This is a genomic window from Ignatzschineria rhizosphaerae (genome assembly GCF_022655595.1).
Classification (GTDB): Bacteria; Pseudomonadota; Gammaproteobacteria; order Cardiobacteriales; family Wohlfahrtiimonadaceae; genus Ignatzschineria; species Ignatzschineria rhizosphaerae.
Genome location: NZ_CP093379.1, coordinates 1,011,543 through 1,934,288, shown reverse-complemented (window position 1 = coordinate 1,934,288; position 922,746 = coordinate 1,011,543). Strand labels below are relative to the sequence as shown.

Annotated in this window: 800 protein-coding genes, 10 tRNA genes, 4 pseudogenes and 4 riboswitches; of the genes and pseudogenes, 480 read left to right on the top strand and 334 right to left on the bottom strand. The window is 38.3% G+C overall.

Going from position 1 to position 922,746, the window contains the following annotated elements; genetic code table 11:
* Nucleotides 1-12 precede the first annotated feature (12 nt).
* From hflC to MMG00_RS08430, 3 genes are all read left to right on the top strand, one after another.
* Nucleotides 13-1,068 carry a protease modulator HflC gene (hflC, locus tag MMG00_RS08440; RefSeq protein WP_242147326.1) on the top strand — a complete coding sequence of 352 codons (1,056 nt, stop codon included), beginning with the start codon at nt 13-15 and terminating at the stop codon, nt 1,066-1,068.
* Nucleotides 1,069-1,135: 67 nt separating this feature from the next.
* A complete protein-coding gene (locus MMG00_RS08435) occupies nt 1,136-2,428 on the top strand; it encodes an adenylosuccinate synthase (protein ID WP_242147324.1) in 1,293 nt (430 codons plus the stop codon).
* 14 nt (nt 2,429-2,442) lie between these two features.
* Entirely contained in the window at nt 2,443-3,819 is a 1,377-nt protein-coding gene (locus MMG00_RS08430; protein WP_242147322.1) for a phosphomannomutase/phosphoglucomutase, read from the top strand.
* 213 nt (nt 3,820-4,032) lie between these two features.
* Here MMG00_RS08430 and MMG00_RS08425 read toward each other — a convergent pair whose 3' ends face one another.
* From MMG00_RS08425 to tgt, 4 genes are all read right to left on the bottom strand, one after another.
* A complete protein-coding gene (locus MMG00_RS08425) occupies nt 4,033-5,703 on the bottom strand; it encodes a DUF7057 domain-containing protein (RefSeq protein ID WP_242147320.1) in 1,671 nt (556 codons plus the stop codon).
* Nucleotides 5,704-5,822: 119 nt separating this feature from the next.
* Entirely contained in the window at nt 5,823-6,860 is a 1,038-nt protein-coding gene (gene lptG, locus MMG00_RS08420; protein ID WP_242147317.1) for an LPS export ABC transporter permease LptG, read from the bottom strand.
* Nucleotides 6,861-6,884: 24 nt separating this feature from the next.
* Nucleotides 6,885-7,994, bottom strand: a complete 1,110-nt coding sequence (gene lptF, locus MMG00_RS08415) for an LPS export ABC transporter permease LptF (RefSeq protein ID WP_242147315.1) — start codon at nt 7,992-7,994, stop codon at nt 6,885-6,887.
* 23 nt (nt 7,995-8,017) lie between these two features.
* Nucleotides 8,018-9,139, bottom strand: a complete 1,122-nt coding sequence (tgt, locus tag MMG00_RS08410) for a tRNA guanosine(34) transglycosylase Tgt (RefSeq protein WP_242147313.1) — start codon at nt 9,137-9,139, stop codon at nt 8,018-8,020.
* A 163-nt stretch (nt 9,140-9,302) separates the two neighbouring features.
* Between tgt and MMG00_RS08405 the strand changes: the two genes are divergently transcribed.
* Nucleotides 9,303-9,740 carry a DNA polymerase III subunit chi gene (locus MMG00_RS08405; RefSeq protein WP_242147311.1) on the top strand — a complete coding sequence of 146 codons (438 nt, stop codon included), beginning with the start codon at nt 9,303-9,305 and terminating at the stop codon, nt 9,738-9,740.
* A gap of 254 nt (nt 9,741-9,994) precedes the next feature.
* On the opposite strand, the gene recN is transcribed toward MMG00_RS08405, so the two are convergent.
* The 3 genes from recN to MMG00_RS08390 form a co-directional block, all read right to left on the bottom strand.
* On the bottom strand, nt 9,995-11,665 hold the full coding sequence (gene recN / locus MMG00_RS08400) for a DNA repair protein RecN (protein ID WP_242147309.1): 1,671 nt from the start codon (nt 11,663-11,665) through the stop codon (nt 9,995-9,997).
* A 144-nt stretch (nt 11,666-11,809) separates the two neighbouring features.
* Nucleotides 11,810-12,046 (bottom strand): glutaredoxin family protein, encoded by a 237-nt coding sequence (locus MMG00_RS08395; protein ID WP_242147307.1) that lies wholly within the window; start codon nt 12,044-12,046, stop codon nt 11,810-11,812.
* Nucleotides 12,047-12,200: 154 nt separating this feature from the next.
* The gene (locus tag MMG00_RS08390; protein ID WP_242147305.1) at nt 12,201-13,145 is read right to left on the bottom strand and encodes an arsenic resistance protein; all 945 of its coding nucleotides are present in this window, start codon (nt 13,143-13,145) and stop codon (nt 12,201-12,203) included.
* 259 nt (nt 13,146-13,404) lie between these two features.
* Between MMG00_RS08390 and MMG00_RS08385 the strand changes: the two genes are divergently transcribed.
* From MMG00_RS08385 to der, 17 genes are all read left to right on the top strand, one after another.
* Nucleotides 13,405-14,208 (top strand): integrase core domain-containing protein, encoded by an 804-nt coding sequence (locus MMG00_RS08385; RefSeq protein ID WP_242153261.1) that lies wholly within the window; start codon nt 13,405-13,407, stop codon nt 14,206-14,208.
* A gap of 764 nt (nt 14,209-14,972) precedes the next feature.
* The gene (locus MMG00_RS08380) at nt 14,973-15,956 is read left to right on the top strand and encodes a KpsF/GutQ family sugar-phosphate isomerase (protein ID WP_432805921.1); all 984 of its coding nucleotides are present in this window, start codon (nt 14,973-14,975) and stop codon (nt 15,954-15,956) included.
* 222 nt (nt 15,957-16,178) lie between these two features.
* Entirely contained in the window at nt 16,179-18,155 is a 1,977-nt protein-coding gene (locus MMG00_RS08375; protein WP_242147300.1) for a UvrD-helicase domain-containing protein, read from the top strand.
* Between the two features lie 149 nt (nt 18,156-18,304).
* A complete protein-coding gene (locus MMG00_RS08370) occupies nt 18,305-19,036 on the top strand; it encodes a hypothetical protein (RefSeq protein ID WP_242147298.1) in 732 nt (243 codons plus the stop codon).
* 3 nt (nt 19,037-19,039) lie between these two features.
* Nucleotides 19,040-19,855, top strand: coding sequence for an energy transducer TonB (locus tag MMG00_RS08365; RefSeq protein ID WP_242147296.1), 816 nt, complete (start codon nt 19,040-19,042; stop codon nt 19,853-19,855).
* A 368-nt stretch (nt 19,856-20,223) separates the two neighbouring features.
* Nucleotides 20,224-20,991: an ABC transporter ATP-binding protein gene (locus MMG00_RS08360; protein WP_242147294.1), complete on the top strand. Its 768-nt coding sequence runs from the start codon at nt 20,224-20,226 to the stop codon at nt 20,989-20,991.
* An 8-nt stretch (nt 20,992-20,999) separates the two neighbouring features.
* Nucleotides 21,000-22,058, top strand: a complete 1,059-nt coding sequence (locus MMG00_RS08355) for a FecCD family ABC transporter permease (protein WP_242147292.1) — start codon at nt 21,000-21,002, stop codon at nt 22,056-22,058.
* Nucleotides 22,059-22,109: 51 nt separating this feature from the next.
* A riboswitch (cobalamin riboswitch) is annotated at nt 22,110-22,248 on the top strand.
* A gap of 12 nt (nt 22,249-22,260) precedes the next feature.
* Complete coding sequence (locus MMG00_RS08350; protein ID WP_242147289.1) at nt 22,261-24,183, top strand: TonB-dependent receptor plug domain-containing protein; 1,923 nt, start codon at nt 22,261-22,263, stop codon at nt 24,181-24,183.
* Nucleotides 24,184-24,492: 309 nt separating this feature from the next.
* On the top strand, nt 24,493-25,344 hold the full coding sequence (locus MMG00_RS08345; RefSeq protein ID WP_242147287.1) for an ABC transporter substrate-binding protein: 852 nt from the start codon (nt 24,493-24,495) through the stop codon (nt 25,342-25,344).
* 545 nt (nt 25,345-25,889) lie between these two features.
* A complete protein-coding gene (ndk, locus tag MMG00_RS08340) occupies nt 25,890-26,327 on the top strand; it encodes a nucleoside-diphosphate kinase (protein ID WP_242147286.1) in 438 nt (145 codons plus the stop codon).
* 40 nt (nt 26,328-26,367) lie between these two features.
* Nucleotides 26,368-27,492: a dual-specificity RNA methyltransferase RlmN gene (gene rlmN / locus MMG00_RS08335; protein ID WP_242147284.1), complete on the top strand. Its 1,125-nt coding sequence runs from the start codon at nt 26,368-26,370 to the stop codon at nt 27,490-27,492.
* 285 nt (nt 27,493-27,777) lie between these two features.
* Nucleotides 27,778-28,551, top strand: a complete 774-nt coding sequence (locus MMG00_RS08330; RefSeq protein WP_242147282.1) for a tetratricopeptide repeat protein — start codon at nt 27,778-27,780, stop codon at nt 28,549-28,551.
* A gap of 14 nt (nt 28,552-28,565) precedes the next feature.
* Nucleotides 28,566-30,053: a helix-turn-helix domain-containing protein gene (locus tag MMG00_RS08325; protein WP_242147279.1), complete on the top strand. Its 1,488-nt coding sequence runs from the start codon at nt 28,566-28,568 to the stop codon at nt 30,051-30,053.
* 14 nt (nt 30,054-30,067) lie between these two features.
* Nucleotides 30,068-31,342 (top strand): histidine--tRNA ligase, encoded by a 1,275-nt coding sequence (gene hisS / locus MMG00_RS08320; protein WP_242147277.1) that lies wholly within the window; start codon nt 30,068-30,070, stop codon nt 31,340-31,342.
* A 21-nt stretch (nt 31,343-31,363) separates the two neighbouring features.
* Complete coding sequence (locus MMG00_RS08315; protein WP_242147276.1) at nt 31,364-31,981, top strand: YfgM family protein; 618 nt, start codon at nt 31,364-31,366, stop codon at nt 31,979-31,981.
* Between the two features lie 28 nt (nt 31,982-32,009).
* On the top strand, nt 32,010-33,155 hold the full coding sequence (locus MMG00_RS08310; RefSeq protein WP_242147274.1) for an outer membrane protein assembly factor BamB family protein: 1,146 nt from the start codon (nt 32,010-32,012) through the stop codon (nt 33,153-33,155).
* Nucleotides 33,156-33,163: 8 nt separating this feature from the next.
* A complete protein-coding gene (gene der / locus MMG00_RS08305; RefSeq protein ID WP_242147271.1) occupies nt 33,164-34,567 on the top strand; it encodes a ribosome biogenesis GTPase Der in 1,404 nt (467 codons plus the stop codon).
* A 460-nt stretch (nt 34,568-35,027) separates the two neighbouring features.
* On the opposite strand, the gene MMG00_RS08300 is transcribed toward der, so the two are convergent.
* A complete protein-coding gene (locus MMG00_RS08300; RefSeq protein ID WP_242147269.1) occupies nt 35,028-35,432 on the bottom strand; it encodes a hypothetical protein in 405 nt (134 codons plus the stop codon).
* 247 nt (nt 35,433-35,679) lie between these two features.
* Nucleotides 35,680-37,977, bottom strand: a complete 2,298-nt coding sequence (locus MMG00_RS08295) for a Tex family protein (RefSeq protein ID WP_242147267.1) — start codon at nt 37,975-37,977, stop codon at nt 35,680-35,682.
* Nucleotides 37,978-38,308: 331 nt separating this feature from the next.
* Between MMG00_RS08295 and MMG00_RS08290 the strand changes: the two genes are divergently transcribed.
* The 4 genes from MMG00_RS08290 (at nt 38,309) to MMG00_RS08275 (ending at nt 42,393) form a co-directional block, all read left to right on the top strand.
* Nucleotides 38,309-38,863: an ATP-dependent zinc protease family protein gene (locus MMG00_RS08290; protein WP_242147265.1), complete on the top strand. Its 555-nt coding sequence runs from the start codon at nt 38,309-38,311 to the stop codon at nt 38,861-38,863.
* Nucleotides 38,864-38,922: 59 nt separating this feature from the next.
* Nucleotides 38,923-40,506 (top strand): UUP1 family membrane protein, encoded by a 1,584-nt coding sequence (locus tag MMG00_RS08285; RefSeq protein ID WP_242147263.1) that lies wholly within the window; start codon nt 38,923-38,925, stop codon nt 40,504-40,506.
* 2 nt (nt 40,507-40,508) lie between these two features.
* Nucleotides 40,509-41,507, top strand: a complete 999-nt coding sequence (locus MMG00_RS08280; RefSeq protein WP_242147260.1) for an alpha-L-glutamate ligase-like protein — start codon at nt 40,509-40,511, stop codon at nt 41,505-41,507.
* Nucleotides 41,508-41,760: 253 nt separating this feature from the next.
* On the top strand, nt 41,761-42,393 hold the full coding sequence (locus tag MMG00_RS08275) for a methylated-DNA--[protein]-cysteine S-methyltransferase (protein WP_242147258.1): 633 nt from the start codon (nt 41,761-41,763) through the stop codon (nt 42,391-42,393).
* Here MMG00_RS08275 and MMG00_RS08270 read toward each other — a convergent pair.
* The 8 genes from MMG00_RS08270 to proC form a co-directional block, all read right to left on the bottom strand.
* Nucleotides 42,332-43,378, bottom strand: coding sequence for a YeiH family protein (locus tag MMG00_RS08270; protein ID WP_242147257.1), 1,047 nt, complete (start codon nt 43,376-43,378; stop codon nt 42,332-42,334). The two genes, MMG00_RS08275 and MMG00_RS08270, sit on opposite strands and share 62 nt — an antisense overlap.
* A 340-nt stretch (nt 43,379-43,718) precedes the next feature.
* Complete coding sequence (locus MMG00_RS08265) at nt 43,719-44,024, bottom strand: hypothetical protein (RefSeq protein ID WP_242147254.1); 306 nt, start codon at nt 44,022-44,024, stop codon at nt 43,719-43,721.
* A 210-nt stretch (nt 44,025-44,234) separates the two neighbouring features.
* Entirely contained in the window at nt 44,235-45,206 is a 972-nt protein-coding gene (locus MMG00_RS08260) for an NAD(P)H-quinone oxidoreductase (RefSeq protein WP_242147253.1), read from the bottom strand.
* 348 nt (nt 45,207-45,554) lie between these two features.
* Entirely contained in the window at nt 45,555-48,488 is a 2,934-nt protein-coding gene (locus MMG00_RS08255) for an FAD-binding and (Fe-S)-binding domain-containing protein (protein WP_242147251.1), read from the bottom strand.
* On the bottom strand, nt 48,485-49,615 hold the full coding sequence (gene zapE / locus MMG00_RS08250; RefSeq protein WP_242147249.1) for a cell division protein ZapE: 1,131 nt from the start codon (nt 49,613-49,615) through the stop codon (nt 48,485-48,487). The genes MMG00_RS08255 and zapE overlap by 4 nt, the downstream gene beginning before the upstream one ends.
* 8 nt (nt 49,616-49,623) lie before the next feature.
* Nucleotides 49,624-50,151, bottom strand: a complete 528-nt coding sequence (gene tadA, locus MMG00_RS08245; RefSeq protein WP_242147247.1) for a tRNA adenosine(34) deaminase TadA — start codon at nt 50,149-50,151, stop codon at nt 49,624-49,626.
* A gap of 193 nt (nt 50,152-50,344) precedes the next feature.
* Nucleotides 50,345-50,908 carry a YggT family protein gene (locus MMG00_RS08240; protein WP_242147245.1) on the bottom strand — a complete coding sequence of 188 codons (564 nt, stop codon included), beginning with the start codon at nt 50,906-50,908 and terminating at the stop codon, nt 50,345-50,347.
* A 196-nt stretch (nt 50,909-51,104) separates the two neighbouring features.
* Complete coding sequence (gene proC / locus MMG00_RS08235; RefSeq protein WP_242147244.1) at nt 51,105-51,968, bottom strand: pyrroline-5-carboxylate reductase; 864 nt, start codon at nt 51,966-51,968, stop codon at nt 51,105-51,107.
* A 243-nt stretch (nt 51,969-52,211) separates the two neighbouring features.
* Between proC and MMG00_RS08230 the strand changes: the two genes are divergently transcribed.
* Nucleotides 52,212-52,700 (top strand): YajQ family cyclic di-GMP-binding protein, encoded by a 489-nt coding sequence (locus MMG00_RS08230; RefSeq protein WP_242147242.1) that lies wholly within the window; start codon nt 52,212-52,214, stop codon nt 52,698-52,700.
* 435 nt (nt 52,701-53,135) lie between these two features.
* On the opposite strand, the gene uvrB is transcribed toward MMG00_RS08230, so the two are convergent.
* Nucleotides 53,136-55,175 (bottom strand): excinuclease ABC subunit UvrB, encoded by a 2,040-nt coding sequence (uvrB, locus tag MMG00_RS08225; RefSeq protein ID WP_242147240.1) that lies wholly within the window; start codon nt 55,173-55,175, stop codon nt 53,136-53,138.
* A 138-nt stretch (nt 55,176-55,313) separates the two neighbouring features.
* Between uvrB and lon the strand changes: the two genes are divergently transcribed.
* The 5 genes from lon (at nt 55,314) to MMG00_RS08200 (ending at nt 61,104) form a co-directional block, all read left to right on the top strand.
* Nucleotides 55,314-57,764 carry an endopeptidase La gene (gene lon / locus MMG00_RS08220; RefSeq protein WP_242147238.1) on the top strand — a complete coding sequence of 817 codons (2,451 nt, stop codon included), beginning with the start codon at nt 55,314-55,316 and terminating at the stop codon, nt 57,762-57,764.
* Between the two features lie 128 nt (nt 57,765-57,892).
* Nucleotides 57,893-58,171 carry an HU family DNA-binding protein gene (locus tag MMG00_RS08215; RefSeq protein ID WP_242147236.1) on the top strand — a complete coding sequence of 93 codons (279 nt, stop codon included), beginning with the start codon at nt 57,893-57,895 and terminating at the stop codon, nt 58,169-58,171.
* Nucleotides 58,172-58,406: 235 nt separating this feature from the next.
* Nucleotides 58,407-58,955, top strand: coding sequence for a YecA/YgfB family protein (locus tag MMG00_RS08210; protein ID WP_242147234.1), 549 nt, complete (start codon nt 58,407-58,409; stop codon nt 58,953-58,955).
* Between the two features lie 329 nt (nt 58,956-59,284).
* The gene (locus tag MMG00_RS08205; RefSeq protein WP_242147233.1) at nt 59,285-60,052 is read left to right on the top strand and encodes a TatD family hydrolase; all 768 of its coding nucleotides are present in this window, start codon (nt 59,285-59,287) and stop codon (nt 60,050-60,052) included.
* The gene (locus MMG00_RS08200) at nt 60,049-61,104 is read left to right on the top strand and encodes an NAD(P)H-dependent flavin oxidoreductase (RefSeq protein ID WP_242147231.1); all 1,056 of its coding nucleotides are present in this window, start codon (nt 60,049-60,051) and stop codon (nt 61,102-61,104) included. Before MMG00_RS08205 ends, MMG00_RS08200 begins: the two co-directional genes overlap by 4 nt.
* A 553-nt stretch (nt 61,105-61,657) precedes the next feature.
* Here the strand turns inward: MMG00_RS08200 and MMG00_RS08195 are convergent.
* The 4 genes from MMG00_RS08195 to MMG00_RS08180 form a co-directional block, all read right to left on the bottom strand.
* Nucleotides 61,658-61,870 (bottom strand): hypothetical protein, encoded by a 213-nt coding sequence (locus MMG00_RS08195; RefSeq protein ID WP_242147228.1) that lies wholly within the window; start codon nt 61,868-61,870, stop codon nt 61,658-61,660.
* A 72-nt stretch (nt 61,871-61,942) separates the two neighbouring features.
* Nucleotides 61,943-62,788 (bottom strand): PhzF family phenazine biosynthesis protein, encoded by an 846-nt coding sequence (locus MMG00_RS08190; protein ID WP_242147226.1) that lies wholly within the window; start codon nt 62,786-62,788, stop codon nt 61,943-61,945.
* A gap of 157 nt (nt 62,789-62,945) precedes the next feature.
* Nucleotides 62,946-63,581, bottom strand: coding sequence for an endonuclease III (nth, locus tag MMG00_RS08185; RefSeq protein WP_242153417.1), 636 nt, complete (start codon nt 63,579-63,581; stop codon nt 62,946-62,948).
* Nucleotides 63,582-63,683: 102 nt separating this feature from the next.
* On the bottom strand, nt 63,684-64,364 hold the full coding sequence (locus MMG00_RS08180; RefSeq protein ID WP_255837831.1) for an RnfABCDGE type electron transport complex subunit B: 681 nt from the start codon (nt 64,362-64,364) through the stop codon (nt 63,684-63,686).
* 210 nt (nt 64,365-64,574) lie between these two features.
* Between MMG00_RS08180 and MMG00_RS08175 the strand changes: the two genes are divergently transcribed.
* From MMG00_RS08175 to MMG00_RS08160, 4 genes are all read left to right on the top strand, one after another.
* Nucleotides 64,575-65,657, top strand: coding sequence for an AI-2E family transporter (locus MMG00_RS08175; protein ID WP_242147222.1), 1,083 nt, complete (start codon nt 64,575-64,577; stop codon nt 65,655-65,657).
* A 295-nt stretch (nt 65,658-65,952) separates the two neighbouring features.
* Nucleotides 65,953-66,594, top strand: coding sequence for a hypothetical protein (locus MMG00_RS08170; RefSeq protein WP_242147220.1), 642 nt, complete (start codon nt 65,953-65,955; stop codon nt 66,592-66,594).
* The gene (locus MMG00_RS08165; protein WP_242147218.1) at nt 66,572-66,742 is read left to right on the top strand and encodes a hypothetical protein; all 171 of its coding nucleotides are present in this window, start codon (nt 66,572-66,574) and stop codon (nt 66,740-66,742) included. Before MMG00_RS08170 ends, MMG00_RS08165 begins: the two co-directional genes overlap by 23 nt.
* Nucleotides 66,743-66,990: 248 nt before the next feature.
* Nucleotides 66,991-68,049 carry a YkvI family membrane protein gene (locus MMG00_RS08160; RefSeq protein WP_242147216.1) on the top strand — a complete coding sequence of 353 codons (1,059 nt, stop codon included), beginning with the start codon at nt 66,991-66,993 and terminating at the stop codon, nt 68,047-68,049.
* Nucleotides 68,050-68,086: 37 nt separating this feature from the next.
* Here the strand turns inward: MMG00_RS08160 and MMG00_RS08155 are convergent, their stop codons facing one another.
* From MMG00_RS08155 to MMG00_RS08100, 12 genes are all read right to left on the bottom strand, one after another.
* On the bottom strand, nt 68,087-68,623 hold the full coding sequence (locus tag MMG00_RS08155; RefSeq protein ID WP_242147215.1) for a hypothetical protein: 537 nt from the start codon (nt 68,621-68,623) through the stop codon (nt 68,087-68,089).
* Between the two features lie 95 nt (nt 68,624-68,718).
* A complete protein-coding gene (locus MMG00_RS08150) occupies nt 68,719-69,048 on the bottom strand; it encodes a ComEA family DNA-binding protein (protein ID WP_242147213.1) in 330 nt (109 codons plus the stop codon).
* 284 nt (nt 69,049-69,332) lie between these two features.
* Entirely contained in the window at nt 69,333-70,130 is a 798-nt protein-coding gene (locus tag MMG00_RS08145) for a segregation and condensation protein A (protein WP_242147210.1), read from the bottom strand.
* Between the two features lie 153 nt (nt 70,131-70,283).
* The gene (trpS, locus tag MMG00_RS08140; protein ID WP_242147208.1) at nt 70,284-71,291 is read right to left on the bottom strand and encodes a tryptophan--tRNA ligase; all 1,008 of its coding nucleotides are present in this window, start codon (nt 71,289-71,291) and stop codon (nt 70,284-70,286) included.
* 65 nt (nt 71,292-71,356) lie between these two features.
* Nucleotides 71,357-72,193, bottom strand: coding sequence for a tRNA pseudouridine(38-40) synthase TruA (gene truA, locus MMG00_RS08135; protein ID WP_242147206.1), 837 nt, complete (start codon nt 72,191-72,193; stop codon nt 71,357-71,359).
* An 80-nt stretch (nt 72,194-72,273) separates the two neighbouring features.
* Complete coding sequence (locus MMG00_RS08130; protein ID WP_242147204.1) at nt 72,274-73,107, bottom strand: MurR/RpiR family transcriptional regulator; 834 nt, start codon at nt 73,105-73,107, stop codon at nt 72,274-72,276.
* Between the two features lie 13 nt (nt 73,108-73,120).
* A complete protein-coding gene (locus MMG00_RS08125) occupies nt 73,121-74,107 on the bottom strand; it encodes a glucokinase (protein WP_242147202.1) in 987 nt (328 codons plus the stop codon).
* Nucleotides 74,097-74,717 (bottom strand): ribosome biogenesis GTP-binding protein YihA/YsxC, encoded by a 621-nt coding sequence (gene yihA / locus MMG00_RS08120; RefSeq protein ID WP_242147201.1) that lies wholly within the window; start codon nt 74,715-74,717, stop codon nt 74,097-74,099. Before yihA ends, MMG00_RS08125 begins: the two co-directional genes overlap by 11 nt.
* Before the next feature lie 358 nt (nt 74,718-75,075).
* Nucleotides 75,076-75,891, bottom strand: a complete 816-nt coding sequence (locus MMG00_RS08115; protein WP_242147200.1) for a symmetrical bis(5'-nucleosyl)-tetraphosphatase — start codon at nt 75,889-75,891, stop codon at nt 75,076-75,078.
* 40 nt (nt 75,892-75,931) lie between these two features.
* Nucleotides 75,932-77,773 (bottom strand): tetratricopeptide repeat protein, encoded by a 1,842-nt coding sequence (locus MMG00_RS08110; protein ID WP_242147199.1) that lies wholly within the window; start codon nt 77,771-77,773, stop codon nt 75,932-75,934.
* Nucleotides 77,774-77,977: 204 nt separating this feature from the next.
* The gene (gene mutY, locus MMG00_RS08105; protein ID WP_242147198.1) at nt 77,978-79,159 is read right to left on the bottom strand and encodes an A/G-specific adenine glycosylase; all 1,182 of its coding nucleotides are present in this window, start codon (nt 79,157-79,159) and stop codon (nt 77,978-77,980) included.
* Between the two features lie 221 nt (nt 79,160-79,380).
* A complete protein-coding gene (locus MMG00_RS08100; RefSeq protein ID WP_242147197.1) occupies nt 79,381-80,619 on the bottom strand; it encodes a uracil-xanthine permease family protein in 1,239 nt (412 codons plus the stop codon).
* A gap of 371 nt (nt 80,620-80,990) precedes the next feature.
* Here MMG00_RS08100 and purU point away from each other — a divergent pair, with 371 nt between their 5' ends.
* Both purU and MMG00_RS08090 read left to right on the top strand, forming a co-directional pair.
* Nucleotides 80,991-81,839 (top strand): formyltetrahydrofolate deformylase, encoded by an 849-nt coding sequence (purU, locus tag MMG00_RS08095; protein WP_242147196.1) that lies wholly within the window; start codon nt 80,991-80,993, stop codon nt 81,837-81,839.
* Nucleotides 81,840-81,999: 160 nt separating this feature from the next.
* Complete coding sequence (locus MMG00_RS08090; protein WP_242147195.1) at nt 82,000-82,503, top strand: hypothetical protein; 504 nt, start codon at nt 82,000-82,002, stop codon at nt 82,501-82,503.
* A 59-nt stretch (nt 82,504-82,562) separates the two neighbouring features.
* Here MMG00_RS08090 and MMG00_RS08085 read toward each other — a convergent pair whose 3' ends face one another.
* The 8 genes from MMG00_RS08085 to lepA all read right to left on the bottom strand — a co-directional run bounded on the left by MMG00_RS08085 (nt 82,563) and on the right by lepA (nt 90,466).
* Complete coding sequence (locus tag MMG00_RS08085) at nt 82,563-83,333, bottom strand: hypothetical protein (protein WP_242147194.1); 771 nt, start codon at nt 83,331-83,333, stop codon at nt 82,563-82,565.
* A gap of 97 nt (nt 83,334-83,430) precedes the next feature.
* Nucleotides 83,431-84,054 carry an aminotransferase class IV gene (locus MMG00_RS08080; protein ID WP_242147193.1) on the bottom strand — a complete coding sequence of 208 codons (624 nt, stop codon included), beginning with the start codon at nt 84,052-84,054 and terminating at the stop codon, nt 83,431-83,433.
* Nucleotides 84,014-85,111, bottom strand: a complete 1,098-nt coding sequence (locus tag MMG00_RS08075; RefSeq protein WP_242147192.1) for an aminodeoxychorismate synthase component I — start codon at nt 85,109-85,111, stop codon at nt 84,014-84,016. Before MMG00_RS08075 ends, MMG00_RS08080 begins: the two co-directional genes overlap by 41 nt.
* 40 nt (nt 85,112-85,151) lie before the next feature.
* Complete coding sequence (locus MMG00_RS08070) at nt 85,152-86,084, bottom strand: DMT family transporter (protein WP_242147191.1); 933 nt, start codon at nt 86,082-86,084, stop codon at nt 85,152-85,154.
* A gap of 191 nt (nt 86,085-86,275) precedes the next feature.
* Nucleotides 86,276-87,166 (bottom strand): GTPase Era, encoded by an 891-nt coding sequence (gene era, locus MMG00_RS08065; protein WP_242147190.1) that lies wholly within the window; start codon nt 87,164-87,166, stop codon nt 86,276-86,278.
* 1 nt (nt 87,167) lies between these two features.
* On the bottom strand, nt 87,168-87,836 hold the full coding sequence (rnc, locus tag MMG00_RS08060; RefSeq protein WP_242147189.1) for a ribonuclease III: 669 nt from the start codon (nt 87,834-87,836) through the stop codon (nt 87,168-87,170).
* Nucleotide 87,837: 1 nt separating this feature from the next.
* Nucleotides 87,838-88,665 carry a signal peptidase I gene (gene lepB, locus MMG00_RS08055; RefSeq protein ID WP_242147187.1) on the bottom strand — a complete coding sequence of 276 codons (828 nt, stop codon included), beginning with the start codon at nt 88,663-88,665 and terminating at the stop codon, nt 87,838-87,840.
* A 7-nt stretch (nt 88,666-88,672) separates the two neighbouring features.
* Nucleotides 88,673-90,466, bottom strand: coding sequence for a translation elongation factor 4 (lepA, locus tag MMG00_RS08050; RefSeq protein ID WP_242147185.1), 1,794 nt, complete (start codon nt 90,464-90,466; stop codon nt 88,673-88,675).
* A gap of 721 nt (nt 90,467-91,187) precedes the next feature.
* Between lepA and MMG00_RS08045 the strand changes: the two genes are divergently transcribed.
* The 3 genes from MMG00_RS08045 (at nt 91,188) to MMG00_RS08035 (ending at nt 95,772) form a co-directional block, all read left to right on the top strand.
* Nucleotides 91,188-94,076 carry an insulinase family protein gene (locus tag MMG00_RS08045; protein ID WP_242147183.1) on the top strand — a complete coding sequence of 963 codons (2,889 nt, stop codon included), beginning with the start codon at nt 91,188-91,190 and terminating at the stop codon, nt 94,074-94,076.
* 499 nt (nt 94,077-94,575) lie between these two features.
* Nucleotides 94,576-95,106, top strand: coding sequence for a DedA family protein (locus MMG00_RS08040; RefSeq protein ID WP_242147181.1), 531 nt, complete (start codon nt 94,576-94,578; stop codon nt 95,104-95,106).
* Nucleotides 95,107-95,235: 129 nt separating this feature from the next.
* Complete coding sequence (locus MMG00_RS08035) at nt 95,236-95,772, top strand: acyloxyacyl hydrolase (protein ID WP_242147179.1); 537 nt, start codon at nt 95,236-95,238, stop codon at nt 95,770-95,772.
* Between the two features lie 235 nt (nt 95,773-96,007).
* Here the strand turns inward: MMG00_RS08035 and cysE are convergent, their stop codons facing one another.
* On the bottom strand, nt 96,008-96,820 hold the full coding sequence (gene cysE, locus MMG00_RS08030) for a serine O-acetyltransferase (protein ID WP_242147177.1): 813 nt from the start codon (nt 96,818-96,820) through the stop codon (nt 96,008-96,010).
* 16 nt (nt 96,821-96,836) lie between these two features.
* Nucleotides 96,837-97,595 carry an RNA methyltransferase gene (locus MMG00_RS08025; RefSeq protein ID WP_242147175.1) on the bottom strand — a complete coding sequence of 253 codons (759 nt, stop codon included), beginning with the start codon at nt 97,593-97,595 and terminating at the stop codon, nt 96,837-96,839.
* 189 nt (nt 97,596-97,784) lie between these two features.
* On the opposite strand from MMG00_RS08025, the gene MMG00_RS08020 reads away from it, so the two are divergent.
* From MMG00_RS08020 to recO, 17 genes are all read left to right on the top strand, one after another.
* Nucleotides 97,785-98,039: an accessory factor UbiK family protein gene (locus MMG00_RS08020; RefSeq protein WP_242147173.1), complete on the top strand. Its 255-nt coding sequence runs from the start codon at nt 97,785-97,787 to the stop codon at nt 98,037-98,039.
* A gap of 193 nt (nt 98,040-98,232) precedes the next feature.
* Nucleotides 98,233-98,964: a UMP kinase gene (pyrH, locus tag MMG00_RS08015; protein WP_242147170.1), complete on the top strand. Its 732-nt coding sequence runs from the start codon at nt 98,233-98,235 to the stop codon at nt 98,962-98,964.
* Nucleotides 98,965-99,117: 153 nt separating this feature from the next.
* Entirely contained in the window at nt 99,118-99,675 is a 558-nt protein-coding gene (gene frr / locus MMG00_RS08010; protein WP_242147168.1) for a ribosome recycling factor, read from the top strand.
* A 9-nt stretch (nt 99,676-99,684) separates the two neighbouring features.
* Nucleotides 99,685-100,398, top strand: coding sequence for a polyprenyl diphosphate synthase (gene uppS / locus MMG00_RS08005; protein ID WP_432805920.1), 714 nt, complete (start codon nt 99,685-99,687; stop codon nt 100,396-100,398).
* 6 nt (nt 100,399-100,404) lie between these two features.
* Complete coding sequence (locus MMG00_RS08000; RefSeq protein WP_242147166.1) at nt 100,405-101,289, top strand: phosphatidate cytidylyltransferase; 885 nt, start codon at nt 100,405-100,407, stop codon at nt 101,287-101,289.
* Nucleotides 101,289-102,458 (top strand): 1-deoxy-D-xylulose-5-phosphate reductoisomerase, encoded by a 1,170-nt coding sequence (gene dxr, locus MMG00_RS07995; RefSeq protein ID WP_242147163.1) that lies wholly within the window; start codon nt 101,289-101,291, stop codon nt 102,456-102,458. The genes MMG00_RS08000 and dxr overlap by 1 nt, the downstream gene beginning before the upstream one ends.
* Before the next feature lie 166 nt (nt 102,459-102,624).
* The gene (rseP, locus tag MMG00_RS07990) at nt 102,625-104,007 is read left to right on the top strand and encodes an RIP metalloprotease RseP (RefSeq protein WP_242147161.1); all 1,383 of its coding nucleotides are present in this window, start codon (nt 102,625-102,627) and stop codon (nt 104,005-104,007) included.
* Between the two features lie 90 nt (nt 104,008-104,097).
* Nucleotides 104,098-106,635 (top strand): outer membrane protein assembly factor BamA, encoded by a 2,538-nt coding sequence (bamA, locus tag MMG00_RS07985; RefSeq protein WP_242147159.1) that lies wholly within the window; start codon nt 104,098-104,100, stop codon nt 106,633-106,635.
* An 18-nt stretch (nt 106,636-106,653) separates the two neighbouring features.
* Nucleotides 106,654-107,178, top strand: a complete 525-nt coding sequence (locus tag MMG00_RS07980) for an OmpH/Skp family outer membrane protein (protein WP_242147158.1) — start codon at nt 106,654-106,656, stop codon at nt 107,176-107,178.
* A complete protein-coding gene (lpxD, locus tag MMG00_RS07975) occupies nt 107,179-108,219 on the top strand; it encodes a UDP-3-O-(3-hydroxymyristoyl)glucosamine N-acyltransferase (RefSeq protein WP_242147156.1) in 1,041 nt (346 codons plus the stop codon).
* Nucleotides 108,220-108,300: 81 nt separating this feature from the next.
* Entirely contained in the window at nt 108,301-108,762 is a 462-nt protein-coding gene (gene fabZ, locus MMG00_RS07970) for a 3-hydroxyacyl-ACP dehydratase FabZ (protein WP_242147153.1), read from the top strand.
* Nucleotides 108,762-109,550: an acyl-ACP--UDP-N-acetylglucosamine O-acyltransferase gene (lpxA, locus tag MMG00_RS07965; protein ID WP_242147152.1), complete on the top strand. Its 789-nt coding sequence runs from the start codon at nt 108,762-108,764 to the stop codon at nt 109,548-109,550. Before fabZ ends, lpxA begins: the two co-directional genes overlap by 1 nt.
* A 393-nt stretch (nt 109,551-109,943) precedes the next feature.
* A complete protein-coding gene (locus tag MMG00_RS07960) occupies nt 109,944-110,291 on the top strand; it encodes a VOC family protein (protein ID WP_242153411.1) in 348 nt (115 codons plus the stop codon).
* Between the two features lie 69 nt (nt 110,292-110,360).
* On the top strand, nt 110,361-111,539 hold the full coding sequence (gene lpxB / locus MMG00_RS07955; RefSeq protein ID WP_242147150.1) for a lipid-A-disaccharide synthase: 1,179 nt from the start codon (nt 110,361-110,363) through the stop codon (nt 111,537-111,539).
* Nucleotides 111,540-112,145: a ribonuclease HII gene (gene rnhB / locus MMG00_RS07950; RefSeq protein ID WP_242147147.1), complete on the top strand. Its 606-nt coding sequence runs from the start codon at nt 111,540-111,542 to the stop codon at nt 112,143-112,145.
* 135 nt (nt 112,146-112,280) lie between these two features.
* The gene (gene mlaD / locus MMG00_RS07945) at nt 112,281-112,814 is read left to right on the top strand and encodes an outer membrane lipid asymmetry maintenance protein MlaD (protein WP_242147145.1); all 534 of its coding nucleotides are present in this window, start codon (nt 112,281-112,283) and stop codon (nt 112,812-112,814) included.
* A gap of 61 nt (nt 112,815-112,875) precedes the next feature.
* Nucleotides 112,876-113,592 (top strand): DNA repair protein RecO, encoded by a 717-nt coding sequence (gene recO, locus MMG00_RS07940; RefSeq protein ID WP_242147143.1) that lies wholly within the window; start codon nt 112,876-112,878, stop codon nt 113,590-113,592.
* Between the two features lie 727 nt (nt 113,593-114,319).
* Here recO and MMG00_RS07935 read toward each other — a convergent pair.
* The 4 genes from MMG00_RS07935 to nfsB all read right to left on the bottom strand — a co-directional run bounded on the left by MMG00_RS07935 (nt 114,320) and on the right by nfsB (nt 118,266).
* Nucleotides 114,320-115,144, bottom strand: a complete 825-nt coding sequence (locus tag MMG00_RS07935) for an ABC transporter permease (protein ID WP_242153409.1) — start codon at nt 115,142-115,144, stop codon at nt 114,320-114,322.
* A gap of 10 nt (nt 115,145-115,154) precedes the next feature.
* Nucleotides 115,155-116,174: an ABC transporter permease subunit gene (locus tag MMG00_RS07930; RefSeq protein ID WP_242147141.1), complete on the bottom strand. Its 1,020-nt coding sequence runs from the start codon at nt 116,172-116,174 to the stop codon at nt 115,155-115,157.
* Between the two features lie 23 nt (nt 116,175-116,197).
* Nucleotides 116,198-117,340: an ABC transporter ATP-binding protein gene (locus MMG00_RS07925; protein WP_242147139.1), complete on the bottom strand. Its 1,143-nt coding sequence runs from the start codon at nt 117,338-117,340 to the stop codon at nt 116,198-116,200.
* Nucleotides 117,341-117,618: 278 nt separating this feature from the next.
* A complete protein-coding gene (gene nfsB, locus MMG00_RS07920) occupies nt 117,619-118,266 on the bottom strand; it encodes an oxygen-insensitive NAD(P)H nitroreductase (protein WP_242147137.1) in 648 nt (215 codons plus the stop codon).
* A gap of 443 nt (nt 118,267-118,709) precedes the next feature.
* On the opposite strand from nfsB, the gene MMG00_RS07915 reads away from it, so the two are divergent.
* Entirely contained in the window at nt 118,710-120,275 is a 1,566-nt protein-coding gene (locus MMG00_RS07915) for a phospholipase D family protein (protein ID WP_242147134.1), read from the top strand.
* A gap of 147 nt (nt 120,276-120,422) precedes the next feature.
* On the opposite strand, the gene rimO is transcribed toward MMG00_RS07915, so the two are convergent.
* From rimO to MMG00_RS07880, 7 genes are all read right to left on the bottom strand, one after another.
* Entirely contained in the window at nt 120,423-121,748 is a 1,326-nt protein-coding gene (gene rimO / locus MMG00_RS07910) for a 30S ribosomal protein S12 methylthiotransferase RimO (RefSeq protein WP_242153406.1), read from the bottom strand.
* 249 nt (nt 121,749-121,997) lie between these two features.
* Nucleotides 121,998-122,681, bottom strand: a complete 684-nt coding sequence (gene dnaQ / locus MMG00_RS07905) for a DNA polymerase III subunit epsilon (protein ID WP_242147132.1) — start codon at nt 122,679-122,681, stop codon at nt 121,998-122,000.
* A gap of 22 nt (nt 122,682-122,703) precedes the next feature.
* The gene (gene rnhA, locus MMG00_RS07900; RefSeq protein ID WP_242147130.1) at nt 122,704-123,168 is read right to left on the bottom strand and encodes a ribonuclease HI; all 465 of its coding nucleotides are present in this window, start codon (nt 123,166-123,168) and stop codon (nt 122,704-122,706) included.
* A 2-nt stretch (nt 123,169-123,170) separates the two neighbouring features.
* Nucleotides 123,171-123,965: a thymidylate synthase gene (thyA, locus tag MMG00_RS07895; protein ID WP_242147128.1), complete on the bottom strand. Its 795-nt coding sequence runs from the start codon at nt 123,963-123,965 to the stop codon at nt 123,171-123,173.
* The gene (gene lgt, locus MMG00_RS07890) at nt 123,962-124,780 is read right to left on the bottom strand and encodes a prolipoprotein diacylglyceryl transferase (RefSeq protein WP_242147126.1); all 819 of its coding nucleotides are present in this window, start codon (nt 124,778-124,780) and stop codon (nt 123,962-123,964) included. The genes thyA and lgt overlap by 4 nt, the downstream gene beginning before the upstream one ends.
* A 92-nt stretch (nt 124,781-124,872) precedes the next feature.
* Nucleotides 124,873-125,565, bottom strand: a complete 693-nt coding sequence (locus tag MMG00_RS07885; RefSeq protein WP_242147124.1) for a thiol:disulfide interchange protein DsbA/DsbL — start codon at nt 125,563-125,565, stop codon at nt 124,873-124,875.
* A 94-nt stretch (nt 125,566-125,659) separates the two neighbouring features.
* Nucleotides 125,660-126,304: a c-type cytochrome gene (locus tag MMG00_RS07880; protein ID WP_242147122.1), complete on the bottom strand. Its 645-nt coding sequence runs from the start codon at nt 126,302-126,304 to the stop codon at nt 125,660-125,662.
* Between the two features lie 318 nt (nt 126,305-126,622).
* On the opposite strand from MMG00_RS07880, the gene thrS reads away from it, so the two are divergent.
* The 8 genes from thrS to murJ all read left to right on the top strand — a co-directional run bounded on the left by thrS (nt 126,623) and on the right by murJ (nt 135,499).
* Entirely contained in the window at nt 126,623-128,542 is a 1,920-nt protein-coding gene (gene thrS / locus MMG00_RS07875) for a threonine--tRNA ligase (protein WP_242147120.1), read from the top strand.
* 223 nt (nt 128,543-128,765) lie between these two features.
* Complete coding sequence (infC, locus tag MMG00_RS07870; RefSeq protein WP_242153404.1) at nt 128,766-129,302, top strand: translation initiation factor IF-3; 537 nt, start codon at nt 128,766-128,768, stop codon at nt 129,300-129,302.
* Between the two features lie 41 nt (nt 129,303-129,343).
* Entirely contained in the window at nt 129,344-129,541 is a 198-nt protein-coding gene (rpmI, locus tag MMG00_RS07865; RefSeq protein WP_242147118.1) for a 50S ribosomal protein L35, read from the top strand.
* 23 nt (nt 129,542-129,564) lie between these two features.
* Nucleotides 129,565-129,921 (top strand): 50S ribosomal protein L20, encoded by a 357-nt coding sequence (gene rplT, locus MMG00_RS07860; protein WP_242147116.1) that lies wholly within the window; start codon nt 129,565-129,567, stop codon nt 129,919-129,921.
* 133 nt (nt 129,922-130,054) lie between these two features.
* Nucleotides 130,055-131,068 carry a phenylalanine--tRNA ligase subunit alpha gene (pheS, locus tag MMG00_RS07855; protein WP_242147114.1) on the top strand — a complete coding sequence of 338 codons (1,014 nt, stop codon included), beginning with the start codon at nt 130,055-130,057 and terminating at the stop codon, nt 131,066-131,068.
* Nucleotides 131,069-131,094: 26 nt separating this feature from the next.
* Nucleotides 131,095-133,479, top strand: a complete 2,385-nt coding sequence (gene pheT / locus MMG00_RS07850) for a phenylalanine--tRNA ligase subunit beta (protein WP_242147112.1) — start codon at nt 131,095-131,097, stop codon at nt 133,477-133,479.
* A 3-nt stretch (nt 133,480-133,482) separates the two neighbouring features.
* Nucleotides 133,483-133,824 (top strand): integration host factor subunit alpha, encoded by a 342-nt coding sequence (locus MMG00_RS07845; RefSeq protein WP_255837827.1) that lies wholly within the window; start codon nt 133,483-133,485, stop codon nt 133,822-133,824.
* 124 nt (nt 133,825-133,948) lie between these two features.
* The gene (gene murJ, locus MMG00_RS07840; RefSeq protein WP_242147108.1) at nt 133,949-135,499 is read left to right on the top strand and encodes a murein biosynthesis integral membrane protein MurJ; all 1,551 of its coding nucleotides are present in this window, start codon (nt 133,949-133,951) and stop codon (nt 135,497-135,499) included.
* 67 nt (nt 135,500-135,566) lie between these two features.
* On the opposite strand, the gene rarD is transcribed toward murJ, so the two are convergent.
* A complete protein-coding gene (gene rarD / locus MMG00_RS07835) occupies nt 135,567-136,505 on the bottom strand; it encodes an EamA family transporter RarD (RefSeq protein WP_242147106.1) in 939 nt (312 codons plus the stop codon).
* A gap of 266 nt (nt 136,506-136,771) precedes the next feature.
* On the opposite strand from rarD, the gene kdsA reads away from it, so the two are divergent.
* A complete protein-coding gene (gene kdsA / locus MMG00_RS07830) occupies nt 136,772-137,611 on the top strand; it encodes a 3-deoxy-8-phosphooctulonate synthase (protein WP_242153401.1) in 840 nt (279 codons plus the stop codon).
* Between the two features lie 174 nt (nt 137,612-137,785).
* A complete protein-coding gene (locus tag MMG00_RS07825; RefSeq protein WP_242147104.1) occupies nt 137,786-138,220 on the top strand; it encodes a hypothetical protein in 435 nt (144 codons plus the stop codon).
* A 91-nt stretch (nt 138,221-138,311) separates the two neighbouring features.
* Here the strand turns inward: MMG00_RS07825 and MMG00_RS07820 are convergent, their stop codons facing one another.
* Both MMG00_RS07820 and MMG00_RS07815 read right to left on the bottom strand, forming a co-directional pair.
* The gene (locus MMG00_RS07820; RefSeq protein WP_242147102.1) at nt 138,312-138,605 is read right to left on the bottom strand and encodes a hypothetical protein; all 294 of its coding nucleotides are present in this window, start codon (nt 138,603-138,605) and stop codon (nt 138,312-138,314) included.
* A 390-nt stretch (nt 138,606-138,995) separates the two neighbouring features.
* The gene (locus MMG00_RS07815) at nt 138,996-140,816 is read right to left on the bottom strand and encodes an aminopeptidase P family protein (RefSeq protein ID WP_242147100.1); all 1,821 of its coding nucleotides are present in this window, start codon (nt 140,814-140,816) and stop codon (nt 138,996-138,998) included.
* Nucleotides 140,817-140,994: 178 nt separating this feature from the next.
* Here MMG00_RS07815 and MMG00_RS07810 point away from each other — a divergent pair, with 178 nt between their 5' ends.
* The 5 genes from MMG00_RS07810 (at nt 140,995) to MMG00_RS07790 (ending at nt 146,143) form a co-directional block, all read left to right on the top strand.
* Entirely contained in the window at nt 140,995-141,594 is a 600-nt protein-coding gene (locus tag MMG00_RS07810) for a hypothetical protein (RefSeq protein WP_242147098.1), read from the top strand.
* 123 nt (nt 141,595-141,717) lie between these two features.
* Nucleotides 141,718-142,062, top strand: coding sequence for a tetratricopeptide repeat protein (locus MMG00_RS07805; RefSeq protein ID WP_242147096.1), 345 nt, complete (start codon nt 141,718-141,720; stop codon nt 142,060-142,062).
* 106 nt (nt 142,063-142,168) lie between these two features.
* Nucleotides 142,169-143,572: a threonine synthase gene (gene thrC / locus MMG00_RS07800; protein ID WP_242147094.1), complete on the top strand. Its 1,404-nt coding sequence runs from the start codon at nt 142,169-142,171 to the stop codon at nt 143,570-143,572.
* Nucleotides 143,573-143,587: 15 nt separating this feature from the next.
* A complete protein-coding gene (serA, locus tag MMG00_RS07795; RefSeq protein ID WP_242147092.1) occupies nt 143,588-144,823 on the top strand; it encodes a phosphoglycerate dehydrogenase in 1,236 nt (411 codons plus the stop codon).
* Nucleotides 144,824-145,543: 720 nt separating this feature from the next.
* On the top strand, nt 145,544-146,143 hold the full coding sequence (locus MMG00_RS07790) for a DUF2058 family protein (RefSeq protein ID WP_242147090.1): 600 nt from the start codon (nt 145,544-145,546) through the stop codon (nt 146,141-146,143).
* A gap of 323 nt (nt 146,144-146,466) precedes the next feature.
* Here MMG00_RS07790 and MMG00_RS07785 read toward each other — a convergent pair whose 3' ends face one another.
* The 3 genes from MMG00_RS07785 to MMG00_RS07775 all read right to left on the bottom strand — a co-directional run bounded on the left by MMG00_RS07785 (nt 146,467) and on the right by MMG00_RS07775 (nt 147,858).
* Nucleotides 146,467-146,616 carry a DUF3149 domain-containing protein gene (locus MMG00_RS07785; RefSeq protein WP_242147089.1) on the bottom strand — a complete coding sequence of 50 codons (150 nt, stop codon included), beginning with the start codon at nt 146,614-146,616 and terminating at the stop codon, nt 146,467-146,469.
* Nucleotides 146,617-147,403: 787 nt separating this feature from the next.
* Nucleotides 147,404-147,479: transfer RNA gene (locus tag MMG00_RS07780), tRNA-Phe, on the bottom strand.
* A gap of 303 nt (nt 147,480-147,782) precedes the next feature.
* Nucleotides 147,783-147,858: transfer RNA gene (locus MMG00_RS07775), tRNA-Phe, on the bottom strand.
* Between the two features lie 143 nt (nt 147,859-148,001).
* On the opposite strand from MMG00_RS07775, the gene MMG00_RS07770 reads away from it, so the two are divergent.
* Nucleotides 148,002-149,195, top strand: coding sequence for a serine hydrolase (locus tag MMG00_RS07770; protein WP_242147087.1), 1,194 nt, complete (start codon nt 148,002-148,004; stop codon nt 149,193-149,195).
* A gap of 6 nt (nt 149,196-149,201) precedes the next feature.
* The gene (lnt, locus tag MMG00_RS07765; RefSeq protein ID WP_242147085.1) at nt 149,202-150,758 is read left to right on the top strand and encodes an apolipoprotein N-acyltransferase; all 1,557 of its coding nucleotides are present in this window, start codon (nt 149,202-149,204) and stop codon (nt 150,756-150,758) included.
* Nucleotides 150,759-151,052: 294 nt separating this feature from the next.
* Here lnt and MMG00_RS07760 read toward each other — a convergent pair whose 3' ends face one another.
* Nucleotides 151,053-151,421 (bottom strand): DUF2069 domain-containing protein, encoded by a 369-nt coding sequence (locus MMG00_RS07760; RefSeq protein ID WP_242147082.1) that lies wholly within the window; start codon nt 151,419-151,421, stop codon nt 151,053-151,055.
* Nucleotides 151,422-151,498: 77 nt separating this feature from the next.
* Between MMG00_RS07760 and mutM the strand changes: the two genes are divergently transcribed.
* The 15 genes from mutM to csrA all read left to right on the top strand — a co-directional run bounded on the left by mutM (nt 151,499) and on the right by csrA (nt 165,440).
* On the top strand, nt 151,499-152,308 hold the full coding sequence (gene mutM / locus MMG00_RS07755; protein WP_242147080.1) for a bifunctional DNA-formamidopyrimidine glycosylase/DNA-(apurinic or apyrimidinic site) lyase: 810 nt from the start codon (nt 151,499-151,501) through the stop codon (nt 152,306-152,308).
* A 234-nt stretch (nt 152,309-152,542) separates the two neighbouring features.
* A complete protein-coding gene (gene hpf, locus MMG00_RS07750) occupies nt 152,543-152,887 on the top strand; it encodes a ribosome hibernation-promoting factor, HPF/YfiA family (RefSeq protein ID WP_242147078.1) in 345 nt (114 codons plus the stop codon).
* A gap of 212 nt (nt 152,888-153,099) precedes the next feature.
* Complete coding sequence (gene murD, locus MMG00_RS07745) at nt 153,100-154,461, top strand: UDP-N-acetylmuramoyl-L-alanine--D-glutamate ligase (RefSeq protein WP_242147076.1); 1,362 nt, start codon at nt 153,100-153,102, stop codon at nt 154,459-154,461.
* 89 nt (nt 154,462-154,550) lie between these two features.
* Nucleotides 154,551-155,753 (top strand): putative lipid II flippase FtsW, encoded by a 1,203-nt coding sequence (gene ftsW, locus MMG00_RS07740; protein ID WP_242147074.1) that lies wholly within the window; start codon nt 154,551-154,553, stop codon nt 155,751-155,753.
* Between the two features lies 1 nt (nt 155,754).
* Entirely contained in the window at nt 155,755-156,822 is a 1,068-nt protein-coding gene (gene murG / locus MMG00_RS07735; protein WP_242147072.1) for an undecaprenyldiphospho-muramoylpentapeptide beta-N-acetylglucosaminyltransferase, read from the top strand.
* Complete coding sequence (gene murC / locus MMG00_RS07730) at nt 156,819-158,237, top strand: UDP-N-acetylmuramate--L-alanine ligase (RefSeq protein ID WP_242147070.1); 1,419 nt, start codon at nt 156,819-156,821, stop codon at nt 158,235-158,237. Before murG ends, murC begins: the two co-directional genes overlap by 4 nt.
* Nucleotides 158,237-159,178, top strand: coding sequence for a D-alanine--D-alanine ligase (locus MMG00_RS07725; RefSeq protein WP_242147068.1), 942 nt, complete (start codon nt 158,237-158,239; stop codon nt 159,176-159,178). The genes murC and MMG00_RS07725 overlap by 1 nt, the downstream gene beginning before the upstream one ends.
* 49 nt (nt 159,179-159,227) lie before the next feature.
* Entirely contained in the window at nt 159,228-160,043 is an 816-nt protein-coding gene (locus MMG00_RS07720) for a cell division protein FtsQ/DivIB (RefSeq protein ID WP_242147065.1), read from the top strand.
* Between the two features lie 34 nt (nt 160,044-160,077).
* Nucleotides 160,078-161,322, top strand: a complete 1,245-nt coding sequence (gene ftsA, locus MMG00_RS07715) for a cell division protein FtsA (protein WP_242147063.1) — start codon at nt 160,078-160,080, stop codon at nt 161,320-161,322.
* 40 nt (nt 161,323-161,362) lie between these two features.
* Nucleotides 161,363-162,490 carry a cell division protein FtsZ gene (gene ftsZ, locus MMG00_RS07710; protein ID WP_242153398.1) on the top strand — a complete coding sequence of 376 codons (1,128 nt, stop codon included), beginning with the start codon at nt 161,363-161,365 and terminating at the stop codon, nt 162,488-162,490.
* A gap of 27 nt (nt 162,491-162,517) precedes the next feature.
* A complete protein-coding gene (lpxC, locus tag MMG00_RS07705) occupies nt 162,518-163,432 on the top strand; it encodes a UDP-3-O-acyl-N-acetylglucosamine deacetylase (protein ID WP_242147061.1) in 915 nt (304 codons plus the stop codon).
* Nucleotides 163,433-163,565: 133 nt separating this feature from the next.
* Entirely contained in the window at nt 163,566-163,829 is a 264-nt protein-coding gene (rpsP, locus tag MMG00_RS07700) for a 30S ribosomal protein S16 (protein ID WP_242147059.1), read from the top strand.
* A gap of 72 nt (nt 163,830-163,901) precedes the next feature.
* Nucleotides 163,902-164,405 (top strand): ribosome maturation factor RimM, encoded by a 504-nt coding sequence (gene rimM / locus MMG00_RS07695; RefSeq protein ID WP_242147058.1) that lies wholly within the window; start codon nt 163,902-163,904, stop codon nt 164,403-164,405.
* A complete protein-coding gene (gene trmD, locus MMG00_RS07690) occupies nt 164,395-165,081 on the top strand; it encodes a tRNA (guanosine(37)-N1)-methyltransferase TrmD (RefSeq protein ID WP_242147056.1) in 687 nt (228 codons plus the stop codon). Before rimM ends, trmD begins: the two co-directional genes overlap by 11 nt.
* A 179-nt stretch (nt 165,082-165,260) precedes the next feature.
* Complete coding sequence (csrA, locus tag MMG00_RS07685) at nt 165,261-165,440, top strand: carbon storage regulator CsrA (protein WP_242147053.1); 180 nt, start codon at nt 165,261-165,263, stop codon at nt 165,438-165,440.
* Between the two features lie 86 nt (nt 165,441-165,526).
* Here the strand turns inward: csrA and glnA are convergent, their stop codons facing one another.
* On the bottom strand, nt 165,527-166,924 hold the full coding sequence (gene glnA, locus MMG00_RS07680) for a type I glutamate--ammonia ligase (protein WP_242153395.1): 1,398 nt from the start codon (nt 166,922-166,924) through the stop codon (nt 165,527-165,529).
* 209 nt (nt 166,925-167,133) lie between these two features.
* Here glnA and xth point away from each other — a divergent pair, with 209 nt between their 5' ends.
* The 24 genes from xth (at nt 167,134) to guaA (ending at nt 192,993) form a co-directional block, all read left to right on the top strand.
* Nucleotides 167,134-167,898 (top strand): exodeoxyribonuclease III, encoded by a 765-nt coding sequence (gene xth, locus MMG00_RS07675; protein ID WP_242147051.1) that lies wholly within the window; start codon nt 167,134-167,136, stop codon nt 167,896-167,898.
* A 52-nt stretch (nt 167,899-167,950) separates the two neighbouring features.
* Nucleotides 167,951-168,823, top strand: coding sequence for a 4-hydroxy-tetrahydrodipicolinate synthase (dapA, locus tag MMG00_RS07670; protein ID WP_242147049.1), 873 nt, complete (start codon nt 167,951-167,953; stop codon nt 168,821-168,823).
* Nucleotides 168,824-168,963: 140 nt separating this feature from the next.
* Entirely contained in the window at nt 168,964-169,995 is a 1,032-nt protein-coding gene (locus tag MMG00_RS07665; RefSeq protein ID WP_242147047.1) for an NlpB/DapX family lipoprotein, read from the top strand.
* Nucleotides 169,996-170,078: 83 nt separating this feature from the next.
* The gene (mutL, locus tag MMG00_RS07660) at nt 170,079-171,995 is read left to right on the top strand and encodes a DNA mismatch repair endonuclease MutL (RefSeq protein ID WP_242147045.1); all 1,917 of its coding nucleotides are present in this window, start codon (nt 170,079-170,081) and stop codon (nt 171,993-171,995) included.
* A 2-nt stretch (nt 171,996-171,997) separates the two neighbouring features.
* Nucleotides 171,998-172,822, top strand: a complete 825-nt coding sequence (gene aroE, locus MMG00_RS07655; RefSeq protein ID WP_242147043.1) for a shikimate dehydrogenase — start codon at nt 171,998-172,000, stop codon at nt 172,820-172,822.
* 116 nt (nt 172,823-172,938) lie between these two features.
* Nucleotides 172,939-173,685, top strand: a complete 747-nt coding sequence (gene ubiE / locus MMG00_RS07650; RefSeq protein WP_432805919.1) for a bifunctional demethylmenaquinone methyltransferase/2-methoxy-6-polyprenyl-1,4-benzoquinol methylase UbiE — start codon at nt 172,939-172,941, stop codon at nt 173,683-173,685.
* Nucleotides 173,686-173,788: 103 nt separating this feature from the next.
* A complete protein-coding gene (gene ubiB, locus MMG00_RS07645) occupies nt 173,789-175,429 on the top strand; it encodes a ubiquinone biosynthesis regulatory protein kinase UbiB (RefSeq protein ID WP_242147041.1) in 1,641 nt (546 codons plus the stop codon).
* A 175-nt stretch (nt 175,430-175,604) separates the two neighbouring features.
* Nucleotides 175,605-176,039, top strand: coding sequence for a c-type cytochrome (locus MMG00_RS07640; RefSeq protein WP_242147039.1), 435 nt, complete (start codon nt 175,605-175,607; stop codon nt 176,037-176,039).
* Nucleotides 176,040-176,195: 156 nt separating this feature from the next.
* Complete coding sequence (locus MMG00_RS07635) at nt 176,196-177,284, top strand: polyamine ABC transporter substrate-binding protein (protein WP_242147037.1); 1,089 nt, start codon at nt 176,196-176,198, stop codon at nt 177,282-177,284.
* Nucleotides 177,285-177,588: 304 nt separating this feature from the next.
* The gene (gene trxB / locus MMG00_RS07630; RefSeq protein ID WP_242147036.1) at nt 177,589-178,539 is read left to right on the top strand and encodes a thioredoxin-disulfide reductase; all 951 of its coding nucleotides are present in this window, start codon (nt 177,589-177,591) and stop codon (nt 178,537-178,539) included.
* A 131-nt stretch (nt 178,540-178,670) separates the two neighbouring features.
* Complete coding sequence (locus tag MMG00_RS07625; protein WP_242147034.1) at nt 178,671-179,846, top strand: phosphoglycerate kinase; 1,176 nt, start codon at nt 178,671-178,673, stop codon at nt 179,844-179,846.
* Between the two features lie 2 nt (nt 179,847-179,848).
* Complete coding sequence (rng, locus tag MMG00_RS07620; RefSeq protein WP_242147032.1) at nt 179,849-181,372, top strand: ribonuclease G; 1,524 nt, start codon at nt 179,849-179,851, stop codon at nt 181,370-181,372.
* A 272-nt stretch (nt 181,373-181,644) separates the two neighbouring features.
* Complete coding sequence (locus MMG00_RS07615) at nt 181,645-183,240, top strand: flavin monoamine oxidase family protein (protein WP_242147030.1); 1,596 nt, start codon at nt 181,645-181,647, stop codon at nt 183,238-183,240.
* Between the two features lie 199 nt (nt 183,241-183,439).
* Nucleotides 183,440-184,663: a bifunctional phosphopantothenoylcysteine decarboxylase/phosphopantothenate--cysteine ligase CoaBC gene (gene coaBC / locus MMG00_RS07610; RefSeq protein WP_242147027.1), complete on the top strand. Its 1,224-nt coding sequence runs from the start codon at nt 183,440-183,442 to the stop codon at nt 184,661-184,663.
* Between the two features lie 43 nt (nt 184,664-184,706).
* Nucleotides 184,707-185,117, top strand: a complete 411-nt coding sequence (locus tag MMG00_RS07605) for a rhodanese-like domain-containing protein (RefSeq protein ID WP_242147026.1) — start codon at nt 184,707-184,709, stop codon at nt 185,115-185,117.
* Between the two features lie 228 nt (nt 185,118-185,345).
* Entirely contained in the window at nt 185,346-185,705 is a 360-nt protein-coding gene (locus MMG00_RS07600) for an MmcQ/YjbR family DNA-binding protein (protein ID WP_242147024.1), read from the top strand.
* Between the two features lie 240 nt (nt 185,706-185,945).
* Entirely contained in the window at nt 185,946-186,377 is a 432-nt protein-coding gene (locus MMG00_RS07595; RefSeq protein ID WP_242147022.1) for a YqaA family protein, read from the top strand.
* 299 nt (nt 186,378-186,676) lie between these two features.
* Entirely contained in the window at nt 186,677-187,603 is a 927-nt protein-coding gene (locus MMG00_RS07590; protein ID WP_242153389.1) for an AEC family transporter, read from the top strand.
* 58 nt (nt 187,604-187,661) lie between these two features.
* On the top strand, nt 187,662-188,531 hold the full coding sequence (locus tag MMG00_RS07585; protein WP_242153386.1) for a DMT family transporter: 870 nt from the start codon (nt 187,662-187,664) through the stop codon (nt 188,529-188,531).
* Nucleotides 188,532-188,645: 114 nt separating this feature from the next.
* Complete coding sequence (locus tag MMG00_RS07580) at nt 188,646-189,341, top strand: hypothetical protein (RefSeq protein ID WP_242147021.1); 696 nt, start codon at nt 188,646-188,648, stop codon at nt 189,339-189,341.
* 14 nt (nt 189,342-189,355) lie between these two features.
* Nucleotides 189,356-190,159: an integrase core domain-containing protein gene (locus MMG00_RS07575; RefSeq protein ID WP_242153261.1), complete on the top strand. Its 804-nt coding sequence runs from the start codon at nt 189,356-189,358 to the stop codon at nt 190,157-190,159.
* Nucleotides 190,160-190,303: 144 nt separating this feature from the next.
* Nucleotides 190,304-190,666 carry a GNAT family N-acetyltransferase gene (locus MMG00_RS07570; protein WP_242147018.1) on the top strand — a complete coding sequence of 121 codons (363 nt, stop codon included), beginning with the start codon at nt 190,304-190,306 and terminating at the stop codon, nt 190,664-190,666.
* Nucleotides 190,667-190,718: 52 nt separating this feature from the next.
* A complete protein-coding gene (locus MMG00_RS07565) occupies nt 190,719-191,339 on the top strand; it encodes a DUF805 domain-containing protein (protein ID WP_242147016.1) in 621 nt (206 codons plus the stop codon).
* A 124-nt stretch (nt 191,340-191,463) separates the two neighbouring features.
* Nucleotides 191,464-192,993 carry a glutamine-hydrolyzing GMP synthase gene (gene guaA, locus MMG00_RS07560; RefSeq protein WP_242147014.1) on the top strand — a complete coding sequence of 510 codons (1,530 nt, stop codon included), beginning with the start codon at nt 191,464-191,466 and terminating at the stop codon, nt 192,991-192,993.
* 307 nt (nt 192,994-193,300) lie between these two features.
* Here guaA and MMG00_RS07555 read toward each other — a convergent pair whose 3' ends face one another.
* The 11 genes from MMG00_RS07555 to hemL all read right to left on the bottom strand — a co-directional run bounded on the left by MMG00_RS07555 (nt 193,301) and on the right by hemL (nt 204,578).
* On the bottom strand, nt 193,301-193,711 hold the full coding sequence (locus MMG00_RS07555; RefSeq protein ID WP_242147012.1) for a hypothetical protein: 411 nt from the start codon (nt 193,709-193,711) through the stop codon (nt 193,301-193,303).
* Nucleotides 193,712-193,747: 36 nt separating this feature from the next.
* Nucleotides 193,748-194,236 (bottom strand): hypothetical protein, encoded by a 489-nt coding sequence (locus tag MMG00_RS07550; protein WP_242147009.1) that lies wholly within the window; start codon nt 194,234-194,236, stop codon nt 193,748-193,750.
* 166 nt (nt 194,237-194,402) lie between these two features.
* Nucleotides 194,403-194,858 carry a hypothetical protein gene (locus MMG00_RS07545; RefSeq protein WP_242147006.1) on the bottom strand — a complete coding sequence of 152 codons (456 nt, stop codon included), beginning with the start codon at nt 194,856-194,858 and terminating at the stop codon, nt 194,403-194,405.
* Nucleotides 194,859-195,008: 150 nt separating this feature from the next.
* Nucleotides 195,009-196,400, bottom strand: coding sequence for an alanine/glycine:cation symporter family protein (locus MMG00_RS07540; protein WP_242147003.1), 1,392 nt, complete (start codon nt 196,398-196,400; stop codon nt 195,009-195,011).
* A 297-nt stretch (nt 196,401-196,697) separates the two neighbouring features.
* A complete protein-coding gene (locus MMG00_RS07535) occupies nt 196,698-199,454 on the bottom strand; it encodes a valine--tRNA ligase (protein WP_242147001.1) in 2,757 nt (918 codons plus the stop codon).
* 157 nt (nt 199,455-199,611) lie between these two features.
* A complete protein-coding gene (gene rpmG / locus MMG00_RS07530; protein ID WP_242146999.1) occupies nt 199,612-199,767 on the bottom strand; it encodes a 50S ribosomal protein L33 in 156 nt (51 codons plus the stop codon).
* 10 nt (nt 199,768-199,777) lie between these two features.
* Nucleotides 199,778-200,014 (bottom strand): 50S ribosomal protein L28, encoded by a 237-nt coding sequence (gene rpmB, locus MMG00_RS07525; RefSeq protein WP_242146997.1) that lies wholly within the window; start codon nt 200,012-200,014, stop codon nt 199,778-199,780.
* A gap of 124 nt (nt 200,015-200,138) precedes the next feature.
* Nucleotides 200,139-201,188 (bottom strand): type IV pilus twitching motility protein PilT, encoded by a 1,050-nt coding sequence (locus MMG00_RS07520; protein WP_242146995.1) that lies wholly within the window; start codon nt 201,186-201,188, stop codon nt 200,139-200,141.
* 77 nt (nt 201,189-201,265) lie between these two features.
* Nucleotides 201,266-202,069, bottom strand: coding sequence for a class I SAM-dependent methyltransferase (locus tag MMG00_RS07515; protein ID WP_242146993.1), 804 nt, complete (start codon nt 202,067-202,069; stop codon nt 201,266-201,268).
* 439 nt (nt 202,070-202,508) lie between these two features.
* Entirely contained in the window at nt 202,509-203,189 is a 681-nt protein-coding gene (rpe, locus tag MMG00_RS07510; RefSeq protein ID WP_242146991.1) for a ribulose-phosphate 3-epimerase, read from the bottom strand.
* 108 nt (nt 203,190-203,297) lie between these two features.
* Complete coding sequence (hemL, locus tag MMG00_RS07505; RefSeq protein WP_242146989.1) at nt 203,298-204,578, bottom strand: glutamate-1-semialdehyde 2,1-aminomutase; 1,281 nt, start codon at nt 204,576-204,578, stop codon at nt 203,298-203,300.
* A 132-nt stretch (nt 204,579-204,710) separates the two neighbouring features.
* Between hemL and rsfS the strand changes: the two genes are divergently transcribed.
* From rsfS to MMG00_RS07485, 4 genes are all read left to right on the top strand, one after another.
* Nucleotides 204,711-205,037: a ribosome silencing factor gene (rsfS, locus tag MMG00_RS07500; protein ID WP_242146987.1), complete on the top strand. Its 327-nt coding sequence runs from the start codon at nt 204,711-204,713 to the stop codon at nt 205,035-205,037.
* A gap of 128 nt (nt 205,038-205,165) precedes the next feature.
* Nucleotides 205,166-205,636, top strand: coding sequence for a 23S rRNA (pseudouridine(1915)-N(3))-methyltransferase RlmH (gene rlmH, locus MMG00_RS07495; RefSeq protein WP_242146984.1), 471 nt, complete (start codon nt 205,166-205,168; stop codon nt 205,634-205,636).
* A 282-nt stretch (nt 205,637-205,918) separates the two neighbouring features.
* Nucleotides 205,919-206,554: a c-type cytochrome gene (locus MMG00_RS07490; protein ID WP_242146982.1), complete on the top strand. Its 636-nt coding sequence runs from the start codon at nt 205,919-205,921 to the stop codon at nt 206,552-206,554.
* Between the two features lie 12 nt (nt 206,555-206,566).
* Nucleotides 206,567-207,493 carry a c-type cytochrome gene (locus tag MMG00_RS07485; protein WP_242146980.1) on the top strand — a complete coding sequence of 309 codons (927 nt, stop codon included), beginning with the start codon at nt 206,567-206,569 and terminating at the stop codon, nt 207,491-207,493.
* 99 nt (nt 207,494-207,592) lie between these two features.
* On the opposite strand, the gene MMG00_RS07480 is transcribed toward MMG00_RS07485, so the two are convergent.
* Nucleotides 207,593-207,994, bottom strand: coding sequence for a hypothetical protein (locus MMG00_RS07480; protein WP_242146978.1), 402 nt, complete (start codon nt 207,992-207,994; stop codon nt 207,593-207,595).
* Nucleotides 207,995-208,568: 574 nt separating this feature from the next.
* Between MMG00_RS07480 and glpK the strand changes: the two genes are divergently transcribed.
* Complete coding sequence (gene glpK / locus MMG00_RS07475) at nt 208,569-210,086, top strand: glycerol kinase GlpK (protein ID WP_242146975.1); 1,518 nt, start codon at nt 208,569-208,571, stop codon at nt 210,084-210,086.
* 249 nt (nt 210,087-210,335) lie between these two features.
* Here glpK and MMG00_RS07470 read toward each other — a convergent pair whose 3' ends face one another.
* From MMG00_RS07470 to lpxL, 4 genes are all read right to left on the bottom strand, one after another.
* On the bottom strand, nt 210,336-211,139 hold the full coding sequence (locus MMG00_RS07470; protein ID WP_432805942.1) for an integrase core domain-containing protein: 804 nt from the start codon (nt 211,137-211,139) through the stop codon (nt 210,336-210,338).
* Nucleotides 211,140-211,272: 133 nt separating this feature from the next.
* Nucleotides 211,273-212,493 carry a beta-ketoacyl-ACP synthase I gene (fabB, locus tag MMG00_RS07465; protein ID WP_242146972.1) on the bottom strand — a complete coding sequence of 407 codons (1,221 nt, stop codon included), beginning with the start codon at nt 212,491-212,493 and terminating at the stop codon, nt 211,273-211,275.
* A 21-nt stretch (nt 212,494-212,514) separates the two neighbouring features.
* The gene (fabA, locus tag MMG00_RS07460) at nt 212,515-213,030 is read right to left on the bottom strand and encodes a 3-hydroxyacyl-[acyl-carrier-protein] dehydratase FabA (protein WP_242153383.1); all 516 of its coding nucleotides are present in this window, start codon (nt 213,028-213,030) and stop codon (nt 212,515-212,517) included.
* A gap of 287 nt (nt 213,031-213,317) precedes the next feature.
* Complete coding sequence (gene lpxL, locus MMG00_RS07455; protein ID WP_242146970.1) at nt 213,318-214,229, bottom strand: LpxL/LpxP family Kdo(2)-lipid IV(A) lauroyl/palmitoleoyl acyltransferase; 912 nt, start codon at nt 214,227-214,229, stop codon at nt 213,318-213,320.
* 372 nt (nt 214,230-214,601) lie between these two features.
* On the opposite strand from lpxL, the gene MMG00_RS07450 reads away from it, so the two are divergent.
* The 6 genes from MMG00_RS07450 to nagZ all read left to right on the top strand — a co-directional run bounded on the left by MMG00_RS07450 (nt 214,602) and on the right by nagZ (nt 220,133).
* Nucleotides 214,602-215,117, top strand: a complete 516-nt coding sequence (locus MMG00_RS07450; RefSeq protein ID WP_242146967.1) for an LPS-assembly lipoprotein LptE — start codon at nt 214,602-214,604, stop codon at nt 215,115-215,117.
* A 9-nt stretch (nt 215,118-215,126) separates the two neighbouring features.
* Nucleotides 215,127-215,942 carry a GTP cyclohydrolase FolE2 gene (gene folE2 / locus MMG00_RS07445; protein WP_242146965.1) on the top strand — a complete coding sequence of 272 codons (816 nt, stop codon included), beginning with the start codon at nt 215,127-215,129 and terminating at the stop codon, nt 215,940-215,942.
* A 308-nt stretch (nt 215,943-216,250) separates the two neighbouring features.
* The gene (gene ruvB, locus MMG00_RS07440; RefSeq protein ID WP_242146963.1) at nt 216,251-217,273 is read left to right on the top strand and encodes a Holliday junction branch migration DNA helicase RuvB; all 1,023 of its coding nucleotides are present in this window, start codon (nt 216,251-216,253) and stop codon (nt 217,271-217,273) included.
* 469 nt (nt 217,274-217,742) lie between these two features.
* Nucleotides 217,743-218,552 carry a ferritin-like domain-containing protein gene (locus MMG00_RS07435; protein ID WP_242146961.1) on the top strand — a complete coding sequence of 270 codons (810 nt, stop codon included), beginning with the start codon at nt 217,743-217,745 and terminating at the stop codon, nt 218,550-218,552.
* Between the two features lie 53 nt (nt 218,553-218,605).
* The gene (locus tag MMG00_RS07430) at nt 218,606-219,160 is read left to right on the top strand and encodes a hypothetical protein (RefSeq protein ID WP_242146960.1); all 555 of its coding nucleotides are present in this window, start codon (nt 218,606-218,608) and stop codon (nt 219,158-219,160) included.
* Nucleotides 219,161-219,197: 37 nt separating this feature from the next.
* The gene (nagZ, locus tag MMG00_RS07425; protein WP_242146958.1) at nt 219,198-220,133 is read left to right on the top strand and encodes a beta-N-acetylhexosaminidase; all 936 of its coding nucleotides are present in this window, start codon (nt 219,198-219,200) and stop codon (nt 220,131-220,133) included.
* 81 nt (nt 220,134-220,214) lie between these two features.
* Here the strand turns inward: nagZ and MMG00_RS07420 are convergent, their stop codons facing one another.
* The gene (locus MMG00_RS07420) at nt 220,215-220,781 is read right to left on the bottom strand and encodes a hypothetical protein (protein ID WP_242146957.1); all 567 of its coding nucleotides are present in this window, start codon (nt 220,779-220,781) and stop codon (nt 220,215-220,217) included.
* A 519-nt stretch (nt 220,782-221,300) separates the two neighbouring features.
* Complete coding sequence (gene typA / locus MMG00_RS07415; protein ID WP_242146955.1) at nt 221,301-223,124, bottom strand: translational GTPase TypA; 1,824 nt, start codon at nt 223,122-223,124, stop codon at nt 221,301-221,303.
* A 720-nt stretch (nt 223,125-223,844) separates the two neighbouring features.
* Here typA and MMG00_RS07410 point away from each other — a divergent pair.
* From MMG00_RS07410 to loiP, 3 genes are all read left to right on the top strand, one after another.
* Complete coding sequence (locus MMG00_RS07410) at nt 223,845-225,050, top strand: aminotransferase class I/II-fold pyridoxal phosphate-dependent enzyme (RefSeq protein ID WP_242146953.1); 1,206 nt, start codon at nt 223,845-223,847, stop codon at nt 225,048-225,050.
* A 361-nt stretch (nt 225,051-225,411) separates the two neighbouring features.
* Nucleotides 225,412-226,497, top strand: coding sequence for a class II fructose-bisphosphate aldolase (gene fbaA / locus MMG00_RS07405; protein ID WP_242146950.1), 1,086 nt, complete (start codon nt 225,412-225,414; stop codon nt 226,495-226,497).
* A gap of 349 nt (nt 226,498-226,846) precedes the next feature.
* Nucleotides 226,847-227,596 (top strand): metalloprotease LoiP, encoded by a 750-nt coding sequence (gene loiP / locus MMG00_RS07400; RefSeq protein WP_242146948.1) that lies wholly within the window; start codon nt 226,847-226,849, stop codon nt 227,594-227,596.
* 163 nt (nt 227,597-227,759) lie between these two features.
* On the opposite strand, the gene MMG00_RS07395 is transcribed toward loiP, so the two are convergent.
* Together MMG00_RS07395 and MMG00_RS07390 are read right to left on the bottom strand one after the other, a co-directional pair.
* A complete protein-coding gene (locus MMG00_RS07395) occupies nt 227,760-228,770 on the bottom strand; it encodes a cytochrome d ubiquinol oxidase subunit II (RefSeq protein ID WP_242146946.1) in 1,011 nt (336 codons plus the stop codon).
* Between the two features lie 2 nt (nt 228,771-228,772).
* Nucleotides 228,773-230,101, bottom strand: coding sequence for a cytochrome ubiquinol oxidase subunit I (locus tag MMG00_RS07390; protein WP_242146945.1), 1,329 nt, complete (start codon nt 230,099-230,101; stop codon nt 228,773-228,775).
* Between the two features lie 265 nt (nt 230,102-230,366).
* On the opposite strand from MMG00_RS07390, the gene rlmB reads away from it, so the two are divergent.
* Both rlmB and MMG00_RS07380 read left to right on the top strand, forming a co-directional pair.
* Nucleotides 230,367-231,104, top strand: coding sequence for a 23S rRNA (guanosine(2251)-2'-O)-methyltransferase RlmB (rlmB, locus tag MMG00_RS07385; RefSeq protein ID WP_242146942.1), 738 nt, complete (start codon nt 230,367-230,369; stop codon nt 231,102-231,104).
* A gap of 313 nt (nt 231,105-231,417) precedes the next feature.
* Complete coding sequence (locus MMG00_RS07380; protein ID WP_242146940.1) at nt 231,418-231,945, top strand: AAA family ATPase; 528 nt, start codon at nt 231,418-231,420, stop codon at nt 231,943-231,945.
* A 115-nt stretch (nt 231,946-232,060) separates the two neighbouring features.
* Here MMG00_RS07380 and MMG00_RS07375 read toward each other — a convergent pair whose 3' ends face one another.
* From MMG00_RS07375 to mscL, 3 genes are all read right to left on the bottom strand, one after another.
* On the bottom strand, nt 232,061-232,318 hold the full coding sequence (locus MMG00_RS07375; RefSeq protein WP_242146938.1) for a hypothetical protein: 258 nt from the start codon (nt 232,316-232,318) through the stop codon (nt 232,061-232,063).
* A gap of 124 nt (nt 232,319-232,442) precedes the next feature.
* Entirely contained in the window at nt 232,443-233,378 is a 936-nt protein-coding gene (locus MMG00_RS07370; protein WP_242146935.1) for a 2-hydroxyacid dehydrogenase, read from the bottom strand.
* An 87-nt stretch (nt 233,379-233,465) separates the two neighbouring features.
* Nucleotides 233,466-233,894, bottom strand: a complete 429-nt coding sequence (mscL, locus tag MMG00_RS07365) for a large-conductance mechanosensitive channel protein MscL (protein WP_242146933.1) — start codon at nt 233,892-233,894, stop codon at nt 233,466-233,468.
* A gap of 372 nt (nt 233,895-234,266) precedes the next feature.
* Between mscL and arcC the strand changes: the two genes are divergently transcribed.
* From arcC to MMG00_RS07320, 9 genes are all read left to right on the top strand, one after another.
* Entirely contained in the window at nt 234,267-235,193 is a 927-nt protein-coding gene (gene arcC / locus MMG00_RS07360) for a carbamate kinase (protein ID WP_270049274.1), read from the top strand.
* Nucleotides 235,194-235,230: 37 nt separating this feature from the next.
* Nucleotides 235,231-235,830 (top strand): tellurite resistance methyltransferase TehB, encoded by a 600-nt coding sequence (gene tehB, locus MMG00_RS07355; RefSeq protein ID WP_242146930.1) that lies wholly within the window; start codon nt 235,231-235,233, stop codon nt 235,828-235,830.
* A gap of 154 nt (nt 235,831-235,984) precedes the next feature.
* A complete protein-coding gene (locus MMG00_RS07350) occupies nt 235,985-236,533 on the top strand; it encodes a Smr/MutS family protein (protein ID WP_242146928.1) in 549 nt (182 codons plus the stop codon).
* A gap of 155 nt (nt 236,534-236,688) precedes the next feature.
* A complete protein-coding gene (locus MMG00_RS07345) occupies nt 236,689-237,249 on the top strand; it encodes a VUT family protein (protein ID WP_242146926.1) in 561 nt (186 codons plus the stop codon).
* Entirely contained in the window at nt 237,236-237,637 is a 402-nt protein-coding gene (locus MMG00_RS07340; protein ID WP_242146924.1) for a hypothetical protein, read from the top strand. Before MMG00_RS07345 ends, MMG00_RS07340 begins: the two co-directional genes overlap by 14 nt.
* A gap of 113 nt (nt 237,638-237,750) precedes the next feature.
* Nucleotides 237,751-241,434, top strand: a complete 3,684-nt coding sequence (gene recB / locus MMG00_RS07335) for an exodeoxyribonuclease V subunit beta (protein WP_242146922.1) — start codon at nt 237,751-237,753, stop codon at nt 241,432-241,434.
* Nucleotides 241,435-243,789 carry an exodeoxyribonuclease V subunit alpha gene (recD, locus tag MMG00_RS07330; RefSeq protein ID WP_242146920.1) on the top strand — a complete coding sequence of 785 codons (2,355 nt, stop codon included), beginning with the start codon at nt 241,435-241,437 and terminating at the stop codon, nt 243,787-243,789.
* A 171-nt stretch (nt 243,790-243,960) separates the two neighbouring features.
* Nucleotides 243,961-245,352, top strand: coding sequence for an MATE family efflux transporter (locus MMG00_RS07325; protein ID WP_242146918.1), 1,392 nt, complete (start codon nt 243,961-243,963; stop codon nt 245,350-245,352).
* A gap of 38 nt (nt 245,353-245,390) precedes the next feature.
* Nucleotides 245,391-245,750 carry a hypothetical protein gene (locus MMG00_RS07320; RefSeq protein ID WP_242146916.1) on the top strand — a complete coding sequence of 120 codons (360 nt, stop codon included), beginning with the start codon at nt 245,391-245,393 and terminating at the stop codon, nt 245,748-245,750.
* Between the two features lie 380 nt (nt 245,751-246,130).
* Here MMG00_RS07320 and MMG00_RS07315 read toward each other — a convergent pair whose 3' ends face one another.
* The 5 genes from MMG00_RS07315 to modA form a co-directional block, all read right to left on the bottom strand.
* A complete protein-coding gene (locus MMG00_RS07315) occupies nt 246,131-247,147 on the bottom strand; it encodes a branched-chain amino acid aminotransferase (protein ID WP_242146914.1) in 1,017 nt (338 codons plus the stop codon).
* A 122-nt stretch (nt 247,148-247,269) separates the two neighbouring features.
* Entirely contained in the window at nt 247,270-247,743 is a 474-nt protein-coding gene (locus tag MMG00_RS07310; RefSeq protein WP_242146912.1) for a hypothetical protein, read from the bottom strand.
* 331 nt (nt 247,744-248,074) lie between these two features.
* Entirely contained in the window at nt 248,075-248,737 is a 663-nt protein-coding gene (locus MMG00_RS07305) for a molybdenum ABC transporter ATP-binding protein (protein ID WP_349775525.1), read from the bottom strand.
* Nucleotides 248,738-248,754: 17 nt separating this feature from the next.
* A complete protein-coding gene (modB, locus tag MMG00_RS07300; protein WP_242146908.1) occupies nt 248,755-249,447 on the bottom strand; it encodes a molybdate ABC transporter permease subunit in 693 nt (230 codons plus the stop codon).
* A 186-nt stretch (nt 249,448-249,633) separates the two neighbouring features.
* Entirely contained in the window at nt 249,634-250,407 is a 774-nt protein-coding gene (modA, locus tag MMG00_RS07295; protein WP_242146906.1) for a molybdate ABC transporter substrate-binding protein, read from the bottom strand.
* A 370-nt stretch (nt 250,408-250,777) separates the two neighbouring features.
* On the opposite strand from modA, the gene MMG00_RS07290 reads away from it, so the two are divergent.
* From MMG00_RS07290 to dnaG, 9 genes and pseudogenes are all read left to right on the top strand, one after another.
* Nucleotides 250,778-252,217, top strand: coding sequence for an aminoacyl-histidine dipeptidase (locus MMG00_RS07290; protein ID WP_242146904.1), 1,440 nt, complete (start codon nt 250,778-250,780; stop codon nt 252,215-252,217).
* 152 nt (nt 252,218-252,369) lie between these two features.
* Entirely contained in the window at nt 252,370-253,551 is a 1,182-nt protein-coding gene (locus MMG00_RS07285) for a MalY/PatB family protein (protein ID WP_242146902.1), read from the top strand.
* 84 nt (nt 253,552-253,635) lie between these two features.
* A pseudogene (locus MMG00_RS07280) lies at nt 253,636-254,996 on the top strand (IS3 family transposase).
* Between the two features lie 466 nt (nt 254,997-255,462).
* On the top strand, nt 255,463-256,461 hold the full coding sequence (locus tag MMG00_RS07275; protein WP_242146900.1) for a sigma-70 family RNA polymerase sigma factor: 999 nt from the start codon (nt 255,463-255,465) through the stop codon (nt 256,459-256,461).
* A 297-nt stretch (nt 256,462-256,758) separates the two neighbouring features.
* Nucleotides 256,759-258,579 carry an RNA polymerase sigma factor RpoD gene (rpoD, locus tag MMG00_RS07270; protein WP_242146898.1) on the top strand — a complete coding sequence of 607 codons (1,821 nt, stop codon included), beginning with the start codon at nt 256,759-256,761 and terminating at the stop codon, nt 258,577-258,579.
* Nucleotides 258,580-258,707: 128 nt separating this feature from the next.
* Nucleotides 258,708-259,673: a tRNA dihydrouridine(20/20a) synthase DusA gene (gene dusA / locus MMG00_RS07265; protein WP_242146896.1), complete on the top strand. Its 966-nt coding sequence runs from the start codon at nt 258,708-258,710 to the stop codon at nt 259,671-259,673.
* A 101-nt stretch (nt 259,674-259,774) separates the two neighbouring features.
* Nucleotides 259,775-261,259: a YdgA family protein gene (locus MMG00_RS07260; RefSeq protein ID WP_242146894.1), complete on the top strand. Its 1,485-nt coding sequence runs from the start codon at nt 259,775-259,777 to the stop codon at nt 261,257-261,259.
* Between the two features lie 160 nt (nt 261,260-261,419).
* Nucleotides 261,420-261,860, top strand: a complete 441-nt coding sequence (locus tag MMG00_RS07255; protein ID WP_242146893.1) for a GatB/YqeY domain-containing protein — start codon at nt 261,420-261,422, stop codon at nt 261,858-261,860.
* A gap of 19 nt (nt 261,861-261,879) precedes the next feature.
* The gene (dnaG, locus tag MMG00_RS07250) at nt 261,880-263,616 is read left to right on the top strand and encodes a DNA primase (protein ID WP_242146891.1); all 1,737 of its coding nucleotides are present in this window, start codon (nt 261,880-261,882) and stop codon (nt 263,614-263,616) included.
* A gap of 385 nt (nt 263,617-264,001) precedes the next feature.
* Here the strand turns inward: dnaG and MMG00_RS07245 are convergent, their stop codons facing one another.
* The 4 genes from MMG00_RS07245 to MMG00_RS07230 all read right to left on the bottom strand — a co-directional run bounded on the left by MMG00_RS07245 (nt 264,002) and on the right by MMG00_RS07230 (nt 268,211).
* Complete coding sequence (locus MMG00_RS07245) at nt 264,002-264,724, bottom strand: ABC transporter permease (protein WP_242146888.1); 723 nt, start codon at nt 264,722-264,724, stop codon at nt 264,002-264,004.
* The gene (locus MMG00_RS07240; protein WP_270049273.1) at nt 264,721-265,416 is read right to left on the bottom strand and encodes an ABC transporter permease; all 696 of its coding nucleotides are present in this window, start codon (nt 265,414-265,416) and stop codon (nt 264,721-264,723) included. Before MMG00_RS07240 ends, MMG00_RS07245 begins: the two co-directional genes overlap by 4 nt.
* Before the next feature lie 3 nt (nt 265,417-265,419).
* Nucleotides 265,420-267,066, bottom strand: coding sequence for a glutamine--tRNA ligase/YqeY domain fusion protein (locus MMG00_RS07235; RefSeq protein ID WP_242146886.1), 1,647 nt, complete (start codon nt 267,064-267,066; stop codon nt 265,420-265,422).
* A gap of 89 nt (nt 267,067-267,155) precedes the next feature.
* A complete protein-coding gene (locus MMG00_RS07230) occupies nt 267,156-268,211 on the bottom strand; it encodes a metal ABC transporter substrate-binding protein (RefSeq protein WP_242153377.1) in 1,056 nt (351 codons plus the stop codon).
* Here MMG00_RS07230 and MMG00_RS07225 point away from each other — a divergent pair.
* Both MMG00_RS07225 and MMG00_RS07220 read left to right on the top strand, forming a co-directional pair.
* Nucleotides 268,189-268,329, top strand: a complete 141-nt coding sequence (locus tag MMG00_RS07225; protein WP_242153520.1) for a hypothetical protein — start codon at nt 268,189-268,191, stop codon at nt 268,327-268,329. The two genes, MMG00_RS07230 and MMG00_RS07225, sit on opposite strands and share 23 nt — an antisense overlap.
* A 251-nt stretch (nt 268,330-268,580) precedes the next feature.
* Nucleotides 268,581-269,396 carry a MetQ/NlpA family ABC transporter substrate-binding protein gene (locus tag MMG00_RS07220; protein ID WP_242146883.1) on the top strand — a complete coding sequence of 272 codons (816 nt, stop codon included), beginning with the start codon at nt 268,581-268,583 and terminating at the stop codon, nt 269,394-269,396.
* Between the two features lie 94 nt (nt 269,397-269,490).
* Here MMG00_RS07220 and tilS read toward each other — a convergent pair whose 3' ends face one another.
* The 4 genes from tilS to MMG00_RS07200 all read right to left on the bottom strand — a co-directional run bounded on the left by tilS (nt 269,491) and on the right by MMG00_RS07200 (nt 275,631).
* Complete coding sequence (gene tilS / locus MMG00_RS07215; RefSeq protein WP_242146881.1) at nt 269,491-270,828, bottom strand: tRNA lysidine(34) synthetase TilS; 1,338 nt, start codon at nt 270,826-270,828, stop codon at nt 269,491-269,493.
* A 141-nt stretch (nt 270,829-270,969) separates the two neighbouring features.
* Nucleotides 270,970-272,754: an autotransporter assembly complex protein TamA gene (locus MMG00_RS07210; RefSeq protein ID WP_242146878.1), complete on the bottom strand. Its 1,785-nt coding sequence runs from the start codon at nt 272,752-272,754 to the stop codon at nt 270,970-270,972.
* Between the two features lie 98 nt (nt 272,755-272,852).
* The gene (locus MMG00_RS07205) at nt 272,853-274,073 is read right to left on the bottom strand and encodes an aspartate kinase (RefSeq protein WP_242146876.1); all 1,221 of its coding nucleotides are present in this window, start codon (nt 274,071-274,073) and stop codon (nt 272,853-272,855) included.
* A 136-nt stretch (nt 274,074-274,209) separates the two neighbouring features.
* Nucleotides 274,210-275,631, bottom strand: a complete 1,422-nt coding sequence (locus MMG00_RS07200; protein ID WP_432805918.1) for a sodium:proton antiporter — start codon at nt 275,629-275,631, stop codon at nt 274,210-274,212.
* Nucleotides 275,632-276,018: 387 nt separating this feature from the next.
* Here MMG00_RS07200 and MMG00_RS07195 point away from each other — a divergent pair, with 387 nt between their 5' ends.
* The 5 genes and pseudogenes from MMG00_RS07195 to MMG00_RS07175 all read left to right on the top strand — a co-directional run.
* A complete protein-coding gene (locus MMG00_RS07195; protein WP_242146873.1) occupies nt 276,019-276,891 on the top strand; it encodes an NAD(+)/NADH kinase in 873 nt (290 codons plus the stop codon).
* Between the two features lie 375 nt (nt 276,892-277,266).
* Nucleotides 277,267-278,304, top strand: coding sequence for an amidohydrolase family protein (locus tag MMG00_RS07190; protein ID WP_242146870.1), 1,038 nt, complete (start codon nt 277,267-277,269; stop codon nt 278,302-278,304).
* A gap of 295 nt (nt 278,305-278,599) precedes the next feature.
* Nucleotides 278,600-279,340, top strand: coding sequence for a M15 family metallopeptidase (locus MMG00_RS07185; RefSeq protein WP_242146868.1), 741 nt, complete (start codon nt 278,600-278,602; stop codon nt 279,338-279,340).
* A 69-nt stretch (nt 279,341-279,409) separates the two neighbouring features.
* Entirely contained in the window at nt 279,410-280,624 is a 1,215-nt protein-coding gene (locus MMG00_RS07180) for a DUF819 family protein (RefSeq protein ID WP_242146866.1), read from the top strand.
* Nucleotides 280,625-280,816: 192 nt separating this feature from the next.
* Nucleotides 280,817-282,624 (top strand): annotated as a pseudogene (locus MMG00_RS07175) (BCCT family transporter); the annotation flags it as partial.
* Between the two features lie 270 nt (nt 282,625-282,894).
* On the opposite strand, the gene MMG00_RS07170 reads toward MMG00_RS07175, so the two are convergent.
* The 5 genes from MMG00_RS07170 to recC all read right to left on the bottom strand — a co-directional run bounded on the left by MMG00_RS07170 (nt 282,895) and on the right by recC (nt 290,509).
* Entirely contained in the window at nt 282,895-283,650 is a 756-nt protein-coding gene (locus tag MMG00_RS07170; RefSeq protein ID WP_242146864.1) for an alpha/beta hydrolase, read from the bottom strand.
* A 682-nt stretch (nt 283,651-284,332) separates the two neighbouring features.
* Complete coding sequence (gene folD / locus MMG00_RS07165; protein WP_242146862.1) at nt 284,333-285,217, bottom strand: bifunctional methylenetetrahydrofolate dehydrogenase/methenyltetrahydrofolate cyclohydrolase FolD; 885 nt, start codon at nt 285,215-285,217, stop codon at nt 284,333-284,335.
* A 57-nt stretch (nt 285,218-285,274) separates the two neighbouring features.
* A complete protein-coding gene (gene rapZ / locus MMG00_RS07160; protein WP_242146860.1) occupies nt 285,275-286,135 on the bottom strand; it encodes an RNase adapter RapZ in 861 nt (286 codons plus the stop codon).
* Nucleotides 286,136-286,191: 56 nt separating this feature from the next.
* The gene (locus MMG00_RS07155; RefSeq protein ID WP_242146858.1) at nt 286,192-286,893 is read right to left on the bottom strand and encodes a G-protein coupled receptor; all 702 of its coding nucleotides are present in this window, start codon (nt 286,891-286,893) and stop codon (nt 286,192-286,194) included.
* Nucleotides 286,883-290,509, bottom strand: coding sequence for an exodeoxyribonuclease V subunit gamma (gene recC, locus MMG00_RS07150; protein ID WP_242146856.1), 3,627 nt, complete (start codon nt 290,507-290,509; stop codon nt 286,883-286,885). The genes MMG00_RS07155 and recC overlap by 11 nt, the downstream gene beginning before the upstream one ends.
* A 367-nt stretch (nt 290,510-290,876) precedes the next feature.
* Between recC and MMG00_RS07145 the strand changes: the two genes are divergently transcribed.
* Nucleotides 290,877-292,079: an aminotransferase-like domain-containing protein gene (locus MMG00_RS07145; protein ID WP_242146853.1), complete on the top strand. Its 1,203-nt coding sequence runs from the start codon at nt 290,877-290,879 to the stop codon at nt 292,077-292,079.
* Between the two features lie 441 nt (nt 292,080-292,520).
* Here the strand turns inward: MMG00_RS07145 and MMG00_RS07140 are convergent, their stop codons facing one another.
* Together MMG00_RS07140 and ubiU are read right to left on the bottom strand one after the other, a co-directional pair.
* A complete protein-coding gene (locus MMG00_RS07140; RefSeq protein ID WP_242146851.1) occupies nt 292,521-293,408 on the bottom strand; it encodes a U32 family peptidase in 888 nt (295 codons plus the stop codon).
* Between the two features lie 44 nt (nt 293,409-293,452).
* The gene (gene ubiU / locus MMG00_RS07135; protein ID WP_242146849.1) at nt 293,453-294,451 is read right to left on the bottom strand and encodes a ubiquinone anaerobic biosynthesis protein UbiU; all 999 of its coding nucleotides are present in this window, start codon (nt 294,449-294,451) and stop codon (nt 293,453-293,455) included.
* 65 nt (nt 294,452-294,516) lie between these two features.
* On the opposite strand from ubiU, the gene ubiT reads away from it, so the two are divergent.
* Nucleotides 294,517-295,023 carry a ubiquinone anaerobic biosynthesis accessory factor UbiT gene (gene ubiT, locus MMG00_RS07130; RefSeq protein WP_242146846.1) on the top strand — a complete coding sequence of 169 codons (507 nt, stop codon included), beginning with the start codon at nt 294,517-294,519 and terminating at the stop codon, nt 295,021-295,023.
* A 201-nt stretch (nt 295,024-295,224) separates the two neighbouring features.
* Nucleotides 295,225-295,836, top strand: a complete 612-nt coding sequence (locus tag MMG00_RS07125) for an IMPACT family protein (protein WP_242146844.1) — start codon at nt 295,225-295,227, stop codon at nt 295,834-295,836.
* Nucleotides 295,837-296,295: 459 nt separating this feature from the next.
* Here the strand turns inward: MMG00_RS07125 and MMG00_RS07120 are convergent, their stop codons facing one another.
* A complete protein-coding gene (locus tag MMG00_RS07120; protein WP_242146842.1) occupies nt 296,296-297,066 on the bottom strand; it encodes an endonuclease/exonuclease/phosphatase family protein in 771 nt (256 codons plus the stop codon).
* Nucleotides 297,067-297,276: 210 nt separating this feature from the next.
* On the opposite strand from MMG00_RS07120, the gene MMG00_RS07115 reads away from it, so the two are divergent.
* Together MMG00_RS07115 and MMG00_RS07110 are read left to right on the top strand one after the other, a co-directional pair.
* Nucleotides 297,277-297,693 (top strand): hypothetical protein, encoded by a 417-nt coding sequence (locus tag MMG00_RS07115; protein ID WP_242146840.1) that lies wholly within the window; start codon nt 297,277-297,279, stop codon nt 297,691-297,693.
* Nucleotides 297,694-297,695: 2 nt separating this feature from the next.
* Nucleotides 297,696-298,577 carry a DUF2145 domain-containing protein gene (locus MMG00_RS07110; RefSeq protein ID WP_242146838.1) on the top strand — a complete coding sequence of 294 codons (882 nt, stop codon included), beginning with the start codon at nt 297,696-297,698 and terminating at the stop codon, nt 298,575-298,577.
* A 64-nt stretch (nt 298,578-298,641) separates the two neighbouring features.
* Here MMG00_RS07110 and MMG00_RS07105 read toward each other — a convergent pair whose 3' ends face one another.
* The 3 genes from MMG00_RS07105 to MMG00_RS07095 all read right to left on the bottom strand — a co-directional run bounded on the left by MMG00_RS07105 (nt 298,642) and on the right by MMG00_RS07095 (nt 301,039).
* Nucleotides 298,642-299,316, bottom strand: a complete 675-nt coding sequence (locus MMG00_RS07105) for a lysophospholipid acyltransferase family protein (RefSeq protein WP_242146836.1) — start codon at nt 299,314-299,316, stop codon at nt 298,642-298,644.
* A gap of 2 nt (nt 299,317-299,318) precedes the next feature.
* Nucleotides 299,319-300,254: a phosphatidate cytidylyltransferase gene (locus MMG00_RS07100; RefSeq protein WP_242146834.1), complete on the bottom strand. Its 936-nt coding sequence runs from the start codon at nt 300,252-300,254 to the stop codon at nt 299,319-299,321.
* Between the two features lie 98 nt (nt 300,255-300,352).
* Nucleotides 300,353-301,039: a CDP-alcohol phosphatidyltransferase family protein gene (locus tag MMG00_RS07095; protein ID WP_242146832.1), complete on the bottom strand. Its 687-nt coding sequence runs from the start codon at nt 301,037-301,039 to the stop codon at nt 300,353-300,355.
* A gap of 288 nt (nt 301,040-301,327) precedes the next feature.
* Between MMG00_RS07095 and MMG00_RS07090 the strand changes: the two genes are divergently transcribed.
* Both MMG00_RS07090 and MMG00_RS07085 read left to right on the top strand, forming a co-directional pair.
* Nucleotides 301,328-302,230 carry a hypothetical protein gene (locus tag MMG00_RS07090; RefSeq protein WP_242146830.1) on the top strand — a complete coding sequence of 301 codons (903 nt, stop codon included), beginning with the start codon at nt 301,328-301,330 and terminating at the stop codon, nt 302,228-302,230.
* Nucleotides 302,231-302,304: 74 nt separating this feature from the next.
* Nucleotides 302,305-303,372, top strand: coding sequence for a S66 family peptidase (locus MMG00_RS07085; protein ID WP_242146828.1), 1,068 nt, complete (start codon nt 302,305-302,307; stop codon nt 303,370-303,372).
* Nucleotides 303,373-303,397: 25 nt separating this feature from the next.
* On the opposite strand, the gene MMG00_RS07080 is transcribed toward MMG00_RS07085, so the two are convergent.
* Complete coding sequence (locus tag MMG00_RS07080) at nt 303,398-304,387, bottom strand: hypothetical protein (RefSeq protein WP_242146826.1); 990 nt, start codon at nt 304,385-304,387, stop codon at nt 303,398-303,400.
* 208 nt (nt 304,388-304,595) lie between these two features.
* Nucleotides 304,596-305,144 carry a hypothetical protein gene (locus MMG00_RS07075; RefSeq protein ID WP_242146823.1) on the bottom strand — a complete coding sequence of 183 codons (549 nt, stop codon included), beginning with the start codon at nt 305,142-305,144 and terminating at the stop codon, nt 304,596-304,598.
* Between the two features lie 307 nt (nt 305,145-305,451).
* Between MMG00_RS07075 and rluF the strand changes: the two genes are divergently transcribed.
* Together rluF and MMG00_RS07065 are read left to right on the top strand one after the other, a co-directional pair.
* Complete coding sequence (rluF, locus tag MMG00_RS07070; protein ID WP_242153374.1) at nt 305,452-306,165, top strand: 23S rRNA pseudouridine(2604) synthase RluF; 714 nt, start codon at nt 305,452-305,454, stop codon at nt 306,163-306,165.
* Nucleotides 306,166-306,480: 315 nt separating this feature from the next.
* Entirely contained in the window at nt 306,481-307,170 is a 690-nt protein-coding gene (locus MMG00_RS07065; protein ID WP_242146821.1) for an aspartate/glutamate racemase family protein, read from the top strand.
* 121 nt (nt 307,171-307,291) lie between these two features.
* On the opposite strand, the gene MMG00_RS07060 is transcribed toward MMG00_RS07065, so the two are convergent.
* Both MMG00_RS07060 and MMG00_RS07055 read right to left on the bottom strand, forming a co-directional pair.
* A complete protein-coding gene (locus MMG00_RS07060) occupies nt 307,292-308,977 on the bottom strand; it encodes a thiamine pyrophosphate-binding protein (protein ID WP_242146819.1) in 1,686 nt (561 codons plus the stop codon).
* Between the two features lie 92 nt (nt 308,978-309,069).
* Nucleotides 309,070-309,765 carry a FadR/GntR family transcriptional regulator gene (locus tag MMG00_RS07055; RefSeq protein WP_242146817.1) on the bottom strand — a complete coding sequence of 232 codons (696 nt, stop codon included), beginning with the start codon at nt 309,763-309,765 and terminating at the stop codon, nt 309,070-309,072.
* A 308-nt stretch (nt 309,766-310,073) separates the two neighbouring features.
* Between MMG00_RS07055 and MMG00_RS07050 the strand changes: the two genes are divergently transcribed.
* The 4 genes from MMG00_RS07050 (at nt 310,074) to MMG00_RS07035 (ending at nt 316,913) form a co-directional block, all read left to right on the top strand.
* On the top strand, nt 310,074-310,298 hold the full coding sequence (locus MMG00_RS07050) for a DUF3311 domain-containing protein (RefSeq protein ID WP_242146815.1): 225 nt from the start codon (nt 310,074-310,076) through the stop codon (nt 310,296-310,298).
* Nucleotide 310,299: 1 nt separating this feature from the next.
* Nucleotides 310,300-311,718: a sodium:solute symporter family protein gene (locus MMG00_RS07045; RefSeq protein ID WP_242146813.1), complete on the top strand. Its 1,419-nt coding sequence runs from the start codon at nt 310,300-310,302 to the stop codon at nt 311,716-311,718.
* 594 nt (nt 311,719-312,312) lie between these two features.
* Nucleotides 312,313-315,777, top strand: coding sequence for a pyruvate carboxylase (locus tag MMG00_RS07040; RefSeq protein WP_242146811.1), 3,465 nt, complete (start codon nt 312,313-312,315; stop codon nt 315,775-315,777).
* Nucleotides 315,778-316,109: 332 nt separating this feature from the next.
* The gene (locus tag MMG00_RS07035; RefSeq protein WP_242153261.1) at nt 316,110-316,913 is read left to right on the top strand and encodes an integrase core domain-containing protein; all 804 of its coding nucleotides are present in this window, start codon (nt 316,110-316,112) and stop codon (nt 316,911-316,913) included.
* Nucleotides 316,914-316,936: 23 nt separating this feature from the next.
* Here MMG00_RS07035 and MMG00_RS07030 read toward each other — a convergent pair whose 3' ends face one another.
* The gene (locus MMG00_RS07030) at nt 316,937-318,139 is read right to left on the bottom strand and encodes an MFS transporter (RefSeq protein ID WP_242146809.1); all 1,203 of its coding nucleotides are present in this window, start codon (nt 318,137-318,139) and stop codon (nt 316,937-316,939) included.
* 131 nt (nt 318,140-318,270) lie between these two features.
* Here MMG00_RS07030 and MMG00_RS07025 point away from each other — a divergent pair, with 131 nt between their 5' ends.
* The 3 genes from MMG00_RS07025 to MMG00_RS07015 all read left to right on the top strand — a co-directional run bounded on the left by MMG00_RS07025 (nt 318,271) and on the right by MMG00_RS07015 (nt 321,041).
* Complete coding sequence (locus tag MMG00_RS07025; protein ID WP_242146807.1) at nt 318,271-318,861, top strand: TetR/AcrR family transcriptional regulator; 591 nt, start codon at nt 318,271-318,273, stop codon at nt 318,859-318,861.
* Nucleotides 318,862-319,184: 323 nt separating this feature from the next.
* Nucleotides 319,185-319,595: a hypothetical protein gene (locus MMG00_RS07020; RefSeq protein ID WP_242146806.1), complete on the top strand. Its 411-nt coding sequence runs from the start codon at nt 319,185-319,187 to the stop codon at nt 319,593-319,595.
* A gap of 129 nt (nt 319,596-319,724) precedes the next feature.
* Entirely contained in the window at nt 319,725-321,041 is a 1,317-nt protein-coding gene (locus MMG00_RS07015; protein WP_242153371.1) for an esterase-like activity of phytase family protein, read from the top strand.
* A 316-nt stretch (nt 321,042-321,357) separates the two neighbouring features.
* Here MMG00_RS07015 and MMG00_RS07010 read toward each other — a convergent pair whose 3' ends face one another.
* Nucleotides 321,358-321,912 (bottom strand): HdeD family acid-resistance protein, encoded by a 555-nt coding sequence (locus tag MMG00_RS07010; protein ID WP_242146803.1) that lies wholly within the window; start codon nt 321,910-321,912, stop codon nt 321,358-321,360.
* A 160-nt stretch (nt 321,913-322,072) separates the two neighbouring features.
* Here MMG00_RS07010 and MMG00_RS07005 point away from each other — a divergent pair, with 160 nt between their 5' ends.
* Entirely contained in the window at nt 322,073-322,987 is a 915-nt protein-coding gene (locus MMG00_RS07005; protein ID WP_349775524.1) for a LysR family transcriptional regulator, read from the top strand.
* 72 nt (nt 322,988-323,059) lie between these two features.
* On the opposite strand, the gene MMG00_RS07000 is transcribed toward MMG00_RS07005, so the two are convergent.
* Both MMG00_RS07000 and MMG00_RS06995 read right to left on the bottom strand, forming a co-directional pair.
* Nucleotides 323,060-323,566, bottom strand: a complete 507-nt coding sequence (locus MMG00_RS07000; protein WP_242146799.1) for a hypothetical protein — start codon at nt 323,564-323,566, stop codon at nt 323,060-323,062.
* A gap of 79 nt (nt 323,567-323,645) precedes the next feature.
* Nucleotides 323,646-324,578 carry a LysR family transcriptional regulator gene (locus tag MMG00_RS06995; protein ID WP_242146796.1) on the bottom strand — a complete coding sequence of 311 codons (933 nt, stop codon included), beginning with the start codon at nt 324,576-324,578 and terminating at the stop codon, nt 323,646-323,648.
* Nucleotides 324,579-324,746: 168 nt separating this feature from the next.
* Here MMG00_RS06995 and MMG00_RS06990 point away from each other — a divergent pair, with 168 nt between their 5' ends.
* From MMG00_RS06990 to MMG00_RS06980, 3 genes are all read left to right on the top strand, one after another.
* Nucleotides 324,747-326,042 (top strand): MFS transporter, encoded by a 1,296-nt coding sequence (locus MMG00_RS06990; protein WP_242146795.1) that lies wholly within the window; start codon nt 324,747-324,749, stop codon nt 326,040-326,042.
* Between the two features lie 201 nt (nt 326,043-326,243).
* Entirely contained in the window at nt 326,244-327,269 is a 1,026-nt protein-coding gene (locus MMG00_RS06985) for a histone deacetylase family protein (RefSeq protein ID WP_242146792.1), read from the top strand.
* A gap of 7 nt (nt 327,270-327,276) precedes the next feature.
* Nucleotides 327,277-328,497 carry a Zn-dependent hydrolase gene (locus tag MMG00_RS06980; protein WP_242146790.1) on the top strand — a complete coding sequence of 407 codons (1,221 nt, stop codon included), beginning with the start codon at nt 327,277-327,279 and terminating at the stop codon, nt 328,495-328,497.
* Between the two features lie 351 nt (nt 328,498-328,848).
* Here MMG00_RS06980 and MMG00_RS06975 read toward each other — a convergent pair whose 3' ends face one another.
* The 7 genes from MMG00_RS06975 to MMG00_RS06945 all read right to left on the bottom strand — a co-directional run bounded on the left by MMG00_RS06975 (nt 328,849) and on the right by MMG00_RS06945 (nt 333,105).
* Nucleotides 328,849-330,474: an ABC transporter substrate-binding protein gene (locus MMG00_RS06975; RefSeq protein WP_242146788.1), complete on the bottom strand. Its 1,626-nt coding sequence runs from the start codon at nt 330,472-330,474 to the stop codon at nt 328,849-328,851.
* Between the two features lie 240 nt (nt 330,475-330,714).
* Nucleotides 330,715-331,518, bottom strand: coding sequence for an integrase core domain-containing protein (locus MMG00_RS06970; RefSeq protein WP_242153261.1), 804 nt, complete (start codon nt 331,516-331,518; stop codon nt 330,715-330,717).
* A gap of 49 nt (nt 331,519-331,567) precedes the next feature.
* Nucleotides 331,568-332,344 carry a penicillin-insensitive murein endopeptidase gene (mepA, locus tag MMG00_RS06965; RefSeq protein WP_242146778.1) on the bottom strand — a complete coding sequence of 259 codons (777 nt, stop codon included), beginning with the start codon at nt 332,342-332,344 and terminating at the stop codon, nt 331,568-331,570.
* A 243-nt stretch (nt 332,345-332,587) separates the two neighbouring features.
* Nucleotides 332,588-332,664 (bottom strand) — tRNA-Asp (locus MMG00_RS06960).
* Nucleotides 332,665-332,733: 69 nt separating this feature from the next.
* A tRNA-Asp gene (locus tag MMG00_RS06955) sits at nt 332,734-332,810 on the bottom strand.
* A gap of 69 nt (nt 332,811-332,879) precedes the next feature.
* Nucleotides 332,880-332,959, bottom strand: a tRNA-Asp gene (locus MMG00_RS06950).
* A gap of 69 nt (nt 332,960-333,028) precedes the next feature.
* Nucleotides 333,029-333,105 (bottom strand) — tRNA-Asp (locus MMG00_RS06945).
* A 223-nt stretch (nt 333,106-333,328) separates the two neighbouring features.
* Here MMG00_RS06945 and MMG00_RS06940 point away from each other — a divergent pair.
* On the top strand, nt 333,329-334,009 hold the full coding sequence (locus MMG00_RS06940) for a DUF4377 domain-containing protein (protein WP_242146776.1): 681 nt from the start codon (nt 333,329-333,331) through the stop codon (nt 334,007-334,009).
* Nucleotides 334,010-334,199: 190 nt separating this feature from the next.
* Here MMG00_RS06940 and corA read toward each other — a convergent pair whose 3' ends face one another.
* Nucleotides 334,200-335,222: a magnesium/cobalt transporter CorA gene (gene corA, locus MMG00_RS06935; protein WP_242146774.1), complete on the bottom strand. Its 1,023-nt coding sequence runs from the start codon at nt 335,220-335,222 to the stop codon at nt 334,200-334,202.
* A 294-nt stretch (nt 335,223-335,516) separates the two neighbouring features.
* Between corA and MMG00_RS06930 the strand changes: the two genes are divergently transcribed.
* The 10 genes from MMG00_RS06930 (at nt 335,517) to MMG00_RS06885 (ending at nt 346,649) form a co-directional block, all read left to right on the top strand.
* On the top strand, nt 335,517-335,738 hold the full coding sequence (locus MMG00_RS06930; protein ID WP_242146771.1) for a PA3496 family putative envelope integrity protein: 222 nt from the start codon (nt 335,517-335,519) through the stop codon (nt 335,736-335,738).
* Between the two features lie 111 nt (nt 335,739-335,849).
* Nucleotides 335,850-336,398 (top strand): nucleotide exchange factor GrpE, encoded by a 549-nt coding sequence (gene grpE, locus MMG00_RS06925; protein WP_242146769.1) that lies wholly within the window; start codon nt 335,850-335,852, stop codon nt 336,396-336,398.
* Nucleotides 336,399-336,512: 114 nt separating this feature from the next.
* A complete protein-coding gene (locus MMG00_RS06920; protein WP_242146768.1) occupies nt 336,513-337,133 on the top strand; it encodes a c-type cytochrome in 621 nt (206 codons plus the stop codon).
* Between the two features lie 121 nt (nt 337,134-337,254).
* Complete coding sequence (locus MMG00_RS06915) at nt 337,255-337,674, top strand: VOC family protein (RefSeq protein WP_242146766.1); 420 nt, start codon at nt 337,255-337,257, stop codon at nt 337,672-337,674.
* A gap of 91 nt (nt 337,675-337,765) precedes the next feature.
* Nucleotides 337,766-338,242, top strand: a complete 477-nt coding sequence (gene greA, locus MMG00_RS06910; protein WP_242146764.1) for a transcription elongation factor GreA — start codon at nt 337,766-337,768, stop codon at nt 338,240-338,242.
* A 36-nt stretch (nt 338,243-338,278) separates the two neighbouring features.
* Nucleotides 338,279-339,355 carry an AI-2E family transporter gene (locus MMG00_RS06905; RefSeq protein WP_242146761.1) on the top strand — a complete coding sequence of 359 codons (1,077 nt, stop codon included), beginning with the start codon at nt 338,279-338,281 and terminating at the stop codon, nt 339,353-339,355.
* Between the two features lie 316 nt (nt 339,356-339,671).
* On the top strand, nt 339,672-340,781 hold the full coding sequence (locus MMG00_RS06900) for an efflux RND transporter periplasmic adaptor subunit (protein ID WP_242146760.1): 1,110 nt from the start codon (nt 339,672-339,674) through the stop codon (nt 340,779-340,781).
* Nucleotides 340,781-343,891 carry an efflux RND transporter permease subunit gene (locus MMG00_RS06895; RefSeq protein WP_242146758.1) on the top strand — a complete coding sequence of 1,037 codons (3,111 nt, stop codon included), beginning with the start codon at nt 340,781-340,783 and terminating at the stop codon, nt 343,889-343,891. The genes MMG00_RS06900 and MMG00_RS06895 overlap by 1 nt, the downstream gene beginning before the upstream one ends.
* 859 nt (nt 343,892-344,750) lie before the next feature.
* On the top strand, nt 344,751-345,371 hold the full coding sequence (gene lipB / locus MMG00_RS06890) for a lipoyl(octanoyl) transferase LipB (protein ID WP_242146756.1): 621 nt from the start codon (nt 344,751-344,753) through the stop codon (nt 345,369-345,371).
* 363 nt (nt 345,372-345,734) lie between these two features.
* Nucleotides 345,735-346,649 (top strand): oxamate carbamoyltransferase subunit AllH family protein, encoded by a 915-nt coding sequence (locus tag MMG00_RS06885; RefSeq protein WP_490713075.1) that lies wholly within the window; start codon nt 345,735-345,737, stop codon nt 346,647-346,649.
* A gap of 393 nt (nt 346,650-347,042) precedes the next feature.
* On the opposite strand, the gene MMG00_RS06880 is transcribed toward MMG00_RS06885, so the two are convergent.
* The 3 genes from MMG00_RS06880 to fdrA form a co-directional block, all read right to left on the bottom strand.
* Nucleotides 347,043-347,543, bottom strand: a complete 501-nt coding sequence (locus MMG00_RS06880) for a DUF1097 domain-containing protein (protein ID WP_242146753.1) — start codon at nt 347,541-347,543, stop codon at nt 347,043-347,045.
* A gap of 104 nt (nt 347,544-347,647) precedes the next feature.
* Nucleotides 347,648-349,069 carry a YlbE family protein gene (locus MMG00_RS06875; protein WP_242146750.1) on the bottom strand — a complete coding sequence of 474 codons (1,422 nt, stop codon included), beginning with the start codon at nt 349,067-349,069 and terminating at the stop codon, nt 347,648-347,650.
* Nucleotides 349,070-349,091: 22 nt separating this feature from the next.
* On the bottom strand, nt 349,092-350,621 hold the full coding sequence (gene fdrA / locus MMG00_RS06870) for an acyl-CoA synthetase FdrA (RefSeq protein WP_242146748.1): 1,530 nt from the start codon (nt 350,619-350,621) through the stop codon (nt 349,092-349,094).
* A 218-nt stretch (nt 350,622-350,839) separates the two neighbouring features.
* Here fdrA and MMG00_RS06865 point away from each other — a divergent pair, with 218 nt between their 5' ends.
* On the top strand, nt 350,840-351,817 hold the full coding sequence (locus tag MMG00_RS06865; protein WP_242146746.1) for a carbamate kinase: 978 nt from the start codon (nt 350,840-350,842) through the stop codon (nt 351,815-351,817).
* Nucleotides 351,818-351,826: 9 nt separating this feature from the next.
* On the opposite strand, the gene waaC is transcribed toward MMG00_RS06865, so the two are convergent.
* Nucleotides 351,827-352,813 carry a lipopolysaccharide heptosyltransferase I gene (gene waaC / locus MMG00_RS06860; RefSeq protein WP_242146744.1) on the bottom strand — a complete coding sequence of 329 codons (987 nt, stop codon included), beginning with the start codon at nt 352,811-352,813 and terminating at the stop codon, nt 351,827-351,829.
* A gap of 408 nt (nt 352,814-353,221) precedes the next feature.
* On the opposite strand from waaC, the gene argC reads away from it, so the two are divergent.
* From argC to MMG00_RS06840, 4 genes are all read left to right on the top strand, one after another.
* Nucleotides 353,222-354,262, top strand: coding sequence for an N-acetyl-gamma-glutamyl-phosphate reductase (argC, locus tag MMG00_RS06855; RefSeq protein ID WP_242146742.1), 1,041 nt, complete (start codon nt 353,222-353,224; stop codon nt 354,260-354,262).
* A gap of 187 nt (nt 354,263-354,449) precedes the next feature.
* Entirely contained in the window at nt 354,450-355,670 is a 1,221-nt protein-coding gene (argJ, locus tag MMG00_RS06850; protein WP_242146739.1) for a bifunctional glutamate N-acetyltransferase/amino-acid acetyltransferase ArgJ, read from the top strand.
* A gap of 14 nt (nt 355,671-355,684) precedes the next feature.
* On the top strand, nt 355,685-356,563 hold the full coding sequence (gene argB / locus MMG00_RS06845; RefSeq protein ID WP_242146737.1) for an acetylglutamate kinase: 879 nt from the start codon (nt 355,685-355,687) through the stop codon (nt 356,561-356,563).
* Between the two features lie 97 nt (nt 356,564-356,660).
* Nucleotides 356,661-357,824 carry an aspartate aminotransferase family protein gene (locus tag MMG00_RS06840; protein ID WP_242146735.1) on the top strand — a complete coding sequence of 388 codons (1,164 nt, stop codon included), beginning with the start codon at nt 356,661-356,663 and terminating at the stop codon, nt 357,822-357,824.
* A 76-nt stretch (nt 357,825-357,900) separates the two neighbouring features.
* Here the strand turns inward: MMG00_RS06840 and MMG00_RS06835 are convergent, their stop codons facing one another.
* On the bottom strand, nt 357,901-358,656 hold the full coding sequence (locus MMG00_RS06835) for a DeoR/GlpR family DNA-binding transcription regulator (protein WP_242146733.1): 756 nt from the start codon (nt 358,654-358,656) through the stop codon (nt 357,901-357,903).
* Between the two features lie 185 nt (nt 358,657-358,841).
* Here MMG00_RS06835 and denD point away from each other — a divergent pair, with 185 nt between their 5' ends.
* From denD to MMG00_RS06800, 7 genes are all read left to right on the top strand, one after another.
* Nucleotides 358,842-359,801 carry a D-erythronate dehydrogenase gene (denD, locus tag MMG00_RS06830; RefSeq protein ID WP_242146731.1) on the top strand — a complete coding sequence of 320 codons (960 nt, stop codon included), beginning with the start codon at nt 358,842-358,844 and terminating at the stop codon, nt 359,799-359,801.
* Nucleotides 359,802-359,932: 131 nt separating this feature from the next.
* Complete coding sequence (locus MMG00_RS06825) at nt 359,933-361,318, top strand: GntP family permease (protein WP_242146729.1); 1,386 nt, start codon at nt 359,933-359,935, stop codon at nt 361,316-361,318.
* A 34-nt stretch (nt 361,319-361,352) separates the two neighbouring features.
* Entirely contained in the window at nt 361,353-362,624 is a 1,272-nt protein-coding gene (gene otnK / locus MMG00_RS06820) for a 3-oxo-tetronate kinase (protein ID WP_242146727.1), read from the top strand.
* On the top strand, nt 362,621-363,280 hold the full coding sequence (gene otnC / locus MMG00_RS06815) for a 3-oxo-tetronate 4-phosphate decarboxylase (protein ID WP_242146725.1): 660 nt from the start codon (nt 362,621-362,623) through the stop codon (nt 363,278-363,280). The genes otnK and otnC overlap by 4 nt, the downstream gene beginning before the upstream one ends.
* A gap of 3 nt (nt 363,281-363,283) precedes the next feature.
* On the top strand, nt 363,284-364,105 hold the full coding sequence (gene otnI / locus MMG00_RS06810) for a 2-oxo-tetronate isomerase (RefSeq protein WP_242146723.1): 822 nt from the start codon (nt 363,284-363,286) through the stop codon (nt 364,103-364,105).
* 179 nt (nt 364,106-364,284) lie between these two features.
* Nucleotides 364,285-365,712 carry an alkaline phosphatase gene (gene phoA, locus MMG00_RS06805; protein ID WP_242146722.1) on the top strand — a complete coding sequence of 476 codons (1,428 nt, stop codon included), beginning with the start codon at nt 364,285-364,287 and terminating at the stop codon, nt 365,710-365,712.
* A gap of 86 nt (nt 365,713-365,798) precedes the next feature.
* A complete protein-coding gene (locus tag MMG00_RS06800; RefSeq protein ID WP_242146720.1) occupies nt 365,799-365,942 on the top strand; it encodes a hypothetical protein in 144 nt (47 codons plus the stop codon).
* A gap of 63 nt (nt 365,943-366,005) precedes the next feature.
* Here the strand turns inward: MMG00_RS06800 and MMG00_RS06795 are convergent, their stop codons facing one another.
* Complete coding sequence (locus tag MMG00_RS06795; protein ID WP_242146718.1) at nt 366,006-367,334, bottom strand: MFS transporter; 1,329 nt, start codon at nt 367,332-367,334, stop codon at nt 366,006-366,008.
* Between the two features lie 675 nt (nt 367,335-368,009).
* Here MMG00_RS06795 and MMG00_RS06790 point away from each other — a divergent pair.
* From MMG00_RS06790 to phnP, 20 genes are all read left to right on the top strand, one after another.
* Nucleotides 368,010-369,206: an MFS transporter gene (locus MMG00_RS06790; RefSeq protein ID WP_242146716.1), complete on the top strand. Its 1,197-nt coding sequence runs from the start codon at nt 368,010-368,012 to the stop codon at nt 369,204-369,206.
* Between the two features lie 243 nt (nt 369,207-369,449).
* The gene (uriH, locus tag MMG00_RS06785) at nt 369,450-370,409 is read left to right on the top strand and encodes a uridine-preferring nucleoside hydrolase UriH (RefSeq protein ID WP_242146714.1); all 960 of its coding nucleotides are present in this window, start codon (nt 369,450-369,452) and stop codon (nt 370,407-370,409) included.
* Nucleotides 370,393-371,826: a uridine transporter UriT gene (gene uriT, locus MMG00_RS06780; protein WP_270049268.1), complete on the top strand. Its 1,434-nt coding sequence runs from the start codon at nt 370,393-370,395 to the stop codon at nt 371,824-371,826. Before uriH ends, uriT begins: the two co-directional genes overlap by 17 nt.
* Before the next feature lie 141 nt (nt 371,827-371,967).
* Nucleotides 371,968-372,972 (top strand): porphobilinogen synthase, encoded by a 1,005-nt coding sequence (gene hemB / locus MMG00_RS06775; protein ID WP_242146712.1) that lies wholly within the window; start codon nt 371,968-371,970, stop codon nt 372,970-372,972.
* 222 nt (nt 372,973-373,194) lie between these two features.
* The gene (locus tag MMG00_RS06770) at nt 373,195-373,677 is read left to right on the top strand and encodes an L-2-amino-thiazoline-4-carboxylic acid hydrolase (protein WP_242146710.1); all 483 of its coding nucleotides are present in this window, start codon (nt 373,195-373,197) and stop codon (nt 373,675-373,677) included.
* Nucleotides 373,678-373,789: 112 nt separating this feature from the next.
* The gene (locus tag MMG00_RS06765; RefSeq protein ID WP_242146707.1) at nt 373,790-374,872 is read left to right on the top strand and encodes a hypothetical protein; all 1,083 of its coding nucleotides are present in this window, start codon (nt 373,790-373,792) and stop codon (nt 374,870-374,872) included.
* 131 nt (nt 374,873-375,003) lie between these two features.
* Nucleotides 375,004-375,771: a hypothetical protein gene (locus MMG00_RS06760; protein ID WP_242146705.1), complete on the top strand. Its 768-nt coding sequence runs from the start codon at nt 375,004-375,006 to the stop codon at nt 375,769-375,771.
* A gap of 561 nt (nt 375,772-376,332) precedes the next feature.
* Nucleotides 376,333-377,139: a phosphonate ABC transporter ATP-binding protein gene (gene phnC / locus MMG00_RS06755; RefSeq protein WP_242146703.1), complete on the top strand. Its 807-nt coding sequence runs from the start codon at nt 376,333-376,335 to the stop codon at nt 377,137-377,139.
* A 26-nt stretch (nt 377,140-377,165) separates the two neighbouring features.
* Nucleotides 377,166-378,062, top strand: coding sequence for a phosphonate ABC transporter substrate-binding protein (gene phnD, locus MMG00_RS06750; RefSeq protein WP_255836327.1), 897 nt, complete (start codon nt 377,166-377,168; stop codon nt 378,060-378,062).
* A gap of 13 nt (nt 378,063-378,075) precedes the next feature.
* A complete protein-coding gene (phnE, locus tag MMG00_RS06745; RefSeq protein WP_270049267.1) occupies nt 378,076-378,870 on the top strand; it encodes a phosphonate ABC transporter, permease protein PhnE in 795 nt (264 codons plus the stop codon).
* A 135-nt stretch (nt 378,871-379,005) separates the two neighbouring features.
* Nucleotides 379,006-379,902, top strand: a complete 897-nt coding sequence (phnD, locus tag MMG00_RS06740; protein WP_242146701.1) for a phosphonate ABC transporter substrate-binding protein — start codon at nt 379,006-379,008, stop codon at nt 379,900-379,902.
* Nucleotides 379,903-380,155: 253 nt separating this feature from the next.
* Nucleotides 380,156-380,626, top strand: a complete 471-nt coding sequence (phnG, locus tag MMG00_RS06735; protein ID WP_242146700.1) for a phosphonate C-P lyase system protein PhnG — start codon at nt 380,156-380,158, stop codon at nt 380,624-380,626.
* Entirely contained in the window at nt 380,626-381,210 is a 585-nt protein-coding gene (gene phnH, locus MMG00_RS06730; RefSeq protein ID WP_242146698.1) for a phosphonate C-P lyase system protein PhnH, read from the top strand. Before phnG ends, phnH begins: the two co-directional genes overlap by 1 nt.
* Before the next feature lie 10 nt (nt 381,211-381,220).
* Nucleotides 381,221-382,330: a carbon-phosphorus lyase complex subunit gene (locus MMG00_RS06725; RefSeq protein WP_242146697.1), complete on the top strand. Its 1,110-nt coding sequence runs from the start codon at nt 381,221-381,223 to the stop codon at nt 382,328-382,330.
* A 3-nt stretch (nt 382,331-382,333) separates the two neighbouring features.
* Nucleotides 382,334-383,206 carry an alpha-D-ribose 1-methylphosphonate 5-phosphate C-P-lyase PhnJ gene (locus MMG00_RS06720; protein ID WP_270049266.1) on the top strand — a complete coding sequence of 291 codons (873 nt, stop codon included), beginning with the start codon at nt 382,334-382,336 and terminating at the stop codon, nt 383,204-383,206.
* Nucleotides 383,203-383,991: a phosphonate C-P lyase system protein PhnK gene (gene phnK, locus MMG00_RS06715; RefSeq protein WP_242146695.1), complete on the top strand. Its 789-nt coding sequence runs from the start codon at nt 383,203-383,205 to the stop codon at nt 383,989-383,991. The genes MMG00_RS06720 and phnK overlap by 4 nt, the downstream gene beginning before the upstream one ends.
* A 23-nt stretch (nt 383,992-384,014) precedes the next feature.
* Entirely contained in the window at nt 384,015-384,713 is a 699-nt protein-coding gene (phnL, locus tag MMG00_RS06710) for a phosphonate C-P lyase system protein PhnL (RefSeq protein ID WP_242153356.1), read from the top strand.
* Nucleotides 384,703-385,848: an alpha-D-ribose 1-methylphosphonate 5-triphosphate diphosphatase gene (locus MMG00_RS06705; RefSeq protein ID WP_242146693.1), complete on the top strand. Its 1,146-nt coding sequence runs from the start codon at nt 384,703-384,705 to the stop codon at nt 385,846-385,848. The genes phnL and MMG00_RS06705 overlap by 11 nt, the downstream gene beginning before the upstream one ends.
* 155 nt (nt 385,849-386,003) lie before the next feature.
* Complete coding sequence (locus MMG00_RS06700; RefSeq protein WP_242146691.1) at nt 386,004-386,570, top strand: ribose 1,5-bisphosphate phosphokinase PhnN; 567 nt, start codon at nt 386,004-386,006, stop codon at nt 386,568-386,570.
* A 61-nt stretch (nt 386,571-386,631) separates the two neighbouring features.
* Nucleotides 386,632-387,402: a phosphonate metabolism protein PhnP gene (phnP, locus tag MMG00_RS06695; RefSeq protein ID WP_242146689.1), complete on the top strand. Its 771-nt coding sequence runs from the start codon at nt 386,632-386,634 to the stop codon at nt 387,400-387,402.
* 85 nt (nt 387,403-387,487) lie between these two features.
* On the opposite strand, the gene MMG00_RS06690 is transcribed toward phnP, so the two are convergent.
* A complete protein-coding gene (locus MMG00_RS06690) occupies nt 387,488-388,390 on the bottom strand; it encodes a LysO family transporter (protein WP_242146688.1) in 903 nt (300 codons plus the stop codon).
* 318 nt (nt 388,391-388,708) lie between these two features.
* Between MMG00_RS06690 and MMG00_RS06685 the strand changes: the two genes are divergently transcribed.
* The 3 genes from MMG00_RS06685 to ruvA are packed head-to-tail and all read left to right on the top strand — an operon-like array spanning nt 388,709 to nt 390,545.
* Entirely contained in the window at nt 388,709-389,461 is a 753-nt protein-coding gene (locus tag MMG00_RS06685; protein ID WP_242146686.1) for a YebC/PmpR family DNA-binding transcriptional regulator, read from the top strand.
* Complete coding sequence (ruvC, locus tag MMG00_RS06680; protein ID WP_242146684.1) at nt 389,458-389,940, top strand: crossover junction endodeoxyribonuclease RuvC; 483 nt, start codon at nt 389,458-389,460, stop codon at nt 389,938-389,940. Before MMG00_RS06685 ends, ruvC begins: the two co-directional genes overlap by 4 nt.
* Entirely contained in the window at nt 389,937-390,545 is a 609-nt protein-coding gene (ruvA, locus tag MMG00_RS06675) for a Holliday junction branch migration protein RuvA (RefSeq protein WP_242146682.1), read from the top strand. The genes ruvC and ruvA overlap by 4 nt, the downstream gene beginning before the upstream one ends.
* Before the next feature lie 71 nt (nt 390,546-390,616).
* Here ruvA and MMG00_RS06670 read toward each other — a convergent pair whose 3' ends face one another.
* The 3 genes from MMG00_RS06670 to MMG00_RS06660 form a co-directional block, all read right to left on the bottom strand.
* Nucleotides 390,617-391,330 carry a hypothetical protein gene (locus MMG00_RS06670; protein WP_242146680.1) on the bottom strand — a complete coding sequence of 238 codons (714 nt, stop codon included), beginning with the start codon at nt 391,328-391,330 and terminating at the stop codon, nt 390,617-390,619.
* Nucleotides 391,331-391,401: 71 nt separating this feature from the next.
* Nucleotides 391,402-391,809 carry an 8-oxo-dGTP diphosphatase MutT gene (gene mutT, locus MMG00_RS06665; protein ID WP_242146678.1) on the bottom strand — a complete coding sequence of 136 codons (408 nt, stop codon included), beginning with the start codon at nt 391,807-391,809 and terminating at the stop codon, nt 391,402-391,404.
* Nucleotides 391,810-392,053: 244 nt separating this feature from the next.
* Entirely contained in the window at nt 392,054-393,271 is a 1,218-nt protein-coding gene (locus MMG00_RS06660) for a CinA family nicotinamide mononucleotide deamidase-related protein (RefSeq protein ID WP_242146676.1), read from the bottom strand.
* A 410-nt stretch (nt 393,272-393,681) separates the two neighbouring features.
* On the opposite strand from MMG00_RS06660, the gene MMG00_RS06655 reads away from it, so the two are divergent.
* Nucleotides 393,682-394,851: a saccharopine dehydrogenase family protein gene (locus MMG00_RS06655; protein ID WP_349775513.1), complete on the top strand. Its 1,170-nt coding sequence runs from the start codon at nt 393,682-393,684 to the stop codon at nt 394,849-394,851.
* A 149-nt stretch (nt 394,852-395,000) separates the two neighbouring features.
* Here the strand turns inward: MMG00_RS06655 and MMG00_RS06650 are convergent, their stop codons facing one another.
* The 7 genes from MMG00_RS06650 to MMG00_RS06620 all read right to left on the bottom strand — a co-directional run bounded on the left by MMG00_RS06650 (nt 395,001) and on the right by MMG00_RS06620 (nt 401,926).
* The gene (locus MMG00_RS06650) at nt 395,001-395,279 is read right to left on the bottom strand and encodes a GIY-YIG nuclease family protein (RefSeq protein WP_242146672.1); all 279 of its coding nucleotides are present in this window, start codon (nt 395,277-395,279) and stop codon (nt 395,001-395,003) included.
* 11 nt (nt 395,280-395,290) lie between these two features.
* The gene (locus tag MMG00_RS06645; protein ID WP_242146670.1) at nt 395,291-395,767 is read right to left on the bottom strand and encodes a DUF2726 domain-containing protein; all 477 of its coding nucleotides are present in this window, start codon (nt 395,765-395,767) and stop codon (nt 395,291-395,293) included.
* A gap of 231 nt (nt 395,768-395,998) precedes the next feature.
* The gene (locus MMG00_RS06640; RefSeq protein WP_242153166.1) at nt 395,999-397,930 is read right to left on the bottom strand and encodes a lytic transglycosylase domain-containing protein; all 1,932 of its coding nucleotides are present in this window, start codon (nt 397,928-397,930) and stop codon (nt 395,999-396,001) included.
* A 368-nt stretch (nt 397,931-398,298) separates the two neighbouring features.
* A complete protein-coding gene (gene upp, locus MMG00_RS06635) occupies nt 398,299-398,934 on the bottom strand; it encodes a uracil phosphoribosyltransferase (RefSeq protein ID WP_242153163.1) in 636 nt (211 codons plus the stop codon).
* A 79-nt stretch (nt 398,935-399,013) separates the two neighbouring features.
* Nucleotides 399,014-399,346 carry a Grx4 family monothiol glutaredoxin gene (gene grxD, locus MMG00_RS06630; protein WP_242153160.1) on the bottom strand — a complete coding sequence of 111 codons (333 nt, stop codon included), beginning with the start codon at nt 399,344-399,346 and terminating at the stop codon, nt 399,014-399,016.
* A 153-nt stretch (nt 399,347-399,499) separates the two neighbouring features.
* On the bottom strand, nt 399,500-400,762 hold the full coding sequence (locus MMG00_RS06625) for a glutamate-5-semialdehyde dehydrogenase (RefSeq protein WP_242153157.1): 1,263 nt from the start codon (nt 400,760-400,762) through the stop codon (nt 399,500-399,502).
* Between the two features lie 639 nt (nt 400,763-401,401).
* Nucleotides 401,402-401,926 carry a carboxymuconolactone decarboxylase family protein gene (locus MMG00_RS06620; protein ID WP_242153155.1) on the bottom strand — a complete coding sequence of 175 codons (525 nt, stop codon included), beginning with the start codon at nt 401,924-401,926 and terminating at the stop codon, nt 401,402-401,404.
* A gap of 461 nt (nt 401,927-402,387) precedes the next feature.
* Here MMG00_RS06620 and MMG00_RS06615 point away from each other — a divergent pair, with 461 nt between their 5' ends.
* From MMG00_RS06615 to MMG00_RS06560, 12 genes are all read left to right on the top strand, one after another.
* On the top strand, nt 402,388-402,873 hold the full coding sequence (locus tag MMG00_RS06615) for a YiiD C-terminal domain-containing protein (protein ID WP_242153150.1): 486 nt from the start codon (nt 402,388-402,390) through the stop codon (nt 402,871-402,873).
* A 175-nt stretch (nt 402,874-403,048) separates the two neighbouring features.
* Nucleotides 403,049-404,773, top strand: coding sequence for a glycerol-3-phosphate dehydrogenase/oxidase (locus MMG00_RS06610; protein WP_242153147.1), 1,725 nt, complete (start codon nt 403,049-403,051; stop codon nt 404,771-404,773).
* Nucleotides 404,774-404,937: 164 nt separating this feature from the next.
* Nucleotides 404,938-405,273, top strand: a complete 336-nt coding sequence (locus MMG00_RS06605) for a YerC/YecD family TrpR-related protein (protein ID WP_242153144.1) — start codon at nt 404,938-404,940, stop codon at nt 405,271-405,273.
* A gap of 249 nt (nt 405,274-405,522) precedes the next feature.
* Nucleotides 405,523-405,759, top strand: a complete 237-nt coding sequence (locus MMG00_RS06600) for a hypothetical protein (protein WP_242153141.1) — start codon at nt 405,523-405,525, stop codon at nt 405,757-405,759.
* 30 nt (nt 405,760-405,789) lie between these two features.
* Nucleotides 405,790-406,020, top strand: coding sequence for a YccJ family protein (locus MMG00_RS06595; protein WP_242153138.1), 231 nt, complete (start codon nt 405,790-405,792; stop codon nt 406,018-406,020).
* 589 nt (nt 406,021-406,609) lie between these two features.
* Nucleotides 406,610-407,602, top strand: a complete 993-nt coding sequence (locus MMG00_RS06590) for an ABC transporter substrate-binding protein (RefSeq protein WP_242153136.1) — start codon at nt 406,610-406,612, stop codon at nt 407,600-407,602.
* Between the two features lie 8 nt (nt 407,603-407,610).
* Nucleotides 407,611-408,456 (top strand): ABC transporter permease, encoded by an 846-nt coding sequence (locus MMG00_RS06585; protein ID WP_242153133.1) that lies wholly within the window; start codon nt 407,611-407,613, stop codon nt 408,454-408,456.
* Nucleotides 408,450-409,217 carry an ABC transporter ATP-binding protein gene (locus MMG00_RS06580; protein ID WP_242153130.1) on the top strand — a complete coding sequence of 256 codons (768 nt, stop codon included), beginning with the start codon at nt 408,450-408,452 and terminating at the stop codon, nt 409,215-409,217. The genes MMG00_RS06585 and MMG00_RS06580 overlap by 7 nt, the downstream gene beginning before the upstream one ends.
* Nucleotides 409,218-409,237: 20 nt before the next feature.
* Nucleotides 409,238-410,107: a SprT family zinc-dependent metalloprotease gene (locus MMG00_RS06575; protein WP_242153127.1), complete on the top strand. Its 870-nt coding sequence runs from the start codon at nt 409,238-409,240 to the stop codon at nt 410,105-410,107.
* A 222-nt stretch (nt 410,108-410,329) separates the two neighbouring features.
* Complete coding sequence (locus MMG00_RS06570) at nt 410,330-411,619, top strand: MFS transporter (protein WP_242153124.1); 1,290 nt, start codon at nt 410,330-410,332, stop codon at nt 411,617-411,619.
* Between the two features lie 490 nt (nt 411,620-412,109).
* On the top strand, nt 412,110-412,967 hold the full coding sequence (ttcA, locus tag MMG00_RS06565) for a tRNA 2-thiocytidine(32) synthetase TtcA (protein ID WP_242153121.1): 858 nt from the start codon (nt 412,110-412,112) through the stop codon (nt 412,965-412,967).
* Between the two features lie 81 nt (nt 412,968-413,048).
* Nucleotides 413,049-413,906, top strand: a complete 858-nt coding sequence (locus MMG00_RS06560) for a DUF3592 domain-containing protein (protein WP_242153118.1) — start codon at nt 413,049-413,051, stop codon at nt 413,904-413,906.
* Nucleotides 413,907-414,211: 305 nt separating this feature from the next.
* On the opposite strand, the gene MMG00_RS06555 is transcribed toward MMG00_RS06560, so the two are convergent.
* The 5 genes from MMG00_RS06555 to MMG00_RS06535 all read right to left on the bottom strand — a co-directional run bounded on the left by MMG00_RS06555 (nt 414,212) and on the right by MMG00_RS06535 (nt 419,792).
* Nucleotides 414,212-414,988: a hypothetical protein gene (locus MMG00_RS06555; RefSeq protein WP_242153115.1), complete on the bottom strand. Its 777-nt coding sequence runs from the start codon at nt 414,986-414,988 to the stop codon at nt 414,212-414,214.
* Nucleotides 414,989-416,227 (bottom strand): DKNYY domain-containing protein, encoded by a 1,239-nt coding sequence (locus tag MMG00_RS06550; protein ID WP_242153113.1) that lies wholly within the window; start codon nt 416,225-416,227, stop codon nt 414,989-414,991.
* A gap of 10 nt (nt 416,228-416,237) precedes the next feature.
* Nucleotides 416,238-417,116: a DKNYY domain-containing protein gene (locus MMG00_RS06545; protein WP_242153110.1), complete on the bottom strand. Its 879-nt coding sequence runs from the start codon at nt 417,114-417,116 to the stop codon at nt 416,238-416,240.
* A 233-nt stretch (nt 417,117-417,349) separates the two neighbouring features.
* Nucleotides 417,350-418,525, bottom strand: coding sequence for a 5-bromo-4-chloroindolyl phosphate hydrolysis family protein (locus tag MMG00_RS06540; RefSeq protein WP_242153107.1), 1,176 nt, complete (start codon nt 418,523-418,525; stop codon nt 417,350-417,352).
* A gap of 148 nt (nt 418,526-418,673) precedes the next feature.
* Complete coding sequence (locus tag MMG00_RS06535; protein ID WP_242153105.1) at nt 418,674-419,792, bottom strand: toxic anion resistance protein; 1,119 nt, start codon at nt 419,790-419,792, stop codon at nt 418,674-418,676.
* Nucleotides 419,793-420,023: 231 nt separating this feature from the next.
* Between MMG00_RS06535 and creB the strand changes: the two genes are divergently transcribed.
* The 3 genes from creB (at nt 420,024) to MMG00_RS06520 (ending at nt 422,621) form a co-directional block, all read left to right on the top strand.
* Nucleotides 420,024-420,722 (top strand): two-component system response regulator CreB, encoded by a 699-nt coding sequence (gene creB, locus MMG00_RS06530; protein WP_242153101.1) that lies wholly within the window; start codon nt 420,024-420,026, stop codon nt 420,720-420,722.
* A gap of 4 nt (nt 420,723-420,726) precedes the next feature.
* Nucleotides 420,727-422,181, top strand: a complete 1,455-nt coding sequence (creC, locus tag MMG00_RS06525; protein ID WP_242153098.1) for a two-component system sensor histidine kinase CreC — start codon at nt 420,727-420,729, stop codon at nt 422,179-422,181.
* A 299-nt stretch (nt 422,182-422,480) separates the two neighbouring features.
* The gene (locus MMG00_RS06520; RefSeq protein ID WP_242153095.1) at nt 422,481-422,621 is read left to right on the top strand and encodes a hypothetical protein; all 141 of its coding nucleotides are present in this window, start codon (nt 422,481-422,483) and stop codon (nt 422,619-422,621) included.
* Nucleotides 422,622-422,744: 123 nt separating this feature from the next.
* On the opposite strand, the gene MMG00_RS06515 is transcribed toward MMG00_RS06520, so the two are convergent.
* From MMG00_RS06515 to MMG00_RS06495, 5 genes are all read right to left on the bottom strand, one after another.
* Entirely contained in the window at nt 422,745-423,092 is a 348-nt protein-coding gene (locus tag MMG00_RS06515; RefSeq protein WP_242153091.1) for a RidA family protein, read from the bottom strand.
* A 91-nt stretch (nt 423,093-423,183) separates the two neighbouring features.
* A complete protein-coding gene (locus MMG00_RS06510) occupies nt 423,184-424,428 on the bottom strand; it encodes an NAD(P)/FAD-dependent oxidoreductase (RefSeq protein ID WP_242153088.1) in 1,245 nt (414 codons plus the stop codon).
* A 74-nt stretch (nt 424,429-424,502) separates the two neighbouring features.
* Nucleotides 424,503-425,624, bottom strand: coding sequence for a YkvI family membrane protein (locus MMG00_RS06505; RefSeq protein ID WP_242153085.1), 1,122 nt, complete (start codon nt 425,622-425,624; stop codon nt 424,503-424,505).
* Between the two features lie 728 nt (nt 425,625-426,352).
* A complete protein-coding gene (locus MMG00_RS06500; RefSeq protein WP_242153082.1) occupies nt 426,353-427,057 on the bottom strand; it encodes an HAD family hydrolase in 705 nt (234 codons plus the stop codon).
* Nucleotides 427,041-427,835, bottom strand: a complete 795-nt coding sequence (locus MMG00_RS06495) for an alkaline phosphatase family protein (protein WP_242153079.1) — start codon at nt 427,833-427,835, stop codon at nt 427,041-427,043. Before MMG00_RS06495 ends, MMG00_RS06500 begins: the two co-directional genes overlap by 17 nt.
* A 633-nt stretch (nt 427,836-428,468) precedes the next feature.
* On the opposite strand from MMG00_RS06495, the gene MMG00_RS06490 reads away from it, so the two are divergent.
* The gene (locus MMG00_RS06490) at nt 428,469-429,335 is read left to right on the top strand and encodes a glycerophosphodiester phosphodiesterase family protein (protein ID WP_242153076.1); all 867 of its coding nucleotides are present in this window, start codon (nt 428,469-428,471) and stop codon (nt 429,333-429,335) included.
* A 242-nt stretch (nt 429,336-429,577) separates the two neighbouring features.
* Here MMG00_RS06490 and lipA read toward each other — a convergent pair whose 3' ends face one another.
* On the bottom strand, nt 429,578-430,522 hold the full coding sequence (lipA, locus tag MMG00_RS06485; protein ID WP_242153073.1) for a lipoyl synthase: 945 nt from the start codon (nt 430,520-430,522) through the stop codon (nt 429,578-429,580).
* Between the two features lie 463 nt (nt 430,523-430,985).
* Between lipA and MMG00_RS06480 the strand changes: the two genes are divergently transcribed.
* Nucleotides 430,986-431,192, top strand: coding sequence for a DUF3079 domain-containing protein (locus tag MMG00_RS06480; protein ID WP_242153071.1), 207 nt, complete (start codon nt 430,986-430,988; stop codon nt 431,190-431,192).
* Between the two features lie 28 nt (nt 431,193-431,220).
* Here the strand turns inward: MMG00_RS06480 and MMG00_RS06475 are convergent, their stop codons facing one another.
* Nucleotides 431,221-432,138 carry a PfkB family carbohydrate kinase gene (locus MMG00_RS06475; protein WP_242153068.1) on the bottom strand — a complete coding sequence of 306 codons (918 nt, stop codon included), beginning with the start codon at nt 432,136-432,138 and terminating at the stop codon, nt 431,221-431,223.
* Between the two features lie 255 nt (nt 432,139-432,393).
* Here MMG00_RS06475 and MMG00_RS06470 point away from each other — a divergent pair, with 255 nt between their 5' ends.
* The 3 genes from MMG00_RS06470 (at nt 432,394) to MMG00_RS06460 (ending at nt 434,850) form a co-directional block, all read left to right on the top strand.
* The gene (locus MMG00_RS06470) at nt 432,394-432,912 is read left to right on the top strand and encodes an adenine phosphoribosyltransferase (RefSeq protein ID WP_242153066.1); all 519 of its coding nucleotides are present in this window, start codon (nt 432,394-432,396) and stop codon (nt 432,910-432,912) included.
* A gap of 380 nt (nt 432,913-433,292) precedes the next feature.
* Complete coding sequence (locus MMG00_RS06465) at nt 433,293-434,342, top strand: YeeE/YedE family protein (RefSeq protein ID WP_242153064.1); 1,050 nt, start codon at nt 433,293-433,295, stop codon at nt 434,340-434,342.
* Between the two features lie 280 nt (nt 434,343-434,622).
* Complete coding sequence (locus tag MMG00_RS06460; RefSeq protein ID WP_242153061.1) at nt 434,623-434,850, top strand: sulfurtransferase TusA family protein; 228 nt, start codon at nt 434,623-434,625, stop codon at nt 434,848-434,850.
* A 356-nt stretch (nt 434,851-435,206) separates the two neighbouring features.
* Here the strand turns inward: MMG00_RS06460 and sfsA are convergent, their stop codons facing one another.
* Nucleotides 435,207-435,926 carry a DNA/RNA nuclease SfsA gene (gene sfsA, locus MMG00_RS06455; protein WP_242153059.1) on the bottom strand — a complete coding sequence of 240 codons (720 nt, stop codon included), beginning with the start codon at nt 435,924-435,926 and terminating at the stop codon, nt 435,207-435,209.
* A gap of 65 nt (nt 435,927-435,991) precedes the next feature.
* Entirely contained in the window at nt 435,992-439,480 is a 3,489-nt protein-coding gene (gene dnaE / locus MMG00_RS06450) for a DNA polymerase III subunit alpha (RefSeq protein ID WP_242153056.1), read from the bottom strand.
* A 456-nt stretch (nt 439,481-439,936) separates the two neighbouring features.
* Between dnaE and MMG00_RS06445 the strand changes: the two genes are divergently transcribed.
* The 16 genes from MMG00_RS06445 to glaH all read left to right on the top strand — a co-directional run bounded on the left by MMG00_RS06445 (nt 439,937) and on the right by glaH (nt 459,094).
* The gene (locus MMG00_RS06445) at nt 439,937-441,175 is read left to right on the top strand and encodes a capsule polysaccharide biogenesis protein (protein WP_242153054.1); all 1,239 of its coding nucleotides are present in this window, start codon (nt 439,937-439,939) and stop codon (nt 441,173-441,175) included.
* A gap of 300 nt (nt 441,176-441,475) precedes the next feature.
* Nucleotides 441,476-442,549: a KpsE/RkpR family capsule polysaccharide export protein gene (locus tag MMG00_RS06440; RefSeq protein ID WP_242153050.1), complete on the top strand. Its 1,074-nt coding sequence runs from the start codon at nt 441,476-441,478 to the stop codon at nt 442,547-442,549.
* A gap of 27 nt (nt 442,550-442,576) precedes the next feature.
* Nucleotides 442,577-443,728 carry a polysaccharide biosynthesis/export family protein gene (locus MMG00_RS06435; protein WP_242153047.1) on the top strand — a complete coding sequence of 384 codons (1,152 nt, stop codon included), beginning with the start codon at nt 442,577-442,579 and terminating at the stop codon, nt 443,726-443,728.
* A 168-nt stretch (nt 443,729-443,896) separates the two neighbouring features.
* On the top strand, nt 443,897-444,691 hold the full coding sequence (locus tag MMG00_RS06430) for an ABC transporter permease (RefSeq protein WP_242153044.1): 795 nt from the start codon (nt 443,897-443,899) through the stop codon (nt 444,689-444,691).
* Nucleotides 444,688-445,347, top strand: coding sequence for an ABC transporter ATP-binding protein (locus tag MMG00_RS06425; protein WP_242153041.1), 660 nt, complete (start codon nt 444,688-444,690; stop codon nt 445,345-445,347). The genes MMG00_RS06430 and MMG00_RS06425 overlap by 4 nt, the downstream gene beginning before the upstream one ends.
* Nucleotides 445,348-445,408: 61 nt before the next feature.
* A complete protein-coding gene (gene wecB, locus MMG00_RS06420) occupies nt 445,409-446,530 on the top strand; it encodes a non-hydrolyzing UDP-N-acetylglucosamine 2-epimerase (RefSeq protein ID WP_270049373.1) in 1,122 nt (373 codons plus the stop codon).
* A 159-nt stretch (nt 446,531-446,689) separates the two neighbouring features.
* Entirely contained in the window at nt 446,690-447,922 is a 1,233-nt protein-coding gene (gene wecC, locus MMG00_RS06415) for a UDP-N-acetyl-D-mannosamine dehydrogenase (protein ID WP_242153039.1), read from the top strand.
* Nucleotides 447,923-447,927: 5 nt separating this feature from the next.
* Complete coding sequence (locus MMG00_RS06410) at nt 447,928-449,841, top strand: CgeB family protein (RefSeq protein ID WP_242153036.1); 1,914 nt, start codon at nt 447,928-447,930, stop codon at nt 449,839-449,841.
* 1 nt (nt 449,842) lies between these two features.
* The gene (locus MMG00_RS06405) at nt 449,843-450,922 is read left to right on the top strand and encodes a CgeB family protein (RefSeq protein WP_242153033.1); all 1,080 of its coding nucleotides are present in this window, start codon (nt 449,843-449,845) and stop codon (nt 450,920-450,922) included.
* Nucleotides 450,923-450,946: 24 nt separating this feature from the next.
* Nucleotides 450,947-452,389, top strand: coding sequence for a hypothetical protein (locus tag MMG00_RS06400; RefSeq protein WP_242153030.1), 1,443 nt, complete (start codon nt 450,947-450,949; stop codon nt 452,387-452,389).
* Between the two features lie 8 nt (nt 452,390-452,397).
* On the top strand, nt 452,398-453,129 hold the full coding sequence (locus MMG00_RS06395) for a DUF6270 domain-containing protein (protein WP_242153028.1): 732 nt from the start codon (nt 452,398-452,400) through the stop codon (nt 453,127-453,129).
* A 44-nt stretch (nt 453,130-453,173) separates the two neighbouring features.
* Complete coding sequence (locus MMG00_RS06390) at nt 453,174-454,088, top strand: CgeB family protein (RefSeq protein ID WP_242153351.1); 915 nt, start codon at nt 453,174-453,176, stop codon at nt 454,086-454,088.
* Nucleotides 454,089-454,110: 22 nt separating this feature from the next.
* Nucleotides 454,111-456,216, top strand: a complete 2,106-nt coding sequence (locus tag MMG00_RS06385; RefSeq protein ID WP_242153025.1) for a capsule polysaccharide biogenesis protein — start codon at nt 454,111-454,113, stop codon at nt 456,214-456,216.
* 192 nt (nt 456,217-456,408) lie between these two features.
* Nucleotides 456,409-457,191: a hypothetical protein gene (locus MMG00_RS06380; protein WP_242153022.1), complete on the top strand. Its 783-nt coding sequence runs from the start codon at nt 456,409-456,411 to the stop codon at nt 457,189-457,191.
* A gap of 167 nt (nt 457,192-457,358) precedes the next feature.
* Nucleotides 457,359-457,676: a DUF3870 domain-containing protein gene (locus tag MMG00_RS06375; RefSeq protein WP_255837739.1), complete on the top strand. Its 318-nt coding sequence runs from the start codon at nt 457,359-457,361 to the stop codon at nt 457,674-457,676.
* Between the two features lie 500 nt (nt 457,677-458,176).
* Nucleotides 458,177-459,094: a glutarate dioxygenase GlaH gene (gene glaH, locus MMG00_RS06370; protein ID WP_242153019.1), complete on the top strand. Its 918-nt coding sequence runs from the start codon at nt 458,177-458,179 to the stop codon at nt 459,092-459,094.
* A gap of 176 nt (nt 459,095-459,270) precedes the next feature.
* On the opposite strand, the gene MMG00_RS06365 is transcribed toward glaH, so the two are convergent.
* A complete protein-coding gene (locus tag MMG00_RS06365) occupies nt 459,271-460,773 on the bottom strand; it encodes an aldehyde dehydrogenase family protein (protein ID WP_242153016.1) in 1,503 nt (500 codons plus the stop codon).
* Between the two features lie 597 nt (nt 460,774-461,370).
* On the opposite strand from MMG00_RS06365, the gene MMG00_RS06360 reads away from it, so the two are divergent.
* Together MMG00_RS06360 and MMG00_RS06355 are read left to right on the top strand one after the other, a co-directional pair.
* Nucleotides 461,371-462,708, top strand: a complete 1,338-nt coding sequence (locus tag MMG00_RS06360) for a cytochrome c (RefSeq protein ID WP_242153013.1) — start codon at nt 461,371-461,373, stop codon at nt 462,706-462,708.
* A gap of 110 nt (nt 462,709-462,818) precedes the next feature.
* The gene (locus MMG00_RS06355; protein WP_242153344.1) at nt 462,819-463,673 is read left to right on the top strand and encodes a c-type cytochrome; all 855 of its coding nucleotides are present in this window, start codon (nt 462,819-462,821) and stop codon (nt 463,671-463,673) included.
* 295 nt (nt 463,674-463,968) lie between these two features.
* Here MMG00_RS06355 and MMG00_RS06350 read toward each other — a convergent pair whose 3' ends face one another.
* Both MMG00_RS06350 and MMG00_RS06345 read right to left on the bottom strand, forming a co-directional pair.
* Nucleotides 463,969-465,666 (bottom strand): Na+/H+ antiporter, encoded by a 1,698-nt coding sequence (locus MMG00_RS06350; protein WP_242153011.1) that lies wholly within the window; start codon nt 465,664-465,666, stop codon nt 463,969-463,971.
* A gap of 82 nt (nt 465,667-465,748) precedes the next feature.
* Nucleotides 465,749-466,012 carry a rhodanese-like domain-containing protein gene (locus tag MMG00_RS06345; RefSeq protein ID WP_242153009.1) on the bottom strand — a complete coding sequence of 88 codons (264 nt, stop codon included), beginning with the start codon at nt 466,010-466,012 and terminating at the stop codon, nt 465,749-465,751.
* 433 nt (nt 466,013-466,445) lie between these two features.
* Between MMG00_RS06345 and msrB the strand changes: the two genes are divergently transcribed.
* The 8 genes from msrB to MMG00_RS06305 all read left to right on the top strand — a co-directional run bounded on the left by msrB (nt 466,446) and on the right by MMG00_RS06305 (nt 471,607).
* Nucleotides 466,446-466,880: a peptide-methionine (R)-S-oxide reductase MsrB gene (msrB, locus tag MMG00_RS06340; RefSeq protein WP_242153006.1), complete on the top strand. Its 435-nt coding sequence runs from the start codon at nt 466,446-466,448 to the stop codon at nt 466,878-466,880.
* A gap of 375 nt (nt 466,881-467,255) precedes the next feature.
* Complete coding sequence (locus tag MMG00_RS06335; RefSeq protein WP_242153003.1) at nt 467,256-467,570, top strand: ArsR/SmtB family transcription factor; 315 nt, start codon at nt 467,256-467,258, stop codon at nt 467,568-467,570.
* Nucleotides 467,567-467,986 carry a YeeE/YedE family protein gene (locus tag MMG00_RS06330; protein ID WP_242153000.1) on the top strand — a complete coding sequence of 140 codons (420 nt, stop codon included), beginning with the start codon at nt 467,567-467,569 and terminating at the stop codon, nt 467,984-467,986. The genes MMG00_RS06335 and MMG00_RS06330 overlap by 4 nt, the downstream gene beginning before the upstream one ends.
* 1 nt (nt 467,987) lies before the next feature.
* Entirely contained in the window at nt 467,988-468,395 is a 408-nt protein-coding gene (locus tag MMG00_RS06325) for a DUF6691 family protein (RefSeq protein WP_242152997.1), read from the top strand.
* Between the two features lie 523 nt (nt 468,396-468,918).
* Nucleotides 468,919-469,458, top strand: a complete 540-nt coding sequence (locus tag MMG00_RS06320; RefSeq protein WP_242152995.1) for a fimbrial protein — start codon at nt 468,919-468,921, stop codon at nt 469,456-469,458.
* Nucleotides 469,459-469,533: 75 nt separating this feature from the next.
* The gene (locus MMG00_RS06315) at nt 469,534-470,337 is read left to right on the top strand and encodes an integrase core domain-containing protein (protein ID WP_242153261.1); all 804 of its coding nucleotides are present in this window, start codon (nt 469,534-469,536) and stop codon (nt 470,335-470,337) included.
* Between the two features lie 30 nt (nt 470,338-470,367).
* Complete coding sequence (locus MMG00_RS06310) at nt 470,368-471,126, top strand: fimbria/pilus outer membrane usher protein (protein ID WP_242152992.1); 759 nt, start codon at nt 470,368-470,370, stop codon at nt 471,124-471,126.
* A gap of 10 nt (nt 471,127-471,136) precedes the next feature.
* Entirely contained in the window at nt 471,137-471,607 is a 471-nt protein-coding gene (locus MMG00_RS06305; RefSeq protein WP_242152989.1) for a fimbrial biogenesis chaperone, read from the top strand.
* Here MMG00_RS06305 and MMG00_RS06300 read toward each other — a convergent pair.
* Entirely contained in the window at nt 471,591-472,394 is an 804-nt protein-coding gene (locus MMG00_RS06300; protein WP_242153261.1) for an integrase core domain-containing protein, read from the bottom strand. The genes MMG00_RS06305 and MMG00_RS06300 overlap by 17 nt on opposite strands.
* Nucleotides 472,395-472,471: 77 nt before the next feature.
* Between MMG00_RS06300 and MMG00_RS06295 the strand changes: the two genes are divergently transcribed.
* Both MMG00_RS06295 and MMG00_RS06290 read left to right on the top strand, forming a co-directional pair.
* Nucleotides 472,472-472,729 (top strand): fimbrial biogenesis chaperone, encoded by a 258-nt coding sequence (locus tag MMG00_RS06295; RefSeq protein ID WP_242152986.1) that lies wholly within the window; start codon nt 472,472-472,474, stop codon nt 472,727-472,729.
* Nucleotides 472,730-472,853: 124 nt separating this feature from the next.
* The gene (locus MMG00_RS06290; RefSeq protein ID WP_242152983.1) at nt 472,854-473,786 is read left to right on the top strand and encodes a hypothetical protein; all 933 of its coding nucleotides are present in this window, start codon (nt 472,854-472,856) and stop codon (nt 473,784-473,786) included.
* Between the two features lie 210 nt (nt 473,787-473,996).
* Here MMG00_RS06290 and ppa read toward each other — a convergent pair whose 3' ends face one another.
* Nucleotides 473,997-474,542, bottom strand: coding sequence for an inorganic diphosphatase (gene ppa, locus MMG00_RS06285; RefSeq protein WP_242152981.1), 546 nt, complete (start codon nt 474,540-474,542; stop codon nt 473,997-473,999).
* 215 nt (nt 474,543-474,757) lie between these two features.
* On the opposite strand from ppa, the gene MMG00_RS06280 reads away from it, so the two are divergent.
* The 7 genes from MMG00_RS06280 (at nt 474,758) to MMG00_RS14140 (ending at nt 481,368) form a co-directional block, all read left to right on the top strand.
* Complete coding sequence (locus tag MMG00_RS06280; protein WP_242152978.1) at nt 474,758-476,329, top strand: GNAT family N-acetyltransferase; 1,572 nt, start codon at nt 474,758-474,760, stop codon at nt 476,327-476,329.
* 56 nt (nt 476,330-476,385) lie between these two features.
* On the top strand, nt 476,386-477,063 hold the full coding sequence (locus MMG00_RS06275) for a thiamine diphosphokinase (protein WP_242152975.1): 678 nt from the start codon (nt 476,386-476,388) through the stop codon (nt 477,061-477,063).
* A 663-nt stretch (nt 477,064-477,726) separates the two neighbouring features.
* On the top strand, nt 477,727-478,089 hold the full coding sequence (locus tag MMG00_RS06270; RefSeq protein WP_242152972.1) for an ArsC/Spx/MgsR family protein: 363 nt from the start codon (nt 477,727-477,729) through the stop codon (nt 478,087-478,089).
* Between the two features lie 151 nt (nt 478,090-478,240).
* Entirely contained in the window at nt 478,241-478,657 is a 417-nt protein-coding gene (locus MMG00_RS06265; RefSeq protein ID WP_242152969.1) for a DUF423 domain-containing protein, read from the top strand.
* A 13-nt stretch (nt 478,658-478,670) separates the two neighbouring features.
* Nucleotides 478,671-480,041 carry an adenylosuccinate lyase gene (purB, locus tag MMG00_RS06260; protein WP_242152966.1) on the top strand — a complete coding sequence of 457 codons (1,371 nt, stop codon included), beginning with the start codon at nt 478,671-478,673 and terminating at the stop codon, nt 480,039-480,041.
* Nucleotides 480,042-480,556: 515 nt separating this feature from the next.
* Nucleotides 480,557-481,180: a LysE/ArgO family amino acid transporter gene (locus MMG00_RS06255; protein ID WP_242152963.1), complete on the top strand. Its 624-nt coding sequence runs from the start codon at nt 480,557-480,559 to the stop codon at nt 481,178-481,180.
* 53 nt (nt 481,181-481,233) lie between these two features.
* Nucleotides 481,234-481,368: a hypothetical protein gene (locus MMG00_RS14140; protein WP_255837728.1), complete on the top strand. Its 135-nt coding sequence runs from the start codon at nt 481,234-481,236 to the stop codon at nt 481,366-481,368.
* A 151-nt stretch (nt 481,369-481,519) separates the two neighbouring features.
* On the opposite strand, the gene MMG00_RS06250 is transcribed toward MMG00_RS14140, so the two are convergent.
* The 4 genes from MMG00_RS06250 to MMG00_RS06235 form a co-directional block, all read right to left on the bottom strand.
* Nucleotides 481,520-481,858, bottom strand: a complete 339-nt coding sequence (locus tag MMG00_RS06250; RefSeq protein ID WP_270049370.1) for a DMT family transporter — start codon at nt 481,856-481,858, stop codon at nt 481,520-481,522.
* On the bottom strand, nt 481,858-482,196 hold the full coding sequence (locus tag MMG00_RS06245; RefSeq protein ID WP_242152961.1) for a DMT family transporter: 339 nt from the start codon (nt 482,194-482,196) through the stop codon (nt 481,858-481,860). Before MMG00_RS06245 ends, MMG00_RS06250 begins: the two co-directional genes overlap by 1 nt.
* 656 nt (nt 482,197-482,852) lie before the next feature.
* Nucleotides 482,853-483,728 carry a threonine/homoserine exporter RhtA gene (gene rhtA, locus MMG00_RS06240; protein WP_242152959.1) on the bottom strand — a complete coding sequence of 292 codons (876 nt, stop codon included), beginning with the start codon at nt 483,726-483,728 and terminating at the stop codon, nt 482,853-482,855.
* A gap of 253 nt (nt 483,729-483,981) precedes the next feature.
* The gene (locus MMG00_RS06235) at nt 483,982-484,899 is read right to left on the bottom strand and encodes a DMT family transporter (protein WP_242152955.1); all 918 of its coding nucleotides are present in this window, start codon (nt 484,897-484,899) and stop codon (nt 483,982-483,984) included.
* A 229-nt stretch (nt 484,900-485,128) separates the two neighbouring features.
* Between MMG00_RS06235 and MMG00_RS06230 the strand changes: the two genes are divergently transcribed.
* From MMG00_RS06230 to MMG00_RS06215, 4 genes are all read left to right on the top strand, one after another.
* Nucleotides 485,129-485,677, top strand: coding sequence for an elongation factor P hydroxylase (locus tag MMG00_RS06230; RefSeq protein ID WP_242152951.1), 549 nt, complete (start codon nt 485,129-485,131; stop codon nt 485,675-485,677).
* Nucleotides 485,678-485,720: 43 nt separating this feature from the next.
* Complete coding sequence (locus tag MMG00_RS06225) at nt 485,721-486,266, top strand: metallophosphoesterase family protein (RefSeq protein ID WP_242152948.1); 546 nt, start codon at nt 485,721-485,723, stop codon at nt 486,264-486,266.
* A 553-nt stretch (nt 486,267-486,819) separates the two neighbouring features.
* Complete coding sequence (locus MMG00_RS06220; protein WP_242152945.1) at nt 486,820-489,063, top strand: ribonucleoside-diphosphate reductase subunit alpha; 2,244 nt, start codon at nt 486,820-486,822, stop codon at nt 489,061-489,063.
* Between the two features lie 52 nt (nt 489,064-489,115).
* Nucleotides 489,116-490,213, top strand: a complete 1,098-nt coding sequence (locus MMG00_RS06215; protein WP_242152942.1) for a ribonucleotide-diphosphate reductase subunit beta — start codon at nt 489,116-489,118, stop codon at nt 490,211-490,213.
* Nucleotides 490,214-490,943: 730 nt separating this feature from the next.
* Here the strand turns inward: MMG00_RS06215 and MMG00_RS06210 are convergent.
* Entirely contained in the window at nt 490,944-491,231 is a 288-nt protein-coding gene (locus tag MMG00_RS06210; RefSeq protein ID WP_242152939.1) for a hypothetical protein, read from the bottom strand.
* A 949-nt stretch (nt 491,232-492,180) separates the two neighbouring features.
* On the opposite strand from MMG00_RS06210, the gene bioB reads away from it, so the two are divergent.
* Complete coding sequence (bioB, locus tag MMG00_RS06205) at nt 492,181-493,215, top strand: biotin synthase BioB (protein WP_242152936.1); 1,035 nt, start codon at nt 492,181-492,183, stop codon at nt 493,213-493,215.
* 515 nt (nt 493,216-493,730) lie between these two features.
* On the opposite strand, the gene MMG00_RS06200 is transcribed toward bioB, so the two are convergent.
* From MMG00_RS06200 to aroC, 3 genes are all read right to left on the bottom strand, one after another.
* Entirely contained in the window at nt 493,731-495,125 is a 1,395-nt protein-coding gene (locus tag MMG00_RS06200) for a trimethylamine monooxygenase (RefSeq protein WP_242152933.1), read from the bottom strand.
* Between the two features lie 757 nt (nt 495,126-495,882).
* Nucleotides 495,883-497,565 (bottom strand): hypothetical protein, encoded by a 1,683-nt coding sequence (locus MMG00_RS06195; RefSeq protein ID WP_242152930.1) that lies wholly within the window; start codon nt 497,563-497,565, stop codon nt 495,883-495,885.
* Nucleotides 497,566-497,744: 179 nt separating this feature from the next.
* Entirely contained in the window at nt 497,745-498,812 is a 1,068-nt protein-coding gene (aroC, locus tag MMG00_RS06190) for a chorismate synthase (protein WP_242152927.1), read from the bottom strand.
* A gap of 308 nt (nt 498,813-499,120) precedes the next feature.
* Between aroC and MMG00_RS06185 the strand changes: the two genes are divergently transcribed.
* The 4 genes from MMG00_RS06185 (at nt 499,121) to MMG00_RS06170 (ending at nt 503,675) form a co-directional block, all read left to right on the top strand.
* Nucleotides 499,121-501,358 carry a TonB-dependent hemoglobin/transferrin/lactoferrin family receptor gene (locus MMG00_RS06185; RefSeq protein ID WP_242152924.1) on the top strand — a complete coding sequence of 746 codons (2,238 nt, stop codon included), beginning with the start codon at nt 499,121-499,123 and terminating at the stop codon, nt 501,356-501,358.
* A 269-nt stretch (nt 501,359-501,627) separates the two neighbouring features.
* Nucleotides 501,628-502,176, top strand: coding sequence for an NADPH-dependent FMN reductase (locus tag MMG00_RS06180; RefSeq protein WP_242152921.1), 549 nt, complete (start codon nt 501,628-501,630; stop codon nt 502,174-502,176).
* A 33-nt stretch (nt 502,177-502,209) separates the two neighbouring features.
* Nucleotides 502,210-503,199: a TraB/GumN family protein gene (locus MMG00_RS06175; protein ID WP_242152918.1), complete on the top strand. Its 990-nt coding sequence runs from the start codon at nt 502,210-502,212 to the stop codon at nt 503,197-503,199.
* Complete coding sequence (locus tag MMG00_RS06170; protein ID WP_242152916.1) at nt 503,199-503,675, top strand: GNAT family N-acetyltransferase; 477 nt, start codon at nt 503,199-503,201, stop codon at nt 503,673-503,675. Before MMG00_RS06175 ends, MMG00_RS06170 begins: the two co-directional genes overlap by 1 nt.
* Before the next feature lie 173 nt (nt 503,676-503,848).
* Here MMG00_RS06170 and MMG00_RS06165 read toward each other — a convergent pair whose 3' ends face one another.
* Nucleotides 503,849-504,124: an HP0495 family protein gene (locus MMG00_RS06165; protein ID WP_242152913.1), complete on the bottom strand. Its 276-nt coding sequence runs from the start codon at nt 504,122-504,124 to the stop codon at nt 503,849-503,851.
* The gene (cysS, locus tag MMG00_RS06160; RefSeq protein ID WP_242152910.1) at nt 504,121-505,485 is read right to left on the bottom strand and encodes a cysteine--tRNA ligase; all 1,365 of its coding nucleotides are present in this window, start codon (nt 505,483-505,485) and stop codon (nt 504,121-504,123) included. Before cysS ends, MMG00_RS06165 begins: the two co-directional genes overlap by 4 nt.
* 234 nt (nt 505,486-505,719) lie before the next feature.
* On the opposite strand from cysS, the gene MMG00_RS06155 reads away from it, so the two are divergent.
* On the top strand, nt 505,720-506,928 hold the full coding sequence (locus tag MMG00_RS06155; protein ID WP_242152907.1) for a multidrug effflux MFS transporter: 1,209 nt from the start codon (nt 505,720-505,722) through the stop codon (nt 506,926-506,928).
* A gap of 427 nt (nt 506,929-507,355) precedes the next feature.
* Entirely contained in the window at nt 507,356-508,102 is a 747-nt protein-coding gene (locus MMG00_RS06150) for a tetratricopeptide repeat protein (protein ID WP_242152903.1), read from the top strand.
* A gap of 283 nt (nt 508,103-508,385) precedes the next feature.
* Here the strand turns inward: MMG00_RS06150 and gap are convergent, their stop codons facing one another.
* From gap to MMG00_RS06125, 5 genes are all read right to left on the bottom strand, one after another.
* Nucleotides 508,386-509,381, bottom strand: coding sequence for a type I glyceraldehyde-3-phosphate dehydrogenase (gene gap, locus MMG00_RS06145; protein WP_242152900.1), 996 nt, complete (start codon nt 509,379-509,381; stop codon nt 508,386-508,388).
* A gap of 142 nt (nt 509,382-509,523) precedes the next feature.
* Entirely contained in the window at nt 509,524-511,023 is a 1,500-nt protein-coding gene (locus tag MMG00_RS06140; RefSeq protein ID WP_242152897.1) for a leucyl aminopeptidase, read from the bottom strand.
* Nucleotides 511,024-511,189: 166 nt separating this feature from the next.
* Complete coding sequence (gene miaB, locus MMG00_RS06135) at nt 511,190-512,533, bottom strand: tRNA (N6-isopentenyl adenosine(37)-C2)-methylthiotransferase MiaB (protein ID WP_242153338.1); 1,344 nt, start codon at nt 512,531-512,533, stop codon at nt 511,190-511,192.
* Between the two features lie 270 nt (nt 512,534-512,803).
* Complete coding sequence (gene pgeF / locus MMG00_RS06130) at nt 512,804-513,610, bottom strand: peptidoglycan editing factor PgeF (protein ID WP_242152894.1); 807 nt, start codon at nt 513,608-513,610, stop codon at nt 512,804-512,806.
* Nucleotides 513,594-514,586: an RluA family pseudouridine synthase gene (locus MMG00_RS06125; RefSeq protein ID WP_242152891.1), complete on the bottom strand. Its 993-nt coding sequence runs from the start codon at nt 514,584-514,586 to the stop codon at nt 513,594-513,596. Before MMG00_RS06125 ends, pgeF begins: the two co-directional genes overlap by 17 nt.
* A 58-nt stretch (nt 514,587-514,644) precedes the next feature.
* Between MMG00_RS06125 and MMG00_RS06120 the strand changes: the two genes are divergently transcribed.
* The 14 genes from MMG00_RS06120 to MMG00_RS06055 all read left to right on the top strand — a co-directional run bounded on the left by MMG00_RS06120 (nt 514,645) and on the right by MMG00_RS06055 (nt 546,133).
* Nucleotides 514,645-515,466, top strand: a complete 822-nt coding sequence (locus tag MMG00_RS06120) for an outer membrane protein assembly factor BamD (RefSeq protein ID WP_242152888.1) — start codon at nt 514,645-514,647, stop codon at nt 515,464-515,466.
* Nucleotides 515,467-515,648: 182 nt separating this feature from the next.
* The gene (locus MMG00_RS06115) at nt 515,649-516,929 is read left to right on the top strand and encodes a 3-deoxy-D-manno-octulosonic acid transferase (RefSeq protein ID WP_242152885.1); all 1,281 of its coding nucleotides are present in this window, start codon (nt 515,649-515,651) and stop codon (nt 516,927-516,929) included.
* A 406-nt stretch (nt 516,930-517,335) separates the two neighbouring features.
* Nucleotides 517,336-519,549 (top strand): NADP-dependent isocitrate dehydrogenase, encoded by a 2,214-nt coding sequence (locus tag MMG00_RS06110; RefSeq protein WP_242152881.1) that lies wholly within the window; start codon nt 517,336-517,338, stop codon nt 519,547-519,549.
* A gap of 271 nt (nt 519,550-519,820) precedes the next feature.
* Nucleotides 519,821-522,739: a TonB-dependent receptor domain-containing protein gene (locus MMG00_RS06105; RefSeq protein ID WP_242152878.1), complete on the top strand. Its 2,919-nt coding sequence runs from the start codon at nt 519,821-519,823 to the stop codon at nt 522,737-522,739.
* A 279-nt stretch (nt 522,740-523,018) separates the two neighbouring features.
* Complete coding sequence (locus tag MMG00_RS06100) at nt 523,019-525,961, top strand: TonB-dependent receptor domain-containing protein (protein WP_242152876.1); 2,943 nt, start codon at nt 523,019-523,021, stop codon at nt 525,959-525,961.
* Between the two features lie 563 nt (nt 525,962-526,524).
* The gene (locus MMG00_RS06095; RefSeq protein ID WP_242152873.1) at nt 526,525-527,994 is read left to right on the top strand and encodes a flavin-containing monooxygenase; all 1,470 of its coding nucleotides are present in this window, start codon (nt 526,525-526,527) and stop codon (nt 527,992-527,994) included.
* 10 nt (nt 527,995-528,004) lie between these two features.
* A complete protein-coding gene (locus MMG00_RS06090) occupies nt 528,005-528,943 on the top strand; it encodes an alpha/beta hydrolase (RefSeq protein WP_242152870.1) in 939 nt (312 codons plus the stop codon).
* A gap of 430 nt (nt 528,944-529,373) precedes the next feature.
* Complete coding sequence (locus MMG00_RS06085) at nt 529,374-532,262, top strand: TonB-dependent receptor domain-containing protein (RefSeq protein ID WP_242152867.1); 2,889 nt, start codon at nt 529,374-529,376, stop codon at nt 532,260-532,262.
* Between the two features lie 145 nt (nt 532,263-532,407).
* Nucleotides 532,408-535,395, top strand: a complete 2,988-nt coding sequence (locus MMG00_RS06080; protein ID WP_242152864.1) for a TonB-dependent receptor domain-containing protein — start codon at nt 532,408-532,410, stop codon at nt 535,393-535,395.
* A 182-nt stretch (nt 535,396-535,577) separates the two neighbouring features.
* On the top strand, nt 535,578-538,622 hold the full coding sequence (locus MMG00_RS06075) for a TonB-dependent receptor domain-containing protein (RefSeq protein ID WP_242152861.1): 3,045 nt from the start codon (nt 535,578-535,580) through the stop codon (nt 538,620-538,622).
* 334 nt (nt 538,623-538,956) lie between these two features.
* Entirely contained in the window at nt 538,957-541,977 is a 3,021-nt protein-coding gene (locus MMG00_RS06070; protein ID WP_242152859.1) for a TonB-dependent receptor domain-containing protein, read from the top strand.
* 519 nt (nt 541,978-542,496) lie between these two features.
* Nucleotides 542,497-544,812: a TonB-dependent hemoglobin/transferrin/lactoferrin family receptor gene (locus tag MMG00_RS06065; protein ID WP_242152858.1), complete on the top strand. Its 2,316-nt coding sequence runs from the start codon at nt 542,497-542,499 to the stop codon at nt 544,810-544,812.
* Nucleotides 544,813-545,119: 307 nt separating this feature from the next.
* Entirely contained in the window at nt 545,120-545,725 is a 606-nt protein-coding gene (locus MMG00_RS06060; protein WP_242152855.1) for a biliverdin-producing heme oxygenase, read from the top strand.
* A gap of 3 nt (nt 545,726-545,728) precedes the next feature.
* On the top strand, nt 545,729-546,133 hold the full coding sequence (locus tag MMG00_RS06055) for a YbaN family protein (RefSeq protein ID WP_270049368.1): 405 nt from the start codon (nt 545,729-545,731) through the stop codon (nt 546,131-546,133).
* Nucleotides 546,134-546,239: 106 nt separating this feature from the next.
* On the opposite strand, the gene MMG00_RS06050 is transcribed toward MMG00_RS06055, so the two are convergent.
* Both MMG00_RS06050 and leuS read right to left on the bottom strand, forming a co-directional pair.
* On the bottom strand, nt 546,240-546,785 hold the full coding sequence (locus MMG00_RS06050) for a hypothetical protein (protein WP_242152852.1): 546 nt from the start codon (nt 546,783-546,785) through the stop codon (nt 546,240-546,242).
* 253 nt (nt 546,786-547,038) lie between these two features.
* The gene (gene leuS, locus MMG00_RS06045; RefSeq protein WP_242152849.1) at nt 547,039-549,624 is read right to left on the bottom strand and encodes a leucine--tRNA ligase; all 2,586 of its coding nucleotides are present in this window, start codon (nt 549,622-549,624) and stop codon (nt 547,039-547,041) included.
* Nucleotides 549,625-549,914: 290 nt separating this feature from the next.
* Here leuS and MMG00_RS06040 point away from each other — a divergent pair, with 290 nt between their 5' ends.
* The 3 genes from MMG00_RS06040 to MMG00_RS06030 all read left to right on the top strand — a co-directional run bounded on the left by MMG00_RS06040 (nt 549,915) and on the right by MMG00_RS06030 (nt 553,107).
* Nucleotides 549,915-550,685, top strand: a complete 771-nt coding sequence (locus MMG00_RS06040; RefSeq protein ID WP_242152847.1) for an ABC transporter ATP-binding protein — start codon at nt 549,915-549,917, stop codon at nt 550,683-550,685.
* Between the two features lie 66 nt (nt 550,686-550,751).
* Nucleotides 550,752-551,234: a MepB family protein gene (locus tag MMG00_RS06035; protein ID WP_242152846.1), complete on the top strand. Its 483-nt coding sequence runs from the start codon at nt 550,752-550,754 to the stop codon at nt 551,232-551,234.
* 211 nt (nt 551,235-551,445) lie between these two features.
* Nucleotides 551,446-553,107, top strand: coding sequence for a cysteine desulfurase family protein (locus MMG00_RS06030; protein ID WP_242152843.1), 1,662 nt, complete (start codon nt 551,446-551,448; stop codon nt 553,105-553,107).
* 150 nt (nt 553,108-553,257) lie between these two features.
* Here the strand turns inward: MMG00_RS06030 and MMG00_RS06025 are convergent, their stop codons facing one another.
* From MMG00_RS06025 to pgsA, 11 genes are all read right to left on the bottom strand, one after another.
* Nucleotides 553,258-553,791, bottom strand: a complete 534-nt coding sequence (locus MMG00_RS06025) for a GNAT family N-acetyltransferase (RefSeq protein WP_242152840.1) — start codon at nt 553,789-553,791, stop codon at nt 553,258-553,260.
* A gap of 95 nt (nt 553,792-553,886) precedes the next feature.
* Complete coding sequence (locus MMG00_RS06020; protein ID WP_242152837.1) at nt 553,887-554,888, bottom strand: MsnO8 family LLM class oxidoreductase; 1,002 nt, start codon at nt 554,886-554,888, stop codon at nt 553,887-553,889.
* Between the two features lie 73 nt (nt 554,889-554,961).
* Nucleotides 554,962-555,465 carry a GNAT family N-acetyltransferase gene (locus MMG00_RS06015; RefSeq protein WP_242152834.1) on the bottom strand — a complete coding sequence of 168 codons (504 nt, stop codon included), beginning with the start codon at nt 555,463-555,465 and terminating at the stop codon, nt 554,962-554,964.
* Between the two features lie 3 nt (nt 555,466-555,468).
* The gene (locus tag MMG00_RS06010) at nt 555,469-556,659 is read right to left on the bottom strand and encodes a M20 aminoacylase family protein (RefSeq protein ID WP_242152831.1); all 1,191 of its coding nucleotides are present in this window, start codon (nt 556,657-556,659) and stop codon (nt 555,469-555,471) included.
* On the bottom strand, nt 556,656-557,288 hold the full coding sequence (locus MMG00_RS06005; RefSeq protein ID WP_432805940.1) for an NAD(P)H-dependent oxidoreductase: 633 nt from the start codon (nt 557,286-557,288) through the stop codon (nt 556,656-556,658). The genes MMG00_RS06010 and MMG00_RS06005 overlap by 4 nt, the downstream gene beginning before the upstream one ends.
* Nucleotides 557,285-558,601, bottom strand: coding sequence for an LLM class flavin-dependent oxidoreductase (locus MMG00_RS06000; RefSeq protein WP_242152825.1), 1,317 nt, complete (start codon nt 558,599-558,601; stop codon nt 557,285-557,287). Before MMG00_RS06000 ends, MMG00_RS06005 begins: the two co-directional genes overlap by 4 nt.
* Before the next feature lie 93 nt (nt 558,602-558,694).
* Nucleotides 558,695-559,573: an ABC transporter substrate-binding protein gene (locus MMG00_RS05995; RefSeq protein ID WP_242152822.1), complete on the bottom strand. Its 879-nt coding sequence runs from the start codon at nt 559,571-559,573 to the stop codon at nt 558,695-558,697.
* Nucleotides 559,574-559,676: 103 nt separating this feature from the next.
* Complete coding sequence (locus MMG00_RS05990) at nt 559,677-560,594, bottom strand: ABC transporter substrate-binding protein (RefSeq protein ID WP_242153332.1); 918 nt, start codon at nt 560,592-560,594, stop codon at nt 559,677-559,679.
* A gap of 37 nt (nt 560,595-560,631) precedes the next feature.
* Entirely contained in the window at nt 560,632-562,431 is a 1,800-nt protein-coding gene (locus MMG00_RS14240; RefSeq protein WP_270049366.1) for an amino acid ABC transporter permease/ATP-binding protein, read from the bottom strand.
* A 387-nt stretch (nt 562,432-562,818) separates the two neighbouring features.
* Entirely contained in the window at nt 562,819-563,577 is a 759-nt protein-coding gene (locus tag MMG00_RS05975) for a class I SAM-dependent methyltransferase (protein WP_242152819.1), read from the bottom strand.
* 209 nt (nt 563,578-563,786) lie between these two features.
* Nucleotides 563,787-564,341 carry a CDP-diacylglycerol--glycerol-3-phosphate 3-phosphatidyltransferase gene (gene pgsA / locus MMG00_RS05970; RefSeq protein WP_242152816.1) on the bottom strand — a complete coding sequence of 185 codons (555 nt, stop codon included), beginning with the start codon at nt 564,339-564,341 and terminating at the stop codon, nt 563,787-563,789.
* A 158-nt stretch (nt 564,342-564,499) separates the two neighbouring features.
* Here pgsA and guaB point away from each other — a divergent pair, with 158 nt between their 5' ends.
* The 3 genes from guaB to lysS all read left to right on the top strand — a co-directional run bounded on the left by guaB (nt 564,500) and on the right by lysS (nt 568,167).
* Entirely contained in the window at nt 564,500-565,960 is a 1,461-nt protein-coding gene (guaB, locus tag MMG00_RS05965) for an IMP dehydrogenase (protein ID WP_242152814.1), read from the top strand.
* Nucleotides 565,961-566,021: 61 nt separating this feature from the next.
* Nucleotides 566,022-566,342: a low molecular weight protein tyrosine phosphatase family protein gene (locus MMG00_RS05960; RefSeq protein WP_242152811.1), complete on the top strand. Its 321-nt coding sequence runs from the start codon at nt 566,022-566,024 to the stop codon at nt 566,340-566,342.
* A 304-nt stretch (nt 566,343-566,646) separates the two neighbouring features.
* Nucleotides 566,647-568,167: a lysine--tRNA ligase gene (gene lysS, locus MMG00_RS05955; protein WP_242152808.1), complete on the top strand. Its 1,521-nt coding sequence runs from the start codon at nt 566,647-566,649 to the stop codon at nt 568,165-568,167.
* A 435-nt stretch (nt 568,168-568,602) separates the two neighbouring features.
* Here lysS and MMG00_RS05950 read toward each other — a convergent pair whose 3' ends face one another.
* Nucleotides 568,603-569,205, bottom strand: coding sequence for a hypothetical protein (locus MMG00_RS05950; protein ID WP_242152805.1), 603 nt, complete (start codon nt 569,203-569,205; stop codon nt 568,603-568,605).
* 192 nt (nt 569,206-569,397) lie between these two features.
* Nucleotides 569,398-569,910: a peptide-methionine (S)-S-oxide reductase MsrA gene (msrA, locus tag MMG00_RS05945; protein WP_270049365.1), complete on the bottom strand. Its 513-nt coding sequence runs from the start codon at nt 569,908-569,910 to the stop codon at nt 569,398-569,400.
* A 203-nt stretch (nt 569,911-570,113) separates the two neighbouring features.
* On the opposite strand from msrA, the gene MMG00_RS05940 reads away from it, so the two are divergent.
* Both MMG00_RS05940 and MMG00_RS05935 read left to right on the top strand, forming a co-directional pair.
* Nucleotides 570,114-570,899: a DUF817 family protein gene (locus tag MMG00_RS05940; protein WP_242152802.1), complete on the top strand. Its 786-nt coding sequence runs from the start codon at nt 570,114-570,116 to the stop codon at nt 570,897-570,899.
* Between the two features lie 144 nt (nt 570,900-571,043).
* Nucleotides 571,044-571,187 (top strand): hypothetical protein, encoded by a 144-nt coding sequence (locus tag MMG00_RS05935; RefSeq protein WP_242152799.1) that lies wholly within the window; start codon nt 571,044-571,046, stop codon nt 571,185-571,187.
* A 75-nt stretch (nt 571,188-571,262) separates the two neighbouring features.
* Here the strand turns inward: MMG00_RS05935 and MMG00_RS05930 are convergent, their stop codons facing one another.
* Nucleotides 571,263-571,985 (bottom strand): pirin family protein, encoded by a 723-nt coding sequence (locus tag MMG00_RS05930; RefSeq protein WP_242152796.1) that lies wholly within the window; start codon nt 571,983-571,985, stop codon nt 571,263-571,265.
* Nucleotides 571,986-572,181: 196 nt separating this feature from the next.
* Here MMG00_RS05930 and MMG00_RS05925 point away from each other — a divergent pair, with 196 nt between their 5' ends.
* On the top strand, nt 572,182-573,066 hold the full coding sequence (locus MMG00_RS05925) for a LysR family transcriptional regulator (protein ID WP_242152793.1): 885 nt from the start codon (nt 572,182-572,184) through the stop codon (nt 573,064-573,066).
* Between the two features lie 214 nt (nt 573,067-573,280).
* Here the strand turns inward: MMG00_RS05925 and dinB are convergent, their stop codons facing one another.
* From dinB to lpxK, 4 genes are all read right to left on the bottom strand, one after another.
* Nucleotides 573,281-574,378, bottom strand: coding sequence for a DNA polymerase IV (gene dinB, locus MMG00_RS05920; RefSeq protein WP_242152791.1), 1,098 nt, complete (start codon nt 574,376-574,378; stop codon nt 573,281-573,283).
* 108 nt (nt 574,379-574,486) lie between these two features.
* Nucleotides 574,487-576,856: a ribonuclease R gene (gene rnr, locus MMG00_RS05915; protein ID WP_242152788.1), complete on the bottom strand. Its 2,370-nt coding sequence runs from the start codon at nt 576,854-576,856 to the stop codon at nt 574,487-574,489.
* 13 nt (nt 576,857-576,869) lie between these two features.
* Nucleotides 576,870-577,175 carry a DUF2218 domain-containing protein gene (locus tag MMG00_RS05910; RefSeq protein ID WP_242152785.1) on the bottom strand — a complete coding sequence of 102 codons (306 nt, stop codon included), beginning with the start codon at nt 577,173-577,175 and terminating at the stop codon, nt 576,870-576,872.
* A 121-nt stretch (nt 577,176-577,296) separates the two neighbouring features.
* On the bottom strand, nt 577,297-578,325 hold the full coding sequence (gene lpxK / locus MMG00_RS05905) for a tetraacyldisaccharide 4'-kinase (RefSeq protein ID WP_242152782.1): 1,029 nt from the start codon (nt 578,323-578,325) through the stop codon (nt 577,297-577,299).
* Between lpxK and MMG00_RS05900 the strand changes: the two genes are divergently transcribed.
* Nucleotides 578,324-578,557 carry a hypothetical protein gene (locus MMG00_RS05900; protein WP_242152779.1) on the top strand — a complete coding sequence of 78 codons (234 nt, stop codon included), beginning with the start codon at nt 578,324-578,326 and terminating at the stop codon, nt 578,555-578,557. The two genes, lpxK and MMG00_RS05900, sit on opposite strands and share 2 nt — an antisense overlap.
* A 148-nt stretch (nt 578,558-578,705) precedes the next feature.
* On the opposite strand, the gene MMG00_RS05895 is transcribed toward MMG00_RS05900, so the two are convergent.
* The 3 genes from MMG00_RS05895 to MMG00_RS05885 form a co-directional block, all read right to left on the bottom strand.
* Nucleotides 578,706-578,993, bottom strand: a complete 288-nt coding sequence (locus tag MMG00_RS05895; RefSeq protein WP_242152777.1) for a DUF2695 domain-containing protein — start codon at nt 578,991-578,993, stop codon at nt 578,706-578,708.
* A gap of 10 nt (nt 578,994-579,003) precedes the next feature.
* Complete coding sequence (locus MMG00_RS05890) at nt 579,004-579,816, bottom strand: type III pantothenate kinase (RefSeq protein ID WP_242152774.1); 813 nt, start codon at nt 579,814-579,816, stop codon at nt 579,004-579,006.
* 67 nt (nt 579,817-579,883) lie between these two features.
* A complete protein-coding gene (locus MMG00_RS05885) occupies nt 579,884-580,489 on the bottom strand; it encodes an HAD family hydrolase (protein WP_242152770.1) in 606 nt (201 codons plus the stop codon).
* 137 nt (nt 580,490-580,626) lie between these two features.
* Between MMG00_RS05885 and dtd the strand changes: the two genes are divergently transcribed.
* Both dtd and MMG00_RS05875 read left to right on the top strand, forming a co-directional pair.
* The gene (gene dtd, locus MMG00_RS05880; protein ID WP_242152767.1) at nt 580,627-581,067 is read left to right on the top strand and encodes a D-aminoacyl-tRNA deacylase; all 441 of its coding nucleotides are present in this window, start codon (nt 580,627-580,629) and stop codon (nt 581,065-581,067) included.
* Between the two features lie 72 nt (nt 581,068-581,139).
* A complete protein-coding gene (locus MMG00_RS05875; RefSeq protein WP_242152764.1) occupies nt 581,140-582,018 on the top strand; it encodes an aminoglycoside phosphotransferase family protein in 879 nt (292 codons plus the stop codon).
* A 337-nt stretch (nt 582,019-582,355) separates the two neighbouring features.
* Here MMG00_RS05875 and MMG00_RS05870 read toward each other — a convergent pair whose 3' ends face one another.
* The 5 genes from MMG00_RS05870 to MMG00_RS05850 form a co-directional block, all read right to left on the bottom strand.
* The gene (locus MMG00_RS05870) at nt 582,356-583,336 is read right to left on the bottom strand and encodes an LLM class flavin-dependent oxidoreductase (protein ID WP_242152759.1); all 981 of its coding nucleotides are present in this window, start codon (nt 583,334-583,336) and stop codon (nt 582,356-582,358) included.
* A gap of 142 nt (nt 583,337-583,478) precedes the next feature.
* Nucleotides 583,479-583,820: a hypothetical protein gene (locus tag MMG00_RS05865; RefSeq protein WP_242152756.1), complete on the bottom strand. Its 342-nt coding sequence runs from the start codon at nt 583,818-583,820 to the stop codon at nt 583,479-583,481.
* A 477-nt stretch (nt 583,821-584,297) separates the two neighbouring features.
* On the bottom strand, nt 584,298-585,740 hold the full coding sequence (locus MMG00_RS05860; protein ID WP_255837679.1) for an APC family permease: 1,443 nt from the start codon (nt 585,738-585,740) through the stop codon (nt 584,298-584,300).
* 318 nt (nt 585,741-586,058) lie between these two features.
* The gene (locus tag MMG00_RS05855) at nt 586,059-586,724 is read right to left on the bottom strand and encodes a histidine phosphatase family protein (protein WP_242152753.1); all 666 of its coding nucleotides are present in this window, start codon (nt 586,722-586,724) and stop codon (nt 586,059-586,061) included.
* Nucleotides 586,725-587,247: 523 nt separating this feature from the next.
* Nucleotides 587,248-589,560 (bottom strand): LPS-assembly protein LptD, encoded by a 2,313-nt coding sequence (locus MMG00_RS05850; RefSeq protein WP_242152750.1) that lies wholly within the window; start codon nt 589,558-589,560, stop codon nt 587,248-587,250.
* A 194-nt stretch (nt 589,561-589,754) separates the two neighbouring features.
* On the opposite strand from MMG00_RS05850, the gene MMG00_RS05845 reads away from it, so the two are divergent.
* Both MMG00_RS05845 and MMG00_RS05840 read left to right on the top strand, forming a co-directional pair.
* Entirely contained in the window at nt 589,755-590,444 is a 690-nt protein-coding gene (locus tag MMG00_RS05845; RefSeq protein WP_242152748.1) for a Bax inhibitor-1 family protein, read from the top strand.
* 155 nt (nt 590,445-590,599) lie between these two features.
* Nucleotides 590,600-591,286, top strand: coding sequence for a hypothetical protein (locus tag MMG00_RS05840; protein ID WP_242152744.1), 687 nt, complete (start codon nt 590,600-590,602; stop codon nt 591,284-591,286).
* Nucleotides 591,287-591,330: 44 nt separating this feature from the next.
* On the opposite strand, the gene dprA is transcribed toward MMG00_RS05840, so the two are convergent.
* The gene (gene dprA, locus MMG00_RS05835; RefSeq protein WP_242152741.1) at nt 591,331-592,527 is read right to left on the bottom strand and encodes a DNA-processing protein DprA; all 1,197 of its coding nucleotides are present in this window, start codon (nt 592,525-592,527) and stop codon (nt 591,331-591,333) included.
* A 138-nt stretch (nt 592,528-592,665) separates the two neighbouring features.
* On the opposite strand from dprA, the gene MMG00_RS05830 reads away from it, so the two are divergent.
* Entirely contained in the window at nt 592,666-593,124 is a 459-nt protein-coding gene (locus MMG00_RS05830; RefSeq protein ID WP_242152738.1) for a peroxiredoxin, read from the top strand.
* A gap of 107 nt (nt 593,125-593,231) precedes the next feature.
* On the opposite strand, the gene hemJ is transcribed toward MMG00_RS05830, so the two are convergent.
* Entirely contained in the window at nt 593,232-593,669 is a 438-nt protein-coding gene (gene hemJ, locus MMG00_RS05825) for a protoporphyrinogen oxidase HemJ (protein WP_242152735.1), read from the bottom strand.
* A gap of 136 nt (nt 593,670-593,805) precedes the next feature.
* Between hemJ and ispG the strand changes: the two genes are divergently transcribed.
* The 4 genes from ispG (at nt 593,806) to MMG00_RS05805 (ending at nt 597,827) form a co-directional block, all read left to right on the top strand.
* Nucleotides 593,806-595,032, top strand: a complete 1,227-nt coding sequence (gene ispG / locus MMG00_RS05820; RefSeq protein WP_242152732.1) for a flavodoxin-dependent (E)-4-hydroxy-3-methylbut-2-enyl-diphosphate synthase — start codon at nt 593,806-593,808, stop codon at nt 595,030-595,032.
* Nucleotides 595,007-595,705 carry a tRNA (guanosine(46)-N7)-methyltransferase TrmB gene (gene trmB, locus MMG00_RS05815; RefSeq protein WP_242152729.1) on the top strand — a complete coding sequence of 233 codons (699 nt, stop codon included), beginning with the start codon at nt 595,007-595,009 and terminating at the stop codon, nt 595,703-595,705. The genes ispG and trmB overlap by 26 nt, the downstream gene beginning before the upstream one ends.
* A 452-nt stretch (nt 595,706-596,157) precedes the next feature.
* Nucleotides 596,158-596,520, top strand: a complete 363-nt coding sequence (locus MMG00_RS05810) for an ArsR/SmtB family transcription factor (RefSeq protein WP_242152726.1) — start codon at nt 596,158-596,160, stop codon at nt 596,518-596,520.
* A gap of 11 nt (nt 596,521-596,531) precedes the next feature.
* Nucleotides 596,532-597,827, top strand: coding sequence for an arsenic transporter (locus tag MMG00_RS05805; protein WP_242152723.1), 1,296 nt, complete (start codon nt 596,532-596,534; stop codon nt 597,825-597,827).
* Between the two features lie 104 nt (nt 597,828-597,931).
* Here MMG00_RS05805 and greB read toward each other — a convergent pair whose 3' ends face one another.
* Nucleotides 597,932-598,447 carry a transcription elongation factor GreB gene (gene greB, locus MMG00_RS05800; RefSeq protein WP_242152720.1) on the bottom strand — a complete coding sequence of 172 codons (516 nt, stop codon included), beginning with the start codon at nt 598,445-598,447 and terminating at the stop codon, nt 597,932-597,934.
* 68 nt (nt 598,448-598,515) lie between these two features.
* Complete coding sequence (locus MMG00_RS05795; protein ID WP_242152717.1) at nt 598,516-600,381, bottom strand: hypothetical protein; 1,866 nt, start codon at nt 600,379-600,381, stop codon at nt 598,516-598,518.
* 439 nt (nt 600,382-600,820) lie between these two features.
* Between MMG00_RS05795 and MMG00_RS05790 the strand changes: the two genes are divergently transcribed.
* The 5 genes from MMG00_RS05790 (at nt 600,821) to MMG00_RS05770 (ending at nt 605,214) form a co-directional block, all read left to right on the top strand.
* Nucleotides 600,821-601,120 carry a lipopolysaccharide assembly protein LapA domain-containing protein gene (locus MMG00_RS05790; protein ID WP_242152713.1) on the top strand — a complete coding sequence of 100 codons (300 nt, stop codon included), beginning with the start codon at nt 600,821-600,823 and terminating at the stop codon, nt 601,118-601,120.
* Between the two features lie 100 nt (nt 601,121-601,220).
* A complete protein-coding gene (locus MMG00_RS05785; protein ID WP_242152711.1) occupies nt 601,221-602,372 on the top strand; it encodes a hypothetical protein in 1,152 nt (383 codons plus the stop codon).
* 240 nt (nt 602,373-602,612) lie between these two features.
* Complete coding sequence (locus tag MMG00_RS05780) at nt 602,613-603,947, top strand: nucleobase:cation symporter-2 family protein (protein ID WP_242152708.1); 1,335 nt, start codon at nt 602,613-602,615, stop codon at nt 603,945-603,947.
* Between the two features lie 172 nt (nt 603,948-604,119).
* Nucleotides 604,120-604,626 carry a P-loop NTPase family protein gene (locus MMG00_RS05775; protein WP_242152706.1) on the top strand — a complete coding sequence of 169 codons (507 nt, stop codon included), beginning with the start codon at nt 604,120-604,122 and terminating at the stop codon, nt 604,624-604,626.
* 69 nt (nt 604,627-604,695) lie between these two features.
* Nucleotides 604,696-605,214 (top strand): hypothetical protein, encoded by a 519-nt coding sequence (locus tag MMG00_RS05770; RefSeq protein WP_242152703.1) that lies wholly within the window; start codon nt 604,696-604,698, stop codon nt 605,212-605,214.
* A 120-nt stretch (nt 605,215-605,334) separates the two neighbouring features.
* Here the strand turns inward: MMG00_RS05770 and MMG00_RS05765 are convergent, their stop codons facing one another.
* Together MMG00_RS05765 and soxR are read right to left on the bottom strand one after the other, a co-directional pair.
* Entirely contained in the window at nt 605,335-606,006 is a 672-nt protein-coding gene (locus MMG00_RS05765; protein ID WP_242152701.1) for an epoxyqueuosine reductase QueH, read from the bottom strand.
* A 121-nt stretch (nt 606,007-606,127) separates the two neighbouring features.
* A complete protein-coding gene (soxR, locus tag MMG00_RS05760; protein WP_242152699.1) occupies nt 606,128-606,646 on the bottom strand; it encodes a redox-sensitive transcriptional activator SoxR in 519 nt (172 codons plus the stop codon).
* 172 nt (nt 606,647-606,818) lie between these two features.
* On the opposite strand from soxR, the gene MMG00_RS05755 reads away from it, so the two are divergent.
* The 7 genes from MMG00_RS05755 (at nt 606,819) to MMG00_RS05725 (ending at nt 615,665) form a co-directional block, all read left to right on the top strand.
* A complete protein-coding gene (locus MMG00_RS05755; protein ID WP_242152696.1) occupies nt 606,819-608,018 on the top strand; it encodes an efflux RND transporter periplasmic adaptor subunit in 1,200 nt (399 codons plus the stop codon).
* 42 nt (nt 608,019-608,060) lie between these two features.
* Entirely contained in the window at nt 608,061-611,138 is a 3,078-nt protein-coding gene (locus MMG00_RS05750) for an efflux RND transporter permease subunit (protein ID WP_242152693.1), read from the top strand.
* A gap of 205 nt (nt 611,139-611,343) precedes the next feature.
* Nucleotides 611,344-611,829: a MarR family winged helix-turn-helix transcriptional regulator gene (locus tag MMG00_RS05745; protein WP_242152690.1), complete on the top strand. Its 486-nt coding sequence runs from the start codon at nt 611,344-611,346 to the stop codon at nt 611,827-611,829.
* Nucleotides 611,830-611,847: 18 nt separating this feature from the next.
* Nucleotides 611,848-612,489 (top strand): peroxiredoxin-like family protein, encoded by a 642-nt coding sequence (locus tag MMG00_RS05740; protein WP_242152687.1) that lies wholly within the window; start codon nt 611,848-611,850, stop codon nt 612,487-612,489.
* Nucleotides 612,490-612,666: 177 nt separating this feature from the next.
* Entirely contained in the window at nt 612,667-613,752 is a 1,086-nt protein-coding gene (locus MMG00_RS05735; protein WP_242152684.1) for an amidohydrolase family protein, read from the top strand.
* A 134-nt stretch (nt 613,753-613,886) separates the two neighbouring features.
* Entirely contained in the window at nt 613,887-614,999 is a 1,113-nt protein-coding gene (locus tag MMG00_RS05730) for a RelA/SpoT-related domain-containing protein (protein ID WP_242152681.1), read from the top strand.
* 114 nt (nt 615,000-615,113) lie between these two features.
* Nucleotides 615,114-615,665 (top strand): hypothetical protein, encoded by a 552-nt coding sequence (locus MMG00_RS05725; RefSeq protein WP_242152677.1) that lies wholly within the window; start codon nt 615,114-615,116, stop codon nt 615,663-615,665.
* 179 nt (nt 615,666-615,844) lie between these two features.
* Here MMG00_RS05725 and glmS read toward each other — a convergent pair whose 3' ends face one another.
* Nucleotides 615,845-617,686 (bottom strand): glutamine--fructose-6-phosphate transaminase (isomerizing), encoded by a 1,842-nt coding sequence (gene glmS, locus MMG00_RS05720; RefSeq protein WP_242152674.1) that lies wholly within the window; start codon nt 617,684-617,686, stop codon nt 615,845-615,847.
* Nucleotides 617,687-617,926: 240 nt separating this feature from the next.
* Between glmS and MMG00_RS05715 the strand changes: the two genes are divergently transcribed.
* Both MMG00_RS05715 and MMG00_RS05710 read left to right on the top strand, forming a co-directional pair.
* Complete coding sequence (locus MMG00_RS05715) at nt 617,927-618,508, top strand: HutD/Ves family protein (RefSeq protein WP_242152670.1); 582 nt, start codon at nt 617,927-617,929, stop codon at nt 618,506-618,508.
* Between the two features lie 436 nt (nt 618,509-618,944).
* Entirely contained in the window at nt 618,945-620,099 is a 1,155-nt protein-coding gene (locus MMG00_RS05710; protein ID WP_242153321.1) for an NADH-dependent flavin oxidoreductase, read from the top strand.
* 335 nt (nt 620,100-620,434) lie between these two features.
* On the opposite strand, the gene MMG00_RS05705 is transcribed toward MMG00_RS05710, so the two are convergent.
* From MMG00_RS05705 to MMG00_RS05695, 3 genes are read right to left on the bottom strand one after another with little or no spacing between them, the layout of a single operon-like run.
* Nucleotides 620,435-621,289 (bottom strand): restriction endonuclease, encoded by an 855-nt coding sequence (locus MMG00_RS05705; RefSeq protein ID WP_242152667.1) that lies wholly within the window; start codon nt 621,287-621,289, stop codon nt 620,435-620,437.
* A gap of 51 nt (nt 621,290-621,340) precedes the next feature.
* Nucleotides 621,341-622,105: a TSUP family transporter gene (locus MMG00_RS05700; protein WP_242152664.1), complete on the bottom strand. Its 765-nt coding sequence runs from the start codon at nt 622,103-622,105 to the stop codon at nt 621,341-621,343.
* A 32-nt stretch (nt 622,106-622,137) separates the two neighbouring features.
* The gene (locus tag MMG00_RS05695; RefSeq protein ID WP_242152662.1) at nt 622,138-622,902 is read right to left on the bottom strand and encodes a sulfite exporter TauE/SafE family protein; all 765 of its coding nucleotides are present in this window, start codon (nt 622,900-622,902) and stop codon (nt 622,138-622,140) included.
* Nucleotides 622,903-623,219: 317 nt separating this feature from the next.
* Between MMG00_RS05695 and MMG00_RS05690 the strand changes: the two genes are divergently transcribed.
* The 12 genes from MMG00_RS05690 to MMG00_RS05635 all read left to right on the top strand — a co-directional run bounded on the left by MMG00_RS05690 (nt 623,220) and on the right by MMG00_RS05635 (nt 631,927).
* The gene (locus MMG00_RS05690) at nt 623,220-624,779 is read left to right on the top strand and encodes an aminotransferase-like domain-containing protein (protein ID WP_242152659.1); all 1,560 of its coding nucleotides are present in this window, start codon (nt 623,220-623,222) and stop codon (nt 624,777-624,779) included.
* A gap of 427 nt (nt 624,780-625,206) precedes the next feature.
* Entirely contained in the window at nt 625,207-626,574 is a 1,368-nt protein-coding gene (locus tag MMG00_RS05685) for a cytochrome ubiquinol oxidase subunit I (protein WP_242152657.1), read from the top strand.
* A 1-nt stretch (nt 626,575) separates the two neighbouring features.
* Complete coding sequence (gene cydB, locus MMG00_RS05680) at nt 626,576-627,583, top strand: cytochrome d ubiquinol oxidase subunit II (protein ID WP_242152654.1); 1,008 nt, start codon at nt 626,576-626,578, stop codon at nt 627,581-627,583.
* An 85-nt stretch (nt 627,584-627,668) separates the two neighbouring features.
* Nucleotides 627,669-627,803, top strand: coding sequence for a DUF2474 domain-containing protein (locus MMG00_RS05675; protein ID WP_242152652.1), 135 nt, complete (start codon nt 627,669-627,671; stop codon nt 627,801-627,803).
* A gap of 136 nt (nt 627,804-627,939) precedes the next feature.
* Nucleotides 627,940-628,016: transfer RNA gene (locus MMG00_RS05670), tRNA-Met, on the top strand.
* A gap of 33 nt (nt 628,017-628,049) precedes the next feature.
* A tRNA-Met gene (locus MMG00_RS05665) sits at nt 628,050-628,126 on the top strand.
* Between the two features lie 33 nt (nt 628,127-628,159).
* Nucleotides 628,160-628,236 (top strand) — tRNA-Met (locus MMG00_RS05660).
* A gap of 514 nt (nt 628,237-628,750) precedes the next feature.
* Nucleotides 628,751-629,218 carry a hypothetical protein gene (locus MMG00_RS05655; protein ID WP_242152649.1) on the top strand — a complete coding sequence of 156 codons (468 nt, stop codon included), beginning with the start codon at nt 628,751-628,753 and terminating at the stop codon, nt 629,216-629,218.
* A gap of 53 nt (nt 629,219-629,271) precedes the next feature.
* Nucleotides 629,272-629,763 carry a hypothetical protein gene (locus MMG00_RS05650; RefSeq protein ID WP_242152646.1) on the top strand — a complete coding sequence of 164 codons (492 nt, stop codon included), beginning with the start codon at nt 629,272-629,274 and terminating at the stop codon, nt 629,761-629,763.
* A 100-nt stretch (nt 629,764-629,863) separates the two neighbouring features.
* Nucleotides 629,864-630,652: a tetratricopeptide repeat protein gene (locus MMG00_RS05645; protein ID WP_242152644.1), complete on the top strand. Its 789-nt coding sequence runs from the start codon at nt 629,864-629,866 to the stop codon at nt 630,650-630,652.
* 7 nt (nt 630,653-630,659) lie between these two features.
* On the top strand, nt 630,660-631,157 hold the full coding sequence (locus tag MMG00_RS05640) for a hypothetical protein (protein WP_242152640.1): 498 nt from the start codon (nt 630,660-630,662) through the stop codon (nt 631,155-631,157).
* Nucleotides 631,158-631,447: 290 nt separating this feature from the next.
* A complete protein-coding gene (locus tag MMG00_RS05635) occupies nt 631,448-631,927 on the top strand; it encodes a hypothetical protein (protein ID WP_242152634.1) in 480 nt (159 codons plus the stop codon).
* A 122-nt stretch (nt 631,928-632,049) separates the two neighbouring features.
* Here MMG00_RS05635 and MMG00_RS05630 read toward each other — a convergent pair whose 3' ends face one another.
* From MMG00_RS05630 to MMG00_RS05620, 3 genes are all read right to left on the bottom strand, one after another.
* Complete coding sequence (locus MMG00_RS05630) at nt 632,050-632,370, bottom strand: hypothetical protein (RefSeq protein ID WP_242152632.1); 321 nt, start codon at nt 632,368-632,370, stop codon at nt 632,050-632,052.
* 194 nt (nt 632,371-632,564) lie between these two features.
* On the bottom strand, nt 632,565-632,774 hold the full coding sequence (locus MMG00_RS05625) for a hypothetical protein (RefSeq protein WP_242152629.1): 210 nt from the start codon (nt 632,772-632,774) through the stop codon (nt 632,565-632,567).
* A 112-nt stretch (nt 632,775-632,886) separates the two neighbouring features.
* Entirely contained in the window at nt 632,887-633,099 is a 213-nt protein-coding gene (locus MMG00_RS05620; RefSeq protein WP_242152626.1) for a hypothetical protein, read from the bottom strand.
* Nucleotides 633,100-633,788: 689 nt separating this feature from the next.
* Here MMG00_RS05620 and MMG00_RS05615 point away from each other — a divergent pair.
* The 4 genes from MMG00_RS05615 to MMG00_RS05600 all read left to right on the top strand — a co-directional run bounded on the left by MMG00_RS05615 (nt 633,789) and on the right by MMG00_RS05600 (nt 636,420).
* Nucleotides 633,789-634,412 (top strand): hypothetical protein, encoded by a 624-nt coding sequence (locus MMG00_RS05615; protein WP_242152623.1) that lies wholly within the window; start codon nt 633,789-633,791, stop codon nt 634,410-634,412.
* 191 nt (nt 634,413-634,603) lie between these two features.
* Nucleotides 634,604-635,059, top strand: coding sequence for a MarR family transcriptional regulator (locus MMG00_RS05610; RefSeq protein WP_242152621.1), 456 nt, complete (start codon nt 634,604-634,606; stop codon nt 635,057-635,059).
* Nucleotides 635,060-635,071: 12 nt separating this feature from the next.
* Entirely contained in the window at nt 635,072-635,464 is a 393-nt protein-coding gene (locus MMG00_RS05605; RefSeq protein WP_242152618.1) for a nuclear transport factor 2 family protein, read from the top strand.
* 101 nt (nt 635,465-635,565) lie between these two features.
* A complete protein-coding gene (locus MMG00_RS05600) occupies nt 635,566-636,420 on the top strand; it encodes a 5'-nucleotidase C-terminal domain-containing protein (protein WP_242152615.1) in 855 nt (284 codons plus the stop codon).
* A 129-nt stretch (nt 636,421-636,549) separates the two neighbouring features.
* On the opposite strand, the gene mscS is transcribed toward MMG00_RS05600, so the two are convergent.
* The 6 genes from mscS to MMG00_RS05570 all read right to left on the bottom strand — a co-directional run bounded on the left by mscS (nt 636,550) and on the right by MMG00_RS05570 (nt 641,676).
* Nucleotides 636,550-637,410 (bottom strand): small-conductance mechanosensitive channel MscS, encoded by an 861-nt coding sequence (gene mscS / locus MMG00_RS05595; RefSeq protein WP_242152612.1) that lies wholly within the window; start codon nt 637,408-637,410, stop codon nt 636,550-636,552.
* A 127-nt stretch (nt 637,411-637,537) separates the two neighbouring features.
* Complete coding sequence (locus MMG00_RS05590) at nt 637,538-638,083, bottom strand: hypothetical protein (protein WP_242152610.1); 546 nt, start codon at nt 638,081-638,083, stop codon at nt 637,538-637,540.
* 504 nt (nt 638,084-638,587) lie between these two features.
* Entirely contained in the window at nt 638,588-639,427 is an 840-nt protein-coding gene (locus tag MMG00_RS05585; RefSeq protein ID WP_242152607.1) for a cysteine ABC transporter substrate-binding protein, read from the bottom strand.
* A gap of 115 nt (nt 639,428-639,542) precedes the next feature.
* Nucleotides 639,543-640,277, bottom strand: a complete 735-nt coding sequence (locus MMG00_RS05580; RefSeq protein WP_242152604.1) for an amino acid ABC transporter ATP-binding protein — start codon at nt 640,275-640,277, stop codon at nt 639,543-639,545.
* Nucleotides 640,278-640,367: 90 nt separating this feature from the next.
* Complete coding sequence (locus MMG00_RS05575; RefSeq protein ID WP_242152600.1) at nt 640,368-641,039, bottom strand: amino acid ABC transporter permease; 672 nt, start codon at nt 641,037-641,039, stop codon at nt 640,368-640,370.
* Complete coding sequence (locus MMG00_RS05570; RefSeq protein ID WP_242152597.1) at nt 641,020-641,676, bottom strand: amino acid ABC transporter permease; 657 nt, start codon at nt 641,674-641,676, stop codon at nt 641,020-641,022. The genes MMG00_RS05575 and MMG00_RS05570 overlap by 20 nt, the downstream gene beginning before the upstream one ends.
* Nucleotides 641,677-641,816: 140 nt before the next feature.
* Between MMG00_RS05570 and lplA the strand changes: the two genes are divergently transcribed.
* Nucleotides 641,817-642,833, top strand: coding sequence for a lipoate--protein ligase (gene lplA / locus MMG00_RS05565; RefSeq protein ID WP_242152594.1), 1,017 nt, complete (start codon nt 641,817-641,819; stop codon nt 642,831-642,833).
* A 239-nt stretch (nt 642,834-643,072) separates the two neighbouring features.
* Here lplA and MMG00_RS05560 read toward each other — a convergent pair whose 3' ends face one another.
* Nucleotides 643,073-643,636, bottom strand: a complete 564-nt coding sequence (locus MMG00_RS05560) for a YceI family protein (RefSeq protein WP_242152592.1) — start codon at nt 643,634-643,636, stop codon at nt 643,073-643,075.
* A 192-nt stretch (nt 643,637-643,828) separates the two neighbouring features.
* Here MMG00_RS05560 and MMG00_RS05555 point away from each other — a divergent pair, with 192 nt between their 5' ends.
* Both MMG00_RS05555 and htpG read left to right on the top strand, forming a co-directional pair.
* Nucleotides 643,829-644,695, top strand: coding sequence for a pirin family protein (locus MMG00_RS05555; protein ID WP_242152588.1), 867 nt, complete (start codon nt 643,829-643,831; stop codon nt 644,693-644,695).
* Between the two features lie 513 nt (nt 644,696-645,208).
* Nucleotides 645,209-647,110 (top strand): molecular chaperone HtpG, encoded by a 1,902-nt coding sequence (gene htpG, locus MMG00_RS05550; RefSeq protein WP_242152586.1) that lies wholly within the window; start codon nt 645,209-645,211, stop codon nt 647,108-647,110.
* Between the two features lie 412 nt (nt 647,111-647,522).
* Here the strand turns inward: htpG and MMG00_RS05545 are convergent, their stop codons facing one another.
* A complete protein-coding gene (locus MMG00_RS05545) occupies nt 647,523-648,242 on the bottom strand; it encodes an SDR family NAD(P)-dependent oxidoreductase (RefSeq protein WP_242152582.1) in 720 nt (239 codons plus the stop codon).
* A gap of 576 nt (nt 648,243-648,818) precedes the next feature.
* On the opposite strand from MMG00_RS05545, the gene MMG00_RS05540 reads away from it, so the two are divergent.
* The 10 genes and pseudogenes from MMG00_RS05540 to hisIE all read left to right on the top strand — a co-directional run bounded on the left by MMG00_RS05540 (nt 648,819) and on the right by hisIE (nt 659,223).
* Entirely contained in the window at nt 648,819-649,523 is a 705-nt protein-coding gene (locus MMG00_RS05540; RefSeq protein WP_242152580.1) for a TIGR04211 family SH3 domain-containing protein, read from the top strand.
* A gap of 283 nt (nt 649,524-649,806) precedes the next feature.
* Complete coding sequence (locus MMG00_RS05535) at nt 649,807-650,664, top strand: MetQ/NlpA family ABC transporter substrate-binding protein (protein ID WP_242152578.1); 858 nt, start codon at nt 649,807-649,809, stop codon at nt 650,662-650,664.
* A gap of 251 nt (nt 650,665-650,915) precedes the next feature.
* A complete protein-coding gene (locus tag MMG00_RS05530) occupies nt 650,916-651,758 on the top strand; it encodes a MetQ/NlpA family ABC transporter substrate-binding protein (protein WP_242152575.1) in 843 nt (280 codons plus the stop codon).
* 591 nt (nt 651,759-652,349) lie between these two features.
* Nucleotides 652,350-653,246 carry an ATP phosphoribosyltransferase gene (hisG, locus tag MMG00_RS05525; protein WP_432805939.1) on the top strand — a complete coding sequence of 299 codons (897 nt, stop codon included), beginning with the start codon at nt 652,350-652,352 and terminating at the stop codon, nt 653,244-653,246.
* 21 nt (nt 653,247-653,267) lie between these two features.
* On the top strand, nt 653,268-654,563 hold the full coding sequence (gene hisD / locus MMG00_RS05520) for a histidinol dehydrogenase (protein WP_242152568.1): 1,296 nt from the start codon (nt 653,268-653,270) through the stop codon (nt 654,561-654,563).
* A gap of 66 nt (nt 654,564-654,629) precedes the next feature.
* The gene (gene hisC, locus MMG00_RS05515; RefSeq protein WP_242152566.1) at nt 654,630-655,694 is read left to right on the top strand and encodes a histidinol-phosphate transaminase; all 1,065 of its coding nucleotides are present in this window, start codon (nt 654,630-654,632) and stop codon (nt 655,692-655,694) included.
* Nucleotides 655,695-655,883: 189 nt separating this feature from the next.
* Nucleotides 655,884-656,987 (top strand): bifunctional histidinol-phosphatase/imidazoleglycerol-phosphate dehydratase HisB, encoded by a 1,104-nt coding sequence (gene hisB / locus MMG00_RS05510; RefSeq protein ID WP_242152563.1) that lies wholly within the window; start codon nt 655,884-655,886, stop codon nt 656,985-656,987.
* A gap of 98 nt (nt 656,988-657,085) precedes the next feature.
* Nucleotides 657,086-657,817 (top strand): 1-(5-phosphoribosyl)-5-[(5-phosphoribosylamino)methylideneamino]imidazole-4-carboxamide isomerase, encoded by a 732-nt coding sequence (gene hisA / locus MMG00_RS05505; RefSeq protein WP_242152561.1) that lies wholly within the window; start codon nt 657,086-657,088, stop codon nt 657,815-657,817.
* Nucleotides 657,802-658,569: pseudogene (gene hisF, locus MMG00_RS14305) on the top strand (imidazole glycerol phosphate synthase subunit HisF); the annotation flags it as partial. The gene hisA and the pseudogene hisF, both read left to right, overlap by 16 nt.
* Nucleotides 658,567-659,223 carry a bifunctional phosphoribosyl-AMP cyclohydrolase/phosphoribosyl-ATP diphosphatase HisIE gene (gene hisIE, locus MMG00_RS14300; protein WP_255837812.1) on the top strand — a complete coding sequence of 219 codons (657 nt, stop codon included), beginning with the start codon at nt 658,567-658,569 and terminating at the stop codon, nt 659,221-659,223. The pseudogene hisF and the gene hisIE, both read left to right, overlap by 3 nt.
* Nucleotides 659,224-659,583: 360 nt before the next feature.
* On the opposite strand, the gene MMG00_RS05490 is transcribed toward hisIE, so the two are convergent.
* Nucleotides 659,584-660,132: an aldehyde dehydrogenase family protein gene (locus MMG00_RS05490; RefSeq protein WP_255837810.1), complete on the bottom strand. Its 549-nt coding sequence runs from the start codon at nt 660,130-660,132 to the stop codon at nt 659,584-659,586.
* 56 nt (nt 660,133-660,188) lie between these two features.
* On the opposite strand from MMG00_RS05490, the gene MMG00_RS05485 reads away from it, so the two are divergent.
* Nucleotides 660,189-660,992 (top strand): integrase core domain-containing protein, encoded by an 804-nt coding sequence (locus tag MMG00_RS05485; protein WP_242153261.1) that lies wholly within the window; start codon nt 660,189-660,191, stop codon nt 660,990-660,992.
* On the opposite strand, the gene MMG00_RS05480 is transcribed toward MMG00_RS05485, so the two are convergent.
* From MMG00_RS05480 to MMG00_RS05470, 3 genes are all read right to left on the bottom strand, one after another.
* Nucleotides 660,976-661,953 carry an aldehyde dehydrogenase family protein gene (locus MMG00_RS05480; protein WP_270049362.1) on the bottom strand — a complete coding sequence of 326 codons (978 nt, stop codon included), beginning with the start codon at nt 661,951-661,953 and terminating at the stop codon, nt 660,976-660,978. The two genes, MMG00_RS05485 and MMG00_RS05480, sit on opposite strands and share 17 nt — an antisense overlap.
* Nucleotides 661,954-662,048: 95 nt before the next feature.
* Nucleotides 662,049-662,411, bottom strand: a complete 363-nt coding sequence (locus MMG00_RS05475; protein ID WP_242152558.1) for a cupin domain-containing protein — start codon at nt 662,409-662,411, stop codon at nt 662,049-662,051.
* 16 nt (nt 662,412-662,427) lie between these two features.
* Nucleotides 662,428-663,729 carry an NAD(P)/FAD-dependent oxidoreductase gene (locus MMG00_RS05470; protein WP_242152555.1) on the bottom strand — a complete coding sequence of 434 codons (1,302 nt, stop codon included), beginning with the start codon at nt 663,727-663,729 and terminating at the stop codon, nt 662,428-662,430.
* A gap of 303 nt (nt 663,730-664,032) precedes the next feature.
* Between MMG00_RS05470 and MMG00_RS05465 the strand changes: the two genes are divergently transcribed.
* From MMG00_RS05465 to MMG00_RS05415, 11 genes are all read left to right on the top strand, one after another.
* The gene (locus MMG00_RS05465) at nt 664,033-664,869 is read left to right on the top strand and encodes a helix-turn-helix domain-containing protein (RefSeq protein ID WP_242152552.1); all 837 of its coding nucleotides are present in this window, start codon (nt 664,033-664,035) and stop codon (nt 664,867-664,869) included.
* Nucleotides 664,870-665,006: 137 nt separating this feature from the next.
* Nucleotides 665,007-666,437 (top strand): APC family permease, encoded by a 1,431-nt coding sequence (locus MMG00_RS05460; RefSeq protein WP_242152549.1) that lies wholly within the window; start codon nt 665,007-665,009, stop codon nt 666,435-666,437.
* Nucleotides 666,438-666,465: 28 nt separating this feature from the next.
* Nucleotides 666,466-667,578 carry a class II histone deacetylase gene (locus tag MMG00_RS05455; protein ID WP_242152545.1) on the top strand — a complete coding sequence of 371 codons (1,113 nt, stop codon included), beginning with the start codon at nt 666,466-666,468 and terminating at the stop codon, nt 667,576-667,578.
* 10 nt (nt 667,579-667,588) lie between these two features.
* Nucleotides 667,589-667,747 (top strand): GMC family oxidoreductase N-terminal domain-containing protein, encoded by a 159-nt coding sequence (locus tag MMG00_RS05450; protein WP_242152542.1) that lies wholly within the window; start codon nt 667,589-667,591, stop codon nt 667,745-667,747.
* 163 nt (nt 667,748-667,910) lie between these two features.
* A complete protein-coding gene (locus tag MMG00_RS05445; RefSeq protein WP_255837808.1) occupies nt 667,911-668,453 on the top strand; it encodes a GMC family oxidoreductase in 543 nt (180 codons plus the stop codon).
* Between the two features lie 337 nt (nt 668,454-668,790).
* The gene (locus tag MMG00_RS05440) at nt 668,791-669,231 is read left to right on the top strand and encodes a hypothetical protein (RefSeq protein WP_242152536.1); all 441 of its coding nucleotides are present in this window, start codon (nt 668,791-668,793) and stop codon (nt 669,229-669,231) included.
* 11 nt (nt 669,232-669,242) lie between these two features.
* A complete protein-coding gene (locus MMG00_RS05435) occupies nt 669,243-669,683 on the top strand; it encodes a hypothetical protein (RefSeq protein WP_242152533.1) in 441 nt (146 codons plus the stop codon).
* A 19-nt stretch (nt 669,684-669,702) separates the two neighbouring features.
* Nucleotides 669,703-670,191 carry a DUF3592 domain-containing protein gene (locus MMG00_RS05430; RefSeq protein ID WP_242152530.1) on the top strand — a complete coding sequence of 163 codons (489 nt, stop codon included), beginning with the start codon at nt 669,703-669,705 and terminating at the stop codon, nt 670,189-670,191.
* Between the two features lie 8 nt (nt 670,192-670,199).
* Entirely contained in the window at nt 670,200-670,682 is a 483-nt protein-coding gene (locus MMG00_RS05425; protein ID WP_242152527.1) for a hypothetical protein, read from the top strand.
* A gap of 1 nt (nt 670,683) precedes the next feature.
* Complete coding sequence (locus MMG00_RS05420) at nt 670,684-671,163, top strand: hypothetical protein (protein WP_242152524.1); 480 nt, start codon at nt 670,684-670,686, stop codon at nt 671,161-671,163.
* Between the two features lie 40 nt (nt 671,164-671,203).
* Nucleotides 671,204-671,704 (top strand): hypothetical protein, encoded by a 501-nt coding sequence (locus MMG00_RS05415; protein ID WP_242152521.1) that lies wholly within the window; start codon nt 671,204-671,206, stop codon nt 671,702-671,704.
* Nucleotides 671,705-671,818: 114 nt separating this feature from the next.
* Here MMG00_RS05415 and MMG00_RS05410 read toward each other — a convergent pair whose 3' ends face one another.
* Entirely contained in the window at nt 671,819-672,691 is an 873-nt protein-coding gene (locus MMG00_RS05410) for a sulfurtransferase (protein ID WP_242152519.1), read from the bottom strand.
* A gap of 429 nt (nt 672,692-673,120) precedes the next feature.
* Between MMG00_RS05410 and MMG00_RS05405 the strand changes: the two genes are divergently transcribed.
* Together MMG00_RS05405 and MMG00_RS05400 are read left to right on the top strand one after the other, a co-directional pair.
* A complete protein-coding gene (locus MMG00_RS05405; RefSeq protein ID WP_242152516.1) occupies nt 673,121-674,326 on the top strand; it encodes an amidohydrolase in 1,206 nt (401 codons plus the stop codon).
* A 35-nt stretch (nt 674,327-674,361) separates the two neighbouring features.
* Complete coding sequence (locus MMG00_RS05400) at nt 674,362-674,706, top strand: Spx/MgsR family RNA polymerase-binding regulatory protein (RefSeq protein ID WP_242152512.1); 345 nt, start codon at nt 674,362-674,364, stop codon at nt 674,704-674,706.
* A gap of 129 nt (nt 674,707-674,835) precedes the next feature.
* Here the strand turns inward: MMG00_RS05400 and MMG00_RS05395 are convergent, their stop codons facing one another.
* From MMG00_RS05395 to MMG00_RS05385, 3 genes are all read right to left on the bottom strand, one after another.
* Entirely contained in the window at nt 674,836-676,227 is a 1,392-nt protein-coding gene (locus MMG00_RS05395; RefSeq protein WP_242152509.1) for an NAD-dependent succinate-semialdehyde dehydrogenase, read from the bottom strand.
* 295 nt (nt 676,228-676,522) lie between these two features.
* Entirely contained in the window at nt 676,523-676,756 is a 234-nt protein-coding gene (locus MMG00_RS05390) for a hypothetical protein (protein WP_242152506.1), read from the bottom strand.
* A gap of 99 nt (nt 676,757-676,855) precedes the next feature.
* Nucleotides 676,856-677,548, bottom strand: coding sequence for a 5'-methylthioadenosine/adenosylhomocysteine nucleosidase (locus MMG00_RS05385; protein WP_270049361.1), 693 nt, complete (start codon nt 677,546-677,548; stop codon nt 676,856-676,858).
* A gap of 247 nt (nt 677,549-677,795) precedes the next feature.
* Here MMG00_RS05385 and MMG00_RS05380 point away from each other — a divergent pair, with 247 nt between their 5' ends.
* Nucleotides 677,796-679,172 carry an amino acid permease gene (locus MMG00_RS05380; RefSeq protein ID WP_242152504.1) on the top strand — a complete coding sequence of 459 codons (1,377 nt, stop codon included), beginning with the start codon at nt 677,796-677,798 and terminating at the stop codon, nt 679,170-679,172.
* 339 nt (nt 679,173-679,511) lie between these two features.
* On the opposite strand, the gene MMG00_RS05375 is transcribed toward MMG00_RS05380, so the two are convergent.
* From MMG00_RS05375 to MMG00_RS05365, 3 genes are all read right to left on the bottom strand, one after another.
* Nucleotides 679,512-680,138: a DUF805 domain-containing protein gene (locus MMG00_RS05375; protein ID WP_242152501.1), complete on the bottom strand. Its 627-nt coding sequence runs from the start codon at nt 680,136-680,138 to the stop codon at nt 679,512-679,514.
* 212 nt (nt 680,139-680,350) lie between these two features.
* Nucleotides 680,351-680,680: a hypothetical protein gene (locus tag MMG00_RS05370; RefSeq protein WP_242152468.1), complete on the bottom strand. Its 330-nt coding sequence runs from the start codon at nt 680,678-680,680 to the stop codon at nt 680,351-680,353.
* Nucleotides 680,681-680,708: 28 nt separating this feature from the next.
* Complete coding sequence (locus MMG00_RS05365; RefSeq protein WP_242152465.1) at nt 680,709-681,374, bottom strand: DsbA family oxidoreductase; 666 nt, start codon at nt 681,372-681,374, stop codon at nt 680,709-680,711.
* A 166-nt stretch (nt 681,375-681,540) separates the two neighbouring features.
* Here MMG00_RS05365 and MMG00_RS05360 point away from each other — a divergent pair, with 166 nt between their 5' ends.
* Nucleotides 681,541-681,963: a PaaI family thioesterase gene (locus MMG00_RS05360; RefSeq protein WP_242152462.1), complete on the top strand. Its 423-nt coding sequence runs from the start codon at nt 681,541-681,543 to the stop codon at nt 681,961-681,963.
* 54 nt (nt 681,964-682,017) lie between these two features.
* Here the strand turns inward: MMG00_RS05360 and MMG00_RS05355 are convergent, their stop codons facing one another.
* The 4 genes from MMG00_RS05355 to MMG00_RS05340 form a co-directional block, all read right to left on the bottom strand.
* A complete protein-coding gene (locus tag MMG00_RS05355) occupies nt 682,018-682,161 on the bottom strand; it encodes a hypothetical protein (protein ID WP_242152459.1) in 144 nt (47 codons plus the stop codon).
* 318 nt (nt 682,162-682,479) lie between these two features.
* Nucleotides 682,480-682,695: a 30S ribosomal protein S21 gene (gene rpsU / locus MMG00_RS05350; protein ID WP_242152456.1), complete on the bottom strand. Its 216-nt coding sequence runs from the start codon at nt 682,693-682,695 to the stop codon at nt 682,480-682,482.
* 143 nt (nt 682,696-682,838) lie between these two features.
* Nucleotides 682,839-684,140: a trigger factor gene (tig, locus tag MMG00_RS05345; protein ID WP_242152453.1), complete on the bottom strand. Its 1,302-nt coding sequence runs from the start codon at nt 684,138-684,140 to the stop codon at nt 682,839-682,841.
* Between the two features lie 109 nt (nt 684,141-684,249).
* Nucleotides 684,250-684,333, bottom strand: a tRNA-Leu gene (locus tag MMG00_RS05340).
* Between the two features lie 153 nt (nt 684,334-684,486).
* On the opposite strand from MMG00_RS05340, the gene MMG00_RS05335 reads away from it, so the two are divergent.
* On the top strand, nt 684,487-685,434 hold the full coding sequence (locus MMG00_RS05335; RefSeq protein WP_242152450.1) for a pirin family protein: 948 nt from the start codon (nt 684,487-684,489) through the stop codon (nt 685,432-685,434).
* A 76-nt stretch (nt 685,435-685,510) separates the two neighbouring features.
* On the opposite strand, the gene MMG00_RS05330 is transcribed toward MMG00_RS05335, so the two are convergent.
* Nucleotides 685,511-686,146 (bottom strand): LysE family translocator, encoded by a 636-nt coding sequence (locus MMG00_RS05330; RefSeq protein WP_242152447.1) that lies wholly within the window; start codon nt 686,144-686,146, stop codon nt 685,511-685,513.
* A 300-nt stretch (nt 686,147-686,446) separates the two neighbouring features.
* Here MMG00_RS05330 and MMG00_RS05325 point away from each other — a divergent pair, with 300 nt between their 5' ends.
* The 3 genes from MMG00_RS05325 to MMG00_RS05315 all read left to right on the top strand — a co-directional run bounded on the left by MMG00_RS05325 (nt 686,447) and on the right by MMG00_RS05315 (nt 689,485).
* A complete protein-coding gene (locus tag MMG00_RS05325; RefSeq protein ID WP_242152443.1) occupies nt 686,447-686,854 on the top strand; it encodes a DUF4878 domain-containing protein in 408 nt (135 codons plus the stop codon).
* Nucleotides 686,855-687,091: 237 nt separating this feature from the next.
* Entirely contained in the window at nt 687,092-687,718 is a 627-nt protein-coding gene (locus MMG00_RS05320) for a C40 family peptidase (protein WP_349775518.1), read from the top strand.
* Nucleotides 687,719-687,871: 153 nt separating this feature from the next.
* On the top strand, nt 687,872-689,485 hold the full coding sequence (locus tag MMG00_RS05315; RefSeq protein ID WP_242152441.1) for an ATP-binding cassette domain-containing protein: 1,614 nt from the start codon (nt 687,872-687,874) through the stop codon (nt 689,483-689,485).
* Nucleotides 689,486-689,789: 304 nt separating this feature from the next.
* Here the strand turns inward: MMG00_RS05315 and MMG00_RS05310 are convergent, their stop codons facing one another.
* Nucleotides 689,790-690,683, bottom strand: coding sequence for a ribonuclease D (locus MMG00_RS05310; RefSeq protein ID WP_242152438.1), 894 nt, complete (start codon nt 690,681-690,683; stop codon nt 689,790-689,792).
* Between the two features lie 182 nt (nt 690,684-690,865).
* Between MMG00_RS05310 and thiM the strand changes: the two genes are divergently transcribed.
* From thiM to MMG00_RS05290, 4 genes are all read left to right on the top strand, one after another.
* Nucleotides 690,866-691,702 carry a hydroxyethylthiazole kinase gene (thiM, locus tag MMG00_RS05305; RefSeq protein ID WP_242152435.1) on the top strand — a complete coding sequence of 279 codons (837 nt, stop codon included), beginning with the start codon at nt 690,866-690,868 and terminating at the stop codon, nt 691,700-691,702.
* Between the two features lie 264 nt (nt 691,703-691,966).
* Nucleotides 691,967-692,641, top strand: coding sequence for a thiamine phosphate synthase (gene thiE / locus MMG00_RS05300; RefSeq protein WP_242152432.1), 675 nt, complete (start codon nt 691,967-691,969; stop codon nt 692,639-692,641).
* Nucleotides 692,634-693,428 carry a bifunctional hydroxymethylpyrimidine kinase/phosphomethylpyrimidine kinase gene (thiD, locus tag MMG00_RS05295; protein ID WP_242152428.1) on the top strand — a complete coding sequence of 265 codons (795 nt, stop codon included), beginning with the start codon at nt 692,634-692,636 and terminating at the stop codon, nt 693,426-693,428. The genes thiE and thiD overlap by 8 nt, the downstream gene beginning before the upstream one ends.
* Before the next feature lie 164 nt (nt 693,429-693,592).
* On the top strand, nt 693,593-694,198 hold the full coding sequence (locus MMG00_RS05290; protein ID WP_242152425.1) for a flavin reductase family protein: 606 nt from the start codon (nt 693,593-693,595) through the stop codon (nt 694,196-694,198).
* A gap of 175 nt (nt 694,199-694,373) precedes the next feature.
* Here the strand turns inward: MMG00_RS05290 and MMG00_RS05285 are convergent, their stop codons facing one another.
* Entirely contained in the window at nt 694,374-694,688 is a 315-nt protein-coding gene (locus MMG00_RS05285) for a TFIIB-type zinc ribbon-containing protein (protein WP_242152423.1), read from the bottom strand.
* A gap of 232 nt (nt 694,689-694,920) precedes the next feature.
* Here MMG00_RS05285 and MMG00_RS05280 point away from each other — a divergent pair, with 232 nt between their 5' ends.
* Complete coding sequence (locus MMG00_RS05280) at nt 694,921-696,225, top strand: MFS transporter (RefSeq protein ID WP_242152420.1); 1,305 nt, start codon at nt 694,921-694,923, stop codon at nt 696,223-696,225.
* 251 nt (nt 696,226-696,476) lie between these two features.
* The gene (locus MMG00_RS05275) at nt 696,477-697,580 is read left to right on the top strand and encodes a lysozyme inhibitor LprI family protein (protein ID WP_242152417.1); all 1,104 of its coding nucleotides are present in this window, start codon (nt 696,477-696,479) and stop codon (nt 697,578-697,580) included.
* A gap of 443 nt (nt 697,581-698,023) precedes the next feature.
* Here MMG00_RS05275 and rsgA read toward each other — a convergent pair whose 3' ends face one another.
* From rsgA to serS, 6 genes are all read right to left on the bottom strand, one after another.
* Nucleotides 698,024-699,016, bottom strand: a complete 993-nt coding sequence (gene rsgA, locus MMG00_RS05270; RefSeq protein ID WP_242152414.1) for a ribosome small subunit-dependent GTPase A — start codon at nt 699,014-699,016, stop codon at nt 698,024-698,026.
* An 8-nt stretch (nt 699,017-699,024) separates the two neighbouring features.
* Nucleotides 699,025-699,348 (bottom strand): ferredoxin FdxA, encoded by a 324-nt coding sequence (gene fdxA / locus MMG00_RS05265; protein ID WP_242152412.1) that lies wholly within the window; start codon nt 699,346-699,348, stop codon nt 699,025-699,027.
* A gap of 50 nt (nt 699,349-699,398) precedes the next feature.
* The gene (gene tyrS, locus MMG00_RS05260) at nt 699,399-700,601 is read right to left on the bottom strand and encodes a tyrosine--tRNA ligase (RefSeq protein ID WP_242152410.1); all 1,203 of its coding nucleotides are present in this window, start codon (nt 700,599-700,601) and stop codon (nt 699,399-699,401) included.
* Between the two features lie 221 nt (nt 700,602-700,822).
* Nucleotides 700,823-702,169, bottom strand: coding sequence for a L,D-transpeptidase family protein (locus tag MMG00_RS05255; RefSeq protein ID WP_242152408.1), 1,347 nt, complete (start codon nt 702,167-702,169; stop codon nt 700,823-700,825).
* A 63-nt stretch (nt 702,170-702,232) separates the two neighbouring features.
* The gene (locus tag MMG00_RS05250; RefSeq protein WP_242152407.1) at nt 702,233-702,484 is read right to left on the bottom strand and encodes a YfhL family 4Fe-4S dicluster ferredoxin; all 252 of its coding nucleotides are present in this window, start codon (nt 702,482-702,484) and stop codon (nt 702,233-702,235) included.
* A 174-nt stretch (nt 702,485-702,658) separates the two neighbouring features.
* Nucleotides 702,659-703,927, bottom strand: coding sequence for a serine--tRNA ligase (serS, locus tag MMG00_RS05245; RefSeq protein ID WP_242152405.1), 1,269 nt, complete (start codon nt 703,925-703,927; stop codon nt 702,659-702,661).
* Between the two features lie 137 nt (nt 703,928-704,064).
* Here serS and MMG00_RS05240 point away from each other — a divergent pair, with 137 nt between their 5' ends.
* Nucleotides 704,065-704,547, top strand: coding sequence for a hypothetical protein (locus MMG00_RS05240; RefSeq protein ID WP_242152403.1), 483 nt, complete (start codon nt 704,065-704,067; stop codon nt 704,545-704,547).
* A 51-nt stretch (nt 704,548-704,598) separates the two neighbouring features.
* Nucleotides 704,599-705,546: a hypothetical protein gene (locus tag MMG00_RS05235; protein WP_242152401.1), complete on the top strand. Its 948-nt coding sequence runs from the start codon at nt 704,599-704,601 to the stop codon at nt 705,544-705,546.
* A gap of 49 nt (nt 705,547-705,595) precedes the next feature.
* On the opposite strand, the gene MMG00_RS05230 is transcribed toward MMG00_RS05235, so the two are convergent.
* Together MMG00_RS05230 and MMG00_RS05225 are read right to left on the bottom strand one after the other, a co-directional pair.
* Complete coding sequence (locus tag MMG00_RS05230) at nt 705,596-706,333, bottom strand: hypothetical protein (protein ID WP_242152400.1); 738 nt, start codon at nt 706,331-706,333, stop codon at nt 705,596-705,598.
* A 366-nt stretch (nt 706,334-706,699) separates the two neighbouring features.
* Nucleotides 706,700-708,133: a cation:dicarboxylate symporter family transporter gene (locus MMG00_RS05225; RefSeq protein ID WP_242152398.1), complete on the bottom strand. Its 1,434-nt coding sequence runs from the start codon at nt 708,131-708,133 to the stop codon at nt 706,700-706,702.
* 634 nt (nt 708,134-708,767) lie between these two features.
* On the opposite strand from MMG00_RS05225, the gene MMG00_RS05220 reads away from it, so the two are divergent.
* Nucleotides 708,768-712,220, top strand: coding sequence for an AAA family ATPase (locus tag MMG00_RS05220; RefSeq protein WP_242152397.1), 3,453 nt, complete (start codon nt 708,768-708,770; stop codon nt 712,218-712,220).
* A 557-nt stretch (nt 712,221-712,777) separates the two neighbouring features.
* The gene (locus MMG00_RS05215; RefSeq protein ID WP_242152395.1) at nt 712,778-713,632 is read left to right on the top strand and encodes a TrmH family RNA methyltransferase; all 855 of its coding nucleotides are present in this window, start codon (nt 712,778-712,780) and stop codon (nt 713,630-713,632) included.
* Nucleotides 713,633-713,654: 22 nt separating this feature from the next.
* On the opposite strand, the gene MMG00_RS05210 is transcribed toward MMG00_RS05215, so the two are convergent.
* Nucleotides 713,655-714,140: an Lrp/AsnC family transcriptional regulator gene (locus MMG00_RS05210; RefSeq protein WP_242152393.1), complete on the bottom strand. Its 486-nt coding sequence runs from the start codon at nt 714,138-714,140 to the stop codon at nt 713,655-713,657.
* Between the two features lie 171 nt (nt 714,141-714,311).
* Between MMG00_RS05210 and MMG00_RS05205 the strand changes: the two genes are divergently transcribed.
* The 5 genes from MMG00_RS05205 to MMG00_RS05185 all read left to right on the top strand — a co-directional run bounded on the left by MMG00_RS05205 (nt 714,312) and on the right by MMG00_RS05185 (nt 723,039).
* A complete protein-coding gene (locus MMG00_RS05205; RefSeq protein WP_242152391.1) occupies nt 714,312-716,003 on the top strand; it encodes an alpha-keto acid decarboxylase family protein in 1,692 nt (563 codons plus the stop codon).
* A 217-nt stretch (nt 716,004-716,220) separates the two neighbouring features.
* Nucleotides 716,221-717,366, top strand: coding sequence for a hypothetical protein (locus MMG00_RS05200; RefSeq protein ID WP_242152389.1), 1,146 nt, complete (start codon nt 716,221-716,223; stop codon nt 717,364-717,366).
* 138 nt (nt 717,367-717,504) lie between these two features.
* Nucleotides 717,505-718,644 (top strand): hypothetical protein, encoded by a 1,140-nt coding sequence (locus tag MMG00_RS05195; RefSeq protein ID WP_242152387.1) that lies wholly within the window; start codon nt 717,505-717,507, stop codon nt 718,642-718,644.
* A gap of 42 nt (nt 718,645-718,686) precedes the next feature.
* Nucleotides 718,687-719,490, top strand: a complete 804-nt coding sequence (locus MMG00_RS05190) for an integrase core domain-containing protein (RefSeq protein ID WP_242153261.1) — start codon at nt 718,687-718,689, stop codon at nt 719,488-719,490.
* Nucleotides 719,491-719,523: 33 nt separating this feature from the next.
* Nucleotides 719,524-723,039, top strand: a complete 3,516-nt coding sequence (locus MMG00_RS05185) for a hypothetical protein (protein WP_242152384.1) — start codon at nt 719,524-719,526, stop codon at nt 723,037-723,039.
* A gap of 17 nt (nt 723,040-723,056) precedes the next feature.
* On the opposite strand, the gene MMG00_RS05180 is transcribed toward MMG00_RS05185, so the two are convergent.
* The 9 genes and pseudogenes from MMG00_RS05180 to MMG00_RS05140 form a co-directional block, all read right to left on the bottom strand.
* Entirely contained in the window at nt 723,057-723,374 is a 318-nt protein-coding gene (locus tag MMG00_RS05180) for an MGMT family protein (protein ID WP_242152381.1), read from the bottom strand.
* A gap of 15 nt (nt 723,375-723,389) precedes the next feature.
* The gene (locus tag MMG00_RS05175; protein WP_242152379.1) at nt 723,390-723,689 is read right to left on the bottom strand and encodes a hypothetical protein; all 300 of its coding nucleotides are present in this window, start codon (nt 723,687-723,689) and stop codon (nt 723,390-723,392) included.
* A gap of 158 nt (nt 723,690-723,847) precedes the next feature.
* Complete coding sequence (locus tag MMG00_RS05170; RefSeq protein ID WP_242152376.1) at nt 723,848-725,317, bottom strand: SulP family inorganic anion transporter; 1,470 nt, start codon at nt 725,315-725,317, stop codon at nt 723,848-723,850.
* 20 nt (nt 725,318-725,337) lie between these two features.
* The gene (locus MMG00_RS05165; protein ID WP_255837806.1) at nt 725,338-725,871 is read right to left on the bottom strand and encodes a PfkB family carbohydrate kinase; all 534 of its coding nucleotides are present in this window, start codon (nt 725,869-725,871) and stop codon (nt 725,338-725,340) included.
* Nucleotides 725,872-725,903: 32 nt separating this feature from the next.
* Nucleotides 725,904-727,264: pseudogene (locus MMG00_RS05160) on the bottom strand (IS3 family transposase).
* Complete coding sequence (locus MMG00_RS05155) at nt 727,257-727,622, bottom strand: carbohydrate kinase family protein (RefSeq protein WP_242152371.1); 366 nt, start codon at nt 727,620-727,622, stop codon at nt 727,257-727,259. The pseudogene MMG00_RS05160 and the gene MMG00_RS05155 overlap by 8 nt, the downstream one beginning before the upstream one ends.
* An 83-nt stretch (nt 727,623-727,705) precedes the next feature.
* On the bottom strand, nt 727,706-729,658 hold the full coding sequence (locus MMG00_RS05150) for a pentapeptide repeat-containing protein (RefSeq protein ID WP_242152368.1): 1,953 nt from the start codon (nt 729,656-729,658) through the stop codon (nt 727,706-727,708).
* Between the two features lie 100 nt (nt 729,659-729,758).
* Entirely contained in the window at nt 729,759-730,967 is a 1,209-nt protein-coding gene (locus MMG00_RS05145; RefSeq protein ID WP_242152365.1) for an MFS transporter, read from the bottom strand.
* 589 nt (nt 730,968-731,556) lie between these two features.
* Nucleotides 731,557-732,180 carry an arylesterase gene (locus MMG00_RS05140; RefSeq protein WP_242152363.1) on the bottom strand — a complete coding sequence of 208 codons (624 nt, stop codon included), beginning with the start codon at nt 732,178-732,180 and terminating at the stop codon, nt 731,557-731,559.
* 154 nt (nt 732,181-732,334) lie between these two features.
* On the opposite strand from MMG00_RS05140, the gene MMG00_RS05135 reads away from it, so the two are divergent.
* The 3 genes from MMG00_RS05135 to MMG00_RS05125 all read left to right on the top strand — a co-directional run bounded on the left by MMG00_RS05135 (nt 732,335) and on the right by MMG00_RS05125 (nt 737,180).
* Nucleotides 732,335-733,021, top strand: coding sequence for an ABC transporter ATP-binding protein (locus MMG00_RS05135; RefSeq protein WP_242152360.1), 687 nt, complete (start codon nt 732,335-732,337; stop codon nt 733,019-733,021).
* On the top strand, nt 733,014-735,512 hold the full coding sequence (locus MMG00_RS05130; protein WP_242152358.1) for an ABC transporter permease: 2,499 nt from the start codon (nt 733,014-733,016) through the stop codon (nt 735,510-735,512). Before MMG00_RS05135 ends, MMG00_RS05130 begins: the two co-directional genes overlap by 8 nt.
* 144 nt (nt 735,513-735,656) lie before the next feature.
* The gene (locus MMG00_RS05125; protein WP_242152355.1) at nt 735,657-737,180 is read left to right on the top strand and encodes a M20 metallopeptidase family protein; all 1,524 of its coding nucleotides are present in this window, start codon (nt 735,657-735,659) and stop codon (nt 737,178-737,180) included.
* A gap of 105 nt (nt 737,181-737,285) precedes the next feature.
* Here MMG00_RS05125 and MMG00_RS05120 read toward each other — a convergent pair whose 3' ends face one another.
* The 6 genes from MMG00_RS05120 to fumC form a co-directional block, all read right to left on the bottom strand.
* A complete protein-coding gene (locus tag MMG00_RS05120) occupies nt 737,286-738,473 on the bottom strand; it encodes an amidohydrolase (protein ID WP_242152353.1) in 1,188 nt (395 codons plus the stop codon).
* Between the two features lie 33 nt (nt 738,474-738,506).
* On the bottom strand, nt 738,507-740,039 hold the full coding sequence (locus MMG00_RS05115; RefSeq protein WP_242152351.1) for an AbgT family transporter: 1,533 nt from the start codon (nt 740,037-740,039) through the stop codon (nt 738,507-738,509).
* A gap of 180 nt (nt 740,040-740,219) precedes the next feature.
* Nucleotides 740,220-740,531 (bottom strand): cupin, encoded by a 312-nt coding sequence (locus tag MMG00_RS05110; RefSeq protein WP_242152348.1) that lies wholly within the window; start codon nt 740,529-740,531, stop codon nt 740,220-740,222.
* 105 nt (nt 740,532-740,636) lie between these two features.
* A complete protein-coding gene (putP, locus tag MMG00_RS05105) occupies nt 740,637-742,232 on the bottom strand; it encodes a sodium/proline symporter PutP (protein ID WP_242152345.1) in 1,596 nt (531 codons plus the stop codon).
* Nucleotides 742,233-742,290: 58 nt separating this feature from the next.
* Nucleotides 742,291-745,455 carry a bifunctional proline dehydrogenase/L-glutamate gamma-semialdehyde dehydrogenase PutA gene (gene putA / locus MMG00_RS05100; protein ID WP_242152342.1) on the bottom strand — a complete coding sequence of 1,055 codons (3,165 nt, stop codon included), beginning with the start codon at nt 745,453-745,455 and terminating at the stop codon, nt 742,291-742,293.
* Between the two features lie 1,052 nt (nt 745,456-746,507).
* Nucleotides 746,508-747,905 carry a class II fumarate hydratase gene (fumC, locus tag MMG00_RS05095; protein ID WP_242152339.1) on the bottom strand — a complete coding sequence of 466 codons (1,398 nt, stop codon included), beginning with the start codon at nt 747,903-747,905 and terminating at the stop codon, nt 746,508-746,510.
* 348 nt (nt 747,906-748,253) lie between these two features.
* Between fumC and MMG00_RS05090 the strand changes: the two genes are divergently transcribed.
* A complete protein-coding gene (locus MMG00_RS05090; RefSeq protein WP_242152336.1) occupies nt 748,254-748,814 on the top strand; it encodes a class I SAM-dependent methyltransferase in 561 nt (186 codons plus the stop codon).
* 487 nt (nt 748,815-749,301) lie between these two features.
* Here MMG00_RS05090 and MMG00_RS05085 read toward each other — a convergent pair whose 3' ends face one another.
* From MMG00_RS05085 to alaS, 5 genes are all read right to left on the bottom strand, one after another.
* Nucleotides 749,302-750,432, bottom strand: a complete 1,131-nt coding sequence (locus tag MMG00_RS05085) for an ABC-2 transporter permease (protein ID WP_242152333.1) — start codon at nt 750,430-750,432, stop codon at nt 749,302-749,304.
* Between the two features lies 1 nt (nt 750,433).
* On the bottom strand, nt 750,434-753,205 hold the full coding sequence (gene rbbA, locus MMG00_RS05080; RefSeq protein ID WP_242152330.1) for a ribosome-associated ATPase/putative transporter RbbA: 2,772 nt from the start codon (nt 753,203-753,205) through the stop codon (nt 750,434-750,436).
* Nucleotides 753,206-753,295: 90 nt separating this feature from the next.
* Nucleotides 753,296-754,387: an HlyD family secretion protein gene (locus MMG00_RS05075; RefSeq protein ID WP_242152327.1), complete on the bottom strand. Its 1,092-nt coding sequence runs from the start codon at nt 754,385-754,387 to the stop codon at nt 753,296-753,298.
* 705 nt (nt 754,388-755,092) lie between these two features.
* The gene (locus tag MMG00_RS05070) at nt 755,093-756,280 is read right to left on the bottom strand and encodes an amidohydrolase (protein WP_242152324.1); all 1,188 of its coding nucleotides are present in this window, start codon (nt 756,278-756,280) and stop codon (nt 755,093-755,095) included.
* Between the two features lie 396 nt (nt 756,281-756,676).
* The gene (gene alaS, locus MMG00_RS05065; protein ID WP_242152321.1) at nt 756,677-759,283 is read right to left on the bottom strand and encodes an alanine--tRNA ligase; all 2,607 of its coding nucleotides are present in this window, start codon (nt 759,281-759,283) and stop codon (nt 756,677-756,679) included.
* Between the two features lie 397 nt (nt 759,284-759,680).
* On the opposite strand from alaS, the gene MMG00_RS05060 reads away from it, so the two are divergent.
* Together MMG00_RS05060 and MMG00_RS05055 are read left to right on the top strand one after the other, a co-directional pair.
* Nucleotides 759,681-760,316 (top strand): DUF5710 domain-containing protein, encoded by a 636-nt coding sequence (locus MMG00_RS05060; protein WP_242152319.1) that lies wholly within the window; start codon nt 759,681-759,683, stop codon nt 760,314-760,316.
* A gap of 194 nt (nt 760,317-760,510) precedes the next feature.
* Nucleotides 760,511-761,152, top strand: coding sequence for a carbonic anhydrase family protein (locus MMG00_RS05055; RefSeq protein WP_242152316.1), 642 nt, complete (start codon nt 760,511-760,513; stop codon nt 761,150-761,152).
* Nucleotides 761,153-761,283: 131 nt separating this feature from the next.
* On the opposite strand, the gene leuD is transcribed toward MMG00_RS05055, so the two are convergent.
* Both leuD and leuC read right to left on the bottom strand, forming a co-directional pair.
* Entirely contained in the window at nt 761,284-761,940 is a 657-nt protein-coding gene (gene leuD / locus MMG00_RS05050; protein ID WP_242152313.1) for a 3-isopropylmalate dehydratase small subunit, read from the bottom strand.
* 15 nt (nt 761,941-761,955) lie between these two features.
* A complete protein-coding gene (gene leuC / locus MMG00_RS05045) occupies nt 761,956-763,362 on the bottom strand; it encodes a 3-isopropylmalate dehydratase large subunit (protein WP_242152310.1) in 1,407 nt (468 codons plus the stop codon).
* Between the two features lie 451 nt (nt 763,363-763,813).
* On the opposite strand from leuC, the gene proB reads away from it, so the two are divergent.
* Complete coding sequence (gene proB, locus MMG00_RS05040; protein WP_242152307.1) at nt 763,814-764,944, top strand: glutamate 5-kinase; 1,131 nt, start codon at nt 763,814-763,816, stop codon at nt 764,942-764,944.
* A gap of 144 nt (nt 764,945-765,088) precedes the next feature.
* Nucleotides 765,089-767,890 (top strand): preprotein translocase subunit SecA, encoded by a 2,802-nt coding sequence (gene secA / locus MMG00_RS05035; protein ID WP_242152304.1) that lies wholly within the window; start codon nt 765,089-765,091, stop codon nt 767,888-767,890.
* Between the two features lie 619 nt (nt 767,891-768,509).
* Here secA and MMG00_RS05030 read toward each other — a convergent pair.
* Nucleotides 768,510-769,412 (bottom strand): hypothetical protein, encoded by a 903-nt coding sequence (locus MMG00_RS05030; protein WP_242152300.1) that lies wholly within the window; start codon nt 769,410-769,412, stop codon nt 768,510-768,512.
* Between the two features lie 344 nt (nt 769,413-769,756).
* Between MMG00_RS05030 and MMG00_RS05025 the strand changes: the two genes are divergently transcribed.
* The 10 genes from MMG00_RS05025 to MMG00_RS04980 all read left to right on the top strand — a co-directional run bounded on the left by MMG00_RS05025 (nt 769,757) and on the right by MMG00_RS04980 (nt 779,201).
* Nucleotides 769,757-770,959, top strand: coding sequence for an efflux RND transporter periplasmic adaptor subunit (locus MMG00_RS05025; RefSeq protein WP_242152297.1), 1,203 nt, complete (start codon nt 769,757-769,759; stop codon nt 770,957-770,959).
* The gene (locus MMG00_RS05020; RefSeq protein WP_242152294.1) at nt 770,959-772,932 is read left to right on the top strand and encodes a MacB family efflux pump subunit; all 1,974 of its coding nucleotides are present in this window, start codon (nt 770,959-770,961) and stop codon (nt 772,930-772,932) included. The genes MMG00_RS05025 and MMG00_RS05020 overlap by 1 nt, the downstream gene beginning before the upstream one ends.
* Before the next feature lie 135 nt (nt 772,933-773,067).
* On the top strand, nt 773,068-773,457 hold the full coding sequence (gene sdhC / locus MMG00_RS05015; RefSeq protein ID WP_242152291.1) for a succinate dehydrogenase, cytochrome b556 subunit: 390 nt from the start codon (nt 773,068-773,070) through the stop codon (nt 773,455-773,457).
* A gap of 9 nt (nt 773,458-773,466) precedes the next feature.
* Nucleotides 773,467-773,868 (top strand): succinate dehydrogenase, hydrophobic membrane anchor protein, encoded by a 402-nt coding sequence (sdhD, locus tag MMG00_RS05010; RefSeq protein WP_242152287.1) that lies wholly within the window; start codon nt 773,467-773,469, stop codon nt 773,866-773,868.
* Between the two features lie 43 nt (nt 773,869-773,911).
* A complete protein-coding gene (gene sdhA / locus MMG00_RS05005; RefSeq protein ID WP_242152284.1) occupies nt 773,912-775,714 on the top strand; it encodes a succinate dehydrogenase flavoprotein subunit in 1,803 nt (600 codons plus the stop codon).
* Nucleotides 775,715-775,765: 51 nt separating this feature from the next.
* Nucleotides 775,766-776,542 (top strand): succinate dehydrogenase iron-sulfur subunit, encoded by a 777-nt coding sequence (locus tag MMG00_RS05000; protein ID WP_242152280.1) that lies wholly within the window; start codon nt 775,766-775,768, stop codon nt 776,540-776,542.
* Between the two features lie 262 nt (nt 776,543-776,804).
* On the top strand, nt 776,805-777,014 hold the full coding sequence (locus tag MMG00_RS04995; RefSeq protein ID WP_242152277.1) for a DUF333 domain-containing protein: 210 nt from the start codon (nt 776,805-776,807) through the stop codon (nt 777,012-777,014).
* Nucleotides 777,015-777,217: 203 nt separating this feature from the next.
* The gene (locus tag MMG00_RS04990; RefSeq protein ID WP_242152274.1) at nt 777,218-777,898 is read left to right on the top strand and encodes a LysE family transporter; all 681 of its coding nucleotides are present in this window, start codon (nt 777,218-777,220) and stop codon (nt 777,896-777,898) included.
* Nucleotides 777,899-778,002: 104 nt separating this feature from the next.
* Entirely contained in the window at nt 778,003-778,749 is a 747-nt protein-coding gene (locus MMG00_RS04985) for an SDR family NAD(P)-dependent oxidoreductase (protein ID WP_242152272.1), read from the top strand.
* Nucleotides 778,750-778,868: 119 nt separating this feature from the next.
* Nucleotides 778,869-779,201, top strand: coding sequence for a hypothetical protein (locus tag MMG00_RS04980; protein ID WP_242152270.1), 333 nt, complete (start codon nt 778,869-778,871; stop codon nt 779,199-779,201).
* Between the two features lie 15 nt (nt 779,202-779,216).
* Here MMG00_RS04980 and MMG00_RS04975 read toward each other — a convergent pair whose 3' ends face one another.
* Both MMG00_RS04975 and MMG00_RS04970 read right to left on the bottom strand, forming a co-directional pair.
* Complete coding sequence (locus tag MMG00_RS04975; protein WP_242152266.1) at nt 779,217-779,825, bottom strand: class I SAM-dependent methyltransferase; 609 nt, start codon at nt 779,823-779,825, stop codon at nt 779,217-779,219.
* Nucleotides 779,826-779,897: 72 nt separating this feature from the next.
* Nucleotides 779,898-780,953 carry a DMT family transporter gene (locus MMG00_RS04970; protein WP_242152262.1) on the bottom strand — a complete coding sequence of 352 codons (1,056 nt, stop codon included), beginning with the start codon at nt 780,951-780,953 and terminating at the stop codon, nt 779,898-779,900.
* Between the two features lie 284 nt (nt 780,954-781,237).
* Here MMG00_RS04970 and MMG00_RS04965 point away from each other — a divergent pair, with 284 nt between their 5' ends.
* On the top strand, nt 781,238-782,125 hold the full coding sequence (locus MMG00_RS04965) for a LysR family transcriptional regulator (RefSeq protein WP_242152258.1): 888 nt from the start codon (nt 781,238-781,240) through the stop codon (nt 782,123-782,125).
* A 141-nt stretch (nt 782,126-782,266) separates the two neighbouring features.
* Here the strand turns inward: MMG00_RS04965 and MMG00_RS04960 are convergent, their stop codons facing one another.
* The gene (locus tag MMG00_RS04960) at nt 782,267-782,542 is read right to left on the bottom strand and encodes a hypothetical protein (RefSeq protein ID WP_242152255.1); all 276 of its coding nucleotides are present in this window, start codon (nt 782,540-782,542) and stop codon (nt 782,267-782,269) included.
* Nucleotides 782,543-782,924: 382 nt separating this feature from the next.
* On the opposite strand from MMG00_RS04960, the gene MMG00_RS04955 reads away from it, so the two are divergent.
* The gene (locus MMG00_RS04955) at nt 782,925-783,458 is read left to right on the top strand and encodes a hypothetical protein (protein ID WP_242152252.1); all 534 of its coding nucleotides are present in this window, start codon (nt 782,925-782,927) and stop codon (nt 783,456-783,458) included.
* A gap of 98 nt (nt 783,459-783,556) precedes the next feature.
* Here MMG00_RS04955 and MMG00_RS04950 read toward each other — a convergent pair whose 3' ends face one another.
* Nucleotides 783,557-784,405, bottom strand: a complete 849-nt coding sequence (locus tag MMG00_RS04950) for an arylamine N-acetyltransferase family protein (protein ID WP_242152249.1) — start codon at nt 784,403-784,405, stop codon at nt 783,557-783,559.
* A 277-nt stretch (nt 784,406-784,682) separates the two neighbouring features.
* Here MMG00_RS04950 and MMG00_RS04945 point away from each other — a divergent pair, with 277 nt between their 5' ends.
* Nucleotides 784,683-784,892, top strand: coding sequence for a hypothetical protein (locus tag MMG00_RS04945; protein ID WP_242152246.1), 210 nt, complete (start codon nt 784,683-784,685; stop codon nt 784,890-784,892).
* Nucleotides 784,893-785,016: 124 nt separating this feature from the next.
* Here MMG00_RS04945 and MMG00_RS04940 read toward each other — a convergent pair whose 3' ends face one another.
* The 4 genes from MMG00_RS04940 to bioA form a co-directional block, all read right to left on the bottom strand.
* The gene (locus tag MMG00_RS04940; RefSeq protein ID WP_432805938.1) at nt 785,017-786,426 is read right to left on the bottom strand and encodes an APC family permease; all 1,410 of its coding nucleotides are present in this window, start codon (nt 786,424-786,426) and stop codon (nt 785,017-785,019) included.
* Nucleotides 786,427-786,871: 445 nt separating this feature from the next.
* On the bottom strand, nt 786,872-788,581 hold the full coding sequence (locus MMG00_RS04935) for an amidohydrolase (protein WP_242152241.1): 1,710 nt from the start codon (nt 788,579-788,581) through the stop codon (nt 786,872-786,874).
* Between the two features lie 133 nt (nt 788,582-788,714).
* Nucleotides 788,715-789,644 carry an alpha/beta fold hydrolase gene (locus MMG00_RS04930; protein WP_242152238.1) on the bottom strand — a complete coding sequence of 310 codons (930 nt, stop codon included), beginning with the start codon at nt 789,642-789,644 and terminating at the stop codon, nt 788,715-788,717.
* A 21-nt stretch (nt 789,645-789,665) separates the two neighbouring features.
* Entirely contained in the window at nt 789,666-790,964 is a 1,299-nt protein-coding gene (gene bioA, locus MMG00_RS04925) for an adenosylmethionine--8-amino-7-oxononanoate transaminase (protein ID WP_242152235.1), read from the bottom strand.
* A gap of 307 nt (nt 790,965-791,271) precedes the next feature.
* Between bioA and MMG00_RS04920 the strand changes: the two genes are divergently transcribed.
* The 3 genes from MMG00_RS04920 (at nt 791,272) to bioD (ending at nt 794,342) form a co-directional block, all read left to right on the top strand.
* Nucleotides 791,272-792,489 (top strand): aminotransferase class I/II-fold pyridoxal phosphate-dependent enzyme, encoded by a 1,218-nt coding sequence (locus MMG00_RS04920; RefSeq protein WP_242152232.1) that lies wholly within the window; start codon nt 791,272-791,274, stop codon nt 792,487-792,489.
* 6 nt (nt 792,490-792,495) lie between these two features.
* A complete protein-coding gene (locus tag MMG00_RS04915) occupies nt 792,496-793,434 on the top strand; it encodes a methyltransferase domain-containing protein (RefSeq protein ID WP_242152228.1) in 939 nt (312 codons plus the stop codon).
* 224 nt (nt 793,435-793,658) lie between these two features.
* Nucleotides 793,659-794,342 (top strand): dethiobiotin synthase, encoded by a 684-nt coding sequence (bioD, locus tag MMG00_RS04910; RefSeq protein WP_242152225.1) that lies wholly within the window; start codon nt 793,659-793,661, stop codon nt 794,340-794,342.
* Nucleotides 794,343-794,732: 390 nt separating this feature from the next.
* Here bioD and MMG00_RS04905 read toward each other — a convergent pair whose 3' ends face one another.
* Nucleotides 794,733-796,544 (bottom strand): hypothetical protein, encoded by a 1,812-nt coding sequence (locus MMG00_RS04905; protein ID WP_242152222.1) that lies wholly within the window; start codon nt 796,542-796,544, stop codon nt 794,733-794,735.
* 229 nt (nt 796,545-796,773) lie between these two features.
* Nucleotides 796,774-796,909: riboswitch (SAM riboswitch) on the top strand.
* Between the two features lie 173 nt (nt 796,910-797,082).
* On the opposite strand from MMG00_RS04905, the gene MMG00_RS04900 reads away from it, so the two are divergent.
* Complete coding sequence (locus tag MMG00_RS04900) at nt 797,083-798,345, top strand: PLP-dependent transferase (protein WP_242152219.1); 1,263 nt, start codon at nt 797,083-797,085, stop codon at nt 798,343-798,345.
* A 464-nt stretch (nt 798,346-798,809) separates the two neighbouring features.
* Here the strand turns inward: MMG00_RS04900 and MMG00_RS04895 are convergent, their stop codons facing one another.
* Nucleotides 798,810-799,418 (bottom strand): response regulator transcription factor, encoded by a 609-nt coding sequence (locus MMG00_RS04895; RefSeq protein WP_242152216.1) that lies wholly within the window; start codon nt 799,416-799,418, stop codon nt 798,810-798,812.
* 293 nt (nt 799,419-799,711) lie between these two features.
* Between MMG00_RS04895 and MMG00_RS04890 the strand changes: the two genes are divergently transcribed.
* The 3 genes from MMG00_RS04890 (at nt 799,712) to MMG00_RS04880 (ending at nt 801,504) form a co-directional block, all read left to right on the top strand.
* A complete protein-coding gene (locus MMG00_RS04890; RefSeq protein WP_242152212.1) occupies nt 799,712-800,143 on the top strand; it encodes a TOBE domain-containing protein in 432 nt (143 codons plus the stop codon).
* Between the two features lie 145 nt (nt 800,144-800,288).
* Nucleotides 800,289-800,747, top strand: coding sequence for an META domain-containing protein (locus tag MMG00_RS04885; protein ID WP_242152209.1), 459 nt, complete (start codon nt 800,289-800,291; stop codon nt 800,745-800,747).
* Between the two features lie 142 nt (nt 800,748-800,889).
* Nucleotides 800,890-801,504 (top strand): class I SAM-dependent methyltransferase, encoded by a 615-nt coding sequence (locus MMG00_RS04880; RefSeq protein WP_242152206.1) that lies wholly within the window; start codon nt 800,890-800,892, stop codon nt 801,502-801,504.
* A 172-nt stretch (nt 801,505-801,676) separates the two neighbouring features.
* Here MMG00_RS04880 and MMG00_RS04875 read toward each other — a convergent pair whose 3' ends face one another.
* From MMG00_RS04875 to MMG00_RS04865, 3 genes are all read right to left on the bottom strand, one after another.
* Entirely contained in the window at nt 801,677-802,177 is a 501-nt protein-coding gene (locus MMG00_RS04875) for an integrase core domain-containing protein (RefSeq protein ID WP_242152204.1), read from the bottom strand.
* Nucleotides 802,134-802,514: an HTH domain-containing protein gene (locus tag MMG00_RS04870; protein WP_242152201.1), complete on the bottom strand. Its 381-nt coding sequence runs from the start codon at nt 802,512-802,514 to the stop codon at nt 802,134-802,136. The genes MMG00_RS04875 and MMG00_RS04870 overlap by 44 nt, the downstream gene beginning before the upstream one ends.
* A gap of 80 nt (nt 802,515-802,594) precedes the next feature.
* Complete coding sequence (locus MMG00_RS04865) at nt 802,595-803,977, bottom strand: SLC13 family permease (RefSeq protein ID WP_432805937.1); 1,383 nt, start codon at nt 803,975-803,977, stop codon at nt 802,595-802,597.
* Between the two features lie 300 nt (nt 803,978-804,277).
* Here MMG00_RS04865 and MMG00_RS04860 point away from each other — a divergent pair, with 300 nt between their 5' ends.
* The 7 genes from MMG00_RS04860 to MMG00_RS04830 all read left to right on the top strand — a co-directional run bounded on the left by MMG00_RS04860 (nt 804,278) and on the right by MMG00_RS04830 (nt 812,687).
* Complete coding sequence (locus MMG00_RS04860) at nt 804,278-804,817, top strand: HdeD family acid-resistance protein (protein ID WP_242152198.1); 540 nt, start codon at nt 804,278-804,280, stop codon at nt 804,815-804,817.
* Nucleotides 804,818-805,005: 188 nt separating this feature from the next.
* Nucleotides 805,006-805,133, top strand: a riboswitch (FMN riboswitch).
* Between the two features lie 395 nt (nt 805,134-805,528).
* Complete coding sequence (ribD, locus tag MMG00_RS04855) at nt 805,529-806,668, top strand: bifunctional diaminohydroxyphosphoribosylaminopyrimidine deaminase/5-amino-6-(5-phosphoribosylamino)uracil reductase RibD (protein ID WP_242152195.1); 1,140 nt, start codon at nt 805,529-805,531, stop codon at nt 806,666-806,668.
* A 1-nt stretch (nt 806,669) separates the two neighbouring features.
* Nucleotides 806,670-807,299, top strand: coding sequence for a riboflavin synthase (locus MMG00_RS04850; protein WP_242152192.1), 630 nt, complete (start codon nt 806,670-806,672; stop codon nt 807,297-807,299).
* Between the two features lie 83 nt (nt 807,300-807,382).
* A complete protein-coding gene (gene ribB, locus MMG00_RS04845) occupies nt 807,383-808,600 on the top strand; it encodes a 3,4-dihydroxy-2-butanone-4-phosphate synthase (protein WP_242152188.1) in 1,218 nt (405 codons plus the stop codon).
* Between the two features lie 184 nt (nt 808,601-808,784).
* Nucleotides 808,785-809,249 (top strand): 6,7-dimethyl-8-ribityllumazine synthase, encoded by a 465-nt coding sequence (gene ribH / locus MMG00_RS04840; protein WP_242152184.1) that lies wholly within the window; start codon nt 808,785-808,787, stop codon nt 809,247-809,249.
* Between the two features lie 169 nt (nt 809,250-809,418).
* Nucleotides 809,419-812,094: an aconitate hydratase AcnA gene (acnA, locus tag MMG00_RS04835; RefSeq protein WP_242152182.1), complete on the top strand. Its 2,676-nt coding sequence runs from the start codon at nt 809,419-809,421 to the stop codon at nt 812,092-812,094.
* 371 nt (nt 812,095-812,465) lie between these two features.
* A complete protein-coding gene (locus MMG00_RS04830) occupies nt 812,466-812,687 on the top strand; it encodes a YMGG-like glycine zipper-containing protein (protein WP_242152179.1) in 222 nt (73 codons plus the stop codon).
* A gap of 208 nt (nt 812,688-812,895) precedes the next feature.
* Here MMG00_RS04830 and MMG00_RS04825 read toward each other — a convergent pair whose 3' ends face one another.
* Nucleotides 812,896-814,083 (bottom strand): benzoate/H(+) symporter BenE family transporter, encoded by a 1,188-nt coding sequence (locus tag MMG00_RS04825; RefSeq protein WP_242152176.1) that lies wholly within the window; start codon nt 814,081-814,083, stop codon nt 812,896-812,898.
* 94 nt (nt 814,084-814,177) lie between these two features.
* On the opposite strand from MMG00_RS04825, the gene MMG00_RS04820 reads away from it, so the two are divergent.
* The gene (locus MMG00_RS04820; RefSeq protein WP_242152173.1) at nt 814,178-814,741 is read left to right on the top strand and encodes a helix-turn-helix domain-containing protein; all 564 of its coding nucleotides are present in this window, start codon (nt 814,178-814,180) and stop codon (nt 814,739-814,741) included.
* Between the two features lie 174 nt (nt 814,742-814,915).
* On the opposite strand, the gene MMG00_RS04815 is transcribed toward MMG00_RS04820, so the two are convergent.
* From MMG00_RS04815 to nhaA, 3 genes are all read right to left on the bottom strand, one after another.
* The gene (locus tag MMG00_RS04815) at nt 814,916-815,503 is read right to left on the bottom strand and encodes a hypothetical protein (RefSeq protein WP_242152170.1); all 588 of its coding nucleotides are present in this window, start codon (nt 815,501-815,503) and stop codon (nt 814,916-814,918) included.
* A 181-nt stretch (nt 815,504-815,684) separates the two neighbouring features.
* A complete protein-coding gene (locus tag MMG00_RS04810; protein ID WP_242152166.1) occupies nt 815,685-816,698 on the bottom strand; it encodes a CNNM domain-containing protein in 1,014 nt (337 codons plus the stop codon).
* 153 nt (nt 816,699-816,851) lie between these two features.
* Complete coding sequence (gene nhaA, locus MMG00_RS04805) at nt 816,852-818,000, bottom strand: Na+/H+ antiporter NhaA (protein WP_242152162.1); 1,149 nt, start codon at nt 817,998-818,000, stop codon at nt 816,852-816,854.
* A gap of 370 nt (nt 818,001-818,370) precedes the next feature.
* On the opposite strand from nhaA, the gene MMG00_RS04800 reads away from it, so the two are divergent.
* Nucleotides 818,371-819,711 (top strand): YjiH family protein, encoded by a 1,341-nt coding sequence (locus MMG00_RS04800; RefSeq protein WP_242152161.1) that lies wholly within the window; start codon nt 818,371-818,373, stop codon nt 819,709-819,711.
* Between the two features lie 179 nt (nt 819,712-819,890).
* Here MMG00_RS04800 and MMG00_RS04795 read toward each other — a convergent pair whose 3' ends face one another.
* The 3 genes from MMG00_RS04795 to MMG00_RS04785 are packed head-to-tail and all read right to left on the bottom strand — an operon-like array spanning nt 819,891 to nt 821,855.
* Nucleotides 819,891-820,448: a hypothetical protein gene (locus MMG00_RS04795; RefSeq protein ID WP_242152158.1), complete on the bottom strand. Its 558-nt coding sequence runs from the start codon at nt 820,446-820,448 to the stop codon at nt 819,891-819,893.
* Between the two features lie 25 nt (nt 820,449-820,473).
* Complete coding sequence (gene cobB, locus MMG00_RS04790; RefSeq protein ID WP_242152155.1) at nt 820,474-821,196, bottom strand: Sir2 family NAD+-dependent deacetylase; 723 nt, start codon at nt 821,194-821,196, stop codon at nt 820,474-820,476.
* A gap of 29 nt (nt 821,197-821,225) precedes the next feature.
* Nucleotides 821,226-821,855 carry a TetR/AcrR family transcriptional regulator C-terminal domain-containing protein gene (locus MMG00_RS04785; protein WP_242152152.1) on the bottom strand — a complete coding sequence of 210 codons (630 nt, stop codon included), beginning with the start codon at nt 821,853-821,855 and terminating at the stop codon, nt 821,226-821,228.
* A 98-nt stretch (nt 821,856-821,953) separates the two neighbouring features.
* On the opposite strand from MMG00_RS04785, the gene MMG00_RS04780 reads away from it, so the two are divergent.
* Both MMG00_RS04780 and MMG00_RS04775 read left to right on the top strand, forming a co-directional pair.
* Nucleotides 821,954-822,988 (top strand): HlyD family secretion protein, encoded by a 1,035-nt coding sequence (locus MMG00_RS04780; RefSeq protein WP_242152150.1) that lies wholly within the window; start codon nt 821,954-821,956, stop codon nt 822,986-822,988.
* 21 nt (nt 822,989-823,009) lie between these two features.
* A complete protein-coding gene (locus MMG00_RS04775; protein WP_242152147.1) occupies nt 823,010-824,545 on the top strand; it encodes an MFS transporter in 1,536 nt (511 codons plus the stop codon).
* 20 nt (nt 824,546-824,565) lie between these two features.
* Here the strand turns inward: MMG00_RS04775 and MMG00_RS04770 are convergent, their stop codons facing one another.
* Nucleotides 824,566-825,405, bottom strand: coding sequence for a DMT family transporter (locus tag MMG00_RS04770; protein WP_242152144.1), 840 nt, complete (start codon nt 825,403-825,405; stop codon nt 824,566-824,568).
* 391 nt (nt 825,406-825,796) lie between these two features.
* Here MMG00_RS04770 and MMG00_RS04765 point away from each other — a divergent pair, with 391 nt between their 5' ends.
* From MMG00_RS04765 to MMG00_RS04755, 3 genes are all read left to right on the top strand, one after another.
* A complete protein-coding gene (locus MMG00_RS04765; protein WP_242152141.1) occupies nt 825,797-826,564 on the top strand; it encodes a transferase in 768 nt (255 codons plus the stop codon).
* A 20-nt stretch (nt 826,565-826,584) separates the two neighbouring features.
* The gene (locus MMG00_RS04760; protein WP_242152138.1) at nt 826,585-827,367 is read left to right on the top strand and encodes an aminoglycoside adenylyltransferase domain-containing protein; all 783 of its coding nucleotides are present in this window, start codon (nt 826,585-826,587) and stop codon (nt 827,365-827,367) included.
* Nucleotides 827,368-827,443: 76 nt separating this feature from the next.
* Nucleotides 827,444-827,653 (top strand): putative hemolysin, encoded by a 210-nt coding sequence (locus MMG00_RS04755; RefSeq protein ID WP_242152134.1) that lies wholly within the window; start codon nt 827,444-827,446, stop codon nt 827,651-827,653.
* A gap of 331 nt (nt 827,654-827,984) precedes the next feature.
* On the opposite strand, the gene MMG00_RS04750 is transcribed toward MMG00_RS04755, so the two are convergent.
* A complete protein-coding gene (locus MMG00_RS04750; protein WP_242152131.1) occupies nt 827,985-829,085 on the bottom strand; it encodes an NAD(P)/FAD-dependent oxidoreductase in 1,101 nt (366 codons plus the stop codon).
* 184 nt (nt 829,086-829,269) lie between these two features.
* Between MMG00_RS04750 and MMG00_RS04745 the strand changes: the two genes are divergently transcribed.
* From MMG00_RS04745 to MMG00_RS04720, 6 genes are all read left to right on the top strand, one after another.
* Nucleotides 829,270-829,737 (top strand): hypothetical protein, encoded by a 468-nt coding sequence (locus MMG00_RS04745; protein WP_242152128.1) that lies wholly within the window; start codon nt 829,270-829,272, stop codon nt 829,735-829,737.
* Between the two features lie 247 nt (nt 829,738-829,984).
* The gene (locus MMG00_RS04740) at nt 829,985-830,392 is read left to right on the top strand and encodes a RidA family protein (protein WP_242152125.1); all 408 of its coding nucleotides are present in this window, start codon (nt 829,985-829,987) and stop codon (nt 830,390-830,392) included.
* Nucleotides 830,393-830,537: 145 nt separating this feature from the next.
* Nucleotides 830,538-831,068 (top strand): chloramphenicol acetyltransferase, encoded by a 531-nt coding sequence (locus tag MMG00_RS04735; protein WP_242152123.1) that lies wholly within the window; start codon nt 830,538-830,540, stop codon nt 831,066-831,068.
* Nucleotides 831,069-831,088: 20 nt separating this feature from the next.
* Nucleotides 831,089-831,880 carry an HAD-IIA family hydrolase gene (locus MMG00_RS04730; RefSeq protein ID WP_242152120.1) on the top strand — a complete coding sequence of 264 codons (792 nt, stop codon included), beginning with the start codon at nt 831,089-831,091 and terminating at the stop codon, nt 831,878-831,880.
* 22 nt (nt 831,881-831,902) lie between these two features.
* Nucleotides 831,903-832,301 (top strand): fosfomycin resistance glutathione transferase, encoded by a 399-nt coding sequence (gene fos, locus MMG00_RS04725; protein WP_242152117.1) that lies wholly within the window; start codon nt 831,903-831,905, stop codon nt 832,299-832,301.
* A gap of 131 nt (nt 832,302-832,432) precedes the next feature.
* Entirely contained in the window at nt 832,433-833,188 is a 756-nt protein-coding gene (locus MMG00_RS04720; RefSeq protein WP_242152116.1) for a PI-PLC domain-containing protein, read from the top strand.
* 209 nt (nt 833,189-833,397) lie between these two features.
* On the opposite strand, the gene MMG00_RS04715 is transcribed toward MMG00_RS04720, so the two are convergent.
* Nucleotides 833,398-834,201 (bottom strand): integrase core domain-containing protein, encoded by an 804-nt coding sequence (locus tag MMG00_RS04715; RefSeq protein WP_242153261.1) that lies wholly within the window; start codon nt 834,199-834,201, stop codon nt 833,398-833,400.
* A 61-nt stretch (nt 834,202-834,262) separates the two neighbouring features.
* On the opposite strand from MMG00_RS04715, the gene MMG00_RS04710 reads away from it, so the two are divergent.
* A complete protein-coding gene (locus MMG00_RS04710; protein WP_242152113.1) occupies nt 834,263-835,168 on the top strand; it encodes a methylated-DNA--[protein]-cysteine S-methyltransferase in 906 nt (301 codons plus the stop codon).
* On the top strand, nt 835,168-835,776 hold the full coding sequence (locus tag MMG00_RS04705) for an alpha-ketoglutarate-dependent dioxygenase AlkB family protein (protein WP_242152111.1): 609 nt from the start codon (nt 835,168-835,170) through the stop codon (nt 835,774-835,776). The genes MMG00_RS04710 and MMG00_RS04705 overlap by 1 nt, the downstream gene beginning before the upstream one ends.
* Before the next feature lie 42 nt (nt 835,777-835,818).
* Here MMG00_RS04705 and MMG00_RS04700 read toward each other — a convergent pair whose 3' ends face one another.
* Entirely contained in the window at nt 835,819-836,139 is a 321-nt protein-coding gene (locus MMG00_RS04700) for a winged helix-turn-helix transcriptional regulator (protein WP_242152107.1), read from the bottom strand.
* Between the two features lie 180 nt (nt 836,140-836,319).
* Between MMG00_RS04700 and MMG00_RS04695 the strand changes: the two genes are divergently transcribed.
* Both MMG00_RS04695 and MMG00_RS04690 read left to right on the top strand, forming a co-directional pair.
* Entirely contained in the window at nt 836,320-836,958 is a 639-nt protein-coding gene (locus MMG00_RS04695; protein WP_242152103.1) for an NAD(P)-dependent oxidoreductase, read from the top strand.
* Between the two features lie 304 nt (nt 836,959-837,262).
* Nucleotides 837,263-838,984 carry a DKNYY domain-containing protein gene (locus MMG00_RS04690; RefSeq protein ID WP_242152100.1) on the top strand — a complete coding sequence of 574 codons (1,722 nt, stop codon included), beginning with the start codon at nt 837,263-837,265 and terminating at the stop codon, nt 838,982-838,984.
* Between the two features lie 117 nt (nt 838,985-839,101).
* On the opposite strand, the gene MMG00_RS04685 is transcribed toward MMG00_RS04690, so the two are convergent.
* Nucleotides 839,102-840,523, bottom strand: a complete 1,422-nt coding sequence (locus MMG00_RS04685; protein ID WP_242152098.1) for an amidase — start codon at nt 840,521-840,523, stop codon at nt 839,102-839,104.
* Between the two features lie 20 nt (nt 840,524-840,543).
* Nucleotides 840,544-841,821 carry an MFS transporter gene (locus tag MMG00_RS04680; protein ID WP_270049358.1) on the bottom strand — a complete coding sequence of 426 codons (1,278 nt, stop codon included), beginning with the start codon at nt 841,819-841,821 and terminating at the stop codon, nt 840,544-840,546.
* 91 nt (nt 841,822-841,912) lie between these two features.
* On the opposite strand from MMG00_RS04680, the gene MMG00_RS04675 reads away from it, so the two are divergent.
* Both MMG00_RS04675 and MMG00_RS04670 read left to right on the top strand, forming a co-directional pair.
* Nucleotides 841,913-842,815 carry an Lrp/AsnC family transcriptional regulator gene (locus tag MMG00_RS04675; RefSeq protein ID WP_242152092.1) on the top strand — a complete coding sequence of 301 codons (903 nt, stop codon included), beginning with the start codon at nt 841,913-841,915 and terminating at the stop codon, nt 842,813-842,815.
* A gap of 374 nt (nt 842,816-843,189) precedes the next feature.
* A complete protein-coding gene (locus MMG00_RS04670) occupies nt 843,190-843,564 on the top strand; it encodes a hemerythrin HHE cation-binding protein (RefSeq protein WP_242152088.1) in 375 nt (124 codons plus the stop codon).
* A 174-nt stretch (nt 843,565-843,738) separates the two neighbouring features.
* On the opposite strand, the gene MMG00_RS04665 is transcribed toward MMG00_RS04670, so the two are convergent.
* The 4 genes from MMG00_RS04665 to MMG00_RS04650 form a co-directional block, all read right to left on the bottom strand.
* Nucleotides 843,739-844,413: a response regulator gene (locus tag MMG00_RS04665; RefSeq protein WP_242152086.1), complete on the bottom strand. Its 675-nt coding sequence runs from the start codon at nt 844,411-844,413 to the stop codon at nt 843,739-843,741.
* Nucleotides 844,414-846,339 (bottom strand): histidine kinase, encoded by a 1,926-nt coding sequence (locus MMG00_RS04660; RefSeq protein WP_242152083.1) that lies wholly within the window; start codon nt 846,337-846,339, stop codon nt 844,414-844,416.
* A gap of 217 nt (nt 846,340-846,556) precedes the next feature.
* The gene (locus MMG00_RS04655; protein ID WP_242152080.1) at nt 846,557-847,105 is read right to left on the bottom strand and encodes a P-loop NTPase family protein; all 549 of its coding nucleotides are present in this window, start codon (nt 847,103-847,105) and stop codon (nt 846,557-846,559) included.
* 6 nt (nt 847,106-847,111) lie between these two features.
* Nucleotides 847,112-847,621, bottom strand: coding sequence for a BlaI/MecI/CopY family transcriptional regulator (locus MMG00_RS04650; protein ID WP_242152077.1), 510 nt, complete (start codon nt 847,619-847,621; stop codon nt 847,112-847,114).
* 98 nt (nt 847,622-847,719) lie between these two features.
* Between MMG00_RS04650 and MMG00_RS04645 the strand changes: the two genes are divergently transcribed.
* On the top strand, nt 847,720-848,460 hold the full coding sequence (locus tag MMG00_RS04645; protein ID WP_242152074.1) for a GntR family transcriptional regulator: 741 nt from the start codon (nt 847,720-847,722) through the stop codon (nt 848,458-848,460).
* 112 nt (nt 848,461-848,572) lie between these two features.
* On the opposite strand, the gene MMG00_RS04640 is transcribed toward MMG00_RS04645, so the two are convergent.
* A complete protein-coding gene (locus MMG00_RS04640; protein WP_242152069.1) occupies nt 848,573-848,938 on the bottom strand; it encodes a hypothetical protein in 366 nt (121 codons plus the stop codon).
* Between the two features lie 242 nt (nt 848,939-849,180).
* On the opposite strand from MMG00_RS04640, the gene MMG00_RS04635 reads away from it, so the two are divergent.
* Nucleotides 849,181-850,311 (top strand): NnrS family protein, encoded by a 1,131-nt coding sequence (locus tag MMG00_RS04635; protein ID WP_242152067.1) that lies wholly within the window; start codon nt 849,181-849,183, stop codon nt 850,309-850,311.
* Between the two features lie 91 nt (nt 850,312-850,402).
* The gene (gene ric, locus MMG00_RS04630) at nt 850,403-851,116 is read left to right on the top strand and encodes an iron-sulfur cluster repair di-iron protein (RefSeq protein WP_242152064.1); all 714 of its coding nucleotides are present in this window, start codon (nt 850,403-850,405) and stop codon (nt 851,114-851,116) included.
* 308 nt (nt 851,117-851,424) lie between these two features.
* On the opposite strand, the gene MMG00_RS04625 is transcribed toward ric, so the two are convergent.
* From MMG00_RS04625 to MMG00_RS04595, 7 genes are all read right to left on the bottom strand, one after another.
* The gene (locus tag MMG00_RS04625; RefSeq protein WP_242153304.1) at nt 851,425-852,093 is read right to left on the bottom strand and encodes a response regulator; all 669 of its coding nucleotides are present in this window, start codon (nt 852,091-852,093) and stop codon (nt 851,425-851,427) included.
* A complete protein-coding gene (locus MMG00_RS04620; RefSeq protein ID WP_242152061.1) occupies nt 852,077-854,017 on the bottom strand; it encodes a histidine kinase in 1,941 nt (646 codons plus the stop codon). Before MMG00_RS04620 ends, MMG00_RS04625 begins: the two co-directional genes overlap by 17 nt.
* Before the next feature lie 136 nt (nt 854,018-854,153).
* Nucleotides 854,154-854,837: a respiratory nitrate reductase subunit gamma gene (gene narI / locus MMG00_RS04615; protein WP_242152058.1), complete on the bottom strand. Its 684-nt coding sequence runs from the start codon at nt 854,835-854,837 to the stop codon at nt 854,154-854,156.
* Nucleotides 854,838-854,841: 4 nt separating this feature from the next.
* A complete protein-coding gene (gene narJ, locus MMG00_RS04610; protein WP_242152057.1) occupies nt 854,842-855,525 on the bottom strand; it encodes a nitrate reductase molybdenum cofactor assembly chaperone in 684 nt (227 codons plus the stop codon).
* A 3-nt stretch (nt 855,526-855,528) separates the two neighbouring features.
* On the bottom strand, nt 855,529-857,100 hold the full coding sequence (narH, locus tag MMG00_RS04605) for a nitrate reductase subunit beta (RefSeq protein WP_242152054.1): 1,572 nt from the start codon (nt 857,098-857,100) through the stop codon (nt 855,529-855,531).
* A 15-nt stretch (nt 857,101-857,115) separates the two neighbouring features.
* Nucleotides 857,116-860,826 carry a nitrate reductase subunit alpha gene (locus MMG00_RS04600; protein ID WP_242152052.1) on the bottom strand — a complete coding sequence of 1,237 codons (3,711 nt, stop codon included), beginning with the start codon at nt 860,824-860,826 and terminating at the stop codon, nt 857,116-857,118.
* A 259-nt stretch (nt 860,827-861,085) separates the two neighbouring features.
* Nucleotides 861,086-862,450, bottom strand: coding sequence for an MFS transporter (locus tag MMG00_RS04595; protein WP_242152049.1), 1,365 nt, complete (start codon nt 862,448-862,450; stop codon nt 861,086-861,088).
* Nucleotides 862,451-862,907: 457 nt separating this feature from the next.
* Here MMG00_RS04595 and MMG00_RS04590 point away from each other — a divergent pair, with 457 nt between their 5' ends.
* From MMG00_RS04590 to MMG00_RS04570, 5 genes are all read left to right on the top strand, one after another.
* A complete protein-coding gene (locus tag MMG00_RS04590; RefSeq protein WP_242152046.1) occupies nt 862,908-864,488 on the top strand; it encodes a flavin monoamine oxidase family protein in 1,581 nt (526 codons plus the stop codon).
* 12 nt (nt 864,489-864,500) lie between these two features.
* Complete coding sequence (locus MMG00_RS04585; protein ID WP_242152043.1) at nt 864,501-864,911, top strand: c-type cytochrome; 411 nt, start codon at nt 864,501-864,503, stop codon at nt 864,909-864,911.
* A gap of 249 nt (nt 864,912-865,160) precedes the next feature.
* A complete protein-coding gene (locus MMG00_RS04580) occupies nt 865,161-866,093 on the top strand; it encodes an AEC family transporter (RefSeq protein WP_242152041.1) in 933 nt (310 codons plus the stop codon).
* A gap of 597 nt (nt 866,094-866,690) precedes the next feature.
* Nucleotides 866,691-867,569 carry a sulfite exporter TauE/SafE family protein gene (locus tag MMG00_RS04575; RefSeq protein WP_242152038.1) on the top strand — a complete coding sequence of 293 codons (879 nt, stop codon included), beginning with the start codon at nt 866,691-866,693 and terminating at the stop codon, nt 867,567-867,569.
* Nucleotides 867,570-868,036: 467 nt separating this feature from the next.
* Nucleotides 868,037-870,034: a hypothetical protein gene (locus MMG00_RS04570; RefSeq protein WP_242152036.1), complete on the top strand. Its 1,998-nt coding sequence runs from the start codon at nt 868,037-868,039 to the stop codon at nt 870,032-870,034.
* Between the two features lie 98 nt (nt 870,035-870,132).
* On the opposite strand, the gene MMG00_RS04565 is transcribed toward MMG00_RS04570, so the two are convergent.
* Nucleotides 870,133-871,032, bottom strand: coding sequence for a 3-hydroxyacyl-CoA dehydrogenase (locus MMG00_RS04565; protein ID WP_242152034.1), 900 nt, complete (start codon nt 871,030-871,032; stop codon nt 870,133-870,135).
* A gap of 770 nt (nt 871,033-871,802) precedes the next feature.
* On the opposite strand from MMG00_RS04565, the gene MMG00_RS04560 reads away from it, so the two are divergent.
* From MMG00_RS04560 to MMG00_RS04550, 3 genes are all read left to right on the top strand, one after another.
* A complete protein-coding gene (locus MMG00_RS04560; RefSeq protein WP_432805936.1) occupies nt 871,803-872,330 on the top strand; it encodes a disulfide bond formation protein B in 528 nt (175 codons plus the stop codon).
* Between the two features lie 366 nt (nt 872,331-872,696).
* Nucleotides 872,697-873,098 carry a VapD gene (locus tag MMG00_RS04555; protein WP_242152030.1) on the top strand — a complete coding sequence of 134 codons (402 nt, stop codon included), beginning with the start codon at nt 872,697-872,699 and terminating at the stop codon, nt 873,096-873,098.
* 285 nt (nt 873,099-873,383) lie between these two features.
* A complete protein-coding gene (locus tag MMG00_RS04550) occupies nt 873,384-875,519 on the top strand; it encodes a CHAT domain-containing protein (protein ID WP_242152027.1) in 2,136 nt (711 codons plus the stop codon).
* Between the two features lie 865 nt (nt 875,520-876,384).
* On the opposite strand, the gene drt3b is transcribed toward MMG00_RS04550, so the two are convergent.
* From drt3b to MMG00_RS04520, 6 genes are all read right to left on the bottom strand, one after another.
* A complete protein-coding gene (drt3b, locus tag MMG00_RS04545) occupies nt 876,385-878,418 on the bottom strand; it encodes an antiviral reverse transcriptase Drt3b (RefSeq protein ID WP_242152025.1) in 2,034 nt (677 codons plus the stop codon).
* Nucleotides 878,419-879,696, bottom strand: coding sequence for an antiviral reverse transcriptase Drt3a (gene drt3a, locus MMG00_RS04540; RefSeq protein WP_242152023.1), 1,278 nt, complete (start codon nt 879,694-879,696; stop codon nt 878,419-878,421).
* Nucleotide 879,697: 1 nt separating this feature from the next.
* Entirely contained in the window at nt 879,698-880,345 is a 648-nt protein-coding gene (locus MMG00_RS04535) for an SLATT domain-containing protein (protein WP_242152021.1), read from the bottom strand.
* 94 nt (nt 880,346-880,439) lie between these two features.
* A complete protein-coding gene (locus MMG00_RS04530; protein WP_242152019.1) occupies nt 880,440-881,723 on the bottom strand; it encodes a GIY-YIG nuclease family protein in 1,284 nt (427 codons plus the stop codon).
* Complete coding sequence (locus MMG00_RS04525) at nt 881,720-883,771, bottom strand: DEAD/DEAH box helicase (RefSeq protein ID WP_242152016.1); 2,052 nt, start codon at nt 883,769-883,771, stop codon at nt 881,720-881,722. The genes MMG00_RS04530 and MMG00_RS04525 overlap by 4 nt, the downstream gene beginning before the upstream one ends.
* A 12-nt stretch (nt 883,772-883,783) precedes the next feature.
* A complete protein-coding gene (locus MMG00_RS04520; protein ID WP_242152012.1) occupies nt 883,784-886,507 on the bottom strand; it encodes a class I SAM-dependent DNA methyltransferase in 2,724 nt (907 codons plus the stop codon).
* Between the two features lie 186 nt (nt 886,508-886,693).
* On the opposite strand from MMG00_RS04520, the gene MMG00_RS04515 reads away from it, so the two are divergent.
* Entirely contained in the window at nt 886,694-888,010 is a 1,317-nt protein-coding gene (locus tag MMG00_RS04515) for a hypothetical protein (protein WP_242152008.1), read from the top strand.
* Here the strand turns inward: MMG00_RS04515 and MMG00_RS04510 are convergent.
* The 6 genes from MMG00_RS04510 to MMG00_RS04485 all read right to left on the bottom strand — a co-directional run bounded on the left by MMG00_RS04510 (nt 888,007) and on the right by MMG00_RS04485 (nt 895,198).
* A complete protein-coding gene (locus tag MMG00_RS04510; protein ID WP_242152006.1) occupies nt 888,007-888,528 on the bottom strand; it encodes a hypothetical protein in 522 nt (173 codons plus the stop codon). The two genes, MMG00_RS04515 and MMG00_RS04510, sit on opposite strands and share 4 nt — an antisense overlap.
* A gap of 4 nt (nt 888,529-888,532) precedes the next feature.
* On the bottom strand, nt 888,533-890,977 hold the full coding sequence (locus tag MMG00_RS04505) for a hypothetical protein (protein WP_242152003.1): 2,445 nt from the start codon (nt 890,975-890,977) through the stop codon (nt 888,533-888,535).
* Nucleotides 890,950-892,470: a site-specific integrase gene (locus tag MMG00_RS04500; protein WP_242152000.1), complete on the bottom strand. Its 1,521-nt coding sequence runs from the start codon at nt 892,468-892,470 to the stop codon at nt 890,950-890,952. Before MMG00_RS04500 ends, MMG00_RS04505 begins: the two co-directional genes overlap by 28 nt.
* 85 nt (nt 892,471-892,555) lie before the next feature.
* A complete protein-coding gene (locus MMG00_RS04495) occupies nt 892,556-893,698 on the bottom strand; it encodes a site-specific integrase (protein WP_242151997.1) in 1,143 nt (380 codons plus the stop codon).
* A gap of 210 nt (nt 893,699-893,908) precedes the next feature.
* Entirely contained in the window at nt 893,909-894,286 is a 378-nt protein-coding gene (locus MMG00_RS04490; protein WP_242151994.1) for a nuclear transport factor 2 family protein, read from the bottom strand.
* A 201-nt stretch (nt 894,287-894,487) separates the two neighbouring features.
* Nucleotides 894,488-895,198 carry a GntR family transcriptional regulator gene (locus MMG00_RS04485; protein ID WP_242151991.1) on the bottom strand — a complete coding sequence of 237 codons (711 nt, stop codon included), beginning with the start codon at nt 895,196-895,198 and terminating at the stop codon, nt 894,488-894,490.
* 29 nt (nt 895,199-895,227) lie between these two features.
* Between MMG00_RS04485 and lhgO the strand changes: the two genes are divergently transcribed.
* Entirely contained in the window at nt 895,228-896,448 is a 1,221-nt protein-coding gene (gene lhgO / locus MMG00_RS04480) for an L-2-hydroxyglutarate oxidase (RefSeq protein WP_242151990.1), read from the top strand.
* A gap of 301 nt (nt 896,449-896,749) precedes the next feature.
* On the opposite strand, the gene MMG00_RS04475 is transcribed toward lhgO, so the two are convergent.
* From MMG00_RS04475 to serC, 7 genes are all read right to left on the bottom strand, one after another.
* The gene (locus MMG00_RS04475; protein ID WP_242151987.1) at nt 896,750-897,700 is read right to left on the bottom strand and encodes a magnesium transporter CorA family protein; all 951 of its coding nucleotides are present in this window, start codon (nt 897,698-897,700) and stop codon (nt 896,750-896,752) included.
* A gap of 50 nt (nt 897,701-897,750) precedes the next feature.
* Entirely contained in the window at nt 897,751-898,701 is a 951-nt protein-coding gene (locus tag MMG00_RS04470) for a magnesium transporter CorA family protein (RefSeq protein WP_242151984.1), read from the bottom strand.
* Between the two features lie 27 nt (nt 898,702-898,728).
* On the bottom strand, nt 898,729-899,661 hold the full coding sequence (locus tag MMG00_RS04465; RefSeq protein ID WP_242151981.1) for a magnesium transporter CorA family protein: 933 nt from the start codon (nt 899,659-899,661) through the stop codon (nt 898,729-898,731).
* Between the two features lie 176 nt (nt 899,662-899,837).
* Nucleotides 899,838-900,013: riboswitch (M-box (ykoK) riboswitch) on the bottom strand.
* Between the two features lie 266 nt (nt 900,014-900,279).
* Entirely contained in the window at nt 900,280-902,112 is a 1,833-nt protein-coding gene (locus MMG00_RS04460) for an ABC transporter ATP-binding protein (RefSeq protein ID WP_242151978.1), read from the bottom strand.
* A gap of 432 nt (nt 902,113-902,544) precedes the next feature.
* Nucleotides 902,545-903,642, bottom strand: a complete 1,098-nt coding sequence (gene mnmA, locus MMG00_RS04455) for a tRNA 2-thiouridine(34) synthase MnmA (RefSeq protein WP_242151974.1) — start codon at nt 903,640-903,642, stop codon at nt 902,545-902,547.
* A gap of 205 nt (nt 903,643-903,847) precedes the next feature.
* Nucleotides 903,848-905,992, bottom strand: coding sequence for a carboxy terminal-processing peptidase (locus MMG00_RS04450; RefSeq protein WP_242151972.1), 2,145 nt, complete (start codon nt 905,990-905,992; stop codon nt 903,848-903,850).
* A gap of 296 nt (nt 905,993-906,288) precedes the next feature.
* Nucleotides 906,289-907,389 carry a 3-phosphoserine/phosphohydroxythreonine transaminase gene (serC, locus tag MMG00_RS04445; RefSeq protein ID WP_242151969.1) on the bottom strand — a complete coding sequence of 367 codons (1,101 nt, stop codon included), beginning with the start codon at nt 907,387-907,389 and terminating at the stop codon, nt 906,289-906,291.
* Nucleotides 907,390-907,592: 203 nt separating this feature from the next.
* Between serC and clpP the strand changes: the two genes are divergently transcribed.
* From clpP to ruvX, 14 genes are all read left to right on the top strand, one after another.
* A complete protein-coding gene (gene clpP / locus MMG00_RS04440) occupies nt 907,593-908,201 on the top strand; it encodes an ATP-dependent Clp endopeptidase proteolytic subunit ClpP (RefSeq protein WP_270049356.1) in 609 nt (202 codons plus the stop codon).
* Between the two features lie 161 nt (nt 908,202-908,362).
* Nucleotides 908,363-909,634: an ATP-dependent Clp protease ATP-binding subunit ClpX gene (gene clpX, locus MMG00_RS04435; protein ID WP_242151965.1), complete on the top strand. Its 1,272-nt coding sequence runs from the start codon at nt 908,363-908,365 to the stop codon at nt 909,632-909,634.
* 59 nt (nt 909,635-909,693) lie between these two features.
* Nucleotides 909,694-910,365, top strand: a complete 672-nt coding sequence (gene rnt / locus MMG00_RS04430) for a ribonuclease T (protein WP_242151963.1) — start codon at nt 909,694-909,696, stop codon at nt 910,363-910,365.
* A 52-nt stretch (nt 910,366-910,417) separates the two neighbouring features.
* Complete coding sequence (gshA, locus tag MMG00_RS04425; RefSeq protein WP_242151961.1) at nt 910,418-911,968, top strand: glutamate--cysteine ligase; 1,551 nt, start codon at nt 910,418-910,420, stop codon at nt 911,966-911,968.
* Nucleotides 911,969-912,005: 37 nt separating this feature from the next.
* Nucleotides 912,006-913,007, top strand: a complete 1,002-nt coding sequence (locus MMG00_RS04420) for a TerC family protein (protein WP_270049355.1) — start codon at nt 912,006-912,008, stop codon at nt 913,005-913,007.
* Nucleotides 913,008-913,067: 60 nt separating this feature from the next.
* Complete coding sequence (locus MMG00_RS04415) at nt 913,068-914,387, top strand: NCS2 family permease (protein ID WP_242151958.1); 1,320 nt, start codon at nt 913,068-913,070, stop codon at nt 914,385-914,387.
* Between the two features lie 93 nt (nt 914,388-914,480).
* Complete coding sequence (locus MMG00_RS04410; RefSeq protein WP_242151954.1) at nt 914,481-916,544, top strand: FUSC family protein; 2,064 nt, start codon at nt 914,481-914,483, stop codon at nt 916,542-916,544.
* A 67-nt stretch (nt 916,545-916,611) separates the two neighbouring features.
* Nucleotides 916,612-917,109: a division/cell wall cluster transcriptional repressor MraZ gene (gene mraZ, locus MMG00_RS04405; RefSeq protein WP_242151952.1), complete on the top strand. Its 498-nt coding sequence runs from the start codon at nt 916,612-916,614 to the stop codon at nt 917,107-917,109.
* Nucleotides 917,110-917,124: 15 nt separating this feature from the next.
* Nucleotides 917,125-917,940 (top strand): glutamate racemase, encoded by an 816-nt coding sequence (murI, locus tag MMG00_RS04400; protein ID WP_242151949.1) that lies wholly within the window; start codon nt 917,125-917,127, stop codon nt 917,938-917,940.
* Nucleotides 917,941-918,056: 116 nt separating this feature from the next.
* A complete protein-coding gene (locus MMG00_RS04395; protein ID WP_242151945.1) occupies nt 918,057-918,593 on the top strand; it encodes a hypothetical protein in 537 nt (178 codons plus the stop codon).
* A gap of 183 nt (nt 918,594-918,776) precedes the next feature.
* Entirely contained in the window at nt 918,777-918,929 is a 153-nt protein-coding gene (locus MMG00_RS04390; protein WP_242151942.1) for a hypothetical protein, read from the top strand.
* Between the two features lie 196 nt (nt 918,930-919,125).
* Nucleotides 919,126-921,687 (top strand): aminopeptidase N, encoded by a 2,562-nt coding sequence (pepN, locus tag MMG00_RS04385; RefSeq protein WP_242151939.1) that lies wholly within the window; start codon nt 919,126-919,128, stop codon nt 921,685-921,687.
* The gene (locus MMG00_RS04380; RefSeq protein ID WP_242151936.1) at nt 921,684-922,232 is read left to right on the top strand and encodes a nitroreductase family protein; all 549 of its coding nucleotides are present in this window, start codon (nt 921,684-921,686) and stop codon (nt 922,230-922,232) included. The genes pepN and MMG00_RS04380 overlap by 4 nt, the downstream gene beginning before the upstream one ends.
* Before the next feature lie 3 nt (nt 922,233-922,235).
* Nucleotides 922,236-922,694: a Holliday junction resolvase RuvX gene (gene ruvX / locus MMG00_RS04375; RefSeq protein WP_242151932.1), complete on the top strand. Its 459-nt coding sequence runs from the start codon at nt 922,236-922,238 to the stop codon at nt 922,692-922,694.
* Nucleotides 922,695-922,746 lie beyond the last annotated feature (52 nt).

The following is a 922,746-nucleotide window of genomic DNA, read 5'->3' as shown; positions in this document are numbered from 1 at the left end:
AGAGACAAAGACATGAGAATTTTAACGCGAGTTATTTTACCAATAGTGATTATCGCGCTCGTCATCTTAAGTAGCTCCCTTGTGGTGGTGAAAGAGTGGGAGAAAGGATTGCAACTTCGTTTTGGGCGTATTGTTGCGATTTATGATGAGCCAGGTGTTTACTTTAAAATGCCAATTATTGACAATGTTCGAGTATTTGATGGAAGAATTCAAACATTAGATACCCCACCAGAGCCATTTTTAACTTCAGAGAAGAAAAACTTAATTGTTGATACATTTATCAAATGGCGTGTAACAGACCCTGAGGTTTATTATCAAAAGGTTTCAGGAAACCCTGGTGTTTTTAATCGTCTATTTGAACCCATTGTTAAAAATAATTTTAGAGCTGCATTTGGTAAGCGTGATGTTCAGACTGTGGTTGGTGGTACGGTTACACTTAAGACAGCTGATGCGATTAAACAAGAAAACGTCATTGTTGTAGATAAGCCAAGCGATGCACTAACTTTAGATGAAACAACCTTAAAAAAAGTTCAGTCTGAAGATGTCGATATCGTAATTCGCAGTAAAGAGAATGTAGTTCCCGTTATTGCAGGACAAGAGATTGATCTTAATAACACGGTTCGTCAAGAGATTGAGAAAACAATTTTAGTAGCATTATCAGTTGAAGCTAAAGAGTATGGTGTTGAGATTGTTGATGTTCGTATCAATGGTGTTGAATTACCGGAAGATGTTACAGAAAACGTATTTAAACGTATGAGAACAGAGCGTGAACGTGTAGCTACAGAGCTTCGCTCGAAAGGGGAAGCGGCTTATATTGAAAAAGTAGCTGAAGCCGATAGTAACCGTATCATTCTTCTAGCAACTGCTTATGAAGAAGCGGAAAAGATTCGAGGTGAGGGAGATGCCGGAGCTGCCACCATTTATGGGGAAGCTTATGGTCAAGATCCTGAGTTTTACTCATTTTATCGAAGCCTTGAAGCATATCGTAATGCATTCCAAAATAGTGGGGATCTCCTGATTCTTGATCCTGATAGTGATTTCTTTAAACACTTTCAGCAAAAAAAATAATTTTTAAAACTAAGGCGGATAATATCTTGATATGACGCCTTATTCATTTTCATGAGGAAAAACTTAAATGGGTAATAATGTTGTTATTATCGGAACGCAATGGGGCGATGAAGGCAAAGGGAAAATTGTTGACCTTTTAACCGATAAAGCTGTAGCCGTTGTTCGATTTCAGGGTGGCCATAATGCTGGGCACACACTTGTAATTAACGGAGAGAAGACGGTACTTCGTTTGATTCCATCAGGAATTTTACGGGAACATGTTACCTGCTATATTGGTAATGGTGTTGTTCTTTCACCTGCTGCGCTTTTAAGTGAAATGGATGAATTATTAAGTCGTGGTATCAACGTTGATGAGCGTCTTAAAGTCTCTGAAGCATGTCCACTTGTAATGCCTTATCATGTGGCTATTGATCAGGCTCGTGAAGAAAAGCTTGGAAAAAATAAGATCGGGACAACAGGTCGTGGTATTGGTCCGACTTATGAAGATAAAGTAGCGCGTCGTGCAATTCGTGTGGCTGATCTTTTCTATCCTGAAGTATTTCGTAAAAAACTCGAAGCTGTGATGGAGTATCACAACTTTGTATTAGTAAACTATCTTGGGAAAGAAGCGCTCTCTGTTGATGATGTTTACAATGAAACCATGGAACTGGCAAAGCGTTTATTACCGCTTGTTTCAGACGTCTCTTATGATCTTAAAGTCCTTCGTGATCAAGGGGCTAAGGTGATGTTTGAAGGGGCACAAGGCACGTTCCTTGATATTGACCATGGAACATACCCATTTGTGACTTCAAGCAATACTTCAGCAGGTGGCGCGGCAACCGGAACAGGGGTTGGCCCGCTTGCTCTTGATTATGTTTTAGGAATTGTGAAAGCTTACGTTACGCGTGTAGGTTCAGGCCCATTCCCAACAGAGTTGACGGATGAAATTGGTCAAGGTTTAGCAGAGCGTGGGCATGAGTTTGGTTCTGTAACAGGACGTGCACGTCGTTGTGGTTGGTTTGATGTTCCTGTATTAAAGCGTTCAATCGATATCAATAGCCTCACAGGTCTTTGCTTAACGAAGTTAGATGTTTTAGATGGTATGGATGAAGTTAAAATCTGTACAGGCTATCGTCTAGATGGAGAAGTTGTAAACTATCCACCTTATGGTGCTGAGAACTTTGCTCGTTGTGAAGCGATTTATGAAACGATGCCAGGCTGGAGCGAAAGCACAGTTGGTGTGATGTCATTTGAAGCATTACCACAAGCGGCACAAAACTATATCAAACGTCTTGAAGAGCTTGTGAAAGTTCCTGTTGATATTATCTCAACGGGCCCAGATCGTAATGAAACTTTAGTTTTAAGAGACCCATTTGATTAGTCGGTAACCATTAAATGACTATAAAAGCTTTTAAAGCCTATGATATCCGCGGAAAATATCCAGAAGATATCAATGAAGACCTAGCATATCAGCTAGGTCTTGCTTTTGTTGCACAATATGGTGCAACAAAAATAATTGTCGGGCGTGATATTCGAGAAAGTAGCCCCTCTTTATTTGAGCGATTAGTCGCTGGCATTATCGATGCGGGTTGTGATGTTGTATCGCTCGGTATTTGTGGGACTGAAGAGGTCTATTTTAATACGGTTTATCAAAATGCTGATGGCGGTATTATGATTACAGCAAGCCACAACCCTAAGAGTCATAATGGGTTTAAGCTGGTTGGTAAAAATGCAGAGCCGATAAGTCTAACAACGGGATTGTTACTTTTAAAAAATCGTATTTTACAAAGTGACTATCAGCTTGCAGATAATAGTGGCGAAATGCAGTGTTATGAAGATCGTAGTCCTTATATCAAGACAATTTTAAGTTTTGCGCCAGAGCTTTTAAAGCATCACGAAGTATCTGATAACTCTCGTCTTCTTAAAATAGTTTGTAATAGTGGCAATGGTTGTGCCGGCGATACACTTGATCGTTTAGAACCTTATCTTCCTTTTGAACTTATTAAAGTTCATCATGAGCCTGATGGCTCATTTCCTAATGGCGTCCCTAATCCTTTAATTGTGGAAAGAAGAGCGGCAACGAAAGCCGCTATTATTAAACATCAAGCTGATTTTGGGGTGGCATGGGATGGTGATTTTGATCGTTGTTTCTTTTTTGATGAAAAGGGCGAGTTTATTGATAGCTCTTATGTTATTGGTTTAATTGCCGAAGCTTTATTAAAAAATCATCCTGCAGAAAAGATTGTCATTGATACTCGTCAGACTCTAAATAGTGAATCTGTGATTAAAAATGCCGGAGGAGAAGCGATCATCTCCGCAGGTGGGCATTCTCCAATGAAGCGAACAATGCGTCAGGTAAAAGCATTATATGGTGGAGAGATGAGTGCTCATCACTATTTTAGAGAGTTTCATTATTGCGATTCAGGTATGATTCCTTTTTTATTGGTCTCTTCCCTTTTAGTGCAACAATCAAAGACAATTGGAAATCTCGTCCAATCTGCAAGATTAGCGTACCCTTGCAGTGGTGAGCTTAATTATGTTGTGCAAGATCCTGCTTCTGTAATGGCAAAGATTCTTGCATTTTACCAAGATCAAGCCATTACAATGGATGAGATCGATGGGATTAGTCTTCGCTTAGTTAATGCAAGAATTAACGTTCGGCGCTCTAATACAGAAAATTATCTTCGTATTAATATTGAGGCTGAGGGTGATACTGGCATTGTTTCATTACTGCAAGAACAGATCGAATCTATTTTACAGCCTTATTTATAGTAGATTCAGTTTAAGAAACACTATTTTAAAAGCATTAAGAGTGCAGAGTGTATATCAAATGAGCTTGCACGATGCCGGGTAGAGCGATTCTTATGCTTCTCATAACTAATGCGCCGGCAATCTAATTCAGTCACTTTTAAACTGATTTTACTATAACAAGCCCAAACTCTTATCGTTTGGGCTTGTTCATGATAGTTATTGATCAAGCGGCATTTATGGTGCGATATAGAGATCTAGCCACTCTTTACGGCGAACCTCAATCTCTTTATTAAGAAGTTTATCCCAAGCTTGATCTCTTTCTAGTATTGTGTCAAAAGAGAAAGATTGTCCCTCAATTTCTTGCCACTGATTTTTGTTCTCTTGCCAGATTTTACAGCGAATCCAAGGGTAATCCCCTCTTCTAATGAAGCAGCTGACAATATCATCAATACCATCCGTGTTCATATCTTGGGTAAATACTAGGCACTGATGGGCATTGCTAGCGGTGGTGCAGTAGTAATTATCATTTTGTGATTCCCACCAAGATTGGGGGATGCTATTTGAATGGTTTGCTATTTTAAAAGTATCTTGAGGAAGGGGTGTAATAGGTTTTTTAATAGGCTCTGACATTGCTTCACTCTCTTTTAAGCTTTGAAATGCTGGGTTTTCTTCAATGATCTTCAGAGCCTCATAACCATGTTTTCCTAAATGATTAAGTGTATATTTGAGTTCATAATCAATAGGGATTTCTCCTTTTTCAACCCCTTTTAAAATGCTGTTCGCTGAGATTTTATTAAAGTTTAGCAAAGGACTATTAATGAGGAGAATAATGCAAGGAATCAACAGTAAGAAGTAACTATTCATTCTCCCTAAAGAGCGCATCCAATAATTTTTATGGCGAATGATCGAAAAACTATAAGTGAGAATTAAAAATGTAAAAAAGAGGGCTAAAGTTAATGCATAGAGCCTGCCAATACTAAAGCTATATTGGGCAATACGTGTTGTAATACCGTAGATGCTTAAGATTGAAAAGGCATTGAGCAATAAAATGTTGATAAGAATAAAAGCATTTAACCCTTTTGGAAATTGATATTGCTGGCAACCATCTTCATAGACAAGATTAATTAAAATAATAGAAGCTGCAGTTAAACCCAGCATAATCCCAGAATTAATCTCAATATTATTGGTAAAGATGAGTCCAATAAGAAAAATTAAGGAGATGATATTGAGAAGGGGGAGGAATAATCTTGCAACATAGCTACAAATTCGATTAACTTCTATCTCAAAATTGCGGCGCAAGAAGTATAAAGCAATATTTAATCCTAAAGTGAAAATAAGCCATAAGATCAGTGTATGAGATAGTATCTCGCTAAGAAGAGAGAGATTGATGAGCTTAAATAAATAGCTAGCAAGCAAGGTAAGAGCAATTAAAAGCCCGCTAATAATCGCCGATATTGAGCCAAAAAGAATATTTTGAATGTAAGATCGAATGATGTCAGCGTAGGCGATTTTAAAAGTTTTATTTTTAGTATAGCTTTGTAACCAAGGCAATAGAAAGAAGATAAGTACAATAAGCGTTGGAATCATTAAGATCGGCTCATTACTACTATCAGGCGCAATATTTGCTGTTTGCCAGAGAAATATCCATAAAATAAGTAAGATAATTACAGATACCATTTTATAAAGCGGTAATGATTTTATATTGATAGCAAGGTAGCTCAGGGTGGTAGGCAAAAAAATAGCAAATAGTAAAGGCAGATAGAAGTAAGGGGTGCTTGAATCCCAGATATTTTGTAATAAATGCTCCGTATATATGCCTAATATAAGCCCTTGAAAGATCGCAAAGAGTGCAATGACGATATAGGTGCTACAAGCGCTAGATTTACTTAAAGAGGTATGATTCATAAGGTGTTTTCTAAAATCGAGGGAGAGGTGATAGCATCATAATATAGCTGCGTAAAAAAGCCCAATGATCATTGGGCTTTCAGTGTGGCAATATTGTAAAGGATTGCGAAAGGGTCGTGCTAGGGGAGTAGCTTAAAGAGTAAATAGGCAATACCAATGGCTAAAGCCGTAGGTAAAAGCGCCCCTAATAGTGGCGGGAATCCTGATAAAAGAATAAAGTGCCCTAACATTTGGGTTGTAAGATAAATAATTAATCCTAATATGACCCCTACTAAAATCCGCTCACCAATTCCTTGTCTTCGCTGCTGAGCAAATACAAGTGGTGCGGCAATTAAGATCATGGAGATATTGGTAAGAGGATTGAAGATTTTTGCCCAAAAGGCGAGTCGATATTCGCTACTATCTAAATTATTATCTTCAAGATAGCCAATAAAGCGCCAGAGGCTTCGGCTTGAGAGATACTCAGGGTCGTTGATAAGAGCCGTTAATGCGGCTTCATCAATATGGGTTTGAATAGAGATATTTTGTAAAGATTTACTTTGGATATGATGCTCTGTGAACGTGGTTTCTGTAAGGATTGGCATCACCCATTGATTGTCTATAAGCTCCATATAAGGCGCTCGTATTAATTTTTGTAAGACACCATCTTTCGGACCATAAACCGTAATATCTGTTAGGGTGAGATTTTCAATCGATTTTACCTCCACTATATAGTCGCCATCAATGGCCCAAAAACCTTTGCCAGAGCTACTTTTATTACTGACAATCATTGCCTGATCATGGCTTTTAGGGACAATTAGTTCGCCGACAAATACAATAACAATACTTAAGATAATCGTGGTGTATATTGCCCCTCTTAAGGTTCTGATTTTATTAAAACCCGCAGTTCTAATGGCAGTAAGCTCATTGTGGCTCGCAAGCTGTCCTAGCCCAAGAAGGGTTCCTAATAGTAGTGCCATAGGGAAGATGCGATAAATTCGTGAAGGCATATCATAAAGCAGATAAAGGACCATCTGCGTTAATTGATATCCTTCATCACCAAGATCTTGAAGTTCGTTAAGAAAGGTAAAAAAAGTTTCAATAATGACGAGCATTAAAAGACAAAACAACGTAAAGAGTAGCGAAGTTTTAAAAGTGTATTGATCGATTTTTAGCATAAAATCCTCTTTAGAAGTTTATCGTTATAGGGATCTGTTGTAGCGTCGATAAATATAAAACGCAAAGATAAACATCACGATATGAACCCACCAGATACCAATGCTTGCAGGGATTTTCCCACTAGTAATCCAAGCCAGTCCCATTCCAATAAAGTTAAAATAAAAGACATAGAAGATCACGCCAAGAATTAGCTTATTAAATCGACCTTGTCGAGGTTTTGAGTGTGAGAGCGCTGGAATAATTAAAATTAATAAAAAGATCGAGATCGGCCCTGAGAGTCTTCTTTGAAGCTCTCTTGTAACATAAGGATTATCTATTTGAAGAAGCGTTCCTAAGCTCCAAGAGATGGCGCTAGGCCATGAGTTAGAGTTGTCGACATCAATTCGAAGACGAAGTGTATCAAAGTAGGTAACTTCGGCATATTCTTCTAAATAGGAGGTTCTAGATCCTTGCTCTAGAATGATGAAGCGAACATTATTTTCATCAATCTCTTGAGTTCCTCTTTGCGCTAGCGTCACAACATATTCGTTATTTTTCTTGGTTTCTTCGCTTTTTTCAGCCGTTAAAAGTGCAAAATCATCTTTTTTATCGGTATTAGATTTTATGAAAATATTTCTTAAAGCCCCATTTTCAGTATCGATAGATTGAACGTAGATTGTATGCTTACCATTTGCAAATTTCTGAAAGACACCCGGTTTTAAGATTGTTAATTGCGCATCTTCACGTGCTTTTTTTAAGACAACATCTTGAATCTGGGCTATTTCAGGCACTATCCAAAAGTTAAGAATTAAAAGAAATAGACTTAAAGGGATTCCGATCTGCAATAAAATGCGATAGAGTCTTTTTACCGGCATGCTTAAAGCATATAGCGCCGTCATTTCGCTATCTTTATAGAGCCTACCAAATGCCAGTATGGAAGCAAGTAGAAAGCTCAGTGGTAAAAGTTCGGTAACAAAACGAACAATTTGTAACCCTAATAGGGAAAAGACGGCAGATTGAGAAAGAGAGCCATTAATCACTTGGTTTAGGTAAAATGCCAAACGTTGCACCAGCAAAATGGCAATAAGTACCAATAAGACCGCTGCAAAAGTTGAAATAATTTCGCGGCGTATATAGCGATTAATGAGCTTCATCGATTCATCTATCCTTTATAAGATTATTTATTCTCTTCATCGACCATTTTGCGTTCTTTATAGAACTGTTGATAGTACTCATTAAAGGTACCAGCATCGATATGATCACGGATTTGCTGCATGTGCCAGAGGAAGTAATGAAGATTATGAATACTAGCAAGATGAGCGCCTAATAGCTCTTTGGTGCGAATTAAGTGACGCAGGTAACTTCTTGAGAAGTTTTGGCAGGTATAGCATGAACAGGTCTCATCAAGTGGTCTTGTATCAAGATCATAGCGAGCATTTTTAATGCGTATATCTCCAAAACGGGTAAAGAGATGACCATTACGAGCATTACGAGTCGGAATAACGCAGTCAAACATATCAACACCACGTTTAACGCCTTCAATTAAATCTTCAGGTTTACCAACACCCATAAGATAGCGCGGTTTATCTTTAGGCATTTTGGGGTCTAAAAATTCTAATACGCGATCACGCTCTTCTTTAGGCTCGCCTACAGCTAAGCCTCCGATGGCATAACCATTGAATTCAATCTCTGTAAGGGCATCTAATGATTGCTCTCGAAGATCTTCAAACATACTGCCTTGAACGATTCCAAAGAGGGCATTGGGATTTTCCCCTTGCACAAATGCCTCTTTAGAGCGCTTTGCCCAGCGCATAGAGAGTTCCATTGAGGTTTTTGCTTGTTCATACGTTGCAGGATATGGTGTACATTCATCAAATGCCATCACAATATCAGAGCCTAGCACTCGTTGAATTTCCATCGATTTTTCAGGATCTAAGAAGAGTTTTTCACCATTGAAAGGTGAGCGGAAAGTTACCCCTTTCTCTTCAATTTTACGAAGTTCCGCAAGAGAGAAGACTTGGAATCCACCGGAATCAGTCAAGATTGGCTTATCCCATTGCATGAAGTCATGAAGATCCCCATGGGCTTTAATTACATCAAGACCAGGTCTTAACCAAAGATGGAAGGTATTGCCTAAAATAATTTGGGCATTCATCTCTTTTAAGTTTTGTGGCGTCACACCTTTAACCGTTGCGATTGTCCCAACTGGCATAAAGATCGGGGTTTCAATCGTGCCACGTTCAAAAGTAATACGACCACGGCGCGCAGCGCCATCTGTCTTGAGAAGTTCAAATTTCATTGTTTGCTTATTTTTCCAGAATTTAAATGGTATTATTTTACCGTTAAACGAGAAAAAATGCAGATATTCATTGGCTAAAGATTACAAAGTCTTATCACTTTAGGCTTATGTTGTGTTTGAAAGCGATAAGTTGTTTTGTCACTAGGGATAAAGAAGAAAAGATATGGTTGAAGTAAGTTTTTATGTATTACCCACAAGTAACGAAGCTGCTCGTGAAAAGCTTTTGCTTAAATTGATGGAAAAAGCCTATGAGGCAAATGAGCCTGCGCTACTTTATAGTGATAATATCGAGATGCTTCGCGCGATTGATCGTAAATTATGGGAAGTTCCCACAGTGGATTTTTTGCCACATGCACTTATTGAAACAGAAGAAGATATCAATGAATATGACTTTATCTATCTTGCAGATAAGATGTGGAATTTAGAAAAGCGATCACTATTAATGAATATTCATCCAATTGTGCCAGAAGCCGCAAAAGAGGGGCGATTTTCTCGAATTTTTGAAGTGATAACTCAAGATCCACAAGTATTAGAAGAGAGCCGTAATCGTTACCGCCTTTATCGGGATCTAGGTTTTAAAATTCAGACGCATAAGCTGTAATTAAGGGCGATAAAGCCTCTTTTTTGTACCTCTTTATTACATCAATTTAGTTTAAGAAGCACCGTTATTAAAAATAAAATCAATACAAAGTGTAAATCAAATCAGCTTGCATGATGCCGGATAAAACTATCCTTGCGCTTCTCATTATCTATGCGCCGGCAATCTAATTCAGTCACTTTTAAACCGATTTCATTATATAAATGTAGACATGATAATAGAAGCGCTCGGGTATCGGCATAGGCCTTTATTTGTCTTTATTTTGCGCAATTGCTTTTGATCATCTCTTTAGCGTGATCAAAAGTTGCTTCGGTGAGCTTAACGCCGCCAAGCATGCGAGCTATTTCATCGATACGGCCTTTATCATTAAGCTGATGGATTGTCGTTGTTGTTGAGGTTTCCCCTTTAGTTTTAGCAACGACAAAGTGATGGTGACCAAAGCTTGCCACTTGTGGTAAATGCGTGACGCAAAAGACTTGGCGCCCAATACTTAAATTTTGTAAATGGCGACCAATCATCTCGGCAACAGCGCCACCGACACCGGTATCAACCTCATCAAAGATAAGTGTTGGTAGGGAAGAGCGCATACTTAAAATGACAGATATAGCTAAGCTAATACGGGCAAGCTCTCCGCCAGAAGCGACTTTGCCTAAAGGTTGTAAAGGTTGTCCTGGGTTTGCAGAAACTGTAAATTCAACTGCTTCATTGCCATAAGGGTGATAAGGGATATTGGGAAGTGGATTGATGGCAAATTGCCCGCCATCCATTGCTAGATCCTGCATTGATGCTGTAATCTTTACATTAAGCTCTTGAATCGCTTCAAGGCGTTTTTGGGTGATCTCATCGGCCATGCTTTGCCAAGTTTGTTTCATTTGGCTAATTTTTTCTTCAAGTTCTTCGATCTCCTCTTCAGAGACATCTTGAGATTTAAGTTCCGCTTCTAACTCATGTTGTTTGAGTAAGAGATTTTCAGGATCAATACGATGTTTTCTCGCTAAGCTATTGAGTTCTTGCATTCGTGATTCAACACTTCGCATCTCTTCGATATCAAAACCTTCATGATCCATTTTACTATTGAGCTCATTTTCAGACTCAGAGCAGAGAATAAGAGCGTTAGAGATCATCTCACTAATCTCTTTCACGCTTGGATCAAAGTTTTTAATGGTCTCTAAAGATTGCTCTAATTGGGCTAGTTGCCTTGTAATGCCATATTCATCATTACTCAGATAGCTAATTGCCTCTTCAACTGCGGCGATACGAAGTTCGAAATTATTAAGATGATCAAAACGCGCGTTGACCTCTTCCCATTCACCTTCTTGGGGTTTAACGCTGGTAAATTCCGCGAGCTGGAATTTTAAGAAGTTGATCCGATCTTGAGTGCTTTCATCACGGTTTTTAAGCTCATTGAGCTTTGTCTCTAGCTCCTGCATTTCGCGGGTAAAAGTTGCAAGTTCGGTCACTTCATCGGTGCATCTTGCATATTGGTCTACTAAATGGCGCTGTGCATTAGCTCTGGTTAGTGATTGATGCGCGTGTTGACCATGAATATCGACTAGCTTTTCACCAATGCTTTTAAGTGCATGAAGTGGCATTGCACGGCCATTAATAAACCCCCGGGTTCGCCCTGATGCCGCAATAACACGGCGGACAATGCAAAGATCATCATCAAAGCCGATAGAGTTTTCCGTTAACCATGTTTTAGCTCTAGGGATGTTTGAGATATCAAAAGTTGCAATAACTTCTCCTTGACTCTCCCCTTGATAGACCATTGCCCCATCAGCTTTGCCGCCAAGAACGATAGAGAGCGCATCGACAGTTAATGATTTTCCCGCGCCTGTTTCTCCACTAATAACTGTTAGGTTAGGGGAAAAATCAAGTTGCATCTCATTAATAATGGCAAAGTTTTTTACGTAGAGATCAATTAACATCGGAGAACCTCATATTCGCGCAGATTGTGCAGGTTATTCTATCTATTTTGATAGGTGCTAAAACGTTTAATAAGGTTATTATTGCATAAATGTATTTTCTCGCAAAGATAAATATTGCAATTATGTTATTTTTATTGCAAGAGACTATTTATTACGGATTTTTGCAATAATATCATCTAGATCTAGGGGGCTTTTAAAGATCTCAGTTTGCCATTTGATGACAGGAATAAACCAACCATATTCATCAACAAGCGCATCATCGTGGATAATATCGATATATTGATAAGTAATATTTTCAGCTTGTAAGCGCTCTTCAACAGCTTCGCAAAGCTGGCAATCAAGGGTGCTATATAAAATAATATCAAAGGTTTGCAGTGTCATAATTGTTTTAGGGTTGGTATTTAAAAAAGGGGGGGGATAGGGGACGTAATTGTTTTAGGGTTGGTATTTAAAAAAGGGGGGGATAGGGGACGTAATTGTCAAAAAGAGAATTAATGAGCCTTTTTTACCATCTAAGATATGTTTCAATTTTAGTTTAGATATAGGGCGTCATTTTAGTATAAATTAACTCACCCACAAGCTCTACCAATGTTTGTGTGACAATCACAGCGGCAACAATGCCGGCAATGTCAGGGGATAGGGCAAAGGCAAAAGGAAGAACGGCAAGGGAGTTTCTAGTGCCAGTACTATAGATGAGGGTGCGGATCTCTTCCCGAGGAAAGCTCATAAGCTTCCCGATTAAAAGGGCGGACATAAAGGCAATGACCATAAAGAGAATATAAAGGGGAATGATGGCTGAGATCTGTTCGAGATTTGCTGTGATTAGCGGAATTTGTGTAGCGATAATAAGAAAGAGCACAAGCGCCATTAAGGGAACAGGAAACCATGCTGATAGTTTTAAAAGGTGCTGGAAAGAAGTGGTTTTAGTGGCTCCTAATTGCAATAACATGGCAAGAGAGAAAGGGATAACTATCATATAGAGAAATGTTGATAATAAGGATTTAATATTAATGATTTCTAGAGTTTCACTACCGATAAAAAACCAAAAATAGAGCGGTAATAAAATAATTTGGGTAAAAAAGAGAAAAGGTGTCACGCTGAGCATGAGCGCTGCATCCCCTTTACCAAGCTTGGTAAAAACCACCACATAATCAATACAAGGGGTAAGAAGCACAAGGATAATCCCAATTTTTAAGGTGGTATCGGGAGAAAAGCTATGGAGTAACATCCAGACAATTAGCGGCACGACAACATAGTTACTCATAAAAAGAGCCACGAAAAATTGAGGGTGAGAAAAGGCGCGCTTTAAACTTAAGAAAGGAATTTGGGCAAACATGCTAAACATTAAAAAGCCCAAAGAGAGAGGGATAAGTTGTGGCAAAAATGTTAATGAGTCTTTGAAGTTCTGCCCGATGATTACAGCCATTAAAATAATGCCGGCATATAGCTGTGTCTGTCTCTCCTCAAGCGCTTTTAACATAAAATTAAAATCCTTTTATATTTTTTATATTAATATTTAATATTAATGTTGTAATTATAAATTAACTATCAATATTCTACTGGATAAAATCTCATTTGGGAATGATTTTCACCTTTGCTTCGCTAATGATAAAGGATGTTTTGCTTACAACACCTTTAATCTTATTGCCTTGTCAAATAGAACATCTATTGGATAAGATTTTATTTGGTAGTTGTAGGATTTTATCGCGTTGTTTACAGTATTAGGAGAAAATACTGTTATGAATATCCATCGAAAAACAAAATTAACGCCGTTTCATCGAGAAGAGATTTGGCGATTACATCATCAAGAAAAATTTACCGTAACCTATCTAGCTGAGCGTTTTATGGTAAGCAGACCTACGATCTATAAAGTACTAAAACAAGGTAGATTGAACTTGTTTGTGCCATTAGCTAGTAAAAATGAACGTTATAGAACAATTAAGTATGGCATTAAACGTCTTGCAAAGATTGAAAAATCTATTGAAGAGAAACTTAAAAAGAGGGCTAAACGTTATAACAAAAACTATCCTGGCGAGATGGTCCATGTGGATACTAAACGGCTCCCTCTTTTAAAAGGGGATCTTAAAAATCGCACTAGAGAGTATTTATTTGTAGGAATTGATGATTTTTCAAGAGAACTTTATGCCGGTATTTATCCTGATAAATCACAGTTTAGTGCTGCTGAATTTCTTCGATGGGATCTGTTAGAACAGTGTCCCTATACTGTAGAATGCACCTATTCGGATAATGGTCGTGAGTATAAAGGTACATCAGAACATGCCTTTGTCGAAATGTGTCTAACACATAAGATTAATCAAAAGTTTACAAAGCCAGCTTGCCCTCAAACGAATGGAAAAGCAGAAAGAGTCATTCGAACACTCATGGAAATGTGGCATAATCAGGAAGAGTTTATCAGTTCAGATGATCGGAAAAAGAAGCTAAAACGATTTTTAAACTATTACAACACAGTAAAACCTCATAAGGGTATTAATGGTTTAACGCCTTATGAAGTTTTAGAAAATTATTTTAACACTGAAGTGTAAACAACCCGCCGATTTCTAACAGGTAGTGATTTTTATAGTCTATTTGGTTAAATAAACGCTACTTAAAATAGTAAAAATGTACAGCATGTCAATCAAACAAGCTTGCATGCACGATGCGGGGTAGAATGATTTTTGCGTTTCTCATGACCGATGCGCCGGCAATCTGATTCAGTGGCTTTTAAACCGATCTTACTTAATCTTACTATAACGTTAGCTAATCGATATAAAATAGTAGTAACAGAGTGCCCAAACTTATTAAATGAAGCGTGGTTAATTGGTTTAGATATTGCGGCGCATATTTATTGATGAGTTTTCTGGTAAAGATGAAATTTAGCACGATAAGTATTAGAAAACCTATAAAGCTTAAAAATCCTGTCATCATATTGCCAACCACGCAGCTCATTCCGGAACAACCGGGATAATAGATATTTTCTTGGTAAATAAAATAAGTAACAAGATAGATGATTATGAGATAGAGCGAGGTAACGGTGAGGATAATTTTATGATTATTCATATAGCCTTAGGGGGGATTGTTTAATAAGTGATATGGTTTTCTTGTTATCAAGAAGCTCTAAGTTAATCGCGCCTTTATTTTCTAAGTAAAAGATTTTTTTAAAACGCTTACTATAAGATTGATTGCTTTGCAATTATAGTCATGAAGGTTATTAGATATCAATGTGTTAGTGGTGTTTTAGAGAAGTAATTTTTGATAAAAAACTTGATGCGCTATAATTGAAACATTTTTATAACCTAGCGATTGTGAGATGAAGATGAAAGAGAGAACTGCAGAGAGCTATATTGCGAGCGCAAAAGAAGTATTAAAAATTGAAGCAGATGCGGTATTAGCATTGCAATCAGAGATTGATACCAATTTTGTCAAAATCTGTGAGTTACTAAGAGATTGCCGTGGACGTGTTGTGGTCACAGGAATGGGGAAATCAGGTCATGTGGGTAGTAAAATTGCCGCAACACTAGCAAGTACCGGAACGCCGGCATTTTTTGTGCACCCAGCAGAAGCAAGTCATGGTGACTTAGGAATGCTGACAGAGATTGATGTGGTTTTAGCACTCTCTAATTCGGGGGAAACAGATGAAATTATCTCGATTCTTCCCATTATTGCGCGTCGTCAAATTCCGCTAATTTCTATGACGGGGAACGCTAACTCCACACTGGCTCGTGCTTCTAATTTTCATCTCCTTGTGAAGGTCGAGCGTGAAGCGTGTCCACTAAATCTTGCGCCTACAGCAAGTACAACGGCAGCACTTGCGATGGGTGACGCGGTTGCGGTGACGCTCCTTGAGATGCGCGGGTTTACCTCAGAAGATTTTGCATTCTCCCATCCTGGTGGCAAGTTAGGTCGTCGTTTACTTTTGCGGGTGCAAGATATTATGGCGCCCTTTGAAGAACTTGCGGCAATTCCTGAAACTAGCTCTCTGACGGATACATTATTAGCGATGACGCAAAAGCCTTTAGGTGTTTCTGTTGCGGTAGATGATGCGCACCATCTTTTGGGGGTATTTACCGAAGGGGATCTTCGCCGGTCACTAATGACAGGTAAAGATGTGCATGAATTAACGATGGCAGATTGTATGACAAGAACGCCTTTTACAATCTCCCCGGAAGCATTAGCCGTGGATGCGGTTCATTTAATGGAGACTAAGCGTATTACAGCGTTACCTGTTGTGGAGAATAATGTGGTGCTAGGGCTAATTCACATGCATCATCTATTACAAGCACGCGTTATTTAAGGTATTGATCAATATTTTTTAAAGAAAAGAATTATCAGAGACGGCATCTCAAGATTGTGTCTCTATTAAAGAATCATAATATGGCTTAGGCAGATGCTTGAGCCATCATTTTTTGCCGGTAAAGAGGCTTTCATTTTGCCCTGAAAGGTAATCGTGATAAGTAATCATTATAGATTAGCTATAGGTCAACTATAGGTCAGCGTCAGAGGTTAAAAACGTGCTATGAAATTAAATCCTGAACAGGCAAGTGCCGTCAATCATATTCACACGCCATTATTAGTCTTAGCGGGCGCCGGATCTGGTAAAACGAGAGTGATTACTGAGAAGATTAAATATCTAATCGAAGCACAGTTTTACGATCCTAGAGCTGTTTATGCCGTAACTTTTACCAATAAAGCCGCAAAAGAGATGGCAGATCGTTTAGCGGGAACTTTAGGTAAAGAGAAAGGGCGAAAAGTGAAAGTTTCTACTTTTCACACTTTAGGATTATCCATTTTAAAAAAGCATGGAAAACTTCTTGGGCTTCGTAAGGGGTTCTCAATTTACGATCAAAAAGATACGTTTCAGCTTATGGAATCTTTAATTGAAGCCGATAGCGATACAATTCGTTTAGCACTTGATCGAATTTCCATGTGGAAAAATGACATGCGCTCTTTAGTTTCTTTAAGAGAAGATGCGATAGATGAGTATGAGCAGAGCTTAGTTGAACTTTATGAGCGATATCAAGCGCAGATGCTCTCTTATAATGCCATTGATTTTGATGATCTTATTTTATTGCCGATGCAACTTCTTCGAGAAAATATCGAGGTGAGAAGCTATTGGCAAAAAGAGATTCGTTATATGCTTGTGGATGAATATCAAGATACGAATCTATGTCAGTATGAATTAGTGAAGCTCTTAATTGGTAATGGCAAGCATCTTACAGTTGTTGGGGATGACGATCAATCAATCTACGCTTGGCGCGGGGCAAGGCCTGAGAATTTACATCAACTGAAAGTTGATTTCCCCACATTAACGCTTGTGAAACTAGAGCAAAATTATCGCTCTACAGGACATATCTTAAAAGCAGCAAACCATGTGATCTCTCTGAATCCTCACCTTTATGATAAGGCGCTTTGGTCTAATTTAGGGGATGGTGAGCGTATTGAAATTCGGGATTTTAAAAGTGCCGAAGCAGAAGCGGAATATGTGGCCACAACGATCGTTCATGATGCGATGCTTCATGGTAGTCAATATAGTGATTATGCGGTGCTTTATCGAGGGAATCATCAGTCACGAATTTTTGAGATGGCGCTAAGAATGCGCGGTATCCCGGTAAAGGTTGTGGGGGGGACGAGCTTTTTTCAGCAGCCAGAAGTAAAAGACCTTCTCTCTTATTTAAAATTGATTATGAATCCAGAGGATAATCCCTCACTACTACGGATTATTAATATTCCTAAAAGAGAGATTGGCGCGGTGACTTTAAAGAAAATCACAGAGTTTGCCACGTTACATAACCTTTCCCTTTTTGAAACATTAGAGCATCCGCACTTAAGTAGTTTTATCGGTAAAAGTGGGCAAAAATGCGCCATGTTTGCCAAAATGATTCGAGAGCTTGGCAAGTATGAGATGAATGTGGAGACGCTTTTTGATAAGCTCACCAATGCCATTGGTTATGATGAGTATTTAAGGGAGCAATCGTCATCTCCCAAAGCTTTTGAGCGTAAAAAAAATAGTGTCAATGCATTAAGGGAATGGTTCGCCGGGGAGTCAGCGCCGCTTGGGGAGATTCTCTCTCATCTGACTTTGATCTCTATTTTAGAGAATCAAAACGAGGAAAAGGAGGAGAATGCCGTGACCTTAATGACGCTTCATAGCGCAAAGGGGTTAGAATTCCCTTATGTTTTTATGGTGGGATTAGAGGAAGATATTTTACCGCATCGCAATAGTATCGATAACGATATGGTGGAAGAGGAGCGCCGGCTTTTTTATGTAGGCGTGACAAGGGCTAGGCAAAAACTTGATATCACCTATTGCCGGCAACGTAAGCGTTACGGTGAGTGGGAATCTTGTAAAGTAAGTCGTTTTCTTCATGAACTGCCAGAAGACAATATCACTTGGCATAAAACAGGGGAAGCGCCATCAAAAGAAGCGATGCGAGAAAATACCACGAAAACTTTAGCAGGATTACAAGCAATGCTCGATACACTTGAGCGCTAAAAATTACGGCAAAGCGTTCTGAGATAAAAACTAAAACTATTGAATAATTGTTTTTATAGACAGATTTTAATTAGAATAGTGATCAACCGTTATTATCAGTTACCTAAGCAATTATCGTACTATATGAAGTTTTGATTAAGAGAGGAAATATGCCGGAGTTTTTTAGTATCCCCCGTTTAAATCGCCGTCTATTTCTATCGATTTCTGGTATGTTATGGCTACTATTTTTGGTGGTAGTTTATGCCATTGTGATGGCTTATGCACCACTTAGGAATACGAGCTTACCGGCAATTATGACGTTCATTATGCAGATTGTGAATTTACAATATTATCTATTGGCGTTTGCGTTATTTTTAATGTTTGGCTTTAGTTATGGTTATATTGGCCGTTTTAAAGATGCTGGAATCTCTCCTTTAATAGCCTTGATGCCACTATTATTGTTTTATGGGATATTAATTCTCTTTGCATCAGAGCTGATTGCGCTGTTAAAGGAGAGTAATCTCCTACTCTTTATGGCAAAGATGAAGAAGTTTATAGAGACTCCAAGTCTCTCACTGTTTCAAGGACTTTTCTCGCCGGAATGGATTGCTTTTTTAGCAGAGAAAAAACGGTGGTTTAATATTGTAATTTTGCTCTATATCGCAATTTTAATTTCTGCGATAGCAGTGCCTAGTCAAAGCGTGAAGAATCGTTATGGAGCGCCAAAGACGTTATCTATAGCGATGCAATTTTTCTCAATCATATTATCTACTATTTTTGGGGTAATAACGCTGAGTATGCTCTATCTTTGCTGGCAATTTTGGATGCTTCCAGATTTAGCAGATTACCTTGTTGATTATAAGCGCTTTATGCAGTTATTAAAGCTTTGGCAAGGGCAATAAGTGATGAAGTGGGGAAGAGTTAAGCTATTGGCATTACTACTCTCCCTAATGCTCAATGCCGGCATTTTGCTGCTTGGGCTCTCTTTTTATCAAGCGCAAGAACTTGCCCTTTCTCAAGTTGCTGGCAGTCAAACACAACAGATGGATTTTACGTTAGAGATTGTTGTAAGCAGACCTTCTAAGGATGCATCTCTCGATTTAAAAACCGTAGAAGATGATGAGCTCCTTAAATCAGTAGAGGATGAAAGTCGTAAGACTTCATTACAGTCAATGCCTTTAGCGGATAAGGAGTATGGCGCCGTAGATCTGATAGCCTTAAAGGAGCCTGCTATTGAGCAAGTTCTTCCGAAGGCCTCTGAGGTTGGTGAAATCTCTAGCATTGATGACATGTTAGAAAAAGAGCCATCCTTAACCACTAACCCAAAAAATGAACTTTCTAAGCCGCTAGAAGCTCGTAAGTTAGAAGCTCAAAAGTTAGAAGAAAGGCAACAAGTGGTAAAAACAGAAGCAGAAAGATCGCGGAATCTTCAAGCTAGAACGGGGGATCAGTTTGCTTCTGAATTAGCCGTTAAAATTCATGCACAAATAAAGGGATGCTATCCTGAAAGCTCAAAGCGAAGAGGGGAAGAGGGCGTTGTGCGCTTAATGATTGTGAAAGATCAGCAAAGCTTATCGGTCATGATGATTGAAAGCTCAGGATTTAAGCGTCTAGATCGTTGTGCTATTTCTGCGGTAGAAAAGATATTAAGTTCAATTGATATTCAGGAAGTGCCGGCAACGGGGATTGATTTAAAGCCTATTCGTTTTCAATTACATTAACCCCATCTAAGAGGGGTTTTCTTCTTGATGATTAATGGCTGGTTTTATTAAAATTATAGGGAAGAGAAAATAAATATTTTTAGAAAGGTTGAGAATTAATCTTAAGGCTTTGTCAGCAGTGAAAAGCTAGGTATAGTAAAATCGGTTTGAAAGTGACTGCATCAGATTGCCGGCACGTCGATTATGCGAATCCTAAGAGTCATTTTTCCGGCATTGTGCACGCCGGTTTAAGGTACATGCTGTACTCTTTTATTTTCTAAAATAGTAGTTCTTAAACCAGATCGACTATAAAGTTACTTTAAGATCAATATTTATGGAGTTTACTGGGAAAATTTTAAGGCGACTTCACTATAAAAGGGGGGATTACGTTGTTATCATACACAAAAGAAGTGTGGAAACCGATACTGACATTATCGAAGATGTCAGCGATGCTCTCTAATGGTGAAAAGTTATTACAAGAGATCTCTTTTACTTTACCCAAAGGGGCAAAGCTTGCGGTAATTGGGGCAAATGGATCAGGAAAGAGTACCTTGATGCAGGGGTTACTTGGGATGATTCCAACAATGTTTGAAAAGTATCTAATAGCTGAAAGACCTTTTTTAAACATCGCATTAAAAGAGCGAGCAAGACTTTTAAGTTATATTGGGCAGCAACAAATGCCGGAAGCAGAGACGACGGTTTGGGAATGGTGCGAGTTAAGCAGATTTCCCCATACGACTAGTAAAGCTGAGAATGAATCCATTATCATTGAGGCTTTGACGCGTTGTAACGCGCTCTCTTTTGCAGGAAGGCGCCTTATGAGTTTAAGTGGTGGGGAGCGGCAGAGGGTCTATCTTGCCGGTATTTTAGCGCAAGAGACGCCGATCATTATTTTAGATGAGGTTAATGCGGCGATGGATCCTAAATATAAAGAAGAGATGGAAGTCTTACTGCATTCACTAACGGATAAAACCATTATTTCAGTCACTCACGATATGAACTCGTTGCATCATTACAGCCATCTTTTAGCATTAAAATCTGGGAGGAGTATCGCTTTTGGTGAAACACACGCAATCTTAACGAAAGATTTATTATCAGAGCTGTTTGATTATCCCTTTACGGAAGTTTGGCATGATGATCGTGTGCGTTATTTTTAAGAGAGGCCATGGTGCAAGATTTGAAAAATAGTTCAACTAGGCAAAATGAAAAAGGGGTAGGTTTACTTGATAGCCTTTATCGCCGGCATTTTTGGGTGATGATTGTGATTGTCAGCATGAGCCTTCTATCTCTTATCATTGCGCCGATGTTTGGCTTAACGTTTTTAACCCCTTGGAGTCAAGGGAGTGATATTTTTTGGCAAATGCGAGTCCCTCGGACGCTTGCAGCATGGCTTGTTGGCGCTGGTTTATCATTATCTGGCTTAGTTTTTCAAGCAATATTACGTAACCCTTTAGCAGAGCCTTTTACCTTAGGCGTTGCTGCAGGTGCAAGTCTTGGGGCTGCGATCTATATCTATTTTGGCGTTACATTAACTCTTGGTGTAATTAGTGGTATTAGCTTTTTTGCTTTTATAGGCGCGGGGTTAATTACGGTAATGATCTATCAGGTGAATTTTCGTAGTGGGCATTCTCCTTTTAAATTATTGTTGATGGGCGTGATTTTAACGTTTTTTATCTCAAGTATTTTAATGTTACTGCAATCACTTGGAAAATCCTCCTCAGCCCTTGCCATGATGAGTTGGATGATGGGACGCTTATCTTTTGTTTCCTTGATGGATCTTTATCAGCTACTTGGTGTCACGATTCTCTGTTTTGCCTTAATTTACCGCTATCTGCCGGAATTAAACCTCTTACAACAAGGCGAGGTAGTTGCGTTATCACGAGGTGTTAATAGCGGGAGAGTGATGGGGCTGCTCTTTTTGATTGTCAGTTTAATGACCGGCGTTTTTGTAGCAATTGCCGGCCCTATAGGTTTTGTGGGAATGGTCATCCCCCATGTTTCCCGTAAATTGTTAGGCGCAGATCATCGAAGGTTATTTCTAGCCGTGATTTTTTTAGGAGGCTTTGTGCTAGTGGTAGCGGATACTTTAGGATCTATGATATTAAAGCCTGCTGAAATTCCTGTAGGGGTTGTTACGGCAATTTTTGGGGCACCATTTTTTCTTTTTGTTTTGCTTCGAGAAGGGCGAGTACAGAAATTTATAGCCCCTAAAGATAATAACTAGCAGAAAAATTTATAAAAAGAGGTATGATATTGCTGTTTTGAGGATATTTGAAAAGAATATCATTGACTAAGAATATATTTTAAACAATTAAAGTAAGCTTTGGGAAGCAGGGTGAAACCCCCTCACGGACCCGCCACTGTAATGCTAAGAATTAGCTAAGTCAGATACCACCTTACTTCAACGACTCTCGAGGTTAAAGAGGATGATGTTACAGCAGTTTTCTAAAAAAGCGATTGCGCTCGCACTTCTTTCAGCGCTCTCTCTCTCTTACTCCGTGGCAGATCAGCGTGTTGAAACCACTGAAAATGACGATGAGATTATCTTTACGGCAAATCGTAGCGCAAGCCTTGTTAGTGAGGTTGGTAGCCAAAGCGTAGTGATCACAGGGCAAGAGATTCAAAACAGGCAATATCACACAGCGACGGAAGCTTTGATGCATCAACCTGGCGTGATTCTCAGTCAAAATGGGATCAATGGTCCTAGTTCTCTTTTTATTCGAGGTGCTGAGAGTAAAAATACATTAGTGCTAGTAGATGGTGTGCCTTTAGGTGATGCGATGGGGACGGGAAGAATCGTTGATTTCGGTCTTTTAGGTGCATTGTTAGATGTTAATCGTATTGAAGTTTTAAAAGGACCCCAAAGTGCCCTTTATGGAAGTTCAGCAATGGGAGGCGTAGTCCAGATCTTTACCAATAATCTAAACCAATCAGGGACAAAGCTACGCTTAATGGCAGGTTCTAAAGGTACAATTCAGACCAGTGCAACAACGGCGGGTCAAGTTGGTGATTTTCGCTACTCTTTAGGGGGCTTAATCGAAAATATCAAAGGTATTGATGCCACAACGGCAACGTCAAAGCCAATCAATACTTATGATCGTGATCGTAATAAGAATCGCCAATTATCAGGTCGATTTAACTATCTGTTAACAGAAGAATTAGATCTTGATTTTGCGTTTACCTATAATAATCGCTACTCCGAGTATGATAATCTTTTTAATTACACAGACTTTAACGATTACAATAAATCCAAGCTTTTTACGGGGAGGTTAGCACTTAACGGCTCTTTTTTAGAAGATCAATGGACCTCGACACTGAGCTACGCGTTAATGAAGCTTGATAGAGATAGTTATAGTGGTGGGGATGTTTATGATGAAAACTGGATGCCCGCAGGAACTGAGCAAACGCATAATCGTTTCCACGGTAAAACACAAACTGTAAATTTTGATAACGAGCTCAGTTTTTATGAAGATTTTAAGACTCGTTTTGGTTTAGCTTATCAAAAGGAAGAAGGTTCTGGTGATAATCACCGCAGTCACTCACAAAACAGTAAAAGCATCTATTTAGAGCAATCGCTCGATTTTGCTGATCGCTTTTTTAATACCGCCGGTATTCGTTATGATAAGAATTCAAAATTTGGTAGTAAAACAACTTATCGCTTAACCTCACGTTATAATTTTAATGAAATGTTTGCCCTTAAAGGGAGTTTTGGTACAGGATTTACTACGCCAAATATCTACCAAATCTTTGGGGATGGGCAGTGGGTGAAGTCAAATGATGATTTAAAAGCTGAAACAAGCCGTGGCTATGATTTTGGGATTGAGTTAAAACCTGTCAGTAATGCGGTGATTACGATGTCTGTATTTGAAACTCGTTATAAGAATATGATTAACTGGTCGAATGCAAATAGTAATTATAGCAATCTTGATCGCGCAAAAATGAAGGGGTTTGAGGCGGTTGCAACTATTGAGGTGAATGATCAGCTCGCACTTTCAGGAAGTTATACTTACCTTGATGCAAAAGAGAGAAAAGGCAATGGCGAGTATGAAAAAATGTTGCGCCGTCCTAAACATCAGATTACCGCAAATGTTGCTTATAAGCCGATGGCTAACCTTACCTTGAATGCTTCAGCTATTTATTATGGTGAGCGAAAAGACTCAACATTTGAAAATCCTGATATCACCTTAAAATCATTTGCACTATTTGATGTCGCTGGAAGTTATAAAATCAATGAGACCTTTGAAGTTGATGCAAAGATTCAGAATCTTTTCAATAAGCAATATGAGTTTGCCGATGGTTACCGTGAGCGTGGAAGATCGGCTTATATTGGAGTAACGATCTCTTTATAGCTGTAGATTTTTTAATAAAAAGTGGATAAAACCTGAGATATTGATCAATAGCGTAAGAAATTCTTGCGCTATTTTTGTATGATTATGATAGTGAAGGTTTTGAAGGTATTTTTTCAATGTTATTTATCATCGATGCGCAGGGAATCTGGTTCAGTGACTTGTAAACCACTTTTATAGTAAAATAACGCAAGAGACCTTCATAAATGGTGAATTAGTAATATTACAGAGGAATTGATGAGTATGAATTGGGGAAAGCCGTTTCATTGGATAATCCAAGTAAGCATGTTGTGTTTCCTATGGATAGGAAATATGGCATCGGCGGATTATGTCGTCATTCCTAAAGGCGAAGGTCATAGCTGCCGGCGAATCGTATCAGTATCGCCAGCGCTTAGCGATATGATGACGGAGCTTAAGTTAGATGATCGAATTGTTGGTGCCACACGTTATTGTCAATTACCCCCATCTTCAGATCGGCAAATTGTTGGGGGATATTTTGATCTTAATTTTGAAAAAGTGGTCTCTTTAAAGCCGGATATTGTCTTTTTAGAAGGGACATCAACAAATCCTGTTTCTCAAAAGCTTGATGCTTTAGGGATTAAAAATCGTGTATTTTCTTTAGATACATTAGATGAGATGGAAGCTGCTAAGCAAGAGATTGGGCATTATTGTGAAGGGGAAGTTGTCATTGGGGGGGATACCTTACGAGATTATTTAGCAGGTTTTGTTCCTAAAGATCGTGTTGGTCTTGCAAAGCCTAGAGTACTAATACTTTATAATCATGGGGATAATGCCGCAAGAATCTTACCTAGATTGGCTGCAGGTAGAAGTTTTCATGGAGAGTTATTAGAGACTTTATCGATGGAGAATGTTTATCTCGGCTCCCTTAATGCCCCAGAGCTAACCCGAGAGGCGATTGCGCTTTTAAACCCTGAGTGGATACTCATTTTAAATGGCGGTATTGGTAGTGTTGATACGGCGCGTGATGCGTTAGAGATAGCGCAAATTAAACCTCGTTGGGAGTTTTTATCATCTGTAGATGCGGTGCAAAATCACCGAGTCTATGAAATTAAAGGGTTTTATACCCAGATTCCATCGGTGACAGCAATGCGTAGATTAGGGCGAGTATTTGCAGAATTAGTTTACGGAAAAAATGAGTCTTAATAGTCAATAAATATGGCAATAGGATGCTGAACTCGCATTATAGTTGATTCGGTTTTAGTTGATTCGGTTTGAGAAAATCTGCTTTAAAAGTAAAACAGGATAGCCCGTGAATCAAAACAGTTTGTATAATGCTATATAGAACGATTCTTGTGCTTCTCATAACGGATACACCGGGCAATCCGATTGATAGTGAAATAGGCTCAAAATAGGCTGATTTAAATGCCGGGCATCGGCTCGGCTATTAATAATAAGTAATTATGTTCTATCTGGCATCTTGCAAACACTGTTTAATACGTACCCTTATAGATTTATGCAAGGCTAAAGGGAATGTTTCGTGTCCTTTCTAAAACCTCGAGCCAGCTGCGAGCCAGCTGTTTAAGACTTGCATTTCTTAAACTGATTTGACTATAAAATAAAGCTCAAGATTAAATGAGATCTCTTTGTGGTAGGGATTGTGAAGTAGGTGACATTTTTGGGTAGATTTTTTAAGAATATGGTAGACTAAGCCGCTTTATCTTTATATTTATTGATTTTCGGGAGTTCACATGAGCAAACAACAGACTTTATCAATCATTAAGCCAGATGCAGTTGCAAAAAACGTTGTCGGTGCAATCTATTCACGTTTTGAAGCAGCAGGTTTTAAAATCGTTGCAGCAAAAATGACCCATTTAACACGTGAAGAAGCTGAAGGTTTCTACGCTGTTCATAAAGAGCGTCCTTTCTTCAACGACTTAGTTGAATTCATGATCTCAGGTCCAGTTGTGATCTCTGTTTTAGAAGGTGATAACGTGATTGTTAAGCATCGTGAAATCTTAGGTGCAACAAACCCTAAAGAAGCAGCAGCAGGTACAATCCGTCACGATTACGCAGACTCAATTGATGCAAATGCTGTTCACGGTTCAGATGCGCCTGAAACTGCAGCAGTTGAAATCGAATACTTCTTTGGCCCTAACGCAGTAGCAGCACCAAAAGTGTGTGCATAATTGCCGGCTTAAATAAGTAAAAAAAGGACTTTAAATATCTATGTTAGATATTGACATTAAAGTAGAAAACGTTAAACGTCAGACGAATCTTTATAGTCTGACGTTTGATGATTTAAAAGAGTTTTGTGCCTCAATTGGGGAGAAGCCTTATCGAGCAACACAGATTATGAAGTGGCTCTATCATAAAGGCATTCGCTCAATTGATGAGATGACAGACGTCTCAAAGAAAACACGAGAAAAACTCAAAGAGATGACAACCCTTCATCTTCCTGAAGTAATCATGGATAATCTTTCAGATGATGGGACTCGTAAATGGCTGGTACGCCTAGATTCTGGCAACTCTATTGAAATGGTCTACATTCCAGAAGATGATCGTGGAACACTGTGCGTTTCATCTCAAGTAGGTTGCGCGCTTGATTGCTCTTTTTGTGCAACAGGAAAACAAGGTTTTAATCGTAACCTTGCAGTAGAAGAGATTATTGGGCAATTAATGATTGCGAAATTGCTCTTAAATGATTTTGAAGAGATTGATAATTTTACCCCTCGTAAAGTGACGAATATTGTCTTTATGGGAATGGGCGAACCGCTGCTTAATTATCGTAATGTGATTTCAGCGATGAAAATTATGCTCGATGATTATGGTTTTGGATTGTCAAAACGTCGTGTGACTTTAAGTACCTCAGGAGTTGTTCCGGCGTTATATCGTCTTAAAGAAGATATTGATGTTGCGCTTGCGATTTCACTGCATGCGCCATATAACACATTGCGTGATGAGCTAGTGCCAATCAATCAAAAATATCCAATTGAGACACTATTAGATGCTTGTCGTAACTATATTGACGGAACGAATAAAAAGATCACATGGGAGTATGTATTACTCCGTGGTGTGAATGATCGTGATGAAGATGCGCATGCGCTTGCACGTTTAATTCGTAATATTCCAGGGAAAGTAAACCTTATTCCATTTAACCCATTTGATGGGGTGGACTATAAGACCTCAGATCGTAAGCAAATTGATCATTTTAGATCAATCTTAATGGGTTATGGGCTTGTTGCTGTTACTCGAAAAACTCGAGGCGATGATGTTGATGCGGCATGTGGTCAGCTTGCAGGGAAAGTGAAAGATCGTACAAAACGGACAATAGAAGCACGCGAGTTAATATAGTTTAAAAGATTATCTATTAAGCGATATGTAATAAGAGGGGAAAAGGGCTGATACGAAGTATGAGTCCTTTTTTGTTGAGAAGTAATAGAGCGCAATTATGGTAGCTGTAAGCGGGGATTTGATATTTATTTTCTAAATATAATATTTTTGTATTTATTTTGTAAATATTATAATTTTATTTATCTGTTTGATTAATTCAGCTTGATTACTGTTCATGAAATCTTTACTCTTAGGAAGGTTAAACCTCATTAGTTAATTAATAAACGCTTAAAAGGTATTCTAAGAATGATCTTGAATCAGCAAAATGGTACTATCTTTAGGACTTTTAGACGATATTTAGGAAAGAGTACTATTGTTGTTGCGCTATCTGGCTGCTCAATGGTGGAGATCCCTTTTTTATCTTCTAATCAGGAAGTCATCGATATATCGATGTTATCTGAAGCGCAACAAAAACATTATGAATTAAGTTTACATTATATTGATTCAGCGCATTACGATGTTGCGGAAACTAAATTATTATCTCTGGTGGAAGAATACCCTGATTTTCCAGATGCTTATAATGCATTAGGGGTGATCTACGAGCGTCGGGGGCGAGTAACTGAGAGCGGGAAGGCTTTTTATAGAGCCATCGCATTAAATCCTGATTATAGTATTGCGGTTAATAATTATGGTGATTTAAAATGTTATGTTGCCGGAGGTGAGGAGATTGAGCAAAATGCAGTTGAGGCAAGAGATCGACGAGTAAAATCTCGACTATATACTGCGGCTACGAAATGTTATATTAGTAAGAATCATTTTTCAAAAGGGCGAGAAGCTGTGGAACAAGCGATAAAGCTTGACGATCGCTATGCGCTCAGTTATCTCTATTTAGCAAAGATTCAATATCACGATCAGCAATATCAGGATGCTAAACAGTCGATTAATCAATTTAATGATCTTAACGGTTACACTAAAGAGAGTGCGCAATTAGGGTATTCCATTAACCGTTCTTTAAAAGATCAACAAGAGATGACAAAGTATCAGCATGTGCTTAAAACACAGTTTAACGGGGAAATATAGGAGAAGGCCAAGGAATGAATGCTCAAGAGTTAGGCGAAAAGCTAAAAGCAGCAAGACTTGAGAAAAAATTGTCTGTCGAGCAAGTATCTAGAGTACTTTCGTTAAGACCTTCATTAGTGACCGCTCTTGAAAATGGAAATTACCGTGAAATTGGCGCTTTACTTTATGTGAAGAATTATCTGCGCAAATATGGGAAGTTTTTAGGCATTGATGCAAATGAGATAGAGTGTGATTTAGAGCAATTAACGGTGGCTGTGGATCCTAAAAGCCAAGGTTTTTATGAGACTTTAAAGGTCAAGCATGAAGCTGCTGAAAAGAAGCGCTCTAATCATTTTAAATATTATCTGCTCTTTGTAATGATCGTCATTGCTATTTTTGCTTATCTTTATCAAAGTGGGGTGATTCCCTCACCTTTTAAAGAGCGTTTTTCATCAGGCGGTAAGGAGGAAGTGTCACTTCCTAATGAGCGTTTGCCCTCATTAGAGCTTGAGTATAATCTACGTGGAAATGAGGTTACGGCAAGGGAAGAGTTGAGTTTTGAGGATCTTTTAATTGATTCTGCAAAGCAGCAACAAAATTCCATGATTGAGGAGTTTCACTTTGATGAATCTTTAACATCTTTGGAAGAAGATGCAGCGCTTGGGGCGCTTAATGAAGATCTACATTTGGTGCTTCTTAATAAAGAGAATGAGTTGATCGTTAATGAAGAGAGCCCTCCTGAGATCAGTAAGTCTCGATATAAAGCTTCTGGGAAGTTTGAAGTTTTAGGAACCGCTTTAAGATATTATGCGCCGTTACTCTCAGTAACGGCTTTGCCACTTATTGATCTTGGCTCAAGTAATGTTTCTGGTCGTTTTATGGCCCCTAAAAAACATATTAATTATTTTTATGCAGCCCCTTCTGATATTCGATTAGGGCTTGAGATGCCAAAAATTGTTTCTGATAAAATGAATCAACGTATGAAAGAGGTATTATCACTTTATGATCGGGAAAGTGGGTTTTATCCTTTTATTTATCAGACAGTCTTAGCGTTTCGTTTAGAGGGCTGGAAAGCGCAGTTAGCAAATCTTACTCAAAAAATTGAAACTAAAGAGCGATTTTTAGCTTCAGGTACAGATGAGGTGCCGCTAAATGTTAAAGAAGAGGCTGCTGAAAATAGTCTTTTAGAGAAGCTTTTAGTGGAAGCTTCGCTCTTGGAAGAAAAAATCACCTATAATAGCGACTACCTTGCTAAAAAGGCGGTCTTTAAAATTGTGGCTGAAGATATTACAACTTTAGATATTAAAGACCCTAAAGGGCGCGTAATTACTAACAGAGTGATGAAAAGAGGGGATGAGTATCAGCTTGAGGGGCAGGGAATTTACGATGTTTATTTAGGAAACCCTGCAGTTATTGATAAAATAACGGTTAACGGAAAGATGATTCCGGAGTATTATTATAGGCCTTTAACAGAAGAGGCTGTTTCTATTCGATTTTCCCTTAATTCTGAACAGTATCGCTAGGAATAATTTAAGTAATGAGTAAAAAAATAAATGCTTTGCGTGGAATGCACGATGTTCTTCCCTCTGAAATTGGCTATTGGCAGATGATCGAAGGTCATCTTCGCTCGCTATTTCAAGAGTATGGATATACAGAGATCCGTACGCCGATGATGGAAGAAACGCGTCTTTTTACCCGCTCGATTGGTGAAGTGACAGATATCGTTGAAAAAGAGATGTACACTTTTCCAGATCAAAACGATAACTTGAGCTTAACGCTTCGTCCTGAAATGACAGCGAGTATCGTTAGAGCAGGTGTTCAGCATGGGCTTTTTTATAATCAGACTCAAAAGCTTTGGCAAATAGGGCCGGCATTTCGTTATGAGCGTCCTCAGAAAGGGCGCTATCGTCAATTTCATCAAGCAGATATTGAAATTTTTGGAATTGAAACTCCCGATGCAGATGCTGAAATGCTCGCAATGCTTGCACGTTTTTGGAAGCGTTTAGGAATTGAGAATGAAGTGAAGCTTGAGATTAACTCAATGGGAACTGCTGAATGTCGTAAAGTATATCGTGAGAAGTTGATTGCTTATTTTGAAGGGTTTAAAGATCAGTTAGATGAAGATTCTACAAGACGCCTTTATACCAATCCGCTTCGCATTTTAGATTCTAAAAACCCCGATCTCAATGAGATGATCACCAATGCACCTAAACTCTTAGATCATCTTGATGATGAATCTAAAGCACACTTTGATACACTTTGTGCACAATTAGATATTTTAGGGATAAAATATGTGATTAATCCAAGAATTGTTCGGGGGATGGATTATTATACTCGTACAGTTTTTGAGTGGACCACAACGAAATTAGGCTCTCAAGGTACAGTTTGTGGTGGTGGTCGTTACGATAAGATGGTAGAAGAGCTTGGTGGGCGAGAAACGCCTGCAATTGGCTTTGGAATGGGCATGGAGCGATTAATTCTCCTATGTCAGGCTTGTGAGGTTTCAGCGAATGAGTCTTCTCCACTTTTAACAACCGTATTTTTAGGAGAGAAAGCATCTCTTCAAGGGCTTGGATTAATTGAGGAGATTCGTGATGAAATGCCTCATATCCTCATTAGCGCTAATTTAGGTGGCGGTAGTATGAAGTCACAAATGAAAAAAGCTGATCGTTCAGGCGCTAAATATGCTTTAATTATGGGCGATGATGAATTAGATAAGGATATCGTGATTCTTAAAGATCTTCGTACAGATGGGGAACAAACAGCGGTTTCTCGCGACGAGCTTTCGAAATTTTTACAAAATAATTTATAAATAGTAAGAAGGTTAATTTTAATGGCTTTAAATCAATACGAAACAGATGAACAACGTGCAGAAGTCCTCATTGATTGGCTTAAACGTAATGTCGGATATCTCTTATTTTTAGTGGTGTTGGTTGTGGGTTCTATTGCAGGTGTTGAGTTTTATAAAAGTCACACCGTCAGTAAAGCGAATGCCACGTTTGATAGTTATGAGGCGTTTCTTGCTAAATATGACAATGCCCCTGTAGACGCTGCAATGAGCGAAAAACTGGTGGCTGATAATGACGGTGTTTACCAAGTCTTTTCAGCAATGCTTTTAGCAAAAGAGGCGCACGATGCGGGAGAATTAAACACCGCTGAAACACTTTTAACTTCAGCGCTTACAAATGCTGATGATGAAGGCTTAAAAGCGTTACTACAGTATCGTTTAGCGATTGTTCAGTTTGATCAAGGCAATAATGAGGTCGCTTTAGAATCTTTAAAGCAGGTTCAAGCGGTAGAGTTTTTAGGGTTAAGAAAGGTGCTTGAGGGCGATATTTATCTATCGATGGGGCGCACACAAGATGCTAAGATATCTTATGAAGAAGCGTTAAATAGTGATATTGTTCCAGATGGCGCTTTGAATAAACTCAATCGCTTAAGTGCACAATAGTTAAAACTGTAGATAGGATTATAAATCAATGAATAGAATTATCACGGCGGTTATTGTTTCACTTGTCATCGCAGGATGTGCGGGTGGACTTCGTGGAAAGAGTAATCTAGTACAACCTACAGAATTAAATAGTACCATTCCTTCAAATCTTGTTGTTAAAGGATGGGAAGTGAAGACAGGTAGTCAAACGCCTAAAGAGAGTAACCTGCGTTTCTTAATTGCAGATGATGGCGTTGGCACACTCTATGTTGCAGGGCAAAAAGGGATTGTGACGGCTATTGATATGAGTTCTGGTAGTAAAGTATGGGAGCACAAAGTGGGTTCTCAGCTTTATACAGGGGTTGGATATAGCCAAGGCGTGCTACTAGTTGGACGACAAGATGCTTATGTTGAAGCACTTTCAGCAAATGGTGGCGAATCTATGTGGTCTAAGAAAGTCTTAGGTGTGCCGGCAGTACCTCCTGTGGGTAATGGTAATTTAGCTATTGTGAGAACTCTTTTTGGCGCAGTAGAGACCTTTGATTTACAAACAGGTGAAGATCGCTGGGCTTATATCTTTAATAACTCAGAGCTTTCAGTAAGAGGTGCAGCGCCTCCTACGTTTATGGGTGCAGATGTTCTAGTTGCAAGTGATGAGGGAACATTAGCATTAATTGATGCCAAAACTGGTGCTCAAAAATGGAGTACGGTTTTAAGTGAGCCACTTAATGGTAGTTTCATGGGTGGTTTGCGAGACGTTGATGCGGCAATGATAGTGACAGATGATCGCATCTTTGTGGGGCAATATCTTTCAGGGATTACAGCGCTTAATCATCATGGTCGTAAGCTCTGGCAAAAAGGAAAAGGCACCTATGCAGGGCTTGTATTTACAGGCGATGCAGTTGTTTCGGTAGAGCGGGATAGTACAATTCAAGCGCTCAATGCTCAAGATGGTTCGCCAGTATGGGATAATAGAGATCTTCGTGGCCGAAATTTAACAAAGCCTGTTTTAGTTGGAAATCGTATTGTTGTCGGGGACTATCAAGGATATGTCCATGTGCTTGACGCTTCAACAGGAGCGCTTCAAGGATCGACAAAAATCGGATCCAATGGATTTTTACTGGATATTAAAGAGATCAATGGCAATATTTATCTCTTAGATTATTCAGGTACACTTTATAAAGTTTCAATTTAAGGGATAGGATGTCAGAACCGCTTATCGCCCTTGTAGGGCGTCCTAATGTTGGTAAATCAACAATATTTAATGCATTAACAAGAACAAGAGATGCGTTAGTTGCGGACCAACCAGGTTTAACAAGAGATCGTCAATATGGCGTTGGAAAGGTAGGAGATAGACCTTACAATGTGCTCGATACCGGCGGATTATCAGGTGATGATAATCAGATGGATCATTTGATTGCCGAGCAAGCATGGATTGCTGCTGAAGAAGCTGATCTCATCTTCTTTATTGTCGATGGGCGTACAGGTGTTACGGCTTTTGATGATGCGATTGCTAATAGACTTCGTCGAATGGGCAAGCCTGTGATCGTGGTTGTTAATAAAGCAGAGGGAATTTCTCCAGAAGTGATTGTGGGAGAATTTTATTCATTAGGCTTAGGTGAGCCAGTTGCTATTTCAGCATCTCATCATCAAGGGCTTTATGAGTTGATGCTCGCTTCTTATGAGCGCATTGAATTTCCAGAAAAGAAAGAAAAACAGGAAGAGATTCAAGATGATATTATTCGTCTTGCGGTTTTTGGTCGCCCAAATGCCGGTAAATCAACCTTGATTAACCAAATGCTGGGTGAAGAGAGAGTATTAGCTTCAGAAGTTGCTGGTACGACACGCGATGCTATTGAGATTCCTTTTACCGCTTATGATCGTGAATTTATCTTGATTGATACAGCCGGTGTTCGCCGTCGTAGCCGTGTTACGGATATGATCGAGAAATTTAGTGTGATTAAGAGTTTAGATGCTCTTGAGAAAGCAAATGTTGTAGTATTTGTGTTTGATGCTAAAGAGGGCTTATCGGATCAAGATGCAACCCTTTTAGGAGCTGTTCTTGATGCAGGTAAAGCGCTGATTCTTGCGGTGAATAAGTGGGATTCTTTAGAAGAAGATGAAAAGAGCTGGATTCAGCAAGATTTCTCTCGCCGTTTTGCATTTATTGACTTTACAGAACCGATGTTTATTTCGGCGCTTAAAGGGCAAGGTGTATTGCAAGTTGTTCGTGAAGCGATTCGTGTATTTGATCAATCAATGCGTGAGTTTACAACGAATGAGCTCTCTAATATTTTAGAATATGCAGTACATAGTCATCAGCCACCAATGGATAAAGGCTATGCGCCGAAGCTACGTTATGCGCATCAAGGTGGAAAAAATCCTTTAAAAATCATTATTCATGGTAATCGTACACAATATGTTAAAGATAGTTACACTCGTTATTTGAGTAAAACTTTCCGTGAAGAGTTAGAAATTGAAGGAACGCCTGTGCGTATCTTGTATCGTACAAATGAGAATCCTTATGCTAACCGTCCTGGTAAAACAACAGAAATTCGTGGTAGTGCCAAACGTAAACGTAAATTAGAAAGAGCAAAAGAGAAGTAGGCTATTAGTTTGGCTACTTGTTTTATGTGATCTTCGGATTATGAAAGGGCTTAATTGTATATTAAGCCCTTTTTATGTGCTTAAGGAAGTCAATTATGGGTTGTGGGGCTTTATTGTATAGTCCCTTTGGTTTAAAAAGGTCTATCTTACGGCGCCAGAGAATGTTTGCATTTTTCTTACTATAGTAAGATCGGTTTAAAAGTAACCGAATCAGATTGCCGGCGCATCGGTTATGAGAAGCGCAAGAATCGTTCTATCCGGCATGGTACAAGCTAATTTGATACACACTCTGTACCCTTAATCGTGTTTCTTAAACTGTATTGGTTATAAATAGAAGACGTTATCGATCAAGATGATAATAATAACGCTTAAAAGTATGAGCGTATCATCTAGGCTAATTGACGGCATTAATCTGAAAAGGGAGGTATTAGATATTAAGGGAAGGATATCTGCTTAATATTTATTCAAGCGTTAATTGCCAAAAACCGGTGTGATCTTTAATTAAAAAGAGTGTGTCAAAGGTATAACTCTCATCTTTAAAGTTTAAGGTATATCTCACGGTCGCTCGGCTTTTATCACTATTATATTCAATAGAGTGGTACTCAATTTTATGAATTCCCCCTTTTTCTTGAATATTGAATGCTAAATCTTTAAAAATAATTGCTAAGATTTCATAGAGTTCAGATTCGGATCGTTGATCTTGTAGGTTATTTTCAAGATTAAATAAAGAGAGCAGTTCAGGATAGTCTTGATGACTTAGAGATTCATAAAAAACCTGTATGCTCTCTTCTGGCGAATGTTGTTGAGAACATCCTACAGCAGTTAGGCAAATGCCGATCAGTAGAGCATGGAGCTTTTTAATCATTTGCATCCTTTAATGACAGGTAAAAGTCTTAAGAAATCAATCGGATTGATAAGCGATGATAAAGACAAATTAAGGGTGAGATAACTTTGCATTATAACAGAGAATTATAGATGCTTAAGAATCTGCATGAAAATATAGTATCCTTGGTTTAAAAAGGTCTCTCTTGAGGCGAGATAGATAATTTTGATAAAAAAACGATAGCACCAGAGATACTATCGTTTTATAGAGATTTATTTTTAAGGAGAAATTACTTTTTAAGTTTTCCTAATGCTGCGGCAAATGGATTGTTACTAGGAATCTCCTGATGCTTTGTTACAGAACGCTGCTGTTTTTTAGAGGCGGGGGTAAAGCTATTTTTGGACTGGCTCTCACCTACAGGGTCATTCATACGCATGGTTAAGGCAATTCGCTTGCGTGGAATATCGACTTCTAAAACTTTAACTTTGACCACATCCCCAACTTTTACCACTTCATGTGGATCTTTAACAAAGCAGTCAGCTAAGGCACTGATATGGACAAGTCCATCTTGATGGACACCAATATCGACAAAAGCGCCAAAGTTTGCAACGTTAGTGACAACTCCTTCTAATTGCATTCCTTCTTTAAGATCAGATAACTCAGAGACATCTTCTCTAAATGCAGCCGTAATAAATTCAGGACGAGGGTCACGACCTGGCTTTTCAAGCTCTTCTAAAATATCTTTAATTGTGGGAATCCCAAACTTGTCACAAACAAAGTCTTTGGGATTTAAGCTTTTGATAAAGCTACTATTGCCGATGATCTCTGTTAAAGGTTTATTAGAGGCTTTTAAAATTCGTTCCACTACAGGATACGCTTCAGGGTGAACCGCTGAGATGTCGAGGGGGTTACTACCACGAATGCGTAGGAACCCTGCTGCAAGTTCATATGTTTTAGGGCCAAGACGAGGGACTTTTTTAAGCGCAGCTCGATCTTTAAAGGGACCATTTTCATCACGGAAATTCACGATATTTTGCGCAGTTGTGGCATTAAGGCCAGACACTTGAGCTAATAGAGCACTCGATGCTGTATTGGCATCAACACCCACAGCATTCACACAATCTTCAACAACGGATTCTAACATTCTATTAAGCTGCACTTGGTTGACATCATGTTGATATTGCCCAACGCCAATAGCTTTAGGTTCAATCTTTACAAGCTCAGCAAGAGGATCTTGTAAGCGCCGAGCAATGGAGACTGCGCCTCTAAGGGAAACATCTAACTCTGGGAATTCTTTTGCCGCAAGTGCAGATGCTGAATAGACAGATGCGCCGGCTTCACTTGTGACAACTTTATTGAGTTTAGGGAACTTCTTACATAAATCAGCACCTAATTTATCTGTTTCACGTGAAGCGGTACCATTGCCGATAGAGATGAGCTCAGGTTGATATTTTTCGACAAGTTTAGCGAGAGTATGGAGCGATTCGTCCCATTTATTCATGGGGGCATGTGGGTAGATGGTTGCAGTTTCCAGTAATTTCCCGGTTCTATCGACAACGGCCACTTTACAGCCTGTGCGAAGCCCTGGGTCAATACCTAAGATTCCCTTTTCACCTGCAGGAGATGCTAAAAGAAGATCTTTAAGATTTCTGGCAAACACTTTTATCGCTTCTGTTTCAGCGGCTTCTTTAAGCTGATTAATCAGTTCTAAGGAGAGTGAGAGGTTCAGTTTTGCACGCCAGCTTAAGCGGATAGTATCTTTTAGCCAATCATGGGGATTTGTGAGGGCTAAAGTATTGGTGATCGTACCAAGTGGCGCATCTTCAATCTCTTCTGGAAGTTTTAGCTCTAAAGAGAGGATATCTTCATTTCGGCCTCTTAAAAGAGCGAGTGCACGATGAGAGGGGATTGTTTTAATATTTTCTTTAAATTCAAAGTAATCTTTATAATTATTGCCGGTATCTTCTTTACCAGATTGCACGCTAGAGTGTAATTCTGCAAAATCCCAAAGATATTGTCGTAATTTACCTAAAAGCTCTGCATTTTCTGAAATACGCTCAATGAGAATAAAACGTGCACCATCGAGAACTTGTTTAGTTTCTGTAAAATCATGTTCAGGATTTAAATATTGGGTAGCAAGCACTTCAAGGTCATCGGGGAGGCTATTTTGAAATAAGAGGTCAGCAAGAGGCTCAATCCCTGCTTCAATAGCAATTTGTGCACGTGTACGGCGCTTAGGACGATAAGGAAGATAAAGATCTTCTAGCGCTGTTTTTGTATCTACCGCATTAATACGGGCTCTTAGCTCATCGCTTAACTTATCTTGTTCTAAGATGGAGTTTAAAATGGTTGCTCGGCGATCATTGAGCTCTCGTAGATAGATTAATCTCTCTTCTAAAAGTCGTAGCTGAGTATCATCAAGCCCTCCCGTTACTTCTTTACGGTAACGAGCGATAAAGGGAACAGTTGCACCCTCATCAAGTAGTTTAATAGCTGCAGATACTTGAGGTTCTGTGGCATTAATGTCGCCGGCAATAATTTTAGGAAGTGCCGCGTGATGAGTTTGCATATCTGTCTGAATCGTCATTAATAGAGACTCCATTGAAATTAATGATAAATAAAGCGTTTATTATACCCTGTTTTTAACGGGCTAGATTATGTGATCAATCTTCATATATTAATCCTGATCTGAGTCTTTGTTTGATGAAATATTGTTTTTAAATGAGAATTTATTTCTAATTTAGAATATTAAAATCGAATAGTTTCTATATTAGACGATAGCTTAGTAATATATTTACAGAAGTGATCTAGAATATTTATTCTGAGAGTTGTTGTTTTTTTTCTCTGGAAAATTTGTGGTAGACTGTGCGATTAAAAGTATAAAAAATCGCTAAATAAACCTTAAATGGAAACTAACGATGAGTAGAAAAAGAATGAAAAAGGCAGCAGTAGTTGGGTGCTTTCTTATCTCAATGATGGCCGGCATCAGTTTTGCGGCAAAGAAGGGAGATGAGAAGATGGAACAACCAGTATTTGGTCGTTATGAAATCGTTACGCTTGCTGAGTTAGATCTTGTACCGATTAAGGCGAAGCTTGATACGGGCGCTTTTACCGCCTCTTTAAATGCGATAGATATAGAGTATTTTGAGAAAGAAGGGGATGATTGGGTGCGTTTTACCCCTGTGATTGATGATCAAGAATTATCAACAAGGGAGATGCCGCTTTTGAAAATCTCACGTATTAAGCAAAGGGCAGAAGAGGGGGATGATAGTGATGATATTGCCTCTTCAAAAAGACCAGTGGTTGAGATGACGCTCTGTATTGGGCAGCATCAAGAGATTATTGAAGTGAATTTAACCAATAGAGGGCATTTTACTTACCCACTACTGTTAGGTGCAAAATCTTTAAGACAATTAAAGGCGTTAGTGGATGCCGGTCGTAAATATACGATTGATCCAGATTGTCAGTCTTAAGAGATCCTCCTATAAAAGAATTTTTGAATTTAAACACATTGTTATAAGGAAAGTATCTCGTGCGTTCCGTAAATTTACATCTAAAAGTTTTAATATTTTTGCTCATTAGTTTAGGCTTAGGCTCTATTGCTTATGAGCGTTATGTCTTACAAATTCCCTTTACCGATCGTGAAGTGGAGAATTTATGGACAATTGATGCCAAGATCACTTTTGATGTACCAAGAGAGTCATCGGTATCAACGAAGTTCTATATTCCAGCAAGCTATAATCAATATACAAAATTTAGTGAATCTCTGATCACTGATAAGCAGTATGGACAGGTTTTAGAAGAAGATGAGGTGGGGAATAAAGTTGCTCATTACTCTATTCGTAGAACGAAAGGACCTGAGACAATCTATTACCGCTTAGCACTATCGCCTAATTTTGGTGGCACAGAAAAGCCTGCAGAAACTATTGGCACGACTTATCGTGAATCTATTCCTATGGAAGGCGCGGCAAAAGTGGCAGCAGATGCATTAGTGTCAGATATTCGGGCGACCTCTTCTAATACATTAAGCTTTATCAGTGAAGCGATTCGTCGTGTTAATGATATTGATAACGCAAATGTTGCCCTTTTATTAAAAGGAGATGACTCTGTTAAAAATCGCTATGCAGTTGCAGAGTTATTACTATCACAAGCACATATTCCTGTGCAGCGAGTGAATACGTTAGAGTTAAAACCAAGTGTTGATCAACCAACGCAGATTTGGTTACGTAGCTATATTGAAACTTCTAACCGTGATAAAGATAGCAATCGTAATATCACAACTGGTAAATGGTATTACTTTAATCTTACAGATGGTAGCGTTGGTTTACCTAAAAATGCCATTATCTGGTGGGTTGGAGATGATCCTTTAGTCACTGTGAATAATGGTTTAAAACCAAAAGTTTCATTTAGTGTGACAGATAAAGAATTAACGGCTATTAGCCTAGCGCAAGCTAATAATGCAGAAAGCTCTGACTTTCTAGCTTATTCACTCTATAGCTTACCCATTTCTATTCAGTATGGTTATGAGTTAATGCTGATGATTCCATTTGGTGTATTGGTTATTTTACTAGTTCGTAACGTCATTGGTATTCAAACACTTGGAACCTTTACCCCGGTGTTAATTGCGCTTGCCTTTAGAGAGACAGGATTAGCTTTTGGGATTGCATTTTTTACAATTATTACCTCGGTGGGATTACTGGTGCGATCCTATCTTGAACATTTAAAACTACAGATGCTCTCAAGGCTTTCCGTTGTGTTAACGTTTGTAATCATTATGATTGCCGTGTTAAGTATCTTTAGCTATAAAATGGGATTTGCACAAGGGCTTGCTATTGGTCTTTTCCCAATGGTGATTTTAACAATGACGATTGAGCGCTTATCTATTACTTGGGAAGAGCGTGGCGCTGGAAATGTGCTTAAAATTAGTATGGGAACATTAGTGGCATCATCTCTTGCTTATCTCTTAATGGAGATTCCTGAATTTGTCTATTTTGTCTTTACCTTCCCAGGCGTACTTTTAGTACTTGCCGGCTTTATGTTGATGATGGGACGTTATCGTGGATATCGTTTAACGGAGCTCAAGCGCTTTAAAGCTATGCTTAAAGAGGAGAAGTAATCATGTTGACGATGATTAAACGTTGGCGTGCTCTTCGAAAACGCGGCGTGATGGGAATTAATGAGCGTAATGGGGATTTTGTTTTAAAGTACAATAACCGAAAATTCTATCCTTACGTTGATGATAAAATCATCACAAAAGAGCGTGCGATAGCAGCGGGCATTAATGTGCCGGAGATGTATGGTGTTATTGAGACTGAAAGCGATATTAAGCATCTTCGTAAAATCTTAAAAGATAAGACAGAGTTTGTGATTAAACCCGCGCAAGGCGCTGGTGGTGATGGCATTATTGTGATTGGTGATAAGTTTGATGATTACCGTTATAAGACGGTCTCAGGTCGCCTTATTACCCTTGATGAGATTGAATATCAAATTTCAAGCACTTTAACAGGACTCTACTCTTTAGGTGGTGCAAGAGACCGTGCGTTAATTGAGTATAAGGTTAGCTCTGATCCTATTTTTAGTAGTATCAGTTATGAAGGTGTGCCAGATATCCGTGTTATTGTTTTGATGGGATATCCTATTATGGCAATGCTTCGTTTGCCTACAAGACAATCAGGCGGAAAAGCGAACTTGCATCAAGGAGCGATTGGTGTCGGCGTTGATATTGAAACTGGGAAAACTCTAGAAGGAACCTGGCTCAATGAGATTATTCAGCGCCATCCGGATACTAATAATCATGTGAGTAATGTGACGCTTCCTAATTGGGAAGGCTTTTTAGAGCTTGCAACAAGTTGTTATGAGCTCAGTCAATTAGGATATATTGGTGTGGACATGGTTCTAGATGAGACAAAAGGGCCACTTGTGTTGGAAATTAACGCACGCCCCGGGCTTAATATTCAAATTGCGAATAATGCAGGACTTGCGGCAAGAGCCCGTAAAGTTGAAGCGCATCTTGCTGAACTTAAAAAGGCAGGAAAACCAGCGGAATCTATTGCAGAACGCATGGCTTTTTCTCAACAGTATTTTGGGGATTCAATGGTGGAATCTCTAGAAGGCTAATGACTGTTTAAGATCTTTAGATCAAGTAAAGTTAATTATTTATAAAGCCCTCTTCTCAAGAAGAGGGCTTTTATGCTTATATGGAGTTTACTTTTGATTATAGTGCCGAGTGAAGAAAAGCTTTTGAGTTTAATTGCGGGTACAAGGTAGTAAGAAGAATGCAAGCATTCCCGCCGCAAGAGAGACCTTTTTAAACCGAAGATACTATAAAAAAACTAATGATAGCAAAGCTTGGCATAAAAAGGAGCTTAAGATGAAATCAGTGGGAGAGGCACCTGTTTTACCTTATTACTACTATTATCACTGTTTTGATGCTGGTGAAATCGGTTTTCTTTTTAATGTGCAAGGTTTAATGGAGATGGATATCTCAGGGCTTTATAAAGGGGAGTCTACCGAGTTTGCGCGAGAAGAGGCTAAAAACTGGGCAAGAAAAGCACAAGAGATAAAGGTGTTATCACAATTATCCGCACTTCCCTCAATGGTTGAGTTATTGTTACTTCGAATTGTGAATGAATTTACGAGTTATTTTTTGGGAGAGCTGATCACTTTTACTTTACCAATCTATCCAAGTGGAACGCCCTTTCAAGAACAGGTTTGGAATGCGTTGATGAGGATTCCTTATGGTGAGGTAATGACTTATAAAGCATTAGCGCAGGAAGTGAATAGCCCTAAAGGAATGCGCGCCGTTGGGGCTGCTAATAGCAAAAATCCACTGCCGATTATTATCCCTTGCCACAGGGTGATTCAGGCAGATCAAACGCTCGGCGGCTATAGTGGCGGCATTGCCACCAAAATAGCACTGTTAGAGCTTGAAGGGTTCTCCTTTAGTTCAGGAAAATCTGGATTAAAAGTAGTGCAAGGGCAATCTGTCCTGCCCCTAGAATAAGCGCGTAAACGGCAAGCTTTCTTCCTTGCTGTTTGAGAAGCCCAAAATTTAAACGAAGGCCAATAGCAGCAAGAGCGACAACTTCACATAAACCGCTAGTTTTTAGAAGAATGAGGGTGAGATCTTCATGAATAAATTCAATAGAGTTTAAGGTGCAAGCAATCATAAAGCCAAATAGATACCAAGGGATTAATCCGGTAATTGATTGGCGTTTTGCCAGCGATTGATCTCGTGCTGGAGCTGATTTTTCCTTCTTATTTCGTTTGGCTATTTGATGAAAAACAAGGACGATAAGGACTAATGAAGCGATTCGCATAATTTTAAAGATCGTCGCATCACGCATAACTTCAGTGCCGAGCATACTGGCACTTGCAATCACCTGCCCAACAGATTGTAAAATCCCCCCAATAAAGGCACCTTGTAACATTGCTTGATCATAAATAGCTAGTGCAATGAGCGGAAGAAGAAACATCATTACAGTACCCATGAGGTTGACGATAGTGATAATTAACCCTCGCTCAGCTTCATTAGCGCCGATTACAGGTGCTGTAGCGGCAATGGCTGAAGAGCCGCAAACCGCATTTCCTGATGCCATTAAGAGGTAATAGCTTTGGCTAAATTTAAAATATTTTCCAATGCCAATAGCTAATAAAATGGTGCCGATAATTTGTAGCGCAATAAAAATTGTTCCCGTTAGTCCAAGCTCACTTAATGTTGAGAAAGTGACAGAAAATCCTAAAAGAACAATGGCATATTCTAGCAATCTTCCTTCTGCAAAGCGGGTTCCTTTTGCAAAGACTGCTTGCTTAAAATAGAGATTTCCCGCAATAATTCCTAAAAAAATAGCAATCGGGGATGCGCCAATCGCAGGGATAAAGCTTGCGAGGATCATCGCAACAAGTGCGGTAGCAACTGCTAATAATAGCCCTGGAATAATGCCGGGAATCTCAGCAGGTTTAGGAATAAAGCTTGGGTATCTCATCATCGATCATCTTTATATGATTTAAAGGGAAACGAATTTATCCTACTCCTTTTATAAAGCGGTGAAAAGTTTTATCTCATACTTAATTGGTTTGTAATATGAATGTTTACAAGTTTTTTGAGATTTAGAAACATATTTGAGTTGTAAGGAGTTGAGGTAAGGTATTGTTTTATTAAGAAGAATAATTATTTATAGAGTCTATTTTGTGTAAGAATTAATATTTTAAATGTAAAACAGTGCAGCGTGTGAATCAAACCATGCTTGCATGGTGCCGGATAGAACGTCTTTTGTGCTTCTTTTAATCGATGCGCCGGCAATCTGATTTTGTTTAAGAGACATTATTTTAAATGTAAAACAGTGCAACGTGTGAATCAAACCATGCTTGCATGGTGCCGGATAGAACGTCTTTTGTGCTTCTTTTAATCGATGCGCCGGCAATCTGATTTTGTTTAAGAGACATTATTTTAAAAGTAAAATAGTGCAGCGTGTGAATCAAACCTGCTTGCATGGTGCCGGATAGAACGTCTTTTGTGCTTCTTTTAATCGATGTGCCGGCATTTAAATCAGTCTGTTGTGAACTTATAGCTATTACCCATAAAATTCCGATACGAACCGAAAAAGGCTTAAAACTGCTGGCACGTAATTTCAAAAAACATGCCCGCATTCGACTTAGCTGCTCATCAACCTATTTCGGAGGATGACTAACTAATAAATTTCGACCTTTGATTTTATTTGGAAATAACTATATATCACTATAAAGCGAATGGATTGTAGGTTTTAGCATCATCTTCAATGCAAAAAGAGAGCGTTCGTTAAAACGCTCTCTTCATAAGTCTTGTCGAATTTTAAGATTAAGTACCTAAACTTCTAAAACAATCTTTCCGATATGCTCGCTCGATTCCATGAGCTCATGCGCTTTATCAGCCTCAGCAAGTGGGAATACTTGGTAGATCACAGGTTTGAAATGCCCTTCTTCTAAGAGCGGTAATACATCTTTACGAATATCTTCAGTGAGCGCGCGTTTAAATTCATACTCGCGAGCACGAAGCGTGCTACCGGTTAGTGTAATTCGTTTTTGCATAATCTTCATGAGGTTTGCCGTGACTTTAGCACCGCCCATAGAGTTGATGTAGACAAGTCTGCCATCTGGGTTTAAGAGATCAATATTTTTCTCATAATAATCCCCACCGATCATATCTAAGATAACATCTACGCCATGCTCTTTGAGGATATCTAGAAAATCTTCCTCTTTATAGTTTACGGCAATGGTAGCGCCGAGCTTTTTTACAGCTTCTTGCTTCTCTTTGTTGCCAACTGTTGTGAAGATGTTTTTAGCTCCAATGATTTTTGCCAGTTGAATAGCGGTAATACCAATGCCGCTACTGCCGCCGTGGACGAGAAAATTCTCTCCTTTTTTAAGTTGCCCTCGCTGAAAGACATTGTTCCAGACGGTATAAAGTGTCTCAGGCATACTCGCAGCTTCAATGAAGCTTAAATTTTTGGGTTTAGGCAGTGCTAAAAACTCATCAATGCGCACATATTCAGCATAGCCACCCCCACCAATTAAGGAGAAAACCTCATCTCCCACTCGCCACTGCGTTACATCGCTGCCGATCTCTTCCACAATGCCGGCAACTTCAAGTCCCAAAATGTCTTGCGGTTCACCTTGTGGCGCAGGATAGTAACCTTTTCGTTGAATAACATCAGGCCTATTAACGCCGGCGGCTTTTACTTTGACTAAAATATCGTGCGGATTTAAGGTTGGGCGCTCTTTTTCACCCAGTTTTAGAACGGAGGGTTCTCCAAATTCAGTGAGAATAACGGCTTTCATACAGACGACTCCCTTTATAGTTTGAATCTCTAAAATATTGTATTGAGATGTTTAAATCATCTTCATTTTTATAATCATTGAAAGTATTTAGAGATATTGAATAAAATACTGATCCTTTCATCTTAACGAAAATTGATAGATGCGTCTATGGAGATTCTGAAGATGAAAAAAAACGCATCAAGAATTTCTCAATGCGCCAATCTCGTAGGAAACAATTTATTTTACCGATTGGGATTGGGTAAAATAAGATGTTTTTTCAATAGCCTATATTGTACAACTTTATATAATGTTTTTCTAGAGATAGATTTAAGTGTCGTACTATAATCTTGCAAAAGCATGAATATGGCGCTAATGCGTCATTGAAATTAATTCATTAAGTTTCACAAGAGGGTGAACAATTGTTTTTTGATCAATCCGTTTAACTTGTCCGCGGCAGGAAGATCCGGTTGCTAAAAGGGTAGATGCCTCATTTTGATCAATAATCTTCGCCCACGATTGTGAGTAGATCTTTTTTGAAACTTCTAGATTTTTCTTAATATGTCCAAAGCCCCCACTCATTCCGCAGCAGCCTGATTTCATTAACTCTAATTGCAAGCCAAAGGCTTCAAATACCGTTTGCCAGGCTTTAGGAGCGTGCGTGGCGTTAGTTTTTTCTGTGCAGTGACTCATGAGTTTAAGATCCGCTTTCGTCTTGATTTGCGGCGCTTGATGGGTTTGTAAGTATCGGCTTAACCACTCTTGAACAAGTTCTACTTTTGGCGTGTTAAGACCAATTGCTGGATACTCATCACGATAAGTTAAGGTAATAGGGGGCTCAATGCCGACAAGCGCAATACCGTAAGCCTCAAGCTCTTTAAGAAGCGCTTGTTGTTTTTGTGCCTCTTTCTCAAATTGCGTTAAAGCACCATAGACCTGTGCCACTTTGCCTGAAGCTTGATAAGGTGCAACAAAAACTTCAATATCAAGTTTATGAAGAAGCTCTACTGTTGCATTAAAGGTTGTTGCATCATAAAACATAAAGAAAGAGTCCGGCACGATAATCACCGCTTTCTCTCTATTTTTTACCTTTGAAAGCGCTGTTAAATTACCTGTGGATAACTCTTTGTATAACTTGTTGGCAACATGATATTTATGACGCTCCATTAAAGGAAGGTCGACAAGGCCTACATAATCAAAGGCTTTTTTGCCCAATTTACTACTCGCAATTAAGTTATAAGCACCGCTCACTTTACTTGTCGTAATTGCCATTTTTTCAGAGCTTATGAGAAGTTTTTCATAAAAAGGGCGTTGGTGATTTTGATAATACTGGTTTAAAAATTGTGATTTTGATGCGGGGATATTAACCTTGATCGGGCATTCACCGGCGCAGGATTTACAGCTTAAACATAGCGAGAGTGAATCGTAGACCTCGTTTTCAAAATCTTTATTTACAATATTATTCGATCTTTGGCGTAACCACTCTTTGATGAGTTCAGCTCGCCCCTTAGGAGAGTGAATACGCTCCCGGGTTGCTTTGTAGCTTGGGCACATCGCAGCATCGGTATCGTAGTTAAAGCAAGCACCATTTCCATTGCAGTAGAGCGTTGTGTTATAGGCATTTTCAGCCCAGTAGTGGCTATTGATCTGTCTGTTAAAATCTGCGCGTAAGGGCACTTCATCAATTTTTAGAAGGGGAATGGCTTCATTTGGTGTGGAGATTTTACCCGGATTGAGCTGATTGTATGGGTCAAAGATCGCTTTAACTTGCTGCACGAGTGGGTAGAGATCCCCAAAAAAGGTTTTTGCATATTCTGAGCGAACCCCTTTTCCATGTTCTCCCCACAGTGCTCCGCCATATTTTTGGCATAGCGCAAAAACTTGATCGGAGATATGGCGGATTTTAGGCCTGTCTTCTTCAAGTTTAAGATCAAGTGCGGGGCGTACATGAATAACGCCGGCATCAGCATGGCCAAACATGCCATAGCTCACATTCGCCGTATCTAAAATATCTCTAAATTCTGCAATAAAAGGTGCAAGATTTTGAGGAGGAACCGCTGTATCTTCTACAAAAGGAATAGGACGGCGATTACCTTGAACTGCGCCAAGGAGCCCAACGGCGCGTTTACGAAGGCCATAGATATCATTCACGGCTTTTTTACCAAGAAGTGGGCGCACAGAGAGACGGCTTTCATTTTGGCTATTACTGATGTATGCGGTAAAGGCGGTAATTTTTTCTTGTAACTCAATCTCGTTGTCGGCATTAAATTCAATGAGTTGAATGGCTTTAAGTTTTGCGTAATCAATCCCTTCAAAATATTGCTCTGTTGTTGCCCAAATAAAGTCGTTCTTAGCGATCTCCATGACAATATTATCAATCACCTCCACTGATGTGGGGGTAGGATCTGAATGCATTAAAAAAGGCGCATCTTCAAGCGCTTTAATAAAGTCATCGTAAGTAATGAGGATTAAAGCAGTCTCTTTAGGGATCGGTAAGACATTGAGTTTTGCTTCTGTAAAAACCCCTAAAGTTCCCTCAGAGCCACACAGAAGGTGATTGAGGTTTTTATGAGAATCTTGTGTAAAATGATCAAGATCATAGCCTGTAATAAAGCGGTTTAGTTGCGGGAAATGAGCATGAATTGCCTCTTTCTCAGGGCTAAGAAGATCATAGAGCTTGTTTACTAGAGGAAATTCATCGATATCTGCAAGCTCGCTACTTGTGAGCGCTCGGCTTCTAATTGCTTCTCCGCCTAAAGGGTAGGCCAGAATCTCTAAGACATGTTGACTTGTCTTCCCATATTCACAGCTTCCTTGACCCGATGCATCGGTATTAATCATCCCGCCAATAGTTGCTCGGTTAGATGTTGAGAGCTCAGGGGCAAAGAAGTAACCTAAAGGGCGAAGAAAAGCATTAAGCTGATCTTTCACAACACCCGTTTGTACGGTGACAATACGATTTTCAGCATCAAAATCAAGGATCTGATTCATATGCCGAGAGATATCAAGAATAATCCCGTTATTTAAAGATTGGCCATTCGTACCAGTGCCGCCACCGCGCGTTGAAAGCGTGACCGATTGATATTGAGGCTCTGCAAGCAGTGACATCACTTTTTGGACGTCTTGATTTGATTTTGGAAACAAAATTGCTTCAGGCATCATCTGATAAATAGAGTTGTCAGTCGCAGATATCAGTCTTTGTGCATCGCTAACTTCAATATCACCGCTAAAATTTTTAAGTTTTAAGGTATCTAAAAATTGCGCTATAACAGAATCAAATTGTGTGGCACTGGTCATGGGGGTCATTTACCGCTATTACGTTTAGGTTGATCTAAATATTCTTGTGATTGCATCTCAATTAATCGGCTAATGGTTCTATCAAATTCAAAATCGAGGGATTTTTCACCTTTGGGTTCATAAAGTTTATTCATGGGGACATCTGCACCAATAATCACTTTAACGCCTTGGTCATAAAATTCATCAATCATAATGACAAATCGGCGCGCCTCATTTTCTAAAAAGCGAGTCAGTTGTGGTAAACCGCTAAAGAACACCGTATCTAAAATGCCGGCAAGGTAGATAAAGTCTTGAGATGAACGCGCTTTTTTACAAGCTTCGTTAAAGGTAAACCATGCGCAGTTATCATGCATTTCGATCATCTCAAAGGCATGACCATTAACATCTAAAGTTGCAGGTTCACTCGATTCGCCGGCAATATCTTCAAATTGCGTTCTAAAATGGCTCTCTTGTGCTTGTTCATCCCCTACAAACCAAACATCGGCACTATCAATATGGCGCATACGGTAATCTTGATCGGTATCTAATACAATTACTCCAAGACGGTTTTTGATAATCTCAATTGCCGGTAAAAATTGCTGTCTTTGTAAACCATTTTTATAGAGCTCATCAGGTTCACGGTTGGAAGTGGTGATAAAAAAGATTCCTTCGGCAAGAAGAGCATCTAAGAGACGATAAAGAATCATCGCATCAGTAATATCAATAACGTGAAACTCATCCACACAAAGGACTTTACACTCTTTCGCAAACTCTTTCGCAACAAGTTTTAAAGGATCTTCTTCCCCTTGATATTGGCGCATTTTTTGATGCACATCTTGCATAAAATGGTAGTAATGCTCCCGAATTTTAGGAACATCAATATTATTGAAAAAGAGATCCATGAGGAAGGTTTTTCCACGACCAACCCGGCCGTAGATATAAAGGCCTCGCGGATCACTATAGGTTACAGGACCACCAGCAAATGGGCTGATAAGCTTTTTCATAAAAGAGCGGTTATCTGTTGCGGCAATCGGTTCATCCGTTAAGATTTTTGCTTTTAGTTTGTCATAGCTTTCAGCGACTGAAACCTGAACAGGATCAACCTTAAATCCTTTCTCCTCGATCAGCTTAAAATAAGCATCTTTGATAGTTGTCATAATGATTTTTATTCCTCATTTTTTGTCCGGCGTTCTTTAAAGAACTCTTTGATTAATGTACTACATTCCTCTTGAAGAACACGGGGAATAATCGTGAGTTTATGATTAAACGCTTTGTAATCATTCACATTTAAATTGGTGCCTAGCGCGCCATTGCGAGAATCGCCAGCGCCATATACCACAGTATCAATTCTTGTATGTAAAAAGCTTCCGGCACACATGGTGCAAGGCTCTAATGTCACATAAAGGATTGTATTAGGAAGGCGATAATTTTTCATTATACGACAAGCTTCCCTAATCGCAACGATTTCGGCATGTGCGGTCGGATCACAATCGATAATAGAACGGTTATGACCTCGGGCGATAATTTTACCATCTTGAACAATTACCGCGCCAATGGGGACTTCTCCTATGGCGCCTGCTTTTTGGGCTTCTATTAAAGCTTGTTGCATAAATGTTTGATGTATCGTTAAATCTTCTTCATTCATCGAAGTTTCTTCTAAATCCGGATGATTTTGAGAGTAATGAGTCATCATATTCTTCCACTAATGTTTATGCTACTTAGATTCATAGGATATTTTTTCTGAGGATTCATCATTTTAGGAATCCTCTTTAGCTGCCGTTTTATGGGGGAACTTTATTGGGATACAGGTTGGTATAGTATTTTGGGCTTAAAAGTCACTGAATCAGCTCGCCAGCGCTCAATATGAAAAGCGCGCGACTTAAGGGCTATGAGAAAAAGACGAGCTTGGCATAAAAGTAGCTAATAATTCTTAAGCCTAAAAAGAGGGCTAACACAATGACCATTGGGCGAAAATCCATCATGCCAGCTTGTAGCTTAAAGGGAACTCGCTTGTTGATAGGATTGGTGAGTTTTTCTAATAAGCTTAAGAAGATCGTTTGCCTTGGGGATGAGCCGATCCAACTACTGATTGCTTGGATAATATAAGCAAAAAGGTAGATATAGATGATGTTTCTTAAAATCTCAAGGAGTACAACGCCAGCAAGAATCAGCGGCGAAATAGGAGCCATCACTTTTAGGAGCATTAAGAGAACATATTTAATCGTTGTGATAATCACCGCAGCTAAAATACAAGACCAATCGGCACTCCCTATAATTGGTGTGATTTTTCGAATCGGTAAAATGATCGGATTTGTCACCTTAACGATAGATTGTACAATCGGATGATAAAAGTTTGCTTTCGTGAGTTGTAGTAAAAAACGGAGCAAAACAAAGATAATGGCAAAGCTGTAAGCAATCTCTATGATAAATTCGAGAATGTTGTTAATCATGGTTGTGGCATACCTTTCGATCTGTCTGGGAGGAAAATGCAATTAAGAGCGCATATTGGGAAAGTGCTTTTAATCTATCTTGCATGAGCTGTTGATATTTAGGCAATCGGATTTAAAAAGGCTATATCGATTTATAATCGTATTGGATGTCATCGCCTGTTATTGCCTTTTGTATAAATCCGTTTGTATTAAAATATTATTTAATCTCTTTTGAAATGATTTTGGAAAGTTCTTGGTCACGATCAAAAGCAGCGCTCATCGCTTCTTTGATAATGCGATCAAAATGATTATTTTCAAGACTAAAGATTGCTTGCTCTGTGGTTCCTTTAGGCGACATGACATTTTTCTTTAAAGTTTCAAGAGAAAGGTCTGACAGCTGGCTATATTTTGCCGAGCCTAAAACAGCTTGTTGCGTTAAAGTTTTGCTGCTTGTTTCATCTAATCCCATCTCGATGCCCACTTTAGTCATAATCTCCATGAGATAGTAGATGTAAGCTGGGCTCGAGCCTGATACGGCAACAGCTGCAGAGATTAATTGCTCTTCTTGTAACCAAGCGGTAACCCCGCAACTACTAAAGATTGTTTGTGTGATGGCTTGTTGTGATTCTGAGACTTCTCCATTGGCATAGATTGCGGAAGCTCCAAGGCCAATGGTTGATGGGGTATTAGGCATCACGCGAATAATGGGATGACTCTTTTGACCGATTCCTCTTAAAATCGCCTCAACAGAAACACCAGCTGCAACCGATATGATGAGTTGATGAGGTTTAATCAGCGATTTAAGCTCATCTAGTAGAGAAGGAAAGCCTTGAGGTTTAACTGCAAGTACGACAATATCCAGAGATTCCATAAAATCACGATAATCCGCAGATGCGCTAACACCTAGTGTGTCTTGAAAGAATTGGCGTTTATCAGCATTACGATCGCAGACAAATAGTTTAAAGAGGTCTTGTTGTTCACTTAAACTTGTGAGGATTGCTCTTGCCATATTGCCACCACCAATAAAACCGATACGCGCTTTGATGGTTGAATCACTGTTGGTTTTTGTTACAGATTGCATTGAGGTAATTCCTTCTTTGTTGATGAGTAAAATCAGACCATTAAATCTATGAAGTATCTTTTATAGGGGGTTATGGTGCAGTAAAGCGTCCCTTTAGAAAGACTTTTTCTAACATATTATAGCCTGTTTAGCGCAATTAAAGTAACAAAGCCATCAATCAATGAGAACTCTATTTAAGATTCTTGTACGATTGCGGTATCATTTAGGTCGATATAGTTTTTAATATAAAAAGGAATCTAAATTATGCCTTCATTTGATATTGTCATGGAACCAGATATGGTTGAAGTTCGTAATGCGGTTGATCAATCCATTAAAGAGATTGATACACGTTTTGACTTTAAAGGAACAGGCGCTAAATGTGAGTTGGTTGATAAAACCATCGTGCTTCATGCGGAGAGTGATTTCCAATTAGAGCAAGTACAAAGTGTGGTGACTTCTAAGTTAACCCGCCGTAATGTTGATATTCGCTTCTTAGATCTTAATGCAAAGCCGGAAAAGGTTGGTGGAAACCTACTTAAGCAGACGATCACAATTAAATTTGGATTAGAAACAGAACAAGCTAAAAAAATTGTGAAAACCATTAAAGATGAGAAGATGAAAGTTCAAGCTTCTATCCAAGGTGATAGCGTTCGTGTGAGTGGTAAAAAGCGAGATGATCTGCAAGAAGCGATCGCCATTTTAAGAGATAAAGTGAAAGAGTTGCCCCTTGCTTTTAATAACTTTAGAGATTAATACAGCGTTACTGAGTCGATTTATGGTGAAATATAGTCAATTTGGTTTAAGAAAAACTATTTTAAAAATAAAATAGCGCATCAATCAAATACGCTTGCATGATGCTAGAACGAACGATTCTTGTGTTTCTCATAGCTGCTTCTCATAACCGCTTCTCATAGCTGATGCGCCGGCAATCTGATTCAGTCATTCTTAAACCGATTTCACTAGACTATAAAAACCTAAAGGGCCATTGAACAGATTTTGTCTGCTTTATGGCCCTTTTTTATGGGTATTAAACATATAGTCGATTTTGGTTTAAGGAACGCTGCTTTAAAGGTAATGCAGTAGAGTGCGTGTATCAAACCCATTTTTCATAACCGATGTTCATAACCGATGTACTGGCAATCTGATTCCGTGATTTTTAAACGGATTTCACTATCTATTACAAATACCTTAAGAGAGTAAGAACTCTTTTTTAAGGCGCTCGATCTCATCTCTTGTTCTTGCTGCATCTTCAAACTCTAAGTTTTGTGCGTGGTTGAGCATTGCTTTTTCTAATTGTTCTAGATGTTTTGCTAGCTGCTTTGGATTTGATTTAAATTGATGCTCATTATCAATCGCTTCATGGTCAATCACAAGTTTTCCACGATACTCTTTGATATATTCATTTTTCGCTTCATTATCTCTTGCATCATGCATAATATCTTGGATATTTTTAATAATCGTTGTCGGTGTAATACCGTGCGCTTCATTATAAGCCTCTTGTAATGCTCGGCGTCTTTCCGTTTCATCAATCGCAAAGCGCATCGCTTTTGTGATTTTATTAGCGTAGAGAATCGCTTTACCTTCAGCGTTACGGGCAGCTCTACCGATCGTTTGGATAAGAGAGCGCTCTGAGCGAAGAAATCCCTCTTTATCTGCATCTAAAATCGCAACAAGAGAAACTTCTGGAATATCTAAGCCTTCACGTAGTAAGTTAATCCCCACTAAAACATCAAACACACCAAGGCGAAGGTCACGGATAATCTCTACTCGTTCTACCGTATCAATATCTGAATGCAGGTAACGCACCTTAACGCCGTGATCACTTAAGAACTCGGTTAAGTCTTCTGACATTCGTTTGGTTAAAGTGGTAATGAGGACACGCTCATTTTTGGCAGCTCTTGCTGTAATCTCCGAAAAGACATCATCAACTTGCGTATCAACCGGGCGAATCTCGACGATTGGGTCGAGCAATCCTGTCGGGCGAACCACTTGCTCGACTATTTGATCAGCATGTTCTGCTTCATAAGTACTTGGCGTTGCAGAGACAAAAATAGTTTGCGGCATGAGATCTTCAAATTCTTCAAACTTCAGCGGTCTATTATCTAATGCCGAGGGTAATCTAAAACCATAATTGACAAGAGTCTCTTTACGAGAGCGATCTCCTTTATACATCGCCCCAACTTGCGGCACGGCAACGTGAGATTCATCGATGAAGAATATGGCATTATCTGGCAAATAATCAAAGAGCGTTGGCGGCGCTTCTCCTGGCTTTCTACCAGAGAGATAGCGGGAGTAGTTTTCAATCCCTTGGCAGTAGCCAAGTTCAATCATCATTTCGATATCAAATTTGGTGCGTTGCTCAATTCTTTGCGCTTCAAGCAGTTTATTTTGGGCACGAAGCTCTTCAAGTCTTGCGGCAAGTTCGACTTTAATTTCTTCAACAGCTGCTAGTAACCGCTCTTTGGGCGTTACATAGTGGCTTGATGGATAAACGGTCAGTCTTGGGACATTGCGTGAAACATGACCTGTTAATGGATCAAAAAAGGAGAGATTCTCAATTTCATCATCAAAGAGCTCAATACGTACAGCATCTCTCTCACTTTCTGCCGGGAAGATATCAATAATTTCTCCACGCACCCTGAAAGTTCCCCGTTCAAGAACGGTATCATTACGGGTATATTGCAGTTCGACAAGGCGTTTTATAATGGCTCTTTGGTCGATAAATTCCCCCTTTGAAACATGGAGAATCATGCTCATATAGTGGTCTTTATCCCCAAGGCCGTAGATCGCAGAAACGGTTGCGACAATGATGGTATCAGGGCGCTCTAAAATAGCTTTGGTGGCCGATAAACGCATCTGCTCGATATGATCATTGACGGAAGCATCTTTTTCGATAAAGGTATCAGATGCCGGCACATAAGCTTCCGGCTGATAATAATCATAGTAAGAGACAAAGTACTCCACTGCATTATCAGGGAAGAACTCTTTCATCTCACCATAGAGCTGCGCTGCTAAGGTTTTATTTGGCGCTAAAATCATCGCAGGGCGCTGCGTTTCTTGGATAACATTCGCCATAGTGAATGTTTTCCCAGATCCCGTTACTCCTAAAAGTGTTTGGAAAGCGAGCCCGTCATTGAGCCCTTCAGTGAGCGCTTTTATAGCAGTGGGTTGATCTCCTGCGGGAGAATAGTGCGTTGAAAGCTTGAAAATTGTCGGATCTGCCACCATATTCTTGTCTAGTCTTAAGTTATAAAATTGTAAAAAGCTACTATATCATACCTTCTAACAATCGAAGTTAGGTGTTAAGATCATAGTACTGGGCATTAACGCCATCATAGAATTATAAATATTGGAGATAAAAAAAGAATGTCTCAAAAGAAAGATAATTATGCGGAATTACCTATTCTTGCACTACGCGATTTAGTGGTTTTTCCGGGGACAAAAACTCCGCTGTTAGTGGGAAGACCTCTCTCAATTGGCGCATTAGAGATGGCGACAGAAGTAGATAATCGGGTTTTATTGATGAGCCTTAAAGATCCCGATGATGAAGAGATCACGATGGATTCTATTTATCATACGGGTGTCGTGGTTAATATTGTTTCAAGTAAATTGTCAAAAGGCGGCTCTTACCAGATTACCGTAGAGGCAATTGAACGGGTACAGCTTAAAAAAGTAAAGTCATTAGTTTATGAAAATAGTGATGGCTTTATTTATGATTTTGTCATGGGAAGTTATGAGCTAGCGCCGTTTGAAGATGATCTCTCTCCTGGGGAAGAAGAGGTTTATTATCTTACTTTTGAAAAGCTCATTAAAAAGCTATTAGAAAATGCGCAGATTAAGCAATTAACTCCGGAAAAACTCTTAGAAGAGAAAAAACTCTCACCATTAGTGATGAAGCTTGCGTGCGAGATTCCGATGAGTGTGGAGAAAAAACAAGCGATCTTGGCTCAAGATTCTTTAAGTGCTGCGGCTGATGTATTAATTGATAATTTAACGGTGGAACTCAATATTATTGATCTTCAGCGCCGTATTCATGGTTTAGTGCAGACACAGATCTCTAAAAATCAGCGTGAGTATTACTTAAATGAGCAGATTAAAGCGATTCATAAAGAGCTAGATGAGCTTAGTGATTCTGGGCTTTCTGAGCTAGAAGAGCTAGAAGAACGTGTGCGTGATGCTAAAATGCCGGTAGAAGCAGAAGAGAAAGCGCTTAATGAAGTAAAGCGTTTAAAATCAATGCCGGCAATGTCAGCAGAAGGTACTGTTGCTAGAACGTATATTGATTGGTTGCTAAAAATGCCGTGGCATAAACGTTCTCGTTTACGCTATGGGCTTGTCACCGCAAAGAAAGTTCTAGATAAGGATCATTCAGGGCTTGAGAAGGTTAAAGACCATATTTTAGAGCATTTAGCGGTAATTAGTCATACTAAGTCTAAAAAAGGAGATATTCTCTGCTTTATCGGTCCTCCGGGAGTTGGTAAGACCTCTCTTGCGCGTTCGATCGCAGAAGCAACAGGGCGTGAGTTTATGCGTATGAGTTTAGGGGGGGTGAATGACGAGTCAGAGATTCGTGGACATCGCCGTACTTATATTGGGGCAATGCCGGGGAAACTTGTGCAGCTTTTAACCAAAGCAAAAACGAAAAATCCGCTCATTTTATTAGATGAGTTAGATAAAACCGGCAGTAGTCATAAAGGGGATCCTGCGGACGCTTTATTAGAGGTCTTAGATCCTGAGCAAAATAGCACTTTTAATGATCATTACTTAGATATTGATATTGATCTGTCTGAGGTGATGTTTATTGCAACGGCCAATAGCTACAATATTCCAGGACCACTACGTGATCGTATGGATATTATTGAGCTTTCAAGTTATACCGAGCTTGAAAAACTGGAAATAGCAAAAAATCATCTCTTATCTGATGCCTATAAAGAAAATGGTTTATCAGTAGAGGAGATTAAGTTTACAGATGATGGATTGCTTTATCTTATTAATCACTATACGAAAGAAGCTGGCGTTCGTAATTTAATGCGAGAGATTAATACCATTTGCCGGAAGTTTATCAAAGAGCGATTACTTGCTAAAGACAAAACTCGTCAAGGGGAAGTGATTGATGCTGCAAGAATTAAACACTATTTAGGGGCGACAAAATATCGCCATGGTATTAAAGAAGATGCCCACGAAGTCGGTTATGTTAATGGTCTAGCATGGACGCAGGTGGGGGGAGATCTTTTAGGGATTGAAGTGCAGCTTGTTCCTGGGAAAGGCGAACTTATCGCCACCGGAAGCCTTGGTGATGTGATGAAAGAATCCGTTAGAACTGCCTTAACAGTGATCCGCGCCCGAAGTAATTATTATGGATTGCCGGAAGATTTTTATAAAAAGTGGGATATCCATGTCCATGCTCCAGAGGGGGCGATTCCTAAAGATGGTCCAAGCGCAGGTGCGGCGATTACTCTCGCGATTTTATCGGCATTATTAGGTATACCAATTCGCTCAGATATCGCTATGACCGGCGAAATCACGCTTCGTGGGCATGTATTAATCATCGGTGGATTGAAAGAAAAACTAATCGCGGCAGAAAGAGCAGGGATTCGTACGGTCTTAATTCCAGAGGAAAATCAGAAAGATTTAGAGGATGTTCCGGCGAATGTTTTAGCGGCATTGGAGATTATTCCTGTTAAATCCTTCGATGAAGTGGTAGATTATGCTTTAACACAGTCACTTACAAGATCAGATGATTGGGAACGCTTTAGTAGCTTTACGATGATGCAGGAAGATACCGCACAGATCAAAAATAGAGCGAAAACGCATTGAAACACTTGACTTGAGTTGATTGCGGACGTATAAATCTATACAGAATTAACAAAGTTTGTTAGTTTGAATAGACATAAGCATTGGTACAATGCGAATTACATGTTTTTTTAATAGTAGGAAATAATTTTATGAACAAAACTGAATTAATTGCTGCAGTAGCAGAAAAAACGGAAATGACGAAAGTAGCTTCTGCGAAAGCAGTTGAAGCAGTGATGGAAACCATTACTGAAGCGCTTGCTAAAGGCGATAGCGTAACTTTAATCGGTTTCGGTACATTCACAGTACGTGACCGTGCTGCACGTGTAGGTCGTGACCCACGTAATCCTGAAAAAACAATCCAGATCAAAGCATCACGTGTACCAGCGTTCAGAGCGGGTAAAGGTTTACGTGAATCTGTGAACAAATAAGTATTAGATAATAATACTTATACACAAGATCTTTAAAAGGCTTTAACACAGCGTGTTAAAGCCTTTTTAGCATTTGTTTTACTGTCAAAAAAGGTATGAAATCGCTATAATTATACTTAATTAGTAGTGTCAAAAAGAAATCAATATGATTTCAAGTAGTTCGCTTAAATCATTATATGATGGAAGCAAAAATAGCATCGGTTGATGTATTTGTTATATTAGATTGGAGAATTCAATGGTAGATGAAAGCCGTATCCCTCAAACTGTGTCCTATGATCTATTGCAAGCACAATTTAAAGGGTTAAATTTGGCTGAGGCGCAAGGTGTATTAGTGGCGCTGTTATATAGTACCTCTTTTGATCATTTTAAAGATTGGTTGCAAGAGCTAGATCATATTCGTTTTGATGAATCACCGTTAAATGAAGAAATTTTAAAAATTCTCTATGACAAAACTTTAGATGAGATGAATTCAACAGAATTTAATCTACGCCTTTTAATTGCAGAGGAAGAGCATCTCAAAGAACGAGTACAAGGCTTTATCCGTTGGTGTCATGGGTTTAGCTATGGCTTTGGTCTTTCAAGCGAGCTTTATGCGCGCCTTGATGAAGATGGGAAAGATTTTATTCGTTATATTGTTGAGTTTTCTTCTTTAGATACCGAAGAGGTTTTAGAGAGTCTTGGTAATGAGGAAGATAAGCTTGCGCTTGAAGAGTTGGTAGAGTTTGTGCGAATGGGGGCTTTAATGCTCTATTTTCATTTAAAAGATCAGCCTAAAGTTCACTAGTTTAAGGCTCACTAAGTTTTATCGTAAAGTCGGTTTAAAAATCAGGGAATCAGATTACCAGCACATCGATTATAAAAAGAGCAAGAGCCATTTTGTCCGGCATCGGCAAGAAGGTTTAATGCACATACGGCACGGCTTTACTTTTATAGTGAAATCGGTTTAAAAGTGACTGAATCAGATTGCCGGTGCATCGGTTATGAGAAGCGCAAGAATCATTCTATCCGGCAGCGAGTAAGCTAATTTGATACACGATCTTTATCCTTAATATTTTTAAAACAGTTTTTCTTAAACCGAGACGATATTTTGATGATCCTGAAAAGGGGGCGGTAATGTTATTGATTGATTCACATATTCATTTAAATGCCCCTGAATATAAAACGAATTTACCCATTTTATTAAATGAGGCAAAATTAAGAGGGATCAGCGCTTGGGTGATGCCTGGAACTTTGCCGCAAGATATTGCAAATTTGGTGCAGATTGCTAATCAATTCCCTCATTGTTTTTATAGTTTTGGCGTGCACCCTTGGTTTTTAGATGATCTAGCAGATGATTGGGAATCGATCTTAACGGCTAGTATTGAGCGCTATTTTCCTGTTGCTATTGGGGAGTGCGGGCTTGATTTTGCTAAGGGGATGGTAGCGAAGCAGTTGGCGATTTTTGAAAAACAGGTTCAACTAGCGGTGAAGTTTAAGAAGCCTCTTATTATTCACTCCTATAAGGCTGTGGATGAGGTATTAAAAATCCTTCGAAAATATCCAAAGGCTACCGGAGTATTGCATGGATTTAATGGTAGCCTTCAGCAATTAGAGCAAGCATTGGCATTGGGGTTTTATATCGGGATTGGGGGCGCTGTAACTTATTCTAGGGCCAATAGAATGCGGGCAATTTTAGCAAGCGTACCTTTAGATCGATTATTACTAGAAACAGACGGCCCATATCAAGCAGGTAGTTATCGTCAAAAAGGGGAAATACATGAGCCTTCTGACTTGGTGCAAATTGCACGCTATATTGCGGAACAAAAATCGCTAGATCTGGTAGAACTTGCTAAGATAACCTCTGATAATGCAATTAATTTATTTAGTTTGGAGATGAAATGACCATTAGAAAACCTGCTCGACTATCTCAACTGCTCTCCATTGAGTTTCCGATTGTTCAAGCGCCTCTTTATCATGGGGATTCTTCGGCACTTGTTGCTGAGGTCTCAAATAATGGGGGATTAGGAATGATTGCGGGAGGTCTATTAACAGCAGAAGCCTTGCAACATGAAATTCAAGAAGTTAAAGCACTAACCAATAAGCCATTTGGGGTGAACCTTATGGTGACGGAAAAAAATGCGTTAGATGTTTCAAATTATGAAGAAGCCATCACAAGACTGAAAGGTTTTGCCGGTGCTGAAGCCCTTGAGTTTGAGGCCTTAAATACAGAAGCGTGGTCATTATCCCCATTAGAAGAGTTATTAGATATCTTGTTAGCTGAGGAAGTGCCGGTTGTGAGTTTCTCTTTTGGAATCCCTTCGCAAGAGGTGATTGATATTCTCCATAACGCAGGAATGAAGATCATTGGGAACTCAACTCATATGATTGAAGCTCTATTGTGGGAAGAGCGAGGAGTTGATGCGCACTTTTTACAAGGATTTGAATCAGGTGGCATGCGTTTAACTTTTATTGGGGACGCTATGCAACACGGCTTTAGTGCACAAGCATTAATTGCCCAAGCAGATCGGGTTCTTGAAAAGCCCTTCTTTGTATCAGGTGGCATCTATAATAAATCTCTTTTTGCCGCAGCCATGATTCAAGGGGCCGATGGTGTTGCCATTGGCACAGCATTAATGTTGTGTCAGGAGTCTGGATTATCAGAACTTGAGGCTGAGAAGATTTTAAGTAGTAATGAGTATGACAGTGTCTTAACGCAGCATTGGACGGGTATTTTTGGACGTTGCTTAAGTAATGAAGGAACTCAAGCTTTACGTAAGGTGCGAGGCAAAACTCTCCCTTTCCCAGAACAGCTATTTTTAGCACATGCCGCAACAATTGATGAGTTAGAAACTGGTGACAAAAAAGAAGAGTTTCAACCTATCTGGGCGAGCGTCAACGCACCATTTTGCCGTAGAGATTCGGTGAAGTCTTTGATGGCATCATTAGTAAGTTAAGATCTATTGTTATTATAGTAACGTCGGCTTAAAAGCACCTAAATCCAATTGCCGGCATATCGGTTATGAGAAGTGCAAGAATCATTCTATCTGGCATTGTAGAGTAATTTCTAAATAAAATCAGAGGGTCAAAATTTATTAGTTAGTGATCCTCCTAAAATAGGTTGATGAGCAGCTGGGTCGAATGCTTGCGTGTTTTTTAAAATTACATGCCAGCAGTTTTAAGCCTTTTTTCGGTTCGTATCGGAATTTAATGCGTAATAGCTATATAAGCTGGTTTGGTTCATGAGGTACCGTTTTATTTTTATAGTGAAATTGGTTTAAAAAATTCTTGAATTAAATTGCCGGCACATCGGTTATGAAAAGCACAAGAGTCTTTCTATCCGGCATCGTGCAAGTTAGTTTGATGCACATGCTGCATTGTTTGACGTTTAAGAAAGTCTCTTTTAAACCAAATCGATGATCATCTTGTCTTAGAATAAAAACTCAAGATAAAGAAAAAGCTAGTGAGATCACTAGCTTTTTTAATGGAAAATTTTCTAAAGCAGAGTATTTATAAGCGGATACTAGCATTCGGGCTAGATATTCTCACTTTTCCCTGAGATTTGCCAATAGGAACACTAACGCGTGTTTTATCTCCTAGAGGAACACTAACGCCGCCATAGCCATTACTATTATAGTGATAATGGGGTTTTCTTGATGTCGAAGTACAGGCTGTTAAAAAAATGACGCTGGTAACGATCATTAGCTTGATGGGAAGAGACATGATTCAATCTCCTTGAATTGTATTTAAGATAAAGCCATTGTGGCATAGTTTGTGGCTTTTATGAAAAGGGCTTTAATCTTGCCAGTTGAGTTCACCTTTACCTAATAGGTGATTTTCTCCACCGATCCAAATTTCTTGATCTTGTAACTTTAGATAAAGAATACTCTCTCTTTGCATAAGGGTACCTTGTTGAATGCGATATTCCAGATTGGTTTTCCCTTGCAGTAATAACCAACCTCCTAAATTAGCCGCTGCAGATCCTGTACCGCTATCTTCTCTTAAAACACCCTTATTAAGGGAAAGAAAGCGAGCATAGATACCATTTTGTTGTTGTGCCCAAAGGTAGATAATGCATCGATCTGGGTTAAGCGCTGCATATTGCTCAAATAGTGGAAGATTTAACGCTATTTCATCGATTGTTGTAGGATCTTTAATTTGTACTAATAATTGCTCATTCCCAACATTCATCCATGTAGGGAGATTGAGAACCTGCTCACTTGCAATACCGAGCATTTTTGCCGTTAATTCAATAGTAAGATCGCTAGCTCGCTTAGTTGGTGTTGCCGGTGCTTTAAGCCAATAAATATTAGTATCTGCATCATAATCTGTATGTACAATTCCTGCCTTGCATTGCACTTGTGATACGGGGCTTTTGCGAATGAGGGTTAATATTTCAAGAGCTCCAATAATCGGATGCCCTGCAAATGGTAATTCTTGTACTGGTGTATAGATATGGAGTTTAGGGCATTCACTTTGGGCATTTTCAATGAAAATGGTTTCAGATTGATTAAACATTGTCGTAATTTTTTGCATAGAATCAGCTGACAATGATTGCTCTAAAATAATGACAGGCAGTGGATTTCCTCGATTTTGTAGATTTGTGAAAACATTAATCCAGTAAAATGGGAGTGTTTGCATAGAGGTTCTCCTAATAGATTGAAGGGCGCGCTGTCCCCTTTTATGAACTTCAGATCTTTACAGAGCTATTAACTAATAGCGGTAAGGATAGGTGACTTTTTAACGCAATATTGCATTACTTAAATCTTATGAAGAATAAAGGATAAATAGCTTGCGGTTACTCATCTGTTTTATCTAGGTAATGGCACTCATTATAGACAAGGCAAGAGCCGCAGCGGGGCTTTCTTGCAACGCAAGTATAACGACCATGTAATATTAACCAATGATGGGCATCTAAGATAAATTCTTTAGGGATACGTTTGATGAGTTGATCTTCAACTTCCCGAACATTTTTACCAGGTGCTAAGCCTGTTCGATTAGAAAGTCTAAAGATGTGCGTATCAACGGCCATTGTTGGCTTACGAAAAGCCGTATTAAGAACCACATTTGCAGTTTTGCGGCCAACGCCGGGAAGGGATTCTAAAGCTTCTCGATTATCAGGAACTTCGCCATTATATTTCGTTGCTAAGATCTCACATGTTTTATAGAGATTTGCGGCTTTTGAATTATAAAGGCCTAAAGTTTTAATATACTCTTTAATGGTCTCCTCGCCGAGCTCATACATCGTTTGTGGCGTATTTGCTGCTTTAAAAAGATGAACGGTGGCTTTATTAACCCCAACATCGGTAGATTGTGCAGAAAGAAGCACTGCAACTAATAACTCAAATGTTGAATGATAGATAAGCTCTGTTTTAGGCTCAGGATTTTCATTGCGCAAAATCGTGAAAAAGGCGGTAATCTCCTCTTTATTCATTAAGCGCTGGTATTCTTTTTTCTTGCTCATATAGTTCTGCTACGAATTTTTATTAGATAGTTTATTAAAGTTATCCGAGCATTATAACGTATATCGCCTGTATTATTTTTCGTTAAATTCTTTTCTAGCAAGATTAATAAGATCTAGCATGCTTGATTTAGAGACAGGATCTGCAAGGGCTTTCTCTTGTGGCGGCTGGGTATCTGTAATATTGTTACGGGCATTTTCTCTAGATTTTTTAGCATTAAAACGCATTCGTGATTTTGCTGCGCGAGTTTTTTCCCAATCACTTAAGCCAATACTTGCTTCCCCTAATTGAGGGTTTAAAGGTTCAATTACAATGCAGTTAAGCGGGCAAGGCGGAATACAGAGCTCACATCCTGTGCATTCTTCTTTAATAACGGTATGCATTAAGCGGCGAGCGCCAACAATAGCTTCAACGGGGCAAGCGATAATACATTTCATGCAGCCGATACAAAAATCCTCTTCAATTCTTACTACCTGTGGTGGCTTATATTCCCCAAGCGCACTATTGAGTGCAATGATAGGCGTATTTAGTAATTGGCTTAAAGAGGCAATGACAGCATCTCCTCCAGGAGGGCAGCGATTAATAGGCGCACTTTCGGTAACAATCGCTTTTGCATAAGCAAAACAGCCCTTATATTCACACTTTTCACATTGCGTTTGCGGCAATAATTCATCAATTTGATGAATCAGTGATTGCTCTGTTGAGGTGAGTGATGGATTTGATACTGAAAGGTTTGTCATAAGGCAAAAAAATATCGTACTAAAAAAGGATTAACAGGGGCTAATCATAGGGGATTCCTCATTTTTTCGCAATAAAAGCTCGTAATCTAAAAGATTTATCAAGAAATTAAAAATAAATCGGGCGAAAGGAGATAATATGCGTAAAATAGGGCGGTATAAAGCGAGGTCTATGGGTAGTTTTATCACTATTCATTGTCTCATAGATTCTTCTTATTAGGAGTAAGTATGCTATTTGATCGTGTCAATCGTCTGATATTCTTCTGGATTGGGATCATTTTATCCATCTATTTAATCCATCGCTTGTCATCTGTTTTGATTCCTTTTTTGGTCTCTTTTGGTTTGGCCTATTTAGGCAACCCGATTGTTCAAAAGATTGAGTCACGTAAAATCCCAAGGGTTTGGGCAGTTAGCATCGTATTTGCGGGGTTATTGGCAATATTAGTCTTGATTTTAGTGGTGGTTATTCCTCAGCTTATTAATCAAGTGATTGCTTTTATTGAAAAATGGCCATCTTACTATTTTTGGATGCAAGATAATGTTTTTCCTAAACTACAAAAGATCTTTTCAATAGAAGAGATTAAACAAAATCAAGAAGCCGCGGATAAGGCAATTACACAATCTTTAGCAGCACTTAAAGATATTGCGTCAAAAATTGCCCCCTCAATTAGTAGTATCGTGTTAGGGATCGTGGGCTTTTTTGTGAGTCTCTTTTTAATTCCAATGCTCACTTTTTATGTGATGCGAGATTGGAGTTCGATTACTGAAAAGATGGAGACATTAATCCCCCGCTCAATCTTCCCTCAAACAGTCAGCTTCTTACAAGAGGCGAACTTTATGTTAAGTAGTTTCTTACGGGGACAATTAACGGTAATGTTCTGTTTAGCTTGTATCTACAGTATAGGTCTTAGCATTATTGGTGTTGAATATGGATTGGTGATTGGGGTAATTGCCGGTTTAATTAGCTTTGTCCCTTATGTCGGGGCGACATCAGGTATTTTAATGGGGCTGATAGTGGCATGGTTTCAATATGGTACGATTACCCATCTTGCGCTTGTGGGGATTGTCTTTGGAATAGGACAGCTCATGGAGAGCTTTGTATTAACGCCGATTTTAATTGGGGATAAATTGGGCATGCATCCGATAGCCGTAGTATTTGCTTTAATGGTGGGAGGTAGCCTGTTTGGCTTTGTTGGAATTTTATTAGCACTTCCTGTTTGCGCCGTCTTAATGGTCGCACTTCGTCGGTTATATCATGTTTATGTCAATAGTGATTTCTATAAAGATTTAGGAAAGAAAGAGTTACCATAAATATCAATATCGCCCTTAAATAAGAGATCATAGAAAGAGAAGCATTGTATGACTTCTCTTTTTTATGCAGTTGATAAACGTTACCTAAAGGGAAAATTATGCTCGTCATTAATGGCTTTAAACAAGCATTTGTACATATCGTCATCATTGCTACGATATTATCGTCACAAATAAGTATAGCCAGCAGCTTTCCCCTTAATAGCGCGACATTATCTTTATAGCAGCTACCAAGAGAGAATGGCTCATTCATTATTACCTACAAGCGCCACTTTTAGAGGTAGAAAGTTCTAAAGAATTGGTAACAACATTACTCGTACTTATTCAAGGTTCTAGTTGTGTGCCTATTTCAGCTCAAAGTGAGATAATGCGAAAAATGGCACAAGTGATGCCTAAGGCTGAGGTTCTTTGGGTTGAAAAAAGAGAATTAGAAGAGATTAATATAGACTCTTTGGGCGATTTAGAGAGTTGCAGTGAGCACTATTATCAACATGAATCTTTATATCAAAGAGTTGAAGATTATAAAGCGGTGATTACTTCTTTGGCAGATCAATACTCCCAAATTGTGCTTCTAGGCGCAAGTGAGGGCGCTACCATTGTAGGATTATTACGACAAGATGGGCTAGCTATTGATGCGAGTATTGCGTTGAATGGTGGCGGGCAATATTTTATGGAGGATATATTGTGGAATATGGAGCAAACGCTTGTAGAACCAGAGCGAACAGATGCTTTAGAGGGAATTAAAAATTTTGCAGAACATGTTTTGGCAATGACAGAAGCAGATTTACGGCAAGATCAAGATTTCAGTAGTAATCATAGTTTGCGTTGGTGGCAGGAGATGCTTTTGTTAGATATGTTAGACGTTTGGCAAAAAGGAAAATCTCCTCTATTGATGATTCAAGCATTGGGAGATAATAATGTCATCTGTGATGAGCGCTGAGGCGATGTTTTTATCTTTAGCGGTTCCCGAAATTACAGTGAGGACATTTCCAGATTTAGACCATGGATTTAAAGATGAGATGGGGCAATCTCATGGTGAGGATATCGTGAAGGTCATCAAAGAGTGGATTCCACTTATTTTGGAATAATCCTTTAGAAGATGATCTTTTTGGGGGATATGCCATTTTTTTATTAATCAGTAATAAATGACTCTTTGATCATTTTTAATAATACTGAAATTTTAACTTATCTATTTTTTTCAATGCTGTAAGTGTAATTTCATTGATGTGTATGTCATAGATAAAGTTAGATGATGATAAAATTTGTCTTTATCTATAAATTGTGGCTTAAATATAGAGCTTATTAATAAAAATAAATAATGATATTAGGAGGATCTATGTTTCAAGTACTGCGTATTGCGAGTGCGTTTATTGGGATTATTGTTGGCGCTGGGTTTGCTTCAGGTCAGGAAATTTTGCAGTACTTTACGAGCTTTGGTTATATGGGCACGCTTGGGGCTATTTTAGCAACGGGGCTATTTGCTTATATGGGCATGATGTTAACGCGTATGGGTAGCATTATGAAGGTGCAATCTCATAATGAAGCAATCTTTAAACTCAGTGGTCCCTATTTAGGGCGTATCGTTGACTGGATTTTAATTTTAACGCTATTTGGCGTCGGCGTTGTTATGGTTGCAGGTGCTGGTAGTCTAGGCTCTCAATTTCTAAATATCTCTCCTTTTGTCGGGAGTTTAGTGATGACTGTTTTAATTGTCCTCACAGTCTTAATGCCGATTCAGCGAGTTATTAGTCTAATTGGGAGTATTACTCCATTTTTAATTGTCGCTTTAGTTGTTATCTGTATTTATAGCCTTTTTACTTATAGTCAATCACTAGAAGTATTAGAGCCGATTGCAACAAGCATCGAAACATCACTTCCTAATTGGTTTATCTCTTCTATTAACTATGTCTCATTTAATATTGCCGTCGGTGCGGGAATGGCATTAGTTATGGGCGGGAGCGAGCCTAATACCAAAATTGCAACGTGGGGTGGTTTTTTAGGGGGACTTGGGGTTGGCGTTTTAATCTTAATTGCACATCTTGCGATCTTCTTAAAAGTAGATGTTGTGGGAACCTATCCCTTACCTCTTTTAAGAATTATTCAAGATATCTCTCCTGTTTTAGGCATCTGTATGGCAGTTGTGTTATTTGGCATGATCTATAATACAGGGGTTGCCATGTATTATGCTTTTGTGGCGCGTTTTACAGTGATGCAGACTCAAAGATCTTATCTATTTGCGGTAATTACAGGTGCTGTTGGTTATGTCGCAAGCTTTGTCGGCTTTACAGACTTGATCGCTTACTTCTACCCATTAATTGGTTATTTAGGACTTTTCTTAATTGCGATCTTAATTTATGCCCCATTTAAGATGCGTAAAGATCAAAAGAATCAATAATTAGAAAGATTTAAAGGTATTAGATGATAAAAAGGTGCTAACAAGCACCTTTTTCTTTAACTATTCGAAAGTAACCATAAACATTAATAACAAAAGTATAATGAGATGGCTCTTTGAGCGATCTTAGATTATTTTCTCTATAACAAAGCTTGATTCGGCCATTAGGTAGGGATCTTGCCATGCCATAGGCATATTCACGATGCACCCTAAAATTAATGCCGCCTCCAATATTGGTGGTAGTTTGTAGATAGAATCCTTTTTCATAAAGGGATGAAGGTGCTTGATAGTAGAGAATTTCTGTTTGAACGGGGATAAATGTAGCGTCTTCATCAAAAAATAGTAACCAACCTCGCCACTTGTAATCTTCTGCTTGAATACAGCTTTTTCCATCAAAAGAGCCACATAAAGTAATGGCCCTTTTTTTAATAGAGGCGAGATTTTTTGCCATTTTTAGTTGTAGGGTTAATGTTTGCTGAATAGTTTCGTTGTAAATTGTGAGTTGAAAATTTCGATAGGTTTGTTGGGCTAAAAAAAAGAGTACGGTCATCAAAAGAGTCGTTATTAATGATTCCATGATTGTAAAACCGTACTCGTGGAGATGATGAAAAACTTTAGGTTTATGATGAGCCTGATTCACCATTATATTTTTAGATATTGATATTGGAATATTTAATCATTCCCGCTAGATTGCGGGGGAGTTTGAGGGACTTTAGGATCTTCAAATAGTAGATTATCTCGGTTTTTTTCTAAGGTCTTTTCCCCAATACCTTTTACCGCTAGCAATGCTTGTGCATCTGCAAAAGGACCGTTAAGTTCGCGATATTCTATAATTGCCGTAGCTTTGACGGGACCTATGTCCGTTAAGTTTGCGGTAATTGTTGCAACATCGGCACTATTAATATTAATAGGTGCTGCATGAATAAGGGAAACGAAACTAAGCGGAAGTATTCCGAAGAGGCTGAGTTTAATAAGATGAGAGAAACGTTTAAAATATTGCATACGATACTCCTAAAAAACTATTTATTTCAAGTAGTTATAAACTTAGAAGATAAAAGATGTTTTTTGGGAAATATCGGCAATATAGTAAAATTGGTTTAAAAATAACTGACTCAGATTGCCGGCGTATCGGTTGTGAGAATCACAATAGTCATCCTTCTAAAATAGGTTGATGAGCCGCTAGGTCGAATGCTTGTCTATTTTTTGAAATTACGTACCAGCCGTTTTAAGCTTTTTGGGTTCGTATCGGAATTTAATGCGTCATAGCTATACTTAAAATTTAGCTTTTATGCAGTGGTTAAAGTAATTAGAATTTCACCGTAAGCGCTCTCTTGTTGCAAGATGATAGTTTGATTTTTAGTCAACTCTAAGAGAGAAAGAAAAGAGATAGTAATCCCATATCGCCCCTCTTCATGATTGAATAATTCGCTAAAGGTTATTGGGGTTGTGGGTGATAGGCGTTCGATAATTTGGCGCATTCTATCGGTGATTGAGATACGCTCTGATTCCACTTTATGCTTTTGACGAAGATCGGCTCTTTCTAAGATTTTTTGAATCGCGTGAATAAGTTGAGATAGTTCTACGGTCGGTGGTGGAGGCTCAATTTTGATATCAGGAGTTGCAGGAGATACAGGGAATGTATCAACGTAGTGCATTTTTTGTTGAGCGAGAAGTTGCGCAATCTCTTTATATTGTGCATAGACCTGCAAGCGACGAATCAACTCTAAGCGGGGATCGATCTCTTCATCATCAGGATTATCGGTTTCTGGAAGGGGGAGTAAAATCCGCGATTTAATTTCAGCAAGCCACGCCGCCATCACTAAATATTCAGACGCAAGCTCAAATCTCTCTTCCTCAAGATGATCGATATAAGACATATATTGCTCAGTAATGCTGCGTATAGGAATATTGAGGATATCAAAATTATTTTTGCGAATAATATGCAAAAGAAGATCAAGAGGACCTTCAAATTCTTCAAGCCAAATTTCAAAGGCATCTGGAGGAATAAAGAGATCTAAAGGAAGTTCTAATTGCTCCCCTTTAAAGGTCATGAAGTTTTCAGATGTTGTTAAAGTCTCTGTCATTTATGGTATGCATTTAAAATAGGGCGTTATGAATAATTTGAGGCCCTATTTTTGATAGGACCTCAAATCTAAATGGCAGTCGTAATTTTATCACGCTTTAATGGTAATTGATGGATTATGGGTGATAAAAATCAGGCCTATAATTTTAATATTTTAAATAAAATTTCTTAAGCCTACGGCATCTTTAAGACGTTTAAGCATCTCTTTTGCTGGAATGCGTGCTTTTTCAGCGCCTTTTTGTAAGGTCTCTTCAATCAGTGCGGGATTCGCCATGAGCTCATTATATTTTTCACGAGCATCTTTGATTTCGTTATTGATAAGTGTAAAGAGCGCTTTTTTAGCATCTCCCCAACCCATTCCTTCGATTAATGCTTGGCGGTAACTTGCCGTTTCTTCATCTGTTGCAAACGCTTTATAGATATCGAAAAGATGCGTGTTATCAGGATCTTTTGGTTCCCCTGGTTCAAGGGAGTTTGTCACAATACGGTTAATTGATTTTTGTAACTGCTTTTCAGGAAGGAAAAGAGGAATTGTATTGTTGTAAGATTTACTCATTTTACGGCCATCAAGACCTGGAAGAATCGCTGTTTCATCATCAATCACTTCTTGTGGCATCACAAAGAAGTCATCTTTGTAGATATGGTTAAAGCGTTGTGCGATTTCACGTGCAATTTCCACATGTTGACGTTGATCGCTCCCCACAGGGACAAGGTCTGCATTAAACGCTAAAATATCTGCCGCCATGAGAACAGGGTAAGAGAAAAGACCCATCGTGACGCCTCGATCAGGATCATTTTCTGCTGCAATATTTTCATCAACAGCTGCTTTATAGGCATGAGCGCGATTCATCGTACCTTTTGCGGTCACACAGTTTAATAGCCATGTAATTTGTGGAATCTCTTCAATATCAGATTGACGGTAAAATACGGCCTTATCTGTATCTAAACCAAGAGCCATCCAGGTTGCCGCAATCTCAAGGCGAGATTGGTTCACGAGCGCTGCATCTTGACATTTAATTAATGAATGGAGGTCAGCTAGGAAGAAGAATGCACTGTCATGCGTTTTACTGAGTTCAATTGCGGGGCGAATGGCGCCGGCATAGTTCCCAAGATGAGGGGTTCCAGTGGTACTAATTCCTGTTAAAACCGTCTTCTGTTTCATTATGATTCCTTTGTGACTATAATCCGAATCCGGAGTAAATTAACTGTGATAAAAATAAGATGGATCTATACTCTAAAATTTACCGAAAATTGGTCAAATTCTGGTGCAATTCCATCGGGGTATTCTACATTATATAGATATAATCCTTGAGGCGGAGCAGTAATACCACCCTTTGTTCGATCTAAGCTCTCAAGAACCTTTTTAATATATTCAGGAGGCTCTTTGCCAAGTCCCACTTCTAGTAGTGTTCCGACAATATTACGCACCATGTTATGTAAAAAAGCATTGGCTTTTAGTTCGATCTCAATCAGGTGTTCTTTTTCGGTAAAACGAATATAGTGCACATTTCTAAAAGGGGTATTCGCTTGGCATTCAGAGGAGCGAAATGCGGAAAAATCATGCTCACCAATGAGGTATTGTGCCCCTTTTTCCATCGCGGCAATATCGAGTGGATGATAATTCCAAAGCGCATAGAAACGTTTTAAAGGGCTACGAAAAGGGTGATTAAATATTTGATAGCGGTAGGTGCGACTAATCGCACTAAAACGGGCATGAAAATCGTCTTTGACAGGTACGATATCTTTAATGGCGCAATCTTCAGGGAGATTAGAGTTAATGCCGAGCATCCAAGCGCGTTTTGGGCGAATCGCCGTTGTTTCAAAATGAATGACCTGATTAATGGCATGCACGCCAGCATCCGTTCTACCTGCGCAGGTGAGTTTAATGGGTTCATTGGCAATAAAGCTTACCGCACGCTCAAGTTCCTCTTCAATAGAGCGAACAGGGGGATTATTCTGTTTTTGCCAGCCTTTAAATTGACGACCATCATATTCGATTAAGAGCGCATATTTTTGAAGCTGTTGAGGTTTTGCCTCAAGATAAGATGGTGAATCACTGTTCATATATATTTTACGTCTATTTTTTTGAAGCAAGAGAGGTGATAAATTGCCATTAAAAGCCTTCATTATCGGTAAATCTTTTATTATTTGGTGCGCTTAGAATCAATAATTTTAAGGGAGTTCTCCATTGCGATTCTAAATTCAGGGCCTTTTTTGAGTGCCAAGGTGACAAGAAGAATATCAACGATCGCAAGATCTGCAAGACGTGAAATCATCGGCATATATTCTGATGTATCCTCTTTTGTACCAGATTCTAAAACAACGGTGGCATAGGAGCTTAATGGTGAGCCTTTTGGTGCAAAAGCGATTACAGCGGCACCATTGAGTCTTGCTAAATCCGCAGAATCAATAACATCTTGGCTTTTACCTGTATGAGAGACGGCGATTAAGACATCTTTAGGCGTTAAAAGGCTGGCGGCTAAGCTATGAACATGGTGATCGGTGTAGGCTGAAACAGGAATGCCGACTCTAAGTAGCTTTTGCTGAATATCATTTGCAACAACGCCTGAAACCCCATGTCCAATACACATCACTTGATTAGATTGTTCAAGAAGGCTAATGGCTTGATCAAGATCTGCTTCTTTGAGGTAGTTTTTCATATTTAAAAGCGCAGCGCTAGATTGATCGATGAGCTTTGTAATGATACTCGAGGTTGAATCATGTGGTGAAATACTACCATGGACAAAAGGTACGCCTGAGCGAAGGCTTTTTGCGAGAAGTTGTTTGAAGGTATGAAAACCTTCATAGTTCAGCGCATGGCAAAAACGCATAATGGTTGGTTCTGAAACCCCTGCCTTTTCCGCTAGAGCACTAATGGAGAGATCCACTGTTTCATTGGGGTGTGCTAAAACCCAATCTGCAACTTTTGCTTCAGATTTTCGAAGTAGGTGATAGTGGTTTTGAATATGAGATAACATAAGCTCCTCTCATCTATGAAAGATATCTAGGTAGAATTTGTTGTAATCCTACTAAAGTTGCATAAGGATGAACAATTAAGTATGTCGGAACGGTTTCTAAGATATCTGCAACAGATTCCTTGTTTACAAAACATTCTCTAAATTTAGATTGTTGTAAAAACTCACTAAATCGAGGAGAAAATCCGCCCCCAATATAGACACCATCAGCAGCGCCACTAGTAAGGGCAATATTGCTGGCAGTGTTTCCTAGCATCATGCAGTAACGATTTAAAACATGAATGGCAAAAGGCTCCTCTTTTTCAAGAGCGGCATCTAATAAGCCTTCAGGCGTTGGTTCAAAAGGGATTTGAGCGACATTTTCTTGAATAGCCATTAAGCGAATAAGGCGTTGAATCCCATGCTTACAAGCGAGAAGATCTTCAACGATAATGGGGCGATTTAGCTCTTTTATGGCTAAATGTACGAGCTCTGTTTCAACACAATCTTGGGGGGAATAAAGCGCATGCCCCCCTTCAGAAGGGATACTGATTGTTCCTTGATCAGTCTGTAAGCTAATTGCGGTACCAAAACCTGTTCCGGTACCGATAACCACTTTAGAGTGTTGAGGGTAGGGGTGTTTACTGCTTCGATGCTGACCAATTTCAATGGTTTCTAAATGTGAAAGATGATCTAAAGAGAGAGATAAAGCTTCAAAATCATTAATAAAAGTTACTTTAGTATTAAGGTCTTGAGAAATCTCTTGCTGACTAAAGTCCCAATGGTTATTTGTTAGAACTAAGCGATCATTCACAATGGGCGCAGCAACAGCAATAAAAATATGATCAGGAGCTTCTTCATTAATCTCTGCAAGATAGGCGCGGATCACCTCTTTAGGAGAGTGGTAATCAGCCGAAGGGTAGACCTTAACATGGCGAATGGCTTGATATTCATCGATAAAAGCAATACGAGAGAAAGTCGCTCCCATATCAGCGATAATAATTAGCGGTAATTTATGACTCATGATGTTCGATCCATTCACCTAAGTAACTGAGCGCTTCTTTTAAGCCAATATCGGGCTTTGTCGAAGAAAATAGCTGAACAGTAATAGGAATTGAAAATTCTTCGATTAATGTTTTTTTAACTTTCTGCAGAGTACTACTTGCCTCATTTTTACTAAGTTTATCTGCTTTTGTGAGTAAGATATGTGTGGGGAGTTCTTGAGACTCACACCAGTGAAGCATCTGTTTATCTAAATCTGTCAGCGGATGGCGAGAATCCATTAGCATAATTAAGGCATCTAGAGATTCCCGTTTTTCAAAATAGCCTTGAAGGATTTTCTGCCAATGTTCGCGCATAGGAAGTGGTACTTTTGCATAACCATATCCAGGAAGGTCAACAAGATAGAGGTGATCTTTGACTTCAAAATAGTTGATAAGCTGTGTTCTACCTGGAGTTTTACTAGTTCTTGCTAATGTTTTTTGACCGGTTAACATATTTAATGCACTTGATTTTCCGGCATTAGATCGACCGGCAAAGGCGATTTCACCTCGACTATCCATGGGGAGTTGGGTGAGGCTGTTAGCACTTGTTTTAAAACTGGTTTTACGCAGTAAAGTCCGGATATCTTGCATCAGTCAACCTCTTAGTAATCAATTATTCTGTAACAGAGCATTTTACCTTTTATTGAGGAAATTTGCACCCTGACGCAGAAAAAGATCTGTATTGGGCAAATATAGTGATTTCCAAATAAAATCAGAGGTCGCATTGTATTAGTTATAGTGATCCCCCTACAATAGGTTGATGAGCAGCTAGGTCAAATGCTTATAAGATGCCAGATAGAACATGTTTCTTATTGTTAATAGCCTATGTGCCGGCATTTAAGTCTGCCTGTTTTGAATCTATTTACTATAAGTAAGGACGCAAGCATTCCCTTTTGCCGTAAGATAGACCTGTTTAAACCGAAGAGCTTATCAATCGCGTGATAGGCTTTTAAAAGCTAAAACTCGTAAGCTTAAACGTCGGGCTATCGATTTGAACAACGGATAATTCCCCTTCCCACACACAGCCTGAGTCAATGCAAAGTGTACCATTTTCATCATGGATACCAAGGCTTGCCCAATGACCATAGATAATTTTACAGTTTTGATGAAGCGCGCGATCAAATTGAAACCATGGTTTCATGATTTTTGCATCATAATTTTCTGTTTTATTATCAAAGTCCATTGAAAGATCAAGGTTTAAATAGCGCATTCGAGTAAAGTAGTTGATAATCGCGCGTGTCCTATCGATCCCTGTTAGAGACTCATCCCATGCCGCTGGCGTATTACCAAACATTTTTTGCATTAAGTGCTGATAGTTTTTTTTATCATCTGTGGTCAATTGCTCATGGATTTCGTGACTCAAGCTCAGTGCTTGCGCTATAGACCAAAAGGGGGGGATCCCAGCATGAGCAATTGCAACATTCAGTTTGGGGATATAGCGCATTAGAGGCTGTTTTTTGAGATATTTTTTAATTTTTTTAGCATCAGGGCTTTGTGCAACTTCATCGTAGGTATCCCCTTTGCGTAACCGTGTTTCCCCTGCAGCATAAACAAGGTAGGAGAGATCATGGTTGCCTAATACGGGGAAAATTGATGTAGGATGACTCATCAAATATTCCATCACCGCTAAAGATTTAGGACCTCTATTAATGAGATCTCCCACAAGATAGAGTTGGTCTTGTGAGTGCTTGAAATTGATTTTTTTTAAGAGCGCTTTAAATTCATCATAACATCCATGAATATCGCTCATGACATAGATAGCCATATAAAACCTTTGATTCGAGTAGGGTTATAAATCGCGGCGATTAATTTTTGGTTGATTGAATATATTCAATAATGGAGATCAGCCCCTTAATCTGCGCTTGAGCTGCCCAAGGATAGTTGACAATTCTTTCAGGATCGATCTCTTCAAAACTTGTTTCTTGAAGGTATTGGATTGTCTCTTCCTCATTTTCGCTTTCTAAAAGCGCAACTGCTACATCAAAATAGGGCACTGCGAGTGCGGGTTCTTTAGTATAAATAAAGAAATAGATGAGATCAAAAATTGCCGGTAAAGAGTAATAATGCGGCATAAATCTATTTTTTGTAATACTGTAATTAATATTACCTAACGCGCTATTGTATTGATGGAGGGAGTTATCAAGCTCATTCATCTGCAGATAAGTCCAGCCCAGCATTGATTGTGTCCGCCCTAGATTATAGTAATCTGGTGGAGAGAGCTCATTATGCGCCTCTAGTTTAAAGAGGAGGATCTCTTCCGCTTTTTCAAATTCATTGAATTTAAGGTAAAACGCGGCGTAATTTTCTAGTGCTAAAATTGTTCTAATATCTGATGTGGTGAGATATTGTAAGTCTAAGGCTAAAGCGGCTTTATAATTGGCATCTGCGCGCTCATAGTCATTAACTGTTTCGTAATAGATCGCTAAATTTCGCAAGACTTCTGTATATTGCGGCGTGTAGCTATGATCTTCATGAATCTGCTTTGCTTTTGTAAGGAGTTCATAAATCACGATACGCTCTGATGCCATATCAAAGGTCCAGACAAGTTTCACTAAAATATCGGCAACTTCCATATCAAAGCCTTCATTAGCTTCGTAGATATCAAGTGCATTGGTGTATTGAAAGCGAGCTAAGTAGGCGTTATCTTCCATATCTGCAAGTTTGACTAAAGCCTTTGCATAAAATGGCGAGCTTTTATCAATAGCCCCTGTTTTTACTGCACGAACATAATATTGACGCGCTTTAATCGGGTTATTGGCTAAAAGGAAATAATCTCCCGTTGTTAAAAGCTGTTCTATTTGATTGGCGATGGGCTGCTCTTCAAAATTTTCAAAGATCGATTCAGCTTCTAAAATTTCGAGCGGGCTTTGTAGGTATGGATAGGTTTGTGAGTCTTCTTTATCGATAGCCTTTTGCTGTTCTAGTAGCGTAAGGAATTCATCATCATAGTCATCAAACCCTTCATAATATGCGTGATTTTCATCAAAAAAGGCTTCTGCATTTTCATATTCATCGAGCATTGAATCTTCTGAAAAACTCAATGATGCATCAATCTTATTGGCAAGTTTAATGACAGAGATATCATCAACAGGACCATGTTCTTTATAAGGGTGCGCAATAGGCTCTTTAATAATTTCCGATTTACGATGTGGAAATAGTGTAAAGAGGAGATAATTATTAAGAACGGTATCAGGAATAAGCAACTCTAAAGTTGAAGATGGCTCACTTTTTTGCGCAATAATGGCTGAAATATCATTGTGTAGTGCTTCCGTAATCTCTTCAGGATTGTGCGGTTTTTCTGTTGTTTGAGACAGTGCTGTTTGTGTTTCGATGGCTTTGAAAGAGGCACTTAATATAAAAGAGGTTGCACTTTTTGATGTGATTTGCGTTTTTTCTGGTGTATCAGACGCTTGTGCCTTTGATAATAGGTGAGGTAATTCTTCTGTTTCAGAGACAGACTCTAAAATAATAGGAGATGCTTTTGATGGAGATTGTAATTTTTTATAAGAGCTAATAACGCTAGAGAGAATGTGTGTATTATTCTCCTCTTTTGTTTGGATCGCTTTTGCAATGGTTGTGATAATTAAAGAGATAATAATAAAGAATACTACCAAGAAGTAGTAGCGAGCGAAATATAAAGATCGCATGAATCTTTGTAATATCAATCTATTCATTAAAATTCTCAGGGCTTATGGGGTATTTTCTCGAAAGGTAGAAGATCTCAAAACAGTACTCAGTATACTATAGATTTTAAAAGTGATAAATCAGCAAAAGAAGGATAGTGATAATCCTTAGAATAAATGGGGGGCTTTATAGAAGATAACGAAGTGATGTGATTATCTCTATCTATTTTACCAAAGTGTTTGAGCTAATGAGTTTGTTGCGATTTGGTTTAATAATTCAGCGATAGGCTGAGGTTTTGGTAGTAAAAGCGCGTCATTTACTGTCACCATACGGTAATTCTTAAGATTTTGAGAAGAGATAAGCGCTTTAAGATACTCATCTGAGACAGGAATCTTAAAGAGGGATGCTTCTAACGTATAATGTGTAAATTGATGTCGGATGTTAGCTAGTTGTTTTTTATGAGGGAAATCATTTAATGTTTTTTCATGAATAATCGCGCTTGAAGTACTTTTTTGATCTTTTCCTTGTAAAAGTAATTCAGGAAGGGAGTAGAGATTGCCCCAAATGCCTTTTGTGGGACGCTTTTCTAATAAGATCTGATTGGTCTCAGTCCAGTAGAGAATAAGCGCAACTGATTCTGTAGGGTTCTTTTTTTTAATAGGTTTTGCAGGGATTTCAGCCACTTTTTCATGAATGAATGCTGAGCAATACTGTTGTAAAAAGCAGCGTTCACAAAGGGGCTTAAGTTTGCAAAGTGTTGCCCCAAAATCCATAATGGCTTGGGTATAATCTGCAGGGTTTTGCCGGCAAAGAAAAGTCTCACTAAAGGGTTTTAATCTTTTATCAAGCTCTTTTCTAGGCGCCATCATGCCAGTAATACGCGTTAAAACACGTCTAACATTTCCATCTAAAATAGCAAATGGTAGGTTAAATCCTTGTGCTAAAATTGCATTAGCGGTGGTATCTCCAATTCCCTTAAGGCGACGAATAGCTTCAAAATCAGGAGGAATAATGCCATTAAACTCTAAGACAAGTTGCTTGCTTGCGGCATGAAGATTTCTTGCACGAGAATAATAGCCTAAGCCTTGCCACAGTTTTAAAACCTCTTCTTCCGAAGCTTTTGCTAAATCTTCTGGTGTAGGAAATGCCGCCATGAATCGTTCAAAGTAAGGCAAAACCGTCACAACTTGTGTTTGTTGCAACATAATCTCTGATATCCAAATTCGGTAGAGATTAATTTTTTCACTAAATTGCGCTTGGGGTTTCCAAGGTAGATCATGCCGTCCTTCACGCTCAAACCACTCTAAAAGATGCTCTTGAAAGTAGAGGACCTGCTTTTGGGTGATTTGTTGTAGCAGCGTTTCATCTTGAGGAAGATCTTCTAAATGAAGGGTATTAAGATTATTCATAGTTTTTAGGTAGTTTTATAATTGTTTTTATTGGTGGTGATGAGAAACAAATTTTAGTGATTTCTCATCCATTTTCTGCTTTAGGGATAATGAGATTCAATAGGTAGTTTACAGGAAAAAGCCCTCATATTTGAGGGCTTTCAAAAAAATAGTCCAGTTTTTTATTTTTGTCTGTAATAAGCTTTAAAGGTGCCTATAAGACAAAATTTATTCACTATATTTTAAATATCAGCTTCTATCTCTTCTTCCTTTTCATCTTTAGGATGGGGAAGGATGAGATTTAAGATAATAGCAAGTACCGAGGCTAAACCCACGCCGGCAAATGGGAAGCTCCCAATTTCGATCGTATAACCACCAACACCGGTAATGAGCGTTGCACTGATGATCACAAGATTGCGAGGTACGGTGATATCAACTTTGGCATCAATTAATGCTTTTAAACCAAGGCTAGCAATTGTTCCAAAGAGGAGAATCATAATACCGCCCATGACAGGGAGTGGGATAGAGCTTAAAAAGGCATTAAATTTTCCAAAAAATGCCATCACAATCGCAAAACCTGCGGCGTAAGTCATAATGAGAGGTTTATCATTTTTTGTAAGCATGACTGCTCCTGTCACTTCTCCATAGGTTGTCACAGGAGGTCCACCAATTAAGCCCGCCACACAAACGCCTAATCCATCACCAGCTAAAGTTCTATGAAGTCCTGGATTTGAAGCATAATCCTTACCGGTGACTTTACCGATAGCCATAATTCCCCCGATATGTTCAATGGCAGGCGCAATTGCTACAGGAAGCATAAAGAGTGCAGCCATCCAATTAATTTCAGGTTTTACTAAGTCGGGGACTTTAAACCAAGGGGCAGCTGCTACTTTAGAGAAATCGACTAAACCAAGGCTTGCCGCTAAGGCATAACCAATGGCAATACCCATTAAGATTGGTACTAAACGTAAAAAGCGTTTACCAAACATGGTGACAAGGACTGTAACGGCAAAAGTGACGGTAGAAACGATAATAGAGAGTTGATAATCAACAACTTGCTCACCACCTGCTTTCCCCATTGCCATTTCTGTTGCAACAGCCGCCACTGATAATCCAATAACGATAATCACAGGGCCGATCACTACAGGTGGAATAAGGCGATGGACGCTCTCAATTCCTTTGATTTTAATGGCAAATGCAAAGATGAAATACATAAATCCTGCGGCAAAAAGTCCGAAGAATGTCGCGCCATATCCCCATGTTGAGACAGAGAAGATAATGGGGGCAATGAAGGCAAATGATGAACCTAAAAAAATCGGTACCTTCCATCCCGTAATCATTTGGAAAAGAATTGTACCGATACCAGCACCAAGTAGTGCCATTGATGGGTTTAGCCCCGTTAAAAGTGGGACAAGAACCATTGCGCCGAAAGCTACAAATAAAATTTGTAAGCCTGCGACGGCATTATGAAAGACTTGCATAAAGCGCTCCTGAGAAAAGAGAAGGGAACTATTAGATTTATAGCGCAAATTATAACAGGTTCTTATTTTGATGTTAGAAGATCTCTTATTTTGGAGAAACTTTTCCGCTATATCTTGTAGGGTTTGCACAAATTTTAAAAAGATGCATCATTAAAAGTTGTTAAGTTGATCGTTTTTTGAGATAGTTCTATCTGCATTTTACAAAATGGCTGAAATAAACTTACTAAAAGAACTTATTTCAGATAAATTAATGGATTGAAAAAGTAAGAGATCTTGTCATTTCTCTGGAGTGACTTTTTTGAGTCAATTTTCGTGTTAAAAATATTATAAATTATGTTGATGAAATATCAGTAAAGAGGTAATCGTCGTTTATGAAAACATATCGTTTGGTGATGTCATGTCCTGATGGCGTTGGAATCGTTTCTGCTGTGAGTGGCTTTTTAGCGGAAAATGGTGGTTGGATTATGGAAGCAAATCATCACTCTGATTTAGAAACTGGTCTTTTCTTTATGCGCCATGTGATTAAAGCGGAGAGCTTACCTTTTGGTATTGAGGAGTTTTGCGAGCGTTTTACGCCGATTGCCGAGAAGTTTCAATTAAATTGGCGTATTGTTGATACCTCTAAAAAGCATAAAGTGATGTTGATGGCGAGTAAAGAAGCACACTGCTTAGTGGATATTCTCTCTCGTTGGCATGCTCATGAGTTAGATTGCGAGATTGTTGGCGTGATCTCTAATCATGATGATCTTCGTAGTATGGTCGAATGGTATGGGATTCCTTATCATCATGTGCCGGTAAACCCCCAAGATAAAGCCCCAAGTTTTGCTAAAGTCAATGAACTCATTGAAGCTTCAAAAGCTGATACTATTGTGCTTGCGCGTTATATGCAGATTATCCCTCCTAATTTATGTGAAAAGTACCAATATCGAATTATTAATATTCACCATAGTTTTTTACCCTCTTTTATTGGGGCAAAACCTTATCATCAAGCCGCACAGCGTGGGGTGAAACTAATCGGTGCAACTTGCCATTATGTCACTGAAGATTTAGATGCAGGTCCCATTATTGAGCAAGATGTCATTCGTGTTTCTCACGCTGATTCGGTAAGAGATATGGTGCGGTTAGGGAAAGATATCGAAAAAATTGTCCTCTCAAGAGGGCTTCGCTATCACCTTGAGGATCGAGTCATTGTTCAAGGGAATAGAACGGTGATTTTTTAATGATTCAGAGGTAACTGATAGGTTGTATTTTTCATTACTATTTTTATTTATAAATGGTTTTTGAATTTATTTAATAGTTAATAATTAATATTAATAGTTATCAGTTTTTGTTGCTGGTAGTATAGCGATTGTTTTGATAAATACTATTGAGTGATTTGATATGAGAAAACTATTAATTTTATTATTTGCTTTGGTGATTACAGCCTGTTCTGATTCTTATGATAATTATGTTGGATATTGGAGTCAGGAAGATAAGAGTGACATTGTCACGATTACAAAGGAAGATAGTAAGACCTATTTATTAGTAAGAAATAGGTTAGCTTCAGGGGAAAAGGAAGAGTTTGTTTTAGAAAAGAATGCCAATGGGTATTTTGAGATTACAATTGCTTTTTTTGGGGTCGGAAAACTTCCCGTAATTCTTTCTGAGGATGGGGCTACTTTAAGGTTAGATAATAAAGTCTATAAAAAAATAGATTCATCTAAGGCGAAAGAGACGATTCAAAATACAACAGCATGTAAACAGCTATCTTCGAGTTATTTAGATGAACGTCAAGAGATTAATTATCGTGATGAAGCTCGAAGATCTGCCTTAAAAGAGACGTATATCGTAAAACAACAATCGATACCTGATTGCGATATTGGGAGTTATATTTTTAGTTTCTAACTGATAAAAAAACCTACAAAGATGATCTTTGCAGGTTTTTTTATATTCTATTGGTCAAACTAGCCACGAGGACTGGGAATTGGTACAGCTGCTGGTGTTTTACCATAGGTGTTTTCTGGGTTACAGGCACTATAATCCCAGCTCGTAATGGTTCCTTTACTATCGGTGATAAATGTCTGTTGGCATGTGCCATAGGTATATTCGCCCGACCAAACATTAGGTCTTGTTTGCCATGCATTTCTCCATGAGTAGACTTTGCCTCCAGCATTAAGAGGTACGGCGCTATAGGGCGATCCCCAGCTAATGAGAACTTTATCTACATTTTTTCCAATCCACTCTTCCATTGCATCTGATAAGGTGCGATCACGCATCGCCATATAGCCTGGGGAAAATACTTCATTTCTAGGAACATCAATGGCAGGTCCTGTCATGTTGATCGAGGCACAGTTCTCACTTAAGTGATAATCCATTGTTTTAGCAATTTTTGTAGCAGGGTCAAAGTTAATATAGATCGTGCAGTTATTATCGTAAGGTGCCCACTTTAAGAGATAATCACTGTTATTTTTTACCAAAATGGTAGGGTTACCCCAAACTTTTGTGTAATCATTGACGGAGAAGTTATTCCCCATCGCATGACGCATATAGGTATTAATTTTATAACTGCCAGCCTGGTCAATTTCAATTTTTGCCGCTTGTTTCTTGATTGCTTCGGGCGAGGTATCTTTTTTGCCTGGGGATAAAAGTACATTGACAGCATCTTCAACAGTAGCACAGCCAGATAAGAGTGCGGCAGATAAAATGCCGGAGAGGATAAGTTTTTTATTGAACATGAAAGACCTTTGTGGGGGACAGTAATCTATTAACAAAAATAGATTATAGGCACATTTTTAGCTTAATGCTTCTATTATATTTATCCTTTTGAGGTCTTTATGGTGCTTGTATATTCTTTATGGAAAACTCAATTTCTCCAAACTCAATCATGGCGTTAAAAAGTCTAATAGATTCATAACCTTGAAGATTATCTTGGTGAATATCATCTTCTATCACTAAACCATGATGTAGTAGTGCAGCGCGTTTAGTACCTTTTAAGAGTGGCGATTTTGGAGTATACCAAGTACCATTTTTTAATAAGGCGATATTGGCGATGGATGTATCTGTTAAGTATCCCTTTTTGGTAATAAGGATATCATCACACTTTTTCTTTTGTTGAAAAAGGGTATTTAGTTCTGGGCGTTTTTCATATTTAAAGCTGTAATCTATATTCGCTTCAATAAGTTTTAAGCTGGTAACTTCCCGCTTCTCATAAGGAATAAATTCAATTAATTCAATTTTGTCGCTATAGATCACGCGGGTGCGATAGAGCCCTTTAGGCGGAATTGATCCTGCTTTCATCAACGCAAGAGGAAGCGATAGAGGTTCAGGATTATCAAAAAAAATAGCTCTAGTTGCATCCATTCTAGCTTGATGAAAAGAGAGCGCAGAGAAGAAGCCTCCTTCTAGTTTAATGGTTTCAAGAAATGGGGAGATAGATTTTTTCGATAAGTTCGTCATATTCACTCTTAGCATGGCTCATTGCGGTAATTCCACCGCCACTTTTAAAGGTATAAAGAAATTGATTATTTTGATCTTTAATGGGGCTAATGGTTGAAAAGGTCGTCTCTTTGATGGAAGGCTTGATAGCGTCACTGTTACTTCTACTTTTCTCAAGATAGCGAATTAATACTGTACTATCAAGGTTATGTCCATCATAAATGCCGGCAACGCCGGAGTAAAATCCCCGCTGATAAGTTTCAATCGTGCTTAAGATTTGTGTTGTAATTTTTTTCGGTGAGCCAGTAATAGATCCTGCTGGGAGTAGGTTATAAAGAAGATCACCAATAGTTTCATGGTAATTTGTCTCGAGATCCCCTTCTATGATGGAGCTTGTCTGTAATATCTCACCATCGCCGCGCGCGACATGATCGACATAACGAAAGCGAGAGATTCTCGCATTTTTTGCGACTAAGGCAATATCTTTAAGTGCTTCTTTAGCCACGGTTTGATGCTCATCAAGTTCTTTTGGGTTTTCAAGCAAGAGATTCTCGGCATTGGGGATAGATGCGTTGATGGTCCCTTTCATGGGATATGTTGCAATGACATGATCTTTAATCGTGATAAATGTCTCAGGAGAGAAAGCGCAGAAATGATCTTTCAAAAAAATTCGATATTTTGCTGAAGTTCGAGCGAAAATTTCAGGAAGCGTTAGGTTGCATTTGATAGGCGTTGGGAAGGTGAGATTGGCTAAATCTGTGGTTTTAGCTTGTAGCGCCTTCATCAGTGGTGTAAAAGCCTTGCGATACTCCGTAAATGAGATCGGCTCACATTGCCATGTGGGGCTTATTTTTAATAAAGTGTTATCTTGCGCATTGAGAGGGTAAGTTTCATGAAAAGCCCCTAAATTATTCTGTAAGCCTTGGAAGTCGTACGCAATTTTTAAAGGATCGATTTCATCAAGGGGAACAACAACATTTTTAAGCGTATCAAAACTGATGATAAAGAGAAAAGGCGTTCTCTCTTTTCCAAGCTGATTCATCAAAAGGCTGGCTTGAGTTTTATCTAAAAATTTCATTTAAATATCAATCTTTAAAATTGGTAAAGGATGATTACTGTTATTTTGTTTTTTTAATTTCAAAATAACTGATGGCTAAGAGTGAGCAGACCATAATAACCGCTCCGATCCAAAATTGACTTGTGACAGCCCAGCCAAAGACAATAAATCCAAGGAAGGCATTTAAGGGGAGTTTGAGATAATCAAAAGGTTGGATAAAGATTACATCTGCATGAGCATAAGCCTTAGCAACGGCATACTGGGCAATGGCTGTTAAAAATCCTAAGAGTAGTAGGACAAGGAGTAGCTCTACATCAGGAATAAATGGCGCTTTTGGTAAGTGCCCAAAGTTTCCGGTTAGAGCGACCAATAGGTTGATGGGGACCATTAAGATATAGAGATAGCTCACCATTGTTAAAGGATGATCTTTATCTGATAGGTGCTTCATTAAAAGTGCATGAAGCGCCCAAAATAGTGCTGCTAAAATAGGGAAAATTGCTGCGCTATTGAAGTTTTTACTATTGGGGGCAAGGATGATGATGGCACCTGCAAATCCTAAAATAGTGGCAATTACTCTTGGTGCTGTAAAGCGCTCACGTAGAAAGAGAAAAGCCCCTAAGCTTGCAAAAAGGGGAGAGGTCATAAGTAAAGCAACCCCTTCTCCAATAGGAAATTGAATGGCTAATGCATGAACCCAGAATTGGATACCGATTACGGCGACTAAAATCCGCCAAAAGTGCGTCATAAAATGGCGTGTATAGAGAATCTTTTTGACCCCAAGTTTTAAGAAAAAAGGGGCCATAAAAAGCAGGGCGAAGAGGTACTGATAAAAGGCGATCCAGCTTGAGCTGATCACATAATTTTCGGTAATTAGCGGGGTGATAACGTTTATACCAGCAAAAGCAATGCCAGCAATAATCATCCAGATAGCGCCATGAAGTGAGTAATGGCTACTTTCAGTATAGCGTTTAAGGAGGTATTGAAATTTATTCATAGGTTTGTCAGTCATGTTTATTTAGGAAGGATCCTAGAATCAGGCATGCTATAGATAACATGCGCATAGACAAAATGCATTAATAGGGAACAAATAGTCTGTTTTGAAAAATAGATCGCACTAAATCGTGAAGGTGACGGCAAAAGATCTTCCCGAGAGAAGATCTTTGAGAGGCAATGTTTATCTTAAGCTTAAAGGAGATCTTTATAGCCTAGCGCATTGAGTGCCTTTTCATCATCTGACCAGCCTTCACGGACTTTCACAAATGCTCGAAGGAATACTTTAGCGCCAAATAGTTTCTCAAGATCAATACGAGCTTGTGTGCTGGCGTCTTTTAATGTTGCGCCACCTTTTCCGATGACAATTCCTTTTTGGCTCTCTCTTTCGACAGAAATAGCCGCTAAAATGCGATAGAGATTCCCTTCGATTTTAAACTCTTCAATCTCTACAGCGATAGTGTAAGGTAACTCTTGATTTAATCTGCGTGTGAGTTTTTCACGAAGAACTTCTGCTGCTAAAAAGGCACTAGAAACAGTGGTGATTTCATCTTCACTATAAGGGAACGCTTGCTCTGGAAGATATTTTTGAATCACTTCAACTAATCTCATGCCAGACTTTTCTTGCTTTGCAGAAAGTGGGACAATATCGGCAAAGTCAAAGCGCTCACTCATTTGAGCAAGAAATGGGAAGAGATCGTCTTTATTCTCAATTTTATCAATTTTATTAACGACAAGAATAACCGGTGCTTCAACGCCTTTAAGTTTGCTCAGAACTTTTTCATCATCTTGGTTAAAGCGCAGTGCTTCTACCATAAAAATAAGCACATCACCGGTGGTGATAGAGCTCATTGCGGTTCTATTTAGCTGCTTATTGAGCGCCGATTGCATATTGGTATGAATCCCTGGCGTATCAAGAAAGATAATCTGTGTCTCATTATCGGTGTAGATGCCGGTAATTGCATGGCGCGTAGTTTGTGGTTTGTTGGAGGTAATACTAATTTTTTGCCCAAGAATACCATTCATGAGCGTTGATTTACCGACGTTAGGGCGGCCGATAATGGATGCGAATCCAGCTTTTGTCATCTTAAATTTTCTCCAACATTAATTCAGCTGCGCGCTGCTCTGCGCGTTTTTTAGTGGTGCCTTCTGCAATTGTTTTATGGCTTTCAAAAGTGCAGAGGACTTTAAAGACCTTCTCGTGGTCTCTTCCTGTGATATCGATAACATCATAGGTGGGGATTTCTCTATTTAAAGCTTGTAATTTCTCTTGTAATCGGCTTTTTGGGCTCTTGAAGATTTCACCAAGATCTTTTTTAGCCTTTTCAATAATCGATTGAAAGTAAGGCTCATAAAGTGACAGGATCACAAGTCTTGTTGTCTCAAAGTCAGAATCTAAAAAGAGTGCACCAAAGAGTGCTTCAAGGCAATCTGATAAGGTGCTTGGCCTAAATTCCCCTTCATTATTCTTCTCGCCAAGACTTAAGATCAAAAATTGATTAAGATTGAGTTTAAGTGCGATCTCGGCAAGCGTATCTTCTTTAACAAGATGAGCACGAAGCTGGCTTAGCTCCCCTTCATTAGCATCAGGAAGCTTATGATAAAGTGCTTCAGCGATAATAAAGTTAAGGCAACCATCCCCTAAATACTCTAAACGTTCATTGTTATCTTGTGAGTAAGAGCGGTGGACAAAGGCCTGTTTTAAGAGGCGTTTGTCCATGAAGGTGTAATTGAGATTTTTCTCGAGTTGTTGCATATTATTCAATTGTGGTAAAGATATGGTCACAATCTTCAAAAGAAGTGACGCAGTTATAGTTCATCCAGATAAAGCGAGCTTTACCTAGGATTTTTTGATCATCCACGAGTTCCCAGAAACGGCCATCATAGCTATTATCACGGTTATCTCCCATCATGAGAAATTTACCTTCAGGGATGGTGAGTGGGAAGCGATGGTAAAGCCCTAGGCCACGATCTGCATCGGTGATGATTTTTGAGGTCTGAATGGTATGTTCTTTATATTCATTAGAACCTACAGGCCCTGTTGGGAAGCGTTCGATTACAAAGAGATCTTCCTCTTCAGGCGCTCTAGCAGGCCCCACATATTGATATTCTAAGGCTTCCCCATTAATGGTAAATTGCTTATTTTTATAATCGATGACATCACCAGGGATTGCTACAACCCGCTTGATATAGTTGACCTTCTCATCTTTAGGAAATTTAAAGATCGCCACATCACCACGCTCAATGCCCTCGCCTGGTTTTGAAAAAAGGCGAGTATTTAATATTGGCACTCTCACGCCATAAGACCATTTATCAGCCACAATCATATCACCGGCATAGAGTGTCGGTTGCATAGATCCAGAAGGAATAACATAAGGCTCGATAATAAAAGAACGAAGGACACCTACAAAAAGGACAACTGGAAAGAGGAATTTAGACCAATCCACAATCCAAGGCTCTTTTTTACCTTCTCGACGTTTTTTCTTATAAAAAAGCGAGTCAATAAGCCAGATAAGGCCTGTAACTGGGATCGCTAATATAATGATAATGGCGAGGTAATGGGTGAGATTTGCAAATATCGACATAGTTTATTTACTCTTCATTTACTTTCAAAACAGCTAAGAACGCTTCTTGTGGGATTTCGACACTACCCACTTGTTTCATGCGTTTCTTACCCTCTTTTTGTTTCTCTAATAGTTTACGTTTACGGCTCACATCCCCTCCATAACATTTCGCAGTCACATCTTTACGAAGTGCTCGAACGTTGGTGCGCGCAATAATATTGGCGCCAATAGCCGCTTGAATGGCTATTTCAAACTGTTGTCTTGGAATGAGCTCGCGCATTTTTTCCACAAGCTTACGCCCTTGATATTGGGCATTATCTTTGTGGGTGATTAATGATAACGCATCTACACGCTCGGCGTTAATTAGTACATCAACTTTTACAAGATTCGCTGCTTGGAAGCGAATAAATTTATAATCAAATGATGCATAACCCCGAGAGATTGATTTAAGGCGATCAAAGAAGTCCAATACAACCTCACTCATAGGAAGCTCGTAACGAAGTTGAACCTGATTTCCTGCATAAACCATGTCGAGTTGAACACCACGCTTTTCAATACAGAGCTTCATGATGTTTCCGATATAATCTTGCGGCGTTAAGATATTCGCTTCAATAATAGGTTCGCGAATCTCTTTAATTTGGGTGACTTTCGGTAATCCATCAGGGTTATCCACATAGATGACTTCATCATCATTTTTTTCAACTTCGTAGATAACAGTTGGGGCGGTTGTGATGAGATCTAGGTTATATTCACGCTCTAAACGCTCTTGAATAATCTCCATATGGAGCATTCCAAGGAAGCCACAACGAAAGCCAAAGCCAAGCGCTTGTGAGGTTTCAGGTTCAAAGTGAAGGGAGGCATCATTTAAACGGAGCTTTTTAAGGGCTTCACGCAGATCTTCATACTCTTCTGAATCTACAGGGAAGAGCCCTGCAAATACACGCGGCTGAACATGCTCAAATCCTGGAACGGCCTCTGTTGCCGAGTTTCTTTCAAGCGTGATGGTATCTCCCACAGGGGCTCCATCGATATCTTTAATGCCGGCAATGACAAAACCCACTTCCCCTGCTGAGAGCTGCTCTTTATCTACACGGTTAGGGGTGAAAACACCGACATGTGAGGCTTCATGAGTCTCTTTGGTACTCATGATCTTAATTTTGTCATTTTTACGAAGAACGCCATCAAAGATCCGCACTAAAGAGACAACTCCCACATATTTATCGTACCAAGAGTCGATAATAAGGGCTTTAAGTGGCGCATTGACATCTCCCACAGGAGCCGGGATTTTTTTGATCATATCTTCGAGAACATCTCGAACGCCAACCCCAGATTTTGCAGAGCAGCGCACTGCATCCATCGCTTCAATTGCGATAATATCTTCAATTTCCATGGCTACACGATCAGGCTCAGCTGCGGGCAGGTCGATTTTGTTAAGGACGGGAATGACTTCGAGACCTTGATCAAGGGCGGTATAGCAGTTAGCAACAGATTGCGCTTCCACTCCTTGGGCGGCATCAACGACTAACAGCGCGCCTTCACAAGCAAAAAGTGATCGGGAAACCTCATACGAGAAGTCGACGTGTCCTGGGGTATCGATAAAGTTAAGATGGTAGGTTTCACCATTATCTGCTTTATAGTCGAGAGAAACACAATGTGCTTTAATCGTAATTCCCCGTTCTTTTTCAAGATCCATCGAGTCTAAGACGCGATCCTCCATCTCTCTTTCTGAGAGACCTTCACAAATGCGGATAAACTGATCTGCTAATGAGGACTTGCCATGGTCAATGTGGGCAATTATTGAAAAGTTTCTAATATTCTTCATCGATTCTATCTATATAATAAAAGGTGAATTATCTTACTCTAAAAGAGGACTATCTTAGCAAATAAATGCCGTTCAAGATAAATTTAAATGTAGAGTTGCACAAAGAGCGTAGTTTTTATGCCTGTATTTTAAGAAAATAGGGTATTAAGCTGTAGTGAAATGTATTTTGTTGATCGCTCATCTTATGTCAGTTCAAATAGTTGAATCATCATTTAAGATATTTTAAGTATACGCTAGAGAATCGATCATCATCTATTACGCCTAATTTTTGATAGTGTTTGCGCTTTAGTTGTTAAATTTCCGCTTTAAGTCTAAAGCAGACGCTTAATGAAGGGATATGGGGGATTTTTAAGAGAAGGTTCTCAAATTCACATATTCTTGTTTTCTTTTCATAGAATGATTTAATTCTAGCGTTTAACAAATAAAAGCGCATTTAATACTTTTAACATAGAGAGAAGTTTGAGGGTTCATCTTGAGATTTTGAAAATTAACACCATCATAGTTGTATAAGGCTTTCATGTGCGGCACATAAAAGATGGGAATAAAACATCAAAACGTTTTTTTGCCCTTAAAAGGTTGATTCAAAATCTACCTTGTCTCTTTGAATGTTGTTATGATAAAGCCAATCGAATTTAATGAGAATCATCTGCAATAATTAATTTTAATAGATTTATTCGCATGATTTAATGAAAATCTGCATTTAATGCAATAGAGAGGATCAATGACTCAGACATTTACTAAGACCAAAGAAACATTTATTCCATCCTTAAATATCACGCTTGAAGAATATACGCATAATGTCACGCAGGCAAAGCATGTCCATTTAGCGTGCGATGACACGAATAATGTTTTCTTAGTAGGTTTTTTAACGGTACCTGAAGATTCAACAGGTGTTGCACATATTTTAGAGCATACAGCGCTTTGTGGATCAGAAAATTATCCTGTGCGTGACCCATTCTTTATGATGATTCGCCGTTCTTTAAATACTTTTATGAACGCATTTACCTCATCTGATTGGACGGCATATCCGTTTGCGAGCCAAAACAAAAAAGACTTCTATAATCTTTTAGATGTCTACTTAGATGCGGCATTCTTCCCGCAATTAGAGTATTTAGATTTCTTACAAGAAGGGCATCGTTTAGAGTTCACTGAGATGGAAAATCCGGAGAGTGAACTTGTTTATAAGGGCGTTGTCTTTAATGAAATGAAAGGTGCGATGAGTTCTATTGGTTCAGTGCTTTATCAAGAGTTAACAAAAGCACTCTTCCCAACGATTACTTACCATAATAATTCAGGCGGTGATCCGAAAGATATCCCTGATTTAACACATGAAGAGTTAGTGGCTTTCCATAAAAAACATTACCATCCATCAAATAGTGTGTTTATGACATACGGCAACATGGATCCGCTTGAGCATCAAAAAGTGTTTGAAGAGAAAGTACTCTCTAAATTCACTTTACAAAACTTTGATTTTAGTGTGAAAGATGAGGTTCGCTACTCAGAGCCGCAAAGCTTTACCGCAACTTATCCATTACCTGTGGATGAGCCGTTAGAGAAGCAGAGCCATGTGGTTAATGCATGGTTACTCAATCCTATTATGGATGCAGATGAGTTAATGCGCGCAAGAATTTTAAGTAGTGTATTAGTAGATAACTCAAGTTCACCGCTTCGTCTTGCGCTTGAATCGACTGATTTAGGAACGGCTCCTTCAATGTTCTGTGGATTAGAAGAGGGCACTCGTGAATCCTTCTTTTCATGTGGTTTAGAAGGGGCAAATAGTGAAGATACAGATAAGATCAATGAGCTGATTACGGCGACTTTAACAAATGTACGCGATAATGGCGTGCCACAAGAGAGTATTGAGGCTGCGCTCCATCAATTAGAGCTCGCTTCAAGAGAGATCTCTGGAGACCGCTACCCTTATGGTCTACGTTTGATTGTCGATACTTTAACGCCGGTACTTCATGGTGGTGAGGCATTTGATACGCTCTCATTTGATGAATCGCTTAAGAAAATGCGTGAAGAGATTCAAGATCGAAACTTTATCCCTAACTTAGTTGAGCGTTTACTCTTAAATAACCCTCATCGTGTGATGTTAACGGTTAATCCAAGTCATACATTAGCAGATGAGTTAGTCGCAGCTGAGAAAGCAAGACTTGCAGATATTCAAGCAAATTTAACCCCAGAAGCAACTGCAAAAATTATTGAAGACTCTAAAGCATTACAAGCAAGACAATCACAAGTAGATGATGATTCAATTTTACCAATGGTGACGCGTGAGGATATTCCAGCAAAACTCACATTCCCTGAATTAAATTATGTAAATAGCCCATTAGTATTAGGTTCACCAACAACTAATGGGATGACATATCAATCAATTGTGGTAGATCTTCCTAAGCTTACCGAAGAAGAGATGGAGATTCTCCCCTTCTTAGATGCTTTTATTACAGAGATGGGAGCCGGCGAGAAGTCATATCTTGAGCAGCAAGCGAGAATTTCAGCTGTAACGGGCGGTGTGACTGCAAGAACGATGTATCAACCACATGAGGATGATATTCGTGGTTTTTGGGTGCTTTCTGGTAAGGCGCTCTTAAATAATAATGAAGCGCTTGGTGCTTTATTACAAGATATTCTGTTTAATGCGCGTTTTGATGAAGTGAAACGTATGCAGGAGATCATGGCGCAGATTAAACTAGGGCGTGAGCAGGGGATTGTGAGTAATGGTCACAGTTATGCGATGGGGGTTGCGAGCCAAAATATCGCCCTGATTGCTCAATTAGATCAGCGCTTAAGTGGTATGCAATCTATTAAAGATTTTAGAGTCACAGAAGCGGCTCTGAAAGATGAAGCTAAATGCCGAGAGTTTGGGCAAAAATTAGCAGCACTTTTAACAAAAATCCAAAATAGCCCTTATGAGTTAGTGGTATTAAACGATGCCGATAATATTGAAGAGGTAGGGCAAGCATTTGCAGCAGTGATGGCGCATACCGTTGATGATAAGGCAGAATCATTTAAAGTGCCTTTTGCCTCAAAAGAGAGTGAGACGATTAATCTTGGTTGGGCAATTAATGCACCGGTTTTCTACTGTGCGAAGAGTTATAAAACAGTAACGAGAGATCATGCTGATTCCCCTGTATTTCAAGTCTTAACAGGTTTCTTACGTAATGGATATTTACACCGAGCGATTCGTGAGCAAGGTGGCGCTTATGGTGGTGGTGCAAACTATAATGCTGCATCTGGTGCTTTTAACTTCTTTAGTTATCGTGATCCGCGTTTAGAAGAGACATTAGCTGATTTTGATGCTTCTATTAATTGGTTGTTAGAGTCTGAACATGACGAACAGCAACTAGAAGAAGCAATCTTAGGGGTAATCAGTGCTATTGATCGACCTAAAACACCAGCAAGTGAATTTGGAGATCGTTACTTTATGGCAAGATATGGTCGTACGCCTGAAGATTTAGAGAGCTATCGAGCGGCTGTTTTAAATGTAACGATTGCAGATCTTCAGCGTGTTGCGCGTGAGTATCTCTCTAATCCAGAGACACATACTGCGGTTTTAGGTCCTAAAGCAAAACTTGAAGCGGCAGGTTTTACAGTAAAACAGCTCTGATCTTATGAGCGCATGATCTTTTGGTAAGATAAAAATTAAGAAGGATTCTCGATCTTTGGGAATCCTTTTTTGTTAGCGATGTTTCTTTATTTTTTATATAGTGAAATATAGCTATTATGCATTAAATTCCGACACGAACCCAAAAGGCTTAAAACTGCTGGCACGTAATTTCAAAAAATATGTAAGCATTCGACTTGGCGGCTCATCAACCTATTTTAGGAGGATGGCTAACTAATCAATTTCGACTTCTAATTTTATTTGGAAATCACTATAAGTTCAAAACAGATTGATTTAAAAGCCGGCGCTTAGGCTATTAATAATAAGAAATAGGTTCTATCTGGCATTTTGTAGGCACTATTTAATATGTGTCTTTATAGATTTGTGCAAGGCTGGGGGATTTCGTATTTTTTCTAAAATCCTGCGCTAGCTATTTAAGGCTTGTTCTTCTTAAACCGAATCGGCTATAAGAGAAATCTTTCTACCTAGAGATAAATACACAATGGATCTTGAATCACTCATTACAACTATTACAGAATTTACCCGTGCACATCAGTATTGGGCGCCGGTGATTATTTTTATCTTAGCATTTGGTGAATCTTTAGCGCTGATTTCCCTCTTTATTCCTGCAACGGTTATTTTGGTGGGATTAAGTGTGTTAATTGGTGAGACGGGGCTTCCTTTTTGGTTTATTTGGATAGCAGCTGCATCGGGTGCTTTTGTGGGGGATTGGGTCTCTTATGGCATCGGTTATCACTATAAATGGCGAATTTATAAAATGTGGCCCTTTACAAAAAAGCCAGAGCTATTAACAAAAGGACAAGGTTTTTTTGATAAGTGGGGAATTTGGAGTGTTTTCTTTGGGCGATTTTTAGGGCCTTTTAGAGCGACAATACCGTTAATTGCAGGTATTTGCATGATGCCAAAACACCATTTTCAATGGTCGAATTTTTTCTCAGCAATGATTTGGGCTTTTGGTGTATTAGCGCCGGGTGCCTTTAGAATTCAAGGTTTAGTAAGATTTTTGGATTAAAATGTGCTTTATTGCTGCCTCTCTTATTCACGCTCTTTTAATTGTTTATTTTTATAAGGTATTGTTTTGAATCGTTTGTTTGTTATCATTTAATAATGCAAGTCAATTTGAGTGTTTGGGTGGCTTTTAATGTTAAAAAAGATAAGAAGAAAGCAAATATCAATAAGATTGTTTTTAATTTTATTACTATTGACGGTAAATAATATTAATGCAGGAGAGTTGCTATTAGGTTTAGGTGGCACAGGAGAAGGACAGACTACGCAGAGAATTTCTTATATTCAACCATGGGATAAAAGATGGTTTGAGTCTTCTGTGGGGAGCTTAACAGGTGGTTGGGATATTGGTTATACCAAGTGGCAAAAAGGTCGCTATGGTAATACTGCGCACTCTTTCTCAATTTCTCCTGTATTTATCTATCAATTTAATACTAATAAAGGTTTTCAGCCATTTATAGAGGTCGGTATTGGTGCGGCTTTTTTTAATCGCACGAGGGTAGGAGATAGTAGGTTGGGATCCTCATTTAATTTCGAGGATCGAATTGGTGTAGGTATTAAGAGTGGTCGTCATCGATTTGGTTTGAGAGCGATGCATTATTCTAATTTAGGTTTGAAAAGACCGAACCAAGGGGTAGAGAGCTACTCACTCTATTATAGCTACCAGTTTTAATGGAGGATCCCAGAGCTCTAAGCTTTGCTCATTAATCATCGATTTTAGAGAGTATCGGTATTGGTTTGTAAGCGCTGCATCTTGATCTTCAAAAAAGTGAGGATAAGTAGTTTGAATAAGACTTCTCGAGATTAGCATGCTCATCGAGAGGAGGATCTGTTTGAGTCATTTTCTAATAAGGTCCATACTTCTTCCTCACTTTAAAGATTAAAGTTGTGATGGTTTATGTTGTGAATTAAGGCGCTATCTTATTCTCTTTAGCCTCATCATTCTCTTTTGTTGTTTTAGTGATGTCTGCCTCATGAATATGAAGCCCCTCTTCATCAAAAGAGCAATCTTGGATGGTGGGCCAGTGAATGTTGAGATGGATATTTTGAGATTTAAGCTCTGTTTGCATTTGGCAAAGGGCTTTATCAAGCTTTTCAATATGATTGAGTAGTAGATTGATCGCATTAGCCTCGGGATCTTCAATATCATTGCTCATGCCATAAGCATTAAAAAGCTTATCGGCGATCTCTTTTTTAACATTAGGTTTATCAGGTTTTGAAAAGCGTGCAGGAATCCCTACCGCTGTGACATTTTCAGGAACTGATTTAATCACCACAGAGTTAGCGCCTACACTACTATTATCCCCAAGAGTAATAGGACCTAAGACTTTAGCGCCAGCACCCACAATGACATTTTTTCCAAGTGTTGGGTGACGCTTACCTTTTTCAAGGCTTGTCCCTCCTAGCGTTACGCTATGATAGAGCGTACAGTTATCCCCGATAATGGCTGTTTCTCCAATAACAACGCCCATACCATGATCGATAAAAAGACATCTCCCTATTTGGGCGCCAGGATGAATCTCAATCCCAGTAAGGAATCGATTCCATGTCGAGATCCAACGTGCAATGGTTTTAATTTTACAGTTCCACAGTTTATGGGCAACACGGTGAATCCATACTGCCCAAAGGCCAGGGTAAGAGAGGAGGATTTCTAAAGAGGTGCGCGCCGCAGGGTCGAACTTCTTAATATTTTGGATATCTTCTTTAATGGTTTTAATCATGGTGCCTATTTAACTCCTATTGACCATAGGTTTTTTCTGAAGCAGCAAGAGCGCCTCGAAGAATATTGATCTCTTCTTGGGTTAGATCTGCTTTTTTATAGAGAAGTCGTAACTTACGCATTAAATGTTTTGGGTTCTCTGGGTCCAAAAATGCTGTTTTTACTAATGTCCTTTCTAGATGATTAAAGAACCCTTCCATTGCATCATGGGTTGCAGGTAGATCTCCAGCATACTGTGGTTCACGTTTTTTCTCTAATCGATCATCGAATGTTGTTTGCTTTCGTAATTCATAGGTAATGATTTGAATTGCTTGAGCAATATTGAGGGAATTATAGTTGTTCTCTGTGGGAATATAGAAAAGTTCTTGGCAGATATCAACCTCTTCATTGGTTAATCCTGTTCTCTCTGTTCCAAATAAAATGGCAATTTTAGCCTCTGGTTGCGCTTTAATAATGGCATCAATATTCTTAGCGCCTATTTCAATCGGTAGTTCTGGTTTACCAATGTGACGGCTTCTTGCGCTTGTGCCAAAGATATATTGGCAATCTTTAACGGCTTCAGACAAAGTCTCTGTGACGACTGCATTTTCTAAGACATCAAGTGCGCCGCTAGCGAGTGCAGTGGCTTCACTACTTGGAAATTTGCGAGGATTAACAAGGGTAAGATTATATAATCCCATCACTCGCATTGCTCTTGCGGCAGCGCCAATATTCCCAGGGTGAGAAGTGTTGACCATGACGATTCTAATCGCATTTAATGGTGCGTCAGTCTGCATTATTTGACTCTCTTTTGTGGTAAAATTTAAACGATTTGTAAAATAGCTCAAGTGGTCAATTTATCATTAGGCGGTGATGGTTAAACCGCGATAATTATTTTCTATAAAATGATGGTGAAAAAGTTGATGAAAAGAGCAATTTTTACTGTGGAAAGATTATAGCAATTTTAGTCGTAAGAGAGGACGAATATGCCAAAAAACTTTATTCAAGATATTGCCGGAAAAATCCAAGAAGCGCTGCCTGATGGGATGAAAAATGCACATGGTGAGGCGGAGCGATTTGTAAAAGAGGGGGTGGAGTCTGCCTTATCAAATTTTAAGTTAGTTCGTTATGAAGAGTTTGAGATTCAGCAGAAAATTTTACTAAAAACTCGCGAGAAGTTAGAGCTTTTAACAAAGCGTGTTGATGAGCTAGAAGAGAAGTTAGCAAAGCTTGAAGGTTAGTTTCGTTGCTTAATATAGTTTTGATTATGGATAATAGGATTTTAGAGAGATATTTTATGGTATTTAGTGGCGATAAAATATCTTGTAAAAAGCCATGAACCACTATTTGATCACTACCCATTCGCTGAGAAATAGAGTAAGATAAAGCCTATTTATCAGAGTCTCAAATCTACAATAAAGGAAGTGTACAGTTATGAGTCAAGCCCCTAAATATAAACGCATTTTGTTAAAGCTCAGTGGTGAGGCCTTGATGGGAGATGGGGATTACGGGATTGACCCAGTGACAATTGGTCGCATCGCCGATGAGATTAAGGCTTTAAACCGTATTGGCGTTGAAGTTGGTGTTGTGATTGGTGGTGGGAATATCTTTAGAGGGGCAGGTTTAGCGGAAGCTGGGATGGATCGTGTTGCCGGGGACCACATGGGAATGCTTGCAACAGTGATGAACTCACTTGCACTTCAAGATGCATTAGAATCGCGAGATGTTTATGTTCGTGTGATGAGTGCGATTCGTATTAACGAAGTATGTGAAGATTATCTTCGCCGCCGTGCGGTACGACATCTTGAGAAAAAGCGTGTGACAATTTTTGCAGCAGGAACGGGCAATCCATTTTTTACTACAGATTCAGCCGCAGCGCTTCGTGCAATAGAAATTAATGCAGAGATTATGCTTAAAGCAACGAAAGTTGATGGCGTTTATACCGCTGATCCGAAAAAAGATCCTACAGCAACACGTTATGATCACATTACATTTACAGATGCATTAACACAGAATTTAGGTGTGATGGATGCTACCGCATTAGTGATGTGCCGCGAGAATAATCTTCCCATTAAAGTGTTTAATATTTTTAATGAAGGCGATTTAATGAAAGTGGTGAAAGGCGATAATGTCGGGACTTTAGTCTCAGAATCGGCGCCAGAATAAAACATGTGTGATAAGATTATTACCATTAAAATGATAACGGTAATGACTGATCAATGGCTGCTTTTAACTTTTAAGGTAATCATTTAGTTAGAGACGCTCTCGTGGATAATCATGAGAGCGTCTCCTTGTTTAAAGAAATTGGAGAACAAAATAATGACACAAAATATTATTAAAGATGCAAAAGAGCGTATGGAAAAATCGGTAGAAGCATTGGGAAATGCTCTAGGTAAAATTCGTACAGGTCGTGCACATATCTCTATCTTAGATCATATTGAAGTTGAGTATTACGGATCAATGGTGCCATTAAGCCAGGTCGCAAACTTAACCGTACAAGATTCTCGTACATTAGGTGTTGCACCATGGGAAAAAACAATGGTAGGACCGATTGAGAAAGCAATTATCAATAGTGATTTAGGTTTAAACCCAGCAACAACAGGGACATTAATTCGAATTCCATTACCGCCATTAACAGAAGAGCGCCGTAAGGATTTGGTGAAAATTGTTGGCGGAGAAGCAGAGCAAGCAAAAGTTGCGGTTCGTAATATTCGTCGTGATGCGAATAACCAAATTGCAGCGATGGAAAAAGAGGGTGAAATCTCTGAAGATATCCAAAGACGTGCAGAAGATGAGATTCAAAAGTTAACAGATGCCACTACGAAAAAAATTGAAGAAGTGCTTGCTGGTAAAGAAGAAGAGTTAATGGAAATCTAATTCTAAAGGATGATTGTGGGGACTAGTAGAGAGTGTCAGCATATTGCCATCATTATGGATGGCAATGGGCGTTGGGCAGAAAAAAATAGTTTAACAAGAGCTCTTGGGCATCGAGCTGGTGTTAAAGCTGTTAAGAGAAGTGTAGAGAGTGCGATAAAACACGGTATTAAAGTGTTAACAGTCTACGCTTTTTCAACTGAGAACTGGAAAAGACCGGTTGAGGAAGTCTCTTTCTTGATGGACCTTTTCTATCAAACTGTCGAAGGGCAATTAAAATCACTTCATAAAGCGGGGGTAAGATTGAGCTTTATTGGTGATTTGTCTCCACTTTCAGAACGATTAAAAAGTCAATTGCTAAGCGCGGTTGAATTAACGAAAGATAATCAAACCTTAGATCTTATTGTGGCTATTAATTATGGTGGGCGCCAAGAGATCGTCAATGCTTGTCAGATGCTTGCAAAAGAGGTTCAGGCAGGAGAGATCTCTGTTGAAGAGATCACAGAAGCTCGTTTTGAAGATGCGCTCTCATTAAAAGATTATCCCCCTGTTGATCTTTTAATTAGAACAAGTGGGGAGCAGCGGGTTAGTAACTTTTTATTATGGCAATTAGCCTATGCCGAGCTCTATTTTACAAATTGTCACTGGCCTGATTTTGGTGAGAAAGAATTTGAAGCGGCACTTAAAGAATATAATCGACGAGATCGCCGATTTGGTGGGAGATAGTTAAAGATGAAGCAACGAATTATTACAGGCGTTATTTTAGGGATTGTCGCCTTATTAGCGATTATTTTTCTCCCAACAATGGCATTTGCCTTGTTACTCTTTTTAGTAGCGATGATAGGTTTAAATGAGTGGAGCAATCTATTAAAGTTAGCTTCCTTTCCTAAAAAGATCTATCTAGGGGTTGGCGGCATTACCCTTTTAACGGTAACAATAGTCTTGATAGCTGGTGCAAAGAGCACTGTGATGGATCATGCCACACTTGCAAGATTTGTGATGGGAAATCCCATTATTTATGGATTGCTCATAGTGATGGCGCTTTTTTGGCTCGGTATGCCATTTTTACTCTCTATTCATTCACGTAAACCTTTAGCATTGCTTATCAATCGTGAATTTTTGTTTGTAGTGAGTATTTTGTCGTTAGCAGCCTTAGTTATTACACTTGTCACTTTACAGCAAGGTCTTATTTTACTCTTTTATCTCATCTTGTTAATTATCATTGCCGATAGTAGCGCCTATTTTGTCGGAAGAAAGTTTGGAAAGCGTAAACTTGCGCCAACTATTAGCCCTGGAAAAACGATTGAAGGGGCTTTAGGTGGGTTGGTTATCGGTGTGATTTTTTCTCTGATTGCGATTACTTCATTTGCCGGGGGAGAGATGCCTCTTTTAACTGGAAATGGTAGTCAATGGATATTAACGCTTAACTTTGTTTCATTAAGTGCTTTGGTGGTGATCGTCTCTATTTCTGGGGATCTTTTTGAAAGTGTTGTGAAGCGTCATGCCGGGATGAAAGATAGCGGTAATATCTTGCCAGGACATGGCGGTGTATTAGATCGCATTGATGCGCTAACAGCGGCAGCGCCCCTTTTCTTTGTAGGATTGAAGTTTATCTAATGAAGCAGATTTCAATTTTAGGAGCAACAGGCTCTATTGGTGATTCAACCTTAAAGGTGATTCGTAATAATCGGGATCTTTATCAGATCCACTCTTTAGTGGCGCATAAGAGTGTGGAGAAGATGTTTGCGCTTTGTGAGGAGTTTAATCCTCGTTATGCCATTTTAGAAGATGAGGCTGCGGCTCTTTTGCTTAAAGAGCGAGTGAAGGCGGCGGGCCTAAATGTTGAAGTCGAAGCGGGTGAGTCAGCTGTTATTTCACTGGTAAAAGCAAACGAGATTGATCTTGTTGTTGCGGCAATTGTCGGGGCTAAAGGATTTCTTTCTAGTCTTTCTGCGGCAAGAGCGGGGAAAACTATTTTACTTGCCAACAAGGAGACGTTAGTGGTGGGTGGTGCGCTTTTTATGCAGGAAGCTAAAAAGTTTGGCGCAACCATTTTACCGATTGATAGTGAGCACAATGCGTTATTTCAATCACTGCCAAAAAATATCGATGGCACTGCCGGTTATGAAGGTGTGAAGCAGTTGATTTTAACGGCATCAGGCGGACCATTTAGAGGGTTTTCTCGTGAGCAGCTTGAAAAGGTGACCTTAGAGCAAGCGCTAAAGCACCCTAACTGGGCGATGGGCGCAAAAGTAACAATTGATTCAGCGACTTTAATGAATAAGGGGTTAGAGTTTATTGAAGCGCATTTTCTCTTTGAGATGCCGGTTGATAAAATTCAAGTGGTTGTTCACCCACAAAGTATGATCCATTCTTTAGTTGAATATATTGATGGTTCATTGATTTCACAAATGGGCGCAGCTGATATGGCGATTCCTATTGCGCATGCTTTAGCATATCCTCAGCGAGTTGTTTCTGGCGCCAAATCATTGGATTTAACAAAGATGAGCGCCTTAACTTTTGAAGCGCCAGATTTAGTGGCTTTCCCTGCGTTGCAATTAGCCAAAGAGTCGCTGATTGCTGGGGCTTCACATTTAGTGGCATTAAATGCGGCAAATGAAGTTTTTGTAGAACAGTTTTTACAGAAAAAAATTCGTTTTGTGGAGATTGCAGATAAATTAGCAAAGGTATTAGATGGCGTGGTTATCTCTAATCATGCTTTGCAAGATGAAGCATCGCTGTTAGCGTATGATCAATCTATTCGTGAGATTGCGCAACATATTTAATTTTAATGATTTGTGTCATGAGAGCCTTAAGTGCTTGCTATTTTTGAGGGTATTTTAATATTCTGACATTATATGTATTACCATCCCACGAATCTGTATTGATGATTAATGATTAAAGTTATTGAAATTTAAGCTTTAATCTTCATCAAAATATTAGGAATAATGAATGGTTTCAACATTTTTTAATTCAGCTTTTGGTTTTTTAATTTTAATCGGTGTACTCGTTACGATCCATGAGTTTGGGCATTTTTACGCTGCCAGAAAACTGGGTTTTAAAGTACAGACCTTTAGTATTGGTTTTGGTAAAAAACTTTGGAGCAGAAAGGGGAAAGATGGGGTTGAGTACCGAATTGGGCTAATTCCTTTAGGTGGATATGTAGGATTTTTAGACGAAAGAGCGCATGATGTTGCGCCTTCAGAAATTGGGCAAACCTTTAATGCAAAGCCTATTTGGAAGCGTGCAGTTGTCATTGCAGCAGGGCCTTTGATTAATCTACTGTTTGCGGTTGTTATTTTGTTTGGGCTCTATCTTTATGGTGTGCCAGCTTACAAAGCGGTGATTGATACGCCACAAGTAAATACGCCGATGGCAATCGCTGGATTTGAGCGAAAAGATCAAGTGATCGCAATTGAAGGTAGAGAGATTAGAACCTCAGATGAGATGGTACAAGGATTTTTGGAGTATCTCGGTGGTGATGGAAAGGCTGAGGTTGAAGTATTAAGAGATGGTACGCAGAAAACATTGTTTCTGGAATTAGATGCACCTTTAAAGCTGGATGCTAGAGAAAATGTTGCTGAGTATTTAGGGCTAAATGCTTATGGTTTTGAACTCTCATCTATGATTGGCGAGGTCGTATTAGATGGCCCGTCAGATCTAGCGGGGCTTAAAAAAGGGGATGAGATTTTGCGTATTAATGAGCAAGAGATCTCTTCATGGCACGATATTCTTGATACGATGGGGCGATTAAGTCAGTCTGAATTAGAGGCGGTTGTTGTCGATGTCACGGTTAAAAGGGCGGGGGAGTTAATCGATTTTTCAGTGCCTCTTTCTCGAGATCAAGAGGGACGCTTTATGCTGCAAGTTGCGGCATTAATGCCAACTCAAGAGATGATTGATGCCTATTTTAAAGAACTTCAGACATTACAGAAGTACTCCCTTACAGATGCCATGAAATATGCTGTTATCGATACTTATCGTAACTCACTATTGATCTTTAAATTTATTGGTCGAATGTTTACAGGTCAAGTGCATCTCAATACGATGGCAGGTCCTTTAACGATTGCTAATATCGCAGGACAACAGCTGAGCGTGGGCTGGGTGGAGTTTATTAAATTAATGGCACTATTTAGTGTTAATCTTGGAATTTTGAATCTATTGCCGATTCCGGTTTTAGATGGTGGTCGCTTAGTGGGTCTTGGAATTGAAGCCGTTGCAGGGAGAAATAGAATTCCTGCAAGGTTATCGATGATCGTGATGCAATTAGGGGCCTTATTTCTTTTTACATTTATGGCTTTTATTATTTTGTTTGATATTACAAAATGGTTTTAAAGTGATAAATGTTGGATTTTTTGCAGTTATTCGGTATATTAACGCAGTTTATAGATGCATTTCTATGCCCTAATGATAGAGAATTTTAAAATGGCGATTGTCGATATAAAGAAAGTTTTTTTTGCAACAAGTTTATTGATTGGATCAGCTGCATCCGCGCAAAATTATGCGGTTAAAGACATTCGAATTGAAGGTCTTGAGCAGATTAATCCTGGTGCGGTATTTACGACACTTGGTTTAGATCCTGATGCTGCTGTTCAAACAGGAACAGTCAAGGATCTTGTAGAAAAACTTTATGCGACAGGGTTATTTAAAGATGTCGTAGTAAAAACAGAAAATGGAAGAATCTTAGGAAGAACAAGACCTAAATCTATTACTGTTCAAGTGGCAAGACCGAAGCAGAGCTCGGCAATTAGACAAGGGGGCGCTTTTGGCAATATTCGAACAGAGGCGCAAGAGCCAGAGATTGAATATGTCTATGAAGAGATCCCATGTACTATGAATGATCCTCGCTGTCAGCCTAGAGAGACAACGGTTAGAACAGATTTAGTGATTCAATTAGAAGAATTTCCTGTGTTATCAAAAGTGACATTTAAAGGAAACAAGGATCTTAAAGATAAGCAGCTTACAGAGATTATTAGTGCTGCCAATATCCGCCCAGGTGAAACGCTACGTCAATCAGCCATTGAAAATGCAAAAAATAACCTTTTAAAAGCATATGAAACTCGTGGTAAATACGCGATTATCATTGAGCCAAAAATTATTGAATTACCTCGTAATCGTGCTGAAATCCAATTTGATATTTCAGAAGGGCGTACAGGGCAAATTCAAAAGATTAACTTTACGGGGAATAAAGCTATCTCCGATAGTAAACTTTTAAGACAGATGCGTGTTCGTGAATCAAGCTTACGAACAATTTTCTCCTCAGGAGATCGCTATGACCCTTATACGATTCAAGATGAGCTAGATAAAGTTCAGGAATATTATCGTGATAATGGTTATTTAAAAGCAGAAGTAAACTACTCAAGTGCAACGATTAGCCCAAGTCAAGATACGATCTATTTAGATATTGATATTAATGAAGGTCAAAAATATAATTTTGGCACATTTACAATTGTGGGTAACTACCCGAGTGTTGATAAAGATGAGTTAATGTCCTTAGTGGAGATTAAAGAGGGTAAGGTTTATCGTGCGAGTGTCATTAATAAGAGTATTAAAGCAATTCAAGACCGTTTAGGGGATGAAGGCTATGCGCAAGCGCGCGTTAATGCTATTCCTCGTGTAAATGAGGAAGATGGCACTGTCAGTTACTCTTTTGCTATTGACCAAGGTGAGCGTGTATATGTGAACCGTATTAATATTGAAGGTAACGAACGTACCCGTGATGAGGTATTTCGCCGTGAATTAAGACAAGTGGAAGGCGGACGTTTCGTTGCAAGTGATATTGAAAGATCGCGTATTCGTATTCAGCGTCTTGCTCACGTAGAAGATGTGGATGTTTCAACGCAGCAAGTAGCAGATGGTGTTGTTGACTTAACTTATAATGTTAAAGAGCGTAGTGCCGGATCTATTACCTTTGGTTTAAGCTACGGGATGGATAGTAAGTTTGGGGTAAATGCTGGATTTAATCAGCCAAACTTCATGGGAACAGGGCATGAGTTAAACGTTCAAGCTGAAACCAATAAAAGTGGTAGCTACTACGGTATTGATTATATGAACCCATATCTTACTAAAGATGGGTTAAGTGCTGGTGTTTCATTAAGTTATAGCAAGCAAAAGCATGACTATGATGATACCGGGAACTATATTGCCGATGGTATCTCACTCATGTTTAACTTTGGTTATCCTATTAGTGAATATACAACGATTCGTGCTGGGATTGGTTATGAGAACTTAAATCTTAAAACAACCCATTCATCTCCTACAGAGGTTGTAGAGTATATTAGTGGTAAGAGCTGTGGTACAGGAATTTACTGCCCTGCAGATACGCCTTTATATAAGAGTAAACGTCATCTTTATCGTACTAACATAGGTGTTTATCGTGATACTCGTAATAGAACGGTATTTGCCTCTGAAGGTTCATTAAATAGTGCAACCTTATCAGGAACGCTTCCAGGATCTGATGATAAGTTCTATAAAATTCATTTAAAACATCAAAGCTATTACCCGTTAACGGATAATGAGGATTATGTATTCTCTATTCGCGGTGATGCAATGGCGGGTTGGGGCTATGGTGGTACAAAAGGGTTACCTTTTTATGAAAACTTCTATGCCGGTGGACTTGGAACTGTTCGAGGCTTCCGTGGAAGTTCTTTAGGACCTAAGTATTATGGAACAGATGATTCAAAAGGGGGCGCATTACGTTATAACGCTTCTGCTGAATTAATCATGAAAGTACCAGGATTTGCAGATAATAATGATGTGCGTTGGAGTATCTTCTTTGATGCGGGTAACGTTACTTCGAAACCTAAAAAGCCTGAGTTTGGTGATACAAAATACTCTGCAGGGATGAGTTTTGTTTGGTTATCACCGCTTGGTCCACTTGCATTCTCTTATGCAAAACCATTTAATACTAAAGATGGAGATCGTGAGCAGAAATTCCAGTTCTCTATTGGTATTCCTTACTAATTGATAGTGAAGAGCGAGATGTTTAATCACCTTTTTAAAAAAGGAGCAGCAGTTATTTTGACTGCTGCTCTCCTTGTTTTTACTCCGAGTGCTTTTGCTAAAGAGCTTAAGATTGGCGTTGTGGATATTAATCTTCTGTTAGAGAAGTATATTGAAGAAAAAGATATCTATTCTCTATTGAATGAGGAGTTTTTTGCTCGGGACCAGTATCTCCTTAAAAAACGCGATCAAATTGAGAGTCTACGCCGTGAGTTAATGAGTAGTAGTGGTGATGAAGCTGCTTCTATTCGTGAAATTGAGCGTAATATTGTCAATTTAGAGCGGGAGTTTGTTCGTATCAGTAATGATACCCGTCAAGAATTTAATCTTCGTAAAAATGAGGAGTTATATAAACTCCAAAGAGAGATTAATACAGCAATTTTACAGTATGCCCAAGATTATGATTATGATCTAATTTTAGAATCGGGATTACTTTTTGCAAAAGAAGCACTATATCTGACCGATCCAATCTTTCAGACATTAGTCCAAGATAATGAGGAGTAGATGATGACATTACAGGAAGTACTTGATTATTTACAGAGTAAGGGTGAAAAAGTCACGCTTCATGGAGATGGCGCTATTGAAATTATGGGGCTTTCTACCATTCAACATGGTCAGGATCAAACGCTCTCCTTTTTTCATAACCCTCGTTACCGTGAATATTTAGAAACGACAAAAGCCGCTGCTATCTTAGTGGATGAGCGCAATTTTGAGCATGTGACGCAACCTGCGATTGTTTGTGGTAATACCCATGCTGCATGGGCCTATGTTACACAGTTATTTCAAAAAGATTATCGTAATTTTCAAGGGATTCATTCCACAGCCGTAATTGCCAAAAGTGCTATCATTGGTGAAAATGTCACTATCGGTGCCTATAGTGTGATTGGAGAAAATGCCAATATTGGAGCAGGTAGTTATATCGATGCTCAGTGTGTGATTGAGCGTGATGTAGTGATGGGCGAGGAGTGTTATCTCTTTTCAGGGGTGACTGTTCGTTATGAGTGTCAATTAGGAAAGCGAGTTGTTTTGCATCCTAATGCGGTTATTGGCGCTGAAGGGTTTGGTTTTGCGAGAACGGCGCAAGGCTATATCAAGGTAGCTCAATTAGGTCGTGTTATTTTGGCGGATGATGTTGATATCGGGGCTGGAAGTTGTATTGACCGAGGTGCTATTGAAGATACCGTTATTGGTCGAGGCACTAAAATTGATAATCATGTTCAATTAGGGCATAACTGTATTGTGGGTGAAAATACAGTAATTGCCGGTTATACCGGTATTGCAGGATCTACGGATATTGGCAATAATGTAGTGATTGGCGGTGGTGTTGGCATGAATGGTCACATGAAGATCGAAGATAATGTGATTGTAACAGGTGGCACGCAAGTCAGTCAGCCGCTTAAAGCCGGCAAAGTATACTCATCCATTCCGCCCGTATTAGAAAATAGAGAATGGCGCTATAATAGTGCCAGAATCAAGCGATTAGGTGATCTTTTTGATCGAGTTAAAGCACTTGAGAATCAATTAAAACCTAACGAGAATAAATAAATTTATTAATAAGTTGCTATTGATTTATCGACGGCAAACAGTCTGTAATAATCAAATATTAAAAAATAGAGAATAATAAATATGAGTGATAATAAAGTAATCGATATTAATGAAATCATGAAATACCTTCCGCATAGGTATCCTTTTTTAATGATTGACCGTGTACTTGATTACACTCCAAATGAAACTTTGCATGCTCGCAAAAATGTCACTTATAACGAGCCTTACTTTTTAGGGCACTTCCCCGTAAAACCCATTATGCCTGGGGTGATGATTTTAGAAGCATTAGCCCAAGCTACGGGAATTTTAAGTTTTAAATCGGTAGAAGATTATGATTCAACAGATCAGTCAATTTACTACTTTGTAGGAATTGATAAAGCGCGTTTTCGCCGTCCTGTAGAGCCAGGTGATACGTTAGATCTTAAAGTGCAGTTCCTTCGTGCAAAACGTGGTATCTGGGCGTTTGAAGGTAAAGCATATGTTGATGGGCAGCTTGTTTGCCAAGCTGAATTAATGTGTACACGTCGTGAGGCATTTGAGTAATGACAACCCCACTGATTCATCCCACAGCGGTTATTGATCCAACGGCAATATTACATGAAAGTGTAAAGGTTGGTCCTTTTTGTGTGATTGGACCTAATGTTAAAATCGGTAAAGGGACCGTTTTAACATCGCACGTTGTGATCCAAGGACCGACAACAATTGGCGAAGATAATACGTTTTATCAATTTTGTTCAATTGGTGAAGTTCCACAAGATAAGAAATATAAAGAGGGCGATGAGGTCTTCTTAGAAATTGGTGATCGCAATACTATTCGTGAGTATGTCAGTATTAGTCGTGGTACTGTTCAGGATAATTCCCTAACAAAGTTAGGGGATGATAACTGGATTATGGCGACATGTCATATTGCTCATGATTGTATTGTCGGAAGCCGAACTATTTTTGCTAATGGCGCTTCTCTTGCGGGTCACGCGATTATTGAAGATGATGTTATTCTTGGCGGATATTCAATGATTTATCAGCGTTGCCGTATCGGGCAAGGCGCAATTACGGGATTTTCATCCGGAATTCATCGTAACGTTCCCCCCTTTATTACAGCGGCGGGTTACCGCGCTGTCCCTTCAGGGATTAACTCGGAAGGCTTACGCCGTCATCAATATTCATCAGAGGCGATCAAAGCGACTAAAGATGCTTATAAGTCTTTATATCGTAAGGATCTCACTTTACAAGATGCAATTGTTGAAATTAAAGCATTAGCTGTTGATTTCCCCCATCTTGAGAAGATGGTGAAGTTCTTGGAAGAGACAGAAGATCGCGGTATTATTCGCTAGTTGCGATTATTGTAAATGACAAAATGGAGTAAGTTTGAAAGTCGATGGCTGAATATGATAAAAGAATATTCAGTTTCACTTTACTAGACTTACTCCATTTTTTATCGTTATTGATTATCGTGAAATAGGTTCTATTTTGTATCTTGCAAACAGGGTTTAAGACTTGCTTTTCTTAAACCAATTTTACAATGTATAGTACCATCGGTTTAAAAAGGTCTATTTTGTGGCGAGAGTGAGAGCTTGCGAGATGCCAGATTAGAGTGACTCTGACGTTTTTCATCACAGGTACGCTGGCAATTGGTTTAAAGACTTTTAAACTGAGTTAACGATACTATAAATTAGGTTCATCAATATCCGTACGATAAATAGATGCGGTAAAATTAAATGAAAGTAATGACACCAATAGCAGTCTTAATTCATGTGCAAAATGTTCAAGAGGGCTTAAAATGGTATAAAAAAGCCTTCCCAATGGCTGAAGAGATCTATCTTCCGGCATTTGACTTCACATTATTATCGATTGGGACATTTTCAATCGAGATCGTACAAGCAGATGCAAAAGTTGGACAAGGGAAGTGTGGCTCTGTACTTTATTGGCTTGTGGAAGACTTTGATCAAGCCATTGAACATTTTGAAAGATTAGGTGCTAAATTATACCGTGGACCTATGATGCTTGATCAAGGGATGAGAATGTGCCAAGTGGAAGATCCTTTTGGTAATTTAATCGGTTTAAAGGGGCTATAAGTAGATATCATTTTTATGATTGTTGAAAAAATAGATGTGATTATCATTATCGATAAAAAGGAATAAGGTTTGGAGAGTCTTACAGTAGAAAAAGCCCCCATTTTTATGTTGGTGGCAGGTGAGTTATCTGGAGATTTACTAGGCGGAGGACTCATTCGTTCATTAAAAGAGATCTATCCTAATGCCGCATTTTTTGGTATTGGTGGACCTGAAATGATCAATGCCGGTCTTGAATCAATTGAGCCCATTGAAACCTTATCGATTATGGGATTGGTGGAAATTTTAAAAGACCTTCCCCGTCTCTTTAAAGTGAAGCGTCAATTAGTGGAAGAAGCAAAGCTTCGAGCGCCTATCTGTTTTATCGGCATAGATGCCCCTGATTTTAATCTACGTTTATCAAAAGATCTTAAAAAACTAGGAATGGCAACTTTTCAATACGTCTCTCCCTCTGTTTGGGTTTGGCGAGAAGGGCGGGTTAAGAGTATTCGCAAAAATATTGATAGAGTGCTTTGCCTTTTCCCTTTTGAAGTCGATTTTTACCGTAAACATCAGGTAGATAGTGTTTGTGTAGGTCATCGTTTAGGAGATGAGATTCCCTTAACTATTGATACAAATACCGCTAAGGCTGCGTTAGATCTTGATTTAGCGCAGCGATATCTTGCGTTATTACCAGGAAGTCGCCGTGGAGAGATTTCAAGGTTATTGCCGATCTTTTTAGAATCTTTACCATTAATAGCGCGTGATTTTCCAGAGCTCTTTTTTTTAATTCCAGCGGCGACGCCTACCATTAAAACATTAATTTTAGATGAGATTGAAAAATTGCCAGCGGAGCTTCAAGCTAAAATTAGACTCTATCAAGGACAAGCTCGCGAGATTATGAGTGCATCTGATGCCGTATTATTAGCATCGGGTACAGCGGCATTAGAGGCGATGTTACTGAAGAAGACAATGGTTGTCTGTTATCGTTTTAGTGGATTGACGGCTTGGCTTGCTCCAAAAATTGTGAATATTTCCCATTTTTCACTTCCTAATATTTTATCGAAAGAGCCATTAGTGACAGAACTTTTCCAGCAAGCTGTTACTCCCGAAAATATAGCTCAAGAGGTGAAGTTATCGTTAGAAGAGAGCATCGAGAATGGCCAAAAGCGGGAAAAATTTATGAAGATTCATGAATCATTACGTCTTAACTCAGATATTGCAGCGCGTGATGCGGTGATCTCACTGTTACAAGAAAAAGGAATTTTATAGATGCAGCAAGAGAGTTTAGGATTTGATATCGACTTTGAACAAGAGATTGTTGCTGGGGTTGATGAGGCAGGGCGCGGCCCTCTTTGCGGGGATGTATTTGCAGCTGCTGTCATTTTAGATCCTGATAATCCTATTGTCGGACTTGATGATTCTAAAAAATTAACAGAGAAAAAACGCACGCTCTTAGCGCTTGAGATTAAAGAAAAAGCGAAAGCTTGGGCGATTGCAAGAGGAAGTGTGGCTGAGATAGATGAGATAAATATCTTACAAGCCACGTTATTGGCAATGAGACGTGCTGTTGAAGCGTTGAGTGAAACACCGACTTTGCTTCGTGTGGATGGTAATCAAGATCCTAAAAGCGCGATTCCGGCAATGACAATTATTAAAGGTGATGCGCTATTTGCTGAAATTAGTGCGGCATCGATATTAGCAAAAGATGCACGTGATCAATCGATGATTGAAGCTGATAAGCATTATCCTGAATATGGTTTTGCTAAGCATAAAGGTTATGGGACAAAGGCGCATCTTGAGGCGTTAAAAGAATATGGCGTAACGCCGCTTCATCGGCGATCATTTGCACCAATTAAGAAGCTATTGGTAGATTAATTGGTTTTTAGTTGCCATGATATTTTAAGATGTTGTGGCAGAGAATTTAAACTTATTACAAGATCAATAGCATAAAAAGACAACGGCATTGAAACGTAGTAGAATACAGGAAAAACATCTAGAGAAAGGTCTAAAATGAAGAATTCTAAATGGCTCGATTTTATTGTAGGACTATTTGTTCTAAGTGGTATTGCCGCATTTGGCTGGCTTGCAATGAGTGCAAGTAATGCAACCTCTGGGTTAAGAGGTGGTAAAGCGATTAATGTGACAACCTCTTTTACAAATATTGGCTCATTAAAAGTCAAAGCACCCGTTATGATTGCCGGAGTGCGCGTGGGGCAAGTCAATGGTATTACTTTAGATCATGATAACTATAAAGCAGTTGTCTCTTTATCTCTTGATAGTTCAGTGCCTATTCCTCGAGATGGTACAATGGCAATGATTAATACCTCAGGATTAGTTGGTGAGCAATATATTGCTTTAGAGCCAGGCTTTTCAGATGAGATGCTGACAAATGGGGATGTGATTCGCCGAACGCAAGATGCATTTGTGATGGAGCGATTGATCGGACAATTGATGGCATCAATTGGTGGTAGTAAAGATGATGATGAGAAAAAAGAGAGTGACTCATCTGATAAACCATTTAAGCCAGGATCATTACTTGATTAAAGGGATTATGGCGTTAGATTAAACTCGATAAGTCTCTAATCACGTTATAAGAAAATAATGAATGCAAGATGAATTAATATTAAGCCGGACGGAAGGGGTTGTGTTAAATAAACGCCCCTTTAAAGAGTCCGGTTTTTTAGTGGATCTTTTTACCCGTGATTATGGTCGGTTAACGGTATTTGCGCGTGGCCGCGCAAACCCTAAAAAGCCCCTCAATTACTTAGAGCTCTTCACCTACAGCGCATGGTATCTAAAAGAGGGAAAGACATTCTATTTTATTCAAGAAGTTGATGATCTATTTGCATTTCGCCTTTCCGGCAAAGAGATCTGGACAGCTTACTATCTCAATGAGCTCTTATTAAGAGTTTTCCCGAAGCATCAACCCTCTGATGAGCTTTTTGATATCTATTATCGTGTTTTAGAAGCTCTAAAGTTGGAAAAAGAGATAGAGCCTTATTTACGCCAATTTGAGAGCACTCTACTTGCTGATCTAGGGATTCTTCCTGATTTGATGTTTGATGCCGCAGGAGATGAGATTCTCCCAAAGAAACGATATTACCTCTCTTATGAAGAGGGGTTATTACCCATTGAGTATCCTGGGACTTTTCAAGTTAACGGACAGGTGCTTTTAAAAATTAATGATGGGGAAGATTTAGATCGTGAAGATTCAATGATCTACCGCAATATGATGCGGTATCTGCTCTCTCCATTATTGGGTGGAAAGCCATTGCAATCACGTATTTGGATGCAAAAGCTCTACAGTAAAGGACGCGTTTAAAATATAGACATAGTCGATTTGGTTGAAGAAAAGCAAGTCTAAAACAGCTGGCACGGGATTTTAGAAAGAACACGAAACATTCCCTTGAGCCTTGCATAAATCGATAAAGGTACGTATTAAACAGCGCCTGCAAGATGCCGGATAGAACGATTCTTCAGCTTCTTATCATCTCTGTGCCGGCAATCTGATTCAGTCACTGTTAAACCGGTTTTTTTACGATTTATATTGAAATCAGTTTTAGTCGCTTGCAGAGAAATTCACTGATCAATTGAAAGCTCATTTGGATCGCTAACAGTATTCCTGCATAAGCGAGACCTTCGATAAGTCTTTGATAAAGATCTGCTAGACTTAGATAATAAAAGCTCACTTGATTGAGAAGTAATAGGATGATGAGTAGTAGGCTCCATAGAAAAATCCATCGACGTGAGCAATTAAAATAACGCAATATCGTTAATCCTAATGTGCAGACCTGTAAGTAGCCTAAGATGATAATGGCAATTGCAAATGTCCAGCTATTGAAAAAACTTTTAAATGTTATCGGGTTAGACTCCATATAAAAATATCCGGTAAGAAGTAAAAAGGGAGGTAGGATAATCCCTTCATGAAGTAGAAAAATTGCCAGAAATCGTCGAATATTCATGATGGCTTTTATTACCTAGAGATCGCGTTTAATAAAAACCTAGCACTATGGGTCATAATGCTAGGTTTGATGATGTGAAGTATGATTTTAGGCAATTTCTCTATGGGCATTTTTTTCATCTTCTTCTCGGCGTTTTGAGAGATAGTGATTAATTAGTGTCACTAAAAAGACAATTGATGCCACAATACCAATCATAATAGTGGAAAGTGCATTGATATTAGGGCTGACGCCTAAACGGGCTTTTGAATAGATCCAGATGGGAAGCGTAGTCCCCCCAGGGCCTGTTGTAAAGGTTGCAATAACAAGGTCATCTAACGATAGTGTAAAAGAGAGAAGCCATCCTGAGATAATTGCCGGTAGAATCATTGGTAGTGTGATATAGAAAAAGGTGCGAATGCCATCTGCACCTAAATCCATCGCTGCCTCTTCGATATGGCGATCAAATCCTGTTAAACGCGATTGTACAACGACCACAACGTAGCACATAGTGAAGGTGATATGCGCGATCATCATTGTAAAAAATCCCGTACTAAATTTAAGGGCGACAAAGGTAAGCCCAAGAGCGCTTCCCATAATAATTTCTGGCATTACCATGGGGGCGTAGGTGATACCAGAAAAGAGAGTTTTTCCTTTAAATCTGCGGAATTTAACAAGCGCAAAGGCTGCCATTGTTCCTAAAATAACAGCAAATGTTGAGGTACTAAATGCTAAGAGTAGACTGGTTTTAGTTGCCGACCAGATGCCATCTTGTTGAAAGAGGTCTGAGTACCATTTAGTAGAGAAACCGCTCCAAACAGTGACAAGTTTGGATTCATTGAAGCTATAGAAAATTACTAAAATAATAGGGATATAGAGAAATAGTAGCCCTAAAATTAATGCCGCCCAATTGAGCGCAGTCATCTGTTTTTTCATCATGCGCCTCCTAGTTGAATTGTTTTGCTTGAATGCGGTTAAAGATATAGATCGGAATAAGCACAATCAAGAGTAAGATTACAGAGATCGCTGAAACTAACGGTAAGTTCATGCCTTGAAGGTAGGTATCATAAAGAACTTTCCCAATCATTGTTACATTAGAGCCGCCTAGAAGATCAGGAATGACAAACTCTCCTATTGCTGGAATGAAAACTAAGAAGCATCCTGCTAAAACGCCAGGAAGGGAGAGCCTAAAGGTAATTGTCCAAAATGTTTTAAGGGGAGGGGATCCTAAATCTAATGCGGCCTCCACTAAGGTGTCGTCAATTTTTATGAGTGTTGCAAAAAGCGGTAAGATCATAAAGGGGAGATAGCCATAAACAATCCCGATATAGACAGCAAGGTCTGTATGGAGGATCTGAAGCGTAACAGGTGAGTTTGGATCAATTAAGCCAATCCCCATTCCAACCCAGTTAATAAAGTTATTCAGAACCCCTGTTGGTGAAAGGATAGTGATCCATGCATAAATACGAATGAGAAAAGAGGTCCAAAAAGGTAAAATGACCAGCATTAGTAAAAAAAGCTGCCATTTTTTAGAGGCTCTCGACATCGCAAGTGCAATAGGATACCCAATAATAAGTGTTAAGAGTGTGGCGAAAAAGGCGATTTTAACACTATTTAAATAGGCGTGGATGTAGATCCCATCTTCCCAAAGCTCCATATAGTTTTGGAAGTTAACGGTGATCTGTAGTAAACCATCATCAATCCAAGCAAGAAGGTTTGAAAATGGAGGGGAGGCAATTTCAGCTTCCGTAAAGCTGATCCTTAAAATAATTAAAAAAGGAATGAGAAAAAAGAGCGTTAACCAAAGATAAGGTACGCCAATAAGAAAGCGATGGCTATGGCCAAGGCTAACGAGAAAACGGTATGGGGCAAAGCGGAGTAACCGACGATGCGTAAAATTTAGGCGAGAAGCAATCTCTGCCATAATGCCGGTAAATGTTCCGACCCCTTGTTGACGGTGTGGCATTGTCAACCCTCCATGATTAAAGGTTAAGAGATGAGTACAATCCCTGAGTCATCTGTAAAGCTTACATAAACACGATCTTCGTGAGTAATACGCTGCTCAATAATTCGCGTATCATTCATTTGTGAGACGGTAATCATTTTTTCATTATCGAGTTTCACGTGATAAATAGATACGTTCCCCATATAACCGATATCCCAAACTTCTCCTTCCACGCAGTTAATCGTGGCATTTTCAGGAGGCGTTAAGGAGATATCGAGCTTCTCAGGACGAACAGCAACCCACGCTTGTGAGCCGACGGTTGCGCCGACACCTTGTGCACATACTAATGGCGTTGGCGCTTCAAAGCTCTCAACCGTTGTTTTATTAGAGGAGATCTCTGAGATAACGCCTTCAAAGATATTTACATCTCCCACAAATTCTGCGACATAACGAGAGTTTGGGAATTCATAGATCTCTGCAGGTGTTGCCACTTGTGCAAGACTTCCTGAATCCATCACCGCAATTCGGCTAGAAACTGTCATTGCCTCTTCTTGATCGTGAGTGACGATAATAAAGGTCATGCCAAGCTCTTCTTGAATGGTCATGAGCTCAAATTGAGTCTGCTCACGAAGGCGCTTATCTAATGCGCCTAGTGGTTCATCTAAAAGGAGAAGCTTTGGTTTTTTTACAATACTTCTTGCGAGCGCAACCCTTTGGCGCTGCCCACCTGAAAGTTGGTGAGGTTTACGTTTAGCAAAACGTTCCATCTGCACAAGCTCAAGCATTTGATTGACGCGGCGGCGAATTTCAGGCTTTTTAACCTTATCTTGTTTAAGACCAAAGGCGATATTATCTTCCACAGTCATATGCGGAAAAAGCGCATAGCTTTGAAACATCATATTAACAGGTCTTTCGTAAGGAGGGATTTTTGACATATCTTCGCCTTCTAGTAAAATCTTTCCTGAAGTCGGCGTTTCAAAGCCAGCAAGCATCCTTAAGAGTGTTGTTTTTCCGCAGCCTGAAGGGCCTAACAGAGAGAAAAACTCCCCTTTATAGATATCTAAAGAGATATGATCGACCGCTAAATGGTCATCATAACGTTTGACGATATCAGTAATTTCAACATGGGGAACAGAATTAGGATCACGCCAAGGTTCATACTTGTGTAAACGGCTTTGTTGTTGCATAAGCGCCTCCGCATTTGATTAAAGAGGAGAATTTTGATTAAAACTCTTTAAAAATGGTGAAAGGGAAGGTGTCAAGAAAGGCTTCTTATCTCGCAGAGTGCGAGGGCTGAATTTTAGTGTGTTTTTGCAGAAGGGGCAAGCCTTTTTCAAGAAATAAGTTTCTAAAACTTCATCTTCTTCATTAGTTATTAGTAATAGTTGCTCTATTGAGAGCGCTTTTGGCATGATTAATGCCAAAAGCTGATAGGGAATAAATCTTTGGAAATCCCATTTTTATGCTAGATAATGGTAAAAAGATCGTTAAATGGTAGTCGAGATTTATTAAATGCCGCATTGAAGTCTTCATCACTACGATAACCTAGTGATGCTACAACGACACTTCGGTACCCTTTAGCTTGAAGATCTAGTATCTCATCGAGCTTATCAGCATTAAAGCCTTCAATCGGTGTTGAGTCAATATCAAGAGCAGCCGCTGCAAAAAGAAGGTTACCAAGAGCGATATAGACCTGTTTTTCTTGCCACTGGTGGAGCTTTTCTGGGGATTGGCTGTTTAAATCGACAAAAAAACGACGACCTTTATCGTTATCCTCTTTCATTTGCGCTTGAGGAAATCTTTGATCTTTCTCTTCTTGATCAACAATTTTTGTTAGATATTCACTAGGAAATTCATTGCGAGATAAGAAAATGACAACATGTGATGCATTTTTAATACGAGGTTGATTGAATTCAAAAAATGCTGGTAGGATCTTTTCTTTCGCAGCCTTTGATTCTGCAATAAAAAAGTGCCAAGGCTGAGAGTTTACCGATGAAGGGCTATCTCTTAAGACAGCGTAAAGTTGCTCGATCTCCTTTTTGGGGATTTTTTTATCGGGATCATAAGCTTTACAAGTATAGCGGCGATTAGCGATATCAGTGATAGATTTCATTATACTACTCCTTTGTTATTAGTGATCAATTGACGCAATGAGTCACGGCTTTAATAAACCTTTTAGATTATTAAAAGATTCAAGGATTTTAATTTTTAAAGGATTAAAGCATCTACAATAGCCGGTAATACTCTATCATTTTATCTATAGGCTGAATAGTTTAGCTGTTTTTATATTAAGATGGGAATCACTTTTGCAAGAGGGCAGAAGGAGAAAGATGGAATAATAAATTCGAATATTATCTATATAAGGATATCGTGAGATAATTGATTCTAAAAATTTGAGAATTAAATATAATAAATCAGATCTAATTAAATAGCAGCATTTACAAATGGCAAATGATTTTAATGCTAAGGTTAAAGGATATAACTTAAAAGATAGTCGTCTTAGCCTATTTTAATGAAAATATTGGAGTGGATTAGAGCGTTAGGGGATTAATCGTAATGACAATTGGGCATATGATAAAACTAATAGTGATCATGTTTGTTTTAGTAGCGTTAGCACTTGGTATTTTGGCAGCTTGTGCAGTTAAGCCTTTACCAAAGCTAGAGCAAGTTGAGAGTCGAGCAATTCCTCCTAGTGAAGGAACGCAGCTATCAAAAATGCTAGAAGAGGAGCATTCAGAAGATCCAGATTTAACGGGCGTTGTTATTTTAGGGGATCCCCTTGATGCTTTTGTGGCGCGTTCTGCGCTCTTAAATCTAGCAGAAGAATCGATAGATCTACAATATTATATTTGGAGACCCGATACCTCCGGCATGATGTTATTACGGGATATTTATGCAGCTGCTGAGCGAGGCGTTCGCGTTCGTTTATTATTAGATGATAATAATACTAGGGGGATGGATGATTTATTATCGATTTTAAATGATCACCCTAATATTGAGATACGGCTTTTTAACCCCTTTACTAACCGAAAATTGCGATTTTTAGGGTACATTATTGATTTTAAAAGACTCAATCATCGCATGCATAATAAGTCTTTAATTGTAGATGGTGTTGCGGCAATTACAGGGGGGCGCAATATTGGAGATGAATATTTTGCAGCGGGTGATGGGATGGTCTTTTCAGATCTAGATGTCATTACCATTGGTAAAGTTGTGCCAGAGTTAGCGCGGGACTTTGATAATTATTGGAATAGTGTTCTTGCGTATCCTGCCGAGCAGATTATCACCAAAGAGTATGGTAGTGATTATATTGCAGCGTTAGAGAAGCTGCGCCGAACGAAGTATCGAGCGGATGTTGAAACTTATGAAGCGGCATTGATGAAGTCAAATCTTTTAGAAAAGATGATTCAACATGATCTTCAGTGGGAGTGGTCTAAAGCGCTCTTGATTTCAGACCCACCCAGTAAAGCTTTAGGAGTCTGGAGTGAAAATGATTTTCATAAACCGCTAGTACAAGCAATAGGGGATATTCATCAAGAGATATTTTTTGTCTCCCCCTATTTTGTTCCAACAGGAGATGGGACGAAATTTTTGATAGATCTGGTGGATAAGGGGGTTGATGTTTCGGTATTGACCAACTCTTATGATGCAACAGATGTGGCATTTGTGCATGCTGGATACGCTAATTATCGCAAGCAACTTATTGATGCCGGGGTTAAAATTTATGAGCTTAAAGCTCGCTATGTAGATGATGTTCCTGATGTTAGAGATAAAGGGTTAGTGGGAAGTTCGGCTTCAAGCTTGCATGCAAAGACCTTTGTTGTTGATAAATCAAGGCTTTTTGTCGGGTCATTAAATTTAGATCCTCGTTCTGCAAAAATTAATACTGAAATGGGGATGGTTATTTTAAATGAAGATCTCTCATTGAGAATTGATCGAAAAATTCATGAGCAATTATTAGAACGATCTTATAGAGTTGTCTCTGATAAGGGAAAATTAAAATGGCTTGTCTATGAAAATGGTGAGCTTGTAAGAACTTATGAAACAGAGCCTAATACGAATGCATTTGAGCGTGGGTTTATGAAGGTTTTGACTTGGTTACCTATTGAATGGTTACTATAAATCACGATTAGATTCATTAAAAAATGCCGCAAAGAAAAATTGCGGCATTTTTTATATCATGACATAGCGTAGATATTTTAATCTCTTAATATTGACCTTTTTAAGGATATTTTCAGGATGTTGTGATTAAAAGGGAGATTCTACATTTTAAAGAGAGCCTGCAACAGAGCCATATAGATCATAAGTATCAGCATCATCAACGGTCACATTAATGATGTGACCAATCATCTCTGGTGTAGCATTATCGATATAGACCAAGCCATCAATCTCTGGGGCATCTGATTTTGTTCTACCAATAGCGATGCCTTCCTCGTCATCAAAGTCATCTATTAAGACCTCTAAGGTTTTTCCAATTTTTGCTTGTAGTTTTTCAGCAGAGATAGTCGCTTGCAACGTCATAAATCGCTCTAATCTTGCCTCTTGAACGGCTAAAGGAATAGCTGTTGCAATCTCATTTGCAGGGGCGCCTTCAACGGGAGAGTAGATAAAAGCACCAACACGATCTAACTTTGCTTCTTTGATAAAGGCCAGTAACTCTTCAAATTCTGCTTCTGTTTCCCCTGGGAAGCCAACAATAAAGGTTGAGCGGATGGTAATCTCGGGGCATATTTCTCGCCACTTTTTGATACGATTTAACATGTTTTCGCTATTAGCTGGGCGTTTCATGGCCTTTAAAATACGCGGTGAAGCGTGTTGCATCGGAACATCTAAGTAGGGAAGAATCTTACCTTCAGCCATTAACGGAATTAGATGATCAACATGGGGATAGGGGTAGATATAATGTAGCCTGACCCAAATATTGAGCTTAGCAAGCTCTTCACAAAGATTTTGAATATGGCTGCGAACAGGTTTTCCCTCCCAGAAACCTGTTTGGTACCTTACATCAACGCCATAGGCGCTAGTATCTTGTGCAACAACTAAGAGTTCTTTAACGCCTGCTTGTGCTAATTTTTTTGCTTGAGATAAAACATTACCTACAGGATATGATTGGTGTTTTCCTCGCATAGAAGGGATGATACAAAAAGTGCAGCTGTGATTGCAGCCTTCAGAGATTTTAAGATAAGCAAAATGGCGTGGTGTTAATTTAATACCTGCCGCAGGGACAAGATCTAAAAAAGGATCATGAGGCTTTGGTAAATGCTGATGGACAGATGCCATAACTTCTTGGAAGGCATGAGGTCCTGTAATGCTTAAAACATTGGGGTAATGAGAGAGAATTTTATCGGCATTAGCGCCAAGGCAACCTGTTACAATCACTTTTCCATTTTCATCTAAGGCTTCCCCGATAGCATCTAAACTCTCTTGAACAGCTGAGTCAATAAAGCCGCAAGTATTGACGACAACAAGATCCGCTTCATCATATTGAGGCACTATCTCATAGCCCTCTGTGCGCAGTTGTGTGAGGATATATTCAGAGTCAACAAGTGCTTTAGGACAGCCTAGAGAAACAAAACCAATTTTTTGAGCCACAATTTTAACCTTTTAAAGTGAGCCTACGTAATCATTGAAGAGGATAAATCTTGTCATGAAAAAGGGCTGGATAGAAAAACTTTACGGTCAATATTTTATAACAGGCGGCTTTACTCAGAAATAGTTTTTTATTATTTTTATGATAATGGTGACTAAAATGAATCGCTTATCAGCTTTAAAGATAGAGTAAAAGCCCCATATTCTACGAAATAAGGGGCTTTTAAAATATGATTAATATTTAACGATTTGTCATTAATTTTTAAATTTTTCAAGAAAAGCTTGATGGATAGTGAGCTCTTCTTCATTTGCATAACAGACTCTTCTCTTTATTTGACTATTACTTGCTAAAAGTGCGGCATTTTTAGCAGATTGTGTCTCTTGATTATGAGTGGCAGTTTCAAAAGCATCAAAGAAGGATTCTTGCCCTCCTGTCATATTAAGATAGACTTGCGCTAATAGTTCTGAGTCTAATAGTGCGCCATGTAGCTCTCTTCGTGAGTTATCAACCCCTAATCGGCGGCAAAGCGCATCAAGGGTATTACGCTGGCCTGGGTAGATCTCTCTGGCCATTTTTAAGGTATCAATGACTTCTGATCGATCTGTAACGGGAGGTAATCCCATCTGTGCTAATTCATAGTTTAAGAAGGGGACGTCAAACCCTGCATTATGAATTATGAGGTCAGCACCATCAATATAGTCTAAAAACTTTTGCCCAACTTCTGCAAATAGTGGTTTATCACTTAAAAATTCTTCGCTTAATCCATGAACATTAAAAGCTTCTATTGGCATTGAGCGTTCAGGATTAATATAGACATGAAAGTGATTATCAGTAATTTCTCGGTTGATCATCTCAATACAGCCGATCTCAACGATTCTATCGCCTTTATCGTAATCAAAACCCGTTGTTTCTGTATCTAGTACAATCTGTCTACTCATCTGTTATTTTTCCTTAGCCTATTTAATCTAGTGAATCGCGATGGGCTTTTATTGCGCCTGTAGCAAGATCGTCTACAATCTCATTTTCTCTATGGCCGGCATGACCTTTTACCCAGCACCAATCAATAGAAAGATGCCGATCTCTTTCGGCAATGAGTAATCTCCAAAGATCTTGGTTTTGGACAGGCTTATTATTCGCTGTTTTCCAGCCGCGTTTAATCCAACCATCAAGCCAGTTCAAGATTCCTTGCTGAACGTAGCGTGAGTCTGTTGTTAATCTAATGTGGCAGGGGCGTTTTAAAGCTTGTAGCCCTTTTATTGCCGCTGTAAGTTCCATACGATTGTTAGTGGTATCAGCTTCAAAACCTGATAGCTCTTTCTCATGGCCTTTATAGATTAAAAGCGCTCCCCAGCCACCAGGGCCAGGGTTACCGCTACAAGCACCATCAGTATAAATTTGGACAATATCTTCTTGGTTATCACTCATATTTAAACAGCAACAATGCCTTTAATAGTTGGGTGAGATTCATAGCCTTCGATCTCAAAATCTTCAAATTTAAAATCAAAGATATCTTTAGGATTGTTGTGAATAATGAGCTTTGGTAAAGCCATTGGTTCACGGCTAAGCTGCAGATCCGTCTGTTCTAAGTGGTTGGCATAAAGATGACAATCTCCGCCTGTCCAGACAAAATCACCGACTTCAAGATCGCAAACATGAGCAATCATATGTGTTAAAAGTGCATAACTTGCGATATTAAAGGGAACACCTAAAAAGATATCAGCAGAGCGTTGGTAGAGTTGGCAGGAGAGTTTGCCATCACACACATAAAACTGAAAAAGAAGATGGCAAGGTGGAAGGGCCATTTTATCAAGCTCACCTACATTCCAAGCACTAACAATTAAGCGGCGAGAATCCGGATTAGTTTTGATATCGTGAATTAAATTGGTGATCTGATCGACAATAGAGCCATCGGACTTTGGCCAAGAGCGCCACTGAGCCCCATAAACAGGGCCAAGATTCCCTTCAGCATCGGCCCACTCATTCCAAATACGCACGCCATTTTCTTGTAGATAAGCAATATTGGTGTCGCCTTTTAAGAACCAAAGTAGCTCATAAATAATGGAGCGAAGATGCAGTTTTTTAGTTGTTACTAATGGAAAACCATCTTGTAAGTTAAATCGCATCTGATGACCAAAGAGAGAATAGGTACCAGTGCCGGTACGATCTTCTTTAAAATTGCCATTTTCACGAACTTGGCGCATTAAGTTGAGGTACTGTTTCATGATGATTTCCTACGATAAGCAGTAATAAGAATAATAAGCCCAATAAGAACCATAGGGATGCATAAAAGCATGCCTTGTGTGAGCCAACCGCCGGCAATATAGCCAAGGTGTGCATCAGGCTCTCTAAAGAACTCTACAAAAAAACGAAAGCCTCCATATCCTAAAAGGAATATACCAGATGCCGCTGCTTTTGGGCGAGGTTTTGCAGTATAGATCCAAAGGATGATAAAGAGGAGTAAGCCCTCTGTTAGTGCTTCGTAGAGTTGGGAGGGATGACGGTAGACAAAATCAACGGTAGTCGGTGCGTTTTCAAAGAAAAAGCCCCATGATTGATCAGTAAATCTTCCCCAAAGCTCGCCATTGATAAAGTTGCCCATTCGACCAAAAAAGAGTCCTAAAGGAATTAATGGGGCGATAAAGTCTGTAAATTCCCAAAAAGTTTTTTTATAACGCTTGGCAATTAAAAGGCTAGCAATTAAAACACCGATCAGCCCGCCATGAAAACTCATACCAGCCCACTCAATACTTGAGCCAGTCCAACCTAAAATGGATGCAGGATTATCGAGGAAGTTACCAAAGTCATAAAAGAGCGTATAGCCAATTCTTCCGCCAAGAATCGCCCCTAAAAAGAGATAAAATGCCATATCGCTTACTTGTGCTGGTGTCCAGCCTGAGTTTGGCTTTTTAGCACGATAGCTACCAAGTAACACAGCAAGTCCTAAGGCGATGATATACATAAGCGCATACCAACGAAGTGCGACAGGGCCAATAGAGAAGATAATGGGATCTATCTGTGGTGAAAAGTAGAGTGACATTGCAAAACCCTTTCCGTGGTGAGTTGTGGAGTCAGAATATAAAAAAGGGCTACTTTTGAGCCCTTTTAAATTATTTGAAAGGAGAGGTAATTCTACTGTGCTTGCGCTTCTTCTTCAACACTTGTTGGTTTTTGAGCCTGACGATCTGCTCTTACCTTGTTAACAACTTCATCAATAGTGATAATGAATTTTTCATAAGCATTGCCATTACCAGGTCTATTAGCCGCATCACTTGCACTTAAGACATATTGACCATCAATAACAACTGCGGGTGTATAAGGCACACGGTATTGATTGACGATAAGATCTGTTCCTCTATTAAAAGAGCTTTTTGTTGAGAAGCCATTCCATGCTTTTAAGAATTTATCTTTATCAATGCCTTGAGTTGCCATAAAGTCTGCGATCTGTTTTTCATTAATAAAGCGTTTACGATCTTTATGAACTGCATCAAAGAAGGCTTGATGTCCGCGCTCTAATTCATTCATTGATTCTAAAGTATAAAATACTTGTGCATAGAGGGTCCAAACACCTTGTCCAGGAGCCGCAAGAGAGATAACTTCCACATCACTCACATCTTTTTGAGTCTCTTTCCAATTTGCAAAAAATGGCTCAAAAGTATTACAAGCAGGGCATGCATAAGAGAAGATTTCAACAACTTCAATCTTTTCAGGATCATAGATAGGATCAACTTTTGGCGAAAGGTTTTGATAAAAATTTTGCGCCATAGCAGTTGAAGCCATTGTTGCAAGCACTAATGTTGTTGTGGTGATTAATTTCTTTAGCATGAGTTTAACTCCTCAAATAATGGACATGATTTAGGCTATTATAAAAGAAAAAAGTGAGCATGAGCTCACTTTTTTATATTTAAATAATTGAAACCTATGGTTGTAAGCCTTGGATATAAGAAGCTACTTCTTTAATCTCAGCTTCATTCATGCGTTGTGCAATATCACGCATGATGCGCGCAGGGTCATTTTTACGCTCTTCAGTTTTGAAACGATTGAGTTGTTTCTCTGTGTAGTATGCGTGTTGACCCGCCACTGCAGGATAGTTTGCTGCAGCATTACCTTTACCTGTTGGGCTATGGCACGCAGAGCAAGCTGGAATGCCTTTAGCGATATCTCCGCCGCGGTAAATCTGCTCACCACGAATAGCGAGTTTTTCATCCGCTAATTGATATTGAGTTTTTTGTTTAGATAAGAAAAGGGCAACATCTGCGATTTGTTGTTCTGATAATTTATTAGCCTCAGAGCTCATCTCAGCATCAAAGCGAAGTCCGTTATCAGGATCGCTATATGAGCGCTTTAATTCATAGAGCTGGGTGCGAATATATTTCTGATGTTGACCTGCAAGACTTGGGTATAGATCGTTAATGCTGATACCATTTTCACCATGGCAGGTCGCACATGTAGTATTGACGATCTCTTTACCAGCCTCATAATTTGGCGTAATCTCATTTGCATTAACGTTCGTGAACATTAAAGTAACACCAATTCCAATTAGAGCTTTATAGTTAAAACGCACAGCAGTCTACTCTCCTAAATCTGGGTTGTTCTATTGTCAATTGATACGGCGAATACGCCGATATGTTCTGCTCGTTACGGGCTTATTCGTAACACTATCAATCAACTCTTTAAATAATCTATCCTAAATATTGCACTATTCTATTCTATTTTGAAAAAAATATGTAGTAGAAGTGTGAAAGAAGTTTGCCTAAGTCAATATTTCGCTTTAGATCACTTCCTAGATTCACTGGAATATTTTATGATATATGAATCGAAGATGGTCTATAATACCTTGTTTAGAAAGTTATACGTTGTTTTTTAAGGAGTGAAATAATCAATGCCCGTTATTACTTTGCCTGATGGCAGTAAAAGAGAGTATCAAGGCGCTGTAACTGGATTTGATATCGTCAATGATATTGGACCCGGCCTTGCAAAAGCTGCACTTGGAATTGTTGTAGATGAAGAAGATAAAGATCTTAGCTACACAGTTACCACCGATGTCGATTTTAAAGTACTGACGGTAAAGGATGAGGCAGGGCTTGATATAGCAAGACATACCTTAGCAGCGCAAGTCTTAGCTCGCGCCGTTAAAGATCTCTATCCTGATGCAATGCTTGCCATAGGACCGACAGTTGAACATGGTTTTTACTATGATGTGGACTTTGTTGAACCTATCGTTCCTGAAGCATTAGAAGCGATTGATAAAAGAATGCGTGAGATTCTGAAAGAGAATTTAGAAGTCACACGTGAAATGTGGCCACGAAAAGAGGCTATTCAATACTTCTTAGATAAACGTGAGCTTTATAAGGCTGATATTATTGATCGTGCGCCGGTTGAGCAAACAGAAATCTCACTCTACCGACAAGGTAATAATGGTGAAGATATCTTTATGGATCTTTGCCGTGGACCACATACACCAACAACCAATAAAGGAAAACTTGCCTTTGCTTTAACAAATATTGCAGGAGCTTATTGGCGTGGTGACTCTAATAATAAGATGTTAACGCGTATCTATGCAGTTGCCTTTGCAACAGATAAAGAGTTGCAAGAACATTTAGAGCGAGTCAAAGAAGCTGAAAAGCGTGATCATCGCCGTATTGGTAAAGCGCAAAATCTTTTCCATCTTCAAGAAGAAGCGCCAGGAATGGTATTTTGGCATCCTAAAGGCTGGACTATCTGGCAAGCGGTGGAGCAATATATGCGTCGCCGTCAGAAAGAGGAAGGTTATCAAGAGATCCGTACGCCATTAGTGATGGATCGTACGCTTTGGGAGCGCTCAGGACACTGGGAAAACTATAAAGAGAATATGTTCACAACATCATCTGAAAACCGTGATTATGCGGTAAAACCGATGAACTGTCCGTGTCATATTGAAGTCTTTAATCACGGGCTTCACTCTTATCGTGATCTCCCGATGAGACTTGCTGAATTTGGTTCATGCCATAGAAATGAGCCATCAGGCGCGCTTCATGGTTTGATGCGTGTACGAGGATTTGTGCAAGATGATGCGCATATTTTCTGTCGTGATGATCAGGTTATCTCTGAAGTAGAGAGATTCCATAAATTTGCAATGAGTGTTTATGATCATTTTGGATTTACGGATATCAGTGTCAAACTCTCGCTTCGCCCAGAGCAAAGAGCGGGTGAGGACCATATCTGGGATATGGCAGAGTCTGGATTAAGAACAGCGTTAGGCGCTGCGGGTATCTCATGGGAAGAGCTTCCTGGTGAGGGGGCATTCTATGGTCCTAAGGTGGAATACCATATTAAAGATGCTATCGGCCGCTCATGGCAGGTTGGAACGATTCAGTTAGACTTTGTCTTGCCAGAAAGATTGGATGCAGAATTTGTCGATGAGGATAATACGCGTAAGCGCCCTGTGATGCTCCATAGAGCAATTTTAGGATCATTTGAGCGTTTCATTGGAATCTTAATTGAGCACCATGCGGGATCTATGCCTTTATGGTTAGCGCCAGAACAAGTTTCGATTTTAACAATTACCGGTAATCAGACTGAGTATGCGGAAAAAGTTGCAAAAGCGCTTAAAAAACTTAATATAAGAACTAAAGTGGATGCACGTAATGAAAAGATCGGCTACAAAATCCGTGAAGCAACCATTTCGCGTATTCCTTATATCCTCGTATTAGGAAATAGAGAGATGGAGATGGGGCTTGTTGCGGTTCGTACTCGTGAAGGGCAAGATCTTAGTGCAATGACATTAGAAGAATTTGTCGAACTTATTCAAAAAGACTTGTAAAATAAGATTGTGAATAAGAGCATTTATTAGTCAATAGATATATCAGATATAATCGTTTGTGAGGCTTAGTTTGAAATATTCATTGAAAGATAGCATTCTAAATTAAACTTTAAATTTGAAACTATTAAATTTAAAGTAAAGCTATTCAAACGGTTATATTTTTATTAAAATTAGACATTAATTTTAAGATTTAAAGAATTTAAAGATATTAACAATAGGAGACATTACTATTAGTAATCAATATGAACATCGAATTAACGAGAAGATTTCGGTGAAAGAAGTGCGTTTAATTTTAGCGGATGGGGAACAAAAAGGTGTTGTTCCTCTTGATGAAGCGTTAGAATTAGCATACAATGACTCGCTTGACTTAGTGGAAGTTTCTCCAACAGCAAAGCCGCCTGTATGTCGTATCATGAATTACGGAAAATTCCGTTATGAACAACGTAAAAAGGCTGATGAAGCTAAGAAGAAACAAAAACAAGTTCAAGTGAAAGAGATCAAATTTCGTCCGGCAACGGATGAGGGGGATTATCAGGTAAAACTACGCAACCTGATACGTTTCTTAAAAGATGGTGATAAAGGCAAAGTAACGCTTCGTTTTAGAGGACGTGAAATGGCTCACCAAGATCTCGGGATGGATCTACTTCTTCGTGTAGAGCAGGATTTAAAAGAGTATGGCGTTGTTGAACAGCGTCCAAAAGTAGAAGGTCGTCAAATGACGATGGTTCTCGCTCCTTTGAAGACTGTAACAAAAGAGTAGATTAATTATTTAATTTAAATTAGAAATGCGAGTGGATTAAAATGCCAAAATTAAAAACACATAGCGGCGCTAAAAAGCGTTTCCGCAAAAATGCAAGTGGTAGCTTCAAGCGCCAATGTGCATTCCGTAGCCATATCCTTACTAAAAAATCAACTAAGCGTAAAAGACATCTTCGTGGTGAGGCTGTGATTTCTAAAGCAGATCACAAACAAGTCGCGCAATTATTACCAAACGCATAGTATTAGCTAGGAGAATATAGAAAATGGCAAGAGTAAAACGTGGGACGATCACTAAAGCACGTCACAAAAAAATCTTAAAGAAAGCTAAAGGTTATTACGGCGCGCGTTCACGCTCAATCCGTACTGCAACCCAAGCGGTTTATAAAGCAGGTCAATACGCGTATCGTGACCGTCGTCAACGTAAAAGAGACTTCCGTTCTCTTTGGATCGTTCGTATCAATGCAGCTGCACGTGAGTTTGGTCTCTCTTACAGCCGATTTATCAACGGTTTGAAAAAAGCCGAGATCCAAATTGACCGTAAAGTGCTTGCAGATATGGCAGTTCATGATATTAATGCGTTTGGTGCATTAGCAGAACGTGCTAAATCAGCATTAGCATAAGTACAAAATTTTCTCAGTTAATCATTATCAAAGATAATGATTAATTTATGAGAGTTCAAACAAAAAGGAAAAGCGGCTATTTAGGCACTTTTCCTTTTTTTTATTTAAAAATGATATGTAGGTAGATGAACTAATGAGTCTAGAGACAATTCTTCATTCTGCTTTAGATGCCATCACTAAAGCAGAAAATTTGCAGGCACTTGATGAAGTACGCGTAACCTATTTTGGTAAAAAAGGCCAAATTAGCGGTTTAATGGCGGAGCTTGGAAAATTAGATCCTGATGCCCGTAAAGCACGTGGTGCTGAGATCAATAAAGTCAGAACGGCTGTAATGAGTGCTTTAGAAGCGAAAAAAAATGCGCTTGAAGAAGCAGAGTTGAATCGACAGCTCATGACTGAAACTGTAGATGTGACGCAAGCAGGTAGAAATAGTGATGTGGGAACACTTCATCCTATTACAAGAACGATGATGCGTATTCATGAGTTTTTTGCTTCAGTCGGCTTTGATATTGTAGAAGGTCCTGAAATTGAGAGCGATTTTTATAACTTTGAAGCGCTCAATATTCCAGAGCATCATCCTGCTAGAGCGATGTTTGATACTTTTTATTTTGATGAGCATATGCTACTTCGCACACATACATCAAATACGCAAATTCATGTGATGCAAGAAGAGAAACCGCCAATTCAAATGATTGGATATGGCCGAGTTTATCGTAGTGACTCCGATGTAACGCACAGCCCAATGTTCCATCAGGTGGAAGGATTGGTTGTGAATAAAAATGTGACTTTTGCCAATCTTAAAGGGATTTTGACAGAATTCATGCAACAATTTTTTGAGAAAGATCTAAAGCTTCGTTTTAGACCTTCATTCTTCCCATTTACAGAGCCATCAGCAGAGGTAGATATTGAATGTGTGATCTGTAGTGGTGATGGTTGTCGTGTGTGTAAAAACACAGGTTGGTTAGAAGTTCTAGGATGCGGAATGGTTCATCCAAATGTTCTAAAATCAGTCAATATCGATCCAGAAGAGTTCCAAGGCTATGCCTTTGGAATGGGCGTTGAGCGTTTAGCAATGCTTCGTTATAGCGTCAATGATCTTAGACTGTTCTATGAAAATGATATGAACTTCTTAACGCAATTTAGATAAACACAAATACTGGGTAAGAGAATATTATGAAAATTTCAGTTTCTTGGTTAAAAGAGTGGATTGATACCATTCCAGAAGATCTTTCTGATCGTTTAACGATGGCAGGTTTAGAAGTCGAGGGTATTGAATTAGCAGCGCCTAAATTTAATGGTGTTGTTGTGGGGAAGGTTGTTGAGCTCGTGCAACACCCTGATGCTGATCGTTTGCGTGTAGCGCAGGTAGATGTTGGGCAAGATGCTTTAGTGCAAATCGTTTGTGGTGCGCCTAATGTTGAAGTGGGAATTAAAGTTCCTACAGCATTGGTGGGGGCCGTGTTGCCAGGCGATTTTAAAATTAAAGATGCAAAACTTCGTGGCGTTGCATCTTCAGGAATGCTCTGTTCTGCTAAAGAATTAGGGATTAATGAGGATGCTTCAGGGTTAATGATTTTAGATGAAGATTTAGAGGTTGGCGCTGATTTTAGAGAGCTACTAGATCTTGATGATGAAATTGTTGAGATTGATTTAACGCCAAACCGTGGTGATTGCTTGAGTATTTTAGGCGTTGCACGTGATTTAGCCGCGATTACAGGTCAAGCAGTTGATTCTGTTGAGCGCCCTGAAATTAAGGTTGAGAGCGCATTAACAAAAGCGATCACGATTGAAGATAGCGCAGATTGTCCAAAGTATTTAGGGCGTGTTATTGAAGGCGTTAATCCAGCTGCAGAATCGCCACTTTGGATGCGAGAGCGCCTTCGCCGTAGTGGTATTCGTCCTCATGGCGTATTAGTGGATATAACGAATCTTGTGCTTTTAGAGTTAGGTCAGCCGCTCCATGCGTTTGATTTCACAAAAGTAGAGGGTGATATTACGGTTCGCCGCGCGAAAGATGGTGAAAAGTTAAAATTAATTAATGAAGATGTTGTGACTTTAAAAAGTGACACATTAGTTATTGCAGATCACCAAAAAGTATTGGCAATGGCAGGAATTATGGGTGGAGAAGAGAGTGCCTGTGATGATGCAACAACGACAATCTTTTTAGAATCAGCATGGTTTAATCCTATTACAATTGCGGGTAAAGCACGTAATTATGGGTTACATACAGATTCATCTCACCGTTTTGAGCGTGGGGTTGATTTTGAGCTAGCTGAGAAAGCAATGGATTATGCAACTGCCCTTATACAAAAGTACGCAGGTGGTAAAGCAGGTGAAGTCTCACAAGCGCTTGATGTGAATTTGTTACCAAAACGTGAGCCTGTAAAAGTAAGATTTTATAAAATAAATCAAATAATTGGACAACAATTTACAAAATATGATATAAATACATTTGTGAATCGCATCGGGAATGTGACAGAAATTCACGATGATTACCTTGTTGTGATTCCACCATCTTATCGGTTCGACCTTCAAATTGAAGAAGACTTCATTGAAGAGGTTGCCCGTTTAAATGGTTATGATAATGTTCCTGTCTCATTTGAGATGGTCTCTCAGATTCTGATGACAAAAGTTCCAGAATCAAAGGTGACTTTGGCAGACTTTAAGAATATTTTAGTCGGTCGTGGTTTCCATGAAGTGATTGAGATGAGCTTCATTAGTCCAGCTTGGCAGGCGATTTTAGATCCTAATAAGACGGCGATTGCGTTGAAAAATCCAATTTCAAGTGATCTCTCTGTGATGAGAACAACGCTTTTACCAGGAGTATTAGGGGCAATGGATCACAATCTAAAGCGCCAACAAACTCGATTAAGGTTTTTTGAGTCAGGTCGTACTTATAACGGCACACTAGAAAACGTTGTACAAGAGCTTCATATCGCAGGAGCAATTTGCGGTACGGCAGCGCCGTTACAATGGGGTGTTGATGCTCGTGCGGCTGACTTCTTTGATTTAAAAGGTGATGTTGAAGCGCTCTTAAAAAGAACAGGAAGAGATGATTTCCGATTTGTTCCTTCTAAGCGTGAGATTCTTCATCCGGGACAAAGTGCAGATATTCAATTAGAAAGTGGTGAGGTCGTTGGTTATTTAGGAAAATTACATCCAAGTGTGATTAAAGCGCTTGATTTAGGAAGAGATGTGTTTGTGTTTGAGCTAAATTATGAACTTTTAGCACAATCAGAAACTCCGAAGTTTAAAGAACTTTCACGCTTCCCGGTTTCTAAACGAGATCTTGCGCTAGTTGTTCCACCTGAGGTGACAACCCAAATGGTCATTGATGTGATGAAAGGGCAGTCAAAACCTCGCAAATACCTGACTCATGTAAATTTATTTGATATTTATGTACCGAAAACGGATAAGGCAGAAACAACATCTAAAAATATGGCATTTAGTTTAACATTCCAAAACCGCGAGGAGAGCCTTAAGGATGTGGATGTTGACACCATTGTAGAGGAAATTCTAGCAGATCTAGGGGTTGCCGGAGTTTCACTGCGCCAATAAAGCATTGAAAATAGTCATAAATATGTAAAGGAGTTACACATGTCTACTTTAACGAAAGCTGCAATTACAGAAAATTTGTATCACAGCACTAATATTTCACGCGAAGATACGAAACAGTTCGTTGAAGATTTCTTTGGAGAAATTAGCGATGCATTAGCATCCGGAAGAGCGGTTAAGTTATCTGGTTTTGGAAGTTTTGAATTACGTGATAAATCAGAACGTCCAGGTAGAAACCCAAAAACTGGGGAAGAGATTCCAATTAGTGCACGTCGTGTTGTGACTTTTCGCATTGGTCAGAACTTGCGATTAAGTATGAACGAATTAAGTGAAACAGCAGAGAAATAATTTTGCTAAGCATTTGATTTCAGAAATATATAAAGTTAAAACCCCGCATTTTGCGGGGTTTTTTTATGTTTAAGGGATAACAGAGTATAATCAACAAAGTTGGAAATTGATCTCGAAGGAATCTATGAAGTCATCACTCTTTAGCTCACTCTTTACAGTGAGCGGTTTTACTTTTCTCTCAAGAATTATGGGGTTGCTCCGAGATATTATTTTTGCAAGTATCTTTGGCGCCGGCGCTGCAATGGATGCTTTTAGCGTCGCATTTAGGATTCCTAATCTATTTCGTCGTTTTTTTGGAGAAGGGGCTTTTAACCAAGCTTTTGTCCCTGTTTTTAGTGAATATCGTTTAGAAAAAACCAAAGAGGATCTTAAGCTTTTTTTAGCAGAAGTTAGTGGGACATTAGGCTTAATATTACTATTGATTACGGTGCTTGGAATGCTTTTTTCCTCACAAATGGTAATGCTATTTGCCTCTGGCTTTGCGCATGATGCTACGAAGTTTGCGCTCACCCAAGATCTGCTTCGATTGATGTTGCCATACCTTTTCTTTATCTGTATGACAGCAATGTATAGTAGCGTTCTCAATGCCTTAAACCAATTTGCGATTCCTGCGGCAATTCCTATAGTGTTAAATATCTTTTTAATTGCCGGTGCTTGGATTAGTGGGTATTTTACAGAGCCTATTTTGGCATTAGGATATGCAGTATTTCTAGCGGGTGTGGTGCAATTACTGGTACTGTTTTATACCGTAAAGCGTCAAGGTTTAACTATGTTGCCGAGAATTAATTTCTCATCCCCTGGTGTGAAACGCGTAATGTTTTTGATGGTTCCGGCAATCATTGGTTCTTCTAGTAGTCAGATTAATATCTTGATCAATACCCAATTAGCTTCCCGCTTAGAAACAGGAAGCATTACTTGGCTCTACTACTCAGATCGTTTAGTAGAATTTGCAATTGGGACTTTTGCGGTAGCCCTAGGAACCGTTGTTTTGCCTAAGCTTTCTGAGCTTTATACGAAGGGGGATACAGAGAATCTTAGTAAAACGATAGACTGGGGGATTCAGTTATCGCTGATTTTAGGTATTCCGGCAATGCTTGGATTGATGTTTTTAGCAGAGCCCCTTCTTGCGATTCTCTTTATGCGAGGGGAATTTTATGAGACAGATGTTTTAATGGCTGCGCGTAGTTTAGTCACGTATTCATTGAGCATTCCGGCATTTTTTATTATTCGTATCTTAGCGCCGGTCTACTTTGCACGGCAAAATACCAAAACACCGATGTATTTTAGTTTGGTTGCGATTGCGGTGAATATCTGTTTGCAGTTTATATTGGTTCGTTTTTATCAGCATGCAGGACTTGCACTCTCATCATCAATTGCCGCGTGGGTGAATGCGCTGTTATTAGGCGTAGGATTAGTGATGATGAACATTCACCACTTTAAAGCGTTAATCACAAGACGAATGATTGCGCTGATTCCGGCAAATATTGTACTTGTGTTAATTTTAATTTGGATGCAAAAGTTCGATACTTTCTGGTTTGAAGGCCCATTGGCTCTTAAATTGCCGGCGATGATTGTGGCTATTGTGGCAGCTATTATTCTCTATTTTGGTGTGCTACATATATCAGGTTTTTCATTAGCAAGGTTGAAAGGACCTTTAGTGAGAATGAAAGATTAAAGGTTTTATTTCCGTGAGGTTATCAGTAAAAAATATTGATAAAGAGGTAACTATTGGCATGATCTATTTATAAAGATGAAGATGGCATTTGATTGCGTGCGATTTTTCTTTTTTTACGAATGCGATGGATTTCACTACCGATATAAATTCCAACAGAGGCCCAAACAATCATAAAACCAATTAATCTTTCAAAAGAGAAGCTCTCGCCAAAAATTAGTAGCCCAGAAAGAAACTGTAGAGTCGGAGAGACATATTGTAAAATTCCGACAATTGAAAGGGGGATATACTTCGCACCTTTTGCAAAAAGAAGTAGTGGAATTGTCGTTGCAGCGCCAGAAAGTAATAAGACAACAAGTGCAAGAGGCGGCAACTCGCTAAATACTAAGTTCCCTTGATGATGCATGATTGAGAGATAGATAATCGTAAAGGGAAACATAAAGAGTGTTTCTAAAAATAAACCAGGAAGCGGTGGCAGCGATGCAACTTTTTTAATTGCGCCATATAAGCCAAAAGAGATTGCTAAAAAAATGGCGATGTAAGGGATTCTTCCCCCTAAAAATGCAAGCCACAAAATACCACAAGTTGCGATAATAATGGCAATCACTTGCGCTTTTGTGAGCTTTTCTTTGAAGATTAGCATGCCAAGAAAGATGCTAATTAGTGGGTTGATATAGTAGCCAAGGCTTGCTTCTAATACTTGATGGCTACCAATAGCATAAAGATAGATGGACCAGTTCATAAAGAGAAAAGCAGATGAACCAATAAAGGTAATAATGATCCGGCGATTTGTGAGCGCATCTTTTAGTAGTGTTCGATCATCTTTTCGAAAGCACAGGACAATGGCAATAAAAAGGAGTGCCCAGCCAATTCTCTGTGCCATGAGCTGTAGAGGGTCCATTCCTGCTAAAGGATACCAATAAATTGGGAAAAAACCCCAGATGATATAGCAAGAGAGTGTAAGAAAAACCCCTTTTTTGTAGTTATCTGCGGTATTAAAAGTCTGCATGGTAGGCACGCTTATAAGAGTAGAGAAGAAGAGATGAACGATTATGAGATCTAGATCATTTTACAGTAATTTAAGAATCTCGGCATAATCTTAATCGTCCGTAAATAAAGAAGATCATAAATCTTCAAGAGAAAAAGAGTCTCTAGCAATACAAGCGGGATTTATTTAGGTAAAATGGCGGCAATAGTTTATGCGTATTATCGATTGCATGATAGAAATATTAGTTATCAATGCGTCGTTTCTCTGATAATAGAAGGATCAAAATGATGATGAAAGTTCAGAATATTGTGGTTGACAATCAAAAGCCATTTGTACTTTTTGGGGGGATTAATGTCTTAGAAGATTTAGAGAGTACTTTAGTGGCTTGTGCTGAATATGTGAAAGTCACGAATGAACTGAATATTCCACTTGTTTTTAAAGGATCTTTTGATAAGGCAAATCGTTCATCCATCCATTCTTACCGAGGCGTTGGTATGGAAGAGGGATTGAGAATTTTTGAAGCAGTAAAAAAAGAGTTTGGCGTTCCTGTCATTACAGATGTGCATGAGCCTTCTCAAGCAGCACCTGTGGCTGAAGTGGTAGATGTTCTTCAATTGCCGGCATTTTTAGCAAGACAAACGGACCTTGTCGTGGCGATGGCAAAAACAGGCAAAACCATTAACGTAAAAAAACCACAATTTTTAAGCCCCTCACAAATGATGAATATTGTGGAAAAGTTTAAGGAAGCAGGAAATGATCAAGTCATGCTTTGTGAACGTGGAAGCTGCTTTGGTTATGATAACTTAGTGGTAGATATGCTCGGGTTTGGCGTGATGAAAAAAGAGTGTGATAATGCCCCGATTATTTTTGATGTCACTCACTCCTTACAACAACGTAATGCATCGGATAAAGCCTCCGGTGGTCGCCGTGAACAAGTGTTAGAGTTAGCGCTTGCAGGGATGTCGACAGGGCTTGCAGGGCTATTTTTAGAGTCACATGTAAATCCCGATAAGGCTAGATGTGATGGCCCAAGCGCTTTACCACTTGATCTATTAAAACCATTTTTAACACGCGTTAAAGCGGTTGATGACTTAGTGAAATCATTTGAGCATTTAGTAATTCGTTAAGATATTTAAAAGTCTTGATTTAAAACCGTATCTTATTGTTAATGAATAATGAAGTTTATTGATTTAAGCGATGGTATTACGTTATTAAGTAGATATAATCAACGAACAAGTTAATTTGAAGGTGTGTGATTAACGAATGACACACCTTTTTTATATCTGCAAGGAAATTTATTTATGGATCAAACAAAAGTTTATAAAGTGCCGGCAAAAGTGAAAGTAAGCATGGCGGTGATTATGTTGGTTGTTACTTTCTTAATTATTTTTATCTTTGCCTTAATCGGCTCTAGAGTCCCTCTTATAGTTCCTGTGGCATTTGGGGTATTTTTCTTTTTAGCTTCGATTACAACTGTGACTTTAACGGCAACAGAGGTTGTTGTGAAATCAATGATTGGTAGAAAAAAGCGTTATGCTTATGCTGATGGAGAGTTTGAAACGAGAGAGCTTAGCGGTATGGCAGCTTTCGTGGCAACCGGTAAAGGCACTGCAAAGATGATTTTCTTTCAGAAAAAAGGCGCGAAAAGATTAGTTTTAGCGGTTAATGGTTATTTTCCTAAAGAAGATGTGGACCAGATGTTTGCTGAAATTGAAGCGAGAAAAGCGAAGCTATAGATTGTTGATCAATTATTGCTAGTAGCTTTAAAGTAAAAAGCCGGCTCATTTATCAATAAGCCGGCTTTTTAGCGAATATGTTACGAGAGATTTATTCAATCGTCCCAGCACCAGTTGCTAAGCCAAGCATAGCCCAGAGTGTTGGTGAAAATGCGAATCCCGCGATAGTTAAGATGAGCGAAAGGCAACTAAGACCAATTGCTAATCCATATTTGGTCTTAATGCTTAAAACAAATCCTGCGATTGTGCAAACTAACGCAATTGGGAAAAAGACTATACCTACTGTAATAACAGCTAGTACACCAGAAATACAACCAATGATTGCAGGAATTAAGCCACTTTTTTTAGTAAGAGAAACGCTAGTTGTTGTTGTCGTTGTTGTCATAGTTAATTACTATCCTTAATAAATATTAATTGATATATTTTCTTTTATCGGTGAGCAATATACCTGTTTAAATCTTTATTTCAAGTTAAAGGTTTTATTTTATTAAATATAATAATATTTTATTATTTTTAACTTTTTTAGGATATTTATAAATAAAGCAAGAATAGCTCTATGATTTTATATAGTGAGAATTTTTGATATTCAAGTTATTGATATTTTGAGTATTGTTTATGTTTGGGGCATTTTGTTATTTTTAAAGATACTCATTCTATGAGAGGAAAGACTGATTTTTTGTGATTTTATAAATAAACCCTTACAAAGCTCTTCTATTTCCAGAGCTTCATAAGGGCTTTTACCATTTTTAGTATATTTTTGAGAGGTTATTTTTTACTAAGGTTTAATTGCCTCTGTACGCGCTTTTAACCATGTGAGTACTTTATCATCGGTGATTTTTGGCGAAAGTTCACGATAAACACGCTCATGATACTGATTGATCCATGAGATCTCTTTGGCCTCTAAAAGAGTAAGATCCATAAGGCGCGTATCAATAGGGAAGAGGGTTAACGTTTCAAAATACATGTATTGCCCAAAGTCTTGCTCTTTTTGAGTTTTAACGGGCATAGATGCTACTAAGTTTTCGATACGAATTCCCCATTGTCCTTCACGATAAAGACCTGGTTCGATGGAGGTAATCATCCCTTTTTTTACTTTTGTTTGATCGGATACGGGGGCTCTAAATGAGAGCACTTGAGGGCCTTCATGAACATTCATAAAGTAGCCAACACCATGACCTGTGCCATGGCCATAATCTAAATGATTCTCCCAAAGTGGGCGACGAGCGATGGCATCTAAGAGTGGCATTGGAATATCAGCAGGAAAAATAGTTTCACTCATGACAATAAGAGATTTTAAAACAAGGGTAAAATCTCTTTTTTGTGCATCTGTTGGGCTACCAATAGGAATCACACGCGTAATGTCGGTGGTGCCATTTTGGTATTGTGCACCTGAATCAATAAGTAGTAATCCATCGCCTTTAATTTCAGAATGTGCATCTTCAGTAGCGCGGTAGTGCGGCAAAGCACCATTTGGGTTGTAGCCGGCAATCGTATCAAAGCTTAAATCAATAAAGTTTGCTCTAGCTGAACGCTCTTTTTGAAGCATATCCGCAACATCTAGTTCTGTTAGCTTCTCACCTTTAGCAAGTTTCGCTTCAAATTCTGTATAAAAGTGTGCCATTGCTACGCCATCTTCGCGCATGGCTTCTTGGATATTTTGTAGATCCGCATCACTTTTTTGTGCTTTTAAAAGCGTACTGGGATTGGGCATATAGAGAATATCGCACTCTTCATCAATCGCTTCTAAGGCTGCATAAGTATTGCGTTTCTCATCAAGCATGATCACTTTATTAGTGGGAATATTTTCTAACTCATCATAAAAAGCATCATACGGGAAAACAGTCACTTTATTATCGGTAAGGTATTTCTTCACTTCCTGATTGAGTTTTGTCTCATCAATAAAGAGCGTGACTGAAGACTTAGTAATCATCAAGTATGCTAAAAAGACAGGGTTGTAAGTGACATCTTTGCCGCGAAGGTTTGTGATCCATGCAATATCATCTAATGTTGAAACAATATGGACATCGGCTTCTACATCCTCCATTGTTTGGCGAATTTTCGCAATTTTGCTTGCGATTGTTTCAGAGACAAACTGCGGATCATGCAGGTAGAGGGCTTCGGTAGGAAGCGGCGCACGATCTTTCATCACTTTATCAAAAGGATCACATTCCGTGGTAAGCGTAATGCCGTGATCATCGAGGTTTTCATAGAGCTCTACAAAATTCTCAATGGCAATTGTATCACCAAGCACTGCGACATTACTTTTTTCTGGGAGGGTTGTTTGTAAAAACTCTGAATAAGAGGGCGTTTGGCCATCGCCCATTTTCATGAGCTTGACATTGCTTCCTTTGAGCTCAGCTTCTGCTTGAACCCAATAGCGGCTATCGGCCCAGAGATAAGCTTTATCTGTTAAAACAACTAAAGTCCCAGCTGATCCTGTAAAGCCAGAGAACCACTCTCTAAGTTTCCAATATTCAGGAAGGTATTCTGAAAGGTGGGAGTCAGCGCTTAAAATTAACCATGCTTGTAAGCGGTCTTTTGCCATGGTTTTTTGTAAAGCAGCGATACGAGAATTGATAATGGATGATTGTGACATAGTGTTGTCCTCTATCTTTATAAAATTACACAATGTTCAGTGTATCATTTTTCTGTTTCAAGGCATGTAGTGGATTTTAATCTCGCGGGAAACTTCTTTATTTTTAAGAGTTTGGTATTACCTTCCTTATTTTGTAGAATTAAGGCACTCTTTAACTTTTGGGCTCACGATTTTATTTATGAAGATTACTCGTTTTAAACGCCTTGTAGTGCTATTAGTTGCTCTGTTAGTGACGCTATTGGCATTGATATTGATCTGGTATTTTAATTTTCAAAGAGTCCCTCCTGTCCCTAAGGAGATTGGTTATGATTCCTATGACGGCATTTATCATTGTGAAAGTCATAATATGGCGGCAGGAGGTTCTAGGATTTTAGATAAAGATCGAAGTCGTTATCTTTTAACAGAAGCTCAAATGGATGCTCCTGTGACCATCATTATTAAAAATAGACGGATGAACTTTATCAATGCCGGAGATCGTGGCGTGAAAGGCGGTCTTGCAATTCCGAGAATAAGAGATGCAAATAGAGAATTTTTAAGAAATGGCTCAGGGAGTACAATTAAGTTAAAAAAGGGTGATCTTCTTTACTATTCAGACCGTATTGTGCAGTCATTTTCGCCATCAACTTATGAGTTTAGGTTGATAATTTTACTCGATCAATACTTTGCGTCTTACAGTTTTAGTAACTGTGATAAAGAGGGAGGAAATGAGCCCTATCTGCAAGTGAGCGCGGATGAAAAAAAGCCTAAAACATTGGTAGATAAAGCGCATGATTTTTAACGGAGAGAAATCCCCGGGAAAAGAGAGTATGAGCTTTCTCAAAAAGTTTCTCTAAGAGGTGAAAATGATCCTGAAAAATTCTCACTGGCTTTGAAATCTGCTGAATTAGAGTATATACCCGCTATGATTGAAGTGGGATTAATGTACCAAATGGGAATGGGGACTCAAAAAGATTATCAGTTAGCATTTAATTGGTTTAAAAAAGCGGTGGATCACGGTGAGATTGAGGGAAATTACTATCTTGCTGGGATGTATGAGTTTGGATGGGGTGTTGATGAAAATTGGGAAAAAGCAGAGAGTTTATATATCAAATCGGGAGTTAAAGGCTTTTATCAAATAGCCCAGTATTTTGATGCGCAGAATCGGGATGATCTTGCTTATCATTGGTACCGAGAAAGCTGTCTCTTAAAAAATTTAGATGCTTGCGGGAAGATGGAGGAAGGTGAGGAATCGGGACGTTTTCAATAAATCACAAGAAATTTTTAAACATCGACAATTTCAGGAGAAAAAGTTATAAGGTTCAGGTATGATTAATAGCTCGGATTCATAACTTTTTTCGTAGGCTTGATAGATAATGAAATATGTAAGTACTCGTGGGGGCGATACGCCCAAGTCATTTTGTGAAGTTGTGTTAGAAGGTCTTTGCCGTGATGGTGGACTGTCAATGCCGGAGTCAATTCCGCAAATTTCTAAAGAAACCTTAACAAAGTGGCGAAACCTCACTTCTTATAGTGAGCTTGCACTTGAAGTTGCATCGCTCTACGCAACAGATATTCCTCGTGAAGATCTGCAAAAACTCGTAGAAAATGCATATAACACCCAAAACTTTGGTGTAGAGTCTATTATTTCAGAGCGTTCTATTGGTGAAAATATCAAAGTATTGGGGCTTTCAGAAGGCCCAACCTTTGCCTTTAAAGATATGGCGATGCAATTTTTGGGGCAGCTTTTTCCTTACGTCTTAGAGAAGATGGATCGTACGCTCAATATAGTAGGGGCAACCTCAGGTGATACAGGATCAAGTGCGATTCATGCGATGAAAGGAAAGCCGCGTATCAATGTAGTGATGCTAAGTCCTCACAATCGTATGAGCGCTTTTCAAACGGCGCAAATGTATTCTGTGCAAGATAAAAACATCTACAATATCGCGGTTGAAGGGGTGTTTGATGATTGCCAAGATTTAGTCAAAGCCCTCAATAATGATATTGCTTTTAAAGAGAAATTTAATTTAGGAGCAGTCAACTCCATTAACTTCGCAAGAATCTTAGCGCAGATTATCTACTACTTTAAAGGTTACTTCATGACCGCCACGTCAAATGACGAAGTCATTGATGTGGTGATTCCTTCTGGGAATTTTGGAAATATCTTTGCCGGGATTATGGCGCGTCAAATGGGATTACCGATTCGTAAGTTAATTTTGGCAACAAATGAAAACAATGTTTTAGATGAGTTCTTTAAAACAGGTGTCTATAAACCACGTGCTTCAAAAGATGTTCATTTGACCTCAAGTCCTTCAATGGATATCGCTAAAGCAAGTAACTTTGAGCGTTTTATCTATCTTATTGCTGGTAGTGAGGCAACAAAAGCGCTTTGGGAGCAAATTGATACGCAAGGTTACTTTGATTTAACAAAAGGTGAATTATGGGCGGATCGCGCTGAGTGGAATATTGAGTCCGGTGAAAGCTCACATCAAAATAGAATCGAGACGATTCAACGTATTTATAAAGAGTCGAATGAGTTGATAGATCCTCATACGGCAGATGGTGTATTTGTGGGAAGCCACTATTTAGACGGAACAACACAGGTCTGTTTAGAGACTGCAAAGCCCATTAAATTTTACGAGACAATTAAGCAAGCGGTGAATGACGCGCCGTTTGATCTAGCTGAGGTAGAGAAAATTGAGGCTCTTCCTCAGAAAAAAGAGGTGATGGCCAATGATGCTGCACTTTTACGTCAATTTATCGAATCCGCTTTAAATTAAGGAATACGAAATACCATGAAAAAAACATCATTTCCAAAAGATGAGATGAAAGTTGTTCTCTTAGAAGGCATCCATCAAGATGCGATTGATTACTTCAAACGTGCGGGCTATAACAATCTTGAAATTCATTCGACAGCGCTTGAAGGCGATGCATTGATTGAAGCACTTCAAGATGCGCATATCGTTGGGATCCGCTCGCGTACACAACTTACAGAAGAAGTGTTAAGCAAAGCGCCACGTTTGATGTCGATCGGGTGTTTTTGTATTGGCACAAACCAAGTAAATTTAGAAGCAGCAAAACATCGTGCAATTCCGGTATTTAACGCACCATATTCTAATACGCGTTCAGTAGCAGAGCTTGTCATTGCCGAGATGATCATGCTCAAGCGTGGTATCGCCTATAAGAACTATGTTTGCCATACTGGCGGCTGGGTAAAATCAGCAGCAGGATCTTATGAGGTACGTGGTAAAACTTTAGGGATTGTAGGATATGGTCATATCGGAACTCAAGTTGGGATTATGGCAGAAAGCATGGGAATGAATGTCATTTTCTATGATATTGAATCAAAACTTGTGCTCGGTAATGCTCATCAGGTTGAGACGCTCGATGATCTTTTAGCACAAGCAGATATCGTGACACTTCATGTACCAGAAGATGATAGTACGAAGAATATGATGAATCGTTCACGTATTGAGAAGATGAAGCAGGGTTCAGTGCTCATTAATGCTGCACGTGGAACAATTGTAGATCTCGATGCGCTTGCTGATAATATCAAAAATGAGCACCTTTTAGGGGCTGCGATTGATGTATTTCCTGTGGAGCCAAAATCGAATAAAGAAGAGTTTCAATCTCCGCTTCGTGAGCTTCAAAATGTGATTTTAACACCACATATTGGTGGATCAACATTAGAAGCGCAGCAAAATATTGGGATTGAAGTTGCATCTAAACTTGTGCTGTATTCAGATAATGGTTCAACAGTATCGGCTGTTAACTTCCCTGAAGTGACGCTTCCAAAACAACCAGGAAGTCACCGCGTATTGCATATTCATGAAAATACGCCGGGAATTTTACGTGCGGTGAATGAGCTTGTGACTAATCTTGACCTTAATATTAATGCGCAATATCTCCAAACATCAGGGGATATTGGTTATGTTGTCTTAGATGTGTCAGGACAAGAAGAGAACGCGATTAAATTACAAAATGGAATGAAGGATATCAAAGGCACATTGAAATGCCGTATTCTTTATTAATTTTGGAACGTAATATTTAATGATTAAAAGCGACTGATAAATTTTCAATAGCTTAAGATCTTAACAAGCGCTTAGGGGATCTGCCTTAAGCGCTTTTTTATAGTCAATAGTATTATATGAAATAGATTCAAAACAGGCTGATTTAAATGCCGGCACATCGGCTATTAGTAATAAGAAATATAGTCGATTCGGTTTAAGAAAAACTCCCTTAAAAGTAAAATAGGACAGTGTATGAATCAAATCAGCTTGCACGATGCCGGATAGAACGATTCTTGCGCTTCTTATAGCCGATGCGCGGCAATTGAGTTTAGGAGCTTTTAAACTATTTTTACTATAAAAGTAAAATAGTACAGTGTGAATTAAAATCAGCTTGCACGATGCCGGATAGAGCGATTCTTGCGCTTCTTATAACCGATGCGCCGGCAATTGAGCTTAGGAACTTTTAAACTATTTTTACTATAAAAGTAAAACAGTGCAGTGTGTGAATCAACATCAGCTTACATGATGCCGGGCAGAACGATTCTTATGTTTCGTAACCGATGTAACGTAATCTGGTTCAGTAGATTTTAAACCAAAGGTATTATATATCTAATCAATAAAGCGTAAAGAGAGTGCTTTTGTGGGGAATCCCAATATCAAAGGTGCATTTTTTACAGATTGATTTAAAATAACAGCATTAATCTACCTCTATAACCCTTAAAAAGAGAAAGAGAGAAAACGATGTCATTAAGAGACCAGTTATTAAAGGCAGGCTTAGTTTCTAAAGAGAAGGCTAAAGCTGTGCAAAAAGAGAGTGCAAAACGTCAACATCAAGCGCACAGAGATAAGAGTTTAAAAGCAGAGATTAATGCTGAAAAGGCGCAAAAACAAGCAGAACTTAAGGCGTTTGATGAGGCTAAAAAAGCGATGGATCGTGAGAAAAATCAAGAGATTCAAGCGCAGCAAGAGAAGAACCGGGCAAGAAGTGAGATGCGCGACCTTATTGATCGTGAGAGAGTAAATAAAGAGAAAGGCGAGGCGCGTTTTAACTTTAGCCATGATGGGAAAAAAATTCGTTCCGTATTTGTAACAGATAAGCAACATCAAGAGCTAGGCGATGGAAAGTTAATGATTTGCCGTAATGATCGGGATGGTTTTGATTACCCTGTATTGCCGGTCTCTTTTAAAGAGCGAATTCATCATTTAGAAGAGTTGTTGGGGGAGAAGATTTTTTACTTCCTCTCCTCAGCAATGACAGAAGGGGATGCTGAAGATGAGTGGGCTGCTTGGGATGCCTATGAAGCATCTTTGAAGGAAGATCCTAAGAATAATCGATCATAAACGACTATTTCAATTAACGCTTGAATGAAGATGGTAGGACGTTGATTGATAATGATAAGATCGTCAAAAAGCAAAAGCGCCTCAAAGAAGCGCTTTTTTATATCCTAACGAGATTGTGTGTTCCAATTTTTGTCTGCTGTTCTTGGAAATTAAATCATTAAAAGAGAGGAGAGAGATTCTCTAATAATTTTTTTATCCAATATAATCAGTTTCTAGATTAATTTTTAGATTATATCTAGTTAACATTTTTATTTTTGTCGATTCTAGAAATAAATGCCGGTAGAGATTATTAATAAATCCCAACAGAGTTAACTTTAGGCAACTTATTTGCTAGCTTTTTCTGCTTGAGCTCTCTCTTCTTTACTCTTTTTCATGAAAAACCATGTTAACCAGCCGAGCATGATAATCATAAAAACGACGCCGAAAGCAACAATTCCAACAAAATATGGGTCTGCGCCAATTAATTTCATCATAGAATCTTTTCCTTTATAAAAATAGTAGAGCTATGAAAGTCTAAAATATTATTCTATGGATTTACTATCCCATAAAAAAGGCAAATAATCCACGAGGTTGGATTAAGTATTAGTTTTGTTTGATGCGCATCAAGTTTTAATAATCTCGTATTTTACGTTTATTTTGAGCTTATTTAAGCGTTAATTTTTATAAAGTATTAGATCTGATAAAAATAGATGTTTCAGGGGGCAAAGTAACGTGTATAAGCCCTTTATTAAGATTTTAAATTTAAAACTAAAAGGGATTTGATCTGCTTTTTTGAGTGAATTTTTTATTAAGAGAATCTTTTAAATATAGGCAGTGATTTTGCAGTAAGGGATTTAATATCACTAATTTGGTTTAAGCCGTATTATTTTAAAGATAAAGCTGAAGGGCGTGAATCAAGCTAGCTTAGATGATGTTAGGAAGGGTCATTATTGTACTTTTCATGCAGATGCGCCTGTAACTAATTTTATAGTGATTTTAAAATAAAATCAGAGGCCCAAATTTATTAGTTAGTCATCCTTCTAAAATGGGTTGATGAGCAGCTGGGTCGAATGCTTGCATCTTTTTTGAAATTACGTATCAGCAGTTTTAAGCCTTTTTCGGTTTGTATCGGAATTTATTACGTAATAGCTATACTATAAGATTCTTAAAAGGATACTCAGTAAAGCGGTGTTTAAAAAGAGTGGAGAAGGGATCTTTTTTTAAAGGTAATAAAAAAGGCAATAAAAAACCCAGTAACAATGATTACTGGGTTTTATCAAATGGTGGCTCGAGGCAGAATCGAACTGCCGACACGCGGATTTTCAATCCGCTGCTCTACCAACTGAGCTATCAAGCCGTGCTGAGAAAGGTATTAAACACTTTTTAGATTTATTCGTCAAGCCAATTTCGAAAAATAGTGAGCTTTGGTAACAATCTATGCAAATAATGCTTGTTTTGGCTCATTTCCTGCTCTGTTTTGCCTTTTAACATTGAAGCGGTTTCCTCTCATTTAAAGAGCGCGCTATTTTTTGAAGAGGAGAAAAGCCCTTATAGATGTGATCATGAATAAAATTATTCTTTTAATGAAGATAAATTAGTAGGCAATAAATAGCAGGCAAGAAAAAACCCAGTAATCTTTATTACTGGGTTTTAATCAAAGTGGTGGCTCGAGGCAGAATCGAACTGCCGACACGCGGATTTTCAATCCGCTGCTCTACCGACTGAGCTATCAAGCCATGTCTTGATGAGGTGTATTAAACACTGTTATCGAGCTTTCGTCAAGAATGATTGCTGGTGTATTATTGATCAATTGTAGCTAGGTATTGATATAGCAAGCTAAACTAATCATCTTGAGATTTAAAAGAGAGAGAATGAAACGGTGGTTAAGTGGACTTTAGTACAAGAATTGATCAGTAACTCCTTAGTACAGGGATTTCCTGGCGGCCAATTATTAGTCGAAAAATCTGGTGAAGTTCTTTTTGATCATAGTTTTGGCTCTACTGTGCTGACAAAATGTTCAAAAGAGGACGGGGTATTAAAGGTTGATCGAGGGGAGGCGATTACATCTGATACGTTATTTGATATTGCTTCTTTGACCAAAATTTTTGCAGTAACTTATCTATTTCAGGTTTATGCGGCAAAAATGCCGGCAATTGTTGAGAAGCGTGTAGGGGAGCTATTGCAAGAAACTACGCAATTTAAAGGAATGGTCATTCCTGAGGAGGTTGCCAATATCCCTATTAAAGCGCTTCTTTCTCATCATGCAGGGTTTGAGCCTAATCCTCTATTTTATGATCCTGCTTACTCTAAAGAGCTCTATTGCCAAAGCCGAGAGCAGTTTGCGCGGTATCTTGTGAAAGCACCCTTAATTCACTCACCACAAACTATTGGGCTCTATTCAGATGTTGATTTTATGTTATTAACATTCATTTTAGAGGCTATCGGAGGGAAATCGCTTGAGCAATTACTGCAAGAGATTTTTTGGGCTCCTCTTGGTTTAACAAAAATCATGTATCAGCCATTGGAGAAAGGTATCCCTTTATCGCAAATAGCAGCAACAGAAAGGCAAGGAAATACCCGTGATGGTCTTTATCATTATCCCAATATTAGATCCAAGATGATTCATGGTGAAGTACAGGATGAAAAAGCATTTTACTGCTTAGAGGGAATTTCTGGGCATGCAGGGTTGTTTAGTAATGCTCAAACGTTATTATCACTATTTCGTTTGATGTATCAGCCTAACTTGTTCTTTAATCAACAGGTTTTGGATCAATTTTTAACGCCTCATTATTTAGATCAAACTTTTGGGCTAGGGTGGCGTTTAAATGGTGAAGATATGCGTTATATGTTTGGGGATTATGCTAGTCGTTATGCTTTTGGGCATACTGGTTGGACAGGGTGCTTAATCACGCATGACCCACTTTATGAGCTAACGATTATCTATTTAACGAATCGTAAAAATACGCCAGTAGTCAATCCTTTGGAAAATCCGCGCCTATTTTATGGGGATCAATTGCCAGCGGGGAAATATCTCAATATCATTCATGCTATCTATCAAGATTTAGGAATTTAATAACTTATGTTGCAATCTCGGATTTTTCCTATGGTTTTTGCGCTTATTTTGGGCGTACTAATGCCCTTTAGCTTTGCACCCTTTGGTTTGGCGATATTGGCGCCTTTTGCTTTGCTTGGACTGCTTTTTTTAATTCAGGGGCGATCTCCTAAGTTTTCAGGTTTATTAGGTTTGTTGTTTGGATTTGGCATGTTTGCGTGGGGAATTTGGTGGATTAGAATTAGCCTTATTGAGTTTGGCGGTGCGCCGATAATCTTAGGGATATTACTGACCTTTCTATTAGCGTTCTATTTAGCGCTCTACTATGGAATATTGTGTTACGTCGTTACAAAAGTGCGATGGTCTTTAGCTTTTAAGGTTGGAATATTATTTCCACTATTAGCGGTATTGCTTGAATGGCTTCGAGCGGAGCTTTTTACAGGATTCCCATGGTTAGCTTTAGGTTACACTTTAACGGATCTACCGGTTTCAACTTTCTTATTTCCATCGATGGGCGCGCTGATGGCGAGTTTTTGGGTCTATTGGCTATCGGGGATTTTGTTTTTGATGATCAATGCGCTGATGAAGAGGAGAAAAGAAGGCTTTTTAGTGTTTATAGGGCAGTTAATTCCCGCTTTTTTTTCAATGATGTTAATGGGCATTACGCTGTTGATCTCTGTGAACTTCATATCTCAAAAAATTGAAAAAATAGATGAGCAGCTTAAGGTGGCATTACTACAAGGAAATATTGCGCAAGAACTTAAATTTAATGAAGCGCAGTACTATGAAATTTTGGCAACTTATCTGAGGTTAACAGACGAAGTTGCAGAAAGTAGTGATCTTATTATTTGGCCTGAAACAGCGATCCCTTCGCTATATGAGATGGAGAGCAACTTAGGGGAGCATCTGCGTAAGCTTTCTCGTGATCAACAAACAAAAGTCATGACCGGCATTTTCACAGGAGGCGGAAAAACAGTTAGAAATTCAATAGTGACTTACAGTGATGAGATGCGAATGTATGATCAGCGTTATGATAAAACTCATCTAGTTCCTTTTGGTGAGTATATTCCTTTTCGCTCTATTTTAAGCCTTTTTAGCGGCATGATAGAGATTCCTTACTCTGATTTAACGCAAGGGAAATTAGAGCAAGCACCCTTTAAAATTCAAAAAGAGGATGGAGCGGCGCTCTTTGCAGCAGCCTCGATCTGTTATGAAGCTGTTTTTGGTAATGAGCTTCGCTATCAGGCTAAAACGGCTAACTTTTTAGTTAATGTAAGTAACGATGCTTGGTTTGGTGATTCAATAGGGCCTTGGCAGCATTTTCAAATATCTCGTGCTAGAGCGATTGAGTTACAGCGAGAGATGGTTAGAGCCACCAATAATGGGATTACGGCTTTGATTAGTAAAGAGGGACGCTCGATGGCAATTTTGCCCCAATTTAAGGAGGGGGTTTTATCGGTAGATGTCACCTCTTATCAAGGTGTCACAGCTTATGCGAAGTTAGGCGATCTTTTTTGGGCTGTTTTAGCATTTATAGGATTGGTTCTAGGGTTTTTCTGGCATCGTTATCAATATAAAAAATGATTTGAAAGACTTAGAGCTATTAAATACTTACTGTTATAGCCGATGTGGTTTAAGAAACACTGTTTTAAAAGTAAAATAGTGCAACCTGAATCAAATGAGTTTGCAGAATGCTTGATAGAACGATTTTTGCGCTTCTCATAACCGATGCACCGGCAATCTAATTCAGTCTCTTTTAAATCGATTTTACTCTAGTATAAAAAAGCCCTTGCACTGATGGTGAAAGGGCTTTTGAGGTAAAGGGGGAGAAAATATATGAATGAAAAAGAAGTTCATTGATTAAACGCTGATCTTCTTTTATTTTTCTGTTTTTTCTTCTCTAAAAGGCAGTGGGCTATAACGAGCATAAAGAATGCAACTTAAGAAGAGTAAGATGGTTAAAAGGAAATAGACACTTCCAATAGCAGGATGACCTGATGCCCAAATATCTGTTGCTGCGACTAAATAAAAGAGAGATAGGAAGCTTGTCCAAGCGTGCGTAAATCGTCTTGCACGAAGTAAACCTCTTGCAGGAAATACAAGCGGCATTAAAAGACCAATAATGAGGAAAATTCTGGGCTGTTCTGGATAAATTTTATTTGCCACGATACAGAAAATCGTGAAGAAAAAGAGGGCAAAATAAGCCCCGAGCGCACTAATTCTTGAAATAGAAACAATCGGTCGCATATTAGAGTAAGATCCTTAAGCATAAAGTGGATTTTGGAAAGTAGTATGTTATCACGAAAGTGAGGAGTTGGAAGTGTATGCCAGAGTTGCCAGAAGTTGAAACCGTAAGAGCTGGGATAGCGCCCCATATTATCGGAAAAAAAGTGAAAGGAATTGAGGTGCGCAATGATCGGCTGCGTTACCCTATTCCTAAAGAGATAGAGAAGCTCTATGGTCAGGTGATTGAGCGTATTGAGCGGCGAGCAAAATATCTATTACTCTATACTGCGCAGTATAAAGTCCTTATTCATCTTGGAATGTCGGGGGCGATTCGTGTTTTAGAGGATGATTTTGAACTTAAAAAGCATGATCACTTTATTTTACAAATAGAAGGGGACAAGGTCTTAATTTATAACGACCCAAGGCGTTTTGGTTTTATCTTAATCTATGGAGTAGATGAATTGATCCCCTTTTTAGAGAAACTGGCGCCAGAGCCCTTAAGTGATGAGTTTAATGCAGAGTATCTTTATCCTAAGTTAAGAACTCGAACTCGACCTATTAAATCCCTCTTAATGGATCAAGAGTTTGTTGTCGGGGCTGGTAACATTTATGCCAATGAATCTCTTTTTATGGCAGGAATTCATCCAGAGCGCCCTGCAAATAACCTTAATCCAGAAGAAGTTGCAAGATTGGTAGAAGAGGTGAAAAAAGTCCTTCAGCGAGCGATTATTCAAGGAGGAACAACCTTAAAAGACTTCACCACGCCAGATGGGAGCCCTGGGTATTTTGCGCAAGAATTAATGGTGTATGGGCAAAAAGATCAGCCTTGTGTTATCTGTCAAACACCAATTGAAAGAATTGTATTAGCTAATCGGGCAACCTATTTTTGTTCACAATGTCAAAAGTAGGTCAAAAAGGTGGGGATTTATAGGATCTCTTTTAAAAAAAGACTATCTCTTTTTAGGGAAAGATGTTAGGGTGAATTTAATGAAAAAATAAATTGTAAAGCGTCAAAAGCCACTGTTACCAATATCAAAAAGAGAGTTTGATGGCAGGTTTTAGACGGAATTTTACAATTTAATGATCATTTTTTTGCAGTCTTTTTTTATATAAAAAATTCATAATTCGTGAAGGAGACTTGTATGAATGTTAATTTAACTGGACATGGTTTGGAATTAACGGATGGGCTTCGTAATAGAGTAGAGGAGAAATTCTCTCGTTTAGATCGTTATAGTGATCAAATTACCGCAGCTCATGTTGTTCTCACAATTAAAGATAAGCGGCAAATTGCAGAAATTACGCTGAAGATTGCCAAGAGTAAAGATTTACATGCAGAATCAACGACGGAAGATATGTATCTTTCCATTGATGATCTTGCCGGAAAAATCGAGCGTCAATTGGTGAAACAGCGTGAGAAAGGATTAACCGCAGAGCGCAAACAAGGACAAGAAATTCGTCACGAAGAAGAGAAAGAAGCGACTTTATAAAACGTAATATGATATTGGATAATTGTTTTATGAGTGATTATTCATCAATATTAAGCAGTTGATTGAAGATAAAGTACTTTTTTTGATAAGGATATTATATTGAAGCCCCGTTTTTTAACGGGGTTTTGCTTTTTTCAAACGTAAATAAAGCGTATGATAGAGCGTTATAAAAGTTATTTTGATTTATACTCCGAACTCTCAAAGGATCAATCATGTTTGCAGTGGGCTCAAAGCATTTAGTTGTTGGATTTGGAATTACAGGGCTTTCCGTTGTTAAGGCGTTAAATAGGTTAGGTGTTGAACATGTTTTTGCCATCGATTCGAGAGAAAATCCTCCTAATGAGGCGGAGATTTCCCCTTTTTGTGAGAAGCTTCATACGGGCTCTTTTGAGTCTACTTTATTAGATGAATGTGATTATCTTTGGGTCAGTCCCGGAATTGCTATTGCAACCCCAGAGCTTGCAAAGACGATTGCAAGATTACCTGCAGAAAATGTTGGCGGAGATATTGAACTTTTTGCAAGAGTTGTCAGAGAGAATCTTATCGCTATTACCGGCACAAATGGTAAAAGTACGGTGACAACGTTAGTAGGCTCAATTTTTGAAGCCGCTGGCTATGATCTTTATATGGGGGGGAATTTAGGTACTCCGGCATTAGATCTGTGGCTTCAATATTGTGATCGAGAAAATCATGATAAAACACCGCTATTTTTGTTGGAATTATCTAGTTTTCAGTTAGAAACAACGGCTTCTTTAAAGGCTGATATCGGGGTGATCTTAAATTTATCGCCCGATCATCTTGATCGTTATCGGGATTATCAACATTATATTGACTCTAAATTTAGATTATTAGCTCAGTCTCAGACGATTATTATCCCAAGTGATGAGCCAGAGATCGATAAAGCGCTTTTAAAATCAGATTTTCAAGGTTTCTCTAAAACAGTGAGGTTTTCATTAACTAAAGATGATCAATCACAATATTGGGCGAATTTAGCCGATAAAACGATTGAAAGTACGGAAAAGGAAGCAATTTATTATGGGGGAACCAAGTTAGGGGGAACGCATAATATTTTGAATATTGTCTCAGCTGTTGCTATTGCGGAAACTTTTGGTGTAACAGCTCCTGCAATTAAAGCGGGTATTGAAAGTTACAAGCCTTTAGCGCATCGTTCAGTCTTTGTAAGGGAGATTGATGGGGTTGCGTATTTTAACGATTCTAAAGCAACTAATCTCTCATCCACAAAAGCGGCTATTTTAGGATTTTCAGAACGTAAATGGCTTATTTTAGGGGGCGTCACTAAGGGGCAGGATTTTGCCTCACTACAAACTTTACTCTTAAATAATGTTGCAGGCGTTGCCTTGATTGGGCTCGATTACTCGACGATTTTACCGCATATTCCCAATAGCATTCCTGTGTATGAAAGTCAGACGCTTGAGATGGCATTAAGTACTCTAAAAGAACAGGCAGAGGTTGGGGATATCATTCTATTTTCACCTGCCTGTGCGAGCTTTGATCAGTTTAAGGGGTTTGAACATCGGGGAGATGTTTTTGAGTCACTTGTAAAGGCACTTTAAAAACTGCATATGGGCTTATTTAAGACATTCCGATAAGCTGCAAGGGTGTGGTACAATTTTCAACGTATTGACAAAATTTTAGGTGCATTTTGAAAAATTCATTTTTAGCGACAAAAGTCAAAGCTGATCCTTGGCTATTAGTTACCTCTGCGCTCTTTCTATTGATTGGGCTTTTGATGGTGACAACAGCATCAGGATATGTTGCCGAGTATTACGGTCTCTCGCCTTTTCACTATGGATTAAGGCAGATATTTTATGTGGCTATCGGGGGATTTTTAGCTTGGATTGCGTACTCTATCAATCTTGAAGGTTGGTATAAATTGACGCCGGCATTAATGTTGATAACTATTTTGTGCCTTGTATTGGTTCTCATTCCCGGAATTGGACGAGAAGTAAATGGTGCGCTTCGTTGGATTCCGGTTCTCTTTTTTAACTTTCAGCCCGCAGAGCTTGCGAAGTTTTCAGCATTAGTTTACGTCGCATCCTATCTACATCGTCATAAAGAATCGATCGGTAAACGAATTTCTGCACTCATTATTCCTTTAGTTGTAATGGGTGTTTTAGGGATTTTACTACTTTTAGAGCCAGACTTTGGTTCAACGGCGATTATATTTGTGGTGGGGTTGGGATTGCTCTTTATTGCCGGCGTCTGTCTTTGGCGTTTTGCGATTGTTTTGGTACCAACGATTTTAGCAATGGTATTAGTTTTATATACCTCCCCTTATCGTAGGGCGCGTTTATCAGGATTTTTAAATCCTTGGGATGATGCTTATAACCAAGGATATCAGCTTGTAAATTCATTGATTGCAATTGGTAGAGGCAAGCTTTCAGGTGTCGGGATTGGGGAAAGTATGTCGAAGCTTGGCTATCTGCCTGAGGCGCACACAGACTTTATCTTTGCTATTTTTGCTGAGGAATTTGGCTTTTTTGGGGTAATTTTACTGCTTTTTCTCTATATGGCATTTCTTTACCGTACATTTACCTTAGGAGCTGAAGCTGAGAGATTAAAACTCTACTTTGCGGCGTATGTCTCTTATGGAATGGGGCTATGGTTTGGGACGCAGGCATTAATTCATATGGGCGTTGCCTCTGGGATCTTACCAACAAAAGGTTTAACCTTACCCTTAATGAGTTATGGTGGATCGAGTATGATTACGATGATGATCGGACTTGGGATCTTATTTAAGGTTAATAAAGTTGTAAAGATCACAGGTTATCAAGACTATCAAGAGCAGCAGATGAAAAGAGCTGAGAATGAGCTTGCTCGTTCAAATATTAAAGGAACGGCATAAAATGGAGCAAAAAAAGAGTATTGTCATTATGGCAGGAGGCACGGGAGGTCATATATTTCCAGGCCTTGCTGTGGGGAAGGCGTTAGAGAAAAAGGGCTATTCGATCTATTGGTTAGGGGCAAATGGCTTAGAGCTTGATCTTGTTCCTAAATATAATTTTCCGCTCTATTCACTTTCCATTAAAGGGTTAAGAGGAAATGGCCTTAAGGGGTGGCTCTCTTTACCGTTTAAATTAAGTAGTGCTGTACGAGATGCGCGGCAATTTCTTAAAAAAGTGAAACCAGAATGTGTGATAGGATTTGGTGGTTTTGCAGCAGCGCCTGGCGGTGTTGCAGCTAAGATGCTCGGTATTCCTGTGATTATTCACGAACAAAATGCCGTGCCGGGGCTTGTAAACAAAGTTCTATCAAGATTAAGTAAGAAAAATTTAGCCGCCTTTAATGCATTATTGCCTAATGCTGAAGTTGTTGGAAATCCAATACGAGAAGATCTCTTAAATATTCCTCCCTTCCAAGAACGCTATCGAGCGCGAGGAGATTCTCCGATAAGGATTTTAGTGGTGGGAGGATCTCAAGGCGCGCGGATTTTAAATCAGCTGATGCAAAGTTTTGCCGCAACACAGATGGTTACAGAATTTGAGGTTTGGCATCAAACAGGGAAGGCATTTTATGAAGCGCATAAGGATGATGCGTGTTTTTCGCATGAAAACTATCGCTTAATGCCCTTTATTGATGATATGGTAAGTGCTTATGCTTGGGCTGATTTAGTTATTTGTAGGGCTGGGGCATTAACGGTATCGGAAATCTTAGCAGTCAATGTTGCAAGTTGTTTTATCCCGTTTGCAAAAGCCGTTGATGATCATCAAACAAAAAATGCAAAGGCACTTAAAGATATTGGTGCTGCTTATCTCTATGGTGAAGAGGAAATTTCTCTTTCCGTTTTAGAGGCATTACTACGTGATTTTACACGAGAAAAAGCCATTTCAATGGCAGAAAAAACAGAAATTTTAGCAAAACCTGAAGCAACGCAATTAATTGTTTCAGCAGTAGAAAAGGTCATACAATCATGAATCAAAAAAGTTATATCTGTCCATCGGACATGCGCCGTATTGAACGAATCCATTTTGTAGGAATTGGCGGCTCAGGAATGTGTGGTATTGCTGAAGTATTACTCAATTTAGGTTATGAAGTGACAGGTTCAGATATTGCTGAATCCTCGGTGGTAGATCATCTTATTGATCTTGGGGCTTTGGTTTGGATTGGACATGCCAAAGAGCATGTATTAGGCGCTGATGTGGTGGTAACTTCTACTGCGGTAAAAGAAGATAATCCAGAGGTGGTTAGTGCAAAAGAGGAACGTATTCCGATTATTCAGCGTGCCCAAATGCTTGGAGAGCTCATGCGTTTTCGCTACGGGATTGCTGTTGCGGGAACTCACGGTAAGACGACGACGACAAGTCTTTTAGCCTCAATTTTAGATGAAGCAGGTTTAGATCCTACCTATGTGATTGGTGGGCGTTTAAATAGCTCTAATGTCAATGCAAAGCTAGGGCTTGGGCAATATTTAGTGGCAGAAGCCGATGAATCAGATGCTTCCTTTTTAAATCTTCACCCAATGTCGGCAATTATCACTAATATCGACCAAGATCATATGAGTACTTATGGTGGAGATATTGAGAACCTTCGCCAAACTTTCGTGGATTTCTTGCATCTATTGCCATTTTACGGTTTAGCGGTGCTCTGTATTGATAATAAGGAAGTTGAAAATTTAATCCCAAGAATTCATCGTCCAATTTTAACGTATGGGGAGCATCCTGATGCAGATTATCAGTTATTAAACTATGAATCTCGGGGGATGGAGACCTATTTCGAAGTGAAGATGCCTCATGGTGTGAGTGAGTTTATGGTGGCGCTTCCGGGGAAATATAGTGTATTAAATAGCTTGGCTGCCATTGCAATTGCAAGTGATTTAGGGGTTCCACATCCTGCAATTCGCCGTGCACTTCGCCGTTTTAAGGGGATTGGTCGCCGTTTTCAATTACACCCTTCTGTATCGCTTAAATCGGGCGGAGAAGTGGTGGTTATGGAAGATTATGGGCATCATCCTACGGAAATTAGCGCGGTTTATGAAGCATTAACGGCAGCATATCCTGATAAGCGTATTGTGGTTGCTTTTCAGCCGCATCGAAACTCAAGAACAGCAGAGCTTTATACGGAGTTTGTCGATGTTTTATCAAAAATTGATACCGTTTTAATCACAGAGATCTATTCTGTGAGAGAACCTGCGGTTGAAGGGGTTAGTGGTCAAGGATTAGCAAAAGATGTGGCGGAAAAAGGTGGTAAAACAGCCCTTTTTGTCGGCGAGATTGAAGAGATCCGTGAACATTATGCCTCTATTGCGAAAGATGGGGATTTAATTGTCATGATGGGCGCTGGTAATATCGGCTCTATTGCGGCAAATTTCTATAAAGAGGGAGCGTTATAATGAGAGTTGCAAAAAATCAAGATCCTAAGGTATTTGGTAAAGTTGCGGTTGTTTATGGTGGCAACTCTATGGAAAGAGAGGTCTCTCTTTGGTCCGGGGAGGCTGTATTAAAGGCACTTCAGGCTAAAGGAATTGATGCTCATGGCATTGATGCTAAAGATGACGGTCTTTTAAGAACCCTTGAGGCTGAGAAATTTGATCGGGTGTTTATTATTGTTCATGGTCGTGGTGGAGAAGATGGGGTGCTTCAAGGGGCATTAGAGCATCTTAATATTCCCTATACAGGAAGTGGTGTTTTAGCTTCTAGTTTAGCAATGGATAAGATCCGAACAAAGCAACTATGGAAAGCGGTAGGATTGCCGGTACTTGAATCTTATATTATTGAAGATGCAGATGCCGCAAAGGCTTTACAATCACAATTGACCTATCCTGTTGCGGTGAAGCCTTCTGAGGAAGGGTCAAGCATCGGTGTGAGCCGCGTAGATCATGCTGAGGATTTAGTCAAAGCATGGGAAGCTGCTGGTGGATATAATTCTCCTGTTTTTGCAGAAAATTGGATTATTGGGAATGGTGAATATACCTGTGCGATTTTAAATGGGGAAGCATTACCAATTATTCGTATGGAGACAGATCTTGCTTTTTATGATTATGAGGCAAAGTATCTTCGTGATGATACGCGTTATTTTTGCCCATCAGGATTAAGTGATGCTGATGAGGCTCGTTTTAGAGAGCTTTGTGAGGCTGCGTTTAAATCAATTGGCGCAAAAGGTTGGGCGCGTGTTGATTTTGTGGTAGATCGCGATAATAATCCGTGGTTACTAGAGATCAATATGGTGCCGGGAATGACAAACCATTCATTAGTGCCGATGGCGGCAAAAACAGAAGGACTCTCTTTTGAAGATCTTTGTTGGCTGATCTTGGAAGATTCGCTAGATGCTTAAAGGTTTTATATAATCATCTACTTTACTGTAATATAGGTTTAGGTTTATCTTGAAGAGATTACAATCCCCCTCACAAACTCGTTATCGAAAAGCTCGGAAAAAAGGGCGAAATCAATTAGGAGTAGTCCAAAAGAAGCCTTTTGATTGGGGGCGGTTTGGGTATGTTCTTTATCGTTTTTTTCGATTTGTTTTTTTAGTACTATTACTAGTGGGGATTGTTGCCGGGCCTTATTATGGGTGGCAGTACTTAAAAGAGAATAATCTTTTTTTCAAGATAGAGACGGTATCTGTATATGGTGAAGTCGATCATCTTTCTCAAGAGAGAATTAATGAATTGGTGAAAGATGCCGTTGGGCAAAATTTAATAGGGCTTGATATGCAGCAGTATCAAGATAATATTTTGTCTGAATCATGGATTAAATCTGTTTCTTTAAAAAGGCAGTGGTTACACGAATTAGAGGTCTATCTTGTGGAGCAAGATCCCATTGCAATTTGGAATGAAACGCAGATGGTAGATGCAGATGGCGAGATATTTACCCCCTCTTTTATTCCTGATCAGCCTTGGGTCTATCTGTCGGGACCTAAAGAGAAGGTTTCGGATATTCTAGTGGTTTATGAGGAGACTCAAAGAAGGCTAACAAATGCTGGATTTCAGCTAAAGGAGATAGTTTTGGATGAAAATGAATCCTGGACTATACTGCTCGATAATGATTTGTTGTTGATTATGGGCTCAGAAGATTATTCGCAGCGATTGTCGCGGTTTTTAAGGCAGTTTCCTGATCGAAATGTTTTAGATGTAATACAGCATATTGATTTTAGGTATAAAAATGGATTCTCGGTAAAGTGGAAAGAGGATCATCAGTGATGAGATTGAGAGAAAGAGATAGGGCGCGAAAGAGATGACGGAAACTTCAATGGAATCGATGGGAGTTTGCATAGATATTGGAACTCACAAAGTTGTCGGAATGATGGCAAATGTTCGTGATAATGGAACAATAGAGATCAAGAAGATGATTTCTAAGCCGTCTCGTGGCATTAAGCGAGGGGTGATTACAAATATTGTCCCCATCTCCAATATTGTGAACGATATTATTGATGAGTTTGAGCGAGAATTTGAAGTTGAAGTTCGCTCGGTATCGACCTCTATTACGGGAGCGCATATTCGTGGGCGTAGCAATAATGGTGTTGTCACAATTTCAGGTGAGCGTTTTACCGATAAAGACCATGATCGAATTTTGCTAGAGGCAGGTAAAATTAAATTAGATGTGGGCGAGAGTGTTTTGCATGTGCTCCCCCAAAAATATGTCATTGATGGTGGTCAGCCTGTTGAAAATGCCATCGGTTTATCTGGGGTAAAGTTCTCATTAATTGCGCATCTTGTAACGGCGGCTACTAATGAGATCACGAATATTACAAACTGTATTACAGAAAGTGGTGTTGAAATTGATAACATCATCTATGAAGGGATTTCATCGGCAATTAGTGTTTTAAGTGAAGATGAGATGCAAAGAGGTGTCACACTTATTGATATTGGTGCGGGTGTAACTGATATTGTGGTTTATAAAGGTGGCGTAATTATCTATCATGCATCTATCCCGTTAGGGGGTGATGATGTGACTTCTGATATTGCAAAAGTTAAACGATTCTCTACGCAAGTTGCTGAAAGTATTAAGATTGATTATGGTACTTTTGTCGGCTTTTCAAGTTATGATGATATTTTTACGTTGCCTGTTATTACTAATCAAAGTGAAAGTAGAACGATGTCTAAGCGTGAATTATCATCAATTATTGAAGCAAGATATCGCGAGATATTGGACTTTGTTCGAGGTAAAATTGAAGAGGCGGATGCTTATCAAATGCATGATGCCGGCGTTGTCCTAACAGGCGGTGGGAGCCTTGTTCCTGGCTGTGTTGAGTTAGTGCAGGAGATTATGGAAAAACCATGTCGAATTGGTATGCCAATGAATACTAATTTTGAAGATGGAAAACAATTGTCTCCAGAATATGCAGCGGTGGTAGGGCTCCTTGCATCGCATAAGCATGACAACATTTGGCAAAAAGAGTTGCAAAAAACAATGCCAAGTGGCAACTTTTTTAGTAACATATATAAGAAAATCACTGGAATGTGTCGAAACTATTTCTAGTATATTGAGAATACGAATAAATTGAGGATTAATAATGTCCATATTTGAACTGCAGCAAGATCATAACGAAGATGGGCCGATCATCAAAGTCATCGGTGTCGGTGGAGCGGGCGGTAATGCGATCACGCACATGGTTAATTCCGGTCTTACTGGGGTAACTTTTATTGCGGCGAATACAGATGCGCAAGACCTTCGTGAAGCAAAAGCAGACGTTCGCATTCAATTAGGTGAAGAATTGACTCGTGGACTTGGCGCGGGTGCAAACCCTGAGATCGGACGCCAAGCCGCAGAAGAGACTAAAGAGCATATCAAGGCAGAGCTTAATGGCGCTGATATGGTCTTTATTGCAGCAGGAATGGGTGGCGGTACAGGAACAGGTGCGGCGCCTATTGTTGCAGAAGTCGCAAAAGAATTGGGTATTTTAACGGTAGCGGTAGTATCTAGACCTTTCTCGATGGAAGGGCGTAAGCGTGATCAAGCGGCAAGCCAAGGATTAAAGCAGTTGGCACAGCATGTAGATTCATTAATTACGATCCCTAACGATCGTTTAATGAGTGTGCTTGGCAAAGGTATTAGTCTTTATGATGCTTTTAGTGCGGCAAATAATGTCCTCTTTAATGCTGTTCAAGGAATTACCGATAGTATTATTAAGCCAGGAATGATTAATCTTGACTTTAATGACGTTAAAACAGTCATGAAGCAGCAAGGATTAGCAATGATGGGGGTTGGACTCTCTTCAGGCGATAATGCTGCTAGAGAAGCCATTCAGCAAGCAATCTCTTCTCCGTTATTGGAAGAGGTGAGCTTAGCAGGAGCAAAAGGCTTACTGGTTAATATTTCTGGTGGTATAAAACTCAGCATTGGTGATCTTCATGAAATTGGCGCTATTATTAGTGATTATGCGAATGAAGATACAACGGTTGTATTTGGTGCGGTCATTGATGAAGAGATGGGCGATGATATCCGTGTGACGCTTGTTGCAACCGGATTAGGTGAGTATCAAGCACCGATCGAGCGTGGCAGTATTGCAGATCAGCTTTTAGGTCGTGTGGCAAAACCAACGGCACAAGCTCAAGGTGATTCAGGGCATCGAGAGCCTGCAAAATCATCTGAGAGTCAGTCAACGGGATATTTAGATATTCCAGCTTTTTTAAGAAAGAATTCTTAAATTTATAAGGACGCTTTGATAAAAGTTATGCTAAAACAGAGAACGATAAAAAGTTTAGTTCAAACAACAGGTGTTGGACTTCACTCAGGTAAAAAAGTTTATCTCACATTAAGACCTGCGGGAATTGATGAAGGGATCGTTTTTCGCCGTACAGATGTTCCTTCGCCAGATATTAAAATACAAGCAGACTCTGTCATTAGTACGCAGCTTGCGACAATGATTGCTTCACCTGAAGCGCCTGAAGTGACTATTTCGACAATAGAGCATCTGATGTCAGCGCTTTGTGGGCTTGGGATTGATAATATTGTTGTAGAGGTGAGTGCGCCTGAAATTCCAATAATGGATGGAAGCTCGGCTCCTTTTGTCTACTTGATTCAATCAGCAGGCATTCAAGAGCAAAATGCTGCGAAGAAATTCATCAAAATTAAAAAGCCCGTTACTTATAAGCAAGAAGATAAGATTGCAAAATTGCTTCCCTATAATGGCTTTAGATTAGATTTTACAATTAAATTTGATCATGCTGTTTTAGATAAGACAAATCCTCAACATCGTTGTGAGTTCTCAAGTCAATACTATATTGAAGAGATCGCAAGAGCGCGTACTTTTGGTTTTATGAAAGACCTTGAAATGATGCGTGAGCTGAATTTAGCACTCGGCGGAAGCATGGATAATGCGATCGTTGTTGATGATTTTAGAGTTTTAAATAGTGACGGACTTCGATATGAAGATGAGTTTGTGCGTCATAAAGTTTTAGATGCTGTTGGAGATCTATATGTTTTAGGTCATCCAATTATTGGTGAATTTGTGGGTTACAAGGCAGGACATATGATGAATAACATGCTTATTAGAGAGCTTGTTAAAGATCCATCAGCTTACGAAATTGTGACTTATGAAGAAGCAGAGACATCCCCTGTGACATTCACAGTGCCTGCTTGGAATTAATTTGTTTTTAGGCTTTTAATTTCTTTGAAATTAGAGTATTATTTGTGGTTTACGATTTTATATTGAATAACGTGTCTCTATGTAATATAAAAAAGTTTTTAAGATTATAGTTGAATATAGGATATAAATTTTTATGGTTACAATTCGTCTAGCTCGTGGGGGCTCTAAAAAGCGTCCTTTCTACCAAATCGTTGTTGCAGATCAAAGAAATTCTGTAACTGGTAAATACATTGAGCGTCTTGGCTTTTTTAATCCCATCGCAAAAGGTGGTGAGAAACGTTTAGAGCTTGCTCAAGATCGCGTAGATTATTGGGTAGGAGTTGGGGCTCAGCCTTCAGAGCGTGTTGCATCTTTATTAAGAGAAGCAAAAAGAGCAGCAGCAAAAGCTGAAGCTTAATCGTTCTAGTAGTTAATTTAGAGCCATCTTACAAATTGTAAGGTGGCTTTTTTATTGAGAAGGAGTTGCGTAATGAGCGATGATAAGATCATTATTGGTAAAGTAAATGGATTTCATGGTGTAAAGGGGTTAATTAAGGTTTTTTCAGAGACAAGACCTCGAGAGGGAATTTTGCAGTACTCGCGTTTTTTTATTCAAAAAAATGGCGCTTGGCAAGAATTGGAAGTAGAAGCGGGTCAAAAACATAGTAAGCATATTCTTTTGAAATTTAAAGGTTATGATTCTCGAGATGCGGTAGAGCCTCTTTTAGGTACAGAGCTCTTTATTGAACGCGAAGATATGCCAGAGCCCTCAGAAGATGAGGTGTATTGGGTTGATCTTTACGGGCTTAAAGTGATTAACCATGATGGCGTTGAGTTAGGAGTTATTGATGATATCTTTGAAACGGGCGCTAATGATGTGATGGCGGTTAAAAAGGGTAAAGAAGAGATCTTAATTCCATATTCATTGGAATACATCATTATGGAAATTAACTTAGAAGAGGGTTATATACAGGTTGATTGGGATGAAGAGTAAGATCGTTATTGATGTCATTGCCTTGATTCCGGAAATTATCTTACCCATAATTGAAGATGGGGTAGTTAGCAGGGCGCATGATCGATCATTATTTGAGTTGCGCTTTTGGAACCCTCGAGATTATTCGTTAGATAATCATCATACGGTTGATGCTCGCCCGTTTGGTGGTGGTCCTGGTATGGTGATGATGTATGAACCGCTCAAAAAAGCCTTTGATGCGATTGAAGCGTTTCGGGGAAGTCGTGGTTATAGAATCTATATGTCGCCTCAAGGTGGGCTGTTTCGGCAGTCTATGGCTCGAAGTTTAGTGGAAGAGACTCATTTGGTAATTCTTTGTGGTCGTTATGAAGGGGTTGATCAGCGTATTATTGATCATGAGATCGATTTAGAGTTATCGATTGGGGATTATGTGTTATCAGGCGGTGAATTGGCAGCCGCTGTTGTGATTGATGCGATTGTTCGGTTAATTCCTGATGCGATGTCTAATGAGGCTTCTCATCTTAATGATTCATTTAGTGAGGGAGACCTGCTTGATCACCCACATTATACTAGACCTAGAGAGATTAATGGATTAAAAGTGCCGGAGGTGTTATTTTCGGGCGACCATCAAAAAATTGCTATGTGGCGTCAAGAGCAGGCGCATCAAAAAACGATATTGAGAAAAAAGAGATCGTAGGTTAATTTAATATATCTATTAATATTAAATAATTAATACAGCTCAAAAAAGGTGTTTATTTTTTATTTACTATTAATGATTGTGTTGACTGTTTGATTGCTTGAGATTATGATCGTATTCTGTTCTCGTGTTATATCAGAATGTTATTGTATTTTATAAAAGGATAAGGGGAGTCGGACTTGTTAATATTAACCAGAAAGCCTGGAGAAAGGCTTATTATTAATGATAATATTACTATTACAATATTGGAATTTAAAGGTAATCAGGTGAGGGTTGGTATTGATGCTCCTAGTGATGTTGCCGTCTTTAGAGAAGAGGTTTATCAAAATATTGTCAAAAAAGAAGATAATAAAGCCTAATATTTAAAAACCCCAAGAGTTAACTTTGGGGTTTTTGTTTTAGGCGATAATATTTTAATTTCTATATAGATATAAAATGCCGGTTTTTATATAGAATAGTAAAGTTTATATTCCATAGGGTGTGGTGTTTCCGCAACTTGATTGATCTCATTTTGCTTTAATTTGATATAAGCATCAATGACGCTATCGTTAAATACGCCACCTTTTAAGAGAAACGCACGGTCTTTATCTAAAGCTTCTAATGCTTCATCTAACGTTCTACAAACTTTTGGAATAGATTTTAAAAGATCGTTAGAGAGTTCATATAGATTTTCATCAAAAGCAGGTCCTGGGTGGATCTTATTTTCAATCCCATCAAGTCCCGCCATTAACAATGCTGAAAAAGCAAAATAAGGATTTGCGGTTGCATCTGGGAATCGAATCTCAATTCTGCGGGCATTTTCGTTGACAATATAAGGAATTCGAATAGATGCTGTTCTATTTTTAGCTGAATAGGCTAAAAGAACAGGCGCTTCGTAGTGAGGAATTAAACGTTTATAGCTATTTGTCGATGCGTTTGTAAAGGCATTTAATGCTCTAGCGTGCTTAATAATTCCGCCAATGAAGTAAAGCGCTGTTTCAGAAAGGTTGCTATATTCTTCTCCACAAAAGATGTTTTTACCATCTTTAAAGAGAGAGATATGAACGTGCATCCCTGATCCACTTTCTCCAAAATAAGGTTTTGGGAGAAAAGTTGCGCTTTTCCCGAGTTGATCGACCGTATTTTTGATGAGGTACTTTAAGCGTTGCACTTCATCAGATTTCTTTAATAAGGTATTAAATTTAACGCCGATTTCGCATTGTCCAGCAGAGGCAACTTCTCGGTGATGAATTTCAACATCAAGTCCCGTTTTCTCTACATTTAATACAATTTCATTGCGGATATCGTGAAGTTTATCAACAGGTTGAAGGGGAGAATAACCCTCTTGTTTTTCTGCAAAATGACCAGAGTAACTCTCTGGGTTTTGAGAGTCCCAATAGCAAGTGCTAGAGTTTAATTCGTAACCCATATGATATGGATCATTACTATAGCGGACTTTATCAAAGATAAAGAACTCATTTTCAGGACCAAAAAATGCGTGATCTGCAATTTGACTCTGTTTGAGATATTCTTCTGCTCTTTTTGCCAATGCGCGCGGATCACGGACGTAGTAATCCATAGTGTCAGGCTCAACAACATCACATACTAAAACTAATGTTGGATATTTAGCTAGCGGATCAATAAACGCACTTTCTGGATTAGGAATTAATACCATGTCAGAACATTCAGTCTGTTTCCAACCTTTAAAGCTAGATCCATCGAAAAATTTTCCTTGAGTGAAAAGTTGCTCGTTTGCCTGTCGTGCTGGGATAGTAAAGTGGTGTTCTTGTCCGATCATGTCTGTAAGACGAAGATCGATAAATAAAATTCCATTTTCTTCAATGAGATTTAAGATGGAACGAATACTATCAGCAGGCATGCTCACTCCTTAAAATTTTCGTATCGTAAATCGGATATTCTACACTAATTTTTAAGAACATAGCCTAATAAATGGTATCGATCTTTTAATTATGGGAATAGGTGAATTAGCAGAGGAGCTTTTGATTTAGCTAAGAGTTACGTAGAATAGGGAATTGGTCATAAGAAATTTTAGTGGAATAGTTAGATAATATAATGAAAATAACAACTTGGAATGTAAATTCTATTAATGTACGATTGTCACATCTTGCAGAATTTTTAAAGGAAGAGGTGCCATCTGTCATAGGGCTACAAGAGCTAAAGTGTAGTAATGATAAATTTCCTTTAAAAGAGATTGAAGAGTTAGGTTATCACTGCGAAATTAATGGGCAACCAACTTATAATGGCGTAGCGCTTTTATCAAAAACAGAGATTGAGGATGTTGTTTTTGATATTCCAGGATATAAATGTGAAGAGAAGAGGGTAATTGCCGGAACAATTGAAGGTGTCCGTGTAATTAATGCTTATGTTCCTAATGGGCAGAGTCCTGAATCTGATAAATATCAATATAAATTAAATTGGCTAGCTGCTTTTACAAAGTATATTGAAGAAGTGTTGAAAAATTATTCGCAGGTCATTGTGATCGGCGATTACAATATTGCTCCTACAGATGATGATGTCCATCACCCAGAAACTTGGCAGGGCAAGATTCTTTGCACTGATAAGGAGCGAGAAGCCTTTTTAGAACTTTTAGCATTAGGGCTATTAGACGGGCTTAGAATAGAAGCGCAACCTAAAGGATTGTTTACTTGGTGGGATTACCGTCAAGGCGGATTTGAGAAAAACAGTGGTATTCGCATTGATCATCTATTATTATCAAGAGTATTGAGCCGCCGTTTTCTATCATCTGCTGTTCATTTAAATTATAGGGTAATGGAGCGTCCCTCAGATCATGCTCCAGTATCTGTGATACTGAAATAAGATGGAATGTTCTTAAGGACACTACATTAAAGAATTACATAAGGAGAGATTTATGTTTGGTGGTAGTATTGTAGCGATCGTAACCCCGATGTTTCCCGATGGACGTATTGATTTTGATACGTTTGAAAAGTTAGTAGAATTTCATATTGAAAATAAGACAGATGCCATCGTTGCGATGGGTACAACTGGTGAGTCTGCTACTGTGAATTTTGACGAGCATCGTGAGGTTGTGAAGAAGGTCGTGCAATACGTCGGTGGTCGTGTTCCTGTGATTGCAGGAACTGGCGGTAATTCTACAGAAGAAGCTGTAAGATTAACGCATTGGGCTGCTGAAGATGGGGCCGATGCTTGCCTATTGGTTGCACCTTATTATAATAAACCCCCGCAAGAAGGTCTTTATCAGCATTTTAAATTAATTGCTGAAACGGTTGATATTCCCCAAATTCTCTACAATGTACCAGGAAGAACGGCATCCGATATCTTGCCAGATACGGTTGAGAGATTGGCTGATTTTAAAAATATTGTTGCGATTAAAGAAGCGAGTACCTTTGAACGTGTAGAGCAATTAGTACGCAGAGTTGGCGATAAAATAGATGTTCTCACCGGAGAAGATGGGATCGCTGCAAAATGTGTGCTTGCAGGAGCAAAAGGGGTTATTTCGGTAACTGCTAATATTGTGCCACTTCAGATGCATGAGATGATTCAAGCAGCTCTTAATGGTGATGAAGCACGTGCTTATGAAATTAATGAAAAGATTAAAGAACTTCACCATGTTTTATTCTTAGAGGCAAATCCTATCCCTGTAAAATGGGTATTGCAGGAATTGAAAAAAATTCATGCAGGGATTCGTTTACCTTTGGTTCCACTCGATAAGCAGTATCATTTAACCGTTCGTGAAGCTATGAAGAACGCGGGCCTGCTTTAAATAATTATTTCTGCAAAGTAAAAACGAGTAGAAAAAAAGCAATTAAATGATTTTTCAGTTATAATTCACGTTGAAAGAATTTGGTGATTGCTTGAATCGCTCGTACAATGACAAGAATTTTATTCAGTAAAGGTTAGTCCATGTATACAAAAAAAATAGCGTTTGCGGTATTGCTATCTGGCTTAATAATTAGCGGTTGCTCTACTCAAAATGTGCAATCGAGAGATAGCTTGCGTTATTTAAAATCATCGCAAGTGAATCCGCTTGAGTATCCGCCTAGCTTAGTGAAAAAGACTGAGACTGATGTACAGGCAACGACGACATTAAGAGAATATCGTCAGCATCAAAAACAGGTTGCACAAAAAGTGCTACCGATGAATACATCAGAAGGTATTACGATTATCGAGTCTGAAAATGGCCGACGCTGGATTAATACCGGACATTCAACAGATTTTGTTTGGCTACAAGTCAATCAGTTATTACGTCAGTTAGGTCTTGAAATAGATACTTCAAGTCCTGAAGCGGGTTTAATTGAGACGAAGTGGGCTGAAAATCAAGCAGATATTCCCGATGGATTTATCCGTGGGCTTATTAAACGTGTTGCAGGCAATTTATTTGGCTCCTCATCAAGAGATAAGTTCAAAGTTCGTTTAGAGCGTAGTGGTGATGATCGCGTATTGGTATTTGTAACGCATTATGCAATGAAAGACGAAGCAACGGGTAATGATGATCAATTCCATCGCTGGGTAAATGCACCGAGTGATCCGGAACTGGAAGCTGAATTTATTGCTCGCCTAGCTGCAAGGTTAGGAGGTGATGGCCAGGGTGCCTTGGGAAAGTCGGGGCTTCCCGTGACTGATCGGGAAGGAACCCGTATGACCATTACAAACAGATCTCAGGATGAGGTTTGGAAGCAATTAGGTAATATTTTAGACGATGGCGCTGAGTATAATGTGCTGGAGCAATATAGTGATATCAATACGATTCGTGTGGGAAGAACCGTGAAGAAACGCCGTTTCTGGTTCTTTACAAAATATGATCGTGAGGGAGAGGTTTATTATATTCGTGTGAACTCAATCGGAGAGAATGAAACGCAAGTTGATGTTCTTCCGGTGTTAACATTGAATTACCTCGAAGAGATGATGGATCGTATGGCAACACAGTTAAAATAGTTCCATAAAATTTGATAAAATAGCTAACGCTCGGGAAGATTCTCGGGCGTTTCTTATATCTGGGCTAAAAAAGAGGAGATGATATGAGTCGTCGTATCGCAAAATTAGATCCCCATGTCATTAACCAAATTGCGGCAGGTGAAGTGGTTGAGCGCCCTGCATCAATTGTCAAAGAGTTAGTGGAAAATAGTATTGATGCGGGATCTACAAATATCATTATTGATATTAAAAGCGGTGGCATGGATCATATTATCATTCAAGATAATGGCCATGGGATTGAGAAAGATGATCTTAATCTTGCACTTTCAAGCCATTCAACAAGTAAAATTAAGAGTGCTGATGATCTTGTAGAAGTCTCAACGCTAGGCTTTAGGGGGGAAGCGCTACCAAGTATTGCCGCTGTTTCTAGATTAACCCTAACTTCCCGAGCTAAGGGCGCAGAATATGCTTACAAAGTTCAAGGAAAGGGATTTGATGAGATTAATGAACCTATGCCAGCTTCTTTACCTGAAGGAACGCGTATTGAAGTTTTAGATCTCTTTTTTAATGTGCCAGCAAGACGTAAATTTTTGCGTACAGAGCGCACAGAATTTAGCCATATTGAGACATTAGTAAAGCGCTTAGCACTTATTCGTTATGATATTGGTTTTACCTTAATCCATAATGGTCGCGAGGTTTTTTCAGCGCCCATTGCGATGGCGATGGATGAGAAGCAGATGCGTATCGGCTCGGTCTTTAGCACTGAATTTTTAACAGAGAGTTTTCACTTTACGCACACAAAAGAGGTTCCTGTTGATGATTACGATACAACGAGAACATTAACTTTAGAAGGTTGGGTGGCAAAACCAACATTTTTTCGTAATAACAATGATTGGCAATATGTCTATGTTAATGGGCGAATGGTCAAAGATCGTTTAGTGGCGCACGCAATTCGTCAAGCTTATCGTGATGTGATGTATAGCGATAAGCATCCTGCCTTTGTGATCTATTTAACCCTAGATGCAGCAGCGGTTGATGTCAATGCGCACCCTCAAAAGCATGAGGTCCGTTTTAGAGAGTCCCGAATGGTGCATAATTTTTTATTTAGCACCTTAAATCATGTGATTTCACAACCAGAAGTGATGGCTGGGCATGAAAAAATGCCGGTAGTTGCTTCATTAGATGGCAATGAGACTTTAGAAGCCGTGACTAATAGTGAACCTGTCTCAATTGCAAGGCAAGGAGGGTTTAGCTTTGGTGGGCAGATTCCCCATCGCCCATATAAACCTGTCAATCTTTATGAAGCTATTGGTGCGGGAAGTGATCGAGGTTCTCTATTTGAGAAGGAGAGTCCGTCATTAGCCACGGCAGATAAAGTGACGAGTGAAATAAGAGATCACTCGCTTAATCACGATGATCAGTTTAACCCGGATGAAGCGCCGTTAGGATATGCTTTAGGGCAATTACATGAAGCATATATCTTGGCAGAAAATCGTGATGGTTTAGTGATGGTGGATATGCATGCCGCACACGAACGAATTATTTATGAGCGTTTTAAAAATGCAGTAGGTTCACAAGAGGGAATCATTCGTCAGGCGCTATTAATTCCTAAATCAATGGATGTTTCATCTAAGGAGATTGCATTAGTTGAGGAGTTTCAAAGTGAGCTGCAATCTTTAGGATTAGTGATTGAGGTATTAAGTCACACCAGTATTGTGATACGGGAAGTGCCGGCAAGTTTGATTCGCGCCAATATTGATAAGTTAGTTTTGGAAGTCTTAAAAGATTTTGATCGTTATGGTTCTAGTTCGAAAATTACAGAGCACATGAATGATATTTTATCGACAATGGCGTGCCATAGCGCTATTCGTCACCATCGTCGGTTAACGCTGCCAGAAATGAATGCACTCTTAAGGGATATGGAGCGCACAGAGCGCTCAGGGCAATGTAACCATGGACGGCCTACATGGCGATCATTAGCCTTAACCGATTTAGATAAGCTCTTTTATCGTGGAGAATAGAGATGACATTGAAGAAAAATATCTGTGTAATTTTTGGTAATCCTGTGGCGCAATCAAAATCGCCAGAGATGCAGATGCAGTTTGCAAAAAATAGTGGTATTGAGCTTGAGTATTTAAAAGTCTTAGCCCCATTAGATGATTTTTCCGGATCTCTTTATGAGTGGACTCAAAAAGGGATTATAGGCGCTAATATTACAATTCCCTTTAAAGAAGATGTGATGAGGCTTTGTGATGAACTTACCGAGGAAGCATCCCTTGCAAAGGCAGTCAATACAATCAGAGTCTCAAAAGATGGCAAAATATTTGGTCACAATACCGATGGGATCGGTTTACTTCGGGATATCACTCAAGTAAAAGGGTATGACCTTTATGGGAAACGTGTACTCATTTTAGGCGCTGGTGGCGCTGTTCGTGGAATTTTAAAGCCTTTATTAGATTGTCAGCCCACTGAGGTTGTGATTACCAATCGAACGCTTTCAAGAGCAGAAGGATTAGCCAATGAGTTTTCAGTATTTGGTGCGATTAAGGCAATGGCTTGGGATGAATTGAAAGGATCTTTCGATCTTATTATTAATGCGACAAGTGCCTCGTTACAAGCGACTTTTCCAGTATTACCTAAAGGTGTTATCAGTCGTGAAAGTGTCGGTTATGATCTTGTCTACGGCAGTGAGCCGACCTCATTTATGCACTATTTTCAAGAAAATGGGGGTGGGGAAGTTTTTGATGGTCTAGGAATGCTCATTGAGCAAGGCGTTTATGCATTTGAGTTTTGGTTTGGGAAAAAACCAGCTATAGATGGCGTTTTAGAGATTTTTGGACGTCAATGATCAAGTTTAAAGTAAATTTTTAAGTTGCAGGGAATGGGATAAAAGTCTGCCTTTAATCAGACATTGAAAGGCGGATTTTGTTATCATTCCATGATGATTACATAAGGATAAGAGATATGTCTGAAGAAAAAACCCATTTTGGTTACCAAACTGTTGATCGTGATGATAAAGAAGCGCGTGTTGCGGAAGTTTTTCACTCAGTAGCAAGCCGTTATGATGTCATGAATGATGTGATGAGCTTTGGGATTCATCGTCTATGGAAAAATACGGCAATGACCTTATCGGGCGCAAGACGGGGACAAAAAGTTCTTGATCTTGCCGGCGGTACAGGGGATTTAACAAAGCGTTTGAGTAAACGTGTGGGCGCTGAAGGATTAGTCGTTCTTTCTGATATTAATGAGTCGATGTTAGAAGAGGGGCGTAAACGTCTAATTAATGAAGGCATTGTTGGGAATGTAGAATTTAAGCAGATTAATGCTGAGCATATTCCTTTTGAAGATGCGACATTTGATTTAGTGACGATTGGTTTTGGTTTACGCAACGTAACCGATAAGCTTAAAGCATTGAAAGAGATGAAGCGAGTCTTAAAACCAGGTGGCCGACTACTTGTTTTAGAATTCTCTAAGCCAGTGGTTCCGGGGCTTGGGACGCTTTATGATTTTTACTCATTCCAAGTGATTCCAAGAATGGGCGAATTAATCGCTAAAGATGGAGATAGTTATCGTTACCTCTCTGAATCTATTCGCATGCATCCTCCTCAAGAAGAGCTTCGTGACATGATGTTAGAAGCTGGATTTGATGAGGTGGATTATAAAAACTTAACGGGGGGGATCGTGGCGATTCACCGAGGTTTTGTTTATTAAAAGCAGTTTAATGCCGGATCTTTAAGTTAATGATTCGGCGTTGATATTGTGCGTTAGAGTTAGAAAATACGCTTGTTTTCAATATTTTGCAAAGGATTCATAAATGGTTTCTCGTAGCTTGAGAATGGTAAAAATATGGTGGGTATTATTGCGCTATGGTCTTTATGATCTTGCATTTATGGTCCCAGGGCTTCGACATTTACGCTTCTTAAAGCCAATCCTTGCGATCTTTAACGGACATAAAAAAACACCTCTTCCGGTACGTATTCGTCTTGCTTTAGAGAATTTAGGTCCCACTTTTATTAAGTTAGGTCAAGCGCTGTCAACTCGTTATGATCTGCTTGATAAAGAGATTGTTGATGAGCTTATTAAGCTTCAAGATCAGGTGCCGGCATTTCCATCAGAGATCGCCATTAACATTATTGAACGCTCTTTTGATCAAAAACTTGATGCGTTATTTATCGAGTTTGAGACAACTCCTATAGCTGCGGCATCGATTGCTCAGGTTCATGGTGCGAAATTACCTAATGGGCAAGAAGTTGTGGTGAAAGTCGTTCGTCCTAATATCCATAAAGTAATTAAACGTGATATTGGCTTAATGCAGATCTTAGCGCAGATGGTAGAGCGTTATTATCCAGATGGGAAGCGCCTTCGTCCCGTTGAGATCGTAGAAGAATATGCACGAACGATCTTAAATGAGCTTGATTTAACGATTGAAGCGGCAAATGGTGCGCAGTTAAGAGAGAACTTTAAAGGTTCTAAAGAGCTCTATGTTCCGGAGATCTATTTAGAGTATGTTCGTAAAAATGTGCTTGTGATGGAGCGGATTTCAGGAGTACCTGTTGGCGATATTGCGAAGCTTAAAGAGCTTGGGGTCAATATCCCTCTACTTGCAAAAAGAAGTGTGGATATCTTTTTTAAGCAAGTATTTGAACATAGTTTTTTCCATGCCGATATGCATCCTGGCAATATTTTTGTGGATGTCACAGATCCATCAGATCCTACCTATATCGCCCTTGATTTTGGGATAATTGGTACTTTAAATGAAGATGATCAGCACTATTTAGCGAGTAACTTTTTAGCGTTTTTTAATCGTGATTACTTAAAAGTGGCGCAGTTACACGTCGAATCCGGCTGGGTTCCTCCCGATACTTCGGTGGGGGATTTTGAAGCGGTGATTCGTTCTCTTTGTGAGCCAATTTTTAATAAACCTTTAAAAGATATCTCTTTTGGGGCTTTTCTTTTATCCCTCTTTCAGACGGCTCGCCGCTTTAAGATGGAGATGCAACCTCAGTTAATGTTGTTACAAAAAACATTATTTGCCATTGAAGGATTAGGACGAGAGCTCTATCCTGAGTTAGATCTTTGGGCAACGGCTAAACCTTATCTTGTTGAGTTTGTAAAAGAAAAAAGAGGTCCTAAAGCGCTTTTTAAACGTTATCGCAGGGAGTTTCCTGTTTGGGTGGAACAGCTACCTGATGTAATGCAAAACGCTAACTTAACTTTAAGACAGGCGGTTAAAGGTAGCTTAAAGGTCAATTTAAACCACAAAGAGTGGGATCGTTTAGCAAGCATTCAAAGAGAAGAGGGACGCCGGAGAATCTTTGGAGTTATTGGCGCGGTCTTTTTATTAGCGCTTCTTTTAAAGTTTGAAGGATTTGAAGAGGGGCAACTTTTAATACCTGCCTCAATGGGCGTTATCTCCTTACTTTTCTTCTATCTCTCTTTACGAAAACGAAAATAATTAAGGTGAACATTGTCTGATTATTAATCGCTAATCCTTTGATTTAAATTAAAACTTAATCAATAACAATGTATTTTGTATAATTTCATTTATAATGTGTGGTTGCATTGCTAAATATTGTTTAGGAAATATTTATTGTGATGTTTGAACACTTTATTTAAATAGGAGAAAGTCAATGAAAAAATTAGCACTTGCAGCAATGTTAGCTGTTGGCGTAACTGGTGTATCAATGGCAGAAGTTGATGCTGATGCAGTCACTTATAACCGTCAAGCAGCATTTGGTGTAATTAGCTGGAACATGGGTATTATTGGTGGAATGCTTAAAGGTGAAACTGAATTTGATGCAGATGAAGCAAAAGCTGCAGCTGTTCGTATCAATGAAGTTGCTAAAGGCGTACATTTAACCTTTATCGATGGTACTTATGAAAACTCTAATGTAGATCCAAAAATCGTAACAGAGCGTGCTGATTTTGATGCGAAACTTGCAAACCTTATTACAGAAAGTGACGCAATGATTGGTGCGACTTCTGCAAAAGGCACTATGGGCGCACAAATGGGTAAATTAGGTGGCACTTGTAAATCATGCCACGATGCATACAAGCTTGACTAGTATATCGTTAATATATTTGGGATAAGATTTTCTAAAATTATTTTTAAAATAGTTTAGGTTAGATCTTTGACTAAAGTGTGATATAAGATCAAAGCGGTTGATAATAATCAACCGCTTATTTTATGTCTACCCACTTTATAGGAGAAAAATAAAGTGATGAAAAAACTAAAGTTAACAGCTCTCTTATCCCTAGGGTTCTTAATTGGTAGTCATACAGTAAGCGCACAGGAAGTACGCGTTTATAACTGGACAGACTATATTGATCCTGAACTAATTACCGAATTTACAGAAAAAACGGGTATCAAGGTGGTTTATGATACGTTTGATAGTAATGAGGTCTTATTGGCAAAAACCTTAACGGGAAATTCAGGTTACGATATCGTTGTACCTTCAGATTATACGTTGATCTATATGGTGCAAGCTGATGCAGTACAGAAGATTGATCGTAGTAAATTAAAAAATATTGATAATATCTGGCCCTTTGTCGAAGAGCGCTTAGATGAGCTTCCTGGGGCGACAGATTATTCCGTGCCTTATATGTGGGGAACAACCGGTATTGCTTATAATGTCGGCAAGGTGAAAGAGCTTGTACCCGATGCGCCACTTGATTCTATGGAGTTACTCTTTAACCCTGAGTATGCTTCTAAGCTTGCCAGTTGTGGAATTTATGTCGTGGATACGCCAAGCGAATTTTACCCGATGGTTATGCGTTACTTAGGTTTATCTGCAGAGAGTACTTCTAATGAGGATTTAGCAAAAGCTAATGAAGTTTTAGAAGCGATTCGTCCTTATATTACAAAATTTCATTCATCAGAATATATTAATGCGATGGCAAACGGGGATGCTTGTTTAACATTAGGTTGGTCAGGAGATCTCTATTTAGCAAAATCAAGAGCACAAGAAGCAGACGCTGGTGTTGAAATTGAGTATTTTATACCCAAAGAGGGTGGTTTACTCTGGTTTGATCAGCTTGCGATTGTGAAAAATGCAAAAAATGTTGATGAAGCTTACGCTTTTATTGATTTTCTATTAGATGCAAAAGTAAATGCTAGAGCCGCTGATTATGTTGAGTATGCCACTTCTAATGAGGCGGCATTTGAGTTTGTGAATCAAGATCTGTTAAATGATCCTACGCTCTACCCTTCTAAAGAGGAGTTATCGCTCTTAAATGTGAAGCAGCCTTATACTCAAGCAGAGCAGAAAAAATTGATGCGCCATTGGCTTAAGATTAAAGCTCAACGATAAGTGAAAAGTTTCTGTTATTTCTTAAATAATAGAAAGAAGTAATAGACAATAAAAGGAATGAGAACAAGCGCCTATCTTTTTGATAGGCGTTTTTTTTGATGAAAAAATAGGGAATCTTTTCTCTCGCAAGGAGGAACTTCATTTTTTAATGTATAATCAAAGGTTAAGAATTATAAAGTTAAATGGTCTATTTTTCTCACGCTATAACAAGGAAATCTCTTAGTGTTATTGTCGATATTCAAGTGTTTTATCAACGCTTTATATTGCGTTTAGAAGGATAGCGGATCAAAAAAGGATTTAAATTATGAGTGACAATCATCATTCGCTAATTGTACTTGGTTCAGGCCCTGCGGGTTATACATCGGCGCTTTATGCAGCGCGTGCAAATTTAAAACCTGTTGTCATTACGGGAATGCAAATGGGTGGGCAATTAACAACAACGACAGATATTGATAACTGGCCAGGTGGCGGTGAAGGTTTAATGGGACCGGCATTAATGGATCAAATGCGTGAGCATTGTGAGCGCTTTGGTACGGAAATCTTATTTGACCATATCAATAGTGTTGATTTAACCCAAAAGCCTTTTACATTAGTGGGAGATAACGCGACTTATACGTGTGATGCTCTTATTATCGCAACCGGCGCTTCAGCAAAATATTTAGGGCTTCCTTCAGAAGAGACTTATTTAGGACGTGGCGTTTCTGCTTGTGCTACTTGTGATGGTTTTTTCTATCGTGAAAAAGAAGTGGTAGTAGTTGGTGGCGGTAATACGGCTGTTGAAGAAGCGCTTTATTTAAGTCAAATTGCCTCAAAAGTGCATTTAGTTCATCGCCGTGATACTTTCCGTGCAGAAAAAATCTTGATTGATCGCCTTTATCGCAATGTTGAAGCGGGTAAGATAGAGCTCCATTTAGATCGGCAGTTAGATGAAGTTGTGGGAGACGCATCAGGCGTTACAGGGGTTATTCTTTCATCAACAAAAGATGAAGGTATTAAAGAGATTGAAGTGCCAGGGGTCTTTATTGCAATCGGTCATGCCCCTAATACGGAGATCTTTAAAGATCAGTTAGAGATGCGCCATGGTTATATTGTTGTAAAATCAGGTATTGATGGGAATGCAACAGCCACTTCAGTGCCGGGTGTTTTTGCCGCAGGCGATGTGATGGATTCCCATTATCGTCAAGCGATTACATCTGCGGGATCAGGTTGTATGGCGGCTTTAGATGCTGAACGTTATTTAGATGGATTGAAATAATTTAAATCCACTTTACAAGAAGATGATGAAGAGTGTGGGCAAATGAAATGACATCACACTTTTGATTTAAAAATTGATGTTTTAGATATTTTTTATTGATATTGAAAGTAGCTTAGTTGCGAGGATTGCAAATGAAATTTAATACTTTAGATGACCTTAATTTAGAAGGTAAACGTGTTTTAGTTCGTGAAGATTTAAACGTTCCTATTCATGATGGACAAATTACATCAGATGCACGTTTAGAAGCTGCTTTACCGACGATTGAAAAGATCCTTGAAAAAGGTGGTGCGGTAATGTTAATGTCCCATTTAGGTCGCCCAACTGAAGGGGAAGAGAGTGATGAGTTTACTTTAGCCCCGGCGGCTGTTTGGTTATCTAATCGCTTAGGTAAGCCGGTCTCTTTAGTAAAAAATTGGATTAATGGGGTTGAGATTCAACCAGGAGAAGTTAAATTACTAGAAAACGTGCGTTTCCTTGCTGGTGAAAAAGCTAATGATGAAGCCCTTTCTAAAAAAATGGCCAATCTTTGTGATGTTTATGTCATGGATGCTTTTGCAACAGCGCATAGAAAAGCAGCCTCTACTTATGGCGTAGGAATGGTGGCTAAAGAAGTTGCCGCAGGAATTTTACTTGAAAAAGAGCTCAATGCTTTAACAAAAGTGATTCAAAATCCAGCAAGCCCAATGGTCGCAATCGTTGGCGGAGCCAAGGTTTCCACTAAATTAACGGTATTAAATGCGTTGATGGATAAGGTCGATCAGCTCATCACTGGTGGCGGTATTACCAATACTTTACTACTTGCAAAAGGCTATAACGTTGGTAAGAGTCTAGTGGAAAAAGATTTAGTGCCAGAGGCGAAAAAGCTTCTTAAACGTGCAGCAGAAGAAGGGAAAGAGATCCCACTTCCAATTGATGTTGTGGTGGGTAAAGAATTCTCAGCAGATACAGAAGCGGTAATTAAATCGATTGATGAGATCGAAGCGGACGATATGATTATGGATATTGGTCCTAAAACAAGTGAACTTTACAGTCAAATCATGGCGAATGCGAAAACAATCGTCTGGAATGGTCCTGTGGGTGTTTTTGAGTTTGCAAACTTTGCTGCAGGTACGAAGTTACTCGGCGAAGCGATTGCAAAAAGTGATGCATTCTCAATTGCAGGTGGCGGTGATACGGTTGCTGCGGTTGAAGAATTTGGTTTAAAAGATGATATCTCTTATATCTCAACAGGGGGCGGCGCATTCCTTGAATTATTAGAAGGAAAAGTCTTACCCGCAGTTGAGATGTTAGAAAAGCGAGCTAATTAAAAATGAATAATAACGAAATCTTAATTAATATTACGCCGAATGAGACGAGAGCTGCTGTTATCAGTAATGCGATCGTCCAAGAGGTGCTTATTGAACGAGATGAGAAGCGCGGGCTAGTCGGCAATATTTATAAAGGTGTCGTTATTCGTGTATTACCGGGCCTTGAAGCGGCATTTGTAGATATTGGTCTTGATCGTGCGGCCTTTCTTCATGTCAGCGACATTCAAACAGGTTGTAGTGAATTTACGCCAGAAGAGTGTGATAGCTGTGAAGATGGGAGCGAAGTTGAGAGAGCGCCCACAAAGCGTAATCCCGAAGCGATTGATATTACCAAATTGCTAACCCAAGGTCAGGAGCTGATTGTCCAAGTCATACGTGATCCATTAGGGACAAAAGGTGCACGTATTACTACACAAATCTCTATTCCCTCTTGCTATTTAGTCTATTTAGCAGATTCAGATGTGATCGGTGTTTCGATTCGTATCGAAGAGGAAGAAGAGAGAGAGCGCCTTAAAAATACGCTACAAAACTATCAAGCGGAGATTCCCGGCGCCTATATTGCAAGAACAGCAGCTGAAGGCGTTGATCCGTGGGTACTTCGCTCTGATATGCAGTTTTTAAATCGTCTATGGAGCGATCTTAAAGAGCGTATTGCTAAAGCAAAAGTTGGTGAGGTGATTTATGGGAATTTTCCTTTAGAGCTGCGAATTTTACGAGATTATATTTCAAAAGATATTCAAAGAGTTCGTATCGATTCAATGGAGGGTTACAAGAGCATGATGGATTTTACCACGCGCTTTTTACCAGAAATGACAGAGCGTATTGAGTATTACGTTGGGCCTCGCGCGATGTTTGATCTCTTTAATACAGAAAGAGAGATTAATCTTGCTTTAGAAAAGCGTGTGGATCTTAAGTCTGGCGGTTATTTAATGATCGAGCAGACAGAAGCGATGACGACAATCGATATTAATACCGGTGGTTTTGTTGGTTTTCGCAACCTCGAAGAGACGATTTATAAAACAAACCTTGAAGCCGCTCAAGCACTTGCTCGTCAAGTGCGCCTGCGCAATCTTGGCGGGATTATCATTATCGACTTTATTGATATGCAAAGCGAAGAGCATCGCCAAGGGGTTTTAGAGGAACTGCAAGAGCATCTTTCTCATGATTATGCGAGAACTTCAATTAGTGAGGTAACTTCTCTTGGTCTTGTGCAGATGACACGTAAAAGAACTCGGGAGAGTCTTGTTCAGCTTCTTTGTGAGCCTTGCCCGAAATGTCAGGGAACAGGTTATGTCAAGACAAGTGCGACAGTTTGCTTTGAGATTTTACGAGAACTTATCCGTGATGGTAAACGTTTCCCGACGTTAAAAGAGTTTTTAGTCTTAGCTGCGCCTGAAGTGATTGAGCGACTACTCGATGAAGAAGCGCATAGTGTTGCTGATCTACAAATTCAAATTGATGCTAATATTCGTCTTCAGCCTGAAGAACTCTACCCGATAGAGCAATTTGATATTGTGCCAATGTAAGATAACAAGCAATAAAAAGCTGATTCTATAGTCTATTTATTATGCTTGTGGGATTAAAAATATTATAAACCTTGTGAAATATTTGTTTTACAAGGTTTTTTTATGCTTAACATTTCTGTTTTTTTTAAAGAAATTTGTTACATTGACTAGATAGTGATTAAAAAAAGATCACAATTGCTTTAATCATTATGACCAGATTATTTGTTGGATGATCAAAATAAGTAGTTTTACATCATATTTATCATGAGTATTAATTATTTTAGGAGGCAAGAATGAATAGTCATAAAGCAATGACTCGACGAGATTTGTTAAAAATGATCGGCTATAGTGCTGGCGCTACGGTGATGTTAAGTGCTATGGGAAGCTTAGGGCATGCAACAACTATGAGTGCCTTAAAAACGGTTGATTTAAAGGGAATGCCTAAAGGCTCTAAGATTTTAATTTTAGGAGGCGGCGTTGCAGGGTTAGTCGCTGCTTATGAGTTTAAACGAGCAGGGTATGAAGCTGTTATCTTAGAGACCCAAAATCGACCCGGCGGTAGAGCTTGGTCTGTAGAAGGTGGGGATCGCTATACTGATACCGATGGGGTTGAGCAAGTTTGTGAGTTTGAAAAAGGGCAATTTTTTAACTTAGGCGCTTGGCGAATTCCTTACTACCATAAAAACATCTTACATTATTGTCGCGAGCTTGATATTAAGCTCGATCCCTTTGTACAACTGAATTTTAATGCGTATTTACAATCTAATGATGCATTTGATGGGAAGCCTAAACGTTTCCGTGAGATTTTCACAGACTTTAATGGAGGAATCTCTTCTCTTTTAGCAAAAGCAACAAATCAAAAAGCGCTGGATGAATTAGTCACCGAAGAGGATCAAAAGATTCTTTTAGAAGCTTTAAAATCATTTGGGGCACTTGATGATAATTACAACTATAGTGAAAGCGTTGCCGTAAGTATGCGCCGGGGATTTGAAAAACTTCCAGGCGGAGGTTTATCCGCAGGATATGTCCCGACAAAACCTATCGAAATGAAAGAGATTTTAAATTCTCGCTTATGGAGTAATTTTGCTTACTTTTTAACCCAGCAATTTCAACAAACAATGTTTGAGCCTCGTGGAGGCATGTCAATGATTGGTAAAGCTTTTGAAAAAGCGTTACCAGAGGTGATCCGTTATAACTCAGAAGTTACAGAAATCCATCAAAGTGCTGATAATGTGACCGTTACTTATGTGGATAAGAGTACAGGTAAAACAGAAACCGTCACAGGGGATTGGTGTTTATGTACTATTCCAACGAGAGTTTTAAGTAACATTAAAATGAATGTGGGTGAGAAACTAAAAGCTGCGATTGATGCGCTCCCCTATGAATCTGTGGTAAAACTTGGGGTGCAGTATAAGCGCCGCTTCTGGGAAGAAGATGAGGCGATCTTTGGGGGAATGTCATTGACAAGTCAGCCAATTACGCATTTTGCTTATCCATCTGCGCCAAATGAGTTTTTAAGTAATGGTAAAGGTATTACTTTAACGGGATATATCACGGGTGATAATAGCCGTAAATTTACCGCAATGGCGCTTAAAGAGCGTATTGATGAGGGCTTAAAATACGCATCGAAAATTCACCCACAAGTCATCGATGAGTTTGATACAGGTTATAGCGTTGCGTGGGATAAAGTTCCGTGGATTTTAGGCGGATATTCTAAATGGTCGCCTGAGTTACGAGAAAAGCATTACCGTAATCTTTGTGAAATTGATGGACGGATTGTTTTAGCAGGTGAGCATACTTCCTACATGAATGGCTGGTTAGAAGGGGCGATTACTTCATCGCTTGATGCAATTAGTCGTATTCATGCTAAGGCGACCTCAAAATCTTAGTCTTATCGGCTACTTTAAGGCGACTTATTGTTTGATAAGTTCAAGAATAATCGCCATTTAAATGAAAACGCTTAGCAATTTGTTAAGCGTTTTTTTATGGGGAGATCGAAAGAATTCAGTCCATAATTAATGATATGATAGTGCCATATTAAAAGCGTTGTTAAGTGTAAAATACCTTAGGTAAAGGAGCCACTATCATATGAATATTCTCTTAGGCGTGAGCGGTAGTATTGCTGCATATAAATCACCAGATCTTGTTAGAAGATTAAAAGAGGTGGGCTTTGATGTGCGCGTTGTCATGACTGATGGGGGGCGAAGTTTTGTAACGCCTTTAACGCTACAAGCAGTTTCAGGATATCCTGTTGTCTATGATCTATTAGATCCGGCACATGAAGCGGGAATGGGGCATATTGAGTTAGCACGGTGGGCAGATCTTATTTTAATTGCGCCAACAAGTGCCAATATGATCGCTAAGCTTGCTGGCGGCTTTGCCGATGATTTATTATCTGCGATCTGTTTAGCGACAGAAAAACCGATAATGCTAGCGCCGGGAATGAACCGCTTAATGTGGGCAAATCAAGCCGTGCAAGAAAATGTGGCGAAACTTGAAGCTCGGGGAATGATCTTACTTGCCCCAGAAAGTGGCTCTCAAGCCTGTGGTGAAATTGGGCAGGGAAGAATGCCGGAGCCTTTACAAATTCGTGATGCAGTAGAAGCATTTTTTCAAGCGCTTCAAAAAGATCATCAAGATGATCAACTTCTTCTTGGTAAAAAAATCGTCATTACAGCAGGACCAACGGTTGAAGAGATTGATCCTGTACGTTATATCAGTAATTATTCTAGCGGGAAAATGGGATATTCTTTAGCCATTGCAGCTCAAAAAATGGGGGCAATTGTCACGCTTATTTCAGGACCTGTGGCATTAGATGCTCCTAAAAATATGGCTTTAGTAAAGGTTAAAAGTGCAAGAGAGATGATGGATGCCACTTTTGAAGCTACTAGAGATGCTGATGTTTTTATTGCCGCGGCGGCAGTTGCTGATTATGCGGTGGCTAATCGATCTGATGAAAAACTTAAAAAAACCGATGATTCAGATCTTTTAACCCTAACCTTTAAAAAGAATCCCGATATCTTAGCAACGATTGCTAAAGGGGAAGGTCGCCCGGCAATCTGCGTTGGATTTGCTGCAGAAACCCATGATATTGAGGCCAATGCATTATCGAAATTACAACGTAAAAATGTAGATATGATCTGCTTAAATGATGTCTCTGGGGGCAAGGTATTTGGCGAGTCTGATAATGAGATGATTCTCTTTAAACGTAGTGGAGAGCCTAAACCCATTTTAAGAGCTGATAAATTAGTCGTTGCCGAGAAAATTTTAGCTGAAATTATTCCCTTATTACCAAAAATGGATATCTGTTAAAGCATATTATCGAGGGGGTATTCAATACCGCTAAGGAGAAGAGATGCGATTATTGCAAGTTTTAGGATTCATTGTAGGCTTAATGGGGATTGGGGGTATCGGTTTTACCCAAAATATCACTATTATGGAGATTGATGAGTATCTCACGCACATTCAAGATTTGCCAAAGAGTGAGTTACAATTGATAGATGTGAGAACACCCGCTGAATACTCTGATGGCACGATTTTAGAGGCGGTGAATATTGATTATTTAGATCCTTCTTTTTCTGAGTCAATTCAAGTTTTAGATAAATCAAAACCGGTATATCTTTTTTGCCGCTCTGGTAATCGTAGTCAAAAAGCAGCTGCCATTATGGCTGAGATGGGATTTAGTGAAATCTATGACTTAAAAGAGGGATATCAAGCTTGGAGTCTGTTTCAAGCTCAAGAGAAAGCTAAAGAGCAAGGACAATAATAAGGCTCTCAATTATCGGAATATTGTCGTGAAGCAGGATTAAAAAAGTCTTTGAGGAAAATTGCCGGCGCGAGATAGTAGAAGCCTGCAAGCATTTCTTGTCGCGGTAAGAGAGAGCTTTTTAAATCGAAGAGGCTACACTTTGAAAAGTGCTGTGTAAGCCTTGCGCTTATTTTAAATAATTTATCGGCTCATAAAGTCTATTGAGCGAGATTTGGAGGATGACTCATGAGTAGACAAAAAGTGATCGAATATATTGAACACCACTGTGGCGCTCTTCCTGAGTATCCATGGCGGCAATACCCTCATTATGCCGTTTTTAGGCATCCTAAAAAAGCCAAATGGTTTGCAGTAATTATGGATGTCGAGCTTAGCAAACTCACGCAAGACTCTCAAAATAGTAAGATTGTAGATATTATAAATCTGAAGGTTTTACCTGAGATTTCGGGCTCTTTAAGGTTAAAGAAAGGGGTTTATCCGGCATATCATATGAATAAAGAGCATTGGGTTTCAATTGTATTAGATGAGGATTTTGAGGAGGCTCAGCTATACACTTTAATTCATGATAGCTATGATTTAATAAAATGATCTTGAAAGGCAATAGCTTGAATAATATTTTTAGCTATTTATCGTAAAATTGGTTTAAAGATCACTGAATCAGATTGCGGGCGCATCGGTTATGAGAAGCGCAATAGCCTTTCTATTTGGTATCTTGCAAGCGGGTTTTCATACTGCATTTTTTATTTTTAAAGCAGCGTTTCTTAAACCGAATCGACTCTATCAGGGCACCTATCAGAAAAGCTTTAGAAAAGAGGATTATTGTTGTTAATGTCTATTTCTGTATATGAAGGATTATGGCTTCTTTTGCTATCAAGTTTTACCTCTTCAACAATATTGCCAGGAAGCTCTGAAGCAGCGCTCGTTGCTTTTATTTATCATTATCCACCCTATATGATATCAGCCTTTTGGGTTGCGACTGTGGGGAATACATTAGGCTCTATTTTAATGTTGATTATCGGGCGAATATTTCCAGAAAAGAAGATCTTATCACCAAAAGTAGAGCGGTTTATTAAACGCTATGGCGCGTGGTCTCTACTTTTTTCAAGCCTACCTATTATTGGAGATCTATTACCAACAGCAGCAGGATGGTTACGGTTAAATATTTTTTACTGTTTGATCACCATTTTTATAGGTAAGGCGATTCGCTATTTGCTGGTTATTTTATTGTTAGATGTAACAAGATCACAGTTTGGCTTTTAAGTTAAAGAGCTATTTCATTTTAGAAAGAGTGCTAGCATTCAACCTAGCTGCTCATCAACCTATTTTAGGGGGATGACTAATGAATAAGTTTTGATCTCTGATTTTATTTGGAAATCACAATACTTCTTATTGTTAATAGCCGGTACTCCGGCATTTAAATCAGCTTGTTTTGAACCTGTTTCACTATAAAATAGGTTCTTACACCGAATCGGCTATATTGATAAAAATTATAATATTCCCTAAAGGTTACAAAAAAGTGGAGAGTAACCTTTAAGATGGATTTGAGAGGATGGATTGTGTTGACCTTTTTTTGGATTCTATTGCCTATTTTTGCAATTTTTATCGTGGGATTTATTGCCCAGAAAATCTTACATTTTGATATTCCTAATCTCTCAAAAATGTCGCTTTATGTATTATCGCCATTTTTAGCATTTAAGACTTTCTATACGTATAAAGTCTCTTTTGATTATCTCTATTATGTAAGTTATGTGTTTGCTCTTTGTCTGATATTGGTGGCACTTGTTTCTCTTATTTCTAAAGCGCTTAAGTTTGATGAGAAAACTCGATGTGGCATGATTTTAGGATCTTGCTTTATGAATAATGGTAATTATGGTACACCGGTGATACTCGCATTTTTCGGCGCAATTGGTTTTGATATTGCCATTATTATGCTCGTATTACAGCAGGTTGTGATGAATACTATTGGTACATATTATGCCGCAAAAGGCTCATCAAAGATGATTGTGGGAAGCTCGGTTAAATTTGCTTTAACAAGGGTTATACGAATGCCGACAGTTCATGGGGCGATATTGGGAGTTTTCCTACAGCTCTTACAGGTTCCTTTAAGTGAATCACTTTATAACTCTATCTCCATGGTTGGGGATGCTTCTATTGTTGTCATTATGGTCATTTTAGGGATGCAATTAGCGAATATTAAGCTTTCCCATATTGCTTATGGCAAGCTCTCTATCAATCTTATGATAAAGATGGTTATCTCGCCATTAGTGGCCCTGTTTTTAGTTCAATGGATGCCGATAGACACCGTTTATAAGCAGATCTTAATTATTTTAGCGGCAATGCCGGCGGCCGCAAATACAACGCTTTTAGCTGTTCATTTTGATACAGAGCCTGAGCTAGTTTCAAGTGCAACATTTATCAGTACCATTGTGAGTTTAATAACCTTGCCCATTGTCTTGTTGTTATTAGGAGTAAGTGTGCCACACTAGGTTATTAATAATAGAGATCTAAGGATCATCTTATGACTATAAATAAGGGGGAGAGATGGTGACGCATCGGCAAGCACTATGGATGGCGCATATCGCCGCAGTACTATTTGGTTTAACCGGTATTTTTGGGGCGGTGATTAGCGGTAGTGCAGAGACGATTACCTTTGGGCGAGCTGTATTTGCAGTCGTTGGATTACTATTAATTCTATTGTGGCAAAAGAAACCCTTAATTCGTGGCATTTCCCTTTTTAAAGGCGCTATGCTACTTCTTTCGGGGAGTTTATTAGCAATCCATTGGGTGACATTTTTTATTGGTGTAAAGGTGGGGGGCGTTGCCGTTGCAACATTAGGTTTTGCTAGTTTCCCGGCATTTATTACATTGGTAGATTGGATTGTCTTTAAAGATCGTATTACGCAAAGAGAATGGATTTTACTGCTTTTAGTCTCTCTTGGGTTGATCTTGGTAACGCCTCAATTTAGCTTTGGCGATAGTGGCACTATCGGGCTTTTATGGGGGATTTTGTCAGGGTTTTCTTTTGGACTTTTAGCCGTTGTTAATAAGCGCGGTGTTCAGGGGATTGATGCGATGCAAGTTGCCTTTTGGCAAAATGGTGTAGTGATGATTCTGCTACTGCCATTTGCACTTTTTGATATGAGATTTCTCTCCACAATAGATTGGTTTTATTTAGCGCTACTTGGAATTTTCTGTACAGGATTATCACATTATCTCTTTGTGAAGAGTTTAGAACAGTTAAATGCTCGCATAGCCGGTATGATTATCGCCTTAGAACCGGTTTATGCCATTGCTTTTGCCTGGTGGTTATTTGGTAGTACACCCACAATCCGAATGCTCATTGGCGCGGCGTTAATTCTCTTTGCGATCGCCTTTTCTTCGAGCAAGAAAGAGCCTATCAAGAAAAATAGGTAGAGGGTTGGATAAATAGGGATCTAATGGCTTTTTAGTCTTGACGATATTATGTGCATTTTGAGGTATGATTAAGCCGTTGATTAACGATAGTCTCGGTAAAGTGTTAGGAATATAATGAGTCAGTTAGAGTCTAATTTAAAACGATCAGAAAAAGCATGTTCAGGAAAACAACCTCCAAAAAGAATCAAGCGATTTTTGTGGGGAATCATAGTATTTTTGATACTTTTAGGGACAATATTTCATGAATCGCTCTATGTGAGACTGATGAGTTTAGGCGATACTTATGGTTATCAGTCAACGCCAGAATTGAGTGTTTTAGAGTATGTTTCTAAAGAGCGATCACGGCTTGGAGAAGATTATTACCCAGTTACTGAAAATATTGAAGTTAAAAAGGTGGAGATAACACCAGATCAGCATTTTCTTTTTTATATTGATTATGAAGACAATGCTATTGCAGGTCTTGCGATCTGCGCTCGTAGAGATCTTTTAAATAATTGGTATGTGAGTGATTCGATGCGTAATGGGACATTTAGTACATGGCGTGGTGAAACGTGTAGAACAACGTTGGCAGGTGAGGATTTTTGTACTAAAAACCCTTATACAAAAGCAGAGATAGAGGCTTATATCACAGAGCAAATGGCAAAAGTAAGTCATGCGCAGATGGAGAATAGATGTCGCTTTAGAGATTATACGCATGATCCGGAATGGGCGGCATTTCAAGAATCGAAGAGAAAACAAAAGGGACTAATTGATGACAATAAAGACCGATCAATTAACTGTAGGATTTTATCGCGTTGTTTACAGTATTAGGAGAAAATACTGTTATGAATATCCATCGAAAAACAAAATTAACGCCGTTTCATCGAGAAGAGATTTGGCGATTACATCATCAAGAAAAATTTACCGTAACCTATCTAGCTGAGCGTTTTATGGTAAGCAGACCTACGATCTATAAAGTACTAAAACAAGGTAGATTGAACTTGTTTGTGCCATTAGCTAGTAAAAATGAACGTTATAGAACAATTAAGTATGGCATTAAACGTCTTGCAAAGATTGAAAAATCTATTGAAGAGAAACTTAAAAAGAGGGCTAAACGTTATAACAAAAACTATCCTGGCGAGATGGTCCATGTGGATACTAAACGGCTCCCTCTTTTAAAAGGAGATCTTAAAAATCGCACTAGAGAGTATTTATTTGTAGGAATTGATGATTTTTCAAGAGAACTTTATGCCGGTATTTATCCTGATAAATCACAGTTTAGTGCTGCTGAATTTCTTCGATGGGATCTGTTAGAACAGTGTCCCTATACTGTAGAATGCACCTATTCGGATAATGGTCGTGAGTATAAAGGTACATCAGAACATGCCTTTGTCGAAATGTGTCTAACACATAAGATTAATCAAAAGTTTACAAAGCCAGCTTGCCCTCAAACGAATGGAAAAGCAGAAAGAGTCATTCGAACACTCATGGAAATGTGGCATAATCAGGAGGAGTTTATCAGTTCAGATGATCGGAAAAAGAAGCTAAAACGATTTTTGAACTATTACAACACAGTAAAACCTCATAAGGGTATTAATGGTTTAACGCCTTATGAAGTTTTAGAAAATTATTTTAACACTGAAGTGTAAACAACCCGCCGATTTCTAACAAATTAACAATTAAAACGGATCATTTACCAGAGCAATTTGAGATAAGGGCTTTTATGGATAAAGATCAGTATGAGGCGGTAGCTCTTTATATCTCTGTCTTCTCAGCCCCCCCCTTGGGGAGATGTGTTAGTAGAAGAAGAGATAGCACTATTTTTTCAGCGCTTACAAGCTTTAAATACCTTTAGAGGGTTTGTTTTGGTTGATATCATTACGCAAAAAATTGTAGGGGCATCTTTAGGCTTTATTCGTCCTTGGTATGGTGGCGAGCAGTATCATTTAGATTCTCTTTATATTGATGTGGCGTATCAAAATCAAAAATTAGGCTCATATTTTTTAACTACTATTAAGGCATTACTACAAGAATCGGGAGTACCGGCAATATTTCTTGATACAGAAAAAGGGACTGATGCTGAGTTCTTCTATCAAAAAAATGGGTTTACTCCGTTAACAGAATCTGTGAATTATGTATATATGTTAGAAAAATAATCTTGATAGTAATTGAGGATACTTTTAAGGCGTCATGATTGAAAGGATAAAGATGAAAGAATCTCAAAGCAGAGAAATGAAAGCGGAAGAAGATGTTGATATTGAGGTCAGTATCAAGTCATGGGCTTCTAATGAGTTAAAGGAATATAAAGCTCAAGAAAAGTTAGCCCCTTACGTATTTCATATCAGTTTAAAAGGGCGCTATGGTCGATTAAATTACTTAAATTCACTGTGGCAAATTCAATTGCTGGCACTCCCTTTTCTATGGAGCGGGTTATTAATTATAGGTGCCTTAACGCCCTCTTTTATAGAAGCGATGATTTTTTTGATAGGCTTGATGCTCCCTTTTGGTTTGTTAACACTTCGAGCAATGATTTTACGTTTACATGATCTTAATTGCTCTGGTTGGTGGAGCCTTTTGGCATTATTATTGTTTATCCCCATTGTTGGGCCTCTACTTATTGCGGCGTTAGAAATCGCTTTATCCTTTTACCCCGGAAGTAAGGGGGATAATCGCTATGGTAGCCCTTCAAAGCAAGGCAGCCTTTTCGGATTACTTTTAGCGTTAGTAACGATCTCTCTATCGATCTACATCTTTGTGGTATTAGTGGGTGAGGGATATATCAAAACTGGAACAATGGGGTTATTGGCACATTTTTCTGACTTCTTTTAAAAAATTTATAAAGTAAGGGAGATTGCGCCTTCTTTATAAAATTTCTTTAGAAAGATCGTATTTTGGGGAGAATTTTATATAATACGTTAAGTGTTTGTAAACCATGCTTTAAGGAGCACATTTGATGGAAAAGATCATCGTATTAGATTACGGCAGCCAATATAACCAATTAATCACACGAAGAATTCGTGAAATCGGGGTCTTTTCAGAATTGATTTCTCATAAAATCTCGGCAAAAGAGTTAGCTGCGTTGAAGCCATCTGGCATTATTTTATCGGGTGGCCCAAATAGTGTTTATGCAGAGAATGCATTTTCTATTGATCCTGAGATTTTTAATCTTGGTATTCCGGTATTAGGAATCTGCTATGGAATGCAGTTGATGACGCATATACTTGGCGGTAAAGTTGAGAAAGCGGCGAATCGTGAATATGGATTAGCATTTTTGCATATCGACCCTAAAAAGACGACGATGTTCGCAAAATTACCAGAAAAGCAATCTGTTTGGATGAGCCATGGGGATTTAGTGACAAAAGTTCCTCAGGGTTTTGAAGTAACAGCTTATAGTAGTGATTGTCCGATTGCGGCGATGGAATGCGTGGAGCGAAATTTTTATGGTGTTCAATTCCATCCAGAAGTCAAACATTCAGAGTATGGTTTAGACCTTCTAAAGAACTTTGCTTATGAAATTTGCGGCTGCTCTGATAGTTGGCATATGGATACCTTTATTCAGCAAGAGATCCAAAAAATTCGTGATCTTGTGGGAGATAAAAAGGTCCTTTTAGCCCTTTCTGGCGGCGTTGATTCCAGTGTTGTGGGTGTTTTGTTGCAAAAAGCCATTGGCGATCAGTTAACCTGTGTTTTTGTGGATCACGGCTTACTTCGTAAAGGGGAAGGGGATCAGGTAATGGAGAGTCTTGCCGGTAAATTTGGGCTCAATATTATTCGGGTCAATGCAAAGGATCGCTTCTTAGAAAAGCTTAAAGGGGTAAGTGACCCTGAGCAAAAACGTAAAATTATCGGTAATGAGTTTATCTATCTTTTTGATGATGAAGCGAAAAAACTTCAAGATATTGATTTCCTTGCGCAAGGAACGCTCTATACCGATATTATTGAAAGCGGCACAGATACGGCAGAAACAATTAAATCCCATCATAATGTCGGTGGCTTGCCGGAAGATATGAAGTTTAAGCTTATTGAGCCACTTAAGACGCTCTTTAAAGATGAGGTGCGGGCCCTTGGAATTGAGCTTGGAATGCCGCATGATTTAGTATGGCGACAACCATTTCCAGGACCTGGTCTTGGGATTCGTGTGCTTGGTGATATCACCGAAGAAAAATTAGAGATTGTTCGTGAAAGTGATGCTATCTTAAGAGAAGAGATTAAGATTGCCGGCTTAGAAGGGGACATCTGGCAATACTTTACGGTATTAACTGGCTTGAGAAGCGTTGGTGTGATGGGGGATTCCCGTACCTATGATTACACTATCGCCATTAGAGCCATTACTTCAATTGATGGAATGACAGCTGATTTTGCGCGTATTCCATGGGATATTTTACAGAAAGTTTCTGTAAGAATGGTCAATGAAGTGAAACATATTAATCGCGTGGTTTACGACATTACGAGTAAACCCCCTGCAACTGTAGAATGGGAGTAAAATTATGGATGATGAAGAGTAGTTTTTCTTAAAAGCCCGCCGAGCGGTCGCCGGCGATGATATATCAAGTTGCAAAAAGAGAAGGTCTTTTATAAGCCTTCTCTTTTTTTTGAGCTATTACTAATATAATCGATTCGGTTTAAGAAAAACTATCTTAAAAATAAAACAGGACAGTGTATGAATCAAACTAGTTTGCACAATGCCGGATAGAACGACTTCTGTACTTCTGATAACCGATGCGCCGGGAGTCTTGTTCAGTCACTTTTAAACCGGTTTCCCCATAAGATATTCAATCAATAACCTTTATTTAAGCGGCCATTAGTTCTTGGATTAAGCTTGTTTTATCCGCTTCATTTAAGAGGACTCTAGCCGGCACTCGGTAGACAGTTTCTACTTGGGATACTTGGGCTTTGATGATCTCTAAATCGCTCTGATCGGCTTGTGTGGGGAGAATGATGCCTTTGCATTTTTCTTTAAAGAGATCGCGATTTTTCTTGAGCCATAAAATAATCTGTTTGCGGGCAGCTTGCGAGACTTCTGGGTCGATATTGGCAAAGGCCTCAGGGTCAAAGGTGGGGTAAAAGAGCACAAAATTTTCATGGTGATGAAAAAGATATTCCATCTCTTTTAACCATTGATCTGTTGTTTCAACGCTATTAGGAAAGTTGGTAATATTAACTTGTGGGAAGTTCTCAATAGAGAGGATTTGGAAGTTCATAGGAGAATCCTTTAATAAATAGTCTGATTTTATAAGTTAGGAAGAGATTTTATGGATGCCAGCTGTAGGCATATCCCAAAAATCATAAAGAAGGGCGCTAGAGAGGGTTGTGAGATCTTTAGGATGATAGAGAATTTCTGTGGGAATGCGGTAGAAAGACTCTAATTCGTCACGATGAATCTCGATAATAGGAAGATCACTATCATCTTCTTTTATGGGTAAGATAATGCCTCGGCATTTTATTTTTAATAATGCTCGATTTTCTTGAAACCAAGCTAAAGCCATTTTACGAGCAGCTTTGAGCGATTGAGGTTCTGCTTGATCAAAATATAGAGGATCAAAGGTCGGGTAGATCAAGACAAAGTCTTGATATTGTGCTAATAGCTCATTCATCTCTGTGAGCCATAAATTCATTTCAGGCAGCGTAATTGGAAATTTAGAGATGGTGACTTCTGGGTAATTTTGAAGAGACAGTAGCTTGAATGGCATAGATAAAAACTCTTTAAATGTGATGTTATTTGTCAATCTATCTCATTTGAGTTTTGTTATCAAACAGCTTTTTCTTAAAAAAAAGGGATGATTGCTTCATCCCAATATTTAATTTAAATCATTATTTAAAGTTGCCATAAAAGCGCTATTTTATGAAAAATCAAGGCTTTTATTTTTGAATTTTCACACACTTTTTTGATCTTTATAATGCCGGCACTTTATGAAGATGCATCGAATGCGCATCCCAACAATCATGAATCAAGGCATGTGCTAGTAATGGTAAATCTTGAGGGTGATAGAGAACTTCTGTAGGAATTTTATAATAAGACTCAATCTCTTCACGATAGACTTCGATGATCGTAAGATCATTGGTACCCTCTTGAATAGGTAAGATAATCCCCCGGCATTTCTGTTTTAATAGCGCTCTTTTTTCATGGACCCATTGCGTCACAAGTTGGCAACAAGCCTTCATTTCCTCTTTATTTTGCTGTTCAGTTTGGCAAAGATCTGTGGCATTGTAGACCAAGACAAAGTCTTGATAACCATCTAAGAGCATATCCATTTCAGTAAGCCATGATTGGGTATTTTGAAGCGTCATAGGAAAATCAGACATCGTCACTTCAGGGAAGGTCTCTATAGATAGTAATTTAAATTGCATGGACAGATCCTTTAATAAGAGAGCAATCGTTACATTAATGAGAGCGCATTTTAGCGCTATTTGAGGTAAAAAGGTATAAAAAAGGATGCTTATCGCATCCTTTTGACTATTTATAGATCACTTCTTGTCTTTAGGACAAAAGCTACAGCTTTAATCATCCCAACAATCTGTATTTTTTAAGCCTTTGATATTTTTAGCTTTAAAGACAGGATCTTTCCCCATCTTCAATTGTCGGTAAAAATCATCTGCCACTTTAAAGGCAACATTACCGAGAACCGCAATGACGACTAAGTTAATAATGGTCATCAATCCCATAAATAGATCGGCAAGGTTCCAAACAGTTTTCATACTCATAATAGCCCCAAACATCACCATCGCTAGAACTAAAAGGCGATAAAAAAGTAGTGCTGAGGAGTTGTTTTGAATAAACTCAATATTGGTTTCACCATAGTAATAGTTTCCAATAATAGAGCTAAATGCAAAAAAGAGAATCGCAATTGAGATAAAGTATTTTGCCCATTCGCCCACTTGAAGCGCAAGAGAATGCTGGGTTAAGATCACGCCATCACCATGGGCATCGCCTGTGTAAAGCCCTGACAAGAGAATAATAAAGGCTGTAGCAGAACAGACAATAATGGTATCGAAAAATACGCCTAAGCTCTGTACTAAGCCTTGTTTTGCAGGATGCGTTACATTTGCTGTAGCGGCGGCATTAGGAACAGATCCCATTCCTGCTTCATTGGAAAAAAGCCCACGGCGAGCACCTTGCATAATAGCAATTCCTAAACCGCCTCCAGCAAATTCTTTTAATCCAAAGGCGCTTTCAACAATGAGTAGAAACATCTCAGGGACTTTTGTGATATTGATTGCCACAACATAAAGGGCAATACCCACATAAAATACAGCCATAACAGGTACGCAAACTTGTGTAAAACTTACCACGCGGCGAACGCCTCCGAAGATGATAATGCCGGTAGCAACGACTAAAGCTGCGCCAATATAGATGGTGTCAAAGCCAAAGACAGAGTTAAAAGATTGGGCGATTGTATTAGATTGTACAGAGTTAAAGATAAAGCCAAAAGTAATCGTTAGGAGGATCGCAAAGATAACGCCGAGCTTTTCCCAGCCTAATGCTTTTTTCATATAGTAAGCAGGACCACCGCGAAAGTTTTCACCATCTTTTACTTTATAGACTTGAGCTAGTGTACTTTCGATAAATGCAGTAGACATTCCAAGGAGTGCAATCATCCACATCCAAAATACAGCGCCAGGACCACCGACTGCAATTGCAAGTGCTACTCCTGCAATATTTCCCGTACCTACGCGGCTAGCGGCACTAATGGTAAATGCTTGGAAGGCTGAAACGCCATCGTTCCCAGGATTTTTTTCAATGGTAACTCTGAGCATCTCTTTAAAGAGTCTAATCTGGATAAAACGAGTTCTGATGGTAAAGTAGACGCCTAAGGCTAGAAGGAAGGCGATTAGAATATAAGTCCAAATAAAGTCGTTAATTGGGCCTACTAGCCAAGTGATAAAGCTCATGGTTGCTCCTCATTGCTCTACAATTATTAAAACAAAAGACCCCATAGGATAATTCTCTATAGAAGAGAAATCTAGAAAAAATTATGACTTTTTCATGAAATTTTTAAATAAATGGCTGATAAACAACACTTTAAAAAAATAACAATCGCCTTGAAATTCTGTATCTATGAGGGTATTCAATGTTTTATAGGGTAGCTTGCTCATAAAAAAAGAGCAACTAGATTTAGTGGCTCTTTGATTGTTATTTGTACATAAAATAGTTAGTGGTGGACTTGGAAGGGCACCCCTAAATCTATTTTAGAGTGCTTCAATTTTGATAAGTTGTTGTTTTAATTCTTGAAGCTGATTTTCAGCATCTTGAAGTTTAGCACGTTCACCTTCAACCACAGCTGCCGGTGCTTTATCGGTAAAGCCAGGATTTGAAAGTTTTCCTGTAAGTGCTTTAATCATGGGTTCAATTTTACCGATTTCACGATTTAATCGAGCAAGCTCTTGTGTTTTATCGATAAGCCCCGCAAGTGGAATTAAGAGGCGCATTTTACCAATGACAACAACCGCAGATTCAGGGGCTGTGCCTTCTACTTTTGTAAAGCTCTCTAGGCGTCCCATGCGTTGTAAGAAATTCATATTTTTCTCAATACGCTCAAGATCTTGTGTTGAAGCATTTTCATAAAGCACATCAAGCGGTTTTCCAGGAGAGATATTCATCTCACCACGAATGCGGCGAACAGCTAATAGAACATCTTGTAACCACTCAACTTCAGCTTCAAGCGCTGTATCACGAGCTTCTACTTTCGGGAAGCTTGCAACAGAGATACTAACGCTTGTTTTAAGGCTAGATTCGATCTCAGTGAGTTTTTGCCAGATCTCTTCAGTGATATAGGGCATAAATGGATGAAGTGCTTTTAAAATAGCATCTAAAACAAAGAGAAGGTTATAGCGAGTCGCTGCTTTCTCATCTTCACTATAATCGCCATTTAAGATCGGTTTTGTTAGCTCAAGATACCAGTCACAGAACTCATGCCAGATAAAGTCATAAAGCGCTGCTGTCGCAAGGTCAAAGCGATAGCCTTCAATGTGACGATTCACTTCAGAGAGCATATGGCTTAAACGTGAGTTAATCCATAGATCAATGTGAGAAAGTTTTGCGGCATTTTCCCGAACATCTTTCTCTTCTGTATTCATAAAGACAAAGCGTGATGCATTCCAGATCTTATTACAGAAGTTTGAGTACCCTTCAATACGACCGACATCAAAGATAATATCGCGGCCATTTGTCGCAAGTGATGTAAAGGTAAAGCGAAGGGAGTCTGTTCCAAATGCTTTAATACCTTCAGGGAAGTGACGACGAGTATCGGCTTCAATACGAGCGGCCATTTGTGGTTGCATCAATCCTGTTGTACGTTTTTCAACAAGTGATTCAAGATCAATTCCATCGATAAGATCGATTGGGTCTAAAACGTTCCCTTTTGATTTACTCATCTTCTGACCATCTTGGTCACGAACAAGTCCGTGGAAGTAGACCTCTTTAAAAGGAATTTCATCCATAAAGTGAAGGCCAAACATGATCATTCTTGCAACCCAGAAGAAGATAATATCAAAACCTGTTACAAGTACAGATGTTGGGTAGTAAGTCTCAAGCTCTTTTGTTTTCTCCGGCCAGCCAAGTGTGGAGAAAGGCCAGAGTGCTGATGAGAACCATGTATCTAGTACATCTTCATCTTGTGAAAGCTGAGCGCTTGCATCGATATTATTTTCACGGCGGACAGTCTCTTCATCTTTACCCACATAGATATTACCCTCATTATCATACCAAGCAGGAATACGATGTCCCCACCAAAGCTGACGAGAGATACACCAATCTTGGATGTTGTTCATCCATTCAAAATAGGTATTTTCCCAGTTTTGGGGGATAAATTTAATATCTTTGTTTTTAACTGCTTCAATCGCAGGTTTTGCTAGCGTCTTTGCATCTACAAACCACTGGTCAGTAAGGTAAGGCTCAACGATCTGATTGGTGCGATCACAACGAGGGATCATAAGTTTATGCGGTTCGATTTTATCGAGTAAGCCCATCTTTTCAAAATCTGCAACAAGCTGTTTACGCGCATCAAAACGATCAAGTCCACGATATGCTTCTGGCATTTCATCATTGATTGCCGCATCATCTGTGAAGATGTTGATCATGGGTAAATTGTGACGAACGCCCATCTCATAGTCATTAAAGTCATGAGCTGGCGTAATTTTAACGCAACCTGTTCCAAATTCAGGATCGACATAATCATCTGCAATGATCGGGATTTGACGATTACAAAATGGAAGATCAATCATTTGCCCAATATATTTAGCGTAGCGTTCATCTTCAGGATGAACAGCAACAGCTGTATCGCCAAGCATTGTTTCAGGGCGAGTTGTGGCAACGACTAAGTATTCATTAGTTCCTGCAATCGGGTAGCGAAGATGCCACATTGAGCTCTCTTCTTCTTTAGATTCTACTTCAATATCAGAAACGGCAGTTTTAAGGATAGGGTCCCAGTTTACAAGGCGTTTACCACGATAAATCAATCCCTCTTTATAGAGCTCGATAAAGACTTTTTGTACTGCATCAGAGAGACCTTGATCCATGGTAAAGCGTTCACGTGACCAGTCAGGGCTTGCACCCATACGGCGAAGTTGTTGCGTGATATTACCACCAGATTCTTCTTTCCACTCCCAAATACGCTCGATAAACGCATCACGACCTAAATCATGACGAGTTTGTCCGTTAGCATTGAGTTGTCTCTCAACTACCATCTGCGTTGCAATACCAGCATGGTCCGTACCTGGTTGCCAGAGAGTATTTTTACCTTGCATACGGTTATAGCGAATTAAAAGATCCATAATGGTATCTTGAAACGCATGCCCCATGTGGAGGCTTCCCGTAATATTAGGTGGGGGAATAACGATGCAGTACGGTTCTTTTGAGGTATCTCCATTTGCTTTGAAGAGATCATTTTGTTCCCAAAATTGGTACCACTTTTTTTCAATTTGTTCTGGTTGATAGCTCTGTTTCATCTACTAATTCCAAGTCGTGTAAAAGCATTAAAATGTAACTGAAAAGTATAACATTAACTTCTAATTTAGTCGCCTCATAGTCCATGAGTTACCTTTTCTGAAAGCAAAAAAAACTAGCCCTAGAGCTAGTTTTTTGCTGAGACCGGTTAATACTATCTTATTTTAAGCGGGCTTCAGTGTAAAGAACGTGTTTACGAACAACTGGATCGTATTTTTTGAATTCTAACTTTTCAGTTGTTGTACGTTTGTTCTTATCGGTCGTGTAGAAGTGACCTGTACCTGCTGAAGATACTAATTTTACTTTTTCTCTCATGATCTACTCCTTAGAATTTTTCGCCCTTAGCGCGAAGATCTGCTAAAACTGCGTCGATACCTTTTTTATCAATGGTACGAAGACCAGCTGGAGAGATACGAAGAGATACGAAACGATTCTCACTCTCAACCCATAAGCGATGAACTTGAAGGTTTGGAAGGAAACGACGACGTGTTCTATTGTTTGCGTGGGAAACGTTGTTACCAGTCATTGGTCCTTTCCCAGTTACTTGACATACTTTACTCATGATTAATAACCCTGATCTTAATTGTAATATTAACCCCGGCCGCCAGCTAGAAAATCTTTATGTGCGGACTGAACCCACGAATTATAGTGGAAAATTCTCCCTATTGCAATAATTTGACGCTCGATTACGAATAGATTTCGGGATTAAGTAAATTTTGTGCCTTTTCGGCTAACAAGTCGGAAAGTATACCACTTTTTTGTAAAAATTCTAGGTGTTGTGAGAATGTTTGCATGCCAAATTGTCGACTAGTCTGAATAGTACTGGCTATTTGAGAGATTTGGTTATCTCTTATTAGATTAGAAATTGCGCTATTGACGGTCATAATCTCAAATAAAGCATAACGTTGTTCATCAATTGTGATTAATTGTTGCGCAATAACCGCCTTTAATGTTTCGGCAAGCTGGCTGCGAATTTCTAGAGCCCTCTCAAGAGGGAAGTAGCTTAAGAGTCGATCAATAGTTTTAGAGGCAGATTGTGTATGAAGTGTCGCAAATACTAAGTGGCCCGTTTCGGCAGCTTGTAGCGCAAGATGCACCGTCGCCTTATCTCTTAGCTCGCCAATCACAATAATGTCAGGATCAGCTCGTAAGGCGTCTTTAAGTGCATGATTAAAAGCATTTGTATGAGTGTTGAGTTCTCGCTGCTCTATCAGAGATTTTGTTGATGTAAAGATTCTTTCAATGGGGTCTTCAATAGTGATGATATGTTTTTCTTGATGCTGAGTGATCTCGTGAATGAGCGCCGAGAGGGTTGTTGATTTACCGGATCCAGTTGCGCCGGTGATCAGTATTAATCCACTTTTTGATTGAGTGAGTGTTGTTAAAAAGGGCGGCGCATGAATTGCCGCTAGAGTTTTAATCGTTTCGGGAATCAGGCGAAAGACAGCCGTTAATCCTTGCATGCTTTGAAAGAAATGCGCCCGAAGACGAATCGCAATATCATTATTAATTTTCAAGGTGCAGGCAAAGTCAATAGCATGAGATTGCTGAAAATGCGTTAGCTCCTTATCTGTTAAGAGGGAGAGTAAGCAGGTAGTAAGGGGCTCTTTTGGTAGTTTTGAGGTGGTAATGGCTTGTAAGTTTCCATTATGGCGAATAAATGCTGGGCGATTAACGCAAAGATGAAGATCAGATGCCCCTTTTTGATTTGCAAGCTTCAGAAGATTCACCAGCATTATTTTTTCCTTTGATATTTATAATAGATAAATATAGGAAGAAATATTGATGCTTAGGTGAGTTATTAAATAGAGGTTTAGAAAAATCTATCGCCTTTGATATAGTCTATTTCTGAATCTTTTCTCAAACTCTCATGAATTTTTCCTACTCGCATTTTGATAGGCCAAGTCATGATTCTTAACTGCTTAGGATCTCCCCATAGCTCAAGGATATCTTGATGAAACCTTAGAAGTAGGGCTGTTTTTCCGGCATCTTGGGCTTTTCTAACAGCAGACCAAGTGGAGATATAGCCCATGAAGGCTTCAAAATTCCATTCAAGCTTGATTTCAGCATCTTGCACGGGAATTTCTGGGAAAGGAAAGTGAATATTTTGATAGCCTTCTTCGACCATTTTGCGTTCACTGGGCCAATATGATCCAATTTCTTGATGATAAAACTGATCAAATCTTGCCTTAATATGAGCGTCAGACTGTAAAATACCGTAGCTAATAAGTGCTAGTAGCGCATTGGGAGCACTCACTTTTTTAATCTCTTGATAGAATTTTGGAAGATCTAACCAGTGGGCAGCTTGAGCTACGGTAATTAAATTAATATCTGAGAGAGATGTTGGGAGCTCTTCGGCATTAGCGACATCATAGGATATATTAGGATGGGGCTTTGCGTTATGAATTTGGCTTTCGCTAGGATCAATGCCGGTAACTTTGTCAAAATGATTGGCTAAGATCGTTGTTAATTGACCTGTACCGCAACCAATATCGAGCGCTTTATGGCGCTCTTTTGTGAGAGACGCGAGAACTTTTCCTAGAGATTCAGGATATTGAGGTCGATATTGGGCATATTGCTCTCCACCAGACTCAAACCAGTTTGTGCTATTTGTCATATTTTCTTCTCTCATAAGTTTTCTTGTTTTAGTTATTTTCAGATGAAAGTTTACTTTTTCTTCTTTTATTATTGATAGTAGAGAGTTACGAGATCATTTTCAGAAAAAATTAAAGAGAGCATTCTAGACGATCTCAATAAGATGGCTTGAGGTGAGCGGATAGCATGATGTCATGAGGGTTTATGGTAAATTCAGTTTAAGAAAAATTGCTGGCGGAGGTTTTAGCAAGAACATGAAATATTCGCCCCAGCTTTGCATTAATTGATAAAAGAATGTGTTAAACAGACTTGCAAGGTGCCAGGTAGAACCAACTTTTTGTTTCTCATCGCTGAGCGTCGGCATTTGAGTCAGCTTATTTTGAACCGATTTCACTATAAAAATAGCGTAATGAGCTGTGAAGGCTGCTATTACGCTATTAACTTAGTATTGAGTCATTAGTTTATGCTAATTGACCTTTCATTTTCCCAATGATGTCTTGATAACTAAGATCGCTATTAAAGATCGCACTACCTGCCACAAACGTATCAGCACCCGCTTCCGCAATCTCTTTAATATTATGAACGTTGACGCCACCATCAATTTCAAGGCGGATTTCACGATCAGTGCCCGCTGTTTTCTCATCAATCATTGCTCGAAGTGTTTTGAGCTTATCTAAGCTTGTTGGGATAAATTTTTGCCCGCCAAAGCCTGGGTTTACGCTCATCACTAATACCATGTCGAGATAATCCCAAACGTGATCAAGAACATTAATTGGGGTGGCAGGGTTTAAGACTAATCCTGCTTTGCAGCCCAATGATTTAATAAGTTGAAGGGAGCGATCTACATGAAGGGAAGCTTCTGGGTGAAAGGTAATGTAAGTGGCGCCAGCTTTGGCAAAAGCTTCGATCATGCGATCCACAGGACTAACCATTAAATGGACATCAATCGGTGCTGTTACGCCATAATCACGGAGTGCTTGGCAGATCATTGGGCCAAATGTGAGGTTTTCCACATAGTGATTATCCATCACATCAAAATGAATGATATCTGCGCCACCTGCTAAAACTGCATCTACTTCTTCGCCAAGTTTAGCAAAGTTCGCAGAGAGAATAGAAGGGGCAATCCAGTAAGGTTGTTTCATGATTTTTTCGCTCTTAAATTAATGATTGTTATTAATATTGGATTAGAAAATAAAAAGGGTGAATGTTGATTGAAACATTCACCCTCTATTTTAGCCTGCTATTGGTAATTATGCCATTTTAGAAATGACTCGATCCATTGCAGAAATGGTTGCATCTAAATCTTCATAACTGTGCGCGCTTGACATGAAGCCTGCTTCAAATGCGCTTGGTGCTAAGTAGATTCCTTCTTCTAATAAGCCTTGATAAAATGCTTGGAAGAACTCAATATCTGATTTCGTCGCATCTGAGAAGGTTTTTACTTCACCATCTGTAAAGAAGAGCCCAAACATCCCGCAAACATGATTCGTACTAAGCGGTTTATTGTGTTTCGCAAAGACTTCTTTAATACCTTTAACAAGGTAATCTGTTTTTGCCGCTAAATCTTCATAGAAACCCTCTTTAGAGATTAATTCTAAAGTTTTAATACCCGCAACCATTGCAACCGGGTTTCCTGATAGGGTTCCTGCTTGGTAAACAGCGCCATTTGGGGATAGGTGATCCATAATTGCTTTCTTACCACCAAAAGCACCGACCGGCATACCGCCGCCGATCACTTTACCAAAGGTAGAAAGATCGGGTGTTACCCCATAAAGACCCTGTGCTGAATGTTTACCAACACGAAAACCCGTCATCACTTCATCAATAATAAATACGGAACCTGCTTTGTCGCACTCTTCACGAATGGTTTCTAAAAAACCTGGTTGTGGTGGAATGCAGTTCATATTGCCGGCAATCGGTTCGATAATGACGCAAGCAATCTCTTGACCATATTTTGCAAAAGCTTCTTTAACAGCTTCAGGGTTATTAAACTCAATCACAATTGTATGTTGTGTTAAATCCGCAGGAACGCCCGGTGATGATGGTTCGCCAAAGGTTAAAAGGCCTGATCCGGCTTTGACTAAAAGTGAATCTGAGTGGCCATGGTAGCAACCTTCAAATTTCACGATTTTATCTCGTCCTGTATAGCCACGAGCAAGGCGAATAGCGCTCATTGTCGCTTCTGTGCCAGAGCTAACCATGCGCACTTGATCCATCGATGGGACGAGTTCTAATACACGTTTGGCAAGTTCTGTTTCAGAGACAGTCGGAGCCCCAAAAGAGAGTCCATTTTTGGCAGTTTCGATAACCGCATCGAGCACTTCAGGATGCGTATGACCGACAATCATTGGGCCCCAAGAGCCAACATAGTCGATATATTTTTTCCCAGCTTCATCATAAACATAAGCGCCTTCTCCTTTTTTGAAGAAGACAGGTGCGCCACCTACTTGTTTAAATGCACGAACTGGTGAGTTAACGCCACCAGGGATGTATTTCTGCGCTTCACGATACAACTCGTCAAATTGACTCATAAAAGAATGTCCCTTGTATTAAGATTTTAATGTCACAAAAAATAGATATCTTATTATGGAGCTAAATCTTCATTTGTTCAACAGGCGGAAATTCACTACAATAGGCATAGTAATTAATTAGAAGGAATCTGTATGATCGCTGAAGTAAAAGATAAGTTAGTAAATGGTTTAGATGAGATGAAGGCAATTAACCCTCTCGCATTTGATGTCGAAGGGATCGTAAGCTACGCAGATTGGGTCGTTGTGGCTTCAGCAAACTCTGGTCCACATTTGAAAGCTTTGGTGCGTAAAGCAGAAGAAGTGATGTTGAAATCAGGAATTAAACCAATAGGCGTTGAAGGGGTAAATACTGCTTCTGATTGGGTTTTAATTGATTTTGGTGATATTGTCCTGCATCTTTTAACCGAAGAAAAACGCGATTTTTATAATCTTGAGAAGATTTTTGTACGTGCTGAATAGTCGTTTAATGAGCTATTAGAAGTTTTTATTCTCAGATTTTGGGGCAGGACGGTTTTCCGTCCTGCTTTCGTTTTGGGTAAATGAGAATAATGATAACGAGATAAAAGACTAAAATAAAAGGATAATAGATGATTGTTTATCTAATTGCCGTCGGTAGCAATATGCCGGCATGGGTAAAGACAGGATTTGATGATTATGCAGGAAGATTGCGTCACGATGTGGAGCTAAAGCTGATTGAAGTGCCGGCACTTGTTCGTAAGAAAAATGCAGATGTTAAACGTATTTTAAAAGAAGAGGGCGATAAGCTTTTAAAGGCAATTCCTAAAAACTGTTTAATTGTAGGGTTAGATGTCATTGGCAAAGAGATGACGACTCCTGAACTGAGTAAGCGAATGGAATCGTGGATGCAATCAGGGCAAGATGTGGCGTTATTAATTGGGGGGCCTGAAGGCTTTTCTCCAGAAATTAAGGCGCTTTTTCAACAATCTATCTCTCTTTCAAAGTTAACATTACCTCATCCGATGGTGCGAGTTTTAATGGCAGAACAACTTTTTAGGGCGTGGAGTATTATCAATAATCATCCATATCATCGAGAATAGATAGCAATGATTTATTCCTAAATAGCCTAAATAAGGGTTAATGCAGAATTTTCTCATCTTACAGAAATAACAAAACATACAAAACTAGTTTGGTATGTATTCCCTCTTTGATAAAATAGCCTGCATGCAACATTACAATTTGATTTTGCGTCAAATGGAGAATGTTACATATCTAAAAAAATAATATAAACCAAGAGCAGAATAATCCCCCTCATATAGGGGGATTGATATTTAAATCTAATAAAAAATCAATAGATGTACATTATTGATAAATGAGGGATTATGAAATTTTTAAAAAAAATGACATATCTTTCTCTTTTGAGCGTATTGCCGTTAATGAGTCAGGCAGCTGATGGAGAAAAAGTCTATATGAAAGGTGGGGAAATCCCTATGGCAATTGCTTGTATGACCTGTCATGGTATGAATGGTGAAGGTTTAGCAGCTGCAGGATACCCTAGTGTTTCTGGGAAATCAGCCGAATATTTAGCAAAGCAAGTTCGTGATTTCCAAGAGAGAAAGCGCAAACATCCTGTGATGGATAGTATTGCTGCTGCGATTAGTGAAGATGAGCTTGTGGCGGTGACGGAGTATATGGAGGCACTTCCTGCGCCAGAACTTCCTATGATTCCACGCTCTACGCAACCAACAGATTTAGGAAGTCAATTAGCCCTTCGTGGTGATTGGAGCCGTAATATTCCAGAGTGTGTGGCGTGTCATGGTCCTGGTGGTATTGGGGTTGGTAAAACTTTCCCTAAACTTGCAGGTCAAAGTGAGATCTATATCGTCAATCAGATGAATGCTTGGAAAAATGGTAATCGCCAAAATGACCAAGCAGATCTAATGGGGCACATTGCTCGTTCATTAAGTGATGAAGAGATCAAAGCTGTGGCTGTGTACTTTTCAAAAGTTGGACAATAGGAGATTTTGTTAATGAAAAATATTTTAATCGCATCAACACTCTCTCTTTTGCTCTCATCAGTAGCGATAGCGCAAACTGCCGCAGTATCAATGGATGATCAGTCTCAGATTCCTCATGCACCAAAAATAGCGACAGGTGAAGAGTATCATCAGCCTCCATTAGACAGTGAGATCCCTGATAACGCTTATGGTGATATGATCCGTAAAGGGCAGGCAATTTTTGTGGATACAAAACGAGAAGTTCCAGAATACGTTGGCAATGGTATGAACTGTGTAAACTGCCATATGGATCAAGGTAAAATGGCAAATGCAGCACCTTTATGGGGCGCATATCCTATGTATCCTGCTTATCGTAGTAAAAATAATAAAGTCAACACCTATGCTGAGCGTATTCAGGGCTGTTTTGAATTTAGTATGAATGGAACAGCGCCGGCTGCAGATAGCGAAGCAATGACGGCTTTAATCACTTACTCTTACTGGCTAGCTAAAAATGCGCCAACAGGAGTTTCATTACCAGGACGTGGTTATCCTGAGGTGAAGCAGCCAGAAGCAGGTTATAGCATTGAGCGTGGGGAAGTTGTTTATAAAGAGAATTGCGCTGTTTGTCATGGTGATGATGGCTTAGGACAGATGGTTGGTGAGCTTTATGTATTCCCACCGCTTTGGGGTAAAGATTCCTTTAACTGGGGCGCGGGAATGCATCGCATTAATACCGCCGCAGACTTTATTAAAGCGAATATGCCACTTGGTAAAGGGGAAACATTAACAGATCAACAAGCGTGGGATGTTGCGGCATTTATGAATAGTCATGAGCGCCCACAAGATCCGCGTATTATAGATGGTTCAGTTGAGAAAACTCGTGATAAATATCATGCAAATGATGGCGTGAATCTCTATGGTGTTGAGGTGAATGGCAAGCTATTAGGACAAGGGATTTAATCTGTTTATTTAAGATTGACTTAGAGGTTATAAATGCAAAATGCTGTTGCGGCATTTTGCATTTTTTTATGGATGTAGAGGAATTTTTAATTTAATAAACTATTTATATTCAGCAATATAGATTAAAGGAGTATTGTCAGTTTTTTTATCTCTTTTTGAAATGGGATGCTGATTACTAGAATTACTGTGATCTAAGATATTGCTAAGTTGTAGCTCAATGAAAGGATCTGGTTTAGCTTCTTTTTCAGTGGCAGGAATAAAGCGCTTGATAGAGGCTTTTGGGAACTTTATACCATTGAGTCCTGTATTTAAATCACAATCATCAAATAGTTCATTAGCATGCTGTAAGCGGTGTTGTTTTGTGATCTTCTGTGGCGCTTTTTGAAGGCAGCTTCCTTCTGTAATAGTTCCGATAAAGGTGATTTTTCCTTCTATTTGGTATTCCCCAAAAGCAAAGGTGTTAATCATAAATATCATCGTAAGTAATAGACTTTTTGTCATTTCAAACTCCTTTTGAAAACTTTTAGTCGTAATTCATCTTTACATAGCTTGTAGAGCGCATTTATCAGGAGATTGTTTTTTATTGTCTTGTTTTACCTATTTTGGTAAGTGAAGGGTATATATTATCCGGAATTATTAATGATAGATGTATTGAGTGATTAATTGTTAAATATTGTTATCTGTATGATTCTTCTCTTCTTTTTTTATATCTATTTTTAGTTTCAAGGTCATCAGGTATTAATGATAATTTTTAGTTGAGCCTTTGCAGAATTTGACAAATTCTCCTATGAGAACTGTACTTTTATAAAATGCTCATAAGCCGAGAGATAAAATTATGAGAGAGATCATTTTATCTGTAATTTGTAACTTTTAGGCTTTGATAAAGATCTATTTTTTTGTGATTTTTTTTACTGCTTTTCTGAGGCATTATTTTGATGTAATCATTTAGTAAATGATAGAAGATAAATTTATTGAATAGATTTTTATATAGAGTAGGGGCGTGAAGCTGATGTTGTTATGAGTTTTTTGATGGAAAATGGTATTTTAGAGAGTAAAAAATTAGAAAGGATCCTCTATGCAAAAGTATGTCATGGCCATTGATCAGGGAACAACTAGTTCAAGAGCCATTATTTTTGATCGGCTTGGTAACATTAAAGGCAGTAGTCAGCGAGAGTTTCGGCAAATATTTCCACATCCAGGATGGGTTGAGCATGATCCTACCGAGATTTGGGCCTCCGTTTTATCGGTGATGACAGAGGTGCTTGCGGAAAATAGAATTGATCCTCAACAGATTGCAACGATAGGAATTACAAATCAACGTGAGACAACGGTTATTTGGGATAAAAAAACAGGAATCCCCATTTATAATGCGTTGGTTTGGCAATCAAGGCAGACAGATACGATTTGTGATGCTTTGCGGGCAAAAGGATATGAGCAGTTATTTAAAGAAAAAACAGGGTTAGTGATCGATCCATATTTTTCTGGAACGAAGGTAGCATGGATTTTAGATCATGTGGAAGGGGCAAGAGCGCGAGCAGAGAAAGGGGATCTCTTATTTGGCACAATTGACACATGGTTAATTTGGAAGTTAACCGAGGGTAAAGTCCATATTACGGATTACTCTAATGCTAGCCGAACTTTGATGTATAACATCTATGATCTTAAGTGGGATGAGGAGTTATTACAGATTTTAAATATCCCCCAAAACTTATTACCGAAAGTTTGCTCTTCCTCTGAAATTTATGGTGTCACAGCACCAAGACACTTTTTTGGGGAGAGCGTGACGATTTCAGGCAATGCCGGAGATCAGCAGGCAGCGCTTTTTGGGCAAGCGTGTTTTAAAGAAGGAATGGCCAAAAATACCTATGGAACAGGGTGTTTCATGTTGATGAATACTGGCACTAAAAAAGTAAAATCAGAAAGTGGATTGCTTACAACGCTTGCTTGGGGCATTGATGGGAAGGTGCAATATGCGTTAGAGGGCTCTATATTTGTTGCCGGATCTGCGGTGCAGTGGCTTCGTGATGGGCTGAGAATGTTTCAAGATACGAGCTTGTCTGAAGATTATGCTGAAAAAGTCGATTCAACAAATGGCGTATATGTTGTTCCGGCATTTGTCGGGCTTGGCACGCCTTATTGGGACCCTGATGCAAGGGGGGCGATATTTGGCATTACAAGAGGAACTGGGAAAGAGCATTTTATTCGTGCTACTTTAGAATCTATCGCCTATCAGACTTGTGATGTTCTTCATGCGATGGAGAAAGATGCGGATTTATCTTTAAACTCTCTAAGGGTTGATGGTGGTGCATCTTTAAATAATTTTCTGATGCAGTTTCAAAGTGATATTTTGGGGGTAGAGGTTGATAGGCCGAGTGTGAGTGAAACAACTGCCTTAGGAGCTGCTTATTTAGCAGGATTAGCTGTGGGTTATTGGTCTTCTATAGAGGAGATTGAAAATATTTGGGCGTTAGATCAAAAATATAGCCCCAATATGCCACTTAAATCCCGAAATGTACTCTATCATGGTTGGCAATGTGCGGTGAAAGCTGCGCAATCTTTTAAGCCTTATATTGAAGATGAGGATCATCTTTAAGTATTACATATTAAGTGTTTAATAGTGTAATTGGTTTAAAAATGACTGAAATTAGATTGCCGGGTATCGATTATGAGAAACGCAAGAATTGTTCTATTTGGCATCGTACAAATCTAATTTGATACATATATTGCACTATTTTACTTTTATAAATAGCGATTTTTAAATCAGTGATTCTTAAATCGAATGGATTATAAAAAAGATTTTGCGTAATGATCAAAGCTTATATGTTAGAAATCGGCGGGTTGTTTACACTTCAGTGTTAAAATAATTTTCTAAAACTTCATAAGGCGTTAAACCATTAATACCCTTATGAGGTTTTACTGTGTTGTAATAGTTCAAAAATCGTTTTAGCTTCTTTTTCCGATCATCTGAACTGATAAACTTTTCCTGATTATGCCACATTTCCATGAGTGTTCGAATGACTCTTTCTGCTTTTCCATTCGTTTGAGGGCAAGCTGGCTTTGTAAACTTTTGATTAATCTTATGTGTTAGACACATTTCGACAAAGGCATGTTCTGATGTACCTTTATACTCACGCCCATTATCCGAATAGGTGCATTCTACAGTATAGGGACACTGTTCTAACAGATCCCATCGAAGAAATTCAGCAGCACTAAACTGTGATTTATCAGGATAAATACCGGCATAAAGTTCTCTTGAAAAATCATCAATTCCTACAAATAAATACTCTCTAGTGCGATTTTTAAGATCCCCTTTTAAAAGAGGGAGCCGTTTAGTATCCACATGGACCATCTCGCCAGGATAGTTTTTGTTATAACGTTTAGCCCTCTTTTTAAGTTTCTCTTCAATAGATTTTTCAATCTTTGCAAGACGTTTAATGCCATACTTAATTGTTCTATAACGTTCATTTTTACTAGCTAATGGCACAAACAAGTTCAATCTACCTTGTTTTAGTACTTTATAGATCGTAGGTCTGCTTACCATAAAACGCTCAGCTAGATAGGTTACGGTAAATTTTTCTTGATGATGTAATCGCCAAATCTCTTCTCGATGAAACGGCGTTAATTTTGTTTTTCGATGGATATTCATAACAGTATTTTCTCCTAATACTGTAAACAACGCGATAAAATCCTACAGCTTATAAAAGCATCATAAAAAGCCGATCTTAGATAAGATCGGCTTTTTTAATTATTATATAAAGCTTAGTTTTACTAATGAGGCATTAGCCTTTATAGCGACTTAAAACAAGTGCTGAGTTTGTTCCGCCAAAACCAAAACCGTTGTTTAAAATATTGTCGAGTTTTGCATTGTCGACACGTTTACGAACGATTGGGAAATGTGCAAGTTTAGGATCAACCTCATCAATATGGGCACTTTCTGTAATGAAGTTGTTTTGCATCATTAATAGGCAGTAGATTGTTTCATTAACGCCTGCTGCACCAAGTGCGTGACCTGTTAGTGATTTTGTGGAGCTAATTGCCGGAACTTTGTCTCCAAAAACACGACCAATAGCTTCAAGCTCAGGAACATCACCTGCGGGTGTTGAAGTACCATGAGTATTGATATAATCAATATCTCCCTTCACAGTTTCAAGTGCCATACGCATGCAGCGCTCCGCACCTTCGCCACTTGGGGCAACCATATCATAACCATCAGAAGTTGCGCCATAGCCTGTAATTTCAGCATAGATTGTTGCGCCACGTTTAAGGGCATGTTCAAGCTCTTCAACAACAACAATACCGCCACCACCAGAGATAACAAAACCATCACGATCTTTATCATAAGCACGTGATGCTACATCTGGGGTGTCATTGTATTTAGAAGATAGAGCGCCCATCGCATCGAACATTGCACTCATATAAGGATGGAGTTCTTCACCACCCCCTGCAAATACGACATCTTGTTTCCCCATTAAGATCTGCTCGTAAGCATTTCCAATACAGTGAATGGATGTTGCACAAGCTGAGCTAATAGAGTAGTTAACACCTTTGATTTTAAAAGGGGTTGCTAAACAAGCTGAAACCGTTGAACCCATGGTACGAGTTACCATATAAGGGCCGATACGCTTTGTTGCACCATTTTTACGAAGGATATCAATACTATCGATCTGATTTTTAGTAGAAGCACCACCAGAACCAACAATCAATCCTGTGCGTGGGTTTGAAACTTGATCTTCTGTAAGACCTGAGTCTTCGATTGCTTGTTTCATTGCAATATAAGCATAGGCTGCAGCGTCTGCCATAAAACGAAAATCTTTACGATCAATTTGTGAGGCAAGATCGATATTAACTGCACCATGTACATGTGAACGGAAACCAAGATCTGCCATTTCTTGCGAGAACTCGATTCCAGATTGTGTATTGAGGAGTGATTGTAAGACCTCATCTTTGTTGTTGCCGATGCTCGACACAATTCCAAGGCCTGTAATAACAACACGTTTCATTAATAAAGTTCCTCCAAGAAATTAAAAGTTGTCTGTTTGCGTGAAGAGACCAACTTTTAGATCTTCACCGACATAGATTTCTTTGCCATCAACTTCCATTGTAGCATCCGCAATTCCCATCGTTAAAGATCTTAAAATAACACGCTTCATATGGATGTTATAAGTGATTTTTTTAGCAGTAGGAAGTACTTGGCCGCTAAATTTTACGTTGCCAGCACCCAGTGCTCGACCACGACCTTTGCCGCCCATCCAACCTAGGTAAAAACCAACAAGTTGCCACATTGCGTCAAGACCAAGGCAGCCTGGCATCACGCTATCGCCAATAAAGTGGCAAGGGAAAAACCAAAGATCAGGGTTAAGGTCAAGCTCTGCAGTAATGGAGCCTTTACCATATTTTCCACCTTTTTCTGTGATGGAAACAATGCGGTCAACCATGAGCATTGGAGGCATTGGAAGTTGTGCATTTCCTTCGCCGAATAAATTACCTTTTGCACACTCGATAAGCTCTTCATATGTGAAGCTTGGTTGGGTTGTAATTCTCGTCACGTCTTATTGATCCTATAAAATTGTACAGAATTAGATTATTGATATCTTGCTAATAAATCAGAGAGTTTTCTCAAATTTTTAGATGATAAATAATTTCTAACCTGTGATTATACCTAAAAAAAGCTTGAAGAGTTACTCCGTTTCTCTTTTGGAGTCTCTTTTAAGCTTTATTTTTGAAATAGATGCTTGATATTGCAAGGCTCATTTCCTAATTTTTAAGCCTATTGTACTGTAGCAACTCCCCTTTTGTATTGAATCTTCTAAAAATTCAGCTGTTTTTACAAATTTTTATATAAATCGGGTTCACCTTCAGGACGGGTTTTAAAGCGTCTATGAGCCCAAAGATATTGCTCAGGCGCTGTTAAAATCCACTTCTCAAATAGATTGTTAATTCTAAGCGTATCTGCTTCTAGATCCTTTGTGGGAAAATCTTCAAGCATTGGCTCAATAATGATGTGGTATCTGTTTTTTTTACGCACCACATAATAAGGTAATGCTTTGGCTTTACCAACCCGGCAAAGGGTCGATGTTGCTGTAATTGTTAGGGCCTTTATTCCAAAAAAAGGAATAAAAACATGATCTGTACTGCCATAATTTTGATCCGGCGCATACCAAATAAGATCTCCTTCTCGTAGGAGCTTGATCATTCGTCGAGTTTCATCTCGGGTAATGGGTTCTAACCCTGATTGATCATAACGGCCTTGATATTGCACATACTCATAATATTCATTTTCATGAGGGCGATACATGCCTCGAACCTTTGTTTTAAAGGAAATCGCGCGGCCACCAAGTTCTAAAGGGGTCATGTGTAGTGTCAGTAAAAGCGCTCCATGCCCACTTTCTTCAAATGCCTTTAGGTTGTCTAATCCTTCATAAACAAGATGTTTCTCTAGTTGCTTTTGTGGCATATACCAAGCAATGATTACTTCAAAGATCGCCATGCCCATTGCGCTAAAATTCTTTTTGATGAGCTTTTTTTGTGCTTTTGTATCTAGTTCAGGAAAGCAAAGCTCAATATTGCGGCGAATAATTTTACGCCGACTTGCCGCTGCGTAATAGGAGATCCAACCAACGATTCTTCCTAAGAAGAGCAAAAATGGTAAAGGCAGATGCGCCATCATTTTTGCAAGAAAGATCCCAAAAGCTAATAGCTTATGATCTGATGCTTTGGGTTTTGTGCGTTTGCTCATAGTTCCATCTAATAACTACAAAATAATTCCCGATTATAACAGTTTTATTGAGGGAATTGATCTTGAATCTTTTTTGAGAAATTTTTATCCCAGATAAATTGATCCATATCGGTTTAGTACCGCGTATGAGTTGAGCTTGTGCTTATCTATTTTTTAGCCAGTTTTTAGATAAGAGAGAAATAGATAGCTTTTATGGTTAAAGATAATTTTAAATAAGGAGTATGATATCAATGGGATTAATTCTCATTGTGCGGTAGAATCTGCTTTCTAACTCTTTTGTAGAGATGCAATTTTAGAGAATTAAAGAGATCAAAGAAGGTAATCTTTGATTTTGATCAAGTTATTTTATACCCTATAAGGTGTTTTTTTGATATGAGATTACAAATTCAAGCAAAGTTTTTTGTACTTTTCAGCGTGATCACTTTTTTGGTCGGTTGTGGGTTTCATCTACGGGGAGATCTGTCGTTTCCAGATCTTTATAAAACGGCATATATTGAGAGCGATGCCCCAGAATATTCTCGTGAAAGCATTGAGTTTTATGTCAAAAGACAACTCGCTTCTCAAATGCAGTTTGTGGAGTCGAAAAATCAAGCAGATTTAATTATTCATATTGATGAAAGCTATGATACGAGAGTATTAGCAAGTAATTTAAGTGGGGCGCAAAGAGAATATACTAGTTATCTAAGTGCCAACATTTCAGTCGTTGATTCTCAAGGAAGAGTGGTTTTCCCAACAGAGAGTTTTGTAAGATCGCAAGATTTCTCTCTTAATGAGCGCGAGCCATTAGCGAAGACCACGGCTGAAGAAGCGATTAAAAGGGAATTGTCGGAAGGTTTAAGTAGAGCCTTTATACGACGCTTAACAACCGTTATTAGAGCAGGGAAATAGGGAGTATTCGTGAGTAACGAACAATTTACCGCCATTAAAGATGTGCAAGCGTATCAAGATGAGCGCAATGTAGAGATTTCAAAGGTTGGAATTAGCGGATTACGCTTACCGTTAACCTTTAGTAATAAAGGTAATGAGCAGGGCACTGTGATGGAAGCGGCTTTTACTGTGACATTACAAAAAGAGCGTAAGGGGACTCATATGTCTCGCTTTATTGAGGTCTGGGATCATCAAGATAGACCTTTCTCGCTCTTAAGTGTCAAACCTTTATTAAATGATTTAGAAGCAAAATTAGATGCAACAAATGCCCAGTTTCATCTAAAATTTCCGCTCTTTTTTGAAAGAGAAGCGCCCGTTTCTAAAGCTAAAAGTATGATGGACTTTAATTGTGAAATTATCGCAAGATCTAATGTACAAAATAGTGGAAAGGATCATTTTGAGTTAGTATTGATGGCACCTGTAACCAGTCTTTGCCCCTGTTCAAAAGAGATTTCAGAATTTAGTGCGCATTCACAGCGTTCGCATTTAACGATCTCTTTAGTATTAAAAGATCAAAGTAGTTTTGAAGCATTAGATATCGATGCTTTACTTCATGAGATGGAGTCTGTGGGGTCTTCAAAACTCTATCCGCTTTTAAAGCGTCCTGATGAAAAATATGTGACAGAGCATGCTTATAAAACGCCTCGCTTTGTAGAAGACCTTGTGCGTGATCTAGTCGTACTATTAAGAGAGAGAACAGATTTAGCGGCATTCTCCGTTCAATCTGAAAACTTTGAATCGATTCATAATCACCAAGCCTATGCCAAAGTAGATTATACATTTTAATTTAAAGTGATGAATAAGGCTGGGAAACCAGTAAAAAGTGCGCCTCAATGAGACTAATAAAAGAGCCATCATTGAGGCGTACTTTTTTGGTAAGATATAAGCCTTCAAAGAGATTTATGATAGTAAAATAGGATTAAGAAAAGCCGTTGGTTTAAATTGCAGGCGTAAGATAAGAAAAAGGCAAGCATTCCCTTCGGCTGCAAGATAGGACTTTTTAAATTGAAGAGACTATTTTACGATCTGAGACCTATTTTTTATATTAGCTTTGTGATCCGTTTTATAGCGATCCATAGGAGCAAGGGGTATCCATGTTAGAGTCAGATCGACTAATTGTGAGTGAACATCCTTTAGAAGAGGATAAAATCATTGATCGTGCGATCCGCCCGAAAAAACTTGCTGATTATACAGGGCAAGCCCCTATTCGCCGGCAATTAAATATTTTTATTCAGGCGGCTAAAAAACGGGAAGAGGCGCTTGATCATGTACTTCTTTTTGGACCTCCAGGGCTTGGTAAGACAACGCTTGCGCATATTATCGCTTATGAGATGGGGGTTGGTTTAAAGCAAACTTCCGGTCCTATTTTAGAAAAGGCAGGGGATTTAGCCGCTATTTTAACGAGTTTAGAAGAGAATGATATTCTCTTTATTGATGAAATTCACCGCTTAAACCCTGCCGTTGAAGAGGTTTTATATCCGGCAATGGAGGATTATCAGCTCGATATTATGATTGGTGAAGGTCCTGCGGCTCGTTCTGTGAAGATTGATTTACCGGCATTTACGCTGATTGGGGCAACCACTCGGGCAGGATTACTCTCATCTCCCCTTCGTGATCGGTTTGGGATTGTGTCACGTTTGATGTTCTATACCCATGATGAGTTAACGCAGATTGTGAAGCGTTCAGCAAGTCTATTAGGGGCTCCTATTACTGAGGAAGGTGCATTTGAAATTGGTCGCCGTTCAAGAGGAACGCCGCGAGTTGCTAATCGTTTACTTCGCCGTGTTCGTGATGTTGCCGAGGTAGAAGCTGATGGGGATATTACCATTCAAATCGCCGATCGTGCGCTTGCAATGTTAGATATTGATAATATGGGGCTTGATGAGCATGACCGTAATTTTCTACGATTAATTGTGGAGAAATTTGATGGTGGCCCTGTTGGGATTGATACCTTAGCCGCCGCACTTGGGGAAGAGAAAGGTACATTAGAAGATATGATTGAGCCATTTTTGATTCAGGAAGGTTTTATTATGCGAACGCCAAGGGGGCGGATGGCGACAAGCCATTGTCATCGTTATTTTGGGCGAGAGATTGATATTGAAATGGCGGAAGATTAGTTATTTTTTTTCAAAGCCGGCGACTACGCCGGTTTTTTTAATCTTGCTTTATGAGAGCTTAATAACTTTTATAGGCGACTTGATTTAAGAAAAACGATCTTAAAAGTAAAACTTAAAAGTATAACAGGGCATCGTGAATCAAATCAGCTTACATAATGCCGGATAGAACGATTCTTGCGCGTCTCATAACTGATGCCCCGGCAATTTGATTCAGTGACTTTTAAACCGATTTTACGATAACTTTAATTTTAGTAATTGATGCTGGTGGAGCAAATTTCTTAGGAGTTATTTGGGTGGTAATTTCTGTAAGCGAAAAGCCTTTATGCTGATCTATCGCCCTATGATTCTTTAATGGGCAAGGTATAATTCTTCTATTCCTCAAGGAGAGTCATCATAAAAGGTGTTTTGTGATTAAAGGGGAAGTAAATATATGAGTACAATGATGGATAAAAGGTAACGGTATACATAGATGACTGAGATAAATTTTTATGAGCGTGTGGGCGATGCACTTTATGAAACAGATCCTACGATAAAGTGCCAAAAAGTTGATGCGCTTTATGCTGACCTTATTGCCAATAATATGGCACCTTTTCCTGCAGATGATTTGACGGAGATTTTGCCATCAGGAAGACCTGAAAAACCAGTATTAATTAACCCACAAGATGTTCCACGCCGTGGGCTTGGCACGAAAGAGGGGATTTTGGCATTAATACATGCAATTTGTCATATTGAATTTAATGCGATTAACTTAGGTTTAGACGCGGCTTATCGTTTTCGTAATATGCCGGCGAAGTTTTATGAAGATTGGATTTTAGTTGCAAAAGATGAAGCAAAGCATTTTACGATGCTATCTGATTACTTAGAATCTTGTGATTCTTATTATGGTGCATTTGAAGCGCATAATGGGCTTTGGGATTCAGCAGAAAGAACGGCGCATGATCCTCTGATTCGTATGGCGTTAGTACCAAGAGTTTTAGAGGCGCGAGGACTTGATGTTACGCCTGGAATTATCAATCGTTTAAAACAGGCGAAAGAAGATCAAGTTGTGGAGTTGCTGTATATTATTTTAAAAGAGGAAGAAGGGCATGTATTAGTGGGGAATCACTGGTATCGTTATTTGTGTGAAAAAGAGGGTTTACCCCCGAAAGAGACCTTTTTTAATCTCTTAGAAGAGTATGGGCAAACCCTGAAACCACCCTTTAATATTGAAGCTCGTCTTCGCTCTGGTTTTACTCAAGAAGAGATTGATTATCTAGTTGAGTCTATTGATTTAAAATAGTGAGATATTTTGTGCTTATAAATTGATGTTGAAACCATTGAAAAAGGTGAAAGATGAATCTCTTTGATAAAAAAGGGGCAATAACTTTTCTGCAAAGCGTATTGATGAGTTTTGTTGCTCTTTTGACTGCCGGAGTCGTTGTTGGAGAGACGTTTCAAACAGACACGAGTATTGAGAGAAATAGGGGAGAGAAAACAAGAAACTACTTGCTAGAAAATCACGACTATAGTGATAATGCGGATGAGGAAAAAGCTTATATCTCGCACTGCTTTACAAAGGATAATCCTTTTAAATACTGTTTAGTATTATTGCTTGGAAAGGGCGGATGGCAGTATGTTGATGAAAATCTTGAATCTCCTTATGAAGTTTTGATGTTCGATAATGGGCCTGATTATTCAGTTGAAGGGCTCTATCGAATTTTGCAAAATGGAAAGATTGGTTATGCTGATGCGATCACCGGTGAGATAATCATTGCGCCGAGTTACCAGTGCGCTTATCCTTTTAATCATGGGCAAGCAAAGGTGAGTTTGAGCTGTGAATCGGTGCAGGATGGGGAACATACTCTTTGGCTTAGTGACGAGTGGTTTTACATTACAAAACCAAAGTGAATCGATAACTTATATATGAAAAATAGAAAGGTTTTACATGGCTGATAATCCTAGAGAAGGTATTTTAAGAGGTCAATTATTATCCCTAAAGTCATCGGTCTTTATCGGTATTTCAGGGCTATCATTGACAGTAGAGGAGCAAGTATGGTTAAAGCATCCTCTTGTTGGTGGTGTGATTTTGTTTTCAAGGAATTATCAAGATATTTCTCAGCTCAAGACGCTCACAAAGAGCATTAAAGAGATAAATCCTCAGCTTTTAATATCGGTGGATCATGAGGGCGGTAGAGTGCAGCGCTTTCGGGAGTTTTTTACAAAAATTCCGCCGATGCGTGTTTTAGGAGCGCTTTATGATGAGGATCCTGAAAAAGCGTTGGAAGAGGCATTTAAGGTTGGGCGATTAATAGCAACAGAATTACAAAATGTGGGTGTTGATTTTAGTTATGCGCCTGTTTGTGATCTTGATTATGGGGTCAATCCTGCTATTGGTGATCGTGCTTTTCATCATAATGCTGCGATTGTGGCAAAGCTTGTCACACAGTTTTATGAGGGGCTAAAAATAGAAGGATCTATTGGGGTTGCTAAGCATTTTCCTGGTCATGGTTATGTAAATATCGACACACATTTAGCCATTGCTAGAGATAATAGAACATTAGCTGCGCTTGAAAAAACAGATCTTTTACCTTTTAAAAAGTTGATTAAAGCAGGTGTTGAAGCATTAATGCCGGCACATATTGTTTTCTCTTGTTTAGATGGGGAAAATACCGTGATCACTTCAAAAGCATGGATGACTTATTTAAGAGAAACATTAGGTTTTTCCGGCGTTATTATTAGTGATGATCTAGATATGAAGGGCGCTGACCATTTAGGATCTGTTAAAGAGAAGGTTGCAGCTTGTTTTGATGCGGGGATTAATATTGTTCTTCTTTGTAATGATATGACGGCAATACGAGCATTACTAAGTAACGAGCATTAAGTGATTAGAGAAAGTTTTTATAAAAAAGGCCGCTATAGAAATGGCAGATAGCGGCTTTTAATAATAGCGATTAATTAAAAATTAACGCTTTAGCGGAGGAATTCCTGGAATATCTTTAACAACTTCGCGATAAGTCTCATCATCCATTCTTAAGAAGGTATATTCCCCATCAGCTCCTGAAAATTTGATAGCGAGAATTTCACCTTCATGCTTATAAAGCTGAGTATCATAATTCACGCTCTCATTGATTTTTTCTACCTTTTTCTGACCATTTTCAATAGAGGTGCGTTCAAAGGAGTTCATCGTCATAATTTTCTCTTTTTCATTAAAACGCCAATTGTAAAATTCATAGAAAGTGGCATCAACATCGGCTTTTTTATTCTCGATCGTCATATAGTTCACACCTGAATGATTCGGAAGAAGGACGACAAGATAGAGGATTTTTGTGGGGTCATTACTGGCACTATCAGACGCAACAGCCCAAGCGCCATAAAGCTCTTTAGTCTTAATGGTTTTTGTGACCGTATCGCCTAGCGTTAACGATTCATTATTGTTTGAAAGCTGTTTGATAGGATCGGAAAATGAGCCGCAAGCAGTTATCATGAAGCTGCTAAAAAGAATGAGCAAGCCTTTAGTGATTGATGTCATGAGGTGTCCTTAAGTATCAGTGTAGAGATTATTAATTGTTAATATATATTTATATTATTTGTTGTAAATATTGTAATATTTAGAGGTTAACATACTTTTTTATAGAGTGGTTAATAGATCGATTAAATGGTTTTATAATTTTGCGTTTTTTAGGGAGGATTAGATGAATAATTAAGCTCCTTTATAGACTGTAAATCGTTGCTAAGAGGGGATTTATCTTTAAGTTTGAGTAATCTTAAATACAATGGGAAAGTATGAAGGGAATGAATATTAAAGTTAAGAGAAATTATTCATAATGCTATCAATAGCGATGATTTTTAAGAGCGCTATCCATAGTTATTCACAATTTCTGGGGATAACTTTAGGGACAACTTGATCATAGTTGTGGGATAAACGATATTTCTCTGTAACGTATTGAATTTTAAGTGTTAAATTTTAAAGGTAAAGATATAAAAAAACCGCTCAGTTATTGAGCGGTTTTACTATTGAATGATTATCTCTTATCTGTATTTTGGATGATTATTCATCTTTTGCTGCGCGCTGGTTTTTACGGCGATCAGCTTCAGAGAGATAACGTTTACGGATACGGATTGATTTAGGCGTTACTTCTACTAATTCATCGTCATCAATAAACTCAATCGCACGCTCAAGCGTTAATTTAATGGGTGTCACAAGTGTTAACGCTTCATCAGTACCTGCAGCACGAATATTGGTGAGCTGTTTTGCACGAAGCGCATTTACTACAAGGTCATTATCACGGCTATGAATACCGATGATTTGTCCTTCATAAATCTCATCACCATGGCTAGCAAAGAGGCGACCGCGATCTTGAAGGTTAAAGAGTGCGTAAGCAAGCGCTTTACCTTGACCGTTTGAGATTAAAACACCATTTTGACGTTGACCAACTGAGCCTTTCTTAATAGGACCGTAATGATCAAAGTTATGGAACATTAATCCAGTACCACTTGTTAAGGTCATGAACTCTGTTTGGAAGCCAATTAAGCCACGTGATGGAATCATATACTCAAGACGAATACGACCTTTGCCATCTGGAACCATATCTTTAAGTTCTGCAAAGCGATTCCCCATCTGTTCCATGATATCGCCTTGGTGTCTCTCTTCGATATCAAACATTAATGTTTCATACGGTTCTGTTTTAACACCATTCTCTTCACGAATAATTACTTGCGGACGGCCAACTGCCATCTCATAACCTTCACGGCGCATATTTTCAATTAAAACTGAAAGATGAAGCTCACCACGACCGGATACTTTAAAGACATCGGCGTTATCCGTTGGTTCTACACGTAATGCGACGTTATGGATCAATTCTTCTTCTAAGCGCTCTTTAATTTGGCGAGAAGTAACGAATTTACCCTCTTTCCCGGCAAAAGGAGAAGTGTTTACTTGGATCATCATCGACACTGTTGGCTCATCAACAGTGAGAGCAGGAAGTGCTTCAACATGTTGCGGATCACAGATAGTATCGGAGATGAAAAGTGGATCAAGACCCGTAAAGCTGATGATGTCACCTGCTTGTGCTGAGTCAAATTCTATTTTGTTTAAACCGTGGAAGCCCAAGATTTGTTGGATTTTACCAGAGCGTTTTTTGCCATCAGTATCAATGACCGCAACAGACATCCCTTTATGAACTTTTCCACGTTTGATACGGCCAACACCGATAACTCCCACATATGAGTTGTAATCAAGTGAAGAGACTTGAAGCTGAAATGGTGCGTCAACTTCAACATCTGGTGCCGGTACATGGTCCACGATTGCTTGATAAAGCGGTTCAAAGTCTCCACTACGAACATCATCCGTTAAGCCGGCAAAGCCATTTAAGCCTGAAGCATAAACGACAGGGAAGTCTAATTGCTCATCTGTTGCACCAAGGTTATCGAAAAGTTCGAAAGTTTGGTCTAATACCCAATCAGGGCGAGCGCCAGGGCGGTCGATTTTATTGATGACCACGATTGGCTTAAAGCCCATTGCGAATGCTTTTTGTGTCACAAAGCGGGTTTGTGGCATCGGGCCTTCTACTGAGTCAACCAAAAGAAGCACAGAGTCTACCATTGAAAGAACACGTTCAACCTCTCCACCAAAGTCTGCGTGCCCTGGTGTGTCAACGATATTAATGCGGTAATCTTTCCAGTTAATTGCAGTATTTTTTGAAAGAATGGTAATGCCGCGCTCTTTCTCAAGCTGGTCTGAGTCCATCACACGATCGGCAATCTCTTCTCTTGCATCAAATGTGCCTGAGCTTTTAAGAAGTTGGTCAACGAGGGTCGTTTTACCATGGTCAACGTGAGCGATGATGGCAATATTTCTTAATTTATCTATCATTTTCTCTTCTTTAGTATTGTAACTATCTATTAATCCAGTCTTAATACAACTTCACAGTTGTTAAATCCCTAGGACTAGATTGTGTATTTTGTAGGCGAATATTATACCCTATTTCTGTGATCGATTTTGAGTTAATTTCTTTTATAAAGAATAGGTATGACTTTAGTAGAAAAACGCTCAGATAGCTCATTTTTAGAGTCAACTAAAGTATTGATCTGTTTGGTTTTAACAGGCGTTCTGTATTTAAAGTTTAAATGACTTTTTATAGATCACTTACTTTTATGTAATTTTCCCTCTTATTATCGGACTGTATTGGCTATTGATTGACTTTAATTTAGGCCTTTTTAGTTGTTGGAAGAGGGGATAAAGGATGGGGAATTAAGCGGTAAATCTTCGGGGTAAACCAACAGATAAGTCTTTAATATTTATAAGTAGATGATAGGCGTTGATTGTTAAGGAGTTTTAAAAGAATGAAGAAGAGTATGTTGTTGATAAACTTAGGGAATAAGGTATAAGTTTATAAGAAGTTGATATTGCTAAAAAGGGGATGTTGACAATCTATTAAAACATTAGTAATTTGCGAGATAGTCAGCGATTTATTTCATGCCAGTATTAAAGCCCACAATCTAATTGATAAAAGTGGTGAAAGGCTGACGAACTTTAATCAGTTTCATGATAAAAACAATTAATAATTTTAACTTTGAGCAAATGAGGACCTCCATGTCACAGCAACCTTCTACAGACTTCAAACGTCTAGACCTACTGCCACCTTATGTTTTTAGTGTTATTGATCAACTAAAAGCGGAAGCCGCAGCCGCCGGTCAAGATGTGATTGATTTCGGGATGGGCAATCCCGATCAGCCAACGCCAAAACATATTGTTGACGCTTTGGTAGAAGCCGCCAGAGAAGGAGCTAATCACCGTTACTCTGCCTCAAAGGGGATTGTTCCTGTTCGTGAAGCAATTTGCGATTGGTATCAGAAAAAATATCAGGTGAATCTCAATCCTGAAACAGAAGCGATTTATACCATTGGTTCAAAAGAGGGGTTAGCTGATTTAACATTGGCTGTTTTAGATAAAGGGGATGTGGTTTTAGTGCCAGATCCCGCTTATCCAATCCATCCTTATGGGCCAATTATTGCCGGAGCTAAAGTCGTTAATATTCCGGCAGGCCCTGAAGATGATTTTGAAGAGAACTTAAAAAAGGCGATCGAGACAACTTCTCCTAAGCCTAAAATGCTCTTTTTAAATTATCCTTCAAATCCAACCTCAGAATGTGTGGATCTGGCATTTTTTGAGCGTATTGTAAAATTAGCAAAAGATCATGGAATTTGGATTGTGCATGATTTAGCTTATGCAGATCTCTCTTTTGATGGTTATAAGGCGCCTTCCATTTTAGAAGTTGAAGGGGCTAAAGAGATCGCTGTGGAATCTTATACACTTTCAAAGAGCTATAATATGGCGGGTTGGCGCGTGGGCTTTATGGTCGGAAATCCCATTTTGATTGCGGCATTAACAAAGATGAAATCTTATTTAGATTATGGTTCATTTGCCCCTATTCAACATGCTGCAGTAACCGCCTTAACAGGATCACAAGAGTGTGTGGAAGAGATTCGTCTTCGTTATCAAAATCGCCGAAATCTTCTTTGTGAAGGGCTATCTTCTATTGGTTGGGAGGTTAAAAAGCCAAAGGCTTCGATGTTCCTTTGGGCTAAAATTCCTGAAGCTTACCAAGCGCTTGGCTCGATGAAGTTTGCTGAAAAGCTTATTAAAGAAGCATCAGTGGCTGTTGCTCCTGGAATAGGGTTCGGTGAAGGTGGGGAGGGGTACGTGCGCTTTGGCTTGATTGTTGAAGATGCGCGCACTGAAAAAGCAATCGAAAACCTTCGCAAAATGTTTATTAAAGATGGGCTTTTAGCCGATTAAATTTATAAGCCCCTTTTTTAGCGATAAAGCCTATTATTTATTAATAGGCTTTTTGTTTTTTAGGTCTCTTTGTTGTTAGAGAAGAGATATATATTGCGGTAAGATCTTTTTATTAATAGATATGAAATGATTATCGCCATTATAAGGGGCTTTCTTTAATGATTGATGGTCAATTGGGGGATTTAGAAATATCAATAAAACTCTTGATAAGGCATATTGCCCCTTGTTTTTTCTGTAGATGATTAAAGTGTTGTAGTTTTATTGTGCTAAACCTTAAAAATTATCTGAAATGGTTGGTAGATTTACGGTTTTATACACGGTAGAATAGGGCTGTTTAAAATTCTTGTAGGAGATATGTAGTATGTCAAAAGTGCTTGATGTCGTAAAACCAGGAGTTCTTTTTGGTGATGATGTTCAAAAAGTATTTGCAATTGCAAAAGAGAATAACTTTGCATTACCAGCAATCAACGTTGTAAACACTGAGTCTATTAATGGTGTTTTAGAAGCAGCAGCAAAAGCAAATTCACCGGTGATCATCCAATTCTCAAATGGTGGTGCGCAGTTCTACGCAGGTCGTGGACTTAAATTACCAGGATATGGTGGGCATGAAGCGGCTGTTTTAGGCGCTATTGCAGGTGCTAAACATGTACATGAAATGGCAGAAGCATATGGTGTACCTGTGATTTTGCATACAGACCATGCAGCTCGTAAGCTCCTTCCATGGATTGATGGGTTGTTAGAGGCGGGTGAAAAATTCTTTGCACAAACAGGTAAGCCTCTTTTCTCGTCACATATGATCGACCTTTCAGAGGAATCATTAGAAGATAATATTGCAACTTGTGCTGAATATTTAAAACGCCTTGATAAGCTTGGTATGACACTTGAAATTGAGCTTGGCATTACCGGCGGTGAAGAAGATGGTGTGGATAATACATCAGTAGATAACGCACTTCTCTACACTCAACCTGAGCATGTAGCTTATGCTTATGAAGAGCTCAGCAAAGTTAGCCCACGTTTTACGATTGCAGCATCATTTGGTAACGTTCATGGTGTTTATAAGCCAGGTAACGTGGAGCTTAAACCAGAAATCTTAGATAACTCTCAAAAATATGTTTCTGAGAAATTTAATCTTCCAGAAGAGTCACTTGATTTTGTATTCCATGGGGGTTCAGGTTCGAGTTTAGAAGATATCCGTGAAGCGATTGGCTACGGTGTCATCAAAATGAATATCGATACAGATACTCAATGGGCGACTTGGGAAGGTGTTCTTAATTACTACAAAGAGAATGAAGGTTACCTTCAAGGCCAATTAGGAAATCCAAAAGACCCATTTGGTCCGAATAAATCATACTATGATCCTCGCGCTTGGTTACGTAAAGGTCAAGTTAGCCTTGTTGATCGTGTGCTTGTCGCATTTGATAACTTAAATGCAATGGATCGTAACTAATAGTAAAAAAGATGAATAAGTATCTTGTGATATTATAAATTTATTTATCGATTTTATATGAGTTTAAAAAAACCGCCTGATATGATTATCATGCGGTTTTTTATTGCCCGATTATTTTATATCTCACAGGCCTTTAGTAAAAAAGGTTGTTTTAGAAGATATTTTTATTTTTTGATATTAATAACTTTTTATTTACTAAGGAGAAGGAATAATGGTTGATTAAGGTTATTTTATCTAGCTTTTATGTTGTCTTTATAAGTGCCTTTATGTATTATCTCTTTGTTAATTTTATTTATATTATTGATATTTTTGATAATTAATTATTTTTTTATTGATTAAGGTGAGATAGATGAAGAATTCAGGTTTATTGCTAACAGCAATGGTGGCAGCACTGACTTTAGCGGGTTGTAAAACGCTTTCATTAGATGATGTTGTTTCTTTAGGAACAGAAGGTGTGCAAGCTTTAAGCTTAACGGATCAAGATATTAAAACATTAAGTGATCAATCATGTGCACAAATGGATGCTCAATCGAAGATTGCTCCGGCGGGCAGTAAATATGCACAGCGTTTAAATAGAATCGCTAAAAGCTTAGGTAATAATGTTGAAGGGACTACTATTAATTATAAAGTCTATATGACACCAGATGTGAATGCTTGGGCTATGGCTAATGGTTGTGTTCGTGTTTATAGTGGCTTGATGGATATGATGACTGATAATGAGCTACAAGGTGTGTTAGGTCATGAGTTAGGGCATGTCGCATTAGGGCATACTAAGAGAAGTATCCAAGTTGCTTATGCTACGAAATTTGCTCGTTCAGCAGCTGCGAAAGTTAATAATAGTGCTGTTGCAGTATTATCAAGCTCACAATTAGGAGAATTGGCGGAAGATGTTATTAATGCACAGTTCTCGCAATCTCAAGAGTCAGCAGCAGATAACTATTCATATGATTACTTGAAAAAACGTAATCTTAATACAGAAGGGTTAGCATCTGCTTTTGAGAAATTAGGTGGTGGTGATAGTTCTCTATTAAGCTCGCACCCTGCATCTTCAAAACGTGCAGCTGATATTCGTAAGAAGATCGCCGCAGATAAGAAATAAGTCGTGATAATAACGGGGGATAAAGGATCATCAATAATGATTTAATAGACCCGTTAGAGATTTCACCATTTAAATATAAAAGCCCTTTTAGCATTTTTTTACTAAAAGGGCTTTTTAATATTAAAAAATTGTTAGGTTATTGTTTTTTAGTGTAGCCCTCTTTTTAATAACCTACCTCGCGATCATGTACAATTTTTCCACCAAAGATTTTATGGACATAGAAAGTATAAAGAAGGATCACAGGTAAGACTAAAACAACTCCCCAAAGGACAAACTCTAGAGATTTTGGTGCCGAGCTTGCTTCCCAGATATTGAGCTTATCAATAATAATATAAGGGAACATGCTGTAACCAAAGCCAATAAAGGTACAAAGAACAATCAATACCGAGAGAAGGTAAGGAACCCAGTCGCGCTTATAGCTGGTATCTTTTTCAATAAACTTAATGTTTTTAAAAATAATAAAAGCCAAGATTAAGCAAAGAATTGGAATAGGCGATAAATAGATGATATTTGGCATGCTAAACCATTTTTGATAGATGATTGAGCTAGTATAAGGCATTGCCATTGAGACTAGTACGATAGCTAAAAATGCTAAGAATATTGAATGCTTGATTGCCTTAGTTGCAAATAATCGAATATGCCCTTCTGATTTAAAGATAAGCCATGCGGACCCTAAAATAATATAGCCAAAGCAGAGTGCAATACCGATACAGAGCGCAAAGACCCAATTGGCAGGAGTATGATTTAAGCCTGTAGCATAAAGCCCAATCATCACACCTTGAGAGATAGTTGCGATATAAGAACCTAGGCAAAAGAGTTTATCCCACATCTCTCTATGGTTTTCTTGTGCTTTATGTCTAAGAACAAAGGCCGCTCCTCTAAGGATGAGTCCTGCTAGCATTGTGACGGTTGGAATATAGAGTGCCACTAAGATATCGCCGTAAGCCTGTGGAAAGGCGATAAAGATAACGCCAATCCCAAGGACGATCCAAGTTTCATTTGCATCCCAAAAGGGGTCGATTGTTGCGATCATTTTGTCGCGGTCTTCTCGTTTTTTCATAAAAGGAAAGAGAAGCCCAACACCAAGATCGTAACCATCGAAGATAATATAGAAAAAGACACCTGCGAGCATTAGTCCCGCAAAAATCACTGGTAAAATTGTTGCAGCATCCATAATTATGCTCCTTGTTTTTCGAGAGCGATATTGTTTTTAACTGTTCTATTTGCCAAATAAAATAGCGCAGAGAAGTAGCTAATGAGAACAAACGCATAGATTAGACAATAGATAAGAAGGGAAGTGGTCATCACAGATACCCCATGAGGTGCAGCAGTTTCAGCAGTCGTTATGAGATTGTAGATCATCCATGGTTGACGGCCTATTTCGGTGGTATACCAACCAAAAAGCACCGCAACCCAACCTGAGAAGGTCATCACAAAGAAGGCTTTTAGCATCTTTGGTCCTATCTCTTTTTTACGCATCAGTTGAGCTGTCCCCATCCAAGAAACAAGTAGCATTAAGAAGCCTACTCCTGCCATAATTCTAAAGCTCCAAAAAACGATGGCAACAGGAGGATGCTCTTTAAATTCATTGAGTCCTTTAATCTCTCCATCTAGGCTATGGGTTAAGATAATGCTTCCTAGATAGGGAATTTTTATATCAAAGTCATTGGAGCGTGTTTTTTCATTAGGAAAGGCAATGAGGCTCAATCCTGCAGGACTTTCAGTTTTCCAAACAGCTTCAATCGCTGCTAGCTTATCAGGCTGATGTTCACGTACTAAAAGACCAGACATATCGCCTACAAAAATCTGTAAAGGAATTAAAACAGCCGCAGCAACAACGCAAACGTTAAGAGATTTGCGAGTTGAATCCGCAGGGTCGCCTTTCATAATTTGATAAGCGGAGATTCCTGCGACAATAAAGGTGGCAGTAAGTCCAGATGCAAGAAGCATATGTGCAAGACGTGTTAAGAATGATGGGTTGAAGATTGCTTCCCACCAACTTGTTACATGAACAACGCCATCAATCATGACGTATCCTGCTGGTGTTTGCATCCATGAGTTTAACGCGATAATCCAAAATGCAGAGAAGGTGGTGCCCGCTGCTACTAAGAACGTGGCTAAGTTATGAACAAAAGGGGATACTCGTTTTTGTCCAAATAACATAACACCTAAGAAAGTGGCCTCTAAGAAGAAAGCGGTTAGAACCTCATAACCTAAAAGTGGTCCTGAGATATTCCCCGTTTTTTCCATAAAGCCAGGCCAGTTAGTCCCAAACTGGAAGCTCATGGTGACGCCCGTGACAATACCAATGGCAAAGCTAAGCGCAAAGATTTTTACCCAAAAGTTATAGGCATTCATCCATTGCTCATTTTGTGTTTTTTTATAACGTAATTTAAAAAAGAGAAGGATCCAACCTAGTGCAATCGTAATACTAGGAAAAAGGATATGTACAGAGATATTAATGGCGAATTGGATTCGCGCTAAGACAATCGGATCAAGTTCCATAAGCAGCCCTTTGAGAAAGAGGTAATGTGTTTATTATTGTAAATCATTTTTTAAATAAAATTAATATTATTTTAATAATAAATATTTTTATGTAGTTATTGTTGTTAAATATCTATTTATGATGTTTTTTTGAAGATACTTAATTAAAATTGCGCTATGATTAAATATTAGACCCTTTAAAATAATAGAATCTGCGTAAATAGAAGAAACGTGCGATAATTGTCGCTTTCATTTTCAATCGTGTATTAAAGAGAGATAAGTAGAGATGGCGCAAGAGTGGATTTATGGGTTTCATGCCGTAGAAGCTGCAATTAGAGAAGATCGTGTAATTCGTATTATGTTAGATCCAACTCGCAAAGATAAACGGATGCAGGAATTTTATGATCTCTTGAATGAATTTAATATTCGTTATGAGCGTGCAGATCAGCAAGCGATTGAAAAGTTAGTTCAAGACTCTAGACATCAAGGGGTGATTGCACAGATTGAAGTGCGTGGTGCTGAGAGTGAAGATTATCTTTATAAGTTGTTAGATCGTATCGAACATCATCCTTTCTTATTAATTTTAGATGAAGTGCAAGATCCGCATAATGTGGGGGCGTGCTTACGAAGCGCCGAAGCCTTTGGCGTAGATGCGGTGATTGTCCCTAAAGATAATGCTTGTTCTTTAACGCCGATTGTTCGTAAGGTCTCAAGTGGAAGTTCAGAGCGAATCCCTTTTATTGAGGTAACTAATTTATCGCGTATGCTTGAGAAGATTAAAGAGCGTGGTATTTGGGTGTCAGGACTTGCCGGCGGTGGTGAAACCACCATTTTTACAGCAGATTTTAGAGGTCCTATTGCAATTGTGATGGGATCAGAGGGTTCTGGTATTCGCCGTTTAACGGAAAAGCATTGTGATTTTATTGTGAAGATCCCGATGGAAGGTCAGATCGAGAGTCTAAATGTATCGGTGGCAACCGGTGTAACGTTGGCAGAGGCTTATCGTCAGCGTCATAGTCTATAACCTAGGGTGATTTATGGGCTTTGTATAAGCTATTAAAATAGAGACTTATAAACGTATTGTTGAGTCAGCGCAATACGTTTTATTATGTGTAGAATTTATAGCGCAATAGGATTAAGAAAAGCCTTTGGCTTATAGTCAAATCGAAAAGTCACTGAATCAGGACTGCCGGCGCAGAAGCGTAAGAATAAGAGTCGTTCTATCTGGCACTGTGTAAGCTAGTTTGATTCACACGCTATTATTTTGCTTTTAACACAGCATTTCTTAAATCGAAGATACTATATTAGGGATTGATGATAATTGAAAAGAGGGTTAGATGATTATCTGGATTAATGGGGCATTTGGATCAGGAAAGACAACGATCTCACAATCCTTAAAACAAATGTTTGAAGAAGCATTTATTTATGATCCAGAGCTTTTGGGGAGCTTATTAAATAAGATTTTTCCAAGTGGCCTACAGCAAGATGATTTTCAAGATTACCTTGAATGGCGGCAATGGAATTGTGATATTTTAAGAAAATTATCAAAGAGCTATCAAGGCATTATTATTGTGCCGATGACTATTTATAAAGCAAAGAATTATCTGGAGATTATTGAAAAATTAAAGCAAGAGGGGGTTCCTCTTTTGCATATTGTTTTGGATGTTTCAAAAGATACTATTTTGTCTCGATTAGCTGAGCGTAATGATGGAACATTAATGTGGGGGGCATCAAAGATTGATAAAATATTGGAGGCTTTTGAGCATATGCCGGCAACTGAAAAGTTAGCTTATGAGAATATTGCTGTAGAAGATGCAGTAATTGGAATTATGGAAAGATGGGAGATTTATTTAAAGAGTTTGTAATACTTTAGGCGTGATATCAGATTATAGGTATGAAAAATGCACCACTACAAAAATCTCAATGGTGCATTTAATATCTCAGTTTTGATAAAAATTTAATATGTAAGCTTAAGTACCGTTAGTCCGGCACTTGTCTTTGGAATCTTTGTGCTTCATCATGTGCTCTATCATCTTTTTCACGTAGTGAATTTGGGCGTAAGAAAGTGTAAGCAACAAAACCGGTAAACCAGATTAAAAAGCCAAATGGGACAACGATTGTGACAAGATAAAGCCCAATCGTTTGGTCTCCAAAAATGAGCATGGGAATTCCCACTAAAGTGCCAATAACACTGACGATCATTCCAGCATAGAAAAAAAACTTATTGAGTGCGAGCATGGTGTTACCTATCGATCTTTAAGAGTAGTCTTACACCATCAGTTTAGAGCGTTTGTGGAGATTAATACTCCGCATAAAGCCATTTAAACTGATGATGTATGGATAGCCTTAATATACCATATAACTAATACTCTTTTGAGAGATCAATCAAATTAAGTGCAGGTAGGTTTTCTTTTACACGTTGGATATTTTGAATCACTTGCTCAGATGCTGTACGAGGATTTGTTTCTGCGGCAATATGTGGCGTTAATTCAATACGGGAATCTTGCCAGAAAGGATGATCTTCAGGAAGTGGCTCTTGTGTGAATACATCTAAAAGCGCACCAGAAAGGTATCCCTTATCAAGGGCTGTGATGAGGTCTTCCTCGACAAGATGTTCTCCTCTTGCAGGATTAATAAGATAAGCGCCCTCATTAAGCTTGGCAAAAAGATCAAGATTTAAAATATGTATTGTCTCTTTTGTTAAAGGTAAGAGACAGATTAAAACATCTAATCCTGTCGCAAACTCTTCTAAATTCTCATCTCCTGCAAAGCTTTGGATACCAGAAATTGATTTTTGGCTTTTTGACCAACCGCGAAGATTGGTAAATCCATTTTGATAAAGCGATGCCGCCACGGCGCTACCTAATTCCCCTAAGCCTAAAATACCGATCTTAAAATCTTCATGAAAATTTCGTGATCTTGGTCGCCACTCATTTTGGGCTTGTTGCTTTTGATAGATGTGGAATTTTCTAAAAGCGGTTAGCGTGCCATATAGCGAGTATTCGCTCATCTGCACTGACATATCAGTATCAATAATACGGGCAATAGGCACATCTCTTAAAAGGTCTGGGCATTTAATAATATGATCAACCCCCATGCCTAATGAGTGGGTTAATTTTAGGTTCTTAAGTGTGGGAAAGATTCCACTTGGCGGTTTCCATGCTAATACAACATCGATTTCAAGAGGATCGTAGGAATCGTCTAATCCATAAATAGTTAAAGAGGAATCGGCTTTGGCAAACTCATCACGCCAATGCTCAATTCCTCTTCCGGTGTCTGTGATATACAGAATATTCATCTCTTTACTCCTTTGGTGAAAGCGCCCTTAATTATATAAGATGGGGTTTTCAGGAGTATAGCATATTGCGCTAGCGCAATTTAAGGGTTACTTACGAGTCTCTTTTAAGATATCGCGAATTTCACTTAAGAGAATCTCTTCTTTTGTTGGTACAGGATCTGCTGCAACTTCTTCAATTGCTTCAGCCACGGCTTCATCTTGTTTTTCACGAAGTTTATTCATGACGCGAATCGCAAGGAAGATTGAGAATGCAACGATAATGAAATCAAAAACGTTTTGAATAAACATCCCATAATTAAGAACGACAGCGGGAGTGTCACCTACAGCATCTTTTAAAGTGATGGCAAAATCTTTAAAATCCACGCCGCCCAGTAAAACTCCAAGGGGTGGCATTACAATATCTGCCACTAATGATGAAACGATTTTGTTAAAGGCTCCCCCGATAATAACCCCGACTGCTAAGTCAATGACGTTACCGCGCATGGCGAATTCTTTAAATTCTTGGAAAAATTTCATTTTTTGAGTCCTTTTGATATAAAAAATAGTTTGAGTGATTGTTGAGATATATCGAACTTAAATTCAAAGATCGTTAATTTAAGACTAATATCTACCGGGTTAATGATGAATGTAAAAACAAATAATATTATAAGTTAATGATATTGTATTGATATATATGAAAGAATGTTGTTTTCTGTGAGAATTATATCATTGTTTTTAAAGAGGTGTTAGCGATAATTGACGTTATTTTATAATAATTGACCAAATTTCTAGATAAAATTTTTATCAAAAAATAGTATTCAATAGAGAAAACTTTTTTCTAAATTTAATTTGACGGAAATGGTGCAATAAGACAAATTATGAAGGCTAAATTAAAAGGAGGCATTGTTAATGAAAATCGTTGTAGCGTTAGGTGGTAATGCGCTAGGTAATAGTGTGAGTGAGCAGCAGCAAATTGTAGAGTCAACTGTTGTGCCAATTGTTGATTTAATGGAAGAGGGGCATGATCTGGTGTTAGCTCATGGAAATGGGCCGCAAGTAGGGATGATTAAGCTTGCAATGGATACCGCTGAAAAATCATTAGGTAAAGAAGGCGTGCCTATTACCGAGTGTGGAGCGATGAGTCAGGGCTATATCGGTTATCATTTACAACGATTTTTACGAGATGAGTTAGCAAGGCGAAATATTGATAAAGAAGTTGTGACAATTGTGACGGAAGTATTAGTCGATAGTGAAGATCCGGCCTTTAAATCTCCCAAAAAGCCCATCGGTTCTTTTTATACTAAAGAAGAGGCGGATAAGCTTGTTGCCGCAGGATATCCTGTGATGGAAGATGCCGGTCGTGGGTATCGTATTGTGGTAGCTTCTCCTTTACCGCAAAAAATTGTTCAAATTAAAACGATTAAAAACTTAGTTAATGCCGGAGAACTTGTGATTACTGTTGGCGGCGGCGGAATTCCTGTTGCCCATGAAGAGGGTAAAACCGTAGGTAAATTAGCGGTAATTGATAAAGATTTTGCTTCAGCAAAATTGGCAGATCAAATTGATGCCGATCTTTTAATGATCTTAACAGCAGTTGAGAAGGCCGCCATTAATTTTGGGAAGCCTAATCAAGCGGACATTTCCCAAATGACGTATGATGAAGCGCAGAAATATATTGATTCTGGAGAATTTGCCCCAGGTTCAATGCTACCTAAGATTCGTGCGGCGATGGATTTTGTGAAAAGAAATCCAGATAAAAAGGCATTGATTACTTCTCTTGAAAAAGCAAAAGAAGGCTTTAGAGGGGAAACTGGGACTTGGCTTCGTTATCAATAATGTTATAGACCAATATTTAAAGAGAAGGGAGTTGGCAATGTCTATTCGTAAACCACAAAATTATTATCATGAAACCTATGGTTTAACAGCGCCTCATACAGATGTTGTAGAGATGGTAGAAATGCATGGTATCAAGCCTTGTAAGGTGTTAGATCTAGGCTGTGGACAAGGGCGAAACTCTCTTTATTTAGCCGATAATGGTTTTGATGTCACCTCTTATGATCTTAGTCCTAATATGCTAGATACCCTGACTAATATTATGGCAAAAGAGGGACTTCGTAACATTGATGTGAAGCAGTACGATATTAACAGCGCCGCAATTGAAGATCATTATGATTTGATTATCTCAACGGTTGTGATGATGTTTGTAGATAGAGATCGTGTGCCGGCGATTATTCCTGATATGAAGGCGCATACTCATTCAGGCGGATATAATTTAATTGTTTGCGCGATGTCGACGGATGCTTATCCCTTTGAGGGCTTTCCATTTACCTTTAGTGAAGGAGAGCTACAAAGATATTATCAAGATTGGGAGATGATTCATTACAATGAAAATATTGGTGAAATGCATCGATTAGATGAGCATGGCAATCGCCTTCAATTACAGTTTGCCACAATGTTAGCTAGAAAGCCGTAATGCGCTGAGTACTATTATTTTAGGATGTGGGTAAAATGCGATAAGATCAAATATGGGTTTTATCGCATTTTCTTGTTTTAAGGGGCAGATTTTTCGCAAAGAATTCTATTTATGACTATAATCATTGGCTCTGATTTTGAGGGTAAAAGACATTATGGCAATTAGTGATGATGATAAAGATCTCTTTCGTAAGGCTGTTGGGCCTGTGAGAAAGATAAAAAATCATAATGATCGCATGATGCATCCTCGTCCTAAATTAAGGCTAAAGATTCGTAAGGCTTTGCGTGAAGATGCGGCATTTCAAGATTTAATGAGCGATGATACTTCTTGGATTAATACAGACCCGACAAGTGAAATGCGCTTTGCGCGTGATGGTGTTTCTCACAAGCTCTTAAGGGCTCTAGCGCAAGGGGAATTTTATCCGGATGATCTGATTGACTTACATGGCTTAACGGCAAGTGAGGCGCGTGATGAATTGCAGGAGTTTCTCTATCACGCCTTAAAGCGAAATCTATTTTGCGTGAAGATTATTCACGGGCAAGGCAATAGCTCAAAAGGGGATCCCATTATCCGAGGCTTAATTGAGCGTTGGTTAAAGCTGCAGATGGATGTTTTAGCATTTGCTAATCCCCCGCAAAGAATGGGCGGAAGAGGAGTAACCTTATGCGTTCTAAGAGCGCAAACCCCTTTTGATAATTTTTAACAAAGCTTTTATCTTCATTTTATTTCAGGTATGATGCCACACAGTTCGAGATAGATAGGACCTTTAAGATCTTTATAAAGATTTTATGAGATCTTATGAAGTGATCAATCTATCGTTTGGGTTCCCTCACCCCAAGTTAATATAAAAGGAAATGTATGCGTTACATCTATCTTGTCGCCTATGTGGTTTCTATCTTCGTGGCGAATCTTCTTATCGATAAATTTATTGAGCTGCCGTTTTACGGCATGTTAAGCGCCGGAACGATCTTCTTTGCTTTTGTCTTTACCTTGCGAGATCATCTTCACCGTTATGGGATGAAGTTTGCGTTAATCGGCATTACCATTGCGCTTATCGTCAATACCTCTTTAAGTCTCTTATTGGCGATTCCTATCCGTTTTATTATTGCTTCCTTTTTAGCCATTTTATTCAGTGAATTGGCTGATACTGCTGTGTTTGAGCGTTTAAAAGAGCGCTCTTGGGCATTAAAGGTGATTGCTAGTAATGCTGTGAGTGTGCCTGTTGATAGTATTGTGATGACGCTGATTGCCTTTTTAGGCGTGATGACAGGAGAAGAGATGTTAGCGATTATCTTTGCCGATATTTTAGCGAAATATTGCATTGCCTTAACGGTAATTATTAGGCCAGAAAAAGTCCGTAGCTTATGGCTTAAACGCTGGCACAAACCTTGTAAGGAGAAGCAAAATGTTTATCCCTGAAACGCGTGTGATGAGTTACCAATCGCCGCATCATGATATGACGATTGATCTCATTGCTAATCGCAATCCTAAATTAAAAACCAAGCAGTGTCATATACTCGAACTGCCGATCTTATGTACCCGCAGTCAAAACCCAGGCGCCGGATCTGAGCTGTATATTCGCTATGAAGCCAAGGGCTACTTTTTAGAGCTTTTTTCTTTAGATCGGTATATTGCCGCGTTCTATCTACACCAAGAGGTAAGAGATATTGAGTTTCTCACCCAAGAGGTTGCCAAAGATTGCGCGAACGCTTTAGGGCACCAAGTGATTGTGGAGGCTTATGTCAATCTTAATGGGGTAAAACAAAAGCAAGAGATAATAGTGGAAGCGATGCCGAGCGGATCGTAATAGCTGGTTTTTTCGAGTTATTTTAATCTAGAGCAGGAAAGAGATCTTCATCCTGATAAATAGAGGCTATAATATTTACTCCCGTAAAGTTCGCTTAAAGTGAAGGATAGAAGATGTCACAAGCTTTTGAAGATCAGCAATCACCTTATCAGATTTTGAAGCCACAAACTGTCCCTATTGCCGGTAATATGATGATTGAGGCATCGGCGGGAACAGGAAAGACCTATACGATTACGCTGTTAGTCTTACGTCTTTTATTGGGAATTAATGTTGATAAAACGCCGAAAAAGCTTCCTGAGATTTTAATTGTAACCTTTACCAATGCCGCAACTGCTGAATTAAAGGAGCGGATTTATTCTCGAATTGTCGATCTAAAGCAGGCTTTTTTTAGTGATTTATTAGATCATTCAGTGGAAGATGAGGCATTATTCACATTAATTACGCACTATTTAGCGCAAGCAAAAGAAGCAGGGATCGAAAAAGAGACTGCTCTTGAAACCGCAATCAATCTTCTTAATCAAGCTGAAGGCGCGATTGATCAGGCTTCGATCTTTACTATCCATGCCTTTTCTCAGCGTCTGTTAAAAGAAAATGCCCTTGATTTAGGGCAGTCGTTTCATTTTGAGTTATCGACAGATCTTTCAGCGCTTTATCGAGAAGCGGTATATCATTTTTGGCGAGAGGAGTGTTATCCCCTTAATTTAACGCTATCACGGTTTGTCAGTCACTATTTTGATGTGCCGGTTAGTGAAGGTCACGGGCTATATCGACAAGGGAGTCTGTTTTCTAAAGTTGAGGCGTTAATACGTGATCCTGCTTTAATAGATACTCCTCTTTTTGTGGGGGTGAAAAATTTAGAGGCGCTCTTTACAGAGCAATTAACCTTTATTAATGATGTGAAAATGCGTTTTAAAACAGGGTTTTCATTAGAGGATTTCACGAGGCTAATAGAGGAGGTTGGTCTTAAAAAGCAATCTTATCGGGCAGATTTAGTAAAGCGCTATCATGCAGAATTAATGGCTTGGATTGAGAGCGACTCGCCGGCACTTTTTGGCAATTATGAGAAGTTTACGCTGCCCTTTATGGAGAGTAGATTAGCAAAAGAGGGAGATCTTCATCGGTTATCGCAAGAACAAACTACGCTTTTTAATGATTTGGCCTCTATTGCTTTATTTAAAACAACGAGCCTACATTATGCGGCTTTAAAAATCGTGCGAATTTTAAAGATGCTCAAACATAATGCCGGCGTTTTAGGGTTTGATGATCTTTTAACGGAGTTAAATAAAAAGACGGCAAATGTTTCTGAAAATTTCTTAAGATCTCTACATCTAAGATATCGGGCGGTAATGATTGATGAATTCCAAGATACAGATAACCTTCAATTAGAAACTTTTCGTAGACTCTTCTTTAATCATGATGAGATTCCCTTTGTCATGATTGGTGACCCTAAACAATCGATTTATGGTTTTCGTGGGGCAGATATCAATGCTTATTTAAGTATTAAATCGGATGTTACCAATATCTATACCCTCAATACCAACTATCGATCAGGTTTATTGCAGGTGAATGCTGTTAATCGATTATTTGGTAGACGATCAGCTATAAGAGCACCTTTTATTCATCAAGATATTCCCTTTATAGAGATTAAAACTCCTGAAAGCGCCGCTAAAACACTACTTTCACACTCAAATCATGTCATAAGTGGCATGACGGTTTTAGATTATGTTCCCCTAGATGAAGAGCTCTCTTTTACTAAAAAAGGGGAAGGGTCTTTAGGAAATCCTGAGTTTAGAGTAAAGATTGCCACAGCATGCGCGAAAGAGATTGTATCGTTATTAGATAAAGGGATGCTTCAAAACGCAAAAGAGCGCCGTAAAATTGAACCAGAAGATATCACAATTTTAGTGCGAAGCGGCGCAGAAGCCACCGATATTCAAAATGCTTTAAGGATAGCCGGGCTAAACTCTGTCTATCTATCAGAGCGAAATTCTGTTTTTGATCCAGAAAATAGCATTGTTACAGATCTATATCTATTTTTGCGAAGTCTTGTTTTTAAACATGAAAAGACAATCTTAATGCAATCTTTAGGCTCTGTTTTATATGGGATGTCTGTAACGGAGTTTGAAGCGGTTAAGCAAGATTCTGAAAAGCTAGAAACGCTTTTGTTTGAACGTAATGAATTAAATGAGATTTGGGATCAGCACGGAGTTTTAGCAATGCTTCGTACCTTTATGGTGCGAGGAAATCGATTAGCAAAATTACTCAATCTTGAAAATGGGGAGCGTTTTGCCAGTGATTTATTTCATTTAGGGGAGCTTCTTCAGCGGGAATCTTTTAACAATAAAGAAGCATTGTTACTTTGGCTTCATGACAAAATGTTCGGCTTTGAAGAGGGGGAAGGGGCTGAGATTCGTCTTGAAAGTGATTTTAAAACGATTCAAGTAATGACGATTCATAAATCTAAAGGGCTTGAGTTTCCTGTGGTATTTTTGCCTTTTGGCCTTTTTAAAACACAGGCAAAAAATGAAGGCGTATATGTTAATCCCTCGACTCATCAGCGGCATTATGTTTTTTCAGATGATTCAACAGACGATGAAAAAAACTACTTTAGTGAAGAGGCTTTAGCAGAAGATATTCGTCTACTTTATGTGGCGCTAACAAGGGCAAAATATCATACTTACATAGGAATTTGTCGAAAGCTTAAGAAAGAGCAATATCGAGATAATGCCCTAAGTTATCTTTTGGGGTTAGATATTGATAGTGAGGATTTAGCCGCGGCATTTTTAGCTAATTTTAATGAAGCGCTAACCCATCGTGAAGTGCTTGCATCTTCATTGCAATTAGTAAAGATGGAGCAGGTATCGGTAGAAGAGGTGATAAAGCAGCCAGCAATCTTCACTCGTAAAATCGCACCCTTATGGCGATTTACAAGTTTTTCTAATCTCTCATATAATGCTCAGAGTGCTTATTTTACACCGCTTTTAGATGATGAGTTAGAATTGCAAGATGACGCTTTATTAGAGAGTGAAAGCCTATTTCCTAAAGGGGCAATGACGGGGAATTTCATCCATGCCCTTTTAGAAAATTATAGCCCCAAAGATCTACAAGATCGGGCCCTTTTAGAAAAAGAGGTAACATTAAGTTTTGCGCACTTAATAAGGGCTGATAAGTTGCCTTTATTAGTTGATGAGTTAGAGAGATGGTTAACCGATATTTTAGAAGCGCCGCTGCCGGTGAAACAGACATTAAGGGAGATACTTTCAGGTAATCAGATTATTAAAGAGCTTGAATTTATCTTCCCCATTCATTCAATGCTAACTAAAGAGGCATTAAATACCTTATTGCAATCTCACCTACCAAGAGAAGAGGGTGAGGGATTAAAATTTGATTCTTTAGAAGGTTTTTTACGAGGATTCATCGACCTCTTTTTTGAAGTTGATGGGCGTTATTATGTGGCTGATTATAAGTCGAATACTTTAGGTTCACACAAAAGTGATTATACGATTAAGCAGATGACTCACTCTATTAAGCATGCCCATTATGATCTGCAATATCTTATCTATACAGTTGCCGCTGTGAAGTTTTTGCAAAATATCCAACCTGATTTTGATTATGAGCGGGATTTTGGGGGCGTTTTTTATTTTTATTTACGGGGCATGAGCCAAGAGCAAGATAGTGGTATCTACTTTGTAAAGCCTGATTATTCATTGATATTGGCGTTAATGGGGCTCTTTGATGAAGCGTTATTAGAAAATTTAAGTGATGAGATAGAAAATGAATCTCAGGAGGGATTATAGATGAAGGATGTGACGCAATTTGATCTATTTGATCTTCAAGGAGAGGATGATGGCGCTGAAGAGATCGCTTTTCAAAAACGTGCGCTTCAAAATAGTGCCTTTCAAAATAGCACTTTACAAGATAACGCACTTTCACAATCAGATCACGCTTCAAGTAAAACTTCGGACGTATTAGAAAACAAGATATTAGAAGTCGGTAAATTAGAAACAGCCGAGTTAGAAACCGCTAGACTAGAAATCGCTACACCAGAAACAGCAACTACGCAGATAAATTCCAGTCATCATGATGAGAAGTCTTTAGAAACTCAAGATCTTCAATTGTTACAAGCGGAATTATTAGTATTAAAAACGCACTTTCAGGAAGATCCTGATGCCTTAACGGTAAGTTTTAAAGCCTTTTTAACAATATTGATTAAGCAGCGATATTTTAGTCATATAGATAACTATTTTGCCTCATTCTTAACCGCGCAAAAAGGCTTTAAAACGGCAGATGACTATTTAGGGTATTGGCTCTTAGCATTATTAGTGAGCCGGGCTTATGGCTTTGGGCACACGGCATTTCCTTCAGATTATCTTTTAATGCCAGAAAAGTGGTTGATAGAGAGTGATCAAGCTTCAAAAAATCAGGTATTAAAAATCCTTTTAGAAGTGGTATTTTCAATCTCTCCCAAGAGCACAAAATCTGATCGAGATAAGATTCTTGCTAAGAGATGGGAGAAGATTTTAGCGCATATCGCTTTACCTTTAGTAAGAACTGAAAAAGCGATCTACCTTGAGCGTAATTACCATCAAGAAGGGGAGATTGTTTCACTTTTTAAGTCTGTTAAAGAGATGCCGTTAAGTCCTAATGAGATCAATTATCTTCAAACTCGCTTAGATCATTATTTTGGTGTTAATGATAAGGACGTAAATTGGCAAAAATTTGCAGCGGCCAATGCGATTTTAAATAATATCTCTGTGATCTCCGGCGGCCCCGGTACCGGGAAGACAACAACGGTATTTAAGATCTTACAAACATTGATCGATCTTCATGATTATAGGGAGGAAGATCATGCCAAGCCTTTCTCTATTTTACTAGCAGCGCCAACGGGAAAAGCGGCAGCAAGACTTTCTGAATCGATTTTAGGGCAAGTTCGAGCATTGCAGCAAAGTGTGGAAAATGCCCCCATTGAAAAGCAAGAGGAAGTGCGAGAGCAGCTCGCCTTAATCCCGCATATTGGGCAGACTTTGCATCGCTTATTAGTGATTCATCCCTTTACGCGAAAACCTCGTTATAACCAATATAATCCTTTAAATTTTGATCTATTAGTGGTTGATGAAGCCTCGATGATAGATCAGCAGATGCTTGTACAACTCATTGGGGCATTACCAATGCATGGGCGTGTGATTTTCCTTGGCGATAAAGATCAGTTAGCTTCCGTAGAAGCTGGCGCTATTATGCATGAGCTTTGTGTGTCAGAAAACTACTCAGCAGCGCACTTTGCTAAATTAGAGCAACTTTTATCAGAAAAGCTGCCAAAAGCGTCCTTAGTAAATCCTTTAATGCCGGCATTTAATTATTTGAGCTTTTTGAAAAAGAGTTATCGCTTTAAAGCAGATTCCTCTCTTGGTAGATTAGCCTCAATCGTTAATAATTCACAAGGCGCTGAAGTATCGGCGCAATTTAAAGAGATGATGGATTTAATAACAGCAGAAAAAGCGACTATAAACACCACTGAGTCACTGCTATATACATCATTACCAATTGAAGAGTCCGCGCTTAAAAAGTTTTTAATAAACGCTTTTAAACCTTATGTGTCATTTTTAAAAGAGGGGCAAGGCATTGCGTTTGCTGAAGAGGCTTTTCGTGTTTTTTCTCAATTAGGGGTGTTAAGCGCAAGGAGAACCGGCGTTAATGGTGCCGTTGAGTTAAATGCCTTAATTCGTAAAACGCTCTTTCCAAAAGAATCGATGCGCGAGTTTTTCCACGGATTACCGATTATGGTGACCCATAATAGTGTGGAAAACAATCTATTTAATGGTGATATTGGCCTGATCTTACGTAATGAAGCGGGAGAGCTTCGCGCATATTTTGAAGGGGTTGATTCCCCAAGGGTATTCTCAATTCATGCTTTACCTAAATTTGAAACCTCATTTGCTATGACGATCCATAAGTCTCAAGGAAGTGAGTTTGAGCAGATTTTGCTCTTTTTAGGAGCGGAGCCATCGGTCTTTTTAACTAAAGAGTTATTTTATACCGGTATTACTAGAGCCAAAAAATCGGTACATATTTTTGCAAGTGATGCGTCTATTAAAGCCGCTTTAAGTGGTCGGGTTGATCGATATAGTTTTATTCACGAGAGATTAAGCTCTTAATCGATGTTGTAAAATTATCTCATCGGTTCAGTACTTGTCAATTCATGGATTACAGGTGATAATTGAGGGTATTACTCATTGTAATCACTCTCATTTTCCTGTTCAGCAGCGCGATGGATTTTATCGTTGCTGAGCAGCGTGTCTCTATATATCAAAAAAATTAAGGATGATATGGCGAAAGTAGATCAGCTACAAGAGCTTAGAGAAGCTCCAATTAAGAAATTATTGTGGAAGTATGCACTACCTGCAATGGTCGGCAGTACCGTTGCGGCGCTTTATAATATCATTACTCGTTATTTTGTTGGGAATGCTGATTATTTAGGGGATAATGCTCTTAGTGCAATGGGAATTGCATTGCCGGTAATGACAATGATTGCCGCATTTGGAATGTTAGTTGGCGCAGGGGCGGGAAGCCGAATTTCAATCTACTTAGGCAATCAAGATTTTGATAAGGCTGAATCTGTCGTGGGCACCTCTTTGCTCTTAACGCTTATTATTACCTTAACAGTCTCTTATGCGATGTTTCTCTTTTTAGAGCCCTTAGTTTATCTTCTTGGGGCTGATGAATTGACTTATCACTATACCTATCAGTTTTTACAAGTATTTTTGCCAGGTGCGATCTTTTCAAATCTCTGCTTTAGTTTTAATAATATGATGCGGGCATCTGGTGATCCGAGAAAGGCGATGGTCACAATGTTATTAACGCTGGTGGCGAATGCCATTTTAGCGCCTATTTTTATTCTCTATTTTGAGTGGGGATTAAGGGGCGCTGCGATATCAATCGTTTTATCGATGATCTTAGGAACGATTTTTGTAATGGCGCATTTTATGAATAAAAATACGTTATTGCGTTTTCGTTTATCAAAAATTAGGCTTGATTTTGCGATTGTAAAGGCTGTCTTGAGTATTGGTATGTCCCCATTTTTGATGAATATTGTTTCGGCGGGGATTATTTTTATCATTATATATCAGGTAAGAATTTATGGAGAATCACTAGGAGTTGCGGTTTATACCATAGCTAATATGACATTGATGTTAGTCGTACTTTTACTTTTAGGTTTAACGCAAGGAATGCAGCCTATTGTTGGGTATAGCTATGGCGCAAGATCGTTTGATCGGCTGCGTGAAGCACTCCTTTATGCGATTAAAATAGGGGTTGTGATTGGATTTATAGCTATGGTGATCGGGGTCTTTTTCCCGGCAATTGTGGTAAGGCCATTTAACCCATCAGAAGAGTTAGCGCAAGCGACCATGCATTCTATTCGTATCGTGACATTACTCTTTCCTTTAGTTGGGTTTCAGATGGTTGTAACAATCTTTTTCCAAAGTATTGGAAAGGTGGGGCACTCTATTTTCTTAAGTTTATCTCGGCAGATTATCTTTTTAATCCCGGCATTATTTATTTTACCTTCTCTATTTTCGCACTTTGGGCTGGCGCCGCTTGATGGTGTTTGGGCGGCTATTCCTGTATCTGATTTTATCTCGGCATTTACGGCGTTACTTTTTTTATGGATGCAACTTAAAGAGCTTAGAAAAATGAAAGCTCGATGTGAGGCAATGTAGCCTAGCAGTTTTATTCGCTTGGGCTTAAAGGAGGGTCTATGACAAAAAAACAGGATAAAAAAGCGCCAGGAATCGGCGCTCAATATCAGAAAGACTTTAATAAGATGAGTCATTCAAGGATGTTATTTAGTGGGCTTGGTTATCTTATCTTATTGGTGATCTGTTTTTGGATTCATTGGATTTTAGGGGTTCTATTTGCCATATTTTGGCTTTTTGTTTTGCCTTACTTAGATCTTCGCCAACTACGAAAGCATGAAGCTAAAAATCCTCCTAAGCTTCCTAAAAGTGAATCGTTTGATGATTCTCCGTTTTTAAAAGAAGAGAAGGGAGAGGATGAAATAGATAGCAAGTGGAAGTCATGGGATGATTGGGATGAGTGGAAAAAGCCTAAAGAGTAAAATAGGGCAGTATGGTGAATCAAACCTATTTGCACGATGCTAGGTAGAACGATTCTTGCACCTTCTTATAACTGATGCGCCGGTAATTTGATTGAGTCACCTTTAAACCGATTTCGTTATATAGTAAATTCGGTTTAAGAAAAACTGCTGGCGCGGGGTTTTAGAAAGTGCGTGAAATATTCGTCCCAGCTTTGCATTAATTGATAAAAGAGTGTACGAAACAGGTTTGCAAGGTGCCGGATAGGGCCAACTCCTTACTTCTCATAGCCGATGTGCCGGCATTTTAGTTAGCTTCTTTTGAACCGATTTTACTATATAAAAAAACGCCAGTATTTATGACTGGCATTTTTTTGATTCTATTGTGATTAAAGGTTCGGGTCTTAAACTTTTTCAATCCAACCTTCTGGCGCTTCAATGTCCCCAAATTGGATACCTACAAGCTCATTATAGAGTTGAATTGTCACTGGTCCGACCTCTGTTTCGCTATAAAAAACTTGGAATTTATCGCCTATTTGGATGCCACCAATTGGTGAAATAACAGCAGCAGTCCCACAAGCACCAACCTCTGTAAATTGGTCTAATTGATCGAGATACACATCCCCTTCTATCGTCTCCATTCCTAAACGTTCTTTCGCAATATGAAGAAGAGAATATTTAGTGATACTTGGCAAGATTGAAGGAGATATTGGTGTAATAAATTGGTGATTTTTTGTAATACCAAAGAAGTTAGCAGAGCCCACCTCTTCAATTTTTGTATGAGTTGCAGGATCTAAATAGATACAATCGGAGAAGTTGCGTTGATTGGCTTCGTAACCTGGGAGTAAACTTGCAGCATAATTCCCACCCACTTTTGCCGCACCCGTTCCCATAGGGGCTGCTCTATCATATTCTGAGATAATAAAGTTTGTTGGCACAAGTCCCCCTTTAAAGTAGGGACCTACTGGCATACAAAAAACAGTAAACAGAAATTCAGGAGCAGGTCTCACGCCAATATTAGGACCAACGCCAATGTAGAGTGGTCGAATATAAAGTGATGCGCCAGAGCCGTAGGGCGGGACAAAGGCTTCATTTGCACGAACGACTTCTTTAATCGCTTCAACAAAGAGTGATTCTGGAATTTCTGGCATTCTTAAGCGCCGAGCACTCTCATTCATTCTGCGAGCATTTTCATAAGGGCGAAAGAGATTGATAGAGCCATCTTTAGTGCGATAGGCTTTTAAGCCTTCAAAGCACTGTTGTCCGTAATGAAGCGCAGTAGATCCTTCATGGATATGTAGTGTTGGATCTTCGGTTAATCCCCCTTTCTCCCAAGCACCATTTTGATACTTTGTTAAGAAGCGAAACGGGGTTTGAATATATTCAAAACCTAAGTTTTTCCAATCGATATTATGGGGCATGTCATATTCTCCTAAGGGTATACAATGAGGATTTAGATAGAGATTAATATATTAGAATCTATTTTATGTAAAGGAATCTATTAGAAGATTATTATCTGTTCACTAATTGTTTACTAAGAAGCTTAATCCTCTTCCTCATCTTCCATCTCTTCGATTGCTTCTAGTTCTTGAATTGCTCTTATTTGATCTTCTGTCAGGGATTCATCAGAAGATGATTCATCATATTCCGTCATCGACTCTTCAATAAAGGCAAAGCAGCTAGCAAATCCTTCTTCTAATGCCGGATTATCTAGCTTTTGAGTGATTTCCTCAGAAAGTTTTAGATCATCAGGACCTAAAGAATCAAATGCAAGCTGTCCACTTAAACCTTGAACCATTAAGTTTTCTTCTTGTTTTGTTAGCGTAATATCTGCTAAAACTTCTTCATAGGTGTTTGATATACAACTACAATAGGCTTCATTTGCTAAAGATTCTTGAATACAATATTGATAATTAGCTTCCGCAATACGCTTTGCTTGTGTTTCATCTGCTAAGACGATTATCGGAGATAGAGTAATTCCCAAAAGAAGCGGTATAAGAGCTACGCGAAAAATCATAAAAATCCTTTAAATGACATCAGAAGTCAGTGGTAATGAGGTAATTTACTCTATTGTATAGAAATACAACAGTTTTTCACTTCAGTGTAGAGGGAAAGCTATTAATTGGCAATATAGCCCCTTAATCTATTGTTCTCTTTTATATTTTAAGAGGTTAGTTATAATAAAATCGCTTTAAAAGCGACTCAATTAGATTGCCGGTGTATCGGTTATGAGAAGCGTAAGAATCGTTCTGCCCAATATCGTACAACTTGGTTGGATTTATGTACTGTACCACATTGTTTTTAAAATAGTATTTCTTGAATCGAACCCATTACTAGATTATTTTTGACTAAATTTGGTCAATGGGTTTTAAGATAATATCGCCCTTATCCACCGCAATAAAAGAGTGAGAGAGCTGTTTTGCTTCTTTAATATTGTGCGTGACATAAAGAATAGGGATATTAAACTGCTCAGGAATTGCTTCAAGATAGAGGAGAATCTCTTCTTTTCGAGCTTGATCTAATGCCGAAAGCGGTTCATCCATTAGTAAAATATTGGGAGAGCTTAGTAGTGCTCGACCAATTGCAATTCGCTGTTTTTCACCGCCAGATAGATAGGCAATCCTTTTTTGAAGTAAAGGAGCAATGCCTAATAGATCGATAATATTGGCAAATAATTGGGGGTTTTTCTCTTTCTCTCCATAAAGAAGATTTTTTTCTACACTATAGTGAGGAAAGAGGGTTGGATCTTGAAATACATAGCCAATGCCTCTTTCATGAATAGGAAGAGAGAGTCTCTTTGAGGTATCAAGGATCACCTTATCATTAATTTCAATGAAACCTTTTTTAGGCGTTAGTTTTCCGGAAATAAAGTTAAGAAGGGTTGTTTTTCCAGATCCTGAAGGGCCAAATATTGAAGTAATACCTTTTGATGGTAATTCTAGATCAGCCCGGAAAGTGAAATCTTGAAAGGGATGAGTAATATCAATTTTAATCATATGAAAGCCTTTGATATGAACTTAAGGGGCGACTATTTGAGTCCTAAGCGTTTTTTGTGGGCGCGTTGTAGTACTTCTGAGAAAAAGAGTGCGACAAAAGAGATTGCAATGGCAATAATGCAAAGGCGCATTGTGGCAGCTTCTTGGTTGGGGACTTGGATTAAAGTATACATTGCAAGCGGTAATGTTCTTGTTTCTCCTGGAATATTAGAGACAAAAGTAATCGTTGCGCCAAATTCGCCTAATGAGCGGGCAAAAGCTAAGACTACACCGGCAATAATTCCCGGCATTGCTAAAGGGATTGTGATGGTGAAAAACATTTTAAGGCGAGATGCCCCCAAGCTTCTTGCGGCAAACTCTAGATTTTGATCAATAGATTCAAAACTGATGCGAATAGCTCTTACTAAAAGCGGGAAGGAGACAACGGCGGAAGCAAGGGCCGCGCCTTTCCAGTTAAAGCTAAAGGATATTCCTAAGATTTGATCAATCCACTTCCCCAGATAACCATTTCTGCCCATAGTAATTAATAAAAGGTAACCAATCACGACAGGTGGTAACACAAGAGGTAAATTGATAATGCTATCTAAGACGGTTTTTCCTCTAAATTCTTTGCGAGCCAGTAACCAGGCAAACCAAATACCAAAGGGTAAACTGGCAATAACGGCAACACCACCAATTTTAAGGCTTAAAAGAATAATTGACCATTCATATTCGGTTAATAACATGGAGAAGAATCCTTACTTGATAGGATGAGAAGAGGGAGTAGTATATTGTGGCATTAAGATTTTTTTCTTGGAATAAAAATAGTACTCGCACGACATTTATCAGGCGAATATTTAAAAAGTGCGTGGTTATTTTAAATTAGAAGAGGCATCAAAGTGATGCCTCTTGTTCATAGAGTGCAAAAATAATTATTTGCTAGGTGAAGCAAAGCCATATTTCTTAAAGACTTCTGCCGCATCATCACTTAAAAGATAGTTGTAAAAGCCATTAACAGAGTCATTTGCTTGATTTTTCATAATCGCAATCGGGTACTCGATAGGCTCGTGTAACTCTTCTGGGAAAATCGTGACAGTTTTTACTTTTTCACTCACGCTTGCGTCAGATGAGTAAACAGCGCCAAGATCTGCTTCTTTGACTTCCACTAATAAAAGTGCCGCGCGAACATTTTGTGCTGCCGCAACTTTAGGAGCAACTGTTGCCCAAACGCCTAATTTTTCAAAAGCTTCTTTAGCATAAAGCCCTGCTGGTACGTGATCAGGATCACCTAACGCAATACGAGTGTTTTCAAGTGTTGCTTTCCAGAAATCGTTAGAGCCAAAATCAACCTTATACTCTGTTGTATTGTCTTTATAGGTGATTAAAGCAAGTTCATTTTTAACAATGTTAGTGCGGGTTGCATCATCGATGAGGTTTTTCTCTTCAAGATAGTTCATCCAGCTTTGATTTGCCGAGATAAAAAGATCAGCAGGAGCCCCTTGTTCAATTTGACGAGCAAGATTTGATGAGGAGTCATAAAGCGCTTCAATTTGATCTTTATTACCTGTTTTTTCATAATTTACTTTAATCTCATCAATGGCATTTTGTAGGGATGCAGCGGCAAATACAGTGATATTTTCTGCTTGTGCAAAAAGTGCTGTATTAATGAGAAGTAAGGCTAACGCAGTTTTTTTAAACTTGTTCATAAAATATCCTTTTATTGTTACTTAACCATGCTAAATCGTCTTTTTTAAGAGAGTTTTGCCTAAAATATGACGGAATAAAGATTTAAAATGATGCTAACTTACTGTAAAAGAAGTGATTGTAAAATGTAATTACCCAATGTGATTAGATTGAGGCTCAAACAGGGGATTAAATCAACTCTTTGCATAAAAGCGATTGGAAAATAGTGAGTAACCCTTATAAGATAAGGGAGGCTCTATTAAAAGAGGGCGATAAACAGGCATGCTGGTGTACTATAGTATGTCTATGAAGTTTAAAAGAGAGATCTAGCGTCTTAAATATTTTAGACCATCTATTTAAGACCATTTAAGTTGAACAAGAGAGAGAAATAGCATGATTGAACAGCAAGCACCCCAACTACTTTGGCAGCATTTTGCAAAAATGAGCACAATCCCCCGCCCTTCAAAAAAGGAAGAGGCGATTCGTGCATTTTATCGTGAATATGCAATCTCAAAAGGGCTTGAGTTTAAAGAAGATGCGATTGGAAATATCGTGATTAAGAAGCCTGCTACTAAGGGCTATGAGAATTCGCCAAAGATTATTTTGCAAGGACATGTTGATATGGTTTGTCAAAAGCGTGATTCAAGTGATCATGATTTTGAGAAAGACCCAATTGCCTTACAGATCCAAGGGGAATGGCTTCATGCAACAGATACAACATTAGGCGCCGATAATGGTATCGGCGTTGCCGCTTCAATTGCTATTTTAGAAGATGAAACTGCAGAGCATGGCCCTATTGAAGTATTACTGACGGTGGATGAAGAGCAAGGAATGGGCGGTGTTCATAATATTGCACCTAATTGGCTAGAAGGGGAGTATCTTTTAAATCTCGATAGTGAGAAAGAGGGTGTTTGTACTGTAGGGTGTGCCGGTGGTACTGATATCGTCATTAGTAAAGAACTTCATTATGATCATGAAGCACGAGGCCTTTTCTATGAAGTTGGGGTTGAAGGCTTAAAAGGCGGGCATTCAGGGATTGATATCCATAAAGAGCTTGGTAATGCAAGTCAGTTACTGGCTGAGCTTTTGGCAAATTATGCGCATAGTTCAGCACTTCGCTTAGCATCATTTGCGGGGGGGACACTGCGTAATGCCATTCCTCGTTCTGCAAAAGCCGTTGTGGCAATTCATGAAGCACATCAAGCGGAGTTTGAAGCACATTTAGTAGCTGCTGGTGAAGCGTTGAAAGCGCGTTTAAAAAAGGCAGATGATAATGTGGCGGTGACGTTTAAGGTTGTAGGTGCTAGGGCAACACAAGATGCACAAAGCTCACAACAATGCTTAAACCTTCTGTTATTAGCGCCATGTGGCGTGATCCGTAAATCAGTCGAATTACCAATTGTAGAAACAAGCTGTAACTTAGGGGTCGTCACGATTAATGAAAAAGATGGATTACGTATCGAATTATTGGCGCGTTCAGTAACTAATGGCGGGTTAGATATTGTGAGAACTCGTGCAAAAGCATTAGCGATTATGGTGGATGCTTTTGTTGAAGAAGGGAATGCTTATCCTGCATGGCAGCCAAATCTTGAATCAATCCCCTTTAAAAAGCTCTTAGAGGCATATCAAGTACAAACAGGGGAAGAGATGGTTGTATCTGTCATTCATGCAGGGCTTGAAACAGGGCTTTTAGGTGAGAAGTACCCTCACTTACAAATGGTCAGCTTTGGTCCTACCATTAAAGGCGCTCATTCACCTGATGAGAGAGTTCATATTCCAAGTGTTGCGCGTTTTTATGATTTACTGAAATTACTTTTAAGAAAATTGAAGTAATCTAAAAATTACGCTATCAATAAGACAACGCTGAATATATCCGATGTAAGTTGTGGGGATTACGCTTGTAAAAGAAAGCGATATATTCAGTAATATTCGTTGGTTTTAAGTAGATAATTGACTTGAAATCCTTAAATAGCTGAGAGGAAAAGATGAGTAACTTTAAAAAGATTTATGATTTTGATGAAGTGATTAACCGCAGAAACAATAATTCAGATAAATGGACGGCATATCCTAAAGATGTATTGCCAATGTGGATTGCGGATATGGATTTTCAAGCAGCTGATGAGATCATTGAAGGGTTAACGGCAATGTCTCAAAAAGGGGTTTATGGTTATGGGAAAGCACGGCCTGATCGTTTGCTTGAAGCCGTTATCTATCGTTTACAACGATTATATGGTTGGACCGTCTCTAAAGAGAGCATTGTACTCTTACCAAGCCTTGTTACAGGGTTTAATGTGGCAGCAAATGTTGCATTAAGACGCAATAGTAATGCCAATTATCTCTTTTCTACACCGGCATATCCGCCATTTTTTGCAATTGAAAGTAATATTGGTATGAAAGGAATTGCGGTTCCTTTAAGAGAGACCGTGGAAGGAAATCGCCTCTATTATGATATTGACTTTGAGTTGATGGAAGAGATGGTTACAGCGGATTCTGCAATTTTAATGCTCTGTAACCCCCAAAACCCTTCAGGAAGAATTTTTACGAGAGAAGAGTTAAAGGCGATTGAAGCATTTGCTTTAAAGCATGATTTAATTGTTCTTTCTGATGAGATTCATGCAGAGCTTAATTGGGAAGGGGAGCATATTCCTTATGCGACTTTATCTGATAGCGCTAAAGAGCATGCAATAACATTAATTTCAGCGAGTAAAACATTTAACTTGCCGGGATTAAGTGGTGGCTTTGCCATTATTGAAAATGCAGCGCTTCGAGCAGAGTACGAAAAAGCGATGATGGGCTTTGTCCCAAGAATGAATGTCTATGCGATTAAAGGTGCTGAACTTGCTTTTGATTATGGTGATGAGTGGTTAGCGCAGCTAAAACCTTATTTAATTGCTAATAGAGATTATATTGTTACGGAACTTTCTAAAATTGAAGGTTTAAAACTCGTCAATCCCGAAGCAACCTTTTTGCTTTGGTTAGATTTTGGGGATACCTCATTAGGTAATAATGCCCATAAAGCTTTATTAAATGCCGGCTTAGGTCTCAATGATGGTCGAGCGTTTGGCGTGACAGGGAACTATGTGCGTTTAAACTTTGGTGCACCAAGAGTCTATTTAGAAAAAGCCGTGAAGTTAATAGAGTTAGCATTAGAAGAGGCAAAACCTTAAAAGTCTTTATTGATTAGAGATTGAATAAAACCCGTATTTTGAACTGCACCCCAAAAGTTGGACACAACTTTGGGGTGTTTTTATATGGCTAAATATTCTTTTGATTTTAAATTACAAGTAATTCAGTTTTATCTTGATAATCATGGTTATCAAGCGACTGCTCGCTACTTTAATGTAGAATGCACAACTGTCCGTAAGTGGGTGAAAGCTTATCAGTATCATGGGGCTGAAGGTATAAAACCCAGAACTTCTAAACTTAACTATACGGCTGAATTTAAGCTACATGTTGTAACTTACATGACATTAAATAACCTTTCTATCCGAGAGACTGCTGCATATTTTAATATTCCTGCATTTACTTCTGTATTAGAATGGAAATCTCTCTTTAAAATGGGTGGTTTAGATGCGCTTAAACCACGCCAGAAAGGTCGACCTAATATAATGAAACGTCCCAAAAAGCCAGATAATAGAACAGAGCAGGAAAAGCTGATTGATGAATTAACCGCTGAGCTTCTCTATCTCCGCGCGGAGAATGATGTCTTAAAAAAGTATCAAGAGTTGGAAGAGAGGGAGGAACAGCGAAGGCTCAAACTGAAACAATCGAGGAGTTAAAAGAGAAGCATCCTTTAACACTCCTACTTAAAGTGACCCATCTTGCGAGAAGTAGTTATTATTATCATCGAAAGTCACTCTTCTCTGCTGATCCGGAAAGTGATCTTAAAGCGAAAATATTGTCAATTTATCATGAGAACAAGGGGCGTTATGGCTATCGCAGAATTACAGCAATACTAAGGCGAGAGTTCATCATTAACCATAAGAAAGTCCAGAGGCTAATGAAACAGTTGAACCTAAAATCTTTGATTCGTCCAAAGAAATATCGTTCTTATAAAGGCCAGATTGGAAGAGTTGCTAAGAATCTTTTACAACGTCAATTTACAGCAAGCAAGCCTAACCAAAAATGGGTAACAGATGTTACAGAGTTCAAAGTCAATGGGGAGAAACTCTATTTATCTCCGATTCTAGATCTCTATAATCAAGAAGTTATTAGTTATGAAATTACAAAAAGACCAAAATATGAATTAGTCGAACGGATGTTGGAGAAAGCCTTAACATACTTACAAAGTAGTAAGAGAGGTCGAGAAAAGCTGATCCTTCATTCAGATCAAGGTTGGCAATATCAAATGGCTCAGTATCAACAAAACCTAAAGAAAAACAATATTAAACAGAGTATGTCCCGTAAAGGTAATTGCTATGATAATGCTGTCATAGAGAACTTTTTTGGGATATTAAAATCAGAATTTTTTTACACACAACGGTTTGAATCAGTAGATCATCTTCAAACAGAGCTACACAAATATATTGATTATTACAATCACAAACGAATTAAGCTTAAATTAAAAGGACTAAGTCCAATAGAATATCGAACTCAGTCCTTGTCTTTATAATTTTAAACTGTCCAACTTTATGGGGTCACTTCATTTTAGAATGCGGGTTTTTTATTTAAATAATGATATTGTTAAATAAAAATTTCTAATAGTGCTTTTTGTTTTTATGTAATGGTGCATTGTTCTATATATTAATAACAATAATTTCTGCAATCATTCTTTACAAATTTGTAAATTTTCAATACCCTCAATATTTTATTTAAATATATTATATTAATAACAATATATTTATTGGTGAGATTTTTTTTAATTATATATTAAGCATATAGATATCTAGTAAGGTATCTATATTTTGCTCCTTTACTATATTTTTTGTTTTTACTAAGGTTTTTTCACCCTCTTTTTTATTTACAAAATAGTAAATTTCCACTGTTTTAATGAATAGTCGATAGCTATCATTTATATTAACAATGGCTTATGTCTATGACACATCTGGAAGTGTGTAGATTGATGGAGGAATAACACTATGAAAGATAAGATAGAAGTGATCAAAAGTGGTAAAGAGGCGACAAATAAAAATCTAGTAGTAGATGAAATGCTTCATGATGCTGATTTTGAAGCGGGGAGTGATATTGAAAATGACGAGTTTAATAATATTTTGAAAAGTAGTCAAAATAGCTACTCAGGGCATGAAAATATCCTTTATCGTTACTATTCTGATGTTGGCAAACATCCATTATTGACGGCAGAAGAAGAGCGGGAATATGGCCTTGCTGCTCGAGAGGGGGATATGAATGCCTGGCGTAAGCTTTTTAAAGGGAATTTAAGGCTTGTCATTATGATTGCTCAACGATATCAAAACCAAGGTGTAGAGCTTCATGATCTTATTTCTGAAGGGAATTTAGGGATTATGCATGCGATTAGTAAATTTGAACCAGAAAGAGGTTTTCGCTTTTCAACCTACGCAGTTTGGTGGATTCGGCACTATTTGAGCAATGCGATTATGAATGATGGGAGAACAATTAGAATCCCTATTCATATCAATAAAGCGATTGCGCGTATGCTAGCCGTAAAAAAAGAGTTGTCACAAAAATTACATCGAGACCCAACGATCAGTGAGATTGCTATAGAGATGAATTTAGGGGTGACAGAGGTGATGGACTTGATGGCAAATCATGAGTCAACACTCTCTTTAGATGCCGCAATTAGTCGAGATCAAGATGGTGAGGCTGACTTTTATAATATTGTGTCAGATGAGGTTGCAAGTGATGCCATAGAGGTCTTAATGGGGAGTGAAGAATATACCATTTTAGAATCAACCCTCTCACTCCTAGAGCCGCAATCAAGAAGTGTGATTGAATATCGATTTGGAATTAATGGTAGGCAGAAAAAAACCTTAGAGAGAACAGGAGAGCTGTTAGGCTTAACAAGAGATCAAGTCCGTTACTCTCAAGCAAGAGCATTAGAGATGTTAAAGGAAATTTTTGAACAAAAAGGGATAGAGATAACGGATATTTTAAATTAAAAGGTTATAGTTTTTTTGTAGGGTTAAAGAGGCGGAAATTAAAAATTTTCTAGATGCACTTGAATTATCAATATTCATCACCATATTTCTGTTGTGGGTGGATAAGCAGTCTATGAATAAAACAACAGTGCGCTAGATAACTAGAAATATGAGCTATTTAAATAATAGATTCTTTAAACGACTGTATTTGTTTTTTTCTGAGTATCCGAAATGAGTGAAACATGTTATGATATTCTGCTTGCTGTCTTAAGCAAGCGGTATTCGTGTACTTATAAATTGAGGGTATCATTCTAAATTATGAGCAATCAGTCAGATCAAAAAAAACAAGATCAGCTTAAAAAAGAACAAATTAAAAAGCTTATCGCTTATGGTAAAGAGCAAGGATATCTTACCTATGCTGAGGTAAATGACCATCTTCCAAAAGGAATGGTTGATCCAGAGCAAATCGAAAGTATCATTGCGATGATTGAAGATATGGGAATCTCGGTCCATGAAGAGGCGCCTGATGAAGATACTTTAATGTTAAGCGAGTCTTTAGATAGTGATGATGCTGTTGAAGAAGCGGCTGAAGTATTAGCGAATATCGATGATGAAGAGATCGGACGCACAACAGACCCTGTTCGTATGTATATGCGTGAGATGGGAACTGTTGATCTTTTAACGCGTGAAGAAGAGAAGCAGATCGCAATTAGAATTGAGGAAGGTCTTCATTCTTCATTAAATTCATTAGCTCTCTATGTTCCTGCAACTTATCATTTAATCGATTCTTACCATGCAGCAGTAAAAGAGGAAGGTCGATTAACAGATGTTGTACTTGGCTTTATTGATCCAAGTTTCTATCTTGAAGATGAAGAGAAGGAAGATGAGGAAGTTGAGGTTGATGACAGCGCTAATGGGCCTGATCCAGAAATTTTAGCAACCAAAATTACTGAGTTACAAGCGATTGTAGATAAGCTTAATGCCATCAAAGAGAAAGAGGGCGCAACCAGTAAATCAGATAAAATCAAGGAAGTTCGTGCCGGTCTTCGTGAGAAGTTCATGGAATTCCAATTAGCGCCAAAACTGCAAATTGAGATGTATGATAAGTTGCGCGAGACGATTGATCGTATTCGTCCACTTGAGCGTAAAATTATGCATATCTGTGTGGCTAAAGCTAAAATGCCGCGTACAGAATTCTTAAAAGTTTTCCCAAGAAATGAAGCGAATAAAGAAGTCTTTAAAGATGATGTTTTCAATCGTAAAGCAAAATATGTAGAACCTCTTAAAGAGTTTGAAAAACATATTTATGAGTATCAAGATCGCTTAGCAAAAATTGAAGGGGAAACTGATTTAACGATTTATGAGATTAAAGAGATTAATCGTCAAATCTCAATTGGTGAGGCGCAAGCGCGCCGTGCAAAACGTGAGATGATTGAGGCGAACTTAAGACTTGTAATCTCTATTGCCAAAAAATATACCAATCGTGGATTGCAATTCTTGGATCTGATCCAAGAAGGAAATATCGGTTTGATGAAAGCGGTTGATAAATTTGAATATCGCCGTGGTTATAAGTTCTCAACTTATGCAACATGGTGGATTCGTCAGGCTATCACTCGTTCTATTGCAGATCAGGCGCGTACAATTCGTATCCCTGTTCATATGATTGAGACGATTAATAAGTTAAATCGTATTTCTCGTCAATTGTTGCAAGAGTTTGGACGTGAAGCAACACCGGAAGAGATTGCTGAAGCGATGGGTGAAACAGAAGAGCGAGTACGTCGCGTGCTCAAGATTGCTCGTGAACCTGTCTCTATGGAGACACCGGTAGGGGATGATGAGGACTCAAGTTTAGGCGACTTTATCGAAGACGTCTATGCAGTTTCTCCTATGGAGTCAGCAACAGATGAAGGTCTTAACGATGCAACTCGTGAAGTGTTAGATACATTAACGGCAAGAGAGGCAAAAGTTCTTCGTATGCGTTTTGGTATTGATATGAATACCGATCACACATTAGAAGAGGTTGGTAAGCAGTTTGATGTTACGCGTGAGCGTATTCGTCAGATTGAGGCGAAAGCATTACGTAAGCTTCGTCATCCTAATCGTTCAGAGAGCTTAAAAAGCTTCTTAGATGTTGATTAAGATTCTTTAGAATCTCTGAAAATCCCCGAGCTATTGCTTATATCTCGGGGATTTTTTGTTTTATCATTACGTAGAGATTTGATAAAATTCTCTAACAAATATCTTCTTACTAATAAATATGGAAGCCTATGCAGGTTGAAAAATTTTCTGTAGCGCCAATGCTAGATTGGACAGATCGCCATTGTCGTTATTTTTATAGAGTAATGAGTCATCATGCACTTTTGTATAGTGAAATGGTCACCACAGGGGCTATCTTATATGGTGATCAAGATCGGCATCTCTATTTTGAAGAGAAGGGGCCTGTTGCACTCCAATTAGGAGGCTCGGATCCGACTGATTTAGCAAAGGCTGCTAAAATTGGGGAATCTTATGGTTATAGTGAAATTAACTTAAACTGTGGTTGTCCATCTGATAGGGTGCAAAAAGGTCGATTTGGGGCGTGCTTGATGGAAGAGCCAACGCTTGTTGCTGATTGTTATCAGGCTATGAGTGAAGCGACCTCACTGCCTGTTACGATCAAAACCCGAATAGGCATTGATGATGAAGATAGTTATGCATTTCTTGCAAAATTTATTGATGAAATTTCAGCTAGGGGGTGTGATAATTTTATTTTACATGCCCGTAAAGCTTGGCTTTCTGGTTTATCTCCAAAAGAAAATCGTGAAATTCCGCCCCTTAATTATGAACGAGTTTTTGAAATTAAAAAGCAATATCCTGCGTTGGTGATAGGAATTAATGGGGGCGTTCAAGATCTGCAAGAAGCTAAATCATTATTGCAAAAGGTTGATAGTGTGATGATGGGGCGCTCTATCTATCATCATCCTTATCAAATGAACGATGTAGATCGAGAAATTTATAATGATAATCATGAAGCATTAACGCGGTTTGATGTCATTATGGCAATGGAAGGCTATATTACTAAGCATATCAATCAAGGTGGACGCTTAAATCATATTGCTCGCCATATGTTGGGGCTTTTTCATGAAGTACCCAAAAGTCGATTATGGCGCCGTTATTTAAGTGAGAATATGCATAAAGAAGGGGCTGATTTTAATGTTCTTTTAAAAGCGTATCAGCAGATGATGGGGGAATAGTTTCACTAAAGTGTGATAATTATTCGACGATTTATACAAATATTCAGTATATTACCTATTATAAAGTTATTTATATCAATAATAATCTTCAGGACACTTACATGAAAAAAAGAATTCTTGCCTTAACTTTGCCACTCCTATTTTTAGGTAACGTAAACGCAGCACCCTCTATCGAATTATTTGAGCAAGATTATAAAGCAATTGCAGAAACAGTTTTAGATAGCTCAGGTTTAGCAATCTTCAAAGATCGTGAATTGAAGATAGAAGGCATTACACGTAGTGATAATGTTGCTGATTTTGAAGTCAATAGCAAAATTTCCTTTAATGAGAAGGAAAATCTTCAAATTAAAGAGATTGGTGAAGTTGTTTTCACTAACTACGCTGAGAATAAAGGCGTTGCGACAGTAATCTCTAATAGTGATTATGCTTTACATTCACAAATTGATGGCGTTGATTCTATTTTGATGGAAGTAAAAGGTGTGGCAACACAAAGCCAGATTGATCGTGAGAATCAGCATTTTAAATTTAAAAGTGAATTTCCAACATTAGAAGTGAGTAATCCTGATACTGAGAAGAGAGGTTTTATTCGTATTGAAGGGTTAGTAGGTGAGGGGGATTATGGTTTTAAGGATGATTTTTCTAAAATTGATTCCTTAAAAGGTACTTATAAAACCGGTAATGTCGTCGTAGAAGTGAAAGATCAAGAGAGTGATGTAAAGATTAATGTGGAAGATCTTCTGCTTGATACTGAATTAAACTATGATGAGAAAATCCAGAAATCTGTTTTTGAATTAAATGGGTTAGAAGTTTTAAGTGCGCATAGTGGTGATGAGCAAAAAACGAAGGTAAATCTTGATAAGATCTCTTATCGCACGGGAGCTGAGCTTAGAGATAATGCGCCAACGATCTTTGGAGAGATTGATGTTAAAGAGATTCAAGTAACACCAAAAGGTCGCGATGTTGTTGCAAATTTTGGGGATCTTTCATTTGATCTATTTTTAACGCCGTTAGCTGATAATTTATTTGAGCAGCTTACTGAGGCGGGAATTAATAATTTTAGTAGTTTTGATGATTCCTACAAAAATGCTTTTGCACTCTTTAAGACATATCTTGTAGAAGATACAGCAGTAGAATTTCATATTAATGGTAAGCTTGGTGAACATGAAGCGAAGAAATTCTTAAGTATTACTCCTAATTCAGCGCTTATTGAAAAGCTTGCAACAGTAGATGTTACTGATGATGCGGCATTAGATCAATTATTTGCAGGTTTAGGGTTTTTTGAGTTTGTAAATCAATATATTGCGGCAATCGAGTTAGATGTCACATCGCCAAAAGCTTATATCATTGAGTTTGGTAGTAATGCATTATTAGCAGCAGGTGAGGAAGAGACTATGGATGCAGCTCGTAAGGCAATGCAGGAAGCTTATCAGCAGATGCAGTTGATGGCGATGATGTTAAGCGCTGAAGCGCCATTAATAGAGTTTGTTGCTGATGGGCTTCGTGTTCATATACAATATGAAAATGGTGCTTGGATCGTCAATGGTAAGCCACTTGATCTTGAAGCAATTGCGGGTTTATTAAACTAGTTAGAATGTAATTATATGAGTATCACGATGGTTTAATCGTCGGTATCTCTTCATATAGTAGGGTTATCTTTATCTAGAAGATGGCCCTATAGATAGAATATCGAAGGGAGGCTTGATGTCTCCCTTCTTTAATTAGTCGTTAATGAGATAAAGGAAAAAGATGAAAGCAACAATTCAAAATGATGTAAAAGATGCAATGCGTGCTAAAGAGCGTGAGAAAGTCACAACTTTACGTGCAATCTTAGCTGAAGTGCAAGAAGCAGAATTACAGAAAAGAGGTGAGGCGCTTGTTGAAGCAGATTATCTGACGATTTTAAATCGTATGGTGAATCAGCGCCGTGAATCTATCGATCAATTTAAAAAAGCTGATCGTCATGATTTAGTGGAGAAAGAAGAAGAGCAATTAACATATATCATGCCATATCTTCCAGCGCAGCTTTCAGAAGCTGAGGTTATTGCGATTGTAGATGCTGCAATTGCAAGTCTAGAGGTAAAAGATATGAGTGGTATGGGCAAATTAATGGCGGCAATTCGCCCTGAGCTTTTAGGTAAAGCTGATATGTCAGCTGTGAGCGCAATTGTGAAGAGCCGTTTAGGTTAATAGAGGGTTGCACTGATTAATGAGTAAAGGTAAGGGGTTTATTCCGCGCGAATTTATCGATATGTTAATAGCAAGGGCGGATATTGTCAGTGTTATTAACCAACGTGTTCCGCTAAAGAGAGCAGGAAGTAACTATAAGGCTTGTTGTCCTTTTCATGATGAAAAAACACCTTCCTTTACGGTCAGTGAGCCAAAGCAGTTTTATTACTGTTTTGGCTGTAATGCAAGCGGTAGTGTGCTTGATTTTTTAATGAACTATGAGCGGCTTGAGTTTGTAGAGGCTATTGAGGCACTTGCGCAAATTGAAGGGTTAGAAGTTCCTTATGAAAGTCGCAGTAAGCAATCAGAAGCGGCTATTAAGCGTCAAAAGAATCTGCTTGAAGTGATGAGTATGGCAGAGGCTTTTTATCGTCAGCAATTGCGTATTTCTAGTGATAAAGAGCGTGCGGTTAATTATCTGCAAAAACGTGGTATTACCGGCGATGATGCTAAAAAGTTTGGAATTGGTTTTGCGCCAGAAGGCTGGAACGGGCTCTTAACGGAGCTGACAAAACATGATATTCCTGAAAATGAGCTATTAGAAGCAGGTTTACTGAGTGAGTCTGATAATCATCGGCGTTATGATCGATTTCGGGATCGTATTATGTTCCCAATTCGTAACCGTAAAGGTGATACGATTGGCTTTGGTGGGCGCATATTAGATCAAGGTGAGCCTAAATACTTAAACTCCCCAGAAACACCAATCTTTAAAAAAGGCGAGGAAGTTTATGGTCTTTATGAGCTTCGTAAATATTGCCGAGATTACAATGAAATTATTGTTGTAGAAGGCTATATGGATGTTGTAATGCTCTCGCATTATGGGATTGGAAATAGCGTTGCAACATTAGGGACGGCTATTGGTCATCGTCAAATTGAGTTACTACTTCGTTATACTTCACGGATTGTTTTCTGTTTTGATGGTGATAGGGCGGGTAGAGGCGCGGCGCATAAAGCGATGGATGAGTCTTTTTCTGTATTAACTGCAGGGAAAGAGGTCTCATTCTTATTTCTCCCAGAGGGAGAAGATCCTGATAGTTATGTTCAGGCGCATGGTAAAGAGGCTTTTCAAAATTTAGTTAAAAATGCTGCACCACTTTCACAATTCTTATTTGAAGCCGCTGAAAGTGACGTGAATATGAATTCTTTTGAAGGGCGTTCACAGTTTTTAGAAATTGCTGGTGAGAAAATTAATAGTATGCGAGATATTCCGCTACGTGATTTTCTGCGAGCAGAGCTTGGTCGTCGTGCAAATTTAGCAGAAAGTTTATTAAATCGTTATGTAAAAGAGGGGCGTAGCACGACTTCTCGCCGGAAAGTCAATTTTAGTAGTGGTCAATCACTGGTTGAACGCATTTTAATTTTATTATTAAGTAAGCCAGCTTTAGCAAGGGATCTGCAGGGACTTCATTTTTTATTAGAGAGCGAAGATCGTCAGCAAAATTTGCTTTATGAGGTGATTGCAGCTATTAAAGATTACCAAAATCTTGCAACGGCAGCGCAGTTAATACGTCATTTTGAGGAAGAACCCTGGGGGCAATGGCTTAGAAATCTTGCAATGCAAGAGTTAATCATTGATGAAGAGCTCCAAGAAGGGGAGCTAAAAGATTTGATGCAGCAACTTGCGAAAGGGGAATCTCCTTTAAAGAAAGTGCTGGCAAAACTACAAAATAATGAGCCATTAACGGAAGATGAGTTGATGTTGCTCCGTCATTCTTAGATTCGGATATTGAAAACTGACTATTGCAGATCAAAATAGGGGGTATTTATAGGATGTGTCCTTATTGAGATTTCAAACCCAATATGTTTTTCAAACCAAATATGTTTATAACTCTTTATTTTTTTTGAGAGTTTTTCATTAAGACTTTGCTTTTAGTGAGTTAAATATAGCTATTACGCATTAAATTCCGATACGAATCAAAAAAGCTTAAAACTGCTGGCACGTAATTTTCAAAAACATGCAAGCTAATTTGATACATAATTTGTACCCTTAATACGGTTAAAAATAGTGTTTCTTAAATCGAATCAACTATAAAATGTCTAACAAAGAAAAAGCATCAGTTCAAACTGATGCTTTTTTAATAGTTTAATTTTTTTAATTGCGCTTAATAGGTGGGCTGTAAATGTGATAACCAGCGTCTTTCGCAGTAACGAAATATTGCAACTAAGCAGAAAGTTAAGACAAGATAGACAAGTGCTGCAATTAAGAAAGGAATAAATGGTGAGTAGGTAATACTATAGACTTTTCTTGCCCAACCTAGAATATCAACAAGCGTTAGGACGGATGCTTGCGCTGTTCCATGAAGCATAAAAATAACTTCATTACTGTAAGCTGGCAGTGCGCGTCTAAATCCTGATGGAAAAATAACGCGTCTAAAGAGCGTAAATTTACTCATTCCAAATGCAATTCCTGCCTCAATTTCACCTTTAGGAGTATGCTTTAGTGCCCCTTTGAATATCTCAATGGTATAAGCGCAGGTATTTAGCGTAAATGCGATTAAAACACACTTATAAGCATCTGTAAGGATGTTATCCCAAAGCCAGCCACTATTTCTAATGGCTTCAAATTGCCCTAATCCAAAGTAGATAAGGTAAATCTGAACTAGTAGCGGTGTCCCTCTAAAGAAATAGCTAAATGCATCAATCGGAAGGCGAATAATCGCTTTTTTGGAAAGCGCAAAAATAGATAGAGGGATAGCAAGAACGAGTCCAGCAATAGAAGCAATTGCCGTAAGTTTAATGGTTAACCAAACGGCTGGTAAAAAATCATCTGGTAAATAATCACTTGGAAATAGATCTAATAAGGTGTAATAAAATGATTCAATCATAATGACACCTCATCTTTATAGCCCGTACTATAGTGGTGCTCTAGATATTTGATGATTAAGATAGAAACGCTTGTTAAAAGTAGAAAGCCAAGCGCTGTTACTAGATAAAAATCAAAGGAGAGCCTTGTGGCTTTACCGGCATTATTAGCGATAAATACAAGATCATGGAGCCCAATAAGAGAGACTAAAGCTGTTGTTTTGAGCATGACTAACCAGTTATTGCTAAGGCCAGGTAAGGCAAAGCGCATCGCTTGCGGGAAGATAATTCGGCGATAAAAGTATGCCTTTGACATGCCAAGCGCGATACAAGACTCAAATTGTCCTTTAGGAACTGCCATTAATGCACCACGAAAGGTCTCTGAAATAAAAGCGCCAAAGATTAGCCCAATCGTAATAATTCCAGAAATAAAGGGATTTAATAAAATGGTGCCAAGCCCAATAGATTCTGTAATGGTGTTTAGGAGTTCTTGTAAGCCAAAAAAGAGCAGGAAGATTAAAACGATATCAGGGATTCCACGAATAATCGTGGTGTAGATTTTAGAAACAAAGCGTAATGAGCGATGTTTGCTAAATGATAAGAGCGCTGATCCAAATCCTAATCCTGCGGCAATAAAGAAGGATAGAACACCTAAGGTAATAGTAATGAAAAACCCCTCAAGGAGTGAGGGGCCATATTGAATTATCTCACTCAAACTCTATTCTCCGAAGCTATCTTTTAGCTCAACAACTCGGTTGAATACCAGTTTGTCAGATTTAGAGTCACGGGCATAGTAACCAATTCGCTCAAATTGATAGGCTTCTTCGATAGGCGCATCTAAAAGAGCAGGTTCGCCTTTACCTACAGTGATGTGAAGAGAATCTTTATTGAGATAATCAGTCAGTTCACCCGGCATTCCTTGCGGATTTTTTTCCGTGAAAAGAACGTCATAGTTATGTACGGTAATATCCACGGCATCTTTTGCAGATACCCATTGAATAACGCCACGTGCTTTAACGCCTTCAACATTTTTACCAAGGGATCCTGGGACAATCTCAGCAATGACTTCAATAATATCGCCATTTTCATCTTTTACAACATCTGTGGCTTTAATGATATAAGCCCCACGTAGACGAACATAGTTATCGAGTACTAAACGTTTATATTTTTTATTCGCTTCTTCTTGGAAATCAGCTTTATCAATATAGAGTGTATTGCTAAAATTTATTTCACGAGTGCCGCGCGTCTCATCTTGTGGATGATTTGCAATGGTGAGCATTTCATCATGATTAAGATTTGTTAAAGTCACTTTTAGTGGCTCTAAGACAGCCATGCGGCGATCTGCTTTTTCGTTAAGCACATCACGCATCGATTGGCTAAGTTGTTGGAGCTCAATCATATTTTCTGATTTTGTCACCCCAATTCTTTCACAGAAAAGGCGTAATGCTTCAGGAGGACATCCTCGGCGACGAAGACCAGAAATGGTTGGCATACGTGGGTCATTCCAGCCATCGACAAAACCTGATGAAACAAGTTGCGTTAAAAGGCGTTTGGACATCACGTTATATTCAATATTAAGGCGTGAAAACTCATATTGATGTGGAGCGTGCGGCATTTCTGCATTTTCAACACACCAATCATAAAGCGGGCGATGGTCTTCAAACTCAAGAGTACAGATTGAGTGAGTGATCCCTTCAATGGCATCACTTAAAGCATGAGCAAAGTCATACATCGGATAGATGCACCAAGCATCCCCTGTTTGGTGGTGAGATTCATGACGAATACGATAGAGCGCTGGATCACGCATATTCATATTAGGTGAACTCATATCGATTTTTGCACGAAGAACTTTTTCACCATCTTTAAATTCGCCGGCACGCATGCGAGTAAAAAGGTCAAGATTCTCTTCAACAGTACGATTGCGATAAGGAGATTCAACGCCTGGCGCTGTTAATGTCCCACGCATTTCACGGATCTCTTCAGCGCTACTATCATCAACGTAGGCAATGCCTTTTTTGATAAAGTGAATAGCAGCTTCATAGAATTTTTCAAAATAATCTGAAGCATAGAATAGGTCATCCCATTTAAAGCCTAACCATTCAACGTCAGCCTTAATCGCTTCAACATATTCGATCTCTTCTTTTGTGGGATTGGTATCGTCAAAGCGAAGATTACAGCGACCGCCGTAATCTTTTGCAATACCAAAGTTAAGGCAGATAGATTTCGCATGCCCGATGTGAAGGTAACCATTCGGTTCCGGTGGAAAGCGCGTGTGAATATCAGAGGGACTCTGGTATTTTCCGCTCTCTAAATCTTTATCGATAATTTGACGAATAAAGTTGGTGCGAACAATATTTTCAGACATAATCCTAATTGCCTTTATTTGGTATATAAGAGTGAATTAAATAGTATGAATAGTAGCACGTTTTCGTGATTTTTTCGATTTTAAAACGCCTATTCCTTATCCGTACTCTCTAATACCTTGCTGATTTGATCAACATTGCTTTTGAACATTTCAAGGTAAGTATTTGCGGGGGGATTTTTTGTAAGCGCATCAGAATATAGTACTCCACCATTTTTTAACTTAAGGTCTTTAGCAAGTGTCGTAATAAAGCGTGATGGTGCAATATTTTCACTAAAAATTGCCGTAATATTCTCATCTTTTACCAGCTTGTAAAGCTCGGCCATTTTTTTGGCAGAAGGTTCAGCTAAAGGATTGATGTTAGAGATAGCGACAAAGTTAAGATGATAGCGATCAGCAAGGTAGCTAAAGCTATCGTGAAGTACCATGAGATGGGCTTTACTCTCTCCATTTAAGTGTGCTTTTGCATATTGATCGGCATCCATAAGCAAAGTTTTATAGTAATTAAAGTTCGCTGTGAAGTAAGGGGCATCTTCTGGCGATGCTAGGCTTAAACCATCGGTAATATTTTGCGTCATTGTGATGACGTTAAGTGGATTTTGCCAAATATGCGGGTCATACTCGCCGTGGTCGTGGTCGTGGTCGTGGTCGTGGTCGTGGTCGTGGTCGTGGTCGTGGTCGTGGTCGTGGTCGTGGTCGTGGTCGTGGTCGTGGTCGTGGTCGTGGTCGTGGTCGTGGTCGTGGTCGTGGTCGTGGTCGTGGTCGTGGTCGTGGTCGTGGTCGTGGTCGTGGTCGTGGTCGTGGTCGTGGTCGTGGTCGTGGTCGTGGTCGTGGCCGTGGTCGTGATCATGTCCATGGTTGTGATCACCATAAGCAAGTAATGTCACATGGCGGCTAGCATCAATGATAATCCCCTCATATTGATTGGCTGTTAAAATCCGGCTGAGCCAATTATCAAAATCAACCCCATTTAAAATAACGACATCAGCATTTTGAATTTTTAAGATATCTTTTGGTGTTGGCTCAAAGCTATGAGCATCTTGGTCTCTTTGAATAATTGATTCTACGGAGATTTTATCTTTGCCAATATTTTTCGCTAAATCTTCTAAAATAGAGAAGCTTGTAATGACCTTTAAAGGTTCAGCCAAACTAAAAGATGCAAAGAGCGCAAGCGAGCTTAATGCTGCAAGTAATAGACGTTTCATGAATTTCCTCGTGGGTGGTTTGATCTATGGATCGGTATTCGGAATGGGGCTCTTTAAATGAAGTATTAAAGGAGTATATCCCTATCTTAATATCATAGCGTACTTGTCAATAGTTACTGGGTAAATGGTTCTTTTCTTATTGATTTTTAATGTTATTTTGTTTTATTCGCCATTGATGAATTCTTTTTATAATGCGAGTTTGTATTTGTGCAATAGTTTGCGTTATACTCTTATTTATATTGTGTTTATTATATATATGTTTAGTATGTTTTTGTTGGGTTGCTTAATGAATCACTAAAATAAGAGGTAAGTATGAAGCGATGGGGATTGATGTTAGCGGTGATGATAACGGGGTTATCATTATTGGTGGGCTGCTCTAAAGAGCAAGATAGTAAGGTTATTACGATGGGGGTTTCACCTGGACCTTATGATGAGCTATTTGATGCCGCGATTGTGCCGATTTTAGAGAAAGAGGGATATACGATTAAGCATATCAATTTTTCTGCCTTGTTAGAGGCGAATATTGCGATGACAGAAAATTCGGTGGATGCTGTTGTTTCCCAGCACGCTGGATTTATGAAAGTATTTAATGAGCAGCGTGGAACAGATCTTGTTGCCATTCAAAAGATTCCAACAGTACCGGCGGGAATCTTTTCAAATAGGCATCAATCTTTAACAGATGTTGCCGAAAATATGACGATTTTAATCCCACAAGATGCCTCTAATGCAGCAAGAGCTTATGGATTATTAGCAAAGGTTGGTTGGATCTCGTTAAAACCTGGGATCAATCTAATGCAAGCTTCAAAAAATGATATTGCCGGTAATCCTTATCAGTTAAATATTAAAGAGGTGGATTCAAGTTTAATTCCTAGAATTTTAGATGATGCTGATTTTGCGGTAATTCCGGGGAGTATTGTCTGGTTAGGGAAACTTGATCCTAGTAATGTATTAGCGCAAGAATCATTGTTAGATGATCTTTACTTGCAAGTCGTCATAAAAGGAAAAGACCAAGAGAGTGATTGGGCCAAAGCGATTATCAAAGCTTATAACTCTCCTGAATTTAAAGCGTATATGAAGGCGCATAATCAAAATAATTATTGGATTTTACCACCCGCATTATTAGAGTAGGTTTGTGTAGAGTGCGGCGTTAATAGGCATAAAAAAAGCGATCTTTGAAGGTCGCTTTTTTATTTTATGGCAAAATCGGTTTAAAATGACTCCATTAGATTGCCGGCACATCGGTTATGAAAAGTGCAAGAGAAGGAGTGACTCCTTCTTCTTTTATATAAGGCATTAGTAATTTAGAAAAGCCAAGATGATTAATCCAAAGAATCTCTTTAGTATCTAAATCTATTAAGAGCCAGCAGTTATCACGTTCCCACTGAGGTAAATTCTGCTCTTGTAAGAGTTTTCGTAATAATTGGCTTTTATCTCGATTAATAGGATGAAAGCGCTCGCCACCTTCTCGCTTTATAAGTGCTAAGTTTTTTTGGTCCCAGAAAGCTTGAGAGGGCGCATTAGTTGCTTTGGTAAATTGTAATGTTGGCGTGATTGAATCTTCCACTAAAGGGCGTAGATACAGATGATCTTGAAAATAGAAGATTCCAAAGTTTTCTAATTTAAAAAAGCTTTGATGAGTCGGCACTTGTTCTACAAAAACACGGAAAAATTCTGAGAGCTGTTTTTGGGTAAAAATAAGATTATGGGGACGAATCCAAGCTTGAAGAGCATTTTTCTGCCGTAAATATGAGAGCTTTTGTAATGCCGGAAGGTTAATTAATAGTGTAGAGTTTTTTGGGGAAAAAGGGTTTTGAGCGCCAATTTTAGTTAAATCTTCCGCGGCAATATCTTGCAGTAAATCATCAGCTTCTTGCATGAATTGTGTGACTTGATAAAACGCTGCTTCATATTTTGGAAATTCATCTTCCATTGTTTTAAAGAGGTTGTTACGGATAATATTGCGCTCCATATCATCCGCTTCATGGTTGGTATAATCTTCTAACCATGGTAGTGATAATTTTGTGGCAGTTTCGTAAAGTGATTTTTTAGAGATGGAGAGAAAAGGACGAAAAAGTTCAATTGTATGAGGACCAAATTCTACTTTATTAAAATCTCGCATTGCGCCAAGTCCCCGAACACCTGAGCTACGAAGTAAGCGTTGCATTAGTGTTTCAGCTTGATCTGAGCGATGATGTCCTACACAAAGTAGGGAGTTTTCTTGCATCGTCTCTCCAAACTTTAAGTAGCGAGCCTCTCTGCCGGCAGCTTCTAACCCTTTTGGATCATGATCTTTAAAATAGACTTCATAGTGAAAGTGAGTAAAGCCATAATATTCAGCTCTTTTTTTAGCAAAATTGGCCCAAAGATGAGAGTAATCACCATGCCAGTTGTGGTTGACATGAATGGTGTAGATCGGGGGGAGTTCATCTTTAAATATCGATAACCAATGTAATAAGGTATTAGAGTCAACTCCGGCGCTAAGCGCTAAGTAGAGCGCATTTTTGCGCTGTAGCTGTTCTTTATAACGATTAAAAATTTCAAAATACCAATTTGGCAACATCGATAAAACTCCAGAGTGATAATGTTATTAGATCTCTTTTGATAAAGATCATAATAGAAAAGCATTGTCTGAAGAGGGTCTGTATCAGGCAATGCTTTTCTGAATTTTTTGGGTAGTAAAGTTATTGTCTATTGTAGAGATTTATAACTCTAAGCCAATATTAAGATGTAAGCGGACGGTATCGCCAAAATCTTTGTCAAAGCCATGTGCAAGATCGAGTTTGACGGCGCCTATTTGAGAGTACCAGCGAATTCCTGCTCCTGCGCCATATTTTAAATCGATTTTACTATTATACGCATCTCCAGCATCAACAAAGGTCGCGATTGCAAAGCTTGGGGATATTTTGTGTTCGTATTCAATACTGGCAACAGCAAGCTTTTTTCCTCCATAGATTTCGCCGTTATAGCCTCTTTCACCAATGCCATCATATTTATAGCCACGCACCGTATTATCGCCGCCTGTATAGAAACGTAAGCTTGGTGGAAGTTTATTAAGATCTTCAGATTTAATGGTGGTATTGCCAATCATGCCTCTGATTAAGAGCCGATTATTCTCCCCAAGCGGAATAAAGGTATGAGCGCCGATACTTGCTTGTAGAAAGGAGATATCTGAACCAACAGAGCTCATCGCACCGCGAATTTTTCCTTCCACTTTAAAGCCAAATTGATTAAAGGGAATTGTTTTTGCAGATTTCCACTCCCCATAAAATGTCGGCACTAATAATTTACTATTTTGCTTACTGCCATAAACGTCTCTAAAGCGATCATATTGGTAGTGTAGGGAGTAGCCATATTTGTATTGATCTCGGGTTCTCTCTTTAGATGCCCCGACTAAATAGGTGGTGTAATCTTTTGTTGAGGTATTTTCAAAATCATAATTAAAGAAGATGTTGTACGCATCTTGGGTTGGATCTGAGCCTGGGATTTGATAATTGATGGTGGCATCGCGTTTTTTCTGACCAAAGAGGAAGCTTGTAGAAAGTTTGTGACCATAAGGATTAAAGTAATGCCAGTTAAGTCCTCCCATCACTTTAGGACCGATGTCAGAAGAGTATCCAACCCCAAATGTTAAAGTGCGCTGTTTTCTTGGGCGAAGATAGATATCAAGAGGAACTTCTTTCGTTTCCATATTTTTTTGAGGCATAATCACGACATCCTCAAAATAGTTTGTTTCATTAAATGTGGATTGAAGTTGAACTAGTTTTTCATCGCTATAATCATTATTGAGACGCATATTATGCAAAAAGCGATTGAGAAACTCATCAGAAAAATATTCTTGATGAAAAGTAGAAGTACCAAAACGATAGCGATCACCGAGAGTCATCTGTAAGTCGATATCAGCTTCATACTTATTGAGATTCACGACTAACTCATGATAAGGATAAAAAGCATCAAAATAACCCAGTTCTGAAGCCTTTTGTGAGAGCTTGCTTTTCGTTGATTCATATTGCGTATGATTCAGTGGTGCCCCGACTTTTAGCTTACTACTATTGATGATTTTAGTGAAAGCCTTGTACTCATCTGGAGCTTCTTTGGTATTTCTCTCTTTAACAGATTCAAGGTCCGTAACGCCAAGAATAATCTGGCCAATGGGGATTTGTGGACCGGGGTCGACTCTGTATGTTACAGAGATCGTTTCTTGGCCGAAGATGAGATCACCCTTGATCTTCGCGCGGTAAAAGCCATAGGGTTGAAGTGAGTTACTAATTTGCTTAACCCCTTCTTCATATAGCCATTGGATGCGTAGCTCAGGGGGCGCTGTTTTACCATTAAGTGCATAAATCTCTGCCGCATTTTGAGCATTTTCAAGTGCTTTTTTATGGGAGATTCCTTCAATTTTTACCTCCATCTTCTTCTCCGCAAAACTGAGATTTAAAAAGAAGAGCGTAATGAGAAGAAGTGGCGAGAGTAACTTTATCTTTTTCATAAAATAGCGCCGTTAAGTGAAAGTTAACGGCGAAATCCTTTTTTATAAATATTGACTTAAATGGTAATCGTAAACGTCAAAAAAAGATATAACGATGATTACTCATCAAGCTTAAATGCATCATGAAGTGTTCTAACCGCAAGTTCATGATATTTGCTGTCGATGATAACAGAAACTTTAATTTCTGAAGTTGAAATCATTTTGATATTAATCTTTTCATTTGCGAGTGCTTTAAACATAAGACTTGCAACACCAGCATGTGAGCGCATACCAAGGCCAACTAAGGAGACTTTTACAATATCTTTATCACCAAGAACTTTGCGAGCACCCATCTCTTTTGCCGTTGTTTCTGTAATTTCTAACGCGCGGTCAAAATCAGTTTCATTAGTTGTGAAGGTAAAATCAGTTGTCCCATCTTGTGAAATGTTTTGGACAATCATATCTACTTCAATATTGGCATCACTAATTTGTTCAAGAATATTAAAGGCAATACCAGGCTGATCGGGAACACCAAGCACGGTAATTTTTGCTTCATTTTTACTTGTTGCAACACCTGAGATAATGGCTGCTTCCATGTCAATATCCTTTTCTGTAGTAATAAGGGTTCCTTCGCCTTCTTCAATTAATGAAGAGAGAACACGAAGCGGTACTTTGTTCTTTGCGGCAAGCTCTACTGAGCGAATTTGTAATACTTTTGAACCTAAGCTTGAAAGTTCAAGCATCTCTTCAAAAGCAATTTTATCAAGTTTGCGAGCTTTAGGCTCAATTCTTGGGTCCGTTGTATAAACGCCATCGACATCTGTAAAGATTTGGCATTCTGCGGCTTTTAAACGAGCGGCAAGTGCAACGGCTGTTGTATCTGATCCACCTCTACCAAGCGTTGTGACAGATCCATCTTCTGTAACACCTTGGAATCCTGCGACGACAACAACATAACCATTGTTTAAATCAGCTTCCATTGCAGAGGTATCAATGTTTTTAATTCGGGCTTTGGTATGAACTTGGTCTGTTAAGATTCGAGCTTGGTCACCATTATATGATTTTGCTTTAATGCCCATTGCTTCGAGTGCAATACATAAAAGAGATATACTGACCTGCTCGCCAGTTGATACTAAAGCATCCATTTCTCTTGGGTTAGGGCGTTTGGTCAATCCATGTGCAAGCTGTATGAGGCGATCGGTTTCTCCTGACATTGCAGAGAGAACCACCACCATTTTATTTCCTTTTTCGTGATATTTTTGAATACGACGTGCCACATTCTGAATACGTTCAATATTTGCAACAGAACTACCGCCATATTTTTGTACTAACAGAGTCATTTAATTTATCCTGCCTTATGAATTATAAGTCCGATTATAATGATCACCATCGTAATGGGATCAGCTTATAAATATTACAAGAAAGCGCTAGAAAATCTAGCGCTTTCTTTTGTCCATAGGCTCTTCTTACAAAATCTTACAAGAAGATAATGTTTAGAAGAATATAGACGGGGATTAACACGATCATCGCAATGAACATATAGCCAAAGAATGAGGGCATTTTAATGCCTTCTTGTTCAGCCATTGCTTTCACCATGAAGTTCGGTGCGTTCCCGATATAAGTTAATGGACCTGTAAATACGGTACCCATCGAAATCGCTAGAAGGGTTGCCGGAATACCATTCATAAGGTAATCAGCAGCAGCAATGCCTTCAGGGGCTTGAGCGCCGGCCATTTTAAAGAATACTAGGTATGTTGGCGCATTATCTAAGAATGCAGAGAGTACAGTTGTGACCCAGAAGTAAACCACGTTAATAGGTTCACCTGCATCTGTGTGGGTAATTTCCACGATACTGCTAAATGCACCATTTCTTCCAGCTTCTAACATCGTAATAACTGGCACAATTGTTAAGAAAATACCGGCAAAGATTTTTGCCACTTCCACAATAGGATGCCAATTGAAGTTATTATCTGTGCGGATTTTTTTCGATGTGATCTTAAGGGAAACAAATGTTAAGAAGATAAAGAAGAGGTCTCGTAAGACGTTTTCAATATGAACTTCAACACCAAAGACATCCCAAGTAATTCCCGGAATCCAGATTCCTGACATAATAATGCCAAATAAAACGCCAAGAATAATAAGGAAGTTCTGTTTTCCAACGATGACGACAGTTGTTTTCTCATCTGATTTTGCGATATTTTCTTTCTTAAAATAGAAGCTATCAATCACATAAAAAATTGCTAACAAGATGATAGAGAAGATTAAAACTGGTAAGAACATATGTTGCAAAGTCCAGAAGAAATCAACGCCATTTAAGAAGCCAAGGAAAAGTGGTGGATCCCCTAAAGGTGTTAAACCGCCCCCAATATTCGCCACTAAGAAAATAAAGAAGATGGGAATATGCATACGATGTTTACGATTTTTATTTGCCGATAAGATCGGGCGAATAAGGAGCATCGCAGCACCAGTTGTTCCCATTACTGAAGCTAAAATCGTTCCAATTGCTAAGATAGAGACGTTAAATTTCGGGCTTGCAACTAAGTTACCTGAAATATGAATCCCACCTGATGCGGCAAAGAGAACTAATAAAAGTAAAATAAAGGGAATATATTCTTCGATTAAAGCATGCGCGAAGATATTGGTGGTGATACTTAGATCATAAGTAAAAAAGAGAGGGACAAAGAATAGTACCGTCCAAGCTGCTACAATTTTCCCATAATGATTTTCCCAAGTTGTCGGGGCAATAAGTGGAAAGATTGCAATCGATAGGATAATACCGATGAAAGGAATAGACCAAAGCAAAGAGAGGTCTTGACCATCAAATGAGAGCTCGCCTCCAGCAAAGGCAAGGCCTGGGACCATGCTTATGCTAAGTAGAAAAAAAAGGGCTTTACGCATTATACCTCCAATATTCATTTAGCGTAGTTTAAGGGAACTTCTACTCTGTGAAGAGAGAATGGCTTGTACGTTTCTGTCATTTTTTATCTAAATCAATTTTCTTCTCAATATAAACTGGAGATATCTTGATTGATTAGGTTAAAAACAATACGCTTCCTGGAGGCTCTCGCTAACTTTCTAAAAAGAGAGATAAACCCTACTCTATAATTAGGTAAGGGAAGAGGATTTCCTATTTTGTTAGAGAGTGAGTGAAATCTTAAAGGAAGATATTAGGCTAATGACAGTTTTTTTATAGATAGCATCATAAAATGGCAAATAAGAACTTTTAAGCTAAAAGTTACGTGCTATGCTATGAACCACTATAAACAAGTCACAATACCATAGAAAATGAAAAAATTTCAAAAAATCGCGTTAATTCTCAGTAATAAGGAATCGAAAGAGGTTCAAGAAGCTGTCTTGCGTACCAAAGATATTATGGATGAGCGCGGTGTCTCCTATTTTGAAGTCGATAATTTAGAATATCGCTTAGCGTTAACTTATCCTGAAACAATTATGAAGGAGATTGCTTCATCTGATTTAATTATCGCTTTTGGGGGAGATGGAACTTTTTTAGGGATTGCTCGTAAAGTTCATCAACTTAATATTCCGGTGCTTGGTGTTAATTTAGGAAGATTAGGATTTTTAACAGATATTGATCAAAGAGCGCTCCATACACGATTATCAGAAATTTTAGATGGTCAATTAAAACTGGAAGAGCGTTTTTTATTAAAAGCAAAAATTGATAATGAGTTTCGCTCATTTGCAATGAACGATGTGGTGATTCATAAAACAGAGCTTTCACGTCTGATTGAGATAGATGTTTATGTCAATGACCATTATCTTTCAACCTATCGTGCTGATGGACTTATTCTTGCAACCCCAACGGGTTCAACGGCTTATTCACTCTCCACGGGGGGGCCGATTATGTATCCGTCATTACCTGCGATAGTGATCTCTCCTATTTGTCCTCATACTTTTAGCCATCGCCCTTTAGTGATTCCTGCTAATTGTAAGGTTGAAGTGGTGACAAGTGATCGTGAGAAAACACCGGTGAATGTTACCTGTGATGGACAAGAGTTATTTACGTTAGCTAATGAAGAGCGATTAACGATTGAGCCTTCTGAGCATTTATTAACCTTAGTTCACTCAGAAGATTATCACTATTTCTCTATTTTAAGAGAGAAATTAAATTGGGGTAATCAGCCTAATACACGTCGTTAAAATAAGATAAAAGTATCCGGTTATCTGGCTTTATCTCTTTTAAAAAGGCTGAGCTTTATTGTGATAAAAAACGATAAAATTAAGAAATTTCAAGAAAAGATTGCAAATTTTTTTTTAGCGCCTAGAATGTACTCGTTTGTTTGGAATCTGATAAAAGGAAATAGACGATGACCCAGCATCATGGCACATCACGAATGAAAAAAAACGTCACTATGCAACGACGTTTCGCTATTTCTTTTGATTCTATTACTATTAAAAAATTTACGAAAAGAGACCTCCATTTGTAATGGAGGTTTTTTTTTGCCTATTTTTTTTTGCGTAAAAAAAGCAATCAACCTTGCCGCTGTTTAATAAATTTAAAAAAAAGGAAAAACTATGAGCACATTAATCGCTAAAGAACATCGTATTTACACGGACACTAGAAGTTTAAAAGCTTATTTATTAAATAATATTAAAAAAAATGGTGGTTGGGTCAATGCGCATATGCATGGTGACCGTGCTTTTACTATTGACTATGCGGGCTTTGAGGTTTATCAAACACAAACATTAATTGAAAAATGGGACACGCTTGATCGTATTAAAGCAAATATGACAGAGGAAGATTATTATCGCCATTTCTCTATGGGGATTGAGCGTATGATCGAGCAAGGTGTTACCGCTGTGGGTAGCTTTATTGACGTTGACCCAATTGCTGAAGAGCGTGCAATTAATGCAGCACTTCGTGCGCGTCTTAATTACGAGAAAGATATTACCATTAAACTTGTGAATCAAACCTTAAAAGGGGTGATCGATAAAGAAGCGCGTTACTGGTTTGATAAAGGTGCTGATAAGGTTGATATTATCGGCGGTCTTCCTCGCCGTGATTTACGTGATCATGGAGAAGGAATGGATGCCGTTCATATGGATGTCTTATTACAAACGGCTAAATCGCAAGGAAAAATGGTTCATGTTCACGTTGACCAATTTAACTCTAAAGAAGAGAAAGAGACAGAGTTAGTTGCTGATAAAACAATCGAGCATGGTATGGAAGGAAGAGTTGTGGCGATCCATAGTATCTCTATTACGGCGCATGATGAAGCCTATCGTCAAATGCTTTATGAGAAAATGCTCAAAGCACAAATGATGGTGATTGCTTGTCCATTTGCATGGATTGATAGCCCTCGTCGTGAAGAGCAAGGGCCAACACGTAATGCGATCACACCTGCCGATGAACTTGCAAAAGCAGGAGTTCCTGTCGCTGTAGGAACGGATAATATCGCAGATTACATGCTCCCATTTAGTGATGGGGATATGTGGGAGGAGTTAAAACTTCTTATTACAGGTTGCCGCTATACAAACCTTGAAGAAGCCATTAATATCGCCACAAAAAATGGTCGTATGGTATTAGGTTTAGAGCCTTATGCTCGTGTTTAAGCCTTGTAAAGACACACACTAAAGGCATTGAGGGTAAGGTAGGAGCATTACATCCCTATGTAATATTGACTCCATTCAGCAGTATATAATGATGATAAAGTAAATGAAAAGCCTCTAAACATGAAGTTTAGGGGCTTTTTTGTAGGTGAGTGCTTAGTAAAAGTGGAGAGCGGTTCGCGCATGAAAAGAGTTTGTCATGTAAGCATTGCTAGTTTTTGTAAATCGTTTTAAACTTTAGTCACAAATCACCACAATGTTGGGGATCATTAATAATAAAAAATCACAGGGGAAGCGTATGAGTGCGCAGGAGTGGCTTCAAAAGCCAGTCAAAAATAGCGATTTGATGTGGGAAAAAGTACGGGAAGTTTTAATTGATACAAAGAATGTATTAAGCCATGAAGCTTTAGTGGAGATTAAGCCAAGTGCTCGTTTAAGTGTTTATTCTGCTTATTATCATGACCATATTGCAGGGGCACTATTGCCTGTTTATACCCGAGAATCCATCTTAGAAAAACTCTATCAACTATTGGAAAAGTTACCTGAAAACCTCGGGATTTTAGTCTTAGATGCTTGGAGACCCATCGCGGTTCAAGCAGCATTACGACACGATTTTAGAGACAACTTAGTCGTTGAATATCCCAATTTTAATGATGCGCAGATTGATGAGATTCTAAATCAGTTTGTGGCAAAACCAAGCCAAGATCCAATGGCGCCTAGCCCACATTTAACGGGGGGATCTATCGATTTAACGCTATTTGATGTGGCGTCTAATCAAGAACTAGATATGGGAACAAGTTTTGATGCGATGGATGAAGCTTCTTGGAGTCATTACTTTGAAGAGAGTGATGATTTAGAGACAAGACAGATTCGTGATAATCGCCGCCTTCTCATTCATGGGATGAGGTCTGTTGGTTTTAGTAATCTGCCTTCTGAATGGTGGCATTTTGATTTTGGCAATCAGCTTTGGGGGTATTACACCGAAAATAAGGCATTTTATGGTATTACGGATATTAAGGATGTAAAAAAGTCATCGTGAACCTTAATCATTGAGACAGTTCAGGATGAATAACAATTTATAACAATTTATAAAAAGGAGAAGAGGGAGATGAATACATTAATATCTGCCGATCAAACATGGCTGCTATTGGCATTTTTATTTGTAGCAGCATCAGCATCAATTATTATTGAGCAGCGCTATAAGTGGTCTGCAAAAGTTCCTGGAGCTGTGATTGCGCTGATTATTGCTATTAGTTTTTCTAGTTTTAAAATTATTCCCACAGATGCCGCTGTTTACGATATGGTTTGGGCTTATGTTGTTCCTATCGCTATCCCTCTCCTTTTATTCCAAGTGAATGTAAAAAGTATTTTTACAGAGAGTCGCCGATTACTCTTTATCTTTTTATTAAGCTCTATCGGGACAATGTTAGGGGCCTTTATTGCCTTTTTTACCTTCAAAAATGTCATCCCAGAGCTTGATAAAATTAGTGGGATGATTGGTGCATCTTATATTGGGGGAGGCGTAAACTTTGCGGCAATGACTGCAAAGCTTGAACCGACAAAAGATATGGTCGCATCAACGATTGTGGCGGATAATCTTATCATGGCGCTCTATTTTATTGTCCTTTTAACCATTTCTGCCATGAGTTGGTTTCGTAAGCGCTTTAAAACGCCGTATATTGATGAGGTGGAAAAAAATGTCAATGACAGTGATGAAAATCTTGCCGCAAGCTACTGGCAACCACGAAATATCTCTTTAAAAGATATTGCCATTAATATGGGTGCTTCGCTTTTAATTGTGGGGATTTCATTTACTTTAGCGGCGTGGTTAAAACCGCTTCGTTCAATGATTGATAACCTTGCTTTAGAGATTTTAGTCAGTTTTATTACAGACCCTTATCTGATCTTAACTACTTTAACATTTATCGTAATCTTCTTATTTCAAAAACCCTTCCAAAAGTTAAATGGTAGCCAAGAGTTAGGGACTTATATGGTCTATCTCTTTTTTGTAGTGATTGGAATCCCTGCATCTATCCCGATGATTATACAAAATGCGCCATTATTACTACTATTTGTGGTGATGATTATGTTGATTAACCTTATTGTTAGCTTAGTGTTCGGTAAGCTCTTTAAATTTACTTTAGAAGAGATATTACTGGTCTGTAACGCAAACGTTGGAGGTCCTACAACGGCCGCTGCGATGGCTATTAGTAAGGGCTGGAGAACTTTAGTCGGTCCTATTTTAGTAATTGGTACGGTTGGATATGTGATCGGTAACTATGCTGGAACCATTATCTATTTAGTGGCAACAAGATTTATGTAGCAAGATTGAATAGATCCCGTAAGTGGGAAAAGGGGGGATCTTTAAGAGATGCCCCCTTTTTTATAGGAAGATCTTAATACTCTAAAGTGATGTAAAGGACGTTTTAATCTGAATGATACTAAGGAAGATAGGAATAAAAAATCAGTGTGCTAACATGGATTAGTGTTTTTTATCAAAGGTTAAAAGCTAAATGTGAAGAAAATACTCAATTGGAAGTTAATCGATTCTTATACGTTTTTTGGTGCAATATTCTTATTATTACTTGTTGTAATCCCTCTGATTATTTGGCCAGAAGCAGGAGATGTTTGGATCTCTCAAGCAAAGGATTTTGTTACAAATAAATTTGGGATTTTCTATTTATTAATGGGCTTGGCAGCGCTCTTTTTTCTGATCTATATTTTCTTTAGTGATATTGGTTATATCAAACTGGGTGAAGAAAATTGTGAGCCAGAATTTAGTACGCCATCTTGGGGAGCGATGCTTTTTAGTAGTGGTATTGGCGCAAGCATTCTCTACTTAGGAAGTATTGAGTGGGCTTATTATTATATTACACCCCCTTTTAATATAGAGTCTGGTAGTCATGAGGCGATTGCATGGGCATCAACTTATGGGATGTTTCATTGGGGATTAATTGCTTGGGCGATCTATCTTGTGCCGGCAATTCCTATTGCTTACTTTTTCTATGTTCGTAAAGAGCCTGTTCTAAAGATCTCGGTAGCGTTAAAGCCTGTTTTAGGGGAAAAGCATAGTAATAGTTATTTGGGAAAAACGATTGATATCCTCTTTATATTTGGCATTTTAGGTGGAGGAGCGACAAGTCTTGGCTTAGCATCACCTTTAATTACAGAAGGGCTCCATAAGCTCTTTGGATTGCCAATTAATATTCAAACACAAGTGATCGTCTTACTTGTGACAACCATTATTTTTGCTTATTCCGCCTATGCGGGTTTAAAGCGCGGCATTCAATTTTTAAGTAATGTCACGATTTGGGGCGCTGTCATTTTATTACTCTTTGTATTTATTGTAGGACCTACGGTCTTTATTATGAATACGAGTATTGCATCAATTGGGTTGATGTTTGATAATTTCTTCTCCATGGCTACTTGGACAGAGCCATTTGGTGGATTAGATGGCTTTCCAGAATCTAATTTCCCCCAAGATTGGACTATATTTTATTGGGCTTGGTGGCTAGTTTTTGCACCAACGATTGGTCTTTTTATTGCAAGAGTCTCTAGGGGTCGTACGATCCGAAATATGATTGCCGGTAGTATTACACTTGGTTCTTTAGGCTGTGCTTTTTTCTTCTTTATTTTAGGAAATTACGGTCTACATCTGCAATTATCGGGGGAGGTTGATCTAGTGGCGATTTTACAATCGCAAGGGGATACCGCTGCGATTTATGCAATGCTCGATTCCTTACCATTTTCCCCAGTAATTATTGGATTGTTTACGATTTTAGCCATTATCTTTACAGCAACCACCTTTGATTCTATGTCTTATATTTTAGCAGCGGTCGTGCAGCGAAATATTGAAGATGAGCCTCTTCGTTGGAATCGTCTCTTTTGGGCATTTGCGCTCTCATTTATGCCGGTGACGTTAATGTTTATTAGTCAGATCACAGGGGTGAACTCTCTCTCTCTACTTTGCAAACAGCATCCGTTGTAGCAGGCGTGCCCTTGCTTGTGATTATCACAATGCTGATGATCTCTATTAGTCGAGTGGCTAAAGTAGATTTAGAGATTCGCGAAGATTATCAAAATCCTATTATTAATATTGAGAACTTGCCAGAAGTAGATCCTTGGTCTGAGGAGTATCTCTACTTAGAAAAGTTTAATGCTTTAAAGGCAGATGCGATGGAAGCTGCAGACAATGAACGAAAACTGATTGATGAGCTTATTACTTTAAAGGCAAGAATTAGGGATCGTTCTATTCATAAGTTTTCTATTAGGGTTGAGTTTAAAGAGTGCTGTGAGCGTAAGCAGGAGATTGCTGAATCTGCCTTATAGTCTAAATTTTTAAATAGTAGAGATCGCTGTGTAGTTGATTGGGTTTAAGAGACACAGTTTTAAAACAGTATATGAATCAAACTAGCTGGCATCATGCCAGAATAGGGCGGTTTTGCGCTGCTTCTAACTGATACTGGTAATCTGATTTAGTGACTTTTCAACCGATTTAACGATATTTATAAAATATTTAATCTACTTCAATGAGATTAAAAAACCGATATTGGAAAATTTCAATATCGGTTTTTATTAAAGTTAGCGTAAAATTTAGATTTCGCTAGCTAGAATTTCACGAATAAATTTAATGGATTCTGTCGCGATGAGATCTGCGTCATTATCGAGTGTTGCTACATGATAGCTCTCTGGAAGTTTAATAATGCTCTTATCAGAGCTTGAGATTTCCTCATAAATAATCTTTGCATTTTCAGGAGGAACAACATGATCGACTGTAGAGGAAAAAATAAGCGTAGGGCAGGTAACTTTAGGCAGATCTTCTCGAACGTGCTTCATGAGATCTAATAGCTCTTTCATCGATTTTACAGGTGTTTTAGGGTAAGCAAGCTCTGTCACATCAGGCTTTTTAATATCTGAACCAATGCCATCGACAAATTCAACATTGGCAGCTTTTTGTGCTTGGTAATACTCTTTAAAATCAGGCATATCAATTGCGGCATTAATAGGCATAATTCCTAAAATATCCTCATAATTTTCCGCAAGATAGAGTGTTAAAGCTCCGCCCATCGAAAGCCCTGTAATAAATATTTTATCTGTATGAAGCCTAAGCTCATCTAGGGCTTCTTCCACATCTTGAAACCAATCTTTAAATTCCGCTTTAGTCATCTCTTCAGGAGAGATGCCATGACCTGTAAGCCGAGGGCCTAATACGGTATATCCGGCATCGGCAAAAGCTTGACCAAGGCTTCTCATACTCTGAGTGGTCCCTGTAAATCCGTGAATTGCGAGAATACCAACTTGATCACCTTCAAAAAAGAAATCTTCCGCGCCTGTTAGAATTTTACTCATGATGGACTCCTTCATCTGTGGAATATAAATATTAAAACGGACATCGCAGTGCTACATGATGACTTATAAAATAAGGTATATTTTTCACTATATCGGCTTTAAGAGGCTTTGAGTAGGGGATTTTAGGATTTATTACTTAAAATAAGGGGAGATACTTTATTTAAAAGAGCATTTTTCTTGGGAAAAAGCCTTAGCGCTTAAAAATTTTGAATCTATTAAAATGAGCGATTATCTCGACTTTGTAGTCAATCTTGATTAAGAAACAATATGTTAAAAGTAAAACCGTATAACATGCGAAATAAACTTGCTTGCATGATGCGAGATAGAACGACTCTAGTGCTTCTCATCACCGATGCGCCGGCAATTTGATGTAATGACTTTTAAACAGGATTTACTATCGTAAAATCGGTTTAAGACAAGCAAGTCAAAAAAGCTGGCACGGGATTTTAGAAAGAACACGAATCATTCCCACAAGCCTTGCATGAATCTATAAAGGTATGTATTAAAAACAGTGCTTATAAGATGCCGGACAGAACGACTCTTGTGCTTCTCATCATCAATGCGCCAGTAATTTGGTGCTGTGACTTTTAGAGGCTTGACTATAAATGAGAATGTGAATCAAAAATGCCGGAAATTTTCCGGCATCTTGAGGAAGATATAAGTCTTAAAAGCCTTATTTTTATTAAAGCTTATTAGGATCTTCAATATTATTTTGTAAACACATCGCGGTTAAGGTGTTTCTTAAAAGGCAAGCAATCGTCATAGGGCCAACACCGCCCGGTACTGGTGTAATATAAGCAGCATTTTTAACCGCTTCATCAAAATCCACATCTCCCACTAAGCGAGTTTTCCCATCTTCTTCAATGCGGTTAATCCCCACATCAATCACAGCGGCCCCTTTTTTAATCCAATCCCCTTTAACAAGCTTAGGAACTCCTACTGCAGCAACGACGATATCTGCTTCACGGCAGAGGCTTGCAACATCTTTTGTCCGTGAATGGGCGATAGTGACGGTACAGTTTTGTGAAAGTAACAGTTGCATCATTGGTTTGCCGACAATATTGGATCGGCCCACAATCACAGCATGTTTTCCAGAGAGATCTTTTCCTAGTTTATCTTGTAAAAGAAGGAGCGAGCCTAGTGGCGTACAAGGAATTAAATAGGGTTTACCGATAGAGAGTTGCCCGATATTGACAGGGTGGAAACCATCGACATCTTTAAGGGGATTAATGGCATTGAGCACTTCCTCTTCATGAAGATGTTTTGGTAGCGGCAGTTGCACTAAAATCCCATGAATTGTGGCGTCATTATTTAATTGATCGATTAGGGCAAGAAGCTCTACTTGCGTTGTATCTGTAGACAGACGGAAAGTCTCTGATTTAAATCCACACTCAATGGCAAATTTCTCTTTATTACGAACATAAACCTGACTTGCAGGATCTTCTCCAACGAGAATAACCGCTAAACCCGGACGAATATGATGTTTTTTTTCTAATTCCGCAGTTTGTGTTGTAATGGTTTGACGAAGGTTTTGGGCAAATGCTTTTCCATCAATGAGGTTGGACATTGTGATTTCCTTATTTAAATAAGCATAAAATTTTAAGGGCAAAAAAAGAGGCTGAAATTAAATGTTGATCTCTCGGTGTTTGACCAGAACATTATTTTCAGCCTGCAAAAGTTCAAATAGACGTTGTGCAAGATAGACAGAGCGATGCTTTCCGCCGGTGCATCCCACTGCAATGGTGAGATAAGAGCGAGTCCCTTTTTTAAAAGAAGGGAGCCATTTAGTGATAAAGCTTGCGATATCATTATAAAAATCTTGGATATCTTCAGTATCTGCAAAAAAATCCACAATCTCTTGATCAAGGCCTGTATATTCACGAAGGTGTGGAATCCAGTGGGGATTTGTTAACATTCTGGCATCAAAGACAAAATCAGCATCTAAAGGTACGCCATTGCGATACCCAAAGGAGATGATATGAATAAAGAGAGAGTTTCCTTCATTTTCAATTAAACGTTGCTTTAAGATTGAGCGTAATTCATGGACATTTAAAAATGAAGTATCCACAAAGACATTAGCGCGATGCCTAATTGGTGAAAGGAGTTCTCTTTCAAAATGGATCGCATCCACTAAAGATTTCTCTATACCTGAAAGTGGATGTCTTCTACGAGTATGACTATAGCGCTTAATTAGCACATCATCATTAGCATCGAGAAAGAGAATTTTAGGGGTTAGTGCTGTGCAGGCTTCAATCTCATCAAAAATTAATTCAACTTCAGAAAGATCTTCCGGAAAACTCCGCGCATCAACACCAATGGCAAGTCTTGCAATCCCTTTCTTTTGTTGAATCTCCTCAATAAAACGAGGAACAAAGGAGATAGGGAGGTTATCAATACAGAAAAAACCATCATCTTCTAACGTTTGTAAGGCAATTGATTTACCAGAACCAGAGAGACCACTGATAATAACCATCTGTTGGACCATGATGAAGAAACTCCTTATGTTAGTAAGATTTCAGGTGAAGCGGTGAGTTATTGCGCTTAAAGATCCAATTGCATCTGTTTAGGATTTTTCTTGCGCTTTGAAGTTTTTGGGGAATTTTTCTGAAGTTTAGGATTTGTATCCTCTAAGGACTCATTTTTAATGGGTTTTAAGGGGATGTTAGTTTGAACATTATTAGGCTTTTTGGCTAATGTTTCTGATTCAGCTCTTTTTTCTGCCGTTTTAATGACGCCATCTGTAATGGTTTTGGCCATTTTATCTTTTGCATTTTTGTCTTTAGGAAGGGCTGAGCTTTCATCTTCTGCTTTTTGCTGATTTTTATTTAGCGCTGTGCTTTTTTTAATATGACCAATATGAATTTTTGGTTTTTTTTCTGTGGTCGTTACCCTTTTTGAGCGACTATTTTTAGATTTAGTAACGCTTTGTCTACTGACATCACTCATAGGGCGGATTCGCTGTTTAACCTGTTTGGCTTTGATGATGCTTAAAAGCGCAGATGCGATACAAAAGATTGAGACGGCGCCTGCGATATAGTAGCGATAATCAGCAAATACATAGCGGTAGTTCCCTTTGAGCTGAACATAAGGAAACATCCATAAAATGACAGGTAACGCAATGGCCAGCAGAAGGATATGAATTTTTGCTGGAATTAAGAGCCAAGTCCCAGTAATTCCATCATAATCATACTTGGAAGTCGGGTGCTGCAACTCTTTGGCTAATTGTGAATTATTATTGTTCATGTGGCATTAACTCATCGAGATAATGGTGGTAGAAAAGAATAAATCCAAATATCTCTTTATCTCCATATTGGAGAAACAATCGATTGAATGAATTATTTCCAGACACCAGAGATTTTACCTTATTTAATTGCTTTCGGATAGTTGGTACTAAGGAATTGATGAGATCCTCATCTTTTAGTAGCGTATAAAAGATTTCAGGATCAAATGTTTGATATGAGCATTTGAAGTATTGAGGGAGTTCTGAGCGTAAAGTCATTAAGGCCTCTTTAAAATCAGAATCTTGGAATATTTCCTCTTGGCTCTGGCGCTTATAAAGATAAGGGATAGGTCCTTTAATGCCGGTAAGATATCCTTTGATAAGATGTGTTAAAAGTGTGGCGGCTTCAGATTGCTGATAATAAGGATAGGTAATCTTTTGAATCCCCTCTTTGCCCCTGCCGATGAGCAAGAGTGTTTCTGCGATATTTTCTGTTGTCTTTGTTGCATGATAAAAGAGATTGGTGATAGCGCCTTTCATAATGCGATCATGCTTTAATAATCCCACTTCAAAGAGAATAATATTGCCCTCAATAGAGGCTTTAGGAATCTTGCCATGGAGCGTAATGCCACTTTTAAAGCTCAGTAGATTAAATTGACCATAAGGATAGTGTGATTCAAAGAGGTTTTTAGCAAGTTCTTTGGGAAAAAGGCTCTTATCAAGCCATGAAATTTCCCCATAGGCAAATTTAGGCAGCATGCCTTGAAGGCGATAATTTTGATAGAGCGATTGGGTAATCTCATCAATTGTTGATTCTGAAATAATCTCTTGATTGCTATTTTGTAAGGCGAGCCCTGACTGCATAATATTATGAGTTAAGGCTTGATAGAACTGATATTCATCAAGCCCTTTATGAATTGTAAAGGGTTCATCATCTTCAATGCTTGTGGTTTGATCCCGAAAGGGGGAGAGATTAAGGCGCTGCTCTGCAAAGTATTGGCAAGGATCTTGGTAAAAACGAATTAATGTCTCAAGGGAGAGGTCGGTGAGTGGGGTGATGCGATCTTGCGCTTCGTAGTTACAAATGAGATCTAGATAGTTGTATGGCGCGTGATAATCTTCAATATTTTCATGCATTAAAATCCACTCATTTTGAAAACTTTGAATCATACTCTTTTCTTTAAAGAGTGCAGGATTATAAGATGCCATCGGATGAAGCGAGGTGATTTGCGCTGAAGTCTCTATCCCTTTTGAGGTCGTTGAAACTTGATCGATATACCGAAGGAGCTCATCAATAAGAAGAGAGGGATAGAGCGTACTGTTATCGCGAATTGATCGACCAATATAACTAAGATAAAGCGTCTCTTTTGCGGATAATAGTGCTTCTAAAAAGAGATAGCGGTCATCGGTATTACGGCTACGATCACCGCGCATTGGTTGATATTGAATCAGGTCAAAGCTGTGATGAACCGTTGATTTAGGGAAATCTGCTTGATTCATCCCAATCATTGCAATCATCTTAAAAGGAATGGTGCGCATCGGGATAAAAGAGCAAAAGGTAATCTTGCCTTGAATAAAGTTTTGTTCAGGTTTTTCTTCCAGTAGTTTATTTTCTAATAAGGGAGTAAGCGCTTTTAAGGGAAGTTCCTTAGTAAACCCAATCTTATCAGCCCCTTCTAAGATATTTTGCCAAAGTTTTTGTGTATAGTGCAATTTGTCGCTATTTTCTGGTGTTTGTGGGAAAAAATCCTGCCAAACTTTAGGAAGAATAAGGCGCCACTGCGCAATTGTTTTTTCACCTGATAAAAGGTCTTTTGTGCTGATTAAAAGATCTAGGAAGTGACAGAGATTTCCTAAGATCTTGGCATTTTTTCCCTCAATATGGGGGTAGGGCATAATCGTGTGTGGTGATGGGTGCTCATTTTCTCTTTGAGGATGATAAAGATCAAGTGGCGAACTTTCCGTGCCGTATCCAAGCAGCATTCTCTGTAAGCCCCAACGCCAGCTATTGATATCCCAATCAAACTGATCTTGATAGGGGATTTTTAATTCCTCGGTAAGATGCTCACCATCAATGGCTTGTTTAATATTGGCATCATGAATCCAAAAGTGAATCAGTGAGAGATCATTTTCTTCAAAATGAAACTGCGCCATAATCTCGGGCATCTGTAGCAGTAAGAGAAGATCGCTCGCTTTAAAGGCACTTTCTGGTAAAGAGAGAATTTGTAGCAATGTTGTGAAGATTGTTTCGCTCTCTTTTAAACTAATATCAGAGATAGAGTAGGGAAGATAACGCTCTTTAGGAGCACTACCAAAAATGGCATTAATAAAAGGGGCGTAACTCTCGATATCGGGCGTCATGACGACAATATCTTCCGGTGCAAGATCGGGGTTATGCTCTAATTGATGCAAAATCTGATCATAGAGTGCTTCCACTTCACGCATCGGGCTATAAGTACAATGGAGCTGAATTGATCGATCATCGGGCGTTACAATAAAAGGCACACTTTCACGCGCCGGGCGAAGGTGGTAGATCTCCGCTTGAAGATGTTGTAGGAGAGAATGGATCTCAGGTTCAGAAAATGCTTCGGTAATTTGTAGATCTAAATCGCCATCATATTTTTGTAAAAGATGTAGATGATCTCGCCCCACTTTGCCAAGAGAGGCTAATAGGGGATTGCCATAACTATTTTGCCAATGTTCATTTAAGGTATTGAGTACTGATTTGGGAATATGGGGAGAAATAGGATCAATTTGGCTCTTTGCTTGTTCAAAGAAGTTAATGAGATTAAAGCTTGGTAACTCTGAGTTTTTGGTAAGATCTCCCCAATAATATTGAGAGGGATTATTAAAAAAGAGATGGATATCCATCACCTTAGAAAATTGCGCAATAAGATCTAAGAAAAGGGGCGGTAGGGAGTTTAAGCCAATAATAAAAAGGCGCTTAGGCAGTTTGCTAATTACTTTGGGATCCTGAAGTTTCTGCTCAATCAGCGGATGCAGTAAGCCAAAATGTAAGGGAGATCCTAAATTTTCATAAAGCTTTTTAAAAAGGGCCGCTTGCCAAGCTTCTAGCTCCACAGGGAGTTTTTGATCAAAATAAGCGGGCGCTAATTCGCCTTTAGTCCAAGCATTAATCCATTGACTTCGGTAGACAATATATTTATCAAAAATAGCCGCAAGCTCTTGTGCTAAATGCAGCACTCCTAAAAGAGGGCTATTATCCTGTTTTGATGCCGTATCCTTATCGTATTGTGTAAGATAATTTTGAATGGGGGTAAAGAGTTCGTCTGAACTTGAAGCATCTTCTTGATGGCGAGCATCATCGATGATCTTTACCAAAGGCCAAAATAGTTCGTCTTTAGAGAGTCTTTCAATGGGCTTTTTTTCACGTTCTTCTTCAGAGAAAATCATCTCTAAGAGATTCATCAGCATTTTGGCAGGGAGCAAAAATTCAGATTGCGTTAAAATGCCGAGCTGCTTTGCTAGTTTAATCTGCATCCATCTCGCCATTCCAAAGTTTTGTACCAAAAAATACTCTTTATCAAAAGGGCTTTTTTGAGGATCAATTTTGGTGATATATCCCGTAATATATTGCAATGTATCAAGATGATTTGAGTAGTAGAGATGGAAACTCATGATGGGCAATTCTCTCCAAAATAGAAGTTTTAGAAAATGCTAACAAGATCTTCTCATTATCATAAGATGAATGGCGGAATGAAGTCATGAAAAATAGTCCATCTAAGGGCTATTTTATCTGATACAGTATTATAGCAAAGTTCCACTTTGTTGCCTGATATCTCGGTGATATCAGCGTATAGTCAAGAAAGGGGAGTTTTATTTTTGGACTATTTTATCAATGGTTTTATCGTTGATAAGCCTCTAAGTGAAACAATGGACCTTCTTAATAAGATCAATAAACCTTTAAGATAACCCTTAGTTTAAGGTAATTGATCATCTATTTATAAAAATTCATCACACAAATTCATAGGAGTAGTGATATATCATGGCGGATTTAGAGAGTTTATTTGCAAAACGCATTCAAGGTTCTCAAAGCTCTATCGTAAGAGATCTTTTACAATATAGTAAAATGCCAAATATCGTCTCGCTTGCCGGAGGAATTCCTGCAGCAGATATGTTTGACATGGATGGAATTAATGCCGCTCTGAATGAAGTCATTGCCTCTGGTGAAGTGAATGCTTACCAATACAGTACCACTGATGGTGAGCCAGTTTTGCAATCAGAAATTGTAAAATTGATCAGTGATCGTGGGATCGCCGCCAAAAACAGCGAAATCATTGTCACAAGCGGATCACAACAAGGTTTAGACTTAATTGCGCGTACCTTTTTAGATGAAGGTGACACAATTTTAGTAGAGCGCCCAACCTATCTCGCTGCGATTCAAGGTTTTAAAATGACCGGTGCGAATGTGGAAGATGTGGAAGGTGGTGCTGATGGTCTGAATGTTGATGCTTTAGAAGCACGCCTTGAAAAGGGGAAAATTAAAGCCCTTTACATTGTTCCAACATTTGCCAACCCAACAGGCTCAACGCTCTCAAAAGAGAAGCGTCAACGTATTTTAGATTTAGCAGTAAAGCATAACTTTGTGATTTTTGAAGATGACCCTTATGGGGAAATTCGTTTCACAGAGGCGCTTGCAAAGCCGATCTATTCACTGGCGAAAACGGAAGTTGAGAAAGAGCATATCGTCTATCTCTCTTCATTTTCAAAAGTACTAGTCCCAGGGCTTCGTTTAGGATTTATTGTTACTTGTGAAAAAATTCGTAACAAAATTGTAATCTGTAAACAATCTGTAGATCTTCATACACCGGTATTATCGCAATTAATCGTTGCTAACTACCTTAAAAGCGGTCGTTTACAGCCGCGTATTAAAGAGATCTCCAAAGCGTATCAAGCGCGTTGCCAAATGCTCATGGACTCATTAAGAGAGCATGTCGGCGATAAGATCAGCTTTGCAGAACCAACAGGGGGGATGTTCCTTTGGGCAAAGCTGCCAAAAGGCATGAGTGCTACTAAGCTTCTTAAACATGCTATCGATGCTGAAGTGGTATTTGTACCAGGTTCGGCGTTTTATGTGGGATCGCCTGAAGATGAAACCCTTCGCCTTTCATTTGCAACTGTCAATGAAAAGCTTGCAAGTGAAGCCGGTCGCCGTTTAGCGATTGCGTTAGAGAATTACGAAGCATAATTACTAATTTAAGGTTATTAATCATAAGAAAGCCCACTATGAAATATAGCGGGCTTTTTGTATAGGATTATTGATAGCCTTTATGGCTTGCAGGATGCTGGATAGAACGATTATTGCAGCTGATGCACCAGCATTTGAGCTTGTCTTCTTCTGAGATATGAAACTCATTAGGATCATTCTATTTTTTTACTTTAAGCTCAAAAGGATTAAACCCTGCTGGCGAGCGATCATTAGACGCATGCAAGCATTCTCTCCAGCTATGAATGAACTTATTTTGTCAGATTTCAAAGCGAGATTGTTACACTTGCATGATGCTGGGTATAACTATCGTTGTTCTCCTTGCCACTCATGAGCAGTATTGGGAGGATCTTGAATTTGTACCTTTTAAGTATTATCGGATTAGTTCATTTTCTGCTTGAAGTGCGTTTTTTAAATATTATTTTAAATCTCTGGGCTAACTTCTTTGCCGGCAATGCCACGCCAATAGCCATCACACTCAAGCTCTTTGAGGGAGAAATCTGCTTTTTGTGTTGTGAGCGCTTCTTGGTATTGGGTAATAACATTGAAAAAGTCTTGATCATCTATCGGCGATAAGCGAACAATGTCGATAAGATTTTGCATTTCGTGACACTCATTAATCAGGTTATTACAAAGCCCGCTCTGCATTTGAATGCCATTCATGGTAAATAAGCGTTCTTGATCTTGTGAGTAGACGGCCTTTCCAGCTTGATCTTCAATGCAGATCACTTCACAATTGGCCTTTTCTCGCCCAACGCTTCGTGCTGTAAAGCAGCGAGCTGAGTAAGAGAGTGGGAGATAGCCATAAGCGAGAATCTCTTTCTTAAATTGATTCCAAATATTCATCATGGTTGCTTGAGCCTTAATCTCTTCTATCCATGCTTTAGAGAGCTCTACCGGTAAGCACCAACGTTTCATGCCATTTCGGAGCATGATGTTGAGGGCTTGTGCATTATAGAGATTTAGCGCATGACCTGCGGTAAAGGGGAGTTTTTGCTCAAAGCAGAGATTCACCGCTGCCATATCATTGGCTTCAACAGTAAAGATGCCATTACTGACGGCATTTTTAACATCCCGCAGTTTTGAAGGGCTATCTACAAGCGCTAGCGAGGTGATCACAATTTCTTTGCCGGCATTTTGCAGATTTTTGCCAATCTCTATCCACTCTTCAAGCTTGAGCTCTTGGCGTTTAGCGCAAACCGCTTCTCCGAGATAGATAATATCGATCGCTGTATCTTTTATTTTATCGTAGAAGTCATAAATTTTATTTCTGTCCCAGCAGTAAAGAAGCGGGCTAAGAGATAGTTTCATAGTTAAGGCCTTTGAAGTATGTTGAATAAGAAGAGATTTCACCACTAGAGCCATTTGTGATTGTAGGCCCCTAAAGTGGTTTGGCGACCTTCTGATATTTCATGAAGTGCTTGTTCCCAATTTGCTTTTACCTGGAAGTTTTTAGGATTTGATCGGTAGTGATCGATCGCTTCACGCCAAGTTTGGGTCACTTTAGAGACATAAGCGGGGCTTCTTTGGCGACCTTCAATTTTCACAGAAGCAATCCCTATTTTGAAAAATTCGGGAATTAAGGCAATAGTATTGAGGCTTGTGGGCTCTTCCATCACATGCGATAGGGAGTCTTCTACGGTATAACGGCCTTTGCAAAGCGTTGGGTAACCGGCATTTTCTTCTTTGGTAAAGCGATCAATTAAGACATTATTAAGCCTTGTTTCGCGACCACCATTATCAATTTCAGACCATTCAACAAATTTCGCAGGGGAGCAAGCACCGGCAGTATTGGGGGATTTTCCAGTCACATAAGAAGAGAGATAGCAGCGGCCTTCTGCCATAATGCAAAGTCCACCAAAGGCAAAGACTTCTAAAGGAACAGGAGAGATAGCCGCTAATGATTTGACTTGATGAATGGGGAGCACTCTTGGAATCACAACTCGGTCAATATTAAATTCCCGATGATAAAACTTAATAGATTCAATAGAAGTACTAGATGCTTGTACTGAGAGATGAACCTCCATCTCAGGATATTTTTCGGCAACATAATCTAGATTTGCAATATCAGAGAGGATTAAGACATCAACCCCTTCACCAACAGCCCGATCAATGGCTTCTCGCCAGATAAATTGCTTGGCAGGATGGGCAAAGGTATTGATGGCAACGTGGAGTTTCCTGCCAAAGCTTCGCGTGATTTTAATCGCTTCTTGGAGCCGTTTTTCCGTAAAGTTGAGTCCCGGAAAATGCCGAGCATTAGTTTCATCTTTAAGACCAATATAGGCGGCATCTGCACCATATTCGAAGGCGGTTTTGAGTGCCGGAAGATTTCCAGCAGGGCACAATAGTTCCATAACTCTCCTATAGAATGATTAGAATCAAGGCTATTACAAGATAGATTGTTTAGAGTAGAGGAGTCTTGATACCAATCAATTATGAGGAAATTATGGGCTTTCATACAAAAATTACCGAGAAAATTCCAGTGCTTATCCCGTCTTTGTGTAAGTATCATCTAAAAGTGATGCCAAAGTGGCTAAAGCTTAAACTAGTGACATCTCTTTTAAATCACTTTTTTAAATCTGCGATTGAAGAGGGAGATTTAGATTTTTTAGAAGATCAGATCTTTATGCTCTTAGTCGAGGATCTGGATTACTCTGTCAAAATTACGCTACAAGATGAGAAGTTAGTGGTATTAAATGATCGGAAAATTGAAGCGGATGTGATGCTTAAATCAACATTTAATCCTTTAATATTGATGATTTCTCGCAAAGAAGACCCCGATACACTCTTTTTTAATCGGGCATTATCTCTTGAAGGTAGCACAGCGCTTGGACTGGAGATTAAAAACTGGCTCGATAGTTTAGATCTTGATCTACTACCAAAGCCAATACAAAATACCCTTCAGCATTATAGTCAGCTGATTTAATGGTAGGGGGCTTTATTTTTGCTTTATGGAGTTTTTGTACAGTAATAGAATTCACGCAAATAGAAAAAAGTGGATATTAAGATGTTTTCGAGGCGTATTCACCAAAGGCGAAAAAATTATTATTATCTAAGGTGGCTTCGGGATAAAAGATTCCTTTTTCTGAAGCAAAAATATCAGCGTGATCATGATATAATCTTGCTCATGAAAAGTGATCAATATAAAACTATTACAGCTTTGAGCGAGGATGAGTTTGTTATCTCGCGTAGCCGTTTCATCACATTTGCTATTCCTGTCACTTCAGAAGCGCAAATTGATGAGCTTTTAGATGAGTATCGTAAACGTTATAACGATTCTCGTCATGTTTGCTATGCTTATGTTTTAGGTGATAAATATGAGCATTATCGGGCAAATGATGATGGGGAGCCTTCTGGTTCTGCTGGTCGTCCGATTTTAGGGCAGATCCGTTCATTAGAGCTCACCAATGTTTTAGTGATGGTTGTGCGCTATTTTGGGGGTATTAAGCTTGGTACGGGAGGCTTAGTTTCTGCTTATCAAGAAGGGGCGCGTAATGCGCTTGAAAAGGCGAATATCGTTACCAAAACCATCGGTTTAAATGTGAGCTTTACCTTTGATTATCCGGCAACTAATGATGTTAATCACGTCATTAATGATTTTAATGCCGGTAAAGTATCGGAGAATTATGGCGTTAATTGTGAGATGACATTAAGTGTTCGCGCTAATGATTATGCCGGTTTGCTCGAGCGTTTAGAAAAGGTTGAAACACTCTTTATTACTGAGAAAGTCGATCTTTAATTTTAGATGTCTCTAAGTAATTAAAGATTTATAAAAGGTATTTAATTGCTATTATAAAATCGTTTTAAAAAAAAGTCTCTCTCATGGCGGGAGGGAATGCTTGCACTCTTCTTACAATCTTGCGCCCGCAAGTGATAGTAAAAACGGTTTAAAAGTCACTGAATCGATTGTCGGCACATCGGTTATGAGAAGCACAAGAAACATTCTATCTGGCATTATGCAAGCCCTGTTTAATACGTACCTTTATAGATTCATGCAAGGTTGGAGGGAATATTTTGTGTGCTTTCTAAAATCCCGTGCAGCTTGTTTTAGACTTATTTTTCTTAAACCAAATCGATTATAAAATCGGTTTAAAAGTCACTGAATCAGATTGCCGGCACATCGGTTATGAGAAGCGTGAAAGCCGATCTATCCGGCATCATGTAAGTTGATTTGATTCGAGGTCAAATACTAAAAAATTTACCGAACTCTAAAATTTACTAATAATGGATTATGATCTGAAGCATCGGTTTGTAGTACTTCGCTCTTTTCTAAAATCAACCCACGATAAAAGACAAAATCAAGGGGTGAGTTGAGGAAGGATTTACGGCAATCATTATCAAAGCTTACTGGCTTTAGCCCCATTCTGCGGGTAAAAAGATAGAGAAGATGTAAGCGTTTTCGGCTCCAAGTATTAAAATCTCCGGCAAAAATCACAGGCCCATTGTGGTTCATGACATGTTCAGAAATTGATTGAATCTGCTCTCGGTAGATCTTCACACCTAAACTAAAGTTCACAGAGTGAATATTGACGACCATCAGTAAGCGCTTATCATAAAGGGGATAAATTGTGATAAGCGCTGATTTTGCAAGGCGAAGAAAGGGCTCGACTGTCCGAAAAGGTCTTGAGTAGACAGGGTAGCTAGAAGCAAGCGTCATGACGCCATAGGCATCTTTAGTAATCTCAATTGCCGGGACCTGATCGCCGACTAAAAAATGCTCTTTAGAGAATTTTACAAGCTCATCAGAGGCTTTGGCTTCTTGTAATAAGATGAGATCACGATCTTTCCCATACTCTTTAAGAATTGAGAGCCAATTGAGTTTTTGCTGCTTATAGATATTCCAGACCATCACCGTTAAACGATTATCCTTTGAGAAAGGATAATAGCGATCAAGCCTTGTTTCACCATAAAGTGTTTCGCGATTGTTTTTGTGGGAAGCAAAGCGAAAGAGATGATTTTTCTGTGCCATAGACCTTTATTTTATCAGCTATTAAACGTTTATTGTCGCTTATTCTCGGCAAAAAATCATGGTTTATTATGAAAGTTTGGCAAATAAGCAGATGAATAATAGTATAGGTGAAGGAATTTAAATAGGATTGTCGCCGCAATAAGATTATACTGAAATAATAATATTTTTATTAACGAGGGATTATTAATGATTTTTTCTAAAAAGTTTAAAATGAGCCTGTTAGCAGTGTCTATTATTTCTTTAGCGCAAGTCCCAACAATGGTATCTGCTCAGCATTTAACCAATAGTGAATCATCAACAATCATGACTTCATTTGTGTTGGTTGCGGTTTCTGCCAGTCCTGTAGTAATCCCGATTCAATCTGCTCAAGGTAGTAGCCGATCATCTCGAGCAAGTAGTGCTAAGGATGATGAGTTTGTTTATCTTCAAGCGAAAGATGAAAAGGGGAATCCTGTGCAATTAAAACTCCCCAAAGAAGCGAAAGATCGTGTGAAAATCACGGCTGAGGATAGAATTAAACTTGAGGCAGGAGAGAAAGGGGAGCAAATGCTCTATGTGAATGGCGATGCGAAATACCTTTTTGTGAATAAGAAAGACGCAACAATTTTACACAACAAGGCGCTCTAAAAATGGGGCAAATTATTGAAAGATGTAAGTTGTTATTAGTTGTAGGAATGGCATTATTGCTAGGCGCTTGTAGTACAGTGGTGGCAGAAAATAGCTGTGGTGCTACGGAGCTTACCCCGATTGAAATGCAACAAACATTTGTGCTAGGAAAAGATCTCGAAGCAGCGCTTAATCGCCTAAATAATGATGTCATTATTTTAGCAAGAAGTGGACAAGATTTAGATAAATATGGGATTCGTTACTCTCATGCTGCATTTATGGTAAAAGAGCGTAATAACTGGCAAGTTTACCATCTTTTGAATGAATGTCCTTCTAGTTTAGGCGGATTATATCAAGAAGGTTTAGGGAATTTTGTACAACCCGTAATGGCTAATCTTAAGCTTAAAAATAGCACTGAGCTTACTTTTGGGTATGTCATTCCTTCAAAGCAAATCCAAGCTCATTTAAAGCAATTACTTCAAGATCCTAATGCAAGAAAGCGGGTTTTTGAGCGTGAATATAGCGCTGTCGCCAATCCTTATAATCTTGTTAATCAAAATAGTAATGGCTGGGTTTTAGAGTTTTATGCGATGGCAGAAGCAAAAACAAAAGGACAAACGACTACTAATCGTGAAGAGGCGCAAGCATGGCTTAAATCACAAGATTATCAAGGTACTGAATTACCAGCTTCGATCTTAAAACAGCGTTTAGCAGCAATAGCCGTTGGTAATGTCTCTTTAAAAGGGCATGACAGAGCAGATCGTTATCAAGGCAAGTTGTTGATTAATAGCGGTGATTCGGTATTAAATTATATTGGTAAAAATCCACAAACATTGAAATGTGCCAATTTACCAAATAGTAGTGCGGCGCAAAATGCTAGTTATTGTCATCTAGAACTACGTTAATGCATGGTTTTAAGATCTCAACCATCATGAGATCTTAAAGGTCATGAGCAATAATCATAAGCCATTAAAACTCATTGGGATGTGTTAATGCTTGTGTTAAAAGCTGATGGTATTGGTTTTCTAATGTTTGTAAGTATGTTTTAGCATTTTCATCATACGCTAAAGGATCGCCAATAATCACATCAGAATTAAAAGGGACAAAGAGCGCTTCACCTTTAGGAAGCGCTTTTCCTAATCCTCTTAATATAACGGGAATCACAGGAATATCTGGATATTTAGAGATGAGAATATGAATCCCGCGCTTTAGCTTAAAATCCCGCTCTTCAGTAATGGATCTTGTTCCTTCAGGAAAGATAATTAAGATCTCTTGATTATTCAGCGCTTGATGGCACTCAGCAAAGAGCTGATCGGGTGCTTTCATCACTTGTCTATCAATAGGAATAATATCGATACATCTCGTGGAGAACCAGCGCATGTAACGATTTTTCATAAAGTAATCAGCCGCCGCAACGGGGCGAATATTATTGATGACTGAAAGCGGATAAAGGCTCATTAAGACAAGTGTGTCTAAGTGGCTGGTATGATTTGCCACAATAACTGCCGCCCCCTCTTTAGGAAGTTTAGGGCGATTAATAATATTTAAACCTAAACCAATTAAGACTAGCGGTTTGACGATCAGCGCAAAAAAGAGGAGCTTAATCCACTTAATGCGTGGTTTTTTTTGAGGCTTATCGTTCATGATTAGGCTCCTGTAATGTAATAGAAGTAATGGAAGAAGATAGGGGTTGAGTACATTAAGCTATCAACACGATCTAAAATGCCGCCATGCCCTGGAATTAAAGTGCCACTATCTTTAATTTGAAGATCACGTTTAACAGAAGAGAGAACAACATCGCCCACAAAACCGGAAACAGCGATGAGCATTCCGGCAATGATGCCTTGCTCCATGGTTAAGATCGTTAAATAAGGGGCTAAAAAGGCTGATAAAATTGTGGTGACTATAAATCCCCCAAGAAATCCGCCCCAAGTTTTATTCGGGCTTACTTTAGGGATAATTTTACGTTTTCCAAAACATTTCCCAGAGACATATTGGCTAACATCATTAAATTGCGTCATAAAAAGTAGATAGAGAATCAGCCCAGAAAATCCGGCATTGATATTAATGCGATCAATATTGGCTAAATAAGCAATATGACTAAAACCAAATACGCAGAGCATTAAACTCCATTGAATGACGGCATTGGCTCGTATAAACCCTTTTGTTTCTCCAATCATGACAGATCTAAAGGGTAAAAAGAGAAACATATAGACCGGGATAAAGATAATAAACATGCCAAACCACTGAATGTAGGCAAAGTAAAACTGAATAGGAATCGCAAGATATGCCCAAAAGACTAAGCGGCGATCAACGGTGCGAAGGGGCGTTATCGAGTAGAACTCTTTAAGTGCTAAAAAGCTGATAAAGGCAAAAAGGATAGTGGTAGCTTTAGCACCCAAAAAGAGAGCGCCTAAGATAATGGCAATCATCCACCACCAAGAGCGAGTACGAAGTACGAGTTCTTGATAATCTTTTTTAGGATTTTGTTTTACTTTCAAAAAGACAATGATGCTTGCGATGATTAAAAGAATCATCAGGGAGAGCCCCATTGTGAAGGCGTGACTTGGAATGTTAAACATTTTCAACTCCTTAAAGAGATGATTGCGACTGACTAAATGTCATGTAATAGGAGATATCATGCGCTAAAAATGGATTTAGAGCGAAGTTTTTTATGCTTTTATAAGTCAATATTGTCTCTATTTTCATCATTTTTAAAATGATAGATCTGTAGTAGTCGTCTTATTGCAGTGAAGAAACTGCCGATAATAATCACGATCATCGCAATCCAGAGAAACTCTGTGGTAAGTGAGAAGAATCGGCCGATCATAGTAGCAAAGAGTGAAGCGCTCATTAACGCCATACGATGCTGCTTTGCAAAAGGGCCTGAGAAGAATGCTGGAGCTCCCATCGATACCCCTAAAACACGAATATAAGCGGTGAATGCGGCAAAGAGAGAGGCTAATAATCCTAATACTAATCCAAAGGAATTATCAGAGCTAAAGGGGGCAATGAGACTTAACCCAAGGCCAATAAAGAAAAAAGTATCACTGACACGATCAGGAACTTCATTAAAGAGCTCGCCAGCTGGCGTGACTTTACCCCCTTCGATTGCGACCATGCCATCAATAAGATTACAAAGAAGGCGGAGTTGAATCCCAATCATAGCTACGGCTAAAAGTAGAATCTGCACCCATAACTGGGGAGATACTTGCCAAAAGGCTAAAGCAAGCATCGTGATAAATGCCGGCACGATACTAAAAAGGGAGATCTGATTGGGGGTAATATTTTTTTGTGAAAGTGATTTAGCCAACCGAATCATTAATGGGTTAGAGCGGCTTTTAATCGGGCGTCTTTTATCTGTCATGATATTGTTCCTTATTAGTAAGTAAACGTTAGTTAACTTTATTTGTTTGATAATAGACAATGTAGATTCAAAAGTCAATAAAAAAGATAACGATTGTTAACTTTTTTATTGTAATCTGATTTTAAAGGAGAATTTTTCTAGTCAAAATAGAGAAATGTAAATTATGGCGTGAATTGCTACTAAAGCCCCCCGATAGACTATAAAATAGGGGGATACATCATTGTCTTTAGTAGATCATTGATGTGATTTATACAGATGATGAAAAGATTAGTAGAGGAAAATGTTTTCATGTTTAACGATCAGGTTGAAAGACCGTTTTCACAGAAGTTTTCACTGTATGCATTGCCATTAATAGGTGCAGTGGGCGTTTTACTGGTTAGCTTTTTTCTAAAGTTTTTAAAAATTAATATTGTGATTGCATGGGGTGCCTGGAGCGCTGATTTATCTGCACTACTGATTTTGCTCTTTGAACAGCTTTTACGGGCGGGGGCAAAATTTTCTGCCATTTTGATGTTTGCCTACCATTTTAGAGTCTCTATTTTTAGCGTGAAAAATAGTATTGTCATATTTTTCACTGTGCTAATTTTAGAGGTTTTGGTACTTATTTTTGTCCAGTCAGCTTTTAACTTTTTAAATCATTCAGGATATTACTTAGTCTACTACTTTTTAGGGAATATCATTGGCGCAATAATTAACTTAATTGTCTATATGACCGGTTTATGGCTACTTTTTAAATCATCAGGAAGTTATCTGGATCGATTTGAAGGAGATGTTGTGAAGTCCGCAAGATATTGGTCCTTTGCAAACTTTATCCCACTTTATTTTGTAATTATTGCGGTCTATTACCTCTTGTTTGATCTCTATCTTTCACGGGGCTTCTCATCGTTTAATATGAATGAGTATGACACGATGTTAATTGTCAATGGTGCTATCTTTACGGTATTATTCTCATTAGCGTTATCTCAAAAAATGGCGCTTAAACGTTTAGAAATCCCCACGATTATCTATATTGGGTTCTGTTTAGGGATTATCACTACAGCACTTTTTGCCTTATTTGATTGGCTCTTTAGCCATATTGATCAGATGATTCCTGTTAATGAGTTTTTATTAGTCTCTTTTGGGGTATTAACGCTCTATATTATCTCTGTGATGAGTTTTGTTTATTTTATCACTAAGAAAAAGTTTTATTAGTGTTCGAAATATTTGTTACTGTGGGGCTAGGCACTTCATGACAAATATAAAATTGATAAAATGAAAACTTCACGATGAAGCAGACTCAAGAGACGTTTAAGCTTCAATCTCCTTTACCTTTAAAAAAAGGCGATAAAATAGCGATTACAGCGCCATCATCTGGTGTCCCAAAATCCCTTCATACTCGGCTTGATCAAGCGATTTTTAAGCTTAAGCAAAGAGGGTATGAGGTGGTGGAAGGGATTTGTCTTCGTGAAGAATATAAAAATCAAAGTGCTTCATCAGCTTTAAGGGCGAAAGAGTTAATGGATTTTTTATTAGATCCTACGATTAAAGCGATTTTGCCGCCTTGGGGCGGCGAGCTTGCGATGGAGATTTTGCCACTATTAGATTTTGAAAAGCTTAAAGGAGTGCCCGCAAAGTGGATCTCAGGTTACTCAGATTTAAGTACTTTGCATGTGTCTTTAACCACTATTTCAGGCTGGAAAACGCTTCATGGCCCTAATTTAATGGAGTTATCACCAGAGATTTTAGATGAAACAACTCAAAAAATTTGGGAAGTATTGGAAGGTTCTGGTAATTCAGAGCATCACGTAATAGAGCAGAGTTCCTCTAGTTTTTACCAAGAAACAACGACAAATAGTTTTGCAGAGAATGGCGGATTTAATCTAACTGCCAAAACAGAGTGGAAAGTATTGAATAATTTGCTGCAGCAATGCCATTTTAGTGGAGTTCTCATTGGTGGATGTTTAGATACACTTGCTTGGCTTGCCGGCACGCAATATGCCGATCTCCCCAAATTTTATCAAACTCATCAAAAGCAGGGCATCATCCTCTATTTAGAAAATGTAGAGATGCCGCCGTGCACGTTAACAAGAGCGCTACTGAGCTTAAAAATGAAAGGTTGGTTTAGTAATATCTCCGGCATTTTATTAGGCAGAAATGCTGCAGAAAAAGTGACAGATCCTGTGTATTTAAGCTATGAAGAAGCTCTTCATAAGATATTCTCCGATCTTGAGATTCCTGTTATCTATGATGTTGATATCGGGCACATTCCTCCGCAATTTTCGCTTATCAATGGCGCTTTTGCAGAAGTTCTTTTTGAGGCTGGGAAAGGATCACTCTTACAAAAAATAGTGTGATTGGGATAATTAACTTAAAGCAGTTTTACTTCATCTCAACGATATAGCGAACGATTGCGCTGAACTCCCCAATTTTTACGGGATTATCAGGATCTTTTCTGATTTCTGCTTTGTAATTTGCACTAAACTTTTTTTCGCCAACATTTAAAGTCCCTAAAAGTTGTTTATTATCATAAGGAATTGGCTGATTACTATGATCTCTAATCATTAGTAAGAGACCGCTATTATCGATCATGAGCTCCTCAGGATTTTTGCGAGGATGGTCGGAATAAAAGGTGATTTTGGGTTGTATGAGATCTTTGCATTCGCTTTCAGGTCTTCGGGAGACTTCAATAGAAAAGGGCTGGGGAAATTTTTGCCCTGAGTTTAAGCGAGCTAAATCTAAGGAACCAAAGGAGATCGTATCGCTTGGAAGGGTTTTGATTTGAAAGGCATCAATTTTACAAGGGTTGATGTCTTCTGAAAATTGTAATCGAAAGCGAAATGGAAGAACCACGCCATTATCTGTAAATGATATTAAGCTTTGTGATGAGAAGTTCCAGCGATTTGATGTTTTTCCTGAACCTGTTAGCACCGCATTATTATTTTCAATAATGATACGATAAGTTCCTTTCTCGCGTACAAAAGTAGATGTGGCAGTAGAGCCATCAGCGATAAACCGATCATTTACAAAGTCCCAGGTATATTTTCCGCCGGGGTAGGTATTGCCTTCTATTTGCGTTATTTGTAAGCTGACTTGTAAGTTTTTTTCACTCGCCTTTATTTCATTGCTTAATTTTTTAATATCGGAGACTAAAAATGGATCAAGGGAGCTTCTAAGCGTGATGAGTGTTCCTGTTGTGCCCGTGCATTTTACTGTGAAAATTAATACTTCTGTTGTTGAAGGCGCATTTTGTTCCCATCTAAAATAATACTCATTTTGACCCGCATCGCCTGAAACGATCTCACATTTTGCATAGGCATTTTGCATAATCGCTATAAGGGTAAGAATGATACTAGATAGTAGATATTTCATATTCCCTCTAAAATTACAAAAAATCGATGCGGGGTTAGTTATAGAACTGTTTCCGGAAAGTGAAGCGTTATAGGAAATCTGCAGAGTATAAAGCTAACAAACCATAGCTTATGATGATATGGATAGCCCATTTTAGCATTGCAGTAGAACTAAATGAATAATTACCTACATTAATGCGAATGTTATTTAGAAGATTGGTGTTTTTTGATTAAAATTGAATATTAACATGCTTTTGTAATGTGATGGATTCTATGATTTCAGGGTCATCTTCATGATAGTTTATGGAAATTTCATTTCTAGGATCTGTTTCAATATTGGGGGAATCCATTTCGCCTTTATCTAGTGAGTAAGGCTGACCATTATCATCAAAAGCAACATTAAAAGGAAGATCATAATAGGCATCATTAAAAGTATCTTCCACATAAAGCGATAAGCCAATTTCACAATAACGATCTGTGATAAGAGGCTTTTGGGGAGTCTCCACAGGCTCGACAATTAACGTAATGGTGTTATTTCCTACGGTAAAAATTGTGCCTGCATCAATGCCATAACCAAAGGAAGTTAATGCCGGCGCTTCAACGTAATTTCTTGTATCTATTAAGGTGTATTGCTCATATTCAAGTCTACAGTGAAGATTTGTCGCTCTCACTTTGAAGAATAATCCACCTCTAAGATGCGCTTCTGGCGTAAATGCCGGCATAAAAATCACAATCATGACAAAAAATAGCAACATCATCTTTGTAAGAATGTTGAACATTTTTGGAGAAAGTCTTTTAGATTGAGTGGTTGTCATGTTTGATAGAAAGTCATATTAAAGTTATCGATAATACTCAGGTGTTGATAGTTGAATGACATGATTTTAACAAGCTCCTAGTTTTAGGCAATGAATTGTTTTTAAATTGAAATTTCGTAAAGATTAAGAAGTTATGACATCCATAAGAAATCTATAAGGAATCCTTAAGCGATCAATAAGATTTATTAGTGTGAATCTGATAGATTAGGGGGATTATCATAAAAGGTTGAAGCGGTAAGTTTTCAAAATAAAGGAACAAGCAAAGATGCGCATGCGATTAAACAAATTTATTAGTGACTCTGGCCGAGCATCAAGACGTGGTGCGGATAAATTAATAGAAGAAGGGCGAGTAAGAATTAATGGTCGAAAAGCAAAAGTTGGCGACCAAGTTGAGCGGGGCGATAAAGTGCTTGTTGATGGTGCGCAAATCCATGCAGCAAGTGCGCAGAGTTATGTTTATATCGCGCTGAACAAACCCGTAGGTATTACAAGTACGACAGAAAAAGCGGTAAAAGGGAATATCGTGGATTTCATGCGTTATCCAACGCGGATCTTTCATGTGGGGCGTTTAGATAAAGATTCTGAAGGACTTATTTTAATGACCGATGATGGGGATATTGTTAACGAGATTCTTCGCTCTGAAAATAAGCATGAAAAAGAGTATATCGTGACAGTTGATCGTCCTATTACTGATGAGTTTGTCGAAAAAATGTCCGCTGGCGTCAATATTTTGGGGACAACAACCCTTCCTTGCCAAGTTAAACAGATCTCAAGTCATCAGTTTAATATTATTTTGATGCAAGGCTTAAACCGCCAAATTCGCCGTATGGCAGAGACTTTAGGTTATACGGTCACTGAGCTTAAAAGATTACGCATTATGAATATCGAGCTTGGCAGAATGCCGGTTGGTGAATGGCGTTACCTGACGAAAAAAGAGAAAGATAAGCTCTTTGAAGATCTCAATTATGAGCCAAAAGATTGGTAGAACCTTATCACTATTTGGTTATAAAAGCCCCAAGATCATTTTGAGATATTGGGGCTTTTATTATGGCAATTTTTATATCGTAAAATAGGATTAACAAAAATGGCTTTAAAAGTAAAATAGTACAGCATTTACATTAAGCTAGCTTGCCAGATGCCGGCTAGAACAGCTTTTGCGCTTCTTATAACAGATGCGCCGTCAATTTGATTCAGTGGCTTTTAAACGGGTTTTCTATAACTAAAAATTGTTTAAACAGAGCTTGTGACATGGGGATGAACAGTATATATCTTTAGTACGACAACAAAAAAAGAGGATATTATGAAAAAAATTGGTTTAATCGGTGGCATGAGCTGGGAGTCAACGGCGCTTTATTACCAATGGATTAATCGTGAAGTACAAAAACGATTAGGGGGATTACATTCTGCCAAAATGATTGTGACAAGCGTTGATTTTGCAGAGATCGAGAAGATGCAAAGCCAAGGAGATTGGGATTTAGCCGCCAAGGTTTTAGCAGATGAAGCAAAGGCGCTTGAAAGCGCTGGGGCTGATTGCGTTGTACTTTGCACCAATACGATGCATAAATTAGCGAAAGAGATAGAAGATGCTATTTCTATACCTTTTATCCATGTTGCCAAAGCAACAGGGGAAGCGATCTTAGCGGAGAATATTACTAATGTTGCGCTCTTAGGAACTGCTTTTACGATGGAGCAGGAATTTTATAAATCCCGTTTAGAAGAGATGGGGATATCAGTCATGATTCCAGATGAGAGAGATCGTAAAGTAGTTCATGAGATTATCTATCAAGAACTTTGCCGAGGGATGATTTTAGAGAGCTCGAAAAGAACTTATTGTGAAATTGTTGAAAAGCTTATTGCACAAGGCGCTCAAGGGGTGATTTTAGGCTGTACAGAGATCACTATGCTAATTGGAGATGTGAAGTTCACTATACCAACATTTGATACAACCCATCTTCATGCCCTTAAAGCGGTAGATTTTTCTCTTCAGTAATAGTTTGACCTCTTTTTAAAGCGCTTTAAAAAAGGGATAAAAAAAGCGAGGTATTGGGAGATACCTCGCTTTTAACCATCTCCTATAGAAGGTGGAGAATAGGAGATGGGTACTGCTTGTTTTAGGCTTTATGAGCGTCGAGAGATTTTTCGCGAATCCCCATTAAGGTTTCACCAGGGGCAATATTATTAGAATCGTAGCGAATCTCCAGTAAAGCCGGGCGATGATGCTCGTTGGCAAAGGCTAAGGCTCTTTCAAAGGCAGCTTTAAAGTCTTCAGTTTTATCGACGATCTCGCCATAACCTTCATAGCTTTCGCAAAGTTTTGCAAAGTTGGGGTTCATAAAATCAAGGGCGATAGGTCTTCCTGGGAATTCTCGTTCCTGGTGAGAGCGGATCGTTCCCCAAATGCCATTATTAAAGACTAATATGACAATGCCAAGGTTATATTGTAGGGCAACGCCAAGTTCTTGAAGATTCATCTGAAAGCATCCATCGCCGGCGTAGCAAACAACCGTTTTATCAGGGTTTTCAAGCTTGCAAGAGATGGCTGCAGGTAAGCCGTAGCCCATTGATCCAACTGTCGGTGCAAGACTTGATCCTAGACCATTAAATTGAATGTATCGATGCGGATACAGGGCGTAGTTACCAGCGCCGACAGTAATGCAGAAATCTTCAGGTAATAATTCATTCATTTGGCTTGAGAGTGTATCAAGGCTCATTGCACCATTACTAGCTAATGGCTTTAAGGTGGCTAAGTGTTCATTACGAAGCTTTGTCACCCACGCTTCTCGAGAAAGGGCTTTAGTTGGCGTTAAGGTCGATGCTGCCATTGCAAAGTCTTTAACAGACGCAGCAATTGAAAGCTCGGCATCATAGACGCTATTTAATTCACTTGGGGAAGGATGGATATGAATGAGTTTTTGCTTAGGGGAAGGGCTCTCAATTGCCGTGTAGATCTCTGTTGTTTCTTCCCCTAAGCGTGTGCCTAGAGCGATGACAAGATCTGCATTTTTAATATTATGACGAAGCTCTTCACTCATGCCCCAGCCCATATGTCCGGCAAAGTTCGGGTGATGATGATCAAAACATTCAAGCCTACGCCATGAGCAAGTCACAGGGATCTCAAATTTTTTCGCAAAATCTTGAATCTGTGTAACAGCCTCTTTTGACCAGCGGCTACCACCGATGATCATGAGCGGGTTTTTAGCTTCTTCAAGAAGTGTTTGGAATTTTTCGAGGTCTTGTGGATGGGGATAAGATTTAACCGGAACATATCGAGTAATATCTTGAATCTCAGCTTCTCCCCATAGGACATCTTCCGGCAATGCAATTACAACAGGACCTGGTCTGCCGCTTGTTGCAATATGAAAGGCGCGGGAGATATATTCAGGAATTCGCTCCGTTTGGTTAATTTGTACCACCCATTTTGCCACCTTAGAGAACATGCTGACATAGTCGATCTCTTGGAATGCTTCTTTATCGTAGATATCATTACCAACTTGTCCGACAAAGAGGATCATTGGTGTGGAATCTTGAAAGGCAGTATGCACACCGATGCTCGCATTAGTTGCGCCAGGGCCGCGAGTAACAAAGCAGATGCCAGGCTCACCTGTCATCTTACCGTAAGCTTCTGCCATATAAGCAGCGCCACTCTCTTGGCGGCAGACAATGGGGTCAATGGTTTTAAAATCATTGAGGGCATCGATACAAGGAAGATAGCTTTCACCAGGGACCATGAAGATTCTTTTAACGCCATGGTTGGCTAATTGCTGCATTAAGATTTTTCCGCCATTTCTTTTCATCATTATTTTCTCCATTATCCAAAATCACATTCTGGTCAGACCACTATGATGTTGGCAATAATTTTAAAAATAAGCAACTTTTGTTTTGAAAAGATTTAGCGAAGGCGAAGTAAAACTCCTGTTAAGTGGCTATACATCGCATGTCGAGCAAGTTTTTTATCTCGTAATAAAATGGCATTAATGATCTCTTTATGCTCGTAAACGGAGATATCCCAAGAGTGTTTAGTGACATAATGCTTATTGAAGTTTGTGGGCATCACGCTCTGTTCAGCGCTCTCCCAGATCTGTTTCATAATATTGCGTGCCAGCGGGTTTTTGGTTGCTTCTGCAATAAGAAGGTGAAATTTTTTATCAAAATAGTAATGATCTTGCAGACTATTGATACGCTCTGTTGCCGCTTGTAATTTTCGAAAGTCTTCTAAGTCTTCTTGCGTTGCATTTTGCGTGGCTAGCTCTGCAAATTCAGGTTCTACTAAGAGCCTGATTTCGATCAGTTCGTTGGGGGTAATCTCATTTTTAGTGGATGATTCAATACTGATATCACTATGAATCGTGGGGGATTCTACAACATAAATTCCCGCGCCCATGCGAATCTCAACAAAGCCCAAAATCTCTAAAGCAATAATCGCTTCCCGTACGGTAGCTCTGCTAATATCAAGCTTTTCAGCAAGCGTTCTCTCTGATGGTAAACGTTCTCCTGGCAGATATTCTTTCTGCTGAATCTGTTTTGCGAGGGTGCTTGCAACTTGTTGATAGAGTTTTTTCTCTTTAGATGATTCAAATAAATTCATAAAATGCCTTCACTTTTAAAGCATGCAAGTCCATGCAGATACTTAATATCAGGTGTTTCGAGCAAATTATAAGATAAATACTGAATAACTGCACGATATCAATCGAAATAGGGGATAGAAAATACTAATTGGCATAGCTTTTGCTACAGGGAATCTTTTTAGGGTTGAAGATTATTTGACTTCATTTGGAAAATAATGAAATATGAAAACACACTGGTCAGTCCAGTTTTAAGTTGATCATATAAAAATATTAAAAAAAGAATAATGACAAATTGCATCTTATTGCAAAACCTTCCGGGAGGATTCGTATGGCTAAAGGTAAGCTTTATAGCTTTATTCTCAGTGTTGTAATTCCCTATCTAGGGATATTTGGTGGTATTTACTTCTTTAGATTTTCAGAAAAAATGGTGTTTGGATTCCCCATTCTCTATTTTTGGATTTTTCTTTGGTTCTTTTTAACAACTATCTGCTTATCACTGGCATGGATGTTATTCGATAAAGATGATGCGCGTAGCGCAAAAGAGGGGAAGTAATATGTCTATATCCATTATCATTTTTGCAGCGATTATTCTCTTTACCTTAGGAATCGCCTTTTATGCCGGTAAGCAATCGAATAAGCAGAGTGTTGGCGATTACTTAGTAGGCGGAAGATCCTTTAGTGTCATGATTCTCTTTTTCTTAGCGGTGGGGGAAATTTATGGAATAGGGACGATTATTGGTTTTCCCGGCGGTGTTTATGCCGGCGGCTTTAGTTATGGAATCTGGTTTTTAGCCTATATCGTCCTCTCTTACTCCTTTGGATATTTTATCTCCCCGCTGATTTGGCGTGCTGGACATCAGTATAATGCATTAACAGCCGCTGATATTTTTAAAGAGCACTTTTCTAGCCGTAGTTTAGAGTTAGTAGTGGCGGTGGTGTTATTGATGTTCTTAGTCCCATGGGCGCAGCTTCAATTTGAAGGGTTAATTGTTACGCTTAATGCATTAGGTTACGATATTCCTCCTTATATCGGTGTGGTGATTGCCGGCGCTATTGCTTATATCTATATCTCTGTTTCAGGAGTACGCTCTCCAGCGCTGATTTCTATTTTTAAAGATATTATTCTTTTTGCCGCGATCGTTGTGGTGGGAATTGCCGTATATCAAAAAGTTGGCGGTGTGGAGCCCCTATTTTTAGGTGCTAAAGCTAAAGGTGCGATTTTGAAATTCCAAAATGGTTCTGAGATTAACTTTGCAATCTCCACCATTATTTTGCAATCGATCACGTTTTATTGCTTACCTCATCTAATTACCGTTGTATTTACCAGTAAATCAGAGAAAACAATTCAAAAAGCGCAGCGCTTTATGCCTCTTTATATGCTGATGTTCCCATTTTTAATTGCGACATCTTACTATGCGATGATTTATCTGCCACATCTATCAGATAAGCCTAATCATACCTTTATTGTCACAGCGATTGACCTCTTGCCTTCATGGGTAATTGGCTTTATTGCCGCAGGTGCTGCATTATCTGGATTCTTACTTCTCTCTGTAATTTCGTTAGCCGTTGCCGGATTAATTGTTCGTAATATTATTCCTAATGTGCCAGAGAGATCTCAGCGCCGTTATTCTCAAACAAGCGTTTTGATCTATCTTGTGATCTCTATGATTATTACAGTTGCATTGCCAAGTTTGATGTTAAATTTAATTAGCACAGCCTATGGCGGATTTAGTCAGATTGTGCCGGGGATCTTTGCAATTATCTTCTTCAAACGCGCAACGGCAAAAGGGATTATGGCAGGAATCGTTGTGGGAATTATCGTGGTATTTATCCTGTACTTTGGCAAGATCAGTATTTATGCGATTAATCCTGGCATTATTGCCGTGATCTTTAATATTGCTACATTAATTGTAGTCAGCGCTTTCACACAAAAAGAGGTCGTTAATCGCACGCCCATTGCCCATTTAAACTAATGCGGCCTGAAATCATCGGCTGATATTTATATCATTGATGGGAGTATCAGTGATCTATTATAAAAATAGATACTTTATTCAATCCTCTTCTAAGATTTTTTCTTGAAGAGGATTTTTTTATTATTTCATCAAGCTGCTAAATATCGTCGATTCGTTTTAAGAAACGCTACTTTATAGTGAAATAGATTCTATCCGGCATCTTGCAAGTACTGTTTAATACGTACTTTGATAGATTGATGCAGCGCTAGAGGGAATGTTTCGTGTTTTTTGTAAAATTCCGTGCCAGCTTGTTTAAGGTCTGTTTTTCTTAAACCGATTTGATGAGGGATTGAAAATGCAGCCTTTAAATAGTAAATATAATGTTTTCTTATGAAATGATGAAGGTGCTCACCACTTTAATGAAGAGATAAAGTTGAAGATTACGCCATAGGATCAATATGCTATCTATATTTGTCAGTAAATGAGCGATAAAACATTATGAATCTTTCTGAGGTTGATGTATCTTTGTAGTGTTTGTGTAGTTTTATCTAGACAAAGATCAATAGATGCCGATAGAGTAACTTTAACTATAAAATCATTACCGGAGGAAGTTCCATGTCTTTAGATTCACCGAAGAAGATCAAAAAAATTCTCGTCGCCAACCGTTCTGAGATTGCGATTCGTATTATCAGGGCCGCCGCTGAGTTAGGTATTAATACCGTAGGGATCTATGCTGAGCAAGATCGTAGAGCAGCGCATCGATTTAATGCAGATGAGAGTTATGTGGTAGGACGAGGAAAACAGCCTTTAGAAGCGTATTTAGATATCGCTGATATTATTCGCATTGCCAAAGAGACCAATACCGATGCGATTCACCCAGGATATGGTTTTTTAGCAGAAAATCCTGATTTTGCCAAAGCGTGCAGGGATAATGGGATTATTTTTATCGGCCCCTCTTTTGATGTTTTAAATACTTTAGGGAATAAAGTTGCTGCTAGAAATGCCGCTATTGCCGCAGGTGTACCGGTAATGCCGGCATCAGATCCTCTGCCAAGAGATGAAGAATCTATTAAAAAAATCGCCAAAGAAATTGGTTACCCTGTCATGCTCAAAGCAAGTTGGGGCGGTGGTGGGCGAGGAATGCGCGCGATTTATGATGAGTTACAGTTAATGGATTCTGTCAGAGAGGCGCGCGGAGAGTCTTTAGCGGCATTTGGCAATGATGAAGTCTATTTTGAGAAATTAATTCAAAAGGCACGCCATGTGGAAGTGCAGCTTTTAGGAGATACTCATGGCAATATTGTGCACCTTTGGGAGCGAGATTGTTCTGTGCAACGCCGCCATCAAAAGGTTGTTGAGCGTGCGCCAGCCCCTTATTTATCGCAAGAAAAGCGAGAAGAGATCTGTGAGAGTGCTTTAAAATTAGGACGTGCCGTACAATATAGTAATGCCGGAACGGTTGAGTTCTTAATGGACGCTGATACCGAGCAGTTTTACTTTATTGAAGTCAATCCTCGCATTCAGGTAGAGCATACCGTGACGGAAGAAGTTACGGGAATTGATATCGTCAAAGCGCAAATCCAGATCGCAGAAGGGGGCGTTATTGGCTCTAAGGATGTGGAAGTTCCTCTTCAAGATCAGATTCATCTTAAAGGCAGCGCACTGCAATGCCGTGTGACTACGGAAGATCCGGCAAATAACTTTATGCCGGGAACAGGCACGATTATTGCTTATCGCTCGCCTGCAGGATTTGGGATTCGTTTAGATGGCGGAACGGCTTATTCAGGAGCAGTGATCTCCCCTTATTATGATTCTCTATTAGTGAAGGTGACAACATGGGGGAATACACCGCTTGAGGCGATTGATCGTATGGACCGCGCACTTCGAGAGTTCCGTATTCGCGGCGTTTCAACGAATCTCTCCTTTGTTGAAAATGTGATTAATCATCCTAAGTTTATTGCCGGTGAATATACTACAAAATTTATTGATGAGAATCCGGAGCTTTTTCATCTAAGAGAGCGCCAAGATCGATCAAACCTTATCTTAAAGTTTTTAGGGGATGTTGCGGTTAATGGTAATCCAGAATTGGAAGGAAGAGATCTTCCTAAGCACTTTATTACACCTGTTTTACCAAAACTTCAAAAAGACTACAAAAAAGAAACAAAAGGTTCCAGAACCCGTTTATTAGAGTTAGGCCCGAAAAATTTTGCCAATTGGATGCGGGAACAAAAAGAGGTTTTAATTACCGATACCTCTATGCGAGATGCTCATCAATCCCTATTTGCAACGAGAATGCGCTCTCATGATCTTTGGCAAATCGCGCCTTTTTATGAAGCATTAATGCCGGAGCTCTTTTCGATTGAATGTTGGGGCGGCGCTACATTTGATGTTTCGATGCGATTTTTAAATGAAGATCCATGGGAGAGATTAGTCAAGCTTCGTCAGCTCATTCCTGGCACACTCTTTCAAATGTTGCTTCGTGGGGTTAATGGGGTAGGTTATACGAGCTACCCTGATAATGTGATTCAATATTTTGTAAAACAAGCCGCTGAAAAAGGGATTGATCTCTTTAGAGTCTTTGACTCACTTAATATTATCGATAATATGCGCGTATCTATTGATAGCGTGCTTGAAGCGAATAAGCTCTGTGAAGGAACGATCTGTTATACCGCAGACATTTTTGATGCAAAACGCCCTAAATATCAGCTTAGTTATTATGTGAAATTAGCAAAAGCACTAGAAAAAGCAGGGGCACATATTATTGGTATTAAAGATATGGCGGGAGTATGTCGTCCTGAAGCGGCTAAAGCTTTAGTGACAGCACTTAAAAATGAAGTCTCGCTCCCCATTCATTTCCATACGCATGATACATCAGGAATTTCAGCAGCGACTGTATTAGCCGCAATTGATGCCGGCGTTGATGCTGTAGATACGGCGATCGATAGCTTATCAGGATTGACTAGTCAGCCGCCAATGGGTTCGATTATTCATGCGCTTAAAGGCACTGAACGTGCTTCACAAATTGACCTTGATGCTATGAATGAGATCTCTACTTACTTTGAAGGTGTTCGCTCAATTTACGCACCTTTTGAAGCAACGATGCGTTCAGGGACTTCTGATGTCTATAATCATGAAATGCCGGGCGGGCAATATACCAACCTTCGTGAGCAAGCAAGATCCATGGGCTTAGAGCCTCGTTGGAAAGAGGTTTCAAAAGCTTATGCCGAGGTGAATCAGTTATTAGGGGATATTGTGAAAGTGACGCCAAGCTCTAAAGTCGTTGGAGATATGGCGCTGATGATGGTCACGCAAGATATTACGGCAAAAGATGTATTAGATCCTGCGCGTGAAATTGCCTTTCCACAATCGGTGGTTGGGCTTCTTAAAGGAGAGCTTGGAATTCCGGAAGGCGGATTCCCGGCAGATATCACTGCAAAAGTTTTAAAGGATGATAAGCCAATAGAAGGAAGACCAGGAGCGCATCTACCACCCGTAGATCTTGTGGCTGAAAAGGAGAATCTAGAGAGCTATTTAGGATTGACGATTAGTGATGAGGATTTAGCTTCTCATTTGATGTATCCAGCCGTCTTTAAGGGCTTTAAAGCGCATCAAGAAAAATATGGGAATGTTTCAAATATCCCTTCTAAGATCTATTTCTATGGGCCAGAAAAAGATACTTATCATACAGTTGAGCTTGATCATGGAAAGGATCTTTTAATTAAGCTTTTAGCGATCTCTTTGCCAGATCAGACAGGGCACTGTAATGTCTTTTTTGAGTTAAATGGAGAAACACGGGCATTTTCTATTCAAAAGAATGATCTAGTAAAAGATCTTCCTCTTCGTGAAAAACGTGAAAAAGGAAATCCTTACCAAGTTGCGGCAATGATGCCGGGGGTTGTGGGAACTATCCATGTCAAAGTGGGTGATATTGTTAAAGAGGGTGATGCGATAGTGACACTTGAAGCTATGAAGATGGAGACAACCCTTCGCGCAGAAAGCTCAGGTGCTATTGAGAGGATATTAGTAGTGAAAGGGGATGTCGTTGAAGCAGATGATCTTTTAGTGGAGATTGATAAGTAATCTATATAATTTCTAGTTAAATTGGTTTAAAAGTGGCTCAATCAGATTGCCGGCGCATCGGTTATGAGAAGAACAAGAATCATTCTATCCGGCATCATGCAATCTGGTTTGATTCATACGCTATATTGTTCGTTTTTTGATATAGCGTTTCTTAAACAGAATCAACTAGGCTATCAATCGCAATTATCAAAAAAAGCGCTCCTAAATCTTAGGGGCGCTTTTTATTTTTGGCGGACTCGTCCTCAATAGCGTTATACGTTATAAAGATAACTTTGTATCATTAGCTGTAGGATTTTATCGCGTTGTTTACAGTATTAGGAGAAAATACTGTTATGAATATCCATCGAAAAACAAAATTAACGCCGTTTCATCGAGAAGAGATTTGGCGATTACATCATCAAGAAAAATTTACCGTAACCTATCTAGCTGAGCGTTTTATGGTAAGCAGACCTACGATCTATAAAGTACTAAAACAAGGTAGATTGAACTTGTTTGTGCCATTAGCTAGTAAAAATGAACGTTATAGAACAATTAAGTACGGCATTAAACGTCTTGCAAAGATTGAAAAATCTATTGAAGAGAAACTTAAAAAGAGGGCTAAACGTTATAACAAAAACTATCCTGGCGAGATGGTCCATGTGGATACTAAACGGCTCCCTCTTTTAAAAGGAGATCTTAAAAATCGCACTAGAGAGTATTTATTTGTAGGAATTGATGATTTTTCAAGAGAACTTTATGCCGGTATTTATCCTGATAAATCACAGTTTAGTGCTGCTGAATTTCTTCGATGGGATCTGTTAGAACAGTGTCCCTATACTGTAGAATGCACCTATTCGGATAATGGTCGTGAGTATAAAGGTACATCAGAACATGCCTTTGTCGAAATGTGTCTAACACATAAGATTAATCAAAAGTTTACAAAGCCAGCTTGCCCTCAAACGAATGGAAAAGCAGAAAGAGTCATTCGAACACTCATGGAAATGTGGCATAATCAGGAGGAGTTTATCAGTTCAGATGATCGGAAAAAGAAGCTAAAACGATTTTTGAACTATTACAACACAGTAAAACCTCATAAGGGTATTAATGGTTTAACGCCTTATGAAGTTTTAGAAAATTATTTTAACACTGAAGTGTAAACAACCCGCCGATTTCTAACACATTAGCCATTTAAACAAGGGTCACTACAAATAACCGGTTTTACCGTTATTTTATAGATTAAAAGCGCCATAAAGAATACAAATAAGCTTGCTAAGAGTGCGACCATAAAGCCAGTACTAATATTAAACTCATCAATTACAAATCCTGCCATCGCAGCGCCTAAGGCAACACCGATTCCAAGGCCTGAAATAAGCCATGTTAATCCTTCTGTAAGCTGATCTTCAGGTACCGACTCTTCAATTAAACTCATGGCAATAATCATCGTGGGTGAGAAGAAGAATCCCGCAAGAAAGACCACGGTTGAAAGGGAGACGATATCCCAGACAAATATTAAGGGAATACTAGAAACCATTGTCGCAATAGTTGCGATCACTAACATCTTAGATAGAGAGAGCGGGAAGCGAATCGCCCCAAATAGTAACCCTGCAAAACAAGAGCTAATTGCATAGAAAGAGAGCACCATGCTCGCAGATGCCGGCATATTTTGCGCCTTAGCAAAAGCAACGCTCGCCACATCAATAGTGCCAACTATAATGCCAAGAAAGAGCATTAAGAGGGCTAAGAGTTTCACCACAGGGAGATGAATCACCGATGAGTGCAGGATTTCTTGTGCTTTGATCGGGGGCTCGGTACTTTTTTGAAGAACAAATGCGGTGACACCGATAGCTAAGAAGAGCATTGCAAGAAGGGGGCCTGCTTGTGGGAATAAGCCTACGCAAAGCCCCACAGAAACAGGTGGGCCAATGATAAAGCAGAGCTCATCTAAGACGCTCTCAAGGGCATAAGCCGTTTGTAGTTCTGGTTTGCCGCGATAGATCTCCGTCCAGCGGGCACGAACCATTGCCGACATACTCGGCATAAATCCGCCGGTAATGGCAAAGAGAAATAAGAGCCAAACTGGCAATTGCCAATAGGCAACGGCAAGTAGTGCGAGAATACTGATAAATGAGATGAAAGAAGCGTAAGGAAGGACTCGGCTTTGTCCATAGCGATCAACCGCTCGAGAAATTTGAGGCGCGATGATGGCGCATGAGAGGGTAAATAGAGCGGCAACACCACCTGCTAAAGTATAGCTTTTTTGAAGTTCTGAAAGCATGGTGATAATACCAATTGCTGTCATTGAAACCGGAATTCGTGCAATCAATCCTGCGAAAACAAATCCTTTACTTCCGGGAGTCTTAAGGAGTTGTAAATATGAAGCCATAATGGTCCTTTTGGGCGATAAAATAACATACGTAATGTATGTCGATACTCAAGGAGTGGATTGTATTTGCGCAGGGTAAAGATGTCAATTAGAATGGCTCAAAATTCATACTAACGGGAGAATGCACCGACATGGCAAAAACGCCTACTAAACGTGAAAAAATGATGGAAGAGACGCAGGAGAAATTGCTCAAAGCTGCGCGGGAATATTTTGGGAAATATGGCTATGCCGCAACCTCTATGGATGAATTTACAGCAAGTGTTGGTTTAACACGGGGTGCGCTTTATCATCATTTTGGCAGTAAAAAGGGGCTTTTTGCAGAAATTGTAACCCTCATTGATACAGAAATAGACGATGTTCTCCAAGAGATTGCCAATAAAGAGGATGATCCTTGGCGTGCGCTTTATAAGCGGGGAATTGCTTATTTAAAGCGTTCTTTAGATCCTGAGTTTCAGCAGATCTTATTAAAAGATGCTAAAGCGATTTTAGGGACGGAATTAATGAGTATCCAAAGACGTTGTATGGATTCGGATATTGCTTTAATTGAGGAAGGGATGAAAAAAGGAATTATCCGTCTTAGTAGCCCAAGAATTATGGCGATTATGCTCGATGGTAGCCTTTTTGAATCAGCCTTTTGGATTGCTGAAGCAGAAGATTCAGAAGCGCGTTTAGCAGAAACCTTAGAGTGCTGGCGTATTCTGCTCGAAGGTATTAAAGCTTAGAGATTAGTAATAATTATAAAGATCCCGTATTTAAAGAGGTTAAATCAATATAGGAAAAGGATGATTTTAAAAGTCATCCTTTTTCATATTTTATACTATTTTTTATAAGGGAACTGACAATGAAGAAAACGACCATTGATAAAATAAGGGAGCTAAAAGATCACTTTAGTCCATCGCTATAATCGTTAATTATTGATGAAGGTATTGTTGAGTTGAGAATATTTTTTTAATCCGATAAATAACCTTTCTGTTTTTAGTAAATTTATATATACTTATGTAAATAAGATTTATTCTCAATTGATATTTAGTTAAAAGGATTTTGCATGAAAACAACCATGAAGCTATCAGTACTTGTTCTTTCTTTAGGTCTTCTTACAGCTTGTGCGATGACTCCGGCTGAAAAAGCTGAAGAAGCACAAAGACGTGCGCAGCAGATGTTAGATACACAAGTAAGCTTAGCTCAGCAATGTAGCCCTGAAGCTGCGCAATTGATGAAAGAGATGCCAAATGCGAATAAGCTTTCAGAAACACAGAAAAAAGTATTTGAAGAAAAATATGTGAAAGCTGTGAATAACCAGGCATTCCAAGCATGTTACAACATGGCATGGAAGGATTATCGTGAGCAAAATGCAATGCAAGCAGAGCAGATGGCGGTTTGGGCTAATACTGATGCAAATGCATGGAATGATGGCTTCTTCTTTGATAACCCATTTGCATGGGATTATGGATTCTAATTTAACGCCTTATTTTAGGATTCCTTTAAAAACCACCTCATAAAAGGTGGTTTTTTTATGTTTGTAATACAGCTGTTAAAAAACCTTCGTACGATAAAGTCTCTTCCCCTTAGCTTAGAGGCTATCGATATGTTTCGTAAAAGTACGTTATTTACTGCTATTTTTTTAAGTTCTATGGTTTTTGCTGATCAAGAATATCCCGCTGTGTTATCTGGCCATGCTTATCTGCCTGCAAACACGATGATCTCAGCGCCGAATGAGGCGCCTGATGATCTTAAGATCAGTGGAAAGTTTACTCAAGGGGTTCGTAATGATATTGCTGGGAGCTTAGAGGGCACATCTAATGGGCGTCCTACAGGTTTATCGCTTCCTTTTGTGGGGCAACCATTGCAAGGACATTCAGGGATTAAGAGAATGCCGGACGGCTCTTACTGGTTATTAACAGATAATGGGGCAGGCTCAAAAGCGAACTCCCCAGATTTTATGCTCTACCTGAATCAATATGATGTTGATTTTGATAATAATGTTTTTAAGCATTTAAAGACGATCTTTTTACACGATCCTGACAGAAAAGTTCCTTTTAGAATTCAAAATGAAGCCACAAAAGAACGTTACTTAACAGGCGCAGACTTTGATCCTGAAAGCTTTCAGTTCGCTGGCGGTTATCTTTGGGTAGGTGATGAATTTGGGCCTTACCTTATTCAAGCAACCCTTGATGGGAAGATTGTTGAGATCTTTGAGACAGAATTTAAGGGGCAAAAGCTTCGCTCGCCGGATCATTATTCGATGACAACGCCGGCAAATCCAGAGCAAAAGCTCAATTTTGAGGTACTTCGTTCTAAAGGTTTTGAAGGAATGGCCGTGAGCGCTGATGGAAGAAAACTCTATCCACTGTTGGAAGGTGCTCTAATTGGCAGTGATGGTCAGTATTTGCAGATTTTAGAATTTGATGTGGCAAAGCGTGAGTGGACGGGCAATTATTGGAATTACCCATTAGCACAGAAAGGGTTATCAATCGGGGATTTTAATATGATTGATGATCAATATGGTTTAATTATTGAGCGTGATAATGGGGAAGGCGTGGTTGAGTTTGCTTGTGAAGGTGCGGCAAAGCCGGCCTGTTTTGATCGGGATAATCTTCCTAAAATAAAGCGAATCTATAAAATTAAGTTAGATGCCAATAAGCCAAATCAAGATGTGGAAAAAATTGGTTTTATTGATCTATTAAAGATTCAAGATCCTGATAATCTATCTCGTAAACCATTAAGTGCCGGTAATTTTGTCTTCCCATTTTTTACGATTGAAAATGTGGATATCGTCGATAGCGAAACGATCATTGTCGGCAATGATAATAATCTTCCATTTTCAAGTAGTAGAATCCCCAATGAAGCTGATGATAATGAGCTTATCTTACTTAATGTGAAAGCGTTATTAGAGGCAAGGTAGCGAATAGAAAGTGAGTTAATAATATAACTTTAGAAAAGCAGCCTGATAAGGCTGCTTTTTCATATATAGTCAATTCGGTTTAAGAAACACTATTTTTAAAGTATTTAGAGATACAGAGTGTATCAAATTAGCTTGCATACTGCCGGATAGAACGATTCTTGCGCTTCTCATAATCGATGCGCCGGCGATCTGATTCAGTTACTTTTCAACCGATTTTACTATGTATTATGATAACCCTTTTTTAGGAAAATCAGACCCTAATAAAATAGGGAATCTCATGCTTGAAGATTCCCTACTCCTTAATTGTAAGGGGTGTTTAGGCTTTTTTAACAGCAAAGGCGAGCATAAGATAGTTGACGCCTCTTACCAAGAGATCAATGCCTAAGAGTAGACCTAATAACCAAAGAGGAGAAGTTGGGTCTTTTAAGATTAAAATCCCTGTTACTAAAAGAAGAGCGCCCGATGCAAGACTCCAGCCCCAGCCGCTAATTGGTCTCATTTGAAATGCATGAATAGCGCTAGTAATGCCGCCAATAATAAGAAGAACTGCTAATAACCAAGTTAATGCTGCCGCCGTTGCAAGAGGTGCTTTAAAAGCTAAAATACCAGCTAATATATAAAAGATCGCAAAGATAATGGCGCCTAATTTTTGCATGCCTTGTAAGGTTTGAAAGCTCATGAAAAGTTGAATGATGCCGCTAAAAACCATGATAAAACCAAACATATAAACAGATGTTAATGTGGCAAAAGCGGTGGAGCCAATAAATAAGATGCCGCAGAGTGTGAGTAAAATGCCGCTAAGAATCAATAAGCCGCGATATTTTTTTAATTGATGAATTAAAGGGTCTTGCGAAGTTGGTACTATTGTCATTGTTGTAATCCTCGGTTAATAGGGGGATAAGCACATGGTGTTAAAAAAGAGTGCGAAAACAATTTAACAGATAATGATTTTACTCACTATTCTTTCTAGTAATACAACCTATTGAATAGGAACATAATCCTTAAAACAAGAGCGATACGATAGAAGATGAATCTTACTATTTGATAATAAACTACTCTATATTTTTGTAGAGATTTACCAGCATAAAAGTGTGAGTCATGCAGCGAATGCATTAGCGATGACACAGCCTGCGGTGAGTATAGGCTTGCGCCGATTAAGAGAGCATTATAATAATCCACTATTTACCCGTGTAGGGTATGAGATGCAAGGAACAGAGCTCGCAGATGAACTTTATCCAAAATTTTTAGCAGCAATTACCTCATTGGAAGCAGTTTATAGTTTTACAGATGATTTTGAGCCTTCTACAGCGAAGAATATGTTTTCTTTAATGGTAAGTGACATTGGCGATATGATTTTGCTTCCTAAATTATTGAATTTATCCCAACAAGAGGCCCCTTTTATTGCTTATAACATGAGTATTTCACAAAAAAATTTAAAAGAACGAATGCAACAAGGAGAAGTGGATCTTGCGGTAGGTTTTGTGCCAGAACTTGAGGCGGGTTTTTATCATAAGCGACTTATTAGTCAATATAATGTAGGGTTAGTAAGAGCGGGGCATCCACGGTTAAATAGCATGAAAAGTGATTCAATGGCTTACTTTGGAGAGAGACATATTGATGTAAGCAATAATGAGGGCGAGGATTCTTTAGTAGAGCGAGAATTGAAATCTTTATCACAAAAACGGCATATCACTGTTCGGTTATCTAATTATTTAGGCTTATCTCGATTGTTATTATCGTCAGATTTGGTGGCGACTGTCCCAAAAATCTTAGCGGTGCAGTTATGTGAAGATCACGACTTGCAGTTATTTCCGCTCCCTTTTGATTTTTATAATTATCCTATTTTTGCTTACTGGCATGAAAAAAGACATAAAGATGCAGACCATATCTGGCTTCGTCAGCAAATTTTTAAGGCGGCAACTTTAGTGCAAAAAGAGATTACTTAAAAAAAATAGTGCAAGATTCATGAATACTTGCACCATTTTTTTATTATGTGGGTAATAACTAAGAGTGGTAACCTAATGAACACCAAATTCAGCTTCGTTTAAAATAGTGATAGGGTCCATTTTAGGTGGGTTAGATTCTGAGACCACAGAGATCACCGTCATTGTCTCTTTGTTGCGCTTTAATCGTTGCCAAGAATATGGTCTATCAGGCATTGAGAGAGAGTAGATAAACTCTTCATTAGCAGGATCACGACTAATAATCGTAAAAGTACTGCCTTTAGGCGCATTATCTTGAAGATACTTCGCATAACTTTCAAAGCTAAGTGCGCCCTCTTCATCGGTTAAGTGACCACCGGTGATAATAACCGTCATATCATGTCTTTGAGAGTGTTGCGCGAGTAACGTCCCTTCAGGTGAGTGAGTGGAATCAATATTTTTATAGCTATTATCAAGATAAACGGTTGCAAGACCTTGTTTAGCGATAATCTTTTCTTCAGACAGAGGTTTGAAGCGATCATAGATTAAGAATCCGACAATCACGAGGATAACGGCAATGATGGAAGCTTTTTTATTACTCACAATAAATTTCTCATTAAGGGTTGAAGGGCTAAAGTTACCTAATCTTTGAGGATAAATCAACTTAGATGCTCTCTAGTGATTAAATCGTATGTAGCTGACTTAGCTCAGGAGAGATTGAGACTGAGGCGGCATCTAAAAAAGCATGCTCACTGGCTCTAAGGGTACGGTTTTTATTCCAAATAAGATAAACCGGCACATCCGCAACGCCCTGATAAGGCGGAAGTTTACGAAGAATAGAGCGATCTAATGCACTTTTTGCGGCATTATCGGGTAGGCAGCCGATTCCATAGCCTGTCACAATTAAGCGTTGTAGTTCTTGCAGGTTATTGGTAATAGCGACTTGTTTGCCGGTAAAGTGTTCCATATCTCTAAAAATGGCAATAGGAGAGAGCGCAGCCCCTAATTGCTCACTATCAAACGCCACATAATCTTGGGCGATCACATCGCTCTTATTGATAATCTGTTTATGGAAAAGAGGATGAGATTTCCCGCAATAAAGAGAGTATCGTTGGGGAAGATAAAAGAGCTTTTCAATCTCATCGGAGCTTTTTGGCTCTAAGGTGATGCCGATAGCAGGCTGATTGTTGGCAATTTTTTTAACAATTTCCGCATGGGTTGCGGTATTAATATTAAGGTCAATATTAGGATAATGTTTATGAAAATAGGTTAAGAGGTTATCAAAGTCATTGGAGACTAATCCTGAAACCGTCATGATATGAAGGGTATCTTTAATTGTGTTGCTAGTAGCTGTGAGCTTTTGTTCAAACTTCACAAGTTTTGAGTAAACATCTGTGGCTGTTTTATAAAGATATTCCCCAATTTCTGTTAAAACAAAGGATTTATTACTTCTTTCGATAAGTTTTACTTCTAATTGCTCTTCCAGCTTTTTAAGGTTTTGGCTAACAGCTGATTGTGTGATATTTAATTTAAGTGCAGCATTACTAATGCTTTGCTCCTCTACTATCACTAAATAAGTATGTAATAACGTCCAGTTTAATTTCTCTATTTTCATAGGTTTTCCTTTCTCCTTCAAGGTTATTTTCTCAGTGTATTAGAAAAACTAATATTAATCATTAAAATTTATCGTTTGAAAAAAAGTTGAAAGAGACGGATAAATAAGAAGACCTTTCGCAATGAAAGGGATAACAATTTCAAAACAAATCAGAAGGTGGAGGGTGGTATGTCAACCACAAAAAAACAGCCAGTACGCGCATCACTTGCGGCGTTTCTGGGAACCATGATTGAATGGTACGACTTTTATATTTACGCATTTGCCTCAGCAATGATCTTTGGTTCGCTCTTTTTTGAAACAGAGAGTACCTTTATTGCAACGATGGCTTCTTTTGCAACATTTGCAATTGGACTATTAGTAAGACCTATCGGCGCTGTCTTTTTTGGACATATTGGCGATAAGATTGGTCGTAAAAAATCCCTAGTTATCACGCTCTTTATGATGGGGATTTCGACAATTGGTATTGGATTTTTACCGACATATGCGCAAATTGGTGTGGGAGCGCCAGTATTGCTCATTATTCTTCGTATTATCCAAGGTCTTTCTGTAGGTGGCGAGTGGGGCGGTGCTGTATTAATTGCCGCTGAGCATGCGCCTGCGCATCGTAAAACATTCTTTGCTTCTTTTGCGCAGTTAGGATCACCTGCGGGATTAATTTTAGCCACGATTGCTTTTAGATTGATTTCTGAGATGGATGATGAAGCGCTCTATAGCTATGGTTGGAGATTACCATTTTTAGCAAGCTTTGGTCTTTTAGTGGTGGGGTATTTAGTACGCCGCAGTGTGAATGAATCACCAGAATTTGTGGAAGCTAGAGAAAAAGCAGCGCTTGAGAGATCTAAAAAACGAAAAGAAGAGGCACCATTTAAAGAGCTTTTCTCAAAAATGCCAAAAGTGATTCTTTTAGCAATCGGTGCAAACGTGTTAGGAATTGCAGGTTTCTACTTCGTTAATACCTTTATGCTCTCTTATACAACGGCTTACCTGAAAATGGATCGGACACTCATCTTAAACGTGTTGTTAGTGGTCTCTTTTGTCCAGTTCTTCAGTCAGCCTTTAAGTGCGCTTGTTGGCGAGAAGTTTAATAGCTATAAGTTCTTACTCTTTAGCTCCGGAGTTTGTATCTTCTCACCTTATTTAATGTTTACGATGGTTGATACACAAAACCCTGTATTGATGGTGATAGGTATCTCTATTACAGTAATCTTTATGGCGGGTTACTACTCGGTGATTGCTGGCTTTTTAACAACACTATTCCCGGTGCATTTACGTTATACCGCGATTTCAGTGGCATATCAGTTCTGCGGCGCAATTGCCGGGGGATTAACACCACTTATCGGTACAGCACTTGCTGAGATGTATGCAGGTTCATGGATTCCATTAGCAATTTTCTATAGCTTTATTAGTTTGTTAACCCTTTCTTGTGTGTTTTTCTTAAACCCAAGTAAGCGCGAAACGTATTAAAGAGATAGTCATTATAGAGCCTTGAAGGAGAGTCAAGGCTCTTCTTTGCGCTACCAAAGAAGCAAAGATTGTAAAGTTAGTCATTTAAGTAATTAGCAAAGAAAATGCCTAAAAAATCAAATATCAAATATCAAATATCAAATATCAAATATCAAACATTAAATAACGAATCACGAAGATCAGGATAGGGAGTGAATCATCATGAAAATTTATTATCATCCACATCAAGCATTACATAATCCACAAACCTACTTCTCACGAGGAAAAATGCGTGATCCGCAAGAAGTTCCACAGCGTGTTGAAGAGTTTCAAAAAGGGATTAAAAGCGCAGGTTTTACAGTGACAACACCCGAAGATCTAGGCTTTGATTACTTAACAAAAGTCCATGGTTTTGCCTATATTGAGTTTTTACAAACGGCCTATCAAGAGTGGCATGAAGTTCCAGAAGATTGGGGCGAAGAGGTGATCCCGAATGTATTTGTGAAAGATTACAATGCTCTCAAAGGGATCTTAGCAAAGGCATCTCGCTATATCGCAGATGGTAGTGCGCCAATTGGTAAGCATACGTTTGAGTCAATTTATTGGTCTGCGCAAGGGGCTTTAAATGCCGCTAAAGCAGTGGCTGAAGGGGAAAAGGTTAGTGTTTCTGTGAGTAGACCATCAGGGCATCATGCAAGACGTGAAGCTGCAGGGGGTTTTTGCTTTGTGAATAATGCGGCCTTAGCCGCAGAATATCTTTTAGATCATAGTGATGCTAAAAAGATCTTAATTTTAGATACCGATGTCCATCACGGGCAGGGAATTCAAGAGATCTTCTATGATCGTAGTGATGTGATGTATATTTCACTTCATGGAGATCCTACTAATTTCTACCCAGCAGTTGCCGGCTTTGAAGAAGAGCGTGGAGAGGGTGAGGGGTTAGGATTTAATATTAACTATCCTTTTGCGCATGGTTTATCAGAAGAAGCATTCTTTAAAGTTTTAAAACGAGCTATGAATGATGCAAAGATCTTTAATCCCGATGTCATTGTGCATAATATGGGGTTTGATGTTTATAAAGATGATCCACAAAGTAAAACAAAAGTGACAACAAAAGGAATGGGAGAAATTGCTAAAGAGGTAATGGCTCTTGGAAAACCTGTTGTAGGACTTTTAGAGGGGGGATATCTCATTGAAACATTAGCGGCAAATACTGAGAGTTATATTCGTGGTTTAGCAGAAAAATAGGAGAGAAATGATGAGAGTAAATCAGGATCGATTATGGAATAGCTTAATGGAGATGGCGAAAATTGGTGCTACCTCAAAAGGGGGAAGTTCAAGGCTTGCGCTCTCAAAAGAGGATAAAGCAGGGCGAGAATTATTTGTCTCTTGGTGTGAAGCTTTAGGTATGGAGATTCATCGGGATCCTATTGGTAATTTATTTGCCATTTATCCAGGTAATAACCGCTTAGCTGCGCCTATTGTGATGGGAAGTCATTTAGATACTCAGCCAAAAGGTGGGCGATTTGATGGCGTTTATGGCGTTTTAGCAGCGCTTGAAGTGGTAAGAACCTTACATGAAAATGATGTGAAGCTCAATCATGATCTTGAGATTGCCGTTTGGATGAATGAGGAGGGGGCGCGTTTTTCTCCTGCGATGCTTGGCTCTGAAGTTTTTATTGGCGAGCTCTCTTTAGAAAAAGCACTTGGCATTGAAGATGTGAATGGTATCTCGGTAGGTAGTGAATTGGAAGCGATTGGTGAAGCAGGGACTTCTGAATTTAAACGTCATTTAGATAGCTATTTTGAGCTGCATATTGAGCAAGGACCAATCTTAGAAGATCTTAATAAAGAGATCGGTGTTGTCACAGGTGGGCAAGCGATTGCTTGGTTAGATGTTGAGATGCAAGGGCGAGCGCAGCATGCTGGCACAACCCCAATGCGTTACCGTAAGGATGCGATGCTTGGCGTTTCGGCATTTTTATTAGAGATCGAAGGTTATGTTGCCGCTATTGACGATGCGTTATTAACCATTGGGGAGATAAATATTCCTTTCTCATCTCGTAATACGATTGCAGGTACGGTCAATTTTACTCTCGATATCCGTCATCCTGAAACTGAAAAAGTGAAAGAGATGGTTGCAAAGGTTAAAGAGATGGCAAAAGAGGTTGCGGCAAAACGCGCACTTGAAGTCTCTTTAACAGATGTTTGGTTGTCACCTGCAATTCCTTTTGATGAGTCGTGTGTTAATTTAGTGAGAAGCGCCGTAAAAGAGTTAGGATTTAGCAATATCGAGATGATTAGCGGCGCAGGTCATGATGCGATTCATCTTGCGAAACATTGCCCTACAACGATGATTTTTATCGCCTGTAAAGATGGTATTAGTCATAATGAAGCGGAATCTATTACTGAAATTGATGCCGCTAATGGAACCAATGTGTTATTACATGCTGTGATGAAGCGCGATCAAATGTAGGGGTTGATCTCTATTTTTAATGAATAATTGCCTTTGGGAGCTTGTGACTCTTAAAGGCTTTTTTTATGGGGATTATTGTGTGTTAATCGCTTTTACACCCATCGTTTTAAAGGTCACTGAATCAGGTAGCTATCGGTTATGAGAAGTGCAAGAGTTGTTCTGTCTGGCGTCATTTTATCTGATATAGCTCTATCTGACATAGCTTTTGATATCGTGCAAGTTGGTTTACGAAATAGGCTGCACTGTTGTACTTTTAAGGTGGTGTTTATTTAATCGAATCGACTTTAAAAAAGAGCCTCTTTAATAAGATGATTAAAGAGGCTTAAAGGATTAATGGGTTTTTAATTGAACTTATTTTTCAAGTTTTACATCATTAAAATTATTGGTACCTAATGGATCGACAACATAGTTATTTACCTCTTTGCGTAAAGGCATATAAATAGAGGCATGAGCAATATTCATTACCGGTTGTCTTTCTGAGAGGATCTCTTGCGCTTTTAGGTAAAGCGCGACACGTTTATCATGATCTGCTGTTGCCCTTGCTTCTTGGAGGATCTTGTCAAATTCAGGATCGCACCATTTTGCATAGTTAGAGCCAGATTGCGCAGCATTACAACTTAAAGTCATAGAGAAGAAGTTATCAGGATCTCCGTTATCTCCGATCCAACCAACGAGTGCAGTATCGTGTTCGCCGGCACGTAGTCGCGTTAAATACTCTCCCCATTCATAGGTGACAATATTCGCTTTTACGCCGATTTTATCCCAATCTGTCTGGATGATTTCAGCCATTCTGCGAGCATTAGGGTTATAAGCACGTTGTACAGGCATTGCCCAAAGCGTGATCTCAAAGCCATCTTTAAAGCCCGCTTCTTCAAGTAAGGTCTTTGCTTTTTCAGGGTTATATTCTAAATCCGGTATGCCGTTATTGTGGCCCCACATGCTTGGTGGAATATAGTTTTTAGCCGCTACAGCATTGCCTTGAAAGATTGCATCAATAATGTGAGATTTATTCACTGCAATACTAAGAGCTTTTCGCACCTCTGGTTTATCAAGAGGCTTTTTGGTGGTATTAAACGCAAGATAGCCAATATTTAAGCCTGTTGATGACTCAACTTTTATATCAGGGTTATTTTTCATGCGTTCAAGATCCGCAAGATTTGGGTAAGGCATTGCTTGGCACTCCCCTTTTTGTAATTTTGCATAACGAACGGCCGCATCAGGTGTGATAGAGAAGATTAACCTGTCAATGCTGGCAGGTGTGCCAAAATAGTCTTTAAATTTAGTGTAGAGAATACGAGAGTCTTGTTCATAAGCTCTTAGCTCAAAAGGCCCTGTACCAATGGGATTTAAGTCGAGTAGCTCAGGAGTGCCTTTGCTAAGTAAAACCTCGCCATATTCTGCAGATAAGATCGACATAAATGCCATCGCAATATTAGCTAAAAAGGGTGATTCCGGTCTTGTTAAAGTGATTTTTACTGTATAGTCATCGAGCTTTTCAATGGATTCAATAAGATCATTAAAGCCCATGGAATTAAAATAGATAAATTGCCTATTAGAGACATTATGATAAGGATGATCAGCGTTCATCTGTCTTTCAAACGAGAAGAGTACATCATCTGCATTAAAGTCTCTGGTAGGCTTAAAATCACGATTACTATGGAATTTTACTCCCTTACGAAGATGGAAGGTAAATTCCGTGCTATCTTCGCTAATCTCCCATGATTCAGCAAGGCTAGGTTCATACTCTGTTGTGCCAACTTTAAATTGTGTTAATCGATTAAAGATAGGAATAGCACTAGCATCAAAGGCGGTTCCTGAGGAGGAGAGCTGCGGGTTAAAGGTATCAGGAGAGGCTTCAGAGCAGTAGACAAGCGTTGAAGCATAGCTAGTGCTGAAAGCAAGTGAGGTAAGAAGTGCTGCGCAGCTTAAGTATTTTTTAAGGCGACGCTGAGTTTTTATAGGACGCGGGTAAGACATGTTTTCCTCCTAAGGATTCATTTTTATTATTGTTATCTTATTGTTATCGCTATTTTTTATGAATAACGAAGATTTACGAATAACCTGATTATGAATAAATAGCAAGAGGAAGATGTTATAAAGTTGCGCCGTATTATTGATGTTTAATAAAAATCCTCAGAATTTGGGGCTTCTGAGGATTTGTAGTGGTGATTGGGGATAATTTTAATATCTATTATTTGTTAGAAATCGGCGGGTTGTTTACACTTCAGTGTTAAAATAATTTTCTAAAACTTCATAAGGCGTTAAACCATTAATACCCTTATGAGGTTTTACTGTGTTGTAATAGTTCAAAAATCGTTTTAGCTTCTTTTTCCGATCATCTGAACTGATAAACTCCTCCTGATTATGCCACATTTCCATGAGTGTTCGAATGACTCTTTCTGCTTTTCCATTCGTTTGAGGGCAAGCTGGCTTTGTAAACTTTTGATTAATCTTATGTGTTAGACACATTTCGACAAAGGCATGTTCTGATGTACCTTTATACTCACGACCATTATCCGAATAGGTGCATTCTACAGTATAGGGACACTGTTCTAACAGATCCCATCGAAGAAATTCAGCAGCACTAAACTGTGATTTATCAGGATAAATACCGGCATAAAGTTCTCTTGAAAAATCATCAATTCCTACAAATAAATACTCTCTAGTGCGATTTTTAAGATCCCCTTTTAAAAGAGGGAGCCGTTTAGTATCCACATGGACCATCTCGCCAGGATAGTTTTTGTTATAACGTTTAGCCCTCTTTTTAAGTTTCTCTTCAATAGATTTTTCAATCTTTGCAAGACGTTTAATGCCGTACTTAATTGTTCTATAACGTTCATTTTTACTAGCTAATGGCACAAACAAGTTCAATCTACCTTGTTTTAGTACTTTATAGATCGTAGGTCTGCTTACCATAAAACGCTCAGCTAGATAGGTTACGGTAAATTTTTCTTGATGATGTAATCGCCAAATCTCTTCTCGATGAAACGGCGTTAATTTTGTTTTTCGATGGATATTCATAACAGTATTTTCTCCTAATACTGTAAACAACGCGATAAAATCCTACATATTATTGTTGCTTTAAAATGGCTTGGCATTCAAGGGGTAAAACTTTTTTAGGTTTTGGCGCGACATTTGTGCTGCTTTTTTGTGGTGCATTGGTCCATTTGATTTGATCATTTACCCAGTTTTGTAAATTGCTATCACAGCCTGGTCCTTTAGGGATAGGCGCTTGAGCGATGCAGCCTGTACTTCCTGTCGGACATTTTAAACGAACGTGAAAGTGAGAATCATGACCATACCAAGGGCGAAGCTTTTCTAGCCATGCTTTATCTGTTTCTGTCTCGCAAAGTTTAGCTTTTATAATAGGGTTTACAAAAATTCTTTCTGTTTCAGGGTAGATGGCAGCATGATGCAGTAACTCTCGGTAGAAAGGTTTCCAATGTTGATTCATCTTTCCAGTGCCGGGATTAACAACAGATGGTGTACTAAGCTTTTCACGTAGATTGCCTGAAAGATGGGTTGAGCGATCTTCAAGCCAAATATCGATATCTAACCCTGTTTGGTGGCTTGCATGTCCAAAGTTCGCAGGGCCGCCACGAGGTTGTGCGATATCTCCTAAGATAATGACTTTCTGTTTTTGAATACCAAATTGGTCGAGGCTATTGACGAAATCCATAATGCTGGGCGCACCATAATTACGGTTTCTGCTAGGTCTTACCTGTTCATACCCTTTATTTTTTAAAGGAATTGTCACGCCGCCACTAAAGCAACCATTAGCATAACTACCATAAATTTCAGGTAGGACCTGAAGTGGGGTGTTTGACAGTATGCCAATCTTGCGCATTTGCTGGAATCATTAAAGTGGCTAAGACCATTAATAGCAGTGTACTAAAAAGAGAAGGGAGTATTTTCATAGTCATTGTCTGGATTCATTTTTTTGATGATTGATGGGGATTAACGTAAAAATCTCTATTAATGAGGTAAGAAAATAGAAGATCTAAGTTATAGATTGAATGACAATGGTGTGAAATACAAGGGGTTTTAAATACAAAAAAGCCTAGATCATTGATCTAGGCTTCACTGTTAATGGCGGAATGGACGGGATTCGAACCCGCGACCCCCTGCGTGACAGGCAGGTATTCTAACCAGCTGAACTACCACTCCGTATTAGAATCGTTTGCTACTCTTAATAGCTTTGCTTGATTTGTAATGCAGATCAAACAACTAAAAATATGGCGGAATGGACGGGATTCGAACCCGCGACCCCCTGCGTGACAGGCAGGTATTCTAACCAGCTGAACTACCACTCCATATTAGAATCGTTTGCTATTCTTAATAGCTTTGCTTGATTTATAATGCAGATCAAACAACTTAAATAATGGCGGAATGGACGGGATTCGAACCCGCGACCCCCTGCGTGACAGGCAGGTATTCTAGCCTGCGTGCACGTCCACACTCCGCTTTTAAATTGTTTGCTACTCTTAATAGCTTTGCTTGATTTGTAATGCAGATCAAACAACTAAAAATATGGCGGAATGGACGGGATTCGAACCCGCGACCCCCTGCGTGACAGGCAGGTATTCTAACCAGCTGAACTACCACTCCGTGTTTTTCTTTCGTTGTGAACCAACTAAGGAATGCTATTATACGAAATAAAATTGAGTTGTCATCTTTATTTTTATGTTTGTGTGATAAAGAATCAAAAATAGCGAGCTATTAAGTAGTTAAGGATCTATTTTGAATAAGATTCGCTTTATGCAAGCTTTTTAAATCATGTTACACTCAAATCATGCATGTTAATTAAAAACAATAAAATAAGAGGTCATCTATGAAATTACGCACGTTATGGATCATGGGATTAGGAGCGCTGATATCATCTTCAATGACATATGCAAAGACACTCGAGATCGCACCATTATCCTCTGATAATGATGTTAAAGTGGTACTTGATATGAATGAGTATCATTTTTCAGTTACTGGTGGCTGTAATACAATGATGGGAAAAGTTCACGTGACTGATCGTGGCGCTTTTCGTGTTAAGCAAGGGCGTCATGGTGGCGGGCTTGCATCAACAATGATGGCTTGTCCTGATAATTTACAAAAATTAGATGATCGTATCTCACAATTTATCTTAAATACGCCCAAAATGATTCGTAAAGGGGATGATCTTTATCTTGTGGGGACTGTTAATAATGAAGCTGAGTCTGTTTATTTACCTGTAGAGCTAGATCAGGGAAATTATCAAGATATTTCGGCTAAACCTTATGAGCAGGTTTTCTATTATGTTTCAAATGAGAAAGTGCCTTGCGAAGCTGATACGCAAAAACAGTGTTTACAGGTTAGAAAAGATCAGATGGAAGAGTGGGAGGAGTATCCTGGTGTTATTGAAGGATTTATGCCTATTGACGGTTATGAGTATCGTTTACGCTTAAAAGAGTATCAATCAGATGATGGTAGCGTAAAACATGTCTTAGATATGGTGGTTGAGCAAGGTAAAGTCACGCCATAAAAGGGCTATTAGGCTGATAGAGTGTGATCTTTAATTTTTCTGATTACTCGTAAAATATTGATTGTGACAATAGATTATATATAGATGAAAATAGATAAAAAAGAGCAAGTGAAGAGATTCTTGCTCTTTTTTATTGTTTGTATTTAGTGGTTAGCCTTAATCAAGTGCTGATAATGTCGGCGTATTAAACTTATAACCAGCCCTTTTTCTTAAAGAGTAGATATGGCGCTATTCCTGAGAGGATCATCGCCCCAATTGAGAGCGGATAACCTAATGAGAAATTGAGCTCGGGCATGGGAAAGTTCATCCCATAAATACTAGCAATTAATGTGGGAGGGAGAAATACTACAGAAGCGATAGAGAAGATCTTAATGATTCGGCTCTGCTCAAGCGATATTTTCCCAGTTGCCGCATCAAGTAAGAAGTTAACCTTATCAAATAGAAAGGTTGTGTGACCTGTGAGAGATTCTAAGTCTTGTAAGATCTCTCTAACGTCATTTTTTTGTGCTTCAGAAAGGAGTTGCCCACGCATTAAAAAAGAGAATGAGCGCCGTGTATCCATTAACGATAAACGAGCTTTCCCATTGGTATCTTCTTGCATGGCGATATTTTGTAAGACCTCTTCCATCGTCGGCTTTTTATCTGAATCATCATCTTGTGATTCTAATCTGCGACGTTTTTTTGCCTTTTTAGGATTATCATCTTCTTGAGCTAAGACGTAGGGACTTGTATTTTCAAGTTCAGAGTAGATTCTCTCTAAAACATCGGCGACATGTTCAATTGCTGTTTCATGAAGTCCGATAATGATATTCATCACATCGACTTGTCCATTGGTGAGTTCAAGCTGAATTTGGCGTGCACGCAGACGATAGAGTCTAAAGGCAGAGAGCTCTTCTTCATGGATTGTAAAAAGGCGATTGTTATAGATAGAAAAGGCAACGGTAATATTGCGGGCATTAGTATCAAAATCGTTTAAGAAGAAGCTATGGATATGAAGTCCATCATCATCTTCATAAAATCGGGCGGATGCTTCTAAATCGTTAATTTCAGCTTTTTCAGGGAGCTCAAATTGGAAATGCTCTTCTACTAGCTCTCGCTCTTCATCAGTAGGGGCAACAAGGTCAATCCAAATCATCTCATCGGTAAAGTCCTCGGCACTTTGAACAGAAATTTGCCGTAAACGATTTTCTTTAAGAATAAATCCTGAAATCATGTTTAAATAGCTCCAATTTTTAACGATGGTGAATAAGTGTTTACTAAAGATTAAAACATATTGAACAAAATACCTAATTTCCACGATGGCATTTTTACTGTCAGAAAATATCTCTGAGTAAATTTTAAACAGTGACTTGTCTTTGTTTCAAGAAACGCCATATTAGGGAGCAATTAATTCTAATTTAATTAAAAAGTAGCAGTTTTATGTTTTAAGACTTGCAATTATTTTTAAATATTATATAAGCATGCAAAAGATTTATGTTTTTGTGTTTATGATAAGGAAGGTTTAGCGATGTCTAACGATTACGATGATGATTTATTAGATGATGAAGATATCATTGAGGAAGATGTTCCGGATGTTAGTGATGTCAAAGGAACAAAATCTCAGGCATGGAGAAACATTGAGGCAATTAGAGAAGAACGTGCATTGCAAAAGAAACTTGCAAAAGAGTTTGATCTTGATAGCTTTGATGATCTTCTACTAGATGAAGACTTCGATGAGGATTTAGATTAATTCAAGGTTGTCTTATGATCTTGAATTGATGGTTTTGAAATAGAGATCAGAAAAATAGTGGTTTTTCATTGTATAATGATGAGCATTATTCAATAGAAAGGGAGTTAGAGAATGACAAAAGAGAATTTAACAGAAACAGAAGCAGTCGAAAACAAAGAGGAAGTTGTTGACGTTGAGCAACAAGTTGAAGGGGCAGAAGATCATGAAGCTCAAATCGAAGCGTTAAAAGCGGAGAAAAGCAAACTTTATGACCAATATGTTCGTGCAATGGCAGAAGCTCAAAATGCGACAAGACGCGCTGAAATTGATGTTGCAAACGCTCATAAATATGCGCTTGATAAGTTTGTAAAAGATCTTCTCCCAATAATTGATGCAATGGAATTAGAGATGAAAGCGGTTGATGAAAACTCCTCAGAAGAGTTAAAGCGCTTTAGAGAAGGTTCACAGCTGATGTACAAAATGTTACTAGGTGTTTGTGAAAAATATGGTGTGAAACAGATTAGCCCTGAAGGTGAGAAATTAAATCCAGAGCTACACCAAGCCATCTCAATGATTCCTCATGATGGATATGAAACAAACCAAATCATCACAGTTGCGCAAAATGGTTATTTGTTAAATGATCGTTTAATTAGAGCAGCTCAGGTGATTGTTGCGAAATAAAAGCGTGTTTCTTTGATTTAGTACACTAGTAAAAGCTAGCAAGTTGATTTATCATTGACGGGTATTAGATCATTCAAATTATAAAAATTGGCTTGTATTTTCTAGGAGCAGATCGTGCAAAAACAGTCAGACAAGTTTACATTCTCGGTGCTAACCATTCTTGTAACTCTTTCATTACTAGTGATTTTAGTTGTCTTAGTAACATCAGTTGTGAGACTCGTAGATAAGAGTATAGGTGGTACACCATTCGTTGATCAGGATTTAGTTGCTGAGAGATTAACTCCCTATGGAAGAGTTAATACCGGAAATTTAGTGTCTGATGTTGTGAAGGCAAAAGCACCGCAAGATGTTTATGCCGGTCTTTGTGCAAGTTGTCACGATACAGGTTTAAACGATGCACCATTAATGGGCGACAATGCTGTTTGGGCAGTCAGATTCCAAGAGCGTGGTCTTGATGGGTTGCATGATAGTTCACTTCACGGTCGTAACTTAATGCCAGCAAAAGGTGGAGACCCACGTTTAACAGACGAAGAAGTGATGCATACAGTAGACTTTATTTTATCGAAAAGTGGTATTGAAGTTGCATCAAGTGATCCTGCGGAAGATATCGTTGCTGAGGAAGAGTCTGATGAAGCTGAGGTTGGTGAGACTGAAGTAGCAGCAGAAGAGCAAGCAGACGAAGCAATCGTTGAAGAAGATCAAGTAGCTGAAGAAGCTAACGATAAAACTGAATAAACTTCTATCAATATATGGGATGGGAGTAAAACCCGGACCACATATGAGTATAATGTAATATACTAAAATAACGGGTATGAAATTGATCATGCCCGTTGTTATTTTGTAGGAAGGAGAAATTATGCGTTTTTTACATACAATGGTTCGTGTGACGAACTTAGAAGAATCCATTAAGTTTTTTACAGAGATATTAGGATTAAAAGAGACTCGCCGTAAAGAATATCCACAATGGGAATGTACGCTTGTTTATTTAGCCTGTGAAGGACAAGATGTGGAAGTTGAATTGACCTATAACTGGGACTCAAATGAAGAGTACGGTATTGGTCGAGCATTTGGTCATTTAGCGTTTGAAGTTGACGATATTTATGAAGTTTGTCAGCGCGCTGTTGATGCGGGGATTGAGATTAATGTCCCGCCAAGAGATGGCTGGATGGCATTTTTTAGAAGCCCGGATAATATTTCTATTGAGCTATTGCAAAAAGGTGAGCCAAAAGCGCCGCAAGCTCCTTGGAAAGATATGGAAAATACCGGCTGGTGGTAATTAAATCCAATAAGTAGTTCATAGTTCACAATGCTGGACATGTGGGCTATCTAGTGGACTATGAATAAACTAATAATAGGATATAGGAAGAATGAATAAATTTCCCATGACGAAAGTTGGCGCGGAAGCGCTTCGCCGTGAGCTCGATGATTTAAAACAAGTACAAAGACCACGTGTTATTGATGCAATTTCAACGGCACGTGAACATGGTGACCTTAAAGAAAATGCAGAGTATCATGCAGCAAGGGAAGAGCAGAGTTTTATTGAAGGACGTATTGCGGATTATGAAGCACGTTTATCAAATGCTCAGATCATTGATATCACTCAAATCCCAAATAGTGGTAAGATTATCTTTGGTGTGACAGTCACCTTATTTGATGTCAATGAAGATAAAGAAGTGCGTTATCAGATTGTCGGTGAGCACGAAGCGGATGTGAAGCAAAATAAGTTATCAATTGTCTCTCCTATTGCAAGAGCACTTATTGGAAAAGAGCTTGATGATGAAGTGACGATTCAAACACCTGGCGGAAGCCGAGTTTATGAAGTCATTAGTATAGATCATATCTAACGCTAAAATAGACAACTTAAGTAGAAGGAAGAATTTATGCAAGCATTGACCGCCAACCCAGTCGCAAAATGGATTATCATCCTAATTTTAGGGCTGGGGGTGGTCTTCTTTCATGAGTTTTTAGTCCCAGCTTTAGGCGCGATGATAATTACTTTTGTCACATGGCGCCCTTATACTGATCTTGTAAGATTTTGCCGAGGCAATACGCTTATTTCAGCATCTTTAGCCACTGCTTTTATAGTGCTCGTGATTGTGGTGCCATTTTTATGGCTCGTTCATTATCTTTATGGCGAAATTATCCTTTTACGTTTATGGCTCATAGAGGCGAATTCCTATGGTATTCCAACGCCTGCTTGGGTTTTAAACCTTCCTTATGGAGATGAGATCGGTGCTTATTGGGTTGAATATCTGGGAACTCCTAATGGGATTAACCATTTCTTTGCAGAGATAGGATTAGCAAAACTTGGTTATTTAGCAACGGTGACAAAATCGGTGACTAAAAGCTTTAGCGCAATGGGTTTTACACTACTTTTTATGATGATTATCCTCTTTTTCTGTTATAAGGATGGTCGTAGAGTTAGTCGTCAGCTTGATAAGATTGGTGAGCGGATTTTTCCCGGAAGATGGAAGCGTATTTCCCGTATTGTTCCAACACTTGTGAGCTCTACAGTTTCAGGAATGGTGATTATCGCAATTGGGGAGGGGATTGTTTTTGGAATCGTCTACTATTTTGTCGGTGCGCCAATGCCGATTACGCTTGGGATTATGACAGGGATATTTGCCCTGATTCCAGGAGGAGCACCAATGTCGATGACTTTAGTATCACTCTATTTAGTAGGGATTGGCGATTATACACAAGGAATTATTCTTTTTTGCTGGGGAACAATGCAGCTCTTTATTGTTGATAAAACAATTCGTCCAAGATTGGTTGGGGGTTCTGTTAAACTGCCATTTTTACCAACGATTTTGGGACTTGTGGGCGGTGTAAAAACGATGGGAGTTATTGGGTTGTTTATAGGACCTGTCGTTATGGCGTTACTTGTAGCAATTTGGCGAGAATGGGTGCATGAAGATGATCATTTTGATAGTGACATTAATATCAAGCGGACATAAACCCTAGTGAATAAAACCCTAAAGTCAGTTGTTTAGGGTTTTTTTATAACTGTTAAGATACGCTTAAGATAAGAATGGTTCACTTTAAGGTGGTAATTGTTAGAATTAACACTATTATTTAAAGGTTAATTGATAATAGTTTTTAAAGTATTGATTTAATAAAAATGCGATACTAGTTTTAAATAAAACGTTAATGGGCGCGATGTCTGAAGTGAATTGATAAAAGGCATTGTAAAATCAATGTTTATAGAGAAATGATGTGATATCTTCATATTTAACAACTATAAATAAAATCAATATTGGTGAAAGATAAAAGATGTATAAAACTTTAAGACAGATACTTGCGGTAGGTTTTTTAGGAATCGCATTCACCCCTCTTTTTTCAATGGCGAAAGTGACAGATGTTGAATTATCAGAAGTCGTACTTCAAGATAAATTTGAAGAGATTTACGCCGTAGGAATTTTACATCCTTATCAAGAAGTGATTGTAAGACCTGAAGCTTCGGGAAGAATTGTGAATATTGCCTTTAAAGAGGGAGAATCTGTTGAAGAGGGGGATCTTCTTTTAGCGCTCGACTCAAGTATAGAAGCTGCAGAGCTGCGTGAAACAACGGCAAGACGGGTTTTAGCAAAGCAAAATTTAGACCGGTTATTAGCTGCTAAAGGGGGCTCAACAGCGCAAGCAAGAGATATTGCACAAGCTGAATATGAGCAAGCAGTTGCTAATGAAGCGATTGCAAAAGCAAAATATGATCGCCGATTTATCTATGCGCCATTTTCTGGAACTGTCGGGCTTAAAAATGTTGAGCTTGGGGATTATGTTCAAGCGGGTGCTGACATTGTTAGATTATTAAATATCGATCAGTTACGTTTAGAATTTAATATTCCAGAGCGTGTCGCGCACGTGGTTGAAACTGGGCAAAATGTAAAATTTACGATCGATAATTTCCCCAATAAACTATTTGCCGCAGAAGTTTATGCGGTGAGTCCTGAGATTGAGCAAAAAGGGCGCTCTTTAACAGTGCTCGCACGCTTTCATAATGAAGATCAGTCGTTAATTGCAGGTTCCTTTGCACGATTAAATCTATTAGTGCCCTTAAATTATCAAGTGATTATTATTCCTGAGGAATCGATTTTTGCCTCAGAAGGGGCGCAGTTTGTCTATCGTGCAAAACCTACATCTGATCCGGATGTCTTTGAAGCGGAGTTAGTGCCGGTAGAGATTGGGCAAAGAAGTACTTTTAATGTGGAGATTTTATCTGGATTAAATGCAGATGATATCGTTGTTAAGGCAGGGCAAGTTCGTATTAAAGATGAGAGTTTAGTGCGAGATGTTACAGGGGATATCAAATTAAGAATTCCAACTTCCCAAGGTGGGGCGAGCCAAGTTTTAGGTTCAGATCAATCTGTAGGAGAAGCTGAATAATGAAATTGTCAGAAGTCTCGATTAAACGTCCTGTTTTTGCCATTGTTATCAATATTGTATTGATATTACTTGGATTAATTGGCCTTGATCGGATGACGATCCGTGAATACCCAGATATTGATGTACCTGTTATTAGCGTTAGAACAACCTATCAAGGCGCAAGCCCAGAGATTATTGAAACGCAGGTGACAAAAGTGATTGAAGATGCTGTCACTAGCGTGGATGGAATTGATTTTATTACCTCTGACTCTCGCCGCGGCTCTTCTTATATCAATATTACCTTTAATTCGACAAAAGATATCGAAGAAGCGGCAAATGATGTCAGGGACCGTGTAGCAAGAGCAAAGCGTTCACTGCCAGATGAGGTGGATGATCCTATTATTCAAAAAAGTGACTCAGATGCAGACCCGGTTGTTATTTTAGCGCTCTCCAGTAATGAGCATAGTGCTATTGAATTAACGAAGATGGTAGAAACAGTTGTACAACCTCAAATTGAGCTTTTAGAAGGGGTTGCGAGCGTCACGATTTGGGGGGGGCGAGAACCTGTGATGCGGATCTGGATTGACCCGCAAAAGCTCGCTATTTTAGATGTCACGGTAAATGATGTGGAAGCCGCACTTCGTGCGCAAAATGTGGAGATTCCAGCAGGGACGATTAAGAGTTCGACCCAAGAGTTCTCTATTGTTGCAAGAACGGATCTCAACCAAGTCGATGAGTTTAAAAATATCATCATCAAAGTTGCCGATAATGAGGCGGAAAAAAATAGACCTATCGTGCGTTTAAGCGATGTTGCGTTAGTTGAGCTAGGGGGTGTTGAAGAGACTTCTAGACCAAGATTAAATGGGCGTCCTGGTGTTGGTGTTGCGGTCATTAAACAATCAGTTGCGAACCCCTTAACATTATCTGCAGATATTAGAAACTTAATGCCGGCATTGGAAGAGACATTGCCTGATGGTGTGCAGATTGCAGTTACCTCAGATAGCTCTGTTTTTATTAATAAGTCATTAAGCTCTGTTTATACAACGATTATCGAGGCTTTAATCTTTGTTGGGGTGATTATCTTTATTTTCCTTCGTAATTGGCGCGCGACGTTAATTCCGATGGTGACAGTCCCCATTTCATTAGTGGGCGCCCTGTTTGTAATGTACCTTTTAGGTTACTCCATTAATACTTTAACATTGCTCGCCTTTGTCTTGGCAATTGGTCTTGTGGTAGATGATGCAATCGTGATGCTTGAGAATATCCATCGTCATATTGAAAATGGCGTTCGACCTATTAAAGCCGCATTTATCGGCTCTAAAGAGATCGGTTTTGCCATTATTGCTATGACGATTACGCTTGCGGCTGTATTTTTACCTTTAACCTTTACTCAAGGCCGTATTGGTCAGTTATTTGTTGAATTTGCGGTGACTTTATCCATTACGGTATTGATTTCTGGATTTACGGCCTTAACACTCTCTCCGATGATGTGTTCAAGGTTACTCCCAAGTAAAGAAGAGGAAGAGCAGAAAAAAAATACGGTAATTGGTAAGATTTTAACGCCTATTTATGATTTTGTGGAAAAGGTTTTAGTCGGAATTACCAATGCTTATGAGACATTATTAAGAGCGATTTTAAAGGCGAAATATTTAGTAGTATTGATAATGTTTGCACTATTTGGTGCAACAGGATTACTTTATCTTAATTTACCGCAAGAGCTTTCACCTACAGAAGACCGGGGGTTTATCCGTGTCAGTGCAATTACACCTGAAGGAGCGACGGTAGATTTTACGGATAGATACTTTACAGAAGTAGAGGAGTATCTGTTAGAAACGCTTCCTGAGGGGACAATTGTTTATACCATCTCTGGTGTTGCGATGGGTGCATTAGCCTTTGTCACATTGCCAGATTGGGATGATCGTGATGAATCGCAAATGCAGATGACAGCTCGCATTAATGAGGGATTAAAAGATCGTGCATTGGGTTTACGTGTTTTTGCAAGTGACCCACAATCTTTAGGTCAACGTGGGGACTCTAAAGATGTGCAGATTGTGATTCGTTCAAATGAGACTTTTGAAGAGCTAGATCGTCAAGTGACAAAAATTATGGAAAAAATGCGGGATAATCCTGTTCTCATTTCTCCTGATAATGATCTTCGAATGAATACCCCACAATTAGAAGTCTATGTAGATCGTGAGAAGTTAGCACTTCTTGGAATTGATGTTTCTGTGGTTGGCCGTACATTAGAGACCGCTCTTGGCGGGCGAAATGTTACGCGCTATAAAGAAGGGGCTGAGCAATATGATGTACTCGTTCAGGTAGATCCTCAAAAGCGTAGCCAACCTCGAGATCTAGAGGGAATTTATGTCCGTTCTCAATATGGGGAGATGGTACCACTATCAAACTTTGTGAGTGTGACTGAAACAATTGCCCCGCAAAACTTACGCCACTTTAATAAGCTGCGTTCAGTCACTATTTCAGCGAACCTTCTCTCAGGTATTTCACAAGGAGAGGGGATTGCGATTGTTGAAGATATTATTCGAGAGGTTAATGCTGAAGCGATGCTTGACTATCAAGGCTCATCAAGAGAGTTTATTGAATCAGGCGCCTCAATGGTATTGATTTTCTTAATGGCACTTGTCTTTATTTACCTTGTATTAGCAGCGCAGTTTGAATCATGGATTGATCCATTTATTATTCTCTTTAGTGTGCCATTAGCAGGATTTGGGGCATTAGGAGCGCTTTATCTTGCGGGAGGAACGATTAATATTTATAGCCAGATAGGGCTTGTTACGCTAGTAGGACTGATTACTAAGCATGGAATATTAATTGTAGAATTTGCCAATCAGATTATGGCTGAAGGTGAGAATAAGGTAAATGCCGTGATTCGCTCAGCTACCTTAAGATTACGCCCAATTTTAATGACGACAGGTGCGATGGTTTTAGGCGCCGTACCTTTAGCAATGGCGGTAGGTGCCGGTGCTGAATCTCGTCAAGCAATTGGTTGGGTCATTGTTGGGGGCATGGGGGTTGGAACTGTATTAACGCTCGTAGTTGTGCCTGTTATCTATCTCTTTATTGGTGGTCGTCATAGTGAAGTGAATGAGGAGCTTCTTTATACTTCTTCTTAATATTGAGGGGTTTGGTAAAGAGTTATTCTTAAGATTAAAAAAGCTTATCTTTTAACAAGATAGGCTTTTTTATCAATCGAACTTTAACTTATAGGGTAGTGATCTATTGGATTTTCGGTTTAAGAAACTATTTTAAAAGTAAAATAGTACAGCGTGAATCAAACCGGCTTGCATGATGCCGGATAGAACCATTCATGCGATTTTCATAACAGATGCGCCGGCAATCTGATTCAGTGGCTTTCAAGCCGATTTCACTATAAAAGTATTAAGGGTACTGAGTGTGTATCAAACCGGCTTGCATGATGCCAGATAGAACCATTCTTGCGATTTTCATAATCGATGCGCCGGCAATCTGATTCAGTGGCTTTCAAGCCGATTTCACTATAAAAGCATTAAGGGTACTGAGTGCATCAAACCTGCTTGTATGATGCCAGATAGAACGATTCTTGCGCTTCTCACAACCGATATGCCGGCAATTTGCTATCGTGACTTTTAAACTGAGTCGGCTAAACATGGGAGCACGAGATAGCAAGAAGGATGCTAATATTCCCTTCCGCCGCAAGAGGGATCTTTTAAATTGAATCATCTATAAAAAGAGAGATATAGTTATTACGCATTAAATTTCGATACGAGCCGAAAAAGGCTTAAAACTGCAGGCACATCATTTCAAAAAACATGCAAGCATTCGACCCTGCCGCTTATCAACCTATTTTAAGAGGATGACTAACTAATAAATTTGGATCTCTTATTTTATTTGGAAATCACTATAGATCGCAAAATCCTTGGGGAATTATCTTAATGGATCGCTATAATCGGGTACAATATTGAGGGTTAGATCAGATAAAGTAAAAGAGCATTAATGAAAGTACGTTATTTAGGCTTAAAGCCTTATGCTGAAGTTTATGAAGCGATGAAGTCTTTTACAGAGACAAGAACGCCAGAAATAGAGGATGAACTCTGGATTGTTGAGCATCCATCTGTTTATACGCAAGGGCAAAATGGTAAGCCTGAGCATATCTTAAACGCATGTAATATCCCTATTGTGCAAGTCGATCGGGGCGGACAAGTGACTTATCACGGACCTGGGCAAGTTGTTATTTATACCTTAATTAATTTTAAAGCCCGTAATTGCGGCGTTCGATCGTTAGTTAGAGCGCTTGAAAATGCGATTATTGCGACCTTAAAAGATTATGGTATTGAAGGTGCTGGAGATGTGGATGCGCCCGGTGTTTATGTGGATGGTAAAAAGATTGCAGCTTTAGGATTAAGAATCCGTAAAGGCTCTGTTTATCACGGTTTAAGCTTAAATGTAGATATGGATTTGACGCCTTTTAAAGGGATTAATCCTTGCGGATATTCAGGATTAGAGGTGGTGCAGATGGCAGATTTATTACCTCATAAAATTGATATTCTTGCCGTAGAAGCAGGTTTAGTCGATCACTTAATATTCTTTTTAGATGAAAAGCAGCTCTCTTTATAAAATAGAGTAATCTTAAGCGGTAAAAGGGTTAACTTAAGGGCTATTTTTCTCATCATAAAATTTCAAATACTATGATTAGGCAAGTTGAAAGCATTGTTTGCAAAGACGTATAGTAAAATCGCTAAAAGTGACTGAGCTAGATTGCGCGCGCATCGGTTATTAGAAGTGTAAGAGCTGATTTTTCCGGCATCTTGTAAGCTAGCCTTATTCACTCGCCATACGACGATAGATCCCATTATAGTAAGATAGGATTAATAAAAGCCTTTGATTTAAATTGAATGGATGAGATAGCAAGAAGAATGTAAGCATTCCCTCTTGGTGCAAGAGAGGCCTTTTTAAACCGAAGATACTATATTTTATGAAATGAATGATATGCCCATAAATATTACCTCTATTGATAACACTCTGTTATTGCGGCTTAGAGACAAGCTGCCGATAAGCTATGAAGTTCATAGCCGTTTTGCGAAAGCGGTAAATCTGATAGATCAAAAAGGGGCGATGATAACGCTATTGTGCGATGGATTACCCAATGGACCTTCAACTGCTTTAGTGAATATACCCTCATTTAGTTCACTGTCTAAAGCGATTGACGTAGGGCAAAAATTTGTTTATCACTCAGGATTATTAGCAAATCAGGACATTGAGTTTTCATTTTCAAATAAGCCTTTGATCTGGGAAAGTACAATTTCCCCAATTAATAGAGCGATAAAAAATGCAGAGATTGATCTAATTAGTGAGCTCCTAATGGCGCATGAAGCATTAATTAGCCCATTGGATATGGAAATAGAAAATAGCGTAGCATTATATATCTCACAAAAATTAAGAGAGAGTTTAGAGGGATTAATACAGGCACTTTTTTATAAAAATAACGTATTAGTAAAAGTATATGTTGAAGCGTTAATAGGGCTAGGGCAAGGATTAACGCCTTCAGGAGATGATCGTCTTTTAGGTTTAATGCTCGTTCTTTATCTTTATGGTGATCGCTTTCAAGATGAGATCTACCAGATAGAGCAAATCGTCGATAATAGCCAAGATAAAACCCATGATATTAGCTGGTGGATGCTGCATCATGGGAGTTTAGGGCAATTTAATGAGTGGTTATTAGATTACGGCAATCTCTTAAGTAAGCCATTTCAAAGCGATTCTTTATTAAACGAGAAAGCGTGTTTGTTAAAAATTTTATCAATAGGCTCTCAATCAGGGGGAGATATGGTAACCGGCATTCTTTCGGGGCTAAAGCTTGTAAAGATGACAAATATTGAGTGGGGCTTTAAGTAAAGAATAAAGAAACGCTATAAAGAGATATCATGAAATAGAATTAAGAAAAGTCTTTGGTTGATAGTGAAGTCAGTTTAGAAATCATTGACTCAGACTATCGGCGCATCAGTTATGAGAAGCGCAAGAATGGTTCTATCCGGCATCATGCAAGCGGGTTAGATTCATATGCTGTCTGGACTATTTTAGTTTTAAAATAGTGTTTCTTCAACCGAATCGATTATATCGTAGAATCTGTTTAAAAGTGATCAAATCAGATTGCCGGCGCATTGGTTATGAGAAGCGTATGAATCGTTCTATCCGGCATCATATAAGCATGTTTAATTCACACGCTGTATAGTTTTACTTTTAAAGCAGCATCTCTTAAACCAAATTGATGATAATTTTGCTATGGGGTTAATAGGAGAGTTTTTTTCCGAGTTTACTTCCCCCGATATCACAGCAATATCCCAAGATTGCACCAACGGTTAAAGAGAGGCAGAGCGTTAACCAGTTGCCATCATTCATGCCATCAATGGCAAAGAAAGTATAGCAACCAACAAACATTCCAGGAACAAAAGAGAGCCATTTATTAATGCCAAGCAAGACAATAATGGCAACAAGAGAGCCTACGCCAAGCGTGCCGGCAATAGGACCACCAATAAAGCCAAAAGTTTTTGTTTCTAAAATGATCATTAAAAAAGCCATCAATGCTCCGACTAATGTTGTCGTAATGGTGATGATTAAGGCCTGAAGATTATGCTTCCCTGTTGCAAAATAGGCGGTACAACCTGCAAATCCTGCCCAAACATTTAAAAACAAGTAATCTGCAAAACCGGCCCAAAGGCCACAAAGGAGACCTGTAAAAAGGGCTGATATTAGTAGCTCTTTAGGTATTTTTTTATTAGGATTCTTCATAAAATATCCCTCTATACTAATTAAATAAAGCGATAGTTTTGAGTGATAAATATAAAAAGATGATTTATCACTCAATGGGTTGTCACTTATTTTTTACAAAATTATTAAGCGATACTCTCTGCTAATGCAATAAGGGCCTTTTCAAAAGCACTAAAAGGAGGATTGGTTAATCCTGTACCGATCATCCCTATTCCGGCATCTTTATGGGCAATTGCGGTATTAATAATTGGAAGCATTCCCGTATCTACCACTTTGATGGCATCAATACCGGTGGCTATGCCGCGAAAGTTTAGGATTGGAATCGTGATATTGGGGTTTACATCTGTTGTGATATCGAGCATATCTATAGAGTAGTTGATCGCCTCTTCTACAGTCCCCCCGACAAGTGGAACGATTGCAGGAGCAGCCGCCATCGCAAAAGCACCTATACCATAGGTTTCGGTAATAGCACTATCACCAATATCTAAACCTGAATCTGCCTCAGTATATCCTGCCATCATCGGGCCAATGACTTTTTGCGCAGGACCAACAAACCAGTTAAAACCTTCAAAATGGCTTAAGCGGATACCAAAATCCACACCATTTCGGCACATTGTTGTGACGATACTGCTATTTTTAACCCCGTGAGCGGCATCTAGTGCAGCTTTACAATAGGCCATCCAAGTAGGTCCACTAAAGTACTCACTACTTGCGATAAATTCAAAAACAGCAATTTTATCTTCATTAGGAAAATCAGTTTTTAAAATATGAGGGGTTAACTGTTGTACTAATAGTGCAGTGCCGGCATTATTTCTATTATGATCTTCATCCCCCATCTGTATCGCTTGTGCTAGAAGCATTCGAAGATCAATCTCTTTGGCAAATCCCATCGCTTCACTTAAGATCGGTCCTAAAACATCTCGCATCCAAATTAAGCGATCAATCACTGATTGGTCATTCGCACCCATTCTTAAAATACGGGCTAATTGCTCTGAGAGATTAGTGTAAGCGATATTGCCGTGGGTTTTGTTTTTTACGACATGCATATACATGGAAGCTGAGGTCACACCTGCCATTGAGCCGACGCAATCATGCTCATGGCAAGGTGAGAAGATAATATCTCCAGATGCGGCAACTTTTTCAGCTTCTTGAATATCTTTGGCTAATCCTTCAAAAACGATGGCTCCTGTTACAGCGCCTTTCATTGCGCCACACATTTTTTCCCACTCAATGGGCGGGCCTGCGTGAATAATCATATTTTTCTTCATTCCAGGGACCACATCAATCGCTTTTTCATAGCCGACTAAAACAGGATGTGCCTGAATAATAAGGTCAACCGCTTTTTGGTTTGCTTCGGTGATTTTTGCTACAATTTCCGGTTGTTTAAGTTTTTCTAAAGCGGTTTGCAATTTGGGACTTAAAGGAATTCTTGGTTTCCAATTGACTTGTACGACATCCACGCCTTGACGCTCTAAATCTGTTTTAAAAATTTCGCCGCCAACATTAATTACGGATAACTGTTGCTCAAATAAATTCTTATTGTTCATCGTTAAACTCCTATGGTTAAAATTAATGGCTAATCATTTGACTAATTGAGCTCGATATTTGTCCTAGCTCCGCAACACTATCGACCACAATAACACCGGCATCTTTTAGCGCTTTCTCTTGGTTTCTTTTATTTTGATGATCTAAATCCGTGCCTAGTAGATAGGCAATAAATAGGAGCTTACGCCCTGCATCTGCCGCAATTTTTTGGGCTTTTTGAATATCAGGAAGCATCGATCCTACAGGATCTTCATTTGCACCAAACCCCAGTTCAAAATCGAGCATAATAGCGGCAACGGAAGGATCATTAGCTTGCTCAATGATCGCTTGAGATCTAAAGGTACTATCAATCATGGGATGCGCTCGACCTTGAGTATAATCATCATCCCCAAAGTCAATAACGGCATTGCCTTTCAGTGGAGTGCCAAATTGATGACGCTGATCTTTAGGGCCTGCCACATTAGAGATAACAGGAACCGCGTCTATTAAAGCGTAGTACACCTCATCACAAACAGTACCGCCGGCAAAAAGACCTCGTAGATTTTTTTGTGAAGGTTGTAATGCCGCCTTTAAAGTGTTGATATCAATTGTCGTTTTTTGCGGCTTTATTGATGAGCCGTAAGCGATTTCTACCGCTTTTTGCGCAGCTAATAAGGTATTAGGCACAATGGTTAATTGCGGGCTATCTAATGGTTCTTTAGATCCTATAAAGCAGATCACAACCGGTTTAGAGAGTGTTTTAGCTAGGGTGATGATTTTTGATTCAACTGATTTTGCCGGGGGCTTAGAGATAAGGGTAATAACTTTGGTTTGAGGATCTTTATCTAACATATTAATCGCATGTTCCATCATGATGCCATTAATATCTTCGCTTAAATCACGACCACCCACGCCAATCAATTGGCTAATACCGCCACCAAGTCGATCAATTTGTACACTTACTTCTTGGCTTCCTGTTCCGGAAGCTGCGACAATACCAATGCTTCCCCTTGTAACTTTATTGGCAAAACAGAGCCCCGCACCATTGATAATCGCAGTGCCGCAATCAGGCCCCATCATTAGAAGGTTTCGTTCAATTGCAAGTTTTTTTAAAGAGAGTTCCTCTTCAATAGAGACATTATCGCTAAAGAGCATGACATGACGATCTTGTAATAGTGCATCTTTAGCCTCTTGAAAGATATATTCCCCAGGGATTGAGAAGAGCACTAAGTTACTATCTTGTTTTTCTTTTAAGGCTTTAGCCAATGAGTGATAGCTGCGTTCACTTTTCTCTGTCTGATCATCATTTTTTTGTAAATCCGCAATTTCTTGTAAGACGGTATCAATATCTTCTTTATTTTTTACCATGAAAACAATGATTAAATCCCCTCTATTGGCTGATTCTATTTCACTTGTCATTAATCCAACATCGCTAATTACTTGTTTATTCATGTCGGTTCCCATACCGATCATCGCTTTTTCAACAAGTGGTAATTTATTAACCTTTGTGGATAGCGCCATCAGACTCATTGAGTCGATATAGGTCTCTTTTTTAATAATTGATTTAATTATCATCTTTTCCCTCGCTTTAAATTGATGGTGAAGATTAGGCAATGCGATATGCCTATATTTCATCATTAACCAGTCAGCCGCTTGATTACAAACCTTTTTTAAAAGTAATGACTAAAATTTGATCTATATAAAACTATATCCTTTTAAATAACGAATGCCTTTAAAATGGTAACTAATTAAGATACAGTGAGTAGTTAATACCTTAATAAAGGAGGTTAAAAATGCCAGATCATCGAAATATTGATAAAAAGCCGATTATGGTACTCGCTATTGGGGGGAATGCCTTAATTCCTGATAATGAACATCTTGATATCAAATCTCAGCGAAAAATCGCAGCAAAGTTAGCTGTTGATCTTGTTGATCTAATAGAAGCTGGATGGAGAGTAGTATTAACTCATGGTAATGGTCCACATGTGGGTGTTCATCTTTTGCAAGATGAGGCGGCTAAAAAAAATCTTCCAACTTATCCTTTAGATCATTATGTCTCTAGTACTCAAGGTGAGATTGGTTACCTTTTACAATTATCCATTTATAACGAATTATTACAGCGAAAATCACGACATCCTGTTGTAGCATTGACAACCCAAGTTGTGGTAGATGCCGATGATTCAGCGTTTCAAGCACCCGATAAGCCTGTGGGTATTTTCATGACAGAGGAAGAGGCGATTAATCGTGTGCAAACATTAAAGTGGGAAGTGGTTGAAGATTCAGGAAGAGGTTGGCGCCGTGTAGTACCCTCTCCTAAACCTAAACATATTATTGAATTAGAGATGATAAAAGCATTAATTGCGCATGATGTATTAGTGATCGCTTGTGGTGGAGGGGGAATTCCTGTGGTAGTAGATGATACAGGGGAACTTCGAGGGATTGAGGCGGTGATTGATAAGGATCGTGTCTCATCTCTTTTAGCAGGAGCGATGAAAGCAGATGTTTATCTGATTCCTACAGGTGTTGAAAAGGTTGCAATAAACTTTGGTAAAGAGAATCAACAATGGTTAGACCATTTAACGGTAAAAGAAGCAAATAATTATATCAAAGAAGGGCAATTTCCTGCAGGCAGCATGTTGCCGAAGATCGAATCTTTATTAGCGTATTTAGATAAAAATCCTCAAGGCACAGGTATTGTCACAACTTTAGAATCGATGGTATCGGCGCTTAATGGTAAAACCGGCACTAAAATAACCTGTGAATCGCTTTAAGGCTTAATCTTACTTTAAGATATTGAAAGACTCGATTACCTCGATCACTTTAGAAACTTCAGGATTTTGACCTTTCCCCCCAAGATTAACGGCATGTGGATTGTTTTGTGTTGGAATAACGCCGGCATAATCTGCATGGCTTCCTAAGAAAAGACCAATAACAGGGCGATCTTGGGTATTTGCAAGATGTGCAAATCCTGTATCAACGGCGATGATCAGCGTTGCTTTAGAGAGAATGAGCCCCGCTTCTTGAATAGAGACTTTAGGCATCACTATTGCATTTGGCACTTTGTTAGCAATTCTTTTTGCGCGTTCTTTCTCTCTCTCACTTCCCCAAAATAAAATAGAGAGTATGCCTTTTTCAAAGAGCCAGTTGCCAATCTCAATCCATTTAGCTTCTGGCCACTCTTTATTTTCAGCACTTGTTCCATGGATAAGCGCTGCAAAGGGTTCTTCTGGGGTTAAAGGAGATGTTTCATCCCAATGTTGAATCCCAAAATTGGCAAGTGGGGCTGGCGTATAATCGAAAATTTTTCCAAACAGTTGGCGATTTCGCTCGATAGCCGTTAAGCCTTTTGGTACGGAAAAACCATGCTGGTAAAAGCGAGCGGCAAAAGGATCCCGAATAGATTCTTTAGAATAGCTATAGGTTGGAATTGTGCCTTTTTGCGCAGCAATTTTTGTCATCATGGCACTTTTAAAAAGCCCTTGGCAATCAATGATAAGATCCCATTTTTCACTGCGTAGTGCTTTTTTAAACTGGCCAAATTCTTGCCATGTTTCGCGCTTGAAGAGATTTTTCTTCCAGCGGCGGCTACCAAAGATAATGACCTCTTTTGTCATCGGGTGCATTTTAGCAATATCGGCAAAAGACTCTTCAACAAGCCAGGTAATCTCATATTCGTTAGGGTGATGCTCTGATAGATCCGTTAATGCCGGAAAGGTATGGATTAAATCTCCCATTGAGGAAGTCTTAACAAGCAGTAATTTTTTCATGAAATGGATCTATCCGTTTATAGCAACATTAAGGAATCGCGGTTTAAAGCACGAAAGCCTTTACCTATTTCGATTTAAAGTTAGACGGATTATACCTAAAGATGAGGATTTTATCGACTATAGGATCACAATTCATATCGGCTTTAATAGTCAATAAATGATAAATCAGAAATTATCGTTAAGAGTTCTTTTAAAAGTATAAAACTCCTGCTACATTGATGAATGAGGGATCGTAGTAGTACAGTTATGAGCCTCTAAATTAATATGAAAAATCCAATAGTTAAATGATATTGAGATTGGAACTTCCTCGAGTTTGAGTTTTATTGTGACAATTTTAGATAGATTGTCACAATAGCGTGTGAGCGAAGTAATAATAATGAATGGATAACAGCAAGATTAGGAGTGGAAATGATTAGGGTCGGAATTATCGGGGTAACGGGTTATGCCGGACAGCAGCTATTATGGTTATTAGAGCAGCATCCCGAGGTTGATATCAGGCTACTCTCTTCTAAATCATATGCTGATATGGATATTGCTGAAGTATATCCAAACTTTGAAGGTCGATTAAGTCATACCTTATTAAAAGATCAAGATTTTATGGCGCGCATTGACGAGATTGATCTCCTCTTTATGGCGCTTCCTCATGGTTTATCGCAAGAGCTTGGTCAAGTCGCTTACGATAATGGGGTAAAAGTGATCGATCTTGGCGCAGATTTTCGTTTTGAAGATACCAATACTTATGAAGCTTGGTATAAAGTGCCTCATAAAGCCAAAGATTTAAGTAAAGTGGCCGTATATGGTTTGCCGGAGCTTCATCGAGAGCGTATTGCAAAAAGCCCAATTATCGCATCTCCAGGCTGTTTTCCTACCTCGGCTATTTTAGGTGCGGCGCCGCTTATCGTGGCTAAAAAAGTTGAAACGGATATGATTGTCGATTCTAAAACAGGAACGACAGGGGCAGGGCGAGACGCTAAAACAACGTCCCTTTATTGCGAAGTCAATGAGAACTTTAAACCTTATGGTCTTTTTAATCATCGACACACACCAGAGATGGAAAAAGAGTTAGAAAAGCTCACTGATGAAAATGTTGATGTGTTATTTACCCCGCATCTATTGCCGGTGAATCGCGGTATTTTATCAACAATTTACTTTAATCTTAAAAAAGGCGTCACTCTTTCCGAGGAAGAGGCTTATCAAATTTATCAAGCCTTTTACCAAGATGAGCCGTTTGTGAGAGTGCGCAAAGGATTGCCAGAGCTTAGCCATGTGCGTGGTACAAACTTTTGTGATATTGCCATTAGGGTCGATAGTAAAAGAGGCAAGGTGATTGTCATTGCTGCCATTGATAACTTAATTAAGGGCGCTGCGGGTCAAGCGGTTCAGAGTATGAATATTCTCTTTGGTTTTCCCGAAGAGACTGGCTTATCGAGCTTATCGATGTATATCTAATCAAACATATAAAAGGTATCACTAATAATGATATCTTTTTTAATATGAGCACCTTTAAAATAGGTGAAATAAATTAATAAAGCTATCATAACAAAAGGTTATGATGGTGTTTTAACTGCGAAACTTCAATCGGGTAGACTCGATTATTTATCATAATATTCAATCTTCAAAGAGTTAGGAGAAGAGAATGATTACAATTTTGAAAGACGGAACGATTACCTCGACGCCGGGATTTCAAGCTGCAGGAATGACTGCAGGAATTAAAGAGAGTGGCAAGAAAGACCTTTCTTTTGTGTTTAGTGAAGAGCCGGCAATTGCTGCAGTTGCATTAACACAAAATAAGTTTCGTGCTGCACCTGTTGATCTTTGTGCAAAATTTATTGAACAAGATCAACATCGAGGCATCATCATCAATAGTGGTAACGCCAATGCGTGTACCGGTGATGAAGGCGCTGCAAATGCGCTTGAAATGTGTGAAATTATTGCAAAAGAGATGAATGTTGATACGGAATCTATTTTTGTAGCATCCACAGGCGTCATTGGTAAGCAGTTACCAATGGATATTATCCGTAAAGGTCTGACACAAATCCCTACCAAACTCAGCCGCGAAGGTGGTAATGAAGCTGCCGCTGCGATTATGACAACCGATTTAACAGCAAAGCAGATCGCTGTTTATTTTGAGATCGATGGGGAAATCGTGACAATTTCAGGGATGGCAAAAGGTTCCGGAATGATTCATCCTAATATGGCGACGATGATTGCCGTATTAACGACAGATGCCAATATCACTAAAGAGATGCTCCAAAAATCCTTCTCAGCAAGTGTGAATACTTCGTATAACATGATCTCTGTTGATGGTGATACAAGTACAAATGATTCGGCGTTTATCTTTGCAAATGGTAAAGCTAATAATCCTTTAATTGATGGTAATAGTGATGCTTATATCGCCTTTAAGCGGGCTTTAGATACCGTTAACCAAGCACTTGCAAAAATGATTGCTCGTGATGGTGAGGGCGCTACCAAATTATTAGAAGTACGAGTAGAACATGCAAGGTCTCTTGCGGATGCGCAAAGTGTTGCAAAATCTGTGATTACCTCTAGCTTAGTAAAAACTGCGATCTTTGGGGAAGATGCTAACTGGGGCAGAATTATCTGCGCAGTTGGAAATGCCGGCGCTGAATATGATCCTTCAAAGGTACAAGTATTTATTGAAAATGGCGATATAAAGGTGCAAATCGTGGCTGATGGATCTGGTGCATCATTTGATACAGAACTACTTGATAAGCTCTTAAAAGAAGATACGGTCACAATCTTTGTGGATCTAATGAATGGTGGTAGTACCGCAACCGCTTGGGGCTGCGATCTCTCTTATGATTACGTTAAAATTAACGCAGACTATCGGACCTGATAGAAGGAAATAAAATGATTACGAATCACGACAAAGCCCACATTTTAGTAGAAGCACTCCCTTTTATTCGTAAATATGCGAATAAAACGGTAGTGATTAAATATGGTGGCGCGGCGATGGTAGATGAGAAGGTTCGTGATGAATTTATGAAAGATGTTGCCCTCATGAAATATGTGGGCATTCATCCGATTATTATTCATGGTGGAGGACCTGAGATTAACACGATGCTCAAGCGTGTTAATAAAGAGACAGAGTTTATTGAAGGTAATCGCGTGAGTGATGCTGAAACGGTAGAGATTGCCGAGATGGTACTCTCTGCAAAGATCAATAAAAGTATTGTGGCAGATCTTAATAAACTTGGGGCAAAAGCCGTGGGTTTAAGTGGTAAAGATGGGGGAATGATCACCGCTCATAAGAAATTTATTGAAAAAGATGGGCAAAAGATTGATATCGGTTTTGTCGGAGAGATCACAGAGGTCAACCGCGAGCTGATTGATATTTTAGTCGGGCAAGATTATATTCCTGTGATTTCATCTATAGGAATTGGTAGCGAAGGGGAAACCTTTAATATCAATGCCGATTATGTAGCTGGAGAAGTTGCGGCAGCTGTGGGCGCGCATCGCCTTATTTTCTTAACAGATGTGAACGGTGTTTATAAAGATTTTGAAGATAAAGAATCATTAATTGCCGATATGACTATTGAAACAGCACGTGATTATATTAAAAGCGGCGTGATTAGTGGCGGGATGATTCCGAAAGTGAATACTTGTTTAGAAGCTATTGAGCGTGGTGTTCATCATGTGATTATCTTAAATGGTCAGATTAAGCATTCTATTCTTTTAGAGTTATTTACAGAAGAAGGGTGTGGCACGATGATTTATCGTGAGGTTTAAAGTTTTAGCGGCAGTAAAGGGATGATCATCGCAGATTAGTGATGTTGTTTAACAGAAAATTATTGAAATAGAAATATATCTAAAAGAGGATAGAAGCATGTTGCTGAATGTATATAATCGGTTTCCGGTCAATTTTGTCAAAGGGGAAGGTTTAACGTTAATTGATGATAAGGGTGATCGATATCTAGATTTTGTATCAGGTATTGCGGTTAATGCGTTAGGTCATGCACATCCTAAAATGGTCGAGACGATTCAAAAGCAAGCCGAAACCTTACTTCACGTTTCTAATCTTTACTACAATGAAGCGCAAAACAAGGCGGCAGAAAAGTTACTTGAAGCGACTAAATATGAGCGCGTATTTTTCTGTAATAGTGGTGCTGAAGCTAACGAGTTAGCACTTAAAATTGCACGTAAATATGGCAAGGGAATCTCCCCTTCTAAAAATGTCATTCTCTATATGAAAAACTCCTTTCATGGTCGAACGACTGGTACATTAGCAGTAACAGGGCAGGAGAAGTATCAAGCGGATTATCGTCCACTTATTCCTAACACGGTAGAAGTTGAGTTTAATAATGTCGCTGAGCTAAAGGCTAAATTTAATGATGATATTTGCGCCATTATCCTAGAGCCTGTGCAAGGCGAAGGTGGTTTAGCTTCAGCAAGTTCTGAGTTTATTGCGGAAATTAAAGCCTTATCTGAAAAGCATAACTCGCTTGTGATCTTTGATGAGATTCAGTGCGGATTATCACGTACAGGGACAGTTCTCTATTCTGATCAACTACCTTTAAAAGCAGATGTTGTGACACTTGCTAAAGCCTTAGGTGGTGGAGTGCCAATTGGCGCTTGTATTACAAAAGGGCGTGCTAATGAGATTTTAGTACCTGGAGATCATGGTTCAACTTATGGAGGGAATCCATTTGTCTGTAGCGTTGCTTACACGGTGTTAAGTGAAATTACGACGCCTGAATTTTTAGCAAATGTCCGTAAAATGAGTGATTATGCGCGTCAAAAGCTCTCTGAGCTTCAAGTAAAACATCCAGAGATCGAAGAGATTCGTGGGCAGGGATTACTACTTGGTTTTAAATTAAAAGAGAATTTAGCCGCTGGTGATTTTGTGAAAAAAGCTTTAGAACATAAGCTTTTATTAGTCGCAGCTGGTGGTAATGTTGTTCGTTATTTCCCCGCGCTTATCGTCACTGAGAAAGAGATTGATGCAACAATCCCAATTTTAGATCAAGTTTTTACAGAGATGAAAAAGTAGTTTCACCATTTTTCATCACCATTAATCAGAAAGCACCTTCTTTTTAAAGAAAGGTGCTTTTTTTATGGAGATAAAATTAACTATAAACCGTAATACCGAGATTATTGAGCTCTTTAAGCGTATTTTTAGGAAGGTTTTTATCCGTAAATATAGCATCAAAAGCGCTCATTGGCAGTGCAATAAACGTTGCAACTTTGCCATATTTACTAGAATCACTTAAGAGGTAGAGTTTGTTACTGACTTGCGCTATCGCCTCTTTAACGGGAACTTTGTTTTCATCAGGCGTTGAAATACCGCGAAGATTCCAAGAAGAGGCCGAGACAAAGGCTATATCAATAATAAAGTTTTTTAAGGTTTTCGCAGCAATTTCACCAATAGCAGAGTTATTATCTTTACAGATTCTTCCCCCTGTATGAATGAGCTCTGCTTTACTGTGTTGGACGATAAACCCAGCAATGACAAGATCATTGGTGATAATGGTTAAATCATCACGATGCGCGATTTTTTTAGCCAGTTCTAAAACAGTTGTGCCGGCATCAAGGTAGACACAAGCATTTTTGGGGATTTGTTCACAAGCAAGTAGGGCAATACTCTCTTTTTCAGAAGTATTTAACCCGCCTTTAATTGTGTGAGATGGCTCGAAAGAGAGCCTTTCTGAAGCTCTAACACCACCAGAAACGGTGGCAACTTTCCCTTCTTTTTCAAGGAGGTTAATATCCCGCCATATCGTCATGTAAGAGACATCAAATATTTTACAAAGTTCTTGAATACTCATCACTTCATTTTGCTGAATCAGATTTAAAATATTTTTTTGTCTCTCTAAAGGGATCATTGTTGCAAACCTCTCATTTTTCTTGAAGTTACTATCATATCAAATCTCATCATCAACATCATTTTTAATCATTTAGCAGTAGGAATATATAGATCTAGGACATATATTTGCTGTTTTATGTTGAGTTTTGGTGAAAATTGGTGGATATTGATGAGGTATAAGGAAATACCCACTTTGGAGTTATCATGAAAAAAATTATTATCACGGGCGGTGCTGGCTTCTTAGGTCAGAAATTAGCTCATCAGTTATTACAGCAAACATCATTAGCCTTCGATGAATTACTTCTTCTCGATATTATAGAGGCTAATATTCCTAATAATGATGGCAGAGTAAAATCTATTGCATTAGACCTTTCTAATAAAGGTGAAGTTGAAAAGCTTATTGATGATCAATGTATTGCTATTTTTCATTTAGCAGCGATTGTTAGTAGTCATGCTGAGAGTGATTTTGACTTAGGAATGCAGGTTAATTTCGATATTACTCGTAATTTATTAGAGATTTGTCGTCATTTAGCTCCTAAAGTGAAGTTTATTTTTACTAGCTCATTAGCAGTTTTTGGTGGAGAGTTGCCTGAAGTAATTACAGATAGTACAGCAGTAACCCCACAATCATCTTATGGTGCTGAAAAAGCAATGGGTGAGCTTTTAGTCAATGATTATATCCGCAAAGGTTTTGTAGATGGGTGCGTTGTTCGTTTACCAACGATTTGTGTTAGACCAGGAAAACCTAATAAAGCAGCATCCTCATTTGTTAGTAGCATTATTAGAGAACCGCTTCAAGGGGATAGTGCTATTTGCCCTGTGAACCCTGAGCTTCAATTATGGTTATCTAGCCCGGCATTAGTGATTCACAATATTATTCATGCGGCTACCCTTAATGCCGATAGTTTCGGATCATATCGTACGATTAACCTTCCAGGAATTACTGTTTCTGTTGAAGAGATGCTACAAACTTTAAAATCAGTTGCAGGAGATGAAGCTTATCAGCGTGTTGAATTTAAAGAAGATGAAGGTGTGAATAAAATTGTTTCAAGTTGGCCTGGGAAATTTGATGTTACCAGTGCTCAAAAAATGGGGTTTATTCAGAACACAGATTTTTCTGAAATCATTCAAGAGTTTATTAAAAACGATATTAGTGTGAATTAGTTCATAGTGTTTCAGTCTCAGTTTTAAGGTGATACTAAAACTGAGACTGAACTTTTTTATTTATAGATGATTATCTCCTACATTATAAAAATCATGGCATCTCTGTAGGTAGATCTCTGGAGGATAGCGTTATGGAGTTGTATGTTCCTATTATTGGGTTAATTGTTGCAGTATTTACCCTGATTTATTTAGCGTTAAGAACGCGTGTACATATTTTATTAGCGATGTTGATTGCCGCAGCCATTGCTGGATTATCGGGTGGATTATCAGCAAGCGAAACTGTTAGTGCCATCTCAGGGGGCTTTGGATCAACATTAGGAAGTATCGGAATCGTTATTGGTTTAGGGATCATGATGGGCCGAGTTTTAGAAGTTTCTGGTGCCGCTGAGAGAATTGCTTATAGTTTTATTAAGTGGCTTGGAAAAAAGAAAGAATCTTGGGCAATGGCAATCACCGGATACATCGTCAGTATCCCCATTTTCGTTGACTCTGCTTTTGTGATTTTATTTCCATTAGTTAAAGCGCTTGCTCAAAAAAGTAAGACTAGTATCTTAACGCTTGCGATAGCGCTTGCGGGGGGATTAATCCTGACACACCATGTTGTACCCCCAACACCAGGACCATTAGGGGTTGCAGGTATATTTGGTGTAGATATTGGAGCAATGTTAATTTCGGGATTATTTTTAGCAATTCCTAGTATTGTGGGAATTGTATTTTATGCTCAGTGGCTAGGCCGACGTTATCCAGACTTTCAAGTTCCAGAAGTGGCGCAAACACCGGATGATTTAAAAGAGACACACGAACAGTATATGAAAGAGAAAGAGGGGAAAGAGTTACCTTCACTACTTCTTTCAACCTTACCGATTATTGTGCCGATTTTATTAATTTTTATTGATACCACGACGAATATGATTTCTAAGTTGGATCAATTTGCTTATTTGCCAGAAACTATTTGGGGGCAGGTTTTCTCATTTTTAGGAGCTCCTATTATTGCGCTCTCTATTAGTGTATTAATTGCTATCTATACCTTGATGCCAAAGCATAGTAAGGAAGAGACAATTGATCGCTTAGAGGAAGGTTTGCAGTCAGCTGGGATTATTCTTTTAGTAACGGGTGCTGGTGGAGCTTTAGGTGCTGTTTTAAGAGAGAGTGGAACAGGGACTTTAATAGCAGAGCATGTGGCTTTATTACCGATTTCACCAATTTTAATTCCTTTTATTATCTCAACATTAGTGCGCATTATTCAAGGGTCTGGAACGGTTGCTATGATTACCGCAGCATCTATTTCGGCTCCAGTGATTGCACAATTTCCGGATGTGAACCCTTTAGTTGCAGCTCAAGCGGCAACGATTGGCGCACTGTTTTTTAGTTACTTTAATGACAGTATGTTCTGGGTTGTAAACCGCATGCTCGGTGCTAAAGATGTAAAAATGCAAATGATGATTTGGTCAGTTCCAACAACCATAGCTTGGTTCATTGGATTTGTAAGCTTACTTGTGATGAACATGGTTTTATAAGTAAAACTCTACACGTAATAAAATAGAGGAAAACATGAAAATAGGGATTATTGCCGATGATTTTACCGGCGCGACAGATATTGCGAGCTTCTTAGTAGAAAATGGTTTATCTGTGATTCAATTTAATGGTGTACCCAAAGCGGATCAAGTGGTTGATACTGATGCTGTTGTGATTAGTTTAAAGAGCCGCTCAACCCCAAAAGAAGAGGCTGTTGCCGATTCTTTAGCGGCGCTTAAATGGCTTAAAAGTGATGAATGTCAGCAGGTCTATTTTAAATATTGCTCAACCTTTGATTCAACAAAAGAGGGGAATATCGGTCCTGTCACAGATGCGCTTTTAGATGCTTTAGATTCTAAAATGACGATTATCTCGCCGGCATTACCGGTAAACGGGCGTACAGTTTATAAAGGTTATCTTTTTGTATTAGATCAGATTTTAGCAGATTCTCCGATGAAAAACCACCCCTTAAATCCAATGACTGATAGTAGCTTGTTGCGTTTGATGGCAATGCAAGCAAAAGGAAAAGTAGGGTTAATTACATCCGATGAGCTTGATAAGGGCTCTGAGTTTGTTAAAGCAAGGCTCCAAACATTGGAAGATGAAGGGGTCAATTATGTGGTGATGGATGCCTTAACCGAAGCGCATCTATTAACGCAAGGGGAAGCGGTTAAAGAGATGCCCCTTGTAACAGGGGGCTCTGGTCTTGCTATTGGGTTAGCAAGAGCACATAGGGGTGAGAATCTTTCATCTGCTTTAGCAAAAGAGAAGGGCTATCCTGTTGCTGGAAAAGCGGTGATTTTCTCCGGATCTTGTTCTGCGATGACAAATCAACAAGTTGCGCATTATCAAACGCAGGCGCCTAGCTTTGCAATAGATGTTGCGGCAATTATTGAGGAGCCTTCTAGAGTTAATTACGTTCAAGATATTGTTCAATGGATTGAGCAAACTAGTGAGCAGACGGATTTTGCTCCACTTATTACTGCTACAAGTAATGCGGCTAAACTTGCTGAGATTCAGCAACAATTTGGGGCAGAAAAAGCGAGTTTAGCTGTGGAAGAGACCTTTAGGTTATTAACCTTAGCGCTAAAAGAGAAGGATATTACCCGTTTTATTATTGCAGGTGGTGAGACTTCTGGCGTTGTAACGCAAGCATTAGGTGTGGAAAGTTTCTATATTGGACCGACAATTTCTCCTGGCGTTCCGTGGGTAAAAGGGGTTGAAAAAGCTATTTCTTTAGCACTTAAATCAGGGAATTTTGGTGATGTAGATTTCTTTATGAGAGCGCAAAAGGAGTTCCCGGTATGACAATAGATGTAGAGAAAGATGCAATATTAGAAGAAGAGAAAAAGGCTAGAGAAGAGATCGTTAGAATTGGTAAATCATTCTTTGACAGAGGGTATGCAACAGGATCTGCCGGTAATTTATCAATTTTACTCTCTGATAATAAAACAGTGATAGCAACCCCAACGGGCTCTTGTCTTGGGACTTTAAAGAGCGAAACACTCTCTAAAGTGACGATTAATGGTGACTGGATTTCAGGTGATAAGCCATCTAAAGAGGTGATTTTTCATAGAGCCATTTATCAAGAAAACTTCGAGCATCGTGCGATTGTTCACCTTCATTGTACCTATTTAACGGCGCTCTCTTGCTTAGAAAATTTAGATACAAAAAATGCCATTAAGCCATTTACACCTTATGTTGTGATGCGTGTGGGAGAGATTCCTGTTGTTCCTTATTATCGCCCTGGGGATCAGATGCTTGCGCATGATTTAGGGTTATTATCGCCAAGTTATAAAGCTTTTTTATTAGCAAATCATGGTCCTGTCGTAACAGGGGAGACTTTGCAAGTTGCAGCTGATAACCTTGAAGAGATGGAAGATGCCGCTAAGCTCTATTTTATTTTGCAAGGCAGCGAGATTCGTTACTTAACAACAGATGAAATTAATGAGTTAAAAGGATAAGTTATGCCAAAATTTGCTGCCAATTTATCAATGATGTTCCAAGAAGTCGATTTTCTAGATCGCTTTGAAAAAGCTGCGAAAGCAGGTTTTGAAGCGGTTGAGTTTTTGTTTCCTTATGAGTATGACAAAGCACAATTAGCCGCGCTTTTAGAGAAGTATCAATTAAAGCAGGTGCTTTTTAATACAGCGCCAGGAGATGTCTCGAAAGGTGAGTGGGGCTTAACAGCAATCCCTGGACGGGAAGCAGATGCTAGAGAGATGATTGACTCAGCATTAGAATATGCGATTGCCTTAAAGTGCAAAAGAGTACATGTGATGGCGGGCGTTGTGCCGGAAGGGGCGGATAAGGCGCTTTACCGTCATACTTTTATTGAGAATATGCGTTATGCCTCCGAGAAATTTAAAGCGCATAACTTAGAAGTGGTGATTGAAGCACTAAGCCCACCGATTAAACCAAACTACTTATTCCATAGTCAGCATGAAGCGGTGGCGCTTTTAAAAGAAATTGATCGTGAGAATGTGGGCTTACAGTATGACTTTTTCCATGCGCAATTAGTCGATGGGAATATTGCCAACTTCTTACAAGATCATATTGGGCTAATTAAGCATATTCAAATTGCCTCTGTGCCTTATCGTCATGAGCCGGATCAAGGGGAGCTCAATTATTGTTGGCTCTTTGGTCTATTAGATGAGCTAGGTTATAACGGCTGGGTGGGTTGTGAATATAAACCTAAAACCACGACAGAAGCTGGGCTTAATTGGTTTAATAAATACCGCTCTGCAAAGACCGTGGAGAAGATTTTAGATCATCTAGAGTTGCAGTAGTTTTCGCCTAGCTTTCACTTAGATTTTGCTAGACTTATAATAAATAGATAATTTTTTCAAAGAGATATGATGAAAGTTGTATCTCTTTTTTCTTTTTTTATCACTGTTATCACATTGTCATAATTTGGTTTTAGACTAGCCTTACTCCATTACTTTTCTAGATTGAGGTTAAGTTAAATATGTTGAATCAATTAAAGCAAAATCCTTTACGTTCATTTTGTGCCGCTCTTTTAGTGGCAGGTTCTTGTTCATCTGCTTTTGCAGGTGGTGATATCTTTGATCGTGGATCAAATGGCAATATCATTGAAAAGCAAGGGGCAACACGTCTATCAGATCATCAGATTTCGGCTCTTAAAAAAGAGATGGAAAAACATGATGTGAAAAATGTCATTTTATTTATCGGTGATGGCATGGGTGATTCTGAAATTACGATTGCGCGTAATTATGCAGAAGGCGCTGGCGGATATTTTAAAGGAATTGATGCTTTACCATTTACTGGGCAATATACCCATTATGCGCTTGATCGTAAGACTAAACTTCCCGATTATGTTACAGATTCAGCAGCATCAGCAACAGCGTGGTCATCAGGGGTGAAGACGTTTAATGGCGCACTTGGCGTTGATGTTAATAGTCAGCCTTTTCCAACAATGATTGAGCTTGCAAAAGAGGCAGGATTAGCAACGGGTAACGTTTCAACTGCAGAATTGCAAGATGCAACGCCGGCAGCGCAATTTTCCCATGTGAATAAGCGTAAATGTTATGCACCAAGTTCAACGAAAGAGCTCTGTCCAGAATCTGCTTTAGAAAATGGGGGATTAGGTTCAATCACGGAGCAGTTAATTACAACGCGTGCCGATGTCACGTTAGGTGGTGGCGCTAAATCCTTTGCTGAAAAAGCAAATGCCGGTGATTTTAAAGATAAAACTTTATTAGATCAGGCAAAAGAGCGAGGCTACGTGATTGTGACATCTCTTGATGAGATGAATGCTGTGAAAGCGGCAAACCAAGATCAACCTCTTTTAGGACTTTTCTCAGAAGGAAATATGCCGGTACGTTGGAAAGGACCTAAAGCGATTAATGATGGCGCTTTAAAAGCGCCTATTGAGTGTGAAGTAAATGCCGAGAGAACAGACGATATCCCAACGCTTGCCGAGATGACTGAAAAAGCCATTGAGCTTTTAAATCAAAATGAGAAGGGCTTTTTCCTACAGGTAGAAGGCGCATCTATTGATAAGCAAGATCATGCGGCAAATGCTTGTGGCCAAATCGGGGAGACGGTGGATCTTGATGAAGCGGTGCAAGTAGGTTTAGAGTTTGCGAAAAAAGCTGGAAATACGTTAATCATTGTTACAGCAGATCATGCTCATTCTAGTCAGATTATTCCAGCAGGCGCTAATACGCCGGGGTTAACGCAAACCTTAATTACAAAAGATGGCTCACCAATGACAATTAGTTATAGTAATACCGATACAGATAGCCAAAATCATACGGGATCTCAAATTCGTATTGCAGCTTATGGCCCACAAGCAGCGAATGTTACAGGATTATTAGATCAAACGGATCTCTTCTTTATTATTCGAGATGCGCTACAAATCAAAGAGAAATAATCATCTGTTTGGATGAAAGTAGAAGAAAAAATAATGAAGCTAGAAAAAAGCGCTAACACTATTGGTTAGCGCTTTTTTTATGGATTATGAAGTTAGTAATTGATAGTGAGATCGGTTTAAAGGTGACTGAATCAGATTGCCGGCGCACTGATTATGGGAAGCACAAGAATCGTTCTATCTGGCATCGTGCAAGTCTGTTTGATTCATACGCTCTACCATTTTATTTTTAAAATAGTGTTTCTTGACCCGAATCGACTCTATAAAAGCTTACCGAAGGTCATGAGTTCTTTTATCTACTCCATCATATCGACATGTTTTGTCTCTTTTACAAAATAAACCGCAAGAAAGCTCACAGCAGCAACAGCCGCAAGATAATAGCCAACATAATAGATTCCACGATCAAAGCCCATTAATGCTGTAATCGCAAAAGGCGGTAGGGATCCCCCTAAAATTCCTCCTAAGTTATAGGTCATTGAAGCACCGGTATAACGAATATTTGTTGGGAATATTTCTGGTAAGAATGCGCCCATTGGAGCAAAATTAAAACCCATGGCAAATAAGCCAAAAGAGAGATAAACCGTAGTCCAAAGAGGATTCGCACTTAAGACAGCCGTTCCAAAGAGGGCGCCGGCTGCAATGATAATAAAGTAGCTACAAAGAAGAACAGGTCGTCTGCCGTAATGATCTGAAAGCATTGCCGAGATAGGGGAAGCAACAGCCATAAAAATCACGGCAATAGAGAGCATAGCTAAATATTCCGTTCGGGTATAAAGACCGGTGGTGGCTGTGCCATATTGAAGCGAGAAAACGGTGATAATAAAAAAGAGCGTATAACAGGCCACCATACTAATAGAACCTAGCGCTAACATTTTAAGATGTTTTGTACACATCTCTAAAAAAGGAACATGAACTCGCTCATCATTTTCTTCAAGCTTTTGAAATGCCGGGCTCTCAATAATACTCATTCTTACATAAAGCCCAATCATCACAAGCACAGAGCTTAAAATAAAAGGAATTCTCCAGCCCCAGCTATTAACCGCTTCTGGTGCTAAGGTTTGTTCAATAGCAATAAAGATTCCGCAAGAAGCGATAAAACCAACAGGAGGCCCAAGTTGAGGGAACATGCCAAAGAGTGCACGTTTACCTTTTGGCGCATTTTCTGTCGCTAAAAGGGCAGCTCCACCCCATTCCCCACCTAAGCCTAAACCTTGCCCAAAGCGTAAAATGCAAAGAAGCAGCGGCGCTAAAAATCCTACAGAGTGATAGGTCGGTAGAAAACCGATTAATGTAGTACTAATTCCCATAATTAATAGGGAAGCAACCAGCGTTGTTTTACGGCCAATACGATCCCCAAAATGCCCAAAGACAGCAGAGCCGACAGGTCTTGCAATAAAGGCAACACCAAAGGTTAAAAAGGAGAGCAGTGATTGTGCTTCAGGGCTAGAGGTTGGAAAGAAAAGTGGGCCAATAAAGAGCGCGGTGGCTAAGCCAAAAATATAGAAGTCATAAAATTCAACAGCTGTACCAATAAAGCTTGCAAATGCGACTCTTGTATAGGAGTTTCTAGGGGCGGCAGAAGTTTGAGTTGGATTTTCCGCACGCGCCGTTATCGTTGTCGTCATAAGAGACACCTTTAAATCATGTAATCAAGATGAGATATGTGAATCTATTGGCGTAGTGAGCGGGGTGCGGCTCTGTTACGTTGGAAACCTTTTGGGTTATAAAGCACCAATAGCACTTTTAGATATAGCATAGAGATTTATTAAAGAAAAGATCAATGATTTAGCGATTTTTCTGAGCATCTCGTACTTGCAATTTAAATCAAAGATTTTCTTCATAAAGGTTTCTGAATCGTATTTCACTCTATTAATAGTGAATAACAGTAGAGATTAGCTATTTTTATAATAACTTTAAATCAAGTGATAGATACTAAAAAACCTCTTTTATTTAAAATATTTTATTGTTATGTAACATGCAACTAACGCTCTGTATTCAGCATTTTATCTGCTATATCCTCTATTTTAGGGGCTTAAAGAGATTTTTTATTTGTAAAAATAGATAGACAGATCCCGTAATCTCATCTACATTCACATGGTAGGCGTATGTTAATTTTATTAAGGAGTTCTCTTTAATAAAAGTGCCTTACTGAGGAGGAGATTGATAAAGCTAATTATAAAAATAGCAGTCAATCAGGAATTACTATATCACTATTATATTAATCGAATTGATTAAGCTGTAATGATGGATGATAAGGCGTAATTCCTCATAAATATAATGATAAAAAAGAGGGGTTGTATATGAGAGAGAATAATAAAGTTTCTCATCTATCTTTAGTGTTGTCCGCATTTGCATCTGCTTATGGTGTGGGATTATTAACCTTATTGATGCTGCCATTTTTAATGGGGGCAATGATGGATGGGTTAGGATTAAGTGAAGGGACAACAGGGTTAATCTTGTCAGTGGAGTTTACCTTAGCGATGGTTTCATCACTATTAATCTCCCCATATATTAATCGAGTGCCAAGAAGAACGGTTGCCGTTGTGGGGACCTTAATGGCGATTGCGGCAAATATTTTATCAGCCTATATCACGGATGTTGCACTTTTAATCTCTGTGCGTGCTTTTGCCGGATTTGGAGCAGGTTTAGCGCTAGCAGCTGGTAACTCTGTAATCGCTTCGGCTGAAGATCCTGATAAAACAGCAGGGCAAGTGAACGTTCTGTTTGTTGTTCTCATGATCGTTGTTATGCTTGGCTTTGGTTTCATTGCTGATAATTTTGGTTTAACAGGAACCTACTATGGTGTTGCGGCAACTTATGCGGTGATGCTCATCATGGTGATTCGTTTACCACAATATGTAGAAACAAATGGTGAATCATCCACAGAATCAGGAGCCTCTAAAAAGACAGCCGTTCGTTTAATTGGTCTTGTTCCCATTGGCATGATGATTACCATGTTCCTCTTTTCAATGCGTGACACGATGGGGTGGGCATTTGTGGAGCAGATTGGTGTTTCATTGGGATATACCACTTCAGAAATGGGAATGATCCTTGCACTTCAAGCCTTCATTGCATTGATTGGACCATTAATTGTGGCAAAGGTTGGGAATAAATTTGGGATTACGATTCCAGTTTTAATCGGAATTATTGGGCATGGTTCGATTACGCTTGGCTATTTAATGGCATCTGATTCTAAATTCTTCTACACCGCAATCGTTTTGATGAACGCAACAGCTTATTTCTATGCGCTTGCTTACTTGACAGGTTTAGCAGCTTCTTTAGATAAAGAAGGGCGCGTTGTTGCGGCAACGGGAAGCTTTATTGCATTAGGTATTGCTGTAGGCCCCGCTTTTGCCGGACAATTGATTGATCTTGGCGGTTATGGTTTAGCGGCATGGTCGATTATTGTAGTTGTGGCATTAACGGTTATTGCAGTGATTCCGCCCCTTAAAGCGGCAAGAGCAAAAGAGCGTGAAGAAGCGATAGAGATCTCATAACGGGAAATTTCACTTCAATAATAAATTTTGAATGATAAAGCCTCCTTATTAAGATGAGATAGGGAGGTTTTTTTATGGGCAATTATTTGTGAAGTTAGCGGTTTTCGGTAAGAATGTTCGCAGAAATTTGGGGTAGCTCATTTTTTTGATGAATATATTTTATGAAGCATGACAAGAGTGATCGTGAGCTTTAGAATCAGGTATATCATCCCACTTTTAGTTTTATTTTATGAGAGGTCAATAATGGTTAAGAAAATTATTTTAGATTGTGATCCTGGGCACGATGATGCGATTGCACTTTTATTAGCGCACGGAAATCCAAATATAGAATTATTAGCAGTGACGACCGTTGTGGGAAATCAGACATTAGAGAAAGTAACGAGAAATGCATTAGGTTTAGCAAGAGTTGCCAATATTGTAGGGGTTCCTTTTGCGGCAGGTTGTGTGCGTCCTTTAGTGCGAGATATTGAGATTGCGCCCGATGTACATGGAGAATCTGGGTTAGATGGTCCAACTCTGCCAGAGCCAAAGCTTGCGCTCGATCCTCGCCATGGCGTTGATCTTATTATCGAAACGATTATGAGTCATCCGCCTAAAACCGTGACATTAGTGCCCACAGGCGGATTAACTAATATTGCAATGGCCGTTCGTAAAGAGCCTAAAATTGCAGAAATGGTGAAAGAAGTTGTCTTAATGGGCGGCGGTTATCACGTAGGTAACTGGAGTGCGGTTGCGGAGTTTAATATTAAGATTGACCCAGAAGCGGCGCACATTGTCTTTAATGAAAAATGGCCTTTAACAATGGTGGGGTTAGATTTGACGCACCAAGCGCTAGCAACCCCTGATGTGATTGAAAATATCAGTAAAATTGGGACAAAGCCTGCCAAATTTGTGGTTGAACTATTAGAGCATTTTGGCGTACTTTATGAAAAGGCACAAGGTTTCCAATATCCACCAGTACATGATCCATGTGCCGTTGCTTACGTGATTGATCCTGCGGTAATGACCACTCAAAAAGTGCCAATCGATATTGAGCTTACAGGAACATTAACCTTAGGAATGACGGTGGCAGATTTCCGTAATCCGCCAAGTGATGATTGTCATACTCAAGTAGCGGTAAAGCTTAATCATGCCTATTTCTGGGATCTTATCGTGGAGGCGCTAGAGCGTATTGGTGAGGTCGATTATGATAATGAACAATGATGGCACGCAACAAGCTTCAACGTTAAATCAACCTGAAAAATCTTCAAAAAACGTTATCCCTTTAATGATTGCGCTTTTGATGGCGTGTATGGCGTTTCAACTTAACGCCACAATGCTAAATCCTGTCTTGGTGACGATTGCGCATAGCTTAGGGACAACAGAAGCCACAATTGGTTTATCGCAAACGGCATTTTTTATGTCGGCTGCGCTTTTTTCGATCTTTATTCCTCGTTTGAGTGATATTGTCGGTCGCCGGAAGATTCTCTTTTTGCTAATTTTAGTCACGACTATAGGCGGTATCATCTCGGCAATTACGCCGAGTGTTGAGCTCTATTTTGTCTCGAGAATTATTCAAGGATTTTCAGGACCTGTCGTTCCCCTTTGTCTATTAATGCTCCATGCAGAAGTGCAAGATCCTAAGCGCTATGGAATGCTTATGGGGATTATTACGGCTGTTAATGGCGGTATTGCCGGTATCGATGCCTTCTTGGGTGGTTTTATTGCGACACACTTTGGCTTTAGACCAGTTTTTTGGTTCATTGCCGCTGTTGGATTAATCACTTTACCTTTTATCTTAAAAGGGGTTAAAGAGACCAAACCATCTGCGGGGCAAAAGATGGATTGGATAGGCGTTCTCTTTTTAGTAATGACCCTTGCCGGATTTTTAGTAGCCTTTAATGAGGCTGGTAAAATCACGGCAGCAAATTGGGGATTTGTCTCAATAGCGATTGTCATTGGTTTAGTCGCTTTTTTCTGCTTTATTCAGATTGAAAAACGGATTAAAGAGCCTCTTGTCACAGTAAGGCATCTAAAGCAGCGCTCCACATGGGGATTGTTATTAACGACCGTTTTAACGATGACGGGAATTTTTGCCGTGGTCAATGGTTTAGTCGTCTCCTTTGCGCAAAATAGTGAGATCGGATTTGGTTTTACAGCCAATAAAACGGCTATTTACCTCCTTGCGCCTTATGCTTTAATTGGTTGGCTAGTGGGACCTTTTATGGGGAAACTCGCCCCATTATTGGGTTATAACCGAATCTTACGTTTTGGCTTAATCGGGAGTATTTTGGGAATCTTAATCTTAATGATATTTGGTTTATCCTCACTAACGATTTTAGTTGCCGGGACATTACTTGTAGGCGTGACCTATGCAGGAACGGCGAATATTATGCTCAACGGGCTTGGAATTGTGCTTTCACCTGAGGATAATCCAGGATTTTTACCAGGGATGAATGCGGCTGCTTTTCATTTAGGCGCAGGTTTAAGCTTTGCCTTATTGCCGGCAATGTTGGTAATTAGCAGTGATCTGCTTCAAGGTTATGGTAATGGGATGTTATTAGGATTGATCATTACGGTGATTGCCTTTTTTGCATCCTTTTTAATTCCTAAACCTGTTAATGCAGAAGTCACCCAATAAATAGAGGTTTAATAAGAGGGAGAAAATGTCTCCCTCTCTTTTTATGACAATTTTGTTTATAATGGGGAATAGATTTTATTCATCCTGAGCAGTTAACTCATATTTTAGTTAATTTTATATTTGATTAGTGGAGACTATTAAATGGAATCATATAGCCCGATTCATCGTCCTCGTCGTATGCGTATTAACACAGCAATTCGTCAGATGGTGCAAGAGAACTTCTTTTCACTCAATGATTTGATTCATCCGATCTTTATTGAAGAGGGAATTGAGGAAGCGATTCCTTTAAAGACTTTACCCGGCGTTTTACGTTACCCTGAATCGCAATTAGAAGCAGAAGTGAAAGAGCTTGCGGCATTAGGTATTAAGTACATTATGCCTTTTGGTATCTCTCATCATAAAGATGAATCAGGAAGCGATACTTGGAATGATGAAGGATTGCTCGCGAGAATGATCCGCACGATTCGTAAAGCGGCGCCAGAGATGGTGATTATCCCTGATATCTGCTTTTGTGAATATACAAGCCATGGTCATTGCGGGGTACTTTGTGATCATGGAACCGTGGATAACGATATCACGATTGCAAATCTTGCAAAACAAGCTGTAACAGCGGCAAAAGCAGGTGCTGATATGCTTGCGCCATCGGCAATGATGGATGGGCAAATTGCGGCGATGCGTGATGCTTTAGATGAAGCCGGATTTTCTCATGTGAGTATCTTAGCGCATGCGATTAAATTCTCATCGGCATTTTATGGCCCATTTAGAGAAGCAGTTAATTCAGAATTATCAGGAAACCGTAACGCTTATCAAGCAGATTACGCTAATGGCCGCCAAGCGATGATTGAAGCTGAGCTTGATGAAGATGAGGGCGCTGATATCTTAATGGTAAAACCAGGAACACCTTATTTAGATTTAGTGGCGCGTTTAAGAGCGCAGACGAATCTTCCTATTGCGGTGTATCAGGTAGGTGGTGAATATGCGGCGATTAAATTTGCATCTCAAGCGGGCGCTTTAGATGAGATTGCGGTGGTGAAAGAGACCTTAATTGGTTTTAAACGTGCCGGTGCTGATATTATCGTAACTTACTATGCAAAACAGATTGCAGAGTGGCTTCGTGATGGCAAAATTGATAGCTTAAGCCGTTAATTAGACTCAGAATTATAGGAAATAATGCAAAATTGTAAGATTTATTTTCTATAATAAGTTAAGGTTTTATCGAGCGATATTAGAGATAACTCTGATATCGCTTTTTTTATTGACTTACTTTTGGTTCTTTTCTACTATCAGAGAATGGTTTAATCATATTAAACATATAAAAAAAGAATGTTTTTATCGATATTCTTATTAGAGCAGAAAAGGATAAAGAAAATGAGTGAGACAAATGAGCTTGGGATTTTAGAGCAGCGCCGGATTGAAGCAGAGATTATTAAACCTATCTATGATGTTTTAGTGCGAGAAGTGGGTATCCAAAAAGCTCGAGATGTGATTGAAGAAGCCATTGGTCAGGCGGCGATTGATGCCGGTAAAGCCTTTGCAAGTAAAGAGAAACAGCGAACATCTATTGAGAGTTTTGCGGCGCTTCAATATCTTTGGGAGAAGGGAAATGCCTTAGAGATTGAAGTAATCTCAAAAGATGAAACAAAGTATGAATATCAGGTTAAACGTTGTAAATATGCCGAAATGTATCATGAGGTTGGTTTAGGGGATATTGGTTTTTTACTCTCCTGTAACCGTGATGCGAAGTTTATCGAAGGATATGCGCCGCATATAGCGCTTACAAGACCTAATACTATTATGAATGGTGATGGATTTTGTGATTTTTGTTACGAAGTTAAAACGCCCAATTCGTAGCATATCTCTCCATCTTTATCATTGAGGTGATCTTGCTGTTGATCTATTTAAGAATATGATTAATCAGTGGTATTCTTGGTATAAGAAGCTTTGATCAAAGAGGCGTATGGTTATGAAAAGATGGACGATTATTTTTATTAGTCTGATAAGTATTATCTGTTTAGTGACGCTGTTTCCCTTTGTTTTTATGTTTTTCACATCAGAAAAAGGGTACGTGACGCCTAATAGATTTCAAATGACCCCTATCGCTGGATTTAATAAAAAAAATTATATAGATCTATCAGATAAATATATTCGTAATGATGAAAAGTTAAAATACTCTCAAAAACTCTACATTGAGAGCTTTGGTGTCACTGAGATGGTTGTGACATGTGATAATGCGCATCAACCACAATTAGTGCTTTATGATAAACGTTTTGATGCTAAGTTTCATAAGATTGATCAAGAAGGACATATTACAGGTCATATTAATTATTGGGGCGATGATCTAGGAAGATCTTATGAAATCAGTATCGCTGATGATTATATTTTATCTCCTCATGGTTATTTAAGTTGGTTGATAGATGGTGATGAAACGATTAAACCTTATCAAACGGTCAATATAGACTTACCTCTTTCCAATGAAGCGTTAGTAGCAGAAAAAAAAGTTCTGGATCAAAAAGGTACTTTGATAGATGTTCACAGTCAAAGGGATAATGCCTCAGATAATTATGATGATAAAATTTTCACTCTTACATATCTCTATGAGAATCAGCTAACTCAATTAAGGTATGCAAGTGCAGAACATCCCAATGTTAATAGTTTATCTTTAATGCGTAAACGAAGTGATTGTACGCAAGATATTATAGATGCAGATCACAATGTTCAGCTGAAAATTGATGAAGTAGAAGAGCCTTTAGATTATCAAGTTGCCATTGATTGGGTTGAGTTTCAAGGGTTTATAAAGGGGCAGTTAGGCTTTAATAATAGACGAGGACATTATGGTAAAGTTTATGCCACGTTAACCATTAATGGTATTCCTTTAAAAATTAAGTACCCCTTTGAGGGATTTCGAGATGATTTTATAAGTTTAGATGGAACTAGATGGTTTAACAAAAGCGATATGCAGGCAATTGAGTCCTTTAACCTATTAATAATAAATATTAAGGGTAATAGGCATCTAATTTTACCTAATCCCAAAGAAGGAGCTCCCTAGATTTAGGTAATTTTCAGGGTAAAGATTTAAAGCATTTATTTAGAAATAAGGATATTCTGATTTCCGTTTTAATAGTATGATTTGATAATTCAATTACCAGGCCATCAATGATCTCTTAATAGGAAAATACTGTGATCAATAAACTTATAGAAGTTTTAAATACCCATGAAACAATGATTTTTGATGAGTTAGATGCAACGATAGAGATGCTCACAGGATCTATCTTTATCGCAGTTATTGCCGGCTTTTTTATTGGCATGACGCTCAATAATTTAGTCAAGGTCAATGCTGTAATGCGTTTAATTATTTTGCCATTAAGAATAGTGATGTTTGTGTTGGGTGGTTACCCTGTCATTGTGGTAGCGATTCTCATGACTCCTTTTATTCGTAGGGAAGTTGGTACGATTATCGGTATTGAAGCAGCACAACCTATTTTGATGGTTTGGGGAGCTTTCTATTTCGCAACTCACTTATATCGTGCTTTTAATAATACAGCTGATGGTGAAAATGCGGCGATCAAAGTGGTTAAAAGCTTACGGATTTTAGTTATTGGGATGATTTCTGCAAGTGCGGTATTGGGGATGATCGGAATGGGGGGGCTTGGAGGAGTCTTATTAAATTATGGCTTCTTTAGAGATGATTATAACTTTGCACTTTTGATCGCGGTTATTTATGCAGTGATGATCTTAGTTGTGGAATTTGCCACCGTTATTTTACTGACGATTTTCAGACCTGTTCGTACAGCAAAAGTGGTAGAGCAACAAGCAGAAACGATCAGACGAACAGAAAAAACGGAGAAGGAACGCCAACAAAAGGTACAAAAAATAACGCCAGAACCGCAGCCACAGAGCCCTGTACAAAAAACAATGGATTTTGATTCACTAATCCGACGAGGTTAGTAAATTGCCGGAATGTTATAAAAAAAGTGGCATATGTTGCCACTTTAATGTTAGTTAAATATTTTCTCATCTTTAAAAGATGTAATTCTATTTACAATGGTAGGGAGGGTTGAGAACAGCCTCTATCCTGTATAAACCTAATAAAGATGCATCTCAAATAATAATTGCAATCTGCCCGATAGAATAAATTCCTTGCTTATAATGGCTGATATGCCGGCATTTAATCTTCCTTATTTTGAATTCACTTCATTATAAAATGATGACCTGCACTGTTGTTATCAAAATTATTTTCCTGATGTATTTCTGATATTTAATCATGAACTATTCATTGATTTAAAAAAGGTAGGGAAGTAAGCAGGAGGATTTTGGGAGGCTGTTGAAATTATAAAGACCAAACATAATTTAAGTTTTTATAAAAAGTTATAAGTATTTGTTTCGTGTTATTTTTTGAGATGATAATAGTTTTTTTAATAGTTCGACATATAAATTAGCTATTGATCGGTCATTAATTAGTCATATTTGATGTCTATACTGCATTCATCCTAGTAAGGAGGAATAAAGATGAATGCAATTAAAATAGAATTACTCAACAAGTTTTTTGGTAAAAAGCAGGTGCTTTTTGATATCGAATTAGAGTTTCCTAAAGGGCAGATGACGGCGCTCCTTGGTCCTTCAGGGTCAGGAAAATCAACTCTACTTCGCCATATTAATGCATTGACAGTAGCATCATCTGGTAATATCGAAATATTTGGTAGCACTATTCAAAATTATGGTGCTATTGTTAAATCAGCAAGAGTGCAACGCTCTAAGATTGGTTTTATTTTTCAACAATTTAACTTAGTAACACGATTATCAGTGCTTGATAATGTCCTGATTGGTAATTTATCTCGAGTTCCTTTTTGGCGCAGTGTCTGTAAGTTTTTTACAAAAGAAGAGAAAGAAAAAGCACTCTCTTGCCTTGAGCGAGTAGGGTTAAAAGACCTTGCCTATCAAAGAGCTTCCACATTATCTGGGGGGCAGCAGCAACGAGTGGCAATTGCTAAGGTATTGATGCAAGAGGCCGATATTATTTTAGCAGATGAACCCATTGCATCGTTAGATCCTGAATCTGCACGTTCTGTCATGCAAGCGCTTAGAGATATTAATGAGAAAGATGGTAAAACAGTGATCGTTACGCTTCATCAAGTCGATTATGCCCGTCAATATTGTCAATATGTGGCTGCCCTGAAATCAGGACATGTCCGTTATTACGGGGAAATGGAGCTTTTAAGTGATGAGTTTTTAGAAAATTTATACGCATCAGTTCCTCAGAAAACGCAAAGAAAAGAAATTCCTTGTGCTTCTATTTTAGATCTTCAATTAAGTTAGTTTGATATTTGAATAAAGGTGAAAATATGATTCATTCAATGGTTAAAAATATTCGCAAAATATCTGCTGTATCCTTTGCTGTTATGGGGTTTCTCTCATTTGGTAATGCTGCAGAAAAAGATGTTTTAAATTTCGGAATTATCAGTACAGAGTCTTCACAAAACTTAAGATCAAACTGGCAACCGATGCTAGATGATATGAGTGAAGAGCTGGGGATAGAAGTAAAACCTTTCTTTGCTAGTGATTATGCTGGCGTCATTCAGGGAATGCGTTTTGGCAAGGTTGATATCGCTTGGTACGGAAATAAATCTGCGATGGAAGCGGTCGATCGTGCTTCTGGTGAAGTCTTTGCTCAAGTGGTATATGACGATGGTTCAACAGGTTATAAGAGCTACATTATTACGCATAAAGATAATGACACTATTAATAGTATCGAAGATATGTTTGCCAAGGCAAGCAATTTAACATTTGGTAATGGCGATCCCAACTCAACTTCTGGTTATTTAGTACCGGCATATTATGTCTTTGGGGTGAATAATCTTGATGCTAATAAGATCTTCAAAAGAACATTAAACGCAAATCATGAGAGTAATTTCATGGCAGTGGCGAATAAACATATCGATGTTGCGACATTTAATAGTAATAACTGGGATAGTTTAGTAGCAAAACAATCGCCATTGATTGAAAAAGTGAAGGTGATTTGGGAATCCCCTGAAATATCTTCAGATCCTTTAGTATGGCGTACTGATTTATCCCAAGAGCTGAAAGGGAATATCAAAAACTTTTTTATGACATATGGTGATAGTCCAAAAGAGCAAGAGATATTAAAAAATTTAACGTGGTCAAAGTTTAAAGAATCTAGTAACGATCAGCTTATTCCAACCCGTGAATTAGAGAAGTTTAAAGCTTCTAACAGCCAATAGGAAGAGATAATAAGTGAGTAATCAGATGACTGTTACAGCAAAACCTATCAGCCTTTATAAAAAATGGTTTAACTGGATCTTAATTGTGGGGATCTTTATGATCCTCGCGATCTCTTGGAAAGGTGGTGAAATGGCGCCGCTTCAATTGGTCAAAGATTCTGGCAATATGTGGATTATGGCGAAGGAATTTTTCCCGCCTGATTTTTCCCACTGGCGTCTTTATCTCGATGAGATGTTAGTAACGCTCTATATCGCGATTTGGGGGACATTATTAGGGATTATCTTTGCCGTTCCTCTTGGATTATTAAGTGCTTCCAACATTGCACCGGTTTGGGTGCAGCAGATCGTTAGACGCTTGATGGATGCCCTTCGCTCCATTAATGAGATGGTTTTCGCCATGATCTTTGTTGCCGCAGTAGGATTAGGCCCTTTCCCCGGCATTCTGGCACTCTTTCTTCATACAACAGGTTCGCTGGCAAAACTTTTTGCAGAAGCTGTTGAAGCGATTGATGAAGGTCCTGTAGAAGGCGTAAGATCAACAGGTTCAAGCAAGTTGCAAGAGATTCAGTACGGCGTTATTCCGCAAGTACTACCCCTTTGGATTTCGTATGCGCTTTACCGCTTTGAATCGAATGTTCGTTCTGCAACAGTTGTTGGAATGGTGGGTGCTGGTGGAATAGGTGTACTACTTTGGGAGAGTATCCGAGGTTTTAGTTTCCCTCAGACAACAGCCATTATCCTCATCATTATTGTGACAGTCTCTCTGATCGATATGCTTTCACAACATCTTCGTAAGAAGTTTATTTAAAACAAGCATCCGCTTGATGCAAAAGTTTAGTTTCAAATCGAAGTAGCAGTTCCTTAAAGGAACATAGAGCCAGCCTTTTAGGTTCCTTTAAGGGGTATTTTTTAACGAGATTCAAGATACATTTAAAGGTAAAACATGATTCGTTCAGTGGTTAGAAACATTCGTAAACTTTCAGCAGTATCCTTAACAGTAATTGGCTTACTCTCTGTGAGCCAAGCTTCTGAAAAAGAGGTAATTAACTTTGGCATTATCAGTACAGAATCCTCCCAAAACTTACGTGCTAATTGGCAACCCATGCTTGATGATATGAGCGAAAAAATTGGAATAGAAGTGAAACCATTTTTTGCTAGTGATTATGCCGGTGTGATTCAAGGCATGCGTTTTGGCAAGGTAGATCTTGCATGGTATGGCAATAAATCTGCGATGGAAGCGGTAGATCGAGCTTCTGGTGAGATCTTTGCACAAGTTGTCTATGATGATGGCACAACCGGTTATAAAAGTTACCTCATTACGCATCAAGATAATAAAGATATCAATAATGTGAAAGATGTCTTAACGCAAGCCTCTGAGCTAACCTTTGGCAACGGTGATCCTAATTCAACATCCGGTAACTTAGTACCTTCTTATTATGTCTTTGGGGTGAATAATGTCGATCCCAATGAGGTCTTTAAGAGAACTTTAAATGCCAATCATGAGAGTAACTTCATGGCGGTAGCGAATAAGCATGTAGATGTTGCAACCTTTAATAGTACACATTGGAGCGCATTAGAGGGCAAGAACTCTCCTTTATTACAGCAGGTAAAAGTGATTTGGGAATCTCCTGAAATCTCATCGGATCCTTTAGTTTGGCATACTGATTTACCAGAAGATCTTAAAAAGAATATTAAGGAATTTTTCATGAGTTATGGTCGTGATAACCCTGAAGAGACAAAGATTTTAAATAACTTAAGTTGGTCGAGCTTTAAAGAATCAAATAATGATCATCTGATTCCTACTAGAGAGTTAGAGAGCTTTAAAGCGAAATCAAAATAATCTCAAAATAGGCTCTGGAAACGCTGGAAAATCACTCTGTAGATTACTTTATAGCTCACTTTAGTGGGTAGAAAGAGTAGATCCTCATTAGATCGGTATTATCCATAAACGAATGATGAGGATGTGATAAATACGTGATGAATACATTGTTAGAGCATTACTAATATTAACGGTGCGCCTCATTTTTTGTGAAGTGCACAATTTTTCCCCGAAGTTTTATCTATTAACGTTTGAATCAATGGAAGAAATATTCATGCAAGAGACACAATTTTCATTCTCGAAAGAGTATGAAGCCGCCCAAAAGCGGCAAGCTTGGCTATCAGTTTTAACGCAACAATCCTCCGCTCTTTTACAATATGAATCGCAATTGAAAGCAGAAAGTTATGATCTACTGCGAACGCCAGAAATTGGGATGGCAATGGTGAAAGGGAAAACAGCAGGAGAAGGGCAAATATTTAATGTGGGAGAAGTGACAATTACTCGTAGCGCAGTTCGCTTAAAGAGTGGAGAAGTAGGGTTCGGTTATCTTATTGGTCGAGATAAGAAAGCTTCAGAATTAATAGCATTAGCAGATGCCTATTTACAGAGTGAAAATGCGGAAAATTGGCAAAAAACAGTGATTGAACCGCTACGCCTTAAATTACTGGCCGAAAAAGAAGCCCTCGCGGCAAAGGTACAAACCACGAAAGTAGACTTTTTTACGATGGTGCGAGGAGAAGACTAATGACAACGCCGTATATTACAGGATTTAAAGATCCTATTCATGATTCCCAAAAGACATTTCGTCAAGCATTGCTCGCAATGAGCGAACCGGGAAAATGGCAACAAACTTCAGCTGTAGAAGCGATCGAATCACTCAATCCTGGCACTATTTCCCTTGTTTTATCACTCTTAGATGCAGATACCTATTTATGGTTGCCAAAAGCGTGGCAGAGCATTGCGGTGAGCGCAAATTTAACGTTTCACTCAGGTTGTAAGATCACCTCAATACAGGAAAAAGCGCAATTTGCAATTTATGATTTAGCAGACTTTCTCGCAGAAACGTCATTTGACTTTTCGTTAGGAGATGAGCGTTATCCCGATCAATCCACGACAATCATTATTCAATTGCCAGAAAATGCGGCGAACCATCAGAGCAAATGGCAAGGTCCCGGCATTCAAAATCATCGATTATGTGAACTTCCTTTGCAGGCAGAATTTTGGAATCTCCGTCAAAAGCTCATTGCATTTCCATGTGGTATTGATTTTATTTTCACTAGAGGCGATCAGATTTTAGCGCTTCCTCGAACAACTCAAATATCCTTATAAGAGGCTCTTTATGTATGTAGCTGTGAAAGGTGGCGAAAAGGCGATTGAAAATGCCCACCATTATTTAGATGAATATCGCCGCGGGGATCTGAGTATCCCTGAATTATCAGTAGAGCAGATTAAAGCGCAGCTGCCGCTTGCTGTTTCGCGCGTGATGAGTGAGGGATCTTTATATGATCTAGATCTGGCGGCATTAGCCATTAAGCAGAGTGCGGGTGATTTAGTGGAAGCGATTTTTCTGCTGCGAGCTTACCGAACAACGCTCTCTCGATTTGGCGATAGTTTACCGCTTGATACTGCGAATATTTTCTTAAAACGCCGAGTCTCTGCAGTATATAAAGATGTTCCTGGAGGACAATTATTAGGACCAACTTTTGATTATACACACCGTTTATTAGATTTTGCCTTAGCGGCAGAAACAGAATCTCCTTTAACGCCGTTAGAAGTAGAATCATTGCCAGTAAAAGAGGATGAATCTACTCAATATCCCCATATCTTAGACCTTTTAGTCAACGAAGGTTTAATGTATGCACCGAATGAGAAAAATTTATCGCAAGAGAGCGATATTACTCGTGAGCCTATGCAATTTCCGAGCAATCGAGCCGAGAGATTACAACTCTTAGTGCGCGGTGATGAAGGGTTCTTATTAGCGCTTGGTTACTCAACGCAAAGAGGCTGGGGCAGAACACATCCATTTATGGGAGAAATGCGTTTAGGCGATGTGGAAGTTTGGCTAGCGCCGGAAGAGATCGGGATAGAGATTCCGATTGGCATGATTGAAGTGACAGAGTGTGAAATGGTCAATCAGTTTGTAGAAAGTGCCGATGATGTGCAATTTACGCGCGGTTATGGTTTTGCATTTGGGTATTGTGAGCGAAAAGCGATGGCGATGGCATTAGTAGAAAGAGCGCTTCGAGCAGATGAATGGGATGAAGAGCGTATTTCACCGGCACAAGATGATGAATTTGTGCTCGCTCATTGTGATAACGTCGAGAGTTCTGGCTTTGTTTCTCATCTTAAATTACCACATTACGTTGATTTCCAATCTGAATTGGAACTACTTCGTAAGATTCGGGCTGAACGCTCGCAAATGCAGGCTGAAATGGCGCAAGGAGAATAAAAAATGCAAGATTCAATATGCACAAAAATGCCGGAAGAGAGTCTTTATAACTTTGCTTATTTAGATGAGCAAACCAAAAGAATGCTACGCCGAGGTTTATTAAAAGCAGTCGCTATTCCCGGTTATCAAGTACCATTTGGCGGGCGAGAAATGCCGCTTCCTTATGGTTGGGGAACTGGTGGAATCCAAGTGACGGCAAGTATTATTGGTCAAGATGATATCTTAAAAGTGATTGATCAAGGGGCAGATGACACAACGAATGCGATCTCTATTCGTAAATTCTTTGAAAAGACAGCACATGTCGCAACAACCACGAATACGTTAGATGCAGACATTATTCAAACGCGCCATAGAATCCCAGAGGCAACGTTAAAATCAGGGCAAATTATGGTATTTCAGGTACCTATTCCAGAGCCGTTACGTTTTATCGAACCTTCAGAAGTGGAAACGCGCACAATGCATGCTTTACAAGATTATGGCGTGATTAATGTGAAGCTCTATGAAGATATTTCGCGCTTTGGCAATATCTCAACCGCTTATGCTTATCCTGTATTAGTGAATGATCATTACATTATGGATCCTTCGCCAATTCCAAAATTTGATAATCCTAAGATGAATCAAAGTGAAGCGTTAATGCTCTTTGGTGCTGGGCGTGAAAAACGATTATATGCCTTGCCACCTTTTACGGATGTGGTGAGCTTAGATTTTGAAGATTATCCTTTTGAGATTCAAAAATGGTCACAAAATTGTGAGATTTGTGGTAGCGGCGATTCCTTCTTAGATGAAGTGGTGATCGATGATAAAGGTGGGCATATTTTTGTCTGTTCCGATACAGATTATTGCCAAGATGTATTAGCAAAGAGAGATCAGAAATGAAGATGGAAATGGTAGAAATCCCGCTATTAAAGATTGAAAACCTTACAAAATTATATGGCCCAGAGAAAGGTTGCCAAGATGTCTCTTTCGAGATCTATCCAGGTGAGGTTGTGGGAATTGTTGGGGAATCAGGATCTGGAAAATCAACGTTATTATCGGCAATTTCTGGCAGATTAATGCCGGATTTTGGAACGGTTAATTACATCTCTGAAAAAGGAGAAGCACAAGACCTTTATCGTCAATCAGAAGCCGATCGCCGTAAGGTATTGCGTACTGAATGGGGATTTGTTGAGCAAAATGCGCGTGATGGTTTACGAATGGGCGTTTCAGCCGGAGCGAATATCAGTGAGCGCTTGATGGCACAAGGTGTCCGTCATTATGGAAAACTCCATGAAACTGCGAAAAAGTGGCTGGAAGAGGTGGAGATTTCTGTGGATCGTGTGAATGATTACCCGAAAACATTCTCTGGCGGAATGCAGCAGCGTTTGCAAATTGCGCGAAATCTTGTGTCAAACCCCCGTTTAGTCTTTATGGATGAGCCTACTTCGAGTTTAGATGTATCGGTGCAAGCAAAGCTGCTTGATCTCATTCGCTCTCTTGTTCGCCAATATAACCTTTCTATTATTTTAGTCACGCATGATCTTGCGGTTGCGCGTTTATTAGCCGATCGCTTGGTCGTGATGCAAAAATCGCGCGTGATTGAAACAGGATTAACCGATCAAATCTTAGATGATCCGCAACATGCTTATACCCAGTTGTTGGTCTCTTCTATTTTACAAGTTTAAGGAGCTTTACTGTGTCTGAGATAATGATTTCTGCACGAAATATTTCTAAAACCTTTGTGCTCCATCATCAAGATAGCGCTGAGTTAAATGTTTTTAACGGGCTTAATTTTGATGCTTATGCTGGCTCTTGTCTTATTTTATCAGGGCAATCTGGATCTGGTAAATCGACATTGCTTCGGATGATGTATGGTAACTACCTTTCCAATAGTGGCGCTTTAAAAGTGAGAAAAGGGGATACTTGGGTCGATATGGTGAATGCAGCGCCGCGAGAAGTGGTGGCATTACGCAAAAATAATATCGGTTATGTTAGCCAGTTTTTAAAGACAATACCAAGAGTTACGACCTTAAATGTAGTGCTTCAGCCGGCGTTAGAACGTGGGATTGATCGAGAGAAGGCATTAATGCGAGCGAAAGATCTTTTAACTCGGTTAAATATTCCAGAAAGATTATGGAATTTAGCACCCAGTACTTTTTCAGGCGGTGAGCAGCAGCGGGTTAATATTGCGAGAGGATTTATGGTGGATTGGCCGATTTTACTGCTCGATGAGCCAACAGCCTCTTTAGATGAGAAAAACCGTGATGTTGTTTTACAGTTAATCGAAGAAGCAAAAAAACAGGGAAGTGCAATTATCGGTATTTTTCATGATGCTTATGTGCGTGAAAAAGTAGGTGATCGTCAGTTTAGTGTCTTAAATAATGAGGTAACAAATCATGTCTGCTGAGCAAATTTTTACAAATGCGAATGTTGTTCTTGCTGATGAAGTCTTACATGGAACCGTTGTCGTGAAAGATGGGGTCATTACAGATATTTCAGCGGGAAATATCACGCACCCTTCAGCGGTTAATTTTGAAGGGAATTATCTCATTCCAGGATTAGTGGAACTGCACACGGATAATTTAGAAAAGCATATGATGCCACGTCCAACAGTATCGTGGCCTACAACTTCAGCGATGATCAGCCACGATAATCAGATTGCAAGTGCCGGTATTACAACTGTTTTTGATGCTATCTCAATTGGAGATATTCATCCGAAAAGTGTGCGCTTAGATAGTTTAACGCCAATGATTGAGGCGCTTAATTATTCGCAAAAGCATGGTTTAACACGCTCAGAGCATAAATTGCATCTGCGCTGTGAAGTGGCACATCCTGAAACTTGGGGGATTTTTTCAGAAAATGTGGGCAATGAACATGTAGGATTAGTCTCTTTAATGGATCATACGCCAGGACAAAGGCAGTTTGAGGAGATTAGCCATTATCGTGTCTATTATCGGCAGAAATATGGTCTAACCTTAGACGAGATGGCGGCATTTGAAGTACAGCAGATTGCGAATGCGAAGCGATATAGTCAAAAATATCGGTTAGATATTGCTGATTACTGTCGCAATCATCAAATCGTGATGGCAAGTCATGATGACGCAACAGAAGATCATGTGGCTGAATCAGCGACTTTAGGCATGAAAATTGCGGAGTTTCCGACAACGGTTGAAGCGGCGATTCACTCTACTCGCCGAGATCTTTCTGTGTTAATGGGGGCGCCGAATATTGTTCGTGGGGGGTCTCATTCTGGGAATGTTGCGGCAAGCGCTTTAGCAAAGCAGGATTTACTTCATATTCTATCGAGTGATTACTATCCAGGAAGTTTGATTCAGGCAGCATTTATCTTAACACAAGAAGAGATTGGTTTTGATCTGCCTAAAGCGATTCGTTGTGTTTCTAAGAATCCAGCAGAAGCAGTTAATTTAAGAGATCGTGGGGAAATTGCTTTAGGTAAGAAAGCAGACTTACTGCAAGTATCTCTTCATGGAAATCAACCGCTCATACAAAGTGTTTGGAAGAGCGGAAAGCGAGTGATTTAAGAGAGAGGTGTTGGCGGTAATCTTGAGGAATTAGATGATTTTTAAAGATAATCTTTAAAGATTATCGCCGGCATTGAATTCGATTGATAGATTATCATAAGATCCTAAAGCTGGATAAATGGCTTCTATCTATAAAGGAAAAAGGAATAGATCCAATGAATCAACGAGCGTATTACATTATGGGACCATCTGGCGCTGGCAAAGATAGTGTTATTGAGGAAGTTTCGGAGCATTTCGGAGCTGAGATTAGTCGGCCGCCACGTTACATTACTCGTAAAATTGTACGCAGTGATGCCGAGCTACATAATGTTATGAGTTCAGAAACCTTTAAAGAGTTTGCTGATAAGTCCTGTTTTTCTCTCTATTGGGAAGCGAATGGCTTTTTTTATGGTTATGATAAGCAGTGGCTTGAGGATCTCGCTGAGGGAAAAATCGTTTTACTTAATGGTTCACGCTCTTATTGGGCAGAGGCAAAATTGCGTTATGGGGAGAAATTATGCCCTGTCTATTTGGAGTTAAGTCCTGAAAGCCAAACAGAAAGATTAATCGGAAGAGGTAGGGAAACTCATGAACAGATTGAAAAGAGAATTGCGAGAAGCACTCAATTAAGCCATATTGGCGAAGATCGTGAGATTGTGCAAATCAATGCTGATCAGCCTTTAGAATCGGTTGTTAATGATTTTATTGCATTACTTTTATCACATCGACCTTTAGTTATCTGATAATCGTATGCTTTAAGTAGATAAAAGGTGAGATTATGATGAGAGAAATACGGAGATAGCGATGTTTGAACTGATATTATTAGGCACAGGTGATGTTGCCGAAATTCCCGTATTTGGCTGTGATTGTGCTGTTTGTCTTGCCGCTAGAAATGATCTTTACTTAGAGCGAAAACCTTGCTCGGCAATGATTCGTTATCAAGATCAAATATTATTGATTGATGCCGGTTTAACGGATCTTCACCGCCGATTTTCGCGTGATGAGATTAAGGGGATTTTGCAAACGCATTATCATGCAGATCATGCCCAAGGGTTATTAGCATTACGGTGGGGCAAGAGTCAGCAAATACCTATTTATGGTCCTGATGATCCATTAGGATTTGCGGATCTTTATAAAAATCCCGGCATTTTAGATTTTCAAAAACCATGGCGACATGGGGAGCAACGAGAGATTATTGGGCTAGCAATTACTGCATTAAAACTCAATCATTCAAAGCTAACAATGGGGTATTTTATTGAAGGGAATCATCATAAAATAGCCTATTTAACCGATACTGTAGGTTTGCCAAAGGAAACGATAGATTTTTTACAAAATCATGAAATTGATAATCTTATTATTGATTGCAATTTTCCACCACAAATAATAACACCTAGAAATCATAATGATATTAATACCCTTATCGAAACAACGAAAAAACTTAATTGTAATCAAGTTGTCTTAACTCATATTGGCCATGAATTAGAAGCATGGTTACAAAATCCCCGTCATCAAGCAATACTACCGAATAACTATGTGATCTCATATGACGGCATGTGTTTTAGTTTCAATAAATAGTAGATACTTGATTTAGAAAATAAGATGATTTTATTAATGGTTTTTGGGGCCAAGTTTCGCCATTAAAGAAGTCGCAGGTAGATATTTAAAGGTTTGCGAAAAAGACTAAAAATATTGGCGCTAAGATATTGGTGATAAAGCCAAAGCTAATAGCAATTGGCACAACTTGTGCGCCGCCTGTTCGTTGAATGACAGGTAAGGTGAAATCAAGAGAGGTTGCGCCGCCAGAGCCTACTGCTGAAAGTGGATATTTTGCCATTAAAAGAGGGATAACCATAAAGGCGAAAAACTCTCTAAAAAGATCATTAAAAAAGGCAATAGAGCCGATGATTGGGCCATGAGCATCTTGCAAGATAATCGTAGAGAGTGAATACCAGCCAAAGCCTGAGCTAATGGCTAAGCCTTGAGTGATTGGCATCTTTAAAATGAGCGCCGCAATAATACCGCCCAGAAATGATGAAATGATAAAGAAGAAACTTAAAATCAAGCCATAACGATTGAGTAAAACGGCTTTAAGCTTGATGCCGCCAGCTCTTAGTTGCAAGCCAACGCAGGCAAGTAAAAAGACAAGAGCTGTTTCTGTGAGATGCTCTGGAACTGTGAAATATTCGTGTGCAAATAATCCAACGATTAACCCTAATAAAATACTACCAATAAGTTTAAAAGAGCCAAGTAATGCATGCCAGGTAGATTCTTGTTTGAGGGATGATTGTTTTAACGGGAAGGGGAGCTGCTTATCTAGAAAGAGAAGTGCAACCATATTTAATCCTAAAATGGCAATGATAAAAACAATCGTCTTTCCAAAAATAGATTGTAATTGAGACCAAAGATCTGGAATAGCTGAGAGATTGAGCCCCATAATAAAGAGAATGATATAAATCAGCGCAATTAATAGATAATCGACGGTTTTAATCAAACTTCTATTTTTAAGGGGAATTGCAAAACCAATTAAAAGTGGTAGCAAAACCCAAGTCAGCGTTTGGAGCATAAAATGATATTTTTACCAATGAAAAGTGATAGGGGTAATGATTTATAAAGCAATGGAATAGTGCCATATTTAACGACTATTGAAGGGTTAAATGAGCGACAGATAGTCTACCAGATAATAGTAGGCTAAGAGAGCGTTTTCTGGATTTTTAAGAAGATATATTCTTAAAACCTTTTTAAGGAACTGCTATTAAAAAAAGCAAAATCAGTCATGCCAAGAATCTTGAATAAGAGTCGGATAATTAATCACAATTTGTTTTAGAAGTTTTATGCTAAAATGTTCTCTTTTATCATCTTGTCAAAAATAAGGTAGATACATATGGCAGGTCATAGTAAATGGGCAAATATCCAACACCGTAAAGGTGCGCAGGATAAAAAACGCGGTAAAATCTTTACCAAATTAATCCGTGAGATCACTATTGCTGTTCGTTCAAGCGGGAATGGGGATGCTGATACCAACCCTCGTCTTCGTCTAGCAGTGGATCGCGCGATTGCGGCAAATATGCCAAAAGATACGATTGAGCGTGCGGTCAATCGTGGTCTTGGAATTACTGATGGTCCTCCAGATGAAGAGATCCGTTATGAAGGTTATGGCGCTGGCGGTGTTGCTGTTATGGTGGATTGCTTATCTAATAACCGTAACCGTACCGCTGGAGAAGTGCGTCATGCTTTTACAAAATATGGTGGTAACCTTGGGACTGATGGTTCTGTTGCATTCCAATTTAGAGAACTTGGTGTGCTCTCTTATCCAGAGAACTCAGATGAAGATGGTATTACAGAAGCGGCGATTATGGCAGGTGCTGAAGATGTGATCGTTGATGAAGATGGTTCAATCGAAGTCTTAACAATGCCGCAAAGCTACGTGGAAGTCCATAATGCGATGGTTGAGGCAGGATTTGAGCCAGAAGATTCAGAAGTGACACAATACGCGGATAATAATGTCTCAATTGATGCAGAAGCTGCTGAAAAAGTGATGGCGATGGTTGAAGCACTTGAAAACTTAGATGATGTACAAAAAGTCTATTCAAACGCAGATATCTCAGATGAGATTTTAGAGCAACTCTTTAAATGATCATTTTAGGAATCGACCCTGGTTCGAGAATTACCGGTTATGGTGTGATCGATATCAGTGGTCGAAAGCCACAATATGTGGATTCAGGCTGTATTCGTATGAAGACAGATGAACCAATGGCGAATCGGTTGTTAACAATTTTTCAAGGTGTTGATCAACTGATTGGGCTTTATCGCCCTAAAGTCCTCTCTATTGAAGAGGTCTTTTTACATAAAAACCCTCAATCAGCCTTAAAGCTTGGGCAAGCGAGAGGCGTTGCGATGTGCGCAGCCGCAATGTCGAACCTTGTGGTGCATGAATATGCGGCGACTCGTATTAAACAGACAATTGTAGGGCAAGGGCATGCGCAAAAAGAGCAAGTGCAACATATGGTGCAATCGCTCTTAAAGCTTAATAAAAAGCCTCAAGCAGATGCCGCAGATGCGCTTGCAGCAGCATTAACTCACGCATTTCATTGTAGATTAGAAGGATTATTATGATTGGTCGTTTAACAGGTGTTTTAGCGGAGAAGCGTTTACCGAATCAGGCATTAGTCGATGTGGGTGGCGTAGGTTATGAAGTAGAATTACCGATGAGTAGTTTTGCAAAGCTCCCAAGTGAAGGGGAGAACGTTCAGCTCACGATTCATCATGTGGTACGAGAAGATGCGAGCCTGCTTTATGGTTTTTGTAGTCCTAAAGAGCGTGAAGCATTTCGCCTTTTAATCCGGGTTTCCGGCATTGGTCCTAAAAGTGCTGTGCTTATTCTTTCAGGATTATCCGCAGAAGAGCTTTATCGCGTGATTCAAACGGAAGATTTAACAAGCTTAATGAAGGTCCCCGGCGTTGGTAAAAAGACTGCAGAGCGCTTAATTATAGAGTTAAGAGATAAGATAAAAGCCTTAGCGCCACTCGATATTACAGAAGATTTAATAGCTTCAAGCACAGGTTCTCTCTTAAGTGATGGCGATGTGATTGTAGAAGAAGCGATCGAAGCATTAGTAAGTCTTGGTTATAGCCAAGCAGAGGCGAAAAAACGTGTTAATAAAGTCGCAAAACCAGGGCTTACACTGGAAGCAATTATTCCGCTTGCGCTTAAACTATAAACATTATTGAATAAGCTAGATTTGAAAATGCCGGTAATCTTTAAGGATACCGGCATTTTTATTGTGTAAATTTAATCTAGAAAATCAAGATCAATCCCATGCGTAATATCAAACAACTTATCATCATGGATGGTAGGGATATCGTTAATATCTAATAAAGGGAGATTCGGGATAGTTTTCCATTTTTCGACCCATTTCTCGTTAAATTGGCTTTCAGTGATGTTTCTTGCGTATTTTACTTTTTGTGTAAGGTAATTGACGCTGATGATAGAAATCGGGTCAGGGCCACGGTTACTATGCGCTTCAAAGCCAATGAGTTTAAGGGCGTTATCTTGTAATCTAAAGGTATAAAACCAATAGCCATAGCGACCATGCGCATAATGGAAGGTAATTTTATCTTGGATGATATTAATCGAAAGATCTGGCGGGAAATAGACGCCGCCATCTTCAAATTCTGAATCGAAAAGGGTGAGATTTTCGGCAATTTTCTGATAGCCAATGTCTTGCTTTAAAAGGACGATAATGCCACGACGATTTCGATCCACCACTTGTTCAAATCGGTTTTCTTCAATTGCCTCTAAAGACATTGATTTAGTGAGAAGGAGATAATCTGTTTTCCCATCTTGGTTAAGATCCGTTTTGATAAAATCTTGCAGATAGTGGTTTTTAGGGATGTAATTCGCAATAGTTTCTGCATAAATAATGTTATGACAAAATCCCATAAGGATGATGAGATAAATAGTTATCAGCTTTTTCGTGAAAAAAGCATGATTGGGATACATCATGATAAACCTCTATTAAAGTATCAGGACAACATCCTTGTTTTTCTGGCCTTTAGTGCTATTGAATAAGATATTTATGAAAACTTTGTAATATATTCTAACATCTTATAATTCGCTTCTGGGAATTTGAGTTTTCTGATCTCATCTTTATCAACCCAAGCGATGGTTTGAGATTCAGCACCTTTTGGGGTTCCTTTAAATTTAAAGACATCAAAAATTACAAAATCAATAGTTTTTGCCGGATATTCATATTGGAATGAGAGGGCTTTTTCTTGTGTTGTGATTGTAATATTAAGCTCTTCTTGCAGTTCACGAATAAGGGCTAAAGCATCATCTTCTCCCTCTTCAACTTTACCGCCAGGAAACTCCCATAAGCCACTAAAGTCTTGCGTTAATTTACGTTGGCTAAGCAGAATTTGTGTTTGGTCTTCATTCCAAATAATGCCGGCAACGACACGAATTTTTTTAGGTATTTGAGTCATGTTTATTCTTTTGATCTTTTTATAAAGTTATTTGTAATAGGTTCAGTATAGTAATTGAGATGCTATAGCAGATTCGGTTTAAGAAACATTATTTTAAAAGTATTGAGGTACAGAGTATGTCAAATTAGTTTGCATGTTACCGGATAGAACGATTCTTGAGCTTCTCATAATCGATGTGCCGGCAATCTGATTTAGTCACTTTTAAACCAATTTCACTATAATTGTCGTTAGTAAAGAGGATCTATTATGGGGAAATGGTTGAGTCGTCAGATTCAAGAGCGCCAACTAGATAGAGTCTTACCATATTTAGAAGATTAATCACTGAGAAGCTTACCGCAGCTTGATGATTAAAGTAAGGAATAATCATTGATTTTTCATAAAGCTGATCGTGGTGTTGTAATAAAAGGGTGAGTTGAAGGTTATTTTTTGAGATCTCTTCACCATGAACGGTTGTCACAATATCTGCATGACTTAGTGTTTGAATATAGTAAAGCTTTGTTTTATAAGCCTCAACAGAGAGATCACGTTCCCGGCTTTCAACCCAAGCACCTTTAAAAAAGTATTGGGTTTGGCTCTTTTCATTCAGGCGCGTTGCAATCATGCCTTCGCTAAAGGATTCATAAAGTCCAAGTGTTAACGTTTTCTGATCGAGCATTTTTGCAACGGTAGCTTCCATACTGACATCATCTTCCCCAAAAAAGAGATTGCCAAGTAGCGCTTTTGCCCGAGTTGCAAAAGGCTCAATGAGCGTCATTGCCTCTGATTCGGTTGCTGTTTTTGCAGAAAAACGTACTTGAATACCTTCAATTCCAGAAGCTAAAAAAGAGAGTTTCGGGTTAGGAAGATGATCCAGTTCATCATTAATTTCCGCAAGAAGTGCTGAGATATCTGATTCGCCTTTTCCCCAGCAGCGAAGCGTTTTAGTGTAAATTCGCTCAATATTAGGCAGTAGGGAGGTAAGAAGCGGAATAATATCTTCCTCCATCATCACCTTCATTTCAGAGGGAACCCCCGGCATTAAAAAGAGATGTTTTCCTTGATGCTGAAGGTAAATACCGGGCGCTGTACCGGGAAATGCATCTAAGATAGTGGCATTTTCAGGGTAATAAGCTTGTCTTAGATTATTATCTGACATCGCACGATTCCGTGCTTTAAATTTTTCACGGATCTTTTCGGCAAGCGCTTCATCGTAAATAAGAGGAAGATTGAGCGCTTTAGCGAGCGCATCTCGGGTAATATCATCTTGTGTTGGGCCAAGTCCACCGGTGCAAAGGATAATATCGGCACGGGTCATCGCTTTTGAAAAGGTCTCTGCCATGTTGTTGAGATTATCGCCGACCGTTGATTTAAAGTGGCAATCAATCCCAATCTCACTGAGTTTACGAGCAATCCAAGGACCATTGGTATCAATTGATTGTCCTAAAAGAAGCTCTGAGCCACTGACGATAATTTCTGCTTTCATCTGGAAATCCTCTTTATGATATGAAGATTGAATATTTAACCTTATTTATTCTACAACAAGATTCTCTGAATTACAGATATTCAGCCCCGTTGCTTTATCGATTCCTTCATCTTTTGATATTTGAGTGCTTTAAAGTTACTACGAAGGTTCTTGTAATAATATTTGACGCAAGAAAAAACTGTAGTAAATAGCATAGATTAAATGGTGTTTCTAAGATTCGCTTTATTTATTTAAATTCATTAGTAAAGCAGGGGTTATGATGCCTATTGATCGGTATTAAGCGTATTATCTTGATGGAAATCAAGCGGTTTTTGATTTGCCATTGTGCTAATCCTTTGAGCATGAGATAAGGGGTAATAGATGATTATTCCTTATTTTGTTATTAAATCAGTAGCTTAATTGTCTGGTTAATGGGAGGGGTTATGAAGTTGGTTATTTTAGGGGCGGGAAATATCGCAACAGAAACAGCGCAATTAGTAAGGGCGAAGTTTGCCGATATAAAGATCGTTATTGCAGATATTAATTTGGAGCGGGCAAAAATAGTAGCAGATGCATTAAAGGGAAGCGCAATAGCTTTTGATGCTAGTGATAAAGAGAGCATTAAAACAGCGATCAAAGGGGCTGATTTAGTCTTTAATGCGGTAGGTCCTTTTTATCGCTATGGCTTAAGGATCATAAAAACGGTGATAGAATGCGGGATCAACTATATTGATGTCTGTGATGAGTATGATGTGACCGTTTCGCTTGCACAAGATATGGCGCTAAATCAAGCGGCTAAAGATGCAGAGGTTTTTGCATTATTTGGCATGGGGTTTTCGCCAGGAATCTCTAATTTAGTTGCTAAATGGGCATATGATCTGCTAGATACCACCTATGATATTGAGATTGCGAGCGTTATTGCTTATGTGCCGACAATGGGAATGACCGTTAATGATCACATGCTTCACTCAATGTCTGGTGATGTACCCCAATATGTGGGAGGCAAGGTGCAATATTTTCCTGCATGGTCAGGTCAGAAAGAGTTTACCTTTAAAGAAGAAAATGGTCGTTATCAGATTGGTTATATGGGGCATCCTGAAGGAGTGACTTTAGGCATTTTTTTAGAAGATGTGAAGAATGCCTCAATCCGTTTTCGCTGGCGACAAGATGAGGGGAATGAGATTTGGCAATCATTCAACCGCTTAGGTTTGAGCGCTTTTGAAGTTTCAGAGTCTCTTCCTTTAGCGCCACGACAATATTTAGCGCGATTTATGGGAAGCAATATTGGAATCGCATCGCTCTCTTTGCAAGATGAAGCGATGAGTAATAAGACGATGTTTCAAGTAATTGCTAAAGGAGAGAAGTTAGGACAATCCTGTACGGTGATTATTGAATATCATGGTACTAATGATGCCGGAGACCCAACACCTTATGCAGCGGCTGCTGCAATTAGTGAAGCATTAAATGGGAAGATTACGGCAAAAGGCTTAATTCCACCAGAGATTGCCATTAACCAAGCAGAAAGAGTGGCAAGGGAAGTATTATCTGCGGTGGGAAATCGAGTCTATTTTACAGAAAAGATAGAAGCGCAGATTATTTAGTTTTGGTTTTAAAGTCTTATTGTTGTGTGATGAGTACCGGACTTTAGGTGATTACAAGTATGAGTTATATTACAAAAGCACGAGATATCCCTCGTGTTTTTTATAAGCTCAAGAAATGGAAAGCAGGGAATGGAAAAGGGGAAAATAGACTAAGGAATAGAGTGATCTTGTAAATATTGCTCTTTTTGTTTTCGTGTGAGTTGTTTAAAAGCATACTCTTGCTTCATTGCTTCACTTCTTGTCACAAAAGATTCTGTATGAATCATGATAACAGGACGGCGTTTTTGAGGCTTTGTGTATTTAGCGCCATTGCCTTCATTATGCTCTAGAAGTCTTCTTTCAAGATCAATGGTATAACCTGCATAAAAGGTATTATCTTGGCATTGAAGGACATAGAAAAAGTGTTTTTCAGCAGTTAGATCAGTCATTAAGAATAAGATTACATATCTTGGAAGCGATAATCATGATTCTCTCTTAAGATATCGACAATCTGCGCTCGAAGATTTTGTTCATGATAGCGTTTACGAAGGGGAACATGCAAAATGGGAATTTTCGCTTGGTACATTGCTTCATCGACAAAGGCATCACGAACTTTTCGTTCATGTTGATCATGGGTGCTATCATCAAGCTCAATCACTAAAAGGGGGGCGGTTGTTAAAGGATGAGCAAGGACAAAATCCACATGTTTAGAGCGGATTTTACTAAAAGCGCCGGAATAATCGCCTCTTTCAAGCCCCGGTCTTACTTTAATAATATCGGCAATGCGCACTTTTCCATAGATCTTTACAGGTACGCCATCAAGTGCAATCTCTAAGCTTGAGAGAAATAACTGTTCGGCTGGAGTAAAGAGCCCTGATACAGATTGATACCAAGAAGCCGGCGTTGGCCTATCTTCAATAATGGTTTTTTTAGGCATAAATTTCCAACGAAGGAAGAGAAAAAAACCTAAAAAAATAAGGACAATAAAAAGCAGTTTAAAAAGCATAGTATAAGCTCAAGTTCCTCATCAAAGAGGGAAGCTCTTTGATGATCTATGTTGGAAAGTAGTAATGGATAATACTTTCATAAAAAAGTCATCGCATTATATCATTAATACGATGACAGATTTAAGCGTTATCTATTATCTATAGCGTGAAGATAGAGGCTTTTATTGCTGAGCAATATTATCTTGAGGCACTCTACAATTGAGGTACTCTGATAAGCGTTTAGGCTCTTTATTTAATGTGTGATAGATCACCGCATTACTAAGCACATTTTTGACATAGCCTCGAGTTTCATAAAAGGGAATTGTTTCGATCCAAAGCGCAATATCAATATCACTATCAGCTTCGCTAGGAAGCCATTTCTTCACATTGTGAGGACCGGCATTATAGCTTGCTAAAATATAAGGAATACAGCTGCCAACACTCTCTTGTAAATAACGAAGATAAGTGACGCCATAGCGAATATTGGCATCTGGCTCATAAAGCGATTCTCGCTCACTCTCATTGAGGGTTGAGGACATTTTTTCAGCAGTGGGAATCAGTAATTGCATTAAACCATGGGCGCTAGCAGGAGATTTAGCTTTTTCATGAAATAGGCTCTCTTGGCGAATTAAGCCTAAAACAATCGGTTTTGTAATGAAATCATCGCTATATTGCTCGATGATAGGAACGTATGCACTAGGGTAACGGTAAGGTAAGCCACCCGCCGCTCTTGCTCTTGCGGCTGCTTGTAAGCTTAAGTTATAAAAGCCTTCATCAAATGCGGCGATACTCCCAGCCTCCTGATCGGCTTTACTACTATTGTTGAGTGCTTCACGCCATTTAACGCGGCTAAAGTACTCTTCATTGACTTTTGCTAATAATAATCCCATGGAGAATCTAGCATTAAGGCCATTGGTAAATAAATTTCCCTGTTCATTGGCAATATTGGTGATGCCATCGTAATTGTGTTGCAGCGCATCAGCGGCTAAGAAGCCGTAAAAAGAGGGCTCATTTTGAATAAGCTCATAATAGTGTTTAGCTTGCTCCTGATCGCCTACTTCTGCATAAGTTCTGCCTAACCAATAACGCCAGACATCTTCTTGTAATGCACTTTCTGAGAGTCCCGATAAAAGCGCTAGCGCAACAGGATAATCTCCCCGTTTTGCCGCAAGCCTAAAGCCCCATTGAATGACTTGATCATCTCTTTCATCAGCAGGAATGGCGAGGATTTTTTCAAGCGGTGCAACAACATCATTTCTCCCTGCTTGAAAAACGGCAATACGATTTCGAAGTGTGATGTAATCTTCTTTTGTTAAAAGATCTTTCTGCTTTGCAAAATTAAGGCCTTTGCCGGCTTGTAAAGAGTTTTGGCTTGACCATTTTTGCAATACTTTTGCATAAAGTGCTTTGCCTTCTGGATAAAAGGTCGACACTTCTAACAAATTGCTAGGGTTATTCAGTAGGTCGATAAAGTAGTTATAATAGGTTTGTTGCTCTTGCGGCAAAGAGGTTATTAATTGCTTGGCTCTTGCGGTTCTACCTATCAGTAGTAGTTCATCAATCTTTTTAATAATTAAGGAGAGATCTTTATTATTAGCTAGCCAAAACTCTTCCACAGTGCTGCAACCTGAAGGGAGTTGTAGGTTATTTTCCCAAGATTTTTGAAATTCAGCAAGATCGAGCGTTGATTGTTGATATTGAGCATTATAGAGATAACATTTTAAGCCAAGGGTGTTGGCAAACTGAGCATTATCAAGGATGAATTGAAAATTCTTTTTACGCTCTCGATCTTTAAAAAGTACAATCTTTAAGGTGTTGGCAAAGGGCTCATTGGCATATTTATCAGCAAACTCTAAAACCTCTTGTGGATCACTCTCTTCAATACGTTCTTGATAGTAGTAAAACTCAAGGTAGGGTAGAAGGCTTGAATCAAGGAGTTTTTCTCGTGAAGATTGATAGGTTTCCCAATCTTTTTTGATAATTGCTTGTTTTCCGATTTGAAACCATTGTTGTTCATTGGCTTCAGACGCAATCGTTATCTGCGATAGTGTAAGAAGTGTGCCCAATAGTATCGAAAGGGGCTTTAGAGGCATTTTATTCAAAAAAAGAATCATAATAGGGTCTCTTTACAATGCAAATCTGAAAGTAGAAGTTTATTGTAATAACTTGTTTTTAAATATAGGTACTTAATTATAAATACCGTATCATATTTATTGATAATCTATTATCTTTTAAATAGATTAAATTGGAAAGATATAGTCACAATCCTAAAGATTTTTTAGTCATTTTTTTTCACTTGATGAATGGTAATGCGCTAAATCTCTATTGAAATACTAATCTATAAAATGAGTTGTTTCTGTACACTTTTTGCAATAAATCATTAAAAATTTCTTAAAAGTGTAAAAACAAAAGAGCCCTAGAAATGATTTTAATAAAAAATCATTGCAAGGAGCTCAATGTCAATTATGATGATGAAGTTACATTATGCTTCTTCAACAGTTCCAAAAATTTTATCGCCGGCATCGCCAAGGCCTGGAAGAATATAAGCATCTTCATTTAGGCAGTTATCAACGGAGGCAGTGTAGATATCAACATCAGGGTGTTTTGCATGTAATTTTGCAATCCCTTCTGGCGCAGCCACTAAAAAGAGGGCTTTAATTTTTTTACAGCCCGCTTGTTTTAAAAGATCGATTGCTGCAATTGCTGTGCCACCAGTTGCAAGCATGGGATCGATAATTAATGCGGTGCGATCTTCCATGTGAGTTGTGAGTTTTTGATAGTAAGGTACTGCTTCTAAAGTCTCAGGATCTCTTTCAAAACCCACGACAGAAACACGAGCACCAGGGATTAACTCTAAAACCCCTTGTTGCATACCGATACCGGCTCTTAAAATAGGGACGATCGTGACTTTTTTACCTTTAATCTGTTCTACTTCAACATCGCCCGCCCATCCTTGAATGGTTCGTGTTTCAGTTTCTAGATCTTTAGTTGCTTCATAAGCAAGTAGTTGTGCAAGCTCAGATGCAAGCTCTCTAAAATCTTTTGTTGAGATTTCAGCTTTTCTCATTTTACCGATTTTATGGGCAACGAGTGGGTGTTTTATCTCAAAGACATTCATAATTAGACTCCTTGTTAGCAAAAGACCCATAGTGAATGGGCCTTTTGTAATGAATGATAAATGAAGGTTTTATGGCAGATTATGCTTGGTTTTCAATTGCATCATTCATCATCTGTTTTAGGCTATTGCGCTCTGCTAATTCTAAAACAATGTCACAGCCGCCGATTAATTCCCCACCGATGTAGATTTGTGGGAATGTTGGCCAATCTGCATATTTTGGAAGATGTTCAAAAATTTGAGAATCATCCATCACGTTTACAAATGAGAAAGGTAGGCCTGTATCGGCAAGCGCTTGAGCAGCTCTGCTTGAGAATCCACACATAGGAAATTGTGGGCTTCCTTTCATGTAAATTACTACAGGATTCTCGGTTACTTGGCTATGGATCTTCTCAAGTGTTGCTTTTTCTGTCATGTTATTCACTCCTAGTCAAAATACCATGCTATTTTATCAGTTATTTAAAAAAGTGGCATATTATACCCATAAAAATGGCAACATGCCGTAATGTTTCTCTGATCGCTCTATTATAGAGTAGTAATACGCTCTTTTTGCGACGCTGTTCAAAATTTATTGTCGTCCTTCTCCATGGCCAAGAACGATATATTTTTGTGAAGTTAATCCTTCAAGCCCAACAGGCCCCCGAACATGGATCTTATCTGTTGAGATGCCAATCTCTGCCCCTAAGCCAAATTCAAAGCCATCACAAAAACGCGATGAAGCATTGATCATGACACAAGCTGAGTCAACAGCTCTTAAGAAATGCATGGCTTTAGAATAGTTCTCCGTTAAAATCACATCGGTATGATGCGATCCGTAGTGATTGATATGATTGATTGCTTCATCCATATCTTTCACGGCTTTAACCGCTAATATTGGTGCTAAATATTCTGCATGCCAATCTTCTTCTGTGGCAATAATCGCGGGGATATTTTCAGTTTTTAAAATCGCTAAGGATTTCTCACAAGCCCGAATCTCAACCCCTTTTTCTACTAAAATAGTTGCCATTTCAGGTAGGAATTTTTTAAGAATCTTCTCATTAAGAAGTAATGTTTCCATAGTGTTACAAGGTGCGTAACGCTGTGTTTTGGCATTATCTACAACATGATATGCTTTGGTAAGATCGGCATCAATATCCACATAAGTGTGACAAACGCCATCGAGATGTTTAATGACGGGCACAGTTGCCTGATTATTAATTCTCTCCACAAGAGATTTCCCACCACGAGGAATGACCACATCGATATATTGTGGTGATGTCACCATGAGATCAACAATCTCACGATCTGTCGTATTAATAATTTGGACAGCTTCTGCCGGCAGATCCACTTTTTTTAGCGCATTAGCAAGTAGTGTTGCTAAATATTGATTGGTATAAAAAGCTTCACTTCCGCCTCGTAAAACGGCGGCATTTCCAGATTTTAAGCAGAGCGCTGCGGCATCAATCGTGACATTAGGGCGTGATTCATAAATAATGGCAATAACCCCAAGCGGTACGCGCATTTTTCCGACTTGAATGCCTGAAGGGCGGGTTTTAAGATCGGTGATTTCACCGATAGGGTCGGGGAGTAAAACCATCTCTTTGACGCCATTTGCCATATCTGTAATGCGAGCATCATTGAGAGTTAAGCGGTCAATAAATGCCGCATCAAAGTTTTTAGATTTCGCATTTTCAAGATCTTTAGTATTTTCTGTTTTAATAGCATCTCGATGATCTAAAATTTCTTGATAGAGCGCTTCAAGGAGTGCGTTTTTCTTCCCAGAATCAGCAAGGCGTAATTTCTCAGAGGCACAACGTGCATTCTCTCCGACAGTTTGCCAATAATTTAACATCTTCAATCCTCTTCATATTTTATTGATCTCCTTGTTAAATTTAGGTCAATTTAGCGGTGCGGTGAAGGCTAATTTTATTTGAATCCTAAATGGAGATTTATTGCGTCTTTATAGATGGTCAGTATAGCGAATTTAGGGGCTTTATTCAGAAATCTTCAAGGTCCTAAAATATTACTTTGTATTTATTTTCTAAAGCTTAAAAGAGGCTCATATCTCTTAGTGATAAAAGAAGAAAGAATATTGTGACGTGGTTTCTCCCTGAGATTTTAATGGGACGCATTGGAATTATCTCAAGGATGCTTAATGAAGGATACTTTAAAACGAGTCCTCTAAATTAAATCTCTAAATTAGATTTAAAGAAATAGATAGAAATAGAGAGAGTCAAGGAAATAGTATTTAAGCAATATTGTTTAAGTAATAGAGTATTGGATAGGGAAGTTTTAGCTCGATAACTATTGCTCATAAAAAAACTCCCTTAAGAATTAATTTCTTAAGGGAGTAAAAAAGTACTTAGAAACTCATAAAGGGGAAAGAGTTTCTAGTGCTTAAGGACACAGTTATGAAATCATCATAATTTCAATAGTTTGCGCATTACACTCTTTAAGTAGATGGAGCTGTTAAATAGGTAATGCACCTACATTAGTTTGCTAAAGAAACACTTACTGAGAAGAGTACCGCCGCAATACGTACAGCTGATTGAATGCCTTGTGAAGAAACTCCTAGTTCACGAAGGTTCTTCTCATGTGAGTCAACACACATACCACAACCGTTAACAGCAGATACAGCGATTGAAGCAAGTTCGAAAGTTACTTTATCAATCCCAGGATTTGCCATTTGGTTCATACGAAGGCGTGCTGGTAATTTTGTATATTCATCGTTAGATACTAAGTGTGTAAAACGATAGTAGATGTTATTCATGCTCATGATGCTCGTTGCAATTTGAGCACCTTGATACTCTTCTTCTGTTAAGAAGTCTTGTGCAAATTTTTCCATCTGCTCAACGAGTACTTTGCATTTTGTGCTAAGTGCAACAGATACAGCAATTGCTGCAATTTGTTTCTCTGTAAGGCCCGGCGCGCCTGCTTCCGTTAATACTGTTGAGAAGTTAAGACGCATATCTTTTGCATAAGCCGGTAACATATCTTTGATTGTATCAATAGCCATTATAATATCTCCTTACTGATATCTGCCTTGAACGAGAGGTTCGCGGCAAGTATGATTTTGAATTTAAATTTTAAATTACCAAACTGCATGATCAATGAAATTAGACTGTATCATAATCAGGCAATGGGTGAATTGTTGCATATTTTGAATACTATGAGAAAGTCATATCGCAAAGTTCTAAGCGTATGCCTTTCGTTTCTTTGCGGACTTTCGATGAGTTAATTTAACCACAGTTGAGGCGATAAATCTTATGGTATTTATTAATAAGAGTGATAAGTAAAGCTAAAAAGGTCTTTATTAAAAGCTTTTATAAAGCTCTATTATCCCTTGAAGATTCGTGGTGGGAAACCCATATTCCATCTCTATCTATAAGATGGAATGATTGCTTAGGGGTAACCCATCCTAGCGATCAATGAGCCATAAAATAACCCAGAGGTTTTACATCATAAAGAGGAGAAGAGATGGAACTTAATCATCAGGATTCAAGCGCGGTATGTGAATACTTAAGTCAGTGGTTACCAAGAGAGATCCCTATTAGCGCATCTTTAGGTGTCATCCCTATTGAATGGAAAGAGAAGACATTAAAGCTCCATGTTCCTCTTGAAAATAATCGTAATCATATGTACACAGGATTTGGAGGAAGCCTTTATACTTCAGCACTTTTAGTGGGTTGGAGCTGGTTGCATCTTCAGCTAAAAGCACTTGGTCATGAGAAGAATCTTCATATAGTGATTCAACAAGCAAATATCCAATATCCTAAACCGATGAAGGAAGATGGAATCGCAATTTGCCGCGGTGTGGATGAAAAAGCTTGGGTAAAATTTGAAAAGATGTTTAATAAATTTGGTAAAGGTCGCCTAGAAATTCAAACAGAAGTGGTTGTGGGTAGTGAAGTGACAACTAGTTTTACTGGAGATTTTGTTGCTTATATGGCTGATAAATCTTAAACATCTTTAGTAAGTCTTAGTGATAATTGATCAATAGGACTGTTTTATTGACTAAATTTTAGGAAATATCCCTAAGACTTGATATCGGTACAGGACAGATAGGATTCAATCTTCTAAAATAGTGGCGATTATCAAACCTGAAATCTCATACTAGATAGTATCTAAGGAGTCACAGATGAGTCTTGCATCATTGTATCGCCGAGAAATTTTTCAATCTTTTAAAAAAAATCATTATGATTTAGTGATTATCGGGGGCGGTATTACAGGCGCTGGGATTGCATTAGATGCTGTGAGCCGTGGAATGAAGGTTGCACTGTTAGAAAAGCGTGATTTTGCCTTTGGCGCAAGTAGCCGTTCTACAAAGATGATTCATGGTGGTCTGCGCTATTTGCAGAAATTTCAGCTCAAAAATGTGACTCGAACCGGTAAAGAGCGAGCTATGGTTTATGAGAATGCGCCTCACGTTATTCATCGTGAAAGGATGATACTGCCTATTCATAAAGGAGGTTCATTAGGGCGCTTTACAACCTCAATTGGCCTTAAGTTTTATGATTATCTTGCAGATGTAAAGAGTGATGAGCGCCGGAAGATGTTAAGTGTTAAAGAGACCTTAGCTAAAGTGCCGGCTTTAAAAAAAGAGGGGCTTCGAGGCGCAGGGGAATATGTTGAATATCGCGCTGATGATGCCAGAATGACATTAGAGATGATTAAAAAAGCGGTAGAGTTAGGTGCAGATTGTCTCAATTATAGTGAAGTAATAGGATTTAATCAGGATAATCAAGGCTTTGTAGAGGCTGCTGTGATTAGAGATAGTGCCACTAATAATATGCATATTGTTGAAGGCACTGTGATTTTAAATGCAGCAGGCGGTTGGCGTTTTGAGGTAAGTGATTTAGCGCAAGAGACAGATGGTCACTCATTGATGTTGATTAAGGGCGCACATTTAGTCTTTGATCAAGCGCAGTTTCCTCTTCAAGATGCCCTCTATTTTGATACGGGTGAAGATAAAAAAATGGTATTTGCAGTACCGCGTGATGGTAAGACTTATGTGGGCGTTAGTAGCGCGGTGTATGAGGGAGATCCCATTTATCCCACTGTTTCAATCACCGATCAGCATTATCTAATTTCTGCCATTAATGAGATGTTTCCAAAGCTTAATATTACAGCTGAGATGATTGAATCTTCTTGGGCAGGGATATCGCCTGTTGTGAAGGATAAGTCCTCCTCAAAAGCTAAAAAGCCACTCTTAGAAACTGCTAAAAATGGTTTAATCTCTGTAACAACAGGTAAACTAACGGGATACAGGGAGTTAGCACAAGCGGTAGTCGATGAGATTGCTAGTCATTTAAAGACTAAGAAAAATCAAGAATTTGCACAATGTCAGACGATGATGCTCCCATTTTCTGGGGGAGATGTGGGAGGCAGCGAAGCTTTTGAATCTTTTATTGAGGCCTCAATTGAAAGAGGCGTTGCAGCTAATTTAGCGCCCGAAGAAGCAAGAGAGTTAGCCCGTATTTATGGCTCTAACGTAGATCTTCTTTTTGAGATCGCCGCTAAGGCAAGCCCGGATGAGATGTTAGGGTTACCATTAATGGTGTATGTCCGCTTAATGTATGGTTTATTGTATGAAAGCGTGATGACTCCTTCAGATTTTTTTGTAAGACGCACCAGCGCACTCTATTTCAATATTCAATGGGTAAAAGCGCACCAAGTGGCTGTAGTAAGATTTATGGCGCGATATTTCAGCTGGACGGTCGATCAGGTCAAACAATATAATACTGCTCTTGAACAAGCGCTCTACCATGCAACGCATGCTGTTGAAGATGAGAGAGTGGTAAAATTAACCCAAAAAACAGAAGCTTTGATAGAGGCGCCTTCTAAGAACAATGAGGTATTGTAAGCCTTGTAAAGTCAGGTGGTATCAGCTGATTTAGGTGTAGGAGATATTCCTTAATCAATGATTTAATAGTGAAAAGAGAGCGTTCAATAAGATTTGAGCGCTTTTTTTCTCGAAATATGCTTTTATATTAAGTAAATTAATTTAGCGAGAAGAGAAGGATAACAATGAGTAATAAAGAGCATCTTTCAGCTTTAGAAGAACGATTAGAGCAGATTGATTTTGAAAAATCACTCTGTAATGCATTTTTGAAGATCGAAAATGAGAAAGAGATGATTCTCTTTTTAAAGGATCTTTTAACACCTAAAGAGTTAAGTTCAATGGTAGAACGCTGGAAAGTTTGTCAGTTATTAGAACGTGGAGATCTCTCTTATCGGGAGATTCACGCCTTAACTTCTGCAAGTTTAACAACGATTGGTCGAGTTTCTCGTTTTATTAATGAAGAGCAAAATCACGGTTACCGCTTAGTGCTTGATCGAATGGACCCTAAAGAGAAGATCTAATCTCACCAGCCTTTCTTCTTGTAGTCATCAATATCACTATAAATCTTCCTCATATTACTTGATATGGGGAAGAGAGATATTCCCTGATATAAAATTTGGCACCCTTTAAGTGGTGCCGCATGGGATTCTCGCTATTTATTATTTAAAATAGATTTTAATGTTCTTAATATATTTTTTAATTTACAGTGTTTATAGATGGATATATAGTGATTATTCATATACATATCAATGATATTGGAGTGACCGCTTATGACAAAAAGTACCGGAGATAAAGTAAGAGATACGCTGACGACAGGGGCTGATAAAGCAGGAAAAATTACTGACTCAGTAATCGACAGATCAAAAGAAACAAAAGATCATTTAAAGCATGAGCTTAATGAAGATGCTCAGAAGGTTGCTCACAAAACAGGGGAGATTTTGCAAAAAACTAAAGATAAGGCAAAAGAGATCTCTCAGAAAATCAACGATAAAATCCAAGATTCATAGCGCACATATTAATAAGGAAGGAGATAAAAAATGAATGCACATAAAAAAGAGATTCATGAAATTAAATCCTGGGCTGCCGCTCGCGAATCAACCTCTTTAGAAATTGCATTAGCCATTTTTGAGTTGGCAAAAGGGGATGAGGTTTTAGCAGATAAGATATGGGAAGAAGCGCCAGATGAGGTGTTACCATTGGCCTTTGCTAAAACAGATGCAGATCATCTTTTTTGGGGAGAACAAAAAATTGATCGTAAAAATGTTTAAATAGATCAATGCTCATTGAACAAAATAGTCAATTCGTTAAATCCCCTAAGTTTTTAAATAGCTCGCTTTTAGCGGGCTTTTTTATTTTTTGAAGATATTTCTATTTAAGAAGAAATAAGCATTGTAGTGAAGTAGGTTCAAGACAGAGTGATTTAAATGCCGGCGTATCAGCTATTAACAATAAGCAATATGTTCTATCCGGCAGTTTGCAAGCACTGTTTAATACGGATCTTTATAGATTTATGCAGGGATTTTGGGAATGTTTTGTGTTCTTTTTAAAATCCCGTGCCAGCTGTTTAAGGCTAGCTTTTCTTAAACTGAATCGACGATATCATTTACTAATGCCTGTTTTGCGGCGGGAATGCTTGCATTCTTCTTGCTGACCTCACGCTCGCAATTTAAATTAAAGGCTTTTCTTAAATCTATTTCACGATATTTAATAATTGGGCATAAAGAAATTTACCCAATGAATGTTGACAAGAATGTAGGAGTGTAATACTGTATCACCACAGTAGTACAGATTGATGTAAATATAAAACTGTACCTATCAATTTAAAACAAATCACTACTAAATTCTTTAGGAGCATTCATGAAAAAGTTATTAGCAGTAGTATTAAGTGCAGCGCTTGCAAGTAGCGTATCGCTCGCGGCAGATGTTAAAAAAGTTTATATCAATCAGATCGTAGAGCACCCGGCACTTGATATGACTGCAAAAGGGATTCGTGATGGGCTTAAAGATCGCGGATTTGTAGAAGGGGAGAACCTTGATTTTGTGGTGGAATCAGCACAAGCTAACGTCGCATTAGCCGCGCAAATTTCCACAAAATTTGTGGCACAAAATGCCGATGTTACCGTTGGTATTGGTACACCTTCAGCGCAAAGCTTAGTGAAAGCGGCGATGGAAGGCAAAACAAAGATGGTCTTTAGTTCTATCACAGATCCTATGGGCGCAAGCTTAGTAAAATCTCTTGAAGGTTCGAATACGAACGTGACAGGAATGTCGAACTATGTAGATGTTTCGCCGCAGCTTGAGATGTTCAAAAAGGTTTTACCAGAGCTTAAGAAAATTGGCTTTATCTATAACCCCGGTGATGCAAACTCTATCACTCAACTTAAAGATCTAGAAAAAGCTGCGCCAAACTTTGGTTTAGAAGTTGTGACTCAATCCGTTAATCGCACAGCTGACGTACCACAAGCAGCAACACGCCTTGCAAACCAAACAGATGCAATTTTTATCTATGGTGATAATACAGCCCTTGCAGCATTAGAGAGTATTGTAACGGCTGCTACAAAAGAGAAAAAACCAGTATTTGTCGCAGATACCGATGCGGTAGAGTTTGGTCCGCTTGCAGCGTTAGGCCCTAATCAATATCAATTAGGCATTGATACGGCAGAGATGATTGCACGTATTTTGAACGGTGAAGATATTAACGCGATCCCTGTTGGTTTTCCTGATAAAATGGAGCTCGTTATTAACATGGATACCGCCAATAAACTCGGATTAACCCTTCCAAATGAGGTGATCGAGGAAGCTGCTGTCTTTATTAAGGATGGTAAGGCAGAAGCGGTTCAGAAAGATTAAGGGTTAGGATGAGTTTAAGTGAATTAGTAATGAGCCTGGAACTCGGGCTCATTTATGGAATTGTTGGTATGGGGATCTACCTCACATTTAGAATTATCGACTTTCCAGATTTAACCTGTGATGGCAGCTTCGTTTTAGGGGCTGCCATCTCTTCTATTTTAATCAAAGCTGGCGTAGATCCTTTTTTATCGCTGATCTTCGCGCTTATTGGGGGAGCGCTTGCCGGTGCATTAACAGGGATTTTAAATAGCTTTTTTAAAGTGACAGATCTTTTAGCCGGCATTTTAGTGGCTTTTATGCTCTACTCCATTAACCTGCATGTGATGCAAGGAACTCCTAATATCTCTCTTTTAATGTCACCTACTATTTTTGTGACTAATAACCTTATAGTGTTAGGCGCGATTACTGTGATTTTGATTGCGGCATTTAGTTTTTTACTCAATACAGATATCGGACTCTCAATTCGCGCTGTTGGGCAAAATAAGCGTCTTTGCATGAATGGTGGTGTGAATGTTAAATGGATGGTGATTTTAGGAGTTGCGATGGGGAATGCGCTTATCGCAATGGGCGGTGCACTCTTTAGTCAGCAACAAGGATTTACAGATATCTCAGCAGGTATTGGTACCATTATCGCGGGGTTTGCCGCCGTGATTATTGGTGAGAGAGTGCTTCCCTTTAGATCTATCTGGATTAAGTTACTGAGCTGTATTGTCGGTTCCATTATCTACCGTATTGTGACAAGTTTAGCGCTACATGCAGAGTTTTTAAATTTAAAGAGTTATGATTTTAACTTAATTGCCGGTCTCTTAATTATCATCATAATGGCGATGCCAGGGGGGAGACGTAAATGCTAAACCCTATGTTAAAATTAGAAGATATTAAGCTTGTTGTTGGTAAAGGCACGCAATTAGAGAGAACTATCCTAGAGGGTCTTAACCTTGAGGTTGAAAAGGGAGAGTTTTTAGTCATTATCGGTGGTAATGGTGCGGGTAAATCTACCGTTTTTAATACAATTTCTGGATTTATGAAGCCCGAAAATGGTCGAGTGATTATTGATGGGGTCGATGTTACTAAAAAATCTCAGCAAGAGCGGGCAAAGCTCGTCTCTATTGTGATGCAAGACCCACGAGTTGGGACGATGGAGAATATGACCATTTTAGAAAATATGGCATTTTCTTTTAAGCGTGGACAAAAGCGTGGTTTTAGACTCTTTAATAATGAAGGACGTAGATCACTTTTTAAAGAGAAAATTTCTCTCTTAGAAATGGGGTTAGAAAATCGTTTAAATGAGATGGTAACAAACCTTTCAGGTGGGCAGCGTCAGGCCTTGAGCCTTGTGATGTCGATTATTGCAGAGTCCAAAATCTTACTCCTTGATGAGATTACCGCAGCCCTTGATCCTAAAATTGCAGAGCATGTGATGGCATTAGCTGATAAGCTTGTGCGAGAACAGAAACTGACTTGTGTAATGATCACGCACAATATGGAGCATGCTATTCGTTATGGGGATCGCACGATTGTCTTAAAAGATGGGCAATTTAGAAAATCCTATAGCAGAGAAGAAAAGGCATCTTTAACCGTTTTTGATCTTACAAAAGAGTTTACAGATGCTTAAATGAAAGGATTTTGCTTGGGATGAAAGCCATTGATATCATCGCCATAGATCAATTAAAAAAAGCCTCTTCTATGAAAGAGGCGCTTTTATATCGGGTGATTGAAAAGATCATGGATGTTGAAGCCAAGGCGATGGCGCGTTTAGCAGAAAAGCTCCCCATAGAAACGATGCAAAGCCTACAAGAGCGCATTTTAATTTTGAAAGAAAATGCCGCGAAATATTATCTAAAAGAAGAGTTAGTATCTGCAAGTTTGCCAATTCATCAAAGTCAGCCTCCTTCTGATCCATTGTTTACAGCGGATCAGAAGGAAGGGGACGATCATTCACAACCTGTCTCTTTTCAATCAGGTCAGAATCCTGAGCTGAGGAATGTGGGGGAATCTTTAGATCATTCTCCCCATTATTTAAAGCCTTCTCTTTTTTCTCGAGCAAAGGCTTTTTTGGGGATTCAAGCCTCAAAAGCGCATCTTTCCCATGATTTTTACCCAACATTAAGCTTTAAACAGCGAGGGAAAACAGCAGGTAGTGCTTATCTTGAGCGTTGGGAAATCCGTTTAAATCCGATTTTGCTGGCAGAAAATAGTGATGTATTTATCAATGAAGTGATTCCGTATGAATATGCGCATCTGTTAACATTTGCCCTTTATGGGCGAGTTCAACCACATGGTAAAGAGTGGCAGATGATGATGACACAGATAATGAAGTTGCCAGCAGAAAGAACGCACCGATTTAATACAAAAAATAGCCAAGTTCGTCAATATGAGCGTTTTACTTATTACTGTTTATGCCAATCACATGAACTAACCGCGATTCGGCATAATCGTGTGCAGGCGAGAAAGGCGCGTTATTTTTGTAAGCATTGTGGGGAATCATTAGAAAGAAGAGAGTGATAAGGGGCTAATTAAGTAGCACTATCCGTATTAAAGCGATGAATCCTCTCTTCTCGTAATTGTTGTTTTTTTTAATTTTTATTTCTAAATCAGCAAATTGACAGCGTATCGTTAATCCTTCATTATACAAAATGGAGTGATAGATAGCATCATTAATAATGATGGAAGTATCTGTCATCATTTCGTAGCCACAATAATAATAACGATATTAAAGGAGATTATATGGCGCATCATGCGACAAATTTAGAGGCTCAGGGAAAATATGAACAACATCCCCAAACATGGAAAGCGGTGATATCTTCCTCGATTGGTAATGCGCTTGAATGGTATGACGTACTGATTTACGGCACAATGGCGGTGATTATTGCGAAGCTCTTCTTTCCGGTTGAAAATCAAACCCTCTCCTTACTAATTACTTTTGCCACTTTTGGGGTCTCATTTTTTATGCGCCCTCTAGGCGCTATTGTTATTGGAATCTATTCAGATAAGGTTGGGCGTAAGGCTGCATTAACACTTTCGATCTTTTTGATGATGATCGGGACGCTTTTAATAGCGATTATGCCAACTTATTCGCAAATTGGTATTTGGGCATCTGTTGGAATCGTCTTAGCAAGATTGATTCAAGGTTTTTCTGCCGGTGGAGAGTTTGGAAGTTCTACGACATTTTTAGTAGAGCATGCGCCGCATCGTCGAGGATTTTTCTCAAGTTGGCAGGTGGCAAGTCAAGGTTTAAGTATTGCGTTAGCGGCTATTGCAGGGGCTTCTATCTATGCCTTTTTAACAGAAGAGCAGCTCTACTCTTGGGGCTGGCGTTTACCTTTTATCTTTGGACTTTTAATTGGGCCAATTGGTTACTATATTCGCCGCACTTTAGATGAATCACCAGAATTTGCTGAAGTACTGCCAAGTAAGCACCCCTTTCGTGATTTAATGATGCATCATAAAATGGCATTAGTTATTGGTACTGGCTGTGTGGTGATGGCCACAGTTTCCGTTTATTTAGTTGTTTATATGCCAACCTATGCGGTAAGACAGTTAGGCATGAGCTCTACCACTTCTTTTGTGGCGACTATTTTATCTGGCGGCATAATGTTATTGCTCTCACCCATAATTGGTCACTACTCAGATAAATATGGCAGAATTCCTTTTATGTTTGTCAGTAGTGTACTTTTCGTACTTTGTACCTATCCTTTATTTGCATGGCTCTCAATTGGTCCTGGTTTCTTAAAATTACTGGTGATACAAGGTTTTGTGGGTCTATTAATGACAGTTTATTTTGCATCAATGCCGGCATTAATCTCAGAGATTTTCCCAGTACAAGTTAGGGGAACAGGGATGTCATTAAGTTATAATATCGCTGTGATGATCTTTGGGGGATTTGCCGGCGTTACAATCACTTGGCTGATTGATGTTACCGGCAATAATCTCGCGGTGACTTTTTACGTGATTGCCGGTGCCTTTGTCAGTGTGATTTCAACAGTTGCGGCTCGGGTTATCTTGAATATGCGTTAAACACGGTGTTTAAGGAAAAGATTTAAGTTATAGAATATCTCTCAATTTGGTTTAAGAAACGTCATTTAAAAGCAAAACAGTACAGTGTAGGAGTCAAATCAGCTTGCACGTAGCCAGATAGAACAAATCTTACGCTGCCCATAACCGATGTGTAGCAATCTAGCGCAGTCACTTTTAAACCGATTTCACTATGAGTAATAACGTATAAGCAATAACGTATAAGCAATAACGTATAAGCAATAACGTATAAGCAATAACATGTAAGTAATAGTGTTAAATATAATTACTTTATTAAAATAATAGCCTCATTAAAGCGCTAAAAGGTCTGCTTTGATGAGGCTTTTTTAATGTTGCTCTATTAAAAAACACCTCTTTTGAAAGAAGCATAGTCTTAAATATTTTAAAGGAGAAAAAATATTTGAGATCTATGATTAAGAAGAAGAATGGTACAATACGCACACTTTAAGAATGCTTGATTGAGGAGTCAAAAGTGGCATTATCCGTTTCTGAAAAAAAACTAGAAAAACGACTACGCCGGCAAGTAGGGTGTGCGATCATGGATTATGAGATGATCGAAGAGGGCGATCGGGTAATGGTCTGCCTTTCTGGTGGAAAGGACTCTTATGCACTTTTAGATCTTCTTTTAAAGCTACAAGAAAAGGCGCCTGTTAATTTTGAAGTTTTTGCCGTTAATTTAGATCAAAAGCAACCAGGATTTCCAGAAGAGATCTTACCAAATTATTTAACATCTATTGGTGTTCCTTTTGAGATTATTGAACAAGATACTTACTCCGTTGTAAAAAGGGTCATTCCTGAGGGAAAAACAACTTGTAGTCTCTGCTCGCGCCTTCGCCGAGGAGTTTTATACCAATATGCGAAAGATCATGGATTTAATAAGATTGCGCTTGGGCATCATCGTGATGATATGGTAGAGACGCTTTTTATGAATATGTTTTTTGGTGGCACGATGAAAGCAATGCCGCCGAAATTACGCAGTGATGATGGGGATAATATTCTCATCCGTCCTCTTGCTTATTGTGAAGAGAAGGATCTTATTAAGTATGCAGAAATGCGGGAGTTTCCGATTATTCCTTGTAATCTTTGTGGCTCTCAAGATGGTTTGCAAAGACAAACCACTAAATCAATGCTCGCTGAGTGGGAAGCTAAATATCCCGGTAGAATGGATTCAATCTTTAGAGCAATGCGTAATGTAAAGCCCTCGCAATTAGCCGATACTTCACTGTTTGACTTTAATCGTTTTGAAGTCAAAGGCGGTAAGGAAGCTGCTCTAAGTAGTGGTAATAATTTGGCAGATCTTACGCCAGAGAAAAATTGGTTGCAAGGTTAAGATTGTTTGATAACGGGAAAGGGTAACGAGCTATTAGCTTGTTATGAAACTGAAGATGAACTCTTTGTGATGGGATAAATAATGGTACTGAAAATGTTGGGGATTGTTGCCCTTTCCCTTTTGATTTTATGGCTTTGGCGTAAAGTTGTTGGCGATAATGTGACGCTTATAGAGTTCATTAATCGCTATACATTTAATATCATTCCTAAAACATTAACGATTATTAAAACGATCATCGGTTCAGGTTTTGCATTAATTTACTGTCTAGGATTACTTGTGGGCTTTTCTTCAGGGTTTTATACGCTCTATAAAGGAACAGATTATTTAATTGATCAGATCTCTTGGCAGAGTACGAGCATTAAAGTCACAGGAAAAATTATTGATGCAGATAATAGTAAGAATATGTCTGAAGCATTGGTGAGATTTGAGGATCAAGAAGGACTTATGCACGAGTTTTTATATCGGGCGAATTATAATGGCACCCATTTTGATATTGGGGAAGCGCTTCCTGTCTATTATCAGTCAGAGAATCCTGTTAAGAGTGCGACATTAAATAATAAGGGTGCTTACGGCGTGATCGCCTTTCTCTATTTCTATGGATTAGCGGTATCGTCATTTGCGATATTTTTTATTGTGAGAGTTTATCAGGGATATAGACGGGAAAGAGGGGAAGCTCGGCTGGAAAAAGAAGGAAGGCTGATAACAGTTAAAGTGACGCGGCTTATCAATCAAGGGGATTATCTTTTGGCGGAAGCTGAGTATCATCCGGTATTATCGAATGCTATTTATTACTATGTTTCAGGGAGAATTGCCGTGGAGGATGTTGATTTAAACAAACTCGTGGGCGCTTCGGCAAAGGTGAAGATCCTGCCAAGTGATCCTTCTATTTATCTCTTTTATACTGAAGATCTAGTGCGATTAGTTCGCTTTGAGGATTAATCGCTTTAAAATTTAAATGATGAAAAGGGAGTAATGCGCCCTTTTTTATGAAGTATTGATAGTGAGATCGGTTTAAAAGTGACTGAATCTGATTGCCAGCGCATCGGTTATGAGTAGCGCAGAATTGTTCTCAAGAGGCGTTCTCAAGAGTTGTTCTATTTAGCGTCGTGCAAGCTAATTTGATTTACTGACAGTCCTATTTTCCTTTTAAAACAGCATTTATTAAACCGAATCGACTATAAGTTGAAGATACAGCCCTTCATTTATTGAAAGTGATTAGGCTTTAATAGATTTTATCTCCCCCATTACCATAAAGAAAACGCAACAAGTAATTGGATATCGATAGATTTCACCACGCTATACCCAATAATTGTGGCAAGCAGCGCTGCTGAGAGAATCGGTAGTAAAAATCGCATGATACCAATCGTGCTAAGAAGAAAACAATAAATAATTATGAGTAAAGTGCCGGCAATAATACTGAGCGCTGCAAGAAGTAGCGCTAACCTCATTTGATGGGGGAACTTCTCAATATTAAAATCAAAAACAGGTAGTAAGCTATCGATATGATTAAATGTGAGCGCACTTAAGCAGACAACCGCACTTGGAATTAGAATAAAGGAGAGGACAAATTTGTGAATCATGGCGATTTTCTGAGGGTAAAGTACAACAAAGGGAATGATTCCAAAGATAGATGAAGCTAATGTCACTAATGTAATCCCTACAGTTGGTGCGCCTTTGCCGGGATTTGTAAAGAGATTCCAGTAATAGTTGAGCATCATGCTTGCAACAACAATGATGAGAAGTAATATGATCACAAAGCTAGCGATTTTATCTTGATCTCGATCCTTCATATAATAGAGTTGAACGAGCATAATAAGCGATGATGCAAGTAAAATAAGATAGATGTATTGTGTGGTGATCAGCGTGGCATTGGTAAATGCAGCAAGTCTTAAATAGCTATTGATCAGTAGTAGAAAGAGTAAAGTTGCCGTTATAAAGAGAATAATAATATTCTCAAGTTTCATACCAATGGTGCTTTTGGCGCTATGTGATTTTGTTGATAAATAATATTGCGTCATCATTTATTGCTCCATTTGATCTACAGGATTTGCGTCCATAGACTCATTTAAGATGATCATCTCTTTAGTCACTTCTGGCTCTATCGCAGCTTCAAGCTCAGATGCTATTTCGGAAGTGGGCATCGTTTCTTCTTGGATTATCTCTTCGCAGTTCCAAGTTTTATTAATTACTTGCTGCGTACTATGATAGTTATAGCAGGCATTTTGATCGCGGAAGTAGCCATGTTGATACTCCTTTGGGTAGGTATGTGTCCGATTATTCATATTATTCATCATATAACCTTGTATTTTAGCCCCTTTAGGAAAAGTAGGATCATGATCAAACACCGGTTGATTCACATAATGAAATGAAGCAGCATCCATAAATGGCACAATAGCCCCTTGGAAATAGACATGGTTTTTATCAAGCGCATAATAGCCTTTGACGATTTTAAAGCTTTTGATATCTACATTATCGATGGGTTCAAAGTTATAATAGGCCTGATTATTATCTATCGCATATCCTGGTAAGTAATCCTCATATCTTGTGTAAGTTTGATGAGAGAGTGGATAAAAAATAAAGCTATCGGCATCACTTCCTTCAAGTTTTTTACCCTTGTAGAAGATAAAGTTTTTATCTCGATCATAATAGGTATCAAGCAATTCAAAAGAAGCAGGATCAGCATCGATAATCGGTTCAAAATCGAAGTAGACATAGTTTTTATCGAGCGCATAAAGCCCATCTTGATACTCTTGTCCCGTGCTTCTCATTTGCGTATTGACTTCAAAGAAGGCAATTTTTTTAGCGCCTAAATAGACAAAAGAATGGGGATCTGCATGTTCTACAATATTTTCTCGGAAATAGAGATGGTTTTTATCAATACCAAGCGAGCTATCATAGGGGAGCCCTGGGGCAAGAAACTGCGCGAAAGTATCAGGATCTGCTTCTTCTAAAATAATATTGGTAAAATAGACATTATTATCTTGATCTTTTGCATGCCCTTCACTTAAAAGTGTCAGATTTTCTGGTAACACATTGTCTAGCTCGAAGTTTTCGATATATGCTTTTTCTGCAAGGTATAGATCTTTAGACTCCGCTGAATCCATTTTTTGTTGCTGTATGATTTGCGGGTAGTGCTTCTCAATGAGAGGCTGATATTGAAAATGATAATGCGCGTAAAGGAGCGTTAATAGTGCAATCACTAAAAAAGGGGTATAGCGATTGAATAGGGATTTTGTTTTTTTTGTTCTGTTATATTTCATGGGTTCGCTCCTATTCACATCTAATTCTCATGCCATTTGATTCATCAAAGCAGAAATCGCCAGGGGCCTTGTAATAACTGTAATCTCGGCCTGTCTCTTCATCATAATTTTCAACATAGATGAAGTCTTTTGGGGCGATTGGCATCTCGTTTTCACCATAAAAAATGGTATCAACAGACCCAGAGACATAGACATAGTTTTTATCACGATAGTAGCGCCCTGAAGGGAGCTTTTCAAAGGTTGATCCATCAATGCCGGCAATAAAGTCTCCCTTGTTATAAGGGTGATCTTTATCTTTTGCCATATAGTGAATGGGGACAAAAGATTGACTATCGATCTCAGGAAGCAGACGCCCTTTATAATAGACATAATTTTTATCTTTCGCCCAATCCCAATTAAATAGCTCAAAGGTTTCAGGATCTGCATGAGGAATTATATAGTGATCAAGGTAGACACGTGATTGGTCTTTACTATAGTCACCATCTGTAAATTGATATTGATGCTCAATGATGGAAAAGGTGTTGGGATCTGCTTGAAGGAGTGGTTTTCCTCTAAAAAAGACACGATCATGATCTTTAGAATAGAGATAGTTGATCATCACAAATGATTTAGGATCTGCATGATAAATTTCTGTCGCGCTCCAAAATACGTGATCTTTATCTTTACCATAATAGGGGATATTGAGTGCTTCAAAACTACTTTTATCAGCTCTTGGAATCAATTTTCCTTCATAAGAGACACCTTTACTAGAGAGACTATAATACTCATTGATCTCTCCTAATGAGAAATAATCAGTATTATTTTGTTTCCCTTGGAAATAGAGAAAACCCATGTATAAAAAGGTAATAATCAGCAATATCAGAATATTGCCAAAAGTGAAGATTCTCATAAAGTGCCCTAAATTGAAGGTGGTTTTTTTAGATTAATGCCCATTAAAAAATGATATTTATTATCTAATATCTAAATATGAGAGATTATGCCTTAATCCTCAAAATATAGAAACCTTTAATCTGACTTCTTTCTTGTTAAATCATGATATTACTCCTTAAAGGTCGAAGGAAATATTTCATGATGAAGTTTTAGCATTAAAAAGAGATCATCACTATATGTAAGCGTTAGCTTTTAACGAATCTCAAAACCTTGGCTTTTAATAAGGGTATCGATGACATTCATATCGATCTTTAAGTCATGTAATTCATTTTCCACAAGCTCTAGAGAAAGCTGCGTGAATGCTTGCTGTAAGGTTGTCATAGACTTTAAGACGTCCTGATGCAGTTCTTGAATTTTATGATCTGGTGCATACTCTTGAACCGTAATATATTTCGTAAGATTTTCTTGAATGAGTGGAAGGTAACGATTTAAAAAGCGCCCCCCCACAAGCACATCACGAGGATCTCGTTCCATCGCTTTAATAATTTTAATAGAGATGATTCCAATTTCTGTCACTTGCTCCGAGAGATCGGTCGGGAGTTTTGTCACTTGAAGCTCAATGGTTTCAAGAATCTCAATATGACGGCCAAATAGGGCATATTTCTGTGCTTTTTCTGCTTTTAAGCGGTTAGCTTCTTCAAGAGCTCTCAGGGCTTCTTGAATTTCTTTCTCCTCTTTAAGGTAGGCTTTTTTCTCAGCTTCACTCATAAAGTAATAACTAAATTTACGGCGAATATTATTAGGGGCAAAAATTCCAAATAGTGTTGTAAGGGCTAATCCGATTAAGGTGATAAGCGGAATAATTCCCCAAATCGTTTCAGATTGAGTAGCAACACTTCCGACTATTAGGAGAAGCGAAAAAGGGATTGTGAACCAAAATGTTCTATTATCAATATGGCGATCTCGAATCCCTGTAATTGCCGCAACTAAGCCGCCGATAATCGGTGCTAAGGGCCATAAACCACTTACAATCATTAATATGCCGGCAATAATTCCAACGCCTAATGCAAAGCGATTAGGCCGAGAAGGAAAGAGCATAATCATCCCTAGATAAGTTGTTAAGAAGGTAAAACCTAAAGTGAGATCAATTTTGGAAGGGATAAAGAATGTGGCAATTTGTGTACCAACGCCTGTCAAAAAGGCTTTAGCATGATCCACCATACGATCAAAAGTCGCTTTAACGCCGGCAACGCCGCGACTAAATGCACCACTTAAATTGATAAAAATCTCATCTTCAATATAACGGCTTTGATAGGGTTTCGATGCTAGTGATTGATTATTAGAGGTTTCCTCTTGCTCTTGATGATGAGCTTTTCTCTCTCTTTGAGCTTCAAAAGGAAGTTTAGGGTCTTGTGTTGATCTGTTCATCTAAAAATCTCTAATCAAATACGATATAAATATAACGATAAGGCGCTTTAGGAAATCGCTACAATATTGACAAGTTAAACGCATCTAAAGCCTAAGTCTAACCTACAAATCATGTTAAGGCTTAGGCTTTAGAGTGGAGGTAAAATAATTATTGATACTTTTCAACCACAGAGGTAATGCGTTCGCGAAGATTATCTTCCATCTCTCCTAGCTCTTTTTCTACTTCAGCACGGCGATGGCGAGCTTCTGTGGCAATACGCATGGTCTCTTCAATGGTATCAACAAGGCGTGTTTGTACTTCTCGTACCGTTTCAATATCCACGATGGAGCGCTCAACTTCTTCTGCTGTTGCAATACTATTTTGCTGTAATATCTCGGCATTTTTACGCAGTAACTCATTGGTGGTATCTGAGACATCTTTTTGTAGTTTTGCCGCTTTTCCTTGCTCATCTAATGAGAGAGAAAGTACAATTTGGCTCTTCCAAACAGGAAGTGTTGAGAGAATCGATCCTTGGATCTTTTCTGCCAGTTGCTGATTATTATTTTGAATAATACGAATCTGCGGCGCTGTCTGCATAGAGATGGTTTTAGAGAGTTCAAGATCATGAATACGGCGCTCAAAGCGGTTAAGATTTTCCATGAGATCTTTTACTTTTTGAGCATCAAGGAGATCTTTTGTCTCTTCTGCATGTGCTTGTAATGCCGGTAATTCTGCTGATCTAATCTCGATTAACTTTCTTTTGCCTGCTTCTACAAAAAGATTCACCTCTTTATAATACTCAAAGTTTTTAAGATATAATTGTTCAAGGCGCTCATTATCACGAAGTAAATTAACCATTGAGTTATCTAAATGGCTCGCGATGGTATCGACTTGTGAAGTTAGCGTCATATGATCAATTTTTTTCTCAACCCCTTTTTTAAATAATCCGCCAACTAAGGGGAGGTTTGAGAGGAAATTACCACTTTTTTCTTCAGCTGAGAGTGGGTCATATTCCCGAATTTTCATAATCAGTGATGAGAGTTGATCTCCGACAACCCCAGAATCTTTACCCTTCACCCCTTGTAATAAGGTATCTGAAAACTTTGCAATTTCAGACATCGGTTTGACGCCATAAGCTAAAACCTCAGCCGGTTGATGAATATTAATTGTTTTACTAATTTCATCGATACGCACGAGATCATCTTCCGTTTCTAAAGGCTCATTACCTTGATCAAACACAGCAATCTCAGATGGATCAAAGGGTTGTAATGCTTTATCATCATTCATAAGGTTGTCTCTCTTTTTTGTTAGATAGCTATCGAATTACTCATAAAGTGTGCTAAAGATTGATGGCCTTTAGCACTCTTTTATAGAAAATTTAGCGCCATGATTTGCAAATGATGGGGATCAATAGGCTTATAATCATCGCATTAATGTATATATAAATGGGATTATTATAGAGCTTTTCGAGTAATATACCCAATTTATCAAATTCTCAAGGTGGATGAAGAGATCATTATGACCAAAATTTTAGTTGTGGAAGATGAGAAAAGTATCGCAGAGACCGTTCTATTTGCCTTAAGCCAAGAAGGCTTTCAGTGTGATTGGGTGACATTAGGCAGCGATGCATTAATTGATCAGCAACAAATGGGCTATGATTTATGGATTTTAGATGTAGGCTTACCTGATTTAAATGGTTTTGAGATCTGTAAGCAGTTACGAAAATTTTCAGAAATTCCCGTGATCTTTCTAACCGCTAGAGATAGTGAAATTGATCGAATTGTCGGGCTTGAAATAGGCGCTGATGATTATGTCGGAAAGCCTTTTAGCCCAAGAGAATTAGTGGCAAGAGTGAAAGCTATTTTAAAAAGAACCCAATCCTATAGAGAGGAGACTTTAGATAATAGCGACGCTGAAATTGGTGCATTTATGTGGGAAGCGGAGAATGCATCGATCTTTTATGCCGGAGAGCGCCTTCCTTTTACGCGCCATGAATATCAAATCTTTGCCCATCTTTTAACGCATCCAAAGCAGATTCTAAGCCGAGATCAGTTACTCAATGCCGTTGGCGTATCAGCTGATGCCGGATATGATCGCACAATTGATACTCATATTAAGTCGATTCGGGCAAAGTTACGAGAGATAAGCGCTGATTTAGATGTGATTAAAACCCATCGCGGCTTTGGATATAGCTTTGATTTAGAGGAATCACAATAATTTTATGGCGCTCTCAAAACGAATCTTTATTTTCTATTTTTTCTTTGTCGCACTTTGTGGCTATTTTATGGTGCATCTCTTTTCAGAACAGGTGTATCCAAGTGTTCGGCAAACAACCGAAGAGACTTTGGTAGATACTGCAAACTTCTTGGCGGAAGTTGTGTCGTTTGATCTTCAAGATGACAAAATAACGCCTGAATATCTACAAAAACGTATGGAATCTTATCAGGCGCGGGATCCTCGGGCGAATATCTGGGGGATTGAGAAAAATGATGTGAGCCTTCATATCTATATTACAGATAGCGAGGGGATTGTTGTCTTTGATTCTCGTAACCAAGCGGTTGGTAAAGATTATTCTAAATGGCGCGATGTTTATCTCACATTAAGAGGGCAATATGGGGCAAGAAGTACCACAGAAGCGTTAAGTAGTGATCCTACTGTTATGTCATCGACGATGTATGTGGGCGCACCGATTTATCAAAATGGGGAAATTATCGGCGTTTTAACGGTTTCAAAGCCTAGTCATACGACAGATGCTTATATCGCAAGTGCAAAAGCAGAATTAACCTTTTTTGCCATTATATTATTGGGCACAAGCTTATTATTAGGGGCGATTTTATCTTGGTGGCTTGGCGTTTCTTATCGAAAACTCATTGATTACGCGAGTAAATTAGGGAAAGGGGAGCGAGAAGTGCCGCCGAAGTTTTATGGGAAAGATCTCAATGTTCTCACCTCTACGCTCTCTAATTTAAGGGCAGAGTTAGATGGTAAGGAATATATCGAAAATTATATTAATACCTTAACCCATGAGCTAAAAAGCCCGCTTGCGGCAATTCGTGGCGCTAGTGAATTATTACAAAATGATCTCGATCCAAAGACAGCGCAGCGATTTTTACACAATATTGATCGCGAAGGCGCAAGATTACAAAATCTGATTGATCGAGTCTTACACTTAAGTATGGTGGAAAAGAAACAGACGTTAGAAGTTAGGGAACCCTTGCATCTCAGTAAGCTTATTGATGAAGTGTTAAGTAGTTACTCTGTAATTATTACGCAGAAATCGCTGCAAGTAGAGATCGATATTGCGCCTGATTTGCGCTTTTTAGGAGATCATTTTTTAATGACGCAAGCGCTCTCTAATGTGATTCATAATGCTGTTGATTTTATGCCGGCAAATGGCTTACTCTCTATTACTGCTGAAGTGATTGATAATGCGATTATTTTACAGATTAATAATGAAGGACCTCAAATTCCAGATTATGCGTTATCTCGTCTTTATGAGCGGTTTTATTCATTACCAAGGCCTGACTCTGGGGAAAAAAGCACCGGATTAGGGCTAAATTTTGTCAAAGAGGTTATTGCCCTTCATCATGGAAAAATGCGAATTGAAAATAGAATGAAAGGCGTAAATGTCACTATTGAGATTCCTTTAGGGGATTCTTCTATAAAGCCTCATTAACCTGAATATTATAGTGAAATCGGTTCAAAATAAGCTAATTTAAATGCAGGCACATCGGCATTATAGTGATTTTCAAATAAAATCAGAGGTCAAAATTTATTTATTGATCATCCTCATAAAATAGGCTGATGAGCGGCTGGGTCGAATGCTTGCATGATTTTTTGAAATTGCATGCCAGCAGTTTTTCTTAAACCGAATTTACTATAAATTTAAACTTCACATAAAAAACACAATGGATACATTTTCTCTTCATGTTAGCGATTCATAATAAGTGCTATCTATGAAATAAGGAGAAAAACATGAGAATTGAAGGTTTACGTGAAGATCGTTTAATGCAGGAAGCGCTTCGTGGATTGATGGCAAAGTTTCAGATGAAAACCAATTTTGCCGCTGTGGAGCAAAACCGTCGTCAAAGACGTCGTAATAAAGAGCAACCATGATTTTTTGATTAAAGGAAAGCCTCCAATAAGGAGGCTTAAAAGGACGATTATCAAGATATAAATCGATAAATGAATCGCCATTTACGTTTTAGAAGGCTTACTTTGTAACGATATTTAGCTGTATTAAGCAATCGCCGCAGTAATTGTGATCTCAACTAAGAGTGATTCGTGAGCGAGTTTTGATTCACCACAAGCGCGAGCCGGCGGGATAATATCTTTCACCCAATCATCCCAAACGCTATTCATCGCAGCAAAATCATTCATATCTTTAAGCCAAATGGTTGCAGATAAGAGATGTTCTTTGCTACTCCCTGCTTCTTGTAGTAAGTTCTCAATTTTAGTAAGAACCGTTTTTGTCTGTGTTGTGATATCTGTATTAACATCACCGACTTGACCTGAGAGATAAACCGTATCTCCATGAATCACGATTTGGCTCATTCTTGGACCTGTTTGTTTTTTGATAATGCTCATAAATGATCTCCTAATATTGGGGGAAGGGGTATTAGCTTGCCAAGTATTAATGAACTTGTTAATAGCATGGCCGCTTTGTTAAATGTTGGAATTAAAATCGGGTTGCCTTAAAGGGCGCAGGATCAATGTAAGGGGTTTCACCACTGATCATTTCGCTCATTAATCTTCCCGTTGCAGGCCCAAGTGTAAAGCCTTGATGCGCATGCCCAAATGCAAGCCAGAGGTTTTGATGTTTAGGGGCTTTATCAATAATGGGTTTCATATCCGGAAGACAAGGGCGATGACCAAACCATGGTGTTTTTTCTACGGGGGATTCAAGCGGAAATAGCTCGCGAGCCACTTTAATATCAGCTTGCAGCTGCTCATCTTTAATGGGTGCATCGATAAAGGTAAATTCAGCGCCAGTTGTTAGTCGAATTCCCAGTTTTTGTGGGCTTAGAACATAACCATTATCTTCATCAACAATGCTGTGATTAAGCATCTTGCCTTCGGCAGCTTGATAATGAGTATGATAGCCGCGCATCGGGAAAAGAGGGAAGTTATAGCCAAGGAGTTTTAAGATTTCATGAGACCAAGGGCCTGTTGCGATAATGAGATTTTGTGTTTTTAGTTGTTCTTTTGTTGTTGTGATATCCCATGAACCATCTGATAGCTCATGAAGATTGGTGACTGTAGTTTCTTTAATAATACCGCCTAATTTTTTAAAGTTTTCTGCATAGGCTTTCGTCAGATCACCTGGGCTTGTTACTTGCCAAGCATTTAACCAATGAATACCGCCGACAAAGTGGCTAACATCAAGATCAGGCTCAAGTAGAGCGATCTCTTTAGGCGTTAATATTTTAAACTCAACACCGTGAGCGGTGAGTTTTGTAGATTTAGCAATAATGGCATCTAGGCTTTTTTGATCACGGTGAAGTTGTAACCAACCTTTTTGACGCACTAAGTATTCAGCATCACTTGCGGTAAACATCACCTCATGCTCTTTTGTCGCATGCTCAATTAAGGTTGCCCACTCTTCGACAATTTTATCATAAGGTTGTTTGGCAGAAAATTGAAAGTATTGCCACAGTGGTTTTGCATAATGCATTAAGGCTTTTGGGCGAAAACGGATATCAAGGCTAGTATTCGGCAAAACCCGAAGCATTTCTTTTATCTCTCTTGGAAAGGGATGTGGGTAAATAGCTTCACGTTGGATAAGACCGGCATTACCATAAGATGTCTCTTCTCCAGGCGCTTTACGGTCTAATACGGTGACTTGAAAGTTTTTTTGTTGTAGATGCCAAGCGATGGAGATTCCAACCATGCCGGCACCAATGACGATAGCTTCTTGTTTCATATTATTCTCGAAGATGATGTATTGAAAAGAGAGGATCTAGTCGATCCTCATCGTTTAATGATTAATATTGTCATTTATGGTTTGTTAGCGAGAGATGCTAAGCGTTTCTTTTCCACTTTATCACTAAAAACTTCCCCTGTAAGTGTTTTGTAAAGTGCGCATACCATCACCACTAACCCTAAAATTCCTAATGCGGGATAGACCGTTCCAACTAACTGACTGAAAGGAAACATAGAAGCAAATATTGCTGCAATAATGACAATGAAAATCATTAAACGAAATTTCGTGCTTCCAGCATTAAAAAAGCGAATTCCCATACCATAGAGATTAGAAACAGCCGTGGTATAAACAGCAGCTAGTAGTAAAATGCTAAAGAGTAGCCCTGAGGTATAGTTAATCTGTTTTGCGACTTCTAAGAAGGGAATTTGATAACTGGCAATGGCTTCAAGGTTTGAGAAAATTGCGACAGTAATAAAGAGGATACAGATTCCTAAAGTCAGTCCACCGACAATCCCCGCTGTTCTTGCAACTTTTACATTTTTTTCCGCATTGCCTAATGATGCAAATGTAGAGACGCCAGGAACCACATTATAAGAGACATAAATAATGGCTGCAAACCACCAGAATTTAGAAGCCGTTGCCGGTTGAACAATGGCTAGAGCTTCATCAAGATTTGTGAGTCTTCCATAATTTTGACCAATGGTGATCATCGAGATAATCAGCACGCCAATCACCATGACAGGTGTGACAAACCCAAGCGTTCTAATGGCAGAGGAAAAACCTAAAAAGACGGTGATAAAAGTGACAAAGGCAATAATGAGTTTTCCGATCATCGGATTCCAGCCATAATATTGCTCCATCGCCGCGCCGCCCCCTGAGATCATAATGGTGATCATGCCAAACATAAAAAATAGTAAGACATAATCAGCAAGGCCGCCTAGTAGATTGCCACAGAGATAACGGCAGACCACTTTATGGCTATTGGTTTTTAAGCGATAGCCTAACTCCATAAATACAGCGCCATACCAAGCTAGTAAAATAGTGGTGATAATAGCGCCTGCAATACCGATAAATCCATAACCGGCAAAAAATTGTAAGATCTCTTGGCCGCTTGCATATCCTGCGCCAATAACAGCGCCGACATAAACGCCGGCATAAGCTAAAACTCTAAATATTGCAGGTGATTGATGTTCCATATGTCCCCTCCATGGGTATTAATTTATTGGATATCACATCTGTTTATTATTTTTATTAAGATGTGTTAAATGAGATGGCATTTTTAATACAAAACCATCTTTATTCCTGATTGATCTTCAATAATCATTATTTTAAAAAGCTTATCTCTCACCCTTAAAATCATTTTGTGGAGCTTAAAATATGTGAGAAAAGTTTAATTTAAGATGAACTTGAAATAGTGAGCATCGTGATTAAAAAGAGATAGGTAATATCCTTTTTAAAAGTTGCAAAGTAGTCATAGATTTCCTCATTTTTGGTTAGTTTATTATGTTATTTATTATAGTGTTATCGCACTTTAGTTGAATAAATGCACGTTACTTCAAACTAGAGGATGATACTTTTTTAAGCAAATAATAAATATTAATTTTATCTATTAGTAAAACTGATGCATTGTATACTTTATCTTTGATAAAGCTCATAAATGGAGGGTTTTTAAAGATTGTCGGCCCAATATGAAAGCCTGTTATGAGAGATATTGATCTTGATGTTTTTTTTAGATCTTATTTAAATAAGAGATAGTTTTTGTCAATAAGGCATTTTTTTAAGCGGGAAGCGTTAATATTAGTGATAAAAAATAGGGGTAAAAAAAGCTTCAAATATTACTTTGAATCGAAGCTTGGAGGGTTTGGTAAGCAATAAAGTGATGATAAAACGTCAATGCTCAATTGTTGAAAATAGCACTTAATGATTAAGCGACTTTGGCAAAGCGGTAAATAGGCCACTCTTTAGTTGTAGCTATGTGATATAGCGAATGATCGGGATTGACGGTATTGGGATAGCGCACTTTTGAGAGCAGCGGCAGATCATTGATAGAATCACTATAAAAATAGGTAGTAGCAAGAATCGCATCAATGGCCGCGCGGTGGCTTTCAGCGCCCATTTTTTGCAGTTTTTGTGTGATATATTGCTCATAAACCGTGATTTTTCCTGCTTGATAGGGAATGGTTCCGAGGATTTTACCGGTATAAAAACCATTGATTATCTCCACTTCAATCCCAAAAGCTGCAGATACATTAAAGCAGAGCTCGGCAATGGGTTTGACCAGTAGATTTGGTGAGGCAGAGATGATGATGGTTTCGATCCCTTTTTGTTTGTAATGTTCGATCTTTTTTAAACCTTCACGGTAGACAATGGGCATGATCTTTTCGCTGACGAACTGTTTTGTTAAAAGTGCAATTTCATCTGCTTGAAGGTGCTTAATTGGGGAAAACATCAGATCTATACAAGCTTGTTGATCTAGAATCTGCGCTTCATAGGCTTTTGTTAAGGCGTTGCTTTGATGAATAAAAGTAGGGATATCCGTGACATATCCTTGTTCACAGAGCCATTGCCCCCAAAGAGCAGTACAATCTCCATGGATAAGGGTTTCATCTAGATCAAAGATTGCAATCATAGTTATTCTCCAATAATTGGCAAATGGTAGAACAAAGATCAGTCTGTTCTATCATTTTAGGTTGTAATTGTTTGTGAGTAGAACCAAAGATAAAAAGAGGGATCTTTGTTTGGATCTCAATCTCTTTAGTATGTGAATATCGCTGGTTTTTGTTGTTTATTCCGTGATCTGAGGTAATAAAAATTTGGTACTCTTCCTCAAGCCAAATAGGGAGATAGTGGGCAAAGACTTCGTCAATTAAGCGAGTGCTATTGTGATATTCAATGGAATTCCCCCCATAAAGATTCCCAGAATAATCTATTCCCATAGGGTGGATCAGCAGAAAATCAGGATTGTAATTAACTCTTAAATACTCGGCATCAGAAAAGGTATGAGAATCGGGATAGTGCCAATCAAAATAGAAGATTCCATAGGGAATTGTGAGATTTGGGTTAGCAACAAATCTCCAATCAATAGGTTCAAAAGGTGTGTGATTATAGAGTTCTGAAAACCAATGGGATGCTGCCGCTGCGCCTATTTTTCCAAGAGATTTTGTGTAGTGGAAGATACTCTGTTCTTTAGATCGTTGAGTGGTTTCATTACTGATAATCCCACTCTCTTTTGCGGTTTTTCCGGTGAGGATTGTTTCATACAGCGGTCTAGAAAGGGCAGGAGGAACAGATTCGATAGCTCTAAGATGACCTTTTTGTGCTTTACATTGTGCTAAAAGATATCCCATCGTTTTCTCTGCAACTTGATAATTTAATCCATCTAAAATTATTAAAATTACTTTCATCATCAACACCTCTTTTGAAGTAGAGAATAGCTGCATCTGATCGTGACTTAGCTATAAATCCTCTATAGCTAAGATGAATTTTAATCCCTTTTTATGACAATTTAATGACGAATTAAAAAAAGTATAGAGATTTTACCGTCAGATTATATCTCGTAGTAAGGCTAGAAAGCTTTGGTTTTAAGGGGTAGGCGTGAGCAATTATGATTAAGATGCGTGATCCTATTGAGGGGGGGGAGAGTTTTTGACTCTCTTCTTCATTATTGGTTGAAACATTAGTTTTTTCGTACTTATATTATTGTGAAACTAAGTGATCAGTCATCATAAAAACTGCAGATATAGGAGAGGTAGATGGGCAACATTCTTTACAATCCGTTAATCTCTCTTTTGATTTAAATAGGTTACATTGGTTTGATATTGAGACTCAAAGGCGAGCTGTGTAAAAAAGCTTAAGGTAATTTGATAGTTAATAGTTGATGCTAGAGTAAAAATATATTAAAAAATATTATCTTTATTAATATTTTAAAGTAGTAATATTAATGGGTAAGGTAAAGATTTTATTTTTTAATTTTATGTTTATATTATATTTCAATGTTAATTTAAAGGTTGCTATTATCTCTAATAGTTATTAGGAAGGGTATGTCATCATTTTTAAAGGGTAAATGGAATTACCCAAAACTTATTGCGCATCGTGGTGCTGGGAAAGATGCGCCAGAAAATACTTTAGCTGCTTTTCAGTTAGGTGCTGATAGTGGTTGTAACATGTTTGAATGTGATGTGAAGTTATCAAAAGATCAGGAATTATTTCTCTTACATGATGCTACATTAGATAGAACGACCAATCTTCAAGGATTAGCAAAAGTATATGATTGGCACGAATTAATAATGGCGGATGCTGGCGCGTGGCATTCAAAGCAATATAAGGGAGAAAAGCTCTTAAAATTTACAGATTTAGTAGATTTTATAATTAAAAATCATTTTCGCTTAGATGTTGAAGTTAAGCCAAATGAAGGGCAAGCTTATGAAACGGGCGCTGCGGTAGCACGATTTTTACAGCAGCGTATGAGACAAAAAATTGATCAATATGTCGAATACTTTTTTACTCATGAACCGGTCAATTTTTTTACAAAGTTACATGATGCACTTTTAGATCAGCTAGAACCCTATTGTTTGCAGAATCAGTTTTTAATCTCTTCCTTTGAACCAGAAGCATTAAGAGGGGCGAAGGACACTGTTTCAAAGATTCCAAGAGCGCTACTGATAGATGATTTCTCGAAAGGAGAGGATCTGATTTGGCAGCAGCTAGAGCTTTTAGAATGCCAAGGGATTATTATCAATTATCAGATTTTAACGCCGGAATTTTTAAAATGCTGCCATGAAGCAGAGCGATTTGTAATGGTCTATACCGTTAATGATTTAGATAAGATTAATCAATTATTAAATCTAGGTGTTGATAGCGTGATTACAGATAATATGCGAGCATTAAACGTATTAGGTTATTGTTGATTTGGTTTAAGAAGCTCTGGTTTAAGAAGCCCTATTTTAAAAGTACAGTATGCGTATCAAAATAGCTTGTATGATGCCGGATAGAACGATTCTTGCGCTTTTCATAACTGATGCGCCGGCAATCTGGCTTAGAGGCAATTGAACCGATTTTACTATAGTTAGTAGATTGAAGCTGATAAGCCTGATTTCGTATATATTCCTAAAAAAGGAAAATCAGGCTTTAAATCTTCAGTTGATAGGTTTTACGCTAAGGTATTATCCCCTGCATGGTAGCTTGAACGAACCATAGGGCCGATATGCGCGAGTTTAAAACCTAAACGATAAGCTTCTTTTTCATAATCTTTAAAGGTTTGTGGCGTTACATAACGGTCAACAGCTAAGTGCCCGCCTGAAGGTTGTAAGTATTGACCAATTGTAATCATTTCAATGTCATGATCACGCATAATTTTCATCACTTCCATCATCTCATCATCAGATTCACCAATACCTACCATTAATCCTGATTTTGTTGGGACATCTGGATTTTTAGCTTTAAAGTTTTTCAATAACATTAAAGAGTGATGGTAATCAGCGCCAGGGCGGACTTGCTTATAGAGTCTTGGTACGGTTTCCATATTATGATTTAGGACATCAGGCGGTGTTTGTGTGAGGATATCTACGGCAATATCCATTCGACCTCTAAAATCAGGCACGAGAATCTCAATTTTAGTATGTGGAGAGACTTTACGGATTTCCGTAATACAGTCAGCAAAATGCTGCGCTCCACCATCACGAAGATCATCACGATCCACAGATGTAATCACAACATAATCAAGGCCAAGAAGTTTTACTGTTTCTGCTAAGCGTTTAGGTTCTTCGCTATCAAGCTCATTTGGGCGACCGTGGGCAACATCACAAAATGGGCAACGGCGGGTACAGATGTCTCCCATAATCATAAATGTTGCCGTGCCTTGGTTAAAACATTCACCAATATTGGGGCACGCCGCTTCCTCACAAACAGAGTGCAGTTTGTTCTCTCTTAAGATCGTTGTAATCTCATTGAAGCGTTTTCCTGTAGGGATTTTTGCGCGAATCCAATCCGGTTTTGGGATTCGCTCTTCCTTGGGAACCGCGACAACTTTAATGGGAATGCGCGCAGTTTTAGCCGCACCACGAAGCTTTTCACCTTGTTCTACTCTTGCTGTCATAATTACTACTCAAAATCTGGAATGGTTAAATTTTTATAGAATAGACAGTATAACAGGGAACGCCCACATGTTAAGAGAAGATCCTTAGATCAGCGTTCGCTTTTTATACAGAAAATTTAAATAGGGTAGCAATGTTGATGTAGAATATTGATAGTAAATAAAAATTGGAGTTTTAAGCCGATCTTTTAGGGAGGTAGCCCTACTTAAATGCAACTTATAAGCTTCAATATAGGTTGGAATATCTGTCATTGTCATCGCATCATTCACCATAAAAGTCGTTCTATCTGGCATCGTGCAAGCAGGTTTGATACTGTACTTTTAAAACAGGACTTCTTAAACGAAATCGCCTAGAAATCTTGATAAACATCATTTTCTCTCTATTCAAAACTTTTAGAGACGGTAAATTATGGCATGATGAAAGGCTAGAATGATTAACGCTTAAAATCAAATGGAGGTGTTGTTTATGCGTGATTTAACAAAAAAGCAGCGAATTCCTAAAAATCCTAAGCACCCAGAGAGAATCTGTTGGGGTTGTGATCGTCTTTGTGCGTGGAATAAGATGATGTGCGGTAATGGTTCTGAGCGTTCCCAACATCCTGCTGAATTATTTGGTGATGATTGGTATGAGAGTTTAACGGCAGATGAGCTAAAGTATATTGAGTTAGTTTAGCCCATCAGTTATTTAACAAGATCATTAGTTACCAGGCAGAAAATGTTGTCAGCTGTGCTTTAAATTTACTTGGGATGGGAACAAAAGCCCCTTTTTGCGTACAGATATAACTACTAAATTGATTGGCAAAATGGTGCGATGTGGCAAAATTAGCGCCATGATTGAGCGCTGTTAAAAATGCTGCAGAGAAGCTATCCCCGGCACCAACAGTATCTTTGATTTCTGCTTTTTGAATACTTTTTGCCGAATAATCTGTTTCGCTCATGACGATACTGCCATTCGCTCCTAATGTGAGAATGATAAAATTGAGCTTAAGCATGATGATAAGTTGATAAAGCGCATCGCGAGTTGAGAGCTTTTCTAGCGAAAAGAGTTGTTTGAGATATTTAAACTCCTCTTCATTGATTTTAAGAATGTCCGCAAGCGAGAGAAGTTCTAAAATACGTTTCTCCGTAAAATGGGGTGCTCTAAGATTTAAATCAAGAAAGCGTATTGCATCAGTATTACTTGCTAAAATCTGCTTTAAAGTCGCAAAACTACTATTATTGCCTTCATAACGCTGTGCTAATGAGCCAAAGGCAATAATATCTGCAGATTTCCCAATATGGCTTGTATTTTCAGTATAGGGAATAGAATCCCAAGCAGCCGGTTCATTAAATTGATACTGTGGTTCTTGATTTTCTATCGTGATATCAACCTTGCCGGTAGGCAGATCACTTTGAATAATATGATAGGGGATATTGAGTTTCTCAAGTTGCATTAGTGCTTTATCTCCTAATTCATCATTTCCCACTTGTGAGATCAGCTGCGCAGATTCCCCTAGTGCATTGAAAAAATAACAAAGATTGCTAGGTGCACCGCCTAAAACTTGCCATGTCTGATCCTTTTCATGAAAGATATCCCACAAGATTTCACCAAAGCAGAGGATTTGATGTCTTTTCTTCATTGTTATTTTGATCCTTTTCCTGAAATTAGCCCGAACAATAATCTCCCTTATTAAAACAGATTATAGGAGGTGATGGAGATTTTACTCTTTGAAAAGTGAAGTTGATTTCGACTTTAAGCTAAAAGTGTAGAGCAGAAATGAGGGTAAAGGTAGGAAAAAGCGCTTTAATTTTTAAATGGAGAAAATAAGGAAGAAAGGACGAAATGAGGGAAGAGTGGTATAATTTTCGTTTTAATGAATTCGTTAGGAACTGACATGGATTTAAAAGATTATATTGCACGTATTAAAGATTTTCCGGCAGAAGGTGTTGATTTTAAAGATGTCACGCCCCTACTCAATGATGTTGCAGCTTATCGCTATACCATTGAGAAGATGAGTGAATTTGTAAAATCTTGCGGAGCAACCGTGATTGTCGCGCCTGAAGCTCGTGGCTTTATTTTTGCAGCGCCGGTTGCTTTTAATACAGGGATCCGTTTAGTGTTAGTCCGTAAACCAGGAAAGCTCCCTCGTGAGTGTCATAAAGTAGCTTACTCATTAGAGTATGGTAATAACTTCCAAGAGATGCATAAAGGCGATGTACATCCCGATGATAAGGTTGTAATCCTTGATGATGTTTTAGCAACGGGGGGCACTATTAAAGCTATTATTCAGATGGTAGAAAAAGAGAATGCAAGTGTCGAAGGTATCTGTTTCTTAGCAGATCTTCTTTATCTGCATGAGCCTCAAGTGTTAGATCAGTATAAAGTAGAATCCTTATTAACGTATGAGGATTAAGATAAACAGATAAAGCGTAGACTCTTCTATGGAATAGTTATTGATCTTGAAAAAGGATTTTATAAAAGGAGCTTATTAGCTCCTTTTTTTGTTGCTTTAAAATTACATTTTAAAAAATTACCCTCGTAAGTTTTTAATAAAGCTAAGTAATCTGGGCTTTTGGGATATGTGTAAATATTTTTTAAGCTATTGATTAATTTTTGATTGAAAGAACCTCATGGCAAATTTGGTTGCCTTTTTGAGAGACTATGTTAATAATAGAGATACAAATTATATTAGACATATAATTTAAGTATGTTTTAAGTGTAAAAAATAGGTGGGGAAATCTAGAGACCTCTAGATATATAGGTCGTTCTTTATAAGGAAATGGCAGGGATAAGATGATTACAGGATTGTTGGTAGGGGCTTTACTGGGGTTTATTTTGCAACGTGCAAGATTTTGTATGACCGGCGGTTTTCGGGATATTTACCTTGCTAAGAGCTTTACGATGCTTTATGCCTTTTTGATTGCTATATCAGTGCAGGCTGTTGGCGTATTTTTATTAGTAAAAGGCGATTATTTAACAATCTCAACAGGATCAATCTCTTTATTAGGATCTATTGGCGGCAGTCTTTTATTCGGTATTGGCATCGTATTAGCGGGAGGATGCGCAACTGGAACATGGTACCGCGCAGCGGAAGGATTAATCGGTAGTTGGATTGCCTTAATTTTTTATATGATTTTTGCAGCCGTTACAAAATATGGGGCGTTATCAGGGCTGCAAAATGAGGTGGCTCAAATAGGTGTTATTAATGATTCTATGGCGCAAACTTTAGGAGTTGAGCAAGGTATCTTAGTGCTTTTGTTAGTGATTATTACGGCATTTTTAGTATGGAAGCATCTTCGTAAACCTAAAGTGGTAATTCCTTCATTGCCTGCAAAGCGTACCGGCATTTTGCATCTTTTATTTGAAAAGCGTTGGCATCCTTTTGTTGCAGGTGCGGTGATTGGCGTTATTGCATTAGCCGCTTGGCCTTTAAGCTCGATGACAGGTAGAAATAGTGGACTAGGTATTACAACGCCTTCCGCAAATATTATTCAGTTTTTAGCCACAGGGGATTTAGGGCTGATTGATTGGGGCGTCTTTTTAGTGCTTGGAATCTTTATTGGCTCTTTTATTGCGGCAAAAGGTAGTAGGGAGTTCAAATGGCGTGTACCAAGTCATAATATTATTATTTCAAGCGTGATTGGTGGCGTAATTATGGGGGTTGGCGCAAGTTTAGCAGGTGGTTGTACGATTGGAAATGGCTTAACGAATACTTCCATTATGGCTTGGAAAGGTTGGATTGGGCTCTCATTTACAATTATAGGAGTTTGGATCGCTTCTTACTTTATCTATGTAAGACCTCGCCGAGTTACTAAAACATCAGTAGCTGTTGCCTCGTTGTGATTTAGCTTTGTGATTTAGCTTTATGGCTTAGTTTTAAGGGGATTCTCTTTTGACTATTAAAGAGTGAGAAGAGAATTTCTAGTTAAGTTAGTTTAAAAGTGGCTGAATCTAATTGCCGGCGCATCGGTTATGAGAAATACAGGCGTCTTTATTAAACCGAATTCACTATAAAGCATGATGACTAAATCAAACATCAAACATCAAGAACCAATGAATGGGGCGTTTTAGTTAACGACATTATTAAAAATTAAATAATCTTTGTAAAAGAAGGGAATGAAATATGGCAGTTTATGAATTAAAGTCTTTGGGGTTAGTTTGTCCTTTCCCGCTTATTGAAGCAAAAGAGAAGATGGCAACTTTAGAAGTAGGTGATGCTTTAAAGATAGAGTTTGATTGCACACAAGGAACAGAGGCAATCCCAAGATGGGCCGCAGAGGCTGGGCATGAAGTTACAAATTATGAGCAGATTGGGGACGCTGCATGGGCGATCACGATCGTAAAAAATTAATATACTCTAAATATGTTTTAAATATATTTGAAATATTTTCTCTATTAATGATTGTTTAAGCTATTGTTTTTATAAACTATAGTTTATAGTGAGAAGACAGCTAACTTATAGAGATCTTATATTCTTCACCTTTGTTTTATAGAACGAGCTATTATTTAACAGATTCACATGGATGTAGTAGGGATACACATAGCAAGGAAATCTTGTACAGGAGGTTAGGAAGGGAACGCCTTTACAGGAAAGAGTAGGATACTCGAAGATAGGGAAGCTCGGGCATGAAGACCAAAAACGATAAGGGATTATCGTGGAAAAGCCAGCAAAGTATGGAGCGATGCTGGCTTTTTTGTGTCTAAAATTTATAAAAGTACCGGAATTTCGTGGGTGATTTTAATTTCATTCGGCGTAATGGATGTTGCAAAAGCTAGGATTTTGACACCATTTTTTGCAGCGACTCTTAGGGCCTTGCCATATTCAGCATCAATTTCATCAGCAGGACGAACGCCTGTAATTCCTTCAAGGTTAACGCAGTAAATAAGAACGGCGTTAGTACCATTTTTAGCAAGCTCTGTAAGCTCTCGAAGATGTTTTGTGCCGCGAGTCGTGACAGCATCTGGAAAAGCTGCAATATCGGAATCTTTAAATCCGAGTGTGACGCTTTTCACTTCAATATAAGTAAAGCTTTCACTATCGGGTGTTAAATGGGTAAGACGGATATCAATACGGGAATTTTCATTACCATATTTTACTTCTCTTTGTAGTTTGTTATAAGGCAAGCCTAGATTGATCGTTCCATTTTCAAGCGCTTCTTCAATAAGGCGATTAGCTAAATGTGTATTCACATTTGCAAGGCGCACAAAAGGTGTAGTTGCAATTACCCAAGTTCCTTTTGTTTTTCGATGAGGATATTGTGAGGCTTCATACCAAAGATCACTCTCTGGGAGTAGGCAATTTAGCATCGAACCCGTATTCGGGCAATGAATGGTCATTGTCTCCCCCGTTGTTGTTTCAATATCGGTGAGAAACCGGCGATAACGCTTAATGAGCTTACCTTGCTGCAAAGGGGGATTAAATTTCATAAAGGAATGACCTTTGAAAAAGTGGCTTAAGATTACTTTAATGGGTACCTTAAGCCTATAAAAAATTATTGATTATATCCGACACCGATTTGAATATAATCATGATATTGCTGTTTTAAGGCAGTTAACAGCACTTCATCAGGAATAATACGAAGATTTTCCATCTGCATTACGCCAGAGCTTTTCTCTCCATTATATTTAAAGATAATCTGTAGTCCTTTCTCAGAGCTTTGGTGCTTTTTCATCTTATTGAAGATATCTTGCACTATCTTTTTGGTAATAGATTGATGGTTTTCAAGGTAGATATATTTTGCATGAGTTTCTCGAATCTCTTCAAGTGAATGAAGTGAGCTAACACGCAAGGTCATACTATTATTAAAGGAATCCCAGTTATAGCCACCACGGATAAAGAGAATTGTATCTGTTTCAATCTGCTGACCAAAGGCTTCTATCGTATCTTCAAAAAGACGAAGTTCTGCGCGTGATCTGCCATCATCAATAACAACAAAGTACATTTTGTTACCAGCTTTACTGATGCGAGTATAAAAGGAGGTGACTAAGCCACCAATTAAAACGCTATCATCATGTCCTCGTGAATGATATTGAGGCTCTGGCATCTCTTTTAAAGTGGTCAGAGAAGTTGTGACAACTGATTCAATCTCTTTACGATACTGATCGACAGGGTGCGCCGTAAAGAAGAAGCCAAGCATCGCTTTTTCTGCATGCAGTAACTCATTTTCTGTCATTGGCAGTGAGTCTTGTAAGGTATATTGCGGCTCATCTTGCGGTGTATCATCAAAAAGACCAAAAATATCGCCTTGACCAGAAGTTTCATTTTTATGGTGCTGATCTGCTAAACGAATGGCTTCTGTCATTGTCGCAAGAAGTTTTGCACGATAATGAGCACGCTCTGCAACCGTTTGTATGCTATCATCTAAGCAGTCTAAAGCGCCGGCACGAATGAGGATATCAATCGCACGTTTTGAGGTTTTAGATAAATCAATTCTGCGGCAGAAATCAAAGAGGTCAAGATAAGGACCATTTGCCTCTCGCTCATCAATAAGCTGCATTGCCGCTGCTTGCCCATAACCTTTTAGCGCTCCTAAGCCATAGATAATCGCGCCATCTCGGTTAACAGTAAACTTATAGAAAGATTCATTGATACTCGGGCGAATAATAGGAATCTTCATCTCTTTGACTTCATCAATGATAATGATAATTTTATCAGTGTGATCAAGATCAGCAGAGAGTACTGCAGCCATAAATTCTGGTGGATAATGATGCTTTAAATAGGCGGTTTGATAAGAGAGAAGGGCATAAGCTGCCGAGTGAGATTTGTTAAATCCATAGCCTGCAAACTTCTCCATAAGGTCAAAAAGGTTACCTGCTTTTTCAGAGTCAAAGCCTAATGTTTCAGCTCCTGCCATAAAGAGGCCACGCTGCTTTTCCATCTCTTCGGGGAGCTTTTTACCCATTGCTCGGCGCAGTAAGTCAGCGCCACCAAGGCTATAATTCCCAATGATCTGGGAGATCTGCATAACTTGTTCTTGATAAACAATAACCCCATAAGTGGGTTTAAGAACAGGTTCTAGCTCATCAAATGGGTAGATCACTTCTTCACGTCCGTGTTTACGGTTGATAAAGTCCTCAACCATGCCAGACTCAAGCGGCCCAGGTCTAAAGAGTGCCACAAGCGCGACAATATCTTCAAAGTTATCAGGCTGCATGCGGCGAAGAAGATCTTTCATCCCGCGTGATTCTAGCTGGAAAACAGAAGTTGTTTGGCAGGCTTTTAGAAGATCAAAGGTAGGCTTATCATCAAGTGGTAAGCTCTGAATATCGATCGTTAAATCACGATTATAAGCGATATTTTTAAGTGCCCAATCAATGATCGTGAGTGTTCTTAAGCCTAAGAAGTCAAACTTTACAAGGCCAGCGGCTTCAATATCGTCTTTATCATATTGGGTAACAAGCGCGCTAGAGCCTTCCTCACAATAAAGCGGGGAAAAATCTGTCAGTTTTGTTGGGGCAATGACAACGCCGCCGGCATGCCGTCCGACTGATTTAGAGAGTCCTTCAAGCTGTAGGGCATAATCCATGAGGATTTTGACCTCTTCATCTTGATGATAAAGGTCATGGAGCTCAGGTTCTTGCATCATCGCTTTTTCCAGCGTGATTCCTAAATCCATGGGGATGAGTTTTGCAATGCGATCGACAAATCCATAAGGATGACCAAGCGCACGGCCTACATCTCGAATAACCGCTTTTGCCGCCATGGTACCATGGGTTGCAATTTGTGATACTGCTTCACGCCCGTAAGTATTGGCAACATATTCAATAACGCGATCTCGTCCTTCCATGCAGAAGTCAACATCGAAGTCCGGCATTGATACACGTTCAGGGTTTAAGAAGCGTTCAAAGAGTAGATCGTAAGGTAGTGGATCTAGATCGGTGATTTTAAGTGCCCAAGCCACAAGAGAGCCAGCACCAGAACCTCGGCCAGGTCCTACCGGAATCCCATTATCTTTTGCCCATTGAATAAAGTCCGCAACAATTAGGAAGTAGCCGGGAAAGCCCATGTTATTAATAACATTAAGCTCTGTTTCAAGGCGATCCCAATAGGTGGGATGATCATTTTCGGGGGTTCGCTTCCCGATTCTATCTTCAAGCCCTTTATAAGATTCTGATTTAAAGAATTCTTCAATCGTCATGCCTTCAGGAATTGGGAAGGCCGGCAATTGTGGTTTATGGAGCGTTAATGTGACGGTACAACGCTTTGCTAGCTCTTTACTATTTTCAATTGCTTCAGGAAGATCTTTGAAAAGCTCTACCATCTCTTGTGGCGAGCGAAGATATTGTTGTGGAGAGTAGTTTTTAGGGCGATTTGGGTCAAGCATTGTATGCCCAGATTGAATGCAGGTTCTCACCTCATGCGCTTCAAACTCTGCTTCTTCTGTAAAGCGAACATCATTATGCGCAATAAGCGGTAAATTGAGTAATTCTGCAATTGGGAGGCTCTCTTGAATAAAACGCTCATCATTTTCTTGGCCCACTCTTTTGATACCAATATAGAGCCTATCTTCTAGAAAAGGTGTGTAAAAGGTTCGTAGAACCTCTATAGCCTTATCACTTCCTTGGCTAAGGAGTGTTTGCCCAAAATGACTCTCTTTGGAGAGTATGACTATTAAACCTTCGGAGTATTCTAGAAGTTTCTCATGTGTAATATAAGGAATACCGCGAACCTGATGGTAGCGATAACCATAGCTTAAGAGCTCAGAAAGATTAAGGTACCCTGCATAATTTTGGGCAATTAAAGTAATTCTGCCAACTTCTTCCTCTTCATTAATCACTAAGCAGTCGGCACCAAATATTGGCTTGATGCCTGATTTTATTGCTGTCTCGTAAAATTTAATTGCGCCAAATTCATTACCTAAATCTGTTAAAGCAATAGCGTTCATTCCCATCTCTTTTAGTTTAGCAAAGAGAGGCTTAATGCGAATAATCCCATCCACAAGGGAGAATTCAGTATGAAGATTAAAGTGTGTAAAAGTCATAAATCAGTAATTAATAATCTGCTTAGAAGTTAGAGGGAAAGAAGTCTTAGTGAAGAGGGGAATGATACCATAAAAGGGGAAGGGGGAATGCAGGTACAACATGAAATTTTGGTAAATCATAATCCAATTTCTCATAGTACAAGTTAGGATAATTTAATTTAAATTTAAGATATAAAATAATAAAATGTGTAACTGTATTGTAAATAAAGTTTTTTTTATATATGATTCATTACTTAATAATAAGAGGTTTATAGCTATTTTGATGGCAAGGTATTAGTTTTTTTGCTGATCAGGTAGAATTTAAAAGCCAAAAAAGTAAATAATATGAGATAATTACCTCCCTCTTTAGGGCGGTTATGGTTATTTACAATAATTTTTAATGAGTGCAGAATCTAGATATATCCTTCATTATAAGATGATGATATGTCGTTTTATAGTGTAGGAGAGAAGCCCCGAATGGAAAGTTTCTGGGATGAGTTTTTAAAAAATAGCCAGAGAATTTTGCTATTGCAGGGACCTATTGGCCCATTTTTTACTCATCTACAAGATTATCTTATTGATCGGCATCAAAAAACAGTCTTTAAAATTAATTTTAATGGTGGTGATGAGTTTTATGCGCCATTATCTTCGCAAGTTTTTAATTATACAGGTGATGTGGGTGGCTTTCCTGAGTATTTAGCGCAATTTGTGGCGATTCATAAAATTGATACGATTGTCTGTTTTGGTGATGGGCGTATTTATCATAAGCTCGCAAAATCATTTTGTTTAAAAAATGATGGGATGACATTTTGGGCTTTTGAAGAAGGGTACTTAAGACCGCACTACATTACATTTGAAAAATGGGGCGTAAATTATAATAGCTCTCTTTGTAGGGAAAAAGAGCGCTACGAAGCTGAGCTCTATTGTGATTTAGTTCGTAAAGCACAAAGAGCCAAGCATGAAGATATTTTGCCTTTAGCTGCTAATTTTTTTTCGCGAGCAAAAATGGCAATGCGCTACTATTGGCAAATGGCTCGTAAAAAATGTACTTTTCCTGACTATATTCATCACCGTGAGCGTCGGCTGCGTATTTATGCGGGTGCTTGGATTAAGGCTGCGATTTTAAAAAAATATTACCAATATAAAGATCGTCATATTGCCAATAAGATTCGAAGTAATACCTTTGGTAAGTTTTTTATTTTTCCTTTGCAGGTGCATAATGATAATCAGATCATTCGTCATGGGCGTGGGTTGTCGATGTCTGCTTATATTCGAAAGGTTGTTCACTCTTTTGCGCTCTATGCTCCTCAGGATTGTAAGTTGGTCATAAAGCATCATCCGATGGATCGGGGATTTAGCAATTATCAAAAACTCATTACAAGGCTTGCAACTCGTAAGGGGGTGCAAGACAGGATCTTTTACATGCATGAGATCTCAATGCCGGATCTACTTCGCTCGGCAGAGGGAATGGTAGTGGTTAATAGCACCAGTGGAATCTCTGCTTTAATTCATCATTTACCGGTGAAGGTGATTGGTAATGCACATTATGATATTCCCGGATTAACAAGTTCTTTATCATTAAGAGAGTTTTGGCAAAAGGCAGAGGCGCCAAGTATTGCTAATGTGAATTGTTATTTATCACTGCTTCGCTATAAAACACAATTGAATGGCTCATTTTATTATTTAGACCAGTTGCGTGTAAAAGAGTTTAAATAGCTAATTTTTAATTTAAAATTTTGAAGGTTAGAGATTTATTGTAGTTTTTTGAGTCTGTTGGTTATTTTACAATACTCTTTGATGCTGATATTATCTTTCAGCAATTATGTTAGCGATAACATTTTTCTGTTAAGATTTACTCTGGCTTTAATAAGCCATTATCTAATGATTTATATATCGTCAGTAATGGTAAAAAAATTGTGGTTAGGGTGTTTTTAATACTCTTAGAGTGGCGGTAAATAGGCATATATGAATCATAAAATAAGATCTTTATTCAAAAACCGATATATTTTGGGAATTGTGATTATCCCTTTCGTGATCGCTGCTATTTATCTCTTTGTTTTTGCGTCAAATCGTTATGTTAGCTCCTCGCAAGTCGTCGTCAGGCAGCAGGAGAGTGGGCAACAAGCAGGTATGCCGGGGCTTGCGCTTTTAATGGGCGCTGTTGACCCTGTTTCACGCGAAGATACCCTCTACCTTAAAGAGTATATTGTTTCTCACGATATGCTCCAAGTCTTAGAAAAAAAGCTTAATTGGACAGATAATTACTCAGGGAAGTGGAACGATCCTCTTTTTTATCTTTCTAGTAGTGCGCCGAGTGAAGAAAAATTAAAGTTTTATCAGCGTATGGTGACGACTAACTATGATGAGACAACAGGACTTTTACAAGTTGATGTTCAAGCCTTTTCAAGTGAGTATGCGCAGGCAGTATTAAAAGAAATCTTAGTGCAAAGTGAGATCTTCGTAAATAATATCACCCGTTCTATGGCAGATGAGCAGCTTGCTTTTGCAAGACGAGAGCTTTTAGCGTCCACTGAAAGGTATGAAGAAAAACAAGCAGAGCTACTGGCGTTTCAAAATGAGCATAATCTCTTTAATGCGGAAGTAACCGCAGAGTCGATGTCACAAATTGTGTCAAATCTAGAGGCGGAGATTGTAAAAGAAAAGGCAAGATTAAATGCGCTTAAAACAAGACTTGCTGATAATGCACCGCAAATACGCTCTCAGGAAAATAAGATTAATGCTCTAATCAAGCAACTTGAGGCTGAGCAACGTAAAATTACTTCGGGCGATTTTAAGGCGGCTGAAGATATCTTAAACTTAAATACCATTGCATTTGAATATCGCCGTTTACAGGTAGATTTATTAGTTGCCGAAGAATTTTATAAAACTAGCTTAGCTATTGTGGAAAATGCAAAGCTTGAAACGATTAAAAATATACGTAGCCTTATTGCTGTGGTACAGCCTAATTTGCCAGAAAAAGCATCTTATCCACGGACGATCTATAACTTAATAACCATCTTTATTGTTTTATTGTTACTATACGGTATTACTCAATTTTTACTTGCTTCTATCCGCGATCATCGTGAATAGTTCGTTTTAAAGGTGAATAGGAATTATATGAAAAAGCATTCATTTGTATCTATTAAAAATATAGCGAAGTATTCATTAATTATTGCTTTACCCTTTGCCGTTTCTGCTTGCTCTGGCATTATATCTGCTGCTGGGCCTGGTAAAGCATCCATCGTGAATCAACAAAATAAAACAAATAGTGGTGAAGCAACGTTAGTAAATGGTTACCAGTTTGTTGAATTATCGCCAAGTACTATTAAAGATTATATGCGTCCTAAGACGACAAAGCTTAACTCCTCGGTGAGTAAGCCATCAATGCCAGAACTTCGTATGATCTCTGGGGATGTCATCTCTATTATGGTTGCCGATAGCGCTGAAGATGGCGCACTCTTTGCCCCACTCGCGACAGGCGGTACGGTGTTTGAAAAGGTCCGTTTAAATAGTCGTGGTGAAATTTCATTGCCTTATGCTGGGGTGATAAATCTTCGTGGATTAACGACGATTGAGGCTGAGCAAAAAGTCCGCGAACAACTTAAAAGATATGTAACTGACCCACAAGTTGTGATTAATATTGTCGGAGACTTAGGTGGATCAGTATTAGTAGCTGGTGATGTGAATAAACCAGGACGCTTTTCTACATTAGAAGGTCCATTGACCCTTCTTGATGCAGTAAACCTTGCCGGTGGTCCAAAATTAGAGCCATATTTAGTAGACGTTGTCGTACGTAATGGTTCAAGTGTCACAAAGTATAACTATGAAGATCTTCTTAATGGGATGAACCATCCGATCCCGGCAAATACAGAGGTTGTGGTAGAGCGTGCGAAGCAACGTTTTGTAGCGATGGGTGCAGTCCAAAATCCTGGACTCCATGATTTCCCTGCTAAAAATGCTTCTCTTTTAGATGTGCTAGGCACGATTGGGGGATTAAGTGAATCAAAAGCAAATGCCAGTGGTGTATTTGTCTTTAGATTATCAGATGGGATTGAGTATGATGCAGTGTCTAATACAATTACCTCTAAAGAGAAACCTGTTGTGTTTCAATTAAACCTTAAAGATCCAACATCGATGTTTGTTGCAAGACAGTTTTTAATGCATCCAGATGATGCGGTTTACGTCACAAATGCCGCAACGTATGAGTTCCAAAAGTTAATTGCCCCAATTGTTCAGGTATTAGTATTGGGTAATACAATAGATAAGTAATAATTGCTAGATAACTACTAATAATCAGGAGTCTGTTGTTAGTAGTTATTTTATATTAATGGGTAAATTATTATAAATGCAGTTGTTTTAATAAATCTGGCTTGTAAAATCTGATCTAATTAATTTGCAGATATAATTTATAGGAAAATATTAGAGTTTAAAATATACATGGACGTAAATACGAAAAGAACCCCATTTAGAATCATGCAAGATGTGCTTTTTGCGCTTGTTTTGCGTGAGTATTTGACTAGGTTTGGAAGTCGTCGAATGGGCGCTTTTTGGGAAATATTTGAGCCTATGGCAAATATTGCCTTTATGATGTTTATTTTTACAGTTCTTCGTGCTCGTTCAATGCCAGGTATAGAGATGCCAATGTTCCTTCTCACAGGCATGATTCCTTTTTTCTTAATGCGTAATATTATTTTTAAGCTAATGGATTCAATAGGGGCGAATCAGGCGCTATTTTCTTATCCTAATATTAAAGTTTTTGACACCTATTTAGCTAGAGTCTTAGTTGAAATATCCATCTCATCAATAGTATATTTAGTTTTTAGCTTTATTTTTGGATTTTGGTTTGGTTATGATAGTTTAGTGTCATATCCCATTGAATGGTTAATAGCTCTGTTGGTAGGAATATTGTTTGCCTTCAGTTTAGGGGTTATTTTTTCAATAATTACATTGATGATGCCTAATCTGAAGTCGATTATTCGAATTCTATTTTTACCCCTTTATCTGATGTCGGGTATTGTGTTCCCTCTTTGGATTGTGCCAGATAAATATTTGCCATGGCTCTTATGGAATCCTTTTGCACATCTTATTAGTAATATTAGGGAGGGTGTATTTTCTCATTACCCAGGTATTAATGGTGTTAGTTGGGAGTACCCTTTTATTATTACAATTATTACTTTATGTGTTGCTTTAGGGCTTTATCGACTTCGTCGTGAGAGGCTATTAGTTAAATGATTAAGATCGAAAATCTCACTAAGTCATATCTCCACCATAAAGCAGGGCGTAAATACGTCTTTAAGGATCTTTCATTTGAGATCCCGTCAGGACAAAATGTAGCCATTATTGGTAAAAATGGTGCTGGTAAATCAACGCTCATGAATCTGCTTGCAAAAGTGGATAGTCCTGATAGTGGGCATATAATAACAGAGCAATCTATTTCTTGGCCAGTTGGTCTATCTGGTGGTTTTCAAGGGTCCTTATCGGCTCGTGAAAATGTCAAATTTATAGCTCGAACACAGGGGTTTCGGGGCTCTTCCATGCTTGAAAAAGTAAAATATGTAGAAGAGTTTGCGGAGATTGATGATTATTTTGATTTGCCTGTTAAAACATATTCTTCAGGGATGAGAGGGCGAGTTGCCTTTGGCTTAAGTCTTGCCTTTGATTTTGATTACTACATTGTTGATGAAGCAATGTCTGTTGGAGATGCTCATTTTAAAAAGAAGGCGAGCGATGCTTTTGAAGCTAAAGTAGGTAAGGCGAATATTATTTTGGTTACACATGGAATGACACAGGTACGTACAATGTGTGATTTGGTCATTGTATTGGATAAAGGGAAAGCAACTATTTATGATGATGTGGAAGAAGGCATTAAAATTTATCAAAATTTATAATTATAAATAGATGCAAAAATGATTTATTAGATGGGTTATTGAAGTTGAAAAGGAAGAAATAGTGAGAGTATTAACCATATTTGGAACGCGGCCAGAAGCAATAAAAATGGCTCCACTGGTGAAGGAGCTAGAGAAGCATCCTGCGATTGAGTCACGAGTTTGTGTAACTGCGCAGCATCGTGAAATGTTAGATCAGGTTTTAGCGTTATTTGAGATTACTCCACATTATGATCTCAATATCATGAAGCAAGGGCAAACTTTAGAAGGCATCACAACTGATATTTTAATGAATTTGACGCCAATTCTTAAAGAGTTTAAGCCTGATTATATTCTGGTTCATGGGGATACTTCAACGACTTTTGCGGCAAGTTTGGCGGCTTTTTATCAGCAGATTAAAATTGGGCATGTGGAAGCAGGGCTTCGAACTTATAATCTATATTCTCCATGGCCGGAAGAGGGTAACCGCTGTTTAACAGGCGTATTAACAGGGCTACACTTTTCTCCAACAGAAGAAGCAAGACAAAATCTTCTTAAAGAATCAATTCACGATCATAAAATCGAAGTTACAGGAAATACGGTAATTGATGCACTTCTCTCTGTTGTTAAAAAACTGGAAGAAGCTGAATTAGCAAAAGAGATGCAGGCCCGCTTTCCATTTTTAAAAGAGGAAGGATCGTCTGTACTCGTAACAGCACACAGACGAGAAAATCACGGGGAAGGTATCATCAATATCTCTAATGCTGTTAAAGCACTAGCAGAGAGATATCCGCATCTTAATTTTGTATTACCCATGCATATGAATCCTAAGGTACGTTTACCAATTATGGAGATCTTAGGGGATGTGCCGAATGTGAACTTAATTGAGCCACAGGATTATCTCCCATTTGTCTATCTAATGAAGCATGCACGTATTATCTTAAGTGATTCTGGCGGTATTCAAGAAGAGGCTCCATCACTTGGGAAGCCGGTATTAGTCATGCGTGATACAACGGAGAGACCAGAAGCGGTAGCCGCAGGAACGGTTAAATTAGTAGGATCATGTAAGGATAATATCCTTGCAGAATGTATTAAGCTTCTTGATGATGAGGCTTATTACGCCACTATGGCTGGTGCGAAAAACCCCTATGGGGATGGGACTGCCTCACAAAAAATAGTCGCTCGGTTGTTAACGGCAGTAATTTAAGTTAGTTAAAATAGGCAGTTTAGTTTATTTATAAGGTGTATTTAAAAAAATATTATTTATAAATAGTCTGAACTGCTTATGGTCTACTGCGTTAGTAGACTAAAGTAAAATATAGTTAAAGTATTCAGGGTAACGACCTTCAAATTTAAGGATAAAAGAATGAAAACAGTTTCGGTATTAGGACTTGGTTATATTGGGTTACCAGCGGCAGCAATGTTTGCGGCAAATGGCGCAAATGTCATTGGTGTGGATGTTAATCAGCACGCGATTGATACGATCAATCAAGGTAAAATCCATATTGTTGAGCCTTTTTTAGAAGAAATTGTTCGTGGTGCTGTCACAAAAGGGACACTTCGTGCAACAAATACGCCGGAAAAGGCAGATGCATTTGTGATTGCTGTGCCAACCCCTTTCAAAGGGGATCACGTACCAGATACAAGTTATATTGAAGCTGTTGCAAAAAGTATTGCCCCAGTATTAGAAAAGGGAAATACAATTATCTTAGAATCAACCTCACCAGTAGGCACGACAGAAGCGATGATTGGTTGGTTAGAAGCTGCAAGACCTGATCTTAAATTCCCGCATGAAGGGCAAGAAGGCCATGATATTTATGTAGCATACTGCCCAGAGCGAGTATTACCTGGGCAAGTCGTCAAGGAACTTGTAGAGAATGACCGTATTATTGGCGGCATTACCGAAGATTGTGCAGATAAAGCAATTGAGGTTTATCGTATCTTTGTAAAAGCAGACCTCATTAAAACCAATGCTCGTACAGCAGAGATGAGTAAGTTAACAGAAAATGCTTTCCGTGATGTCAATATCGCTTTTGCGAATGAGTTATCACTAATTTCAGATCAGCTCGATATTAACGTTTGGGAGCTCATTTCGCTTGCAAACCGCCATCCTCGCGTGAACATCCTTCAGCCAGGCCCTGGTGTAGGTGGGCATTGTATTGCAGTTGATCCTTGGTTTATCGTCGATAAAACCCCAGAGCTTGCAAAAATTACTCGTCTAGCGCGCGAAGTGAACGAAGGTAAGCCTGAGTGGGTGATTAATAAGGTTAATGAAGCAGTAGATGCATTTGTAGTGAAATCAGGAAAATCAAAATCAGATGTGAAAATTGTTTGTTATGGTCTTGCATTTAAACCAAATATTGACGATCTTCGTGAAAGTCCTGCTCTTTTGATTACTGAAAAACTTGCTAAACTTTATCCTAATCAAGTCGATGCTGTAGAGCCAAATATTAATACACTACAGCGTAATGATCTTTCATTTAATCTTATAGACTTAGAGAGGGGGATTAAATCTATGGACATTGGAGTAATGTTGGTGGGGCACAAGGAATTTTCAGAAATCGCCACTAATGAATACTTAATTAGTTTTGTGAAGTAAATATTATGAAAAAAAATAAAAAAATAGAACAGCAACTATTAGCACTGCAGGAAACTAATAGATTAATGCAGAACCAAATATTGCAGTTAGAGAAAAGTGTTAAAAAGTCAGAGAATGCAATAAATGAAGAAAACACAATATCTTTCCAATTAGGAAAGATAATTATTGATAGCTTTGGTAGTCTGTCAGGTTTTATTTTTATGCCTAAGAACTTATTTTTGTTGTATCAAGAAAGTAAAAGGCGAAAAAATAAAGAATTATTAGCTCAGCCTAAACCGATAACTTTTGAAGGGAATATTAAGACAAGCAATGTGGATTCTGATGGTCTTTTTCAAGGGCTTACTTTATTTGATCCGATATCAGAAATTTGCTGGAAAGATGCTTTTAATGGTTTTGCTTTAGTACGTAAAGATTATCAGAAACAAATTTCAACTACAAAAAGCCAATTTGCTTTTTTTGAAAGTGCATGGAATGCAAATAAAGGTAGTTGGATTTATGCATTTACCTCACCAAAGCTACAGCATTCTAATGCACAAGCGCTATTAGATGCTATAAGTTTATTGAAGAAAAAAGGGATACCTATTATTTTTTGGAATAAAGAAGATCCTATGCATTATGAGATGTTTAAGCCAATAGCCGCATTGGCAGATTATGTTTTTACTACAGATGAGCAAATAATAGGAAGATATAAAAATGAATTAAATACAGATAAAGTATGGGCGTTGCCCTTTGCTGCTCCAATAAAGAAAACTAATCCTATTAATAGATTTTCATTACCGAAGGAAACAGTTTGTTTTGCTGGTACTTATTACTCTGAAAATCATCCGGATCGTAAAAAGCAAATGGATATGCTACTTCCGGCTTTACTGGAGAGTGAAGGAGTTATTTATGATAGAGCTTCAAAAGATACTAGTGGTAGGTATGCTTATCCAGATAAATATAAAAATATTATCAGGGATAGTGTGAATTTTGAAAAAATGACCGAGCTTTATAAAAATTTTCAGGTTTTCTTGAATGTTAATACAATTACTCAGTCTACAACTATGATGTCTAGGAGAGTTTATGAACTGCTAGCAAGCGGTACTCCAATTGTATCTACGCCATCAAAAGCAGTTACGGAACAGTTTCCAGGAATAGTTTTAACGGTACGAACTGAAGAAGAAGCTAAATTAGCAGTAAATAAATTACTTACTGACTCATATTTTTGGCATAAACAATCAGTTTTAGGAATTAGAGAGGTTTTAGCTAACCATACTTATGAAGATAGATGGGCGAGTATGAAAAGCGTAATTAATGATCAAGCTGGGCATGCTAGAAAAGTTGAAAGTATTAGGGTCATAGCTAAATATCATGGTTATCAAAATATAGATAGTTATATTGATACTCTTTTGAATCAAGAAGGTGTGAAGGTAGTAGAAATTATAATTGTTAAGTCTAGCAAGCTAGATTTAATTATTGATAATGAAATAGTTAAGATCGTTAATTTGTCTGAATTTGTTCTTGAGCAATATATCAATACTAACGTAGATATTTCTTACACTTATCTAACACAAGATACAATTTATAATTATCAGAAAAATCTCTTGGGAATGTTGTTATCTTTTAAATATAGTGGATCAAAAGCGATTGTTAGAAGCCCTTATTTCAAATATTCCAAGTTATTGGTAGACTTTGATTTTTCTGTAAATAATCCTAATTGGTACAGTGTCATAGAATCAGCTGATTTGAATACATTGTTAATAAAAGATATAGCAATCGATAGTATTGCTATAGATCTAATAAATGGCAAAGTAAAAGCTCCAAATAGAGATTTATTTTTGATAGATCCATTTAATATTTTGCATCTAGATGACAGGAAAGCATCAGTGAAAGATATAGAGAATATGGTTTATAAATCCAATTCAAAAATAGGAATATAGGATGAAGGTAATAATTTTTGATTCAATCTTGGAAAGACATTTAGGTGAAAGCCTAAAAAGAGCTTTAGAGTTTTTAGGTCACGAAGTCATTTTTACTGATTTGATATTGCATGGGCATTCTATGGTTAGTAGTCAGAAAGATATTGATTTTATGTGGACGGAAATCAAGAAGGTTTGTGAGGCGGGAGGCGATTTATTTATATCTTTCCGCCCTATGAATTTGTTGCCTGAAATGGTTGACTATGTTTCTAGCAAAATGCTAACAGCTATTTGGCTTTCTGATGATCCCGTTTTATATAAGACTTGTTATTCTCTGGTAGTGAATAGTTACGATATAGTATTACATTGCGGTTATAGTGATGTAATGCAATTTTATGAAAATCAGGGGCATCCAAGGGGGTTCAATTTTCCTTTCTGGACAGATCATATAAGTTTTCCAAATGTTTATCAGCCAAAACTTGCTGATTATGACATTATTTTTTTAGGTAATATGAATGGGCAGGTAAGAAGAAAAAGGTATATGGAGTTGGCTTCTTTGCCTTTTGAGAAGAAAATTTTTGGATTATTAGATTCGGATCCTTTAGGAATGCATGGGGGATTTATTCGGGAAGGGTATTTGCATACATATAAGGTATCAGAAGTATTATCTAAAGCTAAAATTGGGGTTAGTATTCCTCAGTTTTTTAAAGAATATGATGGGCTTGATTATAATTTTGAAGAGTTAGCTAACTTAGGCTATTTTCAGTTTCCAAGTAGAGTAATTCAATATGCTTCAAGTGGGTTGCCCATCGCTGCTGTTGGAGATTATAGAATGAAAGAAGCATTCCCTGAAATATATGTGGCGAGTGACATAAAGTCTCTTCAAGGTTATATTAAAAATATATGTGAGGATTATGATTATGCAGTTAGCGAGTCATATAATATATATTCAAGATTTCAAAAAAGTTTTTCAGCTATTTCTAGAGGATTATTTTTGTTAGATATAGTGCAAAATTTGAAAAAACTACAGAGTCAATCGGTCAATAGCCGCGCTAAAATGTTTATGAAGTATAACGAGAATTACGAAGAGAATATGTATTAGATTTAATTTTATGTGGTGAATAATTTGAGTAATATATTGTATTGTAGAGGTTACTATTTAACTAATAGAAATGTGGAAGTTCTGCCCGATAGCTTTAATAAGCTAGTTCTTGATAACGAGTTTGTTTTTTATTACCACAATTGGTTAGATGTAGCTATTTGTAGAAATCAGAAGGATTTTGTAGTTGTTGCTGGATTATGTTTAGACTTATTATCTGAGAATTCTGATAACTATTTGATTGCTTCTCGGCTTTTATCAGAATTAATTTATAATGGAGAAGATGCTTTTCATGATTATATAGATCATTTAAGTGGTACTTATATATTAATTACATCACATAATAGTAATATGAAAATATATACTGATGCTTGTGCTATGAAGTCAGTTTTTTATACAGATATTAGTGTATATCCCTTAGTGATTTCATCACATTTAGAAATGATTTTAGATTTTTCTGGTATAAAAAGAGAATTATCAGATATATATAGGAATAAACCTAAGCATATTAGTTATGAATATGGTTACCCAGGGATAACAACAAAGTATAAAGACATTAGGCAATTATTACCTAATGTATATCTTGATGTTAGAAAAAATAAAATCATTCGTTATTTTCCAAGAAAGGATTTGATTGTTAATAATTGCATCGAAGATATTGCTGAAAGTTTAGTTGTCCAATTACAAAAGCAATTTAAGTTATTGCAGGAAAAAAATTATGAGCAAATATTATTATCTGTTACTGCAGGACAGGACAGTAGGTGTACTTTGGCTAGTTTGAGACCTTTTTGGGATGATATATCTTTTTTTACTTATAATCTTGATGGGAAACATGAGAAAGATATAATAGTTTCTAAGGATATAGTTCAAAGATTGGGTATAAAAAATTATAATGAATTAATACTAACCTCAAAAAACTGTGAAAGTACCGATTTCCTAGAATTTTGTAATATTTTAAATAGAAATACTATCTATAATCATGGAAAGAAAATAGCGTTTTTTTATAAAAATAAATTGTCATCTTTTTATCGACCAAATAATTCTTTGCATATAAGAAGTAATTTAGCTGAAATAGGTCGACTTTATTATGGGATTTTTGCCTATTACTGGGAGATGACAGCAAATAATGCAACTGTTTTAGATAAAGTGTTGAGAGCATACCATCCATATGCACAGAATGAGGAAGAGGTAAAAAATGCATTTATTGAGTTTATTGAGACTCATAATTTTTTAAGTTTAAAAAATTATGATGTTTTTGACATGTTTTATTGGGAGCATAGAATGGGAATATGGATGTCTCAGGTGTTAATTGAAGGGGATCCTGCCTTTGAAACTATAAACTTATACAATTGTAGAGACATCTTAAAAAAAATGTTATCTGTCCCGTTGAAAGATCGTTTTAATAATTTAGTTTTTTTGAAAATAATAAATGAGAGACTTCCTGAGTTAGAAGATCTTGCTATTAATTAGGAGAGGAAATGAAAGTTTTTATATCGGGTTCTTGTGTTTCAAGGGATGCTTTCACACCGAACAATATAGATTTATTTGAAAATGTTGAATATGTCGCAAGATATTCATTAGCAAGATTGGCTTATCCTGCATTTTCGCAAATAGATGCTGACAATAAACAATTTATTGAAAATGTACCATCGCCTTTTCAACGAAAGACATTATTACGAGAATGGGGAAATTCTTTATTAGATTTAATTCTAAATTCTGATTTTGATTATCTTGTAATTGATTGTATAGATGAGAGATTTGGTTTAATTGAGTTAACTCCGGAACTCTATGTTACTAATTCAGATGAATTTCATAAAAGTAGGTTAATAAATATTCGTGATGCAAAAAAAATTATGCCCGATGAAGATATTTTTTTACTCCATTGGGAGGAGGGTCTTAAAAAAATAATAGAGGTTGCTGGCGAAAATAAGATTATTATAAACAATGTCTTTTTTTCAAAAGAAACAGATCAAGGGCTCGGATTTCCTAATAGTTCTCCTAGCCGTATAGAGTATTGTAATGATTTTTTGAATTCTCTTTATGAAATAGCGAGAAAATATTTACCTGAAAAACAATTTGTAAATTATCCTGAAAATATTTTTGTAGGAAGCTGTAATCATAAGTGGGGATTAGCGCCATTTCATTATATTGAAGATGTTTATCAATATTTTTTGTTTTTTTTACAAAAAGTTGGCAGTGAACGATGGTAAAATGTTTTAATCTTATTGCTGACAATATTAGTGAGCTAGCACTAATGAGTTATAGAAAATCATATATTTTTTTTAGGGTTAATTGTGATTTTTTGTTCGTAGAATCAGCCTGGCAAGGACGCTGGAATCGTTGGAAGTATAAGATTGCTTCTTACCCTGATCACCCTGAGCGTAATAATGATAAGCTCAAGAAGTTAGTACAAAAAGCGAAAGATCGTGGGATTCCTACGGTCTTTTGGAATAAAGAAGATGGCGTTCATTTCGATCGCTTTATTGATAGTGCAAAACTTTTTGATCATGTCTTTACAGTGGATGAGACGTGTATCCCTCGTTACAAAGCTGTAATGGGGCAAGATGCATCGATTCATACGATGATGTTTGCCGTGCAGCCAAAGTTTCATTATTTTGATGGGTTTAATTTTAAGCATCATCGTGCCAATTTTGTAGGAAGTTATAGTCATCATATTCATGATATTCGCCGGCAGTGGCAAGATCAGTTATTTGAGTCTGCAACCGATACAGGACTGGGATTAACGGTGTTTGATCGTAATTCTAAGCGAAAATCTCAAAATTATCGTTATCCTGTTTATCCTAATATGGATATTAAAAAGGCTGTAAAATATCCTAAAACTGGGCAGATTTATAAGGATTACTTAGTATCTCTTAATGTGAATACTATTACAGATTCACCAACGATGTTTTCTCGCCGGTTAGTTGAGATATTAGCCTGTGGTGGTATCGCGGTTACAACGCCAGCAGAATCTGTTGATAAGATGTTTGCGGAGTATTGCCATGTAGTGAATAATGAGGAAGAGATGCAGGAGCTATTTGCAAGATTAAAATATGGACCCAACAAAGATGATTTAGAGCGTGCACGTGCCGGTGCTGAATATGTAGCTCAATATCATACTTGGGAGCATCGGTTAGATGATATGGCTAAAATCATTGGGCTAAAATAGCAAATAGGTTTATAAAGGTTCTATGAAGCAGATTAAAATCCCCTACCTAAGCCATGGTCTCTGGCGCCGCCTTTCTAGGTGGCGTTCTTTCTTTGCCGATTATAAAATCTCCGTTGGGAATCGAGCTGAAGAGAGTAGCATCTTAGGATGGGGATATAAGCCTAGTGGTAAAAGAGCTATAAGAATTGCAGAGATGTCGTCAGTTAATTCAGCACTTTTAATTGAAGATGGATTTTTACGCTCTATGGATCTTGGCGTTAATGGCGATGATCCATTATCTCTTGTAGTTGATGATTTAGGGATTTATTACGATACAACGAAACCTTCTAGCTTGGAGCAGTTGATTTTAGATAAGGAAAACCTTGTTGAGGATCTAGCAGATGCGGCTGGGGCGATGTCGCTTATTTTTGAGAATAAGCTCACTAAATATAATCACATTTTAGAGGGATTGCCGGCACATCTCTCTTTTCCTAAAACGAAGAAGCACGTTTTAGTCATTGATCAGACTTTTGGGGATATGTCGCTGGTTTATGGCAGCGCAACGGCACAGACTTTTCAAGAAATGCTTGAAAGCGCTATTGTTGAAAACCCAACCGCTAAAATCTGGATTAAGATTCATCCTGATGTGTTAGTGGGGAAAAGGCAGGGGCACTATAGTGATTTTCTGGCTCGGTATCAGAAAAATAGAGATAAGCACCCAAATATTGAGTTTTTAGCGGAGGATATTCATCCGCATTCTCTTCTTGAGAGGATGGATAAAGTTTATGCTGTTACCTCGCAAATGGGGTTTGAAGCACTTCTCTATGGTAAAGAGGTGATCACATTTGGAATTCCTTGGTATGCCGGATGGGGATTAACAGATGACCGAAATTTGCAAGTCTCCGCGCCTGAGTTCAAATCCCGCCGCCAGCACAGAACATTATTAGAACTCTTTACTGCAAGTTATCTTCAATATTGCCGATATATTAACCCCTTTACCAATGAACGTGGAACCATTTTTGATGTGATTGATTATCTCATCATGATGAAAGAGCGAGAGAAGCTTTTACAAGGGGAGATCTGGATTGTGGGGCTCTCTTGGTGGAAGCGGCAGATTATGACGCCTTTTTTAAAAACAACAGCTAATCAGCTACGTTTTTTTAAGAGTGAAGAAGTCTTAAAAAAAGCATTTGCAGAGAAGTCTACCTGTCATATGCGGTTGTTGTTGTGGGGAAAAAAATTCTTATCATTAGAAGCGTGGGCAAGTGACAATCATATCACCGTATTACGCATGGAAGATGGGTTTATTCGTTCTGTTGGTTTGGGCTCAAATCTTGTTGCACCAAGATCATTAGTGATAGATGATTTAGGAATCTATTTTGATGCGAGTAAACCTTCTCGGTTAGAGATGATTTTAGAAAAGAGTGATTTTAACCTCAAAGTACTTGCCGAGGCCAAAAGCCTGCAGACTCAGCTGATAGCGGAAAAAATAGGTAAATATAACGTCGGTAACAGTAAGATAACTCAACAATTGCCAGTAGATAAACCGGTTTTATTAGTGCCAGGGCAAGTAGAAGATGATGCCTCGATTCAAACAGGAACACGAGAGATTTGTACTAATTTAGGATTGTTAAAGCATGTTCGGGAAAATAACCCTCAAGCGTATATTATTTATAAACCACATCCTGATGTGGTAAGCGGTAATCGAATAGGGAATATTCCTGATAATATTGCATTACAATTTGCCGATAGTGTTATGCCAGAGACGGATATTATGGTGCTGATCGAACAGTGTAAAGAAGTCCATACGATGACATCTCTCGCAGGATTTGAAGCGCTATTGCGAGATAAAAAAGTATTTTGCTATGGGATTCCATTTTATGCAGGATGGGGCTTAACTACAGATCTCTATCAGTTAGAAGGGCGCCGAAAACGACGTTTATCATTATTAGAGCTTATTGCCGGCACATTACTTTTGTACCCAGAATATTTAAATATTCAAACAGGGAAGTTAACTAATGCAAAGGTAACATTAGAAGCGTTATCGCAAGAGCGAGCAAAGCAGCAAGGCCCATCTAAATTAAAAACCACGTGGCCAGTACGAAAATATCGTCAATTATTGGGGTTATTGCAAACCTTGAAGTGGTAACACCTATATATCAATTGGTCATATCAGTCTTTTATTACGACAAAGGCTTCATCTCCTTTTATCTTAAAAATACTTCAAGATTATTATATTTATACTTTTTAGATTTTTGAAATATAAAGTATATTGCTTGTAATGATCTAATCTTATTGATTTTAAAAATAGCCTTAAGAATGAAGGAGTACATTAATGCGAATGCCGGCGACTAAAAATAACATACTAAATGCATTTAATAATTGGGTGTTAGGAGGTTTCATTCTCACCTTTAGTTGCGGAGTATCGTATGCGAAAGAGCCTCAATTACAAGAGGAATGGTCTTTTAGGATTGCTCCTTATATTTGGGCTGCGAGCGTTCATGGAGATTTAGGACATCGCTATATCGGGACGCATTATGTGAAGTCTAGGTTTTCAGATATTGTCAGTAATGTGGATCTTTCCGCAATGGTGATGGGGGAAGCGAGGAAAGGTTCCTATAGTTTCCTTTTTGATTTTATGTATATCGATAGTAGTCTTCAATATAGATTGCCCCCACAAGTGCCGGCAAACGAGATTGATGCAAGTGGGCGAGTGATTACAGGATTTGCGGGGATGGGATATACGATCTGGAGTAATCAATTTACGCGTTTAGATTTAGTCGGCGGCGTTCGTGCTTGGCATACTGATGTGGATTTATCGCTCAGTGGTGGCCCTTTTACAGGTCGATCTGCCGGCATTAATAAATCATGGTTAGATGTCACTGCGGGGCTTCGGGGTTATTATAAAATTAATGATCAATTTTCAATGACAGCATGGGGATTAGCCGGCAAAGGTGGGGCTAAATCAGATTGGGATGTGGCATTGTTACTGAATTGGTCTATGACAAAGGATTTTACAATTGCAGCTGGCTATCGTGCTACGGGCGTTGATTATCGCCGTAAAGGGGTTGTTTATGATGTCACACAAAAAGGGCCGATGATTGGGATTAGCTATCGGTTTTAAAGTGAAATAATATTTTAAGATTTTAAATTAATCATTTCTCCATTGTAATATTTTATCCGATTCGTTATAACGTCAATAGAGTAAGAATGAGGGAAGGTAGATTAACGTCGCCTTTATGAATGTGATGAGAGATATCAAAATAATTTTATACAAATTGGAGTTATAAAGTGAATAGTAAAACACTTTTTTTAGCAGGTTATGCGCGTTTACCGCAGGGGATGGCGGCGAAAACAGTTTTTGAATCCATGACCATTACTGTGGAGATAGAGCCAAAATATGGGGTGATTTTAGCGGCAGATTGTACATTGATTACAGAGCTTGGAAGAAACTTTATAGGAACACTGCTTCGAGGATATAGCCTAAATGATGGCATAGAGACGATTATTGAGGCGATTGAGGATAGTTATCGAGGAAAAGCAACCAGTGCTTTAATTGCAGCGCTTCGTGATTTAGAGCATCAATATCAAAATGCGAAAAGAAAGTAGGGGATTTTCCCAACATTCGATAAATTCTACGAAATCCCTTATAATAGGGCTAGCACAATGTTTGTAGGTGAGATTTTATCAGCTATTTGTGACAAAATTGTGATTGTTTTGTGAAAAAAGTAAAAAAAGATTGGCAATCGGTTTAGTTGCATGCTACATTCAGGTTGAAGTATCGAAAAGAGCAGTGCCGGGTTACATCCATGACCTTTCCCACTCTCTAAACTTGATACAAAGAATTTAAAATGCTGTTAATAGTAACTGCAAAACCATTCGTAGATCGCTTAGCCGCGACAAATAAGGATGGATCAACCAGTGAATAGAAACAATGTAGTAAGATATTTATTACTATTTGTGTCTGTTCTCTGGTTTTTTTTGATCAAAAATAAGTCGTTACAGTTAACAGGGTGTAAAAAAATTATAAGTTTAGTGAAATTTTAGAATATTAAAAGAGCGAATGAGGGAATATCCCAAGTAAGCTTGATAAAAAAATGGAGAATATTATGTCTAGATTTGTTCAAAAAAATAGTAAGTTAGAAATTAGTTACAATGCGCAATCAAAGCGTTTGTTAGATATTAAATTATCGCAAGAAGTTGTGAAAAATTTCCTCGATCGTATCCGCAAAGAAGATATCAGTGTACAGCATCTAGAATATACCCCTTATGAGCGCCAAGTGATCGCAAGCTATCTTGATGAAGAAGTTGGTAATGAATTTGGTAATATGCTTCGTGATATCGTTAATGATCGTGAAACAGGTGGTTTTACAATTGGTCTTGAAGGCGTATCAAAAGATACAGATGAGTATGTGATTTTCTCAACGGCAATTGCGCATTTAGTGGGAATCTCTAACTTTGACTCAATGACAGGTAAATACTATGCACGTTTTGTGGTGAAAGATACAGATGCAAGTGACTCATATTTACGTCAAGCATATCGTCTTTTCACAATGCATACAGATGGAACATTCGTTAACGAAGCAACAGACTGGTTGCTTATGATGAAGATGGTTGAAGAAAATGCCGTAGGTGGAGAGAGCCGTTTACTTCACTTAGATGATTGGTCAGAGCTCGACAAGTTCTATAAGAGCCCATTAGGGGAGCATAAGTTCCAATATATCGCGCCTCCTAGTAAAAATGTTCAAGAAGTTGTTTTCCGTAAATTATTCTTCTTAAAAAATAATAAGCCATGTATCTGCTTTATTGATCAGTTTGCATATCCTGAAACAATCGAAGAAGCGAAATTCTTAAAAGCACTTTCTCATTCAATTGAGTCTGATAAGAGCGTTATTGAGCTTAAATTAAATGTCGGTAATTTAGTGGTATTAAATAATGAGTTCTGGATGCATGGACGTGCTGCATTTGAGAAAAACCCTAACTTAAACCGTGAGCTTCTCCGTCAACGTGGTCACTTCTACGAGTAATCGAGAAGATCCTGTTGATATTTTAAGAATAACGTTAAGAGATGGATATATTTATTAGTTAAAAAGAAAGAAATCGCTCATTTATATATCTAAAAAGAAGAGCCCTGATGGATGGTCATCAGGGCTTTTTTTATTAATATACCCTTTTCTATAAAGGGAGGTTAAATACAAAACGATTATTGTGGAAGTTTAGGGTAAGCAATACAGACAGACTTTAATTCTGTAAAGCTCTCTACGGCGGTTTTCCCAAATTCTCTCCCGATACCTGATTGCTTCACGCCTCCAAATGGCATGGCAGGATCTATTAAAACATGGGCATTAACCCAAACCGTTCCAGCTTCTATTTTAGGAACAATCTGCATTGCCTCATTAAGATTGTGGGTCCAAATACTCGCCGCTAAGCCATATTCCGTCTCATTAGCAAGTTTGATAACTTCTTGAGTTTCTTTAAAGGGGATAAGCGCTACAACAGGGCCAAATACTTCATCTACTAAAATTCGTGCCGATGGTTTGATATCGGTAATGATGGTCGGCGGAATATAGAAACCAGTAGAATCTTCTGGAATAGCTCCGCTTAAAATGGTTGCGCCTTCTGCTTTAGCTTTTGCGATATGGGCTTTAATGCTTGCTTGCTGCTTGGCAGAGACCACAGGGGAGATTTGTGTTTTTTCATCAAGCCCATCTCCTACCACGAGATTTTTAATCACTTTAGAAAGCTCAGTTTTAACTTCCTCATAAATATTTTCATGAAGATAAATGCGAGATGCAGCAGCGCAAACTTGGCCTGAGTTTAAAAATGCACCGATCATAATGCCATCAACAGCTTGCTTTATAGGGATATCATCCATGATAATCATCGGGTTTTTCCCCCCTAATTCTAAGGAGAAGTGCGCCATATGTTCAACAGCGGCTTTGCCTACCTTTTTCCCTACAGCGGTAGAACCTGTAAAGGTGACTTTACGAATGGTGGGATGCTCAACTAATTGCTGCCCAATATCGCCATCAGCGCCGACCAATACATTAAATACCCCTTTAGGAACGCCAGCTTCGATTGCAAGCTTTGCTAAAAATAGAGCTGTAAGAGGTGTCTCTTGAGCCGGTTTTAAGACTACAGAGCAACCTGCGGCAAGGGCGGGAACACTTTTCCATGCGGCAATTGAGAGCGGAAAATTCCAAGGAGCGATAGCGCCGACAACACCGATAGGCGATCTTTTAGTATAAGAGGTAAAATCTGTAGAGGAGGAAGGGATAGAGATATCGAAGGTATCACCGGTAATTTTCGTACACCAGCCTGCAATATAGCGGATATATTCTGCGGTAGATCCCACTTCTATGGCTCTTGCCATACGAATACATTTTCCTTGGTTTAAGGTTTCTAGTTGTGCCAATGTCTCTTGATGCTCGATAAGTAGTTCAGAGAGTTTATATAAAACTCTTTCTCTTTCCGCAGGGCGCATATTCGCCCATCTGCCATCAATAAATGATTCATGGGCACATTGCACAGCTTCTTCTAAATCCTGCTTACTGCAGATAGGAACGCTAGCAATGGCAAGACCTGTTGCCGGATTAAAAATCTCTAGGGATTCCTGTGTTTTTGTGGTAATGACTTTGCCATTAATGAATGAACCTAATGGCTGTTGTAAAAAATTAAGGGTCGCTTGAGATAAAGTCGTCTTCATAGATAATTATCCTCCAGATATGATAGATTAATAATCAATAATCCCCATTAGCGGGGAATATATTAATATTTTTTTTATTGGTTATTTCAGTATTGATGATTATATGGCAGAAAGATAGTGTTTTATGAAGTAGTCACTTTTTATATCCCATAAAACTTAGGCTTTAATATTCTGTTTTCAAAATAATTTTTTATTTATCCAGAAACTTAAAAGAAATTTTCATCCTTTTTATTAAAAAGGATATTTAAAGCATAGACTTAGCTTTGATCTTTATCTGCTTTTTTGCCCTTTACGATCACTTTATTGCACATTGTTAATACTCATGATTTTAATTTGATGAAAGTCATAGGTTTATGCGATTTTTCTGATAAAAGTAGATTAAATTTTATTTGATGAAATGTCATTTTATGCAAAAAATATTTCAAGTGATTGATAAACAATGTCTATTTTTAAACATACCTTTATAGTCTGTTTGTCAATCCCCCATTGGGATAGCATTCTGTGATTTCTTACTTTCAGGTAGACTGAAAACCATCAAGTTTATAGGGTTTAACGAAATTTTAAGCATTATTAAGCTGGTTTAAAGGGGAAGAAAATATGAAGAAAATCATCAGTTGGTTAGTCGCCATAGGAGTGATTGGATTTTTGGCAGCGTATGCCGGTTCATCATTCATTATGAAATCACGAAAAGCACCTGAATCTGAGGTTGCGGCATTAAAATATGACGAAGCATTAATAAAAAAAGGAGAATATCTCGCAAGATTATCAGATTGTGCTGCATGTCATAGTGTTCCTGGCGATGCAGAATATGCCGGAGGACTTGCAATGCAGACGCCTTTTGGCGCTATTTATTCAACCAATATCACACCAGATGCAGAAACTGGGATTGGTAATTATAGTTTAACGGAATTCACCAATGCGGTGAAACATGGTGTTAGAAAAGATAATGCACCGCTTTATCCGGCAATGCCATATACCTCATATACGATTATGTCTGATGATGATATGCAGGCGATGTATGCTTACTTTATGGAAAAAGTGCCGGCAGTTAAAAAAGCTAACGCACCAAGCACTTTTCCTTGGGTGATGAGCATGCGTTGGCCGGTTGCTTATTGGCAGTTCTTATTCTCGCCGATTAGAGACTTTGAACCCAATCCTGCTTTAACAGAGCTTGAAAATCATGGGGCATATTTAGTTGAAGGACCGGGACATTGTGGTGCATGTCATACGCCGCGCGGGATTGCTTATCAGGAGAAAGCGCTCTCAAATGATTCAGACCTTTATTTATCTGGTGCTTTAATTGATGGCTGGAGAGCAAAAAGCCTTCGTGGGGAAGTACAAGGTTTAAAACTCTGGAGCGATGGCGACATTGTAGAGTTCTTAAAAACAGGACGAACCGATAAAGTGATCGCTTTTGGTGCAATGACCGATGTTGTCGAGCATAGTTCGCAATATTGGAGTGAGAGAGATTTAAATGCAACGGCGGCTTATTTAAAACAGTTAACACCAGCGCCTAATAAGATTTTAGAATTACCGAAAAAAGAAGATACAACAACAGATCTGCTTCTTTCTGGGAAGTATAAAGATCCCGGTGCGATTTTATATGTCGAGCATTGTTATACCTGTCACCGCGCAGATGGTGAAGGGGTGTCAAGAATTTTCCCGGCACTTAATTTAAATAGTGCCGTATTAGCTAATAATGCGCAATCTGTAATTCAGGTGACTTTAGAGGGCGGTAAAATGCCGGAAACACCAGCGGATAGAATGGCATTTACTATGCCGGCATTTAATCACTTAAGTGATGATGAGGTGGCGATTATTATTAACTTTATTCGAAATAGCTGGAATAACACTTCTCCTGAAGTATCGGCAGAAGATGTTGCTGAAATTCGTCAGTTCCTTCGTCATAAAGCACCGAATATCACATTGAATTAAGGGAGAGCAGAAATATGAAAGCGAATAAAAATATGAAATACCGTTCGAATATGGCAACCTCGCTGTCTCAATTAAAAAGAGGATTACTATGTTCTTTGATTGCTAGCGTGATGTTTGTTGGTTCTACAGTAACGGCAAATGAATTAACAGAGGCTGATCCTGATCGTTTTGCGATGGTAGATAAAGAGGGGAATGATCTAGGTTGGTATACCGTACCATCAGATCTTGAGATCTTAAAAGAGCCTAATTCTGATGAGATTATGTACGGAAAACTTCTTTTAAATGAAACAAAGAGAATGCTCCCTGATAATGTCGGGGCAACGATGAACTGTAATAGCTGTCACGTTGCTGAAGGAAAGGCAAACTTTGGCGCGCCTTACCTCACAACATCTCATCAATATCCAAAAGTAATGCCAAGAGCTGGGAAAATGGTGGATTTAACAGGGCGTATTAATGGTTGTTTCCAGCGTTCAATGAATGGAAAACCGCTTCATCCTGAATCACCAGAAATGAAGGCGATGCTCGCTTATATGGATTGGTTAAGTCAATCACAACCAGAAGGCGCAAAGGTGGATATTATCAATGCGCCGCTCGTGGATGAGAGCTTAGTTCCTGATCCTGTTAATGGTCAATTAGTCTATGAGGCGCAATGTGCAACCTGTCATGGGGATCAAGGGGAAGGTTTAAAAGATAAACGTGGAAATCTCATCTTCCCACCACTTTGGGGGCCTGAATCCTTCAATATTGGCGCTGGTATGGCAAGAACTTATAAAGCTGCAAGCTTTGTAAAATTCAATATGCCTATGGCGGTTAGTAAAGAGGGCGCTTGGGGACAGGGCGGTGTTTTAACAGATCAAGAAGCCATTGATGTTTCTGAGTACTTTACCCATCTACCAAGACCTGATTTTGAAGGGAAAGTCAATGACTGGCCTAATGGTAAAAAGCCAAAAGATGCTCGTTATTAACCCTAAAATAAGGAGTTATCTAGTAGCTAATAAGACGGATTTAAAATAGTTAATGAAATGTATGATTGGTGTCAATATATGTAAATATCATACTTGAGGTATTGATCTAATCCCGTCATATTATAGATGCATTCCTAGCCAAGCACTCCGATAAAGACTTTGTCCCCGGGGTGCTTTTTTTATGGGAGTTCATATTAGGGTTTTCTTTTAGATAAAGAAAACCCCAAGCCTTTTAATGAAGGGCTTGGGGAAATAGTGACTTTAAGAATCACTTTAAGTAATCGGTTAATTACCGTTAATTAGGATGAATTGGGGATCGACCTAAGAGAAGCGTTTCTGCTAAATCTAGTTCATAGAGTATTTTAGCGTAGAGCTCAGTACTGAGTTTATTATGAGAGTTGAGTTCATAGAGCTTTCTTCTTTCGGCGCGTACTGCCGCAAGCCTAATATGAATTTCTATTGCATCATTCTCTTTGGTATTTTGAATCATATGATTAACTTGTTGAATTTCTCCAATCACCTGATTCATGATCTGAGTAACCGTATCTTGTTCATCATCTAACTCAGCCTCCCCCTCTTTATTGCTCTGTAGAGTCGCCGCTGTTTTACGAGCAGCTTCAATTGCCGCTGTTGCAATCTCAGTTCTCACCGTTTGCTCTTCTGCATTGGTTTCTAAGGCAATTTTAGGCGCTTCATTCTCTGCTTTTTTCTTCCGTAGTAATACGGGAAGAATTAACGCCGCGCTTATTAGCGAAAGAATAATAATGCCGGCTGCTAAAAAGATCACTTGGTAACGTGCAGGAAAAGGAATATCGGGGTTTGTAGAGATCAGCAGGGGAATAGAGAGTGCCGCTGCTAATGTTACCGTACCGCGAACGCCGGATAAGGTCATAATGACAATCTCTTTAATCGTAAGACTAGCAAACATCATGGGCTTTTTAAACGGGGTATAAGGGCTGAGGACTTTGAGTAAGAAGATCCAGAGAAAACGTAATAACATCAACGCAAGGTAGATTAGTAAAATATCGCCAAGAAGCGTTGTAAAGGTTGTAGAGGGGTCGATGAGCGCATCAGAGTATGTCTCTTTAAAAATGGCCGGGATTTGTAAGCCTAGCATTAAAAAGACAGCCCCATTTAAGAGGTATTCTAATAATCCCCAAGTGGTATTTGCCCGTAACCTCATTTGAACCGGCGTTGTTTGGAAGAACTTTGAGTAATTGACGGTCATCCCGGCAACAACCGCTGATAAAATGCCGGAGAATTCTAAAATCTCGGCAATGGCATAAGCCCCAAAAGGAAGTAGTAAGAGTAGGATCATCTGGGAGCCCATCTCATCATTTTGAGATTTGGTAATTAATAAAATAAATTTAATATAGAGCCATGCAAAGGTGATCCCTACAATAATGCCGCCCACGGCCATTTTTAAGAAAGAGACACTTAAAATGACATAATCGTTTGCGGTTGTTAGTGCGGTAACGCCTAAGGCCACGGCAATTGCAAATTTTAAAGAGACCAGTGCTGAGGCATCATTCATCAGCGCTTCGCCTTCTAATACTTGCATTAATTTATGCGATAGGCGACCTTTCCCTACAATACTAGAAAGGGCTACGGCATCGGTAGGGGATAAAACAGCGGCAAGTGCAAAGGCGACAGGAAGCGACATTTCTGGCATAAAGAAGTAAATCACATAACCAAGTCCCACGACAGTCACAAAGACAAGGACTAGCGCTAAACTAATAATTTCCCGGCCTGAGTGGATAAAATCTTGCAGCGGCATTTTTCGGCCATCTTCAAATAGTAATGGCGGAATAAAGAGCAGCATAAATAGTTCAGGATCAAAAGTGACATGAAAACCATTATGTGGCCAAGAGACAATCGCTCCTAAAATAATCTGGATAAAGGGGAGCGGGAACTTAAATGGGAGAAGCTTATGGACGGTGCTCGATAATGCGATTAGCAAAATGATGACAAAAATCGTGATAAAGATACTCATAAAATGGCTCGCCGTTTTAGGGAATATAAATTAAAAGAAGAGGAATGATCTCACTCTAAAATGAAAGAAATTTTAAAAAAGCTTATGAGTTAGCAAGTTCAGGGTGATGGTACAAAATATCATGATAACCTCCCAGATTGGTGGCATTACTAAAACCTTGTTGCTCTAAGGCGTAAGTGGCAAATCCAGAACGAACGCCAGCTGCGCAATAAAGGCCAATCTCCTGATCTTTAGAGGAAACATGTTTGAAAATCTCTTGTAAAATATTTTGATATTCAATCAAAATAGCGCCCTTTAAATGCCCTTGAGCAAATTCTTCGGGAGTTCTAACATCTATGATTAACATAATGATTTTCCGTAATAGGTAAAATAGGCATTTTATCATGCTTATAAGGGTTGTCATATAAGCATTTACAGTCATTTATTGACGATTTTATAAAGATTCTTTCAGATCTTGTAAAACTTATGGTAAGTTAATGAGGGATGGTTTTAGTTGCATTGCAATAGCTTCTATTTAAGCTTGCAGAGTACGCATTTGTGAAGAATCATCTAACCTTAAAGCGCAGTAAAAATATATTGCCATAATAATAAGTAAGTGATGACCAATTAAAAGAGGATTTATACCCATCTATTTGGTATTTGTTGATATAATTTATAATTAGTTATATTTAATATCAATGATCTATGTGTGATATTTCATATAGGATATGATGGTGTAACTTGTCGCGTAGTTTGAAGCTTTGATAAGAAAGTAGTGATAAATAGAGGATATTACAATAATGAGCAATCATAAAGATGATCTAAAGCAGCGTTTAACCGCAATGCAATATCATGTGACCCAAGAAAATGGCACAGAGCCACCATTTCGTAATGAATACGATCAACATTTTTCTCCAGGTATTTATGTGGATATTGTTTCAGGAGAGCCGCTTTTTTCCTCATTAGATAAATTTGATGCAGGTTGTGGTTGGCCTGCATTTTCTAAACCCTTACAAGCAGAAGAAGTGACAGAACACGATGATCACTCTTATGGCTATCACCGAACAGAGGTGAGAAGTCAAAGCGCAGATTCCCATTTAGGTCATGTTTTTGAAGATGGACCTCAAGCGTTAGGGGGACTGCGTTATTGTATTAACTCAGCAGCATTACGCTTTATTGCAAAAGAAGATTTAGAAAAAGAGGGCTATGGAGAGTATCTCTCCCTCTTTTTATAAGAAAACGCTTAGTTATAAGGCAAGATTCCTTGTCCTGAGGGACTTAGCATAAATATTTAGAACTTTTCTTGTCTTGTAGTGGTAAAAAATGTTATTAATGCTAATCCTAAGAATTTTTACAATAATTCATATATGAGAAGTAACTATACAAAATAAGGTGCATTAAGGATCGGGATAGTAGTGCTTTTTTAGCATCAATACTACCTGAGTGACTTATATAAAAATTCAGGGACATCGATTATTGTTGAAAGTGGGTATTCCTTTGGAGGAATAAACTTTCAATAAAATGTTTTTAAATAGATTGTTTTTATATATAATGATTCTACTGTTTATGAATAAGCAGTGGGGAACTTACAAAAAGGGTATTAGATAATCATGCTTAATATTGAAGAGATGAGAGCGGGAGCTCTTGAAGCGACAACATTTTTAAAGCGTTTTGGAAATGAGGATCGTCTGCTTCTTCTTTGTCATTTAAGTCAAGGCGAGTATTCGGTCTCTGTTTTAGAAGAGATTACTGGAATACAGCAGCCAACTTTATCACAACAACTGGGTGTTTTACGCGAAGATAATTTAGTAAAAACTAGACGCGATGGTAAATGGATCTACTACTCTGTGGATGACCCCAAAGTCTTAACATTATTACAATGTGTTTATCAACTATTTTGTCCTAAGGGGAAAGCATCATCATGACATGGTTTTCGTTACCAGCTTTGTTAGGCGGTATCGTAATTGGGTTTTCGGGGTTACTACTATTGATAGGAGTTGGCCGCATAATGGGGGTAAGTGGGATATTAAATAACTTACTTTCAAAAAAAGGAATGACAGATTGGCGATTACTCTTTGTGGTGGGGCTTTTAATCTCACCATGGATCTATGATGTCGTTATAGGATCGTTACCATCAGTAGAAGTCACACAATCAGTACCACTACTGATTATTGCCGGATTATTGGTCGGGATTGGCTCGGCATTAGGCTCTGGATGTACTAGTGGACACAGCATTTGTGGTATTTCTCGTTTAGCACCCAGCTCATTGATCATCACAGGACTTTTTATGCTCTCTGGTGGTATTGCTGTCTTTATTTTAAAACACCTGATAGGAGGATAAGATGCGTTTAATCATCCCCTTTATTTCAGGATTGTTATTTGGCGTGGGTTTACTCTATTCAGGGATGGCAGATCCGCAGATTGTTCAAGGATTTTTAGATCCTTTTGGGGATTTTAATCCTGCACTTTTATGGGTGATGGTCGGTGCGTTGTCTGTTTCTGTGATAGGGGTTATCATCGCGCGTATTCGCCGTAAAACATTATTAGGAGAGCCTTTACTTTTTCCTGTCAATAGTAAGATTAATAAAGAACTGGTTCTGGGTGGCTTACTTTTTGGAGCAGGTTGGGGGTTAGTCGGGATTTGCCCAGCACCTGCTTTGGTATTATTAGGAAGAGGGATGTGGGAAGGGGCTATTTTCATCTTAGCGATGATTGTAGGGATGAAGGTCGTCGCTTATTTTAAACGCTAAAATTTGTGGTATTTTGATCGCTGTGAGATAGGTTCCCAATCTTTTCTTGTTTTAAAGGAAGCATGATTGAATGCTTCCTTTTTTGTTGCGCGTTTAATCATAGATAGCTATCTATTTAAAGTAGAGCGGTGATAGATAAGGAATCAAAAATGAGGGCGATTATGAATCGTTATAAGGTCGGAAAATCCTAAAACAAACAATCATTAAATATAACGTATTTATTTTATTAAATGTTTCTACAGTTTTTTTAAAATATTTGGCTTATTAATAATAAAAATTGTAAATGTTAGTTTTTTATCTATTTGACTCAAATGGCGTTTTGTATATTTTAGTTGTTTATTGTAGTTGTTATTCAATAATATTATCGATTATATTTATTATCCTTATATACTAATTTTATAGCTGTATTTAATGACTTCTTCAATAAATATTTTATGTTTGATGATATTGAATAAAGTACTTAATTAAGAAGCGTGGATTTATGTTTGGATATTTTAATATTTTATTATAGGAATAATGAATTATGAAAAAATTAACATTGGCTTTAGCGGCATCAGCATTATTATCTTCAGCAGCATTTGCACAAAGCAATACAGCTTCTAACTTTATTGAGTTTTCAGGTGAAGTAACTGAAGCTGCATGTAGCGTAACTGCAGGTACTGTAAACCTTAACTCTTTAACAACAAGAGCATTAAAAGATGATGGAGATGCAGGTCCATGGGGCACAGCATATATCGACTTCTATGGTTGTGAATTAGAAGGTAAAGCAGAAGGTGGTGGCGATCTTAAAAGTGTGAAAATTGAAGTAACACCAGGCGCTCCAGATGACACTAACGATGCACTTTGGAAAAACTTAGGTACAGCTAAAAACGTTGGTGTTGAAGTTGAAATGGCAAACACTAAAATTACTCCAGCTGGAAACATCGGAACAGGCATTACTGCTGACCTTACTGAAGCTGGTGCGAAAGTAGAAGTTCGTGGTCGTACTGTAAAAGTTGGTGCTGATGCTTCAACTGCAGGTAGTGTAAATACGAGAGTAAACTTCGTAGCTTCATTCCTTTAGTAGATTTGGTATTAGTTATTTAATAATTTGTAGGATTTTATCGCGTTGTTTACAGTATTAGGAGAAAATACTGTTATGAATATCCATCGAAAAACAAAATTAACGCCGTTTCATCGAGAAGAGATTTGGCGATTACATCATCAAGAAAAATTTACCGTAACCTATCTAGCTGAGCGTTTTATGGTAAGCAGACCTACGATCTATAAAGTACTAAAACAAGGTAGATTGAACTTGTTTGTGCCATTAGCTAGTAAAAATGAACGTTATAGAACAATTAAGTATGGCATTAAACGTCTTGCAAAGATTGAAAAATCTATTGAAGAGAAACTTAAAAAGAGGGCTAAACGTTATAACAAAAACTATCCTGGCGAGATGGTCCATGTGGATACTAAACGGCTCCCTCTTTTAAAAGGGGATCTTAAAAATCGCACTAGAGAGTATTTATTTGTAGGAATTGATGATTTTTCAAGAGAACTTTATGCCGGTATTTATCCTGATAAATCACAGTTTAGTGCTGCTGAATTTCTTCGATGGGATCTGTTAGAACAGTGTCCCTATACTGTAGAATGCACCTATTCGGATAATGGTCGTGAGTATAAAGGTACATCAGAACACGCCTTTGTCGAAATGTGTCTAACACATAAGATTAATCAAAAGTTTACAAAGCCAGCTTGCCCTCAAACGAATGGAAAAGCAGAAAGAGTCATTCGAACACTCATGGAAATGTGGCATAATCAGGAAGAGTTTATCAGTTCAGATGATCGGAAAAAGAAGCTAAAACGATTTTTGAACTATTACAACACAGTAAAACCTCATAAGGGTATTAATGGTTTAACGCCTTATGAAGTTTTAGAAAATTATTTTAACACTGAAGTGTAAACAACCCGCCGATTTCTAACATCTTATAGCATGCTGTATGGTAGCCGTTATAAGCAGGTTGATCACCAAGTCACCTATCGTGGACAAGGCTTAGGAGGAAACTATTCTATCGGGGGATCATTAAATCATCAACGAGATTTAAGCGGATCGATGGATCATAGGCTAAATGCGACCTATAACGCGAATACGGGCTATGGTCAGTTTATGATGATGGCAGACTACTCAGATTATCGTAAAGGTCTTCGTACAAGTTTTGATAGCTCATTAACGCTTACACAACATGGTATTGCAACGCATGAGCGAGTTTATGGCGATGGAAGTCGCTTGATATTAGATGCCGATGCACCTGGCATTCCGGTGCAAGGGGGACGAAGCGTTAGTAATACTTTCGGTCTGATTGGTTTAGGGAATACTTCCAGTTATTATCGTGGAAGTTATGCGGTTGATAACGATAACCTGCCGGAAGATGTTGAGATTCAAGATGGAATTATTGAAGTTGCGATGAGTGATGGCGCAATTGCTTACCGCTCTTTAAATGGTGTCAGTGGCGGAAAGGCGGTTGCAAGAATCTCATTAGCTGATGGCTCTTATCCTCCTTTTGGTGCTATTGTTTATCGTAAAAATGGCAATGAACAAGAAATTGCTATTGTGGCAGAAGAAGGTTTAACATACCTTACGGGACTTAATAATCATGCTGAGTTCCTGATCAAATGGAATGGATCAAAATCATGTCAGTTAAAAATAAACTCAATTGATGCCAATGAGCTTAACAACTTAATTTGTTACTAGGATGTAAAAAATGATGATGAAAAAAACAGTACTATTCTTAGCAGGATTATTATTAAATGATGCTTATGGCCAGCTCAACTTTGAGCGCTCACGTATTATTTTTGATGCCGGGCAAAAAAACTCACAATCATTAGTGGTGAGTAATATTAGTGCCGATACGCCTTATCTTGCACAGACCTGGATTGAAAATGATCGAGGAGAAAAAGTGATTACTCCCCTTGCTGCTTTGCCTATTTTGCAAAGAATTAACCCTAAACAAGAAAAGCAAATTAAGATCAGTTTTATAGGGTCAGGCGCTGAGTTAGCACCTGATCGTGAATCGCTGTTTTTTATCAATATATTAGGGCTTCCTCCTAAAGGGAAAGAGAGTCAAAGTACGGTGAGTATTGTGATTCAATCAAAAATTAAAGTGTTTTATCGCCCTAAAGGATTACCTGCTTATATGTTAGAAATCGGCGGGTTGTTTACACTTCAGTGTTAAAATAATTTTCTAAAACTTCATAAGGCGTTAAACCATTAATACCCTTATGAGGTTTTACTGTGTTGTAATAGTTCAAAAATCGTTTTAGCTTCTTTTTCCGATCATCTGAACTGATAAACTCTTCCTGATTATGCCACATTTCCATGAGTGTTCGAATGACTCTTTCTGCTTTTCCATTCGTTTGAGGGCAAGCTGGCTTTGTAAACTTTTGATTAATCTTATGTGTTAGACACATTTCGACAAAGGCATGTTCTGATGTACCTTTATACTCACGCCCATTATCCGAATAGGTGCATTCTACAGTATAGGGACACTGTTCTAACAGATCCCATCGAAGAAATTCAGCAGCACTAAACTGTGATTTATCAGGATAAATACCGGCATAAAGTTCTCTTGAAAAATCATCAATTCCTACAAATAAATACTCTCTAGTGCGATTTTTAAGATCCCCTTTTAAAAGAGGGAGCCGTTTAGTATCCACATGGACCATCTCGCCAGGATAGTTTTTGTTATAACGTTTAGCCCTCTTTTTAAGTTTCTCTTCAATAGATTTTTCAATCTTAGCAAGACGTTTAATGCCATACTTAATTGTTCTATAACGTTCATTTTTACTAGCTAATGGCACAAACAAGTTCAATCTACCTTGTTTTAGTACTTTATAGATCGTAGGTCTGCTTACCATAAAACGCTCAGCTAGATAGGTTACGGTAAATTTTTCTTGATGATGTAATCGCCAAATCTCTTCTCGATGAAACGGCGTTAATTTTGTTTTTCGATGGATATTCATAACAGTATTTTCTCCTAATACTGTAAACAACGCGATAAAATCCTACAGCTTATAAACATAATGGTTGGGTAGAAGAATTGGTTGTTAAAAAGTCTGGAAATACCTTAACGATAGAAAATCCAACGCCTTACTATAATGTTATTTATGCTTTAACGGATAATTACCAAAAGACATTAGAAAAAGAGATTAATTTAAAACCTTTTAGTACTGAGTCACTTACAACGCATGTAGGTAATAAATTTACCATGTTGTTGATCGATGATTATGGTGGCGTTTTAAAGATGAATTACAACTGTAATGGTGGCGTTTGCTCAGGTACTCGAGTGAAGAAATAATAAAGGAGAAGAAGATGAGAAAAGTATTGTTTTACCCCATTTTTTCTTAATTTTATTGTTAGGAACAAAGGCCTATGCAAATACTTGTAGATTCCATAGTTCGAGTCTTTTTCCAGATTCAAATATGAGATTTGATATTACTCAGAATACGTCTATAAACCAACTGGTCAGTGTCACTTTTGAGTGTGAAGTTGGTGCAAGAATTACATGGTATCAACAGCGAGAAGATACTTATGGTACGCAACCTAAAATAGATCGATTACTTGATGACCTCGGGATTACAAATGATGCGGATCGGATGCTGGGAGTAACGGTTCATTTACAATATAGAAAAAACTTTGGTGATACAGAGAATGAAAACCTTGATCATATGCAGTTAGATTATGGTTTGAAGAATATTGTAGTTCAAGCTGGGAATCAGATGTCTAAGACGCCTTACAAAGGTTTCTACACCCTCAATGTCTTTGGTTATGCTTCCGTTATAAGTAATAAGTCTTCAATCTATACTTTGGATTATTCAGATATTAAACCAGTTGTTGAAATGGGAGGTGTTTTAACTACGTTTGCCGTTAATTTTAGAAGAGACCCTAATTTACCTGATCCAGAAGTCTGTGTCCCTGAATATTTCTATTATGTTGATAAAACAAACATTGATTTTGGGACAGTCCCAAGTACTTTTTTTGATGGTGGAAATAGAAAACAGGAAGATATTCATTTTCGATTGGTGAGAAAGCAAGATCCTAATTGTGATGAAATAGAGATTACACCTAAAGTTAAGATTGAAGCGCCTTTTGGTGAGGATGTTCTTAGTACTTCAGAGGATAAGTCAATTCTAAAAAATGGCACAATGTTATCTTTGGTATATCTTGATGATAAAGGTGATAAGCCTATGAATTATAATCAAGGGTATGACATGGGGAAAATTGGTGGCAAAAATCAGTGGGATCCATTAGATGTAGATAGGTATATTCGTGTTATTTGGAGTAAAGCGGATGGACAAACAGTTAAAAGTGGGCGCTGGAATGCAACGATGAAATATGAGATCTATTTCCCGTAATATTAGAATTAAAGCTCTAGAATAATAAATTTTGTTTTGTTCTTTTATTGAATATTGAAGTATTCATTAGAAAAAGAATTGATAATACCCACTAGGTATACAAAAAGGAGGCTTTTTATAAAGCCTCCTTTTTATGGTTTTTCTGATTATTTAATGGATAAATATTGCTAATATCGGTTAGTCATCTCTTTAAACGATATAAGTTCGATATTAAATATGCTTACGGTTAAAGAGTTCAAGAGAATTAATGATCTCTTGCTCAGCTGCTGCTTTATCGCCATAACCATCAAGTTTTACCCATTTTCCTTTCTCTAAACCTTTATAGTTTTGGAAGAAGAACTCAATTTGGTCAACAAGTAATTTTGGAAGATCATTGAGATCTTTGATGTCATCGTACATTGGGCAGAGCTTGCTAACCGGTACAGCGATCAATTTCGCATCGCCACCTGATTCGTCAGTCATATTAAGAACCCCAAGCGGGCGGCAACGAACGACAGAACCATGGATCAATGGAAATGGTGTCACAACTAATACATCAAGTGGGTCGCCATCATCACAAAGGGTATTGGGGATAAAGCCATAGTTTGCAGGGTAACGCATATTCGTTCCTACAAAGCGGTCAACCCAGATGAGATCTGTATCGTGATCTACTTCATATTTTACAGGATCAGATTCCGCTGGAATCTCAATCACGCAGTTAAAGTCTTCTGTAATTTTCGCTAAATCATTAGCAGCTGGAACTTTGGCAAAACTCATATTCTTAGCCTCTTATAACAGTCTATGTTTATTAAAATAATCGCAAAATTATGCTGTATGGATGACAGACGTAATTTTGGTAACAAAATTCAAATGAATGTGAGAAGTTTTCTCATGGACTTAATTATACAGATTTTCGGCGTGCTTCGTATTTTAACTGCAAAAAGTGCGCATTTTTGGTAGCATTAAACGGTTATTGTGAAAGGGTTATCAAGATGAAAATTACCTGGGTTCAAGGGGATAAATCTCCAGTTTTCAAAGATGCATTATGGGTTCGTGAGGAAGTCTTTACCAAAGAGCAGGGCTTTCCGGCAGAGATCGATTACGATGAGATGGATCAAACCGCTTGGCAGCTTGTTCTTTATGATGAAAAGAGCGAGAGGCAAGAATCTTCGAAGGCAATTGGAACATTACGTTTTTTTCTCAACGAAGCCGGAGAATATCAGATTGGGCGAGTCGCAGTTTTAAAAGATTATCGGGGGCAAAAACTCGGTAAATTACTGCTAAAAGAAGCCTTAAAGAAATGTGGGGTTTTAGCAAAGAGCGATACCGTGATTTTACATGCGCAAATTGCGGCAAAAGGCCTTTATGAGGCATTTGATTTTAAATGTGTGGGGGAGACCTTTTTAGAAGAGGGTGAGCCACATATTTTGATGAAGCGATCACTTGTGTTAGGAAAAATCCCCGCAGAATTATTAGATCGATCTAAAAAAATCCTCTTTATCGCTCATCTTGCGATTGGCGATTTTACTTATTTACAAAATTGTTTTAAAGCCTTTAAAGAAGCGTATCCCCATTTAAAGATGGATCTCTTTATTGAAGAGGTAAGATGCACCAGTGATGCGAAAAAATGGCCATTTTTAAAAAAATATTCCCTCTATGATTGGGCTGAAACCTGTGACTTTTTTAATAAGGTTTACCGGGAAAACTATTCACCTGCATTAAGAGCGGCGAGTATTCAAGAAGCAAAGCTCGAGAACTACCCTATTGTCGTTTCAATTGAGACTTTAGCATCTTTAAATGGAGCAGGACTAGCAAGAGAGATTGCCGGCGATAAAGGTTTTGCCGCAGGGATGGATATTCGTTATAAGTGGTATCAATTAGCGCAAAAAAGAGATCTTAAAAATCTCGATGCGCTGATTGAAGTCGTGAAGCCGTATCAAGGTAAAGCGCGTCATATTAGTGATGATTATAGTTATTGGTTTGCCCAAATAGGGGGCGTTCAGATGTTTAAGGAGGATCAGTATCCTTTTGTAAATATCCCCGAAAAATGGCAAGTTCATGCTAAAGCACAATTAGAAAGCTTTGGCGTTAAAGCAGATCAGCCGATTGTTTTTATTAATCATATTGCGAAAAATCCTCGCCGTTCATGGAAGCTCGATCAGGTACGTGAACTTATTGAGTTAATGCAAGCGCTCCCAAAATGGCAAGATACGTTCTTTATTATTAATGGAATTCCAGAGATCTTCCCTGAGATTGAAAATTTAATTAAAACGCATCAGCTTAAAAATACCAAGCCATTTAGTGCGCTTGATAATTTCTTTGAATTGCCGGCAATGCTTAAAGAGAGTGATTTAATCATATCTGTAGAAACAGCTGTGATGCATCTTGCAAATGCCGTCCATGTGCCGGTTATTGCGTTAATGCGAATTAAAACACTTGAGTGGGTGCCATTAAATAGTGAATTAACGACCCTTATTTTTACGCCCAAAAGAGCAGACGTTATTGCGGATATTCCGGCATCAAGAGTGATAGAAAATCTACCAGAAAACCCGAAAAAGGGGTAACCGCTGTTACGATAGTATCAGGAAGATTATAATCATCGTTAAAAAAGAGAGCGAGCATGGCATTAAATCAAACAGAGCAATTTAAGCGCGCGGTATTACTACTGCCGGGAGCTGTTAATTTTGATTTAGTCCGCATGCAATATGCTCAATGGCTCGAAGATAGCTTAATTATTGCTGTTGATAAAGGGATTGAAAAAGCCTCTTTTTTTGCTCAAGGGGCAGATCTTTGGGTAGGGGATTTTGATTCTAGCCGGCATTTAGAAGTGGATTTGGCATGTTATGGCGAAAAAATCCCTTATCCAGAAGATAAAGATGAGATCGATACGGAGCTTGCTATTGGGATTGCGCTTGAAAAAGGGGTTCAAGAGATTTTGCTTTTAGGCGGTATTGGTGGGCGTTTAGATCACCAAACGGCGCTTCTTTTCCTGCCTTTTCAATACCCCAATATCGCCTTTACCCATAGTAATGGTGAGCAGACTTTAACTTATTTACAAGAGAATCAAGAATATACAATTCCAACGCAAAAAGGGGGACTTGTTAGTGTAATTGCATTAACAAAGCTCTCAGGTTTAACCTTGCAAAAGGTCAAGTGGCCCTTAGATAATTTTACGCTCCCCTTAGGGCGAGGCTTAACTTATTCTAATCGCGCACTGGGTGATGAGGTATTGGTCGAGATCACGCAAGGTCATGCTTGGCTCTATAATGTCATGCCGGAAATCGATGAGTCGTTATAGCTCTTTTTAAGTGATTGGCTAAATATCGGAATCTCTTATTGCAGAATCTTTTTTGATAAATTCGATATTAATATCAAAACATTATAGTGTTCATAACAACATAGACTTTACGCTTTAAGCCTTCCTTTTATTTTAATGACAAATTAATAAGGGTGATATGAAGCCATTTAAATATCTATTTTTGATAAGAGCCCTTATTTTAAGTGCGTGTGATTCAGATTCTGATTCTTTTTCTGATTTAAGCGTGACTTTTTGGTGAGATAATCCCCTTAATACCGCTATCAACGTTACTTTAAATGATGGAACTTATCAGTTAGAACCTATGAGTGGGAGCTAGATTTTGCATACTTTTTAAAATGATATTCTTGCCACGATAGTGATGTTTATTGAGCATTAATCTCTTTTTTTTCAATAATTTTAAAATCATCTCTCATGATAAGGGGGAACTATTTGGGGCACCGACTTTTTAAGAGAAAGCGGTTTTTCTAAGTACCCAAAAGCACTTAAAAATGGTACGCTATACGCAAATTTAATTGCGTAAAACTTTGAGCGGGTAATTTTTTCTTTATATTCAATGGCCTTTCTTATTAATGCCAGAATCTATGAGATGAGATCATCAAAGTGATATGAATAACCTTACAGGAAACGTTTAAGGAAAGCATTATGTGGCAAATTTATTACAATGGTAATTGTTCAAAAGCACGTGCAGCAAAGGCATATTTAGATGAAAAACAGATTGCTTATGACATTATTAATTATTTAGAAGCGCCTTTAACGCCTGAAATGATTAAAACATTGCTCGGTAAACTAGGAATTGGTATTGATGGTTTAGTTAGAGTTAAAGAAGAGGCATTTAAAGCTATTGCGCTAGAGTGGTTCACTTGGTCTGATGATGAAAAAATCGCCTTTGTTATAGAAAATCCGATTGTTATTGAAAGACCTGTTGTGGTTTATGATGATCATGCAGTCATTGCTAGACCAGATGTTGCTCCCATTGATCATCTTTTAGCAAGAGCTTGGAAATAACACCTATTTAATGATAATAAGGTGGATCGGTTCTAAACGAACACCTTATTAAACAGGGAAGCGTTTAGAAACGATTTGTAATATCTCTCTATCGGCTTTAGAACACTTCCTGCTTTGTAACATTGTATATTCGTAAAAAACGAGGATAAATATGACACAAAATGTTGAAAGTAGTCTGGGGCTTAGTCGATTTTTTATTGTAGTAGGCGCAATTTTAGCGGGATTATCTGTAGTTATTGGGGCTTTTGGCGCACATGCGCTCAGTGCTCATTTAACAGAGCGCGGCGCTGCTATATGGGGAACTGGCGTACAATATCAAATGTTTCATTCCGTTGCGATGATTGTCATTGGTATTTTGCTTCTCATCTTAAATTCAAAAAAACTCCTAAAATATGCAGGTTTTGCATTTTTAATTGGGACGATTCTTTTCTCAGGCAGCCTCTATTTAATTGCACTTTTGACAATTAAAAATCTAGGTTTAATTACGCCTCTTGGCGGTCTCTTTTTTGTTGTGGGTTGGTTGTTGCTAATTAGCGCTGCAATGCTTTCAACTCGTATTCGTATTTAGTAAAGGAAATTTTATGAGCGTTCATTCCGTATTATCCATTTCTCCTTTAGATGGCCGTTATGCTAGCCGTGTAAAATCTTTAACCACTGAAGTGAGCGAATTTGGGCTTATCAAATATCGTGTAATGGTAGAGGTGAAATGGCTAATTAAATTGGCATCAGAGCCACATTTCAAAGAAATTCCTTCATTTGGTGAAGAAGCAAAAGCCTTCTTAATCTCTCTTTATGAGAACTTCTCAGCAGAAGATGCTATGGCGGTAAAAGAGATTGAAAAATCTACAAACCATGATGTGAAGGCCGTTGAGTATTGGATTAAAAACCAAGTTAAAGATCACCCTGAATTATCAGCATCTTCAGAGTTTACGCACTTTACTTGTACGTCTGAAGATATTAATAACCTCTCTTATGGTTTAATGTTTAAAAGCACAATTAATGATGTCGTGTTACCACAATTAACAGATGTTATCGCTTCAATGCGTGAGATGGCGTCTGAATTTGCGGCAACGCCAATGCTCTCAAGAACTCATGGGCAACCTGCAACGCCGACAACGCTTGGTAAAGAGATCGCAAACGTGATTTTCCGTTTAGAGCGCCAAGTAAAACAACTTCAAAATACAGAATATTTAGGAAAAATTAATGGCGCAGTCGGTAACTATAATGCCCATTTAGTGGTTTATCCTGATTTTGATTGGCCATCATTTGCAAAAGACTTTATTGAAAATGATTTAGGCTTAACATTCACGCCATACTCAACGCAAATTGAGTGTCATGATTATATCGCAGAGTTTTCACATACCATGACGCGTGTAAATACTATCTTTATTGATTGGTCACGTGATATCTGGAACTATATTAGCCATAACTTCTTTAAGCAACGCACGATTGCCGGTGAAGTCGGTTCCTCTACAATGCCGCATAAAGTTAACCCGATTGACTTTGAAAATGCAGAAGGAAACTTCGGGATTGCTAATGCGCTCTTTATCCACTTTGCAGAAAAATTACCAATTTCAAGAATGCAGCGTGATCTAAGCGATTCAACGGTACTTCGTAGTGTTGGCTCTGCTTTTGGGTATACATTAATTGGTTTTAGTAGCCTTCTTAAAGGTCATGGCAAGCTTGAAGTGAGTAGTGAAACACTATTAAAAGATCTTGATGCTAACGTTGAAGTATTAGGGGAGGCTGTACAAATGGTGATGCGCCGTGATGGTATTGCAAACCCATACGAAAAGTTAAAAGACTTCACGCGTGGTAAACGTATTAATATCGATGAGATGCGTCAATTTATCGATACGCTTGAGCTTGATGAGGCAGTAAAAGCACAGTTAAAAGCATTAACACCGGCAACTTATGTTGGCTTTGCTGAAAAGTTAGCAAAAGAGATCTAATTCTTTTCTAATCATTACCGCTTTATTGCTTAAAACCCTATAACAAGATTATTGTTATAGGGTTTTTTTAATGGCTTATTTTATGAATTCTATATTTATAAATCCTATAAGATAAACGATTAATTTTTTTAGTAATTTTGGTTTATAGTGAAATCGGTTTAAAAAATACTGAACCAGATTGCCGGCGCATCAGTTATGAGAAGCGCAAGAGCCCTTCTATCCGGCAGCCTGCAAGCTAATTTGATACACACTCTGTATCCTTAAATACTTCTAAAATAGTATTTCTTAAACCTAATCGACTATAAACGTTACTGAATCAGATTGCCGGTGTATCGGTTGCAAGAAGTCTATGGGCCGTTTTATCCGGTGTTGTATATCACATCGACTACAAAACAGTTTTAAAGATAATTTTTAAAGCAGTAAAGCATGGGAAATCGTAGTATTCTTATAAATGTTTTGGTGCTTATGCGCTACTTTGATCACTTGCAGATATTATAAAATTTAAGGGGGAGAAATTGTTAGAAGTATATTTTGAGGGAGTTTTATTATCTGCCGGACTTATTATTGCGATCGGCGCCCAAAATGCTTATGTTTTAAAGCAGGGCGTGCAAAATAATCATGTATTTTTTGTCGCAACGGTCTGCTTTTTATGTGATTTTGTTTTAATGTCTTTAGGGATTTTAGGGGTGGGTACTTTTGTTGCGCAAAATCAGGTGCTTCAATTACTACTTGCGGGCGGTGGAATGCTCTATATTCTGTGGTTTGCGTTACAATCATTTTTAAGTATTCGTCAAACGCAGAGTATGGAGCTAAGACGAGCAGATGCGCCGGGGACAGTTAAAGCGGCTGTGATTGGGGCACTCGCGATTACGCTACTTAATCCTCATGTTTATTTAGATACAGTAGTGATTATTGGCGGTATTGCCGGGACTTTAGAAGCGGAGCATAAACCCCTATTTCTATTAGGTGTTTTGACATCATCTGCCATCTGGTTTTATGGGCTTGCTTATGGCGCGCGTAAACTAGCGCCGATTTTTAGAAAGCCTTTAACATGGCAGATTTTAAACTTCCTCATTGGCTTAATGATGCTATTTATTGCCTATCAATTGGGATTATTTATCTTCGAAAGTTTAACTTAAGACTTTTCTGATTGTTTACCAATATTCGCTTCAGCGAGGAAATATTGATAAAGATGCCAAGTTTCTTGATCGGTTTTATAGGAATTTATAGTGAAATTGGTTTAAAAGTTACTGAATCAGATTGCCGGCACATCAGTTATGAGAATCGCAAGAGTCGTTCTATCTGGCGTTGTGCAAGCACGGTTTAATACGTCTCTTTATAGATTGATACAAGGCTTGAGGGAATGTTTCGTCTTCTTTCTAAAACTTTATAGAGATTTAGTAGATTTAGTAATAAAAAAGCCGTTTATTGAGAAACGGCTTTTTAAATGTTATTGATCTACTTTATTAAAGATTAGATTAGTTTACTGAAGAAACATATTGTAATCCGACAACGCCAATAATGATTGCCGCTAAGCTTAGTAAACGCTTAATATTTTTTGATTCTTTAAAGAAAACAATATTAAGAAGAACCGCGCCGGCCGTTCCTGCACCGGTAAAGACCGTGTAAGCAATACTCAATGGTAAATATCTAAAAGAGAAGTAGAGGAGCGCAAACGAAAGGAAGATCCCACCGTAGTAGAGCACTCGGTTAATAAGGGTATGGTTACGACTATAAAGGCTTAAACCAAAAACACCCACTAATTCTGCACTTGCCGCTAAAGCCACAAATACCCAACCTATAACAACAGCACCCATTATGCATTCTCCTCGTCTCTAATATTTACATCGAATAGATTTAAGCCAATCACGCCAATGAGGATAATGCCCATAAAGAATAACATTTGAGCAGTAATCGTCTCATTAAAGAGGAAATAATCCATTAATGCAGCGCCGACTGTTCCGCTGGCGGCAAAAATTGCGTAAACCGTGCCTGTAGGAAGTCCTTCACAAGCTTTGGCTAAGAAATTGAGATCAAGAAGTACGAAAACACCGATAATGGCCCAGTGCCACCATGCGCTTGCAACATTAAATCCATAGAGCCATATCAGCTCAAAAATTGAGGTGAGCGCAACATATATCCATGCTTTATTCATAATATATCCGTTTTTATTTAACTGCTAATTTTTGATAAGTTGCAAATTTAGGGTGCCAAAAAGGGCATCTAAAACGCTAACTTAGATTGAAATTTTCTGAAAAGTTTTTGAAATGAGAATCTAGAAAATTGTGTAAGAACAAGTAGATTCTAATTGATAAGTTGTTAGAGACTTACCACTTTAGAGGCGGGAACGCCGATAGCAGAGAATGCAAAAACGTGCGATAAAATCGGAAGAGAAATTGTACTGCTGTTTGTTACGAGAACACATATAAAAGTTTTGGTTGTTAATAATGCCTGCTATTGTTATCTCGGCGCTCTTTTTTGTCAACTTTTTTTTGAGTTTAATATCAGAAAGTTACCGAAAAATAGGGGGCTTTGGGAGCATAAAATAGTGAGGCTTCTGGCGAATTTTCTTTATAAATCTAGGGATTACGAGCAGACTCCATAGATTGATGCGATGGGGAAATATTTTTTTGCTCAATGAGGGTGGAAACCTCATTTTTAACAACATTATTCATAATAAATAGTAATAAAAATAGGAGTGCGCCGCCCAACAATAATTTGATAAAAAGGGATGACACCAATCTTTTGGGCGATTGATTAGTCGATGAATTAGGGCGATCTTGATGAAGTTTCATAATCTTTTTATTAATATTAATCGATTGTTTTGACAGTTTCGATCTGTTTTTGGGAAGAGAGGGAAGCGCCAAGTGATGCTAAAATAATCGCAATAATACCGGCAATTTGCACAATGGATAAAACTTCGCTCAAGATAATAAAGCCAAAAACGGCGCCAATAGCAGGCTCAAGGCTTGTGAGTGTTCCAAAGGTTTTTGCTGGCATTCTAGTTAAAGCCATCATTTCAAGAGCATAAGGCATGGCAGATGTTAAGACAGCAACGGTAATTGCCATCGGAATATATTCAGGGGCAAAAATTCCAATCCCACCGCTTGCAACACCAATTGGGACGTAGATCACAGCGGCAACGGCAGCGCCAATAGCAACGGTGGCTGTGCCATAGTAATTTCCCGCTTTTTGCCCAAAGATAATATAAAAAGCCCAACAAACGCCGGCACCTAAAGCGTAGAGAACACCAGTAATGTCTAGATCACTATTTCCCGTTAACGGGACAAGTGCTAATAAGCCGGCAACTACTAAGAAGATCCAAAGAAAGTCGATTTTACGGCGTGAAGAAAAGAGCGCAACCGCAAGGGGGCCAGTAAATTCAAGGCCAACAGCAATCCCTAAAGGAATCGTTTTAATGGATTGGTAAAAGAGAAAATTCATTGTCCCAAGGGCAATTCCATAAAGTACAAGGTAACGACGATATCCAACTTGGAGTTTTCGTTTCCAAGGTTTAAAGACCAGCAATAATATGAGTGCACTAAATCCTAAGCGATAAGCTGTGACGGCTTCCACACCGACAATGGGGAAAAGCTGTTTAGCTAAGGTGGCGCCACCTTGAATAGAGATCATTGCCGCAAAGAGATAAATTAATGGCAATAGCATGCTACGACTTGAGTGAATCATATAATTAGTGTCTTGAAATTAAAAGGTACAAAAAATCCCGATAGTAAACGTATCGAGAAGGAATTTAGTTAAAACGAGAGAAGTAAAGCTCTACATTTTAGGGGTAAGTATTGGTTTTTATTGTAGAACAGATTGTTCTAGCTTTTTTATGATGATACAGCTGTAGGCACTGCGTCTTAGTTTGTGAACCACTAAATAGTAGCGATGATAGCATGATCTACCATCGCTTTTGTAGTGCTTTTATACAATTATTTTAAATCACTGCTTCAGATTCTTTTTTGTGGTCTTTTTTCTTTGGCATTAAGGTTAAAGCCATACCTCCAAAGATGAGGATAATTCCGAGCCACTGCTCGATAGATGGCATAAATCCTGTAATAAAGATATCCATTACAATCGCCACAAGGGGATCTAAGAAGACCAATATCGCGATCACTTGTGTGCTGAGATTACGGATAGAATCAAAAAAGAGATAGAACACAATCCCGGTATGGACAAACCCTGTAATCAGAATATAAAACCAATTAAGAGGCGTTAAATTATTAAAGAGAGATAGATCCACAAAAGGAAGAAGTAATAACACGCCAAAAGCCACTTGAATCGTGGTAATTGCGTAAGAGCTTGCGTATTTAAAGCCTTTTCCCACTAATGTTAAAAGAGCATAAAAGAGCGCCGAGAGAAGCCCAAAAATTAACCCTTGTGAGAGAAAATCGGCAAAGGATGCACTTCGATTTACCTCGGCAATAGCTAAAGTACCAATAAAACAAGCAGCAATAGCGAGCATTGGAATGAGTGTTAACTTCTCTTTATAGATAAAGGCACCAAAGATCATCACAATTACAGGGGCTAAATGGTAGATAGAAATCGCCACAGTAACGCCCGATTCTTCAATCGCTTTAAAGAAATAGACCCAGTTAAGGATGAGAAATACGCCACATATTAATATTCGAATCACTTCGGGTCGTACCCATTTTTCACGGCGAAGCTGTCCTGATTGCCACCAGAAAAAACCGAGGAAAATAGCGGCGCATAGGCAGCGAATAAAGACTAATTCTAAAGCCGGAACGCCACTTCTTTGGGAGAAAAAGCCAACAGAGCCAAAAAGGATCATGGCGATAGACATTTTAGTAAGTGCAGTGCGGTTATTGAGCACAGGTGTAAGACTAGTTTGCATATTGATAAAACTCTTTTTTAGGTTGTTTGCGCCCCAATTAGGCGCAATTTATTATTGTCATTATTCCTCTAAGTTGAGGATAGTTTGATGTTTATCAAGAGAGTTTTCAAATTTTATTCGAATCTCAGCAACGCTAAATTAGGCACTATTCTTTTTGTGGTAGAATTGCCGGCATGTTTTGATTTTGTTAAACAACTTTGCTTTTCAATGAGCGGCTTGGAGATATTGTATGTTACATCGTTATGAAGATCTAATCACAATCTTTAATGACACTTTTTTACAAAGTGAGAATACAATCTTGGTCAAAGGGGATGATGAGCCGATCTATTTACCTGCAGATAAAGATCATCCTCATCATCGAATTGTCTTTGCGCATGGCTTTTTTCAAAGCGGATTACATGAAATTGCCCACTGGTGTATTGCCGGTAAAGAGCGCCGGCAGTTAGTGGATTTTGGCTATTGGTATTGCCCGGATGGCCGGGATGAAAAGACGCAAGGTGAGTTTGAAAATCACGAAGTAAGACCTCAAGCCTTAGAGTGGCTCTTTTCTGAAGCTATAGGCAGAAAGTTTGGCGTCAGCTGTGATAATCTTGCCGGTGATTTTGAGCCAGATCGTTTAAAATTTCAGCAAAGAGTGCAGCAAGAAGTGGTCAAAATGTTGAATGAAGGAATTCCGCCAAGAGGGGAAAAGCTGATTATGGCTTTTCACAAGTTTTATAAAACCCCGGCATTAGCGCTTTCACAGTTTCCTTATCCGGAAACGATTTGGGATCTATAAGTATAGAGTGGAATTTTAGATTTATTTTTAATGGATGGAGAAGATGATTTTAGAAACTCAAGGGAAGGTTTTAGTCTTATCAGATTCTCATGGTGATGTCGAAACGATGCTAGATATCATTGGGCATTGGGAGAATGAGCTTGATGCGGTCATTTTTACGGGTGATGGAGCAGAGGATTTGGTGGAAGCTGCATTTATCTTTAAAGATCTCTCCTTTTATGCAGTGACGGGGAATAATGATCGAATGCAAGCGCCTAATTCTAGAGTGAACTTTCCTTTAGAAAATGAGCTTGTGCTATTTGGGCGTAAAATCTATGTGACCCATGGGCATATTGCCACTTATGCATTAGTTAAGCAGGAAGTATTACGCCGTGCGTTATTAGCAGAGGCTTCTATTGCACTCTACGGACATTTACATATACCTGAAGTATATATTGAAGATAATATTGCCCGTTTTAATTCTGGAAGTATTGCTTATCCAAGAGGATCATCTGATCCGAGCTATTTAATTTTGGATATATCCGCGCATTATCTGGGCTATCAATTTTTTCACGCAAAATCACATCAAAAACGGGATATTTTAGTTTGAGCTTTGAGAGAAAAAGCTTAAGCCATTGAGATGGCTTGGGTACAAAAAAAAATGAAAAATTCAAGCAATTTAATTTATAAAAATTATCGCCTGTGGAAAAGGTTGTAAGGGAGCATAGTAACTGTCTTTACTGGTCTTTGCGTGATAATCACACGATTTATCAGCCTTACTTTGGTGGGGTATAAGTGTTATAGTAGCTCAGGTATTTTGATGACGGATTTTACGATTTCTATCTAAAAAAAGAGATCTCTTTTGAGATTTTAATTCGCAAATATGCTGAAAGAATGTTGAAGCCCTGAATATAGCGTGATAATGATTTTATCTACTATTATTTTATTTGGCTTTAATATTATTTTTAAATTTATTTTAAATGTCATTATTTTTGAGTTTCTAAATGCTATATTTAGAAATTAAAAATATAGATATATGAAAGTAGAAATATTTAAATATATTCTCTAACTTTAAATATTTTGAAGTATTTAAAGTTAGAGGATGTGTTTGTATAAGTCATTAGATAATTCGTTTTGATTTAGACTGATAAAGGGTGCTGAGAATGATTAATTACGTAGTAAAGAGTAATGGTGAACGAGAAAAGTTTGAGGCTGAGAAACTGAATAAATGGGCAGAGTTTGCCTCACATTATGAAGTGGATTGGAGTGCCATTGCGCTTGAAGCATACCGTAAATGCTACGACGGCTGTACTACGTTAGAGTTACACAAAGCGATGATTGATGCTTGTGTAGAGAGAGAAGATCATCAGCATTTAAAGATGGCAGGCCGTCTATTAATTGGTACGATTTATAAAGAAGCATTTGGGGGGTATCGTCAGATTCCAACACTTGCTGAGTTCTATGATCACATGGTGAAACTCAATCACTGGGAAGTGATGGATTATACTCGTGAAGAGTTAGCAGAGCTTGAAAATATTATCGACCATGAAATCGATATTAACTATAACTACACAACCCTTCATCAAATGAAGGATCGTTATTTAATTAATAACCGTGTAACAGGGCATTGCCTTGAGTCTCCACAGTTTATGTTTATGGGAATGGCGATGCAAAATATGCAAAACCAGCCTCGTGAACGTCGTATGCAAGATATTGCTAAGCTCTATCGTTATCTTAATGAGCTTAAAATCAATACGCCAACGCCGATGTTGATTAATATGCGCACGCCTCATAAAGGTTATGCATCATGCTGTGTTTATACCGTTGATGATAATGTGCCAAGTTTAGCTGTGGGCGATCATATTGCGTATATGATGACTTGTGCATCAGCAGGGATTGGCTCGCACCTTTTAACTCGCTCAAAAGGTGATCCGGTTAAAGAAGGGCGCGTTGTCCATCAAGGAAAGCTTCCTTATTACCGTATGATCCAATCAGCGGTTCATGCCAATATGCAAGCATCACGAGGTGGATCTGCGACGGTTTATTTTAACGTTTTAGATCCTGAGATCCTTGATCTTTTAGTGCTTAAAAACCCAACAACGGTCACGCAAAAACGTATTCGTGATATTGATTATGCGATGATTGTGAATCGTTACTTTGTGGAGAAAGTGGCACGCAATGAAGACTGGATGTTAGTCAGTTTACTTCATGCACCAAAACTTTATGAGCTTTTATATCATGAAGATTATGAAGCATTTAAAGTGGAGTATGAGCGTGTACTTGCTGATGATTCGATTAAGAAAACATTAGTAAAAGCGCGTGATATTGCCCTTAAATCATTAACGGAAGCTGCGGAAACTGGGCGTATCTATCTCACCTATATTGATGAGATGAATCGTCACACGCCATTTAAAGATACCATTTATTCCTCAAACCTCTGTTTAGAGATCGCCTTACCGACGAAAGCTTATACCGGTATGCCAGATCTTTATTCTGAAGATCCTGTGGGAGAGATTGGACTTTGTTCGCTTGCGTCAATTGTCGTAGGCCGCGTATCTGAAGAAGAGTACGAAGATGTGGCTTATTACTGTGCGCTCATGATCGATAACGTGATTGAGATTATGGAATACCCATTTGCTTCACTTAAAACAACTGCGCAAGCTCGCCGCTCTATTGGTGTTGGTATTACCAATCTAGCGCATGAGATGGCGCTACAAAAATTAAGCTATGCATCACCAGAAGGGAAGAATTATATTCACTTTATTGCAGAGCGACATTCTTACTTCTTGCATAAAGCGAGTTTAAAACTTGCGAAAGAGAAAGGCAATGCGCCGTGGATTGAGCGTACGAAATATCCAGAAGGATGGCTCCCAATTGACACTTATAATAAGAATGTGGATACGGTTCATAGCCAAGCATTAGTCTATGATTGGGAAGCGCTTCGCCAAGAGATTATTGCACAAGGCGGAATTCGTCACTCTGTATTAGAAGCGATGATGCCTGTTGAATCGAGTTCACAATTGACGAATACAACTAATGGTCTCTATCCGATTCGTAACCTTAAAGTGATGAAGACATCTGGTACAGGGAAGAATCTCTTATTAGCACCAGATATGGATGAGCTCGCGCCATATTATGATATTGCTTGGAATTTAGATTCTAAAGATCTCATTGAGATGTATGCCATTATTCAGAAATTTACAGGACAAGCTATTAGTGCAGACCTTTATTTGAATATGCAAAATCAACAGACAATCTCAAGCCGCCAACTTCTATCAGACTTTATTTATATGATGAAGTTAGGTTGTAAAACACGTTACTACTTAAATAGTGCTTCTGGTATTGTCCATGAAGGATATGAGAAAGTAGAAGATCAAAGCTGTGCCGGCGGTGCTTGTACACTTTAATTAATTAATCGGCGAAGTTCTGCAAACTTCGTCGTTTTATAGGAGAAAGTTCATGCAAGATACATCTATTTTTAATCAGAAGAATGACAACTGGCAAACAGGCCAATATCCGTTATTCTTAGGAGAGCCGCTTGCGCTCTATGATTCAATTAATACGCCATATCCCCGTCTTTTTGATCTCTATAAATTACAGAAATCAATGGACTGGACAGAAGATGAAGTGAATCTTGAGCAATCAAGAATGGATCTTTTAAATTGTTCAAAAAATAACTATGACATCATGGTGAAAACGCTCGCATTCCAATGGGAGCTTGATTCTGTTGCATCACGTACAATTGCGCCACTTTTTGCGCCATTTGTGACTAACTCAGAGCTTTGGGTAATGCTTTCAAAGCAATCAGAGATGGAGAATCTTCACGCACTTACTTATTCTGAGATCATCCGACAATGTATCTCAGATCCGCAAGAAGTCTTTAAAGAAGTGATGCGTAATGATGAGGTTTTAAACCGCTCAACGACAGTTTTAGATTGCTTTGATACATTAGATCGTTATGGTGCGATGTATAAGCTTGGGCAAATTGATCGTGATTCAAAAGAGCTTAAATCTGTTGTATTAAGAGCTTTTATTGCGCTTTATTGCTTAGAAAAAATCGAGTTTATGAGTTCATTTGCGTGTACATTTGCCCTTGCTGAGCAAAATATCTTCCAAGGTATCGCAAAATTAGTGCAAAAGATCGCTCAAGATGAGCAAGTTCACGTCATGATGGATGAAGCCGTTCTTGAGATTCTTTTTAAAGATGATGAGTGGAAAATGCTCCTTCATGAAAATAGAATTGCGGTTTATGACATTATCAAAACAGTGATTGATCAAGAACTTGATTGGAACCGTTACCTCTTTAGTGAAGGGCGTTCAATCGTGGGATTAAATAAGACATTGTTAGATGAGTGGGTACTTTGGAACGCACAAGACCTCTATCAATTCTTAGGATTACAAAACCCTAATCCTCGTATTGAGAAAAACCCGCTCTCTTGGATGGATAACTGGTTTGACTTAAACAAAACCCAAAACGCAAACCAAGAGATGGATAATACAAACTATCGCCTCAATAGCGTTACAGATGATGCAGAAGATGAGATCTTCGATATCTAATACCCTATTTAGCGTTAGAAGATAGACCTTTTTTTAAATAGGTTAACGTAATAAATTTAAGCAGCTTTATATAGAGCTGCTTTTTTTATTGTTATAAGGCAGAGATTTCAGAGTTATAGTAGATTCGGTTTAAGAAACACTACTTTAAAAATATTAAGGGTACCGATTATGTATCAAATTCGCTTGTACGATGCCGGATAGAACTATTATTGCACTTCTTATAGCCGATACGCCGGCAATCTGATTCAATCACTCTTAAACCGATTTCACTATATATAGCTGACGCGCTGGCAATCTGCTTCAGCCGATTTTGAATCGAAAAGTAAAACTGTATAGCAAGCTCATCAAACCTGCTTGCAAGATGCCGGATAGAAGGATTATTGCACTTCTTATAGCCGATGTGCCGGCAGTCTAGTTCAGTAACTTTTAAACCGACTTTTTATATTGCGAGCACGGTGGAGTAAGAAGGGTGATAGCATTTTTGCCATAAGGTAGATCATTTTAAATCGAAGATGCTATTAAAACAGTTAATATAATGATCGATAACAAAAATCATTAATCTTATAAGTTTAAATACCTAAAGTCTAAAAAGATCCTTGTGTAAGGATCTTTTTCAACAAAATTTAAAGCCCCATAAGGGATTTAATGATCTCTGCTATCAATAGTCTCTACTAAAAGGGGCGTGTTTTTAACCGTTAACTCCCTATTTATTAGAGGTTGTTCTTTAAATTTAGCTTGTTAAACGGCTCACTCTCGAATACTCGCTAGATCTTGCGTACGCAACGCCTTTTGTAATTGTTAAAATCTCTTCTAATAATTGCTCAGGTAATTGGAGATCCTTATTTTTAGTAAGCCAGACTGCTTGCTCGACAGAATAATTTCCCAATCTTATTGACGAATCTGCACCTTTTTTTAATAAACAGAGCCCTAAGACCTCAGAGCCTGGCATAAATTCAAAAAAGAGTTGATAAGCACTATTTGAGAGTGGATACGTTTTTTGTGGCTGCATTGTTGTCATAAACTGACTCCTTATTAGCTGAAAAAAATAAATGGGCCGCAATTAGGAAATCGCCCATTGATAAAATTAATAATATTGGTAAACAATCCGCCTTTATTTAAGGCAGATTTTTCAATATATCTAATCTATCAGTAAATAGCAATGTTCATTTATTATTAAATAAATATTAATAAGATAAACTCATACAAATAAAATACAAAAATGCTTTATTAATAAAATTTATAGGAACGCTTCAATCACTCTAGATCACTAAAGAAGGACATAGTGTGATATCTTTTGTTGAAAAGGTCTATCTTGCCGCGATATGTCCAAGAATGCCGGCATTCTTCTTGTTATCTTGTGTCTGCAATTTAAACCTAAAGCTTTTCTTAAGCCAATTTTACTCTATTTTTTGTATTGAGCTAGCGTGATTGAAATAACAAAATCGAAATATCGTCGATTCGGTTTAATAAACGCTACTTTAAAAATAAAACCGCACAGTATGGGTTTTGAATGAGCTTGTATAATGATGGATATAATAGCCCTTACGTTTCTCATGATTGAGGTGCCGGCAATCTAATCTAGCTGTTTTTAAAGTGATTTTACTATAGTTAGATTTAAGCCATGCTAACTAAGTGGATTTATTCTTTAGTGAGTGCTTATGAGGGGTTTTGAGGATTTGTTTATAGAGATATATTATGATTTTTTATTAGGATTTTAGAGGAGAGATCTTCCATTTATAGTCATCACTTCAATAGCTTATCATCATCTTTGTAAGGGTTTCTATAGCGGATTGTTGTAAATTTAACCACTGGGGCAAAGTATCTCCTTAATTTTATTGTTCTTTTTTTGAATTAATTGAAATTGACGCTTAAATTAATTCACATTAAATGTTTATTTCCCCTATGATAGCTCGGTATGTGTTAAAACTTTAATAAAAGCATTTTTGTATGCTAGAGGAATAACAATAATGGAATACTATACAAATAAGTGGTCAATTGATAAGGCATTAGCATTATTTGAAAAACCACTTTTTGAGCTACTTTATGAGGCACAAACGGTTCATCGTCAGAACTTTGATCCTACAAAAGTACAAGTTAGTACGCTCCTCTCAATTAAGACGGGGAAGTGCTCTGAGGACTGCAAATATTGTGCGCAAAGTGTTCGCTATGATACAGGCTTAGAACCGGAGAAATTATTAGAGGTTGAAAAGGTCATTCAAGAAGCGAAAGCTGCTAAAGATACTGGTGCGAGCCGCTTTTGTATGGGCGCTGCTTGGCGTAATCCTAAAGCGCGTGATATGCCGATGATTAAGATGATGATCGAAGGCGTTAAATCACTTGGTTTAGAAACCTGTATGACGTTAGGCCATTTAAATGGCGAGCAAGCAGCTGAGCTCGCAGAAGCAGGGCTTGATTATTATAACCATAACCTAGATACCTCACCTGAGTTTTATGCAAGTGTGGTAACAACACATAATTATCAGCATCGTTTAGATACGCTTGATTATGTGCGTGAAGCGGGAATTAAAGTCTGCTCTGGCGGAATTATTGGTTTAGGGGAATCTGTACGTGATAGAGCATCGCTCTTAGCGCAGCTTGCAAATATGGGAACGCCACCAGAAAGTGTCCCTATTAATCGTTTGGTGCCGATTCAAGGAACGCCATTTGAAGGTAATAAAATCGTTGATGATTTTGATTTTTTAAGAACGATTGCCGTGGCAAGAATCATGATGCCAAAATCAATGGTGAGATTGTCGGCAGGTCGTGAAACGATGAGTGAAGAGCTGCAAGCGCTTTGCTTTATGTCTGGCGCAAACTCTATTTTTTATGGTGATAAGCTGTTAACAACGCCAAATGCAGATCAAGTGACTGATAAAGAACTATTTGAGAAGCTAGATTTAACTGCCACACACGACCCATATAAACCAGGACATAATCCTCATGTTGCACTAAATGATGATACTTGTGTTGATAAAGCTGAAGCGAAGGTGCAAGTCGGCTAATTGCGGGGTTATTGCAAATCTACAATTGGTTTAAGGCGTTGAGCTCAAAGTGCTAATATCAGTAGCTATTAGCTTTATTTCAGTTGATTGAAGCTTTATAAAAACCTATCAAATTATTTTGGTAGGTTTTTTTTATTGCATTTTTTTATTGCACTAGGCTTTTATAGTTGGCTTTGGTTTAAGAAATACTGTTTTAAAAGTATTAAGGGCACAGAGTGTGTATTAAACCTAGCGTGAGTGCTTTTTAGTATAGTGATTTCCAAATAAAATCAGAGGTCAAAATTGATTAGTTAGTTATCTTCCTAAAATAGGTTGATGAGCAACTAGGTCGAATGCTTGCATCTTTTTTGAAATTACGTGCCAGTAGTTTTAAGTCTTTTTCGGCTCGTATCGGAATTTAATGCGTAATAGCTATAGTATGAAAGGATTACAAAAAAGCGTATGAACATCTGCTCATACGCTTTTAAGATTAATTTATTGTATCATCTCATCATGATAAGTAATGAGGTAGAAGATTATGCAGATTTATCCTCTAATGCATCTTCTGTCGCCGGAACAAATTCTTGTTTCATAAATCCGCGATAAGAGTCATCCATAATCTCAATCCATGGCTTTGGTAAGCATGATGCTAGTGTGCCGGTAATGGTTGAGCTATAGCTTTTATTACGAAAGCCCATAATATCTTCTTGTTTGTCGCCTTGCCATGATTTTAAGATTAAGCCTTGTTCATAGACATTAAAATCTGGGTAGTCGGTTGCTTGTAAGATATCTTGGATATAACTTGCTTGATAATCGATATACTCTTCATCAGTTGAGCATTTTGCAAGTTTCTCCATCCACTTTTTGCTATCTTCGGTCATCTCATTAGGAGATGGGAGTTTGATTTTCCCCATAATGACATCACGAGCATACCATGCTTGTGTATCAAACATGTTAAAGGTGTAGTACTGATCTTGCATACCAACATACATCATCTTTGGATTATCAATTAAGAAGATTCCTTTATAAAGATCAGCAGGGTAGATACTACTTTTCGCTTTAAGGCGAACATTGTCATGCAAGAAGCTAAAGTTAAACTTAAAGCCCGTACAGAACATGATGGTATCAAACTCTTTGGTAGTCCCATCTTTAAAGTGCGCTGTTGTCCCTACAACTTTTGTGACTAACGGGCGCTCGTCAAAGCCTTTTGGCCAATCATGACCGATAGGGCTACTACGGTAGCTAAAGGTGATCGATTTTGCGCCGTACTTAAAGCATTGCGTACCGATATCTTCAGCAGAGTAGCTGCTGCCGATAATTAAGATATCTTGATCCTTAAATTCACGAGCATCTCTAAATTCATGGGAATGAAGGATGCGGCCAGGGAATTCAGATAAACCTTCAACTTCTGGTAAGTTTGGTGTTGAGAAATGACCTGTTGCACACACAACATAATCAAACTCTTCTGTGATGAGCTGATCTGTATTGTGATCCATGACACAAACAGTGAATATATCACGATCTTCGTGGTATTCCACCCATCTTACCGCATGGTTAAAGCGAATATATTGGCGGATGTTATTTTTTTCAACACGGCTGGTGATGTAATCTTTTAATACCGCACGTGGCACATAAGAAGGGATAGGTTCTTTAAAATGCTCATCAAATGTGTAATCACCGAACTCTAATGCTTCTTTAGGGGCATTGATCCATAAGAATCGATACATACTTCCATGAATAGGTTCGCCATTATTGTCTGTGCATGTTTCCCAACTGTAGCGCCACATGCCGCCCCAGTCTTCTTGTTTTTCAAAGCAGACAACTTCTGGTATTTCCTGACCTTTATCACGTAATGTTTGGAAAGCTCTTAATTGTGCAAGACCACTTGGACCTGCGCCTAATATTGCAATTCTAGTTTGATGCTTACTCATAAAATCCTTTCTGGTTGTTATTGAACACCTTTATACCCTAGCTAAAAATAATTCTTCTCTCAATATTGACGGATGTAATCATGTGTGATAAGTGGTTGGTGCTTTTTCTTCAAAAGTCAGGGGATTGATAATCGCGAGAAAACCGTGAAAAGATGCATTAATGCTCCTTTCGTATGGTAGATTTCTCTTTTTTGAGAAATAGCTGAGTAGCTAAGTAAAACAGTACCATTTAACATAATCTTTAAAAAAGCGAATATCGTGTGTAGTGAATTTGTAGTAAAAATTTATTTCAACCGTCATTTTGATTTTGAAACGGTGCTAAAAGCTATTTTGCTCAATTTTTGATCAAAAGTGAAATAAATGCTTTTTAACGATTTTTTCATTGAAAAAAATTTATAAATTTGAATTTTTTATAGACATTTATGGTATTTATTTTAGACAAACATTCGTAATAATCGAAAGAGATAGCGAATAGTCTTAAGTTGCATGCTATGTCAAAAAAGATCAAAACGGGTCTGACGGGGTAGAGAAATTTAAAATTAAGCCATCAAATATGATGATGATCGTACTCACTTTTACTGATAATAAAAAGAGAAGTAGTGCTTTAGAAGCGAAACATATATGGCTATTATCTCGCTATTTTAGGCGGTAAGGCTTAGTTGTAAAGGTGTTGTGGCTTTAAATGAATCTTACTTGGGAATAATTTCTTAAGGTTATTAAAAAGGGCAGAGATAATCTGCCCTTTTCATAATAGAATTTAGAGGTTTTCCGTTAATAGAATATTCCAAGATTGCTCGCGAGCCGAGGAGATCACGGCGCTATTTAAGGCGCCTTTAGCTTGTAGGTAGTATTTGGCAGAATTAGCGGTCATATCGACAATGAGTTGATAGCTTGTTGTATTACTAGTGATCAGCTGCCTAACGGTTAGAGAGATTTTTTTAACAGACTCAGGTAGCGATTCATGCATCCTTGCCATCTCTGTGAGAATCCCTTTAGAAATTTTTTGTTCCACATCCTTAAATGGAAGGCGATCATCAGGTGTATCTTCTAGGGTAAAGTTTAATGTGAGATTATAGCCACGAGAGAGGTTACTAAATTTAAGTTTATAAAACTCAGCTGTCGGCATCACAATTGTTGAGCCATTGTGATCTAGATAGACAGATTCTGGTGTTTGACGCAGGACATTCACAATTCGTTTATCGGGAAGAAGCAGAAAATCCCCTTTTCGACTAGGAAACCAGAGTTCATCAGTATTGGTATGGCGGGAGTATATTTTATCAAGGAGATCAATTATGACTCGTAGCTCTCCATTATCTAGTAAAGGATTTGTGAGATAAACACTGTAGAGATTAATTTTAGAGATCTCCCAAGGAATCTCATTATAAATGACTCTTTCGCCTTCACGGGCTTGCCCTAAATTCAGAAATACTCGTAAGCGGTGAATATAATTGGGAATGGTATTACGCAGGCTAATCACAATAAAGAACAGTAATAGCGCTGCTAAGCCAAAGAGCATAATATTGCCAGAAGTATGCAAGATAACTAAAAATATACAGATGGATAAAATAATATTAACCGCTTGCAAGATCAGTAATGTTAAGCGCCATTTAAAGTTTAGTACACGCATTTTATCTCGCTTTTGATAGCGAGTAAAAAGCATGATGAGCTGACTAAAGATATAGTAAGCACCAATAGAGAAGGTGAAAGCTAACAGTAACGCAACACCTTCATTACGTATAAAGAGCCAAAGATTATCAGTGAATTTTTTGAAAAAGTGACGAGTATCCGTGAGATCTAACAGCTTAAGATCTACAATGTTTTCCTGATGTTCTAGGGATTTAAGGCGATCATTCCATTCATCTTGGATTTTACTTAATAGTTTTTGTGATGCGGGATTTAGCGCTTTAGGATCAATACTTTTTAAGGTTTCAAGCCCTGTTTTAGCCAGCTCTATTTTTCGTGCTAGCTCTTTTTGTTCTTCATGGAGAAGATCGATTTGGCGCGTTTTCTCCGTCGCTCGTTGCATCTCTGCAAAGTAGGGTTGTAAGATTACTAAGATCTCTTGCTGCCAGTTATAATTAGCAAGATTGCTGGCATTAGGGTCTGTTTTTACCTCATTAAAAAGAGAGATATCAATGCCGCCAAGAACTGTCTGTTCAAAAAGAGAAATAAACTCCCGATTTTGAGTACTCAAGGTCTGTAATCGCTGTGTAAGATCCTCTTTTTCTTCTTCTGGAAGGTTTTTTTGAGCAATGGCTTTTTGGAGTTCTGTTCGTCTTTGGCTAATATCGGCAATTTTAAGCTCGATATCATTGAGTTTTTCGATGCGCTCCTCTGAGGTAATCTCTTCTGCAAAAGTGGGGATATGAAGTGATAAAGAGAGGCATAGTGCCAAGATAGCATTCACCATGAGCAAGCGAGTAGTGCGATAATAGGACATACATCCACCTTATGTTGTAATGAGAGAAGATGTTAAAACAGATTATTATTCTATTAATTATGCCGTATTCATTCTATTTTTGCTGATTTTCAGCACATAAAAAAGCTTAAAGACGATTAAATCTTTAAGCTCGTTAGATTCTATTAGCTGCTATCAGTCAAGATCTTGATTGATAGTGATTATTGACCATTTTGGCCACGATGGCGTAATGCATGATCAAGTAAAACAATGGCAAGCATTGCTTCAGCAATAGGGGTTGCGCGAATGCCCACACAAGGATCATGGCGTCCCTTTGTAATCACGGTGGTTTCATCCCCTGATGTATTGACCGTTCTCCCCTCTAAGCGAAGACTTGAGGTTGGTTTGAGGGCAATATGGGTAATAATCGGTTGCCCAGAGGAGATGCCACCTAAAATGCCTCCGGCATGATTGGAGAGAAAACCTTCTTTAGTGATTTCATCTCGAAACTGCGTGCCGAGCGCTTCAATACAGTCAAAACCATCGCCGATCTCTACGCCTTTTACGGCATTGATGCCCATCATCGCATGCGCAATATCAGCATCTAATCGATCAAATACAGGTTCGCCTAGACCAATCGGGGGATTATCAGCAATAACGGTGACTTTTGCCCCAATAGAATCTCCCGATTTTCGAAGCTCATCCATATAGTTTTCAAGTTTTTCAATATCCTTAATGCTTGGCCAGAAGAAAGGATTGCCTTCAGCTTCAATGGCCTCTTTTTGAAATCCAGAGGGCTTAATAGGGCCAAGCTGGGAGAGATAGCCATAAATTTCTGTATTATAAAGCGCTTTTAAAGCCGCTTTAGCAATAGCGCCTGCGGCAACGCGAATCGCTGTTTCACGGGCGCTAGAGCGGCCGCCACCTCGATAATCACGAAATCCATATTTATGATGGTAGGTAAAATCGGCATGTCCTGGTCTAAAGAGATCTTTAATATCGTTATAATCTTTAGAGCGTTGATCTTCGTTTTCAATGATTAACGCAATGGAGGTTCCGGTGGTTTTTCCTTCAAATACCCCAGAGAGAATAGTGACTTTATCCGCTTCACGGCGCTGTGTGGTATGGCGAGATTGCCCAGGTTTGCGGCGATCAAGATCTATCTGTAACATCTCTTCATTAATCTCAATACCGGGAGGGCAGCCATCGACGATTGCAACAAGTGCCTTACCGTGACTTTCTCCTGCTGTGCTGACACAAAATAGTTGACCAATGCTATTCCCTGACATGCGCGAATTCTCCCTTGCATACATGATTTAATGATGTTTTTATTCGTCATGCAGAATAGCACCTTTTTCCCTTTATCGCATCCTCGATTTATAAAGCATTTATTCTCTTTAAAAGTGATTTTTTAATTTCTTCTTAAAAATAAAATCCCGACTAAATAATGGCTTGGGAAGAGGAGATGGCTTAGCAATTGACATTTAAAGTGTAGGGAATATACTTTCATCCCGATAAGAATAGTAATAATTCTCATTATTGTTATTATTCTTATTTATAAAATAATAAGGACATTAAATTAAACATAGGGAAGTGTATGAAGCGTTCATATTTAAATCTTGCAGTGATGGCTGCTTTAGGATTTTCATTTTCAATTGCGATTGCTAATGAGGAGATCGGTAAAGCTGATACTTTTGAGGATGAAGCTATTAGATTATCGCCAGTTCAAATAAGAGGAAAAGCGATAGAGCAGGATTTTGATGAGGGTGTTAATTCTGTGGAAGTGCTCAATCGGCAAGCTCTTAATAAAGCAGCTGCGGCAGATTTAAAAAAATTAACGCGTTATATGCCAGGTGTTAGTGTGGCTAAAGATGCTCAAAAAGGAGTGAGCCAAGGTATCCGAATTCGTGGTATTGATTTTAATAGAATTACGATGAGTATTGATGGGGATCGATTACCAGAAGGACAGGCGTGGGGACATAGCTCGGCTTATAATGCCGGACGAGATTTTGTTGAGTTTGATACTTTAAAGCGAGTGGATATTCTAAAAGAGCCTAATTCTGCTAAAAATGGGGCAGATACCTTAGCGGGCTCGGTTAATTTTAGAACATTTGACCCTGAAGATTTTGTGAACCTTGAAAAAACATATTACTTAGGATTACAACATCACTATACAAGTGCGAATAAAGGTCATCGCAGTACTTTTACAGGTGCCGGAATGAAGGATCAGTTCTCTTGGCTTTTTATCGGAACCGATAAGCGCTATCACGAAACAAAAAATCGTGGGGAAAATGATGAGCTTGGGAATAAACGTACAACCCCAAATCCTCTTGATGCCAAAGGCCATAACCTTTTAGGAAAAGTTGCCTGGACTGCGGAAAATCAACGCTTAGAAATTATGGCAGAAGAGTATAAGAATAAAATTGATGTAGATATGCTGCATATGAAGAGTAATCGAGCGCATATTTATGAAAATACTCTAGATATTAAACGTCAACGCTATGCGGCTGATTATCGCCTTGATCTTAATAATAATTGGATAGATCAGGCCAATATTCGCCTTTATCAAAATAAACTGACAAATCGTGATGGTGTTAGAAGCCGTTTTAGTGTGAGCGATAGTGTTCCAACTTCACATAGTGTGAGTGATTTTAAAGTAGATATTAAAGGGTTAAAGCTCGATTTTGACAAAGCGTTAGTGATTGGCTCAACATCTCATGCTCTCTCTTGGGGTGTTGATTTTAGAGAGACAAAAACATCTCGATTAGAAAAAGCGAACGCAAGCGCTGATAAGCAGCGTAAAGACTTTCCCGATGCAAAAATGCGTGATCTTGGTTTTTACTTACAAGATAATATTACATGGGGCGATGGTTGGCGCTTAAGTGCTGGGGTCAATATTGATCACCATACGATGAAAAGTACCCCTGATGCGGTATTTTTACAAGAGGGGAAAGTTGATACCAATGGGGGGAGGATCGATAGCCGTTATCTAGCTTCGCAGCGATATAGTGATACCAGCATCACGCCTAAATTAAATTTAAGTAAGTCCTTCTGGAATCAAAAAGCAGAAGCATTTATTGGTTATAGTGAAGGAGTTCGTCATCCATCATTTGACAATTTAGGGACATATAATCACGGTGGAACGCATTTAGTCCCTAATCTGGATCTTAAAAAAGAGACTTCTCGTAACTATATGGCAGGACTGCTTTACGATGATGGTTGGTCAAGATGGGGAGTGAATACCTATTTAAGTCAGTATCATAACTTTATTCGTACAGAAGATTTTGCCGATAGCCGTGGGCAGCGTTATACCATGCCGGTCAATGTAAAGCGTATTAATGTTTACGGTGTGGAATTGAGTTTTAAACAGCATCTTACTGAGAATTGGATTTTAAATGGTTCTTTGGCATACGCAAAGAGTAAAAATAGGGCGACAGGAAAGGAGCTTGAAAGTAATCCCTTTGATAAAGATCGTTTAGGAGTTGATCCTTTTACCTATACGCTCGGGCTTGCGTATGAGGCCGAGAATTGGGGTGCATCTTTAGATTGGAAGCATGTTAACGCTAAAACTCGTGAGTATAAGACCGATAATAAATACTTCCATTTTGTTGATTCACCAAAATATAATGTGGTGGATTTAACCACATGGTGGAAAGTGGATCGTAATATTGAGATTAATGCCGGGATCTATAACTTAACAAATGAGAAGTATTGGGATGGTATTGATCTTCAAGATGAGAAAGCGCATGGGATGTGGGCAGATTGGTATAACCATATAGATCGTTGGACACAACCTGGGCGAAACGTTGCGGTGAGTATTAAAATTAATATTTAAGACAGATAAAGAAGATTATTAACATTAGGAAATTTGGGTGTTTTCCAATGTTAATAATCTTTTAGATAAAGATGAAATGCTCTTGGACTTTACTTGTAATATTGAGATATTAAAAATATTGCTCATAGCCATCAAAACTCGACAAGCTTTGATATTTACACTTCTCAGATATCTAATTATCCGTTATTGTAGTGAGAGGAGTTACAGTGTTATCAGTAGTTTACTGATCGTTGTAATGCGCATCATTTTAATGACCGTGGAGAGTATTTATGAAAAAAGTTCTATTTATCGTCGGTTCAATTCGCCAAGAATCTATTAATCGCAAAGTTGCGCTGGCTATTTCTAAATTATTAAGTGCAGACTTTACCCCTATCTTTGCTGAGATTAAAAATTTGCCACTCTACAATCAAGATTTTGATGGGAAAGAACCTTCAGAAGTTATAGCTTTTAAAGAGCAGATAAAAGCGTGTGATGCCGTGATTATTGTTACCCCTGAATATAATCGCTCTGTGCCGGGTGTTTTAAAAAATGCGCTCGATATTGGTTCAAGACCTGGTGGGCAAAGTGTTTGGGACGGTAAGCCTGTGGGGATTTTAGGCGCAAGTGAAGGGGCGATTGGAACAGCTTTAGCACAGCAGCATTTACGGCTCATCGTAAGCTTTTTAAATATGCCGGCAATGTCTCAGCCAGAAGCTTATGTGCGTTATCATCATGCGCTTTTATCGGAAGATGGTAAGATCCTTGAAGCGGGCACTAAAGCGCATCTTGAAAAATGGGTAGCAGCATTTGAAGCATGGGTTAAGAAATTTGTGATTTAAAGATCACCATCTAAGACAGTGGGAATATTATTTGTGAGTGTAATAAGAAAAATTCAAGCAAGATTTCGATCATTATTCATGGCGGGATTATTATTAGTGATGGCGATAATCATGCCAACTTATGCAGAGAAAACGCCGATATCTAATCCTGACGCTTCTTTTCTTTGGAAGATCAGTTATGAGGGAAAAGATGTCGGAGCACTTTTAGGAACTGTGCATATTGGTACTAAAGAGAGTGCGATATCAGATCAAGCGGCTTTGCTGATTGATCAAAGTACGCATCTTGTGACAGAGATACAAATTGTATTCCCATCGATTCAAGATGAGCAGAGAATCTATTCTCAAGCGATTTTTTCGGCATTTAAACCAGAAACGAGAACGATAGAGGAGCGCTTTACACCACAATATGCAGAAGGTGTTCGTGATGCTCTTCGTAAACAGCGTATTGTCTTATTAGCGCAGCAAGATCAGTTATCAAATGAATTTATTTTAATGATGATGATGCTCGATATTGGTAAAGAATATCACGCTGATTTTGGCATGGAAAAGCTCCTAAGAACCTACATTTCAGGTAAAACGATTGAAAATGTCGGATTAGAAGAGATCGGAGAGTCTTTAGAGTATTATGTAGAAGCTTCAAAGCCACTGTCTAAAATAATGATTGAGGCATGGCTTGATAATCAAGCATTACTGCAAGGACTTAATAAAGATCTTATTCAGAGTTATGAAAAAAATGATATTGAAGAGTTCACGCAAGTGATGAATCAAATGGAAGGAATCTCTCTCCATGCTGATGAAAATGAGGCAGATATTGCACATTATTATGATGTTTTGCTCTTTAATCGTAATAAAGCATGGCTCAAAACCCTTTCCCCGCTTTTAAAAGAGAATGCGAAAACAGAGAATTTCCATTTTATTGCGGTAGGTGCTTTTCATCTTTTAAGTGATGAAGGGATGGTCGAACTTTTAAGAGAGGAAGGTTTTGAGTTAACGCCGCTTTTTGATAAGAGAGAGCTAGATTAATGATGATAATGGACTATCGTTTATTAAAACCAGAGGAGAGCCGTGATTATAGAGCACTTCGGTTAGAATCTTTGAAGCGATATCCTTCATTTTTTCATGATAAGTATGAAGATCTAGTAAATATTCCTGAGTTAAAAACAGAGCAAGATATTATTCAGCAATGCTTTGAGCGGTTTGTGATGGGGGCATTTTGGCAAGATCGTTTAGTGGGGATCTGCTTTTTTGTCAAAGATGAGCAAGGCACCGGTAATATTTATCAGATGTATGTTCAAAGACAATTGCAGGGAAAGTCGATTGGAGAAGGATTAATTCAAGCAACAATACAAGAAGCTTTTCGGCGTTTTCCGGGAATTAATATGACATTGGTCGTTGCCATTGACAATAAGAGCGCGATTGCCCTTTATAAAAAGATTGGGTTTGAAAAAATCGAGAATGATGTGAGTGAAAATACTATTGTCATGAGATATATCTCGTAATCTAGTAATTATTTAAATCTCTCATCCCAAAAGCTGGAAAATAATCTCTAGTAATGAGGTTATTGCTATATTGTTCTCTCTTTAAGGATGCGAATAGTGAGAAAAGAGAGATAGAGAAGAAAAAAGCGGCTATAAAGCGCCGCTTTTTTGTAGTTTTGGTTTTTAAGGCATCGTTAGATTGCAAATAAAACCTTTTTCTCATCTTTTAAAAGCTCATAGACCTTATCAATATGGCCTTGCTCTGTCACATAAACATCAATTGTTAAAGAGAGATACTTACCGGTTTTGCTCAAGTTTCTCTTAATACGGTCGTGATCGAGCTTAGGATCTACTTCCGTCATTAATGTAATAATTGTCTCTTCAAAATCATCGGTATTAGCGCCAGTGACTTTAAAAGAAAAGTGTGTTGGGAATTCAACAAGTGCTTCCCCTGTTTCTGGATTAATCATGATATTTTTCTCCAAGTTGTTTTACCATCTTTATCTTCAAGGGCAATGCCAAGAGCGGTGAGTTCATCACGAATACGATCAGATTCTGCCCACTCTTTATTGGCGCGTGCTTCATTTCTAGCAAGAATCATGGCATCAATATCAATTCCAAGATCATTGCTATCCCCTTGAAGGAATGCTTCCGGCGCTTGCTGAAGTAAGCCAAGAACACCTCCTAACTCTTTAAGGAGCGTGTAGTAGATTGCCTCTCCCGTTTTATTATACGCCGTTGCTGCTTCATATAATATGGAGATGGCAAGGGGAGAATTAAAGTCATCATCCATCGCTGCGTAGAATTTATCCATTAATGGGTGCGACTCTGGAAGTGTAGGAATCGTTTCCGGCGCTTGGCTAAGCGCTGTATAGAGTCTACGAAGCCCGTTGCCTGCTTGGGTAATGGTTTCATCAGAATAGTTAATATGGCTGCGATAATGGGCATTTAAGATAAAGAAGCGAAGCACTTCTGCGGGATAGATCTCTAAAATTTCACGAATAGTGAAGAAATTTCCAAGAGATTTACTCATTTTCTCATTATCAATATTGATAAAGCCATTATGCATCCAGTAATTTGCCATTGGGTGATCATGACAACCTTCTGATTGCGCAATCTCACATTCATGGTGCGGGAATTTTAAATCCATACCGCCGCCGTGAATATCAAAATGAGTGCCAAGTTCTTCAGCGCTCATTACAGAACATTCAATATGCCAACCTGGGCGACCTTTTCCAAAAGGTGAATCCCAATAAGGTTCTCCCTCTTTGGCATGTTTCCAAAGCACGAAATCTAATGGATCTTCTTTAAATTGATCTACTGCGACTCGCTCGCCTGAGCGAAGTTCATCTATAGATTGATTAGAGAGCTTGCCATACTCTTTAAATTCACGCACTCGGTAATATACATCACCATTTTCAGCAGGATAAGCTAGGCCTTTTTCAATCAGCTTCCCAATCATCTCTAACATGCCGGCAATATGCTCGGTTGCACGAGGCTCTTGGTCAGGCTTTAAGATATTAAGCGCCTCACAATCTTCATTCATCTTATCGATAAATTCAGCAGTAAGTTCTTGAATGGTAATGCCGCGTTCATTTGCTCTTGCAATAATTTTGTCATCAATATCGGTGATATTACGCACAAATTTCATGTTAAATCCACGATGGCGGAAGTAACGATTGATCATATCAAATGCAACTAAAGAGCGAGCGTGACCGATATGACAGTAATCATAAACCGTCATTCCACAAACATACATATTAATATGATGGGGATTGATAGGAACAAAGGGTTCTTTTTTTCTAGTTAGGCTATTGTATACCTGAATCATCTCTATTCTCGACTCTCTAGCTATTAACGGATAAGTGAATGGGCTATTTTAACGTATCTCTAAGGACAATGATAGAAGCATAGTTTATTCGATCAAAAGCTCGATTGATGTAAATCGTTATCGCAAAGATCATGCCTCGAAAGAGTTATGCTATAATTCTCATTCTCATTTGATGTAGCTCAAGAAAACATCAATATTCGAATGATTACCCAATAAGAGTATTTACTGAATCTCATGACCTTTTTTACGCCTAAAAAACTTCCTAAAGCCCCCTTGTTAGTGGTCATTATTACCTTAATGGGTGCATTTGCGCCGATGTCGATAGATCTTTATTTACCGGCATTTTTACAAATTCAAGAAGGTCTAGCTACAACAGATTCTGAAGTGAAAAAGACTTTAACACTCTTTTTAGTAGGATTATGTATTGGCATGATGTTTTACGGCCCGCTTTCAGACAAGTATGGGCGCCGTAATATTATCTTAATTGGGGCAACTATTTATTCACTCACAAGTATAGCAAGTACCTTTATTGCAAATATCGAAGGGCTACAAGCACTACGCTTAATTCAAGCGATTGGCGCTGGGGCTTGTATGGTTGTGGGTAGGGCGGTGATTCGTGATGTATTTAAAGGTAAGCAAGTTGCTGTCATGATGTCTGTGGTGCAAGTAATTATGATGATAGCGCCTCTTCTAGCGCCGCTTGTGGGCGTGATGCTGCTTTATGTATTTGATAGCTGGCGAGCGCTCTTTTGGGCATTGACCTTCTTTGGCTCTATGGCATTTTTCTTAACTTTTTTCTTCTTGCCAGAAACTTATAAGAAGGAGGAGAGACCGAAGATCACCATTGGGGATACTTTTTATAACTACTTCTTAATTCTAAAAGACCGCCGTTCTTTAGGGGCGATGCTCGGGTGCGCGCTTCCATCTGGTATTACTTTTGCGTATGTCACAGGTTCCTCTTATCTTTATCAGGCTAAATATGGTTTAACAGAGTTTGAATTTAGTATTCTCTTTGGTTTAAATATCGTGGGCGTGATTGTCAGTGCGCTGCTTAATATTGTTTGTCTGCGCCGTTTTAATGTTTTAACACTGATTATTTTTGGCTTATGTTGGATGAGTATCTCCGGCATTGTAATGCTCTTAATCGGTGGGCAATCCCTAATTGGCTTTTTCCTTTCGACATTTCTTTTAATGTGTGTGTCTGGTTTTATCGGTAACAATATCGTCTCGCAAATTATTGAGCTCAATTACGATAGAGCAGGGGCCGCTATGGCATTAAACTCTTCAACGCAATTTTTTGTCGGGGCTATTGCGAGTCTCCTTGTGACGCATCATCAAGAATTATTAGTACCAGTAATGGGGATTTCAGGAATTTTAGCTGTGATTGCTTATGCCGGTCTTTATCAGCCGTGGCGAGAAGTGAGAGCTTCTATAGAAAAATAGTCGTAATAAGATCACGACTTTTAGATAAAAGAGATTTAGATAAAAGAGATGATAATAATCTCCCTTATTAAACCTTTGAACTCCCACTAGGTTTAAAAGTAATGATTTTAAGATGCATTTTTAATGATCATTGAATCCTAGGATACAAGCGAGGAAGATATTTGCGATCTACCGTAACGGAGCCTAGCTGTTTATCTAATAAGCCATGCGAGTTTAATAAAATAGTATTTAGATCGAATGTAAATACTATTTAATACAATGAAATACTGCTATTAATTACGGGCTTATAATTATCCGCTTTTGATAATGAATTATATTATTATGGGTTTTTATTGAGGTAAAGATCGGTGATAATATCTTTTCGGATGCTTTTTTATAATGAACCTTCTCTGTTACATTGGTATTTATTCAAGTAGGTTATAATTTTATGCCCTTTTATATTCTTGATTTAATTATTGCATTTTGCTGCGTTATTCATGTCTTTAAAACAGGGCAAGATCGGTATTGGATCTATATCGTCATTATTTTGCCGGTAGCTGGTTTTTTAGCATATCTATTAATGGTTGTACTGCCGGGGCTATTAAATAGTCGTCAAGGTTATAAAGTGACTAATAAGATTAAGAAGATATTAAACCCTCAAGCGGAGTTGAAAGAGGCGCTTAAAGCTAATGAGACGGCAGAGACTTACGCTAATCAAAAGCGGTTAGGGGATGCTTATTTGGGAGTGAAAGAGTATCAGCAAGCATTGATGGTCTATTTAAGAATTTTAAAAGGGCTTTACGCTACCGATCCAGAGTTACTATTACAAATCGCAAAGTGCTATTATCACCTTGGAAATGCCGATGAATGCTTAAATACATTAACGCAGTTAAAAATGCATAATCCTGATTTTCATACGGCAATAGGGCGCTTATATTATGCCAAAGCGTTAGCTTTAAAAGGGGATAAAGTTGCCTCTAAGCATGAGTATCAAGCGATTATCAAGTATTATCCTGGCTTTGATGCTAGGGTTAGTTATGCAGAAGATCTGCTTGCTTGGGGGGATTTAGAAGAGGCTAAAGCGTTATTGCAAACGTTAAGCCGAGAAGTGAAAAGATCAGAGCGCCATGTTCGTGAATTAAATGAAGAGAGCGTGAAACGTATGAAGCAGCTCCTTGCCGAAAATCAGTGGTAGTAGCTAGAGATCTGGTTGAATATGTGAATTTATAAAGCATTGAAGAAAGTATTGAAGAAAGCCTCGAAGAAAGTGGTTTAAGAAAGATGATAATTCTTATTGTGTAAGAGAGTGAGCCGTTTACAAGCAGTCGTTTCACTTTCTCCATGGCAATAGATTTTTAAAGTGATTTTACTTTCTCAAAAGCCTATAAAAAACGCTCAAAATCTAAAAGATCTAGAGCGTTTTTTTATGAAGCCTGGATTAATGCTTTTGAAAGATTAATCTTCTTTTCAAATAGTGCTTATTTAGAGATATGCGCTACTAAATCAAGTACTTTGTTTGAGTAACCGATTTCGTTGTCATACCAAGATACAACTTTTACGAAGTTATCAGTTAACGCAATACCTGCTTTAGCATCAAATACTGATGTGCATACTTCGCCTAAGAAGTCTGTTGAAACAACTTGGTCTTCTGTATAGCCTAAAACACCTTTAAGTTCGCCTTCTGCCATCTCTTTCATTTTTGCACAGATTTCTGCATAAGTTGCTGGCTTTTTAAGGTTCACCGTTAAGTCAACAACAGAGACGTTTGGTGTAGGAACGCGGAATGACATTCCAGTTAATTTACCGTTTAACTCAGGGATAACAACACCAACAGCTTTTGCTGCACCTGTTGATGAAGGAATGATGTTTTGCGCAGCGCCGCGTCCGCCTCTCCAATCTTTTGCTGAAGGACCGTCAACAGTTTTTTGTGTTGCTGTTGTTGCGTGAACTGTTGTCATTAAGCCTGACTCAATGCCCCAGGTATCATTTAATACTTTAGCAATGGGTGCTAAGCAGTTTGTGGTGCATGATGCGTTTGACACGATATCTTCACCTTTGTAGGTGTTTTCGTTAACGCCGATTACAAACATCGGTGTTTTATCTTTTGAAGGACCTGTCATTACAACTTTTTTAGCACCAGCTGTGATGTGTTTACGTGCAGTTTCATCCGTTAAGAAGAGGCCTGTACCTTCTACCACAACATCAACATTGATCTCATCCCATTTAAGGTTTGCAGGATCTCTTTCAGCAGTAACACGGATGGTTTTACCATTTACAACTAAATGACCATCTTTAACTTCAACAGTGCCGTTAAAACGACCATGAGTTGAATCATATTTGAGCATGTAAGCCATGTAATCAACATCGATCAAATCGTTGATTCCTACAACTTCAATGTCATTACGCTCACAAGCTGCACGGAAAACAAAGCGACCGATACGGCCAAAACCATTGATACCTACACGAATTGCCATTTTGACATCTCCTTTTCGAGAGTAGAACTTGAGAATGAAAACTCTTAAAAGTTAAATTAAAAAATATCCCTTTGAGTGTAACGCAACTGTAAAATAAAGCGTTGCTTCAACTCAAAGATTGAATAAATAGTGATATTAAAAATTATGCTTGATAATTTTTGATGAAATCTAAAAGTAATGGAACAGGGCGAGCGGTTGAACCTTTCTCTTTACCTGAAGTCCATGCTGTACCTGCTACATCTAAATGTACCCAAGGGTATTCTTCTACAAAGCGCTCAAGGAAGCATGCTGCCGTGATTGAACCTGCGCCTCTGCCACCTGTGCTGATATTTCCCATATCTGCAAAGTTTGAATCAAGCATTGGCTGATAGATCTCATTCCAGATAGGAAACTCCCAAACATGATCTCGAGTGCTATCTGCTGATGCTTTAATTTTTGCAGTAAGCGCCTCATTGTTACCGAAAAGACCTGATACTTCATGACCAAGAGCGATGATGATTGCGCCTGTTAACGTTGCGATATCCACGATTGCTTTAGGTTTGTGTTGTGTTGCGTAGGTTAACGCATCACAAAGGATTAAGCGGCCTTCGGCATCGGTGTTGAGGATTTCAATCGTTTGCCCCGACATTGAAGTGACAACATCACCAGGCTTTACAGCTGTGCCAGATGGCATATTTTCTGTTGCCGGAATAAAGCCCATCACATTTGTTTTGATGTTAAGCTCAGCAAGTGCACGGAATGTTCCAAGAACAGAAGCAGCACCGCCCATATCGTATTTCATCTCATCCATCGCAGCGCCTGGCTTAAGAGAAATACCGCCTGTATCAAATGTTACACCTTTACCAACGAGCGCAATCGGTGCTTCATCTTTGTTGTCTGCGTGTTTATATTCAAGCACGATAAAGCGTGGTTCTTCAACCGAGCCTTGCGCAACTGATAAGAATGAGCCCATTTTAAGCGCTTCAATTTGTGCTTTATCAAGCACGGTTGCTTTCACATTTGGGAACTCTTTAGCAAGCGCTAAAGCTGCTTCACCAAGATCTGTTGGCGTCATCATGTTCGCCGGCATATTGGCAAGATCTTTAGTAAGACTCATACCATTAACAAGCGCTTGCCCGTAAGCAACGGCGTTTTTCACAGTTTGATCAGCATTTGCATCTAAAACAGTAATGCTTTGAAGGTCAAGTGCTTTTACGGCTTCTTTTTTAGGTGCGGCAAATTGATAGAGTGCATCGCCCGCAGCTTGAATAAGCGTTGCGATAGAGGTCTCTTTAATTTTGCACTGTTGAAGAAGGGAGAAGGTTAATGTTTTTACTGGCGTTGCTTTTGCCCATCTTGTCACCGCGAGAACCGCTTTGCGTAGACCATCGAGGGAGAATTTCTCTTTCTTACCAAGACCGACGATTACAAGGCGTTTTGCTTGAATCCCATCAAGATCAATAAGTGATAAGATTTCACCCGCTTTACCGCTAATATCTCCGCTTTCAAGTAGCTTTGTAAGCTTGCCATTTAAAGCTTTATCAAGGCTTTTTGCATCATCACTTAACTGCTCTTCAAATGCGCCGATAACAAGGCAATCTGTTGCGTGTTGGTCAAGAGCATCTTGCGATACTTGGAACATCATTTTGTTAATATTCATCATTTATTCCTTTTTACGATATCTTGAATTAAAAATTCTGTGATTTTGTAACGTTGGTAATAATCGGTTGAATGGTTTTGATGAGTTTATCAAGTATTCAATACTTTGGATTATTATCACTTTGGTGAAACAAGAAGAGATCAACATGGGTTGATCTCTTTATTAAAGTCTATTGTTCGAGAGCTAAGCGCCCACGAAGTGAAAATGCTTGCGCATCGGTAATGAGTACATCGCAGAAGTGACCAATTAGCTCTTGTGGTGCTTCAAAGTTCACAACGCGGTTATTTTCCGTTCTTCCCGATAACTCTTTAGGGTTATTGCGAGAAGGGCGATCTACTAAAATTCGTTGAATAGTGCCTACCATTCCTTGAGAAATCGCATTAGCTTGCTCCGTGAGTTTTGCTTGTAAACGGGCAAGACGTTCCTTTTTCTCTTCCATAGAGACATCGTCAGGAAGATTTGCCGCCGGCGTGCCTGGGCGTGCTGAGTAGATAAAGCTAAATGAGTGATCGTAGTGAATATCTTCTACAAGTTTCATGGTTGCTTCAAAGTCTGCTGCCGTTTCACCAGGGAAACCGACGATTAAATCTGTGGAGATCGAAATATCAGGGCGAATAGCACGAAGCTTTTTAATTTTTGCTTTGTACTCTAAAACAGTATGATTGCGTTTCATCATCATTAAGATGTGATCTGAACCTGATTGCACAGGAAGATGCAGATGCGATACAAGTTTAGGAACTCGCGCATAAGCATCGATTAAGCGATCTGAGAAGGCGATAGGGTGCGATGTGGTATAGCGAATACGCTCAATGCCGGCAATTTCTGCCACATATTCAATTAAGAGCGCAAGATCACCAATTTTCCCATCCGGCATTTCCCCTTGGTAATCATTTACGTTTTGCCCAAGAAGCGTTACTTCACGAACGCCTTGATCAGCAAGCGCTGCAATCTCACCAATCACATCAATAAAGGGACGGGAGATCTCTTCACCACGAGTGTAAGGAACGATGCAGAAAGAGCAGTATTTATTACAGCCTTCCATAATCGAAACAAAGGCAGTAACGCCCTCAGCGCGTGGTTTTGGTAAGTGGTCAAATTTTTCAATCTCCGGGAAAGAGACATCCACTTGTGTGCCATTACCTTGCCAAACATCATTGAGCATTTTCGGTAAGCGGTGAAGTGTTTGTGGTCCGAAGATAATATCAACAAATGGCGCACGTTTTTTAATGGCTTCGCCTTCTTGTGAGGCAACGCAGCCACCTACAGCGATAACAATATGCGGATTTTCTTCCTTCAATTTACGCCAGCGCCCCAATTCTGAGAACACTTTTTCTTGCGCTTTTTCGCGGATAGAGCAGGTATTTAAGATAAACACATCTGCAGAATCAAGTTCTTGCGTTTGATTAAGGTTACAGAATGCTTTTAAGGAATCTGCCATCTTCTTTGAGTCGTACTCATTCATTTGGCAGCCTTGGGTTTGAATATAAAAGTTTTTATATTGTGCAGTAGACATAATGGGTTGTGAATCTCGTAGGTTAAATGTCGATAATTTCAATTCCTCATTTTAGCTTATTTTGCGAGGAAGTTCAGGTTACTTTCTTCTCGTTTTTAAATTTAAAGAGGAGATGTTCTCTTATATGAGGTCTATTAAGATGGATTTCAATCAGATAGCCATAAAATACTGGGGGTTTTATAGAATATTGGGTTTAAGCAACATGGTTTTAAAAGTAAAACTAATGTTGCGTTTGAATCAAATCAACTTGTAGGACTAGATAGGGAAACTCTATGCATCTATCCAGATAAAGCTTGCTAATCTTCCAGACTTATTGCCATCTCGGCGATAAGAATAAAAACGATCAGGATCGCTGTAGGTACAAAAATCTCCGCCATAAATTTGGGAGAGGGGAATACCTAAATTTTGTAAGCGTAATTTTGCTAATCCATAGATATCGGCATAATATTTGCCGGTATTTTTAGTGGGGATAAAGAGATTTTCTGGATTTCTATCGGCTGCAGGTAGATTTTGTAATAGTGTATTGCGATAGCTAAAGGCTGATTTCACCTCTAAGCCAATCTCAAAAGCCTTTTGTGAAATAGCAGGTCCCAACCAAACAAAAAGATCTTGAGGATCTTGTTTGAGGGCTGCAACACTATTTTCAATCACATCCATCAGTAAAGAGCGCCAACCGGCATGAATGCCCGTTACAATATTTTCTTGACGATTAGTGATCAAAACCGGTAAGCAATCAGCGGTAAGAATCACCGATGGCGTATTGATTTTATCAGTATAAGAAGCATCTGCGCCTGCATGATTCCACTTTGGCAAAATGGGGACGCAAAGATTGGAATGGATCTGCGTTAAGAAAAAATCATTGGGAGGGATATTAAAGGTTTTGTAGAGAAGATCACGATTTGCCATGACAGATCGAGGATCATCATTAGTGCTTAAACCAAAGTTCAAGCCGGCAAAGTCCCCTTGGCTTGAACCGCCTTTACGAGTGGTCGTAAAGGCTTTAATCCGTGATGAAAGTGGCCAGTTAGGAGCAATAAGCTCAAGCCCTGAAGCGTCATCTTTAATTATTTTGCTCATACTCAATGCTCTCTTCGCGAATTGCATCAATTAAGGTTGCCATGTCATTGGGGTAGGCTTGTTCAAAATAGAGCTCTTCGCCGGTACGAGGATGGGTAATACCTATTGCAAAAGCATGAAGGGCTTGGCGTTTAAAGCCGCGAAGAACATTTTCTGCATGTTGCCCAAATTTCTTAGGAAGCTTAAGGCGCGCGCCATAATCACTATCCCCCACAATCGGGTAATTGATATGTTGCATATGCACACGAATTTGATGTGTACGGCCAGTTTCTAAGCGTGCTTCGATGAGCGTATGGGCTCTAAAGCGATCTTGAACGCGAATATGGGTAATCGCTTCTTTGCCATCATTATTTCCTTCTTCATCCGTTTCTGTCACCCACATATGTTTACGGCGATATGGGTTTCTGCCAATAGGAGCATCAATGGTTCTACCGGCAATAAGCTCCCCAATGACAAGCGCATGATAGATTCTTGTTGGTGTTCGCTCTTTAAATTGTTCAATGAGCGCTTCTTCTGTTTCGGCATTTTTAGCAATGACAAGTAAACCTGAGGTCTCTTTATCAAGACGGTGAACAATCCCTGCTCGCTCTAAATCCGCAAGTGCAGGGCAGTGATGAAGAAGGGCATTTGCAAGCGTGCTTTGATTATTGCCCGCACCAGGATGGACGACCATGCCGGCAGGTTTATTAATAATCATTAAATCTTCATCTTCAAAGAGGATATCAAGTGCGATTCTTTCTGCTTGAATAGGTGCTTCTTCAACGGTTTCTTCAATGGTTAGGGTGATAACATCATCCGTTGTTACGCTATCTCTTGGGCGAGGCACTTCACTATTTAGAAGTACGTCACCACTTTTAATGAGTTTTTGTGCTTGGCTTCGAGAGAGGTTTGGATGTAGGATTGGGAGAATGGCATCAATACGTTGGCCATTTAAATGATCGGGTACGGTAATTGTAAAAGTTTCTGAATGTTTCATAATTTATCTGTATAATCTCGAAGAATTAATTCAATTTGTTGGACTCTATAGTAATAAAATGAAAGCGAAAACACTAAAATTTTTTATGGTGCTGATCTCAGCGGGAATTATTACTGCGTGTGGATCACAAGCAAAGAAGGAAGATAAGTACTTTGCCATGACAGGTCAAGACCTCTTAGCTGAAGGGGATAAGAACCTTGATGGGGCAAGTTATGAAGTTGCTGTCCAACATTATGAAGCAATTGAGGCGAGATTTCCGCATACAAGTTTAGCAGAACAAGCAAAACTTAATAAGATCTATGCTTATTATCATGATCGTCAACACGGTAAAGCACTCACTGAAATCGGGGAGTTTATTCGACTCTATCCTAATCATGAGAGTATCGATTATCTCTACTATATGCAGGGATTAATCAACTTTGATAGAGCGCGTTCAATTTTGGATAAACTTCTTCCGCCAGATCGTTCTAAAGTTGACCAAAACCAAATGCGTGAGTCACTCGCTTCATTCTTAACGGTTGTTAACCGCTACCCTGATGGGGAATATGCTGAGGATTCAGCAAAAAGAATCGTCTATCTTCGTAACCTTTTAGCAGAAGCGGAGATCCATAAAGCGGAGTTCTATATGGAGCGCCATGCTTATATAGGGGCAATTAACCGAGCGCAGTTCGTGTTAGATAACTATGATGCAACAACATCCGTTTCAAATGCGCTCTATATTCAAGCAAAAGCTTATCAAGCGCTCGATTTACCAGAGCTTGCACAAAAAAGTATCTTAGTCTTACGTCATAACTTCCCGTATGATGCGCGTTTATCAGAATTTGGTTTTGCAAATACGCCTAATACGATTGTAGAAGAAGTTGATATTACTGAAGAATAAGTGCGAAGGATAATTTCTTCTCACTTTGTTGGAAATATTTGATCTGTTCCTTATAAAGAAATGGGTCTATACTTAAAGGAATTCATGGAAGATGAATGGTAGATTTGGAGTTTCCAAAACCTCATTCATTTGTTGAATTCCTTTTTTATTTCGTATTCATTTTAGATAAAGATAAACGTATTATGACAATTCTGACACTCTATCGAGTTTTATGGTGGGTTTTGCTACCGGGGATTATCTTGATGCGTTTTTTTCGTGATTGGCGCTCCCCTTTGGGTGTGAGAAATTTTGGTCAACGTTTTGGATTTCAAAAAATTGCTCGTGCTGATATTTTAATCCATGCTGTTTCTTTGGGGGAAGTGCGGGCTGTTTCGCCATTAGTAAAGCGGTTATTAGCAGAAAACCCCACTAAAAAGATTCTCTTTACCGCAACAACATTAACAGGCAGTGATCAAATCCAGCGCTCTTTTAAAGATGCTTTAGCAAATGGGCAATTAACCCATACCTATTTACCATTAGATTTTGGTCTTTCGATGGCGCTTTTTCTAAAGAAAGCTGCGCCTAAAGTGATCTTAATTATGGAAACAGAGATCTGGCCAAACTTTATTTTACAAGCAAAGAAAAGAGCGATTCCGCTTTATATTATTAGTGCGTGTTTATCAGATCGCTCATATCGCCGTTATCAAAAGATCTCTAAAAGTATTCATCAATTATTAAGCGATGTCAGTGTACTTGCACAAACCGATGAAGATGTATTACGCTTTGAAGTATTAGGCGTTAAATCGGCAAAACGTATGGGAAATATAAAATATGATTTGACGGTGCCTGATATTGTTTTTGAGCGTTTAACTATTTTAAATGAGCACCGGCAAAAAGATTCGATCTATTGGATTGCGGCAAGTACGCATGAAGAGGAAGAAGAGATTATTATTGAAGCTTTTATTCGAGCTAAAAAACGATTACCCCAATTACATCTGATTTTAGCGCCGCGTCATCCTGAAAGATTCCAAGAGGTGAAACTTTTACTAGATGAGTATATTGATGCTCACGATTTTACCCTCTCAATTCGTAGTGAAGGGGAGTTAACTGATCTTAATCCTCAAGCAGATATCTGGTTAGTAGATACTTTAGGGGAGTTATTACTCTTTTATGCTTTCGCTGATATTGCAACGGTGGGTGGTAGCTTTGTCCCTATTGGTGGGCATAATATTTTAGAGCCGGCATTTTTCTCAAAACCGATTACAGTAGGACCTCACATGGAGGAAAATCGGGAGATTATGACGCAGTTTTTAGATAATAAGGCAATCTTGCAAGTAAGTGGTGATACGCTTAGTAAAGTGATTAAACAGTTAGTCACAGATTCTTCTTATCGCCTGCATTTAGGGGAAGCTGCACGTTTAACAATGGCCGAAAATCAAGGCGCTATTGATATTGTGATTGAGGAGATTTCCCCTTTAATCTGATCTTGCCTAATAAAGGCTCAGAGATTTTAGAAGATAAAATTCTTTATTATTTAAGGATAGCTCTCTCTGTAAAAATCTATCTTCTTGATACTGCGAATATGTGCTAAATCATTGTTATTAACGAATTTCTATAGAAGAATCCCATTGATTTGCTTCTCTTTGAGTATCTCTTATATACTGCTAAAGGTTATTGATAATGAGATGCTTTAAAAAAAGGGTTGTGATGGCATTAAAACCTTCAAAAAATCCTGAAGAAAATGTAAAAAAATCAGAGCATCAATCATTTATCAGCAAAAAATTTTAAGCTTTAGAGATTATCGTAGCGAATAAGTTATGAAAATCATTTAAAGCGACAGTTTTCATTTTATAAATCATATTCACTAACGATAAGAGAAGGATAAGCTTTATGGCAAATTCTAAGATTTTTTACACCAAAACAGATGAAGCCCCAATGTTGGCAACATACTCATTTTTACCGATTGTAGAGGCTTTTACTAAACCTGCGGCAATTGATATTGAAGTGAAAGATATCTCATTAACAGGACGTATTTTAGCGCTTTTTCCTGATCTTTTAGAGGAATCTCAGCGTGTTGAAGATGCTTTAGCTGAGCTTGGTAAATTAACGCAAGATCCTGCGACAAATATCATTAAACTCCCGAATATCTCCGCATCTATTCCACAATTAAAAAGAGCCATTGCGGAGTTGCAAGCCGCTGGGTTTGCGATTCCTGATTTTCCTGAAGAGCCGAAAAATGACGCAGAAGCTGAGATTAAAAAACGTTATTCACGCGTTTTAGGATCGGCTGTAAACCCTGTTCTTCGTGAAGGAAACTCAGATCGCCGTGCACCGATGGCAATTAAAGAGTTTGCTCGTAATAATCCCCATTCAATGGGAGAGTGGAAAAAAGACTCGAAAACAAAAGTTGCCACAATGAATGATGGGGACTTTTATGGCTCTGAGCAATCAGTGACGATTCCAGAAGCCACTGAATATAAGATCGTTTTTAAAGGGGAAGGTAAAGAGCAAGAATTAAAAGGCTTTGCACCACTTTTAAAAGGGGAGATTATCGATAGCTCAGTGATGAGTATCACAAAGCTTAAAGCATTTGTAGAAAAAGCCGTCGCAGAAGCGAAAGCGCAAGATGTTTTACTTTCAGCCCATCTTAAAGCAACGATGATGAAGGTTTCTGACCCCATTATGTTTGGGGCGATTGTTGAAGTTTACTTTGCGGATCTTTTTGCAAAATATGGTGATCTTTTCAAAGAGATAGGGGTCGATACTCGTAATGGTTTGGGCGATATCTATGCAAAAGTAAAAGGTCATGCGAAAGAAGCAGAGGTCATTGCGGCAATTGATGCTGTGATTGCAAAGGGTCCTCGCCTTGCAATGGTTGATTCTGATAAAGGTATTACAAATCTTCATGTCCCATCAGATGTGATTGTCGATGCTTCAATGCCGGCAATGATTCGTGCGGGCGGGAAGATGTGGAATAAAGATAATAAGACGGAAGATACCATTGCGTTGATTCCTGATCGCTGTTATTCAGGCGTATTTGCGGCAACTATTGAAGATTGTATTGCTAATGGTGCATTAGATCCTAAAACAATGGGAACAGTGCCAAATGTAGGCTTAATGGCGCAAAAAGCAGAAGAGTATGGATCACATGATAAAACCTTCCAAGCACCGGGTAATGGGGTGATTGAGGTTGTGACAAAAGATGGCAAAGTGCTCATGAGTCAAGCTGTAGAAGCGGGTGATATCTTTAGAATGTGTCAGGCAAAAGATGCGCCGATTCAAGATTGGGTTAAACTTGCGGTCATGCGTTCACGCTTATCAGATACGCCGGCAATTTTTTGGTTAGATGAAAATCGTGCCCATGACCGTGAAATGATTAAAAAAGTCGATATCTACTTAAAAGATCATGATACAGATGGTTTGGATATTCAGATCATGGATCCAATTTCAGCCGCGAAAGCAACGTTAAAGCGTATTCGTGAAGGCAAAGATACAATCTCTGTAACAGGAAACGTATTACGTGATTATTTAACAGATCTCTTCCCCATTTTAGAGCTTGGCACTTCTGCAAAAATGCTCTCAATTGTCCCTTTAATGAAAGGAGGCGGTCTCTTTGAAACAGGGGCGGGTGGTTCGGCTCCTAAGCATATTGAACAATTTATTGCAGAAGGTTATCTGCGTTGGGATTCACTCGGTGAGTTCTTAGCACTAGCTGAATCATTAAAGCATTTGGGCCGTACGCAAAATAATGCTAAAGCGCTTCTTCTTGGGGAAATGCTAGATTTAGCAAATACAAAATTCTTAAAAGAAGACCGTTCACCTGCGAGAAAAATCGGGCAGATTGATAACCGAGGTTCACATTTCTACCTTTCGCTTTATTGGGCAGAGGCGCTTGCAAATCAGGACCAAGATGCAGATCTTAAAGCAATCTTTACGAAGGTCGCAACAGCACTTTCAGCAAATGAAGCAAAGATTAATGAAGAGCTAATTAGTGCGCAAGGAAAAGCACAAGAGATTGGTGGTTATTACCGACCTGTTGATGCGAAAGCCGAAAAAGCGATGCGCCCAAGTGTAACCTTTAATGAGGTATTAGCCTCTCTTTAATGATTTTAGAGAAAGTGGGAAGTAAATATTCCTACGATCTTTGATTCTGTAAAGCCCAATAAAATTATTTATTGGGCTTTTTGTTTTTTATTTTTTAATAAACGAATAATTAATATCTATTTTAATTTCAGGGGAGTATTTTTTTATTCAAAGAGCTTAAATTCAACTCTTCTCTATATGTGACAAAACATCATTTGTAAATAGGAATGATTCGTACTACTGTTATCATTGTTTTGTAAATACTATACATCGATACAATAAAGGGAATTTTATGTCATATAGTGGGAAGCTCCGCTTGCATCCTTTAGCGGTTGCAGTCTTTTGTTTATGTTCTGTGCAAGTTATTTATGCTGATGAAAAGCAAGCTGAAATCAAGGATCAAATACAATTAGATGCTAAAGATGCGATAGGGTTGGGGCGTATTTTGGTAAAAGCACAGCCTGAAGGAGAAAGTGGGGATGCACAAGGCTATGATGAAGTATATAACCAAGATATGTCTTCGGTATATCGTGGTCGAGAAGAGATAGAGCGCTTTAAAGGAAAGTCTCCGGCAGATATTTTTAAGGGAATGGCAGGTGTTTATAGTGGAGATTCTAGAAATAGCGGTTCTGTAGATATTAATATTCGTGGGATCCAAGGGCAAGGGCGAGTACCTGTTACAATTGATGGCACAGAGCAGGGCGTGACTGTTTATCGTGGTTATTTTGGTGCGAGTAATCGTAATTATGTAGACCCTAGTTTAATTAGTAGTATTACTGTTGAGAAAGGGGGTACTTTATCAACAGATGTGAAAACATCTGTAGGTGGTGGGGTTGCGATGAAAACCTTAGGAATTGATGATGTAGTCGCTTTAGATCAAAAGTTTGGAATAGATTTTCAAATGGATACCAGTACAAATACCACCAAACCTCGTTTGCCTGATCTATCTTTAATTGGAACCGATTATCGAGATGACCCTAGTAAAAAAGGGGGAGGGTGGGAGACGAGTACTCATATTTTAAAGGATCCTAAAAGTCGAGGTAGTCAATCAGACTGGTTTAATTTAAGAGATGGCTCAATGCGCATTGCCGGGGGATATAGGGGCGAAATTTTTGATTTAATGGCAGCCGTAAGTTATCGAAAACAAGGAAATTATTTTTCTGGTAAGAGAGGCGCTTCTGGGTATTATTCTGAAAATGCAGATGATGAAGCATTTATGGCAAATGTGGCTGAGATTTATAAGCCCGGCTCTGAAGTTTTAAATACCTCTAGTACTAATCGCTCCTTATTGTTAAAAAATACTTGGTATCTTTCAGATGAGCAACGCTTATTACTAACCGCTAGACATAGCTTAATTGAGCATGGTGAATTGATGCCATCACGAATTATTCGTTATGCTGATGGGGGAATCCAACAGTGGCCAACTAGTAAGATTAATCAAAGAGCTTACAGTGCGCAGTATAAATGGAATCCTGCTGATAATCCTTGGATTGATACAAATATTAATGTATGGCAGACGGTGACAAATAGTGATACCTATACCGGTGATGGTTATGTGTTTGATCTGAAAAGTCAAGATTGGGGCTGGAACTCTTGCCGAGATCAAAACCCTGATGATCCAAGCGTCTGTGTAAGAGATGATCAACAGCACTTATATCAAAATACAGCTTTGGCACATTCAAGAGATACTCGATGGGGAATTACCGCTAATAATACTATGTTATTAATGGAAAACTTGAAGTTTACTGCCGGCATTGATTATCAAAGAGAGAAGTTACGTTCGGCAACTAATACTCGTGAAGGGAGACGAAGAAGTACAAGTTTAATGTTTAATTTTGAATGGCAACCTATTCCAAGCGTGACAATTAATGCGGGTGTTAAACGAAATTCTTACTCTTCATTTGATGATCGTTTAGCACAAGCACGCCGAAATAAAGAGCATAACCTGCAACGTATGAATGTCTCTTCGCAAAAGATTATGGCGAATCGTGCCATCACTCAAGATGAATATGATTTTTATCAAAATACTGACAATATGCTCAATAATTTTACTACAGAAGAGCGTATAGATTGGATAGCCTCTAATCCTGATGGATGGGATGAGTATGTAACACTTAAGCAATCTGTTAATACACCATTTGAATATGATAAAGGTCGTGTAAAAGAGGGATTTATTTATTCTCAAAGAGCAGATGGGAAATATTACCGTGAGGATAATCCCTATTTAAATGGTACGATTTCATCAGAAATGGTCATGAATCCTGTAACGGGAGAGCTTGAACCTCTCTATAAAGTTACTGGTACAGATTCAGTTTTCCCTGCATTTGAAAATGATGCACAAAAGTTTGCGCCTGTTACCAGAAAATCAGGTCATGCATGGTCTCCAATTGTCTCTATTGGTTGGGATATGACAGATTATTCAAAAGTATATGCGCGCTTTGCAAAAGATACGCGTTTCCCCAGTATGTTTGAATCAACCGTAGGATTTTTCAATTCAGGTGTGCGGGATCAGATAACTTTAAAACCTGAAAAATCTCGCAATTTTGAAGTAGGTTATGTCTATGATCTCTCTTGGTTACCTAATACGGAAGCAAGTGATATTAAGATTAGTTATTATGATACAAAGCTTAATAATGTCATCGAGCGAGATACTGAAATGCATATTTCACAAATTGATGTCATGAAAACAAAAGGGATAGAGGTCCAAGCGAGATATTCTACGGGGAAGTACTATGCAACCTTAGGAATGAATTACAATTTGAAAAATAAAAGTTGCGATGAATCATCTTCGATGAGACTAGATTATACAGGGAATTTCCCTACTTGTGTTGATGGTGGATTTCCTATTGGTTATTTAAGAACGCACATGATTCCTAAATATAGCATTAACTTAGGTATGGGCGGGAAGTTCTTTAATAATCAATTAGAGGTGAGTGCGAACTTTAACTATCATAGTAAAGCTCGTAATGGACAAGAAGAGCAGATGATGAAAGACGGGCTATTTCCTGCTCAAGGGTTGAATAATAACCCTATTCGTTGGGATTCTGCATTAGTTGTTGATCTCTTTATGAAGTATAAGATTGATAAAGATATGTCCATTAACTTCTCTGGGCATAACCTTACGAATCAATACTATATTGATCCTCTAACTCGCTCATTTATGCCAGCACCAGGGCGCACGTTTAGAATTGGATTTGAAGGGAAATTATAATTTAGGTGAATTATTAGGAATTTTTATATTTTAAAAAAGCTCGATATTAATCTATCGGGCTTTTTGTTTTTAGGAGATGAATAATGGCTATTTTTACTATTCCTTAGCATAAAATTTTAAAAATAAAGAGTCTATATTGATGAAATTAAATGTTATTTATTAACAATTGAAAATATAGTGTGAATCTAAATGAGAATTGTTAGCTAATGAGATTCTCTTATGATAATATTTTTTATTCAAAATTTTATATCTAAAATATTTTAAAAAAAAGGGAAAAAAATGTCATCGATGGGGAAATGCCGGTTACATCCATTAGCTATTGCGGTAATTTGTCTATTGTCTGCACAAGTTGTATTGGCAGATGATTCGATAGATTCAGATACTGAAAGTATTTCAAAAGAGACTCATGAAGCAATAGAGCTCGGCCGTATTTTAGTAAGAGCTCAATTCGATGGGGAAAGTGGTGATGCGCAAGGCTATGATGATGTTTATAGCCGGGATATGTCCTCTGTATATCGTGGTAAAGATGAGATTCAGCGTAATAAAGGCTTATCTCCTGCAGATTTATTAAAAGGTATGACCGGTGTTTATAGTGGTGATGCGCGTAATAGTGGCGCTATTGATGTAAATATCCGCGGGATTCAAGGGCAGGGAAGAGTGCCGGTAACGATTGATGGAACAGAGCAAGCGATCTCTGTTTATCGTGGTTATTTTGGCGTTAGTAATCGAAATTATGTTGATCCCAGTATGATTAGCAGTATTACTGTAGAAAAAGGGGCGACGTTAGGCTCTGGTGTAAAAACATCAGTAGGTGGTGGGGTTGCGATGACCACGATTGGGATTGATGATGTTGTTGCTAAGGATCAGAAGTTTGGTGTTGATTTCCAAATGGATACGGGCAGTAATACAACAAAACCTCGTTTGCCCAATATGTCTCTATTAGGCACAGATTATCGTGACGACCCAATGTTTGACCCAAGCGTGATCCCTCTTGATCATCCCAGTTTATTTGTTGGTAATAAACAACGTGGTAGCAGTACAGATTTCTTTAATTTCCGGGATTATTCAATGCGACTAGCTGCCGGTATGCGCGCAGAATATTTTGATTTGATGGCAGCGGTAAGTTACCGCAAGCAAGGGAACTATTTTTCAGGGAAGCGGGGAAGTTCATTCTATTCAGCGGAGAGTGCAAAGGAGCATGCTTTTGTCCCACCTGTGGCATTAACTTATAAGCCAGGGTCTGAAGTTTTAAATACCTCTAGCGCTAATAAATCCCTTTTAATTAAAAACACATGGTATCTTCCAGAAGATCAACGCCTATTATTGATGGCTCGCCATAGTGATATTAATCATGGGGAGTTAATGCCTTCACGGTTACTTCGTTCTGAAAATGCAGAAGATGCAGGATTACTGCAATGGCCTGAAAGCGATATCAAGCAAAAAGCCTATAGTATTCGTTATCAGTGGAATCCTGAAGATAATCGTTGGATTGATGCTGATATTAGCCTTTGGAAAACAACCACTGATAGTAATACCTATACAACCGGCGATTCTATTTTTGGACGTGATTCTTATGATGGTGCGTGGAACTGGTGCATGATCGTCAATAACAAAGATCAAAGCAAATGTGTACGTGATGGATTATTTCATCCTTATGTCAATAAGGGGCTTGCCCATGTGAAGAATACGCGTTGGGGCGTTACGGCAAGTAATACCATGGAGTTAATGGATGATCTGAAATTTACTGCCGGCATTGATTTTCAAAAGGAGAAGTTACGTTCTGACACTAAAACCCGTGAAGGTAGGCGCCAAGAATATAATCTCTTTTTTAATTTTACTTGGCAGCCGATTCCGTCAGTAACGATTAATGCCGGCTTAAGACGAGATTCTTATAACTCTCATGATGATCTTTTAGCGGAGAAAAGGCTTAGTAAAGATCTTCGTTATGCGCAAGATGGGGTTGATTATATGGAGATCTACACTTCGCGCCCATTTACCCAAGATGAGTATGATTTTTATCATTCAGTCGAGGCAGAATTGCGGGCAGCGGGGGCTATGAATGAGGCTGGAACGGTTGATTACGTCAGTCCTGGGTTTCAAATCTGGCGTGAGAATAATAATGAAAAGTTCCAGCAATATCATAAGCTTTGGACATCAAAAACATTTGATGGTGGCGTTAATGAGACTTATGAGTTTTCGCAAAGAGGAGATGGTAAGTATCATCGAGAAGATAATCCCCTTGCAAATGGAAAGGTACCACAAGGAAAACGGATAGATCCATGGACAGGGAAGGAAGTGGATAATTATGTCTTTAAAAATATTAATCACAAGACAAAAGATGCCGGCGACCAGAAGTATGCCGCTGTACAAAAACGCTCAGGTCATGCTTGGTCTCCTATATTATCCATTGGTTGGGATATGACCGATTATTCTAAAGTCTATGCGCGCTATGCTGAGTCAAAACGTTTCCCTAGTATGTTTGAAGATACCATTGGGTTTACGACAAATATCCGAGATTTTGTACATTTAAAACCAGAAGAATCTCGCACCTTTGAAGTGGGGTATGTCTATGATCTATCGTGGTTACCCAATACATTAGCGAGTGATATTAAAATCAGTTATTACGATATGACGCTTAAAAACGTGATTGAGCGTGACCCATCATTTAACATTACTCAAATTGATAAACAAAAAACAAAAGGGATAGAGCTTCAAGCTCGTTATGAGAGCCAACGTTTCTTTGCTAATGCGGGAATTAACTACAATTTAAAGAATAAAACTTGTGATGATTCCGCTTCCATGGTGATGGACCCTTCTGGTGATTTTCCTGTATGTGTTGATGGCGGCTTCCCTAATGGATTCTTACGAACCAATATGATTCCTAAATATAGCGTGAACCTTACGGTTGGCGGAAAATTCTTCGATAGTAAGTTAGAAGTGGGGACATCACTAAATTACCATGCTAAAGCACGTAATGGTCAAGAAGAGATGATGGTGGCTAGCGGTAAATTAAATGGGGATATGGTGGGAAATAACGCCCCTATTCGTTGGAATAGTGTCTTTTTAGTAGATGCTTTTTTAAATTATAAAATAGATGATAGTCTTTCTATGTATTTCTCTGGGCATAATCTAACGAATCAATATTATATCGATCCTCTTACTCGATCTTATATGCCGGCACCAGGTCGAACATTTAGAATTGGGTTAAAGGGGAATTTTTAGAGTCTAGTAAAATTTTCAGTAAGAAAACAAAAATATTTTAAACAATGATCATCATACGAAAAGCCCAAAGTATTTTGGGCTTTTTTGTCGTTACAAGCGGAGAAAGAGCCGCTTTTAAAGCTAAATTGAAACAATTGTACTTATAGGTAAGATTTTGATTTTATGGTTAAAAATATTGACTAATTATTTTTCATAGGTATCAATAGAGGGAAGTAGATAAATATTTTACCTACTTAAATTCTTGAAAATACACAGAAGAATGTATGGCAAGTAAAGGGCTGGGGGAGTAGGTTTATCCGTAATGGATGTAATATTGATTGCAAGGATAGACGAATAATGAAAATGATAAAAATGATGAAAGGAAGATAAGGATGCTTGTTGTTAGTTTGATATATGACATCTCTATGATTCCTATTTTGTTTTGAATTGTTTTATTGTTGAGTGATCTAAAACTCCCAGATGATATTTAAAGAAAAGATTATTTTAAGATCTATTGCTATTGCTATTGCTATTGCTATTGAGATGTTGAAATGATCCAAATATAAAAACCTTGGGGGATGATTATGAATCATTTAAAGAATAAGTCTCATCATAAAATTGTCATTTTAGGCGCTGGATTTGGTGGGCTTGGAATGGCTGCTCAGCTAAAAATGGCGGGAATCAATGACTTTGTTGTTTTAGAAAAAGGGTCAGATATTGGGGGTGTTTGGCGGGATAATACCTATCCTGGCGCCGCGTGTGATGTGGAATCCCATCTTTATTGTTACTCCTTTTTTCTTCATTTACGCGTAACAAACTCTTATGCGGGTCAAGCTGAGTTTATGCGTTATATGAATGAATTAGTTGATAAATTTGATCTTCGAGAACATATTGTTTTAAATGCCGAGATCTCAAAAGCTTACTGGGATGACAAAGAGAAACAGTGGGATTTTACTTTACAGAATGATACAACTTTTTCAGGGAACTATTTTATTCCCGCTTGGGGGCAATTGAATATCCCTAATTTCCCTCATATTGAAGGGGTTGAGCTTTTTAAAGGAACATATTTTCATTCTGCAAGATGGGATCATTCTGTAGATCTTACAAATAAAAAAGTTGGCAGTATTGGTGCAGCGGCAAGTGCTGTGCAATATATTCCGGAAATAGCGCCTAAAGTTGAGCATCTAACGGTGTTTCAGCGCTCAGCTAACTGGGTGATTCCTCGGGAGAAAACTGCATTTTCAAAAGAGGATATTGCTGAGTTTATTAATGATCCTGAGCTATTTAAAGCTAGTAGACAAGCCTTATATGATATTAAAGAACAGAATTTTTTCTCTTTAAAACAAGGCTCAAAGGCGCAAGAAAAAGCGATTCAATTAGCAAAGGATTATTTAAATACCGCAGTGACAGATCCAAAGCTAAGAGAGAAGTTAGTTCCTGCTTATGAGTATGGCTGTAAACGAATTTTAATTACAAGTGATTATTATCCGACCCTGCAAAGATCTAATGTCACGGTTGAGACAGAGCCTATTCAAGCTTTTTATGAAGATGGAATTATCACTAAAGATGGTCAAAAACATCCCTTAGATGTGGTAGTTTTCGGTACAGGCTTTAAGAGTCACGCTTTCCATGGAAATTTAGAAATTACGGGATTTAATGGCGCATCTTTATCTGAATTATGGGTTGATGGTGCTTCTGCTTATTTAGGGATAACCGTGCCTAATTTTCCTAATATGTTTCTGCTTTATGGGCCTAATACCAACTTAAATCATAGTTCGATTTTATTAATGTTAGAAGCGCAGCAACAATATATTATTCAAGCGATTGAGGAGATGGAGCAATCTAATATTGCGGGTATTATCGTTAATCAAAAAATTTATGAAGACTTTAATGAGCAATTACAGGAAGATTTAAAAACAACGGCTTTTTCAACTTCTTGTTCTAGCTGGTATAAAAATTCCGAAGGTAAAATTATTAACAACTGGTCAGGATCTGTAAGAGATTATGAAGCCGCTGTCGCCTCCTTCAATATTGCCGATTTTTCACAAATCTAAGGGGAAAAGGATGAGAGTTGATCGAGATACACAAGTTATCTTACAAGCTTTTAAGGAAGCGGGTGGGCAAGGGATAGAGATCTTATCTGTTCAAGATGCTAGAGATGTTTACGTTCAAAATAATACTGGAGATTTAGAGCCTGATAAGATTCATTCGGTGAAAGATCGGCAAATTACAGTAAGAGATGGAAATCAAATAACGGTACGAATTTATGAGCCAAGGGAAAATGCTCATGAAAAGAGTCCAGGAATACTCTTTATGCATGGTGGTGGTTGGGTTATTGGGGATTTAGAAACCCATGATTCTATCTGCCGGCGAGTGGCTAAAGAGACGCAGTATTCAGTGATTGCCGTCGATTATCGCTTGGCGCCGGAGTACCCATTTCCTTATCCCTTACATGATTGTATCGATGCTTTGCTATGGCTTGGGCAAGAGGGAGAGCTGCTTCAGATAGAAACAACGTCGATTATTGTGATGGGAGATAGTGCGGGAGGAAATTTAGCAACAATATTAGCGCATCAATTTAATAAGAGTAATGATTATCATATTGCAGCAGAGGTCTTATTTTATCCAGTGACAACTGCGATCATGGATAGCCCCTCTTATGAAAGATTTGCAGAAGGATATCCGTTATCCAAGAAGACGATGGAATGGTTTATCAATCATTATGTAACAAAAGAGACAGATCCAGCTAATCCGCAAATATCCCCACTTTACTATGAGGATCTACAATCTGATGTTGCTACATTTATCATGACTGTTGGTTTAGATCCTTTATGTGATGAAGGGGTTTATTATGCTCAAAAGTTGATAACGAAGGGGCATTATGTGGTTTATCAACATCAGCCAGATACGATGCATGGAATATTAACATCGGCAAAAGCAATAAAATTGGGAGAACACTATATTCACAAAGCTTGTGATTTTATTAAAGAGTATTTTAAATGACAATGAGGTAACGCTCGTTGATAGGGTTATCGGCATTTGTATAGATGCTAAAGGAATATTTGTTTCCCTAAAAGGTCGCTATTATTAGCGGCCTTTTTTTATTTTTCATTAAATACAATGACTTTGATCCATAAATTTTAAGTTATTTTAAACCGTTAATTGAAGTTTATTGTTTTAGCGATCTAGCCTTTATTTTATGCACTTTTTTTAACAAGCACTTATGACATTTTTTTATTCTAAATCTAAAGTTTTTTAGAATAAAGAATCACAAATATTCCCATATATCGTTGATTTTTATTGAGTTAGATTAACAATTGAAAATATAAGTTAAATCTAAATGAGAATTGTTAGCTAATGGGATTCTCTTATGATAATATTTTTTTATTCAAAATTTCATATCTAAAATATTGTTCATTAAAAAGGGAATAAAATGTCATCGATGGGGAAATGCCGACTGCATCCATTGGCTATTGCGGTTATTTGTCTATTGTCAGTGCAAGCAGCTTTTGCAGATGATTCGATAGATTCAGCTTCTGAAAATCTCCAAAAGGAGAGTATAGAAGCCATTGAGTTAGGGCGCATTTTGGTTCGTGCCCAATCTGAAGAAGGTGCTAATGATGCTCAAGGTTACGATGAGGTTTATAACGCCAATATGTCTTCTGTTTATCGTGGAAGAGAAGAGATTGAGCGTCATAAAGGCAAATCCGCTGCTGATATTTTAAAAGGGATGACCGGTGTTTATAGTGGCGACTCCCGAAATAGTGGGGCCATTGATGTGAATATTCGTGGGATTCAAGGGCAAGGGCGCGTGCCTGTAACCATTGATGGAACTGAGCAGAGTATCTCTGTTTACCGCGGTTATATGGGTGTTAGTAACCGTAACTATTTAGATCCAAGCCTGATTAGTAGTATTACAGTTGAAAAAGGTGGCACATTATCAACTGATGTGAAAACCTCTGTCGGTGGTGGTGTTGCGATGAAGACCATCAGCATTGATGATGTGGTGCCATTCGATCAGAAGTTTGGGATTGATTATCAGATTGATACGAGCACGAATACGACAAAACCCAGACTGCCAGATCTCTCACCGATTGGGCAAGATTATCGAAATGACCCAGATAAAATTGGGGGTAGAGTAGAAACGCATCCTAATTTATTACGTGATCCTAAAACGCGCGGCAGTGATTCAGATTGGTTTAATCTAAGAGATGGATCTGCGCGTATTGCTGCTGGGTATCGTGGGGAGATTTTTGACCTTTTAGCGGCGGTGAGTTATCGCAAACAAGGTAACTACTACTCAGGAAAGCATGGTGCCGCAGGTTATTATAGTGAGAGTACTGATGGCAATGTCTATATGCCAAATGTGGCAGATACTTATGCTCCGGGCTCAGAAGTGCTTAATACTTCCAGTACAAACCGCTCCTTTTTACTTAAAAATACGTGGTATCTTCCGGAAGATCAGCGCCTTTTATTTACCGCAAGGCATAGTTTAATAGAGCATGGTGAACTGATGCCATCTCGTATTATGCGTTATTCCGATGGGGGAATTCAGCAATGGCCGATTGGGAAGATTAATCAAAGAGCCTATAGTGCGCAATATAAATGGAACCCTGAAGATAATCAGTGGATTGATACTAATATTAATGTTTGGCGGACTATCACTAATAGTAATACTTATACAGGTCCAGGTTATGTTTTTGATTTAGAAACAACTGACTGGATGTGGGATTGGTGCCGCTTAAATACAGAAGATGTCTCTAAATGCGAATGGGATGATAAAACGCATCTTTATAAAAATACTTCACTTGCGCACGCTAGAGATACTCGCTGGGGTATTACCGCCAATAATACGATGCAGATAATGGATAATCTCAAATTCACCGCCGGCATTGATTATCAAAAAGAGAAGCTACGCTCAGATACTAAAACTCGAGAAGGGCGCCGTAGAGCCACGAGCTTGATGTTTAACTTTGAGTGGAAACCGATTCCAAGCGTTACGATTAATGCCGGCGTTAAACGAAATTCTTACTCTTCATTTGATGATCGATTAGCAGAAGGGCGTCGCAATCAAGATTCTGAGTTTGAGCGTAAAAATGTGAATGCTTTTAATATGATTTACGATCGTGTCGTGAGCCAAGATGAGTACGATTTTTACCAAAAAACCGAGAATATGCACCAAAATATGACGCCCCAAGAACAGATGGAGTGGTCTATGGCGCATCGAGATGAGTGGACAAAGTATTATCAATTAAAGGAAGCAATTACCGGCAATAAAGGAAAAATTCGCGAGAAGCATCTCTATTCCCAACGCGAAGATGGACGTTATTATGTTGCAGATAACCCGCACCTTAACGGCACGATTCCTAGTGAAAAAGTGATTAACCCCGTTACCGGCGAAGAGGTCGATCGTTATACTTATTTTACTAATGAGAAAGTTGATTTAGGAAGGCTGGAAAATCGTTTTGCACCTGTGAAACGTAAATCAGGGCATGCTTGGTCACCGGTATTTTCAATTGGTTGGGAGATGACCGATTATTCTCGTGTTTATGCCCGTTATGCTGAAGATAAAAGATTCCCAAGCATGTTTGAAGATACGGTAGGTTTTACCACCGGCGTTCGTGATTATGTCAATTTAAAGCCAGAGCGTTCTCGTAACTTTGAAGTGGGTTATATCTACGATCTCTCATGGCTTCCTAATGTCCAAGCGGCAGATGTGAAATTGAGTTATTACGATATGAAGCTCAATGATGTGATTGAGCGTGATGCTTATATGTTTATTTCCCAAATTGATGAGCAGCGCTCTAAGGGGGTAGAGCTTCAAGCGCGTTTTGCTAATGAGAAATATTTTGCAAATATTGGCGTTAATTACAATCTTAAAAATAAAACCTGTGATGAATCTTCTGCGATGGCTCTTGACCCCACAGGTGGATTCCCAACTTGTGTCGATGGCGGATTCCCCAATGGTTTTTTAAGAACCAGCATGGTGCCTAAATATAGCGTGAACTTATCAGTAGGCGGGAAGTTCTTTGGGGATCAGTTAGAAGTTAGTAGTGATTTTAATTATCACAGTAAGGCGCGTAATGGTCAGGAAGAAGCAATGTTCCAAAGTGGCAAGTTACAAGGGATGGATAATAATCCGATTCGTTGGAACTCAGCCTTAATTATTGATGCGAATTTGAAGTACAAGATTGATAGAAATCTGACAATGACTTTCTCAGCACAGAACTTAACGAATCGCTATTACATCGATCCGCTGACGCGCTCCTTTATGCCGGCGCCGGGAAGAACTTTCCGTATTGGGCTACAAGGCAAGCTGTAACTATTTTTCTTAAATGATGACTCATTTTGGATAACTTAAATCTCTTTTTTTGAAAAGAGCCTGTTTTACACACTTATCACAAATCTCAGGTTGATGATAAGTGGTTTATTGATCAAATTAAATAAAAATATAAAAGGGAATTAATATGTCGACAAAAGATCGATATCGTTTAACACCACTCGCGTTTGCTATCGCTTGTGTATTAGTGACTTCAACTGTCTTTGCACAAGAGGTAGGGGATGAGGATTGGGATGATTCAGAGATCTTACAAGAGAGTAAAAATACGGTAGGATTAGGAAAAGTCACAGTCGTTGCGAAAGTGGAGAGTGAGAGCCACGAGGTCAAGCATGATCAGGTTTATGATCGCAGTATCTCCTCCGTTTATCGAGATAAGGAGGAAGTCGAGCGCTTTAAAGGCGCCGTGCCGGCGGATGTCTTTAAAGGAATGGTGGGTGTTAATAGTGGGGATGCTCGTAATAGTGGTGCACTAGATCCTAACGTTCGAGGGATTCAAGGGCAAGGAAGAGTGCCGGTAACCATTGATGGTACTGAGCAAGCCATTACTGTATGGCGAGGTTATGCCGGTGCGAATAACCGTAACTATATTGATCCGATGTTAATTGGGGGGATGACAGTTGAGAAAGGCCCTGGATTAAGCCGAGGCATTAATAGTTCAGTGGGCGGCGCTGTTGCAATTACGACATTAGGAATTAACGATATTGTCGGGGAAGATAAAGATTGGGGAATTGATCTTAAGGTTGAAGGAAGCAATAACTCTAAAAAGCCTAATATGCCCGATATTAACGCACCGCTGCCTGATGTTTTAGGGACTGGCTATGTTCCTTATCTCTTCTCGTTTTATGATAATGCAGTCTCTGTGACGCCGAGAACCAGTGGGCAAAATAGCTTTGGGGATGATAATGCCTTTCGTATTGCTGCTGGTAAAAAATGGAATAACTTTGACCTTTTAGGAGTCTATGTTTACCGGAAAAAAGGGAATCATTTCTCTGGGAAAAATGGCGCTAGTAAATATTCCGGAGGCGAATATAACAAAGAGAATGCCGATGAGCGTAAAGATTTCTGGGATAACTATACTAAGCATCTTGCCGATGTTTATAAGCCAGGAAGCGAAGTGCCTAATACCTCTAATGAGATGCAATCGATCTTAGTGAAAGGGACATGGCGCCCGACAGAGGATCAGGTTTTAGAGCTTGGACTTCGTCATACTTGGGGGAAATATGGGGAGATTATGCCATCAAGGGTTGCCAATCACCTTTCAGATTTAGACCATCTTTTAAATACCTCCCCAGAGAACCCTTTAAAGGATTATGTACGTCAGCAAGTCGTTGGTAAATTCCCGCAGTGGCCTTTAAGCAAAGTGAAGACAACGGCGGTGTATTTGAATCATAAATGGAATCCTGACAACCCTTATATTGATTTAGAAACCAATCTTTGGGGTACAAAAACTATTTTAGATACTCATACTTCAGGCGGATATCCTCGTGAGTTTTATAGCAGTATGCTTCACCCTGAGCTTGCCGGTAAATGGCGCAATACCTCTTTAACCAACTCAGATAACCGCCGCTGGGGGATTACCACGAGTAATCGCATGGAGTTAACAGAGAATCTTGATTTAACGGTTGGCGGAAGCTATCAATATGAAACGTTAAAATCAAACGATATCTGGTACTTAGATCCGAAAGAAGTTCAAGGCTACTCCTTTAGGACCATTCCCCGTGAAGGCTGGCGTAAAGAGTGGAATATGCGCTTTAACTTTGATTGGCGTCCGCTTTCTTGGTTAGAGATTAGCGCCGGAATGCAAAAAGAAGGTTATTCTTCTTATGATGAGCAGTTAAATAAGCAGCGCCGAGCGAGAAATAATGCTTATGCAAGTAAAGGCGATCCAGGCTTGCTTTTAACTTATGCTTTAGAGCCAACACAAGATCTTCTTGATGCACATGCAAAATTTGAAGCAGGGAGAAATAGTGATGATTCAGCGCTTAGAAGACAGGCGATGATGGATTACCGAGATTTTATACAAAGCTATAATAATGAGTTAGCGGCAAAAGGGATTGATGCGAAAGTTCCGATGTTCTTTGACCCTAATACGGCAACGATCTCAGGTAATAAAACATGGTATGTCCGTGAAGACGGGAAATTCCATGCAGAAGATAATCCCTTTATGAATGGGGAGATTGCAAGTATCGGTGGTAAAGCCCCAGAAAATAATGGTTATACCCATACGAACCGTCCATTTGTAGGGGATCCATTTGCTGAAGTTCCAAAACAAGGCAATAGCGGTACATGGCAACCTGTGATCTCTGCAACCGCTTGGATTACCGATGAAGCAAGAGTTTATGCGCGTTATGCTAAAACACAGAGAATGCCAAGTATGTTTGAATCTACAGTCGGTTTCTCGGCAAATCCTATTTATCTAGGAACAGGATTAAAGCCAGAAAAAGGAACGAATATTGAGATTGGTTATGTACATGATTTTAGTGCGTTACTAGGTGCTGATCGCTTTGCCGATGTGAAGATTGCTTGGTTTAGAAATAGCATTAAAGATGTGATTGATCGTGATCAGTTCTTCTCTTTAAGAAATATTGATAAACAGGTGATTGAAGGATTAGAGATTCAGAGCCGCTATGATAATGGCCGCTTTTTTGCCGACTTTAGTGCTTCTTATTTCTTAAAAAATGAGGTTTGTGATAACTCTACAGCAATCTCAATGGATCCTTATTACGGCAGGATCTCTTCTTGCGTAAAAGATGGTTTTTACAATAGCTATCTACGTAATATGACGCCGCCAAAATATGCCCTTAATCTCACAATGGGTGGGCGGTTTATGGATAATAAATTAGAAGTCGGTACAAGGATTTTGCATCATGCAGGTTCTAAAAATACCGATAAAGAGAACTTTGGGGATATCGCACCTTGGCAGACAAATGTGCCCGTTCATTGGAGTAAAGCAACAACGCTCGATGCTTGGGTCAATTATGCGATTGACGAAACAACCACAATGGAAGTTGTGGCAACAAACCTCACGAATCAATATTATCTCGACCCTTTAACAAGATCCCATTTCCCAGCGCCGGGAAGAACCATTCGTGTTGGGTTTAATATCAAATTTTAGTTCGTAATGCTTCTATAGGGGTGTGCTTAAAATCACATTTATGAGAGGTGAGCTACTTTGTAATAAGGTAGCTCACTTTTGCTTTTGCTACAGCTACAGCTGCTGCTTGCAATGATCATTAATAGAGGCTTTTACCATTTTTAAGATTATTTAAAAAATAACCACTCTAAAGGAAATCGTATATGGCGGTTAAACATCGTTACCAATGGCAGCCTCTTGCATTAGTATTAGTCTGTTTATTATCAAATCAAATGCTTTTTGCACAAGAGACTACTGACCCCGAAGATTCAGAGGATTTAAGCAGTGCAGATTCTACGGTTGTATCCCCCCTTAATACAGTGGGGCTTGGCAGTATTACAGTACTGGGAAAAGTCGATACGCAAAGTCATGAGGTTCAACATGATCAGGTTTATGATCGAAGTATCTCCTCTGTTTATCGAGATAAAACGGAAGTAGAGCGCTTTAAAGGTGCAGCGCCTGCAGATGTTTTTAAAGGAATGGTCGGGGTTAATAGCGGGGATGCCCGAAATAGTGGCGCACTTGACCCTAATATTCGCGGTGTTCAAGGACAGGGGCGGGTGCCGGTTACAGTCGATGGTACCGAGCAAGCGATTACTGTTTGGCGAGGATATTCCGGGGCGAATAATCGTAACTATATTGATCCGATGTTAATTGGTGGCATGACGGTTGAAAAAGGTCCTAGTTTAACAAGAGGGATTAATAGCTCTGTTGGTGGCGCGGTTGCGATCACAACATTAGGCATTAATGATATTGTAAGGGAAGACCGAGATTGGGGAATTGATTTAAAAATTGAAGGAAGTAATAACTCCACAAAGCCGCAGTTACCTAATTTGCCTCAAGGCATAAAAGTGAATACACAAACCAATAATCCTAATTTTAATTTTATTAACTTTATGGATCCTAATTTGATGGTTAGAGCGAAAAGTGGCGGGCAAAATCAATTTGGAAATGATCAGGCTGTTCGTTTTGCCGTGGGTAAAAAATGGGATGATTTTGATATCTTAGGGGCTTATGTCTATCGGAAGAAAGGTAATCATTATGCCGGCAAAAATGGCGCTTCTTACTATAAAGGGGAAGCTCATGCTGCAGGGGATGCGGAGTATTGGAATAATTATACTCGGCATTTAGCAGAGCTTTATAAACCAGGTGATGAAGTTCCCAATACTTCTAATGAGATGCAATCATTACTCTTTAAAGCCACGTGGAGACCGACTGAGGATCAAACTTTAGAGTTTGGCGCTAGGCATACTTGGGCAAAATATGGGGAGATTATGCCCTCAAGATTAGCAGGAACCGCGTCGTGGCTAGAGATGGTATTAGATAGTGAGAGCCATATGGTGGGCCCTGAATATAAGGAATTTTTAAAGAATCATATCGCCGGCAAGCTCCCACAGTGGCCCTTAAGTAAGATTAAAATGACGGCTTTAAACTTAAAGCATCAATGGAATCCTGATAATCCTTATATTGATTTAGAGAGTAATTTATGGATGACAAATACGAAGCTTGATACCCATACATCAGGGGGTTACCCCCGTGAAGCATATCCTTGGTATATGCAAAATCCAGCTTTAAAAGAGACGCTTCGAAATACCTCTTTAACCAACTCTAAGAATCGCCGTTGGGGATTTACAACAAGTAATAAGATGGAATTAACGGATAATTTAGATTTAATAATAGGCGGAAGTTATCAGCATGAAACCTTAAAATCAAGTGATATTTGGTATCTACAAGATAGTGAAAAAGAGGCCTTTGGAGCATCTCCTTACCGAGCGATTCCAAGGGAAGGATGGCGCAAAGAGTGGCATTTGAATTTTAACTTTGATTGGCGACCGCTCTCTTGGTTAGAGATTAGTGCCGGCGCACAAAAAACGGGTTACTCATCTTATGATGAGCAGCTTAATAGACAAAGACGGGCACAAAATAGTAAATATGCAAGCAGTGGGAGAGAGGGGCAAGTGCTCTCCTTTTATGTAGAGAAGTCTCAAGAGATTATCGATGCTAAAGAAACCTATGATCGTGAAATGGCTTATATTTCTGAAAATTATGATTTCTTTGATCCTGAAGGTATGCAACTTAGTTTTGAATCTATGATGCGTTATCAAGAAGCTGAAAGAGCATTTATTCAAGAGAAATTCACGGATCAAGGGCTAAAATATCAGTCAAATAATGGGGAAGGTGATGAAACCTATCAAGGTGAAGTGAGCTGGTTTGCACGTGATGATGGGAAATATTATCGAGAAGATAATCCTTTTATGAATGGGTCTCTTGCTTCAAAAAATGCAAAAGCCATTGCAGGTTATACTGCTTATCAATCAACTGTGAAACCCTTTGTTGGTAATAGGTTTGCAGAGATTCCAAAGCAAGGAAATAGTGGAAAATGGCAGCCTGTTCTTTCAGCAACGGCGTGGATTACGGATGAAGCGAGAGTTTATGCGCGTTATGCTAAAACACAAAGAATGCCGAGCATGTTTGAATCTACGGTTGGTTTTTCCGCAACGCCACAATATAGTGATATTCGCTTAAAACCCGAGAGAGGCACCAATATTGAGTTTGGGTATATGCATGATTTAAGCGAGCTTTTAGGCGCAGAGCGCTATGCGGATATTAAGGTTGCATACTTTCATAATAGTATTAAAGATGTGATCGATCGAGATCAAAACTTTGCTTTAAGAAATATTGATAAGCAGGTGATTAGTGGGCTTGAGCTTCAAAGTCGTTATGACAATGGTCGTTTCTTTGCAGACTTTAGTGCTTCTTATTTCTTGAAGAATGAGGTTTGTGATAGCTCAACAGCCATTTCGCAAGACCCTTATAGAGGAAATATCGCCAATTGCGTGAAGGATGGTTTTTATAATAGTTATCTGCGTAATATGACGCCGCCTAAATATGCGCTGAATTTGACGATGGGCGGCAGATTCTTTAATGAAAAATTAGAAGTCGGCACAAGAATTTTGCATCATGCGGGCTCTAAAGATACCGATAAAGAGAATTTTGGAGATGTAAAACCTTGGGCTTCTAGTGTGCCTATTCATTGGGGAAAAGTGACAACGCTTGATGCATGGGTTAACTATGCGATTGATGAGAATATGTCGATGGAAGTCGTAGCGACAAACCTCACCAACCAATATTATCTTGATCCTTTAACAAGATCCCACTTCCCTGCGCCGGGAAGAACCATTCGTATCGGGTTTAATATGAAGTTCTAGAGATAGGATATATCAATCATAAATAGCTATGAAGTATGTAGAATTAAAAAGGCTTAGTCATCTAGATTAAGCCTTTTTGTTATTTAATGGTTACTATTTCTCTTTGTGATTAAAGTTTTTTTAGATTATTTTTGAATGTTTTATAAAAAACTAAAAATATTTTATTGTTAATTTTTTGTACATTATTGATTTGTTAATAGTATTAATTCTCTAAAATTATAAATTCTTATTTGTAAATAAGAAGCAATAGTAAAAATATATCTCTTATGATAACGTTTCTCATTAGTAAATAATTGTTACTAAAATTAAATGTTATAGGGAAAGAGAAATGTTCATGTCGATTAAAAATCGGTATCGCTGGCAACCACTTGCGTTTGCGATCACTTATCTATTGAGTCAATCAATGTTATCAGCAGAGGAAATCTCAGAGTTAGACGAAGCTGATGTGCCGCAAAATACCTTAAATACTTTGGGTTTAGGTCAAGTTGTTGTCAAAGCTCAAGCGCTAGAAGGGAAGGGGCATCAAGAGAAGCATGATGAGGTTTATGATAGAAGCATCTCTTCTGTTTACCGAGATAAAACGGAAGTAGAGCGCTTTAAAGGCGCAGCGCCTGCCGATGTTTTTAAAGGAATGGTCGGCGTTAATAGCGGTGATGCGCGTAATAGCGGTGCATTAGATCCGAACATTCGTGGGATTCAAGGGCAGGGACGTGTTCCCTTAACGATTGATGGAACCGAGCAATCGATCACCGTTTGGCGAGGATATTCGGGGGCGAATAATCGTAACTATATTGATCCGATGTTAATAGGCGGGATTACCATTGAAAAAGGCCCAAGTTTAACAAGAGGCATTAATAGCTCCGTAGGTGGCGCAGTTGCAATTACGACACTTGGCATTAATGATATTGTTCGTGAAGATAAAGATTGGGGAATTGATTTTAAAATAGAGGGTAGTAATAACTCGGTAAAACCGAATATGCCTGATCTTAATGCTCCTTTACCAGATATATTAGGATCAGGAAGCATCCCTTATATGTTCTCTTTCTATGATAATGCCGTAATGGTAACGCCAAGAAAAAGCGGGCAAAATCGTTTTGGGGATGATAAAGCTATTCGCCTTGCCGCTGGTAAAAAATGGCAGGATTTTGATCTGTTAGGTGTCTATGTTTATCGTAAAAAGGGGAATCATTTTTCAGGAAAAAATGGCGCAAACTATTATTCTGGTAGCGAATATAATCGAGAAAATGCCGCAGAACGTAAGGATTATTGGGATAACTATACAAGGCATTTAGCGGATATTTATAAGCCAGGTGATGAAGTACCGAATACTTCAAATGAGATGCAATCACTCTTAGTGAAAGGAACTTGGAGACCAAATGAAGATCATATTGTTGAACTAGGACTTCGTCATACTTGGGGGAAATATGGCGAGATAATGCCATCAAGAGTTGCAAATCATCTATTCGATTTAGATCATATGATTAATACCGCCCCTGAAAATCCAATGAAGGATTATGTGCGCCAACAAGTCATTGGTAAATTTCCTCAATGGCCCTTAAGTAAGGTGAAAACTACCGCTATTTATTTGAATCATCAATGGAACCCTGATAATCCTTATATTGATTTTGAAGCAAATATTTGGGGAACCAGAACGATTTTAGATACTCATACAAGCGGCGGGTATCCAAGACAATTTATCTCCTCTTGGACTGGGGATTCAGAAGTGAAATGGCATTCAACTTCGGCAACAAATTCAAAAAATAAACGCTGGGGCGCAACGATTAGCAACAAAATGGAGCTTACAGAAAAGCTAGACTTAACGCTTGGCGGAAGTTACCAATATGAGACATTAAGTTCTAGTGATGATTGGTATTTAGATCCAGAACAACGAAAATTATCTTCTTTTAGGGCAATACCTAGAGAAGGCTGGCGCAAAGAGTGGCGCATGAGCTTTAGCTTCGATTGGCAGCCTCTATCATGGTTAGAGTTAAGTGCTGGTGCTAGTAAAAATGGCTATTCCTCCTATGATGAGCAGTTAAATAGACAGCGCAGAGAGAGACAAAATAGTTTTGGTGATATTGGGAAACCCGGCATTAGAATGTCTTATCAGGTAGAGAAGACTCAAGAGATGATCGATGCTGAGAGAGCTTATAAGGAAGAGGTTGACTATATATTTAAAAACTATGCTTTTGGTTCACCTGAATATCGAGAGCTTTCAATGCAATCTATGAAAAAGTATCAGGCAGCTGAAAGTAAGTTTATTGAAGAAAATGCGACCTCAAAAGGATTGACGGTTAGCCCTCAATCTTTTAATGGGCCTTATGAGAAGATTTATGTGGGTGAAGTGGGTTGGTATGTCCGTGATGATGGTAAATATTATCGGGAAGATAACCCATATCTTAATGGTTATTTAGCAGAGCGAGGTGCAACACAGCTTCCTAGAAATCCAGATCAATATACAGCATTGAGTCAAGGAACTACCGGGGATCGTTTTGCGCCTGTTCCTAAGCAAAGTAGTAGCGGTGGATGGCAACCTGTTCTTGCAGCAACCGCTTGGCTTTCAGATAACGCAAGAGTCTATACCCGTTATGCAAAAACAGAACGTATGCCAAGTATGTTTGAAACAACGGTTGGATTTTCAGCATCGCCAGTTTATCGAGGTGTTGGGTTAAAACCAGAAAAGGGAACTAATATCGAGATTGGATATCTGCATGATTTAAGTGAATTATTAGGGGCGGATCGTTATGCAGATTTTAAAATAGCCTATTTCTATAATGAGATCAAAGATGTGATTGATCGAGACCAGGCATTTTCTCTTAGAAATATTGATAAACAAAAAATTAGTGGTTTAGAGCTTCAAAGTCGTTACGATAACGGCCGTTTTTTTGCAGACTTTAGTGCTTCTTATTTCTTAAAAAATGAAGTGTGTGATGAATCAACGGCAATTTCTCAAGATCCTTATCATGGGCGTATTAAGAGCTGTGTAAAGGATGGATTTTATAATAGTTATCTGCGTAATATGACGCCGCCTAAATATGCGTTAAATTTGACGATGGGTGGCAGATTCTTTAATGAAAAATTAGAAGTCGGTACAAGAATTTTGCATCATGCTGGCTCTAAAAATACCGATAAAGAGAACTTTGGGGATATCGCTCCATGGCAAACGAATGTGCCAATTCATTGGGGGAAAGTGACAACATTGGATGCTTGGGTGAATTACGCTATTGATAAGGATATGTCTATGGAAGTTGTGGCGACAAACCTGACGAATCAATACTATCTTGATCCTTTAACAAGATCCCATTTCCCAGCGCCGGGAAGAACCATACGCATTGGGTTTAATATGAAGTTTTAACGCTTTAGGTATGAGTTCAAGACTTGTTAAATATAGTTTATTCGGTTTAAAAAGGTCTATTTTGTGACGGGAGGGAATGCTTGCATTCTTCTTACTATCTTGTGCTCATCATTTAAATTAAAAGCTTTTCTTAATCCTATTTCACTATATATGCAAAAGACCATTCCTTTAAGGATGGTCTTTTTTGTTACTGATCCGTTTTAAAGAATGTTTAACATTAATACGCATTTAATTGTAGGAGGAGATTAATTTTTGGAACATCAGGGTTATTGGGGATGAATCAGAATAAAAGAGATTATATTAAAATTTTTAAGAACATTATTAGTCTGTTTTATAAAAAATATATTCTTTTAAATCACTCTATTAAGTTTGTTGTTGGTAATTACCTTGAACTGCTAAATGCTTCTATATGAAAATAATTACCAACTATTGTAAATGAAATTGATTCGTATTATGATTGCTATCCTCATTTAGTAGCCATGATATTTGGCTTGATAAAAGTATCTAAAAGGAAAATTCATGTTACAACTTGGTAAGTGTCAACTAAAGCCATTAGCATTGGCGGTGGCGCTCTTATTTGCAGCCTCTATCGCAAATGCTGATCAATCTAAAGATTTAGAAGGACAATCTGAAAAAGTTGCTTCTGAAGAGAAGGTTGAAGCGCTGAATTTAGGAAGCGTGACGGTATTAGGGCAGGTGACAAATTTTGTCGGGATCTCAGAAGGCGTCAGCCAAGGGGAGATTGGTAAAAATACCTTAAACCAAGAGCAATTAGATGTTATCCAAGCAAGTAACATGGGCGTTGTTTTAGATAGGATTCCAGGGGTGAGTATGTCTGGAAGCCCAAGACCCGGTGGACAAAATATCAATATTTGGGGAATGAGTGAGAGCCGAAATGTGCCAATTACCGTTGATGGTGCGCTTAAAACGTTTGATAAATATCGACAAGGCTCTCTTTATGTAGATCCTGATCTCATTAAGCAAGTCACGGTCAATAAAGGGGCATTTAGTCCTGAAGTTGGGAATGGTGGCTTTGGGGGAAATGTGCAGTTAGAGACGAAAGATGCGCAAGACTTCTTAAAGCCGGATCAAAACGTGGGCGCTTATTTAAAATATGGTTTTCACTCTAATAATGAGCAAAAAAATTATACCGGTGCGGTATTTGGTCAATCTAAAAATGGCATGGTCGATGGTTTAATCTATTTTTCTAGATCTGACTCAAGAGATGTAGAACTTGCTGATAAACAGAAATATAGAGGTTCCTCTTTAGATCAAAACAGCTATTTGATTAAGAGTAATATTTACTTTTCAAGTGAGAGTAAATTAACCTTAAGTCATGCTAATACCCGTTTTAAGGGCTGGATGCCATTTGCCGCAATGGGTGGGAATACTATCACCACAGATCCTAATAATGAGTATGATTGGAAGCGCCGTATTTTCTACCGAGATCAAAAAGATCGTAGTTATAGTGCAAAATTTGAATATCTTCCTGCTGATAATCCTTGGATTAATTTTAAAGCTGATGCAGCGTATTCTGAAACAAAGCAACATGATGAGAAAGTTGCGCCAATGCCAGGGCAAAAAGCGCCTTCCATCTCTTTATCGACTTTCGGTAAAGAGAATTGGACAACTTATAAAAACACCACAATTCATATTCGAAATACAAGCGAGATCTCCACAAGTTGGGCAGATCATAGCGTAACCGTGGGATTACAGTATTTACGTAAACAGCAAAATGGTTTGATGCTTTATGATAGCGGCAAATATGGCACTGCGGAGTTTAATTATGGTTATTTTACACCGCCATATCTGCCATCAGGTCGACAAACGGTGACAAGTTTGTATATTAATGATGATATTAAGATTGGGGATTTTACCATTAGCCCATCGCTTCGTTATGATCATGTTAAGAACCAAAGTTTTGGTAATGTCCCAGGATATACCTCTACAGATCCAATAGATGGACATGATTATGGTTCAGTAAGTTATAGCGGGTTATCTCCAAGATTAGCGATTTATTGGCAACCAAGTGATTCATGGGCACTCTTTGCTGATTATACTCGTAGCTGGCAGTCCCCTAATCTACATGATCAATATATCGTGCAAGCAAAAGGTACAAGCGGGCCAAATGGTACAAGCCGTAATCTTGGCAAAGAGAAGTTAAAGGCCTTTAGAGTAGGTGGGTTAATGAATCTACAAAATGTCTTTATGGCAGATGATAGACTCGCATTAAGCGCAACGTACTTTAATAACAAAGTAGAGAATGAAGTCATTCGTAAAATTGGGGCGATTTATTGCGAAGCGCACCATATTACGGGAGATAACAAAACTTGTGGCAAGCCGATGAGTTCATACCATAATGGACCAGGCTATACGATTCAAGGTTTAGAGTTATCCGCTAAATATGATAGTGAATATATCTTTGGTAGTTTGTCGGCAACCACGATTAAAGGGAAGCGTATTGGTTCACCAAGAAATATCTGGTCTGAACAAGATAGTTGGATGCGAGATATTCCCCCAAGAGAGCTGCGTGCAACAATTGGCTTTAACGTGCCAAGCCATAATTTTAGTATGGGTTGGGAGAGTGCCTTTGTTCGTAAGCAAGATCGTACCCCAAAAGTCACAGATCCAAAAGCTGGAGCATTAAGCTATCCGCTAACGGCAGGGTATAGCGTTCATAGTCTTTTTATGACCTATGCACCACAAGGGCAGCATGGTCCAAAGATTAATCTTATGATCGATAATCTCTTTAATAAACAGTATGCCCCTTATTTAGGTGAGCAAGTTGAAGCGCCAGGAAGAGATATTCGCTTAAGTGTTTCGTATCAATTTTAAATAAAAGTAAGAGGATTATTGGTAACTCCTCATTCGATAAGCGCAGTGAGATCTGCGCTTTTTTATCTTTATAGTCTAGATTAATCGCTTGGAAAAAGATCTAGATGGAAGAGTAAAAAGAGTCGTTATAAGGTTTTTACGAATAACTTTGAACCCTTATTAATAATAAAATCTAATATTTTTAAAGGGTTATAAAATAAATAAAGATATAAATGATTGTGATTTTCATTTGCGTTTAAGTCGGAAGTGAAATACAATTTTTAAAAATAGATAAAAACCGTGAATTTGCTAGGTAAAGGACAACGTTATGCAACAAAGAGAATATGATTTAAGTTTATTAACGCATCAGTTAAAGTGTGAAACAACAGGAACCCACGATACTGTTGATAATTTAGTAATGTCTGTGAACCCTTTTGAAAATGTCGAAAACTACGGCAAATTTTTACAACTTCAAGAGATCTTCCATAAGATCGTTGACGATATTTATATGCGTGAGGACTTAAATAGAGCAATCCCCGGATTAGCGGCAACGGCAAGACATGCGGCGGTGTTATCGGATATGGCGGATTTAGGGGTTGAAAAATTCCCTATGGCTTCATTGCCGGCTCCTAAAGCGGAAGAAGCGATTGGTTGGCTCTATTGTGCTGAAGGTTCTAATTTAGGGGCGGCATTTTTATATAAAGAGGTCAATAAAATTAACCTTGATGCTGAGCGTGGTGCGCGTCATTTAGCGGCTCATTCAGATGGTCGTGGTAAGCATTGGCGTAATTTTTCGGAGCTTTTAAACGCCATTGATTTTGATGCTGAGGAGAGAGAATCAGCAGTAAAAGGTGCGAATGAAGCATTTACCTGTTATAAAAAGTTATTACGCATGATTTTTGAATTACCAGAACCAGAAGAGCAAGCTGCATAAAAGATGAAAAAAATTCGTTCCATCTGTTTAATGATTTTAGGGGGAATTTCTCTATTCTTAGGAATATTAGGGGTATTCTTACCACTTTTGCCAACAACACCGTTTATTTTATTAACAGCATTTTGTTGGGCAAGAAGTTCTGAGCGTTTTCATACTTGGTTATTAGAGAATAAGCACTTTGGTCCCATGGTTCATAATTGGGAAACCAATCGCGTGATTCCTATTAAGATGAAATGGCTCTCAACGATTATGATGAATGGAGCGATTATGACGACAGTTTTTACTATGCCAAATGATCGTTGGTGGTTAAAACTGATTATGATAGCAATCTCAATTTTTACCTCTATTTGGATCTGGTCATTCCCGCATGAGGCGGAAGAGGGGGTTGAGGCAGAGGTTGCGAAATAAGTTATATTTTTGAGTTTGTTTGGTAGTTTGTATCTGTGAGTAAAAATAAAAAAGTCCCAATCTATTATTGATTGGGACTTTTTAATGCAAAAATTTAAATAGCGGATTAAGCAATTTGAATGACTCGGGATTTTTCACAAAGTGGATATTCTTGTAAAAAGGGGGCAATAAGATCTGTCATTTCTTGGAAAGAATCGCCATAAAAGTAGAGTGCTGTATCACTTAGATGTTCGTTATAGCTATAAAACTCACCCTTGCCATCAATTAGTTCACAGATGCTCTCAATGACATGATTGATATCGCAATTTTCATAGACCTCATCCGGTAGTTCTGTACCATTTACATAAAGAGCTAATCCTTCTAATCTTCCAACAGGTTCCTTGTAATTTTCACCTCGTAAAAAGGAGCCTTTAGGAACACCGATAGCTTCAATGATCGCCTTCATTTCTGCCAATGTTTCGGGGTTATTATCTTTAAGTGTTAATTCCACATCACAATAATCTACTTCTCCATTTTCAGCCATTCCAGTACCTCCGCCAGAAGTCTCACCTAAGCCTCTCTCTTCTAAAACGTCATGTAGAGGATCTTCATAAATATCTCCTCGATCTAAAGGGCGAAGCCTAGCATTAAGTTGTAAGGTAAAGTGTGTCATAGATGAATCTCCTGAGTTCATTGTAAGATAGGACTTGTTGTTTTTTATTATCTAGAAGAAATGAGAATTTTAATAGAGATGAAAATCATTAAAAGCGCTAATAGCTTGATGAATAGCGTCATTTCATTAGGAGTAGGGAATAGAGAAGGGAATAAACAGCCCGCAATTAAGTGGGAAGACATAAAAAATCCCGATCTATTAAAAGACCGGGATCTATTGTTATGAATATTGCAATGCAATGTTAAATCATGATTTAGTTTGCAACAATATTGACTAAGCGATTTGGTACAACGATTACGCGGCGAATTTCACCTTCAATGAATTTCTGCGCATTTTCGTTAGCAAGTGCAGCTGCTTCAATCTCTTCTTTAGAAGCAGAAGCCGCGACAACGATTTCGCCACGGAGCTTACCATTTACTTGAACCATATATTTCACTTCATCGGCAACAAGCGCACTTTCAATCACTTGTGGTAATGCGTGATCTAAGATGTCATCACCAAAAAGATCAGACCAGATTGTATGCACAATATGTGGCACAATCGGGCTTAAGAGGCGAAGCATAATCGAGAAGCCCTCTTTTTTCACGGCTGTTTCATCTTTAGAATCTTTAAGCTTGCTTAAGATATTTAAGATGATCATGTTTGCAGAGATGACTGTATTGAAGTGGAAACGCTCATAGTCATATAGCGCTTTCTTCAATTCTTGATGGATCTCGCGGCGGGCATCTTTTGCAGCTTTTTCGGTAATGCTATTCGCATCAAGAGATGCATCTTTAAGTAAGGCATTATTTTCATAAGCAAATGTCCAGATACGGCGCAAGAAACGATCCGCTCCTTCAAGGCCGGCATCAGACCACTCAAGCGTTTGCTCTGGTGGTGAAGTGAACATCATAAAGAGACGAGAAACGTCAGCACCGTATGATTTAACGATTGCTTCAGGGTCTACACCGTTATTTTTTGATTTACCCATTTTCTGGATGCCGTAATATGTGACAGGCTCACCATCAGCTTTTAAGAAATATTTCTTCTCGCCATCAATATCACGAGCTTCTACATCTTTGACGTTAAACCACTCATAACCTTTTGAGCTATGACGGAAGAATGAGGGGGCAACAACCATCCCTTGTGTCAGAAGTGCTTTAAATGGCTCAGGGCCAACTTTCTCAACGTCTCCTAATAAGCCTTCATTACGCATGAGTTTATGGAAGAAACGTGAGTAGAGAAGGTGAAGGATCGCATGCTCAACACCGCCGATATATTGATCTACAGGAAGCCATGCAGTTGCCGCTTTCGGGTCGATCATCCCCCCTTTATATTGACTACATGCAAAGCGAGCGTAGTACCATGAAGATTCTACGAAAGTATCCATGGTGTCTGTTTCACGCTCTGCAGCGCCGCCACATTTAGGGCAATCCACTTTCTTAAATGAATCCAATTTGTTAAGCGGGTTACCAGAACCATCAGGAATACAATCTGTTGGAAGGACAACAGGAAGGTCTTTTTCAGGAACAGGTACTTCACCACAGCTTGGGCAGTTGATAATTGGAATTGGGCAGCCCCAATAACGCTGGCGTGAAATACCCCAGTCACGTAGACGATATTGTGTTTTAGGATGTCCTAAGTTTTTAGCTTCTAATGCCGCACCAATTTTTGCAAATGCACCATCAAAATCTAAGCCTGTAAACTCCCCAGAATTGACTAATGTGCCGTGCTCAGCAAGCTCTTCTCTCCAAACATCAAGAGATTCATTGCCATCAGCTGGCTCAATGACAAGCTTCATTGGAAGATGATATTTTTTGGCAAAACCAAAGTCACGTGAATCGTGAGCAGGTACCGCCATAACAGCACCATCACCGTATGCCATTAAGACGTAGTTTGCTACCCAAATTTCAACTTTTTCACCGGTTAATGGGTGTGTTGCAAATTGGCCTGTTGGCATCCCTTTTGCTTCTTGCGTTGCAAAGTCTGCTTCACTTGTCCCTGTTTTTTGGCACTCTTTGATGAATTCTGCAAGTTTGGCGTTATTTTCAGCCGCTTTTGCCGCAATAGGGTGTTCAGGTGCAACTGCAACATAAGTTACGCCCATTAATGTGTCAGGGCGTGTTGTAAAGACATTAAACTGCCCATCATCGTGAAGGAAGGTCACTTCCATTCCTTGTGATTTACCGATCCAGTTCGCTTGCATAGTGCGAACTTGCTCAGGCCAATCTTCAAGAAGATTTAAGTCTTCTAACAATTCATCAGCGTAATCGGTGATCTTAAAGTAATACATCGGAATTTCACGGCGCTCAACAAGCGCATCAGATCTCCAACCGCGGCCATCAATGACTTGCTCATTGGCAAGAACTGTTTGGTCAACAGGATCCCAGTTTACAACCCCATTTTTACGGTAAATTACCCCTTTTTTGTAGAGTTGAAGGAAGAACCATTGCTCCCAACCATAATATTCGGGATCACAGGTCGAAAATTCACGAGACCAATCAAAGCCAAAGCCCAACTCTTTAAATTGCTGGCGCATATAGACGATATTTTTATTTGTCCATGAATTTGGAGAAACCTTATTATCGATCGCAGCATTTTCCGCCGGCATTCCAAATGCATCCCAACCAATCGGTTGCATGACGTTATAACCACTCATTTTTTTATAACGTGTAATTACATCCCCAATCGTATAGTTACGAACGTGTCCCATGTGCAGTCGTCCTGATGGATATGGGAACATAGATAGGCAGTAATAGTTCGGTTTATCCGTATTGTCAGCCACTGTAAAAGAGGCATTTTTTTCCCAGAATGCTTGCGCAGCAGCTTCTATTGCGGCCGCTTCGTAGGTTGGTTTCATCCTATAAGATCCTTTGTTTAATATAGAGATACAACAAATTGTGATGATGCTGTGAATGCTTCATTGTCAATAACGTATCAAGCCGTTATCGTCTGAAAGATTCGAAGAAGTCTTTAATATCAGTGAGATCATCAATCGTTAATTTTGAACCTTGCTATTATACACTAAGTTAAATCGCATTTGTCCTAATCAAAGCGGAACTTTTATAACAAATGTTCATCCGCTTTGATGGAATGTTGGTATAATGACCGACTTGCTTTATGTCTTAGAAATGTAGGAATAACCATATTATGACAAGTCAGCCCACTTTGATCGTTGAAAATATCCATAAATCGTTTGGCGATCGTGAGATCTTAAAAGGGATCTCATTAACGCTTAATAAAGGCGATGTGGTTTCGATGCTTGGTGCTTCAGGCTCTGGAAAGAGTACCTTTTTGCGCTGTATCAATCTTCTTGAAAATCCAAATCAAGGGGAAATTACACTAAATGGTGAAAAGTTAGCTTTAGTTAAAGGTGAAAAGGGCTTAGTGGCAAAAGATCAAAAAGCGCTGCAAAAGATGCGCTCTGAGCTTGGCATGGTGTTCCAAAACTTCAATCTTTGGGGCCACATGACAGTGCTTGAGAATATGATTGAAGCGCCGATTCATGTCTTAGGTTTATCTAAAAAAGAGGCTCGTGAGCGTGCTTTAAAACTCCTTGCAAAAGTGGGTATGAGTGAGCGCGTCAATGATTACCCTATCTCCCTTTCAGGTGGCCAGCAGCAGCGTGTTGCCATTGCTAGAGCGCTTGCGATGGAGCCGAGTGTTATTTTGTTTGATGAACCAACATCGGCATTAGACCCAGAGCTCGTGCATGAAGTATTAACCGTCATGCAAGATCTTGCAAAAGAGGGAATGACGATGATTGTGGTAACGCATGAGATGGATTTTGCACGAAATGTGTCAAATCGTGTGGTATTTTTCCATGAAGGACGAATTGAAGAAGAGGGTGATCCTCAAGAGCTCTTCACTAATCCAAAATCAGAGCGTTTTAAGCAATTTATTAAGCACTATAATCGATAAGGATCAGATCGATCTGTTTGTCTAGAGTAGATCGATGATTCTTTTTAGGTTCATTATTGGATATTGATGAATACCGGAAGAGAGATGCAATCAGTTACGTTACTCAAGACGTTATTTTTAACATTAGGAAAACCGTCTCCAGAGATCATCGCATTAGATCCTTATAATCAAGAGTATGAAGGCTTTGATTTCAGGGTTCTGAATGTCAATTATCGCTCTCGCCTTGCAAGAAAGACACCGAAAAAAGCCGGTTACTTTTTAGCAATATGGGAGAAAGATGCTGAGAATAAAAATATCTCCTTTTCTGAAATCACATTTCCCGACTTTTTAATGGTTAATATTCTTGATGGTGAGCGGAAAGGGCAGTTTATTTTTCCCAAATGGGTTTTAAAACAGCAAGGGATTTTGTCATCCAGTACAAAGCCCGGAAAGATGGCTTTTCGTGTTTATACGCCGTGGGATACAGATCTTAATAGAAGTGCGGCAAAAACCGCTAAATGGCAGTTGCCATTTTTTGTAGAGTTGCCGGTAGATAATGCCGAGGTATGACCTTTATTAAATCCCTATTGATTCACCCATTCGGGTGGAATCGCCGTTGCTTGTTGTCTATTTGCATTGTGGTTAGGTACAACAAATATTAGGTTTCTGATCAGTGATTGCGGATGTTTCTTTGATCTTATTTTTGTATTCTTCCACCTTTTAGAGATTATTTAGAGATATAATACGTCCTACGAATGATATTTAAGATAGAAAGAGTTTAATGATGAAAATTGATTTAGAGGGTTTAGGATTAGAAGCGTTTATGAAGCCACACCAAGCGTCTGCCGGTAATCAGCCATCGGCAGAAGGGAAGCTTCCCTCTAAGCCACAATTTTCCAATATGATCTATCTTGATTATGCCGCAACAACGCCGGTTGATCCGCGTGTGATTGAAGCGATGGTCAATAGTATGGAGACAGATTGGGCAAATGTCAGTAGCCCTCATGAGCTTGGGATTGTAACTAAGCAGAAAGTTGAGGCTGATCTTGATGCGATTGCCGCACATTTTAATGTTAACCGTGATGAATTAATTATTACGAGTGGTTCAACAGAATCTATTAATCATGCGCTTAAAGGGGTGTTGCATGCTCAAAAGAAAAAGGAAATCATTACCTCAACGATAGAGCATAAAGCGACAATCAATACAGTGCAAGCCTTGATGAAAGAGGGTTACCGAGGAAAGTTTATTGCACCAAATAGTGAAGGAATAATTACCGCTGAGATGATTGAAGCGGTAATTACGGATGAAACGGCGATGATTTCACTTATTTGGGTGAATAATGAAACGGGTGATAAATTGCCGGTAGAAGAGATTGCAAAAATTGCTCGGGCGCGGAAAATTCCGTTTCATGTCGATGCAACACAAGCGGCGCCTCATTTTCAATTTGATGCCTCACAATTTGATTTAGTGAGTGTCTCAGCCCATAAATGTTACGGGCCTAAAGCTATTGGATTACTCTATCGCCGGAGTTTTCCTAAATTACCGATGATGCCATTAATTGATGGTAGTGGCGGTCAGTTAGGACTTCGTGCCGGAACAATACCTAATGAAGGGATTGCCGGCTTTGCCAAGGCGCTCGAAATAATCAAAGACAATTGGGTAGAAGAACGCCATCGACTTGCAAAGTTAGAGAGTTATCTTGTGCAACGCCTCTTATCTTTTGGTGTTGAAGTCAATAGCGGGAATCTTAAAGGGCATCGTGAGCCGGGCGTTTTAAATCTCTATATTCCTAATGTGAATGCCGATACCTTAATGGCATTAACGCCAAAACTTGCGATTGCTAAGGGGTCGGCCTGTAATAGTGATAGTTCATTGCCATCTTATGTTTTAACAGAGATGAATTATGATTTAAAACGAGCGCTCTCTTCTGTGCGTATTAGTGTTGGACGCTATACCACTGAGGAAGAGATTTTTGCCGCGGGTGAAATGCTAAGTGTTGCCATTGAGTTTATTCAAAATATTGCAGATGGAAAACCGGCTAATTGGTATGGCGAATATGATCTTTATAATTCTTATATCGCTTCAATTCTTGAGCCTGATTATCTTGAGGATGGCATCACAATTAATGCCGGTATTGATGCACCATTACTGGTTATCGAGAAAGAACACTTCTCCCTCACGCTTTATGGCAAAGTAGAGAAGGTTGCTTTAGATGATAGTGATGCGATTCGTTTTACTGCTTTATCAGGGAAGGCTTATGGCGAACCCTATTATCTCTCGCTCTTTAATGATTTGATTATTGCACTACGTGATGAAACTATTTCAAGCCAATTAGCGTTAGAGCAATTATTGGGAATGAAAATGCCGGCAAATTATCTACGAGATACTTTGTTTATCGAGAAGTCATTACGAAATTTTATAGCGCAGCAAATTGAGTCATGAGCCTGAAATGTTCATCATCTGTTATGGTGGTCATCAGTTGTTGTGGTTAAAAAAATGAGATATAAAGAAAAAGAAGCACATTTTTAAAAGGCTTCTTTTTTATGACATTTTGATAGATCCAGATTTGTTATGAGTGTCAATATCAAGGCCTTAGATCTTATTTTTATTTAACTCTAGTTTCATAAGAAGATCAGTCTGTTCATCATCACCTAATTTAAAAATATGCTGATCAAACTCGAAGAATCCTTGTCTTTTATAAAAATTCAGCGCTTTAAAGTTATTTTCCCAAACACCTAACCAAATATAATCGATGTTTCGTTGCTCAGCGACTTCTAGCGCTCTGTTATAGAGTGTTAACCCTACTTTTTTGCCGTGGAATTCATCTAATACATAGATCCTTTCAATTTCCATTGCTTTACTATCTTGTAACTCTGTTTGTGATAATTCAAAATTTAGTTTTAGATAGCCAATAACCTGGTTATTTTGCTTAGCAAAGTAGAATTGTGAGTCATGATTATTTAATTCTGAGGTGAGTTTCTCTAAAGAAAAAGCACCATTTAAATATTGAGTCATATTTTCGGGGGAGCCTCCTTCAGAAAAAGTTGAGAGAAATGTCTCTCTTCCGATAGCTTGTAATTCTTTAACCTCATTTAAGGTGACAGATGTAATTGTGATGGATTCCATGTTGATTGTCCGATGATTTATATTAGGTTATTTTTAAGGATTAAGAAAATGACACAATTGATCCCTTTTCTAAAAAAATAACAGATATTTAGATATTACGTTAATCTCTTTTGATAATAAGCTAATGTATCAATGGCGTAAAGTCGCTCATTTAAAGTCGTATTTGGAAACTCTAACATAAATTCAGGGATATTATATTGCTGGTGAAGTTTAAAAAGATGATCACTAACAGATTTAGGGGTTCCTGCGAGTACCTGCATTAATTGTTTTTCAATAGTGTAGTCGGTTCGGCCTGATTGCTTGGCAAATTCTTCCGCTGCTTCTAACGTGGGAAGGTTATACACTTTATCCTCTGAAAAGTATATTTTATAGATAGCGATATCTTTAGCGCGAATTTTGGCTTCTTCTTCATCAGGTGTAATGATAGCGGTAAGCGCAACTTGGGGCGTTTTACCATTAGTTTCTTGACGATAGGTTTTAAGCGTATTTTGTAACTGTTGTTCGCTACCATTTAAATGCCCGGCATAACTCATTTGCCAGCCTAATTGAGCTGCAAATTCCGCACTTTCTGCACTTGCGCCTAATAAAAATCCTTGGGCTTTTTTAATAGGTTTTGGTGTTGCAGCAATCCCTTCAAATAGACCATTAGTTGCGACTTCACCAGTTAGTAATTGATTTAAGAGTTCTGCTTTTTGAGTAAAGCTTAAACGGTTTTCATCCGAAAGCTCAATTTGTAAGGCTTTTGTGGAAGCAGGTAATCCGCCGGGAGCTTTACCAATACCAAGATCTACCCGCTCAGGCTCGAGAGAAGCTAACATATTAAATATTTCTGCGATCTTATAAGGACTGTAATGTTGCAGCATGACGCCGCCTGTACCGATACGAATATTATTTGTTTTTGCTAAAAGATAGGAAACTAATATTTCAGGGGCGCTTGAAGCGTATTGATTAGAATTGTGATGCTCTGCAACCCAGAAACGAGAAAATCCAGCAGATTCTGCGGCTTTTGCAGCTTCTACCGCATTTAATAGAGCAATTTTTGGGGATGATTGTTCCTCTAATGGGCATTTATCTAGCATACTGAGTTGGTAGGACATAATAATTAATCTCCTATAAATGTAGTTTTTAGATTATTAAGAATAATTTTAGGGATGAAGATTTAAAGGGTTACTAAGAGGCAGCGTTTGCGAGCATAGAGATATCCTTTTCAAAAGGCAATTTTTTGAGTGCCTCTAAATCTTCATTAAGATCGAATAAATGATGATAGCCATGTTTAAGGTAAAGATTCACAGCTTCAGGTTGGCGACAACCTGTTGTGAGATAGACTCGTTGATATCCTTGTCTTGCTGCTTGCTTTTCTAATTCTTGGAGAATTTTAGCCGCTAGCCCTTGTCGTCTATGATTTGGACTTGTCCAAATGCGTTTAAACTCAGCAGATTGTTCGTTATAAAATTTAAAGCCACCACCGCCAATTACGATATTGTCACGAATAAGAAGAACAAAATTGCCTTGATTAGGGAAAAAATCAGAAGCAGGGTAACGCTCCATTTCTGCAATAGCGCCTCTTGGATCAAAAAAAGTTCCATATCGATGATCGTACTCTTGTAAGAGCGCATCATTAAGAACCTTTGCTCTAGGATCATCAATTGTGGTGTAGATAAAAGACTCCGGCATGGCTTATTCTCCTAAAGGTTTTAAATAAGATTCAACGAGCGAAACCCAATATCTTGCTGCAGGAATAATCGCTTGATCATTAAAGTCATAGTAAGGGCTGTGTAAATCAGCACTATCACCATTACCGATAAATATAAAAGCCCCTTTTTGTTGCTGTAACATAAAGGCAAAATCTTCACTAGCTGTTCGGGCGGTAAAATCTTCATCAATAAAAGATTTATCCATAATGTTAAGAGCAGATTGGTAGGCAAAGTCTATTTCGGTTTTAGGATTAATAACCGCTGCAAATCCCGCTTGATTGGAGATAGTTGCTTTGGCACCAAAACTTTTGGTTAATGTTTCGGTGAGTTGTTGAATACGTTTTATAAGGGTATTTCTGATCTCTTCACTATAAGCACGTACTGTAAGTTTTAGCTCTACAGAATCAGGGATCACATTTGCGGCATTTCCCCCTTTAATTGCCCCAATTGTAATAACTCCCATCTCTTTTGGATTGATATTTCGGGAGATAATTGTTTGAAAAGAGGTGATGAGATATGCGGCAATAGTAATGGGATCAATGCCATTTTGGGGCTCTGCGCCGTGACTACCTTTACCGATAATGGTGATTTTTAAAAAATCAACAGAAGCCATCGCAGGGCCTTCAATAAAGGCGAATTTTCCAACGGTAAGTTTAGGCCAATTATGTAGACCGTAGATGGTATCAACCGGAAACTTAGAAAATAACCCATCTTCGATCATCGCTTTTGCACCCAAACCGATCTCTTCAGCCGGCTGAAATATAAAGCGGACAGTCCCATCAAAGTTTCCTTTAAGAGAGAGTGCTTTAGCGGCCGCTAGTGCAATTGTGATATGCCCATCATGACCACAAGCATGCATTACACCATTTTGGGTACTTTGGTAAGGAAGATCGGTTTTCTCAGATATCGGTAGAGCGTCCATATCCGCTCTAATCCCGATGGATTTATGGTTTGAACCTTTTTGTAAAGTCGCGACTAATCCTGTTTTACCAACCTTTTTATCAATTTTATAACCAAGTTTTTCTAGATAGCTCGCTATCAACTCACTGGTTTTAACTTCCTGAAATGCAAGTTCAGGGTAGCGATGAATATCTTGGCGAATAGTCTGAAATTCTGTAAATGAGTGGGTGAGAAGTTCTAAGATCTCATCTTGTGTTTGTTGCTGTTCTATCATTGGCGCGTACCTCCTACTTTTTCAATAGGACTGGAAAGATTGTTTAATCTCTTTTCTGCGATGAAATCTAAATTTTCAGCATAATTTTCTGAGGTTGTTTTAATAAAGGGGGAGAATTCTTCAATAGCTTGATCAATTCTTCTTAATAAATCTAAAGAGCTAATAGCATTATTGGGGGAATAATCTTGCGCTGAAGCGTAGACTGCTGTTGGTAAACTGTGGGCCATAAAAAAGCCAAAAAGTGGGCGTAATTGATGTTCAACCATTAATGCATGACGAGTGCCGCCACCTGTTGCTGCAATTAAAATAGGTTTACCGTAGAGTGTTGCCGGATCTAGTAAATCTATAAAGTGCTTGAATAAGCCCGGGTAACTGCCTTTATAAACCGGCGTTGTGATAATAATGGCATCTGCTTCTTGTAAATCTTTAACGACTTTTTTGCCAGAATCTTCTAAATCATCGATCTCTTTTGCTAAACCTAATGTTTCTCCTAAATCATTCATAGAATATTTTTTTAAAAGTAGGTTATAACGAGTGACGGCTTTATGGGCAATCGTATCTGTTAATGAGAGTGTTTTTGAAGGATAGCTATAACTACCTGTAAGAGTAACAAGTTTTTTCATGATTATTCCTTGTGGCGATATTGATTGTGAGGGATTTTTAATCCTAGATTTTCTCTTAAGGTTTGATGTTCTAATGAAGGGGAGAAATAACCGCGAGCTTCTAATCGAGGCAGAACTTGGGATTTAAAGTCCTGAAAACCTTCAGAACTGATTGATAGTGTTAAAATAAATCCATCAGCAGCGCCGCTTTCAACCCATGTAATGAGTCGCTCGGTGATTTGATCCGGCGTTCCTATAAAATCACTGCGCTTTGTCGTCTCATTTAAAGCGACTTCTCGTAAGGTTAGTTGATGCTTGAGAGCATATTGTTTGATGCGGTCTGTTGTAGAGCGAAAACTATTTTCTCCAATGGTGCCAAGCTCGGGGAAAGGGGCATCTAAATCATATTGGCTAAAATCATGATGATCAAAATATCGTCCTAAATAAATTAGGGCATCTTCAATATTAACAAGGTCACGAATGGTACGATATTTGGCTTCGGCGGCTTCCTTGGTTTCTCCAATAATAGGGTTAATCCCTGGGAAAATTTTAATATCTTCCGTGGATCTACCATTTTCAACAGCTCCTTGTTTGACTTTTTGGTAGTAATCTTGGGCTTCGGTTAGATCTTGAATATGTGTGAAAACAGCTTCTGCATGTTTTGATGCAAATGCTATGCCTGATTCTGAAGCACCTGCTTGAAAGATGACAGGCTCTCCTTGAGGAGAGCGCTGAATATTAAGAGGTCCTTGAACTTGAAAAAACTTACCTTGATAATTGACTCGATGCATCTTATTTGGATTAAAGAAAACACCGCTATCTCGATCACGAATAAAGGCATCCTCCTCCCATGAAGACCAAAGTCCCTTAGCGACCTCTATATATTCATTTGCAATTTGATAGCGAACATGATGCTCAGGATGGGGTCTGTTATAGTTTTTAGCAGTGCCCTCAAGCGGCGTTGTAACAAGGTTCCACGCAGCTCTTCCTCCGCTTAAAAGATCAAGGGAAGCAAATTGTCGAGCGATCGTAAATGGATCACTATAGGAAGTTGAAACGGTCCCTCCTAAACCTATTTTTGTAGTATGTGAAGCAAGCGCAGAAAGTAGTGTAATAGGTTCAAATCGATTTAAAAAATGGGGAATAGATTTTTCATTGATATAGAGCCCATCGGCAACAAAGATGAAAGAAAATCCGGCTTCTTCAGCCTCTTTAGCAAGATTGACGTTATATTGAAAATTAACGCTAGCATCAAGTGTTGAAGAGGGGTGACGCCAAGAATTCATATGACCTCCTGCGCCATGGAGCATAAGCCCAAAGTGAATTTTTTGATGACTCATATAGACCTCGGTATATAAAATAAAAGTGGTAAACGAATTGATTGAAGACCATAGAAAATTAGAAATTGGAAATGGTTTAACTAAGATAGGAATCTATTTTTCTACGGGAAGTCCTGGCGGGTTTGTTTCAGAAACTTTTAAAGCCTCCTCGCCTAAGTACCAGGTATCTAATATTTTTTGATAAGATCCCTCTTGAATTAGTCCATTAATAGCAAGGGTGATCGCATCAGCAAGACCACTATTTTTGCGGGTGACAACTGCAACATCAGATCTATCTGGCCAACCTGCACTTAAAGTTCCTACGGATCTGATATTTCCATCTCTAGCGGCTAGATAGACAAGTTGTGCATTAGGTTGAACGATAACATCAGCTCTATCAGATTGAATCGCTAAAAGGCTAATGGCGCCATCGTCATAATATTGAAGCTTAATGGGGGGAAGATTTTTTGCAGCAAGCGCTTCATTCCAGCGTAGGAGGATCCTTTCTTGATTGGTACCAGCGCCGACAATAATGCGTAAACCTGCGGCATCTTTAGGTTCAACAATTGAGGTGATTTTGCTACTATTTTTGACATAAAATCCGTGTAGACCCAGTCGATAAGTTGAAAAATCAAACTTCGCTTTTCTCTCTTCTGTGACACCAATATTTGCTAAAACAACATCATATTTTTTACTCGTTAAGCCTAAGGACCAGTCAATCCAGGTAATGGGAATTAGCTTAAGATCTAACCCCAAACTCTCAGCAATTGCTAAAGCAAAGTCAGGATCAGCGCCAATTGCTGTTTTTGCATCTTTTGCATAAAAAGAGATAGGTGGATCTGAAGGGGCAACCGCAACGGTAAGAGCGCCTTGAGTAACAAATTGAAAATTAGGAGGTATCGCCGCTATCGCCTGATTATTTCTTTCAACATGAATTTGTTTATCAGCTAAAGAGAGGGCTTCATATTCATTACTATAAGATATTTGCGTCATGAATACGGATAATGCTAAGGAGATAGAAACTATTATTTGGTAAATTCGGTGTTTTAAGTTTTTCACAATAAACCTCTATTAAAATCTGTGTGAAGAAAGCGCATTAAGGTAAACCAGGAGGGTTGATGAGAGATTCTTCGATAGCTTCTGATTGCAATGCCCATCGAGTTAAAATTTCCTGATAAATGCCATCCTCAATGAGGTCATTGATGATATTGGCGATAGGGATTGTTAGATCCGATCCTTTAGGAAAAGCGACAGCGATCTCAGCAGTTAAAGGCCAACCACCATTAACAGTACCTACATGTTTTGTTTTCCCACTAATAGCTGCCGCATAGGCTTGCATAGGATTAACACTAAAGATCGCATCTGCTCTTCCGCTTTCAATAGCAAGAGTCTGTAAGGCTCTATCGTCATAATATTGAATTTCAATAGGTTTAAGCCCCGCCGCAATATTGCGTTCATTCCAATCGAGGAGGATTTTTTCTTGATTAGTTCCTGAATCGGTAATCACTTTTAGTCCGGCAATATCTTTCGCTTCGGTAATGGCTGTAATAGGGCTTTCTTTTTTGACATAAATACCAATGTCATCTTTGCGATATGTTGCAAAATCAAATTTTTTCTTACGCTCTTCCGTTACTGTGATGTTAGAGATCACGGCATCAAATTTGCCGCTAGCAAGTCCTAATGGCCAATCAGCCCAAGCAACACTAACGATCTCTAATTTTTTACCCATAGAATCAGCCAAAGCTAAGGCAAGATCTACATCAAAGCCAATGAGTGTTTTTGCATCTGAGGCATAATCATGAAGTGGCAAGGTTGCTGATGTACTAAAACCGACAGTAAAACTCTCATTTTTAACAAAGCGAGCATGCTTTATTTCAGCAATTCTCTCATCACTTCTTGTTGCTTTAGGACGATTGAGTTGTTCTGGTGTTAGGTCAATTTCTTGAGCGATTGAAAGTAGTGTTGTAGAGAAAAGCAGGGCTATTAAACTACTCTTTTTTATAAGTTTATGCATATTCATGACTGTTCATCCTTGAAGGTAAAATATGGGGCTATAAAACTTTATTAAGAAAATCTTGAGTTCTTTGGTGCTGAGGATTATGAAATACTGCTTCAGGACTGCCTTTTTCAATAATATTTCCTGACTCCATAAAAATAATGGTATCGGCGATTTCATAGGCAAAATTAATCTCGTGGGTAACAACGACTAATGTTGTACCGGTAAGCGCGAGCTCTTTAATAATTTCAAGAACTTCCCCAACTAATTCTGGGTCTAGCGCTGAAGTGGGCTCATCAAATAAAATCACTTTAGGTTGTAAAGCTAAGGCTCTTGCAATAGCAACACGCTGCTGTTGTCCTCCAGAAAGTTGCCTTGGATAGCTATAGGCTTTGTCCAGTAATCCCACTCGAGATAAGAGGTTAAATGCACTAGCGACAGCATCTTCATATTTCATGTTTTTAGTTTGAATAGGCGCTTCAATAATATTTTCTAACACCGTCATATGGGGGAAAAGGTTAAAGTTTTGAAATACCATCGCAATATCGATTCGCTGCTTGAGAATCTCTTTTTCTTTTAATTCAAAGAGCGTATCTCCTTGTTTGCGATATCCAATAAAATCATTGTTAACCGTAATAAAGCCTTCATCGATTCTTTCGAGATGATTGATAGATCGTAATAGGGTCGATTTTCCTGATCCTGAAGGCCCGATGATGGCGGTAACACTACCTGCGGGTAAATAGAGATTAATATTATTGAGGACTTTATTATTGCCAAAGGACTTAGAAACATTATCGATCTTTATGGGGGCGCCTTTTGTCTTTTTGACCCCTTTTAAATTAGGATCATTGAAGCTTAATTCTTGTTTGATTTTTTGGTGAAGGGCTATTTTGCTTCTTTTATTGAAAATAAAAGAGATAAGTTGATCAATTTTATTTTGAAATGGCAGGGATGATTGTGTCCTAACCACTCCGCGAGAGTAATGGCGTTCGATATAATGTTGGATGATTGATAAGACCGTCATAATAACGAGGTACCAAATGGTGGCAACCATTAGTAAAGGGATAACTTCTAGGTTACGTCTATAGATTACCTGCACGGTGTAAAAGAGCTCAGGAAGGGCTAATACGTAGAGCATAGAAGTCCCTTTGGCAAGGCCGATAATCTCATTAAAACCTGTTGGTAAAATAGATCTCATGGCTTGTGGGAGTACGATTTTAAAAGCTTGACGTTTTTGAGGGAGGCCAAGCGCTGCGGCCGCTTCATGTTGCCCATTATCAACAGATAAGATACCGCCTCGTATAATCTCAGCGAAAAATGCTGATTGATTGAGTGTTAAACCAATAATCGCCGCCGCGAAAGGTGTTAAAAGGGTGACGATGGGATAGTCAATTAAGGCTTCACCTGTAAATGGATTGCTAATTTTTACGCTCTCATAGAGATAACCTAGGTTATTTAATAAAAGCAGTAATACAATCAATGGGATGGATCTTAAGAACCAAATGTAAGCCCACGATGATCCTGATAAAAGTGGAGATTTTGAGACTCTAGCGAGTGCAAGAAGCGTACCAAAAAAAGATCCAAGAATGGTGCCAATAATGGTAAGGAGAATCGTTCGACTTAAGCCCACTAAAACAGGTTCTGAAAAAAACCATTCCGCAAATATATCCCAGCCCCAACGAGGATTAGTAAAAATAGAATACAAAATTAAGGAAATAATGATTGCAGCAAAAATAGTGCTGATAGTTCGCATGGGATATCGGGCAGGAACGATTTTATAATTTTTATGAGATCGCGCTATTTTGGGAGCTGCTGTATCTATGGTATTGAGTTTTAGTTCGCTTGAGGCTGTCATGATGTTTATTCCCTATTTGTTAATGTATACCTAACATATATGTAATGTTTTGTATAAATATTACTTTATGCACAATATTTCAAAAAGTAAAGATAAAAAGGGTAATGACATTTATTTTGGGTGTTTTTTTATGAAATTCAGCGCTATAAAACATCGTTATTATGTTTGTTTTTCTTTTAAATCAATGGGTTGCATTTTATTGTGTGAAGGATATAAATTTCTTGTTTTTTAGGGATTTATTTCAAGAATATTGGCGCTAAAGGACACGTTTTGATTTATTAAGATATCGTGAATAATGGATTGATGATTGTTGTTGAGATTTTGATTAGACAAGAAAAAAAGCACCTATTAATAGGTGCTTTTAAAATCTATTTACATTTTGTAATGTTATTTATGCAATTCAAAAAGCATGACATCAGAGGTAAAAGAACCATCTTCATCAATTTCAAAATAAGTCTTAATATCGCTACTTAAAGTTGCTTGATAGGCTAAAATTGCATCCGCAAAGACTTTGGGAGTTCTCATTCTTTCGATCCAACTTGTGAATTCAAGTCTTAAGCGAAAGCTTTCACTATTTTTTAAAAATAATCGAGCATTATTAAACATTTCTATCCATTCCCCTGCTGGGTAATCCCGGACATGTGATGTGTCACGTAGTACTTCTACTGTTTGTAAGTAAAGATCAAAGACAGGATGACCTGGGGAAACAACATCAATAAAGATCACGCGACCATTAGGTTTTAAGACGCGGCGTACTTCTCTTAATGCTTGTTCTACATCGTGCCAGTGGTGCGCTGAATATCGGCTGATAATAAGATCAAAAGTTTGGCTATCAAAAGGAAGCGATTCGACATTACCTTTAACGGTGGAGATATTATTTAATCCGCGCTCTTTAGCACTATTTTTAACGACCTCTAACATTGAATCAGAGAGATCAAAAGCTGTAACAGATTGGACTTTTGGAGCCACATTAAAGCTAACGTGACCAGCGCCGCATCCTAAATCGAGTACATTGGCGGCTTTTGAGTGTGAGAGATATTTTTGGAGTGCTTCTAGATCCTCACCACTAGCATGAACAGCACTTGTTAGATAAGAGTTCGCTTGTTCATCAAATTGCTCATAAACCGATTGGTGATGTGTTTTCATAAAAACTCCTTAAATGTCTGAGATCTAAAAATAAGAGATAATCGCTGATATGAATCTACCTTAGATTATTAAAAATACTTAGGTATTAACTTTGGTATTAAAGGTAGCATAAAAGTGGCATAGAAAACCCCATTAAAAATGGGGTTTTAAGTTTCTAATATTAGATTTATCTTTTTAGTATTCTTTACCAAGATCAGTTAGCTGAACAATTATTTAACTCTTAACACCTTCCAAGTAGAGTAGAGATATTGCACCATTGACCAAAGTGTGAGGAATGTAGCGATTACAAGGAAGATGAGCCCTATATTGTAAAGGGGTAAACCTAAGAGATCTTTCTCATATAAAAGAAAGGTAATTGCGCCCATTTGGAAGGCTGTTTTCCATTTACCAATCCAAGAAACTGCAACAACGCCACGTTCTCCCATGCTAGCCATCCATTCTCGAAGAGCTGAGATCGTGATTTCACGGCTAATAATAATCATGACTGAAAGGGTAAGATACCACTGACCTGGGTGATGATCGATAATGGCGATAAGCGCCACGGCAACCAATAATTTATCTGCAACAGGGTCTAAAAAAGCCCCAAAACTTGAGGTTTGATTCCACTTTCGTGCAAGGTAACCATCTAGCCAATCCGTAAAAGACGCCGCCATAAATAGGAGAGAGAGTACTAAATTTTTATGGGGAGTTGGGAGGAAGTAACATAGAATAAATACCGGTATCGCCACAACGCGAGACCAAGTAATGAGGCTTGGAAGGTTCATGCTTTTGTATTATCTCCGCAAAGTTCATTTTTATAGGCGACGTTGATCATTATATCAAAAAAAAATGAATGCTCAAATCCCTGATAAAATCTAGGTATTCCTGATTTTTTTGTGTTAGAATAAGCCACTTTTTAAATTGGCGTTCTGGAGAGAGACATATGCTTAGAATAATGGAAAAAGGTTTAACCTTTGATGACGTATTATTAGTACCTGATTACTCAGAAGTTCTTCCACGGGATGTGTCGCTAAGGACGCAATTAACACAAAAAATCGCACTGAATATTCCACTACTTTCAGCCGCAATGGATACAGTGACTGAGAGTAAAATGGCGATTGCGCTTGCGCAACAAGGTGGTATTGGGATTATTCATAAAAACTTAACGCCAGCAGAACAAGCAAGACAAGTTCGTAAAGTAAAGAATTTTGAAAGCGGGGTGTTAACAGATCCTATCACTGTTACTACGGAAGTAACACTTGAAGAAGTCCGTAATATTATGCGTGGACGTAATATCTCAAGTGTTCCGGTATTAACCACTGATGGTAAAGTTGCGGGAATTATCACTACACGTGACTTACGATTCCAAACGGATTTAACACAAAATATTACTAAGGCGATGACGAACCGTGATCGCCTTATTACTATCCACGAAGGGGCAACACGTGAAGAGATCATTGATCGTTTACGTAGCCATCGCTTAGAGCGTTTAGTTGTGGTTAATGATAATAATGAGCTTCGTGGTTTAATTACAGTAAAAGATCTCTCACATACAGATAAAAACCCTAATGCGGTGATGGATGATGAAGAGCGTTTAATCTGCGGCGCTGCTGTTGGTGCGGGTGCTGGTACTGAAGAGCGTATTGAGCAATTAGTCGATGTCGGTGTTGACGTGATTATCGTTGATACCGCGCATGGTCACTCTAAAGGGGTGATTGATCGTGTTCGTTGGGTAAAACAGACCTATCCAGATCTTCAAGTGATCAGTGGTAATATTGCAACGGCAGAAGCGGCAAAAGCGCTTTTAGCGGCAGGTACCGATGGCGTTAAAGTTGGGATTGGTCCAGGATCAATCTGTACAACACGTATTATTGCAGGGATCGGTTTCCCGCAAGTGAGTGCTATTGCTAACGTTTCAGCAGCGCTTCGTGGAACGGGTGTTCCGGTCATTGCTGATGGTGGTATCCGTTATTCAGGGGATATGGTAAAAGCGCTTGCAGCAGGTGCAAACTCCATCATGGTCGGTTCAATCTTAGCAGGAACAGATGAGTCTCCTGGTGAAATCGAGTTCTACCAAGGCCGTGCATATAAATCATATCGTGGAATGGGATCACTTGGTGCGATGAGTGCTGGTTCATCAGATCGTTATTTCCAAGAAGGATCAAGTGCCGACAAGCTTGTTCCTGAAGGTATTGAAGGGCGCGTCGCTTATAAAGGCTCTGCATCACCAATTATCCATCAATTAATGGGCGGTATCCGCGCTGGAATGGGCTATGTGGGTTGTGGTACGATTGAAGAGATGAACACAAAGCCACAATTTGTAGAGATTACTAGTGCCGGAATGAGTGAGTCTCACGTTCATGATGTGACAATCACCAAAGAAGCGCCAAACTATTCAAGATAGTCTGTATCTAAGGAATAAGATATTTGGTGGAGTCTTAAAACATAAAGTTTAGGAGAATCTATTGAATATCTTATTCGTTTGTAGTCAAAATAAATGGCGTAGCCCAACGGCAGAGCGAGTCTTTGCTGTGGGGTACGGCGTTAATACTCGCTCAGCAGGCACAAGTCGTCATGCAAAGCATACGATTTCAGTGAAAGATATCTTGTGGTCAGATCTTATTCTTGTTATGGAATATGCTCATAAAAAAGTACTTCTGGAGAGATTTAGAAATGAACTACAAACTAAGGATATTATTGTGTTAGATATCCCTGACGATTATATCTATATGGATGATGACTTAGTGGCGATACTGAAAGGCGCCGTTCCTGCGTATTTGAGGTGAAATTGGCTATAAAAAGTAAAACCTAAAATTTAATTTCGGGTTTTAAGGTAATTCAATGCAAAATAGTGGATAATAGTCTGTTGATTAATTCGCTATTTGGCGAAGAGAATCTCGAGGAGTCATCCTCGGGATTTTATGATTTTATTGGGTTTTAAAATTGGCGTTATCGCACAATCTAAGAACAACAATAAATCATTTGGGTAGAATTTCTTATAAAAAAGCTTATAAAGACCGATAGAACAGGGATAAGCATTGAAAAATAGAAGTTCTAGAATATGTTTACCATTATTAAGTAGAAATCATAATGACAAAAGAGACTGTAGTGAACGATCACGATCAAACTGAAAATCATCTTATTACAGAGCGCCGTGAAAAACTTGCGAAGATTCGTAAGGAGAAACAGGTTGCATTCCCAAATAGCTTTAGAAAAGATACTGATGCAAAGTCCCTCCATAAACAGATGGAAGGCTTAGATCGTGAAGCACTAAAGGAAAAGGGAAAGATTGTGAAGATGGCAGGTCGTATCGTTGCCAAACGTCTCTTTGGTAAAGGTGGGTTTGCAAGCCTTCGTGATCAAACTGGGGATATTCAAATTTTCGTTAATATTGGTTTAATTGGTCAAGAAGCATTTGATGATTTTACCACTTGGGATGTCGGCGATATTATCGCTGTTGAAGGGGAAGTCTCTCGCTCTGATAAGGGTGAGTTAACGGTTCGTGCAAATACCTTAACGCTTTTGACAAAATCACTTCGTCCACTACCTGATAAATTTCATGGCTTAACAGATGTAGAGGCGCGTTATCGTCAGCGTTATCTTGATCTTATTATGAATGAAGAATCTCGTGAAACGTTTCGTAAACGTAATCTGATTCTTCGCACGATTCGTACCTTTATGGATGAGCGCCGCTTTGAAGAGGTGGAAACACCAATGATGCACTCTATTCCAGGGGGGGCAAATGCAAAACCATTTGTTACCCATCATAATGCGCTGGATATGGAGTTTTATTTACGCATCGCTCCTGAGCTCTATTTAAAACGCCTTGTTGTTGGTGGTATGGAGCGTGTGTATGAAATTAATAGAAACTTCCGTAATGAAGGGGTTTCAACGCGTCATAACCCAGAATTTACTATGATGGAATGGTATTGGGCATATGCTGATTATAAAGATATGATGGATATGACCGATGCGATGATGAAGGCCATTGCATTAAGTGTGAACGAGGGGTCAGCGCAGGTTCAGTATCAAGGTTATACTATTGATTTTAGTCAGCCAGCAGAGCGCATGACGGTTCAAGAATCTATTATAAAGCATTGTGCAGAAGCAAAAGATTATGATCTTAATACACGTGAAGGTGTTGCTGCGCTCGCAGATCATTTCCATATCAAATATGATAAAGAAAATGATTGCTGGGGTAAGATTATTATGGAAATTTTTGATGAAAAAGTCGAAGAGAGCCTTCTTCAACCGACATTCATTACAGGTTATCCATTAGCAGTATCACCACTTGCGCGTAAAAATGATGAAAATCCACTTATTACAGATCGCTTTGAGTATTTTATTGGTGGGCGAGAAGTGGGTAACGGTTATTCAGAGCTTAATGATGCAGAAGATCAGCATGACCGCTTTATCTCTCAAGTGGAAGATAAAGATTCAGGGGATGACGAAGCGATGCATTATGATAAAGAGTTCGTTACAGCGCTTGAATATGGTATGCCGCCTACAGCCGGCGAAGGGATTGGTATTGACCGTTTAGTGATGATCTTTACAGATGCACCTTCAATTCGTGATGTACTTTTATTCCCGCATATGCGAGTTCGTGATTAATTATAGTAGACTAGGTTCAAGAAACGCTCTCTTAAAAAGAAAAGAATGTAGCACATGAATCCAATTAGCTTGCACAATGCCGGATAGAACGACTCTTGTGCTTCTTGTAACCGATGTGCCGGCAATCTGATTTAGTTACTTTTAAATCGATTTCACTATATTTTCAATATAAGTAGTAAAAAATCCCCGATGAATCATTCATTGGGGATTTTTATTGCGATCACTAATGGGAGGGATCTAAGAGATCATTCGATACCAAGTGCCCAGCGATAGTAGGTGCTGTTTCAGAAGCATTATTTATGGTGAAATTGGTTCAAAATAGGCTGATTTAAATGCCAGATAGAACGGCTTTTGCGCTTATGTCTCATAACCGATGCGCTGCTAACCTGATTCAGTGATTTTAAACCGATTTCTTTACACTATAAATCTTGAAAATTAAGAGGCTTTCTCCATTGCTTGTAAGAGAAAATTATTAATTTCTTGGATCTGCTGAAGATATCGAGACATTTTTTGTAAGTCTTCTTCAAGCTTAATTTGTAGGGTATCTGGGGTTGTTTCATTCTCAGTCTGGCAGCGTTCTCTAAGCTCTTTGGTGTGTTCGATCTGTAAGCAATAATCTTCTAATGTGAAGATATATTCCCGAATTTCATTGATCGCTTCATGAGAGGCATCGTGAATAGCAATACTGTAGATCGCATAATCAATTAAATTAAGTAAAGCTTGTTGGACGCGAGGTACAGTCCCTAAATTTTCAATGACTTCAAAATTTAGCTCTAGAATTTTTAAAACAGGGATAGTTTCTATCGATTTATATTGATAGACATGCATGCGATATTGTAATAAAGCTTCTATCCCGACGGCTTTAAGGCTGTCGATATTACCTTTAATAAAATTATAGAGTGCTTTATTGGGAAAAAGTTCTGCATTGAGTGAGAAACCACTTTTAGCTTTAAAGCATTCAATTTTTTTAAAAGAGTCAAATTGGCTTATTTTTTGGTAAAAGGCGATAAGATCTTGATCGTTAATGCGCTGTTTCATAACCCCTCACTATTTGGCTAAAATGGCTCGTTATTTTTATGGTTATTGTAATATTGAGCCAAGCTTAACTAATTGTATTTAATGATGACATTGCTAATTTTAGCCTAAAAGCGGGGGGAGTGAAGGGATAAGTAGTGATTATCTGATCAGCGTCAGGTAATTTTATTGCGCAACAACGTTAAAATGTTGTCATTATTTGAGCTCTCTTGGTTTAATGAGTGCAAAATTGATATGGCAGTAACCACGAGGGTTTTTAGCTAAGTAATCTTGGTGCATCTCTTCCGCTTGCCAGAAGGTTTTTAAAGGTTCTACCTCAACAGCAATAGGGGCTGAGTAAGCTTGTTGTTCTTGTGCAAAAAAAGCTTTGATAATAGGGAGATCTTGGGGATCGCTATAATAAACGCCGGTACGATATTGTGTGCCGACATCTCCTCCTTGTTGATTGAGTGATAAAGGATCAATCATACGAAAAAGATGCTCTAAGATATTTTCAAGGGTGATGATATTGGCATCATAAGTCACTTCAACGACCTCAGCATGATCCGTTTCCATAGTACAAACAGCTTCATAGCTTGGTTCCTCGGTAAATCCTTGCGCATAACCCACCTTTGTTGAGATCACTCCTTTTAAGCGCTTATAATACTCTTCAACGCCCCAGAAGCAGCCACCTGCGACAACAATGCTACGAATATCTTGTTCTTGCATCTTTTTATTCCTTTATCAAATCGTTAAATAGCGAGTTTAAGTATAAGCATACAATATTTAAACAGGCTTTATTAGCCTTATTTACGGGCAATTTTCGTTAAGTACGGTAAAAGAAAAGCTTTATGTGTGATTTGTGTGTCTTTTTATTTTAAGGAGATTTAGTGGCTAGCTGAGCCTATCTATTTGGGGTAGAATCGGTAAGCATGAAAAAGATATTTATTGGAACGCTCGATTTTAGTTATAAGCAATTAAATAGTTGTATTTTTGGCATTGCCTTATTACTACTGATTGCTTTAACAGCGCTTTTTTACCCAAAAGAAGCATTGATAAGTCGTTATGATTTTTTAGCGCTAGCAGCACTTGCTATTCAAGTTTTTTTCATTCTTTTGAAGATAGAGACATTAAGAGAGTCTTTGATGATCTTTATCTTTCATTTTTTAGGAATGATGATGGAGATCTTCAAGACCAAGATGGGATCTTGGAGCTACTCGCAATCAGGCGTGCTTTATCTTTTTGGCGTGCCTTTGTTTACAGGCTTTATGTATGCATCTGTAGGCTCGTATATTTTACGTTTTCAACGTAATTTCCACTGTTCTTTTACGGACTTTCCAAGTTATCCTTGGATTTTATTGGTCGCATTTTTAGCTTATATTAATTTTATGACCCACCATTATATGTGGGATTTAAGATGGCTTATTCTTCTTTTAAGTGCGCTTATTTTTTGGCGGACAACGATTACCTTTGAGCTATCAACGGGGAGTTTAAAGCTACCATTTTTGATCGTGTTACTTTCAATGGGAGGATTGCTCTGGATTGCGGAAAATATTGGGACGTTTTATACCATTTGGACCTATCCTCACCAAGAGAATTTATGGCACATGGTTTCCCCGCAAAAAATCATTTCATGGTATTTATTAGTGCTAACAGCTCTTGCAATTGTCTATGGGCTGTATCCGGTAGAAAGAGAGGGGCATTTGGCCTATTCTTAGGTCATCTTAAGGGGCCTTTACGATATATATTAAAGGTTTATCAAAGAGATATTGGATGATATCTTAATGAAGATTAGCCAATGTCACAAAAATCCCGTCATAATTTTATATAATGATGGCTTATCTGTTAGAAGGAGTTTTGCAATGAGTGATGAATTAGATGATTTAACATTTGATTTAGATAATCTGTATGAAGGGGTAACCGGTAATTCAGAGAATCCAATAGATGCCTCTGAACCAGAAGAAGTGGAAGATGTAGGTTGCGTGGGTGGCGCATGCACACTTTAATAAGAAGTGTTAAATCTGCTTATCAATTAAGCTAAGAAAAGAAAAAGCGATCTTTATAGATCGCTTTTTTACTATTTAGATACGCTCTGGTAATTCATTAGGTCTTAGATCAAAGAGAAGAATCTCTGCCTGTTGCCCTTTTGAGAAGTGAAGCGCTGATTCTTTACGAATTCTAGCACCATCTCCTGCTTTGAACTCTTTTCCATTTAAATCGATACTGCCCTTAGCAACGTGCAGGTAGTAGTGACGATTAGGATCAGCTGTAAAGGTAATCTCTTCATCTTTATCAAAAAGACCGGCATAAATCTTCGTATCTTGACGGATAGAGAGAGAGCCATTTTCGCCATTTGGAGAGATGATAAGACGTAAAGTACCTCGTTTTTCAGCATCACTGACATGAATTTGCTGATAGTTAGGTGTTTTTTGTCTTACGTTTGGCATCACCCAAATTTGAAGAAAATGTACAGGATTGTTTTTTGAGCCATTCATCTCACTATGGACAACGCCGGTACCGGCGCTCATGAGTTGGATGTTTCCTGGTTTAATCATTGAACCATTTCCCATTGAGTCTTGGTGGCTAAGTGCACCATCTAATACATAGCTAAAGATCTCCATATTGTCGTGTGGATGAGCGCCAAAGCCTCTTCCAGGGGCGACGGTGTCATCATTAATGACTAAGAGATCTGAAAACCCCACCTGCTTAGGATCAAAATAGTTAGAGAACGAGAATGTATGCCATGAGTTAAGCCAACCATGATCAGCATGACCGCGTTCATTGCGTTTTCGAATATCTATCATGAGAACCTCCTCATAAATAAGTTTATAAAATGATATTATTGAATATTTGGATAGTATTATGAACAAAATCAATAATAAGATCTGTGATAACATACCCTTGTCATCTCTTATTATAGAAGTGATTAATGATCTCAATACTGGAATTATCTGCGCCTTATGTTCGATATATTCGAATGTGAAAAAGAAGAGGAATATCATGAAGCTAACTTTAGAAGCGATTAAAATTATTGATACAATTGCCAAAAGTGGCTCTTTTTCTAAGGCGTCTGAAATTTTGCATAAAGCGCCTTCCACCATCTCTTATAGTGTTGCGAAGATCGAAGAGCAGATGGGATTTAAGTTTTTTGAAAGAAACGGGCCTCATGTCACATTAACAGAGCTAGGAACGGTTCTATTAGAAGAAGGGCGAACACTTTTAACCGCAGTGACCGACCTTGAAACTCGATTAAATAAGATGGCAAGCGGTGTGGAAGTTTCTTTAAATATCGCACTAGATGCGATTTTTCCTATGGAGCGCGTGGCATCATTATTAAGCCGTTTTAAAACCTCTCAAGTAGCAACGGAAGTGAATATCTCACGGGAAGTGATGATGGGTGCTTGGGAAGCTTTATTAAAGTTTCGGGCGGATATTATTGTGGCTGTGGGTGAGGGACCTTCTGGTGGGGGATATAGTACCTATCCTATTGGGGTTGTCCCTTTTATCTTTTGTGTTGCGCCTTATCATCCTTTAGCAAAGAAGGAAGGGATATTAACAAAGTGTGATCTTTTAGACCATACCGCCATTATTGTTACCGATAGTGCTCGTTATATGCCACTTAGAACTGTGGGGGTCTATGAGGGGCAAAAACGTATAACAGTTAGCACATTAGAGGATAAGATTTTGCTACAAAAGCGCGGTATTGGGCATGGTTTTGTCCCTAAATATGCGGTAAGGCATGAGCTTAAAAGCGGTGAGCTTATTGAGCTGCCGGTGATGGAAGCGCATAAAGAGGAAAATCTCTATTTAGCATGGCGAACACATGATGAAGGATTAGCCTTATCATGGTGGAAAGAAGCCTTAGCAGAAGAGTGGATTAAATAGAAAAAGGCTCTGATTGAGGTATTAAGATTTTCTTGATTAGCGTAATATAGTGATTTCCAAATAAAATCAGAGGTCAAAATTTATTAGTTAGTCATCCTTCTAAAATAGATTGATGAGCAGCTGGGGCGAATGCTTACATGTTTTTTTAAATTACGTGCCAGCAACTTTAAGCCTTTTCGATTCGTATCGGAATTTAATGCATAATAGCTATAGATTATGAAATTAGGGGGATTTGTAATTGATTTAGCTCGTTATTGAGCGCTTCTTTTTCTAAATCAATATTGGCAATGGAAAGACCAATTAAACGAATCCCTTTTTGGGGTTTAAGTTGGATATTCTCTAAAAGCAATAAGGTTACCTGCCACAACTCCTCGAGATTATGCCCTAATGGGAAATGGGTTGTTTGACTGCGGGAGATTTGCGTAAAATCTCGATAGCGAATTTTTAGCGTGCAATTACGACCTAGAAATTGGCTCTGAATCGATCTTGTGATCAACTCCTTAGCAACAATTTCTAGTTCTTCAATGATCTCCTCTTTTAAGGTTAAATCATCAAAGAAGGTCTCTTCAACGCCCAGAGATTTTTGTGGCTGAAATGGATCAACCATTCGATGATCGATGCCTCTAGCGTAATGATAGTAGCTTTTTCCGGCTTTACCAAAGTGATGAATGAGTGTCTCTTTTGGCATCTGATAAAGATCATGACCTGTTTTAATCCCTAATTCATGCATTTTTTTAGCAGTGACCTTACCGACGCCAAAGAAATCTTCAATGCGAAGCGTTTTTAAAAAGGGCAGTGTATTGCTTTCTGTAATGATAAATAAGCCATTAGGTTTATTCACATCAGAAGCAATTTTAGCTAGAAATTTATTGTAAGAGACGCCCGCAGAAGCCGTTAACCCTAAAGTATTAAAGATCTTTTCTTTAATTTCTAGAGCGATCTGCTCAGCTGAGTCTATTCCTTTAAGGTTATCAGTGACATCTAAAAAAGCTTCATCTAAAGAGAGAGGCTCCACAAGAGGGGTATATTCATAAAAGATCTTACGAATCGCTTGTGAAACTTCTCGATACCGGGAGAATCTAGGTGCAGCAAAAATAAGATGAGGGCAGAGCTCTAAGGCTTTTTTGGTCGGTAATGCTGAGTGAATACCATATTTTCTTGCTTCATAACTTGCCGCAGCAATAACTCCTCGACCTTCTGAAAAACCAACAACCAGAGGTTTTCCGCGATATTCGAGATGATCGTGTTGCTCAACAGAGGCATAAAATGCATCCATATCAACATGTATAATTTTACGAGCGAGCTGTATCATCTTTAGGTATTAGCAATAGCTGTGAGAGTTTAAAACAAAAAGTCACCGCTTTTGCGATGACTTTTATGGTTCTTAAGTAAAGCGAGACGATATTATATCGTATTAATTTTAGCGCTTAGCTTTTTTCCGTCTCTTTTTCGACTTTTTACCAGCGGCATCATCTCGTTGGATACGCCCTGATTTTTTATGACGAGATTTTTTATCTGAGTCATTATTACCTTTTCCTCGAGATCTCTTAGGAACAGCTCTTTCACCGGCACTTTTCTTATCATTGCCCCCCTCAACGACAGGAGAGATCAGTTCAAAGTCGATATGCTTAGTTTCCGGATTTGATTCAACCACTTTAACACGCACAGGATCACTTAAGCGATATTGCTGGCGAGTTCTCTCTCCAATGAGTCTATGGCGAGCATCATCATAGATGAAGTAATCCCCTTGGAGTTGAGAGATGTGCACTAATCCTTCAATAAAGATATTCTCAAGCTCTACAAACATTCCAAAGCTTGTAATGCTGGTGATTTTTCCATCGAACTCATCTCCAATAAATCGCTCTAGATATTTTGCCTTGAGCCAATCCATCACATCACGTGTTGCATCATCCGCGCGGCGTTCTGCCATTGAAGTATGCTCACCCATCTGAACCATATGTTTTTCAGGGTAGAATTGTTCTTTGTCACCGTTTTGTAAAACAAGTTTAATAGCACGATGGGTAATCAGATCAGGATAGCGGCGAATAGGTGCTGTAAAGTGCGCATAATGGGTGAGTGCTAACCCAAAGTGCCCATCATTTTCTGGCTGATAAATTGCTTGGCTTAAAGAGCGGAGCATTACCGTTTGAATCATATTAAATGCCGGTAATTCTTTGGCGGCTTCAAGCGTATTGGCATAATCCATTGGTGAGGGTTCATCGCCACCTGAAAGGCCGAGCTTAAACTCTTTTAAAAATTCACGAAGGGATTTGAGTTTGGCGCTATCAGGGTGTGGATGCACACGATAAAGTACTGAGAGTTTGGATTCCTCAATAAATTTTGCAGCGGCAATATTGGCAGTAATCATGCACTCTTCAATGATTTTATGGGAGTCAAAACGCGCATCTGGCACAATTTTATCAATCTCTCCATCTTCATCATATAAGACTAATGTTTCAACCGTATCAAAATCAATTGTTCCGCGCTCATTACGGGCTCTTCTAAGAATTTTATAAAGCGCATACAGATTGTCAAGATGTGGAACCAGCGTGTCGTAAGTTTCACGAAGGGCACCATCACCATCGACAATTTCTTGCACAAGTTCATAAGTAAGGCGTGCTTTAGAGCGCATCACCCCTTCAAAAAACTCATAATGGGTGAGATCACCACTTTGATCAATGGTGAGTTCGGCCATCATAATTAAGCGATCAACATCAGGATTGAGCGAGCAGATGCCGTTAGAGAGTTTTTGATGGAGCATCGGCACCACATGATTTGGGAAATAAACCGATGTGGAGCGAAGATATGCATCTTGGTCAATCGCTGAATTGCGGAGAACATAATGGGCAACATCAGAAATCGCAACATAGAGTTTATGATGACCATTCTCTAGTTTTTCACAATAAACCGCATCATCAAAATCTCGCGCTGTAATGCCATCAATCGTTACAAGTGGCAGATCACGATAATCTTTACGAGTAGTAAGCTCTTTTGCTAAGACAGTATCTGGAATCTCTTGGATCTCTTTTTCTGTCTCTTTAGAGAATTGATGCGGAATATTATGCTCTAAAATGGCTTGCATAATCTCAATATCCACCGTCATCTCTTCACCGAAAACTTCCGTGACTTCGGCTTTTGCAATAGTATTTTCGCTAGGGTAATCGGTAATTTTAATGCGGACAATATCTAAGTTTTTAGCTTTTAAAGTATTAGCTTCATCAATTAAAAACTCTTGAGTAACTTTACGGTTTTCAGGAATGACAGAAGAGACGCCTTCATGGCGATAGAATCGACCAATCATCTCAGTGAGGCCGTGTTCAATCACTTTAATGACTGAAACAATTCTGCGCCCACGATTATCAACGCCGGTAATAGCAGCTTCAGCAGTATCACCATGTAGTACATTTTTCATCTCATGGGGAGGGATGAAGAGGGAAGGTTCGCCTTTTACATCAAGGAATCCATAACCTTCAGCATGTCCTGAAACAGTGCCGATATATGTTTTATCTGGATTGATGAATTGGAGTTTTTCTTTAGAATCTAGGTAGAGAGTGCCTTGTCGAATCATAGCGTTTAAGCGATTTTCTAAGGCATCAAGCTCCCAGTTTTTACGAAGTTTAAAAATTGATGCAACCTCTTCAAAACCAATATTAGGCTGGTTTTGAAGGAGCTCTAAGATAAAATCTCGGCTAGGAATTGCGCGGCCATATTGTTCTTTTTGGGCGCTATATTCCGCATCATTTTGAAAGTATTTGGCAAAATATGCTAAATCTTTGGTTATATCATTCACTAATGTTATTTCCTTATAGGGATAACTCCCACTTGATCTTCGTGATCTCCTCTTCGGGAATCATTCGAACGACATGTCTTTCTACGACATCTTGTATCGTCTCTAGATCACTCTTAGTGGGTGTTGAAATTTTAATTGTTAACGTGCCTTCATTGGCATAAAGTTTGGCAGTTTTTTGATCGCCAAAGTCTACAGAACCTTCGCTGTCGCTATATTCTGTCGTGATTTTATGGGCCCAATGTTTGCATAATCTGCGAATCAGGCGCATAGGATCGGTTAAAGGGAAAGTGGTTGTTGCATGAAACATCTCTTGTGTCATTTCTAATCAGGTTCCTATCAGTCCGATAATGTGTTTTAAATACGTAATATTTATTGTTAATTAGTAGATTAAGATACCAATATGAATTTTAAGTCTTGAAGTATTTTAAAACATAAAAAGATCAAAATATTGATGATTCAATACTTTTAGTAGATTTTGAATGTATCGAATTTTGATCATGAATATTCATTACTAGTGTATCAATAAATTTCGAACAAATCTTATTTTCAAGCGCCACAGCCCAAAGGTTATCTCGCTTGAGATCTTGGCATTTGGTCGCATCTTTTTCGGTCATGAGGATAGCTGTTTTAATAGGACTGAAATCAGCTTCAGCATATTGATGATGATCCGGGAAGCTACACACAGTAAATTCTAGTCCTTTATCACGAAGCATATTATAGAAATTTTCAGGATGTGCAATACCGGCAATTGCCGTAAAGGGGATTTTTTTAAATTCTGTAAATGGTTTTTGTATACCAGAGATTAAGTTCACCGGCGCTAATAGCTCGGAATGTAAGGAGATAATAGGCGTAGTTGTGACTTTTTGCAGAAGCTCAATATTTGCACCATTGCTTAAAATATAATCAGCTTTTTCAAGTCGAGAAAGAGGTTCTCTAAGTGGCCCTGCTGGAAAAATGCGTTCATTACCAAACCCTTGTTTGCCAACAACAATAATCTCAATATCCCTTACAAGCTGACGATGTTGTAGTGCATCATCGCAAATGAAGCATTCAATCTCAGGGTGGGCTTTTAAAAGTGCCATTCCCGCTTCGTAACGTGAAGCATCGATAGCCATAGGTGCTTGTGTTTTTTGGTAGATAAGATAAGGTTCATCCCCCATTTCTAAAGCCGTAGATTTAGCGGTTGCAATATGAAGCATCTGTATTTTTCGGCCAAATCCGCGTGAGAGAATCCCAACTTTAATTCCTCGATCTTGTAGCGCTTTAGTAATGGTGATGGTTGCCGGCGTTTTTCCGGTGCCGCCAACATTAATATTGCCGATAACAATGGTTGGTTTAGGAAGTTTTTGGGCTTTTTTAGCCTTGTTTTGTAAATCTTGGTAGGAGACCCATTGATAGATTTTTGCAAGCGGAAAGAGAAGGGTTGAGAGCATCCCTTTTGATTGCCAAAATTTAGGAGTTTTGAGCATGATCAATTTTCCTCTTTTACCTAGGTTCATTGTTAATGGAGAAGATAAGGCACTTATTTTATCAACCTATAACCCCTTTATTAAACATAATCTTGAAAGGGCATTATGCGGATCTTATTTTTCCCTAGGAAGTTATAGTAGATTTGGTTTAAGAAACACTATTTTAAAAATATTAAGGGTTGAAAAAGCGTATCAAATTAGCTTGCACGTTGCCGGAGAGAACTATTTTTGAGCTTCTCATAATCGATGTCCGGCAATCTGATTCCGCCACTTTTAAACCGATCTCACTATATATTCTAATCATTATTATCGCAATAGAATAAGATGGATGCCAAGAGAATATGATAATAAGGGCTTTAGATCACCATTATGAAACGCTGTTATTGAAAATGATCCTCAACATTCCATAAAACCTCACAATCACAATATCCGCCATATTCTTGTAACCAGGTAATAACGATCTCTATGTTTGGCAATTTCATCGTTCTTAAAATATTTCGGGTATGTTGATTAGTATGATCGCAATCATGAGTTTCTAAAATTTGATCAAGCGCATCAAAGAGCGTGGCAAATTGTAATCTAGTCATTGGCAAGCTTGCCTCAAATTTTCTTTGAACCTCTGCTTGCCACGCTTTTAAGAGGGCTTTTTTACGGGCTTTATCATTCATGACTTGTTAATTATTGAGCTTGCATTTGTTTGTAAAGAGAGACTAAGCCTTTAAAGATTAAGGTCTCATCAAAGATGATATCGCGATTTTTAGGGGCATCTATGTAGTAGTTTAAATTTCCACCTGTAAAGATTACTTCATCAATTTGATAATCTTTTTTCATCTCTTCAATTAAGCCTTTAATCATGTAGTAATGGCCGTTAATGGTGCCAATGCTAATTGATTCAAAGGTATTAAAGCCAAGAGAAGCTGCTTGCTGCTCATAATTCATCTCAGATAATAGGGCAGCTTGGGAAAAAAGCCCCTTTAAACTCGATTGAATGCCAGGAGAGATGGTTGTACCAATAAAAAAGCCATCTTGCACGACAAATGTAGTGGTTGCAGTGCCAAGAGCGACCACTACACAGTTTTTAAAGCCATAAGTTGCTTCTAAGCCATAAAAATTTGCGACAAAATCAGCCCCTAATAGGTGGATATTTTTGAGTTTAAAGCGCGTCCAATCAACAGGGAGATCATGACGTAAGCTATAGACAGGAATTTGGAAATTTTTCCCAATCTCCCGAATAAGATCATTAAGCCCAGGTACAACCGAGACATAGACGATTGCTGAGAAATCAAGATCAAAAGCTTTTAGTTTCTCTGTGATTGTTTTGGTATCACTTAAAACCTGATCTTGACTTAAGGGACGAATTAACGGCGTTAAACTCCTATCTTGAGTATTATAAACCCGAAAATCTGCTGTCGTATTGCCAATGTCTACAAGAAGTAGCTTCATGATTCCACGCTCTTTAATATACAAAATAAAGGTTCTCATTATAGACATTTTGCCTATGAATTCACCTTTATCCATGATTTAGTCTAAATATCTCTCAATAATCTTCTATTTTATCTTACTGATTTTGCAGGTAAGCGAGAAGGTCATGACAACTTGGAAAGAAGAAGTCGGCTAATTCTGGGTAGATATTGCTTTCATGATTAACTAAGATTGTCTGAATGCCGGCATTTTTACCGCTGGCAAGATCATATTCATGATCGCCAACAATGACTGTTTCTGTCGGAGAGATTCCCCATTTTTCAATAATTTGTAAGATGCCATCAGGAGATGGTTTTGGCGCGGCATTTTCTCGTCCAAAAATAAGACTTTTTTCAAAGTAATGATCTGCTTCAATGGCTTCTAACGTTATAAAAGCTAAATCTTGTAGATTTCGCGTTAAGATCGCTAAATCAGAGGATTGTTGATTGAGGTATGTTAAAAGCTCAGGAGCGCCTGTAGCGGCAATAGATTGCTTTGCCATTTTGAGTTCATATTCTGCAAGCCAGCGCAATCTTGCATTTTTATCCGCTTCTGGAAGCTTTTCTAAATTCACTAAGATATCTTCCTCTTCTGGAATCTCAAGGACTTTTTTAATCATGGAGAAATCATGAACAGCGATCGTTAAGGTGCCATCCATATCGAAAATCCAGTGCCGAATATGGCGAATATCTTTAAAGCTCATAGTGATGATAATCCTCGTTATTAGTGAAAGTACTGCTTTTATTATGGGAAGTCTTGTCTTTAATCAACGACGTTTTATGATGATTGTTATCATAGCAAGGATTAATCGAAAATATTAAATAAGATAGGGGGCTAGTGATGAAGATATTATTGCAACGGGTAAAGCGCGCAGATGTTGCAGTTGAGGGAAAGACCATTGGTGAAATATCACAAGGATTATTAGCATTAGTAGGAATTGAGCCGGAAGATAACTCTGCAATTGTGGAAAGAGGGATCGATAAACTCTTAAAATATCGAGTTTTTAGTGATGAGGCGGGGAAGATGAATCTATCGCTAATCGATATTCAGGGAGAGTTGTTGTTAGTTTCACAATTTACCTTAGCGGCTGATACTAAAAAGGGATTACGCCCCAGTTTTACAACCGCAGCACCACCGGCATTAGGGATTGCATTATTTGATTATGCGGTTAAATATGCCAAAACTCAGCTTGAGAGTGTTGAAACGGGAGAGTTTGGCGCTGATATGCAAGTTTCGCTTATTAATGATGGACCGGTCACATTTTTGCTGGAAATCTCATAATATTTGAAGAGATTTAAAGGCACTTTTTCATCCTTTTTGTATTAATCAATCTGAAATTACGAGAGTATCGACATGTTATATGAGCAAATTATTGAAAGATCCCTCATAGAGAAAGGTTGGTCTGACGATCGAAAGTATCGGGTGATGACAAGTGATGGACAGGCTTATCTTTTAAGAGTTTCTGATATTGAGCGTTATGATGCGAAAATTCAAGAGTTTAATAATATGCAAAAAATTGCGAGCCTTGGATTAAATCTTTGTAACGCTGTGGAGATAGGGATCTGTGATGAGGGGTGTTATGTGCTTTATGAGTGGATTGAAGGTCAAGATCTTTTAGAGGTGATAGAGTCTTTGCCAAAAGTGCAGCAATATCAGTTTGGGGTTATCGCAGGTGAGGCTTTAAGGAAAATTCATCATATTCCACTAGAGCGTCGAGTACAGTTTGATTGGGCAAAAAAATTTAATGATAAATTAGATCAGAGAATCGATCGCTATTTAAAAGGGGCGATTCAGTATGAAAAGGGGCAGATTTTTATTGATTATGTCAATCAGTACCGGCATTTGTTAGAGGATCGTCCGATTGTATTTCAGCATGGGGATTTTCATGTTGGCAATATTGATGGGAAACTGATAATTATCGATTTTGATCGTAGTGATTATGGGGATCCGTGGGAAGAGTTTAATCGAATCGTTTGGTGTATGGCATTTCCAGCGTTTGCATCCGGAATAATTGATGGATACTTCAACCGAGAGATCCCGCTAGCTTTTTGGGAATTATTAGCGCTCTATATTGCTGGCAATAGCTTAGGCTCAATTTCCTGGGCATTGCCTTATGGTTCTCGGCAAGTTGCTGTGATGATCAAGCAAGCACAAGAGATTTTAGAGATGTACGATGATATGACTTGTGAGAAGATGATTCCAAAGTGGTATCACTCATATCATCGTTATTAAGGGTTAAGAGTCGTTATAGTATAGGGATTTCCAAATAAAATCAGAGGTCAAAATTGATTAGTTAGTCATCCTCCTAAAATAGGTTGATGAGCAGCTGGGTCGAATGCTTGCATGTTTTTTGAAATGACGTGCCAGCAGTTTTAAGCCTTTTTCGGTTCGTATCTGAATTTAATGCATAATAGCTATAAAATCGGTTTAAAAGTGACTAAATTAGATTGCCGGCGCATCTGTTATGAGAAGCGCAAGAATGGTTCTATCTGGCATCATGCAAGCGTGTTTGATTCACGCATTGTCTTGTTTTAGTGTTTCTTAAACCGAGTCGACTATACTTTACGCTTTATAAACTATTCATCACTTCGCTAATAAGTTTAAAAGAGTGCAGACGCTTTTCAGCATCATAAATGACGCCGGCAAACATTAACTCATCAACTTCTATCTCGGTTAAAAGCTCGGCAATGAAATCATGAGCAGTCTCTTTGTCGCCTACCGCTGATAATCTTAACATGGAGGAGACTTGGCGTTTTTCTAGTGGATTCCAATAATCATCCATCTCTTTAATGGGCGGGGGAGTGAGTTTTCGGTCATCTCTTATGAGTTGAGTGAAGCTTTGTTGCATGGTTGTAAACTCATATTCAGCCTCTTCTTGAGTATCGGCAAGTATTCCATTTAAGCAGAGCATCGAGTAAGGCTGATCAAGATATTGAGAAGGCTGAAAACGTTCACGGTAGATCTTAAGAGCAGCTTGCATCTGAGCGGGGGCAAAGTGTCCTGCAAAGGCATAAGGAAGCCCTAAATGTGCTGCTAATTGTGCGCCAAAGAGGCTAGAGCCTAAAATCCAAATAGGAATATCTAGATTCATACCGGGAATGGCATGAATTCTTTGGTTATCAACGGGATGAAAATAGGTGAGAAGTTCCATTACCTCATTGGGAAATTGATCTGCTCGGCTAGGATCCCGGCGAAGTGCATGAGAGGTAATTTGATCAGTACCAGGTGCGCGCCCTAATCCTAAATCAATGCGTTGAGGATAGAGTGTCTCTAAAGTTCCAAAAGCTTCAGCAACCATAAGAGGGGCATGGTTTGGCAGCATAATACCACCAGAGCCGACGCGGATGGATGTTGTTTTTTCCGCAATATGGCCAATTAAAACAGCTGTAGCGGAGCTTGCGATATTGACCATGTTATGATGTTCCGCAACCCAATAACGGTGAAAGCCTTCCTTCTCCCCTAATTGTGCTAGTGCAACGGCACGTTCAAAAGCATCTTTTGGCGTTTGATGTTGATTGATGTTAGCTAAGTCTAAAATAGAATATTTCATATCTCTCCTTGTTCATTGAGGGAGGTATTCTTTTATCATTCCCTTTTAATAAGTAAAAAGGATGATAGAAGAATCATGTATTACGATATAACATATCGGCAAATCCCGAAATGATCAACATTCTATTAAAACTTTTACAAAATCAGTACCAGTTTTCTTGCATCTCTTGGATCAAAAGCGTGAGCTGATCATCACTAAAGTAGAGAGGGCGGAAGTTTAGGACAAACTCTTTAATGTTTTCAAAACTTCCTCGTAGTTCACAACTCTCCTCATTAGGTTCATAACTAAAAGCGCCTTGCAGATCAATGAGTTCATTTTCAAGATAATATTCGATGATATCTACCCACGTTGAACTACTATTTTCCAGCTCAAGATCATCAAAAATTTCATAACGATCATGAATCGGGAAATAAAGACCAAAAAGGTTCTCTTCATATTGGAGAATTTCAAAAGGGTGAATACGCTGTAGGTCTAAATCTTCCATAATGTTCTCCTAAAAAAATTGGGATGCATCTGTGTTAAGAATGTCATTGTAGTAGTTTTGGTAATAAATAATGGCTCTCAAAGAGCAATAAGATTAGCAAAATTTTTTAATTTTTGGGTGAGAATTTAAGCCTCATTTTTGATTGTAGTAAAATCGGCTTAAAAGTGACTGAATCAGATTGCCGGCGCATCGATTATGAGAAGCGCAAGAATGGTTCTATCCGGCATCATGCAAGTAGGTTTGATTCATGCGCTGTGCTATTTTACTTTTAAAATAGGGTTCCTTAAACCGAATCGATTATAAGTAAAATACTGATGCTTAAGATCCGTTAGTTGATAAGGAATTTTGAGCAATAAAAAAGACCTCTAAATGTGAGGTCTTCGATATTTTGAGCATATTGATAGCATTTTCAATGATTATCTGCGCATCTCCTTCGCATTATCTTTGATCATCCTTTATCAAGATACTTTTTGAAAGCTAGATCTCTGGCTCAGGATTGCGATTGCGGTTGATGAACTCTTTTGGATATTGTGTAAAGCCTTTTGTGATAAACGCAAGGTAGACTAATCCAATCATGCCCCAAACTAATCCAATGACAAGCGCTGTATATTCAAGGTTAAACCAGAGGTAGATAATAAATGCCATACCTAACATCGGGAAGAGTAGGTAATGAATATTATGACCAAAAGTGTAACGCTGACTATCACGAATGTAATATTGGACAACCACACAAAGATTCACGAAGAAGAATGCGGTTAAAGCACCGAAGTTCACTAAGTGTAATGCAAAGTTTAAGTCAAAGAAGCCGGCAGTTAAACAGACAATTCCAACGATGACAATATTGATTGATGGGGTTTTGTATTTCGGGTTAATGTAACCAAATACTTTAGGTGGTAAAACACCATCACGACCCATAACATACATCATGCGTGAAACGCCAGTATGTGCGGCAATTCCTGAGGCACAAACAGCAAGTACAGCAAGCCATAATCCAACTGATTGGAAGAAGGTTGCGGCAACAAAGCTTGTTAATGATCTTTCACCGACATAAAGAAGGACTTCAGGTTGGCTCTCTTCAGGATTTGCAAAAACATAACCTTGGAAGTAGAGTTGCATGAAGTATGTCATGCCGATAAAGATTAAACCGCCGATAAAAGTGGTTAAGAAAATTGCTCTTGGAACTGTTTTAGCAGCATTTTTTGTCTCTTCAGAAAGAGAGCTTAAGCCATCAAATCCTAAGAATGAGAAGCAGAGGATCGCAGAACCTGCGGCAACTGCACCAATTTGCATATCAGGTGTGAAGAATGGTTTTGTGCTAGCAATAGTACCGTGACCCACGCCATCGAACATTAAGCCTTTAATGACAAGTGCAATAAAGATTCCCATTAGAAGTAGCTGACAGAATACAATTAAGGTATTCACATTCGCCACTAATTCAACACCGCGATAATTTACATAAGTCATCGCAATGGTTAATGGAATCACGTAATACCAGATACTGATATCATCGCTGATTAATGTTTTAAGGTAAATCGTTGCCAGTAAGATATTGATCATCGGGTTAAAGAGATAATCAAGCATCGTACACCAACCAATCACAAATCCAAGATTTGGATTCAATGACTTTTGGGCATAGGTATAAGCAGATCCCGCCGATGGATAATAGCGAACCATTTTTCCATAGCTCAGTGCTGTAAACATCATCGCAATAAGCGTGATGATATAAGCAGTTGGAACATGTGCTCCCGTTTGCATGCTTACAATCCCAAAGGTATCAAAGACAGTCATTGGTTGCATATATGCTAGACCAATCATAATGAGCTGCCACAATACTAATGTTTTTTGTAGTCTTGCAGGTGAGGAAAGTGTTGTAGGTGTAGAGATTGCGTTAGGAGATAACGCTTTGGATTTTAGTAACATAAGTTTATTTCCCCCAGCTTTAGATCGCATGTTAAGAGAGATAAATTAGCCGCGTTAATTCAAATGAATTATTGCCCCCTTGTATCAAATTATGAGAAATGGCGTTCCCATAAAAAAACCTCATTTAGTTTCTGAGGTTCGGGGAATTTTACACTTTTTTAGATAGATGGCTACCCATTTTTAAAATTTAAATCATCCTTAATTCTAATTTTTAAAAGTTTGTATAGCATTGCTGGCTAAAACAGCCATGTAGCTCTTAATTATCGTCGCTATTTTCGCTAGTAGAAATTATTCATTTAGGGTGTTTGATTAATATTATTAATCGAATTTGTTGGAATTTGTCAGTTTTTGAATAGCGATTCGTTGATCTATCGAAGAAATATAAAATTGGGAAAGATTAGGAATTGAAGTGTTGAGGAAAAATTTACCAAACTGATGCATATTTTGCAGAGGTTTACCCTCATCTAACCCTAAGGTTTGCCAAATAAACTGTGCAAACCACATACCATGGCCAATGATGATACTTTGATCAATAAGTTCTGGTAGTGATGATCTAAATTGCATCACTTTATGACAAAACTCCTCATAAGTTTCACCGGTAAATCCTATGCGCTCTTTTGGATCAGCAGTTTGCCAATAACGCTTAATGAGTGTTAAGTGCTCTTCAGGATTGAGTTTTTCAGCAATATCAAAACCGATAGCATCAAATTCGTTAAGTGAGGGAATTTGTGTTGCCGGCATATGAAACTTTTGGCAAAAAGGCATGGCGGTTTGGTGGGCTCTTGTAAACTCAGAGCAATAAATATGGTGAGGTTTATACATCCACTGATCTGCAAGTTGTTGTGATTGATGCATTCCCTTAGGAGTTAAGGGGATTTGATGATTTGCTAGGATGTTTTGATTGTGACTTTTATCCGTATTATCTACTTTTCCTGCATTAGACATGCTTTGACCATGGCGAATAAAGATAAATGTTTTTGTCATGGGTGATATTCTTTTTATAGTGAGATAGGGTTAAGAGAAGCTTTTGATTTATAGTGGGTTTCAAATAAAATCAGAGGTCAAAATTTATTAGTTAGTCATCCTCCTAAAATGGGTTGATGAGCAGCTGGGGCGAATACTGACATTTTTTTTGAAATTACGTGCCAGCAGTTTTAAGCCTTTTCGGTTCGTATCGGAATTTAATGCGTAATAGTTATAAATTGCAGGCACAAGATAGTCAGAAGAATGCAAGCATTTCCTCTCGCTGAGAAATAGCCCTTTAACCGAAGATATAGTCGATTCGGTTGAAGAAACACTATTTTAAATAGTATTAAGGGTACAGAGTGTGTACCAAATTAGCTTGCACATTGCTGGATAGAACGATTCTTGTGCTCTCATAACCGATACTCCGGCAATCTAGCGTAATCACTTTTAAACCGATTTTACTATAAAACAGCATAGCGTATAAAAATCCCTATCAAGAGATGCCGTGATAGGGATTTTTAGTAGTTTGTATTTTGATGATTTAGAAGTAGCGATTGCGGCGAGGTTTAAAGCCAGTAATGCTCTGTTCCCACAGTTTCTCGGTATTTTGACCAACATTACCCATACCGCTTAGGTCAAATTCAAGATAGATACGCCACTGCTTTTTACTATCATAGATGTTATTACGATAGTAACGGGCGGCAACGCGAGTTGTTACACAACAATCTCCGTATTCAACTCCTAGCTGGCTATCAATCATTTTTGATTCACTAAAGGCGTAGTTATAGCGACCTGCAACTGCCCAGCGATTATTAAGTTGCCAGAAGAAAGAGGCATCAATTTGATCGATTTGGGTGTTATCATCATGTAAATTTAAATCACGATTGTAACGATAGCCAATGTTAAACATTTTACGATCATCTGGCCTGTAATTAATATCAAATGTTGCGCGAGTGGTTTGGTTGGTATTAGGTGACCATTCGACGCTTCCACCAACTCGCAGGTTTGGTAAAACTTCCATATTTGTTTGTGCAAAAAATGATGATCGGCGTATTTTGTCATCATTTTCGTTAAGATCATTGCCTAAGGTGATTCTAGGGTTGGTAAAATATTGTGTCTGCCCCATAGAAAGATAAAACTTTTCTGCACCATTTGATTCGTCAAAAATACGAGTCGTAAATGCGGTCGTTAATTGATTTGCATTCGATTGTCTATCTGCTCCATAGAAATCATTGTAGTTAAATAAGTTGTAATAACTAGGAGTGATTTCTGAAGTATCAAATAAGGGAATATGGCTCTGATTTCGATAAGGCGCATAGAGATAGAAAAGTCTAGGTTCTAGTGTTTGTACAAAATCACCACCGCCAAAGAGTTTATCAAAACTAATATTTTTCTCTAAAAATATCCCCGCATCTAGGCTAAGAATTGGTAGTGATCTTGAGAAGCGATCCTTTTTGCCTTGACGATTAACATCATGGCGATAAGAGAGGTCATATTGTGTGAAGCGAAAGCGAGCCGTCGGCTCAATAAAAGCCCATGAGTTTTCAAAACGATAGCTAACGCTTGGCATTAGATCAATTCTTGTTGCCGAGTGGGGCCTTGAGATATCTAAAAGATGATCATTTTTGGCTGAAAAGCGTACAAACTCTGATTCAATTCCAAAGTTTAGTCCTTTAAGATTCCAACTACTATTGAAAAGGAGTTGTGGCATTCTTGCGTAAGGATTGTAGGGGATGATTTCTCGGTCGGTCACAATAAAGTCCTGAACACGCAACTTTGCCGTCCAATTTTCTGTACGATAGTCTAATACAGCATGGCGCTCTAAAGTTGTATCATCTAATAAGCCTGTTTGATCTTCTATATCACGAAGATAATCTTCATCAGATATATTTTGATAGAGGATATTTCCGGTGAATTTTTTTGTAAAATTTAAAGATTGCTCACCCTTGATGATCCAACGTTTTTTGTGATCATAGAGACGGTCTTTCGTGATATAAGTTCCCGAAAGCTCCATCTCTTGCCATTCATTTAGATAACGGAAGTTACCTTTAACGCCAAAACCACGCTTAGAGATTAATCCAGGCGCTAATATTGCATCCATATTGGGCGCGATATTAAAATAGTAAGGAATAAATAATTCTAAACCGCTACTTTTGCTAATAGAGACTTCAGGGAAGAGAAAACCGCTATGTCTTTTACCATCAATAGGAAAAGAGAGATAAGGTGCATATAGTACGGGAACGCCTAATAAATCAAACGTCGCATTATAAGCTTCAGCTCTTCCTGTTGCATGGTTGATATCGAGATCTTTAGCACGAACTTTCCAGATTTCGTTATCAACGGCACATGTGGAATAGGTTGCTTCTTTAAGCAGCGTATTTTGTAAGTTGCCTCTATGGTCAATTTGAGAGGCTCGACCTTGAATATTAGGTTCTGCCTTTAAGTAATATTGTGCATTTGAAAGATGCGTTTCATTTTTTGGAAGAAGATGGATGATCTTACTTCCAACTAGGACAGCTCCCGGCGTTGCATAGCGAACATGATCTCCTGAAGAGGTCACAATTTGATGGACGCGATCAATTGTAAAACTTTGGCTATCAATTTTATCATTGCCATAAAAGATCTCTGCATTACCTTCAAGTTTTCCTTCACTATCAGTGAGGTAGCCTTGATCTGCATTGACGATCATTTGTGCTTTGGAATTATTTGTTTCCGGCGTTAAATATTGTGCAAGAGGTGATATTTGGCACGCAATAGGTTCAGCAAATCCTATTGAAGGGAGTGCTATGAGTAGGGCGATTGCCAATTTAGAGTGTACAATTTTATTTTGGGGCACAACAGGAATGCTCGTCAAAAAGATTCTCCTAGAAGAATCGATAGATATAAAGATATCGAATGGGGAGTAGAATCGCATTTTTTACGCTGAATTTCAATCGAAATGCTCGCTAATTTTCATGCAAAGATGCTACAATTAAGGTGATATAGCGGTTCCTTATAAGAATTGCTTCTTTATTGTTGATAAATTTAATAACGCTAGGAGTTTATTGAATGAATAATTATTATCAAACAGATGCCTATAGTGGTGTTGAGCGTCAAGGAATGCATAAGGTGCTTCGCCAAGCGTATACGCTTGTTGCCCTTTCGTTAATTCCAACCATTATTGGTGCATTTATTTCAGTTCAGACAAATCTCGTCTTAAACTTAATGATCTCAAGCCCTATTCTATTTTTTGTTGGGTTTATGGTGGCATTTTATGGTTTATCATTTGCGATAGAAGCTAACAAAAGATCGGTGATGGGATTGGTCTTAATGTTTGTGTTTACATTTTTAATGGGAATGATGCTAGGACCTCTTCTTACGATGGCATTAAGAAGCGCACAAGGTTGGCAATATATTGGTATTGCCGCAGGTGGTACAGCGGGATTATTCTTAGTTCTTGCAATCCTTGGTGGAGATAAAACGAAAGACTTTTCACCAATTGGTAAATATGTCGGTGCTGTTGGGATTGTAATGATTGCAACGATTGCACTTAACTTCCTCTTCCTTAAAATGCCAATGATTAACCTTGTATTATCAATGTTAATTATTCCATTTTCAGGTGCAATTATCTTATGGCGCATCAATAGCGTTGTTAGAGGTGGGGAAGATAACTACATTAGCGTGGCTTTAGATATCTATATTTCACTTTATAATATCTTCTCAAGCTTACTTCGCCTTATTTTGGCAAGTAACGATTAATTAAATTGTGTAAATAAAACAATTTGTATCTATCGCTTTAAAAGGGTAGATACAGATCAAGATGTTAAAATTGAGGGATAAAGGCGCTTTTGATAAGCGCCTTTTGTTTAGCAGAGATCCTCAATCATTACCTATATTGTGAGATCAATGAGATTATGGTTAATCGCAGTCAAAAAGAGCAAATTTTAAAGCAATTAGAGCGACATTATATCTCTCCGTTATCGCAGTTTCACATAGAGACTGAAGTGCTAAAAAGAGTGATGCTTGGGCGCCCCTTTAGAGTACAGATAGGGATGTTAGATAGTTGGCGGATTCAGCGCTTTTATCAGAAAATGCAACCATTCACTCAAGAGGATGCTTTAGCGCGACTTTGGTTATTTGATGAGTATTTAAAAAATAGTAAAAATTCTGTATTTGCGCATGATAGCACTTTAATTTTAGGGGATTCATTTCCCTATTTTGAGTGGCAACAGGCAGATCAAATGTATGGATTGAATCAGCTTTTAGGTATTGCAAGAATCTTCTATTTTTATAAAGGCAATGAAGAGAGTGTAGGGCAGTTTTGTGAATTTATGATACAAAAGGGTATTGCTAATCGGGCGGTGGTTGTAGGAGAGGTAGCAGAGAGTTTATTGAAAGATTTTGAAGCCGCTAATATTTTGTATATTACACATATTCCTAAGCCATTTTTTGAGAATATCGGTAAGGGGAGAGGTTTTACGAATCTTTTTAGCCAAGCAGCGGATATTTTATTGATGGATCGGCGAGGCTGTTATGTAAAAAGTTTTTCTAGGGCTGAATTTATTCGCCAAATCGATCACTTAATAGAGACTTACCTATAAGATTAAAGTCAGTGATTGGTTAAAGAGTAACATAACCTTTGATCTTATTTTTGTTGATAAAATCCTTGATCGCTCACAATTAAATCTTCAATCTCAAGCATCATTAAATCGGCTGTAATTTGGGAGGCATCAATATTAAGCAGTGCGACAAGTTGATTGATCGATTTAGCACTCTTTAGCAGCGCATAGAGCGCATGTTGCGGATGTTCTTTTGGTAATGATTTTTCAGCGGTCTTGTTGTGATTAATATTCTCGGTGGGATCTTTGCGTATACTATTTTTTTGCGGTGATTTTTGATGTCTCTTAGTGATGAACGTTTCGTTAGCTTGATCTTGATTTTTAAAAAGATCCGCTTGTCGCTCAGAATCGGTTGTTTCTACCCAACCAGATAGGGCGGTACGAATATCTATGGTCGATTCTACTAAAGCCGCTCCTTCCCTAATTAGCTGATGACAGCCTCTAGATTGCGGCTGATGAATAGAGCCTGGTATGGCAAAGACCTCACGGTTTTCTTCCATACTTAATCTCGCTGTAATTAAGGAGCCTGATTTTTGTGCCGCTTCAATGACTAATGTTCCAAGAGAAAGACCTGCAATAATTCTATTTCGGCGGGGAAAGTTCTGTGCTTTTGGCGGCATATGTAGCGGGTATTCACTAACTAAAGCGCCGCCCTTTTGGAGGATCTCTTCACTTAATGGCACGTGTGCTTTAGGGTAGATCTCATTTAAGCCAGTTCCTAATACTGCGATAGTGGGTTTTTCTATTTTAATGGTAGCGTGATGGGCCGCTTGATCAATGCCAAGCGCAAGACCACTAGTGACCGTTAATCCTGCTAAAGCAAGTTCTGTGGCAAAAAGATGGGTATTATAGAGCCCTTCTTCTGTCGGTTTTCTTGCACCTACAATGGCAATTTGAGGTGTTGAGAGAATTTCGACCTTACCTTTAATAAAGAGAATCATAGGCGGATCGTGAATCTCTTTTAAAAGGGGAGGATATTGTGGATCATGAAAGGTCATAATAAAATGATCCTTTGTTTCTTGCCATTGTAGGGCTTGGTTTACTTTGTCTTGATAATTTTTATAACGATACTGAGTGACAGAGGCTGGAATGCCGGCAGCTTGCCATTCTAAGTGATCGGCCTGAACGGCAGCTTCTGCTGATCCAAAGTGATCAATGAGTTGTCTAAAGCGTTTAGCGCCAATATAAGGTGTATAAAAGAGCGTGAGCCACGAATCTAACATTGAGAGTTTCCTTAGATTATTTCCATGCTATATTGAAAAAGGTCTGTATCAATAAATTAGAAGTTATGACTAATAAAATAAAACATTGATACAAAGTGAATTGAATCAACCTTTAATTATATGAAACGGAGTACAAAAATGGCGCAATTAGCTAAAACAGTATTTACAACAGCCTATGAAACACAAACAGAGGCGGTGGCATTGTCTGAGCTTAAAGCCGATCACATCGTGCTTTTCTTTTATCCAAAAGATAATACGCCAGGCTGTAGTAATGAGGTGCAAGATTTTAATCAGCTTTTAGCGGAATTTAAAGCGCTTAACTGTGCCGTATTAGGGGCTTCTCGTGATAGTAAAAATTCTCATATTAAATTTGTAGAGAAATTTGACCTGCAGTTCCCACTTCTTTCAGATCCTGATGAGACACTCTGTAAAGCTTTTGATGTGATTAAAGAGAAAAACATGTTCGGTAAGATCGGCTTTGGTATTGAGCGCAGTACATTTATTCTCAATAACAAAGGGGAGATTTTACAAGAATGGCGAAAAGTAAAAGTACCGGGGCATGCAGAGGAAGTATTAGCGGCAGTGAAGGCGCTTTAATTTGCCTTAAAGTAAGTTAAATTACCATTAGGGATAAATATTAATGCATAAAAAAGGATCACTTTTAAGTGATCCTTTGCTGTTTGTGAGCTATTGAGTACTTCGCTTTAGAAATGAATAAAAGGAATCCCTTTTAAGATCACTAAAAAAACAACCATAATTAAGATTAGGCTCGGAAATTCATTGAAGTAGCGGTAAAACTTATGACTATGTCTATTTTTATCATGCCTAAAAGCTAAAACATAGTGATAGCAAAAGTAGTGATAAATTAAGAGCAAAAAGACAAGCGTGAGTTTAAAGTGAAGCCAACCCATTTTCATTAAAGCCGGGTTTTTCATAATTAAAATGAGCCCAAAGATAATTGTTAGTGCTCCGCCAATGTTGGTCATGATCATCAGCTTTCTCTCCATTACTTTGAAGGTTTCGCTCGTATCAGGGCTCTTATTAGAGGCGTGATAGACAAAGATTCTCGGGAGATAAAAGAGCCCTGCAAACCAAGTCACCATAAAAATGATATGTAATGCTTTATAAACAAGATACGACATAATAAAACCTTATTGACTGCCTAATTTGGGAAATATGATTATATCAAAGAATCGGGCAGAAGGTCCCCTTGTGCAATGACGCGATATTAGCGATAATAGCTCGCAAATATTTTTATTACCTTTAAAGGATTGTTTCATGGTTTTTACCATTAAAAGACGACCTACAAGCCAAGTAATGGTGGGCAATATCGGAATTGGATCAGAGTATCCGATCCGTGTGCAATCGATGACGAACACCAATACAGAAGATGTAGATGCCACAGTTTCTCAAATTATTGAGCTTGCCGATGCAGGATCTGAATTAGTACGAGTGACGGTAAATACTGAAGCTGCGGCAAAAGCTGTACCGTTTATTGTCGAAAAGCTCGATACATTAGGCTATACAACGCCGGTTGTTGGGGATTTTCACTTTAATGGTCATCGTCTTTTACAGGCAGAGCCAGCTTGCGCTAAAGCGCTTGCTAAGCTACGGATTAATCCAGGAAATGTGGGGCGAGGCGCCCGTAAAGATGAGCAGTTTACGTTAATCGTGGAAGAAGCCTTAAAGCATCAAAAACCTGTCCGTATCGGCGTTAACTGGGGAAGCTTAGATCCTGAGGTTTTAAAGCGCCTATTAGATGAGAATTTAAAAAAGGCGATGCCTTTATCCAATGATGAATTGATGTGTGAAGCGATGATTGTTTCAGCGCTTGAAAGTATCGCTTTTGCAAAAGATATCGGAATGACAGATGAGAGTATTATTCTCTCTGTCAAAGTAAGTCAAAGCCAACAGCTCATTAAGGTTTATCAAGATATTGCGGGTAAAACAAATGTACCACTTCATTTAGGTTTAACAGAAGCGGGAATGGGGATGAAAGGAACGGTCGCTTCAGCGTCAGCCTTAGCCGTTCTGCTTCAGCAAGGCATTGGTGATACGATTCGTATCTCATTAACGCCAGAGCCCAATGCTCCGAGAACTGAAGAAGTATTAGTGGGGAAAGAGATTTTGCAAAGTCTTCAGATCCGCGCTTTTACGCCAAAAGTGGTTGCATGCCCAGGTTGTGGACGTACTAGTAGTGATGATTTCCAATATCTAGCACAAGAGATACAATCTTATATTGATAATAATATGCCCACTTGGAAAACAGAATATGATGGCGTTGAAAAGATGGTCGTTGCCGTCATGGGCTGTATTGTTAATGGCCCTGGCGAGTCAAAAATGGCTAATATTGGTATTAGCTTGCCGGGAAATGGGGAAAAACCTGTCGCGCCAGTTTATGTAGATGGTGAGCGCTCAGTAACATTAAAAGGCGAGAATATCGCTAATGAATTTAAACAGATAATAAACGAATATATTGATGGAAAATACAGAAAACAACAGTAATAGACCGCTTCGTGCGATTCGCTCATTTGTCAAAAGAGAAGGGCGCTTAACGAAAGGGCAAGAGCGTATCTTAGCAGAAAGTCCTTATCTTATTACGCATGATAAGGTTGATGGGCTTTGGGATCTTGATGCTTTATTTGGCCGCACTGGTACACCTCGAACTTTAGAGATCGGCTTTGGTGATGGTATGTCATTTTCTAATATGGCAGAAGCAGATCCTATGCGTGATTTCCTAGGGTTAGAAGTTCACCGCCCGGGGGTTGGTCGTCTTTTATTAGATGTGGAGGCGCGTGATTTAAAAAATATTCGTGCCATTGATTATGATGCGGTACATATTTTAAAAAATTGTATTCCCGATGGGAGTTTGGAATGTGTGCAAGTATTTTTCCCCGATCCTTGGCATAAGAAAAAACATAATAAGCGCCGTATTATTCAGCCAGAATTTGTTGCGCTTATTGCTCAAAAACTCCAAAAAGGTGGCAGACTCTGCTTAGCAACTGATTGGGAACCTTATGCTGAGCATATGATGGAAGTGATGCAAGCAGCGCCAGATTATGAAAATAGTGTGGAAGGATTTGTTGAAAATCCAACGCATCGTTTGCCAACAAAGTTTGAAGCGCGCGGGATTCGTTTAGGTCACGGTGTTTGGGATTTAGTCTTTTTAAAGAAATAGGCAAGGTCTAAATAGGTAAAGGTCTTTATTAAAGATTTCAAAAGCGGCGCGATAAAAAGTTACCGCTTTTTTCTTTTTTCATAAAGTACTTTTAAATGTTGCTTTGAAAGCGCTTTTGGAATCCAAATATAGCCAATTTGGTTTAAGGAACGCGATTTTAAAAGTAAAGCAGTGTAGAGTTTGTCAAATTAGCTTGCAAGATGCCGGATAGAACGATTCTTGCGCTTCTCATAACTGATATGCCGGCAATCTGATTCAATTGCTTTTAAATTGATTCTGCTATATCACTATAGCAAGTCTTCTATTGATCTTATTTCACTATTAATTTTTTTGCATTTAAATCAGCCTGTTTTGAACATAATTTCAATATTTCAAATATTATTGAAATATTGAAATTAAGTGTGCTACGCTACTAACAAGTAACATCCTCAATCGACAATAAGAGAACCATTATGGATAGTGATCGAGCAGCGATTATTTTTGAAGCTTTATCTTCAAAAGTGCGGCTACAAATTTTTAAGTTATTAGTACAACATGGAGATCAAGGTTTAGTTGCAGGTGATATTGCAGAAAAGCTTGATTTACCCAATACAAATCTCTCTTTTCATTTAAAAGCCCTCTATCATGCTGGCGTGATTAAGATGCAAAAAGAGGGAAGATTTGTACGTTATAGTATAAAAATGCCGGAAGTTTTTACCTTAATTAACTTTCTCTTAGATGCTTGTTGCGTAGAGTCGAGTGGTTGTTGTGATATTTCACCGAGTGATTATCCGCAATTAATGCAACTTTTTTCTAATGCTAAGCGTGTACAGTAGGTGAGTCAAAGATGATTTTAGCTTTAGTGATTTTTATAATAACAATTACCTTAGTCATTTGGCAGCCTAAAGGGCTGGGTATTGGCTATAGTGCAACCTTTGGGGCTATTATTGCGCTTATTTTTGGGGTCATTGAATTTTCAGATATTATAATTGTCTGGGATATTATCTGGAATGCTGTTTTAACATTTATTGCAATTATTATCATTAGCTTACTGTTAGATGAAGCTGGATTTTTTAAATGGGCTGCGCTCCATATTGCACATTTTGGTGGTGGCAGTGGGCGCAAGCTCTTTCTTTTGATGATTTTACTTGGTGCAGTAATTTCAGCTTTTTTCGCAAATGATGGAGCTGCGCTTATTTTAACGCCCATTGTAATGGCGATCTTAGTGCAGCTAGGGATTAGTCGCGCGTCGACATTGGCATTTGTGATGGGAGCTGGCTTTATTGCAGATAGTGCAAGCTTACCTTTAACTGTCTCTAACTTAGTGAATATCGTCTCTGCTGATTATTACAATATTAGTTTTGGGGAATATGCATCCGTGATGATTCCTGTAAATATGGTCTCGATTATTGCGACATTAATGGTGCTTTATCTCTTTTATCGTAAAGATCTCGCTTTTCAATATCCTGCTAAGCAGATCTATTTGACAGCAAAACCGCAATCAGCCATTAAAGATTACCGGACATTTATCGCAGGTTGGATAGTGTTAGTATTGCTATTAATCGGATTTTTTATCTCCGATATGATTAATGTTCCTGTTAGTGCAATTGCCGGCATTGGCGCTTGTACCTTGTTATTGATTGCACGCCAACAAAAGATTATTAATGTTAAAAAGGTGATCGTTTCTGCGCCATGGCAAATTGTGATTTTTTCATTAGGAATGTATTTGGTGGTGTTCGGACTACGTAATGCTGGCATTATGGATTATTTAATATTGATGTTGAATAAGCTCTCAGATCACGGGGTTTGGAGCGGGGCAATAGGCACAGGATTTATCTCGGCAGCGCTTTCTTCAGTGATGAATAATCTTCCCACTGTCTTAATCGGTGTATTATCGATAGATGCTTCAACAGCTTCAGGATTAACAAAAGAAGCGATGATTTATGCGAATGTTATTGGTAGTGATTTAGGGCCTAAAATTACGCCGATAGGAAGTTTAGCAACATTACTATGGCTTCACGTATTAGCGACTAAGAATATGAAAATTACTTGGGGCTACTATTTTAGGGTAGGTATAGTTTTAACATTGCCGGTGTTATTTGTAACTTTAAGTGCGCTGGTGCTGCGTTTGACGTTTTTTTAATCATAGAGGTTATTAAAATGGCGTAATAAGCGATTCAAAAAGGGCTAACGATTTATCATTAGCCCTTTTAATAATTTTGTCATAACTTAACAGCAAATTTTTTGCTATTTCTCTTTAGCAGCAATGATTTTTTCTTTCACTAATTCCGGTGCACCATAAAAGATATTATCAATATACCAACGTTTTTTTAAAAGCTCTGTCTGTACATAGACCTCATCATCAATCTCTTTGCCAAGACAGGATTTAGCAATCGGTGAATTAATAGATGAATAATCTTGATGATGCGCAATCTCATCAGCACCAACGATACGAAAGAAGAGTGTATTATCTTCATCATCAACTAATTTTACCCAAGCGCCAAAGAAGACTTTCCCTTCTTGTTGTGGTGAATAAGGGACAGGGCGAAGAACTTCTAATCGCTTACGAAGATGCCGAACTCGTCGATCAATTTCTCTAAGTTTTTGTTTATTAAATTGATAATCCGCATTTTCAGAACGATCGCCTAATCCTGCGGCCCAAGTCACTTTTTGTGTGATCTCAGGGCGTTCTATGCGCCATAAAAAATCGAGTTCTTTTTGTAGAATCTCCATCCCTTCTTGCGTAATAAGGTTAATCCCCATGTTTTATTAATCCTTTTTATCTTTATTTGTTGATCTCAATAAAGAGTCTTATTCCAACAAGTAACGACTTACTTCTTACGGTTATTTTTTCTTGGACGATTGCGATTATTATTGTTGTTATTACTGCTGTTGCTACGTCTATTTTGAGGTTGCGAGTTACTATTACCGTTTTGGTTAAATCCTTGAGTGATATTTTGCAAGAAGTTACCATTTGTTGATTGACCAATACCGCCAGGGGTATTAAAGGCATCGCGTCCACGACGGCGATTTTCTCTAGCGATATTGGCTTCAAATGATCCTGCTTCAAAAGGTAGGCGGTTGTGATTCACAATCTCATCTTGGTTAGCACTAAAGAAATCGCTCTGGCTATCCCCAAACTCCTGATTTCCCTCATTTTGTGAGCTATTTGCTGCTTGTTCTTGTCTTCTACGATTATTACGTGGTTTATTGTCACGGCGATCATTATTACGTTCATTACGCTGATCATTACGATTTTGACGGCCTTGATTACGACGATTGTTTCGGCGATCACGAGGATTATCTTCTTTTTCGTTCTCACTTTCTTGAGGAGAGGTTTCTTCCACAGCTGTTGCATCAGGTGTTTCTGAGATATTTTCAGCCTCTACTGTCTGCGCTTTATCGTGTTTAGGCTTTGGTTTATTGTCGCGCTTTTTAGGGGGCTTAATATCAATCTCTTCAATAGGTAGATTAAGATCAGGGTACTCTTCTAATAATGCTTGCACCCATGCTCTATCATTCTCTGTTGAGATTGAGATAAAGTGCTGCGGCTTAAAGTTTGTTTGGACAAAATTTAAGCGCTCTGCATATTCTGAATATACCGTTGGGAAATCTAAGAAAATAACCGCATCACATTTTTGAATTTTTGCAGCAAGTTCCTCTACCACTCGGTGCATTAAAATCATTGCTGTAAACTGACCATCGTTATAGCGATCAAAAAGGCTTGTTGCAGTTTCATCATCAATTTTTTCGTGAACAACGCGGCTACGAATACGAGCACGATAGAGATATTTTTCTAATAATCTCGCTGATTGACGATTGTGGGTAACGATTAAGACATGTTGTAGATTATGTTCACGGATGTAATCACGAATATATTGGCGTTGTACATTTCTGGCAACTACCGCAATAAATGCAGAAGGGTCAGCGGTCTCGATAGCTTTTTCATCTTCAATACTCTGATTTTGATCTTTTTTGGTCGTTGCTTTTTTAGCAGGCTCTTTGATAGACGCTTCCTCGTCTTTTTTATCAGTAGCTTCTACTTTTTTCTTAGAGTCTTTTAATGCTTTAAGCTCTTTTTCTGTTTTTTCAGTCACGTCCTCTTGAACGTTCTCTTTTTGTTTGGCTTTTTCTTGAGACTTGCCTAAAGAGATTTTGGCGCCTTTAGGTTTAATTGTCTCTAAAGGATTCACCGCCTCAACTGGCGATATTGCTGAGGTAATACTTTGGAAATCAGTAAAGAGAATTAGGGCTTTATGATCTTCATTGAAGAGTGTTTTATAACTCTCATGATCCATTAAGTATTGTGTGAGAAATTCAGGCGCAACTTTTTGATCAAAAGTAATGGTATCAAATTCAGTAAGTGGCATTTTTTCATGGCATGCCTCATTGACTAAAAAGAGCGAGAACGGGGCAATAATGATATTGGTATCAAGAGCTATATCTGTATTAATTTTGTGAGGTAAAATTGCTTCAATAGTAAGATCAGGATTCGCTTCTTGAAGAAACATTTGAACAAAAATAGCATCACTAATATGGTACGTTACAATGAGCTGCTTTTGAGTAGTATCTTGAGACGTTAGTTGAGAAATTTGACTCAGTAGCTCTAGCGCAGGAGGCGTATTAGAGAAGTTTATAGGTTCTTTATTGCGCAAGATTTCTTTCGCTGCCACGGATAAATCGTTCCAACGTGTCAATATCGTTTCTTTCATAGAATTCATTTAAGTCTGTTTTTTATAATATATTCAGTATCAAAAAGAGAATATTGATGATGTTCTTATTCTCGTTCAATTAGTTAATCATTTAAAATTATATATATGGTGAAGCAAATTATTATAGTAGAAGTTTTAGTAGGGTCGCATAGCGTTGCATAGGCGTTATTTTAATATATGCATCAAAGGCGCTATGAGATCAGTAATGTTTCTTAAGGTGGACAAGGCTAAATGAGGATTTAGCAAATTAAATACTTTTCGTCTTTTGAATACTTAAGAAGTTAGATACTTTACTATATTTTCAATCTTCGATAACGCTTTATAATTTACCATGATAAGGGTAAAATGCAAAGCTCGCATGATGAAATTATGCTACAGTGACACAGTTATTATATATAGAACATGGGAAAGGATCGATAAGATTATGAAGCGTATCTATTTTTGGCTAAAAATTGCGGTTTGGGTGCTGATTTTTGCAGTCGTATTTATTGTCTTCTATGTTAACCGTGATAGCCAGGTCTCTTTTAATTATCTTATTGGCGATGCGACCTTAAATACCTCTCTTTTTATCTGCGTTATTTTTATGATAGGAGCACTCTTTACGATTGGGGTTTTAGCACTTTTAAATATCTCCCGTGTTTTTAGCAATATGGGGTTAAAAAATTCTGTAAAACGTCTTGAGAAAGAGAATGCAGAATTAAAAAGAAAGACCCATGTCTTATAATGATCGTTGTCAGATAACGCTTTTAGTAAGAGGCATCAATTGGCGATCGCTTTGGTCTATGGATGGTGATTTACACGAAGTGGTGGTTTTGCACTAATTTATGTTTGAATATATTTGGCTTCTTTTACCATTAGGACTTTTGATTGGTTGGCTGGCAGCTAAGCGAGATAATGTCAAAAAACAGAAGATGCTACGCTATCTTAATCTTCGTTATTTTATTGAAGAGAGCCAAGAGGTTGATGATCAGCTTTTAACATTACCACCTGATTATGATGCTGATAACCTTAATTTCAGCTTAATGTTAGGGGATGTTTTTAGAAAACGTGGAGAGATTGATAAAGCGATAAATCTTCATGAATACCTAATTAAAGAGGCACCGACTAAAGCTTTAACAGAGAAAGTTTATCTCTCCCTTGCTGAAGATTATTTAGCCGCAGGGATGCTCGATCGTGGGGAGAGTACCTTACGATTACTATTAGAATCTGAAAATTATAAAAAAGTAGCACTTCTCAAGCTTAGTAAAGTCTATAAACAACAACGCGAATGGTTACAAAGCATTGCGATGTTGGAGCAGGTAACCCCTTTAACAGAAGATCTATTAGCTGAAATGGCGCATCTTTATTGTGAGCTAGCAGAAGAAGAGCTGTTATTACAAGATCCGCCTAATTTAGATCGTTTAACGCTCTGGCTTGATAAAGCTTTGTTAGCCGATAATGATTGCGCGAGAGCTAATTTAATACGAGCTTATGCCCTTTATTATTATGAAAATTTTGAGGCCTCTTTAGAATCTTTAATGTTAATAGAGGGTCAAAGAACCGAGCTATTGCCGGTGATTACGCCGATGGTTTATGAATTATCATCTCGTAATAAGCGCCCTGAATATTTTTACGAGTGGTTAGAGAGAGCCATTATCGTGAATGATCATATTGTGTTAAAAGCATGGAAAACACACTATTTGATTCTTAATGAATCGTTTGAGGCGGGGGTTGAGTATTTACAATCAGTATTGAAAAAAGAGAGTAATCTTTATGGTTTGATGCTGCTTAATAAATTACAAAAATATCAACAAGAGCGCACCGATGCGATTTTGGTTGAGAAAACTTTTAGAGAAATGTTAGACCAATATGCCCAGTTTCGTTGTGAATCATGTGGCTATACCACAAAAGCGATGCAGTGGAGCTGCCCAAGCTGTTTTGAGTGGAATCGCTCAATTCCTGTAACGGATATCGTGGCGCTTAAAGTAAAGCATTAAGATCTGTGTTAATAGCGAGAGATAACCTTATCACCGAGGATTATCACTTTTAAGTTTTATGGTGCTATTTGGCGAGATGCTCTTAAATTTTTACAAAAATTTGATTAAGCTAATGAATTATCCGGTCCTTTTATTTTATCGGTGTATAATATGCGCCTAATAGTTCCTCTAGGATTTTAATGTAGATCCTTTGAGCTAAAATTTTCCTCATTTCTTTTCATCTAGAGACCCATCAACTCCATGAAAGACCAACTTTTATATCATCTTGAAGATAAGCCTCCTTTTGGTATCTCCCTCCTTCTTGCCGCTCAACATCTCCTTGCCGCTTTAGGCGGTATTATTGCTGTTCCTTTAGTGATTGGTAGCGCACTTGGATTAAGTGGCGCAGAAAAAATCGCGTTAGTAAATGCCGCACTTTTAGTCTCAGGTGCTGTGACGTTTGTACAATCAAGAGGTATTGGCCCAATAGGTTTGAGATTACCTGCAGTTATGGGGACAAGTTTTACCTTTGTTGCCTCAGCTATTGCAATTGGTAATAGTGAATATGGGGTTGCCGGCATTTTAGGCTCTTCATTAGTCGCTTCACTTGTGATGATTATTGGTAGTTTCTTTATGCCGCAAATCCGTAAGCTATTTCCACCTGTGGTTACAGGAACGGTTGTGGCGATGATTGGGTTAAGCCTACTGCCAGTTGGGCTTGACTGGTTTGCTGGTGGCCAGGTTGGAAGCACACAATATGCTTCGGCTTCTAATCTTTTAGTAGCATTTTTTGTCCTTTTTGTGGTGATTGCTTTAACACAATGGGGAAGAGGGATTTTTGCTTCCGCTTCAATCGTTATTGGAATGGTTGTCGGCTATATTGCTGTAATTGTTTTAGAGAAAGGTTTTGGACTTGAACTAGGCTTAATTAATTTTTCTGGTATTGAAGAAGCACCTGTATTCGCCCTTCCAAAACTCTTTGAATACGGTTTTGCATTTCCAATTTCCGGTATTATTGGGATGAGTATTGCCTACCTTGTCACCATTGTTGAATCAAGTGGGAACTTTTTAGCACTAGGTGAAGCAACACAGACGAAAGTATCTGGCAAACGCATGAAGAGCGGAATCCTGTGTGAAGGTTTAGGTTCTGCTTTTGCGGCATTAATGTCGACAACACCATTTTCAACTTTTGCGCAAAATATCGGTATTATCTCTTTAACAGGGGTTGCTAGCCGCTTTGTTGTTGCGATGGCGGGTGTTTTATTAGTGCTTGCCGGGATCTTCCCAATTTTTGGGGCATTAGTTGTTTCAATTCCGCTACCTGTATTGGGAGGCGCGGGATTGATGATGTTTGCAATGATTATTACAGCCGGTATTCAAGTACTTGGCCGTGTGGAGATTAATAAACGTAATGGTCTTGTCATCTCTGTATCACTTGGTTTGGGCTTAATGGTCACCATGCGCCCTGAAGTATTGAATGATTTACCAGAGTTTATTCAAGTCATCTTTAAGTCAGGAATTACAGTTGGTTCACTCTCAGCGCTTATCTTAAATCTTATTTTGCCAGGGCGTGAAATCGTTCAAGATGAAGAGTAATGATAAATCGTCATTAAAACTTATAAATAGTTAAAAATGATACATCTATTGATGTTTATCTACTGTTATTTAAACGAATACATTGCCAAAAAGCGAAAGATAATCATGATCTTTCGCTTTTTTATTCAAAGATTAATCGGCTATTAAAAGTGTATTAAAAGAGGTGTTTATAATGAAGATAGCGATCGTTGGGCCATCAGGTGTTGGGAAAAGTACAATTGCAGCAGCACTTGGAAGCCATTATGCAATAAAAGCTTATGAGTTTGATGCTATCTATTGGGATTTAACGCAAGATAATTATGTGAAGAATCAAGAAGAAGTCATGAGTCATCAAATCACGCTGATCCTAAAGCAAAATGAATGGATCATGGAAGGCGCATATGATAGACGGATGATGGCATTTTTTGAGGCTTCTTCTGTGATTTTTCGGGTAAAAACTCCGTATTCGCGTATAGTTTTTCGTTTAGTTAAACGGTATCTTTTGGCTAAATTGACCAAGAAAAAGCCTATAGAGAGCTGGAAAAACACAATTGAATTATTAAAGTTTTCTAAAAAATTTGAGGCTCGCTTAGATCACTTTTTTGAGGAAAACCCCGTCTTTTTGAATAAGTTAGTCGTTGTGGCGGATGCGGCAGAATGTATTGAGACAATTGATAATTTAGATTGCTGTGGACTTTAATCAGGTAATTTTTGTTTAATTCGTTAAAATGAAAAGGTGATGATAAAAGTTAATGGATGGGAGGAAGTTATGAAACAATTGATTTTAAGCGCTTTACTAGTAGGTTTTGGGGTGACCGCACAAGCCCAAACGGATGATGCGAGTTTTACAGAAATTCCTTTTCAGCAAGCCTTAGAGCAAGGGGATTATAGTTATTATGTGGGATCTCAAATTTTAGAGGGAACACTCTACTATGAGCCTAGCTCTCTTTTTGGCTATCGCTTTGAGTTTGATATTGCGGAAAAAGATCTAACAAAGATACCTGTATTAATTGGTAATCCTGATAAGGGACAAAATAGTCGTTTTGTTTTGAATAAACACTTTAAAATGACGCCGCAAGAAACTGCAAGAGCGGCTGTTTATCTCGGCATTAAAACAGACTTAAATGATCCAAAGTTTGAAGAAAAAGGATGCGCCGTTACAGGGCCTATTAAGGTGCAAGCAACATCTATTGGTTATTTTGGACCTAAAACAGCAGAAGGGTACGCGAGTATTGATGCGCTTCGGGTTTTATCATCCGGCCCATTTGAAGTTGAGTGTAAAGAGTAACGATAAGCCTTTATAGTTTTTTCCTAAACTATAATAATCATAACCCTCTTTAAATGCCGGCAATATATGCAGTTTTTTAAAGGGGGTAAGGAATCTATTGCAGATTAAATTTAGGAATACTTACTGCTCTGTCTGTGTTTTTTGATCGTTGGTATAGTAGAGAACACCAAGTTTAATTGAATCTCTACCACGGCTTCTACGGAATTTATTTGTATCTCGTAGTGAGTAAGCACAACCACAATACTCTTGTTGGTAGAACTCTTCGCGCTTACTGATTTCGATCATTCTTGCAGAGCCGCCGCCTTTACGCCAGTTATAATCCCAGTAGGTTAATCCTGGGTATTTATCAGCCGCGCGAACGCCACAATCATTAATCTGGTTCATATCTTTCCAGCGAGAGATGCCAAGTGAGCTTGTCATCACATCAAAGCCATTTTCATAAGCATAAAGTGCTGATCTTTCAAAGCGCATATCAAAACACATGGTGCAACGAATACCACGCTCAGGCTCCATCTCCATTCCTTTTGCGCGCTCGAACCAGTTATCACGATCATAGTCTGCATCAATAAAAGGAATGCCAAATTTCTCGGCAAAGCGGATATTCTCTTCCTTGCGGATCTCATACTCTTTTAAGGGGTGAATATTGGGATTATAGAAGTAGATTGTAAAATCTATCCCTGAAGCAACCATCGCTTCCATCACTTCGCCGGAGCAAGGGGCACAACAAGAGTGGAGTAATAATTTTTTTCCATCATTGGGAAGCGTTAGTTTTTCACGAACAAATTCTTGCATAATCTCCATTCCTTGTGAGTTATTGTAATGATTTTCTATCCTTATGGAGAGAAATTATAGAGAGGGCGCTAACGAATAGCTACCTTTGCGTGTAATTTCTGATCATTTTTTTGGTAAGAGGTTATTTGGTAATAGGATGTAGATCTTGAAACTCCGGTAATAGATCATCACGCTTTGTATCAAGATCTCGCTCTAAAATAACAGGCCCTGATTGTTTCTCGCCTAAGAAGTCATTTGGATTGCGAAGCGGACAGCTATCCATCGATAAGCAGCCGCAACCAATGCAGCTATCAAGCTCATCTCGAAGACGAATCAGATAAGTGATTCTTGCATCTAAATCCTCTCGCCATGAAGAGGAGATCTTCTGCCAAGCATCAACATTGAGTTTTGCATCTTCAGGATATTCACCTAATGTTCTTTTCACATCCGCTAGCGAGATGCCGGTAAGCTGCGCAATTTTAATAATGGCGATATATCGTAAGACATAAGAGCGAAAGCGGCGATGATTGGCAGCATTTCGGGTACTTTTGATTAATCCTTTCTCTTCATAAAAGTGAATGGTAGAGATGGGAACGCCACTTCTTTCAGAAACCTCTCCAATCGTCATGAGCCGATTTGTATCATATTTGGTGGTTGCCATAATTTCCCCTTCTTAAATAGTTTAATGCTCCCTAAATATCTCATTTTTGATGCTTGACCTCAAGTTAAGTTGAGGTTTTATACTTCCCAGCAATTATCACAAGTTCATTTAAGAGGCATTTCAGGAAGTTAACTTCTATGAAATCAATATTTAAACATAAGGAAATAGGGAAATGAATCAGGTAAATCAGCTTCATGAAGCGAAAAAGTCTGCATCACAAAAAGGTGTTCAGTCTAAAAGAGGCAAGAATCTTCTGATAATTGCCATTATGGGAGTTATTGCTATTGGCGGATATAATTTAAAAGGTTATCTGCTGGCTAAGGAGGGTGGATGGGCTTATCCGCCGGCAAAGGTCGCACTTTTTGATGCGCAGTATTATCAGCTTCCTAATCTCTTTGAGGGGGTTGGGGAATTAGAAGCTATTAATGAAGTATGGATTGCTTCCGAAGTTTCGGGGCGTGTTGAGTCGATCAATTTTGAATCAGGGGAAGTTGTTCAAAAGGGGCAATTATTAGTCCAGCTCAATGATCAGCGAGAAAAGAGTGAACGGGCAAGATTAGTTGCTGAGCGCCATTATATTGAAACGCAAGTAAAGCGTTATGAGCGTTTAGTGAAAGAGAAAGCGGTAGATGTCTCTAAATATGATGAGGCTTATTCTCAATTAATGCAGATCGATGCCTCTCTTGCCAATATAGATGCCGCAATTGCCGAAAAAGCGATTCGTGCACCATTTTCAGGAACGATTGGTATTAAGCAAGTTCATCTTGGCGATATTATTAATCCGGGACAAAAACTCACAACTTTAGTGGATGGGTCTGAGTTTCGTGCAAACTTTACCTTAGATGAAAAGTATGCGGAATTTTTAACCGTAGATCAGCCCGCTGAGCTCTATATTAGCGCTTTAAATCGCTCCTATCCGGCAAAAGTATCCGCCATTGATCCCTTAATTAGTAATGCACGTTTAATCTCTGTGCAAGCGACGGTTATTGCGAGAAATTCAGCAGAAAAAGATATTGCAGAAATTTACCCAGAACTTAAAAGCGGTATGTTTGTCAAAGCGTTTGTAGAAGGGGAAGCAATTGATGCGCTCTTAATCCCGGAAACGGCATTAACTTATACGATTTATGGTAGCTCTGTGTTAGTGATGCAAAAAAATGAAGATGGCTCTGAGCAAGTGAAAGCCGTGCGTGTTGAGATTGGGGAGAAACAGCGAGGTTTTGTTGAAATTACAAAGGGCATCAATGCCGGTGAAAAGGTTGTCATTTCAGGGCAGCATAAGCTTGGTGATGGCGCCTTTGTCGAGGTAGTTGAGAGCGATACTTTATCCTTTGAAGTGCCGCAATTTGCTATTAGTAACATGGCAACGCAGTAAAAGATCAGACTGATCAAGTTAGTTAGATCAATAGGAAAAAATATGAAATTTACAGATCTTTTTATAGCAAGACCCATCTTATCACTTGCAATCAGCTTATTGATGGTGATGATTGGGATTTTTGCATTTAATAAATTACCCATTCGCCAATATCCTTTATTAGAAAGTTCAACGATTACGGTTTCAACGAGTTATCCCGGCGCTTCTGCGGAGATGATCCAAGGGTTTATCACCCAACCGATCTCTCATGCGGTCTCATCAGTTGAAGGAATTGATTATCTTACCTCAACATCAACCGATGGTATGAGCGTTGTCACGGCAAGAATGTTACTCAATCAAGATTCAAGCATTGCATTAACTGAAGCGATGGCAAAAGTGAATCAGATTCGTTATAAATTGCCGAAAGAAGCGTATGACCCTGTGATTGAAAGAACGGCAGGGGATTCAACGGCAGTGGCTTACGTTGCTTTTTCTGGCGCCGAGATTCCGGCATCTGAGATGACAGAATATATCTCGCGCGTTGTTGAGCCGCTTTTTTCTGGGATTCCAGGCGTTGCTAAGCTTACCGTTTACGGCGGGCAAGAGTTATCGATGCGAATTTGGGTGGACGTTGATAAACTCACCGGGCGAAATTTAACCGCATCAGATCTCTCAAGAGCATTGCTTCGTAATAACTATCAAGCAACGCCCGGGAGAATAGATGGCGAATATGTGATTACCAATATTCGGGTTAATAGTGATTTAGGCTCTCTTAAAGAGTTTGAGGAACTTGTGATTACTCAAGATGAAACGGGGGTATCGAGATTAAAAGATGTCGCTGTTGTAGAGCTCACTTCAGCCTCTACAGATACGAGCGCATTTCATGATGGGACTTCTGCGGTTTATTTAGGATTTTTCCCGACGCCAAGTGCGAACCCTCTTGTCATTGTTGATGGCATTAAAAAGCTATTACCGGCAATTGAGAAGACTTTGCCGGCCGGTGCGGCGGTTAATCTCTCTTTTGAAACAGCCCGTTTTATTGATGCTTCGATTAATGCCGTGATTCAAACGCTCTTTGAAACATTGGTGATTGTCGTTTTAGTAATTTATCTCTGTTTAGGATCTTTTAGAAGTGTATTGATTCCGGTTGCAACGATTCCGTTATCGATGCTTGGCGCTGCAGGATTGATGTATCTATTTGGTTTTTCGGTGAATTTATTAACGCTCCTTGCCATGATTTTAGCAATAGGGCTTGTGGTTGATGATGCGATTGTTGTTGTGGAGAATATTCATCGGCATATTGATGAAGGAAAATCTCCAGTAGCAGCTTCCATTATCGCTGCAAGAGAAGTTGTGGGACCTGTGATCGCCATGACCATTACGCTTGCCGCTGTTTATGCACCGATTGGTTTTATGGGCGGATTAACGGGCTCACTCTTTAAAGAGTTTGCATTAACGCTCGCGGGATCTGTGTTAGTTTCTGGCGTGATAGCTTTAACCTTATCGCCGGTGATGAGCTCTTATCTTTTAAAGCCACAAAGTGATGCTGGTAAAATGGCTAAATTGGCAGATAAATTCTTTACGGCATTTGCCAATGGTTATGAAAAGTTACTACGAGGTTCTTTGAACTATAAAATGGTGACGAGCATGATGATTATTGCAATCGTGGCTTCAATTCCTTATCTCTATCAAAGTGCTGAGAAAGAGTTAGCGCCGATGGAAGATCAGGCAAACTTACTAACAGCCGTTAAAGGGCCGCAACATAGTAATTTAGCGTATACCGAGAAATTTAATTTAAAGCTGGAAGAGATCTTTAGATCGATTCCAGAAACAGAAAGTAGCTGGATCATTAATGGCGGCGCACTTCCTTCTAGTAGCATCGGGGGAATTATTCTTCATGAGTGGGATAAACGAAGTAGATCCGCAGCTGAGGTGCAATCTGAGCTACAAGCGCGCGTCAATGATGTAGAAGGAAGCTCGATCTTCGTCTTTCAACTAGCGGCGCTTCCAGGATCATCGGGCGGATTGCCGGTGCAATTAGTACTAAGAACGCCGGGGGATTATGAGAGCCTTTATAATGAGATCGAAGCGCTAAAAGCGAAAGCATGGGAGAGCGGTTTATTTGTCGTGGTAGATAGTAATCTTTACTATAATAATCCCGTAGTGGAGATTGAGATTGACCGCCTTAAAGCCGCCTCTTTAGGGGTTTCTTTGCAGGAGATTGGCGATTCACTCTCTATTTTAGTGGGGGAGAATTATATCAACCGCTTTGGCATGGAAGGGCGCGCTTATGATGTGATTCCTCAAAGTATGCCAGATCAGCGAGATGTGGTTTCTAAACTCAATTCACACTATGTTCGGGGAATGAGTGGCGATCTGATTCCGCTTTCAACACTCATTAATATCCATGAGAAAGTCGAGCCGAATCAGCTAGGGCAATTTAATCAGCAAAATGCGGCAACGTTAGAAGCTATTTTAGCGCCCGATATCACAATGGGCGAAGCGGTGACTTTTCTGGAAGGTCTAATGGCAGACTTGCCTGCTGAATTTAGCCATGATTGGCAATCTGATTCGCGCCAATTTACGCAAGAGGGCAATGCGTTAGTCTATGCCTTCATGGCCGCGATTATGATGATCTTCTTAGTGTTAGCGGCGCAGTATGAATCGGTAAAAGATGCCTTTATTATTTTGATGACGGTTCCTCTCTCAATCTTCGGGGCATTACTACCATTAGCTTTGGGTTTTGCGAGCCTCAATATCTATACCCAGATCGGGCTTGTGACGCTAATTGGGCTGATTAGTAAGCATGGAATTTTAATTGTGGAGTTTGCCAATAACCTACAAGAAGAGGGGTTATCAAAGCTCAACGCCATTATCGAATCGACAAAAATTCGTCTTCGCCCGGTGATTATGACAACTGCAGCCTTAGTCTTTGGGTTAATTCCTCTGCTTTTTGCAAGTGGCGCCGGCGCGGTAAGCCGCTCAGGATTAGGACTGGTGATTATTACCGGTATGTTAATCGGTACGATCTTTACGCTATTTGTCTTACCATTGATTTATCTGTGGTTAGGTAGGGATTTGCAAAATAGTGGTGAAAACTACCGACAGATGGAGATTGATAAGGTTTTAAAAAGTCATTAGTCAGATGGGTTAACTACATAGCGTTAATTAAATAGCCAACTTATAAGCTTAAGACAAAAAAACTGCCTAGCGTTCTCCTCCTTTTCGCTAGGCTTTTTATTGTTTGTACTAAAGCTCCAATCGATTTTAATTGACAGTTTTTTTATCTTCATTTATGATTCTCTAAAATTAATACGTATACTTACTATATTTTGGAAAGTTATTAATGTTAGACCAAAAATACCAAACATTTATTGCCTTAACAGGGAATAAGGAGGCGCAGGAGCTCAATAATCTTGCGCTTTGCATGAAGCTCTTATCAACCACTAAAGTGATCGATCGATCCTGTGCTGAGAGATTGGAGAAATATCAATTATCGGAGTCTAGATTATTAGTTTTAACGTTACTTCAGAAAAAAGGGACGTTATCACCGCTTGAGATCGCTGAGTTTTGCGGCGTTTCAAAAGGATCGATGACCCAACAACTGAATGCTCTTTTTAAAGATCAATTAATTGAAAAAGAGAGCGTGCCGGAAGATAGACGTAAATATGCCGTGAGCTTAACGGCGAAAGGCGAAATGGTGATAGCTGAAGCGCTAAAGGAGCATACGGCTTGGATAGAAGCGATAGCTTCTCCTTTAACGGATGAAGAAAAGAGCCAATTAAACCTACTTTTAGACAAAATTACCCATAATGTTATTCATAATTTTTAAATGCGCTAAGGATAAACAATGAAACTCGAACAAAAATTACAAGCGATACAAAAAGATCTAGCAACACAAGTGCCGGCAGAGATTTTAGCAGCCTTTGGGGAGAGCCTACAATCATTAATGGCTTCTAATATTGCTGATAAAGCGCTTAAAGTGGGGGATATGGCTCCTAATTTTGAGATAGAGCTTGATGGTAAAATGACAGATCTTGCAAGCTTATTAGAAAATGGCACAGTCGTTCTTAACTTCTTTCGAGGCAATTGGTGCCCATTTTGCATGGCAGAGCTTGAAGCTTATCAAACGCTTTTTTCAGAATCCGCAAAAGAGATGAACGCATCGCAGTTTCTCTTTATCTCTCCGCAAAAAAAGCGCTTTAATGATCAATTGAAGGAAGCTCAAGGATTAAATCACCAGTTTGTTACCGATGCCGATAATGAGAAAGCGCAAAAGTTTGGTTTAGTATTTCAGTTGGAATCTTCTATTCAAGAGATCTATAAAGCTATTGGCGCAGATTTAAACGAGTTTAATGGTGATGATTCTTTTAAATTGCCGATACCCGCAACTTATATTATTGAGCCAACTGGGAAAATCAGTTATGCCTTCGTGGATGCTAATTATATGATGCGGGCGGAGCCCAAGATTGTTTTACCAATAATTGCATAATTTTTGTGCTTTCTCTTAATTGTTGATCGCTACGTAATTATCGGCTTTATGATCAATCTCTTAGAGATTTTGAGGTATGGTATTGATAGTAAAGATGCTTCGTTGTTGATTGCGTAGATAATTCTAACTTGATAGGGTTTAACTATGAACTTATGCCAGTCAAGTTTAAGGATTATAATGAAACTGCAGCCAAAATTAGTCGTGATTTTATCATTGGTGGTTTTAAGGTTTTTTGTGAAATTAAAGCCACTTTTTCAGTCATTGCCGATGGTTATTTTGATGATGACATCATTAAGCATCGCAAGTGAACGCAGCTATATTGATAGTCATGTTCATTTAGTCGATTTTTTTCAAGATTCAGAGGGCATTCCGGCATTAATTGACAATATGGATCAAGGCAATATCAGTCATAGCGTCATTATGGGTATTCCGGTGGCAAAGCAGTGGCATGAAGATGAGCCACAAAAACCTCGCTACTATGCTGGAGATGATGCGCCCGTTTATTGGTATAGCGCAACCGATTTTTTAGTCTATGATGCAGTGACTCAAGCATCACCTAAGAATCAGGCACGTTTAATTCCTTTTATTACAGGATTTAATCCTAATGATAAACATGCAGCAAAGTATATTCGTCAGTTATTAGAGCGTCATCCTGATTTCTGGCAAGGCATTGGTGAAGTTTTTACGCGTCACGATGATTTAACGGCATTGATGATGGATGTGCCGCCAAGAGTGAACAATGAAGCGATGATGAAAGTGTATCAAGTAGCGCAAGAGTATCAGTTGCCGGTGGTGCTTCACAGCAATATCACTTCAAAGCGCGAGCGTCTTCCGATATATGAAGAGGAGTTAACGGATGCGTTAAGTGAATATCCTAAAGTAAACTTTATCTGGGCGCATGCCGGCACAAGTCAAGCGATTCACCGGCAACAAGGCTATTTAACATTCTTACATACTTTAGTTTCAGAGCTACTAGCAGATTATCCTAATCTTTATATAGATCTCTCTTGGACGATGTTAGATGAGTATCTATTATTGAAAAATGGAGAACCTAATCCAAAATGGGTTGATTTAGTAACGCAATATCCTAATCGCTTTGTTTTAGGATCAGATGTAGTTGGAAAATTTGACTCTCAACCTAGAATTATTCAAGACTTTAATAAGTTTTTACAAGCATTGCCGGCACCTGTTGCAAAGAAAGTTGCCTCTGACAATATATTGGCATTATTACCCAATTATTCGAAAAAGGCGGAGATTCAGTAAGTATCATGCAGGCTAAAATTAGTGTTTAGGATGAAGGGGTTAAGTTTAAGATATTGAACTAAAAGTTCTATTTTAAGGTAATGCTAAGATTTCTTTGCGATAATGATTCACTTGTTAATCAAAGTTGAGTCATTATGAATAATTGGACACCTGAAGAGTTTTTAACAGAATACCACCTTCCGATTGATACTTTTAGCCGTACTAAAATTCAGTGGGAAGATCTGTTAGAGATCGGTAAGCACCATGAATCACAAGATCGTGAGTTGTCGATTGCGGCATCTCATATAGCGTCAAAATTACTCTTAAATAAACATATGCATTCAGTGCGCTGGCGGATAAAAGATCCAGAGCATTTGATGGCAAAAATTTTAAGAAAACAACTGCAACAATCTGCAAAATACCAAGATATTACGGTAGAGAATTACGCCAATATTATTACCGACTTAATCGGGATTCGGGTATTACATCTTTTTAAAGATGATGCGTTAATGCTCGATAATTATATTCGTGAAAAATATCATTTTTATGAAACGCCAACCTATTTTTATCGCTTAGGGGATGATACGAGCTACCTTCCTGATAGTCAGTTTGTTAAAAAAGAGCATGATGTTGGCTATCGATCTATCCACTATATTATCGAAACAGGTGATAAGGATGATCGAGTTTATACAGAGATTCAGATGCGTACACTGTTTGAAGAGGGTTGGAGCGAGATTGATCATATCATACGTTATCCTAATCTCTCTGATGATCCGGATATTGAGCATTTTTTAAAGCTCTTTAATAGCTCAGCCTCTTTTGCAGATGAGATGGCAAATTCCATCAGAATCATTAAAAAACTTAAGATGCATAAAGAGAAGCAGACTCAAGGGTTTATTAATCAGTTTGTGGCGATGAAGTTAGAAATTGAAGCGCACGATGATGAGATTGATAAGCAATTTAGGCAGATGGAAGAAGCCCCTAATTTAGAGAACTTACAAGCATTGCGTGATGCTGTGTATAAACTGAAAGAGCATCGCCGGCATTATGCTGATGATTTTATGAAGCTGTTAGATATTTCGCCATCGAATGTCGTTTATTATCAGGTTTCAAATGATGTTGTTTCTGATCGCTATATTAAGGGGAATGCCATTATTCCGCTTTGCCGGGAATGCCTTGGTGACTTTAGAATTATCGCGGTAGGGGAAGAGAGCCATGCACCTTGCTATAATTGTGGGCAAGAGGCGGCGATAGAAAATAAGGAGTAGACTATCATCTAGATAATGGAATTTTCAGAATCTGATTGCGATAAGATTGCGATTTTGTAGCAGAAAAATAGTGGGTATTGCTCATCAATTAATGAGCATGCGGAGAAGTTATAAATGGTCATTCAACATGTAGGTTTTATCTTTGCTGTTACTGTTTTAATTTTTCTATTTGTTTTTGCCATATGGTTTTACCGTTATCGTAATCAGTTTTCAGATACTTTAACGCTCTCTTTAGGTATTCGAAGAGATGATAAGAATCGACGAATTTTTAGTCGTAGAGAAAAATGGTATCTCTTCGTAGCCTCTGTTCTTTATCCGACATTATTGTTTGGGATATTGCTTCCATTTCTATCGTTATTTTTACTTGAGGTAGATGCCGATGTCCATATACGGGAATTTGTAGGAATCGTTATTATGGGAGTGATAATCTATGGGCTGACTTGGTCCTTGCCGGTCGGTTTGATACTATTTTTGCTGATTCTGATTTTCCGGTTAGAGCGAACATTTTTGACAATTTTAGTTTTTAGTCTGCTACTTGATATTGTTGTGATAATTCTGAGTGGAAATATCGTTACTGCTGGAATTTATGGATTCATCATTAGTAGTGTTGCATTATTTTTTGTGTTACCTAAAAAGCAGGGATCTATTAATGCAATACCTTATTGATAATAAAAAGCCAAATCACTCTTAGAGGATTTGGCTTATATCATTGTTGCGTTTATAAAAAATTTGTTTAAAAATTTTGGTAAATTGAAGAATTTCTTATTCCTTTTTTATATTAGAACTACCATTTAATATAAAAAATCGGTTTAAAAGTGCCTAATCAATTAATAAAGTGATTATAACTACTCAACCGTTAGCGATTTAGCAAGGTTTCTTGGTTTATCGATATCTTCACCTCGCACAAGCGCCGCATAATAAGCGACAAGTTGTACGGGAATGGTGAGCAAGATCGGGCTTAGTGCATCGCTAACTTCCGGCACATGCATGATGTGCGCGCCTTTAAGATCATCAAGTGGGACTTTGCTATCGGTGATGATGAAGAGTTTACCTTTACGGGCGAGGACTTCATGTAAATTGGCGCGAACTTTCTCAAATAGCGCATCATGAGGTAATAGGGCAATAATTGGCATATGATCATCCACAAGCGCAAGCGGGCCATGTTTTAGCTCGCCGGCAGGATAAGACTCTGCATGAATATAGCTGATCTCTTTGAGTTTTAACGCCCCTTCTGCCGCAATGGGGAAATGAATTCCACGACCAAGATAGAGCGCACTTTTTGCAGATTGAAGTAGCGCTCCCCACTGGCTGGCAGTTTCTTGGCAGTTAAAGCTCTGAGCAATCATTGCCGGCAATTCATGGAGTCTTTGTAGATTGGTTTGTAGTAATTTTTCAGTGAGTTTTGCTTGGGATTTGGCAAGCGCATTAGCAAGGATAAAGAGCGCTGTTAATTGCGTGGTAAATGCTTTGGTGGAGGCAACGCCAACTTCAATGCCGGCTTCGGTATAGAAACGGCAATCACTGGTTCTTGGGAGAACACTCTCTTTAACGTTACAGATAGCAAGTGAGGCAAAAGCCCCATTTTCAAAGGCATGTTTTTTAGCTTCGATTGTATCTAGCGTTTCCCCTGATTGCGAGATAGTCACAATCATTGTCCCTGCTTCAATAATAACCTCTCGATAACGATACTCACTAGAGATTTCAACAATGGTAGGGATTTTGGCAATCGTCTCTAGCCAATATTTTGCCACTATCCCAGCAAAATAAGAGGTGCCGCAAGCAAGGATTTGAATGCGCTTTACTTCTGGGAAGATTGCGGGGGCTTTATCACCAAAGAGTGATGGGGCAAACTCTTGCTCTAGCGCTTTTAACGCAGTTTTTTCGATCACATGAGGCTGCTCAAAGATCTCTTTTAGCATGAAGTGCTCATAATGCCCAATATCGAGTTTCTCTGTGGAGAGATCTGAGATTTGGATTTTTCCTGCAATCTCTTGTGACGTTAATATCTGCTCGGCTTGATTACTAAAATAAGCGATATTACCAGCTTTCATCACAACACAATCCCCTTGTTCAAGATAGATAAGGCGATTGGTTTCAGGAATAATCGCCGCAATATCAGAGGCGATAAAAGTTGTATCCTCTTTTAGGCCGAGGATTAAGGGGCAACCTTGCATCGTAGCGATAAGCGATTCGCTATCATTTTGATTCATGACTAAAAGCACATAATTGCCGGTCACGCTTTGAACAACTTTTTTGACCGCTAATAGTAGATCATGGGTTGATTGCATCGCTTCATGAAGAAGATGCACTAAAACTTCGGTATCCGTTTCTGAAGTGAATTGGTAACCTTCTAAAGTTAGGCGTTTTTTATGCTCTTCATAGGCATCAATAATGCCGTTATGCACAATCATCAGATGTTCAGATCGATGAGGATGCGCATTCTCAACACTAACGCCGCCATGCGTTGCCCAGCGAGTGTGCCCAATCGCGATATGGCTTTGATAGTTAGCAGCGCTTTCTTTAAGATTTTCAACTCGTCCAATAGCGCGAATACGCTCAAGATGATGATCTGTTAAAAAGGCAATACCTGCAGAATCATAGCCGCGGTATTCGAGCTGCTCTAATCCATTTAAAAGGGTGGGAAGAATGTTGTGATTGTGACTAATTGCGCCAAAAATTCCACACATTGTATAGATCATCCTTTTGAGTGTTTAAAGAGCATATTTTAAGGTTTTTTCATGAAAATCCCAATAAAAAAATAAAATCTCCTAAAGGATGAGAAAAAAGGGAAGAATCTTTGCAAAAAGCGCTAAAAATCAATATCATTGTAGCAATCATTAAGAAATACAAGATTTGAAAAAATCAGTAGAAACTTACAACAAATTGATAATTTTACGATCTATAAGATAAGAGGGCTTAAAAGCAATATGGAACTCATCAAATACAGCACATTAAATGAAGAGCCTTGGAAAAATGGATTAGGAACAACGCGTCAAATCGTGATTTGGCCATTAGATGCAGATCTTTCAAACTTTGAATGGCGCGTGAGTGCTGCAGCAATTATCTTCCCTGGTAGTTTTTCCCATTATCCTGGGGTTTCTAGAAGTTTAAGCGTGCTTTCAGGAAAAAGTGCGGAGCTTAAATTAGGTGAAGCGCAAAAGAGATTGGCTTTTCAAGGTCCTGTTGTGACATTTGATGGCGGGGATCATGCAGAAGTCTTGAGCGCAGATGGCCCTGTATTAGATTATAACGTGATGAGCCGCGATGCATCTGTTTCGCATGAATTAGCTTGTGTCACCCTTAAAAATGGGGAAGTGTATAACCGTAAAGGCGATTTCACTTTAATTACTGTTTTTGAAGGTTGCAAACTTGTATTTGAAGGCGATGTGGTAACGCTTGCTGAATATGATTCAGTACTCTTTAAAGAGCGTGATGGTGCGGATATCGTCTTAACAGGTGAAGCTGAGAAAGATGTGTGTATGTTAGTGACAGAAGTATATAAAAAGTAATCGTTGAGATAGTAAAGATTTTGAGATGATTTAACGGTCGATGATTTAATCTGATTTATTAAGAGTCATCTCATCAGATTAAGAAAGCTTTGGTAGTGAAAGGGAATCCCTAACATTGCCAAAGCTTTTTTATTGTATGCTTGTTAGAAGTAACGAAGGCGAATAGATTCTTAAAATTTAATATTAGTTTTTTTTAGAGGCGATTTTTAATAACATGCCGTTTATTTCTTTTTAAAAATTTCTCTTTAAAGAAATCAGTTTAAAAAGATCAGTTTACAGAGTGTTGAAAAGCTTCTTAAAAAATTGAACGATTATTAGAAAACTGTTTTTTAGAATAGACAAAATGCCGGGTATGGCTGTATAAAACTTGAGAAATGATAATATGCCCTCATATAACTTATTGAACTTATAGTTATTAACTTGAGGTATTCAAATGATGAATCAAAAATATATGCCACTTTTTCAGTCTTATACATTGAATAATGGGGTATCTATTAAAAACAGATTAGTTGTCGCGCCGATGACCCACTATGCTTCAAACCCAGATGGGAGTTTGAGTCATGAAGAAGCGCAGTTTTTAGAAGGGCGCGCCGAAGATTTTGGGATGTTTATTGCTGCTGCGACGCTTGTTTCTCCTGAAGGAAAGGCTTTTGTAGGACAGCCAGAAGCCATTGGCGAAGAAGATCTTGAAAGCTTAAAAAAAGTGGCTCAAATGATTCAGGCGCAAGGCGCAAAAGCGATTTTACAAATACATCATGGGGGAAGGTTAGCGCTTAAAGCGCTCATTGGTGATGCCGAGATCGTCGTGCCTTCCGTAAACCGAGATGATAAGAATGATGATGGCTTGCATGAGTTAACGGCGCTAGAGATAGAGAGAATTATTCAAGACTTTGCTAATGCCACAGATCTTGCGATTAAAGCAGGATTTGATGGTATTGAAATTCATGGTGCTAATAATTATTTAGTGCAACAATTTTACTCAGCAAAAACCAATCGCCGGCAAGATGAGTGGGGCGGATCGCTTGAAAAGCGCATGCGTTTTCCATTAGCGATCGTCGATGCTGTGGCAAAAGTGAAAGATCAGCATCAAAGAAACGATTTTATTATTGGTTACCGTTTTTCACCAGAAGAGCCGGGGGATAATGGTTTAACAATGGTGGAAACCTTTGCCTTGATTGATGCTTTAGTAGAAAAGCCCTTACAGTATCTTCATATCTCTTTGTGGGATTTCTTTAAAAATGCGCGTAGAGGTGCGGATACAAATCTAACGCGTATGCAGTTAATCCATGAGCGCATTGCCGGAAAACTCCCTTTAATTGGGATTGGGAATTTATTCACAGCAGATGATGCCCTAGCTGCTTTTGAAACGGGTTGGGCAGAGTTTATCGCTTTTGGTAAAACAGTGATGATTAATCCCGATTTTGCGACAAAAATCCTTGAAGGGCGTGAAGCTGAGATTGAAACAGTGATCGATCCTTTGCAGAAAGAAAAATATCGGATTCCATCTGATTTGTGGCGCCAAAATCTACAAGGGCTCTCTTATTTACCACCTCTAAAAGGGGATAAAAACTGGCAAAAGGTGGATGTGTAAAATGATAGTAAAATAGGTTCACAACAGGCTGATTTAAATGCCGGGCATCGGGCTATTAATAATAGAAATATATTCCATCCGGCATCTTACAGGGCTCTGTTTAAGACGCACCTTTATCGTCCTATGCCTGCTATTTTAGACTGGCTTTTATTAAACCAATTTTACGATATTTGATCAGTACTTTAGTCTGTAATGCTATTAACGCTATTACAGACTAAATGTCTTGATAATATTTTTGGTTTAAAAGGGCTGATCTTGTGGCGGAAGGGAACCTATCCCTATATATTGAATTTATGATCCATTAGGATGATTCATTAAGGCTTATTAATAGCGAACTAAAGCGTAATTTTTGTTCTGTTTTTAGAGCTTCGAGCTTTCGCAACTTCTTGCGGCTTATTTCTCATTTTAGCGGGCTGAATATTGCGAATCATCTCGCCTAAACGCTTACGATCAATCAGAATCACATCGAGCTTAATGGCCGCATCAATGGCCGCTTTAGTGAAGCCACTATTGGTAATGACAATGATTTTATCAAGTTCATAGAGATCTTTAGCGGTATAGATCTCTTGCACGGCTGATAATGTGACATTTTTACCCCAACGTTTACATTGAAATCCATAGCGTAATTTATCTTGTTCAGCGTAGATATCTAAGCCTTTATCATTGCTATAGCTTGAAACACGAATCTTTTTAAAATCATAAAAAGAGATAAGATTAGCAATGTAATGCTCAAATGCTTCGCCAGACATCTGATCAATATCTTCTAATTGATATTGATCAGCATTGCGATCTTTAAGATAATCGCCTTTAAAAAGCTTTAGAGAGATCAGTTTTCTGCCTAATTCTAAAACACGATCCCCAATGGCTTTAAAGGTCGGAATAATCGGCAGTAGCGCCATTAAAAAGGGGTAAAGAGGATTAACATGACTAAATAGTGTGAGATAGAGAATAAAGCTGCCCCAAACCATTGTGATCATAAAAGCTTCTGAGGCTGACAGATAGAGCCATCTTCCGATATTAATAAAGGGGATAATCAGTAAAATAATAAAATAAAAGATGCCAAGAGAGACGAGCCAAACATTTTCTGAGTGAATAAGAGAGAGCCCCATTAAAGCCAAAGCTGAAATGGTAACCATCGGCGTAATAAAGTAGCCAAAGAAATATTTAGAAATCGTAAATGCGCAATTCATCTTTTTTATCTGTAACGCTATTTTAATTTTCTGCGCAAAGCTCGTTAAAATCTAACCTAAGAGCAACATCATACCATTTATTCCTGCACGAATTCCTAAAATTAAGAGAATGATTAAAATTAAACGTTTAAAAAAAATCTCTGAGATAAAGCGCCGGCAATAAATGCCGATAAAAAGCGCTAATAAGGTAATGCCAGTAATGCCGGTTAAGATCAGTAAATCAGTACTTGGAAGCGTAAATAATACCGACTTTAACATCCAAAATTGAACAACCTTTCCGGTTAAATAAGCAAGATTACCTGCTTTAATAATCTCTTTAGTGCTTTTATCGGTAGAGAGGAGGTAGATCATGAGTAATGGTGCCATCGCATCGGTTGCATTACCAATAATACCTGTAATAAATCCAAAAAAGACGAGCGTAAAAGGATTGGTTGTAATGCGCCAGCGAATCCTGATGAGATTGGTAATAACATAGAAAAGAATAATGGATGAGAGGAGAAGGTAGAGATAGCTCGCTTCTAAAAACAGTAGGAGTTTCACTCCTAAATAGCCTCCTACAACTACAGCAAGTACCATTAACCAGTAGGTATGAATATAATAGGTAAGTTCTTGTAAGATAGGACGATCATTTTGGCTGGTTAACATAATGATGTTAATTAGTAGAGCGGGGAAAAGCGCCAAGATAATTGCCTCTTCAAATGAGGAGATATTGGCAATAATGGAGGTTGGGATCATGGGAAACCCCATGCCTGTTAAACCGTGCAATAATGCTGAAAATAGAAAGATCGTTGAGATAACGATAGGAGAGATATTCATCCTTTTATTTTACGTGAAAAGGCTGATAAATCCTACCCTAAAAGTAGTGTTATTCCACTAAATCCGGCGCGTATTCCTAAGATGAATAAAATCACTAAAATTAAGCGCGTAAAGAAGATTTTAGAGACTTTCGCTCTAAATTTGATACCAATAAACAAAAAGAGCAGCGAGAGAAGTGTAATAACGCCTAAAACGATGAGTTCTTGAGATGGCATTGCAAAAATTTCAGATTTTAACATCCAAAACTGGACAATTTTCCCGGTAAGGTAAGCAAGATTGCCGGCTTTGATAATCTCTTTGGTGCTTTTATCGGTGGAGAGTAGATAGATCATTAAAAGGGGTGCCATTGCATTAGTGGCATTACCAATTAATCCGGCAAGGGTGCCAAAAAGGATTAAGGTCAATGCATTAATAGGAATCCGCCAGCGAATCCCTATAAAGCTTGTGATCACATAAAAAAGGATGATAAATGAGAGAAGGAGATAGAGGTAGACAACATCAAGTAGTAAGAGAAGTTTAACGCCGAAATACCCCCCCACAATGCTAGAAGCAATCAAAAGCCAGTAATGCTTAATATAGTAATAGAGCTCTTGCCAAAGAGAACAATCATTTTGACTCAATAACATGATGAGATTGATCAGTAAAGATGGCAGAAGCGCAATAATGATCGCCTTTTCAAATGACATCAGATTGGCAAGTACACTTGTGGTGATCATCGGGAAACCAAGCCCCGTTAAGCCATGTAGTAATGCGGCAAATGCAAAGAGTATCGTAATGGGTAAGGCAAAATGGGTCATGGCTGGCTCTTTAGGAAAATCTTTATCAAAAAAAGGGTACAAAGTGAAAAACATAGACATAGATCAAGTTTCTTGTGTAGAATGATTTTTATTTCTCTTTTGAGAGAAAGTTAAGAATCTTTAGAAAATTGAGAAACTAGGCAGATGATCTAAAAGATAATCGATAAAATTTTGGAATTAAACAGCGTCCTATTAACGAGTATTCTTTTATTATCTGCTCTGTATCAATATAGCTGATTCTTTGATAGATGGAACTATTTAAGAAGCGTAATGAATATGATCGTTACGGCACAAAAACGGATTATAGGAAGAGATCGATGACACTTTATGAAAAGATTGCTAATCAAATTAGCGAGATGATTCATACCGGCGTTTTAAAGCAGAGTGAAAAATTGCCCTCTCTTCGTAAAGCGAGCCAAATTTATGGCGTTAGTCCTGCAACCGTTCAGCAAGCTTACTTTCTTTTAGAGACTCAAGGTGTAATCTATGCCAAAGAGCGCTCAGGATTTTATATTAATCCTGCGTTTAAAGCATCAGAGAGTGTTGATACGCCGATTACAAAGTTTTCACAAAATGCCGTTGATTTTGTAGAAGATCTATTACAAAACCACTCTTTATCACCACAGCCTTATGCTGCACCTCTTTCTGAAACATCTAGCGCCATTATTGCAAAGCCGATTAAAGAGCAAGATATTGAGATGAGTGATTTTATCTTCTCAATATTAGAGAGTCATAAAGATGCTTCTCATATCCCTTTTGGATCTGCTTTTCCAAGCCCTGAGCTATTTCCCATTAATCATTTAACCGATAGTATGGCAAAGTCTTTAACAGGATTAACGCATGCATCTTATGAATTGGTTTCAGATATGCCAGGGGGTTCAAGAGAGCTTGCAAGACAAATAGAGCTGCGATACCGCTTAAATGGGTTAAGAATTCAGCGCGATGAGCTTGTCATTACAAGTGGCGCCATGGAGGCTTTAAGCCTATCATTACAAGCAACCACTAAACCTGGGGATTTAGTTGCGATTGAAGCTCCTTGTTTTTATGCGATTTTACAAATTTTAGAACGATTACAACTTAAAGCTATCGAGATTCCCGTTGATATGACAACCGGAATGGATATAGCGTACCTCGAAGATACGCTCAATAACTTTGATGTGAAAGCGATAGTTTTAATGACAAAGTATCAAAATCCAACGGGTTGTACGATGCCACGAGAACATCTAGTCTCTTTGTATGATCTTGTCAAAGCGCATCAAGTGCCGGTAATTGTCGATGATGTCTATTCTGAAGTCTACTACGATAGTGAGTTGCCGGCATATTTAAAAGAGTTAGATGATGAAGGTTTAGTCCTTCATTGTGATTCTTTTTGTAAATCTTTAGCGCCAGGGTTTAGGGTTGGTTGGGTTGCGGCAGGGCGTTATGCAAAGCAGATTGAACGTTTAAAACTGATGACCACAATTTCCCCATCAGTTCCCTCGCAGCTTGCGATTAGTCATTATCTTAAACATCGTAATTATGATCGTCATTTAATGCGTCTTCGCGCTGAGCTTCAAAAATCACAAGAGAGGATGCTAGAAGCGATTGCGCAGTTTTTCCCATCAGGGGTGAAGGCAACAAAGCCGATGGGCGGTTATTTTCTCTGGGTAACACTGCCTAAAGAGATTGATGCTTTAGAACTTTATCGCCGGGCTTTAGCTAAGCATATCAGTATTGCGCCAGGGCCTATCTTTTCGGCATCACAAGAGTTTCGTCACCATATACGCTTAAATTATGGGCTTAAATGGACGGGAGAATTAGATGGTGCAATGGCAACATTAGGGCAGCTTATTGAAGCCTTATTATTAGAGGCTGGGACATCTACTCGTATTAATTAATGAGGCCTTTGAAGATTTTATCTTTAATTTTGATGGGGTTTTATCAATTTTTTAAGCTAACTTTAGCACAATCATTATGTACAATTGTGGCTATTGTTATCTGTCTACTGTAGGCAATTGAGCGTAGATGGAAAATAGAAATGTCATATTTTTAGCCAAAAATTAGGTCTTTTAGAGAATTTTTTTATAAAAAAGTATGGGTATTTAGCGATAAAAAGAGCCCATTTTTTCAAAAGTCATTTGATTTTCTTGAAAACTTTAAAAGAATATGTGATGGAAGTTTCTGTATTTACAGAAACTTCTCTTATTTCTGTCGATATTGTAAAACTGTACTAGTTTCTTGTCCGTAACTGCACCTGTTTTTTGATTTAGGTCATTGTTAGAGTGTCTGCAATTATCTATTTCACTTAATTTAGGAGCTCTGAAGATGTTTGGAGTTGAAGCGTTAGATCTGGCGCGTATACAGTTCGCTTTTACTGTTTCATTTCATATTATTTTCCCGGCCATTACGATCGGGCTTGCATCGTATCTTGCGGTGATTCATTTTCTTTGGTTAAAGACAGGGAAAGTTAAATATGAAAATATCTATAAGTTCTGGAGTAAAATCTTTGCCGTGAACTTTGGAATGGGCGTTGTTTCTGGTGTTGTGATGGCATTTCAGTTTGGAACCCATTGGAGCGAATTTTCACGCTTTGCAGGTGGTATTACAGGGCCACTTTTAACCTATGAAGTGACAACCGCCTTCTTCTTAGAAGCAGGATTTCTTGGGGTTATGCTTTTTGGTGAAAATCGAGTAGGCAAGAAGACACACTTCTTTGCAACTTGTATGGTGGCCCTTGGAACATTCCTTTCAATGTTTTGGATTCTCTCCTCAAATAGCTGGATGCAAACGCCAGCAGGTTATGAAATCATTGATAACCGCGTTGTGCCTGTGGATTGGTTTGCAGTGGTATTTAACCCATCATTTCCTTATCGTTTAGTACATATGGGATTAGCGGTATTTGTAACAACAGCGCTTTTTGTTGGATCAGTGGCTGCATGGCATCTTCGTAAAGGTAATCAACATCCTGAATATAAAAAGATGTTTTCGATGTCGATGTGGTTCTTAGTGATTACGATTCCCTTACAAATTTTTGCCGGCGACTTACATGGTTTAAATACTTTGAAACATCAGCCGATGAAGATTGCGGCAATGGAAGGGCACTGGACGAATGAAGGGTACGGCGCAACACCATTGGTACTTTTTGCACTACCAGATTCAGAGAGTGAGACAAACCGTTTTGAAATTGCGATTCCTGTATTAGGAAGTTTAATTTTAACGCACAGCTTAACGGATCAAGTGCCGGCATTAGATGAAGTGTCAAAAGCCGATCGTCCGAATGTTCCTGTTGTATTTTGGGCATTTAGAATCATGGTAGCACTTGGTGGACTCATGTTATTAGCAGCACTTATTAGTCTTTATCAGCGTAAGAAAGGCACCTTTTACACCAATAAGTGCTGGTTAACTTTCATTGTTTGGATGGGGCCTTCAGGATTGTTAGCAATTCTTGCCGGTTGGTTTGTAACGGAAGTTGGTCGTCAGCCTTGGGTTGTCAATGGTCTACTTCGTACGGCAGATGCTGTATCTCCTCATACAACGCTTCATATGAGCATTAGCTTATTAGGATTTATCTTAGTCTATAGCTTAGTCTTTATTACAGGCTACCTCTATATGGTTCGCTTAATGAGAAGAGGGATTGATAGCAGTGAAACAACGGCAATTGATCATGACAATATGAGTAAAGGAGATCAATAAAATGGCATTTGATTTATCGTTTATCTGGGCTTTCGTCATCCTTATTGGCGTTGCAGTCTATATCGTAGCTGATGGTTTTGACTTAGGAGTAGGAATCTTGCTCCCCTTTGTAAAGCAAGAAGCTGTAAAAGATGAGTTTATTGATTCTATTTCCCCTGTTTGGGATGGCAATGAAACTTGGTTAATCCTGGGAGGAGCTGCTTTAATGGGGGCATTCCCATTAGCTTATGCGGTGATTTTAGAAGCATTTACCTTTCCTATTGTGGTGATGTTATTTGCACTTATTCTTCGCGGTGTTGCTTTTGAGTTTAGAGTCCATTCACCTGCTGGGCACAAAAAAATCTGGACGATTGCATTTGTTGTAGGATCTTACATTGCAGCCTTAATGCAAGGCATGATGGCAGGAGCCTTCTTAGAGGGATTCTTAATTGGTACAACGGCGCAAGGCACCCACTTCTTTGATGGTAAAGATACCGATTGGATTTCACCATTTTCACTCTTAACCGGTGTGGGTCTTGTCATTATGTTTGCCGTAATTGGGATCTTTTGGGGTGCAATGAAGGGTAATGATACGCTTAAAAATCGTGTTTTGAGTTTTAAAAAACCTGCTATTTTTGCCCTTATTATCGTCTTGATTGCCATTATGATTGCAATGCTATTTTCTACTAAGTTGATGCCATTATTAGTAGGAGCAAGACTCTATCTTGTGGTTGGATCAATGATAATTATTGGTTTGGTGCTTTTAATGCTTCTGGGTAATTCTATGAGTGCCGGCAAAGGCTTTTTATTAACAGTTTTTATAATGGTATGTGGCATGGTGGGTTATACCTCACTATTCTTCCCCTATATCATCCCACCAAGTATTACGCTAGAGATGGCAGCCTCCGCCTCATCTAGTCAGATGTTTGGCTTAGTGGGGACGCTGATCATGCTACCTATCATTATTTTTTACTTAAGTTGGACCTACTTTATCTTCCGTGGCAAAGTCATTGCCGGTGAAGGGTACTAACTTTAAGAGAAGATCCCGGTAAGAGCCCTCATTCTTATCGGGATTTTCATTTAAAAATTTATCAAATCACTTAAGGAGTCATATTATGAATAGTCATCATCCTTCAAGATTAAAAAATTTAGGCTGGTTAGTTTTATTGTGGTGCGGCGGTGTAGGGTCACTCTTTATTTTGGCGTATATCATTCGTATTTTCATGACCATGGCAGGCTTAAAAAGCTAATTATTCTGCTTGCTAATTTGATGTTTTAACAGTGAGAAAAAGCAGTTATTCACTAGGTTAGATCAAATGCTAAGCAAATAGAAACATAGTATTGACAGTTGATGTGATACACTATAAAATTCTCTGCAGTTGTTAAGGACATGTAGCTCAGTTGGTTAGAGCACAGCACTCATAATGCTGGGGTCGGTAGTTCGAATCTACCTATGTCCACCATATTATAAGCGTTAAACTGCTTCAAAAGTTTAAGGACATGTAGCTCAGTTGGTTAGAGCACAGCACTCATAATGCTGGGGTCGGTGGTTCGAATCCACCCATGTCCACCATCATATAAGTTTTAAACTACTTTCAAAGTTTAAGGACATGTAGCTCAGTTGGTTAGAGCACAGCACTCATAATGCTGGGGTCGGTAGTTCGAATCTACCTATGTCCACCATATTAAAGTACAAAGCCCGCTTAATAGCGGGCTTTTTTATTACTTTGAAAATAAACATGTATCATTTCGTGTACCATTTATTTTTAATTTTTTAAACCGTATCTTTCGGTATAAATATTTGACCATCCTTTTTCTGAAATATATTCAATTCCCTTGCTTGTGCTAATAGATACCCACGCTAGGATTTCTTTTTTGCACCCAGAAGATTTTTGACCAAGCTTAACTTATTTAGGGAATCTGTCCTTTTTGGTTTCGCTGTTTATGTTTGTTTTGAAAAGTAAGGTAAGATTACTAGGATAATTTATTAATCTTAAAGGTGATTTTTATGTTGTTCTATTTTTTTATGGCAATGCTTTCTCTGGCAGCAATAATATTCTTTGGATCAATTATAGTGATGTCGATCCTTTCAATTATCGGTTTTAAATACAAAGCAAATTTAGGCAATCTTTCGATATGGGGCGCTGTGGGTGTAGGTATGGCTATTTTGGCGAAGTTGACATTTTAGGAGTTAGTTTTGCGTATTTTATTGGTAATGTTATTTAGCTTTATCCTCGCAGCTTGTGGTGAAAAAAGCGTAGATATTGAAGTTCACGGGATTAGGATTGGCGCTCCTATTGGGAGCGTTGAAGATTTAGAGAGTTATACGCAACAAAATGTGTGCGAAATTACTATTTATCATAAGAGCCCGTTTGGGGTGCATGCTGATGGGGCTATCTTTGAGCTAGGTGGTAAAGTTGCTGCAGTTTCGGTTAGGATTGATGGTGAAGATGAGATTCGAAATTATATTGATTTTATGACCGAAAATTACGGAGATCCTGATATTACCCTTAATAGTTTAGAGGAGGATGATTATAAGTTTAATCCGAAAGGTGGGTTGTCTAAAATTGAAGCTTATATGTTTTCCCCAAGCTTAGCAGTTCTTTATACAACAGAAGAAATAGATAGTATTGCATATGATGTTTTCGATCAGTGCGATGAATAGTTTGATATTAAATCCTCTTTTAGAATAATAAGAAGTACCTTTAAGGAGTTGAGATGAAAAGATTACTCTTACTACCGATTTTAATGCTCGGATTTTCGTTGGCTTGTAATCAACCTTATGAAGAGATTGTAGGGATCAAGGTGGGGTGCCCATTTAAAAGCGCCGTAAACGTTAAAGATTATACGAAAGGAGATCCTCTATTAGGTGGCGATTTTTTCTATAAGGACACAGATCGGGATCAGCTTTTTAATTTTGAAGGGCTCATTATAGTGGATGGCAATATCGAAGGTCTTGCGTTACGAGAGACAAGAAAGCCTGTTAATTTTAAGGATTTTACAAGCCATATTAATGAAATGGAGCAATCTTTTGGGAAAGCGCAGATTAGTGAAGATGATGATATTTATATTGCGCACTTTAATAATATAGTTAAAGGAAGTTTAGTGAGTTATGTAGACGCTATATTGGATAAAAATGATGGATCTATGCTGACGACTTATAGGACAAAAGCAGTAAAGAAGCACAGCGCAAAGAGGATGAGAAGGTAAGAAGATGGTCTGCTAAGGGTATTTGGATGAATGCCGCAGAGGAAAAATAGTGGCAGTGCGTTAATTGATGGTTCAAAGCCTTAGTAAGGAGGGCTTACTCATGAGATTTCTTTTAGTAATATTTTTCTTTTTAAATGTCGCATTTTCTAATATGAGTATCTCAGAACTTGAAGTTTTGGCGGATAAGGGATCAGTGAATGCTCAAGGTATTTTAGCAACGATGCATTATTGGGGAAAAGGTGTCCCCCAAAACTACTCTCAAGCTAAAAAATATTATGAATTAGCCGCCCAGCAAGGACACGCCACAGCTCAATATAATTTAGGTGTTATGTATAATTATGGGGAAGGCATCGCGCAAGATTACGCTAAAGCTAGGGAGTATTATGAGCTATCGGCACAGCAAGGATACTCTAAAGCTCAATATAATTTAGGAGTTTTATATGATAGGGGCGAGGGAGTAAAACAAGATTTTGTGAAAGCTAGAGAATATTATGAGTTAGCTGCAGAGCAGGGCCATGTCGCAGCACAATACAATTTAGGAGTTTCATATAATAGAGGCGAGGGGGTAGGGCAAGATTACGTTAAAGCTAAAGAGTATTATGAGTTAGCAGCACAACAAGGATATGCACCAGCGCAGCATAATTTAGGTGTTTTGTATGATAAGGGCGAGGGAGTAGCGCAAGATTTTCTAAAGGCGAGAGAGTGCTATGAGCTAGCAGCAAAGCAAGGACATACAGGTGCGCAATATAATTTAGCGCATATGTATTTAAAGGGCGATGGCGGCGAGAAAAATTTAATGATATCTAAAGAGTATTTTAGACAAGCTTGCGATGGTGGGAGTCAAAAAGGGTGTGATGACTATAAAAGGTTAAATAAATCTGAAGAGTAATAATTTTTTGAAAATGATAAAAGTGGAGGATTATTATGCGTATTTTTTATGTTCTATATTATGTTTGGTTGCTTCCATAAGCCATGGTCAAGAATATGTTATTCATGGCTTTAAATTAGGCGGGCCAGTTTCTGAAATTGAAGGTTTTGATGATTATTCATTAACATCGGATACCGAGGCGGGAACATTGAAGTATTATCAAGACATCCTCATCGATGGTATCGATACTACGGTATATGTCAGAGTGCTTGATAATCATGCGGAAGAACTTGTTTTTTCTAGGAGCGCAGAAAAGAAGGATGTTGAGACAATTATTATAAGTATTGAGGCGCAATTAGGCTTATCGAAAAAAGACCGGAAATATGATGTCCAGGGTGATACAAAGTTGATCTTCCATTCTGAGCAGGATGATATTTTATATAATATCTCAATTATGCAAACTGAAGTTCGTGAGATTGGTGAAATCGACATGCAAGACGGTTATCAAACAAAAAAAGATGCATGATCACTTCAATGCTTATTATGAAAAGCAAAATGCTCAATAATATACTTAAAAAGTGATAAAAAGCTTATAAAAATTAAGGTCATATTTTTACTCAATTTCATGATAAATAATGATATTTTCTTGGTGCGGCAATCAGTTATTGTCTATAAAACTAGAGGTTAAGTGGGTATTAATCAAAGTCTCGTGGGTGCTTATTCCAATAAAATTGCGATAGCTTTATCGTTTAGATTATTTATATTTTTGTAAATAAAATAAGATACAATCAGGAGAATAAAATTTGAGGAGAGATAATGAAGCGCTTATTTTTACTGCCGGTCTTAATATTTGGATTTTCATTGGCCTGTGATCAGCCTTATGAGGAGATCGAAGGCATCAAAATTGGTTGCCCTTATATCGGGGATTTGTCTAAAGGGACTCTTAAAGAAGATGATGAGAGAGTCACTCTTTATGAGTACCGGCTTGAAAATAGTTTTTTCGATTCTGCAGAGATAGAAGTTGTAGAAGGGAAAATAGAAGGTCTCTCCCTTTTAAAAATCTTTAATAATTTAGAAGCCCTAAAAAGAGATAGAGGGATTTTATTGGGATCTCTTGATAAAAAATGGGGAGAAGGGGTAGTTATTGGGGATAATGAAGGATTGATTGTATATGTGAATAAGAAGCCTAATAGTGAGTATTTAGGCTCTATTATGGTGTTAAGTTCCTTTATAGAATCGGCAGGGATATTTCGAGTGGCTTATACATCAAAGTTATTAACCCCTGAATTTGATTGATAATGCAGTATCTAACCGTTCGCTATTTGCCCTTAACGGAGAGTTACTACCATGCTTTTTTTATTGAAAGTAAGCATGAATAGATTACTTTCAATTTATTGGAATGAGTATCAGCTATGGATCTATTTTTTATTATTTTTTAAGGTTATAAAATAGATCAACACCCCTGATACAAGCGCAATAATAGCAAGCATTATTATTGTGATAAGCCATTCATAAGATGAGCTTAAAGGGTTGTGATGATCGTTAATGAGCCATTTTATAAGCCCTTCTTGAGGGATAGTGCCTGTCGTTTTTAAGTAGATAGTAACAAATAGCCCTATCGCAAGTATTAGGAAAGCCCCAATTCTAGCTAAAAGCTTTCCTCTTTTTTTAGCGCATGGCATACAGTTTTTGAGGTTATCAGGTTTTTGATTTTCTTGGCATTTAGGACAAAAGGACATAATATTTCCCTACGGTTAAAAGAAAGATATTATCCTTTAATGTAAATTAAAATCAATTTTATTATATTGTTTGATGCTGAGATTTTTAAAATATTCTTGCAATAGGATCGAGGCGAGGAATTTTTACCGTCACAAAAATAACCCTCTATTAAGATTATAGACTTTTAATAGAGGGTTATTAAGTATTTTATCGATTAATGATTCAATGTCATACGCTTGAATCCATCTGCAGTAACGCTCATCTGCAATCGAATTTCTCTAAGATTCTCTCTTTTTTTATGAAGTAAGTGACCACATTCGCAGGGAATATCATTTTCCATTTGAATCATTTTTACGTGACGTTGTTTTTCACATTTAGGGCAATTGAAAGTAACATCTAGCTCATTTAATATTTCATCAATCATGATTTATCCTCTTTAACCTAAATTATAGTAGATGAATGTTAAAAGTGGGATGCAACAGTAAAAAGATTATTTCATAAATGATGGTAGGATCACTTTGAGAGATTTTTTGTGATTATTGCGAGAGCTTTGTTGTCTCTTGAGTGAGTATTTGAGTATTCTCCTCAACCTCTCCTACTTCCTTTTTTAATTCATTGACTTGATCTGTCAGATCATCGCCGCAGTTTGTGCAGATAAGCGTTGTGTTTTTTAATAAGCTATCAACAGTGGCTTCAATTTCGTTATAGCATTTTGTGCAGCGTATGGTGGAAGATTGTTTAGATGACATAATATTCCCTCTCATTAAAGTGGTTGTTATTAACGTTAACTATTAGATTAACATGATAAATTTCGTCTTGAAATAGAATTTTTTAATGGCGTCATCTTGCTTCATTGAGATTACTAAAAACTTCCCCGTTGATTTAATGGTCTTTAGTAATAGGGGGAATACGGCTTTTGTTTTAGTCATAATATTAGAAAAGGATATAAAAAAGGTAAAATTTATATAAAAATTACTTGCCCAAATCTTATCTTCTTGCTATATATAAATCACGTACTGGAAGAGTACGTAACTCCTATAGGCTAGTTAAAAGGGGGTAATTGATTCAACGTTATTTAAGTAGTACTGAGTTTCAATCTAGCAGCTCATTTGAAAATTGACCAAATGAGCATAATCTTAAAAATGAGAAGAGTGATAGGTGCGTTTACCCTATCTATTATTGAAGTAAATCTTAGTTTAGACGTTTATTTTATAAGTTAGTACATTTGGCCCTTTTGAAGTTTAAAAGGAATAATTATTTTATAAAATTGGTCCCTTTTATTAGGATTTTTCATTCAACAAAGCCCGTTTCTATAGCGGGCTTTTCTAGTTTTTAGATCCTATCTTTTTGATATTTATAAACCTTATAAATAAGACGTTTATGATGCCTTATTTTGCGCTAATATTATGACACTTAAATCCAATATTAAAGGAAGAATATGGGCGTTAAAGAGAAGGATATCAAGCATTCTAATGGGTATTGTATTGCCTTACTGATTGTGACATTTTTAAGTTTTTTAGTAGGGCTTATCTTAATGATGTATGGGGAAGCACTATCGATGGAGCTTCTATTTTATGGCACAATTTTGATTATCACCTTAATCTTAGTGATGGATCGTGAGCACTTAAAAGAGATCTATCCTGAGAAGAAAATATTTGCAGGAATCACCGTTATATTGGTTCCTTGGTATCTTTATCAAAGAGCGAAATTTTTAAATCAGAGACAAACTTTCTTATTAATCTGGGTCTTAATGATGGTGCTCGGCACGGCTATTGATTATGTATTGGAGAAAATCAATAGTGGATTACCGACTTGTGAGAGTCGTGAGGTTATCAGCATGTTAAGTGAGATCGTTAATAATATGGGGCTTCATTTTGTAAGCGTGACAAATATTCAAGAGTTAGAATTTGATGAAGATTTGGGGTTAAGAATTTGTCATGGCGCTGTCCAAACGGAATATATGGAGAAAGAGGAAGGAAGATATAAGATTTATTGGGGAGATAGTCATCGCTCTTCTTATATTGTTGAAATTGTTCCTGTATATGAGGGTTACTCCTATTAATTTCATAAGGATTTAAAATTACTCTTATTGCCTTATCGGACAAGGGCTCGCTATTGCGGGCTTTTTTTATCATGATAAATATTTTTCAAATTTCAATATCGTTTACCAGTTGACAATATGGCTTTTTTGAAATAAAGTTAACTCGTTAACAATATAGAGATACCCAGAAATGGATAGAGATATTTAAAAATATGACAAAAATGGCAGAAGAAGTGTATCAATCAATTGTTCGATTAACGCATGTGCAAGAGGCAGCAAGGGCTAAAAAGCAAGAGAAACTACAAAATGTGCTAGGGGATTATTCGATAACTCAATTGCATATCTTGGCAACTATTGCATCTAATGATTTAGTGAATAACCGTTTATTAACAGATGAACTAGGGGTGACAAAAGCGGCGATTTCAAAAGCGATAATAAAGCTTTTAGATCATCAGTTAATCAGAACTTATCAGCTAGAAGAGAATCAAAAGGCAATCTTCTATCAGTTAACAGATGCCGGGAAGGTACTCAATCAAACCCATTTTACATTACACCAAAAAGCTCATAGACAATACTTACAATTTTTAATGCAATTTGAAGCGGATCAGTTACATCAGGTACAAGATTTTATGAATCAATTAATAGATCATCTGAAGATCAATGATTAGCAAGAGGTAGAGATGAAACAATATCAATCATTATTAGAAAGTACTTTTCAAGATCTGTTTAACCCAGTTAAAGATGTTGATGCTATTAGACCTTATTTTGATAAGGATTATACCCAGTGGGTAGATGGTAAGATGTTAGATTATGACGGATTTTTTCGGCATGTGACGGCATTAAAAGAGGTGATCGCCTCAGCTTATATCGAATTTATTGAGTATATTGAAGATGGAGATAAGGTGGCTGATATTCATGATGTGTTTGTCACTAAAAAAAGCGGGGAGAAGCTTCATGTCCGTGTTATGGCATTTTTCACATTTAAAGATCAAAAGATCGCCTCCGTACGAGAACTCACGCAGCTTCTCGTGGGAGATGAAGCAGATCAAGATATCGGGTCAAGATTAGCTTAATTTGATAAGTTAGCCCTCATCGCATGATGATAGCGTCACTGATATGTCATAGAGTCTATCTATACTAAAGATGATATAAATCGTATATGAGGTGATAGCTGATGACAGGAAATAGGCCGCTACAGAATTATTTAACCCTGTTAGGTAATGATTCAGTCACTGAATTATTAAATACTTCTCAGCTCTATTATCTTCAGCAATTTGTTGGCGTGCAGGAGAAGTGTCTCTCTTCTGTTTGTCCTGCATTTAATCTCTATATAGATGATGAATTAGGAAATTATCCTTTAAACGAGATCGTGCGCAACATTCAAGATACCATCTATCCTGCTGAGCTTGTGGCTTTAGAGCTTAGTGGGAAAGATCTGCGTATATGGCTTGAGATGATGGCGAGTATTTATCAAAAGCCGCAAAAAGGACGGGATACTTTTTTGCAAAAAGAGGCCCTTACCTTTCTTTTTTACCCTATTGCCGGTCTTGAGTATGAGATTGAGATAGATCACGAAGCCTTATATGATCAGTTTGGCAATATAAGGCTTGATCACTCAGGATTAGGGCGGATAGGAACAATCTATTACGACGGCAACCCGATTACAGATGATGAGCAATTTACCTTAATAACCAATTGTTATGCACCATTTTTAAAGCGGGCACAATGGCAAGGAAATCATTTTATTAAAATAGGTAATGTGACGAACCTTAAGGTGCTAGACTTTTATGTTAAAGCCCTTGATGAAGCATTAGATAGAGCAGTAGAGGCTTACCCTTTATCTTTATTCAATGCGATTAAGATTCGTTGGAATTGGCATTTAACATCTCACAGCCAGCAGCATCTATTTTTGCCGACTTCACAAAAAATATTAAAAATCCCGAAGATTTTTGCCAGAAATTATACTTTTATTAAGCAGCAAGATGAACCTTTAGGATTTGAGCTCGGTATTTACCCGCAGAAAATATAGCGCTCTTAAAAGCTTGTCTTAAATTAATAATCCCCCTTATATTTTGCTTATGCGGACGGAAAATATAAGGGGGATAGTATCTTATGAAGCAATGTTAGACTGTTTTAAAAGCCATATAAATAATGGTCATTAAAGCTTTGTGGTGTCAGCTTGTGGATGAAGATAGACCTCCATTTGTGGGAAGGGAATCGCAATGTTATTTTGGTCTAGGGCATTTTTAATTTGCTCTAACAATTCCCAACGAACAGTGGTGGCATCCCCATTTTTAGTCCAGTAACGCACAATATAGTTAAGAGATGATGCACCCATCTCATTTAAACGAATTGTGATTCCTTTCTCTTGTAAGATACGTGATTCATTTGCCACAATATCATTTAATATTTTTTTCACAATTTCAATTTGAGAGTCATAAGCAACGCCAATAATGAGATCTGTACGGCGATCGGGTTCTCGGCTAATATTAATAATATTCTCTTTAATAATATTACTATTAGGAACGATAATGGTGTGACCATCAGCAGAAAGTAAGGTCGTGGAGAAGATCTCGACATGTGTAACCGTCCCTTCAATAGAACCAACCTTTACATATTCACCAGCTTTTAATGGGCGGAAAATAACGAGTAAAACACCTGCTGCAAAGTTAGATAAAGAGCCTTGTAAGGCCAAGCCGACAGCTAACCCCGCAGCCCCTAATACGGCGATAATAGATGTTGTTTGAATACCAACTTGGCCTAATACCGCAATAAGTGTAAAGGCGATAATGGTATAACGAATCATAGCGGCAATAAAACCACTAATGGTTGCATCTATCTTACGAAGAGAGAGCATTCGACTAATGCCGCGAGAGACCCACTTTGCAATGAGTAATCCTACAAAAAGGATTAAAAGTGCAACTGCAAAATCAACAATATAGTCCATAATTAAAGTTTCATTGCTGATGAGCCAACCAGTTGCTTGATCGACTCTGTCTGTGACATCTTTTGTATTCATATTTTTCCTTCGATCTAATGGGAGAGTTTTAGGAGGTTAAATTTTCTCCTATCAATAATAGGAGAAATTTAAAAAGAGAGTGTTTTTGTAGTATCTATCGATTATTTTACGCCTTGAATACTATGATCTACTCTTTACAGCTTAAAACGGCTTTATATTCCTCTTTCATTACAGGGGACAAGATTGTTAAGGTTCCAGATTGTAGGGCAACATATTGATCTTTATAAGCCTCTCTGACATCTAAGGTCATAATGAGATCTTTTTCAGAATTGCTCCAAATATGGAGATGCTCCGTCTCATAATGGCTACGGTGTAATTTAATAGGCGTATGCTTAATTTTTATCACCATATCTTCCGCTTTATCGCCAACGCCGCGAGCTAGCATAATTTTTTCAGGATTTTCCATGGCAAAAGGTTGAGATAAAGAGATATCGCAACGATGCTTTAAGGATTTTAGTTCAATTTCTGGAAGTTTAGGATTATCACCTTTGGTATCGCTCTCTTTTAATGGTGATTTATCTGGGTTTTCGGAATCAATGAGGGTAAAGCCAAGGGCGAGTGCATATTCTTGGTTATTCATTTTCGGCGTGGTAATTGCCGGCGTTTTAGCCTGAACAAGTTGGATAGATGAGAGTAGCAGCGCGCTACTGAGAAGGGTGCAAAGATATTTCATGGTCGGTTCCATTTAGGAGAGTTATCGATGATCCGAAGTCTTAATAGGCTTCTCATAGACTATTTTACAGGATGCTCAAAAAAATGGTTGTTTGAAAAGTAGGGAAAAGCTTTTTTATGTGTGGAAATAGGATGGGATTTTATAGTCGATTTGGTTTAATAGGCACCGTTTTAAAGATAAAACAATGCAGCGTGTGAATCAAAGCAGCTTGCAAGATGCCGGATAGAACTATTTTTGTGCTTCTTATGATCCTGGCGCCGGCAATCTGATTTAGTCTCTTTTAAACCGATTTTACTATAAAAACTAATCAATGAAAAAATCCCGCTACTTTGCTTCTATGGAGTCAAATTAGAAACAAAATTAGCGAGATAAAGGGATATCTCTGAAGTAAGATACTTCTAAGATATCTCGATAGGATTAATCAATAAATATTGCGCTTAAAAAGCTTTCAAAAAAGTAGAAAAATATAATCTTTATTCTAAAAAAGCCTTTTAATCTTGATAATTAACGATTGCTGGCATCAATCACGATATTATCAGGATCAATATTGTCACCATAAAATGGTTTTACCGCAGTGTCGTAGGCTTTATGGAAGAACTCTTGCGCTTGTAGTTCTAAAATTTGGGCATTGACCCAATCTAAAAGTTCTTTATTGCCTTTTTTCACAGCCGGCGCAATCACATCATCAGGACCGATTTTTTGAATGGATACTGTAAAGTTAGGATTATTATTCGCCCATGCATAAAGTAGCGCATTATCATGTGCTAAGCCTACTGCTCGGCCATCTTGTAATGCCGCAAAAGCTTCTGAGTTGTGGTCATATTTTTGTAGATTAACCTCAGGGTGATGCTGGGCAAAATAGGTTTCAGCAGTTGTCCCTTTATTAACAATGATTGTTTTTCCATTAAGTTCAGAGAGATCTGTAATCGGGGCACCATTTGGGGAAACAAGGCCAATGGCGACTTTCATGTAGGGCTCTGCGAAATCGACCTGTTCCACACGAGCCGGCGTTACCGTAAAGTTTGCAAGAGTAATATCGACTTTATTTGCATCTAAGACATTAATGCGATTTTGCGCTTCTGTTAAGACAAATGTGACTTTATCTTCATTTCCAAAGAGTGATTTACCAAGCTCTTTGGCAAGCTCGATATCATACCCTTGGCTTTTCCCTGCGCGGTCAACATAACCAAATGGAGGTTTATCACTAAATACAGCAACACGTAGTTCGCCGCGATCCTTAACGGCTTGTAAGCTATTATCAGTCTCTTGAGCCATTGCATTTGCACTCAATAAAAGTGATGCGCCAAGTAGTAATGTGGAGAGTTTTTTGGGTAAATTTTTCATGATGTAATATCCTCTTTTTGAATGATTAAATTTTGAAATTTAAAATGTTAGCAGTGAATCGGGGGTCTTAAGATCTCTTGAAATGATCAGTTTCTTTGATCAATTTCTGAAATGTTTAGAAATCAAAGACCGTTAAAAATTGTTTAGCTCGATCTGTTTTGGGGGCAGTGAAAAAGGTTTCAGGATCACTACTTTCAACAATGTGCCCTTGATCCATAAAAATAATTCTATCGGCAACTTTACGAGCAAAATTAAGCTCATGGGTTACAAGCACCATCGTCATGCCACTTTTTGCAAGCTCTTGAATGACCTCAAGTACTTCTCGCACCATTTCAGGATCTAAAGAGGCGGTGACTTCATCAAACAGCATAATCTCAGGATTCATTGCAAGCGCTCTAACGATCGCTATACGCTGCTTTTGTCCTCCTGATAATTCTCGGGGGTAACTATTTTTACGATCTAATAACCCAACTCTTTTAAGAAGTTCATCGACCTCTTTTATCACTTGAGATTTTGCGCGTTTTTGTACTTTAGTAGGACCTAATAAAATATTGTCTAATACGGTCATATTGGGGAAAAGATCATAGCTTTGAAACACCATACCGATTTGGCTTCGAATCGTTGTCCAGTTAGTTTTGGGTTGATGAAGTTCAAGGTTATTAAATTTTATGGAGCCTGAATCAATTTTCTCCAATCCATTAAGGCAGCGCAGTAATGTAGATTTACCACATCCTGATGGGCCTAAAATTACGATGACTTCCCCTTTATTCACGGCAATATCAATGCCTTTAAGGATCTCCCTCTCGGCAAATGATTTGGTTAAGGCGGTGATGTTTAATAATGGGTTCATACGTTTTTAACTCTAATAGTGATTCTAATGATTAAGAAGATCTGTTTATTTAGTAATGATTTTAAGTAGGTATTTGCGGTTTATGATTCTTTAATGCTTTCTAGTAAGCCGGCTGGCAAGCTTTGAGAGGGGATAACAGATCATAAAAAAGATTAGAAGAATAAGTCCATAGATCCAAAATGGTGCCATCGGGTTATTCATCATCGCAGCATATTCAATAATCTCTTTTCCCACTTTAATAATATCTTGCACCCCAATTAAGACGAGCAGGGAGGTCGTCATAATAATTCGGGCCGAGAGATTAAGGGCAGGTGGTATCGCCATTTTAAGCGCCTGAGGGAGTAAGACATAACGAAATAGTTGAAACTGGTTAAGACCAATAGCAAGTGCGGACTCTCGTTGATGCTTAGGCAGAGAGAGGATGCTCCCTCTGACAATATCGCTCATCTCGGCAATGCCCCAGAAGCTAAACGCAAGGATACCGACAACTCTTCCACTAATATTAATATTTATGATTGCCGGCAAAATATAGTAAAGAAGGTAGAGCAATACAAGCGTTGGTAAGATCCGAACGACTTCTAGGTAAAGACGAAAGGGAACTCGTACAAGTAAGCGATTTGAGGTACGAATAATTCCAAAAATAGTCCCCCAAAAAAGCGTCATGATAATGGAAATTAGTGCTACTTCTAAGGTGAAATAAAGTCCGCTGAGTAGTCTTTCAATTGATATCCAATCTAAGATATCAAGCCCCAAATTCTGCATAGCGTGCTCTCCTTTCAATGAATGTTAAAGCTATCGTAAAAGGAATAATGACTATGGCGTAAGCGATCACTAAAAAGAGGAGGTTTTCATTGGTGTGACCATTATTACTAATGAGATTGATAACAACCGTGGTGATATCAGTGCCGGCAATTGCGGTAAATACAGAGGTTTCCTTAAAAAGGAAGATGCAGTTTGCTCCAATCGCTGGAACGCTGTAGGTGAAGGCTTGCGGCACAATGATATATCTTGCTAGCTGGAAGGGATTTAATCCAATCGCTTTTCCAGAATCAAGCTGGGAGCTAGCAATTCGCTGAATGCCACTTTTAAAAGCCTCGGCCATATAAGCGCTTCCTAAGAGAGATAAACCAATGAGTGCAGTAGTTTCAAAACTCATAACAATGCCAAAGGCTCTTGGAAAACCAAAATATAAGAAGAAGAGGTGCAGTAATAAGGGCGTATTTCTAAAAAATGCGACAAAGCCATTAAAGATCTGGCTTAAAATAGGTATCCGATAAAAAATTATAATACTCATCACCATGCCTAGGATAAAGGCATTTAAAATTCCCCAAAAGGAAATTTTTAGCGTGAGCCAAAAAGCACTTTGGAGCAAGGGATAGACTTCTTGTAGGTAACTCATAGGTTATTTTGTTTTAAAGTAGACTAAAAGAGTATTTAATAAATACTTAATGTATATGTTTTGTTTGTTATTGCTTTGTACAATAGCAAGTAAGATAATTAATCGTCAACATTTATTTTAGTTTGCCAAAGGGTTTCTCCATGACGACACGTTTGTTAATTTCTCAAAGTACTAATCCTCTTTTTAATCTTGCGGTAGAAGATGCTATTTTTAGAAGTATGGATCCTGCTCAAAAAGTGCTATTTTTGTGGCGTAATGACAATACGGTTGTTATTGGTCGGGGGCAAAATCCTTGGAAAGAGTGCAATACCAAGAAGATGGAAGAAGATGGGATTACTTTAGCGCGTAGAAGTAGCGGCGGCGGCGCGGTATTTCATGATCTTGGGAATACAAATTTTACTTTTATGGCAGGAAAGCCTGAATATGATAAGTCGATATCGACTAATATTATTTTAAAAGCGCTTGGGCTCTTAGGTATTGATGCAGAAAGTTCAGGGCGTAATGATTTGATTGTGAAAGTTGGGGATGAGATTCGTAAAATATCAGGCTCTGCTTACCGCGAAACGCTTGATCGTGGATTTCATCATGGGACTTTACTGATCAATGTGGACTTTACCAAGCTTGGCAATTATCTCAACCCTGATCCTAAAAAGCTTCAAGCAAAAGGGATTACTTCTGTTCGCTCTCGGGTTGCAAATTTGCAAGAGTTTGATGTTACTTTAGATCATGAAAAGCTTTGCGCGGCGATTCAAAAGGTTTTCTTTGATCAATTTGGGGAAGCTAAAACAGTTGAGCTGATCTCAGAAGATAACCCGCCTAATATTCCAGGTTTTAGCGATCAATATGAGAAGCAGCAGAGTTGGGAGTGGAATTTTGGACAAGCGTTGCAGTTTAGTCACGAGCTATCAGAGCGCTTTTCATGGGGCGGTGTTGAAATTCATTTAGATATTATTCGAGGCGGCTTAATCACGAAGGCAAAGATCTTTACAGATAGCCTTTTTGTAGAGCCATTTGAGCAGCTAGCTACTAGATTGATAGATTGCCACTATCGCCCTGCAGATCTTAAGGCGGCATTAGAAGATGTGGGTAAAGATTTTCCCGATTTTAATATACCTTGGCAGGAATTTAGCCGTTGGTTTATTGCTGAAATTAAGTAGTTGCGTTTTAAATCGTGATTAATAGGGGGGATAATACGCAAGCTTTTAGCACAAAGAAGTAGGGATTTGATAGTGTAAGCACTCTATCTTTATCGCTATGGATTGTTAGCATTACTAGCTTTGGGCGTAAAAAAATCCTCTGAGGGAGATTTCAGAGGATTGCTGGTTCTTTGGTAGCGATTACTTAAGGGATTGATAGACGCTATCAAAGATTGGGATGTTTGGTAAATTACAAGAAGTTATTGCTTAACAGCTTCTACTTGAATTTTAAGCTCTACCTCTTTAGGAATGCCGGCATCAACTAAGAAGTCGATTCCCCAAAGGGTACGATCAATAGTGGTGGTAAAATCACCGCCACAAACTTCTGCATTAAACATGGGATTTTCATAGCAGTTAAATTTTGTAGCAGTTAAAGTGACAGGATGTGTTTTTCCCATCATTGTCAATTCACCTGTAATTTCAGTAGGTTTATTGCCATCAAAAACCCATTTTGTAGATTTAAAGTTAATTTCAGGAAAACTCTCTACATTTAAAAGGTCGCTACTGCTCATGTGGCCATCAAAATCTTTACTACCTGTGTTTAAAGTATTCGTTTTAATGGTGATATCTAATGCGCCTGTTTTTGCTTGTGCATCAAATTGTACTACACCATCAATGCCGTAAAAACCACCATGATTAGTTGAGGTTTGAAAATGGTCAATATTAAAGCGAGCATTAGTATGAGATGGGTCAAGCTTATATTCTGCAGCTATCGTACTTGAGAACAGGCCAAGCATTGCAGTGGCTAATAGTAATTTTTTCATATCTTTTCCTTTGTTAAATAAAACAGTTAAAAGAAGTATTGATAAGTTGTGAACTATTTTCATCATAACAAAGCTTTGGATAATCGAATAACGAAAATTTTTGAAGCTTACCCTCGAATATATTCAATATAGGCTTTTGTAAAACATTCTATATTAAAGTCAATATATAACTTTAATAAAAAGGAGTTTTCAATGAAAACACTGATGGGAATCTATCAAGCGCCAGGGGCACATTGGGTTGGCGATGGTTTTAATGTTCGTTCTCTCTTTACCTATAATAATCATGGTCGTCTTTTAAATCCCTTTATTCTTTTAGACCGCGCAGGTCCTAATGAGTTTAAACCTACAACTTATAAAAGAGGTGTCGGAGAGCATCCCCATAGAGGGTTTGAAACGGTCACGATTGTTTATAAAGGGGAGGTGGCTCATCATGATTCTACGGGCGAAGGCGGTGTTATTGGCCCTGGAGATGTTCAGTGGATGACGGCTGCATCGGGTATTTTGCACGAAGAGTACCATTCTCAAGACTTTGCAGAAAAAGGTGGGGTATTTGATATGGTGCAACTGTGGGTAAACTTACCGGCAAAAGATAAGATGAGTCAACCGGGATATCAGCACATTACGAGTAATACAATCCCGACTGTGAAGCTTGGGGCTGATATTGGTGAAATGCGAGTGATTGCCGGAGATTATGAAGGAAATATAGGGCCTGCAAAGACCTTTACACCACTTGATGTCTGGGATTTTCATTTAAAAGCCAATGCGAAAATTACTATTCCTGTAAAGCATAATCGCCGAGTGGGATTGATAGTGCTTCATGGTGAATTACAACTTGATAATGGCAGTCAGCTATATGAAGCAGAGCTAGCGATTTTTGATAAATCAGGAGAGACCCTTGAAATAACAGCGAATAAAGATTCGGTGATCTTATTTTTAAGTGGTGATGAGATCGAAGAGCCTATTTTTGGTCATGGACCTTTCGTGATGAATACAAGAGAGGAGATCATGCAGGCTTCTGTCGACTATATGCAAGGTCGGTTTGGTAAAATGCCGAGCTAGTTGATTGGATAATTATTCACAATAAAGCTTCTAAAATTATTAAAAGCATCGTTAAGATTATCAATTTTACGATGCTTTTTCTTTTATAGTAGATTCGGTTTAAGAAGCCCTATTTACGATTCTTGTGCTTCTCAGAATCGATGTGCCGGCAATCTGATTCAGTCACATTTAAATCGATTTCACTATATTAAGGGTACAGAGTGTGTATTAAATTAGCTTGCACAATGCTGGATAGAACCATTCTTGCGCTTCTCATAACCGATGTGCCGGCAATCTGACTCAGTCACTTTTAAAGCGGTTTTACTATAAGTTTTCGATTTTAATAGATTATTTTGATGCCTTTTTAGACTGAGTAATAAATTTATCATTAAGAGTTTGGAAGAACTTTTTACTTCTCCCTTGAAATTTTAAAAACGAGCGCCATCTATTTAAGTGACTTTATTTTTGTCGAGCAGACAAACTTTAATTGATGTGTAACATAAATAAAAAGATGACAAGGAGTTTAAGAGCATCATGACTAAGCATACACAGCCAGAAACTATGCAATTTCAAACAGAAGTGAATCAGTTATTAAATTTAATGATTCACTCTCTCTATTCTAATCGTGAAATTTTTCTTAGAGAACTCATTTCAAATGCCTCAGATGCACTTGATAAGCGTCGTTTTGAAGGCTTAACTGATTCCGTATTAATTGAAGGACAAGGAAATCCTGAGATTGATATCGCATTTGATAAAGCGGCCAAAACATTAACGATCTCCGATAATGGGATTGGAATGACCCGTGAAGAAGTGATCGATAATATCGGAACGATTGCAAAATCAGGGACAAAAGCATTCTTAGAGCGCTTAGAAGCTGATCAGAAAAATGCATCTCAATTAATAGGGCAGTTTGGGGTTGGGTTTTACTCAGCATTTATTGTCGCCCATGAGATTGAACTGATCACTCGTAAAGCAGGAACTGATGAGAGTAGCGCAACGATCTGGACATCAAAAGGGGAAGGGGAGTTTACCCTTGCTGAAACCACAAAAGAGAAAGCCGGAACAACCATTACGCTTCATATGCGTGAGGATGATTTGGATTTATTAAATGAATGGTCAATTAAAGAGATCGTTAAGAAATATTCAGATCATATTGCCTACCCGATTATGATGGCGGTAGAAAAACCGATTATGCCTAAAGAAGGCGAAGAGAATTCAGAGCTTAAAACAGAGCGTGTTATTGAGCAGATCAACTCTGCGGAATCGCTTTGGCAACGTGATCGCTCGGATATTAAAGATGAAGAGTATGAAGCATTTTATAAAGAGTTAACGCATGATTTCTCAGCGCCTCTTTCATGGAGTCATAATCGAGTTGAAGGCAATACTTCTTATACATCGCTGCTTTATATTCCAAGTGTTGCACCGCAAGGATTATGGGATCAAGAGGTAAAATATGGTATTGATCTTTATGTGCAGCGTGTCTTTATCATGGCGGGCTCAGATAAGCTTGTACCAAGATACTTGCGTTTTATTAAAGGGATTGTTGATACACAAGATTTACCGCTTAATATTTCTCGTGAAATTTTACAAAACTCTAAAACGATCGATACTATTCGCCAAGGCTTAACTCGCCGCTCGTTGACGATGCTTGAGTCTTTAAGTAATGATGCAGAAAAATATGCAAAATTCTGGGGTCAATTTGGTCGAGTATTAAAAGAAGGCTTAGGGGAAGATCATAGTAATCGTGAGAAGATCGCAGGACTGCTTCGCTTTGCTTCAACAGTTACAGATGAAGAGTCCGTATCTCTTAAAGCGTATAAAGAGCGTATGGCAGAAGGGCAAGATAAGATCTACTACATCACTGCTGATTCACTCAATACAGCAAAAAATAGCCCACATTTAGAGATCTTTAAATCCAAAGGCATTGAAGTCTTACTTATGACGGATGTTATTGATGATTGGATGACTGGGTTCCTTCATGAGTTTGATGGCACAGAGATGGTGAACGTTGCCAAAGGTGATGTCGATCTTGGTGATAAAGCGGAAGATCAGGAAGCTGAAAAAGCCGTAACAGAAGAAGAGGTTAAACTTGTTGAGCGAATGAAAGAGGTGCTTGGCGAGCGAGTTGAAAATGTGAAGATCTCTAAACGTTTAACAGATTCAGCGTCTGTTTTAGTAAGAAATGAGCATGCTTTAAGCGGGCATTTTGAGAAGATGTTAAGGGAAGCGGGGCATGATGTTCCTTCAATGAAGCCATGGCTTGAAATTAACCCTAAACATCCTCTTTTAGTAATGTTAGATAAAACAAGTGATGCTGAGCTTTCTAGCGATATTGCAATGCTTGTTTATGAAGAGGCATTGTTACTGGAAGGCGCGCAACTTGATAATCCATCGGAGTTTGTTGCAAGATTAAATCGTTTAATGAATCGTAAGTAAGAGTGCTATTTCCTTTTTTAATCAAGTAAAGCTAATAGTAAACAGAGCTAAGCCCTCTATTTTAAAAGATAGGGGGCTTTTTTTAGGTAGGAATATTTTATCTTTCTGCAATTAAGGAGGATTTTAATGATTTTTTAAAAAACTTCTAAGACTTCAAGTTTAAAAATAGCCCTGTCTATATTCAATATGTCTGTCTATTGGTAATAATTATTTACTAATATATAAATATTTACATATCTATAGTTATAATAAAAACCGTTAGCAGTTCCTCCTTAAATTGGCTGCTAATGTCCTTTTGTATATTATCCTGAGAAAATAATATAATTTGAGCAAGGCGCCTAGCGCTTTGCTATTTTTTTATTCTTTATAATTATTGACGCAGCATTGTTTATTTATCTCACAATAATATAATCTATATATCCCTGACATCTGCAATCGGATTATCGCCTTTCATTAAAGGAGAGTTGAGATAATTGAGAATCATTGTGGCGGATTCATGCGGTGAGAGAAGATTTCCATTCTCTTTTAGATCTACAAAGCGATCGATATTGGGAAAAGCTGTTTTTTTACTTCCACGAATTTCAACTTGCATATCTGTATCAATCACGCCAGGGGCAAGCGCCGAAACATAGATGGGGTAAGGCTTTGTTGTTTGTTCCACATGCATTGCGCGCGTGAATTGATCGATTGCCGCTTTCGTTGTGCAATAGATCGACCATCCTGAATAAACGTGTCTACCTGCGCCCGATGAGATATTGATCACATTTTTACTAATAGGCAGATCTTGGGTTAAAGCGGCAAAATCATTAGTGAGGGAGATGGGGGCGATAACATTAAGGGCGATCGCTTTTTCAAGATGTGCATTATCTAGTTGACCGATTTGTTCTATGGGGCCAATCATCCCGGCATTATTAATTAAGGTAATTTCGGTTGCAAGCGAGATAAGAGGTTTTAGCCATTTTAAGATTTTTGTATTGGCATTATCAGTTGTAATGTCTAATGGCATTAGATTAGATAAATTATCAGGGTTACTTCTAGCAATCCGTAGGACTTTGTGACCTTCTGATTCCAAGATTGTCGCTAGCGCATTACCAATTCCTTTTGAAGCACCTGTAATAATAAAAATTTTCATAAAACTCTCCTAATCACTGATCTGTCAATATTAAAGTATTAGATAACATTGATTTCTAGATGTAAAGAATACGTTTTAGCTTTATTGTCGATTTAGTTTAAGAAGCACCCTTTTAAAAGTAAAATAGGGCCGTAAGCATTCAACTAGTTTATGGGAAACCAGATACCAGATACCAAGATAGAACGATTTTTGTGTTTCTCATAACCTATATTCTGGCAATTTAATTTATTGGTTTTTTTAATATATTTTACGGTAAGCCGTTTTATTGATGATACTCAAAAAAGAGGAATGATTGCATAAAGAGCGCTTAATTTTGTTGCTGAAGAGGAAGAGATAGCCCATTGGTTGTGTCTTTGTATGATTTTAGACTGGAGATCTAAAGGGAGAAGCTAAGAGATTTAGCTAAATGAGTTGACAGTGAATAAATAAAATTATTAAAGAAGAGAAAAGGTTACGAAAAGATTAAAAAACTTGGTGAAAACTTTATGAAAAGCACTCAAAATTACGGATGATTTTCATGTATAATGGCACTTTATAAAATTTCTAAATGATAACAATCAGTAGGTAAATCCAGTTATGAAGGGAACAATGCGCATTTTAACGACAGCACTACTTTTAGTCTCATCTTTCTCAATGGCTGAACAGCTCTATATTAGTGATGCATTGCAAGCGCCGATTCGCTCAGGTTCTACTGATAATTACCGTATTATTAAGATGATTAATGCCGGCGAACCTGTAGAGAAAGTCTCAGAGCGAAATGGTTATGTACAAATTCGTTATGAAGGGGGAAAAACGGGTTGGATTCATCAAAGTTTCTTAATGAATGAGCCAAGTGCACGTAATTATATTGAAGAAGCGAAAGAGCGCTATGAGCCACTTTTAAATGAAAATAGAGCATTAGAAGCACAGATTGAGAAGATTAAAGAGCAGCAAAATAGCGTTAAAGATCGTTTAAATGATGAAAAGTCGGGTCTTGAGTTAGAGCTTGAGGTTTTAAATGCTGAAAATGAGGCATTAAGATCAGAAATTATTGAGCTTCGTAAATTAAATGAGCATGAGATTGAGCTTGCACAAGAAAATGAAGAGTTAAATAAAAAAGATCATCTACAAAAGGTAGAAATTACCCGTTTAACACAAGAAAATGCAAGATTGCAATCTGTTAATCGTAGCAGTGAATGGACGGCGGGAGCATTGATTTTACTGGGTGGAATTATTTTAGGATCTGCTATTTTACCTCGTCTTTTTGCGAAAACTCGTCGTAAACGCAGTTGGGATTTTTAAAAAAGATTGACATTTTAGCGGGGAGTCGCTTTAATAAAGTTTGCCGATTTGAAACAGCTTGCGGGCACAACAGCTAAAGCGTGATATAGAGAGTTATATCTGATGATGGTACTCATAATTAGACGAAAACTCTATGCCAAAATAGTTGAGAGCCCGTAACTGTTGTTACGGGCTTTTCTTTTTTGGGCGGTTTTTCTTAATAAATCGTCTTCATTAAGGTAGAAAAGTCTAAAAGATCGATAAATATGACAATAAATTATGAAAGATCGAGTAAGGAACTATCATGCATAAGATTGAAAACGCAAAACGCAAAACTTTTAAAAAATTCGCATTAGCCGGTGTGCTGTTGATGAGTGGATTATTGCTCTCTGGCTGCTTTAAAGATGAAGCAGAAACAACCACCGCAGAGATAAAAAAAGAGATCGTTTTTGGTACGACAGTTGGCGATTTTAGTACGATGGTGCGTGAAAAAGTAGGTCCAATGCTTGAAAAGCAAGGTTATAAAGTAAAGCTTATTGAGTTTTCAGATTATGTTCGCCCAAATCTAGCGCTTGCCGAAGGTGCGTTGGATATCAATATTTTTCAACATAAACCTTATCTAGATAGTTTTAAAGCGCAGCATAACCTTGCAATTGAAGAAGCTTTCCAAATCCCCACAGCGCCTTATGGACTTTATGGTGGGAAGGTGAAATCACTTGAGGGTGCTTATAAAGGGATGAAGGTATCAGCTCCGAACGATCCTTCAAACTATGCACGAGTTTTGGTGATATTAGATTATTTAGGTTGGATTAAATTAAAAGAGAATATTGATCCATTAACAGCATCTCGTCATGATATTGCAGAAAACCCTATGGAGATTGAAATCATCACATTAGAGGCGCCACAGTTACCAAGATCATTGCAAGATGTAGACTTCTCAGCAATCAATGGCAACTTTGCTATTAGTGCCGGTTTAAATCCGAAAGATGCGGTATTTAAAGAGCCAAACTTTACTTTTGTAAACTGGTCTGCAGTGAGAAGTGAAGATCGTGATAGTCAGTGGTTAAAAGATGTAACAGAGGCTTTTAATTCTGATGAATTTAAAGCCTATAGCGCTGAGAAGTTTGAAGGGTATCAACTTCCGGAAATTTGGGGGAATTAGTTTTATTCTTAAAATCAAAATTTAAAAATGATTAATACTAACGATTGATGGCTTAATAGATCAATCAATCGTTAGTTAAAAGTAGGTTTAAAGTGAAGTTGAAACAAAGTAAATAGCGTAAAATTCAACAATTATATGAATTGTTGAGTAGACAAAAACTTCATAAAAATCAATAAAATATTTAAAAGTAGGTGAATTATTAAAACCTACCTTTAATACTAGTCATAATCCATTTGTAAGGAACTCAATTTATGAAAGGTGTTTTTAAAAAACTCGCATTCGTATCACTCATTGGTGGAGCTGCGGTTCTCGCCGCTTGTAATTCGGATGAAAAAACAGATAATCAGCAGCCTTTAGAGGTGAAAAAAATTCGTATCGGAACGACTGTTGGGGATTTTGCAGATATGGTGACAGATTCTGTGAAGCCTCAATTAGAGAAGAAAGGATATGAGGTTGAACTGGTAGTATTTACAGATTATGTCTTACCTAACCGCGCTTTAGCCGATGGCTCTTTAGAGATTAATACCTTCCAGCATCTCCCTTATCTCAACTCCTTTAAAACATTAAATGAGCTCGATTTAACGGAAGTATTTCAAATTCCCACAGGACCTTTAGGCATTTATAGCGGTAAGAAAGACGATTTAAGTAATATCGCACAAGGCGCTAAATTTGCAGTCCCTAATGATCCTAGTAACTTTTCGCGTTCATTAGCATTATTGGTAGATGCGGATATTATTACGCTAAAACCTGGTACCGATTCTTTAAAAGCAACAAAAAATGATATTGATGAAAACCCACATAATATCGAGTTGGTGATGATTGAAGCACCACAATTACCTCGTGTGCGCCCTGATGTTGATTATGTAGTGATTCCAGGGAATTACGCGGCAAGTTCTAACATTCCATTTTCAGATGCGCTTTTTGCAGATCCTGGATTTATCTTTATTAACTGGGCGGCAGTCAAAACTAAGGATATTGATGCATTATGGTTAAAAGATGTCACAGAAGCCTATAATTCTGATGAATTTAAAGCATATGCTGCAGAGCGTTTTGCAGGATATAAATATCCTCAAGCATGGCAAGATGACAAATAAACCGCTAAAGATGAATCTTAGTTGATTGTTGGAAGAATAAAAATATTTAAACTTTATATTATTTAACCCCTATATTTTATTAAAAATAAATTTAGATTTAAATAACATCAAACCAAAATGATAGGTACCTTAAAAGGGTACCTATTTTTTTGATAATTTTATTGTCAGGATTGTCTTTAGATGATGACTATCGAGAATAAAGAGAATACTTATCACCGTGTTAACATCATTTTTAGCCCTATTCTTCGGGGATAAGGTAGATATCGTAAAGCAGTTAAAGTTACTAAGTCAGATTGCCGACGTATCGGTTATGAGAAGTGTAAGCGTGATGATATTCGGTATCATGCAAGCTTATTTGACGCATATGCGGCTCTGTTTTGCTTTTAAAGTACTGTTTCTTAAACCGAATCTGCTATAAAAATAAGCGACTTTAAACCTTAGATATTATAAAAAATTAAAAAGGGGTTGTAATTAAAAATGATATGTAATATTGTACTACCACAGTAGAACAAAGTGCTAAGTATCATAAAATCTACAATATTTAATTTATATCTATTTCATAGCAGCAATTTATATTTAAAAGAGGCATATATTATGAAGAACACTCGCTTAAAGATCGCGATACAAAAATCAGGACGATTAAGTGAAGAGTCGCAAAAACTGCTCGAAAAGAGTGGTTTAAAAATCAATATGACGAAAGATAAGTTGATTGCTCATGTGGAGAATATGCCTATTGATATTTTGCGTGTTCGAGATGACGATATTCCAGGGCTTGTGTTTGATGGTGTAGTTGATTTAGGGATTGTTGGGCAAAATGTATTAGAGGAGGTCGCTTTAGGGAAAGAGCAACCCATTGATTCTCTCTATAAAGTGCTTCAGATGCTCCCATTTGGTGGTTGCCGCTTGTCGTTAGCCCTTCCTAAAAATGCAAACTATAAAGGGGTAGCGGATTTTGAAGGATTGCGAGTTGCCACTTCCTTTCCCAATCTTTTAAATCGCTATCTATCGGAAAAAGGTATTAACTTTAAGAGCTCTTTACTTCAAGGTTCAGTAGAAGTTGCGCCAAGAGCAGGTCTTGCTGATGCTATTTGTGATCTTGTCTCATCTGGTGCGACTTTAGAGGCTAATGGTTTAAAAGAGGTTGAGGTGATCTTTCGTTCAAAAGCGTGTCTTATTCAAACGGCAAGTGATATGGGCAGAGAGAAAACAGCCTTAGTTGAGAAATTAATGCCGAGAATCCAGAGTGTGATTCAAGCCAATGAATCTAAATATATTATGCTTCACGCCCCTAAAGATCGTTTAAAAGAGATTAGTGAACTATTACCGGGTGCTGAAAATCCGACCATTCTTCCACTTGCGAATGATGATTCTCGTGTTGCGATGCACGTTGTCAGTAGTGAAACCCTCTTTTGGGAGACAATGGAAGCACTAAAGGCTCAAGGGGCTAGTTCAATCTTAGTCCTTCCAATCGAAAAAATGATGGAATAATAGGATTAAAAAAGAGAGATCATGGAAAAGATTATTTGGAAAGCGCTTAATACATCAGCGCAAAAAGCGGCATTAAAACGACCTGCTCAGACAGTTGCCGGCAAAGTTGAAGTGGCTGTGACAGCTATTAAAGAAGATGTGATGCAAAATGGTGATAAGGCAGTTATTGCGTTGACTGAGAAGTTTGATCAGGTAACAGTAGATTCCTTAATTTTACCAGAAAGCGAATTTGAGCGAGTTGAGAAGAGTCTATCTGAATCATTTAAAACAGCGGTTAAGCGTGCTTATAATAATATTGCGAAGTTTCACGAAGTGCAAAAGCCTCAAGCAATAGAGGTGGAGACAGAAAAAGGCGTATTATGCGAAGTTTTAACACGTCCCATTGAGTCTGTCGGACTCTATATTCCAGGAGGCACGGCGCCCCTTTTTTCAACAGTTTTAATGCTTGCCATTCCGGCAAAAATTGCCGGCTGTAAAGAGATTGTTTTAGCAAGCCCCCCAAAACTTGCAGATGAAATTATCTATGCTGCAAAGCTTTGCGGTATTACAAAAGTCTATCAAATGGGCGGCGCCCAAGCGATTTTTGCTTTAGGTCTTGGTACCGAAACGATTAAGAAGGTTGATAAGATTTTTGGTCCCGGCAATAGCTTTGTGACAGAAGCAAAAAGACAAGTAAGTCAAATGAGTGATGGTGCGGCGATTGATATGCCGGCAGGCCCTTCGGAAGTTTTAGTGATTGCCGATAAGCTCGCTAATCCAGATTTTGTTGCAGCTGATCTTCTTTCTCAAGCTGAGCATGGTGAAGATTCACAAGTGATTTTAGTGACAGACTCAGAAATGTTAATTGATCGTGTCGAGGCATCAATTGAATCACAACTAGCACTTTTAGGCCGAGCTGAAACGGCGAAAGTGGCATTAAGTCATAGCCGCTCAATTTTAGTGGAAAGTTTAGATGAGGCGGTGATGGTTAGTAATCTTTATGCACCAGAGCATTTAATTATTCAAACCGAATCGCCAAGATCGTTACTTGCGGATATTAGTCATGCAGGATCTGTCTTCTTAGGGGCATTTTCACCAGAATCAATGGGGGATTATGCTTCAGGAACGAATCATGTATTGCCTACTTATGGTTATGCTAAAACTTATTCAAGCTTAGGTTTGGCAGATTTTTCTAAACGAATGACCGTCCAAACCTTATCACAAGAAGGTTTTTTAAATTTAGGACCAACCGTTTCCTTATTGGCAGAAAGGGAGCTGTTAGATGCCCATAAATTAGCAGTAGAAGTACGATTAGCGGCAATAAAATCCCAAGGATAGCCCTTTTTTTCATAAGTTATGTCATGATGAATGAATAATAGATATTAAAAGTAAGGAGAGGAAAAGATGGGACAAATGATTGCAGAAAAGCTTAGTCGTAAAGCCGTACAAAATTGTGAGATTTATGTGGCTGAAAAACGCGGCACAATGGCGAATGAAGTATATTTAGATACCAATGAGAACCCTTATGTAGGACCTGTTAAATTTGAATTAGCCGTTAATCGCTATCCTGAGCCGCAACCATCAGAAGTCATTGCTCGTTTTGCTAAATACGTAGGCGTTGATAATGATGAAGTTTTAGCGACTTTAGGTGGGGATCTGGCCATTGAGCTTTTAATTAAAGCTTTTTGTGAAGGAAAGAAAGATAAACTTCTCTATTGTCCACCCACATTTGGGATGTATCAGGTAACTTGTGACCTTTATGAGGTTGAAACGGTAAAAGTTCCGTTACTATCGGATTTTTCCTTAGATGTTGAGGGGATTATTAATAACCTAGATGGGGTGAAGATGGTTTTTCTCTGTAATCCTAATAACCCAACAGCTAATATCATGAATGTCGTAGATATCGAGCGTATTTTAGAAGCAACCAAAAATCGTGCCATTGTAGTGGTGGATGAAGCTTATATTGAGTTTAGTGAGGCGAAATCTTTTGCTAAACGAATTAAGGAATTTCCACATTTAGCATTAGTGAGAACATTATCTAAAGCATTTGGGCTTGCTGGTGTTCGCTTTGGCTTTGCTGTTGCTACAGCGCCTTTAATTAATGTCTTAAAACGTGCGATTAGTCCTTATCCGCTCTCTGTGCCTTCTATTGCAATTGCTGAAGACTCTCTTTCAGAAGCCGGGATTGCACAGATGCTCTTAAACCGCCAAAAGCTCTTAGAGAGTAAAGCGGCATTGGTTGCAGCGCTTAAGGAAAAGCCATTTGTTGAGACGGTTTATCCTAGCGAATCAAACTTTATCTTAGTAAAACTGCAAGATGCAAAAGCGCTTTATGAAGCCTTAAAATCACAAGGGATCTTTGTGCGTTATTTAAGCTCTGAGTGTTTGAAAGATTGCTTAAGAATCTCTATTGGTTTACCAAAGGAGCATGAGCAGTTACTAAAGGCGATGACGGCATTTTATGAATAAATGGGGAGTCATTAGCTAAAGATGTTAGGAGATTCTCCTAATGTTTATAAGAAGACAAATAGGCTTTATGAATAAGGCTTTTGAATAAAGTTTGTAGAAGTGGATTTATCGTACTTGAGTTACAGAACCTAACTTAATAAACATTAAAATATTAAAATATTGAATACTTAAAATAGAGAAGGGCATTTCATGCAAAATATACTATTTATCGATCGTGATGGCACTTTAATTGATGAGCCAAAGACAGATTTTCAGATCGATTCATTAGAAAAATTAATCTTTGAACCGCGCGTTATTCCAGCGCTTCTTGAATTACAACAAGCTGGCTACCGTTTTGTCATTGTCTCTAATCAAGATGGTCTAGGAACGCCGAGTAACCCGCAGGATCAATTTGATATTCCTCACAATCGTATGATGGAAACTTTTGAATCTCAAGGCGTTATTTTTGATGATGTGCTGCTTTGTCCACATTTTACAGAAGATAATTGCGATTGCCGTAAACCGAAAGTGGGAATGGTACAAGCTTATCTCGATGAAAAACGTTTTAATCCAGAAAATAGCTACGTAATTGGTGATCGTGAAACGGATCTTGGATTGGCAGAAAATATGGGGATTGAAGGCATTCTCTACCATCCCCAAGAGATGAACTGGGATTTAATTGTTGAGCGCCTTTTAAATAAAGGGGTTGTTAAGGCAGGGAGAGAGCCACGAGTTGCTGTTATTGAGCGTAAAACAAAAGAGACTGATATTAAGATTGCGCTCTTTTTAGATGAAACAGGGGCAAGTAATATCTCAACAGGTTTGCCTTTTTTTGATCATATGTTAGATCAAATTGCAACGCACGGCGGTTTTAGAATGGATGTTATGGTCAATGGTGATCTTGAGATTGATGATCACCATACCGTTGAAGATACAGGGATTGCGCTTGGGGAAGCCTTGCGTGAGGCGCTTGGTGATAAACGAGGGATTGCCCGTTTTGGTTTTAACCAGTTTGAATTTATTTTGCCGATGGATGAGTGCCGAGCATTTTGTACATTAGATCTCTCAGGGCGAGCGCATATTGATTTTAAAGCAACTTTTGATCGTGAAATGGTTGGAACATTTAGCACAGAGATGGTTCCTCATTTCTTTAGATCTTTAGCTTATGCGATGGCTTCAACGCTACACTTAAAAGCAGAAGGAGTTAATACCCATCATAAGATTGAATCACTCTTTAAAGTCTTTGGCCGCACTTTGCGTCAAGCTGTAAAGGTTGAAAGTGATGTATTACCAAGCTCTAAAGGGCTTTTGTAATCGAGATCTTGTAATCTGTTTTGTATAATACTGTAACGAATAAAATAAGATTACGCCGCTTTAGTATCTAGCTTTTAAAAATCATAAGGAGATAAAAAATGATTATCCCGGCATTAGATCTGATTAATGGTGAGGTTGTTCGCCTTCAGCAAGGGGATTATGCGCGCCAAACTACTTTTGAATATTCCCCGATTACAAAGTTTAAAGAGTATGTTGATGCAGGGGCGAAGTATCTACATTTAGTCGATTTAGATGGCGCTAAAGATCCTGAAGCGCGTCAATTAAAGGTTATCTCAGAGATCGTGAAAACGGTGGATGCTCCTATTCAAGTTGGGGGCGGCATTCGGAGCCGTGAAGATATTGAAAATCTTTTAAATATCGGTGTGGATCGTGTTGTTGTGGGCTCAACCGCTGTTAAAGAGCCTATTGAAGTGATGCAATGGTTTCAAGAGTTTGGCGGAGAAAAAATTGTTTTAGCGCTTGATATCCGTATTGAAGAGGGAATTAAAAAAGTAGCATTAAGCGGCTGGCAAGAGACAAGTGAGATCACGATTGAAGCACTTATTGATAAATATCAGCCCGTAGGCTTAAAGCATGTGCTCTGTACAGATATTTCTAAAGATGGAATGTTAACGGGCTCTAATGTTGCACTTTATGAGGAGCTTTGCGTTAAATATCCAGAGATTGATTTTCAATCATCAGGCGGCATTGGCTCTATTGAAGATATTCAGGTTTTGGAAGGAACAGGCGTTGCCGGCGTAATTGTTGGTCGAGCGTTATTAGAAGGGAAATTTAGTGCCGAGGAGGCAATCTCATGCTGGCAAAAATAATCGCATGTTTAGATGTAAAAGAGGGTGTCGTTGTTAAGGGAACGCAGTTTCGTAATCATGAAACAATGGGCGATGCGCTATCACTTGCAAAGCGCTATTCTGATGAAGGCGCTGATGAGCTGGTGATTTATGACATTACGGCCTCAAGTCAGGGGAAAGTTGTCGATAAATCGTGGGTAAAAACCATTAAAGATGTGATCGATATCCCTCTTTGTGTTGCTGGTGGCATTAAAACCTTAGAAGATGCGAAAGCGCTCTTTGATAATGGTGTTGATAAGATCTCCATTAATTCACCGGCATTAGCAAATCCTCATTTTATAAATGAGTTAGTAGCCGCTTTTGGGAGTGATAAAATCGTTGTTGGCATTGATTCTTACTATGATGCTAAAGAGAATGATTATTTTGTCTATACCTTAACAGGAGATGAAGCAACTACTAGTAAAACATCTTGGCGCACTTTAGATTGGGTTGCTGAAATCCAAAATAGAGGTGCCGGTGAGATCGTTTTAAATATGATGAATCAAGATGGTGTACGAGATGGTTATGATTTAACTCAGCTACAAAAGGTCAGAGCGATCTGTAATGTGAAATTGGTCGCTTCCGGCGGTGCTGGAAAAATGGAGCATTTTCGTGATGCTTATTTAGTCGCGAAAGTCGATGGTACTTTAGGTGCATCAGCATTTCATAAAGAGATTGTGAATATCACAGCACTTAAGGCATATCTTAAAGATGAAGGGATTGAAGTGGCAATGCCAAAAGATATTGCTCAATCTACAAAAAAAGTGAATCCCGCGGCGATAGCTGAAATGGTTGATTGGCAGAAGGTTGATAATTTATTGCCAGTTATTGTGCAAGATTATCAGTCAGCTGAGGTATTAATGCTTGGATTTATGAATAGAGAAGCGCTGACCCAAACATTAGAAACTGCAAAGGTGACCTTTTTTTCAAGAACGAAGAACCGTTTATGGACGAAAGGGGAAGAGTCAGGGAACTTCTTAAATGTGATCGATTACACATTAGATTGTGATAATGACACACTTTTAATTTTAGCAAATCCAATAGGTCCTACCTGTCATTTAGGGGATATTAGCTGTTTTGAAGCTGTTTCTCGTAAAGTGCCATGGGTCTTTTTCTCTCGCTTAGAATCTCTTCTTGAAGCTCGTAAAAATGATGATCCAGCAACCTCTTATACGGCATCACTTTATGCAAAAGGAACCAAGCGTATCGCGCAAAAAGTGGGAGAAGAGGGTGTTGAGGTGGCATTGGCCGCAACGGTGCAAGATAAAGAGGAGGTGATCTCCGAAATGGCAGATCTCATGTACCACGCAACAATATTACTCCATGATCAAGGACTTGCTTGGGAAGATGTTTTAGCAAAACTAAATGAGCGCCATGCTAAGCAGTAAACGGATCACCATAAAAATACTTAAATAACGCTATAGATCAGTATTTTATAGTAAATTCAATTTAAGAAATACTATTTTAAAAGTATTATGGGAACAGGGTGTATCAAATTAGCTTGCGGCACTACCGGATAGAACGATTCTCGTGCTTCTCATAATAGATGCGCCGGCAATCTGATTCAGTCACTCTTAAACCGATTTCTCTATAAAACAAGGGTAGCGTGTGAATCAAATTAGCTTGTACAATGCCGGATATAAGGTCTCTTACGCTCCTCATAACCGGTCTACCGGCAATCTGGTGCAGTACTTTTAAACCAATTTTACTATAGTAAGGATCGATAGATCTTGTGTAATTAATCCATTTTAATGAGCGATACAGACGCTCTTAGTTTCAGTAAAGCTCTCAACAGAGGTTTTGCCAAACTCACGGCCAATTCCTGATTGCTTAACGCCGCCAAAGGGCATCGCCGGATCAAGCGGAACATGGGAATTGACCCAAACAGTACCTGCTGCAATTTTGGGCACCATATCCATTGTATAATTTAAATTATGAGTCCATAAACTCGCTGCTAATCCATACTCTGTATCATTGGCAAGTTTTATCGCTTCATCTGCATCTTTAAAAGGAATAAGCGCAATAACAGGACCAAATACCTCATCTTTAAGAATCCGTGCATGGGGCGCAATATCTGTAATGATGCTTGGGGCAATATAGTAACCCTCTTGATCTTTAGGCGTTGTTCCGCTTAGAATTGTCGCTCCTTCAGCTTTTGCCGTTGCAAGATGTTGTAAGATACTCATCTGCTGTTTCTTAGATACAACAGGTTGAATCTGCGTTGTTTCATCAAGTCCGGGGCCTACAACTAGGTTCTCAATAGCTTGGGATAATTGCGTTTTGACAGCTGCATATATTTTTTCATGTGTAGGATTTTATCGCGTTGTTTACAGTATTAGGAGAAAATACTGTTATGAATATCCATCGAAAAACAAAATTAACGCCGTTTCATCGAGAAGAGATTTGGCGATTACATCATCAAGAAAAATTTACCGTAACCTATCTAGCTGAGCGTTTTATGGTAAGCAGACCTACGATCTATAAAGTACTAAAACAAGGTAGATTGAACTTGTTTGTGCCATTAGCTAGTAAAAATGAACGTTATAGAACAATTAAGTATGGCATTAAACGTCTTGCAAAGATTGAAAAATCTATTGAAGAGAAACTTAAAAAGAGGGCTAAACGTTATAACAAAAACTATCCTGGCGAGATGGTCCATGTGGATACTAAACGGCTCCCTCTTTTAAAAGGAGATCTTAAAAATCGCACTAGAGAGTATTTATTTGTAGGAATTGATGATTTTTCAAGAGAACTTTATGCCGGTATTTATCCTGATAAATCACAGTTTAGTGCTGCTGAATTTCTTCGATGGGATCTGTTAGAACAGTGTCCCTATACTGTAGAATGCACCTATTCGGATAATGGTCGTGAGTATAAAGGTACATCAGAACATGCCTTTGTCGAAATGTGTCTAACACATAAGATTAATCAAAAGTTTACAAAGCCAGCTTGCCCTCAAACGAATGGAAAAGCAGAAAGAGTCATTCGAACACTCATGGAAATGTGGCATAATCAGGAAGAGTTTATCAGTTCAGATGATCGGAAAAAGAAGCTAAAACGATTTTTGAACTATTACAACACAGTAAAACCTCATAAGGGTATTAATGGTTTAACGCCTTATGAAGTTTTAGAAAATTATTTTAACACTGAAGTGTAAACAACCCGCCGATTTCTAACATTTCATGAATATAAATGCGTGATGCGGCCGCACACACTTGCCCTGAATTAAGAAAAGCCCCCATCATAATGCCATTAACGGCCGTTTCAATAGCAACATCTTCCATAATAATCATCGGGTTTTTGCCCCCAAGCTCTAAAGAGAAATGCGCCATATGTTCAATTGCAGCTTTCCCAACGAGTTTCCCAACAGCGGTCGATCCTGTAAAAGTGACTTTACGAATGAGAGGATGCTCGACCAGTTTTTGTCCAATTTGCCCATCTGCGCCTAATAAGACATTAAAAACGCCCTTAGGAATGCCAGCTTCGAGCGCAAGCTGCGCTAAATAGAGCGCTGTTAGAGGGGTTTCATGTGCCGGTTTTAATACTACAGAGCAGCCTGCTGCTAATGCAGGAATACTCTTCCAAGCGGCAATGGCAAGAGGGAAATTCCAAGGAGCGATTGCGGCAATAACGCTAATGGGTTCTTTTTGCGTATAGGCTGTATATTTTGCACCAGGGGGAATCGCGATAGAAACATCAAAAGTCTCTCCTGTAATTTTTGTGCTCCAGCCGGCAATATAACGAATATATTCAGCCGTTGAGTCAACTTCCACAGCGCGAGAGATATGAATCGATTTTCCTTGGTTTAATGTTTCTAACTGTGCTAGCGTCTCTTTATGCTCGATGAGTAATTCTGAAAGACGATATAAAATCCGCTCTCTATCAGCAGGGCGCATACCAGACCAGCGCTTATCAATGAAGGAATCATGTGCTGATTGAACTGCTTTTTCTAAATCTTGGGGCGTGCATTTAGGGATCGATGTTAATGGTTTACCGGTTGCAGGATTAAAAATGTCGATATTTTCTTCGTTAGAAGTTGCAATAACGTCACCATTAATGAATGAAGCTAAGGGGGATTTTAAAAATGCTTGCGTTGTTGGGAGTAATAGATGGTTCATGGCAAGACCTCCAATCAAGAGAATATAACAAGGTTATTAATGCAAGATCCCTCAATCAGAAGATTAAGGGAGATAGAGATATTGAGTTAAAGAGTTTAGATGGCTGAAAGGTAGTGTTTTACAAAGAAATCACTCTTTACATCCCAAAGGACTTTAGTTCCTTTTTCTGCGACAAAGCTATCTCCTTCTTTAAGATGGAGCACTTCACCCGTCTCTTCATTGGTTAATGATAGCTCACCTTTAACAATAGTGGCTTGCTCTGTAAATGGATAAGTCATACGAAATTTACCCTTAGTTACGGCAAAATAGCCACCATTAATTGGCACTTCAGGATTACCGATGGTGAATTTTCCATATGCTTTACCATCACCTTCTAAGATAGTAGAACCCAAATCTGCAACAGTTCCCCAGCTATCGAGCTCATCGAGGGAATTGATTTTGTGAATACCTAGTAACATATAAATCTCCTTAAAATTAACGACGGCCATTAAAATAGCCAGAAAGTTGATGAAGTGATTTTGCCCCAGTCAGTAGGAAGGGGCGAAGTAGATCTTTGCCGATGATTCTTTTATGTTTTATTTTTGTAAAGAGCTCATAGCGTTCTGATCCTTCTCGCATCCCTTCTGCTAACACTTTACAAACAATATGACTGGGTGTAACTCCAAATCCTGAATATCCTTGGCAAAAGAAGACATTAGGATGATTTGGAAGCGTTCCGATTTGAGGGAACAGATTGGCGCTACAAGCCATAGGGCCTCCCCAAGCTAAATCAATATGGACATCTTTTAGATAGGGGAATATTTTGAGCATATGCGCTCTATTAAAAGCCTTAAGATCTCGAGGGGTATATTCAACCCAATTAGTTGCAAGTCCAAAAAGCAAACGATTTTCATTGGTGACTCGGTAATAATCTATTACCGGGCGGATATCACTATAAGCCCCTCTAATAGGACTTATGCGATTAATTAATTCTTCAGACATCGGCTCTGTCATTAACTGATAAGCAAAGGTATTAATGGTTTTTTTATGAAGCTCAGGTTCCATCTTATTTAAAAAACCATCACAAGCCCAAAGGAGTTTTTTAGCCGTAATCGTTCCTTTTGCGGTACGTACTTTAATCTCTTTTCCGTAAGTGACTTCAAGTGCTGGGCTATATTCATATATTTTTGCGCCATAGGAGGTTAGAGCGTTTGCTTCCCCTAAAAGAAGATTCAGCGAGTGAACTTGACCGGCCCCCATATGTACAAGCCCGCTATCATAAGCATCACTACCGACAACTTTTTTAACATCACTTCCAGTTGCAAGATAGATCTCATTATCTTTATCGATCTCTTTAAAATCTTTTTCCCATTGTTGTAATGTTTTTGTTTGGCGTTTATTAAATGCCATATAAGCGTATCCATGGCGAAAATCGGCATCAATTTCATATTTTTTGATGCGGGATTTAATAATCTTTGCTCCTTGGTCACTGAGTTCAAATATTGCTTGAACGCCTTCAGGACCCACACTTTTCCCCAAAACATCAAGATCATGACCAATTCCGGCCATAATCTGACCACCATTTCTACCAGTACCACCATATCCTAAGTACTTAGCTTCTAAGACGGCAATATTAGTAATGCCATTTTCTGCTAGTTCAAGAGAAGTGTTGATGCCGGTAAATCCACCGCCAATCACAACAACATCAACATCAATATCTTCTTCTAATTCTGGGAAATTCAGAAAATATTTCTTTGTTGCAGTGTAATAGGTGGGCGTATCTATCTCGATGCTCATGCTTATATCCTCGTGGTGATGACTTATTTATCCGTTATTGATTTTTATTAAATGGATGCGTCAGTTTTTATTATTTTTGTGATGAGTTTTCATTGTTAAGGGAAAATAAATTAAAAAATAGAACAAATCGGCACTGGTTTTTAGGAGGAATTAAGCGAATACCCTTAATAAAAATCTTCTTTGAGAAATTGTTTGACAAAATCTCGATAATAGATCACTAATATGTTTGTGAATTATAAATATAAAAACAGATCTTAATAAACAGTTGAATTTAGATGTTTTATTGAGGAGAAGGAGGGTTACATGGCATTATTAGTCGATAACTGTGTCTCTAATTTACGAACTATCCAGCCATATTTTACTTTTAGTTCGGGAGGAACCTATCACGTTAAAGTCGTTGAAAATTCACCTATTTCACATTTTTATACTTTTCAAGCACAAAGATCAGATGGCAAGGTCATTGCAGTACCTGATGCGAGTATTGATATCTTGTTTTTGTGTGATGGTGAAAATTCAGCAGTGAGGCTATGTGGTACGCCTAGCACGGCAAAGCTTGTGGAGATCCAATCGGGTAAGCGTTATTTTGGGGTTCGTTTTCATCCTGGGAAAATACCGCAATTTATTCAACAAGATTCAAGATTGTTAGTAGATGGGGAGTTTCCCTTACAGGAGATCCTTAAGGATGGGGATGATTTATTAGAAAAAATTGTCACAGCCTTAAGTTTTGAAGCGCGGATTCATCATTTTTATCACCATTTTTGTCAGCAAATAGCAGTAAAGAGATCTCCTGTTGCGTGGCAAATGCATCAGTTAATTACGGTTAATAGTGGCGCGTTATCAATTCGTGAAGTGGGGCAATATACAGGCTACTCAACAAGATATGTCAATAAGATTTTTACCGATAATTTTGGATTATCCCCTAAATCTTATTCGTTGATTTTAAGATTTCAGCATGTATTACAGCAGATGTTACAAAAACATAAGGTAAGTTTAACGGACTTAGCATCAGATCAAGGATATGCGGATCAATCCCATTTTGTTCGAGAGTTTAAAAAATTTACGGCGTTAGCACCTAGAAAATTTATGCAAAAAGCCAGTAGTAACAACTACAGCGCACATTTAATCAAAGATTATGGTTAGGTCAGATCAGTTAAGAGTATCAAAGTTTTTAGATTGAGCATTGAAAAATTTCCAAAAATAAAGGTGCCACTAAAAAAGAGTTAACATCATTACAAAATAATAAATATAACGTTCACCATCTCTTGGAGGAGATATTTATGGAGAGTAAATTAAGTAGTCAGCGGATGATAGGTCTTGCCACTTTAGTATTTTTTGTCGTTGCCGCCGCATCCCCTTTAACGGGGTTAACAGGCGGGATGCCTGTTGCCATTTTAGAGGGTAATGGCGCTGGAGTTTCAGGAATATATGTCTTATCGGGATTAATTTTACTGATATTTTCTGTAGGATTCATCACCATGAGCCGCTACATTAAAAATTCAGGGGCATTTTATGCCTATATTTCCGCAGGCTTAGGCAGCCGGTTAGGTATTAGTGGGCTTGCTTTAGCCATTTTAGCGTATGTCTCTATTCAAATTGCTATTGCTGCTATTTTTGGTCTATTTACGCAGATCTTTTTTGTAGAGTATGTTGGGTTTGATCTACCTTGGTGGGTTTATACTTCAATAATGTTATTGATTGTTTGCTGGCTAGGTATTGAACGCATTGAAATAGGAGGAAAGGTTCTTGGAGTTTTGATGTTGTTAGAAGTTGGGATTGCCGTAGTAATCGCCATTTTTGTGGTGATAGAGCATATTCCAAGTGGTAATTTAGAGTTTTCATCCTTTTCACCAACCGTTGTCTTTAGCGGTAATGTTGGTATGGCTTTAGTTTTCACTATTGCGGCATTTATCGGTTTTGAAGCCACGGCAATTTATACAGAAGAAGCAAAAAATCCTGAGAGAAATATTCCTCTGGCAACAATCTTTGCGGTGCTTTTAATTACAAGTTTCTTCGCCTTTTGTAGCTGGGCATTTATTCAAGCGTATGGTGCTGAGAATATTCAAGCGGTAGTTGCTGAAGATCCTGAACTATTTGTGATGAATTTAGCTGCGACAACTTTAGGAAAGTGGTCAGTTTTAGTGATTAATATTTTATTAATTACGAGTCTTTTTGCAGCCACACAATCTTTTCATAACAATATTGCGCGTTACTTTTATGTGATTTCACGAGATGGTCTATTTTGGTCAAAACTCGCAAAGCTACATGCGACTAAAGATACCCCTTATTTATCAAGTATCTGTCAAACCATTTTTATGATTGCTTTAACATTTTTATTAGCATTTTTAGGACAAGATCCTCTGATTGATATCTTTACGTGGGGATCAGCGATTACCACAATGGCAATTTTATTACTGCAAATTTTTGTCTCTATTGCTGTAGTGAATTATTTCCGTAAGAGAGTAGATCTTCATCTTCCCTTTTGGAAAACAACATTAGCGCCGATTACTGCCACGATTTTAATGAGCATTGTTCTTTATCTTGTGACAATGAATCTCGATATTTTAAGTGGTATTAAATCAAATGTGATCTATCTCGTACCATTTTTGGTCTTTGGCTCAGCAGTTGGGGGATATCTCTATGCTGTTATTTTAAGTCGTTTTTTCCCTTCATTTAAAACTAGACTCGATGAGCTAGTAAAAAATGTGTAATAAAAAGATATTAAAAAGAGGTACAGATATGAGGAAAACAGGTTTTTATTTTGATGAGAGTTGTTTTTGGCATACTGCGACAACACCGTATTGTGAAAGCTTACCTGTGGGAGAATGGGTACAACCCTCTTCTTCTGGTGGACTTGCAGAATCTCCTGAGAGTAAGCGCCGGTTTAAAAATTTACTCGATAAGGGAGGATTGACTCAAAAAATGGTTTTAGGAAATTATAAGATCTTGTCGGATGAAGATCTTATGAGAGTCCATCCTGATTATTATATCGAAAAATTTAAACAATTGAGTCAATCAGGGGGAGGAGAGCTGGGTTTTAATGCGCCTATTGGCCCTTATAGCTTCGAAATTGCTAAAATTTCCGCTGGACTTGCAACACAGGCTATAGAAGATGTATGGTTGCAAAAAGTTGATAATGCTTATGCACTATCAAGACCGCCTGGGCATCATTGTTTGCGAGATGAAGCTATGGGGTTTTGTGTTTTATCCAATATCGCAATCGCCATTGAGTATTGCCGAGAATATCACGGATTAAAGCGGGTATTAGTTTTGGATTGGGACGTTCATCATGGTAATGGAACACAATCTATTTACGAAGAAGATGGAGATATTTATACCATATCAATTCATCAAGAAAACTGTTTTCCTCCAGGGTATAGCGGTCGTGAGGATATTGGTAAAGGGGACGGTCTTGGTGCAAATCTCAATTTACCTTTGCCAGCAGGCAGTGGGCATCATGCTTATTTGAAAGTCATTAATGAAATTGTTATCCCTGAGATTGAACGATTTAAACCAGAGATCATTATTATTGCTTCCGGCTTTGATGCAAATGCATTAGATCCTTTAGCGAGAATGCTCGCTTATAGTGATACTTATCGAGAGATGACGCAGAGAATTTGTGATGTGGCTGATAACGTTTGTAATGGGAAAATCGTGGCTGTTCACGAAGGGGGATATTCAGAATCTTATGTCCCATTTTGTGGCGTTGCAGTTGTTGAAGGATTAATGGGACACAAAAGTCCTGTTGTCGATCCATTAATCAGTTTTTTAAAAGCGCAGCAACCTTCTGAAAAAGTAGAAAAATTTTTAAATGAATATATTGATGAGCTAAAGGTTTTACCTGCTAAATAGTGAGGGCGTTATGGAAAAGCATTATGATTTTATTATTGTAGGTGCCGGTTCTGCTGGATGCGTGATTGCTACGCAGTTAATAGAGAAAACAACAGGAACGGTACTCCTATTAGAAGCCGGTAAGCAAGACTCCACGATTCATGCCAAAATTCCTATTAAAAAAATATAAAAATAGGTTGCAATGGTTACTTTTTAAAAATGGAATTGCGAGTTCTAATATATTAGAGGGCTGTGGTTTCTTCGATTTAGATGGAGATGGTCGCAGAGATACTCAAATTCATTCATTTCCTTTGATAGAAAATTTTGGACGTCAGGAAAAGGAGACGTAGAATATAGAAGGATTTACTCTAAAATTAGGGCAATTATATCCAAAATCTAGAGGAGAGGTAACGTTGCGTAGTAAAGATCCTAAAGATTTACCCATAATACGCGCTAATTATTTTGAAAATGAGAGTGATTTAAAAGCAATGGTGGAAGCTGTGAAGCTCGGTCTTAAATTTTTTAATACACAAAATATGCGAGAAATTATTAAAGACGTTATCACTCCCCATCCTGATATTCATACGGATGATTCTGCATTGGCTGAATTTGTAAAAGATAATTCATTAACTGTATTCCACCCTGTAGGATCATGCGCAATGGGAGGGAGTGATGATAGTGTTTTAGATGAGTATTTACGAGTAAGAGGTGTTAAAAATTTAAGAGTAGTTGATAGTGCAAGTTTTCCAAGTATTGTCAGTGGTAATACGAATGCTCCAGTCATTATGCTCGCATATAAAGGCTCTGAAATGATTATTGATGAACATTATTCTAAGAGCAAAAAGAAGGTATTGAGAGTAAAAGATTTAATATCCGGGATATTTTTTGTTTGTTAATTAAGTGATTATTATATAGTGAAATCGGGTCAAAATAAGCTGATTTAAATGCTGCGCATCGGCGATTATAAGCAAGAAATTAGTCCCATTTGGCCTCTTGCAAGCACTGTTTTAATACGCACCTTCATCAATTTATAAAAATTAGATAAGAAATTATCATGGTTAATGCTATTTAGATCAGTTAAACCTTTGAAGATCATTGCAAAAATGCGGTAATAGCCCTAAGATAATGGGCTTATTTAATAATATTAATAGACTTCATTTTATGTTTTTTACAATTAAAATGAACTTATCGAAATATTATTTGTAGATTATATTGCTCAAAGAGTCACGATAGATGAAACAAGTTTTTGGATATTTACTACTTTTAGGATTAATTTTTATCTGCTGGTGGGCGGCTTTTGTCTTTTATACAGGTGGTCCAAGCGATAGACCTGGGGTCTATATCGCCGGCGGTTTTGGGACGCTTTTTACCGCTCTTCTTATCTATGCTATTACTTATGAAGCACGAAAAGCCAGCAGAAAAGCATTTGTAGATGAGGATTATGACCTTATTATGACTGATCTTGATCACATTGAAGCGTTAGGAGAGAATCTCTATTATGTTCATACAAAGTGGATAGATCCTGATGGTGGCGCAATCTATTACTTTAAGAGTGAATATATCGAGTTCAACCCTGAGAGCTTTTTAGTAGGTAAGAATATCCCTATTAAAATTAGCAGACGAAATTATAAGCTTTATACCGTTGATCTTTCAATTCTTCCTAAATTAGCTTAAGGAAATAGTCAATGGAAAGATTTATGATTGGGTTTATGTCATTATTTGGCATTATTGGAATTGGTATTTTAATCGGTTTTTATTATACCCGTGAGCCTGTAATGTTTGCAGTTGGTGCAATGTTTTGTCTTGCAGGCTGGGGTGGATCAATCCCTTTAATCCGAAAACGGTCGATTCAAAAACGAATTAGAGAGCAGGGCGTTGCGATCCAGACGGAATTTGTAGAGGTAATTCTTGGTGATGCTTCTTTTAATAATCAAGATGGCTATGTTGTACGGACGAAATGGCTAGATGTAGAGAATAATATCCTTTACTACTTTTCGAGTAATATCTTATGGTATAACCCGGAAAAAGAGCTAAAGGATATTGAGATGATTACCGTTTTTGTAAATCCTAAGAATCTTAAGCAAAACTATATGGATCTTGAGTTTTTACCCAAGCGCGTAGTGTAATGAGAAAAGGCTTTAAAATATGACATCTAGTTCCCGCAAACTGATTATTATATTAGCGATTATGTTTGGTGGTTTTGGCTTGCTCTTTATGTTTGCCGGTTTTTCTATTTTAGGAGAGGAAGGCAGTAAGGGTGATGGCATATTGTTTGCCAGTGTTGGTGGCATTTCTTCCGCGATAGGTTTTACTCCCTTAATCCTATTTATACGTCAAAAAATAATTAAAAATCGTGTATTGTCCCGCGGTGTAATGATTCAATCGGAGTTATTAGATGTTACCTATGCCTCTTATGCGGTCAATGGTGTTAGACCTTATTTAATTCGTTCTCAATGGGTTGATCAGAGTTCTAATAAACTCTACCTCTTTAAGAGTGAGCCGTTTGTCGATAATCCCGAAAGCGTTTTAAAGAAAGGATCAAAGGTGCCTGTTTATATTAATCCGGAAAATCCTAAGCAGTATTATATGGATATTCAATCTATTTCAGCGCTAAAGCGATTCTATAAACGGTAGGAAGATCAATGCCTATTAAACTTGAGATGCCGTTAAGAGTAAAAATATTGTTATTGATTTTTTCGTGTTTTTTTGGAATACCGGGAATATTTCTCCTACTCTTAGCGCTAAAGATTGGTCATGGTATGACGCTATTAATGGCAATGATTTTTTGCTTAATAGGATGGTTTCCTCTTTATTGGTTTCTCAATAAGAACCTCATTAAAAAGCGTGTATTAAAAGTCGGGGTAATTGTAGAAACTACCTATGTTAGTAGCCAGAAGGCAAGCTCATCAATATTAGGTTGGCAGCCCTATATTGTTAAAACAAAGTGGCATGATATTGAGAATAATAGACTCTACTTTTTTAAAAGCACTTGGGTGAGTGGAGAGATCTGTCATTATTTAAAGACCAATATGTTCATCCCTGTTTATATCGATCCTTTAGATCCTAAAAAGAACTATTTTATGGATTTAAGCCCCATTACTTTAAAATGCAATAAGAAGCAATAATATGTCAAAAATGCCAGGTTCTATAAAAATACTCTTTATCCTTTTTTGTTTCTTTTTTGGTGTGCCGGGAATCGGGCTTTTAATTTTAAGTGTAGGAGTCGCGCACCCGGCGCCTTTAATTTTCGGATTGATTATGTGTGCCTGTGGTTGGATTCCACTCTATATTGCTCTTCGTAAGATGTGGCTTAAAAAAACGATGTTACAACATGGAGAGATGATAGAGACCCATTTTGTAGAGATGAATCCTGCATATTATGATCTCTTTGGTTGGCGTCCTTATATTATGAAGACTCAATGGCATGATCCTGTCACCAATTTGATTTACCATTTTAAAAGTCCTCCATTAAATAGAGATGTGACGCATTTGGTAAAAGAGAGGGGTACAATTCCCGTTTATATTGATCGCAGAAACCCAAAACATCGCTATTATATGGATGTCAGCAAGCTCGATAAACTTACACAGAGACCTTATAACAGGTAATTTTTTTATCAGACACTTCAATTTTAATAAAAAGGACATTATGCAAGGCGGTAATAGCGATTATCAAATAGAACTTACAAAAAGCATACTCATGGTAGCTGGTATTTTTGCAATCGTTGGAGCGGGGCTTTTGCTTGGTTTTTTCATATCTTCAGATGGCATACTACTTTATGTTGGTACGTTATTTAGTTTGTCATGGCTAGTCATTATCTATGTTATCTATTATAGGTACGAGCAAAAGCAGCTTTATCATCATGGTATTTGTATCGTTACAAAATATGAGTCTATTATTGATAAAAAGGGAGAGCCCGTTGTTAATGGGAGCACTCATAATGGTGTCTATTATGTTCAAACCTCATGGTATGACAGTATAAGTAATACGGTATATCTCTTTAAGAGTGAGTTTCTTTTTAAAAATCCAGAAGCGTATTTAAAGGATATTGCCGGGATTGATGTTTATGTAGATCCTAAGAATTTTCAGCGAAATTATATGGATTTACAGTTTTTACCTCGGCATTTTAATACACGTAGAATGTCATAGAGCACTCAAGAATTTGCCTCAGTAAGATTGATCACTCATGATCTTTGAGTGATCAATATCTTTATGAGCTTTATTCCCAATAAAAGATTTATAAAAATAATCGCAAAGAGAGATTTAATCGTGTTTTGTTGCCATCGGTCTTGTAGGATCTGCGCACCATTCACTCCAGGAACCGTGGTAGAGCTGAGTTGCCCCAAGATCTGCGTAGTAGATTGAAAAAAGATTATGACAAGCTGAAACACCAGAGCCACATTGGTTGACAATGGTGCTTGGATCGATACCTTGAAGAAATTCTTGCCATTGTGATCGCAATACCTCTGGTGATTTAAAGAGTCCCATTTCATTGAGATTGTATTCGAAAGGGTAATTCATCGCAGTAGGGATATGGCCGGCAATAGGATCTAAAGGTTCTGTTTCTCCTTTAAAACGGGCTTCTCCACGCGCATCAATAATTTGTAGTTGATAGTCAGGATCTCCTGTTACATATTCTAAAATTTCTTCTAGCATAATGAGCCCAAAATCACTCTCTCGTAGTTCAATATTCCCTTTAGAGATAGGTTTAGGATCTGTCGTTTCAATCTCCCCATTAAGCGCTTTCCATGCGGTGATACCACCGTTTAAAAGCTGAACATTTTCATGACCTAGATGTTTGAGAACCCACCAGGCATGGCTGGCAAACATACTGCTTTTATCGTCATAAACGATAATATGATCATCATTATTCAGCCCAATATTTTGTAAAACATCTATCAGTAAGTTATCAGGTTTAATGGGATGGCGACCATTATTACCATTTTTTAGATTGCAGAGATCTTTCTCTAAATCTAAGCGTAATGCAGTAGGAATACGTCCCTTAATATAGCTTTCATGACCATAATTGGGATTCATGAGATCAAAGCGAGCGTCAATAATTTTCAAATGAGGGGACTTTTGAATTAACTGTTGTAGTTCATGCGCTTGAATAAGAGGAGATAACGCGTGTGTCATTTGATGCGATCCTTTGAAAATTGTGAAAAGGGCATTAAAAATATTACAAGATAGGTTTATCTTAAATGAGGAATAAGACTTGGGCAACTCTCTTCCTCTAGTTGCGGTTCTGTTCGAGAGTTTAGAGCGTGATGATGCTTTTTAGAAAATTTTATAATTTCGCTAAATCAAGGAAGAGATCTATTGAATCGGGAACCCATGATTTTGAAAACAAAGAGATAGGACTTCATTATCATAAGGGAGGATTGGATAAGATCATGACAATGGTTTGCAAATTAAGCATATATCTTTAAAATGAGAATTAATCACATTCGTATTTGAAGTGCATATAGGCTTTGTAATACTGACTAAGAGGGAAGACTGCTTCTATTGCTAACAGTATGTCTAACAGTATGTGATTTTTATTCAATGACTATTTGAGAGGATTCTATGGCACCTTTGCAATTAATATCTCGCGCGAGTTTAGATGAGTATGAGCCAGAGCTCTTAACGTATCGCCGTTATCTGCACACGCATCCGGAACTCTCTTTTCAAGAATTTAAAACCTCACAATATATTGTCGATAAAATGTCGCAGTTAGAGCATGCTGAAATTCTCCGGCCTGTAGGGACAAGTGTTTTAGTAAAGTTTGTGACAGGAAAGCCTGGCCCTAAGATAGGTCTGCGGGCAGATATAGATGCTTTAGCGATTACAGAAAAGCATGATAATATCAGCTTTAAATCTAAAAATGAGGGGGTTATGCATGCTTGTGGGCATGATGGACATACCGCGATTTTAATGGCTGCTTGTTGTTATTTTGATGAACATTTTGCTGATTTAACGGGAGAAGTTTGGGCGATTTTTCAACATGGAGAAGAAGTTTACCCCGGTGGAGCCAAACAACTTGTCGATACAGGACTTTTTAATGAGCTAGATTTTATCTATGGTCAACATATCTGGGCGAGTTTACCTCTTGGAACAATTGATATAAAAGAGGGATTTGCAAGTTCTTATTCTGATAACTATACCATTAAAATTCAAGGAAGAGGGGGCAATGCTTCAGAGCCTGAGTTAACAATAGATCCATTGATGATCGGTGCTTTTATTGTCGCAAAATTACAGGCTGTTGTTGCTAGGCAAAAATCCCCATTAGAAGCAGGAGTGATTAGTAATACTGTTTTTCAAGCCGGGGATACCTTCTCTATCAATATGATTCCTGAGGATTGTTTACTAGCAGGAACGATGCGCACAACTACTGATGAGATGCGTACTCAGTTCAAAAAAGCGCTGGAAAAGATCGCAAGGGGAACTTGTGAAGAGTTTGGCGCAACGTGTGAAATCGAATTTGAGTCAGGCTATGACATGATTGAAAATCACCCTGAAACAACGGGATTTATCCGTGCTATTGCTAATGAGATGGAAGAAACGAGAGTAATTAAGCAAAAATGTATGCTCTCTGGTGAGGATTTTAGCGCCTTTTCACATATAGCACCTTCTACATTTGTCTTTATTGGGGCGACAAATCCTGAATTAGGGATGGATTATCCGCACCATCATCCTAAATTTTGGATTGATGAGCGTGTATTACTCTATGGATTACAACTTGCAGTGAATGCGGTGTTACAATACCCTCTTTATTTTAAAGATTCACATTAAAGGCGATCGTTAAAAATCATAATAGGAGATTGTGCATGATTGTTTATGGAATTAAAAATTGCGATACCATGAAAAAGGCATTTACTTGGCTTGATAATCATAAGATTGAATATACTTTTCATGATTATCGTCATCCTGGACTTACAACAGATCAATTAACAAAGATCTTAAAATTGATTGATTTATCAGAGATTGTGAATAAGCGAAGTACTTCATGGCGTGCTCTTTCTGATAGTGAGAAAGAAGCGGTATTAGAGCCAAAAACAGCTATTGAGATTCTCCAAGCACACCCAACGTTAGTGAAAAGACCCTTAATTATTAATGGAGATAAGGCGATGGTGGGTTTTTCAGAGGCAAGTTTTGAGAAAGCTTTTCTGTAAATATTAAAATGCTTATGAGAGACGTGATCATTTTAGTGATTTCGTTTTAGAAAATAAAAACAGATAAAGAAAAGGCTGGTAATTCAACCAGCCTTTTTTATATTGTTAAAATATCTTTTTAACTTTTCATTAAAATGGTGCGTCGATATCAACAACATCAATAAGTTTGATGTTAACGAACTCTTTAAGGCCAAGATCAATTAATTCACGACCAAAGCCCGAACGGCGTACGCCACCAAATGGAAGATCTGCTTTTACCATTGTAGGATGGTTTACAAAGATCATTCCTGTAGAAATTTGACCTGCAACACGGCGACCACGCTCATTATCTGAGGTAAATACCGAACCACCTAAACCAAATGGTGAATCATTAGCAATGCGAATTGCATCAGCTTCATCTTTTGCTTTAATAATCATTGATACAGGACCAAAGAACTCTTGATAGTAAGCAGGGTTATCTGGCGTGACATTTGTTAAAATTGTCGGTTGAACAAAGCAACCTTGCGTTGGTACTTTAGGACCCACCTCTGTTGCTGTTGCACCATGTTTAACCGCTTCTTCGATCTGCTTGAGAAGATTTTCTTTAGCACGTTGTGAAGAAAGTGGGGCAAGTTGCGTTTCAGGATCCATAGGATCGCCTGCTTTAAGCGCAGCAACGCCTGCGGTATATTTTTCTAAATACTCATCATATACTTTTGCATCAATGATCATACGTTTAGAAGATACACAAACTTGTCCGGCATTCCAGTGACGACCAAATACGCCCCAAGCAACTGTTTTATCCATGTCCGCATCATCAAGCACGACAAACGCATCAGCGCCGCCAAGCTCCATGATTGCTTTTTTAAGATGTTTACCAGCAGTTGCGGCAACAATAGAGCCGGCTACTTCAGAACCTGTTAAAGCAACACCAATGACGCGTGGATCTGCAAGTACTAATTCCACATCATCGTGTTCGATAAATTGATTGATAAATACGCCATCAGGAAGACCTGCATCTTTCATCAGCGCTTCAAAAGCAAGTGCTGATTGTGGAAGATTTGAGGCATGTTTAAGAATCAATGTATTTCCCGCTGAGAGTTGCGGCGCTAAAATACGAGCAACTTGATAGAACGGGAAGTTCCATGGCTCAATGGCAAGAAGAACGCCCATAGGATCATAAACAAGTTCAGCTTCACCTTCAGCTGGGTCCATGACGGGGAGTTTTCTTGGTTGTAGCTGCGCTTCAGCATGACGCACATAATATTCTAAAATTTGTGCAGAGAGCTCAACTTCACCTTTTGCTTCAGCGAAGGTTTTTCCCATCTCTAAAGTAATAATACCCGCATATTTATCCACGTTTTTACGAAGAAGGTCAGCCGCATTTTGTAGAAAAACAACACGTTCTGAAACAGATCTTTTTTTCCAGCTTTGAAATGCAAGATCTGCTTTATCGATTGCTGACACAATCTCTTCACGAGTTGCGCTTTTAAAAGATTTTACTAATTCATTGGTATATGGATTTACGGTTGCAAATGTCATAACTTAGACTCCTAAAAAATTTAATGTAAATTCATTATAGACCTCTGAATTTTAGGATGCATCTATTTTGCAACTGATAATGAATAACATTTGCGCATTTAATTAGTTGATATTGTTGTATCTATTTGATTATAAAGATATAAAAAATATTATATTGAAAAGTGTAGCAATGGCTGAATACTGTCCAAAATGATATTACTCAGATTAATTGGCTTTTTTTAAAGAGATAATTTGCGAAATAATCATATCAATTGTGATTTTTTGTCTAAAAATTATTCAATAAATTACTGACAGGTTACTCTTTCGAGGACTGACTTTTCCAGATGGCAATATAGAATAGGAAGACATAGACGATAAAAAGTAATATAAGAATAAAAAATGGGCCAGAGAGCGTAAATAGTCCATTTGGAAAAATAGTATTCCCAATTTTATGAATGAAGCTACCAATCAAACCACTATTATTGATCACACTACGAATCAAATAGAACCATAAGAAAATAGAGATACCAATATGCAGTAAGATGTTCATCAAGGACTTCCTCAAGAAAAATAATGAGTTGTATCATAAGGGGCTATGAAATAAATACAAATTAAAGTTATAGATTCTTGAGGAAGATCGTCAAAGAGATTATGCCGGCATTTTAGCTAAGACTTTAAGAACGATATTAGCGGAATTTTTTGCAGCAAAATCAAGGTATTCAATAAAGCTCATCGGCATCTCTTTATCGGGAAGGTCTGAGAGCGCACGGATAACAATAAAAGGGGTTTGGTAGAGATAGCAAACTTGGGCAATAGCGGCCGCTTCCATCTCTACCGCTTTAATATTTGGAAAGAGCTTTTTAATGGCATCGACACGTTTTTGATCAGCGATAAAAGCATCGCCCGTCCCAATTAATCCAATTTGTGAATTGATCTTTAATGCTATTAATACCTCATTGACTAAGGTAATAAGTTTTGGATCTGAAGGGAAGGTTTGTGGCAGTCCTGGCAATGTCGCAGGCTCAAGTCCAATAGGAGTGAGATCTACATCATGATGGGCAGTTTCATCAGAGATAATAATATCCCCAATTTCCATACCCTCTATTAGGCCACCTGCTGAGCCGATATTAATAATCTGTGTTGGTTTAAAATGTTCATGTAGTAAAGTCGTTGCCATGGCTGCTTGCACTTTGCCAACCCCTGAGCGAAGTAGAACAACCTCTCGCCCTTCAAGGGTTCCTTTAATAAAGCGAACGCCGGCAATGTGCTTTTCTTTTGGATTTTTAATCATTGACGCAAGTAGCGTAACTTCCTGTTCCATCGCACCAATAATTCCAATCATGATCTAATCCTTTTCATCGTTAATAAAGTAGTGTCAATAATTTTTCTATTATACGGAAAAGTAAAAGAGAATGAAGCCGCTCTTTATAGAAGCGATCGAGTAAAAATCGGCGTTAAAGAAAGCTTTTATCACCTGTTTTATGAAAGTTGTTATACTAAGCTGTTACGTTTACCAGTTATTAAAATGACGATGCTTACAGTGAGTAAAGCGTTGATCAATCTTATGTAATATTGAAAATGGGAAGATCATGTCTGAGGGAAAGGAAGTAAAACTTAAAAGAGGGCTAAAAAATCGTCATATTCAGATGATTGCTCTCGGGGGCGCAATTGGGACTGGATTGTTTTATGGTTCGGCGCAATCAATAGCCTTAGTAGGGCCGGCAATTTTGCTTGCTTATTTACTGGGTGGATTTGTGATCTATCTTATCATGACGATGATGGGAGAGATGTCAACGCATGAGCCTGTTGCGGGTGCATTTAGCCATTTTTCTTATAAATATTGGGGAGAGTTCCCTGGATTTTTAGCCGGCTGGAACTATTGGTTTTTATATATTTTAGTCAGTATGGCAGAGCTTTCAGTCGTAGGGATCTATATTCAAGTTTGGTTTCCAGAAATTCCGCTCTGGGCCTCTTCTTTAACGGTTTTAGTTTTGATTACGATTATTAACCTCTTCTCAATTAAGATCTATGGTGAGTTTGAGTTTTGGTTTGCTTTAGTGAAAGTCTTAGCAATTATGCTCTTAATTGCATTAGGTGGGTATTTAATCTTAACAGGCGCAGATGGTGCTACGATCTCAAATCTCTGGGCGCATGATGGATTCTTCCCATTTGGTGTTAAAGAGTTTTTACTCTCGCTTGTAATTGTGATGTTCTCATTTGGAGGAACAGAGCTTATTGGTATTACTGCAGGAGAAGCGGATAATCCTAAAAAGTCGATTCCTAAAGCGATTAAACAGGTCATTTGGCGAATTTTACTCTTTTATGTGCTCTCAATTGCAGTCTTAATGATTCTTCATCCTTGGAATGAGATTGGGACAGAAGGAAGCCCCTTTGTAATTATTTTCCAAGAGATGGGTTTTGGTATTGTAAATACGCCGATTGGGGAGATTAATATTCCGGCAACATTCTTTAATATTGTGGTTTTATCGGCGGCGATATCAGTATATAACAGTGGTATTTATAGTAATGGGAGAATGCTCTTTGGCCTAGCAGAGCAGGGAAATGCGCCTAAATTTTTCTTAAAGCTCAATCGAAATTCAGCGCCCTTTGTCGCTATTCTCTTCTCATCACTTTGTACTTTAGTTGCGGTGATTATTAACTTTGTAGTGCCGGAAGGTGCTTTTATGCGCATTATGTCCTTAGCAGTTGCAGCGGCAACTATTACTTGGGGCTTAATTGTTATTGTGCAATATAAGTTTAGAAAGCAAGTTGATCTTAAGGAATTAACATTTAAAGTGCCATTTTATCCTTATAGTAATTATTTTGCTTTAGCCTTTTTAGCACTACTACTTGTGATGATGACTCAATCAGGAAGCATGGTATATGCTGTGATTGTCATTCCTGTTTGGATTATTGCTCTCTATATTGGCTTCTTGATTAAAAAAAGATTGAGTAAAAAATCTTAGATAAAGAGCTATGAGCTAATGATTTTAAGAGAGAACGGCGATAGTTGATATCGCTCTTTATAAAGAAGAATAAAAAAAGCTAGTATTTAATATGCTGGCTTTTTTTGCGAATCTATTTTTATAAGACCTATTTTAGAAAAGGTGTTTACGACTATTGCCGGAGCAAGAATGAGAGTATTCAAGTAAGTCTGGCTTCTTACAGCAAGAGATTCTTTTTTAAATAGTTTTACTATATTTGCGTAATTGGGACACTTTTAATTAGCGCTTTTTATGAAGTGTTTTAGTAAGCATTGTGATTAAGGTGTTACACCTTAATCGAGGGCCCTATTTTACTAATAATTAAGATTGTAAGTTTTGTAAGAAGATAATAGAGATGCTTTGTAACGTAATATATTGATAGAGAAAATATCCCCCAATAACGATCAGAACGAGTAATAGACAGGCACCTATAGGTTTTCCTGTTTTTGTTGGAGTACCGTAATGATTTGATTTAGCATTACCCGGCATTAAAAATGGGATAAGTTGAGCGATGATGGCAATAATCGCTACGATATAAAAAATCGTGTGATATAGGGTCATATTCAGGGTCATAGGGAGCATGACAACAAAGAGTGCGGCAATATAAGGAATGGTAAATATTAGACAGGTCCACCAGCCGGAAAGATTGAGATCATGTAAACGCATAATCGCCATTCGAATATTTAAAAGGAGCGCTGTTCCAAATAAACCTGCATGAAAAATGAGCTTAATAAGACCGCGTGTCATATCTGTTGATTTATCATTACCATCAAATAGTAAGAATAGTCCTTGCTCAATGGCGAAGTAGTAGAGCAGATAGATTGTGATAATTAGTAACAGATAGGTCACAAATCGATTGGCAAACTCTAAGCGCCCGATTCTTCCTGTAAATCCAAATGAGAAGTAAGATGGTGCTTTTTGAAGATTTGCTTGTGGCTGTTTACTCATGAAGCTCCTACAAATGATGCGATAAATTTAAGCGAAGAACTGCCATATTATAGAATCTCTTGGAAAGACTCTCAAGCAAGGCAGATTTCTCTTTATAAAGATAGGGGTAAAGAATCATAAGATAAAAGCTGAGAGGAGACCCTTCTCAGCTTTTTAATGAAATGATAAAGAAGATTCTTAGCTCATTTCAGGGAGTTTAAAATTTGCGATAATTAGTTATCATCATCATCGCTAAATTTAAGGCTTTTTCCTCTTAAAACACGCCAAATAATGGATTTAAACACCCAGATATTAATAACACCTAAGATCAAAAGGAAGGTAATGACAAAGTAGGCAAAGTAGATCTCTGTCATATCTTTGAGTGTTCCTAAAAGATCGGTATTAAAATGAATGAGTAGTAGAGTCCCTATCGCAATGATAAAAACAATTAAAAAGAGCGCCATCCAAAGTTTACGAATACTCTCTTTAGAAAGCATAAAAAACGACACAATATAAGCAACAACGGTAATACCAAATAATCCGCCAATTAATACTAGTTCCATGGACAATGCTCCTTTTTGTATTTTAAAATTATGCGTCTACTTTATTTTGTTTCTCTTTTAAGTATTCCACTAAAAAACTATGGAAGTCTTCAACTTTTTGTGCCCCTTGAATCGCCACTTCATTATCAATGACGAAAAAAGGTACGCTCTGGATATTAATACGATGGGCAATTGCTTCATCATCACGTACGGCATTGACGTAAGTCTCTTCATCTAATGCTTTTTTAACATCTGTCAGATCAAGTTTTAATTTATCGGCAATTTCGATAAGTGCAACGATATCGCTTAAGTTAATCCCCTCTTGGAAATAAGCTTTAAAGAGAAGATCAGCGCAAGCTTTAATTTTGCTAGGTGCTTTATTTGCCACATAATGTAAGAGCTGATGGGCGATAAAGGTACTCGTTGGGACAATTTTATCGTTATTGATCGTCAATCCGACGGTTGCCGCCATACCAGCTGAATTTACCGTGAGCTCTTTAGCTTTTTCTGGTGTTGTCTGATAGCGCTCTGCTAATACTTCTGCAAGTGTTTGCTCAGTAAATGCCGGTGCATCAGGTGCTAATTCAAAGCTACGATATTGAATTTTGATCTGCGCCATCTCTTCTTCAGAGAGCAGCATAATTGCTTGTTCTAAGTTATGTTTGCCGATATAGCAAAATGGGCAAGAGAAGTCAGACCAAATTTGGATGTTCATAGATATACTTTCCTTTACATCGGATAAATGAGAATATAATTGTTTATTGTATCTTAAAAAGAGAACAGAATGCAGAGCATTCTCGTGATTTTATAACTTTTTATGGGTAATAAAATAGAGATCTGTATTCCTAGAGAATTTCTCATATAACTAAAGGGAGTAGAAAATGATTGGAGAAAGAACAGCAGAGCGTATTAATAGCCATCTTGGTAGAAATCTCTTTAAAACCTTAGGGATAAAAATCACAGAATTAAATGAGCAATACGCAGAAGCGACAATGCCTGTTACAGAAGATCATCAGCAAACAATGGGGGTTTTACATGGGGGGGCAACAATTGCGCTTGCTGAAACAATTGGTGGGATTGGTTCTTTTGCGATATTACCACAAGAGGAAGGTTGTGTGGGGATGCAAATTAGTGCCAGTCATATTTCATCTGCCGAGATTGGTGATAAGGTTATTGCCAAAGCAGATTTGATTCATAAAGGTCGCCGCTCACATATTTGGGATGTGAATATCTATTCTGAAAAGACAGGGCGCTTAATCTCTAGTATTAAAGTGACAAATGCCATTATCCCTATTGTGAAATAATAGTATGTAGGTATTTGCTAAATTAAAAGAAGGATAAAACTATTGGAGGCTTGATTACCTGCTAACAGAGTAATCATAAGAGATTCTGCCATAAACCTTATTCTCATAATCATTACGTGCTTTAACATTCGTGTTGCCAGAGGCGCATGCGGTTAGAATAAAGAGGGAAGTGATCAGTAAAATAAATTTTGGTTTCATCTTAAGTTTTCCTAATTTTGTCATCCCAATGAGGGGGATAGATAGGAGATATTTTACGTTGATTAACTAAGAGCGCAACTAAATAGATGTGATATCTCGATCAGCTTTGGTATTGGTGGATCTCCTAGCTTGAGACTTTTTATTGAGAGAGTGCAATGCTCTTGTCTGTAGGGGAGTTTTACTGATAACTCTTATTTGTAAGGACCGCTAGTTTAATCGCATTAAAATAAGAAAATCAAAGATATAAAAAAACCCTAGATTAAAAATCTAGGGTTTTTATCGTTACTCACATTGAGTAGCTTTAAAACTAAACAACGATTAGTAGTAACGGATTCTACGGTTAGATTCGCGCATTATACGTTTATAATGGCGTTTCTGAGCCGCAGCCTTCTTACGCTTTCTTTCAGTTGTCGGTTTTTCATAGTACTCACGTGCACGCACCTCAGATACGATACCTGCTTTTTCGCAAGCACGTCTAAAACGACGCATAGCAACGTCAAATGGTTCATTCTCACGAATCTTGACGGAAGGCATTGAACATCACCTCAATTAATAAAGTTTAAATAAAATTGTTCTTAATTCATATCACCAAGATATTAATAAGAACACGAACTCACTAGTTTAGCCTCTATTATTGAAAATATCAATGTTAGAGGCTATTTCATGAATGCTTTGACTTATCTTTGAGCTTGTTGATTCATCAGCTCATCGAAAGTTTTCTTCTCAGTAACAACCGCTGCTTTCTCTGCTAAAAGGTCAACAACTTGATCTTCTAAGGCAATGTTGCGGATGTTTTGCATGCTGTTTTTGTCTTTCTTGAAGTGCTCGATTACTTCTGCTGGATCTTCATAAGTTGAAGCGATAAGTTCTAAGCGCTTATCAACGTATGTTTCATCAGGCGTAATTTTGTTATCTTCAATGAATTGACTGACAAGAAGGCTTAAACGAACTTTTTGTTCTGCTTGTGTTGCAAAAAGTTGTTTTACAAGATCCATTAACTGGTTTGCTTCTTCTTGGTTTTGAGGTTGTGGGAAGTTTGATTGTTGCGCCATTGATTGAGCTTCTGCAATCACCATCACTTCTGGAACTTCTAACTCATGATTTTTTTCAAGAGATTCTAATACTGAAGACTTGAAGCGGTTATGAATAACATTGTTTAATTCACGCTCCATGTTTTTACGAAGTTCAGTACGAAGTTTCTCAACATCGCCACCTTCAATTCCAAAACGCTCTGCAAATTCAGCATTGATTTCTGGTAATTGACCTACTTCTACACTGTTTACAGTGATATCAAACTCAGCTTCTTTACCTGCTAAGTGTTCTGCTTGGTATTCTGCAGGGAAAGTCACTTTAATCGTTTTAGTTTCGCCTTTTTTCATACCTACGATTTGATCTTCAAATCCAGGAATCATTGAGTTTGAACCTAAAAGAAGTGGAGTATTGTCAGCTTTACCGCCCTCAAATTCTTCGCCATCAACACGGCCAACGAAATTGATATTTACACGATTTTCAAGCGCAGCAGCTGTATCAGCTTCAGCCCAAGTTTGGCTCTGCTTTTGAAGTGTTGTAAGCATGTTTTCAAGATCCGCATCAGTCACTTCTGCTTCAAGCTTAACAGCTTCTAATTTGTCTAAATTATCAAGCTTTACTTCAGGCATTACTTCAAATTCTGCTGTGAAAGAGAATTTGTTCTCTTCTGAAGGCATATCGATAACAGGCTGACCTGCTGGTTCTAATTTGAGCTCTGTAATAAGCGCTTGGTATTTTTTGCCAATAGCTTCACCAATTACTTCATTCTCAACTTCTGCGCCATGCATGCTGCGAACAACTTTTACTGGAACTTTACCAGGGCGGAATCCATCAACACGAACGCGGCGAGACAAGTTTTGAAGACGATTTTCAATATCTTTCTTCACTTGCTCAGCATCAAGTTCAATCACTACGCGGCGCTTGAGGCCTTCTAAAGTTTCTACTGACATAATTTTATACCCGATTATAAGTTTGAATCTAAAATTGGAAATATAAAAAAAGGTGCTCAAAAGCACCTTCTTAAACTTATTAAGGTGATTGTATCACCATAACTAAATATGGTGCGAGCGGAGAGACTCGAACTCTCACGGATGAACCACTAGATCCTAAGTCTAGCGCGTATACCAATTTCGCCACGCTCGCATAAGCCGTTAATTATACGTTGTCTTCTTTACTTGTCAAGTCTGTTTTACTTGCCGCATTTCTTTCTAAAGAACTGCTTTGGAACAACGTTAACTACGAAGAAAGATGATAATATATTTTCTTAGAAATACAAGTCTTTTATTTGGAGGAATAATGATCGATTTTCAAATAATCCCATTACAACGGCGTCCTCTCGATGGTAGCTTTACGATTTTAAGAGGATTACCTTCTAGAATTAGGCGTCAAATTGGTCCTTGGTGCTTTTTTGATAAGCTTGAGGAGCCTAATATTAATACAACGCAACATTTAGGCGTCGGTCCCCATCCCCATATTGGTCTTCAGATTTTATCGTGGATTATTGATGGCACTGTACAGCATCAAGATTCAATAGGTAATCATTTGGTGGCAAATGCAGGGGAGCTGAATTTTATGACTTGTGGTCAGGGAATTGTTCATACAGAAGATACTCCTGAGACTTTACTTCAAAGCGGGAATTCAGCCTTGCATCTTTTACAATTTTGGATTGCATTGCCAAAAGAATCAGAAGAAGTTTCACCAGGATTTATCTCAATGTCGCAATCAGCGCTGCCCTTAATTGAATTAGAGCATGGAGAAGGGAGGCTGATTGCCGGGGAGTTTGAGGGAAATAGCTCCCCTTTAAAAACCTATAGCCCTATTTTTGCAATGGAGCTTACATTAGACATCGGCGAGAGTCTTTTACCGCTTGAAAAGCAATATGAATATGCAATTACAATGATTGAAGGGGAAGTTGAGTTTGCCGCTTTAAATGATCATCAAGCAGACTCCTTGCATGAAGAGGAGATAACACCAGATCTATTATTGGCATTTAAAGGTGTTTCGCAATTGCAAATGATCGTGAAAAAACGAGCGAGATTTATCATCTTTGGTGGCTTGCCCCACAAAGAGGATCATTATATCTGGTGGAACTATGTATCATCAGATGCTGAAAAAATTCGAAAATGCCATGAACTTTGGGAATCTGGGGATACTTCAATCTTTCCAAAAATTGAAGGTGAATCCCGTGATAATCTTAAAGCTCCTGAGTTTCCAGTAAAACTGATCCTCTTTTTAAGGAATTAAATAATCAGCAACAAGATAGTTTATGTCATAAAAAACAGCCTCTAATAAGGCTGTTTTTTTGTGCAGAATTTGATAGTTAGCTTCGGCTTCTTTGAGTTAGCAGTAAGCCAAGACTCGCAAAAGCAAGCAAAGATGCACACATTCGATTAAAGATTTTTTTTGCGGTGGGTCTTACCAGTAGTTTTTGGATATGTAAGCCAAGGTAAGCGTAAAGCAAGATGGCTACAAACTCTAAAAGTAAGAAGAGGCTCCCTAATATTAAAAATTGTAAATTTGTTGGGAGTGTAGGATCAATAAATTGTGGCAAAAATGCGGTAAAAATTAAAATAGCCTTGGGATTACCTGCTGCAACAAAAAATTCTTGTTTAGCAAGCATCAGGTGATTACATGATATTTGAGTATTTTTCCCACTAATCATATTGAGATCTGTTGGGGCTCTCCAAAGTTGAAAAGCAAGATATAGAAGGTAAATTACCCCTATCGCTTTAATGATATTGAAGATAACTTCAGAGGTATGTAGGACGACAGCAAGACCTAATGATGCGAGAAACAACATTAAGATAAAAGCAATTAAACGCCCAATTCCACCAATACAGGAGCTTTTAAAGCTGTAGCTTGCAGCATTATTAATGGAAAGGAGGTTGTTGGGTCCTGGTGCTAGATTTAAGGCAAAGCAAGCAGGGATGAACAGGAGCAGTGTTGAAAGCTCCATATGTAAAAGTATCAATAAATAAGAAGCAGATTAGCAAGATTGGGGGTAGTGTAAATAATGTTAAGTAGTAAAAAAGATATCATAAAAAAGATGATAGTTTAGGATTGGTTACATTGCTAAGAATGTTATGGAATTTTTAAGGACCAATATTCAATTGATGCAGATTTTCCCCATTAATATTAATAATATTGATAATTTAATAGGTATGAAAAATAATTTATCCACTTGAATAATTGTTCCTTATTAATGTTTGTGTAATAATCGGCGCACAATGACCCGTAATTCACGAAGGAAACAAGAATGAAACAATTAAAGATGTTTTTTGCTGTAATGTTTTTCGTAGTTGTAGCTGTTGCTTGTGGCGGTGGGGCTGATGAGCCAGAAGCTGTTGCAAAAGAATTTATCACTGTATTTGAAAAAGGTGATAGCAAACGTTTATTAGATATTATCTATCTTGATGAGAAAGATAATACACCAGAAGCAAAAGCAATGATCGAAGGCAAGCTCAGCATGATGGTGGGTATGGCGCAAGAAGAGATGAAATCTAAAGGCGGCATTAAGGATGTTAAAGTAGATAGCGTTGAATATAACAGTGATAAAACTAAAGCATCTGTATATTTAATCGTGACTTATAAAGATGGTGAAGTTTCAGGACCGGATGAAGTCGGGACTGTAAAAACAAAAGATGGTTGGAAAGTTGAGCTATAAGCGCAATTTTTAAAAAATTAAGAAGCGCTGTGATTTTCAAAATGAGAACACAGCGTTTTTTTATGTCACAATATTGGTGAAAATAGGGATTAATAGAGTATTAATCTTGTCTTTATACGCTCTTTAGCTTAAAGAGCAAACTACTAGGGGATTGAAATTGGGGCATATAGTTTTACAAGAGGTTAATTCGGTTTTATGTTAAAACGCCGGCATTTATTCGGGGGCTTTTTGATATTTGTGATGATTGTAATCATTGCGATCATCCACTATTTTGAAATTAACCCTTTTCGAGATCCCCGTATTTATGATCCTTGGGAATCGACTTATCTGAACGAGCTTGAGGTAGGAGACATTGTCTTTCGTACGGCTTATGGCAAAGAGAGTCGGATGATTCAATTAGTTAGTGGGGGGGATTATTCCCATATCGCTGTTATTACCGAGGTTTCACCAGAGATTAAGGTAACGCATGCCACCACTAATGATCATCCTGATAAGCTCAATCAGGTCTTATTAACGCCTATTACGGAGTTTTTATCCCCCACTTTTGCCAAAACATATCTTATTGCTCGCCCAGATTTTTTAGATTCTATGGCAAAAACACTCTTTGCTAAGGAGGTTGCCCAAAAAATAGGGGAGCCTTATGTGCTGACAAGCCGCTCCTTAGAAAATCTCTATTGCACAACGCTCTTAGAAGTGCCACTTCGATCCTTAGTTCCGGAATTAACATTAAAGTGGCAAGCGCTACAAGTGCCGGGAATGCCAGGAGATTATCTATTTCCCGATGCCTTTTTAGATATTGCAGGGATGCGCCAAATATTAAAAGATGATGTTTGGTTACCAACATTGAATCCCGTAGTAGAGTAATAAGAGAAGCATAGGTTTTATTGCAATTATGATGCTGCTTTTGTATGATAGCGCTACGCAATTCTTGCGTTTTATTGAGGCAATGGTATAGATGAATAACTAACTTGATTTTAAAAGTCTTTTTCAAAGATTAATTTTAATCAAGGAGTTCTTATGTCTAGTCACTTACAATTGCACGATGTCGCCTATCAATTACCGCATGGCGAAAGGTTATTTTCCAATATTTCAGGTTCTTTCTCTAGTAAAGTAACGGCTTTAGTGGGTCGTAATGGTGTCGGAAAGTCGCTCTTAGCGCAAATATTATCGGGCGGTATTTCCCCTACAAGCGGTTTTGTACAAAATAGTGATACAAGTTTTTATCTGCCTCAAGTCTATCCGATTACCGCAATCACAACGATCTCTGATCTTTTGGGGATTACGGAGATTTTAAAGGCATTATCTCGTATTGAAGCGGGGAGTGTTGATCCGGCTGATTTTGCACAGATTAATGATCGCTGGAGTATTGAAAGTGATGCCATAGTGCTTTTAGCAAGGTTATCGCTTTCTCAATACGCATTATCAACGTTTGCACATGAGTTAAGTGGCGGTGAACAGATGCGTATTCGGGTTGCTGCGGCCTTTTTATCAGATAAAACGACGCTTATTTTAGATGAGCCGAGTAATCATCTAGACTCATGTCATAAAGAGAAGCTTTGGGAAATGATCATGGCTTGGCGAGGGAAAGTCATTTTAATCACTCATGATCGTGCTCTTTTAGATCGAGTTGAGACGATTGTAGAATTAACACCTGATAATCTTATATGGTTTACGGGGAATTTTTCCGCATATCAAGCGATGCAAAGTGAAGCAAAAAAGCGAGTGCTAGAGAGGTTGAGCGCCATAAAACAAGAAGAGCAAAAACGTTTAAGAACGGCGCAAACTCAGCTTGAAAGACAACAAAAGAGAGCTGCGAGCGCCAATCGCGCTCGTGGTAATCAAAATCAAGCGAAGATTTTAATGGATGCCCAAAAAAATCGAAGTGATCAAACAAGTGGGAAGATGCAGCGCAAGTATGATCGTATTAAAGATGCCGGAAAAGAGCGAATAGAAGTGGCAAGAAATAAGATTGATCAATCTTCATCAATAGTAATTCATGAACTCGCAACAGCTAAGCATACAAGAAGAATAGCCGCTAAGCTTGAATCTATTGTGCTCCCTTTTTTAGAGGATGAGATTTCCCCCCTTTCTTTAACCATCGAAGCGGGTACTAAAATAGCCATTGTGGGTAATAATGGGATTGGCAAATCACTCTTATTAAAAACTATTGCCGGCTTAATAGCGCCAATCTCCGGAGGTATTGAGCGATTTGTGAATACGCTATATTTAGACCAACATCTGATGAATCTTGTGCCAGATCAGTCGCTCTTAGTGCAGGTTTCAAAAGGGCGAACTAAAGAGGAGATATCTGAGATTCGAATGCAATTATCTCAATTAGGATTACAGGCGGCAGATATTGAGAAAGAGAGTCAATTCTTAAGTGGTGGCGAGCGTTTAAAATCAGCATTAGCACTAATTTTGTATGGAAAAGAGCCTATTGACTTCTTACTGCTTGATGAGCCTAATAATCATCTTGATCTTGAGTTAATGGCGGCTTTAGAGGAGATGTTGCGGCAATATCAGGGAAGTTTATTAGTGGTATCTCATGATGAAGTATTTTTAGAAAATATCGCAATCTCGCACTATTTAACACAAAGTGATGGGCAGTGGTTATTATCATCATTTTCTTAAGAGAAAAATGGCTTTAAAAGTGACTGCGCTAGATTGCCGGCGCATTAGTTATGAGACGGGCCGGCATCGTACAAGCTGATTTAATGCGCATTCTGCACTGTAAAGCCATGACTTTTAAATAAAATTGGCTATACCGTTATTTTTTGATAGTAAAATCGGTTTAAAAGTGACAGCACTAGATTGTCGGCGCATCGGTTATGAGAAGCACAAGAGTCGTTCTATCCGGCATTGTGCAAGCCGGTTTGATTTACACGTTGCACTATTTTACTTTAAAACCGTGTTTCTTAAACTGAATTGACTATATCTATTTTTCTTCTTCTATTAGATCGTGAGTACTATTGTCCCAGAAGTTCTCAATCGTTTTATAAATCTGATTTTGGATATGCTCATTATAAGTGGCAATGGCGTAATCCTCATGGAGTTTTGGTGTTTTTTTCGCATAGCGCTCAGCTAGGTGAATTAAGATCTCATCTTTAATAATCCAACGTTTTGGTAGGTTTTGGCGCATCGCCATCAGTTCCCGCATTTTCGCTAAAGCACGTAGAAGCTGTTTTGATGAACCTCGTATTCTTTTATAACCTTTAACCTTTTTCCAAGCGCCTTCCGGATCTGGCTCATAGCGCTCTTTCTCTGTGAGCGGTGCTAGATTTGACTTTAAAAGCCCATGTTGATTATTAGCTTCAATCTCTTGAATCAGCTTTTTATAAGCAGGAATGAGGTAATGGACATCATCATAGGCATATTTAAGCTGTTCGCTCGTGAGCGGTCTTAAATCCCATTGGGTACGCGTTTGATCACGTGTTAAATCCACTTCGCAGTAGTGAAGGACAAGATCGTGATAGCTCATCCCAATTTTGACGCTTTGGGTAATTTGCGCCGCAATTTGGGTATCAAATACCGGCATTGGCAAGATATCAAAAGCATGCACAATCGCTTCTAGATCTTGGCTTGCAGAGTGAATAATCTTTGTAATGTGAGGCGCTTGGAGTAATGCTTTTAAGCTAGAAAAGTCATCAAGTGCTAATGGATCGATGCAAACGGCCTCGTTTTCAGTTGCGAGCTGGATCAGACATAGCTTTGGGAAATAAGTCTTTACTCGCATAAATTCAGTATCTAAAGCAAGGAGCTCAATACTCTCTAATTGAGTATTGCACCACTCATCTAAGGCTTCCTGCGTATCGATATAAAGGTCTTTCATAATCTATCCATTTAATTAATATCAGGGCACATTATACGTTTTTTTTAAAATATTTGGGGAGTAAAAATAGGCGAGAGGTAAAGATTTATCAGCAATAAAACTGGAAAAGCTCTACCATAATTACCTTTATAGATCTAAATAATCGATTTAAATTTACCCTATTCACATCGAGGAGTGATGAGATGTATATTCCTTTTTCTGCAGTTAATGCATTACCATATTTTATGGAATATCAGGATAAATCGCCATTAGTGCACTGTATGACTAATCATGTTGTACAAAATTTTACGGCAAATGTCCTTTTAGCAACAGGGGGCAGTCCTGCGATGATTCCCGATATTCAAGAGTGTGGTGAATTTACGATGATCGCAAGTGGCTTATTGGTGAATGTTGGAACCTTAACAGAGCGAGCGGCAAATGCCATGCTCCATTCTGCGAAAGTCGCTCATGAAACAGGGACGCCATGGGTTTTAGATCCTGTGGGAATTGGTCCTGCGCTCTATTATCGAACAAGCATCGTCAATCAGCTATTACAATATCAGCCATCTGTGATTCGGGGAAACCCTTCTGAAATAATGGTGCTTGCTGGTGTTGATGCAAAATCTAAGGGAGTTGATTCAGAAGAAGATGCAAAAGAAGCCTTTGAATATGCACAAAATGTAGCGCGTGATTTTAATACCATTGTTGTTATGACGGGTGAAGAAGATATTATTACCGATGGCGATAAGAGTTATATTGTTTCGGTTGGTACAAAAAAGCTCACGCAAGTAACGGGTACAGGTTGCTCGTTATCAGCATTAGTTGCTGGCATGATTAGCAGTACAGAAGATACCTTAGAAGCTGCAGCTACTGCTTGTTATATCGTGGCACTTTCTGGGCAGATCGCCGCAAATAAAGGTGATGAGAATGGAACGGGATTAGGGACATTCGCCGTGCAATATCTAGATGAATTATCCCTCATGACGCCAGAAAAATTATTAGAGATTGCAAAATCAGAAGGGGCTTTTGATGAGTTTTAATGCACTTATCGTCTTTCAAAGAGTATAGATGATGAGCACTCATCATGAGCTTTCCTAAATATAGTAAAATTAAAATTGGTTGAAAGGTCACGGAACTAGAATACCGGCACATCGGTGATATTGTTTTACCGTTTACAGAGTGTTTATTAAACCAAGTTGGCTATATTGGGTGTTTCAATCACGTTATTTATAATAAACGCTATTTCTATTTAAAATAGAAAATTTCAATAAAATCTCAGTAGAAAATTTAAGTAGGAGAGATCCATGGGTTACCCAATTATTCGCAATAACATTAGTAGAACAAAGTTTGATCTATCGCTTTATCTCGTATTAGATCCAGAGCTTTGTGGTGGCATTGCAGGAATGGTGGCAACGGTTTATGAAGCGGTTGAAAATGGTGTGACATTTGTTCAGCTTCGCTCTGAAAAAGAGGTCAATAAGCGTTATTGGTATGAAGCTGGCATGATGCTTAAGGCTGTATTGGCAGATTATAACGTCCCTTTAATTATTAATGATCATGTGGATGTTGCTTTAGCAATCGATGCCGATGGCGTGCATATTGGGCAAAATGATCTGCCAGCAGAGGCGGTGCGTAAGATGATTGGACCTAATAAAATTTTAGGATTATCGGTTGGCTCTGTGGGTGAATTACACGCTGTAAAGCTGCATGATGTTGATTATGTTGGGGTTGGGCCAGTATTTGTCACCACCACTAAAAAAGATGCGCGTCCGGCAATGGATGTAGAAGGCTTAGCAACAATTGTCGCTTCAAGAGCGATTCCAAAGGTCGCCATTGGGGGAATCAATGAATCTAATGTACAATCGGTGATGGCGACTAATGTTGATGGTGTTGCCGTTGTTTCTGCGATTTGCGGCCAAGAGGATGTGGCTCGCGCAACTCAAAATTTAGCGAAATTGATAGGAAATAAGGATGAATAGAATCTTAACAATTGCCGGCTCAGATCCGAGCGGCGGAGCTGGAATCCAAGCAGATTTAAAAGCTTTCTCAGCACTTGGTACTTATGGGATGTCGATTATTGCGGTGTTAACAGCGCAATCAACACAAGGGGTTGATGGTGTATTACCAGTCCCGACAGAGTTTATTGAAAAACAATATCACTCTCTTTATAAAGATATTAAGGTCGACGCTGTCAAGATGGGCGCACTTGCAAATACAGAAGTGATTAATTGTGTTGCCGCTTTATTAGAAGAGTATCCGATTCCTTTTGTGGTATTAGATACGGTCATGATTGCAAAAGGTGGGCATCCCCTTTTAGTAGAAGATGCGGTAAGTGCGATTCGTGATCGAATGCTGCCGCTTGCGGACATTATTACCCCCAATATTCCAGAAGCCGCAGCGCTTTTAGGCTGCGTAGAAGCGACAACGGAAGAGGAGATGATTGCGCAAGGAAAAGCGCTATTAGCATTAGGCCCTAAAGCGGTATTAATGAAGGGCGGGCACTTAGAGGCAGATGTTAGCCCAGATTTTTTAGTCACTAATGATGGGGTAGAGCGATTTGTAAGTCCACGTATTCAAACAAAAAATACTCACGGTACAGGTTGCACACTTTCTGCATCCATCGCAGCGCTTTACCCTGAGCATGGTTTAAGCGAAGCGGTAAGGCTTGCGAAAGCGTATATTGATGGGGCGATTGCAAATGCCGATAAGTTAGAAGTCGGGAAGGGTATTGGCCCAACACATCATTTTTATCGTTGGTGGTCATAAAGTTTTATGCGTTAATGTTCCGCCATCATTTCTCAAAACCTTCTGGTTGTTTAGGGGAGTGGCTAGGTAGGAGGTTGATAGTCAAAAGTGTATTAGTCGAGTAGCATGAATCGTTCATGATCGAGAATACACTTTTTTTGTGAGAATAATAAAAGAGAGGAAAAATGGAGTATTGTTTTGATGAATTGTCGGGAGATTTAATTTATAAATTAATGGCATCAAGTATTGTCCCGAGGCCCATTGCTTGGATTACCTCAATCTCTGAAGCAGGCGTTGTAAATGCCGCGCCATTTAGTTTCTTTAATATGATGGGCAGTAATCCGCCGGTAATCGCAGTTGGATTACAGGCAAATAATGGGGCATTAAAGGATACAGCGCAAAATATTTTACAGACAAAAGAGTTTGTCGTAAATCTTGTCCCTTTTTCGATGGCGAAGGTGATGAATGAGAGTAGCAAAAGCTTTGCCTCTGAGATTAATGAGCTTGAAGCGTTAGGAATTGAAACAATGCCGGCAACCTTGGTGAAGGCGCCGCTTATTAAAAATTCGCCGGTAAAGATGGAGTGTACTTTAATGTCGAGTGTACAGGCGGGAGAGGCGCAATATGTCATGATTGGAGAGGTAAAAATCTTCCATATTGCAGATGAGTTTGTAGTAGATTCAGCCCAATGTTATATCGATACCGATAAAATGGCGTTAATTAGCCGAATGCATGGCCGTGGTTGGTATTCAAAAAATCGGGATCTTTTTTTGTTAGAAAGACCTAGCTAATGAATAAGATTGATCAATAGAGATCTCTGCTCTTAATTATAAAACCTCTGCATTGAAGGTTTATCAATAATGCATATAAATTAAGCATATAGCAGTATTAATGACTATATGCTTAAAGCTGATGTTCAATTAGGGGATTGAACAAGGGGTTACTTTAAATATATTAATAATCGTGTTAATCGAAAAGATCCATTAAGAAGCTACGTTTGCGGTAAGGTTTTTCTTCTCGCTTTTCATACTCTCTATTATCTCGGCGATGTTCATGATGCTCATCACGGTCACGGTCATGATTACGGTCATAACCTTGGCTATGATGTTCATCTCTTCTTAATGGCGCTTGAGGGGCTTCTGTTTTAATAGATAGCTCAATAATTTTATCCAATTCGCCTCGGTCTAACCAAACGCCTCGGCACTCTGGGCAAAAATCAATTTCAACATTTTGTCTTGAGCTCATCACTAATGTGACATCTTTACAGATGGGACATTTCATTTAATCTTCCTTTTAAATAATAAGGTTAGGGTTATGGAAAAATTATAGAGAGAGAACATGACAGGAATCTTAAGAAACCTCTTTTTTGTCATCAAAATGTCATCTATAAAATCTAATCAAAGATAAGAAGGAGAAGCGATACTTTGATTGGCTAGAAATGATAAACTCTTTTAAATGGGAGTTTCTTCATGTAAATAGGCAGTAGCTCATCGCAAACAGGATCTTACTTAAGATGAATATTCAAACCTTTTTAAATAACCATCGCTTTTCAAAATTGCAATATAGCGTCTTTTTCTTCACTTTCTTAATTGCTTTTTTTGATGGTTACGATACCGCTGTGATTGGTTATATCGCGCCGAGTTTATTGGGAGAATGGGATATTGATAAAGGCGCTTTAGCACCGGTCTTAAGTGCTGCGCTTTTGGGGCTTGCTATTGGGGCAATGACTTTTGGGCCTATTGCCGATCGCTTTGGGCGCAAGAGGGTGCTAATTTTATCGGTGATGATCTTTTCTCTGGGTACCACGATTTCAGCTTTTGTCCAAAATCTTTTGCAGTTAGAGATTTTAAGATTTATTACCGGTTTAGGATTAGGGGCGGCAATGCCAAATGCAGTTACTTTGATGTCAGAGTATTGTCCTAAGCAAAAACGCTCGGTAATTGTGAATACGATGTTTTGTGGTTTTCCTCTTGGCGCTGCTTTAGGTGGTTTTATCGCAGCTTACTTAATTCCTCATTATGGTTGGCGCTCAACACTTCTATTTGGTGGGATGATTCCTTTTATTCTCTCTTTTTTAATGATTGTCTTTCTTCCAGAATCTGTTCGATTTCTGATTCGAAAAGGTGGGGAAACGGCATTAAGACAAACAAAAGAGATCCTGCAAAAGATTGATATTTCTGCTGCTTCTGAGCATCATTTTACCTTAGATGAAGGAATGGTTGTGGCAGATCGTAAAGGACTACAATTAGTTTTATCTAAATATTATTGGCAAGGCTCAATACTATTGTGGATCGCTTATTTTATGGGGCTTGTGATTTTTTATGGCGTTATGAATTGGATGCCAACACTCTTTAAAGAAGCAGAAATGCCGGGGGAATTAGGCGCTATTGTGACAGGATTATTTGCGCTAGGCGGCTTGGGGGCGATCGGTAATGGTTGGCTCATGGATCGTTGTAACGGTACGCTCTTAATTATGTTTTTCTCGGCTTTAACGGCAGTTTCTGTGGGGCTTATCGGAGTTTTTATCTCAATGCCATTAGGCTTATTGATCGCGATTATTCTTTTTGCAGGGATTGTGATGAATACTGCGCAATCTTCATTGCCTGCATTGGCGGCGAATTTTTATCCGACAGAAGGGAGAACTACCGGGGTTTCAATGATGCTTGGTGTGGGAAGGTTTGGCGGAATTGCTGGGTCCTTTTTAGTCGCCTATTTGATTCAAAAGAATCTCTCTATTGAGGAGATTTTCTATATTTTAGCGCTTCCGGCAGTCATTTCGATGCTCTGTTTATTAGCAAAGTATCGTTTATATCGTTAGTTTTTAGGTTTTATATGAAGGAGTTAGCGCTCATTTAGGGTTTAACCTACATCACAAAATTGAAGATTAGAGATATATTCAAATCATGATTTTTGCTATGATTTTGAAGGTAAAATAGAGGGGTTTAATATTTTTAAATCTCCATATTTTAACCCTATAAAATGGTTAATGATCAATAACAATAAGAGATATCAGCGAGTGCAGATAGAAGATTCAGCGCTCCTGGTTTATCGATTTTTCAAAGGAAAAATATGGTTCGACAATTATTAATGATAGCTGTCATGACGTTATCTGTCTCAAACATTAGTTTTGGGCAACAAAGTACATTAGATGTAGCAGATACGGCGCTTAATAATAACTATCAAGCATTAATGCAGACTCTACCAGCTGCTGAGCAAGCGTTATTAAGAGATGCGCAGCGTTTATGGATTCGTTATACCGATGCAAAGTGTCATTTTGAAGTCGCCCTTGATGAAAAGCAATTTGCTAACTGTAAAAGCAAAGAGACCTTAAAACGCTCTCAAGAATTTTCGACGTTATTAGCTTCTCAAAAGGAAGCGGCGAAGATGAAGCGAGAATTTAGCACCCAGTTAAAAGATGTGCTTACTAATATAGAATCAATTCCGGTAGAGGAATATGATCAAATCTATTGGCCAGGGGGCTCAGCGTATACGATTGTAACGCAGTTTCTTAAAAAAATTAGCCTAAATTATGTGGTAAATCAGTATGGAAAGCCTATTTTTTTAGAAGGACCTCATAGTGAAACTGTCGTAAATCTTGAATCAACAACAGAATTTGGTCATTATGATCCGGCATTTTTGAGTTGGCTAGATCAGCATTTAACCCAAATTTTGGGAGACGAGGAATTTGTGGCAAGTACAAAGGCTGTCGTAGACCGTTATCTGTTAGGAACTGTAGAGCTTTATTTGTCGAGTTATTATTATCTTACCAATAACCCCGATATTCGCGATAGCATGATGCTTGATTATATTGTGCAGTATCAAAATGGCTCCTTAGGTGAGAGTCATCATACGGCTTTTTTTGTGCCTTCAAATCGCATTGAGAATCCCAATTGGGATGGTGAAACAAAATCGGCGGAATATGTTTGGGTTTATCCAGAAGCAACGACTCAATTTGATTGGATCTTAACGAATCTAAATGAGCGGTGGGAATATGTTCCTGTTGGCTCATCGCTCTTTTTCTGGATGCGCCGAGCAATTGATGGTACAGATCAGCAATTTGTGGATTTAATGACGAAATTTTATCGTGCGTATAATCCAGAAGATTTAGCAAAAATTGAGAATAAAGCGTATCAAGCGCCGAGAGAATTACCCGGTGGTAAGATTAAATTCTAACGGTGAGTTATTTTGGACTGTTAATATGAGAATAGAGACCAATTATTGATTGGTCTTTTTTTTATACTGATAATCTTGCTAAGATCACCTGTTATAAAGCTTGGGCTGAAATACTTGCCGGAGGCAGTCTTGTAGCTGGGTCGAATGCTTGCATGCTTATAAAGATCCCGTGCCAGCATATGAAGATCAGTAGTAAGTAGATGAGTAGATATTAAATTGCTGGCACTCAATAGCGATAAGTACAACAAGAGCTCTATCCGGCATATTGTCAGTTAGCTCGAATAACAGCGTTGAGTTATTAAATGGATACTTCAATGCCAGCGCACGATAGTGATAAATACTGTAATAGTGCTATCCGGCATCATGCAAGCTAGTTTGAATATTGAGCTGAAGTTAATAATATGCCTATAATTTTTCTAATTAAAAGAAAAAAGACGTTATTTCTAACGCCTTCTACCGCTTTTTACTTGGCGTTCAATACTTTTTGTGAGGCTACTTTTGATCTGTTGATAGCTATCTAATCTGCGCTGGGAGATTAGACCTTCACTAATGGCAGCTTGATAGGTGCAACCAGGGTCATCTGTATGGCTGCAATTACTAAAGCGGCAAGGCTCTGTGATATTTTTAAACTCAGGGAAACCCGCATCAATGGCTTCAAGCGGTAAGTGCTCAATGTTAAAACTACGAACGCCAGGGGAGTCAATAAGATAACTCTCCTTCATCGGTAAATGATAAAGCGTTGTGCTAGATGTTGTGTGATTACCAAGACCGGTTGAGGCATTGATCTTTTGGGTCTGTAACTCAAGTTCTGGGATGAGTTTGTTGGTGAGTGATGATTTACCAACGCCGGATTGGCCCACAAAAATAGAGGTTTTCCCTTCAAGGAGTGTATTTAACTCAGTAATAGAGTCTGCATCAAACTTGGAAGTGTAGTGAACATCAATCCCTAATTTTTGATAATCTTCTAAAAATTCCAGCTCCTTAGGATCTGTGATTTCATCTTTCTTATTAACGATAAACGCCACATCAATTTCAAAATACCTGGCAGCAATCAAATAACGATCAATAAGAGAAGGGCTAGGCTCAGGCTTTGGCGCAATCACGATATAGAGTTTATCAATATTAGCGGCTAAGATCTTCTCCGCACCACCAAAAGCAATCCGTGAGAAGTGATTCTCTCGAGGTAATCGAATAGTCACTACCGGTTCATTTTGCTCTAAAATGTAGTAAACATAATCACCACAAACGATCGCTCCTAAGCTTTGGCGAACTGCTGCTTTGTGCAGATTTAAATCTTGATCTTCTAAAGTCACATGTTGGCCATGTTGTGAGATCACGCGACCTGAAAGAGCGTGATCGAGATCTTCACTAGAGAGAATTTGCTCGCGTCGCTCTTCAAGAAGGCGTTTTTGCTGGTTGGTTAAACGTCGGCTCATAAGATCAATTAACGCTCAAGATGCGGTAATTTGTTTGGCACGCCATCCCACTTTTCAGCTTCTGGGAGCGGTGGTTTTTGCTCTGTTAAAACAGGCCATTTACGGGATAATTCTGCATTAAGTTCAAGGAAAACCATCTGATCTTCGCTCAGATCATCATCGGCAACGATGGCGCCCGCAGGGCACTCAGGCTCACATAAGGTGCAATCAATACATTCATCTGGATCAATGACCAGAAAATTCGGCCCCTCATGGAAACAATCAACAGGACAGACTTCTACGCAGTCTGTATATTTGCATAAAATACAGTTATCAGTGACGACAAATGTCATAATTAACTTCTCCGTTTGTAGATTGAATTTCAGTATTGGGGCTATTTTACTTATTTTACGATCACATTTGCAATACGGCGTTTACCCACTTGGATAATGACCTCATCACCCGCGTTAAGATTCAAGCCTTTATCATCGATACGTTCTTGATTAATGCGTACCGCGCCTTCAGTAATCATTCTAAATGCTTCAGAATTTGAGCTTACTAAGCCTGCTTGACGCATTGCATGGGCAATACCAATAACGCCATCTTCAGATTGAACAATTTTATCTTCAATATTTTCTGGAAGATTTCCTTTTTGGAAGCGTTCGATGAAGTTGCGCTGAGCTTGATCAGCAGCTTCTTTGTTATGGAAGCGGGTAATGATCTCATCACAAAGCTCAAACTTCACATCACGAGGATTGCGGCCACCGGCAACATCTTCACGAAGTTTTGCAATTTCAGCATTTGAGCGGAAGCTTAAGAGATCAAAGTAGTTCCACATTAGATCATCAGAGATCGACATGAGCTTACCAAATTGGTCATCTGGCGTATCGTCAACACCGACATAGTTGCCAAGTGATTTAGACATTTTATTAACGCCATCTAAACCTACAAGAAGTGGCATTGTGATCGCACATTGTGGTTTATTGTTGCCATAGGCGCGTTGAAGATCACGTCCCATAAGAAGGTTAAACTTCTGGTCAGTTCCGCCTAATTCAACGTCAGTTTGTAAATGAACAGAGTCATAACCTTGTAATAATGGGTAGATAAACTCGTGAATGGCAATTGGTTGCTGTGATTTATAGCGTTTTTCAAAATCATCACGCTCAAGCATTCTTGCCACCGTGTGACGTGATGCAAGTTGAATCATGCCGCTTGTTCCAAGTTCACCTAACCATTGTGAGTTAAATACCACTTTCGTCAGATCACGATCTAATACTTTAAAGATCTGCTCTTCATAAGTTTTTGCGTTGGCAAGTACTTGCTCACGGGTTAATGGCTTACGAGTCACATCTTTACCAGATGGATCGCCGATCATGCCTGTAAAATCCCCAATGAGGAAGTTTACTTCATGACCAAGATCTTGGAAATGGCGCATTTTGTTGATTACAACAGTATGTCCGAGATGCAGATCTGGAGCTGTAGGGTCAAAGCCTACTTTAATGCGAAGCTGACGGTTCTCTTTTAATTTTGCGGTTAAGTCTTCAATCGAAATAACCTCATCAGTACCACGCTGAATAATCTCTAGACTCTCTTCAATTGTTGCCATATTTCTCATCCTAACTTTTTTTCAAAATGGATTTACACTCTGCTATTCGTTGCCTTACTTCAAGAGTGCAGGTTGAAGTAAAGGATAGAGATCTCGAAATGATTTCATTAATCATGATTCTTGTATAGATCAAATAGTTTAGAGATCTCTATTTTATTCGGTATTGCTATTATCAATATGACGCTACTGCGGTTTGATAGCTTTAAAAAATAGATCTAACATTAGTAATTAAACCGATAAGAAGAAGGTTCAGGGAAAACAACCTCTTCATCTTTGACTTTAGATCTAGAGTTGTTTGAGGAATGATTACTTGATGATCTATTTTGCTCAGCCTGATAATCGATCCATTCAGGAATAGGCGTATAAGCGGGTCTATCACTTTTTGGTTCTTGTTCTGGCTCGGGAACACTTTCAGGCACAACAATAGTATTCGGATCTGGCGTTAATCGAATCTCTTCTTCAACAGCTATGATCCCTTGATTGTTCTGATAGCGGTTAGATCGCTGATTTTGTTTTGGCTCTGCTTGGTGGTCGATCCACTCAGGGATAGGCGTATAAGCAGGGCGTGCTGATTCTTGTTGCTCTGATTCAGGAGTGCTAAGTGGCACAATATTATGCGAAGCAGATGGGGCGTTATAACTATTTCTTGCGCCATTTTTTTCGCCAATAATAATGGGAATTCCACTTTGCTGCTGCACTGCCATTCTAACGATATCATTATTAACACTTGTGTCAGGATGTGCTTTTAGATAGGTTTCTAATTGCTCAAAAGCCATTTGCTCTAATCCTGCCACTGAAAGCTCATCTTCATCAAGTGGTGGATGGACTTCCATCATTAAGTCATTTCCAAAAAAACCATATTTAACGGGTTCATTTAAGAAAGTAACCATTGTATTGGTAGGAACCATCTCATAAAGATGCTCAATATGTTGTGGGTAAAAACGCATACAGCCGTGTGTTACGCGCATTCCTATGCCTGTTTGCTCATTGGTACCATGAAGAAGGTAGCTTGGTAGTGCAAGGCGAAGCACGCGTGTTCCTAATGGGTTTTCAGGTCCTGCGGGTACCACTTTCGGTAAAACACCACGCCCCATTTCAAGATGTTCTTGGCGGATACTCTCTGGTGGATACCATGCGGGATTTTCTTGTTTACGCGTAATTGCCCAAGAGCCAAGTGGGGTTTTCCAGTCCATACGCCCAACCCCTACAGGGTAGACATAGATTTTATCTGAATCCTTTAAAAAGTAATATGTTCGCATCTCAGGAATATTGGAGACAATCCCTGAGCGTTTGCCTGCTGGTAAAATAAATTGTGTCGGTAATACTAACGGCACTTTATCATTTAACATCCAAGCATTAATACCTGGGTTTGCCCATTTTAACTCTTCATAGCCCATTTCATAACGAATGGTAAGATCGGCTAAAGATTCGTGACGATGGGGGGTGACATACATGATTTGACCAATGACATCATCACCTTTTGCAGGTTGAGAATACTCAACATGCTTTTGGGCATAGACAGAAGAGATCAGCAAGCTAGCAGATAATAAGATGCGTTTAATTCTCATGAATGACTCTTTAAAGGAATGGTTGTAGGGGGTTAAAACACACAGGGCGCTTTAACGCGACGATTAACCTTGATCTTGAAGTTTATGGAATTTAGCCATTAAATCATCTTCACTTTCAACGTGATCTGGGTTCTTAGGAATACACTCAACTGGGCAAACTTCAACGCATTGTGGCGTGTCAAAGTGGCCGATACACTCAGTACATTTATTCGGGTCGATCACATAAATTTCAGGACCCATTGAGATCGCCTCATTAGGGCACTCAGGTTCACATACATCACAGTTAATGCATTCATCTGTAATCATTAATGCCATTGTAATTTCTCCTAAAATGACAGGATAACGAAAGGGTTATCACTATTTAATTCACGATTAATGGTAAGGCTTATTGCGATTTTACCACTAAAGGTTTTCTGCTATATGAATAAATAAGGGGGAGCTATTAGATCATAGCTTCCCCCATTTTGTAATAATCTATTTTTCAGGGGGTTAGAGATAATCAATCCCGCGCATATACGGCTTTAACACTTCAGGTACACGGATGCGACCATCTTTTTCTTGATAGTTTTCAAGTACTGCAACAAGGGTACGACCAACCGCTAAGCCTGAACCATTTAAGGTGTGCATTAATTCAGGTTTACCTGTTTCTGAATTTCTAAAACGTGCTTTTAGTCTACGTGCTTGGAAATCTTCACAGTTTGAGCATGAAGAGATTTCACGATATTTTTGTTGACCTGGAAGCCATACTTCTAAGTCATACGTTTTAGCCGCGGAAAAGCCCATATCACCAGTACAAAGTACAACGCGGCGATAAGGGAGTTCTAATTTTTCTAAAATAGCTTCAGCATGTGTTACTAAACGCTCTAAAGCATCGTAAGAGTCTTCAGGCTTTGTAAAGTGTACAAGCTCCACTTTTTCAAATTGATGCTGACGAATCATGCCACGAGTATCACGACCATAGCTTCCTGCTTCTGATCTAAAGCATGTACTATGCGCCACAAGTTGTGTTGGCATTTCGCTATCTTCTAAGATCTCATCTTGCGCAAGATTGGATAGTGGCACTTCTGCCGTTGGAATCATATAGAAGTTACGTTCATCTTCTAATTTGAAGAGATCTTCTGAGAATTTTGGTAACTGCGCCGTGCCATAAAGACTTGTTTGATTCACAATCACCGGCACGTTCACTTCTGTATAGCCATGCTCTTCAATATGCGTATCAAGCATAAATTGCGCGAGCGCACGGTGAAGCTTTGCCATATTTGATTTTAAAACAACAAAGCGTGAACCACTGATTTTTGCCGCAGCTTCAAAATCCATGCCGATTTTTTCACCTAGAGCAACGTGATCTTTGGGCTCAAAATCAAAAGCTTTTGGAGTCCCCCAACGTTTAATCTCAACATTATCATCTTCATCTTTACCAACAGGGACTTCGCTGTTAGGGATGTTTGGCATATCAAGAAGCATGGTATTGAGTTCATCTGTAATTTCACTCAATGTGCTTTCAGCTGCTGAGAGTTTATCTCCAAGATCAGCAACCGATGCTAAAATTGCGGATACGTCTTCACCTTTCGCCTTTGCCATTCCAATTTTTTTGGAAGTGGTGTTTCGCTCATTTTGTAATTCTTGGACCGAGATCTGAATCTCGCGACGCTTCTCTTCAAGTTCATTGAAGCGAGCTGTATCCATTGTATAACCGCGTTTTGCAAGCGCATGAACGACATCATCTAAATTCTGTCTTAATAGGCGTGGATCAATCACTTGTATATCCTTCATGAAGTGTAAAAATTAACCCCGTATTATATACGAAAAAGTGATTTTCTTCCAAAGGAAATAGGATTACCAAAATTTAAGGTATAATTCAGGCATTAAACAAGCACAATATAGGTTGAGAAAACATGAAATTAGGATGGAAAGTTGCGCTAATAGGCAATGCGTTAATGCTGATTGCAGGATGTTCAAACATTTTAGTAGAGCAAACAGCCAAAATGGATAATTATCGCGCTGAGTTAGATAAAGAGCCGTTAATGTCTGAAAAAGCGCGCCAACAATTTTACGAAACACAGCTTTGGTATAACCCAAGCTTATGGCAAGCGAAAAATGCGCGTCAAGGAAGTAGTGCTAAGAAGATAAAGGAGGATTTCTTTGGATGCGTTTTAGTGGCTGAAGAGATTGAAAAAAATATCAGCGCAGAGATCGGCGGCAGAGATCCCATTCAAACAACGCATGCAAGGGCGACGATTGAAGTCTGTATGATCAGCAAGAAATATCAAGCCGTTGATCGTGAGAAGAAGCTTATTTGTGAGTCCGCAGGAAGTGATGTGTTACCAATCTGTGATTTTTCTCACGATGTGATACTTGATTATCGCGGTTGGGGTTAATAGAAATCTATTAAGATATCGAGTATAAGAGACTATTGCAGGGAGAAAGAGATGAGGTATCGCTATCTATTGGTCGCTTTCATGATGAGTAATATGGCTGTTTCTGAGGAAATAATATCTTTAAATTCTCAAAATGGATCATTATTCATTAGCAATGACCATTACTCGATTGAGTATGAAAATCAGGAGGGAGAGCGCTTTCCATTATATTTTTATAATGACTATTTCTCTTTAGTTGAGGAAGGTGGAGAGCAATATTTTTTAAAGGGTATTTCTAATAGTGGGCGATATGCGGCATTAGAGCGGCGAATTTATTTTGTAGATGAAGAATCTGTCGCTGAAAGCTTTAGCGTTGATTTTATGGATTTAGGTACGGGATGTGTTTTTTATACTCTAAACTCCCAAAGAGCCACAGGCGCGTGGTCTGAGCAAGATGATGCTATTTGGACAATAACCCCTGAAAATCCTGCTAATTTCATTGATGTTGAAAAATTAAAGGGGAATATTTTACCGGCAGCGGGTATTTATAATGCTTATCTGTGTAATCTTCAGCGCATTAATGATAGAGATTTTAATATAGCGCTTTTAGCGAATATTAAGGAGCTTATGGCGGAAATAGATGAAGATTATGTGTTAAGTGACAAGGTGCTTAATCAGTCTATGCCTCATGATGTTTGGGGGCTATTAACGCTTTTATCAGATGATAATGTGACATTTTTTAATGATTTTGCTTTAGAGTTATTGGCAACTAAAACGCTCTTAGATGATGATCCTCACTATCTTTCTAGCATTATTATTTTAGAGAGTATTGTTAATCAATACCCAGATAGAGCACAAACGATCCTTCATTTAGCAGATGCTTATAGTTACAGCAGTCTCAATTTAGCTTTTCAAAGAAAGGCTTTAGAAAAATATCACCAATATTATGAGATGATGAAAAATCATCAGCAAGAAGGGCTGATCCCTTCACGAGTTTTACAGAAACTAGAAATAAAATAGCGCTTAATCAATATATGCTATTTTCACCATACCTCTTAAAGATGGTACGTTAAAAAGCAATCAGCTGATATTTTTGGGTAAGTGTTAACGCATTTTCCATCGCTTTTTTCAGTTGTGGTTGCAGGTAAGCAAAGTTTTCATGCGCTAAGTCGAGCTTATTAACGATACGAATTAGTGATGAAAGCTGGGCTGTAATGGCAAGCGTCATCATGCAAAGCGCGGCAGAATGGGTTTTATCACTAAATTGATAATGTTGATCATAATAAGTTAAAACATCATTAAAGCTTTTAATGGTATTGAGGCGCTCTGGCGTAAATTTGGTGATAAATTCAGCTTCTGAAAGTACTGTGCGCTTAGGAAGGGCAATCATCTCCATATCTAAGAGATACTCTTGTGTGGAGTAATTTTCTGAAAAGAGGTCTACTTTTTGGCTAAAGGTCAGTAGCATAAATTGAAAGTGTTGATCGAAAAGCTGTCTTTGGAGTTCCTCTTTATGAGCTTTAAGCTCCTCTCTATTGCGAGCGATCTCTTCTCGATTAATCTTTAGCTCCTCACGATTTAATTGAAGATCCTCCCTTTGTAAATGAAGAGAATAGATCACGCCCGTAAAGGCAACGCCGGTAAATAGCGCCACAACAGCATCAAAGAAGATGCTCTCATTATTTGGGCTTTGAAGCGTTAAATAGATCGCAATCATCCATGTCATAAAGATAAAGCTAATCGTGACGACAAATAGCCAGCTAAATTCCCGTTGCTCTCTCTGATCTTTTTTTCGCTTAAGATGCATCTAAAAATCCCTTTTTAATAATTAATGAGTTTTATAGTGAAATCGGTTTAAAAGTGATTGAATCAACTTGCAGGCATTTCAGTTATGAGAAGCGCAAGAATGGTTCTATCCGGCATTTTGCAAGCTAATTTGACATATTCTATAGCCTTAATACTTTTAAAATAGTGTTTTCTTGTGTTTCTTAAATCGAATTTACGACATCTTTTTATGGATCATTTTGGATCAATAAACTTGCTAAAGTTTACCTATAAAAAAGGCAATAAAGTCGAGGATTAACTCTTCCTTATTGCCGATTATTATGACTATTATGAAATGTGTCAATGATTAGTCAGGTTTAATGGGGATTTTGTGATTTCTCCCTCACTCTTAAGCTGTTTTATCATCTAGTTGCAGATTAGGATCTTTGAATTTTTCCTGATCAAGTAGGCCTAATTCTTTGTCCGTTGCAACAGCTGCGGTCATTGCTCCTGAAATATTGGTCATGGTACGCGCCATATCTATCACTGGGTCAATGGCAAGCACCATTCCAATTAATGGGAAGTATTCGCCCATTCCCATCCCTGATAGCGCAATGGTTGCCGCAATAGTTGCGGTTCCTGGAACGCCGGCAATACCGATTGAACCAATCACGACCACAATGAGTAGCATGATATAGAACTGAAGATTCATCTCAATTCCAACCATGTGCGCCACCATCATCACAAGAAGTGCTGGGAAGAAGCCCGCACAACCATTCATTCCCATTGTGGTACCAAGGGATGGAATAAGGTTAGCAGTGCCGCCTGAAACGCCCATTCTCTCTGTTAATGTTGAGATCGTTAAGGGAAGCGTACCAACCGATGAACGGCTTGAAAATGCCATGACTAACGTATCACGAGATTTTTTAAGGAACATCATTGGTGATAAGCCATGGGCTGCAATAATAATAAGATGAATAATGACCATGATGACTGATGCAATATAGATCGCAAGGACAAAGCTTGAAACCTTTTTCACCGCCGGAATTCCATTAGAGATAATGGTTCCTGCTAAGAGTGCAATCACTGCATACGGCATATATTTGATAACCGTCATCGTAATACTCATGACGATTTTATGAAGCGCTTCAATAAATTGTCTAAAAATATTCATCGCTTCCGGTGTTTTTGATTGCATACGATTTGCCGCAATCCCCACTAATGCTGAGAAAATCACAAGTCCAATGATATTGTTATTATTCATCGCGCTAATAATGTTATTGGGCACTAAGTTAACAAAGGTATCGACAAGCGTTGTATATTCACGGATCGTTGCGCTTGTTTGAATGACTTCATCACTCTTACCAAGCCCCATAATGGCTGCCAGAATCATTCCTAAGATTGCGGCAATTCCTGTGGTAAAAAGTAACCAAAAGATCCCGCGGCGGGTGACTTTAGTCAGCTGCTTATCGCCGCCAAAATCGAGAATAACCTTCACAATAGAGACAAAAACAAGCGGGATCACCAACATGCGGATAAAGGCGATAAAGGTACGCCCAAAAAGGCCATACCAAGTACTGGTCTCTTTTAAAACAACCGTTGAACTGTCAGGGAAGCCCTCAAGCGCTTGCACGCCAAGCCCAATAACCGCACCTAAAATAAGCCCGACCAGCATTCTCATAAAGAAACTTGCCTTGCGCTTTTGGAGCTGGTAAATCACAAAGAAGGCAAATACAAGAACGACCAGTGATAAAATCGTCTCGTAGCGTGATATAGCTAAAAAATTCTCAAAGAAAGCACCGCTAAAGAGTGCATTACTTGAGCTAGTGATGGTTTCTGGCATTTTGTCGGCTCCTTGTGACAATAAACGTTCAACTGTTGATGCGCGATTTTAAGCAATTTAATCCGTATCTTGTGATGATCTAATGGCAATAATCGTATCGCCAAAGTGATTGAAGACTAAAGGGAAATTAAAGTCTATTTTACGGATCATTTGTTTTAACGTTCATAGTATATATGTTAAGTATGATAAAAATCTAGCCTTCATTTAAAAAAGATACAAAGTGATCCTCTTTTCTTAAGTATTGCCAATATATTGGTGATCCGAAACAATATGCGATAAAAAAACCGATAATCGTCTAATGATTAGCACTATAAGATAGGCGATCTATGCTATTTTATAGCGTTGCTTTTGAGAGATTAATTGTACTATTGAGAAGTATTTTAAAGAGAGAAGATATTCATAATAGTCATAGCATGCAAATGGGGTATCAATTTTATTGTCAATCTTGATAAAACCTCTATTAAACCTCTATTAAACCTCTATTAAACCTCTATTAAAACTCTATTAAAACTCTATCAAAGCAACACGCTTTAAAAGCGAATCTATAAACTCATAAGATAGTTATTTGTTATGAGCTTATTAAAAAATGGTAACAAAATCAAAGATAACAAGATTAAAGTGAAAAGAAGAATTTATGCGATTAAGTAAGGTCAAGCTCTCAGGATTTAAGTCGTTTGTTGATCAAACAACCTTTGTGCTTACAGGTAAACTCAACGGTATTGTCGGTCCTAATGGTTGTGGTAAGTCTAACATTATCGATGCTGTGCGCTGGGTAATGGGAGAATCTTCAGCAAAGCAGCTTCGTGGGGAATCGATGTCGGATGTGATCTTTAATGGATCTGAGCGCCGTAAACCTTCTGGAATGGCATCGATTGAATTAATCTTTGATAATGATGAAGGTCGTTTAGGCGGAAAGTGGGCAGAGTATCAAGAGATAAGTGTGCGCCGAACACTTGATCGTGATGGAAAAAGCCAATACTTTTTAAATGGAACTCGCTGCCGCCGCCGGGATATTACCGATATATTCTTGGGAACAGGATTAGGTCCTCGTTCATACGCGATTATTGAGCAAGGAATGATCTCTCGTATTGTTGAATCAAAGCCGGAGGATCTGCGCTCATTTTTTGAAGAAGCGGCAAATATCTCTAAATATAAAGAGCGCCGCCATGAGACGGAGCTTCGCATTGAACATACTCGCACAAACCTTGAGCGCTTAACAGATATTCGCTTAGAGCTTGGAAAGCAGCTCTCAAGATTAGAAAGACAAGCCGCAACCGCGCGCCGTTATCAGCTTTTAAAAAGAGAAGAGCGAACGCTTTGCTATGCTGAGCTTCATCAGCAAAAAACAGCCGTTGAAGATTCGATGCAATCGTTGATTAATAGTCACGAGTCAGAGCATGATTCTTTTCAAGAAATGGTAGAGAACTTAAATCAAGTGATTACTGCGCTCTTTGATCAGAAAAAGGCATTTGAAGATTTAGAGAAGATCGTCACGCAGAAAAATCAAGAGCTCTATCCCTATAAGCAAGCGGTCGATCACTTGCAGCACGAGTTAGTGCGGATTAAAGCCTTAGAGAAACGAGATTTAGAATCGCAAGCCGAATGGCAAGAAAATGGTCTGCGCTTAGAGGAAGAGTTTACAGTAAGTAGCCTTGAGCTTGAAACCTTACAAACAACCTTTGAAGAAGCCGCGTTTGTGATTGAATCAGAAGCCGATCTTATTTGGCAAGGGGAAGAGAAACTCACTGCACAAAAAGTCACGCTTGAAACGGTTCAAAATGAATATACCCAAATACGAGATGCATTAAAGGCGGTTGAACAAAAGTTAGAGCTTAATCGCCACAGCTTACAGTTTCAAGAAGAGAAAGCGGCGCGCGTTGTAGAAGAGCGAGCGCGTTTAACGGCAACAACAAAAGAATCGAGCTTTACAGAGGAAGAGAGTAGCGAAACGCTTCTGTTAGAAGAGACGATGATTTTAAAAACAAGTGAGCTAGAACTCTTAACGGCCGATATTGAGGCAAAAGAGGAGAACCATCTTGTTTTAAAACGTGAGCTACAAGCTTTAGAAATTGAACAACGAAAACTATCGGCATCTCGCAACCAATTAGCGGGCGAAGTGAGTATGCTGGAAAAGATGGTGGTTTCTGAAGAGAAAGCTGGTAAATCACCCCTTTTTGAACATTTAAAGGTTAAAGAAGGTTGGAATGGCGCGGTTGATAGTATCTTAAGACAACAGCTTTTAATGGCGACAGAAAAGCGTGCCGGAAAAAGCTATATCTTAGGGGAGAAACCATTTACCTTCACTGATCAACATTTAGGTTTTTATATTGAGAGTGATTTAGCACTCGGCTCACTCTTATCACATATCTATATCTTTAATGATGAAGGGCTTGATCCTTTAGCGATTGAAAAACAAGCCTCTTTTATCACACTACGAGAAGAATTATCGCTGCATGAAGTGATTGTGACCAAATCAGGATTACTCTTTGGGCCTGATTGGGCAATCTATAGCACGGAAGATGCAAACTTTGGAATTTTAGCAAGGCAGCGTTCATTGGAGAATGCGATTAGCGAAATTGCCGAAATTGATGAGCGCTTAGAGCTATTAGATGAAACACTCTATGAGAAGGATGAAGCGTTAAAAGCGCTGCAAATGATCATTGAAACTTCTCAAAAAAATGTGCAAAAGCTCTCTCGTGAGCAATTTGAGTTAGAGAAAAAACTCAGCCTTTTAATGCAAGCAAAATCGCATCATGAGAAAGAGCAGCATCGAATTGAGAGCCGTTTAGCTGAATTAATAAAAGAAGATGCAGCTACGCAAACATTACTTTTAGCGTTAAAGGCGGAGATTGAAACACAAGAGTTTGCCTTAATTTCTGAAACTGAGCGTTTTGAAGCAGTTGAAGAGCGCTTTGAAGTGTTGAAAGTAGCCTATGATGCGGATAAAAAGAATCTAGATCATCAGCGGAACCTTCATTTAGAGAAAAAACGCCATCAAGATGCGCTAGAGCGCTCATTAGTGCAGATGAGAGAGCGTAAGCTTCGTGCAGAATCTGAATTAACGATTTTGCGTGAGCGTATGGCAAATCAGCAAGATAAAACAAACTACGCAAAGCAGATTCAAGAAGCTGAAGAAGCCAAAGTGATTGCTGAAGAGAATCTGATTCAGTTTGAATCGGGATTAGTTGAGATCATGACAGAGTTTGAAGCCGCCAAAGAGGCCATTCGCCTACTAGAAGCGGAAAAAGTGAAGCATGAAGCCACACTTAGTAGTCAAAAAGATAAGCTTAACCAATTCTCTATTAAAGAAGCTGAGCTTAAAACAAAGCGCCAGATCTATCTTGAGAAGTGGGAAGCGCTATTAGTAGAAATTAGTGATGAAGAGGTACAAGAAGCCGTTGATAATCATGCTGATAAAGCCATTGCAGTTTTAGAAGCTGAATTAGAAGAAAAGCGTGAAGCGATCCAAAAAATTGGCGCCGTTAACCTTGTGGCTATTACAGAGGCTGAAGAGCTTCGTGAGCGTAAAGAGTATTTAGATACAGAAAATAATGACCTTGAAGAAGCGCTTCGCATGCTTGAAAAAGCGATTAATGAGATCGATGATGAAACCCGAACCCGCTTTATGGAGACCTTTAATGCCGTTAATGAGGATTTTTCTCGACTCTTTCCTCGTCTATTTGGTGGCGGAAAAGCCTATCTTAAACTCACAGAAGATGATGCATTAACTAGCGGCATTAATATTATTGCCCATCCGCCAGGGAAGAAGCCGGGAACAATTCACCTCTTATCTGGCGGTGAAAAAGCCTTAACGGCAATGGCGCTCGTATTTGGAATCTTTAACCTTAATCCTGCGCCCTTTTGTATGCTTGATGAAGTCGATGCCCCGCTTGATGAGGCAAACGTTCGCCGCTTAGGGGAGCTAATTGATGAGATGAGTGAAAAGGTACAATTTATCTTTATTACCCATAACAAAGCGACGATGACAATCTCTGATTCCTTAATCGGGGTTACAATGGGGGAACCTGGCGTTTCTCGTTTAGTCTCTGTAAATCTTAAAGATGCGATGGAATTTGTGGACGAATAGTTTATCTGTTGTTGGAAGATAAGCTTGATGTGCGATAAGTATTAAGGTTCGTCTCAAATAGAGGTGCAAAATGTCGGGCATCACAATTGTCGATACTCATCACATATAGCTATTACGCATTACATTCCGATACGAACCGACAAAGACTTAAAACTGCTGGCACGTAATTTCAAAAAACATGCAAGCATTCGATCTAGCTGCACATCAACCTATTTTAAGAAACACTATTTTAAAATATTAAGGGTACAGATTGTGTATCAAATTAGCTTGCATGATGCCGGATAGAACTATTCCTGCGCTTCTTCTAACCGATGCGCCGGCAATCTGATTCAGTCACTTTTAAGCCGATTTCACTATAAATTTGATGAATCTAGATGGCGATGATTAACTTGCTGGCAGGCAATTGCTATAAGCATGCCAGCATTCGATAGGGCTGCTAGTCCGCCTTAAAAAATATAAACTTTATATTTAATTAATACGCTTATTACCGACAATTGCCGGCATTCAAGTTATAATTGCCGGCATAAAGATTTAACCTTGAATATTGGATGACGTTTATGAAAATCAATCACTCTGAAATCACTTCTGCTGCTAATCCCAAGATTAAAGCTATTAAAAAGCTGGAGCAGAAACGTCAAAGAGATCGAGAGAGTCGTTTTGTGATTGAAGGCTTTCATCTTGTAGAAGAAGCGATTAAACATCATGCAGATATTGAAGTAATTCTCCATTTAGAAAATGCAGATCAAACGCAACTTGCCGGCATTGAAAGCTTACTGAAGCAAAATGCAGGAAATCTTTCTAGTGATATTGAGATGATCTCGATTACGGAGAGTATTTTAACAACGCTTTCCCAAACGCCGGCGCCGCAAGGCATTATGGCAGTTTTAAAACAGCCAGAGCAATCATTAGAGGATTTGCTTGAACCTTCGCAAATAACCGCTTTAGCAAAACTTGCAACTAATAGACCATTACCACATTTACTGCTTCTTGATAATGTACAAGATCCCGGAAATGTCGGAACAATGATTCGTACGGCAGAAGCGGCAGGCTTTAAGGCGGTTATTTTAGGTGAAGGATCGGCAGATCTATATAACGATAAAACAATAAGGGCAACGCAAGGCGCGTTATTCCAGTTACCCATTATTCGGGGAAATTTAGAAGTCTTATTGCCGGCAATTCACGCCGCAAATTATGAATCTTGGGTGACAACATTAGAGCAAGCCACTTTTTATCATGAATTAAGTAAGCCGCAAAAATGCGCGTTAATCATGGGTAATGAAGGGCAAGGCGTAGATCTTGAACTTCAAAAGTTTGCAACAACTAAAGTCAAAATTCCGATGCTAGGACAATCTGAATCTTTAAATGTGGGCATTGCTGCCGGCATTTTGATGTATGATTTGATGAAAAAGTAGCGAGCCTTATCTTTTTGAGATTTTAAATGGTCGATTTTGATGGTTTTGTTTTAGGGCTGAGCATGCAATGTCTTTGCTCTTTTAGTGTTTTAAGCACAATATAAGATTTCACATTACCAACTAAGTTGCTAGAGAGTAGCTTTTCAGAGATAAAATCTGAAAGATGTTCTAAGCTTTCAGAAACGACTTTTAAAATAAAATCCGCATCACCGCTTAAGGTAAAAGCATCATGAATGCGCTCTTCTCGTGCGATTAACTCCTGAAATGCCAGTTGTGATTTTGCATCATGGGTATGAAGGTTCACATGGATCATTGCTGTGACTTTTAAATCTAAGGCACGTTGGTTGATTCTGGCATTATAACCAAGGATTATCCCCTCTTTTTCTAAGATCTGCCGGCGTCTTGATGTTTGCGAGGCAGAAAGCCCAATGAGATCCCCAATTTCTTGATTGGTAAGACGAGCATCTTTTTGTAATGTATTAATAATCTTTAAATCAAACGCATCCATTGCATAAAACCTCTCTCTATACACAGATCATGCATTTTATAGGGAAATAGATATCCATTATGCACGAAGTAAACTTAAGAAATGGGATAACCTAGTTATAGAGTACAAGAGAGTGAAACACAAGCAAATAACAATCACTCCGAAAATAATCATCACTGGGGGAATCGCTGTATGACTATCGAAATTGGGAAGTATCTAAACTATCGCCTAGCAGAAATGGGGGTAGCGCATGTTTTTGGAGTGGCGGGGGATTTTAATCTCTCATATTTGGAACAGATTATTGCTGATGAGCAATTGCAATTTATCGGCAATTGTAATGAGTTAAATGGCGCTTATGCGGCAGATGGCTATGCTAGAAGTAATGGTTTTTCAGCCTTAGTGACCACTTATGGGGTCGGAGATTTAAGTGCTATTAATGGCGTTGCCGGTGCTTATGCGGAGAATGTGCCGGTGATTCATATCTCAGGTATTCCGCCGCTTCATGCGGTTAATCGTGGTGAGCTTATTCATCACACGTTAGTCGATGGTAATTATCAAAATATTATGAATTGTATGCGAGAATTTACCGTCGCCCAAACTCGCTTAACGCCTGAAAATGCAGGGTTAGAAATTGATCGGGTATTAAAAGCCTGTTTTTTAACTCGTAAGCCTGTCTATATTCAGCTCCCCTCTGATATTACTCATTTAAAGATTAAGGCGCCAAAACATCCTTTAGATCTGAGTTATCCAATAGGGGATCCTGATGTGATGCAAGAGAGTGTTAAAGTTCTGTCTGCTTTAATTTCAAAAGCAAAAAGCCCAGTATTACTCATTGATAATGAAGCCCATATATTTTCAGTAACAGATATATTGATGCAGTTATCGAAAACTCATCATATTCCTTATGTCTGTTTATCGACTGCTAAAAATATTATGGATGAATCAAGCCCTTTTTATGCAGGTGTTTATAGCGGCGCAGTAGGAGATTCAAAGGTAAGGGAATTAGTAGAAGGCTCTGATTGCTTAATTGGTATTGGGGTAAGATTTTCTGATGCTGCGACAGGTTTTTTTACGCATGATATTTCTCTTAAAAATTATCTCTCGATTGCGCAATACGATATTAATACTCCTCAAAAAAACTTTCCAGGACTGGATATGACGGCTTTTTTAACAGCACTTAATACCGCAATTGTCCGAGAGAAGGATAAATCATCCATCTTACCTAGTTATCTGCCGAGAACGGAAGATCATCAACAAGAACTCACCACAAATGAGGCCTTAACCCATCATCAGTTATGGGGGCAAATAGCCTCTTTTTTAAAAGAGGGAGATGTGATTCTTGGCGAAGTTGGTGCCTCTAATTCAGGTTTATCAGGCATCTTGCTTCCAAAAGGTGCAAGCTATCTCTCTCAGCCACTTTGGGGATCAATCGGTTATACCTTGCCGGCACTTTTAGGGAGCATGTTTGCAGCGCCAACGAAGCGCCATCTACTCTTTATTGGTGATGGCTCCTTACAGCTAACGGTGCAAGAGCTTTCTACGATTATTCGCCATGGGTTAAAACCGATTATTTTTATTCTGAATAATGGTGGCTATACGATTGAGCGATTAATCCTTGGTGAAAAATCACTCTATAACGATATCCAAAATTGGAAATACCAAGAAATAGCCCCAGTATTTAATGGCTCTGATGGTTATCAGAGTTTTCAAGTAAAGACAGGGGCTGAGCTTAATGCAACGCTAGATGCCATTCAAGATAATGAGGTCCTAACCGTTATAGAGTTAATGCTCGATCCAATGGATGCGCCAGAAAGTTTGAAGGTTTTTGGTGAAGTGGTGGGGCGTTATGATTATGGGGATAAGATTTTTGAAGCGCTTGTGTAAATTCAGGCTAAAAGATAAAAGTATAAACTCACTCCAACCCGTTTAATAAAAATGCCGGCATAATTAGATGCCGGTATTTTTATATAAAAATACTAATTATTGATATTACTGCTTAATACTTTAGATATTTATGGAATAATCAATCATTATTTTAAGCATTATGGATGGGCTTTAATATTACTTTATTTTTATAAATGGTTAGGAGTGATATCGTTATATGAGAAAGCAATTTAATATCGCAATCGTGTTAGTTTTGGTCTGTATAGGCTCTTCATTTGCCTTTGCAAATTCTAGTAAGATAGAGCAGGTTTTCTCTTACGATATGATAGGTATGGATGTTACCTATTTAGAGAGTATTATTGGTATTGCTAGAAAAACAGATACAGATTATCAAACTAAGGATTATCTTGTTGATGGCTGTCACTTAAAAGTGGGGTATAACGGCTTATCTATTGAGAGTTTAACGGTTGATTTAACAAATCAGTGCCACTTTAATTTACGAGATATTATTAGTTATAATGCCGTGGTTCCAAGCGATAAGCTCGTATTTGGAATGACAGGACCCGTAACTTATTACGCAGATTGCTTGCTAGGATGCGGCAATGCTTATGATCCGGCTGTTTATGAGTTATACCAAGGACCAAGAGCGGAGAGTTTCCGTGAGTTACTCCTAAGCTCCATCAGTGATAGCTATGAGGCCCGATCAAAATGGACAGATACCATGATTGCAAAAGAGGGCGAAGAATGGGTGATGAATGGCTATTTCAATTGTGATCCTTATAAATATAATAATGTCGCAATCAATGCATTAGAAGGTGAGAAGGTTGACCAGATCACGATTGGTTATAACCTAGAGAGTAGAAAACAGCTAAAGTTTGGTTGTGATGAGATCCAATCATCAACTAACTCAGCAACAAGCCCATTACCAAAGTCTGATCCTAGTGTTAAGGAGATTCCATTTCAAATCGCTTATCAAGAAGCAGATTACACTTACTTTTTAGGCTCACAAGTTGTGGAAGGGGAGATTCTGTATGAGCCTAATGATATGTATGGACGAAGCGTCTTTTTTATCCCAGATCTAGCAAGTAGTCAGCGCCTTGGAATAGATGCAAACACATTCTACTTCTTAAATGATTATAGTGATATGAACGATGAAGAGCTAAAGCAGGCGAATTACTACTTAGATTTTAACATGAACTTTGATGATCCAAAGTTTCAAAACTCTTATTGTACGATTAAAGGTAAGGCAAAATTACAAATTATCGGAATCAGCCATTATCTTCCGCAAGAGTCAGAAACCTATATCTATATGCGTTCATTAAGAAATGTAGAGTCAGGACCTTTCAGAGTGAGTTGTGAGTAATGACTTAAAAAAAAGCCCGTAAATTGCGGGCTTCTTTATTAGATAAATCTTAAAGTGTTAGTACTCAGTATTTGTAAATAAATATGTGATAATAGAAAAGCGAATAGTTTTTAACAGATATTTAATTGAGAGAATGATATGGCGCTAGAAGCTGGTGGTTATGCTGAAAAAATGGGGCATAGATATGAGGCGAATTGGATTGCCTTTCAATTACTACAATTACTAGAAGAAAAAATTAATTGGATAAGGGTTGAACCTATTGGAAATGATGAGCATGGTGTTGATCTTGTTATAGAAAATAATAAAGGAGGGCTAGAGCATCATCAATGTAAAGTAAGTAAAGGAGATAGTGAACATTGGACGTTTGCTCAACTTAATGAGTTAGGGATCCTGAAACATGCCTACTTTCATATTCTAAGAGGGACTACAGAATTTCATGTAGTATCACCATTAACAGGAAATAATATAAACCAATTTTGTGAAAGTGCTCTAAATAGTAATGGTGTTTTAGAAGATTTTGTTCAATCTCAAATAAAGAATAGTAAACAACGTGAAAAGGATTTTGAAAAGCTGTGTTGTTATTTAGATTTAGATAGCACTAAGAATTCAGATATATTGAAAGCGTTAAACTTTTTGAGAAAGCTTAAGATTACTACCTATTCCTTTAATTCATATGATCAAAGTATACTTAGAGATAGAGCTTCAGCGCTATTTTTTGGGGAAGCATCTAACTTAATAAATTTTCTTAAAAATTATCCAGAAGATTTTAATAGACTCAGAAATAAAATAACATTGCCTGAATTGTTACTTGATTTAGAAAAAAGTGGATTTGAGCAAAAGATTATTCCTGATGATAAGCGAGTATCTTCAGTTATAAATGAGCTATCAAGGGATTTTATAGATTCAATAGAGCCCTTTTTGATTTCAAAGACATTAATCCAAAGAGGTGAATTGCAAGAGGTTGTTTCATCAATAAATGGCAAAGCTGTAACTTTGATTAAAGCCGAAGCAGGTATGGGGAAAAGCGCTTTACTCTTAGAGTTACATAATTATTTGCAAGAAAATAATATTATCTCTATTCCAATAAGATTGGATCGTAAACGTCCTGAGAATAATGCGGATGCTTTTGGTGAGTCTTTAGGCTTTTTTTATTCACCAGTTCAGGCTGTAAGTAAATTTGCTAGCCATAGACCTGTAGTTTTTATTTTAGATCAGTTAGATGCAATTAGATGGACTGCTTCACATTCTAACCATGCTTTGGATATTTGTAAGGTGTAGGATTTTATCGCGTTGTTTACAGTATTAGGAGAAAATACTGTTATGAATATCCATCGAAAAACAAAATTAACGCCGTTTCATCGAGAAGAGATTTGGCGATTACATCATCAAGAAAAATTTACCGTAACCTATCTAGCTGAGCGTTTTATGGTAAGCAGACCTACGATCTATAAAGTACTAAAACAAGGTAGATTGAACTTGTTTGTGCCATTAGCTAGTAAAAATGAACGTTATAGAACAATTAAGTATGGCATTAAACGTCTTGCAAAGATTGAAAAATCTATTGAAGAGAAACTTAAAAAGAGGGCTAAACGTTATAACAAAAACTATCCTGGCGAGATGGTCCATGTGGATACTAAACGGCTCCCTCTTTTAAAAGGGGATCTTAAAAATCGCACTAGAGAGTATTTATTTGTAGGAATTGATGATTTTTCAAGAGAACTTTATGCCGGTATTTATCCTGATAAATCACAGTTTAGTGCTGCTGAATTTCTTCGATGGGATCTGTTAGAACAGTGTCCCTATACTGTAGAATGCACCTATTCGGATAATGGTCGTGAGTATAAAGGTACATCAGAACATGCCTTTGTCGAAATGTGTCTAACACATAAGATTAATCAAAAGTTTACAAAGCCAGCTTGCCCTCAAACGAATGGAAAAGCAGAAAGAGTCATTCGAACACTCATGGAAATGTGGCATAATCAGGAAGAGTTTATCAGTTCAGATGATCGGAAAAAGAAGCTAAAACGATTTTTAAACTATTACAACACAGTAAAACCTCATAAGGGTATTAATGGTTTAACGCCTTATGAAGTTTTAGAAAATTATTTTAACACTGAAGTGTAAACAACCCGCCGATTTCTAACATGTAAGGAGCTAGTGCGTCAAATAATATATTTACAAAAAGATGGGAAAAAGATTAGTGTAGTTTTGGCTTCTAGAAGTTTTGATGTGAATGAAGATGTGGCTTTAGCCAGTTGGTTGGATAGTATTGATAAGGACTGTAATAAGGCTATTCAGTTATCTGCATTGGATGATGAGATTGTTAAAAAATCAATAGCTTTATATGAAAATTATTCTGATTTAACGGAGGAGAAAAAAGGTGTATTGAAGATGCCTCTGTGGTTAGGAATTTACCTCTCAATAGCAGAACGTATTAAAGTAGCGCCAAAATTTAATAATAAGTTAGAGTTAATTAAAAAATATTGGGAAGATCGCTTTAACAAGATTACTTTATATAATATTACTGCGAAAAATGCTATTCAGTTTATTGATGAAGTTGTTGCTTTAATGGTAAGTAGAGGGCATCTATCTGTCCCTGAAAACTTAACACCAACAGGGTCGCAAAAATTATTAGAGGCACTTATTTCTATTGGCTTATTTAGTAGACAAAATCAGCAGATTAGTTTTCGTCATCAAGCATTATTTGATTATCAGGTTGGAATGAAGCTTTTTAATGCAGGATTTAGATCATCAAAAGAGTTACTTCTTGAGATCGGTAGTAAAGAAGTGCAGACTTTAACGAATAGAGAACATCTTAGATATGCTCTAAATATGTTATTGGAGAGTGGTCAAAAAGAGTTTTCTGCTTGTGTGGAAGCGATCTTGTTTAACGAGAATATTCGCTATCATTTAAAATATTTAGCTCTTAATGTTATTAGAGAGATTGATTTTTTAAAAGCTCCGATGAAAAAATTGATTGAAAAGATAATTTTAAGTCAGGAATATTTGCAAAAGTTTTTAGTAATAAGTTGTCGAGGCAATGTTGAACTTATTACTTATCTTATTAATAAACATAAAATATCAGAATGGTTAAAAGGCTCAGATGATGAGTTGATAAATATATCTTTAAGCTTATTAAATTCTATTTCAGAAAATGATCCTAGATTAGTAATAAATGAATTAGAGGTATTTATGGGGAAGTCCAAGGAGTGGAATCAACGTATTTATAATACCTTACCTTTTAATATTGAGGATGACCCAGATGAAGTTTTTGAGTTAAGAAAAAAACTAATTAATTTTGGTTGTGAAGTGGGGTATGTTGATTGGGTAGTTTTAACAAAAAATCATCCTTTAAGAACTTGGTATTTCATTGATTTGGTATTAACACAATATAAAGAGGTTTTTAGTAAATTACCAAATAGATACGAGATTAAAGGAATCGAAAGAGTTACGTTAAACGATGATTGGACTGATAAAGATATAGAATCTATTAAAAAATTGGCGTATATTTTTCCTCAAAATATTATCCGATTTCTTTTAGAATATATTCATGAGGCTTTTTCTGAACAAGAAGAAGGTTCATTATCAAGTTGGCTTTATTGGTCTGTCTCAAAATATCCTAATACAAAAGAGAGTATTTTTCGAGGCATCTTAACTCTCATTGATGAGTCAGGAAGAAGCCTAAAAAACTCTAAGGACTTGGTTGATTTACTAGCTCCATACTTGGGATCATCTACATTGATCAATGTGCATGTCATTGCAAATTTACTATTATACCTACCTATTGAACAGTCAGATATAGTTATAAGATGGTTATTATCTAACCCTAATACCCGTTTAATGTGTGGTAATAAATATATAGAGCCAGCTTGGATTCTTTCTGGAAAGCTTATTGCTAAATTCTCTCCACATTGTTCTTTAAAATTATACTCTGAGCTTGAGAGTAAGCTTTATCATTTTTTTCTAAAAGATTTTGAGCAAATTAAAATAGAATTAGAAGCTACGAGATATGGTAGATACTATAATAGATGGGGAGAAGCTCAATATTTCCTATTACCAACGTTAGATAAAAGCCGTGTTTCAATTAAATCTAAAGAATTAATATCTGTATTAAATCGTAAGTTTTCTTCATATAAAAAGACAGATTTCTGTTATTTAAGTAATGGTATAGGTGGTGCAGTTGTTTCGCCCTTACCTTTAGGGAATAAGCTATCAAATAAAAACTGGCGTAAATTAATATTGCAGCCAGATTTAAAATTTAAAAAGCATAGTCTTACTCAAGTAGACAAAGATACGGTTTCAGAAGCGACTATCGAGACATTTTCCCGTGATTTACAATATGCTGTTAGTAATGAGCCAATACGTTTTGCTAATTTTGCATTGTCTTTGCCAAAAAATATTAATAAAGGATATATCAAAGCATTCTTTAATGGTTTGGCAATTTTAGATAATACTAGGGTTCAAGAAGAATATAAGGATAATTGGGAAATTTGCTCTTTTGATTTACTAGAAAAGGTTATTCATCATTTCTATAATTCGGGAACCGAATATGAAGAATCTATAGTTTTATTACTCATGAATAGAGCTAAAGATTGTTCTGAAAAAATGCGAAATATTTTAATAAATCTTGCTAAGAATTCTAAAGATCCTGGATTTAATCAACTTAATGTTTGGGATCCCGAAAAGGGGAGATCAGCAGATAGGGCAGATGTTACTGAGTTAATACAAACTAGTTTTAACTCAGTCAGAGGGCAGGCATATAGAGGGATTTCTAAAGTTTTTTGGGATGATAAAGTCTTTGCTCTTGAGCATTTGTACCTTATTGATGACGCAATAAATGATGAACACCCATCTATTAGAATTACTACTATTGATTTATTATTGCCAGTACTTAATTACGATGAAGAATATGCCCATTCAAAATTTATTGAGTTATGCTATAAAGATCTTCGCTTTGCTTGTAGGCATGGCGCTCATCATTTTTTTAATCAGGGGTTTGAAAGAGAAGAATCTCGGTATATTGATCTAGTTTTAGTCATGTTAGCATCTCCTTATGAAGAGGTCAGAAAAGAAGCTGCGAAGCAAGTTTATGCGCGTTGGTTTTTTTCTGATTTATTTCAAGGTGAAGTAAGTTTAGTCCTTCAAGGAGATAAAGTTTTAAGGAGTGGTTGTGCTTCAGTCGTTTCTCAATTTCTCAGCCAAGATAAATATCATGACAAAATTCATAAAATAGAGCGAGCATATGGAGTATTGATTAATGATTCTGAGTCAGAGATACAAAAAAAGGTAGTAGGATTAAGAAATGACAATTATTGGAAAAAACCTAATTCTGATAGACTTTTTAAGTTGTTTATTGATTCTAAGGCTGTAGAAACTTGTTTATTTGAGCTTTTTTATTATCTTGAAGAAAGCCCTAAGAAACTATCAGAAATTAGCGGATTGATTTTGCAGTTGATTATAAATATAACCCGAAATATAAGTAAAGAAAAAAGTTCTAGGATTTCTGGTTCAAATTTATTTTCAGTTTTACAAAAAATTTATGACGAAGCTACGGAAGATGAAGATAGTGAAACACTTAATATTTGTTTAGATATATGGGATGAGCTATTTAAGTCAGACACATTCACTACTATGTCTATAGTGAGTAAGCTCGATAATGGATTATTGAGTTAACTAAAGTAAGGTTATTATTAATAAGGATAATTCCACCCAAACACCTTAAAGTCGATTTTATCGTTCTTATTAAAAACAACCCCTTCTTTAAGAAGGGCTTTTTTATGGCGCTGATAGGTTTCACCCGTAACGGTGATTTTCCCTTGTCCATTGATAATACGATGACAAGGTAAAATGCTATCACTTGGGATTCCTCGAAGTACCGCGCAAACTTGGCGAACGTAAGTCGGAAGTCCTGCTAAGCGAGCAATCGTACCATAAGTGGTGACCTTTCCTTCAGGAATAGCGGCAATAATGGCGTAGACTTGGTGGGCAAAATCGTCTGTTTGTTCCATCTGTAGTTCCTTTTACTAATCCTTAAGATCTCTAACTTTATTCATGGTATTCATTATCTCATCAAAATCAATGTCATTTAAAAAACAGTATTGAATATATTCTGTTTCAAATTCATTAAATGTCACAATTGATTCATCTTCTAATGTTTGAATTTCTGCTGGCGTAAGTTTAGATCCAACAGGTAGATGGATGAAGCTTGGTGATGCGCAGCTTCCTAAAAAGTCTTGAAACATCTGTAGCTTTTCATCACGCTCTTTATCATTTAACGCATGCTCAATAGTGCGATCAATCATATATTGAGAGTAAGGGGTCATAGCATTGTTCCTTGAGAAAATATCAGTAACATAGAAGCTATAATATAAGTATCGATGTCATTGTTCTATAGAGAGAAGGGACTTTATTTAAATGTGGCATAGATATTACGATGATCTGACCTTTTAAGATTTTAGGGAAAGCTTAATTGCTTAAAGCATTAAGGAAATAACTTACTTGCTTTTAATAATCGCCAGCTCTCTTTATTGAGATTATTAAAGGTGATTGTTTTTCCGATAGCTTCATATTGATTGACAATTTTGCGCAGCGTTTCGATGGCAGACATATCAGCAATTCTTGAATGAGCAAAGTCGATAATGATCTTATCGGGATCCTCTAACGGGGTAAATTTTTCTGAAAAATGGGTACAACTACCGAAAAATAGGGGACCTGAGATTTTATAAGTTTTATAGCCCATCTTATCGATGGTTGTTTCTGCTTGAATTCTTACGGCATTATTCCAAGCGAACATTAAAGAAGCGATAATAACACCAATTAAAACGGCAATTGCGAGGTTATGGGTGATGATGATAATAATGGTCACAATAAATAGTGTTGCAATATCCCCTTTTGGCATTCGTTTGATTAGCCCAAAAGAGACCCATTTAAAGGTGGAAATTGCTACCATCATCATTACCCCAACAAGGGCAGCCATTGGGATCTGCTCGATAAAAGGACCGCCAATGAGAATAATGAGCAAAATTGTCAGCGCTGCAATAATGCCAGAAAGACGGCTTTTAGAACCAGAGTTAAGATTAATTAAGGTTTGTGCCACCATGGCGCATCCGCCCATGCCACCAAAAAAACCATTAGTGATATTGGCAGCGCCTTGAGCGATTGATTCTCTACGAGTATTGCCTTTGGTATTTGTTAGTTCATCAACAATATTCAGAGTGAGTAGGGATTCAATTAATCCAACGCCCGCCATAACAAGGGAAAAAGGTAACACAATCATGAGTGTTTCCCATGTTAAAGGCACATTCGGAATCTGAAAGGAGGGGAGCGAACCACTAACCGAGGCAATATCGATGACTTTTTTAGTCTCAATATTAAAGCCATAAACCACCGCAAATACGACTAAAATCGCGACTAACGATGGCGGAATCGCTTTTGAAATTTTAGGAAAGAGCCAAATAATAAAGATGGTCAATCCCGTTAATCCCGCCATAATATAGAGCGTGGAACCGCTAAGCCATTTCGTAACACCATCGTGATCAAATTGAAATTGTGCCACTTGTGCCATGAAAATAATAACTGCTAAGCCATTTAGAAAACCATACATTACAGGTTGCGGAATAAGGCGGACAAATTGGCTCCACTTAAGTACTCCAACAAGGATCTGAATTATTCCAGCAATAATAATCGCCGCAAATAGATATTGCACGCCATGAAGCGCAGCAAGAGCGATTAAAACCACAACCGTTGCACCAGCACCGCCAGAAACCATTGCCGGTCTTCCACCAAAAATAGCCGTGATTAGTCCCATTAAAAAAGCAGCATAAAGCCCTGTTAGGGGCGTTAATCCTGCAAGAATTGCAAAAGAGAGTGATTCAGGAATCATTGTCATCGCCACGGTTAAGCCAGCGAGGAGTTCATTTTTATAATTAATAGTACGAATTTTTGAATACATGGAAAGCTTTAAAAGAGAGATCAATCGGCACGATAAGCGTGTTGCAGTGCTTCTAAGTAATTTTGAATAAAGACCTCATCAATCACGCCTCGGGGGCGTTTTTCTTCTTGAATAAGGATTTTACTAATCGTTGTTGCGGAGCGTTCCACCATTTTTTGCATGGTCGTGGTAGGATTTTCAAGTAATTCATTTGCCATTAACGAGGTAAAAATATCGCCAGTGCCGCCAAAATGAATGGGTACCATCTTATAGGGGACTTTAAAGTAGTGATTCTCTTGATGACTATAACCAAAGATAAAGAACGCTCCCTCTAAAGCGACACTTGTAATTAAGACTGATTTAGCGCCAAGTTCATGAAGTTCTTGTATCCATTTAAATACTCGCTCTTCGGTGGCGTGATGGTATTCAGATTCCTTACCGAGAATAAGTAAAGCTTCCGTTAAATTAGGAATAATGAGATCGGCAAGGGGAAGCATCGCCCGAACGCCGGCAACTAAATCAGGGGTTAATCCTGAATAAAGCTCTCCTAAATCGCCCATAATGGGATCAGCAATGAAGTGACCCCATAAAGTTGGACAGTTTAAAATTATAAAGACAAGGACTGAGTTCGATATTCTATTGGACTTAGTCCTTTTAATTTAAGCTTAATTCGTTTGTGATTGTAATAATCAATATATTTGTGCAGCTCTGTTTGAAGATGATCTACTGATTCAAACCGTTGTGTGTAAAAAAATTCTGATTTTAATATCCCAAAAAAGTTCTCTATGACAGCATTATCATAGCAATTACCTTTACGGGACATACTCTGTTTAATATTGTTTTTCTTTAGGTTTTGTTGATACTGAGCCATTTGATATTGCCAACCTTGATCTGAATGAAGGATCAGCTTTTCTCGACCTCTCTTACTACTTTGTAAGTATGTTAAGGCTTTCTCCAACATCCGTTCGACTAATTCATATTTTGGTCTTTTTGTAATTTCATAACTAATAACTTCTTGATTATAGAGATCTAGAATCGGAGATAAATAGAGTTTCTCCCCATTGACTTTGAACTCTGTAACATCTGTTACCCATTTTTGATTAGGCTTGCTTGCTGTAAATTGACGTTGTAAAAGATTCTTAGCGACTCTTCCAATCTGGCCTTTATAAGAACGATATTTCTTTGGACGAATCAAAGATTTTAGGTTCAACTGTTTCATTAGCCTCTGGACTTTCTTATGGTTAATGATGAACTCTCGCCTTAGTATTGCTGTAATTCTGCGATAGCCATAACGCCCCTTGTTCTCATGATAAATTGACAATATTTTCGCTTTAAGATCACTTTCCGGATCAGCAGAGAAGAGTGACTTTCGATGATAATAATAACTACTTCTCGCAAGATGGCTCACTTTAAGTAGGAGTGTTAAAGGATGCTTCCCTTTTAACTCCTCGATTGTTTCAGTTTGAGCCTTCGCTGTTCCTCCCTCTCTTCCAACTCTTGATACTTTTTTAAGACATCATTCTCCGCACGGAGATAGAGAAGTTCAGCGGTTAATTCATCAATCAACTTTTCCTGCTCTGTTCTATTATCTGGCTTTTTGGGACGTTTCATTATATTAGGTCGACCTTTCTGGCGTGGTTTAAGCGCATCTAAACCACCAATTTTAAAGAGAGATTTCCATTCTAATACAGAAGTAAATGCAGGAATATTAAAATATGCAGCAGTCTCTCGGATAGAAAGGTTATTTAATGTCATGTAAGTTACAACATGTAGCTTAAATTCAGCCGTATAGTTAAGTTTAGAAGTTCTGGGTTTTATACCTTCAGCCCCATGATACTGATAAGCTTTCACCCACTTACGGACAGTTGTGCATTCCACATTAAAGTAGCGAGCAGTCGCTTGATAACCATGATTATCAAGATAAAACTGAATTACTTGTAATTTAAAATCAAAAGAATATTTAGTCATATAAAAACACCCCAAAGTTGTGTCCAACTTTTGGGGTGCTGTTCACAATGAGGTACGGCTTTTGTTTTTGCGAGGTTAAGAGTGATTGAATAATCTCCACTTGCTCTTGAGAGAAGATAAACCCTGTAGTGACTAAATCAAACTGAAAGCCATGTTTTTGCCACATTTGAGTACTATTTCTCATAAACTCTGTGAGCTCTTGCACCACCGCATCTCCATAATCAAAACTGTTAGAGACAACAGCTGTAGGTAGATAGTTTAAGGTGCGATTTTTCTTAGTTAAAATCGGGGTCATTACAGATAATGAGACTTTACCAACGCCGGCAAAGTCACCGATTAAGAGGAGTTCTTTCGTCATGAAATGGGGTCTACTTCAAAGGAATTTGGAAACAAAATAAGGGGTTAATAGTGATTTTTTAAGATCATGGTTCATGGGGAAGTTTATGCCTTCCCCCCTAATTCATCTCGCTTTTTAGAGAGATCAAAATCAGAGAACATCTTGGTAACAAGGCGTTTCTCTTTACTATTAAGTGATTCATAAAAGGCTTGATAGTTACGATTTTTCTCTTTAAACATGCGGTGGAATACTGCTAAGCTATCTCGCGTTTTGATCTGCTCAAGGCTTCGGTGCCCACTATAGGTTTCCCCCGGTTGTTGATTTTCACCACTTCGCATGAGCGTTTCATGAGCTTGCTTTGCTTCCATGATCGGAATGCGCCATCTTGGCTTTTCAAGAAGCTCAATATATTTATCACAAAGTTCAGCGTTATTTTTGATGGGCTCAGAATTACTAGGGTTAATGTAGATCACCTCATCTCCCTTAATAAGTTCGATAATGGCTTCTCGCTCAAGGCTTGTGGAGTTCGCAAATCCAGGAAGACCATTAATACCTAAAAACTCGATACGATCATTCATAAAATCTTCATACGAAAATTTTGTATGAAGCATGGTGGTTCCATAAAAGTACACTTTATGGAAGATATTAGTAAAGTCTGCGCGAATGCAGTTTGCATATTTAAATGTCGTATTGGTGATCTGTGCATGCTTAAAGGAGGCCGATGTACAGTCTGTCATGGTAAATGTGGTAATATTGAGCGCTGCTTCATCAAAATTAGCATCAATACAGCTACTATAATCAAAGGTGACATAGTTTGCTTGAGCGTAGCTAAAGTTCACATTACGAAGATTCGCATAGGAGAGATCCGCATGATCACTATATGCGCCTTTTAAAATCGAGCTTGCAAGATTCATCTTAAAGTTTAGCGCTCTCACTAAGGTCTTATCTTGCGAATACTCTTTTTTACTCAATAGTCGATAGAGGATTTGAATCTCATTGCCGGGCTCTTCTTCACGCTGACGAATCACTCTAGAGGCATCATCATAGCGCTCTGAATAAGCTCTTGGAAAACGAGATTTAGCAATCGAAGGATAGTACGTTAATAGATACTCTTCAGTATTGGTGAGGGTACGAATATGCCCGCAAAGGATACTTAATACCTGTTCATGAAGCGAGAAAGCCTTTTGATAGGCTTTAATCTGCGCAAGGTCTGCCGGGTTTGTTTGAAAGTAGAGCTCTTTAAGCTTTTTTTGCCCTTTCACTTCTGAAGGCGGTAACGGTTTTGAGGTGATATAAGGGACAATCGGATGATCTTTATAACGATGAAAATAGACGTTGTAATAGCGGCTATCGAGATAAGGAAGCGCTTTAACGGCATCTTTCACGATCTCCCAAAGAATATAAATACCGCCAAGGCGAACGGATTCATTCTTATCACCAAGTAGCTTAATACCTTCAAGCATACGGCGATCGACTTCACTTTCACGATCTTTTTGTTGGGTATATTCAAGGTGTTTTTCAGATTGGCGTAAAGAGCGATGACGAACCGATGCCACATAAGCAGAAACACTAAATCCAAGCACCGCAAAAGCCCCGAAATAGAGGGAGGTTAAAAAGGTATATTCACCCCCATAAAGTTTAGAAGGCGGTACTTGCGCCATTAAAGAAATTAGATCTACAAATAATAGCGATAAAATGAGTAACATTGGTATCGCAAATGTCCCCATCACAAACAAACTATGTTTTGAGGTGAGTCTCTTTAATAACGGAGAGGCGCTTGAAGAGCGTTTTGTATGAATCAAATAGCGCTTTAAAATCGTTAAAAGGGCGTTATAAAGGATACTAAAGATGAAAAAGGCGAGCGGAACAGTAAAGATCAGACTCAAAAAAGAGATACTATTAGAGATAGGGGAATGTATGGCAAGCCAAAGAATCGTCGGGATTAGGGCGAAAATTTGCGCACTAATCCGGCGGTTGCGTTTGTTTTTTAACATCCAGGCGCCGAGTTTTTGTAATTCAGCTTTTAATGCTGCAAAGATTGGCGGGAAATTTCTCATAATACTCCGATAAAAATTAAGTGATCATCTCTAAAAATAACAAAGGCTATTATGCCATTATTCCATCATAAGATCATGATCACTGATATTTTGATGCTTTTTAAGCATTTTCCTCATTACCGGCAATTTTATCCTCTTCTTTAGGTAAGAAGAAGGTTAAGAAGCCAAAAAATGGTAAGAAGGAGGTTAAGATAAAGACCGTTTGCAGATTTGTCACATCCGCAAGCCATCCTAAGAAAAGTGCGCCGATACCGCTCATTCCAAACATTAAGCCAAAGAAAATACCAGCAATCATGCCAACATTACCAGGGACTAATTCTTGAGCAAAGACCACGATCGCCGAGAAAGCGGAAGCTAAAATTAACCCGATAAAGATGGAAGCAATGATGACACCAATAAAGGGTAAATGAGGTAATGCAAGCGAGAAGGGAATAGCCCCAATCATTGAGAACCAAATAACAGATCTACGCCCAATTTTATCACCAATCGGGCCGCCGGCAAAGGTACCAACGGCAATTGCAGCCATAAAGACAAAGACAAGAATAACGGCATTAGAGCGCTCTACATGGAACTTCTCAATGAGATAGAAGCTAAAGTAGTTAGTGAAATTTGCCATATAGAAATATTTGGCAAAAATGAGTAGGGCTAACGTCGTTAACGCCCACATTGTGCGTGCTTTACCATAGGGGAAAGTTACAGCGCCGGCGACTTTACGTTTATTAGATTTTTGATATTCTCTCCCCCAATTTCCAAGGTAAAAGAGTACGCCACAAGCAATAAGCCCTACCGCTGCAAACCAGAGAATATTCTTTTGATTTGCATATTTAACAATGATAATGCCGGCAACTAATGGTCCTAATGCGGATCCTAAGTTTCCCCCTACTTGGAAAATTGATTGCGCTAAGCCATATTTCCCACCTGATGCAATGCGCGTTAATCGTACGGCTTCAGGGTGGAAGATTGAAGAGCCAATTCCCATCATTCCTGCGGCAATTAAGAGGTGTGAATAAGCGGTGGCTGAGCTTAAAAGCACTACACCGCTTGTGGTCACTAGCATTCCAATTGGTAAAAGCATAGGTTTTGGGTTTTTATCAGTCCAAAAACCAATACAAGGTTGTAAAATGGAAGCGGTCATCTGATAAACAAGGCTAATAAGACCAATATTGGCAAAGTCTAGCACAAAATTCTTCTGCAACATCGGATAGATAGCAGTGAGCATCGATTGAATGAAGTCATTAAAGAGATGCGCACTACCGATGAGTAATAAGATGGGTAAAGCGACTTTCAGCGTTTGATTAGCAGGCTTCACAGCATTGTTCCCCTAGAGATTTGGTGATGAGTATGGTTATTATTAGTGGGAAATTTGATGTTTTTGGCTGAATTTCAAAATAGATTGTCACTGATTGTTAAACAGGACAAAGATTGAATTTTGCGATTTATATTCTCCCTTTAAGGAAGATAGCAAATTTCATTTTTAAGCTCAATTGAATAGAAAAAATAGTTCTATTTATGGGATTTCTTGTAAAGTTTAGCTCTTTTTTATAGAGCAGTTTTTTTATCGTGAAATAGGATTATAAAAAGCCTGTGATTGATAGCCGATTACTATAAACAACATTATTTTAAAAGCAAAATAGCACAGCGTATGAATCAAAACGACTTGCAAATACCGGATAGAACGATTCTTGCACTTTTCATAATTGATGCGCCGGCAATTTGATTGAATGGCTTTGAAATTGATTTCACTATAATTTGTGGGCATCAAAAGGGAGCAAGAGGAATGCAAATATTCCCTCTTACTGATAGATCTTTTTAAGTTAAAGCTATTTAAGCAAAAGATACTATAAGACGATTTTTTGTGATGATTCCTAAGAATTATGGGAAAGCCTTTTTTAAGGCGTTTAGCTATTAGAAGGAGTCAGTAGTGGTTCAAGCTTTTCCCAAACCGCCTCAAGCATGAGCGGTTGCCCTTTTTGATTAGGATGAATTCCATCATTTTGCATAAGATCAGGATTGCCGCCCACTTTCTCAACAATTGAAGGGAGGACGGCAATTTGATGCTGTTCTCCTAATGTAGGATAGAGCGCTAAGAAACGGGCTAGGTAAGCATCTCCATAATTAGGCGGTAATTGAATACCAATTAAGAGAGGTGTGCTATTTGCGCTTTGAGTCAGTTCAATCATCTTTGAGAGATTCTCTGCAATTTTAGTAGGTGGCGTTGCGCGAAGCCCATCATTACCACCTAATTCAATAATCGTGATATTGGGTTGATGTTTTTCTAATAAAGCAGGTAAACGAGAGAGCCCATTAGTTGTCGTATCGCCAGAGATAGAAGCATTAATCACCTGATATTGATGATTTTCAGCTTGTAGCTTTTCTTCTAATAAAGCGACCCAACCTTCTTCTGCATTAATCCCAAAGCCTGCACTAATACTATCGCCAACAATTAAAATGGATTGTGCCTGTGAAATAGTGCAGAGAATGATGGCGGCCATACCGAGTTTTAATTGTGTGATAAGTCTCATGATAAAAACCTTTCATAAAGTTGGGCGAAAAATAGTAATCATCTACTATCTTACCTTGTTTGGAATCATTGATTAAATCCACAAGAGAGCAATTTTGATTCAGCAAAAAGATGTTATGATTAATCTTTAAAATTTTAACGCATTTGGATAAATAATGACGACGATAATTTTGGATGCAAAGCATGTTGGAAAATCGGTAGAAACAACAGAAAAATTAACGATTTTACAAGATATCTCTTTTCAATTACATGAAGGGGATAGTTTAGCGATTATCGGGAGTTCTGGCTCGGGGAAATCGACATTACTAGGGTTGCTCGCAGGTTTAGATGTGCCAACCGAAGGGGAGATTTTATTAGCCGAAAAGCCCTTAAGTAAACTGAGCGAGGATGAAAGAGCGGCTCTTCGGGCGTTACATGTGGGGTTTGTTTTTCAATCTTTTCAATTATTAGAGTCTTTAACAGCGGTTGAAAATGTGATGTTACCTTTAGAGTTAGAAGGGAAAAAGGGTGCAAGAGAGCGAAGTATTGAGCTATTAACTCGAGTAGGATTAGGGGAAAGAACCCATCATTATCCTAAGCAGTTATCAGGTGGTGAGCAGCAAAGAGTGGCGATTGCTCGCGCATTTGCCTCAAACCCAACGATTTTATTTGCCGATGAACCGACCGGCAATTTAGATACGAAAACCGGTGAATCCATTATTGATCTACTTTTTCAGCTAAATGAAGAGAGCAAAACAACCTTAGTATTAGTCACGCATGAAGCAAGGTTAGCAGAGCGTTGCCAATATCGAATTCAAATTGAGGGTGGACGTTTAGTGGATCAGGATTTTAATCATGAATAAGTTATCCTTTGTTCAATTAGCGGCACTGGCTTTTAAACAATTGATGCGAGAAATCCGCGCCGGAGAATTGCGTATTTTACTGGTAGCGCTTCTTATTACGGTCATGATTAGTACGGCGATTGGTTATTTTAGTACAAGATTGCATGCTTCAATGGAAGCGAGGGCGGGGGAGTTTCTCGCTGCGGATTTAGTACTAAGAAGTAATGAAGATGCGGCAGATTCGCAGTTAAAACTGGCAAAAGATTTAGGGTTAGAACATGCGAAAACCGTGAACTTCTCGACAGTAATTTTAAATGGTGATGATCTTCAGCTTGTTTCCGTAAAAGCGGCGGATATAAATTATCCTTTACGAGGAAAGCTGAAAATACAAGATAATCTTGAAACCCCTGAATATGAGGTAAATGAAGGACCAAAGGTGGGTGAAGTTTGGGTAGAATCCAGATTGTTATATGGTTTAAACCTTCATGTAGGTGATGTTATTGATATTGGGAAGCAATCCCTTAAAATCACTAAAATCATCACTTATGCGCCTGATCGCTCGGCAAATTTTTATAGCTTTAATCCCTTTGCGTTAATGAATCGTGAGGATTTAGCCGCTACAGGTGCTGTGCAAAAAGGAAGCCGAGTCACTTATCGCCATTTGTGGGCTGGTGATATGGCGCAAATAAAAGAATTACAGCCGGCATTAAAGAAAACATTAATGCCTAATCAGAAGATTTTAACCATTGCTGATGGGAGTAAAGAGGTGAGTGGCGCTTTAAACCGTGCGCAAAATTACCTCAATTTAGCAAGTTTAGTGGGGATCTTGTTAGCAAGCGTCGCAATTGCGTTATCAGCGAATCAATTTGCCAATAATCGTTATGATGCCAGCGCCTTACTTCGCTCGCTTGGAATGCAGCAAAAGCAAGTATTGTGGTTATATGGTTTTGAGCTATTTTATGTAAGTATTATAGGGGCTGTGCTAGGCGCTATTTTAGGGTGGCTCGCGCAATTAGGGCTATTTGTTTTATTAAAAGATCTAATTAGCACGGAGTTGCCTTCTGGGGGCGTAATGCCGGCAATTGCAGGTGTTGCAACAGGATTTACAGTCTTAATTGGTTTTGCATTACCGCCTTTAGCCGCTTTAGGAAGAACACCGCCGCTACGAGTCTTAAGAGAAGATTTACTGCCAACGCCGCTTAAAAGCTTTGTGGTTTATGGGATAGCGTTACTGGCACTTTTTTTAATCATGTGGCAATTAAGCTTAAATATCAGTTTAACTTTGGCACTTCTTGGCGGCGCTATTTTGATGGTGATATTACTGGGCACAGCGCTATATTTTTCTGTGAGATTTTTACGTAGAGTATTATCTCGAGCTTCATTTGTATGGCGAATGGCGCTAGGACAAACATTGCGCAACCCTGTGAAATCGATGGGGCAAATCGTCGCATTTGGCGTTATCTTAATGACAATGGCATTAGTGATGATGCTCCGTGGGGAATTACTGCAAACTTGGCAAGATCAATTGCCACCTGATGCGCCTAACTATTTTGCCATGAATATTATGGAAGAAGATAGAGCGCCCTTTAGGGAGCATGTCGCAACATTATCGCCTAATATCTCGCCATTTTATCCTATGGTGGCAGGGCGCTTAACGGCGATCAATGAGATTCCTGTGCGTAAAAGAGCGTTTAATAATGAACGAGCGGAAAATGCGACAAAGCGTGATCTTAATTTAACTTGGAGCGCAGATTTACCTGCCGAAAATAAGCTTGTAGAAGGAGAGTGGTGGCAGGAAAATAGTAAGGAGATGAGCGTTTCTTTAGAAGAGGATTTAGCCAAAGGGTTAAATGTGCAATTAGGGGATATGCTCACCTTTGTAATTGCCGGAGAGAGCTATACCGCCAAGCTCACCAGTATTCGCCATGTGAATTGGGATACGGTGCAGCCTAACTTTTTTGTAATGTTTAACCCAGAATCAATTGTGGGTGTGCCCGTAACGTATTTAACAAGTTTCTACTTACCAGCTAATATGCAAAAAGAGCTGATGACATTAGCCCGCGAGTTTCCAACGATTACGCTATTAGATTTAATGGCGATAGTAAATCAATTAAATGAAATTTTGCAACAAGTTACATTAGCAGTGGAATATATTTTAGCATTAGTGCTATTAGCAGGGTTAATCGTCCTTATCGCGGGGTTACAAGCAACATTAAGCGATCGATTACGGCAAGGTGCTATTTTACGAGTTTTAGGCGCAAATCGAAAAATGCTCTTTAAAAGCCAATTGATAGAGTTTGCCTTAATGGGCGGATTAGCAGGATTACTGGCGATGATTGGAAGTGAGTTTATTAGCTTTTTACTCTATCGTTTTGTTTTAAATTTAGAGTGGCAACTGCATCCTTGGTTAATATTATTGCCGCTAATTGGGGCATTATTGATTTCACTATTGGGAATAATAGGGACTAGAAGAGTTGTGCTTGTATCGCCTTTATTGGTTTTACGTAGATAAATGGTGTAATAGATAAAGAGATTGATTATGGATTGTATTTTAATAGATGATCAATCAATAAGAGATATCGGCCGATCTTTGGATGGTTTTGAGATATAACAATAATAATATTGGTAAGAGGATTTTAAAATGAGGAGTTTAAAGATGAATCAACGACAAAAGCCATTGAGCATTTTGCTTTCAGCTTGTCTATTAGCAGGAATGATGGTGAATGTTGCTAGTGCAGAAACGGTTACTTCTGAGTTAATCGTTTCAGGTGGCATGGAGACTGAGTCTGTGATTTCGGAGGAAGTTGCGTCAAAATCAATGACAGGATCATTAACGACAGGGGCAGGAACGACGGGATCAGTAACAGTGGGATCAACAGTAACAGGTTCTATCGGTGTTGAATCAACAATTAAAGCATCAGATCAGGCTGAAAAAAATTTCAATGAGCGGGCGTTAATGCTTGCCGATAGCATGGAGAGCCAAGTGATTGAATGGCGCCGGCATCTTCATGAGCATCCTGAACTTCCATATCAAGAGTATGAAACGGCAAAATATATTGTGGATGCTTTAGAGAAGATGGGAGGTTATGAGATTGAAGCGGGGATTGCGAAAACCGGCGTCAAAGCGGTTTTAGTTGGTGGAAAGCCTGGGCCCGTTGTTGCGCTTCGTGCAGATATGGATGGCTTGCCGGTTAAAGAGCAAAATACATTACCCTTTAAATCGCTAGCCACAGGTATTTGGGATGGTAAAGAAACCCCTATTATGCATGCTTGTGGGCATGATACACATGTGGCGATGCTACTAGGGGCTGCGAAAGTCTTTTCACAAATGAAAGATGAGCTAAAAGGAACGATTGTGTTGATTTTCCAACCCGCAGAAGAGCAAGGACCAGGGACGCCGCTAAGTGGTGCAAATCAGATGATGGCAGAAAATGTGCTAGAAAACCCTAAAGTAGATGTGGTAATGGGGCAACATATTGGGGGTTCTTACCCTTCAGGCTCTATTAGTTATCGTCCGGGAAGCTTTATGGCAAGTGGGGATGGATTTAAGATTGAATTTGAAGGTAAAGGCGGGCATGGATCATCACCTTGGAGTGCTAATTCCCCACTTTTAGCGGCAGCAGAAACAACTATTGCGCTTAATAATATTGTCAGTCAAAGAACAGATCCGCAAGATGGAACGATTGTCGTAACAGTTGGCTTACTTAGTAGTGGCAGCAAAATGAATATTTTGCCAGATAGCGCTGTGATTGAGGGAACGGTAAGATCTCTCTCTAAAAAGAATCAGGCAATCGCTCATCAAAAAATCCAACGCTATAGTGAAAATATTGCTGATAACCACGGCGTTAAAGTGAATGTGACTTTAAGTACCGGCTATGAAGTATTAGTAAATGATGCAGATGTCGTACAGACCATTGCGCCGGCATTAGATGTCGCAACTAAAGGCGTGGGTGCAATTGAATCTCTGCCTTTAATGGGCTCTGAGGATTTTGGAGCTTATGCTAATAATGGCACGCCGATTGTCTATTGGTGGCTTAATGCATCCCCATTTGAAGATCGAGCTGGCGCTGCGAACCATTCCCCTGAATTTATGATTGATGAAGATGCTTTAATCGTAGGTGTCAGAGCATTAGTGGGAAGTGCGCTAAGTTATATGGAGCAAAATGCTACTAAGGAATAAGAAGAGGATTTGAACCATGAAAAAAGCGTTATCAACTTTAAGCTGATAACGCTTTTTTTAATATAGAAATGTTTGGTATTTTATTCGAAACTGATTGAGGGGACTTTAGTTAAAGTAAGTCGGGTACTGTTCTACAACATTAATCAGTAGTTGTAAGCCGTAAAGCATGCCATCTTCATCAATGCCGAATTTAGGGTGATGATGCGGATAGTCAAACCCTAGATCACTGTTGTTACCGCCAACAAAGACAAATGTGGATGGCACAATTTTAGAAAAAGCACTAAAGTCTTCCCCGCCAAGCATACATTTTTCTGTAATAATTGTGGTATCTTCCATCTTTTCTGCAATCGATCGAATGAACTTTGTCTTCTCCGGATTGTTATAAGTGACGCCATAACCGATTGTGTAATCTACCGTGCAGCTTGCCCCATATTCAGCGCATGTAGATTCGGCCATCTTGGTAATATTATCTTTAAATATTTGGCGAACCTCATCACTAGCTGAGCGAACGCTTCCGCCAAGAATGCAGACATCAGGAATGACGTTTAATGCACTAGATCTTCCCGCTTCAAAGAGCGTATTACTAATAACGCCAGGCTCTTGTGGAGCAATCATGCGTGAAATAATCGTTTGAAGTTTTTGTACGATCATCGACCCGATAATAATCGGGTCAATTGACATCTCAGGTTGGGAAGCGTGTCCTCCTTTTCCTTGGATTTTAATACGATAGGTATCAGAGTTAGAGCTTGCAGGACCTTCTTTAATATCTAATACGCCCACCGGTAAGCCTGACCAAATATGTTGGCCATAGATAAAGTCGAGTTCATTAAAGAGCCCTGTTTTTACCATCTCTTGCGCGCCTCCCGGGAGGAGTTCTTCTGCGTGTTGAAAAATTGCCCAGACTTCGCCTGTGAGCTCATCAAAATGTTCATCAAAATAGTGGCAAGCGGTCATTAGCATTGAGGTATGAATATCATGGCCGCAAGCGTGCATGACGCCCTCATTTTTAGATTGGAAATCTAGCTCTGGGCGCTCTTCTTGAATTGAGAGCGCATCGATATCTGCGCGCAGCCCAATTTTTGGACCTGGTTTTCCTGTTTTAAATTTCACTAAAACACTTGTACCCACAGGGCGGATAATTTCTGCATTTTTGAGCTTACTCATATTTTCGACAATATATTTTGCCGTTTCAAATTCTTGAAATGAGAGCTCAGGATGTTCATGAAGATGCCGGCGATACTTGAGTAATTGTGGTTCGTAAGTGGCGAGTTTCTCTCTTGTGATAATCGTCATGATAAAAATCCTTATATTATTGATGTCTGTTTTTTAGAAATATTTCTGCTCTAAGAAGATAGGGCCACCAGGACCTACCGGCAAGCCAAACCAGTACCAGATCAGTACAAAGAGTGTCCAAACAATTCCAAGCGCCAAGCTATAAGGGAAGAGGTTGGAGATCAAAGTGCCTAATCCCATATTTTTATCATACTTCTTCGCAAAGGAGAGGAGAAGTGGTAAATATGCCATCATGGGAGTAATAGGATTGGTAATGGAATCTCCCACACGATAAATGGCTTGGGTAAATGCTGGGTGATAGCCTAAAAAGAGGAACATCGGCACAAAAATAGGGGCAAGAAGCGCCCATTTTGCTGAAGCACTGCCAATAAAGATATTAATGATACTCGTGATAATAATAAAGCCAATAATGAGCGTGAAGCCGTTTTGATTCTCAAGTAGCGACGCGCCTTTAATGGCAATGATCAAGCCTAAGTTACTCCAAGCAAAGAGGGCAATCATCTGCGCTGAAAAGAAGACAATCACGATAAAGGAGCTCATCCCCGCCATTGAACGATTCATCATCTCTACAATATCTTTAGAATTACGAGCTTTTTTAGTTATTGCCGCATAGATAAAGCCAGGAATAAAAAAGATAATGGCAATTACAATGGCAACACCTTGAATAAGTGGCCCATCAATAAGGCTACCTGATTCAGGATTACGCAAAAAGCTCGATTCTGGAATCGCTAAAACGGTAATGGCAACTAAGATTGTTAAAAGTGATAAGTTCGCCCATTTTAAACCTTTCTTCTCAATTATTGTAAGGTCATTTACCGCTTCCTCTTGATGCTCTGGCGTATATTCACCTAAACGGGGAATAATAATTTTTTGAGTCACAAAGAGAATGACAAAAAGGAGTAGGAACATAGAAGCCGTCATAAAATACCAGTTCATGGCAATATTAACGGGGATATCGACATTAATGGTTTTAAGGCTTGCTTCGGTAAAGGAGAGTGCTAAGGCATCTGCCATGCCAATAATGGTATTAGCAGCAAAAGCACCGAGTGCTGCGGCATACGCCATCACTAAGCCAGCAATAGGATGATAACCTAACCGCACAAAGATCATTGCCGCAAGTGGGGGCACAACAATTTGTGACGCATCTCCAGCAACGGTTCCTAGCATTGCGACCAAAATAAGCACCGGCATAATGAGTTTGATCGGCGCTTTTTCTACAGTTGCAATCATCACTGCTCTAAAGTAGCCACTATGCTCCGCAACGCCGATTCCAAACATGACAACTAACACAACACCTAATGCTGGAAACTGCGTAAAGTTAGTGGTGGCCTTGGTAATCATCTGCGTTAAGCCATCAATCGTTAAGAGGTTAATAACATGGACTGTCTCTTTAGTGACAGGATTAAAAGCGGTAACATCCATCGCACTCAAAAGTGCTGAGGCAATGATCGTAATGATGCATAATCCGATAAAGATCATGACAGGATCAGGGAGTTTATTGCCCCAATATTCAATTTTATTGAGAAAGCTCATAAAGAAGCTTGGCTTAGCGGGCCGAGTTGTCATAGGGAATCCTTTTATGATGATAAAGCACTCGTCATCTTTTAATGAATGCTTAAAACTATAGCGTTATATTTGTAATAGTACAGTAATACAAATATGAAGGATATTCCAGATTTTTGTGAAGAGTTGAGAGCAATTGTGAGGAAGATAGGTTTTAGATCACCTATCTTCAAAAATAGAGAGTTAAATAGATCCTTCTTTTTCTATAACAAGCACCCTTGCAGCACCTTGAGGGTGGGCAACATGCTCTGTGCCAATGGTGGCATGAAAGATATCGCCTGTTTCTAGTAATACTTGATGAATAATGTCATTTTCTTTATAGTGCATTTCAACTGCGCCATCCATGACGGCAAAGATCTCTTCACCATCATTGATATGCCACTTGTAAGGTTGATCTGTCCAATGAAGCCTTACAGTAATCCCCTGTAAATTAGCGATATCTAATGCCGCCCAAGCACGATCTGTGGTAAATTCTTTACTTTTAATAACTTTCATCTTTAATACCTTATTATGGTGAAAATATCTTTAAAACTAGCTGATAAAAAAGCACTATAAGATTATCTTACAGTGCTTTTGAAGTGATGTATTTTTATTTAAAACTTACGATTGCATCGCTTTTTTATAAGCTTTTGAAGTCTCTTCAAATTGTGCAACCATCGATTTTGTTGGTTTTCCAAGTAGGCTTACAATAATGATCATAAGACATGCTAAGGCAAATCCTGGGATGATTTCATAAAGTCCTAAAAGTGGGAAATCCGTAAGGATCTGTTGAACTTCAACACCGCCACTTGCTGCTAACCACTCTTTAATTTTAGGGAAGATAATCACGGTTAAAGCTCCTGTAATCATTCCTAAAAGGGCGCCATTACGGGTTGTACGTTTCCAGAAAATAGAGAAGATCACAACAGGACCAAATGCCGCGCCAAAGCCTGCCCAAGCATAAGAAACTAGGCTTAAGACTTTACTATCAGGATCATAAGCAATGTAGATAGAGATTGCGGCAACGATAAATACCATCATTCTTCCAATCCAAACAAGCTCATTTTCTGATGCATTTTTACGTAAGAAACCTTTATAAAGGTCTTCAGTTAAAGCACTTGAAGATACGAGCAATTGACAGCTTAAGGTACTCATGACAGCGGCTAATACACCAGAAAGTACAATACCCGCAATCCATGGGTTTAAGAGAACTTTTGCAAGTTCCATAAAGACCGATTCAGGATTTCCTTTAATAACCTCCCCACTAGCTGTAACGCCACCAATAACGTTAATGCCAGCTTCAGGGTTTTCTAAGAAGTAAGCATAACCAAAGAATCCAACTAATACTGCACCTAAAAGACAAAGTGCCATCCAAGTAATAGAAATACGGCGAGCCTTTGGAATCGTTTTTACAGAATCTGCCGCCATAAAGCGAACAAGAATATGTGGCTGACCACAATAACCCAAGCCCCAAGCAATTAAGGAGATAATCGCAATCCACGTTAAACCATGAGTAAAGTTCAGATGACTTGGGCTAGCTTGACGCACTGTTTCTATAGCATTAGCAATATCGAGTTCGCCAACATTATTCATTTTAAGAATAACGACTGTCGGCACGAGTAATAATGCAAAGATCATTAAGGTCGCTTGTACGGTATCTGTCCAGCTAACGGCTAAGAACCCGCCAATAAATACATAAGCAATGGTAGCAAAAGCGCCAACCCAGATTGCCGTGTCGTAGTTCATATCGAAAGTAGATTCGAATAATCTAGCACTTGCAACAACCCCAGAAGCACAGTAAATCACAAAGAAGAAGAGAATGATGATCGCTGCGAAAATTTTCAATAAGCGGCTCGTATCTTCAAATCGACCTTGGAAGTAATCTGGAAGGGTGAGTGCATCATTGGCTTTTTCAGTAAACATCCGCAGTCTACCGGCAACAAAGAGCCAGTTAAGATAGGCCCCTAATGTTAAGCCGATAGCGATCCAAGATTCTGAGATTCCTGCGACAAAAATGGCGCCAGGAAGCCCCATGAGTAACCAACCACTCATGTCTGAAGCCCCAGCTGAAAGCGCTGTAACAACACTTCCAAGACTACGACCTCCTAAGATATAGTCAGATAGGTCATTGGTAGATTTATAGGCATAAAACCCAATGCCGATCATGGCAAGTATATAGATAAAAAATGTAATATGTATCGGTTGTATTGAACTCATAACAAGCTCCTTTTCATCCTATGATAGTGGTAAGTTTGGTTATTGTTATTATGCTGCATTAATCTAGGCTCTCCTCTTGGTATGCTTGGCTAATAAGCGCAGCGTCACCACCAATTGCGGCGGTATTAATTGAGACAGAATGCTCATTCATAAAGCGCAGTAAATAGTTCGGTCCTCCCGCTTTTGGCCCTGTTCCTGATAATCCTAATCCCCCAAAAGGTTGAACCCCAACCACGGCACCAACTTGGTTACGGTTAACATAGAAGTTCCCCACACGAGCAAGGGTCAGAATCTCATCAACAACGGTATCATTTCGAGTATGAATGCCCATGGTTAAACCAAAGCCAGTAGCATTGACCTCTTTAATAAGAGAAGCGAGATCACGACGATTGTAGCGAACGATATGAAGAATCGGACCAAAGTTCTCTTTATTAAGATCTTTAATAGAATCGATTTCAAAAACGCTAGGAGCGATAAAGTAACCTGTCAAATTAGGGTCAAGCGGTGCTTGAGCCAATAACTTACCGGCCGCTGTTAGCTCATCAATATGGGCTTGTAATCCTTGTTTTGCGCGTTCATCAATCACGGTACTAACATCTGTTTTACGGCTAAAAGGAAGTCCGACAACATAATCCTCTAAAGCGCCTTTTAAGAGCTCAATGATGCGATCGGCAATCTCTTCTTGTAAATAGAGCACTCGAAGTGCAGAGCAGCGTTGACCAGCACTAACAAAAGCTGATTGTAGAGTATCGCGTACAACTTGCTCAGGAAGCGCTGTTGAATCGACAAACATCACATTTTGTCCACCCGTTTCGGCAATGAGCATCGGAATTGCGCCATCACGTTGAGCTAGATTTAAGTTAATATGTTTAGCCGTTGCCGTTGATCCTGTAAAACAGACGCCAACAACACGATGATCTTTTGTGAAAATATCTCCTAAAACTTTACCATCTCCCGGAAGAAGGGCAATAGCATCCGCCGGTAAGCCTGCTTCAAAAAGGAGCTCAACGGTGCGGTAAGCAATAAGAGGTGTTGCTTCTGCGGGTTTTGCTAAAACTGTATTGCCACTTACAAGCGCAGCGGTGATTTGCCCTAAGAAGATTGCAAGCGGGAAGTTCCATGGACTAATACAAGCGATGACACCTTTGCCACTATAATGGAAGCTGTTACGCTCACCCGTTGCGCTTGCAAAGATGGTCTCAGTATCATATTTGCGAGCTTCTGAGGCGTAGTATCTACAAAAATCAGCCGCTTCTCGAATCTCATCAATTCCATCTTGAATCGTTTTCCCCGCTTCTAAACTACAAAGCGCAATGAGCTCCGCACGGTTTTCTTCTAGTAGATCCGCCATTCTTTCAAAGATGATTGCGCGATTTTTAAATCCATGCAGATTCCAATTAAACCATGCATCTTGTAAAGAGCTAATAGCTGTTTCCACTTGCTCCGGTGTTGCAGTACTGACTTTTCCAACCACCGTTTTAAGATCGGTGGGTGAGAGTGCTTCGATAGCCGTATTGCCATTTGTTTGTGCTTTGCCATTAATAAGGGGCGCAGCGCTCCATGTTTTCTTTAAAAACTCATGATAATCTTTCGCAAAGGGTTCCCACGTGGAACTAATATTGGTATTTAAACCTCGTGAGTTTTGGTGGCTTTTATAAAGGTGATCTGAATAAATTACCGCAGGATTTTTAATAGAGCCATATTGCTCAAGAAGTGTTGAGGGAGATTCAACTAATGAATCAATTTCCACTTCAGGATCCACAAGCTGATGGACAAATGAGGAGTTCGCGCCATTTTCAAGTAGACGGCGCACAAGGTAGGGGAGAAGATCATGATGCTTTCCAACTGGTGCATAGATACGAACGCTTTTTCCTGATTTAGCGATGATCTCATTATAGAGTGCTTCGCCCATGCCATGAAGGCGCTGGAATTCAAATTGATCGTTATTAATTTTGGCAGCAAAATTTAAGATGGATGTCACAGTTTGTGCATTGTGCGTAGCAAACTGTGGTTTAATTGCGCCTTGCGCCATTGGCGATAACATATATTTAGCGCAGGCTAAATAGGAGATATCAGTATTCTCTTTCCGCGTAAAGACGGGGAAATTATTTAACCCACGGACTTGTGAGTCTTTAATTTCAGTATCCCAATAAGCCCCTTTTACTAGGCGGACGGGAATCGTTGTATTATGAGATTTTGCTAAAAGTGTCGTCCAAATAAGGGCGGGTAAGGCATGCTTTGCATAGCCTTGGATCACTAACCCTAAACCGCCCCAATTACGGATCTCTTCTATTTCTAAAAGTTTTTCAAAAAGCTCTAATGAGAGTTCTAAGCGATCGGCTTCTTCTGCATCAATACTAATTTCTGCATCAATTTGAGCGCCTAATAATGCCAGCTCTTTCACTCGATCATAAAGTTCAGTCATAATGAGATCTTTATTGGCAACATTATAGCGAGCGTGAAGAGCGGAGAGTTTAATAGAGAGAGAAGGTTTTGGGCTCTTAGGTAGGGGAGATTCTTTGCCAACGGCAATCAGCGCTGCTTTATAATCTTCAAAATAGCGCGCGGCATCTTGCTCTGTCATGGCAGCTTCGCCAAGCATATCAAAGGTATAGGTATAGCCTGCTTCACGGATTTTACGACCATTTTTAAGGGCCTCTTCAATCGTTTCACCGAGGACAAACTGTTTCCCCATCACTTTCATCGCTTGGTAAACGGCTTGACGAATAATAGGTTCGCTCAGTTTATTGGTCATTTTCTTAAAGATGCCACTTGTTTCATTGACATCCATAATACTGCCCGTAAGGATTAAGCCCCAAGTGGCGAAGTTTACCAGTGATTTATCACTATTGCCTTTATGACTTTTCCAGTTAATGCCGGCAATTTTATCTCGAATAAAAGCATCTGCTGACGCTTTATCAGGAATACGAAGATAAGCTTCCGCTAAACACATTAAGACCAATCCCTCTTTAGTAGAGAGGTTATATTCCCTTAAAAGCGCATCAAGTGAGCTTTCAATATCTGGTTTACTACGAATATCATGGATGACACTATATGCCTCATCACGGATTTTTTGAGCCATATCTGCATCAATCTCAAGAGATGTTTGCAGTCTTTGCAAGGCAACTTCTTCATCTTCTAAATAAGTTTGCCCAATAGTTGGGAAAAACTCTTGTGGGGAGAGGGTTGGAAGTTGTTGTTCAGATAAAATACGCGTTAGCATTATTGCGCCTCCATTGGTCGATGAATAGGTCGATAAAAATAGATGACAAGATCAAATGAACCGAAGTTCAACATTGGGTAAATGTTTTGATCCTTACAAGTGTTAAATTGGGTAAATTTCACTTGTACTGCTTATCAGTTTCTTTTATTAGAATCTGGTAAGCGTCCTTTTAATGGGTTGATATATTCTTCATTTTTATTATCAAGATATTTTTATAAGATAATGTGATTACTATGCCATTTTTTCTTAAAAAATGCGCAGATAAAGCATTTTCTTATTTAGAGAGATATATCATCTAAACCTCATAATAACAAGAATCTGACTGAAAACGAGACTTAAAACAGTGAGATAGGACAAGTAATCTTAAAAGAAGTGAGAGAAAGCGATGATTTGTGATTTTTTTAAGAGAAATAAGAGATATAGTGGATTCTTTTTTAGGAAAAAATCACTTCAAAAGCAAAATAGTGCGGCGTGTGAATCAAATTAGCTTGTGTGATTCTAGAGAAGAGCGATTCTCGCGTTTCTTATAGTTAATGCACGGGTATTGTGAAATAGGTTTAAAACAGGCTGGTTGAAATGCTGAGCATTGGCTATTAACAATAAGAAATAGGTTCTATCTGGTATTTTGCAAGCGCTATTTAATACGTATCTTTATAGATTTATGCAAAAAGCCTAGAGGGAATATTTCGTGTTCGTCCTATAGTAAAATCGGTTTAAAAGTCACTTAATCAGGTTGCCGGTGCATGGTTATGAGAAGCATAAGAGTCGTTTTATCCAGCATCACGCAAGCTTATAGTGAAATCGGTTTAAAAGGGGCTGAATCAGATTGCCGGCGCATCGGTTATGAGAAGCGCAAGAATTACTCTATCCGGCAGTGTGTAAGCTTATTTGATATACAATCTGCACCCTTAATATTTTTAAAATAGTGTTTCTTAAACTGAATCGACTCTATAAAACTCAAGAATAAAAAAAGCTATCTTGTAAGATAGCTTTTCTCTATGACTCTTAAGGATTGAGTTATCCATTTAGATAACTAGATCTCTTTAAGGCCCTTATTTTAAAGAACCGACCATTTCAGCAGGAACAACCCAAGCATCAAATTCTTCAGCAGTTAAGAAACCAAGCTCAAGCGCTGACTCTTTAAGGGTTGTGCCTTTTGCGTGGGCATTTTTAGCAATTGCTGCCGCTTTGTCATAACCGATGTGGGTATTTAAAGCCGTTACAAGCATGAGTGAGTTGTTAACAAGCTCTGTGATACGATCACGATTTGGCTCAATCCCAACAGCACAGTGATCATTAAAGCTCTCCATACCGCCGCCTAAGATGCGAACGGATTGGAGGAAGTTTTCGATAATCATTGGGCGGAAAACGTTAAGCTCAAAGTTCCCTGATGCGCCGCCGATATTAATAGCAACATCATTACCAAATACTTGCGCACAACCCATAGTTAATGCTTCAGATTGTGTAGGGTTAACTTTTCCTGGCATGATTGAGCTACCTGGCTCATTTTCAGGAATAGAGATCTCACCAATTCCAGAGCGTGGGCCTGATGCTAACCAGCGAACATCATTTGCGATTTTGTTGAGTGACGCGGCTAAGCCTTTAAGAGAGCCATGCGCATGAACGAGCGCATCGGTGGTTGCTAAAGCTTCAAATTTATTTGGTGAAGTAACAAATGCTTCGCCAGTGAAATCTGCGATCTCTTTAGCAACACGAGTTGCATATTCTGGATGCGTGTTTAAGCCTGTTCCAACTGCTGTACCGCCAAGAGCCAGTTCAGAAAGGTGTGGCAGTGCGTTTTCAATATGGATTAAGTTATGACCGAGCATCGCTTCCCAGCCAGAGATCTCTTGCCCAAGCGTTAATGGGGTTGCATCTTGTAAATGCGTACGACCAATTTTCACGATATCTTTAAAGCTCTCTGCTTTTTGACCTAACGTTTCACGAAGGCGTTTTAATTCAGGAAGTAAAAGACGTTTGATCTCTAATACTGCAGCAATGTGCATCGCTGTTGGGAAAGTATCATTTGAGCTTTGTGCTTTATTAACATCATCGTTAGGGTGCACTAAACGCTCTTCGCCACGAACACCACCGAGAATTTCACTAGCGCGATTTGCAAGGACTTCGTTCATGTTCATGTTTGTTTGTGTGCCTGAACCTGTTTGCCAGAGCGAAAGCGGAAATTCTGTAGAATGTTTGTCTGCTAACACTTCATCAGCAGCAGCGATGATTGCTTTTGCTTTCTTCTCATCAAGGTGGCCAAGGTCCATGTTCACTTTAGCCGCTGATCTTTTCACAATCGCTAAAGCTTCGATTAATGCTTTTGGCATTTTTTCATTAGAGATACGGAAGTTTTGTAAAGAACGTTGAGTTTGAGCGCCCCAAAGTTGGTTGTTAGGAACCTTCATGTCACCCATGGTGTCTTTTTCAATACGGAAATCCGTTGTCATAAATAGTACTCCTTCATTGTTAGTAATTAATGAGATGCTTACAATAGTTGTTTATAAATATCTTTTTTAAAGTGTGAGGATTGAGTTATCTTATTGAAAATATAGATACTTGATGGGTATTTATTACCAATGATCCTCACCTTTTGAATTTTTAGTGATCTACTTATCATGCCACAGATCTCTTTTTGAAACTACGTTTTAACTACATGAGGATCGTACAGAGTTTAATCAAGGGGGCTTTTGCTATTTTTTATCGAAAATGAATTATGTCATCAAGTTGACATAATTCTGTGGTTTAATAATGGCATTTATTAATTGCTTGTTTATAAAGAAGGAACCTTGCCAAAAATGCCGCAGCATTATAAAAAGCATCTAAAATACCTCAATGGTTTTATTCAATCTCCTCGAAGTATCGGGACTTTAATTCCTTCTTCTCCTACGCTTTGCAAAGCGATGATTGCAGAGATGGATTGGCAGCAAGCAGATTTAAAAGTGGCAGAGCTCGGGGCTGGTGATGGCGTTTTGACAAAGCATCTTCTAAAAGCCATGTCAGAGGATTCAAAGCTTTGTGCTTATGAGATTAACCCGCTTTTTTTTGAAGATCTTGATCATATCGATGATGCGCGCCTTCATGTTTGTAAGATTTCAGCTGAGAAGCTTGATCAGCCATTTAATGTGATTTTTTCTTGTTTGCCTTTTTTATCACTGCCACTACGTGTTTCTTTAAAGATCTTGCAATCGGTGATGAAAATTTTACAAAAAACGGGGGGATGCTTTGTTCTCTTTCAATACACGCAAAAGATGGAGCGTGTGTTATCAAGATATTTTGATTGGGAGCGAAAACTTGTGATGAAAAACTTCCCGCCGGCATATGTTTATCGCTGTACCCCAAAAGGGATTAGTAGTTAAAGAAAAAATAACAAGATGGATAGCGATAATTTGAATAAGCTGATTAGGTTGTTGCGTAACGAAGGCCCCGTTAACTTTTTTAAGCGAATAATATAGCCGGCTCGGTTTAATAAATATCGTTTTAAACGGTAAAAAATAGAGTATTCGCATCAAATCAACTTATAAGATGCCAGATAGAATGATTCTTGCGCTTCTCATAACCGATGCGCCGGCATTTATAACTATTACGCATTAAATTCCGATACGAGCTGAAAAAGGCTTAAAACTGCAGGCACGTAATTTCCAAAAACATGCAAGCATTCGACCCAGCCGCTCATCAATCTATTTTAGGAGGATGACTAACGAACAAATTTTGAGCTCTCATTTTATTTGGAAATCACTATAAGAGTATATGACAAAAAAAGAGACCGATATTTAGGTCTCTTTTTGTTAGTGCGTTATTAGCCTTTTATTTGATAACTAACCCTTAATATAAATTGAATTAGTTTTAAGCCATCTGCCCAATTGTTGCTCTAAATCTACGATGTGCAAAGTAGAAGAAAGCCGAGCCAATTAAGAGCAGATACCCCATAGAAGGCCAAACAATTGAGATGCCGGCGCCTCTAAAGAGAATGGCTTTTCCAAGCTCAATAAAGTGCGTTGTGGGTGCGGCGAGCATAATATATTGAATGATTTCTGGCATACTCTCTCGTGGCGTCATTCCTCCTGAAAGCATCTGTAAAGGCACAAGAACAAGGAGTAATAGCATTCCAAACTGCGGCATGTTTCTAGCAATTGTGGCGAGATAAATCCCAATGGAGGTCGTTGCAAAAAGATTGAGCGCAGCGCCCACAATAAAGAGCGTGATAGAGCCTTCAATAGGCACATCTAAAGCGCCTTGAACCACAAATATCAATGAAAGGGATGAGGCAATAAGCACCACTAATCCCATCGACCACACTTTTGAGAGCATGATCTCAAAGGGTGTTAAAGGCATGACAAGAAGGTGCTCAATCGTGCCTCGTTCTCGCTCCCGAATAACAGCCGCTCCCGTTAAGATAATAGAGAGCATCGTGACTAAGTTAATCACTTCATTGAGTGCCCCAAACCATGAAGCTGTAAGGTTTGGGTTAAAGCGCATTCTCTCTGTTAAGTTAACAGGTAAATCCTGTACAGAACGTTCCCTTGCTAAATATTCACTAATCTCGGCATTGATGATCTGATTGATAATCATATTACCGGTAAAGCCTTGCGTCATTCTTGTGGCATCGATATTAAGCTGCATGGTTGGATGACGATTGCCTAAGAGATCTTGTTGAAATGACGGGGGGATATTGAGGACAAATGTATATTCGCCACGATCTAAGCCTGCATCCATTTCACTGAGTGTAATCTCATCAGGGAGTGTAAATTGCGGGGGGTAAAAGGCTGTTTGAAGGCGCTCAGATAACGTTGAGCGGTCTTCATCTACAATGCCGATACTTGCATTTTGTAACCCATCAGGCACCGCCGTTGCCGCGGTATAAACAGATGCGGTAAAGGTAAAGGCAATTAAAATTAGTAAAATCGGATCTCGGATTAAGCTCCAAAGCTCTTTTACACCAAGATTGTAGATATTTTCAATACTGTTTTTGACCATCTTAAGAATCCTGTTTTTTGAGTAAAAGAACACTGCAAAGAACAATGAGCGGGCCACCAATCATCAAGATAAATAGCTCCCCAGAGAGATCGCTGAAGTAGAGTGATTTACTAAAGATACCTCGGGAAACGGTTAGCATATGAGAAGCAGGGTAGATCTCCCCAATAAGACGAGAGATTCCATCCATTGAGCTTACAGGATTGAGCATTCCGGCAAATTGAATGGCAGGAATTAAGGTTCCAATAATAGTGAAGAACATTGCCCCAATTTGACTACTGGTAAAACTTGATGCGAGTAAACCAAATCCTGTGGAGAATATGGAGAAGAAAAATGCCGCAATGGTTAGCGTAATTAAGCCCCCTTTAACAGGGACACCAAAGATCAAAATTGCCATAAAGACCATTAAGAAGAAGTTTAAAAGGGCAATAATGATATAAGGAAGCTGTTTTCCTAGTAAAAACTCAAATTTTGTAACCGGCGTGACATAGAGATTAAGTATTGATCCAAGTTCTTTCTCTCTCACAACAGAGAGCGCTGCAAGCATTGCCGGAATTAAGAGAAGCATGATGGGAATAACGCCTGGAACAATCGCCATTAAGCTTTTAACATCAGGGTTATAACGATAACGTACCTCCACATTAAATTGTGGCGCAAACTCTAAACCGTATTGGTATTTTGCCTCTTTTTGGAGCCAGTCTAAGTGCATTCCTTGGACATAACCACGAATAGTTTCCGCTCTTTGCGGCATTGCACCATCAATCCAGACCGCAATATCAACAGGAGAGCCTTTTGCAACATTGCGAGCAAAGTTAGGCGGGATTTCAATAGCTAATGCAATTTCGGCATTACGCATTCGGTAATCGAGCTCTTCGTAATCATAGATCGGCTCTTGCTCTATAAAGTAGCGAGAGCCTGAAATGTTATTGACATAGCTAGTACTTAAGGTGGTTTGATCCCGATCTAAAATGGCATAGGGAAGATCCTCAACGTCCATAGTAATCCCATAGCCGATTGTCGCCATTAAGATGAGCGATCCTAAAAGGGCAAGTGTTGCTCTTACCGGATCTCGGCGTAATTCTAGAGTCTCTCGCCAGGTATAACTTAATAGGCGCTGTAAGCTAAAGCGTTTGGGCTTTTCAGTTTCTGGTGTGATTTCTAAAGGGGCGCTGTCATTAGTTGTTTCGCTCTCTTTTGAGGCAATGGTTTCTAATGATTCATCTTCAGGCATCTCATCGCCAGCGCCTGCATCTAAGAGATATTTTATAAATGCTTCTTCTAGCGTATCTGTTTGCTGCTTAATAACAAGATTTTGAGGGGTATCGCTATCAAGCACTTTCCCTGCATGCATCATCGACATCCGATCACATCGAAGAGCTTCATTCATAAAGTGGGTTGAGATAAAGATTGTGACCCCATCTTTACGGGAAAGTTCAATTAATAAGCGCCAAAAGCTATCTCTTGCAACAGGGTCAACGCCAGAGGTTGGCTCATCTAAAATTAAGAGCTCTGGCTTATGTACCATTGCTACAGCAAGTGATAAGCGCTGTTTCATTCCTAGAGGAATATCATCAGGGAGCTTATCTAATACGGTTTTAAGCTCAAAGCGATGGATCATCTCATCAATACGGGCATCGATCTTTTCTTTGGGAACATGAAAAAGTTTAGCGTGAAGTTCAAGATTTTGAAGTACCGTGAGCTCACTATAAAGTGAGAAGGCTTGTGACATATATCCCACACGTTTACGGATATTAATGTCATTAGAATCGATCTCTTTACCAAATAGCCAAGCAGTTCCTTCTGATGCCGGTAAAAGACCTGTCAGCATCTTCATTGTGGTTGATTTTCCGCAACCATTTGAACCTAAAAATCCAAAAATTTCTCCTTTTTGGATCTCAAAGCTCACATTATCAACGGCAGTGAAAGACCCAAAACGCATGGTTAAGCCTTCCGCTTTAATTGCGGTGGGAGTGTTTTTATCAATCTCAAGCGGGGGGACGACAATTGGCTCGTAACCTTCTTTTTTCTCTTCTGGAAGAAGGGAAATAAAGGCGGCTTCTAAGTTATCCGTTTGTGTGCGGCTTAAGAGCTCTTTAGTGGTGCCTGTTGCTAAAATCTTGCCATCATCCATCGCAATTAACCAATCAAATCTTTCCGCTTCATCCATATAAGCCGTTGCAACAATCACGCTCATTGAAGGACGCTCTAGGCGGATACGGTTGATCAGGTCCCAAAATTGGGCTCGCGCTAAAGGGTCAACGCCTGTTGTGGGCTCATCTAAAATTAAAAGATCAGGATCATGAATCAGCGCACAGCAAAGTCCGAGCTTTTGTTTCATGCCCCCTGAGAGTTTGCCGGCAGGGCGATCGAGGAAGTTATAAAGTCCAGTGCTTTTGGTTAAATCATCAATTCTCTGACGGCGCTCTTTTGCATCATGCCCAAAAAGCCTGCCAAAAAACTGTAAATTCTCCTCCACAGAGAGCGTTGGGTAGAGGTTTTTTCCAAGCCCTTGTGGCATGTAAGCAATACGGGGACAGATAACGTCTCGTACAGCCTTTTCACGCATATCACCACCAAGGACAATCACTTCACCCGTTTGGATGGCTCTTGCGCCTGAAATTAGCGATAGAAGGGTCGATTTACCGACGCCATCAGGACCGATCATCCCGGTAATGATTCCACTTGGGAAATCAATAGAGAGGTGATCTAGTGCAACGTTATCTTTGTAATTAAAGCTGACGTTTTGAATAGATACAACGGCTTCTTTCATAATCATCGATAGAGATTCCTTATGAATTAAATGAGAAACAAGGAGCGATAGTGAATTTCCCGCTCACATTTTGTAGGAGCGGGAGAGTAACATTATTTACTTCGCATTTGCTTCTTCAATTAGCGGGCCATTTAAGAATGCCGGCCATTTTTTATTAGGATCGACTTTAATGTAAGCCTCTCCTGTTACGCCTGTTTTAATATATTTTTGATAGCGATCTAAAAGTTCAGGATTGATCTGCGCTTTGACTCGATACATCAATTTTTGGCGCTCACTTTGGGTTTCAACCGTTTTTGGTGTAAATTGCGCTTCTGGTGAAACAAAGGTAATGCGTGCAGGGATTGGTGAATCAGGGGCAACATCTAAGACAATGCGTACCTCGGTACCATCATCTTTTCCCTCGATCAACATGCCGGTATATTCTGTTGGCACAAAGAATGTCATATAAACCTTTGAAAGATCTAAGAGATTTAATACTTTTCCACCAGCGCCTAAAACTTCTGAAGGTTCAGAGATACGGTATTGGATACGACCTGTAACAGGCGCAATAAGATTGGCATCTTTAATATCTGCTTTAACTCGATTAATCGTCGCTTCAGCGGCGATGACTTGCGATTCTGCCGCAACAAATTGTGCTTTTGCTGCATCAATAGCGGCTTGTGCTGCTAAAACTTTAGAGTTTGCGGTGGCAACATCTGCTTTTAAGACTCGGGTAAATGCTTCTTGGTCATCAAAATCTTGTTCTGTTGTTGCACCTCTTTTAACAAGTGCCTGTAGACGGTTTAACTTTCTTTCAGCCGCGTAGAGTTGGCTTTCAGTTGCTGAAACGGCGGCTTCTGCCGCGACTTTATCACTTTCACGAGCTTGTATCACCGCTTTAGCTGAGTCTGCTTGGTGCTGCGCTTGTTGATGATAGGCTTCTGCTTCTGCAAGTTGTGCTTCTAATGAATCAAGTTGCATGATTGCTAATAATTGTCCCTCTTCTACATAATCACCCTCATCTACTAAGATTTTATCAACTCTACCGGGGAGCTTTGTAGAGATATCAAGGGGAGTCACTTCGATGCGACCATTACTTTTGATAAATCCTTCCATTTGGTCACGGTTTAAAAAATAGTTTGCGATGATGATCAATCCTAGAATGATGATACCGCCGATAATATATTTTTTACGATTGCTTTTTTGCATTTGGAAACCTCAGGTTAGTACTCGATTTAATGACAAAACCGTCATTGCCGGAGCTAGTTGCGATAATGTGATATGTTTTCTATTAATTATTAGTTTATCTTAACGTTGTAAAAAAGACAGATGATAGCTAGAAATAATATTATGAATTAATGATCCTCTTATTTATCAATATATCTATAACAAAGAGTGGCTGAACATTCTTTGAAATTGGTATTTTTTTCAGTATCAATAAAACTTTTTAATTTAGAGTTGTTATTCTTTAGTTTAACTGTTTCAGGGCAATCTTGCGAATAGATCCTAATAAATTGAGTTTTTTTATGAAGGTTGGTCAAGAATATTAAAAATAAGGAGTGCAGGGGATTATTGTTAAGTAATTAGCAATAATGATTAATATAGCAAAATTCGTTTAAAAGTTACTGAACCATATTACCGGTGCACCTGAGATGAGGAGCGCAAGAATCGTTCTATCTATTCCCTCTAGCATTGCATAAATCTATCAAGGTGCGTATTAAATAGTACTTGCAAGATGTCGGATAGAACATATTTCTTATTGTTTAATAGCTGATGCGCTGGCATTTAAATAAGTCTATTTTGAACTGATTTCACTATAATGTTTCTTAAACTGAATCGATTATAGTAAAAAGGTTATAAAAAAAGCCCTGCAATAAGATTAGGGCTTTATAGAGATTTTATTTGAAAATGTATTTATGAAAAATACTTAGGGTAGTTCATCACAACGTTAATAAACATCTGCATTCCTAATAAAAAGCCATCTTCATCCATACTAAATTTAGGATGGTGATGAGGATAGATACAATCTTTATCTTTGTTACCAACCCCTACAAAGGCAAAAGTTGCCGGCACTATTTCTGCAAAAGCACTAAAATCTTCCCCCGCAAGGTAGGTGGGATTGGCAATCACATTCGCTTCCGGAATTTGGGTGGCGATCTCTCTGACAAAAGCTGTTTTTTCAAGATTGTTATCGGTCATGCCATAACCAAATTGGTAATCAATTTCGCAGGTAGTATCAAAGTTCTCACAAGTAGAAGTAATGATTTTAGTAATCGATTTTTTAAAGAGCTCCCGCATTTGAGGGGTTGTTGAGCGAACGCTACCACCAATTTCTGCATAGTTTGGAATCACATTTAAAGCATTTTTACGCCCGCCATTGATGTAAGTATTACTTAAAACACCTGCTTCTAAAGGCGCAATTTGACGTGCCACGATCGATTGCATTTGACTGACGATTTGTGCGGCAATGACTACGGGATCAATACAGTTTTGCGGCTCCGAAGAGTGACCTCCTTTACCAAATATTTTTGCTGTATAGACATCCGTATTAGAAGTAACTGCGCCATCTTTAAGGTCAATTGTTCCTGTTGGCAGTAGCGTCCAAAGGTGATGACCATACATAAAGTCTAATTCATGAAAAATTCCTGTTGCTACAAGTTCCTGTGCGCCGCCAGGAAGGAGTTCTTCTGCGTGTTGAAAGATCGCCCAGACTTCGCCTGTGAGCTCATCAAAATGATCGTTAAAGTAGTGGCAAGCCATCATTAAAATTGCTGTATGAGCATCGTGACCACAAGCGTGCATTTTGCCAGGATTTTTAGATTTAAAATCGATATCATCGCGTTCTTCTTCAATAGCTAGCGCATCAATATCACCGCGTAGCCCAATTTTAGGGCCTGGTTTACCTGTGATAAACTTTACTAAAACGGAGTTGCCAACAGGGTGGGAGATTGTGGCATGCTCAAGTTTTTCCATCTCTTTTGTAATATATTCACTTGTTTTAGTCTCTTCAAAAGAGAGCTCTGGATATTGATGGAGATAACGGCGATATTCAATTAATTGAGGCTCATAAGTGCGTAGGGCATCTTGATGGATAATGGACATGAAAAGGTTCCTTAGCTTTGATGAATCTGGTTATTTTTAGTCGTCAGTGCTGTTTTAGCTTATGCAGATAAAGGTCTTGATCTAGGATCTGCACTTCTACGCTTATTTTGTGCGCGCTTTGAGATTTTATAGTTGATTTGGTTTAAGAAACGGTATTTAAAAATAAAACAGTGCAGTGCGTGAATTAAACTAGCTTGCACGATGCCAAATAGAACCGCTCTTTTATTCTTCATAACCGAGGCTGGCAATTTGACCCTGTGATTTTTAAACCAATTTTACGATACAATCTTGTGACTTCTTAAAATAGTAGCGATAAAAAACGGCATTGTATAGTCAGCAATGCCGTTTTATTCGACTTTATTAGTTTAAGGGATCTCTATCTCGCTTTAAGCAGAATTAGATCTTCGTTTTAATCCAGTTTAAGGCACTGTCAATCGCTTTTTGGATATTGGAAGGCTCAGTACCACCGCCCGTTGCAGAATCCGGACGACCACCACCTTTACCGCCCACTTCCGTTGCCGCAATGTTAAGGAGTTCGCCGGCTTTTACGCTATCCGTTAAGGCTTTATCAACGCTAGTGACAAGCGCAACGCGACCATCAACTTCGGCAACAAGCATCGTGATACCTTTTGTTTCTGCTTGTAAGTTATCACAAAGCTCACGAAGAGAGCGATTATCAGCCCCATCAATTCGGCTAACGATAACTTTAATGCCATTAATATCGGCGGCTTTTGCAAGAATCTCGCTGCGACTTGCAAATACGAGTTTAGATTGAAGATTAGCAAGCTCTTTACGAAGTGCTTTGCTCTCATCAAGGGCACTATCGACTTTAGAAACAATGTGTGCGCTATCTGTTTTAAGCGTATTTGCCAGTTTGTTAAGCGTTGCTTGTTGCTCTAGCATAATCTCAACCGCTTGACCGCCAGTAACGGCTTCAATACGGCGAACACCTGCTGCGATTCCTGTTTCTTGCGTGATTTTAAAGAGCCCAATATCACCGGTTGCACCAACGTGAGTTCCGCCACAAAGCTCAATCGAATCGCCCATCACAACAACGCGAACGACATCGCCATATTTTTCACCAAAGAGCGCCATTGCACCTTTTGCTTTTGCTTCATCAATGGGCATTTCATTAATGTCGACAGGATGATTGTGGCGAATTGCTTCATTAACCATACGTTCAATATTTTGAATCTCTTCAAAACTTACAGGTTTATTGTGTGAGAAGTCAAAACGTAGGCGATCATCCGTAACTAATGAACCTTTCTGTTCAATATGTGAGCCTAAAAGCGCTTGAAGTGCATCGTGCATTAAGTGGGTTGCTGAGTGATTTTTCTTAATCAACTCACGGCGACTATTGTCAATTATTGCTGTGACTTTGGTATGAGGTTTGACTTCACCTGATTTGACAACGCCAATATGCAGGAAGATATCTTGTTGTTTTTTAGTATCTTTAACTAAGAATTCAAAACCATCGCCTTTGATAATCCCTGTATCCCCAATTTGACCCCCTGATTCTGCATAAAAAGGTGTTTCTGAGAGGATTAAAATCGCATCATTGCCTTCTGTAGCGCTTGATACAACTTCACCATTAACAAGAATTGAGGCAATAGTTGAGTCTGCTTCTACTAAATTATAACCATAGAAAGTCGTTTTATCGGCATGTTGCAGATCTAAGACTTTTTCAGCACCAAAGTTACTTGCCGCACGAGCACGCTCACGTTGCTCTTCCATGCATTTCTCAAAGCCTTCCATATCCAGCGTTAACGCTTGTTCGCGCGCAATATCATTGGTTAAGTCAACAGGGAAGCCGTAAGTATCATAGAGTTTAAAGATCGTCTCGCCTTGGATCTCTTTTGCGCCTTTTAGGGCGATAATATCTGCTTCAAGGAGTTTTAAGCCATGCTCAAGCGTTGTCGAGAAACGTTTCTCTTCATCTTTGATTGTCTCAATAATAAAAGCTTCTTTCTCTTTAAGCTGCGGGTACGCATCCCCCATTTCCGCAACAAGTGTTGGGACAATTTTGTAGAAGAAGAGCTCTTTTTGACCGAGCTTGTAACCATGACGAATCGCACGGCGAATAATACGGCGAAGCACATAGCCGCGACCTTCGTTGGAAGGAAGAATATTATCGGCAATTAAGAAAGAGACAGAGCGAATATGATCACTTAAGACTTTAAGGGAGTTATTCTCTAAATCCTCAACTCCTACTGCTTTTGCAGAAGCTTCAAGCAGTTTCACAAAAAGGTCGATCTCATAGTTACTATGCACTTTTTGTAAAATAGCCGAGATACGCTCAAGGCCCATACCGGTATCAATAGATGGATTAGGTAATGGGTGAAGGGTTCCTTCTTCATCACGGTTAAACTGCATGAAAACAAGGTTCCAGATCTCAATGAAACGATCACCATCTTCTTCAGCAGATCCAGGAGGACCTCCCCAAATATGATCGCCATGATCGTAGAAGATTTCAGAACAAGGACCACAAGGACCGGTATCGCCCATTTGCCAGAAGTTATCTGATGAGCCATCTTCCTTATCGCCAATACGGATAATTTTTTCTGCCGGAACGCCAATTTGCTCATTCCAGATCTTAAAGGCTTCGTCATCTGTGTGATAAATCGTGACAAGAAGCTTCTCTTTAGGAAGTCCGTAAACTTCTGTTAAAAGTTCCCAAGCATAAGCGATTGCTTTCTCTTTGAAGTAATCGCCAAAGCTAAAGTTGCCGAGCATTTCAAAGAAGGTATGGTGGCGCGCGGTGAATCCTACGTTTTCTAAGTCGTTATGTTTTCCGCCGGCTCGAACACATTTTTGTGAAGTTGTTGCAGTGACATAATCACGTTTCTCAAGGCCAAGGAAACAATCTTTAAATTGGTTCATTCCGGCGTTAGTAAAGAGAAGCGTAGGATCATTTGCAGGGAGCAGTGAGCTCGACGCAACTTCTTTGTGACCTTTACTCACAAAGAAGTCGATAAATTTACGGCGAATTTCGTTAGTCTTCATGGAATCTTTTACTTTATTGTTGTAGATATTAATTTAAGGCCAAGAAATATAGAGATGAGATCCTCATAAAGAAGCGTCATCAATATCGGTTTCAAAGGTCTTTTTAGATTTATTAAAAATTGGATGCTTTTGCAAAGAGCGGATGAATGCCGGCAAATTTCAAAGCAAGGAAATCAATCTTATCAATTTTAACCGTTTAGCGCATAAATTTGAAGTTTATGTCACAGTTAAAGCTATATCTATACACTTTTGGGCATTTTGCGTATATTAAAAATAGATAATAGGTAGATCTTGCCAATGGAAAAATGCCATTAAAAAATGGTAGATGAAGATAGTAACGTTTTTTGTATCAGTTGCTTTTAATTTGTAATAGATAGATTCTTTGGGGAGATAAAATATGAAACTCTATTTAAATGTCCCTTTTGCAGAGAAAGAGGAGGCAAAGAGGTTAGGTGCAAGATGGAATCCTGAATTAAAATTATGGTTTGTGGAAATAAAGGATACTGTTCCTTCGCCTTTATATCGCTGGTTAATTGAGGAAGCTGATTATAATTTATTAGCAGAAGATTATTCTATCGTTATGGCAAGCAAACCCTGTTGGAAATGTCATGAACAGACAATCGTGACGACTTTTATACTAGATCGCTATTATGAGCTCGTTCACTTCGACGTTGATGAGGGAGAAACCTTCTTTTATAACTGGCAAGACGTTCATAATCTCTCGTTTGTCTCTAATATTACGGCATTAGATCCATCTGTTTTAGCAAAGATGGGGGAAGCGAACTCCCATTATCGTAAAACCTACAGCAAAGCATTGGAAGGGAGTTATTTTGCTAATAATTGTACGCACTGCGGCATGTTGCAAGGGGATTTTAATCTTTACCAAGAACCTTCAAGTATCTTTTATGATTGCCGAGATAGCGAGAAGTTCGAGAAAATCATCACAATAGACAAACCTTTTAAAGCAAAAGGCAATACGGCGCTCACAGCAGGATCGCCCGAGGGGATTATGATTAAAATCGTGGGGAGTTAACAAGTTTGATCCTATTTTTCAAACAAAGATTTGATCAGGTTTTTGTTTAAAATTTATGCAAAAAATGCAGTAAAATTTTTCAATCGCTCTTTTTTTTAGAAAAATCAGAGTAGACTGTTTAACTGCCATCACAAAATATGCACGATTAGTCTATTTTGTGCGACAAAATAACAGTAATAAAAGACATTAAAATCATGAGATTACATAATTTAGAAGATCAAAGATGCTTAACGCCGGAACTTGCTTTATCATTTTTAAAAGAAGGAAATAAGCGTTTTGTTGCCAATCTTAAAGCTCATAGCAATCTATTAGAGCAAGTGAACGAAACGAAAGCCGGGCAATTTCCTTTTGCGATTATCTTAAGTTGTATTGATAGTCGTACCTCAGCGGAGTTAATCTTTGACCAAGGTTTAGGGGATATTTTTAGTGCAAGAATTGCCGGCAATGTCTTAAATGATGACATTATTGGCTCAATGGAGTTTGCTTGCAAACTAGCAGGATCAAAGCTCATTGTGGTATTAGGGCACTCTCATTGCGGTGCGATTACAGGCGCTTGTCATGGCACGGAACTTGGACATTTGACGGATCTTTTAGCGAAAGTAAAACCATCAATAGAGCACGTTAAAGCGCAGCATCAAAATTTAGATATCAAATCTAAAGAGGCGGTAGATATGGTAGCTTTTCATAATGTTGAGCACACCATTGGCCATATTTTAGATAAGAGCACTGTTTTAAAAGAGATGTATGAAAAGGGTGAAATCGGGATTGCCGGCGCTTTTTATAAAGTAGAGACCGGTGAAGTCGATTTTGTAAAAGAGATGTTCACTGAAAAATAGTCATTCTAAACATCTATAGATTTAAAAATGCCGGTAATCTTGATTAAGATGCCGGCATTTTGATAATTTCACTATTGTGTAATCGCTCAATAATGTTCAGTTTTATTTTGTTAGCACTATTTCTTTAAGGATTAATCCTTAAAAATCCAAGGTGCTTGTTTAGCACGTTTTGCTTCATAAGCACGAATATCTTCTTGATGTTCGAGCGTTAAGCTGATGTCATCTAAACCATTAATCATGCAATGTTTACGAAAAGCATCGATCTCAAAAGAGAAAGGACCTGCTTTTGTCTCGCCATGATGAAGCGCTGTGACTGTTTGTTCAGGAAGATCTACCTTGATCTCAAGATCCGAATGCTTTGCAGTAAGCTTAAAAAGCGCATCCACTTCCTCTTCTGTTAAACGGATCGGTAAGAAGCCATTTTTAAAACAGTTATTGAAGAAGATATCAGAATAACTTGAGCTAATGACAGAGCGAAAGCCGTAATCTGTGAGCGCCCAAACCGCATGTTCACGTGATGAGCCGCAGCCAAAGTTATCACGAGCGAGTAAAATCGTTGCGTCTTGATACTCAGGCTGGTTAAGTGAAAATTCTGTATTGAGTGGGCGCTTGGAGTTATCCATTCCCGGCGCACCGCGATCCATATAACGCCATTCATCAAAAAGGTTAGGGCCAAAGCCCGTTTTATAGATACTTGTTAAGAATTGCTTAGGAATAATGGCATCTGTATCAATATTTGCACGATCAAGTGGAACCACGATTCCGGTGTGTGTTACAAAAGGTTGCATAATTTACTCCTAAACTTAATTCAATTCACGAATGTCAACGAAATGGCCAGCGATAGCCGCTGCCGCTGCCATTGCAGGGCTTACTAAGTGCGTGCGACCTGCAGCGCCTTGACGACCTTCAAAGTTACGATTTGAAGTAGAAGCGCAATGCTCATAAGGCTCAAGACGATCAGGGTTCATCGCTAAACACATTGAGCAGCCAGGCTCTCGCCATTCAAAGCCAGCTTCGATAAAGATCTTATCTAATCCCTCTTTCTCCGCTTGTGCTTTAACAAGGCCAGACCCTGGAACGATCATCGCAAGTTTGACGTTATCTGCTTTCTTTTTGCCAGCAACCATTTTGGCTGCATCACGAATATCTTCGATACGAGAGTTGGTGCATGAGCCAATAAAGACTTTATCAATTTTAATATCTTTAGGGGATTGATTTGCTTTTAAGCCCATATATTTAAGGGCTTTTTCAATACTCTCTTTTTGCACGCTATTTTTAGCTTTTTCAGGGTCAGGAATAAGTTCGTTAATACCAATCACCATCTCAGGGCTTGTTCCCCAGCTAACTTGTGGTTCGATTTTAGTTGCATCAATGGTAATCACTTTATCAAACTGAGCGCCTTCATCTGTATGAAGCGTATTCCAGTAAGCAACTGCTTGATCCCAATCTTCAGCTTTTGGGGCAAAAGGGCGGCCTTTGACATAGTCGATAGTGGTTTGGTCAACGCCAACAAGCCCAACTCGAGCGCCGGCTTCAATTGCCATATTACACATAGTCATTCGACCTTCCATAGAGAGTTTTTTAACGGCATCGCCGCTAAACTCAATGGCATAGCCGGTGCCACCAGCAGTACCGATTTGACCGATAATTGCGAGAATAAGATCTTTTGCTGTCACATTAGGGCTCAATTCACCTACGACATCAATCTTCATCGTTTTTGATTTTTTTTGCACAAGGCAACTTGTTGCCATGACATGCTCAACTTCACTTGTACCAATCCCAAAAGCAATCGCTCCAAAAGCGCCATGAGTTGCCGTATGAGAGTCACCGCAAACAATCGTCATTCCCGGCAATGTTGCGCCTTGCTCAGGTCCTGCAACGTGAACAATACCACGGCGAGCATCGCCAATTGGGAAATAAGCAAGATTATGCGCTGTTGCATTTTTATGAAGCGTATCAACTTGTAGACGGGCGATGGGATCTGTGATGTTACCGATATCGCTAGTTGTAGGGGTATTGTGATCTGCCATTGCCACAATCGAGTTCTTACGCCAAAGCTTTCGACCTGCTTTCTCAAGGCCCTCGAAGGCTTGTGCGCTTGTGACTTCGTGAATAATGTGTCTGTCGATATAAATTAGCGCCGTACCATCTTCCTCTGTACGTACGACATGATCATCCCAAATCTTTTCATAAAGTGTTTTTACTGTCATTTTATTTCCACTATCTTCTTATATTATTGATGAGATGTCTAAAAAGTAGACATCTCGAATAAAAATCATTTTACAGAGGTTAAGGAGTAGGGCGTTCAGCACCTTTTTCTTATTATTGAACTTACTCGCAGCATCCATGGATTGTTAAATCTTCATATCAGGCAATAGAATGATTGGCTGAGAAAATTTAAATATAAAAGCGCTCTATGTTGAAGATAATGCTTGAAAACCGCTCTTTTGAAGTGGTTTTTTACTTAGAGATCTTTGGGTAAAAGATCTTTGTGAGGTGCTCATCATTATGCAAATGCGAATAATTTTTCATCATTTTACTCACTCTGATACAACATCTGTATACATTCTGATTATATTAACAGATAAAATCGTCAAGGTGCTAGAATAGCACCATCATTTAGATAAAACAGTTGATAACTTAATAGAGTGTTAATGATTTATGACAAAAGCTGCAGATAAAGGGACTGAGAAGAGTACCTGGGTTGTTAAAATTGGTAGTGCGATGATCACAAATGATGGTCAAGGAGTTGATGAGGCGAGAGTTTATCATTGGTGTGAACAAATTAGCGCATTACAAAAGCTCGATATTGATGTGGTAGTCGTTTCATCGGGCGCTGTTGCCGAAGGGATGAAGCTCTTAAAATGGAATGAAAGACCGCAGTTTTTAAATGAACTTCAAGCGGCAGCCTCTGTTGGGCAGACCGCGCTTGTTAACGCTTGGACGAAAGGGTTTGCGCCTTTTAATGTCAATGTGGGGCAAATTCTTTTAACCCATGAAGATGCTTCAGACCGTCAGCGTTACTTAAATATCAAAAATACGATCAATACGTTATTAACGTATAACGCAGTTCCTGTGATTAATGAAAATGATACGATCTCATTTTCCGAGATTAAATTTGGAGATAACGATACATTAGGCGCATTAGTTGCAAGCCTTATTGAAGCGGATGTTTATGTAATCTTAACGGATCAAGAGGGAGTTTATGAAGCTGATCCTCGTAAAAACCCCGATGCAAAAATGATTCATGAAGCAGATGCACATGATGAGAGATTACTAGGAATGGTCACAAGTGAAGGTGGGCGCTTTGGGACGGGAGGAATGTATACCAAAATTATGGCATCACATATTGCCGCAACCTCTGGTACGACCACTTATATCGTTAAAGGCGATCGTGAAAATGCGCTTTTAGATATTGCTAAAGGCACACAAGTTGGCACAAAATTAAATGCCGATGGCTCAAAAATTACGGCGAAAAAGCGCTGGATTCTAGGGCAAAAGCAGATTAAAGGAAAGATTACCGTTGATGATGGCGCCGTTAAAGCGCTCTTAAAAGATGGGAAGAGTTTGCTGCCTATCGGTGTCATTGCTGTGGAGGGGGCTTTTGATCGCGGTGATATTATTGTTTGCCTTGATCAATCAGGAAGAGAAATTGGGCGAGGGCTGACTAATTATCACGCACTTGAGGTTGAGAGTATTTTGCGCACACCATCGCAACAAATTGCCGATAAACTGGGCTATATTATTGCTGATGAGTTAATTCATCGCAATAACTGGGTTGAAACTCAATAAATTTACCCCATATTGACAATTAGCAATTAAAATTGATTGGAAAATCATGTACTATAGTGGGCTTATAAAATATTGCCTTATTAAAATAATATTTATCTATAAATAATTATTAGATTACAACTTTGAATTGGTTAAAGGTCTCAGATGATTAATAAATTGATCCGAAAAATCTTTGGTACACGTAATGATCGCATGATCAAAGAAGCGATGGGTTACGTCGCAAAAGTGAATGCACTAGAAGAAAAGATGCGTGCAATGTCGGAAGAGGAACTCAAGGGACAAACCAATCTCTTTAAAGAGCGACTGAAAAACGGTGAAACGTTAGATGATCTTCTCCCTGAAGCATTTGCGACGATGCGTGAAGCATCAACAAGAGTGATGGGAATGCGTCATTATGATGTGCAGCTTATCGGGGGGTATATGCTCCATAAAGGACGCATTGCCGAGATGAGAACGGGTGAAGGTAAAACGCTCGTAGCAACACTTGCTGTTTATCTTAATGCGCTTGCCGGTAAAGGAGTTCATGTTGTAACGGTCAACGATTACCTGGCAAGACGTGATGCTGAGTGGATGGGGCAAGTCTATAATTATTTAGGATTAACGGTGGGCGTGATTGTTGCAAATCAATCACTTCCAGAGAAAAAAGCCGCATATGAGGCAGATATCTCATACGCTACAAATAATGAGTTAGGATTTGATTATCTTCGCGATAATATGGTTTTTGATATGAGCCAAAAGGTTCAAAGACCCCTTTATTTCGCGGTGATTGATGAGGTTGACTCAATTTTAATTGATGAAGCGAGAACGCCGCTCATTATTTCAGGTCCTGTTGAAGGGGGCGCTGATCTTTATCACGCAGTGAATAAATTAATTCCTAATTTAAATAGACCAACAAAAGATGGTCCTGTGGATTTTGAAATTAATGAAAAAGATAAGCAAGTCAACCTTACGGAAGAAGGACATCAACATTTAGAAGGATTGCTTGTTGAGGCGGGTCTTTTAAATGAAGGCGATAGTCTTTACGACAGTAATAACTTAAAGCTTTATCATCACGTTGATAACTGCTTACGTGCACATTATATTTTCCAACGTGATGTTGATTATATTGTTGCCAATGATGAGATTGTGATTGTTGATGAACACACAGGCCGTACACTTGCGGGGCGCCGCTGGTCTGATGGTCTGCATCAAGCAATTGAAGTAAAAGAAGGCGTTGAAGTTAAGCCTGAAAACCAAACATTAGCATCAATTACTTTTCAGAACTACTTCCGTATTTATGAAAAACTTTCAGGAATGACGGGAACGGCTGATACAGAAGCACCAGAATTCTTAGAGATTTACGGGCTTGAAGTTGTTGTTATTCCAACGCATCGTGAAGTTCAGCGTAAAGATTATGGTGATCTTATCTATCTCACACAAAAAGAGAAGTACGATGCCATTGTTAAAGATATTCTCGATTGCTATGAGCGTAAACAACCTGTATTAGTGGGAACAGCTTCTGTTGAAGTCTCTGAGTTAATTTCAGATATTTTAACAGCCCAAAATATTCCCCATGAAGTACTCAACGCTAAACAACATGAGCGTGAAGCGTATGTTGTTGGCCGTGCGGGAACGCCAGGGGCAATTACTATTGCGACAAATATGGCTGGTCGTGGTACGGATATCGTGTTAGGTGGAAACGTAAAGCTTGAAGAAGAGCTCTTCTTAGAAACTAATCCTAATGCGACAGAGAGTGATTTAGAGAGCATCCGTGAGCGTGCTAAAGCGCGTCAAAAAGAGGTGCTTGAGCTTGGTGGGCTTCATATTATCGGTACAGAGCGTCATGAATCACGCCGTATTGATAACCAGCTTCGTGGTCGTTCAGGTCGTCAAGGGGATGTGGGATCTTCACGCTTTTATCTCTCACTTGATGATCATTTAATGCGTATCTTCATGAATCCTAAAATGCGCGGCATTATGGAAAGCCTTGGAATGGGTAATGGTGAAGCATTAGAGCATCGTATGATTACACGTTCTATTGAAAATGCGCAGCGTAAAGTGGAAGGTCATAACTTTGATATTCGTAAGAACTTGCTTCAATATGATGATATCGCTAATGACCAGCGTAAAATTGTTTATCAGCAACGTGATGATATTCTTAAAGCTGCGGACATTACCAATGCTGTGAAGATGATGCGTGAGCAAGTCTTTAGTGATTTAGTGGCAAAATATATTCCACCACAAAGTTATGCTGAGCAATGGGACTTAAAAGGTTTAACAGAAATTCTTGCAAAGGAATTCCGTGTTGAAATCGATTTTGAAAAACGTTTAGCAGATAACCCGAATATCACAGAAGAAGAGATTTATGATGCTGTGATTTTAGAGAGCGAGCGTCTTTATGCTGAAAAAGAAGCGCAAGCAAATATGAGTGGTGATCCATCACAATTTAGACGTTTTGAAAAATCTGTCTTGTTAGAAGTTCTTGATGGGCAGTGGAAAGAGCATTTAGCGGCGATGGATTATTTACGTCAAGGTATTCAGCTTCGTGCATACGGTCAGCGCCGTCCTGAGCAAGAGTATAAGCGTGAATCATTTATTCTCTTTGAAGAGATGCTCGATCAGATTCATTACAAAACAATTCGTTTCTTAAGTAATATCGTGATTCGTGTTGAATCACCAGCTGAAGAAGTTCAAGAGACTTTAGAGGCGCCAACTAAACGTGAAGAGAAAGTCATTGAAGGTTCTATTACAAATATGGCTGATCTTGAGCGTATAGCTGATGAGATTGGCAATATTAGCGAAGAAGATGGCGAAGCATGTCCTTGTGGTTCAGGAAAACCTTACGGTGAATGTCACGGTGCGATTGAACTTACAGAAGAAGAGCATGATCTTTTCCATGTAGGACGAAATGATGATTGCCCATGTGGATCTGGTGCGAAGTTTAAAAACTGTCACGGTAAGCTCTAAATCTTAAATGTGATAGCGTAATTTTACAATAATAAGAACCTCGAATAGCTTTGCTAGCGAGGTTTTTTTATGGCTATATGAATAGCCTTCTAACTATAGTTAAGTAGATTCGGTTTAAGAAACCGCTATTTTAAAAGTATTATGGGTACAGAGCGTGTATCAAATTAGCTTACACGATGCCAGATAGAGCGATTCTTGCACTTCTCATAACCGATGCGCCGACAATCTGACACAGTTACTTTTAAACCAATTTCACTATAAGAAAAGTAAGCCTTAAACCGCTGCGCGGGATTTTAGAAAGAACACAAAACATTCCCGCAAGCCTTGCATGAATCTATAAAGGTGCGTGTTAAACGCTGCTTGCAAGGTGCCGGATAGAACGATGCTTGCGTTTCTCATAATCGATGCTCCGGCAATCTGATGTAGTGGCTCTCAAGCCGATTTCATTATAATGTTTTTAAGTGTGATGCAGGGCGAATAAGAGATAATAAAAAATCCCGAAGATTTAAATCTTTACGGGATTTTTAGTATTAACTATTCATGATTGATATGATTAAGATAACTCATCTTCTTAAAACTCTCATACTATTATAGTTATTGCCGTTATTGTCATCTGTCATTAAAGCGCTTTAATATGCGATGTTAATTGTGCTCGTGCTTTATCAATACTCATTTCCCCTTTGAAAAATTCAGGGTCCATTACCTCAAATTTTTGATAAGGGATTTTATGCATTTTAAAAAGATGTTCAAGACGCATCGTTGTTAAAGCATAAGTCTCATAATCTTGGACATAATCGGTCATCGCTGATTCATAAATTGAAGGATGCGCTACGTAGAAGGCAACTTCATCGAGTTTCCAATACATAATATGACCACTCCCTAGAGTATGGAGTTTCTCTGTTTGATTGAAGATCACAGCTTGCATAATTTCCCAGAGCTCTTCAAGACCGATTTGGATCAGTTGTGAAGCAAATAGGCCATTTAAGTCAGCGAGTGTCACAATCGACATATTTTGAATATCTTGTTCAAAAGCGTTGTTAAAGTCTTCGATCACTTTCCCGTTTAGGTGCGCTTTGGTAATAAGCTCTGATTCTAAAAGCTTGATAAATGCATCTGCTTCGGTATTGTCTGGCATTACAATAGTAAAGGGAAGAACCTCTAAGACATCGGCAAAATCGTTAATTTCTTTATTAAAATGAGAGATCTCAAATTCATCTTCATTCGTGCCAATGCCAATAACGAGTGGTTTGAAGTTATTGGCTCTAAAGCGAATCTTTGAAAGTTCAAATAGCTGCGTATAGATTGGAAATCCTGGTCGAATAATTTGATGAAGATGGTAGATTGCACCAATGCCGATTAAGCCACACTCTTTGATTTGAGGGTAATATTGTGCGATGTTTTGACCAATAGTATGAAGTAGCTCTGTTGCTTCATCTTTATTGAGATAGACAGGTTTATCTTCTTTTTTAGCTGCATGTTGAATAACAACAGCAAGATCAATGGTACGTAATCTATTTTCCATGGAAGTTCCGCTTAGTAATAATAAATTTTAAATATGAAAAGTCGTTTTTTATAAGTTGTTATCAATTGTACGTCTTTACGGCGTTAAAACCAAAGAAGAGACAAAAAAATAACAAGTTAATTAAAGTCAGTCTATTTATTGATGAAAGCAGTATAATAAGCTCAATTTTAAGGGTGATACCGCTCTTATAAGAAAATGCTGAAGCAGAAATAGAAGGCTTAAGTTTAACTTAAGATATGCAGACTATGCTATGTGGTATATCAATAGATATAGATCCCATTTTGACGGCACTTTAAGGTTTAAAAAGTGTTATTGACCACAATAAAATAATAAATAGAAGACAAATGAAAAAATACCGAAAAATATTGATAAGTTTTATCGTCATCATTGTTGTGGGAATGGGAGGTTATCTTTACTTCTCTCCTAAAGAACAGATCTATTATCTAACATCGACGCCCGATCGCAGTGATTTAGAGGTGAATATCTTAGCGTATGGCAAGATGGAAGCATCTCAGCAGGTTGATGTGGGTGCGCAGGTTTCAGGGCAAGTGAAGAAGATGTATGTGGATCTTGGTGATAAAGTTACGCGCGGTGAATTAATGGTAGAGATTGATGATTTACCACAACAAAATGCTGTAAAAGATAGTGATGCACGCCTTAAAAATGCAATCGCTTCAAAAGTTGCGAAAGAAGCGCAGCTCTTAAATGCTAAAATTCATCTAGAAAGGCAACAAAATCTTATTAAAAATGGGGCAACAACTCGCGCGGATTTAGATACAGCCGAGGCAAATTTAAAAGTCTACGAAGCTGAGCTTGAAGCATTAATAGCGCAAATTGCGCAATCACAAATTGCGTTAGATACCGCAGAGCTAGATCTTACCTATACGAAAATCACCTCTCCAATGGATGGGATTGTTGTCGCTACAGTTGTAAAAGAGGGGCAAACGGTGAACTCTTCTCAAACGGCGCCTACGATTGTAAAAGTTGCCGATCTCTCTGTGATGACGATTAAGGCCCAAATTTCAGAGGCAGATGTTACAAAATTAAAACCTGGGATGACAGCATATTTTACGATTTTAGGGGAGCCTAATCAGCGTTATGAAGCGGTATTAAGACAGATTGAGCCAGCTACAGAGACTTTTCAGACAACTGTGGGAAATGCCGTAACGAACTTTACCGAAGCTGTTTATTACAATGGATTATTTGATGTTCAAAATGCGGATCTGAAATTTTATATCGGGATGTCCACGCAAGTTTATATCGTATTAGATAGTGCTGAAGATGTGCTCTCTATTCCTATCTCGGCGCTTCGCTATCGCCCAAGTGGAGAGATGGCAATAAAACCATCTAATGGCAAGAAGATTGTTTGGGTTTTAGAAAATGAATTAACAGGTGAAATTGCGCCTAGAGAGATTGAAACAGGGATCTCCAATAATATCTCTATCGAGGTGAAATCTGGGTTAAAAGAGGGTGAGCAAGTTATTACTGCAGAATCAATGGGAACCGTTGCAGCAGCGCCAAGAGGCGGTGCGGGTAGAAGAAGATAATGAGCCAAAATATAAAACCATTGATTGAACTTAAAGATCTTCGCCGCTCGTTTCAATCGGGTGATCTTAAGGTCGAAGTTTTAAAAGGAATCTCTCTTACCATTGAAAAGGGTGAGTTTATCGCCATCATGGGCGCATCTGGCTCTGGTAAATCGACATTGATGAATATCATTGGGGGGTTAGATTATCTCTCAAAGGGGACTTACCATTTTAACGGGCGAGAAATTTCTCAATATAGTGAAGATGAGTTAGCAGAGTTAAGACGAGAAAATTTTGGGTTTATATTTCAGCGTTATCATCTTTTAAATACTCTCTCTGCCGAAGGGAATGTAGAGATGCCGGCAATTTATTCAGGAATGCCGGCAAACTTAAGACACCAAAGAGCATCTGAGCTTCTAGCCCGGCTGGGATTAAGTGAACGTCAAGATTACTATCCGACGCAGCTTTCAGGGGGGCAGCAACAACGTGTTAGTATCGCTAGAGCGCTCATGAATGGTGGGGAGATCATCTTAGCCGATGAGCCAACGGGCGCACTTGATAGTGAAAGTGGTAAAGCCGTTCTTGAGATCTTAAAAGAGCTTAATGAGGCGGGGCATACGATCATTATGGTTACTCATGACCCTGATGTTGCATCTCATGCTAATCGTATCATTGAGATTAAAGATGGTCTGATTATTGCCGATACTAAAAATCAGACTCAAGAGAGTGCTTTATCAGCAGAAAATGGATTAAGTACTTTAACTTGGAAAAAGGCATCGGGGTTTTCACAGATCATTCAGCGGGTCTCTAATGCCTTTAAAATGGCGATAATCTCGATGAAAATGCAGCGCCTACGCACCTTTTTAACGATGCTCGGTATTATTATCGGAATTGCTTCAGTTGTACTAGTGATTGCCCTTGGGCGGGGATCGACAGATCAAATTATTGCCGATATCCGTAATATGGGGACCAATACTTTAACGGTCTATCCAGGGTCAGGGTTTGGTGATCGGCGCTCTCAAAGTATTCAATCTTTAAGGCCTAGCGATGTGGATGCTTTAAAAGAATTACCATTTATCCATAGTGTAACGCCGGTTGTATCAACTTCGGTAGAAGCTCGTTATGGTAATATCTCGGCAATCAATACTCAGGTTCAAGGTGTTGGGACACAGTTTTTTGATGTGCAAGGCTACGATATCACCCAAGGAATCGCTTTTGATGAGGTGAGTGAGGCTACCCTAGCGTTAGAGGCTGTTGTAGATGAAAATACGGTTAAAACATTCTTCCCAAATGGGGAGAATCCTATTGGGACCGTCATTATCTTAGGTCAGTTGCCGGTACAAATTGTCGGAGTTGCCACCTCTAAGTCACAAAATATGTTTAGTAGCGATAGTATGAATATCTGGATTCCTTACTCAAGTGCTATGCACAGAATGACAGGGGGAACTTCTTTTAGAAATATTACTATCCGGGTGAATGATGGTGTGGAGATGTCATTAGCCGAAAATAGTATTACAGATACGCTTACGGATCTTCATGGGAAGAAAGATTTCTTTATTTATAATGCCGATGCCATCAAAGAAATGGTAGAATCGACCACTTTAGTAATGCGGATATTAATTACTTCTATTGCCTTGATTTCGCTCTTAGTGGGCGGTATTGGGGTTATGAATATTATGTTAGTATCGGTTGCTGAGCGGACAAAAGAGATTGGCATGAGAATGGCTGTGGGGGCTCGCAAAAGCGATATTTCGCAGCAGTTTTTGATAGAGTCAGTGTTGGTTTGTTTATTAGGGGGAACGATAGGTTTACTCTTTGCGCTGTTTGTGGGCTTTTTGGTACAGCAAGCAGGAGATACGATTCCTTTAAGTTTTTCAATTCCTTCCATTGTATTCTCTTTCTTAGCGGCATTCTTTATCGGGATTTTATTCGGTTATTTCCCTGCAAAAAAAGCAGCAGAATTAGCTCCAATAGAAGCGCTTGAACGCTCATAGAAAATATTTGGTAACAATGTGCGCAATATCTCACCTATTTGTAAGAGGGAGATTGAAAAGTTTGTCATAAATTGGCAAACTGATGCAACTTAGGTTTAATCTGTATGTATATTTTTTAATTATTGGAGTCTATCTATGAGTCAAAATAAACGGCCTTTATCGCCATTTATGCTCGGTAGTGGCTATAAATTGCAAGTTACCTCGGTAATGAGCTTTTTGCACCGCTTATCTGGTATTGCTTTAGTTGTAGTGTTATTTGTTCTCGGAGCATGGTTTATTGCGCTAGCCGCAGGCCCATCTGCTTTTAGAACAATGACCGCAGTATTAACTAATCCCTTAATGATTATTCTTGTTATCGCAGGAACTTTCGCTGCTTGTTACCATTTTTGTAATGGTATTCGTCACCTTTTCTGGGATGCAGGCAAGGGTGTTGATATTGAATCTGCTAAAAAGAGTGCAAAAATGGTTCAGATCATCGCACCTATCTTAGCGGTTGCTATCATCATTGTTGGTTTTTCATTTTAAGGAGCGATCATGAAAAGATATCAATCACCACTAGGTCGCGTTAAAGGTTTAGGTCCAACGCATTCAGGATCTCGCTCATGGTTAGCCCAAAAAATCTCTGCAGTCTTACTTGCACTGTTTTTCTTGTGGTTCGCATTCTCATTTGCTTCACTTTATGGTGCAGGCTATGAAGAGGTTATGCGCTGGGTCGGTACCCCTTTTAATACTGTTCTTTTAATTGTTTTTGTTGTTGCGGGAATTTATCACGCAATTTTGGGCCTTCAAGTTGTCATCGAAGACTATGTCAGCAAAACATGTCAGCGTATCGTGGTTTTAGCCGCAATGAAAGTGATCTTAGCGATCATTGGCGTTGGAATCGTTTGGGCGATTGTACGTGTGGGGTTCATTGTTAGCACGATGATGATGCGCTAATACAGGTTTAATTAATAAAGATAAATTCTCGGAGTTTTAATCGATGAGTAACTTAAAAGAGTATAAAGATTATAAAATTCAAGAGCACGTTTATGACGTTGTTGTTGTAGGTGCTGGTGGCGCAGGTCTTCGCGCAACACTTGGTATGGCAGAAAAAGGTTTAAAAACGGCGTGTGTAACTAAAGTATTCCCAACCCGTTCTCATACAGTTGCAGCGCAAGGTGGTGTATCAGCCGCGCTTGGTAACATGGGTGAAGATGATTGGCGTTGGCACATGTATGACACAGTAAAAGGTTCTGACTGGTTAGGTGACCAAGATGCAATCGAATATATGTGTCGTGAAGCAATTCCTTCAATTTTAGAGCTTGAGCACTATGGTTTACCATTCTCACGAACTGAAGATGGAAAGATCTACCAACGTCCATTTGGTGGAATGACCACAAACTTTGGTGAAGGCCAAGCGCAAAGAACTTGTGCGGCAGCTGACAGAACGGGTCATGCAATGTTGCACACGCTTTATCAGCAATCATTAAAACACAATGCAGAATTCTACATTGAATACTTCGCAATCGACCTTTTAATGGATGAAGGCGAGTGCCGCGGAGTTGTTGCTTGGGATTTAGCAGAAGGCACCATGCACGTATTTCGTTCGCAAATAGTTGTTCTTGCAACAGGTGGTTATGGCCGTGCGTACTTCTCTGCAACATCAGCACATACTTGTACGGGTGATGGTAACGGAATGGTGGCTCGTGCAGGTCTTCCACTTCAAGACATGGAGTTCGTACAATTCCACCCAACAGGTATCTATGGTGCAGGTTGTTTAATCACGGAAGGTGTTCGTGGTGAAGGTGGTTATTTAACAAACTCAAATGGCGAGCGCTTCATGGAGCGTTATGCACCAAATGCGAAAGACTTAGCATCACGTGACGTTGTTTCTCGTTCAATGCTGATTGAAATCCGTGAAGGTCGTGGAGTTGGTCCTAAGAAAGATCATATCTATCTTCACCTTGAGCATTTAGGTCCTGAGGTAATCGAAGAGCGTCTTCCAAGTATTGCAGAAAGTGCAAGAATCTTTGCTGACGTTGATGTCCGTAAAGAGCCAATTCCAGTAATTCCAACGGTTCACTACAACATGGGCGGTGTTCCTACGAACTATCACGGTGAAGTTGTGACGCTTAAAGATGGTAACCCTGATTTTGTTGTTCCTGGTTTAATGGCAATTGGTGAAGCATCATGTGTTTCTGTTCATGGTGCGAACCGTCTTGGTTCAAACTCACTTCTTGACTTAGTCGTATTTGGACGAGCTGCTGCAAACCGCGCTGCTGAAATCTTAACGCCAAATGCAGATCACAAAGCAATGGATGATCAAAAAGTGATTGATATTTTAGATCGCTTTGACAAAATTCGTTACGCAGATGGTAATATTTCAACAGCTGAACTTCGTGATAAAATGCAGCGTGCGATGCAAGAAGACGTTGCGGTATTCCGTATGCAAGAGACACTTGAAGATGGTGTTAAACGTGTTGATGAAGCATTTAAATTATTTAATGACATCAAAGTCCACGATAGAAGTTTAATCTGGAACTCAGACCTAGTAGAAACGCTTGAGCTTTCTAACCTTTTAATCTGTGCTGTTGCTACTGTTAAATCAGCGGTCAATCGTACAGAATCTCGTGGTGCACATGCACGTGAAGATTATCCAAATCGTGATGACGTGAATTGGATGAAACACACATTTGCATGGATCGATGAAAACGGTGACGTGAAGATCGATTATCGTCCTGTCCATACTTATACATTGACAGACGAAGTTGCTTATATCGAACCTAAAGAACGTACTTACTAATTGATGATTTCTCATTTCTAGTAAGAAAGGTTAAAAGAAAAGGAAAATATTATGGCTGAATTTAAATTACCCGCAAATTCGGTTGTTAAAGAAGGTAAGTTCTTTAAAAACGAAAATGCGACTAACAAACGAGTATTTAAAGTTTATCGTTGGAATCCAGATACTGGTGAAAATCCACGTTATGATCGTTATGAAGTAGATCTTGATGCTTGTGGTCCGATGATTCTTGATGCGTTATTACTCATCAAAAATACAATGGATCCAACATTAACACTTCGCCGTTCATGCCGTGAAGGGGTTTGTGGTTCATGTGCGATGAATATTGATGGTACCAACACACTTGCATGTACAAAAGCAATTAGCTCAGTGAAAGATGGGGAAGTTTCGATTAACCCACTACCACATATGCATGTTGTAAAAGATTTAGTACCAGATTTAACGCACTTTTACGCACAATACGCATCGATTAAACCATGGTTACAAACCGATACAGCAACACCACCACGTGAGCGTCTTCAATCTATCGAAGAGCGCCGTAAACTTGATGGTTACTATGAGTGTATCCTTTGTGCATCATGCTCAACATCTTGCCCAAGCTACTGGTGGAATGCTGATAAATATTTAGGTCCTGCAGTATTACTTCAAGCATATCGTTTTATCTCTGATACGCGTGATGAGTACACAGGTGAGCGCTTAGATGCTTTAGAAGATCCTTTTAAACTCTATCGTTGTCATACCATCATGAACTGTACAAATACTTGTCCTAAAGGCTTAAATCCTGCAAAAGCAATTGCAGAAATTAAGAAACTCATGGTCGCAAGACATTAATTGATCACTAGTTTTATCAATAAAAGCTGGAATCTCAGAGAGGTTTCAGCTTTTTTTATGTGTTATTTACCTATCACAATAAGATATCTACTATGAATAGGCGATTGTATGTAGCTTGAGCTTAAAAATGAGATATAAAATATCAATATTATTAATACTATGGATAGTATTACAATTATTTAATAATAGTACTCTACAATACAACGAGAGTATTAAGCTCTGATTAAATTTAAAAGATATTAATAATGATCGATGGAGACAGATGATGAAAAATATAAAATGGATGATTGCGGCATTAATCGGATTTGTTGTGGTAGGTTGCGCTGCATACCAAAATCCTGCAATTGTTTATTGTGAAGATGTGGGTGGGGTATATACGGTTAAACAAAATGTGGGCTATTGTGAGCTACCAGGACGTACAATTGAAGCATCAGAGCTCTATCAAGCAAAAGATCGTTTCAATAAGCCTTAATCACAAGATCGTTAAGCGATCTCATAATAAGTAGGGTGGGTTTTAAGGGATAATAGATTGTTCTTTAAGTGAAATTACCCATCAATTAAATCGTGATGAAAATAAAGATGAAGTAGATATTCGCTATTATGCGAATAACTATTACAATCAATTTTTGTCACGATTTTTTGTTGATCTTTTTTATTGAAAAGGCGCCTTATCTTATGTCTTTAGCATCTGTATTACTGACTTACATCATCTCTGTTACAACATTTTTAATCCTGCCAGGACCCGTTAATCTATTTGTTGCCAATTCGACGCTTAAATATGGAATTAAGGGGACTTTTTGTGCGATTGTAGGGACTAACCTCGCTTCTCTTGTTTTAATCGCTATAGCGGGATTTTTGATTGCTGGTGCGGATTCGATTAACAGCCTAATTTTAGATGTTTTAACTTTATTGGGCGGATTATTTTTGCTCTACTATGGCGCCGTTCAGGTTCGTGAAGTATTACAGAGAAAGTCAGAAAATATTGATAAGGTGGAGAAGCGTCAAATCGTAGAAGATAAGGGGGAGGTTCGCCAATTTGCCTCATTAAACTCCTTTAAATTGATATCTCAGGCATTTGCAATTGGGATTTCTAATCCTAAAGATGTGATCTTCTTTATTGCTTTTTTCCCCCCTTTTATTTTACAAATGGGATTTCCGATTCCCTATAGCCTTCTTATTTTGACACTGATTTGGTGTATTTTAGATTACACTTTGTTATTTGCTTATGGGGTTTTAACAAATCGGTTTATTAAGGGGGCTTTTGAGACTGTTTTCTCCCTTGTTTGCGGTATTTTATTTTGCGCAATAGGGATCTATGCCCTTTATTTAGCATTAATGGCAATAGCTTTTAGTTAATGGTTATTTTATATTGCGGATATTACTGTTTTTAATATCTTATTAATCTTGTTCTGATATTCTAAAGATAATGAACATAGAAATTGATATTAAAGGGAGGTTTTATGAGCTTTAAAGATAAAGTCGTGATTATTACAGGTGGCGCAAGTGGTATTGGCGCAGCAACAGCCCGCGCTTTTTGTAAAGAAGGGGCAAAGGTCGTGGTTGCAGATCTTAGCGATAGTGGTCAAGCTTTTAGTGATAGTCTCAATAAAGAGGGATATCAGAGTGCCTTTTTCAAAATTGATGTGACAGATATTGAGCAGAATCGGGCGCTTATTCAATTTGCAGATAAGACATTTGGGGGGCTTGATATTGTATTTGCTAATGCTGGCGTTGCTAGTGATACAGGACCTGCAGATCAGACCTCATTTGAGGCTTGGCAGCTTTGCGTTGATGTGAATTTAAACGCCGTTTTTACACTGGATAAACTTGCGATTGAATACTGGCTCTCAAAAGATCAGCAAGGGGTGATTGTCAATTGTGGCTCTATTCATAGTTGGGTAGGTAAATCTGGGATATCAGGTTATTCTGCAACTAAAGGGGCTGTAAAGCTTTTAACGCAAACATTAGCGATTGATTATGCAGCAAAAGGTATTCGAGTGAATGCTATTTCTCCAGGATATATAGATACACCTTTTTTAAGTAAAGTTCCCAAAGAAGTGATGGATGAGATTATTAAAGCGCATCCGATCGGCCGTTTAGGCCGTGCTGAAGAGGTGGCAGATGCCGTACTTTTTTTAGCAAGTGATAAAGCGACATTTATTAATGGTATCTCGTTATTGGTCGATGGCGGTTATGTTGCACAATAAAGCGCTAAATGATTTATAAAAACTTCTAAATATTGAATAATGACAACCTCTAAATGTAACTACTATTTTATATCTATGGCATTTAGAGGTTTTACTGATAACAAGATTAGGAGATATTCATGGATTATAAAGCCGCTAAATTATTGATTCAATCACGGGTTGAAAAGTCACGAGAGAATGTTGGAGTGTTTGATCTTTATAGCATGATTCTTGCAGATGATCTTCAGGCGGTGATTAATATGATTGATGAGTTAGAGCAAGGCAGTAGTGAAGAGCGCTTATCATGGGAATATGCTTACCTTTTAGGGCAAGCAATTGGAAATTTAGATACCGCAGAATCTATTTTGCACTATTTTGGGAAAACGATGGGAGATAATGCTGAGGCGTTAAGTGCTGCTTTTTCAGCGATTGATCATAAATTGATTACATTACACCCTGAGTTAAATGCTTAAATAATTCACAAATAGTTAGCGTTTTTTGGCAAGCCAAATTGATCTATTACCACAGTTTTGATCTTCTAGCTTATAAGATAGTAGCCCAAAACCATGCTCGATTAATAGCGCTCGATATTCATCAGGTGAGAGACTTGCATGATAGAGCTCATGACCATTAAAGTCTCCAATCGCTTCACCATTTGCAGGGCCACTTGTAAATATCAGTGGTGCTCCCACTTTGGCTAGTTGTGAAAAACGTGAAAACATGGCTTTTTGATCATCTCTTGTTAGATGAAAGAAGCTATCCCAAGCAATAATTCCCTCATATTGCTTTTTAATTTCAAAGTCTCTCATATCCGCGATTTCCCATGTTTGCGTGGGAAATGCTTTGGTAGCACTTTTTATAAATGCTTTACAGCTATCAATACCGTGGACTAAATACCCTTTATTTAAAAAATATTCAGCAATAGGTTTACCATTGCCACAGCCAAGATCTAGTATGGTTGAGTGAGCTTCGATTTGTCCTAAAAAGAGATCTAGCCATGATTTTTCAACAAATTCTGATTGGGCTCTTAACTTTTGCCAAGCTTTGGCAAAGCGCTTATAGAGAATAGGAATATTAGTAGCGGATGGATGATGCATAGAGTTCCTTAAATAATAAAGACTTCTTAAAAGAAGTCTTACTGTAATATTTCACTATGAAAGTCGCAAGTCTTAAAATCTTGCAGGATCTAAGCCATCTAGTGTGGATCCGAGCTCTTTGCCGCTCTCTTTACAATAAATTGGTTTTTGAATCGCTTTTTGAGATTTTAATTGCGCTTTTTTCACCGCTTTCTTGCGGTTAGCTCTGTATTGTAAATAACGATTATGGAGGTTATTAGCAATAATCATGCTACAAACGATTGCTACCCCGATCAATTCAAAAGGTTGAATAACATGTCCTTGAATCATGCGAATTACAATGGTAGTAACAGGGGCAAGATTAATAAAGAGTACCGCATTAATGGGGGTGAGAATTTGTACCCCTTTATTCCAACCTAAGAGCGCAAAGAGTCCTGGTAGTAAGATCATAAAGAGTAAGTGATATTTCACAGAAACAATCTCTGTTACGGTAGGAACTTCAATTTTACCCATTAAAGTGCCGGCAATGACGACTGCAAGTGTTGTCCCCATGCCGTAGATGATCGATAGTGTTGAATAACGAAGCACAGACCATTTAGGAAGACGTGATCCGCCAATAGTATAAAGTGCCCAGCCTAGTGCGGCTAAAAAGAGTAAGAAGAGAGGAAATAATCTACCGCCCCCAAAGATCGTCGAAAAATCACCATTTGTCACAACAAATAGGACGCCGACAAATGCGATTAATATTGTGCCAAGGGTAAAGGTGCTAGGTCTTGCTCTATAATAAGCCCACATGACCATTGCCGAGATAATAGGAACAGATGCCTCCATAATAGAAGCAATTAAAACGCCGGGATCTCCTAGTTGATCTTGTCCTACAAAAATAAGAAGGTTATAAACAGTAAAGCCCATCGAGCCAAAAAACCAGATCATAAAGAGATGACCCTCTGTTTTAAAAGCGCTCGCCCCTTCTTTAAAATAGAGAATAATCGCTAAAATAACCGCAACAGGAAGATAGCGTAAAAGCGTGAAATAGTATGGGCTAATAACTTTAAAGATCTCCGCAGCAACGGGGAACATTGCGCCCCATGATGCACTTGCGATGATCAATAATAATGCGCCATATAATAAATTTTGACGGCTTGCCATGATATATCACTCCATTCACAAAACTCAATCGTAAAAATTAGGGCTATTTTAAAGCGTCATCTTCTTTGGAATCTGGCAGAGATAGCTACAGACCCTTTTCGTGACGTTGTTCTACTTTAAGCTTCTTACAATATCTTGTAAAACGATTAATAATATTGGTTGAGATCATTTTTAGTGATAGATATAATAAGTAGGCTAAAGAAGTGCTGGCAGATCTTTGTTAATAATAAAAGAGAGATCGTAAAAGGCACGCGGATCTTATAATAGGTTAAAGGAGAGGAATCATGAATGGTCGTGATTTAAGGATTTTTGTAAAAGTTGCAGAATTAGGCTCGATTAGTCATGCCGCAAAAGCATTGAATTACGTGCAATCGAATGTGAGTTCACGGATTCAAAAGCTAGAAGAAGACCTCAATGTTTCGCTCTTTTTTAGAAGTAAGCAGGGAATGCAATTAACGCCTGAGGGCAAAGTACTTATTGATATTGCTTATAAAATTATTGAGCTATCAGATAAGATGATGCAGGTGGCAAGATCTGGTGGTCAACCTGTGGGCAAGCTTGAAATTGCCTCTGTTGAAACAGTCATTAAATTACCGCTTATTCTCTCTAAATTTAATAAAAACTACTCTGGTGTCGATCTGCGCTTAGCAACAGGCGTTACCACAGAGCTTCGAGATAAAGTTTTAAATTATAAACTCGATGGGGCGTTTGTTACTAAAAGCCGTTTAACTAGCCATCCTGAATTAAAAGAGGTCGATGTATTTGAAGAGAAGTTAGTTCTAATCGCCGATCAGCATACGGATGATCTAATGACGCTATTAGAAAGGCCACTCTTAACCTTTAGTGATGGTTGTGGTTATCGTGCTAAGTTCCAAGAGTGGCTTAAATCTATTGGCCGAGATCTTACTAAAAATATGGAGCTTGGCACACTTGAAACGACATTAGGAAGTGTTATCTCAGGCTTAGGAATTGCCTTTGTTCCTTACTCAGCAGTAGCCCATTATGAGAAAACAGGGCTTATTCATTGCCATGAATTGCCGGCAAAATATAGTGAAATTACGACAACTTTTATCTATCGAGGTAATGAAGAGATTAGCCCAGTGCTTCAAGCTTTTGTTGAAACCATTGACCTTGCCAAAGATGACGCAATTTCACCCTTTTACCGTTTTTAGAATTTAATTTTTATCCTGTAGTTTCTTCATAGCATATCTTAATCTTATATAGGAAGATTGAAGGTAGTATTTAACACTATTAAAAATTAATAAGGAGTTGATATAGCTATAAAACAGATAGAAGAACCCTAGATAGTTAAATTATTCCTTTATAAAATCCCATTCTTTTTTTCCACATTTAGGGCAATTTTCTTTTGTTGAGTTATATCTGTGTATCTGATCTGTAAAGCATAAGAAGATGGTGCCGAGCCCCATAATACTTACACATATGATGAACGCCGCCCCAGAACCGGCAAACAGATAAGAAATCCATGCCCAAAACCCAAAAGCAATTAAGGCAATACCGATCATTTTAATCAAAAGTTTATTTTTGGCTTTTTTTTCAAAATCACATATTTTACATTTTATGAGTGACATAATTCTTTCAATCTCCCGTAAAGATAGTAGATGATTGCACTAAAGGTCCTAAAGATGGTTATACATTCTATAGATCTGTAGATATCAATGTTTTTATTAAAACCTTTTCACATATATTATTTTAATATATTCATTTTTTATTTATCAAAAAAGTTTTTCTAGGGTTTTTTATATATCATATAGATTCTTATTATAGAGAATCTTGAATTAACTTGTTTTATCGCTAAATATTCATCTATTTTGATCATTTTTAATGAATTGAAGTCATCTTTTATGATGGCTTTTTTTATAGGGGGAAATATTAATTAAATTTAATAAAGTAATTTGTATTTATTTGCAAGAACTAGGCTAAAATGAACTGACAATATAATCAGGAGAAATTATGAGAAAACTATTATTAGTTGGTTTTTTATCTTCAGTTGTTTATGGGTGTTCTTCTACGATTCCTATTAACTATGTAGCTTCTCCTGTAATAAGAGGCAATGGTGATATTGCGGTAGGAAAGTTTATTTATAGTCCTGCTTTAGCGGGAGTTGTTAAGCATAATCAATATCAAAGTGCTACGGTATCATTAGGAACGATGTATCTGTCTGAGGATGCAAATAAACTCATAGAAGGGGCGATTAAGAAAGAGCTTATTGCTTCAGGTTTTAATGTGGATAATAAAGCAGATATTGTAATCACGGGTGATATTACTAGATTTTTATATGATTGGGTTGGTATTGTCGAAGTTGATTTTTACCTAGACGTTAACTATACCGTTACTAAAAATGGAAGCGTGGTTTTTAAAGATGTGATAAAAACGCATAAAGCCTCCCCTAAAAATATTAATCAAGATTCAGAAGCAACACGAGCTGTTGTTTCTGAGAATATCTCTCTTCTTTTTGAATCTTTAAGAGATAGAAAAATTCTTTAAATCTTTCAATAAAGAGACGAGCTAATTAACCTTATTAACCCGATTGCAGGAAGAGTTATTCTATAATCGGGTTGTTTGTTAAGGCTTTTTTATTTTAATTATTGATCTTGAGATAATCGATCTAATAAGGCTGAAATAGAAGCTTTGCTTTTGCTTTCATGAAGAATCTCTAGCTGAAATTGATCTTTAATAAAGGCTAAAATTTCTGCGCTAGAATTAAAAGTTATATGAGTACTAGGCTGACCGAGCTCATGGCAAGAATAACGATTATTAAGAAGGGAGTGTCTTATCATTCCAGCTTCTGTTTTAGCAACCATTAAGCGCTGTTTAAAAGGGGATTGTGGGTAGGTAGAGATGAACCAGTTACCAACTATCAGATCGACAAAAGGCTGTGGTGTTAGCTCAAAAGAGTAAAGAATCTGCCACTTATCAGCTACTTGGCAATTGAGTGTATAGATTTTCTCTTTAGGATGGTAAATAATTTGATAAGCCCCAAGATTGGTTGGTTGTATTTTGTGAGTTTTGATAAGAAGCGGTATTGGCGGAACTAACCCTCCATAACCGACATCACAAATATAAAGCTGTTCATCGATGGTTACTTTTAATAATACATGGGTTCGTTGGGTCAATGCTAGGATATCATTTTGATGAACGATTCGGCCCGAGATTATCTCAGCCTCAAAGCCTAAATATTGCAAAAGATGTAGAAGAAGCATATTGAGTTCATAGCAGTATCCTCCTCGATTCTCCATGACAACTTTTTGCATCATATCTTGCAATTTTAATGAGATAAGCTCTTCAGAAAGTGTTGATATCGATTGAAAAGGGAAGGCTTCAATATGTTTTTGTTGAATAAGTGTTAGTAATTTTAAGGTGGGTGGTCCAAAATCAGTTATCCCTAACTTTTGCTGATATAGCTGTATATCTTGATGGGTTAATTGTGCCATGACTCCTCTCCTTTTTATTTTGAATCCTTATGATCATTAGATCTAACTACTTGATATTATATCGGTGAAATTTATTAAGAAGTGTAAAATAGCATTTACATTAATAGACGCTTTGTTTAATCTCAATCCTTAAGGGGCATATCGATGGGAGATAGATCTAAAATTGAGGGAATCTTAGCTATTTTTAAGAGGTTACTAATTTTATTCATTTTTGATAAGAGAAATTTTAGTAAGATAGCTAATCCTTTCATTGAATATTTTCTTTAAGGAGTATATTTTGGAAATTGCGGTGATTGCAATTCTCTTGTTACTTGCATTAAGTACGCTTCGTTTTATTGGTAAGTTTTTCTCTTTTATGGTGCGAAGCATCATGAAGCTTGTGGTACTTGTGATTGTTATTGTGATCGCAGTTTATGCCCTCGATTACTATAATGTGAAGGTTTTTAATAAAGAGGATCTACCACAAATAAAGCTCTTTGATAAATGAAGTGCTATTGCTGATAAACCTCTACGCTAAGAGCTAATAACCCTATTTTTTTTGATAAATACAGAATTAAAAAAACGCCTGTCTTTATAAAATTACAAGCGTTTTTTCATTATCTTAAATGGCGTTAAGCCGTTTGCTCTTCAGCTTCATCTTCTTCTCGAGCTCTGATAATCTCATCAATTTCATCATGCCCAATTTCAGGAATAGGGTGTTTAAAGAATTTTGTAATATAGATAAGGTAGGAGATTCCCAAAACAAACCAGAGTAAGCCAATGGTCATGGCATGAATATCTAGGTTAATCCAGAGCCATGTTGTTAAACACATACCGATAAGAGGTAATAGACCAAAGGATAAGAACCCTTTGAGATTGTAGTTCTCTTTTGCTTGAGTAAAGAGATGGCTTTTAATGACACAAGCATTAACAGCAGTAAAAGCAACAAGTGCTCCGAAGCTGATCATAGACGCAACAAGGCTCAGTGGGATAAAGAGCGAAATAAGTGAAAAGGCAGCAACACAAACTAATGCTAAATGGGGCGTATGAAATCTTGGGTGAAGATTATAGAAGATCTTACGTGGTAAAACACCTTCTCGTCCCATCGCAAATAAAATTCGTGAAACGCTCGTTTGTGATGTCATTGCAGATGCATATACACCGGTGAGATAAGTTGCTAAGAAGAGATCTGAAAGAAGTTTACCACCAAAGTTGCTCGCTTCTCCAATACGGTTGATGACATCAAGGCTTGCCGTATCTTGTTTATCCACTTCTAAGAAATCTTGCCACTCAGGATAAGAGACGTTAGCAAAAAATGAGATAATTAAGAAGATCGCACCAGCAATAGCGACAGTTAACATGATCGCTCTTGGAAGTGTTTTTGAGGCATCTTTTGTCTCTTCAGCCATTGTTGCAATGGCATCAAACCCTAAGAAGGCAAGGCAAAGAACCGCCGCACCTGAGAATAACCCTCCCATATCGCTTCCGCTTGGGTTAAGGGGTTCAATAAGATTTGCGGGGCTTAAATCAGCACCTTTCATGCTTAAAATAATAAATAACCCAATAAAGATAATTTGTAAGGCAATTAAAAATAGGTTAATTGGGGTAATTAAGCGTACGCCTATATAGTTAAGTGCAGTCACTGAAACAAGAGCACCTAAGATAAAGCTCCACGCGGGGATTGCTGGAAATGCTTCATGCAGATAGAGCCCAAGCACCACATAGTTGACGATTGGTAAAAAGAGATAGTCCAAAATTTGTACCCAACCTACGGAAAAACCAATGACAGGTCCAAAGGTTCGCTGCGTATAGGAGTAGGCAGAGCCAGAAAGGGGTAAAAATGTCGACATACGGCAATAACTGAGTGCTGTAAAAAATATCATGATAAGCGTAATAACATAGGCTATCGGAAGATGTCCATGACTTAAGACGGTTACCTGGCCATAAGTTGTGAAGATTCCTAGAGGAACCATATATGCAAGGCCAAATACAATTAAAATGGGGGTTGTTAACACACGGTTCATTGCCGGGTTGGTCATTATTATCATCTCCTAAAAGAGTCTGTTATTGACTACACTATTATTGGCATTTTCAAATCAATGAAAGATGCGCGATTTTAGAAAAGATTGCAAAGCAGGATTTGCAATCCTGCATGTTAGAGGATATTTGTAGGAAGGGCTATTGTTTTACAATCACTTACATTTTAAAATTTAAATCAGCTGATAATTCAACGATTCACAATGAAGTAAAAAGGGCTTTGGGCAATACTCATGCAGCTTCTTGAAATATATTGCTAGGATTATGCAGAAAATACCTTAAAAAAGGTCAAAAAATGAATTGAAGTCCTAACGATGATAAAGCGATTAAATTATTTAATAAAGCCCTATTATAAGCCTTTAGTAAGCAGTTTGCATATAAAAGCCAGTAACGATGGTATTACTGGCTTTTTTACAATTTGATTCTTGTAAGTTGATGCTTATAAATATTTTAAGCTGTATAGACTTCCTTGCCGCCAACAAATGTTTTGAGAACTTTGACATTTTCAATATCGGCAGGATCATTTTTAAAGATATCTCGATCTAAAATAATATAATCTGCAAATTTTCCAGGCTCTAAAGAACCCACATATTTATCAGCATCGATCATATAGGCCGCTTCAATAGTGGCTGAACGTAAGACTTCATCGAAAGTGAGGTTTCTATCAGTATTAAGGCGAGGCGCATCTTCAGCACCTTTACGAGTAAGTGCTACTTTAAAGTCATACCACTCATTAAGCGGGTCAATAGGCCAGTCACTGCCAAAAGCTACACGAACACCGGCATCATAAAATTTTCCAGCAGGTTCAAGATTATCAAAACGATCTTCCCCTAAAACATCACGCATCTCATCGCTAAATGCTTGACTATATCCCGCCCATTGATAAGAGAGACAAGGCATAACTTTCAGCGCTTTAAAGCGCGCAAATTGATGTGGTGATGTTAATTCATTATGAGCAAGGCTTGGGCGTATATCTTTACCGGGAAGCTTATTGCGCATAACCTCAATAGCATCTAAAGTCACTTCAATGGCGCCATCTGCTACCGTATGCATGTGTGGGTGAAAGCCTTTCTCGCTCACTGCAGAGATTAGCGCTGTCAGAAGCTCATTAGGATAGTAAAGATCCCCTTTATTATTAGATGGCTGCCAATTAGGTGCTTCTTTACTGCCTAAGTTCTCCCGATAAGGCGCTAATAGTGCCGCTGTATTAATAGGGCATTGCATCACTCCATCTACAAAGAATTTGGCATGTTGAATAAAGATGCCTGGTTTTTCTGACCATGATTTATCGGTATATTTTTCAGCAAACTGCATCATAGTGGCAACGGCGGCTGGAACATCGGCCACTGTTGGTGAGTTATCTGGTGTAATTTCTCGCGCACCTAAAAGACGAATTGTTAAACGATCCTCTTCTTTTAACGTTGTAAAAGCATCAAATTGAAGCGGTAAAGCGCGAGCATCCATGACGGTTGTCACGCCTTGGCTATTGAGAAGTTGCTGAACATCTTCAGCAACAACGATGGCGCTTTTTGCATCTAATACCGGAATACTATCAAAAGCACGCATTGCTGGTGCATCTTCCATAATACCGTTTAAAGTCCCATCAGGAAAACGGCGGATAGTACCATCAACTGGTGTTGGCGTATTTTCGTCAATGCCAAAGAGCTCTAATGCACGGCTATTTGCCACTAATGTATGACAGTCATTTGCAAAAAGAATGACAGGACGTTTTGTGTTTAAGGTATCAAGATCACGGCGGGTAATATCTGTGCCTAGTGGTAAAACTTCTTGGCGTAAAAATGCACGAACTTGTAACCAATCGGTATCACTTGTACGCGTGGTATCTTGATCAATATGTTTTTGAACAAAGGCAAGAGTATCTGCTACCGTTAAGCTGGCGTAATTAAGGTTGCAGCTTGCACGTTGTAATCCGCCCCAAAAGGGATGGAGGTGGGAATCAATGATTCCCGGCATTAACATTTTTCCTTGAAGATCGATCACTTCACTATGGTCATTTTGTAAGGTAAGAACCTCTTCATTATTCCCTGTTTTAAGAACTTTCCCCGCCGCAAAAGCGACTGCTGTATGGATATTGTTCTCTTTATCCGCGGTGAAAACTGTCCCGTTGATATAAATCTTTTCTGCAAAAATTTGTGCCATGAAATCTCCTTAAATATGAATAAAGTACGGCCCAAAAATGGATCATTTAGCCTTAAATGATCGGTTGTTTTTCAATGCATTGTAAGCTGATAAGGATTATTTTCCTAACTTTTCACAAAGAATTGCTGCATACTTATTGCGTAAGGATATCTTGAAGAAGCGCGATTAGCTTTTGCGGATTCTCCTCAGGTAGTAAGTGATCTGCATCTTCAATCATCCCCTTAGATTGGCCTATGGCTTTCATTCCTGCTTGGGAGCTAATTTGAAAAATATCTCGTGAATTTCCCCCATAAAAAATCGTGATGGGGACTTTTTGGTTAATCGCTAATAACGCTTCAGGAGTAATAGGCTCGGGTTCTTTTTGGGTTAAGAGCTTTGATAAAGAAGCTGCATTTTCTTGTTTAATCTGCTGAATATCTGCTTTTTGATCTGAAAGAGAATATTGTGCATTTTTACAAGCACTAATAAAATGATCAACCGCAGCTGCGGGTTTTCCTCGGCGATAAGCTTTAATAATGGGGCTCATCATTTTGGTAAGGTCTTTGGTAAAATCAGTTTGCTGACCCTCACTAATGCCATAACTTGGAACAATCAGCTCATAGAGCGTTAATGATTTAAAAAGCTCTGGCGCAAGCTTTGCGGCAAGGAGTGAAACATGACACGCATAGGACCAAGCAACGATAATAAACTTTCGTTCAGGACGATTTTCTTGTTGGTTTAGGGCTTTGCAAAAAGCAATAAGCTCTTTAGCGTGGCGCTGTGTATCAAATAATTCTGGAGAGTGAGTATCTTGACCAAACCCCGATTGAGTAAGGGCGATAGTTTCAAATTCTGGAAATTGATGAAGATATGGTAACCATGTTCTTGCATCCCCTAAAATGCCGTGCAGAAAGAGAATACTAGAATCTTTCTGTATGCCTGTTTGTGGCGTTACTTTGAGGTAAGAGAGGGTGATTTCTTGCATATTTTCATTTTCATTTTCTTGCTTATCCTTGTATTCACTTTCTGGGGAGTTTTCTAGGTGCGAGAAAATATTAATACGTTCTTGAATAATACTCATCATTAATGCCTTATCAAAACTTTGTTATAGGACAAACTTAGAAAAATCATCACGTTGTAATAACTTGACTAATGTGCCTGTGAGCTGCGATAACTCCTCTTTTGAGGTGACAAAGGGCGGCATAATATAGACCAGTTTATTAAAGGGGCGAATCCAGACACCATTTTCGACAAAATATTCTTGAATATGTGCTTGATTGACAGATTGTTTCAACTCAACAACACCAATAGCACCTAGAACACGGACATCTTGAATATGGGGATTCTTTTTGAGAGGCGCTAATAACTCACGCTTTAATTGCGCTTCAATTCGATGAACGTTCTCTTGCCATTGTCCATTATCAAGTAAGGAGAGACTAGCATTCGCAGCCGCACAAGCAAGAGGATTTCCCATAAAAGTTGGGCCATGCATAAAGCATTTTGCTTCCCCATTACTGATAGTTTCAGCAACATGGCGCGTTGTTAAAGTAGCTGAAAGAGTAAGATATCCTCCTGTAAGGGCTTTGCCAAGACACAAAATATCTGGCTCAATGCCAGCATGTTCGCAGGCTAAGAATTTACCGGTTCTACCAAATCCTGTGGCTATCTCATCAAGAATAAGCAGTACGCCTGTTTCATCACACAGTTCTCGGAGTACTTTTAGATAATTAGGATGATAAAAGCGCATGCCACCAGCGCCTTGAACGATTGGCTCGGCAATAACGGCAAAGAGTTCTTGATGGTGAGTTTTAAAAAGTTCTCGTAGATTATCCGCCGCACTGTCATGCCACGCTTCATCAAATCCTACAGTGAAAGTATCTGCAAAAAGGTGATTAGGGAGATAATCACCATAGAGAGAGTGCATAGAATTAGCAGGGTCACAAACGGCCATAGCCCCAAATGTATCCCCATGATACGCATGTGAAAGTGAGAGTACTCGATGGCGAAATTCCCCTTTTGCATGCCAATATTGAAATGCCATTTTAAGCGCAACCTCTACGGCAACTGAGCCTGAGTCTGCTAAAAATACGCATTCAAGATTGCTAGGCATAATATCAATAAGCTTTTGTGCCAGATCAACGGCAGGTTGGTGCGTAATGCCGCCGAACATGACGTGTGAAACTTGTTCAAGCTGCGCTTTTATTGCCTCATTCATCACAGGGTGGTTATAGCCATGTAATACGGCCCACCATGATGACATTCCATCAATAAGTTCTTGTCCATCTTCAAGCTGTAATTTAACACCATTTGCAGATTTTACAGGATAACAGGGAAGTGGTTCACTCATAGAGGTATATGGATGCCAAATATGCTTTGAATCAAACGCTAAATCGATTTTACTCATGGTGATAATTTCTCTTTTTTAGATTAACTTTACTATTGTTGTCTGTTGGTTTCTCGGTCGATTGTGTGATGTTTTTTACCCATTATTGTGAAATTAAACCGAGTTCAAAAGAGCTCTATGGTACTATAAATTCTTGTTTTTGGTCTGAGCAAAGTCGCTTTTGTTCAGGGATTAGCAAGGTTTTATAAAAAATAAAAAACGTTAGATCATTGTTATTTCATCATTTTTTATCGGTGTAGAAGAAGTTAAATTACTTATAGAAAAAAGTAAACAATAGATCAATTAGGGAAGAGATACCGTACAGTTTATGTGGCACACAAGAATTAATACGGCTCTAAAAGAGCAGAAAAAAAGAGATCGATATCGGCAACAATCTGTTTGCACTACAAACAGTAGTAGTGTTTCGATTCAGGTGGATCAAAATCATTATTTTAATTTTTCATCTAATGATTATTTAGGATTAGCACATCACCCTCAAATGATTGCTAGCGCAGTAGATAGCGCTAAAGCTTTAGGTGTTGGTAGTGGGGGATCTCCTCATGTGACAGGATATAGTGCATCCCTTTCAGGGCTAGAAGCAAAACTTGCATCTTGGTTAGGATATGAGGCGGCAATTGTTTACCCTTCTGGTTTTACGGCAAATCAAGCCGTTATAAAGCTTATGATTGAACAAAATGACCTAATGATTGCTGATCGTTTATCTCACGCATCGCTGTTAGAGGCGGCAGTTTTTTCTAAAGGGAGATTGTTCCGTTTTAAACATAATGATTGCCAATCTTTAAAGAGCTATCTTGATAAACCATTGCCAGAAAATGCCGGTAGATTAGTTATTACGGAAGGGGTTTTTAGTATGGATGGTGATCATGCACCTTTAAAGGAGATTAAGGCTTTAACAGATCAGTATGATCATACATTACTAATGATTGATGATGCTCATGGTATAGGTATTTTTGGTGAGGGTGGACGAGGCTCTTGTGATCTTTATGGCATAAAGCCAGATATTTTAGTTGTGACTTTTGGCAAAGCTTTTGGCTGTAGCGGGGCGGCGCTCTTATTGTCTGAGGAATTAAAAGCTTATTTTATTCAATTTTCAAAACCCTTGATTTACAGTACCGCAATTTCACCAATGCAAGCTGCGATCTTAGATAGGGGGATTGATCTTATTGCCTCTAAAGAGGGTGATCAAAAACGGGCAAAATTAAAGGAAAATATTACTTATTTTAGAGCAAAAGTAGAGAGTTTATTACAAGAGGTTGCGCAAAAAGATAGTAATATGACTTTACCTTATCTCTTAGCTTCACAAAGCCCAATTCAACCACTTATTATTGGCAGTGATCAAGCAGCATTAGAAATTTCTAAAAAGCTTCGGGATAATGGGATTTGGGTTTCAGCTATTCGCCCGCCAACAGTTCCCCCTAATACCGCAAGACTTCGGATAACGATTACCGCAGAACATTCATTGATAATGATTGATACGTTAATCTTGGCGCTACAAAATGCCATTTATGAGCAGTTTTTGGGATAGCCTATTGTGAAATCTATTGATAATGAATTAATCAGCATGCAAAGCGTGAGAGTGCCTCTTTCTAAAATGACATCTAAACCTGAGTCTATATCTAAGTCTGAGCCTATGATCACAACTTTAAATCAGATTCAAAAGCCTTTGATTAATGCCGAATTTAGTAAAAATGCCAAGCTTTATGATTCCGTTGCCAAAGTGCAGCGAAAAATTGCGGATCGCTTAGTATCACTGACACTTTTAGCCCATTTTAAGGATCAGGCTCACGAACTTTCTATTTTGGATGCAGGTTGTGGCACGGGTTATGTTGGTTTAAGTTTATGCAATGCGCTTTTTGCGCAAAAAGCGTTAGTGACTAAATTGCCGAGTGTAACAGCGCTCGATCTATCTAAGGAGATGCTAGAGGTCGCGCGAATGAGAAATATTTATGAAGCTTATTATCAAGGTGATATTGAAGCGTTACCCTTTGCAGATTCAAGCTTTGATTTGGTATTAAGTAGCCTTGCGATTCAGTGGTGTCATGAGCCTCAAAGAGCGATCTCAGAATTGGTGCGTGTTGCAAAAAGTGCTTTTAAAAGTAGAGATGAAAATGAGAAAGCTGCGAAGCCTAGCGTGATAATCTCAACCCTAGTTGAGGGGAGTTTGCATGAATTGATTTCTGCATTTAAGACTATTGATGATGAAAAACATGTGATTGATTTTATTTCAGAAAGTGCCTTGAGCAAAATTGTTGAGCAATATGGAGGAAAAGTGACGATATACAAAGAAATAATGCATTTTGAATCACTTAAATCACTTTTTAAAAGCCTTAAAAATATTGGTGCGACAGCGCTTAAAAATCGCCGTAAAGGTCTATTAGGAAGAGAGAGTTATCAAAAACTAGAGCAGTTTTTTAAACATAATGGTGGCTATCAACTAACCTATACAGTGGCCTTAATCGAAATCCCCTAGGGATTGAATTTCTAAAACCGCTTTTAAAAGCCCATAAAAGAAGATTTTCCGGCGCACCTGTTATGAGAATACGAGAATCGTTTAACTTGCATCGTGCAAGCTAGTTTGGTTCATACATGAGTGTTTTACTTTTAAAATAGTTTCTTAAGCCAAATAGATAATAGGCTCCAATAAATAGAGATCTAACAATAAATAGAGATCTAACAATAAATAAGAGGATGACAATGAATCAGCCAAAACCTAAAACATGGTTTATCACAGGAACCGATACGGAAATTGGTAAAACCTATTCAACAACAAGATTATTAGCCGCGCTTAATGAAGCGAATATGCCGGCAAATGGTTATAAGCCTGTTGCATCAGGAGCTGCAATGACAGAGCTTGGGCTTAAAAATCCGGATGCTTTTGGGCATTTAAAAGCCTCTTTTGATTCTTTGCAGTATGAAGAGGTGAATCCTTACTTTTTTGAAGCGGAGGAAGCGCCCCATATCTTGGCAGATGAGTTAGGACAACCTATTTTCTTTGAAAAGATGACAAAAGGGCTTCGTCATTTAGAGGCGAAAAATAGAATTACGTTGGTTGAAGGTGCCGGTGGTTGGTATACGCCTTTAAGTTTTGAGAAAAGCTTTAGTGATTGGGTGGTGGAAAATCAATTGCCCGTCATTGTGGTGGTTGGCTTAAAGCTTGGGGTGATTAACCATGCGCGTTTAACGTTTGATGCGATTGAAAAGGCTGGTTTAAAGGTTACCGGCTGGATCGCCAATCATCTTTCTGATTCGGCAAGTCTTAAAAATTATATTATCGGGATTCAAGCGTTTACCGATATCCCTTTAATAGGTGAAATACCATATAAAGGCGCTATTAGCGCCGATCATGGTGGGTACTTTGATTTAACGCATTTTTCGTAATAAAGGCTTTTTTAAAGTATAGTGAAATCACTTTAAAAACCACGGAATCAGATTGCCGGCGCACCGATTATGAGAAGCACAAGAATCGTTCTATCTGGCACAGTGCAAGCTGATTTGATTCATACGCCATACTGTTTTATTTTTAAAGCAATTTCTCTTAAACCAAATTAGCTATAGAAAAACCTAAAGCTTGAATTTAAAAGGCATTATCCTTGAGCGCCGTGATAAACAGCTCTTTCAAGATAATGCCTTTTTATATGGAGTTTTTGCTACAGTCTCTTCGGTTTAAAAAGGTCTATCTTGCGGCGGGAGAGAATGTTTGCATTCTTCTAGTTATTTCGTGCCCGCAATTTAAATTAACGGTTTTTTTAAACCTATTTTACGATAAAACTACTCTTTGATTAGCTCTCCTTGAAGAGTCGTTTTTCCCTCTTTAAACTCATAAAATGATGTTTTTTCAGTAGGCGCCTTAGCTTCAGCTACCTCTTTAGAATCGGATGCTTCATCAGTTGATTCCACGCTATTTTCTTCAATTAGTGGCATTGCGTGGTATTTAGCAATATTTTTAATACTGTTTTTAGCAAGTTTGGGCAAATTTTTCCAAGTCATATTGCTGAGTAACTTACTAAAAAGTACTTTTTCCGCAACGTGCCCTTGAAATGCCGGTGAAAAGATCTCTAAAGTCACGCCCGGTTGGATCTCTTTGAAATAGCTAATGCCTGATGCTTCTTTGGGATCTGTAGAGTAGAAATAGATAGGATTTTGCCAAACTCCTTTCACGTCTTTTCCCTCATCCTCTAAGTGATGTTCAAACTCTTTTGCATCTATTTCAGCCCCATTATTTAATGCTTTCACTGCGGCGATCACATTTTTTAGTGATTCATTATGAATTTTAAGATAGGTTTCATTAAATTGATAATCCCCAAAATGTTGGGTAAAGAGATGATAACCATTTTGAGTATTAGGCCCTTCTTTTAAGAAGAGTGCATCACTTGTCAGGATTCGTTTTACTTCATTTTGGTAGTTTTCATAGATATTATCCACGCGAAACATCTGCTTTAGCGTAATCTGATAACGTGATTGCAGCTCTTTAAGGGGGAGTGAAAAATCAGTTAATAAAATGGTTTTACTCTCAGCAGCAGTAGTTGCTTTCTCATCTTTTGCTTTGGGCTTGGTGGTTGTCTTATTCTTATCCGCATCAATTAATGTGGATTGAAGGGTATTGATGGCTTGAAAATGGCCTAAAATATCTTCTAATGTTCGGCTTTCCGTAAGGGCTATCGCAAGCTGTTTTAATGCCGGGAAATATCGGTACTGGATACTATAAAAACCTGTAGTATCTCTTGCTAATAAGTTGTTTTGATCGGCAAAAAAATGTTGGTTTTCTGTATCTAAAGCCGTGAGATCTAAATTGGGTGCTTCTTTTGATGGAATAATAAAAAGGTAAGAGATTGTATCCACTTGATGAACATCGCTACTTGGCATTGCATTGCTATAAAAAGAGAGAATCTCAACCTTTGGGTCTTTAGGATCAATCGTGATATTACCTATTTCAAAGGAAGCCATCTCCGTATGCTCTGGAATGCCGTAAATTAAGCCATTACTCTGAATAGGGGTTAACTTTAAGGTTAGATGATCACTAATTTCATGAATAACGCCCCAGTAGTTGGTGGCAAAGAGTTTTGCAATATCAAGGCTAGGGAGTGTTTCTTCGATAATAGGTTCTTCAACGATTTCCGGCATTTCTTGCAATGATTTAATTTGAGGATCATCAGCAGCGACTTTTGTCAGTGAAAATTGTAAAGCACACTTTGCTTGCTGGCATTTTCCAAAATCTTCGCTTTTTACTTGGATGATGCTATTTTTTTGTGGGGTCAATTGATATGTTGCCAATTGGCTTAAGACTAAATTTTCAGGGGTGATGATGCCATTAGCCATCTCTTTGTGAGTAAAATGATGCATCATTGGTAGCTCAATTGTAAAATAGCTCTGTTCTAAGGACTCAATAATCTCTTGCGTGATGATGAGTTTTTGCGCATCATCAATCGTTGTTTCATCTTTTAGAAACTGAACAGTTATCTCTTTTGGCAGATAAGCACCCGATTGAATTTCAAGTGGTTCTTCATTACTACAAGCAGCTATCAAAGAAGCCATTGTCAGCATCAAAATCGCGCGAGATTTATTCCACCAGTGACGTTGCATAATTTTTCCTTAAAATGAATTTATCAGTAGTATAACGATGATTTTTTTAAACCGCGAGTTTAAAGCGGGAATAAATAATGACAGAAAAGATAAAATATAACATTGCTTAAATGATTGTAAGGCGAAAGGAATTGCGATTTTTAAGGTCTTTTTATCATAAAATTAATGAAATGTTATTGCCTTTATGAAATGACTATGCGTATTATGGAGTCACGTTGTGAATAACAATATTTTATCAAGAGTGGTGGAGGGATAGGCCCTATGAAACCCGGCAACCTGAATAGCGATATTTAAGGTGCTAACTCCTACAGTGACAGGATGTCAATCAAGCCCTTTGATTGAGTATCTAACCTGAGAGATAAAAGCGATGGAAGCCCTGCCAACACTGCTTGATAAAAAAGAAATGCGTGTTGGCTTTTTTACGCTCGCTATAAATCGGCTTGTAAATCTGATTGGATCAAGCGGCTATTTTGAGCTAAATTAACCTCACTGTAATCAGTATGATAAGAATAAATATTTATAGATAGGTGAATAAATTATGGGTAAGCGAGAGATCAATCAAGCATTAGGCTTTAATAGTAAAATCTTAACAAGTGATAAGAACCATGCAGATATTCATGGGGCAATGAATGCACCTATTTATCGAGGTGCTGCCTTTGAGTTTAGAGATTCTAAAGCGATAGCCGATGCGTTTCAAAATAAAGAAGAGATTCCCTCTCATACTTATTCACGTATCACCAATCCAACGGTTGAAGCATTAGAAAATAAGATTAAGGCAATTTCAGGTGCAAAAGATGTGATGATGCTAAGTAGTGGAATGGCAGCCATCTCTAATACCTTTATGGCACTGAGCTACGCAGGCAGCAATATTGTGACTTCCCCTCATCTTTTTGGAAACACTTTTGCCTTTTTTCAATATACTTTAGCTGAATTTGGAGTGGAGGTCCGTTTTGTGGATACGGATAATCTTCAAGAAATTGAAGCGGCGATAGATGATAATACTTGCGCTTTTTTCTGTGAAGTAATGACAAATCCTCATTTAGAAATTGCCGATCTTGTTGGCATTAAAGCGATTCTAACCAAACATCAAGTTCCTTTAATCGTCGATAGTACAGTCATTCCTTGGGGGGGATTTGAGGCTAAAAAATGGGGCGTTGATATTGAAGTTGTCTCAACGACCAAATATGTATCGGGTGGTGCTACAAGCATTGGTGGGGCGATACTGGATTATGGCGCTTTTGATTGGGCCCATAATAAGCGCTTACAAAAGGTCAATAACCCGGCACCATTTTCAGCCTTTATGTTTAAAATTAAACGAGAGATTGCGCGAAATTTTGGGGCTTGCATGGATCCAGATAGTGCTTATGCGCAAATTATGGGGTTAGAGACCTTAAAATTGCGTTATCAAGCGGTGAGCCAATCGGCTTTTGAATTAGCACAGTTTTTAGAAACGCACAGTCGTATTGTTAAAGTGGCGTATCCTAAATTAGAGAGTTTTCCTTATAAGGCATTGAGTGAAAAGTTTTTTATCGGCAACCCTGGGGCGATGTTAACTTTTAATTTAAGCTCTAAGGCAGAGTGTTTTCAGTTTTTAGATGCTTTAAAACTGATTCGACGAGCAACTAATCTTTTTGATAATCGCACCTTAATTATTCATCCTGAATCGACCATTTATGGCACTTTTACGCCAGAGATGAAGCAAGTAATGGGAATTGATCCTACTTTAATTCGACTTTCTGTAGGATTAGAAGAAGTGGAAGATTTAAAAGCAGATATTACCCAAGCGCTCTCTAAATTATAAATTAATAGAGGTTTTAAATGATTTAATAAGCTCTTGATGGGATTATCTAAAAAGTGAAATGGGCTTTAAGTGTTGTATCTTGAGCCTTTTCGCTTTTTTAATCTCTCTTTCTTTCTCCCTCTCATTTAGTTTTATAATATAGTGAAATAGGTTTAAAAGGCTGATTTAAATGCCTGCGTATCGGCTATGAACAATAAGAGATATCTTCTATCTGGCATCTTGCAAGCACTATTTATAGTAAAATCGATTTAAAAGAGACTGCATTAGATTGTCGGCGCATCAGTTATGAGAAGCGCAAAAATGGTTCTATCCGGCATCATACAGGTGGATTTGATTCACACACTGTACAGTTTTAGTGTTTCTTAAACCGGTTCGAGGATATTGTGATTAATTTTTATTAATGGAGATAAAAATTGCCATGATTTAAAGTACGGGCGTTTCTTAAAAAGATAATGGAGCGTTCGTTATGCGCTAAGGTCATTTCTTACCGCATAAACAGCAGCTTCAACACGGCTTGAGACTTTAAATTTCTTTAAAATATTTTGTACGTGAACTTTCACAGTACTTTCTGAAATCGAGAGTTCTCTGGCAATCTCTTTATTGCTATCCCCTTTAACTAACCATTCTAAGATCTCTAATTCTCTTGGTGTTAAGTCTTCTAAATAGTTGGTAATCTCTTCATCATGATGTTGTAAGACTTTGGCAATAAATATTAAAAACTCTTGGCTATCAATGCTTTTTGTATAGGTATGTGCTTGTTCTAAGCGCTGTAGCGGAGCATGTAAAAATGCTTGCTGTGAGGTTAGGAGAATAATTCGTAGTTGCGGGTGATGATGGATAATGGATTGTAAGAGATTCAATTGAAAATCATCTTTTATTAAAGCTGCTTCAATTAGCAGCAGGTCAATTGTAGATTCTTGTAAAAATTGAAGACCATCTTCTATATTTTCAAAGTTTGTAATCACATGGTAATAATGATCCCTATCTTGTGAGAGAAGAAAGGCAATTTTTTCGCGAAATAATCTATTTTGATCGATCACCATAATATGTGATGGATGATGTAATTGGCTCATAGAGTTAAAATATCCCTGCTACTTATCAATCATTTTTTAATAAAAATGTGATGAATTATCTATTGTCATTTTTTGTGATCTGTGACTATTGAAGCATTATAAAGGATTCTTCAAGTAATCTCATATAAAATAAGTATGTCTTTTAATCATCATTAACAGATTCTTTGATTAGAAAATAATACCTTTCTTAAAATTTTTTGAAAACTATTTAAGACACTATAAACTAATCACGATTTTATAAAACCTCCTGATACAATATAGGGAGTGATTACAATAAAAAAGGGGAATAAAGTATGAGACAGATATCGGCTCGTAACCAATTGTCAGGAAAAGTAAGTGCTATTTTTGAAGGTAGCGTTAATAATGAAGTAATCATTACTTTAGATAACGGTGATGAAATTGTCACGGTGATTACTAAGCAGAGCTGTAAAGCGCTACAAATCAATTTAGAAAGAGCGGTTGTGGCAATTATTAAAGCGCCGTGGGTTGTGTTAGCGAATAAACATTCAGGACTTGCTTTCTCTGCTCGTAATCAATTTGAAGGGGTGATTCGCACTATTAATAAAGGGGCGGTAAATAGTACTGTAGGCTTTGAAACAGCTAAAGGGCTATTGTTAACGGCAGTTGTTACAAATGAGAGTGTTGAAGAGATGGCATTAGAGATTGGTCATGAGATCTTAGGATTAGTGAAAGCCTCAAGTATTATCGTTGCAACAGCTTTATAAAATGGTAAAAAGTTCACTCATCAAAGGGATTTAAGAGTGCGCTTTATTGATGTTATAATTAACATTGAAGCCGTGAAATGAGAGAGAAATATTGAAGATATTTTATCTCTTTCGTAATTTTAGTAAATTATTAGGACTCAAGTTTATGAAAAAGTTATTATTAGGTTCTGTAGCATTAGTACTCATTGCAGCTTGTTCTAGCAAAGGAAGCATGATGGCACAATTAGACACCAAGATTCCAACAGCGCAAGAGCTACAACATCATCACTATGAATTAGTTAGTGTCAATGGTAAGGAACTTGATCTTGAGAAAGGAAGCTTAGTACCAACAATTGCCTTTGGCGAAGGGATGAGAATTACCGGAACAATGTGTAATAATTTCTTTGGCGAGGGATATTTTAGTTCTCGGGGGGTCTTAAAAGCAAAAGGGCTTGGGATGACTCGTAAGTTCTGCACAGATAGTGCTTTAAATAATCTTGATGGTGATATTAGTGAGCTTCTTGACCGTGGTGCTGAAATTATTATTTCAGAAAATGGCCAATTTTTACGACTCTCTAATATCCAAACGGCATTGGAATTTAAGTTAGCAGATAAGATGCGCTAGTGATAGGTAAGCGGTAAATAGATTATTAGGAAATAAAAGAAGCGATATTTAAAGATCGCTTTTTTTATTTTTATAAATAATCTCATTGAGACTTATAGAAAAGAGATAGGGAAAAAGAACAATGAAAAAGGAGAGCTAAAAGATGAAGTCGCATTGGAATGAGCGTTTTTTAAGAAAAGAGTATCTTTATGGCGAAGCTGCAAATCAATTTATCCAAGAGTTAGAGCCTGTTTTACAACCTGAAGGGTCATTGTTAGCCATTGCTGAAGGCGAGGGGAGAAATGCGCTCTTTTTAGCAAAAAAGGCTAAAGAGGCTAATAGAGTATTAAGTATTGATCTGTGGGATTATTCAGATGTAGCTTTACAAAAAGTAAATGCAAGAAAAGGTGATCTCACGATTAAAACAAGGGAAGTTGATTTAACGACAGTTACTTGGGGTGAGGATCAATACGATTATGCCTGCTGTGTTTATGGGCACTTTGATCAAGTAATGCAAAGAGAAGTCTTTCAAGGGTTACGCCAAGCGGTGAAAAATGGAGGCTGGATCTTTGGAGAAGTCTATTCGAAGGAGCAAGTTACCTACGGCACAGGTGGTCCTAGAGATATTGAGTATCTCTATTCTCCTTCAATGTTTTTAGACATATTTGCCACTGATTTTTTTAAGCATCTTTATGTGGGAGAAGTAACACGCAGCGAAGGGGAGCTACATCAAGGATTATGTCATGTGATTCAATTTGCAATTGAGGTTCGTAAATAAATGATTCTGTAAGCGCTCATAGCTGTAATTGAGAAGATAAGCGCAAAAAAGCGAAAGGGATTTGATTCCCTTTCGCTTTTCTATTTCATTATTTGCCGTTTATGAGTTGCTAAGATAATTGATTACCGAGAATACTATGAGTTTGTTAATCTGTTAGAAATCGGCGGGTTGTTTACACTTCAGTGTTAAAATAATTTTCTAAAACTTCATAAGGCGTTAAACCATTAATACCCTTATGAGGTTTTACTGTGTTGTAATAGTTCAAAAATCGTTTTAGCTTCTTTTTCCGATCATCTGAACTGATAAACTCCTCCTGATTATGCCACATTTCCATGAGTGTTCGAATGACTCTTTCTGCTTTTCCATTCGTTTGAGGGCAAGCTGGCTTTGTAAACTTTTGATTAATCTTATGTGTTAGACACATTTCGACAAAGGCATGTTCTGATGTACCTTTATACTCACGACCATTATCCGAATAGGTGCATTCTACAGTATAGGGACACTGTTCTAACAGATCCCATCGAAGAAATTCAGCAGCACTAAACTGTGATTTATCAGGATAAATACCGGCATAAAGTTCTCTTGAAAAATCATCAATTCCTACAAATAAATACTCTCTAGTGCGATTTTTAAGATCTCCTTTTAAAAGAGGGAGCGCGTTTAGTATCCACATGGACCATCTCGCCAGGATAGTTTTTGTTATAACGTTTAGCCCTCTTTTTAAGTTTCTCTTCAATAGATTTTTCAATCTTTGCAAGACGTTTAATGCCATACTTAATTGTTCTATAACGTTCATTTTTACTAGCTAATGGCACAAACAAGTTCAATACCTTGCCTTGTTTTAGTACTTTATAGATCGTAGGTCTGCTTACCATAAAACGCTCAGCTAGATAGGTTACGGTAAATTTTTCTTGATGATGTAATCGCCAAATCTCTTCTCGATGAAACGGCGTTAATTTTGTTTTTCGATGGATATTCATAACAGTATTTTCTCCTAATACTGTAAACAACGCGATAAAATCCTACAGTTAATCAACTCTTTTTGCTATTTGAATATCTGTGATGAATAATCCTAGCAACTTGCACTTACTTAGAGTAAGAAGAAGTAAGCGTAGATTGTTAAAATCGCGATACAACAGACGTTTAATACACCACCGGCTAACATCATATCGCGTTGTCTTAAATGACCTGTGCCAAAGACAATCGCATTGGGTGGCGTTGCTATAGGTAGCATAAAGGCACATGATGCGCCTAATCCAATCATTAGAACAAGTACTTCTTGCGGCATTCCCATTTCAGATGCAACAGCTGCAAATACCGGTACTAAAAGTGCAGCAGATGCCGTGTTACTTGTGAACTCTGTCAAGATAATGATAAAGACAACAACGACAAGAATCACGACTAATGGGTGAGATTGGCCAAAGATATCAGCAACGGTATTTCCTAAAATCGAAGAAGCGCCTGAGCTACCTAAGATTGCACTTAATGTTAAGCCACCTCCGAAAAGGAAGAGAACGCCCCAATCGGTGTTTTCAGAAACATCTTGCCAAGAAGCAAGGCCTAAAACAACGACAGAAACAGCACAAGCAATCGCCACAAATGTATCAGGTGATGAGATCCCTAAATGTTTTTGTAGTAATGAACCAAAAATCCACGCAAGCGCTGTAACAACGAACAAAATCGTTGCAAGAATGCGAGGTAATGTCCAAGGAATGACTTCATCTGTGACATCAATACGCATATTGAGTTTTGGTTTAAAGATGAAATAGAGCACAAGAAGCATCACCGGCATTAATACGAGCATCATTGGGATACCGACTAAGAACCAGTCATCAAAGCTATAATTTAATGCTTTTGCGGCAATCGCATTAGGTGGTGAGCCTACAAGCGTTCCAAGACCACCAATACTTGCCGAATAGGCAATCCCTAAAAGGATAAAGATAAATGTGCCACGCTCTTTAGAGAAATCAAGATTACTCATAATCCCAAGCGCAAGCGGTAGCATCATCGCTGCTGTTGCGGTATTACTAATCCACATTGATAAACCGGCGGTCACAAAAAAGAGCGAAAATACGGTAATTCCTAAATGACCTTTTGATAGGCGGATCATAAAGAGCGCAATTTTACGGTCAATTTTTTGCATGTGTAATGCCGTTGCTAAGGCGAACCCACCAAAGAAGAGGAAGATAATGGGATCTGCAAAGCTAGTTAATGAGCTTTTTAATGTAACGGTCTCAGGTACTCCAAGCACAACGGCAGTAAGAGGGACCATTAATGCAGTAATTGTTGTATGAACAATCTCCGTTAACCAAAGCGCACCGATAAAAAAGAGAATAATTAACCCTTTATTGGCTTGTTCGGTAAATGGTAGGAATCGATAGATTACTGAACAAATTGCGATAATAATAGCGATCCCAATAAGTGATCGAATGACTTTTGCTAAATTGAAGCGGGAAACTTCCTCCGCTAGCAAGTCTGGATTAGGGGCTGAACTTGCCACAAATATACTCCTTTATAGATAAAATAGATATTCTTATAGTTAATAGCACCGATCTTTATAGTTGATACATGATCTGATTGCAATGTTCTATATAATTATTTGTCAGATTTTTGACATCACGAAAATATTAAATTCTGGAGTGATGAATGAATTAGCGATAATATTCGTATATCTAACATCAATTAATTGATATAATTTATATAGTAAATAAGTAACAATAATTGACTTAAATCAGAATATATTTTCATTAATAGCAAAAAAGGAGTCGGTGAAATGGATCGCGCAATTAAGAACTGGTGGGTGTGGGTTTTAGTGGGGGTACTTTATGTTGTACTAAGTGGGTTCCTATTTTTTAAGCCTTTCGCAAGTTTTGTACTCCTAGCCCAATTTATGGTGGCTTTTTTCTTCGTAACAGGGATCTTTGAAATCTTTTACGCGCTCACTAATAGGAATGTGGCAGGATGGGGGTTTAATTTAGCAATGGGGATTCTCCAAGTCTTTATCGGGGGCTATATTATGAAGCACTCTAGTGAAGGAATGCCGGAGATGATGATGATCTTCCTAATCATGTTCTGGTTAATTTTTTATGGTATCTCGGCAATCTCATTCTCATTTAGTTTACGTAAAATGGGTGTAGGTGCTTGGTGGTTAACGCTTATTGTGGGTATTCTGGCTCTCTTAGTTGGTCTTGGGATCCCTTATTCTCCGGCAAGTGGTATCGTATTTATGACGACGCTTTTAGGAATTTCGGCATTAATTATTGGTCTTTATAGTCTCTATTTTGGTTTTGCTGTTCGCAGGGTAAGACATTAAAAGAAAAATTTTAAAGGTATTTTCGTTAAATGGTTTTCTATTAACGCCAACTTAACGTGATAACCTACTGAAAAGGCTTAAAAAGAGTGATTTTAGATAAATCACTCTTTTTTTTTAAGGCTAGAAGCGCTATAGTAGAGAGGTTGTTAGATATTTAAGAGTTATTTAACAAATATTTGAGTCATACAATTTATCTTTGGGGCAGGGTGCAGAATAAAAATTCTAATTCCCGACCGGCGGTTAAAGTCCGCGAGCGAAAGCTGATTTTGGTGAAATTCCAAAACCGACAGTATAGTCTGGATGGTAAAAGATAAGTGGGATTCGATAATAGTGTTGATAGTCATATCACATTATTATGAAAGATCTATATGGAAATATGGATTCGTAAGGTGTTTAACGTAAGGTGTTGAGAAAAACCTGATCTAATATGCGTAAGTGTGAAATAAGAATTATTTGAGCACTGATGGTTAATCATAAATTTCAGGGGACTATTTTAAAAAAGTAGTTTATAAGATCGTTTTTGATGATGCCTTTGTTGAATCAGAAAATAAAATCTCTCTTTTTAGAAGGTTTTATATTACGAGTAAATATTTAAGCTGCCGTAGAATATTGATTCTAGAGAGCACAAGGTGATAATAAACCTCCTTAAGATCCCGCTGAAAGATCATCAAGCCCCATTTTTAAATTCTAAAATTTAAATGGGGTTTTTTCTTGTCTAGAAAATTTGAAACAAAGCAGCATCAATCAGACCTTCAGTTTTTAAAAGAAGCGATGGCGCTTGCCACAAAAGGATATGGTCGAGTCTCTCCCAATCCTTATGTCGGGGCACTTCTAGTAAAAGAGGGGCAAATCATTGGCCGAGGGTTTCATCGGGCTGCCGGCGAAGCTCATGCAGAAGTGATGGCGGTAAAAGATGCGCTTGAAAATGGGCATGCGCTAAAAGGTACCACCCTTTATGTAACTTTAGAGCCCTGCTGTTTTCACGGTAAAACCCCGGCATGTACTGATTTAATTTTAAAATCGGGAATTACTAGAGTGGTGACGGCAATGGAAGACCCTAATCCGAGCGTTGCCGGAAAAGGTCATCAAATTTTAAGAGATGCGGGGATTGAGGTTGTCACAAATCTCTTAAAGGCTGAAGGGGATCGATTAATTCGCCATTTTGCCTTAAATCAGCGCGAAAAACGCCCCTTTGTGACTTTAAAGGCGGCGTTAAGTTTAGATGGGAAATTAGCCACACAAACTAAAGATTCAAAGTGGATTACAGGTAGTGAGGCAAGAAAGCAAGGGCATTTTTACCGGGGAGAGCATGATGCTATCTTAGTTGGAAAAGGGACATTACTAGAAGATGACCCAGCACTTACTGTTCGTTACGGTTTTGAGACTAAAGCGCCTGTTAGAATCTTAATGATTAATGATTTTTCTAATCTTGATGAAAAAGTTATCAAGAGCTATCAATTTTTTGATACAAGCCTTGCGCCATCAATGATCTGTTATCACGAAAAAAATCCACCAGAATCTTCGATTGCAGCAAGTATAAGTCAGAAAGGGGTAAAACTAGTTTCTCTTAAAGAGACATCGCCGCAAGCATTATTAGCCTACTGTTTTGAAAATGGTTTGATGAGTCTTTTTATCGAAGGGGGCGCTGGTATTTATGATGCCTTTATTACGGCGGATCTTGTCGATGAGTATTTACTCTTTTATGGCCCAAAACTGATTGGGAACCCAAATGCGCTTGAGCTTTGGAAAAATAGTCCTATTAAGAATTTGGAAGATGCACCACAATTATCCATTATATCTGCAAAGATGTGTGGGGAATCACTTTTAACCACTGCAACAAGGAGCCGATAGAATGTTTACTGGAATTATTGAAGAGCGTGGAGAGATTGTCGCAATTGCGCATAGCGCGAATATTTCACGGTTAACTTTTAAAGCAAAGACTGTCTTAGAGGATGTCAAACTCGGCGATAGTATTGCCGTTAATGGGGTCTGTTTAACGGTTACTGATTTTACTAATGAGTCTTTTAAGGCTGATGTAATGCCGGAAACTTTAAAACGAACAGGGTTTGACCAATATCAAAAAGGGACTCTAGTGAACTTAGAGCGAGCGCTGCGAGTTGGCGATAGGCTCGGCGGGCATATGGTTAGTGGACATATTGATGGAGGGGCAAAGCTCTTAAAGATTGATGATCTAGGCGATATTAAAGAGCTCACATTTGAGCTAAAAGTCCCGCATGAAGGACTTATTATCCCCAAAGGGTCCATTGCAATTGATGGAATTAGCCTGACGATTATTAGCGTCACCGATCGCACCTTTAAAGTGGGCATTATTCCCCATACATTTGATCATACTAATCTACAAAAGCTGAAAATTGGCGGCAGAATTAATATTGAATTTGACATGGTTGGGAAATATATCAAAGCCCAACAACAAAGTAGCGTATCACTCAATTATCAGCAGCTTTCAAACTGGGGATATTAAGAGTAAGAGTATAAAGCGCTTCACATTGATGAATAATGAGATTTGATTTTACATTTAAAATAGAGAATTAGGGAAAACGAGATATGACAACAATATTTCAAGAGTACGGTTCAATTGAGAGAGTGCTTCAAGCAATTGATGTGCTTAAAAAAGGTGGCATGATCATTATTACAGATGATGCTTCTAGAGAAAATGAAGGGGATCTTATTATGCCGGTTGAAACAGTGACGGCAAAAGAGACTAACTTTATGATTCGTCAAGCGGGGGGATTAATCTGCGCACCTATCTCTAAAGAGTATGCCGATCGTTTAGATCTCCATCCGATGGTGGTAGACAATAAAGACCCCTATAAAACGGCTTTTACGGTGACCATTGATTTAGCGACAACACATACCGGAATCTCAGCATTTGAGCGTACAGAGACTTTAAATGCTTTAGCCGATGAATCATTGAGTGGTAAGGATTTTAATCGCCCAGGACATATTTTCCCATTAATCGCAAAAGCTGGGGGCGTTTTAGAGCGCCGAGGTCATACTGAAGCTGCTATTGATATTGTGACATTAGCGGGATTTAAGCCGGCAGCGGTCATTTGTGAAATCTTAAAAGAAAATGGAGAGATGGCGCGCCAGGATGATTTAAAAGTTTATGCAAAAGAGCATGATCTTTTACTTCTCTCTATCCAGGATCTTGTAAACTACCGCTTAATGCTCGAAGATGAGAATGTTTTAATGCCGCTTAGTAGTGCAACGCTCCCAACAGTACATGGGGAGTTTGATATCTATACCTTTCCTAATAAAAATGGGGGAGAGCCGCATATTGCATTAGTGAATAAAGATCATGATCACACGCAAACTGCAACAGTCAGGATTCATTCAGAATGCTTAACGGGAGATGTGTTTTCATCGGTAAAATGTGATTGTCATGCACAGCTTGAATTTGGCTTAAAAGAGACTGCGGCGGCAGAAAATGGCATTTTACTCTATCTGCGTCAAGAAGGCCGTGGTATTGGGATTGTCGAGAAATTAAAAGCGTATCGTTTACAAGAAGAAGGGCATGACACCATTGTTGCCAATCAGATGCTTGGATTTGGTGCAGATGAGCGCACCTATGACGAAGCTGCAAGAATATTAAAATTCTTTAAAGTGAAGAAGATTCAGTTATTGACAAATAATCCCGATAAAATTGCAGCGATGGAAATTGCTGGCATTGAGATCGAAAGACAAGGAACGCCTCGTTTTGAGACTGCTGAAAATGAGGGATATCTCAATATCAAAAGAGATCAGATGGGGCATCATCTCTAAATAAATAGAGAAAGATTTTTAATACAGAAATATCTCATAAGCAAACATTGATCTAGATCAATGTTTGTGAGTTTTTTTTGTTAAAAGTAACGGTTAAAAAAAAGGGTTATTAAATAATTAAAATAACGCTTTTTAAATGATTAATTTTCAAAATAGATTTTTTTAAAATAAAATGGAGCAAATAATGAAAGTATTAGAAGGTCAGTTATCAGTTAAGGGTAAAAAGATTGCAATCGTTGCAGGACGCTTTAATAGTTTGATAACAAAACAATTAATCGATGGCGCTAAAGATGGATTACTAAGAAGCGGTATCAAGGAAGCAGATATTACACTTGCTTGGGTGCCAGGGGCTTATGAGATCCCATTGATTGCTAAAAAATTTGCAGAAAAGTCTGAATATGATGCAGTAATCTGCCTTGGCGCTGTTATCCGCGGTGCAACGGCACACTTTGATTATGTCGCAGGAGAAGCGGCAAAAGGCATTAGCAAAATTGGTCTAGAGTGCGGAAAACCTGTAATGTTTGGGGTTTTAACCGTTGATACGATAGAGCAAGCGTTAGAAAGAGCAGGAACAAAAGCCGGAAATAATGGTTTCTCGGCGGCAATGGGTGTTGTAGAAATGCTCAGTTTGATCGATGAGATTGCTTAAGAGAGTGGTTTTTAGCCATTTCTTTTATAGTCTAATCTTGGTATCATGTCGGCGGAATAAGGTTCAATGATGAGATAAATTAAAAGAATAAAGTCATTGAAGAAATACCTTAATATAAAGTTTTTAAAGGGTTAAGCAGATTATTTTTTATTAAACTTAGGAGGTCAACATGAGTAAAATTAACTCATTAAACACTCTCTCTACCTTAAATGTTGGTGGCAAAGAGTACCATTACCATTCGATCAAGAAAGCAGAAGAGAAATTAGGGGATCTTTCAAGACTCCCAAAATCTATGAAAGTTCTTCTTGAAAACTTACTTCGCTTTGAAGATAACATCACGGTTAATGCTGATGATATCGCAGCAATTGGTGAATGGGCTCGTAACCGTACATCTAAACGTGAGATCCAATATCGTCCTGCACGTGTTTTAATGCAAGACTTTACGGGAGTTCCTGCGGTTGTTGACTTAGCAGCGATGCGTGATGCAATGGTAAAAGCGGGCGGTGATGCTAAGCATATCAACCCACTTGCACCTGTTGATTTAGTCATTGACCACTCGGTCATGATCGATACATTTGGATCAAATTCATCTTTTGATGAAAACGTGAAGCTCGAAATGGAGCGTAACGGTGAGCGTTATGAATTCTTAAAATGGGGTCAAAACGCATTTGATAATTTCCGTGTTGTTCCACCAGGAACAGGAATTTGTCACCAAGTAAACTTAGAGTTCCTCTCACAAGTGGCTTGGACAAATGAGCGTGATGGTAAAACATGGATCATGCCAGATACATGTGTTGGTACTGACTCACATACGCCAATGGTTAACGGGCTTTCAGTGCTTGCTTGGGGTGTTGGTGGTATCGAAGCGGAAGCTGCGATCTTAGGTCAACCAATCTCAATGGTTATTCCAGAAGTTGTGGGTTTTAAATTAACAGGGAAACTTGTTGAAGGCGTAACCGCAACGGATTTAGTTTTAACTATCGTTGAAATGCTTCGTAAAAAAGGCGTTGTTGGTAAATTCGTTGAGTACTATGGTGATGGTCTTAAAGATCTTCCACTTGCAGACCGTGCAACGATTTCAAACATGGCGCCTGAGTATGGTGCAACAGTTGGTTTCTTCCCGGTGGATGACATTACGCTTAACTACATGCGCTTAACGGGCCGTGATGAAGAGATCATTGCTCGTACTGAAGCTTATGCAAAAGAGCAAGGTTTCTGGGGTAATGATGGTGATGAGCCAGTATTTACAGATACATTAGAACTTGATCTTGGTAGCGTTGTGCCAAGTATGGCAGGTCCTAAGCGTCCACAAGACCGCGTAACTTTACCAGGTCTTAAAGATGCATTTGATAAATTTGTTGCAGATAGCAATGATGACATCAATAAAACTGCTGATATCTATCTTAACGATAAGAAAGAGACACTCCATCAAGGGGATGTTGTATTTGCAGCGATTACCTCATGTACTAATACCTCTAACCCAAGCGTGATGATGGCGGCTGGATTAGTTGCTGAAAAAGCAGCTAAATTAGGTCTTAACCGTAAACCATGGGTAAAAACATCTCTAGCGCCTGGTTCTAAAGTGGTTAGTGAGTATTTAGATAAAGCTGGTTTAACGAAGTATCTTGATGAAGTTGGATTTAACTTAACAGGTTACGGTTGTACGGCTTGTATCGGTAACTCAGGTCCATTAATTACAGAAGTTGGCGAAGCAATCGATCAAAATGATTTTGCAATGTCTGCGGTTATTTCTGGTAACCGTAACTTTGAAGGTCGTATCCATCCACAAATCAAAACAAACTGGATTGCATCACCACCACTAGTTGTGGCATTTGCAATTGCAGGGACAACGCGTATTGATATCTCTAAAGATCCTATTGCGCAAGATAAAGATGGAAACGACGTATTCTTAAAAGACATTTGGCCTTCAAACCAAGAGATCGCTGATGCGGTAGCAAAAGTTGATGGCACAATGTTCCGTAAAGGATATGATGGCGTGTTTGATGGTGATGCTCACTGGCAAGCGCTTGATGTTGCAAAAACTGAGACATTCCAATGGAATGAGAACTCAACGTATGTTCAGCATCCGCCATACTTTGAAAAAATTGACCAACCAATTGCCGCGCTCAAACCAATTGAGAATGCAAGCGTTCTTGCATACTTTGGTGACTCAATTACAACTGACCATATCTCACCTGCGGGTGTAATCATGGCAGGTGCTCCTGCTGGTTTATACTTACAAGATAAAGGTGTAAGCCCTAAAGACTTTAACTCTTATGGTTCACGTCGTGGGAATCACCAAGTGATGATTCGTGGTACTTTTGCTAATATCCGTATCCGTAACAAAATGCTTACAGATGTTGAAGGCGGTTACACGAAGCATATTCCTACTGGTGAAACATTACCAATTTATGATGCAGCGATGCGTTATGAAGCAGAAAATACACCTTTAATCGTGTTAGCAGGTAAAGAGTATGGTTCAGGCTCAAGCCGTGACTGGGCAGCTAAGGGTCCAAACCTTTTAGGTGTTAAAGCAGTTATCGCTGAGAGCTATGAGCGTATTCACCGTTCAAACTTAATCGGTATGGGAATTCTTGCGCTTCAGTACAAAAATGGTGAAAATGCAGAGAGCCTTGGTTTAACAGGTGAAGAGTCATTCACAATTAACTTTGATGATAGTATCAAACCAGGTCAAGATATCGAAGTGTCAGCGAAAAAAGCTGATGGAACTGTTGTAAACTTTACAGTTCTTTGCCGTATCGATACCTTAAATGAAGTCGATTACTTCAAATCTGGCGGTATCTTACATTACGTTCTTCGTGAAATGATTGCAGAGCATAAATAAGAGAAAACTCTCTATCAAATATTAAAATAGGCGATAGCAAAAGTTTAAAAAGAGGCATGAATAGATGCCTCTTTTTTTTTGTGTCTATATTTTTTTAAAAAACATACAAGATAAATAACGTCAGAAAAGGGCTGTTATTACTGAGGCGGTTAGGTACTGATACGAATATAACCTTAGGTGGTTTTATTGGAAAAAAGGTTGGCAAAGCTTTATAAGCCTTATAAAGGGGGATATTACATTCTATATTTATCTATGAAGATAATTGTGATGTAATACTTCATATCATGAAGATCATGAGCATTTATAGGGATAATTTATAATTGTGATATCATGGAGTTATAATTATTAATCCCGATAAAAGGAGAAGGTCTATGAAATCAATAATGAAAATGATGGCATTAGTAGGCGTATTAACTATAGTAGCGGCATGTTCTACATGGGATGGAATGAGTAAAAGCGAGAAGGGAACTGTGATAGGAACTGGTGCCGGCGCTGTTATTGGTGCTCAAATGTCTGATGGACGAGTTCTTGGGACTGCAGGTGGAGCCGCTGTTGGGGCGCTTATTGGTAACCAAGTTGGAAAAAACCTATAGTTCGTCATGAAGTGTTGAAAAACCCTCAGAAAATAACTTTTTTGAGGGTTTTGTATTTCTATATAAGTCATAAGACATAAGACATAAGACATAAGGCATAAGATATAGAGATCCTTTTAAGAAAAAACACTCATATATAAAAGGGAATCCTTATGTTGCTAGCAAGTCTGTATGGCTATTTAGGATCTTATTATTTTATTAGCGCATTTTATTTTGATTTATCTTTTTGGCGTTTAGAGAGGATGTGATAAGCCATAATCCCTCCAAGTAAGCCCCAGAAAGCAGATCCAATTCCCAATAGCGTAATGCCAGAAGCTGTAAATAAAAAACAGATCATTGCCGCATCCCTATCACTATCATCCTTTAGGGATTGGTAGAGGCTGTTAGTTAATATTGTTAGTAGGGCAAGACCGGCTAATAGTTGAATGAATGCAGTTGGTAATCCATCAAATAAAATAAAAATAACGCCCCCTAATAGGCCTGCAATAAGATAAAAAACACCCGCCCAAATGGCCGCGATATATCGCTTTTCAGGATTTGGATTCACATCTGGATGCAGACAAATAGCTGCTGTAATTGCGGCAATGCAGATGCTAAAGCCCCCAAAGGGCGCTAAAATAATAGCGGCAATGGATGTCCAGATTAATAGACTTGATATTTTTGGAGAGTAATCATTTGCTTGTAAAATCGCAATAGCGGGGGCATTTTGGGAAACGAGTGAGACAATAAAAAAGGGAATCCCCACACTAATCAAAGAGGTGATTGAAAATTGCGGCATAATAAAAGAGGGGGCGACAAAGGGAGCCTCAATAGGGGTAAATTGTAACTTCCCCTGTAGCGAGATTGTTATAATCCCAATAATCAAGACGATAATCATGGCATACAGGGGAAAATAGCGCCGAGAAAATAGATAGGTGATAAGCATTGTGATAGAGAGGATCAGATTCATCTCTAGTGCATCAAAGAGCCTAAGTCCAAATTGTAGTAAAATTCCTGCTAGCATCGCTGAAGCGATTGACCTTGGGATTAAACTGATGAGTTTTGAAAAAATGCCCGTTAGACCGCAAATAAGCATTAAAGCCGATGCAAAAATAAAAACACCAATCGCTTCATTGATGGGAGTCTCTGATAAGCTTGTTGCGAGAAGCGCAATTCCTGGTGTTGACCAAGCGGTAAGGATTGGCGTTTTATAGTAAATTGATAATGCAATTGTCGTAATTCCCATACCAATTCCAAGCATCATTAGCCAGCTGCCCATCTGTGTATTGCTTAATCCAAGTACTTCTAAAGCTTGAAGAATAATTGCTACAGAGCTCGTATAACCAACGAGAACAGCAATAAAGCCGGTTAACATCATGGTGTAGGAAAAAGATCTTAAAAATGTTAAATTACGCATAGTATATTTGGGCTCAATATCAAAGAGTGCTATTGATGAGCATAGCATTGTCTGTTATAACGGACAAATATTTTATGATTTTAAGGTCTATCACATGAAAAATGCTTCCCCTAATATTGCCAAAGCGTTAAAAAACTTAAGAGCCGAGCGAGGGCTTAGTCTTAGTAAAACTGCGGAATTAACGGGCGTTAGTAAAGCAATGTTAGGGCAGATTGAATTAGGTCAATCAAGTCCCACCATTGCGACATTATGGAAGATTGCTACGGGGTTTAATGTCGCTTTTTCAACTTTTTTGGAAGATGAAGTGAGTACTTTTTTTGAGCCTGAATTATATCCCTTTAAAGAGACCTCCGCTTTTGAGAAAATTGATGCGCAAATGCGAGTAACTCCGCTAATTCCTTTTGACCCCAAGCTTAAAACTGATCTCTTTAAAATCGAGCTGGGCCCAGGAATTTTGAGTAAGTCATCTCCCCATGAAGTCGGCGTTATTGAGCATGTTATCGTTTTTCAAGGGATTTTAACGTTAACGATTGATCAAAAAGAGTATCAGATTAAACATGGTGAATCCTTGCGCTTTTCTGCAGACATTACTCATATGTATGAAAATAGAGGCAAGGAGAGTGTGATTTTTCACAACCTAATCCATTACCCTCGTTAAATTTGAGTTAGGAGGGTTATGGTAAGAGGGTGATAGAAAGGGATCGAGCTATTAATCCTTAACAGTCCACAAAAAAATAATCTTTAAATATCTATTATGAAGTCTCTAATAGTAGATATAGTAGCCATCAATTGGCTGATATGATGATCCTGTCATCAATGTGATTAATCCCGATTAAGCGTTAGGCGCTTTATACTTTTGATAAAAGCTATTGCCGCAGACTCGTTTAATAAAATCTAAATTCGTTGTTGTAGCAGATAGGGGTTTATTTTGGGCAAGATAGATAAAATGTTGTTGCACATTACCGGCGGTATCTAATGGAGTAGGTTTGCCATTTTCCCAGCGATTTACATCATAATTGATGCAGTAGCCAACAGTTTTCCCATCATTTTTAGCTTTCACTGTCATGATTTGATGATAGTTAAAGTGATAATTTTGATTCGCTGCTTCTAACTCTTTTTTAGCATTATCATTTAATGCAAAAGGACGAGATAAGCGATCAATCGCAGCAGGATATTCTCGCTCTAGCTTTTGGGTGGCAAATTTTTTCTCGCTACTGGTTGCTGCGCTATAGGTCACGCCTGTTTTAGTGAGATCTAGGCTATATTGCTCCCACTCTTTGCTCTCTTGTACAAGAGGCGTTGTCCCTTCTAGAATATTAGAAAATTTAGTCAAGGCATTGATATAGCTACTGCTTCCGTCAGTACTACAGCCTGCTATCATTAAGGCTGTTAATGATATTGCGATTTTATAGGATTTCATGGTTACTCCTTAGATTTTGATAGTGGTAGCTAATTTTAGGCCTTGAATAGCCGATCTTTTATAAAGATTTCATTCACTATAATAAAAACACCATCATAAATAAAATAATAAAAGATTAAATATATAGATATATATTTACTTATTAATGGTATTTACCTTCAAAATCTAGGAGGTACGCCGGTTAATTCCGGCGCATTTCCCAGCGCTTTTTAGCTAATAATCGCATATCTTGAACGATATCTGTCTCATCCATGATCTCCTCACCAATGATTTTCTCTAAGATATCCTCTAGCGTGATAATTCCAAGCCAGCTTCCAAATTCATCATAGATGAAGGCAAGGTGTTGTTTTTCATCTAATAGTTTACGAAAGGCGCTTTTCACACTAATGGTATCAGGCAGAACAAGCGCTGGTTTTTCCGCAAAATCTAATAGACTTTTATCACTATGTACTAAATCTACAAAATCATGCCTAAAAAAGACGCCTAAAGGATTCTCTTCTTGATCCACAATAGGATAGCGAGAGAATTGGTTCTGATCGATGATCTGTTTTAAGGTTTCTAAATCGGTGTTTGGGGTAATTGCTGCCGTCACAACACGAGGAGTCATGATCGTTGTTAAATCGACTTCATCTAAGTCTAAGATATTAAAGATCACTTGTTGTTCTGCTTGCTCAATAGCTTTTAACTCTTTAGCAAGTCCTGTGATTGATTTAATCTCTTGGCGTAAGTTCGCCTCATCTTTGCTATTGCCGATAAGACGCATGATAAGATCTGACATCCAAATAAAAGGTGTTAAGAGCAATATCATCGGGTTTAAGATGGTCGGTAAAATAGGACTTAATCTACGCCAATATTTGGCACCTAATACTTTAGGGATAATCTCTGATAGAACCAAGATTAAAACCGTCATAATAGCAGAGGCGATTCCTAAATAACCATTACCGTAAAGGTTTGTAACTTGCGCTCCAACACCTGCAGCACCCACGGTATGAGCTACTGTATTTAACGTTAAAATTGCGGCAAGAGGACGATCAATTTTATCCCGTAGCTTTTTGAGTTTAGGATAAAGATTGGGGCGATCAAATTTTTGCTGAGAAATGAAGCTAGGTGTTAAAGAGAGAAGAACTGCTTCTAAAATTGAGCAGATAAAGGAAATCGAGATTGAAGCAATCACGATTAAAAGTAATAGGAGCATTGATATCTCTATGAAATTAAGGAAAATTGATTATAACGAATTTTATAAAATAAGATTGAAAAATTTATGGTCTAAAGAGACATTTACACTTAGTAAAAAGCCCTAAATAATATTAGGGCTTTACTTTCTGATATCTAAAGATATTTTTCTTAATTATTGGGATTTTTGAGGGTTAAATCTTAATAGCAGATATCCTAAAACACCTGAAATTAAGGAGCCTAAAAATACCCCAATTTTACTTAGATCTTGAAGCTCAGGGCTAGCGAAAGCTAACATGCTGATAAATAGACTCATCGTAAATCCAATACCGCAAAGTAGAGCAATCCCATAAACTTGTAACCAGCTTGCGCCTGTAGGACGTTTAAAGATTCCTAGTTTCTCCCCAATAAAGACCATGCCAAAGACGCCAATCTGTTTACCAAAGAAAAGACCAAATGCAACGCCTAAAACAATAGGGTGCGTTAACATGGAAAGCTCTAATCCGGCAAAAGAAACACCGGCATTTGCAAGCCCAAAGAGGGGGATAATTAAGAAGCTTACCCAATTACTTAACCCATGTTCCCACGCAATAAGCGGCGCTTCTCCTTTTGCGTTTGTTTTTGCATTTTTTAAAGGAATCGTCATCGCTAAAATCACACCGGCAAGGGTGGCGTGAATTCCTGATTGTAAAACTAAGAACCAAAGAATTAAACCCACCGCAATGTAGCAATATTTGTTAGTAATTTTGGCGCGATTGAGAATAATAAGTACCCCTAAAGCAGCGGCTGCTCCTAAGAGATAAAGTAGATTAAGTTCGTTACTGTAAAATACGGCAATAATTAAGATGGCCGCTAGGTCATCAATAATCGCTAGTGCTGTTAAGAATACTTTTAATGATAAAGGGACGCGGCTTCCTAAAAGTGCCACGATTCCTAAAGCAAAAGCAATATCTGTTGCTGTAGGGATTGCCCAGCCGCTAATTGCGGCAGCATCATTTTTATTTAACATAAAATAAATGATTGCAGGAACGGCAAGTCCTGCAAATGCCGCAAGCCCTGGAAGAATTCTCTGGGAATTGGTGGCAAGTTCACCACTAATAAATTCACGTTTGAGCTCTAAGCCTACATAAAGAAAGAAGATAGCCATTAAAGCATCATTAATCCAGTGGAGAACGGATAATCCGGCAATATAGCTCCCTAAAATCGTAAAGTATTGTTCTGATAAAGGGCTATTAGCAATTAATAAACCGAGGATGGCTGAAAGCATTAAGATAATGCCACCGGCAGTGGGAAGAGAGAAGAAATATTTAATTTTCTGGTACATCTAGGCTCCTAAATTGAGTCAGGTGTCATTTTTTATTGAGTGCTTGGTTAAGGAGTGCAGTTTACTAAAAAAAATAGCTGATCTAAATCATAAATTTATAAATGCCTGGATAAATTTTGATCATTTCTTGTGTTCTAATATTAGCATTGAATACATTTGTCTATACTTTTATAAAAACAGGGGTTTTAATCGTTTTTTAATAATCAAATACTAAAAGTGTGATATTCCATTTACCCTCTATTTTTCTAACTAGATATCTGTTTTATGGCGGACAGATTCATGTTTTTAAAATAGTGATCATCATGATAATATGTATATACATTGTTTAAAAGGCTAGATGCCGTGATAATAATAAAATAAGGTGAGGAAAATGGTCAATAAGGTTTCAGTCAATGCAAATAGGGAGAATTCTTCCGATAATCGTTTTTTTTTAATAAAAATTCTATTATTGAGTTTAGTTGGGATTTTTGCTTTTTTTATCTCTATTGATATAGGCGGAAAAGAGACTATTTTACTAGATCATATCGCAGGATTTGTGATTAATGATTTAAGGCCGTTAGCGATTACCGCTATTTTATTAATTATGGCTTATGGGGCAATATCACCCTATGTTAAAGGGCAATATAAAACTTCATTAAGCGAGCTGATCTTTTCGATATTTAAGGTATTAGGCTTTTTATTAGCAATCTTGTATTTGACTAAAACTGCTCCTTCATGGGCAATGCAGCCAGATATGCTTCCTTTTTTATTTGAAAAGCTAGCATTATCTGTTGGGCTCTTAATTCCCATCGGCGCAATTGCGCTTACCTTTTTAATCGGCTTTGGGTTATTAGAGTTTGTTGCAGTCTATATGGAAAAACTGATGAGACCACTATTTAGAACGCCAGGAGCCTCGGCAATAGATGCAGTCGCATCATTTGTAGGCAGTTATTCCATTGGTCTATTAATTACAGATAGAGTCTTTAAACAGGGAAAATATTCACCCAGAGAGGCGGTGATTGTAGCAACAGGATTTTCTACGGTATCGGCAACATTTATGATTATTGTGGCTAAAACTTTAGATCTGATGGGGTCTTGGAATTTCTTTTTCTGGAGTACTTTTTTAATCACTTTTGCCGTTACAACTATTACTGTCTATCTTCCCCCCATTTCAGGATTAGATAATATTGCGAAAAATCCACTACCAGAAGCGCCTAAAAGGGGGAGGTTTGCCCATGCGAGAGCATTAAGTATAGAGAAGTATCAATCTAACCCTCCTTTTTTAAAGCTACTTTGGGATAATTTAAAAGATGGTTTAAGAATGTCTTCTGTGGTGGCACCTTCCATTTTAGCCATTGGCTTTACAGGATTGATTTTATCCAAATATACACCGCTATTTGAATGGCTAGGCGTAGTTTTAAAGCCTATATTAATGCTCACGGGATTTGAAAATGCGCAAGAACATAGTGGCGCTATTGCCTCAGGTCTTGCGGAGATGTTTCTTCCGGCAATATTATTAAATGAGACAGATTTATCTATTCGCTATATTGCCGCAGTAACCTCTATCGGAAGCGTTCTCTTTTTCTCAGGTTCTGTGCCTTGTATTTTAGCGACCTCTATTCCGATCAAAATTTGGCATATTCTTGTTATATGGTTTATTAGAACGGCATTATGCTTACTGTTAGCGAGTCTAGCTTACCGCATAGGAATAATAATGGGCTGGTTGGGATGATTTAAGCGTCAAGAGAGTAGTTTCTTGACTATTTGTTATCTGTAGGTTTTATAACGTAAAGCCCTAATTTTGGATTAATCGCAATCACAGAAATTCCCCCCGTAGTTTGAAAGCATTGAGCTATTTCCCATTGTGATGGGGTAAACCAGCTGCCAGATTGATCTTGATAAAAATCGTTTCTATCGATAGCGTAGATCAATCAACCATCCTTTTTTGCAGGTATGTTCTATAGCTTTTAATTTATAAGCGTAAGTTTGTGCTAATTCTAAAAGAACGCCTCGATAAGTTACTTCAAAAGCGGCTGTGGGGAAATTGGCAATTTCTATAGGTGTTGAAAGCCTGGCTTTATAGAGTCCTTGGCGAATATCTTTAAAATTCTCAAATGGGTATTCAACCGTTCCTGTGCTATTAATCCATGAATCTTTGGGAATGATTATTTCACCAAAAGGGAGTGCTGAAGATAGTGATCTATAGCGTTGTTTATCGGTTTCTAATTGAGATTTTTCTATAAAAAAACGGCCAATAGAATGTACTAAAATACCAGTTAATAGCAATAATATTGGCGTGATTGCTATGGTCATGGTGCTATTTAAAAGGAGTATGCGAAGGCTTGATGGATCTGTTTTTTGACGAAGATAATGACGACGATAAATCCCTAGCGCAAGGAAGATGATCCCTCCAAGTAGCGCAAAAAAGAGAAAAAAGATGAAACCAGCGCCAGCACCAGCTGTCCCCATAAGATGGAATCTCCCTTATTAACTGTTAACCTTGTATTAATTGATGAGTATATTCAGGAACAATCGTGGCAGCAGGTCCATGATAGGCTTCATCAAAAAGCGTCGTACCCCTTGTCGGGTCAAGATTTAATTCAACAGCATGACCGCCACTATTTTTAGCAACTTCAACAAAGCCCGCGGCGGGGTAAACATTCCCAGAGGTGCCAATAGAGATAAAGAGATCTGCTTGAGATAGCGCATGATAAATACGATCCATCTCAAAGGGCATCTCTCCAAACCAGACGATGTGAGGTCTTAGTACTTGCGGTGTATGGCAGCAACTACAACGAGTATCATTAAGGACATCTTGATGCCATTGGTAGACTTTATGCGACTTAATGCAGCGAAGTTTTAACATTTCTCCATGCATGTGGATTAATCTCTGGCTACCGGCTCTTTCGTGAAGATTATCGACATTTTGTGTCACTAATAGAAAATTATCTTGAAGGATCTCTTCTAACTTTACTAAAGCAAAATGTGCAGCATTTGGCATTACTTCAGGTGTTTGTAATTGCCGGCGCCGTTCATTATAAAACCGTTGCACAAGTTCTGGGTTTTTCCTAAAACCTTCTGGTGTGGCAACTTCTTCAATCGGGTGATTTTCCCATAGACCATCAGCTGCACGAAATGTTTTAATGCCAGACTCCGCAGAGATGCCAGCACCGGTTAATATTACCACTCGAGGTTTATTCACCATTAATCTCCCCATATCCCATGATTCATAATAGTGTCTTATTACTAGCTTGTTTTATGTTTTTTTTCAATGCCGGCAATCAATAAATCAAGCCCAAGTTTAAAGCGATCTTCAAAGCTCTCTGTAAAAATCATGTCTCTTGCTTGCCAGTTAATAGGATATTTATTTTGTGTTAAATGAATAAAATCTGCTTTGCGAGAAGAGAGGTTAACCCCATTTTCAGGACTTAAACCTTGCTCTTCCATCACAAGCCCTAAAATGAAATATAAGATATTAAAACTATAATGAACGGCTAAATTGAGCTCAATACCTGCTTTTAATAAGGCACTCATTAGTGCTTCATTTGTTCTTAAAACATTGTCTGAGACAATATAAGTACCTGCAAATACCCGCGCTCCATCTCTATGGATAATTAAGGCTTTACGTAACTCACTGGCAATTTTTTCAATCTGCGCTTGCCAAGTTAAGTTTGGTGCAATTTGGATCGCAACATCTTCAACCATGGCATCTGCTAAACCATCAATCAAGGCTTGTTTATTTGCAAAATACCAATATAAAGAGGGAGCTTGAATATCGAGTGCTTTGGCTAATTTTCGCATAGATAGCCCTTCAATCCCTTCATTATTAAGCAGTTCTAATGCTGTATTGATAACGGCTTCCCGTGTGATCTCCATAAATGCTCCTGAAATAATATTGCTTTATCTAACAGTGTTAGTGTAGCATAAAGATTCAATCTAACACTGTTAGATTAATGATTTTAAGAGAGGACTTTATGAATAGAATCTTTTTACCCATTATTGTCATGATTGGGATAGTTGCGATTTATGCCACCTATAGATGGGACTTTTGGGTGAGCAATAAGGGTATTCAAACGACAGAAAATGCTTATATTGATGCGGATATTACGCCATTAAGTAGCAAAGTTTCAGGGCATTTAGTGACATTGTCTGTCCGTGATTATCAAATGGTAGAAAAGGGGGATGTGATCGCAAAAATAGATGATCGGGAATATTTATTACAGCTAGAAAAAGCACAAGCAACCTATCAAAAAGAAGCGGCCATTTTAAAGAATTTAACCTTAGAAATTGCCCAGCAAGAAGCCGTTGTAGCGCAGGCTCAGGCAAATATTGAAATGGCAAAAATTAGAGTTGATCAGCAAGAGAAGCATTTCCAAAGACAAAAGAGTCTGGTAGGAAAAGGCGCTCTTTCCCAAGAAAAATTTGAAGATACGAAGGCAGAGTTTAATTTAGCAGTAAAATCTTATGCTATTGCCGAGGCTCTGTTTTTGCTTGAAACACGCGCTTTAGAGCTATTACATGGACAAAAACTGATTCGAGAAGCAGAGAAAAAGTCTGCATTTACGGCCGTAGAAATTGCTCAAGATCAGTTAGCAGATACGGTTATTAAAGCGCCATTTTCAGGATATTTAGGAAAAATAATTGCCAAAGAGGGAGAGATTATAAAGATTAATACGCCTATAGTGACAATGATCCCGAGTAATGCGTTATATATTGTGGCCAATTTTAAAGAGACACAATTTGCAAATATCCATCGTCAACAACTTGTTGAAATATTAGTAGATGCTCTTCCTGGCAATAAATTTACCGGAACTATTGAGGAAATCTCTCCTATGAGCGGAGCGAAAGCCTCACAATTACCGATTATTAATACAGCGGGGAATTTTACTAAAATTGTTCAGCGCATTCCTGTCAAAATCTCCCTTGATAAAAATCATCCTCAATATTTACAGTTACGAGCGGGGATGAGCGTGAGAGTGAAGGTTGATACGCAATATTTAGCTCCTTAAACTATTTTCTATGGAGATAAGATGAAACAATTCAAGACAACTTTTCATACCATTTTTCGCATAGGATTATGTCAAAGGGCTTATAAAACCAACTCTTTAGGGATTATTATTGCTATTTTTTTAGCGGCAATATTAGCAACAACAGAAACACGATTAATCTCTGCCGCTATTGCGGATCTTCGAGGTCAATTTTTTTTAGATAATAGGGAATCTGCCGCTTTAGTAACCGCGCTTAATAGCGCCCAATTAATCTCTATGACATTAGCACCGTGGGTCGCCACAGTGATAGGATTTAATCGAACACTTTTATATCCCACGCTTCTATTGGGGATTGTAACCTTCTTAATCCCTTTTGTTTCTAGAGATTATAGTCTTTTATTACTCTTGCATAGCATCTTAGGATTTTGCATCGGTGTTTATCTTCCTTTAACGATCTCCTTAGCCCTTCGTCATGCAAAACCTAATATATGGTTAATGATTATGGCGGCTTATAGTTTGAGGGTCTCCATTGGGATGGATAGTGGTATGGGGATTAGTGGTTTTTTAATAGAAGAGGGGTATTGGCAGTGGATTTACTGGATAAGTGCGGTGATATCTCCTCTTATAGCTTGGCTCTTTTGGAAGAGCATTCCTCTGACACCCATTGAGTTTACGGCTTTAAAAGAGGCAGATTGGTTAGGAATGATTCTTTTTACAACAAGTTTAGTGTTAATTTTTATTGGTTTTGAAGGGGGAGAGCGCTTTGGATGGCAAGATTCTAAAGTTGTCGTGATTAACCTTTTAACAGGTGGCGGATTATTTCTCATATTGATGATTCGGATCTTTTTTTATCGAGAAAGCTTTGGGGCATTAATTGCTTTTAAAAATCAAAATATACTGTTTTGTCTGATTATTGCGTGTTTATTTGGGATATTAATGACGCCCTCTACTTTTTTAATTCCCTCCTTTTTAGAACAGATGGCAGGCTTTAAAGCATTACAGAGTAAAGATGCTACGATGATTATTTTTATCACTTACTTAATGAGTATGCCGTTTGTTATTTATTTAGCGAAAAAAATTGAAGCTAGATATATGATTATTTTGGGAGCATTACTCATTATGATTGCCGGTACTTATGGTTTACAGCTTACTCAAGAGTGGCGAGTGACAGAATTTTTACTGCTATTGATAGTGCAAGCTCTCGGTGAAAGTGTGTTTTTGCTAGGATTAATCGCTGCTTTTGTTACTAATTTAAATCCCGCTCATGGTGTAATCTTAGGAGCTTATATTCCTCTTGCGAGAATTTGTGCACCTATTTTTTCCTCAACCATCATGTTATTTTGGCTCCGCCAGCAAAAAGAGAAGGCTATAGCGCTTTTTGCAGAAAATATTGATAGCGCTGTATTGTTAGAGGATCAGGTGCAAATATTTCCTTTAATAGAAAAAGAAGCCCTTGTTCATGCTTATATCGACAGCTTTTTATTGGTGGTAGCGATCGCTATTGTGGCCTTAATGTTAGCGCTTTGTTTAAAACCTGCGCCGCAAAATCCGATTGCGCCTCCTTATCTTCCTCGTTAGTAAAGGTCTAATAGGTTTTATTAAGTCACTAAACGTAAGACAATTGCACCGCTTAAGATTAAGCATGCAGAGTAAATTCTAGTGGTATTTGTTTTCTCCTTTAAAATAAAGATGGCAATTATAATCACAAATAAAATAGAGGTTTCTCGAAGTGCTGAAACAAGATAGATTGGCGCATACTGCATAGACCAGAGAATAATACCGTAACTTAAAGATGAGCCGATGGCAGCAATGAGGCCTTTTTGCCAATTTTGTAGAAAGAAAGGGATAAATTGAGGGCGATATTGCAGTAGTGCAAAGAGGGCAATGAGAAGTGTAGAAGAGAAAAAGAGCCAAATAGAGTAACCAATAGCATCACCAGATGCTCTAACACCAATCCCATCAATAATGGTATATGTCGCAATAATACCAGCATTAAAAAGGGATAATAAAACGCCAAAGGCCGTTGCCGATTTTAAGCTATGATAACCCAACCATAAAATGCCGGTAACAATTAGTAAGATACCAAGCCAGCTTAAAGGAAGGATCTTTTCTCCCCAGATGACGCTTGAAAAAAGCGCCACAAGTAGTGGCGCTGAGCCCCGCATAATGGGATAGCTGAGCCCTATATCTGTAATTTTATAGGTTTGGGCTAAAAGCATATAGTAGATAATCTGCATCGCAACAGAGATTAAAAAATAAGGCAGACTCTCTCGGTTTGGAAAGTTAACAAAGGGGAGTAACAGCAATGTTAATCCAGCTGTCATCGCCGATAAGGTTGCGGTAAGCATGAATTTATCGCTGCTACCTTTAATTAAGCTATTCCAGGCGGCGTGAATTAGCGCGGCGATAATGATAAGAATAAAGATAGAAAGGGGCATTAATTCTTACTCTAAAAGTTATGGGATAAGTGGATTAGGGCTTATAAATCAATCAAGCTCTCTAATAAAGCTCCATTATCATAAAAGCCTAATATCTCAAGATGATCTCATGGATAGATAATTTAAGGGGGATAGATAATTGATGGTTTTTTTTTATTGAAGTTTTAACTTTAAGAGAAGCTATAAGAGATTGAAAATTAGATTTAATAACATGGATGACGCAAATATCTAATGAGTGAAAGTGAATTTAAAAATAAGAAAGAGATTCAAATAGCCCATTTTTACAAACGATAAAGCAGCATTTTTTATAAAAAATCATTAAGTGTTCCCCTTAAACTCTATAAAAATTCATGCTAGTATCATTTTACGATCCCCAAATAGACCCACGACTATGAAAGACCCCATTAAGATTGTCAGTTTTGTTGAGCGCATTGATTTATTGCCGGCAATTGATGAGATGATTATGCAACATTGGCCAAAGTTCATGATGCAAGCATCCGTGGATGATAGTTATTGGGAACGCCTATATCAACCTCCCTTTGCAGAGTATCAGTTTGTTGCAATTACCGGCGAAGGTGATGACGAGCGTGTTGTTGGATTGATTAATTCTGTGGCATTACCGTGGGATGATGGCTTACAAGATCTCCCTGATCACGGTTGGGATGAGATGTTTACTTTAGCAATGGATAGTGATCAAAATAACTTACCATGTAATCTTATTTCAGCTTTATCAGTCACGGTGATTACAGAGTATCGAGGGTATAAGATCCCTCAGCTGTTAATTAGTCATTTAAAATCTTATGCAAAAAATAAAAAGTATCTCGGCATTGTGGTTCCTGTAAGACCAACAATGAAGCACCTTTACCCTATTCAATATTTTCGAGATTATATTACTTGGAAAAATGAGCGCGGAGAGCCCTTTGATCCTTGGATTAGAACTCATTGGCGATTAGGTGCTAAATTTGTCAAAATTGCGCCGGCATCTATGACAATCACCGGAACAATAGATGAGTGGGAAAGTTGGACAGGCTTAAAATTCCCCCAAAGTGGTAAATATGCAATTACGTCAGGTTTAGTGCCCCTTAAAATAGATGTGGCAAAGAACCGCGGAGATTATATTGAACCTAATCTTTGGATGTTCCATGCTGTGACAGCATAAAGTTTTAATAGGGATCTTTGATGTTAAATGATTTAATAAATTCTCCAAAAGTTCAACATCTGCTTGCCCGCTTACAAGTATTATTAGGAAATAATATACAAGCAAGCTATATACATGGCTCAGCGGTAACAAGTGGTTTAGCTCCTAATAGTGATATTGATCTTTTCGTTATTGTTAAAAATACATTAGATGATCAGACTAGAAAATCTCTGATTACAGCATTTTTATCATTATCAGGAGAGATGGGTAATCTAGAAGGAAAAAGAGCTTTAGAAATTATTATCTTTACATTAGATGCAGTTTTTGAGCAAACCTCGCCAGTTACTTGTGATTTTATTTATGGAGAATGGTTGCGTGAGGAATTTTTAAAAGGAGAAATATCACAGCCTTTTCAAGATTTTGAGATGACTTTGTTATTAGCTCAAATAGCAGAAGAGGCACAGTTACTTCAAGGGATTGATTATATGAAGGATACTCCGAAAATACCCCTTAAAAATATTATTAAAGCTATTAAAAAACTTGCTCCAACTTTAATAGAACAACGATTGGTAGATACTCGAAATGTCTTGCTAACCTTAGCAAGGATGGTGAGAACTTGTGAAATACATGATTTTATCTCGAAAAAAGAGGCTGCTGATTATGTCATACCAAGACTTTCTTCTAGGGCAAGCGCTATCATGATGCTGGCAAAAGAGGAATATCTTACAGGTGAACGAATCTTATGGGAAAAGTGGCAGCAAGATATTTTACTAACGACGAATGAATTATATTCGATTATAGAAAGTGTTGATTTAACGCCATAGTAAATATTATGAGTTATTGGGGGAAGGATTTAGTATACTGATTAATAACAGCTTTTTTATTGCAAAAGGAGTTTTTATGCGTTTACTATTTATTTTATCTCTAAGTCCTCTGCTTTTTGCCTGTAATGCCCATCAATCATCAAAATTAGATATGGCAAATCCTGCGAGTGTTTATTGTGAAAGTATTGGTGGAGAATTAACCTTTAAGGATCAAACGGGTTACTGTCATTTTTCTGATGGCAAGGTCATTGAAGAGTGGGAACTCTATAGAAGAGATCACAAATAGTTTTAGGCAGGAAATGATTAATTTAAAGTAGATTAGTCAGTGCAGCCCTTAAAAAGGGCTGATGAGTTAAATAAGAAGCGCATCTCTATGATTTATAGGGATGCTTTCTGTTTTTTATAGTCGACTTGGTTTAAGAAACACTATTTTAAATAGTATTAAGGATACAGAGTATATTCAATTAGTTTGCAGGCCGGATGGAACGGTTCTTGTGCTTTTCATAATGGATGCCGGTAATCTGAATCAGCCTCATTTAAACTGATTTCACTATAAAATGGCCTATTTCGAGCCCACAATTTAAATCAAAGGCGCATCTCAAACCTATTTCACGATGCTATTGCTGAGTTATTTTAAATCTAGAGAGGCGGTAAGGGATTAATGCATCCTCTGTTCTTTTTTCAATAATTTCCGTTGCCGCTAATTGGCTGATTAAGGGCGATAGCGTAACAGCGGCATGCATGGAGATAAGGTAGAGAGATTGATGAGAATCTAAAAATCCAACTATCGGCATCTCATCGCGTGGCATAGGGCGTAAACCTACGGCAACTTTATCAATACTTAGCACTGGTGCTAACGGTGATAGCGCTCTTTCGATCGCCTTTAAGGCATTTTTAGCAATGATCTCAGGGCTATTTTCTGGCGCATCATCAATATAATCCTCCGCAACTAAAAGATGCTGATCATCTATAGCGCGAATTTCCATTTGAGGATTAGAAATAATGTGCTTTGTTAAGCTTGGAAATACTTCATGTTTTAATCGAATAATAATGGCAGGTGAAATGGTGATCGGTAGGTCAATATTAAGCGCGTTTAATAGCATTTTATTATCGACCCCGGCGGTTAAAATCACTTGATCTGCTAAATATTGCGTGTTTGCTGTCGAAATTCCTATCACTTTTCCTGTATCATCTTGTAATAGTGCAGTGACTTCTTGATGGGGCAGATAATTGATGCCTTTTTTAATCGCTGCTTGTAGTAATTGGTTGGTGACCGCAATCGGATCAATAGCGCCTTCATCTACGGCAAAAGCACTAATTTTTGGAGAAGAGTTTAATAGCGGTTCTTTAAGTAAAATAGCTTCTTGAGAGAGCGCTTCGATCTTAAATTTTTGTGCCTGATGCGATTGGATAAATGCTAAAGTCGCCTCATCGCTCTCTTGCCAGCTAATGGCACCTGTCCACTGAATATTTAAATCATGATTTGTTGCTTTATCTAACTCATGCCAGGCATTTAGCGCTTGCGCTCTTAGCTTTTGATAATTATCAGGTCGTCCATAAGAGACATTTAACCACGCAAAAGAGTGTTTTGTGACACCATTTCCGGCGCTATTTTTATCAATGAGTGTAATTTTAGCATTAGACTTTGTTGCTAACTGTAAGGCAAGCATTACGCCGACAATACCGGCACCAATAATAATTATCTCATTTTGTCTCATTATCGTGATTTTCTTTACTTTTTAGCGATAGATAGCTGGGAATAATAGATTTATCAAACCTACTTTACAAGAAAGAAACGTGAAAAGAGATAAGCGAGTTGAAAAGATCTTAATATCGGATAGGATAAATCATTGATAATGATTAATTATTACCTAATATCGATCACTGGAGCCGAGTATTTATATGAAAAAAATCGCCCTTTCTCTTCTTTTAGCCTCGGCATCTCTATTTTCTTATGCCTGTGAATCTAATGCACCTATTGTTGAAGGTTATCAGATAGACTGCCCATTTGATGCAAAAAAAGGAACATTTAAAGAGTATCCACAACCCTCTAAATCTACCGTCATTCATCAGCAAGAGATCAATGACGAGATCTTTGATGTCGTTCGCTTAACGGTAGATAAAGATGGCAATATCTCTGAAATTACTAAAAATGCTATTGTGCAAATGACAACAGATAATGTCATTGAAAAATATGTCGCACTGGAAGTGGATTATTTTAAGCTTAAAGCTGAATTAACAAAACTATATGGTGAACCTATTGAGGGTAAAGAAGTATTACCTTTTCCGCAGGTTGACAAGGAATGCCGGTATTTTATTCCTATGCAAAATTTGCACATGAGCAATATCAAATTGATTTATATCTTTTAAGTGGAGATTTTGAAAATGGTAAAGGCGGCGCACAGTTTGTATTAGCTTATACAAAGCAAAAATAGATTATCTATTTTTTTAGTTAAATTTACCGATTGCAGATCTGCTAAATTTTCCTCTCAATTACTGTGTTATTAACGCGCCACGATTGCTATTAAACACTTTTGAGCGTTAATCGCTTTATAAAGATGTGCTTTATAGATAAGATTATCGTCCTATTCATAGAAGCACAAAAGAGGTTTTATAGATGCATACTTTAATTAATCCAAAATCCGTATTTAACAGCTTGCAATATGGTTTCAGCCAAGCAGTATTGACAGATGGCGCTAAACAGCTCTTTTTATCAGGGCAAGTTGCCACAGATAAAGACCAAAATACAATTGCAACGGGAATGGGGAATCAAACCCGTGTTTGTCTTGAAAATATTGAAAAAGTATTACAAGCTGCGGGTTCCTGTAAGGCGCATGTGGCGATGTTAAGAATTTACATCAAAGAGAGTGCAAATACTCAAGAGGCTCAAAACGAGATTGCTGAAGAACTTCGCACTTTTTTTGGGGAGCAATCACCGGCATCATCATGGGTTGTTGTCACAGGATTAGCATTGCCAGAGTGGCTGATTGAGATTGAAGCGCAAGCAGTAATTCCAAATCAATAAGATCGCTGTAAACTTTATAGAGTATTAATAGTATTGAAGTAACGTTTGATAAATTGTAATAGAGAGGAGGCACCATGTTTGTACAAAAAGCAGTGGATTCATCCCTTTTAAAATAATTTTTTCTAAATTTTAAAAGGGATATTTAATGAGTAAAACAATAATTGATATTAATAATTGGAACCGCCGTGAGCATTTCCACGCCTTTAGAGCAATAGAATGCAGTTTTAGCGTGACGGTCAATATAGATGTAACCCATGCTTTAAGCATATTTAAACAAAAGCATTATAAGTTTTATCCTGCCATGATCTATCTGATCACAAGTGCAGTGAATCAATCGCCGGCTCTTAAAATGAGTATGCAAGATGAAACTTTAGTAAAGTGGGATATTGTTCACCCATCCTATACAATTTTTCATCCTGAAAGTGAGACTTTTTCAGCTCTTTGGACATACTTTGATATTTCCTGCCTACCATGGACCAGTTTTACAGGATTTACCTTAAACTTTCCAAAGGTTCAAGATCACTTTAAACCGATTATCACAATGGGAAAATATCAAACACAATCAGGAAAAACGATATTACCACTAGCGATACAGGTTCATCATGCGGTATGTGATGGTTTTCATGTGGCAAAGTTTATCGAAGCTTTGCAACAATTGTGTGATGAATTCTTATAAAAACTAAGGGAGAGGGCGGGATGTTAACTCAAGTTGAATTTAAGTCATTATTAAACCAGAAAAAAGGTCTTATCTTTGATATTGAAGGAACTTTAACAAATGATGGAAGACTCATTTCTGGGGCTTTAGAAGTCATTTCAAAACTTCGTGAAAGAGGCTATCAACTTCGATTTTTAACCAATATGACCGGAAAATTGCCCGAAGCTTTAAAGACTTGGCTAATGGATTTAGGATTAAATGTGGAGACCCATGAGATCCTGACTTCTGTTACAACGGCGCTGACTTATCTATCAAAAGAGAGATCAGCAGAATATGGCTTTTTTGCAATACCTGAGAGCATAAAGCCCGCCTTTTCCCAATTAAAGATGGATGATATCTCTCCTGATTATGTCGTGATTGGAGATTTAGAGTCTGGATTTACACAAGATTTATTAGATCAAATTTTGCAATATCTTTTAGCAGGTGCCGACTTAATCTCTTTTCATAAAAACCTCTATTTCATGAGAGGACAAAAATGGCATATTGATAGCGGGATCTACATACAAGCTTTTGAGAAAATTACAGGTAAAGAGGCTTTAGTAACAGGAAAACCTTCGGAAATGATTTTCAAACAAGCTTGTATTTCTATGGGGTTAACTCAAGAGGAGGTCATGATTATTGGAGATGATCTTCTTACGGACATTGAAGGTGCAAAGAGGTTAGGATTATTTTCATTATTAGTCGGTAGTGGAAAATTTAAAAAAGAATCTGATATCCCTCAGTCTGTTGGTTTCTATCTTAACTCGGTGTCTACGCTCCTATCATATTTATAGACACAGATCTAAAGGGGGATTGATGTTACAAGGATTTAATCACCTCACTCTTGCGGTGAGTAATGTAGAAATTAGCTTTAAATTTTACCGTGATTTTTTAGGCTTCAAACCAGAAGCTATTTGGGATCATGGCGCTTATCTCTCTTTAGGTGACTTATGGCTCTGTTTATCTTTAGATAATGTGCGGCAGGAAAAAGATTATACGCATTATGCATTTTCTATAGCAGAAGCAAATTTTCCTCTCTTTCACCAAAAGCTAAAAACTGCCGGCATTTTAGAGTGGAAGGAGAATAAGAGTGAGGGAGAATCGATCTATTTTTTAGATCCCGATGGGCATCAATTAGAGGTCCATTGTGGTAATTTGCAAACCCGGCTGAAATCATCTTTCAAAGATCCCTATCCTAATATGATTTTCTTTTAAGTATGATCAGATTCATAATCGCTACTAGAAGATGTTTTCTTTAGTGTGTCATTTATTTGTAATACTTTCTTTGTATATTTCTTTCACACGTTGTTCATTTATTCACATTGATACAAATTTGAAGGTTCTATATGAAAAAGCTTACTTTAATTTTATGTGGTTTATTAGCGCTTAATGGTGTTGGCAATGCCACGCCAATCTTAGCATCACCGATGATTCACTCCCATAATGATTACAAACAAGCCATCCCTTTTTGGTACGCTTACGGCAGTAATGCCAAATCGATCGAAGTAGATTTAGTGATTGATAATAATGCCCTTTATATCTCCCACGGTGATGATATCATCGACTCTAAGAGAACGATGGAGTCTCTATATTTAAAGCCTTTAAAAGAAGCTGTTGATCTTAATCTTGGCTCTACTAATAATCTGCATTTTTTAGTGGATATGAAATCAGATGCTGCGCAGTCTTTAGCGTTACTACTTCCGATATTACAAGCTTATGAAGAGACAATAAACAAAAGCGGGGTGAAATTTGTGATCTCCGGCAATCGAACACCTTTAGAAGATTATCTTAGTTTACCAAGTTATATTATGATGGATTATCAATCTTTAGAACCCGTTGAAAATAGCGCTGCGTGGGATAAAGTGAGTATGATTAGTTTAGCATTTAAACCTTACTCTTCATGGAATGGTGAAGGGGAGATTCCTTTGGAAGATCAAGAGAGAATTAAACAGGTTGTAGAAACCGCTCATCAAATGAATAAACCCTTTCGCTTTTGGGGAACACCAGATACAGAAAATGCTTGGCAACAGCTTTGGGCGCTTGGTGTCGATATCATTAATACGGATCAGCCAGATAGTGTTAACCGTTATTTAGGGCAATAATAGATTTTAATCTGCTCTAATCTAATTTCAGCGTGAAAACTAAGAGCTGATCTAGTTTAAGAGAATTGAATAACCGCTTTCTTCTAATCAATCTCTCTTAGTTTTACGCAAGAATCAGATTTTTTTGCCTAGATATCTCTGTTACGATAATCATTAACTTCCTCAAACTATTGAGATCATTGATAAGATGTTAGAAATCGGCGGGTTGTTTACACTTCAGTGTTAAAATAATTTTCTAAAACTTCATAAGGCGTTAAACCATTAATACCCTTATGAGGTTTTACTGTGTTGTAATAGTTCAAAAATCGTTTTAGCTTCTTTTTCCGATCATCTGAACTGATAAACTCTTCCTGATTATGCCACATTTCCATGAGTGTTCGAATGACTCTTTCTGCTTTTCCATTCGTTTGAGGGCAAGCTGGCTTTGTAAACTTTTGATTAATCTTATGTGTTAGACACATTTCGACAAAGGCATGTTCTGATGTACCTTTATACTCACGACCATTATCCGAATAGGTGCATTCTACAGTATAGGGACACTGTTCTAACAGATCCCATCGAAGAAATTCAGCAGCACTAAACTGTGATTTATCAGGATAAATACCGGCATAAAGTTCTCTTGAAAAATCATCAATTCCTACAAATAAATACTCTCTAGTGCGATTTTTAAGATCTCCTTTTAAAAGAGGGAGCCGTTTAGTATCCACATGGACCATCTCGCCAGGATAGTTTTTGTTATAACGTTTAGCCCTCTTTTTAAGTTTCTCTTCAATAGATTTTTCAATCTTTGCAAGACGTTTAATGCCATACTTAATTGTTCTATAACGTTCATTTTTACTAGCTAATGGCACAAACAAGTTCAATCTACCTTGTTTTAGTACTTTATAGATCGTAGGTCTGCTTACCATAAAACGCTCAGCTAGATAGGTTACGGTAAATTTTTCTTGATGATGTAATCGCCAAATCTCTTCTCGATGAAACGGCGTTAATTTTGTTTTTCGATGGATATTCATAACAGTATTTTCTCCTAATACTGTAAACAACGCGATAAAATCCTACAGATAAGAGTAAGATATGAGAGATCAGCAAAATTATGCCCGTATTGCTAAAGCAATTGAATATATTCAAGATAATTTTAAAGCACAGCCCTCGCTTTCGGAGGTGGCTTCCCATGTCCATTTAAGCCCAGCTCATTTTCAAAGACTTTTTACTAATTGGGCAGGGGTGAGTCCTAAGAAATTCTTACAATATATCAGCTTAGAATATGCAAAATCGCTCTTAAAGAGTGATAAGTCCCATGATATATTTGACGCAACATTTGCCACAGGCTTATCAAGCACCAGTCGTTTGCATGATCTCTTTGTCAGTATTGAGGGCATGACTCCATCTGAGTTCCGTCAGGGTGGACAAAATCTTACGATCTATTACCAATTTGTGGAAACGCTGTTTGGCGCGTTATTAATTGCTTCCACCGATAAGGGGATTTGTCATATGGCATTTATTACAGAGAAAGTGCCGGCACTTGAGTATCTAAAGCAGCAATTTCCTAAGGCAACATACAAAGAGCAAGTAACACAGATGCAAAGCCAGGCCTTACAGATTTTTGATCCTGAAAATAAGAATTTATCCAAGATTAAGCTTCATCTTAAAGGGACGGATTTTCAGTTAAAAGTTTGGGAAAGCCTTTTGAAAATCCCCTCAGGAAGTCTAACAACTTATCATTCGATCGCTAAAGAGATTGGAAATGAAAAAGCATCGCGCGCAGTTGGGTCAGCCATTGGGAAAAACCCCATTGCATTTATTATTCCTTGTCACAGGGTAATTCAAACATCAGGTCATCTTGGAGGGTATATGTGGGGATTAACTCGTAAAAATGCCATCATTGGCTGGGAAGGTGCGCAAAAGGAGATACAAACAAAAAACCATGAGACAATAATGCCAGAAAAGATTATTAGACAGAGTTTCAAGGAAAAATGCTAATGCCACTTTTTAAACAGGAAGCAGATTCAAGTATTAACTTACTCCCTTATGATGGCACTGTACAGTTTTATGGCGAGATTTTAACGCCATTAGATGCTGACCGCTATTATGAGGACCTTCTCGAATCTATCGCTTGGCAACATGATGAAGCGATGATTTTCGGAAGACATATCACCACTAAGCGTCAAGTTGCTTGGTATGGTGATCAGGCTTTTTCATATACTTATTCCAAAATCACAAAACAAGCCTTACCGTGGACTGCCTCTTTGCTAGCTTTAAAAGCCCTCGTTGAATCTTATACTGGGGAGATATTTAATTCTTGCCTCTTAAATCTTTACCATGATGGCAATGAAGGAATGGCTTGGCATAGTGATGGGGAAGTTGATTTAAAACCAAATGGTGCAATTGCTTCACTAAGTTTAGGTGCCGAGCGGCGTTTTCTCTTTAAGCATAAGCAAAGCGGGGCTGTGGTTGAAACGATTTTACCCCACGGCAGCTTATTAGTGATGAAAGATGAAACACAAACGCATTGGCTTCATCGATTACCGCCAATGGCGCGAATTAAAACGCCAAGAGTCAATCTCACCTTTAGAACCATTGTTCACTAATCTTAAATACGAATACTATTGCTTATTAATGGGACTAAAACGCTATTTATCAAGCATTTGATAGTTTTCCCCCCAAATTCGCATCGCATCAATAATGGCATGTAAGCTTTGACCTTGAGGAGAGAGTTGATACTCAACTCGTGGTGGAATCTCGGCATAAGCAATGCGTTCAACAATGCCATTTGCCTCTAATGCTCGAAGCTGAGTGGTGAGGACTTTTTGGCTAATCCCTTCTACTGAGCGTTGTAGCTCACCAAAACGTTTTTTTCCTTCTAATAGATCTCGTAAAATTAAAGTCTTCCATTTTCCTTCGATTAATGAGAGGGTTAATGCAACAGGGCAAATTATATTTTGGTCTTTCATTCGATAAAATCTCAATAGTTGCTTAAAGGTACTTACCTTACATTTAGGTGCTTACTTACATAAAGAATAAATTATATATATCATAGTGTCATCGATTATTAAATAGTTAACATGTAGAAGTATTAAAGCAAATAAATGAGTCATTATTGATTGTTATTAACAATAAAGGAGAATAGAGATATGCAAATTGCAATTATTGGAGCTGCAGGAAAAGTTGGAACATTATTAACCGCAGAAGCATTAAAACAGGACTATCGAGTCACCGCAATTGTTCGACATCCTGAAAATTTAGCCAATAGATCGGTAAAGGTGATTGAAAAATCAATTTTTGATTTAACTGTTGAAGATCTTAAGGAATTTGATGTTGTTATCAATGCTTATAAAGCGCCGCAAGGCTCTGAAACAGATCATATTACGAGCACTCAACATTTAATTGACCTATTTCAACAACTCCCTAAAACGCGTCTAATTGTCGTCGGCGGTGCAGGAAGCTTATATGTTGATGATGCTAAAACAACGCGCTTAGTAGATACTCCCGATTTTCCGGAAGCTTATAAACCAACGGCGAGTAATATGGGGAAAGCCTTTGATCTATTAGCCGCAAGTAATATTCAATGGACTTACTTTAGTCCTGCGGCATTTTTTGATGATACAGGCGCTGCAACTGGTCAGTATCGTTTAGGAAAAGATCACTTTTTCACCAATAAAGCAGGTGAGAGTTATATTAGCTACGCAGATTATAGTAAAGCACTTATTGATGAAATTAAGAATCAAGACTTTATTCGCGAGCGTTTTACGGCAGTATCTGAAAAAGCATAAATTCTTTAGAAGGATATAATTTTAAAAGTTAAAGCTTTAGCAAGCTTATCCTTGTTAGAGAGGAATATTGATGAAATAAACCCTAAAAATTCCTTTTTTAAAAAGCACTATTGTAAAACGATAGTGCTTTTATTTTGTGAAGAATTTTTATCCGTCAAAAGAGGAATAAGCGGAGGATCACTTGAGTGAAGTGATAATTATTATTCAGATAATATCGTTAATTGATATTATAGATTATAAGGTGTTATGACAAGTATTAGGGTAATAGGATGCATTTTATATCAATACGATTCTCAAGGCTTATATGCTGATTAAAAAAGGACTCATTCTCTGTTTTCTGAGCTTTATATTTTATGGATGTGATGCTGATATTAATGACCATGAATCGGCAACTTGCCTCTGGTATGAGAATATTAATGGTGAGTTTATAAATGTTAAAACCACGAAATGTGCGGCCCCTATAGCAGGCAGTATTAAAGATGAGTATCAAAAAATTAAGGGCAGTATATATCTTGTTAATAGCAATACTTACTATCAATCATGTGGCTTTTATCAAAGCTGCCAGGTGCAAAAAATTCATTATTTTAGGGTTAGTGATGCGTCTAATTTTACTACGCTTGGGAAAGGCTATGCGATTGTAGGAGAAAAGATTTATTATAAAGGTAGAGAGATTCAAGGGGCTTCCCCCCAAAGTTTTCGGGTAATGAATGATCTTTATTCAAAAGATGATGATCAGGTTTATTATCAGGGAGTCGCGATTTTATTAGCAGATCCGCACTCCTTTGAGCTACTTCCTGAAAACTATAGTAAAGATCAACAACATGTTTATTTTGAGACCAATCTTGTTAAGGGAGCTGATCCTCAAACTTTTGCTCATCAATCATCAGAATTTCAGGGACTAAAATGGCACTTTGATCAAAACAATTTTTACTATTTTGATCAAAAAATTCCAATTGAGTTAGATAAAAATAGTTTTCGCCTTATCACCAATACCGCTTCTAATAGTGCATTATATGCAGATCAACAATATGCGATTTTAATAACAACTTATTATGATCACAATAAATATCCTAAAGATCATGATCAATGCTTAAATTACAATGATTCATATTTTATTGATAATTGTCTTGAAGATCTTACAAAATATCATCGGTTTGTTCAGAGCCAAGATCTCGTGGTGGAGCCTTCTGGTAGTTATAATGTATTAGGAATTCGATATTTAAAAAATATTCAATTACCCTTGAAAAACTTTACAGACTCTGCTTTTTTTGATGCTAATGGATCTTTATTTCATATTGAAAATGGAAGTTTAAAACAACTACCTCATTGGGTAGAGGGGAAGATACATCTTATACCCGTAGAATGTATTCTTCCGGATAATTACTATATTGATTTTGATTGTCCAAATGAAAAAGAGAGACAATTTAATAGGCCTTCTCTCATTTTAGATTTCTTTGAAGATGATACTGCAATTTATGCGATGGCTACAGAAACGTATGATGGTATTATTTATGATATTAAAAAAATTTCGGACAAAACAGTAGAGCCAATCTATCTTTTTTCCCTTAAAGCTAATCATCAATATTTAGCGCAAGGTAATTTACTGAGTACATTTAAGGTTGATTTTGACACTAATAAAATTCAGATAAAGTCTGTTGAAATTGATGGCTCATTACAAGGACTCTTTAGAGGATATTCGACAGACAGAAAGATTATTGATGCAAGTGGAATTATCGATATTGGGTCTTTAGAAAGAAGCTATGCTAAAGCAGACTTTGGGGTTTTAAAATATTCTGATAAATCGCGTAAAGTAAGAGGAGGGAAAGTATATGAAAATGAGGCATATTTCTTTATCTTATTTCCGGAAGATTCTAGTGGGAACTCAAGTTACGTTATTAATAAAGAAAATGGACAAGCGAGGTATCTTTTTAATATTAACCAAAGCGATATTACAGATATCGTGAGTGCAGGGCTTTTAGAAGTTCTAGGTATTGAGAGAAAGGTTGAAATCCAAGAGCCGCAATAAAAATGCATTGATAAAAGAAGATAAAAAAAAGCGCAGCTTGTAATAGCTGCGCAAACAGTACGATACATGATTTCATGTATAGGCTAAAATGGGATGTATTAACTCATTGAAAATATTTTAAGCAATATCAGGCGTCTCTCTAGTATTGCCAAGTGTGCTCTCAATTTTTGTAGCCATGGCTAACAAGGCTCTATCTTGAGCCCTGTGAGCGAGAAGCTGAATTGAAAGCGGCATAAAATCACTATCTAAACCAGAAGGTAGTGTAATTGCTGGGCAATCAATAAAGTTAGCAGGTCTTAAGAAAGCTCCAAGTCCTGTGTGAATAATATCGTCAAAATCAAGTTCTTGTGCGGCTTGATCCATTGCCGGCATTAATAAAACACCATTATTGGGAAATTGTGCTTGAAACAGGCTTTGGCACTCTTCACGATAATCAAGCGCTGCATGATAGGAGTCTTTAGTAATGGTTTTACCATTTAAGATACGATTACGTACCGTGAGCCAAAGCTCGGCATTTGGATCCTCAGCAAGCTCCCCAAAGATCTGGTAAGCTTCATAGGCTAAAATCACAGAGTTATAATCCCCAAGAGATTTAAAGAATTCACTATCATGAGGCGCCCATTCAATGAGTTCATAGCCCGTTGACTCAAGTTGCTTAAGTGTTTTTAACCAGTACGCTTTATAATCAGTATTTACTGGCATTGGCCAAGTTGCTTCCGAGAGCACATAGAGCTTAGGAAGATTGGGTTTATCTTCCTTTTGCATAAAGTTTGTCTGCGCTGTTAAACCAATTTCAGATAAGGTTAATGAATCTTCTAGATCAGGAAAGGTTAAGAGCTCTGTCATTATTGCAGAATCTTGCACCGTTCTTGAAACCACGCCAACGACATCTAGTGTGGGCGATAAAGGCATTGCATTAGCGCGAGAAATCATACCGCTACTTGGTTTAAAACCAACATTATAAGTGTGGGCTGCAGGTGCACGCACAGAGCCACCTGTATCTCCGCCTAAGGCAATAGGACAAAGACCAAGGGCTAAGGCAACACCTGCACCCGCAGACGAACCCCCTGGAGATTTTAGCGTTTCTAACGACCAAGGGTTATGAGCTGTTCCCATTGTAGGATTTTGCCCAGCTAAGCCAAAAGCAAATTCTGTCATGGCTGTTTTGCCTAAAATAGGCATACCTAGTGCTATTAAGCGATCAACAACACGACTATTAGTTTGACTAATACAATCTAACCGAGCTTTAGAGCCATAATGGGCGGTAGAGCCTTTCCATTGAAAGTGCTCTTTCACAGAAATAGGAACCCCATGAAATGGGCTAAGAATAATTCCCGCTGCTAAAAGGCGATCTGCATTTTCGGCAAGCGCTAAAGCCCGCTCTTTAAAAACCGTTGTATAGGCTGAAAATTCGGGATTGTATTTACAGATTCTATTTAAAAAATGTTCCGTCACAGCTTTCGAGGTGATTTCACGTTGTTGAATTTTTTCTGCTAATTCCTGTGCACTTAGATAGTGAAGAGGAGTTTTATAAGTCATTATTTTTTTCCTATAAGATTTTACTTGAGCTTGCTTCCAGCAGTTTCTGGCATTTTCACAAAGGTGATTAGAGAGATAAATGCCGCGAGTAATACGATGAAGTAAAAAATGGATTCCATATGAATACTCTGTAACCAAGTGAGAAGATAGGGCGTTGTGCCGCCTAAAATTGCAACCATTAAGTTATATGGTGTACCAATTCCTACCGCTCTAATATTACTTGGGAACTGCTCTGCCATAATGGCTGGTGCAATAGAGGAATACATCGCATAGAGCGTTAAACCGAACATCTCAATGAGTAAAAGCGTGACAAAAGAATCATTGACAAACTGCATTACAAAGTAGAAGAAAAGAAGGTTTCCTAAAGCAAAGGTAATTAACTGCGGTTTACGACCAATCTTATCGGAGAGATAACCAAAAAGCGGCTGCATAAACATATAAAAGATAATCGCAACGGTATTAGCACCAAAAGCAATTTTAGGATCAGCGCCCCCATGACGAATAGCATAGGTAGGTAAGTACGCCATAAATACGTAAAAAGCATAAGTTGAGAGTGTTGAAAAACCGATAATACGAAGTGTCTCAATAGGATAATCACGAATGAGCGATCTTAAAGGTTGTTTGACGACCTCTTTTTTCTCTACATTGGTATCATCTTCTTTAGCAATGCTTTGACGAATCCAAATACCTACAACGCCACCAATAGCCCCAATGATAAAAGGAATTCTCCAACCCCATGCATTCATATCGGTTTTAGATAGAGTTGTTGTTAAGATCCATCCAAGACCTGAGGCCATTAAGATTCCAAGAGCGGCGCTCATAAATAAGAAACTTGAATAAAAACCGCGCTGTTTATCGGGCGCGATCTCTGTGAGATAGGTAGTTGCAGAAGCATATTCTCCCCCTAATGATAATCCTTGAATTAAACGTGCAAGGACTAAAAGTAGCGGTGCTAAAAGCCCAATACTTTCATAAGTGGGGGTAATCCCAATTAGTAAAGAACCAACTGCCATCATGATAATAGTTAAAGCTAAGGCATTACGGCGTCCAAAACGATCTGAGAAAAGACCAATTAACCAGCCCCCGACAGGACGCATAAAAAAGCCAACAGCAAATACCGCAAAAGTAGCTAAAAGCGCTGCAGTGTCATTACCTGGTGGAAAAAACTGACTACTAAAAAAGATCGCAAATGCAGCGTATATGGTCCAGTCGAACCACTCAATTAAGTTCCCAACGCTACCGGCGAGGATCTTTTTATATTTTATAGGCTCAGTTTTTGAGGAATTTGTTGCTATCATATCCATACTCCTGTTTTTTATTATCGTATTTCCACACAAATTATCATATAAAAGACATAATACAAGATATTTTTTTAGGAAAAAGACATTAATGACAATTAAACTTGATGAAGTTGACTATAAATGTATTGAGGTTTTAAAAAAACAGCCACAAGCAACTTGGCGAGAAGTCTCTGAAAAAGTCGATGTAACCGAGCGTACCGTTGCTCGTAGAATGCAAAAGTTATTAGATGAGAAAATCTTTCGAGTCTTAGGGGAGACAGATCCTTTAATTTTAAAAAAAGGAGGCGTTCACCATGTTTGGATTAAATGTAAATTAGGCATGGTAGAGCAAGTAGCAATAAGCCTTAAAAATATGGCTTGTTGCAAATTAACCTTAAGTCTTACAGGGGCTTATGATCTTTTTGCAGAATTTCACTTTGATAATCGAGAGGAGATGCTGGAATATACTTTTAAAATTATCCCCGCAATTGAAGGCGTTCAAACTTATGATAATAACGCAGTATTAAGGCATTTTAAGCAAGCGAGTAACCGTTCTTATCATCAAGAGAAACAACTCTCAAAAGATGAAACTCGCCTTATTGAACTCTTATTACAAGATGGTCGCTCAAAGATTACTGAGTTATCAGCTGCGCTTAATTTAAGTGCACCGACAGTAAAAGGGATGATCGATCAATTAGTAGAAGAGCGCATTTTAAGCTACAAGCTCGATATTGAACCCATATTAATAGGTTATGCCACAGAGGCAATTGTAGGATTAGAGGTTGCGCCTAGTGAAATGCAATCTGTGATTGATGTTTTACAAGAATCTGTCTTTACACGATGCCTTTTTGGTACAAGTGGTAAATCTCAAGTATTTTGGCATGTGGTACATAATGATAATCATGCCTTATGGAATTTGGTGGGGGAACTTTTAAAAGATTTTAAAGGAATTAATCGTATGAATCTTAATATGGTACTCCATGCCTATAAACGTAGTGGTTATATTCGGTAATCAAACAATAAATTGATACAAACTAAAATGCTTTAAAGCGATATTAGGAACCACTTAAAGTATGCGCCTAAATATAAGAAGTAAAGATAATGTATCTACTATGAAATATCTTGTAATGGCCATTTAATAGCCTATATCTCTAGTTTTTGATGTGGTATTTGGTTTCCTACATTTTTTTACATTAAAGATAAAAATATTACACTTGAATTTAAAATCTTATCATAAGTATAACTATATGAATAGTAAGTGATTTTAAATGATTCTAGAGAGTAACTACTACTAAAGTAGTAGTTAGTTTACTGCTTTTGTATTATTGAGCATTGTTACTTTTTCGAATATTGTAAATAGGTACCTAAATTTTGAAGTTAGTGACTATGAAGAGAGATCCTAGATTAATAGAATTTTCCCGGGAACATCATCTTGCGCTAAAGCTAGGGAGTACGTTAGCCAAGGCTAAAGACCTTGAAGCAGGGAATGCTGCCGTTGATGAGTATCGGACATTTTTACTAGCACACTTCTTAGAAGAAGAGCGTGATCTTTTAGAGATTATTAAAAAAATTGGTAATGACGCTGTTGGGGAACAGTTTTTACAAGATCACAAAGTGCTACGCGAATTCTTACAACAAAAGAATCTCTCTTTAGAGGCACTACAGGAATTTGGGAAACAATTAATAGCTCATACTCGCTTTGAAGAGCGTGAGCTATTTACTTTAATTCAGGAATTTTGGGATCAAAGCGACGAGATCTAATGGCGCTTATCTCAAAATTCTAGCTAAAAAATAGTCATGCTTAAAGTATAGTTAGCGTGGCTTAACGATCCCTATAATTACGAGAAAGGCGAGAGGTTAAATGATAATCTTATCGCCTTTTTGTTGTAAAAAAAATTAGATACTAAACAAGTGATATGACGATTTAGGCTAGATTTAAGGAAGTTGATCTAAACCATGCTCGACGGCATAAAGTGCCGCTTGAACTCTACTTGAAAGATTGAGCTTTCGCATCATATTTTGTACATGGACTTTGACTGTACTCTCTACAATATCTAGCTCTTTAGCGATCTCTTTGTTACTTAAACCTTTAACGATCCAATAGAGAATTTCCCGTTCTCTTGGCGTTAAAACATCATCTTCATATTGATTTTGAGATGGCGGTGCTTTAGGTGTTTCCGGCGCCCTTAATTGTTGGATGAGTTTTGTGGTCATTTCAGGCGATAAAACACTATCGCCTTCAAGTGCTTTACGGATACTTCTTAAAAGAAATTCGGTATCGATATTTTTTAAAAGATAACCGCGCGCGCCTAGACGTAATGCTTCTGTTAGATCTTGGCTATCTTCAGAAACTGTTAACATTAATACGGTTAAATCCGGCTCATGATTGAGCATTATGGGAAGCGCCTCGATCCCACGCATCGTTGGCATATCGATATCTAATAATACAACATCAGGATGGCACTGCTGCATCAATTTAACCCCTTCTAAGCCATCGGTTGCTTCCCCTACAATTTCAAATCCATCACTATTATCAATGAGAAAGCGTAATCCTTTACGAAATAATGGATGATCATCCACCAGTAGCACTTTAATGGGGCTTTGTGTCATCTATAAACTCCTTTCATAAGCAATATTACTTCTTTGGATAATGAGAGATAAAACGGTTCCTTTTCCAACTTGGGATTTGATGGTTAATACGCCATTAGCTTTTTCGGCTCGCTCTTCCATAATTAAAGTCCCGATATGACCTGCCTCTTTTTTCTTGATAAGTGTCTCTTGACTAAATCCTTGACCATTATCTGTAACTAATAGGGTAAAGCGTTCTTGAAATTGTTCAATATAAATTGTGACACATGTTGCCTCTGCATGCTTTCGAATATTTGAGAGCGCTTCTTGTAAGATAAAGATCACTTGAAGTTGCTTTTCAGGTGATAATTCCCGGCCTTGATCTAAATAATCATATTCAACTTGAATATTGGTCTGTTTTTTAAAGCGAGTAATCACATTTTGGATTGAATCTGCAAAGTTCCCAGGATTTAAACTCACTCTAAAATTAAGTAGTAATTCCCGAATGTTATCATAACTTTCTTGAATACCTTCTTTAATAAAGGTTAATGACTGATCGCGAATAGTGTGTTGATCTGTCACAATAGCTTTAGTTAAAAGTTGTGTTTGCATATTTAAAAAAGAGAGTGATTGGGCAATACTATCATGTAGTCCTTGCGCCATAAAGTTACGCTCTTCTAACACAAACATCTGTCTTTCTAACTGTTCTACCCGAAGGCTATCTAAGACTAATCCAAATTGGCGAACAGCGTTTTCAATGATATGGCTATCTTTTGCCGCATAATCATTTTTCTCTTTAAAAAAGAGATTTAAAGATCCCAACGTATCATCACTCATTGAGAGCTTAAAGCTCACTAAATGGTTGAGTTGATACTCCTGACATAGCGCTTCTATATTGCTATCTGTTGTCAGATTTTGCTGAAAAAACCGCTGTTTTTTCATTAAGGCAATCCCACAAAAGCAATCTTTGAGATTCGTACATTGTTCTGCAGTTAAAATATCTTCATGAAATCCCGCACTTGCAATTACTTCAGTGCTGTTTTTAGCCATATTTAAAAGACGAATAATACCGCCTTTAGCTTTAGAGAAGTCCATCACTAAACTTAAAAATTGTGTCGCAATAAAATCAATATCTTTACTACCTTGTAGTAAAGAAGAGACCCGATATAAAAAGGTAAGGTCTATATGTCTTTTTTGTAACTCTTCTGTTTTATTATCAACTAACGTCTCTAAATCATGATAGACATGACCTAACTCTTGAGACATCTGATTAAATCCTGCTGTGATTGCGCCTAACTCATTATTTAAATGAATTTTGACAGGTGCATTAAAATCTCCTTTGCGAACTTTTTCAATCCCTATATTGAGTTCCTTTAATGGGCGAATGACTAATCGTCTTAAAAAGATAAAGGAAAAAATAGAAGAGCTAATCGCAATCAATAAAATCACAACTTGTATCCAACGAAGCATCACAATACGTTCGGTATTATCCTGTTCAATAATATCCACAAGGGTTGAGATATTTTGTACAAACTCTTCAACCGTAGATAAGGTCAGAACTTCTTTATTAGGAGTTTTTACATTGAAATAGGGCAAAACATCGAGTGATTTTTGCTGAATAATCTCTAACTGATCGACAAAATTTTGATACTGTGCTTTATTATGAAATTTACGTTGAGAAAATTGCGCTATTCTCAGAAAGGCACGCTCAAACTCTTCTCGCTCTTGCATCATAGGCGTAGGATCTTCTAATTTTGAGAGCAAATACATATGAAAACATTGTTTACGAAGCGCGCCTACCTCATTAATCGTAATCCCGCGTTCTTCTAAGCGCCATGATAGATAGAGCGAAATTCCAATGAGGGAGGTTCCACCTATTAGCCAAATAGCAATCATCGCCATAAAAAGGGTGGATAGCCTATGGGGCAGTTTAACAAAGTTGTGCCATTTTTGAATTAACCAGGTCATACCGTACTTCTTTAAAAGAATCGCTCTTCACTTAAAATAGATCGAGAAAAAATAATCGCTTATTATTACAGATCAATCCTTTCTTACCTAGATTTCTTTTAAGAAAGTGACTGAAAACAGTAATGAAAAGAAGATATATAAGCCTCATCGTCCTATCTGTGATCATTTTTATCTTAATCTTCATCGTGATTTTAAGTGTTTAGAGGCATTATTGAACTTATAAAGGATGCTCAAGTTCCCAGATTTTATAAGCCTTATTCAACATAGATCGAGAGGAAAGATAACATTTAGGTAGAGTAATTAAGGGATATTGTGAGAGATAACGTTTTCGGTTCTTACGGGTTATGATTGAGATATGATGAATCATTTTCCATTTGATACTATCTTGGTTGCCGGATAAAGCACCTAATCTTGCCTCTTTTTGAAACCATGTACGATAACCGTAACGAAATAGGCTCATGATGGTGGTGCTATCTAAAAGAATAAATCCAGTTGCCTGTGTTAAACGTGCCGGTAAGGTTTTTGTATAATTACCTTCCATAACCCAGCTACTTTCATGAATAGCAAGATCATGAAGTGCCGAAAACTCCTCAAAAGGGCGAGGTTCCCAATTTGTATTGGAATAATGATATAACTGATCAAGATGGATGATGGGCAAATTTTGCTTGTGAGATATCCTTTGCGCAAGTGTTGATTTTCCACTATTTGAGGGCCCTAAGATAATAATTCTAGGGCCTAAAGATTCTAAGGAAGGAATTGTCATCATCGTTTTTTATGAACCACAACAAGATTTCTTCTCTTCAACTTGGGTATTTGTTGGTGTTACTGCAAATTTTCGATCTTCTTTTTTGCAGTTACAGTTTTTACATGTACAAGTTCCTGGAGGGCAATCACAAATGACCTCATCAACTGCAAAATCTTGTTTTAGTTCTAGAGCTTGACGAATATTCGCAATATCTTCAAGTGAGAGTACTCGATTTTGAATCATCTCTACAATGTGGCTTCCCACTTTTCGGGAGCAAATATGACCAGAGATCTCAGGATGATTACGAGAGCGATCTCCTTCTGCTATTGTTGGGAAATAAACATTATAACGTCCCCTTTTTCGCACACCGACCACACCTTTACGAACCAAGCGTGATAACATAACTTGGATAGTATTTGGTTGCCACTCAGTAGATTCACCTAAAATCGCAATGACCTCTTGACTCGTCGCCTGATTTTGCGACCATAAGACCTGCATAATAGTGAATTCAGATTGTGAAATTTTATTGGACGCCATCTTTTCCCTTTAAAATAATTGAAGATTTCGAATCTACTCAATAATTATAGACTAAATTTAAGATTTAAAGCGCTTTTCTCTCTATTAGGTATCTACTTATGACTGTAAAATCTTTTAGTAATATTCTTAGCACTCATGATCATTCATTGCCAATGTATCAAAAGATTAAAGAACATATCTTAGAGAAGATTGCTAAGGGGGAGTGGCGCGCAAATCAAAAACTTCCTTCAGAAAATGAGATATCCGCTGAATTAAATATTAGCCGAATGACGGTTAATCGTGCCTTTAAAGAGTTGACGGAAGAAGGTTATCTGTTTCGGGAAAAGGGCGCTGGTACTTTTGTTGCTGAGCCTTTTCAATTAATCCCTTTCTTTGAGTTAATGCCAATCTCTAAGGAGCTTGCGATTGAAGGTAATCCCTTTTCATCACAAGTTTTAAGACTTGAAAAGGCTCAAGATTCTCACAAGATTTGTGAGCGCTATTTTGAAAGTCGCGATAATGAATCCCTTTTTTTTAGTGAGATTCTCTATAAAAATGAGAAAACGCCTCTTCAATATGAAAAACGTTACGTTTTAACAACGTTTGCACCGCACTATTTAACGCAGGCTTTTCATAAAGCGTGCTCAACTGTCTATCTGCAAACTTTATCTCCGATCTTATCGCAAAAGCACACACTTGAAGCAATAATCCCTAATAAGCCCTTATCTCAGCTATTAGAGATTCCTAATACCGAGGCGTGTTTTAAGGTCGTGGAAATCCTTTTAATTAGAGGTAAAATCATTAGTTATGCAGAGCAGTTTTATCCAGCATCGCGTTATAAATTTCATAGTAAAATTTAAAGTAAAATTAATGCCCCCAAAAATATAAGATTACTAAATAGTGAGCTGTTTAATTATTTTAAGTATCTTCAAGCTATTTGGGGTTATTTAGTATTTCATAATCAATCGATCTTTATTGTAATTGATCAAAATCTATCAAGCCGATTTTGATCATACTAATAATGTATACCTTTAATGCTTCTTGATGAGAGATCTCAGGAATAACTTCCTTATCAACCATTGCAACGCAAAGATCAGCCATCTCCTTAATCCCCATTCTTCCTGCATCCGTAATGGCGTCTAATGTATCTTTTGTAAAGGACTTATCTAAATAGAGCTTTGAAACCCAGTCAGCACACGTTGCGAGCTTGTTAGATTCTAAGGCAAGCTCCCATTCTGCCATTGTTGCTGTATGCAAAGATCCCCCCTGAAACCACTCATTTGCCATTGTTTGTGAGAAGAGGTTTGAGGATAAAAGTAGTATTAAAAGTTTTTTCATACATGATCTATCTTATTGATTTTTTCTTATGATATCTGATAGTTACTGATAAGTCATAGTGAATCCTTTAAATCTTTTAAGTATCGACAATTAATTATCTCTACTACTAAATGAGTAGTTAGAATCTTCATAAAACCGCTTGTGATACCGCTTAAGACTTATTGAGTAATAGGGTATTTAAACATACCATCAAAGAGACCTTTTACAGTATCTCTCCTACAGATCTTCATAGGGTGTTATGAATGTTTAAAACAATATTTTCGTATGCTTTTCGCCCCTTTTACTTAGCCGCGAGTCTATATGTTATTGCCATTATTCTTTTGTGGTATCCCTTTGGCTATGAGGGCAATCAAAATTACCCATCCCTATTTTGGCATGGACATGAGATGATCTATGGCTTTGCTGGCGCCGTGATTGTAGGTTTTTTACTAACTGCTGTCAGTAATTGGACGAATAGACCTCCTACGAGTGGTTTTCCACTATTATTGCTACTAATTTTATGGGTTTTTGCGAGAATTACCGTCTATCTGCCATTAAATCAGATGGTGATTGTTTCAATGGTTTTTGATAGTAGCTTTTATCTATTGAGTGCTTTTTTTATTTTTAGATCCCTAATTCAGGCAAAAAATCGGGCCAATCTTTTAGTACCAATTGCGCTATTACTCTTTGCTGGTAGCAATGTATTACTCACAATGGCGCTATTAGGAAAAATCACGCTCTCTTTACTATCAATTATGCAGATTGGTATTTTAGGCGTTGTGGCTTTTATTGGCTTAATTGGGAGTCGAGTAATCCCCTTTTTTACAAGTATTACGCTTCAAAAACAAAACCAATTTTCAAAACGATACACCATGATTGCATTTATCACGCCACTATTAATGATGCTAGCGATGAGCTTTAATCTCTATCCCTTACTAGTATTTTGCTTAGGTGCTACCTTTGCAATCAATAACCTTTGGCAACTTTATCGTTGGTTTGATCTTAATATTTTAGCGCATCCTCTTTTATGGGTGCTGCATGTGAGCTTTCTTTTCATGGCAATTGGTGTTTTTATCATGAGTTATGCTTACGCCTTTAATCTATTATATTTACCTTTAGGGACACATATCATCGCTATCGCTAGTATTGCCTTAATTATTCAAGGAATGATGTCACGCACAGCCTTAGGGCATACTGGTCGGCAGATGGTTCTCCCTAAAAAGATGAGAATTGCATTTCTACTGATTATTATCAGCGCTATTATTCGTGCCATTGCTAGTTTTTATCCTGGAGATTATTGGCTTTTGACGATGAGTTCGATCAGTTTTGCGATCGCCTTTATGATTTTCCTCTTCTACTATTTACCCATACTAATAGGACCTAGTCGATCATAAATATCTCAATTTTAATGAGTGTTTTTTATGATCCTTAATAGATATTCCCCCAAAGATAAAAAACATCATTATTGATGAAGGAGCTAATAAGATGAATTATTTAGAGATGACAATTGGTGAGATTGTGGCCGATAATTTTAATTATTCGACCGTTTTTAGCCAATTTAATATCGATTTTTGTTGCCGTGGTCATCGCCGTTTACAGGTGGTGATTCAAGAGAAGAATATTGATGAAAAAGCATTAATACAGGCGTTAAAGCAGAGTGTAGAGATACAAGAGCAGTGTATTAATTTTAAAGAGTGGCCTTTAGCACTACTTGTTGATTATGTCACAAAATATCATCACGCTAAAATTCGTGAGCAAGGCCCTAAATTACTAAAGCTTTGCCATAAGGTTGCAAGCGTTCATGGAGAGATGCATCCTGAGCTAATACAAGTTGCAAGCTTATTTGAAAATTCATTACAAGATCTTTTTAGTCATTTAATGAAAGAGGATAATATTCTTTTCCCAGAGGTCTATCAATTAGCAGGAGAAACGCCAACGCTTAATAATAGCTGTTTTCCTACCATAGAAATGCCAATTAATGTGATGATGCAAGAGCATGACACTGAAGGAGAGCGTTTTAGAGAAATTGCCGCGCTGACAGATCAATATCACGTTCCAGATGATGCATGCCAGAGCTACCGATTAATGATGCATCAATTAAAGCAATTTGAGAAAGAATTACATGAACATATTCATGTGGAGAATAATATTATCTTTCCAGAAGCGATACGCCGTGAACGAGCTCTTAGAGCTCAATAACAAGAAAATTACGTTAGTTTATATAATAATAGCGGTAGATATCGCTCTTTTCAATTTTTTAATTAGTCAATTTTTGACTTGTTCTGTTTTAGCAGGTCACTATAGTGAAATCGGTTTAAAAGTGACTGAATCAGATTGCCGGCGCATCGGTTATGAGAAGCGCAGGAATAGTTCTATCCGGCATCGTGCAAGCTTATTTGATACACAATCTGTACCCTTAATATTTTTAAAATAGTGTTTCTTAAACCGAATCTACTATAATTGATTTTGAGTTAGGAATATTAAAAGAGAGACAGAAGTTTTTCACCTTAAAGCGTATCTAAGCCATGTTCTATTGCATAAATTGCCACTTGTACTCGGCTAGATAGTTCAAGTTTGCGTAAAATATTTTGCACGTGAACCTTGACGGTACTCTCAGTAATATCGAGTTCTCGTGCAATAACTTTATTACTCACGCCTTTGACAATCCAAAAAATAATCTCCCGCTCTCTAGGCGTTAATAATTCATCTTCTTGTATTTTAGGAATTGGTTTTGGCGCTATTTCTTTAGGTGCTCTGATCTGATGGATGAGTTTAGTTGTCATCTCCGGTGATAGAACATTATCGCCTTCTAATGCTAAGCGGATGCTTTTAAGCAGAAATTCAGTATCAATGTTTTTTAAAAGATAGCCCCGAGCTCCTAAACGTAAGGCTTCTGTGAGATCTTGGCTATCTTCAGACACGGTTAACATCAAAACGGCAAGGTCAGGGCGATGATTTAACATTAAAGGGAGCGCTTCAATACCGCGCATAACCGGCATATCAATATCTAATAAGACAATATCAGGGTTAAGTTGTTGCGTCATCTTAACGCCTTCTAGCCCATCCGTTGCTTCTCCAATAATTGTAAAATCACGATCTTGATCAATTAAAAACCGTAAGCCCTTACGAAAAAGCGGATGATCATCAACTAAGAGTATTTTAATGGGATGCGGCATCATTGATCTCCTTTTGTGTGATGTCTGTTCGGTGAATTGTTAACAAAATAGTGGTTCCTTTATCTATTGCAGATTCAATGCGTAAATCTCCAGCAGCTCTATTGGCTCTCTCTTCCATAATGAGTGTTCCAATATGTCCATCTCTCTTTTTTTGTGCAAGAAGTGCATCATCAAAACCCACTCCATTATCTTGAATAAGAAGTGTGAAACGCTCTTGAAGCTGTTCTATTTGAATTTTTACCAGAGAAGCCTTAGAGTGTTTACGAATATTAGAAAGTGCTTCTTGTAAGATAAAGATCACTTGTAATTGAATGTCAGGTGAAAGCTCACGACCTTGATCTTTAAAGTGATAGTTAACGGTAATTTCTGATTGTCTTTTAAAGCGCTCAATCACATTTAAGATAGAGTCAGAGAAATTCCCCGTGATCATGCTGACTCTAAAATTTAATAATAGCTCTCTTACATCATCATAACTCTCTTGAATACCCTCTTTAATAAAGGTAATCGCTTGATCTCTAACATCGATTTGATCATTCTCAATGGCTTTGGTTAAAAGCTGAGATTGAATATTTAAAAATGAGAGGGATTGCGCAATACTGTCGTGTAATCCTTGTGCCATAAAGTTACGCTCTTCAAGGACCGCCATCTGCCTTTCGAGTTGCTCAAACCGAAGATTATCTAAGACTAATCCAAATTGTCTTGCAGCGCTTTCTAAAAGATCACTATCGCCTATATTAAAGTCTTGCTCATGATTAAAAAAGAGATTTAAAGATCCTAAAGCTTCATCAGACATAGAGAGCTTAAAGCTTACAAGATGCTCTAAGCTATATTTTTGGCACAAAATATCTAAATCATTATCCGTGACTAAGCTTTGCTGGTAAACAGCATTTTTTTGTAATAATGCCTGACCACAAAAACAATCATGAAGATGATTGCATTGTGGCGCTAGTAAAATATCTGGTTGGAAACCAGAGCTTGCGATAACTTCGCTGGACTCTTTATTGGGATGTAAAATCCTGATCATACCTGCTTTTGCATTTGTAAAATCTATCGTTAGCTCCAAAAACTGGCTAGCAATAAAATCAATATCTTTATGATTTTGTAGCAATGAGGAGATCTTATATAAAAATGTGAGGTCTTGATGCCTTTTTTGTAACTCTTGGGTTTTGATATCGACCATTTTTTCAAGATCATGATACATATGCTCAAGATCTTGTGTCATCTGGTTAAACCCTAAAGCGATCTCTCCTAACTCATTATTTACATCGACTTTAACCCGTGTTTTAAAATTACCTTGCCGAATCTTTTGAATGCTGTGACTAACATGGGTTAAAGGATCAATAACGAGTTTTCGTAGTAACTTTGATGAGAGGAAAGCGGAACTAATAGCCATTATTAGAAGTATCGCCTGAAACCAACGTAGAAAAATAATACTCTGTGTATTATCACGTTCGATAATGCTTACTAAAGCCGAGATCTCACTCACAAAAGCTTCAATCATATTTAGTGAAATTGGTTCATCACTAGAGATTTCAGGATTTAAATGGGGCAATATCTCCCGAGATTTTTGTTTAATAATCTCTAACTGATTGATAAAGTCCTGGTACTGTCTTCGAGTATTAAAGTTATGTTCTGAAAATAGGGAGATCTTATCGACGATCTTAATGAAGTTTTGATACTCCTGTTGCTGCTTTTGAATGTCATTCGTTTGTGCGAGTGATAATAGATAAAAGGTCTGCTTTCGAAGGCTACCGACTTCATTAATTGCAATACCTCGCTCTTCTAAACGCCAGGAGACATTTAAAGATAATCCTATAAGGATCAAAGCCCCAAGAAGCCAAACTATGATAAGAGATATCAGTAAGCTTGAGAGTCGATGCGGTCTTTGAAGAAGGTTATGCCATCTATTTTTAAACCATTTCATTAAAATTAGCTCTTATTGATATAGTGATTGCTTAAGCCATTATTACAGATAATAAGATCATTTTATTTATTTCAATAAAATGATCTTTTATATTCTCTCTTCCTTGTTAAAAATAGTCTCTAAAGTCGAAGATTGGTTATCTTGAGGATTTACGGCGCACAAGTTGGGGCGTTCTATTTAAAAAGACTAATGTTCCAAAGCCACTCCAAATATGCACAAGTCTTGTAAAGGGGAAGATAATAAAAAGTGTCATTCCCATAATCATGTGAAGTTTAAAGATTAGACTAGCACCGACCATATATTCAGATGCGCCGCCTCTAAACGTCACAATATGCTGTGCCCATTTCATCAGTTTGAGCATCTCATCACCATCTAAATGGGTGCTAGAGACAAAGATGGTTGCAAGCCCCAGTAAGAGTGTTAATAAAATCCAGATTAAGACAAGTTTATCGCGCCAACTACTATTTCTAAGCAATCTAGGAGAGCTAAATCGGCGGTAGATTAACATTAATAACCCTACCAATGCCATAGTTCCCATAATGCCACCAGCAGTCATTGCCAATAACTGTTTTGCACTGTGACTAACCCCTAAAGTATCCCATACAATGACAGGCGTTAATAAGCCCACAAAGTGACCGGCAAAGAGTCCTAAAATTCCTAAATGAAATAAAATATTCCCCACTCGTAAATACTTAGGTTGTAATAATTGGCTAGAATCGGCTTTCCAACCATATTGCTCTCTATCAAAGCGAACAAGACTTCCTAATAGGAAGATCGTTAACGCAATATAGGGATAGATGCTAAAAAAGAATATATTCATCGTTTTAACCTCTTATTGTCGATTGATGCTTCACATCTTGTAGGTTGATGGCAAAAGATTGTTGGTTTTGAGAAAGTCCTTGTTGAAGATAGCCACATGTAGGCTTAAGAAGCGGTTCAACCCCTTCACTAGATGGGCCAAAGAGTTCCATCGCTTCATCCATATCACGAACAGGGGCTACTTTTAACGGCTCAGGAGGAATAGGGGATAAAATCACAAGAGCCTCTAAAACAGCGGCATAAGGCGATTCACTTTCTTGTAAATTCCCCCAAATATGGGCAATGACGTGGACTGCATCTCCGAGCATCTCCTTGGCTTTTTCAGAATCCACTAAAGAGAGAAACTCCATAAATAGTGGCAGATAATCAGGAAGTTCATTAGCTTCTGGTTCAAAGCCTGCGTTTTGATATTCATGAAGTAGATCCACCATTGCTTGGCCTCGTTCTCGATCCTCTCCATAAAGATGCTCAAAGAGGTGAAGGGCATGGTGTTTGTTTCGATCAAAGGTGGTGACATAGTTCTCCTGAAGCTCTAGGAGCGTTTGATTTTGTAAAAACTCAAAGAACGTCAAAAGTAACTTGCCATTGGGGAGTTCTTCTGCAAACTTTGCCATTTCAGGGAGTTCGTCATACCACTGTTGTTCTGGATAGACGAGTAATAGTGATAACAATTTAAAATGGTTTTTCATTATTTACTCCTTCATTGCGGCTTGCTGCGCTTGTTTTTCACGTTTTAAAAGATCTTTAAAGTGAATGGGAGAAACTTTAGTTCGGCCAAATAGACTCTCTTTACTAACCCCATCAGAGCAGCCATTACCCCAAGAGAAACCACAACTCCCTTTTTCAGTAAATGTCTCATCAGCGACTTCCTTATGACTTGTGGGAATCACAAAGCGATCTTCATAATTTGCTATTGCCATAATTTGATACATCTCTTCAATTTGGTGGGCTGTTAAGGAGAGCTCACTCTCTTTTAAAATTGCTAAAGCTTCCTCTTTTGTGCGAATAGTCTTTTCTCGCATATAACGGCGCATGGTAATCATGGTGTTAAGCGCATCTAAAATCGGTGCTTCTTTGCCGGCAGTTAAAAGATTTGCTAAATATTGCAAGGGAATTCGAAGATCTTTTACATCCGGAATTAAGCCATTTTTACCAATGACGCCAGATTCCATCGCTGATTGAATAGGTGAGAGCGGCGGAATATACCAAACCATTGGTAATGTTCGATATTCAGGATGTAATGGGAAAGCGATCTTCCAATCGACAGCCATTTTATAAACTGGTGAGTTTTTAGCAGATTCAATCCAGTCCGCAGGAATGCCTTGCTTTAATGCCTCTTTGGCGACAACAGGATCATTAGGATCTAAAAAGATATCTAATTGTGATTGATAGAGATCTTGAGGATCTTCAATAGAGGCAGCTTCCTCAATTTTATCAGCGTCATATAGAAGGACACCAAGATAACGAATACGACCAACGCAGCTCTCAGAACAGATTGTCGGCATTCCCGCTTCAATACGAGGATAACAAAAGACACATTTCTCTGATTTTCCCGTTGTCCAGTTATAGTAAATCTTTTTATAAGGACATCCAGAAACACACATGCGCCAGCCCCGGCATTTATCCTGATCAATAAGGACAATTCCATCCTCTTCACGTTTATAGATGGAGCCAGACGGACAACTTGCAACGCAAGCGGGGTTTAAGCAATGCTCACAAAGGCGAGGCAGATACATCATGAAAGTATTTTCAAAAGCGCCATAGATATCTTTTTGAATACCATCAAAGAGCCTATCTTTGGCGCGTTTTTTAAACTCTCCACCAAGGTCATCTTCCCAGTTTGGTCCCCATTCAATCTTTTCCATCTTTTCACCAGTCAATAAATTGATAGGGCGAGCGGTTGGCGGGGTTTTCATATCAGGCGCGGTTTGAAGATGCTGATAATCATAGGAGAAGGGAATATAGTAATCATCAATTGCCGGCATATTGGGGTTGGCAAAGATATTACTTAATACTTTAAAACGCGTTCCTTGTTTTAACTGAAGTTTTCCTTTTTTATTACGAACCCAGCCCCCTTTATGAATCTCTTGATCTTCCCAGTTTTTAGGATAGCCAATCCCCGGTTTTGTCTCGACATTATTAAACCATGCGTATTCCACACCATCACGGCTCGTCCAGACATTTTTACAAGTCACGGAGCAGGTATGACAGCCAATACATTTATCGAGGTTTAACACCATGCCGATTTGTGCTCTAATTTTCATTCTCTTACTCCTTCTTTAAGCCTGTGATGCTGTTTTTTGTGAAGATGCGGTTTCTGGTTCATCCATCCAATCCACATTTTTCATTTTACGAATAACGACAAACTCATCACGATTTGTCCCCACGGTGCCATAGTAGTTAAAGCCCCATGAAAGCTGCGCATAACCCCCGATCATATGGGTGGGTTTCATGACAATTTTAGTCACTGAGTTATGAATCCCCCCGCGCTTTCCAGAAACCTCAGCGCCGGGAACATTAATAATCTTCTCTTGCGCGTGATACATCATGGTTAAGCCATCTGGGATTCTTTGGCTAACAATCACACGTGCCGTTAAAGTTCCATTGACGTTAAAGACCTCAACCCAATCGTTATCGACTAATCCTGCCTTTTTAGCATCCCCTTCAGAAACCCAAATATGAGGTCCTCCACGAGAAAGGGTTAACATTCGGATATTGTCAGAATAAGTACTGTGAATTCCCCATTTTTGATGCGGGGTAATAAAGTTCAGCGTAATTTCAGGGTTACCGTTGCCGTATTTTCCTAATACCTTTTCGGTTGTTTTAAGATCAACAGGGGGTTTATAAACCGTCAATCCCTCCCCAAATGCTCGCATCCATTGGTGATCTTGATAAAACTGCTGACGACCAGTAATGGTGCGCCATGGAATAAGTTCATGCACATTGGTATAACCTGCGTTATAGCTCACCTCCTCACTTTCAAGTCCTGACCAAGTGGGGGAGGAGATAATCTTGCGAGGTTGTACTTGAATATCTCTAAAGCGAATCGTGTCATGCTCACGTGGCAATGCTAAATGAGTATGATCAATTCCGGTATTTTCAGAAAGGGCTTCCCAGGCTTTTACTGCCACATGACCATTGGTTTCAGGAGCAAGCGTTAAGATCATTTCTGCCGCATCAATAGCGCTATGGATCTTCGGTTGTCCTTCGGCAATTCCTTTATGCTGGGTCTTATTAAGCGCTTTAAGGAATTTAACTTCATTTTCTGTGTTCCAGCTAATTCCTTTTCCGCCATTACCGATGCTTTCAAGGAGCGGACCTATTGAGGTGAATTTTTCATAAATCGTACTATAATCACGTTCAACAATGGTTATTGCCGGCATGGTTTTTCCTGGAATAGGTTCACATTCACCAAGCTTCCAATCTTTTGCATCAAAAGGTTGTCCCAGTTCTTGCGGCGTATCATGCATTAAAGGCGTTAAGATGAGATCCTCTTGTGTACCAAGATAATCACCGGCAATTTCATCAAACTTTTTCGCAAGATCTCGGTAAATATTCCAATCCGTTTTACTCTCCCAAAGAGGCTGAACAGCCTCGCTTAAAGGATGAATGAAGGGATGCATATCCGAGGTATTTAAGTCATCTTTTTCATACCATGTCGCTGTTGGTAAAACGATATCAGCATAAAGACAGGTCGTTGACATCCTAAAGTCTAAGACCGTTAAAAGATCGAGTTTTCCTTCAGCTGCGGGTCTGACTTTAATTGATTCAGGTTTTAAGCAATCTTCTTCTTCGCTTAATAGGGCATTTTGGGTTCCTAAAAGATATTTAAGGAAATACTCATGTCCTTTACCGGAAGATCCTAAGATATTCGAGCGCCAGACAAAGAGGTTTCTCGGGAAATTCTTTGGATTATCAGGATCATTACATGCCATATCTAAAGAGCCATCTTTTAGGCGCTCTACGGCAAAGCTAATCGGATCTTTCCCTGCAGCTTTCGCTTGCTTGGTAATTTCTATGGGGTTTTCCCCCAATTGCGGCGCAGATGGTAACCAACCTAAACGTTCAGCTTTTGCGTTATAATCGAGCATCGTCATATTTGCCATATCACCTTGATGGCTCGGTGCGATCACTTCATCTAAGCCTAAACGCTCATGACGCCATTGGCTTGTGTGTGCATAAAAAAAGGATGTCCCATTCATTTGACGAGCAGGGCGAACCCAGTCTGCGGCAAATGCAAGGGGTGCCCAGCCTGTTTGTGGTCTTAGCTTTTCTTGTCCAACATAGTGGGCCCATCCACCACCACTTTGACCAATACAACCGCACATCATTAACATATTAATAATGCCGCGATAGGTCATATCCATGTGATACCAATGGTTTAATCCAGCACCTACTATCACCATACTTCGGCCATTGGTGTCATGAGCATTTTGCGCAAATTCTCTAGCAACTTGAATCACTAATTCAGGCTTAACACCGGTATGTTTCTCCTGCCATTTGGGTGTATAAGGAATGTCTTCCATATAATTTTTCGCGACTCCCGTACCACCAAAGCCACGATCAACCCCATAACTTGCCGCTAAGAGATCAAATACGGTTGTTACATAAGTTGTATTACCGTCTGCAGTTTGTATTGTTTTAACAGGAATATTGCGCACAATTGTTTCAGTTGCATCTTTGCCACCAAAGTAATCAAAGGTAACGCCTAGGATTTCATCATGTTGTTCTTTAAGGGTTAGTTGTGCTTGGATCTCAGTGTTATCAGCGCTTTCAGATTTTAAGTTCCAACGCCCCTTTTCTCCCCATCTAAACCCGATAGAACCTTTAGGGGCTACAATATCACCACTTTTTTCATCAATAACAAGTGTTTTCCATTCAGGATTATTGGTTTCATTAAGGTTATTATCTAAGTGACTGGCTCTAAGGTAATAGCTTGGAACCCATCTATCCCCTGATTTTTCAAGCGTTACTAACACCGGCATGTCGGTTAATCGGCGGCAATAATCAACAAAGTAAGCAGAAGGGTTTTCTAAATGGAACTCTTTTAAAATGACATGACCCATCGCCATTGCCATTGCCGCATCGGTTCCTTGCTTGGGGTTCATCCAGATATCACTAAATTTCACCATTTCGCCATAATCAGGCGCTACAGCAACCGTTTTTGTCCCTTTATAGCGCACTTCGGTATAAAAGTGTGCATCGGGTGTTCTAGTCATTGGCACATTAGAGCCCCACACCATAAGATAATTGGCGTTATACCAATCTGCGGACTCAGCAACGTCTGTTTGCTCTCCCCAAACTTGAGGACTTGATGGCGGAAGGTCACAATACCAATCATAAAAAGAGAGCGGAACACCCCCAATTAAGCTCAAATAACGAGATCCAGCAGCATAGCTCACCATCGACATCGCCGGAATTGGTGAGAATCCAAAAATTCTATCAGGTCCAAACTCTTTAATCGTAAAAGCATTAGCCGCGGCAATAATTTCATACGCTTCATCCCATGAAGTTCGCACAAAACCGCCTAAACCTCGGCGCTCTTTATAACGCGTTGCTGATTCAGGATTTTGAGAGATCTCATTCCAAGCTGAAATAGGATCTAATGTTTGGCGTTTTTCTCGCCACATTTTTGCAAGCTCAGATCTAAGCATTGGGTATTTAACGCGCTGTGTGGAATAAACATACCAACTGTAAGAAGCCCCTCGAGGGCAGCCTCTTGGCTCATGATTAGGAAGGTCTGGGCGAGTTCTTGGATAATCTGTCTGCTGCATCTCCCAAGTAATGAGCCCACTTTTAACAAAAACCTTCCAGCTACAAGAGCCCGTGCAGTTTACCCCATGGGTTGAACGGACCACTTTATCGTGCTGCCAACGCTGTCTGTAAGCTTTTTCCCATGTGCGGTCTTCTGTGACTACTGCGCCATGATTATCAGAGAAAGTCTCTTTGGCTTTGCTTAAAAAATTTAATCGATCTAAGAAATGACTCATTGTGAGCTCCCTTTATGGTATCTGCTTTATCTATCTGTTTTAGTGTAAGATTTTCAATAAATGAGCGCTATTAGTATGAAGTAGCACTACTTTTAGATGCTAACTACTTCTAAAGAGTTAGATTAGTGTTATGAATGAAGGATCAAAGAGAATGAATAGATTTAAATGTTTATAGTTAAGAAGGGAATCTAAGGCTCTTTAAAGAAGCTGGCGTAAAATACCCCTTTGATTCTTGCTGACTATCTTGAAGTTCTCTTTTCTAGCATTTAGTAATGGCTTTTCTTCTAGTGTAAAAGCCGTAGTTAAGCAGTAGACAAGAGAGATAAAAGATAATAAAAATGATTAACGCAAGTTCAGCACTTCCTGTTGCGGCAATGGATGAGCCAAAACTTTTAGGGATAAAAAAGCCACCAAAAGCTCCAACAGCGCCCATAAAACCCACAACAGTGGCAGACTCTTGAATAGCTTTTTGCTCCGCTAATGCAGGATCTTTAGTTTTATATTGATGAGATTGCATAAAAACGCGGGGCGCTTGCGCAAATACAGAACCGCTTGCAATTCCGCTAAAAGCAAATAGAAAAAGGAAACTGATAAAAAAGCCTATGAAACTCCCGGCACTTCCATTTTTGGGTAAAAAGAGAATAACCCCAATAACCCCTATTATCATCATGATATAGCTAAAAGCGGTGACAAAAGAGGGCCGAATTTTATCTGAGAGCATTCCCCCTATCACGCGCCCAATTGCTCCTAGAAAAGGTCCTATAAAGGCTAATTTAATAGGATCAATTGCCGGAAAAGATTGAGAGGTTAGAAGCGGAAATGCCGCAGAGAATCCGATAAAGGAGCCAAAAGCCCCGATATATACCCAGCACAGTAGCCAAGTATGAGGTCTTTTAAAAATCACGAGTTGAGATTTAATGGATCGATTTTGTCCGGCAATATTATCCATTCCAAAAAATGCTAGTAACGTGCTAAGAAGAATAAACGGCACCCAAATATAACCGGCATTTTGTAGCCAAATTTTGGTTTCAATACCATTTTGCATAATGACTTGAGGCTTGCCGCCTAATACGCCAAAAACACCTACCGTGATAATTAAAGGAATAACTAATTGCACAACAGATACGCCAAGGTTTCCAAGCCCACCGTTAATCCCTAACGCACCGCCTTTCTCTTTTTTTGGGAAAAAATAACTGATATTAGACATCGAGGAGCTAAAATTAGCGCCCCCAAATCCGCATAATAGTGCCAAAATTAACATCGTACTGTATGGCGTTTGTGGATTTTGTACGGCAATACCAATTCCAATTGCAGGAATTAAAAGAGTCGCCGTTGAGAATGCTGTCCACCTTTGTCCCCCAAAAAAGGGAATGACAAACGAGTAAAATATTCTTAATGTAGCGCCAGATAGTGCCGGAATTGCCGCTAACCAAAAAAGCTGATTAGCGCTATAGCGAAAACCGATAGAGGGTAATTTAACAACAGTAACACTCCAGACTTGCCATATTGCAAAAGCCAGCATGAGTGCAAATACTGAAATCCAAAGATTTCTGCGGGCAATTTGTCGTCCCTTTGTTGCCCAAAATTCGCTATTTTCTGGTTGCCAGTGATCTAATGTTCTCATGAAAAATCCTTGTATAAGTCATAAACCTATTGTTTACAGCTCTACATTAAGGAATTTTTTTAATGAACAATATTAGTCAATAGAGTAACAATATGAACTAATTAGTAGTAGTTAACTAACAGTTTATTTACTACTTTAGAGTTATAACGTCATTCAAGATGTCATCAATTTAATATCATTATTGATGACTTTAAATCGAATAATAAAGATATTGATTACTAATTGTTTCCAATAAAATTATCTCTTTAACTTTTTGTAAGGATTTTACGATTTATTTAGTGATTTAAAAAAGCAATCAACCCCCTATATTCTCGTAAAATAGTAGCTATACCACTGATTTTAAATGTTATATTTCGTTTTTATATGTAAATGATATATCGTTTCTACTTTTTGTGTTGTTAGTATGAAAACAGAGCATTATTCCCATAATTTATAACAAATAAGAGGATGGATTATCATGGAAAGTAAAAATTGGACTAGAAGAGATCTATTGAAAGTTATTGGCGCAACCGCTGGTGGTGCGGTGTTGTATCAAGCGATGACATCACTTGGATTTGCAAATGAGAGTCATTTTAAAGGCGCTCCTCATTTAACAAATGCGCCAAAAGGAGCAAAGGTACTTATTTTAGGCTCAGGAATGGCAGGTTTAGTTGCGGCACATGAATTATTAAAAAGTGGCTATGATGTAGAACTACTAGAATTTAATGATCGAGTAGGGGGAAGATCATGGTCTATCCGTGGTGGAGATACTTATACTGAACTTGGTGGCGAAACACAGCATTGCCAATTTGATAAAGGTTTATACCTCAATCCTGGTCCTTGGCGAATTCCTTATCATCACCATGGATACTTACATTACGCTCGTGAGTTTGGTGTTTTAATGCAACCCTTTAATCAGTTTAATCAAAATGCCTATCTGCATAATTCTAAGGCTTTTGGCGGTAAGCCTCAGCGTTATAAGCATATTATGACGGATTTTAAAGGTGCGACAAATGAGCTTTTAGCAAAAGCCATTAATCAAAATGCTTTAGATGAAGCCTTGACGAATGAGAATAAAGAACAGCTTCTAGAAGCATTAAAAACTTGGGGGGCGTTAGATAAAGATTATCGATATACAGCTGCTAGTGGGTCGCCTTATCGTGGCTGGGCAGAGGATGCCAATGCTATTCATGATAATATCCCTTCCGAACCCATTAAGCTTGATGATATCTTAACTTCTAATCTTTGGCAGAGCTTAAGTGTGCCTTTTGATTATGAATATGCACCATCCATCTTCCAACCTGTGGGTGGGATGGATCAGTTGCCTAAAGCGATTGCAAAAACGTTTCCCGAGAGAATCACCTTTAAAGCAAAAGTGACAAAAATTATCCAAGATGAAAAAGGTGTAACGGTAACCTATCAAGATCTTGCCAATAACAATCAAGAGAAAGAGGTTAAAGCTGATTGGTGCGTTTGTACGATTCCATTTTCCGTATTATCCCAAATTGAAAATAACCTCAATAACAAGATTAAAGATGGGATTGCTGATATTCACTATGGTGCCTCTTTCAAAGCTGGGATTCAATTTAAACGAAGATTCTGGGAAGAAGATGAACATATCTATGGGGGCATTACCTATACAGATCTTCCTATAGGACAAATGTCATATCCTAGTAATGACTTTTTATCTAAAGGTAAAGGCGTTGTACTATCCTCTTACCTATTTGGCTCCGAGGCTTTTAAATTCTCATCATTAACCCCAAAAGCGCGGCTACAAAAGGTCTTTAATGATGTAAAAGCCATTCACCCACAGGCAGCAGCAGAATTTGATAATGGGTTTTCTGTCGCCTGGCATAAGTCTCCCTTTACATTAGGTTGCTATGGTTTATGGACGCCAGATAAGCGTAATCAATATTTTAAAACAGTAACCACAATGGATAATCGGATTGTGCTTGCTGGTGAGCATCTCTCTTATATTCCTGCCTGGCAAGAAGGGGCGATTCTTTCCTCATTAGAAGCGATTCGTCAACTTCATATTGCCGCAACTTCAACAAAATAAAGGAGATATCTCATGAAAAATTTACTTTTAATGATTGCATTTGTATTACCTATTGTCAGTTACGCAGATGGAACAGGATTGCCGATGAAAGCTAATGATTACGGCACAGATGGGCAGGAGATCTATAATTCTTTATGTGCAAGTTGCCATATGGTTGATGGGAAAGGGGCAAAGGGGGCAGGATTTTACCCAAGTCTTGTTAAAAATCCAAAACTAGAATCCCCCATCTATATTCAAGATGTAGTCCTTTACGGCGTTCATGCAATGCCTTCTATTGGTGGTTTATTAGATGATACGCAAATTGCGAATGTTATTAATTATGTGCGAACGCATTTTGATAATCACTATACCGATAAAGTCTCTCCTAGTGATATTACAAAATTGAGAGCGCCTAATTATCAATATGATACCGCATTTGAGTAAGGTGCTAGATCATCTACCCATTAAAAACAAAGATAGAATGGCATGATCTTTTAATGTTAAAAATTTTAATGAATAAGATTGATGCCATCACTATTTATTTTAAGGCTTAGCATCATGCAAGATGATGGATTGAGCGCACTTTGAGAGTTATAGCAATATTATTGTTAGAGCTTTTAGCTTCTAATAGTCAAATTATGAAAGGTCTCAGGTGTTAGCACAATTAGCCATATAGATTATGAGGTGATTAAAATGATTTCAACCATTATCACAGCCCTTTTACCTATTTTTTTAACGGTCTTGTTAGGATATTTCGCAGGAAAACAGCATAAATTTAATGCCGATCAAGGGGCGATTTTAAACAAAATGGTGATGCTTTACGCTTTACCACTATCTCTTTTCTCCGGAATGTTAGCGAATAAGCGCTCTCAAGTATTACAGTTAGAGTGGGTATTTCTCTTATTGGCCCTAGCATTTATAGTGGGATATATTATTGTTTTTTTTATCTCCTATAAGATCTTCAAACGGGAGATTAAAGTCGCTGTTTTACAAGCTCTAGCAATTACTTGTCCCTCTGTTCCTTTTGTTGGAACGCCTGTCTTGGGATACATTTATGGAGATATTAGTATTATACCCATAGCAATATCGGCCCTGATCATGAACTTATTTCAGGTACCCTTTGCGATTTATATCCTATCAATGGATGAAAATAGCGATAACCGGTCATTAAAAGCAATTGGTAATAATATTAAGAAAACATTTATCGAGCCTGTTGTTTGGGCTCCTATTACTGCCTTTATATTGCTAATTGCTAATGTCTCTATTCCTGATAATATCAGGTCAGCCTTTCAGCTCTTAGGGAACGCATCTAGTGGTGTAGCGCTCTTTTCTGCCGGAATTATGATGTACTCTTATCAGGTGACATTTTCTAAGAATGTCGCAATATCAGTTGTTTCTAAAAATTTCTTATTGCCGATAGCAATCGCTTTAGTAGGATTTTTATTAAATATAAAACCTGACTATTTAAATATATCGGTCATTATTGTGGCTATTCCTTCAGCAACTATTAGTACAATTTTAGCTATTCAATACAAAGTTGCCGAGAAAGAGATGACTTCAACCCTCTTTTATAGCATTATTGTTTCGGTAGTCTCTATGAGTCTATTTTTGGCACTGTTTCACTAGACTTTAATCAAATCCGTTTGATAGATTATTAATGTCGAAATGTTATAGTAAATTCGGTTTAAGAAGAACAAGTCTTAAATAGCTGGCACGGGATTTTAGAAAGAACACGAAACATTCTCGCAACCCTTGCATGAATCTATAAAGGTACGTATTAAACAGTGCTTGCAAGATGCCGGATAGAACGTATTTCTATTGTTAATAGCCGATACGCCGGCATTTAAATCAGCCTGTTTTGAGCCTATTTCTCTATATTTAAAAAGGTCACTTTGAGTTGGCCTTTAAATATTAATAGGGTAGAGAGAGTGTACCAAATTAGCCGGCTCGCTGCCAGATAGAACGATTCTTACTCTCCTCATAAGCGATGCGTGAGCAATCTGATGCAGTCACTTTGAAACCGATTTAAAAAAATCGTGATCTATTGGTAAGCATGCATCATGAGATAAGTCAATAGCGCAAGCACTAGATTACAGATTTCTATAAAAGCCCTTTATTATTATTTTTAATCCCGTTAGACTATACCCATGAACTAACAACCTGTATATACAACTTATACACTAAACTTGTATATACATCTAATAAAACTTGAAGGGGCTTTTTATGATTGATATTGCGCTACTAACGGCAGTATTTATAGTGGGGTTTAATGGATCGTTACACTGCGTTGGTATGTGTGGTCCCATTGTCGGTATCTTGGGGATGAATACTGAAACCAATAGTCATGGTAAGAAGATAGGAACGGCTATTTGTTACAACCTTGGGCGCATCACAACATATATGGGATTAGGGCTTATTGCCATGATACTGAGTATCGCAATGAAAGATCTAAAACCTCTGCAAATCATCGTACGTTATTTTGCCGGAATTGTAATGTTATTTGTGGCATTACAGCTTATAGGATTCCCTCAATTTTTAGCCTTTATTGAAAAACCTCTACATAAACTATCTCGTCCGATCTCACAATTAACGCGGAAGTTTTTCCCTATAAAAACGTTATTTGGCGCTTATACTGCAGGACTTGCTTGGGGGTTATTACCATGCGGAATGGTTTACGCTGCATTTGCCATGAGTTTAGGGGCAAAAGGCTTTTTAGGAGCGCCGCTTGCGATGTTACTTTTTGGGTTAGGAACGCTCCCTATGATGCTGACATTGAGTATTTCAGGAAACTTTTTTGGTGGGCTTTTCTCATCTCCTAATGCCAGAAGAATTGCCGGTGGGTTAGTTTTTATCATGACAATATTTTATATGGGATCCATGTTAATGGCTGATTTAGGAAAAGGCGGGCATGCCCATCATGATCATGGTAGCCATGCCGGAATGGATCACTCGAATATGGATCATTCGAACATGGATCATTCGAGCATGGATCATTCGAATATGGATCATTCGAATATGGATCATTCGAATATGGATCATTCGAATATGGATCATTCGAATATGGATCATTCGAATATGGATCATTCGAATATGGATCACTAATAGATATCTCATAATGATCTAGATAGTTCATTATGCAACAGTTTGTAGAAACTCTAGGGAAGAGCTTTTATCTCAAGGATGAGATTTCTACTCTTAAAATATTGTATTTGGCAATCGTAATGATCGCTCTTTGAGTATTTTTCATGCTATGCATCCCAATCCCATCTGTATGAAGATCGTTATGATTGCCAACACAATATATTGCTATATTATCCCATAATTTGACTAATCATTAGGTGCTACCTCATCTATCTTTAATAAATTGGTGATGAAAAGAGCCGTAAACAGAAGTCTAGTTGCGATGTTATATGAGATAAATCATCATATTTTAGACCTTAATTAAATAAATCTAATATAAAACAATCCTATAACTAGATAATAGGTGAGTTAATACTTTGCATACCTTATAAAAATGTTATTATTCTGATACTTAAGCGTTTAATAACCTCTAATAAGGATTCAAAAATATGAGAGTAAAATCGGTTGTATTGGCAACGCTGGCTTTGGTTTCTACTTGGAACATTAGTTTTGCGGAAACATCTCAAGTCAAACTTCCTAAAATAGATTCATCTATCGGTCAATATGCTTACCTTAGAGATAAACTCCCTGAAGAAGCTATTGCGTACATCCGCATTGCACATCCTGTTGTTCAACATTTTAGTGCTAAAAATAGAACTAATGATAAAGCATTACTACATAAGAACTCAGTGAATGCCCTAAAAGAATTTCGTGAAGTATTAGCCGATGAAACAAAATTAACGGCGCAAATTCAGCAATTAGGCTTGCAGTTTAGTAAAGAGAATTTGCAAAAAATTAGTTATATTTCATCAATCTTATACCACTATCTTAATGGTCCTATAGAAGGCGTTGTATTTGATCCAAGTCGCTCATTTTCAATAATGGCAAAGGGCTTAATTTCAATCCCCGTTAATATCGATTCCATAGACACCTTAAATAAAATTCTGACTGATAATCCATTGGCACCATCGCCATTACAGTTTAATGAAGAAGGCTTTGCCGCACAAGAAGCTGCTTATTTCTATTTTGAGCCTCAAGATCAGCGTATTATTGCCATGATTGGTTTAGAGGCTAGTGATTTACCAAAGATTAAAGATTTTTTAGCAAGTTTAAAGCATCAAAAAAATCATGAGATGTATGCTTATGAAAATCAAATTGATTTAACAGGGCAAAGTACCTTTGCCTGGATTGATCTTCGTAACAAAGGGGGAGTATTGTCCGCCGTTGAACTTGAAAGCCCAGCCGCTTACTCGTTTATAAAGGAGATCCAGGGATTTGCTTTAGGAGAAGGGACTAATAATGATAAGCAAGGACAACTAAAGTTTATTATTAAAACAAATTCAGAAAAACTCTTAGGGTTAGATCCTGAGAGAAAGAATAATTTTAGCTTTAAAACAGCAGGGGAGCCTTTAGGGGCGGTGATCTTGCCAACACCCTCTTTATCGATGATTAAAAAAGCTATTGAAAGCTATATCTTAGTCTCAGCACCCAAACAATTAACAATATCCGATGCGGAAAAAGCAGCAAAAACTAACGAGATTTATCAAGAGTTGTTAAAAGAGTGGAAAAGCAATGTTGGCTTTGATCTTACTGAAGTTTTAGACTTTTTAGGTCCTAATATGACATTTTATTATGATGACCTTGGCATGCATACAGTTGTTTCACTTCATCATAAACAGCAATTTTATGCTTGGTTAAAGCAGCAAGATGAAAAAGGAACGCTCCGTTATCAAAAATCTAAAGGGATGCACCATCTATCTCTAAGAAATCCATTTTTAAAATTTTTACAACAAGAGCCTCTTACAAAACCTGATCAAGCCGGTCTTGCGATAGCATACCCATTTATTAATGAGTATATTGCAAATGTTTATAAGGTGCGGATCTTGGATGCCAATTGGCACTTATACTGGAGTGATGAGCATGATTCCATTCGGATTAGTGGCTTGCCGCAAATAGTTGAAGAAGAGGATAAATTTGGTAAATCACGTTTTGATAAATGGCTTACAGAAAAGCAAGGCGTTGATAGTCAAAATGTTCTTTTTGCCGCAACACTTGATTGGAAAAATGCAGATCGTTATTGGTACTATAACTATCTACAATTTTTACAAAATAGCGCAGATATATTAGGCACAAAATTTGATGTCACCAAAATGCCTCGCGCCGATCAGCTTGATTTTGCAGAGTCTTCTCGTTTAGGAATACAAGTGACAGCAAGTGATGAGTTCCTTACTTTATCTGTTGATTATGGGGCTAATGATAATACCGGTTTCATAGGTTCATTTTTCATGCCCGTAATGGCCGCGCCTTTTATTGGAATAGCTGAATCACTATTTATAAACAATAAAGAGGAAACAGTGGAGATTGAAATAGATGGCGAAATTGATATTGAGGTTGATAGTGAGTTACAAGACTTTGATACTCAAGACAAAAAAGCTATCATGCAGTAAAGATTAAAACACATCAATAATTAAAATTATTGAAAACTATAAAAAGGGAGAAGATAAGTGATTAATTATCTTCTCCCTTTTTTTGCGAGATTAAACTCTTATTCTTTTAAAAAGTCAGGATCCTCAAATCGAGGGTTAGGGTATTTATAAAAGCCTTCACCAGTCGCTCGTCCCATTTTTCCTTTATCGATATATTCTGTTTTAAATAGTGCTACAAGCTTAGCTAAATCAGGGCAATCTTCTTCAGCTGCTTGCGTTTTAGCAATATTATATTGGGTATTGAGCCCTATAATATCCATAATTGCAAATGGTCCAAGTGGTGCGCCTGTCGCAATCATCCAAGTTTTATCAATTGTTTCGGGATCTGCTACTTCTTTGACTAAGAGTAATTGTGCTGCCTTTAAAAAAGGAACGAGCAGAGAGTTTAAAACATAGCCAGGTTGCTCTTTATTTACTTTGATTGGCACCATACCAATCGCCTTAGCAAAATCGACAATATCATTAAACACTGTTGGATTAGTACCGGAATGTTTCATGATTTCAGCTGTATTATTTGTCCAGATTTGGTTGGCAAAATGTAATGCTAAAAACTGCTCAGGGCGACCTGTAGCATCTGCAAATTGACTAGGTAATAGTGTAGAAGAGTTTGTGGCAAAGATTGCTTTAGCAGGTGCTAATTTTCCAAGCTTAGTATAAAAATCTTTCTTAATTTCTAATACTTCCGGAATAGCTTCAATAACAAGATCTGCATCCCTAACAGCCTCCTCTAAATTACTATTAAACTCCATTAGAGCATAAGCATCATCTAATTCTTTAGCTGATGCACCTAGGTCTTTTTCATATAAAGGTTTTAGCTTTAAAATCCGATCTTTAGCCTTATCTAAAGCTTCTTCATTAATATCGTATACGGTTACAGAGAAACCTTTATAAGCTGTTTGAAAAGCAATCTGGCTTCCTAAAACCCCGCTTCCTGCTACTGTAATGTTTTTATATTTCATTTTAACCTCCAAGAATATTGTTAATTCATTTGTATATTAACATCTTAACACTATTAAACTATAGCTTAATATAAGCTTCTATGAAATATAAATATCATTACCTTAAAAAATCATCTTTAGCTCAATTTAAGATGGAAGAATAATTAGATAGATACATCCTAAAAAGGATGAACAATGGTTAATGGCATTAATATTATAAAAGTAGGGTAGACAAAAAAGGCCATCTATCACATTTGCTTTATAGACCTAGAGACTCTGTAACGCATTCAATCTAAGAAGTTATCTAGAAATAGAAAAGAAGAGAAGAGAAAAGGGCTAATCGCTACCTTCTTAATGAAAATATTAATATAAAAATTATTGACCATGTTATATGAAAGGTGTATTAATCACATCAATATGTAAATTTTTATAAAAACACATTTTTTATAATTAATATCTTACGGTTATTGTCTTAATATGAAGGAGTAATAAATATGATGTTTTTTGTGTTTGGGTTTCTTGCCTTCTCCCTAATTGTTGGGTGGTTTGGTCGTCGGAGTTATTCTCTCATTCTTTTATTTATCTTTTTTATACTAGCCGTTCATCTATTTCTTTGGGAAATCCATAGCCCCGATTACGGTTACAAAATGCCTTGGATACAAGTACAACTAGCACCAACTGAATTAATAAAGTTAGTTTGAGGATAAATGAAAATGACTTTTATGAATACGAAAGATTATAAAGACAAAGATAGTATCTTAACGTGGTTACTTTATTTTTACATGCTAGGCATGATGGCGGTCATAGCCGCAATTTTAACAGCGGCTATGACACTACAATATGCTAATGGGGAACTACCATGTCCATTATGTTTACTACAACGAGCTGCGATGTTCGGTGTATGCTTTGGAATTATGCAACAATTTAAACATGGCTATTCATACCGTAATACAGGAATTAGTCTGATTTTTTCTTTGCTTTTGCTCATTATTTCCGTTCGTCAAACACTACTTGATATCTATCCTCGCCCAGGGCATGAATATATTGGCAGTGCAGTCTTTGGAATACATATGCCCGTATGGTCTATTTTCATTGCAACATGCCTAATTCTTGCACTAGCTCTACAATTACTTATATGGGGTAGTGAAACTCAATGGCAGGAAAAAACTGTAACGAAATTTCCTGTTTTAAAAATTCTCGCAACTATTCTTAGTATTTATGTGATTGTTATTGGATCCATTAACTTCATATCCGTAGGTGTTCAATGTAAGTTTAATGAATGCCATACATTTAGCTATCAGTTACTTGATCACAAATAAACATTCATCTTCAACCTCAGAATGTTAATTTTTATTTCTACTATATGTTTTGGTGATTTAGATTGGTAGTTATTAGCTGTGTATTTATAGTCTAGGGGATTTATAGTCTAGGGGCTATAAATACACAGTGGTATCATTCCGCATCTATGCTATTTAACTTAACGGCACCTACAGTTGGTTCATGAGAAATATTTACTTAAAGCATTTGATTCATAAGGTATTTGGCAGTTATTAATTATTTAAAACTTCATGAACAGAAAGATTTACTGTACACGAGGATGAAATGAAAAAGACCTCATTAAGCTAGTAAATTATAATTTTTTTAGATTACAGTTATACTAACTAACAAAACAGGAGATACTTTTAATGAGCCGTTATTTAATAATTTTAGATATAGATACCAATCATTTGGTAAAAAAATTTCATACAAATATTGATGAGGCTTGTGTTTGTATTAGAAAAATTTTAGAAAATCATGGTTTTAGAAATATTCAAGGCATTGTATATGTAGGCAATCAAGGAATTGGAGAAACACATGCTACCATTGCAATCCAAGAAGTCGCTTATAGATACGAGTGGTTTAACTCCTGTGTATCAAACATACGGTTTTACCGTATCGAAAATGAACTTAAGGCGCAATTTATTTCTGATAGAGCTCATGAAGCCAAGCTAGCAGCTCAGACTAGGTTAGAACTATTAAGAAAAAATTTAATTAAAAGTGGACTAAGTGAAATTCAAATAGAAAAAGTTCTAATCGAACAGTATTAAATTATTTTTTATAAATCTGAAAGCTTCCCTAATTTCTGTACAGATGCTTTATGCTGTTTTAATGTTAAATACGGATAATAATGGTAAAACAATATCTATATTAGTTGTGATGATTTTAAGGAATGAGATGAAAACATTCAAATGGTTTCAAAAAGTTGTATCGGGATAGTTAAATTGGTCGATCAAAATATTAAATAAATTAAAAACAGTTCATGGTACAAATCATTCTGATGACATCAGATATATGAAACGAATTTTTAAGTAACTAAGAATGAGAGATTGAGTATGAGTTATAATTACAATATTTGCTATGTTATAAAAAGTGAAGTAAATATAAAGATGGATCAGTATTCATTTTTACACTTTTCAAAAGAACGTTTAAGATTAAGACCCATATTACAACTAATAGCTCAACTACCCATAAGTATTCCAGAGTTGTTTGTAAGTAAAGAAGAAAAAATAAATCTTCGCCTTACTAGTATTTTCCCTGGATATTATATTAAAATTATTGAGGATTTTAATGAAATATCTGTGATTAAGCATTATTTTAAAATAGTTTTTGTTGATATTGATGATGTGGTAGATGAAAATCATAATGATGTATTGTATATTTCCTTTAATCGTGGGCGAAAAGATAATATTCCTTATTTTGAAGATATTACCATAGATAATTTGAAGAGATTTTTTTTAGAAAATATAAAAGATAGTTATGATTGTTATTCTGACCTTGAAGACAATTATCAAGAAAAAGGTATTGATACTGATTTCCATATACCAGTGAACATATTTACTTATAGCAATATTTTATTAGCACAAAATTTAGGCGTAAAATTTAAAGATGTAAATGTAAATGTAGATGTAAATGTAGTTGAACAGTCAATTAATATAATTAATCTTATTAAAAGTAAAATTGCAAATAATTTACCTAGGAAGGTCCATATTCCTAGCGCAGACTATTTGATAACAGATTTTAGTATACCTTTAGAGTATTCGGCAAACTCAAAACAATACAAAAAACATTTTTTAAAAAAAATTAATGAAGAAAATTATGAACAAATTGCTTCAGCTGTGACTTTTGCGAAAAACTCTAAAAATATTGATCATTTAAACATTATTGATGGCAATAATGAATATATATTAAGGTATAAAGAAGAAGTTTATTTTAATAGTTTAATGTGTTTTTTTTATACTGCTTCTAGGTTAACTCCTGAAATCAAATTAAAACTAACAAACAATAACATATTTCCCACTCTCTCCGAGATAAGTTATTCTATTAGAAAGTCTGTAACAAAAAAACTACAGAGTCAGATAAGGAAATTTAGCAATATTGTAACAGAGTCTGCAGATACAAATTTTGACTATTTTTCTAACAGTCTTAACAAGCAAATTAAGATTATTTCTAATTTTCCTTTAGAATGGACTAATATTGACGGCTTACCATTGATGATTAGGCATAATGTATCTCGTATTTTTAATACTCCTAGCTTAATAAAAGAGAATCTTTTATTAAGAAGTTCATCAGTAGATCTAACTTTAGAATCCTTTGCGAAAATATTAGTTATAAGCTCTTTTAAAGATAATGATCCAATTAGTTTTGACTTGATAAATGAACTGAAAAAGATTATTTCTTCTGATATAGAGGTTGATAAAATACATGTTGATGCATTTTTAACAGATTTTAAGCCTGAAATTATATATAAAAATGTAAGAACTAAAGATGAATTAGTAAATAGTTTAAATGCCTTTGAACATGCTCTGGTTATTTTTGATATGCACGGTGGACACAAAGAAAATGATAGTTGTGGAGTACTTGGATTATCATCTGAAATGCTTAATCCTTATGATCTAATTGATTTAGCTAGAATACCACCTATTGTGATACTGAGTTCTTGTGATACAAGTCCCGCAGATAGAGGACATTATAATGTTGCAAATGCTTTTTTGTGTGCTGGAGCCAAAACAGTTTTAGCATCAACCTATCCTATCTTAAGTGCAGACGCTGCGCGATTTATAGGTAGACTATATACAAGATTAAGATACTATTTACCTGAAAGGATTTTAAAGAATAAACAGAGTTTACGATGGTCTGAGTTTATGACCGGGTTAAATAGAAGAGTATATTTTAACTATTTCATTTTACATTTATTTGAGAATTTTAAAATTAAAAACAAATATCCTGATGATTATCGCAGTAAATATGAGCGCTTAATTAATATTATTAATTCTATACTTGAAAACCGTCCTGAGAATTATTTTAGTGGAATTTTATATTTTATAGAAGATATCCTTGATTTAAGTAAGGATTTAGTTCTTACAGAATTACATACAAATTTTTTATTTTCAGAAAACCTAAATTATGTACAAATAGGATTTCCAGAAGATATTCTTATATGTGCAGAAGACCTTACACAGTATACTTAAATGCAAATCGCATCTAAAAATAGAATATTTATCAGAATAGTATATGTTTTTAGAGGTAAGCTTACGCAGGTAATCGTTTTTTAGTGCATCTTTTTTTATTTAAATTCATAGCACAATAAATATGCCATACACGTTTAAAGTTCCATAAATTGCCATCGAGTCTCAATCGATAAAAACACTTCCAAAATCCCCAGTGAGATCGCGTGGGTTCTGAATAATTGCATTAAGAACATCGACTATAGGCTGATCGCGATCTAAACGATTTTGGCTAGGATCAGGCCGATACCAACTGCGACGAGACAGACCTATCACTCGACATGCTTTAGCTATCGATAGTAATCCTCGAAAGACCAAATGCTGAGTTGCTTCTCGAAGTCGTTCCAGCGTTAAAGCTTTCCCAATAAATCCTTAATTGCTGCATTTTCTAGTGCTAACTCAGCATACATCTTTTTAAGTTTAACATTTTCAGTCTCAACTTCCCGTAAACATTTTAAATCAGAGGCTTCTAAGCCTCCACATTTAATTTCAACTGAAAATAAGTAGAGCACTACTATAATACCGTATTCTCAGCAAATATCGGTAACTTTAGCTCCCTTTTCTGTCAACTTTAAAATGCTCACAATTTGTATTTCTGTGAATTTTGATTATTTCATAATTTTCCCCATCTAAGTAATAATGACAGAAATCTCTAATTTTGGCTTGTGCCGTTTTGGGGTAAGTTTACGTTGACTACAAAGAAGTAAAAGCACGAATAATATTCGTGCTTTTGTTCCAATACAATGTTATTTCGTGTGTAAGGACTGAACCTCATCAAGAAGCAACGAGTGCTTCCAGTATTTTTATACTAGAACATTGATAGTGTACATTAATTTCCATATGCCTGTCTCAATTCTTTTTTCATCAATAATTTTTTGATGGCATCAATAGTTTTAATATCCCAATCAATAAACCATTTATTTTTGGTAATATAATTGAATAGTTCAGATGGATCTTTAATCTTATCTTTATTCCTTTGATATATAACATTAAATATAGCTTTTTTATCTGTTTCACTTATGATGGGGCATGATAAACTATCAAAAAAGAGATGTATTAATTCAGAGCTATTAAAAATACTAACTTGATTGTCTGATAGTTTTTTAATAATTATATTTTTAATTTTTTTATCAAGCTTTGGATATTTATTTTTATTTCTGTACATGTAGAACAACGTAATCATTAGCTGGAAATAATTCACGTCTTTTTCATAATCCTCTATATCATCTAGTGAAATGCCAACTATCTGGGAAAGTAAAAGCTCTGGTAAATTATACTGACGATCGATGTCTCGTATTGCTATTAATAAGTTTAAAGATTCCATATAACGGGCTTGTTCTTTTCCTATAGCATTTTTTAAAGAAATAGTAACTTCATCATAAATCTTTTTCTTTATTCTATCGTAGCTATTATCCATTATTTCGGAAAGTAGAAAGTCTTGATCATTAGCTATTGATTTTTCATTTATTACTTTGAAATTGACGGTTAACTCATTAATTAGAATAACTATTTGAGAAATTAAATAGGTACTCCTAACTCTAAAGTCCATTGAATATACAAAAAAAGCTAAATCTAGAATAATTAATATTTTTCTAGTAAATACTTCCATATCTTTAAGATCATAATTTTTAATCTTGGAAGATATATCTGTTATATTTCTTTTTATAATAGTAAAGAAATACCCTGTGATGCTAGAATATTGCACTTTATTGTCATAAACTATGCACTTTATTTGACTTATTAGATTATTGGATATTTTATAATAAAAATTTAATGATTCTTTATTTGAATTCTCTTCATTATTAAAATTTCTCTCAAAAAAAATTGAAAGCAAGGTGTTTATTTCAGATTTAGCTCTGGTTACACCAGTAATAAAAGGGATATTGTATTCTATATTTTTTGCATCATTAGAAAAAAGAGAGATTTCTGATAACATTTCAACAATATTTTTATGAACCTGTTTTTTTATTGCTCTATTGTTATAGAATAAGAAATAGTCATCTACATAGCGTTTAATAATATAGTCTTGGCCTTCATAAATCCCTAATCCATCTAATTTAGATTTAATTTTAAAATCTATATTTTGTAATATTATCTCAGAAAAAATTCTAGAGAATTCAGGTCCAATAACAATTCCATGACTATTAGCGGCGTTAGAAAACAACATGATATCTTCAAATATTTTTTCGAAACTATGGAAATTTTTCGATGAATTATGATCAATAACTCCTTTAAGAGACTTAGATATCTGAAAAGTGGATATGGATGAAAAACACTTGGCTATATCAAATTTAAACAAATGATTAAATTTTTTTTCGATTTTATGAAATTCATATGAATCATAAAATTTATATAAAAAAGAGTACTGCTTATATTCAAAAAAAGAACTTGTATATATAGGCTCACTATCTTCCAAATTTATCCCTTCATCTTTATATTGATCTATCTGATTTTCAATATGTTTTTCTTTCTCAATATAAAGATGTGATAATTCATATGGATATCTTAGTGAATAACTGCTTTTAGAGCACGAATAGATCATAAATTGATAATAATCTTTATACAGTTTTATAAATTTAATTTGTGCTTTAGGATGAATCAATGATAAAACTCTTTCACTTTCTTGGTCTTTGGTTATTTTATAATCTAATGGATGCGTTTCCGTTACATTGTCAGAAAAAAACAACTCGTTTAAAAAAAAGTCATTGCTAATAAAGCAATCAATTTTTTTTGAATTATTGTTTAAAAGTGAGTAAAAACCTTCATTGGTTAAAATGAAAGGTAATTCATAGGGTAAGACATCCATAAGAACTACTCGGTTAAAGTCATTTTTTGATAACTTAATAGCTTTTTTTATAGACATTTAAACTTTACCTTTCCAGCAAGATTTTATGGTTGTCATCACAGATTGATCAATATTATGAAATCTTTTCGATTTAAATCCATCATAAAAACTGTATTTAATATCTTCTAATTCAGTGTGGATATGATTGTGCTCTGTTCTTAGCATCTTAATAGATCTACCGACATAATTATTTTTTTGAGTATACAGTAGTTTTTTAACAAAAATATCTAGCTCTTTAAATACACCTATTTGATTGACCAGTGGATTACTGTAAAAAATACCAGCTTTTAATTTCCCATCATGGATTGATGAGTTAACAGTTGGACTATATATAGGATAATTTCCAGATAAAATCTGTAACCTTTTTAGTAATAGATGTTTGTTTTTATTAAACGGATAATCCAAAAAGGTATGCATAATTTTAGATTTTATTTTTTTTATTTTGGCTATCGATGGCTGTACATTTATAACTCTTTTTTCACCAAAACAATTAGTAGTGATATCATATTGATACCCTAAGTAAGTTGTTGTATACCTCTTGTTTTTTTGTGTTTTTTTAGAGATCGCTGGTATACTCAATATTTGGCTTTTTCTATTAGTATTTAATCCAATTTTAGCTAGTTCATCTAAGATTGCATTATATGTATCTTTCGCTCCAGATGAAACAATGATAAATATGTCATCAACATATCTAGCAAAATAATACACTTTTGGCATCATTTTTATTTTAAAATCTAGCTGTCTTATATATATTTCAGATAAATAAGGACTGATACTTAAGCCTCTTGGTAAACCTTCAATTTTATATTTAGATTCCAATTCAGTTTGAAGTGCTAATAATACTTCGATAGAATCTTTAGCTAAAAGTCTATCTTCTTGAATTTTTCTTATTAACTTATTTAGTGGAATACTTTCATAAAATGATGATATATCAATTTTTATAAGCTCATAATTAGAAGAAGACTCTAATAGTTTAAAAATTTGCTGAGAAATATCCCCTCTACTTTGAGGGGTTATTTTATATAATCTTTTTAAATTATGAGATATTTTTTTTAAAATTAAATGTAAATGAAGATCAGAACACGAGAAGAGTAGTTTATTGGTATTTTTTGTAAAAAAACCACTCTGAATATACGTCATAGAGGGATAAGAAGATTTGGAGAGCTTTGTATTCTCTATGGCTAAGTTTATAGCTAACTCATAATCTTGTTTATTTCGCCCTAATTGAAATTTTATAATTTCATGTTTAGAAAGAAGTCTAATAAAGTTTTTTGTGCTAAATGTTTGATCTAACATGTTAATTATAGTGACTGGTTGTAGTAATTATTTGAGAGGTAAGTGATAATAACACAAGAATACTAACAATTAATATTAGCGAATAGTAAACAACTATATTGTGAAAAAAATATACTGTTTTTTTACAAAACACTTTGATCTTTTCACACCTATATTTTAATGGCTTTACAGTATAGTAATCAATTGTATCGTGATTAATATGATCGCTATCTAAGATATGATTGTACTCATTCAATTTCTTTTGATATTCCATCTCTAACTTATCGTCTGTATAGATCTCGATAAGCTCTAGGTCTCTCACTATTTTATTAATTTGAACAGCAGAGGCATATAGTCTTGAAATTTGAAGATCATATTGGTTTTTTGATATAAAAATAGAGATAGCTAATATAAATATAGAGCTAAGAATAGAAAAAAACCATATACTCATTTCATATTTAGTACTCGGTATTTTAATGGCGGATATGTGATACAGCTCTGTAGCAATAGATGCAATGATCAAGGTGAATGATAAAAAAGAAATCGCAATAAGTGCTAGTTGTGATTGGCGTTTTAATCTAGTTACTTTATTAAAACGAGCGCTTGCAACTATTTTGACATCTTTCTGTAATTCGTGTATTAGCTCTCTGATAGTTTTTTCTTTTTTCATATCAATCTCTGATTAAAGTTGGTAGATATTTATATTTCATAAGTATTATAGTATTTGGTAATTATTGAAACTTTAATGTAAATGGCTAATTTCTTTATTTCCTAACCATCTCACCAGTAGTATTATTCATCCGATATTGATTAATCGTTCCATCACTAATTCTTTTAACAACTTCTACAATCGTTTCTAAAGGAACATTAAACCATTCATTAGGCAAGTAGTGTTGACCATCACGACCCACTAACATGACTTTGATTCTTTGTGCTTCAAGAAAGGTATGAGTAAGTCTTTCGAGCATATGCGGATTGACCTGTCTACATTCGAAGTATTTTACGATTTCTACCGGTGATTCTAAAAAGGCAGTGTCTCTTTCGGCATTTTTAATGCGATCTTGGATAGTAGTGGCCGTAAAGCCAATTTTATAGAGATTATCAAATTGTGCTAATGCAGGTTTATTACCTAACGATCTTAAAATATAGAGATAGCCTAAAGGTTTATCCTTATGAGAAGTATTGATCAGCGACTCAGTAACTGCTTCAGCACCCTGCAATACACGTCGTCCATTTTCATCTTTATAAAGAGAGGCTGCAAGGGATCTCATTAGCATATTTGATTCAACGCCGTTTTCGAATATTAAGCGCATTCTAGGATTATGAGTATCATCCCTTTCACTAATCGCAGCTATGGAATCTACAAAGCAAGTTACGCCTTTTAAAATGAAGAAATCCCCCTCTCGAATTTGTGAGTTATTACTGAATTTTTGGAGCTGATATTCGCCGTTTTTCAGTTTCTGCTGCATCTCACTGAAAAGAGCTTCAAACTTCCAAAAATCGATACATTGTTTCCTTTCGGCGATCTCATCTGGCATATCTTTATTCTGTTTTGCCGCAGGTACATGCTGTAAATTAAAAATACCTGCACTATCCTCGAGTAAACTATTAGCGGTATTAAAAATATCTTCTAAAGAAGTAACAGATTTTGAGGTCTCAATATCTTGGACAGTTTTTGAAATAGTTGGTGAGCTCGGGCAGTCTGACTCCTCAATGGTAGCGCTTTCTACTCGAATAGAATCTAAAGTGAGCAGGTTATGCCTATCATTTTTAAGAATATCCTGATCCTCAGAATGTTTCTGAATAATAGACCGAAGTGCTTCACCAAGGACCATTTCGGAAATATTTTCACTATTAGGGTCAGGCCTTCTCGAGTTTTTATCAATAAACTGATTAATTTCATCAAGTCTAATCGTCAAAGGATTAGATTTTGATGTTGTTTTTTTAGGTTTTAAATCCTTTAATAATCCATGAGGGTCATCTTTACCATTGAGAATATCTTCAAGAGTTAGGTCAGAGATTGCTAACTTGATACCGGTAAGTTTCATTTAGCATTCTCCTCTTGGCGTTTCTCAATAAATTTCCGTTGAATATAGAGCAAGCCCTCAGCAAGTCTTCGCTCGATATTATCATTGCTATTAAGATCTGGTAATCGGTCATAATCTGTCTTGAATTGATTGATTCTAGGCCAAAGCATAACTGCTTCTTCCTCAGTCATATTAATTTTCTGGGATGCAAAACTTTGTTGTAAGGTTTTTAATAATGGTGCATCAATATTTTTAGACAGTATTTCGTAGGCTCCCTGAAATGGATTTACAGAAGCGATTAAATCCACATTTAGATCATCTAAATTAATGAATCGATTGCCAATATTGACAAATTGCTGTCCACTATAATCACCAGGTTGTCCTTCAGAACTTATCTCTCCTCCAGCTAATTCTCCTTCAATAATAGCATTCAAGGGTAGGGAAGTACCTTCTACAACACCACCATTTTGTCGGATAAACAAGCTTGTCAATAATCCTTGATGAATTTGGTCAACTTCTTCATCATCAAGATCAGGATGGAGCTTTCGGATAATTTGCGGAATAATGAGTTTATTAACAACCTCTGTTTCAATAATTCCTTGCTCAGACCAATAGGCTTGTTGGGCTTCAGGGGTATTTAATAAGGTTGCAAAAATATCATCTGTAGAGCCATTAAGAATCTCAAGCACCTTTGCAGAGGGTGCTTTAGTTGTATCGTCAACAATAACTGTACCTGGTGCTAACTTTTCACCTTCATTGATGCTAGATCTGGGTCTAAAGGTGATATTAGGCTTTAATATTTGCTCCATTAAGAGCGATGCACTAATTGCTTTTAACATGGTGTTCACAGAAACCACGACATCATCATTAGTAGCATCAGGCTGTGGAATAAGATTAGTGAATTGTGCATGGGTTTTACCTTCACAATCACGGGTTGCTCGACCAATAATCTGTACAATTTCTGTGAGCGAATTTCGAAAGCCTACAGTCAAAGCATGTTCACACCATGGCCAGTCAAAACCTTCTTTAGCCATACCTAAAGCAATAATAATATCGATATCATCTGCATGATTAACATTTCGGAGGTATTCCATGACAAGAGGGCGCTCTTTACTGTCATCAACAAGGTCAGCTACCTTAATCAGCTTACCATCGCTATGGCGCTTTAAAGTCAAAATATGTGTTTTTGGATCTTTGGCAACAACCTCACCAATCACATCATGAATATGTCCAACTTCTGTATACTTGTTTCCTGTCGATGCTGAAGAATTCACACTTGGAATATGGATTAAGGTCTTTTGATTTGTATCTAAAACTTCATTCAAAGCATCTATATAACGGCCCTGATAAAAATGATAACCAATTCCTAATGACTTTAAGAACTCATAGCCATTGAGTTGCTCATAGTACGTGTAAGTTACCTTTTCAAATTTTGCTTCATCCTCTGGTTCTAATATAGGAACAGCATCGCCTCGAAAGTAGGAGCCAGTCATAGCTATAATATGAGCATTAGAACCATGCATAACTTCATCGATTAAATGACCCAATATGTTTTCATCACCTGCAGAAACATGATGAAATTCATCGATTGCTAAAACGGTATTATTAAAATCCTCAGGCTCTAGCTTTTTGAAAGCATGACGCAGTGTTGCATGTGTACAGAGGATAATATTATCCTCTGGGGAACTGCTTTTTAGGAATGCAACGAAACGGTCAACTTTACCTGTTGTCTCACCATCAGTTAGGCAGAGGTTGTTTTTATCTTCGATATGCCAATTCGCATAAAAACCATATCGTATTAAATCAGTATCCTTAAATGACCCTCCAATAGACATTTCAGGAACCGTAACAATTGCTTTTTGAATATTTTGCTTTTGGAGTTTGTCTAAGGCCAAAAACATCAAAGCTCTTGATTTACCAGATGCCGGTGGCGCTTTAATCAATAGATATTGACTATTTCTATAAGCATAAGCTCTAGCTTGCATCTCTCGCATACCCATAGTATTTTGCTGAGTACTAGCACCTGTCTGCTCATAATTCACTTCTACTAAATTGACCGTTTGACTCATCTTCACTATCCTCTATTTCTTTTTACCTTGGGCTTTCTCTTCATTAATCAACTTTTCATAGAGCTTAAATAGATAGTCAACACGTTCTGTACTATCTCTAAAAGGGGCATCCCGATAGAGCTTCTCAACAGCTCGATCTAATGTTTCATGCGCTTCTAATAGATCTATAGGCATTGTATCGGGATCATATAGATCTGCTAGTGTTTTATTAGGATACTGAGCACGTGTGCGTAGAATATCTTTCCCTAGTTTCTCTATATTATTGCGTCGTTGTAAACCGATGTTTTGAGGCCATGGAAAGGTATTGTAAACCAATGTAGACGAGTATCTGTAATCACTCTTTAATCTTCCTGCTACTACCCTCATCCAGTCATTATGCAAAAGGGATGTCAAAATACCAAAATGGTATAAATCAGCGTTCGGAATCCAAAAACTCAAATTTGTGATAATTGTCTCTTTCCCAAGTATGTCAATAGGGACATACACTCTTCTTTCTGTTGAAACACTTGGAATAATAATAAAAGTATCTGGATTATTAGTTTCTCTAAATTGATGAGGTCTGGCAGCAAGCTTTACAGTATCTGGATTACTCTGTCGTATTTTTTTTACAGCATCTACTCTCTTTTGAATCTGAGGGTACTGTTTAATATCCTCTAATGATAAATCTGCTAACCATAAACACCAACGACTAATTCCCTGAAGAAACTCTTGAGAACCCACGACCTTTTTAATAAAGTTTATAGCTTCAGGTTCTAATCTTAGCAATTCTTGCTTTTCATCATCTGTTAATAAATAGTTTCCGCCATCGATGGGCATATTGCCTTTTATCATTTTAGGAATATCAGATATTGGCAAAGTCCTTCTTTCTCGAATGGCTATATTTACTCCTTCAATTAAATAAGGGCTAATATTACTAACATTTAGTTGATGCCAGTTATTATTAATTTCTTTGTAAATGGATTTGTTTTTATTAAGTGCTTTTTTTGATAATCCTACAATTACTACATAAACAGAAGCTTTATCTCTAGCATTGTTTTTCCATAAAAAGGCTTGATAAGCGAAATCTATTTCTAAACCTAAATTAAAAATTGATTCCCATAGAGGGGCTACTTGAACACCCTGACAAATAGAATTGGTTGCTACTAATGCCATCTTAGAATCGGTATTGTTTACATATTGTGCGCCTTTCCAAAACCATGATGTTACATAGTCCAATGCTTTAAAGGTATTAAAGCTTTTAAAAACAATTTCCATATCTTTAGATTGTTCTTTTGAACGACTATTGACTCCAACAAATGGAGGATTACCGACAACATAAACTTCTTCCCCTTTGTTTGCAGGACAAAACTCTACCCAATCGGTTCTAAGGCTGTTTCCTTGGATAATATTACCGCTTTCATGAAGAGGCAGAGTAGGGACATGACTGTGTAGTAATCGATTGAATTCTCGATTCATTTGGTGTTCTGCTAGCCATAAAGAGAGTAGAGCAATTTCATGGGCAAAGTCATCTATCTCAATACCATAGAATTGGCTTAAACGGATATTTGACATCATCATCTCAGGCTTATCATTTAAAGCTTCTAAGGCTTGGAATATCCGAATTTCAAGTAGGCGTAGCTCTTTAAAAGCAATGATCAAAAAGTTACCTGATCCGCAAGCAGGGTCAAAAATGCGAATATTGCTTAAACGCAATAGGAGCTCTTTTAATTTCTTTTCACTATGACGGCTTCGAATCAACTCTTCTTCAAGTGGATCTAAGAAAAGTGGACGTAGTAGCTTCATAATATTAGGGACAGAAGTATAATGTTGGCCCAGACTACGTCTTTGATTTTCGTGAATCACCGCCTGAAACATTGAACCAAAAATATCAGGATTAATTTCGGACCAGTTTAAAGAACTACACTCAAGAAGCATACGGCGTGTTCGTGCATCGAACTCAGGAACAGTATCTTCTTGTGCAAAAAGACGGCCATTAACATATGGGAACTGCGTAAAATGAGATGCTGAGTTTTGGCGTAATTCTGAGGAAGGCTCACTGTTTAAAACCAGAAATAATGATTTTAAAAATCCTTTTAAGTCAGAACCATCTGTTTTAGTATGTTTAGCCAAAGTATCGCTAAACTGATTTTTATTAAAAATAGCGGTATCTTCAGCGAAAAAACAGAAGAGTAAACGAGTTAAAAAGACATTGAGCGCATGGATTTCAGCATCAGTATTGAATTCATTCTTATAACGGATTAAATCGAATAAACGACTTAGCTTCTCCGCAGCCTTTACATCCGCAGGATTATCACTGTAATCAGCACCTTTTTCATATCCAGCTAGGGGTAAAAAGAAGCCATATTCTTTATGCAAATCTGTGAAAGGACAATCTATCATTTCTTCATTTTCAACATCGTAAGCCAAGATATCTTCATAATCAGTCACGATAATAAAGGTAATGCCTTTCGATTGGATAGTAGCACTGTCTCTTAAGAAATCCATTGTTTCCAATAGCTTTTCACCATCAATAATGGGCTTAAAGTAAATCCCTTTTTGGTTGGCAACCTCACCTTTTTCCGGCTCTGCGGCAACATTGATATTATCTATTTCCCCAGCAACCGTTTTTTTAAGTCGAGTAATCGTAGATTTAGGGAAGTCATAGAGGCTTAAGAAATCAAAGATGAAATTATCTTGATCTTTGTTTTGTGTGAGTTTTTCAAGCTTACTAAATAATTCTGTTTGGTTAATTGCCATATTCTGATCCATGGTAATGACTAGTTAATTTTATTATCGAATAGTTTACCACTAATAGAAATAAATACGGGTTAGGATGAATCGAGTTTGCCCACTATGAAAATGGATAAATTTATAGTACAACTAAAATATTGCTTTAAACGGTAGAATTAAAACAGATTAACCTAAAATAAGAGACATAATATAATGATAAAAGTAGAAATATTTTCAGAGGATCTGGCTGATATTAAATTAGTAAATGAATACTGGGGGCAGGATGAAGATGGTAAATTCATAGTCAAGACCAGTAATTTACTGCCATTTAAAGATATAAAAACTCTTCCAAAGCTTTTAGATTATATTCTAAGTATTTCAAAGGCATGGAACGATAAATATTCTTGTCCTTCATGTGGAGAACCTTTTCTATGTACTTCCCGAACAGACAGTCAATCTTCCTTTAAACATCATAGAGATTGTAAAGAATGTGAAATAAGAAAAAAAGATGCTTTATTGCAGCGCAAACAGAAAGAGCAACTATTATTGCAACAAAGAATCGCTACACGAATTGAGCATAATGCTAAGATCCGCTATGATTATTCCAAAATTCCTGTACATATTAAGCTGCTTCTGATTGGATTGAGTAAGGCTCTTACTTCTAGTTCTATTTCTAATGGATTTAAAGTCGATGAATGTACAGAACTAGCACCTACTGGTAAAGAAATTTTTGCGATTATCAAAAAACTCATCGCTGAGGGTGTGATTATCGATTCTCCATCTAAAGCTAATAGCAATGCATATGTATTGAACGATGATAAATCTTTATCTTACTACTATTATTACGTTACCTATGTTTTTGTACCAGATAAAGCAGGTACTCCTATATCTGATACCATTAGACTTTTAAGGCAGAGAAGAATAACCCCATGTGATAAAATATATCAAGTATGGTTAGATATCGCTACGAGTGATTGTATGGCTTATTTTGAAATGCAAAATAGTCATCATGGACTTGAAATTCATGAAGATGATTATCAAAAAATAAATAACCTTATTCGTACATCTCTAGAAAAATATAGTATGTCAGAAGTATGGTCCATTATTTGGAGAATAGTGAGAGATGCTGCTGCTTTATCAACTCGTTCCTACTATAACAAGGACAAGGCATCAAAAACGTTATTAGGAAAGCTTCAACGGCTCTTAGATTTAATTCTTAAAAATGAGGCATCCACTATGCCTTGGAATCGTAGTCAAGGTTCATCAGTAAGTATTTTAAGTCAGTTCTTTTATGAATTATTTGAAATTGATGAATATACACCAGCTGAACAGGTGAAATTGATTTTTTCAAAGAAGGATCAAATAGAAGATTTTTCAGAGACACACTCTAAGTCCATGTATATATTGCAGCAAGCTGTTGAATATAATATTGAAAAAGATGTGCTGAATAGTTTTGCTGATCTAATCAGGAAGGGGGAAACTATAGATGCAACTCTTGATTTTATTATGCACAACTATTCATTAGGTTAAGACTTTTTTATAGTAACTACTTCGAGATTTTTTTTATGTAATTTAGTCTCTGTTTGTATATCTAAGTCTGTTAGCAGGGTAGGGGCAAGAATATTTTCAATTTTTAGAGGTGTTCTGCTCTCAACCGCTATAACTATTTCAACTAAAGCAGCAATATTATTTTGTACAATTGCTTCGAGAGCTGTGACTTCATCACACTTCTCTTGGTAACGGCGTTTATAGCCCTCTAATGATCTATTAGAACTTAATTGTCTTTTAGCTTCTTCTGTTAAATTTGCTTCATATAATTGTTTATCTTTATATTCAGCTATAAGATTTTTTCTATATGGAGTACTTAAAGTGCTTAATCCCCCATTAATAATTTGTTTCTCAAGTAATCTTAAATGCACAACTTTCGCTGAGATAGGGGAGAGATCATATCCTTCCTGTAGCATTTCTTGAAGCTCTTTTTCTACGAGAATATCGAGATCTTTCCCGGCTAATCTTTTTATACTAGTGCTCATCCAATTTTCACTCAATTAATTAAGAGTCTTGATTATCTATTGCATTTCGAAATAAATCAACGAGCATAGTGGGACGTTGATTGGCTGAGTAGTTATTACCATTATCAAAAACATATAGTTTTAGATTATTTTGGGCAGCTAATTCTGCTTTATTCAATACTTTCTCCATATTGATCAAATCAGACTGTTGTTCTATCAATGCTCTACTATATTGTGGATCTTTTTCCTGTAAGTTTTCTAATTTAATAATGTTATTACGCATGTTGTTAATAGTTGTTTTGATATTGGATAACTCTCCAATACGACCAGTTACAGTTAGATTTGAGCAGCCATCTCCACTGATACATTTCATTCTTTTATGACAGCCATGAAGCGCTATATTTCTCGTACAAGCCCCATTAGGAACTATATGCAAAGAACCTCCATGTGTATTGATAAATTCCTTTGCAGACTGAGGACCGCTTGAGTTTTCAATTTCATTATAAGTATTCTGCAGTTCGTTCAAAAGTAAATTATTTTCACAGAGAGATAAAGTTAGCTCTTTGGTTTGAATAGATGAGTCTAAAGAATGAAATGCTCTTTGGACATTCTTTTCTAAATTTAATTGTTCAGAAAACAACATCGGCTCAGTGCTTAAGTGATCTAATGGGTTTGTAATTAATGCCTCAATTTCCCCTTCTTTTGGAGTATCTGATTCTTTTTGTTTATTGATCTGAAAACGACTTTGAAGCTGATAGTGATGCTCTTCAGGTAAATGCTGATAAGCTTTATTCTGCCTAATATCTTTTCTTCCCATCATAATAGCTTGTTGATGCTCGCTAATATTTTCAAGAGCAAGAAAAGTATTGATATTGTGTCTCATAAAATGAGTATTAATATTAATTCTATTTCCATCAGCTTCATAGAGTTTATGAACATCGAAGATGTTTTGATTATTGTTTTTCCCATTTGATGAGAGAAATTTTGAAATTGACTGGTAACTTATTGGTTCCACTACAGGAAGCAATCTAATAGCATTATTAACATTAGTAGATCCAAGGGGAGCTACCAATAACAGTTCATCTAATCTAACTTTACTCTCAGCATTTCTAATTTTAAAGTTGAAGTGTAGAAACTGTTTAGGGTTATTGAAATGCTTTTTTAGAGCATTTTCCCAATCTTCAACTTTATATATAGGAATTGAGGTTGAATGCCTTAGTGTAGGATCATTAATAAATCTATTCTCTTCTATTGAAAACCTTACTTTCACATCAATCATTCTAATAGGGGAAATATTGTTTAATGAACACCAGTGCTCAACACTTTCCTTTAAAAGAATAAGTAGATTCTTTTTCCTACCTTTCTTGGGTTCGAACCATTTGAAAAAACGATTGGTTTCGAATAATTTTTCTAGCACATCAAACAAAGAAACTTCATCTCTAAATATATCTTTATTAAGAATTCGAGCTCCTTCATTTTCTACGAGAAACTTAGCTTGTAAATGATAGTCATAAGTCAGTTCCAAAATATCTTGAATAGCTCGTTTAACTATCGAAACAGCATTGGGTTCTATCCAATGAATATAGGCATCAGAATTTTTTTCTGAGAAATATCTAAGACCATACATTTTTAAGGATTTATTATTTAAATCTTTAATAGAATCAAGGTGCGACTCTGATTCTATTTCTCTTTCTACCCAGCAATCTCTTGGTAAATATAGAATTTCATTTATTCTCATGCCTGTAGCAAAAAGAATGTCTACTATACGGCACCCTAATAGTTCACATTTATTTCTAGTGTTATTAGTAATCCATGCATAGGCTCTAAAAGCATCAAAAGAAATAAGTTTGTCATCACCTTCATATGCTAAGTCATCTACAACATTTGTTTTTAAGAGAATTTTTTGCTTGTTAATTTTGTTATACGTGTTGTTAAGTTTATGTTTATTAGTATGGAGCAGGGGGGATAAGGTAAGATTTAAATTATTTAAGATTCCCTGAATTACACATAAGTTTGCCACAGCATCAAATATATTTTTATATCCTGACTTTACAAGACGAGTATCTGTTTCTTGTATTATTTCTGTTGTGATATAACAAGGGTCTGTTTGCCCTGTTATTTCATATAAAATAATATAAATACGTTTTAGATTAAGTAGTAAAGCATTCAATGCTTGTGGGGAGACATTGTTTAATCTAAATCTATATATAATCATCGACTTCATGAAGTTTTGATAATTTGAATCTATAGTTGAAATGTTAGTTTTGAATCCTGTCAATCTCTTTAAAGACTCAAAATTAAAACTAATAGACTTGTTTCTGATAGCTAACCAGCCTGATCCTTTACCAGCCCAAATAGGACTATTCCAATCTTCTCCAGATGTTTTTAGTAAATGTTCATTATAGTAGGTCTTTTCATTTTGAATAAACGATTTGAGATTATTTCTCCTGGTTAGCATTATTTCCCTCTCCCTTGTTTCTGGCATCTAGTAATGACGCTATCTACTTCAAAAATTGTTTGTTCATACTCATTTATAATAGGATTTCGGCTAGCTTGACCTGTATTATCAGATAAATCCATTAGTAATTTCACTTCCTCTTTTAATAGATTTTTAACATGATTATGATCAGCATCTCTAAAGGGATAAAAATTACTACAACCATAGCATGCTCTCACTGGGATAAAGTGACAGCTTTCAGCACCACATCCTCCTATGCCTGTAACTAGACTTAATGCAATGCTCCCCGATACCTTTTCTGTAGTCCACTTATCCTCGGTCGTTATATCTCCTGTCATTATTAGCCCCATCATATCTAAATAAGCATTGTTTTCTCCTAGGGCTTTTTGTTTCAAAATAGCAATCTCAGGGGTGGCAGAGATATAATGTCTAGCGACAACTGTTGAATTATGTCCAAGCATATAGGCAATTTCATCAGCAGATGCTCCACTCATAGCCAAGCTATGACCTACATTATGTCGAAAATCATATGCTGAAATTATAGGTAAATGATCATCAGAATTCTGTGAGTTACATTTTTTCTGAATTAATTTTAGAGCAGAATTAAGATAATAATGAGAGTCTGTTTGAATCATTGGTGTTAATGGAGAGATTTGTAAAAGCTGATCTGTTTCAAAAGGTATTAATAGTCTTCTATTTACTAATTCTTCCAGTATTTTCCCAGCCTCACTACTTAAAGATACAACCTGTTTTTTTTTACGTTTACTTGAGATTTTTTGACTAGAAACATCCAATTCAAAAAACATATTATGCTTTTTAAAATCTTGCATTTTTAAATTAAATAGTTGAAAAGGTCTGAGACCAGATTCATAACATACTACTAGTGTAGATAGATATATAATCTCCTCGTAAGATAGCTTACTTAAATCCTGGACCAAATTTAAAATTGCATTACGTATAAATCGTTTTAAATCAGGTTTGATTTTTATATCAAACTGGTAGTAATACTCCCAGTCTTTTAATTTAGGCTTAGGAATAGATTCTAATTCAAAGAGAGCCTCTAAAGGGAATTCAGGAAACTCAGATTCTATTAGAAAAGAAATAACCCTTTTTAATGGGTAATAAATTTTCGTGTTTTCTAAAACAGTTTCTGACTGAAGATAGCAAAGAGTGCTACTAAAAGATATTTGGGTTGAATCTGATAGCAGGAATTTAGTGAGCGCTAAATAGCAAGCATATCCATAGCTAATACTATGTACTTTTAAAATTGATGAAGTAACCCATTTCAAAAACTTGTTCTTATAAGTATCTTTCAGGTCAAACTTAAATAAGTAACTTCGGCCTGAATATTTTATCCGCCATACATCTACATTTGTTTCAACGTATTCACTATCAAAATCTCGACTTATTAACTTAAGGTTAGTGGGTATGGCACTGAGTATTAAAAAATCTCTTTGATCTTGAGTAAGATCTAGTGCGATAGCACTATTTAAAAAAAAGTCGCCTTGTAACTTTGGCATAGATTACAATCCTTTAAGAATTCGCTTTTGATTGGCTTTATTTGCTTTTCTAGAAATATATTCATTAGCGTAATATGTAGGGATTTCACTCATCATATTCCACCCCCCCCATAGATCTTAAGTTATCTTTAGCTACCTCTAAATCTTGCCTTTCAGTTTCTACAAGATATTCTAAGTAATGAGTAGCCCATACATGACGAAAAGTATGAGCAGTTAACTTAAAAGTTTTCATATCTAACAACTCTGGATAAAATTCTTTAGTTACATTTGATAATTTAGATACTATTTTTTTTACTTGTTCATAACTTAAAGCATGACGTTTTGATCCTGAACTAATAAATAGAAATGAATGGTGAGTAGGGCTCTGCAATCTGACTACATTAAGATAAACACTTAATAATTCATAATGAAAAGGAGATAAAAATATATTTCTATGTGAATCTGTTGTTTTAATTAAAGGCTTGCTAAATCTACTGTCTTCTTCATTTGACTCAGTTACTATCAAAGAATAGCCATTACCTGATAAATTAGGTTTTATACTATGAATAGTCAAAGATAAGAGTTCTCCTATCCTTAAACCATAATTCGCTAATAAACTGATTATAATATAATTTCTTAATTGGATATGGGGTGTCTTCCAGGGATTCATGGGATTAACAGTAAGTTTACTTGATGGTTTGACAATATTTAAAATCTTATCTAAAAGATCTTTATCTATTTGAATTAATGGAACATTCCAGCTTTTATTTAACGATAAGGCATTAGTTTCATTATATTGAAACAAAGTATTTAAACGGTTGTGTATACGTAAAAATTGAACATTATGATTAACTTCTTTATTGCATGACTCATATTTAGCACTAGTATAGCGTAATGCTAAATATTCAAAAAAACCTTTTAAGCATGATAAATACATGGACGTGGATTTTACTGATTTCTTACATGATTTGGACAGAAATAATAAAAAACCATCAAATTCTGGATAGATGATTTCAAGATCATACTTACTATTGAAAAAAGAGGTATCAAAGCATTCATGTTTTTTAAAAGCCCAATAATTGTACCAATTAAGTATAGCTAATATTGTAACTTTTTGAGTACTAACCGATTTATTGCGAAGCCTAAATACTTTATACAATAGAGGAAACATAAGAGGTAATTGCGTATCTTTTCTTATTAAATAATGACCAGTTTCATTTTGAACTTTAATTTTTTTATTGATATACATTTTGACTACAAAACCTAAAAATAAGAATTATCAGTCTAACAGGTTACATCATAAATTTAGTTATTTTAGTAGATTCGTGAAGTAGAATTGTAGGTACCGTTAATTTAACATAATATATAGAATCAGACGTTTTACATATATCAGAAAAATAGAAATATACTAGCCACAATACTTAATGCTTGTTATGTTGCCTCTTAATCTATGAGTTTCCTAATCTATTGCTACCGGCGTACCTTGATGAAATCGTAACTGCCAATCTGTAGAGCGTGTTTCTACCCAAACAGATGATCGGTTCGTAAGTTTAATTCGCTCTTGATTTTTTAATTGATAACTCTGATATGTCACCAATATTACGCCTGGTTTCAGTAGAACCGAGACATAATTTTCAGAATGAATCATGGAAACAGAATTTGGTTCAACGCCTAATAGATCCTGTAAAGTTTGCGCTTTATTAGTTGTAAACCCCGAACGACCAAACTCCAAGAAATCATCATGGAGTGTTGCTGTTAAAAACAGTCTATTTTGACGATGCTCAGGGTGATGTAATTTCTTTTCCAAATGGATAATTTGACGAAATAACTCTTGCATAACTAACCTCTGATTATTTTTTGGTAACTGATTTAACGACTATTAAGAGCCTATTTAAGCTACATTTAGTTAAAGTCTGCTCCTTGTCTACACAAATTTAGGATTATTACTCTCTGTATGTTGCATGCAACTCTAACTTATGCTAAAAATAGCTATTATCAGAAGAATTTTAATCAACAAACAACAAGGAGCGAATTTTAACTATTTATGAATCCATGAAAACTGTTCAAGAAGATCTGAATCATTCCAGTTTTCTCGGCTTCCCGATTCTTGGGTTACTAAGAGACGAGCGGTATTAATGATATGTCGTTCCATCTCCTTCCCTGCAGTTTCTGGATCCCCCTTTAAGATTGCTTCATGAAGTCCTTTGTGATCTTCAAAAGCTTCCATACAGGTTCGAGAATGTGGAATAGTACTAGGTCCTGTCAAGAGAACCGTGTTACGAGTGTTATCGATAATTGCTAAAGCTCTTTCAACAGCTGCAATTTTAAGAAGCTCAGAATGGTAATCCTTATCAGCATTAAGCGTTTCTTTTGCATCATCTGACTCAGCTGCTTTAAGGAGCTTGTTATAAGCTTTCTCTAAGGTCTTAATATCTTCCTCTGTACGAATCATGGCAACTTTACGAACAAGCGGCACCTCTAGCATTAAACGGATTTGAAAAGATTCTAACAAATCTTTTAAAGACGTTGGAAGAATACGGATTCCTCGGTTTCTTTCAATACGAACAAGACCAATATTTGCAAGTTGTTGCGCAGCTTCCCGAATTGGAGTGCGAGATGCGCCTACCCATTCACCAATTTCAGTTGCCGAATAGAGTTTTCCTGGTTCTAACACATTGTTAAGAATCGCTTCGCGTAAGAGTTCAAACGCTTGATCAGAGAGACTTTCGATTTTTTTTAGTTTTTTCATATTCAAGTATCTTTAATAAGGAGATAAATGTGTCAACCGTCAACTATGCAGTTATCGGAGGAGGTATTAACGGATTATCCGTTGCAAGACAACTTCTCATTGATTATCCAGGTGCTAATGTAACGCTTTTTGAAAAAGAGTCAGAAGTCGCACAACATCAAACAAGTCATAACTCTGGCGTTGTCCATGCAGGATTATATTATGCAAAGGGTAGCTTAAAAGCAAGATTATGTCGACGTGGTGTTGAGCTTGTACGCAATTATTGTACAGATAACAATCTTCCTTATGATCAGTGCGGAAAAGTGGTTGTTGCATTGAATGAAGTTGAAGAAGCGCGTTTGAAAAAACTTTACCAAATCGCCCTTGATAATGAAGTACCTAACGTTAAAATGCTCTACGGTGAAGAGATTAAAACTGTAGAACCAAACTGTATCGGTGTTGCTGCCCTTCACTCTCCAGAAACAGCCATTGTTAGCTATGAAAAAATTGCAAAACGTATTGCTGAAGAGATTATTGAACGTGGTGGTAAAATTGAGCTTAATAGCCCAGTACAATCTATTAAAAACAATAGTGATGGTAAAATTACTATTACGCTTCAAAGTGGAAAAGTCTATCCAACACAATTTGATTATGCAGTGAGCTGTGCGGGTCTTCAATCTGATCGTTTAGCGAAGAATTCTGGTGATGTGGAAACGCCAAAAATTGTGCCATTCTTTGGTCAATACTTTGTGCTTGATGATCAATTTACACATGATGTTAAAGGATTGATATACCCAGTTCCAGATCCTAAATACCCATTCTTAGGGGTACATTTTACAAAACGTATTGATGGAAAAATGACAATTGGTCCTAATGCATTTCTCTCTAAAGCTCGTGAAAACTATGATGGAAAAGGCTTTAACTTTAAAGATATTAAAGAATTTATCTTCTATCCTGGCTTTTGGCGCTTTGCGTTTCGTAATATTCCTGCTGCAATGCGTGAATCTAAAACTGTATTTAGCCAAAAGAACTTCATTAATGAAGCGACAAAGTATGTACCATCGCTCTCTAATATGACTGTAAAACCTGCAACTCGAGGTATTCGTGCACAAGCAATGAATCCAGATGGTACGCTTGTAGATGATTTCGTGATTCGCCGCGATGGTAATATTACACATATTCGTAATGCTCCATCACCAGGAGCAACCTCATCACTTGCGATTGCTGAATATATCGTCCGTGAAGTTATGCAAGGTAAAGCTGACGTTTAATCACTCATAGATATTGATATTTTGACGTTTTAAAAATATTTCAATGCCGGTAGATTTTAATAAAATATTAAAGTTGCCGGTATTTTATATAGCATACGGTTTTAATATTCTATCACTCAAGAATAATCAATATTTATTACAAACAAAGATTAAAAAAGCCCTTGATACCGTAGTACCAAGGGCTTCATGAATGTCCGTTCATTCAACCTTCCTTTTGTCTTAATTAAGAGAATATAAGCGCATACTTTTTATCCTTTGATGAATATTTTTATGAAGTTTTTACATTAATCAAAGCTAATAATTAAAAGAATTTTTTCTTATAGAAGAATCCTGCCACAAGACCACTAAGCACAACCATTACCACAATTAAAATACTAAATGCAGCTGGCTCTTCTTGAAATGGTAATGGAACGTTCATTCCATAAATACTCGCTATTAATGTCGGAATTGATAGCACAATCGTTAAAGCAGTTAACAACTTAACAATATGACTCACGTTATTTTGAATAATATTGCCATAAGCATCCATGACGTTATTAGAGTTTAATTGATTAATTTGCGCCACAGAATATGCTTGCTCCATCTCAATGATAGTATCTTCAAATAGCTCAACACCGTTAGGCAGCATCTCTAGATATTGTTCATGATTGATTTTACGCATAAGGTATAACATCTGTTTTAAAGAGATTGTCATAAAAAGAAGACCTTCATTTAAGTAGAGTAATGTATAGAGCTCTGAGTTTCTATATGAGCGTGATAACTCTTCTTCTGCCTCTGCAATCTCAAATTCCATGGTATGCATTAAGCGAAGATATCTTTGCGCAACATGATGGAGCATATCTAAAACGTTTTGTACCTGCATATGCTTCCCTAACCCTTGGCAATTTTTAATAAAAGCATTGAGTAAAATCTCCGCTTCTACACTACAAATTGTCACAAAATGAGTATCTGTTAAGACAATGCCAAAAGGAATAGTACGATAACGAATGCCTTTGGAGTTTTCAGTAATCGTAGGATCCATATAAGGAATATGAATAATAATAGACGTAATACCATTTTCCTCTTCAATCATTGGTCGAGTATTGGCATCTAGTGATTCTTCGATAAAAAAGCGCGAGATATTAAGCTTATCCTCTAATCTTTTAATCTCTGCTTCATCAGGGTTAATAACACGAACCCAGTTGTCTGAAGTGATTGCTGTTTCATGATGGTAAGTATTCATCACTAAGTTTTTGTAGATTTGGATCATCATTGATCTCCTTTTATAAATTATTAATGCAAATTTTGGATCATGATGTGATCTTAAAATTTAATATATTTTTTGAAGTAGAAAACAAGTAATAAAATGATACTAATCCCCATCATTCCAGAACCAATAATCACCGTAGAAATTGGATTATGCTCCTCTGGTAAATCGACGTTCATCGAAAAGATCGAGCCAATCATCGTCGGAATAATCATCACTATTGCGATTGCTGTTAAAGTTTTTAGAACAGTGTTTAAGTTGTTATGAACAATCACTGCATAAGCATCCATTAAGTTACTTAAGCTCTCACGTCGCATCTCTGCAACATCGGCTGATTGCTCAATATCTGCTAAAATATCATTTAAAAGACGGCGATCTTCATCTTGAATTTTCAGCGTTTTACCTTGCATAATTTGACGATATAAAATCACTAATGCCGAGAGTGATGTTGAGAAAAACACCAAACTCTTATTAAGGTTAATTAAGCTAAAGAGCTCTTTGTTGTGATATGACTCATTAAGTTCTTGCTGCAATTTCGCAGCTTCATCATTGATAAAGCCAAGATGATCATCATAATGTTTGGCCACTGCTTTAAAGAGAAGTAGCGTAATTTTTGTTTTCATATGTGTTTGGAACTGTCCATACTCTCCATCAATCAAATCTTGAAGAATTGGATGTGGCTCTTTACTCACTAAGAAAATATTATTTTCCGTATGAATAATTCCTAAAGGAAGCGTTAAATAGGGAGCTTCATTTTTCATTTGGCTATTGGGGTTTTTAAGAGGAATATTCAATACAATGAGATAGCTATTTTCATCACGCTCTAAACGTGGACGTTCATCTTGATCTAAGGCATCTAGGAAGAATTTTTCTGGAATATCATAATCACGGGTGACTTGATTAATTTGCTCTGCCGTTGGCGCAATCATCATTACTAAGCTGTTTGGTCTGATTACAGCTTCTTCTACGAGCATTTTGTCTTGACCATTTTTGTAAATTTTTAACATGGGAATCTCTCCTGATCATTAAAATTTTTATATTAATTTTTTCTTTTTAAAGAAGCCTAAAACCACCACAATCAGGAATACACTTAATCCTGCAAGTGCTACTAATGCATAAGGTTCATCTTGTATCGGTAATGGAGTGTTCATCCCATAAATGCCCGCTACGGCCATCGGAATTGCCGAAATTGTCACAAAAATCGTTAAGTACTGGACTGATAAACTTAAATTATTCTCAATCAATGCCGAGTATGCATCCATTAAACTACTTAAGTTGCTGTTATAAACTCTTGCTAAACTCTCAGCTTGCGCAGTTTCTACGATCAGATCGCTAAGTGTAAGATCTTGTTCGTTATCTGCTTTTAAATAACTTTTCTCTTCTAAGGTTTTTAGTAACTGATGATTACGATTTAAAGCTCTTGAGAAATAGAGAAAACTTTTATTGTGATTAATCAACTGATAAACACTGCGATTGCTAAAAGAAGATTTTAATTTCTCTTCAAACTTATCAATCGTCTCACTCACTTCTTTCGTCGCATTTAGGAAACTTGTGGTTGTGATTGATAAGATGCGATACACAAAACTCGTAATGTCCTGCTCTGCCCATCTCACAAGATACTCATGTTCTAAACGCATGAGAAGCGGGCAATCCCCTTCACTAATCGTGACAACTTTATTGTCTTTTACCAAAATTGTAAGCATTGTGACTTGGTATGGTACTGCTGAGTTTGGCAGATTTCTTTTAGGAATCTCCAATTTCAGTAGTAATACATCGCCAATTTTTTTTAAAAGACTAGTTCTAGGCTGATTTAACGTATCTCTTGGCAGTGATAAAGCCGTAAGTACGGAACTAATTTTTGCTTGTGGCGGAGAAACAAGATTGATCCATATTGTTCTAGCCTTCATCTGCTCCACTGTAGGAGTGATGGTATTGAGTTGTACATGAGCATTATTTGTTGTGATCATGACTGAACTCCTTATGATTGAAATGTGTGTAATAAGAAGCTTTTTTAAAGCCATAACAAAAAAGCGCACCCTCAATGAAGAAGGTGCGCTTTTACAATGTCTGTATTAGCACAACATGACAATGCATAGCAGCTTTTTCAGCACGCCAATAATTAGGCGCTAAAAAGCTCCCTGCATTGATCCCTCCAATTCATTGAGCTTTAGCACTGTACGGCATAAGAAAATTTTATTTTTCTAGCTACGTTATAGACCACCTTAACTCGATAGTCTCTGTTCAAACCCGTTGGCGTCTTTGGACGTTTCTGGGCAGTAGCATGTCTCCGTACAGGAGCCTCACCTAACGAGGTACCTGCAATTTGTGAAGAGATAGTACGCTTGATTTCACAGCTTTGTCAAATTTATTTTGTAATAAAGCCTCAAAAACAGATCAAAATAGCGTTAAATAAGCAATTTAACAGCGATTTTATGAGTAATTGTTGAGCAAGTTATCACTATTTTATTTTTAAAAAATAAGACAATTAAAACATCCCTTTAAGGATTTTATATCCTTTAAAGGGATTTAAAAATACAAAAAATGTTGATTCAATATTATTAGATTAGGGTTTATCAAAACATCATTTAAATAGCATCTTGACCGACTTGTTTACGCCAGAAAGATGCGTAAATACCGTTATTCTTCACGAGCTCTTGATGACTTCCCATCTCGACAATCTTTCCATGATCCATCACAATTAAACGATCCATTTCTGAAATAGTCGAGAGTCTATGAGCAATGGCGATCACCGTTTTGCCTTCCATTAAAATGCCGAGATTTTCTTGAATAACTGCTTCTGATTCAGAGTCTAAGGCTGAGGTTGCTTCATCTAAAATTAAAATGGGTGCATCTTTTAGTAATACACGAGCAATCGCAATTCGTTGACGCTGACCACCAGAGAGTTTTACCCCGCTTTCCCCCACTAAAGCATCTAACCCACGTTTGCCGTTTTGGTCAACGAGCTCTCTGACAAATTCATCAGCTTTTGTCTTTTTTAAAGCTTCATAGAGCATCTCATCTGTTGCATCATGGTTACCGTATAAAAGATTATCACGAATAGACCTATGGAAAAGCGCCGGCTCTTGAGTCACAACACCGATATTTTCCCGCAAACTATCTTGCGTTACACCGGCAATGTTTTGCCCATCAATGGTAATTTCACCACCCTTTACATCATAAAGTCTTAGTAATATCTGGGTTAAAGTCGTTTTTCCAGCGCCAGAAGGCCCTACTAACCCAATTTTCTCACCTGCTTTAATATGTAAATTTAAAGTCTCATAGATCGGTTTTGCCGGATGATAATGGAAATCAACATCTTTAAAGATCACTTCACCTTCAATATTCTTGAGGGCTTTAGCATTTTTAGCATCAACAACTTCTCTCTCTTGCGCAATGACTTTAATCCCATCTTGTACGCTACCAATATCTTCAAAAATATGACTCACAACACGCATGACCCAGCTCGACATAGTATTAATTCGAATCACTAAACTCACCGTAAAGGCAATAGCTCCGGCCGTGATTAAAGAAGTGCCCCATAGATAGAGTGAAACGCCCACAGTGCTTGCAATTAGTAGGCTGTTGATCATCATCAAAGAGAAATCCATAGATGTGGAAAGCTTTGTTGAGTAGAGCGCTGCATCGGTTTGTTCACGCATGACTGCTTTTGCATCATTTTCATCTTTAGAACTATGAGAAAAAAGTTTTAAGGTTGTAATATTGCTATAGCTATCAACCACATGCCCCATTAGCTTAGAGCGTGCTTTTGCCGAGCGATGGGATCTTTTTCGAGTTCTAGGTAAAAAGTAGCTTAAAAGCAGTATATAAGCGAGTATCCACAATAAAATCGGTACCGTTAGCCAAATATTCACTTCAAAAAATAGTACCACTGTTGTTACTGCGTATATCACCACACGCCACATAGAATCTGTAGACATAATGACTGAGTTTCGAATCGCTTGGCCTGTATTCATGACTCTAGCAGCGATTCCGCCAGATAAACTACTATGAAAGAAATTAATACTCTGTTTTAAGACATAACGATGCTGCTGCCAACGTATCATGGAGGTAAAGTTTGTCGTTAGCGCTTGATTCATTATGAGATTATGGATTAATGATGCTATTGGCCGAAGTAAGACAATGACTACCATCATCCAGATAAATTCACCAGAATGCTCTGCCCATAGCTCTTTAGGGGAGCTTACTGATTCCACCATGTCGACAATTTTACCAATATAACTAAAGAGAGCAATCTCTAGAATAGAGACAAAAAAACCAATAACTAAAAGCCCTACAAAAACCCATTTTACTTGTTTAACATAGTGCCAATAAAAGGCGAAGAGTGTTGTTGGTGGAGCTTCATCAGGGTGATGCTTAAAAGGTTTTATGAAAGATTCAAACAGCTCAAGTAGTTTCATGCTCATTCTTTTATTATTTTCAAAGTGGTCTTAGTGTACTTTAATTGAGAGCTATTATCAATTGAGATACCTTAATAAGAGGCTGTTATGATTGATCTTTGTCCTAATAGATCAATGGTTATATGAATAATCGATAAATTGCGCCATGATTTTTGACAAAAAATAGTTTAAATCAGCCATTTTGGCTATTTAAGCGGTAATATATTAAAAAATAAGCCTCTTCCTTAAATACAAGCTTACTTCGTTAAAAACCACTTATACATCTTCCTCTTATCGTATTAACAATGCATCTTTTAGGAAAAGAATTCCTTTTCATTAAAAAAAGAAAAACACCCCAAAAGCTGCGTCTAGCTTTTGGGGTATCATTGATACTTTGATACGTTTTTTTAATTACTGTAAATACTCTTTAGCCTAAATCGTTAGCTCAAAGTTTTAAGCGATTTTAGATTCAATAAATGCGCCGCCTAAACAGATATCGCCATCATAAAAGACAATCGATTGGCCTGGTGTAATTGCTCTTTGCGGCGCATCAAAGGTAACTTCGATACGATTATTTTCTACCACAGTTACCTGACACTTCACATCTTTTTGACGATAGCGAATCTTGGCGGTTAATCGTGGATTCACTTCATCCCAATCAATAGGATTAATCTCATGAAGTTCACGAGCAATCAAGCCCCTACCGTAGAGTTCTTGTTGATCTCCTTGTACCACAATGAGTTTATTATTTTTAAGATCTTTATCCGCTACAAACCAAGGCTCACCATTGGAATCTTTACGCCCGCCAATACCTAAACCTTGACGCTGACCAATCGTGTAAAATGCTAGACCTTTATGCTCTGCAACCACTTCCCCATTGGGTAGAATCATCTCTCCTGGCTCTGTTGGTAAATATTGCATAATAAAATCTGTAAAATCACGCTCACCAATAAAACAGATGCCGGTAGAGTCTTTTTTATCAAAGGTAATGAGCTTATTATCTAACGCAATTTGGCGAACTTCAGACTTCTCATAATCCCCAATAGGAAAGAGCGTGTTGATCAGTTGCTGCTGATTTAAAAGATAGAGAAAGTAGCTCTGATCTTTATTATCATCAATTCCTTTTAAAAGATATGCTTTCCCATCTTCTCGTTTAACACGAGTATAGTGCCCTGTTGCTAAATAATCAGCGCCGAGCTCCTCGGCATATTCTAAAAATGCTTTAAACTTAATCTCTTTGTTACAAAGCACATCAGGATTAGGAGTTAAACCATCCTTTAAAGTATCTAAGAAATAATCAAATACACGTTCTTTATAGTTTTTGGCAAAGTTAACTTTATGAAGAGGAATCCCTAAGGTTTCGCAAACCGCCTCTGCATCTTTAAGATCATCTTCAGCAGTACAATAACCTTGGTCAAACTCCTCTTCCCAGTTTTTCATGAAAACTCCGTGGACATCAGCACCACGCTCTTTTAAAAGAAACGCCGCAACAGATGAGTCAACACCGCCACTCATGCCAACAATGACGCGTTTACCTTTAATATCTTCCATCTTTTATAATATCCCTTACGTTTAGCTACTTATATTCGTCATATTTTATACGTTTAAAAAATAAAAACCTCAAAATGATGAGGTTTTTATCTCTTTTAAATTCACGGTATTGATCGATCTTAATCTAAGATTTAAATAGTTTATCGCATCTAGATCTTACAAATTCTATGACCTCTATTTACTGATAGGGTTTCTCAGCAATTTCTTATTTCTTTTGATGTTGAAGATCCACCACATCTCTTAAAATAAGCAATCCCTCTTCAAGAATAAGATCAGTTTCTGTATCTTTTAACAATTTTGTATAGGTACCATCTTCATTACGAAACTCCTCTAAAGTTAAAGGCTCATAATCATACAGCACTCGCATACGATTTTGTAATTCAAGATTTTCAGCCTCTTCTGCTTTCAGTTTCTCCTTACGAGCTTGAAGATTAAGGCTTAGCTCATTGATCTTCCATAGATCTAAAGTTTTATTGGCTTGACGCTGATAAATTTGATGTTTCTCATCTGTTTTAAATCTCGCCGAGCTCTTCGCCTGAAGTTTATCCACGACAGAAGGCTTAATCACCACTGAAGGATCATAATCTGGCGCAGCTTCAATTGTATCCCAAGACATTACATACATCTCTTTTGCTTCACCGATCTCTGTAGGATCATAACTGCTTGGTAAAGTCACATCCGGAACAACCCCTTTCTCTTGTGTGGTTTCTCCATTTGCACGATAGAATTTTGCAATGGTAACTTTAGATTGCCCAGGTTTTGTGGATTTTGCGAGGATTCTACTCAAATCAATCATTGTTTGAACAGTTCCTTTGCCAAAACTGGTAGACCCTGCAATCACCGCACGACCTTGATCTTGCATGCTACCGGCAAAAATTTCACTTGCTGATGCACTTAAACGATCGACTAAAACAACCATTGGTCCTGAATAGATCAGATCTTCTACAGTGCTTCCTTGCGCATCTGTATTTCCATCAAAGCCGCGTGTTTGAACAACTGTTTTATTGCTACCAATAAAAAGTGCTGATAGGTCAATAACTTCTGTTAAAGATCCCCCACCATTACCACGAAGATCTATCACTAAACCATCAATATCTTCTTCATTGATAAGCGGTAGAAGGAGTTTTTTCACATCTCTTGTGGTGCTCTTAAAGTCTTCAACGCCCTGTTTACTGCCTTCAAAGTCACTATAGAAGGCCGGAAGTGTAATTACCCCTAATTTATACTCTTCTTTGCCATTTTCTGAAGGCATATTAAAGACTTCAGATTTAGCCTCTTGCTCTTCGAGTTTGACAGTATCACGAATGATTTTAACAATTTTCTCAGCGCCTTTGCCTTTGTTGCCAATCATCTGTAATCGAACAGTCGTTCCTTTTTCACCACGAACCATTTCGACAACTTTATCTAAACGCATTCCCACGATATCAACAAATTCGCCATCCTCGCCTTGGGCAACCCCAATAATCTCATCACCAATTTGCACTTGCCCTGTAAGGTCAGCAGGACCACCTGTCACAACCTCTACAATTTTTACAGAATCATCATCTTGCCTTAATACTGTACCAATGCCCTGAAGCGAGAGGCTCATGCTAATATTAAACTGCTCCATCTGTTTTGCAGAGTAATAACCTGAATGGGGGTCAAAGCTTAAAGAGATCACATTCATGACTAAACTAAATAACTCGCCTTCTTCCATATCATGGATACGCTTACTACGAGTGTTATAACGCTTTTGAAGCTTCTCTTTAGCTTCTGCTAATGAGAGCTTTTCATCCGTTACCATTAAATTGATTAATTCATTTTGTAAACGATCTTTCCAAAGTGATCTCAATGCAGCCTGATCTTTAGCATAAGCTTCATCTTTACGTTGAATAATGATTTTTTTATCAACATCAAAATCATAATCCTCTGCTAAAAGCTCTTTTACCAACGCATATTGCTCATCCATACGTTGTAATAACAAACGATACATATCATAGGGAACATCAAGCTGAGAGCGTTTTACAAAATCATCAAATTGATAACGATATTGTTCAAAGCCATCAATATCAGATTGCGTAAAGAAAACTTTCTGTGGATCTAAAGCTTTTAAGTAAAGGGTATAGATTCGCTCTGACAATACATTATCAATCGGTAATCGATCGTAATGATATTGCGCTAAAATCGCAGAATGCGCAGAGTTAATCAATTGCTCATTATAGCTAGGCGCTGCGATTACTGCTCGCTTTTCAATATCATTATTCGGCTTTGCTGCAATTGACAGCCCACCCCATAAAAGCGAGGTCGCAATTAAAGCGCTACTGACGATTTTCGCAAACTGACTTTTTACAAATTTTTTCTCATTTAACATTGCGTTTTCTATATCCATTTTTTATTTGATTAGTACGCTATTTCTAAATAACTTAAAACTCATCTAAGTATAGCGGAATGAGCAGCAATTGCTTATCTTTTTCTGTGCTCAGATAGATACAAGTGACCAAACCTTTCCTCTTTCCTGATATCAGCAGTTAGTCACAGATTGTTCAATTCTTAGTCTCCAAAATAAAAAGCTAGAGTTTTCACTCTAGCTATCATATCGACAATATATTTCTTTGTTAATAGAAAGGTTGCCTAATATTCAACATTTACTATTTTTGATAAAAATCATTATGAATAATATCTTGCTTCAAAATCTTTCATAAAGTTTGTTAAAGCAATAACCCCTTCAATCGGCATTGCGTTATAAATGCTCGCACGCATCCCCCCAACACTACGATGGCCTTTTAAATTGATAAGATTATGGGCTTCTGCTTCTTTTAAGAAAAGTGCATCAAGTGTAGGATCCGCCAATGTAAAAGGAATTGTCATATTTGAACGAGCATCGACATGAACCGGATTACGATACAAACGGCTATTGTCAATTGTGCTGTAAAGCATAAATGCTTTTTTATGATTAAGCTTTTCCATCTCAACTAGTCCGCCTTTCTCTTTTAACTCTTTAAGCACAAGACTCATTAAGTAAATCGCAAAAGTTGGCGGGGTATTAAGCATAGAGTCATTTTCTGCCTGCAATGTGTAATTTAATGCATCTGGCACAAATTTTGAAGCCTTACCTAAAAGGTCTTCACGAATGATCACAACCGTTAATCCTGCAGGACCAATATTTTTCTGAGCACCTGCATAGATGAGACCATATTGGCTAACATCAATTCTTCTTGAAAGAATATTAGAACTCATATCCGCAACGACAGGAATAGGACAATTTTTGATATCATAGAAAAACTCTACGCCATTAATTGTCTCATTAGAGCAGATATGAAGATATGCGCTTTCAGGATTGACATTAATGGCATTTTTATCTGGCACATTAATATACCCTTCAGATTTACCGCTATATACAATATTTGATACGGCATAACGGCTTCCTTCAATGGCTGATTTTTTAGACCAAACGCCTGTCTCTAAATAATCGACTGTCGTTTTGCCATCCCCCATCTTATCCCCTAAGAGATTTAAAGGAATTAAGCCAAACTGAGCAAGCCCACCACCTTGAAGAAATAATACCTTGTAATTTACTGGAATATTAAGCAGTTCGCGAAGATCCGCCTCACACTCTTTTGCAAGTGCAATAAACTCCTTACCACGATGGGAAACCTCCATAACCGAAGCCCCTTGTTGCTCCCAATCTAACAACTCTTTTTGAGCTGTCTTTAAGACGTTATAGGGCATTGTTGCAGGTCCTGCGCAGAAATTATAAGTCTCTCTCACGGCTTTAATCCTTTTCCTTAGAAAAATCATTGAAAATGTCTGTAAATAAGCGTGGTTTATCATACTACGACAAGACAGATATTTCACACTTTCCGCAATAAATATTCTTTCGCCGAATTATATTCATAAAACATCTCCTATTTCTGCTAAACTAATTCGTTTGAAAGAGATTAATTGGTTATAACCATAAAGGGATTAGCGTTATGTCTTCTATTATAGATACTCAAATGTCACATTTAGTGCCAATGGTTGTTGAACAAACTGGCCGAGGTGAGCGCTCTTACGATATTTACTCTCGCCTTTTAAAAGAGAGAATTATCTTCATGGTAGGACAAGTTGAAGACCATATGGCGAACTTAATTGTTGCGCAAATGTTGTTTTTAGAAGCCGAAGATCCTAATAAAGATATTCATCTCTATATCAATTCTCCTGGTGGCTCAGTCACTGCGGGGATGTCTATTTATGACACTATGCAATTTGTAAAACCTGATATCTCAACAATGTGTTTAGGACAGGCTTGTAGCATGGGCGCATTTTTGCTTGCTGCAGGTGCTGAAGGAAAACGCTTTGCTCTGCCAAACGCAAGAGTCATGATTCATCAGCCTCTTGGTGGCTATCAAGGTCAAGCATCTGATATCGAGATCCATACACGTGAAATGCTAAAGATTAAAAAACAGCTCAATAGCTTATTAGCACATCATACCCACAAAACCATTAAACAAATTGAAAAAGATACCGATAGAGACAACTTTATGAGCGCAGAAGAAGCTGCGAAATATGGTTTAATTGATAAGGTTGTCACGAAACGTTAATTTCCTATGACTTGCTATTATTAATCTTTGTTCTTGATAAATTTTAAATAGCCCTTAAATATGAAGAGTCAAACCACTTTAAGCTTTGACTCTCTAAATTAACTCACGGCTTACAATTTGTAGGCCAAGATATTTCCAAACTACCGGAGTAGATTCACAATATGAGTAATAAAACAGACAAACCAACGAAAAGTGTTGAGTGTTCTTTCTGTGGCAAAGATCAGAGTGAAGCTGAGCGTCTTATCTCGGGAAATGGCGTTTATATCTGTAAAGAATGTATTGAACTGTGCAACAACCTTGTGTTAGATGATGTCAAAGCAGAGATTGAAGCTGAAGCTGAGAGCCTACCAACCCCCAAAGAGATCTATGAAAATTTAGACCAATATGTTATCGGCCAATCGCATGCAAAGCGCACATTGAGTGTCGCCGTTTATAATCACTATAAGCGCCTTAGTAGTGAGCAGTTAAATGATCATAACGATATTGAACTTAGTAAGAGTAATATTCTTTTAATCGGGCCAACAGGTTCAGGTAAAACATTACTAGCAGAAACATTAGCACGTAGCCTAAATGTTCCTTTTGCAATTGCTGATGCAACCACCTTAACAGAAGCTGGCTATGTGGGAGAAGATGTTGAAAACATTGTCTTACGCCTTCTTCAAAACTGTGAATTTGATGTTGAAAGCGCAGAATCTGGCATTATCTATGTTGATGAGATTGATAAAATCTCACGCCGCAGTGAAAACCCATCAATTACTCGTGATGTTTCAGGTGAAGGCGTACAACAAGCCCTCTTGAAAATTATTGAAGGAACCACGGCATCGGTCTCTCCAAGTGGTGGGCGCAAACATCCTAATGCCGAGCTAATTGAAGTCAATACACGTAATATTCTCTTTATCTGCGGTGGCGCTTTCTCTGGCCTTGAAAAAATCGTGCAACAACGTCAATCAAAGGGCGGTATCGGTTTTGGTGCAGATGTTAAAACTACGGACGAAGAGAAAAATCTTTCTGAACTCTTTGCACAAGTGGAAGCGGAAGATTTAGCTAAGTATGGTCTAATTCCTGAATTTATCGGTCGATTACCCGTTATTACGACTTTAGAAGAGCTCGATGAAGCGGCATTAGTCAATATTTTGACAGAACCTAAAAATGCGATTACCAAACAATTCTCTTATCTTTTTGAGATGGAGGGCGTTGAGTTAGAATTTACAGATGAAGCGCTCAAAGCTATTGCACAAGAAGCCTTGAAACGTAAAACAGGAGCTCGTGGTTTAAGAAGTATTATTGAACATCTCTTATTAGATACGATGTTTGAACTTCCTTCTTTAGATAATGTCCAAAAAGTCATTGTTCATGAAAATTGCGTTACTGAAAAAGTCGCTCCAGAAATTGTTTATTCTAATGCTAAAGAAGCCAAAGCTTCTAAAGCATAATCATAAACAGATCTTTTAATCCAACAGACAAAAAAGGCGAGAAGAATCTCTTCATAATTATGGCTGATCACTTACAATCCCCTCCCCCAATCTCGATGCGTTTTCGAGGTTTTCTACCTGTTGTCATTGATGTTGAGACAGGGGGCGTGAATCCTAAAACGGATGCACTTTTAGAAATAGCTGCTGTCTTAGTTGATATGGACGAATCAGGAAAGCTCTCTACAACAGAGTCTGTCTCAGCACATGTTGAGCCAGAAAAAGGGTTATTATTAAACCCTGAATCAATGCGTATTAATGGTATCAAAGTTGATAATCCATTTCGTTTTGCGATCTCTGAAAAAGAAGCGCTTAAAAAAATCTTTACTGTTGTTCGTCAAGTGCTCAAAGAGAAAGGTTGCACCAGAGCTATTTTAGTGGGACATAATGCGCATTTTGATTTAGGTTTCTTAAATGCTGCCATCGAAAGAACAGGCATTAAAAACTCCCCTTTCCACCCATTTTCTGTCATTGATACAGTTAGCCTTGCCGGACTTGCTTATGGGCAAACAGTACTTGCACGATCCATTATGGCCGCAGGAATTGAATGGGATCATAGTAAAGCCCATTCAGCGCTTTATGATACAGAAAAAACAGCGGAGCTCTTTTGTAATATTGTGAACTTATGGCAAGAGAAGATTGGTTTTAATATTGAGCTATTTCAAGCTCATGATGATCCAATCGATGCGAGATAATCTCTTTAATAAGATACACTTACACAAAACAATGTGAGATAAGAGAATTGGTATGAATAAATTATATAGCAACCTAAAGCAGAACCTAGATTTACTGGGAACACATCAAAACAAGATTAAAGATGTGAATGTCGGGCTTGAGCGTGAAACGTTAAGAGTTAATCAACACACAGGACGAATCAGCAATAAGCCGCACCCAGAAGCGATAGGATCAGCATTAACGCACAGCCATATTACAACTGACTTTGCAGAGCCGATGCTTGAATTTGTGACAAATCCAGTCGCTAGCGTCGAAGAGGCGCTACAAGATCTTAATCATATTCAACGGTTTACGCTAAGCCAATTAGAAGATGAGATCTTTTGGCCGGGCTCAATGCCGCCTTTCATCGCCTCTGAAGAGGAGATTACGATTGCCCAATATGGCAATTCTAATGACGCTAAAATGAAATCCCTCTATCGCAAGGGATTAAGCTTGCGATATGGCAAAATGATGCAAGTTATCTCCGGCATTCATTTCAACTTCTCCTTAAAAGATCACTTTTTTAAAGCCTTTCAAGAAGTTACCAGCAATAATGATTCATTAGCGGCCTTTAAAACCGCAAGATACCTTCATGCTTGCCGCAATGTATCACGTTATGGTTACATCATTCCCTACCTTCTTGGCGCATCACCTGCGATGGATAAAAGTTTTTTAGCAGGTAAAGAGAATGTTTTTCAATCACTAAATGACACCGATAGTTATCTTCCTGAAGGAGAATCTCTTCGCCTTTCAGACATTGGTTATGGCAATAATAAATGTCATTTTGATGTGTCTTTTAATAATATTGAAGAGTTTACTAAAAATATTCAATTTGCAATCTCCACTCCTTGTAATATCTTCTCGCAAATTCCTGTGATTGAAAATGGTGAATATAACCAGATCAACAATCACATTTTGCAGATAGAAAATGAGTACTATGCCAGTATCCGCCCGAAACAGATTGTGCGTAAAGGAGAGAATTTCTTAACAGCGCTCAATCACCGGGGGATTGAATATATTGAACTTCGCTCAATTGATATCAACCCCCTCATTGCCGAGGGAATCGATGTTGAATCAATGCTCTTCCTACAACTCTTTTTAACGGCATCAATTTTAACTGATGCGCCAGATCTATCACAAAAAGAGTATGAGCATAACCAAAAGAATCTTAAAATTGTGGCTAAAACAGGCTTAGCTCTTGATCAGCCTTTTATCGTTTCTGATGAAGAATATACCCTGAAAGAAGCGTTGCTTTCTGTTATTAAATGGCTTGAACCGATTGCCCAAATTTTAGGTGAAAAGCATCAAAAAGCCCTAAAAAACATGCTTGAAAAAATTGAGCAGCCAGAGAAGCTACCTTCTCAAAAAGTGCTACAAGCATTAACTGAAAGCCAAAAGCCTTATCAAGAATTTTTCTTTGAAACAGCAAAATCGCTCTATATCAAGCAATTTAAATCTTTAGAAAACACCGAAACTGATCAATTTAAAAACTTAGCGAAGGAGTCTTTAGCAAAGCAAAAAGCCATCGAAGAAGCCCCTCAAATTCCTTTCTCAGAATATCTAGAAAATTACTTTAAATTCTGATATTTTAACTTTTTTTAAATTACCGAGGTATTTACCTGTGACTTCACATGTCTCTATAGGTTCTCCCATGCTCTATTTAGTGTTTGGGATTGTTGTTTCTATCATGATCCTCATTGATATGTTTGCCCTCAAAGCAAGCGGTGATCATAAAGTTAGTGCTAAAGAAGCCCTAACATGGACTATTATCTGGATTTCTGTTGCACTTCTTTTTGATCTTGGTCTTTGGGCATATATCAAATATATGATTCCGGCAGAGAGCATCCCTTTAGCATTAGGCGATAATAGTTCATACGCTTTAGATAAAGCATTAGAATTTTTAACAGGTTATGTTGTTGAAAAATCTCTCTCAATTGATAATATTTTCATCTTTTTATTAATCTTTAGCTACTTTAAAGTCCCGAATATATATCAACGCCGAGTTTTAGTTTATGGTGTTTTAGCTGCGGTATTTTTACGCGTCGTAATGGTGCTTATCGGTAGCTATTTGATCTCTAAATTTGAATGGATTCTTTATCTCTTTGGCGCATTTCTACTCTTTACAGGGATTAAGATGTGCTTTGGGCACGATGAAGAAGCCGATCTTAGCCAAAATAAAATTGTTAAAATTACTAAGAAATTCTTTAAAACAACCGATGATTACCATAAAGAGCACTTCTTTATTTTCAAAGATGGCATCAAATATGCAACGCCACTCTTTATCGTTTTAGTCTTAATTACGATTTCTGATATTATTTTTGCTGTGGATTCGGTTCCTGCTGTCTTTGCGGTAACGACTGACCCCTTTATCGTAATGACCTCTAATGTCTTTGCAATTTTAGGGCTTCGTGCAATGTACTTCTTATTAGCAGATATGGCGGAGCGCTTCCATCTTTTACAATATGGTCTTGCAATTATCTTAATTTTTATCGGTATCAAAATGCTCATTCTCTATTTTGATTACCATTTCCCAACAGCGCTCTCCTTGAGTGTTATTTTAGGAACTCTGATTGGATCTATTGTTCTTTCCCTTCTTTTTCCTAAAAAAGGGAAAATATCTTAATTTTAATAAGTCTCGTTCTTAGCGAGACTTTTTTAATTCTCTTCGCATAAAGGACGCGTCATGTTAGAGAAAATATTCAAATTAAAGGCCCATGGCACCAATTTCCGCACAGAAATTTTTGCCGGAATTACCACCTTTTTAACCATGTCTTATATCATCTTCGTCAACCCTAGCATTTTAGGCAACACAGGGATGAATACTGATGCAATCTTCATGGCAACCTGTATTGCAGCTGCAATCGGGACCATTGTTATGGCGCTTGCCGCAAACTACCCTGTCGGTATGGCTCCTGGAATGGGTCTTAATGCCTTTTTTGCTTTTACCATAGCAGCGCCTGTCACAACGGGTGGATTTGGTTATACTTGGCAAGAAGCATTAGGCGCCGTCTTTGTTTCTGGCGTTATCTTCTTTATCTTAACCGCAACAGGTTTACGCTCATGGATTATTGGGGGAATTCCAAAATCACTTCGCGCTTCAATTGGTGCAGGTATCGGACTCTTCTTAGCCTTTATTGGACTATCTAATCCAGCTGTTGGCATTATTCAAGGTAACCCGGCAACGTTAGTAAGTATGGGTGATCTCTCATCCCCTGGTGCTCTTTATGCAATTTTAGGGTTCTTCTTAATCGTTGTTTTAGATAACTTTAAAATTCGTGGTGCAATTTTAATTAGTATTCTTTTCGTCTCTATCTTAAGTGCTATTTTAGGACATAATGAGTTTGTAGGCGTTGTATCAGCGCCACCATCATTAGCTCCGACATTCTTCCAATTAAGCTTTGAAAAAGTGTTAAGTGGTAGCTTTGTACAAATTTTAATTGCGCTTGTTTTAGTAGAACTCTTTGATGCAACTGGTGTTTTAATGAGTGTGGCTAAACGTGGAGGGCTTTTAGATGAAACTAAAGTGCCTCAAGCTAAAAAGCGCTTTAACCGTGCGTTATTTGCTGATAGTACCGCTATTTTATCAGGAAGCTTACTCGGTACAAGTTCAGTAACAGCTTATGTAGAGAGTAACTCCGGCGTTCAAGCTGGCGGCCGCACAGGTTTAACAGCGCTTGCAATTGCGGCATGTTTTATTCTTGCAATCTTCTTTTCCCCATTAGCGGCATCTATTCCCGCTTATGCCACAGCACCCGCATTAGTCTATATCGCAGGATTAATGCTACGTGAATTAACAGAAGTAGATTGGGACTCGCCAACAGATTCTATTCCTGCTGCGCTTTTAGTATTGGGAATTCCTTTTACTTACTCGATTGCTGAAGGGTTTGCTTTTGGTTTTATCAGCTATGCGGCATTAAAGATGGGGACAGGGAAATTCCGAGATATCCATCCTGCAACTTACATCATCGCATTTCTATTTTTACTTAAATTTGCACTTTTCTAATCGAAAAAGCTTTAAAATTTAAGGGTTAAGCGCCATATTGTCACTTTAGTCAATATGGCGTTTTTGAGACAATAAGGGGGGATTTAAGGGTTTATGAATCATTTTATTACTGCAACTTATCGATTCTTCTTCAGCAGCGATTTTGCCATGGGCGTTAAGATGGCATTAGGGATCTTTATCCCGGTTGCGATCCTCTATTGTTTTAATATTCCACTCGAGATTTTAATGATCGCAGGCTATGGAAGTTTAACCATGTCTATTGCCGATCAAACAGGAACACTCAAACATAAACGTAATGAGATGTTTGGCACCTTTATCGCCATTGTTCTTATTACCCTGCTCTTTATTTTTCAAACACCCGGATTACATCCTTTAAAGATCATCTCTTTATCGGCAATCTCCTTTGTGGTGGCATTTATCTATGCTTTTAGAGTGAAATTTATAGCTCTTGGCTTTATCGTGGGATTCACTGCGCTATTAGCTGCTTCAAATACCGCAGCTTCTCCTTTGGTTTACCTTGCTTATTTCTGCTTTGGGGCAATTTTTTACTTCTCTTTTTCCATGATTGTCACAAAAGTATTTGAGCGCTATATTATTCGCCAAAACCTTTCAGGAATCTATTTTCATCTCTCCCATTATTTAAAAGCACTCTCAAAATGCTACCGCCAAAACGTTGATATTGAGAAAGAATTTAAAAATTTTATTAATTCCCAAACAGAATTACTAGAAGAGCTCCAAGGAATGCGAGATCTTCTATTTCGCCTAGATTATGAAAATGACCATCACCTTAATCAGATGATCAATGAACTCTTATTACTCGTAGAAACAAGAGAAATTGCAACTATTCCGTTACAAGACTTTATGGTCATTCGTGAAAATTATCCCAATAGTGATTTGCAGATCTTCTTTCGTGATAGTTTTTCTAAAGCAGGAAGTAATCTTGAAGAGATGGGAATGTACTCTCTTCGCGCAGGAGATATGCTCAAAAGACTCGGCTTTAAAGCAGAACTTCGCGCACTTGAATATGAACTTGAACTTCTTAGAAGGCAAGATTTAGAAGGTGAAGCGTTAGATGCTTATCAAATTGTCGCCAACCACTTTCGTAAAGTTTGGTCTCTTTCACGCAACTTAGAGCGTATCCGCTCATTTTTAGTGGATGATATCGAACTTGAAGGAACTTTCCCACGTCATAAATTAAAAAAGTTCCTCTCGCACTCTTATTGGTCTAACGACTACATTACCAAGAACCTTACCCTAAAATCGCCAGTCATGCGTTTTGCTATTCGCTCCTCAATGGCGATGTTCTTTGCTTTAACTTTAGTCAGCATGACCGATTTCCTCTCTCATGGGTTTTGGATCGCCTTTACACTATTGAGTCTCATGCGCCCAGGATTTAGCCTAACAAAAGAGCGGAGTCGTAATCGTATTATCGGAACAATTATTGGATGCCTGATTGGAGGATTACTGATTTCACTTGAGATCTCGACTTTAGGACTACTGACGATTCTCTTTATCTCGGTCATCCTTAATAATGGATTAATCCGTATTCATAATCCTTTAAGCGTCACCTTTACTACTGTGTATGTTCTGATATTGCTCAATATTAGTAAGGATCTAACAACCTTACAGGGTTTTTCAGTCTCATTAGAAAGAATCATTGATACCATTATCGCAGCTGTTATCGCCTTAGGCTTTAGCCATGTGCTTCCTAGCTGGGAAAAAGTAAACCTACCAAAGCTGATTCATACCGCCCGAGAGAATCTATATGCTGTGATGTTAGAGATTGAGAAATGGAAAATCTCCAAAATTGCTGAAGATGATGCTGATCTAAAGCTTGCTTTAAGAACGGCTCAAGCATCCATTGTCTCGCTCTCAAACTCTTTAGAGAGAATGAAAGATGAGCCGGTTAAAAATCGGCAACATAATATCTCAGAAATTAATGATGAACTGATTGAAATGCAATCAATATTCTCTCAATTATCTTATCTTTCAGGATTGTTAGAGACGTTAGATACCGATCAAATTGAAGAGTTTAATGAGATTTTTCAACTCATTAAATTACGCATGAACCCCGACATACATGAGAAACGCTCTAACCTTACTCGCTTTATGATGCTTGAATTAAAACCGCTTATTTGGTTGGTAGAACCAAAATAATTTGGCATTTAAAGTATAAAGATCGTAATATGTCAGAAGCATTATTAAATTTTAGGGTATTAGCGCTATGTACCAATTTCTAGGCGAATATGAGCTCAAAGTCGACACGAAAAATCGTGTTGCGCTTCCGGCTGCGCTTAGAAAACAATTTGATGATGAGATGAATCACTTTGTTATTAGTAGAGCGCTTGATAAGTGCTTAAACTTCTATCCTATTGATGCCTGGCGAGAAGTAGAAGCAGAGCTTAACAAGCTTAATCCATTTGTTAAAAAAGAGCGGGAATTTGCACGTTTTGTGCGAGGCGGTGCTACTGAGATTATTTTAGATGCACAAGGCAGAATGGTTCTACCTAAACGTTTAATGGGATATGCCAGTATTACTTCTGAATTAATTCTTCTAGGTAATGGCAATCTATTTGAAATGTGGGATCTAGCAACTTATGAAGAGATGCTTGCGATTGATCCTGAAGATTTCTCCCAATTAGCAGAAGAAGTGATGCGATTTGAGGAAGAGGAAGCACCAATATTAGATCCTGCAATCGTTGTTCCGCTTGCTAGAAGCTAATATGAGGGAGATTTAATGCTACGCATTGGTCTAATTGATTCCGGTATTGGTGGTTTTTCAATTCTAAATGCATTCCTACAGGCACCTACCGATCAAGATATTGAATTTTATTATATTGCAGATTCTGGTCATCTTCCTTATGGATTAAAAACAGATGAATACATTCATCAAAGAATGTTAACGCTTACGGATTTTTTACTAACAAAGCATATCGATGCTTTAGTAATTGCCTGTAATACCGCAACAGCTGTAAGTGCCTCTAAATTACGAACCCAATACCCCATGCTCCCAATTATTGGGACAGAGCCTGCGATAAAACCTGCAGCACTAGCAACCCAAACAGGCCATATCGCAGTTGCTGCGACACAATCAACTCTCAATAGCGCTCGCCTTAAAAATCTGATCTCGCATTATGCCCAAAACTGTCAAGTCCATAAGATTATTGGTACTTCTTGGGTTGACCTTGTAGAGACACAAAAGATTACCCCCTCATCTAATTTAACCGTATTAGCACCAACTCTTCAGGTTTTTCAAGAATACCCTATTGATCAACTTGTATTAGGTTGTACTCATTTCCCCTTTCTAGCGCCGGCACTAGACCATCTTTTGCCGGCATCTGTCACTATTATTGATCCTGCACCTGCTATTGTTCAAGAATGCTACAACCGCCTTTCTTACTCTTTTTCAGATACAAGCGTTAATCACAGTAAAAAAACGCCTAGTACTGAGCTTTATCTCTTTACTACTGGAGATCTAGAGGTATTTACGCAGCAGTCCTCATTACTCTTTTCGATCAATAAACCCTTATCTATCAAGAAAATCAAAACTTAACCCTCTACTAGAGTTATGTTAAAATCATTTTTTAATAGTAAATTTATACAACCAAATATCGATCAAATGTACCACGGATCGAATTTGTTCATTGATTCCAATCAGGGTGTAAACATATGCATAAATTTTTTAAAGCTTCTATCATTTTAGGCGCCGCTGTGATTATTGCAGCATGTGGCGAATCTGTTAAAAAAGTAGAGCCGACAAATCAACTATTTTCCATGGATATAAACTCTGACTATCAAGATGTTATGGACAAAAGAGATGTCATCACAGCGAGCCGCCTTGAAGGCACGCCGGTAGAGAGTATCACCTTACTGCAAGCTGAAAATGGCGATATCTCCAAAGATCTTCTCTATGCTGTTAGTCTAGATCTACCTGAAGGAATCGTTATTACGCTCAAAGAATTTGAAGAAGTCATGAATGAGCAGATGGAAGCCATTAATGAGATTGTTGATTTTAAAGTCTCACCTGTTAAAGGGAGTGATACACAAATCACCTATATTGCAGAAACAAAAGATAATGGCCAGCCCTACTTTGAACATTGTAAAATTGCAGTAGAACAGACCATTACAACGATCTGTATTGGTACCACTAAAGATCAAAAAGCTGCTCAAGCTGCAATTGATAGCATTGTCTTTAACAAACAATAGTTCTATTTCAAATAGCAATATTATTCTATAGTATAGTGATTTTCAAATAAAATCAGAAGTCGAAATTTATTAGTAAGTCATCCTCCTAAAATAGGTTGATGAGCAACTGGGTCGAATGCTTGCATGTTTTTTGAAATTACGTGCCAGCAGTTTTAAGCCTTTTTCGGTTCATATCGGAATTTAATGCGTAATAGCTATAAAATCGGTTTAAAAGTCACTGAATCAGATTACTGGCGCATCAGTTATAAGAAGCGTAAGAATGGTTCTATCCGGTATTGTGCAAGTGGGCTTGATTCACAAGCTGTACTGTTTTACTTTGAAAACAGCTATTCTTAAACCAAATCGACTATAAGATAATTTCTCTTAACCAAATCAACTATAAAAGAGTGCTCTGCACTCTTTTTTGCATCATAAAGGTTCAGTAATTTTATACATTTTATGCCAAAGTTTACCTACAGATACAGGGAAAATGGTACACTTCGTAAAGTGTTCAACACAACAATAATAGCCATCATAACAGTTAGGGATAGCCATGCCATTTTCTTATAAAAATGACCATCAAATTTACCGCTCTGATTATCAAGCGCCGCACTTTAAAGTCCACAATTACGAATTAACGATCACATTAGATCCAACACAAACACAAATTGCCGGTAAATTTGAACTTCAATTTAATGATACCTGCCAAGCACCTTTTGAAATTAAGCTTCACGGCTCAAACGAACTTGTCTTAACACAGATCTTCATTGATGAAAAACCCTTAGATCCTAGTGAATATATCTTTGATAACAATCATCTAGTTTTAATTTTATCTCAAAAAAATAATGTGATTGAGATTATTAACACTATCGACCCTAGCAGTAATACCGCGCTTAGTGGCATCTATCTCTCAAATGAGATGTTTTTTAGTGATTGTGAACCCCAGGGCTTTAGAAATATTACCTATTTCTTTGATCGCCCTGATGTTATGACAAATTATCGCGTTAAATTAATTGCTGATAAGAAATATCCCGTCCTTCTCTCTAACGGCAACTTAATTGAAGAGGGGGAATATAGCCAAACAGCACATTACGCAATTTGGGAAGACCCCTTCTTTAAACCGACCTATCTCTTTGCCATTGTTGCCGGAGATCTTGAGTATATTGAAGATACTCATATCCGCCCGGATGGTAAACCTGTAAGATTGCGAGTATATGCAGATAAAAAAGATATCCATCGTTGCCAATTTTCGTTAGATTCATTAAAAAAAGCAATGAAATGGGATGAAGAGCGCTTTAATCTTGTGTGTGATTTAGATTATTATAACCTTGTAGCAGTTGATGACTTTAATAGCGGCGCTATGGAGAATAAAGGACTTAATCTTTTCAATACTAGCTGCATTCTTGCAACACCAGAAACGGCAACGGATAATGAGTTTAACTTTGTAGAAGCAGTTGTGGGACATGAATATTTTCACAACTGGACAGGTAATCGTATTACTTGCCAAGATTGGTTTAATCTCTCTTTAAAAGAGGGATTAACGGTTTTTAGAGAGCAAGAGTTTATCTCCCAAGAGCAGCATCCTGGTATTCGCCGAATTGAAGATGTGAACTTTTTAAGAACTTACCAATTTCCTTACGATCAAGGCCCTTTATCTCATGCAGTGAGACCTGATGCTGTGGGCTCTATTGAAAATATCTACACCACAACCACTTATGAAAAAGGGGCTGAGATTATTCGCCTTTATCAAACCATTTTAGGTAAAGAGGGATTTGACAAAGGCTTTCAGCGCTATATTAAAGAATTTGATGGGATGGCAGCGACAGTAGATGACTTTTATCAGGCAATGAAGTCTGAAAATCCTCGTCTATTTGATAGCTTCCCCTTATGGTATAGCCAGCGCGGAACCCCTATCTTAAAAGCAGCAACGCATTATGATGCCGATAAAAAAGAGCTCAGACTCTCTCTTAAACAGTCTCTTTATGATCCTATTTCTAAGGCATTACAAAACCCTATGCCTATCCCTGTGAAATATGCCCTATTTTCACAAAAAGGGGAGATATTACTAGAAGAGACCTTTACCCTTACCACGCATGAGCAATGCTTGGTTTTTCATAATATTGAAGAATTACCAGTCATCTCATTACTTCGTGACTTTTCCGCACCGGTTGTTTTAGATTATGATTATTCATTAGCTGAGCTTAAAACCCTGATTGCTTATGAAACAGACTATTTTGCTAAATGGGAAGCGTTACAAAACCTTGTCATTAAAGTTGTCTTTTCTCAAGAATTATCAAAAACTCAAATGGCCCATCTAATTGCCGATGCGTTTGAGCCACTTTTTGAATTTGCATATCAAGATCCGGCATTTTGTGCGCTATTATTAACCTTTGCAGATGATGGCTACTATCTTGGTTTAATGGAGACTGAAAATATCCTCTCTCTTCGCCATACTCGCGAAAAAATTGAGACGCATATTGCAACTCGCTTCAAAGAAGAGTGGTTAAAACTCTATCATGATTTTCAAGATGATCATGTGGATTCACGAGCAATTAAAAATATTGCGCTACAGTTCCTCTCTTTCCTGCCAGAATGCCAAGCGTTAATCACAGAACAATATAAAACAGCTACCAATATGACAGATATTAGCTGGGCTTTAAAATACGCTGTGTGGCAAGATATTCCTCAAAAAGAGGCGATGATTCAAGACTACTATGAAAAGTATCAGGATTACTCGACACTGATAGATCGTTGGTTTGGCTTACAAGAACGTAATCCTCATTTAACAATGGAAACGCTAGATAAAATTGTCAATCACCCAGGCTTTAATCGTCAAAACCCTAACAGAGCAAGAGCTATTGTTGGTGCAATTGGCCGTAATCGTTATGCCCTTGCCAAAATAGGCACTCCACTTTATCAATGGATTGCCAATGAGATACTGATAATTGATGCGATTAACTCTGTGACTGCGGCAAGATTAATTACGCCTTTCACTAAACTTGCAAGACTGCCTAATCCTCTTCAAACAGAAGTCACGGCAATCATTAATGGTATGATGAAAGCACCCAATATTTCTAATAATCTATTTGACCAATTAAAAAGGATCCTTCAATGAGTCAAGTCACCCAACTTATTCAAAATCGCCGTACGATCCATCATTTTAAACCAGATGCTGTGCCGTATGAATTAATTGAAAAAGCGTTGAAACTCTCTGTTTTTGCTCCTAACCATCATCATACTCAACCTTGCCGCTTCTATCTTCTAGGAGAAAAGAGTAAAACACAATTTTTACAATATGCAGAAAAAGAGTTCTCTTCTCGTGATCCACAAACAGCAGAAAAGAAATTAAACCGCTGGCGAGCAATTCCAGGTTGGGTATTAGCCACGCGGAAGGTTCAAGAAGATGAAAAAACCGCTCATGAAGATTACGCAACACTTAGCATTGCATTATATATTATGATGCAATCATTAACAGAAGATGGAATTGGTAGTAAATGGTCAACAGGCTCTCTTCTCTTTAAGAAGGAAGTCTACGCTATTTTTGGGATTAACCCTCAAGAGGAGGTTATTGAAGGGATGTTTTGGTATGGCTATCCTGATAAAACTCCCTTGCCTTTTCCCAAACAATCCTATCATGATTTTGTCACAGAACTTAATTAGAGCATGAATAGAAAAACTCCCACATTAGGGCAATATAAGAGCGATCAAACCTTAGAAATCGTATTAGGGTTTGATTTTGGTACTAAGAATTTAGGCGTGGCTGTCGGCAATCTTCTTACAGAGACTGCGCAGCCTATTTCTATTCTTAAAGTTACCAATAATCAACCCGATTGGAATGCGATTCAAAAACTACTAGATGACTGGCAGCCCGATGCATTTATTGTTGGTATCCCGTACACGCAAGATGGGACAGAAACCGAGCATATCAAAATCATTCGCAAATTTATGAATAGGCTTCACGGAAGATATGGGCTGGCAGTTTATGAGGTTGATGAGTCTTATAGCTCATCGCAAAGTGAGCAGTATTTAAAGCCTTCACAAAAAGGAAAAAAAGCAACATTAGATGCAATTTCAGCGGCAATTATTGTCGAGCGTTGGTTAAAAGACAATATATTTAGTTAACATCTTGTTACTCTCAAGATCTTACGCTATTCTCAGACTGTATTAGTATCAT

What these genes read in the sequence shown, in the direction of transcription:
- hflC (WP_242147326.1), top strand. Translation starts at nt 13, where the DNA reads ATGAGAATTTTAACGCGAGTTATTTTACCAATAGTGATTATCGCGCTC.
- MMG00_RS08435 (WP_242147324.1), top strand. Translation starts at nt 1,136, where the DNA reads ATGGGTAATAATGTTGTTATTATCGGAACGCAATGGGGCGATGAAGGC.
- MMG00_RS08430 (WP_242147322.1), top strand. Translation starts at nt 2,443, where the DNA reads ATGACTATAAAAGCTTTTAAAGCCTATGATATCCGCGGAAAATATCCA.
- MMG00_RS08425 (WP_242147320.1), bottom strand. Translation starts at nt 5,703, where the DNA reads ATGAATCATACCTCTTTAAGTAAATCTAGCGCTTGTAGCACCTATATC.
- lptG (WP_242147317.1), bottom strand. Translation starts at nt 6,860, where the DNA reads ATGCTAAAAATCGATCAATACACTTTTAAAACTTCGCTACTCTTTACG.
- lptF (WP_242147315.1), bottom strand. Translation starts at nt 7,994, where the DNA reads ATGAAGCTCATTAATCGCTATATACGCCGCGAAATTATTTCAACTTTT.
- tgt (WP_242147313.1), bottom strand. Translation starts at nt 9,139, where the DNA reads ATGAAATTTGAACTTCTCAAGACAGATGGCGCTGCGCGCCGTGGTCGT.
- MMG00_RS08405 (WP_242147311.1), top strand. Translation starts at nt 9,303, where the DNA reads ATGGTTGAAGTAAGTTTTTATGTATTACCCACAAGTAACGAAGCTGCT.
- recN (WP_242147309.1), bottom strand. Translation starts at nt 11,665, where the DNA reads ATGTTAATTGATCTCTACGTAAAAAACTTTGCCATTATTAATGAGATG.
- MMG00_RS08395 (WP_242147307.1), bottom strand. Translation starts at nt 12,046, where the DNA reads ATGACACTGCAAACCTTTGATATTATTTTATATAGCACCCTTGATTGC.
- MMG00_RS08390 (WP_242147305.1), bottom strand. Translation starts at nt 13,145, where the DNA reads ATGTTAAAAGCGCTTGAGGAGAGACAGACACAGCTATATGCCGGCATT.
- MMG00_RS08385 (WP_242153261.1), top strand. Translation starts at nt 13,405, where the DNA reads ATGAATATCCATCGAAAAACAAAATTAACGCCGTTTCATCGAGAAGAG.
- MMG00_RS08380 (WP_432805921.1), top strand. Translation starts at nt 14,973, where the DNA reads ATGAAGATGAAAGAGAGAACTGCAGAGAGCTATATTGCGAGCGCAAAA.
- MMG00_RS08375 (WP_242147300.1), top strand. Translation starts at nt 16,179, where the DNA reads ATGAAATTAAATCCTGAACAGGCAAGTGCCGTCAATCATATTCACACG.
- MMG00_RS08370 (WP_242147298.1), top strand. Translation starts at nt 18,305, where the DNA reads ATGCCGGAGTTTTTTAGTATCCCCCGTTTAAATCGCCGTCTATTTCTA.
- MMG00_RS08365 (WP_242147296.1), top strand. Translation starts at nt 19,040, where the DNA reads ATGAAGTGGGGAAGAGTTAAGCTATTGGCATTACTACTCTCCCTAATG.
- MMG00_RS08355 (WP_242147292.1), top strand. Translation starts at nt 21,000, where the DNA reads ATGGTGCAAGATTTGAAAAATAGTTCAACTAGGCAAAATGAAAAAGGG.
- MMG00_RS08350 (WP_242147289.1), top strand. Translation starts at nt 22,261, where the DNA reads ATGATGTTACAGCAGTTTTCTAAAAAAGCGATTGCGCTCGCACTTCTT.
- MMG00_RS08345 (WP_242147287.1), top strand. Translation starts at nt 24,493, where the DNA reads ATGGCATCGGCGGATTATGTCGTCATTCCTAAAGGCGAAGGTCATAGC.
- ndk (WP_242147286.1), top strand. Translation starts at nt 25,890, where the DNA reads ATGAGCAAACAACAGACTTTATCAATCATTAAGCCAGATGCAGTTGCA.
- rlmN (WP_242147284.1), top strand. Translation starts at nt 26,368, where the DNA reads ATGTTAGATATTGACATTAAAGTAGAAAACGTTAAACGTCAGACGAAT.
- MMG00_RS08330 (WP_242147282.1), top strand. Translation starts at nt 27,778, where the DNA reads ATGATCTTGAATCAGCAAAATGGTACTATCTTTAGGACTTTTAGACGA.
- MMG00_RS08325 (WP_242147279.1), top strand. Translation starts at nt 28,566, where the DNA reads ATGAATGCTCAAGAGTTAGGCGAAAAGCTAAAAGCAGCAAGACTTGAG.
- hisS (WP_242147277.1), top strand. Translation starts at nt 30,068, where the DNA reads ATGAGTAAAAAAATAAATGCTTTGCGTGGAATGCACGATGTTCTTCCC.
- MMG00_RS08315 (WP_242147276.1), top strand. Translation starts at nt 31,364, where the DNA reads ATGGCTTTAAATCAATACGAAACAGATGAACAACGTGCAGAAGTCCTC.
- MMG00_RS08310 (WP_242147274.1), top strand. Translation starts at nt 32,010, where the DNA reads ATGAATAGAATTATCACGGCGGTTATTGTTTCACTTGTCATCGCAGGA.
- der (WP_242147271.1), top strand. Translation starts at nt 33,164, where the DNA reads ATGTCAGAACCGCTTATCGCCCTTGTAGGGCGTCCTAATGTTGGTAAA.
- MMG00_RS08300 (WP_242147269.1), bottom strand. Translation starts at nt 35,432, where the DNA reads ATGATTAAAAAGCTCCATGCTCTACTGATCGGCATTTGCCTAACTGCT.
- MMG00_RS08295 (WP_242147267.1), bottom strand. Translation starts at nt 37,977, where the DNA reads ATGACGATTCAGACAGATATGCAAACTCATCACGCGGCACTTCCTAAA.
- MMG00_RS08290 (WP_242147265.1), top strand. Translation starts at nt 38,309, where the DNA reads ATGAGTAGAAAAAGAATGAAAAAGGCAGCAGTAGTTGGGTGCTTTCTT.
- MMG00_RS08280 (WP_242147260.1), top strand. Translation starts at nt 40,509, where the DNA reads ATGTTGACGATGATTAAACGTTGGCGTGCTCTTCGAAAACGCGGCGTG.
- MMG00_RS08275 (WP_242147258.1), top strand. Translation starts at nt 41,761, where the DNA reads ATGAAATCAGTGGGAGAGGCACCTGTTTTACCTTATTACTACTATTAT.
- MMG00_RS08270 (WP_242147257.1), bottom strand. Translation starts at nt 43,378, where the DNA reads ATGATGAGATACCCAAGCTTTATTCCTAAACCTGCTGAGATTCCCGGC.
- MMG00_RS08260 (WP_242147253.1), bottom strand. Translation starts at nt 45,206, where the DNA reads ATGAAAGCCGTTATTCTCACTGAATTTGGAGAACCCTCCGTTCTAAAA.
- MMG00_RS08255 (WP_242147251.1), bottom strand. Translation starts at nt 48,488, where the DNA reads ATGACCCCCATGACCAGTGCCACACAATTTGATTCTGTTATAGCGCAA.
- zapE (WP_242147249.1), bottom strand. Translation starts at nt 49,615, where the DNA reads ATGACAACTATCAAAGATGCTTATTTTAAGCTGATCGAGGAGAAAGGA.
- tadA (WP_242147247.1), bottom strand. Translation starts at nt 50,151, where the DNA reads ATGATGACTCATTACTCTCAAAATCATCCGGATTTAGAAGAAACTTCG.
- MMG00_RS08240 (WP_242147245.1), bottom strand. Translation starts at nt 50,908, where the DNA reads ATGATTAACAACATTCTCGAATTTATCATAGAGATTGCTTACAGCTTT.
- proC (WP_242147244.1), bottom strand. Translation starts at nt 51,968, where the DNA reads ATGCAATCTGTAACAAAAACCAACAGTGATTCAACCATCAAAGCGCGT.
- MMG00_RS08230 (WP_242147242.1), top strand. Translation starts at nt 52,212, where the DNA reads ATGCCTTCATTTGATATTGTCATGGAACCAGATATGGTTGAAGTTCGT.
- uvrB (WP_242147240.1), bottom strand. Translation starts at nt 55,175, where the DNA reads ATGGTGGCAGATCCGACAATTTTCAAGCTTTCAACGCACTATTCTCCC.
- lon (WP_242147238.1), top strand. Translation starts at nt 55,314, where the DNA reads ATGTCTCAAAAGAAAGATAATTATGCGGAATTACCTATTCTTGCACTA.
- MMG00_RS08215 (WP_242147236.1), top strand. Translation starts at nt 57,893, where the DNA reads ATGAACAAAACTGAATTAATTGCTGCAGTAGCAGAAAAAACGGAAATG.
- MMG00_RS08210 (WP_242147234.1), top strand. Translation starts at nt 58,407, where the DNA reads ATGGTAGATGAAAGCCGTATCCCTCAAACTGTGTCCTATGATCTATTG.
- MMG00_RS08205 (WP_242147233.1), top strand. Translation starts at nt 59,285, where the DNA reads ATGTTATTGATTGATTCACATATTCATTTAAATGCCCCTGAATATAAA.
- MMG00_RS08200 (WP_242147231.1), top strand. Translation starts at nt 60,049, where the DNA reads ATGACCATTAGAAAACCTGCTCGACTATCTCAACTGCTCTCCATTGAG.
- MMG00_RS08195 (WP_242147228.1), bottom strand. Translation starts at nt 61,870, where the DNA reads ATGTCTCTTCCCATCAAGCTAATGATCGTTACCAGCGTCATTTTTTTA.
- MMG00_RS08190 (WP_242147226.1), bottom strand. Translation starts at nt 62,788, where the DNA reads ATGCAAACACTCCCATTTTACTGGATTAATGTTTTCACAAATCTACAA.
- nth (WP_242153417.1), bottom strand. Translation starts at nt 63,581, where the DNA reads ATGAATAAAGAGGAGATTACCGCCTTTTTCACGATTTTGCGCAATGAA.
- MMG00_RS08175 (WP_242147222.1), top strand. Translation starts at nt 64,575, where the DNA reads ATGCTATTTGATCGTGTCAATCGTCTGATATTCTTCTGGATTGGGATC.
- MMG00_RS08165 (WP_242147218.1), top strand. Translation starts at nt 66,572, where the DNA reads ATGTCATCTGTGATGAGCGCTGAGGCGATGTTTTTATCTTTAGCGGTT.
- MMG00_RS08160 (WP_242147216.1), top strand. Translation starts at nt 66,991, where the DNA reads ATGTTTCAAGTACTGCGTATTGCGAGTGCGTTTATTGGGATTATTGTT.
- MMG00_RS08155 (WP_242147215.1), bottom strand. Translation starts at nt 68,623, where the DNA reads ATGGAATCATTAATAACGACTCTTTTGATGACCGTACTCTTTTTTTTA.
- MMG00_RS08150 (WP_242147213.1), bottom strand. Translation starts at nt 69,048, where the DNA reads ATGCAATATTTTAAACGTTTCTCTCATCTTATTAAACTCAGCCTCTTC.
- MMG00_RS08145 (WP_242147210.1), bottom strand. Translation starts at nt 70,130, where the DNA reads ATGACAGAGACTTTAACAACATCTGAAAACTTCATGACCTTTAAAGGG.
- trpS (WP_242147208.1), bottom strand. Translation starts at nt 71,291, where the DNA reads ATGAAACAGAAGACGGTTTTAACAGGAATTAGTACCACTGGAACCCCT.
- truA (WP_242147206.1), bottom strand. Translation starts at nt 72,193, where the DNA reads ATGAACAGTGATTCACCATCTTATCTTGAGGCAAAACCTCAACAGCTT.
- MMG00_RS08130 (WP_242147204.1), bottom strand. Translation starts at nt 73,107, where the DNA reads ATGTTATCTCATATTCAAAACCACTATCACCTACTTCGAAAATCTGAA.
- MMG00_RS08125 (WP_242147202.1), bottom strand. Translation starts at nt 74,107, where the DNA reads ATGAGTCATAAATTACCGCTAATTATTATCGCTGATATGGGAGCGACT.
- yihA (WP_242147201.1), bottom strand. Translation starts at nt 74,717, where the DNA reads ATGCAAGATATCCGGACTTTACTGCGTAAAACCAGTTTTAAAACAAGT.
- MMG00_RS08115 (WP_242147200.1), bottom strand. Translation starts at nt 75,891, where the DNA reads ATGGCTATCTATGTCATGAGCGATATTCATGGATGTTATGATGAATTT.
- MMG00_RS08110 (WP_242147199.1), bottom strand. Translation starts at nt 77,773, where the DNA reads ATGCGATCTTTATATTTCGCTCGCTACTACTTCTTGGTAGTATTCTTT.
- mutY (WP_242147198.1), bottom strand. Translation starts at nt 79,159, where the DNA reads ATGAATAATCTTAATACCCTTCATTTAGAAGATCTTCCTCAAGATGAA.
- MMG00_RS08100 (WP_242147197.1), bottom strand. Translation starts at nt 80,619, where the DNA reads ATGCAAGTCTTTCATAATGCCGTCGCAGGCTTACAAATTTTATTTGTA.
- purU (WP_242147196.1), top strand. Translation starts at nt 80,991, where the DNA reads ATGAAAACATATCGTTTGGTGATGTCATGTCCTGATGGCGTTGGAATC.
- MMG00_RS08090 (WP_242147195.1), top strand. Translation starts at nt 82,000, where the DNA reads ATGAGAAAACTATTAATTTTATTATTTGCTTTGGTGATTACAGCCTGT.
- MMG00_RS08085 (WP_242147194.1), bottom strand. Translation starts at nt 83,333, where the DNA reads ATGTTCAATAAAAAACTTATCCTCTCCGGCATTTTATCTGCCGCACTC.
- MMG00_RS08080 (WP_242147193.1), bottom strand. Translation starts at nt 84,054, where the DNA reads ATGACGAACTTATCGAAAAAATCTATCTCCCCATTTCTTGAAACCATT.
- MMG00_RS08075 (WP_242147192.1), bottom strand. Translation starts at nt 85,111, where the DNA reads ATGAAATTTTTAGATAAAACTCAAGCCAGCCTTTTGATGAATCAGCTT.
- MMG00_RS08070 (WP_242147191.1), bottom strand. Translation starts at nt 86,084, where the DNA reads ATGAATAAATTTCAATACCTCCTTAAACGCTATACTGAAAGTAGCCAT.
- era (WP_242147190.1), bottom strand. Translation starts at nt 87,166, where the DNA reads ATGACAAAAGCTGGATTCGCATCCATTATCGGCCGCCCTAACGTCGGT.
- rnc (WP_242147189.1), bottom strand. Translation starts at nt 87,836, where the DNA reads ATGCAACAACTCGAGAAAAATCTCAATTACACCTTCATGGACAAACGC.
- lepB (WP_242147187.1), bottom strand. Translation starts at nt 88,665, where the DNA reads ATGTCGATATTTGCAAATCTCACCCATTACCTCGCCATTATCATTATA.
- lepA (WP_242147185.1), bottom strand. Translation starts at nt 90,466, where the DNA reads ATGAAGAATATTAGAAACTTTTCAATAATTGCCCACATTGACCATGGC.
- MMG00_RS08045 (WP_242147183.1), top strand. Translation starts at nt 91,188, where the DNA reads ATGACTCAGACATTTACTAAGACCAAAGAAACATTTATTCCATCCTTA.
- MMG00_RS08040 (WP_242147181.1), top strand. Translation starts at nt 94,576, where the DNA reads ATGGATCTTGAATCACTCATTACAACTATTACAGAATTTACCCGTGCA.
- MMG00_RS08035 (WP_242147179.1), top strand. Translation starts at nt 95,236, where the DNA reads ATGTTAAAAAAGATAAGAAGAAAGCAAATATCAATAAGATTGTTTTTA.
- cysE (WP_242147177.1), bottom strand. Translation starts at nt 96,820, where the DNA reads ATGATTAAAACCATTAAAGAAGATATCCAAAATATTAAGAAGTTCGAC.
- MMG00_RS08025 (WP_242147175.1), bottom strand. Translation starts at nt 97,595, where the DNA reads ATGCAGACTGACGCACCATTAAATGCGATTAGAATCGTCATGGTCAAC.
- MMG00_RS08020 (WP_242147173.1), top strand. Translation starts at nt 97,785, where the DNA reads ATGCCAAAAAACTTTATTCAAGATATTGCCGGAAAAATCCAAGAAGCG.
- pyrH (WP_242147170.1), top strand. Translation starts at nt 98,233, where the DNA reads ATGAGTCAAGCCCCTAAATATAAACGCATTTTGTTAAAGCTCAGTGGT.
- frr (WP_242147168.1), top strand. Translation starts at nt 99,118, where the DNA reads ATGACACAAAATATTATTAAAGATGCAAAAGAGCGTATGGAAAAATCG.
- uppS (WP_432805920.1), top strand. Translation starts at nt 99,685, where the DNA reads ATGATTGTGGGGACTAGTAGAGAGTGTCAGCATATTGCCATCATTATG.
- MMG00_RS08000 (WP_242147166.1), top strand. Translation starts at nt 100,405, where the DNA reads ATGAAGCAACGAATTATTACAGGCGTTATTTTAGGGATTGTCGCCTTA.
- dxr (WP_242147163.1), top strand. Translation starts at nt 101,289, where the DNA reads ATGAAGCAGATTTCAATTTTAGGAGCAACAGGCTCTATTGGTGATTCA.
- rseP (WP_242147161.1), top strand. Translation starts at nt 102,625, where the DNA reads ATGGTTTCAACATTTTTTAATTCAGCTTTTGGTTTTTTAATTTTAATC.
- bamA (WP_242147159.1), top strand. Translation starts at nt 104,098, where the DNA reads ATGGCGATTGTCGATATAAAGAAAGTTTTTTTTGCAACAAGTTTATTG.
- MMG00_RS07980 (WP_242147158.1), top strand. Translation starts at nt 106,654, where the DNA reads ATGTTTAATCACCTTTTTAAAAAAGGAGCAGCAGTTATTTTGACTGCT.
- lpxD (WP_242147156.1), top strand. Translation starts at nt 107,179, where the DNA reads ATGATGACATTACAGGAAGTACTTGATTATTTACAGAGTAAGGGTGAA.
- fabZ (WP_242147153.1), top strand. Translation starts at nt 108,301, where the DNA reads ATGAGTGATAATAAAGTAATCGATATTAATGAAATCATGAAATACCTT.
- lpxA (WP_242147152.1), top strand. Translation starts at nt 108,762, where the DNA reads ATGACAACCCCACTGATTCATCCCACAGCGGTTATTGATCCAACGGCA.
- MMG00_RS07960 (WP_242153411.1), top strand. Translation starts at nt 109,944, where the DNA reads ATGACACCAATAGCAGTCTTAATTCATGTGCAAAATGTTCAAGAGGGC.
- rnhB (WP_242147147.1), top strand. Translation starts at nt 111,540, where the DNA reads ATGCAGCAAGAGAGTTTAGGATTTGATATCGACTTTGAACAAGAGATT.
- mlaD (WP_242147145.1), top strand. Translation starts at nt 112,281, where the DNA reads ATGAAGAATTCTAAATGGCTCGATTTTATTGTAGGACTATTTGTTCTA.
- recO (WP_242147143.1), top strand. Translation starts at nt 112,876, where the DNA reads ATGCAAGATGAATTAATATTAAGCCGGACGGAAGGGGTTGTGTTAAAT.
- MMG00_RS07935 (WP_242153409.1), bottom strand. Translation starts at nt 115,144, where the DNA reads ATGAAAAAACAGATGACTGCGCTCAATTGGGCGGCATTAATTTTAGGG.
- MMG00_RS07930 (WP_242147141.1), bottom strand. Translation starts at nt 116,174, where the DNA reads ATGCCACACCGTCAACAAGGGGTCGGAACATTTACCGGCATTATGGCA.
- MMG00_RS07925 (WP_242147139.1), bottom strand. Translation starts at nt 117,340, where the DNA reads ATGCAACAACAAAGCCGTTTACACAAGTATGAACCTTGGCGTGATCCT.
- nfsB (WP_242147137.1), bottom strand. Translation starts at nt 118,266, where the DNA reads ATGAAATCTATCACTGATATCGCTAATCGCCGCTATACTTGTAAAGCT.
- MMG00_RS07915 (WP_242147134.1), top strand. Translation starts at nt 118,710, where the DNA reads ATGACAATTGGGCATATGATAAAACTAATAGTGATCATGTTTGTTTTA.
- dnaQ (WP_242147132.1), bottom strand. Translation starts at nt 122,681, where the DNA reads ATGAGTAGACAGATTGTACTAGATACAGAAACAACGGGTTTTGATTAC.
- rnhA (WP_242147130.1), bottom strand. Translation starts at nt 123,168, where the DNA reads ATGAGTGATAACCAAGAAGATATTGTCCAAATTTATACTGATGGTGCT.
- thyA (WP_242147128.1), bottom strand. Translation starts at nt 123,965, where the DNA reads ATGAAACAGTACCTCAACTTAATGCGCCAAGTTCGTGAAAATGGCAAT.
- lgt (WP_242147126.1), bottom strand. Translation starts at nt 124,780, where the DNA reads ATGTCACTCTACTTTTCACCACAGATAGATCCCATTATCTTCTCTATT.
- MMG00_RS07885 (WP_242147124.1), bottom strand. Translation starts at nt 125,565, where the DNA reads ATGCTAAAGAAATTAATCACCACAACAACATTAGTGCTTGCAACAATG.
- thrS (WP_242147120.1), top strand. Translation starts at nt 126,623, where the DNA reads ATGCCCGTTATTACTTTGCCTGATGGCAGTAAAAGAGAGTATCAAGGC.
- rpmI (WP_242147118.1), top strand. Translation starts at nt 129,344, where the DNA reads ATGCCAAAATTAAAAACACATAGCGGCGCTAAAAAGCGTTTCCGCAAA.
- rplT (WP_242147116.1), top strand. Translation starts at nt 129,565, where the DNA reads ATGGCAAGAGTAAAACGTGGGACGATCACTAAAGCACGTCACAAAAAA.
- pheS (WP_242147114.1), top strand. Translation starts at nt 130,055, where the DNA reads ATGAGTCTAGAGACAATTCTTCATTCTGCTTTAGATGCCATCACTAAA.
- pheT (WP_242147112.1), top strand. Translation starts at nt 131,095, where the DNA reads ATGAAAATTTCAGTTTCTTGGTTAAAAGAGTGGATTGATACCATTCCA.
- murJ (WP_242147108.1), top strand. Translation starts at nt 133,949, where the DNA reads ATGAAGTCATCACTCTTTAGCTCACTCTTTACAGTGAGCGGTTTTACT.
- rarD (WP_242147106.1), bottom strand. Translation starts at nt 136,505, where the DNA reads ATGCAGACTTTTAATACCGCAGATAACTACAAAAAAGGGGTTTTTCTT.
- kdsA (WP_242153401.1), top strand. Translation starts at nt 136,772, where the DNA reads ATGATGAAAGTTCAGAATATTGTGGTTGACAATCAAAAGCCATTTGTA.
- MMG00_RS07825 (WP_242147104.1), top strand. Translation starts at nt 137,786, where the DNA reads ATGGATCAAACAAAAGTTTATAAAGTGCCGGCAAAAGTGAAAGTAAGC.
- MMG00_RS07820 (WP_242147102.1), bottom strand. Translation starts at nt 138,605, where the DNA reads ATGACAACAACGACAACAACAACTAGCGTTTCTCTTACTAAAAAAAGT.
- MMG00_RS07815 (WP_242147100.1), bottom strand. Translation starts at nt 140,816, where the DNA reads ATGTCACAATCATCCATTATCAATTCTCGTATCGCTGCTTTACAAAAA.
- MMG00_RS07810 (WP_242147098.1), top strand. Translation starts at nt 140,995, where the DNA reads ATGAAGATTACTCGTTTTAAACGCCTTGTAGTGCTATTAGTTGCTCTG.
- MMG00_RS07805 (WP_242147096.1), top strand. Translation starts at nt 141,718, where the DNA reads ATGATTGAAGTGGGATTAATGTACCAAATGGGAATGGGGACTCAAAAA.
- thrC (WP_242147094.1), top strand. Translation starts at nt 142,169, where the DNA reads ATGAAATATGTAAGTACTCGTGGGGGCGATACGCCCAAGTCATTTTGT.
- serA (WP_242147092.1), top strand. Translation starts at nt 143,588, where the DNA reads ATGAAAAAAACATCATTTCCAAAAGATGAGATGAAAGTTGTTCTCTTA.
- MMG00_RS07790 (WP_242147090.1), top strand. Translation starts at nt 145,544, where the DNA reads ATGTCATTAAGAGACCAGTTATTAAAGGCAGGCTTAGTTTCTAAAGAG.
- MMG00_RS07785 (WP_242147089.1), bottom strand. Translation starts at nt 146,616, where the DNA reads ATGATGAAATTAATTGGCGCAGACCCATATTTTGTTGGAATTGTTGCT.
- lnt (WP_242147085.1), top strand. Translation starts at nt 149,202, where the DNA reads ATGTTGCAATCTCGGATTTTTCCTATGGTTTTTGCGCTTATTTTGGGC.
- MMG00_RS07760 (WP_242147082.1), bottom strand. Translation starts at nt 151,421, where the DNA reads ATGCGACCGATTGTTTCTATTTCAAGAATTAGTGCGCTCGGGGCTTAT.
- mutM (WP_242147080.1), top strand. Translation starts at nt 151,499, where the DNA reads ATGCCAGAGTTGCCAGAAGTTGAAACCGTAAGAGCTGGGATAGCGCCC.
- hpf (WP_242147078.1), top strand. Translation starts at nt 152,543, where the DNA reads ATGAATGTTAATTTAACTGGACATGGTTTGGAATTAACGGATGGGCTT.
- murD (WP_242147076.1), top strand. Translation starts at nt 153,100, where the DNA reads ATGTTTGCAGTGGGCTCAAAGCATTTAGTTGTTGGATTTGGAATTACA.
- murG (WP_242147072.1), top strand. Translation starts at nt 155,755, where the DNA reads ATGGAGCAAAAAAAGAGTATTGTCATTATGGCAGGAGGCACGGGAGGT.
- murC (WP_242147070.1), top strand. Translation starts at nt 156,819, where the DNA reads ATGAATCAAAAAAGTTATATCTGTCCATCGGACATGCGCCGTATTGAA.
- MMG00_RS07725 (WP_242147068.1), top strand. Translation starts at nt 158,237, where the DNA reads ATGAGAGTTGCAAAAAATCAAGATCCTAAGGTATTTGGTAAAGTTGCG.
- ftsA (WP_242147063.1), top strand. Translation starts at nt 160,078, where the DNA reads ATGACGGAAACTTCAATGGAATCGATGGGAGTTTGCATAGATATTGGA.
- lpxC (WP_242147061.1), top strand. Translation starts at nt 162,518, where the DNA reads ATGCTAAAACAGAGAACGATAAAAAGTTTAGTTCAAACAACAGGTGTT.
- rpsP (WP_242147059.1), top strand. Translation starts at nt 163,566, where the DNA reads ATGGTTACAATTCGTCTAGCTCGTGGGGGCTCTAAAAAGCGTCCTTTC.
- rimM (WP_242147058.1), top strand. Translation starts at nt 163,902, where the DNA reads ATGAGCGATGATAAGATCATTATTGGTAAAGTAAATGGATTTCATGGT.
- trmD (WP_242147056.1), top strand. Translation starts at nt 164,395, where the DNA reads ATGAAGAGTAAGATCGTTATTGATGTCATTGCCTTGATTCCGGAAATT.
- xth (WP_242147051.1), top strand. Translation starts at nt 167,134, where the DNA reads ATGAAAATAACAACTTGGAATGTAAATTCTATTAATGTACGATTGTCA.
- dapA (WP_242147049.1), top strand. Translation starts at nt 167,951, where the DNA reads ATGTTTGGTGGTAGTATTGTAGCGATCGTAACCCCGATGTTTCCCGAT.
- MMG00_RS07665 (WP_242147047.1), top strand. Translation starts at nt 168,964, where the DNA reads ATGTATACAAAAAAAATAGCGTTTGCGGTATTGCTATCTGGCTTAATA.
- mutL (WP_242147045.1), top strand. Translation starts at nt 170,079, where the DNA reads ATGAGTCGTCGTATCGCAAAATTAGATCCCCATGTCATTAACCAAATT.
- aroE (WP_242147043.1), top strand. Translation starts at nt 171,998, where the DNA reads ATGACATTGAAGAAAAATATCTGTGTAATTTTTGGTAATCCTGTGGCG.
- ubiE (WP_432805919.1), top strand. Translation starts at nt 172,939, where the DNA reads ATGTCTGAAGAAAAAACCCATTTTGGTTACCAAACTGTTGATCGTGAT.
- ubiB (WP_242147041.1), top strand. Translation starts at nt 173,789, where the DNA reads ATGGTTTCTCGTAGCTTGAGAATGGTAAAAATATGGTGGGTATTATTG.
- MMG00_RS07640 (WP_242147039.1), top strand. Translation starts at nt 175,605, where the DNA reads ATGAAAAAATTAGCACTTGCAGCAATGTTAGCTGTTGGCGTAACTGGT.
- MMG00_RS07635 (WP_242147037.1), top strand. Translation starts at nt 176,196, where the DNA reads ATGAAAAAACTAAAGTTAACAGCTCTCTTATCCCTAGGGTTCTTAATT.
- trxB (WP_242147036.1), top strand. Translation starts at nt 177,589, where the DNA reads ATGAGTGACAATCATCATTCGCTAATTGTACTTGGTTCAGGCCCTGCG.
- MMG00_RS07625 (WP_242147034.1), top strand. Translation starts at nt 178,671, where the DNA reads ATGAAATTTAATACTTTAGATGACCTTAATTTAGAAGGTAAACGTGTT.
- rng (WP_242147032.1), top strand. Translation starts at nt 179,849, where the DNA reads ATGAATAATAACGAAATCTTAATTAATATTACGCCGAATGAGACGAGA.
- MMG00_RS07615 (WP_242147030.1), top strand. Translation starts at nt 181,645, where the DNA reads ATGAATAGTCATAAAGCAATGACTCGACGAGATTTGTTAAAAATGATC.
- coaBC (WP_242147027.1), top strand. Translation starts at nt 183,440, where the DNA reads ATGAATATTCTCTTAGGCGTGAGCGGTAGTATTGCTGCATATAAATCA.
- MMG00_RS07605 (WP_242147026.1), top strand. Translation starts at nt 184,707, where the DNA reads ATGCGATTATTGCAAGTTTTAGGATTCATTGTAGGCTTAATGGGGATT.
- MMG00_RS07600 (WP_242147024.1), top strand. Translation starts at nt 185,346, where the DNA reads ATGAGTAGACAAAAAGTGATCGAATATATTGAACACCACTGTGGCGCT.
- MMG00_RS07595 (WP_242147022.1), top strand. Translation starts at nt 185,946, where the DNA reads ATGTCTATTTCTGTATATGAAGGATTATGGCTTCTTTTGCTATCAAGT.
- MMG00_RS07580 (WP_242147021.1), top strand. Translation starts at nt 188,646, where the DNA reads ATGAGTCAGTTAGAGTCTAATTTAAAACGATCAGAAAAAGCATGTTCA.
- MMG00_RS07575 (WP_242153261.1), top strand. Translation starts at nt 189,356, where the DNA reads ATGAATATCCATCGAAAAACAAAATTAACGCCGTTTCATCGAGAAGAG.
- MMG00_RS07565 (WP_242147016.1), top strand. Translation starts at nt 190,719, where the DNA reads ATGAAAGAATCTCAAAGCAGAGAAATGAAAGCGGAAGAAGATGTTGAT.
- guaA (WP_242147014.1), top strand. Translation starts at nt 191,464, where the DNA reads ATGGAAAAGATCATCGTATTAGATTACGGCAGCCAATATAACCAATTA.
- MMG00_RS07555 (WP_242147012.1), bottom strand. Translation starts at nt 193,711, where the DNA reads ATGAACTTCCAAATCCTCTCTATTGAGAACTTCCCACAAGTTAATATT.
- MMG00_RS07545 (WP_242147006.1), bottom strand. Translation starts at nt 194,858, where the DNA reads ATGCAATTTAAATTACTATCTATAGAGACCTTCCCTGAAGTGACGATG.
- MMG00_RS07540 (WP_242147003.1), bottom strand. Translation starts at nt 196,400, where the DNA reads ATGAGCTTTATCACTTGGCTAGTAGGCCCAATTAACGACTTTATTTGG.
- MMG00_RS07535 (WP_242147001.1), bottom strand. Translation starts at nt 199,454, where the DNA reads ATGAAACAGAGCTATCAACCAGAACAAATTGAAAAAAAGTGGTACCAA.
- rpmG (WP_242146999.1), bottom strand. Translation starts at nt 199,767, where the DNA reads ATGAGAGAAAAAGTAAAATTAGTATCTTCAGCAGGTACAGGTCACTTC.
- rpmB (WP_242146997.1), bottom strand. Translation starts at nt 200,014, where the DNA reads ATGAGTAAAGTATGTCAAGTAACTGGGAAAGGACCAATGACTGGTAAC.
- MMG00_RS07520 (WP_242146995.1), bottom strand. Translation starts at nt 201,188, where the DNA reads ATGCTGGTGAATCTTCTGAAGCTTGCAAATCAAAAAGGGGCATCTGAT.
- MMG00_RS07515 (WP_242146993.1), bottom strand. Translation starts at nt 202,069, where the DNA reads ATGACAAATAGCACAAACTGGTTTGAGTCTGGTGGAGAGCAATATGCC.
- rpe (WP_242146991.1), bottom strand. Translation starts at nt 203,189, where the DNA reads ATGAAACAACCTTACTGGATTGCCCCTTCTATTCTCTCTGCGAACTTT.
- hemL (WP_242146989.1), bottom strand. Translation starts at nt 204,578, where the DNA reads ATGAGTCAATTTGACGAGTTGTATCGTGAAGCGCAGAAATACATCCCT.
- rsfS (WP_242146987.1), top strand. Translation starts at nt 204,711, where the DNA reads ATGATCGCTGAAGTAAAAGATAAGTTAGTAAATGGTTTAGATGAGATG.
- rlmH (WP_242146984.1), top strand. Translation starts at nt 205,166, where the DNA reads ATGATTGTTTATCTAATTGCCGTCGGTAGCAATATGCCGGCATGGGTA.
- MMG00_RS07490 (WP_242146982.1), top strand. Translation starts at nt 205,919, where the DNA reads ATGAAATTTTTAAAAAAAATGACATATCTTTCTCTTTTGAGCGTATTG.
- MMG00_RS07485 (WP_242146980.1), top strand. Translation starts at nt 206,567, where the DNA reads ATGAAAAATATTTTAATCGCATCAACACTCTCTCTTTTGCTCTCATCA.
- MMG00_RS07480 (WP_242146978.1), bottom strand. Translation starts at nt 207,994, where the DNA reads ATGACAAAAAGTCTATTACTTACGATGATATTTATGATTAACACCTTT.
- glpK (WP_242146975.1), top strand. Translation starts at nt 208,569, where the DNA reads ATGCAAAAGTATGTCATGGCCATTGATCAGGGAACAACTAGTTCAAGA.
- MMG00_RS07470 (WP_432805942.1), bottom strand. Translation starts at nt 211,139, where the DNA reads ATGAATATCCATCGAAAAACAAAATTAACGCCGTTTCATCGAGAAGAG.
- fabB (WP_242146972.1), bottom strand. Translation starts at nt 212,493, where the DNA reads ATGAAACGTGTTGTTATTACAGGCCTTGGAATTGTGTCGAGCATCGGC.
- lpxL (WP_242146970.1), bottom strand. Translation starts at nt 214,229, where the DNA reads ATGAGCAAACGCACAAAACCCAAAGCATCAGATCATAAGCTATTAGCT.
- MMG00_RS07450 (WP_242146967.1), top strand. Translation starts at nt 214,602, where the DNA reads ATGAGATTACAAATTCAAGCAAAGTTTTTTGTACTTTTCAGCGTGATC.
- ruvB (WP_242146963.1), top strand. Translation starts at nt 216,251, where the DNA reads ATGTTAGAGTCAGATCGACTAATTGTGAGTGAACATCCTTTAGAAGAG.
- MMG00_RS07435 (WP_242146961.1), top strand. Translation starts at nt 217,743, where the DNA reads ATGACTGAGATAAATTTTTATGAGCGTGTGGGCGATGCACTTTATGAA.
- MMG00_RS07430 (WP_242146960.1), top strand. Translation starts at nt 218,606, where the DNA reads ATGAATCTCTTTGATAAAAAAGGGGCAATAACTTTTCTGCAAAGCGTA.
- nagZ (WP_242146958.1), top strand. Translation starts at nt 219,198, where the DNA reads ATGGCTGATAATCCTAGAGAAGGTATTTTAAGAGGTCAATTATTATCC.
- MMG00_RS07420 (WP_242146957.1), bottom strand. Translation starts at nt 220,781, where the DNA reads ATGACATCAATCACTAAAGGCTTGCTCATTCTTTTTAGCAGCTTCATG.
- typA (WP_242146955.1), bottom strand. Translation starts at nt 223,124, where the DNA reads ATGATAGATAAATTAAGAAATATTGCCATCATCGCTCACGTTGACCAT.
- MMG00_RS07410 (WP_242146953.1), top strand. Translation starts at nt 223,845, where the DNA reads ATGTCACAGCAACCTTCTACAGACTTCAAACGTCTAGACCTACTGCCA.
- fbaA (WP_242146950.1), top strand. Translation starts at nt 225,412, where the DNA reads ATGTCAAAAGTGCTTGATGTCGTAAAACCAGGAGTTCTTTTTGGTGAT.
- loiP (WP_242146948.1), top strand. Translation starts at nt 226,847, where the DNA reads ATGAAGAATTCAGGTTTATTGCTAACAGCAATGGTGGCAGCACTGACT.
- MMG00_RS07395 (WP_242146946.1), bottom strand. Translation starts at nt 228,770, where the DNA reads ATGGATGCTGCAACAATTTTACCAGTGATTTTTGCGGGACTAATGCTC.
- MMG00_RS07390 (WP_242146945.1), bottom strand. Translation starts at nt 230,101, where the DNA reads ATGGAACTTGATCCGATTGTCTTAGCGCGAATCCAATTCGCCATTAAT.
- rlmB (WP_242146942.1), top strand. Translation starts at nt 230,367, where the DNA reads ATGGCGCAAGAGTGGATTTATGGGTTTCATGCCGTAGAAGCTGCAATT.
- MMG00_RS07380 (WP_242146940.1), top strand. Translation starts at nt 231,418, where the DNA reads ATGATTATCTGGATTAATGGGGCATTTGGATCAGGAAAGACAACGATC.
- MMG00_RS07375 (WP_242146938.1), bottom strand. Translation starts at nt 232,318, where the DNA reads ATGCTCGCACTCAATAAGTTTTTTTTCTATGCTGGAATGATCGTCAGT.
- MMG00_RS07370 (WP_242146935.1), bottom strand. Translation starts at nt 233,378, where the DNA reads ATGAATATTCTGTATATCACAGACACCGGAAGAGGAATTGAGCATTGG.
- mscL (WP_242146933.1), bottom strand. Translation starts at nt 233,894, where the DNA reads ATGAAATTTTTCCAAGAATTTAAAGAATTCGCCATGCGCGGTAACGTC.
- arcC (WP_270049274.1), top strand. Translation starts at nt 234,267, where the DNA reads ATGAAAATCGTTGTAGCGTTAGGTGGTAATGCGCTAGGTAATAGTGTG.
- tehB (WP_242146930.1), top strand. Translation starts at nt 235,231, where the DNA reads ATGTCTATTCGTAAACCACAAAATTATTATCATGAAACCTATGGTTTA.
- MMG00_RS07350 (WP_242146928.1), top strand. Translation starts at nt 235,985, where the DNA reads ATGGCAATTAGTGATGATGATAAAGATCTCTTTCGTAAGGCTGTTGGG.
- MMG00_RS07345 (WP_242146926.1), top strand. Translation starts at nt 236,689, where the DNA reads ATGCGTTACATCTATCTTGTCGCCTATGTGGTTTCTATCTTCGTGGCG.
- MMG00_RS07340 (WP_242146924.1), top strand. Translation starts at nt 237,236, where the DNA reads ATGTTTATCCCTGAAACGCGTGTGATGAGTTACCAATCGCCGCATCAT.
- recB (WP_242146922.1), top strand. Translation starts at nt 237,751, where the DNA reads ATGTCACAAGCTTTTGAAGATCAGCAATCACCTTATCAGATTTTGAAG.
- recD (WP_242146920.1), top strand. Translation starts at nt 241,435, where the DNA reads ATGAAGGATGTGACGCAATTTGATCTATTTGATCTTCAAGGAGAGGAT.
- MMG00_RS07325 (WP_242146918.1), top strand. Translation starts at nt 243,961, where the DNA reads ATGGCGAAAGTAGATCAGCTACAAGAGCTTAGAGAAGCTCCAATTAAG.
- MMG00_RS07320 (WP_242146916.1), top strand. Translation starts at nt 245,391, where the DNA reads ATGACAAAAAAACAGGATAAAAAAGCGCCAGGAATCGGCGCTCAATAT.
- MMG00_RS07315 (WP_242146914.1), bottom strand. Translation starts at nt 247,147, where the DNA reads ATGCCCCATAATATCGATTGGAAAAACTTAGGTTTTGAATATATTCAA.
- MMG00_RS07310 (WP_242146912.1), bottom strand. Translation starts at nt 247,743, where the DNA reads ATGATTTTTCGCGTAGCTCTTATACCGCTTCTTTTGGGAATTACTCTA.
- modB (WP_242146908.1), bottom strand. Translation starts at nt 249,447, where the DNA reads ATGTTATTAACCGAATATGAATGGTCAATTATTCTTTTAAGCCTTAAA.
- modA (WP_242146906.1), bottom strand. Translation starts at nt 250,407, where the DNA reads ATGAACAAGTTTAAAAAAACTGCGTTAGCCTTACTTCTCATTAATACA.
- MMG00_RS07290 (WP_242146904.1), top strand. Translation starts at nt 250,778, where the DNA reads ATGATTGAACAGCAAGCACCCCAACTACTTTGGCAGCATTTTGCAAAA.
- MMG00_RS07285 (WP_242146902.1), top strand. Translation starts at nt 252,370, where the DNA reads ATGAGTAACTTTAAAAAGATTTATGATTTTGATGAAGTGATTAACCGC.
- MMG00_RS07275 (WP_242146900.1), top strand. Translation starts at nt 255,463, where the DNA reads ATGAAAGATAAGATAGAAGTGATCAAAAGTGGTAAAGAGGCGACAAAT.
- rpoD (WP_242146898.1), top strand. Translation starts at nt 256,759, where the DNA reads ATGAGCAATCAGTCAGATCAAAAAAAACAAGATCAGCTTAAAAAAGAA.
- dusA (WP_242146896.1), top strand. Translation starts at nt 258,708, where the DNA reads ATGCAGGTTGAAAAATTTTCTGTAGCGCCAATGCTAGATTGGACAGAT.
- MMG00_RS07260 (WP_242146894.1), top strand. Translation starts at nt 259,775, where the DNA reads ATGAAAAAAAGAATTCTTGCCTTAACTTTGCCACTCCTATTTTTAGGT.
- MMG00_RS07255 (WP_242146893.1), top strand. Translation starts at nt 261,420, where the DNA reads ATGAAAGCAACAATTCAAAATGATGTAAAAGATGCAATGCGTGCTAAA.
- dnaG (WP_242146891.1), top strand. Translation starts at nt 261,880, where the DNA reads ATGAGTAAAGGTAAGGGGTTTATTCCGCGCGAATTTATCGATATGTTA.
- MMG00_RS07245 (WP_242146888.1), bottom strand. Translation starts at nt 264,724, where the DNA reads ATGATTGAATCATTTTATTACACCTTATTAGATCTATTTCCAAGTGAT.
- MMG00_RS07235 (WP_242146886.1), bottom strand. Translation starts at nt 267,066, where the DNA reads ATGTCTGAAAATATTGTTCGCACCAACTTTATTCGTCAAATTATCGAT.
- MMG00_RS07225 (WP_242153520.1), top strand. Translation starts at nt 268,189, where the DNA reads ATGACCTTTAAAGGTTCAGCCAAACTAAAAGATGCAAAGAGCGCAAGC.
- MMG00_RS07220 (WP_242146883.1), top strand. Translation starts at nt 268,581, where the DNA reads ATGAAGCGATGGGGATTGATGTTAGCGGTGATGATAACGGGGTTATCA.
- tilS (WP_242146881.1), bottom strand. Translation starts at nt 270,828, where the DNA reads ATGTTGCCAAATTGGTATTTTGAAATTTTTAATCGTTATAAAGAACAG.
- MMG00_RS07210 (WP_242146878.1), bottom strand. Translation starts at nt 272,754, where the DNA reads ATGAAAAAGATAAAGTTACTCTCGCCACTTCTTCTCATTACGCTCTTC.
- MMG00_RS07205 (WP_242146876.1), bottom strand. Translation starts at nt 274,073, where the DNA reads ATGACTCTGTTAGTACAAAAATATGGCGGTAGTTCTGTTGCAAATATT.
- MMG00_RS07200 (WP_432805918.1), bottom strand. Translation starts at nt 275,631, where the DNA reads ATGCGTAAAGCCCTTTTTTTTCTACTTAGCATAAGCATGGTCCCAGGC.
- MMG00_RS07195 (WP_242146873.1), top strand. Translation starts at nt 276,019, where the DNA reads ATGAAAAAATTTCAAAAAATCGCGTTAATTCTCAGTAATAAGGAATCG.
- MMG00_RS07190 (WP_242146870.1), top strand. Translation starts at nt 277,267, where the DNA reads ATGAGCACATTAATCGCTAAAGAACATCGTATTTACACGGACACTAGA.
- MMG00_RS07185 (WP_242146868.1), top strand. Translation starts at nt 278,600, where the DNA reads ATGAGTGCGCAGGAGTGGCTTCAAAAGCCAGTCAAAAATAGCGATTTG.
- MMG00_RS07180 (WP_242146866.1), top strand. Translation starts at nt 279,410, where the DNA reads ATGAATACATTAATATCTGCCGATCAAACATGGCTGCTATTGGCATTT.
- MMG00_RS07170 (WP_242146864.1), bottom strand. Translation starts at nt 283,650, where the DNA reads ATGAGTAAAATTCTAACAGGCGCGGAAGATTTCTTTTTTGAAGGTGAT.
- folD (WP_242146862.1), bottom strand. Translation starts at nt 285,217, where the DNA reads ATGTCCAACCTCATTGATGGAAAAGCATTTGCCCAAAACCTTCGTCAA.
- rapZ (WP_242146860.1), bottom strand. Translation starts at nt 286,135, where the DNA reads ATGGTCCAACAGATGGTTATTATCAGTGGTCTCTCTGGTTCTGGTAAA.
- MMG00_RS07155 (WP_242146858.1), bottom strand. Translation starts at nt 286,893, where the DNA reads ATGAACAATAATAATTCACAATTAGCCAAAGAGTTGCAGCACCCGACT.
- recC (WP_242146856.1), bottom strand. Translation starts at nt 290,509, where the DNA reads ATGAGTTTCCATCTCTACTACTCAAATCATCTTGATACATTGCAATAT.
- MMG00_RS07145 (WP_242146853.1), top strand. Translation starts at nt 290,877, where the DNA reads ATGGCGGATTTAGAGAGTTTATTTGCAAAACGCATTCAAGGTTCTCAA.
- MMG00_RS07140 (WP_242146851.1), bottom strand. Translation starts at nt 293,408, where the DNA reads ATGAAACTATCTCTTAGCCCGCTTCTTTACTGCTGGGACAGAAATAAA.
- ubiU (WP_242146849.1), bottom strand. Translation starts at nt 294,451, where the DNA reads ATGGAACTATTGTGCCCTGCTGGAAATCTTCCGGCACTCAAAACCGCC.
- MMG00_RS07125 (WP_242146844.1), top strand. Translation starts at nt 295,225, where the DNA reads ATGAAAAGTGATCAATATAAAACTATTACAGCTTTGAGCGAGGATGAG.
- MMG00_RS07120 (WP_242146842.1), bottom strand. Translation starts at nt 297,066, where the DNA reads ATGGCACAGAAAAATCATCTCTTTCGCTTTGCTTCCCACAAAAACAAT.
- MMG00_RS07115 (WP_242146840.1), top strand. Translation starts at nt 297,277, where the DNA reads ATGAGCCTGTTAGCAGTGTCTATTATTTCTTTAGCGCAAGTCCCAACA.
- MMG00_RS07110 (WP_242146838.1), top strand. Translation starts at nt 297,696, where the DNA reads ATGGGGCAAATTATTGAAAGATGTAAGTTGTTATTAGTTGTAGGAATG.
- MMG00_RS07105 (WP_242146836.1), bottom strand. Translation starts at nt 299,316, where the DNA reads ATGAACGATAAGCCTCAAAAAAAACCACGCATTAAGTGGATTAAGCTC.
- MMG00_RS07100 (WP_242146834.1), bottom strand. Translation starts at nt 300,254, where the DNA reads ATGTTTAACATTCCAAGTCACGCCTTCACAATGGGGCTCTCCCTGATG.
- MMG00_RS07095 (WP_242146832.1), bottom strand. Translation starts at nt 301,039, where the DNA reads ATGACAGATAAAAGACGCCCGATTAAAAGCCGCTCTAACCCATTAATG.
- MMG00_RS07090 (WP_242146830.1), top strand. Translation starts at nt 301,328, where the DNA reads ATGTTTAACGATCAGGTTGAAAGACCGTTTTCACAGAAGTTTTCACTG.
- MMG00_RS07085 (WP_242146828.1), top strand. Translation starts at nt 302,305, where the DNA reads ATGAAGCAGACTCAAGAGACGTTTAAGCTTCAATCTCCTTTACCTTTA.
- MMG00_RS07080 (WP_242146826.1), bottom strand. Translation starts at nt 304,387, where the DNA reads ATGAAATATCTACTATCTAGTATCATTCTTACCCTTATAGCGATTATG.
- MMG00_RS07075 (WP_242146823.1), bottom strand. Translation starts at nt 305,144, where the DNA reads ATGTTCAACATTCTTACAAAGATGATGTTGCTATTTTTTGTCATGATT.
- rluF (WP_242153374.1), top strand. Translation starts at nt 305,452, where the DNA reads ATGCGATTAAACAAATTTATTAGTGACTCTGGCCGAGCATCAAGACGT.
- MMG00_RS07065 (WP_242146821.1), top strand. Translation starts at nt 306,481, where the DNA reads ATGAAAAAAATTGGTTTAATCGGTGGCATGAGCTGGGAGTCAACGGCG.
- MMG00_RS07060 (WP_242146819.1), bottom strand. Translation starts at nt 308,977, where the DNA reads ATGATGAAAAGAAATGGCGGAAAAATCTTAATGCAGCAATTAGCCAAC.
- MMG00_RS07055 (WP_242146817.1), bottom strand. Translation starts at nt 309,765, where the DNA reads ATGAATTTATTTGAATCATCTAAAGAGAAAAAACTCTATCAACAAGTT.
- MMG00_RS07050 (WP_242146815.1), top strand. Translation starts at nt 310,074, where the DNA reads ATGGCTAAAGGTAAGCTTTATAGCTTTATTCTCAGTGTTGTAATTCCC.
- MMG00_RS07045 (WP_242146813.1), top strand. Translation starts at nt 310,300, where the DNA reads ATGTCTATATCCATTATCATTTTTGCAGCGATTATTCTCTTTACCTTA.
- MMG00_RS07040 (WP_242146811.1), top strand. Translation starts at nt 312,313, where the DNA reads ATGTCTTTAGATTCACCGAAGAAGATCAAAAAAATTCTCGTCGCCAAC.
- MMG00_RS07035 (WP_242153261.1), top strand. Translation starts at nt 316,110, where the DNA reads ATGAATATCCATCGAAAAACAAAATTAACGCCGTTTCATCGAGAAGAG.
- MMG00_RS07030 (WP_242146809.1), bottom strand. Translation starts at nt 318,139, where the DNA reads ATGGCTTCATATTTACAACTCCTTAAGACTCCCGGAAGTAAAGGATTT.
- MMG00_RS07025 (WP_242146807.1), top strand. Translation starts at nt 318,271, where the DNA reads ATGGCAAAAACGCCTACTAAACGTGAAAAAATGATGGAAGAGACGCAG.
- MMG00_RS07020 (WP_242146806.1), top strand. Translation starts at nt 319,185, where the DNA reads ATGAAAACAACCATGAAGCTATCAGTACTTGTTCTTTCTTTAGGTCTT.
- MMG00_RS07015 (WP_242153371.1), top strand. Translation starts at nt 319,725, where the DNA reads ATGTTTCGTAAAAGTACGTTATTTACTGCTATTTTTTTAAGTTCTATG.
- MMG00_RS07010 (WP_242146803.1), bottom strand. Translation starts at nt 321,912, where the DNA reads ATGACAATAGTACCAACTTCGCAAGACCCTTTAATTCATCAATTAAAA.
- MMG00_RS06995 (WP_242146796.1), bottom strand. Translation starts at nt 324,578, where the DNA reads ATGAAAATAGAGAAATTAAACTGGACGTTATTACATACTTATTTAGTG.
- MMG00_RS06990 (WP_242146795.1), top strand. Translation starts at nt 324,747, where the DNA reads ATGTCAACCACAAAAAAACAGCCAGTACGCGCATCACTTGCGGCGTTT.
- MMG00_RS06985 (WP_242146792.1), top strand. Translation starts at nt 326,244, where the DNA reads ATGAAAATTTATTATCATCCACATCAAGCATTACATAATCCACAAACC.
- MMG00_RS06980 (WP_242146790.1), top strand. Translation starts at nt 327,277, where the DNA reads ATGATGAGAGTAAATCAGGATCGATTATGGAATAGCTTAATGGAGATG.
- MMG00_RS06975 (WP_242146788.1), bottom strand. Translation starts at nt 330,474, where the DNA reads ATGTCTTACCCGCGTCCTATAAAAACTCAGCGTCGCCTTAAAAAATAC.
- MMG00_RS06970 (WP_242153261.1), bottom strand. Translation starts at nt 331,518, where the DNA reads ATGAATATCCATCGAAAAACAAAATTAACGCCGTTTCATCGAGAAGAG.
- mepA (WP_242146778.1), bottom strand. Translation starts at nt 332,344, where the DNA reads ATGCGCAAGATTGGCATACTGTCAAACACCCCACTTCAGGTCCTACCT.
- MMG00_RS06940 (WP_242146776.1), top strand. Translation starts at nt 333,329, where the DNA reads ATGAAATTACGCACGTTATGGATCATGGGATTAGGAGCGCTGATATCA.
- corA (WP_242146774.1), bottom strand. Translation starts at nt 335,222, where the DNA reads ATGATTTCAGGATTTATTCTTAAAGAAAATCGTTTACGGCAAATTTCT.
- MMG00_RS06930 (WP_242146771.1), top strand. Translation starts at nt 335,517, where the DNA reads ATGTCTAACGATTACGATGATGATTTATTAGATGATGAAGATATCATT.
- grpE (WP_242146769.1), top strand. Translation starts at nt 335,850, where the DNA reads ATGACAAAAGAGAATTTAACAGAAACAGAAGCAGTCGAAAACAAAGAG.
- MMG00_RS06915 (WP_242146766.1), top strand. Translation starts at nt 337,255, where the DNA reads ATGCGTTTTTTACATACAATGGTTCGTGTGACGAACTTAGAAGAATCC.
- greA (WP_242146764.1), top strand. Translation starts at nt 337,766, where the DNA reads ATGAATAAATTTCCCATGACGAAAGTTGGCGCGGAAGCGCTTCGCCGT.
- MMG00_RS06905 (WP_242146761.1), top strand. Translation starts at nt 338,279, where the DNA reads ATGCAAGCATTGACCGCCAACCCAGTCGCAAAATGGATTATCATCCTA.
- MMG00_RS06900 (WP_242146760.1), top strand. Translation starts at nt 339,672, where the DNA reads ATGTATAAAACTTTAAGACAGATACTTGCGGTAGGTTTTTTAGGAATC.
- MMG00_RS06895 (WP_242146758.1), top strand. Translation starts at nt 340,781, where the DNA reads ATGAAATTGTCAGAAGTCTCGATTAAACGTCCTGTTTTTGCCATTGTT.
- lipB (WP_242146756.1), top strand. Translation starts at nt 344,751, where the DNA reads ATGAAAGTACGTTATTTAGGCTTAAAGCCTTATGCTGAAGTTTATGAA.
- MMG00_RS06885 (WP_490713075.1), top strand. Translation starts at nt 345,735, where the DNA reads ATGAATGATATGCCCATAAATATTACCTCTATTGATAACACTCTGTTA.
- MMG00_RS06880 (WP_242146753.1), bottom strand. Translation starts at nt 347,543, where the DNA reads ATGAAGAATCCTAATAAAAAAATACCTAAAGAGCTACTAATATCAGCC.
- MMG00_RS06875 (WP_242146750.1), bottom strand. Translation starts at nt 349,069, where the DNA reads ATGAACAATAAGAATTTATTTGAGCAACAGTTATCCGTAATTAATGTT.
- fdrA (WP_242146748.1), bottom strand. Translation starts at nt 350,621, where the DNA reads ATGATAATTAAATCAATTATTAAAAAAGAGACCTATATCGACTCAATG.
- MMG00_RS06865 (WP_242146746.1), top strand. Translation starts at nt 350,840, where the DNA reads ATGCCAGATCATCGAAATATTGATAAAAAGCCGATTATGGTACTCGCT.
- waaC (WP_242146744.1), bottom strand. Translation starts at nt 352,813, where the DNA reads ATGAAAAAATTACTGCTTGTTAAGACTTCCTCAATGGGAGATTTAATC.
- argC (WP_242146742.1), top strand. Translation starts at nt 353,222, where the DNA reads ATGATTAGGGTCGGAATTATCGGGGTAACGGGTTATGCCGGACAGCAG.
- argJ (WP_242146739.1), top strand. Translation starts at nt 354,450, where the DNA reads ATGATTACAATTTTGAAAGACGGAACGATTACCTCGACGCCGGGATTT.
- argB (WP_242146737.1), top strand. Translation starts at nt 355,685, where the DNA reads ATGATTACGAATCACGACAAAGCCCACATTTTAGTAGAAGCACTCCCT.
- MMG00_RS06840 (WP_242146735.1), top strand. Translation starts at nt 356,661, where the DNA reads ATGTTGCTGAATGTATATAATCGGTTTCCGGTCAATTTTGTCAAAGGG.
- MMG00_RS06835 (WP_242146733.1), bottom strand. Translation starts at nt 358,656, where the DNA reads ATGATCCCTTTAGAGAGACAAAAAAATATTTTAAATCTGATTCAGCAA.
- denD (WP_242146731.1), top strand. Translation starts at nt 358,842, where the DNA reads ATGAAAAAAATTATTATCACGGGCGGTGCTGGCTTCTTAGGTCAGAAA.
- MMG00_RS06825 (WP_242146729.1), top strand. Translation starts at nt 359,933, where the DNA reads ATGGAGTTGTATGTTCCTATTATTGGGTTAATTGTTGCAGTATTTACC.
- otnK (WP_242146727.1), top strand. Translation starts at nt 361,353, where the DNA reads ATGAAAATAGGGATTATTGCCGATGATTTTACCGGCGCGACAGATATT.
- otnC (WP_242146725.1), top strand. Translation starts at nt 362,621, where the DNA reads ATGACAATAGATGTAGAGAAAGATGCAATATTAGAAGAAGAGAAAAAG.
- otnI (WP_242146723.1), top strand. Translation starts at nt 363,284, where the DNA reads ATGCCAAAATTTGCTGCCAATTTATCAATGATGTTCCAAGAAGTCGAT.
- phoA (WP_242146722.1), top strand. Translation starts at nt 364,285, where the DNA reads ATGTTGAATCAATTAAAGCAAAATCCTTTACGTTCATTTTGTGCCGCT.
- MMG00_RS06800 (WP_242146720.1), top strand. Translation starts at nt 365,799, where the DNA reads ATGAAGTTAGTAATTGATAGTGAGATCGGTTTAAAGGTGACTGAATCA.
- MMG00_RS06795 (WP_242146718.1), bottom strand. Translation starts at nt 367,334, where the DNA reads ATGACGACAACGATAACGGCGCGTGCGGAAAATCCAACTCAAACTTCT.
- MMG00_RS06790 (WP_242146716.1), top strand. Translation starts at nt 368,010, where the DNA reads ATGAGAGAGAATAATAAAGTTTCTCATCTATCTTTAGTGTTGTCCGCA.
- uriH (WP_242146714.1), top strand. Translation starts at nt 369,450, where the DNA reads ATGGTTAAGAAAATTATTTTAGATTGTGATCCTGGGCACGATGATGCG.
- uriT (WP_270049268.1), top strand. Translation starts at nt 370,393, where the DNA reads ATGATAATGAACAATGATGGCACGCAACAAGCTTCAACGTTAAATCAA.
- hemB (WP_242146712.1), top strand. Translation starts at nt 371,968, where the DNA reads ATGGAATCATATAGCCCGATTCATCGTCCTCGTCGTATGCGTATTAAC.
- MMG00_RS06770 (WP_242146710.1), top strand. Translation starts at nt 373,195, where the DNA reads ATGAGTGAGACAAATGAGCTTGGGATTTTAGAGCAGCGCCGGATTGAA.
- MMG00_RS06765 (WP_242146707.1), top strand. Translation starts at nt 373,790, where the DNA reads ATGAAAAGATGGACGATTATTTTTATTAGTCTGATAAGTATTATCTGT.
- phnC (WP_242146703.1), top strand. Translation starts at nt 376,333, where the DNA reads ATGAATGCAATTAAAATAGAATTACTCAACAAGTTTTTTGGTAAAAAG.
- phnD (WP_255836327.1), top strand. Translation starts at nt 377,166, where the DNA reads ATGATTCATTCAATGGTTAAAAATATTCGCAAAATATCTGCTGTATCC.
- phnD (WP_242146701.1), top strand. Translation starts at nt 379,006, where the DNA reads ATGATTCGTTCAGTGGTTAGAAACATTCGTAAACTTTCAGCAGTATCC.
- phnG (WP_242146700.1), top strand. Translation starts at nt 380,156, where the DNA reads ATGCAAGAGACACAATTTTCATTCTCGAAAGAGTATGAAGCCGCCCAA.
- phnH (WP_242146698.1), top strand. Translation starts at nt 380,626, where the DNA reads ATGACAACGCCGTATATTACAGGATTTAAAGATCCTATTCATGATTCC.
- MMG00_RS06725 (WP_242146697.1), top strand. Translation starts at nt 381,221, where the DNA reads ATGTATGTAGCTGTGAAAGGTGGCGAAAAGGCGATTGAAAATGCCCAC.
- MMG00_RS06720 (WP_270049266.1), top strand. Translation starts at nt 382,334, where the DNA reads ATGCAAGATTCAATATGCACAAAAATGCCGGAAGAGAGTCTTTATAAC.
- phnK (WP_242146695.1), top strand. Translation starts at nt 383,203, where the DNA reads ATGAAGATGGAAATGGTAGAAATCCCGCTATTAAAGATTGAAAACCTT.
- phnL (WP_242153356.1), top strand. Translation starts at nt 384,015, where the DNA reads ATGATTTCTGCACGAAATATTTCTAAAACCTTTGTGCTCCATCATCAA.
- MMG00_RS06705 (WP_242146693.1), top strand. Translation starts at nt 384,703, where the DNA reads ATGTCTGCTGAGCAAATTTTTACAAATGCGAATGTTGTTCTTGCTGAT.
- MMG00_RS06700 (WP_242146691.1), top strand. Translation starts at nt 386,004, where the DNA reads ATGAATCAACGAGCGTATTACATTATGGGACCATCTGGCGCTGGCAAA.
- phnP (WP_242146689.1), top strand. Translation starts at nt 386,632, where the DNA reads ATGTTTGAACTGATATTATTAGGCACAGGTGATGTTGCCGAAATTCCC.
- MMG00_RS06690 (WP_242146688.1), bottom strand. Translation starts at nt 388,390, where the DNA reads ATGCTCCAAACGCTGACTTGGGTTTTGCTACCACTTTTAATTGGTTTT.
- MMG00_RS06685 (WP_242146686.1), top strand. Translation starts at nt 388,709, where the DNA reads ATGGCAGGTCATAGTAAATGGGCAAATATCCAACACCGTAAAGGTGCG.
- ruvC (WP_242146684.1), top strand. Translation starts at nt 389,458, where the DNA reads ATGATCATTTTAGGAATCGACCCTGGTTCGAGAATTACCGGTTATGGT.
- ruvA (WP_242146682.1), top strand. Translation starts at nt 389,937, where the DNA reads ATGATTGGTCGTTTAACAGGTGTTTTAGCGGAGAAGCGTTTACCGAAT.
- MMG00_RS06670 (WP_242146680.1), bottom strand. Translation starts at nt 391,330, where the DNA reads ATGATGTATCCCAATCATGCTTTTTTCACGAAAAAGCTGATAACTATT.
- mutT (WP_242146678.1), bottom strand. Translation starts at nt 391,809, where the DNA reads ATGACTCAAATACCTAAAAAAATTCGTGTCGTTGCCGGCATTATTTGG.
- MMG00_RS06660 (WP_242146676.1), bottom strand. Translation starts at nt 393,271, where the DNA reads ATGAAAGCAGAAATTATCGTCAGTGGCTCAGAGCTTCTTTTAGGACAA.
- MMG00_RS06655 (WP_349775513.1), top strand. Translation starts at nt 393,682, where the DNA reads ATGGGAGGGGTTATGAAGTTGGTTATTTTAGGGGCGGGAAATATCGCA.
- MMG00_RS06650 (WP_242146672.1), bottom strand. Translation starts at nt 395,279, where the DNA reads ATGACTGATCTAACTGCTGAAAAACACTTTTTCTATGTCCTTCAATGC.
- MMG00_RS06645 (WP_242146670.1), bottom strand. Translation starts at nt 395,767, where the DNA reads ATGCCTAAAAAAACCATTATTGAAGATAGGCCAACGCCGGCTTCTTGG.
- MMG00_RS06640 (WP_242153166.1), bottom strand. Translation starts at nt 397,930, where the DNA reads ATGATTCTTTTTTTGAATAAAATGCCTCTAAAGCCCCTTTCGATACTA.
- upp (WP_242153163.1), bottom strand. Translation starts at nt 398,934, where the DNA reads ATGAATGTCTTTGAGATAAAACACCCACTCGTTGCCCATAAAATCGGT.
- grxD (WP_242153160.1), bottom strand. Translation starts at nt 399,346, where the DNA reads ATGACAGAAAAAGCAACACTTGAGAAGATCCATAGCCAAGTAACCGAG.
- MMG00_RS06625 (WP_242153157.1), bottom strand. Translation starts at nt 400,762, where the DNA reads ATGTTAAATTATTGGCAAACTGTCGGAGAGAATGCACGTTGTGCCTCT.
- MMG00_RS06620 (WP_242153155.1), bottom strand. Translation starts at nt 401,926, where the DNA reads ATGGCTATTGATACAATCAAAGATATGTTACCGGCTTATGCAAAAGAT.
- MMG00_RS06615 (WP_242153150.1), top strand. Translation starts at nt 402,388, where the DNA reads ATGGAACTTAATCATCAGGATTCAAGCGCGGTATGTGAATACTTAAGT.
- MMG00_RS06610 (WP_242153147.1), top strand. Translation starts at nt 403,049, where the DNA reads ATGAGTCTTGCATCATTGTATCGCCGAGAAATTTTTCAATCTTTTAAA.
- MMG00_RS06605 (WP_242153144.1), top strand. Translation starts at nt 404,938, where the DNA reads ATGAGTAATAAAGAGCATCTTTCAGCTTTAGAAGAACGATTAGAGCAG.
- MMG00_RS06600 (WP_242153141.1), top strand. Translation starts at nt 405,523, where the DNA reads ATGACAAAAAGTACCGGAGATAAAGTAAGAGATACGCTGACGACAGGG.
- MMG00_RS06595 (WP_242153138.1), top strand. Translation starts at nt 405,790, where the DNA reads ATGAATGCACATAAAAAAGAGATTCATGAAATTAAATCCTGGGCTGCC.
- MMG00_RS06590 (WP_242153136.1), top strand. Translation starts at nt 406,610, where the DNA reads ATGAAAAAGTTATTAGCAGTAGTATTAAGTGCAGCGCTTGCAAGTAGC.
- MMG00_RS06585 (WP_242153133.1), top strand. Translation starts at nt 407,611, where the DNA reads ATGAGTTTAAGTGAATTAGTAATGAGCCTGGAACTCGGGCTCATTTAT.
- MMG00_RS06580 (WP_242153130.1), top strand. Translation starts at nt 408,450, where the DNA reads ATGCTAAACCCTATGTTAAAATTAGAAGATATTAAGCTTGTTGTTGGT.
- MMG00_RS06575 (WP_242153127.1), top strand. Translation starts at nt 409,238, where the DNA reads ATGAAAGCCATTGATATCATCGCCATAGATCAATTAAAAAAAGCCTCT.
- MMG00_RS06570 (WP_242153124.1), top strand. Translation starts at nt 410,330, where the DNA reads ATGGCGCATCATGCGACAAATTTAGAGGCTCAGGGAAAATATGAACAA.
- MMG00_RS06560 (WP_242153118.1), top strand. Translation starts at nt 413,049, where the DNA reads ATGGTACTGAAAATGTTGGGGATTGTTGCCCTTTCCCTTTTGATTTTA.
- MMG00_RS06555 (WP_242153115.1), bottom strand. Translation starts at nt 414,988, where the DNA reads ATGATGACGCAATATTATTTATCAACAAAATCACATAGCGCCAAAAGC.
- MMG00_RS06550 (WP_242153113.1), bottom strand. Translation starts at nt 416,227, where the DNA reads ATGAAATATAACAGAACAAAAAAAACAAAATCCCTATTCAATCGCTAT.
- MMG00_RS06545 (WP_242153110.1), bottom strand. Translation starts at nt 417,116, where the DNA reads ATGAGAATCTTCACTTTTGGCAATATTCTGATATTGCTGATTATTACC.
- MMG00_RS06540 (WP_242153107.1), bottom strand. Translation starts at nt 418,525, where the DNA reads ATGAACAGATCAACACAAGACCCTAAACTTCCTTTTGAAGCTCAAAGA.
- MMG00_RS06535 (WP_242153105.1), bottom strand. Translation starts at nt 419,792, where the DNA reads ATGAATGATGATAAAGCATTACAACCCTTTGATCCATCTGAGATTGCT.
- creB (WP_242153101.1), top strand. Translation starts at nt 420,024, where the DNA reads ATGACCAAAATTTTAGTTGTGGAAGATGAGAAAAGTATCGCAGAGACC.
- creC (WP_242153098.1), top strand. Translation starts at nt 420,727, where the DNA reads ATGGCGCTCTCAAAACGAATCTTTATTTTCTATTTTTTCTTTGTCGCA.
- MMG00_RS06520 (WP_242153095.1), top strand. Translation starts at nt 422,481, where the DNA reads ATGAGAATTGAAGGTTTACGTGAAGATCGTTTAATGCAGGAAGCGCTT.
- MMG00_RS06515 (WP_242153091.1), bottom strand. Translation starts at nt 423,092, where the DNA reads ATGAGCATTATCAAAAAACAAACAGGTCCAAGAATGAGCCAAATCGTG.
- MMG00_RS06510 (WP_242153088.1), bottom strand. Translation starts at nt 424,428, where the DNA reads ATGAAACAAGAAGCTATCGTCATTGGTGCCGGCATGGTTGGAATCTCC.
- MMG00_RS06505 (WP_242153085.1), bottom strand. Translation starts at nt 425,624, where the DNA reads ATGGAACATCAATCACCTGCAATATTTAGAGTTTTAGCTTATGCCGGC.
- MMG00_RS06500 (WP_242153082.1), bottom strand. Translation starts at nt 427,057, where the DNA reads ATGATTGCAATCTTTGATCTAGATGAAACCCTTATCCATGGAGATTGT.
- MMG00_RS06495 (WP_242153079.1), bottom strand. Translation starts at nt 427,835, where the DNA reads ATGATGAAAGTAATTTTAATAATTTTAGATGGATTAAATTATCAAGTT.
- MMG00_RS06490 (WP_242153076.1), top strand. Translation starts at nt 428,469, where the DNA reads ATGTCATCATTTTTAAAGGGTAAATGGAATTACCCAAAACTTATTGCG.
- lipA (WP_242153073.1), bottom strand. Translation starts at nt 430,522, where the DNA reads ATGACAGCAAGAGTAGAACAAGGTGAAAAGCTTCGTGGTGCGGCTAAA.
- MMG00_RS06480 (WP_242153071.1), top strand. Translation starts at nt 430,986, where the DNA reads ATGCGTGATTTAACAAAAAAGCAGCGAATTCCTAAAAATCCTAAGCAC.
- MMG00_RS06475 (WP_242153068.1), bottom strand. Translation starts at nt 432,138, where the DNA reads ATGAAGAAAAGACATCAAATCCTCTGCTTTGGTGAAATCTTGTGGGAT.
- MMG00_RS06470 (WP_242153066.1), top strand. Translation starts at nt 432,394, where the DNA reads ATGGATTTAAAAGATTATATTGCACGTATTAAAGATTTTCCGGCAGAA.
- MMG00_RS06465 (WP_242153064.1), top strand. Translation starts at nt 433,293, where the DNA reads ATGATTACAGGATTGTTGGTAGGGGCTTTACTGGGGTTTATTTTGCAA.
- MMG00_RS06460 (WP_242153061.1), top strand. Translation starts at nt 434,623, where the DNA reads ATGGCAGTTTATGAATTAAAGTCTTTGGGGTTAGTTTGTCCTTTCCCG.
- sfsA (WP_242153059.1), bottom strand. Translation starts at nt 435,926, where the DNA reads ATGAAATTTAATCCCCCTTTGCAGCAAGGTAAGCTCATTAAGCGTTAT.
- dnaE (WP_242153056.1), bottom strand. Translation starts at nt 439,480, where the DNA reads ATGACTTTTACACACTTTAATCTTCATACTGAATTCTCCCTTGTGGAT.
- MMG00_RS06445 (WP_242153054.1), top strand. Translation starts at nt 439,937, where the DNA reads ATGGAAAGTTTCTGGGATGAGTTTTTAAAAAATAGCCAGAGAATTTTG.
- MMG00_RS06435 (WP_242153047.1), top strand. Translation starts at nt 442,577, where the DNA reads ATGAAAAAGCATTCATTTGTATCTATTAAAAATATAGCGAAGTATTCA.
- MMG00_RS06430 (WP_242153044.1), top strand. Translation starts at nt 443,897, where the DNA reads ATGGACGTAAATACGAAAAGAACCCCATTTAGAATCATGCAAGATGTG.
- MMG00_RS06425 (WP_242153041.1), top strand. Translation starts at nt 444,688, where the DNA reads ATGATTAAGATCGAAAATCTCACTAAGTCATATCTCCACCATAAAGCA.
- wecC (WP_242153039.1), top strand. Translation starts at nt 446,690, where the DNA reads ATGAAAACAGTTTCGGTATTAGGACTTGGTTATATTGGGTTACCAGCG.
- MMG00_RS06410 (WP_242153036.1), top strand. Translation starts at nt 447,928, where the DNA reads ATGAAAAAAAATAAAAAAATAGAACAGCAACTATTAGCACTGCAGGAA.
- MMG00_RS06405 (WP_242153033.1), top strand. Translation starts at nt 449,843, where the DNA reads ATGAAGGTAATAATTTTTGATTCAATCTTGGAAAGACATTTAGGTGAA.
- MMG00_RS06395 (WP_242153028.1), top strand. Translation starts at nt 452,398, where the DNA reads ATGAAAGTTTTTATATCGGGTTCTTGTGTTTCAAGGGATGCTTTCACA.
- MMG00_RS06390 (WP_242153351.1), top strand. Translation starts at nt 453,174, where the DNA reads ATGAGTTATAGAAAATCATATATTTTTTTTAGGGTTAATTGTGATTTT.
- MMG00_RS06385 (WP_242153025.1), top strand. Translation starts at nt 454,111, where the DNA reads ATGAAGCAGATTAAAATCCCCTACCTAAGCCATGGTCTCTGGCGCCGC.
- MMG00_RS06380 (WP_242153022.1), top strand. Translation starts at nt 456,409, where the DNA reads ATGCCGGCGACTAAAAATAACATACTAAATGCATTTAATAATTGGGTG.
- glaH (WP_242153019.1), top strand. Translation starts at nt 458,177, where the DNA reads ATGTCTAGATTTGTTCAAAAAAATAGTAAGTTAGAAATTAGTTACAAT.
- MMG00_RS06365 (WP_242153016.1), bottom strand. Translation starts at nt 460,773, where the DNA reads ATGAAGACGACTTTATCTCAAGCGACCCTTAATTTTTTACAACAGCCA.
- MMG00_RS06360 (WP_242153013.1), top strand. Translation starts at nt 461,371, where the DNA reads ATGAAGAAAATCATCAGTTGGTTAGTCGCCATAGGAGTGATTGGATTT.
- MMG00_RS06355 (WP_242153344.1), top strand. Translation starts at nt 462,819, where the DNA reads ATGTTTGTTGGTTCTACAGTAACGGCAAATGAATTAACAGAGGCTGAT.
- MMG00_RS06350 (WP_242153011.1), bottom strand. Translation starts at nt 465,666, where the DNA reads ATGAGTATCTTTATCACGATTTTTGTCATCATTTTGCTAATCGCATTA.
- MMG00_RS06345 (WP_242153009.1), bottom strand. Translation starts at nt 466,012, where the DNA reads ATGTTAATCATAGATGTTAGAACTCCCGAAGAATTTGCTCAAGGGCAT.
- msrB (WP_242153006.1), top strand. Translation starts at nt 466,446, where the DNA reads ATGAGCAATCATAAAGATGATCTAAAGCAGCGTTTAACCGCAATGCAA.
- MMG00_RS06335 (WP_242153003.1), top strand. Translation starts at nt 467,256, where the DNA reads ATGCTTAATATTGAAGAGATGAGAGCGGGAGCTCTTGAAGCGACAACA.
- MMG00_RS06330 (WP_242153000.1), top strand. Translation starts at nt 467,567, where the DNA reads ATGACATGGTTTTCGTTACCAGCTTTGTTAGGCGGTATCGTAATTGGG.
- MMG00_RS06325 (WP_242152997.1), top strand. Translation starts at nt 467,988, where the DNA reads ATGCGTTTAATCATCCCCTTTATTTCAGGATTGTTATTTGGCGTGGGT.
- MMG00_RS06320 (WP_242152995.1), top strand. Translation starts at nt 468,919, where the DNA reads ATGAAAAAATTAACATTGGCTTTAGCGGCATCAGCATTATTATCTTCA.
- MMG00_RS06315 (WP_242153261.1), top strand. Translation starts at nt 469,534, where the DNA reads ATGAATATCCATCGAAAAACAAAATTAACGCCGTTTCATCGAGAAGAG.
- MMG00_RS06310 (WP_242152992.1), top strand. Translation starts at nt 470,368, where the DNA reads ATGCTGTATGGTAGCCGTTATAAGCAGGTTGATCACCAAGTCACCTAT.
- MMG00_RS06305 (WP_242152989.1), top strand. Translation starts at nt 471,137, where the DNA reads ATGATGATGAAAAAAACAGTACTATTCTTAGCAGGATTATTATTAAAT.
- MMG00_RS06300 (WP_242153261.1), bottom strand. Translation starts at nt 472,394, where the DNA reads ATGAATATCCATCGAAAAACAAAATTAACGCCGTTTCATCGAGAAGAG.
- MMG00_RS06290 (WP_242152983.1), top strand. Translation starts at nt 472,854, where the DNA reads ATGAGATTTGATATTACTCAGAATACGTCTATAAACCAACTGGTCAGT.
- ppa (WP_242152981.1), bottom strand. Translation starts at nt 474,542, where the DNA reads ATGAGTTTTGCCAAAGTTCCAGCTGCTAATGATTTAGCGAAAATTACA.
- MMG00_RS06280 (WP_242152978.1), top strand. Translation starts at nt 474,758, where the DNA reads ATGAAAATTACCTGGGTTCAAGGGGATAAATCTCCAGTTTTCAAAGAT.
- MMG00_RS06275 (WP_242152975.1), top strand. Translation starts at nt 476,386, where the DNA reads ATGGCATTAAATCAAACAGAGCAATTTAAGCGCGCGGTATTACTACTG.
- MMG00_RS06270 (WP_242152972.1), top strand. Translation starts at nt 477,727, where the DNA reads ATGTGGCAAATTTATTACAATGGTAATTGTTCAAAAGCACGTGCAGCA.
- MMG00_RS06265 (WP_242152969.1), top strand. Translation starts at nt 478,241, where the DNA reads ATGACACAAAATGTTGAAAGTAGTCTGGGGCTTAGTCGATTTTTTATT.
- purB (WP_242152966.1), top strand. Translation starts at nt 478,671, where the DNA reads ATGAGCGTTCATTCCGTATTATCCATTTCTCCTTTAGATGGCCGTTAT.
- MMG00_RS14140 (WP_255837728.1), top strand. Translation starts at nt 481,234, where the DNA reads ATGCCAAGTTTCTTGATCGGTTTTATAGGAATTTATAGTGAAATTGGT.
- MMG00_RS06250 (WP_270049370.1), bottom strand. Translation starts at nt 481,858, where the DNA reads ATGGGTGCTGTTGTTATAGGTTGGGTATTTGTGGCTTTAGCGGCAAGT.
- MMG00_RS06245 (WP_242152961.1), bottom strand. Translation starts at nt 482,196, where the DNA reads ATGAATAAAGCATGGATATATGTTGCGCTCACCTCAATTTTTGAGCTG.
- rhtA (WP_242152959.1), bottom strand. Translation starts at nt 483,728, where the DNA reads ATGATTCACTCAAGTCGTAGCATGCTATTGCCATTAATTTATCTCTTT.
- MMG00_RS06235 (WP_242152955.1), bottom strand. Translation starts at nt 484,899, where the DNA reads ATGCAAACTAGTCTTACACCTGTGCTCAATAACCGCACTGCACTTACT.
- MMG00_RS06230 (WP_242152951.1), top strand. Translation starts at nt 485,129, where the DNA reads ATGTTACATCGTTATGAAGATCTAATCACAATCTTTAATGACACTTTT.
- MMG00_RS06225 (WP_242152948.1), top strand. Translation starts at nt 485,721, where the DNA reads ATGATTTTAGAAACTCAAGGGAAGGTTTTAGTCTTATCAGATTCTCAT.
- MMG00_RS06220 (WP_242152945.1), top strand. Translation starts at nt 486,820, where the DNA reads ATGATTAATTACGTAGTAAAGAGTAATGGTGAACGAGAAAAGTTTGAG.
- MMG00_RS06215 (WP_242152942.1), top strand. Translation starts at nt 489,116, where the DNA reads ATGCAAGATACATCTATTTTTAATCAGAAGAATGACAACTGGCAAACA.
- MMG00_RS06210 (WP_242152939.1), bottom strand. Translation starts at nt 491,231, where the DNA reads ATGACAACAATGCAGCCACAAAAAACGTATCCACTCTCAAATAGTGCT.
- bioB (WP_242152936.1), top strand. Translation starts at nt 492,181, where the DNA reads ATGGAATACTATACAAATAAGTGGTCAATTGATAAGGCATTAGCATTA.
- MMG00_RS06200 (WP_242152933.1), bottom strand. Translation starts at nt 495,125, where the DNA reads ATGAGTAAGCATCAAACTAGAATTGCAATATTAGGCGCAGGTCCAAGT.
- MMG00_RS06195 (WP_242152930.1), bottom strand. Translation starts at nt 497,565, where the DNA reads ATGTCCTATTATCGCACTACTCGCTTGCTCATGGTGAATGCTATCTTG.
- aroC (WP_242152927.1), bottom strand. Translation starts at nt 498,812, where the DNA reads ATGTCAGGGAATAGCATTGGTCAACTATTTTGTGTCAGCACAGCAGGA.
- MMG00_RS06185 (WP_242152924.1), top strand. Translation starts at nt 499,121, where the DNA reads ATGAAGCGTTCATATTTAAATCTTGCAGTGATGGCTGCTTTAGGATTT.
- MMG00_RS06180 (WP_242152921.1), top strand. Translation starts at nt 501,628, where the DNA reads ATGAAAAAAGTTCTATTTATCGTCGGTTCAATTCGCCAAGAATCTATT.
- MMG00_RS06170 (WP_242152916.1), top strand. Translation starts at nt 503,199, where the DNA reads ATGATGATAATGGACTATCGTTTATTAAAACCAGAGGAGAGCCGTGAT.
- MMG00_RS06165 (WP_242152913.1), bottom strand. Translation starts at nt 504,124, where the DNA reads ATGATTAATCCAGAAACAGGGGAAGCACTTGTTGAATTCCCAACACAC.
- cysS (WP_242152910.1), bottom strand. Translation starts at nt 505,485, where the DNA reads ATGATTCAGGTATACAATAGCCTAACTAGAAAAAAAGAACCCTTTGTT.
- MMG00_RS06155 (WP_242152907.1), top strand. Translation starts at nt 505,720, where the DNA reads ATGACCTTTTTTACGCCTAAAAAACTTCCTAAAGCCCCCTTGTTAGTG.
- MMG00_RS06150 (WP_242152903.1), top strand. Translation starts at nt 507,356, where the DNA reads ATGCCCTTTTATATTCTTGATTTAATTATTGCATTTTGCTGCGTTATT.
- gap (WP_242152900.1), bottom strand. Translation starts at nt 509,381, where the DNA reads ATGGCAATTCGTGTAGGTATCAATGGTTTTGGCCGTATCGGTCGCTTT.
- MMG00_RS06140 (WP_242152897.1), bottom strand. Translation starts at nt 511,023, where the DNA reads ATGATGAATATTAACAAAATGATGTTCCAAGTATCGCAAGATGCTCTT.
- miaB (WP_242153338.1), bottom strand. Translation starts at nt 512,533, where the DNA reads ATGTCTACTGCACAATATAAAAACTTTTATATTCAAACCCAAGGCTGC.
- pgeF (WP_242152894.1), bottom strand. Translation starts at nt 513,610, where the DNA reads ATGAGCAAAATAATTAAAGATGACGCTTCAGGGCTTGAGCTTATTGCT.
- MMG00_RS06125 (WP_242152891.1), bottom strand. Translation starts at nt 514,586, where the DNA reads ATGAAACATTCAGAAACTTTTACAATTACCGTACCCGATCATTTAAAT.
- MMG00_RS06120 (WP_242152888.1), top strand. Translation starts at nt 514,645, where the DNA reads ATGAAAGCGAAAACACTAAAATTTTTTATGGTGCTGATCTCAGCGGGA.
- MMG00_RS06115 (WP_242152885.1), top strand. Translation starts at nt 515,649, where the DNA reads ATGACAATTCTGACACTCTATCGAGTTTTATGGTGGGTTTTGCTACCG.
- MMG00_RS06110 (WP_242152881.1), top strand. Translation starts at nt 517,336, where the DNA reads ATGGCAAATTCTAAGATTTTTTACACCAAAACAGATGAAGCCCCAATG.
- MMG00_RS06105 (WP_242152878.1), top strand. Translation starts at nt 519,821, where the DNA reads ATGTCATATAGTGGGAAGCTCCGCTTGCATCCTTTAGCGGTTGCAGTC.
- MMG00_RS06100 (WP_242152876.1), top strand. Translation starts at nt 523,019, where the DNA reads ATGTCATCGATGGGGAAATGCCGGTTACATCCATTAGCTATTGCGGTA.
- MMG00_RS06095 (WP_242152873.1), top strand. Translation starts at nt 526,525, where the DNA reads ATGAATCATTTAAAGAATAAGTCTCATCATAAAATTGTCATTTTAGGC.
- MMG00_RS06090 (WP_242152870.1), top strand. Translation starts at nt 528,005, where the DNA reads ATGAGAGTTGATCGAGATACACAAGTTATCTTACAAGCTTTTAAGGAA.
- MMG00_RS06085 (WP_242152867.1), top strand. Translation starts at nt 529,374, where the DNA reads ATGTCATCGATGGGGAAATGCCGACTGCATCCATTGGCTATTGCGGTT.
- MMG00_RS06080 (WP_242152864.1), top strand. Translation starts at nt 532,408, where the DNA reads ATGTCGACAAAAGATCGATATCGTTTAACACCACTCGCGTTTGCTATC.
- MMG00_RS06075 (WP_242152861.1), top strand. Translation starts at nt 535,578, where the DNA reads ATGGCGGTTAAACATCGTTACCAATGGCAGCCTCTTGCATTAGTATTA.
- MMG00_RS06070 (WP_242152859.1), top strand. Translation starts at nt 538,957, where the DNA reads ATGTCGATTAAAAATCGGTATCGCTGGCAACCACTTGCGTTTGCGATC.
- MMG00_RS06065 (WP_242152858.1), top strand. Translation starts at nt 542,497, where the DNA reads ATGTTACAACTTGGTAAGTGTCAACTAAAGCCATTAGCATTGGCGGTG.
- MMG00_RS06060 (WP_242152855.1), top strand. Translation starts at nt 545,120, where the DNA reads ATGCAACAAAGAGAATATGATTTAAGTTTATTAACGCATCAGTTAAAG.
- MMG00_RS06055 (WP_270049368.1), top strand. Translation starts at nt 545,729, where the DNA reads ATGAAAAAAATTCGTTCCATCTGTTTAATGATTTTAGGGGGAATTTCT.
- MMG00_RS06050 (WP_242152852.1), bottom strand. Translation starts at nt 546,785, where the DNA reads ATGACACACTTTACCTTACAACTTAATGCTAGGCTTCGCCCTTTAGAT.
- leuS (WP_242152849.1), bottom strand. Translation starts at nt 549,624, where the DNA reads ATGAAACCAACCTACGAAGCGGCCGCAATAGAAGCTGCTGCGCAAGCA.
- MMG00_RS06040 (WP_242152847.1), top strand. Translation starts at nt 549,915, where the DNA reads ATGACAAGTCAGCCCACTTTGATCGTTGAAAATATCCATAAATCGTTT.
- MMG00_RS06035 (WP_242152846.1), top strand. Translation starts at nt 550,752, where the DNA reads ATGAATACCGGAAGAGAGATGCAATCAGTTACGTTACTCAAGACGTTA.
- MMG00_RS06030 (WP_242152843.1), top strand. Translation starts at nt 551,446, where the DNA reads ATGATGAAAATTGATTTAGAGGGTTTAGGATTAGAAGCGTTTATGAAG.
- MMG00_RS06025 (WP_242152840.1), bottom strand. Translation starts at nt 553,791, where the DNA reads ATGGAATCCATCACAATTACATCTGTCACCTTAAATGAGGTTAAAGAA.
- MMG00_RS06020 (WP_242152837.1), bottom strand. Translation starts at nt 554,888, where the DNA reads ATGTCCTACCAACTCAGTATGCTAGATAAATGCCCATTAGAGGAACAA.
- MMG00_RS06015 (WP_242152834.1), bottom strand. Translation starts at nt 555,465, where the DNA reads ATGCCGGAGTCTTTTATCTACACCACAATTGATGATCCTAGAGCAAAG.
- MMG00_RS06010 (WP_242152831.1), bottom strand. Translation starts at nt 556,659, where the DNA reads ATGATAGAACAGCAACAAACACAAGATGAGATCTTAGAACTTCTCACC.
- MMG00_RS06000 (WP_242152825.1), bottom strand. Translation starts at nt 558,601, where the DNA reads ATGAGTCATCAAAAAATTCACTTTGGGCTTATGCTCCATGGCGCAGGA.
- MMG00_RS05995 (WP_242152822.1), bottom strand. Translation starts at nt 559,573, where the DNA reads ATGACGCAAATATCTTATAGTAATGAATATGAAGCCCTCTCTTTAGCT.
- MMG00_RS05990 (WP_242153332.1), bottom strand. Translation starts at nt 560,594, where the DNA reads ATGCATAAACTTATAAAAAAGAGTAGTTTAATAGCCCTGCTTTTCTCT.
- MMG00_RS14240 (WP_270049366.1), bottom strand. Translation starts at nt 562,431, where the DNA reads ATGACAGCCTCAAGCGAACTAAAACTCAATACCATAGATACAGCAGCT.
- MMG00_RS05975 (WP_242152819.1), bottom strand. Translation starts at nt 563,577, where the DNA reads ATGAAAACACATCACCAATCGGTTTATGAGCAATTTGATGAACAAGCG.
- pgsA (WP_242152816.1), bottom strand. Translation starts at nt 564,341, where the DNA reads ATGAACCTTCCAAGCCTCATTACTTGGTCTCGCGTTGTGGCGATACCG.
- guaB (WP_242152814.1), top strand. Translation starts at nt 564,500, where the DNA reads ATGCTTAGAATAATGGAAAAAGGTTTAACCTTTGATGACGTATTATTA.
- lysS (WP_242152808.1), top strand. Translation starts at nt 566,647, where the DNA reads ATGACAAAAGAGACTGTAGTGAACGATCACGATCAAACTGAAAATCAT.
- MMG00_RS05950 (WP_242152805.1), bottom strand. Translation starts at nt 569,205, where the DNA reads ATGAAACAGCGCATTAACGATCAAGATCTTATCGCCTTTTACCAAAAA.
- msrA (WP_270049365.1), bottom strand. Translation starts at nt 569,910, where the DNA reads ATGCAAGAACAAGATATTCGTAGCATTGTTGTCGCAGGTGGCTGCTTC.
- MMG00_RS05940 (WP_242152802.1), top strand. Translation starts at nt 570,114, where the DNA reads ATGAAAAAGATATTTATTGGAACGCTCGATTTTAGTTATAAGCAATTA.
- MMG00_RS05935 (WP_242152799.1), top strand. Translation starts at nt 571,044, where the DNA reads ATGAGTGATGAATTAGATGATTTAACATTTGATTTAGATAATCTGTAT.
- MMG00_RS05930 (WP_242152796.1), bottom strand. Translation starts at nt 571,985, where the DNA reads ATGATAGATATTCGAAAACGCAATGAACGCGGTCATGCTGATCATGGT.
- MMG00_RS05925 (WP_242152793.1), top strand. Translation starts at nt 572,182, where the DNA reads ATGAAGCTAACTTTAGAAGCGATTAAAATTATTGATACAATTGCCAAA.
- dinB (WP_242152791.1), bottom strand. Translation starts at nt 574,378, where the DNA reads ATGATACAGCTCGCTCGTAAAATTATACATGTTGATATGGATGCATTT.
- MMG00_RS05910 (WP_242152785.1), bottom strand. Translation starts at nt 577,175, where the DNA reads ATGACACAAGAGATGTTTCATGCAACAACCACTTTCCCTTTAACCGAT.
- MMG00_RS05900 (WP_242152779.1), top strand. Translation starts at nt 578,324, where the DNA reads ATGATCAATTTTCCTCTTTTACCTAGGTTCATTGTTAATGGAGAAGAT.
- lpxK (WP_242152782.1), bottom strand. Translation starts at nt 578,325, where the DNA reads ATGCTCAAAACTCCTAAATTTTGGCAATCAAAAGGGATGCTCTCAACC.
- MMG00_RS05895 (WP_242152777.1), bottom strand. Translation starts at nt 578,993, where the DNA reads ATGAATGATAAAGCCCGTAAAAAAGCCCTCTTAAAAGCGTGGCAAGCA.
- MMG00_RS05890 (WP_242152774.1), bottom strand. Translation starts at nt 579,816, where the DNA reads ATGTCTATAATGAGAACCTTTATTTTGTATATTAAAGAGCGTGGAATC.
- MMG00_RS05885 (WP_242152770.1), bottom strand. Translation starts at nt 580,489, where the DNA reads ATGAGCTTTAAAGATATTCGCCATATTCGGCACTGGATTTTCGATATG.
- dtd (WP_242152767.1), top strand. Translation starts at nt 580,627, where the DNA reads ATGAAGATATTATTGCAACGGGTAAAGCGCGCAGATGTTGCAGTTGAG.
- MMG00_RS05875 (WP_242152764.1), top strand. Translation starts at nt 581,140, where the DNA reads ATGTTATATGAGCAAATTATTGAAAGATCCCTCATAGAGAAAGGTTGG.
- MMG00_RS05870 (WP_242152759.1), bottom strand. Translation starts at nt 583,336, where the DNA reads ATGAAATATTCTATTTTAGACTTAGCTAACATCAATCAACATCAAACG.
- MMG00_RS05865 (WP_242152756.1), bottom strand. Translation starts at nt 583,820, where the DNA reads ATGGAAGATTTAGACCTACAGCGTATTCACCCTTTTGAAATTCTCCAA.
- MMG00_RS05860 (WP_255837679.1), bottom strand. Translation starts at nt 585,740, where the DNA reads ATGTTACTAAAATCCAAAGCGTTATCTCCTAACGCAATCTCTACACCT.
- MMG00_RS05855 (WP_242152753.1), bottom strand. Translation starts at nt 586,724, where the DNA reads ATGACAAAAACATTTATCTTTATTCGCCATGGTCAAAGCATGTCTAAT.
- MMG00_RS05845 (WP_242152748.1), top strand. Translation starts at nt 589,755, where the DNA reads ATGAATAATTATTATCAAACAGATGCCTATAGTGGTGTTGAGCGTCAA.
- MMG00_RS05840 (WP_242152744.1), top strand. Translation starts at nt 590,600, where the DNA reads ATGGTTAATCGCAGTCAAAAAGAGCAAATTTTAAAGCAATTAGAGCGA.
- dprA (WP_242152741.1), bottom strand. Translation starts at nt 592,527, where the DNA reads ATGTTAGATTCGTGGCTCACGCTCTTTTATACACCTTATATTGGCGCT.
- MMG00_RS05830 (WP_242152738.1), top strand. Translation starts at nt 592,666, where the DNA reads ATGGCGCAATTAGCTAAAACAGTATTTACAACAGCCTATGAAACACAA.
- hemJ (WP_242152735.1), bottom strand. Translation starts at nt 593,669, where the DNA reads ATGTCGTATCTTGTTTATAAAGCATTACATATCATTTTTATGGTGACT.
- ispG (WP_242152732.1), top strand. Translation starts at nt 593,806, where the DNA reads ATGGTTTTTACCATTAAAAGACGACCTACAAGCCAAGTAATGGTGGGC.
- trmB (WP_242152729.1), top strand. Translation starts at nt 595,007, where the DNA reads ATGGAAAATACAGAAAACAACAGTAATAGACCGCTTCGTGCGATTCGC.
- MMG00_RS05810 (WP_242152726.1), top strand. Translation starts at nt 596,158, where the DNA reads ATGGATAGTGATCGAGCAGCGATTATTTTTGAAGCTTTATCTTCAAAA.
- MMG00_RS05805 (WP_242152723.1), top strand. Translation starts at nt 596,532, where the DNA reads ATGATTTTAGCTTTAGTGATTTTTATAATAACAATTACCTTAGTCATT.
- greB (WP_242152720.1), bottom strand. Translation starts at nt 598,447, where the DNA reads ATGGGGATTAACCTTATTACGCAAGAAGGGATGGAGATTCTACAAAAA.
- MMG00_RS05790 (WP_242152713.1), top strand. Translation starts at nt 600,821, where the DNA reads ATGAAGCGTATCTATTTTTGGCTAAAAATTGCGGTTTGGGTGCTGATT.
- MMG00_RS05785 (WP_242152711.1), top strand. Translation starts at nt 601,221, where the DNA reads ATGTTTGAATATATTTGGCTTCTTTTACCATTAGGACTTTTGATTGGT.
- MMG00_RS05780 (WP_242152708.1), top strand. Translation starts at nt 602,613, where the DNA reads ATGAAAGACCAACTTTTATATCATCTTGAAGATAAGCCTCCTTTTGGT.
- MMG00_RS05775 (WP_242152706.1), top strand. Translation starts at nt 604,120, where the DNA reads ATGAAGATAGCGATCGTTGGGCCATCAGGTGTTGGGAAAAGTACAATT.
- MMG00_RS05770 (WP_242152703.1), top strand. Translation starts at nt 604,696, where the DNA reads ATGAAACAATTGATTTTAAGCGCTTTACTAGTAGGTTTTGGGGTGACC.
- MMG00_RS05765 (WP_242152701.1), bottom strand. Translation starts at nt 606,006, where the DNA reads ATGCAAGAATTTGTTCGTGAAAAACTAACGCTTCCCAATGATGGAAAA.
- soxR (WP_242152699.1), bottom strand. Translation starts at nt 606,646, where the DNA reads ATGGCAACCACCAAATATGATACAAATCGGCTCATGACGATTGGAGAG.
- MMG00_RS05755 (WP_242152696.1), top strand. Translation starts at nt 606,819, where the DNA reads ATGAATCAGGTAAATCAGCTTCATGAAGCGAAAAAGTCTGCATCACAA.
- MMG00_RS05750 (WP_242152693.1), top strand. Translation starts at nt 608,061, where the DNA reads ATGAAATTTACAGATCTTTTTATAGCAAGACCCATCTTATCACTTGCA.
- MMG00_RS05745 (WP_242152690.1), top strand. Translation starts at nt 611,344, where the DNA reads ATGTTAGACCAAAAATACCAAACATTTATTGCCTTAACAGGGAATAAG.
- MMG00_RS05740 (WP_242152687.1), top strand. Translation starts at nt 611,848, where the DNA reads ATGAAACTCGAACAAAAATTACAAGCGATACAAAAAGATCTAGCAACA.
- MMG00_RS05735 (WP_242152684.1), top strand. Translation starts at nt 612,667, where the DNA reads ATGAAACTGCAGCCAAAATTAGTCGTGATTTTATCATTGGTGGTTTTA.
- MMG00_RS05730 (WP_242152681.1), top strand. Translation starts at nt 613,887, where the DNA reads ATGAATAATTGGACACCTGAAGAGTTTTTAACAGAATACCACCTTCCG.
- MMG00_RS05725 (WP_242152677.1), top strand. Translation starts at nt 615,114, where the DNA reads ATGGTCATTCAACATGTAGGTTTTATCTTTGCTGTTACTGTTTTAATT.
- glmS (WP_242152674.1), bottom strand. Translation starts at nt 617,686, where the DNA reads ATGTGTGGAATTTTTGGCGCAATTAGTCACAATCACAACATTCTTCCC.
- MMG00_RS05715 (WP_242152670.1), top strand. Translation starts at nt 617,927, where the DNA reads ATGGAACTCATCAAATACAGCACATTAAATGAAGAGCCTTGGAAAAAT.
- MMG00_RS05710 (WP_242153321.1), top strand. Translation starts at nt 618,945, where the DNA reads ATGAATCAAAAATATATGCCACTTTTTCAGTCTTATACATTGAATAAT.
- MMG00_RS05705 (WP_242152667.1), bottom strand. Translation starts at nt 621,289, where the DNA reads ATGAATTGCGCATTTACGATTTCTAAATATTTCTTTGGCTACTTTATT.
- MMG00_RS05700 (WP_242152664.1), bottom strand. Translation starts at nt 622,105, where the DNA reads ATGAATATCTCTCCTATCGTTATCTCAACGATCTTTCTATTTTCAGCA.
- MMG00_RS05695 (WP_242152662.1), bottom strand. Translation starts at nt 622,902, where the DNA reads ATGACCCATTTTGCCTTACCCATTACGATACTCTTTGCATTTGCCGCA.
- MMG00_RS05690 (WP_242152659.1), top strand. Translation starts at nt 623,220, where the DNA reads ATGACACTTTATGAAAAGATTGCTAATCAAATTAGCGAGATGATTCAT.
- MMG00_RS05685 (WP_242152657.1), top strand. Translation starts at nt 625,207, where the DNA reads ATGTTTGGAGTTGAAGCGTTAGATCTGGCGCGTATACAGTTCGCTTTT.
- cydB (WP_242152654.1), top strand. Translation starts at nt 626,576, where the DNA reads ATGGCATTTGATTTATCGTTTATCTGGGCTTTCGTCATCCTTATTGGC.
- MMG00_RS05675 (WP_242152652.1), top strand. Translation starts at nt 627,669, where the DNA reads ATGAATAGTCATCATCCTTCAAGATTAAAAAATTTAGGCTGGTTAGTT.
- MMG00_RS05650 (WP_242152646.1), top strand. Translation starts at nt 629,272, where the DNA reads ATGAAAAGATTACTCTTACTACCGATTTTAATGCTCGGATTTTCGTTG.
- MMG00_RS05645 (WP_242152644.1), top strand. Translation starts at nt 629,864, where the DNA reads ATGAGATTTCTTTTAGTAATATTTTTCTTTTTAAATGTCGCATTTTCT.
- MMG00_RS05635 (WP_242152634.1), top strand. Translation starts at nt 631,448, where the DNA reads ATGAAGCGCTTATTTTTACTGCCGGTCTTAATATTTGGATTTTCATTG.
- MMG00_RS05630 (WP_242152632.1), bottom strand. Translation starts at nt 632,370, where the DNA reads ATGTCCTTTTGTCCTAAATGCCAAGAAAATCAAAAACCTGATAACCTC.
- MMG00_RS05625 (WP_242152629.1), bottom strand. Translation starts at nt 632,774, where the DNA reads ATGATTGATGAAATATTAAATGAGCTAGATGTTACTTTCAATTGCCCT.
- MMG00_RS05620 (WP_242152626.1), bottom strand. Translation starts at nt 633,099, where the DNA reads ATGTCATCTAAACAATCTTCCACCATACGCTGCACAAAATGCTATAAC.
- MMG00_RS05615 (WP_242152623.1), top strand. Translation starts at nt 633,789, where the DNA reads ATGGGCGTTAAAGAGAAGGATATCAAGCATTCTAATGGGTATTGTATT.
- MMG00_RS05610 (WP_242152621.1), top strand. Translation starts at nt 634,604, where the DNA reads ATGACAAAAATGGCAGAAGAAGTGTATCAATCAATTGTTCGATTAACG.
- MMG00_RS05605 (WP_242152618.1), top strand. Translation starts at nt 635,072, where the DNA reads ATGAAACAATATCAATCATTATTAGAAAGTACTTTTCAAGATCTGTTT.
- MMG00_RS05600 (WP_242152615.1), top strand. Translation starts at nt 635,566, where the DNA reads ATGACAGGAAATAGGCCGCTACAGAATTATTTAACCCTGTTAGGTAAT.
- mscS (WP_242152612.1), bottom strand. Translation starts at nt 637,410, where the DNA reads ATGAATACAAAAGATGTCACAGACAGAGTCGATCAAGCAACTGGTTGG.
- MMG00_RS05590 (WP_242152610.1), bottom strand. Translation starts at nt 638,083, where the DNA reads ATGAAATATCTTTGCACCCTTCTCAGTAGCGCGCTGCTACTCTCATCT.
- MMG00_RS05585 (WP_242152607.1), bottom strand. Translation starts at nt 639,427, where the DNA reads ATGAAAAATTTACCCAAAAAACTCTCCACATTACTACTTGGCGCATCA.
- MMG00_RS05580 (WP_242152604.1), bottom strand. Translation starts at nt 640,277, where the DNA reads ATGAACCCATTATTAAACATCACCGCCTTAACCAAATCATTTGCCGAG.
- MMG00_RS05575 (WP_242152600.1), bottom strand. Translation starts at nt 641,039, where the DNA reads ATGCAGAATTTGGGGCTTGATATCTTAGATTGGATATCAATTGAAAGA.
- MMG00_RS05570 (WP_242152597.1), bottom strand. Translation starts at nt 641,676, where the DNA reads ATGAGTTACCTACAAGAAGTCTATCCCTTGCTCCAAAGTGCTTTTTGG.
- lplA (WP_242152594.1), top strand. Translation starts at nt 641,817, where the DNA reads ATGACGACACGTTTGTTAATTTCTCAAAGTACTAATCCTCTTTTTAAT.
- MMG00_RS05560 (WP_242152592.1), bottom strand. Translation starts at nt 643,636, where the DNA reads ATGAAAAAATTACTATTAGCCACTGCAATGCTTGGCCTGTTCTCAAGT.
- MMG00_RS05555 (WP_242152588.1), top strand. Translation starts at nt 643,829, where the DNA reads ATGAAAACACTGATGGGAATCTATCAAGCGCCAGGGGCACATTGGGTT.
- htpG (WP_242152586.1), top strand. Translation starts at nt 645,209, where the DNA reads ATGACTAAGCATACACAGCCAGAAACTATGCAATTTCAAACAGAAGTG.
- MMG00_RS05545 (WP_242152582.1), bottom strand. Translation starts at nt 648,242, where the DNA reads ATGAAAATTTTTATTATTACAGGTGCTTCAAAAGGAATTGGTAATGCG.
- MMG00_RS05540 (WP_242152580.1), top strand. Translation starts at nt 648,819, where the DNA reads ATGAAGGGAACAATGCGCATTTTAACGACAGCACTACTTTTAGTCTCA.
- MMG00_RS05535 (WP_242152578.1), top strand. Translation starts at nt 649,807, where the DNA reads ATGCATAAGATTGAAAACGCAAAACGCAAAACTTTTAAAAAATTCGCA.
- MMG00_RS05530 (WP_242152575.1), top strand. Translation starts at nt 650,916, where the DNA reads ATGAAAGGTGTTTTTAAAAAACTCGCATTCGTATCACTCATTGGTGGA.
- hisD (WP_242152568.1), top strand. Translation starts at nt 653,268, where the DNA reads ATGGAAAAGATTATTTGGAAAGCGCTTAATACATCAGCGCAAAAAGCG.
- hisC (WP_242152566.1), top strand. Translation starts at nt 654,630, where the DNA reads ATGGGACAAATGATTGCAGAAAAGCTTAGTCGTAAAGCCGTACAAAAT.
- hisB (WP_242152563.1), top strand. Translation starts at nt 655,884, where the DNA reads ATGCAAAATATACTATTTATCGATCGTGATGGCACTTTAATTGATGAG.
- hisA (WP_242152561.1), top strand. Translation starts at nt 657,086, where the DNA reads ATGATTATCCCGGCATTAGATCTGATTAATGGTGAGGTTGTTCGCCTT.
- hisIE (WP_255837812.1), top strand. Translation starts at nt 658,567, where the DNA reads ATGCCAAAAGATATTGCTCAATCTACAAAAAAAGTGAATCCCGCGGCG.
- MMG00_RS05485 (WP_242153261.1), top strand. Translation starts at nt 660,189, where the DNA reads ATGAATATCCATCGAAAAACAAAATTAACGCCGTTTCATCGAGAAGAG.
- MMG00_RS05480 (WP_270049362.1), bottom strand. Translation starts at nt 661,953, where the DNA reads ATGAACCATCTATTACTCCCAACAACGCAAGCATTTTTAAAATCCCCC.
- MMG00_RS05475 (WP_242152558.1), bottom strand. Translation starts at nt 662,411, where the DNA reads ATGTTACTAGGTATTCACAAAATCAATTCCCTCGATGAGCTCGATAGC.
- MMG00_RS05470 (WP_242152555.1), bottom strand. Translation starts at nt 663,729, where the DNA reads ATGAGCATCGAGATAGATACGCCCACCTATTACACTGCAACAAAGAAA.
- MMG00_RS05465 (WP_242152552.1), top strand. Translation starts at nt 664,033, where the DNA reads ATGGCATTATTAGTCGATAACTGTGTCTCTAATTTACGAACTATCCAG.
- MMG00_RS05460 (WP_242152549.1), top strand. Translation starts at nt 665,007, where the DNA reads ATGGAGAGTAAATTAAGTAGTCAGCGGATGATAGGTCTTGCCACTTTA.
- MMG00_RS05455 (WP_242152545.1), top strand. Translation starts at nt 666,466, where the DNA reads ATGAGGAAAACAGGTTTTTATTTTGATGAGAGTTGTTTTTGGCATACT.
- MMG00_RS05450 (WP_242152542.1), top strand. Translation starts at nt 667,589, where the DNA reads ATGGAAAAGCATTATGATTTTATTATTGTAGGTGCCGGTTCTGCTGGA.
- MMG00_RS05440 (WP_242152536.1), top strand. Translation starts at nt 668,791, where the DNA reads ATGAAACAAGTTTTTGGATATTTACTACTTTTAGGATTAATTTTTATC.
- MMG00_RS05435 (WP_242152533.1), top strand. Translation starts at nt 669,243, where the DNA reads ATGGAAAGATTTATGATTGGGTTTATGTCATTATTTGGCATTATTGGA.
- MMG00_RS05430 (WP_242152530.1), top strand. Translation starts at nt 669,703, where the DNA reads ATGACATCTAGTTCCCGCAAACTGATTATTATATTAGCGATTATGTTT.
- MMG00_RS05425 (WP_242152527.1), top strand. Translation starts at nt 670,200, where the DNA reads ATGCCTATTAAACTTGAGATGCCGTTAAGAGTAAAAATATTGTTATTG.
- MMG00_RS05420 (WP_242152524.1), top strand. Translation starts at nt 670,684, where the DNA reads ATGTCAAAAATGCCAGGTTCTATAAAAATACTCTTTATCCTTTTTTGT.
- MMG00_RS05415 (WP_242152521.1), top strand. Translation starts at nt 671,204, where the DNA reads ATGCAAGGCGGTAATAGCGATTATCAAATAGAACTTACAAAAAGCATA.
- MMG00_RS05410 (WP_242152519.1), bottom strand. Translation starts at nt 672,691, where the DNA reads ATGACACACGCGTTATCTCCTCTTATTCAAGCGCATGAACTACAACAG.
- MMG00_RS05405 (WP_242152516.1), top strand. Translation starts at nt 673,121, where the DNA reads ATGGCACCTTTGCAATTAATATCTCGCGCGAGTTTAGATGAGTATGAG.
- MMG00_RS05400 (WP_242152512.1), top strand. Translation starts at nt 674,362, where the DNA reads ATGATTGTTTATGGAATTAAAAATTGCGATACCATGAAAAAGGCATTT.
- MMG00_RS05395 (WP_242152509.1), bottom strand. Translation starts at nt 676,227, where the DNA reads ATGACATTTGCAACCGTAAATCCATATACCAATGAATTAGTAAAATCT.
- MMG00_RS05390 (WP_242152506.1), bottom strand. Translation starts at nt 676,756, where the DNA reads ATGAACATCTTACTGCATATTGGTATCTCTATTTTCTTATGGTTCTAT.
- MMG00_RS05385 (WP_270049361.1), bottom strand. Translation starts at nt 677,548, where the DNA reads ATGATTGGAATTATTGGTGCGATGGAACAGGAAGTTACGCTACTTGCG.
- MMG00_RS05380 (WP_242152504.1), top strand. Translation starts at nt 677,796, where the DNA reads ATGTCTGAGGGAAAGGAAGTAAAACTTAAAAGAGGGCTAAAAAATCGT.
- MMG00_RS05375 (WP_242152501.1), bottom strand. Translation starts at nt 680,138, where the DNA reads ATGAGTAAACAGCCACAAGCAAATCTTCAAAAAGCACCATCTTACTTC.
- MMG00_RS05370 (WP_242152468.1), bottom strand. Translation starts at nt 680,680, where the DNA reads ATGGAACTAGTATTAATTGGCGGATTATTTGGTATTACCGTTGTTGCT.
- MMG00_RS05365 (WP_242152465.1), bottom strand. Translation starts at nt 681,374, where the DNA reads ATGAACATCCAAATTTGGTCTGACTTCTCTTGCCCATTTTGCTATATC.
- MMG00_RS05360 (WP_242152462.1), top strand. Translation starts at nt 681,541, where the DNA reads ATGATTGGAGAAAGAACAGCAGAGCGTATTAATAGCCATCTTGGTAGA.
- MMG00_RS05355 (WP_242152459.1), bottom strand. Translation starts at nt 682,161, where the DNA reads ATGAAACCAAAATTTATTTTACTGATCACTTCCCTCTTTATTCTAACC.
- rpsU (WP_242152456.1), bottom strand. Translation starts at nt 682,695, where the DNA reads ATGCCTTCCGTCAAGATTCGTGAGAATGAACCATTTGACGTTGCTATG.
- tig (WP_242152453.1), bottom strand. Translation starts at nt 684,140, where the DNA reads ATGTCAGTAGAAACTTTAGAAGGCCTCAAGCGCCGCGTAGTGATTGAA.
- MMG00_RS05335 (WP_242152450.1), top strand. Translation starts at nt 684,487, where the DNA reads ATGATCGATTTTCAAATAATCCCATTACAACGGCGTCCTCTCGATGGT.
- MMG00_RS05330 (WP_242152447.1), bottom strand. Translation starts at nt 686,146, where the DNA reads ATGGAGCTTTCAACACTGCTCCTGTTCATCCCTGCTTGCTTTGCCTTA.
- MMG00_RS05325 (WP_242152443.1), top strand. Translation starts at nt 686,447, where the DNA reads ATGAAACAATTAAAGATGTTTTTTGCTGTAATGTTTTTCGTAGTTGTA.
- MMG00_RS05315 (WP_242152441.1), top strand. Translation starts at nt 687,872, where the DNA reads ATGTCTAGTCACTTACAATTGCACGATGTCGCCTATCAATTACCGCAT.
- MMG00_RS05310 (WP_242152438.1), bottom strand. Translation starts at nt 690,683, where the DNA reads ATGAAAGACCTTTATATCGATACGCAGGAAGCCTTAGATGAGTGGTGC.
- thiM (WP_242152435.1), top strand. Translation starts at nt 690,866, where the DNA reads ATGTATATTCCTTTTTCTGCAGTTAATGCATTACCATATTTTATGGAA.
- thiE (WP_242152432.1), top strand. Translation starts at nt 691,967, where the DNA reads ATGGGTTACCCAATTATTCGCAATAACATTAGTAGAACAAAGTTTGAT.
- thiD (WP_242152428.1), top strand. Translation starts at nt 692,634, where the DNA reads ATGAATAGAATCTTAACAATTGCCGGCTCAGATCCGAGCGGCGGAGCT.
- MMG00_RS05290 (WP_242152425.1), top strand. Translation starts at nt 693,593, where the DNA reads ATGGAGTATTGTTTTGATGAATTGTCGGGAGATTTAATTTATAAATTA.
- MMG00_RS05285 (WP_242152423.1), bottom strand. Translation starts at nt 694,688, where the DNA reads ATGAAATGTCCCATCTGTAAAGATGTCACATTAGTGATGAGCTCAAGA.
- MMG00_RS05280 (WP_242152420.1), top strand. Translation starts at nt 694,921, where the DNA reads ATGAATATTCAAACCTTTTTAAATAACCATCGCTTTTCAAAATTGCAA.
- MMG00_RS05275 (WP_242152417.1), top strand. Translation starts at nt 696,477, where the DNA reads ATGGTTCGACAATTATTAATGATAGCTGTCATGACGTTATCTGTCTCA.
- rsgA (WP_242152414.1), bottom strand. Translation starts at nt 699,016, where the DNA reads ATGAGCCGACGTTTAACCAACCAGCAAAAACGCCTTCTTGAAGAGCGA.
- fdxA (WP_242152412.1), bottom strand. Translation starts at nt 699,348, where the DNA reads ATGACATTTGTCGTCACTGATAACTGTATTTTATGCAAATATACAGAC.
- tyrS (WP_242152410.1), bottom strand. Translation starts at nt 700,601, where the DNA reads ATGGCAACAATTGAAGAGAGTCTAGAGATTATTCAGCGTGGTACTGAT.
- MMG00_RS05255 (WP_242152408.1), bottom strand. Translation starts at nt 702,169, where the DNA reads ATGAGAATTAAACGCATCTTATTATCTGCTAGCTTGCTGATCTCTTCT.
- MMG00_RS05250 (WP_242152407.1), bottom strand. Translation starts at nt 702,484, where the DNA reads ATGGCATTAATGATTACAGATGAATGCATTAACTGTGATGTATGTGAA.
- MMG00_RS05240 (WP_242152403.1), top strand. Translation starts at nt 704,065, where the DNA reads ATGAAATTAGGATGGAAAGTTGCGCTAATAGGCAATGCGTTAATGCTG.
- MMG00_RS05235 (WP_242152401.1), top strand. Translation starts at nt 704,599, where the DNA reads ATGAGGTATCGCTATCTATTGGTCGCTTTCATGATGAGTAATATGGCT.
- MMG00_RS05230 (WP_242152400.1), bottom strand. Translation starts at nt 706,333, where the DNA reads ATGCATCTTAAGCGAAAAAAAGATCAGAGAGAGCAACGGGAATTTAGC.
- MMG00_RS05225 (WP_242152398.1), bottom strand. Translation starts at nt 708,133, where the DNA reads ATGCCAGAAACCATCACTAGCTCAAGTAATGCACTCTTTAGCGGTGCT.
- MMG00_RS05220 (WP_242152397.1), top strand. Translation starts at nt 708,768, where the DNA reads ATGCGATTAAGTAAGGTCAAGCTCTCAGGATTTAAGTCGTTTGTTGAT.
- MMG00_RS05215 (WP_242152395.1), top strand. Translation starts at nt 712,778, where the DNA reads ATGAAAATCAATCACTCTGAAATCACTTCTGCTGCTAATCCCAAGATT.
- MMG00_RS05210 (WP_242152393.1), bottom strand. Translation starts at nt 714,140, where the DNA reads ATGGATGCGTTTGATTTAAAGATTATTAATACATTACAAAAAGATGCT.
- MMG00_RS05205 (WP_242152391.1), top strand. Translation starts at nt 714,312, where the DNA reads ATGACTATCGAAATTGGGAAGTATCTAAACTATCGCCTAGCAGAAATG.
- MMG00_RS05200 (WP_242152389.1), top strand. Translation starts at nt 716,221, where the DNA reads ATGAGAAAGCAATTTAATATCGCAATCGTGTTAGTTTTGGTCTGTATA.
- MMG00_RS05195 (WP_242152387.1), top strand. Translation starts at nt 717,505, where the DNA reads ATGGCGCTAGAAGCTGGTGGTTATGCTGAAAAAATGGGGCATAGATAT.
- MMG00_RS05190 (WP_242153261.1), top strand. Translation starts at nt 718,687, where the DNA reads ATGAATATCCATCGAAAAACAAAATTAACGCCGTTTCATCGAGAAGAG.
- MMG00_RS05180 (WP_242152381.1), bottom strand. Translation starts at nt 723,374, where the DNA reads ATGGAACAAACAGACGATTTTGCCCACCAAGTCTACGCCATTATTGCC.
- MMG00_RS05175 (WP_242152379.1), bottom strand. Translation starts at nt 723,689, where the DNA reads ATGACCCCTTACTCTCAATATATGATTGATCGCACTATTGAGCATGCG.
- MMG00_RS05170 (WP_242152376.1), bottom strand. Translation starts at nt 725,317, where the DNA reads ATGTATTCAAAAATTCGTACTATTAATTATAAAAATGAACTCCTCGCT.
- MMG00_RS05155 (WP_242152371.1), bottom strand. Translation starts at nt 727,622, where the DNA reads ATGACGAAAGAACTCCTCTTAATCGGTGACTTTGCCGGCGTTGGTAAA.
- MMG00_RS05150 (WP_242152368.1), bottom strand. Translation starts at nt 729,658, where the DNA reads ATGAGAAATTTCCCGCCAATCTTTGCAGCATTAAAAGCTGAATTACAA.
- MMG00_RS05140 (WP_242152363.1), bottom strand. Translation starts at nt 732,180, where the DNA reads ATGAGACTTATCACACAATTAAAACTCGGTATGGCCGCCATCATTCTC.
- MMG00_RS05135 (WP_242152360.1), top strand. Translation starts at nt 732,335, where the DNA reads ATGACGACGATAATTTTGGATGCAAAGCATGTTGGAAAATCGGTAGAA.
- MMG00_RS05130 (WP_242152358.1), top strand. Translation starts at nt 733,014, where the DNA reads ATGAATAAGTTATCCTTTGTTCAATTAGCGGCACTGGCTTTTAAACAA.
- MMG00_RS05125 (WP_242152355.1), top strand. Translation starts at nt 735,657, where the DNA reads ATGAATCAACGACAAAAGCCATTGAGCATTTTGCTTTCAGCTTGTCTA.
- MMG00_RS05120 (WP_242152353.1), bottom strand. Translation starts at nt 738,473, where the DNA reads ATGACGATTATCACAAGAGAGAAACTCGCCACTTACGAACCACAATTA.
- MMG00_RS05115 (WP_242152351.1), bottom strand. Translation starts at nt 740,039, where the DNA reads ATGACAACTCGGCCCGCTAAGCCAAGCTTCTTTATGAGCTTTCTCAAT.
- MMG00_RS05110 (WP_242152348.1), bottom strand. Translation starts at nt 740,531, where the DNA reads ATGAAAGTTATTAAAAGTAAAGAATTTACCACAGATCGTGCTTGGGCG.
- putP (WP_242152345.1), bottom strand. Translation starts at nt 742,232, where the DNA reads ATGAGTTCAATACAACCGATACATATTACATTTTTTATCTATATACTT.
- putA (WP_242152342.1), bottom strand. Translation starts at nt 745,455, where the DNA reads ATGCTAACGCGTATTTTATCTGAACAACAACTTCCAACCCTCTCCCCA.
- fumC (WP_242152339.1), bottom strand. Translation starts at nt 747,905, where the DNA reads ATGACAACGGATTTCCGTATTGAAAAAGACACCATGGGTGACATGAAG.
- MMG00_RS05090 (WP_242152336.1), top strand. Translation starts at nt 748,254, where the DNA reads ATGCCGCAGCATTATAAAAAGCATCTAAAATACCTCAATGGTTTTATT.
- MMG00_RS05085 (WP_242152333.1), bottom strand. Translation starts at nt 750,432, where the DNA reads ATGGTCAAAAACAGTATTGAAAATATCTACAATCTTGGTGTAAAAGAG.
- rbbA (WP_242152330.1), bottom strand. Translation starts at nt 753,205, where the DNA reads ATGATTATGAAAGAAGCCGTTGTATCTATTCAAAACGTCAGCTTTAAT.
- MMG00_RS05075 (WP_242152327.1), bottom strand. Translation starts at nt 754,387, where the DNA reads ATGCAAAAAAGCAATCGTAAAAAATATATTATCGGCGGTATCATCATT.
- MMG00_RS05070 (WP_242152324.1), bottom strand. Translation starts at nt 756,280, where the DNA reads ATGTCCATTATCCATCAAGATGCCCTACGCACTTATGAGCCTCAATTA.
- alaS (WP_242152321.1), bottom strand. Translation starts at nt 759,283, where the DNA reads ATGAAGACTAACGAAATTCGCCGTAAATTTATCGACTTCTTTGTGAGT.
- MMG00_RS05060 (WP_242152319.1), top strand. Translation starts at nt 759,681, where the DNA reads ATGAAACTCTATTTAAATGTCCCTTTTGCAGAGAAAGAGGAGGCAAAG.
- MMG00_RS05055 (WP_242152316.1), top strand. Translation starts at nt 760,511, where the DNA reads ATGAGATTACATAATTTAGAAGATCAAAGATGCTTAACGCCGGAACTT.
- leuD (WP_242152313.1), bottom strand. Translation starts at nt 761,940, where the DNA reads ATGCAACCTTTTGTAACACACACCGGAATCGTGGTTCCACTTGATCGT.
- leuC (WP_242152310.1), bottom strand. Translation starts at nt 763,362, where the DNA reads ATGACAGTAAAAACACTTTATGAAAAGATTTGGGATGATCATGTCGTA.
- proB (WP_242152307.1), top strand. Translation starts at nt 763,814, where the DNA reads ATGACAAAAGCTGCAGATAAAGGGACTGAGAAGAGTACCTGGGTTGTT.
- secA (WP_242152304.1), top strand. Translation starts at nt 765,089, where the DNA reads ATGATTAATAAATTGATCCGAAAAATCTTTGGTACACGTAATGATCGC.
- MMG00_RS05030 (WP_242152300.1), bottom strand. Translation starts at nt 769,412, where the DNA reads ATGGAAAATAGATTACGTACCATTGATCTTGCTGTTGTTATTCAACAT.
- MMG00_RS05025 (WP_242152297.1), top strand. Translation starts at nt 769,757, where the DNA reads ATGAAAAAATACCGAAAAATATTGATAAGTTTTATCGTCATCATTGTT.
- MMG00_RS05020 (WP_242152294.1), top strand. Translation starts at nt 770,959, where the DNA reads ATGAGCCAAAATATAAAACCATTGATTGAACTTAAAGATCTTCGCCGC.
- sdhC (WP_242152291.1), top strand. Translation starts at nt 773,068, where the DNA reads ATGAGTCAAAATAAACGGCCTTTATCGCCATTTATGCTCGGTAGTGGC.
- sdhD (WP_242152287.1), top strand. Translation starts at nt 773,467, where the DNA reads ATGAAAAGATATCAATCACCACTAGGTCGCGTTAAAGGTTTAGGTCCA.
- sdhA (WP_242152284.1), top strand. Translation starts at nt 773,912, where the DNA reads ATGAGTAACTTAAAAGAGTATAAAGATTATAAAATTCAAGAGCACGTT.
- MMG00_RS05000 (WP_242152280.1), top strand. Translation starts at nt 775,766, where the DNA reads ATGGCTGAATTTAAATTACCCGCAAATTCGGTTGTTAAAGAAGGTAAG.
- MMG00_RS04995 (WP_242152277.1), top strand. Translation starts at nt 776,805, where the DNA reads ATGATGAAAAATATAAAATGGATGATTGCGGCATTAATCGGATTTGTT.
- MMG00_RS04990 (WP_242152274.1), top strand. Translation starts at nt 777,218, where the DNA reads ATGTCTTTAGCATCTGTATTACTGACTTACATCATCTCTGTTACAACA.
- MMG00_RS04985 (WP_242152272.1), top strand. Translation starts at nt 778,003, where the DNA reads ATGAGCTTTAAAGATAAAGTCGTGATTATTACAGGTGGCGCAAGTGGT.
- MMG00_RS04980 (WP_242152270.1), top strand. Translation starts at nt 778,869, where the DNA reads ATGGATTATAAAGCCGCTAAATTATTGATTCAATCACGGGTTGAAAAG.
- MMG00_RS04975 (WP_242152266.1), bottom strand. Translation starts at nt 779,825, where the DNA reads ATGCATCATCCATCCGCTACTAATATTCCTATTCTCTATAAGCGCTTT.
- MMG00_RS04970 (WP_242152262.1), bottom strand. Translation starts at nt 780,953, where the DNA reads ATGGCAAGCCGTCAAAATTTATTATATGGCGCATTATTATTGATCATC.
- MMG00_RS04965 (WP_242152258.1), top strand. Translation starts at nt 781,238, where the DNA reads ATGAATGGTCGTGATTTAAGGATTTTTGTAAAAGTTGCAGAATTAGGC.
- MMG00_RS04960 (WP_242152255.1), bottom strand. Translation starts at nt 782,542, where the DNA reads ATGTCACTCATAAAATGTAAAATATGTGATTTTGAAAAAAAAGCCAAA.
- MMG00_RS04955 (WP_242152252.1), top strand. Translation starts at nt 782,925, where the DNA reads ATGAGAAAACTATTATTAGTTGGTTTTTTATCTTCAGTTGTTTATGGG.
- MMG00_RS04950 (WP_242152249.1), bottom strand. Translation starts at nt 784,405, where the DNA reads ATGGCACAATTAACCCATCAAGATATACAGCTATATCAGCAAAAGTTA.
- MMG00_RS04935 (WP_242152241.1), bottom strand. Translation starts at nt 788,581, where the DNA reads ATGGCACAAATTTTTGCAGAAAAGATTTATATCAACGGGACAGTTTTC.
- MMG00_RS04930 (WP_242152238.1), bottom strand. Translation starts at nt 789,644, where the DNA reads ATGATGAGTATTATTCAAGAACGTATTAATATTTTCTCGCACCTAGAA.
- bioA (WP_242152235.1), bottom strand. Translation starts at nt 790,964, where the DNA reads ATGAGTAAAATCGATTTAGCGTTTGATTCAAAGCATATTTGGCATCCA.
- MMG00_RS04920 (WP_242152232.1), top strand. Translation starts at nt 791,272, where the DNA reads ATGTGGCACACAAGAATTAATACGGCTCTAAAAGAGCAGAAAAAAAGA.
- bioD (WP_242152225.1), top strand. Translation starts at nt 793,659, where the DNA reads ATGAATCAGCCAAAACCTAAAACATGGTTTATCACAGGAACCGATACG.
- MMG00_RS04905 (WP_242152222.1), bottom strand. Translation starts at nt 796,544, where the DNA reads ATGCAACGTCACTGGTGGAATAAATCTCGCGCGATTTTGATGCTGACA.
- MMG00_RS04900 (WP_242152219.1), top strand. Translation starts at nt 797,083, where the DNA reads ATGGGTAAGCGAGAGATCAATCAAGCATTAGGCTTTAATAGTAAAATC.
- MMG00_RS04895 (WP_242152216.1), bottom strand. Translation starts at nt 799,418, where the DNA reads ATGAGCCAATTACATCATCCATCACATATTATGGTGATCGATCAAAAT.
- MMG00_RS04890 (WP_242152212.1), top strand. Translation starts at nt 799,712, where the DNA reads ATGAGACAGATATCGGCTCGTAACCAATTGTCAGGAAAAGTAAGTGCT.
- MMG00_RS04885 (WP_242152209.1), top strand. Translation starts at nt 800,289, where the DNA reads ATGAAAAAGTTATTATTAGGTTCTGTAGCATTAGTACTCATTGCAGCT.
- MMG00_RS04880 (WP_242152206.1), top strand. Translation starts at nt 800,890, where the DNA reads ATGAAGTCGCATTGGAATGAGCGTTTTTTAAGAAAAGAGTATCTTTAT.
- MMG00_RS04875 (WP_242152204.1), bottom strand. Translation starts at nt 802,177, where the DNA reads ATGTGGATACTAAACGCGCTCCCTCTTTTAAAAGGAGATCTTAAAAAT.
- MMG00_RS04860 (WP_242152198.1), top strand. Translation starts at nt 804,278, where the DNA reads ATGGATCGCGCAATTAAGAACTGGTGGGTGTGGGTTTTAGTGGGGGTA.
- MMG00_RS04850 (WP_242152192.1), top strand. Translation starts at nt 806,670, where the DNA reads ATGTTTACTGGAATTATTGAAGAGCGTGGAGAGATTGTCGCAATTGCG.
- ribB (WP_242152188.1), top strand. Translation starts at nt 807,383, where the DNA reads ATGACAACAATATTTCAAGAGTACGGTTCAATTGAGAGAGTGCTTCAA.
- ribH (WP_242152184.1), top strand. Translation starts at nt 808,785, where the DNA reads ATGAAAGTATTAGAAGGTCAGTTATCAGTTAAGGGTAAAAAGATTGCA.
- acnA (WP_242152182.1), top strand. Translation starts at nt 809,419, where the DNA reads ATGAGTAAAATTAACTCATTAAACACTCTCTCTACCTTAAATGTTGGT.
- MMG00_RS04830 (WP_242152179.1), top strand. Translation starts at nt 812,466, where the DNA reads ATGAAATCAATAATGAAAATGATGGCATTAGTAGGCGTATTAACTATA.
- MMG00_RS04825 (WP_242152176.1), bottom strand. Translation starts at nt 814,083, where the DNA reads ATGCGTAATTTAACATTTTTAAGATCTTTTTCCTACACCATGATGTTA.
- MMG00_RS04820 (WP_242152173.1), top strand. Translation starts at nt 814,178, where the DNA reads ATGAAAAATGCTTCCCCTAATATTGCCAAAGCGTTAAAAAACTTAAGA.
- MMG00_RS04815 (WP_242152170.1), bottom strand. Translation starts at nt 815,503, where the DNA reads ATGAAATCCTATAAAATCGCAATATCATTAACAGCCTTAATGATAGCA.
- MMG00_RS04810 (WP_242152166.1), bottom strand. Translation starts at nt 816,698, where the DNA reads ATGCTCCTATTACTTTTAATCGTGATTGCTTCAATCTCGATTTCCTTT.
- nhaA (WP_242152162.1), bottom strand. Translation starts at nt 818,000, where the DNA reads ATGTACCAGAAAATTAAATATTTCTTCTCTCTTCCCACTGCCGGTGGC.
- MMG00_RS04800 (WP_242152161.1), top strand. Translation starts at nt 818,371, where the DNA reads ATGGTCAATAAGGTTTCAGTCAATGCAAATAGGGAGAATTCTTCCGAT.
- MMG00_RS04795 (WP_242152158.1), bottom strand. Translation starts at nt 820,448, where the DNA reads ATGGGGACAGCTGGTGCTGGCGCTGGTTTCATCTTTTTTCTCTTTTTT.
- cobB (WP_242152155.1), bottom strand. Translation starts at nt 821,196, where the DNA reads ATGGGGAGATTAATGGTGAATAAACCTCGAGTGGTAATATTAACCGGT.
- MMG00_RS04785 (WP_242152152.1), bottom strand. Translation starts at nt 821,855, where the DNA reads ATGGAGATCACACGGGAAGCCGTTATCAATACAGCATTAGAACTGCTT.
- MMG00_RS04780 (WP_242152150.1), top strand. Translation starts at nt 821,954, where the DNA reads ATGAATAGAATCTTTTTACCCATTATTGTCATGATTGGGATAGTTGCG.
- MMG00_RS04775 (WP_242152147.1), top strand. Translation starts at nt 823,010, where the DNA reads ATGAAACAATTCAAGACAACTTTTCATACCATTTTTCGCATAGGATTA.
- MMG00_RS04770 (WP_242152144.1), bottom strand. Translation starts at nt 825,405, where the DNA reads ATGCCCCTTTCTATCTTTATTCTTATCATTATCGCCGCGCTAATTCAC.
- MMG00_RS04765 (WP_242152141.1), top strand. Translation starts at nt 825,797, where the DNA reads ATGAAAGACCCCATTAAGATTGTCAGTTTTGTTGAGCGCATTGATTTA.
- MMG00_RS04760 (WP_242152138.1), top strand. Translation starts at nt 826,585, where the DNA reads ATGTTAAATGATTTAATAAATTCTCCAAAAGTTCAACATCTGCTTGCC.
- MMG00_RS04755 (WP_242152134.1), top strand. Translation starts at nt 827,444, where the DNA reads ATGCGTTTACTATTTATTTTATCTCTAAGTCCTCTGCTTTTTGCCTGT.
- MMG00_RS04750 (WP_242152131.1), bottom strand. Translation starts at nt 829,085, where the DNA reads ATGAGACAAAATGAGATAATTATTATTGGTGCCGGTATTGTCGGCGTA.
- MMG00_RS04745 (WP_242152128.1), top strand. Translation starts at nt 829,270, where the DNA reads ATGAAAAAAATCGCCCTTTCTCTTCTTTTAGCCTCGGCATCTCTATTT.
- MMG00_RS04740 (WP_242152125.1), top strand. Translation starts at nt 829,985, where the DNA reads ATGCATACTTTAATTAATCCAAAATCCGTATTTAACAGCTTGCAATAT.
- MMG00_RS04735 (WP_242152123.1), top strand. Translation starts at nt 830,538, where the DNA reads ATGAGTAAAACAATAATTGATATTAATAATTGGAACCGCCGTGAGCAT.
- MMG00_RS04730 (WP_242152120.1), top strand. Translation starts at nt 831,089, where the DNA reads ATGTTAACTCAAGTTGAATTTAAGTCATTATTAAACCAGAAAAAAGGT.
- fos (WP_242152117.1), top strand. Translation starts at nt 831,903, where the DNA reads ATGTTACAAGGATTTAATCACCTCACTCTTGCGGTGAGTAATGTAGAA.
- MMG00_RS04720 (WP_242152116.1), top strand. Translation starts at nt 832,433, where the DNA reads ATGAAAAAGCTTACTTTAATTTTATGTGGTTTATTAGCGCTTAATGGT.
- MMG00_RS04715 (WP_242153261.1), bottom strand. Translation starts at nt 834,201, where the DNA reads ATGAATATCCATCGAAAAACAAAATTAACGCCGTTTCATCGAGAAGAG.
- MMG00_RS04710 (WP_242152113.1), top strand. Translation starts at nt 834,263, where the DNA reads ATGAGAGATCAGCAAAATTATGCCCGTATTGCTAAAGCAATTGAATAT.
- MMG00_RS04705 (WP_242152111.1), top strand. Translation starts at nt 835,168, where the DNA reads ATGCCACTTTTTAAACAGGAAGCAGATTCAAGTATTAACTTACTCCCT.
- MMG00_RS04700 (WP_242152107.1), bottom strand. Translation starts at nt 836,139, where the DNA reads ATGAAAGACCAAAATATAATTTGCCCTGTTGCATTAACCCTCTCATTA.
- MMG00_RS04695 (WP_242152103.1), top strand. Translation starts at nt 836,320, where the DNA reads ATGCAAATTGCAATTATTGGAGCTGCAGGAAAAGTTGGAACATTATTA.
- MMG00_RS04690 (WP_242152100.1), top strand. Translation starts at nt 837,263, where the DNA reads ATGCTGATTAAAAAAGGACTCATTCTCTGTTTTCTGAGCTTTATATTT.
- MMG00_RS04685 (WP_242152098.1), bottom strand. Translation starts at nt 840,523, where the DNA reads ATGACTTATAAAACTCCTCTTCACTATCTAAGTGCACAGGAATTAGCA.
- MMG00_RS04680 (WP_270049358.1), bottom strand. Translation starts at nt 841,821, where the DNA reads ATGATAGCAACAAATTCCTCAAAAACTGAGCCTATAAAATATAAAAAG.
- MMG00_RS04675 (WP_242152092.1), top strand. Translation starts at nt 841,913, where the DNA reads ATGACAATTAAACTTGATGAAGTTGACTATAAATGTATTGAGGTTTTA.
- MMG00_RS04670 (WP_242152088.1), top strand. Translation starts at nt 843,190, where the DNA reads ATGAAGAGAGATCCTAGATTAATAGAATTTTCCCGGGAACATCATCTT.
- MMG00_RS04665 (WP_242152086.1), bottom strand. Translation starts at nt 844,413, where the DNA reads ATGACACAAAGCCCCATTAAAGTGCTACTGGTGGATGATCATCCATTA.
- MMG00_RS04660 (WP_242152083.1), bottom strand. Translation starts at nt 846,339, where the DNA reads ATGACCTGGTTAATTCAAAAATGGCACAACTTTGTTAAACTGCCCCAT.
- MMG00_RS04655 (WP_242152080.1), bottom strand. Translation starts at nt 847,105, where the DNA reads ATGATGACAATTCCTTCCTTAGAATCTTTAGGCCCTAGAATTATTATC.
- MMG00_RS04650 (WP_242152077.1), bottom strand. Translation starts at nt 847,621, where the DNA reads ATGGCGTCCAATAAAATTTCACAATCTGAATTCACTATTATGCAGGTC.
- MMG00_RS04645 (WP_242152074.1), top strand. Translation starts at nt 847,720, where the DNA reads ATGACTGTAAAATCTTTTAGTAATATTCTTAGCACTCATGATCATTCA.
- MMG00_RS04640 (WP_242152069.1), bottom strand. Translation starts at nt 848,938, where the DNA reads ATGAAAAAACTTTTAATACTACTTTTATCCTCAAACCTCTTCTCACAA.
- MMG00_RS04635 (WP_242152067.1), top strand. Translation starts at nt 849,181, where the DNA reads ATGTTTAAAACAATATTTTCGTATGCTTTTCGCCCCTTTTACTTAGCC.
- ric (WP_242152064.1), top strand. Translation starts at nt 850,403, where the DNA reads ATGAATTATTTAGAGATGACAATTGGTGAGATTGTGGCCGATAATTTT.
- MMG00_RS04625 (WP_242153304.1), bottom strand. Translation starts at nt 852,093, where the DNA reads ATGCCGCATCCCATTAAAATACTCTTAGTTGATGATCATCCGCTTTTT.
- MMG00_RS04620 (WP_242152061.1), bottom strand. Translation starts at nt 854,017, where the DNA reads ATGAAATGGTTTAAAAATAGATGGCATAACCTTCTTCAAAGACCGCAT.
- narI (WP_242152058.1), bottom strand. Translation starts at nt 854,837, where the DNA reads ATGAATATATTCTTTTTTAGCATCTATCCCTATATTGCGTTAACGATC.
- narJ (WP_242152057.1), bottom strand. Translation starts at nt 855,525, where the DNA reads ATGAAAAACCATTTTAAATTGTTATCACTATTACTCGTCTATCCAGAA.
- narH (WP_242152054.1), bottom strand. Translation starts at nt 857,100, where the DNA reads ATGAAAATTAGAGCACAAATCGGCATGGTGTTAAACCTCGATAAATGT.
- MMG00_RS04600 (WP_242152052.1), bottom strand. Translation starts at nt 860,826, where the DNA reads ATGAGTCATTTCTTAGATCGATTAAATTTTTTAAGCAAAGCCAAAGAG.
- MMG00_RS04595 (WP_242152049.1), bottom strand. Translation starts at nt 862,450, where the DNA reads ATGAGAACATTAGATCACTGGCAACCAGAAAATAGCGAATTTTGGGCA.
- MMG00_RS04590 (WP_242152046.1), top strand. Translation starts at nt 862,908, where the DNA reads ATGGAAAGTAAAAATTGGACTAGAAGAGATCTATTGAAAGTTATTGGC.
- MMG00_RS04585 (WP_242152043.1), top strand. Translation starts at nt 864,501, where the DNA reads ATGAAAAATTTACTTTTAATGATTGCATTTGTATTACCTATTGTCAGT.
- MMG00_RS04580 (WP_242152041.1), top strand. Translation starts at nt 865,161, where the DNA reads ATGATTTCAACCATTATCACAGCCCTTTTACCTATTTTTTTAACGGTC.
- MMG00_RS04575 (WP_242152038.1), top strand. Translation starts at nt 866,691, where the DNA reads ATGATTGATATTGCGCTACTAACGGCAGTATTTATAGTGGGGTTTAAT.
- MMG00_RS04570 (WP_242152036.1), top strand. Translation starts at nt 868,037, where the DNA reads ATGAGAGTAAAATCGGTTGTATTGGCAACGCTGGCTTTGGTTTCTACT.
- MMG00_RS04565 (WP_242152034.1), bottom strand. Translation starts at nt 871,032, where the DNA reads ATGAAATATAAAAACATTACAGTAGCAGGAAGCGGGGTTTTAGGAAGC.
- MMG00_RS04560 (WP_432805936.1), top strand. Translation starts at nt 871,803, where the DNA reads ATGATGGCGGTCATAGCCGCAATTTTAACAGCGGCTATGACACTACAA.
- MMG00_RS04555 (WP_242152030.1), top strand. Translation starts at nt 872,697, where the DNA reads ATGAGCCGTTATTTAATAATTTTAGATATAGATACCAATCATTTGGTA.
- MMG00_RS04550 (WP_242152027.1), top strand. Translation starts at nt 873,384, where the DNA reads ATGAGTTATAATTACAATATTTGCTATGTTATAAAAAGTGAAGTAAAT.
- drt3b (WP_242152025.1), bottom strand. Translation starts at nt 878,418, where the DNA reads ATGTCTATAAAAAAAGCTATTAAGTTATCAAAAAATGACTTTAACCGA.
- drt3a (WP_242152023.1), bottom strand. Translation starts at nt 879,696, where the DNA reads ATGTTAGATCAAACATTTAGCACAAAAAACTTTATTAGACTTCTTTCT.
- MMG00_RS04535 (WP_242152021.1), bottom strand. Translation starts at nt 880,345, where the DNA reads ATGAAAAAAGAAAAAACTATCAGAGAGCTAATACACGAATTACAGAAA.
- MMG00_RS04530 (WP_242152019.1), bottom strand. Translation starts at nt 881,723, where the DNA reads ATGAAACTTACCGGTATCAAGTTAGCAATCTCTGACCTAACTCTTGAA.
- MMG00_RS04525 (WP_242152016.1), bottom strand. Translation starts at nt 883,771, where the DNA reads ATGAGTCAAACGGTCAATTTAGTAGAAGTGAATTATGAGCAGACAGGT.
- MMG00_RS04520 (WP_242152012.1), bottom strand. Translation starts at nt 886,507, where the DNA reads ATGGCAATTAACCAAACAGAATTATTTAGTAAGCTTGAAAAACTCACA.
- MMG00_RS04515 (WP_242152008.1), top strand. Translation starts at nt 886,694, where the DNA reads ATGATAAAAGTAGAAATATTTTCAGAGGATCTGGCTGATATTAAATTA.
- MMG00_RS04505 (WP_242152003.1), bottom strand. Translation starts at nt 890,977, where the DNA reads ATGCCAGAAACAAGGGAGAGGGAAATAATGCTAACCAGGAGAAATAAT.
- MMG00_RS04500 (WP_242152000.1), bottom strand. Translation starts at nt 892,470, where the DNA reads ATGCCAAAGTTACAAGGCGACTTTTTTTTAAATAGTGCTATCGCACTA.
- MMG00_RS04495 (WP_242151997.1), bottom strand. Translation starts at nt 893,698, where the DNA reads ATGTATATCAATAAAAAAATTAAAGTTCAAAATGAAACTGGTCATTAT.
- MMG00_RS04490 (WP_242151994.1), bottom strand. Translation starts at nt 894,286, where the DNA reads ATGCAAGAGTTATTTCGTCAAATTATCCATTTGGAAAAGAAATTACAT.
- MMG00_RS04485 (WP_242151991.1), bottom strand. Translation starts at nt 895,198, where the DNA reads ATGAAAAAACTAAAAAAAATCGAAAGTCTCTCTGATCAAGCGTTTGAA.
- MMG00_RS04475 (WP_242151987.1), bottom strand. Translation starts at nt 897,700, where the DNA reads ATGATGATCCAAATCTACAAAAACTTAGTGATGAATACTTACCATCAT.
- MMG00_RS04470 (WP_242151984.1), bottom strand. Translation starts at nt 898,701, where the DNA reads ATGTTAAAAATTTACAAAAATGGTCAAGACAAAATGCTCGTAGAAGAA.
- MMG00_RS04465 (WP_242151981.1), bottom strand. Translation starts at nt 899,661, where the DNA reads ATGATCACAACAAATAATGCTCATGTACAACTCAATACCATCACTCCT.
- MMG00_RS04460 (WP_242151978.1), bottom strand. Translation starts at nt 902,112, where the DNA reads ATGAAACTACTTGAGCTGTTTGAATCTTTCATAAAACCTTTTAAGCAT.
- mnmA (WP_242151974.1), bottom strand. Translation starts at nt 903,642, where the DNA reads ATGGAAGATATTAAAGGTAAACGCGTCATTGTTGGCATGAGTGGCGGT.
- MMG00_RS04450 (WP_242151972.1), bottom strand. Translation starts at nt 905,992, where the DNA reads ATGTTAAATGAGAAAAAATTTGTAAAAAGTCAGTTTGCGAAAATCGTC.
- clpP (WP_270049356.1), top strand. Translation starts at nt 907,593, where the DNA reads ATGTCTTCTATTATAGATACTCAAATGTCACATTTAGTGCCAATGGTT.
- clpX (WP_242151965.1), top strand. Translation starts at nt 908,363, where the DNA reads ATGAGTAATAAAACAGACAAACCAACGAAAAGTGTTGAGTGTTCTTTC.
- rnt (WP_242151963.1), top strand. Translation starts at nt 909,694, where the DNA reads ATGGCTGATCACTTACAATCCCCTCCCCCAATCTCGATGCGTTTTCGA.
- gshA (WP_242151961.1), top strand. Translation starts at nt 910,418, where the DNA reads ATGAATAAATTATATAGCAACCTAAAGCAGAACCTAGATTTACTGGGA.
- MMG00_RS04415 (WP_242151958.1), top strand. Translation starts at nt 913,068, where the DNA reads ATGTTAGAGAAAATATTCAAATTAAAGGCCCATGGCACCAATTTCCGC.
- MMG00_RS04410 (WP_242151954.1), top strand. Translation starts at nt 914,481, where the DNA reads ATGAATCATTTTATTACTGCAACTTATCGATTCTTCTTCAGCAGCGAT.
- mraZ (WP_242151952.1), top strand. Translation starts at nt 916,612, where the DNA reads ATGTACCAATTTCTAGGCGAATATGAGCTCAAAGTCGACACGAAAAAT.
- murI (WP_242151949.1), top strand. Translation starts at nt 917,125, where the DNA reads ATGCTACGCATTGGTCTAATTGATTCCGGTATTGGTGGTTTTTCAATT.
- MMG00_RS04395 (WP_242151945.1), top strand. Translation starts at nt 918,057, where the DNA reads ATGCATAAATTTTTTAAAGCTTCTATCATTTTAGGCGCCGCTGTGATT.
- MMG00_RS04390 (WP_242151942.1), top strand. Translation starts at nt 918,777, where the DNA reads ATGCGTAATAGCTATAAAATCGGTTTAAAAGTCACTGAATCAGATTAC.
- pepN (WP_242151939.1), top strand. Translation starts at nt 919,126, where the DNA reads ATGCCATTTTCTTATAAAAATGACCATCAAATTTACCGCTCTGATTAT.
- MMG00_RS04380 (WP_242151936.1), top strand. Translation starts at nt 921,684, where the DNA reads ATGAGTCAAGTCACCCAACTTATTCAAAATCGCCGTACGATCCATCAT.
- ruvX (WP_242151932.1), top strand. Translation starts at nt 922,236, where the DNA reads ATGAATAGAAAAACTCCCACATTAGGGCAATATAAGAGCGATCAAACC.